Origin of the sequence: Streptomyces sp. NBC_00775 (assembly GCF_036347135.1) — a bacterium.
GTDB classification, from domain to species: Bacteria; Actinomycetota; Actinomycetes; order Streptomycetales; family Streptomycetaceae; genus Streptomyces; species Streptomyces lutosisoli.
Genome location: NZ_CP108938.1, coordinates 5,673,213 through 6,595,958, shown reverse-complemented (window position 1 = coordinate 6,595,958; position 922,746 = coordinate 5,673,213). Strand labels below are relative to the sequence as shown.

At 70.4% G+C, this 922,746-nt stretch carries 787 protein-coding genes, 12 tRNA genes, 6 rRNA genes, 14 pseudogenes and 3 riboswitches (2 of these 822 running past the window's edge); of the genes and pseudogenes, 359 read left to right on the top strand and 460 right to left on the bottom strand.

The window, feature by feature from the left end; genetic code table 11:
* The 6 genes from OIC96_RS29345 to OIC96_RS29320 form a co-directional block, all read left to right on the top strand.
* A protein-coding gene (locus tag OIC96_RS29345; RefSeq protein WP_330304974.1) for an ABC transporter substrate-binding protein crosses the window boundary here: on the top strand, positions 1-266 show its end. The gene continues 1,156 nt to the left of window position 1, outside the view; the window shows 266 of its 1,422 coding nt (coding positions 1,157-1,422); its start codon lies beyond the left edge, outside the window; it ends in the stop codon at positions 264-266.
* Positions 267-273: 7 nt separating this feature from the next.
* Complete coding sequence (locus OIC96_RS29340; RefSeq protein ID WP_330304975.1) at positions 274-1,620, top strand: carbohydrate ABC transporter permease; 1,347 nt, start codon at positions 274-276, stop codon at positions 1,618-1,620.
* On the top strand, positions 1,617-2,525 hold the full coding sequence (locus OIC96_RS29335; protein ID WP_330304976.1) for a carbohydrate ABC transporter permease: 909 nt from the start codon (positions 1,617-1,619) through the stop codon (positions 2,523-2,525). The genes OIC96_RS29340 and OIC96_RS29335 overlap by 4 nt, the downstream gene beginning before the upstream one ends.
* Positions 2,526-2,699: 174 nt before the next feature.
* Entirely contained in the window at positions 2,700-4,967 is a 2,268-nt protein-coding gene (locus tag OIC96_RS29330) for a bifunctional glycosyltransferase/CDP-glycerol:glycerophosphate glycerophosphotransferase (RefSeq protein ID WP_330304977.1), read from the top strand.
* Positions 4,968-5,121: 154 nt separating this feature from the next.
* A complete protein-coding gene (locus OIC96_RS29325; protein ID WP_330304978.1) occupies positions 5,122-7,317 on the top strand; it encodes a bifunctional glycosyltransferase/CDP-glycerol:glycerophosphate glycerophosphotransferase in 2,196 nt (731 codons plus the stop codon).
* A gap of 4 nt (positions 7,318-7,321) precedes the next feature.
* Positions 7,322-9,571 carry a bifunctional glycosyltransferase/CDP-glycerol:glycerophosphate glycerophosphotransferase gene (locus OIC96_RS29320; protein WP_330304979.1) on the top strand — a complete coding sequence of 750 codons (2,250 nt, stop codon included), beginning with the start codon at positions 7,322-7,324 and terminating at the stop codon, positions 9,569-9,571.
* Positions 9,572-9,596: 25 nt separating this feature from the next.
* Here OIC96_RS29320 and OIC96_RS29315 read toward each other — a convergent pair whose 3' ends face one another.
* Positions 9,597-10,823, bottom strand: a complete 1,227-nt coding sequence (locus tag OIC96_RS29315) for a hypothetical protein (protein WP_330304980.1) — start codon at positions 10,821-10,823, stop codon at positions 9,597-9,599.
* Positions 10,824-11,136: 313 nt separating this feature from the next.
* Here OIC96_RS29315 and OIC96_RS29310 point away from each other — a divergent pair, with 313 nt between their 5' ends.
* Positions 11,137-12,717 (top strand): hypothetical protein, encoded by a 1,581-nt coding sequence (locus OIC96_RS29310; protein WP_330304981.1) that lies wholly within the window; start codon positions 11,137-11,139, stop codon positions 12,715-12,717.
* A 25-nt stretch (positions 12,718-12,742) separates the two neighbouring features.
* Here OIC96_RS29310 and OIC96_RS29305 read toward each other — a convergent pair whose 3' ends face one another.
* A complete protein-coding gene (locus tag OIC96_RS29305; RefSeq protein ID WP_330304982.1) occupies positions 12,743-13,156 on the bottom strand; it encodes an organic hydroperoxide resistance protein in 414 nt (137 codons plus the stop codon).
* 124 nt (positions 13,157-13,280) lie between these two features.
* Between OIC96_RS29305 and OIC96_RS29300 the strand changes: the two genes are divergently transcribed.
* Complete coding sequence (locus OIC96_RS29300; protein ID WP_330304983.1) at positions 13,281-13,799, top strand: MarR family winged helix-turn-helix transcriptional regulator; 519 nt, start codon at positions 13,281-13,283, stop codon at positions 13,797-13,799.
* A 177-nt stretch (positions 13,800-13,976) separates the two neighbouring features.
* Here the strand turns inward: OIC96_RS29300 and OIC96_RS29295 are convergent, their stop codons facing one another.
* Positions 13,977-15,563 carry a glycosyltransferase family 39 protein gene (locus OIC96_RS29295; RefSeq protein WP_330304984.1) on the bottom strand — a complete coding sequence of 529 codons (1,587 nt, stop codon included), beginning with the start codon at positions 15,561-15,563 and terminating at the stop codon, positions 13,977-13,979.
* 116 nt (positions 15,564-15,679) lie between these two features.
* On the opposite strand from OIC96_RS29295, the gene OIC96_RS29290 reads away from it, so the two are divergent.
* From OIC96_RS29290 to galE (OIC96_RS29280), 3 genes are all read left to right on the top strand, one after another.
* Positions 15,680-16,987 (top strand): glycosyltransferase 87 family protein, encoded by a 1,308-nt coding sequence (locus OIC96_RS29290; RefSeq protein ID WP_406501697.1) that lies wholly within the window; start codon positions 15,680-15,682, stop codon positions 16,985-16,987.
* Positions 16,988-17,042: 55 nt separating this feature from the next.
* Positions 17,043-18,638 (top strand): glycosyltransferase family 2 protein, encoded by a 1,596-nt coding sequence (locus OIC96_RS29285; protein WP_330304985.1) that lies wholly within the window; start codon positions 17,043-17,045, stop codon positions 18,636-18,638.
* Positions 18,639-18,708: 70 nt separating this feature from the next.
* The gene (galE, locus tag OIC96_RS29280) at positions 18,709-19,707 is read left to right on the top strand and encodes a UDP-glucose 4-epimerase GalE (protein WP_330304986.1); all 999 of its coding nucleotides are present in this window, start codon (positions 18,709-18,711) and stop codon (positions 19,705-19,707) included.
* A gap of 14 nt (positions 19,708-19,721) precedes the next feature.
* Here the strand turns inward: galE (OIC96_RS29280) and OIC96_RS29275 are convergent, their stop codons facing one another.
* Complete coding sequence (locus OIC96_RS29275; RefSeq protein ID WP_330304987.1) at positions 19,722-20,651, bottom strand: oxidoreductase; 930 nt, start codon at positions 20,649-20,651, stop codon at positions 19,722-19,724.
* A gap of 118 nt (positions 20,652-20,769) precedes the next feature.
* Between OIC96_RS29275 and OIC96_RS29270 the strand changes: the two genes are divergently transcribed.
* The 4 genes from OIC96_RS29270 to OIC96_RS29255 all read left to right on the top strand — a co-directional run bounded on the left by OIC96_RS29270 (position 20,770) and on the right by OIC96_RS29255 (position 24,810).
* Positions 20,770-21,387 carry a TetR/AcrR family transcriptional regulator gene (locus tag OIC96_RS29270; protein WP_330304988.1) on the top strand — a complete coding sequence of 206 codons (618 nt, stop codon included), beginning with the start codon at positions 20,770-20,772 and terminating at the stop codon, positions 21,385-21,387.
* A gap of 50 nt (positions 21,388-21,437) precedes the next feature.
* On the top strand, positions 21,438-22,478 hold the full coding sequence (locus OIC96_RS29265; RefSeq protein WP_330304989.1) for an ADP-ribosylglycohydrolase family protein: 1,041 nt from the start codon (positions 21,438-21,440) through the stop codon (positions 22,476-22,478).
* A gap of 79 nt (positions 22,479-22,557) precedes the next feature.
* Positions 22,558-24,018, top strand: coding sequence for an FG-GAP-like repeat-containing protein (locus tag OIC96_RS29260; protein WP_330304990.1), 1,461 nt, complete (start codon positions 22,558-22,560; stop codon positions 24,016-24,018).
* Positions 24,019-24,126: 108 nt separating this feature from the next.
* Entirely contained in the window at positions 24,127-24,810 is a 684-nt protein-coding gene (locus tag OIC96_RS29255; RefSeq protein ID WP_330304991.1) for a class I SAM-dependent methyltransferase, read from the top strand.
* An 18-nt stretch (positions 24,811-24,828) separates the two neighbouring features.
* On the opposite strand, the gene OIC96_RS29250 is transcribed toward OIC96_RS29255, so the two are convergent.
* Positions 24,829-25,476, bottom strand: a complete 648-nt coding sequence (locus OIC96_RS29250; RefSeq protein WP_330304992.1) for a response regulator transcription factor — start codon at positions 25,474-25,476, stop codon at positions 24,829-24,831.
* 49 nt (positions 25,477-25,525) lie between these two features.
* Complete coding sequence (locus OIC96_RS29245) at positions 25,526-26,734, bottom strand: sensor histidine kinase (RefSeq protein ID WP_330304993.1); 1,209 nt, start codon at positions 26,732-26,734, stop codon at positions 25,526-25,528.
* A 195-nt stretch (positions 26,735-26,929) separates the two neighbouring features.
* Here OIC96_RS29245 and OIC96_RS29240 point away from each other — a divergent pair, with 195 nt between their 5' ends.
* On the top strand, positions 26,930-27,121 hold the full coding sequence (locus tag OIC96_RS29240) for a hypothetical protein (protein ID WP_330304994.1): 192 nt from the start codon (positions 26,930-26,932) through the stop codon (positions 27,119-27,121).
* Positions 27,122-27,146: 25 nt separating this feature from the next.
* On the opposite strand, the gene OIC96_RS29235 is transcribed toward OIC96_RS29240, so the two are convergent.
* Entirely contained in the window at positions 27,147-27,785 is a 639-nt protein-coding gene (locus OIC96_RS29235) for a TetR/AcrR family transcriptional regulator (RefSeq protein WP_406330476.1), read from the bottom strand.
* Between the two features lie 172 nt (positions 27,786-27,957).
* Between OIC96_RS29235 and OIC96_RS29230 the strand changes: the two genes are divergently transcribed.
* Both OIC96_RS29230 and OIC96_RS29225 read left to right on the top strand, forming a co-directional pair.
* Positions 27,958-28,878, top strand: a complete 921-nt coding sequence (locus OIC96_RS29230; protein WP_330304996.1) for an ABC transporter permease — start codon at positions 27,958-27,960, stop codon at positions 28,876-28,878.
* Positions 28,879-28,882: 4 nt separating this feature from the next.
* Complete coding sequence (locus tag OIC96_RS29225; RefSeq protein WP_330310132.1) at positions 28,883-29,704, top strand: ABC transporter ATP-binding protein; 822 nt, start codon at positions 28,883-28,885, stop codon at positions 29,702-29,704.
* A 143-nt stretch (positions 29,705-29,847) separates the two neighbouring features.
* Here OIC96_RS29225 and OIC96_RS29220 read toward each other — a convergent pair whose 3' ends face one another.
* The 4 genes from OIC96_RS29220 to OIC96_RS29205 form a co-directional block, all read right to left on the bottom strand.
* The gene (locus OIC96_RS29220) at positions 29,848-31,005 is read right to left on the bottom strand and encodes a glycosyltransferase (protein ID WP_330304997.1); all 1,158 of its coding nucleotides are present in this window, start codon (positions 31,003-31,005) and stop codon (positions 29,848-29,850) included.
* Positions 31,002-33,920 (bottom strand): bifunctional glycosyltransferase/CDP-glycerol:glycerophosphate glycerophosphotransferase, encoded by a 2,919-nt coding sequence (locus tag OIC96_RS29215; RefSeq protein ID WP_330304998.1) that lies wholly within the window; start codon positions 33,918-33,920, stop codon positions 31,002-31,004. Before OIC96_RS29215 ends, OIC96_RS29220 begins: the two co-directional genes overlap by 4 nt.
* A 37-nt stretch (positions 33,921-33,957) precedes the next feature.
* A complete protein-coding gene (locus tag OIC96_RS29210) occupies positions 33,958-34,497 on the bottom strand; it encodes a GtrA family protein (protein ID WP_330304999.1) in 540 nt (179 codons plus the stop codon).
* 159 nt (positions 34,498-34,656) lie between these two features.
* The gene (locus tag OIC96_RS29205) at positions 34,657-39,597 is read right to left on the bottom strand and encodes an NAD-glutamate dehydrogenase (protein WP_330305000.1); all 4,941 of its coding nucleotides are present in this window, start codon (positions 39,595-39,597) and stop codon (positions 34,657-34,659) included.
* Positions 39,598-40,363: 766 nt separating this feature from the next.
* Between OIC96_RS29205 and OIC96_RS29200 the strand changes: the two genes are divergently transcribed.
* Complete coding sequence (locus tag OIC96_RS29200) at positions 40,364-40,930, top strand: DJ-1/PfpI family protein (RefSeq protein WP_327429176.1); 567 nt, start codon at positions 40,364-40,366, stop codon at positions 40,928-40,930.
* A gap of 132 nt (positions 40,931-41,062) precedes the next feature.
* Here OIC96_RS29200 and OIC96_RS29195 read toward each other — a convergent pair whose 3' ends face one another.
* From OIC96_RS29195 to OIC96_RS29185, 3 genes are all read right to left on the bottom strand, one after another.
* Positions 41,063-41,728: an HAD family hydrolase gene (locus tag OIC96_RS29195; protein ID WP_330305001.1), complete on the bottom strand. Its 666-nt coding sequence runs from the start codon at positions 41,726-41,728 to the stop codon at positions 41,063-41,065.
* Positions 41,729-41,902: 174 nt separating this feature from the next.
* On the bottom strand, positions 41,903-42,418 hold the full coding sequence (locus OIC96_RS29190) for a DUF6912 family protein (RefSeq protein WP_330305002.1): 516 nt from the start codon (positions 42,416-42,418) through the stop codon (positions 41,903-41,905).
* Between the two features lie 291 nt (positions 42,419-42,709).
* A complete protein-coding gene (locus tag OIC96_RS29185; RefSeq protein ID WP_330310432.1) occupies positions 42,710-42,949 on the bottom strand; it encodes a hypothetical protein in 240 nt (79 codons plus the stop codon).
* 247 nt (positions 42,950-43,196) lie between these two features.
* On the opposite strand from OIC96_RS29185, the gene OIC96_RS29180 reads away from it, so the two are divergent.
* Complete coding sequence (locus OIC96_RS29180) at positions 43,197-43,607, top strand: Rv3235 family protein (protein ID WP_406501703.1); 411 nt, start codon at positions 43,197-43,199, stop codon at positions 43,605-43,607.
* Positions 43,608-43,890: 283 nt separating this feature from the next.
* Here OIC96_RS29180 and secA read toward each other — a convergent pair whose 3' ends face one another.
* Positions 43,891-46,731 (bottom strand): preprotein translocase subunit SecA, encoded by a 2,841-nt coding sequence (gene secA / locus OIC96_RS29175; RefSeq protein WP_330305003.1) that lies wholly within the window; start codon positions 46,729-46,731, stop codon positions 43,891-43,893.
* Positions 46,732-46,973: 242 nt separating this feature from the next.
* Here secA and OIC96_RS29170 point away from each other — a divergent pair, with 242 nt between their 5' ends.
* Complete coding sequence (locus tag OIC96_RS29170; protein ID WP_330305004.1) at positions 46,974-47,558, top strand: GNAT family N-acetyltransferase; 585 nt, start codon at positions 46,974-46,976, stop codon at positions 47,556-47,558.
* Between the two features lie 308 nt (positions 47,559-47,866).
* Entirely contained in the window at positions 47,867-49,042 is a 1,176-nt protein-coding gene (locus OIC96_RS29165) for a winged helix-turn-helix domain-containing protein (RefSeq protein WP_330305005.1), read from the top strand.
* Positions 49,043-49,073: 31 nt separating this feature from the next.
* On the opposite strand, the gene OIC96_RS29160 is transcribed toward OIC96_RS29165, so the two are convergent.
* The 7 genes from OIC96_RS29160 to mtnA all read right to left on the bottom strand — a co-directional run bounded on the left by OIC96_RS29160 (position 49,074) and on the right by mtnA (position 58,031).
* Entirely contained in the window at positions 49,074-49,820 is a 747-nt protein-coding gene (locus OIC96_RS29160; RefSeq protein ID WP_330305006.1) for a response regulator transcription factor, read from the bottom strand.
* A 206-nt stretch (positions 49,821-50,026) separates the two neighbouring features.
* On the bottom strand, positions 50,027-50,719 hold the full coding sequence (gene hpf / locus OIC96_RS29155) for a ribosome hibernation-promoting factor, HPF/YfiA family (RefSeq protein ID WP_406501706.1): 693 nt from the start codon (positions 50,717-50,719) through the stop codon (positions 50,027-50,029).
* Positions 50,720-51,035: 316 nt separating this feature from the next.
* The gene (locus OIC96_RS29150; protein ID WP_330305008.1) at positions 51,036-52,031 is read right to left on the bottom strand and encodes a ComF family protein; all 996 of its coding nucleotides are present in this window, start codon (positions 52,029-52,031) and stop codon (positions 51,036-51,038) included.
* 233 nt (positions 52,032-52,264) lie between these two features.
* Positions 52,265-54,112 (bottom strand): LpqB family beta-propeller domain-containing protein, encoded by a 1,848-nt coding sequence (locus OIC96_RS29145; RefSeq protein ID WP_330305009.1) that lies wholly within the window; start codon positions 54,110-54,112, stop codon positions 52,265-52,267.
* Positions 54,102-56,192 carry an MtrAB system histidine kinase MtrB gene (mtrB, locus tag OIC96_RS29140; protein ID WP_330305010.1) on the bottom strand — a complete coding sequence of 697 codons (2,091 nt, stop codon included), beginning with the start codon at positions 56,190-56,192 and terminating at the stop codon, positions 54,102-54,104. Before mtrB ends, OIC96_RS29145 begins: the two co-directional genes overlap by 11 nt.
* Position 56,193: 1 nt before the next feature.
* Complete coding sequence (gene mtrA / locus OIC96_RS29135; protein WP_150136091.1) at positions 56,194-56,883, bottom strand: two-component system response regulator MtrA; 690 nt, start codon at positions 56,881-56,883, stop codon at positions 56,194-56,196.
* A gap of 8 nt (positions 56,884-56,891) precedes the next feature.
* Positions 56,892-58,031 carry an S-methyl-5-thioribose-1-phosphate isomerase gene (mtnA, locus tag OIC96_RS29130; protein WP_330305011.1) on the bottom strand — a complete coding sequence of 380 codons (1,140 nt, stop codon included), beginning with the start codon at positions 58,029-58,031 and terminating at the stop codon, positions 56,892-56,894.
* Between the two features lie 140 nt (positions 58,032-58,171).
* On the opposite strand from mtnA, the gene OIC96_RS29125 reads away from it, so the two are divergent.
* Genes OIC96_RS29125 through OIC96_RS29105 form a run of 5 tightly spaced genes read left to right on the top strand, consistent with a single transcriptional unit; the run spans position 58,172 to position 63,806 of the window.
* A complete protein-coding gene (locus OIC96_RS29125; RefSeq protein ID WP_330305012.1) occupies positions 58,172-59,536 on the top strand; it encodes a glycerophosphoryl diester phosphodiesterase membrane domain-containing protein in 1,365 nt (454 codons plus the stop codon).
* A gap of 4 nt (positions 59,537-59,540) precedes the next feature.
* The gene (locus tag OIC96_RS29120; RefSeq protein ID WP_330305013.1) at positions 59,541-60,287 is read left to right on the top strand and encodes a DUF4129 domain-containing protein; all 747 of its coding nucleotides are present in this window, start codon (positions 59,541-59,543) and stop codon (positions 60,285-60,287) included.
* Complete coding sequence (locus OIC96_RS29115; protein ID WP_330305014.1) at positions 60,284-61,507, top strand: DUF4350 domain-containing protein; 1,224 nt, start codon at positions 60,284-60,286, stop codon at positions 61,505-61,507. Before OIC96_RS29120 ends, OIC96_RS29115 begins: the two co-directional genes overlap by 4 nt.
* The gene (locus OIC96_RS29110) at positions 61,507-62,496 is read left to right on the top strand and encodes an AAA family ATPase (protein ID WP_327429193.1); all 990 of its coding nucleotides are present in this window, start codon (positions 61,507-61,509) and stop codon (positions 62,494-62,496) included. Before OIC96_RS29115 ends, OIC96_RS29110 begins: the two co-directional genes overlap by 1 nt.
* On the top strand, positions 62,496-63,806 hold the full coding sequence (locus OIC96_RS29105; protein WP_330305015.1) for a DUF58 domain-containing protein: 1,311 nt from the start codon (positions 62,496-62,498) through the stop codon (positions 63,804-63,806). The genes OIC96_RS29110 and OIC96_RS29105 overlap by 1 nt, the downstream gene beginning before the upstream one ends.
* A 109-nt stretch (positions 63,807-63,915) precedes the next feature.
* On the opposite strand, the gene rrf (OIC96_RS29100) is transcribed toward OIC96_RS29105, so the two are convergent.
* The 4 genes from rrf (OIC96_RS29100) to OIC96_RS29085 form a co-directional block, all read right to left on the bottom strand.
* Positions 63,916-64,032: ribosomal RNA gene (rrf, locus tag OIC96_RS29100) — 5S ribosomal RNA — on the bottom strand.
* Between the two features lie 86 nt (positions 64,033-64,118).
* A 23S ribosomal RNA gene (locus OIC96_RS29095) occupies positions 64,119-67,240 on the bottom strand.
* 313 nt (positions 67,241-67,553) lie between these two features.
* A 16S ribosomal RNA gene (locus tag OIC96_RS29090) occupies positions 67,554-69,079 on the bottom strand.
* The 16S, 23S and 5S rRNA genes sit together here, the layout of an rRNA operon.
* 610 nt (positions 69,080-69,689) lie before the next feature.
* Positions 69,690-70,697 (bottom strand): stage II sporulation protein M, encoded by a 1,008-nt coding sequence (locus OIC96_RS29085; protein ID WP_330305016.1) that lies wholly within the window; start codon positions 70,695-70,697, stop codon positions 69,690-69,692.
* Between the two features lie 129 nt (positions 70,698-70,826).
* On the opposite strand from OIC96_RS29085, the gene OIC96_RS29080 reads away from it, so the two are divergent.
* The gene (locus OIC96_RS29080; RefSeq protein ID WP_330305017.1) at positions 70,827-71,804 is read left to right on the top strand and encodes an RDD family protein; all 978 of its coding nucleotides are present in this window, start codon (positions 70,827-70,829) and stop codon (positions 71,802-71,804) included.
* A gap of 63 nt (positions 71,805-71,867) precedes the next feature.
* Here OIC96_RS29080 and OIC96_RS29075 read toward each other — a convergent pair whose 3' ends face one another.
* Positions 71,868-72,482 (bottom strand): hypothetical protein, encoded by a 615-nt coding sequence (locus tag OIC96_RS29075; RefSeq protein ID WP_330305018.1) that lies wholly within the window; start codon positions 72,480-72,482, stop codon positions 71,868-71,870.
* Positions 72,483-72,581: 99 nt separating this feature from the next.
* Positions 72,582-74,039, bottom strand: a complete 1,458-nt coding sequence (gene ahcY / locus OIC96_RS29070) for an adenosylhomocysteinase (protein WP_330305019.1) — start codon at positions 74,037-74,039, stop codon at positions 72,582-72,584.
* 315 nt (positions 74,040-74,354) lie between these two features.
* Between ahcY and OIC96_RS29065 the strand changes: the two are divergent.
* Positions 74,355-74,601: pseudogene (locus tag OIC96_RS29065) on the top strand (PTS sugar transporter subunit IIA); the annotation flags it as partial.
* Between the two features lie 103 nt (positions 74,602-74,704).
* Positions 74,705-75,391 carry a signal peptidase I gene (gene lepB, locus OIC96_RS29060; RefSeq protein WP_330305020.1) on the top strand — a complete coding sequence of 229 codons (687 nt, stop codon included), beginning with the start codon at positions 74,705-74,707 and terminating at the stop codon, positions 75,389-75,391.
* 64 nt (positions 75,392-75,455) lie between these two features.
* On the opposite strand, the gene OIC96_RS29055 is transcribed toward lepB, so the two are convergent.
* The 7 genes from OIC96_RS29055 to OIC96_RS29025 all read right to left on the bottom strand — a co-directional run bounded on the left by OIC96_RS29055 (position 75,456) and on the right by OIC96_RS29025 (position 83,461).
* Positions 75,456-76,433, bottom strand: a complete 978-nt coding sequence (locus OIC96_RS29055; protein ID WP_330305021.1) for a cation diffusion facilitator family transporter — start codon at positions 76,431-76,433, stop codon at positions 75,456-75,458.
* Between the two features lie 111 nt (positions 76,434-76,544).
* Positions 76,545-77,696 (bottom strand): mannose-6-phosphate isomerase, class I, encoded by a 1,152-nt coding sequence (manA, locus tag OIC96_RS29050; protein ID WP_330305022.1) that lies wholly within the window; start codon positions 77,694-77,696, stop codon positions 76,545-76,547.
* A gap of 137 nt (positions 77,697-77,833) precedes the next feature.
* Positions 77,834-78,961, bottom strand: coding sequence for an SIS domain-containing protein (locus OIC96_RS29045; protein ID WP_330305023.1), 1,128 nt, complete (start codon positions 78,959-78,961; stop codon positions 77,834-77,836).
* 80 nt (positions 78,962-79,041) lie between these two features.
* The gene (locus OIC96_RS29040) at positions 79,042-79,212 is read right to left on the bottom strand and encodes a Trm112 family protein (protein WP_242765862.1); all 171 of its coding nucleotides are present in this window, start codon (positions 79,210-79,212) and stop codon (positions 79,042-79,044) included.
* Positions 79,213-79,611: 399 nt separating this feature from the next.
* Entirely contained in the window at positions 79,612-80,976 is a 1,365-nt protein-coding gene (locus OIC96_RS29035) for a phosphomannomutase/phosphoglucomutase (protein WP_330305024.1), read from the bottom strand.
* A 136-nt stretch (positions 80,977-81,112) separates the two neighbouring features.
* The gene (locus OIC96_RS29030; RefSeq protein ID WP_330305025.1) at positions 81,113-82,729 is read right to left on the bottom strand and encodes an L-lactate permease; all 1,617 of its coding nucleotides are present in this window, start codon (positions 82,727-82,729) and stop codon (positions 81,113-81,115) included.
* 249 nt (positions 82,730-82,978) lie between these two features.
* On the bottom strand, positions 82,979-83,461 hold the full coding sequence (locus OIC96_RS29025; protein WP_330305026.1) for a DUF3499 domain-containing protein: 483 nt from the start codon (positions 83,459-83,461) through the stop codon (positions 82,979-82,981).
* Positions 83,462-83,733: 272 nt separating this feature from the next.
* Here OIC96_RS29025 and OIC96_RS29020 point away from each other — a divergent pair, with 272 nt between their 5' ends.
* A complete protein-coding gene (locus OIC96_RS29020) occupies positions 83,734-84,183 on the top strand; it encodes a metallopeptidase family protein (RefSeq protein WP_330310134.1) in 450 nt (149 codons plus the stop codon).
* A 159-nt stretch (positions 84,184-84,342) separates the two neighbouring features.
* Here the strand turns inward: OIC96_RS29020 and OIC96_RS29015 are convergent, their stop codons facing one another.
* From OIC96_RS29015 to OIC96_RS29005, 3 genes are all read right to left on the bottom strand, one after another.
* Positions 84,343-85,842, bottom strand: coding sequence for a DUF5719 family protein (locus OIC96_RS29015; RefSeq protein ID WP_330305027.1), 1,500 nt, complete (start codon positions 85,840-85,842; stop codon positions 84,343-84,345).
* On the bottom strand, positions 85,839-89,525 hold the full coding sequence (locus OIC96_RS29010; protein WP_330305028.1) for a glycosyltransferase: 3,687 nt from the start codon (positions 89,523-89,525) through the stop codon (positions 85,839-85,841). Before OIC96_RS29010 ends, OIC96_RS29015 begins: the two co-directional genes overlap by 4 nt.
* 251 nt (positions 89,526-89,776) lie before the next feature.
* Entirely contained in the window at positions 89,777-90,040 is a 264-nt protein-coding gene (locus tag OIC96_RS29005) for a WhiB family transcriptional regulator (protein WP_003975777.1), read from the bottom strand.
* 709 nt (positions 90,041-90,749) lie between these two features.
* Here OIC96_RS29005 and OIC96_RS29000 point away from each other — a divergent pair.
* The 4 genes from OIC96_RS29000 (at position 90,750) to OIC96_RS28985 (ending at position 94,705) form a co-directional block, all read left to right on the top strand.
* A complete protein-coding gene (locus OIC96_RS29000; RefSeq protein ID WP_330305029.1) occupies positions 90,750-91,238 on the top strand; it encodes a cysteine dioxygenase in 489 nt (162 codons plus the stop codon).
* A 42-nt stretch (positions 91,239-91,280) separates the two neighbouring features.
* Positions 91,281-92,264, top strand: a complete 984-nt coding sequence (cofD, locus tag OIC96_RS28995; protein WP_330305030.1) for a 2-phospho-L-lactate transferase — start codon at positions 91,281-91,283, stop codon at positions 92,262-92,264.
* Positions 92,261-93,574, top strand: a complete 1,314-nt coding sequence (locus tag OIC96_RS28990) for a coenzyme F420-0:L-glutamate ligase (protein ID WP_330305031.1) — start codon at positions 92,261-92,263, stop codon at positions 93,572-93,574. The genes cofD and OIC96_RS28990 overlap by 4 nt, the downstream gene beginning before the upstream one ends.
* Before the next feature lie 129 nt (positions 93,575-93,703).
* Positions 93,704-94,705: a DNA-3-methyladenine glycosylase family protein gene (locus OIC96_RS28985; protein WP_330305032.1), complete on the top strand. Its 1,002-nt coding sequence runs from the start codon at positions 93,704-93,706 to the stop codon at positions 94,703-94,705.
* A 164-nt stretch (positions 94,706-94,869) separates the two neighbouring features.
* Here the strand turns inward: OIC96_RS28985 and OIC96_RS28980 are convergent, their stop codons facing one another.
* On the bottom strand, positions 94,870-95,952 hold the full coding sequence (locus OIC96_RS28980; protein WP_330305033.1) for an NDP-sugar synthase: 1,083 nt from the start codon (positions 95,950-95,952) through the stop codon (positions 94,870-94,872).
* Between the two features lie 162 nt (positions 95,953-96,114).
* Positions 96,115-97,506 (bottom strand): peptidoglycan recognition protein family protein, encoded by a 1,392-nt coding sequence (locus tag OIC96_RS28975; RefSeq protein WP_330310135.1) that lies wholly within the window; start codon positions 97,504-97,506, stop codon positions 96,115-96,117.
* A gap of 111 nt (positions 97,507-97,617) precedes the next feature.
* Here OIC96_RS28975 and OIC96_RS28970 point away from each other — a divergent pair, with 111 nt between their 5' ends.
* The 4 genes from OIC96_RS28970 (at position 97,618) to OIC96_RS28955 (ending at position 103,817) form a co-directional block, all read left to right on the top strand.
* Positions 97,618-98,373: a TIGR03089 family protein gene (locus OIC96_RS28970; RefSeq protein ID WP_330305034.1), complete on the top strand. Its 756-nt coding sequence runs from the start codon at positions 97,618-97,620 to the stop codon at positions 98,371-98,373.
* A 224-nt stretch (positions 98,374-98,597) separates the two neighbouring features.
* On the top strand, positions 98,598-99,923 hold the full coding sequence (locus tag OIC96_RS28965) for an LCP family protein (RefSeq protein ID WP_406501708.1): 1,326 nt from the start codon (positions 98,598-98,600) through the stop codon (positions 99,921-99,923).
* A gap of 247 nt (positions 99,924-100,170) precedes the next feature.
* On the top strand, positions 100,171-101,910 hold the full coding sequence (locus OIC96_RS28960; RefSeq protein ID WP_330305035.1) for an LCP family protein: 1,740 nt from the start codon (positions 100,171-100,173) through the stop codon (positions 101,908-101,910).
* A gap of 122 nt (positions 101,911-102,032) precedes the next feature.
* A complete protein-coding gene (locus tag OIC96_RS28955) occupies positions 102,033-103,817 on the top strand; it encodes an LCP family protein (RefSeq protein WP_330305036.1) in 1,785 nt (594 codons plus the stop codon).
* A gap of 91 nt (positions 103,818-103,908) precedes the next feature.
* Here OIC96_RS28955 and OIC96_RS28950 read toward each other — a convergent pair whose 3' ends face one another.
* Positions 103,909-104,940 carry a glycosyltransferase family 2 protein gene (locus tag OIC96_RS28950; protein WP_330305037.1) on the bottom strand — a complete coding sequence of 344 codons (1,032 nt, stop codon included), beginning with the start codon at positions 104,938-104,940 and terminating at the stop codon, positions 103,909-103,911.
* 178 nt (positions 104,941-105,118) lie between these two features.
* On the opposite strand from OIC96_RS28950, the gene OIC96_RS28945 reads away from it, so the two are divergent.
* Positions 105,119-106,591 carry an LCP family protein gene (locus OIC96_RS28945; protein ID WP_443058383.1) on the top strand — a complete coding sequence of 491 codons (1,473 nt, stop codon included), beginning with the start codon at positions 105,119-105,121 and terminating at the stop codon, positions 106,589-106,591.
* Positions 106,592-106,711: 120 nt separating this feature from the next.
* Here the strand turns inward: OIC96_RS28945 and OIC96_RS28940 are convergent, their stop codons facing one another.
* Positions 106,712-107,260 (bottom strand): acyl-CoA thioesterase, encoded by a 549-nt coding sequence (locus OIC96_RS28940; RefSeq protein ID WP_330305038.1) that lies wholly within the window; start codon positions 107,258-107,260, stop codon positions 106,712-106,714.
* 119 nt (positions 107,261-107,379) lie between these two features.
* On the opposite strand from OIC96_RS28940, the gene OIC96_RS28935 reads away from it, so the two are divergent.
* Positions 107,380-108,687 carry an LCP family protein gene (locus OIC96_RS28935; RefSeq protein ID WP_330305039.1) on the top strand — a complete coding sequence of 436 codons (1,308 nt, stop codon included), beginning with the start codon at positions 107,380-107,382 and terminating at the stop codon, positions 108,685-108,687.
* A gap of 30 nt (positions 108,688-108,717) precedes the next feature.
* Here the strand turns inward: OIC96_RS28935 and OIC96_RS28930 are convergent, their stop codons facing one another.
* The 3 genes from OIC96_RS28930 to OIC96_RS28920 all read right to left on the bottom strand — a co-directional run bounded on the left by OIC96_RS28930 (position 108,718) and on the right by OIC96_RS28920 (position 110,477).
* On the bottom strand, positions 108,718-109,530 hold the full coding sequence (locus OIC96_RS28930) for a class I SAM-dependent methyltransferase (protein WP_330305040.1): 813 nt from the start codon (positions 109,528-109,530) through the stop codon (positions 108,718-108,720).
* Positions 109,527-110,045 carry a CbrC family protein gene (locus OIC96_RS28925; protein ID WP_330305041.1) on the bottom strand — a complete coding sequence of 173 codons (519 nt, stop codon included), beginning with the start codon at positions 110,043-110,045 and terminating at the stop codon, positions 109,527-109,529. Before OIC96_RS28925 ends, OIC96_RS28930 begins: the two co-directional genes overlap by 4 nt.
* Before the next feature lie 69 nt (positions 110,046-110,114).
* On the bottom strand, positions 110,115-110,477 hold the full coding sequence (locus OIC96_RS28920; RefSeq protein ID WP_330305042.1) for a four-helix bundle copper-binding protein: 363 nt from the start codon (positions 110,475-110,477) through the stop codon (positions 110,115-110,117).
* Between the two features lie 293 nt (positions 110,478-110,770).
* On the opposite strand from OIC96_RS28920, the gene OIC96_RS28915 reads away from it, so the two are divergent.
* A complete protein-coding gene (locus OIC96_RS28915; protein ID WP_330305043.1) occupies positions 110,771-111,415 on the top strand; it encodes an HAD family hydrolase in 645 nt (214 codons plus the stop codon).
* A gap of 141 nt (positions 111,416-111,556) precedes the next feature.
* Here the strand turns inward: OIC96_RS28915 and OIC96_RS28910 are convergent, their stop codons facing one another.
* The gene (locus OIC96_RS28910; protein WP_330305044.1) at positions 111,557-112,714 is read right to left on the bottom strand and encodes an acyl-CoA dehydrogenase; all 1,158 of its coding nucleotides are present in this window, start codon (positions 112,712-112,714) and stop codon (positions 111,557-111,559) included.
* 200 nt (positions 112,715-112,914) lie between these two features.
* On the opposite strand from OIC96_RS28910, the gene OIC96_RS28905 reads away from it, so the two are divergent.
* Positions 112,915-114,258 (top strand): UDP-glucose dehydrogenase family protein, encoded by a 1,344-nt coding sequence (locus tag OIC96_RS28905; protein ID WP_330305045.1) that lies wholly within the window; start codon positions 112,915-112,917, stop codon positions 114,256-114,258.
* Positions 114,259-114,450: 192 nt separating this feature from the next.
* Here the strand turns inward: OIC96_RS28905 and OIC96_RS28900 are convergent, their stop codons facing one another.
* A complete protein-coding gene (locus OIC96_RS28900) occupies positions 114,451-114,951 on the bottom strand; it encodes a CGNR zinc finger domain-containing protein (protein WP_330305046.1) in 501 nt (166 codons plus the stop codon).
* A gap of 90 nt (positions 114,952-115,041) precedes the next feature.
* Here OIC96_RS28900 and OIC96_RS28895 point away from each other — a divergent pair, with 90 nt between their 5' ends.
* On the top strand, positions 115,042-115,401 hold the full coding sequence (locus OIC96_RS28895) for a VOC family protein (RefSeq protein ID WP_330305047.1): 360 nt from the start codon (positions 115,042-115,044) through the stop codon (positions 115,399-115,401).
* Between the two features lie 111 nt (positions 115,402-115,512).
* On the opposite strand, the gene OIC96_RS28890 is transcribed toward OIC96_RS28895, so the two are convergent.
* The 4 genes from OIC96_RS28890 to OIC96_RS28875 all read right to left on the bottom strand — a co-directional run bounded on the left by OIC96_RS28890 (position 115,513) and on the right by OIC96_RS28875 (position 119,732).
* A complete protein-coding gene (locus OIC96_RS28890; RefSeq protein WP_330305048.1) occupies positions 115,513-116,703 on the bottom strand; it encodes a dipeptidase in 1,191 nt (396 codons plus the stop codon).
* A 157-nt stretch (positions 116,704-116,860) separates the two neighbouring features.
* Positions 116,861-118,039, bottom strand: a complete 1,179-nt coding sequence (locus OIC96_RS28885; RefSeq protein WP_330305049.1) for a dipeptidase — start codon at positions 118,037-118,039, stop codon at positions 116,861-116,863.
* A 5-nt stretch (positions 118,040-118,044) separates the two neighbouring features.
* The gene (gene purE / locus OIC96_RS28880) at positions 118,045-118,569 is read right to left on the bottom strand and encodes a 5-(carboxyamino)imidazole ribonucleotide mutase (protein WP_327429231.1); all 525 of its coding nucleotides are present in this window, start codon (positions 118,567-118,569) and stop codon (positions 118,045-118,047) included.
* A complete protein-coding gene (locus tag OIC96_RS28875; protein ID WP_406501711.1) occupies positions 118,566-119,732 on the bottom strand; it encodes a 5-(carboxyamino)imidazole ribonucleotide synthase in 1,167 nt (388 codons plus the stop codon). The genes purE and OIC96_RS28875 overlap by 4 nt, the downstream gene beginning before the upstream one ends.
* Before the next feature lie 240 nt (positions 119,733-119,972).
* On the opposite strand from OIC96_RS28875, the gene OIC96_RS28870 reads away from it, so the two are divergent.
* Positions 119,973-120,509, top strand: a complete 537-nt coding sequence (locus tag OIC96_RS28870; protein WP_330305050.1) for a GtrA family protein — start codon at positions 119,973-119,975, stop codon at positions 120,507-120,509.
* A gap of 540 nt (positions 120,510-121,049) precedes the next feature.
* Here OIC96_RS28870 and OIC96_RS28865 read toward each other — a convergent pair.
* Together OIC96_RS28865 and OIC96_RS28860 are read right to left on the bottom strand one after the other, a co-directional pair.
* Positions 121,050-122,327, bottom strand: coding sequence for an ATP-binding protein (locus tag OIC96_RS28865; RefSeq protein WP_330305051.1), 1,278 nt, complete (start codon positions 122,325-122,327; stop codon positions 121,050-121,052).
* Positions 122,328-122,629: 302 nt separating this feature from the next.
* Entirely contained in the window at positions 122,630-123,307 is a 678-nt protein-coding gene (locus OIC96_RS28860; protein WP_018566970.1) for a response regulator transcription factor, read from the bottom strand.
* A gap of 493 nt (positions 123,308-123,800) precedes the next feature.
* On the opposite strand from OIC96_RS28860, the gene OIC96_RS28855 reads away from it, so the two are divergent.
* Entirely contained in the window at positions 123,801-125,297 is a 1,497-nt protein-coding gene (locus tag OIC96_RS28855) for an oligopeptide:H+ symporter (RefSeq protein WP_330305052.1), read from the top strand.
* A gap of 127 nt (positions 125,298-125,424) precedes the next feature.
* Here OIC96_RS28855 and OIC96_RS28850 read toward each other — a convergent pair whose 3' ends face one another.
* The 6 genes from OIC96_RS28850 to OIC96_RS28825 all read right to left on the bottom strand — a co-directional run bounded on the left by OIC96_RS28850 (position 125,425) and on the right by OIC96_RS28825 (position 130,977).
* Entirely contained in the window at positions 125,425-126,747 is a 1,323-nt protein-coding gene (locus OIC96_RS28850; RefSeq protein ID WP_330305053.1) for a hypothetical protein, read from the bottom strand.
* A gap of 38 nt (positions 126,748-126,785) precedes the next feature.
* On the bottom strand, positions 126,786-127,883 hold the full coding sequence (locus OIC96_RS28845; protein WP_330310139.1) for a hypothetical protein: 1,098 nt from the start codon (positions 127,881-127,883) through the stop codon (positions 126,786-126,788).
* 20 nt (positions 127,884-127,903) lie between these two features.
* Positions 127,904-128,896: a COG1470 family protein gene (locus OIC96_RS28840; RefSeq protein WP_330305054.1), complete on the bottom strand. Its 993-nt coding sequence runs from the start codon at positions 128,894-128,896 to the stop codon at positions 127,904-127,906.
* Between the two features lie 32 nt (positions 128,897-128,928).
* Positions 128,929-129,627, bottom strand: a complete 699-nt coding sequence (locus tag OIC96_RS28835; protein ID WP_330305055.1) for an LPXTG cell wall anchor domain-containing protein — start codon at positions 129,625-129,627, stop codon at positions 128,929-128,931.
* A 206-nt stretch (positions 129,628-129,833) separates the two neighbouring features.
* On the bottom strand, positions 129,834-130,340 hold the full coding sequence (locus OIC96_RS28830) for an ATP-binding protein (protein WP_330305056.1): 507 nt from the start codon (positions 130,338-130,340) through the stop codon (positions 129,834-129,836).
* A 268-nt stretch (positions 130,341-130,608) separates the two neighbouring features.
* The gene (locus tag OIC96_RS28825) at positions 130,609-130,977 is read right to left on the bottom strand and encodes an STAS domain-containing protein (protein WP_330310140.1); all 369 of its coding nucleotides are present in this window, start codon (positions 130,975-130,977) and stop codon (positions 130,609-130,611) included.
* A gap of 250 nt (positions 130,978-131,227) precedes the next feature.
* On the opposite strand from OIC96_RS28825, the gene OIC96_RS28820 reads away from it, so the two are divergent.
* Positions 131,228-132,094: an RNA polymerase sigma factor SigF gene (locus OIC96_RS28820; protein WP_406502267.1), complete on the top strand. Its 867-nt coding sequence runs from the start codon at positions 131,228-131,230 to the stop codon at positions 132,092-132,094.
* A 307-nt stretch (positions 132,095-132,401) separates the two neighbouring features.
* Positions 132,402-133,958, top strand: coding sequence for an RICIN domain-containing protein (locus OIC96_RS28815; protein ID WP_330305058.1), 1,557 nt, complete (start codon positions 132,402-132,404; stop codon positions 133,956-133,958).
* A 6-nt stretch (positions 133,959-133,964) separates the two neighbouring features.
* Here the strand turns inward: OIC96_RS28815 and hutI are convergent, their stop codons facing one another.
* The 4 genes from hutI to hutU all read right to left on the bottom strand — a co-directional run bounded on the left by hutI (position 133,965) and on the right by hutU (position 139,529).
* Positions 133,965-135,161: an imidazolonepropionase gene (hutI, locus tag OIC96_RS28810; RefSeq protein ID WP_330305059.1), complete on the bottom strand. Its 1,197-nt coding sequence runs from the start codon at positions 135,159-135,161 to the stop codon at positions 133,965-133,967.
* Between the two features lie 65 nt (positions 135,162-135,226).
* Complete coding sequence (locus OIC96_RS28805; protein ID WP_330305060.1) at positions 135,227-136,561, bottom strand: formimidoylglutamate deiminase; 1,335 nt, start codon at positions 136,559-136,561, stop codon at positions 135,227-135,229.
* Entirely contained in the window at positions 136,558-137,766 is a 1,209-nt protein-coding gene (locus OIC96_RS28800; RefSeq protein ID WP_330310141.1) for an allantoate amidohydrolase, read from the bottom strand. The genes OIC96_RS28805 and OIC96_RS28800 overlap by 4 nt, the downstream gene beginning before the upstream one ends.
* Before the next feature lie 98 nt (positions 137,767-137,864).
* A complete protein-coding gene (gene hutU, locus OIC96_RS28795; RefSeq protein ID WP_330305061.1) occupies positions 137,865-139,529 on the bottom strand; it encodes a urocanate hydratase in 1,665 nt (554 codons plus the stop codon).
* Between the two features lie 186 nt (positions 139,530-139,715).
* Here hutU and OIC96_RS28790 point away from each other — a divergent pair, with 186 nt between their 5' ends.
* From OIC96_RS28790 to OIC96_RS28770, 5 genes are all read left to right on the top strand, one after another.
* Positions 139,716-141,101, top strand: coding sequence for a diaminopimelate decarboxylase (locus OIC96_RS28790; protein ID WP_330310142.1), 1,386 nt, complete (start codon positions 139,716-139,718; stop codon positions 141,099-141,101).
* A gap of 560 nt (positions 141,102-141,661) precedes the next feature.
* Positions 141,662-142,060, top strand: coding sequence for a hypothetical protein (locus OIC96_RS28785; RefSeq protein ID WP_330305062.1), 399 nt, complete (start codon positions 141,662-141,664; stop codon positions 142,058-142,060).
* Positions 142,057-142,869, top strand: a complete 813-nt coding sequence (locus tag OIC96_RS28780; protein ID WP_330305063.1) for a hypothetical protein — start codon at positions 142,057-142,059, stop codon at positions 142,867-142,869. Before OIC96_RS28785 ends, OIC96_RS28780 begins: the two co-directional genes overlap by 4 nt.
* Positions 142,870-142,933: 64 nt before the next feature.
* Complete coding sequence (locus tag OIC96_RS28775; RefSeq protein WP_330305064.1) at positions 142,934-143,446, top strand: roadblock/LC7 domain-containing protein; 513 nt, start codon at positions 142,934-142,936, stop codon at positions 143,444-143,446.
* Positions 143,447-143,460: 14 nt separating this feature from the next.
* The gene (locus OIC96_RS28770; RefSeq protein WP_330305065.1) at positions 143,461-143,835 is read left to right on the top strand and encodes a hypothetical protein; all 375 of its coding nucleotides are present in this window, start codon (positions 143,461-143,463) and stop codon (positions 143,833-143,835) included.
* 18 nt (positions 143,836-143,853) lie between these two features.
* On the opposite strand, the gene OIC96_RS28765 is transcribed toward OIC96_RS28770, so the two are convergent.
* The 3 genes from OIC96_RS28765 to OIC96_RS28755 all read right to left on the bottom strand — a co-directional run bounded on the left by OIC96_RS28765 (position 143,854) and on the right by OIC96_RS28755 (position 147,019).
* Entirely contained in the window at positions 143,854-144,423 is a 570-nt protein-coding gene (locus tag OIC96_RS28765) for a hypothetical protein (protein ID WP_330305066.1), read from the bottom strand.
* Between the two features lie 131 nt (positions 144,424-144,554).
* The gene (locus tag OIC96_RS28760; RefSeq protein ID WP_406502268.1) at positions 144,555-145,439 is read right to left on the bottom strand and encodes a MurR/RpiR family transcriptional regulator; all 885 of its coding nucleotides are present in this window, start codon (positions 145,437-145,439) and stop codon (positions 144,555-144,557) included.
* Positions 145,440-145,441: 2 nt separating this feature from the next.
* Positions 145,442-147,019, bottom strand: a complete 1,578-nt coding sequence (locus tag OIC96_RS28755; protein ID WP_330305067.1) for an aromatic amino acid ammonia-lyase — start codon at positions 147,017-147,019, stop codon at positions 145,442-145,444.
* A gap of 142 nt (positions 147,020-147,161) precedes the next feature.
* On the opposite strand from OIC96_RS28755, the gene OIC96_RS28750 reads away from it, so the two are divergent.
* The 4 genes from OIC96_RS28750 to OIC96_RS28735 are packed head-to-tail and all read left to right on the top strand — an operon-like array spanning position 147,162 to position 150,461.
* On the top strand, positions 147,162-148,205 hold the full coding sequence (locus OIC96_RS28750) for an ABC transporter ATP-binding protein (protein ID WP_330305068.1): 1,044 nt from the start codon (positions 147,162-147,164) through the stop codon (positions 148,203-148,205).
* Positions 148,202-148,843, top strand: a complete 642-nt coding sequence (locus tag OIC96_RS28745; RefSeq protein ID WP_330305069.1) for an ABC transporter permease — start codon at positions 148,202-148,204, stop codon at positions 148,841-148,843. Before OIC96_RS28750 ends, OIC96_RS28745 begins: the two co-directional genes overlap by 4 nt.
* Positions 148,843-149,514, top strand: coding sequence for an ABC transporter permease (locus OIC96_RS28740; RefSeq protein WP_330310144.1), 672 nt, complete (start codon positions 148,843-148,845; stop codon positions 149,512-149,514). Before OIC96_RS28745 ends, OIC96_RS28740 begins: the two co-directional genes overlap by 1 nt.
* Before the next feature lie 14 nt (positions 149,515-149,528).
* Positions 149,529-150,461 carry an ABC transporter substrate-binding protein gene (locus tag OIC96_RS28735; protein WP_330305070.1) on the top strand — a complete coding sequence of 311 codons (933 nt, stop codon included), beginning with the start codon at positions 149,529-149,531 and terminating at the stop codon, positions 150,459-150,461.
* A 298-nt stretch (positions 150,462-150,759) separates the two neighbouring features.
* Here OIC96_RS28735 and OIC96_RS28730 read toward each other — a convergent pair whose 3' ends face one another.
* Positions 150,760-151,764, bottom strand: coding sequence for a LacI family DNA-binding transcriptional regulator (locus OIC96_RS28730; protein WP_330305071.1), 1,005 nt, complete (start codon positions 151,762-151,764; stop codon positions 150,760-150,762).
* Positions 151,765-151,941: 177 nt separating this feature from the next.
* Between OIC96_RS28730 and OIC96_RS28725 the strand changes: the two genes are divergently transcribed.
* From OIC96_RS28725 to OIC96_RS28705, 5 genes are all read left to right on the top strand, one after another.
* Positions 151,942-152,841, top strand: a complete 900-nt coding sequence (locus tag OIC96_RS28725; protein WP_330305072.1) for an amidohydrolase — start codon at positions 151,942-151,944, stop codon at positions 152,839-152,841.
* The gene (locus OIC96_RS28720) at positions 152,838-153,338 is read left to right on the top strand and encodes a cysteine dioxygenase (RefSeq protein ID WP_330305073.1); all 501 of its coding nucleotides are present in this window, start codon (positions 152,838-152,840) and stop codon (positions 153,336-153,338) included. Before OIC96_RS28725 ends, OIC96_RS28720 begins: the two co-directional genes overlap by 4 nt.
* A 157-nt stretch (positions 153,339-153,495) precedes the next feature.
* A complete protein-coding gene (locus OIC96_RS28715) occupies positions 153,496-154,194 on the top strand; it encodes a carbonic anhydrase (RefSeq protein WP_330305074.1) in 699 nt (232 codons plus the stop codon).
* A 76-nt stretch (positions 154,195-154,270) separates the two neighbouring features.
* Positions 154,271-155,884 carry a SulP family inorganic anion transporter gene (locus OIC96_RS28710; RefSeq protein ID WP_330305075.1) on the top strand — a complete coding sequence of 538 codons (1,614 nt, stop codon included), beginning with the start codon at positions 154,271-154,273 and terminating at the stop codon, positions 155,882-155,884.
* Between the two features lie 10 nt (positions 155,885-155,894).
* The gene (locus OIC96_RS28705; protein WP_330305076.1) at positions 155,895-156,335 is read left to right on the top strand and encodes a hypothetical protein; all 441 of its coding nucleotides are present in this window, start codon (positions 155,895-155,897) and stop codon (positions 156,333-156,335) included.
* Positions 156,336-156,742: 407 nt separating this feature from the next.
* On the opposite strand, the gene OIC96_RS28700 is transcribed toward OIC96_RS28705, so the two are convergent.
* Positions 156,743-158,137, bottom strand: a complete 1,395-nt coding sequence (locus tag OIC96_RS28700) for a cystathionine beta-synthase (protein WP_330305077.1) — start codon at positions 158,135-158,137, stop codon at positions 156,743-156,745.
* 142 nt (positions 158,138-158,279) lie between these two features.
* On the opposite strand from OIC96_RS28700, the gene OIC96_RS28695 reads away from it, so the two are divergent.
* From OIC96_RS28695 to OIC96_RS28685, 3 genes are all read left to right on the top strand, one after another.
* Positions 158,280-159,299 carry an SGNH/GDSL hydrolase family protein gene (locus OIC96_RS28695; protein ID WP_330305078.1) on the top strand — a complete coding sequence of 340 codons (1,020 nt, stop codon included), beginning with the start codon at positions 158,280-158,282 and terminating at the stop codon, positions 159,297-159,299.
* Between the two features lie 329 nt (positions 159,300-159,628).
* On the top strand, positions 159,629-160,849 hold the full coding sequence (locus OIC96_RS28690) for an acetyl-CoA C-acetyltransferase (RefSeq protein WP_330305079.1): 1,221 nt from the start codon (positions 159,629-159,631) through the stop codon (positions 160,847-160,849).
* Between the two features lie 283 nt (positions 160,850-161,132).
* Positions 161,133-161,918, top strand: coding sequence for a hypothetical protein (locus OIC96_RS28685; RefSeq protein WP_330305080.1), 786 nt, complete (start codon positions 161,133-161,135; stop codon positions 161,916-161,918).
* Positions 161,919-162,062: 144 nt separating this feature from the next.
* On the opposite strand, the gene OIC96_RS28680 is transcribed toward OIC96_RS28685, so the two are convergent.
* Positions 162,063-162,374, bottom strand: coding sequence for a hypothetical protein (locus OIC96_RS28680; protein WP_330305081.1), 312 nt, complete (start codon positions 162,372-162,374; stop codon positions 162,063-162,065).
* 104 nt (positions 162,375-162,478) lie between these two features.
* Here OIC96_RS28680 and OIC96_RS28675 point away from each other — a divergent pair, with 104 nt between their 5' ends.
* A complete protein-coding gene (locus tag OIC96_RS28675; RefSeq protein WP_327429272.1) occupies positions 162,479-162,709 on the top strand; it encodes a DUF4287 domain-containing protein in 231 nt (76 codons plus the stop codon).
* A 104-nt stretch (positions 162,710-162,813) separates the two neighbouring features.
* On the opposite strand, the gene OIC96_RS28670 is transcribed toward OIC96_RS28675, so the two are convergent.
* From OIC96_RS28670 to OIC96_RS28660, 3 genes are all read right to left on the bottom strand, one after another.
* A complete protein-coding gene (locus OIC96_RS28670) occupies positions 162,814-163,713 on the bottom strand; it encodes a Bax inhibitor-1/YccA family protein (protein WP_330305082.1) in 900 nt (299 codons plus the stop codon).
* A gap of 180 nt (positions 163,714-163,893) precedes the next feature.
* A complete protein-coding gene (locus tag OIC96_RS28665) occupies positions 163,894-165,069 on the bottom strand; it encodes a 4-hydroxybenzoate 3-monooxygenase (RefSeq protein ID WP_330305083.1) in 1,176 nt (391 codons plus the stop codon).
* A gap of 167 nt (positions 165,070-165,236) precedes the next feature.
* A tRNA-Leu gene (locus OIC96_RS28660) sits at positions 165,237-165,319 on the bottom strand.
* Positions 165,320-165,721: 402 nt separating this feature from the next.
* Between OIC96_RS28660 and OIC96_RS28655 the strand changes: the two genes are divergently transcribed.
* Positions 165,722-166,492, top strand: a complete 771-nt coding sequence (locus OIC96_RS28655; protein WP_327429275.1) for an ABC transporter ATP-binding protein — start codon at positions 165,722-165,724, stop codon at positions 166,490-166,492.
* Between the two features lie 281 nt (positions 166,493-166,773).
* Positions 166,774-169,305: an ABC transporter permease gene (locus tag OIC96_RS28650; RefSeq protein ID WP_330305084.1), complete on the top strand. Its 2,532-nt coding sequence runs from the start codon at positions 166,774-166,776 to the stop codon at positions 169,303-169,305.
* A 90-nt stretch (positions 169,306-169,395) separates the two neighbouring features.
* Here the strand turns inward: OIC96_RS28650 and OIC96_RS28645 are convergent, their stop codons facing one another.
* The 9 genes from OIC96_RS28645 to OIC96_RS28605 all read right to left on the bottom strand — a co-directional run bounded on the left by OIC96_RS28645 (position 169,396) and on the right by OIC96_RS28605 (position 180,528).
* The gene (locus tag OIC96_RS28645; protein ID WP_330305085.1) at positions 169,396-170,685 is read right to left on the bottom strand and encodes a cyclopropane-fatty-acyl-phospholipid synthase family protein; all 1,290 of its coding nucleotides are present in this window, start codon (positions 170,683-170,685) and stop codon (positions 169,396-169,398) included.
* Positions 170,686-171,017: 332 nt separating this feature from the next.
* Positions 171,018-172,418, bottom strand: a complete 1,401-nt coding sequence (locus tag OIC96_RS28640; protein WP_330305086.1) for an NAD(P)/FAD-dependent oxidoreductase — start codon at positions 172,416-172,418, stop codon at positions 171,018-171,020.
* 490 nt (positions 172,419-172,908) lie between these two features.
* The gene (locus tag OIC96_RS28635; RefSeq protein WP_330305087.1) at positions 172,909-173,850 is read right to left on the bottom strand and encodes a Ppx/GppA phosphatase family protein; all 942 of its coding nucleotides are present in this window, start codon (positions 173,848-173,850) and stop codon (positions 172,909-172,911) included.
* 214 nt (positions 173,851-174,064) lie between these two features.
* Positions 174,065-174,589 carry a DUF501 domain-containing protein gene (locus OIC96_RS28630; RefSeq protein ID WP_330305088.1) on the bottom strand — a complete coding sequence of 175 codons (525 nt, stop codon included), beginning with the start codon at positions 174,587-174,589 and terminating at the stop codon, positions 174,065-174,067.
* 127 nt (positions 174,590-174,716) lie between these two features.
* Positions 174,717-175,193, bottom strand: coding sequence for an FtsB family cell division protein (locus OIC96_RS28625; protein WP_330305089.1), 477 nt, complete (start codon positions 175,191-175,193; stop codon positions 174,717-174,719).
* 105 nt (positions 175,194-175,298) lie between these two features.
* On the bottom strand, positions 175,299-176,585 hold the full coding sequence (eno, locus tag OIC96_RS28620) for a phosphopyruvate hydratase (RefSeq protein WP_330305090.1): 1,287 nt from the start codon (positions 176,583-176,585) through the stop codon (positions 175,299-175,301).
* Positions 176,586-176,960: 375 nt separating this feature from the next.
* Positions 176,961-177,656 (bottom strand): transglycosylase family protein, encoded by a 696-nt coding sequence (locus OIC96_RS28615; protein WP_330305091.1) that lies wholly within the window; start codon positions 177,654-177,656, stop codon positions 176,961-176,963.
* A gap of 4 nt (positions 177,657-177,660) precedes the next feature.
* Positions 177,661-177,840: riboswitch (cyclic di-AMP (ydaO/yuaA leader) on the bottom strand.
* Between the two features lie 183 nt (positions 177,841-178,023).
* Complete coding sequence (locus tag OIC96_RS28610) at positions 178,024-179,049, bottom strand: LysM peptidoglycan-binding domain-containing protein (protein ID WP_330305092.1); 1,026 nt, start codon at positions 179,047-179,049, stop codon at positions 178,024-178,026.
* Between the two features lie 207 nt (positions 179,050-179,256).
* Positions 179,257-180,528 (bottom strand): cytochrome P450 family protein, encoded by a 1,272-nt coding sequence (locus OIC96_RS28605; protein WP_330305093.1) that lies wholly within the window; start codon positions 180,526-180,528, stop codon positions 179,257-179,259.
* A 365-nt stretch (positions 180,529-180,893) separates the two neighbouring features.
* Here OIC96_RS28605 and OIC96_RS28600 point away from each other — a divergent pair, with 365 nt between their 5' ends.
* Entirely contained in the window at positions 180,894-182,105 is a 1,212-nt protein-coding gene (locus OIC96_RS28600) for a globin domain-containing protein (protein ID WP_330305094.1), read from the top strand.
* Between the two features lie 357 nt (positions 182,106-182,462).
* Here the strand turns inward: OIC96_RS28600 and OIC96_RS28595 are convergent, their stop codons facing one another.
* The 6 genes from OIC96_RS28595 to OIC96_RS28570 form a co-directional block, all read right to left on the bottom strand.
* On the bottom strand, positions 182,463-183,515 hold the full coding sequence (locus OIC96_RS28595; RefSeq protein ID WP_406501716.1) for a nucleoside triphosphate pyrophosphohydrolase: 1,053 nt from the start codon (positions 183,513-183,515) through the stop codon (positions 182,463-182,465).
* A 211-nt stretch (positions 183,516-183,726) separates the two neighbouring features.
* Positions 183,727-184,386 (bottom strand): SurA N-terminal domain-containing protein, encoded by a 660-nt coding sequence (locus OIC96_RS28590; protein WP_330305095.1) that lies wholly within the window; start codon positions 184,384-184,386, stop codon positions 183,727-183,729.
* A gap of 158 nt (positions 184,387-184,544) precedes the next feature.
* A complete protein-coding gene (locus tag OIC96_RS28585) occupies positions 184,545-185,372 on the bottom strand; it encodes a glycoside hydrolase domain-containing protein (RefSeq protein WP_330305096.1) in 828 nt (275 codons plus the stop codon).
* Positions 185,373-185,641: 269 nt separating this feature from the next.
* Positions 185,642-187,123 (bottom strand): serine/threonine-protein kinase, encoded by a 1,482-nt coding sequence (locus OIC96_RS28580; RefSeq protein ID WP_327435058.1) that lies wholly within the window; start codon positions 187,121-187,123, stop codon positions 185,642-185,644.
* Positions 187,124-187,161: 38 nt separating this feature from the next.
* The gene (locus OIC96_RS28575) at positions 187,162-187,797 is read right to left on the bottom strand and encodes a hypothetical protein (protein ID WP_330305097.1); all 636 of its coding nucleotides are present in this window, start codon (positions 187,795-187,797) and stop codon (positions 187,162-187,164) included.
* A gap of 177 nt (positions 187,798-187,974) precedes the next feature.
* On the bottom strand, positions 187,975-190,005 hold the full coding sequence (locus tag OIC96_RS28570; protein ID WP_330305098.1) for an N-6 DNA methylase: 2,031 nt from the start codon (positions 190,003-190,005) through the stop codon (positions 187,975-187,977).
* Positions 190,006-190,279: 274 nt separating this feature from the next.
* Here OIC96_RS28570 and OIC96_RS28565 point away from each other — a divergent pair, with 274 nt between their 5' ends.
* Positions 190,280-190,969 carry a hypothetical protein gene (locus OIC96_RS28565; RefSeq protein WP_330305099.1) on the top strand — a complete coding sequence of 230 codons (690 nt, stop codon included), beginning with the start codon at positions 190,280-190,282 and terminating at the stop codon, positions 190,967-190,969.
* A gap of 97 nt (positions 190,970-191,066) precedes the next feature.
* The gene (locus OIC96_RS28560) at positions 191,067-191,816 is read left to right on the top strand and encodes a hypothetical protein (protein ID WP_330305100.1); all 750 of its coding nucleotides are present in this window, start codon (positions 191,067-191,069) and stop codon (positions 191,814-191,816) included.
* Between the two features lie 111 nt (positions 191,817-191,927).
* Here OIC96_RS28560 and OIC96_RS28555 read toward each other — a convergent pair whose 3' ends face one another.
* Together OIC96_RS28555 and OIC96_RS28550 are read right to left on the bottom strand one after the other, a co-directional pair.
* Entirely contained in the window at positions 191,928-192,677 is a 750-nt protein-coding gene (locus OIC96_RS28555) for a GNAT family N-acetyltransferase (protein ID WP_330305101.1), read from the bottom strand.
* Between the two features lie 124 nt (positions 192,678-192,801).
* Positions 192,802-193,527 carry an HNH endonuclease family protein gene (locus OIC96_RS28550; protein WP_330305102.1) on the bottom strand — a complete coding sequence of 242 codons (726 nt, stop codon included), beginning with the start codon at positions 193,525-193,527 and terminating at the stop codon, positions 192,802-192,804.
* A 161-nt stretch (positions 193,528-193,688) separates the two neighbouring features.
* Here OIC96_RS28550 and OIC96_RS28545 point away from each other — a divergent pair, with 161 nt between their 5' ends.
* On the top strand, positions 193,689-193,868 hold the full coding sequence (locus tag OIC96_RS28545) for an Rv0909 family putative TA system antitoxin (protein ID WP_330305103.1): 180 nt from the start codon (positions 193,689-193,691) through the stop codon (positions 193,866-193,868).
* Positions 193,869-194,024: 156 nt separating this feature from the next.
* On the opposite strand, the gene OIC96_RS28540 is transcribed toward OIC96_RS28545, so the two are convergent.
* Positions 194,025-194,939 (bottom strand): SCO6745 family protein, encoded by a 915-nt coding sequence (locus tag OIC96_RS28540; RefSeq protein ID WP_330305104.1) that lies wholly within the window; start codon positions 194,937-194,939, stop codon positions 194,025-194,027.
* A gap of 116 nt (positions 194,940-195,055) precedes the next feature.
* On the opposite strand from OIC96_RS28540, the gene OIC96_RS28535 reads away from it, so the two are divergent.
* Positions 195,056-195,646, top strand: a complete 591-nt coding sequence (locus OIC96_RS28535) for a TetR/AcrR family transcriptional regulator (RefSeq protein ID WP_330305105.1) — start codon at positions 195,056-195,058, stop codon at positions 195,644-195,646.
* Positions 195,647-195,828: 182 nt separating this feature from the next.
* On the opposite strand, the gene mfd is transcribed toward OIC96_RS28535, so the two are convergent.
* On the bottom strand, positions 195,829-199,359 hold the full coding sequence (gene mfd / locus OIC96_RS28530; protein WP_330305106.1) for a transcription-repair coupling factor: 3,531 nt from the start codon (positions 199,357-199,359) through the stop codon (positions 195,829-195,831).
* Between the two features lie 469 nt (positions 199,360-199,828).
* Here mfd and OIC96_RS28525 point away from each other — a divergent pair, with 469 nt between their 5' ends.
* Complete coding sequence (locus tag OIC96_RS28525) at positions 199,829-201,295, top strand: DUF2079 domain-containing protein (protein WP_406501717.1); 1,467 nt, start codon at positions 199,829-199,831, stop codon at positions 201,293-201,295.
* Positions 201,296-201,411: 116 nt separating this feature from the next.
* Here OIC96_RS28525 and OIC96_RS28520 read toward each other — a convergent pair whose 3' ends face one another.
* Positions 201,412-203,976 carry an ABC transporter permease gene (locus OIC96_RS28520; protein WP_330305107.1) on the bottom strand — a complete coding sequence of 855 codons (2,565 nt, stop codon included), beginning with the start codon at positions 203,974-203,976 and terminating at the stop codon, positions 201,412-201,414.
* Positions 203,973-204,761: an ABC transporter ATP-binding protein gene (locus OIC96_RS28515; RefSeq protein ID WP_330305108.1), complete on the bottom strand. Its 789-nt coding sequence runs from the start codon at positions 204,759-204,761 to the stop codon at positions 203,973-203,975. Before OIC96_RS28515 ends, OIC96_RS28520 begins: the two co-directional genes overlap by 4 nt.
* A gap of 401 nt (positions 204,762-205,162) precedes the next feature.
* Between OIC96_RS28515 and OIC96_RS28510 the strand changes: the two genes are divergently transcribed.
* Positions 205,163-206,659 carry an MFS transporter gene (locus tag OIC96_RS28510; RefSeq protein ID WP_330310147.1) on the top strand — a complete coding sequence of 499 codons (1,497 nt, stop codon included), beginning with the start codon at positions 205,163-205,165 and terminating at the stop codon, positions 206,657-206,659.
* Positions 206,660-206,672: 13 nt separating this feature from the next.
* Here OIC96_RS28510 and OIC96_RS28505 read toward each other — a convergent pair whose 3' ends face one another.
* Entirely contained in the window at positions 206,673-207,434 is a 762-nt protein-coding gene (locus OIC96_RS28505; protein ID WP_330305109.1) for an SDR family oxidoreductase, read from the bottom strand.
* Between the two features lie 81 nt (positions 207,435-207,515).
* Positions 207,516-208,406, bottom strand: coding sequence for a LysR family transcriptional regulator (locus OIC96_RS28500; RefSeq protein ID WP_330305110.1), 891 nt, complete (start codon positions 208,404-208,406; stop codon positions 207,516-207,518).
* Positions 208,407-208,894: 488 nt separating this feature from the next.
* On the opposite strand from OIC96_RS28500, the gene OIC96_RS49940 reads away from it, so the two are divergent.
* The gene (locus tag OIC96_RS49940; RefSeq protein WP_406501718.1) at positions 208,895-209,230 is read left to right on the top strand and encodes a DUF485 domain-containing protein; all 336 of its coding nucleotides are present in this window, start codon (positions 208,895-208,897) and stop codon (positions 209,228-209,230) included.
* Between the two features lie 59 nt (positions 209,231-209,289).
* Positions 209,290-210,924 carry a sodium/solute symporter gene (locus tag OIC96_RS28490; protein WP_330310148.1) on the top strand — a complete coding sequence of 545 codons (1,635 nt, stop codon included), beginning with the start codon at positions 209,290-209,292 and terminating at the stop codon, positions 210,922-210,924.
* 81 nt (positions 210,925-211,005) lie between these two features.
* Here OIC96_RS28490 and OIC96_RS28485 read toward each other — a convergent pair whose 3' ends face one another.
* The 3 genes from OIC96_RS28485 to OIC96_RS28475 all read right to left on the bottom strand — a co-directional run bounded on the left by OIC96_RS28485 (position 211,006) and on the right by OIC96_RS28475 (position 216,133).
* Positions 211,006-211,893: a cellulose-binding protein gene (locus tag OIC96_RS28485; RefSeq protein WP_330305112.1), complete on the bottom strand. Its 888-nt coding sequence runs from the start codon at positions 211,891-211,893 to the stop codon at positions 211,006-211,008.
* Between the two features lie 180 nt (positions 211,894-212,073).
* Positions 212,074-215,103: an SUKH-4 family immunity protein gene (locus OIC96_RS28480; RefSeq protein ID WP_330305113.1), complete on the bottom strand. Its 3,030-nt coding sequence runs from the start codon at positions 215,101-215,103 to the stop codon at positions 212,074-212,076.
* A 7-nt stretch (positions 215,104-215,110) separates the two neighbouring features.
* Complete coding sequence (locus tag OIC96_RS28475; protein ID WP_330305114.1) at positions 215,111-216,133, bottom strand: SMI1/KNR4 family protein; 1,023 nt, start codon at positions 216,131-216,133, stop codon at positions 215,111-215,113.
* Positions 216,134-216,362: 229 nt separating this feature from the next.
* Here OIC96_RS28475 and OIC96_RS28470 point away from each other — a divergent pair, with 229 nt between their 5' ends.
* Together OIC96_RS28470 and OIC96_RS28465 are read left to right on the top strand one after the other, a co-directional pair.
* On the top strand, positions 216,363-216,866 hold the full coding sequence (locus tag OIC96_RS28470; protein ID WP_330305115.1) for a YwqJ-related putative deaminase: 504 nt from the start codon (positions 216,363-216,365) through the stop codon (positions 216,864-216,866).
* 77 nt (positions 216,867-216,943) lie between these two features.
* Positions 216,944-217,438 (top strand): SUKH-3 domain-containing protein, encoded by a 495-nt coding sequence (locus tag OIC96_RS28465; protein ID WP_330310149.1) that lies wholly within the window; start codon positions 216,944-216,946, stop codon positions 217,436-217,438.
* Positions 217,439-218,027: 589 nt separating this feature from the next.
* On the opposite strand, the gene OIC96_RS28460 is transcribed toward OIC96_RS28465, so the two are convergent.
* Positions 218,028-219,383 (bottom strand): sensor histidine kinase, encoded by a 1,356-nt coding sequence (locus OIC96_RS28460; protein WP_330305116.1) that lies wholly within the window; start codon positions 219,381-219,383, stop codon positions 218,028-218,030.
* Positions 219,384-219,746: 363 nt separating this feature from the next.
* On the opposite strand from OIC96_RS28460, the gene OIC96_RS28455 reads away from it, so the two are divergent.
* The 7 genes from OIC96_RS28455 (at position 219,747) to OIC96_RS28425 (ending at position 225,551) form a co-directional block, all read left to right on the top strand.
* Positions 219,747-219,821: transfer RNA gene (locus tag OIC96_RS28455), tRNA-Gln, on the top strand.
* A 115-nt stretch (positions 219,822-219,936) separates the two neighbouring features.
* Positions 219,937-221,385, top strand: coding sequence for a bifunctional UDP-N-acetylglucosamine diphosphorylase/glucosamine-1-phosphate N-acetyltransferase GlmU (gene glmU / locus OIC96_RS28450; protein WP_330305117.1), 1,449 nt, complete (start codon positions 219,937-219,939; stop codon positions 221,383-221,385).
* A gap of 135 nt (positions 221,386-221,520) precedes the next feature.
* Positions 221,521-222,495, top strand: a complete 975-nt coding sequence (locus tag OIC96_RS28445) for a ribose-phosphate diphosphokinase (RefSeq protein WP_327429314.1) — start codon at positions 221,521-221,523, stop codon at positions 222,493-222,495.
* Between the two features lie 189 nt (positions 222,496-222,684).
* Positions 222,685-223,284, top strand: a complete 600-nt coding sequence (locus tag OIC96_RS28440) for a 50S ribosomal protein L25/general stress protein Ctc (RefSeq protein ID WP_330305118.1) — start codon at positions 222,685-222,687, stop codon at positions 223,282-223,284.
* A 139-nt stretch (positions 223,285-223,423) separates the two neighbouring features.
* Positions 223,424-224,035: an aminoacyl-tRNA hydrolase gene (pth, locus tag OIC96_RS28435; protein WP_330305119.1), complete on the top strand. Its 612-nt coding sequence runs from the start codon at positions 223,424-223,426 to the stop codon at positions 224,033-224,035.
* 102 nt (positions 224,036-224,137) lie between these two features.
* A complete protein-coding gene (locus OIC96_RS28430) occupies positions 224,138-224,647 on the top strand; it encodes a hypothetical protein (protein WP_330305120.1) in 510 nt (169 codons plus the stop codon).
* 217 nt (positions 224,648-224,864) lie between these two features.
* Positions 224,865-225,551 carry an LPXTG cell wall anchor domain-containing protein gene (locus tag OIC96_RS28425; RefSeq protein ID WP_330305121.1) on the top strand — a complete coding sequence of 229 codons (687 nt, stop codon included), beginning with the start codon at positions 224,865-224,867 and terminating at the stop codon, positions 225,549-225,551.
* A gap of 75 nt (positions 225,552-225,626) precedes the next feature.
* Here OIC96_RS28425 and ppc read toward each other — a convergent pair whose 3' ends face one another.
* Entirely contained in the window at positions 225,627-228,359 is a 2,733-nt protein-coding gene (gene ppc, locus OIC96_RS28420; protein ID WP_330305122.1) for a phosphoenolpyruvate carboxylase, read from the bottom strand.
* A gap of 351 nt (positions 228,360-228,710) precedes the next feature.
* Between ppc and OIC96_RS28415 the strand changes: the two genes are divergently transcribed.
* From OIC96_RS28415 to OIC96_RS28400, 4 genes are read left to right on the top strand one after another with little or no spacing between them, the layout of a single operon-like run.
* Positions 228,711-229,724, top strand: a complete 1,014-nt coding sequence (locus OIC96_RS28415) for an acyl-CoA desaturase (RefSeq protein WP_330305123.1) — start codon at positions 228,711-228,713, stop codon at positions 229,722-229,724.
* Entirely contained in the window at positions 229,721-230,401 is a 681-nt protein-coding gene (locus tag OIC96_RS28410) for a TetR/AcrR family transcriptional regulator (protein ID WP_330305124.1), read from the top strand. Before OIC96_RS28415 ends, OIC96_RS28410 begins: the two co-directional genes overlap by 4 nt.
* Positions 230,402-230,442: 41 nt before the next feature.
* Entirely contained in the window at positions 230,443-230,694 is a 252-nt protein-coding gene (locus tag OIC96_RS28405; protein WP_330305125.1) for a type II toxin-antitoxin system prevent-host-death family antitoxin, read from the top strand.
* On the top strand, positions 230,691-230,870 hold the full coding sequence (locus tag OIC96_RS28400) for a hypothetical protein (protein ID WP_330305126.1): 180 nt from the start codon (positions 230,691-230,693) through the stop codon (positions 230,868-230,870). Before OIC96_RS28405 ends, OIC96_RS28400 begins: the two co-directional genes overlap by 4 nt.
* Positions 230,871-230,919: 49 nt before the next feature.
* Here the strand turns inward: OIC96_RS28400 and OIC96_RS28395 are convergent, their stop codons facing one another.
* Positions 230,920-231,282, bottom strand: coding sequence for a glyoxalase (locus OIC96_RS28395; RefSeq protein WP_330305127.1), 363 nt, complete (start codon positions 231,280-231,282; stop codon positions 230,920-230,922).
* Positions 231,282-232,100: a trans-aconitate 2-methyltransferase gene (locus OIC96_RS28390; RefSeq protein WP_330305128.1), complete on the bottom strand. Its 819-nt coding sequence runs from the start codon at positions 232,098-232,100 to the stop codon at positions 231,282-231,284. Before OIC96_RS28390 ends, OIC96_RS28395 begins: the two co-directional genes overlap by 1 nt.
* Positions 232,101-232,248: 148 nt before the next feature.
* Between OIC96_RS28390 and tamR the strand changes: the two genes are divergently transcribed.
* The gene (tamR, locus tag OIC96_RS28385) at positions 232,249-232,746 is read left to right on the top strand and encodes a MarR family transcriptional regulator TamR (protein WP_330305129.1); all 498 of its coding nucleotides are present in this window, start codon (positions 232,249-232,251) and stop codon (positions 232,744-232,746) included.
* Here the strand turns inward: tamR and OIC96_RS28380 are convergent.
* Positions 232,705-233,472 carry a response regulator transcription factor gene (locus tag OIC96_RS28380; RefSeq protein WP_330305130.1) on the bottom strand — a complete coding sequence of 256 codons (768 nt, stop codon included), beginning with the start codon at positions 233,470-233,472 and terminating at the stop codon, positions 232,705-232,707. The two genes, tamR and OIC96_RS28380, sit on opposite strands and share 42 nt — an antisense overlap.
* 257 nt (positions 233,473-233,729) lie before the next feature.
* On the opposite strand from OIC96_RS28380, the gene OIC96_RS28375 reads away from it, so the two are divergent.
* Entirely contained in the window at positions 233,730-234,185 is a 456-nt protein-coding gene (locus OIC96_RS28375; RefSeq protein WP_330310150.1) for a GNAT family N-acetyltransferase, read from the top strand.
* Between the two features lie 201 nt (positions 234,186-234,386).
* Here OIC96_RS28375 and galK read toward each other — a convergent pair whose 3' ends face one another.
* The 3 genes from galK to galT are packed head-to-tail and all read right to left on the bottom strand — an operon-like array spanning position 234,387 to position 237,619.
* Positions 234,387-235,571: a galactokinase gene (gene galK, locus OIC96_RS28370; RefSeq protein ID WP_406501719.1), complete on the bottom strand. Its 1,185-nt coding sequence runs from the start codon at positions 235,569-235,571 to the stop codon at positions 234,387-234,389.
* A gap of 18 nt (positions 235,572-235,589) precedes the next feature.
* The gene (gene galE, locus OIC96_RS28365; protein ID WP_327429329.1) at positions 235,590-236,549 is read right to left on the bottom strand and encodes a UDP-glucose 4-epimerase GalE; all 960 of its coding nucleotides are present in this window, start codon (positions 236,547-236,549) and stop codon (positions 235,590-235,592) included.
* Positions 236,546-237,619 carry a galactose-1-phosphate uridylyltransferase gene (gene galT, locus OIC96_RS28360; RefSeq protein WP_330305131.1) on the bottom strand — a complete coding sequence of 358 codons (1,074 nt, stop codon included), beginning with the start codon at positions 237,617-237,619 and terminating at the stop codon, positions 236,546-236,548. The genes galE (OIC96_RS28365) and galT overlap by 4 nt, the downstream gene beginning before the upstream one ends.
* A gap of 153 nt (positions 237,620-237,772) precedes the next feature.
* Here galT and OIC96_RS28355 point away from each other — a divergent pair, with 153 nt between their 5' ends.
* The 3 genes from OIC96_RS28355 (at position 237,773) to OIC96_RS28345 (ending at position 241,644) form a co-directional block, all read left to right on the top strand.
* The gene (locus OIC96_RS28355) at positions 237,773-239,476 is read left to right on the top strand and encodes a sodium:solute symporter family protein (protein WP_330305132.1); all 1,704 of its coding nucleotides are present in this window, start codon (positions 237,773-237,775) and stop codon (positions 239,474-239,476) included.
* 21 nt (positions 239,477-239,497) lie between these two features.
* On the top strand, positions 239,498-239,839 hold the full coding sequence (locus OIC96_RS28350; RefSeq protein ID WP_330305133.1) for a hypothetical protein: 342 nt from the start codon (positions 239,498-239,500) through the stop codon (positions 239,837-239,839).
* A 236-nt stretch (positions 239,840-240,075) separates the two neighbouring features.
* Positions 240,076-241,644, top strand: a complete 1,569-nt coding sequence (locus OIC96_RS28345) for an oleate hydratase (RefSeq protein ID WP_330305134.1) — start codon at positions 240,076-240,078, stop codon at positions 241,642-241,644.
* A gap of 49 nt (positions 241,645-241,693) precedes the next feature.
* On the opposite strand, the gene OIC96_RS28340 is transcribed toward OIC96_RS28345, so the two are convergent.
* From OIC96_RS28340 to rsmI, 13 genes are all read right to left on the bottom strand, one after another.
* Positions 241,694-242,404: a helix-turn-helix transcriptional regulator gene (locus OIC96_RS28340; protein WP_327429342.1), complete on the bottom strand. Its 711-nt coding sequence runs from the start codon at positions 242,402-242,404 to the stop codon at positions 241,694-241,696.
* A gap of 247 nt (positions 242,405-242,651) precedes the next feature.
* Positions 242,652-244,550 carry an outer membrane protein assembly factor BamB family protein gene (locus OIC96_RS28335; protein ID WP_330305135.1) on the bottom strand — a complete coding sequence of 633 codons (1,899 nt, stop codon included), beginning with the start codon at positions 244,548-244,550 and terminating at the stop codon, positions 242,652-242,654.
* A gap of 109 nt (positions 244,551-244,659) precedes the next feature.
* Positions 244,660-246,570, bottom strand: coding sequence for an outer membrane protein assembly factor BamB family protein (locus OIC96_RS28330; protein ID WP_330305136.1), 1,911 nt, complete (start codon positions 246,568-246,570; stop codon positions 244,660-244,662).
* A 634-nt stretch (positions 246,571-247,204) separates the two neighbouring features.
* A complete protein-coding gene (locus OIC96_RS28325; protein WP_330305137.1) occupies positions 247,205-249,010 on the bottom strand; it encodes an ABC-F family ATP-binding cassette domain-containing protein in 1,806 nt (601 codons plus the stop codon).
* A gap of 636 nt (positions 249,011-249,646) precedes the next feature.
* Positions 249,647-251,674, bottom strand: coding sequence for a sensor histidine kinase (locus OIC96_RS28320; protein WP_330305138.1), 2,028 nt, complete (start codon positions 251,672-251,674; stop codon positions 249,647-249,649).
* 219 nt (positions 251,675-251,893) lie between these two features.
* Positions 251,894-252,673, bottom strand: coding sequence for an MHYT domain-containing protein (locus OIC96_RS28315; RefSeq protein WP_330305139.1), 780 nt, complete (start codon positions 252,671-252,673; stop codon positions 251,894-251,896).
* A 164-nt stretch (positions 252,674-252,837) separates the two neighbouring features.
* Positions 252,838-254,259, bottom strand: coding sequence for an acyltransferase family protein (locus tag OIC96_RS28310; RefSeq protein WP_330305140.1), 1,422 nt, complete (start codon positions 254,257-254,259; stop codon positions 252,838-252,840).
* 168 nt (positions 254,260-254,427) lie between these two features.
* Positions 254,428-255,321: a 4-(cytidine 5'-diphospho)-2-C-methyl-D-erythritol kinase gene (locus tag OIC96_RS28305; RefSeq protein WP_330305141.1), complete on the bottom strand. Its 894-nt coding sequence runs from the start codon at positions 255,319-255,321 to the stop codon at positions 254,428-254,430.
* The gene (rsmA, locus tag OIC96_RS28300; protein WP_330305142.1) at positions 255,318-256,226 is read right to left on the bottom strand and encodes a 16S rRNA (adenine(1518)-N(6)/adenine(1519)-N(6))-dimethyltransferase RsmA; all 909 of its coding nucleotides are present in this window, start codon (positions 256,224-256,226) and stop codon (positions 255,318-255,320) included. The genes OIC96_RS28305 and rsmA overlap by 4 nt, the downstream gene beginning before the upstream one ends.
* 348 nt (positions 256,227-256,574) lie before the next feature.
* Entirely contained in the window at positions 256,575-258,098 is a 1,524-nt protein-coding gene (locus tag OIC96_RS28295) for a ubiquitin-like domain-containing protein (RefSeq protein ID WP_330305143.1), read from the bottom strand.
* 190 nt (positions 258,099-258,288) lie between these two features.
* Positions 258,289-259,161 carry a TatD family hydrolase gene (locus OIC96_RS28290; protein WP_330305144.1) on the bottom strand — a complete coding sequence of 291 codons (873 nt, stop codon included), beginning with the start codon at positions 259,159-259,161 and terminating at the stop codon, positions 258,289-258,291.
* A 117-nt stretch (positions 259,162-259,278) separates the two neighbouring features.
* Positions 259,279-259,689: a hypothetical protein gene (locus OIC96_RS28285; protein WP_330305145.1), complete on the bottom strand. Its 411-nt coding sequence runs from the start codon at positions 259,687-259,689 to the stop codon at positions 259,279-259,281.
* A gap of 264 nt (positions 259,690-259,953) precedes the next feature.
* Positions 259,954-260,820 carry a 16S rRNA (cytidine(1402)-2'-O)-methyltransferase gene (gene rsmI / locus OIC96_RS28280; RefSeq protein ID WP_330305146.1) on the bottom strand — a complete coding sequence of 289 codons (867 nt, stop codon included), beginning with the start codon at positions 260,818-260,820 and terminating at the stop codon, positions 259,954-259,956.
* 62 nt (positions 260,821-260,882) lie between these two features.
* On the opposite strand from rsmI, the gene OIC96_RS28275 reads away from it, so the two are divergent.
* The 5 genes from OIC96_RS28275 to OIC96_RS28255 all read left to right on the top strand — a co-directional run bounded on the left by OIC96_RS28275 (position 260,883) and on the right by OIC96_RS28255 (position 267,933).
* On the top strand, positions 260,883-262,625 hold the full coding sequence (locus tag OIC96_RS28275; protein WP_330305147.1) for a dolichyl-phosphate-mannose--protein mannosyltransferase: 1,743 nt from the start codon (positions 260,883-260,885) through the stop codon (positions 262,623-262,625).
* A gap of 281 nt (positions 262,626-262,906) precedes the next feature.
* Positions 262,907-264,550: a penicillin-binding transpeptidase domain-containing protein gene (locus OIC96_RS28270; RefSeq protein ID WP_330305148.1), complete on the top strand. Its 1,644-nt coding sequence runs from the start codon at positions 262,907-262,909 to the stop codon at positions 264,548-264,550.
* Between the two features lie 103 nt (positions 264,551-264,653).
* The gene (locus OIC96_RS28265) at positions 264,654-266,327 is read left to right on the top strand and encodes a penicillin-binding transpeptidase domain-containing protein (RefSeq protein ID WP_330305149.1); all 1,674 of its coding nucleotides are present in this window, start codon (positions 264,654-264,656) and stop codon (positions 266,325-266,327) included.
* Between the two features lie 203 nt (positions 266,328-266,530).
* Positions 266,531-267,091 carry a YbaK/EbsC family protein gene (locus OIC96_RS28260; protein WP_406501723.1) on the top strand — a complete coding sequence of 187 codons (561 nt, stop codon included), beginning with the start codon at positions 266,531-266,533 and terminating at the stop codon, positions 267,089-267,091.
* Positions 267,088-267,933, top strand: a complete 846-nt coding sequence (locus OIC96_RS28255; protein WP_330305150.1) for a DMT family transporter — start codon at positions 267,088-267,090, stop codon at positions 267,931-267,933. The genes OIC96_RS28260 and OIC96_RS28255 overlap by 4 nt, the downstream gene beginning before the upstream one ends.
* 80 nt (positions 267,934-268,013) lie before the next feature.
* Here OIC96_RS28255 and OIC96_RS28250 read toward each other — a convergent pair whose 3' ends face one another.
* The 6 genes from OIC96_RS28250 to OIC96_RS28225 form a co-directional block, all read right to left on the bottom strand.
* A complete protein-coding gene (locus tag OIC96_RS28250) occupies positions 268,014-269,174 on the bottom strand; it encodes a serine hydrolase domain-containing protein (RefSeq protein ID WP_330305151.1) in 1,161 nt (386 codons plus the stop codon).
* A 67-nt stretch (positions 269,175-269,241) separates the two neighbouring features.
* Positions 269,242-269,646: an organic hydroperoxide resistance protein gene (locus tag OIC96_RS28245; RefSeq protein WP_406502269.1), complete on the bottom strand. Its 405-nt coding sequence runs from the start codon at positions 269,644-269,646 to the stop codon at positions 269,242-269,244.
* A gap of 265 nt (positions 269,647-269,911) precedes the next feature.
* Positions 269,912-270,382: a MarR family winged helix-turn-helix transcriptional regulator gene (locus OIC96_RS28240; protein WP_330305153.1), complete on the bottom strand. Its 471-nt coding sequence runs from the start codon at positions 270,380-270,382 to the stop codon at positions 269,912-269,914.
* Complete coding sequence (locus OIC96_RS28235) at positions 270,379-271,137, bottom strand: energy-coupling factor ABC transporter ATP-binding protein (RefSeq protein WP_330305154.1); 759 nt, start codon at positions 271,135-271,137, stop codon at positions 270,379-270,381. Before OIC96_RS28235 ends, OIC96_RS28240 begins: the two co-directional genes overlap by 4 nt.
* A complete protein-coding gene (gene cbiQ, locus OIC96_RS28230; protein WP_330305155.1) occupies positions 271,125-271,886 on the bottom strand; it encodes a cobalt ECF transporter T component CbiQ in 762 nt (253 codons plus the stop codon). The genes OIC96_RS28235 and cbiQ overlap by 13 nt, the downstream gene beginning before the upstream one ends.
* Before the next feature lies 1 nt (position 271,887).
* A complete protein-coding gene (locus OIC96_RS28225) occupies positions 271,888-272,937 on the bottom strand; it encodes an energy-coupling factor ABC transporter permease (RefSeq protein WP_330305156.1) in 1,050 nt (349 codons plus the stop codon).
* A 179-nt stretch (positions 272,938-273,116) separates the two neighbouring features.
* Here OIC96_RS28225 and OIC96_RS28220 point away from each other — a divergent pair, with 179 nt between their 5' ends.
* Positions 273,117-273,473, top strand: coding sequence for an SsgA family sporulation/cell division regulator (locus OIC96_RS28220; RefSeq protein WP_330305157.1), 357 nt, complete (start codon positions 273,117-273,119; stop codon positions 273,471-273,473).
* A 62-nt stretch (positions 273,474-273,535) separates the two neighbouring features.
* On the opposite strand, the gene OIC96_RS28215 is transcribed toward OIC96_RS28220, so the two are convergent.
* On the bottom strand, positions 273,536-275,752 hold the full coding sequence (locus OIC96_RS28215; RefSeq protein WP_330305158.1) for an MMPL family transporter: 2,217 nt from the start codon (positions 275,750-275,752) through the stop codon (positions 273,536-273,538).
* 146 nt (positions 275,753-275,898) lie between these two features.
* Positions 275,899-276,486 (bottom strand): TetR/AcrR family transcriptional regulator, encoded by a 588-nt coding sequence (locus tag OIC96_RS28210; protein ID WP_330305159.1) that lies wholly within the window; start codon positions 276,484-276,486, stop codon positions 275,899-275,901.
* A 455-nt stretch (positions 276,487-276,941) separates the two neighbouring features.
* Here OIC96_RS28210 and OIC96_RS28205 point away from each other — a divergent pair, with 455 nt between their 5' ends.
* Positions 276,942-280,211 (top strand): S41 family peptidase, encoded by a 3,270-nt coding sequence (locus tag OIC96_RS28205; RefSeq protein WP_330310153.1) that lies wholly within the window; start codon positions 276,942-276,944, stop codon positions 280,209-280,211.
* 96 nt (positions 280,212-280,307) lie between these two features.
* Here OIC96_RS28205 and OIC96_RS28200 read toward each other — a convergent pair whose 3' ends face one another.
* From OIC96_RS28200 to OIC96_RS28185, 4 genes are all read right to left on the bottom strand, one after another.
* Positions 280,308-280,565 carry a hypothetical protein gene (locus tag OIC96_RS28200; protein WP_330305160.1) on the bottom strand — a complete coding sequence of 86 codons (258 nt, stop codon included), beginning with the start codon at positions 280,563-280,565 and terminating at the stop codon, positions 280,308-280,310.
* 110 nt (positions 280,566-280,675) lie between these two features.
* Positions 280,676-281,560 (bottom strand): SDR family oxidoreductase, encoded by an 885-nt coding sequence (locus OIC96_RS28195; protein ID WP_330305161.1) that lies wholly within the window; start codon positions 281,558-281,560, stop codon positions 280,676-280,678.
* On the bottom strand, positions 281,557-282,519 hold the full coding sequence (locus OIC96_RS28190; protein WP_330305162.1) for an alpha/beta fold hydrolase: 963 nt from the start codon (positions 282,517-282,519) through the stop codon (positions 281,557-281,559). Before OIC96_RS28190 ends, OIC96_RS28195 begins: the two co-directional genes overlap by 4 nt.
* On the bottom strand, positions 282,516-284,102 hold the full coding sequence (locus tag OIC96_RS28185; protein WP_330305163.1) for a flavin-containing monooxygenase: 1,587 nt from the start codon (positions 284,100-284,102) through the stop codon (positions 282,516-282,518). Before OIC96_RS28185 ends, OIC96_RS28190 begins: the two co-directional genes overlap by 4 nt.
* Positions 284,103-284,355: 253 nt before the next feature.
* On the opposite strand from OIC96_RS28185, the gene OIC96_RS28180 reads away from it, so the two are divergent.
* A complete protein-coding gene (locus tag OIC96_RS28180; protein ID WP_330310154.1) occupies positions 284,356-284,991 on the top strand; it encodes a MerR family transcriptional regulator in 636 nt (211 codons plus the stop codon).
* Between the two features lie 82 nt (positions 284,992-285,073).
* Here the strand turns inward: OIC96_RS28180 and OIC96_RS28175 are convergent, their stop codons facing one another.
* Positions 285,074-285,877: an exodeoxyribonuclease III gene (locus OIC96_RS28175; protein ID WP_330305164.1), complete on the bottom strand. Its 804-nt coding sequence runs from the start codon at positions 285,875-285,877 to the stop codon at positions 285,074-285,076.
* Positions 285,878-285,959: 82 nt separating this feature from the next.
* Between OIC96_RS28175 and OIC96_RS28170 the strand changes: the two genes are divergently transcribed.
* The gene (locus OIC96_RS28170; RefSeq protein ID WP_330305165.1) at positions 285,960-286,466 is read left to right on the top strand and encodes a GNAT family N-acetyltransferase; all 507 of its coding nucleotides are present in this window, start codon (positions 285,960-285,962) and stop codon (positions 286,464-286,466) included.
* 41 nt (positions 286,467-286,507) lie between these two features.
* Here OIC96_RS28170 and OIC96_RS28165 read toward each other — a convergent pair whose 3' ends face one another.
* From OIC96_RS28165 to galU, 9 genes are all read right to left on the bottom strand, one after another.
* A complete protein-coding gene (locus OIC96_RS28165; RefSeq protein ID WP_330305166.1) occupies positions 286,508-286,696 on the bottom strand; it encodes a hypothetical protein in 189 nt (62 codons plus the stop codon).
* Positions 286,693-287,979 (bottom strand): MFS transporter, encoded by a 1,287-nt coding sequence (locus OIC96_RS28160; protein WP_330305167.1) that lies wholly within the window; start codon positions 287,977-287,979, stop codon positions 286,693-286,695. Before OIC96_RS28160 ends, OIC96_RS28165 begins: the two co-directional genes overlap by 4 nt.
* Positions 287,980-288,223: 244 nt before the next feature.
* A tRNA-Ala gene (locus tag OIC96_RS28155) sits at positions 288,224-288,297 on the bottom strand.
* A gap of 97 nt (positions 288,298-288,394) precedes the next feature.
* The gene (gene sepX / locus OIC96_RS28150; protein WP_330305168.1) at positions 288,395-289,663 is read right to left on the bottom strand and encodes a divisome protein SepX/GlpR; all 1,269 of its coding nucleotides are present in this window, start codon (positions 289,661-289,663) and stop codon (positions 288,395-288,397) included.
* Between the two features lie 173 nt (positions 289,664-289,836).
* Complete coding sequence (locus tag OIC96_RS28145) at positions 289,837-290,526, bottom strand: GNAT family N-acetyltransferase (RefSeq protein WP_330310155.1); 690 nt, start codon at positions 290,524-290,526, stop codon at positions 289,837-289,839.
* On the bottom strand, positions 290,523-291,035 hold the full coding sequence (locus OIC96_RS28140; RefSeq protein WP_330305169.1) for a MogA/MoaB family molybdenum cofactor biosynthesis protein: 513 nt from the start codon (positions 291,033-291,035) through the stop codon (positions 290,523-290,525). Before OIC96_RS28140 ends, OIC96_RS28145 begins: the two co-directional genes overlap by 4 nt.
* A complete protein-coding gene (moaC, locus tag OIC96_RS28135; protein ID WP_327429384.1) occupies positions 291,032-291,511 on the bottom strand; it encodes a cyclic pyranopterin monophosphate synthase MoaC in 480 nt (159 codons plus the stop codon). Before moaC ends, OIC96_RS28140 begins: the two co-directional genes overlap by 4 nt.
* 117 nt (positions 291,512-291,628) lie before the next feature.
* A complete protein-coding gene (gene glp / locus OIC96_RS28130) occupies positions 291,629-292,951 on the bottom strand; it encodes a molybdotransferase-like divisome protein Glp (protein ID WP_330305170.1) in 1,323 nt (440 codons plus the stop codon).
* 5 nt (positions 292,952-292,956) lie between these two features.
* Positions 292,957-293,859 (bottom strand): UTP--glucose-1-phosphate uridylyltransferase GalU, encoded by a 903-nt coding sequence (gene galU / locus OIC96_RS28125; protein WP_330305171.1) that lies wholly within the window; start codon positions 293,857-293,859, stop codon positions 292,957-292,959.
* Positions 293,860-293,992: 133 nt separating this feature from the next.
* On the opposite strand from galU, the gene OIC96_RS28120 reads away from it, so the two are divergent.
* A complete protein-coding gene (locus OIC96_RS28120; protein ID WP_330305172.1) occupies positions 293,993-294,568 on the top strand; it encodes a 5-formyltetrahydrofolate cyclo-ligase in 576 nt (191 codons plus the stop codon).
* A 124-nt stretch (positions 294,569-294,692) separates the two neighbouring features.
* On the opposite strand, the gene OIC96_RS28115 is transcribed toward OIC96_RS28120, so the two are convergent.
* Positions 294,693-297,458: a penicillin acylase family protein gene (locus tag OIC96_RS28115; RefSeq protein WP_330305173.1), complete on the bottom strand. Its 2,766-nt coding sequence runs from the start codon at positions 297,456-297,458 to the stop codon at positions 294,693-294,695.
* Between the two features lie 224 nt (positions 297,459-297,682).
* Here OIC96_RS28115 and OIC96_RS28110 point away from each other — a divergent pair, with 224 nt between their 5' ends.
* From OIC96_RS28110 to mscL, 6 genes are all read left to right on the top strand, one after another.
* Complete coding sequence (locus tag OIC96_RS28110) at positions 297,683-299,230, top strand: potassium/proton antiporter (protein ID WP_406501726.1); 1,548 nt, start codon at positions 297,683-297,685, stop codon at positions 299,228-299,230.
* A gap of 253 nt (positions 299,231-299,483) precedes the next feature.
* A complete protein-coding gene (locus tag OIC96_RS28105; RefSeq protein WP_330305175.1) occupies positions 299,484-300,746 on the top strand; it encodes an MFS transporter in 1,263 nt (420 codons plus the stop codon).
* 68 nt (positions 300,747-300,814) lie between these two features.
* Positions 300,815-301,132: an FmdB family zinc ribbon protein gene (locus tag OIC96_RS28100; RefSeq protein ID WP_330305176.1), complete on the top strand. Its 318-nt coding sequence runs from the start codon at positions 300,815-300,817 to the stop codon at positions 301,130-301,132.
* 89 nt (positions 301,133-301,221) lie between these two features.
* A complete protein-coding gene (locus OIC96_RS28095; protein WP_330305177.1) occupies positions 301,222-302,100 on the top strand; it encodes an S-methyl-5'-thioadenosine phosphorylase in 879 nt (292 codons plus the stop codon).
* Positions 302,101-302,244: 144 nt separating this feature from the next.
* Complete coding sequence (locus OIC96_RS28090; RefSeq protein WP_330305178.1) at positions 302,245-302,772, top strand: hypothetical protein; 528 nt, start codon at positions 302,245-302,247, stop codon at positions 302,770-302,772.
* A gap of 114 nt (positions 302,773-302,886) precedes the next feature.
* Positions 302,887-303,366 carry a large conductance mechanosensitive channel protein MscL gene (gene mscL, locus OIC96_RS28085; protein ID WP_330305179.1) on the top strand — a complete coding sequence of 160 codons (480 nt, stop codon included), beginning with the start codon at positions 302,887-302,889 and terminating at the stop codon, positions 303,364-303,366.
* A gap of 43 nt (positions 303,367-303,409) precedes the next feature.
* Here mscL and OIC96_RS28080 read toward each other — a convergent pair whose 3' ends face one another.
* Positions 303,410-303,592: a hypothetical protein gene (locus tag OIC96_RS28080; protein ID WP_330305180.1), complete on the bottom strand. Its 183-nt coding sequence runs from the start codon at positions 303,590-303,592 to the stop codon at positions 303,410-303,412.
* 307 nt (positions 303,593-303,899) lie between these two features.
* Here OIC96_RS28080 and OIC96_RS28075 point away from each other — a divergent pair, with 307 nt between their 5' ends.
* The 4 genes from OIC96_RS28075 to OIC96_RS28060 all read left to right on the top strand — a co-directional run bounded on the left by OIC96_RS28075 (position 303,900) and on the right by OIC96_RS28060 (position 308,540).
* Positions 303,900-305,123, top strand: a complete 1,224-nt coding sequence (locus tag OIC96_RS28075) for a low temperature requirement protein A (protein WP_330305181.1) — start codon at positions 303,900-303,902, stop codon at positions 305,121-305,123.
* 130 nt (positions 305,124-305,253) lie between these two features.
* A complete protein-coding gene (locus OIC96_RS28070; protein WP_330305182.1) occupies positions 305,254-306,282 on the top strand; it encodes a P1 family peptidase in 1,029 nt (342 codons plus the stop codon).
* 130 nt (positions 306,283-306,412) lie between these two features.
* Positions 306,413-307,633 carry a L,D-transpeptidase gene (locus OIC96_RS28065; protein WP_330305183.1) on the top strand — a complete coding sequence of 407 codons (1,221 nt, stop codon included), beginning with the start codon at positions 306,413-306,415 and terminating at the stop codon, positions 307,631-307,633.
* A gap of 157 nt (positions 307,634-307,790) precedes the next feature.
* Entirely contained in the window at positions 307,791-308,540 is a 750-nt protein-coding gene (locus tag OIC96_RS28060) for a DUF6227 family protein (RefSeq protein WP_330305184.1), read from the top strand.
* A gap of 34 nt (positions 308,541-308,574) precedes the next feature.
* On the opposite strand, the gene OIC96_RS28055 is transcribed toward OIC96_RS28060, so the two are convergent.
* The 5 genes from OIC96_RS28055 to OIC96_RS28035 all read right to left on the bottom strand — a co-directional run bounded on the left by OIC96_RS28055 (position 308,575) and on the right by OIC96_RS28035 (position 315,002).
* Positions 308,575-308,832 carry a hypothetical protein gene (locus tag OIC96_RS28055; RefSeq protein WP_330305185.1) on the bottom strand — a complete coding sequence of 86 codons (258 nt, stop codon included), beginning with the start codon at positions 308,830-308,832 and terminating at the stop codon, positions 308,575-308,577.
* Between the two features lie 108 nt (positions 308,833-308,940).
* Positions 308,941-311,037, bottom strand: coding sequence for a PTS fructose transporter subunit IIABC (locus OIC96_RS28050; protein ID WP_330305186.1), 2,097 nt, complete (start codon positions 311,035-311,037; stop codon positions 308,941-308,943).
* A gap of 475 nt (positions 311,038-311,512) precedes the next feature.
* The gene (gene pfkB / locus OIC96_RS28045; RefSeq protein WP_330305187.1) at positions 311,513-312,466 is read right to left on the bottom strand and encodes a 1-phosphofructokinase; all 954 of its coding nucleotides are present in this window, start codon (positions 312,464-312,466) and stop codon (positions 311,513-311,515) included.
* A 52-nt stretch (positions 312,467-312,518) separates the two neighbouring features.
* A complete protein-coding gene (locus OIC96_RS28040) occupies positions 312,519-313,280 on the bottom strand; it encodes a DeoR/GlpR family DNA-binding transcription regulator (RefSeq protein WP_327429406.1) in 762 nt (253 codons plus the stop codon).
* Positions 313,281-313,463: 183 nt separating this feature from the next.
* Positions 313,464-315,002 (bottom strand): MFS transporter, encoded by a 1,539-nt coding sequence (locus tag OIC96_RS28035; RefSeq protein ID WP_330305188.1) that lies wholly within the window; start codon positions 315,000-315,002, stop codon positions 313,464-313,466.
* A gap of 62 nt (positions 315,003-315,064) precedes the next feature.
* Here OIC96_RS28035 and OIC96_RS28030 point away from each other — a divergent pair, with 62 nt between their 5' ends.
* Entirely contained in the window at positions 315,065-316,087 is a 1,023-nt protein-coding gene (locus OIC96_RS28030; protein ID WP_330305189.1) for a helix-turn-helix transcriptional regulator, read from the top strand.
* Between the two features lie 7 nt (positions 316,088-316,094).
* Here the strand turns inward: OIC96_RS28030 and OIC96_RS28025 are convergent, their stop codons facing one another.
* Positions 316,095-316,724, bottom strand: coding sequence for a TetR family transcriptional regulator (locus tag OIC96_RS28025; RefSeq protein WP_330305190.1), 630 nt, complete (start codon positions 316,722-316,724; stop codon positions 316,095-316,097).
* Between the two features lie 710 nt (positions 316,725-317,434).
* Entirely contained in the window at positions 317,435-318,433 is a 999-nt protein-coding gene (locus tag OIC96_RS28020; RefSeq protein WP_330305191.1) for a sigma-70 family RNA polymerase sigma factor, read from the bottom strand.
* 174 nt (positions 318,434-318,607) lie between these two features.
* On the opposite strand from OIC96_RS28020, the gene OIC96_RS28015 reads away from it, so the two are divergent.
* Complete coding sequence (locus tag OIC96_RS28015; RefSeq protein ID WP_330305192.1) at positions 318,608-319,144, top strand: GNAT family N-acetyltransferase; 537 nt, start codon at positions 318,608-318,610, stop codon at positions 319,142-319,144.
* A 23-nt stretch (positions 319,145-319,167) separates the two neighbouring features.
* Here the strand turns inward: OIC96_RS28015 and OIC96_RS28010 are convergent, their stop codons facing one another.
* On the bottom strand, positions 319,168-319,935 hold the full coding sequence (locus OIC96_RS28010) for a dioxygenase family protein (RefSeq protein ID WP_443058555.1): 768 nt from the start codon (positions 319,933-319,935) through the stop codon (positions 319,168-319,170).
* A 180-nt stretch (positions 319,936-320,115) separates the two neighbouring features.
* On the opposite strand from OIC96_RS28010, the gene OIC96_RS28005 reads away from it, so the two are divergent.
* Positions 320,116-320,619: a MarR family winged helix-turn-helix transcriptional regulator gene (locus OIC96_RS28005; RefSeq protein WP_330305194.1), complete on the top strand. Its 504-nt coding sequence runs from the start codon at positions 320,116-320,118 to the stop codon at positions 320,617-320,619.
* A gap of 221 nt (positions 320,620-320,840) precedes the next feature.
* On the opposite strand, the gene OIC96_RS28000 is transcribed toward OIC96_RS28005, so the two are convergent.
* Positions 320,841-322,385: an MFS transporter gene (locus OIC96_RS28000; protein ID WP_330305195.1), complete on the bottom strand. Its 1,545-nt coding sequence runs from the start codon at positions 322,383-322,385 to the stop codon at positions 320,841-320,843.
* Positions 322,386-322,528: 143 nt separating this feature from the next.
* Complete coding sequence (locus OIC96_RS27995; protein WP_330305196.1) at positions 322,529-323,173, bottom strand: TetR/AcrR family transcriptional regulator; 645 nt, start codon at positions 323,171-323,173, stop codon at positions 322,529-322,531.
* A 322-nt stretch (positions 323,174-323,495) separates the two neighbouring features.
* Here OIC96_RS27995 and OIC96_RS27990 point away from each other — a divergent pair, with 322 nt between their 5' ends.
* Both OIC96_RS27990 and OIC96_RS27985 read left to right on the top strand, forming a co-directional pair.
* Positions 323,496-324,779: a M6 family metalloprotease domain-containing protein gene (locus tag OIC96_RS27990; RefSeq protein WP_330305197.1), complete on the top strand. Its 1,284-nt coding sequence runs from the start codon at positions 323,496-323,498 to the stop codon at positions 324,777-324,779.
* Between the two features lie 83 nt (positions 324,780-324,862).
* Positions 324,863-326,572: an IclR family transcriptional regulator domain-containing protein gene (locus tag OIC96_RS27985; protein WP_330305198.1), complete on the top strand. Its 1,710-nt coding sequence runs from the start codon at positions 324,863-324,865 to the stop codon at positions 326,570-326,572.
* 183 nt (positions 326,573-326,755) lie between these two features.
* Here OIC96_RS27985 and OIC96_RS27980 read toward each other — a convergent pair whose 3' ends face one another.
* A complete protein-coding gene (locus OIC96_RS27980) occupies positions 326,756-327,835 on the bottom strand; it encodes a ScbA/BarX family gamma-butyrolactone biosynthesis protein (RefSeq protein ID WP_330305199.1) in 1,080 nt (359 codons plus the stop codon).
* 287 nt (positions 327,836-328,122) lie between these two features.
* On the opposite strand from OIC96_RS27980, the gene OIC96_RS27975 reads away from it, so the two are divergent.
* Both OIC96_RS27975 and OIC96_RS27970 read left to right on the top strand, forming a co-directional pair.
* The gene (locus OIC96_RS27975) at positions 328,123-328,791 is read left to right on the top strand and encodes a ScbR family autoregulator-binding transcription factor (RefSeq protein WP_406501730.1); all 669 of its coding nucleotides are present in this window, start codon (positions 328,123-328,125) and stop codon (positions 328,789-328,791) included.
* Between the two features lie 786 nt (positions 328,792-329,577).
* Positions 329,578-330,195: a ScbR family autoregulator-binding transcription factor gene (locus tag OIC96_RS27970; RefSeq protein WP_330305200.1), complete on the top strand. Its 618-nt coding sequence runs from the start codon at positions 329,578-329,580 to the stop codon at positions 330,193-330,195.
* A gap of 28 nt (positions 330,196-330,223) precedes the next feature.
* Here the strand turns inward: OIC96_RS27970 and OIC96_RS27965 are convergent, their stop codons facing one another.
* The 45 genes and pseudogenes from OIC96_RS27965 to OIC96_RS27745 all read right to left on the bottom strand — a co-directional run bounded on the left by OIC96_RS27965 (position 330,224) and on the right by OIC96_RS27745 (position 407,974).
* Positions 330,224-331,627 carry a YcaO-like family protein gene (locus tag OIC96_RS27965; protein WP_330305201.1) on the bottom strand — a complete coding sequence of 468 codons (1,404 nt, stop codon included), beginning with the start codon at positions 331,625-331,627 and terminating at the stop codon, positions 330,224-330,226.
* Positions 331,627-331,839 (bottom strand): hypothetical protein, encoded by a 213-nt coding sequence (locus OIC96_RS27960; RefSeq protein ID WP_330305202.1) that lies wholly within the window; start codon positions 331,837-331,839, stop codon positions 331,627-331,629. Before OIC96_RS27960 ends, OIC96_RS27965 begins: the two co-directional genes overlap by 1 nt.
* Positions 331,836-333,209 (bottom strand): MFS transporter, encoded by a 1,374-nt coding sequence (locus OIC96_RS27955; protein WP_330305203.1) that lies wholly within the window; start codon positions 333,207-333,209, stop codon positions 331,836-331,838. Before OIC96_RS27955 ends, OIC96_RS27960 begins: the two co-directional genes overlap by 4 nt.
* Positions 333,210-333,433: 224 nt before the next feature.
* Positions 333,434-334,867 carry a DHA2 family efflux MFS transporter permease subunit gene (locus tag OIC96_RS27950; protein WP_330305204.1) on the bottom strand — a complete coding sequence of 478 codons (1,434 nt, stop codon included), beginning with the start codon at positions 334,865-334,867 and terminating at the stop codon, positions 333,434-333,436.
* Positions 334,868-334,940: 73 nt separating this feature from the next.
* Positions 334,941-335,711, bottom strand: a complete 771-nt coding sequence (locus OIC96_RS27945) for a thioesterase II family protein (protein ID WP_330305205.1) — start codon at positions 335,709-335,711, stop codon at positions 334,941-334,943.
* Positions 335,712-335,832: 121 nt separating this feature from the next.
* Positions 335,833-341,979: pseudogene (locus OIC96_RS27940) on the bottom strand (acyltransferase domain-containing protein); the annotation flags it as partial.
* A gap of 150 nt (positions 341,980-342,129) precedes the next feature.
* Positions 342,130-350,862, bottom strand: coding sequence for a type I polyketide synthase (locus tag OIC96_RS27935; protein WP_330305207.1), 8,733 nt, complete (start codon positions 350,860-350,862; stop codon positions 342,130-342,132).
* A gap of 45 nt (positions 350,863-350,907) precedes the next feature.
* A complete protein-coding gene (locus OIC96_RS27930) occupies positions 350,908-356,553 on the bottom strand; it encodes a type I polyketide synthase (protein WP_406502270.1) in 5,646 nt (1,881 codons plus the stop codon).
* A gap of 38 nt (positions 356,554-356,591) precedes the next feature.
* Positions 356,592-369,752, bottom strand: a complete 13,161-nt coding sequence (locus OIC96_RS27925; protein ID WP_330305209.1) for a type I polyketide synthase — start codon at positions 369,750-369,752, stop codon at positions 356,592-356,594.
* 216 nt (positions 369,753-369,968) lie between these two features.
* Complete coding sequence (locus OIC96_RS27920) at positions 369,969-371,807, bottom strand: acyl-CoA dehydrogenase (RefSeq protein WP_330305210.1); 1,839 nt, start codon at positions 371,805-371,807, stop codon at positions 369,969-369,971.
* Positions 371,808-372,007: 200 nt separating this feature from the next.
* Entirely contained in the window at positions 372,008-373,411 is a 1,404-nt protein-coding gene (gene lpdA, locus OIC96_RS27915) for a dihydrolipoyl dehydrogenase (RefSeq protein ID WP_330305211.1), read from the bottom strand.
* 149 nt (positions 373,412-373,560) lie between these two features.
* Positions 373,561-374,538 (bottom strand): Gfo/Idh/MocA family protein, encoded by a 978-nt coding sequence (locus OIC96_RS27910; RefSeq protein ID WP_330305212.1) that lies wholly within the window; start codon positions 374,536-374,538, stop codon positions 373,561-373,563.
* Positions 374,538-375,929: an NDP-hexose 2,3-dehydratase family protein gene (locus OIC96_RS27905; RefSeq protein WP_330305213.1), complete on the bottom strand. Its 1,392-nt coding sequence runs from the start codon at positions 375,927-375,929 to the stop codon at positions 374,538-374,540. Before OIC96_RS27905 ends, OIC96_RS27910 begins: the two co-directional genes overlap by 1 nt.
* On the bottom strand, positions 375,926-377,230 hold the full coding sequence (gene rfbH, locus OIC96_RS27900) for a lipopolysaccharide biosynthesis protein RfbH (RefSeq protein WP_330305214.1): 1,305 nt from the start codon (positions 377,228-377,230) through the stop codon (positions 375,926-375,928). Before rfbH ends, OIC96_RS27905 begins: the two co-directional genes overlap by 4 nt.
* Positions 377,231-377,264: 34 nt before the next feature.
* Entirely contained in the window at positions 377,265-378,194 is a 930-nt protein-coding gene (locus OIC96_RS27895; RefSeq protein ID WP_330305215.1) for an NAD-dependent epimerase/dehydratase family protein, read from the bottom strand.
* Positions 378,191-379,180 (bottom strand): dTDP-glucose 4,6-dehydratase, encoded by a 990-nt coding sequence (gene rfbB / locus OIC96_RS27890; protein ID WP_327429430.1) that lies wholly within the window; start codon positions 379,178-379,180, stop codon positions 378,191-378,193. The genes OIC96_RS27895 and rfbB overlap by 4 nt, the downstream gene beginning before the upstream one ends.
* Positions 379,177-380,244, bottom strand: a complete 1,068-nt coding sequence (locus OIC96_RS27885; RefSeq protein WP_330305216.1) for a glucose-1-phosphate thymidylyltransferase — start codon at positions 380,242-380,244, stop codon at positions 379,177-379,179. Before OIC96_RS27885 ends, rfbB begins: the two co-directional genes overlap by 4 nt.
* A 164-nt stretch (positions 380,245-380,408) precedes the next feature.
* Positions 380,409-380,552 carry a hypothetical protein gene (locus tag OIC96_RS27880; RefSeq protein ID WP_330305217.1) on the bottom strand — a complete coding sequence of 48 codons (144 nt, stop codon included), beginning with the start codon at positions 380,550-380,552 and terminating at the stop codon, positions 380,409-380,411.
* Entirely contained in the window at positions 380,549-381,067 is a 519-nt protein-coding gene (locus OIC96_RS27875; protein WP_330305218.1) for a nuclear transport factor 2 family protein, read from the bottom strand. Before OIC96_RS27875 ends, OIC96_RS27880 begins: the two co-directional genes overlap by 4 nt.
* Positions 381,068-381,123: 56 nt before the next feature.
* On the bottom strand, positions 381,124-382,053 hold the full coding sequence (locus tag OIC96_RS27870) for an alpha/beta hydrolase family protein (protein ID WP_330310156.1): 930 nt from the start codon (positions 382,051-382,053) through the stop codon (positions 381,124-381,126).
* 109 nt (positions 382,054-382,162) lie between these two features.
* Positions 382,163-382,738, bottom strand: coding sequence for a nuclear transport factor 2 family protein (locus OIC96_RS27865; RefSeq protein WP_330305219.1), 576 nt, complete (start codon positions 382,736-382,738; stop codon positions 382,163-382,165).
* A gap of 103 nt (positions 382,739-382,841) precedes the next feature.
* The gene (locus OIC96_RS27860) at positions 382,842-383,099 is read right to left on the bottom strand and encodes an acyl-CoA carboxylase epsilon subunit (RefSeq protein WP_330305220.1); all 258 of its coding nucleotides are present in this window, start codon (positions 383,097-383,099) and stop codon (positions 382,842-382,844) included.
* A 20-nt stretch (positions 383,100-383,119) separates the two neighbouring features.
* Positions 383,120-384,685 (bottom strand): acyl-CoA carboxylase subunit beta, encoded by a 1,566-nt coding sequence (locus OIC96_RS27855; protein WP_330305221.1) that lies wholly within the window; start codon positions 384,683-384,685, stop codon positions 383,120-383,122.
* A gap of 17 nt (positions 384,686-384,702) precedes the next feature.
* Entirely contained in the window at positions 384,703-385,659 is a 957-nt protein-coding gene (locus OIC96_RS27850; RefSeq protein ID WP_330305222.1) for an ACP S-malonyltransferase, read from the bottom strand.
* Positions 385,656-386,537 carry a 4'-phosphopantetheinyl transferase family protein gene (locus OIC96_RS27845; RefSeq protein WP_330305223.1) on the bottom strand — a complete coding sequence of 294 codons (882 nt, stop codon included), beginning with the start codon at positions 386,535-386,537 and terminating at the stop codon, positions 385,656-385,658. The genes OIC96_RS27850 and OIC96_RS27845 overlap by 4 nt, the downstream gene beginning before the upstream one ends.
* A complete protein-coding gene (locus OIC96_RS27840; protein ID WP_330305224.1) occupies positions 386,534-386,893 on the bottom strand; it encodes an acyl carrier protein in 360 nt (119 codons plus the stop codon). The genes OIC96_RS27845 and OIC96_RS27840 overlap by 4 nt, the downstream gene beginning before the upstream one ends.
* Positions 386,894-387,041: 148 nt before the next feature.
* Positions 387,042-389,366 (bottom strand): SDR family oxidoreductase, encoded by a 2,325-nt coding sequence (locus OIC96_RS27835; protein ID WP_330305225.1) that lies wholly within the window; start codon positions 389,364-389,366, stop codon positions 387,042-387,044.
* A 2-nt stretch (positions 389,367-389,368) separates the two neighbouring features.
* Entirely contained in the window at positions 389,369-390,304 is a 936-nt protein-coding gene (locus OIC96_RS27830; RefSeq protein WP_330305226.1) for an aromatase/cyclase, read from the bottom strand.
* A gap of 35 nt (positions 390,305-390,339) precedes the next feature.
* Positions 390,340-391,125, bottom strand: coding sequence for a 3-oxoacyl-ACP reductase FabG (gene fabG / locus OIC96_RS27825; RefSeq protein WP_330305227.1), 786 nt, complete (start codon positions 391,123-391,125; stop codon positions 390,340-390,342).
* Between the two features lie 146 nt (positions 391,126-391,271).
* A complete protein-coding gene (locus OIC96_RS27820) occupies positions 391,272-391,541 on the bottom strand; it encodes an acyl carrier protein (RefSeq protein ID WP_330305228.1) in 270 nt (89 codons plus the stop codon).
* 120 nt (positions 391,542-391,661) lie between these two features.
* Positions 391,662-392,879: a ketosynthase chain-length factor gene (locus OIC96_RS27815; protein WP_330305229.1), complete on the bottom strand. Its 1,218-nt coding sequence runs from the start codon at positions 392,877-392,879 to the stop codon at positions 391,662-391,664.
* Positions 392,876-394,144, bottom strand: a complete 1,269-nt coding sequence (locus OIC96_RS27810) for a beta-ketoacyl-[acyl-carrier-protein] synthase family protein (RefSeq protein ID WP_330305230.1) — start codon at positions 394,142-394,144, stop codon at positions 392,876-392,878. The genes OIC96_RS27815 and OIC96_RS27810 overlap by 4 nt, the downstream gene beginning before the upstream one ends.
* A gap of 37 nt (positions 394,145-394,181) precedes the next feature.
* Positions 394,182-394,511 (bottom strand): TcmI family type II polyketide cyclase, encoded by a 330-nt coding sequence (locus OIC96_RS27805; RefSeq protein WP_327429446.1) that lies wholly within the window; start codon positions 394,509-394,511, stop codon positions 394,182-394,184.
* 69 nt (positions 394,512-394,580) lie between these two features.
* Positions 394,581-395,240, bottom strand: coding sequence for a TetR/AcrR family transcriptional regulator C-terminal domain-containing protein (locus tag OIC96_RS27800; RefSeq protein ID WP_330305231.1), 660 nt, complete (start codon positions 395,238-395,240; stop codon positions 394,581-394,583).
* A gap of 28 nt (positions 395,241-395,268) precedes the next feature.
* Positions 395,269-396,576: an activator-dependent family glycosyltransferase gene (locus OIC96_RS27795; RefSeq protein WP_330305232.1), complete on the bottom strand. Its 1,308-nt coding sequence runs from the start codon at positions 396,574-396,576 to the stop codon at positions 395,269-395,271.
* A gap of 26 nt (positions 396,577-396,602) precedes the next feature.
* Positions 396,603-397,187 (bottom strand): NADPH-dependent FMN reductase, encoded by a 585-nt coding sequence (locus OIC96_RS27790; RefSeq protein WP_327429449.1) that lies wholly within the window; start codon positions 397,185-397,187, stop codon positions 396,603-396,605.
* A gap of 32 nt (positions 397,188-397,219) precedes the next feature.
* The gene (locus OIC96_RS27785) at positions 397,220-398,293 is read right to left on the bottom strand and encodes an acyl-CoA dehydrogenase family protein (RefSeq protein ID WP_330305233.1); all 1,074 of its coding nucleotides are present in this window, start codon (positions 398,291-398,293) and stop codon (positions 397,220-397,222) included.
* Positions 398,294-398,300: 7 nt separating this feature from the next.
* Positions 398,301-399,686 carry an MFS transporter gene (locus tag OIC96_RS27780; protein WP_330305234.1) on the bottom strand — a complete coding sequence of 462 codons (1,386 nt, stop codon included), beginning with the start codon at positions 399,684-399,686 and terminating at the stop codon, positions 398,301-398,303.
* Positions 399,687-399,693: 7 nt separating this feature from the next.
* A pseudogene (locus tag OIC96_RS27775) lies at positions 399,694-400,455 on the bottom strand (SDR family oxidoreductase); the annotation flags it as partial.
* 52 nt (positions 400,456-400,507) lie between these two features.
* Positions 400,508-401,452: an aromatase/cyclase gene (locus OIC96_RS27770; protein ID WP_330305235.1), complete on the bottom strand. Its 945-nt coding sequence runs from the start codon at positions 401,450-401,452 to the stop codon at positions 400,508-400,510.
* 122 nt (positions 401,453-401,574) lie between these two features.
* On the bottom strand, positions 401,575-403,044 hold the full coding sequence (locus OIC96_RS27765) for an FAD-dependent monooxygenase (protein ID WP_330305236.1): 1,470 nt from the start codon (positions 403,042-403,044) through the stop codon (positions 401,575-401,577).
* Complete coding sequence (locus OIC96_RS27760; protein ID WP_330305237.1) at positions 403,034-404,326, bottom strand: cation:proton antiporter; 1,293 nt, start codon at positions 404,324-404,326, stop codon at positions 403,034-403,036. Before OIC96_RS27760 ends, OIC96_RS27765 begins: the two co-directional genes overlap by 11 nt.
* Positions 404,327-404,355: 29 nt before the next feature.
* Entirely contained in the window at positions 404,356-405,951 is a 1,596-nt protein-coding gene (locus tag OIC96_RS27755; RefSeq protein ID WP_330305238.1) for an NAD(P)/FAD-dependent oxidoreductase, read from the bottom strand.
* 2 nt (positions 405,952-405,953) lie between these two features.
* A complete protein-coding gene (locus OIC96_RS27750) occupies positions 405,954-407,396 on the bottom strand; it encodes a DHA2 family efflux MFS transporter permease subunit (RefSeq protein WP_330305239.1) in 1,443 nt (480 codons plus the stop codon).
* Positions 407,393-407,974 carry an NADPH-dependent FMN reductase gene (locus OIC96_RS27745; RefSeq protein ID WP_327429457.1) on the bottom strand — a complete coding sequence of 194 codons (582 nt, stop codon included), beginning with the start codon at positions 407,972-407,974 and terminating at the stop codon, positions 407,393-407,395. The genes OIC96_RS27750 and OIC96_RS27745 overlap by 4 nt, the downstream gene beginning before the upstream one ends.
* Before the next feature lie 592 nt (positions 407,975-408,566).
* Here OIC96_RS27745 and OIC96_RS27740 point away from each other — a divergent pair.
* Positions 408,567-409,403: a hypothetical protein gene (locus OIC96_RS27740; RefSeq protein ID WP_330462140.1), complete on the top strand. Its 837-nt coding sequence runs from the start codon at positions 408,567-408,569 to the stop codon at positions 409,401-409,403.
* 346 nt (positions 409,404-409,749) lie between these two features.
* Here the strand turns inward: OIC96_RS27740 and OIC96_RS27735 are convergent, their stop codons facing one another.
* From OIC96_RS27735 to OIC96_RS27725, 3 genes are all read right to left on the bottom strand, one after another.
* Positions 409,750-411,522 carry an acetyl/propionyl/methylcrotonyl-CoA carboxylase subunit alpha gene (locus OIC96_RS27735; protein WP_330305241.1) on the bottom strand — a complete coding sequence of 591 codons (1,773 nt, stop codon included), beginning with the start codon at positions 411,520-411,522 and terminating at the stop codon, positions 409,750-409,752.
* Positions 411,523-411,588: 66 nt separating this feature from the next.
* The gene (locus OIC96_RS27730) at positions 411,589-412,512 is read right to left on the bottom strand and encodes an NAD-dependent epimerase/dehydratase family protein (protein ID WP_330305242.1); all 924 of its coding nucleotides are present in this window, start codon (positions 412,510-412,512) and stop codon (positions 411,589-411,591) included.
* 139 nt (positions 412,513-412,651) lie between these two features.
* Positions 412,652-413,584 (bottom strand): ScbA/BarX family gamma-butyrolactone biosynthesis protein, encoded by a 933-nt coding sequence (locus tag OIC96_RS27725; protein ID WP_330305243.1) that lies wholly within the window; start codon positions 413,582-413,584, stop codon positions 412,652-412,654.
* Between the two features lie 601 nt (positions 413,585-414,185).
* Between OIC96_RS27725 and OIC96_RS27720 the strand changes: the two genes are divergently transcribed.
* Complete coding sequence (locus OIC96_RS27720) at positions 414,186-414,833, top strand: response regulator transcription factor (protein WP_406501734.1); 648 nt, start codon at positions 414,186-414,188, stop codon at positions 414,831-414,833.
* A 133-nt stretch (positions 414,834-414,966) separates the two neighbouring features.
* Positions 414,967-415,587 carry a ScbR family autoregulator-binding transcription factor gene (locus OIC96_RS27715; RefSeq protein WP_330305245.1) on the top strand — a complete coding sequence of 207 codons (621 nt, stop codon included), beginning with the start codon at positions 414,967-414,969 and terminating at the stop codon, positions 415,585-415,587.
* 347 nt (positions 415,588-415,934) lie between these two features.
* Here OIC96_RS27715 and OIC96_RS27710 read toward each other — a convergent pair whose 3' ends face one another.
* A complete protein-coding gene (locus OIC96_RS27710) occupies positions 415,935-416,519 on the bottom strand; it encodes a TetR/AcrR family transcriptional regulator (RefSeq protein ID WP_330305246.1) in 585 nt (194 codons plus the stop codon).
* Positions 416,520-417,197: 678 nt separating this feature from the next.
* Here OIC96_RS27710 and OIC96_RS27705 point away from each other — a divergent pair.
* The 3 genes and pseudogenes from OIC96_RS27705 to OIC96_RS27695 all read left to right on the top strand — a co-directional run bounded on the left by OIC96_RS27705 (position 417,198) and on the right by OIC96_RS27695 (position 419,583).
* Positions 417,198-417,270 (top strand) — tRNA-Arg (locus OIC96_RS27705).
* Between the two features lie 294 nt (positions 417,271-417,564).
* Positions 417,565-418,615 (top strand): annotated as a pseudogene (locus tag OIC96_RS27700) (IS110 family transposase).
* A gap of 761 nt (positions 418,616-419,376) precedes the next feature.
* Complete coding sequence (locus OIC96_RS27695) at positions 419,377-419,583, top strand: hypothetical protein (RefSeq protein WP_330305247.1); 207 nt, start codon at positions 419,377-419,379, stop codon at positions 419,581-419,583.
* A 218-nt stretch (positions 419,584-419,801) separates the two neighbouring features.
* Here the strand turns inward: OIC96_RS27695 and OIC96_RS27690 are convergent, their stop codons facing one another.
* From OIC96_RS27690 to OIC96_RS27655, 8 genes are all read right to left on the bottom strand, one after another.
* The gene (locus OIC96_RS27690; RefSeq protein WP_330305248.1) at positions 419,802-420,020 is read right to left on the bottom strand and encodes a hypothetical protein; all 219 of its coding nucleotides are present in this window, start codon (positions 420,018-420,020) and stop codon (positions 419,802-419,804) included.
* An 18-nt stretch (positions 420,021-420,038) separates the two neighbouring features.
* Complete coding sequence (locus OIC96_RS27685; RefSeq protein ID WP_330305249.1) at positions 420,039-420,350, bottom strand: hypothetical protein; 312 nt, start codon at positions 420,348-420,350, stop codon at positions 420,039-420,041.
* A 74-nt stretch (positions 420,351-420,424) separates the two neighbouring features.
* Entirely contained in the window at positions 420,425-421,261 is an 837-nt protein-coding gene (locus OIC96_RS27680; RefSeq protein WP_330305250.1) for a hypothetical protein, read from the bottom strand.
* Positions 421,258-422,193, bottom strand: a complete 936-nt coding sequence (locus OIC96_RS27675; protein ID WP_330305251.1) for an ABC transporter ATP-binding protein — start codon at positions 422,191-422,193, stop codon at positions 421,258-421,260. Before OIC96_RS27675 ends, OIC96_RS27680 begins: the two co-directional genes overlap by 4 nt.
* Before the next feature lie 4 nt (positions 422,194-422,197).
* On the bottom strand, positions 422,198-423,214 hold the full coding sequence (locus OIC96_RS27670; protein ID WP_330305252.1) for a sporulation-delaying protein SdpB family protein: 1,017 nt from the start codon (positions 423,212-423,214) through the stop codon (positions 422,198-422,200).
* Entirely contained in the window at positions 423,205-423,762 is a 558-nt protein-coding gene (locus OIC96_RS27665) for an SdpA family antimicrobial peptide system protein (RefSeq protein ID WP_330305253.1), read from the bottom strand. Before OIC96_RS27665 ends, OIC96_RS27670 begins: the two co-directional genes overlap by 10 nt.
* A 112-nt stretch (positions 423,763-423,874) precedes the next feature.
* Complete coding sequence (locus OIC96_RS27660; RefSeq protein WP_330305254.1) at positions 423,875-424,531, bottom strand: sporulation delaying protein family toxin; 657 nt, start codon at positions 424,529-424,531, stop codon at positions 423,875-423,877.
* A gap of 159 nt (positions 424,532-424,690) precedes the next feature.
* A complete protein-coding gene (locus OIC96_RS27655; RefSeq protein WP_330305255.1) occupies positions 424,691-425,644 on the bottom strand; it encodes a ParB/RepB/Spo0J family partition protein in 954 nt (317 codons plus the stop codon).
* A gap of 330 nt (positions 425,645-425,974) precedes the next feature.
* Here OIC96_RS27655 and OIC96_RS27650 point away from each other — a divergent pair, with 330 nt between their 5' ends.
* The 5 genes from OIC96_RS27650 to OIC96_RS27630 all read left to right on the top strand — a co-directional run bounded on the left by OIC96_RS27650 (position 425,975) and on the right by OIC96_RS27630 (position 428,942).
* The gene (locus tag OIC96_RS27650; RefSeq protein WP_330305256.1) at positions 425,975-426,427 is read left to right on the top strand and encodes a helix-turn-helix domain-containing protein; all 453 of its coding nucleotides are present in this window, start codon (positions 425,975-425,977) and stop codon (positions 426,425-426,427) included.
* A 341-nt stretch (positions 426,428-426,768) separates the two neighbouring features.
* Positions 426,769-427,158: a hypothetical protein gene (locus OIC96_RS27645; RefSeq protein ID WP_330305257.1), complete on the top strand. Its 390-nt coding sequence runs from the start codon at positions 426,769-426,771 to the stop codon at positions 427,156-427,158.
* Positions 427,155-428,315, top strand: coding sequence for an MAB_1171c family putative transporter (locus tag OIC96_RS27640; protein WP_330305258.1), 1,161 nt, complete (start codon positions 427,155-427,157; stop codon positions 428,313-428,315). The genes OIC96_RS27645 and OIC96_RS27640 overlap by 4 nt, the downstream gene beginning before the upstream one ends.
* A 34-nt stretch (positions 428,316-428,349) precedes the next feature.
* A complete protein-coding gene (locus OIC96_RS27635; protein WP_330310433.1) occupies positions 428,350-428,601 on the top strand; it encodes a hypothetical protein in 252 nt (83 codons plus the stop codon).
* 116 nt (positions 428,602-428,717) lie between these two features.
* Entirely contained in the window at positions 428,718-428,942 is a 225-nt protein-coding gene (locus tag OIC96_RS27630) for a cold-shock protein (protein WP_330305259.1), read from the top strand.
* 480 nt (positions 428,943-429,422) lie between these two features.
* Here the strand turns inward: OIC96_RS27630 and OIC96_RS27625 are convergent, their stop codons facing one another.
* Positions 429,423-429,623: a tyrosine-type recombinase/integrase gene (locus tag OIC96_RS27625; protein ID WP_330305260.1), complete on the bottom strand. Its 201-nt coding sequence runs from the start codon at positions 429,621-429,623 to the stop codon at positions 429,423-429,425.
* An 88-nt stretch (positions 429,624-429,711) separates the two neighbouring features.
* Positions 429,712-430,062 (bottom strand): helix-turn-helix transcriptional regulator, encoded by a 351-nt coding sequence (locus tag OIC96_RS27620; protein ID WP_330305261.1) that lies wholly within the window; start codon positions 430,060-430,062, stop codon positions 429,712-429,714.
* Positions 430,063-430,190: 128 nt separating this feature from the next.
* Here OIC96_RS27620 and OIC96_RS27615 point away from each other — a divergent pair, with 128 nt between their 5' ends.
* From OIC96_RS27615 to OIC96_RS27595, 5 genes are all read left to right on the top strand, one after another.
* Positions 430,191-430,913, top strand: coding sequence for an STAS domain-containing protein (locus OIC96_RS27615; RefSeq protein ID WP_330305262.1), 723 nt, complete (start codon positions 430,191-430,193; stop codon positions 430,911-430,913).
* A 168-nt stretch (positions 430,914-431,081) separates the two neighbouring features.
* Complete coding sequence (locus OIC96_RS27610) at positions 431,082-431,639, top strand: hypothetical protein (RefSeq protein WP_330305263.1); 558 nt, start codon at positions 431,082-431,084, stop codon at positions 431,637-431,639.
* Between the two features lie 39 nt (positions 431,640-431,678).
* Positions 431,679-432,173 carry a hypothetical protein gene (locus OIC96_RS27605; protein WP_330305264.1) on the top strand — a complete coding sequence of 165 codons (495 nt, stop codon included), beginning with the start codon at positions 431,679-431,681 and terminating at the stop codon, positions 432,171-432,173.
* Between the two features lie 98 nt (positions 432,174-432,271).
* Positions 432,272-432,427 carry a DUF6131 family protein gene (locus tag OIC96_RS27600; RefSeq protein ID WP_330305265.1) on the top strand — a complete coding sequence of 52 codons (156 nt, stop codon included), beginning with the start codon at positions 432,272-432,274 and terminating at the stop codon, positions 432,425-432,427.
* A gap of 1,185 nt (positions 432,428-433,612) precedes the next feature.
* The gene (locus OIC96_RS27595) at positions 433,613-434,884 is read left to right on the top strand and encodes a metallophosphoesterase family protein (RefSeq protein WP_330305266.1); all 1,272 of its coding nucleotides are present in this window, start codon (positions 433,613-433,615) and stop codon (positions 434,882-434,884) included.
* Between the two features lie 88 nt (positions 434,885-434,972).
* Here OIC96_RS27595 and OIC96_RS27590 read toward each other — a convergent pair whose 3' ends face one another.
* On the bottom strand, positions 434,973-435,509 hold the full coding sequence (locus tag OIC96_RS27590) for a hypothetical protein (protein WP_330305267.1): 537 nt from the start codon (positions 435,507-435,509) through the stop codon (positions 434,973-434,975).
* 154 nt (positions 435,510-435,663) lie between these two features.
* On the opposite strand from OIC96_RS27590, the gene OIC96_RS27585 reads away from it, so the two are divergent.
* On the top strand, positions 435,664-436,038 hold the full coding sequence (locus tag OIC96_RS27585) for a PaaI family thioesterase (protein ID WP_330305268.1): 375 nt from the start codon (positions 435,664-435,666) through the stop codon (positions 436,036-436,038).
* 392 nt (positions 436,039-436,430) lie between these two features.
* Here the strand turns inward: OIC96_RS27585 and OIC96_RS27580 are convergent, their stop codons facing one another.
* The 5 genes and pseudogenes from OIC96_RS27580 to OIC96_RS27560 form a co-directional block, all read right to left on the bottom strand.
* Positions 436,431-437,453, bottom strand: a complete 1,023-nt coding sequence (locus OIC96_RS27580) for a DNA-directed RNA polymerase subunit alpha (protein ID WP_330305269.1) — start codon at positions 437,451-437,453, stop codon at positions 436,431-436,433.
* Between the two features lie 245 nt (positions 437,454-437,698).
* Complete coding sequence (locus OIC96_RS27575) at positions 437,699-438,514, bottom strand: spermidine synthase (RefSeq protein ID WP_330305270.1); 816 nt, start codon at positions 438,512-438,514, stop codon at positions 437,699-437,701.
* 451 nt (positions 438,515-438,965) lie between these two features.
* Positions 438,966-439,322, bottom strand: a complete 357-nt coding sequence (locus tag OIC96_RS27570) for a hypothetical protein (protein ID WP_330305271.1) — start codon at positions 439,320-439,322, stop codon at positions 438,966-438,968.
* A 25-nt stretch (positions 439,323-439,347) separates the two neighbouring features.
* Positions 439,348-439,893: pseudogene (locus OIC96_RS27565) on the bottom strand (transposase); the annotation flags it as partial.
* 73 nt (positions 439,894-439,966) lie between these two features.
* Positions 439,967-441,271, bottom strand: coding sequence for a UDP-glucose dehydrogenase family protein (locus tag OIC96_RS27560; RefSeq protein ID WP_330305272.1), 1,305 nt, complete (start codon positions 441,269-441,271; stop codon positions 439,967-439,969).
* A gap of 486 nt (positions 441,272-441,757) precedes the next feature.
* Here OIC96_RS27560 and OIC96_RS27555 point away from each other — a divergent pair, with 486 nt between their 5' ends.
* The 3 genes from OIC96_RS27555 to OIC96_RS27545 all read left to right on the top strand — a co-directional run bounded on the left by OIC96_RS27555 (position 441,758) and on the right by OIC96_RS27545 (position 444,550).
* The gene (locus tag OIC96_RS27555) at positions 441,758-443,008 is read left to right on the top strand and encodes a glycosyltransferase family 2 protein (protein ID WP_330305273.1); all 1,251 of its coding nucleotides are present in this window, start codon (positions 441,758-441,760) and stop codon (positions 443,006-443,008) included.
* An 82-nt stretch (positions 443,009-443,090) separates the two neighbouring features.
* On the top strand, positions 443,091-444,197 hold the full coding sequence (locus OIC96_RS27550; RefSeq protein ID WP_330305274.1) for a glycoside hydrolase family 26 protein: 1,107 nt from the start codon (positions 443,091-443,093) through the stop codon (positions 444,195-444,197).
* Positions 444,198-444,214: 17 nt separating this feature from the next.
* Complete coding sequence (locus OIC96_RS27545) at positions 444,215-444,550, top strand: hypothetical protein (RefSeq protein ID WP_330310434.1); 336 nt, start codon at positions 444,215-444,217, stop codon at positions 444,548-444,550.
* On the opposite strand, the pseudogene OIC96_RS49935 reads toward OIC96_RS27545, so the two are convergent.
* Together OIC96_RS49935 and OIC96_RS27540 are read right to left on the bottom strand one after the other, a co-directional pair.
* Positions 444,506-444,652 (bottom strand): annotated as a pseudogene (locus tag OIC96_RS49935) (beta-mannanase); the annotation flags it as partial. The gene OIC96_RS27545 and the pseudogene OIC96_RS49935 overlap by 45 nt on opposite strands.
* Before the next feature lie 42 nt (positions 444,653-444,694).
* Positions 444,695-444,844 (bottom strand): annotated as a pseudogene (locus tag OIC96_RS27540) (site-specific integrase); the annotation flags it as partial.
* Positions 444,845-445,092: 248 nt separating this feature from the next.
* On the opposite strand from OIC96_RS27540, the gene OIC96_RS27535 reads away from it, so the two are divergent.
* The 3 genes from OIC96_RS27535 to OIC96_RS27525 all read left to right on the top strand — a co-directional run bounded on the left by OIC96_RS27535 (position 445,093) and on the right by OIC96_RS27525 (position 446,250).
* A complete protein-coding gene (locus tag OIC96_RS27535) occupies positions 445,093-445,662 on the top strand; it encodes a hypothetical protein (RefSeq protein WP_330305275.1) in 570 nt (189 codons plus the stop codon).
* Entirely contained in the window at positions 445,659-446,150 is a 492-nt protein-coding gene (locus OIC96_RS27530; RefSeq protein ID WP_330305276.1) for a hypothetical protein, read from the top strand. Before OIC96_RS27535 ends, OIC96_RS27530 begins: the two co-directional genes overlap by 4 nt.
* 15 nt (positions 446,151-446,165) lie before the next feature.
* A tRNA-Arg gene (locus tag OIC96_RS27525) sits at positions 446,166-446,250 on the top strand.
* Between the two features lie 61 nt (positions 446,251-446,311).
* Here the strand turns inward: OIC96_RS27525 and OIC96_RS27520 are convergent.
* The 5 genes and pseudogenes from OIC96_RS27520 to OIC96_RS27500 all read right to left on the bottom strand — a co-directional run.
* A pseudogene (locus OIC96_RS27520) lies at positions 446,312-446,500 on the bottom strand (tyrosine-type recombinase/integrase); the annotation flags it as partial.
* 30 nt (positions 446,501-446,530) lie between these two features.
* Positions 446,531-447,073 (bottom strand): DUF4262 domain-containing protein, encoded by a 543-nt coding sequence (locus OIC96_RS27515; RefSeq protein WP_330305277.1) that lies wholly within the window; start codon positions 447,071-447,073, stop codon positions 446,531-446,533.
* 203 nt (positions 447,074-447,276) lie between these two features.
* A complete protein-coding gene (locus OIC96_RS27510) occupies positions 447,277-447,879 on the bottom strand; it encodes a DUF4328 domain-containing protein (RefSeq protein WP_330305278.1) in 603 nt (200 codons plus the stop codon).
* 289 nt (positions 447,880-448,168) lie between these two features.
* Positions 448,169-448,579: an SHOCT domain-containing protein gene (locus OIC96_RS27505; RefSeq protein ID WP_330305279.1), complete on the bottom strand. Its 411-nt coding sequence runs from the start codon at positions 448,577-448,579 to the stop codon at positions 448,169-448,171.
* A 77-nt stretch (positions 448,580-448,656) separates the two neighbouring features.
* Positions 448,657-448,983: a carboxymuconolactone decarboxylase family protein gene (locus OIC96_RS27500; protein ID WP_330305280.1), complete on the bottom strand. Its 327-nt coding sequence runs from the start codon at positions 448,981-448,983 to the stop codon at positions 448,657-448,659.
* Between the two features lie 494 nt (positions 448,984-449,477).
* Here OIC96_RS27500 and OIC96_RS27495 point away from each other — a divergent pair, with 494 nt between their 5' ends.
* Positions 449,478-451,094 (top strand): MFS transporter, encoded by a 1,617-nt coding sequence (locus OIC96_RS27495; RefSeq protein ID WP_330305281.1) that lies wholly within the window; start codon positions 449,478-449,480, stop codon positions 451,092-451,094.
* Positions 451,095-451,106: 12 nt separating this feature from the next.
* On the opposite strand, the gene OIC96_RS27490 is transcribed toward OIC96_RS27495, so the two are convergent.
* Together OIC96_RS27490 and OIC96_RS27485 are read right to left on the bottom strand one after the other, a co-directional pair.
* Entirely contained in the window at positions 451,107-452,156 is a 1,050-nt protein-coding gene (locus OIC96_RS27490; RefSeq protein ID WP_330305282.1) for a CU044_5270 family protein, read from the bottom strand.
* Positions 452,153-452,923 carry an RNA polymerase sigma factor gene (locus tag OIC96_RS27485; RefSeq protein WP_330305283.1) on the bottom strand — a complete coding sequence of 257 codons (771 nt, stop codon included), beginning with the start codon at positions 452,921-452,923 and terminating at the stop codon, positions 452,153-452,155. Before OIC96_RS27485 ends, OIC96_RS27490 begins: the two co-directional genes overlap by 4 nt.
* A 130-nt stretch (positions 452,924-453,053) precedes the next feature.
* Between OIC96_RS27485 and OIC96_RS27480 the strand changes: the two genes are divergently transcribed.
* Together OIC96_RS27480 and OIC96_RS27475 are read left to right on the top strand one after the other, a co-directional pair.
* Positions 453,054-453,497: a hypothetical protein gene (locus tag OIC96_RS27480; RefSeq protein WP_330305284.1), complete on the top strand. Its 444-nt coding sequence runs from the start codon at positions 453,054-453,056 to the stop codon at positions 453,495-453,497.
* Positions 453,498-453,720: 223 nt separating this feature from the next.
* Positions 453,721-455,736, top strand: a complete 2,016-nt coding sequence (locus tag OIC96_RS27475; protein ID WP_330305285.1) for a cell wall-binding repeat-containing protein — start codon at positions 453,721-453,723, stop codon at positions 455,734-455,736.
* 76 nt (positions 455,737-455,812) lie between these two features.
* Here the strand turns inward: OIC96_RS27475 and OIC96_RS27470 are convergent, their stop codons facing one another.
* Together OIC96_RS27470 and OIC96_RS27465 are read right to left on the bottom strand one after the other, a co-directional pair.
* The gene (locus tag OIC96_RS27470; protein ID WP_330305286.1) at positions 455,813-457,042 is read right to left on the bottom strand and encodes an LPXTG cell wall anchor domain-containing protein; all 1,230 of its coding nucleotides are present in this window, start codon (positions 457,040-457,042) and stop codon (positions 455,813-455,815) included.
* Positions 457,043-457,184: 142 nt separating this feature from the next.
* Positions 457,185-457,697, bottom strand: coding sequence for an SLATT domain-containing protein (locus tag OIC96_RS27465; protein ID WP_330305287.1), 513 nt, complete (start codon positions 457,695-457,697; stop codon positions 457,185-457,187).
* A 55-nt stretch (positions 457,698-457,752) separates the two neighbouring features.
* On the opposite strand from OIC96_RS27465, the gene OIC96_RS27460 reads away from it, so the two are divergent.
* A complete protein-coding gene (locus OIC96_RS27460; protein WP_330305288.1) occupies positions 457,753-458,007 on the top strand; it encodes a hypothetical protein in 255 nt (84 codons plus the stop codon).
* 229 nt (positions 458,008-458,236) lie between these two features.
* On the opposite strand, the gene OIC96_RS27455 is transcribed toward OIC96_RS27460, so the two are convergent.
* The 4 genes from OIC96_RS27455 to OIC96_RS27440 form a co-directional block, all read right to left on the bottom strand.
* Positions 458,237-459,427 (bottom strand): cytochrome P450, encoded by a 1,191-nt coding sequence (locus tag OIC96_RS27455; RefSeq protein ID WP_330305289.1) that lies wholly within the window; start codon positions 459,425-459,427, stop codon positions 458,237-458,239.
* Complete coding sequence (locus OIC96_RS27450; RefSeq protein ID WP_330305290.1) at positions 459,414-460,166, bottom strand: tRNA-dependent cyclodipeptide synthase; 753 nt, start codon at positions 460,164-460,166, stop codon at positions 459,414-459,416. The genes OIC96_RS27455 and OIC96_RS27450 overlap by 14 nt, the downstream gene beginning before the upstream one ends.
* 429 nt (positions 460,167-460,595) lie before the next feature.
* On the bottom strand, positions 460,596-461,474 hold the full coding sequence (locus tag OIC96_RS27445; protein WP_330305291.1) for a calcium-binding protein: 879 nt from the start codon (positions 461,472-461,474) through the stop codon (positions 460,596-460,598).
* Between the two features lie 114 nt (positions 461,475-461,588).
* On the bottom strand, positions 461,589-462,833 hold the full coding sequence (locus OIC96_RS27440; RefSeq protein WP_330305292.1) for an MFS transporter: 1,245 nt from the start codon (positions 462,831-462,833) through the stop codon (positions 461,589-461,591).
* Positions 462,834-462,917: 84 nt separating this feature from the next.
* Between OIC96_RS27440 and OIC96_RS27435 the strand changes: the two genes are divergently transcribed.
* The gene (locus OIC96_RS27435) at positions 462,918-463,886 is read left to right on the top strand and encodes an ArsR/SmtB family transcription factor (RefSeq protein ID WP_330305293.1); all 969 of its coding nucleotides are present in this window, start codon (positions 462,918-462,920) and stop codon (positions 463,884-463,886) included.
* A gap of 39 nt (positions 463,887-463,925) precedes the next feature.
* Here OIC96_RS27435 and OIC96_RS27430 read toward each other — a convergent pair whose 3' ends face one another.
* Positions 463,926-464,843, bottom strand: a complete 918-nt coding sequence (locus tag OIC96_RS27430; RefSeq protein ID WP_330305294.1) for an SMP-30/gluconolactonase/LRE family protein — start codon at positions 464,841-464,843, stop codon at positions 463,926-463,928.
* A gap of 85 nt (positions 464,844-464,928) precedes the next feature.
* Between OIC96_RS27430 and OIC96_RS27425 the strand changes: the two genes are divergently transcribed.
* Genes OIC96_RS27425 through OIC96_RS27415 form a run of 3 tightly spaced genes read left to right on the top strand, consistent with a single transcriptional unit; the run spans position 464,929 to position 466,796 of the window.
* The gene (locus tag OIC96_RS27425; protein ID WP_330310157.1) at positions 464,929-465,366 is read left to right on the top strand and encodes an Lrp/AsnC family transcriptional regulator; all 438 of its coding nucleotides are present in this window, start codon (positions 464,929-464,931) and stop codon (positions 465,364-465,366) included.
* Between the two features lie 9 nt (positions 465,367-465,375).
* Positions 465,376-465,876, top strand: coding sequence for a glutathione peroxidase (locus OIC96_RS27420; protein ID WP_330305295.1), 501 nt, complete (start codon positions 465,376-465,378; stop codon positions 465,874-465,876).
* Positions 465,877-465,929: 53 nt separating this feature from the next.
* Entirely contained in the window at positions 465,930-466,796 is an 867-nt protein-coding gene (locus tag OIC96_RS27415; RefSeq protein WP_330305296.1) for a MerR family transcriptional regulator, read from the top strand.
* Positions 466,797-467,030: 234 nt separating this feature from the next.
* On the opposite strand, the gene OIC96_RS27410 is transcribed toward OIC96_RS27415, so the two are convergent.
* On the bottom strand, positions 467,031-468,875 hold the full coding sequence (locus tag OIC96_RS27410; RefSeq protein ID WP_330305297.1) for an MFS transporter: 1,845 nt from the start codon (positions 468,873-468,875) through the stop codon (positions 467,031-467,033).
* Between the two features lie 238 nt (positions 468,876-469,113).
* Entirely contained in the window at positions 469,114-471,858 is a 2,745-nt protein-coding gene (locus OIC96_RS27405) for a serine hydrolase (RefSeq protein WP_330305298.1), read from the bottom strand.
* A gap of 441 nt (positions 471,859-472,299) precedes the next feature.
* Between OIC96_RS27405 and OIC96_RS27400 the strand changes: the two genes are divergently transcribed.
* The 3 genes from OIC96_RS27400 (at position 472,300) to OIC96_RS27390 (ending at position 474,812) form a co-directional block, all read left to right on the top strand.
* Positions 472,300-473,055 (top strand): GOLPH3/VPS74 family protein, encoded by a 756-nt coding sequence (locus OIC96_RS27400; protein ID WP_330305299.1) that lies wholly within the window; start codon positions 472,300-472,302, stop codon positions 473,053-473,055.
* A gap of 420 nt (positions 473,056-473,475) precedes the next feature.
* Entirely contained in the window at positions 473,476-474,333 is an 858-nt protein-coding gene (locus OIC96_RS27395) for a helix-turn-helix domain-containing protein (RefSeq protein WP_327429525.1), read from the top strand.
* A gap of 281 nt (positions 474,334-474,614) precedes the next feature.
* Positions 474,615-474,812, top strand: a complete 198-nt coding sequence (locus tag OIC96_RS27390) for a DUF397 domain-containing protein (RefSeq protein WP_327429526.1) — start codon at positions 474,615-474,617, stop codon at positions 474,810-474,812.
* A gap of 169 nt (positions 474,813-474,981) precedes the next feature.
* Here the strand turns inward: OIC96_RS27390 and OIC96_RS27385 are convergent, their stop codons facing one another.
* Positions 474,982-475,821, bottom strand: a complete 840-nt coding sequence (locus OIC96_RS27385; RefSeq protein ID WP_330305300.1) for a hypothetical protein — start codon at positions 475,819-475,821, stop codon at positions 474,982-474,984.
* A gap of 93 nt (positions 475,822-475,914) precedes the next feature.
* Between OIC96_RS27385 and OIC96_RS27380 the strand changes: the two genes are divergently transcribed.
* The 8 genes and pseudogenes from OIC96_RS27380 to OIC96_RS27345 all read left to right on the top strand — a co-directional run bounded on the left by OIC96_RS27380 (position 475,915) and on the right by OIC96_RS27345 (position 484,131).
* The gene (locus OIC96_RS27380) at positions 475,915-476,700 is read left to right on the top strand and encodes an SDR family oxidoreductase (RefSeq protein WP_330305301.1); all 786 of its coding nucleotides are present in this window, start codon (positions 475,915-475,917) and stop codon (positions 476,698-476,700) included.
* A gap of 367 nt (positions 476,701-477,067) precedes the next feature.
* A complete protein-coding gene (locus OIC96_RS27375; RefSeq protein ID WP_330305302.1) occupies positions 477,068-478,309 on the top strand; it encodes a PP2C family protein-serine/threonine phosphatase in 1,242 nt (413 codons plus the stop codon).
* Between the two features lie 345 nt (positions 478,310-478,654).
* Positions 478,655-479,230 carry a DUF5994 family protein gene (locus OIC96_RS27370; protein WP_330305303.1) on the top strand — a complete coding sequence of 192 codons (576 nt, stop codon included), beginning with the start codon at positions 478,655-478,657 and terminating at the stop codon, positions 479,228-479,230.
* Between the two features lie 5 nt (positions 479,231-479,235).
* The gene (locus OIC96_RS27365) at positions 479,236-479,424 is read left to right on the top strand and encodes a hypothetical protein (RefSeq protein WP_330305304.1); all 189 of its coding nucleotides are present in this window, start codon (positions 479,236-479,238) and stop codon (positions 479,422-479,424) included.
* A gap of 104 nt (positions 479,425-479,528) precedes the next feature.
* Positions 479,529-479,807 carry a hypothetical protein gene (locus tag OIC96_RS27360; RefSeq protein WP_330305305.1) on the top strand — a complete coding sequence of 93 codons (279 nt, stop codon included), beginning with the start codon at positions 479,529-479,531 and terminating at the stop codon, positions 479,805-479,807.
* A 46-nt stretch (positions 479,808-479,853) separates the two neighbouring features.
* Positions 479,854-480,126, top strand: coding sequence for a hypothetical protein (locus OIC96_RS27355; protein WP_330305306.1), 273 nt, complete (start codon positions 479,854-479,856; stop codon positions 480,124-480,126).
* Positions 480,127-480,639: 513 nt separating this feature from the next.
* On the top strand, positions 480,640-482,208 hold the full coding sequence (locus tag OIC96_RS27350) for a sodium:solute symporter family protein (RefSeq protein ID WP_330305307.1): 1,569 nt from the start codon (positions 480,640-480,642) through the stop codon (positions 482,206-482,208).
* 182 nt (positions 482,209-482,390) lie between these two features.
* A pseudogene (locus OIC96_RS27345) lies at positions 482,391-484,131 on the top strand (NAD+ synthase).
* Between the two features lie 112 nt (positions 484,132-484,243).
* On the opposite strand, the gene OIC96_RS27340 reads toward OIC96_RS27345, so the two are convergent.
* The 6 genes from OIC96_RS27340 to OIC96_RS27315 all read right to left on the bottom strand — a co-directional run bounded on the left by OIC96_RS27340 (position 484,244) and on the right by OIC96_RS27315 (position 492,649).
* On the bottom strand, positions 484,244-485,359 hold the full coding sequence (locus OIC96_RS27340) for an ADP-ribosylglycohydrolase family protein (protein WP_330305308.1): 1,116 nt from the start codon (positions 485,357-485,359) through the stop codon (positions 484,244-484,246).
* Between the two features lie 124 nt (positions 485,360-485,483).
* On the bottom strand, positions 485,484-485,744 hold the full coding sequence (locus OIC96_RS27335; protein WP_330305309.1) for a hypothetical protein: 261 nt from the start codon (positions 485,742-485,744) through the stop codon (positions 485,484-485,486).
* Positions 485,741-486,088: a DUF6247 family protein gene (locus OIC96_RS27330; protein WP_330305310.1), complete on the bottom strand. Its 348-nt coding sequence runs from the start codon at positions 486,086-486,088 to the stop codon at positions 485,741-485,743. Before OIC96_RS27330 ends, OIC96_RS27335 begins: the two co-directional genes overlap by 4 nt.
* Positions 486,089-486,207: 119 nt before the next feature.
* Positions 486,208-487,050, bottom strand: a complete 843-nt coding sequence (locus OIC96_RS27325; RefSeq protein ID WP_330305311.1) for a helix-turn-helix domain-containing protein — start codon at positions 487,048-487,050, stop codon at positions 486,208-486,210.
* A gap of 289 nt (positions 487,051-487,339) precedes the next feature.
* Positions 487,340-489,823 carry a tetratricopeptide repeat protein gene (locus OIC96_RS27320; RefSeq protein ID WP_330305312.1) on the bottom strand — a complete coding sequence of 828 codons (2,484 nt, stop codon included), beginning with the start codon at positions 489,821-489,823 and terminating at the stop codon, positions 487,340-487,342.
* Positions 489,824-490,048: 225 nt separating this feature from the next.
* Positions 490,049-492,649 (bottom strand): bifunctional FO biosynthesis protein CofGH, encoded by a 2,601-nt coding sequence (locus tag OIC96_RS27315; protein ID WP_330305313.1) that lies wholly within the window; start codon positions 492,647-492,649, stop codon positions 490,049-490,051.
* Between the two features lie 280 nt (positions 492,650-492,929).
* On the opposite strand from OIC96_RS27315, the gene OIC96_RS27310 reads away from it, so the two are divergent.
* Entirely contained in the window at positions 492,930-494,483 is a 1,554-nt protein-coding gene (locus OIC96_RS27310) for a CehA/McbA family metallohydrolase (RefSeq protein WP_330305314.1), read from the top strand.
* Positions 494,484-494,521: 38 nt separating this feature from the next.
* A pseudogene (locus OIC96_RS49930) lies at positions 494,522-494,614 on the top strand (helix-turn-helix transcriptional regulator); the annotation flags it as partial.
* A 12-nt stretch (positions 494,615-494,626) separates the two neighbouring features.
* Here OIC96_RS49930 and OIC96_RS27305 read toward each other — a convergent pair.
* The gene (locus OIC96_RS27305) at positions 494,627-494,977 is read right to left on the bottom strand and encodes a hypothetical protein (RefSeq protein ID WP_330305315.1); all 351 of its coding nucleotides are present in this window, start codon (positions 494,975-494,977) and stop codon (positions 494,627-494,629) included.
* A 162-nt stretch (positions 494,978-495,139) separates the two neighbouring features.
* On the opposite strand from OIC96_RS27305, the gene OIC96_RS27300 reads away from it, so the two are divergent.
* Positions 495,140-495,631 (top strand): cupin domain-containing protein, encoded by a 492-nt coding sequence (locus tag OIC96_RS27300; protein ID WP_327429542.1) that lies wholly within the window; start codon positions 495,140-495,142, stop codon positions 495,629-495,631.
* A gap of 23 nt (positions 495,632-495,654) precedes the next feature.
* Here the strand turns inward: OIC96_RS27300 and OIC96_RS27295 are convergent, their stop codons facing one another.
* The 4 genes from OIC96_RS27295 to OIC96_RS27280 all read right to left on the bottom strand — a co-directional run bounded on the left by OIC96_RS27295 (position 495,655) and on the right by OIC96_RS27280 (position 499,209).
* Positions 495,655-496,398 carry a TetR/AcrR family transcriptional regulator gene (locus tag OIC96_RS27295; protein WP_330305316.1) on the bottom strand — a complete coding sequence of 248 codons (744 nt, stop codon included), beginning with the start codon at positions 496,396-496,398 and terminating at the stop codon, positions 495,655-495,657.
* A gap of 8 nt (positions 496,399-496,406) precedes the next feature.
* Positions 496,407-497,315, bottom strand: a complete 909-nt coding sequence (locus OIC96_RS27290) for an SDR family NAD(P)-dependent oxidoreductase (protein ID WP_330305317.1) — start codon at positions 497,313-497,315, stop codon at positions 496,407-496,409.
* Between the two features lie 89 nt (positions 497,316-497,404).
* A complete protein-coding gene (locus OIC96_RS27285) occupies positions 497,405-498,211 on the bottom strand; it encodes an SDR family oxidoreductase (protein ID WP_330305318.1) in 807 nt (268 codons plus the stop codon).
* 101 nt (positions 498,212-498,312) lie between these two features.
* A complete protein-coding gene (locus OIC96_RS27280; protein WP_330310158.1) occupies positions 498,313-499,209 on the bottom strand; it encodes a LysR family transcriptional regulator in 897 nt (298 codons plus the stop codon).
* Between the two features lie 78 nt (positions 499,210-499,287).
* Between OIC96_RS27280 and OIC96_RS27275 the strand changes: the two genes are divergently transcribed.
* Together OIC96_RS27275 and OIC96_RS27270 are read left to right on the top strand one after the other, a co-directional pair.
* On the top strand, positions 499,288-500,220 hold the full coding sequence (locus OIC96_RS27275) for an EamA family transporter (RefSeq protein WP_406501737.1): 933 nt from the start codon (positions 499,288-499,290) through the stop codon (positions 500,218-500,220).
* Positions 500,217-500,921, top strand: a complete 705-nt coding sequence (locus tag OIC96_RS27270) for an NAD(P)-dependent oxidoreductase (protein ID WP_330305320.1) — start codon at positions 500,217-500,219, stop codon at positions 500,919-500,921. The genes OIC96_RS27275 and OIC96_RS27270 overlap by 4 nt, the downstream gene beginning before the upstream one ends.
* Before the next feature lie 224 nt (positions 500,922-501,145).
* On the opposite strand, the gene OIC96_RS27265 is transcribed toward OIC96_RS27270, so the two are convergent.
* Both OIC96_RS27265 and OIC96_RS27260 read right to left on the bottom strand, forming a co-directional pair.
* On the bottom strand, positions 501,146-501,613 hold the full coding sequence (locus OIC96_RS27265; protein ID WP_330305321.1) for an ArsI/CadI family heavy metal resistance metalloenzyme: 468 nt from the start codon (positions 501,611-501,613) through the stop codon (positions 501,146-501,148).
* A gap of 28 nt (positions 501,614-501,641) precedes the next feature.
* Positions 501,642-503,024 (bottom strand): NAD(P)-binding domain-containing protein, encoded by a 1,383-nt coding sequence (locus OIC96_RS27260; RefSeq protein ID WP_330305322.1) that lies wholly within the window; start codon positions 503,022-503,024, stop codon positions 501,642-501,644.
* Positions 503,025-503,176: 152 nt separating this feature from the next.
* On the opposite strand from OIC96_RS27260, the gene OIC96_RS27255 reads away from it, so the two are divergent.
* Positions 503,177-503,548, top strand: coding sequence for an ArsR/SmtB family transcription factor (locus tag OIC96_RS27255; protein WP_330305323.1), 372 nt, complete (start codon positions 503,177-503,179; stop codon positions 503,546-503,548).
* A gap of 111 nt (positions 503,549-503,659) precedes the next feature.
* Here OIC96_RS27255 and OIC96_RS27250 read toward each other — a convergent pair whose 3' ends face one another.
* A complete protein-coding gene (locus tag OIC96_RS27250; RefSeq protein ID WP_330305324.1) occupies positions 503,660-504,469 on the bottom strand; it encodes an MIP/aquaporin family protein in 810 nt (269 codons plus the stop codon).
* Positions 504,470-504,506: 37 nt separating this feature from the next.
* Positions 504,507-504,821: an ArsR/SmtB family transcription factor gene (locus OIC96_RS27245; RefSeq protein ID WP_330305325.1), complete on the bottom strand. Its 315-nt coding sequence runs from the start codon at positions 504,819-504,821 to the stop codon at positions 504,507-504,509.
* A gap of 72 nt (positions 504,822-504,893) precedes the next feature.
* Between OIC96_RS27245 and OIC96_RS27240 the strand changes: the two genes are divergently transcribed.
* Entirely contained in the window at positions 504,894-505,313 is a 420-nt protein-coding gene (locus OIC96_RS27240) for an arsenate reductase ArsC (protein ID WP_330305326.1), read from the top strand.
* A 155-nt stretch (positions 505,314-505,468) separates the two neighbouring features.
* On the top strand, positions 505,469-505,864 hold the full coding sequence (locus OIC96_RS27235; protein WP_330305327.1) for a nitroreductase/quinone reductase family protein: 396 nt from the start codon (positions 505,469-505,471) through the stop codon (positions 505,862-505,864).
* Between the two features lie 6 nt (positions 505,865-505,870).
* Here OIC96_RS27235 and OIC96_RS27230 read toward each other — a convergent pair whose 3' ends face one another.
* The 6 genes from OIC96_RS27230 to OIC96_RS27205 form a co-directional block, all read right to left on the bottom strand.
* Complete coding sequence (locus tag OIC96_RS27230; protein ID WP_330305328.1) at positions 505,871-507,322, bottom strand: aldehyde dehydrogenase family protein; 1,452 nt, start codon at positions 507,320-507,322, stop codon at positions 505,871-505,873.
* Positions 507,319-509,049, bottom strand: a complete 1,731-nt coding sequence (locus tag OIC96_RS27225; RefSeq protein ID WP_330305329.1) for an N-acyl-D-amino-acid deacylase family protein — start codon at positions 509,047-509,049, stop codon at positions 507,319-507,321. The genes OIC96_RS27230 and OIC96_RS27225 overlap by 4 nt, the downstream gene beginning before the upstream one ends.
* 22 nt (positions 509,050-509,071) lie before the next feature.
* Entirely contained in the window at positions 509,072-510,190 is a 1,119-nt protein-coding gene (locus OIC96_RS27220) for an LLM class flavin-dependent oxidoreductase (protein WP_330305330.1), read from the bottom strand.
* A 98-nt stretch (positions 510,191-510,288) separates the two neighbouring features.
* On the bottom strand, positions 510,289-511,074 hold the full coding sequence (locus OIC96_RS27215; RefSeq protein ID WP_330305331.1) for an SDR family NAD(P)-dependent oxidoreductase: 786 nt from the start codon (positions 511,072-511,074) through the stop codon (positions 510,289-510,291).
* A 20-nt stretch (positions 511,075-511,094) separates the two neighbouring features.
* Positions 511,095-512,036: an LLM class F420-dependent oxidoreductase gene (locus OIC96_RS27210; protein ID WP_330305332.1), complete on the bottom strand. Its 942-nt coding sequence runs from the start codon at positions 512,034-512,036 to the stop codon at positions 511,095-511,097.
* 125 nt (positions 512,037-512,161) lie between these two features.
* Positions 512,162-513,406: an amidohydrolase family protein gene (locus OIC96_RS27205; RefSeq protein ID WP_330305333.1), complete on the bottom strand. Its 1,245-nt coding sequence runs from the start codon at positions 513,404-513,406 to the stop codon at positions 512,162-512,164.
* A 276-nt stretch (positions 513,407-513,682) separates the two neighbouring features.
* Here OIC96_RS27205 and OIC96_RS27200 point away from each other — a divergent pair, with 276 nt between their 5' ends.
* The 3 genes from OIC96_RS27200 to OIC96_RS27190 all read left to right on the top strand — a co-directional run bounded on the left by OIC96_RS27200 (position 513,683) and on the right by OIC96_RS27190 (position 517,375).
* On the top strand, positions 513,683-516,640 hold the full coding sequence (locus tag OIC96_RS27200) for an AfsR/SARP family transcriptional regulator (protein WP_330305334.1): 2,958 nt from the start codon (positions 513,683-513,685) through the stop codon (positions 516,638-516,640).
* Between the two features lie 209 nt (positions 516,641-516,849).
* Positions 516,850-517,023, top strand: a complete 174-nt coding sequence (locus OIC96_RS27195; RefSeq protein ID WP_330305335.1) for a hypothetical protein — start codon at positions 516,850-516,852, stop codon at positions 517,021-517,023.
* A 181-nt stretch (positions 517,024-517,204) separates the two neighbouring features.
* A complete protein-coding gene (locus OIC96_RS27190) occupies positions 517,205-517,375 on the top strand; it encodes a hypothetical protein (RefSeq protein ID WP_330305336.1) in 171 nt (56 codons plus the stop codon).
* Positions 517,376-517,509: 134 nt separating this feature from the next.
* Here the strand turns inward: OIC96_RS27190 and OIC96_RS27185 are convergent, their stop codons facing one another.
* Together OIC96_RS27185 and OIC96_RS27180 are read right to left on the bottom strand one after the other, a co-directional pair.
* Positions 517,510-517,863, bottom strand: coding sequence for a hypothetical protein (locus OIC96_RS27185; RefSeq protein WP_330305337.1), 354 nt, complete (start codon positions 517,861-517,863; stop codon positions 517,510-517,512).
* Positions 517,863-518,456 (bottom strand): ATP-binding protein, encoded by a 594-nt coding sequence (locus OIC96_RS27180; RefSeq protein ID WP_330305338.1) that lies wholly within the window; start codon positions 518,454-518,456, stop codon positions 517,863-517,865. Before OIC96_RS27180 ends, OIC96_RS27185 begins: the two co-directional genes overlap by 1 nt.
* Positions 518,457-518,619: 163 nt before the next feature.
* On the opposite strand from OIC96_RS27180, the gene OIC96_RS27175 reads away from it, so the two are divergent.
* The 3 genes from OIC96_RS27175 to OIC96_RS27165 all read left to right on the top strand — a co-directional run bounded on the left by OIC96_RS27175 (position 518,620) and on the right by OIC96_RS27165 (position 520,775).
* Entirely contained in the window at positions 518,620-519,492 is an 873-nt protein-coding gene (locus OIC96_RS27175) for a helix-turn-helix domain-containing protein (RefSeq protein WP_330305339.1), read from the top strand.
* On the top strand, positions 519,449-519,649 hold the full coding sequence (locus OIC96_RS27170; RefSeq protein WP_330305340.1) for a DUF397 domain-containing protein: 201 nt from the start codon (positions 519,449-519,451) through the stop codon (positions 519,647-519,649). The genes OIC96_RS27175 and OIC96_RS27170 overlap by 44 nt, the downstream gene beginning before the upstream one ends.
* Before the next feature lie 340 nt (positions 519,650-519,989).
* Positions 519,990-520,775, top strand: a complete 786-nt coding sequence (locus OIC96_RS27165) for a hypothetical protein (RefSeq protein ID WP_330305341.1) — start codon at positions 519,990-519,992, stop codon at positions 520,773-520,775.
* A gap of 75 nt (positions 520,776-520,850) precedes the next feature.
* On the opposite strand, the gene OIC96_RS27160 is transcribed toward OIC96_RS27165, so the two are convergent.
* Positions 520,851-521,198 (bottom strand): DoxX family protein, encoded by a 348-nt coding sequence (locus tag OIC96_RS27160; protein ID WP_330305342.1) that lies wholly within the window; start codon positions 521,196-521,198, stop codon positions 520,851-520,853.
* A 171-nt stretch (positions 521,199-521,369) separates the two neighbouring features.
* Positions 521,370-522,968, bottom strand: coding sequence for a FadD3 family acyl-CoA ligase (locus OIC96_RS27155; protein ID WP_330305343.1), 1,599 nt, complete (start codon positions 522,966-522,968; stop codon positions 521,370-521,372).
* A 102-nt stretch (positions 522,969-523,070) separates the two neighbouring features.
* Between OIC96_RS27155 and OIC96_RS27150 the strand changes: the two genes are divergently transcribed.
* The 3 genes from OIC96_RS27150 to OIC96_RS27140 are packed head-to-tail and all read left to right on the top strand — an operon-like array spanning position 523,071 to position 525,529.
* Entirely contained in the window at positions 523,071-524,219 is a 1,149-nt protein-coding gene (locus OIC96_RS27150) for a lipid-transfer protein (RefSeq protein ID WP_330305344.1), read from the top strand.
* A gap of 12 nt (positions 524,220-524,231) precedes the next feature.
* Positions 524,232-524,756, top strand: coding sequence for a Zn-ribbon domain-containing OB-fold protein (locus OIC96_RS27145; RefSeq protein WP_330305345.1), 525 nt, complete (start codon positions 524,232-524,234; stop codon positions 524,754-524,756).
* On the top strand, positions 524,753-525,529 hold the full coding sequence (locus OIC96_RS27140) for an enoyl-CoA hydratase/isomerase family protein (RefSeq protein WP_330305346.1): 777 nt from the start codon (positions 524,753-524,755) through the stop codon (positions 525,527-525,529). The genes OIC96_RS27145 and OIC96_RS27140 overlap by 4 nt, the downstream gene beginning before the upstream one ends.
* A 302-nt stretch (positions 525,530-525,831) precedes the next feature.
* Here the strand turns inward: OIC96_RS27140 and OIC96_RS27135 are convergent, their stop codons facing one another.
* Both OIC96_RS27135 and OIC96_RS27130 read right to left on the bottom strand, forming a co-directional pair.
* Entirely contained in the window at positions 525,832-528,162 is a 2,331-nt protein-coding gene (locus OIC96_RS27135; protein WP_330305347.1) for a serine/threonine-protein kinase, read from the bottom strand.
* Positions 528,163-528,468: 306 nt separating this feature from the next.
* Positions 528,469-529,203 (bottom strand): VOC family protein, encoded by a 735-nt coding sequence (locus tag OIC96_RS27130; RefSeq protein ID WP_330305348.1) that lies wholly within the window; start codon positions 529,201-529,203, stop codon positions 528,469-528,471.
* A gap of 200 nt (positions 529,204-529,403) precedes the next feature.
* Between OIC96_RS27130 and OIC96_RS27125 the strand changes: the two genes are divergently transcribed.
* Positions 529,404-530,039, top strand: a complete 636-nt coding sequence (locus OIC96_RS27125) for a TetR family transcriptional regulator (RefSeq protein ID WP_327435070.1) — start codon at positions 529,404-529,406, stop codon at positions 530,037-530,039.
* A gap of 178 nt (positions 530,040-530,217) precedes the next feature.
* Here OIC96_RS27125 and OIC96_RS27120 read toward each other — a convergent pair.
* Positions 530,218-530,671: pseudogene (locus OIC96_RS27120) on the bottom strand (Lrp/AsnC family transcriptional regulator).
* A gap of 94 nt (positions 530,672-530,765) precedes the next feature.
* Between OIC96_RS27120 and OIC96_RS27115 the strand changes: the two are divergent.
* A complete protein-coding gene (locus tag OIC96_RS27115) occupies positions 530,766-531,386 on the top strand; it encodes a LysE family translocator (protein WP_330305349.1) in 621 nt (206 codons plus the stop codon).
* Between the two features lie 34 nt (positions 531,387-531,420).
* Here the strand turns inward: OIC96_RS27115 and OIC96_RS27110 are convergent, their stop codons facing one another.
* Together OIC96_RS27110 and OIC96_RS27105 are read right to left on the bottom strand one after the other, a co-directional pair.
* Entirely contained in the window at positions 531,421-531,915 is a 495-nt protein-coding gene (locus tag OIC96_RS27110; RefSeq protein ID WP_330305350.1) for a nitroreductase family deazaflavin-dependent oxidoreductase, read from the bottom strand.
* Positions 531,915-533,117: an acyl-CoA dehydrogenase family protein gene (locus tag OIC96_RS27105; protein ID WP_330305351.1), complete on the bottom strand. Its 1,203-nt coding sequence runs from the start codon at positions 533,115-533,117 to the stop codon at positions 531,915-531,917. Before OIC96_RS27105 ends, OIC96_RS27110 begins: the two co-directional genes overlap by 1 nt.
* A gap of 180 nt (positions 533,118-533,297) precedes the next feature.
* On the opposite strand from OIC96_RS27105, the gene OIC96_RS27100 reads away from it, so the two are divergent.
* Positions 533,298-534,473: a thiolase C-terminal domain-containing protein gene (locus tag OIC96_RS27100; protein WP_330310159.1), complete on the top strand. Its 1,176-nt coding sequence runs from the start codon at positions 533,298-533,300 to the stop codon at positions 534,471-534,473.
* Between the two features lie 13 nt (positions 534,474-534,486).
* On the opposite strand, the gene OIC96_RS27095 is transcribed toward OIC96_RS27100, so the two are convergent.
* Positions 534,487-535,323, bottom strand: coding sequence for a class I SAM-dependent methyltransferase (locus OIC96_RS27095; protein WP_330305352.1), 837 nt, complete (start codon positions 535,321-535,323; stop codon positions 534,487-534,489).
* A 55-nt stretch (positions 535,324-535,378) separates the two neighbouring features.
* Positions 535,379-536,959, bottom strand: a complete 1,581-nt coding sequence (locus tag OIC96_RS27090) for a hypothetical protein (protein ID WP_330305353.1) — start codon at positions 536,957-536,959, stop codon at positions 535,379-535,381.
* Between the two features lie 158 nt (positions 536,960-537,117).
* Here OIC96_RS27090 and OIC96_RS27085 point away from each other — a divergent pair, with 158 nt between their 5' ends.
* Complete coding sequence (locus OIC96_RS27085) at positions 537,118-537,774, top strand: pyridoxine/pyridoxamine 5'-phosphate oxidase (protein WP_330305354.1); 657 nt, start codon at positions 537,118-537,120, stop codon at positions 537,772-537,774.
* Here the strand turns inward: OIC96_RS27085 and OIC96_RS27080 are convergent.
* From OIC96_RS27080 to OIC96_RS27065, 4 genes are all read right to left on the bottom strand, one after another.
* Positions 537,752-538,684 carry a GNAT family N-acetyltransferase gene (locus OIC96_RS27080; RefSeq protein WP_330305355.1) on the bottom strand — a complete coding sequence of 311 codons (933 nt, stop codon included), beginning with the start codon at positions 538,682-538,684 and terminating at the stop codon, positions 537,752-537,754. The two genes, OIC96_RS27085 and OIC96_RS27080, sit on opposite strands and share 23 nt — an antisense overlap.
* A 136-nt stretch (positions 538,685-538,820) precedes the next feature.
* Positions 538,821-539,423 (bottom strand): GNAT family N-acetyltransferase, encoded by a 603-nt coding sequence (locus OIC96_RS27075; protein WP_330305356.1) that lies wholly within the window; start codon positions 539,421-539,423, stop codon positions 538,821-538,823.
* Positions 539,424-539,581: 158 nt separating this feature from the next.
* Positions 539,582-539,974: a Zn-ribbon domain-containing OB-fold protein gene (locus OIC96_RS27070; RefSeq protein ID WP_330305357.1), complete on the bottom strand. Its 393-nt coding sequence runs from the start codon at positions 539,972-539,974 to the stop codon at positions 539,582-539,584.
* A gap of 41 nt (positions 539,975-540,015) precedes the next feature.
* Positions 540,016-540,468, bottom strand: coding sequence for a DoxX family protein (locus OIC96_RS27065; protein ID WP_330305358.1), 453 nt, complete (start codon positions 540,466-540,468; stop codon positions 540,016-540,018).
* A gap of 256 nt (positions 540,469-540,724) precedes the next feature.
* Between OIC96_RS27065 and OIC96_RS27060 the strand changes: the two genes are divergently transcribed.
* From OIC96_RS27060 to OIC96_RS27045, 4 genes are all read left to right on the top strand, one after another.
* Positions 540,725-541,930, top strand: coding sequence for a flavin-containing monooxygenase (locus OIC96_RS27060; RefSeq protein WP_330305359.1), 1,206 nt, complete (start codon positions 540,725-540,727; stop codon positions 541,928-541,930).
* 199 nt (positions 541,931-542,129) lie between these two features.
* Complete coding sequence (locus OIC96_RS27055) at positions 542,130-543,638, top strand: flavin monoamine oxidase family protein (RefSeq protein ID WP_330305360.1); 1,509 nt, start codon at positions 542,130-542,132, stop codon at positions 543,636-543,638.
* A 257-nt stretch (positions 543,639-543,895) separates the two neighbouring features.
* Positions 543,896-546,121, top strand: a complete 2,226-nt coding sequence (locus tag OIC96_RS27050) for an acetate--CoA ligase family protein (protein WP_330305361.1) — start codon at positions 543,896-543,898, stop codon at positions 546,119-546,121.
* 67 nt (positions 546,122-546,188) lie between these two features.
* Positions 546,189-547,094, top strand: coding sequence for an enoyl-CoA hydratase/isomerase family protein (locus OIC96_RS27045; RefSeq protein WP_330305362.1), 906 nt, complete (start codon positions 546,189-546,191; stop codon positions 547,092-547,094).
* A gap of 43 nt (positions 547,095-547,137) precedes the next feature.
* Here the strand turns inward: OIC96_RS27045 and OIC96_RS27040 are convergent, their stop codons facing one another.
* Positions 547,138-548,106 (bottom strand): hypothetical protein, encoded by a 969-nt coding sequence (locus tag OIC96_RS27040; protein ID WP_330305363.1) that lies wholly within the window; start codon positions 548,104-548,106, stop codon positions 547,138-547,140.
* A gap of 135 nt (positions 548,107-548,241) precedes the next feature.
* On the opposite strand from OIC96_RS27040, the gene OIC96_RS27035 reads away from it, so the two are divergent.
* Positions 548,242-548,865, top strand: a complete 624-nt coding sequence (locus tag OIC96_RS27035; RefSeq protein ID WP_330305364.1) for a flavin reductase family protein — start codon at positions 548,242-548,244, stop codon at positions 548,863-548,865.
* A 57-nt stretch (positions 548,866-548,922) separates the two neighbouring features.
* On the opposite strand, the gene OIC96_RS27030 is transcribed toward OIC96_RS27035, so the two are convergent.
* The gene (locus OIC96_RS27030; RefSeq protein WP_330305365.1) at positions 548,923-550,260 is read right to left on the bottom strand and encodes an MFS transporter; all 1,338 of its coding nucleotides are present in this window, start codon (positions 550,258-550,260) and stop codon (positions 548,923-548,925) included.
* Between the two features lie 71 nt (positions 550,261-550,331).
* On the opposite strand from OIC96_RS27030, the gene OIC96_RS27025 reads away from it, so the two are divergent.
* Complete coding sequence (locus OIC96_RS27025) at positions 550,332-551,363, top strand: GlxA family transcriptional regulator (protein ID WP_330305366.1); 1,032 nt, start codon at positions 550,332-550,334, stop codon at positions 551,361-551,363.
* 307 nt (positions 551,364-551,670) lie between these two features.
* On the opposite strand, the gene OIC96_RS27020 is transcribed toward OIC96_RS27025, so the two are convergent.
* The 3 genes from OIC96_RS27020 to OIC96_RS27010 all read right to left on the bottom strand — a co-directional run bounded on the left by OIC96_RS27020 (position 551,671) and on the right by OIC96_RS27010 (position 555,104).
* Complete coding sequence (locus OIC96_RS27020; protein WP_330305367.1) at positions 551,671-552,720, bottom strand: Zn-dependent alcohol dehydrogenase; 1,050 nt, start codon at positions 552,718-552,720, stop codon at positions 551,671-551,673.
* Positions 552,721-552,730: 10 nt separating this feature from the next.
* A complete protein-coding gene (locus OIC96_RS27015; protein ID WP_330305368.1) occupies positions 552,731-553,900 on the bottom strand; it encodes an acyl-CoA dehydrogenase family protein in 1,170 nt (389 codons plus the stop codon).
* Positions 553,901-554,192: 292 nt separating this feature from the next.
* A complete protein-coding gene (locus OIC96_RS27010; RefSeq protein WP_330305369.1) occupies positions 554,193-555,104 on the bottom strand; it encodes an SDR family NAD(P)-dependent oxidoreductase in 912 nt (303 codons plus the stop codon).
* Between the two features lie 96 nt (positions 555,105-555,200).
* Here OIC96_RS27010 and OIC96_RS27005 point away from each other — a divergent pair, with 96 nt between their 5' ends.
* Positions 555,201-556,127, top strand: a complete 927-nt coding sequence (locus OIC96_RS27005; protein WP_330305370.1) for a cyclase family protein — start codon at positions 555,201-555,203, stop codon at positions 556,125-556,127.
* Positions 556,128-556,544: 417 nt separating this feature from the next.
* On the opposite strand, the gene OIC96_RS27000 is transcribed toward OIC96_RS27005, so the two are convergent.
* From OIC96_RS27000 to OIC96_RS26985, 4 genes are all read right to left on the bottom strand, one after another.
* On the bottom strand, positions 556,545-557,006 hold the full coding sequence (locus OIC96_RS27000) for an ATP-binding protein (protein WP_330305371.1): 462 nt from the start codon (positions 557,004-557,006) through the stop codon (positions 556,545-556,547).
* 479 nt (positions 557,007-557,485) lie between these two features.
* Positions 557,486-558,382 (bottom strand): acyl-CoA dehydrogenase family protein, encoded by an 897-nt coding sequence (locus OIC96_RS26995; protein WP_330305372.1) that lies wholly within the window; start codon positions 558,380-558,382, stop codon positions 557,486-557,488.
* Between the two features lie 10 nt (positions 558,383-558,392).
* Positions 558,393-559,547, bottom strand: a complete 1,155-nt coding sequence (locus OIC96_RS26990; RefSeq protein ID WP_330305373.1) for an acyl-CoA dehydrogenase family protein — start codon at positions 559,545-559,547, stop codon at positions 558,393-558,395.
* Positions 559,547-560,734 (bottom strand): amidohydrolase family protein, encoded by a 1,188-nt coding sequence (locus tag OIC96_RS26985; RefSeq protein ID WP_330305374.1) that lies wholly within the window; start codon positions 560,732-560,734, stop codon positions 559,547-559,549. The genes OIC96_RS26990 and OIC96_RS26985 overlap by 1 nt, the downstream gene beginning before the upstream one ends.
* A 209-nt stretch (positions 560,735-560,943) precedes the next feature.
* Here OIC96_RS26985 and OIC96_RS26980 point away from each other — a divergent pair, with 209 nt between their 5' ends.
* Entirely contained in the window at positions 560,944-562,536 is a 1,593-nt protein-coding gene (locus OIC96_RS26980) for a class I adenylate-forming enzyme family protein (protein WP_330305375.1), read from the top strand.
* Here the strand turns inward: OIC96_RS26980 and OIC96_RS26975 are convergent.
* Both OIC96_RS26975 and OIC96_RS26970 read right to left on the bottom strand, forming a co-directional pair.
* Positions 562,520-563,032 carry an EF-hand domain-containing protein gene (locus OIC96_RS26975; protein ID WP_330305376.1) on the bottom strand — a complete coding sequence of 171 codons (513 nt, stop codon included), beginning with the start codon at positions 563,030-563,032 and terminating at the stop codon, positions 562,520-562,522. The genes OIC96_RS26980 and OIC96_RS26975 overlap by 17 nt on opposite strands.
* Before the next feature lie 229 nt (positions 563,033-563,261).
* On the bottom strand, positions 563,262-563,645 hold the full coding sequence (locus tag OIC96_RS26970) for an STAS domain-containing protein (protein WP_330305377.1): 384 nt from the start codon (positions 563,643-563,645) through the stop codon (positions 563,262-563,264).
* Positions 563,646-564,043: 398 nt separating this feature from the next.
* Between OIC96_RS26970 and OIC96_RS26965 the strand changes: the two genes are divergently transcribed.
* Complete coding sequence (locus OIC96_RS26965; protein ID WP_330305378.1) at positions 564,044-564,628, top strand: sigma-70 family RNA polymerase sigma factor; 585 nt, start codon at positions 564,044-564,046, stop codon at positions 564,626-564,628.
* Positions 564,625-566,130, top strand: coding sequence for a zf-HC2 domain-containing protein (locus OIC96_RS26960; protein ID WP_330305379.1), 1,506 nt, complete (start codon positions 564,625-564,627; stop codon positions 566,128-566,130). The genes OIC96_RS26965 and OIC96_RS26960 overlap by 4 nt, the downstream gene beginning before the upstream one ends.
* Positions 566,131-566,402: 272 nt before the next feature.
* Here the strand turns inward: OIC96_RS26960 and purU are convergent, their stop codons facing one another.
* Positions 566,403-567,287: a formyltetrahydrofolate deformylase gene (gene purU, locus OIC96_RS26955; protein WP_330305380.1), complete on the bottom strand. Its 885-nt coding sequence runs from the start codon at positions 567,285-567,287 to the stop codon at positions 566,403-566,405.
* Between the two features lie 146 nt (positions 567,288-567,433).
* The gene (locus tag OIC96_RS26950; protein WP_327429608.1) at positions 567,434-567,934 is read right to left on the bottom strand and encodes an SCO4402 family protein; all 501 of its coding nucleotides are present in this window, start codon (positions 567,932-567,934) and stop codon (positions 567,434-567,436) included.
* Positions 567,935-568,051: 117 nt separating this feature from the next.
* Between OIC96_RS26950 and OIC96_RS26945 the strand changes: the two genes are divergently transcribed.
* The gene (locus OIC96_RS26945) at positions 568,052-569,350 is read left to right on the top strand and encodes an ABC transporter substrate-binding protein (protein WP_330305381.1); all 1,299 of its coding nucleotides are present in this window, start codon (positions 568,052-568,054) and stop codon (positions 569,348-569,350) included.
* 86 nt (positions 569,351-569,436) lie between these two features.
* Here the strand turns inward: OIC96_RS26945 and OIC96_RS26940 are convergent, their stop codons facing one another.
* Together OIC96_RS26940 and OIC96_RS26935 are read right to left on the bottom strand one after the other, a co-directional pair.
* Positions 569,437-571,335 (bottom strand): hypothetical protein, encoded by a 1,899-nt coding sequence (locus tag OIC96_RS26940; RefSeq protein ID WP_330305382.1) that lies wholly within the window; start codon positions 571,333-571,335, stop codon positions 569,437-569,439.
* 349 nt (positions 571,336-571,684) lie between these two features.
* Positions 571,685-573,070 (bottom strand): transcriptional regulator, encoded by a 1,386-nt coding sequence (locus OIC96_RS26935; protein ID WP_330305383.1) that lies wholly within the window; start codon positions 573,068-573,070, stop codon positions 571,685-571,687.
* A 306-nt stretch (positions 573,071-573,376) separates the two neighbouring features.
* Between OIC96_RS26935 and OIC96_RS26930 the strand changes: the two genes are divergently transcribed.
* The 3 genes from OIC96_RS26930 to OIC96_RS26920 all read left to right on the top strand — a co-directional run bounded on the left by OIC96_RS26930 (position 573,377) and on the right by OIC96_RS26920 (position 576,647).
* On the top strand, positions 573,377-574,030 hold the full coding sequence (locus OIC96_RS26930) for a bifunctional DNA primase/polymerase (RefSeq protein ID WP_330305384.1): 654 nt from the start codon (positions 573,377-573,379) through the stop codon (positions 574,028-574,030).
* A 113-nt stretch (positions 574,031-574,143) separates the two neighbouring features.
* Positions 574,144-574,941 carry an ABC transporter ATP-binding protein gene (locus tag OIC96_RS26925; RefSeq protein ID WP_330305385.1) on the top strand — a complete coding sequence of 266 codons (798 nt, stop codon included), beginning with the start codon at positions 574,144-574,146 and terminating at the stop codon, positions 574,939-574,941.
* Entirely contained in the window at positions 574,938-576,647 is a 1,710-nt protein-coding gene (locus tag OIC96_RS26920; protein ID WP_330305386.1) for a transporter, read from the top strand. Before OIC96_RS26925 ends, OIC96_RS26920 begins: the two co-directional genes overlap by 4 nt.
* 68 nt (positions 576,648-576,715) lie before the next feature.
* Here OIC96_RS26920 and OIC96_RS26915 read toward each other — a convergent pair whose 3' ends face one another.
* Positions 576,716-577,624 carry an alpha/beta fold hydrolase gene (locus OIC96_RS26915; RefSeq protein WP_330305387.1) on the bottom strand — a complete coding sequence of 303 codons (909 nt, stop codon included), beginning with the start codon at positions 577,622-577,624 and terminating at the stop codon, positions 576,716-576,718.
* A 712-nt stretch (positions 577,625-578,336) separates the two neighbouring features.
* Positions 578,337-579,029 (bottom strand): metal-dependent transcriptional regulator, encoded by a 693-nt coding sequence (locus OIC96_RS26910; RefSeq protein ID WP_330305388.1) that lies wholly within the window; start codon positions 579,027-579,029, stop codon positions 578,337-578,339.
* 296 nt (positions 579,030-579,325) lie between these two features.
* On the opposite strand from OIC96_RS26910, the gene OIC96_RS26905 reads away from it, so the two are divergent.
* Positions 579,326-580,081 carry an SIS domain-containing protein gene (locus tag OIC96_RS26905; protein WP_330305389.1) on the top strand — a complete coding sequence of 252 codons (756 nt, stop codon included), beginning with the start codon at positions 579,326-579,328 and terminating at the stop codon, positions 580,079-580,081.
* 50 nt (positions 580,082-580,131) lie between these two features.
* Here the strand turns inward: OIC96_RS26905 and OIC96_RS26900 are convergent, their stop codons facing one another.
* Positions 580,132-581,514 (bottom strand): PAS domain-containing protein, encoded by a 1,383-nt coding sequence (locus OIC96_RS26900; RefSeq protein ID WP_330305390.1) that lies wholly within the window; start codon positions 581,512-581,514, stop codon positions 580,132-580,134.
* 116 nt (positions 581,515-581,630) lie between these two features.
* Between OIC96_RS26900 and OIC96_RS26895 the strand changes: the two genes are divergently transcribed.
* Together OIC96_RS26895 and OIC96_RS26890 are read left to right on the top strand one after the other, a co-directional pair.
* Entirely contained in the window at positions 581,631-582,332 is a 702-nt protein-coding gene (locus tag OIC96_RS26895) for a nucleotidyltransferase family protein (RefSeq protein WP_330305391.1), read from the top strand.
* Between the two features lie 500 nt (positions 582,333-582,832).
* Positions 582,833-583,861 (top strand): isopenicillin N synthase family dioxygenase, encoded by a 1,029-nt coding sequence (locus OIC96_RS26890; RefSeq protein WP_330305392.1) that lies wholly within the window; start codon positions 582,833-582,835, stop codon positions 583,859-583,861.
* 40 nt (positions 583,862-583,901) lie between these two features.
* Here the strand turns inward: OIC96_RS26890 and OIC96_RS26885 are convergent, their stop codons facing one another.
* The gene (locus OIC96_RS26885) at positions 583,902-585,002 is read right to left on the bottom strand and encodes a citrate synthase 2 (protein ID WP_330305393.1); all 1,101 of its coding nucleotides are present in this window, start codon (positions 585,000-585,002) and stop codon (positions 583,902-583,904) included.
* Positions 585,003-585,522: 520 nt separating this feature from the next.
* On the opposite strand from OIC96_RS26885, the gene pdxH reads away from it, so the two are divergent.
* On the top strand, positions 585,523-586,161 hold the full coding sequence (gene pdxH / locus OIC96_RS26880) for a pyridoxamine 5'-phosphate oxidase (RefSeq protein ID WP_330310160.1): 639 nt from the start codon (positions 585,523-585,525) through the stop codon (positions 586,159-586,161).
* 51 nt (positions 586,162-586,212) lie between these two features.
* On the opposite strand, the gene OIC96_RS26875 is transcribed toward pdxH, so the two are convergent.
* The 8 genes from OIC96_RS26875 to OIC96_RS26840 form a co-directional block, all read right to left on the bottom strand.
* Positions 586,213-586,839, bottom strand: coding sequence for a TetR/AcrR family transcriptional regulator (locus OIC96_RS26875; protein ID WP_330305394.1), 627 nt, complete (start codon positions 586,837-586,839; stop codon positions 586,213-586,215).
* Positions 586,827-587,561: an enoyl-CoA hydratase family protein gene (locus OIC96_RS26870; RefSeq protein WP_330305395.1), complete on the bottom strand. Its 735-nt coding sequence runs from the start codon at positions 587,559-587,561 to the stop codon at positions 586,827-586,829. Before OIC96_RS26870 ends, OIC96_RS26875 begins: the two co-directional genes overlap by 13 nt.
* Complete coding sequence (locus tag OIC96_RS26865) at positions 587,558-589,123, bottom strand: 4-coumarate--CoA ligase family protein (protein WP_330305396.1); 1,566 nt, start codon at positions 589,121-589,123, stop codon at positions 587,558-587,560. The genes OIC96_RS26870 and OIC96_RS26865 overlap by 4 nt, the downstream gene beginning before the upstream one ends.
* A gap of 45 nt (positions 589,124-589,168) precedes the next feature.
* Positions 589,169-590,329, bottom strand: coding sequence for an acyl-CoA dehydrogenase family protein (locus OIC96_RS26860; RefSeq protein ID WP_330305397.1), 1,161 nt, complete (start codon positions 590,327-590,329; stop codon positions 589,169-589,171).
* A 69-nt stretch (positions 590,330-590,398) separates the two neighbouring features.
* Complete coding sequence (locus OIC96_RS26855) at positions 590,399-592,255, bottom strand: ATP-binding protein (protein ID WP_330305398.1); 1,857 nt, start codon at positions 592,253-592,255, stop codon at positions 590,399-590,401.
* Positions 592,256-592,265: 10 nt separating this feature from the next.
* Positions 592,266-593,864, bottom strand: a complete 1,599-nt coding sequence (locus OIC96_RS26850) for an acyl-CoA carboxylase subunit beta (RefSeq protein ID WP_330305399.1) — start codon at positions 593,862-593,864, stop codon at positions 592,266-592,268.
* Positions 593,861-595,564 (bottom strand): acyclic terpene utilization AtuA family protein, encoded by a 1,704-nt coding sequence (locus OIC96_RS26845; RefSeq protein WP_330305400.1) that lies wholly within the window; start codon positions 595,562-595,564, stop codon positions 593,861-593,863. Before OIC96_RS26845 ends, OIC96_RS26850 begins: the two co-directional genes overlap by 4 nt.
* The gene (locus OIC96_RS26840; protein ID WP_330310161.1) at positions 595,561-596,394 is read right to left on the bottom strand and encodes a TIGR03084 family metal-binding protein; all 834 of its coding nucleotides are present in this window, start codon (positions 596,392-596,394) and stop codon (positions 595,561-595,563) included. Before OIC96_RS26840 ends, OIC96_RS26845 begins: the two co-directional genes overlap by 4 nt.
* 241 nt (positions 596,395-596,635) lie before the next feature.
* On the opposite strand from OIC96_RS26840, the gene OIC96_RS26835 reads away from it, so the two are divergent.
* Positions 596,636-597,211 (top strand): hypothetical protein, encoded by a 576-nt coding sequence (locus tag OIC96_RS26835; protein WP_330305401.1) that lies wholly within the window; start codon positions 596,636-596,638, stop codon positions 597,209-597,211.
* A 71-nt stretch (positions 597,212-597,282) separates the two neighbouring features.
* On the opposite strand, the gene OIC96_RS26830 is transcribed toward OIC96_RS26835, so the two are convergent.
* Entirely contained in the window at positions 597,283-598,266 is a 984-nt protein-coding gene (locus tag OIC96_RS26830; RefSeq protein ID WP_330305402.1) for an EamA family transporter, read from the bottom strand.
* Positions 598,267-598,436: 170 nt separating this feature from the next.
* Complete coding sequence (locus tag OIC96_RS26825; protein WP_330305403.1) at positions 598,437-599,561, bottom strand: lipid II:glycine glycyltransferase FemX; 1,125 nt, start codon at positions 599,559-599,561, stop codon at positions 598,437-598,439.
* A gap of 89 nt (positions 599,562-599,650) precedes the next feature.
* Between OIC96_RS26825 and OIC96_RS26820 the strand changes: the two genes are divergently transcribed.
* The 3 genes from OIC96_RS26820 to OIC96_RS26810 all read left to right on the top strand — a co-directional run bounded on the left by OIC96_RS26820 (position 599,651) and on the right by OIC96_RS26810 (position 601,879).
* The gene (locus tag OIC96_RS26820; RefSeq protein ID WP_330305404.1) at positions 599,651-599,800 is read left to right on the top strand and encodes a hypothetical protein; all 150 of its coding nucleotides are present in this window, start codon (positions 599,651-599,653) and stop codon (positions 599,798-599,800) included.
* A gap of 343 nt (positions 599,801-600,143) precedes the next feature.
* Complete coding sequence (locus tag OIC96_RS26815) at positions 600,144-600,617, top strand: hypothetical protein (RefSeq protein WP_330305405.1); 474 nt, start codon at positions 600,144-600,146, stop codon at positions 600,615-600,617.
* 413 nt (positions 600,618-601,030) lie between these two features.
* Positions 601,031-601,879, top strand: a complete 849-nt coding sequence (locus OIC96_RS26810; RefSeq protein ID WP_330305406.1) for a hypothetical protein — start codon at positions 601,031-601,033, stop codon at positions 601,877-601,879.
* Between the two features lie 521 nt (positions 601,880-602,400).
* On the opposite strand, the gene OIC96_RS26805 is transcribed toward OIC96_RS26810, so the two are convergent.
* A complete protein-coding gene (locus OIC96_RS26805; protein WP_330305407.1) occupies positions 602,401-605,445 on the bottom strand; it encodes an FAD-binding and (Fe-S)-binding domain-containing protein in 3,045 nt (1,014 codons plus the stop codon).
* Positions 605,446-605,678: 233 nt separating this feature from the next.
* On the opposite strand from OIC96_RS26805, the gene OIC96_RS26800 reads away from it, so the two are divergent.
* From OIC96_RS26800 to OIC96_RS26765, 8 genes are all read left to right on the top strand, one after another.
* Positions 605,679-607,493, top strand: coding sequence for a sensor histidine kinase (locus tag OIC96_RS26800; RefSeq protein WP_330305408.1), 1,815 nt, complete (start codon positions 605,679-605,681; stop codon positions 607,491-607,493).
* On the top strand, positions 607,490-607,897 hold the full coding sequence (locus OIC96_RS26795) for a roadblock/LC7 domain-containing protein (RefSeq protein ID WP_330305409.1): 408 nt from the start codon (positions 607,490-607,492) through the stop codon (positions 607,895-607,897). The genes OIC96_RS26800 and OIC96_RS26795 overlap by 4 nt, the downstream gene beginning before the upstream one ends.
* A complete protein-coding gene (locus OIC96_RS26790; protein ID WP_330305410.1) occupies positions 607,894-608,250 on the top strand; it encodes a DUF742 domain-containing protein in 357 nt (118 codons plus the stop codon). The genes OIC96_RS26795 and OIC96_RS26790 overlap by 4 nt, the downstream gene beginning before the upstream one ends.
* Positions 608,231-608,866: a GTP-binding protein gene (locus tag OIC96_RS26785; protein ID WP_330305411.1), complete on the top strand. Its 636-nt coding sequence runs from the start codon at positions 608,231-608,233 to the stop codon at positions 608,864-608,866. The genes OIC96_RS26790 and OIC96_RS26785 overlap by 20 nt, the downstream gene beginning before the upstream one ends.
* The gene (locus OIC96_RS26780) at positions 608,863-610,086 is read left to right on the top strand and encodes a cytochrome P450 (RefSeq protein WP_330305412.1); all 1,224 of its coding nucleotides are present in this window, start codon (positions 608,863-608,865) and stop codon (positions 610,084-610,086) included. The genes OIC96_RS26785 and OIC96_RS26780 overlap by 4 nt, the downstream gene beginning before the upstream one ends.
* A gap of 101 nt (positions 610,087-610,187) precedes the next feature.
* A complete protein-coding gene (locus OIC96_RS26775) occupies positions 610,188-611,414 on the top strand; it encodes a cytochrome P450 family protein (RefSeq protein WP_330305413.1) in 1,227 nt (408 codons plus the stop codon).
* 87 nt (positions 611,415-611,501) lie between these two features.
* Entirely contained in the window at positions 611,502-612,620 is a 1,119-nt protein-coding gene (serC, locus tag OIC96_RS26770; RefSeq protein WP_330305414.1) for a phosphoserine transaminase, read from the top strand.
* 159 nt (positions 612,621-612,779) lie between these two features.
* Positions 612,780-613,268: a hypothetical protein gene (locus tag OIC96_RS26765; RefSeq protein WP_330305415.1), complete on the top strand. Its 489-nt coding sequence runs from the start codon at positions 612,780-612,782 to the stop codon at positions 613,266-613,268.
* 50 nt (positions 613,269-613,318) lie between these two features.
* Here the strand turns inward: OIC96_RS26765 and OIC96_RS26760 are convergent, their stop codons facing one another.
* Positions 613,319-614,827 (bottom strand): cellulase family glycosylhydrolase, encoded by a 1,509-nt coding sequence (locus OIC96_RS26760; RefSeq protein WP_330305416.1) that lies wholly within the window; start codon positions 614,825-614,827, stop codon positions 613,319-613,321.
* 343 nt (positions 614,828-615,170) lie between these two features.
* Between OIC96_RS26760 and OIC96_RS26755 the strand changes: the two genes are divergently transcribed.
* Positions 615,171-615,491, top strand: coding sequence for a carboxymuconolactone decarboxylase (locus tag OIC96_RS26755; RefSeq protein WP_330305417.1), 321 nt, complete (start codon positions 615,171-615,173; stop codon positions 615,489-615,491).
* Between the two features lie 61 nt (positions 615,492-615,552).
* Here the strand turns inward: OIC96_RS26755 and OIC96_RS26750 are convergent, their stop codons facing one another.
* Complete coding sequence (locus OIC96_RS26750) at positions 615,553-616,530, bottom strand: WD40 repeat domain-containing protein (RefSeq protein WP_330305418.1); 978 nt, start codon at positions 616,528-616,530, stop codon at positions 615,553-615,555.
* 132 nt (positions 616,531-616,662) lie between these two features.
* Between OIC96_RS26750 and OIC96_RS26745 the strand changes: the two genes are divergently transcribed.
* The 3 genes from OIC96_RS26745 to OIC96_RS26735 all read left to right on the top strand — a co-directional run bounded on the left by OIC96_RS26745 (position 616,663) and on the right by OIC96_RS26735 (position 618,679).
* Complete coding sequence (locus OIC96_RS26745; RefSeq protein WP_327429652.1) at positions 616,663-617,346, top strand: SGNH/GDSL hydrolase family protein; 684 nt, start codon at positions 616,663-616,665, stop codon at positions 617,344-617,346.
* A gap of 87 nt (positions 617,347-617,433) precedes the next feature.
* Positions 617,434-618,033, top strand: coding sequence for a Uma2 family endonuclease (locus tag OIC96_RS26740; protein WP_330305419.1), 600 nt, complete (start codon positions 617,434-617,436; stop codon positions 618,031-618,033).
* A 28-nt stretch (positions 618,034-618,061) separates the two neighbouring features.
* The gene (locus OIC96_RS26735; protein WP_330305420.1) at positions 618,062-618,679 is read left to right on the top strand and encodes a GNAT family N-acetyltransferase; all 618 of its coding nucleotides are present in this window, start codon (positions 618,062-618,064) and stop codon (positions 618,677-618,679) included.
* Positions 618,680-618,702: 23 nt separating this feature from the next.
* Here the strand turns inward: OIC96_RS26735 and OIC96_RS26730 are convergent, their stop codons facing one another.
* The 3 genes from OIC96_RS26730 to OIC96_RS26720 form a co-directional block, all read right to left on the bottom strand.
* Positions 618,703-619,476, bottom strand: a complete 774-nt coding sequence (locus tag OIC96_RS26730; protein WP_330305421.1) for an SAM-dependent methyltransferase — start codon at positions 619,474-619,476, stop codon at positions 618,703-618,705.
* Positions 619,477-619,494: 18 nt separating this feature from the next.
* Entirely contained in the window at positions 619,495-619,899 is a 405-nt protein-coding gene (locus OIC96_RS26725; protein WP_330305422.1) for a winged helix-turn-helix transcriptional regulator, read from the bottom strand.
* Between the two features lie 94 nt (positions 619,900-619,993).
* Entirely contained in the window at positions 619,994-621,529 is a 1,536-nt protein-coding gene (locus OIC96_RS26720) for an MFS transporter (protein WP_330305423.1), read from the bottom strand.
* A 390-nt stretch (positions 621,530-621,919) separates the two neighbouring features.
* Between OIC96_RS26720 and OIC96_RS26715 the strand changes: the two genes are divergently transcribed.
* The gene (locus OIC96_RS26715; protein WP_330305424.1) at positions 621,920-622,912 is read left to right on the top strand and encodes an aldo/keto reductase; all 993 of its coding nucleotides are present in this window, start codon (positions 621,920-621,922) and stop codon (positions 622,910-622,912) included.
* Positions 622,913-623,142: 230 nt separating this feature from the next.
* Here OIC96_RS26715 and thpR read toward each other — a convergent pair whose 3' ends face one another.
* Positions 623,143-623,745, bottom strand: coding sequence for an RNA 2',3'-cyclic phosphodiesterase (thpR, locus tag OIC96_RS26710; RefSeq protein WP_330305425.1), 603 nt, complete (start codon positions 623,743-623,745; stop codon positions 623,143-623,145).
* Positions 623,746-623,793: 48 nt separating this feature from the next.
* On the opposite strand from thpR, the pseudogene OIC96_RS49925 reads away from it, so the two are divergent.
* Positions 623,794-624,039 (top strand): annotated as a pseudogene (locus OIC96_RS49925) (bestrophin-like domain); the annotation flags it as partial.
* Complete coding sequence (locus OIC96_RS26700; protein ID WP_406501750.1) at positions 624,030-624,482, top strand: GNAT family N-acetyltransferase; 453 nt, start codon at positions 624,030-624,032, stop codon at positions 624,480-624,482. The pseudogene OIC96_RS49925 and the gene OIC96_RS26700, both read left to right, overlap by 10 nt.
* A gap of 60 nt (positions 624,483-624,542) precedes the next feature.
* Here the strand turns inward: OIC96_RS26700 and OIC96_RS26695 are convergent, their stop codons facing one another.
* Entirely contained in the window at positions 624,543-625,817 is a 1,275-nt protein-coding gene (locus OIC96_RS26695) for an MFS transporter (RefSeq protein ID WP_330310162.1), read from the bottom strand.
* A gap of 366 nt (positions 625,818-626,183) precedes the next feature.
* The gene (locus tag OIC96_RS26690; RefSeq protein ID WP_330305427.1) at positions 626,184-626,621 is read right to left on the bottom strand and encodes a MarR family winged helix-turn-helix transcriptional regulator; all 438 of its coding nucleotides are present in this window, start codon (positions 626,619-626,621) and stop codon (positions 626,184-626,186) included.
* 144 nt (positions 626,622-626,765) lie between these two features.
* On the opposite strand from OIC96_RS26690, the gene OIC96_RS26685 reads away from it, so the two are divergent.
* Positions 626,766-626,948, top strand: coding sequence for a ribbon-helix-helix protein, CopG family (locus tag OIC96_RS26685; RefSeq protein ID WP_327429666.1), 183 nt, complete (start codon positions 626,766-626,768; stop codon positions 626,946-626,948).
* Positions 626,949-626,991: 43 nt separating this feature from the next.
* On the opposite strand, the gene OIC96_RS26680 is transcribed toward OIC96_RS26685, so the two are convergent.
* Complete coding sequence (locus OIC96_RS26680; RefSeq protein WP_330305428.1) at positions 626,992-628,443, bottom strand: NCS2 family permease; 1,452 nt, start codon at positions 628,441-628,443, stop codon at positions 626,992-626,994.
* Between the two features lie 264 nt (positions 628,444-628,707).
* Here OIC96_RS26680 and OIC96_RS26675 point away from each other — a divergent pair, with 264 nt between their 5' ends.
* On the top strand, positions 628,708-628,995 hold the full coding sequence (locus OIC96_RS26675; protein WP_327429668.1) for a DUF2530 domain-containing protein: 288 nt from the start codon (positions 628,708-628,710) through the stop codon (positions 628,993-628,995).
* A gap of 112 nt (positions 628,996-629,107) precedes the next feature.
* A complete protein-coding gene (locus OIC96_RS26670) occupies positions 629,108-631,507 on the top strand; it encodes a cation-translocating P-type ATPase (protein ID WP_330305429.1) in 2,400 nt (799 codons plus the stop codon).
* A gap of 127 nt (positions 631,508-631,634) precedes the next feature.
* Here the strand turns inward: OIC96_RS26670 and OIC96_RS26665 are convergent, their stop codons facing one another.
* The 4 genes from OIC96_RS26665 to OIC96_RS26650 form a co-directional block, all read right to left on the bottom strand.
* Positions 631,635-632,567: a hypothetical protein gene (locus tag OIC96_RS26665; RefSeq protein WP_330305430.1), complete on the bottom strand. Its 933-nt coding sequence runs from the start codon at positions 632,565-632,567 to the stop codon at positions 631,635-631,637.
* 224 nt (positions 632,568-632,791) lie between these two features.
* On the bottom strand, positions 632,792-633,649 hold the full coding sequence (locus OIC96_RS26660; RefSeq protein ID WP_330305431.1) for a DUF5707 domain-containing protein: 858 nt from the start codon (positions 633,647-633,649) through the stop codon (positions 632,792-632,794).
* A gap of 153 nt (positions 633,650-633,802) precedes the next feature.
* The gene (locus OIC96_RS26655) at positions 633,803-636,982 is read right to left on the bottom strand and encodes a sacsin N-terminal ATP-binding-like domain-containing protein (protein WP_330305432.1); all 3,180 of its coding nucleotides are present in this window, start codon (positions 636,980-636,982) and stop codon (positions 633,803-633,805) included.
* Positions 636,983-637,362: 380 nt separating this feature from the next.
* A complete protein-coding gene (locus tag OIC96_RS26650) occupies positions 637,363-638,289 on the bottom strand; it encodes a DUF3027 domain-containing protein (protein WP_330305433.1) in 927 nt (308 codons plus the stop codon).
* An 829-nt stretch (positions 638,290-639,118) separates the two neighbouring features.
* On the opposite strand from OIC96_RS26650, the gene OIC96_RS26645 reads away from it, so the two are divergent.
* From OIC96_RS26645 to OIC96_RS26630, 4 genes are all read left to right on the top strand, one after another.
* Positions 639,119-640,543, top strand: coding sequence for an MFS transporter (locus OIC96_RS26645; RefSeq protein ID WP_330305434.1), 1,425 nt, complete (start codon positions 639,119-639,121; stop codon positions 640,541-640,543).
* 83 nt (positions 640,544-640,626) lie between these two features.
* Entirely contained in the window at positions 640,627-641,124 is a 498-nt protein-coding gene (locus OIC96_RS26640; RefSeq protein ID WP_330305435.1) for a DUF2771 domain-containing protein, read from the top strand.
* Positions 641,094-641,849, top strand: a complete 756-nt coding sequence (locus OIC96_RS26635; protein ID WP_330305436.1) for a futalosine hydrolase — start codon at positions 641,094-641,096, stop codon at positions 641,847-641,849. Before OIC96_RS26640 ends, OIC96_RS26635 begins: the two co-directional genes overlap by 31 nt.
* Positions 641,833-642,687 carry a 1,4-dihydroxy-6-naphthoate synthase gene (locus tag OIC96_RS26630; protein WP_330305437.1) on the top strand — a complete coding sequence of 285 codons (855 nt, stop codon included), beginning with the start codon at positions 641,833-641,835 and terminating at the stop codon, positions 642,685-642,687. Before OIC96_RS26635 ends, OIC96_RS26630 begins: the two co-directional genes overlap by 17 nt.
* Positions 642,688-642,712: 25 nt before the next feature.
* Here OIC96_RS26630 and OIC96_RS26625 read toward each other — a convergent pair whose 3' ends face one another.
* On the bottom strand, positions 642,713-643,096 hold the full coding sequence (locus OIC96_RS26625) for a cold-shock protein (RefSeq protein ID WP_327429679.1): 384 nt from the start codon (positions 643,094-643,096) through the stop codon (positions 642,713-642,715).
* Positions 643,097-643,291: 195 nt separating this feature from the next.
* Between OIC96_RS26625 and OIC96_RS26620 the strand changes: the two genes are divergently transcribed.
* Positions 643,292-643,543 (top strand): hypothetical protein, encoded by a 252-nt coding sequence (locus OIC96_RS26620; protein ID WP_327429680.1) that lies wholly within the window; start codon positions 643,292-643,294, stop codon positions 643,541-643,543.
* A gap of 40 nt (positions 643,544-643,583) precedes the next feature.
* Here OIC96_RS26620 and OIC96_RS26615 read toward each other — a convergent pair whose 3' ends face one another.
* The gene (locus OIC96_RS26615; RefSeq protein ID WP_330305438.1) at positions 643,584-644,204 is read right to left on the bottom strand and encodes an HAD family hydrolase; all 621 of its coding nucleotides are present in this window, start codon (positions 644,202-644,204) and stop codon (positions 643,584-643,586) included.
* Between the two features lie 41 nt (positions 644,205-644,245).
* The gene (locus OIC96_RS26610) at positions 644,246-645,229 is read right to left on the bottom strand and encodes a hypothetical protein (RefSeq protein WP_330305439.1); all 984 of its coding nucleotides are present in this window, start codon (positions 645,227-645,229) and stop codon (positions 644,246-644,248) included.
* A gap of 428 nt (positions 645,230-645,657) precedes the next feature.
* Between OIC96_RS26610 and OIC96_RS26605 the strand changes: the two genes are divergently transcribed.
* On the top strand, positions 645,658-648,201 hold the full coding sequence (locus OIC96_RS26605; protein WP_330305440.1) for a helicase C-terminal domain-containing protein: 2,544 nt from the start codon (positions 645,658-645,660) through the stop codon (positions 648,199-648,201).
* A gap of 148 nt (positions 648,202-648,349) precedes the next feature.
* Positions 648,350-650,023 carry a DNA repair helicase XPB gene (locus OIC96_RS26600; RefSeq protein ID WP_330305441.1) on the top strand — a complete coding sequence of 558 codons (1,674 nt, stop codon included), beginning with the start codon at positions 648,350-648,352 and terminating at the stop codon, positions 650,021-650,023.
* On the opposite strand, the gene OIC96_RS26595 is transcribed toward OIC96_RS26600, so the two are convergent.
* Together OIC96_RS26595 and OIC96_RS26590 are read right to left on the bottom strand one after the other, a co-directional pair.
* Complete coding sequence (locus tag OIC96_RS26595) at positions 649,951-651,072, bottom strand: glycosyltransferase 87 family protein (RefSeq protein WP_330310163.1); 1,122 nt, start codon at positions 651,070-651,072, stop codon at positions 649,951-649,953. The genes OIC96_RS26600 and OIC96_RS26595 overlap by 73 nt on opposite strands.
* Before the next feature lie 87 nt (positions 651,073-651,159).
* Entirely contained in the window at positions 651,160-651,351 is a 192-nt protein-coding gene (locus OIC96_RS26590) for a hypothetical protein (RefSeq protein ID WP_330305442.1), read from the bottom strand.
* Positions 651,352-651,774: 423 nt separating this feature from the next.
* On the opposite strand from OIC96_RS26590, the gene OIC96_RS26585 reads away from it, so the two are divergent.
* Complete coding sequence (locus OIC96_RS26585) at positions 651,775-653,775, top strand: HelD family protein (protein ID WP_330310164.1); 2,001 nt, start codon at positions 651,775-651,777, stop codon at positions 653,773-653,775.
* 13 nt (positions 653,776-653,788) lie between these two features.
* Here OIC96_RS26585 and OIC96_RS26580 read toward each other — a convergent pair whose 3' ends face one another.
* On the bottom strand, positions 653,789-654,157 hold the full coding sequence (locus OIC96_RS26580) for an ArsR/SmtB family transcription factor (RefSeq protein ID WP_330305443.1): 369 nt from the start codon (positions 654,155-654,157) through the stop codon (positions 653,789-653,791).
* A gap of 93 nt (positions 654,158-654,250) precedes the next feature.
* Here OIC96_RS26580 and OIC96_RS26575 point away from each other — a divergent pair, with 93 nt between their 5' ends.
* Positions 654,251-655,429: an MFS transporter gene (locus OIC96_RS26575; protein WP_330305444.1), complete on the top strand. Its 1,179-nt coding sequence runs from the start codon at positions 654,251-654,253 to the stop codon at positions 655,427-655,429.
* A gap of 93 nt (positions 655,430-655,522) precedes the next feature.
* Here OIC96_RS26575 and OIC96_RS26570 read toward each other — a convergent pair whose 3' ends face one another.
* The 3 genes from OIC96_RS26570 to OIC96_RS26560 all read right to left on the bottom strand — a co-directional run bounded on the left by OIC96_RS26570 (position 655,523) and on the right by OIC96_RS26560 (position 658,701).
* Positions 655,523-656,761: a trypsin-like serine peptidase gene (locus OIC96_RS26570; RefSeq protein WP_330305445.1), complete on the bottom strand. Its 1,239-nt coding sequence runs from the start codon at positions 656,759-656,761 to the stop codon at positions 655,523-655,525.
* Between the two features lie 335 nt (positions 656,762-657,096).
* Complete coding sequence (locus OIC96_RS26565) at positions 657,097-657,786, bottom strand: copper homeostasis protein CutC (protein WP_330305446.1); 690 nt, start codon at positions 657,784-657,786, stop codon at positions 657,097-657,099.
* A gap of 240 nt (positions 657,787-658,026) precedes the next feature.
* Positions 658,027-658,701 (bottom strand): maleylpyruvate isomerase family mycothiol-dependent enzyme, encoded by a 675-nt coding sequence (locus OIC96_RS26560; RefSeq protein WP_330462139.1) that lies wholly within the window; start codon positions 658,699-658,701, stop codon positions 658,027-658,029.
* A 47-nt stretch (positions 658,702-658,748) separates the two neighbouring features.
* Between OIC96_RS26560 and OIC96_RS26555 the strand changes: the two genes are divergently transcribed.
* From OIC96_RS26555 to OIC96_RS26530, 6 genes are all read left to right on the top strand, one after another.
* A complete protein-coding gene (locus tag OIC96_RS26555) occupies positions 658,749-659,393 on the top strand; it encodes an HD domain-containing protein (RefSeq protein WP_330305448.1) in 645 nt (214 codons plus the stop codon).
* A gap of 103 nt (positions 659,394-659,496) precedes the next feature.
* Entirely contained in the window at positions 659,497-659,856 is a 360-nt protein-coding gene (locus tag OIC96_RS26550; protein ID WP_330305449.1) for a Pepco domain-containing protein, read from the top strand.
* 13 nt (positions 659,857-659,869) lie between these two features.
* The gene (locus OIC96_RS26545; RefSeq protein ID WP_330305450.1) at positions 659,870-664,402 is read left to right on the top strand and encodes an HD domain-containing protein; all 4,533 of its coding nucleotides are present in this window, start codon (positions 659,870-659,872) and stop codon (positions 664,400-664,402) included.
* Positions 664,403-664,492: 90 nt separating this feature from the next.
* Positions 664,493-665,701, top strand: coding sequence for a Cmx/CmrA family chloramphenicol efflux MFS transporter (locus tag OIC96_RS26540; RefSeq protein WP_330310165.1), 1,209 nt, complete (start codon positions 664,493-664,495; stop codon positions 665,699-665,701).
* Between the two features lie 29 nt (positions 665,702-665,730).
* On the top strand, positions 665,731-666,870 hold the full coding sequence (locus OIC96_RS26535) for a GNAT family N-acetyltransferase (RefSeq protein ID WP_330310166.1): 1,140 nt from the start codon (positions 665,731-665,733) through the stop codon (positions 666,868-666,870).
* Between the two features lie 151 nt (positions 666,871-667,021).
* Positions 667,022-667,714, top strand: coding sequence for a hypothetical protein (locus OIC96_RS26530; protein WP_330305451.1), 693 nt, complete (start codon positions 667,022-667,024; stop codon positions 667,712-667,714).
* A 40-nt stretch (positions 667,715-667,754) separates the two neighbouring features.
* Here OIC96_RS26530 and OIC96_RS26525 read toward each other — a convergent pair whose 3' ends face one another.
* Complete coding sequence (locus OIC96_RS26525; protein ID WP_330305452.1) at positions 667,755-668,027, bottom strand: DUF4031 domain-containing protein; 273 nt, start codon at positions 668,025-668,027, stop codon at positions 667,755-667,757.
* Positions 668,024-668,428, bottom strand: coding sequence for a hypothetical protein (locus OIC96_RS26520; RefSeq protein ID WP_330305453.1), 405 nt, complete (start codon positions 668,426-668,428; stop codon positions 668,024-668,026). Before OIC96_RS26520 ends, OIC96_RS26525 begins: the two co-directional genes overlap by 4 nt.
* 55 nt (positions 668,429-668,483) lie before the next feature.
* Here OIC96_RS26520 and OIC96_RS26515 point away from each other — a divergent pair, with 55 nt between their 5' ends.
* The 5 genes from OIC96_RS26515 to OIC96_RS26495 all read left to right on the top strand — a co-directional run bounded on the left by OIC96_RS26515 (position 668,484) and on the right by OIC96_RS26495 (position 672,898).
* Entirely contained in the window at positions 668,484-669,404 is a 921-nt protein-coding gene (locus OIC96_RS26515) for a MurR/RpiR family transcriptional regulator (RefSeq protein WP_330305454.1), read from the top strand.
* Between the two features lie 170 nt (positions 669,405-669,574).
* Positions 669,575-670,510 carry an N-acetylmuramic acid 6-phosphate etherase gene (gene murQ, locus OIC96_RS26510; RefSeq protein WP_330305455.1) on the top strand — a complete coding sequence of 312 codons (936 nt, stop codon included), beginning with the start codon at positions 669,575-669,577 and terminating at the stop codon, positions 670,508-670,510.
* A 16-nt stretch (positions 670,511-670,526) separates the two neighbouring features.
* The gene (locus OIC96_RS26505; RefSeq protein ID WP_330305456.1) at positions 670,527-671,951 is read left to right on the top strand and encodes a PTS transporter subunit EIIC; all 1,425 of its coding nucleotides are present in this window, start codon (positions 670,527-670,529) and stop codon (positions 671,949-671,951) included.
* Positions 671,952-671,981: 30 nt separating this feature from the next.
* A complete protein-coding gene (locus OIC96_RS26500) occupies positions 671,982-672,242 on the top strand; it encodes a hypothetical protein (RefSeq protein WP_330305457.1) in 261 nt (86 codons plus the stop codon).
* Between the two features lie 68 nt (positions 672,243-672,310).
* Positions 672,311-672,898, top strand: a complete 588-nt coding sequence (locus OIC96_RS26495) for a hypothetical protein (protein ID WP_327429700.1) — start codon at positions 672,311-672,313, stop codon at positions 672,896-672,898.
* 113 nt (positions 672,899-673,011) lie between these two features.
* Here OIC96_RS26495 and OIC96_RS26490 read toward each other — a convergent pair whose 3' ends face one another.
* Both OIC96_RS26490 and OIC96_RS26485 read right to left on the bottom strand, forming a co-directional pair.
* Entirely contained in the window at positions 673,012-673,212 is a 201-nt protein-coding gene (locus tag OIC96_RS26490; RefSeq protein WP_327435394.1) for a hypothetical protein, read from the bottom strand.
* Positions 673,209-673,430 carry a hypothetical protein gene (locus OIC96_RS26485; protein WP_330305458.1) on the bottom strand — a complete coding sequence of 74 codons (222 nt, stop codon included), beginning with the start codon at positions 673,428-673,430 and terminating at the stop codon, positions 673,209-673,211. Before OIC96_RS26485 ends, OIC96_RS26490 begins: the two co-directional genes overlap by 4 nt.
* 121 nt (positions 673,431-673,551) lie before the next feature.
* Between OIC96_RS26485 and OIC96_RS26480 the strand changes: the two genes are divergently transcribed.
* The 5 genes from OIC96_RS26480 to OIC96_RS26460 all read left to right on the top strand — a co-directional run bounded on the left by OIC96_RS26480 (position 673,552) and on the right by OIC96_RS26460 (position 676,958).
* On the top strand, positions 673,552-674,391 hold the full coding sequence (locus OIC96_RS26480) for a helix-turn-helix domain-containing protein (protein WP_330305459.1): 840 nt from the start codon (positions 673,552-673,554) through the stop codon (positions 674,389-674,391).
* On the top strand, positions 674,375-674,653 hold the full coding sequence (locus OIC96_RS26475) for a DUF397 domain-containing protein (RefSeq protein WP_330305460.1): 279 nt from the start codon (positions 674,375-674,377) through the stop codon (positions 674,651-674,653). Before OIC96_RS26480 ends, OIC96_RS26475 begins: the two co-directional genes overlap by 17 nt.
* Positions 674,650-675,138, top strand: a complete 489-nt coding sequence (locus OIC96_RS26470; RefSeq protein WP_330305461.1) for a hypothetical protein — start codon at positions 674,650-674,652, stop codon at positions 675,136-675,138. The genes OIC96_RS26475 and OIC96_RS26470 overlap by 4 nt, the downstream gene beginning before the upstream one ends.
* Before the next feature lie 225 nt (positions 675,139-675,363).
* A complete protein-coding gene (locus OIC96_RS26465; RefSeq protein ID WP_406501753.1) occupies positions 675,364-676,227 on the top strand; it encodes a hypothetical protein in 864 nt (287 codons plus the stop codon).
* 59 nt (positions 676,228-676,286) lie between these two features.
* Positions 676,287-676,958 carry a Uma2 family endonuclease gene (locus tag OIC96_RS26460; RefSeq protein WP_330305462.1) on the top strand — a complete coding sequence of 224 codons (672 nt, stop codon included), beginning with the start codon at positions 676,287-676,289 and terminating at the stop codon, positions 676,956-676,958.
* Positions 676,959-676,980: 22 nt separating this feature from the next.
* On the opposite strand, the gene OIC96_RS26455 is transcribed toward OIC96_RS26460, so the two are convergent.
* The 7 genes from OIC96_RS26455 to thrC form a co-directional block, all read right to left on the bottom strand.
* Entirely contained in the window at positions 676,981-678,057 is a 1,077-nt protein-coding gene (locus OIC96_RS26455) for a tyrosine-protein phosphatase (protein WP_330305463.1), read from the bottom strand.
* Between the two features lie 234 nt (positions 678,058-678,291).
* Positions 678,292-679,782 (bottom strand): MFS transporter, encoded by a 1,491-nt coding sequence (locus tag OIC96_RS26450; RefSeq protein ID WP_330305464.1) that lies wholly within the window; start codon positions 679,780-679,782, stop codon positions 678,292-678,294.
* A gap of 332 nt (positions 679,783-680,114) precedes the next feature.
* Complete coding sequence (locus tag OIC96_RS26445; protein WP_330305465.1) at positions 680,115-681,272, bottom strand: NADH:flavin oxidoreductase; 1,158 nt, start codon at positions 681,270-681,272, stop codon at positions 680,115-680,117.
* A 222-nt stretch (positions 681,273-681,494) separates the two neighbouring features.
* Complete coding sequence (gene groL, locus OIC96_RS26440) at positions 681,495-683,117, bottom strand: chaperonin GroEL (protein WP_330305466.1); 1,623 nt, start codon at positions 683,115-683,117, stop codon at positions 681,495-681,497.
* 305 nt (positions 683,118-683,422) lie between these two features.
* Positions 683,423-683,626: a cold-shock protein gene (locus tag OIC96_RS26435; RefSeq protein ID WP_005315736.1), complete on the bottom strand. Its 204-nt coding sequence runs from the start codon at positions 683,624-683,626 to the stop codon at positions 683,423-683,425.
* 430 nt (positions 683,627-684,056) lie between these two features.
* Positions 684,057-684,332, bottom strand: a complete 276-nt coding sequence (locus OIC96_RS26430; RefSeq protein WP_327429709.1) for a MoaD/ThiS family protein — start codon at positions 684,330-684,332, stop codon at positions 684,057-684,059.
* A 93-nt stretch (positions 684,333-684,425) separates the two neighbouring features.
* The gene (gene thrC, locus OIC96_RS26425) at positions 684,426-685,736 is read right to left on the bottom strand and encodes a threonine synthase (RefSeq protein WP_330305467.1); all 1,311 of its coding nucleotides are present in this window, start codon (positions 685,734-685,736) and stop codon (positions 684,426-684,428) included.
* Between the two features lie 17 nt (positions 685,737-685,753).
* Positions 685,754-685,905: riboswitch (SAM riboswitch) on the bottom strand.
* Positions 685,906-686,109: 204 nt separating this feature from the next.
* Between thrC and OIC96_RS26420 the strand changes: the two genes are divergently transcribed.
* Entirely contained in the window at positions 686,110-687,054 is a 945-nt protein-coding gene (locus OIC96_RS26420; protein WP_330305468.1) for a glucosyl-3-phosphoglycerate synthase, read from the top strand.
* Between the two features lie 136 nt (positions 687,055-687,190).
* Entirely contained in the window at positions 687,191-688,594 is a 1,404-nt protein-coding gene (locus OIC96_RS26415) for an alpha,alpha-trehalose-phosphate synthase (UDP-forming) (protein WP_330305469.1), read from the top strand.
* Between the two features lie 9 nt (positions 688,595-688,603).
* Here OIC96_RS26415 and otsB read toward each other — a convergent pair whose 3' ends face one another.
* From otsB to OIC96_RS26400, 3 genes are all read right to left on the bottom strand, one after another.
* Positions 688,604-689,458 carry a trehalose-phosphatase gene (gene otsB, locus OIC96_RS26410; protein WP_330305470.1) on the bottom strand — a complete coding sequence of 285 codons (855 nt, stop codon included), beginning with the start codon at positions 689,456-689,458 and terminating at the stop codon, positions 688,604-688,606.
* A 431-nt stretch (positions 689,459-689,889) separates the two neighbouring features.
* On the bottom strand, positions 689,890-690,117 hold the full coding sequence (locus OIC96_RS26405; protein ID WP_330305471.1) for a DUF3263 domain-containing protein: 228 nt from the start codon (positions 690,115-690,117) through the stop codon (positions 689,890-689,892).
* A 32-nt stretch (positions 690,118-690,149) separates the two neighbouring features.
* Complete coding sequence (locus tag OIC96_RS26400) at positions 690,150-691,406, bottom strand: ABC transporter substrate-binding protein (RefSeq protein ID WP_443058364.1); 1,257 nt, start codon at positions 691,404-691,406, stop codon at positions 690,150-690,152.
* 162 nt (positions 691,407-691,568) lie between these two features.
* Here OIC96_RS26400 and OIC96_RS26395 point away from each other — a divergent pair, with 162 nt between their 5' ends.
* From OIC96_RS26395 to OIC96_RS26385, 3 genes are all read left to right on the top strand, one after another.
* Positions 691,569-692,537 carry an ROK family protein gene (locus OIC96_RS26395; protein ID WP_330305472.1) on the top strand — a complete coding sequence of 323 codons (969 nt, stop codon included), beginning with the start codon at positions 691,569-691,571 and terminating at the stop codon, positions 692,535-692,537.
* Positions 692,537-693,682 (top strand): N-acetylglucosamine-6-phosphate deacetylase, encoded by a 1,146-nt coding sequence (nagA, locus tag OIC96_RS26390; RefSeq protein ID WP_330305473.1) that lies wholly within the window; start codon positions 692,537-692,539, stop codon positions 693,680-693,682. The genes OIC96_RS26395 and nagA overlap by 1 nt, the downstream gene beginning before the upstream one ends.
* A gap of 194 nt (positions 693,683-693,876) precedes the next feature.
* Positions 693,877-694,806 carry a 1-phosphofructokinase family hexose kinase gene (locus OIC96_RS26385; protein ID WP_330305474.1) on the top strand — a complete coding sequence of 310 codons (930 nt, stop codon included), beginning with the start codon at positions 693,877-693,879 and terminating at the stop codon, positions 694,804-694,806.
* Positions 694,807-694,845: 39 nt separating this feature from the next.
* Here OIC96_RS26385 and OIC96_RS26380 read toward each other — a convergent pair whose 3' ends face one another.
* A complete protein-coding gene (locus tag OIC96_RS26380) occupies positions 694,846-695,823 on the bottom strand; it encodes a CBM35 domain-containing protein (protein ID WP_330305475.1) in 978 nt (325 codons plus the stop codon).
* 117 nt (positions 695,824-695,940) lie between these two features.
* The gene (cdgB, locus tag OIC96_RS26375; RefSeq protein ID WP_330305476.1) at positions 695,941-697,653 is read right to left on the bottom strand and encodes a diguanylate cyclase CdgB; all 1,713 of its coding nucleotides are present in this window, start codon (positions 697,651-697,653) and stop codon (positions 695,941-695,943) included.
* Positions 697,654-698,084: 431 nt separating this feature from the next.
* On the opposite strand from cdgB, the gene OIC96_RS26370 reads away from it, so the two are divergent.
* Entirely contained in the window at positions 698,085-698,594 is a 510-nt protein-coding gene (locus OIC96_RS26370) for a flavin reductase family protein (RefSeq protein ID WP_406501756.1), read from the top strand.
* Between the two features lie 17 nt (positions 698,595-698,611).
* Here the strand turns inward: OIC96_RS26370 and OIC96_RS26365 are convergent, their stop codons facing one another.
* Together OIC96_RS26365 and arfB are read right to left on the bottom strand one after the other, a co-directional pair.
* Entirely contained in the window at positions 698,612-699,544 is a 933-nt protein-coding gene (locus OIC96_RS26365; RefSeq protein ID WP_330305477.1) for a sigma-70 family RNA polymerase sigma factor, read from the bottom strand.
* Positions 699,545-699,807: 263 nt separating this feature from the next.
* Positions 699,808-700,236, bottom strand: coding sequence for an alternative ribosome rescue aminoacyl-tRNA hydrolase ArfB (gene arfB, locus OIC96_RS26360; RefSeq protein WP_327429722.1), 429 nt, complete (start codon positions 700,234-700,236; stop codon positions 699,808-699,810).
* 206 nt (positions 700,237-700,442) lie between these two features.
* On the opposite strand from arfB, the gene OIC96_RS26355 reads away from it, so the two are divergent.
* The 4 genes from OIC96_RS26355 (at position 700,443) to OIC96_RS26340 (ending at position 704,081) form a co-directional block, all read left to right on the top strand.
* Positions 700,443-701,018 (top strand): TerD family protein, encoded by a 576-nt coding sequence (locus OIC96_RS26355; protein WP_327429723.1) that lies wholly within the window; start codon positions 700,443-700,445, stop codon positions 701,016-701,018.
* A 262-nt stretch (positions 701,019-701,280) separates the two neighbouring features.
* Positions 701,281-701,862, top strand: coding sequence for a hypothetical protein (locus tag OIC96_RS26350; protein ID WP_330305478.1), 582 nt, complete (start codon positions 701,281-701,283; stop codon positions 701,860-701,862).
* Positions 701,859-702,719 (top strand): SgcJ/EcaC family oxidoreductase, encoded by an 861-nt coding sequence (locus tag OIC96_RS26345; RefSeq protein WP_330305479.1) that lies wholly within the window; start codon positions 701,859-701,861, stop codon positions 702,717-702,719. The genes OIC96_RS26350 and OIC96_RS26345 overlap by 4 nt, the downstream gene beginning before the upstream one ends.
* A gap of 195 nt (positions 702,720-702,914) precedes the next feature.
* On the top strand, positions 702,915-704,081 hold the full coding sequence (locus OIC96_RS26340; protein ID WP_330305480.1) for a pentapeptide repeat-containing protein: 1,167 nt from the start codon (positions 702,915-702,917) through the stop codon (positions 704,079-704,081).
* Here the strand turns inward: OIC96_RS26340 and OIC96_RS26335 are convergent.
* Together OIC96_RS26335 and OIC96_RS26330 are read right to left on the bottom strand one after the other, a co-directional pair.
* Positions 703,996-704,613 carry an HAD-IA family hydrolase gene (locus OIC96_RS26335; RefSeq protein ID WP_330305481.1) on the bottom strand — a complete coding sequence of 206 codons (618 nt, stop codon included), beginning with the start codon at positions 704,611-704,613 and terminating at the stop codon, positions 703,996-703,998. The two genes, OIC96_RS26340 and OIC96_RS26335, sit on opposite strands and share 86 nt — an antisense overlap.
* Before the next feature lie 10 nt (positions 704,614-704,623).
* Positions 704,624-705,868 carry a hypothetical protein gene (locus OIC96_RS26330; RefSeq protein ID WP_330305482.1) on the bottom strand — a complete coding sequence of 415 codons (1,245 nt, stop codon included), beginning with the start codon at positions 705,866-705,868 and terminating at the stop codon, positions 704,624-704,626.
* Between the two features lie 42 nt (positions 705,869-705,910).
* Between OIC96_RS26330 and OIC96_RS26325 the strand changes: the two genes are divergently transcribed.
* A complete protein-coding gene (locus tag OIC96_RS26325; protein ID WP_330305483.1) occupies positions 705,911-706,129 on the top strand; it encodes a hypothetical protein in 219 nt (72 codons plus the stop codon).
* Positions 706,130-706,380: 251 nt separating this feature from the next.
* Positions 706,381-707,949 carry a M4 family metallopeptidase gene (locus OIC96_RS26320; protein ID WP_330310170.1) on the top strand — a complete coding sequence of 523 codons (1,569 nt, stop codon included), beginning with the start codon at positions 706,381-706,383 and terminating at the stop codon, positions 707,947-707,949.
* A gap of 46 nt (positions 707,950-707,995) precedes the next feature.
* On the opposite strand, the gene OIC96_RS26315 is transcribed toward OIC96_RS26320, so the two are convergent.
* Positions 707,996-709,408, bottom strand: coding sequence for a M1 family metallopeptidase (locus OIC96_RS26315; protein WP_330305484.1), 1,413 nt, complete (start codon positions 709,406-709,408; stop codon positions 707,996-707,998).
* Positions 709,409-709,439: 31 nt separating this feature from the next.
* Here OIC96_RS26315 and OIC96_RS26310 point away from each other — a divergent pair, with 31 nt between their 5' ends.
* The gene (locus OIC96_RS26310; protein WP_330305485.1) at positions 709,440-709,940 is read left to right on the top strand and encodes a hypothetical protein; all 501 of its coding nucleotides are present in this window, start codon (positions 709,440-709,442) and stop codon (positions 709,938-709,940) included.
* Between the two features lie 368 nt (positions 709,941-710,308).
* On the opposite strand, the gene OIC96_RS26305 is transcribed toward OIC96_RS26310, so the two are convergent.
* Positions 710,309-711,031 (bottom strand): pentapeptide repeat-containing protein, encoded by a 723-nt coding sequence (locus OIC96_RS26305; protein WP_330305486.1) that lies wholly within the window; start codon positions 711,029-711,031, stop codon positions 710,309-710,311.
* Between the two features lie 137 nt (positions 711,032-711,168).
* Between OIC96_RS26305 and OIC96_RS26300 the strand changes: the two genes are divergently transcribed.
* The 3 genes from OIC96_RS26300 (at position 711,169) to OIC96_RS26290 (ending at position 715,004) form a co-directional block, all read left to right on the top strand.
* Complete coding sequence (locus OIC96_RS26300) at positions 711,169-712,335, top strand: NAD(P)-binding protein (protein WP_330305487.1); 1,167 nt, start codon at positions 711,169-711,171, stop codon at positions 712,333-712,335.
* 63 nt (positions 712,336-712,398) lie between these two features.
* Positions 712,399-713,379: a zinc-binding dehydrogenase gene (locus OIC96_RS26295; RefSeq protein WP_330305488.1), complete on the top strand. Its 981-nt coding sequence runs from the start codon at positions 712,399-712,401 to the stop codon at positions 713,377-713,379.
* Between the two features lie 125 nt (positions 713,380-713,504).
* A complete protein-coding gene (locus OIC96_RS26290) occupies positions 713,505-715,004 on the top strand; it encodes an MFS transporter (RefSeq protein WP_406501761.1) in 1,500 nt (499 codons plus the stop codon).
* A 33-nt stretch (positions 715,005-715,037) separates the two neighbouring features.
* On the opposite strand, the gene OIC96_RS26285 is transcribed toward OIC96_RS26290, so the two are convergent.
* Together OIC96_RS26285 and OIC96_RS26280 are read right to left on the bottom strand one after the other, a co-directional pair.
* Positions 715,038-716,435, bottom strand: coding sequence for an NAD(P)/FAD-dependent oxidoreductase (locus tag OIC96_RS26285; protein ID WP_330305489.1), 1,398 nt, complete (start codon positions 716,433-716,435; stop codon positions 715,038-715,040).
* A 10-nt stretch (positions 716,436-716,445) separates the two neighbouring features.
* Positions 716,446-717,099 (bottom strand): rhomboid-like protein, encoded by a 654-nt coding sequence (locus tag OIC96_RS26280; protein ID WP_330305490.1) that lies wholly within the window; start codon positions 717,097-717,099, stop codon positions 716,446-716,448.
* Here OIC96_RS26280 and OIC96_RS26275 point away from each other — a divergent pair.
* From OIC96_RS26275 to OIC96_RS26260, 4 genes are all read left to right on the top strand, one after another.
* Positions 717,098-718,021: an aminoglycoside phosphotransferase family protein gene (locus tag OIC96_RS26275; RefSeq protein WP_381264481.1), complete on the top strand. Its 924-nt coding sequence runs from the start codon at positions 717,098-717,100 to the stop codon at positions 718,019-718,021. The two genes, OIC96_RS26280 and OIC96_RS26275, sit on opposite strands and share 2 nt — an antisense overlap.
* A gap of 9 nt (positions 718,022-718,030) precedes the next feature.
* Positions 718,031-718,510, top strand: coding sequence for a GNAT family N-acetyltransferase (locus OIC96_RS26270; protein WP_330305492.1), 480 nt, complete (start codon positions 718,031-718,033; stop codon positions 718,508-718,510).
* 188 nt (positions 718,511-718,698) lie between these two features.
* Positions 718,699-718,911, top strand: a complete 213-nt coding sequence (locus tag OIC96_RS26265; RefSeq protein ID WP_330305493.1) for a hypothetical protein — start codon at positions 718,699-718,701, stop codon at positions 718,909-718,911.
* Between the two features lie 15 nt (positions 718,912-718,926).
* Positions 718,927-719,745: a DUF2637 domain-containing protein gene (locus tag OIC96_RS26260; protein ID WP_330305494.1), complete on the top strand. Its 819-nt coding sequence runs from the start codon at positions 718,927-718,929 to the stop codon at positions 719,743-719,745.
* A gap of 269 nt (positions 719,746-720,014) precedes the next feature.
* On the opposite strand, the gene OIC96_RS26255 is transcribed toward OIC96_RS26260, so the two are convergent.
* A tRNA-Thr gene (locus OIC96_RS26255) sits at positions 720,015-720,092 on the bottom strand.
* 260 nt (positions 720,093-720,352) lie between these two features.
* On the opposite strand from OIC96_RS26255, the gene OIC96_RS26250 reads away from it, so the two are divergent.
* The 3 genes from OIC96_RS26250 to OIC96_RS26240 all read left to right on the top strand — a co-directional run bounded on the left by OIC96_RS26250 (position 720,353) and on the right by OIC96_RS26240 (position 723,044).
* The gene (locus OIC96_RS26250) at positions 720,353-721,489 is read left to right on the top strand and encodes an ABC transporter ATP-binding protein (RefSeq protein WP_330305495.1); all 1,137 of its coding nucleotides are present in this window, start codon (positions 720,353-720,355) and stop codon (positions 721,487-721,489) included.
* A 251-nt stretch (positions 721,490-721,740) separates the two neighbouring features.
* Positions 721,741-722,199 (top strand): hypothetical protein, encoded by a 459-nt coding sequence (locus OIC96_RS26245; protein WP_330305496.1) that lies wholly within the window; start codon positions 721,741-721,743, stop codon positions 722,197-722,199.
* A 113-nt stretch (positions 722,200-722,312) separates the two neighbouring features.
* A complete protein-coding gene (locus OIC96_RS26240) occupies positions 722,313-723,044 on the top strand; it encodes a nucleotidyltransferase family protein (RefSeq protein WP_330305497.1) in 732 nt (243 codons plus the stop codon).
* A 124-nt stretch (positions 723,045-723,168) separates the two neighbouring features.
* On the opposite strand, the gene OIC96_RS26235 is transcribed toward OIC96_RS26240, so the two are convergent.
* From OIC96_RS26235 to OIC96_RS26210, 6 genes are all read right to left on the bottom strand, one after another.
* Entirely contained in the window at positions 723,169-724,839 is a 1,671-nt protein-coding gene (locus OIC96_RS26235; protein ID WP_330305498.1) for a DoxX family protein, read from the bottom strand.
* 138 nt (positions 724,840-724,977) lie between these two features.
* Positions 724,978-725,919: a 23S rRNA (guanosine(2251)-2'-O)-methyltransferase RlmB gene (gene rlmB, locus OIC96_RS26230; RefSeq protein WP_330305499.1), complete on the bottom strand. Its 942-nt coding sequence runs from the start codon at positions 725,917-725,919 to the stop codon at positions 724,978-724,980.
* A 164-nt stretch (positions 725,920-726,083) separates the two neighbouring features.
* A complete protein-coding gene (gene cysS, locus OIC96_RS26225) occupies positions 726,084-727,484 on the bottom strand; it encodes a cysteine--tRNA ligase (protein WP_330305500.1) in 1,401 nt (466 codons plus the stop codon).
* Positions 727,485-727,784: 300 nt separating this feature from the next.
* Positions 727,785-728,288: a 2-C-methyl-D-erythritol 2,4-cyclodiphosphate synthase gene (ispF, locus tag OIC96_RS26220; RefSeq protein ID WP_330305501.1), complete on the bottom strand. Its 504-nt coding sequence runs from the start codon at positions 728,286-728,288 to the stop codon at positions 727,785-727,787.
* On the bottom strand, positions 728,278-729,030 hold the full coding sequence (ispD, locus tag OIC96_RS26215) for a 2-C-methyl-D-erythritol 4-phosphate cytidylyltransferase (RefSeq protein ID WP_327429749.1): 753 nt from the start codon (positions 729,028-729,030) through the stop codon (positions 728,278-728,280). The genes ispF and ispD overlap by 11 nt, the downstream gene beginning before the upstream one ends.
* Positions 729,031-729,411: 381 nt before the next feature.
* Entirely contained in the window at positions 729,412-729,894 is a 483-nt protein-coding gene (locus tag OIC96_RS26210) for a CarD family transcriptional regulator (RefSeq protein WP_003953493.1), read from the bottom strand.
* A 748-nt stretch (positions 729,895-730,642) separates the two neighbouring features.
* Between OIC96_RS26210 and OIC96_RS26205 the strand changes: the two genes are divergently transcribed.
* The gene (locus tag OIC96_RS26205) at positions 730,643-731,323 is read left to right on the top strand and encodes a DUF461 domain-containing protein (RefSeq protein ID WP_330305502.1); all 681 of its coding nucleotides are present in this window, start codon (positions 730,643-730,645) and stop codon (positions 731,321-731,323) included.
* A gap of 100 nt (positions 731,324-731,423) precedes the next feature.
* Here the strand turns inward: OIC96_RS26205 and OIC96_RS26200 are convergent, their stop codons facing one another.
* Both OIC96_RS26200 and OIC96_RS26195 read right to left on the bottom strand, forming a co-directional pair.
* The gene (locus OIC96_RS26200; RefSeq protein WP_009340348.1) at positions 731,424-732,104 is read right to left on the bottom strand and encodes a response regulator transcription factor; all 681 of its coding nucleotides are present in this window, start codon (positions 732,102-732,104) and stop codon (positions 731,424-731,426) included.
* Positions 732,101-733,378 carry a sensor histidine kinase gene (locus OIC96_RS26195; RefSeq protein WP_330305503.1) on the bottom strand — a complete coding sequence of 426 codons (1,278 nt, stop codon included), beginning with the start codon at positions 733,376-733,378 and terminating at the stop codon, positions 732,101-732,103. Before OIC96_RS26195 ends, OIC96_RS26200 begins: the two co-directional genes overlap by 4 nt.
* A 223-nt stretch (positions 733,379-733,601) precedes the next feature.
* Here OIC96_RS26195 and phoU point away from each other — a divergent pair, with 223 nt between their 5' ends.
* From phoU to OIC96_RS26180, 3 genes are all read left to right on the top strand, one after another.
* Positions 733,602-734,291, top strand: coding sequence for a phosphate signaling complex protein PhoU (phoU, locus tag OIC96_RS26190; protein WP_330305504.1), 690 nt, complete (start codon positions 733,602-733,604; stop codon positions 734,289-734,291).
* A 142-nt stretch (positions 734,292-734,433) separates the two neighbouring features.
* Positions 734,434-734,586 (top strand): hypothetical protein, encoded by a 153-nt coding sequence (locus OIC96_RS26185; protein ID WP_330305505.1) that lies wholly within the window; start codon positions 734,434-734,436, stop codon positions 734,584-734,586.
* A 153-nt stretch (positions 734,587-734,739) separates the two neighbouring features.
* Positions 734,740-734,988, top strand: coding sequence for an SCO4226 family nickel-binding protein (locus OIC96_RS26180; RefSeq protein WP_327429754.1), 249 nt, complete (start codon positions 734,740-734,742; stop codon positions 734,986-734,988).
* A 439-nt stretch (positions 734,989-735,427) separates the two neighbouring features.
* Here the strand turns inward: OIC96_RS26180 and OIC96_RS26175 are convergent, their stop codons facing one another.
* On the bottom strand, positions 735,428-736,678 hold the full coding sequence (locus OIC96_RS26175; protein WP_330305506.1) for a calcium-binding protein: 1,251 nt from the start codon (positions 736,676-736,678) through the stop codon (positions 735,428-735,430).
* Between the two features lie 500 nt (positions 736,679-737,178).
* A complete protein-coding gene (locus OIC96_RS26170) occupies positions 737,179-737,940 on the bottom strand; it encodes a phosphoglyceromutase (RefSeq protein WP_327429761.1) in 762 nt (253 codons plus the stop codon).
* Between the two features lie 152 nt (positions 737,941-738,092).
* On the opposite strand from OIC96_RS26170, the gene OIC96_RS26165 reads away from it, so the two are divergent.
* Complete coding sequence (locus OIC96_RS26165; RefSeq protein ID WP_330305507.1) at positions 738,093-739,346, top strand: MDR family MFS transporter; 1,254 nt, start codon at positions 738,093-738,095, stop codon at positions 739,344-739,346.
* 66 nt (positions 739,347-739,412) lie between these two features.
* On the opposite strand, the gene OIC96_RS26160 is transcribed toward OIC96_RS26165, so the two are convergent.
* Entirely contained in the window at positions 739,413-739,838 is a 426-nt protein-coding gene (locus tag OIC96_RS26160; protein ID WP_330305508.1) for a DUF2000 domain-containing protein, read from the bottom strand.
* Positions 739,839-739,887: 49 nt separating this feature from the next.
* Here OIC96_RS26160 and OIC96_RS26155 point away from each other — a divergent pair, with 49 nt between their 5' ends.
* On the top strand, positions 739,888-740,730 hold the full coding sequence (locus OIC96_RS26155; protein ID WP_330305509.1) for a helix-turn-helix transcriptional regulator: 843 nt from the start codon (positions 739,888-739,890) through the stop codon (positions 740,728-740,730).
* On the opposite strand, the gene OIC96_RS26150 is transcribed toward OIC96_RS26155, so the two are convergent.
* The 3 genes from OIC96_RS26150 to mshA all read right to left on the bottom strand — a co-directional run bounded on the left by OIC96_RS26150 (position 740,709) and on the right by mshA (position 744,412).
* Positions 740,709-742,454 carry a glycosyl hydrolase family 28-related protein gene (locus OIC96_RS26150; protein WP_330305510.1) on the bottom strand — a complete coding sequence of 582 codons (1,746 nt, stop codon included), beginning with the start codon at positions 742,452-742,454 and terminating at the stop codon, positions 740,709-740,711. The genes OIC96_RS26155 and OIC96_RS26150 overlap by 22 nt on opposite strands.
* A gap of 127 nt (positions 742,455-742,581) precedes the next feature.
* Positions 742,582-743,082, bottom strand: coding sequence for a YbjN domain-containing protein (locus OIC96_RS26145; protein ID WP_330305511.1), 501 nt, complete (start codon positions 743,080-743,082; stop codon positions 742,582-742,584).
* On the bottom strand, positions 743,075-744,412 hold the full coding sequence (mshA, locus tag OIC96_RS26140; RefSeq protein ID WP_330305512.1) for a D-inositol-3-phosphate glycosyltransferase: 1,338 nt from the start codon (positions 744,410-744,412) through the stop codon (positions 743,075-743,077). Before mshA ends, OIC96_RS26145 begins: the two co-directional genes overlap by 8 nt.
* A gap of 262 nt (positions 744,413-744,674) precedes the next feature.
* Here mshA and OIC96_RS26135 point away from each other — a divergent pair, with 262 nt between their 5' ends.
* The 3 genes from OIC96_RS26135 (at position 744,675) to OIC96_RS26125 (ending at position 748,523) form a co-directional block, all read left to right on the top strand.
* Entirely contained in the window at positions 744,675-745,493 is an 819-nt protein-coding gene (locus OIC96_RS26135; RefSeq protein WP_330305513.1) for a class I SAM-dependent methyltransferase, read from the top strand.
* Between the two features lie 243 nt (positions 745,494-745,736).
* Positions 745,737-746,822 carry a C40 family peptidase gene (locus OIC96_RS26130; RefSeq protein ID WP_330305514.1) on the top strand — a complete coding sequence of 362 codons (1,086 nt, stop codon included), beginning with the start codon at positions 745,737-745,739 and terminating at the stop codon, positions 746,820-746,822.
* 372 nt (positions 746,823-747,194) lie between these two features.
* On the top strand, positions 747,195-748,523 hold the full coding sequence (locus OIC96_RS26125) for a PP2C family protein-serine/threonine phosphatase (RefSeq protein ID WP_330305515.1): 1,329 nt from the start codon (positions 747,195-747,197) through the stop codon (positions 748,521-748,523).
* A gap of 42 nt (positions 748,524-748,565) precedes the next feature.
* On the opposite strand, the gene OIC96_RS26120 is transcribed toward OIC96_RS26125, so the two are convergent.
* The 5 genes from OIC96_RS26120 to OIC96_RS26100 all read right to left on the bottom strand — a co-directional run bounded on the left by OIC96_RS26120 (position 748,566) and on the right by OIC96_RS26100 (position 751,904).
* A complete protein-coding gene (locus OIC96_RS26120) occupies positions 748,566-748,904 on the bottom strand; it encodes a DUF2516 family protein (RefSeq protein ID WP_327435087.1) in 339 nt (112 codons plus the stop codon).
* Positions 748,905-749,021: 117 nt separating this feature from the next.
* The gene (locus OIC96_RS26115; RefSeq protein WP_330305516.1) at positions 749,022-749,612 is read right to left on the bottom strand and encodes a hypothetical protein; all 591 of its coding nucleotides are present in this window, start codon (positions 749,610-749,612) and stop codon (positions 749,022-749,024) included.
* A gap of 89 nt (positions 749,613-749,701) precedes the next feature.
* Entirely contained in the window at positions 749,702-750,205 is a 504-nt protein-coding gene (locus tag OIC96_RS26110; protein WP_330305517.1) for a helix-turn-helix domain-containing protein, read from the bottom strand.
* A 107-nt stretch (positions 750,206-750,312) separates the two neighbouring features.
* Positions 750,313-750,765 (bottom strand): DUF1062 domain-containing protein, encoded by a 453-nt coding sequence (locus OIC96_RS26105; RefSeq protein ID WP_330305518.1) that lies wholly within the window; start codon positions 750,763-750,765, stop codon positions 750,313-750,315.
* Between the two features lie 530 nt (positions 750,766-751,295).
* On the bottom strand, positions 751,296-751,904 hold the full coding sequence (locus OIC96_RS26100) for a TetR/AcrR family transcriptional regulator (protein ID WP_330305519.1): 609 nt from the start codon (positions 751,902-751,904) through the stop codon (positions 751,296-751,298).
* Positions 751,905-752,064: 160 nt separating this feature from the next.
* On the opposite strand from OIC96_RS26100, the gene OIC96_RS26095 reads away from it, so the two are divergent.
* The 4 genes from OIC96_RS26095 to OIC96_RS26080 all read left to right on the top strand — a co-directional run bounded on the left by OIC96_RS26095 (position 752,065) and on the right by OIC96_RS26080 (position 755,281).
* The gene (locus OIC96_RS26095) at positions 752,065-752,832 is read left to right on the top strand and encodes an SDR family NAD(P)-dependent oxidoreductase (protein ID WP_330305520.1); all 768 of its coding nucleotides are present in this window, start codon (positions 752,065-752,067) and stop codon (positions 752,830-752,832) included.
* Between the two features lie 257 nt (positions 752,833-753,089).
* The gene (locus OIC96_RS26090) at positions 753,090-753,764 is read left to right on the top strand and encodes a type 1 glutamine amidotransferase domain-containing protein (protein WP_330305521.1); all 675 of its coding nucleotides are present in this window, start codon (positions 753,090-753,092) and stop codon (positions 753,762-753,764) included.
* Between the two features lie 131 nt (positions 753,765-753,895).
* The gene (locus OIC96_RS26085; RefSeq protein WP_330310172.1) at positions 753,896-754,282 is read left to right on the top strand and encodes a PPOX class F420-dependent oxidoreductase; all 387 of its coding nucleotides are present in this window, start codon (positions 753,896-753,898) and stop codon (positions 754,280-754,282) included.
* A 117-nt stretch (positions 754,283-754,399) separates the two neighbouring features.
* Positions 754,400-755,281, top strand: coding sequence for a GNAT family N-acetyltransferase (locus OIC96_RS26080; RefSeq protein WP_330305522.1), 882 nt, complete (start codon positions 754,400-754,402; stop codon positions 755,279-755,281).
* Positions 755,282-755,331: 50 nt separating this feature from the next.
* On the opposite strand, the gene OIC96_RS26075 is transcribed toward OIC96_RS26080, so the two are convergent.
* Both OIC96_RS26075 and OIC96_RS26070 read right to left on the bottom strand, forming a co-directional pair.
* On the bottom strand, positions 755,332-756,198 hold the full coding sequence (locus OIC96_RS26075; protein ID WP_330305523.1) for an RNA polymerase sigma-70 factor: 867 nt from the start codon (positions 756,196-756,198) through the stop codon (positions 755,332-755,334).
* A complete protein-coding gene (locus OIC96_RS26070; RefSeq protein WP_330305524.1) occupies positions 756,195-756,773 on the bottom strand; it encodes a carboxymuconolactone decarboxylase family protein in 579 nt (192 codons plus the stop codon). The genes OIC96_RS26075 and OIC96_RS26070 overlap by 4 nt, the downstream gene beginning before the upstream one ends.
* A gap of 256 nt (positions 756,774-757,029) precedes the next feature.
* Between OIC96_RS26070 and OIC96_RS26065 the strand changes: the two genes are divergently transcribed.
* From OIC96_RS26065 to OIC96_RS26055, 3 genes are all read left to right on the top strand, one after another.
* Positions 757,030-757,968, top strand: coding sequence for an NAD-dependent epimerase/dehydratase family protein (locus OIC96_RS26065; protein WP_330305525.1), 939 nt, complete (start codon positions 757,030-757,032; stop codon positions 757,966-757,968).
* Positions 757,965-758,900, top strand: coding sequence for an RNA polymerase sigma-70 factor (locus OIC96_RS26060; RefSeq protein WP_330305526.1), 936 nt, complete (start codon positions 757,965-757,967; stop codon positions 758,898-758,900). Before OIC96_RS26065 ends, OIC96_RS26060 begins: the two co-directional genes overlap by 4 nt.
* Before the next feature lie 283 nt (positions 758,901-759,183).
* Positions 759,184-761,586, top strand: coding sequence for an excinuclease ABC subunit UvrA (locus OIC96_RS26055; protein WP_330305527.1), 2,403 nt, complete (start codon positions 759,184-759,186; stop codon positions 761,584-761,586).
* 61 nt (positions 761,587-761,647) lie between these two features.
* Here OIC96_RS26055 and OIC96_RS26050 read toward each other — a convergent pair whose 3' ends face one another.
* From OIC96_RS26050 to OIC96_RS26040, 3 genes are all read right to left on the bottom strand, one after another.
* Positions 761,648-762,211 carry an HAD domain-containing protein gene (locus tag OIC96_RS26050; protein WP_330305528.1) on the bottom strand — a complete coding sequence of 188 codons (564 nt, stop codon included), beginning with the start codon at positions 762,209-762,211 and terminating at the stop codon, positions 761,648-761,650.
* Between the two features lie 50 nt (positions 762,212-762,261).
* Positions 762,262-762,810: a GNAT family N-acetyltransferase gene (locus OIC96_RS26045; protein WP_330305529.1), complete on the bottom strand. Its 549-nt coding sequence runs from the start codon at positions 762,808-762,810 to the stop codon at positions 762,262-762,264.
* Between the two features lie 109 nt (positions 762,811-762,919).
* The gene (locus OIC96_RS26040; protein ID WP_330305530.1) at positions 762,920-763,690 is read right to left on the bottom strand and encodes an SDR family oxidoreductase; all 771 of its coding nucleotides are present in this window, start codon (positions 763,688-763,690) and stop codon (positions 762,920-762,922) included.
* Positions 763,691-763,796: 106 nt separating this feature from the next.
* Between OIC96_RS26040 and OIC96_RS26035 the strand changes: the two genes are divergently transcribed.
* From OIC96_RS26035 to OIC96_RS26025, 3 genes are all read left to right on the top strand, one after another.
* Positions 763,797-764,684: a sigma-70 family RNA polymerase sigma factor gene (locus OIC96_RS26035; protein ID WP_330305531.1), complete on the top strand. Its 888-nt coding sequence runs from the start codon at positions 763,797-763,799 to the stop codon at positions 764,682-764,684.
* A gap of 339 nt (positions 764,685-765,023) precedes the next feature.
* Positions 765,024-765,908 (top strand): nitroreductase/quinone reductase family protein, encoded by an 885-nt coding sequence (locus OIC96_RS26030; RefSeq protein ID WP_330305532.1) that lies wholly within the window; start codon positions 765,024-765,026, stop codon positions 765,906-765,908.
* A complete protein-coding gene (locus tag OIC96_RS26025) occupies positions 765,875-766,573 on the top strand; it encodes an SDR family NAD(P)-dependent oxidoreductase (RefSeq protein WP_330305533.1) in 699 nt (232 codons plus the stop codon). Before OIC96_RS26030 ends, OIC96_RS26025 begins: the two co-directional genes overlap by 34 nt.
* A gap of 64 nt (positions 766,574-766,637) precedes the next feature.
* On the opposite strand, the gene OIC96_RS26020 is transcribed toward OIC96_RS26025, so the two are convergent.
* Together OIC96_RS26020 and OIC96_RS26015 are read right to left on the bottom strand one after the other, a co-directional pair.
* The gene (locus OIC96_RS26020) at positions 766,638-768,674 is read right to left on the bottom strand and encodes a HelD family protein (RefSeq protein ID WP_330305534.1); all 2,037 of its coding nucleotides are present in this window, start codon (positions 768,672-768,674) and stop codon (positions 766,638-766,640) included.
* A gap of 71 nt (positions 768,675-768,745) precedes the next feature.
* Positions 768,746-769,360 carry a TetR family transcriptional regulator gene (locus OIC96_RS26015; RefSeq protein WP_330305535.1) on the bottom strand — a complete coding sequence of 205 codons (615 nt, stop codon included), beginning with the start codon at positions 769,358-769,360 and terminating at the stop codon, positions 768,746-768,748.
* Positions 769,361-769,466: 106 nt separating this feature from the next.
* On the opposite strand from OIC96_RS26015, the gene OIC96_RS26010 reads away from it, so the two are divergent.
* Entirely contained in the window at positions 769,467-770,438 is a 972-nt protein-coding gene (locus OIC96_RS26010; RefSeq protein ID WP_330305536.1) for a zinc-binding dehydrogenase, read from the top strand.
* 35 nt (positions 770,439-770,473) lie between these two features.
* Here the strand turns inward: OIC96_RS26010 and OIC96_RS26005 are convergent, their stop codons facing one another.
* Together OIC96_RS26005 and OIC96_RS26000 are read right to left on the bottom strand one after the other, a co-directional pair.
* Positions 770,474-772,696, bottom strand: a complete 2,223-nt coding sequence (locus OIC96_RS26005) for a phosphotransferase (RefSeq protein ID WP_406501764.1) — start codon at positions 772,694-772,696, stop codon at positions 770,474-770,476.
* 75 nt (positions 772,697-772,771) lie between these two features.
* Positions 772,772-773,830 carry a phosphotransferase gene (locus OIC96_RS26000; RefSeq protein WP_330305537.1) on the bottom strand — a complete coding sequence of 353 codons (1,059 nt, stop codon included), beginning with the start codon at positions 773,828-773,830 and terminating at the stop codon, positions 772,772-772,774.
* A gap of 335 nt (positions 773,831-774,165) precedes the next feature.
* Here OIC96_RS26000 and OIC96_RS25995 point away from each other — a divergent pair, with 335 nt between their 5' ends.
* Positions 774,166-774,954: an HAD family hydrolase gene (locus OIC96_RS25995; RefSeq protein ID WP_330305538.1), complete on the top strand. Its 789-nt coding sequence runs from the start codon at positions 774,166-774,168 to the stop codon at positions 774,952-774,954.
* On the opposite strand, the gene OIC96_RS25990 is transcribed toward OIC96_RS25995, so the two are convergent.
* Positions 774,918-775,790, bottom strand: a complete 873-nt coding sequence (locus tag OIC96_RS25990; protein ID WP_330305539.1) for a winged helix-turn-helix domain-containing protein — start codon at positions 775,788-775,790, stop codon at positions 774,918-774,920. The genes OIC96_RS25995 and OIC96_RS25990 overlap by 37 nt on opposite strands.
* 193 nt (positions 775,791-775,983) lie before the next feature.
* Between OIC96_RS25990 and OIC96_RS25985 the strand changes: the two genes are divergently transcribed.
* Positions 775,984-776,172 carry a hypothetical protein gene (locus OIC96_RS25985; protein ID WP_330305540.1) on the top strand — a complete coding sequence of 63 codons (189 nt, stop codon included), beginning with the start codon at positions 775,984-775,986 and terminating at the stop codon, positions 776,170-776,172.
* Here OIC96_RS25985 and OIC96_RS25980 read toward each other — a convergent pair.
* Together OIC96_RS25980 and OIC96_RS25975 are read right to left on the bottom strand one after the other, a co-directional pair.
* Positions 776,163-776,900: an HAD family hydrolase gene (locus OIC96_RS25980; RefSeq protein WP_330305541.1), complete on the bottom strand. Its 738-nt coding sequence runs from the start codon at positions 776,898-776,900 to the stop codon at positions 776,163-776,165. The genes OIC96_RS25985 and OIC96_RS25980 overlap by 10 nt on opposite strands.
* Positions 776,900-777,790: a GntR family transcriptional regulator gene (locus tag OIC96_RS25975; protein ID WP_330305542.1), complete on the bottom strand. Its 891-nt coding sequence runs from the start codon at positions 777,788-777,790 to the stop codon at positions 776,900-776,902. The genes OIC96_RS25980 and OIC96_RS25975 overlap by 1 nt, the downstream gene beginning before the upstream one ends.
* A 148-nt stretch (positions 777,791-777,938) precedes the next feature.
* Here OIC96_RS25975 and OIC96_RS25970 point away from each other — a divergent pair, with 148 nt between their 5' ends.
* Positions 777,939-778,127, top strand: coding sequence for a hypothetical protein (locus tag OIC96_RS25970; RefSeq protein ID WP_327429795.1), 189 nt, complete (start codon positions 777,939-777,941; stop codon positions 778,125-778,127).
* A gap of 36 nt (positions 778,128-778,163) precedes the next feature.
* On the opposite strand, the gene OIC96_RS25965 is transcribed toward OIC96_RS25970, so the two are convergent.
* On the bottom strand, positions 778,164-779,072 hold the full coding sequence (locus OIC96_RS25965) for a winged helix-turn-helix domain-containing protein (protein WP_330305543.1): 909 nt from the start codon (positions 779,070-779,072) through the stop codon (positions 778,164-778,166).
* 162 nt (positions 779,073-779,234) lie between these two features.
* Here OIC96_RS25965 and OIC96_RS25960 point away from each other — a divergent pair, with 162 nt between their 5' ends.
* On the top strand, positions 779,235-779,420 hold the full coding sequence (locus OIC96_RS25960) for a hypothetical protein (protein ID WP_327429797.1): 186 nt from the start codon (positions 779,235-779,237) through the stop codon (positions 779,418-779,420).
* A 254-nt stretch (positions 779,421-779,674) separates the two neighbouring features.
* On the opposite strand, the gene OIC96_RS25955 is transcribed toward OIC96_RS25960, so the two are convergent.
* From OIC96_RS25955 to OIC96_RS25945, 3 genes are all read right to left on the bottom strand, one after another.
* Positions 779,675-780,934, bottom strand: coding sequence for a GNAT family N-acetyltransferase (locus OIC96_RS25955; RefSeq protein ID WP_330305544.1), 1,260 nt, complete (start codon positions 780,932-780,934; stop codon positions 779,675-779,677).
* 361 nt (positions 780,935-781,295) lie between these two features.
* A complete protein-coding gene (locus OIC96_RS25950) occupies positions 781,296-782,351 on the bottom strand; it encodes an asparaginase (RefSeq protein WP_330305545.1) in 1,056 nt (351 codons plus the stop codon).
* Between the two features lie 138 nt (positions 782,352-782,489).
* Positions 782,490-783,200 (bottom strand): RsiG family protein, encoded by a 711-nt coding sequence (locus tag OIC96_RS25945; protein WP_330305546.1) that lies wholly within the window; start codon positions 783,198-783,200, stop codon positions 782,490-782,492.
* 173 nt (positions 783,201-783,373) lie between these two features.
* On the opposite strand from OIC96_RS25945, the gene dtd reads away from it, so the two are divergent.
* A complete protein-coding gene (gene dtd, locus OIC96_RS25940) occupies positions 783,374-783,799 on the top strand; it encodes a D-aminoacyl-tRNA deacylase (protein WP_327429801.1) in 426 nt (141 codons plus the stop codon).
* A gap of 40 nt (positions 783,800-783,839) precedes the next feature.
* On the opposite strand, the gene ygfZ is transcribed toward dtd, so the two are convergent.
* From ygfZ to OIC96_RS25910, 6 genes are all read right to left on the bottom strand, one after another.
* Positions 783,840-784,814 carry a CAF17-like 4Fe-4S cluster assembly/insertion protein YgfZ gene (gene ygfZ / locus OIC96_RS25935; protein WP_330305547.1) on the bottom strand — a complete coding sequence of 325 codons (975 nt, stop codon included), beginning with the start codon at positions 784,812-784,814 and terminating at the stop codon, positions 783,840-783,842.
* 50 nt (positions 784,815-784,864) lie between these two features.
* Positions 784,865-785,287, bottom strand: a complete 423-nt coding sequence (locus OIC96_RS25930; RefSeq protein WP_330305548.1) for a Fur family transcriptional regulator — start codon at positions 785,285-785,287, stop codon at positions 784,865-784,867.
* 15 nt (positions 785,288-785,302) lie between these two features.
* Positions 785,303-785,878 (bottom strand): FABP family protein, encoded by a 576-nt coding sequence (locus OIC96_RS25925; protein WP_330305549.1) that lies wholly within the window; start codon positions 785,876-785,878, stop codon positions 785,303-785,305.
* A 257-nt stretch (positions 785,879-786,135) separates the two neighbouring features.
* Complete coding sequence (locus OIC96_RS25920; RefSeq protein WP_330305550.1) at positions 786,136-787,125, bottom strand: hypothetical protein; 990 nt, start codon at positions 787,123-787,125, stop codon at positions 786,136-786,138.
* The gene (locus OIC96_RS25915; RefSeq protein WP_330305551.1) at positions 787,122-788,000 is read right to left on the bottom strand and encodes a hypothetical protein; all 879 of its coding nucleotides are present in this window, start codon (positions 787,998-788,000) and stop codon (positions 787,122-787,124) included. The genes OIC96_RS25920 and OIC96_RS25915 overlap by 4 nt, the downstream gene beginning before the upstream one ends.
* Entirely contained in the window at positions 787,997-788,767 is a 771-nt protein-coding gene (locus tag OIC96_RS25910; RefSeq protein WP_330305552.1) for a hypothetical protein, read from the bottom strand. The genes OIC96_RS25915 and OIC96_RS25910 overlap by 4 nt, the downstream gene beginning before the upstream one ends.
* 156 nt (positions 788,768-788,923) lie before the next feature.
* Between OIC96_RS25910 and OIC96_RS25905 the strand changes: the two genes are divergently transcribed.
* The gene (locus OIC96_RS25905; protein ID WP_330305553.1) at positions 788,924-789,286 is read left to right on the top strand and encodes a DsrE family protein; all 363 of its coding nucleotides are present in this window, start codon (positions 788,924-788,926) and stop codon (positions 789,284-789,286) included.
* Here the strand turns inward: OIC96_RS25905 and OIC96_RS25900 are convergent.
* From OIC96_RS25900 to OIC96_RS25865, 9 genes are all read right to left on the bottom strand, one after another.
* The gene (locus OIC96_RS25900) at positions 789,280-789,684 is read right to left on the bottom strand and encodes a VOC family protein (protein ID WP_330305554.1); all 405 of its coding nucleotides are present in this window, start codon (positions 789,682-789,684) and stop codon (positions 789,280-789,282) included. The genes OIC96_RS25905 and OIC96_RS25900 overlap by 7 nt on opposite strands.
* A gap of 20 nt (positions 789,685-789,704) precedes the next feature.
* Positions 789,705-789,965: a DUF3099 domain-containing protein gene (locus OIC96_RS25895; RefSeq protein WP_327429810.1), complete on the bottom strand. Its 261-nt coding sequence runs from the start codon at positions 789,963-789,965 to the stop codon at positions 789,705-789,707.
* A 167-nt stretch (positions 789,966-790,132) separates the two neighbouring features.
* Complete coding sequence (locus OIC96_RS25890) at positions 790,133-790,420, bottom strand: DUF1416 domain-containing protein (protein WP_054232391.1); 288 nt, start codon at positions 790,418-790,420, stop codon at positions 790,133-790,135.
* A gap of 44 nt (positions 790,421-790,464) precedes the next feature.
* The gene (locus OIC96_RS25885) at positions 790,465-791,304 is read right to left on the bottom strand and encodes a sulfurtransferase (protein ID WP_330305555.1); all 840 of its coding nucleotides are present in this window, start codon (positions 791,302-791,304) and stop codon (positions 790,465-790,467) included.
* 143 nt (positions 791,305-791,447) lie between these two features.
* Positions 791,448-791,528, bottom strand: a complete 81-nt coding sequence (locus tag OIC96_RS49920) for a putative leader peptide (RefSeq protein ID WP_350310325.1) — start codon at positions 791,526-791,528, stop codon at positions 791,448-791,450.
* Between the two features lie 283 nt (positions 791,529-791,811).
* Positions 791,812-792,555 (bottom strand): LmeA family phospholipid-binding protein, encoded by a 744-nt coding sequence (locus OIC96_RS25880; protein WP_330305556.1) that lies wholly within the window; start codon positions 792,553-792,555, stop codon positions 791,812-791,814.
* Between the two features lie 171 nt (positions 792,556-792,726).
* On the bottom strand, positions 792,727-793,944 hold the full coding sequence (locus OIC96_RS25875) for a hypothetical protein (RefSeq protein WP_330305557.1): 1,218 nt from the start codon (positions 793,942-793,944) through the stop codon (positions 792,727-792,729).
* An 8-nt stretch (positions 793,945-793,952) separates the two neighbouring features.
* Positions 793,953-794,207: a MoaD/ThiS family protein gene (locus OIC96_RS25870; RefSeq protein ID WP_330305558.1), complete on the bottom strand. Its 255-nt coding sequence runs from the start codon at positions 794,205-794,207 to the stop codon at positions 793,953-793,955.
* A 93-nt stretch (positions 794,208-794,300) separates the two neighbouring features.
* On the bottom strand, positions 794,301-795,176 hold the full coding sequence (locus tag OIC96_RS25865) for an alpha/beta hydrolase family protein (protein WP_330305559.1): 876 nt from the start codon (positions 795,174-795,176) through the stop codon (positions 794,301-794,303).
* A 252-nt stretch (positions 795,177-795,428) separates the two neighbouring features.
* On the opposite strand from OIC96_RS25865, the gene OIC96_RS25860 reads away from it, so the two are divergent.
* Positions 795,429-796,247, top strand: a complete 819-nt coding sequence (locus OIC96_RS25860) for a winged helix-turn-helix transcriptional regulator (RefSeq protein ID WP_330305560.1) — start codon at positions 795,429-795,431, stop codon at positions 796,245-796,247.
* Positions 796,248-796,270: 23 nt separating this feature from the next.
* Positions 796,271-797,293 carry a LacI family DNA-binding transcriptional regulator gene (locus OIC96_RS25855; RefSeq protein WP_330305561.1) on the top strand — a complete coding sequence of 341 codons (1,023 nt, stop codon included), beginning with the start codon at positions 796,271-796,273 and terminating at the stop codon, positions 797,291-797,293.
* Positions 797,294-797,367: 74 nt separating this feature from the next.
* Here OIC96_RS25855 and OIC96_RS25850 read toward each other — a convergent pair whose 3' ends face one another.
* A complete protein-coding gene (locus OIC96_RS25850) occupies positions 797,368-799,119 on the bottom strand; it encodes a trypsin-like serine protease (protein ID WP_330305562.1) in 1,752 nt (583 codons plus the stop codon).
* Positions 799,120-799,479: 360 nt separating this feature from the next.
* Between OIC96_RS25850 and OIC96_RS25845 the strand changes: the two genes are divergently transcribed.
* From OIC96_RS25845 to OIC96_RS25825, 5 genes are all read left to right on the top strand, one after another.
* A complete protein-coding gene (locus tag OIC96_RS25845; protein ID WP_330305563.1) occupies positions 799,480-800,685 on the top strand; it encodes a S1C family serine protease in 1,206 nt (401 codons plus the stop codon).
* A gap of 15 nt (positions 800,686-800,700) precedes the next feature.
* Entirely contained in the window at positions 800,701-800,913 is a 213-nt protein-coding gene (locus tag OIC96_RS25840) for a hypothetical protein (protein WP_330305564.1), read from the top strand.
* Positions 800,914-801,018: 105 nt separating this feature from the next.
* Entirely contained in the window at positions 801,019-801,750 is a 732-nt protein-coding gene (locus OIC96_RS25835; protein WP_330305565.1) for a response regulator transcription factor, read from the top strand.
* The gene (locus tag OIC96_RS25830; RefSeq protein ID WP_330305566.1) at positions 801,747-803,222 is read left to right on the top strand and encodes a sensor histidine kinase; all 1,476 of its coding nucleotides are present in this window, start codon (positions 801,747-801,749) and stop codon (positions 803,220-803,222) included. The genes OIC96_RS25835 and OIC96_RS25830 overlap by 4 nt, the downstream gene beginning before the upstream one ends.
* Before the next feature lie 13 nt (positions 803,223-803,235).
* Positions 803,236-803,535, top strand: a complete 300-nt coding sequence (locus OIC96_RS25825; RefSeq protein ID WP_330305567.1) for a hypothetical protein — start codon at positions 803,236-803,238, stop codon at positions 803,533-803,535.
* Between the two features lie 9 nt (positions 803,536-803,544).
* Here OIC96_RS25825 and OIC96_RS25820 read toward each other — a convergent pair whose 3' ends face one another.
* The 4 genes from OIC96_RS25820 to OIC96_RS25805 form a co-directional block, all read right to left on the bottom strand.
* Positions 803,545-803,895: a DUF6247 family protein gene (locus OIC96_RS25820; protein WP_330305568.1), complete on the bottom strand. Its 351-nt coding sequence runs from the start codon at positions 803,893-803,895 to the stop codon at positions 803,545-803,547.
* A 136-nt stretch (positions 803,896-804,031) separates the two neighbouring features.
* The gene (locus OIC96_RS25815; RefSeq protein ID WP_406501769.1) at positions 804,032-804,247 is read right to left on the bottom strand and encodes a DUF397 domain-containing protein; all 216 of its coding nucleotides are present in this window, start codon (positions 804,245-804,247) and stop codon (positions 804,032-804,034) included.
* Positions 804,244-804,447, bottom strand: a complete 204-nt coding sequence (locus OIC96_RS25810; RefSeq protein ID WP_330305570.1) for a DUF397 domain-containing protein — start codon at positions 804,445-804,447, stop codon at positions 804,244-804,246. The genes OIC96_RS25815 and OIC96_RS25810 overlap by 4 nt, the downstream gene beginning before the upstream one ends.
* Positions 804,444-805,277, bottom strand: a complete 834-nt coding sequence (locus OIC96_RS25805; protein ID WP_330310174.1) for a helix-turn-helix domain-containing protein — start codon at positions 805,275-805,277, stop codon at positions 804,444-804,446. The genes OIC96_RS25810 and OIC96_RS25805 overlap by 4 nt, the downstream gene beginning before the upstream one ends.
* Before the next feature lie 334 nt (positions 805,278-805,611).
* Here OIC96_RS25805 and OIC96_RS25800 point away from each other — a divergent pair, with 334 nt between their 5' ends.
* Complete coding sequence (locus OIC96_RS25800) at positions 805,612-805,803, top strand: hypothetical protein (RefSeq protein WP_330305571.1); 192 nt, start codon at positions 805,612-805,614, stop codon at positions 805,801-805,803.
* Positions 805,800-806,123: a hypothetical protein gene (locus OIC96_RS25795; protein WP_330305572.1), complete on the top strand. Its 324-nt coding sequence runs from the start codon at positions 805,800-805,802 to the stop codon at positions 806,121-806,123. Before OIC96_RS25800 ends, OIC96_RS25795 begins: the two co-directional genes overlap by 4 nt.
* A 167-nt stretch (positions 806,124-806,290) precedes the next feature.
* Here OIC96_RS25795 and OIC96_RS25790 read toward each other — a convergent pair whose 3' ends face one another.
* Positions 806,291-806,689, bottom strand: a complete 399-nt coding sequence (locus OIC96_RS25790) for a hypothetical protein (RefSeq protein ID WP_330305573.1) — start codon at positions 806,687-806,689, stop codon at positions 806,291-806,293.
* Positions 806,686-806,973, bottom strand: coding sequence for a hypothetical protein (locus tag OIC96_RS25785; RefSeq protein WP_330305574.1), 288 nt, complete (start codon positions 806,971-806,973; stop codon positions 806,686-806,688). Before OIC96_RS25785 ends, OIC96_RS25790 begins: the two co-directional genes overlap by 4 nt.
* A 185-nt stretch (positions 806,974-807,158) precedes the next feature.
* Here OIC96_RS25785 and OIC96_RS25780 point away from each other — a divergent pair, with 185 nt between their 5' ends.
* The 3 genes from OIC96_RS25780 to OIC96_RS25770 all read left to right on the top strand — a co-directional run bounded on the left by OIC96_RS25780 (position 807,159) and on the right by OIC96_RS25770 (position 810,906).
* Entirely contained in the window at positions 807,159-809,234 is a 2,076-nt protein-coding gene (locus OIC96_RS25780; protein WP_330305575.1) for a pectinesterase family protein, read from the top strand.
* A gap of 68 nt (positions 809,235-809,302) precedes the next feature.
* A complete protein-coding gene (locus OIC96_RS25775; protein WP_330305576.1) occupies positions 809,303-810,088 on the top strand; it encodes a PH domain-containing protein in 786 nt (261 codons plus the stop codon).
* A gap of 110 nt (positions 810,089-810,198) precedes the next feature.
* Positions 810,199-810,906: a response regulator transcription factor gene (locus OIC96_RS25770; RefSeq protein WP_330305577.1), complete on the top strand. Its 708-nt coding sequence runs from the start codon at positions 810,199-810,201 to the stop codon at positions 810,904-810,906.
* A gap of 20 nt (positions 810,907-810,926) precedes the next feature.
* Here the strand turns inward: OIC96_RS25770 and OIC96_RS25765 are convergent, their stop codons facing one another.
* From OIC96_RS25765 to OIC96_RS25720, 10 genes are all read right to left on the bottom strand, one after another.
* Entirely contained in the window at positions 810,927-812,039 is a 1,113-nt protein-coding gene (locus OIC96_RS25765) for a hypothetical protein (RefSeq protein WP_330305578.1), read from the bottom strand.
* Between the two features lie 10 nt (positions 812,040-812,049).
* Positions 812,050-813,267, bottom strand: a complete 1,218-nt coding sequence (locus OIC96_RS25760; protein WP_330305579.1) for an ABC transporter permease — start codon at positions 813,265-813,267, stop codon at positions 812,050-812,052.
* The gene (locus OIC96_RS25755) at positions 813,264-814,025 is read right to left on the bottom strand and encodes an ABC transporter ATP-binding protein (RefSeq protein WP_330310175.1); all 762 of its coding nucleotides are present in this window, start codon (positions 814,023-814,025) and stop codon (positions 813,264-813,266) included. The genes OIC96_RS25760 and OIC96_RS25755 overlap by 4 nt, the downstream gene beginning before the upstream one ends.
* Positions 814,026-814,036: 11 nt before the next feature.
* Complete coding sequence (locus OIC96_RS25750; protein ID WP_330305580.1) at positions 814,037-815,665, bottom strand: hypothetical protein; 1,629 nt, start codon at positions 815,663-815,665, stop codon at positions 814,037-814,039.
* A gap of 235 nt (positions 815,666-815,900) precedes the next feature.
* Positions 815,901-816,398 (bottom strand): hypothetical protein, encoded by a 498-nt coding sequence (locus OIC96_RS25745; RefSeq protein WP_330305581.1) that lies wholly within the window; start codon positions 816,396-816,398, stop codon positions 815,901-815,903.
* Positions 816,399-816,687: 289 nt separating this feature from the next.
* Positions 816,688-818,436, bottom strand: a complete 1,749-nt coding sequence (locus OIC96_RS25740) for an ABC transporter ATP-binding protein (RefSeq protein ID WP_330305582.1) — start codon at positions 818,434-818,436, stop codon at positions 816,688-816,690.
* Positions 818,437-818,530: 94 nt separating this feature from the next.
* Entirely contained in the window at positions 818,531-818,656 is a 126-nt protein-coding gene (locus tag OIC96_RS25735) for a hypothetical protein (protein ID WP_330305583.1), read from the bottom strand.
* A gap of 72 nt (positions 818,657-818,728) precedes the next feature.
* Entirely contained in the window at positions 818,729-818,851 is a 123-nt protein-coding gene (locus tag OIC96_RS25730) for a hypothetical protein (RefSeq protein WP_330305584.1), read from the bottom strand.
* Between the two features lie 75 nt (positions 818,852-818,926).
* Positions 818,927-819,064 carry a hypothetical protein gene (locus OIC96_RS25725; protein ID WP_330305585.1) on the bottom strand — a complete coding sequence of 46 codons (138 nt, stop codon included), beginning with the start codon at positions 819,062-819,064 and terminating at the stop codon, positions 818,927-818,929.
* A gap of 366 nt (positions 819,065-819,430) precedes the next feature.
* Positions 819,431-821,230, bottom strand: coding sequence for a bifunctional metallophosphatase/5'-nucleotidase (locus OIC96_RS25720; protein WP_330305586.1), 1,800 nt, complete (start codon positions 821,228-821,230; stop codon positions 819,431-819,433).
* A gap of 204 nt (positions 821,231-821,434) precedes the next feature.
* Between OIC96_RS25720 and mshD the strand changes: the two genes are divergently transcribed.
* Positions 821,435-822,361 (top strand): mycothiol synthase, encoded by a 927-nt coding sequence (mshD, locus tag OIC96_RS25715; protein ID WP_330305587.1) that lies wholly within the window; start codon positions 821,435-821,437, stop codon positions 822,359-822,361.
* Between the two features lie 34 nt (positions 822,362-822,395).
* Here mshD and OIC96_RS25710 read toward each other — a convergent pair whose 3' ends face one another.
* The 6 genes from OIC96_RS25710 to OIC96_RS25685 all read right to left on the bottom strand — a co-directional run bounded on the left by OIC96_RS25710 (position 822,396) and on the right by OIC96_RS25685 (position 827,623).
* Positions 822,396-822,974 (bottom strand): LppU/SCO3897 family protein, encoded by a 579-nt coding sequence (locus OIC96_RS25710; protein WP_330305588.1) that lies wholly within the window; start codon positions 822,972-822,974, stop codon positions 822,396-822,398.
* 33 nt (positions 822,975-823,007) lie between these two features.
* Positions 823,008-823,733 carry an ABC transporter gene (locus OIC96_RS25705; protein ID WP_330305589.1) on the bottom strand — a complete coding sequence of 242 codons (726 nt, stop codon included), beginning with the start codon at positions 823,731-823,733 and terminating at the stop codon, positions 823,008-823,010.
* Positions 823,718-825,292 (bottom strand): ABC transporter permease, encoded by a 1,575-nt coding sequence (locus OIC96_RS25700; RefSeq protein ID WP_330305590.1) that lies wholly within the window; start codon positions 825,290-825,292, stop codon positions 823,718-823,720. The genes OIC96_RS25705 and OIC96_RS25700 overlap by 16 nt, the downstream gene beginning before the upstream one ends.
* The gene (locus OIC96_RS25695) at positions 825,289-826,149 is read right to left on the bottom strand and encodes an ABC transporter ATP-binding protein (RefSeq protein ID WP_330305591.1); all 861 of its coding nucleotides are present in this window, start codon (positions 826,147-826,149) and stop codon (positions 825,289-825,291) included. The genes OIC96_RS25700 and OIC96_RS25695 overlap by 4 nt, the downstream gene beginning before the upstream one ends.
* 62 nt (positions 826,150-826,211) lie before the next feature.
* Entirely contained in the window at positions 826,212-827,066 is an 855-nt protein-coding gene (locus OIC96_RS25690; protein ID WP_330310176.1) for an anti-sigma factor family protein, read from the bottom strand.
* A 14-nt stretch (positions 827,067-827,080) separates the two neighbouring features.
* A complete protein-coding gene (locus OIC96_RS25685; RefSeq protein ID WP_330305592.1) occupies positions 827,081-827,623 on the bottom strand; it encodes an RNA polymerase sigma factor in 543 nt (180 codons plus the stop codon).
* Between the two features lie 156 nt (positions 827,624-827,779).
* Between OIC96_RS25685 and OIC96_RS25680 the strand changes: the two genes are divergently transcribed.
* The 12 genes and pseudogenes from OIC96_RS25680 to pstB all read left to right on the top strand — a co-directional run bounded on the left by OIC96_RS25680 (position 827,780) and on the right by pstB (position 840,447).
* Complete coding sequence (locus tag OIC96_RS25680; protein WP_330310177.1) at positions 827,780-828,166, top strand: GntR family transcriptional regulator; 387 nt, start codon at positions 827,780-827,782, stop codon at positions 828,164-828,166.
* Positions 828,067-828,660: pseudogene (locus OIC96_RS49915) on the top strand (ATP-binding cassette domain-containing protein); the annotation flags it as partial. The gene OIC96_RS25680 and the pseudogene OIC96_RS49915, both read left to right, overlap by 100 nt.
* A 395-nt stretch (positions 828,661-829,055) precedes the next feature.
* Positions 829,056-830,084, top strand: a complete 1,029-nt coding sequence (locus OIC96_RS25670; RefSeq protein ID WP_330305594.1) for an ABC transporter permease — start codon at positions 829,056-829,058, stop codon at positions 830,082-830,084.
* Positions 830,081-830,866 carry an ABC transporter permease subunit gene (locus OIC96_RS25665; RefSeq protein WP_330305595.1) on the top strand — a complete coding sequence of 262 codons (786 nt, stop codon included), beginning with the start codon at positions 830,081-830,083 and terminating at the stop codon, positions 830,864-830,866. The genes OIC96_RS25670 and OIC96_RS25665 overlap by 4 nt, the downstream gene beginning before the upstream one ends.
* Positions 830,867-830,936: 70 nt before the next feature.
* Complete coding sequence (locus OIC96_RS25660) at positions 830,937-831,944, top strand: hypothetical protein (RefSeq protein WP_330305596.1); 1,008 nt, start codon at positions 830,937-830,939, stop codon at positions 831,942-831,944.
* 339 nt (positions 831,945-832,283) lie between these two features.
* Entirely contained in the window at positions 832,284-834,515 is a 2,232-nt protein-coding gene (locus OIC96_RS25655) for an RNA degradosome polyphosphate kinase (RefSeq protein WP_330305597.1), read from the top strand.
* Positions 834,496-835,533, top strand: coding sequence for a CHAD domain-containing protein (locus tag OIC96_RS25650; protein WP_330305598.1), 1,038 nt, complete (start codon positions 834,496-834,498; stop codon positions 835,531-835,533). Before OIC96_RS25655 ends, OIC96_RS25650 begins: the two co-directional genes overlap by 20 nt.
* 10 nt (positions 835,534-835,543) lie before the next feature.
* Entirely contained in the window at positions 835,544-835,957 is a 414-nt protein-coding gene (locus OIC96_RS25645) for an NUDIX hydrolase (RefSeq protein WP_330305599.1), read from the top strand.
* A gap of 355 nt (positions 835,958-836,312) precedes the next feature.
* Positions 836,313-837,440, top strand: a complete 1,128-nt coding sequence (pstS, locus tag OIC96_RS25640; RefSeq protein ID WP_330305600.1) for a phosphate ABC transporter substrate-binding protein PstS — start codon at positions 836,313-836,315, stop codon at positions 837,438-837,440.
* Positions 837,441-837,547: 107 nt separating this feature from the next.
* A complete protein-coding gene (gene pstC, locus OIC96_RS25635) occupies positions 837,548-838,555 on the top strand; it encodes a phosphate ABC transporter permease subunit PstC (RefSeq protein ID WP_330305601.1) in 1,008 nt (335 codons plus the stop codon).
* Positions 838,552-839,622 carry a phosphate ABC transporter permease PstA gene (pstA, locus tag OIC96_RS25630; protein ID WP_330305602.1) on the top strand — a complete coding sequence of 357 codons (1,071 nt, stop codon included), beginning with the start codon at positions 838,552-838,554 and terminating at the stop codon, positions 839,620-839,622. The genes pstC and pstA overlap by 4 nt, the downstream gene beginning before the upstream one ends.
* Positions 839,623-839,670: 48 nt before the next feature.
* Positions 839,671-840,447 (top strand): phosphate ABC transporter ATP-binding protein PstB, encoded by a 777-nt coding sequence (gene pstB, locus OIC96_RS25625; protein ID WP_330305603.1) that lies wholly within the window; start codon positions 839,671-839,673, stop codon positions 840,445-840,447.
* A gap of 118 nt (positions 840,448-840,565) precedes the next feature.
* Here pstB and OIC96_RS25620 read toward each other — a convergent pair whose 3' ends face one another.
* From OIC96_RS25620 to OIC96_RS25610, 3 genes are all read right to left on the bottom strand, one after another.
* Complete coding sequence (locus OIC96_RS25620) at positions 840,566-840,982, bottom strand: hypothetical protein (protein ID WP_330305604.1); 417 nt, start codon at positions 840,980-840,982, stop codon at positions 840,566-840,568.
* 196 nt (positions 840,983-841,178) lie between these two features.
* Complete coding sequence (locus OIC96_RS25615; protein WP_330305605.1) at positions 841,179-842,177, bottom strand: inorganic phosphate transporter; 999 nt, start codon at positions 842,175-842,177, stop codon at positions 841,179-841,181.
* A 7-nt stretch (positions 842,178-842,184) separates the two neighbouring features.
* Positions 842,185-842,805: a DUF47 domain-containing protein gene (locus OIC96_RS25610; protein WP_327429850.1), complete on the bottom strand. Its 621-nt coding sequence runs from the start codon at positions 842,803-842,805 to the stop codon at positions 842,185-842,187.
* Between the two features lie 215 nt (positions 842,806-843,020).
* Between OIC96_RS25610 and OIC96_RS25605 the strand changes: the two genes are divergently transcribed.
* Positions 843,021-843,389 carry a metal-sensitive transcriptional regulator gene (locus OIC96_RS25605; RefSeq protein ID WP_330305606.1) on the top strand — a complete coding sequence of 123 codons (369 nt, stop codon included), beginning with the start codon at positions 843,021-843,023 and terminating at the stop codon, positions 843,387-843,389.
* A 139-nt stretch (positions 843,390-843,528) separates the two neighbouring features.
* Here the strand turns inward: OIC96_RS25605 and OIC96_RS25600 are convergent, their stop codons facing one another.
* Positions 843,529-843,717, bottom strand: a complete 189-nt coding sequence (locus OIC96_RS25600; RefSeq protein WP_330305607.1) for a hypothetical protein — start codon at positions 843,715-843,717, stop codon at positions 843,529-843,531.
* Between the two features lie 162 nt (positions 843,718-843,879).
* Complete coding sequence (locus tag OIC96_RS25595) at positions 843,880-844,734, bottom strand: hypothetical protein (protein ID WP_330305608.1); 855 nt, start codon at positions 844,732-844,734, stop codon at positions 843,880-843,882.
* A gap of 119 nt (positions 844,735-844,853) precedes the next feature.
* Here OIC96_RS25595 and OIC96_RS25590 point away from each other — a divergent pair, with 119 nt between their 5' ends.
* Together OIC96_RS25590 and OIC96_RS25585 are read left to right on the top strand one after the other, a co-directional pair.
* Positions 844,854-845,024, top strand: coding sequence for a hypothetical protein (locus OIC96_RS25590; protein WP_330305609.1), 171 nt, complete (start codon positions 844,854-844,856; stop codon positions 845,022-845,024).
* A gap of 370 nt (positions 845,025-845,394) precedes the next feature.
* Positions 845,395-846,984 carry an FAD-dependent oxidoreductase gene (locus OIC96_RS25585; protein WP_330305610.1) on the top strand — a complete coding sequence of 530 codons (1,590 nt, stop codon included), beginning with the start codon at positions 845,395-845,397 and terminating at the stop codon, positions 846,982-846,984.
* A 145-nt stretch (positions 846,985-847,129) separates the two neighbouring features.
* Here the strand turns inward: OIC96_RS25585 and OIC96_RS25580 are convergent, their stop codons facing one another.
* A complete protein-coding gene (locus OIC96_RS25580; protein ID WP_330305611.1) occupies positions 847,130-847,828 on the bottom strand; it encodes a phosphatase PAP2 family protein in 699 nt (232 codons plus the stop codon).
* Positions 847,829-848,060: 232 nt separating this feature from the next.
* Positions 848,061-849,068, bottom strand: a complete 1,008-nt coding sequence (locus OIC96_RS25575; protein WP_330305612.1) for a C40 family peptidase — start codon at positions 849,066-849,068, stop codon at positions 848,061-848,063.
* A gap of 88 nt (positions 849,069-849,156) precedes the next feature.
* On the opposite strand from OIC96_RS25575, the gene OIC96_RS25570 reads away from it, so the two are divergent.
* Positions 849,157-849,768, top strand: a complete 612-nt coding sequence (locus OIC96_RS25570) for a hypothetical protein (protein WP_330305613.1) — start codon at positions 849,157-849,159, stop codon at positions 849,766-849,768.
* Between the two features lie 129 nt (positions 849,769-849,897).
* On the opposite strand, the gene OIC96_RS25565 is transcribed toward OIC96_RS25570, so the two are convergent.
* The 4 genes and pseudogenes from OIC96_RS25565 to OIC96_RS25550 all read right to left on the bottom strand — a co-directional run.
* Positions 849,898-850,482, bottom strand: a complete 585-nt coding sequence (locus tag OIC96_RS25565) for a hypothetical protein (RefSeq protein ID WP_330305614.1) — start codon at positions 850,480-850,482, stop codon at positions 849,898-849,900.
* A 253-nt stretch (positions 850,483-850,735) separates the two neighbouring features.
* Positions 850,736-851,494 (bottom strand): trypsin-like serine peptidase, encoded by a 759-nt coding sequence (locus tag OIC96_RS25560; protein ID WP_330305615.1) that lies wholly within the window; start codon positions 851,492-851,494, stop codon positions 850,736-850,738.
* A 69-nt stretch (positions 851,495-851,563) separates the two neighbouring features.
* Positions 851,564-852,043, bottom strand: a complete 480-nt coding sequence (locus OIC96_RS25555) for a hypothetical protein (protein ID WP_330462184.1) — start codon at positions 852,041-852,043, stop codon at positions 851,564-851,566.
* A 59-nt stretch (positions 852,044-852,102) separates the two neighbouring features.
* Positions 852,103-852,399 (bottom strand): annotated as a pseudogene (locus tag OIC96_RS25550) (ATP-binding protein); the annotation flags it as partial.
* 196 nt (positions 852,400-852,595) lie between these two features.
* On the opposite strand from OIC96_RS25550, the gene OIC96_RS25545 reads away from it, so the two are divergent.
* The 11 genes from OIC96_RS25545 to OIC96_RS25495 all read left to right on the top strand — a co-directional run bounded on the left by OIC96_RS25545 (position 852,596) and on the right by OIC96_RS25495 (position 865,912).
* Positions 852,596-853,441 carry a helix-turn-helix domain-containing protein gene (locus OIC96_RS25545; RefSeq protein WP_330305616.1) on the top strand — a complete coding sequence of 282 codons (846 nt, stop codon included), beginning with the start codon at positions 852,596-852,598 and terminating at the stop codon, positions 853,439-853,441.
* Between the two features lie 12 nt (positions 853,442-853,453).
* The gene (locus tag OIC96_RS25540; protein WP_330305617.1) at positions 853,454-853,642 is read left to right on the top strand and encodes a DUF397 domain-containing protein; all 189 of its coding nucleotides are present in this window, start codon (positions 853,454-853,456) and stop codon (positions 853,640-853,642) included.
* Complete coding sequence (locus OIC96_RS25535; protein ID WP_330305618.1) at positions 853,635-853,895, top strand: DUF397 domain-containing protein; 261 nt, start codon at positions 853,635-853,637, stop codon at positions 853,893-853,895. Before OIC96_RS25540 ends, OIC96_RS25535 begins: the two co-directional genes overlap by 8 nt.
* A 1,144-nt stretch (positions 853,896-855,039) precedes the next feature.
* Positions 855,040-856,416, top strand: coding sequence for a S53 family peptidase (locus OIC96_RS25530; protein WP_330305619.1), 1,377 nt, complete (start codon positions 855,040-855,042; stop codon positions 856,414-856,416).
* 479 nt (positions 856,417-856,895) lie between these two features.
* Complete coding sequence (locus tag OIC96_RS25525; protein ID WP_330305620.1) at positions 856,896-858,221, top strand: S53 family peptidase; 1,326 nt, start codon at positions 856,896-856,898, stop codon at positions 858,219-858,221.
* A 487-nt stretch (positions 858,222-858,708) separates the two neighbouring features.
* On the top strand, positions 858,709-859,017 hold the full coding sequence (locus tag OIC96_RS25520) for a hypothetical protein (RefSeq protein ID WP_028804304.1): 309 nt from the start codon (positions 858,709-858,711) through the stop codon (positions 859,015-859,017).
* A gap of 200 nt (positions 859,018-859,217) precedes the next feature.
* On the top strand, positions 859,218-860,066 hold the full coding sequence (locus OIC96_RS25515) for a hypothetical protein (protein WP_330305621.1): 849 nt from the start codon (positions 859,218-859,220) through the stop codon (positions 860,064-860,066).
* On the top strand, positions 860,056-861,387 hold the full coding sequence (locus OIC96_RS25510; RefSeq protein WP_330305622.1) for a hypothetical protein: 1,332 nt from the start codon (positions 860,056-860,058) through the stop codon (positions 861,385-861,387). Before OIC96_RS25515 ends, OIC96_RS25510 begins: the two co-directional genes overlap by 11 nt.
* Positions 861,384-862,943 carry an SCO6880 family protein gene (locus tag OIC96_RS25505; protein ID WP_330305623.1) on the top strand — a complete coding sequence of 520 codons (1,560 nt, stop codon included), beginning with the start codon at positions 861,384-861,386 and terminating at the stop codon, positions 862,941-862,943. Before OIC96_RS25510 ends, OIC96_RS25505 begins: the two co-directional genes overlap by 4 nt.
* 31 nt (positions 862,944-862,974) lie before the next feature.
* The gene (locus OIC96_RS25500) at positions 862,975-864,399 is read left to right on the top strand and encodes an ATP-binding protein (RefSeq protein ID WP_330305624.1); all 1,425 of its coding nucleotides are present in this window, start codon (positions 862,975-862,977) and stop codon (positions 864,397-864,399) included.
* Between the two features lie 13 nt (positions 864,400-864,412).
* The gene (locus tag OIC96_RS25495) at positions 864,413-865,912 is read left to right on the top strand and encodes a type IV secretory system conjugative DNA transfer family protein (RefSeq protein ID WP_330305625.1); all 1,500 of its coding nucleotides are present in this window, start codon (positions 864,413-864,415) and stop codon (positions 865,910-865,912) included.
* Here the strand turns inward: OIC96_RS25495 and OIC96_RS25490 are convergent.
* Complete coding sequence (locus OIC96_RS25490) at positions 865,909-866,475, bottom strand: GNAT family N-acetyltransferase (RefSeq protein WP_330305626.1); 567 nt, start codon at positions 866,473-866,475, stop codon at positions 865,909-865,911. The genes OIC96_RS25495 and OIC96_RS25490 overlap by 4 nt on opposite strands.
* A gap of 133 nt (positions 866,476-866,608) precedes the next feature.
* On the opposite strand from OIC96_RS25490, the gene OIC96_RS25485 reads away from it, so the two are divergent.
* Positions 866,609-867,370, top strand: coding sequence for a CDP-alcohol phosphatidyltransferase family protein (locus OIC96_RS25485; RefSeq protein WP_330305627.1), 762 nt, complete (start codon positions 866,609-866,611; stop codon positions 867,368-867,370).
* A 111-nt stretch (positions 867,371-867,481) separates the two neighbouring features.
* Here OIC96_RS25485 and OIC96_RS25480 read toward each other — a convergent pair whose 3' ends face one another.
* From OIC96_RS25480 to OIC96_RS25460, 5 genes are all read right to left on the bottom strand, one after another.
* Positions 867,482-869,983: a bifunctional YncE family protein/alkaline phosphatase family protein gene (locus tag OIC96_RS25480; protein ID WP_330305628.1), complete on the bottom strand. Its 2,502-nt coding sequence runs from the start codon at positions 869,981-869,983 to the stop codon at positions 867,482-867,484.
* A gap of 171 nt (positions 869,984-870,154) precedes the next feature.
* A 5S ribosomal RNA gene (gene rrf, locus OIC96_RS25475) occupies positions 870,155-870,271 on the bottom strand.
* Between the two features lie 86 nt (positions 870,272-870,357).
* A 23S ribosomal RNA gene (locus OIC96_RS25470) occupies positions 870,358-873,479 on the bottom strand.
* Between the two features lie 314 nt (positions 873,480-873,793).
* Positions 873,794-875,319 (bottom strand): 16S ribosomal RNA (locus tag OIC96_RS25465).
* 677 nt (positions 875,320-875,996) lie between these two features.
* Positions 875,997-876,545 carry a MarR family winged helix-turn-helix transcriptional regulator gene (locus tag OIC96_RS25460; protein WP_330305629.1) on the bottom strand — a complete coding sequence of 183 codons (549 nt, stop codon included), beginning with the start codon at positions 876,543-876,545 and terminating at the stop codon, positions 875,997-875,999.
* Positions 876,546-876,690: 145 nt separating this feature from the next.
* On the opposite strand from OIC96_RS25460, the gene OIC96_RS25455 reads away from it, so the two are divergent.
* On the top strand, positions 876,691-877,965 hold the full coding sequence (locus OIC96_RS25455; protein ID WP_330305630.1) for an MFS transporter: 1,275 nt from the start codon (positions 876,691-876,693) through the stop codon (positions 877,963-877,965).
* A gap of 72 nt (positions 877,966-878,037) precedes the next feature.
* Here OIC96_RS25455 and OIC96_RS25450 read toward each other — a convergent pair whose 3' ends face one another.
* The 3 genes from OIC96_RS25450 to OIC96_RS25440 form a co-directional block, all read right to left on the bottom strand.
* Positions 878,038-878,853, bottom strand: a complete 816-nt coding sequence (locus OIC96_RS25450) for a class I SAM-dependent methyltransferase (RefSeq protein ID WP_330305631.1) — start codon at positions 878,851-878,853, stop codon at positions 878,038-878,040.
* A gap of 339 nt (positions 878,854-879,192) precedes the next feature.
* A complete protein-coding gene (locus OIC96_RS25445; RefSeq protein WP_330305632.1) occupies positions 879,193-880,848 on the bottom strand; it encodes an ATP-binding SpoIIE family protein phosphatase in 1,656 nt (551 codons plus the stop codon).
* A 132-nt stretch (positions 880,849-880,980) separates the two neighbouring features.
* The gene (locus tag OIC96_RS25440; RefSeq protein ID WP_330305633.1) at positions 880,981-882,360 is read right to left on the bottom strand and encodes an NAD(P)/FAD-dependent oxidoreductase; all 1,380 of its coding nucleotides are present in this window, start codon (positions 882,358-882,360) and stop codon (positions 880,981-880,983) included.
* 375 nt (positions 882,361-882,735) lie between these two features.
* On the opposite strand from OIC96_RS25440, the gene OIC96_RS25435 reads away from it, so the two are divergent.
* Both OIC96_RS25435 and OIC96_RS25430 read left to right on the top strand, forming a co-directional pair.
* Positions 882,736-883,515 (top strand): TetR/AcrR family transcriptional regulator, encoded by a 780-nt coding sequence (locus OIC96_RS25435; RefSeq protein WP_330305634.1) that lies wholly within the window; start codon positions 882,736-882,738, stop codon positions 883,513-883,515.
* 352 nt (positions 883,516-883,867) lie between these two features.
* Positions 883,868-885,817: a sigma-70 family RNA polymerase sigma factor gene (locus tag OIC96_RS25430; protein WP_330305635.1), complete on the top strand. Its 1,950-nt coding sequence runs from the start codon at positions 883,868-883,870 to the stop codon at positions 885,815-885,817.
* A 116-nt stretch (positions 885,818-885,933) separates the two neighbouring features.
* On the opposite strand, the gene OIC96_RS25425 is transcribed toward OIC96_RS25430, so the two are convergent.
* Both OIC96_RS25425 and OIC96_RS25420 read right to left on the bottom strand, forming a co-directional pair.
* Positions 885,934-889,635 carry an AfsR/SARP family transcriptional regulator gene (locus tag OIC96_RS25425; protein ID WP_330305636.1) on the bottom strand — a complete coding sequence of 1,234 codons (3,702 nt, stop codon included), beginning with the start codon at positions 889,633-889,635 and terminating at the stop codon, positions 885,934-885,936.
* Positions 889,636-890,399: 764 nt separating this feature from the next.
* Positions 890,400-892,493, bottom strand: coding sequence for an asparagine synthase-related protein (locus tag OIC96_RS25420; protein ID WP_330305637.1), 2,094 nt, complete (start codon positions 892,491-892,493; stop codon positions 890,400-890,402).
* A 770-nt stretch (positions 892,494-893,263) separates the two neighbouring features.
* Here OIC96_RS25420 and OIC96_RS25415 point away from each other — a divergent pair.
* The 4 genes from OIC96_RS25415 to OIC96_RS25400 all read left to right on the top strand — a co-directional run bounded on the left by OIC96_RS25415 (position 893,264) and on the right by OIC96_RS25400 (position 898,634).
* Positions 893,264-894,688: an MFS transporter gene (locus OIC96_RS25415; RefSeq protein WP_330305638.1), complete on the top strand. Its 1,425-nt coding sequence runs from the start codon at positions 893,264-893,266 to the stop codon at positions 894,686-894,688.
* 174 nt (positions 894,689-894,862) lie between these two features.
* Positions 894,863-896,104 (top strand): L-2-hydroxyglutarate oxidase, encoded by a 1,242-nt coding sequence (gene lhgO, locus OIC96_RS25410; protein WP_406501774.1) that lies wholly within the window; start codon positions 894,863-894,865, stop codon positions 896,102-896,104.
* Positions 896,105-896,387: 283 nt separating this feature from the next.
* Entirely contained in the window at positions 896,388-897,233 is an 846-nt protein-coding gene (trmB, locus tag OIC96_RS25405) for a tRNA (guanosine(46)-N7)-methyltransferase TrmB (RefSeq protein ID WP_330305639.1), read from the top strand.
* A 63-nt stretch (positions 897,234-897,296) separates the two neighbouring features.
* Complete coding sequence (locus tag OIC96_RS25400) at positions 897,297-898,634, top strand: PrsW family intramembrane metalloprotease (protein ID WP_330305640.1); 1,338 nt, start codon at positions 897,297-897,299, stop codon at positions 898,632-898,634.
* Between the two features lie 198 nt (positions 898,635-898,832).
* Here OIC96_RS25400 and OIC96_RS25395 read toward each other — a convergent pair whose 3' ends face one another.
* From OIC96_RS25395 to OIC96_RS25375, 5 genes are all read right to left on the bottom strand, one after another.
* On the bottom strand, positions 898,833-899,777 hold the full coding sequence (locus OIC96_RS25395; RefSeq protein ID WP_330305641.1) for an aldo/keto reductase: 945 nt from the start codon (positions 899,775-899,777) through the stop codon (positions 898,833-898,835).
* 213 nt (positions 899,778-899,990) lie between these two features.
* Positions 899,991-901,031, bottom strand: a complete 1,041-nt coding sequence (locus OIC96_RS25390) for a M23 family metallopeptidase (protein WP_330305642.1) — start codon at positions 901,029-901,031, stop codon at positions 899,991-899,993.
* A gap of 11 nt (positions 901,032-901,042) precedes the next feature.
* Positions 901,043-901,200, bottom strand: a riboswitch (cyclic di-AMP (ydaO/yuaA leader).
* Positions 901,201-901,433: 233 nt separating this feature from the next.
* The gene (locus tag OIC96_RS25385) at positions 901,434-902,645 is read right to left on the bottom strand and encodes a PP2C family protein-serine/threonine phosphatase (RefSeq protein WP_406501777.1); all 1,212 of its coding nucleotides are present in this window, start codon (positions 902,643-902,645) and stop codon (positions 901,434-901,436) included.
* A gap of 126 nt (positions 902,646-902,771) precedes the next feature.
* Positions 902,772-902,845 (bottom strand) — tRNA-Met (locus OIC96_RS25380).
* 286 nt (positions 902,846-903,131) lie between these two features.
* The gene (locus OIC96_RS25375; RefSeq protein ID WP_330305643.1) at positions 903,132-904,268 is read right to left on the bottom strand and encodes a dihydrofolate reductase family protein; all 1,137 of its coding nucleotides are present in this window, start codon (positions 904,266-904,268) and stop codon (positions 903,132-903,134) included.
* Positions 904,269-904,340: 72 nt separating this feature from the next.
* On the opposite strand from OIC96_RS25375, the gene OIC96_RS25370 reads away from it, so the two are divergent.
* Both OIC96_RS25370 and OIC96_RS25365 read left to right on the top strand, forming a co-directional pair.
* Positions 904,341-904,844 (top strand): MarR family winged helix-turn-helix transcriptional regulator, encoded by a 504-nt coding sequence (locus OIC96_RS25370; protein ID WP_330305644.1) that lies wholly within the window; start codon positions 904,341-904,343, stop codon positions 904,842-904,844.
* Positions 904,845-905,007: 163 nt separating this feature from the next.
* Positions 905,008-905,634 (top strand): GTP cyclohydrolase II, encoded by a 627-nt coding sequence (locus tag OIC96_RS25365; RefSeq protein ID WP_330305645.1) that lies wholly within the window; start codon positions 905,008-905,010, stop codon positions 905,632-905,634.
* Here OIC96_RS25365 and OIC96_RS25360 read toward each other — a convergent pair.
* The gene (locus tag OIC96_RS25360) at positions 905,621-905,983 is read right to left on the bottom strand and encodes a hypothetical protein (RefSeq protein WP_330305646.1); all 363 of its coding nucleotides are present in this window, start codon (positions 905,981-905,983) and stop codon (positions 905,621-905,623) included. The two genes, OIC96_RS25365 and OIC96_RS25360, sit on opposite strands and share 14 nt — an antisense overlap.
* 94 nt (positions 905,984-906,077) lie before the next feature.
* On the opposite strand from OIC96_RS25360, the gene OIC96_RS25355 reads away from it, so the two are divergent.
* From OIC96_RS25355 to OIC96_RS25345, 3 genes are all read left to right on the top strand, one after another.
* Positions 906,078-906,626 carry a DUF6817 domain-containing protein gene (locus OIC96_RS25355; RefSeq protein ID WP_330305647.1) on the top strand — a complete coding sequence of 183 codons (549 nt, stop codon included), beginning with the start codon at positions 906,078-906,080 and terminating at the stop codon, positions 906,624-906,626.
* 180 nt (positions 906,627-906,806) lie between these two features.
* Positions 906,807-908,012: a sigma factor-like helix-turn-helix DNA-binding protein gene (locus OIC96_RS25350; protein ID WP_330305648.1), complete on the top strand. Its 1,206-nt coding sequence runs from the start codon at positions 906,807-906,809 to the stop codon at positions 908,010-908,012.
* Complete coding sequence (locus tag OIC96_RS25345) at positions 907,996-908,277, top strand: hypothetical protein (protein WP_330305649.1); 282 nt, start codon at positions 907,996-907,998, stop codon at positions 908,275-908,277. The genes OIC96_RS25350 and OIC96_RS25345 overlap by 17 nt, the downstream gene beginning before the upstream one ends.
* A gap of 119 nt (positions 908,278-908,396) precedes the next feature.
* Here OIC96_RS25345 and OIC96_RS25340 read toward each other — a convergent pair whose 3' ends face one another.
* From OIC96_RS25340 to OIC96_RS25305, 8 genes are all read right to left on the bottom strand, one after another.
* Complete coding sequence (locus OIC96_RS25340; RefSeq protein ID WP_330305650.1) at positions 908,397-908,945, bottom strand: YciI family protein; 549 nt, start codon at positions 908,943-908,945, stop codon at positions 908,397-908,399.
* A gap of 76 nt (positions 908,946-909,021) precedes the next feature.
* Positions 909,022-909,216, bottom strand: coding sequence for a hypothetical protein (locus OIC96_RS25335; RefSeq protein WP_330305651.1), 195 nt, complete (start codon positions 909,214-909,216; stop codon positions 909,022-909,024).
* A gap of 144 nt (positions 909,217-909,360) precedes the next feature.
* Positions 909,361-909,433, bottom strand: a tRNA-Lys gene (locus OIC96_RS25330).
* A 121-nt stretch (positions 909,434-909,554) separates the two neighbouring features.
* Positions 909,555-911,090 (bottom strand): amino acid permease, encoded by a 1,536-nt coding sequence (locus OIC96_RS25325; protein WP_330305652.1) that lies wholly within the window; start codon positions 911,088-911,090, stop codon positions 909,555-909,557.
* A 59-nt stretch (positions 911,091-911,149) separates the two neighbouring features.
* Positions 911,150-913,291, bottom strand: a complete 2,142-nt coding sequence (locus OIC96_RS25320; RefSeq protein ID WP_330305653.1) for an FG-GAP-like repeat-containing protein — start codon at positions 913,289-913,291, stop codon at positions 911,150-911,152.
* Positions 913,292-913,589: 298 nt separating this feature from the next.
* Complete coding sequence (locus OIC96_RS25315; protein ID WP_330305654.1) at positions 913,590-915,803, bottom strand: DEAD/DEAH box helicase; 2,214 nt, start codon at positions 915,801-915,803, stop codon at positions 913,590-913,592.
* A 286-nt stretch (positions 915,804-916,089) separates the two neighbouring features.
* Positions 916,090-916,608 (bottom strand): hypothetical protein, encoded by a 519-nt coding sequence (locus OIC96_RS25310; protein ID WP_330305655.1) that lies wholly within the window; start codon positions 916,606-916,608, stop codon positions 916,090-916,092.
* Positions 916,609-916,712: 104 nt separating this feature from the next.
* On the bottom strand, positions 916,713-917,063 hold the full coding sequence (locus tag OIC96_RS25305) for a metallopeptidase family protein (RefSeq protein ID WP_330305656.1): 351 nt from the start codon (positions 917,061-917,063) through the stop codon (positions 916,713-916,715).
* A gap of 158 nt (positions 917,064-917,221) precedes the next feature.
* Between OIC96_RS25305 and OIC96_RS25300 the strand changes: the two genes are divergently transcribed.
* The 7 genes from OIC96_RS25300 to hrpA form a co-directional block, all read left to right on the top strand.
* Positions 917,222-918,817 carry a metallophosphoesterase family protein gene (locus OIC96_RS25300; RefSeq protein ID WP_330305657.1) on the top strand — a complete coding sequence of 532 codons (1,596 nt, stop codon included), beginning with the start codon at positions 917,222-917,224 and terminating at the stop codon, positions 918,815-918,817.
* Positions 918,818-918,897: 80 nt separating this feature from the next.
* Positions 918,898-918,970, top strand: a tRNA-Glu gene (locus OIC96_RS25295).
* A 49-nt stretch (positions 918,971-919,019) separates the two neighbouring features.
* Positions 919,020-919,094 (top strand) — tRNA-Asp (locus OIC96_RS25290).
* A gap of 24 nt (positions 919,095-919,118) precedes the next feature.
* A tRNA-Phe gene (locus tag OIC96_RS25285) sits at positions 919,119-919,195 on the top strand.
* A 206-nt stretch (positions 919,196-919,401) separates the two neighbouring features.
* Positions 919,402-919,478 (top strand) — tRNA-Phe (locus tag OIC96_RS25280).
* Between the two features lie 158 nt (positions 919,479-919,636).
* The gene (locus tag OIC96_RS25275) at positions 919,637-919,945 is read left to right on the top strand and encodes a hypothetical protein (protein WP_330305658.1); all 309 of its coding nucleotides are present in this window, start codon (positions 919,637-919,639) and stop codon (positions 919,943-919,945) included.
* A 346-nt stretch (positions 919,946-920,291) separates the two neighbouring features.
* Positions 920,292-922,746, top strand: the 5' portion of a protein-coding gene (gene hrpA / locus OIC96_RS25270; RefSeq protein ID WP_330305659.1) for an ATP-dependent RNA helicase HrpA. Its footprint extends 1,523 nt past the window's final position; only the first 2,455 of its 3,978 coding nucleotides appear in the window; the start codon lies at positions 920,292-920,294; its stop codon lies beyond the right edge, outside the window.

Sequence of the window (922,746 nt, the reverse complement as noted above, 5' to 3'; positions counted from 1 at the left end):
CGAAGCTCGGCGGCTATCTCTCCCCCAACAAGAGTGTGGCCAACTCCGCGTACCCGAACGCCGTCCAGCAGTCGATGGCGAAGGCCCTGATCGCCGCCGGCGACGACTTCCGCTTCGACATGTCCGACCAGGCCCCGCAGGCCTTCGGCGGTACGCCCGGCAAGGGTGAGTGGAAGGACCTCCAGGACTTCCTGAAGAACCCGAAGGACGTGGCAGGGGCGCAGGCGAAGCTCGAAGCGGACGCGGCCGCGGCGTACAAGGGCTGATCCGGCGATGTCGTCGGCAACGGCGGGAGGGACCGGAAGCCCGGTTCCTCCCGCGGCACCACGGCACAAGAGCGTGACCGGCACCCGCAAGACCGTGGTAGCGCTCTTCCTGCTGCCCGCTCTGGTGCTGCTCGGCGCGCTCGTGGTCTACCCGATCGGGTACTCGGTCGTCCGCAGCTTCTCCAACCAGTCCGGCGACGGGTTCGCCGGAATCGACAACTACAAGGCCCTGTTCACCGACGACGGCATCCGTACCGCGCTCAAGAACAACATCATCTGGGTCGTCTTCGCTCCGACCGTCGCGACCGCGCTCGGACTCGTCTTCGCCGTGCTCACCGAACGGGTGCGCTGGGGTACGGCGTTCAAGCTGGTCGTCTTCATGCCGATGGCGATCTCGATGCTCGCCGCGGGCATCATCTTCCGGCTGGTGTACGACCAGGACCCGGACAAGGGCGTCGCCAACGCCGTCTGGGTGGGGGTGCACGACACGTTCGCCGAGTCGTCCGCGTTCCCGAAGGCCCACCCGGGGCGGCAGTCACCGCTCGAAGCCCAAGGTGGCGGGTTCGTCACCAAGAACCCCGTCCACACCGGGCAGTCCGTCACGCTCCCGCTCGTCGGCGTCGCCCCCGACCAGATGCCGGGCAGTGCCAAAAAGGCCGTCCAGGCCAAGGCCGAGCCCGGCAAGGTCACCGGCACCGCCTGGCAGGACTTCACCCGCGGCAAGGGCGTCGGGACGCTCGGCCAGGTGGACGCGAGTGAGCTCGGCTACGCGGGGATGAAGGTCGAGGCCGTGAAGGGCGGCAAGGTCGTCGATTCGGCGAAGGTGCGCGACGACGGGACCTTCACGCTCTCCGCCAAGGCCGACGGGGCTCAACTCCGGCTCCCGGCTAGCAACTTCAAGGAGCCGTACAACGGACTCGACTGGCTCGGCCCGTCGCTGGTCACCCCGGCCATCATCGGCTCGTACATCTGGATGTGGGCCGGTTTCGCGATGGTGCTGATCGCCGCGGGGCTCGCGGGTGTGCCGCGGGAGCTGCTCGAAGCCGCCCGGGTCGACGGCGCGAACGAGTGGCAGGTCTTCAGAAGGATCACCGTGCCGCTGCTCGCGCCCGTGCTCGCGGTCGTCACCGTCACCCTGATGATCAACGTCCTGAAGGTCTTCGACCTGGTCTTCATCATCGCGCCGGGCTCGTCCCAGGACGACGCCAACGTGCTGGCCCTGGAGCTGTACCGCAAGGGCTTCGCCGAGGACCAGCCGGGCATCGCGAGCGCCATCGCGGTGTTCCTGCTGCTGCTAGTGATCCCGGTGATGCTCTTCAATGTCCGGCGGCTGAGGCGGGAGGTGCGGCGATGAGCACAGATGCCGGAAGTCTCGGGAAGACGGCGCCCGTCACCGTCGTCAAGGCCAAGCCGTCACTCGGCTCCCGGCTCGCGAGCGGGGTCAGCGGCGGGATCGTACGCGTCTTCCTGCTGCTCGTCGGCCTGTTCTGGCTGGTGCCGACCATCGGGCTGCTGGTGTCCTCGCTGCGCAAGCCGCAGGACATGAGCGCGAGCGGCTGGTGGAAGGTCTTCACCGAGCCCTCGCAGCTCACCGTGGACAGCTACCAAAAGCTCCTGGAGAACAGCGACATCACCAACTCGCTGGTCAACACGGTGCTGATCACGGTCCCGGCGACCCTCCTCGTCGTCGTCATCGGCTCACTCGCGGGCTACGCCTTCGCGTGGATGGAGTTCCCGGGCCGCGACTGGTGGTTCCTGGGCGTGGTCGGCCTGCTGGTCGTGCCCGTGCAGGTGGCGCTGATCCCGATCGCCGAACTCTTCGGGAAGATCGGGATCTTCGGGTCGATCACCGGCGTGGTCTTCTTCCATGTGGGCTTCGGTCTGCCGTTCGCGGTGTTCCTGCTGCGGAACTTCTTCGCGGAGATCCCGCGGGAGCTCCTGGAGGCGGCCCGTCTCGACGGCGCGGGTGAACTGCGCCTGTTCGTACGGGTCGTGATGCCGCTCGGCGGTCCCGCGATCGCCTCGCTCGGGATCTTCCAGTTCCTGTGGGTGTGGAACGACATGCTGGTCGCGCTGGTGTTCTCCGACTCGGGCAGCCAGCCGATCACGGTCGCACTGCAGACGCAGGTACGCCAGTTCGGCAACAACATCGACGTACTGGCGCCGGGGGCCTTCATCTCGATGGTGATCCCGCTGGCCGTGTTCTTCGCGTTCCAGCGGCAGTTCGTGTCCGGGGTGATGGCCGGCGCGGTGAAATAGCCCTGCACACAAGGCGTTTGAGGGGCGGGCCGGCACCGGCCCGCCCCTCCTCGCCGTCACCGGAACGTATCGGCGCGTTCACCGCGCGTCCCCCGTATGCCACATCTGGCGTAACCAAGTCACCCCTTCGGCCGTTCCCGGGCAGGTATGCCCGCGCCGACCCATGGATGTCCGTTGCCCAGGTTCAGTGTCATCGTCCCCGCCTACAAGGTTCAGGCATACCTGCACGAGTGCCTGGAATCCGTTCTGGAACAGTCCTATCCGGACCTCGAACTGATCGCGGTCGACGACTGCTCGCCCGACGCCTGTGGCGCGATCATCGACGAGTTCGCGGCCCGCGACGCCCGCGTACGCGCCGTACATCTGACGGAGAACGTAGGTCTGGGCCGCGCCCGCAACGCGGGCCTGAAGCACGCCACCGGCGACTATCTGGTCTTCCTGGACAGCGACGACACCCTCACCCCGGACGCGCTGCGCGCGATCGCCGACCGGCTGAAGGAGACCTCCGAACCGGACGTCCTGGTCTACGACTACGCGCGCACGTACTGGTCGGGCGAGGCGGTCCGCAACCAGTTCGCGGGGCAGCTGACGGAGGAGGGCCCGGCGCCGTTCCGGCTCGACGACCGGCCGGGGCTGCTCAGGGTCCTGATGGTGGTGTGGAACAAGGCGTACCGCCGGGAGTTCGTCGAGCGCGAGGGCTTCGCCTTCCCGGCCGGGTACTACGAGGACACGCCCTGGACCTATCCGGTGCTGATGTCCGCGGAGACGATCGCCACCCTCGACCGGGTCTGCGTCCACTACCGCCAGCGGCGGCACGGCAGCATCCTGGGCACCAGCAGCGTCAAGCACTTCGACATCTTCGGGCAGTACGACCGGGTCTTCGCGCACATCGACGCGCACCCGGAGCTGGCCCACTGGCGCCCGGTCCTGTTCCGCCGGATGATCGACCACTTCTCGAACGTGTTCCTCAAGCGCGGCCGGCTGCCGCGCGGCTCCCGGGCCGACTTCCTGCGCAAGTCCCGTTCCCACTACCGCCGTTACCGCACGCCGGGCGCCCCCGTCCGGCTGCGCACCCGTGTGCGGCACGCGCTGGTGAGGCTGGGCGCCTACCGCACGTACCGTCTGCTGTCCTTCCTGTCGCGCGCGCACAAGAGAACCGTGCGCCTGGCCACCGCCCTGCTGCGCACCGCACGCGGCGCCGCGCTCCAGCTGCACTACCGCGTCCAGCTCCGCCTCCCGCTGCGCGCCGACCGTGCCGTGTTCTCCAGCTACTGGGGGCGCGGCCACGGCTGCAACCCGGGCGCGCTGGAGTCCGCGTTCCGCGCGTACGTGCCGAACGTCCGCACCGCGTGGATCGCGCACCCCGAGCACCACCACACGATCCCGGCGTCGACGCGCAGGCTGGCGCCCGGTACGGCCGGGTACTGGACGGCGCTCGCCCGTTCCAAGTACCTGGTGAACAACGTCAACTTCGACCGGCGGCTGGTGAAGCGCCCCGGCCAGATCATGATCCAGACGCAGCACGGGACCCCGCTCAAGTTCATGGGCCTCGACCTCCAGGACCGTCCGGCGGCCGCGCGTGACACGGACTTCGCCGAGCTGCTGCGCAGCGTCGACAAGTGGGACTACTGCCTGTCGGCCAACCGCCACTCCACGCTGGTCTGGGAGCGTGTCTTCCCCGCCGGGTTCACGACGCTGGAGTACGGCCTCCCCCGCAACGACGTGTTCCAGCAGGCGACTTCTACGGACGTGACCCGGCTGCGCGAGTCGCTCGGCATCCCCGAGGACGCGGTCGCCGTGCTGTACGCGCCGACGTACCGCGACTACCTCCGCACCCAGCGCCGCCCCCTCGACCTGGAGCGCGTCCTGCGTCAACTCGGCCCGCGCTTCGTGGTGTTGACCCGCGCGCACCACTCGTACGAGGCGCCGCTCACGAGCGCCGCGGGCGGCCGGCTGATCGACGTGTCCGGCCATCCGAGCATCGAGTCGCTGTGTCTCGCCTCGGACGCCCTGATCACCGACTACTCGTCCCTGATGTTCGACTACGCGGGCCTCGACCGCCCGATCGTCGTCCACGCGGACGACTGGGAGGCGTACGAGGCGGCCCGCGGCACCTACTTCGATCTGCGCGCCTTCCCGCCGGGCGCGGTCGCGCGCAGCGAGGACGAGCTGATCGACATCTTCGCGACGGGGCACTGGTGCGGCTCGCGTTCGGTGCAGCTGCGGGCCGCGTTCCGCGAGCGCTTCTGCCCGTACGACGACGGGCGTGCCGCCGAGCGCGTCGTGCGGCGTGTGGTGCTGGGCGAGACGGCCGGGCTGCCGCCGTTCATCCCGCTCGCCGAACGGCATCCCGTCCCGTCGGCCGTGGCCGCCCGCCCGACGGCGCCCGTCGCGACGGTGCCCGCGCCCGGCGGTGCCGTCCCCCTCACCGAGCATCTGTGAACCGGAATCCGCGTGCCTTCCAGCCCCTCGCGGCCCACGCCGACCCGGCCCACCACCTGGCGGCCCACCGGGCGGCCCGGGCGATGAAACGCCGGCTCAGCGCCCCTTGAGCGAGCTCTCCCCGGAGAGAATGCTCCCTGAGAGAAAGAGCAGAATGCCCCGCTTCAGCGTCATCGTGCCCACCCATGGAGTCGCCGGGCGACTGGCCCAAGCGCTGGACTCGGTCCTCAGCCAGTCCTTCGGCGACTTCGAGCTGATCCCGGTCTGCGACGCGCCGGACACCCCGGCCGGGACGGTCGCCGCCGCGTACGCCGCGCGGGACGCCCGGGTCATTCCGGTCCACTCGCCCCCGTCGGGCGGGCTGAGCGCGGCGCGCAATGCCGGGATCGGCGCGGCGAACGGCGCGTATCTGCTCTTCCTCGACGGCGACGACGACCTCGTGCCGGGCGCGCTGGGCGCCCTGGACACGGGGCTCCGCACCGATGTGGACGTCCTCTACTTCGGGCACGAGCGGGTGCACTGGTGGGAGGGCGAGTCGAGCACGCCCCCGCTCGACAAGAACCCGGAGGTCGTCGGCGTACACGTGCCCGCGTGGAGCGCGGCCTACCGTCGCTCCTTCCTCACCGAGCACCGGCTCACGTTCCCGGAGGGGCACTTCACGGACACCGGGTGGGGCGGTCTGGTGACCCTCGCGACCGAGCGGGCGGCGGTGCTGCACTCGGTCTGCGTACGGCATCACCTGCGCCGCCAGGGCAGCCGGCTCCACACACCGGGTGAGCACCAGTTCGAGCTCCTCGACCAAGTCGAATTGGTGCTCACCCAGGCCGCCGCACGGACCCGGGACACCGGCCGGACGACCGGGCAAGCCGTGTCCGCGGCCAAGGCGCACGCGCTGTTCGGGCAGCTCTTCGCCCTCGTGCTGAAGACGGCGGCCCATCCGACGCGGGTGCCCGCGCGCCGCCGCCGGGCCTTCTTCCGCCGCGCGGGCCGGCTCTACCGGCTGTACCGCCCGGCCGGGTTCCCGCTGCCGGCGGGCAGTCTCGGCGTGCAGCACCGGCTGCTCGCGACCGGCGCCTACAGCGCGTTCCGGGCGCTGCGCGGCGCCAACCAGGCGACGGCGAAGGCGACGCAGCGGGTGCCGCGCCCGAGGATGCTGCGGACCCGCGCGCTGTACGCGGCGCAGCTGCGCCGCCCCCTCGACGAGAACCTCGCCGTGTACTGCGCGTACTGGGGCCGCGGCTACGCCTGCAACCCCGCCGCGATCCACTCGGCCGCCCAGCGGCTGGCTCCGCACATCCGCTCGGTGTTCCTTGTCACCGAGGACGCGGTGGAGCACCTGCCGAAGGACATCGACCACGCGGTGATCGGCAGCCGCCGCTACTGGGAGGTGCTGGCCCGCGCCAAGTACCTGGTCAACAACGCCAACTTCGAGGGCGCCGTCGTCAAGCGCCCCGGCTCCGTTCACCTGTCGACCCAGCACGGCACGCCGCTGAAGAAGATGGGCATCGAGCAGGCCGAGTACCCGATCGTCGCCGCCGCCACCGGAAGTTTCGACCGCCTGCTGAGCCGCGCCGACCGCTGGGACTACAACCTCAGCTCGAACCGGCTCTCCACGGAGGTGTGGGAGCGGTCCTTCCCGTCCTCCTACGAGATGCTCGAATACGGCTACCCGCGCAACGACGTCTACTACACGTCGTCGGCGGCCGACGTGCACCGCATCCGCAAGCAGCTCGGTGTCCCGGAAGGCCGCACGGCGCTCCTGTACGCGCCGACGCACCGCGACTACCACACCGGTTTCAGCACACAACTCGATCTGAAGGCGTTGTGCGACGCCCTCGGGGACGACTTCGTGATCCTGCTGCGCGCCCACTACTTCTACGACGGCGACCAGGGACGCCCGCGCGACGAGCGGGTCATCGACGTCACCGGACACCGTTCGTCCGAGGACGTCTGTCTCGCCGCGGACGCCCTCATCACCGACTACTCGTCGATCGTGTTCGACTACGCCAACCTGGACCGGCCCGTCGTCGTGTACGCCGACGACTGGGACGTGTACCGCGAGACGCGCGGAGTCACCTTCGACTTCCTGGGTTCCCCGCCCGGCCCGGTCGCCCGCACCGCCGGTGAACTGGCCGCCGTCTTCCGCTCCGGCTCCTGGGCCGGGGCGGAGTCGGCCGCGCTCCGTGCCCGCTTCCGCGACCGGTTCTGTGAGTTCGACGACGGCCGCGCCGCCGACCGCGTCGTCCGCCGCGTGCTGCTCGGGGAACCGGCCGAGGCCATCGAGCCGCCGGTTCCGCTCGCGCAACGCACCCCCGCGCCCGCCGCCGTGACGACCGCCCCGAGGAGCTGACACCGTGCCCCGCTTCAGCATCATCGTCCCCGTCTTCAAGGTCCAGGGGTTCCTGCGCGAATGCCTCGACTCCGTGCTCGGCCAGTCCTTCACCGACCTCGAAGTGATCGCCGTCGACGACTGCTCGCCCGACGGCTCCGGCGCGATCCTCGACGAGTACGCGGCCCGTGATCCGCGGATGAAGGCCGTTCACCTGCCCGAGAACGTGGGCCTCGGCCGCGCCCGCAACGTCGGCCTTCGGCACGCCACCGGTGACTACGTCCTGTTCCTCGACAGCGACGACCGCTACACGCCCGGGCTGCTGCGGGCGGTCGCCGACCGGCTCGACGTGACCCGCGACCCCGACATCCTGGTCTTCGACCATGTGCGCACCCACTGGTGGGGCCGCGGCGGCCGCAGCGACGCCGCCGAACTGCTCGAACAGGCCGGCACCAGCACGTTCAGCATCCGCGACCATCCCGAGTACCTGCGACTGTTCCTGGTCGCCTGGAACAAGGCGTACCGCCGGGACTTCTTCCTCGGGCACGGCTTCCAGTACCAGCCAGGGCTGTACGAGGACGCCCCCGTCACCTACCAGACGATGGTCACGGCGGAGCGGATCGCCTGTCTGGACCGGGTGGGTGTCGAATACCGGCAGCGGCGGCAGGGTGCGATCACCCGTACTCCGGGGCGCAGGCATTTCGAGATCTTCGAGCAGTACGAGGGGCTCTTCGCCTTCCTCGCCGAGCGGCCCGGCCTGGACTGGGCCCGGCCGCTGCTGTTCGAACGGGCCCTGGACCACATGCTGTTCGCCCTGGCCCGTCCCGAACGTGTGCTGCGCGGCGACCGAAGGGAGTTCTACCGGCGGACCCGGGCGTTCTACCGAAAGCATGTGCCGCCGGGCTTCGTCCCACCGCGCGAGGGACGCCGCACGGAGCTGCGGCTGCTGGCCGTCGCTCCGCACCGTGCCCATGTCGCCCTCGGTGCGCTGCGACATGTGCGCCGGGCGCTGGGGAGCAGGAAGCTGAGGCTGCGCAACGTGGTCGCCCGGCGGATCATGCGGTGCTGGTACAGGCTCCAGTCGAAGCGTGCCCTCGACCCGAATCTCGCCGTCTACTCCGCCGGGCACAGCCGTGCCGTGAACGGCGATCCGTACGCGATCCACGCGCGGGCCGCCGAACTGGCGCCGCACCTCCGCAGCGTGTGGGTCGTCCGGCCCGAGGCGGTGGAGCTGCTGCCACCGGGCACGGAGCATGTGACGCTGGGATCCTGGCGCTACTACCGGGTGATGGCGCGCGCGAAGTACTGGGTCAACAATCGCAACTGGGCCGGTGATCTGATCAAACGCCCCGGTGCCGTGCACGTCCACACCCACCAGGGCACGCCTCTCAAGTACATGGCGCTGGACCTCCTCGACCGTCCGGGGGCCCGGCACGGCACGGACGTCCGCGCGATGCTGCGCCGCAGCGACCGGTGGGACGTCAGCCTGGTCGCGAACCGGTACAGCGAGGAGATCTGGCAGCGGGCCTACCCCTGTCACTTCACATCACTGCGCAGTGGCAGCCCCCGCAACGACATCCTCGTGCGGGGCGGGACCGCACGCGCCGCCGAGGTGCGCGACCGGCTCGGCATCCAGCCGTCGGAGACGGTCCTGCTGTACGCGCCGACTCTGCGCGACTACCGCAAGGGCGGCCATGTCTGGCGTGTCGACCTGGAGACGCTGGCCGGTTCGCTCGGCCCCGGACACCGGCTGCTCGTCCGCCTGCACCCGAGCCTGGCCCGCCATCACGAACGGGCGCTGCTGCTGGGCGATCTGCACCGCCGCGGCACGCTGACCGACGTCACCGACGAACCGCACGTCGAGGACGTCATGCTGGCCAGCGATGCCCTGATCACCGACTACTCGGCCCTGATGTTCGACTACGCGTGCCTCGACCGGCCCATCGTCGTGCACGCCGACGACTGGGCCGCCCATCTGGCGGCCCGGGGCGCCTACTTCGACATCACCGCCGAACCACCGGGACACGTGACCCGTTCCGAGGAGGAACTGACGAAGGTACTCGTCTCCGGCGCCTGGCGGGACGCCGAGTCGACCCGTCTGCGCGGGGCGTTCCGGGAGCGCTTCTGCGAGTACGACGACGGGCGGGCCGCGGAACGCGTCGTACGGCAGGTGTTGCTGGGCGAACCGGCCGATGCGGCGGTCGGCGGCGACGGAGCGGTGGTCACCATCCCTGCGGCCGCCGACCGTTCGGCCCGCCTTCCCGAGTACAGCTGACCTGAACGCGGCTGGGCGTGCGAGCTCAGCGCGAGACGGACTCGGGTGCCGGCGACTGACGGCCCACGCGAGGGGGCAGGTTCGTGTCCTGTCCGTCCTGTCCCCTCCTGCCGTGCCGACGCGCATGGCTCTCGACCAGCAGCGGGATACCGCACACCGGAAGCAGCATCGCCATCACCATCAGCCGTGGCCCCATGGCCGTCTCGGGATGCCCTGCCTGGTTCACGAAGCCCGCGACGGCGGTCCCGGCGATCAGGCACGCGAACGGACGGTGGTACCGGAAGGCTCCCCAGGCCCCGCCCGCGAGGAGAAGGAGCACCAGCGGCTCCATCAGTGCGGCGCGCAGCCATTCCTTCCAGAAGGCGGCACTCAGGCGCAGGAACGCGTGCAAGGGGTGCGGGGCCATGCTCCTCGAATAGTGAACGGTCAGCAGGTCCTGGAGACCGGACCGGGTACTCGGCAGCGCGAGGACGGTGATGACGAGCTGAAGGGCCACCGTGAACGCGGCCGTCACGGCGAGAACCGCCAACTCCGGCCGCGCGAACTCCCGTCGCCGCACGCGGCGCGCGATGACGAGGAGTGCGGTCATGGCCGCGATTCCGGCGACGGCCAGCAGGGTCTGCGCGTATTTGACACCTGCCGCGCCGGCGAACGCCGAGAGGGCGAGCGCCGTTCCCGACGCGATCCGTCCCCGCAGTATGCGGACACATCCGAGGACGCCGGCGAGCAGGAGACACAGAAGCAGCCCTTCGCACAGCGGCTGCATGGCCTCCCGTCCCGTCGGCAGCGCGTAGTAGAGCACCTGCCCCAGCAGGGCGAGCGGTACGGAGACGCCCAGCGTCCGCAGAATCAGGACCACGAAGCCACTGGCCAGGACCGTCGCCACGAGCGAGGCCGCCCACAGGCCGACGGCCAGGCCGAACACGCGGATGAAGGGGATCGTGTACAGCGGGTATCCGGGTCTGGTCGCGAAGATCACGGAGATGTGCGGATTGCTGAACAGTGCCATGTAGCCGGTCACATCGGTGCGTTCGGCATTACGCGCGACGAGGTTCCGGCTCGAGTTCCGGCACTCCTGATACGCGGCCATTCCGGTGTTCTTTTTCCGGTAGTTCTCCAGATCCCCGTTCGCACGCTCCACGGACCTGACGCGCACACTGTCGCAGAAATAGTCCACCGCTCGCAGAGAGGCTTCCTCCCGGCCGAGCCCTTGAAGCATGTAACTGTGCGCCACGTATTGGCGCGTGTCCATGGCGGCACGTCCTTGGATCTGGACCGACTGCGCTCCAGTGAACAGCAAGGCAAACACAAAGAACCAGAAAAGAAGCAGACGTCGGTCATGTGGGACGAGCGACGATCGTAGGAACCTCTCTGTTTTCCACATCGTCGAATGACCTATCACACACCCCGGAGCCTGATGAGCGATCAACTCGCGCGCCGTCCGGATTCTTTGCCGGGCAACGGACATCACTCGAAGGCATGAAATAGGGAGAACAAGGTCACCCTTGGTGGAAAGAGCGATGAATGCGCCACACTATTGACCCCTCCTCCTCGCCCACCGTCCGGTGAGCGCCGACCTCCTCGTCCGGCGCGCGGTACGCGGCGCCACGGCCCTGCGCGGCGGCGCCGGTTGGCGTCCGACGCCCTACCAGGTCTTCGGTGGCCTGTTCTGGCTGGTGATGTCCCTGGCCTCCTGGCGCCTGCCGATGTGCTGCGACTTCGGCCAGCACGCGGCGGTCGTCGAGCGCCTCAAGGTGAACCTGTTCCATCCGGCTCATCCGATGGCGGACCTGCCGGGCGCGGGCAGCCCGTACTACTCGCCGTACGCGGTCGCCCAGGGCGCGTTCGCCCGGCTGACGGGTCTGCCCGGCCGGCAGGTCGTACGTCTCAGCGGTCCGCTGAACCTGCTGGTCCTGCTGACCGGCATCGGCCGCTTCGTCCGCGTCCTGACGCCTCGTATCTGGGCACCGGTCCTGTCGCTCCTCGCGATGGTGCTGCTGTGGGGCACCAGGCGCGCCTGGTGGAGCGGTTACCTCGGGCTGATGTCGATGACGGGGAACCTCCCCTACCCGTCCACGTTCGCCATCGGACTGGCCTTCTGGGCCTGGGCGTTGACGGGGTCGCGCGCGCGAGGCATGGGCGGTCTCGTCCGGTACGTCGGCCCGAGTGGGCTCAGGAGTTTCTCCGGGTACGCCGGGCTGGGCGCCCTGTACGGGCTGATCCTGCTCGTGCACCCGATCACCTCCATCGCGGCGGTGCTCGGGGCGGTGGCGTTCGTCGCCGGGTGGCAGAGCCAGTGGCGGGCGGCGATCGCGGGCCGGTGGGCGCTGGCCGGTGCGGCGGCGCTGCTGGTCGGGTACTGCTGGCCGTACTTCGACGTCTTCGCGCTGACCGGGGACCGCAGCGTGGACGCGCTGCACGAGCGGCTGTACGTGGGGATGCCCGGGCACTTCTGGCTGGCGCTGATCGGGGTGCCCGCGCTGTGGCTGCGCGCGCGGCGGGCGAAGCGGAGCGAGGGGCGCTGGTGGCGGGATCCGCTGGTGCTGATGTTCGTGCTGGAGTGCGCGACGGTGGCCTACGGCTGGGTCAGCGGGCACTACACGTACGGCAGGATCCTGGGGCTCACGCTGGTGCCGCTGCAGTTCGCGCTCGGGGTGGAGCTGGCGGCGCCCCGGCCGTGGGGGTCCGGGCGGCGGCGGCTGGGGCTGGTGGCAGCCGTCGGGGCCTGCGTCGGCTTCCTCACCGTGCAGGCCGGTGCGGTCGTGCCGCGCTCGATCGACCCGGTCGGCTTCGCCCAGCCGCCGCGCTGGCCGACGTACGCGTGGGCGGCGCGGCACATCAAGCCCGGCGAGGCGGTCATCACGGACGGGTTCTACGACGTGCACTCGATCGCGGGGTACGGTCCGGACCTCGCCGCGCCCCTGTGGCCCGATCCCGCTCTCGACGAGCGGGAGCGGCTGCGGCGGCGCGCGGCGGTCCGTGCCTACCTCAACCCGGCGTCGACCCGCTCCGAACGCACCGCCATCGCCCGCCGGTACCACGTCCGCTGGCTGCTGATGACTCGCTGGCACCAGGTGCCCGAGGAGGCGACGGTGGTGGAGCGAAGCCGGAAGACAGGAGAGGTGCTGGCCCGGGTCGGGGGCTGAACCGACCCTGCCGGCCGCCCGGTGACTACTCGACCACGAGCTCCACCGGGATGTTGCCGCGGGTGGCGTTGGAGTAGGGGCAGACCTGGTGGGCCTGCTCGACCAGCTTGCGGCCGGTGGCCTCGTCGACGGTGTCGGGCAGTTCGATGCGCAGCGTCACCTTGAGGGCGAAGCCCTCGCCCTGCTTGCCGATGCCGACCTCGCCGGTCACCGCGGCCTCGCTGACGTCGACCTTCGCGGCGCGGCCGACGAGGCCGAGGGCGCTGGCGAAACAGGCGGCGTAACCGGCGGCGAAGAGCTGCTCGGGGTTGGTGCCCTGCCCGTTGCCGCCCAGCTCCACCGGCATGGCCAGCTGGAGGTCGAGCTTGCCGTCGGAGCTGACGGTGCGGCCCTCGCGGCCGTGGGTGGCGGTGGCGACAGCGGTGTAGATCGCGTCCATGGGGACCATCCCTCTCAGGTCTGAATCTTGCCGGGGCGGCCGGTCCGACCGCCTCACGGACACAATTAGAGCACGCAATTCAATTGCGCACAACTTAATGGCGGACAAGAGCTACCCTGGTCGTATGACCGCAACGCCCACCACCCCGAGCACGCCGAGCGCCCCGAGTACCCCGGTCCCGCCCGACGGGGACTACCTCCGTCTCGACGAGCAGATCTGCTTCTCCCTGAACGCCGCGTCGCGCGCCTTCGGCGGCGTCTACCGCGTGCTCCTCAAGGACCTCGGGATCACCTATCCCCAGTACCTGGTGATGCTGGTGCTGTGGGAGCACGGCGAACTGCCCGTGAAGAAGCTCGGCGAGCATCTGCGGCTCGACTCCGGGACGCTGTCGCCGCTGCTCAAGCGGCTGGAGGCGACGGGTCTTGTGCGGCGGGAGCGGAGTGTGCGGGACGAGCGGTCGGTGCACGTTCAGCTCACCGATGAGGGTGTTGCCCTGCGGGAGCGGGCGTTGGCCGTGCCTCGGCGGATCGCTGCCGCGACGGGGGCGAGTCTTGAGGAGATCCGGGAGCTTCGGGCTCGGCTGGATCGGTTGACGGTGGCGCTGGATGAGGCGGCGTTGGAGTCGACTCCAGGGTGCGTGTAGCTCCGCGGGTGCGCTCCGCTGGGTCGGCGGTTCGTTGAGTTCGGGGCGGTGTAGTGCGGGTGGCTCCGCTCGATGGGTGGGGCGTCGGGTGCCGGCCGGTGGGGGCTTGTCGCGCAGTTCCCCGCGCCCCTTACGGGGCGCTGCTGTACGGGACGCCTGCCGTACGCGGCGCCCGCCTCACAGGGTGCTCTCGTCCTGCTGGGCGCGTGGTGGTCTGCGGATGTACAGGCGCAGGGTCACGCCTCCTCGGGTGATCTCCTGGAGGGGGACGAACTCCTCCTCGACCAGGGTGAGTTTGAGGCGTTCCGTGGGGGTGTCCGGGGTCCAGGTCGGGCGGGTCGCGAAGGGTTCGGCGACGAGCCAGACGTGGTCTAGCCGGGAGAGGCGGCGGCGGAGTTCCGAGGGGGCCGCCTCCTGCCCGTAGAGGGTTCCGGAGGACGGGCCCGGGGCGCTCAGGGCGACGTCGCGGACCCCGCGGAAGCCGTTCGGGTACGCCAGTGCCGAGCGTCGCACGATCGAGGGCAGGAACAGCACCGGGTCGCCGGGGCGCAGTTCGCGCCCTGCCGTGGCGGAGACGGTGGCGAGGTTGTCGGCTCGGTGGCCGGGGGTCCGGTCCAGGCGGAAGAGGGGGAGCTGGAAGGCGAAGCCGAGGGTGACGGCCAGGGCTCCGATGAGGGTGACGCGCGCTCCGGTGGGGACGGTGAGGCGCAGCCGGGGCAGCAGGCTCACCAGCCGTTCGGCGCCCGCCGCGGCGAGCAGCGGTGCGCCGGCGAGGGCGTACAGCACATAGCGGTCGTCGTACAGCGGCCAGAACTGCGAGACGGTCATCAGCACGGCGGGCGGGACCACCATGAGGGGCAGGGCGACCGCCTGGAGCGACGGCTCGCCCCGCCGCGCGAAGGGCCGCCACAGAGCCAGGGCGAGGGCGATGAGGACCAGGTGTGGCACGACCAGAAGCCGTTCCGGGCCCGTGAACGCCGCCAGCAGTCGCGCCACGCTCCCGAGGCCGGGCCGCGGCAACCACGCGACCTGCGCGGACTGCGCGTGCGAGACGAGGGCGAGCGGCACCAGCGCCAGGACCACGGCTCCCGCCGCGCACCCCCACGCCCGCCACACCCGTGCCGGCACCCGCGCGAGCGCCAGTGTCCCCGCGTGCGCGAACAGCAGGAGCACCGCCAGTTCGTGCAGCAGACAGGTGACGGCGACCGCCGTTCCGTACGCCCACCAGTACCGGCTCGCCGCCCTCCCCCAAGTCCTCGACTTCGCACGAGCAGAGGGGACCGTCATGGCCCGCACCAGCAGCCAGGTCGCTCCCGCCGCTCCGGCCGCGACGAGCGCGTACGACCGGCCCTCCTGCGCGAAGTGCCCGGTCATGGGCGTGACGGCGTACAGCAGCCCCGCCCACAGGCCGACCCGCGGGCGGCACAGCCGGACGCCGAGGGCGGCGACGAGACCCGCGGTCGCGGCGGCGGCACAGACCGAGGGGAGCCGGAGGGCGACCTCGCCGGGGTGCGGGGCGAGGACGGGGTGCATCAAGAGGTAGTACAGGCCGTGCACCGCGTCGGCGGAGTGCAGCAGCTGCCAGATCTGCGGCACCGAACGCCGCGCGACCTGGAAGGTCACCCCCTCGTCGCGCCACATGCCACCGCGGTCGAGCCCCCAGAGCCCCATCGCCAGCATCACGAGCACGGGCAGGAGGACCGCCAGGACCGCCATCGCCTCGGGACGCCCGACCCACGACCGCCTCACCCACACACTCACCATGAGGCCGATTTTTTGCTATTAACCAACGTTGGAAGGGTATTGACGGCGTATCAACCCACATGACCCATCCATGCGGCTTACGATCCGGGCTTGACGAGCGCCTGGAGAGTTCCTTGATGAGTCCCTCGACGAGCCCTTTGAAGAGTCCCTTGAAGAGTCTTCTGAAGAAACATCGGCGCCCGCTCACCCTCGCCGCCGCCTGGCTGGCCACCCGCTCGCTGATGCTGTGGATGCTCGCCCACGACGAGCTCGCCCCGCTCGGCCGGGGCGGGGTCTCGAAGGAGGTGGGCCAGCTGTACTTCCGCTGGTACGGCGTCCTGTCGCACGGCGCGTTTCCGGCGGACGACCGCATGTGGCAGTACCCGCCGGGCGCGGGCCCGGTGCTGCTCGCGCCGGCGCTGCTGCCGATGCTGACGTACTTCACGGCCTTCGTGACGCTCACCCTCGCCACGGACGCCGTGATCACCGTCGCCCTCGCGCGCGCGGGCAGCCGCCCGGGCCGCAGCCTGCGCGGTGCCGCCCTGTGGACGCTGGCGCTCCCCCTGCTCCTGCACATCCCGCTCGCCCGGTACGACGTCGAGGTCACCGCCTTCGCCGTCATCTCCCTGTTGACGTTGTCGCGCTCCACGCGTGCGTGCGGCGCGTTCGCCGCGATGGGGGCCCTGGTGAAGGTCTGGCCCGCGCTGGCCCTGATCGGCACCCCGCGGGGCCGTACGACACGGGAGGCCTGGACGTCGGCGGCGGTCATGGCGGGCGCGCTGCTCACTCTCCTGGCGGCCGTCTTCAGCAACCCCTTCGGCTTCCTGCGCCAGCAGGGCGGCCGGGGCGTGCAGATCGAGTCGCTCGGGGGCACGGTCCTGGGCTTCGCGCGCCGCGCCGGATGGCCGGGGGCGGTGCGCTACCAGTACGGCGCGATGGAGTTCGTGGGCCCGTACGTCTCCGCGGTCGCCGCCGTCTCGCTCGCCCTGACGGTCGCCGCGTTCGGGCTCCTGCTGCTGTGGCGGGTGCGGGCGCGACGCTGGACACCGGCGACCCCGTACGACGCGGCGCTCGCCGCCGTGCTGCTGTTCACGGTGACGAGCCGGGTGATCAGCCCCCAGTACATGGTGTGGCTGCTCGGCCTGTCCGCCGTGTGCCTGACCTCGCGGCACACCACGCAGCGCCCGGTGGCCGCGCTGCTCGTGGCGGCGACGGCGGTCAGCTCGGTCGCGTATCCCGGCCTGTACGGGGACGTCGTCCACAGCACCTGGACGGGCTGCCTGCTGATGCTCGTACGCAATGGACTGCTGGCGACGGCCGCCGGGCTGTCGTTCGCACGGCTGTGGCGGTCGGGCCACCCCGCGACCGTGACAGACGGGGTGAAATCAGACGCGTCCGCGCGGAACGCTCACCCCACTCCTGCCGTCTTCCCGACGAGACACTAAGTACCTCTTAACGGAAAATTACTCGCAACACCTACCGTTCCGGCACGTGGATCCCATGAACCCTCACTCCCCGCAGGTCAGTGTCGTCGTCATCGGGTACGACGACGCCCCCCATGTGACCGACGCGGTGCGCTCGGCGCTCGCGCAGGGCCCGGCGGTCCGTGAGGTGATCGCGGTGGACGACTGCTCGACGGACGGCAGCGGGGACCTCCTCGACGGCCTCGCCGCCGGGGAGCCGCGTCTGAGAGTGATCCGCCGGGCGGTCAACAGCGGGGGCTGCGGCAGCCCCCGCAACGACGGCATGGACGCCACGACAGCCCCGTACGTGATGTTCCTGGACAGCGACGACCTGCTGCCGCCCGGCGCGGTGGACGCGCTGCTGGGCGCGGCGCGCGAGCAGCGCGCGCCGGTCGCGTCCGGGCTCTGCGTGCGCCGCGAGCTGCCCTCGGGGCGCGAAGTCCCGTGGGAGCGTGCCCTGTACGCGCGCCCCGCGCTGGTCCCGCACCCCGCACGGCGCACGCGCCTGGTGCACGACACCCTCTGCGTCAACAAGCTGTACCGCACCGACTTCCTGCGCGAGCACTGGATCCGCTTCCCCGAGGGCCGCTTCCGCTACGAGGACTTCGTCTTCACCGCGCGCGTGCTGGCCGCCGGACCGCGCATCGCGCTGATCCCCGACACGGTGTACGTCTGGCACGTGCGGCGCGACGCGGCCCGGCTGTCGATCTCGCTCGACCGGGCGGACATCGACAACTGGCGGGCGCGGACCGAGGCCAACCAGGTGGCGTACGAGATCCTGCTGGGCGCCGGTGAGAAGCGGCTCGCGCAGGCCGTGCACGCCAAGTTCCTCGACCACGAGCTGCGGATGTACACGCGCGAACTGGAGCTGCGCGGTCCCGAGTACCGCAGCGCGTGGTGGGAGCTCACGCGCGCGCATCTGTCGACGTTCGACGCGACCGACTTCACCGTCAACCCGACCGCCCCCGGCCGCCTCGTCGCCCGCGTGGTGCTGGCCTCCCCCGCACCCCGTGATCTGCCCCGCCTCAAGGAGCTCGCGGCCCGCCCGGCCAGGCTGCTCGCGCCGTACGCGCGCGCCTCCGACGGGACGCCCATCTGGTCGGACGGCCTCCCCCAGGTGACGCTGGACCACTTCCTCGTCCGCCCCGCGCATCTGCTGCCGGCCTCCGTCGACGCGGAACTGCGGCCACGCGCGCGTGGCACCCTCCTGCGACTGCGCCTGCACGAGCTGTACGGGCGGATGGCGGAGGCGGGTCCGGCGTCGGTGGAGGTGGAGTTCGTGCACCGGGAGGAGGGCCGGGTGGGCGGGCGCGCCGCCGCGGTCTTCGTGCCCGACCGGTACGGGGACGTCTGGACCGCCGGGACGCCGGTGGACCTGTCGGCGCTGGGCGCGGGCGTCTGGGACCTCCGGCTGAAGCTCGTTTTCCGCGACGGCACGAGCCGCGAGGCCACGGCGCACGCGCTCACGGGCCCCGGCCTGCTGCGCCGCCGCGCGATCCCGGACGCCCGCCACGGGGTCCTGCTGGTGCAGCCGTACCGCACGCACGCGGGGGCGCTGGCGCTGCGCACGGCGTCCGGATGGAGAGGAATGACCGAGGTCGTACGCCGCCGGCTCGGCCGCCTGCTTCACTGATACGCGACCGAACGCCACACGCAACGGCACACGCACCACCACGGGCTCACCGACGAGGGGACGACCGCACATGACCTGGCTGATCACCGGCGGCGCCGGCTACATCGGGGCGCACATCGTGCGCGCGATGCTCGACGCGGGCGAACAGGCCGTGGTCTACGACGACTTGTCCACGGGGATCGTGGAGCGGGTGCCGTCCGGAGTGCCGCTGGTAGTCGGCTCGACCCTGGACGCCGATCTGCTGGCCCGGACCCTGAAGGAGCACTCCGTCACCGGTGTCGTCCATCTGGCGGCGAAGAAGCAGGTCGGCGAGTCGGTGGAACTCCCGCTGCACTACTACCGGGAGAACGTCGAGGGCCTGCGGGTCCTGCTGGATGCGGTGACGGTCGCGGGGGTCGGCTCCTTCGTGTTCTCGTCCTCGGCAGCGGTGTACGGCATGCCGGATGTGGACCTGGTCACGGAGGAGACGCCGTGCGTGCCGATGAGCCCGTACGGCGAGACGAAGCTGGCGGGCGAGTGGCTGGTCCGCGCGACGGGCCGGGCGACGGGCCTGTCCACGGCGTCGCTGCGCTACTTCAACGTGGCGGGGGCGGCGACACCGGAACTGGCCGACGTGGGCGTCTTCAACCTGATCCCCATGATCTTCGAGAAGCTCACCGAGGACGCCCCGCCGCGCGTCTTCGGCGACGACTATCCGACCCCCGACGGGACGTGCGTCCGGGACTACATCCATGTGGTCGACCTGGCCGAGGCCCATGTGGCCGCGGCCCGCGCCCTGGAGGCGTCCCCGGGCACCGACCTCACCCTCAACATCGGCCGCGGCGAAGGCGTCTCGGTCCGCGAGATGATCGACCGCGTCAACGCCCTCACCGGCTACGACCGCCCCCCGGTCACCACCCCTCGCCGCCCCGGCGACCCGGCCCGGGTGGTCGCCTCCGCCGACCGCATCGCCACCGCACTGGGCTGGAAGGCGAAGTACGACATCCAGGACATGATCACGTCGGCGTGGGCGGGGTGGGTACGCCTGCATCCTGGGGCGGCGCGCGACCAGGGGACTTCCAGGGCCTAGGGAGCCAGGGGCTTCTAGAGAGCCGCCTTCGCCTCGCTCAGCTGGGGGAAGGTGACGCCGGTCAGCTCCTCGGAGGCCCTCCACAGGTGGACGGCGGACACCGGGTCGCTGGCCGCGGCCGAGCGGCCGACGAGCGTCGGTCCGCCGCGCATCTCGGCGAACCCGTCGGGGCCGACGTAGCTGGCTCCGGGCAGATCCTGGGTGGCGGCGTACAGCGTGGGCAGGGCGCCCGCCTTGCTGTCCTGGGCGAAGAACCGGTTGCCCACCGCCATCAGGGCCCGCCGGACCACGCTGGCGTCGTGGCCCTGGAGGTTGGTGGCGGCCCAGCCGGGGTGCGCGGCGAGGGCCCGCACGGGCCACCCCTCGGAGGCGAGACGGCTCTGCAGTTCCAGGGTGAACAGCAGATTGGCGAGCTTGGACTGGCTGTAGGCGGTCATGGGCGAGTACGCGCCGCCGGTCAGGTGGAGATTGTCGAAGTGCATGTGGTTGCTACTGGGGATCTTGTGGGCCCCGGAGGCCACGGTGACCACCCGGTCGGTCACGTGCGGCAGCAGCAGGTTGGTCAGGGCGAAGTGGCCCAGGTGATTGGTCCCGAACTGCATCTCGAAGCCGTCCTTGGTGCGGGCCTCGGGGATGTTCATGACTCCGGCGTTGTTGATGAGCAGGTCGAGGTCGCCGGTCCAGGAAGCGGCGAACTCCCGTACTGAGGAGAGGTCGGCCAGGTCGAGCCGCCGCACCTCCACACTCCCCTTGGCGTCCTTCACGGTGCCGGCGGCGGCCTCGCCGCGCCGCACGTCCCGTACGGCGAGCACCACGTGGGCACCGGCCCGGGCGAGGGCGTCGACGGTGGCGATGCCGAGCCCGCTGTTGGCGCCGGTGACGATCGCCGTACGGCCGGTCTGGTCCTCGATGTCGCTTGCGTTCCACTGCTGCTGCTTGGCCATGCGCTTCAATGTAGGCGCCGACAACAATGCTGTCAACGACAACAATGATGGCGATGCCAACAATAGTGACACTGCCAACAATGTAGCCGGTGAACACATGCGCACTACACTGACCGCTATGCAGACTGGCCAGACACGTCGTTACCACCACGGAGACCTGCGCGCCGCGCTGCTGGCCCGCGCCGAGGAGACGCTCAAGGAGAAGGGCCCGGCGGCCCTGTCCCTGCGCGAACTGGCCCGCGACCTCGGCGTCAGCCACGCCGCGCCGAGCCGCCACTTCAAGGACAAGCAGGCCCTGCTGGACGCGCTGGCCGAGGCCGGTTTCGACCGCCTCGGCGAAGCGCTGGCCGCCTCCCAGGAGACGGCGGACGAGTCCTTCGCCGACCGCCTCGGCGCCCTGGCCCGCGCCTACGTGGGCTTCGCCACCGCCAACGCGGAACTCCTCGACCTCATGTTCTCCATCAAGCACGACCCGGCCGCCTCCGACGCCCTGATCAAGGCCTCCCAGGGCATGTCGGTCCTGGGCCTGCGCCTGATCGAGGACGGCCAGCGCCGCGGCGAGGTCCGCGAGGGCCCCGTCGCCAGCATCGCCACCCCTCTCTTCACCACCCTCCACGGCTTCGCCGCCCTCGCCGTATCCGGCACCCTCCCCTCCGCATCCCTGAAGACAGACCTGGAGTACGTCATCGCCCACACCCTCCGGGGCTGCGCACCGGACGTTCCGGGTCCGGCCTGAGCCGTACCGCCCGCAGCGCGACCGACGCCGCCCCCCCGTACGCTCCCTCAATGACCGCCCCCAGCACGGCCCTCGCCGCAGCGCTCGGCACCGTCCTCGGCTCCGCGGTGGGCGACGCCCTCGGCGCCCCCTTCGAGTTCGGCCCCGAAGGCGCGTTCACGGCCCGCTTCCCGACGCCCGGGTACGGCGGGGAGATGTGCGGAGGCGGCGGCTGGGACCCCGGCGAAGCAACCGACGACACGCAGATGGCCGTACTGGTCGGCGAGTCCCTGCTCCGGCACGACGGGCTCGAACTCCCCGACATCTTCCGCAGGTTCCAGCAGTGGGCGGCAGCCGATCCGAAGGACATCGGCCTGCAGACGGAGGCCGTGCTCGGCAGCGGAGACCCCTGGGACCGGGCCGCCGCCCTGCACTTCCAGGTCAGCCAACGAGCGGCGGGAAACGGCTCGTTGATGCGCGCGGCCACCTCCGCCGTGTACTTCGCCCCGCACGGCCGGACCGCCACCATGGCCGCCGCCCGCCAGATCGCCGCCCTCACCCACGGCGACCGGGCGGCCTGGGAGGGCACGGCGCTCTTCCACGAGCTGATCCGCGTCGCGCTGGACGGCCGGGACCCGCTCACCGCGATCCCGGAAGCGCTCGACTTCGTCCACCCGGACCATCGCGCCCGCTATGCCACCGTCCTCGCCCCCGACTGGCACCCGGACCAGGCCACGGAGTTCAACGGCGCCGTATGGCCCTGTCTCGGCTCCGCCGTATGGGCCCTGCGGACGACGGACTCGTACGAAGCCGCCGTACGCGACGCGATCGACCTCGGCGGCGACACGGACACCGTCGCGGCGGTGACGGGCGGACTCGCGGGCGCCGTGTACGGGGCGGACGCCGTTCCGGAACGCTGGACCGAGCTCCTGCACATACCCATGCCGGGCTCCGGGGACCACGACCGGGTACTGCGCACCCCGGAACTCACCGACCTCGCCCGACGGCTGGCGACCGCCATCGACGCCTCCCCCGAAACTTCCGCCCCGGGTACAACCGTGACCCCGCATCGGGGGTCTGGGATACGCCACCACCGCGCGAATCCCGGGTGAACTACGGGCGAACGCGGTGGACCGGCGTTCCGTCGGATTCCGGATGCCCCGCATCCCCGTGTGCTCAGGGGAAACCTGCATGAACAGACGTATACGCGTCACCCTCGCGACGGCCGCGGCCACCGCGCTGACCGGCGGTCTGCTCGCCGGAGCGGCGACCCCGGTCGCCGCCGCGACGGCCACCGCTGCCGGGAGCCAGCTGCGGGGCGACTTCAACGGTGACGGCTATCGCGATGTCGCGATCGGTGTGCCCGCCGGCACGGACGGCTCCTGGGAGGCCGGCTGGGTCGGCGTCGTGTACGGCACGTCCGCCGGTATCGACCCGACGAAGCGGAAGATCCTCACGCAGTCCGGGAGCGTCAACCCCGGCTCGTCCGAGGGCGGCGATCTCTTCGGCGCGGGCCTGTCCGTCGCCGACTTCGACGGTGACGGCTACAGCGACCTCGCGGTCGGTGCCCCCGGCGAGGACATCGGCTCGAACTCCTCGCAGGGCACGGTCACCCTGTACTGGGGCGGTCCGAGCGGACTCGGCACGTCCGCCGCGCTCGTCAAGGACCCGGTGGCGAAGGACACCAACCGGTTCGGCGGAGCGATCACGGCGGGCGACTTCGACGGGGACGGGGACACCGACCTCGCCTCCTACAACGCGCTCTCCTCCACGGTCTCCGTCCTCCACGGTCCGTTCACCCGTACCGGCACCTGGGCCTCCGCCTCGACCGTGACCCTGCCGGAGACCTCGGCGTACGCCACCGGTTTCCTGTCGTCCGGGAACGTCTCCGGCGACGCGGCGGACGATCTGGTCGTGCAGTACCGGACCCTGCACGGCGGCACCAATCGCGCCTGGTACTTCCGCGGTTCCGCCACCGGTGCGGGGCTGGTCCAGGAGGCCGTGCTGCCCGCCTCGCACACCTCCGCGGTCGGGGACATCGACAAGGACGGGTACGCCGACATCGCGGTCGCCGACGCCTACGAGACCACCGGCGTCGGAGGCGCGGTGACGGTGCTCTACGGCGGCTCGGCGGGCCTCGGCACAAGCCGGGCGGCGACCGCCCTGACCCAGAACTCGCCGGGCGTTCCGGGCTCCTCGGAGAGCGGTGACCGCTTCGGCGCCGCCCTCTCGATCTCCGACGTGACCGGCGACGGCTACGGCGACCTGGCCGTCGGACTCCCCGGCGAGGACGTCGGCAGCCTCACCGACGCGGGCTCGGTCGTCCTGCTGCGCGGCTCGGCGACCGGCATCGCCGGCACCGGCAACCAGAGCCTCACCCAGAACACGTCCGGGATCCCGGGCACGGCGGAGAGCAAGGACCAGTTCGGTTCCTTCGTCCTGCTGACGGACGTCAACAACAACGGCAGGGCCGACCTGACCGCCGCCGCGATCGGCGAGGCCGTCACCGGCACGACCGTCCGCACCGGCGCGGTCTGGCGTCTCCCCGGCGCCACCACGGGCCTCACCGGCACCGGCTCCAAGAGCTTCGGCTCCTACGAACTCGGCCGCGCACGCGAGGACCAGTCCTTCGGCCGGACGCTGGGCGGCTGAGACACCCCGGGCGGCCGGAACCGGAACCGGCCGACGGCCGCCCCGGCCGCCGACGCCGTCAGCGAACAGCTCTCCGGCGTCGGTGGCGTCGTCCCTAGCATCGACGGCATGACAGCCGAGACGACAGGAACGACACCGGCGTACGACGAACACGCCGACTGGTACAACGACTTCATGTCGGCCGGCACGGCCGGGGCGTTCATCGAGCGGGTGCACGCCACGATCGTGGAGTTGCTGGGGACCGGCGAGGGAATGTGTCTGGACGTCTGCTGCGGCACGGGGGCCCACGCGCCCGCGCTGGCCGGGCTCGGCTGGACGCCGGTCGGGGTGGATCTGTCGGGCGGTCAACTGCGGCACGCGGTACGAAAGTTGCCCGTCGCACAGGCGGACGCGGCGGCGCTTCCGTTCGGTTACGGCTCCGTGCCCGCCGTCGCGTGCGTGCTGGCCCACACCGACGTGCCCGACTACGCGGCCGTGCTGCGGGAGGCCGCCCGGGTGCTGCGGCCCGGTGGGCGGTTCCTGCACCTGGGCGTGCATCCGTGTTTCATCGGCGCGTTCGCCGACTGGAGCGACCGGCCCAGGGTGCTGCTCGACGAGCGGTACGCCGACCGGTCCCGCAGCTTCGAGGCCTGGAACCCGGCGGGCGTCCGGGCCCGCGTCGGCGCCTGGCACCTCCCGCTCGCGGAGCTGCTCAACGCCACGACGGCGGCCGGGCTCCGGCTGGTGCGCACCGCCGAGGCGGGCCCGGGCGGGGTCCCGGACCTGTTCGGCTTCCTGGCCATGAAGGACTGACCGAAGGGGCCGGGCGACCTACAGGCCCTTGTTCAGGTACGCCAGCACCGCCAGCACCCGCCGGTGCCCGCTGTCGGTCGGCGGCAGGCCCAGCTTGGTGAACACGTTGCCGATGTGCTTGCTGACCGCGCTGTCGGAGAGGACCAGGGTCTTGCTTATGGTCGTGTTGTCGAGGCCCTCGGCCATCAGTTTGAGGACCTCGCGTTCGCGCGGGGTCAGCGAGTCGAGGGGTGAGTCCCGGCGGCGGGTGAGGAGTTCGGTGACGACCTCGGGGTCCAGGGCCGTGCCGCCGGCCGCGACCCGGTCCAGCGCGTCGAGGAACTCGTCGACCCGGCCGACGCGGTCCTTGAGCAGATAGCCGACCCCGCTCGCCCCACCGCCGAGCAACTCGGCCGCGTACGACTCCTCGACGTACTGCGAGAGCACCAGCACCGGCAGCCCGGGGATCTCCGCCCGGGCGGCGAGTGCCGCGCGCAGCCCCTCGTCGCGGAAGCCGGGCGGCATCCGGACGTCGAGGACGGCGACGTCCGGGCGGTGCGCCAGGAGGGCCGGAAGCACCTCGGGCCCGCTGCCCGCGACGGCCACCACCTCGTGCCCGGCCGAGGTGAGCAGCAGCACCAGGCCCTCCCGCAGCAGAGCGTTGTCCTCGGCGATCACCACACGCACAGCAGCCCACCCATTGTTTCCGCCCCCATGAGGGCCTGCTCGGTCACCGTCACCACACGCACGGCAGTTCCACCTCGATCACCGTCGGCCCCCCGACGGGGCTCGTCACCATCAGCGTTCCGTCGAGCGCGGCCACGCGTCGCCGCATGCCGAGCAGTCCGGAGCCGCCGGCTTCTCCCCCAGAACCGAAAGCCTGGGAGGTGCCCCCAGCCCCGCCCCGCCCCTCGTCCCGTACGACCACCCTCAACCCGGCCGGGAGCCGCGCCAGTTCGACCGACGCCCGCTCCGCCCCGCTGTGCTTCACCGCGTTCGTGAGCGACTCGGCCACCACGAAGTACGCCGCCGCCTCGACGGCCGCCGGAGGCCTCGCGCCGCCCTCCGGGGCGCCCTCCGAACGGTCCTCCAGGCCGCCGTCCACCCCTACCGTGACGTCGAGCCCGCTGCTCGCCGCGAGCGCGCGCACCGCACCCGCCAGGCCCCGGTCGGTGAGGATCGGCGGATGGATGCCGCGCACCACGTGCCGCAGCTCCGTCAGGGCCGCCTCGGCCTGGTCCTGGGCGTCGTCGAGGAGTTTGCGCGCGGCCTCCGGGTCACGGTCGTACGCCCGTTTCGCGAGGCCGATCCGCATCGAGAGGGAGACCAGGCGCGCCTGTGTGCCGTCGTGCAGGTCCCGTTCGATACGGCGCAGTTCGGCGCCGTGCGCGGCGACCGCGCCCGCCCGGGTCTCGGTCAGCTCCTCCACCCGCTCGACGAGCCGTGCCTTGGGCGAGGGCTTGAGCAGGGCGGTCGACCACCGCGCGTCGAGGTCGGCGAGCCGGCTGATCAGCGGGAGTACGACAGCTTCACGGCCCAGCAGTCCCTGCCACACGCCGTCGACGACCAGGCCGACCGGCCACAGCGGCAGCGCGAGGGCGCCGAGGAAGCCGTAGAAGTAGTGGGCGATCATCCAGCGCAGGTCGGTGAAGGTGCCGGGGTCGCGGACCGCCGTGCGCAGCCGCTCGCGGAGCCGGCCCTTGATGGGCAGATACGCCTCGGGGATCTCCTGGCCGGTCCAGTCGGCCACCATGCGCCGCTTGGCCCCGGCGATGCGCCGTATCACCAGCACCGTCTCGGGCAGCATCGCGGCGCCGACCACGGCGAGCGTGGCGATGACCGTGATGATCAGCACGGTGATGAAGATGATCGTCGCGAACGACAGCACGGCGGCCAGGACGAGGTGCACCGTCGCCCGCCACGCCTGTCGCACTGTCGTCCGCATGGCGTTCAGATTAGGCGACCGGCACCCGCCCGGGGCCGGGGGTGCAGCGGGCTGCACCCCCGCTTCGGCAGCGCACTCCCTCGAAACGGCGCCCGTACGACGGGATCGTTGATCTCGGAAGTTCTCCGCTCCCCGAGGCCCGCACCCGGGGTTCACGGCCCGCCCGCAGGGCCCCGTCCCAGAAGGAAACCTGCCATGAAGTCGCTGCTGTCCTCGAAGCCCGTTCTCTGGTTCCTGTTCCTGTTCAACCTCGTCGTCGCCGCGGCGGCCCCGTTCGTGGTCGACGGCTCGCAGGGCGTCATGACCGCGGTCGGCATGGGCGTCGTCTCGCTGGGGGCGGGCGTCAGCCTCCTGAAGGGCCGCGGGCAGCGGCAGCACGCCGCCTGACCGGGCAGATCATGACCCGAGCCGGTCAGAGCGCCTTGAGCGCCGCCGCCGTGGCCCGGGCCAGGCTCGCCAGATACCCCTTCGGCAGTTTCGGCCCACGGACCACGACCGCCCGCCAGTACAGGGGCCCGGACATCAGGTCGAGCGCGAGTTCGAGGTCGATCCCCTCGCGCACCTCACCCCGCGCGGCCGCCGCCGCGACGATGCCGCTCGCGACCCCCTGCTGACCCTCGCGCAGCGCCTTCTGCATGGCGTCCGCGATCTCGGGGTTGCGGGCCGCCTCGGCCTGGAGGTCGGGGATGATCTGGCCGGCGACGGGGTGGCGCAGCGCGCGCGAGGTGACCTCGTACAGCAGGCGCAGGTCGCCCTCCAGGGAGCCCGTGTCAGGGGCGGGCAGCCCCTGGACCGCTACCGCCGAGACCAGGTCGAGCACCAGGTGGAGTTTCGAGCGCCAGCGCCGGTACACCGCGGTCTTGCCGACACCCGCACGGCGGGCGATGCCCTCGATGGACATCCGGGCGTAGCCGACGGCCGCGAGTTCCTCGAAGACGGCGGCGCGGATGGCCTCGGTCACGTCCTCCCGGAGGACGGCCGCCCCGGCGGGGGCCCGGCGGCGCGGCGGCTTCCCCTCGGGAGGCGCGGGCGCATCGGCGTTCGTCGTCATGCGGACCAGCATAGGCCGTTACGACGAAACGGTTGCGTTCCGACGACCTGAAGGCCTACGCTCCCGTTGCGACGATACGGTCCCGTTCCGACGTAAGAAGACGGCAAGGACGACGTAAGAAACGTCAAGGACGGACCCCGCGCACCCCACCCCCCGAGCGAAAGCAGCGGATGTGAGCCAGGTCCTCCACACACCGCCCCCGACAGCGACACCGGGCTCCCCCACCGACGACGCCGCGGCGCTCGCCGCCCGGTACGGCCTCACCGTCAGCGGCGCCCGTCCGACCCTGCCCGCGTACGTCCGCGAGCTGTGGGCGCGGCGCCACTTCATCACCGCCTTCGCCACCGCCAAGCTCACCGCCCAGTACAGCCAGGCGAAGCTCGGCCAGGTGTGGCAGGTGATGACCCCGCTGCTGAACGCGGCGGTCTACTACTTCATCTTCGGTGTGCTGCTCGGCACCAAGCACGGCGTGCCGGACTTCGTCCCGTTCCTGGTCACCGGCGTCTTCATCTGGACCTTCACCCAGAGCTCGATCATGGCGGGCACCCGGGCGATCTCCGGCAGCCTCGGCCTGGTCCGCGCCCTGCACTTCCCGCGGGCCGCGCTGCCGGTGTCGTACGCCATCCAGCAGCTCCAGCAGCTGCTGTTCTCGATGGCCGCGCTGGTCGTCATCCTGCTCTGCTTCGGCGTTCCGGTGAGCGCGTCGTGGCTGCTCGCCGTGCCCGTGCTCGTGCTGCAGTTCGTCTTCAACGCGGGCGTGGCGATGGTCATGGCGCGGATGGGCGCCAAGACGCCGGACATCGCGCAGCTCATGCCGTTCGTGCTCCGCACCTGGATGTACGTCTCCGGTGTCATGTGGAGCATCGCCGCGACGCTCAAGCACAGCCACATGCCGCACTGGGCGATGGTCGCGCTGGAAGGCAACCCGGCCGCCGTCTACATCGACCTGATGCGCTTCGCCCTCATCGACAGCTTCCACGCCCACCAGCTGCCGCACCACGTGTGGGCGCTGGCGATCGGCTGGGCGCTGGTCGCCGGGGTCGGCGGCTTCATCTACTTCTGGAAGGCCGAGGAGACGTACGGACGTGGCTGACATCATGACCAAGACGTACGAGGACGCCCCGGCGGGCGCCTCCGCGAACGCCCCCGAGGCGCGTGTCCCCACCGTCGTCGCCGACCGCGTCGACATCGTCTACCGCGTCAACGGCACGGGCGCCGGGCGGGGCAGCGCCACCGCCGCCCTCAACCGCATCCTGCGCCGCAAGCAGACCGAGAAGGCGGCCGGGGTGCGCAAGGTGCACGCCGTCAAGAGCGTCTCCTTCACGGCGTACCGGGGCGAGGCCATCGGTCTGATCGGCACCAACGGCTCGGGCAAGTCCACCCTGCTCAAGGCGGTCGCGGGCCTCCTCCCCGTGGAGAACGGCAAGATCTACACCGACGGCCAGCCCTCGCTCCTCGGCGTCAACGCGGCCCTGATGAACGACCTCACCGGCGAGCGGAACGTCTACCTCGGCGGACTGGCCATGGGCATGTCGCGCGAGCAGGTGAGGGAGCGTTACCAGGAGATCGTCGACTTCTCCGGCATCAACGAGAAGGGCGACTTCATCACGCTGCCCATGCGGACGTATTCCTCCGGGATGGCGGCGCGGCTCCGGTTCTCCATCGCGGCGGCCAAGGACCACGACGTGCTGATGATCGACGAGGCCCTCGCGACGGGGGATCGCTCCTTCCAGAAGCGCTCTGAGGCTCGGATTCGGGAGTTGCGGAAGAGTGCGGGGACGGTGTTCCTCGTGAGCCACAACAACAAGTCGATCCGGGATACGTGTGATCGGGTGTTGTGGCTTGAGCGGGGGGAGCTCCGCATGGACGGGGCTACGGAGGATGTGCTGAAGGAGTACGAGAAGTTCACGGGGAAGTAGGCGGGCGAGCGACGTAGGGGGTGCGGGGAGCTGCGCGTTGTCGGCTGCGGGTTGTGTGTGGCTGAGCGCGCAGTTCCCCGCGCCCCTTTGGGGCGCGCCACAGTGGGGCGGAGACCTCACGCCCCGGAGCCCCTGGAAATCTCCTACCTCTCCAGGAACGCGAACAACTCCTCCCACCTCCGCACGATCTCGTCCGTCGCATAGCGCTGGATGTTCGTGCGCGCCGCGTCGCCCATCGTGTCCCGCAGGGTTCTGTCGGACATCAACGTGTCGAGGCGGCGGGCGAGTTCGCCGGTGTTGCCGAGGGTGGCGAGGAGGCCGTCCTCGCCGTCGTGGATGATCTCGTGGACGCCGGGGGCGCAGTCGAAGGCGGCGCAGGGGACGCCGGTGGCCATGGCTTCCATGAGGGCGAGGGGGAAGCCCTCGCCGCGGGAGGAGAGGACGAAGACGGAGCCGCCGCGCAGTGCGGACGGGACGTCGCTCGTGCTGCCCATCCAGTCGACGGAGTCGTCGAGGCCGAGGGCGGTGCACTGCTTCTTCAGGATCTCCTCGTCCTCGTCCTCGCCCGAGCCGTAGATGCGCAGCCGCCAGTCGGGGTGGCGCGGCGCGACCTCGGCCCAGGTGTCGAGGAGCATGTCGATGCCCTTCTGGTCGTGCAGCCGGCCGACGCTGACCACGACGTTCTCGGTGCGCGGCGAGGGCACGCCGGGCATGAACGGGATGGGGTTCGGCATGAAGGACGCGTTGTTCATGCCCTGCCCGATCCACAGGTCGGCGTCCTCGCGGGTGAGCGCCAGCATCCGGTCGACGTCCTTGTAGTGCTTCCGCACCCGCCGGAAGCGCGAGGTCTTCTTGCAGTACACGAAGGACTCGTGGCTCATGCCGATGACGGTCAGGCCGGTGGTGTCGGCGAGCTCCACCCACTCCATGGCCCACACCTGCGTGACGATCACGACGGCACCGGGGCGCGCGGAGCGGAACAGCGCGGTCAGCTTGGCCGCCTGTTCCCGCATGCCCGCCGCGCGTTCGGCGCGCAGCTTCCGCTCGGTGACGTCGAGCCGCCCCTTGAGGCCGCGCGCGGAGCCCACCTGGGGCGGGTGGACGTCGTACAACGTCGTGGTGGGGTACGGGAGTTCGCCCAGCTCCTGGACGACGGCGGGCTCGGTGATGCCGACGACGTGGACGCGGTGGCCGTTCTCGGTGAAGAGGCGGGCCATCTGGTGGGACCAGCTGGTGACCCCGCCGAGCTCGTCGACACTGTTGGAGACGAAGAAGATGTCCCGCTGCGGATACTCGGTCATCCACGCCTCCACTGCGCGAAGAACTGGTCGACGATGCTCCGGGCCGCGGTGCCCTTGTCGTACTCGCCGAACTCTGCGGTGAACTGCTCCCGCCGGGCCGCGTACTTGGTCACCTGCTCCTCCAACGAGCCGAGGGACGTGTGCAGTTCGTCCTCGGTGCGTACGACGGGACCGGGCGCCCTCTCCAACAGGTCGAAGTAGGTCCCGCGACCCTCGTGCACGTACTCCTCGTAGTCGTAGGCGAAGAAGAACATCGGCCGGTCGAGGAGGGCGTAGTCGAACATCACCGAGGAGTAGTCGGTGATCAGGCCGTCGGCGAGCGCGAGCAGCGGGGTCATGTCGTGGTGCGCCGTCACGTCGATGACGCGGCCGCGCACGGAGGGCGGCAGGACGACGTGGTTGAGGTAGTGGGAGCGGACGAGGAGGACGTAGCGGTCGCCGAAGGTGTCGGCGAAGCGCTCCACGTCGAAGGGCAGCTCGAACCGCCGCTGTCCCGCGCCGCCGCGTTGCCGGAAGGTCGGGGCGTACAGCAGGATCTGTCTGTCCTCGGGGATGCCCAACTCGGCGGCGAGGGGCCCGCGTTCACGACGCCCGGTGTTCTCTTCCCGCTCCCTGGCCCGGACGAGCGCGTCGTTGCGCGGGTAGCCCACCCGCAGCAGCGTCCGCTCCTGGAGCCGGAACGCCCGTGCGAGGGTGCGCACATCGTGCTCGGAGCGGATCAGGAACCGGTCGAAGCGGTCGAGGGTGCGCTGCTGCTCGGCCTGCTCCGCACGGGACTTGACCTTCCACTCGGGTTCGTCGAAGCCCATCCGCTTGAGCGCGGAGCCGTGCCAGGTCTGGAGATACGTCGTCTGCGGCCGCTTGGTGAGCTTCAGCGGGTAGCTCTGGTTGTCGACCCAGAACTCGGCCTGCGCGAGCGCCTTGAGATACGGCACCGACCAGCGGCGTACGAGGGTGGCGTCGGACGGGAAGCCCTCCGGACCGCCCGCGTACGCCCACACCGCCTCGAACTCCAGGCCCTGGCGGCGCATCTCCTCGTAGATCGCCCTGGGGCTGTCGCTGTACTGCCGGCCCAGGTGGCTCTCGAAGACGACGAGGCCCTTCCTGACCGGCAGCCGGCTGAACACCTCGTGGTACAGCCGGAGTTTGGTGTCGGCGGAGGTGAGCTCCTTGCGCAGCGCCCTGGCCCTACGGTAGCCGGACTTGGCGAGCGTGCCGGCCCGGCCGTGCACACCCCGCCGGACGACGTCGTTCGCCTTCTTGTCCGGGACGAGCCGGAAGGAGAGGTGTCCGCGCGAGGAGACCATCGGCTCGATGCGGTCGGCCACCAGACGGGTGAGCCGGGGCCGCACGGGCGACGGGCCGGCGGCCAGGTCGAGTGCGGCGGCCGTGAGCCGGGTCGTGGTGCGTACGTCGTCGACGTCGAGGTGGAGTCGTACGTCCCACACGGCGTCCACGATGCCCAGCGGTCTGACGGCCGCGAGGTCGACCGGGGTCTCCCAGGTGATGGCCCGGCCCTCGTGCCGCACGCTCGCCACCGGGAAGCGGAACGTCTGGAAGCGCACGCCCGGACGGCGGGCGTAGAACTCCAGCTCCCCGGCGAGCCGGGCGCCGGGCGGGACAACCCCGAGCGGGTTGGTGATCCGCCCGGTCAGCCGCACCTCTCCGTGGGACTCCTCGTAGGAGGTCAGCTCGTTGCGCAGGAACATCTTCTCGACCGGCTTGGCGTGGTGGCCGAGTTCGGTGACGTCCAGGACATGCCGGCCGAAGGGGTCGTCCAGGTGCTCGGCGCACCAGTACACGCGCCCGTCGCGCTCGACGAGCGGCGAGGAGATCTTGTCGCGGTTGGTGAGCGTGTCCACGGCGGGGAGCAGGTTGTCCCAGTCGCCCACCTGGAGGAGATAGGCGCAGATGGCGTGGATGGGCTCGGCCTCGTCGAAGGCGGCGCGGTCGATCGACTCCAGGTACGCGCGGGCGATCTCCGCGAACTCCTGCCGGTAGGCCGCGTCACGGAACGGCAGTTCACGCAGATGCAGCACGAGGTCGTGCTTGAGCCACTTGACGTCCTTGGCGAACTTCAGCTCCAGCAGGCCGTTGTCGGCGAGGAGTCGGTCGACCCGGCGGTGGATCTCCATGCGGTGCGTGAAGTTGGCGATCTCGTCACGCCGGTTGCTGATGGACCTGGCCGCCGCCTCCGCCGGTTTCTCCACGACCCGCCAGTCGTAGACCCGGTTGGGGATGAGGGTGATGCGGCGGGCGGCCACGTACGCCTGCGCGGAGAAGAGCAGGTCCTCGTAGTGGATCCCGACCGGGAACTCCAGGCCCGCGTCCAGCAGGAACCGCCTGCGGTAGCACTTGTTCGTGGACAGGGTGTCGAAGACCAGCAGATCCGGCAGCTCGGAGACCGACTCCAGGGTGCGGGTGCGCTCGTACAGCCAGGGGTACCACTTGACCTCCTTGCCCGTGCGCGAGTCCACGTGCACCCGCACGCACAGGCCGGCGACGAGGTCGGCGCCGGTGGTCTCGGCGGCCTCCAGCATGTTGCGGCAGGCGTTGCGCTCCAGTACGTCGTCGCTGTCGAGGAAGAGGACGTAGTCGCCGCGGGCCTGGCGGACGCCGTGGTTGCGGGGGGCGCCGCAGCCGCCGCTGTTCTCCGGCAGCTGGAAGGCGCGCACGCGGTCGGGGTGCTCGGCGGCCAGCCCCCGCGCCACCTCGTACGAGCCGTCCGTGCTGCGGTCGTCGACGATGACGATCTCGACGCTGCGCAGCGTCTGGCCGAGGACGGAGCGCACGGCCGTGGGCAGCCGGGCGGCGTCGTTGTAGACGATGACGACCACGGAGACGTCCGGCACCGACTCGGATTCGGCGGGCACGGCCTCGGATCCGGCGGGCGGGCGGCGCTGATCCACATTCATCCTACTAATACTAGACATAACCCTCGGCGACGGCTCGTTACCGGCCGTGCTTCGCCTGCTCGAACACCCACGTTCGATACACCAGGAACCGGAAGGCCGAGGCCAGCACGATCGACACCGCCTTGGCCAGGTTCGAGCCGAGCGGGCCGCTCATCCCCAGGCCGTGGTAGCCGACGTAGAACAGCGCGCTCTCCATGACGACCCCGATGCCGCTGAAGACGAAGAACAGGGCGATCTGCCGCCGGGTGCGCGAGGCCCGGTCGCGGTACGCGAAGAACCGGAAGCCGAGGTAGTTGGTCGCCATGGCGACACAGCTGGCGATGACCGTGGCGGCCATCGGGGCCCACTTCAGGCCATGCAGGAGAAGATTGAAGACCAGAAAGTTGACCGCGACTCCGCTGCCGCCGACGACCCCGAACTTGGCCACTTCGAGGGCGATCCGCCGGGTCCGCGCGAGCACTCCGGGACGGGTGACGGGCGGGACGGTCGGCGACGCGGGAGCCTGACGGGGCGCGGGAGTCTGAGGGGGCGCGGGGGCCTGGCGGCCCACACGGGCCCGCCCCTCGGAGAGATTCACAGTCACAATTGTCCCTTTTATCAGTAATAGGTAAATTCCAGCTTCGGTTTCTCCCAGAGATCGACAAGAAAACGGGGGCGCCCCCGGCCATCAAGACCGGGGGCGCCCCCATCGACGTACGAGATGTACGAGACGTACAAGACATACGAGACGTACGAACTACGAATGCGTCCTCAGCAGCGTCCTCATGGTCCGCATCGCCACCGAGAGATTCGCCAGGTCGAACGAGTCCGAGCCCTGGATCTCCTCCAGGGTCGTGCGGGCCCGGCCGAGGATCGCCGCGTTCTTCTCCTCCCAGGCCTTGAAGCGCTGCTCGGGAGTCGAGGTGCCGTTGCCCACCGCCAGAACGTCGGCGGTGAGCGCCGCGTGGGCCGCGTACAGGTCCTCGCGGATCGACGCGCGGGCCATGGACTGCCAGCGGTCGGCGCGCGGGAGCTCGATGATGCGGTCCATGAGCTGGGTGATGCCGAGACGGTCGGCGAGGTCGTAGTAGACCTCGGCGACGGCCATCGGGTCCTTGCCCGTGCGGTCGGCCACCGCGACGATGTCCAGCGTCGGGAAGGCGGAGGAGAACCCGGCCACGCGGGTGGCCAGCTCGTCCGGGACGCCGGCGCCCGACAGCTCGTCGTAGATCTGCTGGTACCACTCCAGGTCCGCGCCGCGCAGCAGCTTGGGCAGCTCCGACCAGACCTGCTCGACACCGTCACTGAAGAACGTGATCGTCTCGGCGAGCTGGAGCGGCTGCGGCCGGTTGTTGAGCAGCCAGCGCGTGCCGCGCTCGACGAGCCGGCGGGAGTGCAGCCGGATCCGGGTCTGGACGTCGGCGGCGACGATGCTGTCGAGCGCCTCCACCGCGTCCCACACCTTGCTCGACTCGAAGATCGCGCGGGCCGCGGTCTGCGCCCGGACGATCTCCTCCAGCGAGGCACCGGTCTCCTCGCGGAGGCGGTGCAGGAAGCTCGTACCGCCCGTGTTGACCGTGTCGTTGACCAGGACGGTCGTCACGATCTCGCGGCTCAGTGCGTGCGCTTCGATCTGCTCGCGGAACTTCTCGCGCAGCGCGGTCGGGAAGTACGCGAACAGCAGGCTCTGCAGATACGCGTCGTCGGGCAGCGAGGTGGCGAGCAGCTCGTCGGAGACCGTGATCTTCGTGTACGCCAGCAGGACGGCCGTCTCCGGACCGGTCAGACCCTGCCCGGAGTTGAGCCGCTCACGGATCTGCCGCTCGGTGGGCAGGAACTCCAGGGCCCGGTCGAGGTGACCCTCGCGCACCAGATGGCGCAGGAAGCGCTGCTGGGCGTGGAGCATGCTCGGGGACTGGGCGAGGGCGTTGGAGATCGCCACGTTCTGCGCGTAGTTGTTGCGCAGCACCAGGGCGCCGACCTCGTCGGTCATCTCGGCGAGCTGCTTGTTGCGCTGCTTGACGGTCAGATCGCCGTTGGCCACCACCGCGTTGAGCAGGATCTTGATGTTCACCTCGTGGTCGGAGGTGTCCACGCCCGCGCTGTTGTCGATGGCGTCCGTGTTGATCTTGCCGCCGTGCTGGGCAAACTCGATCCGGCCGAGCTGGGTCAGACCCAGGTTGCCGCCCTCGCCGACGACCCGGACGCGCAGATCGGCGCCGTCCACGCGGATCGCGTCGTTGGCCTTGTCGCCGACATCGGCGTGCGACTCGGCGTGCGACTTCACATACGTACCGATGCCGCCGTTCCACAGCAGGTCGACCTGCGCCTGGAGGATGGCCTTCATCAGGTCGGCCGGGGTCATCTTGACGATGCCGGACTCGATGCCGAGGGCCTCGCGGACATGCGCGTTGATCGGGATCGCCTTGGCGGTACGCGGGAAGACACCGCCGCCGGACGAGATCAGCTCGCTGTTGTAGTCGGCCCACGACGAGCGCGGCAGCTCGAAGAGGCGGCGGCGCTCGGCGTACGAGGTCTCCGCGTCCGGGTGCGGGTCGATGAAGATGTGCCGGTGGTCGAAGGCCGCGACGAGCCGGATGTGCTCGCTGAGCAGCATGCCGTTGCCGAACACGTCACCGGACATGTCGCCGACGCCGACCACGGTGAAGTCCTGGGTCTGGGTGTTGACGCCCAGCTCCCGGAAGTGCCGCTTCACGGACTCCCAGGCACCGCGCGCGGTGATGCCCATCTTCTTGTGGTCGTAACCGGCGGAGCCGCCGGACGCGAAGGCGTCGCCGAGCCAGAAGTTGTAGCTCTCCGCGACCTCGTTGGCGATGTCCGAGAAGGTCGCGGTGCCCTTGTCGGCGGCGACGACGAGGTAGGTGTCGTCCCCGTCGTGACGGACCACGTCCGCCGGGGGCACGACCTCCCCGCCGACCATGTTGTCGGTGATGTCGAGCAGGGCGGAGATGAACATCCGGTAGCTGCGGATGCCCTCGGCCAGCCAGGCGTCACGGTCCACGGACGGGTCGGGCAGCTGCTTGGCGACGAAGCCGCCCTTGGCTCCGACGGGCACGATGACGGTGTTCTTCACCATCTGCGCCTTCACCAGGCCGAGGATCTCCGTCCGGAAGTCCTCACGCCGGTCGGACCAGCGCAGACCGCCTCGCGCGACCTTGCCGAACCGCAGGTGCACGCCCTCGACACGCGGCGAGTACACCCAGATCTCGTACGCCGGGCGCGGCGCCGGAAGCTCCGGGATGGCCTGCGGGTCGAACTTCATGGAGACGTACTCGTGCGGCTTGGCGCCGAGCGCCTCCTGGAAGAAGTTCGTGCGCAGGGTCGCCTTGATGAGGTTGAGGAAGGATCGCAGGATCCGGTCCTCGTCCAGGGACGCGACCTGGTCGAGCGCCGCGTCCAGCTCCTCCATCAGGGCGTCGGTCAGCTCGACGCCGGCGCGCTGGCGGTCCGGCGACATCCGCGCCTCGAACAGCGAGACGAGCAGCCGGGTGGTGTGGACGTTGTTGCGGAGGGTGTCCTCCATGTAGTCCTGGCTGAACGTGGAACCGGCCTGACGCAGGTACTTCGCGTACGCGCGCAGCACCATCGCCTGGCGCCAGGTCAGCGCGGCGCTCAGCACGAGGGCGTTGAAGCCGTCGTTCTCGGCCTGCCCGGTCCAGGTGGCGGCGAAGGCCTCCTGGAACCGCTCACGGCCGTCATCACCGAGGGAGTCGCCGTTGCCGTTCATGGACTTGGGCAGGCGCAGCCCGAAGTCGTAGATCCAGGCGGTCGTCCGGTCCGAGCAGCGCAGCTCGTACGGCCGCTCGTCGGTGACCTCGACGCCCATGCGGTTCAGGGCGGGCAGCACGGCGGAGAGCGAGACCTGCTCGCCGGTGCGGTAGATCTTGAAACGGCGCTCGCCGGGCGCGGCGCCCACCGGCTCGTACAGGCTGAGCGCGAAGTCCTTGCTCGCGTCGCGCGTGAGCGCTTCCAGATGGACCAGGTCGGCGACGGCGGCGCGCGGGTTGTGGTCGGCCTTGTAGCCCTCGGGGAACGCGTTGCCGTACCGGCGCAGCAGTTCGGCGGCGCGCTCCTCGCCGCACTCGGCGGTCAGCGCCTCCGCGAAGCCGTCGGCCCAGGAGCGGGCGGCCTCGACGAGCCGCGCCTCGATGCGGTCCTTGTCGACGTCGGACAGCTGCGGCAGCTCGGTGCCCGGCTCGACGCGGACCACGAAGTGCAGCCGGGACAGGATCGACTCGGTGTTCCAGGCCGTGAAGTCGACGCTGGTGCCGTTGAGCTCTTCCTTGAGGATGTCGATGATCCGCAGGCGTACGCCGGTGGTGTAGCGGTCGCGCGGCAGGTAGACGAGGGCGGAGTAGTAACGCCCGTACTCGTCCTGGCGCAGGTAGAGCCGCAGCCGGCGCCGCTCCTGGAGGTAGAGCACGGAGGTGACGATGGAGCGCAGCTCGTCGGGGGGCGTCTGGAAGAGCTCGTCGCGCGGGTACGTCTCCAGGATCTGGAGGAGGTCGCGCCCGTCGTGGCTGTTGGGCGAGAACCCGGCGCCCCTGAGGACTTCGTCCACCTTGCGGCGTACGACGGGGACGCGCCGCACGGACTCGGTGTACGCGGCGGACGAGAAGAGCCCGAGGAAACGCCGCTCCCCGATGACGTTGCCGTGCTCGTCGAACTTCTTGACCCCGACGTAGTCGAGGTAGGACGGCCGGTGCACGGTCGCCCGGCTGTTGGCCTTGGTCAGCACCAGCAGCTTGTGCTCGCGGGCCTTGGCGCGGGCGTCGGCGGGCAGCCGCTCGAAGGACGGGCTGACCGGGTGGCTGTCCTCGCCGGCGTGGTGCGGGTCGGAGCGCAGGATGCCGAGTCCGGTGCCGGGCACGGCGGCGAGCGAGTCGTCGTCGCGCAGCTGGTACTCCCGGTACCCCAGGAAGGTGAAGTGGTCGTCCGCGAGCCAGCGCAGCAGCTCACGGGCCTCCTCGACCTCCTGGTCGCGCAGGTCGTCCGCGGTCGGCTCCTTGGGCAGCTCCTCCGCCATGCGCAGCGCGGAGTCGCGCATCTTCTCCCAGTCCTCGACGGACTCGCGGACGTCGGACAGGACGCGCAGCAGATCGGCGGTGATCTGCTTCAGATCGGAGCGGTCCGTCTCACGGTCGATCTCGACGTGGATCCAGGACTCGACGTGGGTGTCGTGCGGAAGCTCCTCGGCGGCGGGCCGGCCGGGCAGCACCTCGATGAGCTCGCCGGTCAGATCACGCCGTACGACGAACTGCGGGTGGATCACGACATGAATGCCGCGCCCCTGCCGCGAAAGCTCATTGGTGACCGAGTCGACGAGGAAAGGCATGTCGTCGGTGACGACCTCGACGACGGAGTGGCTACACATCCAGCCGTTCTCTTCGACGGTCGGGGTGTGGACCCGCACGTTGGCCGTGCCCTGCGGGCGGTTCTCGGCCAGCCGGTAGTGCGAGAAGGCGGCTCCGAAGACATCGACCGGGTCGCGGTCGGTGAGGTCCTCCGGGGCGGTGTGCAGGTAGTAGCGCTGGAGGAACGCGAGCACGGTGTCCCGGTCGGGTGTGCCCTCGCCCGTCGTCCCAGTCGGTAGGTGCCCCCCGACCGGGCTGTTCTCAGCTACCCGGGCGGCCCGTTCGAGCAGCTCGGCCTTTGCTTCGTCCAGCTTGGTCTGCATTGTCCTCTGGCTCCTGTCGCGCGCCGTTGCGTGACGTTGAAGGAAGTACGGTCTCTTCGCTTCCGACGTAACGCCGAGACGCGGGGTGTCCGGTCTGCTCCGACGCTATGCCGCAAGGTGAGATGAGCGGTGGGTTATCGGCCAATTTCGGCGCCCCTGAAGACTGTGACGCTGCTCTCGGCGACGTCCGTTCCCGGGGTGTCCTCGGCGTCCGGAGTGCGTGTGCCGCGTGTGCCGCGATCGCCGTCCCGTCCCGCCCACAAAGATCAGCGACCGCCGCCCGGTCACGGATGTGGTCCGTGCTCACCGGGCGCAGGGCAGGGGCGACGATGCCCCCGCGAGATATCGCGCTGATCACGCCACAAGGCTATCGCCCCCTACCGGGGGGTCGTCATGAGCCGTATGTGTACAAAACCGGGGGTGGAACTTTGACAGTATGCACAGGGACGAAACGGGCGGACGCGTGCAGTCCCCCACGGTCGTGGGCGTGAGCATCCGGGCACGGCCGTGGGCGCGAGCAGGCGGGCCACTGGGGTCCTGAGCCCGCAGGGCCGCAGGGCCGCAGGGGAGGGTGGCGCCCGTCCCGCGGAAGACGGCTCCCCGCGTACGCCGGCCGGTGTGCCCTCCGGCCGGTGCACTCTCCCGCGCTCGGCACCCACGTCGGATACTGGAAAGCGCACGGCCCCTTGGCAAGCCCCGCCCGCGGAGGCACGTTGACCGGGACGGCCAACGGAGGCGCAAGCACAGCTGACGGGAGCGGAGCGACATGACAGCGAAGATCCTGATCGTCACCGGTGACGCGGCGGAATCACTGGAGGTCCTGTACCCCTACCAGCGCCTGCGCGAAGAGGGTTACGAGGTCCATATCGCCGCCCCCACCCGCAAGCAGCTCCAGTTCGTGGTCCACGACTTCGAACCCGGCTTCGACACGTACACGGAGAAGCCCGGCTACACCTGGCCCGCGGACCTCGCGTTCTCGGAGGTCGACCCCGGCGACTACGTCGCCGTCGTCATCCCCGGCGGCCGGGCCCCGGAATACCTCCGCAACGACCCCGAACTCCGCAAGATCCTCAAGTCCTTCTTCGACACGGACAGGCCCGTGGCCCAGATCTGCCACGGCCCCCTTCTGACGGCGGCGGTCGACGCCCTGCGCGGCCGGCGCGTCACGGCCTATCCCGCGCTGGAACTCGACATGCAGGCGGCCGGCGCGACCTTCCAGGACGCCGAGGCGGTGGTCGACGGCACCCTGGTCTCCGCCCGCGCCTGGCCGGACCACTCTGGCTGGATGCGCGAGTTCCTGACGGTGCTGCGCGCGAAGGCTCCGGTGACCTGACGCGACGGGGGCGGCGGCTGTCCTGGCGACGGGGACGGCCGCCGCGCCACCGGGACGAGACGGCGGGCGTTTGCCTCGCCGCACCCCGGGACGAGACCACCGCTCAGACCGCCCGTCACCCTCCGGCTCCGCTCAGGCCGCCAGCCGCTCGGCCTCCTCGACGGCCTCCGCCAGGCTGTCCACCACGGGCACGCCCACCTCCTCCAGGCTGGCGCGACTGTGGGAACCCCCGGTGTAGAGGACCGCCCGCGCACCCACATGCCGGGCGGCGATCCCGTCGTCGGCCGCATCGCCGATCACCACCACGCGGGACGGCCGCACACCGTCGAGCGCGCCCAGGTGCCGCACCATGTGCTCGGCCTTGCTGCCGCCGGAGGGGCCGGTCCGCCCGTCGACCCGTATGAAATGCGGCTCGATCCCGAACCCTCGCACCAGCGGGACCAGCTCGTCATGCCCGTACATGCTGAGGATCGACTGACTGCGCCCCGCCGACCCCCACTCGGCGAGCAGCGCCGGCACACCCTCGGTGAGCTCGCACGCTATCCGGTGCTCCGTGTAGTAGCGGTGGAAGGTCTCGTCCATGACCTGCCACTCGGCATCCGTCGGCAGCCGCCCCATCAGCCGCTCATAGAACTTCGGCACGGGCACGCAGTACAACGCCCGGTACCGCTCCAGCGTGATCGGCTCCAGCCCCAGCTCGGCGAACGCCGCGTTCGTCGCCCCGATGATCGCGTCATTGTCGTGGAACAGCGTGCCGTTCCAGTCCCACACAATGTGCGCGGATTCGTTCGTCCCCATACACAAGAACGTACCCGCCGCCACTGACAACGCCCCGCGAGGCCTGGAAATACCTGGGGGCACGTGGAGTGCCGGGGTGCGTGCGCGCCGGGCCGCGAGCAGGGGGGAGCCGGTCGGAAGAGGGGAGCCGGGAGCCTGTCGGAACTAGGGAGCCGGGAGCCTGTCGGGAGCCGGTCAGTCCCCCAGTCCCACCAGATTGGGGATCTCCTGCGTGGCGAACCACAGCAGCTCATGGTCCTCGGCCCCGTCGACAATGAACTGGGCGTCGTCGTCCCCGACGTCCGCCGCGCCCAGCGCCTGGGCCGCGGCGGTGACATCCGCCTCGGCGTCGGCCGAGTCGACGTGCACGGCGGCCGCCTTGGACAGGGGCATGGCCTGGGAGACCCGCACCTCACCGAGCGCCGCGGGATCGAGCCCCCGGTCGGGATCGGCGACCGCGGCCCCGTCGGGGACGTCGACCGCGACGACGACCCGCCGCCGCACCGCCCCCGGATCGACCGCGATCAGCCGCAGCGAGGCCAGCGCGGCACGGTTCAGCGCCGCGTACTCGAGCTCCTCGATGTCGTCGGAGAGGTACCACTCACGCAACGCGGGCGTGACGGCGTACGCGACGAACGGGCCCGCCTCCAGCTCCCCCGTCTTGTACGCCTCGGCGAGACCGGAGAGGGTCAGGGGGACGTAGACGCGCATGGCTGGCCGCTTTCGTAGTCGGAGGGCTCCGGGGAGGGCGGTCGCGCGCCTCCCTGGAGGGCCTTCAGGATACGTGCGGGCGTCCCCTTTCGAGTCCCCGGCCGCACCCTCCGCGGCGTCCACCCCGCGCCACGGATTCACCCGGCACCCCCCGCTCCCGCCAAGGCTCCCGAACCTCCGGGCCACCCTGATAGGTGAACTCCCCGGCCGCTCCGGCGCGCGTCCGGCGTCCTTGCGGCGGCCCGCTCCCGCCTCGTACAAGATCCCCAACACGAAAGTTACCGCCCGGTATCAACCGGGCCCCAGCGAGCGGGGACGCCACATGAACAAGGTGATGACCAGGACGAAGCGCCTCCCGGGCAGCCGCCCGCCCGGCCGGCAGGACACCCGCCGCCCGGGCACCCCGCCACGCGCCCCGGGAGCGGGCATCCCCGCCGGGCCCCCGGTCGACAGCCCACCGCCACGGCCCGGCACGGCCACCTCGCGGACGACGCCGACCACGACCGGCCAGGCGACGGCACCGACCGGCACCCGCCCGCCAGGCGCTCCGGACGGCGCCCTCCTGCCGGTGGGGCCGAGTGGAGGCCGCCCGCCGGCCGGACCCGGCGGAGGTCGCCTGCCGGGGGCGCCGAACCGAAGCCGACCGCCGACGGCACCGGGAGGAGGTCGCCCGCCGGGAGCACCGACCCGTAGCCCTGCCCGTACGACGCCCGCCCACAGCCCGCTGCGCTCCGCGTCCCCCAGTGGCAGCCTTCTCCTCCCGCCGAGGGACGCCACCGTGCTGTCACCGGGCGGCGGAGCCCCGGCCCTCACCGCCCCCGCCCAAGGCTTCCGGAGGCCCGCGCCCCAGCCCCGCCCCACCGACCTCTTCGCCGACCGCCTGCTCGCCGTCCTGAGCGGCCAACGCCCCGTCCACTGCATGCTGCGCCACACCGCGGGGCGCGCCTACGACGAACTGGCCTGGCTCGCCGAACGCGGCCCCCTGCGTGCCCGCGGCACCCGGCCGGTCGTCCGCGACATCGGCTACTACGAGCCGCGCCCCGGCGCGATCGAGGCCTTCGCCCGCATCGGCGCCGGTGAGCAGCTGCGCGCCATGGCCTTCCGCCTCGAACAGGGCCCCGACCTCCGCTGGCGCTGCACGGCGGTGGAACTCGGCGGCCCCCGCATGCCCCGCGCGGACGACGACTGAGCACCTGCCCGGGAAGCGCCGCCGAGAGCCCCTGCCAGGAAGCGCCGACGCCCGCGAGCCCCCACTCAGGCAGCCGCCGGCTGAGCGCCCCCACACAGGCAGCCCACGTCTGAGAGCCCTCACTCAGGCAGCCCACGCCCGAGAGCCCCTGCCCAGGCGACACCGGACAGCCGAGCCGCAGCTGGACAACGCCGAGGGCCGGGCACCCGAAGGTGCCCGGCCCTCACTACGTCATCGATGGAAACCGCGCGGTGGCGGAGCTACCGCCCGCGCGCGGCGACCGTCACTTCTTGCGGCGACGCGCGCCCTTCTGCTGCTTGCGGCGCTCCGCGCGCGTGAGGCCGTCCGCCTCGGAGCGCACGACGTCGTCGTCGTCGCTGGCGAAGTCGCCTTCGACGATGCCGCCCTCGCCGTCCACGGTCGGCGCGGAGAAGTGCAGCCGGTCGGGACGCTGCGGAGCGTCGAGCCCCTTGGCACGGATTTCGGGACGCGCACCCGCCGTGACGACGTCCTCCTTGTTGAGGGAAGGCGCGGAGTCCTCGACCGGGACCTCCTCGACCTGCTGCTCGACCTGGACCTCCAGGTTGAACAGGTAGCCGACGGACTCCTCCTTGATGCCGTCCATCATGGCGGAGAACATGTCGAAGCCCTCGCGCTGGTACTCGACCAGCGGGTCCTTCTGCGCCATCGCGCGCAGGCCGATGCCCTCCTGGAGGTAGTCCATCTCGTAGAGGTGCTCGCGCCACTTGCGGTCCAGGACCGACAGCACGACGCGGCGCTCCAGCTCACGCATGATCTCGGAGCCGAGCTGGCCCTCACGGCCCTCGTACTGCTCGTGGATGTCGTCCTTGATGGACTCGGAGATGAACTCGGCGGTCAGACCGGCACGGTCACCGGCCGCTTCCTCCAGCTCGTCGACCGTGACCTTCACCGGGTAGAGCTGCTTGAAGGCGCCCCACAGCCGGTCCACGTCCCATTCCTCGGCGAAGCCCTCGGCGGTCTCGGCCGCGATGTACGCGTCGATCGTGTCGTCCATGAAGTGCACGACCTGGTCCTGCAGGTCCTCGCCCTCCAGGACGCGGCGGCGCTCGCCGTAGATGACCTCGCGCTGCCGGTTGAGGACCTCGTCGTACTTCAGAACGTTCTTACGGGTCTCGAAGTTCTGCTGCTCGACCTGCGACTGGGCGGACGCGATCGCGCGCGTGACCATCTTGTTCTCGATCGGCACGTCGTCGGGGACGTTCGCCATCGACATCACGCGCTCGACCATCTGGGCCTTGAAGAGCCTCATCAGGTCGTCGCCCAGCGACAGGTAGAAGCGGGACTCGCCCGGGTCGCCCTGACGGCCGGAGCGACCGCGCAGCTGGTTGTCGATACGACGCGACTCGTGGCGCTCGGTGCCGAGGACGTAGAGCCCACCGAGCTCCTTGACCTCCTCGAACTCCGCCTTCACGGCCTTCTCGGCGCGCTCCAGGGCGGCGGGCAGCGCGGCGGCCCACTCCTCGATGTGCTCCTCGGGGTCGATGCCGCGCTGGCGCAGCTCGGCCTCGGCGAGGTCGTCGGGGTTGCCGCCGAGCTTGATGTCCGTACCACGGCCGGCCATGTTCGTGGCCACGGTGACGGCGCCCTTGCGGCCGGCCTGGGCGACGATCGTCGCCTCCCGGTCGTGCTGCTTGGCGTTCAGCACTTCGTGCTGAATACCGCGCTTGCTCAGCTGCTGCGAGAGGTACTCGGACTTCTCGACCGACGTCGTACCGACGAGGATCGGCTGGCCCTTCTCGTGCTTCTCGGCGATGTCGTCGACGACCGCCTCGAACTTCGCGACCTCGGTGCGGTAGATCAGGTCGGACTGGTCCTTGCGGACCATCGGCCGGTTGGTCGGGATCGGGACGACGCCGAGCTTGTAGATCTGGTGGAACTCGGCGGCCTCGGTCATCGCCGTACCGGTCATGCCGGAGAGGCCGGGCAGTTCCTTGCCCTCCTGGTCGTGGCGCTTGTAGAGGCGGAAGAAGTTCTGCAGGGTGATCGTGGCGAGCGTCTGGTTCTCGTCCTTGATGTCCACCCCTTCCTTCGCCTCGATCGCCTGGTGCATGCCCTCGTTGTAACGGCGACCGGCGAGGATACGGCCGGTGTGCTCGTCGACGATCATGACTTCGCCGTCGATGACGACGTAGTCCTTGTCCTTCTTGAAGAGCTCCTTGGCCTTGATGGCGTTGTTCAGGTAGCCCACAAGCGGGGTGTTGACCGACTCGTAGAGGTTGTCGATGCCCAGCCAGTCCTCGACCTTGGAGACGCCGGGCTCGTGGATGGCGACGGTGCGCTTCTTCTCGTCGACCTCGTAGTCCCCGGTCTCCTCGATGCCCTTGAGGGAGTTGCCCGCCTCGCCCTTCTTCAGGCGGGTGACCAGCTTGGCGAAGTCGCCGTACCACTTGGTGGCCTGGTCGGCCGGGCCGGAGATGATCAGCGGCGTACGGGCCTCGTCGACGAGGATGGAGTCGACCTCGTCGACGATCGCGAAGTTGTGGCCGCGCTGCACCAGTTCGTCCTGCGACCACGCCATGTTGTCGCGCAGGTAGTCGAAGCCGAACTCGTTGTTCGTGCCGTAGGTGATGTCGCACGCGTACTGCTCGCGGCGCTGGGCCGGCGTCATGTTGGCGAGGATGCAGCCGACCTCGAGCCCGAGGAACTTGTGGACGCGCCCCATCATTTCGGAGTCGCGCTCGGCCAGGTAGTCGTTGACCGTGATGAGGTGAACGCCTTCTCCGGAGAGGGCGTTCAGATACGCGGGCAGGGTGCCGACGAGCGTCTTGCCCTCACCGGTCTTCATCTCCGCGACGTAGCCGAGGTGGAGCGCGGCGCCACCCATCATCTGCACGTCGTAGTGGCGCTGGCCGAGGACACGCTTGGCCGCCTCGCGGACGGTCGCGAACGCCTCGGGCAGCAGGTCGTCGAGGCTTTCGCCGTCGGCGTACCGCTGCTTGTACTCAGCGGTGAGGGCCCGCAGCTCGGCGTCGGAGAGGTCGACGAAGTCCTCTTCGATGGAGGCGACCTGGTCCGCGATGCGGTGCAGCTTGCGCAGGATCTTGCCTTCGCCTGCACGCATGATCTTCGAGAGGACGGACACGGGGGTTTGTCTCCTTGCCGGTCGGGCCTGGGACGGTCGGTTTCAATGACAGTTCAATAGCAGCTTGAGCAACGGCCATCGTAAGCGAGGACCACACCGCGCCGGGAGGTCTGCCTGGGACAGCCACTAAGACAACGGACAGGGGTTGCTGAAGGTGCCGCGTTCCCGCTTCGAAAAGTAACGGGCCTCTCACTCACAGCAAAGGAATGGCGCCCTTCCGGTCGCCCGAGCAGAATCGGCCGATGGACCCCGTCACCCTGACCACCGACCGCCTCGCCCTGCGCACCGTGGGCCCGCACGACGCGGACACCGTGTACGACGCCGTCCAGGATCCCGACATCCAGCGCTGGACGACGATCCCGTCGCCCTACCTCCGCGAGCACGCCATGAGCTTCACGGACCAGATGGTGCCCGACGGCTGGGCGGACGGCTCCATGTTCACCTTCGGAGTCTTCCTCCCCTCCGGGGATCTGGTCGGCATGCTCGCCCTCACCATGCGCTCCCTCGGCGTCGGCGAGGTCGGCTTCTGGTCGGCAAAACAACACCGCGGCAACGGCTACACCACCGAAGCCACCGTCGCCGTCTCCCGCTGGGCCTTCACGGACCTGTCCATCGACCGAGTCGAATGGCGCGCCGAGGTCGGCAACACCGCCTCCCGCGCCGTCGCCGAACGCGCCGGCTTCACCCTGGAAGGCACCCTCCGCTCCGCCCTCAACAACAAAGGCGTCCGCCGAGACTGCTGGGTGGGCTCTTTGCTCCCGTCGGACCTGGGCCTCCCGTCGACGTCCCCGTATTTGCCGGCACCACCCAGCCCGTCCGGCGCTTGAGGACAAGCCCGTTCAGGCCGGATGCGGGGGTCTGAGGGGCGCAGCCCCCCAGAAAGGGGCGCGGGGCTGTGTCGATATGCGGCTCCGCCGCGTGGGCGCGCCCAGCCCCCACCCACCCGCACCCAAAGAACCCACCCCGGGGTCGAAGGGGCGGAGCCCCTGGGGGATGGGACGGGTAGGGGCGGCGGGGGCGAAACCCGGTGGGGCAACACAGCCGCCGCCCCCCAGGAACCCACCGCCCACCCCTGCCATGCCCCCCAAAACCCCACCCCCACCCCGTTGTCAGTGGCACCGCCTACCGTGTGGGCATGACGAGCCTCCCGCGTCCCACCACCGAGCTCTCCACCGACGAAGCCCGCCGCCTCGCCCTCCGGGCCCAGGGCTTCCTGGGCGCCCCGGACCGCAGGTCCGGCGTCCGCGGAGTCCTACGACACCTGGGCGCGGTCCAACTCGACACCATCTCCGTCCTCGCCCGCTCCCACGAACTCATCCCGTACGCCCGCCTCGGCGCAGTAGGCCGCACAACGGTCGACCAGGCCTACTGGACCGACACCCACGCCTTCGAGTACTGGTCCCACGCGGCCTGCATCCTCCCCGTCGAGGAGTGGCCCCACTTCGCCTTCCGCCGCCGCGCCTACAGATCCCGCCCGCACTGGAACCACGCCCTGCCGGACGGCACCTACGACCAGGTCATCAAACAGCTCCGCACCGAAGGCCCCCTCACAGCCACAGAATTGGGCGGCGCGAAGAAGACCAGCGAGTGGTGGGACTGGTCGGGCACCAAGGTCGCCGTCGAGCGCGCCCTGATGTACGGCGAGGTGGTGTGCACGGAACGCCGCGGCTGGAAGCGGGTGTACGACCTGGCCGAGCGCGCCATCCCCGAGGCGCTGCTCCACGACGAGCTGGACGACACGGAATGCCTGCGCCGCCTCGTCCGCCTCGCGGGCCAGTCCCTCGGCGTCGGCACACGCGCGGACATCGCCGACTACCACCGCCTCAAGGGCGAGCAGGTCGACGCGGTCATCGCGGACTCGGGCCTGGTCCCCGTGACGGTGGAGGGCTGGGGCAAACCGGCCTGGGCCGACCCGGCAGCCTTGGAGACGGCCCCGCGCGGCCGCCACCGTACGACGCTGCTGTCACCGTTCGACTCACTCATCTGGGAACGGGCCCGCACGGAGCGCATCTTCGGCTTCACCCACCGCCTGGAGGCGTACACACCCAAGCCGAAGCGGATCTACGGCTACTTCGCGATGCCGGTCCTGGCCGGCGGCCATCTCGTCGGCCGCGTGGACCCCGCCCGCGAGGGCCGCACCCTGGTCGCCAAGCAGGTCACTCTGGACGGCCCCAAGGCGGTCCCGGCGGTGGCCCAGGCCCTGGTGGAGGCCGCGAGCTGGGTGGACTGCACAAACGTACGCCTGGAACGAGTGGACGCCCCAGAGCTGCGCGACCCCCTGACCAGGGAGCTGTCGCGCGCCCTCGCGTAACCACGGACCAGGTCGACCGGCCTGGGCGCGGCTAGCGGATCTCCAGGATCTTCTCCCGCATCGCGTACACCACGGCCTCCATCCTGGAATGCAGCTGCAGCTTCTCCAGGATGTTGCGCACGTGGTTCTTCACCGTGTTCTCGGAGATGAACAACTGCTTGGCGATGTCCCGGTTGTTCATCCCGGTCGCGACGAGCTTGAGAACCTCCAGCTCACGATCGGTGAGCCGCGGCGCGGGCACCAGCCGCCGCTCATCGGTCCGCTGGATCATCGACTTGAACTCGGTGAGGAGTTTCGACGCCATCGAGGGGCTGATCTGCGACTGCCCGTCGGCCACCGCGCGGATGGCCGTGGCCACCTCGTCCGTGGAGATCTCCTTGAGGAGATAACCCGTGGCACCAGCCTTGATCGCGTCGTAGAGGTCGGCCTCCTCGTCGCTGATCGTCAGCATGATGATCTTCGCGCTGGGGGCGACCTCCTTGATGGAGGTGCACGCCTCGATGCCGCCACGCTTCGGCATGCGTACGTCCATCAGCACGATGTCGGGCAGCAGGTCGGCCGCCTTGTCGACCGCCTCCGCCCCGTCGCCCGCCTCACCGACGACCTGGATGTCCTCCTCGGCCGCGAGCACGATCTCCAGACCGCGGCGGAAGAGGGCGTGGTCGTCCACGACAAGGACCCTGATGGGCTCCTTGCGTGGGGAGCCCGCGTCCGGGCCCATGCCGACGACGCCGTCGTCGGCATCGTCGTCACGCATCGGTCCGAAGCTGTCCGCCATCGTTCCTCCCCCTGAAGGCCGTGGCCTGTGTTCCTGTGCCATCGCCAACCCAAGGCAACGGCCCACCGGTTGGAGCCGGTGCGGCCATGATTTCATGCCCGGACGACAGTGCGGTGACAGAGCGGGTTGCGAAGTGGTCGCACACCGGTGCCCCTGGGGGCGCACACGCGCTCCAGGGGCACCGACTCAGCTGTCACCGCGGAGGGTCAGCCGCCGAGCGCACCGCCCGGCGCATCCGCTCCGCCCTCGGCGACCATCGGGTCCGTGTTGAGGCGGATGACGCCGTAGTCGTACGCGTGCCGTCGGTAGACGACACTCGGTTCCTTCGTCTCCGAGTCGACGAACAGATAGAAGTCGTGCCCGACCAGCTCCATCTCGTAGAGCGCCTGGTCGAGCGTCGTCGGGGCAGCCACGTGGGTCTTCTCACGGACGACGAGAGGGCCTTCACCCATGACCTCGAGGGAGCCGATCCTCTTGGTCGGCACACTGTCGGGTTCCTCGTCGTGGACGACGCTGCCGTTGCCGTTCAGCGTCGCGGCACCCGGGACGTGGTCGGCGACCTCGGCGGCCGAGATCCTGCCGTTGCCACGGCGGGTATAGCGCTTGTCGTGCTGCTTGCGCAGCCGGGCTTCGAGCTTGTCCGCGGCCAGGTCGAGTGCTGCATACGGATCGCTCGCCGCTGCCTCCGCCCGGATCACCGGACCGCGGGAGCGGAGCGTGATCTCCACTCGGTCACAACGGTCGGCCTGTCGGGGGTTGGGCTCCTTGGACACCTCGACGTCGAGGCTGATCACCTTGCCATCGAGCTTCTGGATCTTCTCCAGCTTCAGCTTCTCGGCCACGTGCTTGCGGAACCTCTCGGGCACCTCGGTCTTGCGGCCCTTGACGACGATGTCCACGCAGAACTCCGTTCCCGGATAGCCCCGCTCCACTGGCGGAGCATCTCCCTTTTGCACCAGGTTCCGGTGAGCCCCGGAACCTCGGACTCGGTGACTTTCACCTCCTCCTCCCCCATGGGCAAGATCTCCACCCCACCGACGCGGGTGATTGCCAAAAACCCGCAGCACAGCATTGAGATGTTCGAGGTACGGCCATGCGCCATTGCCTCACAACCGAACATATCTCGCCCGGACGGATGTCGTCACCCTCTACCGCGACGTACCTCCGTTCAGGTGAATTGACCCTCTCATTACCTGCAACGATGCAAGTTCTCAGTCAGTTCCGGTTTATTTCGAACGAGTCTGGCGGTGCTGCGATCACAGCCGCGCAGATCGTGTCGCAGCCGGTGTCTCCGACTTCACCCGTCTCCGCCATTCGCGGGACCACTTCTGTCAGATCCGCCCTCTCGCCCCTTGCCTCCACGGCCCGTACGGCTGCCTCCACGGCCCGTACGGCCCGCGCGGCCTCCGTCAACGAGGCGCCCGTCGTCATCAGGTCGTCCACGAGCACGACCAGGCCGCCGCCCGCCAGCAGCCGGGCACCCCCGGCAGCCACCTCCAGGGCGCCCGCGAGATTGTCCAGCCGCTGCCGGGAGTTGAGCCCCGACTGGTCGGCCACGGCACGCCGCTGCCGCAGCACGCTCAGCACCCGGGCCGGCGTCCCCGTACGCCGCAGCTCACCCGCCGCCGCGAGCGCGATCCGCCGCGCCGGGTCGTGCCCCCGCGCCCGCACCGCCCACCGCGCCGACGGCACGGGAACGAGCAGCACGGGCCCTCGCTCGACTCCACCGGCAGCTCCCAGCGGCACCCGGCCGTTCCCCGACGGCAGCCACTCACCGCCGCCGAGCCGGTCGTCTTCGCGCCATGGCCGCTGTCCGCCGGCCCCGGCCCGGTCGCCCTCGCCCCACAGTTGCCCCTTCCCGAGCCTCAGCCGCCCCTCCGGAGCCGTGAGCCCTCCGTCCGCACCAGGACGTCGTACGTACCCCAGCCCCGCCCGCACAGCCCCCGCCAGGGCCACTCCGAGCGGCGCCGCGAGCGCCAGCGCGCCCCGTTCCTTGTGGGCGAGCAGCACGGCCCGTACCTCGTCCTCGTAGGGAGCCGCCGCGTGCACCACCGGCAGCCCGGGCGGCTCCGGCACCGGTCGCACCCGGCACGGTGCGGCCCCGGTCAGGGCGGCACGGCACTCAGGGCAGAGCACCGTGCGAGGCCTCCCGCAGCCTCCGCACTCGGCCGGCAGCACCAGATCGGTGAGGTCCTGCCACCACCCCCGCATGCCCACCACTGTGCCAACGCATGGGCCGCCCGGCCACCCCTGTGGATAACTCTGGACAACTCCCTGTTGATAACTGGTCACAGCCGTCCTCACGGCAGTCCCGCACCGGGCCCGCCAGCACAGGAGGCAGGCCGTCCCCGCCCCGGAAAGGCAAGTGGGCCCACCCCACAACAGGGGCGGGCCCACCAGGGAAAACCAGGGGAAACAGGGAAAACCAGCGACACGAGCAGGGCCTACCCCGGATAGACCGGCGCCGTCCCGTCCTTGTCCACCTTCTGCCACTGCTCCCCGGACGACAGCCGTACGATCCCGTCCTCGAGCGAGTGCGCCACCAGCGGCAGCCGCTCGTCCTCGGACGCGGCGATCTCCTTGACGCCCGTCAGCGCGGAAGGTGCGGTGCCCACCGGAGTGGAGCCGTCGACCTGGACGTACCGCATCTGCTGGACGCCCCCCTTCTCGCTTCCGACGACCACGAGCCGGTTGTCCCCGGCCCACGACATGGCCGTGACCTCCTCCAGCTGGGGTGCCACGGAACGCGGTTCGATGATCGAGACGGCGGGCCGCTCACCGGTCTGGGAGTCGCGCACGATGCGCCCGATCTGCAGCGACCTCTTGCCGTCCTTCTCGACGATCAGGGCGATCCGCACCCCGTCGGCGGCCACCCGCACGGCCTCGACACGCCCGTCGAGGTTCGGAGTCTGGACCACCAGCGGTTCGCCCGCGCCCTTCTGCAACAGAAGCAGCCGGGGGTTCTTCGGGTCACGGTCGGCCACCCACAGGTCGCCCTGCGCGTCCCAGCTGGGCGTCGTCAGCCGGTCGTCCGCCGTCTTGCCCTGGCTGTGCAGCACCGCTTCGCCGAGCGAGCCGCCCGACACCAGCGACCCGACGTACAGCGAACTCCCGTCGGCCGACACGCCGGCCGCGCTGCTCTCGTCCCGCGACACCGCGGCCGACCGCAGCTTCTTGTCGCCCTCCCCCAGCGCACCGGGCACCGGCTCGGGCTTCTTGTCACTGTTGGCGCTGGGCATCCGCACGAGCCGCTGATGGTCGTCGATGAAGTACTGGTACTCGGGACGCTGCCCCGTACCGTGCGCGGCGATGCTCTTGGCCTGGACCTCGGTGACCACGCACAGCTGCGAGCCGTCCGACTTCTGCAGCTCCACCTCGACCACGCCGGTGGGCGTCAGGTCCTGGAAGGTGTAGAGGAGTTGGGCCGCCATCTTGGTGCACTGGGACCGGCCGACGTGGTCCGCCTTCCGGTTCAGCGGCACGGTGACCCGGTTCCGGTCGTCGGGCGACAACGACTCGACGCCCTTCTTCAGCTCCGTCCCCGAGGGGAAACTCGACGTGACCACCGGGTCCAGCCAGCGTGTGGGCCCCTTCAGGAGCGCGCGGACGATCTGCGTCATCGGGTCCACCTGCTCGCGCACATAGACCGGATCGGCGACGGTCCCCAGCGGTGCGCCCGTCCCGGAGGTCACGTTCGACGCGTAGTAGTACTTGTTGACGGACACGTAGTTGCGCTGGAAGTCGGACTTGCCCATCACCACGCCCTGCGGCAGCCCGTCGATGCGCCACTGCTTGCTGTTCTTCAGCCGCGTGAGATGCACCGTCCTGTTGTACGAGCCGTCGTCCGGCGCGTACGCGTGCTGCGCGTCGACCGTGGCGACCTTGCCGCCGCTCAGCCGGTACAGGAAACCCTCGCCGGTGTCCTCCCCGGTCCCCGCGTGCGCCGGTTCGGGGTCCGGCGCGTCCGCGAGAACCGTCGTGGACCGGTCCGGATCCCACGTCTTGCGGGCGCCCGCCGTCAGGTACTTGCGCGCCGTCTCGTACTGCGGGTCGTCGCTGGTGAGCGCCTCCAGAAAGCCCTGCACGATCTCCGCGGACGAGGCGTCCTCACGCGGCGGCATGGCGAAGACGCGGACCTGTGAGTCCTGCCTCGGCGTGGACTCGACGTCGCGCAGATCCCCGCTGTCCGGCATCGAGGCGCACCCGGCCAGCAGCAGGGCACCGCAACCGACGTACGCCGCCAAGCGCACGGGACGTCTACGGCCGCGGCTCCCCTCGCGGTCAGCGCCCACGAAATGCCTCCCCTTGTCCAAGCTCCTCCGGCTCCCCGGCGTCCGTCCCGCGGCCTTCCACGGTCCGCTCCCCGCCCGCGCCGGACGCGTCGTCCGCCCGTCGTGCGGCCCCGGTGGGCCGTGGCACCACGCGCGCGCCGTTGCCCGGCAGAGCCGTCGGATCGGCTGTGGGCGACACCCCGGCCAGTCGCGGCCCGATGGGCACACGCGGCGGCATCGGAGGCGGCACAGCCCCTCCCACGGGCTGCTGCACCGGCACAGTGGCGAGCTTGCCACCGCCGCCGTCCGGCAAACCGGCGTCATTAAGTCCACGATTACGCCGTGAGTCCTTGGGCTCCAGGGGTATCGGCGACCCCCGCAGCGGCTCGTCCGCTGTCCGCGGCAGCGTCAGCCGGAACTGCGAACCGCCGCCGGGCTCGCCCCACGCCTGCAGCCAGCCGCCGTGCAGCCGCGCGTCCTCCAGGGCGATGGACAGCCCGAGGCCCGTGCCGCCGGTGGTACGCGCGCGTGCCGGGTCGGCCCGCCAGAAGCGGCTGAACACCCGCGTCGCCTCGCCGGGCTTGAGGCCCACGCCGTAGTCGCGCACGGCGACCGCGACCGCCCCGCCCGCCGCGGCGAGCTTGACCACCACGTCCTTGCCCTCGCCGTGCTCCACGGCGTTGACGACGAGATTGCGCAGCACCCGCTCCACCCGCCGGGCATCCGCCTCGGCGACCACCGGCTGCTGGTCACCGACGACGCGTATGTGCGTGCCCTTGCGCTCGGCGAGCGGCTCGGCCCCGCTGACCACCCGTCGTACGACTTCTCGGAGGTCTATCGCGTCGGCTTCCAGCGCCGCCGCGCCCGCGTCGAACCGGCTGATCTCCAGCAGGTCCGCGAGCAGCGACTCGAACCGGTCCAGCTGATCCGCCAGCAACTCCGCGGACCGCGCGGTCACCGGGTCGAAGTCCACTCGCGCGTCATGGATGACATCGGCAGCCATCCGCACGGTCGTCAGCGGCGTACGCAGCTCGTGCGACACATCGGACACGAACCGCCGCTGCATCCGCGACAGGTCCTCCAGCTGCTGGATCTTCAGCTGGAGGTTCTGCGCCATCTTGTTGAAGGCTTCGCCGAGCCGCGCGATGTCGTCCTCGCCGGTGACCTTCATACGTTCCTGGAGGCGTCCGGCGGACAGCCGCTCGGCGATCCCCGCAGCCATCCGCACGGGCGTGACGACCTGGCGCACCACGAGCCAGGCAATGGCCCCCAGCAGCACCACGACGAACAGTCCGGCGGTCGCGAGCGTCCCCTTGACCAGGCTCAGCGACTTCTCCTCCTGCGTCAGCGGGAAGAGGTAGTAGAGCTGGTACGGGTCTCCGTTGGGGTCGTTGACCTGCTTGCCGATGACCAGCGCCGGCTGCGAATCCCTGCCGTCCCGGTAGACGACACGGGTGTAGCTCTGAGCCGCCAGCGTGCTGCCGTCGATTCGGGCGCGCAGGTTCTGCGGCACGCTGACCGTCGGATCGACCTGGCCCGAGTAGCGCGGTGCGAGCCCGCCGCCGCCGTTGCCGTCTGCGGTCGAGCTGAGGGTCACCACGTCGAAGGCGCCCTGGCCACCGCTGGAGAGGGACTCCGCGAGGTCGCCCATCCACTGGCTGACGTTCTTGGACTGACGGCCGTCCGCGGTCGAGCCGTCGGCGCCGTTCGCCGTCGCGGCGGCGTCCGCCTTCTGTTTGGCCACCGAGAAACCACCCGTGGCCTGGCTCTGCGACGCCTTCACCTTGGCGTCCAGCAGTCCGTTGCGCACCTGCCCGATCACGACGAAGCCGAGCAGCAGCACCACACCCAGCGACATCAGCAGCGTCGTGACGACGATCTTGAGCTGGATGTTGCGCCGCCACAGCCGCATCACGGGCAGCAGCGGACGGCGCACCCAGCGCATGAACAGCCGAAGGACCGGGCTGCCCTGGACTCCGCCCTGGAGCAGCCCGCCCTCCATGAACCGTCCCCAGTGGGAGCCCGTCATCTTCCGGCCGACAGGCCGCCCCGAACGGACCCCCGGCTCACCGGGCGCCGAAGCGGCACTGTCCCGGGACATGTCAGCTCGGTCCGGCCTTGTAACCGACACCACGGACGGTCACCACGATCTCCGGCCGCTCCGGGTCCTTCTCGACCTTGGAGCGCAGCCGCTGGACATGCACGTTGACCAGGCGGGTGTCCGCCGCGTGGCGGTAGCCCCACACCTGCTCCAGCAGGACCTCACGCGTGAACACCTGCCACGGCTTGCGGGCCAGCGCGACCAGCAGGTCGAACTCCAGCGGCGTCAGCGCTATCGACTGCCCCTCCCGCTTCACAGAGTGACCGGCCACATCGATGACGAGGTCCCCGATGGCCAGCTGTTCGGGCGCCGGCTCCTCCGATCGGCGCAGCCGCGCCCTGATCCGTGCCACCAGCTCCTTTGGCTTGAACGGCTTCACGATGTAGTCGTCGGCACCCGACTCGAGGCCGACCACGACATCGACGGTGTCGCTCTTCGCCGTGAGCATCACGATCGGCACCCCGGACTCCGCCCTGATCAGGCGGCACACCTCGATACCGTCCCGGCCGGGAAGCATCAGGTCCAGGAGCACCAGATCGGGCTTGGTCTCACGGAAAGCGGCCAGCGCCTTGTCGCCGTCGGCTACGAAAGACGGCTCAAAACCTTCACCACGCAACACAATGCCGAGCATCTCGGCCAGTGCGGTGTCGTCATCGACGACAAGGACTCGTCCCTTCATAAACGACATCATCCCATTAACTAAATCGTTACCTGGCGTGACCTGTCACACAGCTCGGCAAGCGCCTCAGCCGTCACGGGCGACACGGCGCCCTCTTCGGTGACGATTGCCGTCACCAACTCCGGCGGCGTCACGTCGAACGCCGGGTTGTACGCCTGGGTCCCCAGGGGTGCCACCGGTATCCCGCCTCCCGCTTCTGCTCCCGCCGCCTGAGGTGTTGTGACCTCGGTCACTTCATGACCTGAGCGCTGTTCGACCTCGATGGACGCTCCGTCCGGGGTGTCCAGATCGACCGTCGTCACCGGCGCCACCACGATGAACGGCACATGGTGATACCGGGCCAGCACCGCGAGCGGATAGCTCCCCACCTTGTTCGCCACCGAACCGTCGGCCGCGATCCGATCGGCCCCGATCAGCACCGCGTCCACCTCCCCGGCCGCGAAGAGCGAGCCCGCCGCGTTGTCCGTGAGCAAGGTGTACGCCATTCCGTTGCGCGCCGCTTCGTAGGCCGTCAGGCGAGCACCTTGCAGCAACGGCCGCGTTTCGTCCACCCAGAGCCGCCGCAACTGCCCCGCCCGATGCGCCGCGAGCGCCACCGCGAAGGCCGTTCCTTCCCCGCCCGACACCAGCGCGCCGGTGTTGCAGTGCGTCAGAACCCGGTGTCCGCCGCCCGGCAGCAGCTCGTTGAGCAGCGCAAGCCCGTGCTCCGCCATCCGCGCGCTGGCCTCGGCGTCCTCCCGGTGCAGCGCCCGCGCCGCGGCGAGCGCCGCCTCCGCGGCCTGCTGCTGATCGCCGCCACCGGAGAGCGCGGCACCGTACGCCTCCCGCGCCCTGCGGACGCCGACAGCCAGGTTCACTGCGGTCGGCCGGGCACCGGCCAGCGCACGCGCGGCCTCGTCCACGTCGAAGCCGCGCGCGGCGGCGAGCGCGACGCCGTACGCCCCGGCGATGCCGAGCAGCGGCGCCCCGCGCACGGCGAGCGTGTGGATCGCCTCCACCAGCGCCAGCGCGTCCGTGCACACCAGCTCGACCTCTTCGGCGGGCAGCCGTGTCTGATCGAGAAGGACCAGCACGGGGCCTTCGGGTGGCTCGTCCCAGCGGATAGCCGGTATCTCCGTGCGCCCGCTGTCCTCGCGGGATTGCGCGTACTGATCAGCCATCCGCCCAGTCTGCCCCGTACCCGGCGGACAATTGAAGGTGCGCAGCCCATACTGCGGCCGGTCCCTTGCCGGGCGCACCGTGGCACGATGGCTGCCAACCTGCCGCCGCGACCGCGGACGGGCACCGTGAAGGAGCGACGATGAAAGACACTCCGGGCTGGGCCTCGCCCGGATCTGCCCCCTCCGACGGGCAGGAGCCGGACTCCTCCGGCGCCGCGCAGCCCACGGAGCAGCCCTCGGACCAGGGCGGCACGGACCAGCCGGAGCCGCCGTCGAAGTGGTCCAAGGAGCAGCCCCCGCCCGGTCAGTGGTCCGCTCCCAGCCCGCAGGGGCCCGGCCAGGCCCCGCCACCACCTCCGCCCGGCCCGGGCTGGGGCGGCCAGCCCCCCGGCGGCCCTGGCGGCCACGGAACCCAGGGCGGCGGTTACCCAGGCTGGGGAGGCCCCAGTCGCGGATACGGCGGCCCCACCGGTCCCGGCGGCTGGGGAGGCAACTGGGGTGGCCCGCCGCCCGCTGCCAAGCCCGGCGTCATCCCGCTCCGCCCGCTCGGCGTCGGCGAGATCCTCGACGGCGCGGTCTCCACGATGCGCACCTACTGGCGCACCGTCCTCGGCATCTCGCTGGCCGTCGCGGTCGTCACGGAGATCGCGGTCATCCTGCTCCAGGGCTTCGTCCTGGACGACAGTGCCAGCACGGACGCCCTCAACGACCCGAGCGCCACCGTCGGCGAGCTGAGCCGCGCCCTGGGCGACACCCTGCTGAGCTCCGGTGTCGTCCTGCTCATCACCCTGCTCGGCACCATCGTCGCGACGGCCCTGCTCACGTCCGTGACCAGCCGCGCGGTGCTCGGCAAGTCGGTGACCACAGCGGAGGCCTGGCGCGATGCCCGTCCTCAGCTGCCGAAACTGTTCGGGCTGACCTTCCTGCTGCCGCTCATCGCCGTCGCGGTCGTCGCCGTCGGCACTCTGCCCGGCGTACTCGCCGCGGTGGCCGGCGCCGGAGACGCGGGCATCACGCTCGCCGTCATCGGTGGACTCGGCGCGGGCGTCGCCGCGCTCTGGCTGATGATCCGCTTCTCGCTCGCCTCTCCCGCCCTGATGCTGGAGAAGCAGGGCATCCTGAAGGCGATGAGCCGCTCCGCGAAGCTCGTGCGCGGCTCCTGGTGGCGGGTCTTCGGCATTCAGCTGCTCGCCACGATCATCGCCAACATCGTGGCGTCGATCGTCGTCATCCCCTTCGCCTTCCTCGCCGCCGCCCTGAGCGGCGACGGCGTCACCGGCCTCCTCAGCGGCGCCAGCGGCAGCCTCGGCTGGACGTTCCTCATCGTCAGCGGCATCGGCTCGGTGATCGGATCCATGCTCACCTTCCCGATCACCGCCGGCGTCACCGTGCTCCTCTACATCGACCAGCGCATCCGCCGCGAGGCCCTCGACCTCGACCTGGCCCGCGCCGCCGGCGTCCAGGACTACGGCTCCGACACCCCCGGCACCACTCCGGGGAGCTGATGCGGTGAGCCCGGCGGGGGGAGTTCTCACAGCAGTACTGGCACTGCCGCACACCGGCGCCACAGCCGTCCTCGCGCTGCCGCGCGGCGACGAGCCACCGGTGACGACCCCGCGCGACCCCGCGCGGGAGGCGGCCAAGCGCGAGCTGTCCAAGCGGATGTACCACGAGAACGACCCCAGCCTGCTCCAGCGCGCCCTGAACGCCTTCTGGGACTGGGTCGGCAAGCTGTTCAGCGCCGCCTCCGCCGCAACACCCGGCGGAGCGCTCGGACTTGTCGTCATCCTGCTGGCCGTAGTCGCCGTCGTCGCCGCCCTGTGGTGGCGCCTGGGCACCCCGCGCCGCACACCCACGTCGTCCGCCGCGCTCTTCGACGACCGCCCCAAAAGCGCGGCCGAACACCGCGCGGCCGCCGAGGCGCACGCCGCCCAGGGCCACTGGAACCAGGCCGTCCAGGAACGCATGCGCGCCGTCGTCCGCTCCTTGGAAGAGCGCGCTCTCCTCGACCCGCGCCCCGGCCGCACGGCCGACGAGGCAGCCGCCGAAGCAAGCCGCACCCTGCCCGCCCACACGGACCGACTGCGCGCCGCGGCCCGGGACTTCGACGACGTCACATACGGCGGACGAGCCGCGGACTCGCACACGTACCACCGCCTCACCGAGCTCGACCGCGACCTGGAGCGCACCAAACCCGTACTCGCGAACAGCGCCCACAGCACGGCCCACAACGCCCGCCAGGGAGCCGCCTCATGACGACCGAGGCGACTGAGGCAACCGCGAAGACCGAGGCCACGCCCCTCACATCCACCTCGGCCTCGCCCACCGCCCGCCAGCTGTGGACCCGCGCCCGAGGAGTCGTACTCGCGCTCGTGATCCTGCTGGTGGCCGCCATCGCGATCGCCGCGATCCGCTCGGGCGCCCAGCACGGTCGCCTCGACCCGCGCTCCGCCGATCCCTACGGCAGCCGTGCCGTCGCCGAACTCCTCGCCGACCAGGGGGTCTCCACGCGCGTGGTCACCACCCTGGACGAGGCACGCGCCGCGGCCGGCTCCGAGACCACTCTCCTGATCGCCGCCCCCGACCTGCTGACCAGACGTCAGCAGACGCTCCTCCACACGGCGACCGAAAACTCCGACGGCCGGACGATCCTGATCTCCCCCGGATCGCCCTCCCTCGGTACGCTCGCCCCCGGAGTCACCGCCGACCCCGCGGTCAGCTTCGACTCGACGCTCTCCCCCGACTGCTCCCTGCCCGCCGCCACGCGAGCGGGCAGCGCCGACACCGGCGGCGTCCGCTACACCACCACCAACCTCGACGCCGACGCCTGCTACCTGAGCGACGGCCTGCCCACGCTCCTGCGTATCCCGGCGACCTCCGGGAGCGGCGACACCGTCGTGCTCGGCGCCCCCGACATCCTCTACAACGACCGCCTCGACGAGCAGGGCAACGCCTCGCTCGCCCTTCAACTGCTCGGTTCCCGCTCCCACTTGGTCTGGTACCTGCCCTCGCTCTCCGACACCTCGGCCACCGACGCGGGCGACCAGAGCTTCTTCGACCTGCTCCCCTCGGGCTGGCTCTGGGGCACGCTGCAGCTCTTCATCGCGGCAGCCCTGGCCGCCCTCTGGCGGGCACGCCGACTCGGCCCCCTCGTGCCCGAACGCCTCCCCGTCGCGATCCGCGCCTCCGAAACCGTCGAAGGCCGCGCCCGCCTCTACCGCAAGGCCAACGCCCGCGACCGCGCCGCGGCAGCCCTGCGCTCCACCACCCGCGCCCGCCTCGCCCCCCTCGTCGGCGTACCCCCCGCCCAGGCGCACGCGCCCGAGGCCCTGCTCCCCGCCCTGTCCGCCCACCTCCAAGGCGACGGCCAGGCCCTCCACAACCTCCTCTTCGGGCCGCCGCCCCGCGACGACGCGGCCCTCGTCTCCCTCGCCGACCAACTCGACGCCCTCGAAAGAGAGGTACGCCGTTCATGATGGACCCGACCACTGACAACGCCGGGTACGCCGGGGATCCGGGCACCGCCCGCTCCTCCCTGGAGGCCCTGCGCGCCGAGATCGCCAAAGCCGTGGTCGGCCAGGACCCCGCCGTGACCGGCCTAGTCGTCGCCCTCCTCTGCCGCGGACACGTTCTACTTGAAGGAGTCCCCGGAGTCGCCAAAACGTTGCTCGTCCGCGCCCTCGCATCCGCACTCGAACTCGACACCAAGCGCGTCCAGTTCACTCCGGACCTGATGCCCAGCGACGTCACCGGCTCCCTCGTCTACGACGCCCGCACTGCCGAGTTCTCCTTCCAGCCCGGCCCGGTCTTCACCAATCTCCTGCTGGCCGACGAGATCAACCGCACCCCTCCCAAGACCCAGTCGTCCCTCCTCGAAGCGATGGAAGAACGCCAGGTCACGGTCGACGGCACACCCCGCCTGCTCCCGGAGCCCTTCCTGGTCGCCGCGACCCAGAACCCGGTCGAGTACGAGGGAACGTATCCCCTCCCCGAGGCCCAACTGGACCGCTTCCTCCTCAAACTGACGATCCCTCTGCCCTCTCGCCAGGACGAGATCAGCGTCCTCACCCGCCACGCCGAGGGCTTCAACCCACGCGACCTGCGCGCCGCCGGCGTACGCCCCGTAGCGGGCCCCGCCGACCTCGAAGCCGCCCGCGCGGCCGTCGCCAAGACAGCGGTCTCCCCCGAAATCACCGGCTACGTAGTGGACATCTGCCGCGCCACCCGCGAGTCGCCGTCCCTCACCCTCGGCGTCTCCCCCCGAGGCGCCACGGCGCTCCTCGCCACGGCCCGCGCGTGGGCCTGGCTGACAGGCCGCGACTACGTCATCCCCGACGACGTAAAGGCCCTGGCCCTCCCCACACTCCGCCACCGCATCCAACTGCGCCCCGAGGCCGAGATGGAGGGCGTGACCGCCGACTCCGTCATCAACGCGATCCTCGCCCACGTCCCCGTCCCCCGCTGATGGCACTCACCGGACGCGCCGCCCTGCTCGCGGCCCTCGGCGCCCTCCCCGTCGGCATCTGGGAGCCGAGTTGGACGGGCATCCTCGCCGTGAACGCGCCCCTGGCCCTGGCCTGCGCCTGCGACGCCGCCCTGGCAGCACCCGTACGCCGCCTCGGCCTAACCCGCTCCGGCGACACCTCCGCACGCCTCGGCGAAACCGCCGACATCACCCTGACCGTCACCAACCCGTCCAGCCGCCTCCTCCGCGCCCACCTCCGCGACGCCTGGCCCCCGAGCAGTTGGGAACCCGGCACGGAAGTCGCCGCCTCCCGCCACCGCCTCACGGTCCCCGCCGGCGAGCGCCGACGCCTGACGACCCGCCTGCGCCCCACCCGCCGCGGCGACCGCCAGGCAGACCGCGTCACCATCCGCTCGTACGGCCCCCTCGGCCTCTTCTCCCGCCAGGGCAGCCACAAAGTCCCCTGGACGGTACGCGTGCTGCCGCCCTTCACCAGCCGGAAGCACCTCCCCTCCAAACTGGCCCGCCTGCGCGAACTCGACGGCCGCACCAGCGTGCTGACCCGCGGCGAGGGCACGGAATTCGACAGCCTTCGCGAGTACGTCCCCGGCGACGACACCCGCTCCATCGACTGGCGCGCAACCGCCCGTCAGACCACGGTCGCCGTGCGCACCTGGCGCCCCGAACGCGACCGCCACATCCTCCTCGTCCTCGACACCGGCCGTACCTCGGCGGGCCGCGTCGGCGACGCCCCCCGCCTCGACGCCTCCATGGACGCGGCCCTGCTCCTGGCAGCCCTGGCCTCCCGGGCCGGCGACCGCGTGGACCTCCTCGCCTACGACCGCCGAGTACGCGCCCTCGTCCAGGGCCGCGCGGCAGGCGAGGTCCTCCCGTCCCTGGTCAACGCGATGGCGACCCTGGAACCAGAACTCGTCGAAACGGACGCCCGCGGCCTCACCGCCACAGCACTTCGTACGGCCCCACGCCGCTCCTTGATCGTCCTGCTGACCAGCCTCGACGCGGCCCCCATCGAGGAGGGCCTGCTTCCCGTACTCCCCCTCCTCACTCAGCGCCATACGGTTCTGGTGGCATCGGTGGCCGATCCGCACATCGCGCGCATGGCGACGGCTCGGGGAAACACCGAGGCGGTGTACGAGGCGGCAGCCGCGGCCCAAGCCCAGACGGAGCGCCACCGCACGGCCGAACAACTTCAGCGCCACGGCGTCACGGTCGTCGACGCGACCCCGGACGAACTGGCACCGGTTCTCGCGGACGCGTATCTGGCGCTCAAGGCGGCGGGGCGACTGTAGACGCACATAAAAAAGGGGGCCTCTTGGACAAGAGGCCCCTAAATCAAATGATCCAGAACGCAGAAAACCCCCGTACCGTTTTCCCGGTACGGGGGTTTCTCTACAATTAGTTCGGCGGCGTCCTACTCTCCCACAGGGTCCCCCCTGCAGTACCATCGGCGCTGTGAGGCTTAGCTTCCGGGTTCGGAATGTAACCGGGCGTTTCCCTCACGCTATGACCACCGAAACACTATGAAACTGTCAACCGGAGCCGTGGCATAGCTACGACGGTTGTTCGTGGTTTCAGAACCAACACAGTGGACGCGAGCAACTGAGGACAAGCCCTCGGCCTATTAGTACCAGTCACCTCCACCCGTTACCGGGCTTCCAGATCTGGCCTATCAACCCAGTCGTCTACTGGGAGCCTTACCCTCTCAAGGAGGTGGGAATACTCATCTCGAAGCAGGCTTCCCGCTTAGATGCTTTCAGCGGTTATCCCTCCCGAACGTAGCCAACCAGCCATGCCCTTGGCAGGACAACTGGCACACCAGAGGTTCGTCCGTCCCGGTCCTCTCGTACTAGGGACAGCCCTTCTCAATATTCCTGCGCGCGCAGCGGATAGGGACCGAACTGTCTCACGACGTTCTAAACCCAGCTCGCGTACCGCTTTAATGGGCGAACAGCCCAACCCTTGGGACCGACTCCAGCCCCAGGATGCGACGAGCCGACATCGAGGTGCCAAACCATCCCGTCGATATGGACTCTTGGGGAAGATCAGCCTGTTATCCCCGGGGTACCTTTTATCCGTTGAGCGACGGCGCTTCCACAAGCCACCGCCGGATCACTAGTCCCGACTTTCGTCCCTGCTCGACCCGTCGGTCTCACAGTCAAGCTCCCTTGTGCACTTACACTCAACACCTGATTACCAACCAGGCTGAGGGAACCTTTGGGCGCCTCCGTTACTCTTTAGGAGGCAACCGCCCCAGTTAAACTACCCATCAGACACTGTCCCTGATCCGGATCACGGACCCAGGTTAGACATCCAGCACGACCAGACTGGTATTTCAACGACGACTCCACAAACACTGGCGTGCCTGCTTCAAAGTCTCCCAGCTATCCTACACAAGCCGAACCGAACACCAATATCAAACTGTAGTAAAGGTCCCGGGGTCTTTCCGTCCTGCTGCGCGAAACGAGCATCTTTACTCGTAGTGCAATTTCACCGGGCCTATGGTTGAGACAGTCGAGAAGTCGTTACGCCATTCGTGCAGGTCGGAACTTACCCGACAAGGAATTTCGCTACCTTAGGATGGTTATAGTTACCACCGCCGTTTACTGGCGCTTAAGTTCTCAGCTTCGCCACCCCGAAGAGTGACTAACCGGTCCCCTTAACGTTCCAGCACCGGGCAGGCGTCAGTCCGTATACATCGCCTTACGGCTTCGCACGGACCTGTGTTTTTAGTAAACAGTCGCTTCTCGCTGGTCTCTGCGGCCACCCCCAGCTCAGGAAGTAAATTCCCTCACCGGTGATGGCCCCCCTTCTCCCGAAGTTACGGGGGCATTTTGCCGAGTTCCTTAACCATAGTTCACCCGAACGCCTCGGTATTCTCTACCTGACCACCTGAGTCGGTTTAGGGTACGGGCCGCCATGAAACTCGCTAGAGGCTTTTCTCGACAGCATAGGATCATCCACTTCACCACAATCGGCTCGGCATCAGGTCTCAGCCTCATGTGCGACGGATTTGCCTATCGCACGGCCTACACCCTTACCCCGGGACAACCACCGCCCGGGATGGACTACCTTCCTGCGTCACCCCATCACTCACCTACTACAGGTCTGGTCCGTCGGCTCCACCACTCCCCTTTGCCCGAAGGCTCCGGGGCGGCTTCACGGACTTAGCATCGCCTGGTCCGATGTTTGACGCTTCACAGCGGGTACCGGAATATCAACCGGTTATCCATCGACTACGCCTGTCGGCCTCGCCTTAGGTCCCGACTTACCCTGGGCAGATCAGCTTGACCCAGGAACCCTTAGTCAATCGGCGCACACGTTTCTCACGTGTGTATCGCTACTCATGCCTGCATTCTCACTCGTGAACCGTCCACCACTGCCTTCCGGCGCGGCTTCACCCGGCACACGACGCTCCCCTACCCATCCATACGGGCGTTGGCCCTATTGTATGAATGACACGACTTCGGCGGTACGCTTGAGCCCCGCTACATTGTCGGCGCGGAATCACTAGACCAGTGAGCTATTACGCACTCTTTCAAGGGTGGCTGCTTCTAAGCCAACCTCCTGGTTGTCTCTGCGACTCCACATCCTTTCCCACTTAGCGTACGCTTAGGGGCCTTAGTCGATGCTCTGGGCTGTTTCCCTCTCGACCATGGAGCTTATCCCCCACAGTCTCACTGCCGCGCTCTCACTTACCGGCATTCGGAGTTTGGCTAAGGTCAGTAACCCGGTAGGGCCCATCGCCTATCCAGTGCTCTACCTCCGGCAAGAAACACACGACGCTGCACCTAAATGCATTTCGGGGAGAACCAGCTATCACGGAGTTTGATTGGCCTTTCACCCCTAACCACAGGTCATCCCCCAGGTTTTCAACCCTGGTGGGTTCGGTCCTCCACGACCTCTTACAGCCGCTTCAACCTGCCCATGGCTAGATCACTCCGCTTCGGGTCTTGAGCGCGCTACTAAATCGCCCTATTCGGACTCGCTTTCGCTACGGCTTCCCCACACGGGTTAACCTCGCAACACACCGCAAACTCGCAGGCTCATTCTTCAAAAGGCACGCAGTCACGACGCATTGAGTAAACTCAATGCGCGACGCTCCCACGGCTTGTAGGCACACGGTTTCAGGTACTATTTCACTCCGCTCCCGCGGTACTTTTCACCATTCCCTCACGGTACTATCCGCTATCGGTCACCAGGGAATATTTAGGCTTAGCGGGTGGTCCCGCCAGATTCACACGGGATTTCTCGGGCCCCGTGCTACTTGGGTGTCTCTCAAACGAGCCGCTGATGTTTCGACTACGGGGGTCTTACCCTCTACGCCGGACCTTTCGCATGTCCTTCGCCTACATCAACGGTTTCTGACTCGTCTCACAGCCGGCAGACTGTGAAAGAGAGATCCCACAACCCCACATGCGCAACCCCTGCCGGGTCTCACACGCATATGGTTTGGCCTCATCCAGTTTCGCTCGCCACTACTCCCGGAATCACGGTTGTTTTCTCTTCCTGCGGGTACTGAGATGTTTCACTTCCCCGCGTTCCCTCCACATACCCTATGTGTTCAGGTATGGGTGACAGCCCATGACGACTGCCGGGTTTCCCCATTCGGAAACCCCCGGATCAAAGCCTGGTTGACGGCTCCCCGGGGACTATCGTGGCCTCCCACGTCCTTCATCGGTTCCTGGTGCCAAGGCATCCACCGTGCGCCCTTAAAAACTTGGCCACAGATGCTCGCGTCCACTGTGCAGTTCTCAAACAACGACCAACCACCCATCACCCTGCCCTACTGGGTAAGTTCACTGGGGCCGGCACTGAAGGCAGCCGTATCGGCCGTACCTTCAGACACCCAACAGCGTGCCCGACACCCTCGCCACTCGTGATCAGCTTTCCACGCCCCGAAGGACAGTACTCACAGCCCGAGATGACTGACGGTGCCGAATAATCAACGTTCCACCCATGAGCAACCACCGTCGAACGTGTGCCGACGTAATGGCCCTGGACCACCGGGCAAGCCCGGCGGCCTAGATGCTCCTTAGAAAGGAGGTGATCCAGCCGCACCTTCCGGTACGGCTACCTTGTTACGACTTCGTCCCAATCGCCAGTCCCACCTTCGACAGCTCCCTCCCACAAGGGGTTGGGCCACCGGCTTCGGGTGTTACCGACTTTCGTGACGTGACGGGCGGTGTGTACAAGGCCCGGGAACGTATTCACCGCAGCAATGCTGATCTGCGATTACTAGCAACTCCGACTTCATGGGGTCGAGTTGCAGACCCCAATCCGAACTGAGACAGGCTTTTTGAGATTCGCTCCGCCTCGCGGCTTCGCAGCTCTTTGTACCTGCCATTGTAGCACGTGTGCAGCCCAAGACATAAGGGGCATGATGACTTGACGTCGTCCCCACCTTCCTCCGAGTTGACCCCGGCAGTCTCCTGTGAGTCCCCATCACCCCGAAGGGCATGCTGGCAACACAGAACAAGGGTTGCGCTCGTTGCGGGACTTAACCCAACATCTCACGACACGAGCTGACGACAGCCATGCACCACCTGTACACCGACCACAAGGGGGCGACCATCTCTGGCCGTTTCCGGTGTATGTCAAGCCTTGGTAAGGTTCTTCGCGTTGCGTCGAATTAAGCCACATGCTCCGCTGCTTGTGCGGGCCCCCGTCAATTCCTTTGAGTTTTAGCCTTGCGGCCGTACTCCCCAGGCGGGGAACTTAATGCGTTAGCTGCGGCACCGACGACGTGGAATGTCGCCAACACCTAGTTCCCACCGTTTACGGCGTGGACTACCAGGGTATCTAATCCTGTTCGCTCCCCACGCTTTCGCTCCTCAGCGTCAGTAATGGCCCAGAGATCCGCCTTCGCCACCGGTGTTCCTCCTGATATCTGCGCATTTCACCGCTACACCAGGAATTCCGATCTCCCCTACCACACTCTAGCTAGCCCGTATCGAATGCAGACCCGGGGTTAAGCCCCGGGCTTTCACACCCGACGTGACAAGCCGCCTACGAGCTCTTTACGCCCAATAATTCCGGACAACGCTTGCGCCCTACGTATTACCGCGGCTGCTGGCACGTAGTTAGCCGGCGCTTCTTCTGCAGGTACCGTCACTTTCGCTTCTTCCCTGCTGAAAGAGGTTTACAACCCGAAGGCCGTCATCCCTCACGCGGCGTCGCTGCATCAGGCTTTCGCCCATTGTGCAATATTCCCCACTGCTGCCTCCCGTAGGAGTCTGGGCCGTGTCTCAGTCCCAGTGTGGCCGGTCGCCCTCTCAGGCCGGCTACCCGTCGTCGCCTTGGTGAGCCACTACCTCACCAACAAGCTGATAGGCCGCGGGCTCATCCTTCACCGCCGGAGCTTTTAACCCCCACCCATGCGGGCAGGAGTGTTATCCGGTATTAGACCCCGTTTCCAGGGCTTGTCCCAGAGTGAAGGGCAGATTGCCCACGTGTTACTCACCCGTTCGCCACTAATCCACCCCGAAGGGCTTCATCGTTCGACTTGCATGTGTTAAGCACGCCGCCAGCGTTCGTCCTGAGCCAGGATCAAACTCTCCGTGAATGTTTACCCGTAATCGGGTGGACACCACGAGAGCGGAACCAAGGAGAGGAATAATCCCCTCGGTTCACAGCGTCCTCGCTGTGCGCCTACCAGGCAGTGCCCGGCAGGACTTTTTCAAAGGAACCTCGTCCCAGCCGATCGGCCGGAGACGGGGTATCAACATATCTGGCGTTGATTTTTGGCACGCTGTTGAGTTCTCAAGGAACGGACGCTTCCTTTGTACTCACCCTCTCGGGCTTTCCTCCGGGCGCTTCCCTTCGGTCTTGCTTTGTTCTTGTTTCGTTCTTGCGTTTCCGACTCTATCAGACCGTTTCCGGTCCGATTTCCCTCGGTGCTTTCCAGGTTTCCGCTTTCGCGTTTCCCTTTCCGGCGGTTCCGACTTTATCAGAAGTCTTGGGCCGGATTGACCGGCATCCATTTCTGAAACATCGGGAGTGGCTTCTCCGCAATCGAAGTGTCGATTGTTTCGGGAAGCAGGTAGACACTAACCTGTGCCACCGGACATGTCCAGTTCTAGGCAACTGTTCGAATCTACCTCCCCACCAGCTCCGTGTCAACGGCTCTTGTGGGGCGAAGAGGAGACTAGCAGGTCAGCGGGTGTGCACGCACATCAGGCAGCCGTCGGGAGCGTGGCGCTTCGCTCGGGCTCGTCGACGTCACCCGTGTCGCCGGCGCGTGCCGCGCGACCGCCCAGGACATAGACGTACGCGAGAAAGGCCAGTTCAGCCGCGATTCCGATGCCGATACGGGCCCAGGTGGGGAGACCGGACGGCGTGACAAAGCCTTCGATGGCGCCCGAGACGAAGAGGATCAGTGCCAGGCCTATCGCCATGCCCAGCGCGGCGCGGCCCTCTTCGGCGAGCGCCGTGCGGCGGGAACGCGGGCCCGGGTCAATCACTGTCCAGCCCAGTCGCAGACCTGTGCCGGCGGCGACGAAGACGGCGGTCAGTTCCAGAAGCCCGTGCGGGAGGACGAGCCCCAGGAAGGTGTCGAGGCGGCCGGCCGAGGACATCAGGCCGATGCCGACGCCCAGGTTGAGCATGTTCTGGAAGAGGATCCAGAGGACCGGAATGCCCAGGAAGACGCCCAGGACCAGGCACATCGCGGCGGCCTGGGCGTTGTTCGTCCACACCTGGGCCGCGAAAGAGGCGGCGGGGTGGCTGGAGTAGTACGTCTCGTACTGGCCACCGGGGCGAGTGAGGTCCCGCAGTTCGCTGGGGGCCGCGATCGAGGACTGGACCTCGGGGTGCGTGCCGATCCACCAGCCCAGGAGAGTCGCTATGACGGTGGAGAGAAGCGCCGTGGGCACCCACCAGTGGCGTGAGCGGTAGACCGCTGCCGGGAAACCGTGCGTCAGGAAGCGGGTGACATCGCGCCAGGAGGCACGGCGGGTGCCTGTCACTGCACTACGCGCGCGTGCCACGAGTTGGCTGAGACGGCCGGTGAGCTGGGGGTCCGGGGCGCTGGACTGGATCAGGGAGAGGTGAGTGGCGGTGCGTTGGTACAGGGCGACGAGTTCGTCGGCCTCGGCTCCGGTGAGACGGCGCTGGCGACGCAGCAGGGCGTCGAGCCTGTCCCACTCGGCGCGGTGGGCGGAGACGAAGACGTCGAGGTCCATCGGTTTGCCTGCTCCTCGGCTGCTCGTCGGCTGCTCGTCGTGGATGTCAGCTTGTCCTACTGCGGCGCGATGCGCCCTCAGCTTGGCAGACTGGCCGTTCACGGGGCAGGCCAGGGAAGGACGGCGAGCGTGAGTGAGCTAGTGACGGGCGAGGCGGTGGCGCTGGAGCTGCGCCCCGCGAAGCTGCCGAGCCGAGCGCTGGCCGTGCTGCTGGACTTGGCCCTGGCCATGGCCGTCTATGTCGTCGTGACCATCGGTCTGGTGGCGTCAACGGCCGCCCTGGACGACGCGGCGCAGCTCGCGGTGTCCATCGCCAGTTTCATTCTCGTGCTGGTGGGCGGGCCGATCGCGGTGGAGACGCTCAGTCACGGCCGCTCGCTCGGGAAGCTGGCGTGCGGGCTGCGGGTGGTGCGGGACGACGGTGGGCCGATCCGGTTCCGGCATGCGCTGGTGCGCGGCGCTGTCGGTGTGGTCGAGATTCTGATGACGTTCGGGATCGTCGCGTGCATCGCCTCGCTGGTGTCGGCCCGGGGGCGGCGGCTCGGTGACGTGTTCGCGGGGACTCTCGTCGTGCGGGAGAGGATTCCGGTCGGCCATACGGCCTTCGTGCCTCCGCCGCCGCCCTGGTTGGCGGGGCGGTTCTCGGGGCTTGACCTGTCCGCGGTGCCCGACGGGTTGTGGCTGGCCATCCGCCAGTACCTGACACGGATGCAACAGTTGGATCCGCAGGTCGGCGGCGCTATGGCGGAACGGCTCGCCCAGGATCTCGCGGCCCGTACGGGGGCTCCGGCGCCGCAGGGGGTTCCGCCGGCCGCGTATCTGGCGGCCGTGGTGCAGGAGCGGCAGGCGCGGGAGGTCCGGCAGGCGCATGGAGGTGGGGCGGCCGGGATCTCTCGCCCCGGCCCTGGTGGATATCCGGTCGCTGTGCCGAGCCCGGCCGGACCGGCGGCGCATCCGTCAGGCGCACAGCCCTACGGCTACCCGTCTGCTCCCTCGGCGGTTCCGGGAGCGGCGTCGCAGCACGTGCCGCAAGCGCCGCCGCGACCCACCGCTCCGCAGGCCGACCAGGTCGATCGCCCCGCGACCGGCTTCGTGCCGCCCGCGTAGTCAGCCGTCGCGGCCCGTCCGCGCAACCAGCCGTCATGGCGCCGGCGGGTCGAGACGTCGTCGTCAGGCGAATACCGACGGCGGCGATTCGAGGTGTTCGAGCTCGATGCCGGGCGCCGCCAGCACCACGTCTCCGGAGATGTGCACGGCGTGCTGCTCCCCCGTGTCCAGCGCTGTGACCTGGTATTCGTCCACGGCCAGAGGGCCGTTGTCAGTGGCGTGTGTTTCTCTCGAGATCAAGGCCCAGGACTGGTCGAGGGTGCGCGGGGCGAGGACTGGGTCGGTGAAGGCGACGAGGCGTACGCGGGTCGCGGCGGCGGAGGGGGTGAGGCGAAGGAGACGGGCGGTGGCGATGAGGAACGCGGGGGACGTTCCGGTGAAGGCGTGGGCCTGGACATTGCCTTCGGTGGCCTCCGTGCCGGTGGGGTCGGTGCGGACCCAGGTCACGCCGTCGAGCGCGGCGCCGCGGACCTGCCAGCTCGCGGCGTGCAGTTCGAGTCGGATGGGGCGGCCGAGTTCGTCGAGGGTGAGGTCGACGGAGCCGGAGTGGTCGCCGGAGGGGGTGGTGAGTTGGGAGACGTAGCGCCAGCCGGAGGGGCCGGGCGCGCAGTGGAAGTGCTCTTCAGCGAGGGGGGTGTGATCGTGCGGATCATGGAGCGAATAACGGCCGCGGGGCATGGGCGTTCAGGTCCTCATCGGGGACAGGCCCCCGCCACGAGAGCGGGGGCCTGCTGACATCCGTACGCCGAGCGGTGGTACCGCTGCTCGGCGGGGTGCTCAGTAGCGGTAGTGGTCCGACTTGTACGGGCCGTCGACCTCTACGCCGATGTACGAGGCCTGCTCGGGGCGCAGCGTCGTCAGCTTCACGCCGAGCGAGTCGAGGTGGAGGCGGGCGACCTTCTCGTCCAGGTGCTTGGGCAGCACGTAGACGTCGGTCGGGTACTCCTCGGGCTTCGTGAACAGCTCGATCTGGGCCAGGGTCTGGTCCGCGAACGAGTTGGACATCACGAAGGAGGGGTGACCGGTGGCGTTGCCCAGGTTCAGCAGGCGGCCCTCCGACAGCACGATGAGCACCTTGCCGTCGGGGAACTTCCAGGTGTGGACCTGCGGCTTGACCTCGTCCTTGACGATGCCCGGGATCTTCGCGAGGCCGGCCATGTCGATCTCGTTGTCGAAGTGACCGATGTTGCCGACGATCGCCTGGTGCTTCATCTTGGCCATGTCCGCGGCCATGATGATGTCCTTGTTGCCGGTCGTGGTGACGAAGATGTCGGCCTTGTCGATGACCTCGTCGAGCGTCGTGACCTGGTAGCCGTCCATCGCCGCCTGCAGCGCGCAGATCGGGTCGATCTCGGTGATGATCACGCGGGCGCCCTGGCCGCGCAGGGACTCCGCGCAGCCCTTGCCCACGTCGCCGTAGCCGCAGACGACGGCGGTCTTGCCGCCGATCAGGACGTCGGTGGCGCGGTTGATGCCGTCGATCAGGGAGTGGCGGCAGCCGTACTTGTTGTCGAACTTCGACTTCGTCACGGCGTCGTTCACGTTGATCGCCGGGAACAGCAGGGTGCCGTCGCGGTGCATCTCGTAGAGACGGTGGACGCCGGTCGTGGTCTCCTCGGTCACGCCGCGGATCTCCGAGGCGAGCTGGGTCCACTTCTGGGAGCCGTCGGTGATGGTGCGGTTCAGGAGTTCGAGGATGACGCGGTGCTCGTCGGACTCGGCGGTGTCGACCGAGGGGACCTTGCCGTCCTTCTCGTACTCGACGCCCTTGTGGACGAGGAGAGTGGCGTCACCGCCGTCGTCCAGGATCATGTTCGGGCCGCCGGTGGGGGTGTTCGGCCAGGTCAGCGCCTGCTCCGTGCACCACCAGTACTCCTCCAGGGTCTCGCCCTTCCAGGCGAAGACCGGGACGCCCTGCGGGTTGTCGGGCGTGCCGTTCGGGCCGACCGCGATGGCGGCGGCGGCGTGGTCCTGGGTGGAGAAGATGTTGCAGGAGGCCCAGCGGACCTCGGCGCCCAGGGCGGCCAGGGTCTCGATGAGTACGGCGGTCTGCACCGTCATGTGCAGGGAGCCGGTGACGCGGGCGCCCGCGAGGGGCTGCGCCTCGGCGTACTCCTTGCGGATCGACATCAGGCCGGGCATCTCGTGCTCGGCGAGGGTGATCTCCTTGCGGCCGAACTCGGCCAGGGAGAGGTCGGCGACCTTGAAGTCCTGTCGGTTGTCGACAGTCGTCATGGCGAGCTGCTCCTCGGGGTCGGGATTGGGGCGAGGTGGATACGGCTGTCTGCGCGGCGGCGGGCATACACATGCCCGAGCTGGGCACGGAGGTGCCCGGCAGGGCACAGGTGTGCCTGGTGCGCGCAGCGCAGTCCGTCGGAGGCCCTCTCTCCCTCGGCCGGTCCGCGGTGGGACCGCCCGACCGCCATCAGCAGCGACGTCTGGCTAAGTCACCAAGCTACACCGGTGGACCCGGCCGTCCCCAGTCCGCCTTCGGACACAGCGGGGTCCCGCGCGCATGGATCAGGCCGATGACGGGAGGTCCTCGGGATCAGGACGGATGCGGTGACCGCGCCGGTCGTCGGGTTCGCGCGGTCCGGCGAGGGCATCGAGTGGGGTGCGCGCGACGGGGCCAAGCAGGTGTTCACGATCTCCGTGCCGGAGGCGGCCGCGGGCGGCGAGCATCTGCGGATCCTGGCGATGTTGTCGCGGAATGTGGATGGACCCCGGGTTCCGGGAGCGGCTGCCTGAGGCGGCGGACGAGGGCGCGATCCTCGGCCTGCTGGACGAGCTTCATTGAGCGGCCGGCCCCGTGGACGCGAGGCCGGGGCCCCTCGCCGTACGTTCACAGGAAACCGCTAGCCTCTGCGCGCGCGGGAGTGCCGTGCGGGGAGGGGTTGGGGATGCGCAGGGGGCGAGGGCTGGCGGTCACGGCGTGGGTGCTGGGGCCGTTCGGTTTGGTGTTGCTGCTCGGGTCCTTGATGTATGCGCGCAGCGCCTATACGACGGCCACGGTGCGGAGCGGGAGCATGACGCCCACATATGCGGTCGGTGAGCGGCTGTTCGTCGAGCGCGTCGGCGGGGAGCGGATACGGCGTGGTGACGTGGTGCTGTTCTCCGCGCCGGATCGGTACGGATCGGCGGGAAGTGTCATACAGCGCGTCATCGGGGTCGGTGGCGACCGCGTGGCGTGCTGCGGGGGTGAGGGAGCGAACGAGCGGATCACCGTCAACGGGAAGCCGCTCGACGAGCCGTATCTGCAGGACGGTGTCGTCGACGAAGTGCACAGGCAGTACGACCCGTACGACGTCACGGTGCCCGAAGGGCGGCTGTTCCTGCTCGGCGATCACCGCCTGAACGCGAGGGACTCCCGGTACTTCCTCGACGACCACGGCGGGACGGTGCCCGTCGGCGCGGTGCAGGGTCGGGTGGTCGGCCATCGTGCGGTGCCCATCGCGCTTGCGGTGACCGGGATGCTCGGGGTGCCGATCGCGCTCGCCGGGGTCGGCTTCGGGATCGCCGCCTTTGTCGTACGACGCCGGAGCCGGGCGGTGCCGCCGACGCCGCCGTGGGCCGTGCAGCAGGTGTGAACGACGGTTGGGGCCCGCCCGGACGACTCCGGGCGGGCCCCAACCGCGTACAGGCAAGGTGACATCAGTGCTCGGGTGCCGGGGACGGTCCCCCGGGCGTCGCCTCGCGGTCCGGGCCCTTGGCCGCCTCCGCCTCGCTGTAGATGTCCGGCTCGAGGTAGATCACGCGGGCGATAGGGACTGCGGTGCGGATGCGGGACTCGGCGGCGTTGATCGCGGAGGCGACCTCGGCGGCGGTGTCGTCGTGCTGGACGGCGATCTTGGCGGCGATCAGGAGCTCCTCCGGGCCGAGGTGGAGCGTGCGCATGTGGATGATGCCGGTAACCGTGTGGCCGTCGACGATGGCGTCCTCGATCTTCTTGACGTCATCGGTGCCCGCGGCCTCGCCGAGGAGGAGGGACTTGGTCTCGGCGGCCAGGACCAGGGCGATCAGGATGAGCAGGACGCCGATGCAGACCGTGCCGATGCCGTCCCAGACGCCGTCGCCGGTGAGCAGGGCCAGGCCGACGCCGCCGAGCGCGAGGACCAGACCGATCAGCGCGCCGAAGTCCTCCAGGAGGACGACCGGCAGCTCGGGGGCCTTGGCGCGGCGGATGAACTGTGCCCAGGACAGCGTGCCGCGCAGTTCGTTGGACTCCTTGATGGCCGTGCGGAAGGAGAAGCCCTCGGCGATGATCGCGAACACCAGGACGCCCACCGGCCAGTACCAGTGCTCGATCTCGTGCGGGTGCTTGATCTTCTCGTAGCCCTCGTAGACGGCGAACATGCCGCCGACCGAGAAGAGGACGATCGAGACGAGGAAGGCGTAGATGTAGCGCTCGCGGCCGTAGCCGAAGGGGTGCTGCGGGGTCGCCTCGCGCTGGGCCTTCTTGCCGCCGATCAGGAGCAGGGCCTGGTTGCCGGAGTCGGCGAGCGAGTGGACGCCCTCGGCGAGCATCGAGGACGAGCCGCTGAAGGCGAACGCCGCGAACTTCGATACCGCGATCGCGAGGTTGGCGCCGAGTGCCGCCACGATCGCTTTGGTGCCGCCTGAAGCGCTCATGTGCTCCTGCTGTCCCTTCGTACGCCGTCAGGGCTTTGCCTGCCTTTTGCCCGTGGGCCATTGTTGCAGCCCGCTCGGACAACGGCGCCTCAGGTCACCACAGTCGTCCCGTCAGGCCACCACTGTCGCGCGGAAGATCGTGCCATTCCCGAGCACTTCGGCCTTTTCGCCCGCCGGTACGAAGACCGACTGGCCGGGAGTCAGCGTGCTGCCGTCCGCGCGTACGGAACCCGCCGTGCAGAGCAGGATCTGCGGGGTCTCGCGCGTGAGATCGCGCGGGGCGGCGCCCTCCGCCAGGACGTACCGGGACAGGCGGAACTCGTCGATGGGGGTCGCGTAGACCTCCTCGCCGTCGGGGGACGCCTCCGGGCGCAGGACGCCGGGGTCGCTCGCCTCGAAGTGGACGACGCGCAGGAGTTCGGGGACGTCCACGTGCTTGGGGGTCAGGCCGCAGCGCAGGACGTTGTCGGAGTTGGCCATGATCTCGACGCCGAGGCCGTTCAAGTACGCGTGCGGGACTCCGGCGCCGAGGAACAGGGCCTCTCCGGGCTGCAGTTGGACGTAGTTGAGGAGCATCGCGGCGAGGACACCGGGGTCGCCCGGGTAGTGGTGGGCGATATCGGCGTACGGGGCGTAGTCGCCGCCGAGGCGGGCGCAGGCGGCCGCGGCCTCGGTGACCGTGCGGGACATGTCCTCGGGGTCCGCGCTCAGCACGGCCGTCAGGATCTCGCGCAGCGCCGCGTCCTGCGGGTGGGCGTGCAGCAGGTCGACGTACGGCTTGAGGGAGTCGACGTCCAGGCCCGCGAGGAGTTCGGCGGCCTCGTCGGGCGCGCGGAAGCCGCACAGACCGTCGAACTCGGTGAGGGCGCAGATCAGTTCGGGCTTGTGGTTGGCGTCCTTGTAGTTGCGGTGCGGGGCGTCGATCGGGATGCCGCGGCTCTCCTCGTCCTCGTAACCCTCTCTCGCCTGCTCCAGGTTGGGGTGCACCTGGAGGGAGAGGGGGCCGCCCGCGGCGAGGATCTTCAGCAGGAACGGCAGGCGGGGGCCGAATTTGGCGACGGCCGCGCGGCCGAGTTCCTTCCCGGGGTCCTCGGCGATGACCTCGTTCAGCGGACCGCGCGCGGTGCGCGAGGGCGCGCCCGGATGGGCGCCCATCCACATCTCCGCCTGCGGTTCACCGGTCGGCTCCGCGCCGAGCAGTCGCGGGATGGCAGTCGTCGAACCCCAGGCGTAGGGGCGGATGGTGTTGTCGAGGCGATCCATACGAGTCTCTACGGTTCCTTCTGCGTACGTCGCGGGGGCTCGCCCCGGCACGCGGGTCCCTCGGGGAAGGCGTGGACCTTCCTCCGCGTGCGGTGGGCCTTCCTCCGCGTACGAAGGTCAGGGTGTCGGAGTCAAGATCAGGCGCCCGAAGCAAGCGCCAGGTAAACGGCGGCGAAATCCGTGATGGCGATCAGTTCGGCGAGGGTCTCCAGCTCGCCGCCCTCCTCGGGTTCGAGCTCGCTGATCGCGGTGTCGTGGCTGAGGGCGAGCTCGCGGGCGCCGGGCGCCGCGCTGATTCCGCCGATCGGGCGGTCGCGGAGCAGCACCACGCGCGCGTGCAGGGCCTGTGCCTCCGTGACGCGGTCGCGGAAGAAGTCGTCGGGGTCGGCACCGGCGGCGAGTGCGCCCGCGAGCAGCACGCTGTGCGAGGCGAGCGCCTCGGGGAGTTCGGCGGTGAGCGCGGGGCGGCCCGCGAGCTCGGCGAGCGCGGCGGTGAAACGGCGGCCCGCGGGGCCCGCGGAGGTGCCCTCCGTCCAGATCACCGGGAGCGCCTCGGCCAGCTCGACGGCGAGCGTCTTGGCGGGGTTGCTGTAGGTCGCGATGGCCGGACCGCAGCGCTCGGCGATGTGGTCGAGGCGGTCGGCGACCTTCTGGAGAGCCTCGGGCGGGGCCGAGACCAGACCCGTGCGGTCGAGGAGGGCGAGCAGCGGGGTGAGCAGCGCCCACAGGACACCGGGCGCGGAGGCGGCCAGGGGTTCGTCGTGCTCGTACGGGGCGGTCGCCATCGGCACGAAGAGGCCGTGCGCGCCGTCCACCCACCCGGCGAGGGGGGAGCCGGCCGGGGCCACCGCGGCGACGGTGGAGCCGCGACGGTAGGCCGACTCGACCAGGAGTTCGAGTCCCGGTTCGCTGCCGTCGGGTGTGGCGACCAGGAGGAGGTCTACGGGGCCCGCCCAGCCGGGCAGCTCCCAGCGCAGGGCGCCTGCGGCGGGGGCGACCCCGGTGGGGGTGAGCCGGGTGAGGGGGCAGCTCGCTCCGGCGAGGGTGCCGAGCAGTTCGGCGACGCCGGTGGCGGCCATGCCGGGGCCCGCGATCAGGACGGCGCGCGGGCGGCCGTCCGGCTTCAGCTCGGGGATTCCGGCCTCGGTGGCGTGCCGGACCGCGGTGCGGACCCGGGCGCCGGCCTCGGCGGCGCCGCGGAGTAGCGCGCGGCGGTCGGCGCGGGTGAGTGCGTCGGGGTCGTCGAGCAGCGATTCGTCGAGCATGGGGTCGGGAGCCTCCGATCGCCGGGGGTCGCTTTCGCGCTGACGCGTGTGTCGTTACGCGTGTGTCGCCGAGGGGTCGCTTACGCGGGGCGGCGGGCCTCGTCGACGAGGAGTACGGGGATGCCGTCCCGGACGGGGTAGGCGAGGCCGCAGTCTGCTCCCGTGCAGATCAGCTCGGTGTCCTGCTCCTTGAGCGGGGCGTGACAGGCCGGGCAGGCGAGGATCTCCAGGAGGCCGGCTTCGAGCGGCATGGGGTGTCCTTTCGAACGGGTGGATGCGGCCTGGTCAGGGTACCGCTGTGGGGGCCTGGGTGCCGGGGCGCGGCGCTGGCTTGTGGGGTGGGCTCGGGGGTGCTTGTGGGTTTTCGCCCCCGCGGCCCCTACCCGTCCCATCCCGTTCCTGGGGGCTGCGCCCCCAGACCTCCGCTAAAAGATTGCGCCGTTCCCCGCGCCCCTGAATGCGTCTGCGGGACGGTGGGGGTTGCTCGCGCAGTTCCCCGCGCCCCTAAAAGCAGGGGGTTGCGCCCCGGGTGCTTTTAGGGGCGCGGGGAACTGCGCGACCAACCCCCACCCATCCGCACCCAAAGAACCGGCCTACGGATGGGACGGGTAGGGGCGGCGGGGGCGAAGAACCTCGCGGCTCGTGCCGTCTCAGGCTCGGATGGTTTCCAGTACTTCGTCGCGGATCTTCGCCATCGTCGGCTCGTCCTTCGCTTCGGCGTTGAGGCGGAGGAGGGGTTCGGTGTTGGAGGGGCGGACGTTGAACCACCAGTCGGCGGCGGTGACGGTGAGGCCGTCGAGTTCGTCGAGGGTGATGCCGTCGCGGCCCTGGTACGCGGCCTTGATGGCGGCGAGGCGGCCGGCCTGGTCGTCGACGGTGGAGTTGATCTCGCCGGAGCCGACGTAGCGGTCGTACTCGGCGACGAGCTGGGAGAGCGGGCCGTCCTGGCCGCCGAGAGCGGCGAGGACGTGCAGGGCGGCCAGCATGCCCGTGTCGGCGTTCCAGAAGTCACGGAAGTAGTAGTGCGCGGAGTGCTCGCCGCCGAAGATCGCGCCGGAGCGGGCCATCTCGGCCTTGATGAAGGAGTGGCCGACGCGGGTGCGGACCGGGGTGCCGCCCTGCTCGCGGACGACCTCCGGGACCGACCAGGAGGTGATCAGGTTGTGGATGACCGTGCCCTTGCCGCCGTTCTTCGCCAGCTCGCGGGAGGCGACCAGGGCGGTGATCGCGGACGGGGAGACCGGGTCGCCGTGCTGGTCGACGACGAAGCAGCGGTCCGCGTCACCGTCGAAGGCGATGCCCAGGTCGGCGCCCTCCTCGGGCACGCGCTTCTGGAGGTCCACGATGTTCGCCGGGTCGAGCGGGTTGGCCTCGTGGTTGGGGAACGTGCCGTCCAGCTCGAAGTACATCGGGACGAGGTCCAGGGGCAGGCCGGCGAAGACGGTGGGGACCGTGTGTCCGCCCATGCCGTTGCCCGCGTCGACCACGACCTTCAGGGGGCGGATCGAGGTCAGGTCGACGAGTGCGCGGAGGTACGCCGCGTAATCCTCCAACGTGTCCCGCTGCGTGATCGTTCCCGGCGTCGCGTCGAAGGCCGGGGCCCCCGAGTCGAGCCAGGACTCGACGAGTTCGCGGATCTCGGAGAGGCCGGTGTCCTGGCCGACCGGGGCGGCGCCCGCCCGGCACATCTTGATGCCGTTGTACTGGGCGGGGTTGTGCGAGGCCGTGAACATGGCGCCCGGGAGACCGAACGCGCCCGACGCGTAGTACAGCTGGTCCGTCGAGCACAGGCCGATCTCGGTCACGTCGACACCACGGGCCGCCGCTCCACGCGCGAAGGCACGGGACAGGCCGGGCGACGAGGGGCGCATGTCGTGCCCGATCACGATCGCGTCCGCTCCGGTCACCTGGACGAAGGCCGCGCCGAACAGCTCGGCCATGGGCTCGTCCCACTGGTCCGGGACCACACCTCGTACGTCGTACGCCTTCACGAGCTGCGACAGATCAGCAGTCACGGCCAACCCTCCAGAAGTCCACATCGGTCGCCCCAAACTACCCGTCGCCGCTGACACTCCGCCGTGCGGCCGCCGAGTGGACGCGCATCCGTGACCTGCGCACCTGCGTCCGTCACCTGGGGGAAACCCGCCCGTCTCAGGGGAGCATCCAACCGAGCACCGGTGAACTCTGTCCCACCACGATCAGGCACATGATCAGCAGCAGCCCGGCGCTCCACGGCAGCACCTTGCGCAGCAGGTCGCCCTCGCGGCCCGCGAGCCCGACCGCCGCGCACGCGATGGTCAGGTTCTGCGGCGAGATCATCTTGCCGAGCACACCGCCCGAACTGTTGGCGGCGGCGAGCAGTTCGGGAGACAGTCCCGACTCGCGGGCCGCGCTCACCTGGAGGGCACCGAAAAGGGCGTTCGCCGAGGTGTCGGAGCCGGAGACGGCCACCCCGAACCAGCCCAGAACGGGTGACAGGAAGGCGAGCCCGGCCCCGGCCGCCGCCACAAAGTGGCCGATCGTGGCGGCCTGTCCGGAGAGGTTCATGACGTAGGCGAGGGCCAGCACGGACGTCACGGTGAGGATGGCGAACCTCAACTCGTGGACCGTCGCCGCCCATTCCCTGACGGCCACGCGCGCGTGCACCCCGAGTACGGCGGCCGTGCACAGTCCGGCGAGCAGCACGAGGGTGCCGCCGGTCGACACGATCGGCCAGGTGAAGACGTTCCCGCCGACCGGCTTCCCGTCCGGGTTGACGACGTCCAGGAAGGGCCAGTCGTACGTCCGGGTCGCCTGCGCCAGCCAGTCCTTCACGGCCGGGATCTGCGCGATCGAGAAGATGGCGACGATCAGCGCGTAGGGGGCGTAGGCCCGCACGACTTCGGCGCGCGGGTCCTCCTCGTCCAGGTCCTCGCTGCGTACGCCGGTCAGGACCGCCGCTCGTACGGACTCGGTGGCGGGCACGCGTGCGTGCGGTACGGCGACCAGGGCGGCCGCTCCCGCCAAGGAGGCGCCGATGTCGGCGAGTTGCGCGGAGACGTAGTTCGAGGCGGCGAACTGGGCGGCGGCGAAGGCGACTCCGCACGCCAGGGCGGGCACCCAGGTCTCCCGCAGCCCGCGTCGGCCGTCGACCAGACCGACCAGCAGCAGGGGCACGACGAGGGCCAGCAGCGGGGTCTGACGGCCCACTACGGAGGCGACGGAATCCAGTGGCAGGCCGGTGACTTGGGCGAGCGTCACGACCGGTGTGCCCATCGCGCCGAACGCGACCGGCGCGGTGTTGGCGACCAGCGCGACCACCGCCGCGCGCACCGGGTCGAAGCCGAGCGCGACCAGCATCACCGAGCAGATCGCGACGGGCGCGCCGAAGCCCGCGAGGGCTTCCAGGAGCGCGCCGAAGCAGAAGGCGACCACGAGTGCCTGGATGCGTGGGTCGTCGGACAGTCGCCCGAACGAGCGGCGCAGGATGTCGAAGTGCCGGGTGCGGACGGTCATCCGGTACACCCACAGGGCGTTGACGACGATCCACAGGATGGGGAAGAGGCCGAAAACGGCGCCCTGGGCGGCGCTGGAGAGCGTCTGGCCGACCGGCATGCCGTACGCGAGCCAGGCGACCAGGGAGGCCGCCAGAAGGCCGATGAGCCCGGCCCGGTGTGCCTTCATGCGGACGCCGCCGAGCAGGACCAGCACGACGGCCAGGGGCAGGACGGCGACGAGGGCGGACAGGCCGAGCGAGTCGGCGACGGGTTCCAGTTCCTGGACGTACACGGGCGCCTCCCCGGATTCCGTGATGCGGAAAGCGATTTCTCACGGCAAACGGAATAGTCGTGTCCGCGACAACTTCACGTCAATGGGTGTGCGTCAGCCAGTGAGATCGGGCGTACAGGGCAGAGGCGCACGCGGAGACGAGGGGCGCCCGGAGAAGGGGCGCACGCCGGGACGGGGAACACCCGGAAGGAAGAGGCGCACAAAGGGAAGAGGGGCGTGCGGAAAGGGCGCGCGGAGAAGCGGGGGCGCTCAGTTGTCCGGCGAGCGCAGCACCCGCAGGTGGCCGCGGCGCGCGACCTCCATCGGGTCCGCCGAGCGCGCGCTCGCACCGCCACCGGCCTCCGCGGCGCGCCGCTGCGGACGTGCCGCCTCGCGCACCGCGTTGGCAAGCGCTTCCAGATCGTCACCACTGGGACGCGAGGGACCGGAGGAGTCGGCGAGCCGGACGACCTCCCAGCCGCGCGGCGCGGTGAGGCGCTCGGAGTGCTCGGCGCACAGGTCGTAGCAGTGGGGTTCGGCGTAGGTGGCGAGCGGGCCGAGGACCGCGGTCGAGTCGGCGTAGACGTACGTCAGCGTCGCGACGGCGGGACGGCCGCAAGCGGTTCGCGAACAGCGACGTACAGGGCTCACGACGTTGGACGGTACCGCACTCTTGAGCGGGCCGCGACGACTCTCCCCCAGGTCACCCCACCGTGTCGTGCTGTGAGACGGCCCACACGGACCTTCGCACATCCCGCCCTGACCTGGGGCGACATCAGGTGCCGGGATGCCGAACAGACCTGAATCCGGTCACCACTTGGCGCAAACCATGTCAATTGCCATGTGAGCGACGGTCTTGGAGGGATGCGGAATCGAGCCCAACCTTGGCCGGAATGGTCATCGAGCGACATCCGGCGTGATCACCGGACTTCGCGTCCCACTCCGCCCACGGTCCGCCCACGGTCCGCGGGCAGCCGCGTGGGGGTCGGGCACACGGGCCTTCCTGGGACTACGCTTCGCCAGTGATGGACAACCCCGTACCGCCCCGCGCCGCCGCACCCGGGCCCCGCCGTCGTGACCGCCATGGCAGGGGCATGCGTGGCCCCGTCGCGCCACCCCAGGTGCCGCTCGCCGCGAGCCGCGCCGAGGTGTTCGCGGACCTGGTGCAGGACTCCGTGGAGCGGCTGGAGCGGCGCTGGCCGCAGCTCGCCGACATCGACTTCCTGGTCCTCGAAGTGCCCCGTCTGGAAGGCTCCGGCGACGGCTGGAGCGACGAGGCGGTGCCTCTGGGCGGCACGATTCCGGCACACGAGGGCCGCCCCGCGCGCGTGGTCGTCTACCGCCGCCCGGTCGAGATCCGCACCAAGGGCCGCGACGAGCGCGCCGCCCTGGTGCACGAGGTCGTCGTGGAGCAGGTCGCGGAACTGCTGGGGCTGACACCGGAGACGGTGGATCCGCGGTACGGCGAGGACTGACACCCATACGGGGCGAACTGACACCCGTACGAGTACTACGACTTCACGGAACGCGCGCGTGCGGGGTGCTGCGAGAGTTTCCGGCACGCACGTGTGCGGGGCGAAAACTCTCGCAAGCACCCCGCACGCGCGCGTGGAGCCCGTTTTCTCCGGCCGGCCCTACTTCAGCAGCACCGAGAGATCCTGATCGGCCGCCGGTACCGCGACCGTTCCGCGGTCGTCCGGGAGGGTCTGGACCGTGAAGCCGGGGACGCCCTCCTCGGTGACGGCGAGCATCCGGGAGGCGTAGACGGGGCCTCCGGAGACCGGTTCGACCGTGAGCGCGTACGTCCCCTTGAGGCCGGCCGGGACCGGTGCCTCGACGTTCTGGGTCGTGCCGGCCTTGATCGTGAACGTCTTCGTCACGGCCGTACCGCCACCGCTGCCCGCGGACGCGGTGACCTTGACCTGAGCAGCGCGACCGGGGGCGGCCAGGGCGAGCGTGGTGCCCTTGGAGCTGTTGTCCGCGACCGTCGCGCGCGTGCCGACCTGGCTGGTGGCGGGGATGAAAGCGGTCTCCTGCTTGGCGCCCGTGCCGCGGACGACCCGCAGGGCGGCGACGACCGGAACCGACGTGCCGGTCGGCGTCAGCACCAGGGAGCCCGCTTCGCCCCGTGTGACGTCACCGAGGTCGATCGCGGCGGTCATGCCGGCCTTCACGTGCAGCGTCTCGTGCCCCGCGGGCGTGATCAGCCCCGAAGGGGTGGCGAGGCGCACCTTCAGGTCGGCGTCGGTGTCGCCGGGCACGAAGGCGACCAGGCGCACGGAGGTGGCGTCCTTGGGGATGCCCGGCAGGACGAGGCTGCGCGCGGGGTCGGTGGAGGCGGCCAGCCAGTCGCCGCCGAGCTTGTCGTCCAGGGCCTGCACGGTGGCTCCGACGCGGCCGCTGCGGACCGTCACGTGCACCGTGAGGTTGGTCTGCGCGTCGTCGGTGAGCGTGTTCAGCAGGATCGGCTCGCTGGCGTGGGGCTGGACCGTGATCCCGTCGCCCACCGTGGACTTGAGGGCACCGTCCTTGCCGTACAGCTCGATGTCGACGACGGCGGCCGAGTCGTCGGGGTTGGTCAGGTGCACGTAGTCGGTGCGGTCGGCGGCGGTGCTGGCGCCCGGGAACCAGAACTCGGTGTCCGGGGCGGTGCAGTTGGTGCCGAGCAGACCGCGCCCGGTGCCCGCGGCGACCTCGGTGGTCTCCTGGACGGTCCAGCCCGGCGCGAACCTGCCCTCGGCGGTGCCGACGAGGGCGGGCGCCTCGGCGCCCGAGCTGTCGCCGGTGGCCGGCTTGCCGGGCTCCTTGGGTGTCACAACCGGCTTGTCGGCACTCTTGCCGCTCTTCTTGCCGCCGGCCGCGCCCGCCGACTCCTCGGTAGCCGACTGGAGTTCGGCCTTGCCGCTGTCACCGGTGCCCTTCGAGACGGGCGTGAAGGACGTGTACGCGGTGTCCGCGATGTCGGAGGTGCTGGGCTGCGGGCAGAGCAGGCTGGTGCGCTCCACGGGCAGTTGGGCGGCCGTCCTGGCGGTGCTCGCGTCGCCGGAGGCGGCCGGTGCGCTGAGCGCGGCGAATCCGGTGACGGCGGCGAGCGCGGTCGCGCCGGCGATCAGGGACAGGGTGGTGCGGTTCACTGCTGGCTCCCGTCGGGGCGCTCACTGTCGGTGCCGTGCGGCGGCTGCGCGGGCATCGGGGGCTGCGCCGGGTCGTACGCCGGGTCGTAGCCCTGGCCCGCCGCGTCGTAGCCCTGGCCGCCGTACGTCTGGTCGTACGACGTGGTGCCCCCGTAGGCGTACGGGTCGTACTGGCCGCTCTGGTAGGGGTCCGCCTGGTACGGCTGCTCGTAGGTGCCCGCCGGGTACTGCTGCTGGCCCTGGTACTGCTCGCCGCCGTAGGTGCCGTAGTCGGCGCCCGCGTAGCTCGGTGTGTCCCACTCGCCGTACGCCTGCTGTTGCGGGACGGCGGCCGGGACCTCCTCCTCCGGAGGAGGAAGGGTGTCGGCGCCCTCGGTGGGCTCGGCGTTCTCGGCGGCCTGCTCGGCCTCCGCCTCGGCCTGGGCGCGCAGACGGCGGGCGCGGCGGCCCTCGCCCGTGACGTCCTGGGCGGGGACGGCCTGCTCCTCGGGGAGGTCGTCGTCGACGTCCCGGCGCCGCCCGGGCAGGGCGAGCACCACGAGGACGACGGCGAGCGCGCCCTGCGCCCACAGCCAGGCGGTGTGGCTCACCGGAGCGTCGAAGGTGACGTCCAACGTGCCGCCGGTGGTGGGCAGTTCGAAGCCCTGCGCCCAGCCGTCGACCGTGGTGCGGGTGAGCGGCTTTCCGTCCAGGGTCGCCGTCCAGCCCTCGTTGGCCGTGTCGGCGAGGCGCAGGACGCGGCCGTCGGCTCCGGCGGGGATGGTCGTGTGCAGTTCGACGGGTCCGGCCGCGATGGACGTCGCGTCGCCGGACTTGGGGACGATCGCGGCGCGCGAGACCTGCCGGTCGACGCGCCACAGGGCGCTGCCGTCCTGCTGGCTGAGCCGGGTCAGGCCCGGTGTGGCGTCCAGGACGCGGCTCATCTCGCGGGGCGCGCCCTTGCGGACGAGGACATAGCGCACGGCGAAGCCGCCGAGTTCGTCGGCCTGGTCGGCGCCGGAGCCGGCCACGAGGTTGGCGACGACCTTGTCGAGCTTCTTGTTCGCGCCGTCCGCCGCCGCGAGTTCGGCGTCGCCGAGGCGGGCGCCGGAGCCGCGCACGAGGGTGTAGCCGACCTTGGCGGCCGAGCGGCTGTCGAGGACGAGGGTGCGGGCCTGGTCGCGCGTGCCGCTCTCCTCGGCGACGAACGCGGGCACCTGCACCGGGTCGCGGCGCTCCACGGGCCCGTCGGCGCCCCCGATGATCCACCCGGCGGCGACGAGCAGCGGCCCCGCCGCGCAGGCGAAGGCGATGAGCGCGGCCACCGGCTGGCGCCAGCCGAAGCTCTGCTCGGCCACACGCGCGCGTGCCCCGTCGGCGCCGACCGCGGCGGCGGCAAGGAGCCCGAGGCCGTAGACGAGGGTCGCGGGCCCGGCCCAGGTGGAGCTGTTGGACAGCACGGCGAAGACGAGCGCGACCAGGGCGGCAGCCCAGGCGACCCACACCGACTGCTGTCGCCCGCCGCGCAGCAGGGCGGCCAGCGCGGCCAGCACGATGCCGAACAGCATCAGCCCGCTGACGGTCCCGGGGCCGCCGGGGCTGGCGCCGAGCAGGTCGAGCGCGGAGGCCGCGCTGTCGCCGTACTCCAGACCGGCTTCCTTGAAGAAGCCGAACGGGAGCAGCGTCAGCGACCAGGGGGCGAGGATCAGCAGCGGGGTGCCGAGCTGGGCCAGGAAACGCAACCCGTAGGCGACGATCTCGTTCCTGCGCACTACGAGGAGTGCGATGCCAAGGACCAGCGCGATGGGCCACACGATCGGCGTGAACGCCGTGGTGAACGTCAGCAGCAGGGCGTAGGCCCAGGTGGCGCGCCAGCTGCCGCGCGCCCCGGAGGAGTGCGTCAGCCCGCTCGCGGCCATGCCCGCGCGCGCGATGAGCGGCAGCAGGATCGCGAGGACGGCGGTGCCGATACGGCCGCCCGCGAGCGCGCCGGTGGCGGCGGGCAGGAAGGCGTACGCCACGGACGCCCAGGCGCGCAGCAGGCGCGACTCGACGAGGGGGCGCGAGGCGAAGTACGCGGCGAAGCCGGCGAGCGGCACGGAGGCCACCAGGAGCACGGTGACCGCGAGCCCGGTGGAGCCGAGGAGCAGCGAGGACAGCAGCGCGACGAGCGCGAGGTAGGGCGGCGCGGACTGGGTGCCGCCCGCGCCCACCGGATGCCAGCCGTCGAGGTAGCGCGACCACAGCTCGGAGGAGTCCGCGGGCGCGGGCAGCAGCGCGCCGCCCGCGAGCGCCCCGCTGCCGAGCAGTTGGCGGCAGGCCAGGAGCGAGACGAACAGCAGCACCAGGAAGAGCATCGGACCGGGGTTGCGGGCGACCCGCTTGAGCCGCGCGAACTGCTCGATCTCCAGGAAGTCCGCGTCGTCGCCGCCCGGTCCGGACTCGACCGCGCTGCCGTGCCGTCCGGCACCGGCCGTGGCCTCGGGGTCGGAGCTGCCCCCGAAGTTGCTCGCGACCTGTTCGACGGTGGCCCGTACGGTCGCGCCGGGCGGCGGGAACAGCGCCCGCAGCTCGCCCTTGTCGATCTGGGGCCGGCCGCGCCTGCGGCGGCCCGCGATGATCCGCTCCGGGCGCAGCAGGGTGCCCAGGAGACCGCGGATCTCGTCGACCGCCTGTCCAGGGACCTTGCCGACGAGATACGCGACCGTGCGCAGCAGGGTGCCCAGGACCAGGCGGATCAGGATCCAGGGCAGCTGCGCGGTACGGGCGTTGACGAGGAGGGTGTAGACGGCGCCCGCCTTGTCGACCTTGTGCGGGGACGCGGAGGTGCGGCCCACGCAGTCGACGGTGCGGCGCTCGCGGGAGGCCGCCTCGGCGTGCCGTACGACCGCTTCGGGGGCGACGAGGACGCGGTGGCCCGCGGTCTGGGCGCGCCAGCACAGGTCGACGTCGTCGCGCATCAGCGGCAGTCGGCGGTCGAAGCCGCCGAGTTCCTCGAAGACATCGCGCCGGATCAGCATTCCGGCGGTGGAGACGGACAGCACGGGGTGGACGTGGTCGTGCTGGCCCTGGTCCTGTTCGCGGCGGTCCAGACCCGTCCAGCGGCGGCCGGAGTTGGCGATGGTGACGCCGACTTCGAGCAGCTGACGGCGGTCGTACCAGCCGCGGAGCTTGGGGCCCACGACGGCGACTTCCTGGCCGACCTCCCGCTCGTTCTCCACGACCCGCAGCATCTGTGCCAGGGCGTCCGGCTCGGGGGCACTGTCGTCGTGCAGCAGCCACAGCCACTGCTCGGGCTCGCCGTGCGGGAGGTCCGGCATGTCGTACGCGTCGTCGCGCCACGTGCGCGTGACCGGGTCCCAGCCGCTGGGGCGCTTCAGGTAGGGCAAGTCGTCCGGGGTGAGCACACTGGCGCTGCGGGTGGCCTCTTCGACGGCCTGGCCGAAACCGGTGCGGCGGGCGAGATGCAGCACACGGTCGGCGCCGAGGGCGTCGGTGAGCAGCTGGGCGGAGTCGTCCGCGCTGCCGGTGTCGGCCGCCACCGCGTTCTGCACGGGGCGCTCCTGGCCGAGCAGCCCGGCGAGCGCCTCGGGCAGCCAGCGGGCGCCGTCGTGGGAGACGAGCACCGCGGTCACCACGTGGCGCGGGAACTCAGGGGTGGCGGCGGCGTCTTGATGGGCTGCCGAATGGCTGTGCACGGACATCGAGGTACGGGCCCCGGTTCGATGGACTGCGGTGGACGTCTGTGTCCGGCGGGGACAGCGGGACGTCTCGGACGAGGGCCCACACTAACGGCTGGGCAAGACGGCGGCCCGCCGCCTGTGGATAACCCACCTGCGACGGGCCGTTCGTTACGTAGGAGTGTGTGCCGTTTGGTCAGGGGCACACACACGCGCGCGTACGACTGTTCTCAGTACCGCTTCGTATGTTCTCAGTACGCTTCGTACCGCTTCTTTCAGACGGCTGCCTTCTTCAGGCGACGCCGCTCACGCTCGGACAGACCACCCCAGATGCCGAACCGCTCGTCGTTGGCGAGCGCGTATTCGAGGCACTCGGAGCGGACCTCACAGGCGAGGCAGACCTTCTTGGCCTCGCGGGTGGATCCGCCCTTCTCGGGGAAGAAGGACTCGGGGTCGGTCTGGGCGCACAGCGCGCGCTCCTGCCAGCCGAGTTCCTCGTCCGCGTCGTCGACCAGCAGTTGCTGCACCAGCTCGGTCATGTGCGCCCCTCGTCTGTCTTTCGCGTCCCCGTGATGCTGCCGTCACCGATTTCGGTTGAACGACACGAGTGAAATTACAAGTGTGCCGATCCGGGCCAGTCAAGCCGAGATCTGCTATTGGGCCCCTTATTCACTCTGCGGAACCAAGGCTATGCGGAAAGTGTTCAAATCGGCATAAACCCTGACAGCCCAAGGAGTCCCGGTCGGGCGCCCGGCCCCTTCACAGGGGAGGACGCCCAGGAGTTCGATCTCGTTCCGACGCGGACCCTGAAGCGAACCGGATCACATTTCGATCACGGGGTCGCAGTGAGGTTTGTGCGCCCGGTTGTGCGCCATGTGTCCGGGGCGGCTCCTGAACAAACCTTTCGCCTGTCAGATGAACCGGATGAGGTGAAACATCTCCCACATAGCGGACATGAAGTTGACAGTGGGAGTGTGAACCGGGGACCTTATGGGCATGCTCGCGAACTTGGCACTCACCTCGACCCGCACCGCCGGGTCCCACGGTGCTGCCCGCGCTCGCTGTAGCTGTTGTTGCTGTTCCAGCTGTTGAGCCTCACCGCGCTCCGGCTGCCTCGCCGCCACTGAGGCGAATCCCCGCCCCCTTCCAGGGCGAACGCCCACACCAGGGCACCCCTCCCGTTCGTAACCCGGACGGAAATGGTCCGCGACACCCCAGCACTCTCCCGCCGAGGAACCACCGCACCCCATGAACAGCGACAACGACCTCCAGATCGCCGGCGACATCCTCGAAGTACCGCACCTGCTCCAGCCGCCGCGCGAGCACCCCGGCACCGTGGCCGAGTTCGTCGGCCTCGCCCGCTCCATCGCCGCCGACCGCTCCCAGTGGGAGCACCTCGTCCAGTACGACGCGACCTCGCGCTGGTACCACCGGCTGCGCACCGGCCCCGGCTACGAGGTGTGGCTGCTCTCCTGGGTGCCCGGGCAGGGCAGCGGGCTGCACGACCACGGCGGCTCCTCCGGCGTACTGACGGTCCTGGACGGCGCGCTGACCGAGCGCACGGAGCGCGGCACGCGCGCGTTGAGCGCCGGATCGCAGCGGGTGTTCGCGCCCGGCTACATCCACGAGGTCGTCAACGACTCCCTCGAACCGGCCGTGAGCCTGCACGTTTATTACCCGGGTCTTACCGAGATGCCGATGCACGCCGCGCAGTGCGCCGTCGCCGAGGTCTCGTGACCGCGTGACGCGTTGTCGTACCCGCCTGCAAGACTGAGTCTCATGCGCATTGTGGTTCTGGCAGGCGGTATCGGTGGTGCCCGGTTCCTGCGTGGTCTCCAGCGGGCCGTGCCGGACGCGGACATCACGGTCATCGGCAACACCGGCGACGACATCCACCTCTTCGGGCTGAAGGTCTGCCCGGACCTCGACACGGTGATGTACACGCTCGGCGGCGGCATCAACGAGGAGCAGGGCTGGGGTCGGGCCGAGGAGACCTTCCATCTGAAGGAGGAGCTCGCGGCGTACGGGGTCGGGCCTGAGTGGTTCGGGCTCGGCGACCGCGACTTCGCGACGCACATCGTGCGGACGCAGATGCTGGGCGCGGGCTATCCGCTCAGCGCCGTCACCGAGGCGCTGTGCGACCGGTGGAAGCCGGGCGTCCGGCTCATCCCCATGTCCGACGACCGCGTCGAGACGCATGTCGCCGTCACGCTGCCCGCCGACGGCTCCGGCTCCGGCTCCGGCGAGCGCAAGGTCGTCCACTTCCAGGAGTACTGGGTGCGGCTGCGGGCCTCCGTCCCGGCCGAGGCGATCGTGCCGGTCGGCGCCGAGCAGGCCAAGCCCGCGCCCGGGGTGCTCGAAGCCATCGCCGAGGCGGACGTCGTGCTCTTCCCGCCGTCCAACCCCGTCGTGTCCGTCGGCACCATCCTCGCCGTGCCCGGCATCCGCGAGGCCATCGCCGACGCGGGCGTGCCCGTGGTCGGCCTCTCCCCCATCGTCGGGGACGCGCCGGTGCGCGGCATGGCCGACAAGGTGCTCGCCGCGGTGGGCGTCGAGTCCACGGCCGCGGCGGTCGCCGAGCACTACGGCTCGGGGCTCCTCGACGGCTGGCTCGTCGACACGGTGGACGCTTCCGCCGTGGAGCGTGTGGAGGCGGCCGGAATCCGGTGCCGGGCCGTGCCCCTGATGATGGCCGACCTCGACGCGACGGCGCAGATGGCGCGTGAGGCGCTGGCACTGGCGGAGGAGGTACGGGCGTCTTGAGCGGACAGGGTGATGCCACGGGCTATCGGGTCTGGGCGTTGGACGGGCTTCCTGAGGTTCGTCAGGGCGACGACCTCGCGAAGCTCATCGCCGCGACCGAGCCCGGGCTCGTCGACGGGGACGTACTCCTCGTCACCTCCAAGATCGTGTCCAAGGCTGAGGGGCGGATCGTCGAGGCCGTCGACCGTGAGGCCGCCATCGACGCCGAGACCGTGCGGGTCGTGGCGCGGCGCGGGACCCTGCGGATCGTGGAGAACCGGCAGGGGCTCGTCATGGCCGCCGCCGGTGTCGATGCCTCCAACACCCCCGCCGGGACCGTGCTGTTGCTGCCCGAGGACCCCGACGCGTCGGCGCGGGCGATCCGGGAAGGGCTGCGGGACACACTCGGGGTCGAGGTCGGTGTCGTGATCACCGACACCTTCGGGCGGCCCTGGCGCACCGGGCTCACCGATGTCGCCATCGGCGCCGCGGGCGTACACGTACTCGACGATCTGCGCGGCGGCACGGACGCGTACGGCAATCCGCTGAGCGCGACCGTCGTCGCCACCGCCGACGAGCTCGCCTCCGCCGGTGACCTGGTCAAAGGCAAGGCCTCCGGGCTGCCCGTCGCCGTCGTGCGCGGGCTGCCGCACGTGGTGGCCGAGGACGACGGCGAAGGGGCGCGGGCGATGGTGCGCGGCGCGCACGACGACATGTTCCGGCTGGGCACCTCGGAAGCAGTACGGGAGGCGGTGACCCAGCGGCGTACCGTACGGGCGTTCACCGACGAGCCCGTCGACCCCGGTGCCGTACGGCGGGCGGTCGCCGCGGCGGTGACCGCTCCGGCGCCGCATCACACCACTCCATGGCGGTTCGTCCTCCTTGAGTCGCAGGAGTCCCGGACGCGGCTGCTCGACGCCATGCGGGACGCGTGGATCGCGGATCTGCGGGGGGATGAGAAGAGCGAGGAATCCATCGCCAAGCGGGTGCGACGGGGGGACGTGCTGCGCAACGCGCCGTACCTCGTGGTGCCGTGCCTGGTGATGGACGGGTCCCATATGTACGGCGACGTACGCCGGGACGGGGCCGAGCGCGAGATGTTCGTGGTCGCCGCCGGTGCGGGGGTGCAGAACTTCCTGGTCGCGCTGGCCGGGGAGCGGCTCGGCTCCGCGTGGGTGTCGTCGACGATGTTCTGCCGGGATGTCGTACGGGAGGCGCTGGGGCTGCCGGAGGGTTGGGATCCGATGGGGGCCGTCGCCGTGGGGCATGCCGCGGAGGCGCCGCGGGCCCGGCCGGAGCGGGACGCGGAGGCGTTCATCGAGGTGCGCTGAGGCGTCCGGCGCCTACGGGGCATCCGCAGCGCCTACTCTCGTAAGGCACCCTGAGCATCCCTGGGACCTCCATCGGCGGCCCTGGGACCTCGACCTCCATCAGGACCTCATTCGTGTAGGACCTCATTCGTGGCTGGACGTTTCGCTCCTCGGCCGACGCGTACGACCGTGCGCGGCGGGCATGTCGTCGTGCCTGGCGGGGTGCCTCGCCAGGCGCCTGTGGCCGGACGCAGCCGTACGTGGACACCGGCCGGACCACTCGATCTCGGGCTCGTGCTCGGGCCGCTGCGGCGTGGGCCGGGCGATCCGACGTTCCGGGCGACGGCGGACGGGGCCGTGTGGCGGGCCAGCCTTACGCCCGCCGGGCCCGGGACCCTGCGGGTCGTGCTGCGGGGCGGGGTGGTTCAGGGCGAGGCGTGGGGGCCGGGGGCCGAGTGGCTGCTCGATCGGCTTCCCGAACTGCTCGGGGCGGCGGACGATCCGGACGCCTTCGAGCCACGGCACCGGCTGGTCGCGCTCACGCGGCATCGGCGGCCGGGGCTGCGGCTGACGCGTACCGGGCTCGTGCTGGAGTCGCTGATTCCGTCCGTGCTGGAGCAGAAGGTGACCACGGACGAGGCTTATCGGGCGTGGCGGTTGCTCGTGCGGAAGTTCGGGGAGCCCGCGCCGGGGCCCGCGCCGGAGCGGATGTACGTCATGCCGGCGCCGCGGACCTGGGCGTTGATCCCGTCCTGGGAGTGGCATCGGGCCGGGGTCGACAACAAGAGGGCTTCTACGGTTCTTCGGGCTGTGCGGGTCGCTGCGCGGCTTGAGGAGGCCGTGTCGTTCGATTCCGTGCGGGCTCAGGCTCGGCTTGAGTTGGTGTCCGGGGTGGGGCCCTGGACCTCTGCGGAGGTTGTGCAGCGGAGTCATGGGGCGGCGGATGCGGTGACCGTGGGGGATCTTCATCTTCCCGGCATCGTGGGGTATGCCCTGGCGGATGACCGGGATGCGGATGACTCTGTGATGCTCTCGCTGCTCGAGCCGTATGCGGGGCAGCGGCATCGGGCGGCTCGGCTCATTCTGCTGTCGGGGCGGACGCCGCCGCGGCGTGTGCCGAAGATGCCCCGCGGGGATATTGGGCGGTTGTGATCGCCCCCGCCGCCCCTACCCGTCCCATCCCGTTCCTGGGGGCTGCGCCCCCGGACCCCCCTGAAAGATTGCGCCGTTCCCCGCGCCCCTGAATGCGTCTGCGGGGCGGTGGGGGTTGCTCGCGCAGTTCCCCGCGCCCCTAACGGGGCGCGGGCAGCTGGGGGCTACTGGTCCGAGGAGAAGCGGAGTGAGGCCGCTGGAATGTGGGCGTCGCACCAGACGCGTACGCCCTCGCGGAGTTCGTTGTCGGGGCCTACGGTCGCGCCGTCGCCGATGACCGTGTTGGTGAGGATGGTGCGTTCGCCGATGTGGGCGCGGGCGCCGATGAGGGAGTCGGTGATGACGGCGCCGGGGGCGATCACCGCGCCCGAGAGGATCGTGCTGCCGGTGATGCGGGCGCCCTCGCCGACGCGGGCGCCGTCGCCCACCACCGTGCCGCCGGTGAGTTTGGCGTCGGGAGCGACCGTGGCCGTGGGCAGGATCAGGCGGTCGCCGCAGCGGCCGGGGACGGCCGGGGACGGGGCGCGGCCGAGGACGAGGTCCGCGGAGCCGCGGACGAAGGCCTGCGGGGTGCCCAGGTCCAGCCAGTAGGTGGAGTCCACCATGCCCTGGAGGTGGGCACCGGTGGCCAGCAGCTCGGGGAAGGTCTCGCGTTCGACCGAGACCGGGCGGCCCTCGGGGATCGTGTCGATGACCGCGCGGCGGAAGACGTACGCCCCCGCGTTGATCTGGTCGGTGACGATCTCCTCGGGCGTCTGGGGCTTCTCCAGGAAGGCCGTGACGCGGCCGGTGGCATCCGTGGGGACCAGGCCGTACGCGCGCGGGTCCTCGACACGGGTGAGGTGGAGGGAGACGTCCGCGCCGGTCGTCTCGTGGGTGCGGACCAGGGCCGGGATGTCCAGGCCCGTGAGGATGTCACCGTTGAAGATCAGTACCGGGTCGTCGGGTCCCGAGTGGAGCCGGGACGCCACGTTGCGGATGGCGCCGCCCGTGCCGAGGGGCTCTTCCTCGGTGACGTACTCGAGGTGGAGGCCCAGGGAGGAGCCGTCGCCGAAGTACGGCTCGAAGACCTCGGCCAGGTAGGAGGTCGCCAGGACGATGTGCTCGACGCCCGCCGCCCTCGCCCGCGCCAGCTGGTGTGTGAGGAAGGGGACCCCGGCCGCCGGAACCATCGGCTTGGGGGTGTGCACCGTGAGCGGACGCAGCCGGGTGCCTCTGCCGCCGACCAGGAGGATCGCTTCTGTCACCTGTCGTCTCTGCTTCCTGCCGGGACCGGCCGAACTGTGTTTCGGCCGGCCAGTGTATGCAGACTGTTCGATGGCGCCTTCGACGGCTGTGCGGTGTCGTTCGATGACCCTCTGATGGCTGGTGGTTCTGTCTGCCCCGTTCTGCCCCCTGGGTCGGGCGCCCTACCGTCCCTGGTAGCGGGCCGCCGCCTTGCGGGCCGAACCGAGCTTGCCGTACAGGAGCCTTCCTGGGCACTCCGTCGCGAATCCGTCCCGATGGCCGGAGATCACGTTCAGTCGCACGCTCTTTCCCTTTTGGTAGAGATTGCCACCGCCCGACGTCAGGTATGTCTTGCCACGCGGATTCGCTCCGTAGAGGCCGAGTTTCCAGGCCGTGAGACGCGCGATGGCTTGGACTGCGGCACTCGACGGCTTCGTCTTGCCGAAGGTGCCGAGTACGGCGATCCCCATGCTGTTGGTGTTGAAACCGAGAGTGTGGGCGCCCCTGACGGCCTTCGCCACGCCCCCGGCGCGCCCCTCGTAGATGTTTCCGCACTTGTCGACGAGGAAGTTGTAGCCGATGTCGCGCCAGCCGCTGCTCACCACGTGGTAGCGGTAGATACTGCGGATGACCGAAGGGGCTTGGGAGCAGCTGTAGTTGTTGCCCGAGGCCGTGTGGTGAACGAAGGCGGCCTTGACCTTCTTCGTGTAGACGAAGCCGCGCTCGCGCAGGCTCTCGTTCGCGCCCCAGCCGCGGCGCGTGATGATGCGCGGGCGTGCGCCGATGTACGGCTTCGCGCGCTGCTCGCCCCGGCGTGCGGCGAGGAATTCGCGCTCCGTCTCCTCCTGGGAGAGCGCGGGGATCTCCAGGGCGCCGAGGGGCGCGAGATCGGCGTTGACGGCGGACGTGACGGCGGCCTCGGGGGAGAGTGCGCCGGAGCGCGAATCGTCCATGCCGGCGCTCTCGTGAGCGCTCAGGCGCAGGTCTCCCACCGGTGCGCCCGCGGATGGGGCGTCCGCGCCGGGGTCGACGAGTTCGAGGTGGAGCCCCCTGGGGAGCGGCGAGTCGCCCGGAGCCGTCGCCCGCTCGTCCTCCTCCGCCTGGACGCGCACTTCGACGCCGTCCGAGTTCCCCACCCACAGGGGCGCCGTGGAGCCGCGCACCCGGCCCGATTCGCCCTCGGCGGTGTCCGGGTCGGCCGCGTGCTCGTGGTTGTGCGTCTCGACGTCCTGCCAGCCGGACCAGTCGCCGTTCGCGACCGTACGGGTACGGACCTGGACGCGTCCGTACAGCTCACTGTCCGGGTTGTCCCAGACGACACCGACCAGGGAGAACGGCCGTACGTCCCGTCGCGTGAGCCCCTGTTCGGGCGCGGCGGAGCCGAGAGAGCGCTCGCCGGAGAGCGGGGCGAGCGGCAGGGACTGGGTGCTGCCGGGGACGGCCGGCTCGGACGTCCCCGCCGGGGGCTCTGCCTGCGCCGGGGCGGTCAGGGCCAGTGGAAGGGCGAGTGCGGCCGCGCAGGTGACGCCGACCGAGGAAGCAAGGAATCCGCGCATGCCCCCGATCGTGGACATAGTCATACATATCTGTCCATCGGGGAATTGACGGACCGTCGGGGGGCGCTCGTCCGAACCGGTGGCGCGGGCGGCCGGTCCCGCGCGCCGCCCCCGCGTACGCTTGCCGGCGTGAACGCCACCGACCGCACCCCCGCCGACCTGCTGCGATCCGCGCTCGCCGCGGACCCCGCGCGCCCCCTGGTGACCTTCTACGACGACGCCACGGGCGAACGTGTCGAATTGTCCGTGGCCACCTTCGCCAATTGGGTGGCCAAGACCGCCAATCTGCTCCAGAACGAGCTGTCCGCCGAGCCCGGCGAACGGGTCGCGCTGCTGCTGCCCGCGCACTGGCAGACGGCGGCGTGGCTGCTCGCCTGTTCCTCGGTCGGCGTCATCGCCGATGTCGGGGGCGACCCGGCCGCGGCGGACCACGTCGTCGCCGGGCCCGGCGCGTTCGAGGCCGGGCTCGCCTGCTCCGGCGAGCGCATCGCCCTCTCGCTCGCACCGCTGGGGCGCCGCTTCCCGACGCCGCCCGCCGGGTACGCCGACTACGCCGTCGAGGTGCCGACGCAGGGGGATCGGTTCCAGCCGTACGCGCCGGTGGATCCGGAGGAGCCGGCGCTGATCGTCGCCGGGGCCGAGTACACGGGGGCCGAGGTTGTCGAGCGGGCTCGGGCCGACGCCCCCGGGTTCGATCTCACGGGGCCGGGGTCCCGGATTCTGTCGGCGCTCCCCTATGACACGTGGGAGGGGCTCAGCGCCGGGTTGTACGCGCCGCTCGCCACCGGGGGGTCCGTGGTGCTGTGCCGCCATTTGGATCAGCTCGGGGAGGATGCGGTGGCCAAGCGGGTGGAGAGTGAGCGGGTGACCGCGACCGCTCGCTGAGGGAGCCGTGGGGGTTGTTCGTCGGCTGCGGGCCGTCTGCGGCTGGTCGCGCCCACGCGGCGGAGCCGCATATCGGCACAGCCCCGCGCCCCTAGAAGCAAGGGGGCCGCCATCCCCTTGAGTCATCCGTTCGGCCCATCAAAGGCCCCCCTACCCGCCTCCTCCGAGCCATGGTCGTAAGAGCAGTTCGACACGCTCGTACGCCATGAGGGGTGGACCGACACGTGACCGACACCGGGCTCGGGGCGTCGCCCAGCGGAGGCGGGCTCATACGTCGTCGGCGGCGGTGGCTGCGTTACACGGCGATCGGTGTGGCCGTCGTGATGCTGGGCGCCGTGGGGGTCGGCTGGGCGGCGTACGAGAAGCTGAACGCGAACATCACGCCGGACGAGGCCGCCGCCGCCGAGCTCGCCCGGTACGAGAAGGAGCGGCCCACCGCGCTGGTGGGGGACGCGCAGAACGTCCTGCTGATCGGGTCGGACTCGCGCTCGGGGGACGGGAACCAGAAGTACGGGCGGGACTCCGGGACCGAGCGCTCCGACACCACGATCCTGCTGCACCTGGCCGCGAACCGGCGCAGCGCGACCGCCGTCTCGCTGCCCCGCGATCTGATGGTGGACATGCCGAGCTGCCGGCGGCCGGACGGCAGCCGCACCAAGCCGGTGTTCGCGATGTTCAACTCGGCTTTCGAGGTGGGCGGTTCGGCCTGCACGATCCGGACCGTCGAGAAGCTCACGAACATCCGCGTCGACCACCACATGGTCGTCGACTTCCACGGGTTCAAGGACATGGTCGATGCCGTGGACGGTGTCGAGGTGTGCCTGAAGGAACCCATCGACGACAAGGAAGCCAAGCTGAAGCTGCCCGCGGGCAAGGTCGTGCTCAGCGGCGAGCAGGCTCTCGGCTACGTCCGCGCCCGTAAGAGCATCGGCGACGGCAGCGACACCGACCGGATGGACCGCCAGCAGCGGTTCCTCGGCGCGCTCGTCAACAAGGTGCGCAGCAATGACGTCCTGCTCAATCCGGCGAAGCTCTATCCCGTGCTCGACGCGGCCACCTCGTCGCTCACCACGGACCCGGAACTGGCGAGCCTGCGCGGGCTGTACGACCTGGTGCGCGGCATGCGCAACATCCCCACGGAACGTGTGCAGTTCCTGACGGTGCCCCGGACGTCGTACGTCCTGAACGTGAATCGCGACCAGCTCGTGGAGCCCGCGGCGGCGGAACTCTTCGCGCGGCTGCGGGCGGACGCGCCGCTGGTGGTCTCGAAGAACCTTCCGGAGGATTCCGCCGCCCTTCCGGAGGTATCCGCCACAAAGAGCAGCAATGCGGTTTCCGCCACAAAGAGCAGCAATACGACAGGCGAAAGCGCGTACGACTCCCCGGGCGACTACTCCCGCGGCTCGTCTCACGACTCCTCGTACAACTACGAAGAGGAGTCCCACGACGACGGAAAGTCGAGGGGAAAACGGCCCGGCGGACCGGCCGGCACCCCCGAACCCACGCCGACTTTCCGGGGGAACACGGCGGCCGAGGACGCCTGCGGGTAAAGCGCACACCAAGGCGGGGAACTGCTGAGCTAAGAAGTCTCTGAGAAATAGGGCGGATTGCCCAGTTGTAGGGGCGTTGAATTTGTCACGGCCGTCGCTCGACGCTGAACTGGGCGGATAGTGTGAGCGATCCGGTGCACCCGGCCACGAGGTCCGTCCTGGAGGTCGCGCACTGGTTGACCGAGACCCGAGCGCCTTTAGAGGGGGGAAAGGCGCCGCGTGGCCCCGACGGAGGATTCAGACAACCGTGGACGCGCAAGGCCGTGGGCGGGCGGACAACATCGACCCCGCAGACCAGTGGGTACTCAACCCGAGCACCGGCGAATACGAACTGCGACTGACCCCTTCCGCACCGCAGTCAGGGGGGGTACCGAGACCGCGGCGGAGCGCCCCCGCGGGAGCGCGTGCCCGCACCGCGCCCGGCCGGGACCGCGAGGCTCCCGGTCGCGAGACCCCGAGCCGCGATGTGCCGGGTCCGCGCAGGCGCCGGGCGGAGCCGCCGGAGCCTGTTCCGGGCCGCCGGCGGGGGCGTACGAAGCCCAAGAAGTCGAAGGCGAAGAAGATACTGCTGTGGACCGGCGGCACCATGGCCTTCGTGCTGGTCGCCGTCTCGGCCGCCGCGTACGCCTACCTCAAGCACCTTGAGGGCAACGTCAACACGACGGACATCGGCAGCGCGGGCAAGAAGGGCTTCAGCAAGGACGAGGCCTTCAACATCCTGATCATCGGTACGGACAAGCGCACCGGTAAGGGCAACGAGGGCTACGGCGACAAGAACAGCGTCGGGCACGCCGACACCAACATCCTGCTGCACGTCTCCAAGGACCGTACGAACGCGACCGCGATGAGCATTCCGCGCGACCTGATCGTCGATGTCCCGGACTGCCCGACGGTTCAGTCCGACGGCACCACGAAGGTCATCGGGGGCACGCAGAACGTCCGCTTCAACACGAGCCTCGGCCAGGAGGGCCGCGACCCGGGCTGCACCATGAACACGGTCAAGGCGGTCACCGGCATCGCACCGGACCACTTCATGATGGTCGACTTCAACGCGGTCAAGACGCTGACCACGGCCGTGGGCGGTGTCGAGGTCTGCGTGGCCCACGCCGTCAACGACAAGGAGTCGAAGCTCAAGCTGCCCAAGGGCAAGTCCGTTGTCGAGGGTGAGCAGGCGCTGGCCTTCGTGCGGACCCGGCACAGCTTCGGCAACCAGGGCGACCTCGACCGCATCAAGGTGCAGCAGCAGTTCATGGGCTCCCTGATGCGCAAGATGAGCTCCAGCAACACCCTCACCAGCCCCACCAAGCTGATAAAGCTGGCCGAGGCCGCCACCAAGGCGCTCACCGTGGACACCGGCATCGGCAAGGTGAGCACGCTCAAGGACATCGCCCTGGAGCTGAAGAAGGTGCCGGCGAAGAACATCACCTTCACCACGGTGCCGGTGATCGACAACCCGACCGAGAAGGTCCACGCGACGGTCGTCGTCAACCCGACGACGGCACCCGAGGTCTTCGACGCCATCAAGAACGACGTCTCCTTCACCGCGGTGAAGCAGAAGGAGAAAAAGGAGAAGGCCGCGGTGGCCGCCCGCCTCAAGGGCACCCGCTCCGCCGCCGCCGACATCCGCGTCGACATCTACAACGGCGGCGCCGATGCCGGCTCCGCACAGGCAACTCTTAACTGGCTGCAGAATGATGAGGGCGTGCTCAAATCCAGCCAGCTCGGAAACGCTGACGAAACACTCAGCAAGACGACCCTGGAGTACTCTCCCGACCAGGCCGATCAGGCACGCAAACTGGCGGATCTCATGGGGCTGTCCGCTTCGGCGATGAAGCCTGGCAAGAGCGAGAAGAACTCACAGGGTCTGCCCGCGATCGTGCTGACCCTGGGCAAGGACTTCAAGGGCGCCGGGGTGTCGATGACCACCCCGACGAAGGCGCCCGACGTCGACAAGTCGACGGCGGACAAGACGGTGTGCGCCAGTTGATGACCTAACGGGTCTGTCAGGCGTCTAACAGGACGCGAGAAGCGTCCTGCCGGGCGCTGGAAGCGTCCGGCAGGGCGCGTGACGGACCCGTTTGTCAGGCGCAGGGTGGGGAGGGCGGAGAGATGGCTCAAAGCGGTGTGCGTGGGGAGGGAGCACGACCACGCGTCCGGCACGCCGGCGGGTCCGGCGGAGCCGGTGCGCACGGCTGGGACGACAGTCTGTACGACGAGAACGGTGATCCCGTTCACCGGGTGGACGACGGTTCGGTACGGACGGCCGACGGCCATGGGGCTCGGACGGCCGACGGCAACGGAGTCCGTGCGGCGGCCGACGACACGATGCCGCTGAAGCCGCAGGGCCACGGGCGGCACGGCGGCGGTGGCGGCCGTCGGCGCGGGGGCGGGGGGCGCCCGCGTCGCAGACGTCGCATCCTGCGCTGGTCCGCGATCGTCCTGGCGGTCCTGATACTTGGCACCGCCGGTGCCGGCTATCTCTACTACCAGCACCTGAACGCGAACATCAAAAAGAAGGACCTGAACATCGGCGACCCGAAGGACCGGGCCGCCAAGTCGAAGGCGAACGCGGCGGGCCAGACCCCGCTGAACATCCTGCTGATCGGTTCGGACGCCCGGGACTCCACGGAGAACCAGAAGCTCGGCGGCGCCAAGGACACCTTCGGCACACCGGCCCGCGCGGACGTCCAGATGCTGCTGCACGTGTCGGCGGACCGCTCCAACATGTCGGTGGTGAGCATGCCGCGCGACACGCTGGTGGACATCCCCAAGTGCACGGACCCGGACACCGGCAAGGTCTACGCGGCCGAGACGAACGTGATGACGAACGACTCGCTGGGCCGCGGCGGCCCCGGCTGCACGGTCGCCACCTGGGAGAAGCTGACCGACATCCACATCGACCACTTCATGATGGTCGACTTCTCGGGTGTGGTGTCGATGGCGGACGCCATCGGCGGTGTCCCGGTCTGCGTGGACGCCAACATCTACTCGCACACCTCCACCGGCCACGGCTCCGGCCTGAAGCTGGAGAAGGGCACCACGTCCATCAAGGGCAAGCAGGCCCTCCAGTGGCTGCGCACGCGCTACGGCTTCGAGGACGACACGGACATAGCCCGGACCAAGGCCCAGCACCAGTACATGAACTCGATGGTGCGCCAGCTGCGGGAGAACGCCACGCTCGGCAACCCGGGCAAGCTGCGCAAGCTCGCGGAGACGGCCACCACCTCGCTCACCGTGGACGACGCCCTCGGCACCGTGACGAAGCTGTACGACCTGAGCAAGGAACTGAAGAAGGTCCCCACCAAGCGCATCAGCATGACGACGATGCCGTGGCAGTACTTGTCGCCCACCAGCGGCCGGGTGGTGCCCAAGCCGACCGACGCGGCGAAGGTCTGGCGTCTGCTGCGCGAGGACATCGCGCTGGACGGCAAGGACAAGAAGAAGACCACCAAGGACAAGGCCTCGTCCGACCCGGCCGCGGCGGACGACGCGATCGCGGTGCAGGTGCAGAACGGCACCCGGACCTCGACGCTGGCCCCGGTCAGCGGGCGCGCGAGCGCGGTGACCGAGCTGCTCGTCGGCAAGGGCTTCACCGAGGCCAAGGCCGACACGACGACGGCGACCACCGAGGCCACGACGGTCATCCGCTATCCGAGCGCCGACCTGGAGGGTGACGCCCAGCGGGTCGCCAAGTCCCTCGGCATCCCGTTCAGCGCGGTGAAGAAGTCGACGGACGTCTCCGGGGTCACCCTGGTCGTCGGCGCCGACTGGCGGTCGGGCACCACGTACACGGCGCCGGAGGACGACGACAAGACGCCGGCGTCCGCGAAGCTGGACAAGGGCACGGACACCAAGGCGTGCATGCACGTCGACCCGGACTACATCTGGTCCTAGCCGGCGGCACGTACAGACGAGTGGGGCCCCTCTCGAAACCGGGAGGGGCCCCACTCGTCTGTACAGGAGCTCAACTCGTATATGCAGGAGCTCAGTTGGAACCGCTGAGCACCGCCGGCCGCCGCGACGCGATGACCTTCTTGGCCAGCGCCTTCGGGCTGGTGAGGAAGCCGAAGCCCCACGACATGTGCATGGTCGCGAGGGCGACGGGAATCTGGAGGCGCGCCTTCAGCGGCAGCCCCTTGCCCGCGGGCAGCGAGCCGAGCGCGATGGCCGCGAGGTAGCCGCCGGGGACGAGGAAGCCCCAGGGGGTCAGCGCGGCGCCCACGACGACTCCCGCCGCGATCGCGCACACGGCGGTCGGCGGGGCGAGGTAGCGCAGGTTGATGGAACCCTCGTGATAGCGGGCGACGACGTGCCGCCAGCGCCCGTAGTCCTTGTACTGCTTGGCAAGGGCGCGCACGCTCGGCCGCGGCCGGTACGACACCCGCAGCTCGGGCGAGAACCAGATGAGGCCGCCCGCTTCCCGGATCCGGAAGTTCAGCTCCCAGTCCTGGGCGCGGATGAACTCCTCGTTGTAGCCGCCCTGCTGCTCCAGCGCCTCGCGCCGGAAGACACCGAGGTAGACGGTGTCGGCGGGAGCGGCCTCGCCACCCGTGTGGAAGGCGGCGTTCCCGACACCGATCTTCGAGGTCATCGCGGCGGCGACCGCGTGCTCCCAGTCGTTCTCGCCCTCGGCGTGCATGATGCCGCCGACGTTCTGCGCGCCGGTCTCCTCCAGGAGGCGTACGGCGGTCGCGATGTAGTTCGGCGAGAGCATGCCGTGCCCGTCGACGCGTACGACGATGGGGTGCCGGGACGCCTTGATCGCCGCGTTCAGCGCGGCCGGGGTGCGACCGGTCGGGTTCGGGACGGTGTGGACGCGCGGGTCTTCGCGTACGAGCTCGGCGGCGATCTCCTCCGTACGGTCCGAGGACGGACCGATGGCGATCACCACCTCCATCTCGCCGTCGTACTCCTGCGCCAGGATCGCTTGGACGGCCCCGCGCAGATGCCGCTCCTCGTCGAGGACGGGCATGATCACAGAAACGGCGGGGGGCCGCACGTCAGACTTCTCGCTCATCGGACGTCACGTTACCGCGAATGGGGGACACGGGCGCGCGCCGCCCGGCCTAAGGCCCGGGCCGCAGATCGTATGGGCCTACCGTGCTCACGGATCCCCACGCCCAGCCTCGCGGTACGCATCCCTCCCGCGTCCTCGCGGAACGCATCCCCCGTCCAGCCTCGCGGAGGTGTCCCCCTTGTCCACGCCGCCCCGCTCCCCCGTCCGCCCCCAGCGCCACCCGCAGCCGTCCCGCTCCCGGCGGCCACCTGTGCAGCCGCCCGTGCGGCGCAAGAAGCCGCGCTGGGCCATGCGGGTGGTGACCACCCTCTCCGTGGTGGTCCTCGCCTCGGCGGGCATCGGGCACGCGGTGGTCACCAGCCTGGACGCGGACATCGCCCGGGTCGACCCGTTCAAGGACATGAAGAACCGCCCCCGGGCCGGCCACGGCATGAACGTGCTGCTCGTCGGCACCGACGGCCGGGACAAGATCACGGAGACGGAGCGGTTGAAGTACCGGCTGGGCGGCGCGCCCTGCCACTGCACCGACACGATCATGATCGTGCACATCTCGGAGGACCGGGGGCGGGCCAGCATCGTCAGCCTGCCGCGTGACTCGTACGCCGACACGCCCGCGCACATCGACGAGACCACCGGCGAGCGGCACGGCCCCCACCCGGTCAAGCTCAACGCGGCGTACGCGGAGGGCGGCCCGAACCTGACCGTGCGGACCGTCGAGAACATGACCCACGTCAAGATCGACCACTATCTGGAGGTCGACTTCACCAGCTTCATGAAGACGGTGGACGTCCTCGGCGGCGTGCGGATCTGCACCGCGCAGCCGCTGAAGGACTCGTACACCGGACTCGATCTGGCGGCGGGGACGCACGATCTGAACGGCGGGGAGGCCTTGCAGTACGTCCGCTCGCGGCACGCCGACGGGTCCTCCGACCTCGGCCGGATGCAGCGCCAGCAGCGGTTCCTGGCGGCGCTGGTCTCGCAGGCGACCTCGTCCGGGGTGCTGATGAACCCGATGAGGTTCCGCGACGTGACGCGGGCGGTGCTCGGCTCGGTGCGGGCCGACAAGGGCTTCGGCACGGACGAGCTGCTGGACCTGGGCCGGGCGATGCGGAACTTCTCCCCCTCCTCGTCGGAGTTCACGACCGTGCCGATCGGGCAGATGGGATTCGCCGTGAAGGGCATCGGTTCGACGCTGAAGTGGGACCCGGCGAAGTCGCAGAAGCTCTTCCAGGCGCTGCGCGACGACAAACCGCTCGCGGTGCACAAGGCAGGGCCCAGGGCCCTGCGCGTCGACGTGGCCCCGCAGCAGATCCAGGTCCAGGTGGAGAACGGGACGGCCACGGCGGGCCTCGGCAAGCGGGTCGACAGCGCGCTCGCCGCCACCGGGTTCCGTACGACGCACCGGCCCACCAGCGCGGTGGACCGGACTCTGCGGCGCACCGTCGTCTCGTACGACCCCGGCTGGGACCGCTCGGCGCAGTCCCTCGCGACCGCGCTGCCCGGCGCCGAGCTGCGCGCGGTCCAGGGGCAGGGGCCGGTGCTGAAGGTGACCGCCGGGGCGGACTTCAAGGAGGTCAGGCGGGTGCGGGCGGAGGATCCGTATCAGGGGGAGTTCGGGGTGGTGACGGGGGATCAGGTGATGTGTCCGTAGGCCTGGCTCGTTCGGGCAGCCCGGCTTGTCCGGACACCAATCCGCGGCGCCCTGGTCTCCGTATCCCTGACAGCCGTCGTCCCTGACAGCCGTCGCCGGTCGTCTCCCTGACGGGCGTCGCTAGTCGTCGAGGCCTTCCGCCGCGCGCTTCTCGCGCAGTTCCATGATCGCGCGGCGGCGGGCCAGGCGGTGGGTGCGGCGGATCTGGGCCTCCTGGCAGCGGCGCTCGTCGCGGTCGGTCTCCGGGAGCACCGGGGGGACGCGGCGGGGCTTGCCGTCGGCGTCGACGGCGGCGAAGACGAGGTAGGCCGAGCCGACCTGCTGGGCCGGCGCGGCCTCGTTCCAACGCTCGGCGAGGACGCGGACGCCGACCTCCATCGAGGTACGTCCGGTCCAGTTGACCTGAGCCTTCACATGGACGAGGTCGCCTACGCGGACGGGTTCCAGGAAGGCCATCTCGTCCATGGAGGCGGTGACGGCGGGCCCGCCGGAGTGCCGCCCGGCCACCGCACCCGCCGCGTCGTCGACGAGCTTCATGATGACTCCGCCGTGCACCGTGCCGAGAAGGTTGGTGTCGTTGTGGGTCATGATGTGGCTGAGGGTGGTCCGGGACGCGGAAGTCGGCTTGCCCGGAATATCGGATTCCGGGGTGGGCGCCTGGTCTGTCATGCCATCCACCCTATGCCGGGGCTCGCAAGGGCTGCTTTGCATCAGCTCTGCAACAGGCGTGACCCAGATCTCCCCACTCTCTTGTAAGGCGCACAGTGGTGCCCTGCACACTGGTCGGCATGAACGATTGGCCCGACGGGTGGTCCGGAGACAACCGCAGCAACGGCGGCAACGGCGGCAACCGCTACGGACGCGGCAGCGCAGGCGCACAGCCTGAGGGCGCCCGCGTCATGCGGCAGGTCCGGCGTGGTCCGGCGGCGCCCGCTCCGGGCGGCCCGGCCGCGCCGCCGTCGTACGGCGGGGTGCCCCAGCAGCCGACGTACGACGGGCAGGGGTACGACGACCAGTACGACTCCGGCTACAACACGGGCCAGGTGTACGGGTCCCCGAACGGGCCCGGCGGTCCGCAGGGCCCCGGCGGTGGCGGCTCGCGCGGCCCGCGCCCCGCGCCGAACTGGCGGCGCCGGATCAAGTGGACCGCGATCACGCTGGTCACGCTGCTGGTCGTGGTGTCCGTGAGCACGTACTTCTGGGCGGACTCCAAGCTCCACCGTGACGTGGATCTCTCGACGGTCATCGACCGGCCCGACGCGGGCGAGGGCACGAACTATCTGATCGTCGGTTCCGACAGCCGCGCCGGCATGTCCGCCGCGGAGAAGAAGAAGCTGCACACCGGGTCCGCCGAGGGCAAGCGCACGGACTCGATGATGATCCTGCACACCGGCGACAACGGCTCGACCCTCATCTCGCTGCCCCGCGACTCGAACGTGACGATTCCCACGTACAAGGGATCCACGTCCGGCAAGACCTTCCAGGGCACGGGCCGCCAGGTGAAGCTGAACGCGGCGTACGCGGAGGACGGGCCGACGCTGCTGGTCCGCACCATCGAGGCCAACACCGGTCTGCACATAGACCACTACGTGGAGATCGGCTTCGCCGGCTTCGCGAGCATCGTCGACGCGGTCGGTGGCGTGGAGATGAACCTCGACCAGGGCTTCAAGGACAAGTACTCGGGCGCGGACTTCAAGAAGGGCAAGCAGACCCTCAACGGCGAGCAGGCCCTCGCCTTCGTCCGCACGCGGCACGCCTTCGCGGCGTCGGACCTCCAGCGCACGAAGAACCAGCAGAAGTTCCTGGCGGCCCTGGCGCACCAGGTCGCGACGCCGGGCACGATCCTGAACCCCTTCAAGCTGTACCCGACGATGGGTGCGGGCCTGGACTCGCTCACCGTCGACAAGGACATGAGCCTGTGGGACCTGGCCGACATGTTCTGGGCGATGAAGGGCGTGACCGGCGGCGACGGCACGTCCATGAACATGCCGGTCTCCGGCTCCACGGGCGGCAACCTCGTCTGGGACAAGGCCAAGGTGAAGACGCTGGTGAACGAGTTGCAGAACGACGAGAAGGTGACGGTGAGCGGCAACTGACGCCGTCACCGCCACCTGGGCGGCCCGCGCCTACGCCCGCGCGTGGGCGAGCAGCGCGACATGGGGGAGGGCCAGCCGCCCTCCCCCATCCGCGAACTCGCCGCTCAACCGCTCGTACTCCTGCCTGATCCGTACGACCGTCTCCGGTTCCTGCGAGGTGACGACGAGGCCGATGGTGGCGACGCCGGCCGCGGCGCCGCCCCACCACTCCTCGACGGTGGCGCGGTGGTCCCACTCCAGTTCGGTGGATTCCACCGCGGTGAACGCGGCTTCCTCCAGCAGCTCCGCGAGCCCTTCCGGCGTCCGGGCGAAGTCCTCGGCCGGGTCGCGCCGGGGCAGACCGGCCGGCGGTACGGCCCCGCCCGCCTCGCAGGCCCGCACGAGCAGGTCCTGCCCGGCGCCGCGCCGGGCGCTCCACAGAGTCAGCACAAGGCGGCTGCCGGGGCGCAGTACGCGGCGCAGTTCGGCGAGCGCGGCGCGCGGGCGGCCGACATGGTTGAGGACGAAGTTGGCGACGACGGCATCGAACTCACCGTCGGCGAAGGGAAGTTCCGGCAGGGCGGCGAGGCGGGCATCGACACCGGCGGCACGCGCGGCCGCCACCATCCCCGCGTCGGCGTCCACAGCACGGACGCGCGCCCCGCGCCGCCGCGCCGCCATGGCCGCCGTCCCCGTCCCGGTGCCGGCATCGAGGAGGTACGTCCCCGCCGTCACCTCCGCCGCGTCGAGCAGCGCCCCCACCGGGTACGCACACAGCCGCGCGAAGCTTGCCGCGTAGGCCTCTGCCCGCCCGTCCCACATGGTCCGCTCAATGGCGTCGAAGGTCTCCGCCGGGCGCCTCATGTGAAGTCCGCGTAGGCCAGGTGCCGTGCACAGTGACGGCAGCGGAAGAGGTAGGCCGTGGGCTGGCCGTCGGCGTCCAGAACGGACAGGAACTCCTCACCGAAGTCCGCGGCCAGGGCCTCCAGTGCGTCCGGGTGCGGCGTCAGTTCGCGGATCCCGGCACGGCCGAGGAAGACGGCAGCGTCCTCGCAGTGAGTCAGCCACCGCTCCTGCTGCCAGCCACCGAAGCCCGGGGTGCGCTGCTCGACGGTGCGCACGACATCCGCCGGCACGCGGCCGTCCACCTCGGTGAACTGCGCCTCGTAGCGCGCGGCGGCGCTGCCGTCCGCGAGGCACCACGGGCACAGCGCATGGCTGAGGCCGGCGACGGCGTACACCGGTCCCGCGTACACGTAACCGCGTGGCTGCCCACAGCACGCGCAGCGCGTCCGCGACGGCACCAGCGAGCCCGTGGCCAACGGGTCGGGGTGGTACGGGAAGTAGGGCAGGGGCGGCGGGGCGGCGGGGTCGGTCACGGCTCCACCCTGCCCTACAACGGATCAAGGACACCCGGGAGGGTGTCCTTGAAGCCGGTCAGGCAGGTGTCACATCCGTGCGCCCGCCATCGTGCGGCACATCTCCGCGCAGCGGCGACAGGACTCGGCGCAGCGCATCATCTGGGGATCGTCCGGCATGGACATACACGCCTCGGCGCACATGTCGCACGCCTTGGCGCACAGGACGCACATCTCGGCCGACATGGGCGACCTGCGCATCATCATGTCGGCACACATGCGGGTCATCTCGGAGCAGTCCATGAGTGCGCGCATGATCTGCATCTGGGCCTGTCCGCCCATCTGCATGCACGAGCTCATGGTCTCCTCGCACACGGTGTGGCAGGACATGCACGCCTCGACGCAGTCCTGCATCTCCTTGGTCATGGCGTTCATGGTTCCGTGCTGCTGCATGGCTCCTCCTCGTGGTGGTGGGGCCCGGGTCGGGCCCGGGGTGCCCTTCCGTCGTACGCCTGCCGACCGTCCCGCGCCATCGGGCAGACGTGAACAATCCGCTACGAATGCCTCACCACCGAAGGGACAAAAGCTTCCATAATCTCCCTGGGGGGTGGGGTGCCAATACGCCGATCGGTACGTACGGGCCGACGCGTCGGGGTCGAGTCGGGGTCAGGGCGGAGTCAGGGGCGGGGGCGGGCAACCGCGCCCTGGCCGGTGGCCCGCCGGGGGCGGATGTCAGGGTGTTCCCCATGACGATCCCCCTGCCCCCGGAACCGCCGTCCGGTAGACCGCCCTTCGACGCGGTGCTCTGTGACGTCGACAATGTGATCCGGATCTACGACCCGGCCCCCGTGTCCGCGCTGGAACAAGCCGCCGGACTGGCCGCGGGCACCGTCATGAAGGTGGCGTTCGCGCCGGAGACGGTACTGCCGCTGCTGGTCGGCCGCATCACGCCGGATGAGTGGGCGGAGTCGGTCGCGCGCGGCCTGACCGGGCTCGTGTCCCAGGTGACGGCCCGGGAACTCGGCACGGCGCTCGCCCGCTCCCCCTTCCGGGCCGACGGGACGGTCGTGGCCCTGCTGCGCGGGGCCCGCACCCAGGGGCTCCGCCTGGTCCTCGTCTCCAACGCCAGCGTCCAGCTGGAGGAGGACCTGGAGGTGCTGGGGCTGACGGACCTCGCCGACGACGTCGTCAGCAGCGCGCGCGTCGGGATCGCCAAGCCCGACCGGCGCATCTTCGAGATCGCCGTCGAACGGGCCGGGGTCCCCGCCGAGCGGTGCCTCTTCGTGGACGACACCATCGAGAACGTGGAGGCGGCGGCCGGGCTCGGCATGCGAGCGGTCCACTACCGCGAACCGGAGGACCTGCGGCGGGCGCTGGCCGGCGGCCTGTGACCGCGCACGTCAGCCGCGGGGTGCGGGATCCCAGCCGGTCGCCGCGGCCCAGATGGTGACCGCCCCTCATTTCGCCGCGCGCAAAAGAAGAGAGGCACCCTTTCGGGTGCCTCTCACCTGAGCCTGCTGCCGGAATCGCGGTTACGGCAGGTTGCGGGCCATGACGATGCGCTGGACCTGGTTCGTGCCCTCATAGATCTGCGTGATCTTGGCGTCGCGCATCATGCGCTCGACCGGGTAGTCACGGGTGTAGCCGTAGCCGCCCAGCAGCTGGACCGCGTCCGTCGTGACCTCCATGGCGACGTCCGAGGCGAAGCACTTGGCCGCCGCGCCCTGGAAGGTGAGGTCCGCGTCGCCGCGCTGCGACTTGGCCGCGGCCGCGTACGTGAGCTGGCGGGCGGCCTCGATCTTCATGGCCATGTCGGCGAGCATGAACTGGATGCCCTGGAAGTCGGCGATCGGCTTGCCGAACTGCTTGCGCTCCTGGACGTATCCCTTGGCGTAGTCGAGGGCTCCCTGGGCGATGCCGAGGGCCTGGGCCGCGATCGTGATGCGGGTGTGGTCCAGGGTCTTCATGGCGGTGGCGAAGCCGGTGCCTTCGTCGCCGATCATGCGGTCGGCCGGGATGCGGACGTTGTCGAGGTAGACCTCGCGCGTCGGGCTGCCCTTGATGCCGAGCTTCTTCTCCGGGGCGCCGAAGGAGACACCCTCGTCCGACTTCTCGACCACGAAGGCCGAGATGCCCTTGGAGCGCTTGGTGGGGTCCGTGACCGCCATCACCGTGTAGTACTCGGACTCGCCGGCGTTGGTGATCCAGCGCTTCACGCCGTTGAGGACGTAGAAGTCGCCGTCGCGGACCGCCTTCGTCTTCATGCCCGCCGCGTCCGAACCCGCGTCCGGCTCGGAGAGGCAGTACGAGAACATGCCGTCGCCCTTGGCGAGCGGGGTCATGTACTTCTTCTTCAGGGCCTCGGAGCCGGACAGGATGACCGGGAGCGAGCCCAGCTTGTTCACCGCCGGGATCAGGGAGGAGGACGCGCAGACCCGCGCCACCTCTTCGATCACGATGACCGTGGCCAGCGCGTCGGCGCCCGCGCCGCCGTACTCCTCGGGTACGTGCACCGCGTGCAGGTCGGAGGTGACCAGCGCGTCCAGGGCCTCCTGGGGGAAACGGGCTTCCTCGTCCACCGCTGCGGCGTACGGCGCGATTTTCGCCTCGGCCAGCGAGCGGATCGCGTCCCGGAGCATGTCGTGCTCCTCGGACGGGCGGTACAGGTCGAAATCAGCCGATCCGGCCAAGGTCTCTCACGCTCCAAGGATGCTGTGATGGTGGCGCTAACTACCGTTAAGTAACCCAAATTTTAGGGGCCCGCCCACGGGAGTGATACGTGAGCTTGGCGACAGAGGGAAAACAAGGGGAGATCTGCCCCATGAGGGGGCCCCGCACGCCCCGACTATGCTCGGGCAGCGCACCTCTGCCGTATACCCCAGGAGCATCCATGGCCCTCAAGATCACCGTGATCGGCACCGGCTACCTCGGCGCCACGCACGCCGCGGCCATGGCCGAGCTCGGTTTCGAGGTCCTCGGGCTGGATGTCGTGGAAGAGAAGATCGACATGCTGCGGCGGGGCGAAGTACCGATGTACGAGCCCGGGCTCGAGGAGCTGCTGCGCAAGCATGTCGCGGGGATCGAGGGGTCCACCGGGCGGCTCCGGTTCACCATGGACTGGGCCGAGGTCGGGGAATTCGGCGACGTCCACTTCGTCTGTGTGAACACGCCGCAGAAGCACGGTGAGTACGCGGCCGACATGTCGTACGTCGATGCCGCCTTCGAATCGCTCGCGCCGCATCTGCGCGGGGCCGCCCTCGTCGTCGGCAAGTCCACCGTGCCCGTCGGCTCCGCGGAGCGGCTGGCCGCGCGGCTCGCCGAACTCGCGCCCGCCGGTGAGGACGCCGAGCTCGCCTGGAACCCGGAGTTCCTGCGCGAGGGCTTCGCCGTGAACGACACGCTGCACCCCGACCGGATCGTGGTGGGTGTGCGCAGCGAGCGGGCGGAGAAACTGCTGCGCGAGGTGTACACAACGCCGGTCGCCGCGGGCTCGCCGTTCGTGGTGACCGACTTCCCGACCGCCGAACTGGTGAAGACCTCCGCGAACTCCTTCCTCGCCACCAAGATCTCCTTCATCAACGCGATGGCCGAGGTCTGCGAGGCCGCCGGCGGCGATGTCGCCAAGCTGGCCGAGGCCATCGGGCACGACGAGCGGATCGGGAAGAAGTTCCTGCGGGCCGGGATCGGCTTCGGCGGTGGCTGTCTGCCCAAGGACATCCGCGCCTTCATGGCCCGTGCCGGTGAGCTCGGTGCCGACCAGGCGCTCACCTTCCTGCGCGAGATCGACTCCATCAACATGCGCCAGCGCGGCCAGATGGTGGAGATGGCCCGGGAGGCGCTGGGGGGCGGGTCCTTCCTCGGCAAGCGGGTCGCCGTACTCGGCGCGACCTTCAAGCCCGACTCGGACGACGTCCGGGACTCGCCCGCGCTGAACGTCGCCGGGCAGATCCACCTCCAGGGCGGCCAGGTCACCGTCTACGACCCGAAGGGCATGGCGAACGCCAAGCGACTCTTCCCGACGCTCGGGTACGCCGACTCCGCCGTCGAGGCCGTGCGCGGCGCCGACGTCGTACTGCATCTGACGGAGTGGCGTGAGTTCCGTGAGCTGGACCCGGCGGCGCTCGGCGAGGCGGTCACGGCCCGGGTGGTGCTCGACGGGCGCAACGCCCTCGACCCCGAGGTGTGGCGCCGGGCCGGGTGGACGTACCGGGCGATGGGGCGGCCGACCGCCTAGGACTTTCAGGACGACGCCGGTCCGGCCGATCGCCCAGGACTTTCAGGACGACGCCGGTCCGGACGGTCACCTGAGACTTTCAGGACGACGCCGGTCCGGCCGAGGCTCAGTCGGCCGGACCGGCGTCTGTTGCATTCTGCACCACGCTGCTGTGCATCGAGTGGTGTCCGCCCGACTCCCCGCGCCCGAACGCTACTTGGCGCGGTATCGGCGCATCTTCGCGCGCGCCCCGCACACCGACATCGAGCACCAGCGGCCCCTGCCCGCCGGGGAGCGGTCGTAGTACGCCCCGTGGCAGTCAGGAGCCTCGCAGGCCTTCAGGCGCGGCCAGGTGCCGTCGACTAGGGACTCGGCGATCGCCACCGCGACGCGGGAGGCGAGGGGTGCGGAGCCGGCGAGGGCGAACCCCGCGCCGCCGTCGCGTTCGTCGACCGTGATGTGCAGGGGTGCCCGGGCCAGCAGCTCACCGAGGGGGACGACGGTCCGGTGCGCCGGGTGGCCCGCGTGCGCCAGGCAGACCACGCGCAGCGACTCGCGCAGCTCGCGTGCCGCCTCCGCCTCGCCCTGCGCCAGGCCGAAGCGGGCCAGCCCCTCGGCCGTGTCCAGGGAGTCGGCGCCCGATCCGAGGTCGAGGGTGTTCACCAGGGACTGGATCAGGGCCAGGCCGCCGGGTGCGGGCGCGCGGTCATTCATGGTTGCGACGTTACCTCTTGTGCGGGAGCATGCAGTAACCGTTACCCCTTACAGGGTTCTACAGGTAACCCATCTTCCCTAGGAGGAGTCATGGCTCTCGCCAAGCTGGGTGTCGTCGTCCTGGACTGTCCCGACCCGGGTGCGCTCGCCGGGTTCTACGCCGAGGTGCTGGGCGGCACGGTCCAGGGCGAGGGCGACTGGGTCGACCTCGACGTGCCCGGCGGTCAGCCGCTGGCGTTCCAGGCCGCGCCCGGTCACGTACCGCCGAAGTGGCCCGCGCCCGACGACTCGCAGCAGTTCCATCTGGACCTGACCGTCGACGACCTGGACGCGGCGGAGAAGGGCGTGCTGGCGCTCGGCGCGAAGCCGCTGGACGCCGGGGACCGGTCGCGGTCCTGGCGTGTGTACACCGACCCGGCGGGGCATCCGTTCTGTCTGTGCGCCTGCTGATCCTGCTGGGACTTCCAGGTGTACGCCGATCCGGCGGGGCATCCGTCCTGCCGCTGCCGGATCGAGCACCCCTGAGAGACGGGTGGATCGAGCACCCGTGAAAGACGGGTGTCAGCCGTCGAGTTCCGCGATCTTCGCCGATGACGGTGCGCGGCGCTGCTGGGCGGCGCGGGCCGTGAAGTCCGCGCTGCGCAGGACCCGTTGGACATTGCCCCAGGTGAGCAGGGCGAGGTCGGTCTCGGACCAGCCGCGGGAGAAGAGCTCGGCGATCAGGTTCGGGTAGCAGGACGCGTCGGCGAGGTCCTGCGGGTGGGCGGCTCCGGAGTCGTACGTCCCCGAGAGGCCGACGCACTCCGGCCCGGCGAGGGCGCGGACGTGGTCGAGGTGATCGGCGACGTCCCGTACGGACGGGCCCGTCTGCTCGGCCGTGAGCGGGACGAGGCACAGGCCCTTGGCCGCGCCCAGTTCGACGAGGACGTCGTCGGGGAGGTTGGCCGGGTGGGGGCGCAGCGCGCGGGCCGCGGAGCGGGTGAAGAGGACCGGGGCCTTGGAGGCGACGAAGGCGCGGCTGATGGTGGCTTCCGAGGTGCCGGAGAGGTCGGCGAGCACGCCGAGGCGGTTCATCTCGCGCAGCACCTCCTCACCGAACCGGGTCAGGCCCGCCTCGCTCGCCCAGGAGGCGCCCGCGAGGGTCAGGACGCGCAGGCCGAGCGCGTGCAGGCCGCGCAGAATGCCGAGCGAGTCGCCGAGCGCGGACGCTCCGGCGGGGCCGAGCACGACGGCGACACGGCCGCAGTTGCGGGCGTCGGTGACCGCGGAGGCGCTGCGCGTCATACGCAGGCCCTCGGGGTGCGCCTGGACCACCGTCGTCACGAGGTCCAGCTGCTCCAGGGTCGCGCCGACGGCCCGGTCCCCGGCGAGGCCCTCGGGCAGGTGCAACGACCAGAACAGCGCGCCCACATGGCCTTCCCTCATCCGGGGGACGTCCGTGTCCACAGCGCTCTCGCCCAGCTCCAGGTCGAACCAGGGCAGATGGCGCAACGCCCAGGGCAGACCGCTGTAGCCGTCGGCGACGGGGTGGCCGGCGAGGAAGGCGTGGGCCCGCTCCAGCGGGTCGGCAGCGGCGTCGGGCTCGGCGCTCTCAGGGAGCTCGGGGGACCTGGGGAGCTCAGAGGGCTTGGGGAGCTCGGGGAGCTCGGGGAGCCCGGGGGAAAGCTGTTCGGCCTCCGGCCAGACGGCAGCGGGCTGGTCGAGCTCTCCCACCTCCGCGGTGGTTTTCAGTTCGTCCTGCAGTTCTGCCATGACGGGACTCCGTGGGGTGGACGGTGATCGATCGCAGTACCGTCACCGTGGCACGGAGCCCGGGGGGCTTCCTGGTGGGTGGGGCGTTCGGGGGTACGTCCCACGGGTGCACCCCCGGGTACGTCGCACGGGTACGCCCCACCCACCAGCGGGGATGTCAGCCGTCCAGCTGCTCCAGCGTCGCGTTGGACGGGGCACGCCGCGCCTGGAGGTCGCGGGCCACGTCCTCGGCCGCGCCCAGCACCCGTACCGCGTTCTGCCAGGTCAGCTTGGCGAGGTCGGCCTTCGACCAGCCGCGGCCGTACAGCTCGGCGATGAGGTTCGGGTAGCCGGAGACGTCGTCCAGGCCGTCCGGGGTGAACGCCGTGCCGTCGTAGTCGCCGCCGACGCCGAGGTGGTCGATGCCGGCGACCTCGCGCATGTGGTCGAGGTGGTCGGCGACCGTCGAGACCGTGGCGACGGGGCGCGGGTGGGACTCCTCGAAGACGCGGTGGACCTTCATGCCCTCGGGGGTGGTGTCGAGGTGGTGGAAGCCGTTCGCCCGCATGTTGTCGTCGGCCGCGGCCGTCCAGTCGACCGCCGCCTGGAGGACGAACTTCGGCACGAACGTCACCATCGCCACTCCCCCGTTGGCGGGCAGCCGCTCCAGGACGTCGTCCGGGATGTTGCGCGGGTGGTCGCAGACCGCGCGCGCGGAGGAGTGCGAGAAGATCACCGGCGCACTGGTCGTGTCGAGCGCGTCCCGCATGGTCGTCGCCGCGACGTGCGAGAGGTCCACGAGCATGCCCTCGCGGTTCATCTCCCGTACGACCTCACGGCCGAAGGCCGTCAGGCCGCCCACGGCGGGGACGTCCGTCGCCGAGTCCGCCCACGCGATGTTGTCGTTGTGGGTGAGGGTCATGTAGCGGACGCCCAGGGCGTACAACCCCCGCAGCGCGGCGAGGGAGTTGTCGATGGAGTGGCCGCCCTCCGCGCCCATGAGCGAGGCGATACGGCCCTCCGCCCGCGCCGCCTCCATGTCGGCCGCCGTCAGCGCGGCGCGCAGGTCCGACGGGTAGCGGTCGATCAACTGCCGTACGCAGTCGATCTGTTCGAGCGTCGCGGTGACCGCGCCGGGCAGGTCCGAGCGGACGTACACCGACCAGTACTGGGCGCCGACCCCGCCCGCGCGCAGGCGGGCCAGGTCCGTGTGCAGGTGCGCGCTCTGGTCGGTGGCGATGTCGCGGGCGCCGAGGTCGTAGCCGACCTGCTGGCGCAGCGCCCAGGGGAGGTCGTTGTGGCCGTCGACGACGGGGAACTCGGCGAGGAGCGCACGGGCCTGGTCGAGAGACGACATGCGCGTCACTTCCCGAAGCCGAAGCCGCCGGCCGCGCCCTCGACCTTGGCGCGCAGCCGCTTGCCCTTCTCGGTGGCCTGGTCGTTCAGTTCCTGCTGGAACTCCCGCATCCGGCCGAGGAGTTCCTCGTCGTGCGTGGCGAGGATCCGGGCGGCCAGCAGGCCAGCGTTGCGCGCACCGCCGACCGAGACGGTCGCGACCGGGACACCCGCCGGCATCTGCACGATCGACAGAAGGCTGTCCATACCGTCGAGGTACTTCAGCGGGACCGGTACGCCGATCACGGGCAGCGGGGTCACGGACGCGAGCATGCCGGGCAGGTGGGCGGCGCCCCCGGCCCCCGCGATGATCGCCTTGAGCCCGCGCTCGGCGGCCTGCTCGCCGTACGCGATCATCTCGTGCGGCATGCGGTGCGCGGAGACGACGTCGACCTCGTACTCGATCTCGAACTCGTCGAGGGCCTGGGCGGCCGCTTCCATGACGGGCCAGTCGGAGTCCGACCCCATGACGATGCCTACAACGGGGCTCATTCGGTGATCGTGCCTCTCAGGTAGCCGGCTGCGTGGTGGGCACGCTCAAGGACGTCGTCCAAGTCGTCGCCGTAGGTGTTGACGTGGCCGACCTTACGGCCGTGCTTCACGTCCTTGCCGTACATGTGGATCTTCAGCTGGGGGTCGCGGGCCATGCAGTGCAGGTACGCGGAGTACATGTCCGGGTAGTCGCCGCCGAGGACGTTCGCCATGACCGTCCACTTGGCGCGCGGGCGCGGGTCGCCGAGAGGGAGGTCGAGGACCGCGCGGACGTGGTTGGCGAACTGGGAGGTGATCGCGCCGTCCTGGGTCCAGTGGCCCGAGTTGTGCGGGCGCATGGCCAGTTCGTTGACGAGGATGCGGCCGTCGCGGGTTTCGAAGAGCTCCACGGCCAGGTGGCCGACGACTCCGAGTTCCTTCGCGATGCGCAGGGCGAGTTCCTCCGCCCGCAGCGCCAGCCCGTCCGCTATTCCGGGGGCCGGGGCGATGACCGTGTCGCAGACGCCGTCGACCTGCCGGGACTCGACGACGGGGTACGCGACCGCCTGGCCGTGCGGGGAGCGGACGACGTTCGCCGCGAGTTCCCGTACGAAGTCGACCTTCTCCTCGGCGAGGACGGCGACGCCCGCGCGGAAGGGTTCGGCCAGGGCCGCGTCGTCGGCGGAACGGATGAACCACACGCCCTTGCCGTCGTAGCCGCCGCGGACGGTCTTGAGGATGACGGGGAAGCCGTCGCCCTCGTCGCCTTCCGCGAGGCCCTCGGCCGCGAACGCCACGACGTCGTCGGCGTCGCTCACGATGCGGTGCCTCGGGCACGGCACGCCGATCTCGTCGAGCTTCGCCCGCATCACGCCCTTGTCCTGGGCGTGCACGAGTGCGTCGGGCCCTGGGCGGACGGGGATGCCGTCCGCCTCCAGGGCACGCAGGTGCTCGGTGGGTACGTGTTCGTGATCAAAGGTGATCACATCGCAGCCCCTCGCGAAGTCACGCAGCGTGTCGAGGTCGCGATAGTCGCCGATGACGACATCGCTGACGACCTGCGCCGCGGAATCCTGAGGGGTGTCACTGAGGAGCTTGAACTTGATGCCGAGCGGGATGCCCGCCTCGTGTGTCATACGAGCGAGCTGGCCCCCGCCGACCATGCCGACTACCGGGAACGTCACGCACCAAGAGTATCGGCCGCGCCACGGTGGCCGGTTTCCGCTCCGGTAAACCGGTCTTTCAGCGCCGGTAAGCCGGTCTTCCCGCGCCGGTGACCGCAGCTTTTCTTTGCCAGTGACCGCATCTTTTCTTACCTGTGAGCCCGTGCACAGGCATCGGCGAAGCCCGCTGGTTAGCATTGCTGCGTTGACGTACGTGACGTGAACGACCGACAAATCCGACCGACGGGGGCTAGCGACACCATGGGCAGTGCTTCATCGGGGGCTCATGCGAGGCCTCGCAGCGCGGTTCGCCGCCGGTTCGACCTGCTCATTCGGGAGGCCGCCAAGTTCGGTGCGGTCGGCGGGGCGGGGTTGCTCGTCAACCTGCTCGTGTTCAACCTCGTACGCAACGTCACCGGGCTGCAGGTCGTACGGGCCAGTGTCATCGCCACCGTCGTCGCGATCGTCTTCAACTACATCGGGTTCCGCTACTTCACCTACCGGGACCGTGACAAGGGTGGGCGCACCAAGGAGCTGACGCTCTTCCTGCTGTTCAGCGCGATCGGGCTCGTCATCGAGAACGGGGTGCTGTACGCGGCGACGTACGGGTTCGGGTGGGACAGCTCGCTGCAGAGCAACGTGTTCAAGTTCCTCGGCATCGGGATCGCGACGCTCTTCCGGTTCTGGTCGTACCGCACGTGGGTGTTCACGGCGCTGCCGGCGCGGGAGGCCGTGGCGAGTGCGGAATCGTTCCTTGACGCGGGGGCGGAGTCGCGGCCGCGCGCCAGGGTGAACTGAGCCTCAGCGATCCGACCGCTCCGCGCCCGCCGCCTCCCGGCGCTCCGCGCCGCCTCTTCGCCGCTCCGCGGCGGGGGTTTCCCACCCACCCGTGCGGGTAGGGCGTGGGGCTGGGGTTTGGGGCTGGGGCTGGGGCTTGGTCCAGGGCTGGGGCTTGGTCCAGGGCTGGGGCTGAATCGCGGGGCGGGGCTGCATCCCAGGGCGGGGCTGAGACCGGAGCTGGAGCTGAGATCCGGGCCGGAGCTGAATCCCGAGCTGGGGCCGAGACCCGAGCTGAAGCCGAGACCCGGCTGGAACCGAGGCCCGAACCGGAGCCGAGACCCGAGCTAAAGCCGAGGCCCGAACCGGAGCCGAGACCCGAGCTGAAGCCGAGGCCCGAACCGGAGCCGAATCCCGAACCGGAGCTGAATCCCGAAGCTGAATCCCGAGCTAGAGCCGAGACCCGGCTGAAGCCGAGACCCGAACTCGAACCGAGTCCCGAGCTGAAGCCGAGACCCCGGCTGGAACAGCGACCCGTGCCAGGCCCCGTCGGCCTCCGCTCTACCTGACCGTCCGCTCGTCCTCCTCCGTCATCGGTGGCCTCTTCATCGGTGTGCGGGACAGGAACAGACCGAAGACCGGAGGCTGGGCCTGGAGCATCTCCAGGCGGCCGCCGTCGGCCTCCGCGAGGTCGCGGGCTACGGCGAGGCCGATGCCCGTGGAGTTGCGGCCGCTGATCGTGCGCTCGAAGATGCGGGCGCCCAGGTCGGTGGGGACGCCGGGGCCCTCGTCCGTGACCTCGACGACCGCCTGGTTGCCGGTGACGCGGGTGCGCAGGGCGACCGTGCCGCCACCGTGCATGAGCGAGTTCTCGATCAGCGCCGCCAGGACCTGGGCGACCGCGCCGGGGGTGCCCACCGCCCGCAGGTGCCGTTTGCCCGAGCTGACGATGGCGCGGCCCTCACTGCGGTAGGCCGGGCGCCACTCCTCCAGCTGCTGCTTGATGACCTCGTCGAGGTCGAAGGAGACGGCCGAGCCGGTGCGGGGGTCGCGGGCGTTGGTGAGGAGTCGTTCCACCACGTCCGTGAGGCGTTCCACCTGCGTCAGCGCGATGGTCGCCTCTTCCTTCACCGTGTCGGGATCGTCGGTGAGGGTGATCTCCTCCAGGCGCATGGAGAGCGCCGTGAGAGGCGTACGGAGCTGGTGGGAGGCGTCGGCGGCGAGGCGGCGCTCGGCGGTCAGCATCCGCGCGATCCGCTCCGCGCTGCTGTCCAGGACGTCGGCGACGCGGTCCAGCTCGGGGACGCCGTACCGCTTGTGGCGCGGGCGGGGGTCGCCGGAGCCCAGCCGTTCCGCGGTCTCGGCGAGGTCGGTGAGGGGTGAGGCGAGACGGTTGGCCTGGCGGACGGCCAGAAGCACGGCGGCGACGATCGCGAGCAGGGCGACCGCGCCGATGATCAGGAGCGTACGGCCGACTTCCCTCGTCACCGACGAGCGTGGCTCCTGGACGGTGACCGTCTCTCCCTCCTCGCCGTCGGCGGTGTAGTGGATGACGTCGCCGGTGGGCTTGGTGCCGACCTCGATGGGCGGGCGGCCGGGGATCCTGATCACGGCGTAGCGCTGGTCCGTGACCTGGTTCTTGAAGGTCTCCGCGGTGATGTTCTCGTCGCCGAGGATGCGGCTGTCCACGATGCTGGCGAGGCGGAGTGCCTCGGAGTCCACGCGTTCCTGGGCGCTGTTGCTGATCGTGCGGGTCTCGACGATGACGAGGGATACGCCGAAGACGGCGATCACGACGAGGACCACCGCGAGTGTGGACTGGATGAGACGGCGACGCACGGGGCCCTCCGGGCAGGTGGCTGGTCGTGCTCCAGTGTGCCTTGCCGCTGCGCTGGGCTGGAGCGGGAGTTTTCGCCCCCGGCGCTTCTACCCGTCCCGTCCTTCTGGGGCTCAGCCCCAGAAGGACGGGTAGTTCGTCGGGTGCGGGGCTGAGGGGGCTGGGCGCGCAGTTCCCCGCGCCCCTAAACAACCGCCGGCCCGCCCCGGGTGCTTTTAAGGGGCGCGGGGAACTGCGCGACCAGCCCCCACCCACCCGCACCCGACGAACCCACCTCTACGCGCCCCAACCCAAGCGGAGCGGATCAGCTCTTCTCGAAGCGGAACCCGACGCCCCGAACCGTCGCGATGTACCGAGGGTTCGCCGCATCGTCGCCAAGCTTCTTGCGGAGCCAGGAGATGTGCATGTCGAGGGTCTTGGTGGAGGACCACCAGGTGGTGTCCCAGACCTCGCGCATGAGTTGGTCGCGGGTCACGACGCGGCCGGCGTCGCGGACAAGGACCCGCAGCAGGTCGAACTCCTTGGCCGTGAGCTGGAGTTCCTCGTCGCCCATCCAGGCGCGGTGCGACTCGACGTCGATCCGCACGCCGTGCGTGGCGGGCGGCTGCTGGGGCTCGGCGGCACCGCGCCGCAGCAGCGCCCTTACGCGGGCGAGGAGTTCGGCGAGGCGGAACGGCTTGGTGACGTAGTCGTCGGCGCCCGCATCGAGGCCGACGACGGTGTCCACCTCGTCGGCGCGCGCGGTCAGGATGAGGATCGGGACGGTGTGTCCCTCGGCGCGCAGTCGGCGGGCCACTTCCAGGCCGTCCATTCCGGGCAGGCCCAGGTCCAGGACGACCAGGTCGACGCCGCCCTGCATTCCTGCGTCGAGCGCGGTGGGGCCGTCCTCGCGCACCTCGACCTCGTAACCTTCCCGGCGCAGTGCGCGGGCCAGCGGCTCCGAGATGGACGCGTCGTCCTCGGCGAGCAGTACACGGGTCATGGGGTGATGGTAGTCCGCCCCGGACGACAGCTGTGGGGTGATCGGCCTCCGTGATTCACACCCGCCACCCGTGTGATTCTTACCTGCGGCTGTGGGATGCGATCCTGGCAAGTGCCTTCGAATGCGCGATCTTGGTTCCATGATCGCCTGTGATCCATCTCTCAAGTCCTTCCATATGCCACATTGGCATGTCGTATGGTGACCAGACGCCTGTAGCACCACACCGGGACCTTTGGCGCCAGATTGATGCTGAAGGTCTCTTTTGTGTGCGGGCTGGTGTTCGCCAGCCTTGAAAGGAATGACCTGTGGCCGGGCCCGAGCGCATCGACGCGTGACGGGCGTGGATCCCGGTGGTCGTCGTCCACCGTTTCGTAATCCGGAGCGGACTCCCCCGTGGGCGTGGGGGCGGACGGTCGAACCCCGCCGGTGCCGGCCGCCCCCCCACCGGGCGCGCGACGCTCAAGCAGCGCGTCCCGACCAGCAAGGAACGACCATGGCGTCCAGCCTGACGAAGGACTCGGTCACCCCGGGCACCCCCGGGTCCGAGCGGACCTTCTTCGGCCACCCCCGCGGACTGGCCACCCTCTTCATGACCGAGATGTGGGAGCGTTTCTCCTACTACGGCATGAAGGCACTGCTCCCGCTGTACCTGGTGGCACCGGGCGGCCTGCACATGAGCGCGGCCTCCGCGACCGCGATCTACTCGGTGTACCTGTCGCTGGTGTACCTGCTCGCCCTGCCGGGCGGCTGGTTCGCCGACCGTGTCCTCGGCCCCCGTAAGACGGTCGCCGTCGCGGGCATCATCATCATGCTGGGCCACCTCACGCTGGCCCTGCCCTCCGCCGGCACCTTCTACGCGGGCCTCGGGCTCGTCGCGATCGGTTCCGGTCTGCTGAAGGCCAACATCTCCACGATGGTCGGCCACCTCTACGACGGCCCGGACGACCCGCGCCGTGACGGTGGCTTCACCCTCTTCTACATCGGCATCAACCTCGGTGCCTTCGCCGCTCCGCTGATCATCGGCACCGTCGGTGAGAACGTGAACTGGCACCTGGGCTTCGCGCTCGCCGCGCTCGGCATGGCCCTCGGCCTCGCCCAGTACCTGCTCGGCGGCCGTCACCTCAACGCGCGTTCCAGCGACATCCCCACGCCGCTGTCCGCCGAGGAGAAGGCCGCGACGCTGCGCAAGTCCGCGATGTGGGCCGCCGTCGCCGTCGTCTTCTACTGCATCGTCGGTTTCTCGGGCCACTACACGCTGAACTGGCTGCTGGTCCCGATCACGATCGCGGGTCTGATCATCCCGATCATGGTCATCTCCCGTATCAAGCGGGACAAGGACCTGAACCGCGTCGAGCAGAAGAAGATGTCCGCGTACATCTGGTTCTTCGTCGCCGCGGCCGTCTTCTGGATGATCTACGACCAGGGTGGTTCGACCCTGTCGATCTTCGCCGACTCCTCCGCCGAGAACACCATCTTCGGCTGGGAGTTCCCGGTCTCCTGGTACCAGTCCGTCAACCCGGTCATGATCATGGCGCTCGCCCCGGTCTTCGCCTGGGCGTGGCTGGCGCTGAACAAGCGCGGCAAGGAGCCGAGCACGGCCACGAAGTTCGCGTCGGGTCTGATCCTGATCGGCGCGTCGTTCTTCCTCTTCCTGGCCCCGCTGATGATCGCCCAGGACGGCCACAAGGCCGCCGCGATGTGGCTGGTCGCGATCTACTTCGTGCAGACCGTCGGTGAGCTGACCGTTTCCCCCGTGGGTCTGTCGGTCACCACGAAGATGGCGCCCGCGAAGTACGCCTCCCAGATGATGGGTGTCTGGTTCCTGGCCGTCACCGCCGGTGACGCCACGACCGGTCTCCTCTCCATCGCCGAGGTCGACCTCAACAAGACGGGCATCGTCGCCCTGGAGGCCACGCTCGCCGTGATTGCCGGTGTCGCGGTGTGGATGTACCGCAAGAAGGTCAAGCAGCTGATGGGCGACGTCCACTGACGTACGCCTGAGGCCTGACGCCTGACAGGGCCGCCGTATCCGCTGGGATACGGCGGCCCTGTTCTTGTCTGCTGTCAGGTGCGGGCCGGTGCCCTGCCGAGTCGGTCGTGGGCGGAGGCGCGGGGGATCAGCGCAGCCTGCGGTGCGGCATGAAGGTGAAGACCGCTCCGCCGAGCAGGATGACCGTCCCCGCAACCAGCCCCAGTGCCTTCAGGGAGCCGTGGCTGTCGGAGCCCGTCTCCGCGAGGCCGCCGCTGGACGAAGTGCCCGAGGAGTCGCCTCCCGAGGCGCCGCTCGCCTGCTGCGTGGTGTCCAGGGTCAGGGAGACCTCCGTCTTCGTCGGCGTGCAGGTCGTCGTCGTGCCCAGGGCCTTCACCGTCAGGACGCCCGGGGAGAGGGTCGAGCTGCCGCTCGCGCCCGGCTTGTACGTGCCCGTGAGGTCAGGGATCTCGATCGGGTCGCCGGACTTGATCTCCTTGGCGTTGGTCGGGCCCTCCACATGGACGGTGCCCTTGTCGGAGCCGCCCAGGACGACCTCCATCGACGGCTTGACGGAGTCCGCGGGGATGTCGGCCGGGCTGTCCATCACGGACTTCTTGAACTGGACCGTGAGGTCGAAACTCCCGCCGTTCTTCGTGGCGTTGATCTGGACGGGCGACGTGGCGCTCTTGTCTCCGATGGGTGTCTTGCACGCGTAGGGGATGGAGACTTCCTTGCCCGTGAAGTCGGTCTGACCGCCGCTGTCACCACCCGTCGAACCGCCCGTGTCGCTGCCGCCGGTTCCGCCGATCTCACTGGCGCTGGCCGAGGGTGAGGCCGAGCCCGTCGGCAGGGTCGGCAGGCTCGTCGGCAGGCCGGTGGGCAGGGTCGGCGTCACCGTGGGGAGTCCTCCCGTCGTGCCGCCCGAACTTCCCCCGCTCCCCGTCACCTTGATCGTCGCCGCCGACTTCACCGTCTCCTTCGGGGAGCACTTCGTGTCGGTCGACACCGGCTTGCTGACGTTGATGTTGTACGCGTCCGGCGTCAGCGTCACATCGCCGGCCGCCGTCAGTTTCAGCTTGCCCGTCATGTCGGACAGCTTCATGGCGCTGTTCTTGGGGATCGCGGGGTTCGACCGCGGCCCCTCCATCGCGATGTCGGCGGTCTGCGCGCCGCCCGCCTTCAGCGTGCCGGTCGGCTTGACGGTGTCCTTCTCCAGGTCGATGACGTCGGGGTTCTTGGACGCCGCCTGGACGAACTTCCAGGTGATGGTGACCTCGTCGCCCACCTTCGCCTCGGCGGGCGCGGTGATCTCGACCTGCGTCGTGCCCTCGACCGGGGGCAGACCGGAGATCGAGGGCGGAATGCACTCCGTCTTGTACGACACCTCGGCGGCCTGTGCCGGGGCCGCGGTCACACCCAGCAGGATGCCCGCGCCGCCGAGCATCAGCGCGACCCCGGCCGCGCTCATTCTCCGTCCGGCTCCCGGTACCACTCTCCGTTGCGTGCTCACGTATTTCCCTTCGTCGTCGGGCTGTTCTCTTGCGGTGCGGAGAGCTGACCGTTCGCCACGGTCCCCGGATCGCTGTCGGGTGTGAACCACGGCAGGGACGGGGTCGTGGAGGTCTTCGGTGACACCGGCGGGGAGGCCGGTGAGGGACTCAACTTCGGTATGCGTACGGTGAGTTCGGGCAGCCGGAAGCCCCGGTGACGGCCGCCGCGCCCGATCGGCCTGTGTGGCCGCACCCGGTCCACCACGGCCATCCCGATACGGAACACCGCGCCCGGTACGACCACGCAGAGCAGGATCCAGAAGAGGGTCACGCCCCAGGGGCGGCCGACGCCCCACGGCTGTTCGGCGAGCACCTTCCCGCCGTACTTCAGCGAGACCGTGTAGTCGCCGTGCGCCCCGGCCGACAGTTCGACCGGGAGTTTGATCCGCGCCTTGCGGCCGGGCGCGATCGTGCCGCGCCACTGCTGTTCCTCCCACTGCGGGGCGAACACCCCGTGGGAGGTGCCGACTTGGAAGACGGGGTTCTTCACGGAGGCGGTGCCGACGTTGCCGACGGTGAAGACGAGTGTGCGGGAGGGCGGCGAGCCGAACCAGGTAAGCAGACCGCTCGACCCGTCGAGGCGGGTGTCCGTCAGCACCGAGAGCCGGCCGCCGCTCTCCTCCTTCGGCAGCGGCTCGACCGAGTGCCCGGCCACCATGAAGATGGCGTCGGCGTCCGCCTTCTCCCCCGTGACCGTGGCGACGTGCACCACGCACGGACACGGCTTGGGCGGCTCGGTGACCGGCAGCTGCTTGCTGAAGTTCCCCTTCGCGTCGGTGGTGACGGCCCGGCCGTCGGAGTTGGCACAGGAGTTGGTGCCGCCGATCACTCCCCGGGACGGCACGGACTGCCCGCAGATCAGCATCATCAGCAACGTCTTCGGCCGCCAGCCACTGCCGGTCACCGTGATCGAACCACCCGTCCCCGCCTGGGACTTGGACAGTTTCACGCTCGGCTTCCCGGCGGCGGACGCGGAGGACACCGGACCCACCAGGGGGGCCAGGACGAGCGCGAGCACCGCCACGAGTGCCGGAATCCTCAGCCTGCCGTTCACGACACCGCTCACGACACCGTTCACGACACCGCTCCCGTCAACTCGACTTCCGTACGCGGCTCTTCACTCGCCCCACCGTGCGCCGCGGGACGCCCGCGTTGCCGTACGCCCCGTCCCCTACGACGCCTGTGACGCCGTACGGCCCACCAGGCACCCACCGCCGCGAGGCCGCCCCCGGCCCCGGCCACCGCACCCCACGGCACGAACCGCGCCGACGCGGTCCCCGTGTCGTGCGCGCCGCCCGCCGCCGTCACCGTCAGCCGTACGTCGACCGCGTCCAGCGCCGGGGTGTCGCGCCACGGCTCGCTGAGCGTGACGCGGCGGCCCGGCAGGAGTTCGACGGGCAGGGTGCGCGGGGCGCGGTCGAGGAGCGCCCCGAAGACACCGTCGGCGTGCACCGCGAGCTTCGGGGTCAGGACGGTGGTGCCACGGTTGACCAGTTCGTACGAGATCCGGCCGCCGCGCACGGTGACGTGCTCGACGGTGAGCGCCGACAACGTCGGCCCGCTCACCCGCAGTTGGATCCGCATCGCCGCGGACCGTCCGCCGCCGCTCGCGACGATCGCGCCGGGGTGGTCGCCGGGCGCCGCGCCCGCCGGGACGCTCAGGGTGAACGGCACGTCGGCGCGGGTGTGCGCGGGGACCCGTACGGACACCGAACGCACCGCCGCGCGCCGCCCGTCCGTCTCCCGCGCGAAGCCGATCCACGCGCCCGTGTCCGTCGACTTGGTCCGTACGGTGAAGCCGCCGCCCGCGGTGTTGTCGGCGTCCGCGCCGCGCAGCCGGACGGTGAGCGGCTTGGCGCCCGGGTTGAGCACGGACACCGCGTCCTGGAGGACCGTGCCGGGCGCGCCCTCCGCGTAGACGTACGGCCGGCCGGCCGCCGCGTCCGACGTACTCGTGGACGGCACGACGGACCAGCCGTCGTCGGCCAGGGCCAGGGTCGCCGGTGCCGTGATCGACAACATCAGGGTCAGGCCCAGCACGCGGGCAGCGGAGAGTGCGTACGGCATCGAACGGCTCCTGATCGTCGTACCCGGAGATCTCAGCGGCGTGCCGCCTGATGCCTCCGCGTCAGCCACAGGACGCCCGCCGCGCCCGCGAGCAGTACCGTGCCGCCGAGCGTGCCGAGGGCGACCGCCGAGTCCTCGGGGCCGGTCTGCGGGAGCTGGCCGGAGTCCGAGCCGCTCTGGGTCTCACCCGTCGACGAGCCCGAACCGCCGCTCGCGGCCGTGACGTCGAGGGTCAGCGAGGGCTTGGGACTGTTCGTGGGAGTGCACGTGGTCGTCGTACCGAGCGCCTTGATGGTGAGTACGCCCGCGGTGAAGGTGACCTTGCCGGACTTCTTCGGCGTGTATGTGCCGCTCAAGTCGCTGATTTTGATGGGGGTGTTGGCGGGGATCGCGGCCGCGTTGGCCGGGCCGGTCACCGCCACCGTGCCGCTGTCGGCGCCGCCCAGCTTGATGACGGCGCTCGGCTTCATCGCGCCCTTGCCCAGCTCGACCGGGCTGGAGGAGACGCCCTTCTGCCAGGACATGGTGAGCTTGTAGCCGCTGCCGCTCTTGACGCTCTTGATGTCGATGGGCGAGACGGCGCTCTTGTCGCCGATCGGCGTCTTGCAGTGGTAGTTGACGTTCACCACGGCGGCCTGGGCGGCGGGAGCGGCCATCAGCACCGCCGAGCCGGCCAGGGCCGCAGCGGACGCGAGCGCGGCGGTTCGTTTCTGGTACGTCCGGTACGACACCTCGAAGTCCCCTCGTCGCCGAAATCACTGACGGCATTTACTGACGGCACATCAGATTGGGCGCTCAAAGTACGCCCGGTCACTTGTGGAGGGAAGACAAAGTGCGCGCCGGATCTGAGGAGATCCGGCGCGCATACGATGGCGTACGAAGAGAGATTCGAACGCTGGTCGAACCATGGGTAACCCCTGGTAGGAGTTACGTGGGGCTACGCGGGTGCCCCGAGTTCCGCCCACACGGTCTTGCCCGCGACCCCCGGAGTCCGTACGACCCCCCAGTCGAGGCACAGCCGCTGCACGATGAACATGCCGTGGCCGCCCGGGCGTCCGGCGCGGTGCGGGGTGCGCGGGGCGGGCTGGCCGGCACCCCGGTCGGAGACCTCGACGCGCAGCACCTTGCTGTCGCAGGCGATCCAGAGCTCGTCCGGGCCCTCGGCGTGCAGACAGGCGTTGGTGACGAGTTCGGAGACCACCAGCAGGACGTCCTCGGCGGCGGCCCGCCGGTCGGCGCTCGCGGCGGGCAACCAGCCCCACGCGTACAGCGCCTGACGGGCGAAGTCGCGGGCGAGCGGTACGACACCACTCGCGCCCTCGAAGCTCAGCCTGCGGGCCTGGCGGCCGACGGGGGGTACGGCGGGGTCGGCGGAGGGCACAGCGGCGCCGTCGTCCGGCTCCGGGCCGCGGTCGTCCGGCGAGTAAGGCCGGGTGGTGCTCATCAGCGCTTCACCTCACCGATTCACCAGTTCATGATTCAAGACTCGACACTCAGTACGTATGGATCGACGGCGCGTTCGCCGCTTGGGCTGCCGACATATGCGCTGCCGACATATTCAGGATGTCTCCTGCCCGACCGAACCGTGCGAACACCCACGTTTTCGGCACGGAACATGTGACGCGAGTAACGCAGGTAGCGCGGGTAACGCGCGGATCGCACAGGGACAGCCGGGGCGCGGCCGCGGCGGAGGGGTGAGCGGCCGGGGCCGCTCAGTCGGCCAGGGCCGCTTCGAGCGTCTCGTGGACGGTGAAGACGGCATCCACCCCGGTGATCTCGAAGACCCGGGCCACCACCGGCTGCATCCCGGTCAGATGGACCCCGCCACCCGCGGCCTCGGCCTTCAGCCGGGCGCCGAGCAGCACGTTGAGCCCGGTGGAATCACAGAATTCGAGGCGCGAACAGTCGACGACCAGGCGGGCGAACCCTCTTTCCAGGCAGTCGTCGAGTGGCTCACGCAACACATCGGCCGTGTGGTGATCCAACTCACCCGCGGGGGTCACGACGGCGCTTGAGCCCTCTTCCCGCACCTCGACAAGAAGCCGGCCCGACTGTGCGCTGCCGACCGTCCCGCGGTCCATCCCGTCCATCTCCCGAGCGTCGCGACTGCTGATGTACGCCCTCGAACACTACGCCTTCCTCACACACCCCGACACCCGAACAACCGCCCGCAAACGGACATTTCACCACGTATCGCACTTGCGGTGACCTCGCGAAAGCGGGTAGGGCTAGTAGAGACACCTATTCACCACGACCGGCTACGGAGGCGCCGCACACCGCAGCGCACGCATTGGCATCGGCGGCCATATGCCGAGAACGATGGAGGACACCATGTCACCCCGGCTCGACGCATCGCAGACCCAGACGGCGACGTCGACACCCTCTCCGGAAGGACTTGAGGGGCTCCCGGAGATTCCCCCGTACGACGAGGTGGGGCCGGTGGACGCGCGGGCCCTGTCCAAGACACTCTTCGAGCGGCTGGAGTCCCTCGAAGAAGGCACCCACGACTACGCGTACGTCCGCAACACTCTCGTCGAGCTCAACCTCGCGCTGGTCAAGTTCGCCGCCTCCCGGTTCCGCTCCCGCAGCGAGCCGATGGAGGACATCATCCAGGTCGGCACCATCGGCCTGATCAAGGCGATCGACCGCTTCGAACTGAGCCGCGGCGTCGAATTCCCCACCTTCGCGATGCCGACGATCGTCGGCGAGATCAAGCGCTTCTTCCGCGACACCTCGTGGTCCGTGCGCGTACCGCGCAGACTGCAGGAACTCCGCCTCGACCTGGCCAAGGCCGGCGACGAACTCGCCCAGCGGCTGGATCGCGCCCCGACGGTGGGCGAGTTGGCGGAGCGCCTCGGCATCACCAACGACGAGGTCGTCGAGGGCATGGCGGCATCGAACGCCTACACGGCCAGTTCGCTGGACGCCCAGCCCGAGGAGGACGACTCCGAGGGCGCGCTCGCGGACCGCATCGGCTACGAGGACCACGGGATCGAAGGCATCGAGTACGTCGAGTCCCTGAAACCCCTGATCGCCGAACTCCCGCCGCGCGACCGGAAGATCCTCGCGCTGCGCTTCGTCGCCAACATGACCCAGTCCGAGATCGGCGACGAACTCGGCATCTCGCAGATGCATGTGTCGCGCCTGCTGTCGCGGACGCTGGTGCGGCTGCGGAGGGGTCTGACCGTCGAGGAGTGACGGCCGTACGTCAGCTGCGCTCCGTACGTCAGCTGTGCTCGGTACGTCAGTTGTGAGCCGGCCGTACGCCGTGGACCGCGTCCGGTGCCCCAATCGCCGGGGCACCGGACGCAGTTACGGATGGGCGTAGGACGCAGTGACGGATGGGCGTCGGACGCAATCACAGCTTGGCATCAGGCCGGGTTACCCCCGGAAACCCCTTTTCCCACAGGTTCACCTCCATCACTATGGGCACCCCCATACCCGCCGGTAGCTCAAGGCTCCGGCCGGCAGAGCGGCGGGGATGCGAGTGCGAGGAGGCACGGGAATGGCTGGGGCCGGCCGGACCGACGCTGAGGACGAGGACGCAGGAGCCGAGGGCGGCATACACGCCACGGCGTCCGACGCTCAGCTCACCGAACTGTTGCGTGCCGACACTCCGACGGCATATCCGGCGCTGCGCGAACTGCGCGGGCGCCACCGGCCCTCGGTCCTCGCGTACGCCCGGCTGTGCACCGCGGACGAGACCGCCGCCCGGCAGCTCACGGCGCAGGCGTTCGCCCTCGCGGCGCGCGACACGGCGCGGGGCATCGACCCCAGGGGGCCTTGGCGGCACCAACTGCTCCTCCTGGCAGGGCAGGTGGCCGCTTCCTGGGCGATGGACGAGCGCGGCAGCCGCCTGGACCCGGACCTGCTCACCCACCTCGCCGAGGCGGGCCCCCACGGACGCGACCCGGCGATGCTCGACGCGTTCCAGGCGCTGCCGACCCGGATACAGGGACTGGTCTGGTACGGCGTCGTCGACGAGGAACCCGACGCCAGGACCGCGATGCTGCTCGGGGCCACACCCCAGGACGTGAGGTACGGCAAGGAGCCCGCGTTCCAGACCCTGCGCCAGGCCTGCCTGAAGGCCCGCCTCGCCCGTTCGGGCAACCCCCGCTGCCAGGACTTCCGCCGGCTGATCGAGGAGGCGGCGCACCCCGAGAACCCCCGCTACAGCGCCGACCTGCACGCCCACATGGCGCACTGCGGGCACTGCGCCGCCGCGTACGAGGAACTGGGCGCCCTGCGGGACAGCCCGCGCGAGGCGCTGGCGGAGGGGCTGCTGCCGTGGGGCGGGGCGGCGTACGTCATGACGGGCGCCGAGACCCGGACTCCCCGTGAGCCGGCGGCCGGCTGGGCCTGGCTGCCCTCGCGGCGCGTCGTCCTCGCCTCGGCCGCGCTCGGCGTCGCGGCGGCGCTGATGTTCCTGCTGACATCGGGCGGTTCGGAGCCCGCGCGGACGGCCGGGGTGGTCCGCACTCCGCAGGCGCCGCCCCCGGTGACGGTGACCGCGACGGTCTCGGTCACGCCGTCCCCGTCGCCGTCGCCGTCGGCCACGTCCAAGTCCCCCTCGCCCACGCACACGTCGAAGCCGTCCCCGTCCCCCACGCCCTCGAAGACGCCGAAGCCCTCGCCGACGCACACCGCCCCGCACCCCCCGAACAGCACCTTCGCCCAGGTGGTGAACGCCGGCTCGGGCCTCTGCCTGGACATCCGCGACGGCGTCATGGACCTGGGCACCGACGTCATCACGGCCCGCTGCACTTCGTCCCGCACCCAGATGTGGCGCGTCGACTCCGGCCGCGGCGTCCTCCAGTCGTACGCCGACCCGGACTTCTGCCTCGACAGCCGCGGCTCCACGGACCGGGGTGTCGGTATCTGGGAGTGCAGTTCGGTCTACGGCTCCAACGGCCAGAACCTGCGCTTCACGGTCGACTCCCGCGGCGAGATCCGCCCGGGGATCGCCCCGGACCACGTGGTCACGCCGTACGGCGACGGGCTCGTGCTCGCCTATGACCAGGGGCGGGACGACCAGCGGTGGCGGGCGGGCTCCGCCGCGTGACCCCGCCTACGCGACCGGGACTCCGCGCCGCCACACCCGCGACACGAGCGGTACGCCCGGCCGGTACGCCAGGTGCACATGGCTCGGGGCGTCGAGGAAGGCCAGGTCGGCGTAGGCGCCGGGGGTGATGCGGCCGATGTCGGTGCGGCGCAGGGCCGCCGCGCCGCCCGCCGTCGCCGACCAGATCGCCTCGTCGGGCGTCATCCTCATGTCCCGTACCGCCAGCGCGATGCAGAACGGGACGGACGAGGTGAACGACGAGCCCGGGTTGCAGTCGGTGGACAGGGCGACGGTCACGCCCGCGTCGAGGAGACGGCGGGCGTCGGGCCATTCGGCGCGGGTGGAGAATTCGGCGCCGGGGAGCAGCGTCGCCACGGTGTTGCCGTTCGCCAGCGCGTCCACGTCGGCGTCCGTCAGGTGCGTGCAGTGGTCGGCGCTCGCCGCGTCGAGTTCGACGGCGAGCTGGACACCGGGGCCGTACGACAGCTGGTTGGCGTGGACGCGCGGGTGCAGGCCCTTCGCCTTGCCGGCGGTGAGGATCGCGCGGGCCTGGTCGCCGTCGAAGGCGCCCTTTTCGCAGAAGACGTCGATCCAACGGGCGTACGGGACACAGGCGTCGAGCATCTGGCCGGTCACCAGGGCCACGTACTCGGCCGGGTCGTCGGCGTAGTCGGGCGAGACGATGTGCGCGCCGAGGTAGGTGACCTCGTCGGTGTGCGCGGCCGCGATGCGCAGGGCACGGGACTCGTCCTCGACGGTGAGGCCGTAGCCGGACTTGGTCTCGAAGGTGGTGGTGCCCTGGCGGAGGGCCTCGCCGAGGTGGTGGACGAGGTTGCGCTCCAGGTCCTCGTCACTCGCCGCCCGCGTCGCCGCCACCGTCGTACGAATGCCGCCCGCCGTGTAGCCGCGCCCCGACATACGGGCGTTGAACTCCTCGGTGCGGTCGCCCGCGAAGACGAGGTGCGAGTGGGAGTCGACGAAGCCCGGGATCACCGCGCGGCCACCGGCGTCGACCTGATTGTCAGTGGCGGGTGCTTTGCTTTTCTCACCGGTCCACGCGATGCGGTCGCCGTCGATGACGACGGCCGCGTTCTGGATCAGACCGAGAGGGGATCCGTCACCGAGGGAGGGATCGTTGGTGACCAGGCTGGCGATGTTGGTGATGAGCGTGTTCGTGCTGGTCGTGCTGGTCCTGCTGCTCATGGCGTCCTCGTGGGGGCTCGGGCTGCGGCGGGCGGGGGTGAGCCGCGCGGGCGTGCTGCTGGGCGTCAGGCGCGCAGGGCGTCGATGGCGTCCGCGAGAGCCGTCGGCACCTGCGGTACGAGGGTGTGCTCACCGTCGCGTACGACGTGCCGGCCGGCCACGACCGTATGGCGTACGTCGGCTCCCGTCGCGGCGAATACGGCCGTCTCGGCACCGAGGCGCGGCAGCGGTCCCGCTGTTCTGACCGAGTCGAGGGCGATCGTCGTGAAGTCGGCGAGCGCGCCCGGCTCCAGGATGCCCGCGTCGGCCCAGCCCAGGGCCGCGTGGCCGTCGGCGGAGGCGGCGCGCAGCAGGGCGGCCGCCGTCCAGTGACCGCGGGTGCGGGTGCGCAGGCGCTCGTTCAGCTCCATCGCGCGGGCCTCTTCGAAGAGGTCGATGACGGCGTGGCTGTCGGACCCGAGGGAGAGCGGCGAGCCCGCTTTCTGGAGAGCGACCGCGGGGCCGATGCCGTCCGCCAGATCCCGCTCCGTCGTCGGACACATGCAGGTGCCCGTCCCGGAGCCGCCGATCAGGGCGATGTCCTCGTCCGTGAGGTGCGTGTTGTGGACGCCGGTCGTGCGCGGTCCGAGGACACCGTGGTCGGCGAGCAGCCGGGTGGGTGTGCAGCCGTGCGTGGCCTGGCAGGCGTCGTTCTCCGCCGTCTGCTCGGACAGATGCACATGCAGCGGGGCCCGCCGCTCCTCGGCCCAGCGCGCGACCGTCGCCAACTGCCCCGCGGGCACGGCCCGTACGGAGTGAATGGCCGCACCGATCCGTGCGTGATCCCGGTCCTTGAGAACTGAACAGCGTTCCGCCCAGGCGTCGGCCGTGCCGTCGGAGAAGCGCAGCTGGTGCTGGTTGGGCGGCTGTCCGAAGCCGGCGGAGAGGTAGGCGGTGTCGAGGAGGGTGATACGGATTCCGGCCTCGGCGGCGGCGGCGATCAGCGCCTCGCCCATCGCGTTGGGGTCGGCGTACGGGGTGCCGCCCGGGGCGTGGTGCACGTAGTGGAACTCACCGACGGCCGTGACGCCGGCCAGCGCCATCTCGGCGTACACGGCGCGCGCGAGCGCGTGGTAGGTCTCCGGGGTCAGCCGGTCCGCGAAGGAGTACATGATCTCGCGCCAGGTCCAGAAGGTCCCGGAGCCGACCTGGACGGTGCCGCGCAGGGCGCGGTGGAAGGCGTGCGAGTGGGCGTTCGCGAGCCCGGGGAGGGTGAGTCCGCGGAGGATCTCGGCGCCCGGGGGCGGGGTGTCGACGCCCGTGCGGACGGCGGTGATGCGGCCGTCCGCCACCTCCAGGGCCACGCCCGGCTCGACGTGGGTGTCGAGCCAGGCGTGTTCCAGCCAGTACGTCTGCGTCACCTGCAGGCCAGCCCTTCGAGTACGTCGGCGAGTGCGGTCACCCCGGCCACGCAGTCGTCCTCGGCGGCGTACTCGGCCGGGGAGTGCGAGACACCCGTGGGGTTGCGTACGAACAGCATGGCGGTCGGGACGGTGCCGGAGAGGATTCCGGCGTCGTGTCCGGCACCCGTGCCCAGAACGGGGACCGTGAGTCCCGCGTGCTGGTCCTTGCCCAGGATGCGGGCGAGCTCGTCGCGCAGGGCGTGCTCGAACTCCACGACGGGGGTGAACGACTCGCGGACGACGTCGAGTTCGACGCCGTGCGCCTCCGCGTACTCGCGGGCCGCCTTCTCGACGCCGGTGACGACCGTGTCGAGGGCCGTCTGGTCGGCGGCGCGGGAGTCGAGCCAGCCGCGGACGAGGGAGGGGATGGCGTTCACGCCGTTCGGCTCGACGGAGATCTTGCCGAAGGTGGCCACGGCGCCCGCGAGTTGGGCCTCGCGGCGGGCGGCCAGCACCGTCTCCGCGTACGACAGCATCGGGTCGCGGCGGTCCACGAGCCGGGTGGTGCCCGCGTGGTTGGCCTCGCCCCGGAAGTCGAACCGCCAGCGGCCGTGCGGCCAGATGGCGCTCGCGATGCCGACCTGGTCGCCGCTCAGGTCGAGGGCGCGCCCCTGCTCGACGTGCAGCTCCACGAAGGCCCCGATCCGGCCGAGCCGCTCGGGGTCCGGGCCGATGGTGTCGGGGTCGTACCCGGCGCGCTCCATGGCCCGCGGCAGCGTGACGCCGTCGCCGTCCGTGAGCCGGTGCGCCTGTTCGACGGTGAGCTGTCCGGCGGCGAGCCGCGACCCGACGCAGGCCAGCCCGAACCGGGCGCCCTCCTCGTCACCGAAGTTCACGATGGCGAGGGGCCGGGTGAACTCCACCTGCCGGGTGCGCAGTTCGTCCAGCGCGGCGAAGGACGACACGACCCCGAGGGGCCCGTCGAACGCCCCGCCGTCCGGCACGGAGTCCAGATGCGACCCCGTGACGACGGCGTCCCCTTCGGCGGGATCCCCGAGCCAGGCCCACTGGTTCCCGTTGCGGTCCAGTTCGTAGGTCAGCCCGCGGGACTCCGCCTGCGCCCGGAACCATGCCCGGCATTCGGCGTCGGCAGCCGTCCAGGCGAAGCGGCGGTAGCCACCGGAGTCGGAGTGCCTGCCGATGGGGAGCAGCTCGCGCCACATCTCGTGGAACGAGCTGCCGGCCGCAGCCGGACCCGCACCCGGCGACGAGACGTCCGCCCTGGCCGGACGGCTGCCGCGCCGCTCATCTCCCGGAAGGGTCACGCCTCGCCACCCTCGCGCATCGGCACGCGCACGCCGCGCTCGTCGGCGACCGACTTCGCGATGTCGTACCCGGCGTCAACGTGCCGGATGACACCCATGCCGGGGTCGTTGGTGAGCACGCGGCGCAGCTTCTCGCCGGCGAGCTTGGTGCCGTCGGCGACGGAGACCTGGCCGGCGTGGATGGAGCGGCCCATGCCGACGCCGCCGCCGTGGTGGATGGAGACCCAGGAGGCGCCGGAGGCGACGTTCACCATGGCGTTCAGGAGGGGCCAGTCGGCGATCGCGTCGGAGCCGTCGAGCATGGCCTCGGTCTCACGGTAGGGCGAGGCGACGGAGCCGGAGTCGAGGTGGTCGCGGCCGATGGCGAGGGGGGCGGCCAGTTCGCCGGACGCCACCATGTCGTTGAAGCGCTCGCCGGCCTTGTCGCGCTCGCCGTAGCCGAGCCAGCAGATACGGGCGGGCAGGCCCTGGAAGTGGACCCTTTCCCCCGCCATCTTGATCCAGCGGTGCAGGGACTCGTTCTCCGGGAAGAGGTCGAGGATCGCCTTGTCGGTCTTGTGGATGTCGGAGGCCTCGCCGGACAGGGCGGCCCAGCGGAAGGGGCCCTTTCCCTCGGAGAAGAGGGGGCGGATGTAGGCGGGGACGAAGCCGGGGAAGGCGAACGCCCGCTCGTATCCGGCGAGTTGGGCCTCGCCGCGGATCGAGTTGCCGTAGTCGAAGACCTCGGCGCCGGCGTCCATGAAGCCGACCATCGCCTCGACGTGCTTGGCCATGGACTCACGGGCGCGGGTGGTGAAGCCCGCCGGGTCCTTGGCGGCAGCGTCGGCCATGTCGTCGAAGTCGATGCCGACGGGGAGGTAGGCCAGCGGGTCGTGGGCCGAGGTCTGGTCGGTCACGATGTCGATGGGGGCGCCCTCGGCCAGCATCTGCGGGAGCAGCTCGGCCGCGTTGCCGAGCAGGCCGATGGAGAGCGGCTTGCGGGCGTCGCGTGCCTCGACGGCCAGCTCCAGCGCGTGCCGCAGGTTGTCGGCCTTGACGTCGAGGTAGCGGTGCTCGATGCGGCGCTCGATGGCGCGCGGGTCGACGTCGATACAGATCGCGACGCCGTCGTTCATCGTCACGGCGAGCGGCTGGGCGCCGCCCATGCCGCCGAGACCGGCGGTCAGGGTGATGGTGCCCGCGAGCGTGCCGTTGAACTTCTTGGCGGCGACGGCGGAGAAGGTCTCGTAGGTGCCCTGGAGGATGCCCTGCGTGCCGATGTAGATCCAGGAACCGGCGGTCATCTGGCCGTACATGGTGAGGCCGAGGGCCTCCAGGCGGCGGAACTCCTCCCAGTTCGCCCAGTCGCCGACGAGGTTGGAGTTGGCGATGAGGACGCGCGGGGCCCACTCGTGGGTCTGCATGACGCCGACGGGGCGGCCGGACTGGACGAGCATCGTCTCGTCCTGCTTCAGGGTGCGCAGCGTGCGGACCATGGCGTCGAAGGAGCGCCAGTCGCGGGCGGCCTTGCCGGTGCCGCCGTAGACGACGAGCTTGTCGGGGTGCTCGGCGACCTCGGGGTCGAGGTTGTTCTGCAGCATCCGCAGGGCGGCTTCCTGCTGCCATCCCAGGGCGCTCAGTTCCGTACCGCGCGGCGCTCGTACGGGGCGGGGTCCTGACATGGTCTGCCTCCTGTGCGGACTCGTTCCGGCTGATGGTGCAGCGGAGTGTTCGGAGTGTTGCAGTAGCTATTCACATCCTGACTTCTTGAATAGAGCTAGTCAATAGCTGCATGGGGCCAGCGCGGCCACGTCGTGGGTGTTTCGCTGGGATGTATGGGTGCGGACAGGGACAGGACGGGGAATCCGATGGGCGACGCGGCGGGCAGGTCCGGGGTGTCTTCGCACGGCTGGGACAAGGAGGGCTCCGACCGCGTCGCCCGGCGCGACGAAGCCGTCCGGGCCGCCTTGGAGCAAGGGCTCGTCGGGCCGGGAACCCCCATCGTCGCGCTCCTCGACGTCCCCGGCATCCGGGCCTCGGCGGCCTCCCTGCGGGCCGCCTTCGACACGGTGACCGCTCCCGGCACCCCCGTGCTGCACGCCTTCGCGGTGAAGGCGACCCCGCTCGTGCCCGTGCTGCGGCTGCTGTACGAGCAGGGCATCGGCGCGGAGGTGGCGAGCCCCGGGGAGCTCGCCCTCGCCCGGGCGGCCGGGGTGCCGCCGGCCCGCACCGTGCTCGACTCCCCCGCCAAGACGCCCGCCGAACTGCGTGAGGCGCTGACGCTGGGGATCGCGGTCAACGCGGACAATCCGCAGGAGCTGGACCGTATCGACGGCCTGGTGCGGTCCGCGAACACCCGCTCCCCCCTCGGAATCCGGGTGAACCCGCAGATCGGCGGGGGTTCCATCGAGGCGCTGTCCACCGCCACGGCGACCTCCAAGTTCGGCGTTGCACTGCGGGACGAGGGCGCGCGGGAGTGGATCGTCGGGGCGTACGCCGACCGCCCGTGGCTGACCCGGCTGCACGCGCACACCGGGTCGCAGGGCATGCCGCTCTCGCTGATGGCGCGGGGCGTGGCGGAGACGTACGCGCTGGCCGAGGAGATCAACCGGCGGCTCGGGCGGCGGCAGGTCGACACGATCGACATCGGCGGCGGGCTGCCGGTGAACTTCGGCTCGGAGGCGACGGGCCCGACGTACGCCCAGTACGCGCGGCTGCTCGCCGAGTCGGTGCCCGGGCTCTTCGACGGGCGGTACGGGCTGGTCACCGAGTTCGGGCGGTCGCTGCTCGCCAAGCACGGGACGGTGCTCGCACGGGTCGAGTACACGAAGTCCGCCGGGGGCCGGGCGGTCGCGGTCACGCACGCGGGCGTGCAGGTGGCGGCCCGCACGGTGTACGCGCCCGCGTCCTGGCCGCTGCGGATCGCCGCGTACGACGCGAAAGGCCGGCCCAAGGCGGGACCGGACGTCGTCCAGGACATCGCGGGCCCCGCCTGCTTCGCGGGCGACCTGCTCGCCGAGGGGCGCGCACTGCCCCTGCTCGAACCGGGCGACTACGCGGCGGCGCTGGACACGGGCGCGTACTACTTCGCCCACCACTACGCGTACAACTCCCTCGCCCGGCCGGGCATTTACGGCTTCGCACCGGACGGGGAGGGCGGGGTGCGCTTCGCGGTCGCACGGGAGCCGCAGACCCTCGACGAGATCGTCGCGGAGTCGGGCGGGGCACAGCCGTCGGCACTGACGGGCCTTTAGCCTCCGCCAGACGGGCGCGCCCTGCGCTTCGCCCCGCCGGGCCGGCTCCCCCGGGCCTTCACCCTCCGACGGACCGGCTCCCGTGGGACGTTGACCTCCGGCGGACACCGACTCCCACGAACCTTCGGCCTCCGGCGGACCGGCGCACCCCTCGCCCCCGACAGGCCGCCTCCCACAGAGCCTCGACCTCCGACGGACGGCTCCCGCGAGGCCTCGGTGTCCGGCGGGCGGGTGCTCTGTGGGTGTTCGCCCGTCTCCGGCGAGCCGCGCGAGGCCGTTTGCCCGCATTCCCGTTCGCGCACCCCGCCGCCCGCACTCACCCCGCAGGACCGGCGGCGCCCGCCACGCCTCCGCGCGCCCCCGCACACCCTCGCGCGCCCTCGCGCACGCCCCGGTAAGCCTTCGAAGCGGCTCCAACAGGCCAGAAAATATGGTCAGTTGACCCACCTTAGTCACCACGGGCATGTTCCACAGGAAAATGCCAGATCCCTCACCCCTCGCGCACACGTTGCGTAACTTCGGCGTCACTCGGCCGAACCCTTGGCGGGAGGGGAGACACGGTGCCCGGAATCGACGAGTGCCTACTGGAAGCCATGACACTGCCCGGTGCCCGGGGTGCCGCGGTGGTCGACTGGACCAGCGGCCTGGCCCTGGGCACCGTCGGGGAAGCGCCGGGCGGTGATCACGAGACGACCGCGGCGGAGGCCGCCGAGCTCGCCCGGCTCGCCGCCGAACACCGCGCGTTCGCCCCGGCCGACGGCTCCGACTGGTCCGAGCAGGAGACACCGGTCGAGGACCTGATCATCAGCAACCGGGACAGCTACCACCTGCTGCGGTTCGTGCGGACGACCTTCGACAGCAGTGTGTTCCTGCATCTGTGGCTGGCCCGCGCCGACGGCAATCTCGCGCTGGCCCGCATCCGGCTCGGCGAGCTGGCCGGACGGCTGGTGCTGGGATGACGACGGTCAGGACACCTCCCCCGCCCCGGCTCCCGGTCCGGGACAGAGCGGCGGACCCCGCCGGCGGCGTCTCGCCGATGCTCAGCCGGCTCGCCGCCGAGCGGGCCACCGGCGTCCTGATGCGCGAGCGCGGCACGCTCTACCTCGCCGACGGCGACGTGGTGCACGCCGAGAGCCCCGCCACTCCCGGGCTGGAGGCGCTGTTCGCCGCCCGGGGAGTGCTGGACGCCGAGGTGTGGCGGGAGGCCGTCGCCGCGGCCGGGGCGCGCCGCGAGGTCGGCCGCTTCCTGGTCGACAGCGGCCGGATCGCGGAGGGCGCGCTGGAGCTGTGCCACCTCGGCTCGCTGTACGACGCGGCGTACTTCGTGCTCGGGCCGAGCAGCACCCCGACCCGCTTCCGGTACGGGGCGGCGCACTGGCTCGGCCCCGTACGCCCGGTGCCGGTGGCCGCGCTGGAGCGCGAGACCGTACGCCGCCGCGAGCTGCTGCACCGCATCTGGCCCGACCCGGCGACGGACACCGCACCGCTGGTGCGCTCCCGGCTCGCCGCCGGGCCGCCGGTCCCGCTGCGCCAGGAAGCCGTCCTCGGCCGGGTGGACGGTGTGCGCACCGCGGCGGACGTCTCGCTCGCGCTGGGACGGCCCGCGTTCCACACCCTGGTCGAGCTGCGACGGCTGGCCGCCGCCGGACTCGTGACGGCGGCACCCCCGGCCGAGCCGCCTTCCGTGCCCCGTGTGCTCACGCAGTCCTCCACCGATCCCGACGTCGCGTTGCTGCGGCGGCTCAGAGACGCACTGGAGGCCCTGTGAGCCCCAACCCGCGGGAGGCCTTGTGATCCGCGCGCTACGACAGCGTGCCGAGAGGAGACTGCTGATGGCGGCGGAGCCCGAAGTCCTCGACGAACTGCACCGGCTGAGGGCCCGAGTGCCCCAGCTGACCGGGGCGCTGGCGGCCAGCGCCGACGGTCTGGTCCTCGCCCACGACACCCCCGGCGTGGAGCCGGACGGCCTGGCCGCGCTCACCGCGGCCGCGCTGGGCGTCGCCGTCCGGATGGCGGACGCCACCGGGCAGGGCGACTTCCGCGAGCTGCTGGTGCGCGGCGTCCACGGTTATGTGGCGACGTACGCGGCGGGTGCCTCCGCCGTGCTGACGCTGCTGGCCCAGGACCGGGTCAACGTCGGCCGGCTGCACCTGGAGGGGCGCCGCTCCGGCACCCGGATCGGCGAGCTCGTGGACGCCGCGACGGCGCGCGGCGAACCGGTGGCCCCGGCGCGGGCTCCCGCGAAGACCGCCTCCCCACCCTCACGTACGCGCACGGCGCGCGGCACGGCAAGTTCCCGCGCCACCACCCAGACCCCCAACACCCCCACCACATCGGAAAGTTGAAAGGAACCGGCACCATGGCCAACACCGAAACCGCGCTCAAAGAGGCGCTCGCATCCATCGAGGGCGCGACCGGAGCCGCTCTCGTCGACTACACCAGCGGAATGGCGCTGGGCACGATCGGCGGCAGCAAGAGCTTCGATCTCACCGTCGCGGCGGCCGGCAACACCGACGTCGTACGCGCGAAGCTGCGCACCATGGAACACCTGGGGCTGAAGGGCGAGATCGAGGACATCCTGATCACGCTGTCCGACCAGTACCACCTGATCCGACTGATCAAGGGGCGCGGCGGCAACGGCCTGTTCCTGTACGTGGTGCTCGACGCCAAGCGGTCCAACCTGGCGATGGCCCGCCACCAGCTGAAGAGGATCGAGGCGGACCTGGAGGTGTAGCGGTCCGCCTCTCCACGGTCAGCGGCGCCGCGCTCCGCCGGGCGCGGCGTCGCCCGCCGAGACACCGGTGGCCCGGCAGGCCTTGACCGGCTTGCCCGCAGGGGCGCCCGCGCGCCGGCCGAGCCAGTCGACGCGCACCCAGATCAGCGCCTGCTCGGCGCGTTCGCGGCGCCCGAGCCAGCCGGCCTTCAGCCACAGGCCGACGCCCGCACCGGCGAGCATCATGCCGCCCGCGGCGGGCAGCGCGAACGAGCTGCCCAGCGCGGCCACCCAGGCGAGGACGAGCCACCAGCGGTGGCCCCGGCGCCAGTTGCGTACCGTCACGGCGCGGTCCTGGAGGACGTCGTGCTTGCCGGCGCGGGCGGCGGCGCGGACCAGGGCGGCGTACCGCTTCCTGTGCCAGTACGCCACCACGGCGGCCGTGACGATGAACAGCACGGCCCCGGCCATGACCCCGATCCGGCGCCCGGTCAGCCCCGGCACCAGCACTCCGATCCCGGCCGCGAACACCCCGAACCACCACAGTGGGGCCGCCCCGGCCCTCACGACGACGGCCACCCGAGCCAGCCCCTGCCCTCCGCGCGCCACGTTCCGCCTCCCGTCCAGCGTTCTCAGCGTTCTCAGCGCCTTCAGCGCTTCTTTCAGCGTCTTCGGGCGCGCACGCTAGCGAGGGAAGGTGAGACGAGTCTGAGAAGCGCCGCCGGTCCACCACAGGGTGACTACTCCACGAACAGACCCCGTGCGGCGGCCCGCGCGTCGAACTCCTCCAGCCGTGCCTGCGCGTCCGGCAGGTCGTCGCACATCGCCTCCAGCAGGACGCGGCCCAGCAGCATCGGGGCACAGGCCGTGTCGAAGGCGAGGCCGGTGCCGACGGCGGCGGGGAGCAGCAGGTCCGACACCTTCGCCACCGGCGCGAAGGCGGAGTCCGCGACCGTGACGACGGTCAGCCCGGCCTCCTTCGCGTATGCCAGCGAGTCCACGACCTCGCGCGGGTGCCGGGGCAGGGCGAAGCACAGCAGGGCGCTCGCCCCGGCCCGGACCGCCGCGTCGATACGGTCCTGGAGCATCGTGCCGCTCTCGTGCAGCAGCCGTACGTCGGGGTGGACCTTGGCGGCGAAGTAGGCGAAGCCGTACGCCTGGGAGGCCGCGGCCCGCAGGCCGAGCACCGGGAGCGGGCGGGACGCCGCGAGCAGCCGGCCCGCCCTGGCGACCGGGCGCGGGTCGGCGAGCACCTCCGCGAGATGCCTCAGGTTCTCGATCTCGGCCTCGACGGCCTGCTGGTACTCGTTGTACGAGGCGGTGTCCACGGCCGGTTCGGCGGGCGCGACCTCACGCAGGTGCTTGCGCAGCGCGGGGTAGCCGTCGAAGCCGAGCGCGACCGCGAAGCGGGTGACCGAGGGCTGGCTGACCCCGGCGAGCTCGGCCAGCTCGACGCTGGACAGGAACGGCACGTCGCCGGCGCGCCGCACCATGCTGTGCGCGATGCGCCGCTGGGTCGGCGTCAGCCGGTGCCCCTCGAAGAGCGCCTGAAGCCGCGCGGCGGGACTGTCCGTCACACCCATGTCCCTGTCCCCGTCCCCGTCCACGCCCGTGCTCCTGTCCATGCTCATGACGCGCTCCCCCTCCAGATGTCCGTGAACCGGTCGAGCAGTGCGGCCGCCGCCGTCACATCGTCCGTGAGCGGGCGGTCGGCCTGGTCCGGTTCGAGCACCGACTCGGCCAGCTCCAGCGCGCGGCCGGCCGGCAGTTCCGGTTCGGGCCGCAGGTCGCGCTGGCGCAGCGCCCGTACGGCGGCCACCAGTTCACAGCCGACGACGAGACGGTACGCACCGCACGCCCGCAGTGTCTGACGTGCGGCGAGCGAGGCGAAGCTCGCCTGCTCCTCGACGCCCCGGGAGAGTACAGCGTGCCCGAGCGAGGCGGGTGCGGAGAAGGCCCGCAGATCGCCGAGGGCGGCAGCGGCGGCGTACTCGAGGATCATCACGCCGGACGAGGCGGGCTCGTGGTCGGCGAGGAAGGGGCGCAGCCGGGTGTAGGCGGGCTCGTTGAGGGTGGAGAGCCGCGAGGTCGACAGACGCGCCACCTGGGTGACCGCCAGCCTGAAGTGGTCCAGGGCGAGGGCGAGTTGGGCCTGGTAGAAGCCGCCGTGGTGGTACGCGGCCATGTCCTCGGGGGAGATGAGGGGGTTCTCGGCGGCGGCGTTGATCTCGACGGCGAGGACCCCTTCGAGCGCGTCCGCGGCGTCGTGCGCCGGGCCGTGGATCTGTGGGACGCACCGGAAACCGTACGGGTCCTGGATCCGCCCGAGCGGCGGCGTCGGCCGGTCCGCGGCGCCGATCAACTCCCGCATCCGGCGGGCCACTTCCACCGAGCCCTGGTGCGGGCGGGCGGCGTGCACGGGCGCCGCGTACGCCTCGTGCGACCCGTCGACGGCCAGCAGCGACAGCGCGGCGACGACCTGGGTGGCCCCGATGAGCCCGCGCAGCTCGTGCAACGCAAGCGCCGCCTGCCCGAGGGTGAGCGCGTTGCTGCTGATGAGCGCGAGGGCGTCGTTGTTGTCGAGGGCCTGGGGTTCGGGGGCGAGGTCCTGCGGGGAACGCCCGCCTTCCAGGGCGAGGTCCGCGAGGGAGTGCCCGCCCTCCGGCCCCCGCCAGGGGTGCTCACCCGCCAGCGCGAGGCCGACCTGCGCCAGCGCCGCGATGTCGCCGGTGCCCACGGACCCGAACTCGTTCACGACGGGATACACCCCCGCCTCCAGCGCCTCGCACAGCGCCGTCACGACGGTGGGGCGCAGGCCCGCGCCGCCGGCGAGGAGCTGGTTGGCGCGGACGGCGAGCATCGCCCGGACCTGGCGGGCGGGAAGCTCCTCGCCGATGGCGCCGGCGTGGCTGCGCAGCAGCCGCAGACCGTGCCCCGCGGCGGCCTCGGTGGGCACGTCCTCGTTCCGGTTGGCGCCGACGCCGGTGGAGCGGCCATAGACGCGGCCGGTCGCGGCGATCTGCCGGGCCGCGTCCCAGGACTCCTCGACGCGCTTCATCGCATCGGTGCCGGGCACCGGCCGCGCGGCCCCGTCGGCGAGCCGTACGACGTCCTCGACCCCGGTGCTGCGTCCGTCCAGGACCACGAGACCGACCGACGCCGGGGGTGTCACCGCATGCGCCGTGTCCATAATTCGAGACGACATAGCGTCCAAACTCCCCTCAATCCGGACATTCGATCTTGCCTGGCGGTCATAAGTAACCGGCGATTAACACCGAACCGTTGACAACCTATTCAGGTACAGAGAACTCTGCATGACGATATGCAGACCGGGCAAGGGACACCTCATGATCCAGTTCGATACGGTCCACAAGCGCTTCCCGAACGGCACGACAGCCGTCCACGACCTCTCCCTGGAAATGCCGGAAGGCGGCGTGACCGTCCTCGTCGGATCTTCCGGTTGCGGTAAGACGACCACCCTCAGGATGATCAACCGGATGGTCGATCCGACCTCCGGCACCATCCGGGTCGGCGGCAAGGACGTCCTGGAACAGGACGCGGCCGAGCTGCGCCGTTCCATCGGCTACGTCATCCAGCAGTCGGGGCTCTTCCCGCACCGCACGGTGCTCGACAACATCGCCACCGTGCCGCTCCTCCTCGGCTGGGGCCGCAAGAAGGCGCGGGCGAGGGCGGCCGAGCTCCTGGAGACCGTCGGCCTGGCCGCCGACGCCGGGAAGCGGTACCCGCACCAGCTCTCCGGCGGCCAGCAGCAGCGCGTCGGCGTCGCCCGCGCGCTCGCCGCCGACCCGCCCGTCCTCCTCATGGACGAGCCCTTCGGCGCGGTCGACCCGGTCGTGCGCACCCAGCTCCAGGACGAACTCCTTCGCCTCCAGAAGGAGTTGAGCAAGACCATCGTCTTCGTCACGCACGACATCGACGAGGCGGTACGGCTCGGCGACCAGATCGCGATCTTCCGCACCGGCGGCCATCTGGTGCAGTGCGCGACGCCCGCGGAGCTGCTGGCCCACCCGGCGGACGACTTCGTGGCGGACTTCCTCGGCGCCGAGCGCGGCCTCAAGCTGCTCTCGCTGAAGTCCCTCGCGGACCTCCCCCAGGGCCCGGCCCCCAAGGGCGGCGCCTGGACCCTCGTCCTCGACGAGGCCCGCAAGCCGCTGCACTGGGCGTCGACGTCCTCGACGGGCGCCGAACTCCCCGTACGGCCGCTGAAGGACACCGACTCCCTGCTGGCGGCCCTCAACGAGTCGATCGCCTCCCCCACCGGCCTGATCGCCCGGGTCGACGCGGCCGGAGTCCTCACCGGTGTCTCGTCCCGGGACGACATCCACGAGCAGGCGGGCCGTGCCCACACGGAAGCGAGCGTGCCCGCATGACCATCGACTGGTCGTGGATAGGCGACCACACGGACGACCTCACCACGCTCACCCTCTCCCACCTCCAGGCCGCCCTCTCGGCAGTCTTCTTCGGCCTGCTGATCTCGCTCCCCCTGGCCGTCGTCGCCCACCGGGTCCGCCCGCTGCGCGGCTTCCTCCTCGGCCTCTCGAACGTCCTGTTCACGATCCCGTCGATCGCGATCTTCGTACTCCTGCTGCCGGTGAGCGGTCTCACCCGCACCACGACGGTCATCGGCCTGACGGTCTACTCCCTGGTCGTCCTCCTGCGGAACACGGTCGAGGGCCTCGACTCGGTCCCCGCGAAGACCAAGGAGGCGGCGAAGGCGATGGGCACCCGCCCCCTGCGCACCCTCCTGACCGTCGAACTCCCCCTCGCCCTCCCGGTGATCATGGCGGGGGTCCGGATCGCCACGGTCATGTCAATCTCCCTGGTCTCCGTGGCGACCTACATCGGCGACGGCGGCCTCGGCCAGCTCTTCACCGACGGCTTCCAGCGCGACTTCCCGACCCCGGTCGTCGCCGGTGTCGTCCTGACCCTGCTCCTTGCCCTGGTCGCGGACGCGCTGCTGGTCGCGATCCAGTACGTACTCACCCCGTGGACGAGGCGGCGAGCCTGATGTACGAACTCTTCAAGAACCTCGGCAGCTGGCTGATCAGCGGCGACCAGTGGTCGGGCACGGACGGCATAGCGCACCGCCTGGCCGAGCACCTCGAATACTCCCTCTTCGCCACGCTCATAGCGGCCGCCATCGCGCTCCCGCTGGGCCTGCTCATCGGCCACACCGGCAAGGGCGCGTTCCTGGCCATCAACCTCGCGTCCTTCGGCCGCGCGCTCCCCACGGTCGGCCTGGTGGTCCTGGTCTTCCTGGTCAGCGGCCTGTCCCTGTGGTCGGTGTACGTGGCCCTTGTCGTCCTCGCCGTACCGGCCATCGTCACCAACACCTACGCGGGCATGAGCGTGGTGGACCCGGAGGTGAAGGACGCGGCACGGGGGCAGGGCATGCGCGGCCACCAGGTCCTGTTCCAGGTGGAGATCCCCCTGGCCCTCCCCCTGATCATGACGGGCCTGCGCCTCTCCCTGATCCAGGTGGTGTCCACCGCCACGATCGCCGCGTACGTCAGTTTCGGGGGCCTCGGCCGGTACGTCTTCGACGGCCTGGCCCAGCGCGACCTCGTCCAGGTTCTCGGCGGCGCGGCCCTGGTCGCGATCGTCGCCGTCGTACTCGACCTGGCGCTGGCCGGACTCCAGCGCTACCTCTTCCGCCACCGCCGTACCGCAGCCCACTGAGGAGCCGAAGAACCATGAACCGTAGGACCCTGCTCGGCGGCCTCTTCGCCGCCGCCTCCGTCCCCGCCCTCGCCGCCTGCGGCAGCGGTATCACCTCGCTCGACGGCTCCGGCAGCGCGGACAGCGGCGGCTCCGGATCCAGTGCCGGCGGCGTGACCATCGGCACCGCCAACTTCACCGAGAACCAGATACTCGGCTACCTGTACGCGGGCGTCCTGGACGCCGCGGGCATCAAGACCAAGGTCCGCCCCAACCTCGGCTCGCGCGAGATCGTCGTCCCGGCGCTCAAGGGCGGCGACATCGACCTGCTCCCCGAGTACCAGGGCAGCCTCCTCCTCTACCTGGACGAGAAGGCCACGGACACGGAGGCGGGCGCCATGCAGAACACGCTGACCACCGTGCTGCCCAGCGGCCTCGAAGTCCTCCCCTACGCGGCCGCCGAGGACCGCGACAGCTTCGCCGTCACCAAGGAGACCGCCGACAAGTACGGCCTCACCTCCCTCGCCGACCTGCGCAAGGCCAACGGCAAGCTCATCCTGGGCGCCGCCGCCGAGATGAAGAAGCGCGTCGTCGGCGTCGTCGGCCTCAAGGACCGCTACGGCGTGGAGTTCAAGGAGTTCAAGTCCCTCGACTCCTCCGGCCCGCTGGTCAAGGGCGCCCTGAAGAAGGGTGACATCGACGTCGCCAACGTCTTCACCACGGACGTCGACGTCATCGAGAACGGCTGGGTGGTCCTCACCGACCCCCTGAACCTGATCCCGTCCCAGCACATCGTCCCCCTCATCGCCTCCCGCAAGGCCGACGCCAAGGTCCGCAAGGCCCTGGCCACCCTCGGCAACGTCCTCACCTCCGAGGAACTCACCAAGCTCAACCGCCTGGTGGACAAGGACAAGAAGGACCCGGACGAGGTGGCTGCGGCCTGGCTGAAGGGGAAGAAGCTGGCGTGAGGGGGCATGAGCCAGGGGCGGTTCTCGCCCCCGCCGCCCCTACCCGTCCCATCCTCCAGGGGCTCCGCCCCAGACCCCGTTCGGTTGTATTTCGGGTGCGGGTGGGTGGGGCTGGTCGCGCAGTTCCCCGCGCCCCTAAAGGCATGGCGCTGCGCCCCGGGTTGTTTCAGGGGCGCGGGGAACTGCGCGAGCAACCCCCACCGGCCCACGGCCGGCGAACAACCCGGTGGGGTCGAAGGGGCGGAGCCCCTGGAGGATGGGACGGGTAGGGGCGGCGGGGGCGAGGAACCCCTCAGGGCTACACCCGCACAGCCGAGCCCCGCTCACTCATCCGAGGCGCACAGAGAATCCGCTTCTTCCGCACCCGCTTCCCCTCGATCGCCGCAACGGTCAACCGAGCCGCCTCCGCCGCGATCTCGGCCAGCCCCCAGTCGACCGTGGTCAACGGCGGCGTAAGCACCCTCGACACCGGGTGGTCGTCGAAGCCGACCACGGAGACATCGCGGCCCACTTCCAGCGAGGCCTCGGCGGCGGCGGCGTACACCCCGTACGCCAGCGAGTCGGAGAAGCAGAAGACGGCGGTCGCGGGCCGCGCCCCGTCCAGCACCCGTCGCGCCACGACCGTCGCCTCGCCCAACTCCTGGGGGCAGGGGACGAGTTCGGCGCGCAGCCCGAGGCGGTCGGCGGCCTCGCGGACGTATACGTCGGCGGGGCGGTCGGGTGTGCTGGGGCGGGTCGGGGTCAGTACGGTCACGCGGCGGTGGCCGAGGCCGTGGAGGTACTCCAGTACGGCGTCGATGCCGGCCCTGTTGTCGAAGATGACCTGTCCGGCCGTGCGGGCCGCGCTCAGGGAGTCGCCGACGGCCACCACCGGGAGCGCGTCGGCGATGGCGGCCCAGCCCTCCGCCGAGGGGTTGACGGGGGACACCAGCAGCGCGTCGACCCGCTGGTCGCGCAGTTGCTTGGCGAGGACCAGTTCGCGGTCGGGGTCGCCGCCCGCGTCCAGGATCAGCGCGTAGCGGTCGCCGGCCAGCAGTTCCCGGCCGATGGCGGCCATCAGCTGCTGCTGCCAGAGGTCCTGGAGGTCGCCCGCGAGGACGCCGACCATGCTGGTGCGGCCGCTGGCGAGGGCGCGGGCGATGGGGTCGGCCTCGTAGCCGAGTTCGGCGGCGGCCTTGCGTACCCGCTCCTCGGTCTCCTTCGAGACGTGCTTGCCGCGCAGGGCATAGGAGACGGCGGCGGTGGAGAGGCCCGTGGCCTCGGCCACCTCCCGGAGGGTGGTGCGCTTGTTGGGCCTGGCCATGCCGGGAAGCCTACCGGGACCCGTCCGCATTGTGGGCACGCGGCGCCACCCACCCCCCGCCCCTGGCCACACGGTTGACAGATCGGCTTGTTAACCGCTTAAGTTAACCGCATAAGTGAAGCGGTTAACCATCACCTCACCTCACCAACCCCGCCTCCCGCCCCCGAGGACCGCCGCGTGCCCACCGACGTCCACCAGCACATCTGGCCGCCCGCCTTCGTCGAGCTGCTGCGCGCCCGCACCACGCCGCCGTACCTCGACGGCTGGACCCTGCACCTGACGGGCGAGCCGCCGTACGAGGTCGACCCGGCCGACCACGACATCGCGGCCCGCACCCGCCTCGCGGCCTCCGACGGCCTCGACCTGGCCCTCGTCTCGCTCTCCAGCCCGCTCGGCATCGAATACCTGCCGCCCGCCGAAGCCGCCCCGCTGCTCACCGCCTTCCACGACGGCGCCCTCGCCCTCCCCGCACCCTTCGGCGTCTGGGCCTCGCCCTGTCTGTCGGCACCGGACCCCGAGGCGGTCGCACGCGAACTGAGCCGAGGCTGCGCGGGCCTCCAGCTCCCCGCCACCGCACTGCTCGACGCGGCCGGCTGGGAGCGCTGCGCCCCGCTCCTCGACGTCCTCACCGACACCGGCCACGACAAGCCGCTCTTCATCCACCCGGGCGCCGCCCCGCCCACCCCCGACGCCCCGCCGTGGTGGCCCGCCCTGGTGCCCTACCTCCACCAGATGCACGCGTCCTGGTTCGCCTTCCGCGCCTTCGGCCGTGCCCGGCACCCGCGCCTGCGCGTCTGTTTCGCGGCCCTCGCGGGCCTGGCCCCGCTGCACGGCGAACGGCTCGCGGCCCGTGGCGGCGGGCGCGGCGAGGTCGACTTCGACGCCTTCTACGAGACCTCGTCCTACGGAACGCGCGCCGTCGACGCACTCGTCCGCGCCGTCGGCATCGACGTGGTCGTCAGCGGCAGCGACCGCCCCTACGCACCCCCCGTCATCCCCGACCTCGGCGCGGACGCCGCCGTCCACGCCCTGCGCACCGCCAACCCCGCCCGCCTGCTGAAGGGAGCCACCCCATGACGTACGAGGCCCTGCCGGACCGCACCCTCGACAAGCGCGAGCTCCAGGCGCTCGCCGACGACCTCGCCGCCCGCCCCGAACTCTGGCGCGCACAGGTCGCCTTCTCCGACGAGGAGCGGCACTACGCGTCGCTGTACCGCGACGAGTACGTCGACGTCTGGCTGCTGTGCTGGACCCGGCAGAACGACACCGGCTGGCACGACCACGACATCTCCTCCGGCGCGGTCGCCGTCGTCCAGGGCGCGCTGAACGAGTCCAACCCGCGCATCGGCGGCAGCCATCTGTCCGTCACCGTCGGCGCGGGCGAGTCGTTCTGCTTCGGCCCCGAGCACATCCACCGCCTCACCGGCGCGACCGACGACGCGGTCTCCATCCACGCGTACTCGCCGCCGCTGTGGCGCCTCGGCCAGTACGACATCACCGAGGACGGCCTGATGCGCCGGATGTCCGTCTCGTACGCCGACGAACTGCGGCCGCTGGACATCCCGGCCGCCTGACCAGGGGGCGCGGGCCCCGGCTCCCGATCAAGAACCGGTATCGCGGGGGCGATGATCCGGCGATGAGATAACCAAGTGTCGCTAAACGGACACTCAGGGTGATGTGCGCGTGCGTACGGTGAATGAGCGCTACAAGCACAACTCCTGAGGGAGCGTCATGCCCTCGAACCGCAGGGCCTTTCTGGCGGCGACCACCGCCGCGCTCACCGCGACCCCGACCGCTTCGGCCGCCGCCGCACCACATCCGCATCCGTACCGGGATCCGGACCCACATCCGCACCCGCACCCGACGACCGCCCGCGGGGCCCTCGCCGAACTCCTCGCGGGCAACCGGCGGTACGCCGCCGGGCACTCCCGTCATCCGCACGAGGGGCGCTCCCGGCGGCATGTCCTCGCCGCCGAGCAGCACCCGTTCGCGGTCGTCGTCGGGTGCATCGACTCGCGGGTGCCGCCCGAGCTGGTCTTCGACCAGGGGCTCGGGGACCTGCTCTGCATAAGGACCGCCGGCCAGGTGCTGGACGAGGCGGTGCTCGGGTCCATCCAGTACGGGGTGGCGGAGCTGCACATTCCGTTGGTGCTGGTTCTCGGGCACGAGCGGTGCGGGGCGGTCGCGGCGACGCTCGCGCATCTGCGCGACGGGACGCCCGTGCCGGGGCATCTCCGGCTGCTGGTGGACGAGATCGCCCCTGCCGCGCGGCGGACCCGGGGGCTGCCCGGGGACTGGGCCGATCACACCGTGCGGGCCCACACGGCGTGGGTCCGCGATGTGATCCGGACGGATCCGGCGTTCGCCACGGCGCAGGTCGCCGCCGCGCGGTTCGACCTCGATACCGGGCGGGTGGGTCTGCTGCCCTGAGCCCCTCTTGTCGCCACGCATCTCTCCCCCGTCTCCGTACCCCCATCTCCGTACGCGAAGAAGTCACGCACCCCCCATGAAGCACTCCCCCGCCCTCACCCGGGCTCTCTCCGTCCTGCCCTCCTCCGCCGACTTCCGTTCCATGACCCGCGCCCCGCGGCGCGACCTCCTCTGTGGGCTCACGGTCGCCGTGGTCGCCCTCCCCCTCGCCCTCGGATTCGGGGTCACGTCCGGGCTCGGGGCCGCCTCCGGGCTGGCCACCGCGATCGTCGCGGGGACGCTCGCCGCGCTGTTCGGCGGGTCGGCGAGACAGGTCAGCGGGCCCACCGGGGCGATGACCGTCGTGCTGGTGCCGATCGTTCACGAGTACGGCGCCGACGGCGTGCTGACCGTCGGGCTGATCGCGGGCGTGATCCTGCTGGCGCTCGCCTTCGCCCGGGCGGGGGCCGCGATGGCGTACGTGCCCGCCCCTGTCATCGCCGGGTTCACCGTCGGCATCGCCTGCGTCATCGCCTTGCAGCAGGTGCCGTCGGCGCTGGGGGTGCCCGTGCCGGGCGGTGACCAGGTCGCGGAGGTGGCGGCGCGGGCGGCCGAGGAGTTCGGGCGGGGCCCGCAGTGGGCGGCGCTCGCGCTGTCGCTGGGATCGGCGGCGGTGATGCTGGCCGGCGCCCGCTGGAAGCCCGGGGTGCCGTTCTCCCTCGTCGCCGTGGCCGCCGCGACGCTCGTCGCGGAGGGGCTCGGCCTGCGGGTGACCCGGATCGGCAGCCTGCCCGCCTCCCTCCCCGCCCCCTCCCTCGCCTTCTTCGACGTCTCCCGCGTGCCCTCCCTCCTCGCACCCGCCGCCGCGGTCGCGGCCCTCGCCGCCCTGGAGTCCCTGCTCTCCGCCTCGGTGGCGGACGGCATGCGCCCGGGTGAGCGCCACGACCCCGGCAAGGAACTCTTCGGCCAGGGCATCGCCAACCTCGCGGCCCCGCTGTTCGGCGGCGTACCGGCGACGGGCGCGATCGCGCGCACGGCGGTGAACGTCCGTACCGGCGCGGCCTCCCGCCTCGCGGCGCTCACGCACGCGGTGATCCTCGCCGGGATCGTCGCGGCGGCGGCCCCGCTGGTGGCGCGGATCCCGCTGGCCGCGCTGGCGGGCGTGCTGCTCGCCACCGCCGTACGGATGGTGGAGACGGGCGCGGTACGGGCGATGGCGCGCGCCACGCGCGGGGACGCCCTCGTGCTGGCGCTCACCGCGTGCGCGACGCTCGCCCTCGACCTGGTGCGCGCGGTGCTGCTCGGCCTCGGAGTGTCCGTGCTGCTCGCCCTGCGCGCGTCCGTGCGCGGCACCCGGCTCACTCCGGCGGCCGGCGACGAGGGGCCGGGGTGCGCGGAGGTCACGTACCGCTTCGACGGGCCCCTCCTGTTCGCCGCGGCCCACCGTTTCCGGCGCAGCCTGGCGGATGTGCACGGGGTGTCGGCGGTCGACCTGCGGATGTCGGGGCTGACGGCGGTCGACGCGACGGGCGCGCTGGCGCTGAAGGACGCGGTGGGGGATCTGCGGGGCCGGGGCATCGAGGTCCGCATCACCGGGGTCGAACGGGGGCACCGCAAGGTCCTGGAGTCACTCGGGGTGCTGCCGTCGGGGGTGCAGCCCAGTTCCCACAGGGGGGCTATCCCCAGTGCCTCGGGGGCCTCGGCTCCCTAAGGTGAGCGTCATGACCGAAGTCAGCGGCGACGCCGAACTGAAGAAGGAACTCGACGCCACCCTGCACGCGCGCAGGGAACTGGGCGACGAGTACGAGTCCGCGCTGGTCGACTCGTTCCTGGAGAAGGTCGAGCAGCGCCTGGACGGCGCGGTGGACCGCCGGGTGCGGCGCCAGCTCGCCGAGCACCAGATGGTGGTGGCCCGCGGCACGCGCAAGTCCGACGCGGGCGACTCCTGGAGCGAGCGCTTCGGCTTCGGAATCGTCTCGCTCGTCCTCGCGGTCCCGTTGTCCGCGATCGGCGGCGCGCTCGGAAACCTGCCCGGCCTGCTGGTCGCCTGGGTCGGCATCGTGGGGGTCAACGCGGTGCAGGCCGCGCGCCAGAACCCCGACCTCTTCGGCCGCCGCAGGGCCAGGCCTGACTCGGACTCGCACTCGGACTGGGAAAAGTAGGGACCGAAAAACAAGGACCGCACGTGGAAGGGCCCGGCACCTGTGTGGGTGCCGGGCCCTTCCACGTGTTGCGCGGGGACCGCCGCACCCCCCGTTGCCGGGAGGGCGGGACGACGGCGGTCCCCGCGAGGGACGCGGGCCGGGTCAGGGCCGGGCTTGCGCGTCCGTGGCGTCCATGGAGGTCCGGGAGCCGCTCCGGAGGTCCTTGGCGCCGTTTTGGTGTCGCCGGGGCGGGGAGCCGCTCCCGCCCTGCCGACACCCACTAATGTGCCGGACCCGTGTTAAGCGGGTGCTGCGCGGACGTGACGCGCTCGTACCACTTCCGCGAAGTTCCCCGCCGAAACAGCCGGAAGATCCCTTTCCGTGGCGGTACTTCAGGAGATTTCTTCCTGTGGCCCGGCGTATCCCTACTGCTTGGCGCCGCCCTTGGCCAGGAAGGACAGCAGGTCCTGGCGGCTGACGACACCGGTGGGCTTGCCCTCGACGAGGACGATCGCGGCGTCGGCGGTGCCGAGCACGGACATCAGGTCGCCGACCGGCTCGCCGGAGCCGACCTGCGGCAGCGGCGACGACATGTGCTTCTCCAGCGGGTCCTCCAGGGAGGCCCGCTTGGTGAAGAGCGCGTCGAGCAGCTCGCGTTCGACGACGGATCCGATGACCTCGGCGGCCATCACGTCCGGGTGTCCGGCGCCCGGCTTCACGATCGGCATCTGCGAGACGCCGTACTCGCGCAGCACCTCGATGGCCTCGCCGACCGTCTCCTCCGGGTGCATGTGGACGAGGGAGGGGATGGAGCCGCCCGCCTTGTCGTTGAGGACGTCGGCGACGCGCGCGCTCGGGCCGGTGTCCTCCAGGAAGCCGTAGTCGGCCATCCACTCGTCGTTGAAGATCTTACTGAGGTAGCCGCGCCCGCTGTCGGGGAGCAGGACGACCACGACATCGTCCGGCCCGAGCCGCTCGGCGACACGCAGCGCGGCGACCACGGCCATACCGCAGGAGCCACCGACGAGCAGCCCCTCCTCCTTGGCGAGGCGCCGCGTCATCTGGAACGAGTCCTTGTCGGACACGGCGACGATCTCGTCCGCGACGGTCCGGTCGTACGCCGTCGGCCAGAAGTCCTCGCCGACGCCCTCGACGAGATACGGCCGCCCGGAGCCGCCGGAGTACACGGACCCCTCCGGGTCGGCGCCGACGACCTGGACCTTGCCGTCACTGGCGTCCTTCAGATACCGCCCCGTACCCGAGATGGTCCCGCCGGTGCCCACGCCCGCGACGAAGTGGGTGATCCTTCCCTCCGTCTGCTCCCACAGCTCGGGGCCGGTGGAGTGATAGTGCGAGAGGGGGTTGTTCGGGTTGGAGTACTGGTCGGGCTTCCAGGCGCCCGGGGTCTCCCGCACCAGCCGGTCGGAGACGTTGTAGTACGAGTCCGGGTGCTCGGGATCGACGGCGGTCGGGCAGACGACGACCTCGGCACCGTAGGCGCGCAGCACGTTGATCTTGTCGGTGGAGACCTTGTCCGGGCAGACGAAGATGCACTTGTAGCCCTTCTGCTGGGCCACGATGGCAAGCCCCACACCGGTGTTTCCACTGGTCGGCTCGACAATCGTGCCCCCCGGCTTGAGGGCGCCGCTCTCCTCCGCGGCCTCGATCATGCGCAGGGCGATGCGGTCCTTCACGGACCCGCCGGGGTTGAAGTACTCAACCTTCGCCAGGACGGTCGCCTGGATGCCCGCGGTCACGTTGTTGAGCCTCACCAGCGGGGTGTTGCCGACGAGACTGATCATCGAGTCGTGGAATTGCACCGTTGTCTCCGGAGCTGCGTTCTAAAGGGATGGTCCCGTCAGCCTACGGCCCTGGGGGACCGTTCACGCGCCGTTGAGATTGGCCGACGTACTCCACGGGGCAAGCAGTGGTTGTACGGCTACGAGGAGGTGGCGGCGACGGATGACGAGCTTGTCGAGGGCGAGGGTGGCTCGGCGCATCGCGGCGGGCGCTGCGTACGGCGGTGGCGGGATCGGCCTGGTCGGGGCGGCCACCGTCGGACTGGTGCTGGCCGAGGTGCAGCTGGCGAAACGTCACGTGGGCAACGGGCACGCGCACGCGCCGCGCGCGGACGGCCTGTACGGGTACGCGTACACCGGTACCGGCGAACCGCCCCTCCGTCTGACGATGCTCGGTGACTCCACGGCGGCGGGCCAGGGCGTGCACCGGGCCCGCCAGACGCCGGGGGCGCTGCTGGCCTCCGGGCTCGCGGCGGTGGCCGAGCGGCCGGTCGAGATGTGCAATGTGGCGCTGCCGGGGGCCCAGTCGGACGACCTGGACCGCCAGGTGGCGCTCGCTCTCGCGGACACCACGCGGGTGCCCGACGTCTGCGTGATCATGATCGGCGCGAACGACGTGACACACCGGATGCCGCCGACGCGCTCGGTGCGCCATCTGTCGTCGGCCGTACGCCGGCTGCGCACCGCCGGTGCCGAGGTCGTGGTCGGCACCTGTCCCGACCTGGGCACGGTCGAGCAGGTGCAGCAGCCGCTGCGGTGGCTCGCCCGGCGGGCGTCGCGTCAGCTGGCGGCGGCCCAGACCATCGGTACGGTCGAGCAGGGCGGACGGACGGTGTCGCTGGGTGACCTGCTGGGCCCGGAGTTCGAGGCGAACCCACGCGAACTGTTCGGCCCCGACAACTACCACCCCTCGGCGGAGGGGTACGCGACGGCGGCGATGGCGATCCTCCCCACGGTGTGCGCGACGCTGGGTCTCTGGCCGGCCGAGGAGGAGCGCCCGGACGTTTCGCGCCGCGAGGGGTTCCTGCCGGTCGCCCGTGCGGCAGCGGAGGCCGCCTCGGAGCCCGGCACGGAGGTCACGGCGGCCATGCCCACGGGCCCCCGCGGCCCCTGGGCCCTCCTGAAGCGCCGCCGCCGGCGCCGCCTCCCCGCCACAGACCCGGCCCCGGCCCCGTCCCCATGACAGGGGCTCCGCCCCTTCGACCCCGGGGGTTGTGTGTCGGGTGCGGGCCGGTGGGGGCTGGTCGCGCAGTTCCCCGCGCCGGGTGCTTTTAAGGGGCGCGGGGAACTGCGCGACCAGCCCCCACCGGCCCGCAGCCAAAAAACCCACCCAGGGGGGTCTGGGGGCGCAGCCCCCTGGGGATGGGACGGGTAGGGGCGGCGGGGGCGAAAAAAGCAAGCGCTTAGAAAAGTGCGGTCCTAGTCACACCCCGACACCCGTGACCTCGACCATACGTACGGGTAACTTCCCAACCAGCCCTGCCCAACCCCCCGTACGCCAATGGAGCCGTGATGCCCGAAGCCGTGATCGTCTCAGCCGCCCGCTCCCCGATCGGCCGCGCCTTCAAGGGCTCCCTGAAGGACGTGCGCCCCGACGACCTGACCGCCACGATCATCCAGACCGCCCTCGCCAAGGTCCCCGAGCTGGACCCGAGGGACATCGACGACCTGATGCTCGGCTGCGGCCTCCCCGGTGGCGAGCAGGGCCACAACCTCGCCCGCATCGTCGCCGTACAGATGGGAATGGACCACCTCCCGGGCTGCACCGTCACCCGCTACTGTTCCTCCTCCCTCCAGACGAGCCGCATGGCCCTGCACGCCATCAAGGCGGGCGAGGGCGACGTCTTCATCTCGGCGGGTGTCGAGATGGTGTCGCGCAGCGTCAAGGGCACCTCCGACGGGATGCCGGACACCCACAACCCCCTCTTCGCCGACGCGGAGGCCCGCACCGTCGCCGTCGCGCAGCAGGAGGGCACCACCTGGCACGACCCGCGCGAGGACGGCCTGATCCCGGACGCGTACATCGCGATGGGCCAGACCGCCGAGAACCTGGCCCGCCTGAAGGGCGTCACCCGCCAGGACATGGACGAGTTCGGCGTCCGCTCGCAGAACCTCGCCGAGGAAGCCATCAAGAACGGCTTCTGGGAGCGCGAGATCACCCCGATCACGACCCCGGACGGCACGGTCGTCTCCAAGGACGACGGCCCGCGCGCCGGCGTCAGCCTGGAGGGCGTGCAGGGCCTCAAGCCCGTCTTCCGCCCCGACGGCATGGTCACGGCCGCCAACTGCTGCCCGCTGAACGACGGCGCCGCCGCCCTCGTGATCATGTCCGACACCAAGGCCCGCGAGCTCGGCCTCACCCCGCTCGCCCGGATCGTGTCCACCGGCGTCACCGGCCTGTCCCCCGAGATCATGGGCCTCGGCCCGGTGGAGGCCAGCAAGCAGGCCCTCAGGCGCGCCGGCCTCACCGTCGACGACATCGACCTCTTCGAGATCAACGAGGCGTTCGCCGCCCAGGTGATCCCGAGCTACCGCGACCTGAACATCCCGCTGGACAAGCTGAACGTGAACGGTGGCGCCATCGCCGTCGGCCACCCCTTCGGCATGACCGGCGCCCGCATCACCGGCACGCTCATCAACAGCCTCCAGTTCCACGACAAGCAGTTCGGCCTGGAGACGATGTGCGTCGGCGGCGGCCAGGGCATGGCGATGGTCATCGAGCGCCTCAGCTAACCCGTTCCCGTAACGGGAGTTGAACCCAGCGTCACCGAATCGGCCCAGAGCCCCGCAACCACCGGGACTCTGGGCCGATTTGTGATCCAATCCCCCCCAAGATGTGACCTATCTCCCTCCGGAGAGGCATTTCCGCAGGTCAGAGCCATTGCGCAACTAAACCCCGGGCCCAAAGTCCTGTCCTTTTCGTGACGTTACGCACTGACAGCTGGATGGTTCTCCCTTCAAGCTGATGTAGGAAGTCGGGGGTCGACTTTGAACCGGGAGTACGTCAGTGAGCGCCATGCCGATTGCTTTGCTGCTCACCACCGCCGCGACCGCGGCCGTGGGCGTCGCCGTTCTGCGCACCCTGCGGGGTCTGCGTCGGCAGGTCGCGGCCCTGCACACCGAGCTCGCCGAGAGCCGCGCCACGACCGCCGCACGCGGTCTGGTGCCCGCGGCTCGCTCGGCCGCCGACGCGGACGAGATACGCGCCGCGGTGGCCGAGGCGCTCGCGGAGGAGCGGGAGCGGGAGCTTGCCGAGGCACGGGCGTTCTGGGCCGCCCAGGAGGCGCGTGACGCCTCGGACGCGCCCTCGCTGCTCGGCCTGCCCGACAGCGAACTGTTCCTGCCGCGCCACTCGGACTTCGTGGGCCTGGAGCACCTGGAGCCGGTGACCGAGGCCGGCCTGGACGCCGAGGAGTTCGCCGGGGACTCCCCCGAACTTGCCGCGGCCCGCCGCCGCCACCCCTCCCACCCGGACTTCGTACCGGTCCAGTCACCTGTCGTGAACGACCATGAGCGCACGGTGGCCTGCCTGGAGGAACTCGCCGAGTCCCGCACGGAACTGGCGGACGTCCGCCCCGGTCCCCTCGGCACCCTCGACGTCTACGTCTTCGCCGACGGCACCACCCTCTGCATGACCCCGGGCCACCGCGAAACCGCCGAACAACTCGCCGCCGCCCTCCGCGCCGGCGAAACTCCGGTCCTCCTCGGCGGCTCCGGAGTCTCCGGCGCCTACGCCCTGACGTTCGCCTACGGCGACCAGAACATCTACATCCTGGCGGACCGAGTCATCGCGTCCCTGTAACGAGGGCCCAGCAGGAGCGCCCCGTAAGGGGCGCGGGGAACTGCGCGACCAGCCACAGCCGGCCCGCAGTCAACCAACTACCGCAGTTCCCCGGCATCACCGGCGGAGCACCCCGCGTCGGAGTCGATCTGAAGGATCCACAGATCAGACCCCGGCGCGTTTCTGCGCCTCCGCGACAAGCCCCACCGCCTCCGCCAGTTCCCCCTCGTCTTTCAGTACGACCGCCAAATCGTGCGCGGCAACGGTGATTTGGTCCGCGGCGGCGAACATCCCCGCGTCAGGCATCTCCCGAGCCTCTCCGGCAGGGTCCTCCAACCGCTGGGCACGCAGTGCCAACTCCCTGGCCAGCCCCAGCGCCTCGGCGGCAGCCCCGCGCTGGAGCCGGCTCTGCGGCGCGGCCCTCAACCGGTCGGCGAAGTGATCCACTGCACGAGTCAAAGGCGTCGTATCAAGCACGCGGCGAGCGTACGCGCCGCACCAGGACTGTTGCCAACAACCCAACCCTCAGGCACGGTGGCGTGAAGGACCGGCTTACATCCCCTTTGCGTCCGGAGGCGCCGATGTCCCACGTCCTCTCCGAGGAGACCCACCGCAACATGCTCGCCCGAATCCCCCACTGCACCGGTCGTGAAATCTCCGACTGGCTTCGCACCGTCGACGAAGGCCCCGCCCTCTTCCGCTTCGAGGAGAAGGTCAGCTGGCTTCGCGCCGAGCACAATCTCGCGTACGGCCACGCCAAGGCGATCATTCACGAGTACGACCTGAGGAGGGCCGCGCGCAAATTGCTCTGAGCGCGCACCACCGTGACGACACAGGCATCCCACGGCAAAGGGCCCGCGAACCGGTGGTTCGTGGGCCCTTCAGTGCAGTCACCAGCCCTCAGGGGCCGGCCCGTCTAGTCGTCGCCGCTGAAGATGGCGACCAGGCGCAGCATCTCGATGTAGATCCACACGAGGGTCATGGTCAGGGCGAACGCCGCGATCCAGGCCTCGTCCTTCGGCGCGCCGTACGTGATGCCGTCCTCGATCTGCTTGAAGTCGAGGGTGAGGAAGAACGCGCCGATCAGGATCGCCAGGATGCCGACGATCGCGCCGAGCGGGCCCATGCTGCGCAGTCCGCCGTCCTCGGCGACGCCGAAGACGACCAGCAGCAGGTTGACCGCCATGACGACGATGAAGGCGATGGCGATGGTCATACCGATGCGCGCGTACCGCGCGGTCACACGGATCCAGCCCGCCTTGTAGACGAGCAGGGTCGCGCCGGCGACCGCCATGGTGCCCAGGACCGCCTGGAAGGGCGCGCCCGACCAGCGGCTGTTGTACATCTCGCTGATGACCCCGAGGAAGACGCCCTCGAAGGCGGCGTAGCCGAGGATCAGCGCGGGCGAGGCCGTGCGCTTGAAGTTCTGCACCATGGCCAGCACGAAGGCGACCAGGGCGGAGCCGATGGCGAGCCCGTAGCTGGTGCTGGACACCGGCAGCAGCGCCCAGGCCAGGATGGCGCCGACGGCGACGGTGCCGAGCGTCATGGCCGAGCGCATGACGACGTCGTCCATCGTCATACGGCCGGTGGTGACCGGGGCCTGCGGCGGAGCGCCGTACTGCGGGGCCTGCTGTGCGTACGGGTTCTGCGCGTAGGGGTTGCCGCCCTGCTGGGCGTACGGGTTGCCCTGGGCGTACGGATTGCCCTGGGTGCCGACAGCGGGTCCCCCGGCCTGCGGCGCCGCGTTGAAGCCCGCGTAGCCGTTGTCGCGGCTGAACCCCCGTCGCGAGAAGACCGGGTTACTGCTCCTCATTTCACTCCTCCATGGCCACCTGGCGCGGCCTTGGCCTCAAGAGTAATAGGTAGGCAAAGGATTGACCCTACTGCTTGGGGAGGATCTTTCCCTTGCGGTGCCACGGTACGCGTGTGTCCCATGCCCTGCCCGCACTGGTACGAAGCCGTGACACCGGCCTCAGCCTCCTTTTCTCACGAGTTATTCCAGGGGAAACCCCGTGTACCCCTCCGCGAGGTCGGTCTCGGCCGCCCGTGAGCTCGCGATCCGCTCCAGACGGGCCAGCTGGACGCGGTCCTCGAAGCCGGTCGCGCCGGGATCGCGGTGCAGCAGGGTCGTCATGTCGTACGAGAACCTCTCGGCCTGCCAGACCCGGCGCAGACAGGTCTCGGAGTAGGCGTCGAGCAGCTCGCCGGAGCCGGTCTCCTTCTCGTACGCGAGTGCCCGCGCGAAGGTGACGACGTCGCCGACGGCGAGGTTGAGCCCCTTCGCTCCGGTCGGCGGCACTATGTGCGCGGCGTCACCGGCGAGGAAGACCCGCCCGTGCCGCATGGGCTCGTGGACGTAACTGCGCATCGGGGTGACGGACTTGGAGGTGATGGGCCCGCGCTCGAGCCGCCAGCCGTCCGTCGTCTCGAAGCGCCGGTCCAGCTCGTCCCAGATCTCCTCGTCGCTCCACGCCTGGGCGTCCGTGCCCTGGGGCACCTGGAGGTAGAGACGGGAGACGCTGGGCGAGCGCATGCTGAGCAGGGCGAAGCCGCGGTCGTGACGGGCGTAGACCAGCTCGTCGTGCGAGGGCGGGACATCGGCGAGGATGCCGAGCCAGCCGAAGGGGTACGTCCGCTCGAAGACGCGGGAGAGCTCGGCGGGCACGGCCCCCCGCGCGACGCCCCAGAACCCGTCGCACCCCACGACGTAGTCGCACTCCAGCACATCCTCGTGTCCGTCGTACGTGAACCGCACCCGTGGCCGCTCGCTCTCGGCGTCCTCCACGGCGAGCGCCTCGGCCCCGAAGAGCAGCGGCCCGCCCTCCTTGAGCTGGAGGGCGATGAGGTCCTTGCACACCTCGGTCTGCGCGTACACCATCACGGAGCGCCCACCGGTGAGGGCCGGGAAGTCGACGCGGTGCCGCCTGCCCGCGAACCGCAGCTCGATCCCGTCGTGCCGCAGCCCCTCCCGGTCCATCCGCTCACCGGCCCCGGCGGCCCGCAGCACATCCACGGTCCCCTGCTCCAGGATCCCGGCCCGCTGCCGCTGCTCCACATACGCCCGGTCCCGGCTCTCCAGCACGACGGACTCGATGCCCGCGTTGTGCAGCAGCCGCGCCAGCAGCAGCCCGGCCGGCCCGGCCCCGATGATCCCGACGGTGGTACGCATCGGCACGCCCCTTCGCGTTCCTCTGTTCGTGTAGTGAAATTTCCTTCACCATTTCCTGAAGGGAGTCTCCGACCGCACGCGCTTGCTGTCAACGGTCGGTGACGAGGTCCTTGAGAGGCCTGGGGAGATCCCCGGGGAAGGCCGCGGCCGAAGTGAGGGGTCGGAGGTGCCCGGAACCGGACTTGAACCGGTACGCCCGCGAGGGGCAGCGAGGTTTAAGCTCGCCGTGTCTGCATTCCACCATCCGGGCAGGCCATGGGCTCCGCATCGAGGTTCCGAGCCTATCGGGGCGCGTCCCCCGAACAGCGGACGGGCGGCCCGATGTTGTCTTATTTTATTGACGTCTGAGGGTGCATCAGCCCTCGGTACGGGCCATCCGCACTTGCCAACAGCCTTTCGGACGCCCCAGGGCGGCGTATACGGAATGACGGAATTTCACCGTCCGAACAGGGCCCGAACACACCGAACACCCGGAGATCGCTCAGGGAAGCCCTGTCATCCCCAGGTATGACGCGACCGCTCCCGGTCCGACCGCAGGCTGCCTTCGGAACCAGAACAGCGGCTGACTACATCGCCCCGAACGGCGACGACGATGGAACACGACCCGAAAGCATCGCCGAAATCGTCGTCGTCCCGACAGGAGCACCCTCCCGTGACCACCACTCCCCTCGCCGACCGAACCACCGCCGTGGCAGCCCGCGCCTCGGAACTGTCGAAGGTCTATGGACAGGGCGAGACCCAGGTGGTCGCCCTCGACCGGGTCACCGTCGACTTCCGCCAGGCCGAGTTCACCGCGATCATGGGCCCGTCGGGGTCCGGCAAGTCCACGCTGATGCACTGTGTGGCGGGCCTGGACACCTTCTCCTCCGGCTCCGTCCGCATCGGCGAGACCGAGCTGGGCTCCCTCAAGGACAAGCAGCTCACCAAGTTGCGCCGGGACAAGATCGGCTTCATCTTCCAGGCGTTCAACCTGCTGCCGACGCTGACGGCCCTGGAGAACATCACGCTCCCGATGGACATCGCGGGCCGCAAGCCCGACAAGGAGTGGCTGGACAAGGTCATCACGATGATCGGCCTCGCCGACCGCCTCGGCCACCGGCCCTCCCAGCTCTCCGGCGGCCAGCAGCAGCGCGTCGCCGTCGCCCGCGCCCTCGCCTCCCGCCCCGACATCATCTTCGGCGACGAGCCCACCGGAAACCTCGACTCCCGCTCGGGCGCGGAGGTGCTCGGCTTCCTGCGCAACTCCGTACGGGAGTTGGGGCAGACCGTGGTCATGGTGACCCATGACCCGGTGGCCGCCGCGTACGCCGACCGGGTGATCTTCCTCGCCGACGGCCGCATCGTCGACGAGGTCTACGGCCCGACCGCCGACTCCGTCCTCGACCGCATGAAGCAGTTCGACGCCAAGGGCCGCACCAGCTGAGCCACGGGTAACTCGCCCCCGCCGCCCCTACCCGTCCCATCCGTTCCTGGGGGCTACGCCCCCAGACCCCCTAAAAGATTGCGCAGTTCCCCGCGCCCCTTTTAGGGGCGCGGGGAACTGCGCGAACAACCCCCACCGGCCCGCAGCCGACGAACCGGCCTACGGGGTCTGGGGCGGAGCCCCAGAAGGATGGGACGGGTAGGGGCGGCGGGGGCGAAAGAACCCGCGCACAGCCACACCCTCCACTCGCCGACAGCCTCCCTCTCCTGGACTGAGAAACAATGTTCCGTACCGCCTTGCGCAACGTCCTCGCGCACAAGGCCAGGCTCCTGATGACCGTCCTCGCCGTGATGCTCGGCGTGGCGTTCGTGTCAGGCACCCTGGTCTTCACCAACACCATCTCCGACGCCTACCAGAAGAGCTCCGCCAAGGGCTTCGACCAGGTCGACGTCGCCATCCAGCCGGAGAGCCAGGCGGACAAGGGCGACACCGTCGGCAAGGAACCGAAGCTCACGCAGCCGCTGCTCGACAAGGCCGCCACGGTCCCGGGCGCGGCCTCCGCGATCGGCGTGGTGAACGGCTTCACCGCCATCGCCGACAAGGACGGCAAGCTCATCGGCGGCGGCTTCCAGTCGCAGGGCGGCAACTACTGGGGCGACAAGGACCCCCGGTATCCGCTGACGAGCGGTCACGCCCCCCAGGGCACGGACGAGGTCGCGATCGACTCGGAGACCGCGAAGCGCGCGGGCTACAAGGTCGGCGACACCGTACGGCTGTCGGTCGACGGCCCGGTCCTCACGCCCACCGTCACCGGCATCTTCACCACCGACGACGGCAACGTCGCCGCGGGCGGCAGCCTCGCCCTCTTCGACACGAAGACCGCGCAGCAGCTCTTCGACTCGGTCGGCTCGTACGACGAGATCGACGTGAAGGCGGCGGCCGGCACCAGCCAGACCGCCCTGCGCAACGCCTTGGACGATGTCGTACCGAAGGACACCGCCTCCACCACCACCGGCAAGCAGCTCGCCGACGACCAGGCCACCATGATCTCCTCGGCGATGAGCGGCATGAAGACGGGCCTGCTGGTCTTCGCCGGCATCGCGCTGTTCGTCGGCACGTTCATCATCGCCAACACCTTCACCATGCTGGTCGCCCAGCGCACCAAGGAACTGGCCCTGATGCGCGCCGTCGGCGCCTCCCGCCGGCAGGTCACGCGGTCGGTGCTGGTCGAGGCGTTCGTGGTCGGCGCGGTCGCCGCCGTCGCGGGCCTGGCCGCGGGCATCGGCATCGGCGCCGGCATGCGCTCCCTGATGGGCACGCTCGGCGCCACCGTGCCGGACGGCCCGCTGGTGATCTCGCCGGGCACGATCGGCACCGCCCTGCTCGTCGGCATCCTCATCACGATGCTGGCCGCCTGGCTGCCGGGCCGCCGCGCCGCGAAGATCCCGCCGGTCGCCGCGATGAGCAGCGTGCACGCGAAGGCGACGACGAAGTCCCTGGTCGTACGGAACACGCTCGGCGCGCTCTTCTCGGCGGCGGGCGTCGCCGTGGTGCTGTACGCGACGACGATGGACGGCTCGGACGGCCAGGCCCCGATGGGTCTCGGCGCGGTCCTGCTCATCATCGGCGTCTTCGTCCTCACCCCGCTGCTGTCCCGCCCGCTGATCGCGGCCGCCGCGCCCGTCCTCCGCGTCTTCGGAGTCTCCGGCAAGCTGGCCCGCCAGAACTCGGTCCGCAACCCGCGCCGCACGGCCGCCACCGCCTCCGCCCTGATGATCGGCCTCACCCTGATCACCGGCATGACGGTGATGGCGGGCAGCCTGCAGAAGTCGATCGACAAGATGGCCAGCTCCGCGATCAAGGCGGACTACGTCATCTCGATGGCGAACGGCAACGCGCTCTCGCCGGACGTCGCGAAGAAGCTCGCCGGCGTCGACGGGGTCACCGACAGCAGCTCGCTGCGCGACGCGCCCTCGCGCATCGACCAGCGGACCGAGTACCTGACGGGCGTGAACGGCGGCTCCATCACGAAGCTCACCGACCTCACGATCGCGGACGGCGCCTTCAAGGTCGGCGGCACGCGGGTCGTCGTGGACAAGGACACCGCCAAGTCCCACCACTGGACGGCCGGTTCGCACTTCACGGTCTCGTACGAGGACGGGAAGAAGGAGAAGCTGTCCGTCGCCGGTGTCTATGAGGGCAACCAGATGATCCACGGCATCATCGTGGACAACGCGACACTCTCCCCCCACCAGACCGGCACCGCCTCCGACCTCCAGGTCATGGTGAAGACGGCGGGCGGCCCGTCGGACGCGGCCAAGGACAAGCTGGAGAAGGCCCTCGGCGACAACCCGGCCATCCAGGTCCAGGACAAGAAGGACATCTCCGACGGCATCGCGCAGATGTTCACGCTGATGCTGAACATGCTCTACGGCCTGCTCGCGATGGCGGTCATCGTCGCCGTCCTCGGTGTCATCAACACCCTCGCGATGTCGGTCTTCGAGCGCTCGCAGGAGATCGGGATGCTGCGGGCGATCGGCCTCGACCGCAAGGGCATCAAGCGCATGGTCCGCCTGGAGTCCCTGGTCATCTCGCTCTTCGGCGGCGTACTCGGCATCGGCCTGGGCGTGTTCTTCGGCTGGGCGGCCGGTGAGCTGCTGGGCACCAAGATGTCGACGTACGAACTGGTCCTGCCCTGGGGCCGGATGGGCCTCTTCCTGCTCCTCGCGGCGACGGTCGGCGTCCTGGCGGCACTGTGGCCGGCCCGGCGGGCGGCTCGCCTGAACATGCTGACGGCGATCAAGTCGGAGTAATCGGAGTAACGCGCCTTGGCGCCTTGGTGGTGCGTGAGGAGGGGCCCCGTTCCGGCTGGAACGGGGCCCCTCCTCACGCACATACGTCAGTCAGTTCCAGGTACGGGCCCGAAGTGGCATCCCGGACCCGCCGGGCACCTCCGGTGTCCTGACCGCCAGCACCTGGTTGACGCCGATGCGGTTGCGCTCGAAGGCGAGCGCGCTGGCCGCCATGTACAGGCGCCAGACGCGGGCCCGGCCGGGGCTGGAGAGCTTGACGGCGCGCGGCCACTGCGCCTCCAGGTTGGTGACCCAGCGGCGCAGGGTGAGCGCGTAGTGCTCGCGGATGGACTCGACGTCGCGCACCTCGAACCCGGCGCGCTCCAGTTGCGTCACGGTGGTCCCGATGGGCGCGAGCTCGCCGTCGGGAAAGACGTACGCGTCGATGAACTCGTCGACGGAGTACGCCGATTCGTCCCGCTGCGGCCGTCGCGCGATCTGGTGGTTGAGCAACCGCCCACCGGGCTTGAGGAGTTGGTACAGCACCTCGGCGTATTCCAAGTAGCGCTCGGCGCCGACGTGTTCGGCCATGCCGATGGAGGAAATGGCGTCGTACGGCCCGTCGGCGACGTCCCGATAGTCCTGCACCCGGATCTCGACCTTGTCCGTCAGCCCCTCGTCGGCGACCCGTTTACGGGCGTACGCGGCCTGCTCCTGCGACAAGGTCACCCCGACGACGCTCGCGCCATGCTCGCGGGCGGCGTGAATGGCCATCGAGCCCCAGCCGCAGCCGACGTCGAGGAGCCGCTGACCGGGCTTCAGGTCGAGTTTTCCGGAGATGAGTTCGAGCTTGTCACGCTGGGCGTCCTCAAGGGTGCCGCCCTCGTCCCAGTAGGCGCACGAGTAGATCATGGACGGCCCGAGGACGATCTCGTAGAAGTCGTTCCCCACGTCGTAGTGGTGGCTGATGGCTCGTTTGTCGCTGCGCTTGGTGTGCAGGTGGCGGCGTCTGCGGACCTCCTCGCGGGGCGGGGCGGGCGGCAGCGGGGATCCGGCCATCTTCAGCAGCCCGCGGACGGCGGCGCGCACCTCGGGGTCGCGCAGGGCCTCGGAGACGCCCCTCGCGTCCTCGCCCCGCTCCCACAGCAGCCCGGCCACCAGGTCCAGGGCGGCGTACAGGTCACCCTCCACGCCCAGATCACCGGCCACCCAGGCCCGGGCGAGCCCCAACTCGCCGGGTTTCCACAACAGTCGGCGCACGGCCTTTCGGTTGCGCACGACGAGGGCGGGGGCGTCGGGGGGACCTGCGACCGAACCGTCCCAGGCGCGGATGCGGACCGGGAGCGGGGCCCCCAGCAACTGTTCCACAAGGCTCTTCAGCCGCGACGCGGCGTCCTGCATGGCGTACACCTCCGAGACAACACTCCCGAACGCTCCAACACCACGTAAACACCAACACGTCCCGCGCGCAGTCCCCCTTCCGCGTTACACCTTCGCAAAATAGATGCACCCACCACGTTTTTCGCCCCCGCCGCCCCTACCCGTCCCATCCCGTTCCTGGGGGCTGCGCCCCCAGACCCCCCTGGGTTGTGTGTCGCCCGCGGGACGGTGGGGGTTGCTCGCGCAGTTCCCCGCGCCCCTGAAGGCGCGGGGGTCTGGGGGCGAAAACCCCGAAGGGGCCGCTCGCACCACGGATGGCGAGCGGCCCCTTCGGGCAAAACGGTGACCGGAGGTCAGGAGGCCTTGGCCTTCTCCTCGGTCTTCGCGGCGGCAGCCGGAGCGGCGGCGGCAGCGGCCGGCGCCGGCTTGGCAGCCTCGTAGAACTCCTCGCGAGGAGACTCGATGGCCCCGAGCGAGACGACCTCACGCTTCAGGAACATCGCAAGCGTCCAGTCCGCGAAGACACGGATCTTCCGGTTCCAGGTCGGCATGGCCAGACCGTGATAGCCGCGGTGCATGTACCACGCCAGACGACCCTTGAGCTTGATCTTCATCTTGCCCATGACGATCATCGCGACGCCCTTGTGCAGGCCGAGCCCCGCGACAGCACCCTTGTTGGAGTGCGCGTACGACTTCTGCGGGAAGCCCCGCATACCGGAGACCACGTTGTCGCCGAGGACCTTCGCCTGACGCAGCGCGTGCTGCGCGTTCGGCGGGCACCAGGCGTTCTCGACGCCGGCCTTGCGGGCGGCCATGTCGGGAACCTGCGCGTTGTCGCCGGCGGCCCAGATGTAGTCCGTGCCCTGCACCTGGAGGGTGGTCTGGGTGTCCACGTGACCACGCGGACCGAGCGGCAGACCGAACCGGGAGAGGACGGGGTTCGGCTTGACGCCGGCCGTCCACACGATCGTGTTGGAGTCGACCTCGAGGCCGTTCTTCAGAACGACGTGGCCGTCGACGCAGGAGTCCATGGACGTGGAGAGGTAGATCTCCACACCGCGGCTCTCCAGGTGCTCCTTGCCGTACTGACCGAGCTTCGGGCCGACCTCGGGAAGGATCTTGTCCGCGGCGTCGACGAGGATGAAGCGCATGTCCTCGCGGGACACGTTGGTGTAGTACTTCGACGCGTCGCGGGCCATGTCCTCGACCTCGCCGATGGTCTCGGCGCCGGCGAAACCGCCACCCACGAAGACGAAGGTGAGCGCCTTGCGGCGGACGTCCTCGTCGGTCGTGGAGTCGGCCTTGTCGAGCTGCTCAAGGACGTGGTTGCGCAGGCCGATGGCCTCCTCGATGCCCTTCATGCCGATGCCCTGTTCGGCGAGGCCGGGGATCGGGAAGGTGCGGGAGACCGCGCCCATCGCGATGACGAGGTAGTCGAAAGGCAGCTCGTACGCCTCACCCACGAGGGGGGCGATCGTGGCGACCTTGCGGTCCTGGTCGATGGTGGTGACCCGGCCGGTGAGAACCTCCGCCTTGGGCAGCACGCGTCGCAGCGGGACGACGACATGCCGCGGGGAGATGCTGCCGGCGGCGGCTTCGGGGAGGAAGGGCTGGTAGGTCATGTACGACCGGGGGTCGACGACCGTGACGGTCGCCTCTCCGTAGCGCATCTTCTTGAGAATGCGCCGAGCTGCGTACAGGCCTACGTACCCACCGCCTACTACGAGGATCCTGGGACGCTCCGTGGTGCTCATGCCATCGAGTATCCACCCGGTCATGGGGGGTCGCTCGTGCGCCCCTTCACAAGCTCCTACAGGGGCTCTGCTACACTGCGCCGCCCACGTGACCCAGGTCATGGTGACAAAGGGGAACCACCGTGCTCCGCGGACCGTTGTCAACACCGCGTGAGCTGCCGCTCCGGCCTTTCGGACCCCTCTCGGACCGACTGGACCAGACCCCCGCCTCGCCCTTCGGCGACACCCTCGGAATGCTCCTGTGAGCACGCTCCCGGGCCGCCTGAGCCCTCCACGGCAACCCCTAAGACTCAATCCTCGCCCAGCAGGGCTTTTTTCCTTGTGAAGAACTTCACGAACTTTCCCGACGGCGCATCACCGAGGGGCTTTTCGGTGCCCCTCAGGCGCGCTCATACGTTATCCGACCTGCTCAGCCGAGGGCTACCGACAAGTAGTCAAGGAGACCCAAGCCACGGCCGGAACATGGCCTACGCCACGGCCGCACCATGGCTTACGCCACGGACCACGCGATCCCGTCGAGAATGTCGTGCTCGCTGACATCGACCTCACGCGCCCCGATCCGCTCCATGATCGAGAGCAGTACGAGGGCGCCCGCGGCGATCACGTCGACGCGCCCCGGATGCATGGAGGGGACGGCCGCGCGCTCGGCGTGCGTCGACGCCAGCAGCCACTCGGTGATCTCGCGGACACGGTCGTAGGAGACGCGGGAGTGGTGGATGGCCTCGGAGTCGTACTCGGGCAGGTTCTGCGCGATCGCCGACACGGTGGTGACCGAACCGGCCAGCCCGACGAGCGTGTGCGCCTCGCGCAGCGGGACCGTCTCCTCGGCGAGGTCGAGGGCCGCCTCGATGTCGGCGCGCATCGCCGCGATCTGCTCCTTGGTGGGCGGGTCGGTCACGGCGCCGTCGTGCACGAGGTGCCGCTCGGTCATCCGCACGCAGCCGACGTCCACGGAGCGCGCCGCCCGCACATGGTCGTCGCCGACGACGAACTCGGTCGACCCGCCGCCGATGTCCACCACGAGGTACGGCTTGGCGAGGTCGTCACGCCCCGTCAGCTCCTTCGTCGCGCCCGTGAAGGAGAACTCGGCCTCCTGGTCACCGGAGATGACCTCGGGCTCGACCCCGAGGATGTCCAGCACCCCGCGCACGAACTCGTCCCGGTTCTCCGCGTCGCGGGACGCCGAGGTCGCCACGAAGCGCAGCCGCTCCGCGCCGTGCTCCTTGATGATCGCCGCGTACTCCCTGCACGCCGCGAAGGTCCGCGCCAGCGCCTCGGGAGCCAGCCGGCCCGTCCGGTCGACGCCCTGCCCGAGCCGCACGATCGTCATCCTGCGGTCCAGCTCGACGAGTTCCCCCGTCTCCGGGTCCGCGTCGGCGACGAGCAGCCTGATGGAGTTGGTGCCGCAGTCGATGGCAGCGACCCTGGTCATGAGCTCTGGTCTCCTGTCGTGGGTGGGGGTGCTTGGGGGTGGTTCTTTGGCTGCGGGTGGGTGGGGGCTGGTCGCGCCCACGCGGCGGAGCCGCATATAGGCACAGCCCCGCGCCCCTAAAAACCGTCGGCCTGCCCCGGGTGCTTTTAAGGGGCGCGGGGAACTGCGCGACCAGCCCCCACCGGCCCGCACCCGACACACAGCCGAGAGGCCCTCAGTCCCCGTCCGGCACAACCACACACGCACCCTTGCGCCACCACTCCGGCAGCAAGGCGATCGCCTCGTCGCCAAGGGGGTTCACCCCCGGCCCCGCGGCCAGGGAATGCGCCACGAGCACGTGAAGGCACTTCACCCGGTCCGGCATACCTCCCGCACTGGGAAAGCCCTCCAGAACCTCGATGGAGTCGCGCCGCGCGATGTAGTCCTCGTGGGCAGCCCGATACGCGGCGGCCAGCTCAGGATCCGTCGCCAGCCGCTCCGTCATCTCCTTCATGACCCCGTTGGCTTCGAGCGTCCCGATCGCGGACGCGGCCCGCGGACACGTCAGGTAGTACGTCGTCGGGAACGGCGTCCCGTCGGGAAGACGCGGCGCCGTCTCGACGACGTCCGGCTGCCCGCACGGGCACCGGTGCACGATCGCGCGCAGCCCGCGCGGCGGCCGCCCGAGCTGCTGCTTGAAGGCCTCGACGTCCGCGTCGGTCGGCTCGGTGCGCGGGGTGGTCGGCGGTGGCGTTTCCATGCCGTGAGTCACATGTCTTTCTGGTCAGTTCATGGTGCTGGGTCGGCTCATGTCGCTGGTCAGTTCATGGTGCCGGGTCAGCTCATGGTGCTGGTCGGTTCATGGTGCCGGGTCAGCTCATGGGCCGTCACTGGTCGGCGGCGTCGGACTTGTCCACGCCGTCCCAGACGTTGGAGTACCAGGGACGGTCGGCCGCCCCCTGGTCGGCGCGGGCCTGCTTCGCCGCGTCCGGGTCGATCACGACGTAGCCGGTCTCGCCCGGCATCACATAGTGCAGCCGCTGCCGGATCTGCTGCTCGGCGTACGCGTCGTCCTGCCAGCGCGCCTTGAGGTCGCGCAGCTGCTCGACCCGCTCGCGGGCCTGTGCCCGCTGCCGCTCCAGATCCGCGATCTCGGCGCGCTGGGACACGTACTGCCTTATCGGGTACGCGAGGGCGACGACGAGGGAGCAGAGGACAAGTGCGAGGAGCGCTGCCCGGCCGGTCAGCCGGGAGCGGCGGGCCTGCCGCTTGGTCTGGGATCGGTAGACCCGGGCCGCCGTCTGCTCGCCGAGCAGCTTCAGCCTGGTCGCGGTGGAGAACCGGTCCCGGTCCTTCACGGCCATGAGTCCCGCCTCCCCAGCACAAGCCCGTCACGTGCGTACGTCCCCGCACACGGTACGGGACCGAGTACGGGGACGTACGTACGACGCTTCCTACGAGGCCGCGCCTCAGCCCTTGAAGCGCGGGAAGGCGCTGCGGCCGGCGTACACCGCCGCGTCGTCGAGGATCTCCTCGATGCGCAGCAGCTGGTTGTACTTGGCGACGCGGTCCGAGCGGGCCGGGGCGCCGGTCTTGATCTGACCGCAGTTCACCGCGACGGCGAGGTCGGCGATGGTGACGTCCTCGGTCTCGCCGGAGCGGTGGGACATCATGCACTTGAAGCCGTTGCGCTGGGCCATCTCGACGGCGTCCAGGGTCTCGGTCAGCGAGCCGATCTGGTTCACCTTGACGAGCAGGGCGTTCGCGGAGCCCTCCTCGATGCCACGGGCCAGGCGCTCCGGGTTGGTGACGAAGAGGTCGTCGCCGACGATCTGGACCTTGTCGCCCAGCTTGTCGGTGATGACCTTCCAGCCGGCCCAGTCGTCCTCGTACAGCGGGTCCTCGATGGAGACGAGCGGGTACGCGGAGACGAGCTCCTCGTAGTACTCGGTCATCTCGGCGGCCGAGCGGGACTTGCCCTCGAACTCGTACTTGCCGTCCTTGTAGAACTCGGACGCGGCGACGTCGAGCGCGAGCGCGATCTGCTCACCGGGGACGTAACCGGCCTGCTGGATGGCCTCGATGATGAGGTCGAGCGCGGCGCGGTTGGACTCCAGGTTCGGGGCGAAGCCGCCCTCGTCGCCCAGGCCGGTGGACAGGCCCTTGGTCTTCAGCACCTTCTTGAGGGTGTGGTAGACCTCGGCGCCCCAGCGCAGCGCCTCGGAGAAGGACTCCGCGCCGATCGGGGCGATCATGAACTCCTGGATGTCCACGTTCGAGTCGGCGTGCGACCCGCCGTTCAGGATGTTCATCATCGGAACGGGCAGCAGGTGCGCGTTCGGGCCGCCCAGGTAGCGGAAGAGCGGGAGGTCGGACGCCTCGGAGGCGGCGTGCGCGACGGCGAGCGAGACGCCGAGGATGGCGTTGGCGCCGAGCGAGCCCTTGTTGTCGGTGGCGTCCAGGTCGAACATCGCCTGGTCGATCAGGCGCTGCTCGGTGGCGTCGTAACCGACGAGCTCCGGGCCGATCTGCTCGATGACGGCGAGGACGGCCTTCTCGACACCCTTGCCCTGGTAACGGTTGGGGTCACCGTCGCGGAGCTCGATGGCTTCGAAGGCACCCGTGGAGGCGCCGGACGGGACGGCGGCACGACCGGTGCTGCCGTCGTCGAGGCCGACCTCGACCTCGACCGTGGGGTTGCCTCGGGAGTCCAGGATTTCCCGGGCTACGACGACGTCGATGGACGGCACGAGCATCTCCTTCTGGGATGTGACGCGGGTAACGCGGAACCTGTGATGGCTCCGCGACATGAGCCTAACCGCCTCGGGGGGATCGGCCAGCCGGTCGCCCACCCCTTGGGCAGAACCGAGAGTAAATTGTTTCCGAACGGAACAAAAACCTGCGGCCCCGCACATGAACCCGTACATGAATCCGTACATAAAAAAGCCCCGCCCCGGTGCGTACGGGGGAAGACGCACCTGAGCGGGGAGCCCGTGGGGACGGGGGGACCCTCACGAGGCCTCCACTATGGAGACCGCATATAGGAGAGGGCTGTGGTTCAGCTGCGAGCCCGTTGTCAGCTCTCCGCCGAGAGCCGTCGGCAGGCGGCAGGCGGCAGCCGCGACCCGTTGTCAGCTCAGGTGAAGCTGCTGACCCGGGTAGATGAAGTCGGCGTCGTCGACGATGTCCTTGTTCAGCTTGAACAGCTTCTGCCAGCCGCCCTTGACGTGCTTCTTCTCGGCGATCGAGCTGAGGGAGTCACCCTTGACGACCTTGTACTCGCCGTCACCCTTCTTGACCTTCTTGCCGGTCGGGGTGGTGACGGTCTTCGCGGCGGCCGGGCGCTCCGCGGAACGGGAAGCGGGCTGCTCCGTCGTCCGGGTGGTGGAGGTGGCGGTGCTCGACGGGGTGGTCGAGGCACTGGACGAGCTGGAGGTCGTCCCACCGGTGTACGCGGCGCTGGACAGGCCCGTGCCACAGGTCGGCCAGGCACCCTTGCCCTGCGCGGCGAGGACCTTCTCACCGATGGTGATCTGCTCGGACTTGGACGCCAGGTTGGCGGTGGAGGCGTAGGCGGTGCCACCGTACGCCGCCCAGGTGGAGGCCGAGAACTGCAGGCCGCCGTAGTAGCCGTTGCCGGTGTTGATGGACCAGTTGCCGCCGGACTCGCACTGGGCGACGGCGTCCCACTCGGACGCGGTCGCCGCGGAGGCGTTGCCGGCCGCCATCAGCGGGGCGGCGATGGCGACACCGGTGACGCCGGCGAGCGTGGCGACACGGGCGGCCTTGAACGGGCGGCGGTGCTTGCCCTTGCTGGAAAACAGCATGGAGTGATCCCCTCACCGACGCCTGCGAGGTGAGCTGTCGGGTTCGGGCGGGTGAGTGCCCGGTCGTACGGCCCCCGTCTTCACGACGTCGGACGTACGGCTTCACCCCAAGCCGCTCCCGGTGAACTACCGGGCGCGGCGCTTACCTTGGGTCCCCCGCTCCTGCCTACGGCGCTTGACGCGACGACTGTTCCCGTACGGCCGTTGGCAGGATTCGGCGTTGCAACCGTCGGGGCCCGCTGTGGCGAGCGGTCACGACCGTAAGCAGTCGATACCCGGAATTTCAAAGACGATCAGGGCTTCTGAGACTCATGTCTCACTCTCGCCAAACCGGACATTCCACAGCGAACCGTGACGCGAACTCCCGCTACTTTTCGCCCGATTCGGCACCAACTGCAAGGCTCTGACCGGGCACGATGAGGTCGGGATCGGTGCCGACCGTCTTCTTGTTCTCGGCGTACAGCTCGGCCCATCCGCCTTCGAGGTCAAGGGCGTCGGCGATCGTCCAGAGACTGTCTCCGGTGCGGACGACGTACGAGCCGTCGGCGGCGTCGCGCGAGGCGCTGGAGCCACGCGAGGCATGCCGCCCGGAAGCGCTGTCCGTACGGCCGTCGGTCACGCCCTCCGCCGCACCCTCATCGGCGGTGTCGCCACGGTGACGCCCCGCGCCACTCGTCGCACTGTCGGACGCACTCGAAGACTCGTCGTTCTGCCCGGACTTGTCCGGGTCGTCACTCTTCGCCGTATCCGTATCCGAGCTGTCGGAATCCTGTGAATCACTGTCGCTGGAGGAGGTGTCGGACTTCGTCGTGTTCTCGGCCTTGTCCGAGGAGGCACTGGAAGACGAGGATGAATCAGATGAATCAGATGAATCGGAGGAGTCAGACGAACCGGATGAGGGAGATGAGTCCGCCAAACCGGACGAGTCCGAGGAGCTGGAAGAGTCGGAGGAGTCCGAGGAGCCGGAGGAACTCGACGAGTCGTCCGCCACGCCCGTGTCGACCTCGACGGAGCCCGAGTTCTTGCTGAGCCCGGAAAGCGGTCCGCAGGTGGGCCAGGCGGCAAGGCCCTGGTCGTCGAGGATCTTCTCGGCGATGGCTATCTGCTGCGAGCGGCTGGCCTGGTCGGCGCTCGGGGCATACCGGGTGCCGCCGTACGACTCCCAGTTCTCCTGGGTCAACTGCAGGCCGCCGTAGTACCCGTTCCCGTCGTTCGCGCTCCACGATCCCGCGCTCTCGCACTCCGCGACCCGGTCCCAGGTGGTGCCGTCGGCCGCGCTCGCACTGGTGGCGCCGAGCAACGGGATCGCGATCGCCGATCCGGTCACCCCCGCGGCAACGATGAGAGCCGGGGCCTGACGCGGGCGACGATGACGGCCGTTCCCGGAGAGCATGCGGAAGCCTTTCGCGTGACAGCAAGTGACAACAGCGGCCACTGCGATAGGCGGGCCGCGTTGGTGATCGAACGTATCCGCACTCGAACGCTTGTCACAAGTCGATGCAGCACAGATCACGTGAAGATCACGGAGTTGAGGGACCGTCACCTTTTCGCAGGTGGACGCCCGTTGCCCGGCACACCCGACAGCCGTCGTCCGGCATGCCTACCGACCTGGTGTGAACTCCACGGGAAGCGTGCGCAATCCACGCATAATGAGCCCGCCGCGCCAGCGCAAATCGGCAGAATCTCCCGCGAGTTGGAGATCGGGGAGACGGGTGAGCAGCGTGGCGAGCGCGGTCTGCCCCTCCAGACGGGCGAGCGGCGCGCCGAGACAGTAGTGGATGCCGTGGCCGTACCCGAGGTGCTGATTGTCACGCCGCGAGAGGTCGAGCGTGTCCGGCTGCTCGAACCGCTCGGGGTCACGGTCCGCAGCCGCCAGTACGACGAGGACGGGGTCGCCGGGCGCGATGTCCTGCCCGCCGATCCGCACGACCTCGGTCGCGAACCGCCAGGTCGCCAGTTCGACGGGGCCGTCGTAGCGGAGGAGTTCCTCGACGCCGGTTTCGAGGAGTCCGGTGTCCTTGGCGGCGAGCGAGGCCTGGAGGCGTGCGCGCTGCTCGGGGTGGGTGAGGAGGGCGTACGTGCCGTTCCCGATCAGGTTGACCGTGGTCTCGAAGCCGGCGAAGAGAAGGATGAACGCCATGGCGGCCGCCTCGTTCTCGGTGAGGTGCTCGCCGTGGTCCGAGGCGCGGATGAGCCCGGAGATGAGGTCTTCGCCGGGGGTGGGGTGCTCGGACAGCGCTTCCCGCTTCCGGTGGATCAGCTCGGCGAGATAGCCGCGCATCTTCTTGACGGACCGCGCGACGCCTCCTCGGGGCCCTCCCCCGTGCCGGATCATCATCCCCGCCCAGTCCCGGAAGTCGTCCTGGTCCTCGCGCGGGACGCCGAGCAGATCGCAGATGGCGTAGATGGGGAGCGGGAACGCGAAGTCGTGGATGAGGTCGGCGGAGCCCTTGTCGGCGAACTGGTCGATGAGGTGGTCGGTGAGTTCCTGCACGCGCGGTGCGAACTCGGCCACGCGCCGGGGAGTGAAGGCCTTGGAGACGAGCCGTCGGAGCCTCGTGTGATCCGGCGGATCGATATTCAGCAGATGCGTCATCAGCTCGGCTTTGCGCTCGCCCGGGATACCCGTCTTCCCCTTCGCGTGGGCGGGTTCGTCGTGGTGGGCGGGGTTCTTGGACAGCCGCTGGTCGGCGAGCGCCTGCTTGGCGTCCGCGTACCGGGTGACGAGCCAGGCCTCCACCCCGCTGGGGAGGCGCGTCTTGTGCACGGGGGCGTGCTCGCGGAGCCAGGCGTACGCCGGGTAGGGGTCGGTGGCGAACTCCCAGGTGAAGAGTTCGGGGGCGGGGGCGGCGGAGGGCTGATGCTCGGTCACTCCTTGACGGTATCCGGAGGTACTCGAAGCCCCGAGTCACCCCAGCTCCCCATCGGCCAGCCCGCGCATCGGACAGCCTGCGCATCGGGCAGCCTCCGCACGGGACAGCCTCCGCATCATGAGCGACGCGAACGCTCCCCGCCCTTCTCCCGGCCCTCCCCCTTCACCACCTCGGTGATGACCCTCGCTCCCGTGGCCGCCGACCCCGCCAACTCCCCTTCCATCACGCCCCCTTGCCGACCGAACGCCCTGAGGCGACGGTGCTCGGCAGGGGCCCTCGCCGAGCCCCGCACACTTCACCCCAGGCTGTCCATAAATCGTCTGCTGTTTGACCTCGCGGCTCGAAAACTCCATACATTCACGCAGTGGACCCCGAAATACTCAGATCCAGCTTCGCGGTCGTCGAGAGACGGGCCGAGTTCGCGGTCAAGTACTTCTACTCGCACCTGTTCCGGCACAACCCGGATGTCCGCGGGCTGTTTCCGCTGGACTTCCCGGAGGACATGGAGCGGCAGCGGGACAGACTGTTCGCGGCACTCACGTATGTGATGGAGCGGCTGGAGGACCCACGGTTGCCGGGGTATTTACGGGAACTCGGGCGGGACCACCGCAAATATCTGGCGGAGCCGGAGCACTACGCCGCCGTGGGGGCGAGTCTGATCGCCGCGTTCGCCGTCGTCGCGGGGTCGGCGTGGAACGCGGAGGTCGAGAAGACCTGGGTCGAGGCATACGGGGCGATCACGAACGTGATGCTGCAGGGCGCCTGGGAGTCGCAGCACGAGGGCGAACCGCCCTGGTGGGACGCCGAGGTCACCGCCCGGACCCGGCACGGCGACGACCTCGTCGTACTGACCCTGCGCCCACACAGCCGACTCCACTACTCCCCCGGCCAGTACGTCACCGTCAACGTCCCCCATCTCCCAGGCATTTGGCGCCCGTACTCGCTGGCCAACGCCCCCCGCGCCGACCACACCGTCGACCTGCACATCAGCCGGGTCGAGAACGGCGTGCTCTCCACCGCCCTCGTCCGGCAGACCCGGGAGGGCGACGTCCTGCGGCTGGGCGCGCCCGGCGGCGGGCTGATCCTGCGCACCCCCACGGAACGGCCCCTCACCCTCATCGCGGCCGGCACGGGTTGGGCACCCGTGAAGGCGCTGCTGGAACAGCTCGACGACACCCACGAGGCCCGCCTGTTCCTCGTCGCCCGCGACACCTCCTACCTGTACGACCGAGACGCCGTCGAGCGACTCCAGGCCCGGCTTCCCCGGCTCGGCGTCACCTTCATCACCCCCGCGCCCGGCCGCCCCAGGGCCCAGGCGACCGAACGCCTCCTGACCGCGCTGGGCAACCGCGCCGGCTGGACCCAGCACGACGTCTATCTGGCCGGTCCTCCCAGTCTCGTCGAAGAGATCGGCGAGGCCCTCCCCACGCTCGGCACACCGACCGAGCGCATCTTCCACGACGCCCTGCCACCGACCGCTCAGGAGCGGCCCCGGCCGGTGGGCACGGCGGAATGGCTCCTCGACCGTCCCGAGCCGACCTGGCACAACCCGTCGAGCCGAGCCCCGCAGGCGTAACTCCGGCCCCGATCCCTGACCGTCGGATGACTGCCGCTCGGATTTCCGGCCCACGACGTCTGTCAAGCCTCCCCCGCCCCATCCGCCGCACTGCACTTCCATGCCTGTCAGGGCCTCCTCCGCCCTCCGGCCGACGCCCGTCAGGCCGCCCCCATCCGCCGGACTGCACTTCCATGCCTGTCAGGGCCCCCTCCGCACTCGGGCCCACGCCCGTCAGGCCGCCCCTGCATCCGGCCCGTGACCGTCAGGTCTCCTCCTCCGCCGGGCCATCAGGCGCCCCGCCCTCAGCCCTCCGCCTCCACCCCTCCGCCAGGCAACCCCGGCACCCCGTCCTCAGCCCCTCAATCCCTCAATCCCTCAATCCTCCGCGTCCAACTCCGCAGCGCCCTCCTCCGCGATGCCTTCCTCCGCACGAATCGCGTCCCGGTACGCCCGTCCCGCCGCCCGCAGTGCCGCCTCCGGGTCCACGCCCTCGGCTTCGGCGCGCGCGGCTATGGCGAGCAGTTCGTATCCGACGCCCTCTCCCGTCGGAAGTGGCACCTCAAGTCCCGCCGTACGCACTCGCGATGCCAGCTTGGCCGCCAGGGCGAGGCCCGGCTGGCCGAGCGGGATGCCCTCGGTGACGGACGTCCGCTGCTTCTCCTCCGCCTTCGTGCGCAGCCAGTGCTCCTTGACCTCCTCGGGGGTGGTGGCCGTCTCTTCGCCGAAGACGTGCGGGTGGCGGTGGATGAGCTTGGCGACGATGGCGCCGGCCACGTCGTCGATGGAGAAGGGGGCTTCCTCGTCCTCCTCGGCGATGCGGGCGTGGAAGACGACCTGGAGCAGGACGTCGCCGAGTTCCTCGCGCAGCTCGTCCCGGTCACCCTCCTCGATCGCCTCGACGAGTTCGTACGCCTCCTCGATGCCGTACTTGGCCAGGCCCTTGTGGGTCTGCTGGGACGACCAGGGGCATTCGACGCGGATGCGGTCCATGACCTGGACGAGGTCGAGGAGGCGGGCGCCCGGCAGGTCGTACGAGGCGGGGAGCAGCTCCAGGTCCGGCATCTGTATGCGGCCGGAGCCGGCCAGGCGGGCCAGGCCGTCGGTGAGCCGCGGCTCACCCTCGCCGGTGGCGACGACGACCAGGGTGCGGCCGCCGGCGCAGGCGTCGACCAGCTCCTGGGCGGACGGGGACGCCTCGTCGACGGTGATGCCGGCCTCGCGCAGGTACGGCAGCTGCGGGTGTGCGCCGTCCGCGCACAGGACCTGGTCGGCGTCGCGGAGCGCCTGCCAGGCGGGCCAGGACAGCAGCCCGGGTGCGACGCGGTGGCTGGTGGTGAGCAGGACGATACGGCCGGGGTCGGTGGCGGTCGGGTCGCCGTCGGGGCCGGTCGTGGTCGGGTCGCCGTCGAAGCTGCTGGTTGCGTTCACCCCTCGAACGTAACCCACGCCGCCGACAGCCCCCCAAGTTATCCACAGGCCGCGTGGCCGACCCGTGGATCAGCGGGTGGGCGCGGCCTCAAAGCTCCTCGAGCCGGGGCCCGGACAGCCGAAGCGGCAGGCTGGACAGCCGTACCACTCTATCCGCGAGCCGCCCGGCCGAACCGTTTATCCACAGCCCCCGCGCCGCCCCCGGTCCCCGTTATGTCGTCTGCTGTGTCGCCGCCGCGGTGACTTCCCGCAGCCACGGTGTCTTGGCGTCGACGCGGCTGCTCTTCTGCACGTCCCAGGCGCCGTAGCGCGGGTTCAGGTCGACGTGGAGTTCCTTGGAGGCGGCGGACATCGCGGTCCAGAACGTGGTCTTGCCCTCGGTGGTGTTCATGTCGGCGCCGAGCGTGGCGGCCAGCTTCTGGGCCTCGATCTCGGTGCGGAGGCTGCCGTCGAGACGCGTCGGCGCCACTCCGTAGTTCTGCAGCCAGGCCGTTTCCAGCGCCTTCGCGCCGCCCGCCTGCTGTTCGAGGGCCGTCCGCATCTGCTGGGTGTCCTTGCGGGTCACGGTCACGCCCGCGTTCTTCGCGGCCCGGTCCAGGACGCGGTCGAGGACCATGCCGTGCAGGGTGTCGCGGGTGAGGCTGCCGGTCTTGGCGATGGCCTGCTCGTACTGGGCGTCGTCCTTGGTGGCGGCCCGCTGCGCCGCACGCACCTCGTTCACCCGGCTCTCCAGCTGCGCGACCGTGATCCGCTGACCGCCGACGACGGCCGCGGCGCCTGGATGCGCCTCGCCGCCGCATGCGGTGAGAAGGGGGGCCGCGGCGACGATCGCGGCGGAGAGGACGAGCGCGGTGCGACGGCGGCGGTGCAAGGAAGCCTCCCGAGGAGATTGTGCGACGGTGCACAAAGTCTTGCGGTGATCGATGGTAGGCAGTGGCCCAGCTCTCGGCCACCCTTTCGACCAACGATTCGCCCAGCCTTCAGGCACCGTCGCACCATCACATCGGCATCAACGGCATCACAGGGGCGTCAGCCCGTGATCGCCACCGGCGCGTCCCACGCGTCCCGGTCCACGGTGATCGTGTAACCGCCGCGGGTCTCCTTGCTGTTCACCATGTACTGGTGGGCGCGGCTGTGCGGGGTGAACTGGGTGGAGCCCCACGGCCAGTCCGTGGTCGTGGTGTTCGTCTTGTCCCACAGCGCGTACCAGAGGTTGCCCGGCAGGTCCGTCTTGTCGGTCGCGGTCGCGATGGCCTTGGCGCTGGAGCTGGTGAAGCCGTAGAACCCGGTGCGGTACGTCTTGGCGTGCAGGGCCTTGTCGAAGGCCCGCACATACGTCAGCACGGCGTTGTTGCAGGCCGTGTCGGTGGTGTCGTACGCCTCCATGTCCAGGTAGACCGGGCTGCCGGCCTTCATGCCGAGCGCGGAGGCCTTGGCGACCGCGTCCGCGCCGTCGGTGGCGCCGAGCGAGGCGGCGGTGGAGGCGGTGAGCTTCTCGGGGCTGGACCCGGTCTGGCAGGACGGCTGGGCGCCGACGTACAGCGGGATGAGTTTCCAGCCGGCCGCGCTCACCGACTTCACCCAGGAGGCGGTCAGGTTGGGCTGGCTGCAGCCGCGGTTCTTGCCGCCGACGTAGACGGCGGCGGCGCCGTAGAAGCCGGTGTTCCAGGCCTTCATCGCGGACAGCGAGGGCGCGGCGCAGGTGTCGAAGGCGCGCCCGGTGAACGTCCGCTGCGCGGGCCACGTGGTGGCGGCCATCGAGGTCTGCGCGGCGATCCCGGCTCCGGCGACCACGGCGGCGCCGGCCGCGGCCCATGTCACGTATCTGCGCTTCTTGGAATGCCGATGGCTGGACATGAAATCCCCACCCCATGGTTCAAGTGACGGGTGCGCGGGGCACGCGCGCGTGCCGCGCGCATTCGATGCGTATGCGATGGGCGGCGTGCACGCGCGCGTGGCGCACGAAAACGGATCGCAACCTATCCGGCGCGCCCCCACTGTTCGGGAAACCCCGCACCTTGATCACTACAAGAATCCGCCAAGGTGGCGCAAAGCTTGCGATGCCTCAAGGTTCGGACCCCGGACCCCGGACCCCGAACCTTGGGCCTTGGGCCTTGGGCCTTGGGTCAGCCCCGCACCTGCCCCAGCCATTGCAGCGTCCGCCGGATCTCCGCCGCCATCGGGTGCCCGGGTCCGCGCAGCCGTTCCACGTCGTGCAGCAGCCGGGCCAGCGTGTCGTGGGCGGCTCCGCGGTCGCCGAGGGCGAGCAGCAAGTGACCGATACGGCGGCGGACTTCCAGGGAGATCTCGGGGTCTCCGGCGACGTACTGGTTCTCGTAGTACGGCAGCAGCGCGCGGTACTCCGCGAGCGCCGCGGCGGGTTCGCCGAGTTGCTCCAGGCACTGGGCGGCCTCGTAACGGAAGCGCAGGGACTGCGGGTCGGCCTGGCCTGCCTCGGCGGCGCGTTCGTCGGCGAGACGGCGCAGCTCGGGCAGCGCGCGCCGGTACTGTCCGTCGTCCATGAGCGTGGCGGCGTACTGCTTGCGCAGGGTGCGCACAACGGGCGAGTGCTCCCCGTGCTCGGCGGCGGCCGCCGGGAGGATCGAGCCGAGGATGTCGACGGCCTGCGTGATGCGGCCCTCGCCGAGCAGCCGCTTGACCTCGTCGACGGCGCCCGCGACATCGGGTTTCTCCACGGCGGGCGCGGGCTGCGGTTGGGGCGCCGGTGTGCGCGCCCGGTCCGGCCACGGGGCGTGCGGGCGCAGGAAGGGGCGCGTGGGATCCAGTGGGGCGCCCGTGGGCATGCCGCGCGCCGGAAGCAGCGGGAGCAGTTGCTCGTACGTCTCCTGCGCGGACGCAGGCCGGTGCTGCGGGTCCTTGGACAGCAGGCGCAGGACGAGACTCTCCAGCGCGGGCGGTACCTCGGGGCGCAGACGGCGCACCGGGAGCGGCGGCTCGTAGAGGTGGCGGTGCAGCACGCCGAGCGCCGTCGAGCCGGAGAACGGCACGTCTCCGCTGAGGAGTTCGTGCAGCAGCACGCCGAGTGCGTACAGGTCGGTGTACGGGCCGACCGCGCCGCCCATGGCCTGCTCGGGGGCCATGTAGGCGGGTGAGCCGATGGGCGAACCGGTGTGGGTGAGCCGGGTCGTGTCCGTGTCCATGACGGAGGCGACGCCGAGGTCGAGGACGGTGACCGTGCCGTCCTGCTTGACCATCACGTTCCGCGGCTTGAGGTCGCGGTGGACGATCGGCACGGCGTGCACGGCGCTCAGCACGGCGCACAGTTGCGCGGCGACCGCGACCGCCCACTGCCAGGGGTACGGGTCGTGTTCGGCGAGGTGGTCGGAGAGGTCGGCCCCGTCGACGTACTGCATGACGAGGAACAGCTCCTCGCCCTCGCTGCCCGCGTCGTGGACCGTGACCAGGCCGGGGTGGTCGACCTGTGCGGTGACCCGGCACTCGCGCACGAAGCGGCGGCGCAGCTCGTCGGCCTCCTGGCCCGCGACCTTGTCGGGGCGAAGGAGCTTGACGGCGACACGCCGGTCGAGGCGCTGGTCGTAGGCCGTCCAGACCTGGCCCATGCCGCCCTGCCCGATGAGCGTGGACAGTTCATAGCGATTCGCGACCACACGCCCCGTCGCCACGCTCACCTGTCGTCCCTGCCGTCGTCGTGATGACCGTCGTGCTTGCGGAGATAGTCACTGAGCTCGTCGAGCTCGGCGCGCACCTGGTCGATCCGCGCGGGCGCGGGCCGCTGGAGCGGCGGGGACGACACGGGCGGCACGGGCGGCTGAGCCTGGGGTATCGGCGGCACCGGGGTCTGCGGCATCTGGGCCTGCGGCATCTGGGTCTGCGGAACCGTCGTGGCGGTGTACGGCTGCTGCTGCGGGTAGCCGTAGGCGGGCGCCGGGAGCTGCTGCGGGACATATCCCGCGAAGCGGAGCTGGTGGAAGTGGCGGATGTCCGCCGCGAGGTAGTACGAGATCGCGATCACGAGCGAGCCCAGGAGCAGGGCGAGTCCCGTCCAGCCGCCCGCGGTGTGGATCTCGTCGCCGGGCTCCGCGGCGAGCAGGACGAGGCTGAGCACCTCGGCCGCGATCGCGGCCACGAACAGCCCCCAGTCGAGCGACTTGCGGGTCACGATCGCCAGGCGCAGCATCATCGTCCAGGCGAGCAGGCCGAGGGTGAACACCGAGATCACCACGAAGAACACGCGCAGGAAGACCAGCCACCCGGTCGGGGGTGGCGGTTTCACCGGATGCGCCTGGCCGTGGCCTTGCATGGCTGCTCCTGGAGGCCTGATGGGGACGGACGTACGAGTTCGGAGTCCGAGCGTATAGGCCGACAAGGACAACCGGTCACGGGTTGTACCGAACCGTTGTCGTGCTGATCACTTCGCCCGTCCCACCGCCGCGTGTTCGCCCGTTCCGCCGCGGCTCCTTCGCCCGTCCCCGGGGCCTCAGTGGGGCGCGACCGTCCCGTCCGTCAGCCCGTCGTACATGCCACGCACGAGCTGTTCGCCGAGCCGGCCCGCGCGCCGGAGCGCGTCCTCGAACTCGGCGAGCGCGCGGAAACGTGCGCCATAGCGGCCCTGTTCGTCGAGCGGCAGCCGGGGCAGTTGGAGACGGCGCACGTCCAGTCGGGTGGCGGTGGACGCATAGCTGCTGGCCTGGCGGTTGTTGGCGGTGCCGCGCAGGAAGCCGGCCAGGAACCACGGGTCTAGCGCGGCGGAATCTGGGCGCAGGAGCGTGAGGTTGCGCCCCAGGGCGGCGCCCGCCGTGTTCTCGTCGACCACGCGCGCGATGGAGCCGCCTCCGAGCACCGGGACGACGACATCGCCCGTCTCGACCAGCACGGCTTCCTCCTCCCCTTCGGGGAGGGTTCCCGAAGGCGCGGTTCCCGCGAGCACGTCGTGGTCGGTGAGCACCGGCACGCGCGCGGGGGCGCCAATTCCTCCCGTGCGCAGCAAAAGCGCGCCCCCGCGCGCCAGTTCGCCGACGGTGATGAGGGGCCAGCGCGCGGGCTGCGCGTGCTGCGCCTCGGGGGGCGTGAGATCGGCGGTCAGGCGCAGGGTCTCGCCGAGGCGCTCGCGCACGCTCGCGAGCTGCTCGCTACCGCCCCCCGCGGCGGCCGGCGGCAGATGGCGTGCGGGGGCCAGATCGACGTCGTCGTCGAGGAGTTCGATGACGGGCACCGCACGGCTGAACCCCGGCTCCTCCCGCGCGCCGCCGGTGCGCTCGAAGGGCCGCCAGGCGTCGAGGACCGCGGTACGCACCGCCGGCCAGTCGAGGCCGCCCCGGCTGTCGGTGGCCAGCGCGCCGGTGTCGACGAGCAGCAACTCGGGCTGCGCGGGCGCCTTCTCGGGACGGCGCAGCACCCAGATGTGCAGCGGGATGTTGTACGGGGGCGCCGCACCGATCGGCAGGGCGATCACCGCGCGCAGGGCGCCGCGGCGCAGCAGGTCGGCGCGGATCCGGCGGCCCGAGCGGCGCGAGGCGGCGGCCGGAGGCATCAGCACGACGGCACTGCCGCCGTCCTTGAGGTGGGCCAACGCATGCTGCACCCACGCCAGTTCGGACTCCGTACGGGCCGGGAAGCCGTACTCCCAGCGGGCGTCGTAGGCGAGTTCGTCGTGCCCCCAGTTGCGCTCGTTGAACGGCGGGTGGCACAGCACGGCGTCGGCCTGGAGCGTGCGGTGCGCGTCGGCACGCAGGGTGTCCCCGGCGGCGGTGCGGACGGCGGCCTTCCCCTGCAGGGCGAGCCGCAGCGCGGAGAGGGCTGCCAGCTCGGGGGCGCTGTCCTGGCCGTACAGCTCCTGGTCCGGCCTGGGCGCCACGGCGCGCAGGAGGGCGCCGGTGCCGCACGCCGGATCGAGCGCCGTGCGCGCCGGTCCTGCGAGCTCGGCCATCAGCGTGGCGAGGTCGGCGGGCGTGAGCGTGTACTGGCGCGGGTTGTTGTCGAGGTGCCGCCCCAGCAGGAACTCGTACGTCTGCCGCGCCCCCAGCTCGGCGGCGAGCTCGGCGGCGCCGCGCAGGAGCGGGGCGGAGGGGAGGAGCTCGGGGCCGGTCGGGGTGTTCACAGCGCGCTCGCGGGGCGGGCCGAAGCGCGGGGTGATCACCTGGTCGAGCGCGGCGGGCAGCATCGCGGCGAGGCGTTCGTCGGAACCCGCGCTCAGCTCCAGCCAGTCGGTGGGGCGGTCGTTGATGAGCAGCAGGGCACAGCCGGCGTGCACAAGGGCGGTGACGGGGCCCTCGGGGTGTCCGGCGAGTTGCTGCCAGACGCGTTCGCGCAGCGGGACCTCGGCGAGTTTGCCCTGGTTGCGCAGCCATGCCTCGACTTCGGCGAGTGCGAAGGAGGGGCTGGTCTCGGTGCCGCCGACCGGTTTAGGGAAGTCGGCGTGGCGGCGGCGCCAGTTGCTGACGGCGGCGCGGCCGACCCCGGCGAGCCGCGCGATCCCGGCAGCGGTCACCTCTGTCGCGTTGTCCTGCACCCGCCTGGCTCCCCTCGTTCCGGCCTGCGACGCGCGTGGCCCCGTCCTGGCCTGTGACGCCCGTTGCGTCGTCTCCGGCCTGTGACGCCCGTAGCCCCGTCCACGTCTGTGACGCCGAGCATACCGACGTATGCAAGATCTACCCCTTCACATGCGTGTACACAACCTTCCGCGTGAATCGTGTTGACTCGGTTCACACGCTCTGCTGTTATTGACCCATCGAACGAGCGGCCGTCGGGAAGCGGCGGTCGCCGCCGTTGGGGAGGGGACTGTCATGGGGATGAAGGGCAAGATCGCGCTGGGGGCCGTCGTGGGCGTGGTCGTCATCGGTGTCGTCTCGGCGAACGCCGGCAGTGACAGCGGTTCCGGCGACAAGGGCAAGGACACCTCCGCCTCCGCCGATCGCGAGTCCGGCAAGAAGGCCGACACCAAGACCGGCGGCAAGGCGGACAAGGCCGAGAAGAAGGTCGCGTTCAAGGGGGACGGCGACTTCCAGGTCGGTACGGACATCAAGCCCGGCACCTACCGGACCACGGGCAACACCGACGACATGTGCTACTGGGAGCGCGCCAAGGACGCCTCGGGCGAGGTGGACTCCCTGCTCGCCAACGACAACGTCAGCGGCACCAGTTACGTGACCATCAAGGCGAGCGACAAGCTCTTCAAGTCCAGCGGCTGCAAGGACTGGGAGGCCGTCGACGCGAAGGCGTCCGGTTCACCGGCCTCGCAGATCAAGGGCAACGGCGGTATGTACAGAGTGGGCGCGGACATCGCTCCCGGCACTTACAAGTCCACCGGCAACACCGACGACTCCTGCTACTGGGAGCGCGACAAGGACGCCACGCACTCCATGGACTCGATCGTGGCCAACAACAACGTGACCGGCACGGCCGTCGTCACCATCAGCGCCGGCGACGGCTACTTCAAGACCACGGGCTGCGGGGACTGGAAGAAGACCGGCTGACGCCACCGCCGTCCCCACCCGCGGTCCGTCCCCACCCCCCACTTCCCCCCACTCCCCCACACCTCTTCACCACCTCACATCACTTCAAGGAACTCTCATGCGTCGCACCGCACTTGCCGCCCTCTGCCTCGCCGCCGCGGCCACCGCGGGCCTCACCGGCTGTCTGTCCGGCGAGAACAAGGCGGACAGCAAGCCGAAGGGCCCGTTCGCCGGGCTGACCGGGGGCGAAATCGCCGACCGCGCCGTGAAGGCCACCACGGGCGCCAACTCGCTCCGTATGAAGGGCGATGTCCCCGACGACGAGGACGGCGGCACGATCGGCATCGACATGGCCCTCAACAAGAAGGGCGAGTGCGCCGGCACGATGAGCATGGCCGGCCAGGGCAAGGCCGATCTCATCAAGACCGGCGACACCGTCTACATGAAGTACGACGAGGCGTTCCTGCGCGCCCAGGGCAAGGGCGAGTCGAAGTCCGAGACCGACGGGGTCGTGGAACTGCTGGCCGGCAAGTGGACCAAGATGTCCGCGACCGGCTCCGACGCCAAGGACATCGCGGGCTTCTGCGACCTCGACAGCGTGCTCGCCGACGCGAAGAACGTGAACTCCGACGCCACCCGCGGCAAGACCACCACCATCGACGGCACCCCCGCGATCGTCCTGCACGAGAAGGACGGCAAGGACCGCTACACCCTCTACGTCGCCACCGAGGGCAAGCCCTACCTGCTGCGGGTCGACAGCACCTCCGCCAAGGACCCGGGCTCGCTCACCTTCAGCGAGTACGAGAAGCCGGTCCCGGCCGAGAAGCCCGCCGGCAAGATCCTCGACCTGGACAAGCTGGGCGGCTGAGGCCCGGTACGTCGCAAGACACAGGCGCCCCGGCCGTACGTCTCACGCACGACACGTCGTAACGCACCACACATCGCACGCACCACACATCGCACGCGCCATACGTCGAGCTCACAGGGTGTGCCGCACCCACACATTGGGCTCGACGTATACGGCGTATCCGCGCCCCGGTTCGCAGTGCACCGGAACCAGCGCTCCGGGCACCTCGATGAGGCCCTCGGTGTCGAAGGGCAGCCCCGTCCAGCCGCGCCACTCCTCCAGCGAGGCCGCCACCGTCATGGAGGCCGGCGCCACCGCCTCGATGACGCCGCCCGCCCGGACGTGGACGCGCAGCCACGGGTCGTGGGGCAGCCCGTCGGCCCGCTCCCGGAACGCGTACTCCTCCATCGGGGTGCGCGGTTCCAGGTGCTTGCCGCTGGGGCGGACGGGGGCGACGACCTCGTCGAAGCCGTGCGCCCGGGCGTTGTCCCGCATCGCGGAGAGCATCCGGGCCGACAGGCCGCCGCCCTGGGCGTGCGGGGCGACGACGATCGAGATGGCGCTCACCGTGTCGGGCGGTGTGCCGCGGCGCCGGTCGGCGAACGCCCAGGCCAGCACCTCGTCCCAGCCCCGGGCGGGCAGTTCGCCCCGGTCGTCGTCCGCGTCCGCGAGGGCGAACGGCACGCTGTACGCGTGGCCGACCACATGTCCGTGCTCGTCCTCGGCGAACAGCACGTACTCCGGAAGCTCGGTGGCGATCCGGCCGTAGTGCGTGTCTCCCACCGGGTCGTGGAGCAGGAACTCCGGCCAGCTGTTGGCCATACCGACCACCTGCCCGAGCATCTCGGGACGCTCGGCGAGACTCGACACCTTCAGCCGCATGCCAGACACGGTAGGCGGGGAATCGGCCCGGGTGAAACGGTTTTGCCGCGCCGGCCGCCACGACATCACGGCGTCCCGGCGCCGGTTCGCGACAGGCTTCCGGGCGACAGCGGCCGGGCGTCGGCTAGTTCGCGTGGAACCGCTCCGGGGCCTGTGTCGGGTTGCCGCCCGAGGGGAGCTTCTGGCCGGGGCAGCCGGAGAGCACCTTCTTCATGGCCGCCTTCTCGGCGGCGGTGACCCACAGCCCGTACTTCTGCTTCACGGCCACCTGGGAGGCGACATACGTGCAGCGGTACGCCTTGTTGGGCGGGAGCCAGGTCGCCGTGTCGCCGTCGCCCTTGCTGCGGTTGGCGCTCGCGCCGACGGCACGGAGGTTGAGCGGGTCGTTGGCCAGGGCTATCCGCTTGCTCGCGTCCCAGTACTTGGCGCCCTTCTGCCAGGCGTCGGAGAGCGCGACGAGGTGGTCTATGTCCACCAGGCTGCGGCCGCGCGCGAAGGTGACGTCCTGACCGCCGTACGGGTCCGGGGCGAGAAGCCCGGAGGTCACCTTGCACTTCCCGTCGCTGAACTTCACGTCCTTCAGGTCCCGTTTGAGGATGTCGTCGCGGGTGTCGCACCGGTTCGAGTCCGTGTCGGCCCAGGCCGTGCCGAACCGCTCCCGGCTGTACCCCGTCTTGGGTGCGCGCCCCTTGACGGTCAGTGAGTCCACGGCGGCGAGCGCGGCACCGCCGGCCGCCGTCTCCTCCGGGCCCGCGGAACCCGTGGTCTCCTTCTTGCAGCCACTGACACCGGCACCGACGGCGAACAGCACCAGCGCGGCCACGGCCGCCCCACCCCTCAGACGCAGCACGGCGCCCCTCCCCTTGCCTCCCCGGGTCCGCCCTGTTCGGGCGCGTTTCCCCTGGTCCCACGGTAGCGGCCAGGAACCCTCGGTCATACCCGTCCCCAACGGGCAATCGGTGCATGCCGGGCGTATCGTCGGAGGTGAGTCACCTCCGGAAGGAGCTCTGGATGGGCATCTTCGACAGATTCAAGAGCCACGGGCACCACAAGGCGAAGGACATGTCTGACGCCGCGGAAAAAGAGGTCAACGAGAAGACGGGCAACAAGTACACGGGACAGGTCGACGACGCGCAGCAGAAGATCGAAGGCTCGATGGGCATCGACCGCGACCGGCCCGATCACTCATAGCCCGGAGACGCGCACGGAGGCTCGCGCCGACTGAACCACCCTGAACCCTTTACGACGAAGGCCGTCCGCGGACATCTGTGTCCGGCGGGCGGCTTCGCTTGTTGAGCGATACCTCCACCCTCGGGGCCCCTCCCCCTCCCCCCCTCTCCCGCCCCCTCACACCTTCCCGATCCCCAACGTCGTCTCCGAAGGCAGCAGTCCCGAGCTCAGCACCGCAACCCAGAACTCGCCGAGCAGGTCGGCAAGGCGGGTGGTGGCGTCCGGGCCGAGGGTGCGCCAAGGGGTGGCGGCGAGTTCGTCCGTGTGCTGTTCGACCTGGCGGCGCAGTTCGTGGCCGGTGGGTGTGGCGGTGCCGTCGTCGTTCAGCAGGCCGCGGGCGGTGAGGCGTTCGCGGGCGGCCGTCCACTCCTCGGGGGTCCAGCCGCGGCTCTCGAAGCGTTCCACGGAGGCCGCGCCTATCGCCGCGAAGGAGACGAGCGACTCGACGGGGTCCAGGCCGGCGATGAGGAGTGCGGCGAGGTGGCCGTCGCCTCGGTGTTCGCGCAGGATCGTCGCCGCGTGCCACAGCTGGAGGTGGGGGGCCTCGGGCCACGCCAACTCCGCGTTGGCGGCGGCGAGTGGGCGGCCCGCGGTGTTCGCGGCCTCGGCGGCGCGGCGGGCCAGCGCGGCGGCCTCGGCGAGTTCGGCGCTCGCTATGCGGTCGCCGAGTATCGCGCGGTACGCCCGGTCGACGGCTCGCTCCCGGGCCCGCAGCATTTGCTCGGGGCTCGCGGTCTGCCAGGCGGACTTCATGTGTTCGGCGACCATGCGCGGGCTGAAGCTGTAGAAGGCGGAGGTCACGCGCTCGCTGCCGGTGGCCCCCAACGGCGCCGCGCGGTAGGGGAAGTAGCTCGGCCAGCGCTCCTCGGTGTCGTACCCGAGCGCGGCCGCCTCCTCGAAGGCCTCCGGCGCGTAGTAGAGCACGGCGTGCAGGGGTTCCAGCAGGTGCCAGAGCTGGCGCACCCGGCCGAGGTCGACACTCGCGCCTGCTTCTTCTTCCGTTCGACTGGTCTCGCTGACGTTCTCCGACATGACTCGACCCCTCGTCCCGTTCCGGCTGGGTGCCGGCGCTCCACAACTTGACACTGACTAGATTGCCCGAGCCCGTCGAACTTGTCAATGCCTAGATTCGGCGTAGGCTGCTGACCATGAACCCCGCGAAGACCAGCGGCTCCGCGCGGCCGTACCACCACGGTGACCTGCGCCGAGCGATCCTGAGCGCCGCCCTCGACGTCATCGCCGCCGAAGGCCCCTCCGCGCTGAGCCTGCGCGACCTGGCCCGTCGCGCGGGCGTCTCGCACGCCGCCCCCGCCCACCACTTCAAGGACCGCACCGGCCTGCTCACGGCGATCGCCGCCGAGGGGTACGAACTGCTGGCAGCCGCGCTCGCCGCGGCCGACGATCTGCGGGACGCGGGCGTGCGCTACGTACGGTTCGCGCGCGAGCATCCCGCCCATTTCCAGGTGATGTTCTCCCCGGAGCTGCTCCGCGAGAACGACCTGGAGCTGACGACGGCCAGAACCCTCGCGGGCGAACGCCTGCGCACCGCCGTCTCCGCACTGCCCGCCGAGGGCCGCGGCCCCGACACCCGCCTCGCCGGTGTCGCCGCCTGGTCCCTCGCCCACGGCTTCGCCACGCTGCTCCTCAGCCACAACCTGGACGGCCAGGTGGGCGACGAGGACCCCGACGAGGTCTTCCACGCGCTGACGGGGATGCTCTTCCAGTCCAAGTCACCCTGAACAAGCACTGGTTCAGCCCATGCCGCCGCCCCGCGCCCCACCACCGGCCCCGGATGCCGGATGCCGGGTCCACCACTCCTGGGACTCCCGGTGACGGAACTGGTGTCCCCAGGGTGGCAGCCAACCAGGCCCGGCGCTTTACCCGAGCAGGTAAAGCGCGTTACGCCACGCCCGCGGGTGCCTCACGACCCCAGGACGGACGCCAGGAACTCCCCGGTCCACCCCAGCAACTCCCGTCCCACCAACGGCTTTCCGCCGACCTTCGCCGTCTTGGGGCGGGGGACAAGGATCTGGTGGGCGGCGGGCTTGATGACGGTGCCCGGGTACAGCCGCTTCAGCCGCAGTTCCTGCGACTCCCTCAACTCCACCGGTGCGAAGCGGATGTTGGTGCCCTGCAGCACGATGTCACCGACGCCGCACGCCCGCGCGAGCATGCGCAGGCCCGCCACCAGCAGCAGGTTCTCCACCGGCTCGGGCAACTTGCCGTAGCGGTCGACGAGTTCCTCGCGTACGGCCTTGACGTCCTCCTCCGTGTTGGCCGAGGCGATGGAACGGTACGCCTGGAGGCGGAGCCGCTCGCCGGGCGCGTAGTCGTGCGGGACGTGCGCGTCGACCGGGAGCTCGATCTTGACCTCCAGGGGCGGCTCCTCCTCGACGCCGCCTTCCAGGGAGGCGCGGTAGTCGGCGACCGCCTCGCCGACCATGCGGACGTACAGGTCGAAGCCGACGCCCGCGATGTGGCCGGACTGCTCGCCGCCCAGCAGGTTTCCGGCGCCGCGGATCTCCAGGTCCTTCATCGCCACGTACATGCCCGCGCCCATCTCCGTGTGCTGGGCGATGGTCGCGAGCCGCTCGTGTGCCGTCTCCGTCAGGGGCTTCTCCGGGGGGTACAGGAAGTACGCGTAACCGCGCTCCCTGCCGCGGCCCACCCGGCCGCGCAGCTGATGCAGCTGCGACAGGCCGAAGTTGTCGCCGCGCTCCACGATCAGCGTGTTGGCGTTGGAGATGTCGATGCCCGACTCGACGATCGTCGTGGAGACGAGCACGTCGAACCTCTTCTCCCAGAAGTCGACGACCACCTGCTCCAGGGCCGACTCCCCCATCTGGCCGTGCGCCGTCGCGATGCGTGCCTCCGGGACGATCTCCCTGAGACGCGCGGCGGCGCGGTCGATGGACTCGACGCGGTTGTGGATGTAGAAGACCTGGCCCTCGCGCAGCAGTTCACGGCGGATCGCCGCGCCGATCTGCTTCTCCTCGTACGGGCCGACGAAGGTGAGTACCGGGTGCCGCTCCTCCGGGGGAGTGGTGATCGTGGACATCTCCCGGATGCCCGTCACCGCCATCTCCAGGGTGCGCGGGATCGGGGTCGCGGACATCGTCAGTACGTCGACGTTGGCGCGCAGCTTCTTCAGCTGCTCCTTGTGCTCGACTCCGAAGCGCTGCTCCTCGTCGACGATGACCAGGCCCAGGTCCTTGAACTTCGTCTCGGACGAGAACAGCCGGTGGGTGCCGATGACGACGTCCACCGAGCCTTCGCGCAGGCCCTCCAGGACCCCCTTCGCCTCCGTGTCCGTCTGGAAGCGGGACAGCGCCCGTACGTTCACGGGGAACTGGGAGTAGCGCTCGCCGAACGTCCCGAAGTGCTGCTGCACCAGCAGGGTCGTGGGGACGAGGACGGCGACCTGCTTTCCGTCCTGTACGGCCTTGAAGGCGGCGCGGACCGCGATCTCCGTCTTGCCGTAGCCGACGTCGCCGCAGATCAGGCGGTCCATCGGGACCGTCTTCTCCATGTCCTCCTTGACCTCGGCGATCGTCGTCAGCTGGTCGGGGGTCTCCGCGTAAGGGAAGGCGTCCTCGAGTTCGCGCTGCCACGGCGTGTCGGAGCCGAAGGCATGCCCCGGGGCGGCCATGCGCGCGCTGTACAGCTTGATCAGGTCCGCGGCGATCTCCTTGACCGCCTTCTTGGCGCGCGCCTTGGTCTTCGTCCAGTCGGCGCCGCCCAGGCGGTGCAGGGTCGGGGCCTCTCCGCCGACGTACTTGGTGATCTGTTCCAGCTGGTCGGTGGGGATGTAGAGGCGGTCGCCGGGCTGGCCGCGCTTGGCCGGCGCGTACTCCACGACCAGGTACTCGCGGGTGGCGCCCTGGACCGTGCGCTGCACCATCTCGATGTAGCGGCCGACGCCGTGCTGCTCGTGCACGATGTAGTCGCCCGCTTCGAGGGTCAGCGGGTCGATGGTCTTGCGGCGGCGGGCGGGCATCCGCGCGCCGTCCTTGCCGGCCGCCTTCTGGCCGGAGAGGTCGGTCTCCGTCAGGACGGCGAGCTTCAGCGCGGGGTCGACGAAGCCGTAGTCGATCGAGCCGCAGGAGACGTGCACGACGGAGGGGCTGATGTCGGCGAGGTCGGTCTCGAGGCGGGCCGCGATGCCCTCGCCGCCGAGGACCTCGACGGTACGGGCGGCCGGGCCGTGCGCCTCGGTGACGTACACCGTGCGCCAGCCGTCGGCGAGCCAGCCCTTGGTGTCGGCGAGCGCGCGGGCGGTGTCGCCGCGGTAGGTCTCGGGGGCGTGCATGCCCAGCTTGAGGGTGTCCGCGTCGAGCTCTTCGTCGGCGGCGAAGGGCGACACCGACCACCACATCATGTCCAGCTCGCGCGCCCGGTCCCGTACGTCCGCGATGGACCACAGGGAGGCCGCGCCCACGTCGATGGGTGCCTCGCCGCCGCCGGCCGTGGCCGCCCAGGACGCCTGGAGGAACTCCTGTGACGTCGTCACCAGGTCCGCGGCCCGCGTCCGCACCCGCTCCGGGTCGCACACGACGGCCATGGAGCCCTCGGGCAGCACATCGAGCAGCAGCTCCATGTCGTCGACCAGGACCGGAGCCAGTGACTCCATTCCCTCTACGGCGATGCCCTCGGCGATCTTGCCGAGCAGCTCGCCCAGCTCCGGGTGCTCCTCGGCCAGGCGCGCCGCCCGCTGCCGTACGTCGTCGGTGAGCAGCAGTTCGCGGCAGGGCGGCGCCCACAGGCCGTGCTCGGCGACTTCCAGGGAGCGCTGGTCGGCGACCTTGAAGTAACGGATCTCCTCGACGTCGTCGCCCCAGAACTCCACGCGCAGCGGGTGCTCCTCGGTGGGCGGGAAGACGTCCAGGATGCCGCCGCGGACCGCGAACTCGCCGCGCTTCTCGACGAGCTCGACCCGGGAGTACGCGGCTGCCGCGAGCGCCTCGACGATCTCGCCCAGGTCGGCGGTCTGACCCGTGCGCAACGCCACCGGCTCCAGGTCGCCGAGGCCCTTGACCTGCGGCTGGAGCACGGAGCGGACGGGGGCGACGACGACCGAGACCGGGCCGGTCTCCGGGTCGTCGGGGCGGGGGTGTGCCAGGCGGCGCAGGACGGCGAGGCGGCGGCCGACGGTGTCGCTGCGCGGGCTCAGCCGCTCGTGCGGGAGCGTCTCCCAGGAGGGGTAATCGACGACTCCCTCCTCCGGGAGGAGGGAGCGGAGCGCCGCGGCCAGGTCCTCGGCCTCGCGGCCTGTCGCCGTCACCGCCAGTACGGGGCGGCCGGACTCCCGGGCCAGGGCCGCCACCGCGAAGGGGCGGGCCGCGGGGGGGCCGACCAGGTCGATGTGCATACGGTTGCCGTCTGTGGCGGCCTTCACCGCTTCCGCGAGGGCGGCGTCCTTGACGACGGCGTCGAGCAGACCGTGCAGGCTCATGAAGGGCTTCCATCCCGGGGAGTGGGCAACGCGAACCGCCCGACACGTGGGACGGGCCGGGGGGGTTCCCAGCCTACGTCGCCCGGCTGCGGCGTGCCGGGCCTGTGGATAACGCCTGCCGTTCAGGCCGTGGCCGCGGGCGCCGTGGCCTTTTTCGCCCCCGCCGCCCCTACCCGTCCCATCCTCCAGGGGCTCCGCCCCAGACCCCGGGGGCCGGTTCGTTGACTGCGGGACGGTGGGGGTTGCTCGCGCAGTTCCCCGCGCCCCTAAAAATGCCGCCGGCCCGCCCCGGGTGCTTTTGAGGGGCGCGGGGAACTGCGCGACCAGCCCCCACCCACCCGCACCCGACGAACCACCCGGTGGGGTCGAAGGGGCGGAGCCCCTGGAGGATGGGACGGGTAGGGGCGGCGGGGGCGAGAAACCCGCGGCGCCCGCAGAAGCCGCCCAGCCGCCCAAGGATCCGCCCCACGTGCACGCGCCCCTCGTCACCCCACAGGACCACGCCCCGGCAGCAGCCCACATACCCCCGCCGGTCACGGCCGCCCCCGCCCGTGACCGGCGCCCCCGCGACCCGTACCTCCTGGCCGTGCTGTTGTTCCTCGCGTACGCGGCGCTGTCCATCGGCCGGTACCGGCATCTGGCCACCAAGTCCTGGGACCTCGGCATCTTCGAGCAGGCGGTCCGCGCGTACGCCCACCTCCAGGCCCCGGTGGCTGATCTGAAGGGCCCGGGCACGAACATCCTCGGCGACCACTTCAGCCCGGTCACGGCCCTGCTCGCGCCCGCGTACCGGATCTTCCCGACCCCCGTCACCCTCCTGGTCGCACAGGCCGCGCTGCTCGCCCTGTCCGCCGTGCCGGTCACCCGCGCGGCGGCCGGGCTGCTCGGGCGGCACCGCGGGCTGGCGCTGGGGGTGGCGTACGGGCTGTCGTGGGGGCTTCAGCGGGCCGTCGACTTCGACTTCCACGAGGTGTGCTTCGCCGTCCCGCTGATCACCTTCGCCCTCGAAGCGCTCCTGGCCCGGCGCTGGCGCGGGGCCCTGCTCTGGGCCCTGCCCCTGGTGTTCGTCAAGGAGGACCTGGGGTTCACGGTCGCCGCGATCGCCGTGGTCGTCGCGGTGCGGGCCCGGCGCTCGTCCCGGCGGGCGGCCCTGTGCGCGCTCGGGGTCGCCGCCCTCGGCGTACTGGCCGCGGTGGTCACCCTCACCGTGGTGATACCGGCCTTCAACACCGCGGACACCTACGCCTACTGGGACAAGGTCGGCGCGCCGGGCAACCCCCTCAGCGGCAGCAACCCCTTCAGCGGCAGCCACCTCCTCGACGGCATCGGCACCAAACTCCGTACCCTCGCCTGGCTGCTGATCCCCACCACCGGCCTGCTCGCCCTGCGCTCCCCGCTCCTCCTGGTCGCGCTGCCGACCCTGGGCTGGCGTTTCCTCTCCTCCGACGCGCACTACTGGGGCACGGACTGGCACTACAGCGCGGTCCTGATGCCGGTCCTCTCGCTCGCCCTCGCCGACGCGCTCTCCCGCGCCCGCTACAGCCCGCGCCCATGGCTGCGCTCGTACTCGCTGCACCTGCCCGGCGCCGTCGCCGCGGCCTCCCTCGCGCTGACGACCACGCTCCCGCTGTCCCTGCTGACCGACCCCGAGGCCTATCGCAAACCCGCGCGCGTGAGTGCCGTCGAGCGGATGCTGGCCCGCGTCCCGGACGGGGCGAGTGTCGAGGCGAACACCGGGCCGAGCAGCCGGCTCACCTCGCGCTGCCGGGTGTTCTGGGTGGGCACCGCCCACGGAATCGCCCCGGACTTCATCGCGCTGGACAACACCTCCCACGGGATCCACGACGTCCAGGCGTACGCCCGTCAGCTGCACCCGCACGCCGAGTACGCCGTCGTCGGCGCCCGCTACGGCTACGTACTCCTCAAGCGCCGGTAGCGGACACACCGCAGGCCCGGCCCGAGGAGATCGACTCTCCTCGGGCCGGGCCCGTCCCCCGCAACCCCCGTTCGCGGTGGCTGTGCGGCGGCCTCTCGGCCGCCAGTCAGTGGCGATCAGTCGGTGGCGATCGCGTTCAGCACATTCATCCGGCCCGCCCGGAACGCCGGGATCAGGGCGGCGAACAGGCCCACGAACGCCGAGCCGATGAAGACGCCGATGATGGTCGGCCAGGGAATCTCCAGGACCTTCAGGCCCTCCAGGGCGAGGAGCTTCTGGGCGGTGGCGCCCCAGCTCATGCCCAGGCCGAGGCCGAGGAGGGCGCCGAAGAGGGCGATGACGACCGACTCCAGGCGGATCATGCGGCGCAGCTGGCGGCGGGAGAGTCCGATGGCGCGCATCAGGCCGATCTCGCGGGTGCGCTCGACGACCGACAGGGCCAGGGTGTTCACGACGCCCAGGATCGCCACGACGATCGCGAGGGCCAGCAGGCCGTAGACCATGTTCAGGAGCTGGCCGATCTGGTCCTTCAACTCCTGCTTGTAGTCCGTCTGGTCGCGGACCTGGTACTGCGGGTACTTCTCCATGGACTTCTTCAGGGCCGCGTACGCCTGCTTCTCCTGGCCGTCCTTGGCCTTGGCGAACATGATCGTGTTCGGCGGGACCTTGCTCGCGGGCAGGTACTTGTTCATCGTCTCGATGCTGGTGTACCGGGCGCCCTGGTCGATGGCGACGTCGTCGTCGGTGATGGCCGCGACCTTGAGCTTCGCCGTGCTGCCGCCCTTGAAGGCGACGGTCAGGGTGTCGCCGAGCTTCACGCCGTGCTTGTCGGCGTACTTCGAGCCGACCGACATGGCGTCCTTGCCGTAGGCCGCGGACAGTTCACCGGCGGTCGTCTTGCGGCGCAGGTCCTGGGCGTAGGAGGGATCGGCGGCGGTGAGACCGTCGTCGTCGACCTTGCCGTCCGGGGAGGTCAGCTCGGCATTGAGTTCCTTGTAGCGGGTGACGTGCGCCAGACCCGGCGTCGCCTCCATGGCCTTCTCGGCCTGCTGCACGATCTTCTGGTTGCCCTGGACGATGAAGTCCGCGCCGACGGACTTGTCGAGCTCGTCCGTCGCCGAGGCCACCATCGACGAGCCGACCACGGACAGGCAGGCGACCAGGGCCAGCCCGATCATCAGGGCCGCGCCGGTGGCGCCGGTGCGGCGCGGGTTGCGCAGGGCGTTGCGTTCGGCGAGCCGGCCGACCGGGCCGAACACCCGCAGCAGTACGGCGCTGATGACCCGGACCACGCCGCCCGCGAGCAGCGGGCCGATGATCACGAAACCGATCAGGGTGAGGACGACACCCGCGCCCAGCACCAGCGAACCGTCGGTCGCCTTGTCGGCGGTGGCCGCCATATAGAGCGCGAAGGCTCCGGCGCCGGTCAGCACCAGACCGATCAGACCGCGTACGAGACCGGCCTTGCCGTCCGCCGGGGTGCCGGCGTCGCGCAGCGCGGCCATCGGGGAGACCTTGCCGGCGCGGCGGGCCGGAAGGTAGGCGGCGAGGACCGTGACGACGACACCGAGGATCAGACCGATGACCGGAGTGGTCGCCTTCACCGTCAGGTCGCGGGTCGACAGGTCCATGCCCATCGAGGACATGATCTTCATCAGGCCGACCGCGAGGCCGACGCCCGCGCCGACACCGAGGACCGAGCCGAAGAACCCGAGCAGCAGTGCCTCGACCAGCACGGAGCGGTTGATCTGCTTGCGGGAGGAGCCGATGGCGCGCATCAGGCCGATCTCGCGGGTGCGCTGGGCGACCAGCATCGAGAAGGTGTTGATGATCAGGAAGATGCCGACCAGGAACGCGATCCCGGCGAAGCCGAGCATGGCGTACTTGATGACGTTCATGAACTCGCCGACGCCCTTGCGGTTCTCGTCGGCGTTCTCCTTCTGCGTCTGGATCTTGTACGACCCGGTCAGCGCCTGGGAGACGTGCCGCTTGAGCTGCGTGTCGGAGACACCGGGCGCGGCGGCGAGGTTGACCTGGGTGAACCGGCCGGTGGCGCCGAGCAGTTCGCGCTGCGCGGTGGCGGTGTCGAAGTAGACGACCGCCGCACCCGGGTTAGTCACCTTGAAGGTGGCGATACCGACGATCTTCGCGGTGAAGTCACCGGTGACCGAGATGGTGCGCAGTTCGTCGCCCATCTTCAGGTGGTGCTTGTCGGCGGTGTCGGCGTCGACCATCACCTCGGTCGGGCCGCGGGGGGCGTGCCCGGAGGTGATCTCCATCGACCGCAGGTCGTTCTTCGTCCAGTTGCCGGCGATGGTCGGCGCGCCGTTGCTGGACCCCATGTTCTTGTTGTCGCTGTTGACGACGGTCACGTTCATCGAACTGACCGCGCCCTCGGCGGACTTGACGCCGTCCGCCTTCTTCGCCTGCTCCAGTACGGAGGCCGACAGCGACTCGGGCTTGCCGTTCTGCGGGGTGTCGTCGCTCTTGGCCGCCTTGGGCAGGACCGTCACATCGGAGGAGGTGACCGCGAACAGCTTGTCGAACGTCGTGTTCATCGTGTCCGTGAACACCAGCGTGCCGCAGACGAAGCCCACCGACAGCAGGACCGCCACGGCCGACAGGGCCATGCGTCCCTTGTGTGCGAAGAAGTTGCGCATCGAGGTCTTCAGGACGGTCATGACGTACGCCCCCGGGCGTCGAAGTCCTTCATCCGGTCCAGGACCTGATCGGCCGTCGGCTGGTACATCTCGTCGACGATCCTGCCGTCCGCGAGATACAGCACACGGTCCGCGTACGAGGCCGCCACCGGGTCGTGCGTGACCATCACGATGGTCTGTCCGAGCTCGTCCACGGAACGGCGCAGGAAGCCCAGCACCTCGGAACCGGCGCGGGAGTCCAGGTTTCCGGTCGGCTCGTCACCGAAGATGATCTCGGGCCGGGCGGCCAGCGCACGGGCCACCGCGACGCGCTGCTGCTGGCCTCCGGAAAGCTGGTTCGGGCGGTGCTTGAGGCGGCCGGCGAGCCCGACGGTCTCCACGACCTGGTCCAGCCAGCCCTTGTCCGGCTTGCGGCCCGCGATGTCCATCGGCAGCGTGATGTTCTCCAGCGCGTTCAGCGTCGGCAGCAGGTTGAATGCCTGGAAGATGAAGCCGATCCGGTCCCGGCGCAGCTGCGTGAGCTTCTTGTCCTTGAGTCCGGTGATCTCGGTCTCGTCCAGGTGGATCTGTCCGCTCGTCACGGTGTCGAGCCCGGCGAGGCAGTGCATCAGCGTGGACTTGCCGGACCCCGAGGGGCCCATGATCGCGGTGAACTGGCCCCGCGCGATGTCCACGTCGATGTGGTCCAGGGCGACGACCCGGGTCTCCCCCGACCCGTACGCCTTCACGACCTGCCGCGCCCGTGCGGCAACGGCCGTACGCCCTCCAGTGCCCCCGTGCCTGGGAATGGTCACAGCCGATGTCACGGTATGTCTCCTGTTTCGGTTAGCCGGTAAAGCGCGAGAACTGGTTACGCCGATGAGTCTGGTCCCGGGAGGGGGTCGAGCGCGCTGGTGCTCAGCGCAGTCTTTTGCTGGGGAAAACCCCACCCTCGCGGGTTCGGTGCGCCGCCCCCCAGCGGCGTAAAGCCAGGTTAAGGACGGCACGTACCCGGTCTCCTCCTCCAGCGGGAGGAACCCTCCCCGACCCCTGATACGGAGATCCCCCTAGGGGTCCTCCACCCTTCGGAGGAGTCCCTCTCGGGGTCGCCTCCACCCTTGAGCCCACCGAGCGTCCACCCTCCCGCGAGGGGAGACTCAAGTGGGAGAGTGGCCTTCGGCAGATAGATGCAGGGGGAAGGAATCTCGTGGACCAGGGGGAGACCGGCATACGAGCCGCGGATACGGGCACGGTCGGCGCGTCACCGGACACCCGCCGGCGCCGCGCCGTCGTCGCCGCCCTCATGCTCGCGATGGCGCTGGCCGCGCTCGACTCCACCATCGTCTCGACGGCCGTACCGCAGATCGTCGGCGACCTCGGCGGCTTCTCCGTCTTCTCCTGGCTGTTCTCGGGATACCTGCTGGCCGTGACGGTCACGCTCCCCGTCTACGGCAAACTCTCCGACACCTTCGGCCGCAAACCGGTCCTCGTCGCGGGCGCCGCCCTCTTCCTCGCCGGCTCCCTGCTCTGTGCCACCGCCTGGAACATGGCCGCGCTCATCGCCTTCCGCGTCGTGCAGGGCCTGGGCGGCGGCGCCCTCCAGGGCACGGTGCAGACGCTCGCCGCCGACCTCTACCCGCTCAAGGAACGCCCCAAGATCCAGGCCAAGCTGTCCACCGTGTGGGCGACCTCGGCGGTCGCGGGTCCCGCGCTGGGCGGAGTCCTCGCGGCGTACGCCGACTGGCGGTGGATCTTCCTCATCAATCTGCCGATCGGCGCGCTCGCGCTGTGGCTGATCGCCCGCCATCTGCACGAGCCCGTACGCGAGACAAATCATCGCCCTCGGATCGACTGGGCGGGCGCCCTCGCCGTCTTCGCCTGCGGCGGCGTCCTGCTCACCGCGCTGGTGCAGGGCGGCGTCGCCTGGGACTGGCTGTCGGCCCCCTCGATCGCCCTGTTCGGTACGGGACTCGCCCTGGTCGCGGTCGTCGTGGTGGTCGAGCGGCGGGCCGCCGAGCCGATCATCCCGGGCTGGGTGTGGCGCCGCCGTACGATCGCGGCGGTCAACCTGGCACTCGGCGCGCTGGGCCTGCTCATGGTCGCGCCCACGGTCTTCCTGCCCACCTACGCGCAAGCGGTCCTCGGCCTGGCCCCCATCGCCGCCGGATTCGTCCTCTCCGTATGGACGTTGAGCTGGCCGGTGTCCGCCGCGCTCAGCCAGCACGTGTACCGGCGCATCGGCTTCCGCAACACCGCGATGCTCGGTATCGGCACGGCCACCCTGCTCCTGCTCGCCTTCCCCTTCCTGCCCTATCCGGGCGAGCCGTGGCAGCCCGCCCTGCTGATGCTCCTGCTGGGCGGCGCGCTGGGCCTGTTCCAGCTCCCCCTGCTCATCGGCGTCCAGTCGACCGTCGGCTGGGCCGAACGCGGCACGACCACCGCGTCCGTCCTCTTCTGCCGCCAGACGGGACAGACCATGGGCGCCGCCCTGTTCGGCGCGGTCGCCAACGGGGTGCTGGCCGCGCGGCTCGGCGGCGCCGGGGATCTCGACTCGGTGACCCGCGCCCTGGACTCGGGCGTCCCCACCGAACATCTGCGCCACGCGGTCGCCGACGCCGTCCACGCCGTCTATCTGGGCGCCGCCTGCGCGGCCGCGCTCTCCTTCCTGATCCTGCTGTTCGTCGCACCGCGCCGCTTCCCGGTGCTCAACAACCCTGGGGACTGAGGGATCCGGTCCTTCAGACGAGGCGGTGGCCGCCGTCGGCGTGCAGCACCGTCGCGGTGATGAACCTGTTGTGCATCAACGCCAGCAGGGCCTCGGCGATGTCGTGCGGCGCGCCGATCCGGCCGACCGGCAGCCGCTGTGCCATCGCGTCGAGCCGCGCCTGCTTCCCGTCACCGGCGATGGTGTCCCAGATGGGGGTGTCGACCCAGCCCGGCGACAGGGCGTTCACGCGGATCGGCGCGAGCTCCAGGGCGAGGGCGTACGTCAGCGAGGCGAGGGCACCGTTGACCGCGGCGACCATCGAGCCGCCGGGGGCCGGACGGTAGGCGGCGATCCCCGAGGTGAAGGTGATCGATCCGCCCGAAGTGAGGTGCGGCGCGGCGTACTTGGCGAGCAGCACGGCTCCGAACAGCTTGGAGTCGACGAGCCGGCGTCCGGCCTCCAGGTCGAAGGAGGTGATCGGCTGATAGGCGCCGGTGGCGTCGGCCGCGGTGAGGACGACGTGGTCGATCGCGCCGACCGTCTCCCCGACCGTCTTGAAGAGCCGCTCGGTGTCGGGCTCGCTGGTGATGTCGGCGGCGACCGCGCGCAGCCGGTCGCCGCCGCCCAACTGCCGTTCGGCCTCAGCGAGTCGCTCCGGGGACCGGCCGACGATCGTGACGTCGGCGCCACCGGCGAGCGCGCTCTCGGCCAGGGCCAGGCCCATTCCGGAACTGCCGCCGACGATGACGATGCGTTCGGGTGTGGTGTCAGGTGCGGGTACGGATGCAGGCATGCCCGCAGGAGATCACCGGCGTCGGCCGAGCGTCCATGTCGTATTCCTGAAGTGGCGTGAGGCTCAGGCTAACGCCGCTGTTCAGGAGGGTTCCGCCCGGCCGCCGGACAGTGCCGCGAGGACGGCGCGCACCGCCGGGTCCCGGCTCTCGGAGTGCCAGGCGGCGGCGTATCCGACCACGAGCGGCCGCCCCCGCAACGGCCGCCACGCGAGGTCGGGCAGGGCGGCCCCGCGCGCCGAGCTCAGCCCGATCGCGGCGGGGAGCAGCGGAAGTGCCGACCGCAGCTGCGCATGACCCATCGCGCTGTCGCTGAGTGCGATGCCGGCGCCGCCGGACCGCAGGGTCTCCAGCACCCGGTCGTGCAGGCCCGGTGCCGACTCCCGGGGAAACAGGATGAGTTCCTGCCCCGCCAGATCGGCGAGGTCGAGGGTGTCGCGGTCCGTCAGCGGATGCCCGGCCGACATCAGCACCCCGAGTTCCTCCTCGGCGACCGGCGTCTGCCGCAGGGCCGCGGGCAGGGTCACCGGGGAGCGCAGCAGCGCCAGGTCGACCTCACCGGCGTCGAGCAGCCGTACCTGCGCGGCCGTGGTGCCGCCCGTCATGACCGTCCGGCAGCCGGGCACCCGGGCCGCCAGTACGTCCTCGATCCGGGCGGGCAACCACGGCGGCACCCCGTTGAGCAGCCCGAGCCGCAGCACCTGCGCGGCGACACCCGCCGTACGCCGGGTCGCGCGCAGCGCCTCCTCCGCGGAGCGCAACACGTCCTGGGCCGCGCGCAGCAGGACCCGGCCGGCGGGTGTGAGGTCGACACCACGGCTGTGCCGGATCAGCAGCGGCGCGCCGACCTCACGCTCCACCGCCTTGATCTGCTGGCTGAGCGTGGGCGTCGAGATGTGCAGTCGCGCCGCCGCGCGCCCGAAGTGGAGCTCCTGGGCGACCGCCACGAAGTACCGCATCTGCCGGAGTTCCACCGGATCATCGTAGAAGGACCAGGCTCGACCCGGCTGCCCCACCAGCAGATCGCACCCCTTCAGCCACGCGGGTGGATGCGTGTAAACGCGGGTAACACCCCAGGTCGCAGAAGCAAGCGCATACCGACCACTCAGTTTGGCGAAAGCGCCGCGCACCCTGGCTACCTGCGAGTAGCGTGCGCGCTGCTCACCCCCCCAGCTCCCTGCGGTCCGCACCGGGCCCGAGCCACGCAAGGAGAAACGGGATGCCAGACGCGTTCTCGTCCCCCGAGTACCAGCCACCACGCCCACCGCCGTACCGACCCCCGTCGCCACCGCCGCACCGCCCGTCGTCCCCACCACCGCACCAACCGTCGTACCAGTACCCACAGTTCGCGGAGTCCTCGGATTTCTCGGATTTCCCGGCGTTCCCAGAGTTCCCGGAGTCCCCGACCAGTTCCTCCCCCTCCTACGTCACCTATCCCTGGCAACCCCCGCCACCCGAACCCGTGAGACAGCGGCTGCCGCGCCACCACGCGCTGGGGCACCACAGCGACATCCGGCTCCTGCGCGGCGCGTACCGGTGGCAGCGGCGCGTGGCGACGCTCACCGCGCTCGGGTACTTCACCCTGTTCCTCCTCCTGTCGGCGTTCGCGCCGGCGCTGATGACGAGCACGGTGTCCGGCGGGCTGTCGACCGGGCTGCTGCTCGGGCTGCTTCAAGTGCCCGTCACCTGCCTGGCCATCGGGCTGTACGAGTACACGGCGCGCCGGCGCGTCGACCCGATCGCGGACCGGATCCGCAAGCAGGCCGAACTGGACGCGAAGCGGGAGGCAGCACGATGACGGGGTCGAACGGCTTGACCGAGTTGGCCGGCTCGAACGGGGTGACCGGCTTGAACGGGCTGACCGGGTTCAGCAGTTCCGCGCAGGCCATGTCCCTGGTGGCGTTCACGGCGGTGGCCACGATCACGCTGCTGCTGTGCGTGATGACCGGCCCCGACCGTGACGACCTGGACGAGTTCTACACGGGGTACGGATCGCTGTCGCCGATGCGCAACGGTCTTGCCATCGCCGGGGACTACATCTCCGCGGCGACCGTGCTCGGCACGGGCGGAGTGATCGCACTGGCCGGCTACGACGGTGTCGTACTGGCGCTCAGCACGGCCCTCTCCCTCATGCTGCTGATGTTCCTGCTGGCCGAACCGCTGCGCAACGCGGGCCGGTTCACCATGGGCGACGCGCTCGCGCGACGGATGCCGGGCCGCGCGGTCCGCATCACGGCGTGTGCGGTGACCCTCGTCGCGCTGCTGCCGCTGATGCTGGTCCAACTGGCGGGCACCGGGGACCTGTTGGCATTCATCCTCGGCTTCTCCAACGACTCCCTCAAGACGGGGTGTGTCATCGGCCTGGGCGCGCTGATGATCAGCTACGCGGCGATCGGCGGCATGAAGGGCACCGCCCTCATCCAGATCCTGAAGATCGTGATGCTCCTCGGGTCGGGCGCCGTCGTCGCCGTACTCGTCCTCAGCCGCTTCGACTGGAACCCGGGCGCCCTGCTGGACGCCGCAGCCCAGAACAGCGGCGTGGGCTCCGCGTTCCTCCACTCGGGCCTCCAGTTCGCCGGCGGCTCCAGCCCTCGCCTGGACATGATCACTTCGGAGCTGACCGTCGTTCTCGGCGGAGCCTGTCTGCCCCACGTCACCATGCGCATGTACACGGCGGGCAGCGCCCGGCAGGTGCGCCGCTCGATGTCCTGGGCGGTGCCGTGCGTGGCACTGTTCGTACTGGTCATCACGGTCGTCGGGTTCGGCGCCACGGCGCTGATCGGGCGCGGGACGATCGCGGGCGCGGATCCGCAGGGCAACACGGCGTATCTGCTGGGCTCGCGCGCGGCGTTCGGCCCGGACGTCTCGACGTTCGAGACCCTCCTGTTCACCACCGTCACCACGGCGATCTTCCTGACGCTGCTGGCCTCGGTCGCCGGGATGATCCTCGCCTGCGCCAACTCCCTCGCCCACGACGTCTTCGCCTACAGCGGGCTGCTGCGGGGCCGCCGCCACGACGACGAGCTGTCCCCCCGGCGCGAGATGCTCCTGGCACGCCTCTCCGCCCTGGCGGTCGGCGCCCCGACGATCCTCCTGGCCACCCTCGTCCAGCACCGCAGCCTGCAGCCCCTGGCCACCCTCTCCTTCTGCCTCGGCGCCTCCGCGATAGCGCCCGCGCTGGTCTACAGCCTCTTCTGGCGCCGCTACACCCGCACCGGCCTCCTCGCCACCCTCATCGGCGGCACCCTCACCGTCCTCCTCCTCATGCCCGGCACCAACCTCGTCTCCGGCTCCCCCACCTCTGCCTTCCCCGAAGCCGACTTCAACTGGTTCCCGTTCACCACGACGGGCCTCGTGTCCATCCCGCTGGGCTTCGCGTACGGGTGGCTGGGGACGGTGGCGTCGGGGCGGCGGAAGGCGGAGGAGCAGAGGAGGCAGTACGAGGCGGTGGAGGGGTGGATTCTGGCGGGTGCTGTCAGGAGGGGGAGTTAGAGGGGGGGGGAGTTAGAGGGGGGGGAGTTAGAGGGGGGGGGAGTTGGCCGGAGCGATCCCGGCGAAGGCACCGGCGCGCGCCTACTCCGCGGGCGCGCGCCCCGTCAGGGTGGTGAGACTCGTCCGTACATGGTCCATATGTGCCCGTACTTCGTCCCACCGCTCCCCGTGCTCACGCAACACCCGCTCAGTCTCCCGAGCGATCCGCTCCTCCCGCACCCGCGCCTCCACCAGCAGCTCCCCCGCCCGCGCCACGGCATCCTCCTGCCGCCGCCGAGCCGACTCCTCCGCCTCGGCGAACGCCCGCTCCGCCTCGGACAGCCCCGCCTCGGCACGCGCCATCCGCTCGACATGGTGCGCGTCGAGCGCGGCCTCCCGCTCGACGGCCGCGCGTTCCGTCTCCGCCCACCGCTCCGCGTACTCCTTCTCCTGCTCACCGAGCAGCCCCTCCGTACGCTGCCGCATCTCCCGCAACGCGGCCAGCGCCTCCCCACGGTTCTCCTTGATGTCGCGGCGGGCCGAGATCCGCGCCTCGTCGGCCTCGGCACGGGCGGCGAGCATCCGCTGCCGGGCGCGCTCCTCGGCGTCGCCGCGCACCTCGTCGGCGTACGCCTGCGCGGCCTCGCGCACCCGCCGCCCCGCCGCCTCCGCCTCGTCGACGACCCGTTGGGCCTCGCCGCGCGCGGTGTCCCGTACGGACGCGGCCTCCTCCTCGCCGAGTTCGAAGATCCGCCGGGCACGCTCCCCGAGCTTCTCGTACGTCTGCGGAGCGAGCCGCGCCACGACCTCGCGCAGCCGCCCCGCCTCCGCGTCCATCTCCTTGGCCAGCACGGTCAGCCGCGCGGCCCGCTCCCACGCGGCGTCGCGGTCCCGGGAGAGCGCCGCGGCGTACGCGTCGACCTGCTCGGGACGGTACCCACGCCCCCGTACGGCCATGAAGCCGTGCGGCGACACCGATGCGCTGCTCATCCTTGGACCCCTCTCGACATGCGACGTACAACATGATTTGGCGCACATCTTGGTGGATCAGGCGTAAGTGCTCATAACGCGACACTCCGACCATTCGTTCCGGTCAGGGTGCGTAAAAAATGGGTTGGACCCGGTCATGCGACCGGGTCCAACCCATGGGCGACGCTCAGCGGCGCGACGTCACAGCAGCCCGTCCCACATCTGCTCCAGCAGGACCGACCACCAGCTCTCCGGCGAACCGAGCGCCGCCGGGTCGAGGGAGGCGAGCTGGGCCTGGAAGTCGACGGTCCAGCGGCCCGCCTGCTCCTGATTGAGCCCGAAGCGCAGCCGCCACATACGGCCGAGCAGGGCCAGGCAGCGCGCGAACTCGGGCAGGCCCGTGTTCACGAACTGCGGCGCCACCGGGGCACCGCCCGGACCCGCCTCCACCGGCACGGCCACGATGTTCGCCGTGCCGTACTGCACACAGATCGCCTTGCCGAAGTCGCTGCCCATGACGAGGTACGAGCCCGCGTCCGAGGCCGGCTGCACCCCACGCTCCTGCGCCAGCTCGGCGAGCGTGGGCACCGGACGTCCCGGCTGGGCCTGCGCCCAGAAGAACGGCCCCATGTCGACCGGAAGTCCGGCCACCACCAGCGTGTGCGCCACGATGTTCGGCACACCCTGCCGCGACACCGCCGCCTGGTCGAACCGGAACACGCCCGGCCCGAACGCCGCCGCCATCTCCTGCCCGATCGTCTCCGGCGGGATCGGCGGCGCGGGCTGCACCGGCGGAATCGGCGCCCGCACCGGTGCCGGACGCGCCGGCCCGTCCGCTACCTGATGCAACTCACCCTGGTGCGCCAGCAGTTGGTGCATGCCCTGCTGACGGCTCGCGTGATCCGTACCGTACGGCGCGATGCTCGTGATCCGCGCCTGCGGCCACGTCTCCCGGATCATCCGCGCACAGTACGCGCCCGGCAGCTCGCACGACTCCAACTCCGTGTGCAGCTCCAACACCTGCTGCGGCGGCACATTCATCGCCCGCAGCTCATGCAGGATCTGCCACTCCGGATGCGGCGTTCCCGGCGCCGAACGCCGAATCAGCTGCTGCTCCGAACCGTCCTGCGCGCGATACCGCAGTACGGCCTGATAGCCGGGCCCGACCGTCGGCTGCCCCGCCTGCGGATAGCCGTACGCCGGCGGCTGCTGACCGGGAGGCATCGGCTGCCCCGGCATGGGCTGTCCCGGCATGGGCTGTCCCGGCAACGGCTGGGGAGCGCCCATCGGCATACCGGGGGCTTGCGGGGGCGGCGGCGCGCCGGGACCACCGACGGGCGGCCCCGCCAGCATCGTCGCGGCATGGTGAACACCACCCGAAGGCGTACCACCAGGAGGCTGCGGTGCACCAGGAGCGCCCGGCGCACCAGGCATACCCGGGGCGCCCGGCGGCAGCGGCGCGCCCGGACCACCCACCGCAGGCCCCGCCAACATCGTCGCGGCATGGTGAACACCACCCGGAGGCGTACCACCAGGAGGCTGCGGCGCACCAGGAGCACCAGGCGCGCCAACCTGCCCCGGAGCACCAGGCATACCCGGCGCACCGGGAACACCAGGAGCGCCCGGAGGCATGGGCGCGCCGGGACCACCCACCGCAGGCCCCGCCAACATCGTCGCGGCATGGTGAACACCACCCGGAGGCGTACCACCAGGAGGCTGCGGCGCACCGGGAGCGCCGGGCGCGGAAGGCGCACCCGCAAGCCCCTCGGGTCCGTCCGGACCGAGCTGCGAGACAAGCTGTGTCGGCACGTACCCGCCCGCGGGGGTGCCCGGAGCTCCGGGCCCGGACGGCGGAGGCGGCGTACTCCCCGGCCGCGCACCCGGCACACCGGGGGCGCTCGGCGGATGCGGCGCGCCCGCTCCAGCACCACGCGCCCCCCGAGGCGGCGCCTGCGCCTTGCTGGTCGCGGCGTCGGCGATGTCACCGGCGTTGGGCGGCAGAGGGCGCGAGGGCGCGGCGGGCGGAGGCGTGCCAGGGGCGCCCGGAACCTGCGGTGCGCCGGGCGGCGGCGTACCCGGCACTCCACCCGGCCCCTGCGGGAACCCGTACGCGGGCGCGCCAGGCGGAGGTGTGCCCTGCGGACCACCAGAAATCGGCGCACCCGGGGGCGGCGTACCAGGGACCGCCGAACCCTGCGGAGCACCCGGAGGAGGCGTGCCCTGCGGACCGCCGGGACCCTGCGGATAGCCGTACGAGGGGGCGACCGGCGGCGTCGCGCCCTGAGGAGCACCGGGACCCTGCATACCCGGCCCCTGCGAAGGGCCGGACGGGAGCGGCGCGTTCGGGGCGTCGACCGCGGGCGCCAGCGCCGTGCGCGGGAGTTGGCTGCCCCCGGACATCAGGGCGGTCTTGGCGTCCGGCGTCGCGGCGGGCGGCGGGGTGTGGGCGTCGTCGAGATCGGTGAGCGGCGGCGCGAACACGGTCGCCGGAAGCGGTACCGAACGGTCGTCACCGGCGTCGGCGTTCGTGTCGGTCCCCGCCCACGGGGTCGCCGCGGAGGGCACACCCGGCGTCACGGCATCCCGCGGACCCGAGCCCTGTTCGTCGGCGGCCGCGGCCGCGGGCCACGGCGTACCCCCACCGGGAGCCGAAGGCGCACCCGGCGCGGAAGGCACAGCGTGCGCCCCCGGCTGCCCAGGCACACCCGGCGCCGAACTCCCGCTCCCGGAAGCCCCATTCACGGACCCGCCGCCCAAGGACGCATCCCCGCCCGGAACAGCACCGGCAGCGGCAGCGGCGGCAGCCGGACGAGACCCAGCCCCGTCGGACGCGCCCGCACCCGCCCGCCGATCCGGAATCCCCAACTTGTCCGCGGCCTCCTGCAGCCACTCCGGGGGACTCAACAGGAACGACGTCTGGTTCAGGTCGACCCGGGCCGGAGGCGCCGGCGCCGGTTCCGGGGACGCGTCCGGCACCCCGTACTCCTCCTCGTACCGGCGAATCACCTCACCCACCGGCAGGGCGGGCCACAGCGTGGCCTCACCACTGTCCCGCGCGATGACGAGCCGCTGCGCACCCCCGTCGGAGCGCGGACCGTCCGCACGGTCCTCGGCCCACACCACGAATCCGAGTTCGAACTCGCGCACCCGCACCTCGCGATGCTGGTACCCGGGCACATCCCCGTTGATCCATTCTTCCGCGCGCTCCTGCGCCTGCGCGAAGGTCACCATCGGAAGTTCACTCCCCCACCGAGGACGTCGAAGACACTGAAGACGCCGAAGACACTGAAGAGACGGGCACGACGCGCGCGAAGCCGCCGTCCACCATCAGGTTCGCCACCGTCTCCAGCTCCGGCGGATTGCCCGCGAGCCGGGACAGGAACTGGTCGAAGTCGTCGCCGCAGCGCAGCAGCAGCCGCTGCACCCGCTCCGCCGGCGCCCAGGCGTCCTGGTCGCGGGCATCGTCGTACGCGCAGAACCAGACCGACCCGATCGAGTCGCCCTTCACCTTCACGGCCAACAACCCGCCCTGGACGAAACCAACACCCAAGTAGTCCTTGGTCAGATGGTCGCGCAGGCACTTGTTGACATAGACGAGGTCGTTGACGGCCGCCTCGTCGCGCACCGTGAAGAACGGCTGATCCACCAGCAGCCCCAACTCGGCATCGAGCGCGGCACCGATCGGCGCGCACCCGCCCGCTGCCTTCAGGAAGGACCGATAGGCGCCTGGCAGCCGATAGCCGAGATCCTCCTCGACCCCCAGCACCTGCTGCTCGGTCACCGCGACCGACGCCTTCGGCAGCCCGAAGTGCGCGGGCCGCGTCTCCTGCAACGGCCGCGTACCCCGCTTGTTCTGGTCGACAGCCGAGGTCGCGATACCGCCGTGATGCCGCAGCAACGCCTTCACCTCGACGGGAACCAGCTCCAGCCGCCGCGTCCCCGGCACGTGGTGCCAGGTCCAGCCGTGCGGGGTCGCCACCGACGGAATCGTGTCCCACAAGTCATGCCCGGTGGCGGCCAGCGCGGCGTTCGCCGAGACATAGTCGGTCAGCCGCAACTCGTCGACACCGAAGCCCTCGGGGGGCTCGGCGATCTCCGCCGCGGCACGCGCGTAGAGCGAGAAGTCGGGGTAGCCGTGCTCGTCGATCCGCACACCTCTGGGGTGGCGGGCGGCCCGGACCGGATCCGGGAAATGCACGACCTGCCCGGCGTAGGCCGCGTTCGGCGGCGCGGCTTGCTGCCCGAGCCGACCTGTCGTCATGGCGGTTGCCCCCTGCGGCGTTCTCAATGGCGGTATGGATCGTGGATGTCGACAGCCTATGCGGTAGGACGACACCGGTCACCGGGCCTCCGGTTCCGTGACCTGCCGTCACCCCGCCGTGACGGTACGACGAAGACCGGGCGTGTCGCACCGCCCCAGCTTCCGCACCCGCCACGCCATTTGGCAGTCTGTCTCCGCACCGGGGGATGCATGGGAGGGAAGAACGATCATGAACGCGACGCATACGGGCACGTCCGGGGACCCACGGGTCGGCTGGAGCAGCGCCGAGGCACCCCACGCCCCCACCCTCCTGCACCGCCGCGACGGCATACTTCCCACCGTCGCCGCCGCTCTCTCCGTACGCGGCGCGACCCTCACCGGCACAGCGGCCCGCGGCGACCAGCCCCCTGCCCTCCACCCGCTGGTGCAGGACTTCCTCGACACCCTCACCAGCGCACAGCGCGACCGCTTCACCGGCCGCTGCGCCGAGGCCATCCTCATCTCCCGGCACATCGCCTCCGTCGATGCCGCCCGCAGCAAACGTGCCGCCCGCAAGCCGATGACCAACGGCGAGGCCCGCAAGGCACTCAAGCAGGCCAAGCTGACCGCCCGCCGCATCCGCGAGGACGGCGACCCCCTGCACGGCAGCTTCGCCGCACCCTGCCGCTCCTGCACGGCACTCAGCGACCACTTCGGCGTACGCATCGTCGATCCGGCGACCCCGGACGCCTGACACCCACTCACGCACGAGCACGAGTACGACGGCGTCCCGCCACGCCGATGTCCCAACCCTCGACGAACGAAGGGCAGATGCACGCCGACCGCTCCTCCTCCACACGCTTCTCCGTCCCCGTGGACGCCGCGCTGCGCTCCGCGGGGTGGCAGCCCGGGCGCTGGGACATAAAGCAGGCCGAGTACTGGGCCGACGCGCTGCGCGGACACGCGTCGCCGGCCGGGCACCGGCACTCGGTGTTCCCCGCGGCCGTGGAAGCGTGGGCGGAGTTCGGCGGCCTCCGGGTCACCGCGCAGGGCCCCGGCCGTCAGGTCGCCCCCGCCGCCCTCCATCTCGACCCCCTGCACGGCCTCCACATGGCCCGCACCCTCGGCGACCTGGGCCGCGCCCTGGACACCGAGGTGTGCCCTCTCGGCGAGGAGCCCGATACCCGCGCCCTCCTCGCCATCGACGCCGAGGGGCGCGTCTACACCCTCGACCACACCGGTGACTGGTACGTCGGCCCCGACATCGACACCGCCCTCACCACCCTCCTCTCAGGCATAGAGCCGCCCCGCCTCACCGCCGGCTAACCCCACAGACTTCCTTCGCCCCCGCCGCCCCTACCCGTCCCATCCCCAGGGGTTCTGCCCCTTCGACCCCGATCGGTTGTGTGCCGGGTGCGGGTGGGTGGGGGCTGGTCGCGCAGTTCCCCGCGCCCCTTGGGTGGGTGGGGGCTGAGGGTTGCTTGTCGACTGCGGGTCCGTTCGGGCTGGGCGCGCCGTTCCCCGCGCCCCTTGGGTGGGTGGGGGCTGAGGTTGTTGGTCGACTGCGGGTCCGTGCGGGCCGGGCGCGCAGTTCCCCGCGCCCCTAAAAACACGACCCCAGGAACCGTTCGTCACACGGACCGGCACCCACACCCGGCGCCGCACAGGCCCAGCCGACACGCACCCGCAGCCGACGACGCGCAGACCCCGCCCACCCCCACCCGGTACGACGACGCGCTCGCAGTCGGCAACGCACCGAAGGGGCCGGGCCGGTACGTCCAGCCCGTCGCATACGGGGTTATGGGCAAGTTCATGCTGTGGCAGCAAGCAGTAATGCCCACCGGCGACGGGCTGGACGTACCGGCACGGCCCCGACCCACCCAACGCCACCGAACCGCACAGCCCAGCGGAGCGCCTACGTCGGGATCACCGCAGACACCCGAAACCCACCCCCATCAGTAGGCCCGGACACAAACACGCCCCCCAACGCGGCAACCCGTTCCTTCATCCCCAGCAGGCCATTCCCCCCACTGGGCAGATGCACCGAAGACACCGCCCCCGGCTCCGGCGGGCACTCGTTCTCCACCTGCATCGCGATCTCGGAAACCCGATGAGCCAGCCGGACATGCGTCTTCGCACCCGCCGCGTGCTTGTGGACGTTCGTCAACGCCTCCTGCACCACGCGGTACGCCGTCTGCTCGACCTCCGGCGCATAGGCCCGCGCATCACCCTCCACCGACAGATCAACCACCATCCCCGCAGCCGCCGACTGCCCGATGAGCTCGTCCAGCTCAGCAAGGCACGGCCCCTCCGCGGACCCGAAATCACCGGCCGCCCGAGACGCCGCCGCGGCAGCGGCAGCCCCCACCGCCGCCAGCGGCACGGACGGCACAGTCGGCACGGACGGCACCGGCTGCACCCGCGCCCCCGCCCCCGCCCTCGACCCCGACCCGTCCCCCGTACGCAAAACCCCCAACATCTCCCGCAGCTCGGTCAGCGCCTGCCGCCCCATGTCCCCGACCAGCGCCGCGTTCCTCACGGCCTTCTCGGGATCCTTCCGAGCCACGGCCTGCAACGCCGCCGCATGCACCACCATCAGACTCACCCGATGCGCGACCACGTCATGCATCTCACGAGCGATCCGTGTCCGCTCCTCGTTCCGCGCCCACTCCGCCCGCTCCTCCGCCCGCTCGGCAAGCAGCATCAGCTCCCGCTCCAACGAGTCCGCCCGCTCCCGCAAGCTCTCCATCAGCCGCCGCCGCGCCCCCATGTACAACCCGAGCAGAACGGGCGGAGCCGTCATCCCGATCGCGGTCGTCAGAGAGGCGAAGGGGACGAACCAGTCCCCCATGGTCACGTCCCCGCGCACCACACCCTGATGCGCCCGCACGAACGTCACGATCAGCACCCCGGCGAAGGACATCCCCGCCAGCGCCCCGATGATCCGCCGCGGCAGCTCGGACGCGGCGAGCGTGTACAGCCCGACGAGGCCCATGAGGTACCCCATCTGGGCGGGCGTGATGGCGATGGACACCAGCACAACGGCGATCGGCCACTTCCGCCGCAGCAACAGCACGGACCCGGCGACAACCCCGAACCCCACCCCCACCGGAACGGGCAACCCCGCGTCATGGGCGAACCGAATCCCCTCGCCCGCGCACTCGACCGCCGACGCCAGCGCCAGACTCGCGTCGAGCACCGCACTGCGCCACCTGACCCACCACCACGGCCCGGTCCCGGCCGCGGTGTGCTCTTCCCCCGTCGTGGTCATGCCTCCAGCCTACGGTCGGCCCCCGCCCCTTTTCCGGTGAGTTTCGGCTACTGGCCTACACCACCCTCCGCAATCGAACAGAAGCGAAACCTGCCGGTATCCCTCGAACTGCTGATTCGCACGACTGAGCGCCTCGCAGGACCGCGAACGCGAGGAACCCAGAGGAAACCAAACGGGCGGCTGCACCAGTGATCGGAGAACTCTCCGACCGCGAGCTCTCCCTCATGGCTGCCTCGTGGCTGCCTCGTGATCCACGTTCGCCAGGGTGCCGATCGGTACCGTCGCATTGAAGGCGCCTGGTACGGCATAGTGTTGGGTGCCGACTCGGCGAGCTGACCAAATGTCCGGTTCAGTCGAGTTTCATCCCCCGTGGTGTAATTGGCAGCACTGTGGCTTTTGGTGCCATCTGTCCGGGTTCAAGTCCTGGCGGGGGAGCCATGCTCGATTCGGGCCCTGACAGCTATGTCAGGGCCCGCTCTCATGTCACTCCTGATACGCCCCGGTATCCTGCGGATGTCCACACCCCAGCCATCCGAAGCCGAAGGGCATTCCCGTGAGCGCCAATCGCCCGGCAGCCGTCGTCGTTCTCGCAGCGGGTGAGGGCACCCGTATGAAGTCGGCCACACCCAAGGTCCTGCACGACATCTGTGGCCGCTCCCTCGTGGGCCATGTGCTCGCCGCCGCGCGCGAGTTGGACCCCGAGAACCTGGTCGTCGTGGTGGGCCACGCCCGCGAGAAGGTCGTCGCGCATCTCACGGAGACCCACTCGGGCGTACGGACGGCCGTGCAGGCCGAGCAGAACGGCACCGGCCACGCCGTACGCATGGCCCTGGAAGAGCTGGGCGGCACCGTGGACGGCACCGTCGTCGTGGTCTGCGGCGACACCCCGCTGCTCAGCGGCGAGACCCTGCGGAGGCTCGCGGCCACCCACACCACCGACGGCAACGCCGTCACGGTGCTGACCGCCGAGGTCCCCGACGCCACCGGCTACGGCCGCATCGTGCGGGACGGTGCCAGCGGCGCGGTCACCGCGATCGTGGAGCACAAGGACGCCAGCGAGTCGCAGCGCGCGATCCGGGAGATCAACTCCGGGGTGTTCGCCTTCGACGGGCAGCTTCTCGCGGACGCCCTCGGGAAGGTGCGGACGGACAACAGCCAGGGCGAGGAGTATCTGACCGACGTCCTCGGGATTCTGCGCGAGGCCGGGCACCGCGTCGGCGCGGCCGTGGCCGCCGACCACCGCGAGATCGCCGGCATCAACAACCGGGTGCAGCTCGCCGAGGCCCGCCGCATTCTCAACGACCGGCTGCTGGAGCGGGCGATGCTCGCCGGGGTGTCGGTCATCGATCCGGCCACCACCTGGGTCGACGTCACGGTCACCTTCGAGCAGGACGCGATCGTGCACCCGGGGACCCAGCTCCAGGGCAGGACGCACCTGGGTGAGGGCGCCGAGGTCGGCCCCAACTCCCGCCTGAAGGACACCAGAGTGGGCGCGGGGGCCCGTATCGACAACTCGGTCGCCGACGGCGCCGAGGTCGGGCCGCGGGCGTCCGTGGGTCCGTACGCGTATCTGCGGCCGCGTACCCGCCTCGGCGTGAAGGCCAAGATCGGTGCGTTCGTCGAGACGAAGAACGCGCGGATCGGCGAGGGCACGAAGGTCCCGCATCTGTCCTATGTGGGCGACGCGACGATCGGCGAGTACACCAACATCGGTGCCGCCAGCGTCTTCGTGAACTATGACGGACAGGACAAACACCACACGACAGTCGGCTCGCACTGCCGTACCGGTGCGGACAACATGATTGTGGCTCCTGTCACGATCGGGGACGGCGCGTACACCGCGGCGGGCTCGGTCATCACCAAGGATGTGCCGCCCGGTTCACTGGCCGTGGCCCGTGGCCAGCAGCGGAATATCGAGGGTTGGGTGGCCAGAAAGCGTCCGGGGAGCGCGGCCGCGAAGGCGGCGGAGGAGGCTTCCCGGGAGTCGGAAGGCGAAGCCTGACCGGAAACAGGTGCGTCTGACACGGCGTACCGTGATAAGTGCACACCCGCACCCCCCAGCTGAGAACGCCTCTCGCACTCCAGTTGAGACGGCCTCTTCACGCACCGGCTGAGACACCTCTGAGGAGACAGTGCTGTGACCGGGTTCAAGACGACCGGCGAGAAGAAGATGATGTTCTTCTCCGGCCGCGCCCACCCCGAGCTTGCCCAGGAGGTCGCCCACAAGCTGGGTGTCGGGGTTGTCCCGACGAAGGCCTTCGACTTCGCGAACGGCGAGATCTACATCCGCTACCAGGAGTCCGCCCGCGGCGCCGACTGTTTTCTGATGCAGAGCCACACGGCTCCCATCAACAAGTGGATCATGGAGCAGCTGATCATGATCGACGCGCTGAAGCGCGCGTCGGCCCGCTCCATCACCGTGATCGTGCCCTTCTACGGTTACGCCCGTCAGGACAAGAAGCACCGTGGGCGTGAACCGATCTCGGCGCGTCTGATCGCCGACCTGATGAAGACGGCGGGCGCGGACCGCATCCTCACGGTCGACCTGCACACCGACCAGATCCAGGGCTTCTTCGACGGTCCGGTCGACCACCTCTTCGCGCTGCCGATCCTCGCGGACTACGTGGGCGCGAAGGTCGACAGGGCGAAGCTCACGGTCGTCTCCCCGGACGCCGGCCGTGTGCGCGTCGCCGACCGCTGGTGCGACCGTCTCGACGCGCCCCTCGCGATCGTGCACAAGCGCCGTGACAAGGACGTCGCCAACCAGGTCACCGTCCACGAGGTCGTCGGTGACGTGAAGGGCCGCGTCTGCGTCCTCGTCGACGACATGATCGACACGGGTGGCACGATCTGCGCGGCCGCCGACGCCCTGTTCGCGCACGGCGCGGAGGACGTCATCGTCACGGCCACGCACGGTGTGCTTTCCGGTCCGGCCGCCGACCGTCTGAAGAACTCCAAGGTCAGTGAGTTCATCTTCACGGACACCCTGCCGACGCCGGGCGAACTGGAACTCGACAAGATCACGGTGCTGTCCATCGCGCCGACGATCGCGAACGCGGTGCGCGAGGTCTTCGAGGACGGTTCGGTGACGAGCCTCTTCGAGGAGCAGTAGGAGCAGTAAGCCGTAGATCGATTTCTTGTACGGTCTCCCCGCCGAGTAAGCTGTCACAGTTGCTCGGCGAGGGAGGCCGTTCCGCTTTACGAGGCGGGTACGGCGGTCCGTTATCGACGCGCTCTTCGTAGCAGGCCGATTGTTTTGGCCGGGTGACCACCTTCCCCAACTGATCTACGAGGAGTGAACATGTCCGAGGTCAAGCTCGCCGCCGAGACCCGCACCGAGTTCGGCAAGGGCGCCGCCCGCCGCATCCGCCGCGAGAGCAAGGTTCCCGCGGTTGTCTACGGCCACGGCACCGAGCCGGTCCACATCGCGCTGCCGGGCCACGAGCTGCAGCTCGCCCTGCGTACCCCGAACGTCCTGCTCACCCTGGACATCGAGGGCAAGACCGAGCTCGCGATCCCGAAGGCCGTCCAGCGTGACGCCATCAAGGGCTACCTTGAGCACGTCGACCTGCTCCTCGTGAAGCGCGGCGAGAAGGTCACCGTCGAGGTCTTCGTCCAGACCGAGGGCGAGCTGGCGCCGGGCTCCTTCCTGCTCGAGCACGTGCTGAACACGCTGACGGTCGAGGCCGAGGCCACCCACATCCCGGAGTCGGTCACCGTCTCCATCGCGGGTCTTGAGGCCGGCGCGTCCATCCTCGCCAAGGACATCCCGCTCCCCGCGGGCACCACGCTGGCGATCGACGAGGACGCGGTCGTCCTCCAGGTCCTGGCCGCCCAGGCGGAGGAGGCCCCCGCCGAGGGCGAGGCCGAGGCCGGCGCCGGCGCCGGCGCCGAGGCCTGATTCCCCCGGGAATCTTCATCCGTGTCAGCCGCCGCTCCGACCGGGAGCGGCGGCTGCCGCGTATCAAGGACACGGCCCGTTTCAGGCGCCCGGGCGAGGACATGGCCCGTTTCAAGGACACGGCGCGTATCAAGGACACATGGGAGACACGGACGTGACGACCGATGCCAATGCCCCCTGGCTGATCGTGGGCCTCGGCAACCCCGGCCCCGAGTACGCCATGAACCGGCACAACGTGGGCTTCATGGTGGCCGACCTGCTGGCGGAGCGGATCGGCGGCAAGTTCAAGCGGGCCGGCAAGGCGCAGGCGCAGGTGATCGAGGGCCGTATCGGCCCGCCCGGTCCGGCGAACCGTCGGGTGATCCTGGCCAAGCCGATGTCGTTCATGAACCTGTCCGGCGGTCCGGTGAACGCGCTGCGGGAGTTCTACAAGGTGCCGGTGGCGAACATCGTCGCCGTCCATGACGAGCTGGACATCGACTACGGCGTGCTGCGCCTGAAGCTGGGCGGCGGCGACAACGGCCACAACGGCCTGAAGTCGATGACGAAGGCGATGGGTCCGGACTATCACCGGGTGCGGTTCGGCATCGGGCGCCCTCCGGGCCGTATGCAGGTCGCGGATTTCGTGCTGAAGGACTTCGCGTCGGCGGAGCGCAAGGAGCTCGACTACCTCGTGGACCGCGCGACGGACGCCGTGGAGTGTCTCGTGATCGACGGCTTGGAGCGGGCGCAGGGCACGTACAACTCGTAGCCGGCCGAGTAGCCGGCCGGTACAACTCGTAGCCGGTCGAAGTACGCGCACAACTGCCGACTTGTCCCCCACCGGAGTTGACCCGGTGCACGGCCATGGCCAATGATCCCCGCCATGCCTGCCGTCACCTCAAGTCAAGGCTCCCGTCAGGGCGCGTACGCGGCGCTGCGGTTCGGGCGGCTCGCGGCGATGGGCGCGGTCGCCGGGCTGATCCTGATCGCGGGCGTCTGGGCCTCCTGGGGCACCGCCCAGCACGTGATGCTGAGCAAGGGCCGCGAGCAGGGCACGATGGCGGTGAAGGCGTGCTCGAAGGGGGTCTGTACGGGTCCGTACACCCCGGCGTCCTCGGGTTCGAAGGCGCGGGCGCGGGTGCGTATCGAGCAGTCGGTGGCGGTGAAGAAGGGCCAGGTCTACACGGTCACCGTGAAGCCCGGCAGCGATGACGTCGTCCGCTCCGGCCCGGCCGGGATCCTCTTCGCCTGGGTCCCTCTCGCGGGCGCCCTGCTGCTCGCCTCGGTGGTGGTCGCGGGGGGTCTGCGGATGACCCGGGTGGCCTGGGTGCTGGGCGGGGCGGGGCTGGCGCTGCTGACGGTGACGTTCCTGGCGCTGTGACCTGGGGTACGTCCGCATGTCACTGCGTCCGCATGTCCGGCATCCACATGCTCATGGAAAACCTGTGCGTTCTCTGATTGTGATGCGCGATTACCGGGGCGATCCGCAACGCATGGTGCACGGGGGACGTTCTGCCGCTTGACCCGTCCCCATCGCAAATGGATGCTGAGCCGCCCCCTCCACATCTTCCGTTTCCCCGCTCGAAGATGGACTGCCCATGCGTACCCTCACTCGCGCCGGCGCGCTTGTCGCCGGCATCTCCGCAGCGCTGCTGATCGCGCCCACCGCCGCCCACGCCACCGTTCCCGGCGACAACGGCACCGTCAAGATCCACGACGCCACCACCGGCGACGAGCTCCGCAAGAACGAGCCGCACGTCTGCACGTTCTATCTCGACGCGTTCGGCTTCGACGGCGTCCAGGAGGTCGACTGGCACATCGAGGCCTGGGCTCCGACCGCCGACTCCAAGGGCGAGACCGTGAAGTCCGGCGAGATCACCCTCGACGCCGAGGGCCACGGCCGTACGAACGACCTGTCGCTGCCCGACGGCCACTACAAGCTGTTCTGGAACTTCGACGGCGAGAAGGGTGCCGCCAAGCACAAGGTGTTCTGGACGGACTGCGAGGACTCGGGTGGCGGCGGCAGCACGCCGTCGACGTCGGCCACGCCGTCCGCGTCGGCCTCGCCGTCGAACGCGGTCGGCGAGAGCGCTTCCCCGTCGGCGTCCTCGTCCTCCGGTGAGGCGGCGCCCTCCGTCTCCTCGTCCCCGTCCGCCCAGGGCGGCGGCGACCTCGCGGAGACTGGCAGCAGCGCCCCGGTCGGTCTCCTCTCGGCTGCCGCTGCCGCGCTGGTCGGTGCGGGCGGCTACCTGGTGTTCCGCCGCCGCAAGGCCGGCCAGAACTAGCCACAGCCGTGAAACGGGCGGTGCCCCCATGCTTCGTACGAGCATGGGGGCACCGCCCGTTTGCGGAGGGGGTGCTCAGCCGGTGTTGCGCAGCCCCGCCGCGACACCGTTGACCGTCAGGAGCAGTGCCCGTGACAGCAGCGGGTCCGGTTCCGCGCCGGCCGCGGCCTCGTCGCGCTGGCGCTTGAGGAGGGCGACCTGGAGGTAGGAGATCGGGTCCAGGTAGGCGTCGCGGATGGAGAAGGTCTGCTGGAGGACGGGGTGGGTGTCCAGCAGCTTTTCGCCGCCCGTCACGCGCAGGACCTCGCGGACGGTCAGCTCGTGCTCGGCGCGGATGGTGTCGAAGACGTGCTTGAGCTCGTCCGGCACCAGGGTGTCGACGTAGTGCGTGGCGATCCGCAGGTCGGTCTTCGCGAGGGTCATCTCGACGTTGGAGATGAAGTTCTGGAAGAAGTGCCACTGCTCGTGCATCTCGTCGAGCACGGTGTCCAGGCCCGCTTCGCGCAGCGCCTTCAGGCCGGAGCCGACGCCGAACCAGCCGGGCACGATCTGCCGTGACTGGGTCCAGCCGAAGACCCACGGGATGGCCCGGAGTCCGTCGAGACCCGCGCCCGAGTCCGGCCGGCGGGAGGGCCGCGAGCCGAGGTGCAGGTCGGCCAGCTGGTCGACGGGGGTGGCGGCGAAGAAGTACGAGGGCAGGTCCGGGTCCTCCACCAGCCTGCGGTAGGCGGAGTGGGCGGCGTCGGACACGACGTCCATGGCCGCGTCCCAGCGGGCCAGGGCCTCGTCGGACTGCCGGGGGGCGGTGTGCAGGGCGGACGCCTGGAGGGTGGCGGCGACCGTCAGCTCCAGGTTCTCGCGGGCCAGCGAGGGCACGAGGTACTTGTCGGAGATGACCTCGCCCTGCTCGGTCACCTTGATCTCGCCCTCCAGCGTGCCCCAGGGCTGCGCGAGGATCGCGTCGTGGGAGGGGCCGCCGCCACGGCCGACGGTGCCGCCGCGGCCGTGGAAGAGCCGCAGCCGTACGCCGTAGCGGTGGGCGACGTCGCGCAGGCGCCGCTGGGCGCGGTGGATCTCCCACTGCGAGGTGGTGATGCCGCCGAACTTGGAGGAGTCGGAGTAGCCGAGCATGACCTCCTGGACGTCTCCGCGCAGCGCCACGAGACGGCGGTACGACGGGTCCGAGAGCATGTCCTCCAGGATGGTGTCGGCGGCCTTGAGCTCGTCCGTGGTCTCCAGGAGCGGCACGATGCCGATCTTCGCCCAGCCGCCGTGCAGGTCGAGGAGCCCGGCCTCGCGGGCGAGGACGGCGGCGGCGAACACGTCGTCGGCGCCCTGGCACATCGAGATGATGTACGACTCGATGACCTCGGGTCCGAAGATCTCCAGCGCCTTCTTGACCGTCTGGAAGACGCCGATGGTCTTCTCGCCGGCCGCGTCGACCGGCGCCGGGGTCGGTGCCAGCGGACGCCGCGAGCGCAGTTCCTTGGCGAGCAGCTTGGCGCGGTACTCGCGCGGCATGTCCGCGTAGCGCCACGACTCCTCGCCGAGGCGGTCGAAGAGCTGGCCGAGCGCGTGGTGGTGGGCGTCGGCGTGTTCGCGTACGTCCATGGTGGCGAGCTGGAGGCCGAAGGCGGAGAGCGTACGGATCGTGCGGTTCATGCGGCCGTCGGCGAACAGGGCGCCGCGGTGCTCGCGCAGTGACGTCTGGATCAGCGTCATGTCGTGGAGCAGCTCGCCGGTGCCCAGGTAGTCCCGGCCGGCCTCGTGCGGGGTGCCCTTGGCCAGGCGCTGCTTGGTGTTCTCCAGCTTCTGCCGGACGCAGGTGGCCTTGAGGCGGTAGGGCTCCTCGGCGTTGAGGCGCTTGTAGCGGGGGCTGATCTCGGGGAGGAGCTCCAGATCGGTCTGGAGGGATTCCAGGAGTTCCTCGGTGGCGCCGGTGTAGCGGATGGAGTTCGACAGGAAGCCGCGCAGCTCGTCGATGAGTTCCAGGGCGTCGTTGATGCCGTGCTCGTGCTGGAGGATCAGGACGTCCCAGGTGACGGCGGGGGTGACGTTGGGGTTGCCGTCGCGGTCGCCGCCGATCCAGGTGCCGAAGGTGAGCGGGCGGGCCTCGGCCGGGAGGACGACGCCGACGCGCTCCAGTTCGGCGGTCAGGTCCTCCAGTACGTCGCCGACGGCGCCGGCGTGCAGCTCGTCGAGGTAGTAGATGGCGTTGCGGGCCTCGTCGGTGGGCTCGGGGCGGACCACGCGCAGTTCGTCGGTCTGCCAGACGAGGTCGATGTTCTCGGCGAGGCGGGTGTCGTAGCGGCGGCGGTCGGCCTCGATGACCGGGGTCTCCAGGAGCGCGGCGATCCGGCGCAGCTTGTTGAGGACGGAGCGGCGCGCGGCCTCGGTCGGGTGCGCGGTGAAGACCGGGCGGACGTTGAGGTTCTTGACCGTCTCGCGCAGGTGTTCGGGGTCGGCGTCCTTGAGCCGGTCGGCCGTACGGGCGAGGAGTCCGCCCTCGGCGGCGCGCTTGGCGCGCAGCTCGCGGCCGCGGTGCACCTGCTCGGTGACGTTCGCCAGGTGGAAGTAGGTCGAGAAGGCGCGGACCAGCTTGGCCGCGGTCTCCAGTTCGGTACCGCGCAGCAGCTCGGCGGCGGCCTCGCCGTCCTCACGGGTCAGGCGGCGGACCTTCTCGACCAGTTCCAGGAGCTCGGGGCCCTCCTGCCGAACGAGGGTCTCACCGAGCAGATCGCCCAGGCGGCGGATGTCGGCGCGCAGCTCGCTGCTGGTCGTCGTGGTCTGGTCGTCGGCACTGCTCACAGGTGCGGCTCCTTGCAGTGTGGAAGCTCGTCTGAAGAGTTCTGAAGAGTCTGGAATCTCGTCTGAAGGCTCGTCTGGGAGGGAACCCGGGTGGCGACCGCACGGCGGGTGCCGCTTAGGGGACGTGGCATCCGGGAAGAATTCAGAACGGACCGCGCTGTCCGACCGACTCCCAGGATAGGTGTCCATGCGGACGTGCAGGCTCACGGGCTCTTGCCGCCGGGCTACGCGCTGCCATACTTACGACGCCGTAGGTTACGGACCCGTAGGTCTTCCCGTCAGACGCCGGGAGGACCGTGGAATCCCGCACCCGGCCACTCTCCGCACCCTCGAACCCCACAGGGGACGCCCATGACCACGAGCTCCGATGTGATCGACGACGCCCCGCAGGCGCACGACGACGGCACTCCGCTCCCGTCCGCCACACTGGGCGGCGAGAAGAAGGGGTCACTCGAACAGATCACGCTCCTCCTCTTCATCACCGCCCCGTTCCTGGCGCTGCTCGCGGCGGTGCCGCTGGCCTGGGGCTGGGGGGTCAGCTGGCTGGATCTCGGCCTGATGGTGTTCTTCTACTACCTCGGCTGCCACGGCGTCACGATCGGCTATCACCGCTACTTCACGCACGGTTCGTTCAAGGCGAAGCGCCCACTGCGGATCGCGCTGGCGATCGCCGGTTCGATGGCCGTCGAGGGGCCGCTGGTGCGCTGGGTCGCCGATCACCGCAAGCACCACAAGTTCTCCGACGCGGAGGGTGACCCGCATTCGCCGTGGCGTTATGGCGAGACGGTTCCGGCGCTGATGAAGGGCCTGTGGTGGGCACACATCGCCTGGATGTTCGATGAGGAGCGGACGCCGCAGGAGAAGTACGCGCCGGATCTGATCAAGGACCCGGCGATCCGCGCGATCTCGCGCCATTTCATCTACTGGACCATGCTCTCGCTGGCCCTTCCGCCGCTGATCGGCGGTCTGGCGACGATGTCGTGGTGGGGCGCTTTCACGGGTTTCTTCTGGGGCTCACTCGTTCGAGTGGCGCTGTTGCACCACGTGACCTGGTCGATCAACTCGATCTGCCACGCGGTGGGCAAGCGCCCCTTCAAGTCGCGTGACCGTTCGGGCAACGTGTGGTGGCTGGCCGTGCTGTCCTGCGGCGAGTCCTGGCACAACCTGCACCATGCCGACCCGACGTCCGCGCGGCACGGTGTGATGCGTGGCCAGGTGGACTCCTCGGCGCGGATCATCCGCTGGTGCGAGCAGCTCGGCTGGGCCTCTGACGTGCGCTGGCCATCACGCTCGCGTATCGATTCCCGCCGGAACACCGACGGGAGCGGCTCCCGAGGCAAGACGGAAACCGCCGACGCGGCATGATTGAAGGCGTGGCGACCGACTCCAGCAGCACCCCGAGCAGCAATGAAAAGCCGCGGCGTGCTCGCCGCACCCGCATGACCGGTGCCGAGCGCCGTCAGCAGCTGCTGGAGATCGGCCGCACCCTGTTCGCGGCCAAGGGGTTCGAGGGCACGTCGGTGGAGGAGATCGCGGCGAAGGCGGGCGTCTCGAAGCCGGTGGTGTACGAGCACTTCGGCGGCAAGGAGGGCCTGTACGCGGTGGTGGTGGACCGCGAGATGCGCCGCCTGCTGGACGGCGTGACGGGTTCCCTGACTGCGGGCCACCCCCGCGAACTCCTCGAACAGGCCGCGTTCGCCCTCCTGGACTACATCGAGGAGTACACGGACGGTTTCCGCATCCTCGTCCGCGACTCCCCGATCCCCCAGTCGACGGGCTCCTTCGCGTCGCTGATCTCGGACATCGCGACGCAGGTGGAGGACATCCTGGGCCGCGAGTTCAAGAGCCGCGGCTTCGACCCGAAGCTCGCCCCGCTCTATGCCCAGGCCCTGGTCGGCATGGTCGCCCTGACCGGCCAGTGGTGGCTGGACGTCCGCAAGCCCCGCAAGGCGGAGGTCGCCGCCCATCTGGTGAACCTGGCGTGGCACGGCCTGGACGGCATGGAGCCGAAGCCACGGCTGATAGGCCACCGGAAGAACTGAGTCCGGGGACCACTGGGTTGATCTTGTGGAACCGTGTGAGCATGACCGAGATCGCTATCAGTGCGGCCTGCTCCCAGCTCGATGACCTGATCCGCCGTGTGGCCCACGGCCGCGAGACCATCGCCCTCACCGACGACGGCCGCGTCGCCGCGCTTCTCGTCTCCCCCAGGTTGATCGCGGATCTCGAAGACGCCCTCGCCATCGCCGAGTACCGGCGACGCAAGGCCGAGGGCACCCTCGAAGAGGGCATCCCGCACGAGGAAGTCGGGCGGATGCTCGGGTTGCGTCCGTGACCTACCGCATCACCCGGGAACCGGGCGCCTCGAACGCGGCCGTACACCCCGCGGGGTTCGGCGCCGTCTGCAAAGCCGTCGGCGCACTCGCCTGGACACCACGCCCGGCCAACTCCACCGCCTGCGGCCAGAGGCCCGGCGGCTCCCGGTCGGCAGCTACCGCGTCCTCCACCTGATCGTCGACGACGTCATCCGCATCCTGGTCACACACCTAGGCCGTACGCCTTAGCCCAGCGGCTCCAGGAACTCCAGCCGGTTGCCCACCGGATCCTCGGAGTAGAACCGCCGGTGGCCGGGCAGGTTGTCGTCCCAGGTGACGGGCGCGTCCAGGGCTTCGAGCCGGGCGGCGTACGCCTCGATGGCGGTGACCCGCAGCCCGGGGTGGGCCTTTTTCGCGGGCCGGAAGTCGGTCTCGATCCCCAGGTGCAGCTGCACGGCGCCCGCCCGGAACCAGCAGCCTCCGCGGGCGGCGAGGACGGGCGGCTTGGGTATCTCGGTCATGCCGAGGACATCGACGTAGTACGTACGCAGCCGGTCCTCGGAGCCGGGCGGGGCGGCGAGCTGCACATGGTCGACGGCAGCGAGCATCAGGCGGCCTTTGTGGCGACGGCGAACAGGCGCTGGAACGGCAGTACCGTGCCGTACGGCTGCGTCGGGTAGGCGTCGCGGAGCAGTTCCCGGTACTCGGCGACGAAGGCGTCGCGGTCCGCCGGCCGGTCGGCGAGGGCGGTGAGGACGGGCCGCAGCCCCGTGCCCTTCGCCCAGTCGAGGACCGGGTCCTCGCCGGCCAGCAGCTGCATGTACGTCGTCTCCCAGACGTCCACGTCGCAGCCGAGCCGGGTCAGCCGGTCCAGGTAGACGAGCGGGTGGTGGACCGAGTCCTCGTGGCGCAGGACGCCGTCGAGGAGGTCCTTCCAGCGGGCGGTGGCGGCGAGGTCGCGCATCAGGGCGTGCAGGGGCGCGTCGATGTTGTTGGGGACCTGGAAGGCGAAGGTGCCGCCGGGGGCGAGCGCGTCGAGCCAGGCCGGGAAGGACTCCAGGTGCCCCGGCACCCACTGGAGCGCCGCGTTCGAGACGATCAGGTCGTACGTGTCCGCCGGCGCCCATCTCGTGAGGTCGGCGTGGGCGAAGTCGAGGCGGCCGCCGCCGGTCGTGGGGCCCGCGTGCTCCTCGGTCCTGGCGAGCATCTCCGGGGAGTTGTCGTAGCCGGTGATGTGCGCGGCGGGCCAGCGCTCGGCGAGCTGGGTGGTGACGTTGCCGGGGCCGCAGCCGAGGTCGGCGATGCGGGCCGGGCCGCGGGGCAGGCGCGGAACGCGGGCGAGGAGGTCGGCGAAGGGGCGGGCGCGGTGCTCGGCGTGACGCAGGTACTGGCTGGGGTCCCAGGTGGGGGTGGTGCTGGCAGACATGGGGGGCCTCCTCGAAAGTCACCGACGCCGTGAGAGTGATGGACCGTTCGGGCCTCCACTCGCAACCACTCTCACAGCAAACTATCTCGACGTCAAGACTCTCCACATCAAGAGACTTCATGTCGACACAACCACTACACTGATCGTCATGGAGGACGAGGTCGATCGGCTGGTCGCAGCATGGCGCCGGGAGCGCCCGGACCTCGACGTGGAACCACTAGAGGTGCTCAGCCGGGTGAGCAGACTGGCCCGGCATCTGGACCGTGCGCGCCGTCTGGCGTTCTCCGAGCACAGCCTGGAGCCCTGGGAGTTCGACGTCCTGACCGCGCTTCGGCGCGCGGGATCCCCGTACCAGCTCTCGCCGGGTCAGCTGCTGACCCAGACCCTGGTCACCTCGGGCACGATGACGAACCGCATCGACCGGCTGACGAAGAAGGGCCTGGTGGAGCGCCTCCCCGACCCGAGCGACCGCAGGGGCGTGCTCGTACGCCTCACGGAAGAGGGCCGCGACCGCGCCGACCAGGCGCTGGCCGGTCTCCTCGACCAGGAGCGCGCGATCCTGGCGGAGCTCAGCAGGGCCCAGCGAGGTGAACTGGCTGACCTGCTACGCCAGTTGACCGCCCCGTTCGACAACATCCCCGGTTAGGTCGGCGGGCCCGACCCCGGCCCGCCGGGCGAGCGCCACGGCGGCGAGGGTCGAGTGCACACCGAGCTTCCCGAGGACGTTCTGCATATGCGTACGGACGGTGTGCGGCGAGAGGAAAAGCCTCTCCGCGACGGCCTTCCGCCCCAGCCCGGCGACCATGCACCGCAGCACTTCGCGCTCCCGGGGCGTGAGCGACTCGACGAGCCGCTCGCTCTCGGTGCGGTGCTTGCGCGCGGCGGTGAGCTCGCGCAGCACCCCGGTGAGCAGGGCGGGCGGAAGATGCGTCTCGTCCCGCAGCACCCCCCGTATGACGGTGAGCAGCCGCGACAGCGAACAGTCCTTGGCGACCCAGCCGGAGGCACCGGCCTGCAGCGCCAGAGCCGCCCGCCGGGGATCGTCCTTCTCGGCGAGCACGACGGTCCGTACGCTCGGCTGCCCGGACCGCACCCCGGCGACCAGGGAGATCCCGTCCACCAGCCCGTCCTCGTTGCTCTCCTGGACGGGCACCGCCGGACGCATGCCGGGCAGATTGCCGCCCAGGTCCGCGTCGACGAGCAGCACGTCGTATCTGCGGCCTTCCGCCGCCGCGCGCTCCAGGCAGCGCAGCGCGGCGGGACCGCTGCCCGCTGCGGACACGTCGACATCGGGCTCGGCCGCGAGGGCGGCAGCGAGCGACTCGGCGAAGATGCGATGGTCGTCGACGACCAGTACTCGGATGCGAACCACTCTGAAACCCCCACTGTCGGGGGACGGCCGGTGCGGGTACGGCGCCCGAAGTGATCCCGAGCCGTTGACGACTCGGAAAGCAGGGTGCCGCAGCCACACGGCCGCCGCCGTGCTGGAACTGCTACCCCCACTACGGGCGTCGTACCCGACTGTCTCGCCCCCTGATCAGCACCGGCCCCCACCGGTGCTGTTCATCAGGGTAAGGCCGGGGGCGGGGAGCGGAAGGTAATTTGCAGAACTGGTTGGCCAGCGCGTTTATGGTGAGCCGTATGTTTCGTATTGAGACAGGAGACGACAAGGAACGCCGCGATCTGCTCCGCAAGCGACTGCGGGACACCAACACGGCGGCGTCTCCGGTCCTCCGCGCCCTGCGGGGAACCCCCGGTGAACGCGAACTTCCGCTCCATATCTGGGCGTTGGACGAGACAGGCGCTCTCGCCGGCGGCCTGGTGGGCCACACCTGGGCGACCTGGCTCCACGTGACGTACCTCTGGGTGGACGACCTCCACCGCGGCACGGGCCTCGGCTCCCGGCTCCTGTCCCACGCGGAACATTTGTCCCACCAGGAACGCGGATGCCTCAACTCCCGCCTGGAAACCTGGGATTTCCAGGCGCCGGAGTTCTACAAGAAACAGGGCTACGAAGTGGTGTGCGTGATTCCCGACTATCCACCGGGGGTTACGGAGTACACGCTGACAAAACACCTACCCTGACCAGGACTTTCCTCGCCCCCGCCGCCCCTACCCGTCCCATCCCGTTCCTGGGGGCTGCGCCCCCAGACCCCCCTAAAAGATTGCGCAGTTCCCCGCGCCCCTTTTAGGGGCGCGGGGAACTGCGCAATCTTTTGGCCCAGCCCCCACCCACCCTCACCCGACACCCAACCGAACGGGGTCGAAGGGGGCAGAGCCCCGGCCTCAGCTCAGGCGGCGGGCCCCAGCCGACGGCACCGCCGGGAACACCCGCGGCGCCGTGAAGCCCGCCGCCGCGAAGGCCTCCGTCACCGCCTTGGTGACGGTGTCCACGTCGCCGGACTCGACCAGCACGATCGCCGAGCCACCGAACCCACCCCCCGTCATACGCGAGCCGAGCGCCCCCGCAGCGTTGGCCGTGGAGACGACCAGGTCCAGCTCGGCGCAGGAGATCCGCAGATCGTCCCGGAGCGAGGCGTGACCGTCGGTGAGGACGGGACCGATGGCCCGGACGTCACCCGCGTCCAGCAGCGCGATGACCTGATCGACACGGTGGTCGTCGGAGACGACATGGCGCACGTAACGGCGCACACGCTCGTCCGCCAGGCGCGCGAGGGACGCGTCGAGCCCCTCGTACGCGACGTCCCGAAGGTGCGACACCCCGAGCTGCCGCGCGCCCTCCTCGCACCCTTCGCGCCGCTCGGCGTACGCCCCGTCGCCGAGTGCGTGCTTCACGCGGGTGTCGACGACCAGCAGTTCGAGCCCGTGGGCGGCGAGGTCGAAGGGGACCTGGCGGATGGACAGGTCGCGGCAGTCGAGGTGCAGGGCGTTGCCCTCGGTGCAGCACGCGGACGCCGTCTGGTCCATGATCCCGCAGGGCACGCCGACGAAGTCGTTCTCGGCGCGCTGGGCCAGGCGGGCCAACTCGGCGCGGGTGAGGCCGAGTTCGTACAGGTCGCCCAGGGCGAGCGCCGTCACGACCTCCAGGGCGGCCGAGGAGGACAGGCCCGCGCCGGTCGGCACCGTCGAGGCCAGGTGGATGTCCGCGCCGGTGACGGCGTGGCCCGCCTCGCGCAGCGCCCACACCACGCCCGCCGGATACGCGGCCCAGCTGGTGTTCGTCAGCGGCACCAGCTCGTCCACGTGCAGCTCGACGACCGGCCCCTCGATGTCCGCCGAGTGCAGGCGCAGTACGCCGTCGTCCCGGCGGGACACCGCGGCGACCGCCGTGTGCGGCAGCGCGAGCGGCATCACGAAGCCCTCGTTGAAGTCGGTGTACTCACCGATCAGGTTGACCCGGCCGGGCGCGGCCCAGACCCCCTCGGGCACGGCCCCGTACAGCTCCTCGAAGCCCTCACGAATACCGGCCTGCCCGACGTCCTGCTGCCCCGCGTGCCCCACGTGCCCCACCTGTTCGCTCCTCAGTCCCTAGTCCCTGTTCTGCGCGAACGCCCACGCGTCCGCGACGATCCCCGCGAGATCCGCGCGGGACGGGTTCCAGCCGAGCCGCTCCCGGGCGGCCTCCGCCGAGGCCACCAGGACCGCCGGGTCGCCGCCGCGGCGCGGCGCGACGACCTCGGGGATCGGGTGTCCGGTCACCTGGCGCACCGTCTCGATGACCTCGCGGACGGAGAACCCGTTGCCGTTGCCGAGGTTGCAGATCAGGTGCTCGCCGGGGGACGCGGCCTCGACCGCCAGCAGGTGGGCCTCCGCCAGGTCCGCGACGTGGATGTAGTCGCGGATGCAGGTGCCGTCCGGCGTCGGGTAGTCGTCGCCGTAGATCGAGATCGCGTCGCGGCGGCCCTGCGCGACCTGGAGGACCAGCGGGATGAGGTGCGACTCGGGGTCGTGGCGCTCGCCGCACTCCCCGTACGCGCCCGCCACGTTGAAGTACCGCAGGGACACCGCGCCCAGTCCGTGCGCCGCCGCCTCACCGGTGATCATGTGGTCGACGGCGAGCTTGGAGGCGCCGTACGGGTTGGTGGGCTTGGTCGGCGCGGTCTCGACGATCGGGGTCGTCTCCGGCTCGCCGTATGTGGCGGCCGTGGAGGAGAAGACCAGCTTGCGGACGCCCGCCTCGCGCATCGCGGCGAGCAGCGCCATGGTGCCGCCGACGTTGTTGTCCCAGTACTTCTCGGGCTTCACGACCGACTCGCCGACCTGCGAGAACGCGGCGAAGTGGAGTACGGCGTCGAACGAGGAGTCCAGCCACTTGGCGGCATCGCGGATGTCGCCCTCGATGAAGGAGGCCCCTGCCGGGACGCCCTCGCGGAAGCCGGTCGACAGGTTGTCGAGGACCGTGACGTCGTGACCGGCCTCGATCAGGTGCTGCGCGACCACGCTGCCGACATATCCCGCGCCGCCGGTGACCAGGTACTTCCCACTCATGAACTCGCTACCTCTCGCAGTCGCTGGGCCGCGGTCTCCGGCGGCACGTCGTTGATGAACACGCTCATGCCGGACTCGGAACCCGCGAGGAACTTCAGCTTGCCGGAAGTACGGCGAATGGTGAAAAGCTCGAGGTGGAGCGCGAAGTCGTCCCGGTTGACGGCTGCGGCTCCATCGAATTCCTCCAGCAGCCCGAACGGCGCCTGGTGCCATCCGGCGATGTACGGCGTCGGGGGCTCCCCTTCACCGAAGATCCGGTCGAAGCGCCTCAAGAGTTCCAGATAGACCTTGGGGAACTCTGTGCGCGCGTCCTCGTCCAGGCCAAGGAGATCCGGCACCCGACGCCGCGGGTAGAGGTGGACCTCGTACGGCCAGTGCGCGGCGTACGGCACGAAGGCCACCCAGTGGTCGGTCGACAGGACGATCCGGGAGCCGTCCGCCTCCTCGCGGGCGACGACCTCGTCGAAGAGGTTGCCGCCGCCGGTGGCCTCCTTGTGCGCGGCGAGCGAGCGCAGCATCAGGGCCGTACGCGGAGTGGTGAAGGGGTAGGCGTAGATCTGCCCGTGCGGGTGGCCGAGGGTGACGCCGATCTCGGCGCCGCGGTTCTCGAAGCAGAACACCTGCTCGACGGAGGGGAGGTGCGACAGCTCGGCCGTCCGGTCCGTCCACGCGTCCAGGACGAGGCCCGCCTGCTCCTCCGTGAGGTCGGCGAAGGACGAGTCGTGGTCGGAGGTGAAGCAGACGACCTCGCAGCGGCCGGAGTCGCCCGCCAGCGAGGGGAAGCGGTTCTCGAAGACCACGACGTCGTACGAGGAGTCGGGGATCTCGCTGAGCCGGTCACCGGAGGACGGGCACAGGGGGCACTCATTCGCCGGCGGGTGGTACGTACGGCCCTGGCGGTGCGAGGCGATCGCGACCGAGTCGCCGAGCAGCGGGTCGCGGCGTACCTCCGAAGTGGTGACAGTGGGGTCGAGCGGGCGCCGGTCCACCGCGTCGCGCACGACGTCGTCGCGTGAGTCGTAGTAGATGAGCTCACGACCGTCGGCCAGCCGGGTCGAGGTCTTCTTCACAGTCGGACTCCCCATCCGCACCCATTCAAACCTTCAAACAGAACCGAACACAACAAACCACAATGCAACAGCAACGTCAATGCCTGCGGTGGTTTGGGGGGTGTCTGTGGAGCTTGGGCAGCCTTCCGGGGCCCATGGGGCATAGATACGGGCATGCAAACCCCCGCATACACGGCCAACCAGCTGGCCGGCTCCCTGGCCGCCGAGCTCCGGCTCCCCACGAACGGGCTCGACTACACGATCCTCGGCATCTACTTCGTCGTGGTGCTGGGCATCGGTTTCGCCGCGAAGCGCTCGGTCAAGACGACCCTCGACTTCTTCCTGTCCGGGCGCTCACTGCCCGCCTGGATCACCGGCCTGGCCTTCGTCTCTGCCAATCTGGCCGCCACCGAGATCCTGGGCATGGCCGCGAACAGCGCCCAGTACGGCGCCTACACCGTGCACTGGTACTGGATCGGCGCCATCCCGGCCATGGTCTTCCTGGGCCTGGTGATGATGCCCTTCTACTACGGCTCCAAGGTCCGCTCGGTCCCCGAGTTCCTGCTGCTGCGCTTCGACAAGTGGGCGCACATTCTCAGTTCGATCCTGTTCGCCTTTGCCGCCATCCTGATCGCCGGTGTGAACCTCTACGCCCTCGCGATCGTCGTCGAGGCGCTCCTCGGCTGGCCGCAGTGGGTGGCGATCGTGGTCGCCGGCGCCTTCGTCCTCGCGTACATCACCCTCGGCGGTCTGTCGTCCGCGATCTACAACGAGGTACTGCAGTTCTTCGTGATCCTCGCGGCCCTCATCCCGATCTCCGTGCTCGGCCTGAAGAAGGTCGGCGGCTGGGACGGCCTGACCGACAAGCTCACCGTCACCCACGGCCACGACTTCACCACCGCGTGGGGCGGCACCGGCATCGGCAGCGCCAACCCGCTGGGCGCCAACTGGCTGACCATCGTCCTCGGCCTCGGCTTCGTGCTCTCCTTCGGCTACTGGACGACGAACTTCGCGGAGGTGCAGCGCGCGCTGTCCGCGAAGAACCTGTCGGCGGCCCAGCGCACGCCGCTCATCGCCGCGTACCCGAAGATCTTCATCGTCTTCCTGGTGATGATCCCGGGCCTGGTGGCAGCGGTCCTGGTCCCCAAGATCGGCACCAGCGACTCGGACCTGCAGTACAACGACGCGATCCCGTACCTGATGCAGGAGCTGCTCCCGAACGGCGTCCTGGGCATCGCGGTGACGGGCCTGCTGGCGGCCTTCATGGCAGGCATGGCGGCCAACATCTCGTCCTTCAACACGGTGTTCACCAACGACATCTGGGCGAGGTACGTGGTCAGGCACCGCGAGGACGAGTACTACGTGAGGTTCGGCCGCTTCATCACCGCGATCGGCGTCTTCGCGTCGATCGGCACGGCGTTCCTGGCGTCCTCGTTCTCGAACATCATGAGCTACCTCCAGACGCTGTTCTCCTTCTTCAACGTGCCGATGTTCGTGGTCTTCATCGTCGGCATGTTCTGGAAGCGTGCGTCCGTGAAGTCCGGCTTCTGGGGACTGCTCGCCGGCACGGTGACCGCGATGGTCAACTACTTCGTGCTGTACAAGAGGGACATCATCGGCATCCCCTCCGACCAGGGCGCCAACTTCGTCTCGGCGATCGCGGGCTTCGTCGCCGGTGGCGTAGTCATGGTCATCGTCTCGCTCTTCACCGCCCCGAAGCCGGCCGACGAGCTCGAAGGCCTGGTCTACGGCACCCACTCCCCCGGCATGGCCGAGCCGCCCGCCGTCGGCGACGACGCCTGGTACCGCAGGCCGGCCCTGCTGGGCTGGGGCGCGCTGATCCTGGCCGCCGCCTGCTACATCCCGTTCTCGTTCTGACCGCGGGAGGATGGAGAGACCATGACTGAGAATTCCGGGCACTCGGAGCACTCCGAGCACTCCGATTACTCCGAGAAGGACGTCCAGCGAGAAGTCACCGAGCTGGAGCACCAGTCCGCGACCGCGGCCCGCATCTTCGACCTCCGCCGCATCATCGGCGGCCTCTTCGTGATCTACGGCATCATCGTCACGATCGCCGGCATCACCGTCTCCGACGCCAACCTCGCCAAGGCCGAGGGCGTCAACATCAACCTCTGGACCGGCCTGGGCATGCTCGCCCTGGGCGTGTTCTTCCTGGGGTGGCTGTGGCTGCGGCCGTTGGCTCCGCCGGTGCCTCAGGAGGAGGGATCACAGTCGGAGTAGAGCCTGGCGTAACACCTGTGTACGGGGCTGGAGTTCTTGAGGGGACTCCGGTCCCGTACGGCTGATCGGGCCGTTCGGGGGTGAAGAGGTCGGCGGCGACACTTGCACCGTACCCGCGCCCAGCCCGAACCGCCGGCAGCCGACGAGCGGTGGCGCGTATCACCGCATACCGTGCCAAGAGCACCTCTCCGGGTGCGCGACATCGTGCAGGGGGCGTCAGCAGAGGGAGTTCGTCCGTGGCGAAGGCATACCTGGTGGGAAGCGGCGTCGCCGCGCTGTCGGCGGCGGCTTTCCTGATCCGCGAGGGCGGGTTCACGGGGTCCGACATCGTGCTCCTGGAGGAGCAGAACCGGGAGGGCGGCAGCCTGGACGCCGCCGGTTCGCCCGAGACCGGCTACACCATGCGCGGTGGCCGTATGTTCGAGGTGCACTTCGACTGCACGTACGACCTGCTCGGCTCGATCCCCTCCCTGGACGACCCCTCGAAGTCGGTCACCGAGGACACCTTCGCCTTCCACGACGACTTCGCCTGGAACGATCACGCCCGGCTGGTCGACGCGTCGGGCACCGTGGTCGCGTCGCACTCGATGGGCTTCACGGAGCGCGACCGTGTGGAGCTCGTGAAGTGCGTGGCCACGCCCGAGCGGCAGCTGGACGGCAAGCGGATCACCGACTGCTTCAGCCCGGAGTTCTTCACCACCAACTTCTGGTGGATGTGGTGCACCACCTTCGCCTTCGAACCGTGGCACAGCGCGATCGAGTTCCGCCGCTATCTGAACCGGTTCGTGCACCTCATCAAGACCTTCGACACCATGTCCGGGATCTACCGGACACGCTTCAACCAGTTCGACTCGATCGTGCGCCCGATGATGAAGTGGCTCACCGAGCAGGGTGTGACCTTCCAGTTCGGCACGCGGGTCACCGACCTGCGGCTCGCCGACGGCGACGCGCTCACCGTCACCGCGCTCACCATGACGCGCGGCGGCCGGACCGAGGAGATCACGCTCGGCCCCGACGACCTGGTCATGGTCACCAACGGCTCGATGACCGCCGACTCCACCCTGGGCTCCACCGACACCGCACCCGTCCTGGACACCTCCGGCTCCAGCGGCGCCTGGGCCCTGTGGGACACCCTCGCGGCCAAACGCCCCGGCAGCCTGGGCAACCCGGCCGTGTTCCACTCGTCCGTCCAGGACTCCACCTGGGCGTCCTTCACCGTCACCACCCAGGACCCCACCTTCTTCAAGCTGATGCAGGACTTCAGCGGCAGCGAGGCGGGCACGGGCGGCCTGATCACCTTCAAGGACTCCAACTGGCTGCTGACCATCGTCCTCAACCACCAGCCGCACTTCCGTGACCAGCCCGAGGACACCTTCGTGTGGTGGGGATACGGCCTGTTCCCGGACAAGGAGGGCGACTTCGTCAAGAAGCCCATGCGGCACTGCACCGGCCGCGAGATCCTCGACGAGGTCCTGGAGCACCTGCGCTTCGAGCAGGCCCCGCAGATCCTCGACAACTCGATCGTCGTCCCCGCCCTGATGCCGTACATCACCAGCCAGTTCCTGGTGCGCGGCGCGGGTGACCGGCCGCCGGTGGTGCCCGAGAAGTCCACCAACCTCGCCTTCATCGGCCAGTACGCGGAAGTCCCCGACGATGTCGTCTTCACCGTCGAGTACTCCGTGCGCACGGCCTGGACCGCGGTGGCCGGGCTGCTGGGCCTCGACAAGCAGCCACCGCCGGTCTACAAGGGCCAGCACAATCCGAGGGTTCTCGTCGAGGCACTGGAAACGCTGCACCGCCGCTGAGCGCCCCGCCCGCGCCGAACGCTCCACCGGCGCCGGACCGGCTCGCCGTTCACTCCAGCGGCCGAGGCTCCTGAGGACCGGGCGAATGTGCCGCCACCGGCCCCGCCCGGTCCAGCAACCCCGTGCGTGCCGCCAGCGCGGCCGCCTCCAGCCGCGACCCCACCCCCAGCTTCATCAGCACCCGCTGGACATGGGTCCGGGCGGTCGACGGGGCGATCCCCATCCCGGCGGCGATCAGCCTCGTATCCTCACCGTCCGCGACCCGCACCAGGACCTCGACCTCCCTCGGCGTCAGCATCTGGAGCAGTCGCTGGCCCTCGTCGTCCGGCTGGGCGGCCGGATTCAGCAGCTCGCTGAAGGCGCCCTGGAGCAGTTGCGGGGCCACGGCGGCCTCGCCCGCGCGGGCCTTCATGATCGCGCGCTCGACTCCCTCTATGCGCTCGTCATGGCGTACGTAGCCCGAGGCACCGGCGGCGAACGCGGCGGCGATGCCGCGTGGGTTCGGTACCGGGCCCAGGACCAGGACGGCCACCTGCGGGCGCTCTCGTTTGATCCTCACCACCGGGTCGAAGATTCCCGGCTCGGCGGGTGTCGCGGTACCGATCAGGCACACCTCGGGTGCCCGTGTGATCACCAGCTCCGCCGCTCCCGCGGCGGGCGCCGCCGCGGCGAGCACGCGGTGCCCCCGCAGCTTCAAGGCCGAGGCCAAGGCCTCGGCGAGCAATCGGTGGTCGTCGACCACCATGAGCCGCACTCCCATCAGGCAACCCCCCAGTCCCCCCAAGCATCCCCACTGGTTCCCCGTGGATTAGGAGCCCCCCGGCTCTCCATCCCCCGGAAGCTACACGCTTGTTCGACGTTGCGCTTCCCCTACTGGAGAGAAGTGCCCGGAATATCGAAATCCCTCCCATTCGGGAGTGATGAGGGGTACGCGCACGGCCCCGCCCCTGAACAGGGGCGGGGCCGTGCGAGACATGCGAGAAAGAGATCCACCGGCTCAGCCTCGGCTACTGCGCTCCGAAGGCCATCGCCAGGTACTCCTTGTCGTCCGAGACCGACAACTTGGAGGCGTAGACCGCGGACATGTACAGCCGGCCGTCCTTGTAGATCAGCTCGGCATAGTCCGGGAGCATGCTGGTCTCCGCGTCACGGGTCGCCTCCGTCGACGGGTTCTCCAGGAGCTTGGTCTCCTTGAAGGACGTGCCGTCGATGCTGACGACCTGCCCACCCTTGTCGTACGGCGGAGACTTGTACGCGAGGAGGTTGCCGCCGTCCATGCGCAGCGGGGTGATGGAGTAGCCGTCACCCGCGTCGGCGCGCTGGCCGGTCTGCTTTCCGGTGGCGAGGTCGAAGGAGACGATCTCGTTGGTCCGGCTGTAGTCGCCGGAGCCGTCGTGCTCCTCGGTCGGGATGTAGAGCTTGTCGTTGCCGACGGCGAGCGCGAAGCAGTACTCGATCCTGGTGATGCCGTCGCACCGGGCGGCGTACGTCTTTCCGGGCGCCGAGATCCTCGTACGCAGCTTGCCGGTCTTGTTGTCGATGGAGAAGAAGTCCGAGATGCCGCTGCCGTCACCGGCGGAGTCGCCGACGTCGGCCGCGACGACCAGCGGGTTGGTCGACACGACGCTCGCGTACTCGATGCCGGGCGACATCTTGTACTCGGAGATCACCGTCCCGGACTTCGGGTCGATGGTCTGGATGTGCAGCTGACGGGTGCTGCCGTACTCACCGCACTTGCGGACCGCGACCAGCTTGTCGCCGCCGCCGTACCCGGCGTCGTAGCAGCTGTCGGTCGGCTTCGGCGCCCACAGCTGCTTGCCGGTGGAGATGTCGAACGCGGCGCCGCCGCTGGTGCTGCCCGCGGCGACCGTGTTCGCGCTCACGGTGACGTTGTCGAGGCTGATGTCCTCGTCACCGGACTTGACCGTCTTGGTCCACAGCTTCGTGCCGGTGTCGAGGTCGAGGGCGGCGAGCTGGCTGCAGCCGTGGGAGGGGTCCTTCTTGGTCGGCATGGCGGGCTCGTAGATGATCGCCGTCCGGTTGGCGTCGGTGCTGTGCCGGCTGGCCTGGCACACCGGGCCGGGGAGCTTGATCGTCCACAGCTTCGCGCCGGACTTGGGGTCGTAGCCGTCGACCTCGGCGTTGCCGCTCTTGGCGTACACCTTGTCGGTGAGCCAGGAGCCGACGGTGGTGACGCTGCTGTCGTCGTCCTTCACGGCGGGCGCGGGGATCTGGAACAGCACCGTGGAACTCGTGTTGGACGGGACCTTCTCCTTGCCGGTGGAGCCGGTGGTCTTGCCGTCGTCCTTGCCGTCCTTGCCGCCGATGCCGCCGCTCGAACCGGAGGAGTTGTTCTTGCTGTCGTCCTTGCCGGACGAGCTCGCGTACCAGACACCGCCGCCGATGATCAGTGCGACGGCCGCCACGGCCGCCACGATGATGACCACCTGGCTGTTGAACTTCCGCCCGCCGCCTCCCCCTTGGGGAGCCTGCGGCTGCATCGGCATGGTCTGCGGCTGGGGGTAGCCGTACGGGGTCTGCTGGCCCGGAGCGCCATACGGCGGCTGCTGGCCCGGAGCACCGTACTGCGGCTGCTGGCCCGGGTAGCCGTAGCCGGGCTGGGCCGGGGGCGGCGGCGTCTGCGGGTAGCCGTACGGCTGCTGGGGCTGGCCCTGCGGCGGGGTCGGCGGGGGCGACTGCGGGGCCGCGGGCGCCTGCGGAGGCGGGGGCGTCTGCGGGTAGCCGTAGCCGGGGCCCTGCGCGGGCGGCGGGGGTGTCGGGGCGCCGAAACCGCCGGGGGGCGGGTCCTGCGGGGCACCGAAACCACCCGGCGGCGGGTCCTGGGGCGCGCCGAAACCGCCCTGCGGGGGCTGGTTCGGCGGTGGCGGGGGCGGCGGCTGACTCATGACGTGTGTACCTCGGATACGAAGGGGCCGAAGGGCCCGGAGCTGTGGTGGGCCCGGAGGATGAAGAACCGGACGGGAGGGAGAAGCAGCGGCAGCGGCAGCGGTCGGCTCACTTGCCGTAGGCCAGCATCAACTTCTCCTTCGCCTCGTCATTGCCCGTCAGCCGGGTGGTGGAGATGTAGAAGCGCCCGTCCACGTAGTCGACCGCCTTCGAGAAGAAACCGTTCTCGATGTCGGCGGTGCCCTGCGGGTTCTGCAGCAGCGTCGTCGTCGTGTGGCTGCTGCCGGTCGTCGGGATCGACACGATCCGGCCGCCGGCGTCGTACGACGGCTCGACGTACGCGATGAGGTTCGTACCGTCCATCTTCAGCGGCATCATCGACTCGTCCAACGGGGACTTGACGCGCCACTTCTCCTTGCCGGTCTCGAGGCTGAACGCGACGACCTCGTTGGCGCCGCTCTTCGCCTCGGTCGGCAGATAGAGGGTGTTGGCGTCGGCGACGGCACCCTGGCAGCCGGTCAGATCGCGGTCGAGGATGGCGTAGCCGCACTCGGGCGCGAACGTGTCCTCGCTCTTGAGCTGCGAACGGACGTCGCCGTTGTTCTTCAGCGTGGTGACGTTGACCGTCTTCTTGTCGTCGTTGGTCATATAGAGGACGACGGGGGCGACGGAGTACGCGCGCTCGACCCGCCAGCCCTTGGGGATCTTCGTGGTCCACTTGGCCTTGCCGGTGACCGGGTCCAGCTCCTGCACCTCGTCGTGCTCGGTGTCGCTGCCGGCCCCGCAGGACGCCACGGACAGCAGCTTGGCACCGCCCGCGAACCCGGCCGGGTAGCAGCTCGAACCGTACTTCGCCTTGTCCCACAGCTTCTTGCCGCTGCTGACGTCGTACGCCGTACCGGACATCGAACGGCCGGCCACCAACGTGTCACCGGCGATGGACAGTTCGAGGGAGAGCGTGCTGTCGAAGAGCGCGCCGTCGGCGACCTTCCCGCTCCAGCCCTTGGCGCCGGTGCCGAGGTCGATCTGCTGGAGCTGGTTGCACTTGGCGCTGTCACTGGAACCGCTCATGTACGCCACGACGACCTTGTCGTCCGACGTCTTCTGCGGAGTGGCCGCGCAGATCTTCTGCGGGAAGGTGATCGCGTCCCAAGTGGGCTTTCCGTCCCCGACGTTGTACGCGAAGACCTGCTTGTACGCCGCCTTCACCGCGGCCTTGTCGGTGATCCACAGACCGGGGGCGTCGGCACCGGAACCGGGCGCGTCCGGCGCCTCCTTGTACCAGAGCACCTTCGCCTCACCGGCCTGGCGGCCCTCGTTGAGGTTCTGCGGGTCCTCACCGCCGTTGCCGCTGCCGTCACCGGGGTTGACCGGATCGTCCGAGGCAGAAGCCTTCGGGCTCGGGCTGTGGCTCTTCTCGGCGCTGGACTTCTTGCCGTCGTCACTCCCGCTGCCGACGGCCCATACGGTGCCGCCGACCACGAGCAGCGCGGCCACGGCGGCGCCGATGACCACGGCGGGCTTGCCCTTGAAGGGGTTCTTGGAACCACCGCCGGGCCCACCGGGCGGCGGGGTGCCGGGCGCTCCCGGGTACTGCGCCTGGGGCGGATATCCGTAACCCGGCTGCGGCTGCCCGTAGGGACCGGGCTGACCGTACGGCCCCGGCTGCGGCGGCTGTTGCGGCTGCGCGTACGGGCCCGGCTGGGCGTAGGGGCCCGGCTGCTGGGGGTATCCGTAACCGGGCTCCGGCTGCGGCTGCGATTGCGGAGGACCGGCGGGCGGAGCCTGCGGGGGCGCGGGCGCCTGGGGCGGCTGCGCGGGCGGAGGGGGCGTGCCCTGGGGCGCGTGGGGCGAGTTGGGGGGCGCGCCCTGCGACCGCGGGTCCTGCGGTGCGTTGGGGGGCGCGCCGAATCCGCCTTGCGCCCGCGGGTCCTGCGGCGCGCCGAAACCCCCCGCCGGCGGCTGATCCTGTGGTGCTCCGAAGCCGCCCTGCGGCGGCTGATTGGGCGGCTGACTCATCAGCGGCTCCCCCTCTTCACTGATGTGGCGCCCCACCGGCGGCGCTGGATTCGCGCCACGGCCGGTGGTTCTCAGACTGTTCTCAGACGGCTCTTTCTATCACTCTGGCGCACAGGAACAGGGGGTCGGCCCTTTCCCTGTTCCCAAGGGAGAACCGGCCCGTGATGCCGTCGTTACGCGCCTTCACGCGCCCTTCACCCCACGCGCCGCCGCACGTTCAGCGCTGTGCGCGGCACGTTCGTTGGGCGTGCACGGCTCGCACGTGGGACGTACCGCGGCTCGCACGTGGGACGTACCGCGGCTCGCACGTGGGACGTACCGCGGCTCGCACGTGGGGCGTGCGCGCCGTACTGGTGGGCGTGCGCGCCCTGTTCGTGGGGCGCGAGGTGGGCGTGTGGCGCCGTCGCAGGGCGCGGGCGTGGCGTGACTTGAGTGACATACGCGTGTGGCTTGCGCGCCGTGCACGTATGGCTTGCGCAGGGCGCGCGTTGACTCCAGAGGGCGCGTTTCCCACGTACGAGCTCATCCACGCGCCGTGCACCCAGTGACTGACGCGCCGCCCAACTCCCGTGCGCCGCCCGCCTGGTGACGGGCGCCTACGCGCCGCCACCCAACTGCGCGCCGCCCGCCTCGCTTACGCGTCCTCCGCGAGCTCCAGCCAGCGCATCTCCAGCTCCTCGCGCTCCCCGGCCAACTCGCGCAACTCGGTGTCGAGTTTGGCGACCCGGGCGAAGTCGGTGGCGTTGTCGGCGATTTGGTCGTGCAGCTTGGTCTCCTTCTCGGAGATCTTGTCCAGCTGCCGTTCGATCTTCTGGAGCTCCTTCTTGGCGGCGCGGGCGTCGGCGGCGGACGCGGCCTTGGCGGGCGCGGGCGCGGCGGCGAGTACGGCGGCCGCGGCGACCTCCTCCATGCGCTTGCGCCGCTCCAGGTACTCGTCGATGCCGCGCGGCAGCATGCGCAGGGTGCCGTCGCCGAGCAGCGCGAACACGTTGTCCGTCGTGCGCTCGATGAAGAACCGGTCGTGGGAGATCACGATCATCGAGCCGGGCCACCCGTCGAGCAGGTCTTCCAGCTGGGTGAGGGTCTCGATGTCGAGGTCGTTGGTGGGCTCGTCGAGGAAGAGGACGTTGGGCTCGTCCATCAGCAGGCGCAGCAACTGGAGGCGCCGCCGCTCACCACCGCTCAGGTCCCCCACAGGCGTCCACTGCTTCTCCTTGTTGAAGCCGAACGTCTCGCAGAGCTGCCCCGCGGTCAGTTCGCGCCCCGTGCCGAGGTCGACGCGGTCGCGGACGGCCTGGACGGCCTGAAGCACGCGCCAGGTCGGGTCGAGCTCGGCGACTTCCTGGGAGAGGTAGGCGAGCTTGACGGTCTTGCCGGTGGAGATGCGCCCGGCGACCGGCTGCTGCTCGCCCTCGCTGCGGGCGGCCTCGGCCATGGCGCGCAGGAGGGAGGTCTTGCCGGCGCCGTTCACGCCCACGAGTCCGACGCGGTCGCCGGGGCCGAGCTGCCAGGTGAGGTGCTTGAGCAGGACCTTCGGGCCCGCCTGCACGGTCACGTCTTCGAGATCGAACACGGTCTTGCCGAGCCGTGAGCTGGCGAACTTCATCAGCTCGCTCTTGTCGCGGGGCGGCGGCACATCCGCGATGAGTTCGTTGGCGGCCTCGACGCGGAAGCGCGGCTTGGAGGTACGGGCGGGGGCGCCGCGCCGCAGCCAGGCCAGCTCCTTGCGCACGAGGTTCTGCCGCTTGACTTCCTCCGTGGCGGCGATGCGCTCCCGCTCGGCGCGCGCGAAGACGTAGTCGGAGTACCCGCCCTCGTACTCGTACACCGCGCCCTTCTGCACGTCCCACATGCGGGTGCAGACCTGGTCGAGGAACCACCGGTCGTGGGTGACGCACACCAGCGCGGAGCGGCGCTCGCGCAGATGCTGGGCGAGCCAGGCGATGCCCTCCACGTCCAGGTGGTTGGTGGGCTCGTCGAGGATGATCAGGTCCTGCTCCTCGATGAGCAGCTTGGCGAGCGCGATACGGCGGCGCTCACCGCCGGAGAGCGGACCGATGACGGTGTCGAGCCCCTGCGGGAACCCCGGCAGATCGAGCCCGCCGAACAAGCCCGTCAGTACGTCCCTGATCTTGGCGTTGCCCGCCCACTCGTGGTCGGCCATGTCGCGGATGACCTCGTGGCGGACGGTGGCCGTGGGGTCGAGGGAGTCATGCTGCGTCAGTACCCCCAGGTGCAGGCCGCCGGAGTGCGTGACGCGGCCGGTGTCGGCCTCCTCCAGCTTGGCGAGCATCCGGATGAGCGTCGTCTTGCCGTCGCCGTTCCGGCCGACCACGCCGATGCGGTCACCCTCGCTGACGCCGAGGGAGACTCCGTCGAGCAGGGCACGGGTGCCGTACACCTTGCTGACGGACTCGACATTGACCAGGTTGACGGCCATTTCTCTCCTGACGAGGGGGACGATCGACCCTCAAGGGTAGTCCGCGCGCTACACGAGCCGAGCCGCGAGGTTTTTCGCCCCCGCCGCCCCTACCCGTCCCATCCCGTCCCTGGGGGCTGCGCCCCCAGACCCCCCTCAAGATTGCGCCGTTCCCCGCGCCCCTGAACGTCGGCTGCGGGTGGGTGGGGGCCGGTCGCGCAGTTCCCCGCGCCCCTAAAAGACAAAGGACAAAAGACCGGAGGCGGGCCGGAGGCGGGAAGGGAGCGGGCCGGCGGTGGGCAGGGAACGGGCCGGAGGCGGGCAGGGAGCAGGCCGGGGGTGGGCCGGGCTGGGCAAGGAGCGGGCCGGAGGCGGGCCGGGGGTGGGGCGGGTCGGGGGCGGGTCGGGGGCGGGTCGGGGGTGGGCCGGGGTGGGCAAGGAGCGGGCCGGAGGCGGGCCGGGGGTGGAGCGGGCCGGCGGTGGGCCGGAGGCGGGTCGGGGGCGACGGGGCGCAGCCCCGAGCCGTTAGGGGCGCGGGGAACTGCGCGACCAGCCCCCACCCACCCGCGGCCAAAGAACCCACCCCGGGGTCTGGGGCGGAGCCCCAGGGCGGCGGCGGGGGCGAACCCCAAGGCCCGCACCCCCGCCGGCCAGGCGCTACGCGCCGTTGCCCGAAAGCCGCTGCCTCGGGATCAGCGCGGACGCCGGAGCCAGGGACCGCCCCTGACCCTGTACGCCTCCTTCGGCGACCGCACGGTCATGCACCGGCATGTCGTCACGGAGCAGCTGCTCGGGGATGAGCACCGCCGCGGTGACGCCACCGTTCGGCGACTGCCTCAGCTCCACCCGCAGGCCCTGCCGCTCGGCCAGCCGGTTCACCACGAAGAGACCGATCTGCTTGGCGTCGAGCAGGTCGACCTTCTGCGCCTGGATCTTCCGGTTGGCGTCGGCCATGGCCTCCTCGTTCATACCGAAACCGCTGTCCTCGACCTCGATGAGGACACCGTCCCGCATCCGCGCGGCCCGCAGCTGCACCTTGGTGCTGGGCGGCGAGAAGGCGGCGGCGTTCTCGACGAGCTCGGCGAGGAGGTGGATCACGTCGGCGACCGAACCGCCGGCCACCGAGACCCGCGGTACGGCCCAGATCTGGACCCGTGTCGCGTCCTCGATCTCCGCGACGGCGGCGCGCAGCACGTCCGCGAGGGGGATCGGGGTGCGCCAGCTACGCCCGGGCGCGATGCCGGAGAGGATGAGGAGGCTCTCGGAGTGGCGGCGCATACGGGTGGCGAGGTAGTCGACCCGGTAGAGGTCCTGGAGTTCGAGAACGTCCTGCTGGCGCTGCTCCATCGTCGAGAGCAGGTCCAGCTGGCGGTGGAGCAGCACCTGGCTGCGGCGCGCGAGGCTGACGTACACGCCGGAGATCCCGCTCAGCAGTTCGGCGCGCTCGGACGCGGCCTTGAGCGCGGCCCGCTGCACGGCGGTCAGGGCGGTACCCACCTGTGCCAGTTCGTCGCCCACCAGTCGCCGCATGGGCGCCTCGAGGTCGATGTCGACGCCCTGCCCGGCATGCAGCCGCCGCATGGCCTGCGGCAGCCGCCGTCCGGCCACCTCCAGCGCGGAGTTCCGCAGATCCAGCAGTTCCACGATCAGCCCGCGGCCGACGAGCACGGACACCAGCAGCGACAGCAGCACACCGACGAGGCCGAGCACCACCGCGACGCCGGACGCGCCGAGCGTGTCCCAGCCGAACGGGTTCGCCTTCGCGGCGGCCGCGGTCCCGGCCCCCGCCTCGGCCTTGGTCAGGCCCTTCAGCACGGCCGAGGAGGAGCCGTCCCAGCCCGTGACGAGACCCGCGGACACGGCGGAGGCCCCCGGCCCGGCGCTGCGTACACGGTTCTCGACGGCCTGGAGCCGCGTGTAACTGTCGCTCTCCAGGACGGAGTTGTACGCCGCCCGGTGCTCGCTCTTCAGATCGGCGACCGCGGGCTTCAGCAGCGACCGCTGCGTGGCGACGGCCCCGGCGAACAGCGCGTACTGGTTCGTGGTCAGCGTCCCGGTCCCCCGCCCGGCGGCCAGCAGGGCCTGCTCCTGGGAGACGGCCTCGCGGGCGCGGGAGAGTTCGAGGACGACGCGGGCCTCGCTGGTCGCGTCGGTGTTCTGGTCGCCGGTGAGCGCACCGGTGACGGAGAAGCCGTGCTCGATGATCGCGGAGTACTTCGTGAACGCGTCGGAGGGTGCCGCGCCCTTCACGCCGACCTCGGTACGCAGGGTCGGAAGGCCGCCCGCGTCGCTCTGGAGGCGGGTGATGCGGGCGGGCAGTCCGGTGTCCAGCAGCGCGGCGTCGGAGCTGGACGCGTTGACGCCGTCGAGGAGCGCGGAGGCGGCCTTGTCGGTGGCGGTCCGCGCGGTCTTCAGGGCGGCGAGGCCGCTGCCGCTCGGCGCGGCCACGTACCGCAGGGTGGCGGACCGCTCGCCCTGCAGGGCGGTGACGAAGTCGCCGACGGGGGCGAGGAGTTCGGAGTTGACGTCCTTGGCCGTCTCCAGGGCGCCGATGCTGGAGGCCGTGGTCACGGCGGCGAAGCCCCACAGCGCCATGAGGGACACGATGGGCAGCATGAGCAGGGCGACGATCTTCGCGCGAACCGATCTGGGACGCAGCCGGGCGGGCGTGCGGGGGACACGCATGGGGGGACCTCGTTCAGTGAGGGAGTTGCGGAGAAGGAGTTACGGGGGGAGGACGTACGCACGGCACGGGCGGCACGGGCGGCCGTAACAGCTGCCGGCGGGACGTGGACGGCCGTAACGGCGGCCGCAGGGACGTAAACGACCGGAACGGCGGGCTCAAGGCCGTAATAAGAAGAGAGGAAGTGAACGCACGAGGCCACCTGGGGGAAGTCGTACGACTCAGGCCGTGGAGAGCTCGACCTGACGCAGCAGTTCGACGGCGGCGGCCGACTCGTCCCGCTTCCCGGTCGGGGACAGCGCGACGTACGCGGAGGTCAGGAAGAGGAACGAGCCGAGCACCACGGCGAGCGGGAAGATGAACTCGGTGGCCGTGGCCCCGGACAGCGACGCGCTGCTGGGCGCGAGGCTGATGCTGACGGCCCACATGCCGGTGTAGTGCATGCTGACGACCGCGAGGCCCATGACGAGCGCGGCCGCGGTGGCGAGGATCGGCCCGCGCACGATGAGGGTGAGCGTGAGCGCGGCGGTCGCGGCGACGACGGCGATGATGACGGAGGCGATGACGAGGGTGGGGTCGTAGTTGACCTCGCCGTGCAGGTTGAGCGCGGCCATGCCGGTGTAGTGCATGGCGGCGACGCCGACGCCGGTACCGAGCCCGCCGAGCAGCACGGCCCGTACGGGAGACCGTCCGAACCCGGCGGTGAAGACGCCCGCGCCGACGACCGCGATCGACATCAGCAGGCTGAGCACGGTGAGCGGGACGTCGTAACGGATGGGCGTCCCGTCGACCGAGAAGCCCATCATGGCGATGAAGTGCATGGTCCAGATGCCGGACCCGATGGCGATGGAGGCCAGCAGCAGCCAGTTGCGCTTCGAGGCGCCGTCGGCCTCAAGAGCCCTGACCGTGCACCTCAGTCCGAGTGCCGAGCCGACGCAAGCCATCGCGTAGGACAGGACGGGAGTGACCCATCCTGCGCTGAAGTGGTCCATGTGTCCCATGGGGAAGCCCCTCTCGCCGTCGCGCGGGCACGGCCGCGCACACGGAAGTACCGCCGGTAACAAGAGACCGGGGACGGCTGATCATGCCAGCACCGCCTGAGGAGCAGACGGCGCGAAAGGGACCATGGGGGTGATAGATAAGAATTAAATTACGGTGACGTAGGTTACACCTGCGTTGCATATTTATGCAGCGCCGGGCGTCCTCGCCCCGCCCGCTCCACCAGCAGCCACCCGACGAGCGTCATCGCCACGGCCACCGGAGCCGTCACCCGCACCGCGATCAGCATCGCCGTACGGCCTTCCAGGAGCCCCCCGAAGCCGACCATGGACAGCCCGAGCACACCGAAGAGGCAGAGGGCGACACCGGCCGCCGCAACAGGGCCCGCGGCAGCAGGGCCCGCGCCACCGGAGGAGACGTCCGGGGATACCTCCGGAGATACCTCCGTGGATACCTCCGGGGATACCTTCACTTTCCCTCTCGCAGAAGGCCGTTCGAACCGCCGGAACACCGCGACGAGCACCCCCGTGACCACCATCGCCGCCGCGATCCGCAGCGGCACCTGCGCCCACCAGCCCCCCGTCGCGGGCTCCGGCAGCCGCGCCCCCGCGGCGAGCAGCACCCCGTACACGCCGAGCATCGCCGTGAGGTGCCACAGGAAGGCCGTCATGGACACACCGTTGGCGGCGACGACGGTCCGCCACACCCGCGGCCGGCGCAGCCACCGCCCCGCGGGCTCCCGCAGCAGCTCCACCGCGCCGACCAGCCACAGCCCGTGGCACAGCAGCGCGAAGGTCGGCGGTGCCATGTTGGAGATCTTCTCGCCGGGCATCCCGACCATCGACAGCGGATACGGCCCGTACGCCACCAGCAGCGCGGCCCCCGCGAGTCCGGCGCCCGCGAGGACGTACGGCCGCCCCAGCCGCCCGTCCGCGCGCAGGAATCCGAGCTGGTGGACCGCGAGCCAGACGAAGGCGAAGTTGAGGAACTCGACGTACGGCACCCCGAACGCGAACCGGAGCACGTCCACGGACGCGGCCGCCGCCACCAGCCCGCCGAACGCGCCCCAGCCGTACCGCTCGTGCAGCCGCAGCAACGGCGGCGTGAAGGCCACCATCGCCAGATAGATCCCTATGAACCACAACGGCTGCGCCACCAGGCGAAGCGACACGTCCAGCAATCCGCCGCCCTCACCCGCGAGTTGCAGCGCGAGAGCGCCCGCGCCCCACACCCCGATGAACACGACGGTCGGCCGCAGCAGCCGCTGCAACCGGGCGCGCAGGAACACGGAGTAGACCGGGGAACCCTCCGACCGCCTCCGCAGCGAGCGGTACGACAGCGCGTGCGAGAAGCCGCCCACGAAGAAGAACACCGGCATGATCTGCAGCACCCAGGTGAGCAGTTGGAGCCCCGGCTCCACCGCGAGCAGATTGCCGACCTCGGCCCGCCCGTCGTCCCCGACGGTCACGGCGGCCATCAGCCAGTGCCCGAGCACCACCGTGCCGAGCGAGGCGACCCGCAGCAGGTCGATGTACTTGTCGCGCGAGGCGGGTGTGGCCTCGGCGAGCTCATGAGCGCTTGATCCCATACGAGTACGGTCGCGCCGCACGCCCGGCAGGCGGCAGCGCTCTCGTACTCAACTGGCGTCTGAGTACGTGCTGTACGAGCCCGTACGGCACGCACGAGCCCATACGAGCCCGTACGAGACATACAAGCATGTACGAGACATACGCGCCGTACAAGAACGCCGGCGCCGTCAGAGGACGGTCGCGCCGGGCGCGGGGCTCTCGGTGACCCGTACCGAACGGCAGGTGCCCGAGGTGAGCAGCGCCTCGGCGACCGTGTGCGCGGACTCCGCGTCCGGCGCGAGGAAGGCGGTGGTCGGGCCCGAGCCGGAGACGAGCGCGGCGAGGGCGCCGGCCGCGCGGCCCGCGGCGAGGGTGTCGGCGAGGGCCGGGAAGAGGGAGAGGGCGGCGGGCTGGAGATCGTTGGAGACGGCGCGTGCGAGGGCCCCGGCATCCCCCTTGGCCAGGGCGTCGAGCAGCTCCTGCGAGGCGACCGGCTCGGGGATCCGGACCCCCTCGTTCATCCGGTCGAACTCCCGGAAGACCGCGGGGGTCGAAAGCCCCCGCTCGGCCATCGCGAAGACCCAGTGGAAGGTGCCGCCGACCTCCAGCGTGCGCAGCTGCTCGCCCCGCCCGACGCCGAGCGCCGCCCCGCCCACCAGGCTGAACGGCACGTCGCTGCCCAACTCGGCACAGATGTCGAGGAGTTCCTCGCGCGAGGCCCGCGTACCCCACAGGGCGTCGCAGGCGAGCAGCGCACCGGCTCCGTCCGCACTGCCGCCGGCCATGCCGCCGGCGACGGGGATGTCCTTGGCGATGTGGATGTGGACGGCGGGGTCGAGGTCGTACCGCCGGGCGAGTTCGAGGGCCGCGCGGGCCGCGAGGTTCGTACGGTCCAGGGGCACCTGCGCGGCGTCCGGCCCCGCGCAGGTGATGCGCAGCTCGTCCGCCGGTGTGACCGTCACCTCGTCGTACAGGCCGACGGCGAGGAAGACATTGGCCAGGTCGTGGAAGCCGTCGGGGCGGGCGCCGCCCACCGCGAGCTGGACGTTGACCTTGGCAGGGACGCGGACCGTCACCGTCACGGCTGGCTTGACTCCTTGTTCTCGGCCTTGTTCTCGGCCGTGTTCTCGACCTTGTTCTCGGCGATACGGGCGAACTCTTCCACCGTGAGCGACTCCCCGCGGGCCTGTGGCGAGACACCGGCGGCGACGAGCGCGACCTCGGCGGCCGCGGCGGATCCCGCCCACCCGGCGAGGGCGGCGCGCAGCGTCTTCCGCCGCTGGGCGAAGGCGGCGTCGACCACGGCGAACACCTCGCGCTTCGTCGCCGTCGTCTTGAGGGGCTCGGCGCGCCGGGTGAGCGCCACCAGCCCGCTGTCGACGTTGGGCGCCGGCCAGAACACGTTCCGCCCGATGGAACCGGCCCGCTTCACGTCGGCGTACCAGTTCGCCTTTACGGAAGGGACGCCGTACACCTTCGAGCCGGGCGGGGCCGCGAGCCGGTCCGCGACCTCCGCCTGCACCATCACCAGCGTGCGCTCGATGGTCGGGAAGGTGTCGAGCATGTGCAGCAGGACGGGTACGGCGACGTTGTACGGGAGGTTGGCGACGAGTGCGGTGGGGGCGGGGCCGGGCAGATCCCGCACCTGCATCGCGTCGGAGTGCACGAGCGCGAACCGCTCCGCGCGCTGCGGCATGCGGGCGGCGATGGTCGACGGCAGCGCTCCGGCGAGCACGTCGTCGATCTCCACCGCCGTGACCCGGTCGGCGACCTCCAGCAGAGCCAGGGTCAGGGAGCCGAGGCCGGGGCCCACCTCCACGACCACGTCGTCGGGCCGCACCTGCGCGGTCCGCACGATGCGGCGCACCGTGTTCGCGTCGATGACGAAGTTCTGGCCGCGCTGCTTGGTGGGCCGCACGCCGAGCACATCCGCGAGCTCGCGGATGTCGGCGGGGCCCAGGAGGGCGTCGGGGGTGGGGCTGGTCACGGACCAAGGGTACGGGTGCGGTGGGCCGGCGGATGTTTTCGCCCCCGCCGCCCCTACCCGTCCCATCCCTTCCTGGGGGCTCCGCCCCCAGACCCCCAAAAGATTGCGCAGTTCCCCGCGCCCCTGAAAAACGGGGGTGGTTCGCCGGGTGCGGGTGGGTGGGGGCTGGTCGCGCAGTTCCCCGCGCCCCTAAACAACCGCCGGCCCGCCCCGGGTGCTTTTAAGGGGCGCGGGGAACTGCGCGACCAGCCCCCACCGTCCCGCAGCCGACACACAACCGAACGGGGTCGAAGGGGCGGAGCCCCTGGGGATGGGACGGGTAGGGGCGGCGGGGGCGGAAAACCCCCCTCAGCCGTGCAGCCGCATCCCGCAATGCGGCCAAGGGCTCGCCCCCCGCCGCACGTACAACTTCTTCGCCCGGAACGTCTGCTCGGCGGCAGGCGCGTCCTGGGGCCGCCCGGACCCCCCAAGGGCATGCCACGTCCGGCTGTCGAACTGGTAGAGGCCCCCGTACGTGCCGGACGGATCCACGGCCCCAGGACGCCCCCCGGACTCGCACGCCGCAAGACCGGACCAGTTCAATTGATCGGCCCCGGCGACGGACGTCGGATGGGGCTTCGTACCGACCTTCACCAGCTGGGCCCGCGGCTGACGCACCATCTCGGACTTGATCCGCCGGGGCCGCTGCTTGACCCCGTTGACGGTCCGCAGCGAGTACGTGACCCGCCGGGCCCCCAGCTGCCCGGCCCGCTCCACGACCTCGATGCCCTTGAACAGCGAGGGATCCAGCGTCCGCTCCACCTCGAACGGAATCACCTCCTCGCGGACCTCCTTGGTCCCGATGACCCGCATGACGGTGACCGTCTGCCCGTCACGCGGAAAACTCCCCGGCGCGACGGACGTCGTGTCCTGCCCGCGCAGGGTGATCCCGGCCTCCTCGACGGCCTCCCGCACACTCGCCGCGTTCGTACGGATCGTGCGCGCCCGCCCGTCCGCCATGATCGTCACCGTGCGCTCGGTACGCACATCGAGCGCGAGGCCCTCACGCCCGATGCGCTGGGAGCGCGAAGTCGACAGGTACGCGCCCTCCGCGCGCACCCCCAGTTGCCTGAGCGCCCCGTCCACGGTGTGTGCCGTCGTCCACACCTTGCGCCGGTGCCCGTCGAGGGTGAGGTGCACGGGGCGCCCGTAGTGAACCGCGACCTCATCGCCGCTGGCGAGCGCCGTGCCGGGGGCGGGCGCCACCACGTCGTGCGCCCCCACCCGCACGCCCTCGTCGGCGAGCAGCTCGGTCACGTCGTCGGCGAAGGTGTGCAGAGTGCGCGGCTTCCCGTCGACGCTGAGCTCGATCGCCTTGTCGTTGGCGACGAACGCGGAGGTGCCGCCGGCCAGGAACGCCACGACCAGCGCCTGCGGGAGGAGCCGCCGCAGCGGGTCGGGGCGCTCGGTGCCGCGTTTGCGCCGAGCCCCGCGCCGGGCGGCGGCGCGACCGCCGGGCGTGGGCGCCCCAGGCACCGGCGCACCATGCTCCTCGCGCGCCCCTCCCGGCGTTCCGTACGCCTCGTACGCCTCGTACGCCTCGTACGCCTCGTACGCCTCGTAGGCCCCCTCCGCCCCCTCCGCCTGCCGCGGAAGCCCCCGCTCGGGCCCGGGCTCCGTCGGGACCTCGGGCTCGAGCTCCGGCGCGCGCGCCTCGTACGCGGGCTGGTACGTGTCCGGGTAGCCATGGCCGCTCGGCGGCGCATAGGCCTCGTTGGGCTCGTAGTCCTCGTAGTCCTCGTACGACGTTCCCGTCGCACCAGTTCCACCAGTTCCACTAGCAACACCAGCGACACCAGTCGGTCCATACGTCTCGTACTGCGAGCTGCTCACGACGACACGCTCCAGGGTTTCCGGAGGAGAAAGAGGGGTGCCCGAAGGGCTCGGTCAGGGTGGTGGTGGGAGACGGGAGGGAGACCAGAACCTAGCGGAGCGGTCGTCACTCTCCAAAGCAACACGGCTACGCTGTGTCGCGACACTCCCCTGAGGTGCGCCCCCGGAAATCCCCCGGAACCGTTATGCGTCAGTAATCGAATGCGCGCGCGGTGTTCGCTGCGATCGAGGTCGCCAGCGCGTCCTCATCGATGCCCCGTACAGCTGCCATGGCGCGAACCGTGACCGGAATGAGATACGGGGCGTTAGGCCGTCCGCGGTACGGGGCGGGGGTCAGGAAGGGCGCGTCGGTCTCGACGAGGACGAGTTCCAGGGGCGCGACGGCGAGCGCGTCGCGCAGTGGCTGGGCGTTCTTGAAGGTCATGTTGCCGGCGAAGGACACGAAGTAGCCGGCCTCGGCGCAGAGCTCGGCCATCGCGGCGTCCCCGGAGTAGCAGTGGAAGACCGTCCGCTCGGGGGCGCCCTCTTCCTTGAGAACGCGCAGCACATCGGTGTGGGCGTCGCGGTCGTGGATGACCAGGGCCTTGCCGTGCCGCTTGGCGATCTCGATGTGGGCGCGGAAGGACCGTTCCTGCGCGGCCTTGCCCTCGGGGCCCGTACGGAAGTAGTCGAGCCCGGTCTCGCCGACGCCCTTGACGTGCGGGAGGGCGGCGAGGCGGTCGATCTCCGCGAGCGCCTCGTCCAGGGCGGCGTCCCCGCCCGGCTGCCGCGCGCCCTGCCGGGACCAGCCGTCGGGGTCGCCGTGCACGATGCGGGGGGCTTCGTTGGGGTGCAGCGCGACCGTCGCGTGGACGGCGTCGTACTCGGCCGCCGTCTCGGCCGCCCAGCGCGAGCCCTTCACGTCGCAGCCGACCTGGACGACCGTCGTCACCCCGACCGACGCGGCCTTGGCGAGGCCCTCCTCGACCGTGCCCGACTGCATGTCGAGATGGGTGTGCGAGTCGGCGACGGGCACGCGCAGGGGCTCGGGCAGGGGCGGGGCTTCGGTCTTCTCGGAGGGCATGCCCCGATCCTACGAAAGGGGCATGCCACGCCTCACCCGAGTTACCTCACCGGACCTTGCGGCGCCTCACCGGAGCAGGCACCCCACCTGAGCAGGCGCCTCACCGCAGGAAGGCGGTCATCCCGCCTTGCGGTGGTGGAACGGATGCAGCAGATCCGAGAGGTGCCAGTGGTGCGGCTCCCTGGGCTCGGCCCGGGGCTCCGCGAGGGCCTCCTCGGACGGGCGGGACGGCACCGGACGGGGGGTGCGGTGCATGGAGTCGAGGACGGAGGACACCTGGCCGGCGCGCATGATGCGCACCACATGGCTGTCGCAGTTCAGGCAGCTGGGCCGACTCAGCGGCGACGGCACGACCTGGCCGTTCGCCACGTACATCACGAACTCGCTGCCTTCGGCGTCGAGGTGGTGCTCTATCTCGTACGACTGCTCCCAGCCGTGCCCGCAGCGCATGCAGGCGAAGGAATACGACTCATGGACGACGGCGGTCGCCGCGCTGCGATGCCCGGTCTGTCCTGCGATCTCACTCATGCCAGCTCCTCTGTCCGCTGGACAAGCGCCTCCGCCGACGGGATTCCCGCTGAAGCCGACAGCCGAAATCCCACCGAACACCGAAGGTCCGAAACTCCGAAACTCCGAAGGCGAGGGACGGGTGCGTCCCTTCAACCAGTGGACGCTTCTCCCGGCGCGAACGCATCAGGCCTGTCGACTATTGGAGTCGTTTTGGTCTTTCCTTGTCGGAAGGCTCCCGCTACCCGGCCTGAGCTTTGCCTTTCGCCACAGTCCTTTGCTCTTCTATGGGGCGCTTCGTGCGGCGTTCTTTGCCGCGACCACGGCATCGAAGACGTCCCGCTTGGGAATTCCCGCCTCCGCGGCGACGGCGGCGATCGCCTCCTTGCGCCGCTCCCCCGCCTCTTCGCGCACCTGCACTCTGCGCACCAGTTCGGTGGCGTCCAGTTCCTCGGCGCCCTTGTCGGCGGCGCCCTCGACGACGACGGTGATCTCACCGCGTACGCCCTCGGCGGCCCAGGCGGCCAGCTCGCCCAGCGGGCCGCGCTTGACCTCCTCGTACGTCTTCGTCAGCTCGCGGCAGACGGCGGCGCGCCGCTCCGCGCCGAACACCTCGGCCATCGCGGCGAGCGTGTCGTCGAGCCGGTGGGGCGCCTCGAAGTAGACGAGGGTGCGCCGCTCGTCGGCGACGTCGCGCAGGCGCGACAGGCGCTCGCCCGCCTTCCTCGGCAGGAAGCCCTCGAAGCAGAAGCGGTCGACGGGCAGCCCGGACAGCGCGAGCGCGGTGAGCACGGCGGACGGGCCGGGTACGGCGGTGACCTTGATGTCCTTCTCGACGGCGGCCGCGACCAGCCGGTACCCGGGGTCGGAGACGGACGGCATCCCGGCGTCGGTCACCAGCAGCACCCGCGCCCCGCCGGCCAGCGCCTCGACCAGCTCGGGCGTACGGGCCGCCTCGTTGCCCTCGAAGTACGACACGACGCGCCCGGCCGGCTGCACGCCCAGCGCCTGGGTGAGCCGGCGCAGCCGCCGGGTGTCCTCGGCGGCGACGACGTCGGCCACCGCCAGCTCCTGGGCCAGCCGCGGAGGCGCGTCCGCGATATCGCCAATGGGGGTGCCTGCGAGTACGAGAGTTCCCGGCGTTCCTGTCACGGTTCCATCCTCGCAGGGCCCAGGCACGGGACTCCCACAGACGTGTTCCCTACGATGGCGCGGTGACCAGTACCGCGTCCTCCACGGACACCCGGCAGGGCCAGGCCGCCGAAGAGCAGCGGCCGTCGTGGCAGCAGCGGCTGCGCCGCTTCGGATATTCGGCGCCGCCGAGAAGTGATGTGCGCGACCGGCTGGTGCCGCCGTACGCCGAGCCCGGGCCGCGCGTCTGGGCGGCGCTCGGGCTGCGCCACGAGATCGCCGAGCGCGTCACGCGCTGGTCGGGCTGGGGCGGCCCGCTCCTGGTGACGCTGCTGGCCGGGCTGCTGCGGTTCTGGAACCTGGGCAGCCCGAAGGCGGTGATATTCGACGAGACGTACTACGCCAAGGACGCCTGGGCGCTCATCCACCGCGGCTACGAGGTCAACTGGGCGAAGGACGCCAACGACCTGATCCTCCAGGGCAACGGCAACGTGCGGATCCCGAGCGACGCCGCCTATGTCGTGCACCCGCCGGTGGGCAAGTACGTCATCGGGCTCGGCGAGTGGATGTTCGGGTTCAACCCGTTCGGCTGGCGGTTCATGACGGCGGTGCTCGGCACGCTGTCGGTGCTGATGCTGTGCCGGATCGGGCGCCGGCTGTTCCGTTCGACGTTCCTCGGCTGCCTGGCGGGCGCGCTGATGGCGGTGGACGGACTGGCCTTCGTGATGAGCCGCACCTCGCTGCTCGACGGCATCCTGATGTTCTTCGTGCTGGCCGCGTTCGGCTGCCTGGTCATCGACCGCGACAAGGCGCGGGCCCGGCTCGCGGCCGCGCTGCCGTCGGACGAGGACGGGGTCGTACGCCCCGACGCGCACATCGCCGAGACGACCCGTATGGGCTGGCGCCCGTGGCGCTGGACGGCCGGCCTGATGCTCGGCCTGGCCCTCGGCACCAAGTGGAGCGGCCTCTACGTCCTCGCCGCGTTCTGCCTGATGGCGGTCCTGTGGGACGTCGGCTCCCGCCGGGTCGCGGGCGCGCGTCGGCCGCACCTGGCGGTGCTCAAGCACGATCTGGGCTGGGCGTTCCTGGCGACGGTCCCGGTCGCCATCGCGACGTACATCGTCTCGTGGACGGGGTGGATCCTCTCGTCCACCAACGGCTCCGGCGGCTACTTCCGCAACTGGGCGGCGGGCGACGGCAAGAACAGCAACTGGTCCTGGCTGTTCCCCGACTGGTGGCGCAGCCTGTGGCACTACGAGCACGAGGTGTTCGAGTTCCACGTCCACCTCTCCTCGCCGCACACCTACCAGTCGAACCCGTGGAGCTGGATCGTCCTGGGCCGGCCCGTCTCGTACTTCTACGAGTCCCCGGCGCCCGGCAAGGACGGCTGCCCCGCCGACGCCGGCCAGAAGTGCGCCCGCGAGGTCCTGGCCCTCGGCACCCCGCTCCTGTGGTGGGCGGCCTGCTTCGCGATCGCCTACGTGCTGTGGCGCTGGGCGTTCCGCCGCGACTGGCGCGCGGGCGCGATCGCCTGCGGCATCGCGGCCGGCTACCTCCCCTGGTTCCTGTACCAGGAGCGCACGATCTTCTTCTTCTACGCCATCGTCTTCGTGCCCTTCCTCTGCCTGGCCGTCGCGATGATGATCGGCGCGATCCTCGGCCCACCCGGCGCCGGTGAACGCCGCCGTGTCATCGGCGCGGCGGGCGCGGGCGTCCTGGTCCTGCTGATCGTGTGGAACTTCATCTATTTCTGGCCGCTGTACACGGGCACGGCGATCCCGATCGACCAGTGGCGGTCACGGATGTGGCTGGATACCTGGGTCTAGCCGGCGGCACGTGCGCGGGGCAGGGCGGGTCCGGCCGCGTATGCGGCGGCCGGGCTCACTCTCACCCGGCCGGCCGTCCGGCCCCCTCGCCACGCGCACAGACGCCCCCAACGCCCAGCATCCCGACCGGCGTTCATGGATGTGACGGGGTGCGCCTGGGTCTAACAATTCGGAGAACGTCCGCCCCATGAGCCCCATCCGCGCCTACAGTGCGGAGTAGACCAACTTTTCTGAACGCGTTCAGAAGTTCGGGGGAGGGTCCACGGGGAGGGATTCGCGCGATGCGCAAGGGGGCAAAGGCAACTGTCATCGGTGGTGTGTTCGCCGTGATGGTGGGGGGCGCCGGGTACGGCGCGTACAACGTGGTGACCGCGATCAGCGGGGACGGCGGCACGGGTGCGTCCGGGCCCGCGGCGGTGAAGACCGGGCCGCCGAGCAGCGGCGAGATCAAGGAGACCAGCGCCAAGTTCTTCGCGGCGTGGGAGAAGGGCGACGCGGCCGAGGCGGCGGCGTACACCAACTTCGCGTCGAAGGCCGAAGGGCTGCTGGGCGGTTACCGCACCGACGCGCACCTCACCGGCGTGAAGATCACGCCGGGCACGCCGTCCGGGGCGACCGTGCCGTTCTCGGTCAAGGCGACGGTGTCGTACGACGGGAAGAGCAAGCCCTTCTCGTACGACTCCGAACTGACCGTCGTACGCGGGGACACCACCGGCAAGGCGCTGGTCGACTGGAAGCCGTCGGTCGTCCACCCGGAGCTGAAGGACGGGGACACGCTGGTCACGGGCGAGTCGGCGAGTCCGGCGATCGAGGCCGTGGACCGCAACAACGTTGTCCTGACGAAGGAGAAGTACCCGTCGCTCGGGCCCATCCTGGACGCGCTGCGCGAGAAGTACGGCGACACGGCGGGCGGCTCACCCGGCATCGAGCTGGCGATCCGGCACGGGAGCGAGGAGACGGCCGACACGACCCTCGTCACCCTCGCCAAGGGGCAGACGGGCAAGGTCCGTACGACGCTCAGCGCCACCGCGCAGGCCGCCGCGGAGAAGGCGGTCAAGCAGTACTCCGAGTCGTCCGTGGTGGCGGTGAAGCCGAGCACCGGCGAGGTGCTGGCGGTCGCCAACCACCGGGAGGACGGGTTCAACGCGGCGTTCCTCGGCAAGCTCGCGCCCGGCTCCACGATGAAGATCGTCACCGCGGCGATGTTCATCGACAACGGCGTGACCACGATGAACGGCCCCGCGCCCTGCCCGCAGACCGCGACCTGGCAGAGCCAGACCTTCCACAACCTGACGGGCATGGTCCCGAACGAGAACGCCAGCCTCGCCAACAGCTTCATGCGGTCCTGCAACACGGCCTTCGTGAAGCTCATCGACGGCACCGACAAGGCGCCGCTCACCGACGAGTCGCTCACCACCGAGGCGCAGACGCGGTTCGGCCTCGGCCAGGACAACTGGAAGACCGGCATCCCGTCCTTCGACGGCAGCGTCCCCGCCTCCGGCGGCCCGGACCGCGCGGCGAACGCGATCGGCCAGGGCCAGGTCCAGCTGAGCCCGCTGAACATGGCGTCGGTGACGGCGACCGCCATCACCGGCACGTTCCGCCAGCCGGTCATCGTGCCGCTGAAGCTCGACGACCGCGTGCCGGCCCAGGCGAAGGGCCTGCCGGCCAACACCTCCGCGCAGCTCAAGCAGATGATGCGGCTCACCGCGACGAGCGGCACCGCCCAGCGCGTGATGGCCGGGCTCGGCGGTGACATCGGCGCCAAGACCGGCTCCGCCGAGGTCGACGGCCAGTCCAAGTCCAACAGCTGGTTCACCGGCTACCGCAACGACATCGCGGCCGCCGCCATGACCCAGGAGGGCGGCCACGGCGGGGACGCCGCCGGTCCGATCGTCGCAGCTGTGCTACGAACTGGTGGCTGAAGTCACCCCTCACAGGGCGGGACCCTAGGCTGATGCTTCTCGTTGAGCAGTCCGAGCAGCGTGAGGCACGGGGGCATCAGGGGACAGCGGAGGACTTGGAGCTGTGGGCAAGAGAAGGCGCGTCGCCGAGCGACGGAAGACGAAGCAGCCCGCCGTGCTCGGCGGGCTGATCGCCGTGGTCGTCGCCGGCGGGGCGCTCGGCGCCTACAGCCTGTACGGCGGCGGTGCGGCGGCCGACGACCGTACGACGACGACCGCCGACCACAAGGCCGTGAAGACCGGCCCGCTGTCGGCGGCCGAAGTGCGCACCACGGCCGCGGCCTTCCTCACCGCCTGGCAGAGCGGCGACGTCGCGAAGGCGGCCGCCGCCACCGACGACTCGGCCGCCGCGACCACCGCGCTGACCGGCTACGGCAAGGACGCGCACATCACCGGCGTGACCCTGACGAGCGGCAAGCGGTCGGGCACCGCCGTCCCGTTCACCGTCAAGGCCACCGTCACGTACAAGGGCAAGAGCAAGCCGCTCTCGTACGAGTCGAAGCTGACGGTCGTGCGACGTGCCAAGGACGGTGTCGCGCTGGTCGGCTGGAAGTCGTCCGTCGTGCACCCGGACCTCCAGGACGGCGACCGGCTCGTCACGGGCGCGTCGGGCACGCCCCCGGTCACCGCCCTCGACCGGAACGGCGGGGAGCTGACCACCGCCAAATACCCCTCCCTGGGCACGGTCCTCGACGGACTGCGCGAGAAGTACGGCAAGACGGCCGGCGGCAAGGCGGGCATCGAGCTGCGCGTGGTCCGCAAGGCCGCGAAGAAGGGCACCCAGAAGACCCCCGACAAGACCCTGCTGACGCTCAGCGAGGGCACCCCGGGGACCGTGAAGACGACCCTCAGCCCGACCCTCCAGGCGGACGCCGAGCAGCAGGTGGCCGCCAAGGCGAAGGCGTCGGTGGTCCTGATGCGCCCCTCGACCGGTGAGATCCTCGCCGTCGCGAACAGCAGCCACGGCTTCAACACCGCCTTCCAGGGCTCCCTCGCCCCCGGCTCCACGATGAAGGTCATCACCGCCTCGCTGCTCTTCGACAAGGGCCTGGCCTCCGCCGACAAGGCGCACCCGTGCCCCAAGACGGCGACGTACGGCGGCTGGAAGTTCCACAACGACGACGACTTCCAGATCAAGAACGGCACGTTCAAGCTGAGCTTCGCGCGGTCCTGCAACACGGCCTTCATCACGCAGGCGAAGAAGCTGGAGAACGACGACCTGACCAAGCAGGCCCAGCAGGTCTTCGGGCTGAGCATGAACAACTGGGCCATCGGCGTCCCGACCTTCGACGGCTCGGTGCCGGTGCAGAGCGCCGCACAGATGGCGGCGTCCCTGATGGGCCAGGGCGGCGTCCGCATGAACCCGCTGAACATGGCGTCGGTCGCCTCCACGGTCCAGGCGGGCACCTTCCACCAGCCCTACCTGGTGTCCCCGACGGTCGACCACCGCACGCTGGCCACGGCGTCCCGCACCATGTCCGCGTCCACGCTCTCCCAGCTCCGCGAAGTCATGCAGTACACAGCGGCGTACGGCACCGCCGCCGAGGCCATGTCCGGGCTCGGCCCCAATTACGGCGCCAAGACGGGCTCAGCCGAGGTCGACGGCCAGGACAAGCCGAACGGCTGGTTCACGGCCTGGAAGGGCGACCTCGCGGCTGCGGGCGTCGTGCAGCAGGGCGGCCACGGGGGCGACACGGCGGGGCCGATCGTGGCGGCGCTGCTGAGGGCGGGGAGCTAGTCCGGGAGTTGGGCCGGGAGCCAGGCAAGAAGTTGGGCGGGGAGTTGGGCTCGGGGGCGATGTCAGTGGGGAACATCGTCAACGACCCCCCGACCCCCTTCCCCCGGTACGCGGCATCCCTCGTCAACGCCCCGCTGTGGCGCTTCTGGTGGGACTATGAACTCGGTCGCGTGCCTCGTACACCGACCGCTAGCGTGCCGTTCATGACCGCCACCGAGTCGAACGCCGCCGAAGAACACTCCCCCGCCAAGAACGCCAACACCGAGAACGCCACTACCGAGAACGCGGCCCACCCCCGTTTCGCCCAAGCCCTCCAAGAGCTGGGCCTCGACGAGGTCACCGGGCGTATCCGCCGCTTCCCCGACGCGACCCGCACCGCCGCCGAGGCCGCCGCCGCGATCGGCTGTGAGCTGAGCCAGATCTGCAAGTCGCTGATCTTCGCGGCGGACGGGGTGCCGGTGCTGGTCCTGATGGACGGCGCGTCACGGGTCGACGTGGAGCTCGTACGGCGGGAGCTGGGCGCCGAGAAGGTGACGCGGGCCAAGGTGGACCTGGTGCGGGAGACGACGGGGTACGCGATCGGTGGCGTACCGCCCTTCGGACACCGCACCAGAACCCGTGTCCTGGCGGACCGTTCGCTGCTCGACCACGACACGGTGTGGGCCGCGGCGGGCACACCGCACGCCGTCTTCCCGATGGACCCGAAGAGCCTGATCGCCCACGCCGGCGGCACCCTGGTGGACGTGCGCGAGCGAACGGCGTGACGCCGCTCGTCACCGCGGCGGTGCTGCTCGCCGCGGTCACCCACGCCAGCTGGAACGCGCTCGCGCACCGCATCGACGACAAGCTGGTCGGCTTCACCCTGATCGCGGGCGGCGGCACGCTGATCGGCCTCGCCATGGTGCCGTTCGTGGCGGTCCCGGCGTCCGGGGCCTGGCCGTACCTCATGGTGTCGGCCGTGATCCATGTCGCGTACTACGTCCTGCTGATGCGCTCGTTCCGGCTCGGCGACTTCGGGCAGGCGTATCCGATCGCCCGCGGGACCGCTCCGCTGGTCGTCACGGCGCTGGCGGCGGTCTTCGCGCACGAGGTGCCCGACGGGTGGGCGGCGTCCGGGATCGCGCTGTCCTGCGCGGGGCTGACGGGCGTCGCGCTGTGGGGGCTGCGCGGGCAGCGCCCCCACTGGGCCGCGATCGGAGCGGCGTTGGCGACCGGCGTATCGATCGCCGCGTACACCGTGGTGGACGGTCTGGGCGTACGCGCGTCCGGCTCCGCCCTCGGCTACATCGCCTGGCTGATGGCCATCGAGGGTGTGGCGATCCCGGTGTACGCGGGGTACCGCTGGCGCCGCGAGTTCGTGTCGGTCCTACGGCCGTACGCCGCCGTCGGCCTCCTCGGCGCGGCGCTCTCCGTGTCGGCGTACGGGCTGGTCCTGTGGGCCCAGACGCGGGCCGAACTGGCACCGATCGCCGCCCTGCGCGAGTCCTCGATCATCGTCGGCGCGGCCATCGGGGCGGTCTTCTTCAAGGAACGGTTCGGGGCGCCGCGGATCGCGGCGGCGGGGCTGCTGGTGGTGGGGATCGGGCTGATGCTGCACGCGGGTTAGCGGGTTAGCGGGTTAGCGGGTTAGTGCGGGAGCCGTCGCGACCCGCCCCCCGCTCCCGTCCCCGCCCGCGCCTCCTCCGGCTACGCGTCGATCGCCGTCCGTACCGCCCGTACCAGCGCCTGCGCCCGTGCGTCCGCCGTCACGCTCTTGCGGAAGCCGTTGGTCACGTACCCGAGGGCGATCCCCGACTCGGGGTCGGCGAAGCCGAGGGCGCCGCCGCGGCCGGGGTGGCCGAAGGAGCCCGGGGAGAGCAGGGGCGAGGCCGCGCCGTGGAGCATGTAGCCGAGGCCGAAGCGGGTGTTGACGACCAGGACGCGGTCGGGGCCCGCGGACTGTTCCGCGCGGGCCAGTTCGACGGTGTCCGGCGTGAACAGCCGCACGCCGTCGACCTCTCCGATCAGCGCGGCGTAGAAGCGGGCGAGGCCCTCGGCCGTGGCGATGCCGTTGGAGGCGGGCAGGACCGCCGCCAGGTACGCCGGGTCGTTCTCGTCGGGCATCGGGGTGATCGCGGCGAAGGCACGGCGGGTGAGACTGTCCGGATCCGCGTACGCCTCGGAGACGGCCCGCTTCGGCCGGGTCTTCAGGCCGCCCGGCGCCGACGGGGCCTCGATCTGCGCGACCCGCCCCACCCGGCCCGTCTCCGCCGCCGGCAGCCCGACCCACAGATCCAGCCCCAGCGGCCCCGCGATCTCGTCCGCGATCCACTCGCCGATCGAGCGCCCGGTCACCCGCCGGACCAGCTCACCGGTCAGCCAGCTGTACGTCTGCGCGTGATAGCCGTGGTCCGCGCCCGGCTCCCACACCGGCGCCTGCGCGGCCACCGTCGCGGCCGCCAGGCCGGGGTCCGCCGCCTCGGTGAGGGTGAGCGGACGGTCGAGAACGGGCACCCCGGCCCGGTGCGCGAGCACATGCCGGACGAGCGTCCGTTCCTTGCCCGCCGCCTTGTACTCCGGCCAGTAGCGGCCGACCGGAGCGTCCAGGTCGAGTTCCCCGCGCTGGGCGAGCATCAGGAGTACGGCGGCGGCGACGCCCTTGGTCGCCGAGCGCACGATCTGCGCGGTGCCGTGCCGCCAGGGCTCGGTGCCGTCGACGTCCCGCGTGCCGGCCCACAGGTCGACGACCTTGTGCCCGTCGCGGTACACGGTGACGGCGGCGCCCCGGTCCCCGAGCACCTCGAAGTTGCGTACGAACGCTTCCCCGACCGGCTCGAAGCCCTCGGCCACTGTGCCGTTCACGTCCACGCCCGCGCTCCTTGTCGCCTCACCTGTGCCAACGGTGAGTGCAACACGCACGTACCGGCGTCGATTCCTAGCCCAGCAGGATCGTGACCTCGATGTTGCCGCGGGTGGCGTTCGAGTACGGGCAGACTTCGTGGGCCTCGTCCACGAGCTTCGTCGCGACGTCCTGGTCGACGACGGGGAGCGACACACTCAGAGCGACCGCGAGGCCGTAGCCGCGCTGCTTGTTCGGGCCGATCCCGACCTTCGCGGCGACCGTGGAGCCGGAGAGGTCGAACCCGGCGCGGCGGCCCACCAGCACCAGCGCGTTGTGGAAGCAGGCGCTGTAACCGGCCGCGAACAACTGCTCCGGGTTCGTGCCGTTGCCGTCGCCACCGAGCGCGGGCGGCATCGCGACCTTCAGCTCCAGCTGGCCGTCCTGACTGGTCACATAGCCGTCCCTGCCACCATGCGCGGTGGCCTCGGCGACGTACATGATCTTCGTCGGGCGGGTGTCGACAACGGTGCCATCGATCACGGCAGGACCTCCCCCAGGGCGTACAACACGACGGGCACATCAGCGGGCGCGACTGCGAACAAAACGGCACGCAACACAGAAGTGTGCAAGTACATCGTGCACAAGGTACTCGCCGGTACGGACGTCTGTATTACCAGGGGGTGGAAACCGTGGGTAACCCGTGACGGGGCGGGGCCCGGGGGCGGCAGCGCGCCCGGCGGTCACCGCGCAAGCCCGGCGCGCCTCAACGCCCCCGCGCCGCCGCCCCCTCCGCACACTCCGCCAAGCGCCACAGTTCCTCCCGGAGGCGCGCGACGTCGGCGCCGTTCACCCCGGTCGCCGTCAGCAGCGCCTCCGGCACGGTCTCCGCGCGCTCCTTGAGCAGCTCGCCGCGCCCGGTGAGCGCGACGAGCACGGAGCGTTCGTCGTGCGCCGAGCGCTCACGGCGCACGAATCCCGCGGACTCGAGCCGCTTGAGCAACGGCGACACCGTGCCGTAGTCGAGGTGCAGCGCGGTCGCCAGTTCCTTGACCGTGGTCTCGCCGCGCTCCCAGAGGACCAGCAGGACGAGGTACTGCGGGTAGGTGAGACCGAGTTCCTCCAGCAGCGGGCGGTACGCGGCCGTCACGGCGCGCTGGGCGGCGTACAGCGCGAAGCACAGCTGGTCGTCGAGCAGCAGCGACCCGTTCGGCCCGACGTCCTCTTGTTCTGTCACGCGCCCATTGTCACGGAGCGCGGGTCGAAGCCGAAGGGGAGCTCCAGACGGTGGGTGCGCATGAGGGCGTCGTCGGAGAGGAGTTCGCCGGTCCTGCCGTCGGCCGCGATCACGCCGTCGCTCAGGACGAGCGACCGGGGGCACAGTTCGAGGGCGTACGGCAGGTCGTGCGTGACCATGAGGACGGTGACGTCCAAGGACCGCAGGATGTCGGCGAGTTCGCGCCGCGAGGCGGGGTCGAGGTTGGACGAGGGTTCGTCGAGGACCAGGATTTCCGGCTCCATCGCCAGGACCGTCGCGACCGCCACCCGGCGCCGCTGCCCGAAGGACAGATGGTGCGGGGGCCGGTCGGCGAAGGCCTCCATGCCGACCTGTTCCAGGGCGGTCCGGACGCGTTCCTCCAGCTCGGCGCCCTTCATCCCCGCCGCGGCCGGGCCGAAGGCGACGTCCTCGCGCACGGTCGGCATGAACAGCTGGTCGTCGGGGTCCTGGAAGACGATGCCGACCTTGCGCCGGATCTCCGCCATGTGCCGCTTGCCGACCGGGAGTCCGGCCACCGTGACGGTTCCGGTGCCGCCGCTCAGGATGCCGTTGAGGTGCAGGACGAGGGTGGTCTTGCCGGCGCCGTTCGGGCCGAGCAGCGCGACGCGTTCGCCGCGCGCGACACGGAAGTCGACGCCGAAGAGGGCCTGGTGCCCGTCGGGGTAGGCGAAGGCGAGGCCGGAGACCTCCAGAGAAGCAGTCACAGCGTCCATCCCAGCAGACATACGACAAGGGCGGCGAACGGGAGGGCGAGGGCGTACGACCACTGCGCCCGGGACGCGGTCACCTCGTCGATGACCGGCATCGAGCCGGCGTACCCCCGGCTCACCATGGCGAGATGCACGCGCTCCCCGCGTTCGTAGGAGCGGATGAACAGCGCGCCCGCCGACTTCGCGAGCACCCCCCAGTGCCGTACGCCCCTGGCCTCGAACCCGCGCGACTCCCGCGCGATCCGCATCCGCCGCATCTCGTCCGTGATGACATCGCCGTACCGGATCATGAAGGAGGCGATCTGCACGAGGAGCGGCGGGAGCTTCAACCGCTGGAGGCCGAGGAGCAGTTCACGCAGTTCGGTCGTCGAGGCCAGCAGGACGGACGCGGCGACGCCCAGTGTCCCCTTGGCGAGCACGTTCCACGCGCCCCACAGGCCGTTCACGCTGAGCGACATGCCGAGCACGTCCACCCGTTCGCCCTCCGCCACGAACGGCATCAGTACCGCGAAGGCGACGAACGGGATCTCGATGAGCAGCCTCTTCAAGAGGAAACCCGCCGGTACGCGGGCCTTGTGCGCCACCGTCGCGAGCAGCGCGGCGTACAGGGCGAACGCCCACATCGCCTCGCGCGGGGTGGAGACGACCACGACCACGAAGGCGAAGGCCGCGGCGAGTTTGGTGTGCGGCGGCAGGGCGTGCACGGGCGAGTGCCCGTGCCGGTACAGCTTGTGCGCGTGACCGGCGCCCACGTCAGACGCCCTCGGGGAGGGAGACGGGCGAGGTGTCGGCCGTACGGCGCCTGCGGATCGCCCAGAACACGCCGGTGCCCGCGACGATCGTGACGCCGACGCCGATCACGCCCGCGAGACCGCCGGAGATCCGGGCGTCGGAGATGTCCCTGACGCCGTATCCGGCGAGCGGGGAGTCCTCCGTGGCGTGCTTCTCGGCCTTCTGGTCGATGCCCTTGTCCTTGGCGACCTTCTCCAGGCCGTCGGGGCTGGCGGAGGCGTAGAAGCTGACGAACCCGGCGAGGACGAGGGAGGTGACGAGGCCGGTGATCCACACCTTGCGGTGCGAGGAGCGGGCGGCGACGGGGACGGCGGTCGTGGGGGCGTCGACGAGTTCCCCGTTCACGCGCAGCTTGAGCCGCTGCCGGAGGCCGCGTGCGCCGTACACGAGATCCGGTCGTACGGCGATGACGGCGCCGACCGTGAGCGCGGTGATCGCGGCCTCGCCGATGCCGATGAGGACGTGCACGCCGATCATGGCCGTGGCGACCTTGGAGATCGCGACGTCGGTGGTGCCGCCGATCGCGTAGATGAGGGTGAAGGCGACGGCGGCGGCCGGGACCGACAGCAGCGCGGAGACGAAGGCGGCGACGGTGATGGAGCGCCGTTTGCGGGGCAGTACCTTCACCAGGCCGCGGAAGAGGGCGTAGGAGACGACCGTGGTGACGATCGCCATGTCGGTGATGTTGACGCCGAGCGCGGTGAGGCCGCCGTCCGCGAAGAGGATGCCCTGCATCAGCAGGACGACCGAGACGCAGAGGACGCCTGTGTAGGGGCCGACGAGTATCGCCGCCAGGGCGCCGCCGAGCAGATGGCCGCTGGTCCCGGCGGCGACCGGGAAGTTGAGCATCTGTACGGCGAAGATGAAGGCGGCGACCAGGCCGGCGAGCGGCGCGGTCTTCTCGTCGAGTTCGCGGCGGGCGCCGCGCAGGCTCACGGCGATGGCACCGGCGGCGACCGCTCCGGTGACCGCGGAGACCGGGGCGTTGATGAATCCGTCAGGCACATGCACCGTTCGATGATAGTGCCTTGTTGCGAATGACTTGCAAGAGCGATGCGCTCATGAACTGCACTCTGGAGGCATTCGGGCTGCCGACGCCGTCCGAGAGCGGTTTCCATGAAATGTGCGACATTGGAAAGGTGACGGATACACAGCTTCCCCACAGGTAACGCAGCGTAAGGAGTCGGTTCATGTACGCCGTCGAACAGTACGCACGTGCCCATATCGTCACCGACACCGCCGACTCCCCGGACGACGAGCGCCGAGCCGTCCCCGTCGCCCTTCGCTACGACCCCGAGACCGATCCACGTCAGGTGCACATCACGCTGCCCGGCCCCCATGAGTGGGTCTTCGCCCGCGAACTGCTGGAGCAGGGGCTGCGGGTCCCGGTCAGCAACGGCGACGTGCGCGTCTGGCCGTGCGGCCGGGTGCAGGCGGTCATGGAGTTCCACTCGGCACAAGGGGTGGCGGTCGTGCAGGTCGACTCGAAAGCCCTGATGCGCTTCCTGCGTCGTACGTACACGGCCGCCACCCCGGTGGCTCACTGAACTCGGTGTGAACCAGGGCCTGAACCAGGGCTTGTCCTTCGGATCAGCCCTGGGCCGAGGACCTAGACCCGGGCCAGCTCCCGGTCGTCGTCCTCGTCCTTGCGCCGCGCGTCCAGCGCGCGCAGGCCCTCACCCTCGACGTCCACGTTCGGCAGGGCGCGGTCCAGCCACTTCGGCAGCCACCAGGCCTTCTTGCCGAGCAGCGCCAGGACGGCCGGGACGATCGCCATGCGCACGAGGAACGCGTCGAAGAAGACGGCGATCGCGAGGCCGAAGCCGATCATCTTGATCATCGACTCGCTGGAGCCGATGAAGCCGGAGAACACCGCGATCATGATGACGGCCGCCGCCGTGACGACCCGCGCGCCGTGCTTGAAGCCGGTGACGATCGCCTGGCTGGGCTTCTCGCCGTGGACGTATGCCTCGCGCATCCGGGTCACGAGGAAGACCTCGTAGTCCATGGCGAGACCGAAGACGACACCCACCATGAAGATCGGCATCATCGACATGATCGGACCGGTCTCCTCGACGCCGAACAGGCCGGACAGCCAGCCCCACTGGAAGACCGCGACGACGGCGCCGAGCGCGGCCATCACCGAGAGCAGGAAGCCGAGGGCCGCCTTCAGCGGGACCAGGATCGAGCGGAAGACCACGATCAGGAGCAGGAAGGCCAGGCCGACCACCAGCGCGAGATACGGGACCAGCGCGTCGTTGAGCTTCTGCGAGAAGTCGATGTTCATCGCCGTGGTGCCGGTGACCAGCACGGTGGCGTCGGTGTCCGCCTTGATGTCGCCGCCCGCGTCACGGATGCCGTGGACCAGGTCCTCGGTCTTGACGGAGGACGGCTTGGACTTCGGGATGACCGTGATCGTCGCGGTGTCGCCGTCCTTGTTGAACGCCGCCGGGGTGACCGTCACGACGCCCTTGAGGTCCTTGATCTTGTCGGACACCTCGGTGGCGGCGCCCTTCGGGTCGTCGCTGGCCTTGGCGTCGACGACGACCATCAGCGGGCCGTTGAAGCCGGGCCCGAAGCCGTCCGACAGCAGGTCGTACGCGCGGCGCTGCGTGGTCGACACCGGCTGCGAACCGTCGTCGGGCAGGCCCAGTTCGAGCGAGCTCGCCGGGAGCGCGGCCGCGCCCAGGCCCACCACGCCGAGCAGCAGGACGGCGAGCGGACGGCGGACCACGAAGCTGGCCCAGCGGGTGCCCATGTTGGGCTTGCCGGCGTTCTTGGCGGCGCGGCCGCCGCCGAGCAGCTTGCTCTTCTGGCCGGCGGGCTGGACCTTGCGGCCCGCGTATCCGAGCAGGGCCGGGATCATCGTGAGCGCGATGAGTACGGCGATGGCGACCGTGCCCGCCGCCGCGACACCCATCTTCGTCAGCATCGGGATGTTGACGACCGAGAGGCCGACCAGCGCGATCACGACGGTCAGACCGGCGAAGACCACCGCGGAGCCCGCCGTGCCGACGGCCCGTCCGGCCGCTTCCTCGCGTTCGCGGCCCTCGGCCAGTTCGGCGCGGTAGCGGGAGACGATGAACAGCGCGTAGTCGATGCCGACCGCGAGGCCGATCATCATCGCGAGCGTGGAGGTGGTGGTGCCGAGGTCGAGCGCGTTGGCCAGAGCGGTGATGGTGGAGACGCCGATGCCCACGCCGATCAGCGCGGTCAGCAGCGGCAGCCCGGCCGCGATCAGCGAACCGAAGGTGATGACGAGGACGACCGCGGCGATCGCGATACCGATGACCTCGGAGGATCCGGTCTCGGGCGTCGCCGTGAGCGCGTCACCGCCCACCTCGACGGTCAGCCCGGATGCCCGCGCGTCCTGCGCGGCCTCCTTCAGGGCGTCCTTCGAGGAGTCCTGCAACTCCATCCCGGAGACCTTGTACTTCACCGAGGCATAGGCGACCGAGCCGTCCTTGCTGACGGCGTTCGCCTTGAACGGGTCGGTGACGGAGGTGACTTCGGAGCCGTCGCCGAGCGCCTTGACGGTCTTCTCGACGGCGGCCTTGTTGGCCTTGTCCGCCATCTTCTCGCCGCTGGGCGCCTTGAAGACGACGCGCGCGGTCGCTCCGTCGGCACTCATGCCGGGGAAGCGCTGTTCCAGCAGGTCGAAGGCCTTCTGGGCCTCGGTGCCGGGTATCGAGAAGGAGGACGAGCCCGCGGTGGGCGCGGAGGCGGCGCCGACACCCGCGAGCGTCAGCAGTGCCACCCAGATCAGGGCGACGAAGTGCCGTCGCCTGAAGGCGAGTCGGCCGAGTTTGTAGAGGAACGTGGCCACGAGGGCGAACTCCCGGTCAGGTCGTGTGGATGGCAGGGGCTGGTGTGATCACCCGAGTGGGGGCAGAGGTGATCAGCCCGACGACGTGAGCGGTCGCGTCAGGTGCGGTTACAGGGATGCGCTGAGGAGTTTGAGGAGTTGAGGGTTCAGGCGCCGAGAGCGGGGAGGATCACGGCGTCGATGTACGAGGTGAGGAAGGCCTGGGTCGGCGGCTGTTGGTCGATGATGCTGCGGACCGCGAAGGCGCCGACCAGCATGTGCAGCACGTACTCCCTGGCAGGGTTGTCGGCACGGATCTCACCCCGGTCGACGGCGCGCTGCAGCATCGCGCGCAACTCCTCCTGCTCCGGCTCGATGATCAACTCCCGGAAGGCGAGCAGCAGGTCGGGGTTCCCGTGCATGGCCGTGGCCAGACCCCGCATCAGCGCGGAGTTCTGTTCCATGTGGCAGTCGTCCTCACGCCGTACGCTCGCGTGGAAGTCGCCCCGCAGGGACCCGGTGTCCGCGCCGCCGACGGAGGGCTTCTGGTGCCGCAGCGCCTTGACGACGAGCTCGGCCTTGCCGCCCCACTGGCGGTAGAGGGTGGCCTTGCTGGACTTGGTGCGGGCGGCGACGGCGTCCATCGTCAGGGCGTCGTAGCCGACTTCCCGGAGCAGGTCGAGCACGGCCGCGTACAGCTCGGCCTCGCGCTCGGGCGTGATCCGACTGCGACGCACCGTTGCGGCTTCAGCCATCCCACTCACCTTCTTCTGCTCCGGACGACACGGCTTCGTACGACTCTGAAGATACCCCGAGAAGAAGCGAAACGAAACCGTTTCGTACGTGTCTTGGGTCACGCGAACGTTTTCACAAGCTGCCGGTGGCTTCACAGGCTGCCGTCGGCGGCGATTCACAAGTTGCCGGGGGGCGCTGAGCGGAAAAGCATGAGGAGGTGAGCGACGAGTACGAGAAGGCGACCAAGGGCAAGCCGACGACGGACCGGGCGACCACGGACAGGGCGACGGCGGGTCGGACGGGCACGGACCGGACGACCACAGAGAGGACGACGGAGGATCGGGAGACGACGGACCGGGGGGCGAGCACGGACCGGGAGGCGAGTGCGGACCGGGAGGCGAGTGCGGACCGGGAGGCGGCAGGCCAGGCAACCACGGCCCGAGCCGCCGGCGGCAAGGCGGCCACCGGCAGTGCCGTGCCCGGATACCTGCGCTTCCCGCACCTCAGCGGCGACCTGCTCTGCTTCGCGGCTGAGGACGATCTGTGGGTGGCCCCCCTGGACGGGCCGGGCCGCGCCTGGCGGGTCACCGTGGACCGCACCAAGGTCGGCCACCCGCGCTTCTCACCCGACGGCCGCCACATCGCGTACACGAGCTGGCGCAGCTTCGTGCCGGAGATCCATGTGGCGCCGGTGGACGGCGGCCCCGGCAAGCGGCTCACCTACTGGGGCAGCGCGGACACCCAGGTCTGCGGCTGGTCCCCCGACGGCGACATCCTCGCCGTCGCCTCGCACGGCCAGCCCTTCTCGTACTTCACCTGGGCCTACAAGGTCACCACCGACGGCGACCCCGGCGGCAAGATGCCCTGGGGCCCGGTCTCGCACATCGCGACCGCCGACATCGACGGCGAGCGCAAGACCCTGCTGCTCACCGGCACCCCGCCACACGAACCGGCCGCCTGGAAGCGGTACCGGGGCGGGGCCATGGGCCGGCTCTGGCTGCACGGGCAGCAGCTGGTCCCCGACCTCGAAGGCCACCTCGACTCCCCCATGTTCGTCGGCGGCCGGATCGCCTTCCTCTCCGACCACGAGGGCATCGGGAATCTGTACTCGTGCGCGTACGACGGCTCCGACCTGCGCCGCCACACCGACCACGACGCCTTCTACGCACGCCATGCCTCGTCGGACGGCACCCGTGTCGTCTACCAGTGCGCGGGCGACCTGTGGATCGTCGACGGCCTGTCCCCGGAGTCGGTCCCGCGCCGTCTCGACGTGCGGCTCGGCGGGCCGCGCGCGGGACGCCGTACGTACCAGGTGCCGGCGACCCAGCACATCGACGGGATCTCGGTCGACGAGACGGGCCGGGCCAGCGCCGTCGTCGTACGCGGCAGTCTGTACTGGCTCACGCACCGGGACGGGCCCGCGCGCACCATCGCGGACACCCCGGGCGTACGCGTCCGGCTCCCCGAGATGCTCGGCTCGGGCGGTCAGGTCGCCTACGTCACGGACGCGGAGGGCGAGGACGCCGTCGAGATCGCCTACCTCCCGCGCGCGACCGGCGACCGCGCACCGCGCCGCCTCGCCTCCGGCGAGCTCGGCCGCGTACAGGAACTGGTGTCGGACCCGCAGGGCGAGCGCCTCGCGATCGCCTCGAACGACGGGCGGCTGCTCCTCCTCGACACGGCGGAGGAGTCTGGGGACACCTCCCGGACGGAGTCTGGGGGAGGGGAGGTCACGGAGCTCATTCGGTCCATCAACGGACCGGTGCGTGATCTCGCGTTCTCGCCGGACGGGGCGTGGCTGACGTGGTCGCATCCGGGCATCGGGCGGTCGCTCAGGCAGATCAAGATGGCGCGTATAAAGGACCGCCTGATCGTCGACGTCACCAACGGGCGCTTCGAGGACGAGAACCCGGTGTTCACGCGGGACGGCCGGTATCTGGCCTTCCTGTCCTGGCGCGGCTTCGACCCGGTGTACGACGTGCACACCGGGGACCTGTCCTTCCCGCTGGGCTGCCGCCCGTACCTGGTGCCGCTGTCCTCCGCGACCCCCTCCCCCTTCGCGCTGAACCCGGACGGGCGTCCGGTCGCCGGCGGTCTGGACCCGGTCGAGGACGAGGACGAGGCGGGCGACGGCAGCGCGGCGACCGTCGAACTCGAAGGCCTGGAGAGCCGGGTGACGCCCTTCCCGGTCACCGCCTCCAAGTACTCGGCGCTCCACCCGGTCGCGGGCGGCGGCCTGGTCTGGCTGCGCTGGCCGATCTCGGGCGCGCTGGGCGAGACCTTCGCCAACCCCGACGACACGACCGGGCGGCCGACGCTGGAGTTCTTCAACATCACCAAGGCGAAGAAGTCCGAACTCGTCGCGCATCTGGACTGGTTCGCGATCAGCGGCGACGGATCCCGGCTGGTGGTCGTGGACGAGGGCGACCTGCGCGCCGTCCCCTCCACCGAGTCCGGCGACAGCGACTCGACCGTCTGGATCGACCTGCGCCGCATCATCCACGAGGTGGACCCGCCCGCCGAATGGCGCCAGGCGTACGCGGAGGCCGGCCGCATCATCCGCGCCTACTACTGGGAACCCCACATGTGCGGCATCGACTGGGACGCGGTCCTTGAGCAGTACCGGCCGCTGGTCGAACGGGTCGCCTCGCCGGACGAGTTCGCGGACCTGCTGCGCGAGGTGCTGGGCGAACTGGGCACATCGCACGCGTACGTCACCCCGGCCCGCCGCAACGAGGGACCGGCCCACTATCAGCGCTGGCAGGGCCTGCTGGGCGCCAACCTGGTACGCCGTGACGGCAGTTGGATGCTCAAGCGGATCCTTCCCGGCGACTCGTCCGACTCCAAGGCCCGCTCCCCCCTGGCCGGTACGGGGATCCGCGAGGGCGCGGTGCTCACCCACGTCGACGGGCGTCCGGTGCACCCGGTCACCGGCCCGTACCCGTTGCTGGCGGGCGCGGGCGGTACGACGGTGGAGCTGACGTTCACCCCGGCGGAGGGCGAGGGCCGGTCGAGGCGGGTGGCGGTGGTCCCGCTGATCGACGAACGGCCACTGAGGTACCAGGACTGGGTGGCCAAACGCCGCGAAGTCGTACGGAGGTTGAGCGGCGGCCACTGCGGCTATCTGCACATCCCGGACATGGGCGGCTCGGGCTGGGCGCAGTTCAACCGCGACCTGCGCATGGAGGTCTCGCGCCCCGCCCTGATCGTCGACGTGCGCGGCAACGCGGGCGGCCACATCAGCGAGCTCGTCGTCGAGAAGCTGACCCGCAAGATCCTGGGCTGGGACCTGACGCGCAACGCCCAGCCGGTGTCGTACGCGTCGAACGCGCCGCGCGGTCCGGTGGTCGCCCTCGCGGACGAGGCGACGTCGTCGGACGGCGACATGATCACGGCCGCCTTCAAGCTCCTGAAACTCGGCCCGGTCGTCGGCCAGCGCACCTGGGGCGGCGTCGTCGGCATGACCGGCCGCCACCGCCTCGGCGACGGCACGGTGATCACGGTCCCCATGAACGCGGCCTGGTTCGACGCGTACGGCTGGACCGTCGAAAACCGCGGCGTCTCCCCGGACTTGGAGATCCTCCGCACCCCCCTGGACTGGGCGGAGGGCCGCCACGCCCAGCTCGACGACGCGATCCAGCTGGCTCTGGACCTGCTGAGCAACCAGCCGGCCGCGTCTCCTCCGGACTACTCGTACGTCCCGGACAGGACGAGACCGAAACTGCCACCGAGGACGGCGGGTTAGCCGATCCGGAAAGACCGGAAAAGAGCGGTAACAGCAAGAAGTGGGGCGCCCTCTTGAAAGAGGGCGCCCCACTCCGGCGCAAGCCAAGTGCAACGATCAGACGTCGTAGTCCTGGTCGAAGCGTTCCTGCGCCTCACGCTGAGTGCGCTCCGTGTCCTGCATGGCACGGTCACGCCCCTGCGGGGTGCGCTCGCCCTGCGGGGTGCGCTGGCCCTGCGGGGTGCGCTCGCCCTGCGGGGTGCGCTCGCCCTGGGGGGTGCGCTCGCTCCCGCCCTTGGGGTCGCCCATCTTCTTCTTCTTGGCCTGCTGCTTCAGCTGCTCGGCCTTGTCCTTGAACTGGTCCTGCATGCCCATGAGATTTCACTCCCGTTGTGGGTGAGGGGGATCGGGGCTCGACCAGACTTACACGCAGGGACAGAGCACGCATTTCGATCAGTGACTCACAGTGAGCGACAACGGATCACTCACTGCGAAGACCCTTGCCGCTCCTGCTCATCGGCCGCCCCACCGGCCCCGACCAACCCAGTACGCACACTCGCCAGCCGCGGCTCGAACCGTCGCATCTCCCGCTGCCCGACCGCCCCGATGACCCCGGGCAGATAGCCGCGGACGCCCTGCATCCCCCGCAGCCACCACTGCGCGTACACATGACTCGACCGCCGCTCGATGCCCGCCACGATCCGGTCGACGGCCGGCCCCAGCGGATACGTCTTGTTGGACGGCCACGGCAGCCGCGCCCTCAACTCGCGCATCACCTCGTCCTGGTCGGCGCCCCGCACCATGTCCGTGTCGGTCCACGACAGATACCCGACCCCGACGCGCACGCCCTTGTAGCCGACCTCGGCGCGCAGACTGTGCGCGTACGCCTCCACACCCGACTTGGACGCGCAGTACGCCGTCATCATGGGAGCGGGAGTGATCGCGGCCAGCGACGCGATCTGGAGCAAGTAGCCCCGGCTCTCCATCAGCGCCGGCAGAAACGCCCGCGCCGTCACCGCCGACCCGATCAGATTCACCTCGATCACCCGCCGCCAGGCGACGGGGTCGGAGTCGACGAACGGCCCACCGCTGGCGACCCCGGCGTTCGCGACGACGATGTCGACCTTCCCGAACCGCTGCTTGACCTCCTCGGCGACCCGCGCCATCGCCTCATGGTCGGTGACATCGGCGTACCAGTGGTCGCTGTCGCTGTGCAGCCGCTCCGAGACCTGCTTGAGCGCGTCCGCCTCCAGTCCGACGAGCGCTACCTTCGCGCCCCGCGCGGACAGCTTGCGCGCAAGGAGCTCGCCGACACCGCGCGCCGCCCCCGTGACAACCGCGACCTGCCCTTCCAGGCTCACCCTGCTCATGCGCCCTCCTTGATCTCTACGGCTTGTGCGGCCGCTGCGGCTTCTTCCGTCCCGGCGGCGTGCGTGTACGTGGTGACGAGTTCGCGTATGCGGGAGGTCACGAGCTCGGGCGCCTCCACCGGCGTCATGTGCCCGAGCCCCGGCAGCTCGGTGACGCCGACACAGTGCGGCAGCGCCGCCACGAGGGCGCGCGCGTGCACGACGGGCGTCAACCGGTCCGCCGTCCCCACGACGACCGCCGTCGGCACCTTCAACTCCCGTACACCGTGATCGAGATCGAGCATCTCCAGGACGACCGACCAGGCGTGGCGCACCTTGCGCGGACAGGCGTGCACGATCCGCGCGCACGCCTCCACCATCCCGGGCGACGAACCGGGGCCCATGGTCGCGTACTTGAGGATCCGCCGGGCGACCGGTGTGACCGGCCCGAGCGGGGCGCGCGATCCGAGCACGGACTTGGTGACACGGGTCCGCAGCCGCCCGGCGCGCAACGGCACCACGCGCGCCTCCGCGACCAACCGCGAGCTCCCCGTGCTGCACAGCAGCGCGGCCGCCGCGTGCTCCCGGAAACGCGCCCTCGTCGAAGCCGCCATGAGCGTCATCCCACCCATGGAGTGCCCCACGAGCACAGCCTTCTCACCCGGCGCGAGCGTCGCGGCGAGCACCGCCTCCAGGTCGTCGGCGAGCGCCTCCGTACTGCACGTGGCGCTCGCGGGGCTGCGCCCGTGCCCACGCTGGTCGTACGCGATGACCCGGTGGTCGGCGGCCAGGTCCCGTATCTGCGCCGCCCAGAAGGCGGTCGAGCAGGTCCAGCCGTGCGCGAGGACGACGGGGGGCGCGTTCTCGGGCCCGTGCACCTCGACGTGCAGACGCGCGCCGTCTGCGGAGACCGCGGTCAGCTCGCGCGTCGGCGCGGGCGGCGCGTACGCCCCGTGCGCCACATGCATCAGTCGGCTCATGCCCCGGCCTCCGCCTTCTTCTTACGCGTGTTCTTCGTCCGCGACGAGGACGCGGACTCGGACTCGGACTCGGACTCGGTTACGGGCTCGGCTACGGCCTCGGTTGCGGGCTCCGGCGCGCGCAACACCTCGTACTCCCCGAGGTCCACACGCCGTGTGGCCGTGCGGAACTCGCTCGTCGTGCCCGGCCAGACGGTGGTGTTCACGCCGTTGGCGTCGAGGTACCAGCTGTCGCAGCCGCCGGTGTTCCACACCGTGCGCTTCATGCGCTCCTGCACCTTGTGGTTCCAGGCGTCCACGGCGCCGGGGCGCGCGTCGAGGGCCGCACGCCCCCCGAGCACCTCCAACTGCCGTACGAAGTCGGCCATGTAGTTCAGCTGGGACTCGATCATCAGGATCATCGACGAGTTCCCGAGGCCGGTGTTGGGCCCGATGATCGTCATCCAGTTGGGGAAGCCGGCCGCGGTGGCGCCGCGCAGCGACTTCATGCCGGTCCGCCACGCCTCGGCGAGCGTCTTGCCCTCCGCCCCGACGACCCGCTCCGCGATCGGCATGTCGGTGACATGGAAGCCCGTACCGAAGACGATCGCGTCGACCTCGGCGGTGCTGCCGTCGGCGGCGACGAGGGTGGAACCGTCGATCTCGGCGAGCCCGGAGGCCACCACGTCGACATTCGGCCGGGTGAGCGCCGGGTAGTACGTGTTGGACAGCAGGATCCGCTTGCAGCCGATCCGGTAGTCCGGCGTGAGCTTGGCCCTCAGCGCCGGGTCCTTGACGGCGCGCGCCATGTTCCGCTTGGCCAGCCGTTCGACCATGCCGAGCTCGTTGGGCCGCTTGGTGAACGCCTGGACCTGCAACTCCCGGACGCCCCACAGAAGTCCGCGCCGCGCCTGCGTGGTGAACGGCAGCTGCCGGTGCAGCCACCGCTCGGCCCCGCTGATGGCCCGGTCGACGCGCGGCATCACCCACGGCGGAGTGCGCTGGAAGAGGGTCAGCCTGTCGACGTCCGGCTGGATCGACGGCACGATCTGGATGGCCGAGGCCCCCGTGCCGATCATCGCGACGCGCTTTCCGCGCAGGTCGTAGTCGTGATCCCAGCGCGCCGAGTGGAAGACCTTGCCGGGGAAGGTGTCGATCCCCGGGATGTCCGGGATCTTGGGGTCGGACAGCGGCCCGGTGGCGGAGACGACCACATCCGCCGTGAGGAACCCGCTACTGGTCTCGATGCCCCAGCGCAGCTTCTCCGCGTCCCAGGTCATCATCTTGACCTCGGAGTCGAAGCGCAGGTGCGACCGCAACCGGAAGACGTCCGCGACGTGCTCCAGGTACGCGCGGATGTGCTCCTGCCCGGAGAAGGTGCGCGGCCAGTCGGGATTGGGAGCGAACGAGAACGAGTACAAGTGGGACGGTACGTCGCAGGCGCACCCGGGGTAGCTGTTGTCCCGCCAGGTGCCGCCCACGCTGCCGGCCCGCTCCAGGACGACGAAGTCGGTGACCCCTTCACGGCGCAGCCGCACGGCGGCCCCCAGACCGCCGAAGCCGGACCCGATCACCGCCACTCGTACATGCTCGTGCTCGGTCATCCCGACGCCTCCCTAGCCGCACGACACTGCCAGTGAACACTGGCGCAATGGGGAGAGTAGAGCAGCCGCGTACTGATGGGTAGGGGTCGCGACCGGGAAAGTTACCGGGGGTACGACGTAGGGTGCGCACGTGGCCGAGGGATCAGGAAAGCGGGGCGCGAAGGCGCGGGGGCGGGCGAGCGGGGCGCGCGACCAGAGCGCGGGGGCGCGCGAGCACGGCAGCGCGCCGGAGCCCGGCAAGCGCGAGTACCGGATGGAGGAGCTGGCCGAGGAGGCCGGCATCACCGTGCGCACCCTGCGCTTCTACCGGGAGCGCAAACTCATCCCGCCACCCCGGCGCGAGGGCCGTATCGCCTGGTACGACGACACACACCTGACGCGCCTGCGCACGATCTCCGCGCTCCTGGAACGCGGCCACACCCTCAGCGGCATCGCCGAGCTCGCCGAGGCCTTCGACCACGGCCGCGACGTGGGCGAACTGCTCGGCCTGGGCGAACCCACCGAGGAGACCCCCGTCCGCATCTCCCCCGAGGAACTCGCCGACGTCTTCGCGGGCCAGGCGACCCCGGAGAACCTCGCCGCCGCCCTCGATCTCGGCTACCTCGCCACCGACGGCGGCGAGATCGTCCACATCAGCCGGCGCCTGCTCGACGTCTCGGCCGCCCTGGTCCGCGAGGGCATCCCGCTCGCGGACGTCCTGACGACCGCCCGGCGCGTACGCGATCACGCCGACGCGCTCGCCGAACTCTTCACCACCCTCGTCCTCACCGAGGACCGCACGACCGAGGACCTCCAGCGCCTGCGCCCGCTCGCGAAGAGCGTGGTGGAGGCGGAAGTGTCGATGGCGCTGGACCGACACCTACGGGATCACCGGGATCGCACGTCATAGGCCGCCCCAGACCGACAACGACAGAATCACCGGGATCACCGGCCGAAGGCCGACGGCTACGGGATCAACGAGATCGACGGATTCACAGGTCGTAGACGACAGTCACCGGCGCATGGTCCGACCAGCGCTCCCCGTGCGTCGCCGCGCGCTCCACGAACCCCTTGACCGCCTTGCCCGCGAGCCCCGGCGTGGCGACCTGGTAGTCGATGCGCCAGCCGGTGTCGTTGTCGAAGGCCCGCCCGCGGTACGACCACCACGAATACGGCCCTTCGGCGTCCGGGTGCAGGGTGCGCACGACATCGACGTAGCCGCCGTCGCTTTCGTCGAAGACCTGGCCCATCCACGCCCGCTCCTCGGGCAGGAAGCCGGAGTTCTTCTTGTTGCCGCGCCAGTTCTTCAGGTCGGCCTCTTGATGGGCAATGTTCCAGTCACCACACACAACGACCTCACGCCCGTCGGCGGCGGCCCGCTCGCGCAGCCCCTTCAGGTGGGCGAGGAACTCCCCCATGAACCGAACCTTCTCGTCCTGCCGCTCGGTCCCGACCTCACCGGAGGGCAGGTAGAGACTGGCGACGGTGACACCGGGCAGATCGGCCTCTACGTAGCGCCCACTGGAGTCGAACTCCTCCGACCCGAACCCGACCCGCACGCGATCCGGCTCACGCCGGGTGTACAGCGAGACCCCCGCGCGCCCCTTGGCGGCAGCGGGAGCGTGCACGACATGCCACCCCTCGGGCGCCCGCACATCCTCAGGGAGCTGCCCGGGCTCGGCCCGCACCTCCTGGAGGCACAGCACGTCCGCGGAGGTCCCCGCGAGCCACTCCACGAAGCCCTTCTTCGCGGCGGCCCGGAGCCCGTTCACATTCACAGAGGTCACAGTCAGCACTCGGGCACGATACTTAATCGGTACCGCCGATCAGAACTCGATCACTACCACCGACCCAACGCATAGATGTACGGTTAACTGCATGAATATCCACCCGGTCCCGTTCGACCACCCCGACGCCGTCAAGCTCAACGACCAGGTGCAGGCCGAATACGCCGAGCGCTACGAGGACGAGGGCGACGCCACGCACCTCGACGCGTCGATGTTCGCCCCACCGCTCGGCCTCTACCTCATCGCGTACGACGAGCGGGACCGCCCCGTGGCCACGGGCGGCTGGCGCACCCAGGATGAGAACGACGAGGGGTACTCGGACGGCGACGCCGAGCTCAAGCGCATGTACGTGATCCCCGAGGCCCGCGGTCTCGGCCTCGCCCGGCGCATGCTCGCAGCCCTGGAGACCGACGCCCGCACGGCCGGCCGCACCCGCATGGTCCTGGAGACCGGCTCCAAGCAGCCCGAGGCGGTCGCCCTCTACGCATCGAGCGGCTACGAGCCCTGCCGCAAGTTCGGCCACTACCGCTTCCACGAACTGAGCCTCTGTTACGCCAAGCCGCTCCAGCGGGTCGGTAGCAGCCCCATCGCGCCGTAGCAGCGCGGGGACGGGCGGCAGGTACGAGCAGCGGGCGGCAACTACCGCTTCTGTGCCCGGTAGCGCTTGAGGAGAGCCGTGATCCTCTCGCTGCGCGCCGCCCCGTTGAGCTCGGTCAGCAACTCGTCAGGACAGAGCTCATAGAGATCGCCCCACCAACGGCGCCCCGTGTTGTCCCAGATCCGGTACCCACCCGGCACCCCTCTGGCCACGTAACGTCTCCTGCTCACGGTCCCCCCTCCTCGGCTTCCACCGTAGGCGCTCGCTTCCCGATGCCGGCCTGATCATTTCCCGTGAGGCGGTTGACGCGGTAGACGTCCGGGACGCAGAGGTTGAGGACGGCAGCGGCGGCGATGAGTCCCGCGCACGCCATGAGCACGGTCCGGTTGTCCCAGGCGTGGGCCGCGAGAGCGGTGATGAGGTAGCCGAGGGGGATCGCGAGGCGCTCTCCGACGCTGTTGAACGCGCTCATGCGCCCCATCTCGACTTGGGGCACGTGCTGCTGGAAGGCGGTGGTCCACGCGACGATCGCAACGTCGAGCCCGACGCCCGCGAGCAGGGCGGCCAGGAGCACGCCGGGCAGTGGCAGGCCCCATCCCAACGCGGCCAGGGGAAGGAGCAGCGCCGAACTGGCTACGACCGCCACGGTCAGCAGCCGGTACGGCCTCCAGCGCAGACACACCAGTGTCCCGGCCAGCAGCCCGGCAGCGAAGGCCGCCTGAACCAGTCCCCAGTCACGCGCGCCGCCGTACCGTTCGGCGGCCACGACCGGCCCAAGGAGCTGGAAGCCCGCCAGCCAGGCGGCGACGAGAACGGTTCCGGCGGCCGTGTAGGTCCACAGCCAGGTGCGTGACCAGAAGCCGGTCCACCCCGCCCGCAGATCGCCCAGCGCGCTGCCGGCGGTGAAGGGAGCGTCCAGGCGCAGGCCGAGCAGCAGGAGGGCCGCGGCGGCGAAGGTGAGCGCGTCCCAGGCCAGCGCCCAGGACGGGCCGCCGGCTGCCACGACGAGTCCGCCGATCACGGGGCCCAGCACCCTGATGGCGTTGCTCGGGAGCCTGAGCAGGGCATTGGCCTGTTGCAGCTGCTCCGTGGGAACGATCTGGGCGACGGCACCCTGGGCGGCGGGCACGGTGAAGGCCACGGCGGTTCCCGAGGCGAAACCGCAGACGGCAATGGCGGCTGTCGTCGCGTGGCCGGTGGCCACGATCGCGGCCAGTACGCCCTGCGCGGCGGCTGCCAACAGGTTGCCGAGGAACAGGATCCGGCTGCGGGACAGACGGTCCGCGAGGACCCCGCCCGCGAGGAGGAAGACGATCGTGGGGACGGTGTTCGTGGCGAGCACCAGGCCGAGGGCCCCCGTTCCCCCGCCCTGCTCGATCACGGAGTAGGCCAGTGCCAGGGGCGCCATGGCGGATCCGGTTGCCGAGATCAGATTCGCCAGCACGAATCGCCGGAAGGCCGCGACCCTGAGTGGCGCCGTACGGATCGTCGTTACCTCTGCCCCGGTCTTCATCGTCTCCCTCGTGCTCGGCGCGGCGAGGACCCTAGTGCAGTGCATGCCTTCCGAGGCACCGCTCCACGATCGAAGTGACGCGTATCCGCCGGTCTTTGGCGGGCAACGGGCGCAAGGGGCCCAACTTGCCGGTGGAGATGGCCGTCCGCTGACAAGCCCGGGAAAACCAAAGATCCCGCCCGATCAAAAGATCGGACGGGATCTCGTCAACTGTCCCCGAGCTAACTCAAGAACAGCTGCTGCGTGGACCTGAGGGGATTCGAACCCCTGGCCCCCTCGATGCGAACGAGGTGCGCTACCGGACTGCGCCACAGGCCCTTGCAACGAGAGAAACTCTAGCATCCTCATCGAGGTGCTCGGAAATCCGTTCCTGGCTGGTCAGCCAGGGGCTCCCGGGCCTCCGTCGTCCCACCCGTCACTCGTTGGCCGCGCGCGGCCGTCCCCCGTCCTCGTACTGGTCGAAGAGCGGCGTGCGGCCGCGCTCGCGGGCGCGCCGGGCGGACGCGGCGCGACGCGCGTCACTGCGACCGTCGTCGGCGGTTTCCGCGCCGTCGGGCTGCTCCTCGGCGACCACGTCCGCCTCCGGTGCACTCGGCTCCACGGCGCTGGACCGCGCGGAGCTCCATGTGTCGGGCGCCCCCAGGTCGACGCTGGGCGTGGCCCGGGGCGCGACCGGCGCGGTCACGTACGTCGGCAGCGGAACCGGCACCGGATCCCAGCTGTCGCCCCGGCCGGGTCCGCGCTGGCGCTCGCGCTGCTGGTCGACCCACTCCGCGTGGTCGGTCTGCTCGACGAGCGCGCGGCGGTCGGCCGCGAGCGCGGAGAGGCCGGGGTCGGTCTCCGGCTCTGGTCCCTCGTCCGGCTCGTCGGTCCCGGGGTCGAGGGTCGGGCGCCGGCGCGGCTGCCGCTCACGCAGCCGCTGCGCGGCGGCCTCGGCACGGCGCCGGTCCATGGTGTAGGTGAAGCGCCGCTTCTCCTGGGCGCGCAGGTACACGATGTACGCGCTCAGCATCACGGCGGGCACGCCGGGGGCCCACAGGAACGCGAGCCCGCCCACGGCCGCCACGATCGCGCCGAGCGTGAAGGCGAGGAAGATCATCACCGTCGTACGCCGCCGGCGCGCGAGCACCTTCGAGCGCCGGGCGCGCGCTGCGGCCTCCGCCGAAGAACCACGCCGCGCGCCCGGCACCTGCCGGGACGCGGAGTTGGAGGGCGCTTGGGACGCGGACTTGGCCGACGGCTTCGGCGCAGGCTTGGCCGACTGCTGCGGTACGGGCCTGGCGGCGCCCGGGGCCTCGTGCGCGCCCCCCTGTCTGACGGCCGCCTGGGGCGCCGGCTCCGGCTGTGCCGGGGACGGCGGCTGAACCCGCTCCTGCACTTGCGGCCGGTGCTGGGCCTGTGCCTGGGGCCGGGTCGGGGGCATGGCGAAGGCCCGGACGTCCACCGAATCGGTGACGCCGTCCGGGTCGGCGCTGGACTCCCCCTCGTCGGCGGAGCGCGCCCGCAGGTCCTTGGCGTATCGACGCTCCATACCCGCCCGTCCGGACAGCAGCCGGATGGCGGTGCTGAAGCGTTCCGTCGGACGGGCTTCGTTCAGCTCGTCCTGCCTACGGAGCCACATCGGCACCAAGTAGGCGGCCCAGGCCCCGACGATGACTGCGTAGATGAGGCCGCTGCTGCTCACGCCTCACACGGTAGAGGGGTTTGCGTGAGGCCATCTGCCAATTGCGTCGGTGTGTCGCACGATCTGGCTGATATTTCGAGCTTTTTTTGTGACCGATGCGATCAGCAGGCCGTCGGGACCGCGAATTTAATGCCCCGAGGCGATCGCCGACCGATCAATTTCGAACACCTATTTCATTTACCGGCGTTGCCGGGCTTGCTCGAGTTCTGCGAGCCGGCTTGCTCCGATCCCACCTGCTCCGAGCGCGTCTGCGACGAGCGCGCCCGGCGCCAGCGTCCGAGCAGCCCTTCGGGCACCTCTTCGGCGGTGAGCGCGAAGACGAGATGGTCGCGCCAGGCCCCGTCGATGTGGAGATAGCGTGGCCGAAGCCCTTCCTCGCGGAATCCGAGTTTCTCCACGACCCTGCGGCTGGGCCCGTTCTCGGGGCGAATACAGACTTCGATGCGGTGCAGTCCGACGGCGCGGAAGCAGTGGTCGGTCACCAGCGCCACGGCTGTCGGCATCACTCCGCGGCCCGCGACCGACTGGTCCACCCAGTAACCGATGTGCCCGGAGCACATCGATCCCCAGGTGATGCCGGCGACCGTCAGCTGCCCGACGAGCCGCCCCTGGTACTCGATCACGAAGGGCAGCATCCGGCCCGCGTTGGCCTCGGCACGCAGATGCCGGACCATCTGGCGGTAGGTGGGCCGGTGCGCGATCGGGCCGCTGGGCGTGGGCGGTGGGATGGTCGCCTCCCACGGCCGCAGCCAGTCCCGGTTGCGCCGGTTCACCTCGCGCCAGGCCCGCTGATCGCGCAGCTTTATGGGCCGGAGGACCACATCGCCGTCCACCAGCTCGACGGGCCAGGATGGGCTGTTCAGCACGCACCCCCACTGCCGCTGGGTCTGGGGTGGTCGCCGCCGCGGATCTGGTCGACGGCGTGGATCAGGAGGGGCTCCAGAACGGCCAGGCCGTCCTTCACCCCGCCGGTGGAGCCCGGCAGGTTGACGATCAGCGTCCGTCCCGCGACTCCGGCGAGCCCCCGGGACAGCGCCGCCGTCGGCACCTTCTCTCTTCCGAACGCCCTGATGGCCTCGGGAATGCCCGGCACCTCGTGGTCGAGCACCCGCCGCGTCGCCTCCGGCGTCCGGTCGGTGGGCGAGATCCCGGTGCCGCCGGTGGTCACGATGACGTCGTATCCGGCGTCGGCGCCCGCGCGCAGGGCGGCTTCCACCGGGTCGCCGTCGCGGACGACCTGGGGCCCGTCGACCGCGAAGCCGAACTTCGCCAGCCCCTCGGCGATCAAGGGTCCGCCCTTGTCCTCGTAGACACCCGCGGCGGCCCGGTTGGAGGCCGTGACCACCAGGGCGCGATAAGACGATGCCGTCATGCCCGGCTCCAGTCGCCCGACTTCCCGCCTGTCTTCTCTTCCACCCGTACGTCCGTGATGACCGCCCCCTTGTCGACCGCCTTGACCATGTCGATCACGGTGAGGGCCGCCACGCTGACCGCGGTGAGGGCTTCCATCTCGACGCCCGTACGGTCAGTCGTCTTCACGGTGGCGAGGATCTCGACGGCGTCGTCCGCGACCGACAGATCAATCTTGACACCCGACACCGACAACGGGTGGCACAGCGGGATCAGGTCCGGCGTGCGCTTGGCTCCCATGATGCCCGCGATGCGCGCGGTGGCGAGGGCGTCTCCCTTGGGGACCCCCTCGCCGCGCAGCAGCTCGACCACACGAGGTGAGACCAGGACGCGGCCGCTGGCGCGGGCGGTGCGCGCGGTCACGTCCTTCCCGGATACGTCGACCATGCGGGCGGCGCCCGCTTCGTCGATGTGCGTCAGTCGGTCCTGCGTGCTCATGTGCGTGGCCGCTCCCGGTCAGGGCCCGTCGCGTTGCGGCGCGTGGGCCTGTTGTGCGCGACACGGTACCGCCAACTCGGGGCGTCCAGCTGAGCAGGCTCCTTCCGGCCCGGCCGCTCAGCCGAGCAGGACCACCGCGACCTCCGCGCCGGGCTCGACCGACGTGTCGTCCTCGGGGACGACGATCAGCGCGTCGGCGTGCGCGAGGGCCGCGACCAGGTGGGATCCGGCGCCGCCGACGGGCGTCACCTCGCCGTCCGCGTACGTCCCCCGCAGGAACTGCCGACGGCCCGCGGGCGAGGTCAGCGCCTTGTCCGCGCTCAGCCTCGCCCTGGTCGTGGGCCGGTGGACGTCCTTCAGGCCCATCAGGGCGCGGATCGCGGGGCGCACGAACAGCTCGAAGGAGACGTACGACGACACGGGGTTGCCCGGGAGCGCGAGCAGCGGGGTGTGGTCGGGGCCGATGGTGCCGAAGCCCTGGGGCTTGCCGGGCTGCATGGCGAGCTTGCGGAACTCGATGCCGCTGCCCGCCTCGTCCTCGTCACCCACGGAGGACAGCGCCTCCTTGACGACGTCGTACGCGCCGACGCTCACGCCACCTGTCGTGACCAGCATGTCCGCGCGGATGAGCTGGTCCTCGATGGTGGAGCGGAGCGTCTCGGCGTCGTCGGCGACCGCGCCCACGCGGTAGGCGATGGCCCCGGCGTCGCGGGCGGCCGCGCAGAGGGCGAAACTGTTGGAGTCGTAGATCTGGCCGGTGCCCAACTCCTCGTCGGGCTGAACGAGTTCGCTGCCGGTGGACATGACGACCACGCGCGGGCGCGGGCGCACCCGTACGGTGCCGCGGCCGATCGCGGCGAGCAGCCCGATCTGCGGCGGGCCGAGGATCGTGCCGGCTTCGAGGGCGCGGTCGCCGGCCTCCACATCGCTGCCCTTCGCGCGCACGTGCGCGCGTGCCTGCGCCGGGCGGTGGACCTGTACCTGGCCGGAGGCACCCTCGGGGGCGGCGCTGCGGGCGCGCATCCCGGAGACCGGGCCCTCGCCCAGGCCGCCGTCGGTCCACTCCACGGGCACGACGGCCTCGGCGCCGGGCGGCAGCGGGGCACCGGTCATGATGCGGGCGGCCTGGCCGGGGCCCACGTAGGGCTGCTCGGCCTGGCCGGCCGCCACATCGCCGACGACCGTCAGGACGGCCGGGTACTCCTCGCTCGCGCCCGCGACATCGGCGACCCGGACCGCGTACCCGTCCATCGAGCTGTTGTCGAACGGCGGCAGCGAGACCGGCACCGTGACGTCCTCGACCAGGACGCAGCCCTGGGCGTCGAGGAGTTGCAGCTCGATGGGTTCGAGGGGGCGGACGGTCGCGAGGATGTCCTCCAGGTGATCGTCCACCGACCAGAGGTGATCCTGGCCGGTGGCGCGGGTCGCGGCGCTGCTCAAAGTCCCTACATCTCCTCGGCTACGTAACTGCGAAGCCAGGCCCGGAAGTCCGGGCCCAGGTCTTCACGTTCGCACGCGAGTCTGACAATGGCACGCAGATAGTCGCCACGGTCCCCGGTGTCATAGCGGCGGCCCTTGAAGACGACACCGTGCACGGGGCCGCCGACCTTCTCGTCGCTGGCGAGCTGCTGGAGGGCATCGGTGATCTGGATCTCACCGCCGCGGCCCGGCTCGGTCTTGCGCAGTATGTCGAAAATGTGCGGGTCGAGGACGTAGCGCCCGATGATCGCGTAGTTGCTGGGCGCGTCCGCGGCGTCCGGCTTCTCGACCAGGTCCGTCACCTTGACTAGGTCGCCCTCGCCGGTGGGCTCGACGGCGGCGCACCCGTAGAGGTGGATCTGCTCGGGCGCGACCTCCATGAGCGCGATGACGCTGCCGCCGTACTGCTCCTGAACCTCGATCATGCGCGCGAGCAGGGGGTCGCGCGGGTCGATCAGGTCGTCGCCGAGGAGCACCGCGAAGGGCTCGTGGCCGACGTGCGGAGCCGCGCACAGGATGGCGTGCCCGAGGCCCCTGGGGTCGCCCTGACGCACGTAGTGCATGGTGGCGAGGTCGCTGGATTCCTGGACCTTGGCGAGCCGGTCGGCGTCGCCCTTCTTCTGAAGGGCCGATTCGAGCTCGTAGTTGCGGTCGAAGTGGTCCTCGAGGGGGCGCTTGTTGCGGCCCGTGATCATCAGGACGTCGTCAAGACCCGCCGACACGGCCTCTTCGACCACGTACTGGATCGCCGGCTTGTCGACGACCGGCAGCATCTCCTTGGGAGTGGCTTTGGTAGCCGGCAGGAACCGGGTGCCGAGACCTGCTGCGGGGATGACAGCCTTGCTGATCCTGGGGTGCGACTCAGTCATGCCCGCAACCATATCCGGTGGCTATGTGTGGAACATGTGGCTCCGGTTAATTCGCTCTCATATGAGCGCATTAGGAAGAGTACGGGAGCATCCTGTGAGCGACCTGGGACGTGAACCAGAGCCTGACAAGCGAATGTTGCGGCGAGGATTCCTCACGGTGAGAAACGGGTTGACGGCCGATGACGTGCGGAAAACGGCCGCGGCTCTCGCCGCACGCGCCCTGGAGCTGCCCGAACTGGCGCACGCGCGCACGGTGGCGGCGTACGTCTCCGTCGGGAGCGAGCCCGGCACCCTCGCGCTCCTGGACGCGCTCCTCGCGCGCGGGGTGCGCGTACTGCTGCCGGTCCTGATGGCGGACAACGACCTGGACTGGGGCGCGTACGCCGGGGCGGGCTCCCTCGTACGCGTCCAACACGGCGGAAAGATGGCCCTCTTGGAGCCGGCGGGCGCGCGGCTGGGCCCGGAGGCCGTCCAGGACGCCGACGCCGTCCTGCTGCCCGGTCTCGCCGTCGACGCGCGCGGCATGCGCCTGGGGCGCGGCGGGGGCTCGTACGACCGCGTACTGGCCCGTCTGGAGCGCGCGGGAGCCGATCCCGCGCTGGTGGTGCTCCTGTACGACACGGAGGTCGTCGAGCGGGTGCCGGGGGAGGCGCACGACCGCCCCGTCCACGCGGTGGTGACCCCCTCCGGAGTGCGCCGCTTCCGCTGACGCCCGCCGCGCGTACGCGCACCACTCCGTACACGCGAAGTGGCCCTCCACGCACACGCGTGGAGGGCCACTTTCACGAGGCCTCGGCCTCAGTGCTTCCTGACGTCACAGGACCGTCGGAGCGTCACGGCTTCAGGACCAGTGTGTCGCTCGTCTTCTTGTCGACGGCCTTCTCCGAGAAGGCCCAGGGCAGCAGTTCGCCCTTGGCCCACTTGTCCGTCTGGTCGGTGTAGTGGGCGCTGTAGGCGTGCCCGGAGGCGCCGGAGAGGTTGATCCACTTGGACTTGTCGAGGTCCCCGAGGTTGACCACCATCCGCATGGACGGCACCCAGACCACTCCGTAGCCGCCCGCCGCGTTCCAGCCGGTCGCGTTGACCGTCGCCTCGCCGCCGCTGAGCTTCCAGGGACCGCGGTTGAGCATGTACTTCAGGAACGCGGGGCCGTCGGTGCCCAGGGTCTGGTTCTTCAGGAACAGGCGGTGCAGCCGGCCCCAGCTCCAGGTGTCGATGTCCTTGCCGAGCTTGGCGGTCAGCTCCCAGCGGGCGTCCTTCATGGCCCGCTTGAACAGCCCGTCGCGATCGGTGACCGCGAGGTCAGTGCGCGTCCTGGGCGCCGACCACCAGTCGTTCTTCGGGTCGTCGATGATCTTGCGGACGACCTCGAACCAGCGGTCGCCGCCGTCCGGCTGCGCCTGGTCCGCGTCGCGCTGGCCGCACTCGCGGACCTTGTCGCCGTCGTCGTCCACCGGACCGGTGGTGTCGACCGGGTCGACGTACAGGCACTGGCCCTTGACCCGCAGCTCCTTGGGCAGCTTGTTGCCGAAGGCGAGCTTGAGGATGTTGCGCCAGGTCGCGTTGAAGTACGCGGCCGCCGCGGAGTCGGCGTCCTGGGTGTAGTCCCAGCCCTCGAGGAGCTTCTGCGCATCGCGGACGTTCTTGTCGTCGACGTCGATCTTGAGCAGCTTGGGCACGATCAGCTTGGCGATCTCGCTGCTGTTGTCGAGCTGCATCTGGCGCATGTCGTCGGTCGAGATCTTGCCGCCGCCCTTGATCTTCGACTCGATCAGGTCGGTGATCCGCTGGCTGCGCGTGCCGTAGCCCCAGTCCGTGGTGAGCGTGTAGGGGTACTTGTCCTTGTCGACGACGGCCTGGTTGGCGGTCACGATGTAGCCGCGCTTGGGGTTGTACTCGTAGGGCAGCTCGGCCTGCTTGATGAAGCCGGTCCAGTTGTACTTGGAGTCCCAGCCCGGTGACGGGAGCGAGCCGTCGCCCTCGCCGCGGGTGGGGATCCTGCCCGGCAGCTGGTAGCCGATGTTGCCCTCGGTGTCGGCGTAGACCAGGTTCTGGGAGGGCACGTCGAAGGACGCGGACGCCTTGCGGAACTCGGTCCAGTTCGACGCCTTGTCCATCTCGAACACGGCGTCCATGGAGTTGCCCGGGTCCAGCGCGGTCCAGCGCAGCGAGATGCCGTAGCCGTCGCCGCGGTCGGGCGCCGCGGTGTCGACGGTGGCCTTCTTGCCGACCTTGACGAGCTCGTCGTCGCGGTCGGACAGCAGGGGGCCGTTGTTGGTCTCCCGGACGACGATCTTCTTCGACGCGGCGCCCGCGACCTTGATCGTCTCCTTGCGGGTCGTGAAGGGCACGACCTTGCCGTCGTACTGGTAGCCCTCGCCGGTGAGCTTCTCCAGGTAGAGGTCGGTGACGTCGACCCCGGAGTTGGTCATGCCCCAGGCGATGTCCTGGTTGTGGCCGATGACCACGCCGGGCATGCCCGCGAAGGTGTAGCCGGAGACGTCGTACTGGCACTTGCTGGACACGCTCGTGCAGTGCAGGCCCATCTGGTACCAGACCGACGGCAGCGAGGCCGACAGGTGCGGGTCGTTGGCCAGCAGGGGCTTGCCGGTGATGGTGTGGCTGCCCGCGACGACCCAGGAGTTGGAGCCGATGCCGTTGCCGTTCACGCCGACCGCCGTGGGGAGGTCGTCGAGGACCTCGTAGAGCCCCGACAGCTGGCTCTGCAGGCTGGAGGGCGCCGTGGCGTTGTCCGTGAGCCCGGTGCCCGCCGTGGACGTCGTGGAGGTCGAGGAGGCGGTGCTGGAGCTGCCCTGGACGTACGACCCGGTGACGCTGTCGTACTCGCCCTCCTGGACGATCGTCTTGTTCCGGCTGTACGGGTACTCCGGGTACAGGTCGGCGATCTGCTTCGGGCCGAGACGGCTCGTCATCAGCGAGCGGTCGATCTCCTCCTGCATGTTGCCGCGCAGGTCCCAGGCCATCGCCTTGAGCCAGGCCACCGAGTCGACCGGGGTCCACTCCTGGGGCTTGTAGTCGTTGGTGAAACCAAGGGCCGCATACTCCAGGGAGATGTCCTTGCCGTCCTTGCCCTTCAGGTAGGCGTTGACTCCCTTGGCGTACGCCTGGAGGTACTTCTTGGTGGAGGCCGACAGCTTGGTGTCGTACTCCTTCTTCGCCACCCGGTCCCAGCCCAGGGTGCGCAGGAACTCGTCGTTCTTGACCTGGTCCTTGCCGAACATCTCGGACAGCCGGCCCGAGGTCATGTGGCGGCGCACGTCCATCTCGTAGAACCGGTCCTGCGCCTGCACGAAGCCCTGCGCCATGAACAGGTCCTCGTCGGACGAGGCGTAGATCTGCGGGATCCCGTTGCCGTCGCGCTTGACGTCGACGGGCCCCGACAGCCCGTCGAGCGTGATGGAGCCCTTGGTCTGCGGGAACGAGGCGCGCACGGTGCTGATGCTCCAGTACGCGCCGAAGGCGACGCCTCCGATGATCGCAAGAACCAGGACAATCAAGAACAGTCGGGCTTTGCGCCCCTTCTTCCTGCCGGACTTGCCGGGCTTTTGGCCGGAAGAGGCGGTGGTGTTGGGGGGCATCGCTGTCCTTGCTGTCCTAACGCGAGCGGCAGGCGGTCCTGGAGTGCTGGAGCAACCATAGGCGCAGGGCCCAACGCGCCTTGACGCGGAGTCGGGTACCGAGCGCACGAGAGTTCGATCTTGCCCACTGGAGTGTCAAGAAAGCGTCAAGAGTTAGGTAAGGTAATGAAGTACTTGGACTGACGAACCAATGTCCGGTGTTCGGATCGACGTGTTCGGATCCCGTGCCCGGATTGGCGAGAAGGGAACAGCCGCTGACTGTCCACCACCTCAACCAGCTCCTGCTCGTGTGCTCGCTCGTCCTGCTCGTCGCGGTGGCGGCGGTCCGGGTCTCGTCGCGCAGCGGGCTCCCCACGCTGCTCGTGTACCTGGGCATCGGCGTCGCGATGGGCCAGGACGGGATCGGCGACGTCCACTTCAACAATGCCGAGCTGACCCAGGTCATCGGGTACGCGGCCCTGGTCGTGATCCTGGCCGAGGGCGGTCTGGGCACGAAGTGGAAGGAGATCAAGCCGGCGCTTCCGGCCGCCTCCTCGCTGGCGCTGGTCGGTATCGCGGTGAGCGTCGGTGTCACGGCCGCGGGGGCCCACTATCTGATCGGTCTCGAGTGGCGGCAGGCGCTCATCATCGGGGCGGTGGTGTCCTCGACGGACGCGGCGGCGGTCTTCTCGGTGCTGCGGAAAATCCCCCTCCCCGCGCGCGTGACGGGCATCCTGGAGGCCGAGTCGGGCTTCAACGACGCTCCGGTGGTCATCCTCGTCGTCGCGTTCTCCACGGCGGGCCCTGTCGAGCACTGGTACGCGCTGCTGGGCGAGATAGCCCTGGAGCTGGCCATCGGCGCGGCCATCGGCCTCGCGGTGGGCTGGCTCGGCTCGTACGGGCTGCGGCATGTGGCGCTGCCCGCCTCCGGCCTCTACCCGATCGCCGTGATGGCGATCGCGGTCGTCGCGTACGCCGCCGGAGCGCTCGCGCACGGCAGCGGCTTCCTCGCCGTCTATCTCGCCTCGATGCTGCTCGGCAACGCGAAGCTGCCGCACTGGCCCGCCACGCGCGGCTTCGCCGAAGGACTCGGCTGGATCGCCCAGATCGGCATGTTCGTCCTGCTCGGCCTGCTGGTCACCCCGCACGAGATGGGCGACGACATCTGGCCGGCGCTCGTCATCGGCCTGGTGCTGACCATGGTGGCGCGGCCACTGAGCGTCGTCGTCAGCCTGCTGCCGTTCCGTATTCCGTGGCAGGAGCAGACGCTGTTGTCCTGGGCGGGGCTGCGCGGCGCCGTGCCCATCATCCTGGCGACGATCCCGATGGTGAGCGGTATCGCGGAAAGCCGCCGGATCTTCAACATCGTCTTCGTCCTGGTCGTCGTCTACACCCTCGTCCAGGGGCCCACACTGCCCTGGCTGGCCCGGAAGCTGCGCCTGGGCGAGCCCGCGGGGGCCTCCGACCTCGGCATCGAATCGGCGCCCCTGGAGCGGCTGCGCGGCCATCTGCTGTCCGTCGCGATCCCCGAGGGGTCGCGCATGCACGGCGTCGAGGTGGGCGAGCTGCGGCTGCCCGCCGGCGCCGGCGTCACGCTCGTCGTGCGCGACGGGAAGTCCTTCGTGCCGCTGCCCACGACCGTGCTGCGGCGCGGCGACGAGCTGCTCGTGGTGGCCACCGATCCGGTCCGGGACTCGGCGGAGAAGCGGCTCCGCGCGGTGGGCCAGGGCGGCAAGCTGGCCAGCTGGCTGGGGACGTCGGGCAACGGAACGGGACAGCAAACGGGACATTAAGGGGCGATGGGCATTCGCAGGCGAACGCTGCCGTGGTGCTCGTTTTCACAGGCACCGACCCCGCCTTCCCTGTACGATGAAGGCACACCTTGATCGAACCAACTCTGCCTGACGCAGAGCTGGCGCCGACCGTATGGCGGCCGTGACGCTCTCCCCGCAGTGGGCGCCGGTATCTACCGCAGTTCCGCGCAAGAGGACAGCTCTCGGCGCCCCCCGCACGGGCGCGCTACCAGGCGGCAGAAAGGCACGGGCCGTGGCATCCACGGTCACCTCCCGCCCTGGATACGGACAGCTGCTGCGCACCCGCGGCGCCTGGACGTTCCTGCTTCCCGGCTTCGCCGCACGCCAGCCGTTCGCGATGCTCACCATCTCCATCGTGCTGCTCGTGCAGCACACCACCGGCTCGTACGGGACCGCCGGCGCCGTCGCCGCCGTCACCGGCGTCTCCATGGCGCTGTTCGCACCCTTCACGGGGCGCCTCGCCGACCGCCTCGGGCAGCGGGCCGTCCTGCTGCCCGGCGTCCTGGTGCACGCCCTGTCGGGCCTCTCCTTGACGGCGCTCGCACTGGCGGACGCCCCCTTGTGGGCCCTTTTCGTCGCCGCCGTGCCGACCGGCGCCTCGGTGCCGCAGATCGGCCCCATGGTGCGCGCCCGCTGGGGCGTGAAGCTGCAGGGCTCGCCCCTGATGACCACCGCCGCGGCCTTCGAGTCCGTCACGGACGAGCTGACCTTCGTGTTCGGCCCCCTGCTCGCCACGGCGCTGTGCACGGCCGTGAACCCGGCCGCGGGCCTGCTCACCGAGGCGGCGCTGACCCTGATCGGCGGCCTCCTCTTCGCCGCGCAGAAGAGCACGCAGCCCTCCGTCGCTTTTGACGGCCACGCACGCGTGGAGCGCGGTTCCGCTCTGCGGGTCCCCGGAGTGCGCGTTCTGATCGTCACCTTCCTGGGCATCGGCTCCGTCTTCGGCGGCATGCAGGTCTCCCTCGCCGCGTTCAGCGAGTCGATCGGCGAGCCCGGACTGAACGGCGTCCTGTACGGCGTCTTCGCCGCGGGCAACATGCTCTCCGGCATCGTCTGCGGCGCCATCGCCTGGAAGGTGTCCCCGCAGCGACGACTCGTCCTCGGGTACGCGGGCCTCGCGCTCACCGCCTCCGGGCTGTGGGCCGCCCACTCCGTGGTCGTGCTCGCCGGAATCGGCCTCCTGGTCGGCATGTGCATCGCTCCGGCCCTGATCACCGGCTACACCCTGGTCGAGAGCCTGGTGCCCCAGGCCGCCCGTACCGAGGCCTTCACCTGGCTGACCGGCGCGGTCGCGCTCGGCCAGGCGGCGGCCGTCACGGTCGCCGGACAGCTGGAGGACCGCCTCTGGGACGGTGCCGGTTTCCTGGTGCCGATGGCCGGTACGGCACTGGCTCTGGCGACCCTGGTGGCCCTGCGGTCACGGCTGGCGACGCGGGCCCCGAGCCGCACCGTCGCACGTGGCGTCGGTCACCGAGTGCCGGTGACAGTGGACTGATCTCTCGGAATACGTCACTATGGACCGTCGTTAGCACTCATTGAGTGAGAGTGCCAGGAGGAAGACAAGTGCCGACCTACCAGTACCAGTGCACCGAGTGCGGCGAGGGCCTCGAGGCGGTGCAGAAGTTCACCGACGATGCCCTGACCGAATGCCCCAACTGCGGTGGCCGCCTGAAGAAGGTGTTCTCGGCCGTCGGCATTGTCTTCAAGGGCTCCGGCTTCTACCGCAACGACAGCCGCGGCTCCTCGTCGAGCAGCTCGCCGGCTTCGTCGAAGCCGTCGACCTCTTCTTCGACTTCTTCGACCTCGTCGTCGACGACCTCGTCGTCGTCCTCGGACTCGAAGTCGTCGGGCACGGGCTCGTCCAGCAGCTCCGCCGCGTAAGGCTTCGCAGGACTCGTTCTTGCCGAAGACCCCGCCGTCGCACGACGGCGGGGTCTTCGGCGTTCCCCGGCCCGGCTAGGGTGCGGTCCATGGCGAACACGGAGAATCCACAGAGCCCGGACGGGGAGCAGACGACGGCCAGGGCCGAGATCGGTGTCATCGGCGGCTCGGGCTTCTACTCCTTCCTCGACGACGTCACCGAAATACAGGTGGACACCCCCTACGGCTCGCCGAGCGACTCCCTGTTCCTCGGCGAGATCGCCGGGCGGCGGGTCGCCTTCCTCCCCCGCCACGGCCGTGGCCACCATCTGCCACCGCACCGCATCAACTACCGGGCCAACCTGTGGGCGCTGCGTTCCGTCGGCGCACGCCAGATCCTCGGGCCCTGCGCGGTGGGCGGACTGCGCGCGCAGTACGGCCCGGGGACGCTGCTCGTGCCGGACCAGGTGGTGGACCGTACGAAGGCGCGAACGCAGACGTACTTCGACGGGATGCCGCTGCCGGACGGCACGGTGCCGAACGTGGTGCATGTGTCGCTGGCCGACCCGTACTGCCCCGTCGGGCGCAAGGCTGCCCTCGAAGCGGCGCGCGGTCGGGACTGGGAGCCGGTGGACGGCGGCACGCTCGTAGTGATCGAGGGGCCGCGGTTCTCCACTCGTGCCGAATCGCTCTGGCATCAGGCGCAGGGCTGGTCCGTGGTGGGCATGACCGGCCATCCCGAGGCCGTGCTCGCCCGCGAACTGGAGCTCTGCTACACGTCGTTGACCCTCGTCACCGACCTCGACGCGGGTGCCGAGACCGGCGAGGGCGTCTCGCACGACGAGGTGTTGAAAGTGTTCGCCGCGAATGTGGACCGGCTGCGGGGCGTGCTGTTCGACGCGGTCGCGGGGCTGCCGGCGAACGAGACGCGGGACTGTCTGTGCACGACGGCGCTGGGCGGGATGGATCCGGGGTTCACGCTGCCGTGACGGCGGCCCAGGGCATAGGGAACTTCCCGTTCGGGTGAGGGAGATGTCCACAACTCGCGAGTAGTCCACGGGCTCCAGCGGACTTCGCCGCGACGCCTCATCGTGGGATCGCAAACCGATCTCTCGTCGCAGGTGGTGGTCACCATGGCTCAGCTCTCCCCTCTCGTACGCCCACCCGGCGCGGACGCGCCGCCGACATGCGAGGTGCCGCACTTCGCTCCCGTACGTGTGCGCGGCGGGCGGTATCAACTGCGGCGCCTCGCACGGCACAGGAGGCGGGCCGTGGCCGCGGGGCTCGCGGTCACGGCGGCGGCCCTCGTGGCGTCGGGCCCACGTGACGCGGAGCGGACGCGGGGACATCCGCCGGCAGCCTCCACCGCTGCGTCCTCTCCTGTACGCGAGCGGCGCGCCGTCGAGACGGTGGCGGCGCCGGTGCGGATCTCCGACGGCGCCACGGTGCGGCTGTTGCGTCCGGGTGACCGGGTCGATGTCGTCGCTGCGGACAGCGGCGGCGAGGCACGGGTGGTCGCGGCCGGGGCACGGGTCACCGACGTGCCGGACGTCAGCGCCACCGAGACCGGGGCGCTGGTCGTCCTCGCCGTCCCGCGGGCCACGGCGGCACGGCTGGCCGGCGCGAGCGCCACCTCACGGCTGGCGGTGACGCTGTGCTGAATGACGAATTGGTGTCAAGTCCCTCGATCGAGCTACCGAATTGGACAGGCCCGGCGTGCCCTGCCGTAGGTTGCGGAGCTGTTTGTTCCACAACTTGTGCAGAGGGGCCTCTTGGTGAGCGAGAAGAAGCAACCCGGCGTCTGGGAAGGCTTCAAGGCCTTTCTGATGCGTGGCAACGTCGTCGATCTGGCCGTCGCGGTGGTCATCGGCGCGGCCTTCACCAACATCGTCAACTCGCTGGTGAAGGGCGTCATCAGCCCGCTGGTGGGCGCGTTCGGGACCAAGGACCTCGACAAGTACAGCTCGTGTCTGAAGTCGCCGTGCAAGTTCGACGAGGCGACGGGCACGGCCACGAGCGGCATCCCCATCCTGTGGGGCACGGTCCTCAGCGCGACACTCACGTTCGTGATCACGGCAGCCGTCGTCTACTTCCTTATGGTCCTGCCGATGTCCAAGTACCTGGCGGCGCAGGCGGCCCGGCAGAAGGCGAAGGAGGGCACGCAGGAGGTCATCGAGGTGTCCGAGCTGGAGGTGCTGAAGGAGATCCGCGACGCCCTCGTGGCGCAGCGCGGTTCGGGGCTCAGCCAAGACTGACGGCGAGCCTCTGGGCCGGGGCCCGGAGGCTCGGGGATATGGCTCAGAGGTGGTGGGGCGGCTTCTCGTCGAGGAAGCGCTTCAGGTCGGCCGCGCTGTCGCCGCTGCTGTCGGCCTGCTCGCCCCACCCGCGGTCCGTGTCGTCCGAGGACTGCTGGCTCAGCGGGTCGTCGAAGACCAGCGCCGACTTCGGATCGCGCGGTTCGGGGGCGGGGGCGGTACTCATGCGTTCAGGGTACGCCGAGGTGGTGGCGGCCCGACCCGGCTCAGCTGGGGGCCTCGGCGCCGGGGCGGGCGCAGAACCACCAGCAGACGACGAGGCGCGTCGCGTAGAAGCCGATGAACAGACACAGCGCGCCAGTGAAGAAGACGGCCGCATTGGTCCCCGATCGGAGACCGAAGGTCCTCCTGCCGGACGGGCTCGGCTCCCCTTGGTCCGTCTGACCTGGTCGTCCCTTCGAGACCTTCGGCCCGGGGGTGCTTGTGAACGCATTCACAAGAATTTCCGGAAGTTTTCTGCTGTGCTTGGCCGTATGACGTCCAGTTCCACTTCCGAACCAGCTGCGACGCCACGGCCCGCCGGCCGTGGTGTGCTGCGCAAAATGACCGCTCGCGGTCGCGACGAGGCGCACCGGGTCGCGTCGCCGCTGGAGCTCTTCTTCGACCTGTGTTTCGTCGTGGCCATCGCCCAGGCGGGCATCCAGCTGGTGCACGCCGTGACGGAGGGGCACGCGGGTGAGGGCATCCTCAACTACGCGATGGTCTTCTTCGCGATCTGGTGGGCCTGGATGAACTTCACCTGGTTCGCCTCGGCGTACGACAACGACGACGCGCTCTACCGGGTCGTCACGCTCGTGCAGATCGGTGGTGTGCTGGTGCTCGCGGCCGGGGTGTCGCGGGCGTTCGAGGACCACGATTTCGTGGTCGTCTGGCTCGGCTACGCGATCATGCGGTTCGCGATGATCGCGCAGTGGCTGCGGGTGGCGCGCTCCACCGAGGGGGCCGAGAGAACCATGGCGCTGCGGTACGCGGGCGGCGTACTGCTGTGCCAGATCGGCTGGCTGGGGCTGGTGCTCCTGCCGGAGTCCGGCCGCCCGTGGGTGTTCCTGGTGGTGGCGATCGCCGAGCTGTGCGTCCCGGTGTTCGCGGAGAAGGACTTCACCACCTCCTGGCATCCGCACCACATCTCCGAGCGGTACGGCCTGTTCACGATCATCGTGCTGGGCGAGACGATCGCCGCGGCCACGGTCGCCGTGAAGTCGGCCGTGGATGAGCACGACGCGCTGGGCGAGCTGCTGCCGATCGCCGCGGGCGGGCTGCTGATCGTCTTCTCCGCCTGGTGGATCTACTTCGTCGTGCCGATCCACGGGCATCTGCGGTCCAACGCGCAGGCGTTCCTGTGGGGGTACGGCCACTACCTGATCTTCGCCTCGGCGGCCGCGATCGGAGCGGGCCTGGAGGTCGCGGTCGAGCAGGCGGTCGGCAAGGCGCACATCTCGACGCTCGCGGCGTCCGCCGCGGTGACGCTGCCGACCGCGCTGTACTTCCTCACCGTCTGGGTACTGCACTCCCGCCACTTCAAGGTGGGCATCGCGCAGCAGCTCGTCTTGCCGACCACCGCGTTGCTGGTCATCCTGTGCACGTTCCTGGGCGACTGGGCGGTGCTCGCGGCGGGCATCGTCTCGGCGCTGGCGGTGGCGGTCGGGGTGACGTTGACGGCGCGGATGGTCGTGAGGGAGGGAGCGGGGTCCGCATAGGAAGGTGCGGGGGCTCGCAGGAAGGAGCCGTGCCCCCCCACGCTCGCTGTGCGCTCCGTGCGCCTCCTGAGCTCTGCGGCCACTGAGGCGTGCGGCTGCTGAAGCGCACGACCAAGGAACACTGGGGGGCATGACAGTTGACGCTCTGACAGATGTCGCGGGCCTGCGAGTGGGGCACGCGACGCGTTCCGGCGACGGTTGGCTCACCGGCACCACCGTGGTGCTCGCCCCTCCGGGCGGTGCGATCGCGGCCGTCGACGTACGTGGCGGCGGCCCCGGCACCAAGGAGACCGACGCGCTGGATCCGCGCAACCTCGTGCAGAAGGTCGAGGCGGTCGTGCTGACCGGCGGCAGCGCGTACGGGCTGGACTCGGCGTCGGGCGTGATGGCGTGGCTGGAGGAGCGGGGGCGCGGGGTACGGGTGGGTCCCGACCCGGCGCACGTCGTGCCGGTCGTGCCCGCTGCCTGCGTCTTCGATCTGGGGCGCGGCGGAGACTTCCGGGCCAGGCCGGACGCGTCCACGGGACGGGCCGCGGTCGAGGCGGCCGACGCGAGTGAGCCGGGCGCGCCGGTGCGCGAGGGGTGCGTGGGCGCCGGTACGGGGGCGGCGGTCGGCCGCTTCAAGGGCGGTGTCGGGACGGCGAGCGCCGTGCTGGAGTCCGGCATCACGGTGGCGGCACTGGTAGTGGCCAACGCGGCGGGTTCGGCGGTGGAACCGGAAACGGGGGCGCTGTACGGCGAGTTGCTGCGGGGGCGTACGACGCTTCCGGCGGCCCAGGTGCACGAGGCGGCGCAGCGGCGGCTCGCGGAGGCGGCCGCGAAGAATGCCTCTCCCCCGCTGAACACCACGCTCGCCGTTGTCGCCACCGACGCCGATCTGACGCGCGCGCAGGCACAGAAGCTGGCGGGGACGGCGCACGACGGCATCGCGCGCGCCGTGCGGCCGGTGCATCTGCTGAACGACGGGGACACGGTGTTCGCTCTGGCCACGGGCGCCCGGGCGCTCGCCGCCGAGAACCCCCTGGCGCTCAACGAGATCCTCGCGGCGGGCGCGGACCTGGTGACGCGCGCGATCGTGCGGGCCGTGCGCGCGGCCGAGTCGGTGGACGGGCCGGGCGGGGTGTGGCCGTCGTACGAGGAGCTCTACGGGGGCCACTAGATGGGCGATTGTCCCGGTTCTGTCACGTGATGCCGTTCGGCGCGGGTCACGGGAACCCTTCTCGCCGCGGCTCGCTCTTTCTCCACGCACTGGAGCGGATCACGCACATCATGAGAACTGGGAGCAGCCCGTGACAACGCCGGACACAACAGCGCGGCGCGCACTGGGGGCCTGTGCCGCCCTGATGGTCGGCGCCCTCACCCTCACCGCCTGCGGCGGCAACGCCAATGCCGACAGCGAGAGCGGCAAGGACGGCAAGAACGCGACCAAGACGTCCACGGCGAAGATCGTCATCTCGGCCAAGGACGGTTCGACGGGCGCGTCGATCAACGCGACCGGAGTGAAGGTCAGCGACGGCAAGCTGACCGACGTGAAGATGACGGTGGCCGGGACCGGAACTGCCGTTTCCGGGGCGATATCCGCGAACGGCGGCTCCTGGAAGCCGAAGGAGCAGCTGGAGCGGGGAACGAAGTACCAGATTTCGGTCACGGCGAAGGATGCAAGCGGGCGGACGTCGGCGGCCAACTCCATCTTCACCACGGTCTCTTCGAGCAACAGCTTCATCGGTACGTACACGCCCGACAACGGCACCACCGTCGGTGTCGGCATGCCGGTCTCCTTCAACTTCGACAAGGCGATCGGCAACAAGAAGGCCGTGCAGTCGCACATCACGGTCTCCTCCAGCAGCGGGCAGCAGGTGGTGGGGCACTGGTTCGGGACGCAGCGGCTCGACTTCCGGCCCGAGGAGTACTGGAAGGCCGGCTCCAAGGTCACGATGAAGATCGACCTTGACGGGGTAGAGGGCACGAACGGCGTCTTCGGGGTGCAGAAGAAGACGGTCACCTTCACCATCGGGCGCTCCCAGGTCTCCACGGTCGACGTCAACACGCAGACCATGACGGTCGTGCGGGACGGCAAGACCCTCAAGACGGTCCGGATCTCGGCGGGCAGCCCGCAGCACACCACGTACAACGGGCAGATGGTGATCTCGGAGAAGTTCGTCCAGACCCGGATGAACGGCTCGACGGTCGGCTACGGCGGCGAGTACGACATCCCGGATGTGCCGCACGCGATGCGCCTGACGTCGTCGGGGACGTTCATCCACGGCAACTACTGGTACAACCGGGGGAATCCGCCCTTCGGCCGGGAAGGCACCAGCCACGGCTGCGTGGGACTCGCCGACGTGCAGGGCGCGCAGGGGGACACGACCGCCAAGTGGTTCTACGACAACTCCCTCATCGGGGACGTCGTGACGGTCAAGAACTCGCCCGACAAGACGGTCTCGCCGGACAACGGGCTCAACGGCTGGAACATGTCGTGGAGCGCGTGGACCGCGGGAAGTGCCGTCTGACGAGGACCTTTTGACGCCCGTGCGGGCCGCGTGGGAACTTGCCGCGCGGCCCGTCCGTTTTCCATCCGTACGTTTTCTCGGTTCGCGGACATGATGTCCGACCGAGGGGCTACGGTATGCACCCACAAGGTGACATGCAGCAACGCCGGGAGAAACCTTGAGCGTTCCGTACGAGACAGCAGCGTACGAACCACCCGAGTCGCCCGAGTCTCCGGAGGAGCATCTCGCGCGACTCCTCGGTCGCGCCCTGAACTCCTTCGAGCTGCCCGACGAGACGATATGGCGACTCGACTGCGCGCTGGCGCACGACAGTTCGCTGCACTCCGCGCACCACAGCGCGGGGCTGCACCGCGAGACGTATCGGCACACGTGGCTGCTCGCCGACGGCTCGGCGGTCACGCTGTGGGAGCTCGTGCACAACACGGCGCCCGGCAGGGACCCGCAGCACGAGGTGTACGTAGACGAGGAGGAGCTGCGCGCCGCCACGGCCCGGCTCCCGCTGCCGCCGGACGCCCCGGACTTCGAACTGCCGGTGCTCGTCCAGCTGTCACCGATCCCCGAGCCGCGCCACGCCTACGTGCCCGACGACTCGGCGGACCACGCGCGCCGGCTCCTGCGGCGGGCGGAGAACCCGGACCGGCCGGGGGCCGACATCACGTCGCTCCTGCTGTGCGAGGCGTTCGCCCACCAGATCACCCAGGCCTTCGGACGCCCTTGCCGCGCCGGTCAGGCGGGGCTGTGCTTCTCGCTCTACGAGCACGCGTTCCTGCTGCGCGACGGGCGGGAGATCTCCCTGTGGGAGGTCGAACACACGGCGACGCCGGACCGACGCCACATGTGCGAGGTGTACGCGACGCAGGACGCGGCGCGGGACGCGATGGAACGGCGCGCGGCGCGACTCAGCTGACATCGGCGCGCCGGTTCTGAGCGCCGGGCGCGGGCTACGGGCGGCTGTCGCTGAACTGGCGTACCAGGCCCGCGAAGGCCGCGTGTTCCTCGGGGGTGAGTTCGACGGACTCCGCGACGGGGCCCGACTGGCGCTGGTGGGGAATGGCCCGGAGCCTGTCGCCGTGGCGGCATACCGCGACCTCGAAGCGGTCGCGGCGCAGAAGGCGCACCAGGCCGACGACCCAGATGACGGTCGCCAGGGCGAGTGCGGCCACGCCTACCAACTGGAGGATCGACACGTGCTCAGGCATGCGCTCCAGTAGACACCACGGTCCGGGACCGTGGTCCCGGACCGTGACGCATCTCGCAGATGCGGTGAACAACTCACAGGTGCCCTAAAGGGGCAGAAGGTTGGCCGTTCAGGCCGCGACGGGCTCCTTCGACTCGGCCTTGGTGGATATCGGAGCGTCGGCCGCTGCCGCGGTGGCGCCGCCCTCGGGTGCCTGCTTGCGCAGGCCCTTCAGCGTGACGACCAGAGCCGTGGTGACGCAGACGCCCGCCGCGATGGCGATCAGGTAGAGGAAGGGGTTGCCGATCAGCGGGACCACGAAGATGCCGCCGTGCGGGGCGCGCAGGGTGGCGCCGAAGGCCATCGACAGGGCGCCGGTGACCGCGCCGCCCACCATGGCGGAGGGGATGACGCGCAGGGGGTCGGCTGCCGCGAACGGAATCGCGCCCTCCGAGATGAAGGAGGCGCCGAGGACCCAGGCCGCCTTGCCGTTCTCGCGCTCGGTCTGGGTGAAGAGCTTGCCGCGCACGGTCGTCGCGAGGGCCATGGCCAGGGGCGGGACCATGCCCGCCGCCATCACGGCCGCCATGATCTTCATCGCCGAGTCACTGGGGCTCGCGACGGCGATACCGGCGGTGGCGAAGGTGTACGCGACCTTGTTGACCGGGCCGCCGAGGTCGAAGCACATCATCAGGCCGAGGATCATGCCGAGGAGGACGGCGTTGGTGCCGGTGAGGCCGTTGAGCCAGTCGGTCATGCCCTTCTGGGCGGAGGCGATGGGCTTGCCGATCACCACGAACATCAGGAACCCGACGATCGCCGCGGAGATCAGTGGGATCACCACCACCGGCATGATGCCGCGCAAGGCCGCCGGGATCTTGACCTTCTGGATCCCGATCACCACACCACCGGCGATGAGACCGGCGGCCAGACCGCCGAGGAAGCCCGCGTTGATGGTGAGGGAGATCGCGCCTCCGACGAAGCCGGGCACGAGGCCTGGCCGGTCCGCCATGCCGTAGGCGATGTAGCCGGCCAGGACCGGGACGAGGAAGCCGAAGGAGACGACGCCGATCTGGAAGAACAGCGCGCCCCAGCTGTCCATCTGGGTCCACATGAAGTGGTCCATGACCGACGGCGCCTTGTTGATCTTGTAGCCGCCGATCGCGAATCCGAGGGCGATGAGGAGACCGCCCGCGGCGACGAACGGGACCATGTAACTGACGCCGGACATCAGCCACTTGCGGAGCTTGGTGCCGTAGCCCTCGCCGGACTCACCGGCGCGCTCCACCGGTGTGCCGGGCGCGGCGCCCGCGCTGACCTCTCCGCGCGCGGCCTTGTCGCGCACCTGCGCGATCAGCTCGGTGGGCTTGTTGATGCCCGCCTTCACGCCGACGTCGACGGTCGGCTTGCCGGCGAAGCGGTCCTTGTCCCGTACGGGCACGTCGTGGGCGAAGATCACGCCGTCCGCGGCCGCGATGACCGCCGGGTCGAGCCGGGTGAAGCCGGCCGAGCCCTGCGTCTCGACGACCACCTCTACGCCTGCCTCGCGGCCCGCGTTCTCCAACGACTCGGCGGCCATGTAGGTGTGTGCGATGCCGGTGGGGCAGGAGGTGACGGCAACGATGCGGAACGGCTGACCACCATCGGTGGCGCCCGGCGCCGGGGCGGGTCCGTCATCGACGGTCGCACCCGGCACCGGGGCCGCGCCGTCCGTGGCGGAGTCGGCGGAGGCCGCCGCATTCGACTCCGCCACGGCGTTTTCGGGGGCGCCCGCGGGCGCCGGGGGCTCGTCCCCGCGGATGAGCGCGGCCGCGGCCGCCGCGTCGTCCACGGCCCGCAGCGCGGACGTGAACTCGGCGTTCATCAGCTGGCGTGCGAGGGACGACAGGATCGTGAGGTGGGCGTCGTCCGCGCCGGCCGGGGCGGCGATCAGGAAGATCAGGTCGGCGGGCCCGTCCGGCGCGCCGAAGTCGATCCCGGCCGCGCTGCGTCCGAAGGCGAGCGTCGGCTCGGTGACGTGTTCGCTCCGGCAGTGCGGGATGCCGATGCCGCCGTCCAGGCCGGTCGGCATCTGGGCTTCGCGGGCGGCCACGTCGGCGAGGAAGCCGTCGAGGTCGGTGACCCGACCCTTGGCGACCATGCGCTCGGCGAGGGCGCGCGCCGCCGCTTCCTTCGTATCAACGGACAGGTCGAGGTCGACCAGGTCCGCGGTGATCATCTCGCTCATCGCGGGCTCCTTCGCACGCGTATCGCCCGGGGGAAGTGGTGGGCGAGGGTGGGGACGGGGGTGTTGCGCTCAGATGGGGCAGGTAGGGCCGATAGGGCAGAGGGGACAGGGGCGAGGTGAGTCGAAGAGGCGGGGCCGGGGAAACCCCGCCTCTCCTCGGCGGCGGGATCGGGGAGATCCCGCCTCCGTATGGCTGCGGCGGGGAAGGGGAGGCCCCGCCGCTTCAGGGCCGGATCAGGAGGCGTACGGGACGGGTGGGCCGCCGGGCTCGCAAGACCCGTACGCGATCCGGCGTGCGCGGCGCGCAAGCCGTAGTGATGCGAGCCATACGCGCCGCCACGAAGAGGGCAGCACGCGCCGTCGTGACGTGAACCGCGCGTGCCGTCGTGACGTGAGCCGGACGTGCCGTCGTGAAGTGATCCACGCGCGCCGGGGACATGCGAGCCGTGTGCGCCGTTGCGGCGTGATCCGGTGCTCATGACACGGGCTCCGTCAGTACGAGATCCACCGGGACGTCCGACGTGACCGTCACGGCGGAGGGGTCGAGGTCGGCCGGGCCCGGCATCACGCTGCCGGGGAGTTGGACGGCCGCGGCGCCGTGGGCGACGGCGGAGGCGAGGGCCTCGGGGCCGTTGCCGCCGGCGATCAGGAAGCCGGCGAGGGAGGAGTCACCGGCGCCCACGTTGCTGCGTACGGCATCCACGCGCGCGCTGCCGAACCAGGTGCCCGAGCCGTCCACGAGCAGCTGCCCGTCGGCGCCGAGGCTCGCGAGGACGGCGCGCGCGCCCAGCTCGCGCAACTCCTCGGCCGCCTTCACCGCGTCGCCCACTGTGGCGAGGGGGCGCCCGACGGCTTCCGCGAGCTCCTCGGCGTTGGGCTTCACCACGTCGGGCCGCTCGCGCAGCGCCGCGAGAAGCGCCGGACCGGAGGTGTCGAGTGCGATCCGGGCGCCCGCCGCGTGGGCCCGCGCGACCAGATCGGCGTACCAGGAGGGCGCGAGGCCGCGCGGCAGGCTGCCGCAGCAGGTGATCCAGTGGGTGTCGCCGGAGCGGTACTGCTTGCGGACGGTCTCCAGGAGGAGTTCGGCCTCGGCGGCGGAGAGTTCGGGTCCGGGCGCGTTGATCTTCGTCAGGGTGCCGTCGGGTTCGGCGACCGAGATGTTCGAGCGGGTGGCTCCGGCGACCGGGACCGGCGCGACCTCGATGCCCTGCGCGTCGAGCAGGTCGGCGACGAGTGCGCCGGGCGCACCACCCAGGGGCAGGACGGCGACCGTGCGCTGCCCGGCGGCCGCGACCGCGCGCGAGACGTTCACGCCCTTGCCGCCCGGGTCCATGCGTTCGCCGGTGGCCCGGATGACCTCGCCGCGGTCGAGCGACGGGACCTCGTACGTACGGTCGAGGGAGGGGTTGGGGGTGACGGTGAGGATCATGCGCACTCGTTTCTCAACACGTTCTCAGGACACGGCACTTGCGTGTCGCGTCCTACACACACAGCACTTCGGTGCCGCCGCGCTCGATGGCGGAGACGTCTTCGGGGCTCAGCCCGCGGTCGGTGATCAGCAGGTCCACATCGCTCAGGTCGCCGAAGCGGGCGAAGTGTTCCTGGCCGTTCTTGGAGGAGTCGGCGAGGAGCACCACCCGGCGCGCGGCGCGCATGGTCGCGCGCTTGACGGCGGCCTCGGCGAGGTCGGGGGTGGTCAGTCCGTAGGAGGGGGAGAATCCGTTGGCCGCGATGAAGAGGACATCGGCGCGGATCTCGCTGTACGCGCGGAGCGCCCAGGCGTCCACGGCGGCGCGCGTGCGGTGCCGTACGCGCCCCCCGACCAGGTGGAGCTGGATGCCGGGGTGGTCCGCGAGGCGGGCGGCGATCGGAAGGCTGTGGGTGACGACGGTGAGCGTCGCCTCCAGCGGGAGCGCCGCGGCGAGCCGGGAGACGGTCGAGCCGGCGTCCAGGATCACCGTGCCGTCGTGGGGCAGTTCGGCGACCGCGGCCTCGGCGATGCGGTCCTTCTGGTCGGCCGCGGTGGACTCGCGCTCGGCGAGGTCGGGCTCGAAGTCCAGGCGCCCGGCGGGAATCGCACCACCGTGCACACGGCGTACGAGACCCGCGCGGTCCAGGGCCTTCAGGTCCCGGCGGATGGTCTCCGCGGTGACCTGGAACTCCTCGGCCAGGGAGAGCACGTCCACCCGTCCGCCGTCACGGGCGAGCCGGAGGATCTCCTGCTGCCGCTCCGGTGCGTACATGTCCGTTCGCCTCCGACTAATGCCCGAACCTGTGGTTTCACTCGGAGGCTACGCCCGGATTTCCGGAAAGTAAACAGGTTCGGGCGTGATGTGGGCACAAACGGGCTTCGCAGGGAGCGGAGGGTGAAACGACGGTGGGGGCAGGCCGCATGAGCGGCCTGCCCCCACCGTCGTTTCACCGGATCAGGAAACCAGCACCGGCTCCTCCGCCTGGGTCGCCTCCGGCGCACCCGCACCCTCACCCGCGCCCTCACCCTCCACGTGCTGCGCCGGCCGCTTGGGCAGGGCGAACATCAGCAGGAAGATGACCGCCATGACCGCCGCGACCCAGCCCAGCGCGTACTGGAAGGCGTTGACGAAGGCGGGGCCGACCTGGTCCCCGGTCAGCCGGTCGTCGATCTGGCCGAAGAAGAGGACCGACACCAGCCCGAGCCCCAGCGCGTTGCCCATCTGCTGCACGGTGTTGATGAGCCCGGACGCCGAACCGGAGTGCTCGCGCGGGACCTCCGACAGCACCGCGTCCGTCAGCGGGGCCACGATGAAGCCCATACCCGCGCCCATGACCACCAGCGGAAGCGCCATCTGCCAGGAGGCGATGGACATGCCGTACCGGTCGGACTCCCAGATGTAGAGGAGCACGCCGAGCGCCATGATCAGCGCGCCCGCCTGGAGCACCTTGCGCCCGAAGCGCGGGACCAGCAGCTGCACCGACATGCCCGCCGCCGCCGACACCGCGATCGAGAACGGCACCCCGGTCAGACCCGCCCGCAGCAGGCTCCACCCGAGCCCGATCTGCAAGTACAGCGTCCAGACCAGGAAGAAGATGCCGAGCGCGACACCGAAGACGGTCTGTACGGCGATACCCGCCGCGAAGCTCGTCACCTTGAACAGCGACAGCTCGACCAGCGGCGAACCGTCCCGTGCCGTCTTCCGCTTCTCGTACGCCACCAGTGCCACGAAGACGACGAGGGAGCCGGCCATCGACACGTACCCCCACAGCGGCCAGCCCAGCTCACGGCCGCGGGTCAGCGGGTAGAGCAGCATCAGCAGGCCGAGAATGACGAGGGCGACGCCGACGAGGTCGAGCTTGAGGGCGCGCGGGGCCTTGGACTCGCTGATGAACCGGCGGCCCAGGATCAGCGCGGCGACACCCACCGGCAGGTTGATGAGGAAGATCGGCCGCCACTCCAGGCCGAAGAGGTTCCACTCGGTGAGCAGCGCGCCGAGGAGAGGACCGGACACGGCCCCCAGGCCGACGATCGCGCCGAAGAGACCGAAGACCTTGCCCCGCTCGTGCGCCGGGAAGGTGGCGTGCACGATCGACAGCACCTGCGGCACCATCAGCGCGGCCATCCCGCCCTGGAGGATGCGCGAGGCGACGAGCATCTCCGGGTTCGCGGCGAAGCCGCACAGCGCCGAGGCGAGCGTGAACCCGCCTACGCCGAGGAGGAAGATCCGCTTGCGGCCGTGGATGTCGCCGAGCCGCCCGCCGGTGATGAGCCCGGCGGCGAAGGCCAGCGCGTAGCCCGCCGTGATCCACTGGATCTGGCTGAACGAAGCGCCCGCGTCCCGCTGGATCGACGGGATGGCGATGTTGACGATCGTCACGTCGACCAGGTCCATGAAGGCCGCGGTCATGACGATGGCGAGGGCGAACCAGCGCCGCCGGTCGGCCACGGCGGCCGCGGCCAAGCTGTTACGAGTGGTCTCGGTGGAGGTCATGCAGCAAAGCTAAGCCCGCATTAGGTCAGATCGTGTCCTAGATGTGCGGCACCCTGGAAGACATGACAACGGATACGCCGGCCCGGCTTCTCCAGCTCCTCTCCCTCCTCCAGACGCCCCGCGAATGGCCCGGCGGCGAGCTCTCCGAGCGGCTCGGGGTGTCCCGTCGTACGGTCCGCCGGGACATCGACCGGCTCCGGGAGCTGGGCTATCCGGTGCAGGCGACCAAGGGGTCCGACGGCGGGTACCGGCTGGTGGCGGGGAAGGCGATGCCACCGCTCGTGCTCGACGACGAGGAGGCCGTGGCGATCGCGGTGGGACTGCGGGCCGGCGCCGGGCACGCCGTCGAGGGCGTGGACGAGGCGTCCGTACGGGCGCTCGCCAAGCTGGAGCAGGTGCTGCCGTCCCGGCTGCGCCACCGGGTGTCCACGCTCCAGGCCGCGACCACCCCGCTGACCAGCGGGGACGGGGCGAGTATCGCGCCTGAGACGCTGACCGTGATGGCGTCGTGCGTCGCCGGGCGGGAGCGGCTGCGGTTCGCGTACCGCTCCGGGGACGGGACGCCGTCGCGGCGGCTGACCGAGCCGTACCGGCTCGTCTCCACCGGCCGTCGCTGGTACCTCGTCGCGTACGACCTCGATCGTGAGGACTGGCGTACGTTCCGCGTCGACCGGGTCGCCGAGCCGTACGCGACGGGAGCGCGGTTCACGCCGCGTGAGCTGCCGACGGGCAGTGCGGCGGAGTTTCTGCGGCAGTCGATGTTCCGGCGGCAGGAGACGTACGCGTTCGACGTCACGTTCGCCGCGCCCGCCGAGTTCGTCGCGGCGCGGCTCCCCGCCTGGCTGGGTACGCCCGAGCCGATCGACGAGAACAGCTGCCGGCTGCGTTCCTCCGCCGGCGACTCCGTGGAGTGGCTGGCGGTGCGGATCGCGATGGTCGACTGCGAGTTCGTGGTGCGGGAACCCGCTGAACTGGTGGGTTATGTACGGGACTTGGGTGAGCGTCTGACGCGAGCGGCGGGCGGTGGTTCGGCGGAGGGCGGCGACTCGGGGGACGCCGGCCTCACTGGCCCGTCACGTACTTGACCGTTGCTCATTCGGCGCTCCAGGGAAAGTCGCGAAGGACTTCGAGATGGCGCAGTGCGAGCGCGACGGGGCCGTCCGGTCCGTCGGCCGCGTCGTCCGTGGCAGCCCAGGCTTCCACCGCGACGCGGACCGCTGCGCTGGCTGTGGCGGCGGTGAGGCGGAGCTTGGGGGACGGGGTGGGGGAAGGGGCATGCGAAGGGATGGGCGAAGCTTCCGTCGTCGCCACCGCCCTCGCCGCCACTCCCCTCGCCGCCAGCACCCCCGCCAGCGTTCGCTCCGCCGTCTGGCACGCCTCGCCCCACACCCTCAGCAGGGCAGGGTTCGCCTCGGCCAGGCGGAGGAGGGCGCGGACCCAGTCCAGGGACTCGGGTCTGACACCGACGCCCGGGGTCAAGGTGGCGACGATCGCGTGGCGGAGGGCTTCGGGTACCGGCAGTTGGGCCGGGGCGTCGCGGACGGCCTCGGCCCACTTCTGGCTGCCGGCGGCGAAGACGGGGCCGAGGGATTCCTCCTTGGTCGCGAAGTACCGGTAGAAGGTGCGCGGCGCGACCCCGGCGGCCCGGGCGATGTCCTCGGCACGGGTGGCGCGCAGGCCGTTGCGCATGAAGAGCCCCGCTGCCGCCCGGGAGATCTCCATGCGGGTGGCCGCCTTGCGTCGCTCGGTCAGCGAAGGAACAGTACGGGGGGTGCCGTTGGCGGAGCCAGAGGCAGGGGTTGGGGCAGAGGTTGGGGCTGTGGCAGGCGCCGCTCGGCCTGCGGAGGTGCGCACCACGCGTTCGGTACCGGTCACGGACGGCAGGTTATGCCCCTGTGGCAGAATCTGCCATCCGGGTCACCCCGGGGTTCAGGTTCGGGGTGGCCCGGCAATGACCTGCGCGGAAACCGTCGCGGGTGGGCTCCGCCGCAGGAGGGTTCTGCCGCTGGACCCCGGGCCACAGGGTCCGCCCCTTCGACCCCACCAGGGGCTTCGCCCCTGGACCCCGGTGAGTTCTTTTGCCGCGGGACGGTGGGGGCTGGTCGCGCAGTTCCCCGCGCCCCTTACGGGGCGCTCCTGACCGCGCACCGTCACCGTCTCACGAAGACACCCCACCCCCACCCCAAAACAAAATGGAGCCGGGCCCCGGCGCCAGGGGGGGAAGGCGCCAGAGCCCGGCTCTGGGAGAGTCCCGGCGCGGGGGGGGTGTGCGTCGGGACTCGGTTCTGGTGGGGGCGCGTGCCTATGCCCCGGATGGAACCCTGAACCCTGGGCCCTGAAGTCTTGTGCCCAGAGCCCGGCAGGTTAAGCGGCCTTACATGGCCATGTCTGGTCGACTTGTGGCCAACGTGGCCGGCGGGTCCGTCATGGACTCACGCCGCCGCGTCGAACCCGGTGTCACGGGCCAGCTTCTTCAGTTCGAGAAGCGCGTGCTTCTCGATCTGGCGGATGCGCTCGCGCGTGAGGCCGTGCTCCTTGCCGACCTCGGTGAGCGTGCGCTCCCGGCCGTCATCGATGCCGTACCGCATCTTGATGATGGAGGCCGTGCGCTGGTCGAGGCGGCCGATCAGGTCGTCCAGTTCCTCGCTGCGCAGCAGGGTCATGACCGACTGCTCGGGGGAGACCGCGGAGGTGTCCTCCAGCAGGTCGCCGAACTGGGTGTCACCGTCGTCGTCCACCGCCATGTTCAGCGAGACCGGGTCGCGGGCCCAGTCCAGGACGTCCGTCACGCGCTCCGGCGTCGAGTCGAGTTCGGCGGCGATCTCCGCGTGCTCGGGCTCGCGCCCGTTCTTGCGGTTGAACTCGCGCTGTACGCGCCGGATCCGGCCCAGTTCCTCGACCAGGTGGACGGGGAGGCGGATCGTGCGCGACTGGTCGGCGATGGAACGGGTGATGGCCTGACGGATCCACCAGGTCGCGTACGTCGAGAACTTGAAGCCCTTGCGGTAGTCGAACTTCTCGACGGCGCGCACCAGACCCGCGTTGCCCTCCTGGATCAGGTCGAGCAGGGGCAGGCCGCTGCGCGGATAGCGCCGGGCGACAGCGACGACCAGCCGGAGGTTCGAGCGGATGAAGATGTCCTTCGCTCGCTCGCCCTCGGCGACCAGCGCCTCGAGCTCCTCGCGGGACGCGTCCGCTCCGGCCGTAGCCTCGCCGTCGAGGATCTGCCGCGCGAACACACCCGCCTCGATGGTCTGGGACAGCTCGACTTCCTTGGCGGCGTCGAGCAGTGGCGTACGCGCGATCTCGTCGAGGTACATGCCGACCAGGTCGCGGTCGGCGATCTCGCCGCCTACGACGCGAACACTGCGTGCCGCGTCGCTGGTCTCGCCGGTGGCGGACTTACGACGGGCGACGGCACGGGTTGCCATGCGTGCTCCCTTGCGATGGTGGGCTGGCTGGTGGTCGCTGAACACTGGGTAGCTCACCCTCCCGGGTACCCGGCATCCGAAGGAAACAACGACTGGAATCCGGACAGAATTCCCAACCTGCCCCTCGATTTTTCTGATCATGCAGTACCCTGTCCCGGCACAGGGGGTGGGCAGATGATGCCGGAACGTACAGAGGTGCAGGTCAGGCCGGGAGTCGAGGGTGATCTCGACGCTCTCACCGACATCTACAACCACTACGTACGTGAGACGCCCATCACATTTGATACCGCTGTCTTCACGCCGGAAGAGCGTCGCTCGTGGCTGCTCTCCCACCCTGAAGACGGACCGCACCGCCTGATGGTTGCCACGGACGCGGACTCACAGACGATTCTTGGGTACGCCACATCCAGCGCCTTTCGCGTGAAGGCCGCGTACGACACCTCCGTGGAGGTCAGCGTCTACCTCGCCCCGGACGCCGGTGGCCGTGGCGTCGGCACCCTGCTCTACGAGGCCCTCTTCGAAGCCCTCGCCGGCGAGGATCTCCACCGCGCCTACGCCGGCATCGCCCAGCCCGAGGGAAACGAAGCGTCCGTGCGGCTGCACGAACGCTTCGGGTTCCGGCATGTGGGCACCTACCGGGAGGTGGGCCGCAAGTTCGGCCGGTACTGGGATGTGGCCTGGTACGAGAAGGAACTCACCCCGGCCCAGTGAGGAACGGCCCGGTGAGGAGCGGGTCAGCCGAACTGCACCGACCGCTTGGCCATCCCCATCCAGAAGCCGTCGATCACCGACTTCTGCCCGTCAAGCTCACCGGCCGCGTCCGCCGCGCCCATGGTCACGAAGAGGGGGGCGAAGTGCTCGGTGCGCGGGTGGGCGAGACGGCCGGCCGGGGACTTGCGCTCGAAGTCGAGGAGCGCGTCCACGTCACCGGCGTCCAGGGCGCGGTGACCCCAGTCGTCGAACTCGCTCGACCAGGTCGGGACTCCCCCGCCGGTGTGCCGCAGGGCCGCGAGGTTGTGGGTGAAGAAGCCGGAGCCGACGATCAGGACGCCCTCGTCGCGCAGTGGCGCCAGCTTGCGGCCGATCTCGAAGAGGCGGACCGGGTCGAGGGTCGGCATGGAGATCTGCAGGACCGGGATGTCGGCCTCGGGGAACATCTCCACCAGCGGCACATACGCGCCGTGGTCGAGCCCGCGGTCCGGGATGTCCTGCACCGGCGTACCGGGCGCGCGCAGCAGCTTCCGTACGGACTCGGCGAGTTGGGGGGCGCCGGGAGCCGCGTACGTCACCTGGTAGTAGTGCTCGGGGAAGCCCCAGAAGTCGTAGACGAGCGGTACGGTCTCGACCGCGCCGAGGGCGAGCGGGGCCTCTTCCCAGTGGGCGGAGACCATGAGGATCGCCCTGGGGCGCGGCAGGTCGGCGGACCAGGCGGCGAGCTGGCCGGGCCAGATCGGGTCGTCGGCGAGCGGCGGGGCACCATGGCTCAGGTAGAGGGCGGGCATGCGTCCAAGTGCGGGACGCTCCTCGGTGGCGGCGGACATGGCGGCTCCCTCCAGAGGGTTCAATCGTACGGCGCGGGTGCTTGACACTTGAAGTTTATTGCTTGAAGTCTCAAGCTCTCGGTCGCCGAGCTTACGCCTGGTTTGTTTAACTTTCAAGAAGGGGCTCGTACAGTGGAGTACATGAACACGGCACCCGCTGAAGAGACGCGTTGGCTCACCGACGAGGAACAGCGCATCTGGCGTGCGTACATGCACGCCACCACCCTCCTTGAGGACCATCTCGACCGCCAGCTCCAGCGTGACGCGGGCATGCCGCACATCTACTACGGCCTGCTCGTCCAGCTCGCCGAAGCGCCGCGCAGGCGGCTGCGGATGACCGAGCTGGCCATGAGCGCGAAGATCACCCGCTCGCGGCTCTCGCACGCGATCGCGCGCCTGGAGAAGAACGGCTGGGTGCGGCGTGAGGACTGTCCCTCCGACAAGCGGGGACAGTTCGCGGTCCTGACGGACGACGGTTACGAGGTGCTGCGGCGCACCGCGCCGGGCCATGTGACCGCCGTACGGCAGGCCCTGTTCGACCGGCTCACCACGGACCAGCAGAAGGCCTTCGGCGAGGCCATGCGGATCGTCGCCGAGGGGCTCCAGCCGAAGGACGCGGGGGCGGACCTGCCCTGGTTGCGCTGACGCTCCGCCGGACAGGCGGTTCCTCCGCCGCCGGCCGGTGGAAGCTGGTCGCGCCCCGCGGCGGAGCCGCAGATGTCACAGCCCCGCGCCCCGTACGGGGCGCGGGTTCGCCCCGGCTCCGTCGAACTCGGAGCCGGGGCGAACCCTGGGAATCGTACGAACGAGGCGTCCCCACCCCGCGTCCGTACGCGAAGTATCCGGAGTACCCGTGGTGCGGGTGATCAGTGGGCGATCACCGGGATCTTCACGTCGTCCTCGATGCCCTCGCCGGAGGCGGCGACCGGGTCGGAGCCCTGCGTGCCGGCGTTGACGAGGACCGAGACGATCGCCGCGGCCGCCACCAGCATGCCGACGGCGAACCAGATGGCGTTGGTGTAGCCGTGCACCTGGCCCTGCAGCGCGACGAGCTGCTGCTGGGTCTTGGAGGTACCGGCGTCGGCGATGTGGTCCTTGATGTAGGCGGTCGTCGCGGAGGCGGCGATCGTGTTCAGCAGGGCCGTGCCGATCGCGCCGCCCACCTGCTGCGAGGTGTTGACCATCGCGGAGGCGACACCCGCGTCGCGGGGCTCGACGCCCAGGGTGGCCAGGGACATGGCCGGCATGAACGCCGTACCCATGCCGAGACCGAGCAGCAGCATCGCCGGCAGGATGATCGAGGCGTACGACGAGCCGATCTCCAGCTGGGTCATCAGCAGCATCCCGACCGCGGCGACCAGGAAGCCGGGGCCCATCAGCAGACGGGCCGGCAGGCGGGTCATCAGGCGGGTGCCGATCTGGGTCGAGCCGACCATCATGCCGACGATCATCGGCATGAAGGCGAAGCCGGTCTTGATCGGCGAGAAGCCCTTCACGACCTGCAGGTAGTAGGTCAGGAACAGGAACGTGCCGAACATCGCGATGATGGCGATGCCGAGCGAGAGGTAGATCCCGCCGCGGTTGCGGTCGGTGATCACACGCAGCGGCAGCAGCGGGGCCTTGACCCTGGCCTCGACGACCACGAACGAGATCAGCAGGACCGCGGACGCGATGAACAGCGCGACGGTCGAGGAGTCGCCCCAGCCGTTGGACTCGGCGCGGGTGAAGCCGTAGACGAGCGAGACCAGGCCGAGGGTGGACAGGAGCACGCCCGGGATGTCGAGCGGGTTGCGGTTGCGGCCGCCCTCCGGCTCACGGATGACGAAGTACGCGCCGAGCGCGGCGATGATCGCGAACGGGATGTTCACGAAGAACGTCCAGCGCCAGTCCAGGTACTCGGTCAGCACACCGCCGAGGATGAAGCCGACGGCGCCGCCGCCACCGGCGATCGCGCCGTAGATGCCGAAGGCCTTGGCGCGCTCCTTGGCGTCCGTGAACATCACGGCGAGCAGGGAGAGCGCGGCGGGCGCGAGCAGGGCGCCGAACGCGCCCTGGAGGGCACGGGCGCCGAACATCATGGCGCCGGAGGTGGCGAGACCGCCGAGCGCGGAGGCCGCGGCGAAGCCGGTGAGGCCGACGACGAAGGCGCGCTTGCGGCCCCACAGGTCGGCTATGCGGCCGCCGAAGAGGAGGAGTCCGCCGAAGGCGAGGGCGTAGGCCGTGACGACCCACTGCCGGTTGCCGTCGGAGATGCCCAGGTCGGTCTGGGCGGACGGGAGGGCGATGTTCACGATGGTCGCGTCGAGGACGACCATCAGCTGGGCGAGCGCGATGAAGGCGAGCGCTTTCCAGCGGTTGGCGTGTGCGTCGGGTATGGCCTGCACGGCCTTTGAGGTTCCTGTTTCAGACATGGGGATACCCACTCCGGGACTTCGTAGCGAAAAAAATGGTGAGGGATAGGGACGGCTCGTCTCCGGTGACGGCCGGAAGCGTTGTGCGCGTTCTGACTGGTGCTGCGCGCTGAACTAATCGGTCAGGTGGACGGCGTGGTCGGTCACGCGCGCCGCAGGTCCTCCACGGTGGCGGCCACTCCGGGCAGTTCGGAGCGGGCCGGGGCCCGCATACCGTCCAGGAACAGCTGCAGATGACGGTGTACGAAGCGGTCGATGCCCTGGCACGCGGTGCCGGGCAGCGGCCTGGTGAGCTGGCTGACCGCGATCATCAGGTCGCCGAACTCGACGTCGGGGCGCAGCTGTCCGGCCTCGCGGGCGCGGTCCATCAACTGCTCGATCAGGACGGTGATCCGGTCGCGCGCGGCGACGAGATCCGGGTGGTTCTGGTCGAAGGACGCGGAGAGCATCGGGCACAGGGCGCCGATCCGCTCGTCGGCGGCGAAGTGCACGAAGCCGCTCAGCGCCTCGAAGGCGTCGCCGCCCTCGACGAGGGCCGCCTCGACCCACTCCGAGGTGCGGTCCATCACCGAGCAGACGACCTCCCGTGCCAGGGCGTCGCGGTCGGCGAAGTTGCGGTACACCGTGGCGTTGCCGACCCCGGCCCGGCGGGCGATCTCGTCGAACGGCACCTCGGGGCCGAACTCGACGAACATCTCGCGGGCCGCGGCGACGATCCGCTCCCTGTTGCGCAGGGCATCGGCGCGCGGCCGGACCACTCGGCGCTGCACGGGGGTGGCGGTCTCCACGGTGGACTCCTCGAAGAGAGGGGGATCGCGATCCGGGGATTCGCTCCCCGTTTCGCTCTGACACAGGGCTAAACGGGGAAACGATCCCCGGTTATTTCCCGACCCCGACAAGATTCCATGTGACCTGCGCCACATCCGCTCGGCACACGCTCCGCACCCGCTCCGCGCCCGCTCCACATACCCATCCGGACGCTTCAGCGGCCCCCGGGCGAGAAACCCACGATCGGGCTCCTCCAGCGCGCGCCCGCCGCGCCGTCGACACAGGGTGATCGCAAGGGTGCAGCCGGAGACCGGCGGCTGCCGTGGAGCGAAGGGTCCCCGCATGCCGCCTGAGCGACGCCTCCGCCGCCGGATAGGCACGCGCCGCGTGGCCGCGCTCGCCGCGGTGACCCTTCTGACGCTGGCGGTCAGTACCTCCGCCGGTACGGGGCACCTCACGGCGGGCTCCACGGCGGCGGGTTCCATCGCGCTGGCCCGCTCCACGGCGCTCGGCCCCTGCATGATCACCGGACCGCTGGGCGTACAGATGGGGGAAGGCGTCCCGACCTCGTCCGGCTACGCCCATTCCACCGGCACCGTCCGGGCCCTCACCCTGATGGTCGACTTCCCCGACTCGCCAGGGAAGGGCAGCGCGCTCGACCGCTACAGCGAGTTCTTCCCGCAGACCCAGCGATGGTTCCGCACCGCCTCGTACGGCCGTCTCGACTACCGCCCCGAGACCCCCATCCGGCACTGGCTGCGGATGCCCAAGCCCTTCAAGGCGTACGGCATAGAGCGCGGCGCGCCCTTCGACCCCGGGTACCGCGATCTGGTCCAGGACATCGTGACCGCGGCCGACCCGAACGTCGATTTCCGCTCGTACGACATCCTGAACGTCCTGGTGACGCCGAACGCCGGGCCCTCCGCGCTGGACACCGTGCTGTCCGTGACCTTCGCCGGCAACACGGAGGCGCCGGTCGCCGACGGTGTCCCGGTCGCCAACGCGTCCTTCGTCTACAGCCGCCAGGACGACGGCTCCGGCTCCTACTCCGACACCGGCTACCGGGTGCTCCCGCACGAGAACGGCCACACCTTCGGCCTGCCCGACCTCTATACCCAGGACGGCGGGGGCGCGGTCGGCCACTGGGACATCATGAGCGAGGACTGGGGGGCCGACAACGATCTGCTCGGCTGGCACAAGTGGAAGCTCGGCTGGCTCGACGACTCGCAGGTCAGCTGCGCGGCGGCGCCCGGTACCAAGGAGTACACGCTCACCCCGCTGGCCCGGCGCGGCGGCAACAAGCTCGTCTTCGTGCCCACCAGCCCCAAGGCCGGGTACGCCCTCGAACTGCGCACCCACGGGGGCAACGACTCCGCGGTCTGCCGCCCCGGCATCCTCATCTACAAGGTCGACGCGGGCGTGGACACCGGGAACGGGCCCATCACCGTGTACGACTCCAAGCGCGACAGCGGCGGCTGCACCCGCTCCCCCAATGTGCACGCGGAACTCTCCGACGCGCCCTTCGCGGCCGGCGAGTCCTTCAAGGATCCCAAGACGGGCGTCACGGTGCAGGTCGCCGGGGCGGACCTCGCCGGGAACTACCGGGTGTACGTGACGCGCCGCTGAGACGCCGCGGGTCTGTCGCTGACCTGCTGGAGTGCCCCGGTAAGCATTACGGTGTCTCTCCTGTGAGCCGCAACGGAGAGCCCATGCCATCGAACGTCGTGCCCACGGTGCCCGCCGAGGCCGTCACCCCCCTCATCCGCGGTATCGCCGTGCTGCGGCGGCTGACCGAGGCCGACGGGGTGTCCAGCCTGAGCGGTCTCGAACGGGCCACCGGGCTCGCGCGTTCCACCGTCGACCGGATCATGGCGACCCTCGCGCGCATGGGATACGTACGCCTCGACGGCCGGGACGCCGTACTGGCCCCCCGTCTGATGGAACTCGGCAACGCCTACCTCGCCGCCCTGCGGGTCCCCCGTCTCCTGGACGCGCACGCCGACGCGCTCGCCGACGAACTGGACGAGTCGGTGTCCCTGGCCGTCGGCGACCGGGACGGCATCCGTTTCATCCACCAGGCGACCCGCCGCCGCGCCATGTCCCTGAGCTTCCGCATCGGCGACCTGCTGCCCGCCGAACGCACCGCGCCCGGCTTCCTGTTCGCCACCGAGTGGGGCGAGGAGGAGTGGACACGCTGGCGCGAGCGCCGGGCGGCCGATCCGGAGGACCGCGGGTTTCCCGCCGTACCGGCCCGCAGCCGGCCCTTCGTCGACGATTCCCGGCGCGACGAGAGGGAACCGGGCTCCGCACCGGCCCCCGTGTCCCCGCCCACCCGACTCCCCACTGTCGGCGACGACTTCGAGCAGCGTACGGCCGAGGTCCTGGAGGCCGGGTGGGCGCTGGACGACCAGCTGATCGAGCCGGGCCTGGTCGCGATCGCCCTGCCCGTGCGGGAGGCGGGACGGATCGCGTGTGTGGTGAGCGTGGTGAGCCACACCAGCCGGCACACCGCGTCCGACCTGCGGGACACGCTGCTGCCACGGCTGCGGTCGGCCGTGGCGGCGATGGAGCGGGAGCTGCGGGAGGCGCCGCCCGCCGCACCGGGTCCCGCGGGCGGGCTCGCGACCTGGACCGGCGCCTCCAAGCAGGAACTGGGCCGGGAGTTCGTCGAGTCGCTGGCCCGTGGGCTGACCGTGATCACCGCCTTCGGCGAGGGCCGCGCCGAGCTGACCCTCACGGAGGTCGCCCAGGCCACGGGGCTCGCCCGCGCGACCGCCCGGCGTGCCCTGATCACCCTGGAACACCTCGGATACGTCACCACGCACGACCGCGTCTTCCGGCTCACGCCGCGCGTCCTGGGCCTCGGCTTCCCGCCGCTGTCGCGGACCACGCTCGCCGGGATCGCGGCCCCGCACCTCACCGAACTCTCCCAGCGGCTGCACGACTCGGTGTCGCTCGCGGTCCTGGCAGGCGACGAGATCCAGTACACCGGCCGCGTCGCCACCACCCGCGTCATGAGCGTCAACGTCACCGTCGGCACCCGGCTGCCCGCGTACGCGACCGCACTGGGCCGCGTGATGCTGGCCGACCTGCCGGAGCCCCGGCTTCCCGAACTGCTCCCGCTGACCCCGCACACCCTCACCGACCCGGAGAAGTTCAGAGCCGAACTGGACCACGTACGGGAAGCCGGATACGCCCTGGTCGACGAGGAGTTGGAGGAGGGGCTGCGGTCCATCGCCATGCCGGTGCGCGAGCGCGGCGGGCGGGTCGTGGCCGCGGTGAACGTCGCCATGCACAGCAGCCGCCGCACCGCCGAGGAGTGTGTGCGCGACGTACTGCCGGAACTGCATGCCACGGCGGGGCGGATCGAGGCGGATCTGCGGGTGGCGGGCCGCTTCCGGCGCGTACCCCTCAACTGAGCCGAACCGCGGCACCCTTCCGCCCAGAGCGGCCACGGACCGCCCCGGCCGGCAGCCGGGTGCGGCTGCCGGCCCAGGGCGCGTGGTGCCGGGTTCGCCGCCCTCACCGGCCGGGGTGCGCGGTGCCGCCGGGCCGGTGAACCCCGTACCGCCGGATCAGGACGCGACCGGTGTGACGGCCGGTCAGAGCGCGGCGACGGCGAAGGCGGCCGGGGCCGAGGTCCCGTTCGTTCCGGAGTCCGCGGCGGAGTCCGCGTCGGCCGGGCGCACCATCAGCATTCCCCGCGCCGCCACCTCGTCGTCCTGGGTGAGGGTCACCCGGGTGGGGATGCGGCCGTCCGGCAGCGGGCGGCGGCGTTCGGCGGTGATGTGGCAGGGGCGGTCGAGCTCGACGTAGCGGCAGAACTCCGCGTTCATGGAGGGCACGATGATGTGCTCGTACCCCGTCGCCAGCTGCGCGGCCTGCCGCATCGCCTCGATGACGCCGCGGCCGGGCATGTGGTCGCTCTGGCTGTCGAAGATGACGGGGTGGCTCCGGTCGGCCCGCAGCAGCCAGCTGCCCGGGGTGCCGGACGGGGCGACGAGCACGTCCTGGGCCCGGGTGCGCCCGACCAGCACCGGCGAGATGGGCGCGGGCAGCGGGGCCGGGTCGGCGAACTCGGGGCGGGCCGGACGCAGCCTGCTGTATGCCGCCTGGCTCACGCAGCTCGCGGAGGCGGCGCCGTGGCCGACGCGTACGGCGCCCCGGTAGAGCTCCACCTCGAAGCGGAAGGACGACAGCCGCTTGCCCCGCATCTTCACGTCGTCGAACCGCACGACGGCGTTCGCCGGCGAGAGCGGCACACCGGCCCCGAGGACGTCCTCGGGCACTTCGTAGCGCAGGTCCCAGAGAAGGAAGTGCAGATCGGTCGGGGCGTCGTACGCCATGTGCGAGACGACGGCGCCCGCCTGACGGATCGTCTCCGCCATCAGCATCGGGTTCTCCCGGCTGCCCGCCACCGGGCTGAACAGGGCGTGGGCGCGGGGCCAGCGGGCCGCCATCCGGTACGAGCCGTCGGCGCAGGCCTGGAAGTGCGTGAGCAGGATGTCGGAGTCGTCGGCCCGGTGGACGAACTCCCGCGGTATCCGGGCGCCGTCGGCCGCTTCGGCGGCGTGCGACGGGCGGGTGAGCGTGGTGCGGCCGGTGGTGCCGGCGGAGCTCATGGCGGTGGTGGCGGCCATGGAGTTGTCGGCCTTGGTCGGGGTGGAAACGAGCACGGTCATCTGTGATCCCCCTTCACGAGTAGCCCGTGTGGCTCTCGGGAGCGAGTGTGCCAAAAAAACAGCCTGGGCGGTTTCTTTTTACTCCGAATCCCGGACGCACCCAGGTGATCTACGTCACTCATACCCAGGACAGGGCCCTACGGAATACGTCATTCCGCCCACCGCCGCTCCACCTGAGCTGGAGAAACAAACCGGTGGGTCGGGTAGAGTGGCCACAGACACACCCTGTTAGACGGCGGTTCGGCGTGGCGCCGCCCGGCGCGAACGCACGTCCCGGAGGGGAAGACATGGCCAAGCAGGCTCGCGCGGTGCAGACCCGGCGCTCGATCGTGGAAGCGGCGGCGCGCGTATTCGCCGACCACGGCTACGAGCGCGCGGCCATCTCGGAGATCCTCCGCAGGGCGAACGTCACCAAGGGCGCCCTGTACTTCCACTTCACCTCGAAGGAATCACTCGCCCAGGCGATCATGGACGAGCAGACCGGCCTGGTGAGCGTGTCGGACCTCGGCACTCCCCTCCAGTCGGTCGTCGACATCACGCACCAGTTCGCCTACGCCCTGCGCCACGACCCGCTCGCCCGCGCCGGTACGCGGCTGTCCATCGAGGGCGTGTTCTTCAACGGCACGCATCCGTGGGGCGACTGGTTCGAACTCATCGCCCAGCTGCTGGCCGAGGGGAAGGAGCGGGGCGAGGTGCTCCCCCAGGTCGAGCCGCGGGAGACGGCCGAGTTCGTCGTGGCCTCCTTCACCGGCGTCCAGCTGGTGTCCGAGGCCATCACACAGCGGGCCGATCTGCGCGAGCGGGTCGCCGTGATGTGGCGTCACATCCTGCCGTCCATCGCCCACCCGGGCGCGATCGCCCGCATCCGCCCCGAGGGAGTCATCGATCCGGCGGCGGCCCTGTCGGCGGGCGCCGAGTCCCCGGCCGGGGTCGGGGCGGGCGGCAGCACCGACTGAGCGCTCCGCCGGACATGCGGCTCGTTCACCGCGGGCCGGCGACCCTCGCGGGGCACGGTTCCGCATCCGACTTCACCGGGTGCGCGGGCCTCACGGTCACCGCCGGACCCTGAACCGCGACGGGCCTCGACCTCTACGGCGGGACAGCGCCCCCTCGGGGCAGCGGGATCCGGCGTGACGCGGCGGGGCCGGCCCCGGGAGCGGCCTCGGAAGCGGCAAGCGAACTCAGAGAGCACGCCGCGCCCGCCGAACGCACCGAACTCACCGAACTCACCGAACTCACCAAGCCCGCAGGCGCCTTCAGCCCTCCGGCCTCTTCGACCCCTCCGTCGCTTCGACCTCTCCGCCACCTCAGCAGTCCCCACGCGGTGCCGTGCGCCGGCATGCCCAGCAGGAGCGGACCGCCGGGCGGCGCCGAACCCGTCCCGGTCGGCGGCGTGCGGTCGCCTCCGATGGGGGCGCGACCGGCCGGTACGGCGAACGCGCGGGCGCCCACCAGCATCCCCGCCATCCGTATCCCCACTACCCACGCGCTCCCACCATGGCGCCCAAAAATCGGACGAGCGGTTTCTTTCTGTCGCCTGACCGATGAAGAACAACCGCTTAACCCGGGTGGATCTTGGCCGGGATGTGCAGGTTGTCGTGGTGAAGTGGAGACAGCCTTCCCTCACTCCGCCCCATTGACAAACCGAGGGGTTGGTTTCTAGCGTCGTGGGCGTCGGCTGGCGACAGGATCTAGACAGGATCAAGAGGGCACGTGGCGATGAGCGTCTGGGTGGTTGCGTCGTGGTGAAGCAGGAGCGGTCCGAGCGCACCAGGGGCAACCTGATACGAGCGGCCGCCACGGTGTTCGACCAGGTCGGATACGAACGCGCCACCCTCATGGTGATCAGCGACCTCGCCACGGTCACCAAGGGCGCGCTGTCCTTCCACTTCGCGGCCAAGTCCGATCTCGCCCGCGCCGTCCAGGCCGAGGCCTGCGCCGCCTCCGGCGGTGTCCTCGCGGAGCTGGCCGAGCGCGAGGGCGCGGCCTTCGAGATCGTCGTCGAGATGGTCCAGGCGCTCGTGCGGCTCCTGGAGAACGATGTGGTCGTCCGCGCGGGGACCCGGCTCGCGGGGGAGCTCGAAACCCCGGACGACCCTTCTCTGCACTGCCAGTTGAACTGGCTGGGCGCGTTGTTCCGGACCCTGCGGCGGGCCCGGGTGGACGGATCCCTGCTTCCCAGCGTCGAAGTCCGGGCCGCCGCCGCCGTGATGATGTCGCTCGTGGTCGGGGCCTCCTCGATGACGCGCACCCACTCCGAACTCGCCTTCGGAGATGGACCGTTCGGGAAGCGGGACAGTGCGCAGCAATGGCTGGGACGGATGCTCCGAGTGGTGCGGCCGGCGTTGTCCGGGCGGTGACCGGCGTGAGCGGCACCGCCCGGCACACTCAGGAATGCGGCATCGGGAAGGTGTTGAGCTCCTCCTCGCGCAGCGGTGTGCTCCGCCGGCCGAGCCGGACCGCGGTGTCCTGCATACGCCGGCGGCCGAGCGGCAGATAGGCGGCGGGGGCGACCCCGGCCGTCCCCGGGACGACGACCCGCAGCACCCGCATGCCGGCCGCGGCGGCTTCCGGGGTGGTGAGATCCACGGTCACGACGTCGTACCCGGCGGCGGCGACCCGGCCAACCAGCGCGGACGCGTCGTACCGCGGGCGGTGCGCCGGCTCGGTCCACTGGCCCTCGGGCAGGTCCCAGGCCCAGGGGGCCGCGCGGTCGGCGGCCCGGCGGTCCAGATACAGCTGTTGCTGGCAGATCTGCTCGACGGCGTCCGAGCCGTCGGCACGGTAGTCGTCCAGGTAACGGCGGTCACCGCGCCAGGACTTGAGCGGTGAGGGCCGGCCCGGGGTGGCCAGACTCGTCGCCGGGTCGTCCAGGACCCGGCAGGTGATCTGCAGGGTGTGCGCCTCGGCGAGCGCCTTGGCCGCGGCCTCCTCCTCGTCCGCGCGGGCGGCACAGCCATAGGTGAGCCATCCCTCGGCGACGCTGCGCACCCCGGCGGCGATCACCGGAAGGCCGAACTCGTTGTCGATACGGACCAGCCGGGTCTCGAAGGCGTGCTCGGCGCCTTCTCCAAGGGCGCGCAGCCGGTCCGTCGGCGGGAGGGCGGGCAGCGCCGTGGCGTTGGCCCACCACACGGCGACGGCGTCACGTTCGATGACCTCTTCGAGGCCGGAGAGCAGCGCGAAGTCCTCGGTGGGGCCGGCGGCGATGCCGCCGATCACGGGGAAGGCGTAGAAGGGTTCCGGGTAGGGGCGCGGCATCCGTGCCCACGCCGTGTAGACCATGAACGCGGGCACCAGGACCGGTTCGCCGTCGACGGCGCTGCGGCCCTCGACCCAGTGTGCGGGAGAGTCGCGCAGGAAGGGCTGGAACGGAAAGCCCGCCGTGGCGTACTGGCGGTCCGAGTGGAGCACCAGCGTCCGCGGGTCGAGGGCCCGCAGTCCGCGCCGGGTGAGCTGCTCGTAGGAGCCGTGGACCGGCCGGTCGGGAGGGCAGGTGCCGCAGAAGCGTTCCACGGCCTCGCCCTCGGCGGAGCGGACGGCCTGTTCCGGGTCCTCCCAGGAGGTGCCGAAGGACTGCCGTTCGGTCTGCCACGGCAGGCGTTCGGTGACGTCCCGCAGCTCGGACACGGCCAGGTGCAGCCGGGGCGGGGTGCCGCCGTAACCGGTGAACACCTGCGTTCCGGTGACGACGGCGGACGTTCCGGTGCCGACCGCGGACAACGGGCCGGAGCCCGGCTCCGGACGGTGGTTTCCGTCCGGAGCGGGCTTCGGGTGCTGAGTGGTCTGCATTACGCGGCGAACGCCGAGACACAGGTGTTGGGCGCGAACGCCGGGGCACAGGTGTTCGGGGCGAACGCCGAGACACAGGTGTTGGGCGCGAAGGCCGCGACACAGGTGTTCGGGGCGAACGCCGGGGCACACGTGTTGGGCGTGAACGCCGAGACACAGGTGTTCGGGGCGAAGGCCGCGACGCAGGTGTTGGGGGTGATCCGCTCGCTCATGTGGAGCTCCTCTCGGTGGTGGTGTCCCGTCCGGGAAGGGACGGGGACGGCCGGCGCGACCCGTTGTCGCGTCGGCGCCTCCGCACGGCGGACGCCGTGCGGAAGTTCTCGGGGTGCGGGGCGCTGCCGCGGGCCGTGCGCAGGATCAGGGCACAGCCGACGCCGGCCGCGACGCCCGCCGCCGCGCACAGCGACCAGAGGGCGCCCGGGCCCGCGTGGGCGAGCACCCAGGTACCGCCGGCAGGGCCGATGAACGCGGCGGCGGACCAGGCGGTCCCGTACGCGCCCTGGTAGCGGCCGCGCCGGTGGACCGGGGCCAGTTCGGCGGAGACGGCGCCCGCCAGCGGGGCGTAGAGCATTTCGCCGGCCGTCCAGACGACCACCGTGCCCACGAGCGGCAGCGTGCCCGTCGCCAGGCCGGTGAGCCCGAAGCCGACGCCCACGAGGACGCCTCCGGCGAGCAGTACGGCGGCCCGCGAACGGCCGGAGACCAGCCTGGTGATGGGCAGTTGCAGCAGGACGACGAGCAGCGCGTTCAGCGCCATCAGCAGGCTGAACGTGGCGGCGCTGTGGCCGTGCCCGGTGACGACGACGGGCAGGGCCGCGGCCTTCTGCTCGTAGACGGCAGCGAAGACCAGCGTGAGCAGGACGAACAGCAGGAACGGGGCGTCCTTGCGCAGCGGCACGTGGGCGTGGGCCTCCGCCTCCGCGGTGTCCCGCTGTGCGCGGTCCGCCGGGGCCGAGGCCGAAGCCGGGGCCGGGTGCTCGGGCCGGGTCTCGGGGACCTTCGCCAGGACGACCGCGCCGCACAGCAGGGTGGTCGCGGCGTCAGCGAGGAAGAGCAGCGTGTAGCCGTGCTCCACCATCAGACCGGCGAGGACGGCGGAGACCGCGGTGCCGGTGTTGACGGCCCAGTAGTTGTAGGCGAAGGCGCGCGGCCGGTCGGCGGACGGGACCAGGTCGGCGAGCGACGCCTGGGCCGCCGGCCGCACCGAGGCGGCCCCGAGTCCCGCGGCGAACGCCGCCGCGCTCACCGCCCCCTGAGCCGTGCTGAGCCCGAGCAGAACCATGCTCACGGCGGTAAGACAGTGGCCGGCGAACATCGTCAGCCGGCGCCCGATCCGGTCGGCGAGGATTCCGCCGGCCGCGGAACCCGCAATTGCCCCGGCGCCGAGCAGCGAGACCACGAAACCCGCGTACGACACGGAATAGCCGCGGGCGTCGGTCAGCGAGAGGGCGAGAATCGGACCCGTGAATGCGCCCAGCCAGTTGACGAGAATGCTCGTCCAGATCCACCAGTACGCGCGGGGCAGGCCCAGCGGGCCGACGGGCGGGCGGCTGGACGCGGTCGGCGCCGTCAATTCGTCCATACCGTCCTCCGTATTCGATGTCGGTTTTGGGTTCGGGTTCGGGTTCGGGGCCGGAAAAGATCCTCTTTCCGGCCGCATTGATCCGTCAATGAATCCGATGACAGAAATTCGTCAATCAACTTCAAGGAATTGCGGTGAATTACGGTCAAGGAAAGGGAATTACAGGTGTGCGTCAGAATTTCCACAAGCCCGTGCGCCGCGGCGGCGCACGGGCCGAGGACGGCTCACTCCCCCACCAGGACCTCCTCCTTGGCGGGCGCGGCGGCGGGCGGCTGCGCGGGCGCCGTCTTCTTCGGGCGCGGGATGCCGAGCGCCAGCAGGGCGCCGACGGCGAGTACGGCGACACCGACCCACAGCCCGGGCGTCATGCCCTCGGTGAACCGCTCCGGCGAGGTGTAGTCGCCGTTCGCGGCGAAGATGCTGGTGACCGCGGCGATGCCGAGGGCGCCGCCCAGTTCGCGCACGGTGGTGTTGGCGCCGGACGCCTTGCCGACCTGCTGCGGCGGCACGGAGCCCATCACCACGGTCGCCGTCGGTGCGAAGACCAGGCCCATGCCCGCGCCGGCGAGCACGAACGGAGCGACGAACTCCCAGTCCGAGGCGCTCACGTCGGCGACCGCGGCGAACCAGGCCAGACCGATGCCGGAGACGGCGAGGCCCGCCGCCATCAGCGGTCCGCCGCCCACCTTGGGCGCGAGCTTGCCCGCGAACGGGGCGATCAGCATCGGCATGACGGCCCACGGCAGCGTCCACAGACCGGCCACGAACGCCGAGTGGTCCCGGGCCACCTGGAGATACTGGGCGATCAGGAAGATCGGGCCGAACAGACCGAAGAAGACGGCGAGCGAGACCAGGTTGGCCAGGGAGAACGCCCTGATGCGGTAGAGGCCGAGCGGGAGCAGCGGAGCGTCCGTACGGCGCTCCCAGGCGAGGAACACGAGCAGCAGGACGGCCGCGCCGGCGAAGGCGGCCAGGACACCGCCCGAAGTCCAGCCGTCCTCACCGGCGTTGACGATCGCCCACACCAGGGCGAGCACACCACCGCCCGCGAGCACCAGGCCCGGCACGTCGAGCCGGGTGGCAACGCCCTGGCTCTCGCCGAGGACCTTGAGCGCCAGCGGAACGGCGACGAGGCCCACGGGGATGTTGAGAAGGAAGATGAAGTGCCAGTCGAGGCCGGTGGTGATCGCGCCGCCGACCAGCGGGGCGAGGGCGACGGCCAGACTGCTGATGGCGCTCCACAGGCCGATGGCCAGGCCGCGCTTCTCCTGCGGCACGGCGACGGTGAGCAGGGTGAGCGACAGCGGCAGCACGGCGGAGGCGCTGATGCCCTGAAGGGCGCGGAAGAGGATGAGCAGTTCGGTCGAGTTCGACAGGCCGCAGCCGACCGAGGCGAGCGTGAAGGCGACGGTGCCGGTGAGGAAGACCCGGCGGCGGCCGAACCGGTCACCGAGCCCGGCGGCGGTCAGCAGCAGCCCGGCGAAGCCGAGGACATAGGCGTTGGTGACCCACTGGAGGTTCTCCAGGGAGCTGCCGAGGTCGCTGCGGATGGAGGCGAGGGCGTTGGTCACGACCAGGTTGTCCAGCGCCACCATGAACATCGGCAGCGACACGGCGAGGACGGTCAGCCCGAAGGACGGGCGTGCTCGGGTGGTCAACGGGGGCTCCTTACAAGGGGGGTGAGGGACTTACAAGGGGGATGCGAGGGACTGAAGGGTTCGGTGAAAGGCGTCAGGAGGAGTCGGGGGCGAAGGCGTCGAGGTCCTCGGCCAGGGCTGCGGCGACCCGCTGACGCGCGGAGTCGACGAAGAAGTGGCCGCCCGCGAAGGTGCGCTGCCGGAAGGTCCCGGAGGTGAGGTCCGCCCAGCGCTCCGCGTCGAGGGCGCCGGCCTGCGGGTCGGCGTCGCCGACGTAGGCGCTGACGGGACAGCGCAGCGGCGGCCCCGGCCGGTGCCGGTAGGTCTCCAGGGCGGTGTAGTCGGCGCGCAGCGCCGGCAGGATCATGGCCTGGATCTCGGGGTCGTCGAGGAGTTCTGCGCTCGTGCCGTCCAGCTGCCTGAGCTCGTCGATGATCCCGGCGTCGGAGCGCAGGCTGACGTCGCGCGGGCGGGGCTCCGCGGCGCTGCGGGCGCCCGAGACGACCAGCCCGAGCGGCCCGGCGCCGCCGTCCCGCTCCAGGCGGCGGGCCGTCTCGTACGCGACGAGGGCACCCATGCTGTGGCCGAACAGCACCACCGGTCCCGCGACTTGGCGGAGCAGGGTGGCGGCGATGTCGTCGGCCAGCGCGTCCACGCTGGTGTACGGCGGTTCCGTACGGCGGTCCTGGCGGCCGGGGTACTGCAGGCTCAGCACTCCGGCGCGGGGGCCCAGGGCGGTGGCGAGCGGCCGGTAGGCGCTGGCGCCGCCGCCGGCGTGCGGGAAGCAGACGAGGGTGAGGCCGTGGTCGGGCGCGGGACTGTACTCGCGCACCCACAGCCCGCGTTCGGCGGTGGTCGCCGTCATGCGGTCCTGCCTTTCAGGGACGGGTCGTCGGGACGGGTCGTCGGGACTGCTCATTCGGGGATCGCCGGGCGCCGGGGCCCGGCGGCGGTCATGCCGGTTCCGTCGCGCGGCCGGTCGTCTGTCATGCCGGTGCCGGTGCTGTCGCGCGGTCTGTCGTCGGCCGGGTCTGCCCGAGCCAGGCCGTGACCGCCTCGGCGGTCGTGGCGGCGTGTGCGTCGAGCATCGAGAAGTGGTCGCCGGGCACTTCGATCCGGTAGGTGGTGAACTCCCAGCCCGGCCGCCCCCCTTCGAGCGCCGAGGTGTCGGCCGGCACTCCGGGCACCGGGTCGGCGGCCCGCAGCAGCACGCTCGGCGTGTCGTGGGCGGTGGGCCGCCAGTCGCTGTGGATGCCGATGTAGCGGCCCATCGCGGTCAGCCGCCGGTCGTCCAGGGGGACGAAGAGGTCGTCGGCGTTCACCAGCATCTGGGAGGTCATCAACGGCAGGCTGTAGCGGTCGGCGCTGCGCGAGTAGGTGTCGAGCAGGATCACCCCGGCCGCGGGCCGCCCCATCTCCTCCAGTTCCTGGGCCACTTGGTGGGCGATCCAGCCGCCGGAGGAACGGCCGAGCAGCACGGCGGGCGCGCCGCCGGACTCCTCTAGGAGCGCCTCGGCCTGGGCACGGGCGAGCGCCTTGCGGTCGGCGGGCAGCTGTTCGCCGTCGAGGTAGCCGGGTTGCGGAAGGACCGTGACATCGCAGACGCCCTGGAGGGCGGCCGCGAAGCGCAGGTACTCGTGCGGCCCGGAAATGGCGCTGAGCGAGGGGAAGCAGTAGACGGCCGGTCCCGAGGTGCCGCGCGCGAGCCGCACGGGGCTCGGCCGGCGGGAGATGTCCTCCCGGGTCGCGAAGCCCGGTTCGAGACGCGCGGCGGCCGTCAGGAGCTGAACGGCCTCGGTGGGCCTGCCCAGTTCGAGCCCCTGCCGGAAGAGCCGTACGAGGGTGCCTTCGGCTGCCGCGCCCTGCGGGGCCGGGCCCTGCCCGCCGTCAGCGAAGGACTCGGCCAGGTGCCGGGCGAGCAGGGTGGCCGTCGGGTGGTCGAAGACCAGGGTGACGGGCAGCGCGAGGGCGGTGGCCTCGGTGAGGCGGGTGCGCAGCTGGGTGGCGGTGATGGACTCGATGCCCAGCTCGACGAACGACCGGTCGGGGTCGACCGCGTCGGGCGAGGCGTGGCCGAGGACGGCCGCGGTGGTGGCCCGTACGAGAGGGAGGAGTTCGCTCTCCCGCTCGGCGGGGGTGAGACCGGCGAGCCGGGCGCGCAGGGCGTCGCTGCCGCCGGGCGCGGTGTTGACGGCGCGGCGCGCACCGGGCCTGATCAGGGAGCGCAGCAGGGCCGGTACGGCGGTTCCGGCCTCGCGCACGGCGGCCAGGTCGGGCCGTACGAAGGCGACGGTGCGTGCCGTGTCGGCGGTCGCGTCGAAGAGCCTGAGCGCCTCGGTGGGCGACGCGGGCCGCAGCCCGCCGAAGGCTTCGGCGGTGGGCGACCAGCCGAGCACCGCGGCCGGAAGTCCGGCGGCCCGGCGCCGGGCGGCGAGGGCGTCGAGGTGCGCGGCGAGTGCCGCGGTGTCCGTGTCCTGGCCGGCGCCGAGAAGGTCGCCCGCGCCCGGTATCAGCAGGAACACCGCGGTGTCGGTGGACCGGGCCGCCTCGTCCAGATGCCGGGCGGCGGCCAGTTCGGCGGCCAGATCGGGATGCGTCCCGCCGCCCGCCAGGTGCACCACCCCGGTCAGCGGGTGCCCCGCCGCCGGGGACGCGCACAGCTCGGTGGTGGCGGTGCGGTCGGTGAGGTCCGCGGCGCACACCCGGACGTCGGCCCCGAGACGGTCCAACTCGGCCTGGAGTTCCGCCACTTCGCGCAGCGGCACGGCGACGGTCAGATGACGTGCCCCGCGCACCGCGGTCAGGTGGTGGGCGAGGACGGCGGTGCGCGGGTCGCCCGCCGCCGCGGTGAGCAGGATCGTGCCGGCGGCCGTGAGGTCACCGGTGGACTTGGTGGACTCGGTGGACTCGGTGGCCTGCTGCCGTACCAGCCGGCGGACACGCAGGTCTCCCGCCCGCAGGGCGAGGTCGGGCTCACCGGTGGCGACGGCGGCGGCGACGGCGAGAACACCCCGCGGATCACCGCCGTACGGATCGCCGTCCGTGGCGCCGTCCGTGTCCAGGAGCGTGGCCCGGCCCGGGTGCGTCTGCTGCCACGCCCGGACCAGGCCGCGGACCGCTGCGACCGCCGGGTCCGGTACCTCGTCGCCCTCGACGACTCGTTCGCCGCTCCGGCTGACCAGGACCAGCGAGGAGTCACTGAGGCGCGCGTCGGAGATCCAGGCGTCCAGGAGGGCGCGGACGCCGATGACGGCCGTTGCCGTGTCTTCGCCCAGGGCCGGCACGTCGACGCGTACGTACGACGGCACGGCGACGCCCGCGTGCAGGGCGTCGGAGAGCGCGGTGAGGTCGGGGTAGCGGGGGTTCGCGTCCGCGTCTCCGAACGGAACGCCGGACAGACCGCCGGACAGACCGTCGGACGGGAATCCGATGACCGCCCAGTCGCCGTCCCGCGCCTTCGTCGCCTCCGCCGCCTCCGCCGCCTCGATCTCGTGCCACTCGACGCCGAACAGGGCGTCGGGCAGCGGCAGTCGTGACACATAGGCCGTGGGGTCGACGGGTGCGAGGTGCACGGTGCCCGTGAGGACCGGGTGTCCGGCCGCGTCCACGGAGGTCACGGTCGCCGTGTGCGCGCCGGTGCGGGCGACCCTGGTGCGCAGCACCTTCGCCCCGGTGGCGTGCAGGGTCAGCGCGGTCCAGGCCGAGGGCAGCAGCAGGCCGTCGCTGTCCTCGGCGAGGTCGGCGAGGTCGGCGAGAAGCGGTTGCAGCGCCGCGTCGAGCAGCGCCGGATGCAGGGCGAAGCCGCCGTCGGCCCCCACCCGGTCCTGCTGGCCGTCCGGCAGCGTGGTCTGCGCGTACAGCTCGTCGCCGTGCCGCCACACCTCGTCGAGCAGTGCGAAGGCCGGGCCGTGCCCGAGGCCGCGTGCCGCGAGCAGGTCGTACACCGTCTCCGGGTCTACGGGTTCGGCGTCGCGCGGCGGCCATACGGCGGGCGGCGCCGGCTGCTCCGCCTCGGGCCGGGCGCCGGTGAGGGTGCCGGTGGCGTGCAGCGTCCAGTCCGTACCGTCCGGTGCGTCCTCGGCCCTGCTGTGCACGGTGAACCCGCGGGCGCCGTCGCCGTCGCTGTCGCCCTCGCTCAGGACGAGGCGCAGCTGGGCGGCGCCCTGTCCGGGGACGAGCAGGGGTGCGTGGACGGCCAGTTCGGCCAGGTGCGGTACGCCGCCGCGCTCTCCGACGCCGAGGGCGAGTTCGGCGAGTACGGCGTCGCCGGGTGCGGGCACGCCGTGCACCGTGCGGTCGGCGGCCCAGGGGTGGCTGCGCAGGGACACGCGCCCGGTGAACAGCAGGTCCCCGCTGCCCGGCAGGCCGACCGCGGCCGCCGCGAGGGGATGCCCCACGGCACTGAGGCCGGCGGCGGCCACGTCACCGCTGCCGGTGCCGGACTCCAGCCAGAAGTGCTGCCGCTGGAAGGCGTACGTGGGCAGCGGCACCCGGTGTGCCGCGTCGGTGGGGGCGGCCGCCATCCAGTCGACGGAGCCGCCGCGCACGTACAGCTCGGCGACGGAGGAGAGGAACTTCTCCGGGCCGCCATGGTGGCGGCGGAGCGTCTCCCCGGCGAAGGCGCCGTGCGTGCCGGCCGTCTCTATGGTCTCCTGGACGCCGGGCAGCAGGACCGGGTGGGGGCTGATCTCGACGAAGCGGCGATGGCCGTCGGCGAGCAGCTCACGCAGAGTCCGTTCGAACCGCACGGTGTTGCGCAGGTTGCGGTACCAGTAGCCGGCGTCGAAGGCAGGCCGGATCTCGCCGTCCACGCTCGTGTGGAACGGAACGCTCGGGGTGAGCGGCCGTACAGGGGCGAGGAGTTCGGCGAGGCGCTCCTCGATCGCCTCGACATGCGGGGAGTGCGAGGCGTAGTCGACGGGGACGCGGCGGGCGCGTACACCGTCGGCCTCGTACGCGGCCAGCAACTCGTCCAGCGCGAGCGCACCGCCCGCGATCACCGTGGACCGCGGCCCGTTGACCGCGGCCACCGACACATCCGCGTACCCCGCGATGCGCTCCTCGACCTCGGCCACCGGCAACGGCACCGACATCATCCCGCCGTGTCCGGCGATCTCCCGGATCGCCTGACTCCGCAACGCGACAACAAGCGCCGCGTCTTCGAGGGACAGCGCACCGGCCACACACGCGGCCGCGATCTCACCCTGCGAGTGCCCCACCACCGCGGCGGGCTCCACCCCATACGACCGCCACAACGCCGCCAGCGACACCATCACCGCGAACAGCACCGGCTGCACCACATCCACCCGGTCGAACCCGGGAGCACCCGCCTCACCCCGCAGCACCGCACCGAGCGACCAGTCCACATGCACGGACAGAGCCCGGTCACACTCCGCCATCCGCGCACCGAACACCGGCTCCGCGTCCAGCAGTTCGACCGCCATCCCCTGCCACTGCGACCCCTGACCAGGGAACACGAACACCGGTCCGGACCGGTCCCCGGTCACGACGTTCCGGACGACTCCCGGAGCGGGTTCGCCGAGGGCGAGTTCCTTGAGCCGCAGCGCGAACTCCTCGCGGTCGGCGGCGATGAGGACCGCACGGTGTTCCAGATGGGCCCGGCCGGCCGCCAGGGAGTGGGCGACGGCGACGGGCTCGGCGTCCGGGTGCCGGTCCAGGTGGGCGAGGAGACGCTCGGCCTGGCCGCGCAGGGCGGCGTCGGTGCGGGCGGACAGCGTCCAGGGGACGAGGGTTCCCGCGGGCCGCTCCGCCGGGGTGTCCTGGGCGGCCGGCTCCTCTGCGGGGGCCTGTTCCAGGACGATATGGGCGTTGGTACCGCTCATACCGAAGGAGGAGACGCCGGCCCGGCGCGGGCGCCCGGTCTCCGGCCAGGCACGGGCCTCGGTGAGCAGCTCGACGGAGCCGGCCGTCCAGTCGATGTGCGGCGAAGGCGCGTCGATGTGCAGGGACTTCGGCAGGACGCCGTGCCGGAGCGCCTGGACCATCTTGATGATCCCGCCGGCCCCGGCGGCGGCCATGGTGTGCCCGATGTTCGACTTCAACGAACCGAGGTACAAGGGCACTTCACGGTCCTGGCCGTACGTGGCCAGCAGCGCCTGCGCCTCGATCGGATCCCCGAGCCGGGTCCCCGTACCGTGCGCCTCCACCGCGTCCACGTCCTGGGGCCGCAGCCGGGCGTCGGCGAGCGCGGCCCGGATGACGCGCTGCTGCGCCTTGCCGCTGGGGGCGGTCAGTCCGTTGGTGGTGCCGTCCTGGTTGACCGCCGTACCGCGGATCACCGCGAGGACCTGGTGGCCGCGCTTGCGCGCGTCGGACAGCTTCTCGATGAGCAGGGTGGTGACGCCCTCGCCCCAGCCCGTGCCGTCGGCGGCCGCCGCGAACGACTTGGAGCGGCCGTCGCCGGAGAGTGCCCCCTGCTTGCTGAACTCCACGAAGGCGCCCGGCGTCGACATGACGGTCACGCCGCCCGCCAAAGCCATGGTGCAGTCGCCGCGCCGCAGCGCCTGCACGGCCAGGTGCACGGCGACCAGGGACGACGAGCAGGCCGTGTCGAGGGTGACGGCGGGGCCTTCGAGCCCCATGAAGTAGGCGACGCGGCCGGAGGCCACGCTGCCGGAGACTCCGGTGGAGAGGTAGCCGCCGACGCCCTCGGGCAGCTCGCCCACGTCGGAGGCGTAGCCGTGCTGGTTCACGCCGGTGAAGACCCCCACGGGGGTGGCGCGTACGGACGTCGGGTCGATGCCCGCGTGCTCGAACGCCTCCCAGGCGGTCTCCAGCAGCATCCGCTGCTGGGAGTCCATGGCGAGCGCCTCGCGCGGCGAGATGCCGAAGAAGTCGGCGTCGAACTCCGGGGCGTCGTAGAGGAATCCGCCCTGAAGCGTGGCGGTGTCCAGCTCGTCGGTGTGCCAGCCGCGGTTGGCGGGGAACCCGGAGATCGCGTCGCGTTCGTCGGCGGTGAGCTGCCACAGGTCGTCGGGGCTCTTCACCTCACCGGGCAGCCGGCAGCTCATGCCGACGACGGCGATGGGCTCGTGTTCCTTCTCCTCGGCCTCGCGCAGCCTGCGCTTGGTGTCGCGCAGATCGGCGGTGGCGCGTTTCAGGTAGTCGAGCAGCTTCTCATCGTCGGACATAAGGCTCCCCCTGCCTCAGCGGGTCAACACGGCGGTTCGTGGACGTCTTGTGGTGGTGGTTCATGGGTGACTCGTGGCGGTGGTTCACGGGTGGCTCGTGGCGGTGGTAAGCGGGTGGCTCGTGGCGGTGGTTCACGGGGTCTCCAGCTCGGCGTCGAGGAGGTCGAAGAGCTCCTGTGCCGAGGCCGACCCCAGATCGGTGCCGTCGTCCTCGTCGAGCGGGCCGGCCGCGTGGTCGTCCCAGGCCGCGAGGAGCGTGCGGAGCCGCTCGGCTATCTCGCCGGGTTCCTCCACCGCCGTGCCGGCGGCCCCGCCGAGCAGGCTCTCCAGCCGGTCGAGCGCGGCGTGCACCGAGGTCGGCCCGGCCGCCGCGGCGGCGGCCTCCACCTCTTCCCGCAGCCGTGACACCAGGTCGAGCGGCGTCGGGCAGTCGAAGAGCAGGGTGGGCGGCAGCCGCAGTCCGGTGACCGCGACGATCCGGTCCCGCAGTTCGACCGCGGTGAGCGAGTCGATGCCGAGCACCTTGAAGCTCTGGGCCAGGTCGACGTCGTCCGGGGACTCATGGCCGAAAACGGTCGCGACCGTCGTGCGCACGTACTCGCGCAGTTCCCGCTCACGCTCGGGCGGCGCCAGCGCCACCAGGTGCGCGGGGTCCGCGACGGGCTGCGGCTCGAAGTCCCCGGAATCCTCGGGCAGTTCGAGTACGACACCGGACTCGTCGTCGTCCGTACGGACCGCCCGCGGGGCCTCCAGCCAATAACGCCGGTTCTGGAAGGCGTAGGTGGGCAACTCGACCCGGCGTCCGCCCTCCAGGGGGATGCCACCCGTGAGCAGCCCGGAGACAGCGGCGGTGAGAGTCCTGGCTTCGGGACGACCGCGGCGCAGGGCGGGCAGGAAGACCGTGTCATCGCCGGTGGCGCAGGACTTGCCCATCGCCGTGCAGACCGCGTCCGGACCCAGCTCCAGGAAGGTGGTGACCCCGTCGTCCTCCAGGGCACGAATCGCGTCGAGGAAACGGACCGGGCGACGCACGTGCTCCACCCAGTACGCCGGATCGGCCCAGTCGCCGCTCGCATCACCAGTGACCGTGGAGACGACCGGGATCTTCTGCTGGGAGAGCTCCAACTCGGCGACCAGCGACGCGAATTCATCGAGGACCGGAGCCATCAGCGGGGAGTGGAAGGCGTGACTGACCGTGAGCTGCTTGCTCTTGATCCCACGGTCCTTCAGTACGGCCGTGATCTCGCCGACCGCTTCCCCCGCACCGGAGATGACCACGGACGTCGGCCCATTGACGGCACCGATGCCGACACGGTCCTCGAACCCGTCCAGCAGCGGCAGGACATCGGCTTCCGAGGCCATCACCGCCACCATCACCCCACCGGAGGGCAGCGCCTGCATCAACCGGCCCCGGGCCGCGACCAGGCGGCACGCGTCCGCCAGGTTCAGCACCCCGGCCACATGCGCGGCAGCGATCTCACCGATCGAATGCCCGGCCAGCACGTCAGGACGTACGCCCCACGACTCCACCAGCCGGAACAACGCCACCTCGACCGCAAAGACGGCGGGCTGCGTAAAGCCTGTCTCGTCCAGACCGTCCCCGGAAGCGATCACCTCCGCCAACGAACGCCCCAGCAGCGGATCCAACTCCCCCGCCACCCGGTCGAACGCCTCCGCGAACACAGGGAAGGACTCGTACAACTCCCGGCCCATACCGGCCCGCTGAGACCCCTGCCCCGTGAACACGAACGCCGTACGGCCGCCGTGCTCGGGAGCGGGTGCGGGAGCTGTCTCCCCCGCCGCGAAGGCGGCGACGGCGGTGAGGAAGTCGTCGCGGTTCCTGCCGAGCAGAACGGTCCTGTGCTCGAAGGCCGAGCGGGTCGTGAGCAGGGAGTGGGCGATGTCGACCACGTCGAGCTCGGGGTGGTCGCGCAGGTGGCTCAGCAGTTTCTCGGCCTGGCCGCGCAGGGCGGCTCGCGACTTCGCCGAGAGGGTCCAGGGCACGAGCCGGCCGTCGGTGTCACCCGAAGTCCGCTGCTGCGGCTCCGGTCCGTCGGCCTCTGCGGGGGCCTGTTCGATGACGACGTGGGCGTTGGTGCCGCTGATCCCGAAGGAGGAGACACCGGCCCGGCGCGGACGCCCGGTCTCCGGCCACTCCCGCCGCTCGGCGAGCAGCTCCACCGCACCCGCCGACCAGTCCACATGCGAGGACGGCTCTCCCAGGTGCAGGGTCTTCGGCAGGACGCCGTGCCGGATCGCCTGGACCATCTTGATGATCCCGCCGACCCCGGCCGCCGCCTGCGTATGCCCGATGTTCGACTTCAACGAACCGAGATAGAGGGGCTGTTCACGGTCCTGGCCGTACGTGGCCAGCACCGCCTGCGCCTCGATCGGATCCCCGAGCCGGGTCCCCGTACCGTGCGCCTCCACCGCGTCCACCTCGGACGCGGTCAGTCCCGCGTCCGCCAGCGCGGCCCGGATCACCCGCTGCTGCGACGGCCCGTTGGGGGCGGTCAGACCGTTCGAGGCACCGTCCTGGTTCACCGCCGAACCACGGATCACCGCGAGCACCTCGTGCCCGTTGCGCCGCGCGTCCGACAACCGCTCCAGGACCAGGACACCCACGCCCTCGCCCCAGCCAGTGCCGTCGGCGGTGTCGGAGAACGACTTGCAGCGGCCGTCGGGCGCGAGTCCGCGTTGCCGGCTGAAGTCGATCAGTGCCGTCGGGGACGCCATCACCGTGGCGCCGCCCGCGAGGGCGAGGGTGCACTCTCCGCGCCGTAGCGCCTGTGCCGCCAGATGCACCGTGACCAGCGACGACGAGCACGCCGTGTCCACGGTCATGGCCGGGCCTTCGAGGCCGAGGGTGTACGAGACGCGGCCGGAGGCCACGCTGCCGGAGGCGCCGGTGCCGCGGAAGCCTTCGAGTTCCTCGGGGATGGCGGGAAGCCTGCTGAGGTAGTCGCGGTACATCAGGCCGGTGAAGACGCCGGTGCGGGAGCCGCGGACGGACAGCGGGTCGATGCCGGAGCGTTCCAGTGCCTCCCAGGAGGTCTGGAGGAGCAGCCGCTGCTGCGGGTCCATGGCGAGGGCCTCGCGCGGCGAGATCCCGAAGAACCCAGCGTCGAAGTCGCCGGCCTCGTGCAGGAATCCGCCTTCGCGGGCGTACGAGGTACCCCGGTGGTCCGGGTCGGGGTGGTAGAGGCTCTCGGTGTGCCAGCCCCGGTCCTCGGGAAACGGGGTGATGCCGTCGGCGCCGTCGAGCACCAGCCGCCACAGGTCCTCGGGCGTCTCGACGCCGCCGGGGTAGCGGCAGCTCATGCCGATCACGACGATCGGGTCGTCGTCGGGCGCGTCGGGCGCGTTGGACGCCGTGGCGCCGGTGGCGGGGCGGGGGGTCTCCTCGGTGTCCCCGCCGAGCAGTTCGGTGAGCAGGTGGTCGGCGAGGGCACGCGGATTGGGGTGGTCGAAGACCAGGGTCGCGGGCAGCCGCAGCCCGGTGGCCGAGGCGAGCGTGTTGCGCAGCTCGGTGGAGCTGAGCGAGTCGAAGCCGAGCTCGCGGAAGGCCTGGCCCACGTCCGTGGTGCGCGGGTCCGGGTGGCCGAGGGCGGCCGCGATCCGGGTGCGGACGAGGTCGAGCACCCGGTCGGCGCGTGCGTCGGCGGGCAGGGCGAGGAGTTCGTCGCGCAGGCCGGTGGCGCCGGGGCGCCGGCCCGCGGCGCCTGCCGCGGCCTGTCGGGTGTTCCTCCCGCGCGCCGGGGTGCGGACCAGGCCGCGCAGCAGGTGCGGAAGGTTCGTACGAGCGGCGAGCACGGCGGGGTCGACGGGGACGGGCACGAGCACGGGGGTGTCGGCGGCGAGGGCGGCGTCGAAGAGGGCGAGCCCCTGCTCGCTGCTGAGGGGCAGGAAGCCCGAGCGGGCGATCCTGTCCCGGTCGGCGTCGCTGAGCCCGCCGCCCATGCCGCTGCCGCTGCCGTCGGAGGTGTCGTCCCACAACCCCCACGCCAGGGACAGACCCGGCAGACCGGAAGCCTGCCGCATCCGCGCCAGCGCATCCAAGAAGCTGTTCGCGGCGGCGTAGTTGGCCTGCCCGGCACTGCCGAACACCCCGGCCGCCGAGGAGAACAGCACGAACGCCGACAGATCCAACTCCCCCGTCAGCTCGTGCAGATACCAGGCCGCGTCCGCCTTCGCCCGCAGCACACGCTCCACCCGCTCCGGGGTGAGCGACGTCAGCAACCCGTCGTCGAGCACACCGGCCGTATGCACCACCGCGCTCAAGTCGCTGATGGAGGACAGCAGTTCACGTACCTGCTCGCGCTCCGCCAGATCACCGGAGACAATCCGCGTCTCGGCGCCCAGCCCGCGCAAGTCGGCGGCCAGACCCTCCGCGCCGGGCACGTCCGGCCCCCGCCGCGACACAAGCACCAGCTTCCGCACCCCGTACGACGTGACCAGATGCCGAGCCATCAGCGCACCCAGCGTCCCGGTACCCCCGGTCACCAGGACCGTCCCCGTGCCGAAGTCGGCCGGCCCGGCAGCGGTGTCGACCGCGGCCCGGGTCAGCCGGGCCGCGCCGACGGCGCCGTCGCGCACCACCAGCTGCGGTTCGTCGCCGCCGAGGTGGGCCACGAGCTGGTCGAGGGCCGCGTTGCCGTCGATGTCCGCCAGAACCAGCCGTCCGGGGTGCTCGCTCTGCGCGGAGCGCACCAGGCCCCACAGCGCGGCACCCGCAGGATCCGTCACCGCCTCACCGGCCGCACCCCGGGTCAGGAACACCAGCCGGGACCCGGCGAACCGCTCCTCCGCCAGCCACTCCCGCAGCAGCTCAAGACCCCGGCGCACCACCGCATGCACCGCACCGACACCGGACCCCGCATCTCCGGGCGAGTCGAGGAAGGGAACGACGACCACGTCGGGAACGGTGGTCAGATCCGCGAGCCGTCCGGCCGTGGCGCAGCCGAGGGCGTCGGCCACCTCCGCACCAGCCGCTTCACTCTTACCGGCCACACCAGCCACTCCGGCCACGTCGGCGAGCACGGCGAGTGTCGTGGGCCGCGCGGCGGGCGTGGGCGCGGACACCCACTCCTCCTGGAAGAGCGCGTCCCGGTGGGCGGCGCCCGCGAGGTGGCCCGCGGTGACGGGGCGCAGGGCAAGGGCGTCGACCGTGGCGACGGGCGCGCCCTCAGGGTCGGCCAGGGTCAGCGTCATCGCGTCGCGGCCCCGCACCGGCGCGAGCCGGACGCGCAGGGCGGTGGCGCCGGAGGCGTGCAGGGTGACATCGGACCAGACGAAGGGAAGCCGCGCTCCGGACTCCCTGTCTTCGCCGTCCGCGTCCCCGTCGCCCTGGCCGAACCACAGCGCGTGCAGCGCCGCGTCGAGCAGCGCCGGGTGCAGCCCGAACCGGTCCGCGTCGGCCGCCTCCCGGTCCGCGAGCTCCACCTCGGCGAAGATCTCCGCGCCACGGCGCCAGGCGGCCCGTACGCCCTGGAAGGCGGGGCCGTAGGCGAGTCCGGCAGCGGCCAACTCCTCGTACAGCGAGCCTGTTTCGACCCGTACGGCACCCTGGGGCGGCCACTCGGTGAGACCGGCGTCGGCAACCGCTCCCCCGGTGGACAGCACACCGCTCGCGTGCCGTGTCCACGGCCCGTCCTCGTCGGTGCGCGCGTGCAGGGTCACCGGGACACAGCCGTCGGCGTCCGCCGCGTCGAGCCTCAACTGAAGCTGTACGGCGCCGTGTTCCGGCAGGACCAGCGGGGCTTCCAGGGTGAGCTCGTCGAGCGTGGTGACGCCGGCCTGCTCCCCCGCGCGCAGGACGAGGCCGACGAGCGCGGCGCCCGGAACGAGGACGGTGCCGTGCACGGCGTGGTCGGCGAGCCACGGGTGGCTGCTCAGGGAGAGCCGGCCGGTGAACAGGTGACTCTCGCCGTCGGCGAGGGCGATCCCGGCGCCGAGCAGCGGATGCCCCACGGGGCTCAGGCCGAGCGAGGCCACGTCACCCGGGGCGGCGTCGGCGGGCAGCCACAGGTGCTGCCGGTCGAAGGCGTAGGTGGGCAACGCGGTGGCGGCGGTGCCGAGGGGGGCGAAGAACACGGACCAGTCGACGGCGATGCCACGCGTGTGCAGCCGGGCCAGCGCGGTGACCAGGCTGGGCACCTCGGGCAGGCCGCGGCGCAGCGAGGGGACCAGCGCGGCGGCGTCCGTGTGCTCGACGCAGTCGAGGCCCATACGGGTCTGCATGTCGACGGGGCCGACTTCGAGGTACGTCGCCACGCCCTGGCTCTCCAGGGTGCGCACGCTGTCGTGGAAGCGCGCGCCGTCCCGTATGTGCCGCACCCAGTAGTCGGCGCCGGGGATCTCGCCGTCGTCGAAGAGGCGGCCGGTGAGACCGTCGACCATGGGGACGCGCGGGGCGCGGTAGTCCAGCTGCCGCGCCACCTCGCCGAAGGGGGCGAGCACCGGCTCCATGTGCGCGGAGTGGAAGGCGTGGCTGACGTCGACGTGACGGGTTCTGCGACCCTGGCCGCTCCAGTGCTCGCCGACGGCGCGGACGGCGTCCTCGTCGCCGGAGACGACCACGGCACGCGGCCCGTTGACGAGGGCGAGCGAGGCACGGCCCGTGGCGGCGAGCTCGTCGAGGCTGTCCCTGACCTCGGCCTCGGACGCCTCGACGGCGATCATGGCGCCGCCTTCGGGGAGCGCCTCGATGAGCCGGCTGCGAGTGGTCAGCAGCCGTGCGGTCTCCTCCAGGGTGAGGACGCCCGCCGCGTGCAGGGCGGCATAGTCGCCAAGGGAGCCGCCGGAGACGAGGTCGGGGCGGACACCCCAGTGTTCGAGAAGGCGGTACAGGGCGACTTCGAGGGCGAAGATCGCGGGGGCGGACCAGCCCGTGCGGTGGACGAGGTCGGCTTCCTCGGTGTCTTCGGCGGCCAGGACGACGTCCTTCAACGGCCGCGAGAGGTACGGGTCCAGGGCCGCACAGACCTGGTCGAAGGCCTCGGCGTAGGCGGGGAAGGCCGCGTACAGCTCCCGGCCCATGCCGGGGCGCTGGCTGCCTTGGAAGGTGAACAGGAAGGCCAGCGGGCCCTCTTGGGGGCTGCCCTGCACGAGCTGGTCGTGCGGTTCGCCGCGGGTCAGGGCGGTGAGGGCGGCGACGAGGCCGCCGTGATCGTGGGCGACGACGGCGGCGCGGTGCCGCAGCCGGGCGGCGCGTGTGACGGCCAGGGAGCGGGCGAGGGCACCGAGGTCCGTTTCGGGACGGTCGCTCAGGTGCCGCAGCAGTCTCTCCGCCTGGCCCTTCAGGGCGGTCTCCGTGGCGGCCGAGAGGAGGAAGGGCATGGCCGGAAGGACAGGGAGGACGGGGAGGGCAGGGAGGACGGGTGGGACGGGGAGGGCGCGAAGGGAGTCGCCCGCTGCGGGGTCCTCGGTTCCGGCGTCCTCGGTGGGGGCCTGCTCGATCGGGGCCTGCTCGACGGGCGCCTGTTCGACGGTGGCCTGTTCGATGACGACGTGGGCGTTGGTGCCGCTGATCCCGAAGGAGGAGACACCGGCCCGGCGCGGACGCCCGGTCTCCGGCCACTCCCGCCGCTCGGCGAGCAGCTCCACCGCACCCGCCGACCAGTCCACATGCGAGGACGGCTCTCCCAGGTGCAGGGTCTTCGGCAGGACGCCGTGCCGGATCGCCTGGACCATCTTGATGATCCCGCCGACCCCGGCCGCCGCCTGCGTATGCCCGATGTTCGACTTCAACGAACCGAGATAGAGGGGCTGTTCACGGTCCTGGCCGTACGTGGCCAGCAGCGCCTGCGCCTCGATCGGATCCCCGAGCCGGGTCCCCGTACCGTGCGCCTCCACCGCGTCCACGTCCCGGGCGTCGAGGCACGCGTCGGTCAGGGCCTGCTCGATGACGCGCTGCTGCGACGGCCCGTTGGGCGCCGTGAGACCGTTCGAGGCACCGTCCTGGTTCACCGCCGAACCACGGATCACCGCGAGCACCTCGTGCCCGTTGCGCCGCGCGTCCGACAGCTTCTCCAGCACCAGGACACCCACGCCCTCGCCCCAGCCGGTGCCGTCGGCGTCGTCCGAGAACGACTTGCAGCGGCCGTCCGCGGCGAGCCCGCGCTGTCGGCTGAAGTCGACGAACGTGTTCGGCGTCGACATCACGGTCACGCCGCCCGCCAGAGCCATGGTGCACTCACCGCGCCGCAGCGCCTGCACCGCGAGATGCACGGTGACCAGCGACGACGAGCACGCCGTGTCCACCGTGACCGCCGGCCCCTCCAGGCCGAAGGTGTAGGCGATACGGCCCGAGGCGATGCTGCCCGCGGTGCCGCTGCCCAGATAGCCCTCCAGATCCTCGGGCGGGGACGTCGTCCGTGACGCGTAGTCGTGGTACATCAGGCCGGCGTAGACGCCGGTGCGGGAGCCGCGGACCGACTGCGGGTCGATGCCCGCCCGCTCGAACGCCTCCCACGAGGTCTGCAACAGCAGCCGCTGCTGCGGGTCCATCGCGAGAGCCTCACGCGGCGAGATCCCGAACAGCGCCGGGTCGAACTCCCCCGCACTGTGCAGGAACCCACCCTCCCGGGCATACGACGTACCCCGGTGATCCGGGTCATCGTGGAACAACCGCTCCAGATCCCAGCCACGGTCCACCGGAAAACCCGACACACCATCGGTACCGGACTCCACCAGCCGCCACAGATCCTCCGGCGACTCCACGCCACCCGGGAAACGGCAGCTCATCCCCACGACCGCGACCGGCTCGTGGGCAGCCTCCTCCATCGCGTTCAGGCGCAGATGGGCCTGCCGCAGATCCTTGGTGACCCGCTTGAGGTACTCGACAAGCTTCGTTTCGTCCGCCACCGGCGGCCTTCCTCTCCAGATGGGACGGGGTTGTCCGTCGGCCGGTCAGAGCGAGCTGAACTCGGCGTCGATAAGTTCGAGAAGTTCGTCCGCGGTGGCGGACTCGATCGCGCCGGACCCGTCGTCGCGCGGCGTCGGCATGGCCGTGGCGCTCAGGTCCGCCAGCAGGGTGCGCAGCCTGACCTCGGCCTTGGCCCGCAGGGTGTCCTCGCCGGGTCCGATCGCGGCGATCGTGGTGGCCAGTTCGTCGATCTGGCCGAGCACCAGGAACCCGGGCTCCTCCTCGGGGAGCAGCCGGGAGAGCAGGTACTCGCTCAGGACGACGACGTCCGGGTAGTCGAAGACGAGCGTCGCGGGCAGCCCGAGGCCGGTGAGAGCGCCCAGGGCGTTGCGCAGTTCGAAGGTGCTCAGGGAGTCGAAGCCGAGCGCCTGGAAGGAGCGGTCGACCGGTACCGCCTGCGGTCCGGAGAAGCCGAGGACCTTGGCGACCTGCGCGCGCACCACATCCCGTACGACCTGCGTACGTTCGTCGGCGGGCAGCGCGAGCAGCCGGTCCCGCAGCGGTACGCCGCTGCCCTGGCCGGCGGCCGCCGGGCGGGCGGGGGCGGGCACGAGTTCGCGGAACAGCGACGGTGCCGCGTCGGCACGGCGGAGCGCCTTCAGGTCCAGCAAGGCGGGTACGAGGGCGGCGGCTCCGGACGCGACGGCGGTGTCGAAGAGGGCGAGCCCCTGTTCGGCGGAGATCGGCACGATGCCGGTCCGGGCGATCCTGCGCCGGTCGGCGTCGGTGAGCCCGCCCCCCATGCCGCTGCCGCTGCCGCTGCCGTCGGAGGTGTCGTCCCACAACCCCCACGCCAGGGACAGACCCGGCAGACCGGCAGCCTGCCGCATCCGCGCCAGCGCATCCAAGAAGGTATTGGCGGCGGCGTAGTTGGCCTGCCCGACGCTGCCGAACACCCCGGCCGCCGAGGAGAACAGCACGAACGCCGACAGATCCAACTCCCGTGTCAGCTCGTGCAGATACCAGGCCGCGTCCGCCTTCGCCCGCAGCACACGCTCCACCCGCTCCGGGGTGAGCGACGTCAGCAGCCCGTCGTCGAGCACACCGGCCGTATGCACCACCGCGCTCAAGTCGCTGATGGAGGACAGCAGTTCACGTACCTGCTCGCGCTCCGCCAGATCACCGGAGACAATCCGCGTCTCAGCTCCCAGCCCGCGCAAATCGGCGGCCAGACCCTCCGCGCCGGGCGCGTCCGGCCCCCGCCGCGACACAAGCACCAGCTTCCGCACCCCGTACGACGTGACCAGATGCCGAGCCATCAGCGCACCCAGCGTCCCGGTACCCCCGGTGACCAGCACGGTCCCGGAACCGAACTCCACGGCGGGGCCCGGCTGCCCCGCCGCGCGGACGAGCCTGCGGGCCAGGACCGCTCCGCCGCGCACCGCGGCCTCCGGTTCGCCCGCGGCGAGCGCGGCGGGGAGCAGAGCGAGCGTGGTCGGGTCGTCGTCCAGGTCCACGAGGACGATCCGGCCGGGGTGCTCGGCCTGCGCGGAGCGCACCAGGCCCCACAGCGCGGCACCCGCAGGATCCGTCACCGCCTCACCGGCCGCACCCCGGGTCACGAACACCAGCCGGGACCCGGCGAACCGCTCGTCCGCCAGCCACTCCCGCAGCACCTCAAGACCCCGGCACACCACCGCATGCACCGCACCGACACCGGACCCCGCATCGCCGGGGAATGCGCCGAGGAAATTGGGGAAGCCGGGGAAGCCGAGGAAGGGAACGACGACGACCGGCGGCACCTCGGTGAGCGCGTCGAGGCCGGGGAACTCGTCGTAGTCCAGGCCCAGGGCGAGCGCCGGAACCATCCGCGCCGCGCACGGGCCGACCACCGCGATCCGGCCGGGGTCGGCCGGAAGGTCCGTGGCGGGCAGCTCGATCCACTGCTCGCGGAAGAGGCCGTCGCGGACGCCCGCCCGGCCGAGCTGCGCGGCCGACACGGGCCGCAGCGCGAGGGAACCCACCGAGGCGACCGGCGCCCCCGTGCCGTCACTCAGCCGCACACTGACCGCGGAGGCTCCGGCCGGGGCGATCCGCACCCGCAGCGAGGACGCGCCGGAGGCGTGCAGGCTCACATCGGACCAGACGAAGGGAAGCCGCGCTCCGGTCCCGCCTCCTTCCTTGCCCTGGCCTTCGCCGTCCCGGCTTTCGCTGTCCCGGCCTTCGTCGTCCTGGCCAAGCCACAGCGCGTGCAGCGCGGCGTCCAGCAACGCCGGGTGCAAGCCGAACTGACTCGCCTGCGCAGCCTGTTCGCCCAGCTCCACCTCGGCGAAGATCTCCTCACCACGGCGCCAGGCGGCCCGTACGCCCTGGAACGCGGGACCGTAGGCGAGGCCGGCCGCAGCCAACTCCTCGTACAGCGCGGCGGTTTCGACCCGTACGGCACCCTGGGGCGGCCACTCGGTGAGACCGGCATCGACAGCCGCCCCTCCGGCGGACAGCACACCGCTCGCGTGCCGCGTCCAGGGCCCGTCCTCGTCGGCGCGCGCGTGCAGAGCGAGGGCGCTCCGGCCCGACTCGTCCGGCTCCGCGAGCCGCAGCTGTACGTGCAGTCCGCCCTCGTCCGGCAGCATCAGCGGGGCTTCGAGGGTGAGCTCTTCGAGCCGCTCGGCACCGGTCACCATGCCTGCCTGCAAGGCGAGTTCGAGAACCGCCGCACCCGGCAGCACGACGTTGCCGTGCACGGTGTGGTCGGCAAGCCAGGGGTGGGTGCGCAGCGACAGCCGGGCGGTGAGGGTCACGGCCCCCGAGTCGGGCGCGGGGAGGACACCGCCGAGCAGCGGGTGGGCGACCGGGGTGAGCCCGAAGGCGGTGGCGTCGCCGCCGGTCGCGTCGGAAGGGACGGTCAGCCAGTAGTGCTCGTTCTGGAAGGCGTAGGTGGGCAGATCGACACGACGGGCACCAGTACCGGCGAAGAACGCCTCCCAGTCCACGGACCCGCCCCGGGAGAACAGCCCACCCAGCGCGGACACCAGGGTCCGCACCTCCCCACGCTTGCGGCGCAGGGCGGGCAGGAAGACCGTGTCATCGCCAGTGACGCAGGACTTGCCCATCGCGGTGCAGATCGCGTCCGGACCCAGCTCCAGGAACGTGGTGACCCCGTCCGCCTCCAGACCGCGGATCGCGTCGAGGAAACGGACCGGGCGACGCACGTGCTCCACCCAGTACCCCGGATCCGTCAGGTCGACGGCGGCCTGACCGGTCACCGTCGACACGATCGGAATACGCGGCTGAGAAAACGCCAACTCGCCCACCACCGAAGCGAATTCATCGAGAATCGGAGCCATCAACGGAGAGTGGAACGCGTGACTGACCGTGAGCTGCTTGCTCTTGATCCCACGGTCCCTGAGTACGGCCGTGATCTCGCCGACCGCTTCCCCCGCACCGGAGATGACCACGGACGCGGGCCCGTTCACCGCACCTATGCCGACGCGATCCTCGAACCCGTCGAGCAGGGGCAGGACGTCGGCCTCGGAGGCCATCACCGCCACCATCACCCCACCGAAAGGCAGGGCCTGCATCAACCGGCCCCGGGCCGCCACAAGACGGCACGCATCCGCCAGGCTCAGCACCCCCGCCACATGAGCGGCAGCGATCTCACCGATCGAATGCCCGGCCAGCACATCCGGCCGCACACCCCACGACTCCACCAGCCGGAACAACGCCACCTCGACCGCAAAGACGGCGGGCTGCGTAAAACCCGTCTCGTCCAGACCGTCCCCAGTGGCGATCACCTCCGCCAACGGACGCCCCAGCAGCGGATCCAACTCCCCCGCCACCCGGTCGAACGCCTCCGCGAACACCGGGAACGACTCGTACAACTCCCGGCCCATACCGGCCCGCTGAGACCCCTGCCCCGTGAACACGAACGCCGTACGACCGCGGCGTGCCGTTCCGTGCGCCGCATCGCCCGTGGTCTCGCCCCGGGCGACCGCCTGCAGAGCGTTCACCGCGTCGTGGCGGCCGTCCGCGACGACGACTGCCCGGTGCTCCAGGGCGGCGCGGGTCGTCGCCAGTGAGTAGGCGACCGAAGCGGGGGTGGCAGTGGGCTCCAGGTCGGACGTCCAGAACGCCGCGAGACGCCGCGCCTGGTCGCGCAGGGCCTCGTCCGAGTGGGCCGAGATCAGGAAGGGCAGGGCGGGAAGGGCGTGGCCCGGCGCGGGGGCCTCGGTCTGCGCTTCCTCGGTGGAGGCCTGCTCGATGGGGGCCTGTTCGATGACGACGTGGGCGTTGGTGCCGCTGACGCCGAAGGAGGAGATGCCGGCCCGGCGCGGACGCCCGGTCTCCGGCCACTCCCGCTGCTCGGTGAGCAGTTCCACCGCACCCGCCGACCAGTCGACCCGGGTCGTGGGGGTCTCGGTGTGCAGGGTCTTCGGCAGGACGCCGTGCCGGATCGCCTGGACCATCTTGATGATCCCGCCGACCCCGGCCGCCGCCTGCGTATGCCCGATGTTCGACTTCAACGAACCGAGATACAACGGCTGTTCACGGTCGTCCTGGCCATAGGCGGCAATCACCGCCTGCGCCTCGATCGGATCCCCGAGCCGCGTGCCCGTGCCATGCGCCTCGACGGCGTCCACCTCGGACGCGGTCAGTCCCGCGTCGGTCAGGGCCTGCTCGATGACGCGCTGCTGCGACGGCCCGTTGGGCGCCGTGAGACCGTTCGAGGCACCGTCCTGGTTCACCGCCGAACCACGGATCACCGCGAGCACCTGATGCCCGTTGCGCCGCGCGTCCGACAGCTTCTCCAGGACCAGGACACCCACGCCCTCGCCCCAACCAGTGCCGTCGGCGTCGTCCGAGAACGACTTGCAGCGGCCGTCCGCGGCGAGCCCGCGCTGCCGGCTGAAGTCGACGAACGTGTTCGGCGTCGACATCACGGTCACGCCGCCGGCCAGGGCCAAGCCGCACTCACCGCGCCGCAGCGCCTGCACCGCGAGATGCACGGTGACCAGCGACGACGAGCACGCCGTGTCCACCGTGACCGCCGGCCCCTCCAGACCGAGCACGTACGCCACCCGGCCCGAGGCGACACTGCCGACGTCCGCGGTGCCACGGAAACCCTCGACCTCTCCCGGCAACTCGGGCAGGCGCGTCAAGTAGTCGTGGTACATGAAGCCCGTGTAGACGCCGGTGCGGGAGCCGCGGACGGACAGCGGGTCGATGCCGGAACGTTCCAGCGCCTCCCAGGAGGTCTGCAACAGCAACCGCTGCTGCGGGTCCATCGCGAGGGCCTCACGCGGCGAGATCCCGAACAGCGCCGGGTCGAACTCCCCCGCACTGTGCAGGAACCCACCCTCCCGGGCATACGACGTACCCCGGTGATCCGGATCGTCATGGAACAACCGCTCCAGATCCCAGCCACGGTCCACCGGAAAACCCGACACACCATCGGCACCGGACTCCACCAGCCGCCACAGATCCTCCGGCGACTCCACGCCACCCGGAAAACGGCAGCTCATCCCCACCACCGCGACCGGCTCGTGGGCAGCCTCCTCCATCGCGTTCAGGCGACGGCGGGTGTCCTGCAGATCCGTCGTGACCCGCTTGAGGTAGGTCCGCAGCTTGTCCTCGGTGTTCTGGGTGTCGTTCACAGTGATCGCCTCGCGATGTCGTACCGGGAAGGGGATTTCGGGGGCGTGGCCCGCGGCCGGGCCGTGGGTGCCGTTCACAGCTCGCCGTCGATGAGGGCGAAGAGCTCCTCGTCGGTGGCGGCCTCGACCTGCGTGGCGAGCGTGTCGTCCGACGGTGCCGCGACCGGCGGGCCGCCGAACTTGTCGAGGAGCTCGCCGAGTCGCCGTACCAAGGCCGCGCGCTGCGGGTCGTCCGGTGCGCGCCGGTCGAGCAGTTCCTCCAGGGCCGTCAGATCGACCGGCATCCGCTCCGCGGCGGACCGGTGCTCGCGCAGCAGGCCGGTTTCGAGGTGCGCGGCGAGCGCCTGGGGTGTGGGGTGGTCGAAGACGAGCGTCGCCGACAGCCGCAGGCCGGTCGCCTTGGTGACGCGGTTGCGCAGCTCGACCGAGCTGAGCGAGTCGAAGCCGAGGTCCTTGAAGGCCTGCCCGGGGTCGATCAGCGCCCCCGACGCATGGCCGAGGACCGCTGCCGCCTCCGCGCACACCAGGTCGACGAGGACCGTGGTCCGCTCCTTCTCGGAGAGATCCGCCAGCCGTTCGGCGAGCGGAGCCGGAGCCGTGTCCGCGGCGGCTCCGGCGGGCGAAGTACCGCCCGCGGCGACGCCGGCGAACGAGACGCCGCCCCCTGCCGGTACCGCCCCTGCGAGTCCGGCGAACGAAGCCCCGTCCGGCCCCGCCGTCCGTTGCCGTGCGGCGGGCACCACCGAGCCGAGGAGGGGCGGGAGCTGTCCGGCCGCCGCCTGCTCGCGCAGGGCGCGCAGGTCGAGGCGGAGCGTCAGGAGCGCGCTCTCGTCCGCGTCACAGGCCGCGTCGAACAGGGCGAGGCCCTGCTCGGCCGTAAGGCCGGCGAAGCCCGCCCGGGCGAGCCGGTGCAGCGCGGTGGCGTCCAAGTGGCCGGTCATACCGCTGCGTTCGGACCACAGGCCCCAGGCCATGGACGTGGCGGGCAGGCCCTCGGCCCGGCGCCGCTGGGCGAGCGCGTCGAGGAACACGTTGGCCGCCGCGTAGTGCGCCTGGCCCGCGCCGCCGAAGATCCCTGCCGCACCGGAGAAGAGCACGAAGGCGGCGAGGTCCCGGTCGCGGGTCAGCTCGTGCAGATGCAGGGCCGCGTCCGCCTTGGGCCGGAACACGGAGTCGAGGCGCTCATGGGTGAGCGAGGTGACGACTCCGTCGTCGACGATTCCCGCGGTGTGCACCACAGCCGTCAAGTCCGGTAGGGAGGCGAGCAGTTCGGCCAGCTGCGCGCGATCGCCGACGTCGCAGGCGGCGACCTGTGCGTCCGCTCCGAGCGCCCGCAACTCCGCGACGAGCCCGGACGCGTCGGGCGCGTCCGGCCCGCGCCGGGAGGCGAGCACCAGGGTGCGCACCCCGTGGACGGCGACCAGGTGCCGGGCCACCAGCGCGCCCAGCGTTCCGGTGCCGCCGGTGACCAGCACGGTCCCGGTGCCGAAGCCGCCGCCCGCGCCGAGTGTCGTCCGCGTCCGGGCCAGGCGTGCCGCCCGGACGACGCCGTCGCGCACCACGAGTTGCGGCTCGTCCTCGAAGGGAGCGGAGCCGAGGAGCCCGGCCGCACCGGGACCGTCGAGGTCCACGAGGCCGAGGCGTCCCGGGTTCTCCGTCTGGGCCGACCTCACCAGGCCCCAGACCGGGGCGTGTTCCAGGTCTCGTACGTCCTCGTCGTGACCGGCCGCGACGGCGCGCGTCGTGGCCAGGACCAGCCGCGACCGCTCCAGCCGCTCGTCGCCGAGCCACTCCTGTACGAGGGCGAGGGCCCGCGCCGTCGCCGCACGCACCGCGTCGGCCGTCGGCTGCGCGGCAGGGCCGGTACCGGTGCCGGTACCGAGGGGGCACAGCACCACGTCGGGTGCGGGCGCGCCCGCCGCCACGGCCTCCCGCAGCGCGGACAGATCCGCGAACCCTCCCTCGTCACCGAGGACTTCGAGGTGCCGGGCGGAAGCAGAAGCGGACAGCCGCTCCACGGGCACCCAGTCGAGCCGGTACAGGGGGTCCGCGTCCGCGGTGCCGAGGTCGCCGGCCGGGCGGAGCACGAGCGCGTCCACAGCGGCGACCGGCTTCCCGGCCGGGTCGAAGACGGCGACCGCGACGGCTCCGCCCGGTCCGGTCGGCGTCAGCCTGGTGCGCAGTGCGGTGGCCCCGGCCGCGTACCGGCGTGCTCCGGACCAGGAGAACGGGAGTCTGCGCTCGCCGCCGCCCTGGAGGAAGGTGCCGTGCAGCGCCGCGTCGAACAGGGCGGGATGCAGCCCGAATCCAGCCAGGTCACCGTGCTGCTCCCGGGGCGGCCGTACCTCGGTGAAGACCTCGTCACCGCGCCGCCAGGCCGCGGTCAGACCACGGAAGGCGGGGCCGTACGTGAATCCGGCCGCGTCGAACGAGTCGTACAGCGCGTCGAGGTCGACGGGCTCGGCACCCGCCGGGGGCCACTCGGCCTCCGGCCGCGGCGCGTCGGCTCCGGAGTCCGGCTCCAGCGTGCCGCTGGCGTGCGAGGTCCACTCCTCGGCCCCGACCGCCCCATCGGCCCGGGCCTGCACCCGCACGGCCCGCCGCCCGGCCTCGTCGGCCGCGCCCACACTCACCCGCACCTGGACACCGCCCTGCTCGGGCAGAACCAGCGGTGCTTCGAGGGTGAGCTCTTCGAGCCGCTCGGCACCGGTCAACGCGCCTGCGTGCAGCGCCAGTTCGACCAGCCCGGTACCGGGGAGCAGCACCGTGCCCGTCACCGCGTGATCGGCGAGCCAGGGGTGCGTACGCAACGACAGCCGACCGCTGAGCAGCACACCACCGTCCGGCAGCTCCGCCACGGCGGCGAGCAGCGGGTGGCCCGCCGGGTCGAGGCCCAGGTCGGCCGCGCGTACGGATCCGCCGCGCGGCAGGTTCAGCCAGTAGTGCTGGTTCTGGAAGGCGTAGGTGGGCAGCTCGACACGGCGGGCACCAGTACCGGCGTAGAACGCCTCCCAGTCCACGGATCCGCCCCGGGAGAACAGCTCACCCAACGCGGACACCAACGTCTTTACCTCGCCACGCTTGCGGCGCAGGGCGGGCAGGAAGACCGTGTCATCGCCGGTGGCGCAGGACTTGCCCATCGCCGTGCAGATCGCGTCCGGACCCAGCTCCAGGAAGGTGGTGACCCCGTCGTCTTCGAGGGCCCGGATGGCGTCGAGGAAACGGACCGGGCGACGGACGTGCTCGACCCAGTACGCCGGATCGGCCCAGTCGCCGCTCGCATCACCAGTGACCGTGGAGACCACCGGGATCTTCGGCTGAGAGAACTCCAACTCGCCTATCACTGAAGCGAATTCATCGAGAATCGGAGCCATCAGCGGGGAGTGGAACGCGTGACTGACCGTGAGCTGCTTGCTCTTGATCCCACGGTCCTTCAGTACGGCCGTGATCTCGCCGACCGCTTCCCCCGCACCGGAGATGACCACGGACGTCGGCCCGTTGACGGCACCGATGCCGACACGGTCCTCGAAGCCCTCCAGCAGGGGCAGGACGTCGGCCTCGGAGGCCATCACCGCCACCATCACCCCACCGGAGGGCAGGGCCTGCATCAACCGTCCCCGCGCCGCCACCAGGCGGCACGCATCGGTCAGGTTCAGCACCCCGGCCACATGCGCGGCAGCGATCTCACCGATCGAATGCCCGGCCACCACATCCGGCCGCACACCCCACGACTCCACCAGCCGGAACAACGCCACCTCGACCGCAAACACGGCGGGCTGCGTAAACCCGGTCTCGTCCAAGCCGTCCCCGGAGGCGATCACCTCCGCCAACGGGCGCTCCAGCAGCGGATCCAGCTCCGCCGCCACCCGGTCGAACGCCTCCGCGAACACAGGGAACGACTCGTACAGCTCCCGGCCCATACCGGCCCGCTGAGACCCCTGCCCCGTGAACACAAACGCCGTACGGCCCTCCGAGACGGACGCCCCACGCACCGCCCCCGAAGCCACCGCCTCCAACCCGGACACCAGCTCCTCACCACCCGAACCGACCACAACAGCCCGCCGGTCCAACGCAGCCCGCGTAGTAGCCAGGGAGTAAGCAACATCCAGCAGATCCGGCGCCGTCTCGCCGCGCAGCTGCTCCAGAAGAAGCACCGCCTGAGCCTTGAGCGCCGCCTCCGTCTTCGCCGTCACCGCCAGAGGCAGCACAGGCAACACCCGCCCGACCGGCGCCGATACGGCATCGGCCGCTTCCTCGGCGGGGGCCTGCTCCAGGAGCACGTGCGCGTTGGTGCCGCTCACGCCGAACGCGGACACGCCGGCGCGGCGCGGGCGCCCGGTCCCGGGCCACTCCCGCTGCTCGGTCAGCAGTTCCACCGCACCCGCCGACCAGTCCACGTGCGGCGACGGGACGTCGGCGTGCAGGGTCTTCGGCAGGATGCCGTGCCGGATCGCCTGGACCATCTTGATGATCCCGCCGACCCCGGCCGCCGCCTGGGTGTGCCCGATGTTCGACTTCAACGAACCGAGATACAAGGGCAGTTCACGGTCGTTCTGGCCATAGGCGGCGATCACCGCCTGCGCCTCGATCGGATCCCCGAGCCGGGTCCCCGTACCGTGCGCCTCCACCGCGTCCACATCGCGCGGCGCGAGCCCAGCGTCCGCCAGCGCGGCCCGGATCACCCGCTGCTGCGACGGCCCGTTGGGCGCCGTCAGACCGTTCGAGGCACCGTCCTGGTTCACCGCCGAACCACGGATCACGGCAAGCACCTCGTGCCCGTTGCGCCGCGCGTCCGACAACCGCTCCAGGACCAGAACGCCCGCGCCCTCGCCCCAGCTGGTGCCGTCCGCCTCGGCGGAGAAGGCCTTGGAGCGGCCGTCGGGCGCGAGTCCGCGCTGTCGGCTGAACTCGATGAACAGGCCCGGGGTCGCCATCACCATGGCGCCGCCCGCGAGGGCGAGCGTGCACTCGCCGTCGCGCAGGGCCCGTACCGCGAGATGCACTGCGACCAGGGAGGACGAGCAGGCCGTGTCCACGGTGAGCGCCGGGCCTTCGAGCCCGAGGGCGTACGCGATACGGCCGGACGCCACGCTGGACGACTTGCCGGTGAGCAGGTAGCCCTCCAGTTCCTCGGGGGCCTCGTGCAGCAGGGCGCCGTAGTCCTGGTGGATCACTCCGGCGTAGACGCCGGTGGGTGTGGAGCGCAGGCTGTCCGGGGCGATGCCCGCCCGCTCCAGTGCCTCCCAGGAGGCCTGGAGGAGCAGCCGCTGCTGCGGGTCCATGGCGAGGGCCTCGCGCGGCGAGATGCTGAAGAGGGCGGCGTCGAAGTCGCCTGCCTCGTAGAGGAATCCGCCTTCGCGGGCGTAGCTCCTGCCGCGGGCGTCGGGGTCCGGGTCGTAGAGCTCGGCGGTGTTCCAGCCGCGGTTCTCGGGCAGTCGGCCGACCACGTCGAGGCCTCGGGCGACGGTGTCCCACAGCGCCTCGGGCGAGTGGGCGCCGCCGGGGAAGCGGCAGCCCATGCCGACGATGACGACCGGGTCGTCCTCGTCGGCGGCCCGGGAGCGCCGGGACTCCTGTCCGGTGCCGGACGATTCCTGTCCCGTGGCGGACGAACCCTGTCCGGTGGCGGCCTGGTCGTCCGGTGCCACCAGAAGGGTGAGCAGGTGCGCGGCCAGGGCGGCCGGTGTGGGGTGGTCGAAGGTCAGCGTGGCGGGGAGGGTCAGAGCGGTGGCGGCGGCGAGCCGGTTGCGCAGTTCCACGGAGGTGAGCGAGTCGAAGCCGGACTCGCGGAACGCGCGGGTGGCGGCGGGCGCGTCGGCGGCGGTGCGGCCGAGCACGGCGGCGGCCTGGGCGCGTACGAGGTCGAGGACCGTGCGTTCCCGCTCGGCCGGAGTCAGAGACCGGAGGGTGTCGGTGAGCAGGTGGTCCGCGCCGGCGCCGCGTGTTTCGGCCAGCGCCCGGCGTGCCTCGGGGAGTTCGCCGATGAGCGGGCTCGGCCGGGTCGCCGTGAAGCGGGGGGCGAACCGCGGCCAGTCCAGGTCGGCGACGACGAGGACGGGCTCCGGCTGTGCGGCCGCGTACCGGAGGTGTCCGATGGCCTGCTCCGGGTCCATCGCGGGCACCCCGCGCTCGCGCATCCGTTCCTCGACGGTGTCGCCGACCATGCCGCCGCCGCCCCAGATGCCCCAGCCGATGGCGACCGCGGGCAGTCCCTCGGCGCGGCGCTGCTGGGCGAGGGCGTCGAGGCCGGCATTGGCGGCGGCGTAGGCGGCCTGGCCGCCGTTGCCGAGGACGCCCATGACGGAGGAGAACAGGACGAACGCGTCCAGGTCCAAGTCCAGTTCGCGGGTCAGTTCGTGCAGGTGAAGGGCCGCGTCGGTCTTGGGGCGCAGCACGCGCTCCAGCTGGCCGGGGGTGAGCGCCTCGATGACGGCGTCGTCGAGGACACCGGCGGCGTGCACCACGGCGGTCAGGTCCGGCACGGTGGACAGGAGTCCGGCGAGTTGTGCGCGGTCGGCGACGTCGCAGGCCGCGAGGGTGACGCGGACGCCCCGTGCGGTGAGCTCGTCGCGCAGTTCGGGGGCGCCGGGTGTATCGGCGCCGCGCCGGCCCACGAGGAGCAGGTGCTCGGCGCCGGCTTCGGCGAGGTCGCGGGCGACGCGGGCACCGAGCCCGCCGGTGCCGCCGGTGATGAGGACGGTGCCGTGCGGCCGCCAGCCGTCGCCGGACGGCGCGGTGTGCGGGGCACGGACCAGGCGGCGGGCGAGGATGCCCCCGTCCCGTACGGCCAGCTGGTCCTCGCCGTCGGACCGTTCGAGGATGCCGCACAGCCGGCGCAGCGCCCGGTCGTCCGGTGTGGCGGGCAGGTCGATCAACCCGCCCCAGCGGTCGGGGTGTTCGAGGGCGGCGACCAGGCCGAGGCCCCAGGTCAGTGCCTGTACGGGGTCGCAGCCGGTGTCGTCCGCCGAGGTCCGCACGGCCTGCCGCGTCAGGCACCACAGCGGGGCGGTGACGCCCAGGTCGCCGAGCGCCTGGACGAGGGCGAGGGTCGCGGCGGGCCCGTTGCCGTCGAGGGCGAGCAGGGAGAGCACTCCGGCGGGTGCCGTCCCGCAGTCGTGTACGGCGGCTTCGATGCGGCGTGCGCTCTCGGCACGGTCCGCGGTCGTCTCGACCGGGACGACCCGGGCACCGCGCTGCGCCAGTTCCGCGCTGACCGCCGTGGTCCAGTCGTCGCCGGTCCCGCCTTCGGGCAGGGCGAGGAGCCAGCTGCCGGCGAGCTGCGGCAGCGGGGTGTCGCCGAGGGGCTGCCAGGTGACGCGGTAGCGCCACTGCTCGGCCTCGGTGTGGGCGCGGGCCTCCTCGCGCCAGGCGGTCAGCAGCGGAAGGGCGTCGCGCAGGGGGCCGGGGTCGGTCACGCCGAGGGCGCGTCCGAGCCCGGGCAGGTCCTGGGCGTCGACGGCCTCCCAGAAGCGGTCCTCGCGCTCGTCACGGGCGGCCTCCCGAGTGGCCGTGCCGCTGTCGGGGTCCAGCCAGTGACGTGCGCGCTGGAAGGCGTACGTCGGCAGGGCGGGAGCCGGCTCCGCCCCGGGACGCGGCCGCCGGTCGACGGGCACGCCGCGGACCTGGGCCTCGGCGAGCGAGGTGTGGAAGCGTACGGGGCCGCCCTCGCCGCGGCGCAGCGAGGCGAGCACCGCGATGTCACCGGCGCCGGCCGCCTCCACCGTCTCCTGGACGCCGATGGCGAGGACGGGGTGCGGGCTCATCTCGACGAAGGCGTCGAAGCCGTGGTCGATGAGGGTGCGGGTGGTGCGCTCGAACTCCACGGTGACGCGCAGGTTGCGGTACCAGTAGCCGGCGTCGAGGTGTTCGCCGTCGAGCGGTTCGCCCGTCACGGTCGAGTAGAAGGGCACGGCGGAGGCAACGGGCGTGACGGGGGCGAGGAGTTCGGCGAGCCGCTCCTCGATCGCCTCGACGTGCCGGGAGTGCGAGGCGTAGTCGACCGGCACCCGCCGGGCTCGCACCCCCTCCGCCTCGAACACGGCCAGCAACTCGTCGAGCTGCACCGCCGATCCGGACACCACCGTCGAGCGCGGCCCGTTCACGGTGGCCACGGACAGATCGTCGTAAGCGGCCAGCCGCTCGGACACCTCGGCCACCGGCAACGGCACCGACATCATCCCGCCGCGTCCGGCGATCTCCCGGATCGCCTGACTCCGCAACGCGACCACGAGCGCCGCGTCTTCGAGGGACAGCGCACCGGCCACACACGCGGCCGCGATCTCACCCTGCGAGTGCCCCACCACCGCGGCGGGCTCCACCCCGTACGACCGCCACAACGCCGCCAGCGACACCATCACCGCGAACAGCACCGGCTGCACCACATCCACCCGGTCGAACCCGGGAGCACCCGCCTCACCCCGCAGCACACCGGTCAACGACCAGTCCACGTACGCCGACAGAGCCCGCTCACACTCCGCCATCCGCGCCCCGAACACCGGCTCCGCGTCCAGCAGTTCGACCGCCATCCCCTGCCACTGCGACCCCTGCCCAGGGAACACGAACACCGTCTGGCGGCCTCCGGTGGCGGTACCCGTCACCAGCTGGGCAGCCGCCTCGCCCGCGGCCAGCGCGTCGAGCCCGGCGAGGAAACCGGCCTCGCCGTCGAGAGCGTCCGCGACGACGACGGCACGTTCCTGGAGCGCGGCGCGCGTGGTGACCAGAGCGTGCGCGACGGCGCCAGGATCGGTGTCGGGCGCGTCGGCCAGTACGGCACGCAGCCGGGCGGCCTGGGCGCGCAGCGCCGGACCGGTGGCGGCGGACAGCGGCCACGCCCGGACGTCGTGCCGGGACTCGTCGGCCACGGACACGGCACCCAACTCCGGGTGCTGCTCGGCCTGTTCACCGGTCTCCGGCTCCGGCTGCGGGGCCTGCTCCAGGACGGCGTGCGCGTTGGTGCCGCCCACGCCGAAGGAGGAGACGGCGGCGCGGCGCGGGCGCCCGGTCTCGGGCCACTCCCGCTGCTCGGTGAGCAGTTCCACCGCACCCGCCGACCAGTCCACGTGCGGCGACGGGGCATCGATATGCAGCGACTTCGGCAGGGTTCCGTGCCGCATCGCCAGCACCATCTTGATCACACCGGCCACCCCGGCGGCGGCCTGGGTGTGCCCGATGTTCGACTTCAACGAACCCAGGTAGAGCGGCTGTTCACGGTCCTGGCCGTACGTCGCGAGCACGGCCTGCGCCTCGATCGGATCCCCGAGCCGGGTCCCCGTACCGTGCGCCTCCACCGCGTCCACGTCGCGCGGGGTGAGCCCCGCGTCCGTCAGGGCCTGCTCGATGACGCGCTGCTGCGACGGACCGTTGGGCGCGGTCAGACCGTTCGAAGCGCCGTCCTGGTTCACGGCCGTACCGCGGATCACGGCGAGCACCTCGTGCCCGTTGCGCCGCGCGTCCGACAACCGCTCCAGTACGAGGACACCCACGCCCTCGCCCCAGCCGGTGCCGTCCGCCTCGGCGGAGAACGCCTTGCAGCGGCCGTCGGGCGAGAGCCCCCGCTGCTGGCTGAACTCCACGAACATGCCGGGGCCCGACATCACCATCGCCCCGCCCGCGAGCGCGAGGCGGCTCTCACCCGTGCGCAGCGAGCGCACCGCGAGGTGCAGGGCGACCAGCGAGGACGAGCACGCCGTGTCCACCGTCACCGCCGGGCCCTCCAGGCCGAAGGTGTAGGCGATCCGGCCCGAGGCCACAGCGGGCGTCGTACCCGTCAGCACATAGCCCTCGGCACCGCCGCCCGCCTCGTACAGCCGGGGCCCGTACTCCTGCGCGGTGAGTCCGACGAACACACCGGTACGGCTGGCCCGCAGGGCGTCCGGCGCGATGCCCGCCCGCTCCAGCGCCTCCCATGACGTCTCCAGGAGCAGCCGCTGCTGCGGGTCCATCGCCGCCGCCTCGCGCGGCGAGATCCCGAACGGGTCGGGGTCGAACTGCGCGGCGTCGTAGAGGAATCCGCCGGACCGCGTGTACGTCCGTCCGGGCACCCCCGGCTCCGCGTCGTACAGCGCGTCCAGGTCCCAGCCGCGGTCGGCGGGGAACCCCGCGACGGCGTCCCCGCCCGAGGCGAGCAGCTCCCACAGCTCGTCGGGCGAGGACACCCCGCCGGGCAGCCGGCAGCCCATCGCGACGATGGCGATCGGCTCGTCGGTACCGCCCGCGTCCGCGCCGCGGGACTCACGGACGGTCACGGTCCCCGCGCCGTCGCCCAGCTGGGCGCGCAGGTGCCGGGCGAGCGCACTGGGGGTCGGGTGGTCGAAGGGAAGCGTGGCCGACAGCTTCAGCCCGGTGGCCGCGCTCAGCTGGCCGCACAGCTCGACGGCACTCAACGAGTCGCAGCCCAGCTCCTTGAACGTGCGCCCCAGGTCGATCTCCTGCGGGCCCGCGTATTCGAGTACGACGGCGGTGCGCTCGCGGACCAGGTTCAGAAGGGACTGCGCATCGACCGGACCGGGAGCGGCGTCGGCCACGGGACCAGCCTTCGGCGGCTCCGCGACTGTCTCCGGCGCGGCCGGAGAGGTGCCGATCCAGTAGGGCCGACGCTGGAAGGCGTACGTGGGCAGGTCCACACGGCAGGCACCGGTACCGGCGAAGAACGCCTCCCAGTCCACCAACCCGCCCCGGGAGAACAGGCCACCCAGCGCGGACACCAGGGTCCGCGTTTCCCCACGCTTGCGGCGCAGGGCGGGCAGGAAGACCGTCTCCTCACCAGTGACGCAGGACTTGCCCATCGCCGTGCAGATCGCGTCCGGACCCAGCTCCAGAAACGTGGTAACCCCGTCCGCCTCCAGACCGCGGATAGCGTCGAGGAAACGGACCGGGCGACGGACGTGCTCCACCCAGTACTGCGGATCGGCCCAATCGCCGCTCGCATCACCAGTGACCGTGGAGACCACCGGGATCTTCGGCTGAGAGAACTCCAACTCGCCTATCACTGAGGCGAATTCATCGAGGACCGGAGCCATCAGCGGGGAGTGGAACGCGTGACTGACCGTGAGCTGCTTGCTCTTGATCCCACGGTCCTTCAGTACGGCCGTGATCTCGCCGACCGCTTCCCCCGCACCGGAGATGACCACGGACGTCGGCCCGTTGACGGCACCGATGCCGACACGGTCCTCGAACCCGTCCAGCAGGGGCAGGACGTCGGCCTCGGAGGCCATCACCGCCACCATCACCCCACCGGAGGGCAGCGCCTGCATCAACCGGCCCCGGGCCGCCACGAGTCGGCACGCGTCCGCCAGGTTCAGCACCCCGGCCACATGCGCGGCAGCGATCTCACCGATCGAATGCCCGGCCAGCACGTCAGGACGTACGCCCCACGACTCCACCAGCCGGAACAACGCCACCTCAACCGCAAAGACGGCGGGCTGCGTAAAGCCTGTCTCGTCCAGACCATCCCCAGAAGCGATCACCTCCGCCAACGAACGCCCCAGCAGCGGATCCAACTCCCCCGCCACCCGGTCAAACGCCTCCGCGAACACAGGGAACGCCTCGTACAACTCCCGGCCCATACCGGCCCGCTGAGACCCCTGCCCCGTGAACACAAACGCCGTACGGCCCTCCGACACAGCCGCCCCACGCACCGCCCCCGAAGCCACCGCCTCCAGCCCGGACACCAGCTCCTCACGACCCGAACCGACCACAACAGCCCGCCGGTCCAACGCAGCCCGCGTAGTAGCCAGGGAGTAAGCAACATCCAGCAGATCCGGCGCGGACTCACCACGCAACCGCTCCAGAAGAAGCACCGCCTGAGCCTTGAGCGCCGCCTCCGTCTTCGCCGTCACCACCAGAGGCAGCGCAGGCAACACCGTCCCGACCGGCACGGATACGGCATCGGCCGGTACGGGGCTCTCGGCCAGCACCAGATGGCAGTTGGTGCCGCCCATCCCGAACGAGGAGACTCCCGCCACCAGCGGCCGGTGCGGGCCTTCGCCCTTGCTGTCGGTGTCGCCGTCGGTGTCGGGGGCGGCGTCCGGCCACGGCCCCGTCTCCGTCCGCACCTTCAGCCGCAGCTCGTCGAGCGGGATCGCGGGGTTGGGGGTGCGGAAGTTCAGGCTCGCGGGCAGTTCGCGGTGCACGAGCGCGAGAATCACCTTGAGGAGGCCGGCGATACCGGCCGCGCCTTCCAGGTGGCCGATGTTGGTCTTCACGGAGCCCACGTGCAGCGGGCGTCCGGGTTCCCGGGCGGCACCGAGTACGGCGCCGAGAGCCTTGGCCTCGACCGGGTCGCCGACCTTGGTGCCGGTGCCGTGCAGTTCGACGTAGCGCACCTCGGACGGATCGGTGCCCGTCCGCTCGTAGGCGCGGCGCAGTACGTCCTCCTGGCCCTGGGGCGAAGGTGCGGTCAGGCTCTGCCCGCCGCCGTCGTTGTTGACGGCGCCGCCGCGGATGACGGCGAGGATGCGGTCGCCGTCGGCGCGGGCGCGGGAGAGCGTCTTGAGGACGACGAGGCCGCCGCCTTCTCCGTGCACGAAGCCGTTGGCGTCGGCGTCGAAGGTGTGGCAGCGTCCGTCGGGCGAGAGCCCGCCGAACTTGGTGGCCGCGACGAACCCGTCGGGAACCAGGTCGAGATGGACACCGCCGGCGAGGGCGATCTCCGCTTCGCCGCTGCTCAGGCTCTCGCAGGCGCGGTGCACGGCGACCAGCGAGGACGACTGGCCGGTGTCCACGGTCATGCTCGGGCCGCGCAGGCCGAGGGAGTAGGAGACGCGGCCCGCGAGGACGCCGCGCTGGAGGCCCGTCATGGTGTGCTGGGTGATCGCTTCCAGGCCCTGGCGGGCGGCGAGCGTGGCGTAGCCGTCGGCCATGGCGCCCACGAAGACGCCCGTGCGGCTGCCGTGCAGCGTGGCCGGTACGATCCGGGCGAACTCCAGTGCTTCCCAGGCGAGTTCGAGGACGAGGCGCTGCTGCGGGTCCATGACCGTGGCCTCGCGCGGCGAGATGCCGAAGAAGGCGGGGTCGAAGCCGCTGACGTCGTCGAGGAAGCCGCCCCGCGTGCTGGTGCTCCGGCCGGGAGCGCCGGGGTCGGCGGCGTGGTGGGCCGCGGCGTCCCAGCGGTCGGCGGGCACTTCGGTGACGGCGTCGGTGCCGTCGCGCAGCAGCGTCCAGAAGGCGTCGGGACCGGGGGCCTGCGGCAGTCGGCAGGCCAGGCCGATGACGGCGATCGGTTCCGGCGTGGGCATGTCCGTTCCTCTCCCCCCATGCCCAAGGGCACGGGCATGCGTGTGGTGTGTGTCGTGCGGGCGACCGGTGGGCCGCGACCAGCGAGCTGCGGCAGCGAGCCGCGGGCAATGAGCCGCAGGCAGTGAGCCACAGGCAGTGAGCCGCGGGCAGTGAGCCGCGGGCAGTGAGCCGCGGGCAGTTCAGCTGCGGGCGGTAAGTCGCTCAGCAGGTCGCGGTCAGTGGGTCGCGGGATGCGGCGCGAAGGGCTCCATGTCGCCCGCGATGGCCTGAACGTAGTCGTCCGTGGCGATGGGGGCGCCGACGACGTCGTACGGAACGCCGAGCGCTTCGGCGAGTTCCAGGGCGTGCGGGGCGAGCCGTGCGCAGATGTCGTTGGCCAGCTGTCGCAGGCCGCGTACCTGGGTGACGGTGAGCAGGCCCTCGGCGAGGTACCAGCCGTCGTGCACGCCGGTCTCCTCCAGGACGTGCAGGGCCAGCAGGTCGGTGAGGACGGCCCTGGCGGCGGGCTCGGCCACCGCGTCGAGGGCCTCGCGGACGAGGGCGGTCAGCTGTGACTGGGCGTGGGCCCAGGCGAGCTCCCGGCCCAGGTCGCCGTGCTCGTTCCACGCTTCGAACGGGGTGAGTCCGGCCTCGGCCGCCTTGCGCAGCCCGTCGGTGAGCTCCTGGTGCAGCCGGCTCTCCCGGGCGTGGGCGAGCCGGGTCCAGGTGGCGGGATCGAGCAGGTCCTGGCCCGCGTCCGAGTCGGCGTCGGCCAGGGGGGTGGCCGACGGCGGCGTGTAGTCGATACCGGCGGCGAGGGTCTGCGCGGAGTCGGTGAGCATGATCTCGTTGTCCGCGGCGGCGGCGTTGAAGGAGTGGGCGAGACCCTGGTAGTCGAGGAACCTGTTGTCGGCGAAGAAGCCGAGGGCGCCGCTCGCGGTGCGGCTGCGCGAGGTGACCCGCTCGGCGTACCGGTCGACGGCGACCTTGAGGAGCGAGAAGCCGCGCACGGTGGCCGCAGTGAGCCGCGGCTGCTCCTCGGTGGCCACGGACCGTGCGGCGAAGGCCGTCACATAGGCGGTGGCGAGGGCGCCGAACAGGGCGCGCTGCTGGTTGCGGTAGGCGATGACGGGCTGGTCGGCGGCGAGCCGGCCGAAGGTGGAGCGCCGGTGCGCGTGCCGGACGGCCACGGCGGCCGAGGCCCGGGACACGGCGGCGAGTCCGACGGTGGCCGCCTCCCAGGCGTGCCGGATGATGCCGAGCAGGCGCCGGGTGCGGACCAGCCGGTCGCCTGCGGGGTCGGTGAACGAGCCGTCGGCGTCGAGGGTGGCGCCGTCGCGCAGCCAGTTCCGGAAGGGGATGCGGACCCCGTCGAAGGCCACCAGCGAGCAGTCCAGGGGCAGCAGGGCGGTGGGCCGCTGCGGGACGACGCGCACACCGGGGCAGGGCCCGTCGGCGTCCTGGATCGGTACGACGAAGAAGAACAGCCCCTGGTCGGTGCCGTCGACGACGAGCCGGGCGCTGACCACGGCGAGCCGCGGCACTCCGGGGGACGCCACACCGGGCGGGAACTTCACGGCGGCGGCGTCCGGGGTGTGCAGGACGAATTCCTGTGCGGCGGCGTCGTAGACGGCTTCCGTGCGAATGGCCGCGTTGCTGTTTCCGCGTCCCAGCTCGGTCATCATGAGGGAGCCGACGGACTCCATGGAGGTCAGCGACTGGACGATGTCGGTGAGGTCCTCGCGGCCTTCTCCGAAATCGCGGACGGCGCCCATGGTCGTGCCGTGGTGCAGGAACGTGGCGTAGAACAGCGACGGGTCGGCCAGGGCGGAGAACTCGAAGAGGGTGAAGAGCAGCGGCCGGTTGCCGAGCAGCGGTTCCCGCACGTCGAGCCGGTCGTTGAGGTGACGGAGCCGGCGGTAGGTGAGGGCGCAGCGGTCCTCGTCGCTCAGCCCGAGGGGCCGCTCGAACAGCTCGTCCCGGAAGGCCGCGTGGACCTGGTCGCGGTATTCCTCGTGGCCCGCTCCCTGGATGAGCGGTGCCAGCGATTCCGTCAGTCCGAATTTCCCGCCCACTTTTTTGACCCCCCGGTTGAGTAACCCTTCACGAACAGTCTTCCGATCTGCATTTAAGGGATCAAGACACTTGTTTCAGGCCTGCGTGAAGTTACTTCAGGGAACCGTCAATGACAGATCTGTGCAAAGAAATACAGATCCAGGAAAACAAAAAAGGAGGGGCGCGGCCTGTGGCCGCGCCCCTCATGGATCCCTGGGGATCAGAAGTTGATCATGTGCCCGGCCAGCCCGTGCACCGCCTCCTTCACCGCCTCGCCCAGCGTCGGGTGGGCGTGGACGTTGCGGGCGACCTCGTGGACCGTCAGGTCCCACTGCTGGGCCAGGGTCAGCTCCGGCAGGAGTTCGGTGACGTCGGGGCCGATCATGTGGGCGCCGAGGAGTTCGCCGTACTTCGCGTCGCTGATGACCTTCACGAAGCCGGTGGCGTCGCCGAGGCCGTGCGCCTTGCCGTTGGCGGTGAAGGGGAACTTGGCGACCTTGACGTCGAAGCCCTTCTCGCGGGCCTGCGCCTCGGTCCAGCCGAAGCTCGCGACCTGCGGCTGGCAGTACGTGGCGCGCGGGACCATCATGTAGTCCAGCTCCATGGTCTCCGCGTCGGCGAGCGTCTCGGCGGCGACCACGCCCATGGCCTCGGCGGTGTGGGCGAGCATCAGCTTCGCGGTGACGTCGCCGATGGCGTAGATGTGCGGGACGGAGGTGCGGCAGCGGGCGTCGACGTCGATGGCGCCGCGCTCGGTGAGACGTACGCCCGTGTTCTCCAGGCCGTAGCCGGTGACGTTGGGCGCGAAGCCGATGGCCTGGAGGACCTTGTCCGCTTCGAGCACCTGCTGGTTGCCGTCCTTGCCGGTGACGGTGACGCGCACCTGCGGGCCGGACTCGTCGATCGACTCGACGCGGGTGGAGGTGAGCACGTCGATGCCCAGCTTGCGGTACTGCTTGGCGAGTTCGGCGGAGATCTCCGCGTCCTCCAGGGGCACGACCCGGTCGAGGAACTCGACGATGGTGACCTTCACGCCGTAGTTGTGCAGGACATAGGCGAACTCGATGCCGATCGCGCCGGCGCCGGCGATGACGACGGAGCGCGGCAGGTCCTCGGAGAGGATCTGCTCCTCGTACGTCACCACGCGGTCGCTGCGCCGGGTCCCCGGGAGCAGCCTGGGCGTGGCGCCGGTGGCCACGATGCAGTTGTCGAAGCCGATGGTGCGGGTCGTCCCGTCGGCCTGGGCTATCCGCAGGGTGTTGGCGTCCAGGAAGGTGCCCCGGCCGTCGAACTCGGTGATCTTGTTCTTCTTCATCAGGTAGTGGACGCCCTTGACCCGGCCGTCGGCCACGCGGCGGCTGCGCCGGAACGCCTCGCCGTAGTCGAAGGTCACCTCGCCCTCGGCCTTGATGCCGAAGGTCTTGGCCTCGCGGGTGAAGATATGGGCGAGCTCCGCGTTGCGCAGCAGGGCCTTGGTCGGGATGCAGCCGACGTTCAGGCAGACCCCGCCCCAGTACTTCTCCTCCACCACCGCGACCCGCTTGCCCAGCTGGGCGGCGCGGATGGCGGCGACGTAGCCACCGGGGCCTGCTCCGAGGACGACGACGTCGAAGCGGTCTTCCATGGGGGTTCTGCCTTTCCTGGTGCTGGGTGGTGCCGGGTCGTCCCCGGGCGGGGACGGGCACGGCTGATGTCAGCCGACGACCGTCCAAGTGTCGCCGCCGGCCACGAACGCGGTGAGGCCGCCCTCGCCGTTCCGCTCCGGCCGCGTCCTCATGACACCGCGGACAACGTGTTACGGGCCAACCGCTGGATGTCCGCGACAAGTTCGGCCTGGCGCAGGACGTGCCCGTCGGGCCGGGTGCCGGACGTGACGGCGGCCGCGAACGCCCGGACCGCGGCCAGGACCTGGTCGGCGGGTTCCAGCTCCCGCTGCTCGGTGCCGGACCGCCGCTCCAGGCGGATCACCGGACGGTGGTCGGCGGGGGGCGTGAAGGCCCGGTCGACCGTGAGGCGGCCCTCGCTCCCCCACACCTCGTAGCGGGAGCCGTAGGCGTGGTCGATCCCGAACGTGAGCTGGACGCCGACCCCGCCGGGGGCGCTCAGCAGTGCCGCGCCCGCGCTGTCCACGGACCGGCCGGGCGCGGTGTGGAGCACGGCGTTCAGGACGCGCAGCTCGTCGCCGAGGAAGTGCAGCGCGGCCCGGACCGGGTACACCCCGGTGTCCAGCAGGGCGCCGCCGCCGAGTTCCGCGCTGTGCCGGATGTCCTGGTCGGGCAGCCCGGGGATCGCGAACTCGGCGCGGAACGCGCGGACTTCGCCGATCAGGCCGTCGGCGATCCAGCCGCGCACCGTCTCGTGCTGCGGATGGTGGACGAACATGACGTTCTCCATCAGGACCAGGCCGGACGCCCGGGCCAGTGCCAGCAGCTCGGCGGTGGTCACCGGATCGGTGGTGAGCGGCTTCTCGGCGAGCACATGCTTGCCCGCGCGCAGCGCGGCCTGCGTCCACCGCGCGTGCAGCGCGGCGGGCAGCGGTACGTACACCGCGTCGATGTCGTCCCGCTCAAGGAGTGCGGCGTAGCCGTGCACGGCCCGGGCCCCGTACCGCTGTGCGAGCCTGCGGGCCCGGTCCGTGTCGCGGCTCGCGATCGCGGCGATCTCGACGCCCTCCGCGGCCGCCATGGCGGGCAGCATGCGGCGGCGGGCGATGTCCGCACAGCCCAGCACGCCGATCCGAACGGGTGCCATCAGGTGTGTGTCCTCATCGCGTTCAGGCAGGCCAGCAGGGTGCGTCCCTGCACGTTGACGTAGTGGCCGTGCCGGACGAGCGTGGTCAGCTGGGCCGGGGTGACCCAGCGGTAGCCGGGCGGCGGGTCGAGCGGCGCCTCGTCCTCGTCGGCCTCGACGATCAGATAGCGGCTCTCGGCGTTGAGGAACCGGCCGCCCTCCTCTGCGTGCACGGCCTCGTAGCGGATACGGTCCGGACTCGCGCCCAGCACCAGGTCGAGGAAGGGGGGCCGGCCCGCCTCGCCCAGATGGGCGTGGTTGCCGGGCGTGTACTGGACGGTGGGGCCCAGCTCGACCGTGTCGAGGAAGCCGCCCTCGACCCGGGCGTGCGCCAGGACGTGCGGCACCCCGTCGATGTCGCGGGTCAGGAACGCGGTGACACCGCGGCCGACCGGCTCGAACAGCGGCTGGGTCCAGCCGGTGACCTCGCGGCTGCCCGCCTCCACCCGGACCGCCACGACGTCGAAGTAGCGGCCCTCCTCGTGGCTGATGGTCTTCTCGCCGCGCCGCCAGCCGGGCAGACCTTCCAGCGGTACGCGTACGGCGCTCACGTCGTGGCGGGAGCGTTCGGCGGTGAACCAGGACAGCAGCTCCGTGTCGGAGTGCAGGGCGCCGTCCGTCTCGTCCGGGAAGGGCGCGCAGGCAAGGACGGTGCGCGAGTCCATGTTGACCACGTTGTCCCGGTGCAGGAGGGCGCCGATCTGACCGAGGGTGAGCCAGCAGAAGTCGTCGTGCAGGGGGACGTCGCCCACCGCCTCGACGATCATGTTGCGGTTGCTCTTGTGGAGGAACCAGGAACCGTGCTCGGACTGGAGCACGTCGGCGTGGACCCGGCCGCGCTTCGGGTCGGTGAAGTACTCGATGTACTTCACGTCGGCGCCCTTGTGCACCTTGGTGTAGTTGCTGCGGGTCGCCTGCACGGTCGGCGAGAGCTGGAGCAGATTGGGGTTGCCGGGCTCCATCTTGGCCTGCATCAGGAAGTGCAGGACGCCGTCGAACTCCTTGACGAGGATGCCGAGGATGCCGACCTCGGGCTGGCTGATGACGGGCTGGTGCCAGTCGCGTACGGCGCCGTCGCCGGTGGTGACGTGCAGCCCCTGTACGGAGAAGAAGCGCCCGCTGCGGTGCACCAGGTCGCCGGTGTCCTGCTGGAAGAACCAGCCGTCGAGCTCCGCGAACGGGATCCGGTCGACCTCGAAGCGGTGGGCACGGCGGCGCTGTTCGAGCCAGTCCGCGAAGTCCTCGGTGCGCAGCCGGGCACCGGTCGTGGCAGCCGCGGAGCGCGCGATGCGGGACGGCAGCACCGTGTCCTCGCGGGGCTTGAGAGCGAGCCCCAGGGTGAGGGTGCTCATGAGTTGGCCTCCACGAACTCCTTGACCGAGGAGATGACGTAGTCGAGCATCTCGTCGGTCAGCCCCGGGTAGACGCCGACCCAGAAGGTCTGCTCGGTGACGACGTCGCTGTTGGCGAGGTCGCCGACTACGCGGTGCGGCTGGCCTATGTAGGCGGGGTGCCGGGTCAGGTTGCCGGCGAACAGGCGCCGGGTGCCGATCTTGCGGTCCTCCAGGAAGTCGACCAGCGCGGCCCGGGAGAACGGCGCGTCCGGCTGGACCGTGAGGACGAAGCCGAACCAGCTGGGGTCGCTGTTCGGGGTCGCCTCGGGCAGCAGCAGGTGCGGGGTGCCGTCCAGGCCCTCGCGCAGCCGCCGCCAGTTGCGCTTGCGGGCGTCGATGAAGTCGTCGAGCTTGGCGAGCTGGGTGAGGCCGAGCGCCGCCTGGAGGTCGGTCGCCTTCAGGTTGTAACCGACGTGCGAGAAAATGTACTTGTGGTCGTACCCGGCCGGCAGGGTGCCCATCTGGTAGTTGAACCGCTTGAGGCACTTGTTGCTCTCGCCCGGCTCGCACCAGCAGTCCCGGCCCCAGTCGCGCAGCGACTCGACGATGCGGGCCAGCGCCAGGTTCGAGGTGAGGACGACGCCGCCCTCGCCCATCGTCAGGTGGTGGGCCGGATAGAAGCTGACCGTGGTGAAGTCGCCGAAGGTGCCGGTGAGCTGTCCGCCGTAGGTGGCGCCGACCGCGTCGCAGTTGTCCTCGATGAGGAACAGGTTGTGGTCCTCGGCGAGCTGGGCGATCTCGGCGACCTCGAAGGGGTTGCCGAGCGCGTGCGCGATGATGATCGCGCGGGTCTTCGGGCCGATGGCCGCGGCGACCCGGTCCGCCGTGGTGTTGTAGGTGCCGAGCTCGATGTCGACGAAGACCGGGACGAGGCCGTTCTGCAGGATCGGGTTGACGGTGGTGGGGAAGCCCGCCGCGACCGTGATCACCTCGTCGCCGGGGCGCAGCCTGGTGTCCTCCAGCAGGTGCGAGGTGAGCGCGGTGGTCGCGAGCAGGTTGGCCGAGGAGCCGGAGTTGGTCAGGTGGGCCTTGCGGCGCTTCATCCGGCGCGCGAACCGGGACTCGAACATGCGTGAGCTGCGCCCCGCCGCGATCCGCAGGTCCAGCGCGGCCTCGACCAGCGCCACCCGGTCCTCCTCGTCCAGCACGGCGCCGGACGGCCAGATCTCGGTGGTGCCGGGGATGAATCCGTCGTCTGCGAGGGTGTCGCGGTGGTACTTGCGGACCTCGTCCAGAACCAGTTCCTTGTGGACGCTCATCGTCGCCTTTCCTGCCTGTTGTCGCTGATGGTGTTCACACGGCTGCGAGCAGGTCTCGCAGCGATTCGTCCAGCTCGCGCCGGGGCCGCCAGCTCAGCAGGCGTCCGGCGAGTGCGATGTCTGTCTGCTGCCACTCGGGGGCGGCGCGGGTCCCGTCCGGGGCCTCCTGCTCCACGAGCCGCACCGGGAGTCCGCTGAGGGTGACCATCCGGTCCACCAGCCGGCGCACCGGAACGGCCTCGCCACGGCCTACGTTGACGATCCGGCCGGCGGCCGCGCCCCGGTCGGCGCCGGCTGCCGCGACGACCGCGTCGGCCACGTCGCGTACGTCGACGAAGTCGCGCCGGGCCCGCAACGGGGACAGCCGCAGTTCGCCCGCGGGGTCCCTCCGGTCGGCCTGGCGGGCCAGTTCGACGGCCACCTTGCCGAGCAGGCTCTCGGGCGGCGCGCCGGGCCCGCACGCGTTGGCCACGCGGACGACGACCGCGTCCAGTCCCTCCCGTGCGGCGCCGATCACCCACCGGGTGCCGCTCAGCTTGGTGCGGCCGTAGGTGCCGGTGGGGGCCGGCTCGCGGTCCTCGGTGAGCGGGACGCCGGCCGGGGCCGGGCCGTACTCGTGCACGCTGCCGAGCTGGACCAGCCGTGCGGGCACGGGCAGTTGGGGCAGGGCCGCGACGAGGCGGCGCACGAACGCGTCGTTGAGTTCGCGCATCCGCCGCTCGTCGGCCTGCCACACGGTGCCCGCGGCGTTCACCACCACGTCGGGCCGGTGCGCCGCGAGGAAGGCGGCCAGCTCTCCCGTCGTGGCGGCGGCGAGGTCGATCGCGGCCCGGCGCCCCGCCGCTCCCGGTGGCGCGCTCCGCGACACCCGCAGCACCCGGTCGCCCGTGGCCTCGAAGGCGTCGGCGATGTGACGCCCCAGGAAGCCGGTGGCGCCGAGCACCACGACGTCGCGGCCCCTCACGCCTGTCCCGCCCGGTCCTTGCCGGCCTTCCACCACTGCGGGTTGTCGCGGTACCAGGTGACGGTGTCGGCCAGGCCCCGCTCGAAGGGGATGCGCGGCGCGTAGCCGAGCTCGGTGCGGATCTTGGTCTCGTCGAGCGAGTAGCGCCGGTCGTGGCCCAGCCGGTCGGCGACCGGGCGGACCGCCGACCAGTCGGCCCCGCACAGGTCCAGCAGCCGCTCGGTGATGTCGCGGTTGGTCTGCTCGTTGCCGCCGCCCACGTTGTAGATCTCGCCGGCCCGGCCCCGGGTCAGCACGAGCTGGATGGCCCGGCAGTGGTCGTCCACGTGCAGCCACTCCCGCACATTGGCGCCGTCGCCGTACAGCGGCAGCGGACGGCCCTCCAGGAGGTTGGTGACGAACAGCGGGATGAGCTTCTCGGGGTGCTGGTGGGGCCCGTAGTTGTTGGAGCAGCGGGTGATCGACAGATCGACGCCGTGGGTGCGCCAGTAGGAGCGGGCGATCAGGTCGGAGGCCGCCTTGGAGGCCGCGTACGGGGAGTTGGGCAGCAGGGGCCACTCCTCGGTCCACGAGCCCTCGTCGATCGTCCCGTACACCTCGTCGGTGGAGACGTGCACGACCCGCGGCACGCCGGTGCGCAGGCAGGCCTCCAGCAGTGCCTGGGTGCCGCCCACGTTGGTGCGGACGAAGTCGGCGGCGAACTCCAGCGACCGGTCCACGTGCGACTCGGCCGCGAAGTGCACCACGGCGTCGTGCCCGGGCAGCAGGTCGAGGAGCAGGGGCAGGTCGCAGACGCTGCCCTCGACGAAGTCCAGGCGCGGGTGGTGGAGCGGGAGGTTGTCGCGGTTGCCCGCGTAGCTCAGTTTGTCCAGGACGGTGACGCGGGCGTCCGCGAACCCCTCGTATTCGTCGTATCCGCCGTCCAGCAGGGTGCGCGCGTAGTGCGAGCCGATGAAGCCGGCGCCGCCGGTGACCAGGATCCTCATGCCGCGACCTCGATCGTGGTGTGGTCGCCGACGACCAGCCGGTGGTGCGGGGTGCGCCCGTCGGCGGGGCCGATGATGGCCATGCGGCCGATGAGCGAGCCGTGCAGACCGCGTACGTCGGTGACCGTCGCGCCTTCGAGGGCGATGGAGAAGTCGAGGTGGGTGCGGCGCAGCACGCAGTCGCGGCCGATGGAGGTGTCCGGGCCGATGTGGCTGTGCTCGACCAGGGTGCCGGCGCCGATGATGGCCGGTCCCACGATGTGCGAGCCGATCACCTGGGCGCCCTCCTCGACGACGACCGGCCCGATCAGGACGCTGGCCTCGTCGACCTGGCCGCGCACGGAGTGCGTCAGCCCGTCCAGGAGCTTGCGGTTGCAGTCCAGGACGTCGTCGGCGCGGCCGGTGTCCTTCCAGTAGCCGTCGTAGGTGCTGGCGGTGACCTGGTCGCCCCGGGTGACCAGCCACTGGATGGCGTCGGTGATCTCCAGCTCGCCGCGGGCGCTGGGGCTGATCGCGGCCACCGCCTCGTGGATGGCGGGCGTGAAGAAGTACACGCCGACGAGGGCGAGGTCGCTGCGCGGGTGTTCCGGCTTTTCCACGAGCTGTTCGACGCGGCCGTCCTGGCCGAGTTCCGCGACACCGAAGGCGCGCGGATCGGCCACCTTGTGCACCACGATCTGGGCCGCGGGACGCTGCTCGGCGAATTCCCGTGCGATGGCCTCGACGCCGTCCGGCAGCATGTTGTCGCCGAGGTACATGACGAAGTCGTCGTCGCCCAGGAATTCCTGGGCCAGCGAGACACAGTGGGCCAGGCCCAGCGGTTCGTCCTGCTGGATGTACGTGATGCGCAGCCCGAGCCGGGCGCCGTCGCCGATGACCGCGCTGATCTGCGCCGCACGGTCGCCGACGATGATCCCGACCTCGGTGACGCCCAGGTTCCGCACATTCTCCAGAACATGTTCGAGAACCGGTTTGTTGGCTATCGGGATGAGCTGCTTCGGCATGGAATAGCTGAAGGGCCGCAGACGGGTCCCCGACCCGCCCGACAACACCAGAGCTTTCATGGCAGATTCTTCCTCTCGCCCCGATTCCGGGGACGTTGCCGAAAATTCTTCTTCGATGGGCGGACGCGGGGGAAGGCGGATCCCTACAGATTCCGGTGAGTTTTCGTCTCGCCTCCGCGCTCCGTGACAAGTGGTTCAAAGGAGCGTCAGAAAACGGAAAGTTCTCAGTCGGTGCCGCGGAAGATGTGCCGGTCGGGGACGTCGTGTTCCTCGCCCGCGAGCAGCGCCGGCCGCTCGGTGCCGGGCTCGGCCGGCACGTCCTCGTCCTCCTCCTGGAGGCTGGGTTTCTCCAGGAGGCCGGGGGTCATCCGCGTACTCCCTGCGCGGTCCACAGCACGCTCACGGTCAGCTCCGCGATGCGCCAGCCCGCGGGGGTGCGCTCGGCCCGTACGTCGTAGTGGGCGCCGCCGGTGAACAGCGGGGCGGAGTCGTCGAGCGGGATGTGTATGGCGTGGAGGTTGGCGTGTGCCGTGGCGCGGTCGCCGTCGACGTCGACGGCACAGTTGGTGGCGTAGTGCTGGTTGCCCGCGAAGAACGCCTTGGGGGCGGCCAGGAACTCGGGCAGACCGGTGATGCCCGCGTGGGTGCCGTTGGGCAGGTTCAGCCGGACCTGCTCGGTGAGCAGCGTGCGGTACCAGTCCTCGGTCAGCGGGCCCGGATTGTCGAGTCCGTGGACGAACCGATCGACCAGGGCGGTCAGTTGGGCCTGGTCCTCCAGGGCGCTCAGCCGCTCCTCCAGTGCGGCGAGCCGGGTGGCCGACGCGGTGTCCGCGGCGGCCGGGAGCGGCGGGGCGGCCGCGGGAGTCGAGGTGAACGAAGCCATGGGGTCTCCTTGTCACGTCTTTTTCGGTCGTCTTCTGTGTCTTCTCGGCTTCTCGGCTACGTCTTCTTGGCGCGGCCCGCGTCGGGCGTGCGGAGGGCAGGCGGGGCCGCGTCGCGGGCCAGCAGGCACTCCTCCAGGAAGCCCAGGACCCGCAGGTGGTAGGTGCGGGCCGCCCAGCCGAGGCTGATGTTGTGGCCGGCGTCGGGGAGTTGGTCGACCGTCACCTTCGGCGCGGCCAGCGGGCGGCGCAGCTCGGCGACGGCGGCCTCATCGAAGCGCCACCACCGCTCCTGCTCGGCGAAGGTGAACCGGACCGGGACCCGGATCCGGGCGGCGAGCGACGGGTACGCGCGCGGCCAGGCCAACGCCTCGCGCACCTCGGCGGCGGGGACGGCCGACACCAGCGCGCGGCCGAGCCGGAAGGCGTCCGGCGGATACAGCCGCAGGGCGCCCCAGTGCCGCCGCCAGTCGCCGTGCCCGGCGAGCCCGGGCAGTTGGTCGGCGGTGACGGCGAGCCGGGTGCCGATCCCGGAGACGTCCACCCCGAGCAGCTCGGTGCCGTCCTCGTGGGCGGCGGTGGCCAGCGCCAGTTTGCCGCCGTTGGAGTGGCCGACGACGAAGAACCCGGCGCCGACTGGATGGGTGCGGGCGAAGGATGCCAGCGCGGCGTGCAGGACGCGCGCCTGCTCGGCCAGCGGAAGCCCCTCCGGCAGCCGGTCCGCCGACAGGCCGTAGCCGGGGCGGTCCACGGACAGCACGGTGTAGCCGAGCCCGGCCCCGGTGGCCAGCAGCGACAGCCCCGCGCAGGCCCGGCTGTCGAAGTAGCCGGCGCGCATACCGCTGCCGTGCACGGCGACCACCACGGCGCGCGGCGGGTGCCCCGCCGGCTCGGCGAGCAGCCCGGAGAGCTGGACGCCGTCGGCGTCGAGGACGATGTCGTGGACGGTGGGGGCTACGACGGCGGTGTGCCGTTCGGGGACGAGCAGTTCACTCAGGTCTGCCGCGCGATATCTGCGCCGGTCATCCCCGCCGACCTGCTTTTCTGCTGGGGGTCCGGGGGTCGTCCCCCGGGAAAATGCAGCACTCACGTCCGGCTCACAGCACCGGTGTGCCGTCCGGACCGGGTCCGTCGGCCCAGGTGAGGTGGAAGCCCCACTCGCGGATCCGCCAGCCCCGGGGTGTGCGGACGGCCTCGCCCTCGCCGTGGCCGCCGATCGCGAACAGCGCGCCGATCCGGTCCGGCGCCTGCGGCGAGGGGTGATGCACGTGGGTGGCGTGCATGTGGCAGCGCACCCGCGCCCGGTCGCCGTCCAGCCGGACCTCGTGGTTCGAGCTCAGGTGGATCGTGCGGTCGAAGCGCAGCTTGGCCCGGTAGTGGAACTCGGCGACGCCCGGGATGCCTTCGTGGACGCCGATGGGGAAGTGCAGCCGTACGTCGTCGGTGAAGACGGAGGCCGGCCAGGTCCCGTCGAAGCCGTCCTGGTCCTGGGTGTCCAGCAGGACCGTGTAACGGCCGATCAGATCGCTGATCTCGGCGCGGTCGCGCAGATCGCGCACCTCGCGGCGCAGGGCCGCGACCTCGTCGGCCAGCGCGTGCGCGGCGGTGCTGTCCTGCCCGGCCGCGGCGCCGGTCAGGACGGGGGTGGGGTGGTGCGGTGCCACGGTCGTCACGTCTTTCACTCCCTCACTCGGTTTCACAGACTGGGGGCGGCGACCGCCAGAAGGGCGGCCAGGGTGATGGCCGCCCAGGTGATCCGGGCGACCGCGCCCGGCATCACGGGCGCCGCGCGGCGACGGCGGGGGCGGCGGGCGCGGGCGCGGCCCGCCAGCTGCGGGCGACCCGGTGGCCCGGCACCCGCCAGGGGGCGGTCGGGCAGTGCTGCGGTGTCTCCTCCTCGCCGGAGCCGCCGCACGAGCGGGCCATCAGCACCAGCGCGAGCGCGGCGAGTTCCTCGTCGGTGGGTACGCCGCGCTCGACGCGGATGGTGTCGGCGGGCCCGGTGCCGGCCGGGTCGGTGGCGGGGATGGTCACGGGCGGTGTCCTCACGGTGGTCACTGCGGGGGGTTGCCGTGCTTGCGCGACGGCAGGTCGGCGTGTTTGGCGCGGAGCATCTCCAGCGAGCGGATCAGCACCGAGCGGGTCTCGCGCGGGTCGATGACGTCGTCGACGAGTCCGCGTTCGGCCGCGTAGTAGGGGTGCATCAGTTCGGACTTGTACTCGGCGATGCGCTCGGCCCGTACCGCGTCCGGGTCGTCGGCCGCGTTGATCTCCCGCCGGAAGACGACGTTCGCGGCGCCCTCGGCGCCCATCACGGCGATCTCGTTGGTGGGCCAGGCGAGGGACAGGTCGGCGCCGATCGAACGGGAGTCCATGACGATGTAGGCGCCGCCGTACGCCTTGCGCAGCACCAGGGAGATCCGCGGGACGGTCGCGTTGCAGTAGGCGAACAGCAGCTTGGCGCCGCGCCGGATGATGCCGTTGTGCTCCTGGTCCACACCCGGCAGGAAGCCCGGCACGTCGACCAGGGTGACCAGCGGAATGTTGAACGCGTCGCAGAACTGCACGAACCGGGCGGCCTTCTCGGACGCCTCGATGTCCAGTACGCCGGCCATGCTGGCGGGCTGGTTGGCGACGATGCCGGCCACCTGGCCGTCGAGCCGGGTCAGGGCGCAGACGATGTTGGTCGCCCAGGCCGGGTGGACCTCGAAGTACTCGCCGTCGTCGACGATCTCCTCGATCACCGCGCGGATGTCGTACGCCTGGCCCGGCTCGGTCGGAACCAGCTCCAGGAGCCGGTCGTTGAGCCGGTCCGCGGGGTCGCCGGACCGCTCGACGGGCGCCAGTTCACGGTTGTTGGAGGGCAGCAGCGACAGCAGGTAGCGCACGTCCTCCAGGCAGTGCTCCTCGTCGTCGTACGCGAAGTGGGCCACGCCCGAGGTGCTCGCGTGCACATCGGCGCCGCCCAGCCCGTTCTGGGTGATCTCCTCGCCGGTGACGGCCTTGACGACGTCCGGCCCGGTGATGAACATCTGCGAGGTCTCGCGGACCATGAAGACGAAGTCGGTGAGGGCGGGCGAGTAGGCGGCTCCGCCCGCGCACGGGCCGAGCATCACCGAGATCTGCGGGATGACGCCCGAGGACTTGGTGTTGCGCCGGAAGATGCCGCCGTAGCCGGCGAGCGCGGTGACGCCCTCCTGGATGCGAGCGCCCGCGCCGTCGTTGAGCGACACCAGGGGCGCGCCGGCCGCCTCGGCCAGATCCATGATCTTGTGGATCTTCTGGGCGTGCGCCTCGCCGAGCGCTCCGCCGAACACCCGGAAGTCATGGGCGTAGACGAAGACCGTGCGGCCGTGGACGGTCCCCCAGCCGGTGACGACGCCGTCGCCGTACGGCTTCTTGTCCTCCAGGCCGAAGCCGGTCGCGCGGTGCCGGCGCAGCGACTCCACCTCGTTGAACGATCCCTTGTCCAGCAGCAGCGCGATCCGCTCGTGCGCGGTCAGCTTGCCCTTGGCGTGCTGGCGTTCGGTGGCGGCGGGGCTCGGGCCGTCCTGCGCGGTGCGCTTGCGGTCGGTCAGCTCGTCGATGCGGTTCCGTATGGTCTCGGTTGCGTCGGGCATGTGGTCCTCCACGGGGTTCAGACGGGGATGGCTGCGGGCGCCGCCGCCTCCAGGGCCAGGCGCAGCCCGGGGACGGTGCCGGTCACCTGGACGTCGGCGCCGGGGGCGAGACGGCGGATCGAGCCGTCCAGCACGGGTCCGGGGCCGGCTTCCACGAACCGCCTGGTGCCCAGGGCCATGAGCCGCCGCACGGTGTCCGTCCACCGCACGGGTGCGGTGAGCTGGTCGCGCAGGGCCACGACGGCCCGGCCCGCGCTGGTCACCGGCCGGGCGGTGACGCTGGAGACGACGGGCACCTTCGGGTCGTGGAACTCGGTCTCCACGAGCGCCTCGGTGAACTCCGCCACGCAAGTGCCGAGCAGGCCGGAGTGGAACGGCCCGCCGACGGGCAGCCGGGCGGTGCGGGTGGCGCCGGCGGCCTCGGCGGCCCGCGCCAGCCGGTCCACGCCGGCCGCCTTGCCGGACACGACGGTGTGTCCGGGGCCGTTCTCGCAGGCGATCTCCACGAGCCGGCCGGCCGCCGTGGACTCGGCGCACAGCCGTGCCACCGTGGCCGCGTCGAGGCCCTCGACCGCGGCCATGGCGCCCGGCACCCGGTCGCCGGCCGTGGCCACGAGTTCGGCGTGCAGCCGCACCAGCACCAGCGCGTCGGGCCACTCCAGGACGCCCGCGGCGACCAGGGCGGTGTACTCGCCCAGGCCGTGCCCGGCGACGATGTCGGGCCGCACGCCCTCGGCGCGCAGCACCTCCAGGGCCGCGAGGCCGGTCACGAAGGCCGCCGGATGGGCGACCGCCGGGTCGGCGAAGTGGTGGGCCGGGCCCTCCCGGCACAGCCGGGTCAGCGGGATGCCGAGGAGGTCGTCGGCCGCGCGGAAGTACGTCGCGGCGAGGCCGGGCCGGTGCGCGAGCAGGGACTCCGCCATGCCCACGCGGTACGGGCCAAGGCCGGAGAAGACGAAGGCGGTACGGGTCATCCGATCGGGTCCTTTCCGTCGTTCGTGAGGCGGGCCGGGAGGACCGCCGCGGAAGTAGCCGGAACCGCCGCGGCGAGGTTCACCCGCACCGCCTCCGGGGCGTCCTCCGTCAGCCAGGCGTCGGAGGCGTCCAGCCAGCGCTCCGGCACACAGCGCACCCGGGCCTCGGCGGGCGCGGGACGGCGTACGGCGGCCGCGGCCGCGTGGGTCGGGAAGCAGGGAAGGTCGAGCACCGTCCACCCGGCCGGGTGCCTCTCGGCGCGCAGGCCCAGGTAGTCGGCGGCCAGACTGCGGCTCAGACCGGTCCCCAGGCCCTTGAGGTAGGCCTCCTTGCGGGTCCACAGCCGGCCGAACCGGCCCTGGCGGTCGGCCGGTTGTGCGGCGGCGAGTTCGGCGCGTTCGTCCGGGTGCAGCGACTGCGCGCAGACGTCGGCCCGCTCCTTGCTCGGCAGCTTCTCCACGTCCACGCCGACGGGTACGGCGGCGACGCCCACCAGGGCTACGCCGGAGCTGTGGGAGAGCGAGAAGTGCAGGGGCGGCGGGTGGTCCGCCACGACGGGGCGGCCGTGCGGTCCGCCGCAGCCGGGGCACGGCTCGCACCCGAACCGCACGTCCTCGGGACGCCGGCCGGTGTAGCGGCCCAGCAGACGGCGCAGCCCGATGTGGGCACTCGCGTAGAGCAGCCCGTCGGCCGGGCGGAGGAAGGCCTCGGCCTTGGACCGCTCCGTGTCGTCGAGTTCGGACAGGTCGAGGGCACTCACGTCACCGACGGCGGGGCTGCGGATCAGCCACAGGTCGAGCCGGTCGGACGAGACGGTGAACACCGGCGACGGCAGTGCCGTGCCGTACGGCGCCGGTGGGGCGGCCGGCGCCGTCATGCCGGTACCGCAGACCGCGTGTGGGCGCCGTCCGGACCGAGTTGCCCCGCCAGGCAGTCGATCAGCTCGGCCGCGCTGTTGGCCCGCAACAGCCGTTGCAGGTCCACGGTGACGTGCAGGGCCGCCTCCAGACGGCACTGGAGTTCGAGCCCGGCGATCGATCCGATGCCGAGGCTGTACATGGTGCGGCCGGTGGTGTCGACGCGGTCGGCGGCGATGCCCAGGAGCCGGCCGATCTCGTCGCGGATGTACCGGTCGAGGGTCCGCCGCCGCTCCTCGGGAGCGAGTGCCGCGAGGCGAGCGGGGTCGGGCGGTTCGGCGGTGGCCGTCCCGTCGGTTGTCGCTTCGGTGGTCATCTGGAGTCCCTGGAGTCCTTGGAGTGAGGGTCCGGCTGGGAGCCGAAGGGGGCCGGCCGCCCCCGACGGGGGATGAAAGGGGCGGCCGGCCGTCGGCGCCGAGGGAGAACTCGCGCCGACGTCGGGGGGCGCGGGCGTGCCGCGCGGCTCAGCCGAGGAGGGTGCCGCCGGTGGCGTCCACGAGGGAGCCGGTGATCCAGCGGGCGTCCTCGGAGGCGAGGAAGGCGACCACGTCGGCGATGTCCTCGGGCTCGCCGACCCGGTTGAACGCGGACAACTGCGCCATCTGCTCGACGACTTCGGGGATGCCGAACACCGGGTTGTCGTTGCGGGTGATGCCCGGCGCGACGCTGTTGACGGTGATCCCGCGCGGGCCGAGGTACTTGGCGAAGTGCAGGGTCAGCTGCTCGACGGCGCCCTTGGTCATCGCGTACGCGATCTCGTCCGGGTTGGCGACACGCGTCAGGCCGGAGGAGATGCTGATGATCCGGCCGCCGTCCGGCATGTTCTTCAGCGCGCGCTGGACGAGGAAGAACGGCGCCTTGGCGTTCACCGCGAACAGCTCGTCGAACTTCTCCGGCGTGGTGTCCTCGGGCTTGACCCCGCCCATCACTCCGGCGTTGTTGACCAGGATGTCGAGTGCGGTGCCGCCGGTGCGCTCCCGCAGGCCCTCTTCGAGTGCCAGGAACAGCTCGTGGACGTCGCCGGGGACGCCGAGGCGGGCCTGGACGGTGAAGGCGCGGCCGCCGTCCTTCTCGATGCGCTCGACGACCTCCTCGGCGGCTTCCTTGCCGGTGGCGTAGTGGACGGCGACGAGCGCGCCCTCCTGTGCCAGGCGCAGGGCCGTGGCACGGCCCATGCCCCGGCTCGATCCCGTGACGAGCGCGGCCTTGCCGCTGAGCTTCGGCATGTCGGTCCTCCAGTTCTTCGGGGTTGCGGTGACGGTCACGGACGGCTGCGCCGGTACCGCGGCCGTGGGCGCCGGACGTACGGGCGCGGGGCGCGCGGCGGCGGACGGTTCGCCGAACCAGCGCCGCAGCGCGCCGGTGGCTCCCGATGCCGAGGTCCCGGCCCATGCCACATAGCCGTCGGGCCGTACGAGCAGGGCGTCGGTGTCCTCGGGGTCGCCGTCCGCGACGCGCACCAGCCGCGCCCAGGGCGCGACGGCGGCGCGCAGCGCGGTGTCGCCGTGCGGCAGGACGAGCACGCCCTGCCCGGCGCGCAGCAGTTCGGCGGTGCCGACGGGTGTGCCGTCGACCGTGACGTCGCGGGGCGGCAGCCGGCGCCCGGCCTCGGGACGGTCGCCCGCGCCCGCGTCCGCGCCCGAGTCCGTGTCGTAGGCGATGTCGAGGCCGGAGATCATGCCCGCCAGCCGGGTGCGGACGTGTCCCAGCGGGATCAGTTCGGCGAGCACCTCGCGCAGGGCGTTCACCTCGGTGCCGCCGAGCAGCAGCCGGGCCTGGGCGGCGATGTTGCCCAGGACCCGGGCGCCGACCGGGTGCCGTTCGGCGTGGTAGCTGTCCAGCAGGTCCTCGGGGGCGCGCCCGGTGACCTGGGCGGCCAGCTTCCAGCCGAGGTTGACGGCGTCCTGGAGCCCCAGGTTGAGGGCCTGGCCGCCGATCGGCATCTGCCGGTGGGCGGCGTCGCCGGCCAGCAGCAGGGGTCCGCTGCGGTAGGCGGTGGCCTGCCGCGAAGCGTCGCCGAAGGAGTTCACCCACTGCGGTGTGCCGCCGCCGATGTCCTCGCCGGTGACCCGCTTCCACGCGTCCACGACATCGGTGAACTCCGGCTGCCCGGGGCGCGGCCTGGCGCCGAACTCGTGCACCATCACCCGGGTCACGCCGTCGGGACGCCGGGCCGCGATGGCGAGTCCGGCCGGAAGCCGCTCGAACCGCCGGTTGGGTACGTCGATGCCGGCCACGTCGGCGCGCAGCAGCTCGCGTGCGGCGTCGGTGCCGGGGAACGCGAAGCCGCCCAGACGGCGCACGGCACTGTCCTCGCCGTCGCAGCCCACCAGGTACGCGGCCCGGAAGAGCGCCGTCCGCCCGTCCGGGCCGCGCACCTCGGCGTCGACACCTTCGTCGGTGACCGTGACACCGGTCAGCCGGTGGCCGCGCCGCACCTCGGCGCCGAGGCGGGCGGCCCACTCCCCGAGCAGTTCCTCCAGCCGGGTCTGCGGGACCTTCCACTGGCCGGGATACGGGCTGGGCAGGGTGAGGTCGAGCGGGAGGCCGCCGAAGTGGCCGCGCGGCTCGTCCGGGATCTCGCCCAGCGGGTCCAGCAGGCCCCGGCCGTCGAGGATCTCCATGGTGCGGGCGTGCAGGGTGGACGCCCGGGACTCCGTGGTCGGCGCGTCGAGCTGCTCCAGGACCACGACGTCCGCGCCGCCGAGCCGCAGCTCACCGGCGAGCATCAGCCCGACCGGACCCGCGCCGACCACGATCACCTGTGTGGTGATGCAGTCCTGAGCCATCGTCAGGCCCTGGCTTCCGCGTAGTCCTTGGCGTGGCCGAGGGTGGCGCGGCTGTTGGTGCTCAGGGCGTCCCGTACGAACGTCTTCGCGTCCTCGACAGTGGCGTCCGCACCGAGGATCTTCGCGATGTTCTCGGTGTTGATGGTGACGGTGTGCTGCGAGGAGGCGGCGACACCGTCGGCCGTGTCGGCGAACGTCCAGTAGCCGGTGTGCAGGGTCATCAGCGCGGGCAGCGTGACCTGCTTGTAGGCGATCTTCTGGTGCGGGAAGGTCACCCGGTACGACTTGGTGGTGTGCGTCGAGCCGTCCTTCGCGCGGGTGTCCATCTCCAGCGACTGCAGGCCGGGGGTGTCCTCCTCCAGCCGTACGGTCGCCACGTGCGGTAGCCGCTCGGACCACAGGTGGGCGTCGTTGATGAAGTCGTAGACGTCCTTGGCCGAGCCGGCGATCGGCACGGTGTCCTCGAAGGAGAACGTCAGGTCCTCGGCGGCGTGGGCGAGTTCGACGTTCGTCTTGAGGGCGGCGAGCTCGGAGCGGGAGTTGCGGTCGACGGCCTCGTCGATCCACTCCAGGCCCTTGGGGTCGTCGTCGACGGCGCGGTAGTCGTGCAGCAGCCGCACCCGGGACTCGGTCGCCGAGACGGGCTCGATGATCCAGGTGCCGCCCATCGCCGCGACCGGCGGGGTGCTGACCTCCTGGCGGAACTCGATGCGCAGCTTCCGCGGGTCCAGGACGCGGCGCGAGGTCCAGTTCTTGGCCTCGCCGTTGGCGGTGGCCCAGATGCGGATGCGCTCGGTGTTCCCGTCCTCCTCGACCTGGTCGACGTAGATGGTGGGCGGGAAGATCCGCGGCCAGTTGCGCACCTCGGCGATGAGACGGTAGACGGCCTCGGCCGGCGCCGAGACGGTGATCTCGTGCTCGACCTCACGGGTGGTCATCGTGAACTCTCCTTGGGCAGGGGGTGGGTCGGGGATCAGAAGTTGCCGAGGCCGCCGCAGACGTTCAGGGCCTGCGCGGTGATGGAGGCGGCGGTGTCGGAGGCCAGGTAGCCGACGAGGCCGGCGACCTCCTCCGGCGTCGAGTAGCGGCCGAGCGGGATCTTCGACTGGAACTTGGCGAGGATCTGCTCCTCGGTGCTGTCGTAGGCGGCGGCGTAGCCCTGGCGGACGCGCTGGGCCATGGGCGTCTCGACGTAGCCGGGGCAGACCGCGTTGACGGTGATGCCGGTCGGGGCGAGCTCGTTGCCGAGGGCCTTGGTGAAGCCGACGACGCCGTGCTTGGACGCCGAGTAGGGGGCGCCGAGCACCACGCCCTGCTTGCCCGCGGTGGAGGCGATGTTGATGATGCGGCCGCGGCTCTTGTGGCGCATGCCGCCGGTGTTGAGGACTTCCTGGGTCATGCGGAAGACGCTGTTGAGGTTGGTGTCGATGACGTCGTGCCACAGCTCGGCGGGGATGTCGGCGGTGACGCCGCCGCCGCTGCGGCCCGCGTTGTTGACCAGGACGTCGACGGTGCCGAAGCGGTCGACGGCGGCCTGCACGAAGGCCAGGACGCTGTCCTCCGAGCGCACGTCGAGGGTGGTGCCATCGACGTCCAGGCCTTCGTCCTGGAGCTGCTTGACGGTCTCGGCGACGTTCTCGGCGTCGCGCGCGCCGATGAACACCTGGTGGCCCTGGGTGGCCAGGAGGCGGGCGGCGGCGAGGCCGATCCCGCTGGTGGCGCCGGTGACGAGGGCGACCCGCTTGTCCTGCTGCGTCATGGGTGACTTCTCCAAAGGCTCGTGAAGGCGTGAAGGCGTGAGGGACGGAGGGGGGAACTGCCGGGAGGGAAAAGAGGCGCGGCCGCCGTGCGGGGGACACAGCGGCCGCGCGGGGAGGGGGCCGGGAGGCCCGGGGGCCGGGGGCGTCAGGGAGCGACGAGGGCTTCGAGCTGCGTGTTGATGGCGGTGACGAGCGTCCGCGGGGTGCGGTTGTCGGTGAAGACGTCGTCGTCCAGCGATATGCCGTACTCGCGCTCTATTCGGCCGCCGGTCTCCAGCAGAGCCAGCGATTCGTAGCCCAGCTCCTCGAACTCCGTGTCGAGGATGTCGCCGTCGAGGTCCACACCCTCCTCGGCACCGGCACCCTCCAGGAGGATGCGCTTGAGGTCCTCGATGGTGAACGTCCGCTCGGACATGGGTGTGCCTACCTTTCTCGCGCCGAGGGGCGCGCCGATGTGCTGCATGACGAGTGCCCGCCGCCGGGTGGCGACGGGCACTTCGGTAGAGGGGGCGTCCGGCCGGCGGGCGGCCGGAGGTCAGTCGGTCTCGCGGACGACCACGGCGGAGTTGAAGCCGCCGTAACCGCGGGCGAGGACGAGTGCCGTGCGCACCGACGCGGGACGCGGCTGCCCGACGACCAGGTCGATGTCGTAGGCGGGCGAGCACTCCACGTTGGTGGTGGGCGGGATGATGCCCTCGCGGATGGACAGCACCGCGGAGACCACGTCGACCGGGGCGGCGCCGGAGTAGAGCCGGCCGATCATCGTCTTCGGCGCGGTGACCGGGACCCCGCCGGGGCCGAAGACCTTGGTGATCGCGTCCACTTCGGCACGGTCCAGGTCGGGTGTGCCGGCGCCGTCGGCGAAGACGACGTCCACGTCCTCGGCCGCCACGCCGGCGTCGGCCAGCGCCACCTCGATGGCGCGGCGCAGCGCCGGCTCGCGGTCGCTGCCCGGCTTCGGGTCGAACGTGGCGCCGTAGCCCGCGATCTCGCCGTAGATGGTGCGGGCACCGCGCTCGCGGGCGGTCTGCTCGTTCTCCAGGATGAGCAGCGCCCCGCCCTCGCCCGGCACATAGCCGTTGGCGTCCGCGTCGAACGGGAGGTACGCGCGCTCGGGGTCGCTGCGGGTGGACAGCCGGCCGCCGGCGATCTGCGCGACCCAGCCCCAGGGGCAGATCGAGGCGTCGAAGCCGCCGGAGAAGATCAGCTTGCTGCCCTTGCGGATCTGCCGCCGCGCCTGCGCGATCGCGTCGAGGCCGCCCGCGTGGTCGCTGACGACGACACCGCTGGGGCCCCGCATCCCGTTGCGGATGGAGATCTGGCCGCTGTTGACCGCGTAGAACCAGGCGAAGGACTGGTACGCGCTCACGTACTGACTGCCCTGGCTCCACAGCTTCTTCAGCTCGTTCTGGCCGAACTCGAAGCCGCCGGACGTCGACGCGGTGACCACGCCCATGTCGAACTCGGGGATGTCCCCGGGCCGTACGTCGGCGTCCTCGAAGGCGCAGTCCGCGGCGACCAGCGCGAGCCGGGTCATCCGGTCGGTCTGCGGGAGCAGCCGGCTGGGCAGGTGCTCCTCGGCCACGAAGCCGTTGATCTCCCCCGCGAGCCGCGCCGGGTAGGAGGACGCGTCGAAGCGGGTGACGGGACCGATCGCGTTCTTGCCCACGCGGGTCGCGGCCCAGAAGTCGTCCACACCGAGCCCGTTGGCGGTGGCGACGCCGATGCCGGTGATCACTGCCTTGGCGGTCATGCCGCACTCCTTTCCGGACGGGCCAGCACCATCGCGCTCTGGAACCCGCCGAAGCCGCTGCCGACGGTCAGCACCGCGTCGGTGCGGTGCTCGCGCGCGGTGAGCGGGACGTAGTCGAGGTCGCACTCCGGGTCGGGGGTGTGCAGGTTCGCGGTGGGCGGCACCACGTTGTTCTCCATCGCCAGCACCGACGCGGCGATCTCGATCGAGCCGATCGCGCCGAGCGAGTGCCCGACCATCGACTTGATCGAGCTGACCGGCGTGCGGTACGCGTGGTCGCCCAGGCTGAGCTTGAACGCCGCCGTCTCGTGGCGGTCGTTCTGCTTGGTGCCCGAGCCGTGGGCGTTGATGTAGTCGATGGACTCGGGGTTCATCCGCGCCTCTCCCAGCGCCACCCGGATCGCCTCGGCCATCTCGCGGCCGTCGGGCCGCAGACCCGTCATGTGAAAGGCGTTGCAGCGGGAGGCGTACCCGGCGATCTCGGCGTAGATGTGGGCGCCGCGCTTCCTGGCGCTCTCCAGCTCCTCCAGCACGAACACGGCCGCGCCCTCGCCGAGGACGAACCCGTTGCGGGTGCTGTCGAAGGGCCGCGAGGCGTGCTCGGCGTCGTCGTTGCGCGGCGTGGTCGCCTTGATCGCGTCGAAGCACGCCATCGTGATCGGCGAGATCGGGGCGTCGGTGGCGCCGGTGATCATGACGTCGGCGCTGCCCTCGCGGATCAGCTCGACGGCGTGGCCGACGGAGTCGAGACCGGAGGTGCAGCCGGTGGACACCACGGTGGCCGGGCCCTCGGCGCCGACCGCCCAGGCCACCTCGGCCGAGAAGGAGCTGGGCACGAAGTAGTTGTAGAGGTGCTGGGGGGCGTAGGTGTGGTCGACCAGGTCGAGCCGGCCGTCGTCGCTGACGACCCGGTACTCCTCGTCGAGTCCGGTGGTCGCGCCGACGGCGCTGCCGATGGTGACGCCGGTGCGGTGCGGGTCGAAGCCGGCCAGGGCCAGGCCGCTGTCGGCCAGCGCCTCCCGGGCGGCGACGACACCGAACTGGGCCGCCCGGTCCATCCGGCGTATCTCCTGCGGGGTGAGCCCGTGCAGCTCGGGGTCGAAGTCGGCCTCCGCCGCGACCTGCGAGCGGAACGAGGAGGGGTCGAAGAAGGTGATGCCCCTCGTCGCCGTGCGCCCCTCGCTGAGCAGACTCCAGAAGTTCTTGGCACCGATACCGCCCGGCGCCAGCACGCCGACCCCGGTGATGACAACGCGACGGCTCACTGGACGTGGCCTCCCTTCGTGTCGGTCGTCGGCGGCATCACTGAGCGGCCGACCAGTTGTAGAAGCGGGTGGCCATGGCGTCCTTCGGGGACCGCCAGGTCTCCGGGTCGTAGGCCTCGATGAACGGCTTGAGGTCCTGGCTGATCCCGACGAACCGGGGATCGGTCTTGGCTTCCTCGATCAGCTCGCCGCCGTTGTCGGTGTCGAAGTCCTGAAGGTGGAAGTACAGGCCGTTGTACGCGAACAGCTGGCGGCGGCGGGTGCCCATGCGGTGCGGCATGTCCGTCCGGTCGAACTCGGCGAACAGGCGGCCCACTTCGGCGCTGGACGCCAGGTCCATGCGCGCCACGATGAGGGTGCTGTGCATGTCTTCTCTCTTCCGTTCTCGTCCGTTGTCACTCGTCCGGGGAGGGTGTGCGGGCGTCATGGGGGCGGGTCAGCGGCCCGCGTAAGGGCGGTAGAGGCGGATGAAGTCCTCGACGCCGGTGCTGATGAGCTGCTCCGTCTCGTACTCCGCGAGCGGAACGGCGCCGTAGAAGGAGCGCGCGACCGCACCGCCGGCGACGAGCTGGATGAAGCGGCCCGCGGCGCAGTCGGCGTCGGCGATGTCGAGCAGTCCCTGGTCGGCGACGCGCTGGAAGCGGCGGGCCAGCTCCCGCTGGGCCTGCCGGGGCCCGGCGGTCTGCCACATCTCCAGCAGACCGGCCGGCAGCCGGGCCGCCTCGGCCTGCAGATGGCGCACGATGGCGAAGTGCTCGGGGAACGTGGCCAGCGGTGTCAGCCAGTCCCGGCCCAGCGCGACCAGGTCCCGCTCCAGGTCGGTGATCTCCGCCAGGTGGCTCTCCGCGATGACCGTCAGCGCGGCCGACAGCGAGGCCGCACTGTCCAGCAGGACGGACAGCAGCAGCTGTTCCTTGTCCTTGAAGTAGTGGCCCACGTCCTCGGTGTCGAGACCGGCCTGCGCCGCGACGGCCTCCAGGGTGGTGTGGATCCAGCCCTCGCGGGCGAAGACGGCGCGGGCCGCGTCCACGAGTGCGCGCCGGTCCTCCGCGGGACCGGCCTGGGCACGTACGAGGGTTGCTTCGGGCGTAGCCATGCGGTGCTCCTTCGATAGGACGTGTGGGTCACGCGACGGGCGCGGACCGGGACCGGTGTTCGCGGGCGAGCCGCTCCAGAACCGGGACGATCTCGTTGGGGCCCGGCGTGCCGAGCGCCTCCTCGTACAGGTCGGCGGCACCGTCCTGGAACGACGGCTCGGTGAGGACCTGGAGGATCTGCTTCTTCAGCTCGTCCATGGTGGTCGTCTCGCGGTCCACCAGGACGCCCGCGCCGCGCTCGGCGACGTAGCGGGCGTTGTCCAGGAAGTCACCGAAGTGCTTGGGGATGACGATCTGCGGGACCTTGTGCGCGGCCGCGGCCGCGTAGGTGCCGCCGCCCCCGTGGTGGATGATCGCCGAGCAGGTCGGCAGCAGCTGGCCGAGCGGGATGTAGTCGACCGTGCGGACGTTGGCGGGCACCGTGCCGGCCTTGTCGAGCTGTACGGAGTTGAAGGTGGCGACGACCTCGACGTCGAGGTCGCCGAGCATCTCCAGCAGCGCGGCGATGGAGATGCCGTGGTTCTCCTGGAAGAACGTGCGCCCGCTGGCGCCCAGGGTCAGGCAGATCCGGGGGCGCTCGGGCGGGGTGCTCAGCCAGTCGGGCACGGTGGCCGGACCGGCGTACGGCACCCGGCGCAGGTTGATGGTGCGCAGACCGGTCGCCTCGGCCGCCGCCAGCCGGGGCGGCATGAGGTCGATGGTCCACTGCCCGGTCAGGAGCTCCTCGTCGAACTCGTGCCCGAGGCGGTCGAGCGTCGGCTGCATCACCTGCCGGATGAGGTCCTCGTCCAGGCCCGACGCCGGGTCGGCCAGCTGGTCCAGGAACCGCCGGCGCAGCCAGCCCATGCGGTCCAGGCCCCACAGCACCCGGGCGTGCGCGGCCCCGCAGGCGCGGGCCGCGATCGGCGACGCCAGCACGAGCGGGTCCCACAGCACCAGGTCGGGCTGCCAGGCGCGGGCGTGGGCGATGAGGTCGTCGGTGAAGGCCCGGCCGCCCGCGCCGACCGCCTCCTGGGAGTAGTAGAGGGTGAAGGCCGCGAGCACGAAGTTGCGGATGTGGCCGCGCTTGTCGGCGTCGTCGGGGCCCGTGCCGAGACCGAGGGCCTCGGTGATCCGCTCCAGCCGCTCGTCCTGGGCGGTGGCCTGGACGGCGGCCGGGATGTTCACGTTCTCGCCGGCCGGTACCGCGGTCAGCCCGGCCGAGGTGATGTGCTCGACCATGCTGGGGTGGCTCACCACCCGCACCTCGTGCCCGGCGTTGTGCAACGCCCAGGCGAGCGGCACGTTCGGGGTGAGATGGGTGGGCGCGGGCATGGTCGTGATCAGGACGCGCATCGGTTGGTCTCCGTGGTGTGAGGGGTTCAGACCCGGTAGGGACGGCTCAGCCGGGCGTCGTGGAGCGAGGCCGCCCACCACTGCAGCTGGTCGAGCATGACCTTGGCCGCGCCGCTGCAGCCGGGGCCGTCCTTGGGCAGTCCGTCGGGACCGAACTGGTCCCATACGTCCATGAAGCTGACCGAGTCCCGCAGCGTGACCGCGTGCAGCTCGGCGAAGACCGGGTGCAGCTGCTCGATCGCGCGCAGGCCTCCGGACCGCCCGCCGTAGGACACGAAGCCGATCGGCTTGGCGCGCCACTCGGCGACGTGCCAGTCGATCGCGCTCTTGAGGACGGCCGGGTAGGCGCGGTTGTACTCGGGGGTCACGACGACGAACGCGTCGGCGGCGGCCAGCCGCGGGGTGACGGACGACAGCTGCCGTTCCGCCTCCTCGTTCGGCGGCCGGGTGATCATGACGGGCAGTTCGGCCGTGGCCAGGTCGATCACGTCGACCGCGAAGTCGCCGTACTGCTCGGCCTCGCGGACGAACCACTGGGCGACCAGGGGACCGGACCTGCTGTCGTTGCCGCAGGTGGTGAGCACCGCGAGGCGCAAGGGCCGGGTGGGCATGGCGGACACCTTTCGGGAGAGTGCGGGAGCGGTCATGAGGCGCTGAGCAGCGGCTCGGTGAAACGCATCGCGGCGGGCTCGAACCGCAGCGCCCCGTGGCCGGCGGCGACGCGGACGTCGCGCCAGACCCGGTTCAGCGGCTGCGTCTCGCGCTGGCCCCGGGTGCCGGCCTCGGCGAACACCCGCTCGACCGCGCCGGCCAGCAGGTCCACCGCGAGGGCACTGTCGAGGGAGGCGCGCCGCAGCCGGTCGTCGTCGTACAGCCCCAGGTCGGCGTTCTCGGCCACCCGGGTGAGCAGCAGGGTCGCCGCCTCGATCTCACCGGCGGCGCGGGCGAAGCCGGTCCGGGCGGCGTCACGGGCCGGCAGTGTGCGGGCGGCGAGCTTCAGGGCGCCGCGGGCCGCGCCGAGGACGGGTGAGCCGAAGGTCAGCCCGTTCACGGCGAACAGCGGTGCGGTGTGGAACGGCTCGCGGGACACGGCGGGACGGCCGAGGAACATCTCGTCGCGGGGGAAGGACCGGTGGGCCGGGACGAAGACCTCGTCCAGGGTCAGCGAGTGGCTTCCGGTGGCCCGCATGCCGAGCGTGAACCACGACTCGGTGATGCCGTAGTCGGGGCGGGGCACGGCGAAGAAGCGCGCGCCGTCCCCGTCGTCGGCCAGCAGGAGCGCCCATTCGGAGAACTCGATCCCGCTGACGTAGGGCCAGTCGCCCGACAGGACCCAGCCGCCGTCCACCGCTCGCACGCTGCCCTGGGAGACGAACCCGACGACCACCAGGGTGTCGGGTCCCTTCGCCCACACCTCGGCCTGGCCCTCCGCGGGCAGATAGCCGGAGATGCGGGCGCCCTGCGCCATCAGCGAGGCGACCCATCCGGCGGAGGCGCAGCCCTCGGCGACCGTGGCCACCGACTCCATGAGCTCGGTGAAGCCGACGGGTGCGCCGCCGAGGTGCTCGGGCACGAAACGGCGGGCGAACCCGGCGGTGATCAGTGTCTCGACCACCTCGTCGGAGAGTCTGCGGTCGGTGTCGGCCGTGGCCGCGTAGCGGGCCGCGACCTCGGCGGCGGTCTCGGCCGCGGACAACAGGCCGGTCAGATCGGGCATCGGGCCATTACCTCCGGAGTTCGGATGCGGAAGAGCGGGGTGCGCCGGTCCGCGGCAGGCGGCGCGGGAGCAGTCCGGTGAGCGCGACGAGCAGCCCGAAGGCCGACAGCACGGCGACGAAACGCAGTGCCGCGCCGCCTCCGGACCGCTCCGAGAGGACCGCGGCCGAGGAGACGGCCACGGCGGCGCCCGTCTGGACCGCCGCCTGGAACACACCGCCGGCCATCGGCCGCAGCTCGGCCGGCACCCCGGACGCGGCCTGCATGTTCAGGGGGGCGAAGGCGAGCACGAAACCCGCCCCCACCAGCAGCAGCGTGGGCAGCACATCGACGGCGTACGACTGTGGCGGGTGCTCGCGTGGATAGACCAGGTAGCCGAGCAGTGCGAGGAACGCGCCGGCCGCGATCAGCGGTGGCCCGCCGAACCGGCGCACCATCCGCCCCGAGAAGAGCGACGTCAGCGCCAGCGGCAGGCTCGCGGGCAGCAGGGCGAGCGCGGTCACCAGGGGCGACCAGCCCTGCCGGGCCTGCAACTGGAACGTGGCGACGAACAGCAGCCCCAGATAGGAGCCGTTGAACGCCGCGCCGCCGAGCGCGGACCTGATGAGCGGACCGCTGGTGACCGCGGCCGCCTTGACGAGCGGCCGCGGCGCGCGCCGCTCGATGGCCACGAACGCGGCCACCAGCACCGCCAGGACGGCCAGCGCGATGCCCGTCCGGATCGCCGAGCCCGCCGAGACGATGGCGCAGACGAGCGCGACCAGCGCGCCCGCGAGTGCCGTCGCCCCCGCCGCGTCGAAGCGCCGCGGGCCCGCGGCGGCGGGACCGGCCGGGATGAGCCGCAGACAGAAGGCGAACAGCACCAGGACGACCGGGGCCGGGAACGCCAGCGTCCAGCGCCAGCTCATCGCGGTGAGGACGCCGGACAGCACGAGGCCCGCGGTGAACCCGCAGGCCCCGAAGAAGGAGTAGACGGACACGGCCTTCTGGCGGGCCGGGCCCTCCTCGAAGGCGGTGCTGATGATGGCCAGCCCGGTGGGCGCGGTGAGGGCCACGCAGAAGCCCTTGACGAAGCGGGTCGCCGCCAGCAGCGCGGGGTCACCGGCGAAGGCCGCGACCACGGAAGCGGCCGCGAACAGGAGCAGCCCCGCCAGATAGACCCGGCGCCGGCCGAGCAGCTCCACCAGCCGGGTGCCGAACAGCATCAGACCGCCGAAGCCCAGGGCGAAGGCGCTCATCGTCCACTGCACGGCCGTGGGCGACAGGTGCAGGTCCGCCGCGATCGAGGGCATGGCCACGACCAGCGTCGACACCTCCAGCGCGTCGATGAGCATGTTGCCGGCCAGCACGATCAGCAGACCCTGCCGGCGGGCGTCCGTCGCAGACGTCGTCATCCCGGCCTCAGCCAAGGAGGGTGCCGCCGGTGGCGTCCACGAAGGAGCCGGTGATCCAGCGGGCGTCGTCGGAGGCGAGGAAGGCGACCACGTCGGCGATGTCCTCGGGCTCGCCGACCCGGTTGAACGCGGACAACTGCGCCATCTGCTCGACAACTTCGGGGATGCCGAACACCGGGTTGTCGTTGCGGGTGATGCCCGGCGCGACGCTGTTGACGGTGATCCCGCGCGGGCCGAGGTGCTTGGCGAAGTGCAGTGCGAGCTGCTCGACGGCGCCCTTGCTCATGGCGTACGCGATCTCGTCCGGGTTCGCGAAGTGCGTGAGCCCGGAGGTGATGTTGATGATGCGGCCGCCGTCCGGCATGTTCTTCAGCGCGCGCTGGATGAGGAAGAACGGCGCCTTGGCGTTCACCGCGAACAGTTCGTCGAACTTCTCGGGGGTGGTGTCCTCGGGCTTGACCCCGCCCATGATCCCGGCGTTGTTGACGAGGATGTTCAGCCCGGGCGAGCCGGTGCGCTCGCGCAGGCCCTCTTCGAGCTCAAGGAACAGCTCGTGGACGTCGCCGGGCCCGCCGAGTTCGGCCCGCACCGCGAAGGCGCGGCCGCCGTCCTTCTCGATCGCCGCGACGACGTCCTGCGCCGCCTCCTTGTTGCTGCTGTAGTGGACGGCGACCAGTGCGCCGTCGGCCGCGAGCCGCCGGGCGGCCGCCCGGCCCATGCCGCGGCTGGAGCCCGTGACCAGCGCTGTCTTGCCCGTGAGTCCGCTCATGTCCTTCTTCCAGATCGTGGGTGGGGTGGGGGTGCCGATCCGCCGGCCGGGCTCATCGCCCGCGTTCGGCGTACCGCTTGGCGTGGGCGAGCACGGCCCGGCCGGCGCCGCCGAGCGCGTCGCGGACGTACGCGCGGGCATCGGTGACGGTCGCGTCCGGGCCGAGGATCGCGGTGATGTTCGCGGTGTTCAGCACGACGGTGTGCCGGGCGGACGCGGCCACACCCGTGGCGGTCTCCTCGAACGTCCAGGAGCCGGTGTGCAGGCTCAGCAGCGCGGGCAGGGTGACCTGCCGGTAGGCGATCGCGCGGTGCGGGAGGCAGACCCGGTGGGACCGGGTGAGCTGGGTCGAACCGTCCGGGGCCCGGGTCACCGTCTCCAGCGTCTGCAAGCCGGGCTTGTCCTCGTCGAGCCGCACCTCCGTGACATGCGGCAGGCGCTCGGCCCACAGCTGGGCCTCGTTGACGAAGTCGTAGACGTCCTCGGCCGAACCCGCGATCCGCGCGGTGTCCTCGAACGAGAAGGTGAACTCCTCAGCCAGGTAAGCCTCTTCGACGCTCTTTTTCAGATCGGCGAGTTCGGTACGGGAGTTGCGGTCGACGGCGCTGTCGATCCGTTTCAGTTCCCCGGGGTCGTTGTCGACGACACTGAACGCGTGCAGCAGCCGGACCCTCGACTCGGCCGGGGACAGCGGCTCGATGACCCAGCCGCCGTCCATCGACGCGAGGGGCGGGCCGAACCCGGTGGGCCGGAAGGTGATCCGCAGGTGCTCCGGGTCGAGGGTGCGCAGCGCCGTCCAGTGTTCGAACGACGTCTCGGTGGTGGCCCAGATGCGGACGAGTTCCTGCCCGCCGGCCTCCGGGACCTGCTCGGCGTAGACGGTCCGTGGGTAGATCCGCGGCCAGTTGTCCACGTCGGCGATGAGGCGGTACACGGTGGCGGCGGGAGCCGAGACGGTGATCTCGTGCTCGACCTCGCGCAGGTCGGGCTGCGGCATACGGGAGAACTCCTTGGGTTCCGGCGATCGGCCACCGGACGGCCGGCGTACGGGCGTTGCCGTGCGCCGGCCGTCCGGTGGCACGGCCGGCGCCGTGCGGGCGGGGTGCGGAGCGCGGCGGCTCAGCGTGCGGGGCCGAACCAGCGGTCCAGCGCCATCGGCAGGTCGCCGTGGCTGCCGGGTGCCGCCCAGGCGATGTAGCCGTCGGGGCGGATCAGGACGGCCGACGTGCCGGCCAGCGCGCTGGTGTCGGCGACGGCGTGCGGCTCGGCGGTCACCGTGTCGACCCGGTCGGCCCAGCCGGCCGACCGGCGCCTGAGCGCCGCGTTGTCCGCCAGGTCGAGCAGGACGCCGCGGCCGCCGTGCAGCAGCTCGGTGCTGCTGGTCTTGAAGCCGTCGCCGACCAGCTCCAGGTGCGGCATCCGGCGGCCGAGCAGCGGATGCCGGCCGCCGCCGACGTCGTAGCCGATCTCCAGACCGCTGACCATCGCGGCGAGGTGCTTGCTGACGTCGTCGTACTTGATCAGCTCGTTCAGTACGTCGCGCAGCGGCTGCACCTCGGAGCCGCTGAGGAACAGCAGGCCCTGGGCCTGGGTGTTCATCAGCAGCCGCTTGCCGACCGGGTGGCGCTCGTCGTGGTAGGTGTCCAGCAGGGCCTCGGGGGCCTTGCCGCGGATCACCGCGGCGAGCTTCCAGCCGAGGTTGACCGCGTCCTGGATGCTGGTGTTCATCCCCTGGCCGCCGGCGGGCAGATGGATGTGCGCGGCGTCCCCGGCGAGGAACACCCGGCCGCGGCGGTACTCGGTGGCCTGCCGGGTGGCGTCCCCGAAGGAGCTCACCCAGACCGCCTCGCCGTGCGAGATGTCCTGACCGGTGACCCGCTTCCAGCCCTCGGCCACCTCGTCGTAACCGGGCGGGCTGGTACGGCGCTTCGGCGGGATGCCCCGCTCGCACAGGATCAGCCGGGTGACGCCACCCGGCAGCGGGCCGACCATGACCATGCCGCCGGGGTACGTCGTCCCGATCATGGACGGTTCGATTTCGAGACCCTTGACGTCGGCGAGGAACATCTCCAGGGTCGCCGCGGTGCCGGGGAAGTCGAAGCCCGCCGTCTTGCGGACCAGGCTGCGGCCGCCGTCGCAGCCGACGAGGTAGCGGGCGCGCAGCGTCTGCCTGCCGTCGGGGCCCTTGACCTCGACCTCCACGGCGTCCGGGCCGTTGGTGAGCTCGACGACCTCGTGGCCACGGCGCAGATCCGCGCCGAGCTCCTTCACCCAGGCTTCGAGTACGGCCTCGGTCTGCGACTGGGGCACGCTCTTGGCCGCCTGGTGCGCGCCCTCAAGGACGGCGAAGTCGACCGGCAGCCCGCCGAAGTGGCCCACGTTGCTGGTGGTGATGTCGCCGAACCGCGACAGCAGCCCCCGCTGGTCGAAGACCTCCATCGTGCGGGCGGTGAAGCCCAGCCCGCGTGACTCGCCGGTGCGTTCCGGGAGGCGTTCGACGACGATGGTGTCGACCCCGGCGAGCCGCAGCTCACCGGCGAGCATCAGGCCGGCCGGGCCGGCTCCCACGACGATGACATCAGCGTCCATCGGTGTTGTCTCCAAGAGGTTCGTCGGAAGGTCCCGAGTCCGGCACCGTGGCCTTGCTCGGGGACCGGGGAGTGCGCACACCGGCCCGGCCCGCCGCGTCGAGGTCCTCGCGCAGTCGGTCGGCCGGGTAACTCCAGCTGAGCAGCGGCCCGGTCATCGCCGTGGTGATCAGGGCCATGACCAGGAGCATCGCGTAGAGCTCGACATTGAGCAGACCCTGCTCCAGGCCCACCGAGAGGATGACGATCTCGGTCAGCCCGCGGGCGTTGACCAGGGACGCCACGACCGCCGAGCCCCGGGGCGGGATGCCGGACAGACGCGCCGCCGTGTATCCGCCGCCGACCTTGCCGAAGATGGAGATCGCCAGGATCACGCCGAGAATGCCCAGTTCGCTCAGGCGCAGCCCGGTCAGGTCGACGGTGAGCCCGGTGACCGCGAAGAACACCGGCAGCATCAGGTGGATGGCCGGGTCCAGCCGTTCCCTGAGGCGCTCCAGGAACCCCTCGGAGCGGGGCATCACCGCGCCGAACACGAACGCCCCGAAGATGTAGTGGATCTGCATCCACTCGGCGGCCCAGGCCGAGGCGAACAGACCGATCAGCAGGTACGGCAGCGGCTCGGCGGTGTCGGCAAGGCGCCGCAGCAGCGGCCGTACCAGACGGAACATCACCAGCACGTACACCGGGGCGAGCAGCAGCCGCCAGGACTCGTGGCCGGAGGCGGAGGCGAGGGCCACCGCGATGGCCAGCAGGGCGTAGGCGACGACATCGATCACGGCGGCCGCGGCGAGGGCGATCCCGCCGATCAGCGTGTGCTGCATACCGCGGTCGGTGAGGATGCGGGCGAGCACGGGGAACGCGGTGGCCGACACCGACACCCCGAAGAAGAGCACGAAGGGCAGCGTGCCGCCCTCGGCGTACCGGGGAGCGAGCCAGAGGGCGAAGGAGCAGCCCAGCGCGAGCGGCAGCAGCGTGGCGCCCGCCGCGACCCCGGTGACGACGCGGCCCTTGCCCTGGATGAGGCGGTGGTCCAGCTCCATCCCGACCACGAACATGAACAGGACCAGGCCGACGGCGGCCAGGGTCTTCAGCGGCGGGATGACCGACGTGGGGAAGACCGCGTCGCCGGCCAGGTGGCCGAGCAGCGTCGGGCCGAGGACGATCCCCGCCGCGATCTCTCCGATCACCCTGGGCTGCTTCACGAAGACGGCCGCCGCCCCGAGGAGACGGGCGGCGGCCAAGATGATGACGATGTCGAGGAACAGCAGATCTATGGGTGGCATGAGACTCCTTAAGTCGTCCTCCTGCGCCCTCAGTTGAAGATCTGGGCGATGTGTTCGGGTGCGGTGGTACGGCCCCACTTCTGGGCGAGTTCGACGAGTTCCGGAGTCGCCTCGAAGCACTTGTCGTCCCGGTTGCCCCGGTCGAAGGGCTCGGGCAGACAGGGCGAGGTGGAGATCCGGGCGAAGACCCGCTCGGCGGCCTCGGCCGGGTCGAGCGTGCCCGCCTCGACGGCCTGGCAGGTCTCCCGGGTGAACGTCAGCAGTTCGTGGATGTCCTGGCCGACGGGGTCGGGCAGGCCCGGGTGCTGCCGCTTCTCCAGGTCGCGGAACACCTGGTCGTCGTGGCTGTCCAGGAACCGCCGGTAGGCCTGCTCCAGCGTCACCGTCGGCATGACGGTGGTCGCCTCCCAGACGCGGAGCACCGCGTTCCACAGGTCGTAGTGCCTGAAGCCGACGAAGGAGCTGTAGACGACGTCGTCGTGGACGTCGAACAGGCCCTGCTGGAGTACGTCGACGAAGGCGAAGCGCTCGGTCGACCAGTCGCCGTCCTTGGACGCCTCGATCAGCCGCCAGGCCAGGGCGTTGACGACCTCCAGCGTGTTGGTCAGACCGCGGGAGTACAGCGCGTCGATGAACCCGGCCGCGTGGGAGGTCAGGGTGAAGCGCTCGCCCACCGTGTCGTGGGCGGAGTACTGGAGCCGTCCGGTGCTGACCCAGGGCCGTACCGCCTTGGCCTTCTGGAACTGCTCGGCGATCTCCGGGTAGCGGCGCAGGAAGTCGTCGAACTCCTCCTGGGCGGTGAGGTCGGTCTTGGGGAAGACCCGTTCGTCCAGCGTCAGGCCGACGCTGCACAGCGGGTTGAGCGAGTCCTCCTCGTTGTCGAACGGGATGACCCACAGCCAGCCGCCGTCGAAGACGTGGTGCAGTGTGCCCTCGTGCCACGGGCTGCGGTGCTGGTGCGGCTGGGCGGCCTTGGCGTCGTCGAAGGGTGTCACCCCGACCATGTGGGTGAACATGGAGCGGGAGTGGTGGCGGGCCCGGGTGGGCACGTCACGCAGGCCGAACTTGTCGGCGACCGGCGAGCGGAAGCCGCTGCCGTCCACGAGGTAGCGGGCGCGGAACTCCTCGCCCTTGTCCGAGCGCAGCGTGACGCCCTCGGCCGGGTCGACGTCGATGTCCTGGATGCGGGTGCCGCTGAGCGGCTCGACTCCGTAGGAGACCGCGAGGTGGAACAGATAGGCGTCGACGTCCTGGCGGAACAGATGGCTCTCGGTCCGCTGCCAGGCGGGGATCACCATCTGGTTGATCTGCTCGGGGTCGTGCGGCTGCCCCTCGCGGTGGTAGACGAAGCCGAAGTTCGCCTTCTTGCCGCACATCGGGGAGACCTTCTCGATGATCCCCTGGTGGCTGGCGAGCGGCTCCAGCTCGGGCACCGAGTAGCGCTCCGCGATGATCTTCGTGAGCACGGAGGTGTACGGAATCGTCGACTCGCCGACGGCGAACCGGGGATGGACGCCCGCGTCGATCAGCAGCACGCTGACGCCGTTGCGGGCGAGCACGGCCCCGAGCATGCCGCCGGCCATGCCCGAGCCGAGGATGGCTACGTCGTAAACGGTCTCACCCATGTTCAGGCCTTTCCTGAGGAGTGGGGATGTGCCGGCGCCGGAGTCGGCCGGCTGCCGGAGCTCAGCGCCGCCCACAGCCCGAGGGTGCCGAGCAGGGCGGCGACGGCCGTGCCGAACTGCCACCACAGGGCGGTGTGGAAGGCGTGTTCGACGCCTTGGGACAGGCCGCGGGCGACGATGACCGAGAACAGGGCCGCGCCCAGGGCGCCGCCGATCCGGACCAGGATGTTGATCTGCGCGGTGGCGTCGGGCAGCCGGTCCCGGGGGACGATGCCGAACGCGGCGACCATCATCGGGGTGGTGGCGAGGCCGGTTCCCATGCCGAGGCCGAACAGCAGGATCTGGACGAACACCGTGCCGGGGTTGTCGGTCAGCGCGAACGCGCCGGTGACCAGGGTGGTGAGGCCGGCGCCGAGCACGGCGACGGGACCTCCGGTGTACTTGTCGGTCAGCCGCCCGCTGAGCGGGAGCATGATCGCTGTGCCGAGGCCCAGCGGAAGCATCTGCAGTCCGGTGGCGACCACGCCGTCGGAGTGCAGCAGCTGGAAGTAGAGCGGGAACAGCAGCGCGCTGCCGAAGCCCAGCGCCCCGTTGAACATGAAGCCCGCACAGGCCGCCACATAGCCGGGGTCGCGGAACAGCCGCAGGTCCAGCAGCGGCTGCTCACGGCGGGTGGCGTGCCGGACGAAGGCGATCAGGCCCGCGACGCCGATCGCGAGCGGCAGCAGCACCCTGGACCCGTCCGGGGAGCCCAACTCGCCCCAGCTGGTGAGCCCGTACACGACCAGCGGCAGCCCGAGGCCGATGTAGCCGTAGCCGGTCCAGTCCGCCTTTGTGGTCGACGCCCCCTTGTCGAGCGGCAGATAGCGCCGCCCCAGCAGGATGGCGATCACGCCGAGCGGCACGTTGATCAGGAACAGCCAGCGCCAGGACAGCGAGTGCAGCATCAGGCCGCCGAGCGTGGGCCCGAGCGCCGGCGCGAGCGTGACGGCGATGCCGAGCCGGGCCATCACACGGCCGAGCCGGCCCGGTCCCACGGCCTGGCCGAGGATCGTCTGGCCGGTCGGGACGAGCAGGCCGGCGGTCAGTCCCTGGAACACGCGCAGGACGATCAGCGACTCGATGTTCGGGGCCAGTCCGCACAGCGCGGAGATCACCGTGAACGCGGCCAGCGCCCACAGATACAGCCGGCCCGCGCCGACCCGGCGGCCGAGCCAGGCGCAGATCGGCAGCGAGACGGCCAGCGCCAGCAGGTAGCCACTGGCGACCCACTGGGCTGTGCCGATGCCGGCATGGAACTCGCGCTGGATCGTCTCCAGCGCGATGTTGATGAGTGAGGTGTCCAGGCCGCCCGCGAACGCGCCAAGAGCGATCACCCCGGCGAGTCGCCAAATCGCCGGGGTGATCTCCTGAGGTGCTGCGGGCTCGGCCTCTACCCGGGTCACGCGCCCTCGCGCAGCGGCTTCAGCGCCTGCGCCCAGGAAACGGTCTCTTCCAGCATGGTGGTGAGGGTCTGCACCTGGTGGGCGCCGGGGGTGAACTCGCCGGGCTCCGTCGGGTTGCTGATGGTGAAGTCACCGAAGAGGGACAGGCCGACCTGGGAGCGGACGGTGGCCACCTTCAGCTCCGACAGGATCAGCCGCAGGTGCTCGATGGCACGGGCGCCGCCCTGGAGGCCGTAACCGACGAAGCCGGCGGCCTTGTTGTTCCACTCGGAGTAGACGAAGTCGAGCGCGTTCTTCAGGACGCCCGGGATCGAGCGGTTGTACTCGGGGGTCACGAACACGAAGCCGTCGTAGGAGCTGATGGCCTCAGCCCACTTCTGGGTGTGCTCCTTGCTGTACTTGCCGAACGCCGGCGGCTGCGGCTCGTCGAGGATCGGAAGGGCGAAGTCCGCGAGGTCGAGGACCTCGAAGACCGCGTCCGGGACCTGCTCGGCACCCACCTTGGCCACCCACTCGGCCACCATCTGGCCTCGGCGGCCCGGGCGGGTGCTGCCGAGGATGATTCCGATCTTGGTCATATGGTTCTGCCTCTTCTTCCGGTTCTGATCTGATCCGCGCGGGATCGGCGAAAGGAAATAGATTCACACGGCGCGAATCAACGACAATTCAGCGACGTTAGGTTCCATGTTCTTCGCTTCCGGCGACGCCCTCAACAGTTCCGGTTCAAGGATTCCGTCCACTTTTCCAGCGGAAGTACATGAGATACAAGGGAACGTCAGGCGAGGTACAGAGGAATGTCAAGTCCGGCCTGACCAGGCACACTTCGGACGGAGCCGCCTGCCGCAGGAGGGTTCCGCACCCGGCAGCCAGTTCTCCGAAATTACTGAGTAGCTTCTTCGGATCCGCCGCCGGAGTCAATGGATTCGAGTTCAGGTGAACGTGAAACAACGTCAGGTGAACGAAAAGCCGCGTGTGGATCCCAGAAGAAGGTCAGGCCCTCCACAGGAGACCCCTCTCCGGGTTGCACGGCAAATCTCCGTCGAACTAGCTTTCCCGCCATGTGGACAACCACGAGTGGGGGATCAAGTGGGGAATGCACCGACAACTACTGAAGGAGCCCGCGCGAGCGCCGTGCGGGCATGCGTGGGAGCGGGCTGTACCGGCCTCGAAGTGTCCGGGCACGGCCGGCACCTCGCGGCCGCGGGCAGCAGGCTGTGCCCGATCTGCCGGGAACGGCTGTCCGCGGAACTGGGCCGGCTGCCCGAGCTGTACGAGGCCTGCGGCCGCCGACTGGCCGGCAGCGCCGGCGACCCGGCCCGCCCCAAGACGTCCGGCGGCCCGCTGCCCGGCATGGCGTTCAACGCCGGGGCGGCCGAGGCGCGTACCGAGATCCTGGGCGTGCTCGGATCCTGGGCGGGCGCCGTGGTCAAGGAGCGCCGGGCGCCCGCACCGCGCCGGGCGGTGCTCCCGCTGGCCGCGTTCCTCGACCGGCACCTCGACTGGCTCGCCGGGCACGACGCCGCGGGCGAGTTCTCCGCCGAGGTGGCCCGGCTGGTGCGGCGCGCCCGCCGGGTGGTGGATCCCGAGGTACGCCATCAGGTTCCGATCGGCGCGTGTGTGGAGCCCGGCTGCACGGGCTCACTGGCGGCAGTCGTCAGACCCCAGCAGCCACAACTCCCCGCCGTGATCCGCTGCGACCGCGACCCCGCGCACCTCTGGCTGGGCCACGAGTGGCTCCAGCTCAGGCGCCGCCTCAGCGGTACGGCCCCCGAGGCCGGGGCCGAGCCCGCGGCGGACGCGACCACCGAGCGCCCCGCTGTCACGGAGCCGGAACCCGTGCGATGGGTGACCGCGGCCGACATCGCCCGCCTCTGGTCCGTCCCGACCGGCAGCGTGTACCGCCACGCGAGCGAGTCCAAGTGGCGCCGCCGCAGCCACCAAGGGCGTACGTACTACCACGGCGGGGATGTCGTGGAGACGCTCAGGGGGCGGGGGGCTGCCGCGTAGGGCCTGCGCTTCGGGTGGGTTCTTCGGGGGCGGGTGGGTACTTCGGGTGCGGGTGAGTGGGGGCTGGTCGCGCAGTTCCCCGCGCCCCTGAGGCGCGGGGCTGCGCCCCGCGATCCCCTACCCACCCCCGGGCTCGCTTGACGACTGGACGGTGCCACCGACCAACCCCGTCTTTTAGGGGCGCGGGGAACTGCGCGAGCAACCCCCACCGGCCCGCAGCCGACGAACAACCCACGGGGTCGAAGGGGCAGAGCCCCTGGGGATGGGACGGGTAGGGGCGGCGGGGGCGAACAACGGCACTCGGTCCCGATGACCAGCGACCAAGTCGCCCGCACCGGAACCGTAGTCAGTCCTTGATTTCGCAGATGGCGGCGCCGGAGGTGACGGACGCGCCGACCTCCGCGCTCAGGCCCTTGATGGTGCCGGAGCGGTGGGCGTTGAGGGGCTGTTCCATCTTCATGGCTTCCAGGACGACGATCAGGTCGCCTTCGTTGACTTCCTGGCCTTCCTCGACGGCGACCTTGACGATGGTGCCCTGCATCGGGGAGGCGAGGGTGTCACCGGAGGCGACGGGGCCGGACTTCTTGGCGGCGCGGCGCTTGGGCTTGGCGCCGGCGGCAAGTCCGGTGCGGGCCAGCGACATGCCCAGCGAGACCGGCAGGGAGACCTCCAGGCGCTTGCCGCCGACCTCGACGACCACGGTCTCGCGGCCCGGCTCCTCCTCGGCCTCGGTGTCCACGGAGGTCGTGAAGGCGGGGATCTCGTTGACGAACTCGGTCTCGATCCAGCGGGTGTGGACCGTGAACGGCGCGTCCGAGCCGCCCAGTTCGGGGGCGAAGGCCGGGTCGGTGACGACCGCGCGGTGGAAGGGGATGGCGGTGGCCATGCCCTCCACCTGGAATTCGGCGAGGGCGCGGGCGGCGCGCTGGAGGGCCTGTTCGCGGGTGGCGCCGGTGACGATCAGCTTGGCGAGCAGGGAGTCCCAGGCCGGGCCGATCACGCTGCCGGACTCCACGCCCGCGTCCAGCCGCACACCCGGGCCGGTCGGCGCGGCGAAGGCGGTGACGGTGCCCGGGGCGGGCAGGAAGCCGCGGCCGGGGTCTTCGCCGTTGATGCGGAACTCGATGGAGTGGCCGCGCAGTTCGGGGTCGCCGTAGCCGAGAGGCTCGCCGTCGGCGATGCGGAACATTTCGCGGACCAGGTCGATCCCGGCGACTTCCTCGGTGACGGGGTGCTCGACCTGCAGGCGGGTGTTGACCTCCAGGAAGGAGATCGTGCCGTCCATGCCGACGAGGAACTCCACGGTGCCGGCGCCGACGTAGCCGGCCTCCTTCAGGATGGCCTTGGAGGAGGCGTACAGCTCGGCGACCTGCGCATCCGACAGGAACGGCGCGGGCGCCTCCTCGACCAGCTTCTGGTGGCGGCGCTGCAGCGAGCAGTCACGCGTCGATACGACGACGACGTTGCCGTGGGAGTCGGCCAGGCACTGCGTCTCCACGTGGCGGGGCTTGTCGAGGTAACGCTCGACGAAGCACTCACCCCGCCCGAACGCGGCGACCGCCTCCCGCACCGCGGACTCGTACAGCTCGGGGACCTCCTCCAGGGTGCGGGCGACCTTCAGACCGCGCCCGCCACCGCCGAACGCGGCCTTGATCGCGATCGGCAGGCCGTGCTGCTCGGCGAACGCCACGACCTCGTCGGCGCCGGAAACCGGGTCAGGGGTGCCGGCGACCAGGGGGGCGCCGGCGCGCTGGGCGATGTGCCGGGCGGCGACCTTGTCCCCGAGGTCACGGATGGCCTGCGGGGGCGGGCCGATCCAGATCAGGTTGGCGTCGAGAACGGCCTGGGCGAACTCGGCGTTCTCGGACAGGAAGCCGTAACCGGGGTGGATGGCATCCGCCCCCGCATCCTTGGCGGCCTGCAGCACCTTGGCGATGTCCAGGTAACTGGTGGCCGGGGTGTCACCGCCCAACGCGAACGCCTCGTCCGCCGCACGGACATGCAGAGCGTCCCGGTCCGGTTCCGCATACACGGCAACGCTCGCGATCCCGGCATCCCGGCACGCCCGGGCCACGCGGACAGCGATTTCGCCACGGTTGGCGATGAGCACCTTGCGCACGATGAACTACTCCTCAGTTTCCTGCGGTTGTGTCCGGAGTTTCCGGCGGTGGAGGCGAGCGGCTCTTCAGGCCGCCCGCAGGGTCTTTCGGTACCAGTGCGCGGTGCCCTGGAACTCCTTGTCGAAACCGGCCCCGGGCTCACGGCCGAGGTCGGACCAGAGCGGGTCGCTGTCGAAGAAGTGATCGGTCGTCAGCATGTCCAGTACGGACGACGCCTGACCGTCCGCCGCGAGGATCGTGCGGGCCTCCTCGACCGTGAGCTCCCGTTCCGGCCAGGGAGTCGCCGTGCACTCGGCGACGGCCCGCAGGACGGCGTCCACCGTGACGGGCTCCGGGTGGGCCGCGTGGTAGACGGACGCGGTCAGGACGGAGAGGGGTGCGAGGGCGGTGGCCACCATGAGCCGGGCCAGGTCCCGTACGGCGATGACGGACATCAGAGAGGACCAGCCCTCCACCGTGCCCGGCAGGGTACGCAGGATCCTGGTCAGGCCCGGGCCCACCCAGGTGTCACCCTCCCCATAGACCAGATGGGGCCGCAGGACGATGCCGCCGGCCGAGAGGACGGCGTCCTCGGCGACGGCCCGGGTGCGGGACGTGGGTGATCCGGGATTGCGGGTCAGTTCCTCGGGCCGGCTGCCACGGAAGACTCCGCGGCCGTAGACGGAAGCGGTACTGAGATACACGATGCGGGAGACTCCCGCGCGGCGCGCCTCGTCGACGAGCGCGGTCGTACCCCGGGCGTTGACGGCCTCGTTGGCCTCGACGGTTCCACCGATCTGCGAGGCGCAGTGGATCAGGACGTCGACGCCGTCGCACACCCCGCGCAGGCTCGCGGGATCGGCCAGGTCGCCGGGGACGACGCGGCGGCCGGAGTCCGGCACGGGCCGGCGGCGCGCCATGACCCGTACGCCGGCCTGCTGCCGCTCCGCTTCGCGGGTCACATGGCCGCCCACGAAGCCGGACGCGCCGGTGATCATGATGGAAGGCATTCGGCACTCTCCAGTGAGGTACTCGGCTCAGCGGATGCTCGGATCAGCTGATGCCCGGATCAGCTGATGCCCGGCTCGGCGGATGCCCGCCTCAGCCCTGCTCGGCTCGGCGGATGCCCGGCTCAGCGGGTGCGGGGGCTCAGCGGGTGCGGGGGCTCAATATCATTTCGGCGCCGAAGACGGTCTCCTCCTGCTGCGTGCCGCGCACCCGCACCAGGACGTCGCCCGTGCCGCCGTGCCGCTCGGAGCGCGCCTCGATCCAGCACGGGGCGTCGAACTCGGCGTAGCGCGTGAAGTCGCTCTTCAGGTCGAGGAGGAGGGCGTCGGACATCCCGGTCGAGGCGTGGGCGGCCTGCCGGGCGGCCTCCAGGAGCACCATCCCGGGTACGTGGTCCACCGGGTGGTCGAAGTAGGTCGGATGAGCGGTGTCGACCCGCAGTTCCCAGCGGTTCCCGGTGCCCGGCACCGGCTCGGCGAGCACGACGTGCCGGGTGCTGGTGTGCCCCACGGCGGCCGGATCGATCGCCGGCAGCGGTGTGCGGCCGGTGGTGGTGGGACGGCCGTCGCGCAGCCGCCGGTGGACGTCCGGGCTCACGCAACGGAAGCCGGCCCCGGCGGTGGCCAGCGCTCTTCCCTCGCGGAGCACCGTGACGTCGTACCGCATCCCGCAGAGCGAGCGGCCCCGGCGGACGATGTCGCGGCAGACCGTGCGCAGTTCGACCTCGGTGGGGACGGCGTCCGCGACGAGGAGTTCGGGTGCGGCGGCGAAGCTGATGTCCCCCATCAGGAACTGGTATCCGAAGGGCACCCCGAACTCGGCGTGGGCGAGGAGCGAGCCGACCTGACGGACGGACTCGACCACCAGCATGGGGTCCTGGTAGCCGCCCTCCCGGGCGAAGAGCGAGTGGCTGCGCGGCCACTGAGCCTTGACCACGAAGCCCTCCCGGCCGTCGGAGCCGTGGAGATCGTCGGCCTCCCAGCCGGTGAGGAGGACTTCGGAGACAGCGGCGCGATGGACGTACTCGCGCGGCACCGTGGTGGTCAGTCGAGGCAGAGTCTTCAGATCCCGCATGTGCAGCACTCCTGTCAGTTTCCGGGCAGGGGGTAGCACTCCGGACATCGGCACCCCCCTTGGCCGACGTCTTCTGCAACGCCAAGATACAGACAGGTCAGTTCGTTTTTTCAAGTAAAGATTTGCCCCTGTCACCCCATGCGACACTCCAGTACAGGCGAGTAGCGGCGAATTGCCCGATTCGCTCCACCAGACCTTCAAAACAGGCAGCTCAGTACGGTTGCGATGGAACTCCGCCACTGCCGCAACCCGCCGGCCCAGAAGTAACCCACCGTGCTTGACCTCGACAGAAGCCCGAAAACACCGTGCTGTCACTGCTCACGGCGCACCCAGTGAGCCTCCACACAGGGGCGCGAGGGTGGGCTAATCATGGTTGACAATCAGACAAGTCTGTTTGGTATCTTCGCTGCTGTGAGCGTTCAGCAGTCTGTGATGACGAGGCTGTGACTCAGGAGGGGCAATGAATCGGCAGGCCGTGGATGTACTCGAACCATCATCGGAGCACTACCAGCCACACCGACCCGCGATCACCGCGGCCCGGGGGGCAGGGGCGACCGCCCCACAGGGCGCGAACCGGGAAGGGGTACTGCGGATACTGGTCGTGGAGAACGACGCACGGGCCGCCGACACACTCCTCAAGGGCCTGCTGCGCCAGGGCTACGCCGCCCAGAGCGTGGGTACGGGAGCCCAGGCGCTGCGGGCTCATCACGACGCCGACCTGGTGCTGCTCGACCTCGATCTGCCCGACCTGGACGGCCTTGAGGTGTGCCGCGGCATCCGCGCGGTGAGCAACACCCCGATCATCACCGTCACCGCGCGCGGCTCAGAACTCGACCGGGTGCTCGGCCTCCAGGCCGGCTCCGACGACTACCTGGTCAAGCCGTACGGCTTCCGCGAGCTGCTGGCCCGCATGGACGCGGTGATGCGCCGGGTGCGCTCGCAGCAGAGCTCCACCGCGCGGATCATCGACCACGGGCCGCTGCGTATCGACGCGGGCGCCCGGGTGGCCACGCTGGACGGGGAGCCGGTCGACCTGACCCGCAAGGAGTTCGACCTGCTGTACCTACTGGCCTCGCAGCCCGACACCGTCGTCCCGCGGCGCCAGATCATGGCCCAGGTCTGGGACGACGCGTGGTCCCCGCACGGCCGCACCGTCGACACCCACGTCAGCACCCTGCGCGGCAAGCTCGGCGCCAGCGAATGGATCACCACCGTCCGGGGCATCGGCTTCCGGCTCGGACACCCCTAAGCACCCCGGGCTCACCCCGGGTCCCCGCCCCGGAGTCCGCGCCCCACCGAAAGTGTCACCCTGCCGCTGACGGCATCCCGCCCGGTCGCGATACAATACAGACTAGTCTGTTAATTCAGGGTGAGGATCTGGCATGGCTCAGCAGGAACGCGGTAAGCGGTCGCGGCAGTCGATCCTGGAGGCTGCTGCGCAGGTGTTCGACGAGTGCGGTTACGACGCCGCGAGCACCAACGACATCCTCGCCAGAACCGGCCTCACCCGCGGTTCGCTCTACCACCACTTCCCGTCCAAGGAAGCCATCGCGCTCGCCCTGGTGGCAGCGCACGGCGAGGCCCTGACGGTTCCCGACCAGGCGGTGAAGCTCCAGGCCGTCATCGACCTGACCATGCAGTTCGCCAGGCGACTCCAGACCGACCCGGTACTGCGCGCCAGTGTGCGCCTCGCCGTCGAACAGACATCCTTCTCCGTCCCGCCGGAGACCGCCTACGAGCAGTCCAACGTGGCCATTCTCGGCCTGCTGCAGGAAGCCGAGGAGCGGGGCGAGATCCTGCCCGGCGTGGATGTGCGCGAGGCCGCGTCGACCATCGTCGGCGCCTTCACCGGTCTCCAGATCATGTCCCAGGCGTACACCAAGCGTGAGGACCTGCCCGAACGGACCGGTGTGTTCTGGCGCTTCCTGCTGCCGGGCCTGGCCATCCCGGGCCTGATCGGCCGACTGCGTACGACTCCGCCGCCGGTCGGCACCGAGAGCTGAGAACCGGCCGAGTGCTGCCGGCCGGCGCGCACGACTCAGGCCCGGTCGCCGGTCGGCACCGAGGCCTGAAAGCCGCCGGGCTGAAGCCGCGGGTTGAGGGCTGAGAGCAGAAAGCCGCGGGCTGAGGGTGAGGGCTGAGGGCTGAAGCCGCGGACTGCGGACTTACGGGTTGCGGTTCAGCCGCGACGGCCGCCGGGGGCCGGAGCCGGGCCGAGGCCAGGCCGGGGCCGGGCCGGGGCCGGGCCGGGGCCGGGCCGGAAAACAGGAGCCGGGCCGAGGGGGCCGGAAGACAGAAGGCGGACCGAGAGGGCCGGAGGCCAGCGGCCTGGGCCGAGGGCCGGCCGCACTCAGTCCCGCTCCTCCCCGTCCGGGCTGTAGAGCGGGCGCAGCAATCCCCACAGCCGCCGCGAGGTCTTGGCGTCCCACCACACATCGTCGCTGTATCCCAGCGACTCCAGCCCGGCGGCCACCACCACGGCAAGATCGGCCAGATCGGCCAGATCGGTCAGTTCCTGCGCCGGTCGTACGACGTCCTGATACGTGTCGGAGACGCGCTGGTGAACCATCGTCAGCAGATCGTCGCGCAGACGTGGCGGCCCGGCCGAACCGTCCGCCGCGAGCCGCATCCCCGCCCGGACGACCTCCTCCGTGCGCAGGGCCTCGCCCAGAGCGGCGAGGAAACGCTCCGGGGCGTCCGCCGCCGGCCCCTCGAACGCCTCCTCCGTCAACGCGACGACCCGGCTGCGCGCCTGCGCGTACACGGCGGCCGCCAGGGCCGCGGTGGAGGGAAAGTGGTGATACAGGGCCCCTCGGCTCACGCCCGCCCGGTGGCAGATGTTGACCAGGCCCGCGTCGGAGGGCTGGCCGTCCGCGATCAGTTCCGCCGTGGCGCGGACGAGTGCCTCACGGGTGTGCTCGGACCGCGTCTGCATCGGCTGCACCCGCCCTCTCTTCTTCAAAGCACGAGCAATACATGGAAAGGATGGAAAGGATGGAAAACACAGAAAACACGGACACCCCGAACACGCCGGAACCGGCCACCCCCCGATGAAGCCAAATCATACAACCATGCCTGTTTCGGATGGCAGCCCTGCGACGCAACTCCTTTGAGCAGCCTCTGAGACTCCGTTAAGTACGACCGCGGCGAGACGCCCGCCCGCACAGGGCCCACCGGCTCGACAGTCCGCACCCCATACAATTCAGACCAGTCTGTTTGTTACGTGCCGGGTCGCAGCAGGACGCGGAGGAAGAGTGTTCCGTGGGGCGCCCCGGGGTCGGGCGTCGGGTTCCGGCGACGGGGGTGGCGGCGGGCGACGTCGGAGGCGGGCGACGACGTGGGTCATGGCCGGCGACGTGGGGGCGGCCGTGTGGGCCTTCGTGCCGGTCGGCTGCCGGACCGGACGCGCGTCCTGAGCCTCACAGCGCTCCGCACTGGCAGGCTCCCAGTCCCCACCCCGATTACTCGACAGCTGCCATCTCCCCAACCGCTACACTGTCGGCGGTGGCACGGCCGTTACATCGACCACGCCGCCACAAGACTGGCGAGACCTCGTCTGCATCGATCCGCTCACCCGCGGACCAATTCCAGACACGGTTTCCGACAGATCCCCGCCTTCGTAGCTCAGGGGATAGAGCACCGCTCTCCTAAAGCGGGTGTCGCAGGTTCGAATCCTGCCGGGGGCACAAGGGCAAAGGCCCCGGACCGATCATGGTCCGGGGCCTTTGACATCCACAGCTGACTGTGAGGATGCCGGTGGTGCCGCCCTGGGGGGCCTGACTCTCCGTCTGACCGACGCCATCCGGCTGTCCTGTTGATGATTTGTCGGCCGTCCCGGGCGGTGCCGCTCCGCGCGCGGCCGGTCGGGCGTCTGTGACCTCATAGGAGCCCGGCCAAAGGTCCCATCACAGTCTTGTCCTGCCGCCCGACCGGCACGCGCCGCCCCTCACGCAGCGCACGGAAGGACAGCAGCAACCAGAATGGCAGACCAAATAGCGGTGGTCGGCGGCGTCGACACCCACACCGACTTCCACCAGGCCGCCGTGATCGACTCGATCGGCCGGCACCTGGCCACCCAGGCTTTCCCCACCACCCCCGACGGCTACCGCCAGCTGCTCAACTGGCTGCGCTCGCACGGCGAGGTCCTCGCCGTCGGAGTCGAGGGCACCGGCGCCTACGGCTCGCAACTCACCCGCCCAGGTCACCGTCATCGAGGTGGACCGGCCCGACCGGCGAGCCCGCAGAGCCAACGGCAAGTCCGACCCCCTCGACGCCTACGCCGCCGCCACCGCCGTGCTCTCCGGCCGGGCCAGCGCCACACCCAAGAACCGCGACGGCATCGTGGAAGCCATTCGCACCCTGCGGGTCGTCCGCCGCTCGGCAGTCAAGGCCCGCACCCAGACCCTCAACCAGATCCGCACCCTGATCGTCACCGCACCCGACCAGGTCCGCGAACGACTGCGCACCCTGCACACCGCCGAGCTGATCAGGCACCTGGCCCGCTCCCGCCCGGGACCAAACCCCAGCGACCCGGCCTGCGCAGCCCGCACAGCCCTGCGACGCCTGGCCCGCCGCTACCAGCACCTCACCGAGGAAATCACCGAAGCCGACACCGAACTGGAGCCCCTGGTCGCCCAGGCCGCCCCCACACTGGTCGCCCTGCCCGGCGTGGGCACCGAAACCGCCGCCCAGCTCCTGATCACCGCAGGCGACAAGCCCGACCGGCTGAAATCGGAGGCGTCCTTCGCGCATTTGTGCGCGGCTGCCCCCGTCCCCGCCAGCTCGGGCCGCACACACCGGCACCGCCTCAACCGCGGCGGCGACCGACGGGCCAACCACGCCCTCCACATCATTGCCCTGGTCCGCATGCGCTACGACACCCGCACCAAGAAATACGTCACCCGCCGCACCGCCGAAGGCATGTCGAAGAAGGACATCCTGCGCTGCCTCAAACGCTTCATCGCCCGCGAGGTCTACCAACACCTCACCCGTCAAAATCCCACACCTAAGCCACTCCTACGGGCCGCTTGACGGTCTATAGGAGCTTCATCAACGACGCCGGACCGGGGCGTACACCAGCGTCTCTGTCCGACCGTCGCGCCAGTGGCCGGCCCAAGCGGGAGCGCGCTCGGATCGAACTCCTAAAGCGGGTGTCGCAGGTTCGAATCCTGCCGGGGGCACAGAGAAACACCAGGTCAGAGCCTGGCCCTGCATGACGAAGGCCCTCCCTGTAGATCACGGAGGGCCTTGTTGCGTCAGTTGGGAACGCACTGGGAACGTGCCGTTGGAGCCCGCCTTCGGTTGTGATCGACAGGTTGCCAGGAGACTGCGAAACCAGGTGATCGCCGCTCACCGATGGAATCCAACGAGGTAGCCCCGGTCTCCAAAGGGCTGTCCTCTGCACTCCCGCAACAGGCGACGTAAAAATGTGACGTATTCCCTCACATCGTCCAATCTGGGGCATTTTTACTGACTGCCCATCGCCTGCCTGACATCGTTGCCAGGCGAGCAACTCCGCCCTGTCAGACGGTAGTTGCCGTGATTGCCGCAGGTAATCGATCACCCGGAGGGATGCAACATGACCTCGCTCCACACGCGCTTCAAACGCGCCGCCGTCTGCGCGGCCACCGCCACGGTGGCGCTGGTGACAGCGATGGCACCCGCTGTCAGCGCCGCACCCGCCCGTGCACCGCGCGCTGCGGCGGCGGCCGAGCCGACGACGGCGTGCGGCAGTAAGTTCCCGCTGTACCGCCAACGCCAAGTACCCGTGCGGGTTCGACTTCGCCTACACCGTGACGCGCGAGGGCCAGGACGTGCTGGACGGCAGCAGTTCCGGCAGCGGCGGCCCGTCCGGCGTGGTCGAAGGAAACTCCACTGGCTGCGCCGGTCCCGGCACCTACACGCTCAGGGCCCGGTACGTCATGTCCGGCCCGTACTGGACCGACACGCAGATCAACTCCGGCTACCGCACGTACAACCTTGATCTGCCCTGCGGCTGACAAGGGGTGCTGCCCGACAGGGAGCCCCGAGCCGGGCGGCTGCATGCCCGGGCTCATCTGCGGGCTGTTCGGAGTGCGGCCTTGGCGGCGTTCCAGTTGGCCCAGATGGCTTTGAACATGTCCTGGACGTGGCGGGTGCGCAGTTCGCGTATCCCGGATTCGGCCGCCGCCTGTCGAAGTCCGCCCCCGTGAAGCCGCCGGCTTCGGCTGCGTCGTGCCTACATCCAGCCCGCGTCGTGCGACCGCGCCGCGGCGAGCTGCTCCTCGGTGAGGGTCGACTGGTCGGGCCTGCTGACCACTGCCCAGTGCTTGCCCACGGGGCAGCGGGCGTAGCGCTTGGACGGGGTGAGGCGTAGGGACTTGAAGCCGACGAACGGTATCCATGTGGCCGTATAGAGGTGTCCCGCCGCGCACTGCACGATCGACTTCTGGGGCATGTGCACCTCCTCGGCGCCTCAGGCGGACTTGACCTTGAAGCTGCTGCCGTTGCGTGGACCGAGACGGGCCGTCACCCGCGGCGGTGTGCCTGGGGCGTCGTGCACCATCAACTCATCGGTGCCTACGCCGAGTCGGGCCGCGCGCTGGCCCTTGTAGCGGAAGAACACGGCTATCTCGTGAGCTCCCGCATCGACCGGGATCTCCGTCGTGCCCCACCTCGCGGGCCACTCGACGCCGTCGATCTCCACGACTGGTCGTGTGAAGGCGCGGTGGAAGGGGAGCGCCACCAGGGAGGGACGGATGTCGACCAGGACCTTCACCATCGCCATGAACATCACCGAATTTCTTGACTGGTTGACTGATTGACCGGTTGCGTCCGGCGGATGCCTTGCGTCGGCTTCTCTCACGCCGACGACGACAGAACCGACTCCGGGCGGAAGCCCCTCGCGATGCCGATCAGGCTGCCCACCGTGATCAGTACGGTCACCCCGCCCGCGTACAACAGCAGCCTTGTCGGGCCCAGCGGGTCCAGGGCGATGGACATCGCCAGGAGGGCGCCGAAGCCGGGCAGCATCGCGGCCAGGCTGACCAGGCCGCCGCCGTTGCCCGCCAGGGCGCCGGCGCCGGGCTGGGACAGGCGGGGGAAGAGCAGGTTGAGCAGCAGGGCGAGGGCCGCGCCCGCCCAGGTGGCCAGGAGCGGGAGCAGGAGGGCGAGTGTCAGATAACCGGCGTCCGGTGTGAGGCTGTCGTGGTGCAGGGCGCTGGACAGGGAGAGAGCGAGGGCGCCGAGCGCGCTCATCACCGCCCACTGGGCCGTCGTGACGACGAGTACGTAGCCGAGCAGTCCACCCGCGATGCTCGCCGGGTTGTACGGGGCGCCGAGCATCGCCTCAAGGGCGCCGACCCCAGCCTCCGCGCCGACCACGTTGCGCACCGCGAGGCCCGCGCCGACCGTTCCGTGCAGGGCGATGACGCCGGGCATCAGGACGAGCAGCAGCCCGGCCGCGACCGTGTCCCCGTGCGCCCCGTACTGCGCGCCGAGCCGACCGCTGCTGGCCGCGCCGTTCATGTCCGCGTCGTCGGACACGAGAGGCAGAACGATCACGGAGGCGACCGTCAGCACGAACGGCAGGAACACCGTGGCGAAGTTCCGCAGCCGTTCCCGTCTCATCCGCCACAACAGCGCGGACGCCAGGACCCTGGCCCGGGTCACGTCGAAGGGGAGGCCACGTCGCTTCACGGTATGCGCCTTCCGTCCGCGGGTGCCGGCACTTCCGTCTGCAGTTGCTGGTAGACGTCCTCCAGCGGGTTGCGGGCGGGTACTACTTCTCGTACGCCGATCCCTTCCCTCACCAGGTCGGCGACCAGCGACTCCGCCGCCCGCTCGTCGGGCACCTCCACGACCACGGCACCTTGCTGCTCCTCGTACCGCAGGCCCAGCCGGTCGAGGACCGCCGGCACGTCGCCGGAGCCTCGGACGCGCAACCGGTAGGCGCTGCCCAGCAGGGCGGTGCGCAGGGCGGCCGGCTCACCTCGGCCCACGATGCGTCCCTTCTGCAGCACTGTCACGTCGTCGGCGAAGCGGTTGGCGTCGGCCAGGGCGTGCGTGGAGACGACCACCGTGTGCCCCTCGTTCGCCAACCCTCGTAGGTACTCGGTGAGTTGACCTGTCGTCGTCGGGTCCAGTCCCGACATCGGCTCATCCAGGAGAAGGATCGGCGAGCGTCCCAGGAACGCCTTCGCCAGGCCCGCTCGCTGGTTCTGGCCGCGGCTGAGGCTGCCGATCCGGCGGTCCGCAAGGTCGGTGAGGCCGAGCAGGTCCAGGACCTCCGCGATCCGCTCCTCCGACGGCCTGGGCGGCAGGCCGAGGACGCGTGTCCAGTACCGCAGGTTGTCCACGACGCTCAGGCGTGGTGCGAGCGCCGAGCGGTGGGTGGCGAGGGCGATCAGGGACTTGGTCTCCGTGTGCGTGTGCGGGTCGGTGCCGTCCACGAGAACGGTGCCCTCGAAGGGCGCGAGAATCCCGGCGAGCACACGGAACGCCGTTGTCTTGCCGGCGCCGTTCGGGCCGAGCAGTACGTGAATTCCCGCGCCGTATTCGAGATTGACATCCCGGAGCACCGGCCGTCCCCGGTAACCCGCGGACACATTCAGCACTTCCAGCTTGGCCACCGATTCAACGTAGCACTGCCGACGAGCGGCCAACTGAGTGGTCAACGGAGCTGTCATTGGTGCCTTTTTCAACAGGGAGTTGCCCGGTGGGGAGTTGTTCGTCGGGCGTCTCGGCCGACGGCGTACGCAGCAGCGGCATCGACGCGACGACCGAGCAGCCGATCATGACGAGGGCGAAGCTCCACAGGCCCATCAGCAGGATGATCGAGCCGTGCAGCAGGATGTCGAGCACCAGCCCCACCCTGCGCCAGCGGTCGGAGCCCAGGATGCAGACGGCGATGAGGAGTTCGACGACGAGCGCGCCCCAGGTCATGGCGACCACGATCAAGGGGTACTTGGAGAGCGCGAGCAGCGGCCCGTCCCAGGGCCCCGCGACGCCGAACATGTTGTCGCGCAGGAAGTAGTACTCCGCCGTCCCGTTGGCCCAGTCGGCGACTCCGAACTTGCTGATGGCGGTGTCGAGATAGATGTATGCGAGCTGCAGTCTGACCGCCCAGAAGGCGGCGTAGGCGATCGCGTGCGCGGACGGTCGCAGCGGCTTCGCCGGCGGGTCCCACTGCCAAGTCCGGTTGTCCGTCAGGAGAATCGGCAGCATGAGGAGGGACATGATCATGCCCACGGATTCGCCGCCGTCGGGCACAGTGATGCTCACCGCGATCGAGTAGATGGCCCACAGCTGCGGGATCGCCGTCCAGCGCGGCCGGTATCCGACGGCGGCCACGAGAAGCGCGGCGACCAGGATCCAACGGGCGTACTCCGCATGGGAGGTACCTCCCACCAGGCAGTACGCGGACGCGGCGCGCACTCCCCCACAGCGGGCGCCGTCGCTGATGGTCAGAACGGGGGTGAGCAGCGCCTTCGACGGGGTGATGAGGACCACCGTCAGCTCGGCGAAGCAGATCAGCGAGCGTCCCACGCCGAACCAGCGCGAGCGGAAGTCAAAGGTGGAGAGCCGGAGTTGGAGCCGAGCAGACTGCTCTTCGCCAAGTCGGGAAAGGGCTGTACGGGCGGCTATGAGCATGAGACGTCCAGGTGGGCGATTCTGGTGACGCGCCGGTCGTACGGCACCAGGTTCCGGTACGACCAGGGCACGACGCGTTCCTGAGTGATGAAGGAGTCCCCGCACACGGTCCGCACGGGGTTGCGGTTCTTGACCTTCTCGGCGGGGCGTGCGGCCGCTTCGTGCAGACAGATCTCCAAATTACCCGCGCACGGCTGCCATTGGGTCACCGAGGTATTGATGTAGGCGATCTCGGGACCCTGGGCGCGCTGGGTACGGTCAAGTCCGAAAAGGTTCGAAGGGTTGCCCTGCGGGGTCTTCAGAAGATTCTTGGAGTGCTTTCCGTCGAAGGTGTACGTGCCGATCTGGACGCCCTCGGGATCCTTGGTGAAGAAGGCCCAGACCTGCGGGGTGACCTCATTGAAGTACTGGCGTGCGCCTTTGGAATGGCGGCTGCTGAGCGCGTTGCTCGGCAGCGTGTAGAAGAGCGCGACGAGAAGATAGGCGACCATGACCGCCAGCGTGGTCGCGAAGATGTACAGCTGCCGCCTTGCGACAGGCGTCGACATACGCGGTTTTCCTTTCCCCCTGTAATGGACGGAACGCTCCGGCCGTGCTGATGCCCCTGTGCGGGGGTGGCCTGCCGCGCCGCGGTCGCGGCAGGCCACCCCCGCAGAGAAATCAGAGTGCGGAAGTGACCGCCGCGACGAAGTCGTTCTCGTCGAGCTGGTCCGACTGCTTCAGGTCGAAGCCGTAGCTGGCCGCGGCCGGGGCTATCACGACGACCACGACGACTTCCGCGCCCACAGCGACGTTGGTGCCCGCGGCGACGTTGATGCCGGCCGCGACATTCGCCACGGTCACGATGTTGGACTTGGTCCACACCCAGCCGTTGGGGCGCGCGATGTCGGCGCTGTTGAGGCTCTTGGCCTTGCTGTCCGAGGCGATGGCCGCCTTGAGGTCGTCGTTCAGCGCCACCATGCCCTGCTGCACCACGAACGGGTCCTTGGCCTGGACGGCCTCCGTCACCTTGGTGTGGAACGCCGGGTCGGCCTGGTGCAGCTTGGCCATCAGGTACGACAACTGCGCGGGCGTCACCGAGGTGTCGGAGCGGCGGCTGCGAATCTGCTGGGCCAGCTCCGGGTGGTCCTTGGCGGCCTTGCCCTGGCCGAAGACCAGGAAGGCGACCACGTCGCTGTCCGAGTAGCCCTGCTCCGCCTTGGCCGCGGCGACCGGGGCGGTGTGCGGCGCCTGGGTGTGCGCCGACGCGGTGCCGGCGGCGCCGGCCACCATGGTGGCGGTGAGCACGGCACCGATCAGCGGCTTCTTGAATCTCATGATGGAACTTCCCCTGTTCGTTGAAGAGATTTCCCAGAATTCCCATGGGCTTACGGGAGCTGAGGGATCCTCAAGCGATTCAGAGGCTATTCGGGCAGCTTTTCGACGGCAAGGAATGCTCAACCAGAGCTGGGGACACTGGGGTTATTGCAAACGCCGTCAGGAATTGCTTTCCAGTGCGCGCGCGACATGGAGCCACGCCTCCGCGTAATCCCGTGCGATACGCGCGACGACATCGGCGCGGTGGGCCGGGACGTCATGGACGAACTTCTGCCATCCAGAAGGGCCCGTCGGGTGAATGCTGAGCAGCTGAAGGATCCTGCGCCCCGATTCGGAGTGCCGTACGGAGGGATCGCGGCGCAGGCTTTCGAGCAGGGCGGGGCTTTGGGCGCGGCCCGCGCCGCCGGAGCCGCCGGTGCCGCCGGTGCCGCTCAAACCGCCGGGGGCGCCCGCGCCCCTCGAACCGTCGTCGCCATCCTGACCGCAAGGCTTGGGCCCACCGCTCTCCGCCGGTCCACCACCCCGCAGCCTGGGCGGCAACAACTCCCGGCCCTGCAGGAAGCGTTGACGTACGTCGCTCGCCGTCGCCACGGACATCCCCGCACGCCGGGCGAGCTCGCGCAGGGAAAGGTCTGGGTCCTGTGCAAGTAACTCGCCTGCGAGCAGGCGCCCTTCGGCCGGATGCAGCGGTCGTGCACGGCCGTCGAGACCCACCCGCTTGTTCGACTGCGGACCGCCTCCGGTCGAACACCCCCGGAGGACCCCAACGGTCTTGGCCGACAGGCAGGTCACCGAGGCGATGCGCCGGTCCGACCAGTGCGGGTGCGAGGCGATGATGCGCCGCGCGGCGGCGGTCCTGTCGTCGAACGACAGCGGCTTGCCGTGCGCCGAGTTGAGCTGGACAGCGAGCAGGAAGGCTTCCTCCTCGCCGCCGTCGAAGTAGCGGACCTCGACGTCACTCTCTCCCCGCAGTTCCGCCGCCCTGATCCGGTGGACCCCGTCGAGCACCCGCTTCGTCGGGCGGTGCACGACGACGGGCGGCAGGGGTACGTCCAGTTCGGCGAGCGCCCGTGCGTGCCGGTCGTCTGCGCCCGTTGTACGGGGCGAACTCACGCCTGCCAGCAGACGGATGGGCACCCGCTCCACTGCCCGGTCGAGAACTCCCCCGATTCCTTTCGGTATTGCCGGATCGACCGCTCCCTCAGCGATCTCCCCCGTCACCGACACCACAGCATCCTCTCCCCCATGAGTGGAGCCAACCGATGGCTCCGGCCCGGTGGTCGTCCGTCGACTCAGGTACAAAGTTCAACGGTCCAGGCTTTCACCACAGTTGAGATCGTTGTGCGTCAAGACCCTAGACCACAGGTTGGCCTGGTTCAACTGGTATGACATCGCTACACTCTGTCCCCATTCACCACAGTGGAAGAGCGCGGGGAGGCGCCCATGGCCGACGGGGCGGACCGCAGTCTTGCGGACAAGCTCAACGAGCTCTTTGCGAACGTACGGCCCGACGTGGGCCACGAGTACAGCAACGAGCAGGTCGCGGCCGCCATCAGGGGCACCGGCGTCACCATCTCCCAGAGCTACATCTGGCAGCTGCGCAAAGGCATCAAGTCCAACCCGACGCTCAAGCACCTGGAAGCACTGGCCGGTTTCTTCGGCGTGCCCACTGCCTACTTCCTCGACACGGAAACGAGCAACCGTGTCGCCGAACAACTGAATGTGCTGGCCGAGGCCCAGGCGCGCCTGGCCGATTCCTCGCCGGAGGGCGACGTCAGGCTGATGGCGATGCGGGCGGGCCAGCTCTCCGCCGAGCGCCGCAAACAGGTCATGGACCTCCTCGATGTCGTCTACCGCCTCGAACAAGCGGAGGCGGAGCAGCAGGACACGCCATGACCCGGGCGACGCCGGTCGCGTACGTGAGGTAGACGACACACACGTAAAAACGCACACTGAAGCAGCCGCTGACACGGATGCTGATCACGGGCACCACGGGACGGCCGTGAACCACGCGGAACCGTGAACTGTCCTGAGATTCCCTCTGGTTACCCCCACCTGACCTCGTGCTGCCCGATCGGCGGCGCGGAGGTCAGACATACGAGAGGACGGTTTTGAACGAGCGCAAGCTGCGTCGGCGCTGCAGACGGGAGCTTCAATCCCTCGGCATCGAGACGCCGTTGCGGGTGGACGTACTGTGCCGGCGCCTGGGAGAGCGCCGCGGACGGCCCATTCGTCTCGTGCCTCATCCGCTGCCCGTCCCCGGCCCGTTCGGCGTCTGGATCGCGACGGGCTCGGCGGACTACATCCTCTATCAGCGCGAGACGAGCAAGGTCCACCAGGACCACATCATCCTGCACGAGGTCGGGCACATCATGGCGGACCACCGGAGCACGGTGTCCGGCAACGAAATCTGGCAGCAGCTGCTGCCCGACATCTCCGTCGAGGTCACCAAGAAGACTCTCTGGCGCACCTCGTACGACGAGGAGCACGAACGCGAGGCCGAGTTGGTCGCCACCATCATCCTCGAATGGGCCTCCGTACTGGACTATGTCGACTCGTCCTCGTCCGTGGCCCCGTCGGTCGATCGCGTCCAGTCCGCACTCGGCGATCGGCAGGGCTGGCAGTGATCGCGCTGGCACTCGTCGTCGGTACGGTGTTCGTCCTGATCCTGGGCTGGAAGATCCGCCAGATCGTGACGTCCCCGCATGACGCTCCGTTGCGTGCCGTGACCCTGTGTCTGGCGAGCGCGGCCGCTTCCTTCGGACTCGCGCTGCCGCCCGCCGCGAAGGTGATCCGCTCCGTCGGCGGGCCCGGAGCGCCGCGGCTGGTGCAGAACGCCTTCGCGTTCGCGATGGTCTTCTGGCTGATGTGCTTCTACCTGTACTCCGCGACGGATCCGCGGAGAGGGCGCATACGCGCCCGTTGGGAAATGCTCCCCCTGGGACTCACTCTTCTGGGGACCTCGCTGGCCACGATCGCCGCCGCCGGGCACGACACGGGCGGCAGCTACGACAGCGTCAACATGCGGCTCTCCGCCCTGGCGGCCTTCTATCTCCTGGCCGATCTGTATCTGGTCTACGCCCTGGCCACAGCCCTGTGCTGGACCTGTCGTTATGCGCGAGCGTCACAGCGCGCCCTGTCCGTCGGCCTGTGGCTGATGGCCTCCGCCCTCTCAGGCATAGCCGCGGCGAGCGCGATCCGAGCGGTACTGACCGTGGTCCGCTGGCACGGAGGAGCGGTCGCCCCGGCGGTCACCGAGATCTCCGGCCACATCATCGCCGTGGCGATCCCGCTGTTCCTCATCGGAGCCGGCTACCCGGCGGCCCGCGCCCGTCTCTCGGTCATGCGCCTGCGCCGACAACGACGCCGCATGTACCACCGCCTGCATCCGCTGTGGAGCCTGCTGCACGAGGCATACCCGCAGGACGCTCTCCACCACAACCACGCCAGGCCATGGAGCCTTCTGCGCCGGCCGCGCGCGGTCGACCGCCACTACTATCGCCGCGCCATCGAGTGCCGCGACGGGTTGGTACGCATCAGCCCCTACCTCGGGCCGGCCGAGGTGACGGTCACGGACCTCTCCGAGTCCTCTGCCGACCTCCTTGCGGACCGGTTGTGTGCCGCGCTCAAAGCCCAGTCGGAGGGCGAGGAAGCGCCGTACAACGCAGTCGCCGTGGCGGTACCGCAGGCGCAGGGCCTGGACGCGGATGTACGGCAGCTCGTCATGCTGTCGGACGCGCTGCACCGTCGCACCTCGCTCCCCGCCTGGCAGCACGCACCCTAGGGTCCCGGCCGATCAGCGATGCACGAGGGGTTTTGTGGCAGGGGTACCGAAGGGCCGCCGGGTCGGGACGGCCGCCGTCAATGCGCTCAAGGGTCCGCTGGAGGACCACGACCAAGCCCGGCGGGGCATGCCGGGTGGTTACTGGGTCTGGGGCAACCGAGGACGACGATGGTGGGGCGATCTCTACGAGTTGTGTCCCGACGATCTCGTGCTCGAGCTCAACGGCCCGGCGGACCACGCACGGATCACTGCGCTGATGAAGCGCTACCGGGCGCAGAAGCGGTAGGTGGCCCGGAACATGGACAACGAATGCGCGCACCACAGCCGCACCGGATCGGGCGGGGAACAGCGGGGAATGTCGGAGAGATTCACTCGGCACGAGCAGCCCGTAGGCTGCCCCACATGGTGACTGCGACCGTCCGTGAGTGGCGCGACGAGGAAGGGTGGGGCGTACTCGACTGCCCGGAGACCCCCGGTAGGTGTTTTGGTCACTTCTCCAACATCCAGATGACCGGCTTCCGAAGCCTCTCGCCCGGACAACAAGTAGAGCTCGAATGGGAAGCCCCCGGCTTCAAGCAGGACGGGTACGACTACCGCGCGGTGAGCATCGTGCCTCGGCCCGCCTGACATCCACACCTGACATCAACGACGGCGTACAGCAGCAGCCCCAGTCGGTTCACCGCGACCTCAGACCCTGCGCCACGGCATGCAGCGACGCCCCGTTGATCGAACTCCTCAAGCGGGTGTCGCAGGTTCGAATCCTGCCGGGGGCACAACGCGTTACATCGCTGACCTGGGGTTTCTCCCCCAGGGAGGCGCTCTATTCGGCCTCGGACTCCTCGTCCGGGGCCGTTTGCGTGAGCGGTGCGTGAGCGGTGCGTGAGCGGTGCGTGAGCGGTGCGTGAGCGGACGGAGAGTTGATCTTCGCGGCATCATCCGGCATGGACTCCGGGCCAGGATGCTCCGCGTCGTCAGGCTCGGCCTCCGCTTCGGAGGCGGGGTTTTCGGAGGTGGCGCGGGCGCGCGGTACGAGCCGGGCTGCGGCCTCGGCGATCGCCAGGTCGGCCTCGGGGAGCAGGCTCGTGTACGTGTCGGCCGTGATGGTGATCAGGAGTGGCCGAGCATCTCCTGGATGTCCTTCAGGTCGGCCCCGGCCGCGTGGGCGAGGGTCGCGGCACCGTGGCGGAGGTCGTGGAGCCGGACCGGCGGGAGGTCAATCTCCTCGTACGGCTCGATGAACCGCCGTGTGCCGTTGGCGGGGTGGAGCATCTCTCCGTTTTCCTTGGTGAAGACGCCTACAGGTTCCATCACGGTCTCCTCGTCGTCGGACAACCAACCGACGGCTCGTTCCCTGACCGGCGGGCAGAACTTGTAGGTCGCGGCAGACCGCATCCCCTCACGAACCGGGCCGGGCATGGTCGCCGGCGCCGTGGCGTTCGTCCTCGTCCCTGGCCAGCATCGACAGCAGGCAGGCCACGGTCACGCCCTCCTCGGCCGGGTGGCGCAGCACCTTGTCCGGGTCGATCCTGTACAGATTGGAGCGGCCGTGGCGGGTGTGGGAGAGGTATCCGTCCTGCTCCAGGTCCGCGATGATCTTCTGGACGGCCCGTTCTGTGAGCCGGCATCGCGCCGCGATATCGCGAACCCGCGCGTGGTGGTTGTCGGCGATGCTGGCCAGCACGCGCGCGTGATTGGTCAGAAACGTCCACCCCGTGTGCGGCTCGGGCACTCCATGAACTTCCGTCACGACTCCATGTTACGACCACCCGTTCGCGCACCCAAAAACACGAAGAAAAGTTCGTGTAGGGGTTGACGTGTCGCGCAGAGGCGGCTGAGCCTGGAGAAGAACAACCCGGAGGACCGGAGGAGGCGAGCATGACGACGCTACCGTCCCCGGACACACCGCTCACCAGCGACGAAGCCGACCGCACACCGCCGTCCACCGGCGCGCTGCCGGTGCAGGCAGAGCCGGCCGGGATCCGCGTGACCGTCACCGTGAGCGGAGAGTTCTGCCTCGACAACTGCCAGAGCCTCCGGCACGCCCTGCGCGATGCAATCATGCGGTCGGCCGAGGGTGTGGACCTGGACCTCAGCGAAATTCACTTCGCGGACTGCTCTGCACTCAACGTGCTGCTGGCCGCTCGCCGCGACGCAGTCGCGGCGGGGAAGACGGTCACCGTCACCACGGCCAGCCCCGCCGTCGAACGACTGCTGACCTATACCGACACCCACAGCCTCTTCTCCCCCGCCCACGAGCATGCTGACCCGCCCGCCCGAAAGCCCGGGCCGCCGCGCGAAGAAACCGACGACGACCTCCTGCGGACCGAAGTCGTCCAGCCGAGGCACGCGCTGCGCACCCACCCGGACATCGACCTGGCACGCGGCATCCTCATGGCCTCTTTCGGTCTGAACCCCGACGAGGCGTGGCAGGTACTGGTCACAGCGCCCCAGAACACCAACTCGAAACTGCACCGCCTCGCCGAGGACGTCGTCACCACCGTCCAAGGCGCGCCCCTGCCCGACCCGGTCCAGCAGCAACTCACCGCAGCCGTCGCCAGAACACGCAACACCGGCGGCGGACCGGCATTCGCTGGCTGAGCTGCTGGGGTCGGTCTTGAGAGTCCGATGCTGAAGCCGGGCTTGCGTTCCGGATCTCATGCGTCGGCGCCTGCCGCAGGGAGGAGGCCCAAAGCCCGACTGTGAAGCACCAATTAACACAAATGGGGAACACAGCGGATATCGCCCATCCATGAGGAGGTCGGTCAGATGTCTACCGGCATGCTTTTGGCGATCGTCATTCCCGTCGCAGTGGTCGTCGTGCTGATTGCCGCGGCCCTGGCTCTTTTCCTGCGACACCGGGCTCTGCGCCAGCGCTTCGGCCCCGAGTACGAACGGACCGTCGACGGCGCCGACAGCAGGCTCGCCGCCGAGCAGGAGCTCAGCGCACGCGAGAAACGGCACGACAAACTCGACATCAAGCCTCTGCCCGACCGTCTCCGCGAGCGCTACTCACTGGACTGGGACCACGTGCAGCACGAGTTCGTGGACCGGCCCGAGGACGCCGTACACGACGCGGACCATCTGGTGACCTCCCTGATGCAGGACCGCGGCTACCCCACCGAAAGCTACGACCAGCAGCTCAAGGATCTCTCCGTCGAGCACGGCCGCACCCTCGAGCACTACCGAGCCGCCCATGAGATCGACACACTCAGCGCGAGTCACAAGGCCACCACCGAGCAACTGCGCGGCGCCATGGTGCACTACCGGGCGCTGTTCGACGAACTTCTCTCCGACGGCGGCCAGACCCGCCACGCCCCGGCCTGACCTTCGGGCAGCCGGGACCGAACCGGACACGGAGGAGACATGCAACGCGACGACACACCGCACACTCGTGACAGCGGGCTGTCCACAGAGGACCTCGCACAGCCCCGCAAGGCCGACGCAACGTCGAACACCACTCCACCGCCCCCGGTCTACCCGAGCGAGGGCGACGACAGAACGGATGCGGCCGACGACCTCGCGTCCCGCGACGGGGCCAACCCCGCGGCGGACGAGGCGGCGGGCGCACGGACCACAGACGCCGACGAGATGCCGCAACTGCTGACATCGCAGGACGAGGAAGGCTTCCGTAAGGAGTGGGAGAACATCCAGGGTGCCTTCGTTGACGATCCTCGCCAGGCGGTACAGGCCGCGGACAACCTGGTCGCCAAGGTCATGCAGACGCTCGCCGCGACGTTCGACGAGCACAAGAAGAACCTCGAAGAGCAGTGGAGCCGAGGCGAGCAGGTCGACACCGAAGCTCTGCGCAGGGCCCTGCGCCACTATCGCTCGTTCTTCAACCGCCTGCTCACCACCTGACAAACACACCCGTGAGGCGAGGCGCAACGGGTCCAGGAAGTGAACGGCATCCCGCCTCACAGCGGCCGGCACACCGGCCGGAGAGAAAGAAGAACGCCGTGATCGCACTTGGCATCATCCTGCTCGTCGTCGGATTCGTCCTGAACATCGGGATCCTGTGGACAATCGGGATCATCCTGCTCCTCATCGGAGTCGTCCTGTTCCTCTTCGGCTCCCTCGGCCACGCGGTCGGCGGCCGACGCCACTACTGGTAGAGCACACCTGTACAACTTCCCTTCCAGCGACACCGGCCTGCCCCCGATACACCGACGCGGTTCGTCAGGAGTTCGCATCCTGGGACTGTTCGGCACCGGCCTCCCAGCCTGGGTCAGCAGCGCATTGACGACGAGCGCGGCCGCTGGCAGACCTTCCGCCGCTGTTGCCACGGCGGTGTGGGACGAGCCGTCACACGCCTGTTCCTCCCCTGTACCGCGTGGCGCTGATCAGGAAGAACACCGCCACACGGCACGGCCAGGACCCCCCGATAAGGTTCGATCCCACTCCTAAAGTGGGTGTCACAGGTTCGAATCCTGCCGGGGGCACAGCGGCCAGGGGCCGGTTCGAGGGGCTTGTTCCCCCGAACCGGCCCTACTGCGTGATCGCGTCCGTGCCACGCTCGCACCACGAAGTCCGTTGTGCTCCCACCGACCCGGTGCCCCGGCATCAGCCACGCGACGCCTACTTCGCGGCGCTTCGCGTAGCCGTCCTTGATGTACGCCGCCTGCGGTACGAGCGGGCTCGCAAGGTCAGAAAGCTCCGTGAGGTAGAGCGGTACTGGACGAATACCAAACGCATCGAGATGAGCATGGAAGCCCTCATCGCTCTGCACGCGTTCGGCAGCCACGAGGCCCGTCAGTTCGCTGAAGCATGGCGGGTGGCCACAGACTCGACCCCAGACCGGGCAGGCCACGGGCCAAGCCCACTCCGCCGACCTCACGTAGTCCAGCTGGGCAGATCCTGACGAACCCATGGGCCCGGCTCGCGTGCGCCGGGCCCCTCGTTGTCGCTGGTACCAGGAGGCCTAACCCATTTGTCCTCGTGCTGGTGCACAGGTTGAAGGCGTCCGTGAGGATTCCCGGTGTGACCCTCATGGGAGGTGTCGGCACCCAGGGCATTCCAAACGGAGGAGCCAGAACATGATGCATCGGATCGTCGCCCTCGCCGTGGCGAGCGTGCTGGCCACGGCGGTCTCGGCCACGGCGACTCCCGCACGGGCGCCCGACAGTGCAGGGCCAACGCCACCCGGACAGACACCGCCACCCGGCTACACCCCTCCCCCCAGGCCGACCCCTCCCCCCGGGGCGGGGTCAAGCGGCGAGGCCTGGGCGTGGACCCAACTGACCAGCCATGGCACCCAGATCCGTTACGTGTCCACCGACCCGAGCCAAACGTGTCCCACCGTGAGCTACACCCATGGGACGCAGGTGACGGTCCCCCTGCACCTGGTGAGCACCCCCACGGGGGCGCACTTCCCCACCACGGTCTGCGAGTCGGGAAAAAAGACGCCAGTACCCCTGGGGGCGACCAACGCGCAGCTTGTGCTGACGACGGTCCAAGCGTCCACGCTCCATCCCACCGGCGGTCACCTGCCCTTGCCGAAGTGGACCACGACCACACGTCCCAGCACGATCGATGTCATCGGCGACACCGGCTGCGAGCTCCCGGTGAAACCGACAGACCCGGCGCAGCACTGCGCGACCGCCTGGCCCTTCAAGCCGATCGCGGACAGCGTCGCCCGCGCGGCGCCGGATCTCGTGATCCACACCGGTGACTATCTCTACCGCAACGACCCCGGCAGGGCGGACGACAAGGCGAGGAACCCGGGCTGCACGATGCGCGCCGACGCATCCAGCTGGGCCTGTGTCGTGGCCGACTTCTTCAGGCCCGCCGAAGCGCTACTGGCCGCAGCGCCCGTCGCGTTGACTCGGGGCAACCACGAAGACTGCACGCATCCAGGGGGTGCCGGCGACGCGTGGTTCCGCTACCTCGCCGACGAACTCCGTGACGGATCGTGCAGCCGTTTCCCTGCGCCCGAGACGATCCGCGCCGGCACCCTGAACCTCGTCTCCGTGGACTCGTCGTACGCCGACCCGACCGACAGCGGAGACACGACGCAGGTGAACACCTACGCCCAACAATTCGACATGGTGAACCAGGCTGCGCAGCACCGTTCTTCCGAGGACTTCTTCGTGGTCACGCACAAGCCGGTCTGGATGGTGAAGGCGGCCGGTCCAACTACCAGCCACGTGGAATGGGTGACTCATGTCCTCGACGACGCCGTGGCCCACACCGCTCTGGGCCGGCTGGCGAACAATGTACGCATGGTGCTGTCGGGGCACATCCATCTCTACCAGATGCTCGATTTCAACACCGGCCGCCCGCCCCAGCTGACCGTGGGCTCCTCCGGCGGACCACTGGACCAAGGCCCGATCGACAGCAACGCCATGATTCAACAAATCGGCACGCCGTGGGAGATCGTCCATAAGTCGCTCACCCAGGAAGAGGATCCCACGGCCAATCCGCCACGACAGGCGGGAGTCTTCGGCTACGGGCAACTCCACCACAACAACGGGACCTGGGACCTGACCTTCCACAGGACGGACGGTTCGGTGCGCGGTCAGATCTGCACGTTGAGCACGAGTCTCACCAAAAAGTCGTTCAACTGCCACTGAGCGGCGCCGGTGGCACGGCTGTGGCCCCGTCCCTCGGCAGGACGGGGCCACAGCTCTACGCGGTGTGAACCGAGCGCGGGCCGATGTCCTACGAGGGACCGACCCGGGTGGTGCACGTGAACGGCTCGTCGATCCAGTAGGCGTCGTGCTGCCCGTCGTGGACGATCGGGTACCTGGTGGCCGGATCGCAGAGTCTGTCGATCTGGGTACGGTCCGCGGAACTGATGGTGAACCAATATTGGTTGGTGTCCGGGCGGACCTTCTGGCACTTGTAGAAGAACCCCTTCATGCCGGGACCGAACACGTCACTGCGGAAGTCGGCGCTCAGCTTCTTGTTGAGGTTGATGTTGACGCAGTCCGCCTTCATACCCTCGACGTTGACGGTCTGGGCCGCCTTGGTCGTATACCCCTTGGCCGTGTGGGTGCCGGACGCCGTCCAGGTCTTTGCCGGCAGGGCGATCTGCCGGGCAACCTTGGCAAGCAACGGGCTGCCTTGTGCAGTTGCCTCGATCTGTGTCGTGGAGCGGGCCTCCGCAGTGCAACCGGCTACGGAGGCAGCGGTGCCCATCGTCGCCAGCAGAAGGGGTGCGACCCGGATCCCGCGGGCCAGGGACGAGGACGTCACGTTGCTCTCCATTCCGGGTGGGCCGACGGACCGGCCACTGCCCGGGCGCCTCTTCGCACGCTAGCCGCTCGGACGAGTGGCCGGTGGGATCAGCGGCCGGTAGAAGTTCTTCGTCACCACGGTCGTAACCCGGCCGGGCGAACATGCGAGGCACGTGACGCCCACCGCCGACGGCCTGGTGGGTCACTGCACGCTCGGCATCGCCCACGAAGGGCCGCCCGGCTACGGCCACGGCGGCATGAGCGCCATGCTCCTGGACGAACTCATGGGCCGCGCCTGCGCAGCAGCCGGAACGCCCGGCCTGACCGTCTCCCTTCAGATGCGCTACCACCGCCCGGTCCCACTGGAAAAACCTCTGCGGATCCTCGTCCGCGTCACCGGCACGGACGACCGCAAGATCTTCGTGAGCGGGTCGATCACCACCCAGACAGACCCTGACGCGAACCTCGTCACGGCCGACGGGGTCTTCATTGCTCCCGACCCCCACCGCACTCGCACCCTGTTCCCGGGGCTGCAAGCCGAACGGTGACCAGCCAGGCATACGGCGTATCCCCGGTAAGAAGTCGCCGGCGGAACGGATCCGGCACACATGAAGCCGGGAAACCCCGTGAACACGTGAGAACTACGGAGCGGAGCGCATTAAGCATCGAACAGCCCCCTCGGAGTGACCTCCGAGGGGGCTGTTTCGTGCCCCGGCGACAAACGGGGGACAGCGCGTCAGGCGGCGTTCTCGGCCGCATCCGGGGAGACAGAAGGCAAGACAAGGCAGAGATGGCGGCCGTCTTCGCCCTCTTGATCAGGTTCGGAGGGCTTGGGCGTCTGTATCTCCGCCGGTGAGCCCTCGGGGAGCCGGGTGCGGTCGGCCGGTGCTTATCGCCGGCTCCTCTGCCTTCCTGGCTCCCCCGCGACCCGGCGCAGCGTTCAGTACTGCTCGGTCTCCACGAAACCCGCGTCCGCGTTGTCGTCCGCGCCGAAGGCGTCCGCGGCGGCGGTCGGGTCGAATCCGGGCGGGCTGTCCTTCAGGGCCAGGCCCAGGCCGGCCAGCTTCGCCTTGACCTCGTCGATGGACTTCGCACCGAAGTTGCGGATGTCCAGCAAGTCGGCCTCGGAGCGCGCAAGGAGCTCACCCACGGAGTGGACGCCCTCACGCTTGAGGCAGTTGTACGACCGAACGGTGAGCTCAAGCTCCTCGATCGGCAGGGCGAGATCAGCGGCGAGGGCGGCGTCCGTGGGGGACGGGCCCATGTCGATGCCCTCGGCGTCGATGTTGAGCTCGCGGGCGAGGCCGAAGAGCTCGACCAGCGTCTTGCCCGCGGAAGCCATGGCGTCACGCGGACGCATGGCCTGCTTGGTCTCGACGTCGACGATCAGCTTGTCGAAGTCAGTGCGCTGCTCGACACGGGTCGCCTCGACCTTGTACGTGACCTTCAGAACGGGCGAGTAGATGGAGTCGACCGGGATACGACCGATCTCCTGGCCCACCTGCTTGTTCTGAACGGCGGAGACGTAACCGCGACCGCGCTCGACGGTCAGCTCCATCTCCAGCTTGCCCTTGCCGTTGAGCGTGGCGAGGACGAGGTCGGGGTTGTGCACCTCGACACCGGCCGGGGGCGCGATGTCGGCAGCGGTGACCAGACCCGGACCCTGCTTGCGCAGGTACATCACGACCGGCTCGTCCTGCTCGCTGCTCACGACGAGCTGCTTGATGTTGAGGATCAGGTCGGTGACGTCCTCCTTGACGCCCGGCACGGTGGTGAACTCGTGCAGAACGCCGTCGACCCGGATGCTGGTGACAGCCGCACCGGGGATCGAGGAGAGGAGCGTACGACGCAGGGAGTTGCCGAGGGTGTAGCCGAAGCCCGGCTCCAGCGGCTCGATCACGAACCGGGAGCGGAATTCGTCGACGACCTCTTCGGTCAACGAGGGACGCTGAGCGATCAGCATGAAGTGCATCCTTCAGTCATGGGCACCCACTATTTGATGCCGTAGAGACCATGAAGAGTACGGGCGATTCGGCCTACCAAGAGGCCGAACCGCCCGACTCCACCCAACTCCGCCCGACTGCCAGCCGGCCGGCAGGCCCAGATCTTGCTGGAGTGGGGTCCGAGAATCAGCTACTCCTGCCCCGGGAGTCAGCCACCAGCACAGTTCGACTTCTTCACGGCGGCCGCTGCGCTGCCCGGGTGTCCTCAGCCGTCGTGCCTGCGGGCGATATAGACAGTGTTGGCCGCGGTCCCGCCCTGGAGCGGATTGTCGAACTCGACCACGTGCGCAGCGGTCTCCGTGAAGACCTTCGCGAGCACCGAGCCGAACTCCTCGTCCGGCGGGTCGTTCGACCACAGCGCGAACACGCCCCCGGGATGGAGCAGTTCGGCCAGAGCGGTCAGACCGGCCGGGCGGTAGAGCGCGGCATGGCCGGGGTGCAGCACATGGCGCGGTGAGTGGTCGACGTCCAGCAGGATCGCGTGGAAACGGCGGCCGGGATTGTCGGGGTCCAGACCCCGCGGGGCCGCACCGGCGCCGCGGGCCGTGCCCTCCGCAGGCACCGGACCGCCCGCCTTCGCACCGTCTGCGGGCACCGGACCGCCCGCAGCCGCGCTCCCCGCGGCCATCGCGAAGAAGTCCCCGCGCACCAGCCGGCACCGGGAGTCCGACGCCAGTCCCGCGCCCAGCGGTACGAGCCCGCGCCGGTGCCAGTCGATCACCTCGGCCAGGGCGTCGACGACGATCAGCGAGCGCACCCGCGGATCGTCCAGCGCAGTCCGGGCCGTGTAACCGAGGCCGAGTCCGCCCACGGCGACATCGAGCGGGCCGTCGGGCAGCTCCGCCAGGCCGAGCCGGGCCAGCTCGACCTCCCCCGCGGTGAAGAGGCTGGACATCAGATACTCGTCGCCGAGCTTCACCTCGTACACGTCCTCCCCCGACACCGGATCCCGCCGACGCCGCAGGCTGATCTCGCCCATGGGGGTCGCCCGCCAGTCGATCTCCTCGAAACGTGCGCTCATCCGGTGTGCTTCTCCGCGTCCTTGTCCGCTGCCGCGGGCGGGTTGGGGTGCGCCGCAGGAAGGTACCGTACGGGCCGGGGCGGGGCCCGATGCCCTGCAGAGTCCCACACGGAGCACTCCCGGCGGGCGATCGCACGGCCGGGCAGAGGGGGAAACCCCGCCGTGGCTGGGTGGGTCGGCGCTGTCACCAGCCCACCACAGACCCCAGCCCCAGGACCAAAAGCACGACTCCTGCGACCCCGAACTGCAGTCTCATGCGTTCAGGGCTCTTCCAGGGCGTCCCCCATCGGGTCCTGTAACGCGGCGCGAAGACCACGTCTGCCCGGTCCCATACCCACACGTCCACACCGCGGTAGCCGCAGGCCAGCACCAGCACCAGCACCAGCACCAGCACCAGCCGGAGCGGGCCCGGATCGAACTCCTGCTGACCTTGAACGGGGGATGTCGTCTTTCAGTGAGAGTCGTCGACGTTGCCCTGGGCGCTCCCGTTGAGATCGCCCTCACCACACCAGCGAGCACGCACTCGGGCGATCTCCTCAAGAGTTGCGCTGCAGTACTCGTGCCACCGACGCTCGTAGCCGTGCGGATATCCGAGCAAGTTGCCCAGCACACTGTTCACCGCCTCTGCTTGAACATCCGGTTCGGTGGACGAGGGCCAAGCCTCCGCGACTGCGGCGATCTCGTCCCGGGTGAAACCCGTCAGAGTGTCGAACTCCCAGTCGTCAAAGAACGGACCACTCACCGCTGCGTCCAGGCACTCCTTAATGACCTGTAGGTCCTCCACGGACGTTCGCTCAACTGCGCTCATGTCCGGATGATCTCATCCGGCTCCCTCATCGGGCTGTGGAAAGGAGGCCGGTTCCGGCGAGGCAGCCGTCGAGGACGTCGCCGCGGTACTGGAGCCGGCGTAAGCCCCGGCGGACAGCGGTGACGAGGTCCTCGGGATCGGCGAAGGCCCGAATGGCCGTGGTGGTGCGCCGCAGGATGGACCAGATGCCTTCGACGGGGTTGAGGTCGGGTGCGCAGGACGGGAGTTGGTAGACGGTGAGCCAGTCGCGGTCGGCGAGGTAGCGGCGCATGCCGGCAACGAGGTGGGTATTCAAGTTGTCCCGGACCAGCACGATCGGGCCGCCGTGGTGGTGGGCGGCCCGAATCAGGTCGCGGTAGTCGGTCCAGGCGAAGCTCTTGCGGCCGTGCGGGCGGGCATCGGTGCTCGGCCGGTGGATCAGCCGGGATGGCCGGCCCGGCTTGTAGCAGACCAGCGCGGCGACCGATATGCGGCGCCGGGAGCGTCCGCGGACCCGCACGACCGGCGTGTGGCCACGGCGGGCCCAGGTCCGGGCGATGGGCGGCGTCATCGAGAAGCCTGCCTCGTCCTCACCCCAGGGCGCGAGGGGATGAGCGCCCCGGGGCCGTTCTGGTCGATGCGCTCATTCGGCGCGTTGGCTGCTTTCAGGGCCGGCCGAGCGCACGGTACGTCCACCCCGCCGCGCGCCACCGTTCACCGTCCAGGGCGTTGCGGCCGTCGATGACGTACGGCCGCGCCGCCATGTCCCGCACTACGGCGGGGTCCAGGTCCCGGAACTCCTGCCACTCGGTGAGGTGGAGGACGACATCGGCCTCACGCAGGGCGTCCTCGGCGGAGGCCGCGTAGGCCAGGGTCGGAAACGCCTTGCGAGCGTTGTCCATGGCCTTGGGGTCGTAGACGCTGACGTTGCCACCCTGGAGCTGGATCTGCGCGGCCACGTTGAGGGCCGGGGAGTCCCGTATGTCGTCGGAGTCGGGCTTGAACGCAGCGCCCAGGACGGCGATCCGGCGGCCGAGGAAGGTGCCCCCGACTGCTTCGCGTGCCAGGTCCACGACGCGGCCGCGCCGGCGCATGTTGATGTGGTCGACCTCGCGGAGGAAGGTCAGTGCCTGGTCCACGCCCAACTCGCCTGCCCGGGCCATGAAGGCGCGGATGTCCTTGGGCAGGCACCCTCCGCCGAATCCGACGCCGGCGCGCAGGAAGCGGCCGCCGATGCGGGTGTCGTGGGACAGGGCCTCGGCGAGGAGGGTGACGTCGGCGCCGGCGGCCTCGCAGACCTCGGCCATGGCGTTGATGAAGGAGATCTTGGTGGCCAGGAAGGCGTTGGCCGAGGTCTTCACGAGCTCCGCGGTCGGGAAGTCGGTGACGACGACCGGGGTTCCGGCCGAGATGACGGGGGCGTAGACCGCGCGCAGGCGCGCCTCCGCCGTCGTCGACCGTACGCCGAAGACCAGCCGGTCCGGCCGCAGCGTGTCCTCGACGGCGAAGCCCTCCCGGAGGAACTCGGGGTTCCAGGCGAGTTCGGCGTCCTCAGGCAGCATCGCCGCCAGTCGCTCGGCGGTGCCGACCGGGACGGTGGACTTGCCGACCACGAGCGCGTTCCGCCCGGCCACAAGCGGGGCCAGGTGTTCGATGACGGCGTCGACGTAGCGCAGGTCCGCCGCATTGCCACCGGGCGACTGCGGGGTGCCGACGCAGGAGAAGTGGACTTCGCCGAATTCTGCGACTTCCTCGTACGAGGTCGTGAAGCGCAACCGTCCGGTGGCCACGTGCTTCGCCAGAAGCTCTTCCAGACCGGGTTCATAGAAAGGGACACGGCCGGATCGCAGTGCCGCGATCTTGTCCGGATCGACGTCGAGACCGAGAACCTCGTGGCCTATTTCCGCCATACAGGCGGCATGCGTGGCACCGAGATATCCGGTGCCTATGACTGTCACACGGGCAGACACTGAATCGCCTTCCGCACATGGTGCTCAGTGACCCCTTCAAGAGGTCCATGGAGAGCGGAACCATAACCCAGAGAAGGGGGCGAATCGGCCTCGCCGGCCCATGTCACGGGAACGTCACACGAGCGTGATCTAGCACGCGAAGAACATGTAACCCTCACACATCGTTCACATTTCTATTGAATAACGAACGATCTTGATGGGGGGCTTTGGGGTGTTTTTTATGATTTAGCACAAAGTAACTCCTGCTACTTTCCGGCCAGTTGGCGGCAATCAGCGTCGAGGTCGCCGACACCAGGGGTGGGGGTTGACCGGGACTGCACACGCCCGGCGGAGCAGTCGGCACAGCTGTCCGGCACAGCCGCGCGACACACGACCTCCCGTGCCTGAATCCCCCGATTCCACGGCTCAGGGAACTTGATGCTTGCATATTTGCTGGAATTGAGAGAATGGCGGAATCACGGGGTCGTCTACCCGTTCGCTATTTTCATGACCTTGGTCTGGTCGCTCTGGATCATCCGCATTCTGCTGGCTCGCCGATATAAACCGTGGAAGCGACCCTGGCAGACGACAACCTCCGTCATCATTCCCGTCGTCGACGAGCCGGAAGACCTTTTTCGTTCCGTTCTCCAGCGAATAACCGACCAGCAGCCGACCGAGGTCATCGTCGTCATCAACGGCCGACGTAATCCGGTTCTGGAGGACATCTGCACCGACATGGGTGTCGACTGGCGCTGGACGGAGACGCCCGGCAAGCGCAACGCTCTGCGCGTCGGCCTGGAGGAAGCGACCGGCGACATCGCCGTACTCGTCGACTCGGACACCATCTGGACCACCGACACGCTGACCGAGCTGGTGAAGCCGTTCCGCGATCCCGAGGTCGGCGGTGTCACCACCCGGCAGCGGATCCTCGACCCCGGGCGTTCGATACTCACCCGATGGGCCGACTGGCTGGAGAGCGTCCGCTGCCAGTACTCCATGCCCGCGATGAGCGTGGTCGGCACGGTGGGCTGCCTGCCCGGCCGGACCATCGCCTTCCGCCGGAGCATCCTGGAGAACTGCATGGAGGACTTCCTCAGCGAAAAGTTCCTCGGCGTCTTCCTGGAGGTCAGCGACGACCGGACCCTGACCAACTACACCCTCAAGGCCGGGTACAAGAGCGTCTACCAGTCCACCTCGCTGGTCTACACCGACGCCCCGCTGGAGCTGAGGAAGCTCGCGAAGCAGCAGTACCGCTGGGCGCGCGGCTCGCAGTACAACACCCTGCGGATGTTCTGGTGGATGCTGCGCCACGCGAAGATGCTCTGGCTGTTCTACATCGCCGACATCCTGGTGCCCTTCGTCCTGCTCGGCACCTTCGCGTCCTGGGCCGTCGCCGCCTGGCAGCACGACAAGCCCGGCATCTACAACCAGCTGCCACTGCCTCAGACCTCTTGGCACGCGGCGGTGTTCATCCTCGGCCTGGCCGCCGTCATGTCCCTGGTCTCCATGGCCATCCGCTTCGGCCGCCACTTCGCCTACCGGCCCAAGGACATGGCCTTCCTGCCGATCTTCATGATCATCAACACGCTGCTCCTGCTCCCGGTACGACTCCTCGGCTTCTTCCGCATGGCCCACAACGCGAGCTGGGGCACCCGCGCCGACAGCTTCGCCGGCGAACGCACCCGCAGCCCGCTCGTCGTGGTCCCCTACCTGCTGGGCGCCGCCCTGCTCTTCGGATCGGTGATGATCAGTGTCTAGGGCGGACGCACCCTCCGGCCGGGCTCACGCCAAACGTCTGCACTGGTGGAACCGCGGCAGTGGTGTCCGGCTGCGACTGTGGATGACAGCCAACGTCGTCGTACTGTCGCTGCTCAGCTACGGCGTCTACATCCTCGCCAACTCCAGCTCCGAACCGGTCTACCAGGGCCTCGGCGTCCCCGCGGCCAAGCCCGGCATCAAGGACCGGCTCACGTCCGGCGCGTCCACCGCCCGCACCACCGTCCCGAAGAAAGGTTCCTTCACCGCTCCCGAAGGCACATACTTCGGGATCAGCAGCACCCAGATCCCCTGGTCGTCCAAGAAGACCGACACCCTGGCTGCGGCGGCCGGGCAGCGGCCGACCATGTCCGAGTACTTCGTCAACTGGAACGAGGACTTCGACCCCGCGGCCGTCGACGCCTCCTACCGGCAGGGCATGCTCCCGGTGGTCTCCTGGCAGCCCTGGGCCGGGCGAAAGCACAGCACCGACCAGCCGAAGTACGCCCTCGCGAAGATCGCCGGCGGCACGTACGACGCGTACGTCACGAAATTCGCGAAAGCCGTCGCCGACCACCAGTGGCCCGTGGTGATCCGCTTCGCGCACGAGATGAACGGCGCCTGGTACCCCTGGTCGGAGCAGCGCAGCGGCAACCACAAGGGCGACTACGTGAAAGCCTGGCGGCACGTCCACGACCTCTTCGAGCAGGCCGGCGCCGACAACGTCATCTGGTTGTGGAGCCCCAACATCCTGCGCCCGGTGCCCCAGGTGAGCCTGGCCGAGCTGTACCCCGGCGACGACTACACCGACTGGATCGGCATGGTCGGCTACGCCGTACACGAGAAGACCGCGGCCGCCGTCTTCAACCCGACGCTGAAGAAGCTGCGCAAGCTCACCGACCGCCCCATCGTCATCACCGAGGCCGGCGCCCAGCCCAGCGCGTCGAAGGCGGCGTGGATCAGTGACTTCTTCACATGGCTCGGGAAGAGCAAGCAGGACGACATCATCGGCTTCATCTGGTTCGAACGCGACCGGCAGCAGGGCGGCGGCGCGGACTGGCGCTTCACCGAGAACGCGGCGACGCGCAAGGCGTTCCGGCGCGGGCTCGCGGACATCGACCTGACCGGGTCGGCGGACTTGTCGACGTCGGGGACGCCGCCGGCCTCCGCCGCCACTACGACGACCGGCTGATCCTCGCCGGCCGTACAGTGGCCGGCCCGCCCGCGAAGGCGCGGGTGGTCCCCGGGGTCCGGGTGAACCTCCAGTCCTGGTGGCCGCCGTCGGCACGGCTGCGCTCGAACCACACGAAGCCGATCGCCTCCGGGTGCGCGGCGAATCACCGGAAGAAGGCCGCCGTCCAGGCGGCCTTCTTCCGGCCCGGCCGGGCCGCGGTCTCCCCGATCACCACCGGGCGACCGGACAGCCCCGCGCAGCCGGGCGAGTGTCGCGTCGAACACCGCACCCGCTGTGGACTCGTCGTCCTGATAACCCGTCATCCCCATCAGGTCGACGTACGCATCCCTGGGATACAGCGCCCGCAGTGACACCGTAGGCGCGTCCCGCACCACGTTCGGACTCCACAGCCAGACGACGTTGCTCGCTCCGACGCGTGCGAAGAGGTCGTGGACGTGCCGCCAGGCTTTCACGTAGTCGCCCCCGTGGTTGCCGTTGCGCGCGACCGCGCTGATGAACGGGAGCCACTCACAGAGCTTGGCCGAGCGGGTGGGGACGGGCACGCCCTGATCGACCTTGCCGAGCAGCTCGCGGCGCTAGGTGTCGCACTCCTACCAGGTCTTGCCGTAGGCGAACTTGCGGGCTCGTATGCCGTCCGGCTGGAGCCCCAGGCCAAACTCGTTCCGCGGACCTGGATTCTGCGGTCTCGTCTCCGTGTGGAGGATGCCGACCGGAGCACATAGGACCCTCAAGTTCCCCTCAGGAAATCGATCATGTGATTGTCGCGTGCATGCTCTCTACATAGTGTCCAAGTTCTTGATCGCCACGGGGGCGGTCCACCGGAAGGTGTCACATGGGCATCAGTTCAGGGCGCGCTGCGACCGGCGCTGCCACTGCATTGCTTCTCTGCTTCATGACTGCGGGTACCGCTGTCGCTACGGAAGTTCCGTCCGACGACACGGCGACATCCGCTGACCAGACGACGGACATCAACGACCGTCAGGGGTGGGAGGACGAGACCGAACAGCCGCTACTGGAGAAGACGCCCTACTACTGCGACGGCCCCTACTCCTGGTACAGCATTACGTCGAAGAAGGCCTACCACATACCGTCATGGTGGAACGGGACCAAGTTCAAGGACGGTCCTGGAGGCACCATGACCGTGTCGGTCACCAAGAGCGGCACGATCGGCACGGAGGTGACCGGCTCCATCGAATGGGACTCAAACGCCATCATCGCCAAGGCCAAGGCCCAGGTCAGCATCAAGGTCACCGGAAGCGTGACGGTCAGCACCGGACACAACTACTCCCACAACATCAGCCGCGGCAAGTACGGACACTTGCAGTACGGCTCATGGGGGTACAAGGTCACCTGGAAGAAATACCGACGCGTCGGATCCTGCGGAGTTGAGGAAGTGGGCAAGGGAACCGCGACACTTCCGACGTCAGAGACTGGATGGAAGTACTCGGAAACCTCGTCATGACCTCTTCGAACCCACGGGCCTTGCTCGCCGCGTGCACCGTGGCGGCGTCGGTATTCCTACTCGCCTCGTGCACCTCCGGCAGCGGTGAGGGTAGGGCCGTCGGCGCTACGGCGTCGCCGTCCGCGCCGAGCGAGTCCCACACCGCGACCGGACCGTCCGAGAAGAAGCTCACCGAGCAGGCCCAGGCGGCCCTGGCCGCCGTCCACAGCGGGAAGATGGTCGAGGCCGGAGCGGAACGCGTGACCGACGGCATCCACACCGAGCCCACCCTGAGCGAGGGCAAGACCTACAGGCTCAACCTGGTGTGCGTCGGCAGCGGCAGCGCGCAGTTGGCACTCGCACCGGCGAGCACCGGCACAGAGACCAAGGTGCCGTGCGATCAGTCAGTGGTCCAGCAGCGGATCACGGTGCACAAGCCGGTACGCATCGACGTCGACGGCATCAAGGGATCGACCGGCGTGATCGCCTGGCAGATAGACGCAATCTGATCCGGGCATACAGGAGTGCCCGAAGCCGCAGGTGACCAGCAGGGCGCCCCACCCTCTCTCCTGAAGCGGGTGTCGCAGGTTCGCATCCTGCCGGGGCACAAGCGAAAGGCCCCTAGGAGGCGCCGATCATGGCCCGGGGCCACTGACAGCCACGTTTGACATCAACGAGCACGGTCACCGACGACCGGGCGCTTTCCGAGCAGCCGGTCCACGTGACTCATGGCCTCGCGCTGGGAGTCCCGCACGCCGTGCGTGTACACGTCCATGGTGATGCCGATCTGAGAGTGGCCGAGGATCTCCATCACGACGCGGGGCGCGACTCCGGCCGCCATGAGCAGGGTGGCGGTGCCGGCAGGCTGCCGTGCCCCAGCCCGTCGGCCTCACGTGACCTCGGTCCATGGACCGGTGGTCTCGTCTTTGGGAATCCAGAGCAGCGGCTGTCTCGTGCGGCACGGCTCGTCCGCTCCCTCTTCCCATGGGAACCGCCCGGCCTTGTCCGGCCAGAACAGCTGCGTGATGGGCAGTGGCGGGGTCTGGTAGAAGTCGATGCCTGCGCCGAAGAAGTCGCGGTACCAGCTGGGGTGCACGGGCCGGACGGCCACGCTGTAGCCGTTGAGGACGTCTTCACGCCTCTGGTCGGGCTCGAGTGGGTTGCCGTCCCGTATCGCGGCCCCAGCGGCGTTCGCCACGCGCATCGCGGTCTGCGACGGCAGGCCGAACACGCTTACCTCGGGGCTACGCAGTGTGTGCCACAGACCGATTGAGTAGCCCCAATCGCCAGGGGCATCACCGCCGGCCACGCCCATGACGTGCCAGCCGAAGTCCTCGACACTCTTGGCTGTGCGGCTGTCGCGTTCCTCCCACACGGGGCCGCCCCATTCCGTCGGGGCACAGAGGAGGCAGAAGCAAGGGGCGTCGTCCATCCGAGGAGAGTAGATCTGCTCGCACACGGGTCCGTCTCCAGGGGGAGCCGTACAGCAGCGCAGTACCGCAACCGCCCCGTCCATCGGAACGTCGCCCATGGTGTAGACGTGGGGCGGCCAGGGCGTCCAGTGCTCACTACGTCGCAGCGGTCACGCGCGCAGGCAATGACGTCGCTGTGGGGGAGCACATCGGGAAAACCGCCTTACCCCTGGACGAGAGGTGCGGCGGGGGCGGTGGCGCCGAGCGCGGTGCTCTGCAGCGCCGTGATGCGCTCGATCACGAGCACCACCAGCACGGCAGCCGCGATCACGAGCACCTCCGCCACCACGAGGAAGGCCATCGACCCCGGGGCAACCCGGGCCGCCGCCACGAGCACGAGCGCGTGCGTGATCCACGCTGCCCACCAGAGGTTCACCAGTGTCGTGTCCCGCTTCTCCTCCCACGACGCGGAGCTCGCGCGCCCGATGTCAAGGACCAACTGGCGCGGGACGAAGAAGTTGACCACAGGTATGAACCACGCGCCGATCGTCCAGCCCCGGGTCGGGACCGAGGCCTGGGGGGACAGCTCCTGGGCGTTGCGCCGGGACTGGACGAGCCACACGAGGAACAGCACGATCGCGAGAGTCATCAGATAGACGAAGATCATCGAGGCGAAGCCCGACTTGTGCAGGGACGCATCCGTGCGATGCAGGTAGCGGTCCCGGACTGCCGCCGCGCGGAACACGTCCGCCACGGCGGCCGCCGTTATCGCCGCCTGCGCGGAGCGGGCGAGGATCCAGGGAGCCTTGCGGACCGTACTCGTCATCGTCTTCGGCCTGTCTCGGAGGCGTGCGCGGCCGCAGCGGAAGCTGGGGCGGAGTGATCATAAGGTCTGGTCGGATCAAATGCTCTGTGCCTGATCATGCGGGGCACCACAGGGAACCCCGGTGGCGAACGGGCACCGCGCAGCGCAACGGCCCCCTGACCACTTGGCCTGGTCAGGGGGCCGTCAACCTGCGCAGTGGGTGTGGGATTTGAACCCACGGTGGAGGCGTAGGCACGCGGTCAACAACGGCGGCGGGGCGAAGACCGTGCCTGGCGCCCGTACGTGTGGATCAGGCCGCCAGTACCTTCTGCTTGGCCTGCTGGAACTCCGCCTCGGTGATCGCGCCCTTGTTCTTGAGGTCGGCCAGCTTCGCCAGCTCGTCCGCGTGGCCCGTACCTCCGGCGGTCTCCTTGATGTAGCTGTCGAACGAGGCCTTCTGCGCCATGGCATGCTCCTGCTCGCGCTTGCCCATGTCGCGTCCCCGGGCGATCAGGTACACGAAGATGCCGAGGAACGGCAGGAGGATGACGAAGAAGAGCCATCCGGTCTTCCCCCAGCCACCCATCGAGTCATCCCGGAAGATGTCGCCGATGACGCGGAACAGCAGGAACAGCCACAGGACCCACATGAAGATCCACAGCATCGTCCAGAACGCGCCCAGGAGTGGGTAGTCGTACGCCAGGATCAGGTTTTCACTCATCGTTGTCCTCCTGCCCTAGTCGCGCCTCGCGACGCGACAGACATTTCCTGCCCCCTTGCCGGCCTACCAGCGCCGTGTCAGGCCGCCTGGTACGCCTCCGCGATATGACCCGCGGCCGACACGATCCGGGCGCTGCCCACCACGGGCGCGACCGCGACGAGTGTCCCCTGCACCTTTTCCAGCGGGACGCCGATCGCACCGGCCGCTCCGACGTTGAGGAGGTAGGAGGCGGGTGCGGCGTCCATCGCCACGAGCGCGGCGATACGCAGGAGCAGATAGGTCTCCTCGTCCAGACCCGACCTCTCGAAGGTGTCGGTCGTCATGTGGACCAGGGTCTCGAACACTGGCGCGTTGCCCTCGGCGAGCGCACCCAGGTTCTGTTCAGGGGTCCTGTTCTCGGTCATCGATGGTTCTCCCTGTCGCGTGGTGCCGACGCCGTGTCAGGCGACTTCGGCGAAGACCCGGCCGGTGCGGAGAAGCGGAAGGGAGGGTCTGGCGTCCGGCCGTAGCGGATGGGCACGAACTCCCGCAGCCGGTCGTCCGACTCGGCCTCGATGATGTCCAACGGGCCGGGTAGACGATTCGTCTGCGGCTGGCACTCCGAGGGCTCCTGCTGACCTGGTCGCCGCCATGCCACCTCCTGGACGACGCGGCCCGGGAACGCGCGCCCTGTCCGGGCCCTGTTCCCGGCCTCCCTACACCGTTCCACACTCTGATCCGGCAGGCATCTCGGCCACCTGGATCGCCGACGTCACCGCCCATCGGGGCAGGTGGTGGTCCCCTGCCCCCTCCCGCCCGGAACCGCTCCACCCACCTCACGTCCGCCAATCAGTTGATCTCCATGGCGGGTCGCGGATCCATCCCGCGGGACCGCTGGGACCGCTGGGACCATTCGCCCATGGCACCCAGGACAGGCACTGCTGAGAGTTCGGCAACGGCGCGCATCGTCCTGGTGGCGCTGGCTGCCGGACAGTTCCTGATGGCGCTCGACAGCTCGGTCATGAACGTCTCGATCGCGACGGTCGCCGAAGACGTGGGTACGACGGTGACGGGTATCCAAGGCGCCATCACGGCCTACACCCTCGTCATGGCGATGTTCATGATCCCCGGCGGCAAGGTGGGGGCGCTGATCGGCCGCAAACGCGCGTTCATGATCGGCTGCTTCATCTACGGCTGCGGCTCTTTGACCACGGCGCTCGCGCCGAACCTGCCCGTGCTGCTGCTCGGCTGGTCGTTCCTGGAGGGGATCGGCGCGGCACTCATCCTGCCCGCGATCGTGGCGCTCGTGGCGAGCAACTTCGCCACGGAACGCCGTCCCGCCGCCTACGGTCTCGTCACGGCCGCAGGGGCCGTGGCGATCGCGGTGGGGCCGCTCATCGGGGGTGTCGCGACGACGTACTTCTCCTGGCGGTGGGTCTTCGCCGGTGAGGTCGTGATGGTGTTCGGCATCCTGGTGCTCGCCCGCCGCATCGCTGACGCGCCGGTCGGCGAACGCCCGCGCATCGATCTCGTCGGCACCGTGCTGTCCGCGCTGGGGCTCGGCATCTTCGTCTACGGCGTACTCCGCTCGGACGAATGGGGCTGGTTCCAGCCGAAGCCCGACGCGCCCTCGTGGCTCGGGGTCTCGCTGGTCGTGTGGCTCATGCTGGCCGGTCTGCTTCTGGTCTGGCTCTTCCTCTCCTGGGAGACCCACATGGTGAAGCGGCGCAAGGAACCACTCATCGACCCGGCCATGCTGCACAACAGGCAGCTCAGCGGCGGACTGACGATGTTCTTCTTCCAGTACCTCGTTCAGATGGGCGTGTTCTTCGTCGTACCGCTCTATCTGTCGGTGGCCCTGGGCCTGTCCGCGCTCATGACCGGCGCCCGCATCCTGCCGCTCTCCGTGACGCTGATGGCGGCCGCCGTCCTGATCCCCCGCTTCCTCCCGGACGTCTCGCCGCGGCGGGTGGTGCGGCTCGGGATCCTCTCACTGCTCGCGGGCGCGGTGGCGCTGATGGCCGCGCTCGACGTGAACGCCGGTGCGGAAATCGTCACCATCCCCCTTCTGTTGATCGGGCTCGGCATGGGCGCGCTGGCGTCCCAGCTCGGGTCGGTCACCGTGTCCGCGGTGCCTGAATCACAGAGCGCGGAAGTCGGCGGCGTCCAGAACGCCGTCACCAACCTCGGCGCCTCGATCGGTACGGCACTCGCCGGGTCGATCATGATCGCCGCGCTGACGACCTCCTTCCTCACCAGCGTGGACGAGAATCCGGCGATCCCGGCCGAGGTCAAGAGCCAGGCGGCTGTCGAACTCCAAAGCGGCGTACCGTTCTTGTCGGACGCCCAGCTCAAGTCCGCCCTCGACGAGGCCGGTACGAGCACCGAGGTGACTCAAGCGGCACTCGACGTGAACGCCGAGGCCAGGATCGACGGTCTGCGCGCCGCACTCGCCATCCTCGCCTTCACCGCTCTCCTCGCGATGTTCTTCACTTCACGGATCCCGAACACCCAGCCCCGTTCGACGGGGCCATAGCGCCGGCCGGCCTCACTTCTTCGCCTTGGAAACCAGCTTGCGGAGAGGATCGTCGGGGTCGGGCGGGATCTTGTCCCAGGGCGTGGCCTTGGGGGCATCCCAGACCGGCCGCAGAGACAGATACGTCACGGCGCTGATGAGGTCACCGTTGTGGGTGCCGCCGAGAGTGGTGGTCTTCTCCTCAAGTGGCAGCGCGGTCTCCGGGTCGATGACGACGCGGCTGCGCACGTCGTCGAGGTCGTATTCGATGGCCACCCCGGCTCGCCCGGCGCTGTCGTGCACGGGACCGACGAGGCGGAGATAGGGAAGTCCGGCGAGTACGTCGTAGAGCGCTGAACGCAGTTCGGGGCTCGCCGGGGCCGTGAGCAGGGTGACGATGCCGTTGAAGACCGCCTCCTGCTCGGGCGTGTCCGGGGTACCGCTGTAGAGATACGCCTTGAGGGCGCGCGGTTCGGTCGGCAGCCTGCGGAGGTCGTCCCACGTGACCTGCTGGCCGGCGACCTGCCATGACATCTGCGCGTTGGGCTCCTTCCCCGCCGGAGTCATCGCGTACTGCCCGTTCCAGGCCCGGCTGATCATTCCCGACCGGCTGAACCAGACCGTGCTCGTGGCAGCGCCGCTCCGGGCCCCGACCACCTTCACGGGCGATCCCCAGCCTGTGGCCGTGCGGTCCTCGCCGTAGATCATCTTCCGGCGCACTTTCCAGTAGGGGGCATCAGTGGTGCGCGCGTCAGCGGCGGTGCTCGCGACCTCGTGCAGGAAGGACGCCGCGTCCGCACTGGCCGCGGGCCGTGTTCCACCGAAGGGGATCGTCGGAACGGCGACCGCTCCGGCGACGACGGCCGCGACGGCGGCGGAGAGCAGGATGCGGCTGCGGCGCGTCCGGCCGAACCGCCGCCGGGGCCGACCGGCGTCCAGGCGCGCGTCCGCGCTGTCGGTGGCGGCGGCCAGGCGCACCGCGGCCAGTGCGGCATCGACCACCGCGGCGTCGGGCGGGGCGACTTCACCGGCGGCGATCAGGGCGTCCACGCCGGGGAAGTCGAGAACCTCGTGCTCGTTCATGCCAAGTCTCCTGTCGAACGGAGTACGCGGGAGGGCGTGGAAGGTGTGGAAGGTAAGGACGGTGAGGAGGGCAAGGAGCGTGAGGAGGGCAAGGAGCGTGAGGAGTGCGAGGAGGGTGAGGACCGCGAGGCGGACAGGGCGATGCGTGAGTCCTGTCCTGAGCCGGGATCGAGACCGGGACCGGGACCAGGTTCGAGTGCCTCGCGCAATCGGTTGCGGGCCCGGTGCAGCCGGGAGCGCGCCGTGCCCGGGGGTATTCCGAGCACGATGGCGGCCTCGGTCGGGGTGAGCTGCTCCCAGGCGACGAGCAGCATCAGCTCGCGCTCCACGTGCGGGAGCCCGGCCAGCGTGCGCCGTACCAGCGGGGCGAGCGCGGCGGCGTCGAGCCGCTGGTCCACCGCGTGCCACGGGTCGGTCTCCGCCGCCCCACGCCCGGACAGTTCCGGCTCCGCCTCTGGCCGCTCGCGTGCGGTGTGCCGCCAGTGCGCGGCCAGGACGTTTCTGGCCACGCCGAACAGCCAGGTGCGTACGGTGCCGCGGGCGCTGTCGAAGGTCCGGCGGCTCGCGTAGGCCTGGAGCCAGACCTCGGAAAGCAGATCGTCGGCCACGGCGGGCGCCCGGCGCACCAGATATCCGTGGAGCGCCACCGAATGGCGGGCGACCAGCCCTTCGAACGCCGCCGGGTCGCGCGCCGAGCGGGCTAACAGATCGCCCTCGTCCGGCACCTCGCCGTCCGACTCCGGTTGCCGTTCCGATTCCTGTTTCATGAGACCCCTTCCGCAACCGCGCCACACGGTCACACCCTCTACTTGTCAGCCCAGGAACCAAGCGTTCGCGGCATCTCCGCCAAGGCTTGACGTCTGGCTCTGGCCCGGACGTCGTGGCTTACTGACTGCCATGGCGGACCGTTTCCCTGAGATCACCTCCGTGGAGGAGTTCATCCGGCTGCGGGAGAGTGCGGACCCGGCGGAGTACAACCGCTCGGCGTGGGCGACCTTGCCGCTGCCAGTCTGGTGGGAGCTGGTGCGCAGCCATCCCGGCATGCGTTTCTGGGCCGCGCACAACCGAACGGCGCCGCCGGAGATTCTGGCCGAGCTGATCAAGGATTCCGACTGGCGAGTCCGGGACCGGGTGGCCGGCAAGCGCAACTGCCCGCCCGAGCTGCTGGAACAGCTGGCCGACGATCCGCATGACGCCGTGCGGAGGATCGTCGCGGGCCATCCGCACTCGCCGCGGTCGACAGTCGCGCGTCTGGTTGATGACCCGTGGCCGGTCATCGCGCGGGAAGCCCGCGCCCGGCTGGCCAACTGGCCGTCCACGGAGGCGTCCGAGCCTTCCTGACGCGGCCGCCCACTCCTTCGGGAAACGAAACGACGAGGCGCCGGCCTGCTTTGGGCCTTCGCCCGTGAAGGTGGGTGACCTGCCGCGCAGCGGAGTGCCCCCCTCTTCACAGCTGTCACAGCCTGCCATTAAGGTTTCGGCGCTGCCGTCCGGACGCATATGACGCTGTCCGTTTACCTCGGGGGAGGGGCCCGGCAGCCATCGATTCACTTGTGGGGGCACCTTGAACACGCGTACGCGTCGCAGATCCGCGGCGCTCACCACCGTCGCCGCGCTCGCGGCCGGGCTCGTCGCCGCGCTTCCGGGGCCGGCGACGGCCGCCTCCAGCGGCTGGCCCGCGACCGACGGGAAGCTGCTGTACACCGTCGGTAGCTGGATGAACCTCACCAACACCGACGGGTCCTCGCGGAACTCGTTCAGCGCGTCCGGCAACCAGGGCGCCTGGTCCGCCGACGGCAGCCAGATCGTGTTCGTGAACGGCAGCGAGATCCGCACGTCATGGGCCGACTCGGAGATCACCGGCAACGACACCGCCATGCCGTCGGGCAGCGGCTGGCAGCCGGCCGACCCGACCTTCTGGTACGGCGGCGGGGACGTCGTCTTCACGGCCGGTGGCCGGCTGCGGCTGGCCGCGGCCGACGGCAGCCGCACGCCCAAGGCCCTGTTCGGCACCGATGTCGACGGCTGCGACTCGCAGCCCAGCGGCGCGGTGAACGGCATGCTCGCCTTCGTCCGCACGGGCACGAGCTGCGGTACCGCGGGCGCCCCGGCCGTCTGGGTCTACAACGGCGTATCCGGGGCGTTCACCAAGCTGGCCGGCGGCGCGAGCGAGCCGAGCGTCTCGCCCGACGGCCGGTCGGTCGCCTTCACCCGGTCCGTCGACGGTCACAAGCAGCTCTTCTCGGTCAGGACCGACGGCACCGGGCTGACCCAGCTCACCACGGACGCGACCGACCACAACCGTCCCGCCTGGTCCCCGCAGGGCAACCGGATCGCGTACGACATCTACTTCAACGGCAGCGCGGACACCGGCCCCAGCGGCCCGCAGGTCTGGCTCCACGACCTCGGCACGGGCACCGAGACACAGGTCCCCATGGCCGACGGCACCAACGTGGCCTGGCAGCCGGTCCGGGACAACGCGATCTCCCGGGTCTACGGCTCCGACACGTACGACACCAACATCGCCGCGTCCAAGTGGACCTGGAACACGGTCGGCACGAGCACCCCCGGGCTGACGACCGCCAAGGCGGCCGTGCTCATCAGCAAGTCCGACTCCGCGTACGCCACCACCGCGGCCTCGCTGGCCGGCAAGAAGCGGGGGCCGGTGCTGATGACCTCCGGCACGGGCCTGGACTCCTCGGTGCAGACGGAGCTCAAGCGCATGCTGCCGAAGGGCAAGACCGTCTATCTGGTCGGCGGCACCAAGATCCTGAGCAGCGCGGTGGCGTCCAAGGTGACCTCGCTCGGTTACGTGGCCAAGCGGCTGTCCGACGTCTCGCGCTACTCCACCTCGGTGGCCGTGGCCAAGGCCGTCATCGGCACGCCGACGTACGTCTTCCTGGCGACCGGCACCGACTACCACAACGCCCTCGCGGCAAGCTCCGCCGCCGGTTCCCTGGGTGGTTCGGGGACCGCGGTCGTACTGCTGACCGAGGGTTCGACGATGACGTCGTCGGTCTCCACGTACCTCAACAAGTACAAGCCGAGCACGACGAAGATCATCACGGTGGGCACCGACGCCGAGTCGGCGCTGGCCAAGGCGTCCAAGGCCGGCAAGATGCCGAACTGGCCCAGCTCGTACAGCTATTACCGGGTGGCCGGCGGCACTCCGCAGTCGAATGCCAGGAGCCTCGCCCAGTTCTGGTGGTCGCTGCCGTCGGATGCCGCGGTGGCCTCCGTGGGCAGCTGGCGGGGCGGTGTCTCCGCGGCGTCGGCGATGACCACCTACGGTCCGCTGCTGTGGACCGACCCCACCTCGCTGCCGTACGACACCAAGCGGTACCTGATGTGGATGTCGTCGAGCCTCCACCACGTGGCCGTCTTCGGCGGCACGGGATCGGTCGACGCGTCCCTCATCCCCAAGATCGGCGCGGCCATCGGTGTGGGCACCCACTACACCTACACGCCGTACTACAAGGGCGCGGCACCGCAGACCACGACTGCTCAGCCGCTGTCCAACGGCACCCTGTCCGCCCCGAGCCCGAACCTCGCGCCCCTGCGGGTGACGACCACGAAGTAGTCCATACGTACGCCACGGCGGGCGCGTCCGGCAGCTTGCCGGACGCGCCCGCCGTGGCGTGATGGTCAGCCGGCCGTCAGGAGGACCTGGTGCCCGCGCGCCGGCGTACGGCCAGGATCAGGAGGGCGCCGAGTGCCGCGGCGGCGGCTGCGGCGGCGGTGAGGAGCGGGGTGCCGTTCGAGCCCGTGCTCGCCAGGTTGCCGCCTGTGGAGCTGCCGGTGGAGCTGCTGCTGGAACCGCCCGTGGAACCGCCGGTCGAGGTGCCCGTCGAGGTGGAGCCCGACGTGCCCGTGCCGCCGGCGGACTGCGGCTGGGGGTCGTTGTCGTCGCCGCCCGTGTCGGAGCCGCCGGTTGCCGAGCCGCCGCCGGTGGTAGTGCCTCCCGAGCCGGACTGGCCGGGTACGTCGATGGTGAGGGCGGCCGTGTCGTTGGCCGCGTTCTTGTCGAACGCCGGGTGGATGTCGTAGACGGAGGTCGCCCTCACCTCGCCCTTGGTGTCCTGCACGGTGCTCTTGAGCTTGAGCGTGAAGGAGTAGGTGAGCGACTGGCCGACCTCGATGGTGTGGTCGGCGGGCGAGCACACGTAGCGGGGCTTGCCCGGTTCCGACGGGCCGGTCGGGCCGTCGATGCCGAACGGCTCGCAGTCCTTGGGAACTTCGGTGGCGACGGTGCCGGGCGGGATCTGCACCATGAGTGCCGTCTGGTCGTCGCTCTCCTGGTTCTGGATCCAGCCGGGGCCGTCGTTGCGCAGCGTCGCCTTCATCGTCACGGTGCTGCCGGGCTCCGCCTCGGCCTCGTCACCGACGGCCACGAGGTCCGCCGAGCTGTCCGCGGTCAGGGCCAGCCGCTTGTAGCTGTCGCCGTACCCCTCAATGGGGGTCTCACCGGTTGGCCCGGTGCCGTACTCGACGGCCTCCATCAGCGCCTTGGGCAGCGCCTTGAACCGTACGGGCGTGGTGACGGAGGCGCCGGGTTCGATGACCGTGTCGAGTTCGCACAGCGCCTGTCTCACCTGGTTCTCGATGGTCGAGTAGGTGCAGCCCTCGACGGTCTCAGGGAAGTCGAGGCCACGGGTCAGGCGGATACGGAAGGTGACGCCGTCCACCGCCGCCGTGCCCTTGTTGGTGAGGGTGACGGACTGGTCGTACGTCTCGCCGGGCTGGGGAGTGGCGCGCGGCAGCGTCGAGATCACCAGCTCGGGCGTGCCCTCCTCGGCGTGCGCCACGGGGGCGACGGCCACGGGGACGACGGCGGCGATCGCGGCGGCGGCCACGAGGGCTGCCGAGGGGCGGAGATGCTGACGCACGGTTGGTCTCCTCGTCGGGGTCGGTCAGGGGTCGGGACGGTGACCGGGTGGCCGTTGGCCACCCGGTCATGTCCTGGACACTTGGAGGGCCCCTGGGGTTGTAGCGATCCGGGATCCGAGGTGCCTCTCGCCCGGGCCCCGGTCAGCTCGGGGAGCTGCCCCCCGTAGTCGCGCGCTGGCGCTGGTCGGACCACTGGCGGAGTTCCTCGGCTCCTACGTTCTCGACGGCGGCGAGGAGGGTCTGGCGGGCCTCTTCGTCGCGGGCCGAGTCGGGGAGCAGCTGGTAACGGTTGATGGCTCTGCGCAGTCCCTCCCGGGACTGGGCCGCCAGAACGTAGCGGGGGCCGTGGCCGAACACCTGACGGAAGCCCGTGAAGAACAGGGCTCCCCCGGCTATGAGGGCCGTCAGCCACGCCGGAGCGCCCAGGCCCGCCGCCACCACCGTGCACGAGGACGTGGTCAGGGCTCCCAGCTCGGACAGGCGGTACCACCGTCGGGCCGAGTCACGCACCTGCTCGTAGAAGGCCAGGTCGCCCAGGGCCAGGGCGAGGAGCGGGTCCGGTGCGGAGGTCCAGCGCTCGGTCTCGCGCGATGGTGCCGGTGCCGGTGCCTGCGTCGGTGTCGGAGTCGGTGTCAGGGGCTGTCTGCGGCGCATGCGCACATCGTGTCCTGGGAAAGCCCGGGACGGAACAGGCCGCTATCGTCCAGCCATGCGGCCGACGAGCGCTGAACGCACATACGAGCGACCGAAGTTCACGAGCGCCGCACGTCATGTCGTACGACGTCCCCTGCTGATGCTCTGGCTGGTGGCTGTCGCCGTCGGCGTCACCGTCCTGCGGAGCCGGATTCCCGAGCCCTGGTCGGGGCTGGCCCTGCTGCCCGCCATGCCCCTTGGCGTGTGGTCCATCTCGCGCAGCTATTACGGGACGCGGCGGCAGCCGCCCACGAAGGGGACTTCCCAGTAACGGCCATGGACCCCAGGTGGACTCCCCGCTCCTCGGCCGGCTCGCCCGGGGCCGCGCCAACGCCGGGACAGCGGAAGGCCTGTTCGTCTCGGAGAAGGCCGTCGCCAAGCTCATCGCGACATCTTCACCAAGCCGGGCCTTCCGCCGTCCGACACCGACAACCGGCGCGCCCTCGCGGTCCTCGCCCGTCTGGACCGCCAGGGCCTGTCTCAGCGGCCGGACATCACGCTCACCACATCACCGGGAGTCTCTCCGGGATGCGCTTCATGAAGCCCGTCCGCCAGACCAACTGCTCGATCGGGACCGCCAGTTGGATGCCGGGCATCCGCTCCAGCAGCACCTCCAGCGCCGTCTCCGCGTGCCGCTTCCCCAGGGCCGTCGCCGGGCAGTAGTGGCGGCCACCGCCGAAGGAGAGGTGCGCGGTGCTGTTGTCGCGGGTGAGGTCGAAGCGGTACGGGTCCGGGAACCGCGCCGGGTCGAAGTTGGCGCCCTCGACCAGCACCAGGACCAGTTCGCCCTTGCGGACCTCCACCTCGCCCAGCCGTACGTCCTCCAGGGCCAGGCGGGGCAGACCGTCGCCGATGGAGAGGTTGACCCGCAGGAGTTCGTCCACGGCGGCCGGGATGCGGGCGGTGTTCGCAGCCAACTCCCCTGCCAGCTCCGGGCGTTGGAGGAGCGACACGAGCGCCATCGCCAGGAAGCCCGAGGTCGAGATGACGCCCGCGCCGAACATCGTCACCCCCACCGTCGCGAGCATCTCGTCGGTCAGGTGGGCGTACTCCGGGTCCTCGCGCAGGGCCGCCAGCTCGGGCATCAGGCCCGTCGTCGACGGGTCGTCCAGGCGGGCGGTCATGTACGCGATGTCCCGGTCCCAGTTCAGCCTGGCGCCCGAGACCGGGCAGGCGGAGTTCATGAACGCGATGTCCAGGCTGCGCATCAGCCGGGGCGCGTCCGTCTGCGGGATGCCGAGGATGTGGCAGTGCATGGCCGCCGAGTACGGGTCCGTGAAGCCGCCGCGCAGGTCCGCGGGGGCACCCTCGGCCAGCAGGCCGTCGACCAGTTCGGCGGCGTACGACCGCATCCAGTCCGCCAGGCCCTCGCTCTTCGGGTTGAGCGCCTTGAGGACGGCCTTGCGCAGCCCCGCACCCGTGATGTTGCCCATGTTGTTGACGACCTCGGGCGGGATCGTCAGGGCGTACTGGCGTGGCACGCCGGGCGCCGAGGTGTCCTTCAGGCTGAAGCGGTCGTCCTCCAGGACCTGCTTGCACAGGTCGTACGAGGAGACCAGCCAGGCCTCGTCGCCCGCGATGGTCCGCACCCGGCGCACCGGGGCCGATGACCGCAACTCCTCGACCTCGGAAGGAAGTTGGTCGCCCCGCCACGAGAACGGGAAATCGATCAGCGTCTCAGCGGTCGTCATCGGTGACTCCTTCCGGGCCGACGGGCGTGACGATCGCGTGGCCCTGGTTGCGGGACGCGCGCAGGCCCGAACCACGCGCGTAGAGCAGCTCGGCCATCGGCAGGAGCTGGTGGTAGCAGTTGAGGGAGGACGGGACGCCCAGGATGGCCGGGGTGTCCAGGAACAGCGGGGCCTCGGCGCAGACGTACTGGAGGCAGACCTCGCGCTGCCGCGCGGTGCCCTCCCGTCCGTCGAGGACCTTCGAAGAGAGGTACGCGTCCACGAGGGAGTCGCAGGTCCGACGGAACTCCCCGTCGGTGTCGAGGAGTTCGCGAATGTGGTCGTGGATCCGCCGGTACGCCGGGTTGTCCGCGAAGTCGGACATCGCGTACGCGGCGAGCCCCTCGGCGCCGAACTCCTCGGCGGCGGCGGTCACCTTGGCGCGTACGCCCCGGAGGTTCTTGACCGCCTTGCGGCGGGCGTCGTCGGGTGCGTAGCCCAACGCCTCGTACATGTCCGCGACATGGAGGTCCGTATAGACGAAGTCGACGCGGTCGAAATGCTCGATCCCCCAGCGGGCCAGGTCGTTGATCCGGCGGGCCGAGAAGTAGCTGTTGCCCGGCGAGACGCCGATCACGGCGTGGTCGCCCGCCGCGTGGATGACCTGGCAGTGGGGGGTGTAAGGCTGAACTCTGAAGAGGCCGGAGATGGTTGGCCTGGGAGTGACGTGCCGGCTCTCGGAAACAGTTGCAGTAGTCAACTGGAGAGTGTCCTTCGCGTCGCTAGTCCCAATGGAGCCTCGTGCTCCTGGTGTGGCGACGACGCCGTGAAGTTATCGGGCGGACACGGAGAGTGTCAACGGCGGGCCATTGCGGGGTGGGTGGGGGCTGGTCGCGCAGTTCCCCGCGCCCCTTGGGTGGGTGGCGGTTGTTCTTTGACTGCGGGGCGGTGGGGGTTGCTCGCGCAGTTCCCCGCGCCCCTAAAGGCGCGGGGCTTCACCCCGCGATCCCCCGCCCGCCCTGGTTCGTTCGGGTGCGGGTGAGTGGGGGCTGGTCTGAAAGATTGCGCAGTTCCCCGCGCCCCTTTTAGGGGCGCGGGGAACTGCGCAATCTTTTGGGGGTCTGGGGGCGCAGCCCCCAGGGATGGGACGGGTAGGGGCGGCGGGGGCGAAAACCGGCGGGCGGTTGCCTCAGTACTGGTACACCCTGTCGCTGCCCGGGCCGCCCGACAGGGAGTCGGTCCCCGCGCCCCCGTGCAGCAGGTCGTCGCCGCTGTTGCCGTACAGCTTGTCGTTGCCCGTGCCGCCGTACAGGGAGTCGTTGCCGCGGCCACCCTGGAGGAGGTCGCCGCCCGCGTTGCCGTACAGCTTGTCCTTGCCGTCGTCGCCGAAGAGGGCGTTGCCGGAACTCGTGCCCGACAGGCTGTCGTTGCCCGTGCCGCCGTGGCACTCGGCGTGGCACTTCACGAGCGTGTCGTTGTCCGCGCCGCCGTACGCGCCCTCGTCGTAGACCCCGCCGCCGCCGGAGAGGTGGTCGTTGCCGTCCTGCCCGTAGAGGACGTCCACGCCGTGGCCGGTCAGGGTGTCGTTGCCCGTGCCGCCGTAGATCCTCGTGTACCCGCCGCTGGTGTCGCCGGTCGTCGCGGTGTCGTCGCCGTCGCCGAGGTCGACGATCAGGGAGTCGAGGTCGGATGCCGAGGTGTTGGGCTCGGTGACCGTGCAGACCGCCTTGGTGTCGTCGTTGGCGTCCGGGCGGACACAGCCGTCGCCGAGGGCGATCGTGACGGAGTCGTCGAAGGTGTAGATGAAGTCGGAGAGCTGGGACGCCGGGTCGAACGCGCCGAGCTTCCAGGTGATGCTCAGGTTGTTCTTCTGGCCCGCGGCCGCCGTGTAGTAGAGCTTCTGGCCCACGACATTCGCCGTCGCGCTCTTGGCCGACGCGCTCTTGGCGGTCGCGGCGTGGGCCGTCGCCGTCGGGACGGCGACCGCGGCGCACACGGCGGCGAGCGCCAGTGCCTTCGGCAAGGCGGCTACTGCTGCTGCGGTACGGCGGCTGCGGCGACTGAACATGGTTACCCCTTGGTGTGCCCTGGTGTGTTTCTGCGCGCTCGTGTGCGCTTTTTGGTCACCTCCTTCGACCCTGGCGACCGTGGGGTGGTTGTGACCCATGTCGCCCGACTTGACTCAATTCAGGGAGAGTTCACTCTCGCTTGGCTCCCCCTTGGCGCGGACACCTCCCACCGTTGGCGCCAGCGTCAGCGTCACGGCGATCGAGGCGACCGCCATCACCGTCATCGCCGTACCGGGCGAGGTCAGTTGGGCCACCCCTCCCGCCAGCGCCGCGCTCACGCCCTGCATGGTGAGCATCCCCGCCGTGTGCAACCCGAGGGCGTGGCCGCTCAGTTCGTCGGGAATCAGGGCCACCAGGCGTTCCTGCTGCATCAGGCTCGAACCGAAGCCGATGGAAGCCACCGCTACGGCGGCCGCCGCGACAGCCACGCCCGGCCGGAGCACGAACACCAGATACGGCGTCGCGAGCAGCAGCAGGAACGGGATGCCGAGGCGTGCCCGCACCCGGGGCGGCAGAAGACGGCCCGTCGTCACGTCCCCCACGAACATCCCGAACGCCGCGAAGGCGAACAGCGCGCCCGCCCGGCTCGGCGCGTACGACACGAACAGCGACTCGCAGCCGACGATCAGGCCGTTGGGGATCCAGAGGAGGAGGTAGAGGGTCCGGCGCTCGGGCGAGGAGAACAGGCGGGCGTTGGTGCGCCAGGTCGTCGCGATCGAGGGACGGCCCAAGGCGCGCGGGGCGCGGCGGGTCAGACCGAGACGGGCGACCACCGCGGCGGCCAGGTACAGCGCGGCCGCCGTGAGGAGCGTGACACGGGGCGACAGCAGCGCGACGAGGACGCCTCCCGTCCCGTACCCGGTGATCTGCGCGATGCCATTCATCATGTTGAACACCGAACGCCCGAGCAGATAGCCGCTGTTGCCGCCGTCTCCGCTGTTACCGCCGTTACCGCTATTGCCGTCCTTGGCGAGGATCTCGTTCAGCAGACCCCACAGCACCCCGCCGCCGAAGGACTGGATCAGGCCGAGGACCAGGAGCAGGGCGAAGATCGTCCAGACGGGCACGCCGGGGATCGACATCACCGCCGTACCGGCCCCGAACGCGAGCGCGATGCCCGCCACGGTCGCCCTCGGCGGCAGCCGGTCCGCCGCCGACAGCATGGTCGTCGCGCCGACGACCTGCGCCAGCGACGGGCCGAACATGCTCAGCGCGGTGAGCAGCGGCGAGCCCGTCGCCCGGTACACGAGGGTGGCGAGGGCCAGACCGCTCACCGTCGAGGCGGCGGACCTGAAGCAGGAGGAGAGGAACAGCGGGGTGAACTCCCGCGTGCGGAAGAGATCGGAATAGCTGCGCATGGGCGGAGTCTGCGAGGACGCGACGGGCGGCCGTTATTGTTTCGCGCGGGCGCGAAACCAAGGGGCGAGGGGAAGGCGGGGCGGATGGGCTGGTGGCAGGTCAACGCCGACACCCTCGCCGGCAGCCGCTTCGTCCTCTCCCCCCTCGCCGAGACCTTCGCGAGCCTGAAGCTGCTGCACGTGGGCGCCGCCACCCACCCCGGCGAGCGCACCTGGCTGAACGCCCACCTGCCCTCGTACCAAAGACGCCTGGCCGCCGATCCGGTCACCGCGCTGCTGATCCGGTCCGGCCTCGGCCGGGACTGGATCGCCGACTTCCTGACCCCGACCCCGTACGGCGACGAGTCCTTCGAGGCCGAAGTCGCCCGGGTGCGCGAGGCGAAGCCGGAGGCCGCCCGCGCCCACCTCACCCGCTCCCTGCGCGGCCCGCTCCCCGCCGACCTCGCGTGCCGCGACGACCTGCCCGAGCGCGCCGCCGGTCTCCTCACCTACATATGGGAGGAATCCGTACGCCCCTACTGGGACCGTCGGCGGCGCATCCTGGAGGCGGACGTCGTCGCCCGGACGGCGCACCTCAGTCAGGGCGGCTGGGCGGCGGCCCTGGACGCGCTGCGGCCGGGCACCCGGTGGCTCGGCGACAACCGGCTCCAGGTCAACCTGCACGAGTACCCGCCGCGCGAGATCTCCGGCGCCCAGCTCCTCTTCGTGCCCGTCACGCCGAAGGCCGGGTGGGTGAGCTGGGAGGAGCCGCACCGGTACGCCGTCGTCTACCCCTGCGCGGGCGCCCTGACCGACGTGGGCGGCGAGGCCGTCCCGGAGAGCCTCGGCGCGCTCCTCGGCCCCGCCCGCGCCGGCGTCCTCGTCCTCCTCGACTCCCCCATGTCCACGAGCCAGCTCGTCGCCGTGACCGGGCAGGCGCTGGGCTCGGTCGGGCGGCATCTGAAGGTGCTGCTGGACGCGCGGCTGGTGGAACGGCGGCGGGCGGGGCGGTCGGTGCTGTACTCGCGGACGGCGGCCGGTGAGGTGCTGGTGCGGGCCGCGCAAGGCACGTGATGCGCGCAAGACAGGTGATGCGCGTGAGGTGCGTGAGGCTCAGACGCGTGGCGCTCCCGTCACCGACATCACCAGCGAGTACAGCGACGTGGACGCCGTGATGAACAGGCGGTTGTTCTTCGGGCCGCCGAACGCGATGTTGGAGACCGTCTCGGGCACCAGCAGCCGGCCGATGAGGTCGCCGTCGGGGGCGTAGCAGTGCACGCCGTCCGCCAGAGCGGCGGCCCACAGGCGGCCCTCGTCGTCGAAGCGGATGTTGTCGAAGTGAACGTCGTCCTTGGCCTCGGCGAAGACCTTGCCGTTCGTGAGGGAGCCGTCGTCGCGGACATCGAAGACGTGGACGCGGGCGGCGCGGGAGTCGGAGACGTACAGCCGCTTCTCGTCGGGCGAGAGGATGACGCCATTGGGCCCGTCGAAGCCGTCGGCGGCGAGCGTGACCTCGCCGGTCGCCGGGTCGATCCGGTACAGGTTGCGGGCGCCGATCTCGGACTCGGCGCGGTGGCCCTCGTAGTCGCTGGTGATGCCGAAGTCCGGGTCGGAGAACCAGATCGTGCCGTCGGAGCGGACGACCGCGTCGTTCGGGCTGTTGAGCCGCTTGCCGTCGTAGCGGTCGGCGAGGACGGTGACGCTGCCGTCGGGCTCGGTGCGAGTGACGCGGCGGTTGCCCTGCTCACAGGTGACCAGGCGGCCTTGGCGGTCGAGGGTGTTGCCGTTGCTGTGACCGGCCGGGGCGCGGAAGAGGCCGGTCGTGCCGGTGGCCTCGTCCCAGCGCAGGATGCGGTCGTTCGGGATGTCGCTCCAGATCAGCTGACGCCAGGCGGGCACGTAGAGCGGGCCCTCGGCCCAGCGGCAGCCGGAGTGGAGCACCTCCAGCCTGCTGTCGCCGTTGACACAGCGGCCGGTGCGGAAGCGGTCGTCCAGGATCTCGTACAGGCCTTCGACGATGTGGCCGGACATGGTTCCCCCTCAGCAACAATGATCAGGACGTGATTCAACGTAACACGCCCACCGCCGAACGAGATATGGTCTTTCCATGAAACGAGTGGATGACATCGACCGTCAGCTGATCGCACTGCTTCAGCAGGACGCCACCCAGTCCTACGCCGTGCTGGGCAAGGCGGTCGGCCTGTCGGCGGGCGCCGCGCACGAGCGGGTGCGCAAGCTGCGTGAACAGGGGGTCATCCGGGCCACGACGGTCGACGTCGACCCCGCGGCGCTCGACCGCGGGGTCCTCGCCTTCGTGCTCGTCGACTCGAACATGTGGATGGGCGAGCGGGCCGACGCCTTCGCCGCCGTACCGGAGATCCAGGAGGCCCACGTCATCGCGGGCAGCGCCTCGCTGCTGGTGAAGGTGCGTACCGCGACGACCGAGCAGCTCCAGGACGTACTGCGCCGCCTGTACGCGATCGACGGGGTCAGCGGAACACAGGCGACGGTCGTCCTGGAGACCTTCTTCGAGCGGCCCGTGCACGCTGGTTAGCATCGCTGTATGACTACTGAGAATTCTGTACTTGACGTCGAAATCGGGGCACTCAAGGGCGGTTCGGCCGATCTCGGTCAGTACCGCGGCAAGGCCGTCCTCATCGTGAACGTGGCCTCCAAGTGCGGGCTGACCCCGCAGTACGCGGGCCTTGAGCGGCTCCAGGAGCGCTACGCCGACCAGGGCTTCACCGTCCTCGGCGTGCCCTGCAACCAGTTCCTCGGGCAGGAGCCCGGCACCTCCGAGGAGATCGCCGAGTTCTGCTCCGCCACGTACGGCGTGACCTTCCCGCTCACCGAGAAGGTCGAGGTGAACGGCGACGCGCGGCACGGGCTGTACGAGCGGCTGGTCGGCACCGAGGACGCCGAGGGCCACAGCGGGGACATCCGCTGGAACTTCGAGAAGTTCCTGATCGGCCGGGACGGCGCGGTCGTCGCCCGCTTCTCGCCGCAGACCGAGCCGGAGTCGGCCGAGGTCGTCGCGGCGGTGGAGAAGCAGCTCGCCGGTTGACCTTGCCCCTGGGGCAGGGTCGAGTCTCCATGTCACCGGGCGGAAGGTGCCCGGTGACGGAGGATGTGCTCGTGGACAAGGAACTGCTCACGATCGGTGCGTTCGCCGCGCGGGCCCGGCTCTCGCCGAAGGCTCTGCGGCTGTACGACCGGCTGGGGCTGCTGGCCCCGGCGCACGTCGACGAGGTCAGCGGTTACCGCTACTACCGCGCCGACCAGGTCGAACGCGCCCGGCTCGTCGCGCTGCTGCGGCAGCTCGACATGCCGCTCGCGCGGATCGCGGAGGTGGTGGCGGCGGAGGGTTCCGCCGCCGCCGGCCTCCTCGACGCGTACTGGGCGGACACCGAGGCGCGGTTCGCCTCGCAGCGGACGCTGGCCGAGTACCTCCGTGGACGACTGTCCGGGAGGAGTTCGGAGATGTACGGGAAGTTCGTTGTCGAGACGGTCGAGGTGCCCGAGCGCGTGGTGCTGACGGAGAAGCGGCACCTGCTCGCGGACGAGCTGCCGGTCTGGATCCCGGCCGCGCTGGGGCGGCTGGAGGAGGGCGCCCGGGAGGCCGGGGGGATCACCGGAGACCCCTTCGTCGTCTACTACGCCGAGGTCAGCAACGAGAGCGACGGGCCCGCCGAGTCGTGCGTACCGGTCGCCGACGCGGACGCCGCGCGGGTCTGGGCCGAGGGGCAGGCGCGGGCCCGGGGAATCCAGGTCCGGGTCGAGCCCGCCCAGCGGCTCGCCTACGCCCGTATCACCAAGGCCCAGGTCGCCCACCCCCAGATCCTCGCCGCGTTCGAGGCCGTCGAGGCGTGGATCACCGAACAGGGGCTGTCGTACGACGGTCCCTGCCGTGAGGTCTACTTCGCGGACTGGGACGCGGCGGGGCCGGAGGACGCGGTGTGCGATGTGGCGTTTCCGGTGAGGTGACGTCGTCGGGGCCGGTTTTCGCCCCCGCCGCCCCTACCCGTCCCATCCGTTCCTGGGGGCTGCGCCCCCAGACCCCCCTAAAAGATTGCGCAGTTCCCCGCGCCCCTAAAAGACCCCGGGGCGGGCGGGGGATCGCGGGGCGAAGCCCCGCGCCTTCAGGGGCGCGGGGAACTGCGCGACCAGCCCCCACCGGCCCGCAGCCAAAGAACAACCCCCCGGCACCCCCACCCACCGTCAGCGCAGTTCCTCCGGGCACGGTGTCCCCCGGGGGAGCTGGTAGGGCGCCGCCAGGCGGTAGGTGCCCGGCTTGGGGGCCAGGAGCTCGGTCCATTTGTCGCCCGCCGCGGTCTCCTCCGTCGGCATCAGGCAACCGTTGAGATTGTCGAACGTCTTCGGCGTGCCGTCCTCACGGTGCTTGGACGCCTCCGTCTCCTGCGGCGGCTGCACACTCTTGCCCTTGGCGTCGACGATGCTGAGCCACGGGGAGTACGGGACGCGGATGAGGATGCGCCCCGCCTTCTCCACCTCGATGGTCAGCTCACCCTGTTCCGCGCTGTCGACGACGGCGTTGGGCTCGGCGAGCTGCGCGGGGTCCGTAACCGCGAAGAGCTGCCAGTTCGCGTCGCCCCAGATCTGCCGGAGGTAAGGCATACCGCGCTGGACGAGCTGGCGTTCGCGTTCGCCGCCGTCACCGTCCGGTTCGCCCTTCGGCAGCACCACGTAGTGGACGGCCCAGCGCTGGAGCCACTCGTGGTAGTTCGCGGAGTTGAGGGTGTCGTCGTAGAAGAGCGGGTTGCGCTCCATGTCGGCCTGGCGGTTCCAGCCGCGGGCGAGGTTCACGTACGGGGCGAGGGCGGAGGCCTCCCGGTGGGAACGGGCGGGGACCACTTCCACGCGGCCCTTCTCGGCGCCCACCACCTGGAGCTGGTTGACGAGAGGGGCCAACTCGCGCGCCCAGGACGCCGCCGGAGTCGTATGCACTATGTCGTCGACCGACTTGAAGCCGATCCACCCGTTGATCCCGACGATGGCGATGACGAGGGTGTACCACTTGCGCGACTTCGGCACGGTGAAGGGCAGGGCCGCCAGCAGCGTGACGCCCCCGAACAGCATCGGGAGCCGGCTGATGTTGGTGCCGATCTGCGAGCTGATCAGCCAGACGAGGAGGACACCGAGGCCGTACACCGCCGCCGTGATCCGTACCGTCTTCCACTCCTTGGGAACCAGGGAGAAGACCAGGACCGCGTACAGGAACGGCAGGATGACCGAGTACCAGGCCATCGGCTGGGTGCCGGAGAACGGGAACAGCCAGGCCGACACGGCCACCACGAGCGTCGGCGCGATCCCGAGGGCGTACGCGCCGGGGCGGCGCTTCTGGAGGAACAGGGCCACCGCCACCAGGCCGACGAACAGCCCGGCCACCGGCGACGCGGCGGTCGCCAGCGCGGCGAGCGGCGCCGCGCACAGGGCCTTCGCCCAGCGTTTGTAGCGCCAGCGGTACGGCCAGCAGAAGACGATCGCCGTCGCACCGAGCGCGAACACGATGCCCAGGCCGTACGTCACCCGGCCCGAGATCGCGTTGCACAACAGCGCGAAGACGCCCCCGAGGGCCGGCCACAGCGGGTTCTTCACCGCCCGGCTGCGGATCAGGATCATCGTCAGCAGGCCCGCCGAGATGGTCCCGGCGATCATCATCGTCGTACGGACGCCGAGCACCGACATCAGATACGGCGACACCACGCTGTACGACACCGGGTGCATCCCGCCGTACCAGGCGAGGTTGTACGCCGAGTCCGGGTGCCGCCCCACGAACTCCGCCCACGCGTCCTGCGCGGCGAGATCCCCACCACTGTTCGCGAACGTGAAGAACCAGACGATGTGCAGTACGCCGGAGAGGGCGGTGGCGAGGGTGACGGGGTGCCGGAGGAACCGGCTCAGGCGGGTGCTGTGTGCCGCCTCGGACGCTTCGGACGCTTCGCCGCGCCCTCCCTCAGGTGTGCGGGCGCGCAGCGGTATTCGCGGGCCTGTTCCTGGGCCCGGATCGGCGTCGTCGGCGTGTGTCGGCTCCGCTGTGGCCACTGCAAGGCACTCCCACTGTCCCGTTTTCCGTCTCGTCCGGGACCCGCGGCTCGCGACCAGCCCCGATCTCGCGACGCTAGCACGCACCCCGTCGGTGGGCGCCCGGGTGGGGCGCCATCGGCGGGGTGCGGTGCGTTCTTTCGTATATGTCGTACGTCACCGGTGCGCGGGTCGGTACCTCACCGGTGCGTACGTCCGTTCCGTACGACTGTTCCTACGGCCGCTGCGTACGGTCCGTTCAGCCGACGCGGGTCAGCTTGGCGCCGAGGGCGGGCTCGGTGAGGTCCGACTGGAGCGCGACGGGGATCTTCACGGCGTGACTGGAGCCGTCGCCGACCGTCAGCTGACCGACGACCGTGCCGGCCTTGCCGCTGTGCGGAACCGCCTTGCCGTCGACCAGGCCGACCGACAGCTTGGTCTTCAGACCGGGCCAGCCGACCGCCGTCATGTTCTTGGTGGCGACGACGGGGGTCTGGCCGCCGAGCTGGTCGTCCACATAGCCGACGACCTGGCCCTTCTTCACGACCGTGGCGGAGATCAGGCTCTGCTGGACCTTGTCGATCAGCTTCTGGCTGTTGGTGAGCGCCAGCTGGAGGCTGTCCCAGACCTTGCCGGTGCCGGCGTTCTGGTTCAGGACGGCTCCGTAGACCGTCTGTGTCTTGCCGTTCACCGTCTTGGTGGCGGCCCACACCAGGTTGCCGCCCGCGGGCGTCGACGAGCCGGTCTTCAGGCCGATCACGCCGACCTGCTTCACCAGCAGGTCGTTGTTGTTGTAGATGGTGCTGTCGAGGCCGGGGATCTTGGCGCTGGCCATCCCGACGATGCCGCGGAACACCTCGTCCTGCATGACGGCCTTGGCCAGCTTGAGCTGATCGGTGGCGGTGCTGACCGTCGTCTTCTCCAGACCGCTCGGGTCCGTGTACGCCGACTTCGTCATGCCGAGCTTCTTGGCCGCGGCGTTCATCTTGGCGACGAAGGTCTTGTTGTCGGAGTCCCAGCGGGCCAGCAGCCGTGCCGCGTTGTTGCCCGACGGGATCATCAGCATCTGGAGCATCTGTCGCTCCGTGAACTGCTGGCCCTTCGACATCGCCGCCGTCGACTCGTCCGGCAGCTTCGACTCGTCCTCGGCCTGCTGGTCGACGGTGATCTTCTCGCCGCCCTCGTTCCCCTTCAGCGGGTGCTCCTGAAGGATCACGTACGCCGTCATGATCTTGGCGACGCTCGCGATGGGGGCGGGCGACTGCTTGCCCTCCGTACCGAGGCTGCCGACGCCCTCGACCTCGATCGCCGACTGTCCCTGGCCCGGCCAGGGCAGGTCGAGCGTGCCGCCGTCGAAGGTGTACGTCTCGTCGGCGGTGAGCGCGAGGGCCGGGGCCGGGAGCGGGCGTACCGCCTGTACGACTGCAAAGACCACCGCGAGCAGCAGGACCAGCGGGGTCCAGATCTTGACCCGCCGCACGACCGTCCGGACCGGGGTCTGCGGGGGCGGCGGCGTGTTCGTCAGCTCGGCCAGCAGATCCAGCGGCGGCTTCGGCGGCAACGGCTGCTGGGTGGTGCGCTCGGGGCCGACCTGCGGCAGGGCGGCGGTCGCGTCGGCGGGGGTGCTCGCGGGCCCGGCCGGGGCCTTCGGCTTCGCGGGGGCCGCCGCGTCGAGCGGCTTGAGGGCGACGAACTTGCTGGTGCGCTCGGGGTCGGACTCGGGCTTGGCGGTGGGGTCCGGCTTGCTCGCGGGCTTGGCGGTGGACTCGCCTGCGGGCTTGGCGGTGGGGTCCGGCTTGCTCGCGGGCTTGGCGGTGGACTCGCCTGCGGGCTTGGCGGTGGGCGGCTTGGTGGCACCGCCCAGCTTGAGCATGGTGGTGGGCTGGTCCACGGCCGGGGGCCGAGGGGCCTTGAAGACGGCGGTGGGCTGATCGACGGGGGGCTCGGGGGTGGAGTCCTTGACGTCGGCCGGGGTCTCGGCGGGAGCGGAGTCCTTGACGTCGGCCGGGGTCTCGGCCGCCGCGGAAGCCTTGGCGTCGGCCGGAGTCTTCGCCGCCGCAGAAGCCTTGGCGTCGGCCGGAGTCTCGGCCGCCGCAGAAGCCTTCGCATCCGTGGAGCCCTTCGCGACCGCGGAGCCCCGCGGGTCGACCGGGTCCTTCGCGTCGGCGGGCGTCTCCCTGTCGGCGGAGGCCTTCGCGTCGACAGAGGCCTTCGAGTCCTTCGAGTCCCCGGTGTCGACCGGGTCCTTGGCGGGAGCCGAGTCCTTGACGGAAGCCGAGTCCTTGGCAGGAGCCGAGTCCTTCGAGTCCGTGGAGCCCTTGGCGGGGGCCGAGGCGGCCTTCGAGGGCTCCTTCGGGGAGTCCTCCGGAGACGCGTCGGCGGGCTCCTTCGGGGAGTCCTCCGACGTGCTCTTCGGACCGGAGGCGGCATCCTTGCCCGAAGTGCCGCCCTCCGCCTCGGGCTTGGGCTTGGGCTCGGCTGCGGGCGCGGAGGCGGTGTCGGAGGCACTCTTGGCCTCGGGCTCCCCCGCGGAAGAAGCCTCGCCGGAGGCGGTGTCCCGAGCCTCGCCGGAAACGACGTCGGCGGTGGCATCGACATCGGCAGTTGACGCCACGTCAGACACGCCCGAGTCACGGTCGCCCTCGGCGTCCGCCGCGTCGGCGTCGGCGTCGACGTCGGCCACCGGTTCGGTGGATTCCTCGTCGGCGGCGTCGGCGGCGTCGGCGGCGTCAGCCACGTCGTCGGTGCCCTCCGTGGCCGTGTCGGTCCCGGGGCGCCCCGCGGCGGAGTTCCCGCCGTCACGGCCGGCCGCCGCGGACTCGTCCCCGTCCGCCCCCGCCACCCACGCGGCCACGGCCGCGCGCAGCCGGGAGTCGCTCTCGGGGCCACTCTTGCCGGACCCGGAGGACGCGCCCCCGTCCGACGAGGCGTCCTCCGGCGCGGAGGTCCCCTCGGCCTGCTTCAGCGATCCCTCCGCCGCCGCGAGGGCCTTCGTGGAGAACACCGCCGTAGCCTGATCCACCCCCACGGTGGACGCCCGTTCGCGCGCCACCGCCATGCGGGGGTCAGCCGCGGCCGGAGCCGAAGCCGCGGCCGGCGCGGCGCCCCGCGCCGGATTCGGAACCGAGGCCGGGGTCCCCGGCGTCGCTTCTGCCGACGATGCCGACGACTCGTGCTGCTTCGACCTGTCGGGGGACTCGCCCGCCACCGATGCCTCCTCCATGGGCCGCACACCCTCCGTGCGCCCAACCGAACCGTGAAAACCCGTGAACCGCCGCCCGGACACCGCTGTCCGAACCATGTACCAGTGTCCTGTGTGAGGGCTTAACCCCTGCGGTAGACGAGAACGACATATCTATCGGTTCCACTACGAACCGGTCACGCACCCTCGACAGACCAATGTGAGAGGGGTCACCCTGTCATTCATCCACGCGGGGAGGCATGGATGGGCAGGAGCCGCAGATCAATTCCGGAAGAGCTTCTACTGCTGGCGCTGGACCCGACCACGGGTACCACCGCACAGCCTCAGTCGCTCGACCTCGGTCTGGCCGGAGCACAGCTAGTAGAGCTGGCGCTGGCCGGACGGATAGCCCCAGACGGGGATCGTATCGCCGTGGTGCAGCCACGGCCGACTGGAGACCCAACGCTGGACTGTGCGTTGGAACTGCTTCGCCGACGCGGAGCACCCGTACGCGCGGTGAACTGGATTGGCGGACCCCGACTGGGGCTGCGCCAGACCTACCTCTCGCATCTGGAGAGGTGCGGCATGGTGCATGCCGTGGCCGGCCAGATGTGCGGGGTGCTTCCGACGACTCGCTACCAAGCGACGGACACGGAGATCAGCCGGGAGATCAGGTCCCGGCTGGACACGGCGATCCGCACCGGCGTACCGCCGGACCCGCGGACCGCCGCGCTCGCCGCGCTGGCCCATGCGGTCGGACTCGGCAAGCACCTGTATCCGGGGAACGAGGGACGCTCGTCCCGCTCCCGGCTGCGGGACCTGATCAGGCATGACCCCATGGGCGGCCTCGTGGCCCACGCGGTCATGGACGTTCAGAACGGTGTGGCCGCACAGCCACGCCGTAACCCGGCACCGGCAGGCCGTCCGGCCAGCGCCGGAGTCAGGTCCGCGCCGGAACCCGCCCGCGGTGTTCCGATGCAACCGCGCCACGGTGCCATGGCGCGAGCTGTGGCCCACTGAAGTCGTAGTCCCAGGGCCGCGCGAGCACGACCAGCACCGCCGTATGACCAGCACCGCCGCACGATCAGTACCGACGGCACGATCAGCGCCGCCAGTACCGAAGGCACCGCAGCACGATGAGCACCGCCATTTTCACCTCAGCGCCGCACCGCAGTCCCCAGGATCCGGTTCGGGAGCCGCTGGCTCGCGCGGGGCGATGAGGCCGTACGTCCGGACGACGACACGGCCCCACCGCCCCGCGCGGCCGCATGTGCGCGAGCGCCGACGAGGGCCGGGCCAGGCGTATATACACGCCGGATCCCCGAACTGGCCCGTACCCAGCGCATATCCGCTGTTTCCCAGCGGTAGAAGCACCTTGGTGGCAGTCTGCTCAACAGCAGATACGCAAAGTAGAGGCCCGCAGCCGGAGGTGCACGTCCCGTGGCGTCCAATGTCAATCCCACCGTCCGGCGGCGCCGGCTGGGCCAGGAGCTGCGCCGGCTCCGTGAGCTCAAGGGCATGACGGCCGAAGAGGTCGCCGAGCGGCTCCTGGTCTCGCAGTCGAAGATCAGCCGTCTGGAGAACGGGCGGCGCAGTATCAGCCAGCGAGACGTCCGCGATCTGTGCGGGGTCTACGAGGTGGACGACCACCGGATCGTCGACTCCCTGATGCAGATGGCCAAGGACTCGCGCCAGCAGGGCTGGTGGCACTCCTTCGGCGACATCCCGTACAGCGTCTACATCGGACTGGAGACCGACGCCGCGTCACTGCGCGTCTACGATCCGCAGGTTGTGCCCGGTCTCCTCCAGACCCGGCCGTACGCCGAGTCCCTGATCGCGGGAGCCCTGCCCGAGACCGCGCCCGGCGACATCGACAAGCGTGTCCAGGTACGGCTGAAGCGGCAGGAACGAATCTCCGCCCCGGACAACCCGCTGCGCCTGTGGACCGTCCTCGACGAGGCCGCACTGCGCCGCACCGTCGGCAACCGCTCCCTCATGCGCGACCAGCTGGAACACCTCGTCGAGCAGTCCCAACTGCCGCACGTCACCGTGCAGGTGATCCCCTTCGACATGGGCGCACACCCCGGGCTGAACGGCCAGTACGCGATCCTGGAGTTCCCCGACGCGGCCGATTCCAGCGTCGTCTACATCGAGGGCGTCACCAGCGACCTGTACCTGGAGAAGGCGAACGACGTCCAGAAGTACAGCGTGATGTACGAGCATCTGCGGGCGCAGGCCCTGAACGTGGAACAGTCGCGTCAGTTCATCGCGGACATCGCGAAGGAGTACGCGCGCTGAGAGGCATGGGGCGGCCCCACAGGGGTACCCGACGAGAAGGTGCCGGACAATACACCTTCGTCACGTCGGCGCGGAAGACCCCACTGGAATATGCCATCCAGTCGAGTGAATAGTCGCTTCGTCAGCCGATGTTGGCGAGTAGCGTCGATCACGCCACCGGACAACAACGTTGGCGCAATCCGAGCTGCGGGTTCCGGAACGAACCCGCAGCACGGTGACAGCGCGTCGACGCGGGCCGGTGGCAGCCACTCACCGATGAACGACTGCTTACTGGAGCGAACATGGCTATTCAGCAGGGTGCCACCGACACGTGGACCAAGTCTTCCTACTCCACCGGCAACGGCGCCTGCGTCGAGGTCAAGTCCCCGGTTCTCGCGGCGATCGACGTACGGGACTCCAAGGTCACCCAGGGCCCCACACTGGCGTTCCCCGCCGACGCGTGGAACGCCTTCGTCGCCGAGGTGAGCCGGGGAGCTTAAGACCTCACCTGACTCATGACCCACCACAACTTCATAAGACTCACTGACAGAGCCCTCTCGACTGGCCCGCCGTCCCGGCCGAGGGGGCTCGGCATTGACCTCGGCCACCCCCTACTCGTCACATGGCCGCTTCCTACCGCTGCCTACCTCTACGTTCCGCTACGTACCGCTACCGAAGCCGGTCCACGTACCGATCCGTCCCCGGTACGGTCGGAATGAACGGAGCCACCAACTCCACCCGGCCCAGTCCTGATTCGGCCACCCCCGCATCCAAGCCCGTGAAGAAGCCCTCCCAGCACTCCCGGGGGTCCGCCTCCAGGAACCACAGCAGGGTCAGCCGCGTATCCACTCCCTCGACCTGCTTGACGTACGTCATGCGGTCGCCGGGGAGGGGGGTCGGGCGGAAGAGAGTGACCATGGCGGCAGGGGAACCCGCCAGGCGCTTCGGGAGGTGGCGGGAGCGCAGCCACTCCAGCAACTCGGCGCGCTGCTCCGCGGATTCGGCGTCGATGACCTCGACGACCAGGCCCGCGTACGGGTGGTCGAGGGCGTGGAAGTCGCGGGGCCCGGCGGCACCGTCGCGGTAGACGGTGGCCTCGTGGTCCTGGAAGGCCGTGAAGACGTGCGTACGGTCCTGGTAGACGCGACCGTCGCGATTCAGCCGCTTGTTGATACCGACGGTCCACTTCATGTGGTCGTCGTAGCGGCCGTCGGTGACCCAGTACGTGGAGATGTAGCAGCCCGCGGTGACGGGCTGGGCGACCGCCGACTTCTCCGGATAGCGCAGGAGTTGGAGGTCGCGGGTCGCCACCCAGCGGCGCCCCGCGTACATCCAGGGCATCGCCATCGCGCCGGCGTAGTAGTGGTCGTCCTCGTACCAGCGGTTGTACGCGTACTCGTGGCCCGGGTGCGGTTCGACCATGGTGATCAGGGCGTGGCCCGGGTGGACGCCGTACGGGCCGAGGGCGGCCAGTTCCGCGTAGGTGTCGCTGCGAGTCTCCTCCGACATGACGATCCCCTTCCTTCTTCCGCCGGACGCCCATACTCTGACGCCCCGTCAGACAATGCGCCAGACTCCGTACGGGACTCAGGGAGGCCGCCGATGTCACTGCTCGCTGGCAAGACCGTCGTGGTGTCGGGAGTGGGGGCCGGTCTCGGCCATCAGGTCGCGGCGGCCGTGGTGCGCGACGGGGGCAACGCGGTGCTCGGGGCGCGCACGGAGGCGAATCTGGCCAAAGCGGCGGCCGACATCGATCCGGACGGCGCGCACACGGCGTACCGGGCGACGGACATCACGGACGAGGGGCAGTGCGAGGCGCTGGCGGCGCTCGCCCTCGACCGCTTCGGGCGGATCGACGCGGTCGCCCATGTGGCCGCCTGGGACAGCTACTTCGGTGGCCTGGAGGACGCCGACTTCACCACCTGGCAGTCGGTCATCGACGTGAATCTGCTCGGCACCTTGCGGATGACCCGCGCCTGCCTGCCCGCGCTGAAGACGCGCGGCGGCTCGGTCGTCATCATCGGCACCCAGTCGTCGGTGGCCGCGCCGAGCCAGGTGAGCCAGGCGGCCTACGCGGCGTCGAAGGGCGCGCTGACGAGCGCGATGTACTCCATGGCCCGGGAACTCGGCCCGCACCGGATCCGGGTCAACACCGTGCTGCCCGGCTGGATGTGGGGCCCGCCCGTCGAGGCGTACGTACAGTTCACCGCCCACACCGAGGGCGTACCGGAGGCGGACGTACTGAAACGGCTCGCCGAGCGGATGGCCCTGCCCGAGCTGGCCACGGACGGGGATGTGGCGGACGCCGTGGCGTTCCTGGCGTCCGACCGGGCGCGGGCGATCACGGGGCAGTCGCTGCTCGTGAACGCCGGAGAACTCATGCGTTAGCGGTGGGGGATCCGGCAGAGGTTCGGCCGTGGGGACCAGCGGAGCAGTTGAGAGCCACCCCTCCCGACCTGGTACGACATGCCGCTTTTGGCGTAATGGGCCCTTCAGGCTGGTCGGCCACGTCACTCTGTGCGGGTTGATCACGGTCGTGTCAGGAGCCCGTGTGTACAGATGAGTGGGTCTCGAGCGGATCTGCCGTGACCGCCGGATGGACCCGCGCGTGTCGGGGCGGGCGTCGGCTCTGCGATGCGAGGTGAGCCGGGCCAGCTCCAAGCCCCCGAGGCCGAACACCGTGCCGCCCCGTGAGCGGCCCCTCGGAACCCATCGAGCAGGCGAAATCGGCTCTGGTGGAGTGAAGGAGGCGGCCATGGCGGACAGCGAGCGGTGGCCCGACAAGGCCATGGTGGACCGGTCTGAAGGGTTCGGCGAGCGGCTGCTGGGGGTGCTGCTGGACCGGGCGCACGAGATGCCGCCGCAGCTGATCGCCCCGCTGGTCGCGGAAGAGGTGGCCAGGGTCGGCGGCCGCGACGTCTCGATCCTCCTTCAGGACTACGGCCAGCGGGTGCTGGTGCCGCTGCCGGGCAGGCGGCTGACCGTCGGCGAGCCCGAGCCGATCGGTGACTCCGACGCCGGCACGGCCTTCCTGTCCGCGACGCCTGTGGAGGTGTCACAGGCCGACGGTGTCCGGATGTATCTGCCGTTGCTGGACGGCAGCGACCAGGTGGGAGTGATGGCCCTCACCCTGGACACCGCCGATGACGACGACCGGCGACTGCTGCGCAGGCTCGCCGGCCTGGTCGCCGACACTCTGGTCACCAAGCACAGCTACACCGACCGGTTCTTCCAGGCCCGGCGCCGCGAGCCGATGAGCCTGGCCGCGGAGATCCAGTGGTCCCTGCTGCCCCCGCTGGCCATGTCCGTCCCGCAGGTCGAGGTGGCCGGAATCCTCGAGCCCGCCTACAAGGTCGCCGGCGACAGCTTCGACTACGCCCTCAATGACGACATCCTGCATCTGGCAGTGATCGACGCGATGGGCCACGGCCTGAACGCCGCCACCATGGCGACCGTCGCTATCGGCGCCTACCGGCACGCCAGACGCGCCGACATCGGACTGGCTGAGATCTACGCGTTCATGGACCAGGCCATCGCCGGGCAGTTCGGGCCCGAGCACTTCGTCACCGCGCAGATGATGCGCCTGGATATCGCAACGGGCCATCTGCAATGGGTCAACGCGGGCCATCCCGCACCGCTGCTGATCCGTAACCACGAGGTCGTCCAGCCTCTGGAGAGCCCGACCACCCTGCCGGTCGGCTTCGGCGGTGAACAGCCCCGGATCAGCGAGCAGACCCTCCAACGCGGCGACCGGGTGCTGTGCTTCACCGACGGCCTCATCGAGGAGCACGTGGCCGGCGAAGAGCAGTTCGGCGAGGAACAACTCGTCCACTGGATCAACCGCATCGAGCACGCGGAGAAACGAGTGCGTGCGGTGGTGCGCGCCCTCTCCCACGCCCTGATGGAGGAACGGGGCGGCACGACCAGCGACGACGCGACCCTCTTCCTGATGGAGTGGCGCGGGGGCGCCGCCGATCACCTCGCCTCCCTGGACTGAGTCGAAAGCCGCACCCCGATCGCGGAGCCCACGACACGGAGCCCCCGCTACCCGCCTGGCCAGAAGACCCGCTCACCGCCGAGGAGATCGACCTCGGCGAACGTCTCCAGGCCCAGCCTCACCCGAACACGGAGACTCGTTTCACGGTGCTCCCGCCGCCCGCACCGCTGCTCTTCATCGCGCGTCCGCCGGAAAATACCTGGTCACACCGGTTATAGCCCATCGAACAGGCGTACAGTGAAAGCACCGGAAGTACTTCGCGCATCCGCTTTCACGCGGGTGTCATTTCCGGCGATCGCCTAAAAACCGGACTGCCGACGGGCAGTCCGGGGGCAGGTCCGCATCATGACCACGACCCTCGACCGGACCACGCCCCGCGACCTCGCCGCAGAGCTCCCGGCACGCTTGTCCCTCACCCCGAAGACCACCCTCGCCGGCCAGCTGGACGGTGCCTGGTGGCCCTACTCCCGCGACCTCGCAGCCGAGCTCCCACCGCTCGCCGCCGCCCTGGAGGAACCCTGGGGGCGCATCACCCGCGTCACCGTGAACCCCACCCGCTGGCCGGTCATCCCCCACACGGTGCCCGTGGACGGGCGCACGCTGCACGTGGCCTGGTTCACCGAACAGGACCCCGACAAGCTGATCCTGCTCTCCTACACCGTGGGGCGCTGGGACCTCCTCGTCATCCCGCCCGAGACCGAGCCCGCCGCCGCGGCCCGCCTGATGGCCGCCGCCGCGATCCCCGGCAGCGTCCTCACCGCCGGCGTCCTGATGGCCGACGAAGCCGCCGTCAGGCACGGCATCCGCGACGCCGCGCGCCGGGAAGCCACCTGGGAGGGCGAAGGCGGGGCCTGCATGTCCCCCTTCGGGTACCCGATGGGACGAAGCGCCCTCCCGCTGCCCGATAGCACCTGGAGGTGAGCGACATGGAGACCATCGTCCTCGTCGCGCTGATCATCGTGGCCATCGGCGTCGGAATGCTCTGGATCCACCTGCTGAACGCCCAGCACGACGCGCGGATCGCGGCCTACCACTTCAGCGACCCCCTGCCGAGACCTCCCGGCCTGCCGGACGACACCAGTCGTCGAGCCCACCGCACGAATGCCGGCCGGTGAGGAACAGACCGAACAGACCTTCCTCCGACCCGGGGCAGCGGGCGGGGCGCCACGGCGCCCCCACCCGCCGGCTTCTCGCCCACTCCGAAAGGGAGGACGCCCACGTGAAGTACATAGAGAACGAGACCCAGGCCCAGGTACCGCCGTCGCTCGGGTACGCCGAGGTCCGGATCATCGCGCACACGCCCGAAGCCGCCCGCGCGGTCGCGGAAGCGCTTCGTCACTGCTTCGCCGGAGCGGAACAGCGCAGCTATCCCGGCTTCGACGGCGACACTCGCCTCCACCTCACCGTGGACACGGCAGCACCCGCCGGCCCCGCCCGCTCCTGGCTGGCCGCCAGCCGGACCCCTGCCGGCGCGGGCGCCCACTCCGACGAGATCTGAGAGCCCCGGGCCCGGAGCCCATCCCCGCACACGAGAGGACGCGGTCATGGCCACACTGCGGGAACGCAAGACCTACCGCGAACAGGTGCTCCAGGTCCTGTACAAAGCCGTCGAAGGCAACCGCCTCCTCGGCATCACCGGGGCACAGCTGCGGCACGACCTCCACGTACCGGAAGAGGACCTGGCAGCCGCCTGCACCTACCTGGCGGGCGAAGGCCTGATCACCGTCGACTGGGACCCGGGCAACACCCCCGCGATGGTCACCCTCACCCACGAGGGAATCCGGCGCATGGAATCCGAGGAGGAAGAGCACGACTGAATCCCCTCACACCACACACGTCGACTGGCACCCGATAATCCCAGGTCAGGTGCCTCATCGAAGCCTGGCGGGGCATAGATTCGACCGTTCCGTTGGTCCCCACGGCCGGGGTTGGCGCGCCGGCGCTCCCTTCTCAGGCGTACGGGACCCGCATCCCGCACGGCCGTCGACTTGTTGTTGCTGCTTACTTCCACTGCTTGCCATTGCCGCTTGTCGTTGCTTCTTGTCGTTGCTGCTTGGCGTTGTTGCTGTGGGTCTGACGAAGTGCCCGCTCATCGTGTGTTCCACGTCACGAGCACGACAACAGCCGTACAGGTAAAGGCGAAGCAAAATCGTTCTGCTTTCTGATCTGTGTTCATATCTGTGACCGCAGGAGGTCTTGACCGGCTGGTCGGACCAGCGGTTCAATCCCCGAAGTCCCCGCTCCCGCAACGGGGGCGCCGCCCATGCACGTACTGGCGAAGTGCCGTCCGGTATCTGCAAGTTCACAAGGCGGACCCCTGGAGGGGGCACATGAACGGTCTCGACTGGGCCGTCCTGGTCGCGTACTTCGGCGTCATGACCGCGATCGGCGTCTGGTCCCACAAGCGTGTGGACGATGTCAGCGACTTCTTCACCGCGGGCGGCAAGATGCCGTGGTGGCTGTCCGGCATCTCGCACCACATGTCGGGCTACAGCGCGGTGATGTTCACCGGATACGCCGGCATCGCGTACACGTACGGCATCACGTCGTATGTCACCTGGGCGCTGCCCATCGCCATCGGCGTGGCCATCGGCGCCAAGGCGTTCGCGCCCCGCCTCAACAGGCTGCGCTCGCGACTGCACGTCGCCTCACCCCTGGAGTACCTCAAGGACCGCTACAACGTGCCGACGCAGCAGGCGCTCGCCTGGTCCGGCATGCTGCTGAAGATCGTGGACGTCGGCGCGAAGTGGGCCGCGATCTCGACCCTGCTCACCGTCTTCACCGGGGTCACCCTCACCCAGGGCATCCTCATCACCGGCAGCATCACGGCCGTGTACTGCACGATCGGCGGGCTGTGGGCCGACGCGCTCACCGAACTCGGCCAGTTCGTCATCCAGTTGCTGGCCGGTGTCTCGATGCTGGTCATCGCGCTGAACAAGATCTCCGACCAGGGCGGCCTGTCCAAGGCGCTGGACTCGCCGAAGCTGAACGGTCACGCGGACGGTTTCGCGGGCCCGTATCTGACGGTGTTCTTCATCGCCTATCTCTTCATCAAGCTGTTCGAGTACAACGGCGGCATGTGGAACCAGGCCCAGCGCTACATGGCGACGGGCAGTGCCAAGCAGGCAACGCGGTCCGCCTTCCTCTCCGCAGGGCTGTGGTTCGTCTGGCCGGTGATCCTCTTCATCCCCATGTGGCTGTCGCCGCTGCTGGTGACGGCGAAGAAGCCCGACGGGTCGGACGCGTACGGCCTGATGACCGAACAGCTCCTCCCCCACGGCCTGTTGGGCCTGGTGGTCGTCGGCTTCTTCTCCCACACGATGGCCATGTGCTCCTCGGACGCCAACGCCATCGCGGCCGTCTTCACCCGCGACGTGGCGCCGGTGCTGTCGAAGGCCGCGCGGGCCTGGGACACCCGGGCCGGTCTGATCGCGGGGCGCGTCACGACGGTCGCCTTCCTCGGCTTCTCCATGGCCGTGGCGACGCAGGTCAACTCCCCCGCCTTCAAGGACATCATCACCGTCGTCATCAAGTGGGTGGCCGGGCTCATGGGCCCGATCGCGATCCCGTTCATCCTGGGCCTGCTCCGTCCGTTCCGTAAGTCCGGCCCGACGGCGGCCCTGACCAGCTGGGCCTGCGGCCTGCTCGCCTTCTTCTTCGTCAACTACAACCTGGACTTCTCCCAGCGCACCGATGTGAAGCTGGAGTACCAGGTCTCCGTCCCCATGGCCATCTCCCTCGTCCTGTACATCCTCATCGGCTTCCTGAAGCCCGAGGACACGCCTGAGCGGGACGCGATCATCGAGAAGATCAACACCGATGACGACGGCGGGGCGATGGGGTTGGCGATCCCGACCCAGGCGGACGGGGCGGATACGGCGAGCCCGTCCGGCGTTTAGTTGGTTGGTTTGGTTGTTCGTTCGGCTGCGGGTGGGTGGGGGCTGGTCCAAAAGATTGCGCAGTTCCCCGCGCCCCTAAAGGGGCGCGGGGAACTGCGCGAACGGCCCCCACCGCCCCGCAGACGACTTTCAGGGGCGCGGATCGAACCCCATTGCGTCGGTGTGACGATTACAGTGGGCAGGTGCCTCAACTTCGCCTCGCCATGAACCAGATCGACTCGACGGTCGGCGACCTCGTCGGGAACGCGGAGTCGATCGTGCGCTGGACCCGGCACGCGGCCGAACGCGGAGCCCACCTGGTGGCGTTCCCCGAGATGACGTTGACCGGCTTCCCCCTGGAGGACCTCGCACTGCGGCCCTCCTTCGTGGAAGCGAGCCGCACCGCGCTGAACGCCCTCGCGAAGCGACTGGCCAACGAGGGGTACGGCGAACTCCCGGTCGTCGTCGGCTACGTAGACCGCAGCGAGGCACGCCCCGGCGCACCACAGAACGCCGCCGCCGTCCTGCACCACGGCAAGGCCGTACTGCGCCTCGCGAAGCACCACCTGCAGAACTACGGAGTCTTCGACGAGGTCCGGTACTTCGTGCCCGGCGACACGCTCCCCGTCGTACGCGTGCGCGGCATCGACGTCGCCCTGGCGATCTGCGAGGACCTGTGGCAGGACGGCGGCCGCGCGCCTGGCCGCCCGGGCCGCCGGGGCAGGTCTGCTGCTCTCCATCAACGGCTCGCCGTACGAGACCGACAAGCACGGCGACCGCCTGGAAGTGATCCGCAGGAGGGCCCGGGAGGCCGGCTGCACGGTGGCCTACCTGACGATGACGGGCGGCCGGGACGAACTGGTCTTCGACGGCGACTCCGTCGTGGTGTCGGCGCAGGGTGAAGTCATCGCCCGGGCACGGCAGTTCGAGGAGGGCTGCACACTGGTCGACCTGGAGCTCCCGGCCGCCGCCGAGGAACCGCCGAGCGGTGCGGTCGGGGACGGGCTGGTGGTCGACCACCGTACGATCTCGGCCGAGCCGCTGCCGTCGTACGAGGTCCGGGCGCCCGGCCCCGGCGGGCACGTGGCGCGCCTCGATGACGACGAGGAGATGTACACCGCGCTGGTCGTGGGCCTGCGCGGGTATGTCGCCAAGAACGGCTTCCGCAGCGTGCTGATCGGGCTGTCCGGCGGTATCGACTCGGCCCTGGTCGCCGCCCTCGCCTGCGACGCCGTGGGGGCGGCCAACGTGCACGGGGTGGCCATGCCGTCCGCGTACTCCTCGGAGCACTCGGTCGCCGACGCGCAGGAACTGGCCCGACTGACCGGGCTGAACCTCCGGACCATACCGATCGCGCCGATGTTCGACGCGTACATGGGATCGCTCGGGCTGACCGGCCTCGCCGAGGAGAACCTTCAGTCACGGCTGCGCGGCACGGTGCTCATGTCGCTGTCCAACCAGGAGGGGCACATCGTGCTCGCGTCCGGCAACAAGAGCGAGCTCGCGGTGGGTTACTCCACGCTGTACGGCGACTCGGTGGGCGCCTACGCACCGATCAAGGACGTCTACAAGACCTCCGTCTTCGCCCTGGCCCGCTGGCGCAACCGGACCGCACGGGAACGCGGCCACACCCCGCCGATCCCGGAGAACTCCCTCAACAAGCCACCCAGCGCCGAGCTGCGGCCGGGCCAGGTCGACACGGACTCCCTGCCCGACTACGCCGTGCTGGACCCGATCCTCTCGCGCTACGTCGACCGCGACGAGGGGCGCGAGGCGATCGTGGCGGCGGGCTACGACGCCGGGCTGGTCACCCGGATACTTCGGATGGTCGACGCCGCGGAGTACAAGCGACGGCAGTTCCCGCCGGGCACGAAGATCTCCCCCAAGGTCTTCGGCAAGGACCGCCGCCTCCCGATCACCAACCGGTGGCGCGAGTCCGCGTGACGCGGGGACGGTTGGGTGGGGGTTGTTTGTCGACTGCGGGTGAGTGGGGGCCGGTCTAAAAGATTGCGCAGTTCCCCGCACCCCTAAAAGGGGCGCGGGGAACCCCTCGGTGTCAGCCCCGTGGGTAGCGGGCCAGCCAGCCCGGTGAGGAGCCGCCCGGGCCGTGGAGGGCCGGTCCCTGGGTCATCTCCATCGCGAAGTCGTCGGCGAGGACGAGGATGGTGGGACGGCCCTCCAGCTCGGCCAGCCAGGCCGGCGGGAGCGCAGTCTCGCCGTGCAGGGCGCCCAGCAGCCCCCCGGTGAGCGCCCCCGCCACACCGGAGGCCCCACCCTGGTTCACCGCGAGGCACAACCCGTGCCGGATGTCCTCCCCGACCAGCGCGCAGTACACCGCGACCGCCAGCACCCCCTCCGCCGTACCGTCCCCGGCGAGCTCCTCCACCCGCCCCGGCGACGGCATCCCCTGCCGCACGGCGCCCAGCGCGTGCTGGAGCGCGTCGGTGACGGGCTCGTGCCCCGGCCGCGCGGCAAGCACCGCCAGCGCCCGCTGCACGCCCCCGTCGAGGCTCTCGCCCCGGGCCAGCGCGTGCACGATCACGGCGTACGCGCCCGCCGACAGGTACGCGGTGGGATGGCCGTGGGTCTGCGCCGCGCACTCCACGGCGAGCTGCACCACGAGCTGCGGCTCCCAGCCGACGAGGAGCCCGAAGGGCGCGGAGCGGGCGGCGGCCTCGGGCCCGGGCTCGCCGGGGTTCTTGGGCGCGTCCGGCGTGCCCATGGTCTCGTCACCGAGGCCGAGCAGACAGGACCGGGCCGGGTCGCGGCGGGCGTACAGCCATTCCTCGCGGGCCAGCCAGCCGTCGTCCTTACGGCGCTCGTCGGGCCCCCAGTCGCTCTGGGTGGCCGCCCAGCGGCGGTAGGCCCGGTGGACGTCGGTCGGCGGATGCCAGGCGCCGGTGTCGCGGCGCACCTGGGCACGGATCAGCCCGTCGACGCTGAACAGCGTGAGCTGGGTGAGGTGCGTGACGGCGCCGCGTCTGCCGTATCCGAAGGCCAGGTCGGTGAGGCCCTCCGCGCCGTACGCCTCCCGGATCTCCTCCAGACTGAGCCCGTCGAGCGGCGCGCCCAGGGCGTCGCCGACGGCGGTCCCCAGGAGCGTCCCGCGCACCCGGCTGCGGAAGTCCTGCTGTTCGGCACGGCCCCAGACGGCACCGGCTGTCGCACCCACCGAGACCTCCTGAGGCACCGTCCGTACGTCCGACAGCTCAGCACTGTAATCGAACGGGAACGGGCGGTTCGGGGCCTGGAACGGTATGCGGGATGTGACCGGAGTGACCTCAAGTGGTCAGGTATCAGCCATACCAGGTGACATTGCAGACGTAGATGCATGCATGGCGGGGTACGGGCAGAAAGCTGATGAAGCCACGCCCGGCAAGGATGTCGAATTCGCGCAACCCACCCTCGCGGTCGAGGGGTCTCCCGACCTTCACGGAATCATGGCCGAGCGCGGCCAGTTCGATGGCCAGCCGCTCCACCTCTGCCACCACACCTGCCGGCAGTCCATCGGTGACGTACTCGGCACTCGGGTTGTAGTCCCAGGCCCAGTCAGTCACAGTCCCGCCTCCGCCTCGGCCGTCTCGCGGATCGCGCGGATCTCTGCGATGGCCTCTGCCGGGTCCTGCTCTCCCGCATCCACGATGCGCTCCAGTTCACGCAGTCGGGCGGCGCGTTCCGGGTGGCGTTCGATCGCCACGAACACGGCCCAGGAGTGCACGAAGGCCCGCAGCGGCGCGAGGCTCTGCGTCTGCTGCGCGTTCGTCGTGGCTTCGAAGAGGTGCTGTGTGAGAGCCGGGATCCGGCTTGGCGCGATCCGCGCGACCGCTGCCCGCAGCGCGTCCGGCGTGAGTTCGGGCATGGGGATCAGCGGTCCGTACGGGCCGTCGGTCTGGGCACTCACGGTGACCTCCGGTGCGGATGGGGCGGTCTTCGTACCGTACCGGCGAATTCGGCGGTGAGGTGCTCGGGCAGCGCTCGTCATCGGGCTCACTTCCGGGATTTCGATGCTCGGGGTGTTTTCTACGCCGCTGCCCCGCACGCCCGGCAGTCGCGGCAGCGGCCAGGACCCGGAGCGCGGAAGGCCCGGTCGCACCCGTCGCAGGTCTGGAACGGGTCCGGACGAAGCGAGCCGTGAGGGGCCGTGCTCCGTGGATGTGGTGCGGCGGGCAGAGGCGGCGGAAGCAGAGCGACGAGGCGGTGGGCGAGGAAGCGCGCCGGATGCCGGATCGGCTCCTGGGGCAGGCCGGTCATCAGCGTTCGCTCTACGACGGAGGCGGGCACGCCTCGCTCCAGCCAGGCGGCGACGGCCGGGGCCAGACGGTGTACATCCCGTTCGGTGAGCAGCAGGCGTGAGTCGTGGGCGCGCAGGCCGGAGAGGAGATCGACCGCCGGGCGATGGCTCGGCGGCGCGGGTTTCGGATCCAGGGCAACTGGCAGCGCTACGGGAGCGACGAGAGGACCGGGAACTGCGGAAGTATCGGCCGCGGGAGCCGCAGTCGAAGGGGTCGCGAGCCGTGGCCTGTTGTACGAGATCGTCCGGGTCACCACCCGTCCGGACGGCAGCCGCTCCTTGATGCGGGCCAGATACCCGTGCGCCTCCAACTCCCTCAGCGCGGCGGCGATCCGGATCTCCCCCTCGGGAAACCGCACGGCCAGGGCCTTGATCCCGACGGGGGTGCCCTTGGGCAGCGACTGAATGTGGGTGGCCAGGCCGATCGCCGTCAAGGACAGCTCGGAGTGCTGGGCGAGATGGTTTCCGACCACGGTGAACTGCTCGTGGTGGCGTTCGGTGACGTGGACGATTCCGGGTCCGGAAGGGCCGGACCGAGCGCGCGGGGGCGCGCTAGGCTGCTGTGCAGTCATCGGGAAGGTCTCGCTTCCTTGGTGATCAGGCCCTCGCACTGGGATTGCCGTCCCGGCGGGGGCCGAATTCTTGTGTGCGCTTGTTGTGCGCTTGCTGTGCGGTTGTTTCGCCGACGCTGCACCACAACACGGCTTTCACGCCAGCCGAGTTGGCGATGTTCACTCCTGCGGGTGATCGCCGGGGGCGGTGGGGCTGGGTTGGTTCTTTCCCCGGTTCTTATTTCTTTGGCGTCGCGCTCGACCGGGTCACGGATCCACGCGATCCGGCGCGAGTTCGGCCCACACCTTCTTACAGTTCGCGCTCCTCGACCGGGTCCGGGATACGCGGGACCCGGTCGCCGGACAAGCGGCCGACGCTGGTGCGGTCGGCGTCCGCCCGGTCGTGCGCGCCGAGTCGGCGGTACACGGTCGCCCGCTGCTCCAGGGCCCAGACGTATGAGGGCTTGAGCTCCAGAGCGCGGTTGAGGTCGGAGAGGGCCTCCTCGTGGCGGCCGAGGTTGGCCCGAGAGGCACCGCGGCTGGCGTACGCCGACGCGTAGTCGGGGTCGAGGGCGAGGGCGCGGTCGTAGTCGGCGAGGGCCTCCTCGTCGCGGCCGGCCACGCGGAGGGCGTCGCCGCGTTCGCAGTGACCCCAGGCCCAGTCGGGTTGCATCGGGAGGGCGTGGTCGAGGTCGGCCAGCTGGCGTTCGGGGTCACCGAGCGCGCGCCATACCCGGGCCCGGCGGGCGAGTGCCCAGGCGTAGTCGGGCTTGAGGTCCAGCGCGCGGTTCAGGTCCGCCAGGGCCGCGTCGAGGTCGCCCAGCAACCAGCGGGTGGCGCCGCGGGAGGCCCAGGCGAAGTCACTGGTCGGGTCGAGGCGAATGCCCTCGTCCAGGTTCCGCATCGCCTCGTCGTGGTGGCGCGCGAGGCGGTGGTGTTCGCCGCGCAGGATGTAGTTGTAGGCGTTGTCCGGCTCCAGGGCGACGACTCGGTCGAGGCCCTGGAGTGCGGCCTCGTAGTCGCCCATCCCGCCCCGGGTCACGGCCTTCGCCCGGTGGGCCCGCACGAGGTCCGGTTCGAACGCGAGGGCATTGTCGTAGTTCTCCAATGCCTGCTCGAACTCACCGACCCGGGCAAGGGCATCACCCCGGTGCGCCCACGCCTCCGCCCGCCACGGCTCGTCACCGCGCGCGCGGCTCAGCAGCAGCCGGAGCAGACCTGCCACACCGCCGTCCGCGAGCGCCTCCGCCAGGTCGCGCCCACACGTCCGTACGGACTCCGCGTCCGTGTCCTCGCCCGCCTCGACGACCAGCCGCACCCACCGCCGCACCACGTCGTCCCCGTAGGAGCAGGCAGTGACGACATCGGCCAGAACCGCGGCCGGCGCGGCCCGGGGCAGCGCGCACAAGGAGTGGTACGACTCGGCGAGCCGCAGCTCCCGCCACTCCTCCTCCGCCCAGAACTCCAGGGGTTCACGCCCCGCTTCGGCCTCTTCCCGCCACCGGCCGAAGACGTCCGTGAGCCGTCCCTGCCGCTCGGTCCAGCCGCGCGGGGAGCGCCGCCGCTGCAAGCGGAGCATCGGCTCGCGCACCAGGTCGTGATAGCGGACCCGGTCGCCTCGGTCGTCCACGAACGGCAGCCCGCGCAGCCACGTGAACAGCGCGTCGGCCTCCTCGTCCGCGCACTCGGTGGCGGCCCGGAACACATCCATGTCCAGGCTCCGGGGCAACGCGCACGCGAGCGCCACCGCCCGGCGCACCGGGTCCTGCTCCCACTTCAGGAAGCGTTCCACCGCCGTGGCACTGGGGTCGCCCACGTCGTCCGGATCGACGGGACGCTGCTCGGCCAGCGTCGAGACCAGCACCGGCAGCCCGCCCGTGAGCCGCAGCACCTCCTCGACCACGAGCTCGGCCACGACCCCCTTGTCGGCGAGCAGCCCCCGCGTCTCCGCCTCCGTGAACGGACCGAGCGGCACATCGGCCACGAAGTCCGCGAAGCCGCCCCAGCGGCCGGTGTCGAAGGGGTGCTGGCCGGCGGTCACAACGACGACGGTGGCGGGCAGGGCGCCGTGCCGGTCGCTCGTCATCACCTCGTGCAGCCATCCGTCGAGGAACGGTCCCGTCCGCTCGTACGTGTCGAAGAACAGCACGATCCACGGTGCCCCGGACGCGGCGTCGGACAGCTCGCTCAACAGCACGGGCGTGAGCACGCGCTCCGGTGACAGGACCAGCTGCACGTCCTCCTGGTTGCGGAAGCGCGCACTGAGGCCTGCCCGCAACCGGTCGGCGCCCTGGGCGAGTTGAGCCGCGTCAAGAGCACCGGCGAAGGCACCCACCCCCGGCACCATGCCCAGCCCGACCAGCCCGGCCCGCGCCACCGCCACACTGCCCGCCGACGGCCCGTCCATCTCCGGTTCGAGCGAGACCACGGCCTCCGCCTCGTGCCGCCGCTCCCGATGCGCGGCCAGCAGCCGGTCCAGTTCCTTGAACCGGTGTCCCTGAGCAGCGAATTGGCGGCTCACCGCCCCCATCGCCTCGGGCACACTGCCGACACTTTCGTCGACGTACGCCGTGAGCGCACCCTTTTCCCGGGCTAGCTGCTCCAACTCCCGTACCAGGAAGGTCTTTCCGACCCCCGCGTTGCCGTGCACGTGAAACAGGAACCGGTGCCGCTCATCTTCGGGCGGTATCTCGAAGTTCGCCCGGAACGCGGCCCGTTCAGCACCCCGGCCCACGAAACCGGCGCGCCTACGCTGCCGGATCAGCTCCTGCATCGACGGCCGCGCCCGCACCATTCGCCCGTCTCCTCCGCCCCGCACCCGACAGCACCGGCTCCAGTCTGGCCCAACGCACGACATATGGCTCGGGACGGGTCCAACTCGAGGACAGACCAAGGACCGGCGGTAGGACCGGCTCACGTCGCGGCGGAGGGGCCGTTCGCCCCGCCGCGCCCGATCTGCAGCGGGCCGCAGGAGACTGGCAACGGCCACCGACAGTGCCGAGCGAGTTTCTCGGCCTCCTCAGTCCCCCAACACCGGCAGCAGTTCCGGCAGATGCCCGTCGGACGCCGCAGCCGCCCGCTGCCGCTCCTCCGGCACCTCCCCGTACAACGTCGTCCGCGGCTTCGCCGGCCGCCCCGCCGCCTCCGCCACCGCGATCAGGTCCTTGACCGACTTGTACGAGCCGTAGGACGAGCCCGCCATCCGCGAGATGGTCTCCTCCATCAGCGTCCCGCCCAGGTCGTTCGCGCCCGAGCGGAGCATCTCCGCCGCGCCCTCGGTACCCAGCTTCACCCAGCTGGTCTGGATGTTGGGGATGTGGGGGTGGAGGAGGAGGCGGGCCATGGCCACCACCGCGCGGTTGTCGCGGGTCGTCGGGCCCGGGCGGGCGATGCCCGCCAGGTACACCGGGGCGTTGGTGTGGATGAAGGGGAGGGTCACGAACTCCGTGAAGCCGCCGGTCTGCTGCTGGATGCGGGAGAGCGTGCGGAAGTGGCCGAGCCAGTGGCGGGGCTGGTCGACATGGCCGTACATCATCGTCGAGGAGGAGCGGATGCCCAGTTCGTGGGCCGTCGTCACCACCTCGATCCAGGTCGCCGCCGGCAGCTTGCCCTTCGTCAGGATCCAGCGGACCTCGTCGTCCAGGATCTCCGCCGCCGTGCCCGGGATCGAGTCCAGGCCGGCCTCCTTGGCCGCCGAGAGCCACTCGCGGATCGACATGCCCGTGCGGGTCGCGCCGTTCACCACCTCCATGGGCGAGAACGCGTGCACATGCATGCCGGGGACCCTCTCCTTCACCGCCTTCGCGATGTCGAAGTACGCCGTCCCGGGCAGGTCGGGGTGGATACCGCCCTGCATACAGACCTCCACCGCGCCCACGTCCCAGGCCTGGGCGGCGCGGTCCGCCACCTGCTCCAGGGAGAGCGTGTACGCGTCGGCGTCCGTGCGGCGCTGGGCGAAGGCGCAGAAGCGGCAGCCGGTGTAGCAGACGTTGGTGAAGTTGATGTTCCTGGTGACGATGTAGGTGACGTCGTCGCCGACCGCCGACTTGCGGACGTCGTCCGCCACGCGGCACAGGGCGTCCAGCGCCGGGCCGTCCGCGTGCAGGAGCGCGAGGGCCTCGTCGTCGGTGAGGCGGGTCGGGTCGTCCGCCGCCGTCGCCAGCGCCGCCCGTACGTCCGTGTCGATGCGGGACGGCACCATCCCGGGCGCGGCGGCCTCGCGCAGCGCCTCCCAGTCGCCGTACACCGCGTCGAAGTCGTCGCGGCGGTCGGACGTACGTCCCTCGGTGTCGATCGTGTGGTGCAGGTCGGTGCGGCCGGAGGAGGTGAAGGCTTCTTCCGGCTCCTGCCACGGATGTCCCTCGACCACCGCGTCCTCGCGGGCGAGGCCCGTCTCCGGGTCCGCCAGCGCCCGTACGTGCGGCAGCAGCCGCGGGTCCAGCCAGGGCTCACCGCGCTGGACGAACTCGGGGTACACACAGAGACGTTCCCGCAGCTCGAAGCCGGCGGTGGCCGAATGGGACGCCAGCTCCTCGATCCGCGGCCACGGGCGCTCGGGGTTCACATGGTCGATGGTCAGCGGCGAAACCCCGCCCCAGTCGTCGATCCCCGCGCCGATGAGCCGCCCGTACTCGCTGTCGACCAGGTTCGGCGGCGCCTGGAGGCAGGCCGCCGGGCCCATGATGTGCCGGGCCACCGCGACCGTGGCCACCAGCTCGTCCAGTTCCGCGTCCGGCATCCCGCGCATCGCGGTGTCCGGCTTGGCGCGGAAGTTCTGGATGATCAGTTCCTGGATGCCGTGGTACGACCGCGACACGCGGCGCAGCGCGAAGAGTGAGTCGGCGCGCTCCTCGTACGTCTCCCCGATGCCGATCAGCAGACCGCTGGTGAAGGGGACGGAGGAGCGGCCCGCGTCCTCCAGCACGCGCAGCCGGACCGCCGGTTCCTTGTCGGGGGACCCGTAGTGCGGTCCGCCCGGCTCACTCCACAGCCGGGTCGCGGTCGTCTCCAGCATCATGCCCATGCTCGGAGCCACCGGCTTCAGCCGCTGGAAGTCGGTCCACGACATGACACCCGGGTTGAGGTGCGGCAGCAGACCCGTCTCCTCCAGGATGCGGATGGAGATGGCCCGTACGTACGCGATCGTGTCGTCGTACCCGTGCGCGTCCAGCCACTCGCGGGCCTCCGGCCAGCGGTCCTCCGGCTTGTCGCCGAGGGTGATGAGGGCTTCCTTGCAGCCGAGTTCGGCGCCGCGGCGGGCGATGTCGAGGACCTCGTCGGGGGACATGAACATCCCGTGTCCGGCGCGGCGCAGCTTGCCGGGCACGGTCACGAAGGTGCAGTAGTGGCATTTGTCCCGGCACAGCCGGGTCAACGGGATGAAGACGCTCTTCGAGTACGTGATCACGCCTGGGCGGCCCGCCGCCGCCAGGCCCGCGTCCCGCACCCGCGCGGCGGACGCGGTCAGGTCGTCGAGGTCAGCGCCGCGCGCCTGCAACAGCACCGCCGCCTCGGCGACATCGAGCGCGACGCCGTCCCGCGCACGCTTGAGCGCGCGCCGCATGGAGTTCGCCGTCGGCCCGGTTCCGGGACCGGTTCCGGGAGTCGCGGAAGTCGTCATCCTTCGAGCATACGGTCGCGGTGATCAGGCATTACAGGGCCCGGCCGTATTCGTCGAGGGCCGCAGATCGTTACACAGCGCCACTGGCGGGGGGGCGTCCGCGCCGACCAGGCATGGAGGCTCAACAGGTGTCGTCCTGCTGTCGTTCTGCGCGACACGTGCCGATTCCCTTCCCGTGCACCTGTGTTCACGGCTGGATACGAGGGTTGTACGGGCCCCACCCGCACCTCGAATATGTCATGTCACTGTCATGCTCACTCGACACCCCGGGAGACGCAGCATGTGCGAGGACGACCACGGAAACGTCACGGGAAACGTCGAGGGAAACCTCATAGCCAGACGCGCGCTGTTCGTGACGGGCGCGGCCGCCGCGCTTACGTTGGGAAGCGTGACCTTCGCGAGCGGTGCCGAGGCCGACGACGCGGCCGACGGCGACCAGGAGACCCGGACGGTGCGCGGCACCCTGCCCATCGGTTCGCCGGACTTCGTGTACCTCCCGGTCGAAGTCCCGCACGGCGTACGGGAGATCAAGGTCGCGTACACCTACGAGAAGCCGTCCGTCCCGGCCGGCACCGCGGGCAACGCCCTCGACATCGGCATCTTCGACGAGCGCGGCACGGAGGCGGGCGGCCGGGGCTTCCGCGGCTGGTCGGGCGGGGCGCGCACGGAGTTCTTCCTCCGCGGCGACGACGCGACGCCCGGCTATATCCCCGGTCCGGTCCGCCCCGGCACCTGGCACATCGCGCTCGGCCCGTACACGGTGGCGCCGCAGGGACTGCCGTACGAGATCACGATCACCCTCACGTACGGGGAGCAGGGCGCGACCCCGAAGCCGGTGTACCCGCCGTCGCGCGCGAAGGGCCGCGGCCGCGACTGGTACCGCGGCGACTGCCATCTGCACTCCTGGTACTCGGACGGCCGCCGCACCCCGGCGGAGATCGCGGCGCTGGCGCGTGCCGCGGGCCTGGACTTCATCAACACGTCCGAGCACAACACCCACGCCTCGCACCCCCATTGGGCGGACCAGGCGGGCGACGATCTCCTGATCATGCTCGGTGAGGAGGTCACGACCCGCAACGGCCATGTGGTCGCGCTGGGAACCGACCCCGGCACCTTCGTCGACTGGCGCTACCGGGCCCGCGACAACCGTTTCGGCAAGTACGCGCGCCAGATCCGCCGCGCCGGAGGTCTCGTCGTCCCCGCCCATCCGCACGCCACCTGCGTCGGCTGCGGCTGGAAGTTCGGCTTCGGGGAGGCGGACGCCGTCGAGGTGTGGAACGGCCCGTACACCCCCGACGACGAGGTCACCCTCGCCGACTGGGACAACATGCTGGTCGCCTCCGCCCGCACCGGCTCACGGGACTGGATCCCCGCGATGGGCAACAGCGACGCCCATCGCGACCCCGACCCCGTCGGCACCCCCCAGACGGTCGTCCTCGCCGACGACCTGACCCGCGAGGCCATCCAGGACGGCATCCGCGCGGGCCGCTCGTACGTGGCCGAGTCGAAGCTGATCTCCCTGACCTTCACGGCGTCCGGCGCCAAGGGGGAGCACGCGGGCATCGGGGAGCGGTTGGCGGTCGACGCGGACACCCCGGTCACGATCCGCCTGGAGGTCAGTGGCGCACCCCGCTGCACGGTGCGCTTCGTCACCGATCAGGGGGTGCTGTTCACGAGCGCGCCGCTGCCGGTGTCCGGGGGCGGCACGGCCGAGTGGCGTACGACGGCTGCGTACGCGGCGTACGTACGGGCCGAGTTGCGGCACGAGGTGGCGGCCGGTCCCCTGCCTGGGGCGCTGGCGGCGTTCACGAACCCGATCTTCCTGGGGACGTGAGGGCGAGCGACGACGGCTCGGTGGCCTGATCCCGCACCATCCACGCCATAGCCCCACGCTGGGGCTTCCGCCGTCCCGCGGACTTCACCCGCTCCTTCCGCTCCGCGTACGGGAGGCCGCCGCCCAGCTGACGAGGCCCGCGCTCACTGGCCGAGGACCAGCATCGCCACCAGGAGCACCACCAGCACCCCCAGCCCGACCCCGCCCACTCGTGCGCCGCCCTTGGGGACGAAGATGCCGACGACCGTCCCCAAGGTGACGAACGGCACCGCGTACCGCGCGACGGCGAACAGCGCGTCGCCGAACTGCGGGGTACGGACGCCGTCCTGGCAGCCGTCGCACGCGATGGCGACCAGCGGCCCGAAGATCCCGACCAAGCCTCCGGTGAACAGCACGAGCAGCGCGAGGACGGTCAGCCCGGCCCAATCGGCGGCGGTGCGGCGGGGTTCGGCGTCGAGGTCGGCGGTGTCCAAGGTGCTGGCGGTGTTCTCCATGAGCCGGACGTTACGGAGGCCGGTGACGGGGCGGCATCCGCGTTCGTACTCAAGCCCGCGCGCGCCTATGGCCTGAGTACGCGGCGATACCCCGAAATCATCGCCGGGCCGCCCAGCAGCAGCGCATGACTCCCCGGACAGTCTCTGGGCCACAATGCGCCCATGACCGATCACCAGGCCCGAACTCCCGTCCGTGCGCTGCTACGTGGTCCCCAGGACGGTGAACTCATAGACGTCGCCGGTGTCGCGCACTTTTTCCGGCTCACCGGCGAGCACACGGGCGGGCACTTCGCCTTCGAGGAGTTCAGCCTCGCCCCGGGCACCATCGGTGCCAGACCACACGTGCACGACGGACACGACGAGTACTTCTACGTTCTTGAGGGCGAGTTGACGCTCCACACAGGAGACGGCGAGGTGACGGCCGGGCCCGGACATCTGCTCGCTGCCACCCGCGGCACCCCGCACGGCTTCCGCAATGCGGGCCCGGTCCCCGCCCGCGCCCTGTGCCTCTACACCCCCGCCGGCTACGAGAACTACTTCCGCGAGGTCCACGCCGCCGTGAGCGCCGGGGCCGAGGCGACCGACGAGCTGCTGGCCGAATTCCGCAGCCGTCACCGGACCAGGTCCCATCAGGTTCCCTCCGACAGCCCCTGACCCGACCCGGCGTGCCCCATCCCTCAGTCCCGTGACGTGTTGGAGAGCCGGTCCAGCCACTCGGTCAGCAGGCCCGTTTCGGCGGGCGTGAAGGCCGGGCTCGGGGACGTACGGATCATCGCGCCCAGACGGGCCGCCGTGGCCGGGACCTCCACCTCGTCACCGTCGGCCGTCGCGAGGTCGGGGCCGGAGCCGGTCACGTCCGGTGTGAAGACCGCCGCGTGCACCGCGTCCCGTACGCGCCGCGACACCGTCCTGTCGGTGAACGTCGCCGGACGGGAGACCAGCATCAGCGCGACGCCGACGTTGGCGGACATGATGATCTGGGCGGCGAGTTCGGGGGCGAGGCGCAACTTGCCCTGTTCGGCGGCCCGTTGGAGGTCGTACGTGAGGATCTGGTGGGATTCCAGGGCCGCGGCGGGCGGGGTGCGCATGGCCGGGGAGTTCATGAGGCGGTAGAGGTTCGGGTTCTGGAGGGCGAACTCGGTGTGGGTGTCCCAGCCCTCGCGCAGGTCCTGGACCGGGTCCGTGCCGGGGGCGCGGTCGCGCTTGGTCGCCAGGTACTTCTCCCAGCCACTGTCGACGACCGCCGACAGCAGGCCCTCCTTGTCCCCGAAGTGGCGGTAGAGCGCCGGGGCGCCGACCCCGGCGGCCTCGCACACCGCCCGGGTCGAGACATCCCCGTTCGGGGATTCCGCGACCAGGGCGGCCGCCACTTCGAGAATGCGCGCTTTCGTACTCACGGTAGCGACGCTACCCGAGGTCATACGGCTGGTCATACGGCCGTCTCGTGCGGGGCGAGGAGGTCGTCGAGGCCGATGCGCGTGAGGAACTCGGCACGGATGCGGTCCGCTACGCGGCTGACCTCCTCCGAGCCGTCGTTCGCGGGGTCGACATGGACCCGGAACGGCCGCTCACCGTGCGGGGTGTCGACGACCTCGACGATCGCGTCGGCGACGAGCGACACGTCCGCGTCGGCCGGCGCGAGGGCGGCCAGGCGCTCGGCGACCTGGTCCATCAGGCCCGCGTAGCGCTCCTCGTACGCCGGAATCACCGTCTGCTCGGAGGGGTGGCCGCCCGTGGCGAAGTGATTCGTACCGGAGGTGAAGGCGCCCGGCACCACGATGGTCGTCTCGATGTCGAAGCGGGCCAGCTCGGCGGCGTACGACACGGCGAGCGCGTCCATCGCGGCCTTGGCGGCGAAGTACGGCGCCAGGTAGGGCGGGGTGCCGCCCCTGCTGGACGTGGAGCCGACCCACAGGACGAGGCCGTGCCGCTGGGCGCGCAGGTGCGGCAGCGCGGCCCGGTTGACTCGCTGGGTGCCGAGCACGTTCGTGTCGTACACCGCGGCCAGCTCCTCGGGCGTGAAGGCCTCGGTCGGGCCGGTCACCATGTGGCCCGCGTTGTGGACGACGACGTCCAGGCGGCCCGCCTCCGCGAGGATCGTGGCGACGGCGGCGTCGGCCGACTCCTGGGAGAGGACGTCCAGCTCGACCGTACGCAGATCCACCTGGTGCTCGGCGGCGTACGCCTCGGCCTCGGCGACCCGGCCCGCGTTGCGACCGGCGGTGTCGCGCATCGCGGCGTAGACCGTGTGCCCGGCGCGGGCGAGTGCGCGGGCGGCCAGGGCGCCGAAACCCGAACCGGCGCCGGTGATGACGATCGTCTTGCCCGTGACAGGCATGGCGGAACTCCTTGAAGTGGAGAAGGGGAGAAGGGCAGAAGAGGAGAAGGGGAGAAGGGGAGAAGGGGACGGGCGCTGCCCCGCGGGTCTTACGCGATCCCGCCGTTGGCCCGGACCACCTGGCCGTTGACCCAGCGGCCGGCCGGTCCCGCGAGGAAGGCGACGACCCCGGCGATGTCCTCAGGGGTGCCAAGGCGCTCCAGCGGCGGCTGGGCGGCCATCCGCGCGATGGTCTCCTCGTCCTTGCCGTCCAGGAACAGGGCGGTGGCGGTCGGCCCGGGGGCCACCGCGTTGACGGTGATGTCCCGGCCGCGCATCTCGCGGGCCAGGATCAGGGTCATGGCCTCGACGGCGCCCTTGGTGGCGGCGTACGCGCTGTAGCCGGGGATCGCGAGGGCCAGCACGGAGCTGGAGAAGTTGATGATCGCGCCGCCCGCGCGCAGCCGGCGCGCGGCCTGCTGGTCGACGACGAACGTGCCGCGGATGTTGGTGCGGTGCATCCGGTCGAGGGCGTCGAGGTCGAGGTCGACGAGCGGGGCCAGGGTCATGACGCCCGCCGCGTGCACGACGACGTCGACTCCGCCGTACGTGGCCTCGGCGGCGTCGTAGAGGGCCGCCACCTCGGTCTCGTCGGCCACGTCGGCACGGAAGGCGATGGCCTGTCCGCCGGTCTCGGTGATCGCGGCGACGGCCTTGTCGGCCTCGGCCTCGTTGCCCGCGTAGTTCACGACGACGGCGTACCCCTCGGCGGCCAGGCGCTCGGCGGTCTCGCGGCCGATGCCACGGGAACCTCCGGTGACGATCGCGACGCGGGGGGAAGCGTTGCTAACAGTGGAGACGGTGGGGGTGGAGGTGGAGGTGGAGGTGGAGGTGGGGATGCCGGTCTGCTCGCTCATGGCGTTGCTCCTTGTCGCGGCTGGGGTAGCGATGTTTCGCTCCCGACAGAAACAACGCTAACACTCTGACGTTAGCGACGCTACCCCCTGCCGTAGCATCGCTACGTTGTCGATGGCCGTCCGACCCCGAGGACGTCGAGCATCGCCCGGGTGGCCGGGCTCGGGTTGAACCGGCTCCACGCCAGGTACTCGATGCGGTGCGGTCCGTCGGCCACCGGGACCAGCGCCAGTGCGGGGTCGTCGGCGGCCAGTGGCCGGATGAACGCCGACGGCAGCAGCGCGACGCCGAGCCCGCGCGCGATCAGCCGGGTGATCAGCTCGACGACGCCGGCCTCGTACGCGACGTCGCGGACCAGTCCCGCGGCGGCGAACGCCTGGTCGGACTGAGCCCGGGCGGGCGTCCCGGCCACGAAGTCCACGAACGTCTCCCCGGCGATATCGTGCAGCGCGACCCGGGAAGCACCCGCGAGCCGGTGCCCGGCCGGCACCACCAGTACGTGCTCGTCGTGATCGAGAACAACGGTCTCCACACCGGACGGCGGTTCGCCCTCCGGCAGGCCGAGGAACGCGATGTCCAGATCGCCGTTCCGGATCGCCGCCGCCAGTTCGTCGCTGCGTCCGGAACGGAGGGCGACGCGGACGTCCGGGTGCCGGGCGCGGTACCGCTGCAGCAGCTCGGGTACGTCGACGGCGGCCGTGGTCACGATCACGCCGACCGCGAGCCGGCCACGCACCACGCCGGTCGCGGCGGCGGCATCGGCCACGGCACGGTCGGCGGCGGCCAGGCACTCGCGGGCGCCGACGAGAAACGCCGCTCCCGCGCTGGTCAGCTCGACGCGGCGGCTGGACCGGGCGAACAGCTTGACCCCGAGCTCCCGTTCCAGGCTCGCGATGCGGTGGCTGAGGGACGACTGCACCACGGAACAGCGCTCCGCCGCGCGCGTGAAGTTGCGGGTTTCGGCGACGGCCACGACGTATCGCATCTGCTGGAGATCCACACAGCGATCGTTCTTGTTCATAGCTGGCATGGCAAGCATGTGTTGGATTCATGACGCGCTGTGCTGAGACTTCCTCACATGCATTCCTCGACCGAGCGATCACCGGACCGGCCACGGACCTCGTCCATGACCGCGTCCATGACCTCGTCCACACAGCGGGCGGCGACCGTCGCGCTGACCGCACTCGCTCCCGCGTCCTGGGGCACCACGTACGTCGTCACCACGGAACTGCTGCCGCCCGGGCATCCACTGTTCGCCGGGCTGATGCGCGCCCTGCCCGCCGGGCTGCTCGCGCTGGCGCTCACCCGGGTGCTCCCGCGCGGGGACTGGTGGTGGAAGGCCGCCGTCCTCGGCGTGCTCAACATCGGCGGGATGCCCCTGTTGTTCCTGGCGGCCGAGCGACTCCCCGGCGGTGTCGCCGCCACCCTCGGCGCCGCCCAGCCCCTGCTGGTCGCGGGCCTGGCCGTCGCGGTGCTCCACGACCGGCCGACGGCCTGGCGACTGACCTGGGGCGTGATCGGTGTGATCGGCGTCGGACTCGTCGTGCTCGGTCCGGGGGCCCGGCTGGACGCCGTCGGAGTACTCGCCGGCCTCGGCCATACGGCCACCATGGCCGGCGGGGTGGTCCTCACCAAGCGCTGGGGCCGTCCGGCGGGGGTCGGTCCACTGACCCTGGCCGGCTGGCAACTGACGGTCGGCGGGCTGCTGTTGCTGCCGCTCACCCTCGCGATCGAGGGGGTGCCGCAGCGGATCGACGCCGGAGCGGTCGGCGGCTACCTGTGGCTCGGCAGCATGGGCGGGCTGATCGCGTACACGCTGTGGTTCCGCGGGATCGGAAAGCTGCCGGTGGGTGCGTCCGCACCGCTGGTGCTGCTGTCCCCGCTGGTCGCGACCGTCATCGGCCTCGCGCTGGGCGAGTCGCTGAGCCTGCCGCAGACCCTTGGTTTCGTCCTCGCCCTGGCCGCCTTGCTCGCCGCCCAGCTCAACCCCCCGAACAGGAGAATTCGATGAAGTCAGGTATGACGATCGCCGTGGTCGGCGCCACCGGGATGGTCGGCAGCCGGGTGATCACCGAGGCCCGTGCACGCGGACACCAGGTGCTCGCCCTGTCCCGGAAGCCTGCGAGTGAGGACCCGAACGTGACACCGATCGCGGTCGATGCGAACGACTCGTACGCCGTCCGCGAGGCGCTTGCGGGCTCCGGCTCGAACGGCGCGTCGAACGGTGCCTCCCACCGCGCCGCGGACGCCGTCGTGCTGAGCGTGCGGACCCTTCCGGTCGACCAGGAGTTCCTGGTCGGCGCTACCCGTACGGTGCTTGACGCCGCCGCACAGCTCGGGATCCGCGTCCTCGTGGTCGGCGGCGCCGGCGCCTTGCGCAGCCCCGACGACCCTGATCTGCTGGTCGCCGACAACCCCGCGTACGTGCCCGCCGAGTGGAAGACGGTCGCCGCTGCCGGGATAGCTCAGCTGCGGGCCTGCCAGGCCCACGCCGGTGCCGACTGGGTCTACCTGAGCCCGCCGGCCCTGCTCGAACCCGGTGACCGAACCGGCCGCTATCGGCGCGGCACCGACACCTTGCTCGCCGGCGCCGACGGGCAGTCATGGATCAGCGCCGAGGACCTGGCCGTCGCCGTGGTCGACGAACTCGACGCTCCTGGCCCCGAACGCCTCATCACGGTCGCCCACCGCGACGAACACCCGTCGGCGTGAGCCGGTCGACGGGCGGGTCGCCCAGTGCCCGGCCTCGAACCGGGCATGGGCGGCGGCACCGGCACGAACGAGCGTGGTGTTGAGGATCGCCTGGGTGTCGGGCCGCGGCTGGGTTTCGGCTCCCAGGCTCTCCCACGTCGTGGCCGCCGTACGCGGCGCGAGGCCGTGACCGGTCCCCCGTCCCGGTCACGGCCTCGCTGGTGTGGAGGCGGGTCATCCGCGGATCAGCAGCAGCCGCCCGCGGCGGACGGTTCCTTCGCGTCGAGGCCGGCGTCGGCTGAGCCGGTGCAGCAGGTGCTGCCCTGCTGTTTGGCCAGGGCGCCGGCGTCCGCCTTGACGACGTACACCTCCCAGGGCTCCTGGCCGGGGCCGTGGACCCAGACCTTGTCCTGGAGGGCGTAGCAACAGGTGGTGTCGTTCTCCTCGGCCGTGGCCAGGCCCGCCTCTCCCAGGCGGGTGGTGGCGGCGTGGACGGCCTCGGTGCTCTCGACCTCGACGCCGAGGTGGTCCATGCGCGTTGCCTCGCCTGCGGCGCCTTCGATCAGGACGAGCTTGAGCGGGGGCTCGGCGATGGCGAAGTTCGCGTAGCCGTCTCGGAGTTTGGCGGGCTCGGTACCGAAGAGCTTGGTGTAGAAGGCGATGGACGCGGCGAGGTCGGGGACGCGGAGGGCGAGCTGTACACGGGACGACATGGCGAACCTCCTTGTGCGGGTGGGGAGTTCAGCAGCCGCCGGACGTGGTGGCCGGGGCGCTGATGCCGATCTGAAGGGTGGCCGGGGCGGCGCAGCAGCCGCCGTCGGACTGTCCGGCGTTCTCCGGCTCGTCGAACAGGCCCGCGCCGCCGCAGACCCCGGTCTCGGGGAGGGTGAGTTCGACGCGCTCGGCTGCCTCCTGGTCGCCCGCGAGCGCGGCGGCGATGGAGCGGACCTGCTCGTAGCCGGTCATGGCGAGGAACGTGGGCGCGCGGCCGTAGGACTTCATACCGGCCAGGTACACGCCCTGTTCCGGGTGGGAGAGCTCGTTCACGCCGTGCGGATAGACCGTGCCGCAGGAGTGCACGTTCGGGTCGATCAGCGGGGCGAGCGCGGTCGGGGCCTGGAGGCGCTCGTCGAGACCGAGGCGGATCTCGGAGAGGAAGGAGAGGTCCGGGCGGAAGCCGGTCAGGACGACGACCTCGTCGACCGGGTCGAGGCGCCGGCCGTCCTCCGCCACGAGGACGAGCTGGTCACCGTCTCGGTCCACAGCCTGTGTACGGAATCCCGTGACCGCGCTCGCGTGGCCGGCCTCGACGGCGGCCTTGGCGCGCAGGCCCAGGGCGCCGCGGGCCGGGAGCTGGTCGGCTTCGCCGCCGCCGTAGGTGTTCGCGCCGATGCCCCGGCGCAGGATCCACACCGCGTGCGTCCCGTTCCCCTCCTCCTTCGCCAGGTCGGCGAGGTACGCGAGAGCGGTGAAGGCGGAGGCTCCGGAGCCGACGACGGCGGTCCGCCTGCCCGCGTAACGGGCGCGTACGGACGGGTCGTTGAGATCCGGGACACGGTAGGCGATGCGGCCGGCCGCCGTCTTCTCGCCGAGGGCGGGCAGGCCGTTCGCCCCGACGGGGCTGGGGGTGGACCAGGTGCCGGAAGCGTCGATGACCGCGCGGGAGGTGATCCGTTCCTCGCGGCCGTCGGCCCACTGGACGTGCACCGTGAAGGGCTGCTCGGCGCGGCCCGAGTCGACGATGCGGTCGCGGCCGGCGCGGGCGACGCCGGTCACCGTGGCGCCGTAACGGACCTTGCCCCCGAGGGCGTCGGCGAGCGGCTGGAGGTAGCGCTCGGCCCAGTCGCCGCCGGTCGGGTAGACCGAGGCGTCGGGGCGGACCCAGCCCGTCGGGGCGAGGAGCTTCTCGGCGGCGGGGTCGACGACCTCGCCCCAGGTCGAGAACAGCCGCACGTGCGACCACTCGCGCACGGCGCTTCCCGCGACCGGGCCGGTTTCCAGGACCAGGGGTTCCAGGCCGCGCTCGACGAGGTGGGCGGCGGCGGCCAGACCGATGGGGCCGGCTCCGATGACCACGACGGGCAGTTGGCCGGTGGTGGGCACGCTGTTGAGAGAGACAGCCACGAGGTTCCCCTTTGTTTCGACATCCGTCGATCTCTTGCATCCTCAGCGTCGCAGCTGTTTCGATAAGCGTCAACATAGACATTCATCTAATTCATGGGTTCCCGCTCACTGGTTCATCGGCTCACTGGTTCGACGTATGTCAACATAGATACATGTCGAATACGAGGGTGCTGCCGCTGCTGGAACCCGAGGCCCCCGGGGGCGTGGCGCCGTGCTGCCCTCCGCTCACGGAACGACCGCTGACCGCGGAGGAGGCGGAGCGGACGGCGCGGATGTTCAAAGCGCTGGGCGATCCGGTCCGGCTGCGACTGTTCTCGCTGGTCGCCTCGCACGAGGGCGGCGAGGCGTGCGTGTGCGACATCTCCGATGTCGGCGTTTCGCAGCCGACCGTCTCCCACCACCTGAAGAAGCTCAAGGAGGCCGGGCTGCTCACCTCCGAGCGGCGCGGCACCTGGGTCTACTACCGGGTGGAACCCTCGGTGGTTGCCGCGATGGGGCAGATGCTCGGCAACGCCATGAGCTGAGCCGGCCGCACGGAGAGCGGATGAGGCCGCTGGTCCTGCGCGCACCGATCGCGCGCGCCGTCTCGCGTGGCGAGCGGCCGCCGCCGACCACCACCACCCGCGAGGCGTGCGTCAGGCGGCGGGCTGCTCCTCGGCCGTTCGCTCCGGCATGAAGATCAGCGCCACCAGCGCCAGTCCGACCACGGCCCCGACGAGCTGCATACCGATGAACCCCGCGACCGAACCGGGCGCGATGCCCGCGAAGGAGTCGGTGAAAGCACGGCCGATCGTCACCGCCGGGTTGGCGAAGGACGTCGACGAGGTGAACCAGTACGCGGCGCCGATGTACGAGGCGACCGCAACGGGCGCGAAGCGCAGGCGGTCGGTGCGGGCCAGGCCGAAGATCAGCAGGATCAGCCCGGCGGTCGCGACGACCTCCCCGAGCAGCAGGTGCCCGGCGGAGCGGTCGTGGGTGGACCACTTCACCAGCGGCTCGCCGAACATCGCATCCGCCAGGATCGCTCCCGCGACAGCGCCGACGATCTGGGCGGGTACGTACACGGCCGCCTCGCGCAGGGTGACGCCTGCGCCGCCGCGCCGGGCCGTCCACCACTCGGCGAGGGTGACGGCCGGGTTGAAGTGCGCGCCGGAGACCGGGCCGAGCAGGGTGATGAGGACGCCGAGTCCGAAGACCGTGGCCATGGAGTTGGCGAGCAACTGCAGGCCGACGTCCTTGGTCAGTTCGGTGGCCTGGATGCCGGAGCCGACCACGACCGCGACGAGCGCCGCCGTGCCGACCAGCTCGGCCGCGGCCTTGGCGATCAGCGGGGGAGCCTGGGGCGGGGTGGCACCCGGGGCGAGGTGCGGCTCGGCGACGGGGGTTGTGGCGGACTCCCCGGCGCTGACGTGCTCGGTGGCCTCGGTCGCCTCGGTGGCGGTCAACAGGACTCCTCGTTACGGGGCGCCGCAGGGGCGGGGATCAGGGGCAGGACCGCTTGACGTTGTTCTCGGCGGTGGCGCGTGCGGTCTCCGCCAGGTCGGCGAACTGGCCCGCGAGGGATGCGATGACGTCGGGCTTCAGCCGGTAGTAGGTGAACCGGCCGCATGGCTCCGTGTCCACCACCCCGGCCTCCCGCAGCACCTTCAGATGGTTGGAGAGGTTGGTCTGTCTCGCCCCCGTCTCCTCGATCAGGTGGGTGCTGCAGAGCGTCTCCTTGGCCAGAAGGGTGACGATCCGGAGGCGGAGCGGGTCGGCCAGAACCCGCAACAGATCGGTGTCGACCGACGTCAGCATGGACTGATAGTTTCACATCACTCCTGGCTGATACCAGCCCAGGCTGATGATCCACTGGCGAAGGAAGAACCGATGTCCTCCAGCCCGCTCTCCTCCGTGCTGTTCGTCTGCGTCCACAACGCCGGGCGTTCGCAGATGGCTGCCGGATTCCTCTCCCACCTCGCGGGCGACCGGATCGAGGTCCGCTCCGCCGGCTCCGTCCCGGGCGACCAGGTCAACCCCTCCGCGGTCGAGGCGATGAAGGAGGTCGGCATCGACATCGCCGACGCCGAGCCGAAGATCCTGACCACCGAGGCCGTCCAGGCGTCCGACTACGTCATCACGATGGGCTGCGGCGACGCCTGCCCGATCTTCCCGGGCAAGAAGTACCTCGACTGGGCGCTGGAGGACCCGGCCGGCAAGGGCGTCGAGGCCGTCCGCCCGATCCGCGACGAGATCAGGACCCGCATCGAGGCGCTGATCGCCGAGATCGACGCCAAGCGGGAGGCGTGACCCCGTTACCGATTCCGGCATGCGCGAGGCCATCGTCATCGGCTCCGGGCACGACGGCACGGCATCGGCGTGACCTCGGCCCGGAGATCGGCCTGCTCGGCCGAACCCCCGCCGCCCCGATAGGCTCGCTGATACCCGAACCGGAAGAGCCCCCCATGTCGCGCTACAACGAGATCAAGCACCGGGCCGTCACGACGTTCCAGCGGCGGATCGGCAACCCGGTCGTCAAACGGCTGCCCTGGCAGACCCTCCTGGAGACCACCGGACGCAGCTCCGGGCTGCCGCGCCGGACACCGCTCGGCGGGCGGCGTGTCGGGGATACGTTCTGGCTCGTCTCGGAGTTCGGCGAGAAGTCCCACTACGTACGGAACATCATGGCCGACCCGAAGGTCCGGGTCCGCATCAACGGGCGCTGGCACCCAGGCATCGCCCATCCGCTCCCCGAGGACGACGCCCGCGCCCGCCTCAGGTCACTGCCCCGGATGAACAGCAGCGCCGTACGGGCACTCGGCACGAACCTGTTGACCGTGCGCGTCGACCTGACCGGCTGAGCGGCCTCACCCCGGCCACACGATCGCCTGCACCTCGCTGTACGCGTGCAGGGCGTACGACCCCACGTCCCTCCCCACCCCGCTCTTCTTGAAGCCCCCGAACGGCGCCTCCATGTTGCGGCCCACCGTGTTCACGCCCACCCCGCCGGCGCGCAGCCGGCGGGCGACGCGGAAGGCGCGGGCGACGTCGCCGGACCAGACGTAGTCGATCAGCCCGTAGTCGGAGTCGTTGGCGAGCGCGATGCCCTCCTCCTCGTCGTCGAAGGGGACGACCACGACGACCGGGCCGAAGATCTCCTCCCGGACCACGCGCATGTCCGGGGTGCAGTCGGCCAACAGGGTGGGGGCCACATAGAAGCCGCGGTCGAGAGCGGGACGTTCGCCACCCGTGACCACCCGCGCGCCCTCCTTCCGGCCGAGGTCGACGTACGACTCGACCCGGTCCCGGTGTGCCGCCGAGATGACCGGCCCGACGACCGTGCCCGGCTCCCTCGGGTCCCCCACCTTCAAGTACCCGGCGTACGCGGCGAGTTGCTCGACCAGTCGGTCGTGCACGCCACGCTGCACCAGCACCCGGGTCGGCGCCGTGCAGATCTGCCCGCTGTAGAAGGAGAAGGTCGTGCCGATGCCCGACACCGCCGACTCCAGATCGGTGTCGTCGAAGACGACCGCCGCGCCCTTGCCGCCCAGCTCCATCAGCTGCCGCTTCATCCCGCGCCCGCACACCTCGGCGATGCGCTGCCCGACCGCCGTCGAGCCGGTGAAGCTGACCATGTCGACGTCCGGGGAGTCGACGGCGGCCTCACCCACCTCCGGACGGGCACCGCTGACCACGTTCACGACACCCGGCGGCGCGCCCGCCGCCTCCAGCGCGTCCGCCATGCGGTACACCGACAGCGGGTCCTGCGGGGCCGGCTTCACGACCACCGTGTTGCCCATCGCAAGGGCCGGGGCGATCTTGCCCGCCGGGTTGGCCCAGGGATTGTTGTACGAGGTGATGCAGGTGACGACGCCCACGGGCTGGCGTACGGCCACAGCGCCCATCACGGCAGCCTTGCCGAAGGGGCCGGCCTCGTTGATCTGCGGGGGCAGTGGCTGCTCGACGGGCTCGGTCTTCGCGTAGCGCCGGAAGCGGGCCATGCCCACGCCGACCTGCATGCCACGCGCCGTCGCCGTCGTGGCGCCGCTCTCGGCCTGGGCGAGTTCGGCGTACGGGACGAAGTTGCGCTGGATGATGTCCGCCGCGCGGGAGAGGACGGCGGCGCGTTCCTCGGCGGGTGTCCGCGACCACGCCGTGAAGGCCTCGCGGGCCGCGGCCGCGGCCGTGTGCACCTGATCCCGTGAGGCCTCCGGCGCCCGCCCGACGACACCCTCGGTCGCCGGGTCGGTCACCTCGTAGTACCCGTGGTCGGGCTCCACCCATGACCCGCCGATGAACAGCCGCTGTTCCTGGGTCACTTGGTGCTCACCGTCCGTGTGTCCCGCCCGGAGCGGAGCACCTTCCCGGGCACCGCGCCCGTCACCACATCACCGCGGATCGCCTCGATCCCGTTGACCCACACGGCCGTTATGCCGATCGCCCTGGAGTCGAGCCGCGGGCTGTCTCCCGGCAGGTCGTGCACCAGGGTGGCCTTTCCGGCGTCGATCCGTTCCGGGTCGAAAAGCACCAGGTCGGCATGGAAGCCCTCCACGATCCGTCCGCGCTCGCGCAGGCCGAAGAGCCGCGCCGGATCGTCCGTCAGCATCTTCACGGCCTGCTCCAGCGTGGTCAGCTTCCGCCCGCGCAGGCAGTCGCCGATGAAGCGGGTGGTGTACGGGGCTCCGCACATGCGGTCCAGATGGGCGCCCGCGTCGGAGCCGCCGAGCATGACGTCCTGGTGCTGCCAGGTCTCGGCGCGCAGGGCCCACGAGCCGGGGTCGTTGTCGGTGGGCATCGGCCACAGGACCGTACGCAGATCGTCGGCCGCGCAGATCTCGACCAGGCACTCGAAAGGTTCCTGGCCGCGCTCGGCCGCGATGTCGTTGACGACCCGCCCGGTCAGGCCCTCGTTCGCCGCGCTGTACGTGTCGCCGATGACGTACCGCCCGAAGTTGGCGAGCCGCCGGAAGACGCCGGCCTCCTTGGAGCCCGCCCGCCGCAGCATCTCGGCCCGGACGTCCGGGTCGCGCAGCCGGGCGATGCGCTCCGGCACGGGCAGGCCCAGCACCTCGCCCCAGCCGGGGATGAGGTTCAGTGCGCAGAAGGTGCCGAGCGACATGTTCATCGGTGTGAGGATCGGCATGGTGAGCGCGACGATGCGGCCGCCGGCCTTGCGGGCACGCTCGCTGGCCTCCAGCTGGCGGGGGACGCGTTCGGGGACGGCGGCGTCGATCGTCAGGACGTTCCAGTTCAGGGGCCTTCCCGCGGCGGCGCTCATCTCCACGAACAGGTCGATCTCGTCATCGCTGAACTGGTCGAGGCACCCGGCGACGATCGCCTCGATCTGGGTGCCCTCGTGCTCGCCCACCGCCTTCGACAGAGCCAGCAGCTCGGCGGGGGTCGCGTGCCGGGAGGCGACCGGCTTCCCGTCGCCGTCGGAGTGTGTGGACGACTGGGTGGTGGACAGGCCCCAGGCCCCCGCGTCCATCGCCTCGTGGAAGAGGGCGATCATGTCCGCGAGCTGGCCGGGAGTCGGCTGCCCGCCCACCGCGTCCGCGCCCATGACGTACCGCCGCAGCGCGCAATGCCCCACCATGAAGCCCGCGTTGACGGCGATCCGGCCCTCCAGCGCGTCCAGGTACTCGCCGAAGGAGCGCCAGCTCCAGGGCGCGCCCTCCTCCAGGGCGACCAGGGACATGCCCTCGACCTTGGACATCATCCGCCGTGTGTAGTCGGCGTCCTCCGGCCTGGCGGGGTTCAGTGGCGCGAGCGTGAAGCCGCAGTTGCCGCCCGCGACCGTCGTGACCCCGTGGTTCAGGGACGGGGTCGCGTACGGGTCCCAGAAGAGCTGGGCGTCGTAGTGGGTGTGGGGGTCGACGAAGCCGGGGGCGAGGACGAGCCCGTGCGCGTCCTCGGTCGCCCTCGCCTCCTCGGTGGTCATGCCGACGACGGCGATACGGCCGTCCCGTATCCCCACGTCGGCGGTGTACGCGGGCTCGCCCGTCCCGTCCACGACGGTCGCGCCCTTGATCAGGTGGTCGAGCATCGTGGCGCCCCTTTCGAAGGGATCAGGCGGACTGGCGGAACCGGGTCGTGCGGTGCACAGGATCCGTGTCGATCTTCGGAATGACGTGCTCGCCGATCATCCGGATCGTCTGGAGGGTCTCCTCCTTGGGGACTCCGACCGGCAGCCCGAAGCTCAGCTGGTCGGCGCCCGCCTGCTCCCAGCGCTTGCACTGGGTGAGCACCTCGTCGGGGTCGCCGCAGATCAACAGCTCCTCCTCGATGAGGAGTTCGACGAACTCGGCGTTGTACTCGGGGAGCGTCTCGGGCCAGACGGGGAAGCCCTCCGGGCGCGGGAAGGTGTCGTGGTAGCGGAAGACGAGGGAGGGCAGATAGTGCAGCCCGCCGCTCACCGCGATCCGGATCGCCTCGTCGTGCGTGGGCGCGCAGATCGCGGTGGTCGTCACCATCACGTTGTCGTTGACGAAGTCCCCGATGGGCTCGGCGTCGACGACCGCCGTCTTGTACTGCTCAAGGACCCACTCCATGTCGGAGACCTTCTGCACGCTGAAGCCGAGCACACCCAGCCCCTTGCGGGCGGCCATCGCGTACGAGGGCGGCGACCCGGCGGCGTACCACATCGCGGGGTGCGACTTCCCGTACGGCTTGGGGAGCACCTTGCGGGGCGGCAGCTGCCAGTGCTTGCCCTTGAACCCGACGTACTCATCCTGGAGCCACATCTTGGGGAACTCGGCGATGGTCTCTTCCCAGATCTCCTTGGTGTAGTTCATGTCGGTGATGCCGGGAAGGAAGCCGAGGATCTCGTGCGATCCCGCTCCGCGTCCGGACCCGAACTCGAAGCGGTTCTCGGTGAGATGGTCGAGCATGGCGACCTTCTCGGCGACCTTCACGGGGTGGTTGACCTGGGCGAGCGGGTTGAAGATGCCCGAGCCGAGGTGGATGCGGTCCGTCGCGTGCGCCAGATAGCCGAGGTAGACGTCATTGGCGGAGAGGTGCGAGTACTCCTCCAGGAAGTGGTGCTCGGACGCCCAGGCGTACTTGAAGCCGGACTTGTCCGCCTGGATGACGTACTCGGTCTCCTCCATCAGCGCCTTGTGCTCCGCGAGCGGATCGGTCTCGGCCCGCTTGCCCACGTATCCCTGTACAAAGAGCCCGAATTCCAAGGAGGTTCACCGTCCCCATCCAGTTACCTGACGCATCGTCAGATTCTTTGAGCCGACTGTTCCACCGTGCACATGGACCGTCAATAGCTGATGCATCGTCAGAGAACACTCACGCCTGCCAGCCATCCGCCGTCGATCACGAACGGCTGACCGGTGATGTACGAGGAGTCCTCGCCGGTCAGGAAGAGGGCGAGCCGGGCCACCTCCTCCGGCCTGCCGATCCGCCCGAGCGGCACGAGCTTGCGGTACAGCTCGTCGAGCGCCTCCGAGGCCGCCGCGCTGTCGGCGGGGTCGGCGTCCGGGTCGAGCTGGGCGGGGTTGCTCATGGCGGTGTCGACGGCGCCCGGGCAGACGGCGTTGACGCGGATCTTCTTGGCGGCCAGTTCGAGCGCGGCGACCCGGGTCAGCCCGACGATGGCGTGCTTGGTCGCGGAGTACGCCCCCACCCACGCCATCCCGGTGAGCCCCGCGTAGGAGGCGGTGTTCACTATGGTCCCGCCGCCCGCGGCCTCGATCTCGGGCGCGACGGTCTTGATCCCGAGGAACACGCCGACCTGGTTGACCTGCACGATCTGCTGGAACTCGTCGAGGGGCGTGGCGACCAGCTCGTTGAAGCGGAGGATGCCGGCGTTGTTGACGAGCCCGTCGATGCGCCCGTACGCGCTCTTCGCGGCGGCGACGGCCGTGTGCCAGTCGGCCTCCTGGCTCACGTCGAGATGGACGTACCGCGCGCCGATCTCCTTGGCCAGGGCCTCACCCTGGTCGTCGAGCACATCCGCGACGACGACGCCGGCACCCTCCGCCGCGAAGAGCCGCGCCTCCTGCTCGCCCTGCCCGCGCGCCGCACCGGTGATGAGAACGACGCGTCCGTCCAGCTTGCCCATGCCGTGACTCCCTAGGGGTCTCAGTCGAGGTGCGGCGCGACCTCCGCGCCGAACGCCTCTATCTGGTCGATGAGTTCGGTACGGCCCCGGCAGCGGAAGCGCACCTGTATCTGGTGCACACCCATCGCGCGGTACGCCCGCAGCGACTCGGCGAGCGCCTCGGGCGCCCCGTGCAGCGTGCGGCGCCCGACGTCCCAGCCGGGGGCACCGACGTACAGCGGCTCGGTGATGGCGCCGACGGTGACGGGGTCCTCGATCCCGGCCTCCGCGCGCAGCCGCTTCAGCCGGGCGATCTGCCCCGGCAGCCGGTCGCGCGGATCGCCCTGCGGCAGCCAGCCGTCCCCACGGAGCGCGGCCCGCCGCACAGCCGCGGGCGAGGACCCGCCGACCCAGACGGGCACCCGCTCCTGGGCGGGCCGGGGCCGCTGCCCGAGCCCCTCGAAGTCGTACAACTTCCCATGGTGTACGGGGAATTCGTCGACCCCGAGCGCGGCCCGCAGGGCATCGATGGTCTCGTCGAGGACGGTCCCCCGCCGCTCGAAGTCGGCCCCGACCGCCTCGAACTCCTCCTGTACGTGCCCGGCGCCGACCCCGAGGATCAGCCGTCCCTGACTGAGGTGATCGAGGGTCGCGTACTGCTTGGCCGTGACCAGCGGATGCCGCAGCCCGACGATCGCGACATGGCTGAGCAGCCGTACGCGCTCGGTCACGCCCGCGAGGTAGGAGAGGGTGGCGACGGGGTCGTACCAGATGGTGCTCATCGCTCCCGCGAGACGCCGCGGGATGGCGACGTGGTCGCAGCTCGCGAGGTAGGCGAAGCCGGAGCGGTCGGCGGCGCGGGCGATCTCGACGAGGTCGGCGGGACCGGCGTCGGTCTCCCACGGCTCGGCGTAGATGGTGCTCTGCGACTGGACGGGGAGCTGCATCCCGTACGCCAGTCGCCCTTCGGGCAGCACCTGCATGAGCACGCACCCCTATCCAACTATCTGACGATCCGTCATTTACTGGGCCTGGCAGCCATCGTCGTAGCTGACGGATCGTCAGACAAGGGGTGTGCGGAATGTCTGCGGGATGTGCGCGGGGTGCTTTACGGCACCCAGAGCCCGTCCACCGTGAGCCCCAGCAGCTCGATGGCGTTGCGCCGCACGATCCGGTCGACCACGTCCGCGGAGAGATGGCCCATCTGCGACTCGCCGACCTCCCTCGACTTGGGCCAGGTGGAGTCGGAGTGCGGGTAGTCGGTCTCGTAGAGGACGTTGCCGACGCCGATCGAGTCGAGGTTCCTGAGCCCGAAGGCGTCGTCGAAGAAGCAGCCGTAGACGTGCTCGGTGAAGAGTTCGGACGGCGGGCGGTGGACCTTGTCGGCGACGCCGCCCCAGCCGCGGTTCTCCTCCCACACCACATCCGCGCGCTCAAGGATGTAGGGGATCCAGCCGATCTGCCCTTCCGCGTACATCACCTTCAGGTTCGGGAAGCGCTCGAACTTGCCGCTCATCAGCCAGTCGACCATCGAGAAGCAGCAGTTGGCGAAGGTGATGGTGGAGCCGACGGCGGGCGGGGCGTCGGCGGAGGTCGACGGCATGCGGCTGGAGGAGCCGATGTGCATGGCGATGACCGTGCCGGTCTCGTCGCAGGCGGCGAGGAAGGGGTCCCAGTCGTCGGTGTGGACGGAGGGCAGCCCCAGGTGGGGCGGAATCTCGGAGAAGGCCACCGCGCGTACGCCACGGGCGGCATTGCGGCGTACTTCTTCCGCCGCAAGCGCGGGGTCCCACAGGGGGATGAGGGTGAGCGGAATGAGACGACCCCGGGCGGCCGGTCCGCACCACTCCTCCACCATCCAGTCGTTGTAGGCCCTGACCCCGAGAAGTGCCAGCTCACGGTCCTTGGCCTCGGTGAACGTCTGGCCGCAGAAGCGGGGGAAGGTGGGGAAGCAGAGGGCGGACTGCACGTGGTTGACGTCCATGTCGGCCAGGCGCTGGGGGACGTCGTACGAGCCCGGTCGCATCTGCCCGTACGTGATGACTTCGAGGCGTATCTCGTCCCGGTCGTATCCGACGGCGGTGTCGAGACGGGTGAGCGGCCGGTGCAGGTCTTCGTACACCCACCAGTCACCGATGGGGCCGTCGTCGCCGGGGCTGCCCATGACGGGCGCGAACTTTCCGCCCAGGAAGGTCATCTCCTTCAGTGGCGCGCGGACGATGCGGGGGCCGGTGTCCAGGTACTTCTTCGGGAGCCGGTCCTGCCAGACGTTCGGGGGCTCCACCGTGTGGTCGTCGACGGAGATGATCTTCGGGAAGGCCGGGCCGGCCGCGGGCGTCTCCATGGTCTCCATATGGCCCACGGTAGCGCTGATCTGACGACCCGTCAGCTACTCGCGGGCTACCCGTCCGCCACCCATTCGCCGTCCGTCCGCCATCGTCGGGCACCTGTCCGCTCCCTTGCCGGGCGTCCGGATTGGTCGAGTGTGTGCGGTTGTGTGGGGAGAGTGTGTGAGGACCTTGTGGTGTCCCGTCCGGCTGTCTGTGATCGCCGTCTCGCACGGCTGACGCATCCGCCATGAACAAGGCAAACTGGCCTCGTTGTACTGACGGTTCGGCAGGGGGCAGCGATGGACGGTGTGCCGCGAGTACCGGAGCAGTGGCGTCGCGAGGAATCGGCGGCGTTGCGCTTCAGCGTGCTCGGACCGGTGCGCGCCTGGCGTGACGAGGTTCCCCTGCCGGCGGGATCCCCGCAGCAACGCGCCCTGCTGGCCGCGCTGCTGCTCCGCGAGGGCCGCACGGCGACGGCCTCCGAGCTCATCGACGCGCTATGGGGCGACGAACCCCCGTCCCAGGCCCTGGCCGCCGTACGGACGTACGCCTCCCGGCTCCGCAAGACGCTGGGCCCCGAAGTCCTGGTCAGCGAGTCGGGCGGGTACGCGATCCGGTCCCTCGGCGAGGGCGCGCTGGACCTCGCCCGCGCCCAGGAACTGGCGGCCGAGGCCGAGAAGGCCCGCGCCTCCGGTGACCTCTGCCATGCCCGCGAGGTGCTGCGCGACGCCCTCGGCCTGTGGGACGGCGAGGTGCTGGCGAGCGTTCCCGGGCCGTACGCCGAGACACAGCGCGCCCGGTTGGAGGAGTGGCGGCTCCAACTGCTGGAGTGGCGGCTCGACATGGACCTGGAGCAGGGCTGCCACGCGGAGGCGGTCTCGGAGCTGACGGCCCTGACGGCGGCGCATCCGCTGCGGGAGCGGTTGCGCGAGCTGCTGATGCTGGCGCTGTACCGCAGCGGCCGGCAGGCGGAGGCCCTCGCGGTGTACGCGGACACGCGGCGCCTGCTCGCCGACGAGCTGGGTGTGGACCCGCGGGCGGGCCTGAAGGAACTCCAGCAGCGCATACTCCAGGCGGACCCGGCCCTCGCCGAACCGTCGGCCCCGGCCGCCGAACCCGCCGCCGCACCCGTCCGCCCCGCCCAACTGCCCGCCACGGTCACGGACTTCACCGGCCGGTCGTCCTTCGTGCAGGAACTGAGCGACGTCCTGGCCTCCGCTTCGAAGGACCAGGGCCGGGTCATGGCGGTTTCGGCGCTGGCGGGGATCGGCGGCGTGGGCAAGACGACCCTGGCCGTACACGTCGCCCACCAGGCGCGCGCCGCCTTCCCGGACGGCCAGCTGTACGTGGACCTTCAGGGCGCGGGTTCGAGAGCGGCGGAACCGGAAACGGTCCTGGGCGCCTTCCTGCGCGCCCTCGGCACGGCCGACTCCGCGATCCCCGACTCCCTGGAGGAACGCTCGGCCCTGTACCGCTCGGTCCTCGACGGCCGCCGGGTACTGGTACTGCTGGACAACGCCCGCGATGCCGCGCAAGTCCGTCCCCTGCTGCCCGGGATGGAGGGCTGCGCGGCGCTGGTCACCTCCCGGGTACGGATGGTGGACCTCGCGGGCGCCCATCTGGTGGACCTGGACGTCATGTCCCCCGAAGAGGCCCTCCAGCTCTTCACCAAGATCGTGGGCCAGGAGCGGGTCGCCTCCGAGCGGGAGGCCGCCCTGGACGTGGTCGCGGCGTGCGGCTTCCTGCCCCTCGCCATCCGCATCGCGGCGTCACGACTGGCCGCCCGGCGCACCTGGACGGTCTCGGTACTGGCGGCGAAGCTGGCGGACGAGCGACGGCGCCTGGACGAACTCCAGGCCGGGGACTTGGCGGTGAAGGCGACTTTCGAGCTGGGGTACGGGCAGCTGGAGCCGGCGCAGGCGCGCGCGTTCCGCCTCCTGGGCCTCGCCGACGGCCCGGACATCTCCGTGGCGGCCGCTGCGGCGGTGCTGGACCTTCCGCTCGAGGACACGGAAGACCTGCTGGAGTCCCTCGTCGACACGTCGCTCCTGGAGTCCGCGGCGCCCGGCCGCTACCGGTACCACGACCTCGTACGCCTCTACGCGCGTGCTTGCGCGGAGCGGGACGAGCAGCCGCCGAGTGAGCGGGAGGCGGCGATGTCGCGGTTGCTGGACTTTTATCTGGCTACGGCGGCGGGGGTTTATGCGATTGAGCGGCCGGGTGAGCGGGTGCTGGAGCACTTCGCGGGCACCGACTGGCCGGGGTTGTCCTTCCCCGACCGCGACCGGGCGTTGGAGTGGCTGTTCAGCGAGTCGAACTGCCTGCTCGCCTGCGCCCAGCAAGCGGCGACGGCCGGACTGCAGCGCAAGGCGGCCGACTTGCTGATGGCCGCGGTGGATCTGGGCGAGTCCGGAGCCAACGCACTCCAGTTCGCACAAGCCGCCACCGCTGTGAGCGACGCAGCCCAGCGCACCGGAGATCCTTGGGCGGAGGGACGGGCTCGTACGATGCTCTCCCACGTTCACAGCGTCTGTGGACGCTTCGCCGAGGCGGAAGAAGAGGGCGAGCGGGCCCTGCGACTCGGGCTCTCGGCAGACGATCCCGTGGCCTGCGGGCAGGCCCCGAATCAGCGGGGCATCATCGCGCTCTACGAGGGTCGCCATGCCGATGCGGAAGCCCATTTCGAGCGCGCACTGGACGCCTTCCGCACCGACGGCAACCAGCCGGGTGCCGCCGCTGCGCTGTGCAACCTCTCTCGTGTCCACCTCGCCACCGGTCGAACGGAGAGCGCCGTAACGCTCGCCGAGTCGGGGATCGAGATCTACGAGCAGGACGTCACGGGCCAGACCCTCCGTCTCGCCAACGGGAAATACGCCTTGGGCCTCGCGCTGACGAGTGCGGGAAAGACCGCGGAAGCACAGTCGGCGCTCCTGGCGGCACTGGACGTGTTCCACGACAGCAGACAACGTCTGTGGCACGGAATGACGTTGTTCCGACTCGCCGAGCTGCATCTTTCCGACCGCTCGCCGGCTCAGGCCGCCGCGCACGCCGAACAAGCCCTCGCGGTGCTGCGCGGGATCGGCGGCGAGTGGCGGCGCGCCAACGTGCTCACGGTCCTCGGCCGCGCACTGTCGTTGATCGGACACATCGATCGAGCTCAGGTGTGCTGGCGAGATTCTTTGCAGATCTTCGAGGACCTCGGCTCCCCGGAGGCCGACGAGGTGCGCTCCCTCATCAGTCCGGCCGCAGTCGCCTGACCTGGGCGCTTCGACCGTTCATCAATCGTTTATCGCGGACCGTCACTCTCATGTGTGCCGGTCCGTCGTGTCGGGGGGCAGACGGCTCGGTCCTCGGCCGCACCGTTAGGGTGAACGGCCTTACGAATGCCCGTCCGGCGGCCCTCGGGGGAGTCGCCGGACGGGCACGTTCAGCACTTCACTGCCCGAGATCAAGGGAGTTGACCGCCATGGCCGACAACACGGACACCGTCAAGCCGGACGACGCGCACGCCACCGACGAAGAGCTCACGACGCTGGACGCCCACGCCACCGACGAAGAGCTCAAGCCCGCGGACGCTCACGCGACCGACGAGGAGATCACCACCCTGGACGCTCACGCGACGACTGAGCGCCCCTTCTAGACCTACACACCACGGGGATCGGCCGCGGCGGCGCGGAGGGGGAGCCGTCGCGGCCGACGTGTGTCCGATGCACGGTTCACGCCATCCCGTGGCGGGAACCGTTCGAGCCACTCGAACAATCGCCGCTCCTGACGCTAGCGTCACTCGGTGTCCAGAGATCCCCTCTCCCCGTGGAGTTGGCATGACTCGCACCAAGAAGGCCCTCGTCACCGTGGCCATCGCGGCCGCTGCCGCGATCGGCACGTCAGCACCGGCATTCGCCGACATGCATGCCACGGACACCCCCGTCACCACGGACGACATGCATGCCACGGACACCCCCGTCACCACGGACGACATGCACGCGACCTGAACTGTCACGCGTTGGGGGCCAAGCGATGCCCTCGGCCCCCAACGTCGCATCCAACTCCCTTTCGTACGTCCGCCACACGCCCCTGACGCTCCACGGCACAACCCCTGACACCCCGGCCGCGATACGTCCGCCCCTCATGAGCCCACCATCACACCGTGAATAGCTGCCGGTCCGAAGTCCACGCCTTCCAGTGCGAACAACAGCGCCAAGCGCCGTTCCTCCTGGAGCCGCTGCTTCTCCGCCGCGCGGTAGTAGGGGCGAGTGAGCGGGGCGGCGGTGACGTCGACGCGGTGGTCTGTGGCGGCTTCGCGGGCGTACGGGCTGCGAAGGCGTGGGAGGGCGAGTGCCGCGCCGGGGTCCGGTCGCGGACGCCTCGGCCACGGGGACACTTCCGTGGGCCCGAGATCCCGCACACCGCGCCGCCGCCTGCCGGTGCCGGGGAGCAACAGCGCGAGCAGGCGTGACAGCAGCAGGACCAGCAGGCGCACTACCCCTCCCCCAACTCACACCACACGGTCTTGCTCGCACCTCTCTGCTCCACACCCCACCTCAACGCCACCGCCTCAAGCAGGGCAAGGCCGCGCCCGGACCCGTCGTCGCCCGTGGCATGCAGGAGGACGGGCAGGGCGCGCGGATCGGGGTCGGTGACCTCGACGCGGGTGCGGGCCTCCGCCCGGAACACCCGTACGCGTACCGGAGTCCCCTCCCCCACATGCCGGATGACGTTGGCCACCAGTTCGGTGACGCAGAGCTGAACATCCGCGCAGGGCTCGCCCAGATGCCCCCGTACGGCGCGGCGCAGGTCCGGCACCGCCTTGGGTACGGCGAGCAGGTCGAGTTCGAGATGAGCTGCGCTGGGGTCCCGGCCGTCCCCCTGGAGCACGGCCGTAAGCCTGCGCGCGGTCGCGGTGTTGCAGTTGCCGAGCGCCACCAGCCCCGCCGGGGGCCTGTACGTGCCCGCGAAACTCGGCAGGTCGACGCGCAGGGAGGGCAGCGTGAGGCCGTGGGCCACGAGGGCGGCGCGGAGTTCGTCCACGCAGCGTTCCACGTCGTGGGCGGTGGGGGGTTGGTGGGCTTGCATGTGTACGCCTTCCTTGAGCCGAGCCGAGCCGAGCCGAGCCGTCGCGTTCCGTAATGAATCAGTCACACGATGACGTGACAGCGCGTACCGTGACAGGAGTTCGGCATCCCGAATGCGAACTGTGGAACTGAGCGCGGTAGTTGTGGAATGGGCGGAAGCCACGGTGCGACGCAAGGAGATCGACGGCTCGGAGAGCGTCCCGAGCTTCTACGGCAAAGAGTTGCGGTGGAAGCGCGAGGAAGCGGGCCTCACCCTTCAGCAGCTGGTCGAAGGGAGTTTCTACGGCCAGAGTCACCTCAGTGAGATCGAGCGAGGTGAGCGGCGCATGCCCAGCGATCTGGCCGCGCACGTGGACCAAGTCCTCGCGACCGACGGCTTCTTCGGGCGTCGCTGCGAGGATGTGCGCAAGGCCCGCAGGGGTGGACACGCGGAGTACTACGCCGATGTCGTGGAGTTGGAAGGACACGCTCGGGAGATTGAGGACTGGGACCCCGTGCTCATCCCCGGCCCACTCCAACTGGAGCCGTACATCCGTGCCGTGATCCGCGCGGCGCACCCGCTGGAAGCCGAAGACTCCGTCGCCGCGAAGGTGAACGCGCGCCGTGAGCGGGCGTGGCTCTTCGAGGACTCGAGGGCCCCCGAGTCCTGGATCGTTCTCCACGAGGCAGTGCTATGGCAACCGACAGTCGGACCCGGCGAGATGGCGGACCAGCTCGCCCACGTCGCGGAGGTGGCGAGGAACCGCGGCTTCATTCCACAGATCCTTCCGTGGAATGCCGGAGCGCACCCGTTCATGATGGGAACGACCAGGTTCCTGACCTTTGGAGATGCCCCTCCGCTGATGTACACCGAGGGCATATACAGCGGCCAGGTCATCGATGATCCGGGGCTCGTGAGGCAGTACATGAAGGCCTACGATCGGCTCAGGGCTGCCGCACTCCCGCCAGAGGTGTCCCTGAGGATGATCGAGAAAGCCGCAGAGGACTACCGAAATGACAAGCACCCAGGTGGACTTGAGCTTGGCCGACTGGCGTAGGAGCAGCTACAGCAACGGCGACGGCGGGCTATGCGTCGAAGTCGCCCCCGGCCACCCCGGAGTCATCCCCGTCCGCGACTCAAAATCCCAGAACGGCCCAGTACTCCTGTTCCCCACGGCCTCCTGGACCCCTTTCCTATCGTCTCTCAAGCACTAACCCAGTTCAAAGGCGAGAGGGATTGGCAATCCCGTTCCACCTTCTCGACGCAATAGCCCGCCCCCACAGGCCCACCCCTGGCACGCATCTGCCAATCCCTCATGCCCTGCCCACCGGCCACCTCCCTGCGAGTTATCCACAGGGGCGGGGGGCGACCGGGCCGGTGCGGGACAGTGGGACCGTGGAGCGTGCGGAGTTGAGGGGGCTCGTGGAAGGGGGTGTGTTGCTCACCTCGCGGGCCCTCGGGAGCGGGTGGCCTCGGGTCTCTCTCTTTCGGCGGCTGGGTGACGAGGGGTGGACGCGGGTTCAGGCGGGTGCCTGGGTCCAGCCGGGGTGGGACGTGGACCTCCTCACGCTTCTCAAGGCCGCGCAGCTCCTCAAGCCCCAGCTCGTCGTGAGTCACCGTTCGGCGGCCCGGCTCTGGCGGATCGAGACGCTGGGCCCCGTAAGCAACCGAACCACCCTGGACTTCACGGACCCCGGGCTCAGCGTCCGGCGCGGCGGCGAGGGCGTACAGGTGCACCGGATCCCCCTCGCCCCATGCGAGGTCGTGGAACGGCAAGGGCTGCGGGTCACCGGAGTGAACCGCACCGTCGCCGACCTCCTGCGGGCCGAACCGAGGGACGACGCCCTCGTCGCCGTGGAGTCGGCACTCACCCGGCGCAGGGTCGGCTCCGTGCGGCGCGCCCCGCTCACCACGCCGGCCGCGCTCGCCGCCGCCCTCGAAGCCTCGCTCCTCGGAGCGCCCCGAGCGCGAGACAGGCTGCGGCTCGCCGACCCGAACTCCGGGTCCCCGGCGGAGACGATCGCGCGCCTGCGGATGCACGACGTCGGCCTCCGGCCCGAGCCCCAGGCCGAGTTGCGTACCCCCGACGGACGCCGCCGTTTCCTGGACTTCCTCTTCCGTGCCGAGGGCCTGGGAGTGGAGATCGAGGGCTACGCCTATCACGGCACCCGCGACGCCCACCGCCGCGACCTGCACCGCTTCAACCAGATCCTCCAGTGCCCCGAGGTCCGGACACTGCTGCGCTTCACTGCGGAGGACGTCTTTCACCGGGCGGCGGGGATGCTTGCCCAGATCCGCGCCGCCCTGGGTGCGACCGATTCCGGCAGCGGCGCGCGCTGAGGGGGCGGCGTCCGCGAATGCGGCGGATTCCGCCCCCTCAGCGAGCAGACAGGGGAGCGCGTCGCTCCAGCGCCCTCAGACAGCCAGCCCCAGCGCCAGCGCCCCCACCACCGGCGCCGCGTACACCAGCGGGAACGGAATGTGCGAGTACCAGCGCGCCCGGGCCACGGTCACCGCCGCACCGCTGAAGTAGAGGACCAGGCCGATCCCGGCCGCGACGCCGAGCGGTGGTACGAACAGGCCGACCAGCAGGCCCGCCGCCCCCGCGGCCTTCGCCGCACCGAGCCAGGGCCACCACGAGCGGGGGACGCTGTAGTCGGTCAGGGCCTGGATGACCCACTGGGCGCGGAAAAGGATGGCGCCGGCCGAGTAGCCCGACATGGCGGCGGCGAGGATGGTCACGATGATGTGGGCAATGGACATGGGGAGGCTCCTTGTCAGGGGTGCCGGGGCGGGGGTTGATCCGATCCGCCCGGGCTGGTGTGTCCGTCCGTCACTGGATTGACACCGGGGGGCGTACGGGTGTGACACGACGGCCGGAAGTTTTTCCGGCAGCCTCATTCGCAGCCTCGGGACCCGCCTGACCACCTGGCCTCACTGTCCCCGCAACTCCCCCTTCACCACCTTCCCGCTCGCGTTCCGCGGCAGCTCCCCCACGAACTCCACCATCCGCGGCACCTTGTAGTTCGCCATCTCGCGCCGAGACCACGCGATGAGGTCGTCGGCGGTCAGTACGGCCCCCGCCCGGCGGACCACGTACGCCTTGCCCACCTCGCCCAGGCGGCCGTCCGGTACGCCGATCACCGCGACGTCGGCCACATCCGGGTGCAGGCCGAGGAGTTGCTCGATCTCGGCGGGGTAGGCGTTGAAGCCGCCGACGATGAACATGTCCTTGATGCGGTCGGTGATACGGAGGTTGCCGGCGTCGTCGAGGACGCCGACGTCGCCCGTGTGCAGCCAGCCGTCGGCGTCGAGGACCGTCGCCGTGGCGTCCGGATCCTCGAAGTAGCCCTGCATGACGTTGAATCCGCGGACCAGGACCTCGCCCGGGGAGCCGAGGGCCGCCTCGACCCGTATCTCCGTGTCCGGGATCGCCCGGCCCGAAGTCGAGGCGATCACCTGCGCCTCGTCACCCCGGCGGCACATCGTGACGATGCCGCTCGCCTCAGACAGTCCGTACGCCGTCAGGACCGTGTCGATCTTCAGCTCCGACTTCAGGCGTTCCACCAGGCGCAGAGGAACCACCGCCGCTCCCGTCACCACCAGACGGAGCGCCGAGAGGTCGTACGCGTCGCGGGAGGGGTGGTCCAGGAGTGACTGGTGGAGGGTGGGCGGGCCCGGGAGGACCGAGATGCGCTCCGACGCCACGTTCGCCAGCACCGTGTCCACGTTGAACACCGGCTGCGGGATCATCGTCGCGCCGCGCATCAGACAGGCGACGATGCCCGCCTTGTAGCCGAAGGTGTGGAAGAAGGGGTTCACGATCAGGTAGCGGTCGCCCTCGCGCAGGCCCGCGAGGTCGCTCCAGATCTCGTAGCCGCGGAGTGTCTGGGCGTGGGTGATCAGGGCGCCCTTGGGGCGGCCCGTCGTGCCCGACGTAAAGATGATGTCCGAGGCGCAGGAGCCGGACACGGTGTCCCCCCGCTGCCGTACCTCCTCCGCTCCCACGCCCTCCCCGCTCGCCAGGAAGTCCTTCCAGGTACGGAAGTCGGCGGGGGCGTCGTCCGCGAGGACGACCACCTGTTCCAGGTGCGGGAGGCCCGGGAGCGGGCCGGCGCCCTTCCCCTCCCCCTCCCCCTGTCCCTCCCCCGCGGCCCGCCGCAGCGACGCCACATACGACGTCCCCAGGAAGGTCCCCGTCACGAACAGCAGTTTCGCCCGGCTCCGGGAGAGGACGTACGCCGCCTCCGTGCCCTTGAACCGCGTGTTCAGCGGCACCAGCACCGCCCCCGCCGACACCGCGCCCAGCGCCGAGACGATCCAGTCGAGGGTGTTCGGCGCCCAGATGGCGACGCGGTCGCCGAGCCGTACCCCGTTCGCGACGCAGGCCGCCGCCGCACGTTCCACGCGGGCGCCCAACTCGGCGTATGACACTCGTGTACGGCCCTCGACGACCGCCTCCCGATCCGCGAACCGCGTCGCCGCCGACCGCACCAGTCCCGGGATGCCGCCCCACTCCAGGTCTCCGCGCATCGCCCGCCTCCCACCGGCCCAAGCACACTAGCTGACTGACCGTCAGATTAGCTGTAGCCTGACGCCCTGTCAGCAGCCGGGACCTTCTGTGGAGGTGCACCCATGCCGGGGATCAAGGACGCCACAGCCGTCGTCGGGATCGGGCAGACCCCCTTCGCCAAACAACTCCCCGAATCCGAGAAGGCCTTGGCCTGTCGGGCGATCCTCGCCGCCCTCGACGACGCCGGGATCGCACCAGCCGAGGTCGACGGGCTCGCCTCCTACACCATGGAGGAGACGGACGAGGTGGAGGTGGCCAAGGCCGTCGGTCTGGGCGACCTCACCTTCTTCAGCAAGGTCGGGTACGGCGGGGGCGGATCCTGCGCCACCGTCGCGCATCTCGCCGCCGCCATCGCCGGCGGGCAGGCGACGGTGGGGGTGGCCTGGCGGTCGCGGAAGCGCGGGTCCGGGCCCCGGCCGTGGAAGAACACCAGCGTCCAACTCCCCACTCCCGCCCAGTGGACCCGCCCCTTCGGCCTCCTCCGGCCCGCCGACGAGATCGGCATGCTCGCGCGCCGCTACATGCACGAGTACGGCGCCACCCGCGACCACCTCTTCAACGTCGCCCTCGCCTGCCGGAACCGCGCCAACCAGAACCCGGCCGCGATCATGTACGAGCGGCCGTTGACCCGCGAGATGTACATGACCTCCCGCTGGATCAGCGAACCCCTCTGCCTCTTCGACAACTGCCTTGAGACGGACGGGGCGTTGGCCTGCGTGATCGTCTCCGCCGAGCGCGCCCGCGACTGCCGCCGACGCCCCGTCTACGTCCACTCCGCCGCCCAGGGCCTGCCCGCCCAGCACCACGGCATGGTCAACTACTGGAACGACGACCCGCTCACCGGCCCCGCCTGGACCGCCGCCCGACACCTGTGGAAACACGCCGACTTCACACCGGACGATGTCGATGTGGCACAGATCTACGACGCGTTCACGCCTCTCATACCGCTCTCCCTTGAGGGATACGGCTTCTGCGGGAGAGGGGAAGGCGCGGCCTTCACGGAGGGCGGCGCGCTGGAGATCGGCGGGCGGCTGCCCGTCAACACCGGCGGGGGCGGGCTCAGCGAGGCGTACGTGCACGGCTTCAACCTGATCAACGAGGGCGTGAAGCAACTGCGCGGGACCAGTACGGCCCAAGTCCCCGGCGCCGCCACCTGCCTGGTCACGGCGGGTGAGGGCGTACCGACGTCCGCGCTTCTACTCCGGGCCTGAGGAGCCGCCGCCATGACCACCATCAACTCCACGAACGCTACGAGCACCACGAATGCCACGAACGCTACGAGCACCACGAACGCCACTCACGCCACGACCTCGGACCAGTCCCTTCTCTCGCCCGTCCCCGACGACGACGGCGCCCCCTTCTGGGAGTACGCGGCCCGAGGCGAACTCCGGATCCAGTCCTGCGCCGGCTGCGGCGAGCTGCGCTTTCCGCCCCGGCCCTGCTGCCCGCACTGCCACTCCTTCGCGAGCGAATGGCGGGAGATGAGCGGCAGGGGGAGGGTCTGGTCGTTCGTCATCCCGCATCCGCCGCTGCTTCCCGCCTACGCGGAGCAGGCCCCGTACAACGCGATCGTGGTGGAGCTGGCGGACGCCCCCCGGATTCGGCTCGTGGGGAATCTGGTGAGCGGTGCCGGTGAGGCGCTCAACTCCGTCCCGCAGGAACGGATCCGGATCGGGGCGCGGGTGCAGGTGGTGTTCGCCGAGGTGAACGGTGTGGCCGTGCCCCGCTGGGTTCTGGAGCGGCCGTGAGCGACGGGCTGCGCGTCACCGCCGACAAGGACACCGGCGTCGCCGTCCTCACCCTCGACCGGCCCGCGAAGCTCAACGCCATCGACCTCGACACGGCCGCCGAACTCGCGGCCGCCTGGCGGGAGTTCCGGTTCGACGACACCGTACGGGCGGTCGTCATCACCGGGGCGGGCACGCGGGCGTTCTGTACGGGGATCGACCGGGACGTCGTCGTGCCGCAGCCCGGCTCCCCCTACATGGTGGACGATCCGCTCGTCGCGATCGGGCCGAAGGCGAACGACCTGTGGAAGCCCGTGATCGCCGCCGTGAACGGGATCGCCTGCGGGGGTGCCTTCTATCTGCTGGGCGAGGCGGAGTTCGTGGTGGCCGACGAAGCGGCGACCTTCTTCGACCCGCATACGACGTACGGGATGGTCAGCGCGTACGAGTCGATCTACATGGCGCAGCGGATGCCGTTCGGGGAGGTGGCGCGGATGGCGTTGATGGGGACGGCCGAGCGGGTGTCGGCGCGGCGGGCGTACGAGGTGGGGCTGGTGTCGGAACTCACTGCGCCCGGTGCGGCGTTGGGGGCGGCCGTCGATTGTGCCGCTGTCATCGCCTCGTATCCGGTGGAGGCGGTGCAGGGGACGGTGCGGGCGTTGTGGCTGGCCAAGGAGGCGGCTCGGGCGCAGGCGCTCGCGCATGCGCCGCAGCTCGTGTCGCTCGGGAATCTGCCGGGGGAACGGCAGGCGGGGCTGTTCACGGCCCGCCGCCCCGGCTTCCGGCTGCGGTGACCCCCGGTGGCTCCGCGTGGCGGGTTCGTCGCACGCGGCGTAGCGTCTGCATCGAGACGGCCGCCGTCCGAAGCCCCCTTCCGTGCCCGGCACGACGGCCGTCACATTTTTCGCCCCCGCCGCCCCTACCCGTCCCATCCGTTCCTGGGGGCTGTGCCCCCAGACCCCCCTAAAAGATTGCGCAGTTCCCCGCGCCCCTTTTAGGGGCGCGGGGAACTGCGCAATCTTTTGGACCAGCCCCCACCCACCCGCAGCCAAAGAACCCGCCTACGGGGTCTGGGGCGGCGGGGGCGAGAAACCCCTCACGTCGTGCGAGCCGTGCCCGTCCCCTTCTCCGCGTCCAGCGCGTACACGCACCGATCCTTGCTGCACGCGTACACCACCCCGTCCTTGACCACCGGAGCCCCGGTGATCTCACCCCCGGTCGCCAGCTTCCAGCGGAGTCGTCCGTCGTCGGACTTCAGGGTGTACAGGAGATGGTCGGTGGAGCCGAAGTGGATGCGGCCGTCGGCGACGGCGGGGGCGCCGACGAGGTCGCCGCCGGCCTGGAAGCGCCACTTCGGTGTGCCGGTGACGGCGTCGAGGGTGTACAGACCCTTGCCGCTGCCGACGTGGACGTGCCCGGCGGCCACAAGCACCGGCTCGATGGAGGCGCGGGACTCGGTGGCGATGCGCCAGCGGTCGCGGCCGTCGGTGGCATCGAGGGCGTAGACCGTGCCGAGGTAGTCGGCCAGGTACACGCCGCCGCCCGTCACCGCCGGGCCCGGCGCGAAGGTGGGCGGACAGAGGAAGACCGCCGGGGCCTCGAAGTGCCAGCGGACGTGCCCGCTCGCCACGTCGACGGCGAGGACGCGGGTGCCGGCGGAGACGTAGACGTAGCCGTCGGCCGCCTGGGTCAGACGGACCGGGACGCCGCCGCAGGAGGCCGCGTCGCCGATCGGGTACGACCAGCGCTCCTCACCGGTACGGGCCTCCAGGGCGCGCAGCCGGGCGTCCTTCCAGACGTACACCGTGCCGTCGTGGATGGCGGGGCCGGCCTCCGGGGACTCGAAGTCGGTCTGGGCGCCGGTCAGCTCCCAGAGTTTCTGGCCGTTGGAGGCCTCCCACGCCTGGACTCCGCCACCGCGCGTGCCGGTGACGACCGTCCCCCGGTCGGCCTTGAGCGAGTACACCCAGGCGTCCGTCGACAGGCGCCAGAGGTCGCCTCCCTCGCGGGCGTCCAGCGCGAACAGCGTGGGGCCGTCCGAGGCGTGGATACGGCCGTCCGCGACCGCCATCGACCACGCCACGTCGCGCGTCTTGAAGCGGCGCCGGCCGGTCGCGACGTCGAGGGCGTGGACTTCGAAGGAGGTGACGTAGACGAGGTCGCCGGCGACCGAGGGCGTACCCCAGACGTCGTTGGACATTCGGAAGCGCCAGGGGCGCCAGCCGGAGGGTGAATCGGGCGCGGGGGGCGCGACGGTGGGCGCGGGCGCCGGATCGGCACCGTTCACGCCGGCGCGCGGCCGGGACCAGGACGCCGCGAGCCCGGCTTCCGGAGGGGGCGCCTTCACGGCGGCCGCGCGGGCGTCCGCGACGCGCGGGCCGGGGCCGATGGGCACCTGGGCGCCCGCGAGGCGCACGGGACCGGTGTCGGGCGCCCCCACGGGCACAGGCGCGTGCGAGGGGGGTGCGGGCACAGGCGCGCGCCCCCCACCGCTCCGTCCACTCCCCCCGGAGGAGGGCTTCACGGGCGGACGGCCGCCGCGGCGCGTCTCGATCAGGCCCACCGCCCGCTCGGGCAGCCACGCCGACGCCGTACCGCTGTCGTCGGAGCCGGAGCCGAAGAGGTGGGGCGCGAGCTGGGCCTGGAGGTCGGCGGGGTTGGGGCGCGCCGTCGCCTCCATCTGCATGCAGGACTCGATGAGCGGGCGCAGCTCGGCGGGCAGGCCTTCGAGGTCCGGGCCCTCGCGCAGCAGCATGAACACCGTCTCGACCGGGTTCGCGCCATGGAAGGGCGCGTGGCCGGTCGCGGCGAACACCAGCATCGATCCCAGCGAGAAGACGTCGCTCGCGCCGGTCACGCTGCGCGAGTCCTTGGCCTGCTCGGGGGACATGTACGCGGGCGTACCGACGGCGACGTTCGTCATGGTCAGGCGGGTGTTCGAGACGCCGGACGCGATGCCGAAGTCGATCACGCGCGGTCCGTCCTCGACGACGAGGACGTTGGAGGGCTTGAGGTCACGGTGGACGAGACCCGCGCCGTGGATCGACTGGAGGGCCTCCGCGACGCCCGCCGCCAGCCAGCGCACCGCCTGGGCCGGCATCGGCCCGCACTCATTCACTATTTCTTCCAGCGAGGGCGCGGGCACATACGCGGTGGCCAGCCACGGCACCGCGGCGCGCGCGTCGGCGTCGACCACGGCCGCCGTGTAGAAGCCGGACACGGCGCGGGCCGCCTCGACCTCACGCGAGAAGCGGACCCGGAACAGCTGGTCCTCGGCGAGCTCCGTCCTGACCGTCTTGATCGCCACGCGCCGGCCGGAAGCCGAGCGCGCGAGATAGACCAGCCCCATGCCGCCGGCACCCAGCCGTCCCAGCACCTCGAACGGCCCGATCCGCCGCGGATCGTGCTGCGTCAGCTGATCCACCACTTGCCTGCCACCTCCCCGTACGAGCCACGTCATCCACGTATGAACGCGGCCCAGTGCAGCGTCTCACCACCGCACCGCCATGGCGGCACGCACCCTGATTCTTCCTGGCCGAGCCACAGGTTGCGAACCCGGGGGCGGATCGGGGTGTCTCGGGACATTCCACCCGCTCCTGGGGGTCGGCGCGGCCATGTTCAGGCCGAAACGCGACTGTTCACCTTTGAAGTACAGCTCATCACCACTGAAGAGCTCATGAAGTACGGCCCTTCACCACTGAAGTACGGCCCTTCACCACTGAAGTACGGCCCCTCACCGCTGAAGTACGGCGAAGGACGCCCCTTGATTGTCCGTGACGACGGCCACCCGTCCGTACGACGTGTCGAAGGGTGTCGCCTGGACACGGCCGCCGAGCCGGTTCACCGTCCCGAGTACCGCCTCACAGTCCTCGACGCCGAAGTGGACGAGGAAGTGGGGCGGCATTTCGGCCGGGAAGAAGTCGGAGACGGGGGCGCGGCCGAAGTCGGGGGTCGCGTCGGGGCCGAAGAGGGCGTCGTGGAAGAGGGTGCCGTAGAAACGGTCGACGGCCGTGGTGTCCCGTGCGTACAGCTCGGCCCAGCAGAAGGTGCGCCGCTGGTGCCGCTTGCCGAAGCCGGGGTGGGTGCCGGCCTGCCAGAGGCCGAAGACAGCGCCCTCGGAGTCGGCCGCGAGGGCCATCGTGCCCAGTTCGCCGGAGAGGCCGACCGCCGTCGGGGTGGTGATGACCTGCCCGCCCGCGTCCATGATCCGCCGGGAGAGCCCGATGACGTCGGGCGTCGCGAAGTACACCGTCCATACGGTGGGCATCCGGCCGTCCAGCTTGGGCGTGAGCCCGGCGACCGGCTCACCGTCGAGATGCGCCAGGCCGGACGGGCCGTATCCCTCCGCGAAGGTCCAGCCGAAGAGCTCGCCGTAGAAACGCTTGCCCGCCTCCACGTCGGGGAGCTGCGCGTCGACCCAGCAGGGCACGCCCTCGGTGAAGTCGGCGAAAACGGCTGATTCGGCCATGCGGCCAAGCTAACGGCCCTTCACGCATCCCGCAGAGCAGAGGCACCCACCCCCGTGAACCCCGGAAACGCTCGTGAATCTCTCCCGTGCACCCTCGTGAACCCCCTGCGTACCCTCGCGCCGAACGGCCACACCCCATTTGCAGTCGGCCGAATCGCGCTCCGATCACCCCTCGGTAAGCTGACGGCATGACAGGACAAGTGCGTACCGTCGACGGCCGCGTGGCCGGACGGCGTGGGCAGGCGACTCGGCAGAAGCTGCTCGACTGCCTCAGCGAGATGCTCAGCTCCTCGCCCTACCGGGACGTCAAAGTCATTGATGTCGCCCGGAAGGCGGGGACTTCGCCCGCGACCTTCTACCAGTACTTCCCGGACGTCGAAGGCGCCGTCCTGGAGATCGCCGAGCAAATGGCCGCGGAGGGCGCCGGGTTGACCCAGCTGCTCGAAGGGCGTTCCTGGGTCGGCAAGGCCGGCTGGCAGACCGCGCAGGAACTCGTCGACGGCTTCCTGGAGTTCTGGCGCAGGAACGACGCGATCCTGCGGGTCGTCGATCTGGGCGCCGCCGAGGGCGACAAGCGGTTCTACAAGATCCGTATGAAGATCCTGAACTCCGTGAACAACTCCCTTACGGACACGGTCACCGACCTCCAGTCCAAGGGCAAGGTCGACAAGGACGTGAACCCGGCGGCGATGGCCGGTTCCCTTGTCGCCATGCTCGCGGCGGTGGCCTCGCACCAGAAGGGCTTCCAGACGTGGGGCGTCAAGCAGGCTGAACTCAAGCCGAATCTCGCGCTGTTGGTGCACCTCGGCGTAACCGGCAAGAAGCCGACGAAGTAACGCTTCGCTCCTTCTTGCCCCTTTCCCCCTCGCTTCCTTTCCCCCTCGCTCCCCCTCCTTCGCTCCCCCTTGCCTCAACTCCTGTCATGCAGGCGGCAGTCCATCGGCGTGGACTGCCGCCTGCTGCGCTGTACGGGCCGTCGCACGGGCAGCGGGCGGTCACGAAGGCACCGGCCGGTCACGCGGGCAGCGGCCGGTCCGTCACCACATGCTTCATCACGAGCGTCGACGTCAGCCGCTGCACAACCCGGCAGTGTCGCCAGCCGGTCGTCGTAGAGCCGCTGGAAGGCCGCGAGGTCGGCGGTGGCGACCCGTAGCAGATAGTCCGGCTCCCCGAAGAGCCGTTGCGCGTCCAGTACGTGCGGGATGTCGGCCAGCGCGCGCTCGAAGTCGGCGACGGTGTCCCGGTCCTCCTGGCGCATCGAGACGAAGACCAGCGCCTCGAAGGTCAGGCCGACGGCGGCCGGGTCCACCACCGCGCGATAGCCCCGGATGGCACCGGACCGCTCCAGCTCCCGCAGCCTCCGATGACACGGCGAGACGCTGAGCCGCACCCGCGCGGCCAGCTCCGTCACGGTCAGCCGCCCGTCCTGCTGGAGCTCGGCAAGAATTTTCTGGTCCACGGCATCCATGGGGTAGATCTTCCCCCAGAAACCGCGATCATGGGCAAACTTCGAAAACACCTTTGGGGCAATCGCGCCTAATGTCGCCCGTATGGATTGGGGAATGAACGCGGGGCTGGTCACGGCCTTCCTCGCCTTGGATCTGCTGCTGGTGTGCGTACCGGGCGCCGACTGGGCGTACGCGATCTCCGCGGGGCTGCGGGACCGCTCCGTGCTCCCGGCGGTCTCGGGACTCGTCGCCGGGTACGCGGTCCACACCCTGCTCGCGGTGGCCGGGCTCGCGGTGCTGGTGGCGGGGTCACCGGAACTGCTCACCGCGCTGACGGTGGCGGGGGCGGCGTATCTGGTGTGGCTGGGGTGGGGCGTGCTGCGCAGGCCCGCGACACCGGGGGCGTCCGCCGACACCGCCGCGGCCTCACCCGTACGCACGTTCCTGCGCGGCGCCGCCATCAGCGGCCTCAACCCGAAGGGCCTCCTGCTCTACCTCTCCGTACTGCCGCAGTTCCTCAGGCCGGCGGCCGGGGCCCCGGTGGCCGCGCAGACCGCCGTGCTCGGCGCGGTCCACATGGTCAACTGCGCCGCCGTCTACCTCACCGTCGGTGTGCTGGCCCGCGCCGTGCTGCGGGCCAGGCCGGCGGCGGCCCGCGCGGTGGCCCGCACCTCCGGCGCGGCGATGCTCGGCATCGGCGGGTTCCTGCTGGTGGAACGGCTCGCCACGCTCTAGGGCACCGGCTCAGTGCCGTACGGCCGCGACCTGCTCAGCGCCGTACGATCCGGAACAGCCGGATCTCCCGGTCGATCCGCGCCTGATACGTGGCGTACGGCGGCCAGAACGCCAGCACCGCCTTCCACGCCGCGTCCCGCTCCTCCCCCTGAAGCAGATGAGCGGTGACGGCGATGTCCTCGCCCTTCCAGCTGATCTCGACGTCCGGATGAGCGAGGAGATTGGCCGTCCACGCCGGATGATCCGTACGCCCGAAGTTGGAGCCGATGAGGATCCAGCCGGACGGACCACCCGCACCGCCCGCACCGGTGCCCTCGGGCATGCAAGCCAGCGGTGTCCGCCGTTCCAGGCCGCTCTTCGCGCCCCGCGCGGTGAGGATGACACCCGGCAGCATCTGTGCGCTGAGCAGCACCTTTCCGCGTGTGAGCCGGTGTACGGCCCGGTCCAGGGCGGGGATCAGATGCGGCGCGATCTTCGCGAAGGTCCGGGTCGAGGACACCTTCTGCACCAGTCGGACTCCGGGGGCCATCAGACCGTCACCTCGCCGCCGTCGAAGAGACGCGCGGCGTCGGCGGCGTACCCGCGCAGCCGGTGGACCGGCCCGAAGAGCAGTTCGTCGCCGGACGCGCGCTTGAAGTACAGATGGGCCTCATGCTCCCAGGTGAAGCCGATGCCGCCGTGCAGCTGGATGCCTTCGGAGGAGGCGGTGCGAAGCGCCTCCAGCGCCTGGGCGAGCGCCAGTGCGCCGACGTTCTCTCCGTGCGCGGTCGCCCAGGCCGCGTAGTACGCCGCCGAGCGCGCCGCCTGCACCGCCACGTACACATCGGCCAGCCGGTGCTTCACCGCCTGGAAAGACCCGATCGCCCGCCCGAACTGCTCGCGTTGGCGTACGTACTCGACGGTCCGCTCCAGCGCACGGTCGGCGGCGCCCACGGCCTCCGTGGCGAGCACGGCGGCGGCGGTGTCCCCGACGGCGGCGAGCGCACCGGGAACGTCGGGCGCGTCGAGGTCGTCGGGGTCGCCCTCGCCGAGCAACTCGGCTTTCACGTCCCGCAGTTCGATCCGGGCCTGCGGCCGTGTCTCGTCCAACGACGTCTGCCGCACCCGTACGAGCCCCCCGGCACCCTCCCGCACCAGGAACAGCAACGTCCGTGACCGAGCGAATCCCCCTGTGTGCGCGGCCACCACAAGCAGCCCCGCACTATGTCCGTCGAGCACCTGTGCCGCCTGCCCATAGAGGCGCCACACACCGTCGACCCGCCGCGCCTGTACGCCCCCGGCGCGCCCGCCGCCCGCCCAGTCCCCCCGGTTGTCGCCGACCAGGCCGAGCGCGGTGGCCAGCCCGGCCCCCGGTACGGCCAGCGCGGCGGTCAGCTCGCCCGAGGCGAGGCGCGGCAGCAGTCCGGCACGCTGGGATGCGCTGCCGAGGGCCAGGACCAGCGGGGCGGCGAGCACGGCCGTGGACAGCAGCGGCGAGGGAGCGAGGGCGCGCCCCGACTCCTCGCAGGCGAGGGCGAGTTCGGTCACCGAGCAGCCGACACCGCCGTACGCCTCGGGAAGGGCGAGCCCGGGCAGCCCGAGCTGCCCCGCGAGCGCCTTCCAGAGACCGCCGTCGTACCCGGCGGGGGTCCGCACGGCGGCCCGCACCTCCTCCGGACCGCAGCGTTTGAGGAGGAGTTCCCGGAGGGTACGGCGGATCTCGTCCTGTTCGGCGGTGAAACGGGCGTCCATGGGCGGGCTCCTCGAATCCATCCCGGATCTGACGGGCCGTCATGTTAGGGCGAGGGGTCACAGATGCACAGGGGTGCGACCGCCTCCGGCGGGGTACGTATCTGATGTACCGTCAGATCCATGACGACGCCAGGAACTCCCAGGACTTCCGGTCAGCGCACCTCGGGCATATCGAGTGGCATGCCGAGTCGGCGCAAGGTCGCCGTCGCGGGCGTGGCCCTCTCCGACTGCGGCCGCGTCGACGAGACCACCCCGTACGCCCTGCACGCCCAGGCGGCCCGCCGTGCGCTGGCCGACTCGGGCCTGGACCGCTCGGTGATCGACGGCTTCGCGTCGGCGGGCCTTGGCACACTGGCCCCCATAGAAGTGGCCGAATACATAGGCCTGAAGCCCACGTGGGTCGACTCCACCTCTGTCGGCGGCTCCACCTGGGAAGTCATGGCGGCGCACGCGGCCGACGCGATCGCGGCGGGCCACGCGAACGCCGTCCTGCTCGTGTACGGGTCGACGGCGCGCGCGGACATCAAGGCGGGGCGGCGCACGGGCAATCTGTCCTTCGGCGCGCGGGGACCCTTGCAGTTCGAAGTCCCGTACGGCCACACGCTCATCGCCAAGTACGCGATGGCCGCGCGCCGCCATATGCACCAGTACGGCACGACGCCGGAACAGCTCGCCTCGGTCGCGGTCCAGGCCCGCGCGAACGCGGCGGCGAACCCGGAGGCGATGTTCCGCGACCCGATCACCGTCGACGACGTCCTGTCCGGCCCGGTGATCGCGGACCCCTTCACCAAGCTGCATTGCTGCATCCGCTCCGACGGCGGCGCGGCGGTGCTGCTGGCGGCCGAGGAGTACGTACGCGACTGCCGTACGGCCCCGGTGTGGGTCCTCGGCACCGGGGAGCACGTCTCGCACACCACCATGTCCGAGTGGGCCGACTTCACGGTGTCCCCGGCGGCGGTGAGCGGCCGGCTCGCGTTCGAGCGCGCCGGGGTCCGCCCGGACGAGATCGACTTCGCCGAGATCTACGACGCCTTCACCTACATGACCCTCGTGACCCTGGAAGACCTCGGCTTCTGCGCGAAGGGCGAGGGGGGTTCCTTCGTGGACGCCGGGAAGGGACGGCTGCTGGTGAGCGGGGAGCTGCCGGTGAACACGGACGGAGGCGGTCTCTCGGCCCAACACCCCGGCATGCGGGGCCTGTTCCTGCTGGTGGAGGCCGTACGGCAGCTACGGGGTGAGGTGGCGGAAGAGCGGCAGGTACGGAGGCCCGACGGGGGTTTGCCACAGCTGGCCGTGGCGTCCGGGACCGGGGGCTGGTTCTGTTCGTCGGGGACGGTGGTGTTGGGCCGGGGGTGAGGTTCCTGAGTGCCTACCGCCTGCCGCCCGCCGTGAGCAGGTGGCCGCTGACGCCGAGCAGCGACGGCTCGGACTCGGTCTGCCGCACGGCCCGCAGGACCGACTCCCGTCGGCCGGGATCGTCCAGCCACGCAGAGACGTCTCCCATCAGCCAGGCCGCGCCTTCAACACCGTACTGGCCGGAGGAAGCCAGCCCGGCCGCCGCGAACTCGTCGAGCACGTCGGCGGGTTGGTGGAAGTAGGCCGTGGTGAACAGGGACTTGTCCCCTCCGGTGGGACGCATCCGGCCGTCCCTGGCGGCGGACTCGATCTGCGGTCGCCGATCGGGGTCGAAGTACAGGCCCGTGCTGAGGGTGTCGTGCAGCCCCGCGAACCGGTTGATGGTCGCGGCGACCACCACTCCCCCAGGGCGCACCACGCGCCGGGCCTCGCCGAGGGCCCGGACCCGGTCCTCCCGCTCGGGGAGGTGGTAGAGCGGGCCGAGCAGCAGGACGACGTCCGCCGACTCGTCGGGCAGGCGCAGGGCGCGCGCGTCGCCGACGTGTGCGGTGACGCCAGGGAGCCGCGCGGCCCGTTCGACGTGCAGCGGCACCGGGTCGAGGAGTTCGACGTCGTACCCGTCGGCGGCCAGCCACTGCGCGTGGACACCGCTGCCGCCTCCCACGTCCAGCACCTTCGCCGGAGCGGGCGGCAGCAGCCGGCGCAGGACGTCCTGCGTGCGCCAGAACTCCAGTCGCCCGCTGCCCTTCCGCAGCCGCCCGTCCTCGTCGCCGCGTTCGTAGTACGCCGTGATCTCCTCGGCGAGTACGGGGAGTCCGGCGGTGTTCGTGGTGTCGTGATCAGCGGTCATGCCGGAACCCTGACCGACAGCGGCCGTCGCCGACAACCCAGTTCTCCTCCCGTTTCTACTCCAGGCCGCCACTTCGGCGCACGAGGATGCGCCCCTCCGCCGTACCGATCAGCAGGTCGCCGTTCGGGGCGGCGGTCAGGCTGCACGGAGTGAAGGCGTACGGGCCGTAGGTGTCCTCGTCGGTGGTCGTCCCGCGGTGGATGACCTTGCCGTCGTCCGCGCGCAGGGTCAGCAGTTCCTGCCCGCCGGTCACCACGTGGACGAGCCCCTCGTGGGTGTCCACGCCCGTCACGCGGGCGTCCGTGGGGCAGGTCCAGACGATGTCGCCGTGCGGGAGGGCGCGGCGCAGGAGACGGGGGTTGCGGCGGTTGACGAGGACGGAGTGGACGAGGCCCGGGCCGAGGCTGTCGTGGACGTACACGGCGGGGCCGCCCATGACGTAGTCGTCCGGCGCGGCTTCCTCCAGGAACGGGAAGAGCGGCTCGATCCCTTTCGGAGTGGCCTCGACGACCCACTTCTCGCTCTTCTCGCTGTTCTCCTCCTCGGTGCCATAGAGGAAGAGCAGGTGGGGCGAGCGGCGCACGCGGAAGTCGAACGAGCGGTCGCACTCGCCGAGTTCAAGCGTGGCGAGCTGCCTGCCGGAGGGCGTGTACACACGGCTTTCGTACGGTGGCCAGCGCGCCGGCGGGAACAGGTCGCGGGAGTCGCGGGCCACCCAGGCGCCGTCCGCACGCGCCGTGATGGCGACGGGGAAGTCGAGCCGGTGCTCGGCGAGCTGGGTGCCGTCCGTGAGCGCGATGCGGCGGAGCAGCGTGCTCCGGTCGTCGCTCGTCCCGACGAGGACCGTGACCCAGGCCGTCTCCTCGTCCGGCGTGACGTACAGCTGCCCGCCGGAGCGGTGCGGGAAGTCGTCCGGCTCCGGCACCGACCACAGGAGCTCGCCCTCCGCCGACCAGCACTCCAGGAGCGTGCCGCAGCGCAGGGCGGCGATCACGCGGCCGTCGGTGAGCGCCTCCACGGCGACGACCTCGTCACGGCGGTTCCAGGTCCGCCCCGCCCGGTCCGCCAAGTCCGCCAGCGGGGGCCTCGGGGGGATCGGGTCCCAGGCCGACGGGCCGTCGTCGTCCACGGGGGTGCGCGGCCCGAAGGTGAGCCCGCCCGCCGCCGCGTCGTCCAGGCAGCCGCGCCAGTCGTCCCGTTCGGCGACGCACGTCAAGTAGGCGTCGGAGCCGTCGCGTTCGTAGGCGTGGTCCGGTTCCGCGACGGCGATCTCCAGACGGCGCTCGTCGATCCAGTGCAACGCCGTCACACCCACCTCGTCGAAGGGCACGGCGGTACGGCGCCGGGTCCCCGGCTCGTACAGCACCAACTCCCCACGGCGGTACGCCTCGTCGCCCTCCTCCGTGGCGATGGCCAGCAGCGGGAGGGCGGGGTGGAAGGCGAGTCCCTCAATGCTCTGGTCCAGCTCCACGAGGTGCCAGAGGGAGAGGTCGGCGGCGCGGTAGATCCCTACCTGGGACCTGACGGCACGCGCGCCGATGTAACTGCTGGCCGCGATCCACTCACCGTCGGCACTCACGTCGACGGTGAAGGCGTGGCCCATTTCGGGGAAGGGGTGGTCCGGGATGACGGGCATGAACAGATCGTTCACCTCTCGGGCTTGTGGATCAAACTCGTGGATCAGACTCGGCTGAGGAGTGGGTGACCAACCTGGGGGGCGGGTGCCGTGGGTTCAGCACAGGTGTGGATATCTCGCTCCCCGGACTCCCCGACTCCCGGGGCCATACTCGGCACATGGAACCGGATCTTCATGAGCTGCTGAGATCGCTGCGGGTGTGGGACACGGAGCTGCCCTCCTTCGCCCCGGACAGCGCCCCCGACGAGCCGCTGCCCCTGTTCGCGCGGTGGTTCGCGGAGGCGGTGGCCGCCGGGCAGACGGAACCGCACACCATGTCGCTGGCGACGGCGGACGAGGACGGGCTGCCGGACGTACGCACGGTGATGCTGCACGGGGCCGACGCGACCGGCTGGTCGTTCGCCTCGCACGCGACCAGCCGCAAGGGCCGACAGCTCGCCGCCCGGCCGTACGCGGCGCTCGGCTTCTACTGGCCCGCGCAGGGGCGCCAGATCCGGCTCCGCGGCCCCGTCACCGTCGCGCCGCCGGAGCAGAGCCAGGCGGATCTGCACGCGCGTTCCACGGGCGCGCTGGCCGCCGCGCTGGTCGGCCACCAGAGCGAGGTCCTGCCCTCGGAGGAGGAGTTGGCGCGGGCGTCGGACGCGGCCTGGGACCGGGCCCGTCGGGAGCCGGACGTGCCCGCACCCACCTGGACCCTCTACCACCTGCGCCCGGACGAGGTGGAGTTCTTCCAGGGGGATGCGCGGCGACGGCATCTGCGCCTCGACTACCGCCGTACGGGGGATGGTTGGGTCAAGGAGCTGCTGTGGCCGTGATGTCGTGCGCGGTGGAGTCGTGCGCGGTGAAGTCGTACGTGGCGAAGTCGGCGACCGGGCGGTAGCCGATGCGCTGGTACAGCCCGTTGCTGGTCGGGTTGGCGAGGTCGGCGAAGAGAAGCACCTCGTCGGCGCCGGCGGCGAGCGCGGCGCGGCTGACCTCGGCCGTGGCGGCACCGGCGTAACCGCGGCCGCGCAGGTGGGCCGGGGTGTAGACGGGCGCGACGCGGATCTGCCCGGCGACGAGGTCGGTGCGGCCGGCCATGGAGACAGGGGTGCCGTCGGGGGTCTCCCAGAGGGTGGCGCCGCCGTAGGAGAGCCGGTCGTCGGCCCAGGCGCCGCTGTCACGCGACCCGTCCTCACCGATGATCTCGGCGAACTCCCCGTACCACTGGGCGAGTCGGGCCCTGTCCGGCTCCGTCGCGACCCTGGCCCGGCCGGGCGGGGCGGGTTCGGGCGGTGTCAGGGTGCCGAGACGGTACAGCCGCTGGCGCTCGCGCAGCGCGACCGTGGCTCCCGTACGCCGCTGCCAGGCCCCGGCGAAGGCCGCGGTGGTGTCACGGTCGCCGAAGACGCCGGAAGGGCTGTGGCCGAGGTCCGCCAGCAGGGCGGCGAGGGTGTCGGTGTCCTCCTCGGACAGGGGCGTGAGGTTCAGCGGATACGGCGGCGTACGGAAGAGGGTCGCCCGCACGGCCCCCTCCCGCTCCAGAATTCCGAAGACCGGCGCTTCCTTCCCGTACCCGTCCATCCCGCGCCGCCGCAAGGTGTCCGTCACCGTCAGCGGCACGGTGTGCATCGCGGGCCGCGAGCGCAGGAACTCTCCGGCCCGCCGGAGAAAGACGTCCAGGTCATGGGTGAGCCGCCAGCCGGACGAGACGTCGTCCGCAACGTCGTACGCAACAGATTCCATGTCAGATGATCCCGTGGGCCCGGGGGCCCGCGCCTCCGATTTACGGACGCCCGCGTACGGACGATCGCGTACGGACGCCCGCCGCCCGGAGTCAGGGGAGTCAGGGGAGTCAGGGGAGTCAGGGGAGTCAGAGAAGTCAGGGTGTCGGCGGCTCAGGATCTGTCGCCAGCCGTCCGTGCAGATGTACGTCCCGGAACGCGTCGTGCCGTCCCGCCTCGAACATCGCGCCACGCAGCGTCCCCTCATGCCGGAATCCGCAGCGCTCGGCGACGCGGCAGGAGATGTCGTGGCCGATCGCGTGGCCCAGGTCCAGGCGGTACAGGGCGAGGTCGGTGAAGGCGTAGCGGGCGGCGAGGGTCAGGGCGCGGGCGGCGACCCGGCGGCCACGGGCCTCCGGCAGGACCCAGTAGCCGACGCGGGCGCAGCTCAGGATGTGGTTGATGTCGTTGACGCCGACGTGGCCGAGCAGTTCGCCGGTGTCCGCGTCGGTGACGCAGAAGGAGACCGAGGTGCCACGCTCCGCGCTGTCGGTGCGTGCGAGGAGCGACTCACGGGCGCCGTCGATGTCCCGGATGAACCTGAGCGGCGTGTTCCAGCGCTGGAACTCCGGATCGGACAGTCCCCGCAGGTACGCCGATACGTCGGCGTCGGACTCCGCGTTCCAGGGGCGCAGCCGCAGACCGTGGCCGTGCAGCTCGGGGAAGGGGTGGGCGGCGAACTGTTCGTGGACTTCGGACATCCCGCCATTGAAACGCGTCGTCCCGCTCGGGTCACACCCCTGGGCGCCCCCGCGGCGCCCCCGGCTCACGCCCAGGGCGCCCGAGACGCCCAAGGCGCCGCATGAAGAGCGCCCTGAGGAAACTCTGCCTTTTATGGGAATCCCACGAAGAGCGCGCGCTACCTCGGTCGGAACACCGGCACGCCCGCGCGGAAGGTGACCTCCAGCTCCATCCCGATCCGCAACGCGCCCCCCGCTCCCCCTCCGGCCCCCTCGCACTCCACCACCTCGGTCATCATCCGCGGCCCCTCCTCCAGGTCGACGACGGCGGCGACGTACGGCACGCGCTCCCCGAACGGCGGAAGGTCGTTCCGGTGCACGACGGACCAGGTGTAGAGCGTGGCGCGCCCGCTCGCGCGCTGCCAGCTCACGCCGTCCTCGCTCCAGCAGTGCGGGCAGAACTCCCGGGGATAGTGGTGGGCACGGTCGCAGACGGCGCAGTGGCGGAGCAGAAGCCGCCCCTCGGCGGCCGCGTCCCAGTAGGGCCGTGTGAAGGCGTCGGCCTCGGGCACGTCGAACCGACCGGCCCCCGTGCCGCCTCGCGCCGCCCCGCTCACTGGAACAGCCCGATCGCGTCGTCCAGCGACCACGTCTGCCACGACATCCCGAACAGCCCGACGACCGAGATCAGCGCCATCATCGAGTTCTGCCCCTGTTCGGCCCAGTCGTGGATCATGAGGACGAGGTAGAGGACGTTCAGAAGAAGCCCTCCGACCAGGGCGACCGGTGTCAGCAGTCCGGCCACCAGCCCCAGTCCGAGCGCCAGCTCCGCGTACACGACGACGTACGCCATCGTCCGTGGCCGCGGCGCGACCACCACATCGAACCCGGAGCGCACGGCGTTCCACCGGTGCTTCGCCGCGACGTCCACCGCCCACGCGATCCCGGTCCCCCGCTCGAACCAGTCCTTCTTGTCCTTGTGCCGCCAGCTCTCCAGCCACCACAGCCCGAGCCCGATCCGCAGCACGGCGAGCCACTCCGCGCCGCTGAGCCAGATCGTGTCCATGGCCGAACCTCCTGCCGCACGCGGGATCTGACGGTACGTCAGTTCAGCGCACGGAGACACACCGGCGCAAGAGGCGTACACCGCCGACTCCCCGCCGCCGCGTGAGGCGTACGCGCCCTCTCCTCCACGCCCCCGCCACAACCAAGTGACCTACGCCACCAGTCCCACCCACTCCTCCTACAGCCGTGATCAGTTCGCAACCGATTCCGGTCTTGACCGAGACCTATCAAGTGAGGACGTGATTACGCTCGCGCTCATGGCCGACTCGACTGCTTCCTCGACACCCCGCACGGTGCCGTCCCACGAAGACCGCCCCGTGTACGTGATCGGAGGCGGCCCCGGCGGGCTCGCGGCGGCGCACGCGCTGCGCGCGCAGGGCGTGCGGGCCGTCGTGCTGGAGAAGTCCGACAAGGTCGGGGCGTCCTGGCGGCGCCACTACGACCGGCTGCATCTGCACACCACTCGGCGGCTGTCCGCGCTGCCGGGGCTGGCGATGCCGCGCTCGTTCGGGCGGTGGGTGTCGCGCGACAACGTGGTGCGCTACCTGGAGAAGTACGCCGAGTACCACCAGCTGGAGATCGTCACGGGCGTCGAGGTCTCGCGCATCGAGCCCGCCCCGGGCGGCGACGGCTGGCTGCTGCACGCCACCGGCGGGCGCGAGCTGACCGGCAGCGCGGTGGTCGTGGCCACCGGCTACAACCACACGCCCCACGTGCCCGACTGGACCGGCCGCGACACCTACACCGGCGAACTCCTGCACGCCGGCGACTACCGCAACCCCGCCCCCTACGCCGGCCGCGACGTCCTCGTCGTCGGCGTCGGCAACACGGGCGCGGAGATCGCCGTGGACCTGATCGAGGGCGGCGCCCAGCGCGTACGGCTGTCCGTGCGCACCGCGCCGCACATCGTGCGCCGCTCGACGGCCGGCTGGGCCGCCCAGTTCACGGGCATCGTCGTACGCCGGCTGCCGGTGCGGCTCGTCGACAAGCTCGCCGGGCCGATGGCCAAGCTGAGCGTGCCGGACCTGTCGGCGAAGGGGCTGCCCCGCCCCGACACCGGGCTGTACTCCCGCGTCAACGAGGGCTCGATCCCCGTCCAGGACGTCGGCCTCATCGATGCCGTCCGCAAGGGACAGGTCGAGATCGTCGCCGCCGTGGACGGTTTCGAGGACGGCAAGGTCGTCCTCGCCGACGGCGACCGGATCGGCCCGGACGTGGTGATCGCCGCGACGGGTTACATACGTGCCTTGGAGGGCGTCGTCGGCCACCTCGGCGTGCTCGACACCCGCGGGCGCCCGGTGGTGCACGGCGCACGCACCCCGAAGAACGCCCCCGGCCTGTACTTCACCGGCTTCACCAACCCCATCAGCGGCATGTTCCGCGAACTCGCCCTAGACGCCGAGAAGATCGCCAAGGCGGTCGCCCGCACCACGGCACGCAAGCCCGCGCCCGCCGAGCGGTAACCCTCCCCTCCCTCGCCTCCCTCTCCCTGTCGTACGAACTCTCAACTCCTTGATGTACGCGGCTTGTTACGCGTGCGTCAGATGTGCCGAGAGTGCTGTACCGAACCAGCCACGGGGGCCAGAATGCGAGCCCTGCTCACTTTCCGGTTCCAGCTCCCTCCACCTCGCGTATTCGACTCGTATCGACGGAGGATGAAACGTGGCACGTGAAAGACAGCTCTCCCGGCAGCCCTCGTCCCGGCTCACCCGGCGTTCCCTGCTCGGCGGCGCCGCCGTGACGGGGGCGGCCACCCTCGTCGGTGCCGGCGCCGGCACCGCGGCCGCCGCGACCCGCGACGCCGACGTCGCCGTCGTCGGCGGCGGGCTCGCCGGGCTCACCGCGGCCCGCGACCTGGTCGCGGCCGGCAAGTCCGTGGTCGTCCTGGAGGCACGCGACCGCGTCGGCGGCCGGGTCGTCAACCTGAAGCTGACGAACGGCGGTTTCACCGAGGGCGGCGGCGAGTTCATCGGCCCCACCCAGGACCGCATCAAGGCCCTCGCCGACAGCCTGGGCGTGGCGACCTTCACGACCTACAACACCGGCAAGAACCTCCTCTACAAGGACGGCAAGAAGACCGCCTACGCCACCGACGGCCTCCTCGGCTCCGTCCCGCCCATCGACGTCGCCGGGCTCGCGAACGCCGCCGTCGTGCAGGCCGAACTCGACGACATGGCGGCGCAGGTCCCGGTCGACGCGCCCTGGACCGCCGCCAAGGCCGACGAGTGGGACAAGCAGACCTTCGAGAGCTGGCTGAACGCCAACGCCGTCATCCCCTCCGCGAAGTTCCTCTTCGACGTCGCCTGTACGTCGATCTTCTCGGCCCAGCCCCGTGAACTCTCCCTCCTCTACGTGCTGTTCTACATAGCCGCCGCCGGCAACGAGTCCAACGCCGGCACCCTGGAGCGCCTCACCGAGACCGCCAACGGCGCCCAGGAGTCCCGCTTCGTCGGCGGTTCCCAGCAGGTGCCGATCAAGCTCGCCGCGGCCCTCGGCAGCCGGGTGGTGCTCAGCGCCCCGGTCCGCTCCATCACCCTCTCTGGCAGCAAGTACCTGGTGACCGCCGACGGGATCACGGTCACCGCCCGCCGAGTCGTGGTCGCCCTGCCGCCACCGCTGGCCGCGCGCATCGCGTACGACCCGCTGCTGCCCGCCGACCGCGACCAGCTCAGCCAGCGGCTGCCGATGGGCTCGATCGGCAAGGCGATCGCCGTGTACGACACCCCCTTCTGGCGCGCCGACGGTCTCAACGGCCAGGTCGTCAGCGACACCGGCATCGTCCGCTCCACCTTCGACAACTCGCCCCCCGACGCCTCCTACGGCGCCCTGATGGGCTTCATCGAGGCCGACGAGATGCGCGCGTTCGACGCCTCGACGGTCGACGAGGTGAAGGCGGCCGTCCTGAAGGACTACGCCACCTACTTCGGCGACAAGGCCAAGTCGCCCACCTCCTTCGTACTCCAACGCTGGGACAACGAGGGCTTCTCCCGCGGCGGCCCGGTCGCCTACGCCCCGCCCGGCGTCCTCACCGAGTACGGCCCGGCCCTGCGCAGGCCCGCCGGCGGCATCCACTGGGCCGGCACCGAGACCTCCACCTACTGGAACGGCTACATGGACGGCGCCGTCCGCTCCGGCGAGCGGGTGGCGAAGGAGGTCCTGGCGGTCCTCTGACGGCGCCCCGACGGTTCCACCTCCCTCCGCGGCGGGTACGTACCAAGTGCCCGCCGCACGCCTTTGCGCGCCCGGCGCCCGAACGCTCCACCCTCGCTCCACCACGGCTCCAGTCTCGCTCCACCCCGGCTCCACCCCCGCTCTCCCTTCCTCGCTCGCAGCCTTTGCCTGCACAACAGTTCCTGACACGGCGTCAGTTAAGTAATCTGACACTGCGTCAGTTAAAAGTTGGCTGTCACACAGGAGCGGGCGGACCGATGCTTGGATCAACCCACGGCACCCTCACCACCGACTCCCGCCGGGCCCGGGTCATCGCCTGCGGCGAGCAACCCTCACCGGTCGTGCACGGCCGCCCGGCCGAGGTCGACGACCTGGACGTCAGCGGGCGTCCGCTGTACGCCGACGTACCCGATCTGGACCGCTTCTTCCGTCCCGAGTCCGTGGCCGTCATCGGCGCCTCGGACGCCGAGGGTCGGCCGAACACCGGTATCACCCGGCAGTTGATCGCCTGGGCCGAGCGGGTCGGCGCCCGGCTGCACCCCGTGCACCCGACCCGGCCGGCGGTCTTCGGCATACCCTGCTCCCCTTCCGTCGCGGACCTGCCCGAGCAGATCGACCTGGCCGTGCTCCTCGTCGGCGACCCCCTTCCCCTGATCGGGGAACTGGCCGAGGCCAAGGTGAAGTTCGCGGTCGCCTTCGCCTCCGGGTTCGCCGAGACCGGAGCCGAGGGCGCCGCCGAACAGACCCGCCTGGCCGCCGCCGTCCGCCGCTCTGGCCTGCGGCTGCTCGGGCCCAACACCAACCTCAACGCCTTCGAGAAGTTCCGCGACGACCTCGACGGCCCGGCCATCGCACTGATCACGCAGTCCGGGCACCAGGGGCGGCCGGTGTTCGCGATGCAGGAGCTGGGTGTGCGGCTCTCCCACTGGGCACCCACCGGCAACGAGGCCGACCTGGAGACCGCCGACTTCATCTCGTACTTCTCCGAACAGCCCGAGGTCGGTGCCATCGCCTGCTACGTCGAGGGGCTGAAGGACGGCCGCTCCTTCCTGCTCGCCGCCGACCGCGCCGCCCGGCGCGGAGTACCCGTCGTCGCCGTCAAGGTCGGCCGCACCGAGACCGGAGCCCGCACCGCCGCCTCACACACCGGCAAACTGACCGGCGCCGACACGGTGGTGGACGCGGCGATGCGGCAGTACGGCGTGATCCGCGTCGACGGACTCGACGAACTCCAGGACACCGCGGCCCTGCTGGCCCGCGCACGCACCCCGCAGGCGGACGGCGTCGTCGTCTATTCGATCTCGGGCGGCACGGGCGCGCACTTCGCGGACCTGGCGAGCGAGGCCGGGCTCTCCCTGCCCACGCTGTCCTCCGGCAAGCAGACCGAACTGCACCAGTGGATACCCGAGTACCTGAACGTCGCCAATCCCGTCGACAACGGCGGCCACCCCGTCGGCGACTGGCGCGGCCGGAAGATCATCGACGCGATCCTCGCCGATCCGGGGGTCGGGGTGCTGATCTGCCCGATCACCGGCCCCTTCCCGCCGATGAGCGACAAGCTCGCACAGGACCTGGTGGACGCGGCGGAGCAGACGGACAAGCTGGTGTGCGTGGTGTGGGGGTCGCCGGTCGGCACCGAGGCCGCGTACCGCGAGACGCTGCTCGGGTCGCAGCGGGTCGCCACCTTCCGTACGTTCGCCAACTGCATCACCGCCGTCCGCGCCTACCTGGACCACCACCGGTTCGTCGACGCGTACCGCTCCCCCTTCGACGAGGCACCTCGCACCCCCTCGCCCTCCTTCCGCAAGGCGCAGGCGCTGATGCGTCCCGGCCAGCAGCTGAGCGAGCACGCGGCCAAGCAGCTGCTGCGCGCGTACGGGATCCGCGTGCCGCGCGAGCAGCTGGTGACCAGCGCGGCGGCGGCCGTGCGGGCGGCGAGCCTGGTCGGCTACCCGCTGGTGATGAAGGCCTCCGGCGCGCAGATCGCCCACAAGACCGAACTCGGTCTGGTGAAGATCGGGTTGACCTCCGCCAGCCAGGTCCGCGACGCCTATCGCGAGCTGACCGACATCGCGCGCTACGAAGGGATCTCGCTCGACGGCGTGCTCGTCTGCCAGATGGTCGAGCGCGGCGTCGAGATGGTCGTCGGCGTCACGCACGACCAGCTCTTCGGGCCGACCGTGACCGTCGGACTCGGTGGTGTCCTCGTCGAGGTACTGCGCGACGCGGCCGTCCGCGTGCCGCCGTTCGGCGAGGACCAGGCGCGGGCCATGCTGTCCGAACTGCGGGGGCGGGCGCTCCTCGACGGGGTGCGCGGGGCTCCGCCCGTCGACGTGGACGCCCTGGTCGAGGTCGCCCTCCGGGTGCAGCGCATGGCGCTCGAACTCGGCGACGACATCGCGGAGCTGGACATCAATCCGCTGATGGTGCTGCCTCGGGGGCAGGGGGCGGTGGCCCTGGACGCGCTGGTGGTGTGCCGCTGAGCGGGCGTGCACCGCCCAGCTCCCGCGCAAAAGGCCCACCACTCCCCGTACGAAACGGAGTACCCCCATGTCCGACTCCCCCCGTGATTCCCATGAGTCCCGTGAGTCCCGTGAGTCCCGCGAATCCCCTACATTCCGTAAGTCCCGTGAGACCCCTGGATCTCCCGAACTCCCCGAAAAGTCCCTCGACTCATTGATACTTCACGCCACTGACAACGCCGTCTCGTGGATCACCCTCAACCGGCCCGAGGCGATGAACGCCCTCACCTGGGACCAGCGGGAACGCGTGATCGCGCTGCTCGCGGAGGCGTCCGCCGACCCGGGCGTACGGGCCGTCGTGATCACGGCGACGGGTCGCGGCTTCTGTGCGGGCGCGGACCTGCGGGGCGGGCCGCCCGCCGGGGAGCGGGTGGCCGGGGATGTCGCCCGGACCATCCGGCTCGGCGCCCAGCGGCTGATCGCCGCCGTACTGGACTGCGAGAAACCGGTGATCGCGGCGGTCAACGGCACGGCGGCCGGGATCGGCGCGCACCTCGCGTTCGCCTGCGACCTCGTACTGGCCGCGGATACGGCCCGGTTCATCGAGGTGTTCGTGCGCCGCGGGCTCGTCCCCGACGGCGGCGGGACCTATCTGCTGCCCCGCCTCATCGGCCCGCAGCGCGCGAAGGAGTTGATGTTCTTCGGCGACGCGTTGACGGCCGCGGACGCGGAACGGCTCGGCCTCGTCAACAGGGTCGTACCGCCGGAGGAGCTGGAGAAGACCGCCCGGGAGTGGTCCGAACGCCTCGCCGCCGGCCCGACTCGCGCCCTCGCCCTCACCAAACAGCTGGTCAACGCCTCCCTCGACACCGACCGCACGGCCGCCTTCGCCGCGGAGGCGGCCGCGCAGGAGATCAACATGACGACGGCGGACGCCAACGAGGGGGTCGCGAGTTTCGTGGAGCGGCGGAGCCCTCAGTACAAGGGCCGGTGAGTCAGCACAAGGGTGGTGAGTCAGTCCCGACGAAAGCTTGCCTTCAGTCCCGCTTCAGGATCCGCAGATCCCCCGAGTCGGGGTCGCCGAACAGCACGAACAGCTCGGGACGGCGTTCGCTGCCGCCGATGGTCCAGTACGTGTCGTGGCCGCAGTCCTTGATGCGTACGACAACGCCGTCCCGCTGCGAAGGGTCGTCCGCGTCGGCGTACGGGGCGTAGCGGCCCTCGGTGTCGAGGAACCAGCTGCCGGTCCCGGCACACCGTGTGAAGTCCTTGGTCCTCACGTCCTGGAACTCGGGCTCGGCGGGGAGAGCGGTGAGTTCGGCCCGGCCGCCGGCACGAAGCCGCAGTACGGCCCCGCCGTCGCCCCGCCAGATCCCGGCGAGCTGCCCGGCGGACAGCTGTGGGGGCTCGTACTCCTTGATGAGTCCCGTGGACAGGCCCACCGCACCCGCGACGGCGACCAGCACGCACGCTCCGAGGGACGCGAGTGCCGACCGGAACCAGATGCGGCGGCTGCGCGGGGCGCGGCCGGTGGCGCGCTCCCGCCGGCGCACGTACGCGACGGCCAGCGCGGGCAGGACACCCGACGCGGCGATCAGCAGGGCCGGCGTGCCGGTGGGCGAGAGGCCGCCGAGCGCGACGGCGACGGCTGCCCAGAGCGCGCCGAGCAGGACCGCGAACGCCAGGTGCCAGGCGCCCTCGGGACCGCGCACGCGCCGGGTCGCGAGGCGGGCGAGCGTGGCGGCAGGCATCGTGTCAGCCGCCGCGTGCAGCAGGCCCAGGGCGGCGAGGAGCGGCGGGCCGAACACGAGCATGCACAGCAGCCCGGCGGCGGCGAGTCCACCGCCGGACCCCGCGCCGTGGGTGTCGTCGTCGAATGTCCCGACCCACCAGATCGCGCAGGCCACCGCGAGCTGCGCGGCGCAGACCGCCGCGGCCATGTTCAGTTCGGCGTTCGCCCAGCTCAGCAGGGAGCGCTTGGGCCGCCATGTGTTTCCCCACCCCATGGGGCGAAAGATAACGCGGGCGTGGAGCGGGTCCGTGGGAGGGGTTCGCGCACGGTATCTCGCCCCTTCCCGCCCGATGCCCACGATGCCCACCCCTTCCCATCTGACACCCCGTCAGCTTCAATGGTTGATGTGATGGGACACGCAGGGATGGCCGCCGCCGCCGTCCGCTACCTCAGGTCGGCCGGGGCCCCCACCGTCGCGGGGCCCGTCGAGGTGTTGCCGCGCCCGGATCTGCGCGCGGTCGGCGACGACGAGCGCGCGCCGGTCGATCAGACCGAATTCCGCCGCGTACTGGGGAACTTCGCGACCGGCGTGACCGTTGTCACCGCACCGCCCACCGATGGCGGAGAAGGAGCGGGGGACGGCGCGGGCCCGGCCGGCTTCGCCTGCCAGTCCTTCTCCTCCCTCTCCCTCGACCCGCCGCTGGTCTGCTTCATGGTCGGTCGTACGTCGACGACCTGGCCCCGGATCGCGCGCGCGGGCGTCTTCTGCGTGAACGTCCTCGGCGCCGGCCAGGGCGACCTGTGCCGCGGCTTCGCGGTGAGCGGCGCGGACAAGTTCGCCGGGGTCGTGTACGACGGGGCGCCGGTCTCCGGCTCCCCCCGCCTCGCGGGCGCCGCGGCCTGGATCGACTGCACGATCCACGCGGTGCACACGGGCGGGGACCACCTGATCGTGGTGGGCCGGGTGGACGCGCTCGGTACCGGTGACGGCGACGCGGCGCCGCTGCTGTTCCACAAGGGCCGGTTCATGTAGTCGACGGGACAGCTGACGGGACAGCCGACGGGACCCACTTCATCCCGCCGGCCTCGGTCAGGCCAGGGCCGCCGCCACCCGAACCGGTCGGCGCCGGATCACCAGCGCCATCAGCGCCGCCACCGCGCACAGCGCACCCGCGGAGTACCAGACCACGTTGTACGAGCCGAAGACATCCCGTGCGACACCGCCGAGGAAGGCGACAAGGGCGGCGCCGACCTGGTGGGAGGCGAGGACCCAGCCGAAGACGATGGCGCTGTCCTCGCCGTAATGCTCACGGCACAGGGCCAGGGTGGGCGGGACCGTGGCGACCCAGTCGAGACCGTAGAAGACGATGAAGAAGATCATCGGGGGGTGCACGGTCGGCTCGAGGAGCATCGGGAGGAAGAGGAGCGAGATGCCGCGCAGTGCGTAGTACACCGCCAGCAGCCGGCGAGGCTCGAAGCGGTCGGTGAACCAGCCGGAGGCGACCGTCCCGACCACGTCGAAGACACCGATGACCGCGAGCAGCGAGGCGGCCGCCGTGACCGGCATGCCGTGATCGTGGGCGGCGGGCACGAAGTGCGTCTGGACCAAGCCGTTCGTCGAGGCGCCGCAGATCGCGAAGGTGCCGGCCAGCAGCCAGAAGGGGCCGGTGCGGACCGCCTTGAACAGGACGGCGACCGTACGGCGGGCCGCGCCCGTCACCGGCGCGGGCTTCGGTACGAACTCCGGCGCGCCGTACGGCTTCACGCCCACGTCCGCCGGGTGGTCCCGCAGCAGCAGCCATACGAAGGGGACGACCGCGAGGGCCGCGAGGGAGACGGTCACCGAGGCGGGACGCCAGCCGTGCTCCGTGACGATCCAGGACAGCAGCGGCAGGAAGATCAGCTGACCCGACGCCGAGGCCGCCGTCAGGATGCCCGTCACCAGGCCCTTGCGCTCCGTGAACCAGCGATTGGTCACCGTCGCCGCGAACGCCAGCGCCATCGAGCCGGAGCCGAGGCCCACCAACAGGCCCCAGCAGAGCATGAGCTGCCAGGCCGCCGTCATCCACACGGTCAGCCCGGAGCCGACCGCGATCACGGTCAGGGCGACCGCCACCACACGCCGGATGCCGAAGCGGTCCATCAGCGCGGCCGCGAACGGCGCCGTCAGCCCGTACAACGCGAGGTTGATCGAGACCGCCGCGCCGATCGTGCCGCGCGACCAGTCGAAGTCGTGGTTCAGCGGATCGATCAACAGCCCCGGCAGCGAACGGAACGCCGCCGCGCCGATGATCGTCACAAAGGCCACGGCTGCCACGAACCACGCACGGTGGATGCGGGGATCGGAGGAACGGGTGGATCGGGGTCGGGTTCCCTCTACGGCCTCTACGGCCTCGGTGGCCTCGCCGGCTTCGGTTGTCTGGGTCACGACATAGAGCTTCGGGGATACGATCCCGGCGAACCACTGGCCCGAAGGACAGTATTCGCTAGGATCGGGCCATGGCCACTCAGGGTACGTTCCGTCGGCATCGCATCGTCGTCCTCGCCCTCGACGGGTTGCTGCCTTTCGAGCTGGGTATCCCGCAGCGCATCTTCGGCAAGGCGCGCGACACGGACGGACAGCCCCTGTACGACATCGTCACCTGCTCGATCCGGCCGCCCGGCCCCGTCGAGACGGACGCCGACTTCGCCGTCCTCATCGCGAACGGTCCGGAGGCGCTGGCCACCGCCGACACCGTCGTCATCCCCGCCTCGTACGAACTCGGCCCCGTCCACGACGAAGGCGTCCTCACCCCCGAACTGGCCGCCGCCCTCGCCCACATCCGCCCCGGCACCCGCCTCGTCTCCATCTGCACCGGCGGATACGTCCTCGCCGCCGCCGGCTACCTCGACGGCCGCCCGGCCACCACGCACTGGATGCACGCCGAGCACTTCCAGCAGCTCTTCCCGAAGATCGAGGTCGACGCGGATGTGCTCTTCATCGACGACGGGGACATCCTCACCTCCGCCGGTGTCGCTGCCGGGATCGACCTCTGCCTCCACCTCGTACGCCGCGACCACGGCGCCGCCGTCGCCAACGACGTGGCCCGCCGCACCGTCGTGCCGCCGCACCGCGACGGCGGCCAGGCGCAGTACATCCAGCGCCCGGTGCCGGAGGCGCAGGCGGCCACCACGACCGCCGCCCGGGCCTGGGCGCTCGGCCGCCTCCACGAGCCGATCCAGCTGCGCGACATGGCCGAACAGGAGTCGATGTCCGTACGCACCTTCACGCGCCGTTTCCGCGAGGAGGCCGGCATCAGCCCCGGGCACTGGCTCACCCAGCAGCGCGTCGAACGGGCCCGGCACCTGCTGGAGTCCAGCGACCTGTCGATCGACCAGGTGGCACGGGACGCCGGCTTCGGCACGGCCCAGTCGATGCGGCAGCATCTACAGGCGGCGCTCGGGGTCACGCCCACTACGTATCGGCGTACGTTCCGGGCCGGGGGCGGGCCCGGGCCCGGGAACGTCGGGGTCGGCAGCGCGGAATGGTGAGGTGGGTTTTCGCCCCCGCCGCCCCTACCCGTCCCATCCCTGGGGGCTGCGCCCCCAGACCCCCGCTAAAAGATTGCGCAGTTCCCCGCGCCCCTAAAAGGGGCGCGGGGAACTGCGCGACCAACCCCCACCGGCCCGCAGCCGAACGAACCGGGGTGGGCGGGGGATCGCGGGGCGAAGCCCCGCGCCTTCAGGGGCGCGGGGCTGTGACATTTGCGGCTCCGCCGCGGGGCGCGAGCAACCCCCACCCACCCGCAGCCGACACACACCCGATGGGACGGGCTGGGACGGCGGATGCGAGAGGGAGCTAAAACGTCAGGACCGCCCTCGCCACTCTCCCCTCGTGCGCATCCTCCGCCGCCTTGTCGAAGTCCTCCACCGGATAGGTCGCCGTCACCAACTCGTCCAGGAGCAGCCGGCCTTCGCGGTACAGCTCGGCGTACAGGGCGATGTCGCGTTGCGGGCGGGAGGAACCGTAGCGGCAGCCGAGGATGGACTTGTCCAGGTACATGGAGGAGACGAGGAAGGAGGCCTCGGCGGTGGCCGGGGGGACGCCCAGCAGGACCGCCTGGCCGTGGCGGTCGAGGGAGTCGATGGCCTGGCGGATGAGTTCGACGCGGCCTACGCATTCGAAGGCGTGGTGGGCGCCGGTGGGGAGGATGTCCTTCACTGCCTCGGTCGACGTCAGGAAGTGGGTGGCGCCGAACTGCCGGGCCACGGACTCCTTCGCCGGGTTGGAGTCGACCGCGACGATGGTGAGGGCGCCCGCGAGCCGGGCACCCTGGATGACGTTGAGGCCGATGCCGCCCGTGCCGATGACGAGGACGTTGTCGCCCCGGTCCACGCGGGCGCGGTTCAGTACCGCCCCTACGCCCGTCAGGACGCCGCAGCCGATCAGCGCGGCGGACGTCAGCGGGATGTCCTGGGGAATCCGGACCGCCTGCACCGCCTTGACCAACGTCCGTTCCGCGAAGGCCGAGTTGGCGGCGAACTGGTACAGCGGCCGGCCGCCCCGCGCGAACGGCTGCTGCGGCATCCCGATCGCCTTGCGGCACATCGTCGGCCGCCCCCGGTCGCACTCGGCGCAGGCCCCGCAGTTGGCGAGCGTGGACAGCGACACATGGTCGCCGGGCTGGACATGGGTGACGCCCACACCCACTGCCTCCACCACACCCGCACCCTCATGGCCGAGCACCACAGGAACGGGGAACGGTATGGTCCCGTCCACCACAGAGAGGTCGCTGTGACAGAGCCCGGCCGCGGAGATCGCGACCAATACCTCTCCGGGTCCTGGATCCCGTATCTCCAGATCGTCCACGACCTGGGTCTGCTGTCCGTCGAAGATCACGCCTCGCATCGCGACTCCCTCAGCCCTTCGGCTCCCTAGGCAGGCCGAGCACGCGCTCGGCGATGATCGTGCGCTGAATCTCGTCCGAGCCGCCGTAGATCGTGTCGGCCCGGCTGAACAGGAACAGGTGCTGGAACGCGTCCAGTTCGTACGGTGCCGCCGTCGTCCAGTCCGCCGGGCCCACCGCCGCCCCGGCGCCCCGCACCAGCACCGCCAGTTCGCCCAGCCGCCGATGCCAGCCGCCCCACAGCAGCTTCGCCACGCTGGGCGCCCCCGCGCCGCCCGCCTGACCGCCGTTCCCCGAACTCCCCAGCGTGCGCAGGGCGTTCCACCGCATCGTGCGCAGCTCGGCCCACTGGCGTACGAGCCGGTCGCGTACGACGGGATCGGCGACGGCACCGTTCGCGACGGCCACCTCCACCACCCGGCCCAACTCCTGGGCGAAACCGATCTGTTGGGCCAGCGTCGACACGCCTCGCTCGTATCCGAGCAGGCTCATCGCGACGCGCCAGCCGTTTCCCTCGCCGCCGACCACGTGCTCGGCGCGGGCCACCGCCCCGTCGAAGAAGACCTCGTTGAACTCGCTCGTGCCGGTCAGCTGGCGGATCGGGCGGACCTCGATGCGGCCCGGCTGGTCCATCGGGACGAGCAGGAAGGACAGGCCGTGGTGGCGGGTGGAGCCGGGTTGCGTACGGGCGAGCACGAAGCACCAGTCCGCCTCGTGGGCGAGGGACGTCCAGATCTTCTGGCCGGTGACCCGGTAGGAGCCGGTGTCGCGGTCGTGTACGGCAGCGGTGCGTACGCCCGCCAGGTCCGAACCCGCTCCCGGCTCGCTGTATCCCTGGCACCAGAGTTCCTCACCCCGGGCGACGGGGCGCAGAAAGCGGGCCTTCTGTTCCGCCGTCCCGTGGGCGATGAGGGTGGGGGCCAGCAGGTTCTCGCCGATGTGTCCCGAGCGGGCGGGTGCCTTCGTCCGGGCGTACTCCTCGGCCCAGACGACCTGTTGGGTCAGGCTCGCCCGCCGGTTTCCATACCCGTCCTCATCCCACCCGAGCCCGATCCACCCATCCCGCCCGAGCTCCCGTTCCCATTCCCGACGGTCCCAGTCCCCACCACCGAGACGCGCCCGCAACCAGGCCCGCGCCTCGCCCCGGAACACCTCGTCCTGCGGCCCGAATCCAAACTCCACGCTCGCCACCTTCGCGTTGTCTCGCCCCCGCCGCCCCTACCCGTCCCATCCCCCAGGGGCTCTGCCCCTTCGACCCCGTGGGTTGTTCGTCGGCTGCGGGTGGGTGGGGGTTGCTCGCGCAGTTCCCCGCGCCCCTGAAGGCGCGGGGCTTCGCCCCGCGATCCCCCCGCCCGCCCCCGTTTTTCAGGGGCGCGGGGAACTGCGCAATCTTTTAGGGGGGTCTGGGGGCGCAGCCCCCAGGAACGGGATGGGACGGGTAGGGGCGGCGGGGGCGAAAACCTGCCCCCCGGATCTACGCATTGGGCCGCGCCCCCTCCCCCGCAGCCCGAGCCATCGCCTCCACCCCCTCCAGCAACGGCATCGGATCCACCCCCACCGTCCCCGGCAGAAAGTCCGCGATCCGCTCCGGCGTCCAGACCCCCTCCGCATACCCCGCCCGCAGCTCCCGCGGCTGCGCCCACACCGCGATCTTGGGTCCGGCGATGGTGTACACCTGCCCGGTGATCCGTTCCTCCCGCGCACGCTCGGAGAGCAGGTACACCACCAGCGCGGCGACGTCCTCGGGCTCGCCGATCTCCTTGAGCTCCATGGGGACGTTGGCCGACATCCGGGTGCGGGCGACCGGTGCGACCGCGTTCGCCGTCACCCCGTACTTGTGCAGTCCCAGCGCCGCGCTGCGGACGAGCGAGATGATCCCGCCCTTGGCCGCGCTGTAGTTGGCCTGGGAGACGGACCCCTGATGGTTGCCGCTGGTGAAGCCGATCAGCGTCCCCGAGCCCTGCTTGCGCATCACCGCGGAGGCGGCCCGGAAGAGCGTGAACGTGCCCTTGAGGTGGGTGGCGACGACCGGGTCCCACTCCTCCTCGGTCATGTTGAAAAGCATCCGTTCGCGCAGGATCCCGGCCACGCACACCACGCCGTCGATCCGTCCGTACGACGCCAGCGCGGTGTCGACGACCCGCTGTCCGCCCGCCATCGTCGAGATGTCGTCGGCGACGGCGACCGCGTCGCCGCCCGCCGCCTCGATCTCCTTGACGACGGCGTCGGCGATCGAGCTCGTCGGCTCGGCGCCGTCGATGGAGACGCCGTAGTCGTTGACGACGACGCGCGCGCCCTCGGCTGCCGCGGCCAGCGCCACGGCACGGCCGATCCCCCGCCCAGCCCCCGTGACGGCGATGACCTTGCCTGCCAAGAAGTTCCCCACGCCCGGCCCCTTCCCGCAGTTTCTGACGGTCCGTTAGATTCAACTCGGATTCTACGACCCGTCAGATACCTGGAGACAAGCCCCCGGGGAGGACTCATGTCACTGCCGGCCGAGTTCCACGAGATCGCCAAGCGCGTCAACAACTGGGGGCGTTGGGGGTCCGACGACGAGATCGGGACACTGAATCTCATCACCGACGAGGTCGTACGGGAGGCCGCGGCCTGCATCCGGAGCGGGCGCCGCGTCCCGCTCGCGCTCCCGCTCCAGCACGACGGCGTACAGACCGGCATGATCCCCGGGCGCGTCAATCCGCTGCACGCCATGGTGCAGATCAACCAGGAGATCTTCGGGCCGGGCACGGTCGCGTGCAGCGACGACGCGGTGACCATGGGGCTCCAGGCGGGGACCCACTGGGACGCGCTCACCCATGTCTCGCACTCCGGGAAGCTCTACAACGGCCGCCCGGCCGACACGGTCACCCCGCACGGCGGCGCCGAGTTCAGCGGCATCGACAAGCCGCGGCACATCGTCTCGCGCGGTGTACTGCTCGACGTCGCGCGGGCGCGGGGTGTCGAGCGGCTGGAGGGCGGGCACGCCGTGACGCCCGAAGACCTGGACGCGGCCGAGGAGTTGGCGGGTGCGCGGGTGCGGGCCGGCGACATCGTCCTCGTACGGACGGGGCAGATCCAGGTGTATCTCGCCGGTGACGCACACGGGTACGCGTATCCGTCGCCCGGACTGTCCGTGCGCACCCCGGAGTGGTTCCACGCGCGCGATGTCGCGGCGGTCGCGAACGACACCCTCACGTTCGAGATCTTTCCGCCCGAGATCGAGGATCTGTGGCTGCCCGTGCACGCGCTCGACCTGGTCGAGATGGGGATGCTGCAGGGCCAGAACTGGAATCTCGAAAAGTTGTCCACAGCCTGTGGAGAAGAGGGGCACTACACCTTCCTGCTGTCGGCGATGCCCGAACCCTTCGTGGGCGGCACGGGCACACCGGTGGCACCGGTCGCCCTGCTGTAGACCGCCGTGGCCCGGTCAGTCATCGACGAGGGCCGGTCGTCAACGAGGGTCGGGTGGCGGCGCGTCGATGCTCGCCCCGAGCACGGCACCGCGCGCCGCCATCCGGCTCCGGCGTACCCGCCCTGCTCCTCTGGCCCTGGAGGAGCCGACGCCGAATCGCGACTCACACTCGTCGAGGGCTCCCGTCACCGGAACCCTCGCCGTCCCCTCGCGGCGAATCGCTGAACACAAGCGTGATCAAACGGACACGTCACGTCAACACCCGTTCGGGGAATTATCACTTAACGTCCCATTTATGACGGCGCGTACAGAAGCACGCCAGGGCGCATTCAGCCGCGACCGTGGCCCCGTGCGGGCGGTTCGTGCATACATGCACGAACCCATGTGCCCCTGTCTCCAGGGAGCCCCCGGGGAGTCCTAGACCGCCTCGTACGCGAAGTCCTCGTACGCCGGATACACGGCCCTCGCCGAAGCGCCCGGAGCGCAGCGGTCCACCTCGCACCAGATGCGCTTGCCGGCGCCCTCGGGCATCCAGCCCCAGCGGTCCGCGAGGCCGTCGACGAGTTCCAGGCCGCGGCCGTTGGTCTCGTCGCCCTCGGCATGCCGGGGGACCGGGGGACGGGCGCTGGAGTCGGCCACCTCAAGACGGACGGTGGCGGCCTCGCCCCCGCCCGGCAGGGACAGCCGGAGCACGGCCGGACAGCCGGTGTGCACCACGGCGTTGGTGACGAGTTCGGAGACGAGCAGGATCAGCGTCTCGGCGAGCGGTTCGTCGGCCCCTATCCCGGAACCGGCGAGCCTCGAACGGGCCCACCTCCGGGCTCGCCCCACCTCTGCGGGGTCGGGCCGGATCTCCAGCTGCACTTGAAGCACCTGCACCGCTCACACCATCCGAACCGGCGGACACATCGCCTCGCGCCTCACAAGGGCCACGATCGTAGCCATTTTCTGCATGGCCAGAACAAGGATCACGGAAAGTGATTCCCTTGCGAGACAGCATGGTTGACGTACAGTCACCCCAACAAGCGCTTCGGGCATATTCCAGCGCGAAGGAGTACGCGTGCGGCATACTGTGCGACGCTCGCCACGGGGAGTCGAACAGGCAGGCGCGGGGGTCCGCCCTGCCCCGCGAACGGCACGCATCGCCGGGTCCGGAGCCGCCTCAGGGGCACCTCCGGGATGGCTCAGCCTCAGAACCACTCGCATCCCACACAAGGTACCGGAGCTCGGCGCCGACTCCAGGCCGTGACAAGTCACGCGTAGGACACAACCCGATATCAACGCTCCGTAATTCCGGTATGCCACGATCCGCGACATTCACATGAGCCCTTCTCGCTCCATGCCTGCACAGAGGCCTTTCAGCCCATCCCGGCGAGGAGATCGTCGGCCAGCAGCTCGTCACTCTCCGTGTCGCCGCCCGTACGTTGCGTCCGCAGCCATGCCCTCTTGAGGAACAGATGGACCTCGGACTCCCAGGTGAAGCCCATGCCGCCGTGCACCTGGAGGCAGTCGCGGGCGCCGCGCACGGCGGCCTCGTCGGCGAGCAGCCGGGCCGCCGCGACATCCACCGGGTCGGCGGTCACAGCGGCCGCGTAGACGGCCGCACGCGCCACCTCCACCCGCACCAGCAGCTGCGCGCACAGGTGCTTCACCGCCTGGAAGGCCCCGATCGGCTGCCCGAACTGCTCCCGCGTCCGGGCGTGTTGCACGGCCAGCTCGCAGGTACGGGCGGCGGTGCCGAGCTGTTCGGCTGCCGTGAGGAGCGAGGTGAGGAGTACGGCTTCGGGGTCGGCCCCTGGCGACACGGCGGCGGGCACCCGGTGCACCGGAGTCAGCGGGTCCACCGACCTCAGCGGCTCGGCGCCGGTCGCGTCCCCTCGTACGGCGTCGGCCTGGTCCAGCCACTCCACCAGTACCCCGTCGACGGCGGTCACCACGGCCTCTCCCGTGGCCGCCCCGTCCACCGCGCCCGCCGCGAGGTGGGTCGCGATCAGCGGGCCGGGCAGCAGCACGCGGCCCGCCTCCTCGAAGGCCAGCACCGCTTCCGGGAGGCCGAGTCCGACCCCGCCGTCCGCCTCCGGCAGCCGCAGCGCGAAGAAGCCCGCCTCGCCGAGCTCTCGCCACAGCGCCCGGTCGAGGTCCGGCGACCCGGCGCCGGCGGCGGCCCGCAGCTCGTCGGGGCCGAAGCGCGCGGTCAGCAGCTCGCGCACGCCCCTCTTCAACGCCCACTGATCGTCCGTGAGTTGGAAGTCCACTTGGGAGAGCTCACCGTCCCTTCGGAAGGCCCAGGATCCGCTCGGCCACGATGTTCCGCTGGATCTGCGAGGTGCCGGCCGCGATGGTGTACGACAGGGACGACAGCCGGTCGAGGGTCCACTCCCGCCCCAGGTCGAGCGCCTCGGGGCCGAGGACCTCGGCGGCGGCGTCGTACAGCTCCTGGCGGGCGTGCGAATACCGCAGCTTGAAGACCGAGCCGCCGACGCCGGGCACTCCCCCGGTGCGTTGCGCCTCGCTGACGTTCCACTGCGTGAGCCGCCACAGCGCCCGGAACTCGGCGTTCAGCCTGCCGAGACGGCGGCGCAGTACGGCATCGTCCCAGCGGCCGTTCCCGCGCGCCTCACGGGCGATGTCGCCGAGCACGCGGCGGCAGGCGACGACCTCTCCGACGAAGGCGGTACCGCGCTCGTACGACAGGGTCACCATGGTCACCCGCCAGCCGTCGTTCTCGGCGCCGACACGGTTGGCGACCGGTATGCGCGCCTCGTCGAGGAAGACCTCGGCGAACTCGGTGGAGCCCGCGAGCGTCCGCAGCGGCCGGACGGTGATCCCCGGCGCGTCCATGGGCATCGCGAGCCAGGAGATGCCGCGGTGCTTGGGGGCGGTGGGATCCGTCCGGACCAGCAGTTCGCACCAGTCCGCGACCTCCGCGTGGGAGGTCCAGATCTTGGACCCACTCACTACGTAGTCGTCGCCGTCCCTCCACGCGCGCGTGCGCAGCGCCGCGAGGTCCGAGCCGGCGTCCGGTTCGCTGAAGCCCTGGCACCAGACCTCCTCGCCGCGCAGCACGGGCGGCAGCCAGCGCGCCCGCTGTTCGGCGCTCCCTTCGGAGGCGATGGTCGGCCCGGCGTGCAGCAGCCCGACGAAATTGGCCCCTACGTAGGGGGCGCCCGCCTTCTCCGTCTCCTCCAGGTAGATGAGGTGCTGTGTCGGGGTGGCGCCCCGGCCACCCGCGTCGACGGGCCAGTGCAGACCGGCGTACCCGGCGTCGTACAGCATCCGCTGCCAGCCGAGGTCGTACGCGCGTCTGCCCGGCCAGTCGTCCGGGGACGGCTTTGGGGGCAGCGAGGGGAGCACCTTGGCGAGCCACTCGCGCAGCCGCGCCCGGAACTCCTCCTCCTCGGTCGTGTCCGCGAGATCCACTACAGGTCCAGGTCCAGCATGCGGATCGCGTTGCCGCGCATCAGCTTGAAGACCGTCTCGTCGTCGAGGCCCTTCACATGGTCGAGGGCGACCTCCTTGGTGTGCGGGAAGGTCGAGTCGACGTGCGGGTAGTCGGTCTCGAAGGTGGCGTTGTCGCAGCCGACCACGTCCAGGGACGCCACGCCGTGCTTGTCGCGGAAGAAGCAGCAGAAGATCTGCCGGTAGTAGTACGTCGACGGGGGCTCGGGGATGAGGTCGCGGACCCCGCCCCAGGCGCGGTGCTCCTGCCAGACGTCGTCGGCGCGCTCCAGGGCGTACGGAATCCAGCCCATCTGCCCTTCGGAGTAGGCGAGTTTGAGGCGCGGGAACTTCACCAGTACCCCGCTGAACAGGAAGTCCATCATCGAGGCCATCGCGTTGTTGAAGCTGAGCGAGGCCTGTACGGCGGGCGGTGCGTCGGGCGAGGCGGCGGGCATCTGCGACGACGAGCCGATGTGCATGTTCACGACCGTGCCGGTCTCCTGGCAGATCGCGAAGAAGGGGTCCCAGTAGCCGGAGTGGATCGAGGGCAGCCCCAGATAGGTGGGGATCTCCGAGAAGGTCACGGCTTTCACGCCCCGGGCCGCGTTGCGGCGGATCTCGGCGACCGCCAGGCCGATGTCCCACAGCGGGATCAGGCACAGCGGGATCAGCCGCCCGCCGCTGTCGCCGCACCACTCCTCGACCATCCAGTCGTTGTACGCGCGCACACAGGCCAGGGCCACTTCCTTGTCGTGCGCCTCGGCGAACGTCTGCCCGCAGAAGCGCGGGAAGGTGGGGAAGCAGAGGCTGCCCTCGACGTGGTTGAGGTCCATGTCCTTGAGGCGCTCGGCCGGGTCCCAGCAGCCGGGCCGCATCTCCGCGCGCGTGATGCCCTCCAGCGTCATCTCGTCGCGGTCGAAGCCGACGGCGGCGATGTTGCGCTTGTACGGGAACTTGAGGCCCTCGTAGACCCACCAGTCGGTGGGCGGACCGTCCGGATCCATCGTGATCCGGTATTTGCCGCCCACGTAGGCGAGTTCACCGATTCCGGCGGTGAGGGGCTGCGGCCCGCGCTCGCGGTACTTCCGCGGCAGCCAGGTCTCGAAGAGGTGCGCGGGCTCGATCACATGGTCGTCGACGCTGATGATGCGGGGCAGTTCGGTCATGGTTCCCCTCCGCCTGGCGTACGTGTGCGGTGGACGTACCCGACGGGCGCGTGGCACGTGAACGGCGAACGCGTGGCACGTGAACGACGCATCTGATGGCCCGTCAGATCCCTGTTCCCAGCAGGCTAGCCCCGCGCCTATGGACCGACAAGGCGGCGAGCCCTACGCTCTGCCACGATCTGACTGTCCGTCAGTTACAGGGGGTTGAAGTGAACGACACCGCACACGCCCTGGGGTCCGCGCGCACGCTGTGGGAACTGGTCGCGCGCCGCGCCGACCTCACCCCAGACCGGCCCGTCCTCCTCCAGGACGACCGCTCCCTGAGCTTCGGCGAACTGCGCTCCCGCGCCGAGCGGGTGGCGGCGGGCCTCTACGACATGGGCGTCCGCCCCGGCACCGTGGTCGCCTGGCAGCTGCCCACCCGTATCGAGACCGCGCTGCTGTCCTTCGCGCTGGCCCGTCTCGGCGCCGTACAGTCCCCGGTCATCCCCTTCTACCGCGACCGCGAAGTCGGCTTCGCGCTACGGGAGTCCAAGGCCGAGTACTTCGCCGTACCGGGCGAGTGGCGCGGCTTCGACCACACGGCGATGGCGCGGCGGCTCGGCGCGAAGGGCGTCTTCGAGGCGTACGACAGGCTGCCGGACGGCGACCCCGCCGTGCTGCCCGCCCCGCCCTCCGAGGGCACCTCGGTCCGCTGGATCTACTGGACCTCCGGCACCACCTCCGACCCCAAGGGCGTACTGCACACGGACCGTTCACTGATCGCGGGCGGCTCGTGCCTCGCGCATGCGCTGCACCTGTCGGCCGACGACGTGGGCTCGATGGCCTTCCCGTACGCGCACATCGCCGGACCGGACTACACGGTGATGCTGCTGCTGTACGGCTTCCCGGCCGTGATGTTCGAGCACTTCGCGCTGCCCGCCGCCCTGGACGGCTACCGCAGGCACGGGGTGACGGTGGCGGGCGGCTCCACGGCCTTCTACTCGATGTTCCTCGCCGAGCAGCGCAAGCAGCCCGGGAAGCCGGTCATTCCGACGCTGCGGCTGCTCGCGGGCGGCGGGGCCCCGAAGCCGCCCGAGGTCTACCACTGCGTCGTACGGGAGATGGGGGTGCAGCTCACCCACGGGTACGGGATGACCGAGGTCCCGATGATCACGATGGGGGCGCCGGACGACACGGCCGAGAACCTGGCGACGACGGAGGGCAGGCCGCCCGAGGGCATGGAGATACGGGTCGTGGACGGGAAGGGCGCGGCTCGGCCGTACGGCGTCGACGGGGAGGTACGGCTGCGGGGCGAGGCCGTCTGCCAGGGGTACCTGGACCCCGGGCAGACCGCCGCGGCCTTCGACGCGGACGGGTTCCTGATCACCGGAGACGTCGGGCATCTGACGGAGAGCGGGCATCTCGTCCTGACCGGGCGCCTGAAGGACATCATCATCCGCAAGGGCGAGAACATCTCCGCCAAGGAGATCGAGGACCTGCTGCACCAGCACCCGGCCGTCGGCGATGTCGCCGTGATCGGGCTGCCGGACGCCGAGCGCGGGGAACGGGTCTGTGCCGTGATCGAGGCGGCGGAACAGCCGCCGGGGGCCGGGCGGTTGACCCTGGACGCCGTCGTCTCGTATCTGCGCGCGGAAGGGCTGTCCGTGCACAAGCTGCCGGAGCAGTTGGAGGTGGTGGACGCCCTTCCGCGGAACGAGACGCTGCGGAAGGTACTCAAGTACAAGCTGCGCGAACGGTTTTCGGGGCGACCCGGGACCGCTCAGGACGCGCGGCCGTCGGGTCCTACTCCGGCACCGTGAAGTAGCGGGCGAACGCGCTCACGACCTCCGCCTCGCCGACCCGGCCGTCGGAGTCCGTGTCGAGGGCGCCGGCCGCGACGGCGGCGATGTCATCGCTCACGCCAAGGGCCTTGAGGACGCGCGTGGCCTCCTCGACCGTGGCCGCGCCGTCCCCGTCGGTGTCCGCGACGGCGAGGGCGGCGTGCAGGAAGGGGCGGGCGATCTCGGCGAACCGGTCGGGGTTGTCGTGCAGCCGCTTCACCGCGCCGCTGACGAACTCCTCGCGGGTGATCCGCTGGTCGCCGTCCCGGTCCGCTATCCCGGCCATGCCCTGCCAGAACGCCTCGGCGCCGACATACAGGGCCTGGCCCTTGTCGGAGCGGGCCGTCGTACCGAACTCGGTGAGGACCGCCTTGGTCGCGGCGTTGAAGTCCTCCCGGTCGATGTAGCCGTTGCCGTCCTGGTCGAAGCCGGCGAACCGGGCGGCAATCCTGCGCTCGTACTCGGTGCTGACCATGGTGTGTTCGGACCGCCTTACATCTCAGCCGGACTCTCAGCCGGACTGGGGTTCATCTGGGACGGAGCGTACGACGCCGGGACCACCGCGGGAGCGGGAAAACGACGGTTGTACCAAGACTGCGGGAATTCTGGGACAACCGTGTGGCCGTGTGTCGCGGGACGAGTGAGGGGAGTCACGCCGGCAGGGGACGCGCGGGGAGACAGGGCGCATCACGCCGACAGGAGCATCACGCGGACAGCGGGCTCGACTCCTCGCCGACGGCCGTGGCGACGTCCGGGTACACGTCGAAGAGGCGGCGGACGCCGAGGGCCGCGAGAACGCGGTTGACGTGGGAGCCGTCGGTCGCGCCCCGGGCGGGCAGGATCAGCCGCAGCCGGCCCTGGCAGGAGCGGATGAGACGGCGGGTGGCGATGAGCACGCCGACGCCGCTGGAATCGCAGAAGAAGACCTCGGAGAGGTCGAGCACGAGACTGCGGCGGCCGTCGGCCACCGCGTCGTGCACCCGTTGGCGCAGCACCGGTGACGTCACGAGGTCCAGCTCGCCCGACACCCGCAACACGGCCCACTCGCCCTCTTCGCCGTCTTGGCCCTCGGTCACCTTGAGCGTCACCGCAACGCCTCTCGCTCGCCTCGCCCACCGAAAACGGAAGCCGTTCCTTCGCTTCCCTTCAGCGCGGCTGCCCCGCCCTCGTTCCATGAAACACCGGTCCGCGAACGAAGAAACGCCGGTCTACGGTCGAAAATGCAGGGCGAGCGAGCTATTTCGGACGTGAACGGTCTGGTTCGATCGGATTCGAGGGGGAAGACGGTTGGCTTCTACCATTCTCGGCCTGTCCAGGGGCGCACATTGACGCAAAGGGGCGTGCGCTGTCGGACGTGCCGACTACATTCGAGGCAGTGGTGCACACAGGCTGGACAGCAGCAGCGCACACGCACCGAACACAGGGGCAGCAGACAGCGACAGAGGCAGGGACAGGCGCCGGGCACGAGCAGGGGTGAGGGGGCCGCATGGCGAAGAGGGACGCACCGCCCCGCTGGGACCGCAGGATGCAGCAGCGGCTCGCACGCGGGGAGGCGGCGGCGCTCGGTGAGCTCTACGACCGGTTCGCTTCGCTCGTGCACGGCCTCGCCCACCGCGTGCTCGGCGACGAGCGGGCCGCCGACCGCATCACCCGCGAGGTGTTCGCCCATGTCTGGGAGAACCCCGACGCCTACGACCCCAAGCAGGGCCCGATGCGTTCCTGGGTCGCCGCACTGACCCACCGCCTCGCCGTGCAGCGGCTGCGCGCGACCGAGACCGCCGCACTCGCCCTGGGCGGCGGGGGCACCACCGAGGAGCTGGAGCGCAAGGTGCGCAGCGCCTCCGTCGCCGCCCGCGCGGACTACATCGTCACGTCCATGCCCGCCCCGCTGCGCGCCGCCCTGGAGCTCGCGTACTTCCAGCGCCGCGACTACCGCCAGGCCGCCGCCGACCTCGGCGTCACCGAGGACGAGGCCCGCCGCCGGCTCCGCCTCGGCCTCCAGCTCCTGTCCACCGCCCACGACACCGGGCCCTCCGGCGCACCGCCCGAATACGGGGGTGGTGAGCGGTGAACGGAGGAACGGACCGGTTCGAGGCGTTCGACGAGCACGACGGGCGCCAAGGACATGAGGGACGTCAAGGGCCTGAAGGTCATGAAGGTCATGAGGAGGAGGAGCGCGGTGCGTACGAGGGGCGCGCGGGCGCCGGAGGCGGCGTAGGGCCGGACGGGGCCGCCGCGGCAGCCGGTGGTGGGCCCGCGGGACCCCAGGGACCCGGCCAACCCGGCGGGCCCGCTCACGGCGGCGGTGAGGAGCCGGAGTCGGGGACACCCCCGCGCATACCGCTGCCGCGTACGTCCGTCGAGGACACCGGGCTGCCGCTGCCCGAACCGGCCGCCGCTCGCGAACCGGCGCCGCTCGTCCTGGAGCACCGGGTACTGAAGTCGCTGCTCGGCGCGTGGGCGCTGGCCGCCTGCTCGCCGGAGGAGACGGCGGCCGTCGAGGAACACCTCGGGGAGTGCGGTTCCTGCGCGGACGAGGCGCTGCGGCTGCGCGAGGCGGTCGGGCTGCTGCACCCGGCCGAGAGCCTCGACCTCGACCCGACGCTGCGCACCCGCGTCCTGGAGGGCTGCCTCGGCCGGCGCCCGCCGCGGATTCCGGTGCCCGATTGGGCCGCTGCGTACGACGCGGAGACCGCCCGGCTCGACGCGCTGCTGCAGGACATCGGCGGCGCCGAGTGGCATGCGCCCGTGCGGCTGCGGTGGTTCGACGGCGACGGGCCGGTGAGCCGCCGTACGACGGTCGCCGGGGTCATCGCCCATCTGCTGAGCGTCGACGGTCTGGTCGCCGTCGCACTGGGCCTGGAGGACCCGCTCGGCCCGACCGGCTCGCCCGCCGGGGAACCGACCCCCGAGGGCCGCACCGAGGCGTTCTGGGGTGCCTCGCACTTCCCGCCGACCCGGTCCGTACGGCTGCCTTGGCGGGAGCAGAGCCACAACATCGTCCGTACGGTGTCGTTCACGGGAGCGAGCACCTCCCAGGCGGGCGGAGCCGCCGGGGGCGAGGGAGGGTCCGGCCGGCTCACCGTGCCGTACGGCGGGTTCCAGCTGCCGCTCAGGGACTCGATGCTGGACCGGGCCTTCGAGTGCTGGGTACACGCGGGCGACATCGCGGACGCCGTGGACTACCCCTACGAGCCGCCCGCCCCACGCCACCTCCACCGCATGATCGACCTCGCGGCCCGGATGCTGCCCGCGTCGCTCGCCGAGCGCCGCCGGGCGGGGCTGTCGCCCGCGCCGGCCGGCCATCATCTCGTCGCCGCGGGGGCGCCTGGGCGGAGCCTGCGCCTTGAGATCGAGGGGTCCGGGGGTGGCGAGTGGCTGATTCCCCTCGACTCCCCCGGAGCGGTGGGCTCCGCCGAGCGGGAGGTTGCCCATGTCGCGCTGGACGGTGTCGAGTTCTGCCGCCTGGCAGCGGGGCATGTGTCACCCGAGGAGGCTGCCGCGGGGCAGGACGGGGACCGGGGGGCGATCAGGGATGTGCTGTTCGCCGCGGCGTCGTTGAGCCGGATGTAGGGGGGCGCCGGCGGTTTTTCGCCCCCGCCGCCCCTACCCGTCCCATCCCGTTCCTGGGGCTCCGCCCCAGACCCCGTGGGCTGGTTCTTTGGCTGCGGTGGGTGGGGGCTGGTCCAAAAGATTGCGCAGTTCCCCGCGCCCCTTTTAAGGGGCGCGGGGAACTGCGCGAGCAACCCCCACCGGCCCGCAGCCGACATACAAACCCAGGGGGTCTGGGGGCGCAGCCCCCAGGAACGGGATGGGACGGGTAGGGGCGGCGGGGGCGAAAAACGCTACGCGAAGATGACCGTGCGGCGGCCGTTCAGGAGGATGCGGCGCTCCGCATGCCACTTCACCGCCCGCGCCAGCGCCTGGCACTCCACGTCCCGCCCGATGGCGACCAGCTGGTCGGGAGTCACCCCGTGGCCGACACGTTCGACCTCCTGCTCGATGATCGGCCCCTCGTCGAGGTCGGCCGTCACATAGTGCGCGGTGGCCCCGATCAGCTTCACACCCCGCGCATGCGCCTGGTGATACGGCTTCGCACCCTTGAAGCTCGGCAGGAAGGAGTGGTGGATGTTGATGATCCGGCCACTGAGCTGCTTGCACAGGTCGTCGGAGAGGACCTGCATATAGCGGGCGAGGACGACCAGTTCGACGTTCTCCTCGCGAACCAGCTCCAGCAGCTCCGACTCGGCCTCCGCCTTCGTATCCTTCGTCACCGGGATATGGCGGAACGGAATGTCGTACGAACCCACCAGCTCGGCAAAGTCCGTGTGGTTGGAGACCACGGCGGCGATTTCCACCGGCAGCGCACCGATCCGCGCCCGGAAGAGCAGGTCGTTCAGGCAGTGGCCGAACTTGCTGACCATGAGGACGATCCGCATCTTGTCCTCGACCCGGTTGAGCTGCCAGTCCATGTGGAAGGAGTCACCGATCGCCGCGAAGCTCGCGCGCAGCTTCTCCACGGTCACCGGCGCCGCCGCCGAGAAGTGGACCCGCATGAAGAACAGACCCGTGTCGTGGTCGCCGAACTGCTGACTGTCCTCGATGTTGCAGCCGGTCATGAAGAGGTAGCTCGACACGGCGTGCACGATGCCCGGCTTGTCCGGGCACGAGATGGTCAGGACGTACTGCTCGGCGGCGGGTGCGGCCCCGCGGACGGACTGCTCATTCATGCAGGACAGGTTCCCATACCGGGCGCCTGGGGCGGGCGACCGTCCCGACACCCGGACGCCCTCCGAGAAGTCCCCCGCGCCGGGGTGCGCCGACCCGAGCCGACGCACACGCCCACGTACGCCGACCTACGCCGACCTACGCCGACCTACGCCGACCGCGTCAGGATCCGCAGTACCTCAAGCGTGCGCGGCTGGGCGTCGGGATCCTCCCCGTCGCTCACCGCGAGCCGTACGTGCGCGTCACGCGCGGCGCGGACGGCCTCCGGCCACGCGGGGTGGTCGAGGTACGCGGAGACCGGCGCGTCGGGCCCGACCTGGTGCATGATCCGCAGGACGCGCAGCACGGCGGTGTCGACGAGGGCCGCCTCCTGGGAGTCCCGGAAGATCGTGCCGACGTATTTCTCGGCCGACCAGTTGTCCAGCCAGGTGTCCTCGACCAGGCGGTACACGGCGTCGGTGACGTCCCCGTACCCGTCGACGCCCGCGAGCCAGACGCCCCGCTGGAAGTCTGTGTCGGAAAGCATGTGCAGCGCGGAGCGCACATTGCTGCGCCAGCGCCACCACGGCATGTCGTTCAGTGGCATGCCGCCCATGGTGGATGAGCGACGCCCGCGACGGGAAGAGTTCTCCGAACCTTGCACGGTCACCGATCGTACGTTCCCGTCGAAAATCCGATCATCGACCCCCGCAATTCACCTCTGCGTCACCTTTCGTTGACCAACGGTCACTCCACGGTTAGCGATGTGACGGAATCGTGCGTGTCCATGACCGGCAGGCGACGCACACGCACGAGCTCACCCGTCCTCCCCCGGCCCGTCAAGGCCACGTTGCTGTCCGCGGGCGCGCTGGTCGCGTGTGCGTCGATCGCGGTCGGATGCGGGGTCATCCCTGGTGCCACGGGGGGCTCCGGGGACGACCCCGTCACCGTCATGACCTGGGCACCCGAGAAGACCGCCGCGACCAACAAGCCCGGCATGCCCGCGATGGCCAAGGCCTACGCCCGCTGGATCAACGCCCAGGGCGGCATCAACGGCCACCAGCTCAAGGTCATCACCTGCAACGACCACAACGACTTCGTGGACGCCGCGAAGTGCGCCCAGCAGGCGGTCGACGAGAAGGTCGTCGCCGTCGTCGGCTCCTACAGCCAGCACGGCCGCTCGTTCCTCACCCCGCTGGAAAGCGCGGGTATCCCGTACATCGGCGGCTACGGCGTCACCAACGACGAGTTCACCAGTCCCCTCTCCTACCCCGTCAACGGTGGCGAGCCCGCGCTGCTGGCCGGCCTCGGCGAACAGCTCGGCAAGAGCTGCGGCCCGGTCGCGCTCGCCCGCCCCGACACCGCCGCCGGCGACCAGCTTCCGGTGCTGCTCGACTCCGGCCTGAAGTCGGAGGGCCACGCGTCCGCTTCGGACCAGCGGGCCGCCGAGGACGCGACCGAGTACTCGCGGCAGACGCGGCAGGTGCTCGAGCGCGCGACCACCGACCCGCTGAAGCGGGGCTGCGTGGTGCCCGCGCTCGGCGACCGCACCGACACGTTCATGGACTCCTTCCGGCGCGACCGCGAGAACTACCCGGCGGTGCGCATGGGCACCGTCCTCGGCAGCATCGACCAGTCGCAGATCGACGCCACCGGCGGCAAGTCGAGCCCGTACGAGGGCTCGTACGTCACCAGCTGGTACCCGAACGCGAGCGACCCCCGCTGGGACACCATGCGCAAGGTGATCAAGGAGCAGGCGTTCGGCGACAACCGGATCGACCCCGCTGACGCCGGAGTGCAGACCACCTGGATCGCGTACACCGTGCTGAAGGCGGCCATCGAGTCGCTCGGCGGCGGCGAAGTGTCCGCGCGGACGATCCAGCGCGCCCTCGACGACGGCCTCAAGGTGACCACGGGCGGGCTCACCCCAACGCTCAGCTGGCGTTTCGAGGATCTGATCGCGGCCGTCGACTTCCCGCGCCTCATCAACGCCGACGTCACCTTCCAGCTCGTACGCCAGGGTCAGCTGGTGTCGGCGCGGCGCGGGTTCGTCAATGTGTCGAAGAGTCTGGAGAACGCGGACTGAGGACCCTCAGGGCCCTGAGCCCTTGGGGCCTTGCGGCCCTCAAGGGTTCAGTGACGGTCGACGGTTCAGAGGGTTTCAGCGACGGTTCAGAGCTGGGTCCGCGCCCGCTGCGTCAGGCCGTACTTCGACGCGATGGAGTTCCACAGCTTCGCGGCCTTCTCCTTCTCCGTGGACGCGGTGCCGCTGGCCCGGTCGCCCGCCTGCTTCTGCCCGGTGGTGCGGGCCTGGCCCTTCCGGCAGCCCTTCTTGCCGGCGGCCTGGTCGGCCCACGCGGCGTAATGGTTGTCGGCCGACGCGGAGGCCTTCCAGCCGTTGGTGAGCGCGGTGGTCAGCTGGGCGTGGTTCGGGAGCTTGTCGACGGGGAGGGAGGCGAGCCGGGTGACCAGCTCGCCTCGCTGCTTGGCCGCGTCCCGCAGATCACTGGCCGCCTGGTCCAGGTTGTCGCACGTCTTCACGTTCCCCACGGCGTTGATCACCGCGTCGCGGCTGTTGCTGCTGTCCGCCAGGAGCTTGTCCAGCTCGACGGCCTGCGCCTTGGCCGGGTCGGTGGACGGCGACGCCGAGTCCTGGGTCGTGGGGGCCGTCGCCGACACGGTCTTGCTCTTGTCGTCCTTGCTGCCGGTGTCGCCGCCGCCGCTGAGCAGGGCGCCGGCGCCGATGCCGAGCACGGCGATGCCGATGCCGACGGCCGCGATCACCGGGACACGCGACCGGCCGCTGCCTCCGCGTCCGCCACCACCGTCACCGTCGGACGCTCCGCCGCGCCGTGCGGCGGCCCGGCCCCCCGGCGCGCCGGGGGCGTGCGCCCCGTACGGAGCCTGCGCGCCGTATGCGCCGGGCGCGCCCTGTGAGGGCTGGGCCCCGTACGGGGCCTGCGCGCCGTACGGGGGCTCCTGCGCCGACGGGTCGAAGCGCGGCATCTGCTGCGTCGACGCGGGCCCCTCCGGCTCGCTGCGGAACAGGCTGTCGAACTCCGCCGGGGGCTGCCGGTCCTCCGGCGCGCCCGGGCGTATCCCATACGGCGCGCCGGCCGGCTGCGGAGGCACGGGAGCGATGTACTGCGTGGCCTCGGCGTCCGGGTGCGCGGCGGCGGGCAGCGGCCCGGCGGCACCACCCTGCGGCGCCTGCCCCAGGAACTGCGTCGCCTCCGCCGACACCTCGGGCGGCAGCGCACCCGGGCCCACCGGCGGGATGTACTGAGTGGCCCCCTCGTCCACCGTGGCGGCGACGGGCGGGATGTACTGCGTCGCCCCCTCGTCGGCGCCCGGGGCGGGCGGGATGTACGGGATGTACTGGGTCGCGCCGTCCTCGGCGGGCGGCAGCGGCAGCCCCGCACTCACGGGCGGCAGCGGCGTCGGCTGCGCGGCCGGCGGCAGGGAGTGCGAGGGGGCCGACGGTCCGGCGGCGCCGTACGGATCCGGCGCGGCCTGCGGGAGGGCGTTCCCGGCGTGCGGGGGCTGCGCCCCCTGCTGGTCCGGGGCGCCGTACCCGCCGTACGCGCCCCCCGCGTGCGTGCCGTGCGCCTCCGGCGCGAAACCGTTCTGCGCGCCGTACGACGGTCCCTGCGCGCCCTCGGGCGGCAGTGGCCCGGCGCCGGGCGCCGCCTGCGGCGCGAAGCCCTGCGGCTGCTGAGCCCCGTGCGGGCCCGTCTGCTGCTGGTACCCGTTCGCGTCGGGCTGCTGCTGGGGCGCCCAGCCCTGGGAGGCGTCGGGAGCGCCCCACTCCGGGGCGGTGGACCGGGGCGGCTCAGCGGCCCCCCAGGTCTGGGTTCCGTCCACCGGCGCTCCCCAGCCCTGGTCGGGCTGCGGGGCGGGGGCGGCCGGCTGGTCGGGTCCCCACGGCTGGCCCCAGGCCTGACCGCCCGCCGGGGTCGTACGGTCGCCCGTCATACCCGGCAGCAGGGGCTCGCCACCGTCGGAAGGCAGCACGATGCCTTCGCGCGCGGGTCGCGCCGAGGGCTCCTCGCCCTGTCCACTCTGCGTCACCGGGACTCCTACGAATGGGGGACCTTCGGAATCGTCGGCCCACGCTACCGGGTCCCCACAACCCGGTGCCACGCAGCACAGGGCGTGACCCCCGCACCCTGTGACACGGGTAACGAAACCGCCCCCTTGTGCGCTGTATCCGTCCCCCCTCACTCCCGGCGCCCACGTTTCCCCAGCGTTCACGCCCGCGCACGCCATACGTTCATGGACGCCCGCGCCAGACGCTCACGCCCAGCGCCCACAGCGGACGCTCACGCCGGGCGCCGGCACTCCCCGTTCAAGCGGGGCGCCCGTGCCCCGATCGTGCGAGGGGCGCGCACGTCATACGCGTACGCCCCTCGCCCTGCGTTCACGCCGCCGCCTGCAAATCCAGCCGCGCCCCGAACTCCCGTACCACCGGCTCGTCCCGGTACGGCTCGAGCCGCTGCTGGAAGTCGTCGAGGTACTCGGCGCCGCGGTTGGAACGGAGGGTGCTCAGCAACTCCACCGCGCGCAGGCCCGTGTGGCAGGCCTGTTCCACCTCGCGCTGCTGGACCTGCGCCGTGGCGAGCAGCACGAAGCCGATCGCGCGGCGGCGGGCCCGCGACTCGGGGAGCCCGGCGAGGGACTCCTCCGCACACCGCGCGGCGGCCTCCGCCTGTCCCAGGTCCCGGTGGCAGTGCGCCAGCTCGTCGGCCAGATAGGCCTCGTCGAAGTGCGCGATCCACGCCGGGTCGTCCCCGGAGGCCGGGTCGGCCGACTCCAGGGCGCCGACCGCGCGCCCGGACGCCAGCTGGGCGGCGCGCGCGTCGCCCATCAGCGCGTGCCCGCGCGCCTCCGCGGCGTAGAACATCGACTCCGCGCGCGGAGTCACACGCCCGCGCGCGCCCTCCTGCGCCGCGCGCGCCAGCTGCGCGATCTCGCGCGGGTTGCCGAGCTGGGCCGCCAGGTGGCTCATGGACGCGGCGAGCACATAGCCGCCGTAGCCACGGTCACCGGCCGCCTGCGCGAGCCGCAGCGCCTGGATGTAGTACCGCTGGGCGAGCCCCGGCTGGCCGGTGTCGATGGCCATGTAGCCGGCGAGTTCCGTCAACCGCGATACGGCGGCGAACAGTTCACGCCCGACCGCCTCCCGGTAGGAGCCCGCGAGCAGCCCGGAGACCACGCTGTTGAGGTAGTGCACGACGACCGGGCGTACGTGCCCGCTGCCGTACTGGTGGTCCAGGTCGGTGAGTGCCTGGGTCATCGCGCGGACCGCCGCGACGTCCGAGAGCCCGACGCGCGGGCCCGCCGAACGCGCCACCTGCGAGTCCGGCGCGGAGATCAGCCAGTCGCGGCTCGGCTCCACGAGCGCGGAGGCGGCGACGGAGGAGCCGGACAGGAAGTCCCGGCGCCCCACATCGCTGCGCCACAGCTCGCAGACCTGCTCGATGGCCCCCAGTACGGTCGGCGAGAACTGGAGACCGACGCCGGACGCGAGGTTCTTGCCGTTGGCCATGCCGATCTCGTCGATCGTGACCGTACGGCCCAGCTTGCGGCCCAGTGCCTCGGCGATGATGGCCGGAGCCCGTCCGCGTGGCTGCTGTCCGCGCAGCCAGCGCGCCACGGACGTCTTGTCGTAGCGCAGATCGAGACCGTGCTCCGCGCCGCACATGTTGACCCGGCGGGCCAGCCCGGCGTTGGAACAGCCCGCTTCCTGGATGAGCGCCTGCAACCGCTCGTTCGGCTGCCTGGCGACGAGAGGCCTTGCGGCCATGGCGTACCCCCTGTGGCTGCGGTGCCTGCCCACGCACCGAGTTGACGTGTCTTCACCGGCCAACCGCACCGAAAGAAGTCGGCCATGAAGATCAATGCCCCGCAGAGATGCCGAAGATGCGAGACATGTGAGGATTGCCGGGGTAAAGGCGGTTGCCCAACCCCTCCCCTGGTTACCCACACCCCGCTGTCGTTGCCCATGCGCGCCCCCACACGTGCATCCATGCGCCCCACGTGAGGAATCGATGCACCTCCCCCGCGCGCGTGTCCCCCGTAACCCGAGGTAGACCCGGGAGTTGAGTTCAGCGTGGAAGAGACCATCGCAGGCACCGAGACCGCACATATCCCCAAGCAGCGCGGCGAATCGCTGCAGGACACCGCCGTGCGCTATGCCGAGGAGCGCCACTGGGACGTGTTCCCCGGCACCTGGCTGGAAGCCGTCGACGGGGTGCAGCGCTGCTCCTGCGGCGAGCCCGCGTGCGCCGCGCCCGGCGCGCATCCGGCGCGCGAGGACTGGGCGACACAGGCGACGGGCAGCGCGACCGTCGCGCGCCGGATGTGGTCGAAGCAGCCGTCGGCGTCGATCCTGCTGCCCACGGGGCGGACGTTCGACGCCATCGATGTGCCGGAGACGGCCGGGTTTCTCGCGCTCGCCCGCATGGAGCGGATGGAACTGACGCTCGGTCCGGTGACCTGCACGCCGGACCGGCGCATGCACTTCTTCGTACTGCCCGGTGCGGCGGCGAAGGTTCCGGATCTGGTACGGAAGTTGGGGTGGCCGCCCGCTTCCCTCGACCTGGTCGCCCTGGGCGAGAGCTCGTACGTGGCCGCCCCGCCGACTCGGTTCGGATCCCGAGGTGCCGTGCAGTGGGCGTGCCGTCCGACGCACGCGAATCGGTGGCTGCCGGATGCGGAGGAGTTGATCTCGCCGCTTGCCTATGCGTGTGGGCGGGAGCGGTAGCTTCGCGGTACGTCCTGCCTCGTTCGGTTCGTTGGCGGGTGCGGGTTGTGTGTGGTTGCTCGCGCAGTTCCCCGCGCCCCTAAAAGCAGGGGGCTCCCCCTTAGGGTGCCTATATGGCTGAAGGAGCTAAGGACCATCGGGTGCCCGCCGTACGTGTGCGGGGGCTCTGGAAGCGGTTCGGGGAGCAGGTCGCCGTCGCCGGGATCGATCTGGAGTTGCCCGCGGGGCAGTTCATCGGGCTCGTCGGGCCGAACGGGGCGGGGAAGACCACCACGCTGTCGATGGTGACCGGGCTGCTCAGGCCCGATCAGGGCACCGTCGAGGTCGTGGGCCACGACGTGTGGCGCGACCCGGTGGAGGTGAAGGCGCGCATCGGCGTCCTGCCCGAGGGGCTGCGGCTCTTCGAACGGCTGTCGGGGCGCGAACTGCTGGCGTACACCGGCCGGTTGCGCGGTCTGCCCGGCGCCGAGGTCGACAAGCGCGCCACCCAGCTCCTCGACGTCCTCGACCTCGCGGGCGCCCAGCACAAACTCGTCGTCGACTACTCGACGGGCATGCGCAAGAAGATCGGCCTGGCCTGCGCCCTCCTCCACAACCCCGAAGTCCTCTTCCTCGACGAGCCGTTCGAGGGCGTCGACCCGGTCTCCGCGCAGACCATCCGAGGCGTCCTGGAGCGGTACACGGGATCGGGCGCCACGGTCGTCTTCTCCTCCCATGTGATGGAGCTGGTCGAGTCGCTGTGCGACTGGGTCGCCGTCATGGCCGCGGGGCGCATCCGCGCGCACGGCCCGCTCGCGGATGTACGCGGTAGCGCCCCCTCGCTCCAACACGCCTTCCTGGAACTGGTCGGCGCGAACGCGCGCTCCGCCGGGACCGATCTCGACTGGCTGGGCGGCGGGGCCGCCCGATGAGCCCGCACGCGAGCGTGAACACGGGCACAGGCGCCGGTTCGGGCGCCGAACCGGGCACGGGCGCGGGGTCGGACACGGGCGCCGGCTCGACGGCCACAGCCGCCCCCCGCACTTCCACCGCGTCGATCACCCCCGTCGTCGTACGGCTGAAACTGTCGCTCCTGCGCAACGGGCTGCGGCAGTCGGCCGGACGGCGGGCCGCGTACGTCACCTCCGTCGTCCTCGTCCTCCTCTTCGCCGCTCTCCAGCTGATCGGCCTGATCGCGCTGCGCGGCAACGCGCACGCCACCGCCGTCGCCGTACTCCTGGTGGCGATTCTGGCGCTCGGCTGGGCCGTGATGCCGCTGTTCTTCCCCAGCGGCGACGAGACGCTCGACCCGACGCGCCTGGTGATGCTGCCGCTGCGCCCGCGTCCGCTCGTCCGGGCGCTGCTCGTGGCCTCGCTGGTCGGCATCGGGCCGCTGTTCACCCTGTGCCTGCTCGTCGGTTCGGTCATCTCCGTGGCGCACGGCGCGGCGGCGTACGTCACCGCCGTCGTCGCCGTGGCCGTGGCCCTGCTCGTCTCCGTGGCCCTCGCACGGGCCGTCGCGGCCGCCAACATCCGGCTGCTGTCCAGCCGCAAGGGCCGCGACCTGGCGGTGCTCAGCGGCCTGGTGATCGCGGTCGGCGCGCAGCTCGTGAACTTCGGGGCGCAGCGGCTCGGTGCGGCGGGCGGCCTGTCGCAGCTCGACCCGGTGGCGGACGTCCTGCGCTGGGTGCCGCCCGCGTCGGCGATCGGCGCGGTGGATTCGGTGAGCGAGGGGTCGTACGCGGTCGGGGTCGTCCAACTGGCGTTGAGTGTGGCCGCATTGGTGGGGTTGCTGGCGCTGTGGTCCCGGCACCTCACCCGGCTGATGACCTCGCCGGACGGGTCGACGTTGCAGGCGGCGGAGCCCGCGGCGCGGGAGAGGGGTTCGTCGGGGCTCGGCCGGCTGCTGCCGTCCGGGCGCACCGGGACCGTCATGGAGCGCAGCCTGCGGTATGTGTGGCGCGACCCGAAGACCAAGGCGGCGTGGGTGACGTCGCTGGCCATCGGGCTGATCGTGCCCGTGTTCAACGCCCTGCAGGGCACCGGGTCGATCTACTTCGCGTGCTTCGCGGCGGGGATGCTCGGGATCCAGATGTACAACCAGTTCGGGCAGGACACGTCCGCGTTCTGGATCGTCGCGATGACGATCTCGTCCACGCGCGACGCGTACGTCGAACTGCGCGGGCGGGCGCTCGCCCTGCTGGTGATCACCCTGCCGTACGCGACCCTCGTGACCGTCCTGACGACCGCGATGCTCGGCGACTGGCCCCGGCTGCCCGAGGTGCTCGGCCTCTCCTTCGCGCTGCTCGGCGCGATGCTGGCGACCGGCGCCTGGACGTCGGCCCGCTTCCCGTACTCGATCCCGCAGGAGGGCTACAAGAACGTGGCCCCCGGGCAGGCGGGCCTCGCCTGGATCGCCGTCTTCGGCGGCATGGTCTCGGCGGCGCTGCTGGCCGCCCCCGTCATCGCCCTCACGATCTGGCTGAACGTGAGCCGGGACGGGGACGAGTGGACGTGGCTGCTGCTGCCGCTGGGCGCCGGGTACGGGGCCCTGATCACGGTGGCCGGGCTGCGGCTTGCGGCGCCGCGGACGGCCCGGCGGCTGCCGGAGATCCTGGCGGCGGTCAGCAAGGGCTGAGAAGCGTCGCAGGAGCCGCAGGAGCCGGTCTCAGGAACCGCGAGAGTCGCAGGACACGAGCTCAGGGGTCAGGGGGTCAGGACTCCGTCGAGAAACGGCTCGATGGCCGCGCGCCACGCCTCCGGCTGGTCGTAGTGCACGAGGTGGCCGGCATCGGCCACCTCCGCGTACTGGCCGCGCGGCAGGACGCGGACCATCTCCTGGGACTCGGCGCGGCCCAGCTCGCCGTCCAGGCCCCGGACGACCAGGGCGGGGCAGCGGACCTGCGCGAGCTCCTCCCAGTGGGCGTCGTACACCCAGGTCTGGCGGGACTTGAGCATCTGCTCGGGTTCGAAGACCGGACGCCAGCCGTCCGGCGACTCGTGCATCACCTCGGCGTAGAACTCGCCGCGGGACGGGTTCGGGCGCTCCACCCAGGGGTCGTCCTCGCCGAACCACTTCCGTACGTCGGCGAGCGTGGCGAAGGGGACGGGCCAGGCCTTGAACCAGTCCTCCCACTCGCGCTGCGACGCGGCCCCTAACGCGGATGCCCGCATGTCGCAGATGATCAGGCCGTGCACGAGATCGGGGCGCTTGGCGGCGAGCTGCCAGGCGGTCAGCGCGCCCATGGCGTGGCCGATGAGGACAGCCGGGGCGAGGCCGAGCTGTTCGAGAGCGGCCTCGGCGTCCTCGACGTAGGCCTCGCGCGTGTACTCCGCCTCCGGCGCCTTGTCGCTCTGGCCGTGGCCGCGCTGGTCGAGGGCGACGGCTCGGTGCCGCTCGGAGAGCCAGCGGGCGGTGGACGCCCAGTGCGAGGCGCGGCCCATGAGGCCGTGCAGCAACAGCACTCCAGGGGCCTCCGCGGCCTCACCGGTCCGCTCCACCCTGTCCAGCCCGTCCAGCCTGTCCAGCCCGAGGCCCGCCTTGGGAGGATCGGCGAACTCCCAGGCAGCCAGGCGTACGCCGCCCGCTCCCGTCACGTCGATGCGCCGCACCATCGGTAATGGCACCCCCCTAGCTCGCTCGGACCGGCTCGCTCCCGCTCGAACCGGCCGGTCCACTCGTACCGCTTCCTACCGCTGCTCCTGCTGGTGTGCTGCTCTACGTGTACCCCTGCTACGCCGCCAATTTATCGAATGGGGTTTCGAAAATGGCCTTCCTGGCTGCAACACCCCTCGTTCGAGTGACCACGCTCAGGGATTGACCGCCGCCGCCGAGGGGAGATCTTCAGCGGGAGGCGGACCGCTCGGGGAAAACGGTCCGAGGGGAATGACCCTGAGAGCTCGGGGCTCCGGGTCAGCACAGGGGAGGACAGGCCCCGGCGCCATCTGGCGCCGGGGCCCTCTCCACATCTACGGCACATCCTCCCCGCCCCCTCCCCGACCGCACGACATCGCTGTCGGACACGGTCAAGAGCCTTCAGGTCATATGCCTCTCGCGACAGCCTCGCACGCAAATGGTCCCGGCGCTGCGATTCCGCACACTGAATCTTGTGTTTCGGTGAGGTCGAAAAAACGACACAACTGCCTCCGCTGTCGCGGGAGTTGACACGCCCGGCGCGGGGTGCTCGGCGTGCGCCCGGGAGCCGACCTGAGGGGTCAGCGGATGCCGGCCCCCTCGGTCGGCGCCCGGGAGCTGCCCCTCGCGGGTGCCGGAAGTCAGTGACCCCGCGGGCGCCGCCGCCACTCGGCGACACCCCTGCGGGTACCGCTAGCGCTTGGCGACGAACACATGGGAGGCGATGTCCGCCTCCAGCTCCGCGGCCTCGCCCCCGCTGCCCACGAGGACCCCGCCGGCCGACTCGGTCACACTCACCACGGAGCCGGGCTGCACGCCCGCCCGCCGCAGCGTGTACATCAGCTGCGCGTCCGTCTGAATCGGCTCGCCGATACGCCGTACGACCACGGTCTTGCCGTCGAGACCCGGGTCCAGCTCGGCCAGCGACACCATGCCCTCATCCAGGAACGGGTCCGCGCCGTCCTTCTCACCGAGCTCTTCGAGCCCCGGGATCGGATTCCCGTACGGCGACTCGGTCGGGTGGCGCAGCAGCTCCAGCACCCGCCGCTCCACCGCCTCACTCATCACGTGCTCCCAGCGACACGCCTCGGCGTGCACCTGCTCCCACTCCAGACCGATCACGTCGACGAGCAGGCACTCCGCGAGGCGGTGCTTGCGCATGACACGGGTGGCCAGCCGCCGCCCTTCCTCGGTGAACTCCAGGTGCCGGTCGCTGGCGACCGCTACGAGGCCGTCGCGCTCCATCCGCGCCACCGTCTGGCTGACCGTCGGCCCGCTCTGGTCGAGCCGCTCCGCGATCCGGGCGCGCATGGGGACCACGCCTTCCTCCTCCAGCTCGAGGATGGTGCGGAGATACATCTCCGTGGTGTCGATCAGTCCGGACATACGTGCCCCTCGATTAGCTCTGCCGGAGACTCGATGGTCCACCGGCGTGTGCGCTGGCCCTGAACTCAATTCTGACGCATACCACTGACAACCGTGCCTCGCCGGTGAAACCACGCGGTAACGGCTGCCTCCGCGGCTGCACGGGCACCGGGGCTCGGCCGGGGCGGATGCGAACGGCGCCCCGCGCCCAGTGTCACCCTTGCGGGCCGTATTGACAGGGCACTGGTCCAGACCGCAACGTGATCCGCGACACCACGCCGACCCGACTCCGACGCGACTTCTAAGGGGCTTCGCCGATGAGCGACAGCAAGCTGGCCGGGCAGTTCTTCGACGCCGCGATCGGCCTGTTGCAGCGGGTTCGTGACGAGGACGCCGAGGACATCGAGGCGGCCGGCACCCTGATCGCCGACACCGTCGCCGAAGGCGGCCGGCTCTTCGCCTTCGGCGCCGGACACTCCTCGCTCGCCGCGCAGGACATCGTCTACCGCGCGGGCGGCCTCGCCCTGATGAACCTGCTCGCCGTACCGGGCGTCGTCGGCGTCGACGTCATGCCCGCGACGCTCGGCTCCGCCCTGGAGCGGGTGAACGGCCTCGCGAGCGCCGTCCTGGACTCCAGCCCGGTCCGCTCCGGCGACGTACTCGTGATCATCTCGCTCTCCGGCCGCAACGCGCTCCCCGTCGAAATGGCCATGAACGCCCGCGCGCTGGGCCTGAAGGTCATCGGCGTCACCTCGGTCGCCTACACCTCCGAGACGAAGTCCCGGCATGTCTCGGGCACCTACCTGAAGGACCACTGCGACATCGTCCTCGACTCGAAGATCGCGGTCGGCGACGCGGAACTCACCATCGACGCGATCGAGGCCCCCTTCGCCCCCGCCTCCACCGTCGTCACCACGGCCCTCCTCCAGGCCGTCATGGCCACGGCGGCGGGCGCCCTGGCCGACCGGGGCATCGAACCGCCGCTCCTGCGCTCGGGCAACGTCGACGGCGGCCACGAGTGGAACGGCCGCGTGATGACGGAGTACGGGGACCGGATCTTCTACCGGCGCTGAGCCGGATCACTCGGACAGTCAGACAGTCAGTCAGTGGGGCAGGTCCCGCCTCAGGACCGCCCCACCACCCCTTCCAGATCCAGCGCCATCGCGATCCGTACGGCCACATCCTCCGCGTACGTCGCGTCCGCCCGCTCGAACTGGCTGCGCCCCGCCCCCCGCAGAAACGTCACGACGCCCAGCGTCCGCCCCCGGCTGCGCAGCACCGCGCACAGGGCGTGCACCGAGTCCTGCGGCCACTGGCGCGCCACGGCCCACTCCCGCGCCTGTTCGGCATCGGCGGCGCCCGCGCTGGCCCGTACGGACCCGGCGCGCTCCACGCACTGCACCGCGGGGTGCCCGTCCCCGTAGCGCACGGGCAGCCCGGCCTTCCCGGTGAGCACACTCGGCCCCGGCGCCCCGGCCGGCGTGGCGGCGGCCCGTACGAGCCGCACAGGCCCCTCGCCGTCTCCCACCGAACCCCCCGCCACACGGTCGAGCAGCGCATGATCCGCGAACCCGGCGAGCGAGAAGTCGAGGTGAACCGTGGCGGCCTCACCCGGGTCCTCGTACTCGGCCGCGGCCCGTGCCGCCCGGTGCAGCTGATTGGCCCGGAACCGCAGCAGCGCCGCCTCCTGCTCGGTCTGCTTGGACTCGGTCACATCCTGGAAGAGCCACCCGACACCCAGCGGAACCGGTTCCTCCGTCAGCGGCGAGGCGAGCCGCAGGAACCCACTCCGCCAGCACCGCCGCTTCTCGCCCTCCGGCGTCCGCACACTCACCCACATCTCGGCCGGCGCGGGCGGCGCACCCTCGGCCAGCACATGGGTCAGCGCGCTCTCCAGCTCCTCCACGCCCTGCGAAAGCAGGTCTCCGAGAGGCCGCCCGAGCACGGCCGTACGCCCCGTCCCGAGCGCCCGGGCCGCGTGAGCGTTGACGACGGCGGGCCGCAGGTCGGCATCCACCAGCACCACACCCCAGCTGGCGTCCTCGAACAACGCCTCGCTCAGCGCGATGGACCGCTCGAGATCGATCTGGGCATGCACCTCGCTGAAGGCGCAGTACACCCCGGCGGGCTTGCCGTCGGGACCGCGCACGGCGGCCGACTGAGTCCGCACCAGCACCCGCCCGCCGTCCTTGGTGAGGAGGGCGAACTCATGCACCTGCCGCCCGGGCGCCTGCATGACGGACAACAGCCGCCCTTCCACTTCCTCCGCGTCCGCGGTCCGCACGGCCCACCCGGCGAACCCGCGCCGCCCCACGGCCTCGGCCGCGGTCCACCCCAGAATCCGCTCGGCCTCCCGATTCCAATGGGTCACGACACCATCGGCATCAAAAGCACACAGCGCCGCGTCCATCCCGTCCAACAGCGCGGCAAGCAGATCCGAACCATCCCGCTCGGGCTCATCCGGCCCCAGCTCATCGGTGGTCCCACTACGCCGGGAAGCACTCACCTGGACCCCCTGCAGGCTGCGTCCGCGTGTACGGCGCGACAGTTCGCTCACTCGTCATCATTCAACTCGAACGTGACCCAGCCCACACCAGGTTCCCCAAAGTTTGGACGAAATCGTTGTACGCCGGAATCCCGCCCCGCCCGCCCCAGCAGACCCCCTCACCGATCGCCCGCCTCCCCCTGGACGCCCAGCTCAGCGCCCTCCGCACGACGCTCTCCCACAACGACATACTCCTGAAAATCCTCGAACGCTCCGCCACCCTGAACCTCCCCCACTGGTACCTCACCGCCGGCTGCCTCTTCCAGACCGTCTGGAACGTCGTCACCGGCCGGCCCCCCGCCCACGCCATCAAGGACTACGACCTCTTCTACTTCGACGCCACGGACCTCTCCTGGGAAGCCGAGGACGCGGCGATCCGCGCCGGCCGCGAGGCCTTCTCCGACCTCCCGGCAGACGTCGAGATCCGCAACGAGGCCCGCGTCCACCTCTGGTACGAGCGGAAATTCGGCGTCCCCTGCCCGCCCCACGACTCCGTGGAGTCAGCGATCGACTCCTTCGCGTCGACGACGTGCTGCCTGGGGGTGCGACTGGAGCCGGACGGCCAGTGGCGGGTCTACGCGCCGCATGGGCTGGCCGACGTCTTCAACCTGGTGGTGCGGCCCAATCCGGTACTGGCGCCTCGGGAGGCGTACGAGACGAAGACGGCGCGGTGGCGGGAGGCGTGGCCGGAGTTGCGGGTCATGTCATGGCCCCGACCTGCGCGGCGCGACCCTCTTCCCCGCCCTCGCGAAGCTTTCGAAAAAGCGGTTGATCCGTGACCGATCGGTTCCTAGGGTGTGGTGCACACGAGAGAGGAGGTGGTTCGGCAGATGTATGCAAACCGGACGCGTGAGGTGGCTGCGGGCTAGCGGCCCGTCACCACATCCAGTGCGGTGCCGGACCAGCGCGTGATACGAGCGTGCACCCGGCCCAATCTCCAGCAGTCACCCGACCCGCGGGCTCGCCGGTACGTCCGGCCGGCTCCCTGCCGTGAGGCGAGGGAACCCGAGCTCGCGGGTCGTCTGCGTTTTCGCGGGGGGAGTGCACGGAGTGTGAGGTGGGGCACAGGCGGATCAGGTGGACCGCAGTACTCTTGCTCCATGCTTCCGATGCTCGTTCGACGCCGGCACGTGGATTACGTGCGCGTCACGAGCATGGGCTGTCGGCGCTCTGCCTGACCCAGCCCCCTTTCTGCTCTGAATCTCTTCCACTTGGCACCCGTGGCCCCGCCCCACCCCTGGCGGCTGCCCGGGCACCCGTACACCCTGCGGACGCACTCATGACGACGAACACGTCTTCCTCCCCGTACCAGCAGCTTCCGATCATTGATCTCTCCGCGGTCGACCGCGGTCCCCAGGCCCGTGCCCTGCTGCACGCGCAGTTGCACAGTGCCGCCCATGACGTGGGGTTCTTCCAGCTTGTCGGGCATGGGGTGAGCGAGGGTGAGACCGCTGCCCTGCTGCGGGCCATGCACCGGTTCTTCGCGCTTTCCGAGGCCGATCGGCTCGCGATCGACAACGTCAACTCGCCGCATTTCCGCGGGTACACGCGTACGGGAGACGAGCGGACGGGTGGGAGCCGGGACTGGCGGGATCAGCTGGACATCGGGGCTGAGCGGCCTGCTCGGATACCCGGGGCGGGTGAGCCCGCCTATTGGTGGCTGGAGGGGCCGAACCAGTGGCCGGCCGCGCTGCCGGAGCTGCGGGTCGCGGCGCTGGCGTGGGTCGAGCGGCTCAGTTCGGTCGCGGCGCGGCTGTTGCGTGAGCTGCTGGCCGCCATCGGGGCGCCCGCCGATTTCTATGAGCCCGTCTTCGGCTCGCGGGCCCATCCGCATCTGAAGCTGGTGCGGTATCCGGGGAGCGCGGGTGACGGCGCCGATCAGGGTGTCGGTGCGCACAAGGACTACGGGTTTCTGACGCTGCTGCTCCAGGATCAGGTCGGGGGGCTTCAGGTGCAGCGGGAGGACGGGCTGTTCCATGATGTGCCGCCGCTGCCGGGGGCCTTCGTGGTCAACCTGGGTGAGCTGCTGGAGGTGGCCACCAATGGGTACTTGGTGGCGACGAATCACCGGGTGGTGAGTCCGCCGGGGGCCACGGAGCGGTTCTCGGTGCCCTTCTTCTACAACCCGCGGCTTGACGCCCGGGTCGAGCCGTTGCCCTTCCCGCACGCCTCCGCCGCGCCCGGGGTCACGGACGATCCGGCGAATCCGCTGTTCGCCGAGTACGGGTTCAATGAGCTGAAGGGCAAGCTGCGGGCGCATCCGCTGGTCGCCGCCCGTCATCACGCGGAGTTGCTCACGCCCGCGTGATGACCGGCGTACGACGGGGATGACGGCGGGGATGTGGCCGTCAGTGCGCGATGTCCCCGTAGCCCACGATGTCCTGGGGGCTGCGGGAGCCGGGGCCGATGTAGCGGGCGGAGGGGCGTACGAGGCGGCCCGTGCGCTTCTGTTCCAGGATGTGCGCGGACCAGCCGGCGGTGCGGGCGCAGGTGAACATCGAGGTGAACATGTGGGCCGGGACCTCGGCGAAGTCGAGGACGATGGCGGCCCAGAACTCGACGTTCGTCGCGAGGACGCGGTCCGGGCGGCGGGCGTGGAGTTCGGCGAGTGCGGCCTTCTCCAGGGCTTCGGCGATCTCGAAGCGGGGGGCGCCGAGTTCGCGGGCGGTGCGGCGGAGCACTCGCGCGCGCGGGTCCTCGGCGCGGTACACCCGGTGGCCGAAGCCCATGAGGCGTTCGCCCTTGTCGAGGGCCTGCCTGACGTAGGCGTCGGCGTCTCCGGTGCGTTCGATCTCCTCGATCATGCCGAGGACGCGGGAGGGTGCGCCGCCGTGCAGGGGGCCGGACATGGCTCCCACGGCGCCGGAGAGGGCGGCGGCGACGTCGGCGCCCGTGGACGCGATCACGCGCGCCGTGAAGGTGGAGGCGTTCATGCCGTGTTCCGCGGCCGATGTCCAGTAGGCGTCCACGGCCGCCACGTGCTTGGGGTCGGGTTCGCCGCGCCAGCGGATCATGAAGCGTTCGACGACGGACTGGGCCTTGTCGATCTCGCTCTGCGGGACCATGGCCCGGCCTTGGCCGCGGGCGGACTGGGCGACGTAGGAGAGGGCCATGACGGCGGCGCGGGCGAGGTCCTCGCGGGCCTGCTTCTCGTCGATGTCGAGGAGGGGTTTGAGGCCCCAGACGGGGGCGAGCATGGCGAGTGCGGACTGGACGTCGACGCGGATGTCGCCGGAGTGGACGGGGATCGGGAACGGTTCGGCGGGCGGCAGGCCGGGGTTGAAGGCGCCGTCGACGAGGAGTCCCCAGACGTTGCCGAAGGAGACGTGGCCGACCAGATCCTCGATGTCGACGCCCCGGTACCGGAGTGCGCCGCCCTCCTTATCCGGTTCGGCGATCTCCGTCTCGAACGCGACGACTCCTTCGAGTCCGGGTACGAAGTCGGACATCAGGCGGCTCCTCGTGATGTGTGCGACAGATGGTGTTGTGGGGGCGTACATGACGTACGTGGTGTTCGTGACCATGTGCCAGGCGTGGGTGACGGTCGACGTTCGTCCGTCCGTGCCGGTCCGGTTCCACGGTCGTTTTCGAAGGCTCTCGAAGGCTCCAGGAAGCTGTTCGAAGAGTCCTCACCGACTCGCGGTCCGAAGCGGTCACCCCGGTGATGCCCCGTGCGGCTGGCGGTCACCCAACCGGAACGGCAGCAGCACGATATCCCTGAGTGCCACCTTTGGGGAGAGTGCGCGGCACTCAGTGCCACTCAGTGATGAAGCACACGCCCGTCGGAGGCGAGCTGCGCGGGGCAATCGGGGGCAGCGCGCACAGGGCGGTCGGGGGCGAGGGCGCATACGGCAGGATGACCGCGTGACCGACCGCTTCCCGGATGAATCCGCCGCCGAGCCCCTCGTCCAGCGCGCAGCCGAGGCAGCCGAGGACGACGCCGAAGAATTCGCCGCCGACCCCGCCGCGATGCGTGCGCACTATCGCGCCGAGGGTCTGGACGAGGCGGACCTCGCCCCGCACCCGATGGACCAGTTCGCCCGCTGGTTCAACCAGGCGGCGCAGGCCGCGATGCACGGTTTCGTGCACGAGCCGAACGCGATGGTCGTCGCCACGGCGGACGCCGAGGGCCGGCCGAGCTCACGCACGGTGCTGCTGAAGCAGTACGACGAGCAGGGCTTCGTCTTCTACACCAACTACGACTCGCGCAAGGCCCGCGAGCTGGCCGAGAACCCGTACATCTCGCTGCTCTTCCCGTGGCATCCGATGGCCCGCCAGGTCATCGTCACCGGCACGGCCCGGCGCACCGGACGCGACGAGACCGCCGCGTACTTCCGCACCCGCCCGCACGGCTCCCAGCTCGGTGCCTGGGCCAGCGCCCAGTCCTCGGTCATCCACTCCCGCGACGAGCTGGATGCCTCCTACGCGGAGTTGAGCGCCCGCTACCCGGAGGGCGAGCAGGTCCCCGTCCCGCCGAACTGGGGTGGTTTCCGGATCGCCCCGCAGTCGGTGGAGTTCTGGCAGGGGCGCGAAAACCGTCTCCACGACCGCCTCCGGTACGTGGCGGAGCCGGACGGCAGCTGGCGGGTGGAGCGGCTCAGCCCCTGAGCCCGGCCGGCCCCTGAGTCCGGCCGGCGACCCGGCTCAGCACGACCCGTCTCAGCCGAGCGCCTCTTCCATCAGCGCCCCCCACTGCTCCACCACGCGCTCGCGTCGCCCTCCGTCGTCGGTGAGGAGGTTGGCGAGGCCCAGACCGCGCGCCATGTCCAGCAGGCCCTGGACGGTTTCGCGTACGCCCGACCGGGATTCGTCGGCGGCGAGGAGGTCGACCGCTATGCGGTGGGTCTCGCGGCCGACGCGGGCCTCGAGTTCGGTGACGCGGGGGCGGAGCTGTTCCTCGTTGGAAGCGGCGACCCAGAGGTGGAGGGCGGCGCGGAAGAGGGGGCCGGTGTAGAGGTCGACGAGGGCGGCGACGACGACGCGGCGGTCGGCGGCGCCGTCGGGGAAGAGGGCGCGCAGGGCGGTGGAGCGTTCCTCGGCGACGTATTCGACGGCCGCGGTGAAGAGGTCCTCGCGGGTCGGGAAGTGGTGCTGGGCGGCGCCCCGGGAGACGCCGGCGCGTTCGGCGACGACGGAGACCGTGGAGCCCGCCCAGCCGTGTTCGGCGAGGCAGGACACGGCGGCCGCCAGGAGCCGCTGCCGGGTGGCCCGGCTGCGGTCCTGTTTGGGGACATGCGGAAGGCGTGCGCCGTTCGGCGCGTTCTCCGGAGCGCTCACACCACCCATGCGGGATCCCGTCGTTCGAGGAAGGCGGTCATCCCCTCGCGGGCCTGCGCGGAGGAGAACAGCCGGGCCGAGAGCGCGGTCAGGTCGGCCGCGTCCCGGTCGAAGGTTTCCAGCACCTTAGCCGTGAGCAGCTGTTTCGTCTCGGCGAGGCCCTGGGGGGAGGCGCGGCGCAGACCGTCGAGGACGGGGGCGAGTACGGCGTCGACGTCGTCGCCGGTGGCCGTCAGGAGCCCGGTGCGGACCGCCTCCGCGGCGTCGAAGCGTTCGCCGGTGAGGTAGTAGCGGGCGAGGGCGCGGGGGTCGGTGCGGGGCAGCAGGGGGAGGGAGATGACGGCGGGCGCGACGCCGATGCGTACCTCCGTGAAGGCGAAAGTGGCCTCTGTGGAGGCGGCCGCGATGTCGCAGGCGCCGAGCAGGCCGAGTCCGCCCGCCCGCACGTGTCCGGTCACCCGGGCCAGCACGGGTTTGCGCAGCTCGATGATCTGCCGCAGCAGTCCGACGAGGGCGTCCGGGTGCGGCGGGTCGCGCAGGTCGGCGCCCGCGCAGAATGTGTTCCCGGTGTGGGTGAGGACGATCGCGCGTACGTCGCTGTCCTTGCCGCACCGGGTGAGGCCGTCCGCGAGTTCGCCCACGAGCACGGCCGAGAGTGCGTTGCGGTTGTCGGGCGAGTCGAGGGTGAGGGTGGTGACGGCGCGTTCGTGCGCCCTGTGGACAACGGTCACGACAGGCCTCGCAGTTCCCGGCGCAGGATCTTCCCGGAGGCCGCCCGGGGGATGCCGTCGATGAAGGTGACCCGGCGGACCCTCTTGTACGGGGCGACGCGTTCGGCGACGTACATCATGACCTCTCCTTCGGAGAGGTCGGTCGCGGACGGCCGGCGGACCACGTAGGCGTGGGGGACTTCGTTGTTGTCGTCGTTGTAGACCCCTACGACGGCGGCGTCGGCGATGGCGGGGTGGGTGAGCAGCAGGGCCTCCAGTTCGGCGGGGGCGACCTGGAAGCCCTTGTACTTGATGAGTTCCTTGACGCGGTCGACGACGAACAGCCAGCCGTCGGCGTCCGTGTAGCCGACGTCTCCGGTGTGCAGCCAGCCGTCCTTGTCGATCATCGCGGCGGTGGCGTCGGGGCGGCCGAGGTAGCCCTTCATGACCTGGGGGCCGCGGATGGCTATCTCGCCGGCCTCGCCGACGCCCAGGTGTGTGTCGGGGTCGTCGAGGGAGACGATGCGCATCTCGGTGCCCGGTACGAGCTTGCCGACCGTCCCTGGAGGCGCGTTCCCGGCGTCCAGGGGGACGAGGTGGGTGCAGGGCGACAGTTCCGTCATGCCGTAGCCCTGGCCGATGGGCGGCAGTCCGAGGCGCTGTGCGCAGGCGACGGCGAGCTTGGCGTCCAGGGGTGCGGCGGAGGAAATGATGTACTTCAGGGACGACAGGTCGTACTGCGCGACGGCGGGGTGCTTGGCGAGCGCGAGGACGATCGGCGGGGCCACGAAGAGGCCGCTGATGTGGTGTTTCTGGATGGCCGCGAGGAAGGTGTCGAGGTCGAACCGGGGCAGTACGACGACGGTGGCGCCCTGCCTGAGGGGCGCGTTCATCAGGGCCGTCAGCCCGTAGATGTGGAAGAAGGGCAGCACGGCGAGGATGCGGTCGCCTTGGCCCATCGGCAGCAGGGGCGAGAGCTGCGCGAGGTTGGTGGCTATGGACCGGTGGGTGAGCATCACGCCCTTGGGGACGCCGGTGGTGCCCGAGGAGTACGGGAGGGCGGCGACGTCCGTCACGGGGTCGATGTCGATCCGCGGTTCGGGCGCGGTGGTGCCGAGCAGGTCGACCAGCGAACGATGCCCGGGCGCGCTGTCGCAGACGAAGATCTCCCGTATGCCGCCCACCAGTTCGGCGGCGTGGCGTGCCGTGTCCAGGAGGGGTGAGACGGTCACGATCCAGCTCGCGCCGGAGTCCCGCAGCTGCTTGGCGAACTCCTCGGGCGTGGCGAGCGGGTGCACGGTGGTGACCGAGGCCCCCGCGCGCGTGGCCGCGTAGAACGCCGTCGGGAAGGCGATGGTGTTCGGGCTGTGCAGGGCCAGTACGTCGCCCTTGCGGACGCCCGTTTCGGCGAACGCGGCGGCCAGCCGGCGGTGGAACACGTCCAGTTGGCCGTAGGTGAGCGTGGTCCCGTCGACGCCGTCGATGAGCGCGGGTGTGTCGCCGCGCTCGGCGGCGCGGCCGAGGACGGCCTCGTGGATGGGTTCCTCGACGGCCGGGGCATCTGCGTACTCGCTGCGGAACACGGTTCCTCCTAGTACGGCGTTGTACAACCTTGTACGGCGTACGGCCTAGTAGGACTTGGGCAGGCCCAAGGTCTGGTGGGAGACGTAGTTGAGAATCATCTCCCTGCTGACCGGTGCGATACGAGACACGCGCGACGCCGTAATCAGGGAAGCGAGGCCGAACTCACGGGTGAGGCCGTTGCCGCCGAGGGTGTGCACGGCCTGGTCGACGGCCTTCACGCAGGCCTCGGCGGCCGCGTATTTGGCCATGTTGGCGGCCTCTCCGGCCGCGACGTCGTCCCCCGAGTCGTACAGGAACGCCGCCTTCTGCATCATCAGGCGGGCGAGTTCGAGCTCGATGTGGGCCTGCGCGAGGGGGTGGGCGACGGCCTGGTGGGCGCCGATGGGCGCCTTCCAGACGGTGCGTTCACGCGCGTACTCGACGGCCCTGTTCAGCGCGTAGCGGCCCATGCCGATCGCGAACGCGGCCGTCATGACGCGCTCGGGGTTGAGCCCGGCGAAGAGCTGGAGCAGGCCCGCGTCCTCGTCGCCGACGAGGGCGTCGGCGGGCAGCCGTACGTCGTCGAGAGCGAGCTCGAACTGCTTCTCCGCGCCGTGCAGTTCCATGTCGATGCGGCGCCGCTCGAAACCGTCGGCGTCGCGCGGGACGATGAACAGACAGGGCTTGAGGCTGCCCGTCCTCGCGTCCTCCGTGCGGCCGACGATGAGTGTCGCGTCGGCGATGTCGACACCGGAGATGAACACCTTGCGGCCGGTGAGGAGCCAGGTGTCGCCGTCGCGGCGGGCCGTGGTGGTGATCCGGTGCGAGTTGGAGCCCGCGTCGGGCTCCGTGATGCCGAAGGCCATGGTGCGGGTGCCGTCGGCCAGGCCAGGGAGCCATTGCCGCTTCTGGGACTCGGTGCCGAAGCGGGCGATGACCGTGCCGCAGATCGCGGGCGACACGACCATCATCAGCAGCGGGCAGCCTGCGGCGCCCAGCTCCTCCAGGACGATGGAGAGTTCGGCTATGCCGCCGCCTCCACCGCCGTATGCCTCTGGCAGGTTGACGCCGAGGTAGCCGAGCTTGGCCGCCTCGGACCAGAGTTCGTCGGGGTGGGCTTCTTCGGCGACGACCTTGGTGAGGTATTCGCGGCCGTAGCGTTTGCCCAGGGCGGCTACTGCGGAACGGAGTGCCTTGTGCTCTTCGGTCTCTGTGACGGGGCTCAATTGGGGGCCTCCTGCTGAGTACGGAAAGTGCGGCTTGTACGTGGCTGGGCGCGCAGTTCCCCGCGCCCCTTACGGGGCGCGGTCGTCCTCCACCACGGCCAGCAAGGTCCCGACCTCCACCTGTTGGCCCGGAGTCGCGTGCAAGGCCGTGAGCGTGCCTGTCGCGGGCGCGGAGATCTTGTGCTCCATCTTCATCGCCTCCAGCCACAGCAGGGGCTGTCCGGCCCGTACAGCGGCTCCCGCGGTCAGGCCCTCCGCCACCCGGACCACGGTGCCGGGCATCGGTGCGAGCAGTGAGCCGGGGGCGTGATGCGTGGCCGGATCGGGGAAGCGGGGCAGTGCGGTGAGGGTGGTGGTGTTCACGAAGATCTGGTCGTCGTATCGCGTGACCTCGAACGTCCGCCGCACGCCCGCCACTTCGAGGACGACACGGCGGGCGTCGGCGTGCACCACGCGCACCCCATGGGCCTCGGCGCTCAGGCCCTCGCGGGTGTGCTGGTAGTGGGCCTCGTGCTCCTCCCCCGCCATGAAGTAGCGCTTGATCTGCGGCTGGGAGGGGAGGTTCCGCCAGCCGCCGCCGAACCGCGAGCGGCCGTGCGCGTCCGCGAGGGCGGCCGCCAGGGGTGCGTACGGGTCCGGGAGGACCGTCGTGAGCTCGGGCAGGTGGCGGTCGTAGAACCCGGTGTCCATGCAGGCGCGGGCGAACTCCGGGTGCCTCAGGGACCGTACGAGCAGGTCCCTGTTGGTGACCGGGCCGTGGATCTCGGCGCGCTCCAGGGCCGCGCTCAGCTTGCGGAGGGCCTGCGCGCGCGTGGGGGCGTGGGCGCAGGCCTTGGCGAGCATCGGGTCGTAGTGGATGCCGATGGGGTCGCCGTCGGTGTAGCCGGTGTCGAGGCGGATGCCGTCCGGGACGGTGAGGCGGTGCAGGGTGCCGGTCTGCGGGGCCCACGCGCGTGCCGGGTCCTCGGCGTACAGGCGGGCCTCGATCGCGTGGCCGCGCGCGCGTGGGGGGTCGTTGTCGAGCGGCTCGCCCTCGGCGACACGGATCTGGAGGGCCACGAGGTCGATGCCGAAGACGGCTTCCGTGACGGGGTGTTCGACCTGGAGGCGGGTGTTCATCTCCAGGAAGTGGGCCTTGCCGTCGGCGACCAGGAACTCGACCGTCCCGGCGCCCACGTAGTCGACGGCTCGGGCGGCGCGTACGGACAGGTCGTGGAGGGTTTCCGTGAGGTCGCCGAGGCCGGGCGCCGGGGCCTCCTCGATGACCTTCTGGTGGCGGCGCTGGAGGGAGCAGTCGCGGGTGCCGAGCGCCCACACGGTGCCGTGCGTGTCGGCGAGGATCTGCACCTCGACGTGCCGGCCGCCCTCTACGTAGGGCTCGACGAAGACCTCGCCGTCACCGAAGGCGCTGAGGGCCTCGGCGCGGGCGGCCGTCAACTCGGCGTCCAGGTCGGCGAGTTCCCGGACGACGCGCATGCCGCGTCCGCCGCCGCCCGCGGCCGCCTTGACGAGGACCGGGAGGTCGTCGGCGGTGACCGTCTCCAGGGGTGCGAGGCCCATCAGCTTCTTGGCGCGCGTCTTGGAGGCCATCGCCTCGATCGCCTCGGGCGGCGGGCCGATCCAGACGAGGCCCGCGTCGAGGACGGCCCGCGCGAAGCCGGCGTTCTCGGAGAGGAAGCCGTACCCGGGGTGCACGGCGTCCGCGCCGGCGCTCAGGGCCGCCTTCACGATCAGATCGCCGCGCAGATACGTCTCCGCGGGCGCCGCGCCCGGCAGCCGTACCGCCGCGTCGGCCACGCGCGCGTGGAGGGCGTTTTCGTCGGCGTCCGAGTACACGGCGACCGTTCGGATCCCCAACTCACCGCAGGTGCGGAAGACACGGCAGGCGATCTCGCCCCGGTTGGCCACAAGGATTGAGCTGATCACTGAGGAGACCTCACATCCGGAAGACGCCGAAGCCACCGCGCGCGCCCTCGTAGGGCGCCGTGTGGATCGCGGACAGGCACAGGCCGAGAACGGTGCGGGTGTCGCGCGGGTCGATGACCCCGTCGTCATACAGCCGCCCGGACAGGAACATCGGCAGCGACTCGGACTCGATCTGCTGCTCGACCATGGCGCGCAGCGCCGCGTCCGCGTCGTCGTCGTACGGCTGCCCCTTCGCCGCCGCCGACTGCCGGGCGACGATCGACAGGACGCCCGCGAGCTGCTGGGGGCCCATGACGGCCGACTTGGCGCTGGGCCAGGCGAACAGGAAGCGCGGGTCGTACGCGCGCCCGCACATGCCGTAGTGACCGGCTCCGTAGGAGGCGCCCATCAGGACGGACAGGTGCGGGACCCGTGAGTTGCTCACCGCGTTGATCATCATGGCGCCGTGCTTGATGATGCCGCCCTGCTCGTACTCCTTGCCGACCATGTAGCCGGTGGTGTTGTGCAGGAAGAGCAGTGGGATGTCGCGCTGGTTGGCGAGCTGGATGAACTGGGCGGCCTTCTGGGACTCGGCGCTGAAGAGCACGCCCTGGGCGTTGGCGAGGATGCCGACGGGGTAGCCGTGGAGCGTCGCCCAGCCGGTCGTCAGGCTCGTCCCGTAGAGGGGCTTGAACTCGTCGAAGTCGGAGGCGTCGACGATGCGGGCGATGACCTCGCGCGGGTCGAAGGGGTGCTTCAGGTCGCCGGGGACGATCCCCAGGAGCTCGTCCTCGTCGTACTTGGGAGGGACCGCCGGGCCCGGATCGCTGTACGCCTTGCGGTGGTTGAGGCGGGCGACCACGCGCCGGGCCTGCCGGAGGGCGTCCTGCTCGTCGACGGCGAAGTAGTCCGCGAGACCCGACACGCGCGCGTGCATCTCGGCGCCGCCCAGGGACTCGTCGTCGCTCTCCTCGCCGGTGGCCATCTTCACCAGCGGCGGCCCGCCCAGGAAGACCTTGGCCCGCTCCTTGACCATGATCACGTGGTCGGACATGCCGGGGACGTACGCGCCTCCGGCGGTGGAGTTCCCGAAGACGACCGCCACGGTGGGGATTCCGGCCGCGGACAGCCGGGTGAGGTCGCGGAAGATCGCGCCCCCGGGGATGAAGATCTCCTTCTGGGACGGCAGATCGGCGCCGCCGGACTCGACGAGGCTGATGCAGGGCAGCCGGTTGGCGAGCGCGATGTCATTGGCCCGCAGGGCCTTCTTCAGGCTCCAGGGGTTGCTGGCACCGCCGCGCACGGTCGGGTCGTTCGCCGTGATCAGGCACTCCACGCCCTCGACGACCCCGATCCCGGTGACCAGCGAGGCGCCGACCGCGTACTCGCTGCCGTACGCGGCCAGCGGCGACAGCTCCAGGAAGGGGGTGTCGGGGTCGAGGAGCAGCTCGATCCGCTCCCGGGCGAGCAGCTTGCCGCGCTTCCGGTGCCGGGCGACGTACTTCTCGCCGCCGCCCGCGAGCGCCTTGGCGTGCTCGGTGTCCAGCTCGGCGAGCTTGGTGAGCATGGCTTCGCGGTGGGCGGTGTAGTCGGGGCCGCTGATGTCGAGCGCGGAGGAAAGGACGGTCACAGGAGGCTCTCCGGTATGTCCAGGTGACGGGAGCGGAGCCATTCGCCGAGGGCCTTGGCCTGGGGGTCGAAACGGGCCTGGGAGGCGACGCCCTCGCCGAGGATTCCTTCGACGACGAAGTTGAGGGCGCGGAGGTTGGGCAGTACGTGCCGGACGACTTTCAGAGGGCGGCTTTCCGGCACCAGACGCTGAAATCTGTCCGTGGTCAGGTGATGGGCCAGCCACCGCCACGCGTCATCCGTGCGCGCCCAGACCCCGACATTGGCGTTCCCGCCCTTGTCACCGCTGCGGGCGCCGGCGACAAGGCCGAGAGGCGCACGGCGGGTCGGTCCGGTCAGAGGCAACGGCTCGGGCAACGGCGGTTCTTCCGGCGTCTCCAGTACGCGGGTGTCTTCGACCGGAGCCACAGGCACCCGGCGCCCGTCATGGAGGACCGCGACATGGTCGACGGCGCCATGGGGGACGTACACATCCTCGAAGACCCCATAAGGCGAGCCCGTCCCAGGGGGCGCCATGACATGGAATCCGGGGTAGCTCGCCAGCGCCAGTTCGACGGCGGCTCCGCTCAGCGCACGGCCGACCGCGTTCTGGTCCGCGTCCCGTACGACGAGCCGGAGCAGTGCGCTCGCGGTCTCCTCGGTGGGGGCGTCGGGGTGGTCGGTGCGGGCGAGATCCCACCGCACCTCCGCCGGGCGGGACTTGGCGGTGGCGAGTGCGGTGTCCAACTGGTCGCGTACGAGGGCGGCCTTGCGCTCGATGTCGAGTCCTGTCAGGACGAACACGACCTCGTTGCGGAAGCCCCCGAGCCGGTTGAGGCCGACCTTGAGGGTGGGCGGCGGGGCCTCACCGCGCACTCCCTCGATCCGGACCCGGTCGGGGCCCTCCTGGGTCAGCCGGACCGAGTCGAGCCGGGCGGTGACGTCGGGGCCCGCGTACCGGGCGCCCTGCGTCTCGTACAGGAGCTGCGCGGTGACCGTGCCGACGTCGACGAGGCCGCCGGTGCCGACGTGTTTGGTGATGACGCTCGTGCCGTCCTCGTGGAGTTCGGCGAGCGGGAAGCCGGGGTGGCGGAGGAGGGCCGGGTCGTGGTCGGCGAAGAAGGCGTAGTTGCCGCCGGTGGCCTGGGTGCCGCACTCCAGGACGTGCCCGGCGACGACAGCGCCCGCGAGCCGGTCGTGGTCCCCCGGTCCCCAGCCGAAGTGGGCGACGGCGGGCCCGGTGACGAGTGCCGCGTCCGTGACCCGCCCCGTGACGACGATGTCCGCACCCTCGCGCAGACACGCGGCGATGCCGGCGCCGCCGAGGTAGGCGTGCGCGGCGAGACTCCCCGGGTACCGGTGCGTCAGGTCGTCGCCCTCGACATGGGCGACGCGCACCGGGATGCCGAGCCTGTCCGCCAACTCCCGCACGGCGTCGGCGAGTCCGGCCGGGTTGAGGCCGCCCGCGTTCGCGACGACGCGTACGCCGCGCTCGTGCGCGAGGCCGAGGCACTCCTCCAGTTGGCCCAGGAAGGTCTTGGCGTACCCGCGCTTCGGGTCCTTCAGCTTGTCGCGGCCCAGGATGAGCATCGTCAGCTCGGCGAGATAGTCGCCGGTGAGGACGTCCAGCGGACCGCCGGTGAGCATCTCGCGCAGGGCGTCGAAGCGGTCGCCGTAGAAGCCGGAGGCGTTGCCGATGCGCAGCGGTCGTACGGCGGTCACGGCCCGGTCCCCTTCGGGTCCCGCGGCTCCCGCGGCTCGTGTCCAGGCTCCTTCGGCGCGCGTCCGCCCCCCGGCGGGCCCGCGAAGGCCTGGGCGATGTCCAGCCACCGATCGGCGTCGGGGCCCTGTGCCCGTAGGGCCAGGTCGGCGCGGTGCGCCCGTTGGGTCACCAGCAGGCAGAAGTCGAGGGCCGGGCCGGTGACGCGCTGGGCGGCGTCCGCCGGGCCGTACGTCCACAACTCGCCGGACGGAGCCACAAGTTCCACGCGGAACTCCTCGCCGGGCACGGTGAGCCCTCGTACCCCGAAGGCGAAGTCACGGGCCCGCACCCCGATGCGCGCCACATGCTTCAGCCGGTCCGTGGGTGCACGCATCACACCCAACGCATCGGCCACGTCCTGTCCATGGGCCCAGGTCTCCATAAGACGGCCGGTGGCCATAGAGGCGACCGACATGGGTGGGCCGTACCAGGGAAACCGCGTTCCCGTGGGTGCCGCGCGCAGGGCCTCCTCCAGGGCGGCCCGCCCCGACCGCCACGCGGCGAGCAGTCGGGCCGGCGGCAGCGCGGCGCCCTCCTCCGCGCCCTCGTCCACGAATCCGTCCGGCGCGGCGAGCGCCTTCTCGACCTCCTTGGCGAAGGCCTCCGCGTCGGTCACGGCGAGCAGCGCGGCGCGGTCGGTCCAGGCGAGATGGGCGATCTGGTGGGCGATGGTCCACCCGGGAGCGGGCGTGGCGACCGCCCACCGCCCCTCCCCCAACTCCCCTACCAGCCGGTCGAGTTCCTCACTCTCCCGGCACAGATCGTCGATCACGGACGACGGGTCGGACACCATGCGCTCCCCTCGGGGCACGACGTTGTGTGTCCCGGAGCATGGCAGCGGCCACAGAAACAATCAAGCATGCTTGCATTAATTGGCGCAGAGACGAACACGGATCGGTGAACGCGAGTGGTGCGGGCGACTTCGCCATGCACAGGTCACCCCGCTAGGCTCTGCCGCCATGTTTCCCCCTTCTCCACCCCACCCCTCTCCACCCCACCCCGGCCCCGACGCCACTGTCTTCCGCTTCGGGATGCGTCGGCTTCGGACCGGGCTGCCGGGCACGCTGATCGCCCTCTGTCTCGCGCCGCTGCCGCTCGTCGTCACGGCGGCGAAGGGCGGGGCGGGCGTCGGGCAGTGGATCTTCGCCGGGGTGTGGCTGCTGTTCCTGGGCGGGTTGGGGGTGCTGATGGCGTGCGTGCTGTGGGCGGGGCGCGGGACGCTGCTCGCCTTCGACGCGTACGGGGTGTGGTGGCGGCACAGCCGGGAGCGGCAGGCAGTGGTGCCGTGGCAGTCGCTGGCCGGGGTCGGGCTGTACTGGGCGCACAAGGGCAACGCCAGGGCCGGCCAGAAGATCATGAGCCTTGAGCTGTGCCCGTACGGCGATGTCGACGACGCCGATCCGCTGCTCAAGCCACTCGTCGTGCGGGACCAGCCGCCGCGCCCCGGTCTGCCGGACCGCCGCTACCGCATCGCGATCCCGACCTTCGCCAGCCGCCGCTGGGGGCGCGAACTCGCCGCGGCCGCGTACGCGCGGGCGCCGCAGCTGTGGTTCGGGGAGCACGAGCGGCCGAACGGCTATATGGGGACGTTGCGGCGCACTAGCTGAACGGGTTTTCGGAGCCGTCGCGGCACATGAGCTGAACGGCGCGACGCGGCTCGGCTCGCGGGTCGGGTCGGTCAGCCGCCGGTCTCCAGCTGCCCTTCCAGCCCCTTCGCCTTCCCCCGTCCCACCTGTGTCCGCACCGCCCCCATGCTCGCCGCGATGACCAGCCCGATCGCGAGAGCCTCCATGGCGGAGAGCGTCTGGCTCAGGACCAGGAAGCCGGCGGTGGCGGCGACGGCCGGTTCGAGGCTCATGAGGATGGCGAAGGTGGAGGCGGGCAGGCGGCGCAGGGCGAGGAGTTCGAGGGTGTAGGGCAGGACGGAGGAGAGGATCGCCACCGCGGCGCCCAGCGCGACCGTGGTCGGGTCGAGGAGTTTCGAGCCGGACTCGACGATCCCCAGCGGCAGGAAGGCCACCGCCGCGACCACCATCGCGAGGGCGAGGCCGTCGGCCTGGGGGAAGCGTCGGCCCGTACGAGCGCTGAAGACGATGTACGCCGCCCACATGGCGCCCGCGCTCAGGGCGAAGGCGACACCGGTGGGGTCGAGGCTGCTGAAGCCTCCGCCGCCGAGCAGGAAGACGCCGCCGAGGGCGAGGCCGGCCCAGACCAGGTTCAGGGCGCGGCGGGACGCGAGGACGGAGAGCACGAGCGGGCCGAGCACTTCGAGGGTGACGGCGGGGCCCAGCGGGATGCGGGCGACCGACTGGTAGAAGAGCCCGTTCATCGCGGCCATCGTGATGCCGAAGACGACGACCGTGCCCCAGTCGGCGCGCGAGTGCCCGCGCACCCTGGGGCGGCAGACCACGAGCAGCACGACGGCGGCCACCAGCAGCCGCAGCGTCACGACACCGAGGGCGCCGGCCCGCGGCATCAGGGTCACCGCGAGGGCGCCGCCGAACTGCACGGAGACGCCTCCGGCGAGGACCAGGCCCACGGGTCCGAGGGAGCCCCGCCGGCGCGGGCCGCCCGCCGTGGATACGCCGTCCGTGGGCACGGGTGCCGTCGTGGGGACGGCCGGGGCCGGGGAGGACGGGGTGGCGGCGCTGGGGCTGTTCACGGGGCTTCCAGGGGATCGGCTCAGAGTTCGTTCATCATGTTGCACCTCTCGGTCCAGGGTAATGGACTCCGTCAGGTGTGTGAACCCGTTGTGCAGCTGTCCCTGTCAGTCGCTGGTCCGAGGAAGGGGCGGGGGGCCGGCTCTGTTTTCTGCCGCCGGTCTCCTGGACCTCAGCGGCGCGCCATGTAGAGGTCCAGCGCCTTGTGCAGCAGGCGGTTGAGGGGGAAGTCCCACTCACCGAGGTACTCGATGGCCTCGCCGCCCGAGCCGACCTTGAAGCGGAGAAGGCCGAGGAGATGGTTGGACTCCTCCAGGGTGTCGGTGATGCCGCGGAAGTCGTAGACGGCGGCGCCGAGTTCGTGGGCGTCGGCCATCATGCGCCACTGGATGGCATTGTTGGGCTGGACCTCGCGCTTGCGACTGGTCGAGGCGCCGTAGGAGTACCAGACGTGTGCGCCGACGGTCAGCATCGTGGCGGCGGCGAGGACGTCGCCGTCGTGGTGGGCGAGGTAGAGGCGCATGCGGTTCGGGTCCTCGGCGGTCAGTGCGGTCCACATGCGCTGGAAGTAGGGCAGGGGTCGGGGGATGAAGCAGTCGCGCTCGGCGGTCTCCGCGTAGAGCTCGTAGAAGGCGGGCAGGTCGTCGTAGCCGCCCCGCACCACCTTCACACCGGCCTTCTCCGCCTTCTTGATGTTCCGCCGCCACTGCTGATTGAGCCCGCGGTGGATCTCCTCCAACGACCGGTCACGGAAGGGCACCTGGAAGACGTACCGCGGCTGTCCGGCCGCGAACCCGTCCTCACCACCGGCCTCGGTCTGCTGCCACCCCATGCTCCGCAGCCGCTCGGCAACGCCGAAGGCCGCCGGCTCGTACGTCGTCGCCTCCGCGTCCCCCAGCCGGCGCGCCGCCGGATCGGCGATCGCCGCCTTGACCGCGTCCGCGCTCCATCGGCGTGCGACCACGGGCGGCCCCATCTTCACCGAGAACGCGCCCCGCGCCTTGAGGTGCGCCAGCATCGGATCGAGCCAGCGCTCGGCGAGATCCGCCGCGTACCAGTCGATGACCGGGCCCTCCGGCAGATACGCCAGATACCGCTTCACCTTCGGCAACGGCCGCATCAGCACCAGCCCCGCCCCGACGAGCTGCCCCGCCCCGTCGAACCACCCCAGGCTCTCCGCCCGCCAGTCCGGCTTCACCTCACCCCACGACGGCACCTGCATATGACTGACCGAGGCCCGCGTCCCGACGAACGCCAGATGCTCTTCACGGGTGATGGCCTGCAGACGGAGCCTCATACGCGGCACTCCTTATGGGGGGTGGAATTGCCAGCGTACTTAGGGACTTCGGCGCCCCGGCTTCCTACCGGCGTGTCTGGATGCCTTCCGTGAACCTGCGGCCTGCGGTCCGTGCTGTCGTCCTCGACGACGCGACGGCGGCCGGGCCTGTCACTGCCGTTCCGGCGCCGGGCTCCGCCTTCGCCGTGTACGGCGGCAGGCCCAGCCTGCACGAGGAGCGGCGACGTCGGCGCCGATGACGACCATTCAGGGCGGTGTGCAGCGGACCGCAGATGACAGACATACAGAGAGAACGTGCGCGTGTCCCGTACGGAACCCTGCCGCCCTGCTCCGACAGGGTGATCCGTCGTCATCAGTCGCCCGGCATCCCAACGAAGCGTCAAGTAGGCACTGTGCACAGCAGGTTGAAGACTTATCAGGTGCGTTCCGGGCGTCAGATGAATGCGCATATGAGTCCAATCGATCCCTCTTGCCACATTTTCCGCATGTCGGATATGGCGGATAATCGGATTATCGGTACGTTCATCCACAGATCGGCCACTAGCCGATGTCGCCGATGTCTCAGAGACAGGGAAAAACGCCATGACCACGCGCAACATCGCCATGACTGCCGCCGTTGCGGCCGCCGCGGCCCTCGCCGCCACGGGCGTCACCTACGCCTCGGCCGCCGGGGCCCCCGAGGCCGCCCCCGCCGTCCAGCAGGCGGCCCCCGCCGCAGCCCCCCTCGGCGGCGACGGCGGTGCGTCGAAGGGTAACGAGGGAGACGGAGGATGGATCGAATTCAACGAGCGGACGTACTCGGCCCACTCCAAGGGCTGCATCACCGTCGTCAGCGGTCTGGGCTCCAAGAGCTTCAACATCCGCAACGACAGCCGGAAGACCGTCGAGGTCTTCCGCGGTGTCACCTGCGACAACGGCTCGCCCCTCGCGACGGTCGGCGCGTTCAGCACCAGCAACGGCGTCACGCCTCCGCGGCACCTGCACGGCGGCCTGAAGGTCCGCGACGGTGTGGTGGGCAGCTTCCGCGTGATCGATGACCACCACGACTCGTACTAACAGCAGCACCCGCACAACACGGAGACCCCGGCCCGCCGCAATCGGGCCGGGGTCTCCGGCATTGAGTACTGCTCCACGGACGCCCCCCTCGCAGGAGGCTGAACGCGTGCGCGACACCCGCCCAGTAACACCCGTTACGCCACATTAAGTGTTTATCGAACGCCCCGCATGTCGCTGCACACGAACTCGGACATCCGTAGGCTCTCGAACCTGGCCGTGAGGCCCTCCGGTCGCTGCTGCCTGCGCGCACGCGGCACAGGTACGAACAAGCACCGCACCCATCGACGCATCACGCGGAACGACCCGCGCTACTGCACGCGGGTCACTTAAGCAGACCATATGTGCGTCGATGTCACGGGTTGCGAGCCGGTGCCATCACTGTCGACGCACTGCCCATCAATCGTGAGAGTGCCATGAAACTGCTGTCCAAGGTATTTAGGCAGTCGAAGAATCCGGCTGACGCAATGATGTCGCGGCTACTCGAGCAAAGCATCGAAAACGCAGGCTACTGGGCCAAAAGAATGCCGCGGGAAGCTGCCCACCTGGCGCAGAAAGTCCGCCTGTACACCCTCGCCTCCGCCGTACTCAGCCTCACCGCAGGACTCCTCGCCTGGCCCGTCATCGCAGAGTCCTCGCAGCTCAGCGCCCAGGTACTCGTCTCTGCGCTGGCAAGCCTCGCGGCGTTCACGATCATCGCCCCCCACGCCGGCGGACTCAGCGATCGCGCCGACGAATCCATCAAGCTGTGCAGCGCCTACAGCGCCATCTACCACGATCTTCTGGATGCGAAGTACCGGCTCGCCACCGGATCCATGACAGACGCCTCTCACGCGGCAGACATCATCTGCCGGTTCCAGCACATCCAGGAACGCAAAGACGCTCTGGCACTTCCGGTCGGGAAGGGACACGCGGTGAGTGGGCCCGCCCATCCGCAGGCCAAGAGGAATGGGCGACGGGGACGGATCTTTTCGGGCGGAATGCTCGGGATCGCACGACCGCTGATGCCGTCCGTACCCGTCCGCCTGCAGAACGACCCAACGGCGGCCGTCGAGGGCAGAACGCGCCTCACGGCGCTCGCTCGCGTATTGCCGAGTCGGCACGCGTCACAGCATGTGCCGCCACACCACAGCGCCTTGACGCACACCGCCCACGCCCTTCCCGCGCTCCCAGTCCGGCGCCGTGTCTTCAGGGCGTCCCTACCGGTCGTTGCGGGACCGGCTCGACGACGAGCCCTGCCCAGCGAGTCTGTGGCACAGCCATAGCCGGGCCGATGCACGGGTGGTCGCCGCCGGGATGTCGAAGGGTGTCGTGCGCAGGGTGACACCCGGGCCGAGGAGCGACCAGTGGGCTCCGGGGCGGCCGTACGGCATGCCGACGCTGCCCGGGGTTCGGAAGGGCGGCCAGGAAGTCGACCTGGTCGTCGCGGAGTTGGTTTCGGCGCCCCGGGGCGCGATCGGGTCCGGGTTCGATGTGCGCCGGCCGTGGCGGTACCCGACCAGGTCGCGGTCGTCGTCTCCCGCAATCCGGACGACCCGGTCTCCCTGTCGCGCCGGCAGGTCGAGAACCTCCACAGGTCGCGGACGCGCTGCGATGTCACCGATGAGCACGATGCGGTCCGCGGCGGTCACGTCCGGTTCGTGGCCGGCATGGCTTCCAGCGCGGGGAGCACACCATGGATGCCGGAGAGGACGGCGGCTCGGTCGACGAGGTTCGGCATGGGCCCACTCCCAGCCGAGGTCACCCTCCCCGGTCTGGGTGTTCGCCCCTCGCGCAGCCGCTCCGTTCACCCCTCTGCCAGCGCCTCCGCCAGCACCTCCGCCAGATGCCGCCCCCGCCGCCCCCGCCGCCCCGCCAGCTGCTCCACCTGTGTACGGCAGGAGAAGCCGTCCGCCAGGATCACCGTGTCGTCGGTGGCCTCCCGTACCGCCGGGAGCAGTTGCTCCTCCGCGCAGGCCGCCGAGACCGCGTAATGGCCCCTCTCGAAGCCGAAGTTGCCCGCGAGGCCGCAGCAGCCGCCCGCGAGGGTGCCGGTCAGGCCCGCCGCCTCGCGCAGCCGGCGGTCGGCCGCGTCGCCGAGGACCGCGTGCTGGTGGCAGTGGGTCTGGCCGACGGCCGGGCGGTTCACCGGGGGTGGTGTCCAGTCCGGGGCGAGGCGTTCCAGGGCCTCGGCGAACGTCAGCACCGCCGCCGCCAGCCGTGCCGCGCGGGGATCGTCGTGCAGCAGTTCCGGGAGGTCGGTGCGGAGGGCGGCGGCGCAGCTCGGTTCCAGGACGACGACGGCGGGGGGCTGCGGGTAGAGATCCGGGTCGAGGAAGACGCCCATCAGGTCGAGCGTGCGGCGCATCACCGTACGGGCGCGGTCCAGCTGGCCGGTGGAGACATACGTCAGACCGCAGCAGACCCGGCCGCGGCGGCCCACCGACCACGGGCCCGTGTGGAGCGACGCGCCGTGCCCCTCGGCCGTCTTACTCATCGCCACCGTCGGCGTCAGCAGCACGCCCACGCCCGCCGCCTCCAGCACCCGCACGGCCGCCTGCCCCACGGACGGCGAGAGGTACTCCGTGAAGGTGTCCGGCCAGAGGAAGGCCACCTCACGCGGGCCCCCGAGGCCCTCGCCGAAGGGCCCCGCGTCGTCGTCCTCCTCGTCGAAGGGCCCCGCGCCCTCGTCTCTCTCGTCGAGGGGCCCGGCGCCCTCGTCGTCGTCTCCCGCGCCACCGGGAAACTCCTGCGCCCTCTCCCTCATCATCCGCCGCACCTGCGCCTTGAACCGCCGCCCCCACCACCGGCTGAACGTCTCGGGCGCCAGGCGCGGAATCTCCCGTTCGGGCGCGATGCCGCCCAGCCGTTTGGCCACGGCGGCCAACGGACGTACCGAGGCGAGGGAGTTGACCAGCCGGGCCGAGCGCGTCCGGGTCACCGCCGCCAGCCACACCGGCAGCCGCCCCATCACGTAGTGCGCGGCGGGACGTCGCCGGCCCTCGTAGTGGTGGTGGAGGAACTCCGCCTTGTACGTGGCCATGTCGACGCCGACCGGGCAGTCGGACCTGCATCCCTTGCAGGACAAGCACAGGTCCAGCGCGTCACGGACCTCCGTCGAGCGCCAGCCGTCCGTCACGACCTCGCCCGCGAGCATCTCGTGCAGCAGCCGCGCCCGCCCGCGCGTGGAGTGCTCCTCCTCGCCGGTCACCCGGAAGGAGGGGCACATGACGCTCCCCGAAGTGCTCTCCGCCGTACGGCACTTGGCGACCCCCACGCATCTGCGGACCGCCGCCGAGAAGTCCCCGCCGTCCGCCGGGTATCCGAACTCCACGTCCACCGGCTTCGACGGCAGCGCCGCGAACCGCAGGTTCTCGTCCAGCCGGTGCGGCCGTACGAGCATTCCCGGGTTGAGCAGGCCGTCGGGGTCCCAGAGGTCTTTCGCCCGCTCGAAGAGGCCGACCATCTCGGAGCCGTACATCCTGGGCAGCAGTTCGGCCCGCGCCTGGCCGTCCCCGTGCTCGCCGGACAGGGAGCCGCCGTGGGAGACGACCACGTCGGCGAGCTCCTCGGAGAAGCGCCGGAAGCGGCTCACCCCCTGTGCCGTCATCAGGTCGAAGTCGATGCGCACGTGGATGCAGCCGTCGCCGAAGTGCCCGTACGGCGTGCCGCGCAGCCCGTGGGCCGTCAACAGGCCCCGGAAGTCGCGGAGATAGGCGCCCAGCCGGGCCGGCGGCACCGCGCAGTCCTCCCAGCCGGGCCAGGCCTCGCTGCCGTCGGGCATCCGGGTCGCCGTACCGCTCGCGTCCTCGCGCAGCCGCCACAGGGCGCGCTGACCCGCCGGGTCGGTGACCACCACGGCGTCCAGGACGTCCGCGGCCCGCACGATCGCGTCCCCGCGCGCGCGTGCCTCCGCCTGCGACGCGCCGCCCGTCTCCACGAACAGCCAGGCGCCGCCCCGGGGCAGCCCCGCGTCAGCCGGCACGAGGTCCGCGGCCATCCCCTCCACCGTCAGCGGCGCGTGCGGCAGCAGCCCCGCGGCCGCCTCCGCCGCCGCGCTCTCGTCCGGGTACGCCAGCACGGCCAGCGCCCGCGCGCGCGGTGCCTCCACCAGTCGTACGACCGCCTCGGTCAGCACCCCCCAGGTGCCCTCGGAGCCGCAGAAGGAGCGGGCGACGTCCGCGCCCCTCTCGGGGAGCAGGGCGTCCAGGGCATAGCCGGAGATACGTCGCGGAAGGTCCGGGAAGCCGGTACGCAGACGCGCCAACTCGCCCTCCACCAGGGCCCGGAGACCGTCCGGCGCGCCCGCCCAGTGCTGCCCGAGCGTGGCGCGGGCCCCCTGTCCGGTGACGACCGACAGCTCCCGCACGCTGTCCGCCGTCGTGCCCCAGGCCACCGAGTGGGATCCGCACGAGTTGTTGCCGATCATTCCGCCGAGGGTGCAGCGGCTGTGGGTCGCGGGGTCGGGGCCGAAACGCAGGCCGTGCGGGGCGGCGGCGTCCTGGAGGCGGTCCAGGACGACGCCGGGCTGGACCACGGCCGTACGGCTCTCCGCGTCGAGCGACACGATCCGGTTCATGTGACGGGTGAGGTCCAGGACGATGCCCGTGCCCGTGGCCTGCCCGGCGATCGAGGTGCCGCCGCCGCGCGGCACGACCGGCACACCGTGCGCCCGGCACACGGCGAGGGCCGCCGCCACGTCGTCGGCGTCGCGCGGGGACACGACACCGAGCGGGACGCGCCGGTAGTTGGACGCGTCCATGGTGGTCAGCGCCCGCGCGGTCGCGTCGAAGGCGACCTCGCCGCGCACGGCCTTCGCCAGCCCGGCCCGCAGCCCTCCGAGATCCGTCATCCCCCCAGAATGCCGCCGGGCACCGACAGTGGCGGTCAGCCGCACCCGCGAATTACGTCCGGATCATGAAACCGCTTCCAGAACCTTCCCAATTCGATCACGAACTCTCATATAGTGACCGCCAGTTGAGCACCAGGTGTCGCTTCTCGCCCAGGACACGACCGAGGACACGGCTTCTTCCAGGACCCGACCGAGGACACGTTCTCTTCCAGGACACGACCGAGGACCGATAGATGACCGCCCCCACCCCCTCCGGCGAACGACCCACCCTCCGCGCCGTCGCGCCCGCTCCGCTGATCGCCGCCGTCCCGGCCGCGCTCGCGGTGGCCGTCGCGGTCGCCCTGGCGCCCGACTCGGTGCGCACACCCCTCGCCTGGGGCGCGGGCGCGGCCGCGGTGCTGCTGTGCGCGGCCGTCGCGGTGGCCGCCCGCGCCACGCAGACGGCGAAACTGGTACGCCGCCGTCTCGACGCCGTGACCCAGGACGCCGGACGGCTCCTTCAGGAACGGGCCCGGCTGGCCGAGGAGTTCCGTCAGGAGCGGGCCCGGCTGGCCGACGACTCCGCCCGCGAGCGGGGCCGCCTGACCGAGGCGGCGGCACGGGAACGCGCGCAGCTGACGGAGTCCGCGGCGCAGGAACGCGCCCGCCTCACGGAGGAGTTCACCGCCGAGCGGCAGCACCTCACCGGCGAACGCGCCCGCCTCGCCGAGGAGAACGTCCGGCTGACGGAGCGCGCCCGGCGGGCCACCGGTGACCGCGCCGCCGCCATCTCCGCGACCGCCAACGCGGCGGGCCGGATGCAGGCCCTGGCCACCGGCATGCTCGCCGACCTGCGCACCATGGAGGAGCGGCACTCCGACGAGGAGGTCCTCGCCGACCTCCTCCACCTCGACCACCGCACCGCACAGGCCGGCCGCCTCGCCGACTCCGTCGCCGTTCTCACCGGCGCGCGCTCGGGCCGCCGCTGGGCACGCCCCATCGTCATGGAGTCGATCCTGCGCGGCGCGATGGGCCGCATCGGCGGCTACCAGCGCGTGCGCGTGCACTCCGCCAGCGACGCCGCCGTCGCCGGACACGCCGCCGAGGGCGTCATGCACGCCCTCGCCGAACTCCTCGACAACGCCGCGAACTTCTCGCCGCCGACCGCCGAAGTACATGTGTACGTCGAGGAGGTGCCGGCCGGCGTCATCGTCTCCGTCGAGGACAGCGGCCTGGTCATGGGCGACGTCCAGCTGCGCCGCGCCGAGCGCGCGGTGTCCGGGGACGCCGGCAGCACCGCCGAGCTCGGCGGGCTCACCGGCACCCGGCTCGGCCTCGCGGTGGTCGGCCGACTCGCCCGCAAGCACGGTCTGAAGGTGTCCTTCCGCCCCTCCGCGCGCGGCGGCACGGGCGTCCTGGTGCTCATCCCCCAGGACCTCCTCACGCTTGCGACCGCCCCCCTGCCGGCGGACCCCGAGCAGACGGTGCCGGCTTCGACTCCCCCGAAGCCCCGAGCCCTCAACGACGACGAGGACTACGCCGTGGAGCCCCTGCTCCGGGCAACCCGGCAGTCCGAGGCCTCCTCTGCCTCCCCTGCCTCCCCGGCTTCCGAGGCTTCCCAGGTGTCGTACGCCGCCGCCCGCGCCGCCGGCGACCTCGACCCGGACCCGGTCCCCACCCACGGCTCGCCCCGGCACGAGCCGGTTCCCCCGGCGGCCGACAACCTCCCCAAGCGCCGCCGCGGCCGCACCCTCGCGCACGCCGAGCGCAGCCGCACGCACGCCACGCCGCCCCAGGCCGACCCGGAACCCCGTACCACCGACACCTCCAAGGCGAGGACGGCGGCCCGCTTCAGCAGCTTCCGCCAGGCGGTACGCGGCACGGCGGCGGGCGCCGAGGACGCCGTACGAGACGCAGCAGGACAAGAAGAAGCCGTACAGGACGCCGTACAGGACAAGGAAGCCGTACGGGCCGACGAAGCCGTACGGGACACAGCCCCCGCCACCCCCTCGAACTCACAGCCGCAGCCGCACTCGCACGCGCACCCGGAAGGCGACACCACCCCATGACCGGCACCATCACCGCCGACGAGAAGCTCTCCTGGCTCATCGAGGGCCTCCTTGAGCGCACCCCGGGCGCCCGGCACGCGCTCGTGCTCTCCCGCGACGGCCTGAAGTTGTGCCGCACCCCGGAACTCTCGGTCGACCAGGCCGACCAGCTCGCCGCGATCGCCGCCGGCATCCAGTCGCTGTCCCACGGCGCGTCCATGGAGTTCGGTGACGGCAGCGGGGGTGTGCGTTCGGCCATGGCCGAGTTCTACGGCGGGGTCCTGTTCATCGTGGAGGCGGGCGACGGAGCGCACCTCGCCGTCGTCACCGCCGAGGACGCGGACGCCGGTCTGGTCGGGCACAACATGAGCGAACTCGTGGAGCAACTCGGCGAACACCTGAGCGCGCCGCCCCGTACGTCATGAGCCGTCCGGGCAGGGACGACGCGCCCGACCGGCTGTACACCCTCACCGGAGGGCGCAGCCGGTCCGGGCCCGACACCCCCTTCGACCTGGTGACGCTGGTGGTCGCGGAGTGCGATCCGGTGCTGGGCATGCAGTCGGAGCACGCCGCGATCCTGCGGCTGTGCGACCGGCCGACGGCGGTCGTGGAGATCGCCGCGGAGCTGAAACTCCCGGTGTCCATCACCCGCATCCTGCTCGCCGACCTGCTCGCCGCGGGCCGCGTCAGCGCCCGCCACCCGCAGCCCACTGTTCCTTCCGGTCTCCCCGACCCCGACATCCTGGAGCAGGTGCTCGTTGGACTCCGTAACCTCTGACGCGCGTACGTCCTCCCCGACGGACGGCGCGCGTACGCCCCTGGAGGCGTCGGCCGACAACGGCCTCAAGATCGTGGTCGTCGGCGGCTTCGGCGTCGGCAAGACGACCCTGGTCCGCTCCGTGAGCGAGATTCGTCCCCTCAACACCGAGGAGACGATGACGCAGGCCGGCGAGGCGGTCGACGACATCAGCGAGGTGCGCGGCAAGTCCGCGACCACCGTCGCCTTCGACTTCGGCCGCATCACGCTGGACGCCCGCAATGTGCTGTATCTGTTCGGCGCGCCGGGGCAGGAACGCTTCTGGTTCCTCTGGGACCGGCTGTTCTCCGGCACGCTCGGCGCGGTCGTCCTCGTCGACACCCGGCGCATCGACGACTCCTGGTACGCCATCGACCGGCTGGAGCACCACGGCACCCCGTTCATCGTGGCCTGCAACGACTTCGGCGGGCCCGCCCACACCCCCGCGCAGATCCGCGAGGCCCTCGACCTCGACCCGCATGTCCCGCTGCTCGACTGCGACGCCCGTTCACGGGAGTCCAGCAAGCGGGTGCTGATCACCCTGGTCGAGCACCTCAAGTCTCTCTCCATCCCCCGATCACCGGAGTTGGCGCTGTGACCCCCGCCCCCGTGCCCCTCAGCGGGCCCCGGTTCCAGACCGAACCCGCCGAGCTGTACCGGGAGATGCGGCGCGACCACGGTGCCGTGACACCGGTCGTGCTGGACGGCGACATCCCCGCCTGGCTGGTGCTCGGCTACCGCGAGCTGCACCAGGTCACCGGCGATCCCGTGCTGTTCAGCCGGGACTCCGACCTGTGGAACCAGTGGGACCACATCCCCGACGACTGGCCGCTGCTGCCGATGATCGGCCGCAAGCAGCCCTCCATCCTCTACACGGTCGGCGAACGCCACCGCGAGCGCGCCGCGATGATCAGCGACGCGCTCGAAGCCGTCGACCCCTTCGAACTGCGCTCCCACGCCGAGAGGTTCGCCGACGAACTGATCGACGCGATCTGCGCGAAGGGTGAGACGGACATCGTCGGGGACTACGCGGCACTGCTGCCCGTCCGCGTCCTCGCCACGCTCTACGGCTTCGCGGAGGAGCAGGGCCCCGGCCTGGTCACCGCCCTCAACGACATGGTCAACGGGCGGGAGGGCGCGCTCGCGGGCCAGCAGCACCTGGCCGCCTCCATGGCTCAGTTGCTGGCCGACCGGAAGGCGGAGCCGGCGGACGACGTCGTCTCACGGATGCTCGCAACGGCCAATTCAGCGGAGGGCTCCGGCTTCTCCGACGAGGAGATCGCCCAGGACCTCATGGTCATGATGGCCGCGGGCCACCAGCCGACCGCCGACTGGATCGGCAACTCGCTGCGCCTGATGCTGACGGACGACCGTTTCGCGGCGTCGCTCTTCGGCGGCCGGCACAGTGTCGCCGAGGCCATGAACGAGGTCCTGTGGGAGGACACCCCCACCCAGAACGTGGCCGGCCGCTGGGCCTCCCGCGACACCCAGCTCGGCGGCCGCCGCATCCGCTCCGGCGACCTGCTGCTGCTCGGCCTCCAGGGCGCAAACTCCGACCCCCAGGTCCGCACCGACGGCTCCGCCCTCACCGGCGGCAACAACGCCCACTTCTCCTTCGGCCACGGGGAGCACCGCTGCCCCTTCCCGGCGCAGGAGGTCGCGGAGGTGATCGCGCGCACGGGCATCGAGGTCGTACTGGACCGGCTGCCGGACATCGATCTGGCCGTCCCCGCCGAGTCCCTGACCCGGCGCCCGTCCCCCTGGCTGCGGGGGCTGAGCGAACTGCCCGTGAGGTTCACCCCCGTACCCGCGCTCTGAAACACCGACGCACCCGGCCGGCCCGTCTTCCGGCCGGGGTCCGGGGGGTTGCCCCCGGGAAGACCCAGCACTCCGACCCCGCCCCTTGGAGGCACCCCCGCATGACCACCGGTACCGAAGAGACCCGTATCGCGCTGGACCCCTTCGTCACCGACCTGGAGGGCGAGAGCGCCAGGCTGCGCGCGGCGGGCCCGCTCGCGGCCGTCGAGCTGCCGGGCGGCGTCCCGGTGTGGGCGGTCACCCGCCACGCGGAGGCGCGCGCGCTGCTCACAGACCCCCGTCTGGTGAAGGACATCAACGTCTGGGGTGCCTGGCAGCGCGGCGAGATAGCCCCGGACTGGCCGCTGATCGGGCTCGCCAACCCCGGCCGTTCCATGCTCACCGTCGACGGCGCGGACCACCGCCGGATGCGCACGCTGGTGGCGCAGGCGCTCACCCCGCGCCGGGTGGAGCAGATGCGCGAGCGGATCTCGAAGCTGACGCAGGGCCTGCTGGACGGGCTGCCGGACTCCGCCGAGGTCGTCGACCTGAAGGCCGACTTCGCCTACCCCCTGCCCATGTACGTCATCGCGGACCTGATGGGCATAGACGAGGCGAAGCTCCCCCGTCTCAAGGAACTCTTCGAGAAGTTCTTCTCGACGCAGACCCCGCCCGCCGAGGTCATCGCGACCCTCACCGAGCTGGCCGGAATCATGGCGGAGACGGTGGCCGCGAAGCGCGCCGAGCCGGGCGACGACCTGACATCCGCCCTGATCCTCGCCTCCGAGAACGGCGACCACCTCACCGACGAGGAGATCGTCTCCACCCTCCAGCTGATGGTCGCGGCGGGCCACGAGACCACGATCTCCCTCATCGTCAACGCGGTCGTCAACCTCTCCGCCCACCCCGTCCAGCGCGCCCTGGTCCTGGCCGGCGAGGTCGACTGGTCCTCGGTGATCGAGGAGACCCTGCGCTACTCCACCCCGACCTCCCACGTCCTCATCCGCTTCGCGACGGAGGACGTACCGGTCGGCGACAAGGTCCTCCCTGCGGGTGACGCGCTGATCGTGTCGTACGGCGCGATCGGGCGGGACGAGCAGGCCCATGGGCCTTCGGCCGGCGACTTCGACATCACGCGCACATCGGAGAACCGGCACATCTCCTTCGGCCACGGCCCGCACGTCTGCCCGGGCGCGGCGCTGTCCCGTCTGGAGGCGGCGGTGGCCCTGCCGGCGCTGTACGAGCGCTTCCCGGCCCTCGACCTGGCGGTCCCGGCAGCCGAACTCCGCAACAAGCCGGTGGTGACGCAGAACGATCTGTTCGAGCTGCCGGTGCGCCTGACCTCGTAGATCCTTACAAGTCCACGGGCCGGAGAACCCGTCTCATCGAACGGACACGTTTCCGTCCGGTTTCACCGAAGAGATACCCTCCGGCTCGTGGCTGATATCCAGATCCCCGCTGACATCAAGCCCGCCGATGGACGATTCGGCGCTGGCCCCTCCAAGGTGCGTACGGAGGCGCTGGACGCGCTGGCCGCCACCGGTACCTCCCTCCTCGGTACGTCCCACCGGCAGGCCCCGGTCAAGAACCTGGTCGGCAAGGTGCGCGAGGGCATCTCCGAGCTGTTCTCCCTCCCCGAGGGCTACGAGGTCATCCTCGGCAACGGCGGCTCCACCGCGTTCTGGGACGTGGCGACCCACGGCCTGATCGAGAACAAGTCGCAGCACCTGAACTTCGGCGAGTTCAGCTCCAAGTTCGCCAAGGCCGCGAAGCTCGCGCCCTGGCTGGCCGAGCCCACGGTCATCGCGAGCGACCCCGGCACGCACCCCGAGCCGGTCGCCGAGGCGGGCGTCGACGTCTACGCCTTCACCCACAACGAGACCTCCACCGGTGTCGCCGCCCCCATCAAGCGGGTCGCGGGCGCCGACGAGGGCTCCCTCGTCCTGGTGGACGCCACCTCCGGCGCCGGCGGCCTCCCCGTCGACATCGCCGAGACCGACGTCTACTACTTCGCCCCGCAGAAGTCCTTCGCCTCCGACGGCGGCCTGTGGATCGGCGTGTTCTCCCCGGCCGCCATCGAGCGCGCCGAGCGCATCCACGCCTCCGGCCGCCACGTCCCGGAGTTCTTCTCGCTCCCCACGGCGATCGACAACTCCCGCAAGAACCAGACGTACAACACCCCGGCCCTCGCCACCCTCTTCCTCCTCAACGAGCAGCTGGAGTGGATCAACGGCCAGGGCGGTCTGGCGTGGTCCGCGGGCCGCACCAAGGACTCGTCGACCCGGCTGTACTCCTGGGCGGAGGAGTCCAAGTACGCCACCCCGTTCGTCACCGACCCGGCCAAGCGCTCGCAGGTCATCGGCACGATCGACTTCGACGACGAGATCGACGCCGCCGCCGTCGCCAAGGTCCTGCGCGCCAACGGCATCGTCGACACCGAGCCCTACCGCAAGCTCGGCCGCAACCAGCTCCGCGTCGCGATGTTCCCGGCGATCGACCCGGCGGACGTCGAGGCGCTCACGAAGTGCATCGACTACGTGATCGAGAAGCTGTAACCAGTCGCAGCAACTCCCCGGAAAAGCTGCTGGTTTACGCGGAAGGCATGGTCAAGGCAAAGGCCTCCGCGAGCCGTTGAGTCCCCTCCATCGCGCGCCCGACACTGTGTGCCCCATGGGCCCGCATCGGGCCGTGCGACGGAGGGGACTGCGGGGGACATGAACAGACCGATACCGGGCATGGTGCAGGTGGCCGTACGGCACATCGTCAGCGACCAGGTCTCCGGCGGCGTGGTCCGGCCGGCGACGCGCTCGGTCAGCTGGCGCGACAGCCGTTTCCAGGTGCGCCGGCCGCAGACAGGCAAGCAGAAGGTGGAGCTGACCTGCCCGGTGTGCGAGACCGCCCTGGTGGCGGAGGTGCACGCCGAGTCACGCACCCGCCGGGCCGCCGCCGTGTACCTCGTCCTGGCAGCACTGTCCGTGGTCGTCTTCGTCGCCGCGCTCGCCTACGCGGTCCACCAGGGCGGCAAGACCCTGCCCGAAGGCCAGTCGTACCCGGCCTTGTTCCCCTTCAGCATCCTCGCGATCTTCGCGACGTTCGTGGCCGGGCCCCTGTTCTACCTGCGCGGCCGCCACCACAACGGCGTCAGCCTGCTCAACGCGCCCATGTTCCGCGGCAAGCACGCGCTCCTGCCGGTCAGGAGCTGAGCCCCGGATACGGCGACCAGGGCGCCCGGCACACACCGGACGCCCTTTTCTCATGCCGCCGTGCACGTCACGCTCGGTACACCCCCGCCCCCGGGCGCGCCGCCGAACCCGAAGTCGGCCGAACCGCCGACCGCGATCGCACCGTTGTGGGCGGCGTTCACCGCCGTCACGGTCGAACCGCTCTGGGTGTACGACGCGTTCCACATGTTCGTCACCTGCTGGGACCCGCTCCAGGTCCACGTCACCTTCCAGGAACTGATCGCGCTCGTCCCCGTGTTGGTCACCTTCACCGCGGCGTTGAACCCGCTGCCCCAGTCGCTGCTGACGGTGTACGCGGCGCTGCAGGCGGCCGTACTCCCGCCACCGCCGCCGCCCCCGCCACCCGCACCAGTACTGGGAAACAGCGGCGCTTTGACGCTCGCCAGATACCCGTCCTTCACCGTGTCCACGCTCACCCAGTCGTCCTTCAGAATCCCGCCCGTGTCACCGGAGTTGGGATTCCACGACCAGAACGTCCACTGGAACGAGTCCGCCCCGTACGTCGACGTCGGCCGCAGGTAGCTCACCAGCGCCGCCAGCCACTTCTGGTCCACCGTCGACGCCAGCGTCGTACCGAACTCGCCCACCCACACGGGCGCGATGTTCTGCTTGAACAGATAACCCCAGTACTTGTCCCACACCCCCGGCATGTTGTCCGGGAACGACGGATCGCTGAACCAGCTCTGTTGCGCGACGCTCGTCGCGTAGTCGTGCGCGGAGTACACGACCCTGTTCGCCACGTTCAGCTGCACCGGGTACTGCCCGGCACCCATCAGGTTGCCGCCCCACCAGCCGGAGACACCGGCATACGTCTGCACGCCTTCCACGAAGATCAGCAGATCCGGGTTGACGGACAGCACGGCGTTCCCGGCCCGCTGCGCGGCCAGCCGCCAGTCCGTCGCCGTGTCGCCGCAGCCCCAACAGGCGGGATCGTGCGGCTCGTTGTGCAGGTCGATGCCGATGACGGTGTCCTGTCCGGCGTAACGCGCCGCAAGGGCCTTCAGGTCAGTGATCCACGTCGACTCCGGGACGGCGGAGGTGTACCAGAGCGCCGACTGGCCGCCCGCGTCGGGCCGGTGCCGGTCGAGGATGACCTTGAGGCCGTCCTGGCCGGCGTACGTCACCAGCTTGTCCATGACCTGGAGGGAGTTGAGGCCCTGGAGGTCGGCGTTCTTGCCGCTGGAGAAGTCGATGCTGTTGGGGACCGTGCCGCTTTTGAAGATGTCGTCGCTGTAGGGCAGCCGGATCGTGTTGTAGCCCAGCGACTTCATCTGGTCGATCATGCTCTTGTAGTCGCGCGACCAGAGGCCGTGGACGACGTAGTTGCCGGTCTCGAAGCCGAACCAGTTGATCCCGGCGATGCGTACGGGCTGGCCCGCGGCGTCGAGGATCTGGCGGCCGCTGGTGTGCCAGTAACCGGCGCCGGGAGCCACGGCGGCGCCCGCCGACTGGACGCCCGCCAGCGGTAACAGGAGCGCGGCGGCAGCGACGCACAGCGCTCTTCGCAAGCTGCGGAACATGTGCGGGTTCCTCTCGGGGAGGCGCGGCCCCGGAACAGGATGGGAGCGCTCCCATGCGCCGCGTACCCTCCATGGAACGGATGGCGCATGGACACGTCAAGCCCTGTGACGGGGTTGCCCTCCCCCGACAGGCAGCGCGCGAGCCTGGTCGGGTCGGGCCAGAGGGCACGGGTGTGCGTGGTTGGCACCCTGCCTGGTGCGGCCCGCTCGGTTTCGAGCCGCCGTTCTCGAGATGCACTCGGAGCCGAACGTCCCTACGGTCGAGCACAGGACTTTCGACGCAGCGGATCTCTTCCTGCCACTGACGCGTCGGCACCCACACACCCCCAGGAGCTGACCCAGCATGACGACCTCATCCGACACTCCTGTCCTCGACACCCTGGCCGCCATGACCCTCGACTCGATCGAGCGCTGCGGACTGTCCCCGGACATGCTCATCCTCACCCGCATCGCCGCGCTCGTTTCCATCGACGCACCGCCGGTGTCCTACCTCGCCCACATCGACCCCGCCATCAAGGCCAACCTGACCGCGAGCCAGGTACAGGATGTGCTGGTCGCGATCGCGCCGATCGTCGGCACCGCCCGGGTCATGTCGGCGGCCGCCCACATCACCGAGGCCCTCGGATTCGCCATCGCCGTGGCCGAGGACGAAACCGGGGCGTAGACGCCCTGCCCAGAGCTCGCGAATGACCAGCTCGGACCCACGCTTGGCGGGCGGCGCGGACTCAGCTCCTGCGGAGCAGCCTCCGAAGGCCGAACCCCGCGCCCAGGACGACGGCGACAGCGAGCGCGCCGAACTTGACGCTGCCGCCCAAGCCGTCGCCGCTGCCGTCCGCGCTCGCCGAACTCCCGCCCTTCGAGGGTGACTCGGACCCGGACCCGCTGGACCCGGGCGCACTCTCCGGCTGCACACCGCTGTCGGCGCCCTCGCTCCCGTACATGAGCTTCGTCCCGTCCGCGCTGTACGTGATCGACTCGCCCTGCCCCTGCAAGGGAACGTTCAGCCGCCCCTGCCGCTTGATCTTCCCGCCGTTCCACGTGTACGCGATCCCGCCGAAGTACCCGCGTACGGCGAGCTGCTTGCCGTCGGGCGAGAAGGCGCCGTCGGTGACCCAGAGGTCGATGGTGGCGACGGGCTTGAAGACGTTCGTGCCGGTGGAGGAGAGCTGGGCGGGGCCCTCGTAGAGGTGGCCGCCGTCCTCGTCCTTGTCGGCGATGTAGACGCGCCCGGTCTTCGGGTGCACCATCAGCGCCTCCGCGTTGCGGGGCCCGTCCGCGTACTTCACGACGTACTGCGTGGCGTGGATCGTCTGGTCCTTGAGCACCTTGGGCTCGGGCAGCTTGTAGATCCAGACGTACGGCCACTTGCCGCCGAGGTTGTCGCCGATGTCGCCGACGTAGAGGTCGCCGTCGGGCCCGATGGAGATGGCCTCGACGTCGCGCGGGGCGCCGACCCCGGTCATGGTGATCGTGGCGACGGTCTTTCCCGTGCTGCTGTCGACGGCGTACAAGTAGGCCCCGTCGTCACTGTCGTTGTGGGTCCAGTAGATGCCGGGGTGGGCGTGCGATGCGGCGAGGCCGCTGGACTCGGTGATCCTCGGGTCCTTGATCGTGAACCCGTCGTCCCCGCTGTCCGCGACGGCCGGCGCCGCCAGGGCGACGACGAGGAGGGCTCCGGCGAGGAACGAAGGCGATCGGCGCATGGCCCCAAGCCTGCCATCCCGGCCGACCGTTCACGTCACCCTCACCCACGGTTCACAGGTCGGGCCGGGCGCGTGTCCAGCCTCACACCCCCACGGCCCGGGACACCCCCGCTGATCGTCCATGATGAGCGGATGCTCAGGTTCATGCCCGTCGGCGACTCCATGACGATCGGTAGCGCGGGCGAACACACATGGCGTTACCGAATGTGGCAGCACCTGCGCGCGACGTGCGGGGGCCCGTTCAAGATCGTCGGCCCTCGCGAGACGCTCTACGACAAGGCGACGGACTCCCCCGACTCGTACGAGTACGCCGACCCGGACTTCCCCCGCGCCCACCTCGCCGGCTGGGGCGAGGGCTGGCTCCACATGGCCCCGCTGATCCGCGAGGCGGTGCGCGCGCAGCGGGCGGATGTCCTGCTGGTCTCCCTGGGCCTGATCGACCTCGGCTTCTACACGAACGCGGCCCAGACGGCGGAGAACGCCCGCACCTTCATCGCCGAGGCCCGCGCCGCGAACCCCCGCGTCCGCATGGTCCTGCTCCCGGTGATACCGAACGTCCGCGCCGAGTCCGACGCCCCCTTCGCCGCCGAGGTCGCCTCCTTCAACGAGCTCCTCGCCAAGACGGTCGCCGATCTCGACGAACCCCGCTCGCCGCTTCTGCTGGCGTCGCCGCCGGCCTCGTACGACATCACTTTCGACACGTACGACGGCACGCACCCTAACGCGAGCGGCGAGCACAAGATCGCGGAGGGGTTCGCGGAGGCCATGTACCAGGCGTGGGACCTGGGCGAGCCGTACACGGCCGAAACCGCCTGACCGAATCCCGGCGTGCCCTGGTCACCGTGCGTATCGTTGTACTGCGCGGCTGTACTCGTGCGGAGGCAGCCGGGGAGGAGCGCCACGATGACCGTCCTTGAAGACAGGATCGCGATGGCCGACAGCATCGACAGCGATGCCGGGCTCACGCTCGACGTCATGTTCGAGGCTCTGGAGAAGATGCCCGTCCCCGAGGGTTACAAGGTCGAGATCGTCGGGGGGAACATCTACATGGCGCCTCAGCGGGACATCCACTGGCAGATCATTCGCCGGATCGTGCGGGCGTTGGAAGACAAGTTCGGCATGAACGTGAACGTCCTCTCCGACGTGCGCATCGATTTTCCCGGCAAGCTGAACGGCTTCGCCCCGGACGTGGCGAAGCTCCGCGACGGGTCGGAGACGAGTCCCGAGGGGCGTTGGCAGTACGAGGACGTGGAATTCGTCGCCGAGGTGATCTCCAAGAAGACCGCCGCCAAGGACTACGGTCCCAAGAAGCTCACCTACGCCCTCGCCGAGGTCCCCGTCTACCTCATCGTCGACCCCTACCAGCACAGGTGCCGCCTGTTCACTCAGCCCAAGGACGGCGACTACACGACTGAGACGAAAGTCGCGTTCGGCGCCGCAGTGGACCTCACCAACACCGTGGTTGGCCTCACGCTCCACACCGAGGATTTCCCCCGCGACTAACCCGCGGAGCGTATGGCACGATGCCGCGATGATCGCCAACTCCCCCATACCCCCCGTCGTCCCGGCAGGTCACCTGGCCCGGCACCCACAACCGGTGCTCGAACTCCCCCATGAGCTGGGCCTGGAGCTGCGCCCCTGGCGCCCCAGCGACGCGGACGCCCTGCTGGCCGCCGGCCAGGACCCGGCCATCCGCCAGTGGAACCTCTTCCAGGTGGCGTCACCGGAGGAAGCCCGCCAGAGGATCGAGCGCATGCACGAGCGCTGGCAGGCCGAGCAGGGCGCGATCTGGGCGATCGCACGGTCGGACGGTGACGGTGACGGCGAGGCCGTAGGGCTCATCGGCTGGAACGGTATCGACCTCACCGGTGGCAGCGCCGAGATCGTCTACTGGATCCTGCCCGCGGCCCGTGGCGGCGGTGTCGCCGTCGAGGCCGTGAAGCGCCTCAGCGGGTGGGCCCTGGAGGAGCTCGGGCTGCACCGGCTGCGGCTGTGCCACTCGGTGGCCAACCCGGCGTCGTGCCGTGTGGCGGCCAAGGCCGGATACGCCCTCGAAGGCACCCAGCGCGGCGCGCTGCTGCACGCGGACGGCTGGCACGACCAGCACCTGCACGCGCTCGTCCAGGGTGACCCGTTGGGCGCGGGGTGACACCGGGTATGTCCTGAGTCCGGCTAGGTCCGGACGGCGGTCACCAGCGCGAAGGAGAGGTGTGCGCCCGCGTCGGCGGTCAGCATGTCGATGACGGGCTGGTGCGCGGCCCGCGCCTTGGGCAGGTGCTCCGCGCATGCCCGGGTCCACAGCAGCCAGTCCCGCCAGGCATCCTCCTGGAGCCGCGCGGACGTCACCGTCACCAGCTCGGTGATCTCCCACTGGAACCGCCACCACTCGGCGGTGTGCCAGGCGATCGCCTCCCATCCGACCAGGGCCTTGATGTGCGCGGGAATCGCCCCCATCTCCCGGACCTCGCGCGTCAACGCGGGTGTGGCGATGCCCAGTTGGCCGCCGGGGCGCAGGAATCGCACCAGATACGGCAGGTAGTTGTCCGCCGTGCCGAAGTACTCGAACGCGTCGATGCTGACGATCGCGTCGAAACTCCCCTCCTCGAAGGGGAGTTGATGCGCCTCGGCCCGTACGGCCTCCACCTGGCCGTCGACGCCCGCCGCCGCGAAGACGGCCGCCGCCTCCTCCGCCCCGACCCACCAGTCGGCCGCGACGACATCGACGCCGTACTCCCGTGCGAGGAACACCGACGTCGCCCCCTTCCCGGACCCGAGGTCGAGGACCCGCATGCCCGGCCGCAGGTCCAGGTCCTGGGCGAGGTCCTCCAGCAGCCACAGGGGGTTCGGGCCCATGTCGAGGCCGAGCAGCCAGGCGGGGTCGTAGGCGGAGGAGCGGGGATAGCGGTCCGGGCGTACGAGTGCGCTGAGTGCGTCGGGTGCGGTCACGGGGACGAGCCAAGCGGATCAGGGGGTGTGGGACAACTGGGTTTCGCCGGGCGGGAGTTGGCCGGTGCCCCGATCGTCCCGCTGTTCGGCGTACGGCGGCAGGTGGTCCTCCGCCCAGTACGCGAGGGCGGCCAGCGGGATGAGGAAGGCCCTGCCGTGTGCGGTGAGGGCGTACTGGGAGCGGGCCGGTGGGCCGGGGAGCACGGTGCGGGTGAGGAGGCCCGCGGTGGCCAGTTCATGGAGGCGGTCGGCGAGCATGCGGTCGCTGATGCCGGGCACCCGCTCGCGTACCTGGCCGAAGCCCGCCGGGCCCTTGGCGAGTGCGGCGAGGACCAGGCCGTTCCAGCGCTTGCCGAGGAGGGCGAAGGCCCGGGTGAGGGCGGCGATGACCGGCGGGGGTTCGAGGTGCGGTTGGTCGCTCATCGGGTACTCCAGTGGCGCGAAGACCACGCCCCGCCGTCCCGCGCGGGACGGCGGGGCGTGGTCTTCGCGCCGGTTCGTCGTAGTGGGGTGAACGTCAGCCCATGTGGACGGGGGCCGCGCCCTCGACGTGCTGCTGCTTCCCGGCGTTGACGGCCAGGGCGGTGACGGCCAGTCCCGCCAGGAACATGCCGGCGGCCGCGGCGAACGCCACGGTGTAGCCGTGGGTCACCGCGTCACCCGCCTTGGCGACCAGGGCGAAGTCCTTGGTGGCCAGGCCCCGGTAGAGGGACCCGGCGGCCTCGGGCAGCTGGTCGTCGGCCGCCGATGTGGAGAGGGTCGACAGGACGGCGAGACCGAGGGCGCCGCCGATCTGCTGGGCGGTGTTCAGCAGCGCCGAGGCGATGCCGGTGTCCTCGTGCGACACGCCGCTCACCGCACCGAGGGTCATCGGCACGAAGCTCATGCCGAGCCCGAGCGCGGTGACGAACATGGCGGGCATCAGATGCCCGGCATACGACGAGTCCGGCTCCAGCGTCGCGAACCAGAACATGCCGACCGCCGCCACCAGCAGCCCCGGCCCGGCGATCACCCGCGGGGCGACCTGGGCGACCAGCTTCGAGCTGACGCCCGCGGCCACCGCCATTCCAAAACTGAACGGCAGATAGGCGAACCCGGTCCTGACCGGGCTGTAGCCGAGAATCAGCTGCATATACAGCGTGAGGAAATAGAAGGTGGCGAACATACCGGCGCCGATGAAGAGCATCGTGGCGTAACTGCCCCACCGGTTACGGTCCTTGAACAGCCGCAGCGGCATCATCGGGTTCGTGATCCGCGCCTGGAGCCGGAGGAAGGCGACCAGCAGCACGGCCGCCGCCGCGAAGGAGGCCAGCGTGAGCCCGTTGGTCCACCCGTGCTCACCGCCGCGCGTGATGCCGTAGACGAGAGCGATCAGCCCACCCGTGCCGGTGATGGCGCCGGGCACGTCGAGGCGCCCCGGGTGCCGCTCGGCCTCGACGAGGGTCCGCGTCCCCGCCAGCACCGCGAGCCCGATGGGGATGTTGACGAAGAACACCCACCGCCAGTCCAGTACGTCGGTGAGCGTGCCGCCCAGCAGCAGGCCGACGGTGGCGCCGACACCGCCCATGGCCGCGTACACACCCATGGCCGTGTTGCGCGGCTTGCCCGCCGGGAACGTCGTGGTGATCAGCGCCAGCGCACTGGGCGCGGCCAGCGCGGCGCCGACGCCCTGCAGAATACGGGCGGCGATCAGCAGGCCCTCGTTCGGCGCGAGCCCGCCGAGCAGCGAGGCCAGCGTGAAGACGGCGATACCGGCCTGGAACATCTTCCGCCGCCCGAACAGGTCACCCGCCTTGCCACCGAGCAGCAGCAGCCCGCCGAAGGCCAGCGCGTACGAGTTGACGACCCACGCCAGGTTCGCGTCGGAGACACCGAGGTCGGTCTGGATGGCGGGCAGGGCGATGTTGGTGATCGTGGCGTCGAGAACGACCATCAGCTGGGCCGCGGCGATCACGACGAGGGCGAGTCCGAGATGTCGGCCACCGGAAGCGGGGCCGGAGGTGTCCGGCCCCACCGGGGCAATGACAGCCGTGCTGTCGGCAGACGCAGACATGGAAATACTCCAAAGGTGGGCTGGAAACATTTCCCCGGAGAGAGAAAGCGACCCGAAAAGTCAACTTCCATTCCGAGAGAGAAGCCGGGGCGAACGGAATCCGACGAAACGGGACGCCCACACAATGCAATCCGGGGTGAGGTGCCGACACGGCACAACTCGCACCCCGGGACGGGTCTCCACCCTAACAGCCACGGCTCGTTGGAGCCGACGTAATTCTCGGCAATCCAATGTGGTGCTTCTCGCGCTTGACGAACCCCAGGGTTTTGTGAGCACAGCAATAAAGCGGCGCGGAATGTGCTCACACTTTCCCGGAAAAAGCAAAGTGGCGCCCTGCCTTGAGCGTGCTCTCTTGCCTTGAGCGTGCTCTAAGGAGTTGGCTAAGGAGTCATGAGGTACACGCAGCTCGGACGCACGGGACTCAAGGTCAGCCGACTGGTTCTCGGCACGATGAACTTCGGTCCGCAGACCGATGAGGCCGACAGCCACGCCATCATGGACGCGGCGCTGGACTCAGGGATCAACTACTTCGACACCGCGAACGTGTACGGCTGGGGCGAGAACAAGGGCCGTACGGAAGAGATCATCGGGAACTGGTTCGCCAAGGGCGGCGACCGCCGCGACAAGACGGTCCTCGCCACCAAGGTGTACGGCAACATGGCCGCCGACGGCGACCCGTGGCCCAACCACGACAAGCTCTCCGCGCTGAACATCCGGCGCGCGGTCGAGGCGTCGCTGAAGCGGCTCCAGACCGACTACATCGACGTCTACCAGTTCCACCACGTCGACCGCAGCACGCCCTTCGAGGAGATCTGGCAGGCGATCGACACCCTCATCCAGCAGGGCAAGATCCTCTACGTCGGGTCCTCCAACTTCCCCGGCTACAAGATCGCCCAGGCCAACGAGACCGCCGCCCGCCGCGGCGGCACCATCGGCCTCGTCAGCGAGCAGTGCCTCTACAACCTCGCCGAGCGGCGCGCCGAGATGGAGGTCATCCCGGCCGCGCAGGAGTACGGACTCGGGGTCATCCCCTGGTCCCCGCTGCACGGCGGTGTACTGGGCGGGATCATCAAGAAGGAGGTCACGGGCGGGCGCCGCGCCTCCGGCCGGGCCGCCGACACCCTGGCCAACCCTTCCTCCCGCGCACAGATCCAGTCGTACGAGGACCTGCTCGACAAGCACGGCATCGAGCCCGGCGAAGCCGCCCTGGCCTGGCTGCTCACCCGCCCCGGCGTCACCGGCCCGATCGTCGGCCCCCGCACGGCCGAGCAGCTGGAGTCCGCCGTGAGGGCCGTGGAACTGGAGCTGAGCGACGACCTGCTGACCTCGCTCGACGAGATCTTCCCGGGCCCGGGCCCGTCGCCGGAGGCGTTCGCCTGGTAAAAGAGGCGCCGACAGGAGCGCCCCTTTTAGGGGCGCGGGGAACTGCGCGACCAGCCACAGCCGGCCGGCAGTCAAAGAACAACCCGCAGCTCCCCGGCTCCACCCAGCGGAGCGCAGCGGTGGCGGTCGGGTATTACCTGACCGCCGCCGCCACCGCCACCACGACGAACATCAGCACAAGCACACCGGCCATGATCCGGTTACGGGTCTTCGGGTTCACGCCATCGAGGTTAACCGCCCCCCGTTCCAGCTCCCGTTCCGGCCCCCGCGCCCACCCCCAGCGCCCAGCTCGCCAGCGTCTCGTAGCGAGGCTGTTCCCCCCGCACCCCCGACTTCGGCAGATGGCTGCGGACGAGACACAGCTCACCCACCGTCCACTCCCGCCCGGCAAAGGCGCCCAGGACAGTGACGTACGCCTTGAAGTCGGCGACGGCACGACTGCGGGCCACCGTCAGATGCGCGCGGTACCGCCGGTGCTCCCCCGTCGCGACGCCCGCCTTCCTGGCCGCCGCCTCCGCCCGGCCGGCCAGCAGCCTCAGGGCCGCCACGTCACCCGCCGCGCCCACCCACAGCGCCCGCCCGCCGAAGTGGCCGCCGCCGCGCAGGGAGAGCGGGAACGGGTCCGTACGGTGGGCCGCGCGCGCCAGCCGTTCCGAGAGGTCCGGGACGATCTCCTCGTCCACCTCGCCGTAGAAGGCGAGCGTGAAGTGCCAGCCGGGGCGGCCCGTCCAGCGCAGGTCGTGCGCGCCCGGCAGCCGCTCCAACTCGTCGACTTCCGTGGCGAGTTCGCGGATCACGTCGTCCGGAGGCAGCACCGCCGCAAACAGTCTCATGACGTCACCCTTCCAGGGAATGGATCACCGGGCGACCCTCCCCGCACCATGGAGGTATCCACGTACATAGGTGGATGTGTACGTCGACGGGGGGAACGTCGTATGCCCATGCTCGGGATCCTGCTGCTCCTGGTCTGCTCGGCGGCGGCCACCGCGGCGCTGTTCGCCGTCGCCCGGGTCATGCCGCTGGCGAAGCGGAAGCCGAACAACGAGGTGCTGGGGTTCGTGTACGCGCAGGTCGGGGTGATCTACGCGGTCGTCCTCGCGATGGTGGTCGTCGGGGTGTGGGAGTCCCGCTCCCAGGCGCACGAGAACACGTACACGGAGACGAACGCCCTGCTCCAGATCGCCTGGTTCAGCACCCCGAGGCAGTGGAGCAGGTGCGGCGGATCCTCGCCGAGGGCACCCCGTGGATCGCGGAGATCGACGGCGAACCGGCGGGCACGATGACGCTGACCGGTCGGCCGGGGCCGGAGGTCGCCCCCGCCGGCGAACCCGAGCTGTATGTGCACTCCCTGGTCACCGACCGCCGGTTCGCGGGGCGCGGGGTCGGCGGCGCGCTCCTCGCCCATGCCGTCGACGAGGCGCGCCGCCACGGCGTGTCCCTGCTGCGGCTCGACTGCTACGCGGGCGGCGACGGCAGGCTCGTCGCGTACTACGAGGGCAACGGCTTCACCCCGACGGAGACCTTCACCGTCGGCGACTGGCCGGGCCAGGTGCTGGCCCGGCGCTTGTAGTCCGCCAGTCCGGCCAAGGCCCGGCCGAGGTCCGGCCAAGGCCCCCCGGAGGTGTCCGGCCTATGCCGCTGCCGTGGCCAGCTCCCGCTGCTCCTTCGGGACGAAGCGGACCTGCGGGTGGCCGTGGTGCCAGCCGACCGAGAGGCGGAGGCCGCCGACACGGGACAGGACCAGGCCGATGGTGACCGCGGCCGCCGCCGAGATCAGGCCGCCGAGGGCGAACCCGACGCGCGGGCCGTAGGCGTCGGTGACCCAGCCGACGAGGGGCGCGCCCAGGGGCGATCCGCCCATGAAGACCATCATGAACAGCGCCATGACCCGGCCGCGCATGGCGGGGTCGGTGGCCATCTGGACCGAGGTGTTCGCGGTGACGTTGACCGTCATCCCGAAGATCCCGATCGGGATCATGAGCAGGGAGAAGAGCCACAGCGACGGGGCCACGGCAGCCACCACCTCCAGCAGGCCGAAAGCCACGGCCGCCGCGATCAGGACGCGCAGCCGGGCCGTGCCGCGACGGGCGGCGAGCAGCGCGCCGGCCAGCGAGCCGAGCGCCATCAGCGTGTTGAAGAGGCTGTACGCGCCGGCGCCCGCGTCGAAGATGTCGTCCGCGTACGCCGACAGCCAGACCGGGAAGTTGAAGCCGAAGGTGCCGATGAAGCCGATGAGGACGATCGGCCAGATCAGTTCAGGGCGGCCGGCGACGTAGTGGAGTCCCGCGCGGAGCTGGCCCTTGCCGCGCGGCGCCCGCTTGACCACGTGCAGTTCGCGGGAGCGCATCAGCAGCAGGCTCGCGAGGGGGGCCACGAAGGACAGGCCGTTGAAGAGGAAGGCCCAGCCGGTGCCGACGCCGGTGATCAGCAGGCCCGCCACCGCGGGGCCGACCAGGCGGGCGGACTGGAAGTTCGCCGAGTTCAGGCTGACCGCGTTCTGCAGCTGGCCGGGGCCGACCATCTCGGCGACGAAGGTCTGGCGGGCCGGGTTGTCGACGACCGTGGCCATACCGACGGCGAAGGCCGCCAGGTAGACGTGCCACACCTGGACATGGCCGGAGAGGGTGAGGAAGGCGAGCGCGAGGCCGGTGAGGGCCATCGCCGTCTGGGTCACGAGCAGCGTGGGCCGCTTGGGGAGACGGTCGACGAGGACACCGCCGTACAGCCCGAAGAGCAGCATCGGCAGGAACTGCAGCGCGGTGGTGATACCGACCGCGGCGGACGAGCCGGTCAGGCTCAGCACCAGCCAGTCCTGGGCGATCCGCTGCATCCAGGTGCCGGTGTTGGAGACGACCTGGCCCAGGAAGAAGAGGCGGTAGTTCCTGATCTTCAGCGAGCTGAACATCGAGGAGGAGGGGGACGAGCCGGGCGATCCTGTCGATCCGGAGGAGCCGGCCGAGCCGGTTGATCCGGTGGCGTCGGAAGAGTCGGCGGGCCTGGAAGAGTCAGCGGACACGGAAACTCCGGTGGACACGGAAGCGCCGGTGGAACGGTCGGGGGCGGGCGGGGAGTCGTGGGCGGCTGGTGCGGGGGCGGAATCTGCTCCGGGTCCCGTACTCAACAGGGCTCGCCTCCTAGGCAGTCGTTGACGTCGGCGTCATGGGACGGCGTCGGCGCTCTTCTTTTTCTCGGCGGCTTCCTCGGCGGCTTTCTCGCAAGCCTTCGTGGAAGCTTCTTGGCGGCGGCCCTCCCGGGAGAGAGCCGCCAGGGGTCACAGTTGTGCGAGCTTCTCCAGGACGGGGGCGGCCTCGCGGACCTTCGCCCATTCGTCCTCGTCGAGGGCCTCGACCAGTCCGGCCAGGAACGCGTTCCGCTTGCGGCGGCTCTCTTCGAGCATCGCCTCGGCCTTGTCGGTCTGCGTGACGACCTTCTGGCGCCGGTCCTCGGGGTGCGGCTCCAGCCTGACCAGCTCCTTGGCTTCGAGCAACGCGACGATGCGCGTCATCGAGGGCGGCTGCACATGCTCCTTGCGGGCGAGCTCGCCCGGCGTGGCGGTGCCGCAGCGGGCAAGGGTGCCGAGCACCGACATCTCGGTGGGGCTCAGCGACTCGTCGACCCGCTGGTGCTTGAGTCGACGCGACAACCGCATCACTGCGGAGCGCAAGGCGTTCACGGCGGCCTCGTCGTCGCCATGGGTGAGGTCAGGCATGTTCTTTAGCGTAACTCATTACTCTCGCTAAAGACCACCGGGGTGCCCGTGAACCGCGCCACTGAACCTCGACATCACTCATATGAGTGAGCCCGCTGCGGAAAGTGACCCCTCACCCGCCGGGGTCCGGCGACCCTCGACTCCATGGGGACCAGCGTGCTCAGCCTGCGGATAGACGGGGAGCTGCTCGACCGGCTCCGAAACCACGCCGCCAAACGCGGAATGAGCGTCCAGGACTATGTCGTCCGAACGCTCATTCGCGATGACTTCGACGAGCGGTTCCAGTCCGCGGTCGAGGAGACGGAGAAGTTCTACGGGGTCACATGAGCCCGGAACACCGGGGTACGTGAGGCCCGTACGCCATGACCGATCAGGTCAGACCCAGCGCCGGCATCAGGTAGTAGAAGCCGAACACCGCCGCGACCACGTACATCGCGACCGGGACCTCACGGCCACGCCCCGCGGCGAGGCGCAGCACCACGAAGGTGATGAAGCCCATGCCGATGCCGTTCGTGATCGAGTACGTGAACGGCATCATCACCATCGTCACGAAGGCCGGCATGGCGATCGTGTAGTCCGCCCAGTCGATCTCCTTGACCGAGTGGGACATGATCAGGAAGCCGACCGCGATGAGCGCGGGCGTGGCGGCCTGGGACGGGACCATCGTGGCGACGGGGGTCAGGAAGAGGGCCACGGCGAAGAGCGCGCCGGTGATGACGTTCGCGAAGCCGGTGCGGGCTCCCTCGCCGACGCCCGCCGTGGACTCCACGAAGCAGGTGGTGGCCGAGGAGGAGGTGGCGCCGCCCGCGGCGACGGCGATGCCGTCGACGAAGAGGACCTTGTTGATGCCGGGCATCTGACCCTCCGCGTCGGTCAGCTTGGCCTCGTCGCTGATGCCCATGATCGTGCCCATCGCGTCGAAGAAGGTCGACAGCAGCACGGTGAAGACGAAGAGGGTGCCGGTCAGCACGCCGACCTTGTCGAAGCCGCCGAAGAGGCTGACCTTGCCGACGAGCCCGAAGTCCGGGGTGGCGACCGGGTTACCGGGCCACTTCGGGGTGGTCAGACCCCAGGACGGGATCGTGGCGACGGCGTTGATGATCACCGCGACGACCGTCATCGTGACGATCGAGATCAGGATCGCGCCGGGCACCTTGCGCACCATCAGCGCGAGCGTGAACAGCGTGCCGAGGATGAAGACCAGCACGGGCCAGCCGTTGAGGTGGCCGTCCGAGCCGAGCTGGAGCGGCACAGTCGTCTGCGCGACGTCCGGGATGCGGGTGACGAAGCCGGAGTCGACCAGGCCGATCAGCATGATGAACAGGCCGATACCGATCGCGATGCCCTTGCGCAGGCCGAGCGGCACGGCGTTCATGACGCGCTCACGCAGACCGGTGGCGACAAGGAGCATCACGATGAAACCGGCCAGCACCACCATGCCCATGGCGTCCGGCCAGGACATCCGGGGGGCGAGCTGGAGCGCGACGACGGTGTTCACACCCAGGCCCGCCGCCAGCGCGATCGGCACGTTGCCGATGACGCCCATGAGAAGCGTGGTGAAGGCCGCGGTCAGAGCGGTCGCGGTGACCAGCTGGCCGTTGTCCAGGTGGTTCCCGTACATGTCTTTCGCGCTGCCCAGGATGATCGGGTTCAGCACGATGATGTAGGCCATCGCGAAGAAGGTGGCGAGACCGCCGCGGATCTCGCGCGGGATGCTGGAGCCCCGCTCGGAGATCTTGAAGTAGCGGTCGAGGGCACCCTGCGCGGGCCGGGGCTCCGGCTGCTGGGGGGCGGAGGCCTTGGTGGCGGCCGAGGTGGACATGCGTGACCTCAAACGTGCAGGGGGATGGGGGAAACGTGATCAAGTCTCGCCAGCGCTCGATCACCAACAGGTTTCCCCCATGTTGCTGTTGGTGTTTCGTACGAATACAACTGGCCAGACTCAGGCTGTTTCAGTATGAACATATGAGGTCGAATTCGCTATCTCCGCGCGTAGACACTTGGTATACAAGGGCGGCTCGGGTGCGCGCACCGGCTCGTACGGCCGCACGCGACCGCCGGTCCGGGACCCTCGTAAGCTGTGCACATGGCGAAGTGGACCCCCAAGCACGAGGCGCCGGAGCCCCTGGAGGGCCCGATCGTCGCCACCATCACGGGCGGCACGATTCTTTGGTTCGTCCTCTTCCTGGTGCAGCTGCCGTTCTACGGCTGGTTCGACGACCACGGGCACCTGTGGTGGCTGTGGACCTGCCTGGCCGGCGCGGGTCTCGGCCTGATCGGCATCTGGTACGTCCGGGGCCGCGACGCCGCACTCAAGCGGGCCGCCGCCGAGGCCGCCGCCGAAGCGGAGCGCTCGGCCCCTGCTGCGGAGTAACCAGCTCCCCCTACACCCACGGCATCACTCCCCGCCGTCGCCGTCCTCCCCTGGTCGGATCTTTGGCGCACTCGGCAGGTGAAGCCGTATATCCGCACGTACCGTCGAATGCATGACGCACATCGACGCGGGCGCCGAACTCGATCCCGTTCACCCCGTGCCCATACCGCACACGCGGCAGGTGCGGGGACTGTCCGCCGCCGAGGTCGCCGAGCGGATCGCGCGGGGCGAGGTGAACGACGTCCCCGTGCGCAGCAGCCGCTCCCTGCGCGAGATCGTCAAGGCCAACGTCTTCACACGCTTCAACGCGATCATCGGCGTGCTCTGGCTGATCATGCTGTTCGTGGCGCCGTTCCAGGACAGCCTGTTCGGGTACGTGATCATCGCCAACACCGGGATCGGCATCATCCAGGAGTGGCGGGCCAAGAAGACCCTGGACTCGCTCGCGGTGATCGGCGAGGCGAAACCGACCGTACGCAGGGACGGGGTCGCCACCGAGGTCAGCACGTCGGAGATCGTGCTCGGGGATCTGATCGAGATCGGGCCCGGCGACAAGATCGTCGTCGACGGCAGCTGCGCCGAGGCCGACGGCCTGGAGATCGACGAGTCACTGCTCACCGGTGAGGCCGACCCGGTGGTCAAGCACCCCGGCGACGAGGTGATGTCGGGCTCCTTCGTGGTCGCGGGTGGCGGCGCCTTCACCGCGACGAAGGTGGGCCGGGAGGCCTACGCGGCGCAGCTGGCCGAAGAGGCCTCGCGCTTCACCCTCGTCCACTCCGAGCTGCGGTCCGGTATCTCCACGATCCTCAAGTACGTGACGTGGATGATGATCCCGACCGCGATCGGCCTGGTCATCAGCCAGCTCGTCGTCAAGCAGCACGATTTCAAGGAATCCATCGCGCGGACGGTCGGCGGAATCGTGCCGATGGTCCCCGAGGGACTGGTCCTCCTCACCTCCGTGGCCTTCGCGATCGGCGTCATCCGCCTTGGCCGAAAACAGTGCCTCGTGCAGGAACTCCCCGCCATCGAGGGCCTCGCCCGCATCGACACCGTCTGCCTGGACAAGACCGGCACCCTCACCGAGGGCGGCATGGACGTCACCGAGCTGCGGCCGCTCCAGGGCGCCGACGAGTCGTACGTACGCAGGGTCCTCGGCGCGCTCGGCGAATCGGACCCGCGGCCGAACGCCTCCCTCCAGGCGATCATCGCCGCCTACCCGGACAGCGAGGAGTGGCGCTGCACCGAGTCGCTGCCCTTCTCCTCGGCCCGCAAGTACAGCGGAGCGTCCTTCAGCGAGGGCAACGGCGAGTCGAGCACATGGCTGCTCGGCGCCCCCGACGTCCTGCTGCCCGCCGGGGATCCGGCGCTCGCCGAGACCGAGCGGCTGAACGAGGCGGGGCTGCGGGTGCTGCTGCTCTCCCGCGCGACCCGTGATCTGGACGGCCCGGAGGTCAAGCTCGACGCCAGGCCCACCGCCCTGGTCGTCCTGGAGCAGCGGCTGCGCCCGGACGCGGCGGAGACCCTGCGCTACTTCGCCGAGCAGGACGTCAAGGCGAAGGTCATCTCCGGCGACAACGCGGTGTCGGTGGGCGCGGTGGCCGGGAAGCTCGGGCTCACCGGCTCCGTCGTGGACGCGCGCCATCTCCCCGACGAGAAGGAGGAGATGGCGAAGTCGCTGGACAAGGGGACGGTGTTCGGGCGGGTCACCCCGCAGCAGAAGCGGGACATGGTGGGCGCGCTGCAGTCGCACGGGCACACGGTGGCGATGACGGGCGACGGCGTGAACGACGTACTGGCCCTGAAGGACGCCGACATCGGCGTGTCCATGGGCTCGGGCTCGGAGGCCACCCGGGCGGTGGCCCAGATCGTCCTCCTCAACAACAGCTTCTCGACGCTGCCCTCGGTGGTCGCGGAGGGCCGCAGGGTCATCGGGAACATCACCCGGGTCGCGACCCTCTTCCTGGTGAAGACGGTCTACTCGGTGCTGCTGGCCATCCTGGTGGTGTGCTGGCAGGTCGAATACCCCTTCCTGCCACGGCACTTGACCCTTCTCTCCACCCTGACCATCGGCATCCCGGCCTTCTTCCTCGCGCTCGCCCCCAACAAGGAGCGCGCGCAACCCCACTTCGTACGGCGGGTCATGCGGTACTCGATCCCGGGCGGGGTCGTCGCCGGAGTGGCCACCTTCGTGACCTATCTGATCGCCCGTCACTACTACACGGGCGAGGGCTCGTTGGACGCGGAGACGAGCGCCGCGACGCTGACGCTCTTCCTGATCTCGATGTGGGTGCTCGTGATCATCGCCCGGCCGTACACCTGGTGGCGGGTCTGCCTCGTCGCCGCGATGGGCGGGGCGTTCCTGCTGGTGCTCGTGGTGCCGGGTCTGCAGCACTTCTTCGCGCTGAAACTGGTCGGCGAGACGATGCCGTGGATCGCGGTGGGGATCTCGGCGGTGGCGGCGGCCGTCCTGGAGTTCCTGTGGAGGTGGGTCGACCGCCGTTTCCCGGCTTGAAACGCGGTTTCCCCGCGCTCCTGGATGGGGCGCGGGGAAACCACACGGAGTTCGCGACTACTGCCGACTGCCTCTGTCGCTGCTACTGCTGTTGCTGCTACTGCTGTTGCTACTACTGCTGTTGCTACTACTGCACGTCGACGTAGTCACCCGTGGCCTTGACGGCCGGGGTGGTCGCGGTGCCCGCGAAGGAGTAGCGGAAGTAACCGTCGACGGAGGCCGTCGTGGTCGTCTTCAGGTTGCCCGTGCTGTCCGTCTTGATGGTCTTGACGGTGGTGTAGGTGTCGCTGCCCTTCTTGCGGAACTGCAGCTGCACCGACTGGCCGGTGTAACCCGCGTACTTGTGGGTCTCCCAGTTGGCGCGGGACAGCTTGCCCGTCACCGTGATGGTCTTGCCCTTCTTCACCGGCTCCGGCGAGGCGTTGACCGTCAGCTTGGAGTAGCGCTGCAGCTTGGTGGTGGCCAGCGCGTCCTGCTCGACGTAGCCGACCTTGCTCCAGTCGACGTCGTCAGCGGTGATGTCGACGCCGTTGAGCGCGACCGCGTAGCCGATGGCCTTCCAGGTGGCGGCGTCGGCGTTGACCAGGTCGGTGTCCGGGTAGACGTCGATGGTGCCCTTGCAGGTGGCGGCCGTCGTCGAGGTCGCGGTGCAGACCGGGAGGTCGTCGCCGAACAGGATGCTGTCCGGCTCCTCGTAGGAACCGCGGTAGATCTCCATGTCCAGGATGAAGTCGTCGGCGGTGATGTCGACGTCGGCGGCGTGCGTGATGTTGAAGGTGACCGGGGCGGTGACCTTGTTGGCGATGCCCGCGACGATCGGCTTGCCGTTGTTGACCTTCACGGCGGAGAAGGACAGGTCGAGCGCGTAGGGCGTGCCGGTGTCGGCAGCCGAAGAGGTGCTGAACGCGGTCTTGCCGGACGCGGCGTGGGCGGCTTCCTGCACCTTGGCGACGTCCGCGCGGGAGGCGGCGGAGGCGTCGGCGGCGTGGGCGCCCGGAACGGCGAAGGCGGAGAGGGCCAGGGCGCCGGAGACGGCGGCCACGGTGGCACGTATGCGCATGCGATCCCCAAGTGGAGAAAGGGGCCCCGGTGGTGGTCGTTCCTCACGGCTCGTCGTCGCACGGGGCCCAAGTGATGGTGGAGTCTGTTGACTCAGGTGATCAGATCTGTGACGCGAGTGATTGGTTGTACAGGATTTGAAGACTTTGTGAGCGGATTACCAAACTCACAGCAAGCGGCGCCCGGGGCTCCCCCGGCGCCGCTTGCCCTGGCCATCGGCCGCGACTACTGCACGTCGACGTAGTCACCCGTGGCCTTGATGGCCGGGGTGGTCGAGGTGCCCACGAAGCTGTAGCGGAAGTAGCCGTCCACGGAGGCCGTGGTGGTCGTCTTCAGGTTGCCCGTGCTGTCCGTCTTGATGGTCTTGACGGTGGTGTAGGTGTCGCTGCCCTTCTTGCGGAACTGCAGCTGCACCGACTGGCCGGTGTAGCCGTGGTACGCGAAGTCCTCCCAGTTGGCGCGGGACAGCTTGCCCGTGACCGTGATGGTCTTGCCCTTCTTCACCGGCTCCGGCGAGGCGTTGACCGTCAGCTTGGAGGCGCGCTGGACACGGTGGGTGTCGAAGTAGTCGTTCGCGTAGATGCTGCCGTCATTGGCGAGCGCGGCCGCCGTGACGTGCCACGTGCCCGCGAGGGCGTTCATGTACAGGTCGAGCTGCGGGTCGACCGTGATGGTCAGCTTGCAGGTGGACGTGGTGGCGCTGGTGGCGGTGCAGGTCGCGGCGTCCTCGTTCGGGCCCAGGTAGCCGTCGACGTTGTCCAGGTCGGAACCGTGCCACAGGTCGATGTAGGCGTCCGCGATGCCGGAGGCGTGCGTGGCGGTCAGCGAGACGTTGATCGTCTTGGCCACCGTCGTGCCCAGGACGATGTCCTTGCCGGCGTTGACGGTGACGTTCGAGACCGCCGGGTCGGCGGCCGCGGTCGTCGCGGAGAACGCCGTCTTCGCGTGCGCGCCGAAGACGGACGCGGCGGCCGGCTTGTTCAGGGACGGAGCATCGGCGGCCTGAGCCGTCGGCAGGGCGAGAGCGGTGAGAGCCAGGGCGCCGGTGAGAGTCGCGGCGGCCGCGGTGGCACGTATGCGCATGTTGTTACCCCGTGAGGAGAGGGGGCACCACGAGTCGTCGTAGTCGCCGCGGTGCCCAACCGATCTAGGAGTCTGGTGACTCAGGTGAACAGACATGCGTCTGGAGTGAATGGTTGTACGAGAAGTGAAGAAAATTCAACCAACCCGTGAAGGTCAGTCGAACCAGCGGTCGCGAGCCAACTCCTCGGTGCGGGACGGGTCTTCGAGGAGCGCCGCGACCTCGAAGCGGCGCGGCCACTGCCCGGCCGCCCAGGCGAGCCCGGCGGCGACGCCCTCCAAGGTGGAGGCGTGCAGGACGCCGTCCCGCGTACGCCGCCAGTCCAACTCGGTGCCGTCGACGACGAGTTCGTCGTGCTCGACGTACGAGGTGGGCGTCGAGGGTCCGAGCAGGACCCTCACAGACTCCGGGACATCGTGCTCGGCGCCCTCGGAGGTCACTTCCCCCGTCACCGACTCGCTCAGCCGCCGCACCTGGAACAGCTCGGCGAGATCGGCGGCGCGCGACGGCCGTACGGGAAGCAGCGGCATCCCGCCGGTGAAGGGCAGCAGGTCGGGCGAGTCCACGACCACGGCGTCGGCCGCGTCCACCACGCGCACCTCGCCGTCGACGACGGCCCGCAGCTCGTCCGGCAGGGTCACCTGCTCGGGGTCGAGATCGGCCAGGAAGCCGTAGAGGGAGTGCAGTTGGGCGCCGGAGACCTCGCGGTCGGGATCGGCGAGCCGGTCGAGCAGCTCGGCGGCGCCCCCGGGCTCGTCCAGGAGGGCGGCCACGGACGTCCGCACCCCCAGCGCCCGCAGCACCTGCTCGTCGTCGAAGCCGGTGGCGTCGGCGGCGTCGTACAGACCGTGCAGGAGCGGATCGCTGCCCTCCGCCCGCAGTCCGGCCGGGCGGCGCCCGTCGAGGACGGGATGCCCGCGCAGCCACCAGGCCGCGTAAGGCCGGACGATCTCGTGCGTGCCGTCCGGCAGCAGGATGCGCACCGGCTGGGTCAGCGCGTCCCGCAACGGCGGCCGGGACAGCAGGGCGAGGGCCTGCGGCCACCGCTCGTCGTCCACCAGGTCCAGATCCCGTACGGCGACGATCTCGGTGGCGACCGGCGGCACCGGCGCGTCCGGCAGCCGGTCCAGGACGTCCTCGCACCACACGTCGATGGCGTCAAGGAGGCCCGCGTCATCAGGCTCGGCGTAGTCGGAGTCGCGCGGCTCCAGCTCGTCCGGGTCGAGGACGAGGTCGGTGGCGCGTACGAGGGCGAAGTTGGCGAGCACGCCACAGGCGGCGAGCGGCTGCTCACCCCAGCGCTCGGCCAGCTCACCGTCCACGAAGGCCAGTTCGTCCTCACGCATGACCTGGGCGAACGGGCTGCCGGGCAGCACGAGTTCACCCGCGGGCGCGAGTTCCCCTTCCTCGTCCGGGAGGGCGAGGGCGCCGAGCCAGGGCTCGTCGCCGGGTTCGAGACCGGCGTCGCGGACGAGCGCGAGAACGGTGTCCGCCAGCTCCTCCGCGTCCAGGGCGTCCTCGTCCCAGGCCCCGCCCTCGTCGTCGAGCGAGGCGGCGACAGCGGCGCGCACCTGCGGGGTGGTGAGCACGGCGCGGGGCGTGGCCGGGAGGGCGCCCAGCTTCTCCAGGAGCGGGTGGGCGGCGTCCGGGTGGGCGACCTTGAGTCCGAGCCGGGCGAGGCTGTCGGAGGTGGCGGCCCAGGTGTCGTCGGGGGTGGGCCCGTCCGGGAGCGGCAGCAGGACCTGCCGGGGGCCGATGGTCGTACGCCCGTCGGCGAGCGGCACCGGCAGCCCGGAGAGCCGGTCGGGGTCGACCCCGGCGAGGCTGTCGTACAGCCTGCGCCACCAGCCCGGATCCTTCTCCAGTCCGGCCAGCCGGTCGACGGCCTCGGTGAGCGGGACACGGGCGACACCCAGCGTCCGCAGCTCCACCCGGCGTTCGAGCCCGGCGGGCAGCAGGCTGGGCAGCACCTCGGCGAGGACGTGGACGGTCTCGGCGCCCGCGCCTTCCACCACCTCGGCGTCGCGGGGCCGCAGGGCGGCCGGGTTCTCCGACACGCTGGTCTCGGGCCAGTCGTCCGGGGTGTCCGGAGCACTGACCGGCGGGGCGGCCGGCGGCAGGAAGGCGGTACGGGGCAGCCGGTCCAGGATCGCCTGGCGCAGCGTGCCGTCCAGCTCGCCCTTGCCGAGCGGGCCGGGCACGAGGTCGATGATCCCGGTGTCCACCGGGCGCCAGGCGGCGAGCAGTTCGGCGTACGCGTCCGCCGCGCGCTCCACGAGGAAATCGGTGAGCGGCCCGGGGGCGGCATGCCGCCGGGTGGTGTCGAGCGGGAGCGAGGCGATGAGGAGGGCGGGGACGCCGAGAGGCTCGTCGCTGGGGGTGGGCGCGTGCACGACCGGGCTGGTGCGGGGGCGGGCGGGCGCGCCGTCGGCATCCACCGGGACGGCCCAGGTGACGGACCAGTGCGGGCGCAGCCGCTCCTCGACCGGGCGGTCGGCGAGGAGGGCGGGGTCGAGCGGGCCGTGGTGGGATGCGACGCGGTAGCGGGTGCTGCCGTCACGGGAGTCCTCGACGGTGACGCCGTCCTCGTGGGCGCGCCGCAGCAGCGTACGCACCTCGCCGTCGCTGTGACCGACCTCGACCACGACTTCGTCGAGGCCGGGGAGGGCGAGCAGGAGAGCGTCGTCGATGTTCCGCAGCAGCCGCTCGGTGAGATCCTGGGCCGCGGGGTCCCGCAGCGGCAGAATGACAACGGTGTCGTACGACTCCGGGGCGGTGCCCTCGGCGGCGAACGGCAGCCGGAGCAGCGGCACATGGCCGTCGCGACGGCGGATCTCGTCACCGAGACCGGGGCTGTGCCGGGCGGTGTCACCGGCCAGTTCACGGGCCTCGGCGAGGGACCAGCGGACACCGCCGTGGCGGCCGACCACGGCGGGCTCGTCGGTCACCGCGAGGACGGCGGCGAAGCCGACGCCGAAGCGGCCGACGGCGGTGTCGTGGGCGTCGCGCTTGGCGGAGGCGCGGAGTGTGGAGAGCGACTCGACGCCGGTCGCGTCGAGAGGGGCGCCGGTGTTGGCCGCGGCGAGCACACCGTCGCGGAGGGTGAGCCGGAGCCGGCCGGGAACGCCGGCCCTGGCCGCCGCATCGGCGGCATTCTGGGCGAGCTCGACCACGAGCCGGTCCCGGTACCCGCCGAGGACCAGGTCCTCCTCGGCGTTGGCGTCCTCGCGGAACCGGGCCGGGCTGGTAGCCCAGGCGTCCAGCACGCCGCGTCGCAGGCGGGCCGTCCCGAACGGGTCCGCGCCCTCGGCTGCCGGCCGCACGAACTTGCTCACGGTTCACTCTCCCTCTCGCCTGGCGCGACCGCGAGTGCAGCGCTCGGTCGCGGCATGAAGGTACCGCGCGCCGGGCCCACTTCCACCCGGGGCTCCGCCCCGTCGGCTCCGTGGGGGGTGGGTTCGTCGACTGCGGGTGGGTGGGGGCTGGTCCAAAAGATTGCGCAGTTCCCCGCGCCCCTGAAGAGCGGGGCTTCGCCCCGCATCCCCCCGCCCGCCCCGGGTCTTTCAGGGGCGCGGGGAACTGCGCGAGCAACCCCCACCGCCCCGCAGACGCATTCAGGGGCGCGGGGAACTGCGCAATCTTTTAGGGGGGTCTGGGGGCGCAGCCCCCAGGGATGGGACGGGTAGGGGCGGCGGGGGCGAGAGAACCCTGCCGGTTACGAGTGGCCCAGCTCCGCCGAGGTTTCGTCCGTCGTGATCGAGACCGAACCGGAATCGGGGGACGGCCGGAGGGGGAAGGGGTCCACGCGGGTTTCGTCGATCACCGGCGGAGCCGGGCGCGGCGGCTTCGGCATGACGGCGGCCTCGGAGTGCCCGCCACAGCCGTACGAAAGGGACACGACATGCCCATCGGCGGGCGAGAACTCATTGGCACAGACACCGAACGCCTGTCCGAGCGAGCCCCCGATGGGGTTCAGGAAGCCACAGCTGACGCACGACGCGGGCGCGGCCTGCGCCATCGCCGTCTTCGGCCCGTACCCCTCCTCCCACCGATCGGCCGCCACATGCAGCCCGTACCGGGACAGGACCCGCGCACGACGCAGCCCCAGCTCCTCGGCCACCGCCGCGATCGAACCCCGGCGCGGCGCGACCGGAAGCGTCGCGGGCGCCCCGCCCGTCACCTCCGCGTCCTCCGCCTCCACCAGCTCGGCCATCTCCTCCGAGACGGGCGAGTTCGGCGGCGGCTCGTCCTCGCCGGTGAAACCGGGTTCGAGGCGGAGATCCTCGGCGTCCGTGGGCAGCAGGTCCCCCGGGCCCATGTCACCGGGGCGGAGCCGCTCGCTCCACGGCACCCACTCGGGGGCGAGCAGCGATTCGGGGCCGGGCAGCAGCACGGTTTCGTCGAGCGTGACGGCCTTGGCCCGGGAGGCCCGGGCGACGGTCACCGCCCAGCGCCACCCCCGGTACCCCAGCTCCTCGCACTCGAAGAAGTGCGTGACTACGCGGTCCCCCTCGGAGACCAGCCCCACGTGCGCGCCGACGACGCCGGGTGCGGCGGCCTCCTCGGCGGCGGTGCGGGCGAGGTCGACTGCCTCGGCGCACAGGCGGTCGGGGGTGCGGCTTCGCGTGGTCGCTGCGCTCACAGGTATCGCTTCTCTCCTACGCCGTCTCACGGGTGCGCCATTCCACCGGCGGGGGTGCGGACGGAGCGGACCGGAGGGCCGCGTCGACGTCCGCGCCCGATCGCACTCGGGCGCACCTACGCCATCCATTCTGCGGGATGGCCGAGAGGCGCGCGGCCGAGAACAATCGCCGCATGCGCGCTACGCACGCTACCTTCTCCTGGCGCCTGGGCCCACACCGGCGGCCCTCTTCGGCGCTCCGCGCCACATTCTCCGGCGCTGCGCGCCGGTGTTTCCCGCCCACACAACCCGTCTCGGCCGGCCGCAAAATCGCCCACCAGGACACGCCGACGGCCTCCCCTGTCACGCGCCCCCGCCGCCCCTACCCGTCCCATCCTCCAGGGGCTCCGCCCCTTCGACCCCGGGGGTTGTGTGTCGAGTGCGGGTGGGTGGGGGCTGGTCGCGCAGTTCCCCGCGCCCCTTGGGTGGGTGGGGGCTGAGGTTGTTGGTCGACTGCGGGTCCGTGCGGGCTGGGCGCGCCGTTCCCCGCGCCCCTTAAGGGGCGCGAGCAACCCCCACCGGCCCGCACCCGGCGATGCACGCCCCCCCCCCCACGCGCCCGCAGCCGGCGACGCACCGAAGGGGCCGGGCCGGTACGTCCAGCCCGTCGCTTACGTGGTTGTCGCCCAGTCCCGCCATGGCAGCAGACAGCAATGCCCACCGGCGACGGGCTGGACGTACCGGCCCGGCCCCGACCCCGACGACGAACCGCACCCACCGAACCCCCCACGCGACCCCCATACGCGCGGTAACCGCACTACGCACCCCCATCTCGGGGCACTATGACGGAGTGGCAGCCGCAAGGTCGCCCCAGGGAGCAACCGGAATCGGTGGCACCAAGGGCAGCAGCCGGAGTGGCGGATCGGGCCGGATGAGCGGGTCCGTCCGCGCGGTCGGCCGTGCCCTGCACTTCCCGGTGACCGGAACGGCACGCGGCATCCGCAAGGCCACGCACGCCCACGGAGCCGGCGAGTCCGGCCTCGGCAAACTGATCGAGCTGCACGCGGTGAACGGCGCCGGCGACGTCATGATCACCGTCGCCCTCGCCTCCACGGTCTTCTTCTCCGTCCCCACCGACGAGGCCCGCGGCCGCGTCGCCCTCTACCTCGCCATCACCATGGCGCCCTTCACCCTCCTGGCCCCCGTGATCGGCCCCCTCCTCGACCGCCTCCCCCACGGCCGCCGTGCCGCGATGGCAGCCGCGATGCTCGCCCGGGCCTTCCTCGCCCTGATGCTCTCCAGCGCGGTCGTCACCGGCGGCATCGAGCTGTACCCCGCCGCACTCGGGGTACTGGTCGCCTCGAAGGCGTACGGGGTCGTACGAAGCGCTGTCGTGCCACGCCTCCTGCCACCCAAGTTCTCCCTGGTGAAGGCCAACTCCCGGGTCACCCTCGGCGGGCTGTTCGCCACCGCCGTCGCCGCGCCGATCGGGGCGGGACTCCAGATCCTCGGCCCGCGCTACCCGCTCTACGGCGCCTTCGTGATCTTCATCGCGGGCACGTTCCTGTCGTTCACGCTGCCGCACAAGGTCGACTCGGCGAAGGGCGAGGACAAGGCGCTCCTGGCCGCGGACGAGGAGCACCTGCACGGACCGCGCCAGAAGAAGGCCCCGCGCCCGGGGCTCCGTACCGTCGGCACGGCGGTCACGCACGCGCTCGGCGCCAACGCCTCCCTGCGCTGTCTCTCCGGCTTCCTGATCTTCTTCCTCGCGTTCCTGCTGCGCGAGCACCCGCTCACCGGCGAGAGCGCGGCGGTCTCGCTCGGCATAGTGGGCGTCTCGGCGGGCGCGGGCAACGCGCTCGGCACGGCGGTCGGAGCTTGGCTGAAACAGCGCGCTCCGGAGATCATCATCGTGACGGTGCTGGCGTTCGTACTGGCGACGGCGATCCTCGCCGCGCTGTTCTTCGGGGCGGCCTTCGTGGCCTGCCTCGCCGCGGTCGCCGGCTTCGCGCAGGCCCTCTCCAAGCTGTCCCTGGACGCGCTGATCCAGCGGGACGTCCCGGAACTCGTCCGTACGTCCGCCTTCGCCCGCTCCGAGACGCTGCTGCAGATGGCGTGGGTCCTCGGCGGCGGCATCGGCATCGCGCTGCCGCTCAACGGCACGCTCGGCCTGTCCGTGGCCGCCGCGATCGTCGCCACGGGCTGGCTGACGACCGTACGGGGGCTGCTCAGCGCGGCACACCACGCCGGACCCGCCCGGCAGCGGGTGGCGTGAGCGGCACGGCCACGCGGGGGCCGCGGGCGGCACGCCGTACCCCACGTGGGGAGACCACTGGACCTGCCCGATAGCCTTCGGCCATGACCTCCCTGCCCCGCGGCAGAGCCGCTAATGCACGCAGCGTTGCGCGCCGCCGTCGCGCCGTCGCCGCTGTCGGCGCCGTTTCCGCCGGACTTCTCACCCTGTCCGCCTGTGACAAGCCGACGCCGCTGGCCACGATCACGGTCGGCAAGAACTCGGTGAGCTCCGAGACCGACTGCTACAACGACGGCAAGGAGGTGTCGACCACGGACCTGGCGAAGTGCCTGAAGTCCAAGGACATCAAGTCCATCAAGGTCGACCCCGACGAGACCGTCCGGTTCGGCGTGGACCCGAAGATCGCGGACAAGGGCTGGACGATCCTGATGAACGGTCAGCCGCTGACCGACTCCAGCAATAAGACGTACCGCACGATCCCGGGCAGCGTGTTCTTCAACGCCCAGTACGGCGCCAGCGGCAACTCGACGCTCGTCTCCATCAAGGAGGGCGAGAAGACGGTCACCGGCCTGTGGTCCTTCAAGCTCAAGAAGGACTCCTGACCACGTCTTCCGTCGTACGTGTCCTGGTAGCCACCGCGGTCCCCGCCGAGCGGGACGCGGTGGCCCAGGCGTTCCCCGCCCCGCCCCGTGAGGTCCTGCTCCCCGGAGTGACACTCCACCGCTCGGGCGGTTACGACCTGCTCGCCGCCGGCGTGGGCCCCGCCCTCGCCGCCGCCTCCACCGCCACCGCGCTCACCGCGGCGGCACTCGAAGGCACCCCCTACGCCCTGGTCGTCTCCGCCGGGATCGCGGGCGGTTTCCAGCCGGACGCCGCCGTCGGGTCACTCGTCGTCGCCGACGACATCACCGTGGCGGATCTGGGCGCGGACACCGCGGACGGCTTCGTCCCGGTCACCGCGCTCGGCTTCGGGGCCGTCAGCCACCGTCCACCGGAATCACTCGTACGAGACGTCGTGGCGGCCACGGGTGGACGCGCCGGGACGGTGCTCACCGTCTCCACCGTGACCGGCACCGCCGCCCGCGCCGCCGAGCTGCGCGCACGTCACCCCCGCGCCCTCGCCGAGGCGATGGAGGGGTTCGGGGTCGCCGAGGCGGCCGTGGCTCACGGTGTGCCCGTCCTTGAGCTCCGCGCGGTCTCCAACCCCGTCGGCCCGCGCGACCGCGCCGCCTGGCGCATCGGCGACGCGCTCGCCGCACTCACCGAGGCTTTCGGGAAGCTCGCGCCCGTACTGGAGGGTTGGAACAGGCATGACCACACTCACTGAGCCCGTGCAGATCGCGTACTCGCCCTGCCCGAACGACACGTTCGTCTTCGACGCCTGGGCCCACGGCCGCGTGCCGGGCGCGCCCGCGCTCGACGTCACGTTCGCGGACATCGACATCACCAACGGCATGGCCGAGCGCGGTGAGTTCGATGTGCTGAAGGTGTCGTACGCCGTGCTGCCGTACGTCCTCGACGAGTACGCGCTGCTGCCGTGCGGGGGCGCGCTGGGGCGGGGCTGCGGCCCGCTGGTGCTCACCCGGGAGGCCGACGCGGACCTGACGGGCCGCACCGTCGCCGTGCCGAGCGAGAGGTCGACGGCGTATCTGCTCTTCCGCCTCTGGGCCGCGGACACGATTCCCGACGGCGTCGGCCAGATCATCGTCATGCCGTTCCACGAGATCATGCCGGCCGTACGGGACGGGAAGGTCGACGCGGGACTGGTCATCCACGAGGCGCGTTTCACGTACCAGAACTACGGGCTGCACAAGCTCGCCGACATGGGCGAGCACTGGGAGCGGACGACCGGGCTGCCCATCCCGCTGGGCGCGATCATCGCCAAGCGCTCGCTGGGCGACGACACGCTGAAGCTGCTCGCGGAGTCGACCCGCGCCTCGGTCCGCGCCGCGTGGGACGACCCGGAGGCCTCCCGCCCGTACGTCCTTGAGCACGCCCAGGAGATGGACCCGAAGGTCGCGGACCAGCACATCGGCCTGTACGTCAACGAGTTCACGGCAGACCTCGGCGACGACGGCTATGCCGCGATCCGGGGACTGCTCACCCGCGCGGCGGCCGAGGGGCTGGTGCCGCCCCTCGGCCCGGATGCGCTGAACTTCCCGTAAGTGCCCTGCGTTGTCTGCGGGATGTCTATACGTCGAGCTGGTCGGCGACCGCTCGCAGCAGGCCCGCGATCTTCTTGCCGGAAGCCTTCTCGGGGTAACGGCCCTTCTCCAGCATCGGCGTGATGTTTTCGAGGAGGGTCGTCAAGTCCTGGACGATGGAAGCCAGTTCGTCCGGCTTGCGGCGCTGCGCGGCCGCCACGGAGGGGGTCGGGTCCAGGATGGTCACCGAAAGCGCCTGGTCGCCGCGCTGACCGGCGACGACGCCGAACTCCACGCGCTGGCCGGGCTTGAGAGCTTCGACTCCGGCGGGCAGGACCGAGGAATGAACGAAGACGTCGCCGCCGTCGTCGCGGGAGAGAAAGCCGAAGCCCTTCTCACTGTTGAACCACTTGACCTTGCCGGTAGGCACGTCTGTCCTCGTCCTCGTACTCGTCGGAAACTGCTCTGAAAACTGCTCGGCGGTTGCAGGGGCAACTGCCCTTAAACGGCTCTGGATAGCACTACAGCGGGTCGTCGGACCCGCCGGTACCAAGGCTAATGGTCCGGCGGCTGGTGACAAGACGTCGCTGGATTGTTCCTTCGCGCTGGGAACTACCCTGGTCCGGTGCGTGACAAAACCCAAGCGAATTCCCCGGAAGCCGGTGACCGGCTGATCCGTGCCGGTGCCATCGTCTTCTTCATCGGAGCCGTGGCCACTCTGGTCACCGTGGCACCGCTGCTGCTCGGTACGACTCCTTTTCCGACATACATGTTCGGGTTGAGCATGTTCATGGGTGTCGGATTCCTGTTGGCCGGAGCCGGAGTGCTCCAGTCCATCGCGGAGGGCCGCCGCCGGGCACGCGCCGCGCGGAGCTAGCGCGGGCGGGATGCGGGCGGGATGCGGTCTGGCAGTCGGGTCAGCTGTAGCTCTCCAGCCACGCCGGGAACTCCGTGAGATCGGCGAGGACGACGTCGGCGCCCGCCGCGCGCAGCTCGTCGGCGTCGCACGGGCCGGTGGCCACGGCGACGGCGTACGCGCCCGCCGTGTGCGCGCCGCGTACGTCTCCGGTGTGGTCGCCGACGTACACGCTCGCGCCGTGCTCGCGCAGCGCCTCCGCCTTCTGCTCGGCCCACAGGTTGCCGACGACCTCGTCCGCGTCGATCCGCAGATGTTCCAGGTGCAGCTTGGCGTTGGGCTCCCACTTCGCGGTGACGACGACGGCCCGCCCGCCCGTCGCGTGCACGGCCGCGACGGCCTCGCGGGCGCCGGGCATCGCGAGTGTGCCGGTGATGGCGTGTGTGGGGTACATCTCACGGTAGAGATCCGCGACCGCCGCGACCTCGTCCGCCGGGAACCAGTTGACGAGCTCGTCCGCCAGCGGCGGCCCGAGCCGCGTGACCGCCAGATCGCAGTCGATGTACGTCCCCGTACGCGCGGAAAGTGCCTGATAGCAGGCGCGGATCCCGGGGCGGGAGTCGATCAGGGTCATGTCGAGGTCGAAGCCGACGGTCAGCGCGCGGGAAGTCATATGAGCCATTGTGCCCAGGCCGGAGCCGAGGGAGCCCACGGCCCGAGGGGTCAGCGTCGGCGCTGTGAGCGCCACACCAGGTACAGGGCGGAGGCCACGGCCGCGCCGCGGACGACCCAGGGCCAGGTCTCGGTGACCGCGTCGTTCATGTGTCCCTCGGCGATGGGGGCGCCCCAGCGGCCGTTCGTACGGCCCCACAGCCAGACGATGCCGGCCGTGGCGGCCAGGCCGGGCAGCACCAGGACCGCCCACTTCGACTCGGCGGGGGTCAGCCGGCGCGAGGCGTAGGCGATGAGCCAGCCGAGGCCCAGGGCGAACCAGTTGCCGAGGGCGGCGCCCGCGACGAGGAGGGCGGCGGCGAGCAGGAGGAGGGGGTTGCTCCAGCCGCTGAGGCTCGGCAGGCGGCGGCGACGCGCCGACTTCTCCTCCACAGCCTCCAGCTCGCCGTCCGGACCCGCTTCCGCCGGCTTCGGTTCCTCGGCGGGCTTCTCCCCGGGCTTCTCCTCGGGCGGCGGCTTGAGCAGCTCGGGGATCTCCACGCCTCCGACGAACCCCGGCACGCTGTCCCCGAGCCCGAACGGGCTGCTGTCCACGCGCCACCAGTCCGGCTGGGTGGCGCTGTCACCCAGCTCCTGCGCGCTCGCGAGGTGCGGCGGGGAGGGGGCGTCGGCGTTCTCGGTGGGTTCCGGTTCCGCGGGGCGCGGCCTCGGGACGACGCGACGCAGGCCCTTGGGACGGGTTTCCGGTTCGGCGGCGCGCTGGGTGGGGACGGCGGCCCACGGCTGCGTCCCGGGCGCGGCGTCGTCGCCGCGGCCGGCTGCCGTGACGATCTCGTCGGGGGTGCCGAGGCGGGCGAGGATGCGGCGGACGGCGGCGGGGCTGTCGACGGGTGTCTTCGCCCTGCGGCGGTCGATCTCGTTCCGCAGCTCCGACACCAGCCGCATCCGCGTCGCGGACGGCAGCTGCCGCTGCTGAGCCAGGTCTCCGACCCGGCTCAGGTAGTCGAAGACAAGCTGGTCACTCTCAATCCCCACGAAGTCCCCTCCGGGGCGGGCACGTTGAATACCCCGTGCCGACGAAGGTACCGGGTTTCCCCTCGCCCCCGCCGCCCCTACCCGTCCCATCCGTTCCTGGGGGCTGCGCCCCCAGACCCCCCTAAAAGATTGCGCAGTTCCCCGCGCCCCTTGAAGACCGGGTGGTTCGTCGGGTGCGGGTGGGTGGGGGTTGCTCGCGCAGTTCCCCGCGCCCCTGAAAGACCCGGGGCGGGCGGGGGAATGCGGGGCGAAGCCCCGCTCTTCAGGGGCGCGGGGAACTGCGCAATCTTTTGCACCAGCCCCCACCCACCCGCAGCCGAAACACAACCCCACGGGGTCGAAGGGGCGGAGCCCCTGGGGATGGGACGGGTAGGGGCGGCGGGGGCGAAGGACTCCCCCCGCGCAACCCAACCGCTACCGTTGACAGGATGAGCACCGAGACCGCTCCGCGTTCCCTGGCGGAAGCCCTCCGCACGCGGGACGACACCTCACTGTCCACGCTCCTCAGGTCGCGCCCGGACCTGATCACCCCCGTCCCCACAGACCTCACCCAGCTCGCCACCCGCGCCGGCACCCGCGCCTCGGTAGTCCGCGCCCTGGAACGCCTGGACCGCTTCGCCCTGCAGACGGCGGAAGCCCTGGCCGTGGCGGCGGACCCGGCGACGTACGACGAGCTCATGAGCCTGATGGCCGGCGACGACCGCGACCCGGCGGTCATGGCGGCGTTCCCGCGCGCCCTCGGGACGCTCCGCGAGCAGGCCCTGGCCTGGGGCCCCGACGACCGCCTCCGCCTCGTACGGACGGCGCGGGAGCTGCTCGCGCCGTCCCCGCAGCACCCGTCCCCGACCGGTCTGGGCCCGACGGTCGCCGAAGCCACGGCGGGGATGTCTCCGGGCCGTATCCAGGAGATCGTGGCGGCGGCCGGGCTGCCCACCACCCACGACTCCGTGTCGGCCGTCGCGTCGCTCACCGGCCTGTTCACGGACCGGGCGCGGATGTCGGCGCTGCTCGACGACGCGCCCGCCGAGTCGGTGGACGTGCTGTCGCGGCTGGTGTGGGGGCCGCCGTACGGCCAGGTGACGGCCGACCCGGCGCGGCATCTGCGCTGGCTGATCGACCGCGGGCTGCTGCTGCCGACCGCGCCCGGCACGGTCGTACTGCCCCGGGAGGTCGCCCTGCATCTGCGGGCGGGCCGCGCGCACCGGGCGGCGGAGCCGGTGGCGCCGGCGGTCGAGGCCGCACGGACCCACCGTCCACAGGTTGTGGACGCCGCGGCGGCCGGCCAGGCGTACACGGCGCTGGCGACCATCGAGGAACTGCTCAAGGACTGGCACGAGGGCGGTCCGGCGGTGCTGCGCGCGGGCGGGCTGAGCGTGCGGGACCTGAAGCGGACGGCGGTGGCACTGGACCTGTCGGAGCCGATCGCCGCGTTCTGGGTCGAGCTCGCCTACGCGGCGGGGCTGTTGGCCTCGGACGGCGAGGCCGACGAACGGTACGCGGCGACGCCCGGGTACGACGAGTGGCTGGAGCTGCCCGCCGCCGGGCGCTGGGCGCGGCTCGCCTCGGCGTGGCTGGCGGCGACGCGGACGGCGGGGCTGGTCGGCGCGCGGGACGCGAAGGACCGTACGCTCTCGGCGCTCGGGCCCGGCCTGGACCGCTCCGCCGCCCCCGAGGTCCGCCACCGTGTACTGACCCTCCTCGCCGCGCTCCCCGAGGGCGCCTCCCCCACCGCGGACTCCGTCCTCGCCCGTCTGCACTGGGAGCGCCCCCTGCGGGGCGACCGGTCCGCCTCGGACGACCTGCGCACCCGGCTGGCCCGCTGGACCCTGTCCGAGGCGGAGCTGCTGGGGATCACGGGCCGGGGGGCGCTGTCGGCGCAGGGGCGGGCCCTGCTGGGGTTCCCGTCGCCGTCCGCCCTGGAGGGTGAGCCCACCGGCCCCACCGGCCCCGGCGACAAGCTGCCCGCCCACAAGCGGCACCACGCCCTCCCCGAGGCCGCGCACTCCCCCGCCGAACAGGCCGCGGCCGCCACCCGGGCCGCCCGGCTGCTCGCCCCCCTCCTCCCGGAGCCGCTGGACCACGTCCTCCTCCAGGCGGACCTGACCGCGGTCGCGCCGGGCCCCCTGGAGCGCCCCCTGGCGGACACGCTGGGCGTCCTCGCGGACGTGGAGTCGAAGGGCGGCGCGACGGTCTACCGCTTCACTCCCGCCTCGGTACGCCGCGCGCTGGACGCGGGCCGCTCGGCGTCGGACCTGCACGCGTTCCTCGCCGCCCACTCCCGCACACCGGTCCCGCAGCCGCTCGCGTATCTCATCGACGACGTGGCGCGCAGGCACGGCCATCTGCGGATCGGCGCGGCGTCGGCGTACGTCCGCTGCGACGACGACGCGCTGCTGAACGAGATCCTCGCCGACAAGCGCTCGCAGGGTCTGCGGCTGCGCCGCCTGGCGCCCACCGTCCTGGCCTCCCAGGCCGACCCCTCGGCCCTCCTCGAAGGCCTCCGCTCGATGGGCTTCGCGCCCGCCGCCGAGTCCGCCGAGGGCGATGTCCTGATCACCCGCGCGCACGCCCACCGCACCCCGCCGCGCACCGCCCCCGAGCCCGTCCCGGAGGGCCCCCCGGTTCCCGACGCCACTCTCCTCGGCGCCGCGATCCGCGCCATCCGCGCCGGCGACCTGGCCTCCACGACCCCCCGCAAGCAGGACGCGGCCACCGATCACCCCGGCAACGGCGAGCTCCCCCGCACCAGCTCCGCCGAGACCCTCGCCACCATGCAGGCCGCCGTCCTCACCGGCGAATCCCTCTGGATCGGCTACGTCAACGCCGAGGGCGCCGCCACCCAGCGCGTCATCGCCCCGATCCGCGTCGAGGGCGGCTTCGTCACGGCGTACGACCACACGGCGGACGAAGTCCGCACGTATCCGCTGCACCGGGTGACGGGGGTCGCGGAGCTGGCGGACGACCAGGCCTGAACCGGACCCGGACCGCCGAGGACGCCTACGCCGACGTCCTCTACGCGTGGTGGAGGACACAGCCCCTGGGGTTCTGAGCCGGATGGGGCACACTGGACGTTTGGCCGGGCATCCGCGCTGGGATGCCGGCACGCAGAAAGGGACGGGTGTGAACGGACCCCTCATCGTCCAGAGCGACAAGACACTCCTGCTGGAAGTCGATCACGAGCTGGCGGACGCGTGCCGGCGGGTCATCGCGCCGTTCGCCGAGCTGGAGCGGGCGCCCGAGCACATTCACACGTACCGGGTGACGCCGCTGGGGCTGTGGAACGCGCGGGCCGCGGGCCACGACGCCGAGCAGGTCGTCGACGCGCTCGTGGAGTTCAGCCGCTATCCCGTGCCGCACGCGCTGCTCGTCGACATCGCCGAGACGATGGACCGTTACGGGCGGCTCACGCTGAGCAAGGACCCGGCGCACGGGCTCGTCCTCACCAGCACCGACCGGCCCGTGCTCGAAGAGGTGCTGCGCTCCAAGCGGATCGCCCCGCTGGTGGGCGCCCGGATCGACCCGGACACCGTCGCCGTGCACCCGTCCGAGCGCGGGCAGATCAAGCAGACGCTGCTCAAGCTGGGCTGGCCGGCCGAGGACCTCGCCGGATACGTCGACGGGGAGGCACACCCCATCGAGCTGGCCGAGGACGGCTGGGCGCTGCGCCCGTACCAGCGGCAGGCCGTGGAGAACTTCTGGCACGGCGGCAGCGGGGTCGTCGTGCTGCCCTGCGGTGCCGGGAAGACGCTTGTGGGTGCCGGGTCCATGGCGCAGGCCAAGGCCACCACCCTCATCCTCGTCACCAACACCGTCTCGGCCCGGCAGTGGAAGCACGAGCTGGTGAAGCGCACGAGTCTCACCGAGGACGAGATCGGCGAGTACAGCGGTACGCGCAAGGAGATCCGGCCGGTCACCATCGCGACGTACCAGGTGCTGACGACCAAGCGGAAGGGGATCTATCCCCACCTGGAGCTCTTCGACTCCCGTGACTGGGGGCTCATCGTCTACGACGAGGTGCATCTGCTGCCCGCGCCCGTCTTCAAGTTCACCGCCGATCTCCAGGCCCGCAGGCGGCTGGGCCTGACCGCCACCCTGGTCCGCGAGGACGGGCGCGAGTCGGACGTCTTCTCCCTCATCGGGCCCAAGCGGTTCGACGCGCCCTGGAAGGAGATCGAGGCACAGGGGTACATCGCGCCCGCCGACTGTGTCGAGGTCCGCGTCAATCTCACCGACTCCGAGCGGCTCGCCTACGCCACCGCCGAGACCGAGGAGAAGTACCGCTTCTGCGCCACGACCGCCACCAAGCGGAAGGTGACCGAGGCGCTGGTGCGGAGGTTCGCGGGGCAGCAGATCCTCGTGATCGGCCAGTACATCGACCAACTCGACGAGTTGGGCGAGCACTTGAACGCGCCCGTCATCAAGGGCGAGACCAGCAACGCGCAGCGCGAGAAGCTCTTCGACGCCTTCCGGGAGGGCGAGATCAGCGTCCTCGTCGTGTCGAAGGTCGCCAACTTCTCCATCGACCTGCCCGAGGCGACCGTCGCCATCCAGGTGTCCGGCACCTTCGGGTCACGGCAGGAGGAAGCCCAGCGGCTCGGGCGGGTGCTGCGCCCCAAGGCCGACGGCCACCAGGCGCACTTCTACTCCGTCGTCGCCCGCGACACCATCGACCAGGACTTCGCCGCCCACCGCCAGCGCTTCCTGGCGGAACAGGGGTACGCCTACCGGATCATGGACGCGGACGAGTTGCTCACCGACACCGATACCGGGACCGGGACCGGGACCGACAGCTGAGCGAGCAGCAGCAACCCCAGTAGGGGGTACGGCGCCGCCAACGGCTGCTGCCACCAGGGGAGTCGGAGGTCCAGCTCGCCCTGGTGCGGGATCAGCCAGAGAGTGCGGGCCGCGAAGACCGCGGTGACGGCCGCGGCCTGGCGGAGGCGGCCGTCCGCGTACAGCACGGCGATCAGCGGGACGCACCACACCCAGTGGTGCGACCAGCTGATCGGGGAGATCAGGAGGGCCGTGAACGCGGTCCCGAGAACGCCCCAGCGCTCGTCCCCGGCCCGTCGGGCCGCCAGCCACAGGCCCGCGCACCCGACCGCCGCCGCGGGCAGCGCCCAGGCGAGGCCCGGTGCGGGCTCCCCCAGGGCGCGGGCGATCAGCCCCTGAAGCGACTGGTTGTCGACGATCCATGCCTTGCCGACGCGACCGGTCTCGTACAGCCGCCGGGTCCAGAAGTCGACGCTCGCGGCGGGCAGCGCGAGTGCGCCCAGCAGGACGGTCGCGGCGAAGGCCGACGCGGCGCCTGCCGCCTCCCGGCGGCGGCGCCTGAGCAGCAGGTACGCGATGAAGACGGCGGGCGTGAGTTTCACCCCGGCGGCGATGCCCAGCGCGATGCCCTTGCCGGGGGCGCCGGGCGGCCGGGTCAGGTCCCAGAGGATCAGGCAGACGACGGCCAGGTTGATCTGACCGAAGAGGACGGTCTGGAAGACGGGTTCGAGCCACAGGGCGAAGGCGGTGGCGGCACAGAGCGCCGGGAGTCGCACCGGAAGTCCCGCGAAACGGCAGGAGAGCCGGACCAGCAGCGCCAGCAGGCCCACGTTTCCGGCGACGAAGGCCACCTTGAGGGCGCCCGGCGCGAGCCAGGCCGTCGGCACGAAGAGAAGCGCCGCGAAGGGCGGGTACGTGGCGGGCAGCTGCCACTCGGTGACGCTGAACCCGTAGAGATCCGTGCCGTTCAGTACGGCCGCGCCCTCGGCCCGGTAGACCAGCGCGTCGGCCATGGGGGCGCGTGTGACGACGCACAGCGCGCAGAAGGCGGCGAAGGAGAGGGCGAGCAGGGCGACTTCGTTGCGTGACGATTCGGTCACTTTCCGCTGAAGCACGGAGTGACCCTAGTGCCGGGGGACTTCGCCCCGGCGGACGGCTCACCGGCGTCGTACGCCCGCCTCCTCTCCGTACTCGCCGAGGAGCACCACGCGGAGTGCCGCGCCCGCGAACACCTTGACGGCGCGCAGGGCGTCGCCGAGACGGTGGCGGTGGTGGGTGGAGGTCGCGGCGGTCGCGCCGCTGGGGGGACCGGGGTGGCCCGTGCCTGGGGTGAAGGTTGCTGCGCTCATGTATCCATGGTGGAACTCCGAGCCCCCGATGGCGTCGGTCTTCCGACCGAACCTCGGCAGCCCTCTCGTACACCTGCGGACCGCTCGCCGTACGCCTCACGACGGACCCCAACCCCTAGGGCCCCCAAGGGCACACCCCTGAGACCGGTCCGGGCCGGGGAAGACCACCGGTCCCGGACCGTGGAAGACCACCGGTCCCGGACCGTGGAAAACCATTCGCCCCCACATCCTCCCGTCACCTAGAATCTCCGCTCTTGCCCGCCTCCTGTCACGGAGTGCCGCTGTCCGGCCGGAAACCGGACGGCATCCAGGAATCACCCACGCAGCAGGTCCCCGGAGGCAACCCCCGTGTCCACCCCGTCCGACGATCCCCTCTCCCGCGAGCAAGCCCACCTCGGCCAGTCCCGCGCCGCCCTGCGCGCGATGCGCGAGGACGTCGAGAACCTCGACATCCGTGACGTCACCGCGAACTGGGTGAACGCCGCGGTGCTCCAGCGCCAGATGGACGAGCGCATCAAGGCCCTCGCCGACCTCAGTCACACCCCGCTGTTCTTCGGGCGGCTCGACTACCTGCACCCGCCGGGCGCCGACAAGGCGGAGGGCGCCGAGGGCGAGCGCTTCTACATCGGACGGCGGCATGTGCACGACGCCGAGGGCGACCCGATGGTCATCGACTGGCGCGCGCCGGTGTCGCAGCCGTTCTACCGGGCCTCGAAGAAGAGCCCGATGGACGTCGGGCTGCGCCGCCGCTTCGGATACACGGGCGGCGACCTCACGGCGTACGAGGACGAGCACCTCTCCGACCCCGCCGAGGCCGCGGCCACCAGCAAGCTGCTCCAGCAGGAGATCGAGCGGCCGCGCGTCGGCCCGATGCGCGACATCGTGGCGACCATCCAGCCCGAGCAGGACGAGATCGTACGGTCGGGACTGTCCGGCTCGGTCTGTGTGCAGGGAGGCCCCGGCACCGGAAAGACCGCCGTCGGCCTGCACCGCGTCGCGTATCTGCTGTACGCCCACCGGGAGCGGCTCGCCCGCACCGGCACCCTGGTCATCGGGCCGAACAAGTCCTTCCTGCACTACATCGAGCAAGTCCTCCCGGCTCTGGGCGAGTTGGAGGTCAAGCAGGCGACCGTCGACGACCTCGTCGCCCATGTCGAGGTAAGCGGAAGCGACGACGCGACCGCCGCCGTCATCAAGGGCGACGCCCGGATGGCGGAAGTGCTGCGGCGGGCCGTGCGCTCCCATGTGACCCTGCCGGCCGAGCCGGTCGTCGTCGTGCGCGGTTCGCGGCGCTGGCGGGTGGCGGCGTACGAACTGGAGGAGATCGTCCGGGAGTTGCTCGACCGCGACATCCGGTACGGCGCCGCCCGCGAGGCCCTTCCGCAGCGGATCGCGCACGCCGTGCTGGTGCAGATGGAGCGGTCGGGCGAGGCGCCGGACGACCGGGTGCAGGACGCCGTCGCCCGCAACACCGCCGTGAAGGCCGCGGTCAAGGCGGTCTGGCCGCCCGTCGACCCCGCCAAACTCGTCCTGCGGCTGCTCTCCGACGCCGACTTCCTCGCCGTACACGCGGAGGGGCTCCTCGACGAGGACGAGCAGAAGGAGATCCTCTGGCAGAAGCCCGTGCGGAGCGTCAAAGCCGCCAAGTGGTCCGCCGCGGACGCCGTGTTGATCGACGAGGCCACCGACCTCGTGCAGCGCACGCACTCACTCGGGCATGTGGTGCTCGACGAGGCGCAGGACCTCTCCCCGATGCAGTACCGGGCCGTCGGCCGGCGCTGCACGACCGGTTCGGCGACCGTGCTGGGGGATCTGGCGCAGGGGACGACCCCGTGGGCGACGCGGAGCTGGGACGAGGCGCTGCGCCACCTCGGCAAGGGCGAGGCCGTGATCGAGGAGCTGACGGCGGGCTTCCGTGTGCCCACCGATGTCATCACCTACGCGTCCCGGCTGCTGCCGCACATCGCGCCCGGGCTGACCCCGGTGGCGTCGGTGCGGGAGAACCCGGGCTTCTTCGAGGTACGGGCGCACACCGGCGCGGCCGGCACGGACGAGACCGACACCGAAGTCGTCGAAGCCGAAGTCGTCGAAGCGGTGCGGGAGTTGCTGCGCAACGAGGGTTCCACCGGCCTGATCGCCGCCGACGCCCGCATTCCCGTCCTCGCCGAGGCGCTGGCGGCGGCCGGGCTGACGTATCTCGGCCCGGGCGAGGAGACGACGGCCGAGACCCGGCTCACCCTCGTACCGGCCTCGCTCGCCAAGGGTCTGGAGTACGACTACGTGGTCCTGGACGAGCCACAGGCCGTGGTCGACGGCGAACCGGACGAGCGGACGGGCCTGCGCCGCCTGTACGTGGCCCTGACCCGAGCGGTCTCGGGCCTGATCGTCACGCACGCGGCGCCACTGCCACCCCAACTCACCTGATCAGAGAGGGAATTCAGGCAGGGAAGTCGGGCAGGGAATCAGGAAGCGCCTTCAGCAGCGCGTCCAGGAGGCCGGGGAACCGGGCGTCGAGGTCGTCACGGCGCAGCCGCACGAAGCGGTTGCGGCCGACGGCCCGCGTCGAGGTGAGCCCGGCCTCACGCATGATCCGCATGTGGTGCGAGACGGTCGACTTGTGCAGATGGCCGACGCCGAGCACGTCCGGGGCGCAGCTGAACTGTTCGCCGGTCGCGTACTTCTTCAGCAGCCACAGCCGCACCGGGTCACCGAGCGCGTGCAGCACCTTGACCAGCTCGATGTCGTCCGCGTCGGGCTGCGGCAGCCACTCGCCTTCCTCGCCCTTCACGGACTTAACCGACTTCACGGGCACACCTCTCTCCTTACCGTTTGACAATCATCCAACAGTCTCTATTGTTTGACCAACGTCAAACCGTTCACGGACTCTTGGGGGACCCCCGTGCGCTTACGACTGCTCCTGCTCGCCCTCGGCACCTTCGCCGTGGGCACGGATGGCATGGTCATGGCCGGCATCCTGCCGCTCATCGCCCGCGATCTGAACGTCTCCATCACGGTCGCCGGACAACTGGTGACCGTCTTCGCCCTCTCGTACGCGGCGCTCGCGCCCGTGCTCGCCACGGCGACCGCCCGCTGGCCCCGCCACCGCGCCCTGCTTTCCGCACTCGCCGTCTTCAGCGTCGCCAACGCCCTTACGGCACTGGCTCCCTCGTACGGCGTCCTGCTCGCCACCCGGGTACTGGCCGCCGTCGGCGCCGCGCTCTACACGCCGACGGCCAACGCCGTCGCCACCTCGCTCGTACCGCCCGAGCGGCGCGGGCGGGCCATCGCCGTGGTGATGGGCGGACTGACCGCCGCCACCGCTCTCGGGGTTCCGCTGGGCACCTGGATCGGCCGCACCGACTGGCGGCTGACGATGTGGCTGGTGACGGCGCTCGGGCTGGCCGCGTTCGCCGGGCTCGCGCTGATGCTGCGCGAACTGCCGCAACCCGTAGGCGGGTTGAGCCTGCGCGAGCGGCTGACGCCGCTCGCCAACCCCCGCGTCCTGGGTGCGGCCCTCACGACGTTCCTGGTCTTCCTGGCCTTCCAGACGACCTACATCTACTACACGGTGGCCACCTACCCCGCGACCGGCGGCGATCAGGACCGGCTGACGTTGCTGCTCCTGGTGTCCGGATTCGCGTCCGTGGGGGGCGGCCAGCTCGGCGGGCGGCTGGTCGACCGGTGGGGGGCGCGACCGGTGATCCTCGCCTCGGGCACGGCGTACCTGGCGCTCGCCACCGCATCCCCCTGGACGCTCCAGTCCCTGCCGACCGCGCTGGCGTCCGCCGCGCTCACCCCACTCGTCGGCTGGTCCATCGCCGTCGCCCTCACCGCCCGCCTCGCCTCCCTCGACCCGGCGAACGCTCCCCTGCTCATCTCCCTCAACAGCAGCGCGCTGTACCTGGGCATCGCGGCGGCCGGCGGCACCGGAAGCCTCGCGATCTCGCTGTTCGGAGACCGCTGGTTCCTGCTGGCGGGGGCGGGGCTGGCGGCGCTGGCGGTGGCCGTGGCGGCGTTCACGACACGGGAAGCGCGCCCGGCCCGGACCCCGGCGAAACCCGCCCCGGTCCGGGCCTGAGACAGGGGTGGCCGCGGCGCCCATGAGCACCGCGGCCACCTCAACTCCCCGGTCACGCCAGGGCTGTTACTTGAACTACGAGAACCACTAGAACTACTTGAACTTCTTCCACATGGCCTGGTAGACCGCCTTGGCGTCCGTGCCGAGGCGCGGCCCGGTCAGCGCACCGTTGCCGCCCAACGAGGTGTTGGACACGAGGTAGTTGCGGCCCTTGTGCGACATGTACCAGGGGCCGCCCGAGGCGCCGCCGGTCATGGTGCAGCCGACCTGGTACTCGGCCGGGTACTTGCTCGGGTAGCTGGCACCGAGCACGTAGCGCTTGGTGGCGCCGCGGCAGTCGTACATCTTCGAGCCCTCGTAGGGCGAAGCGGCGGGGTAGCCGCGGACCTTCATGTTCTTGACCTTGTTCGCCGCCGGGGCGTTGAACCACACCGGCAGGGCCGAACCGACCTGCTCCTGCAGCGACTTGTGGCCCTTGGGCTGCTTGACGTGCAGCACGGCGTAGTCGTACGTGGAGGCCCAGGTGCCGCTGTGGCCCGAGCCGCCCTTGATCCAGTTGTTGGACGTGATGGCCCAGTCGGCCCAGTAGCTGCCGTACGGCGAGACGCTGCGGGAGTTGGCGTTCTGGACCGCCTGCTGGATGTTCAGGTTGCCCTTGTTGTTGAAGGACGGGTAGAAGGCGATGTTGCGGTACCAGCCCGCGCCCTTGCCGCCGTGCACGCAGTGGCCCGCGGTCCACACCATGTTGGACTTGCCCGGGTGCGCGGGGTCGGAGACCACCGCGGCGGAGCACACGTACTCGCCCTCGGGGGTGCTGAAGAACAGCTTGCCCACGGCCGCCGCGTAGTGGTGGTACGTGGACTTCACCCGCGTGGCCTTGTACTTCTTGACGTGGCCGTCGGGCTCGTAGGCGTAGACGGCGCCGCCCGAACCGGAGCTCATGTTGGTCGACTTGGCGACGGTCGGCATGTCACCGGTGATCTCCTTGGCCGCGGCGATGCGCTCCGGCGTCCAGAAGTCCTCGATGTACGGGTTGGCGAAGTCCTCAGCCTTGGATGCCCAGTTGCTGTAGTCCTTCCACCCCCCGTTCTTCCACTTGTCCAGGTCGGCGCCGCTGAGGTCGGTGGGGATACCGGCGGGCAGCTTGTAGCCCCCGATGGAGACGCCGCTGTCGTCACCGCCGGTGTCCACGTTCTTGTCCGCCTGCGCGGACGACGAGGGCGCCGCGTCGGCCGCGTCGTCCTTCTTGCTGTCACAGGCCGTGGTGGTGACCATGATGGCCGCGATCACCGCTGCGGCGGCCGCGAGCGAGCGGCTGCGTATGGATGGCATGGAGCGTTGTCCCCCTGTTGCTGTGCACGTGCGCATTTGTCATGCCCCGGCTCACCGAGGCTTCCCTAATATGCACGCACGGGGGCGACCCGTGATCGCCACGAGACCCTCAACACACAACAACTACCGGGCAGATACGGATCTGTGACCTCGGGGGTGGGGTGGGTAGGGGGTTGTTCGTTTGCCTGCGGGCCGGTGGGGGTTGCCCGCGCAGTTCCCCGCGCCCCTAAAAGGGGCGCGGGGAACTGCGCAATCTTTTAGGGGGGTCTGGGGGCGCAGCCCCCAGGGATGGGACGGGTAGGGGCGGCGGGGGCGAAGAACACCCCACGTGCCCCCTACGCGTCCAGCGCCACCCGCCACTCCCGCACCGCATCCACCGAGACCGGCCCGGCCCAGCCCCCGGGGCGGGCGGCGCCGCCGATATGGAAGGCGTCGACCCCCGCGGCGCGCAGCGGCGGCACATGGTCGAGGCGCAGACCCCCGCCGACCATGATCCGCGGCTCGTAGCCGGGCTCACCACTGCGCGCGGCCTCGGCGACCAGCGTGGGGAGGCCATCGTCCACGCCCTCGGGGGAGCCGGCCGTGAGGTACGCGTCGAGGCCCGGCAGGTCGGCGAGCTGCTTGCGCAGGGCGTCGCGGTCGGCGGCACGGTCGATCGCACGGTGGAAGGTCCAGCGGCAGCCGTGCAGCTCGGCGATGATCCGCTCCACGGCGGCGAGGTCGGGGCCGCCGTGCTCGTCGAGGAACCCGAGCACGAACTCGTCCGCCCCGGCGGCACGCATCTGCCTGGCGACGCGCACCAGCGCGTCGACGTCCCCCGCGGCGAAGCCGTCCGCCAGGCGGAGCATCACGCGCAGCGAGATGTCGACGGCGGCACGGATCCCGACGAAGTTCTCGACCGGCGGAGTGAGTCCGTCGGCGGCCATGTCGGTGACCAGCTCCAGCCGGTCCGCACCTCCGGCCTGGGCGGCGACCGCGTCCTCCACGCCGAGGGCGATCACCTCCAGGACTGCGCGCTTGCTCATAGGACCTCTTCCCCTTGGGCGACTACAGGTCTAGTCCAATCCAAGAGTACGCCGAGATGCCGCTCCCCCGCGAGAAGATCGCCGCGAGGCGGTGTACGGCCGGAGCGGTTTTCGCCCCCGCCGCCCCTACCCGTCCCATCCGTACCTGGGGGCTCCGCCCCCAGACCCCCAAAAGACTGCGCAGTTCCCCGCGCCCCTTAAGGGGCGCGGGGAACTGCGCGAGCAACCCCCACCCACCCGTCACCCGAAGATGTTCAGCTCCCCCGCCCCCGCCCCGACCAGCTCATACCGAGCCCCCACAACCGGCCGCCCCGAATACAACCGCACCAACGTCGCCGCATCCCCGAGATACCGGGCCGGCGGCCGCTCCCCCGGCACAGCCCCCAGCCGCAGCGGCTCGTCCACATCGTCCAGGTCGGCATGGAGCGGCAGGTGCCCCTTCTCCCGCGTGATCCGCGCGAGAAGGGTGAGCGCGTGCGGCAGCCCGTCGCCCGCGTACGCCCCCGGCTCCCCGAAGACCTCCCGTACGTCACCGGCGTGCACCCACTCACCCAGCGCGACCATGTCGAGCACACCGCCCGCCTTGGCGATCACCGGCCCGGCCTCGGTCATCCCGCGCTCCAGCTCGTCGATGACCTCACCCATCGACCAGTCGCCGCGCTCGGCGATGTCCCGGTCGTTGCACTCCGGGCTGAACACACCCTTCTCGAACCGGCGCTCCACCACCCGGATCAGCGCGGCCGAACAGTGCGCGAGGACGTCCCGCACGGTCCACCCCGGACACGCGGTGGTGGCCAGCGCGAAGTCCTCGTCCGGCCTGGCCCGCAGCAGCGGTATCAGCGCGTCACGCTCGATGGTGAGAAGCCGTCCGGGCAGCTCGGGGTCGCGTACGTCGTGTACGTCAGCAGGAGTCATGGTCTTCACGCTAGGGGCTCTGGGGCAGCGCGCGGGAGAATAGCCGCATGGTCGATCTCGATGCCCTGCGCACCCGCTGGACCCGCGCCCTGGAAGAAGCCCGGGCGCCCGGCGGCGGCCCGGACCCGGTCCCCTACGCCGACAACCTCCTCACCCGCTGGCAGGAGGCGCAGCGCCACTACCACACCGTCACGCACCTCAAGGCGGTCCTCGACCACATCGACGTACTGGAGAAGCACGCGGACGACCCGGACCTGGTGCGGCTGGCCGCCTGGTTCCACGACGCCGTGTACTTCCCCGACCGCTCCGAGAACGAGGAGCGGTCCGCCCGCCTCGCCGAGCGCGCGCTCCCCGAGGCCGGGGTGTCCGAGGAGAGGACCGAGGAAGTCGCCCGCCTGGTCCGCCTCACCGTCACCCACGACCCGTCCGACGGCGACCGCAACGGCCAGGTCCTGTGCGACGCCGACCTGGCGATCCTGGCCTCGTCCCCGAACGCGTACGCCGCCTACACCGCCGCCGTCCGCCAGGAGTACGCCTTCGTCCCGAACGACGCCTTCCGCGAGGGCCGCGCCGCGATCCTGCGCCAACTCCTCGACCTGCCCCGCCTGTTCCACACGCCGCACGGGGCGGCGGAGTGGGAGGCGACCGCGCGGTACAACATCGGCTCCGAGCTGGAATTGCTCACCAGCTGACGGATCGTCGGTCCCCCATCCACCACGAGTGACCGTTTGCCTGCTCAATTGCCCTTCCGAGCCCTAAGGTTGGTCCAGCCACCGTGCGGGGGAAGGACCGGGGATGGACCAGGGGACGGACCAGCCGAACGAACTCTCGGAGCAGACTCTGCCGTTCTGGGTCAGCGTCACGGAGGACGGTGACGACGGGACGGGCGGGTCGGACTCGATGGGGCTGTTCGGCCGCGACAGCGAAGCCGTTCTGCGCTCGGTTCCGCTGGGCCCGCTGCGCAAGAACCTCGCGGCGACCGTCGACGCCCTCCAGCAGCTCTTCGCCGACGCCTCGGCCCGCGGCGGCACCCTCCCGCTCGCCGAGGCCCAGCTCTCCTTCCAGGTCACCGCGAGCGGCGGCATCCAGCTCATCGGGACGGGCCAGGTACAGGGCACCCGCGGGCTGACGCTCGTCTTCAAGCGACCGTCCTGAGAGCGGTGCCGCGTTGGCTCGTTACAAGGCTCTGCTCATCGGGGTCGCCCAGTACGAAGCTCCGGGAATCAGCCCGCTGCCCTTCGTCCACGACGACCTGGACCGGATGGCGACCGCTCTGTCGGCGCGGGGTTTCCACCAGGTGCACCTGGCCCAGGCTCAATGGTTCACACCCAACGTGATCAATGGCGAGGTGACGGGTTTCCTGGCCTCGGCCGAACCCGGCGACCGACTGCTCGTCGTCATGAGCGGCCACGGCGTGCACTCCGAGGGCAGGGACTACCTCGTCCCCGAGGACATCCGCCCGGAGCTGTCCCCTTTCACCGGCGGATGCGTCGAGATCGACTGGCGTGACGAACTGGAAAGCACCCGCGCGAGCCAGGTGGTCTTCCTGATCGACGCCTGCCGCGAAGGCATCCGCAACGACACGATGAGCACGTCGGCCTGGTCGATCCGCAAGGTCGCCGCCGCGCTGCGGCGCAAGGCCGCCTACGTCTACGCCTGCTCACAGGCGGAGGTGGCCCGCTACGTCCGGGACACGGACACCGTCCGGGCCGGCCATGACGTGGGCACGAAGCCTGCGGACACCTTCAGCCTCTTCTCCCGGACGGTCACCGATCTACTGGCCGGCCCGGTGAGCACACTGCGCGAGTTCAAGCCGGCCGCCCAGGAGCGCATCGACGCCCTGCACAAGGCGTACGGGAAACCGGGCGTACCGCAGCACGTCCGCGTGCTCACCGAGGACGACCACGACGACTTCACGGTCTTCCCTCCGGCCGAAACGACCACGGGCCTCAGCGGTGCCGAGCGGACCTGGGCCGAGACGGTCATGGCCCATCCGGCCTGGAAGCTCACCTCCCCGGCCCGGGCCGCGAGCGTCGACTCGCTCAAAGAGGTCTGCGGTCTGCTCGCGGGACGGTACGGCCGTGCCTGCGCCGCCGCCGAGCCCAAGATCGCCGACGACCCCTGGTACGACAGGGAGCTGGCCGACCGCACCACGGAGCGGGTCGGCTTCCTGCTGCTCCGCCTTCCCGAGGAGACCGAGCTCTCGCCGACCGAGGCCGCGCTGCTGGCCGTACTGCCCTTCGCGACCCAGGCCCACTGGGCGCAACAGGCGGCCCGTCGGGAACTGCCGGACACCGAACTGAACGACTTCCTCAAGTCGTTCCCCCGTCTGGGCCGCCGACTGCGCACCCTGGAGCAGAAGCCCTCACAGGCCCTCTCCGACATCCGCTGGTGGGGATTCCACCGCTGGCTGGTCCGGCAGCCGGAAGCATTCACCCCCAGGTTCCTCACCTGCGACTCCCTGGAGATCCCGGCCGCGGCACCCGCCTGGGTCCGCTCGGAGCTGTCCGCCACCCGGCTGCTGTCCTACCTCAAGGAACAGCGGGTCGCCCCCTCCGCCATCCCCGGCAGCACCCGCAGCACCGCGCTCCAGGAGGAACGCGAGGTCGCGCCCAGCACCTCGCACGAACACACGGTCCGGGAGCGGCTGGTCTCCGCCCTGCTCAAGGCCGCACACGCACTCGCCATCGACCCGGCCGACCTCCCCGAGGTCCTCGTCGAGCACCTCGGCATCTCCGACAGTGTCTCGATGGAGGACCTGCGGGCCACCCTGCGCCAGTCGCACTGGGTGCCCGCGGGCGCCGGCCGGTCCCTCAACGCACTGTGCGGACACCCCGCCATCGAGCTGGCTCTCAAGCGGCACGGCGAGACGGTGGACGTACTCCTGCGCGACATCAACAAGGAGGCGGCGAAGCGGGGCAGCTCGCTGGCTCCCCTCGCGTCCCTCCCCGCCTACGCCGACGGCCAGCAGGTACGCCCGAGCGGCGCGGCCCCCGCCGAGCTCTCCAGCGGCATCCGCTTCCGCCTCGCCGACGACCGCGTCCAGGAACTCCTGATGGGCGAACAGCTCTACGGCGACCGGGCGTTGGCGATCCGCGAGCTGTACCAGAACGCCCTGGACGCGCTCCGGTACCGCACGGCACGCACGGAGTATCTCCGCCGCACCGGTGTCCAAGTCCTCCCCTGGAAGGGCGAGATCGTCTTCAGCGAGGGGACGGACGACCGCGGCCTGCCCTACCTGGAATGCGCAGACAACGGCATCGGCATGGGCGTCACGGAACTGAGCCGCGCCTTCGCCCAGGGCGGCTCCCGCTTCGTGGACCTGCCCGAATACCTGGAGGAGGGCGCCCAATGGGCCTCCCTCGACCCGCCGGTCGAACTGGTACCGGTGAGCCGCTTCGGCCTCGGCGTGCTCAGCTACTTCATGATCGCCGATGAACTGTCCGTGCTGACCTGCCGCCTGGACCGCGAGGGGCGCCCCGGCCGCCTGCTGAAGGTGACGATCGCCGGGCCCGGGAACCTGTTCCGGGTCGAGGATTTGGGGCCCGGGCGGGAGGCGGGGACCAAGGTGCGGCTGCATGGGGCACCGGAGCGACCGATGCCGTCCAGCGGCGAGGAGTTGGGGAAGCACCTTTGGGTTTCGCCTTATGAGGTGCGGGCGCCGGTGGGAAAGGAGGTGCGGCGGTGGGAGGCGAAGAAGCTGGTGGTCGAGGCGAAGGCCGGCGGCGAGTTCTCGTCGTCGGCTTATCCTCGCGACCTCGGTACACGCCTTCCGTCCGGGAAGTCCACGCCGTACGTCTGGGCCTGGGAATTGAACCACCAAGCCGGGCGCCACTCAGTTTCGGGGGGACCGTCGAGGCCCTCGTCCGCGGTGGCCTGCCAACAGGACGGCGTGTGGTGGACGGACGGCAACGGCGCCCTTCTGGTGGACGGAATCGCCAACGACACCACCCGCTTCGGACGAGTGGTCGACCTCCACGGCGCGGAGCAGGCGACACTGTCCGTCGATCGCAAGAAGCTCAGCTGGTACGACGAGCAGTTGGTGCACGACCAGTGCGTTGCGGCCATCGACGACTTGATCGACGCGCCAGGCCTTCTGTCTCCTGCATGGCTGGACGTTCTGCACGCGCAGGACTCCGAACTGGCTGAGTCGATCGCCATCCGTGCGGCAGAGAAAGAGATCTCTTGGAGGAGCTACGACTGGACACTCGACGTAGGCAGGACCGGATTCTTTCCGCCGGATCTGCTGCTCCTGCCTACCGTCACCGGTTCTTTCCCGTGGCCCAGGGGCAGCCATGACACCGTCGCGGCCCTCATGATTCTCTGCATGCCGGAACCGGTCCTCCGTTGGCGGCTGCGGGCCCTCCACCCCGATCTGCCGGCAGACTCCCTGCCGGCCGCAAGACCATCGGATCTGCCGTTGCTCTCCTTCGGAGGCCAACGGACCTGGGCACAGGTTCTCCAACAAGCCACCGCGTCGTACACCGAAGCACACGAGCTCGGCGACGCCTCACGCGATCAGTCCGCCCAGCGGGACGATGAACTACGTGAGCTGGATCAGCTGACCGCTCTCCCGCGATGGCGACCGGCCCAGTTCACCGTGTCATGGGCGGAGTTGCTTGTCACAGCCGCGCACTTGTGGCGCGCACCCGGCCAAGTCGCCGAGCGGCTAAGCCAGCTGGGGTACAACGTGGCCGACTTGGGCTCACTGGCGACAACCTCGGCCGACGATCTGCCCCTCTTGGTTCTGGGCAGAAGTCCGCTTGCCTCCTTCCTCGGCCTCAGGCACGCTTCTTCCGAAGAGCTCCTCCCTCCTGGGGCATGCATCCCCCTCGCCCATCTCTACGCTCAAGATCACCCGCTGGAAGCGGCCCGGCGCCTGAAGGAGTTGGGGTACGTACTCCCCTCGCGCGCCTTCGATCACCTCGTCGGCCGGAGCGGGACCAACAAACCGGACCAGGGAATCGCCAAGGCCCTGCTGCAGCACCCCGATGGTCTGTCGACCCTGGCGGCAGAGACCGATCGGGTCAGCCGTGGCCAACTCCTCTTCACGGCGGCACGCATGCGGTCCAGGCCCGAGACCGTGGCGAAGAGACTGACCGAGCTCGGTTTCGTCGTGCCCGACCTCACAGAACTCCCAGAGCTGACAGCGGCACACCATGCTGTGGCCGCCGTGGGTCTGAGAATCCGCCGGATCAACACCGGGGACTCGGTCTCCGCGGTCACGGCCTTCCGGATGGCGGCCGAGAACCAAGAGCCGATCCAAACAGCGCTCGCCGACTTCGGCATCCAGACCGACCAATCCCCCGTACATCATGCGCCCGCAGCGATCCCAACCAACGCAGACGCAGACGCAGACTGGACAGCCTCGGCAACCCAGCTCCCCCTCATCGCACCGACCTACCTACGCGTCGCCGCCACCCTCACCAACGGCTCCGTCGAAACCCTCAAGGACGTCTACCGGGCAAGCGGCTACACCGCAGACTTCCCCGAAGACCCCGCCCACGACCAACTCCTCATCCGCGCCTTCCAAGCCCCCGACTCCCTCGACCCCCACCCCGGTCAGGGCCGCCACGCCACCCTCGCCGAGATCACCTCCGCCGCCCTCATGCTGCGGCGCCCCTTCCGCGAGGTGGCCGCCAAGGCCACCGAGCTCGGCTTCCACCACGAAGCCGAAAACTGGTTCGACGCCAACCCCTGAACGCCGTACGAAGGGGACATGGCCCCAACTCCCCAATCCGCGCCCCCGGATACCCCCACCCCCGGCCCCACCCCAACCGCCCGCCCCCGCATGCCGCTCGCCGTCTACATACTCGCCCTCTCCGTCTTCGCCCTCGGCACCAGCGAGTTCATGCTCTCCGGGCTGCTGCCCCCCATCGCGGAGGACATGGACGTCACCATCCCCCAAGCCGGCCTGCTGATCTCGGCGTTCGCGATCGGCATGGTCGTAGGGGCGCCCCTCCTCGCGGTGGCGACGCTCAGGCTCCCCCGCCGTACGACCCTCGTCGCCCTCATCACCGTCTTCGGGCTCGGCCAGGTGGCGGGCGCCCTCGCCCCGACCTACGGCGTCCTGTTCGCGTCGCGTGTCATCAGTGCTCTCGCCTGCGCGGGGTTCTGGGCGATCGGCGCGGCGGTGGCCGTCGCGATGGTGCCGGGGAACGCGCGGGCGCGGGCGCTGGCCGTGATGATCGGGGGGCTGTCGATCGCGAATGTGCTCGGGGTGCCCGCCGGGGCCTTTCTCGGGGAGGGGCTCGGGTGGCGGTCGGCGTTCTGGGCCGTCGGCGCCGCCTCGGCGATCGCGCTCCTCGGGGTGGTCACGCTCATCCCCCGCATCCCTCTCCCCGCCCAGAAGCCGCAGCTCAGGCGCGAGGTGCGCATCTTCCGGGACCGGGAGGTCTGGCTGTCCATCGGCGTCATCATGCTCGGCGCCGCCGGTGTGTTCTGCGCGTTCAGTTATCTCGCGCCGCTGCTCACGGATGTCGCCGGGCTCGACGACGGGTGGGTGCCCGCCGTGCTCGCGCTGTTCGGGGTCGGCGCGCTCATCGGGACCACGATCGGCGGGCGGTTCGCCGACGCGCATCTCTTCGGCGTGCTGATCAGCGGTATGGCGGCCGACACCGTCATCCTCGTCGGGCTCGCCCTCTTCGGGCAGTACGCGATCGCCGCCGTGGTGCTCTCCTTCCTCCTCGGGATCGCCTGCTTCTACACCGCCCCCGCGCTGAACGCCCGGATGTTCAACGTCGCCGCGGCCGCCCCCACCCTGGCCGGGGCCACGACCACGGCCGCCTTCAACCTGGGCAACAGCTGCGGGCCCTGGGTCGGCGGCTCGGTCATCGACGCCGGGTTCGGCTACACCTCCACCGCGTGGGCGGGCGCGGCCATGACCACCCTCGCCATCGGCGCGGCCGCCGTCGCACTGCGGCTACATCGCCGTACGCGGAACTCGCGCGTCGTGACCAGGGCGGGCGGCGCGAACAAATCGGTACGTACGCAGGCGTGATCCGACCTATCCTCGCCCGCATGGGAGACATGGGCGGGGACATGGGCGGGGACATGGCTGTGGACCAGATGGTGGACCGGGTGACGGAAGCCGTCGCGGGGAGCGTGGCGGTGTTGCGTGCCGCGGTCGCGGCCGGGCGGGACTGGGACAGCGTCAACGCGGGGCAACTGGCGTGGAGTTGCCGGCAGACCGTCGAGCACACCGCCGGTGCTCTCCTCGCGTACGCGGGGCAGTTGGCCGGACGGGCCACGAAGGCGTACGTCCCCTTCGAGATCGTGATGGAGGACGATACCGACAGCGCGGGCGTCGTCGACGTGCTCGAGACGACCGGCGCCCTGCTCACCGCCACCCTCCGTACGACACCCCGCGAGGTGCGCGCCTACCACCCGTACCCGTTCCGCAGTGCGAACCGCGAGGGCTTCGCCGCGATGGGCGTCGCCGAGGTCCTGCTGCACACGTATGACATCGCCGAGGGGCTCCAGCTCACCTATGAACCCCCGGCCGCGCTCTGCGAGTGGGTCCTCACCCGGATCTTCCCGAACGTCCGGCCCGAGCCCGACGCCCCCTGGCGCACCCTCCTGTGGGCCACCGGTCGCGGCGAACTGCCCGGCCGCGACCCGGTCACCGAGTGGCGCTGGTCCAACAACCTGGTGATCGAGTCCGAGCGGCTCACGCTCCAGGGGGTCACCCCGGCAGCCGCCGCCGATCTGAGCGCGGGCGGCACCGGCGGCTTCGAGTGGATCGAGGGCGGCCCGTTCGAGGGCACGCGGGACGCCGCCGGGATGGTCGTGAAGGCGTACGAAGGCGGGGTGCACCGGCCGGAGTGGGGCATGTTCGTGCTCGTACGGCGGGAGGACGGCCGCGCGGTCGGCGGGATGGGCTTCCACGGCGTCCCCGACGAGGAGGCCCGCGCCGAGGTCGGCTACGACCTCGCGGAGAACGCCCGCGGCCACGGCTACGCCACCGAGGCCCTGCGCACCCTCTCCGCCTGGGCCCTGGCCCGCGACGACGTCAAGCTCCTCTTCGCGGCCATCGACCGGACCAACACCCCGTCCCTGGGCGTCATTTCGCGCGCCGGGTTCAAGCGGGTGAGCGAGGACGTGGAGCAGTACGCGTACGAGCTGCACGGCATGGACCGCTCCCTGCGGCTGTACGCCCGCACGGACTGACCTGCGCCCATTGGTGCGGGCCGACCGGTCCACGTGGCGTACCCCGGGCCCAACAACGCCCGTTCCCCTTACTCAGCCCCGCCCCCGCTCCCGACAATGCCTTCACCGCGGCGTACTGCGCCGCGGTGAAGTCGTGGATCGGGGGAACACGATGAGCCCGTACGACCCGCCACCGCAGCCGCCCGGGCCGCCGGACCCGGGACATCTGCTGGCCCGCAGCAGCGTGCGCTGGAGCATCATCGGCGTGTTGCTCACAGCGATACTGACCGTGGCCGGCTGGGTGGTGCAGGCACGGCTGAACCACAACGACGAATCCCCGGCCGGCGCGTCTTCGAGCGGCTCGCCCACGAGCCAGGCGCCCGGCCCCAGCGGGACCACGACGCCCACCGACAGTCTGACGCCCGCTGACGGTCTGACGGCCGCCGAGCGCAAGCTGCGCGACTCGCTCAACAGCGACCAGTGGCAACGGGAGAGCTGCGAGCACGACAAGGCCCCGGGCGCGACGGCCGCCCTGCTCTGTTCGGTGACGTCGGGAGGCGCCACCACGAAGGCGGACATCGTGATGTACGCGTCCAAGAGCAAACTCCAGGACGTGTACCGGACTTACGCCTCGAAGTACCCGACGCTGGGCAACTGCGACGAGAGCCGGAACGTCCACGGCTCCTGGCACGAGAAAGGCTCCACCCTGCCCACCGGCGACATGGTCTGCTTCACCCACACCGACGGTCAGTACGTCATCACCTGCACGTACTACGACCGGCCCGCGCTCTTCCAGGTCAAGGGAACCGACCCCGCGGCGCTCACGAACTGGTGGAAGACCCTCGACCCGGTCTTCACCAGCTGACGGCGGCCGGTTGCCGGCGCCCGGACATCACGCCCGGACATCAGCGTGCGGCCCCCGGATGCTTCCGCCGCCGCAGCCCCGCCCCGTACAGCAGCCGCACCACCTCGCGGCTGCTGACCCGCACCGCGCCCGCGCGCACGGCGTCCTCGTACCGGTGCGACGGTATGTCGTAGTGGTCGCGTTCGAAGGCGCGTGGCGGGGCGCCCAACTCGGCGGCGAACGCGTGCAGTTCGTCGTACGAGACATCGCTGATCAGGTGGGACCACAGGCGGCCGTGCCCGGGCCAGGTGGGCGGGTCGATGTAGACGGTCACGAGGGCGGGGCCCCGCCGGCCGCCGAGCCCAGGCAGCCCACCGACGCGACCTTCACGCCCGCCTTGTGGCACACCCAGTGCGGGTCGGGGCCCAACTCGGGCTCCACGTCGAGGGCGTGCGGGTCCCCGGAGCCGCAGACGGGGCACAGCGGCCACCGCCCGTGGCGTTCCAGCAGGGCGTCCTGGACGTCCTGGGCGACGAGCCCGGCGACGTAGTCCCTGCCCTCCGGCCACTGCTCGACCCACCAGCGGCGCTGCACCACCGACTCCTCGACCAGGGAGACGACGTCCGCCTCGGCGACCTGGCCCGCGACCAGATCGGCGAGCACGAGGGCACGCGCCGCGTGCAGCGACTGCTCCAAGGGGCTGACGGGGTTGCCGGGGTCGCCGGTGGGGTCCATGTCCCCATTGTGCGCACCCTTGACCGTATGACCCAAAGGAAAATATCTTTCAAGAGTGACCCAAGACGTGAAGGAAATTTTCGCGGGAGAGGCGCCGCCCGCCCCCGCCGCCCTCGCGGCCAAGGTGCGGACGCTCGCCCCCTCGATGACCCGCTCCATGCAGCGGGTCGCCGAGGCCGTCGCCGGCGACCCGGCCGGCTGCGCGGCCCTCACGGTCACCGGCCTCGCCGAGCTCACCGGCACCAGCGAGGCCACGGTCGTGCGGACGGCCCGTCTCCTCGGCTACCCCGGGTACCGGGATCTGCGCCTGGCGCTCGCCGGGCTCGCCGCCCAGCAGCAGTCCGGGCGCGCGCCCGCCGTCACCGCCGACATCGCGGTCGACGACCCCATCGCGGACGTCGTCGCGAAACTCGCGTACGACGAGCAGCAGACCCTCGCCGACACCGCCGCCGGACTCGACACGGTCCAGCTCGGCGCGGCCGTCGCCGCGCTCGCGGTGGCCCGCCGCATCGACATCTACGGAGTCGGCGCGTCCGGGCTCGTCGCCCAGGACCTCGCCCAAAAGCTGCTGCGCATCGGGCTCATAGCCCACTCGCACAGCGATCCGCACCTCGCCGTCACCAACGCGGTGCAGCTGCGCGCCAAGGACGTGGCGATAGCCATCACGCACTCCGGCTCGACCGGCGACGTGATCGAACCGCTCCGGGTCGCCTTCGAGCACGGGGCGACGACGATCGCGATCACCGGCCGCCCGGGCGGACCCGTCACGCAGTACGCGGACCACATCCTCACCACGTCGACGGCCCGCGAGAGCGAGCTGCGGCCTGCGGCCATGTCTTCTCGTACGAGTCAGCTGCTGGTCGTGGACTGTCTGTTCGTGGGGGTCGCTCAGCGGACGTACGAGACGGCGGCACCGGCGCTGTCCGCGTCGTACGAGGCGCTGGCGCACCGGCACACTCCGCGTGGCGGACGATAACTTCATGTAAGGCGCGTAAAGCAATAAAGGGCGCGTAGAGCACGAAAAGCGGGACAACGGGGATGAAGTAGCTGGGAGACCGCGGGCCGGCTGTAGCCGGTCGCGCAGTTCCCCGCGCCCCTGAACGGGGCGCGTTGACGACACCCTCAGCAGAAAGAGCCGCTCCCCTCATGACCTCCATGTCCAACCACCCCGACCTTCGAGCCGAGTTGGAGGCGCTGACGACCGAGGCGTTCCGCCCGGAGCTCGCCGAGATCGATCAGCTGCCCACGCTGGAGATCGCGTCGCTCATGAACGGCGAGGACGCGACGGTGGCCGCCGCCGTCGCGCGGCGCCTCCCGCTCATCGCCGCCGCCATCGACGACATCGCCGCCCGGATGGCCCGCGGCGGCCGGCTGATCTACGCGGGCGCTGGCACGGCCGGCCGCCTGGGTGTCGTGGACGCCTCCGAGTGCCCGCCCACCTTCAATACCGACCCTTCGCAGGTCGTGGGCCTGATCGCGGGCGGTCCGACCGCCATCGTCACGTCGATCGAGGGCGCCGAGGACTCGAAGGAGCTGGCCGCCGCCGATCTGGAGAAGCTCGCCCTCACCCCCGACGACACCGTGGTCGGCATCTCCGCCTCCGGCCGCACCCCGTACGCCGTCGGTGCCGTCGAACACGCCCATACGCGGGGCGCGTTGACGATCGGCCTGTCCTGCAACGCGCACAGCGCGCTGGCCGCGGCGGCCGAGCACGGCATCGAGGTCGTCGTCGGCCCGGAGCTGCTGACGGGCTCCACCCGCCTCAAGGCCGGCACGGCCCAGAAACTCGTCCTCAACATGCTGTCGACGATCACGATGATCCGCCTGGGCAAGACGTACGGGAACCTGATGGTCGACGTTCGCGCCTCGAACGAGAAGCTGCGGGCCCGCTCCCGCCGCATCGTGGCCCTGGCGACGGGCGCCTCGGACGAGGAGATCGAGCGGGCCCTGGCCGCCACGGACGGCGAGGTGAAGAACGCGATCCTGGCGATCCTGGGCGGGGTCGACGGGCCGACGGCCGCCCACCTTCTGGAGGAGAGCAAGGGCCACCTGCGCGCCGCGCTGGCGGCGGCGACCGGCTGACCAGCACTCTCGGGGGGTGCGCACACCGGACACCCTCACCGCCGAAGCGATCCTCCCCCTCGTGGGCGGCCCCGCGAACGTCACCTCCGTCGCCCACTGCATGACCCGTCTGCGACTCGGCCTGCGCGACGGCAGCCTCGTACGGAAAGACGATCTACGAGCGCTGCCCGCCGTACTGGGCCTGGTCGCTGACGGCGACGACACGGACCAGCTCCAGATCGTCCTGGGGCCGGGCACGGTCGCACGCGTGACGCCCGAGTTCGAGGCGCTGCTCACCCCGACGCCGGCATCCAATCAAGCCGATCAAGCCCATCAACTGGCCGCCAGGGGCGCCGAGTTGAAGGAAGCCCAAAAACACCGCAACGCCACCCCCCTCAAGCTGGCCCTCCGCCGCATCGCGAACATCTTCGTCCCGCTCATCCCCGCCCTGATCGGCTGCGGCATCATCGCGGGCCTCAACGGCCTCCTGCTGAACCTTGGCCTGCTGCCCGCGCTCACCCCGGCCCTCACCGCCATCGCCTCCGGATTCATGGCGCTGATCGCGGTCTTCGTCGGCTACAACACGGCGAAGGAGTTCGGCGGCACGCCCATTCTGGGCGGCGCGGTGGCCGCGGTCATCGTGTACGCGGGGGTCGCGAAGGTGACCGTGTTCGGGATGACGCTCGCGCCCGGCCAGGGCGGCGTCCTCGGCGCGCTGGCCGCCGCGCTGCTGGGCACGTACGTCGAGAAGTGGTGCCGCGGCCGGGTCCCGGCGACGCTGGACGTCCTCGTCACCCCGACCGTCACGGTCCTCGTCACCGGCCTGGTGACGCTCTACGCCCTGATGTACGCGGCCGGAGAGCTCTCCTCCGCCATCGGCACGGCGGCGAACTGGCTCCTGGACCACACGGGCGCCTTCGCGGGCCTGATCCTGGGCGGCCTGTTCCTGCCCCTCGTCATGCTCGGCCTGCACCAGGCCCTGATCCCCATCCACACCACCCTCATCGAGCAGCAGGGCTACACGGTCCTGCTCCCCATCCTGGCGATGGCGGGCGCGGGCCAGGTCGGCGCGGCAGCGGCGGTCTACGTCCGCCTCCGCCACGACACCTCCCTCCGTACGACGATCAGGTCCGCCCTTCCGGCCGGGCTGCTCGGCGTCGGCGAACCCTTGATCTACGGCGTCTCCCTCCCCCTCGGCCGCCCGTTCCTGACCGCCTGCGCGGGCGGCGCGGCGGGCGGCGCCTTCGTCGGCTTCTTCGCGACGCTCGGCGACAAGGTGGGCGCGACGGCGATCGGACCGTCGGGCTGGGCCCTGTTCCCGCTGCTCGCGGGGAACAGGGGGCTGGGGATGACGGCGGCGATCTACGGGGGCGGGCTGCTGACGGGGTACGCGGTGGGGTTCCTGGCGACATACTTCGTGGGCCTGCGCTCCGTGGCGCTGCCCAGTGACGCTTCACGGTGACGCTTCTCGCGGGTGATCGTTTCCCCGGTCATGAAGATCACGAAGAAGACACTCGCGGCCACCGCCCTGGCCCTCTCTGCCCTCGTCCTCGCCCTGGCCGCACCCGCGCACGCGCACGCGCACGCGGACGACGACACCAACTTCGGCGGAGGCGTGAACGCGGCAAGCAACTCGGACTCCTCGGCGGCGACTGTGTGCCTCCAGGAACTCGCCGTGGTCCCCGTGGGCGGGCCCTCGGTCGGCGACACCGCCAACAACTGCTCGAACGGAAACGTCCTCGACCACTCCTGACCGGCTGGGCAGGGCCATCGAGACAGCCGAGCGGCGGCGTTGTCAGTGGGGCGTGCGAGGGTGGAGGAATGAACCACGCACAGCTGACCGCCCTCGGCCGGGCCCTGCGCGTCCTCGGCGAGCACGGCGACGCGCTGACCGCCGACACCCCCGACGCGAAGCTGCACGAGGTCAAGGCCGATCTGAAGCGGGCCCTGGACCTGCTGGACGAGACGGTGACGACGGCGGCGCCCACGACCCGCTGCGCCGAGCATCCGAACGGCCCGGTGGACGAGAGCGCCCCCGACCGCTGCCTCCTCTGCGAGACCCGCCGCCGCACCGCCCGCCGCACCGAGGTCAACGACGCGTACGGCCACGGCCGCGCCCCCGCACCGGACGAGACCCCGGAGCGCTCGATGTCCCGCTACGGCATCCGCGGCGACCGCCCCCAGCCCCAGCAGCGCTGGCTCCCGGAGGTCTGGAACGGCCAGGCGTGGCAGCTCTGCGGCACCCCCCGCCGAGACCGCCAGGAGGCCGAGCGCTACCTGGCCGCCGAGCGCCGCACCCCCCGCCCGGGCATGGCGTACCGCCTGGTCCACGAGTTCACGGACTACGAGGTGCTGCGCATCTGGGGCACCCCGGTGAAGGTGGACATCGAACCGATGGGCAACTTGTAGCCGCCCCCTTCAGGAGGCGAGCGATTGGCAGATGCGTGCCGCTTCAGGCCCGTGTTCTGCGGCAATCCGCGGTACGGATCTGCCAATCACCGACCCTTGGCGCGGACGCCGGCTCACGGCAGCCGCCCCTCCGCGTTGATCAGCCGCACCCGCGCCCGCAGCACCTCACCCGGCGGCGCTTCGCCGAGCGCGTCCGCAGGGCAGTCCCACTCAAGGCCACCGCCCAGGGGCCGCAGCTGTACGTAGCCGCCCTCGCGCCCCATCACCTGGCCGAGCCGCCCGTCCCGTACGTCGATCACGTACTCCTCGGTCACGAGTCACCTCCGGCGGCCGCCCCGCGCAGCACGGCGGTCAGCTTCTGCGCCGTGCCGACGTTGCAGCGGCCGAGCGCGACCAGGGCGAAGGGTTCGTCGCTCACGCCGGTGACCGGGTCGACCCGCAGCGAGGGCAGCACGACGCCTACCCCGACGAGCGCCGCGCGCAACTCCTCGACGATCTCCTCGGTGGGCCGCAGCCGCTTACTCGACGTCATCTCCATCGCTCTGTTCCCTCCACGCTGAGTGTTCCTATTTCACACACAGCGTGGCGATCTGCTGTCTAACCTGGCCAGAGATGGCGTCCCAACAACCCCACCTGTGTGACAGGGAGTTGCCATGTCAGGCCCGAAGGATCTCGACCCGTCCTCGTCGCCACGCGCCCTGCTGGGCGCCGAGCTGCGCCACGCCCGCGAGAAAGCGGGCCTCAGCCAGGAAGAGCTGGGCGGGCGACTGTTCGTCAGCGGCTCGTTCATCGGCCAGTTGGAAGCGGGCACCCGGCGGATGCAGCCGGAGTACGCACGAATGCTGGACGAAGTCCTGGGCATGGCGGACTTCTTCACACGTAACTGCGGGGCCGCGGCCAAGTCTCGCTACCTCGAACAGTTCGCGGAGGCGGCGGAGGCGGAGACGTTCGCAACGGCGATCCGGCAGTACGCGCCGCTGCTGATCCCAGGGCTGCTCCAGACGCCAGCGTACGCACGGGCCGTAAATCGCGCTTACGCGCCGACGGCACCGGAGGAGGTGATCGACGAGTGGGTGGATGGCCGGATGGAGCGGACCCGCCTTCTCAACGACCCAACAAAGCCGTTGTTGTGGGCGGTGCTTGACGAGGCGGCGCTACGCCGGGAAACGGGTGGCCGCGCGGTGATGGCGGAGGCCCTGCGCCACGTCGCCGGTCTGGCCCACCGAAACCGGGTCATCGTGCAGGTGCTGCCGTTCAGCGTGGGAGCGCACACCTCGATGGACGGCTCGCTGAAGCTGATGGAGTTCGAGGACGCCCCTCCGCTGGTCTACCTCGAAGGGGTCGGCACCGGGCGGCTGGAAGACGACCCGGCCACCGTCAAGCACCACAAGCTCGCCTATGAACTCCTCACCGCCTCCGCCCTCTCCCCGCAGAAGTCCCTGGCCCTGATCGAGGCGCTGGCGCAGGATTACAGCCATGAGGAACTTCCCTGACTACGACCTGAGCACGGCCATATGGCACAAGTCCAGCTACAGCGGCGGCGACGGTGCCGACTGCCTCGAAGTCGCCCGCTGGCGCAAGTCGACGTACAGCGGGGGCGGCGGCAACGACTGCCTGGAGGTCGCCGACGGGCACCCCACCCTCGTCCCCGTCCGCGACTCCAAGAACCCCCACGGCCCGAAGCTCGCGTTCCGGACCGCCGCCTGGTCCATGTTCATCGCGAACGTCAAAGACTCGGCCCAGGCGGCCCATTGAGCGGCAGCCCCCGTGACGACGAACCGGTCTTCGTCAGAAGCAAATGGGGCACAAACCGGTACGTCTACAACCCGAACAACCCCTTTGGCCTCGTCCTGATCATCGGCTCGCTGCTCCTCGCGGTGGGCGGCATGTACTACCTCCGGGCAAGCTCGTCCCACCCGAACACCAGCTGGAGTGAGGGCGAGCTGCGCTCGGCGGTGCACCAGGCGGCGCAGGACCTGGAGAGGGAGCCGCAGTACACCGACGCGTATCTGGGCTACGGCGAGACCATCAAGGGCGCCGTGGAACAGACCGGAAAGGGACCGTCGTACGGAGTCAGGGTCTCCACAGGCCCGTACGACTACACGGTCACCGGCGACGGAACGGACGCGAAGTTCTGCATGCACGTCATCGCGATGCAGCTCGACGGGACGAAGACGAACGCGAGCGCGAACCCGAACACGAAGCTCTCCATCGACGTCACCGACGGCGGCTGCGGATGATCTGAGGCCGACGACCGTCCGAAGCTCAAGCCCCCAGCTCCGAGCCCTCTTTGCAAGGAACGGGAGGCGGGCCTCAACCCGCCCTCCCTCCCCGCGAGTTGACTTGACGCGATCGGCTTGCCACGCACAGTGACGAGGGGTTAGCGTGCCCGCATAACGAACAACCCCCGCTAGGTGTTGGAGCACCTGCGGGGGTTTGACCTCCGAGATCGAAAGCGCGATCCCGTGGCTGAAGCCAACTTTAGTGCTGCCCCCCGCTCTGCGCACGCCCTCCCCCACCCCCTGGCCAATCCGGGCTACGGAAAGCTCAACGCTCCGGACCAACTCCCCCGCACCCGGCACGACTTCGCGCACCTCCCACCCCGCGAAGCAGCCATCGCCGCGTACATCGACCGCCTCCCGGGCGGCGCCGACATCTCCGTAAAGACGCTGGCCAAGCACCTCCCGTACGGCCAATGCGCCTTACGCACGGCCCTCAACAACCTCCACCGGGCAGGGCACTTGCGCCGAGGCCGCGAACATCTGGCCGACTCCGGCAGCCCACGCTGGATCACCCGAACGTGGTTCTCGCGAACGGCGCGGGACGACGACTGGTGGGCGGCGTTCACGCGGGGCGACGTACCGCAGGAGTCTCCGGAACGCCGGAGCCCGACGCGCTCCCGGGCGTACATCCTGCTCGCGGCCCTCGGCCGTACGACCCCGGCTCTGTCCCTCTCGCAGGCCGAGTGCGCGGAGTTGGCTCCGCTGGTGGCGGACTGGTTCGCGCGGGGAGCCACCGACGAGGCCGTACTGCGCGCCCTGACCGCAGGTCTCCCGGTCCCGGTCCACAGCCCGGCGGCGCTGGTCCGCAAGCGCCTGACCAGCAAGCTGCCGCCGGAGCCCGCGCCCTGCCCGCCGCTCCGCGTACTGGAGTGCGCGAAGTGCGGCATCCCGGGGCGGCCGGAGGCGCTGCCGGGCGGCATCTGCGGCCCGTGCCGGGGCGAAGCAGCCTCGCGTCCGGCTGCCCCGCTGACGTCCGCCGCAGTGCACGCCCATGCCGCCGCGACCCGCGCGGCGATGCTCGACCGAAGAGAAAGGCCACGCGTATGACGGCTCCAACAGTCCGAAGGCACGCAGCCGGGGCACGATGAAAGGGAGGAGGCGAGCCCATGACCCCCAGCACCGCCGAACGTCCGCAGATGCCCATCGAGGACTTCGAAGACCTGGTCGCCGTTGCACCGCCGAACGTCAGGCTCGAATTCGTCGACGGGCGGCTCCGCACCAAGGACCCGCTCAGCGTCGAGGACTTCGAGGAACTGGAGCGCCGGGCACCGGAGACTGTGCGGCTTGAGTACGTCAACGGGAAACTAGAGGTCAAGGCCCTGCCGGACGGCAACCACACGTCGATCTTCATGTGGCTGCTGCGCCAGTGCATGCAGCAACGCCCCGAGCTGAACCTCATGCCCGAGCGAGGCGTCAAGGCCGAGGCATACCGCAAGGGCCGCGCCCGCACGGACGGTTTCCTGGCACCGGTGGACCACTTCAGGGGCCACGGCGAGTGGTCCGAATCCGACGGCGCCCTCATGGCCGTCGAGATCACCTCCCACGACCGGGACACCAACCAGCGCGACCGCATCGACAAGCCCGTCGGCTACGCGGAAGCCGACATCCCCGTCTACCTCCTCATCGACCGCGACAACAACACCGTCACCGTGTTCAGCGAGCCGAAAGACGGCCGCTACCAGCAGGCGGCCTCCTACCCGTGGGGCTCCACGGTCGAGCTCCCCTCCCCCGTCAACATCACCCTCGACACCGAGAAGCTCAAGGACTACGCCGACTGACCCGGGGCAGACCTGAAACGCCTCAGCCGACGAGCAGATCCCTCTTCAGGTCACGGAGTTCACGCGCGTCGATGCCCACGCCCTCGCGCAGGTACGAGGTGAACGAGCCGTACTTGTCGCTCACCTCGTCGAAGCCGGAGTTGAGGTACTCGGCGCGGACGTCGAGGAGCGGCTTGTACACCTTGGCCTGGGCGGCGGGCATCGAGGCGAGCGTGGCGGCGTTGACCGCGGCGCGATAGGTGTTGCTGGCGAGGTAGTCGTCCATGACCGTCGCGCGCGGCACGCCCAGGGCCGTGAGGAGGGCCGCGCTGGACCAGCCGGTACGGTCCTTGCCCGCGGTGCAGTGGTACAGCAGGCCGTGCTGGTCGTCGTCGACGACACCGGCGTACACCGCGCTGTAGGCGGCGCGTGCGGTGTCCCCGCTGACCATGAACTTCTCGCCGCCGACCATCATCTGGACGGCCTCGTCCTCGGTGGTGGGCATCGAGGCGAAGGTGGAGGAACCGGCGAGGACGTCGGCGACGTTGTAGGTCGCGCCGGACGGCACACGGTCGGGCGCGGAGGTGCGCTCGGACGCCATGCGCAGGTCGTACACCGAGCTGATCCCCAGACGCTCCAGCTTCGCGAGGTCGGCGTCGGTGAGCTTGTTGAGGGCGTCGGAGCGGTAGATCTCGCCCATCTTCACCCAGTGGCCGTCCGCCGTCCGATAGCCGCCCGCGTCACGGAAGTTGACGGCTCCGTCGAGCTTGACGAACCGGTCGGCGAGGTGGAGCGAGCCGCCGCGCTCGGGCACGAGGTCGAACCACTGCCGGTCGGCGGCGGGCAGCCCGCTCACGGTGACGTCGCCCTGGGCGCCGCCGCGCGCGACGACATGCCCGTTGGCGCGGATGGTCACCGCGCGGGTACCGGGCGCGGTCCAGACGATGCGGTACGAGCCGTCGTCGCCGGCGGTCACCGTCGCGGCCGTGAAGGGGATGCGGTGGGACGCGGAGGTGTGCGCGGCCGGGGCGGCGAAGGCGGCGGGCGCGGTGAGCGAGACGGAGACGGCGGTGATGGCCATGAGGGCGAGGGCGGCGCCGGCAAGAGTGTGCTTCTTCATGAGGCGGATGCTGTGTGCACGGGCCGACATCGCGGTGAACACCGGATGGATGACAACTTCTGCATGGATGGCAGTTTGTGCCACCACGGCCACCACAGCCACCACGCTCGCGCTGGGCAAGGGAGACGTCGGAGGCAGCAGACGGCGACCCCATTCCCGTACGGCAAAAGGCCGGGCGGCCGTCCCCCCCGCTGATGCGGGACGACGACCGCCCGGTTCGGTGAGTGCGGGAGCCTAGGCCTTGGCGCCGGAGGCCTCCGAGATCTCGGCCCGCTCGTCCTGCCCCGCGGTCACCGGCGCCGCCTGCGCCGTGGCCGTCCGGCGGCCCGGCAGGAAGGAGGCGAGGACGAAGGCGAGGGCCGCGGCACCGGCGCCGATGGCCATGACCGTCTTGAAGCCGTTCTCGGAGGGCAGGGCGGTGGTGCCGAAGGTGGTGGTCATCTGGGCCAGGATCACACCGGCGAGGGCGCTGGCGAACGACGTACCGATGGACCGCATCAGGGTGTTGAGGCTGTTCGCGGCGGCCGTCTCGGTGGCGGGCACGGCGCCCATGATGAGCGCGGGCATCGCGCCGTAGGCGAAGCCGACACCGGCGCCGATGACGCAGGAGACCAGGACGAGGTGCCAGACCTCGGACATCAGCACGATGTTGAGGCTGTATCCGGCGGCCACGATGACCGCGCCGATCATGAGGGTGATCTTCGGGCCCTTGGCCTTGGTGATGGCGGCGGAGACCGGCGCCATGGCCATCATCACCAGGCCCTGCGGGGCCAGCACCAGGCCGACGGTCAGCATGGACTTGCCGAGGCCGTAGCCGGTCTGCTCGGGGAGCTGGAGCAGCTGCGGCAGGACCAGGGACATCGCGAACATCGAGAAGCCGAAGGCCACCGAGGCGAGGTTGGTGAAGAGCACCTGACGGCGGGCGAGGGTGCGAAGGTCCACCAGCGGCTGGTCGGTGCGCAGCTCGTACGCGCCCCAGGCCAGCAGCACGACGACCGCCGTGGCGAACAGGCCGAGGGTGGTGCCGCTGCTCCAGCCCCACGTGGAGCCCTTGGAGACGGCCAGCAGCAGGGAGACCAGGGCGGTCGACAGGCCGATGGCACCGATCAGGTCGAAGCGGCCGCCGGCGCGCACCGTGGACTCGGGTACGAGGGTCAGGACGAGGGCGAAGGCGACGGCGCCGAGGGCGGCGGACGTCCAGAACAGGATGTGCCAGTTGTAGCGGTCGGCGATGAAGGCGGCGGTGGGCAGGCCGAGGGCGCCGCCCACTCCCAGCGAGGCGCTCATGAGCGCGATGGAGCTGGTGAGCCGCTCCTTGGGCAGGACGTCACGCATGATGCTGATGCCGAGCGGGACGACAGCGGCGGCCAGGCCTTGCAGAGTCCGTCCGATGATCATCGGGGCCAGGGAGTCGCTCAGCGCGCAGACGACCGAACCGGCCACCAGCAGGACGATGCTGACCAGGAGCAGGCGGCGCTTGCCGAACATGTCGCCGAGGCGGCCGACGACCGGCGTGGCGACGGAGGCGGCGAGCAGTGTGGCGGTGACCGCCCAGATGGTGTCCGACGCCGAGGCGTGCAGGAGCTTCGGCAGCTCCGGGACGATCGGGATCACCAGGGTCTGCATCAACGAGACGACGATTCCGGCGAGGGCCAGCACCGCCACCACGGCGTTCGACCGCGTTGAGCCTCCGGCGTCGGCGGGTCGGGCAAGGGTGTCGGACATGGCGGGCCTCCGGGGCAGGCAAGGTTGCTTGACTTACTCAAGCTTAACCACAATTGATTGACTTAAGCAAGCGAAGCCTTCCCAGGGGGTGGGTTCTGTTGCTGCGGGCCGGTGGGGGTCCCCTAAAAGATTGCGCAGTTCCCCGCGCCCCTTTTAGGGGCGCGGGGAACTGCGCGAGCAACCCCCACCCACCCGCACCCGAAGAACCGGGGCAGGCGGGGATCGCGGGGCGCAGCCCCGCGCCTCAGGGGCGCGGGGAACTGCGCGACCAGCCCCCACCCACCCGCACCCGAAGAACCCACCCACGGGGTCTGGGGCGGAGCCCCAGAGGGTCAGCTCAGGGTGTGGAGGGCCGTCGCGTCGTACGCGGCCAGTTCGTCGAAGCGTCCGTCGAGGACCTTCGCCGCCCACTCCGGGTCCTGGAGCAGGGCGCGGCCGACGGCGACCATGTCGAACTCGTCGCGCTCCAGGCTGTCCAGGAGGTCGTCGATGCTCTTGACCGGGGACCCCTCCCCCATGAAGCCCTTGATGAAGTCGCCGTCCAGCCCGACCGAGCCGACGGTGATGGTGGGCTTGCCGGTCAGCTTCTTCGTCCAGCCCGCGAGGTTGAGGTCGGAACCCTCGAACTCCGGCAGCCAGTAGCGGCGCGTCGAGGCGTGGAAGGCGTCCACCCCGGCCGCGGCGAGCGGCGCGAGGATCGCCTCCAGCTCCTCCGGCGTCTCGGCGAGCCGGGCACCGTACGCCTCCTGCTTCCACTGCGAGTAGCGGAAGATGATCGGGAAGTCGGGCGAGACGGCCGCGCGCACCGCGGCGACGATCTCGGCGGCGAACTTCGTACGGGCCACCAGGTCACCGCCGTAGGCGTCGGTGCGGCGGTTGGTGCCGGCCCACAGGAACTGGTCGAGGAGATAGCCGTGGGCGCCGTGGATCTCCACGCCGTCGAAGCCGATGCGCTCGGCGGCGGCCGCGGCCTCGGCGAACGCCGCGATGACGTCGTCCAGGTCGGTCTGGGTCATGGCCTTGCCGGTGGCCTCGGTGGCGCCGATGCGCAGGCCGGAGGGGCCGACCGCAGGGGCCTCGGCGAACGGCGGCTGGCCATCCTCGCGCACCATGCCGATGTGCCACAGCTGCGGCACGATCTTCCCGCCCGCCGCGTGCACGGCGTCGGCGACCTTCGCCCAGCCCGCGAGCTGCTCCTCGCCGTGGAAGCGCGGGATGCGGTCGCTCTGCCCGGCCGAGTCGTGGCCCACGTACGTGCCCTCGGTGACGATGAGGCCCACGCCCGCGGCGGCGCGGCGGGCGTAGTACGAGACCACGTCGTCGCCGGGGACACCGCCCGGCGAGAACGCCCGGGTCATCGGCGCCATCACGATCCGGTTGGGGACGGTCAGGCCGTTCAGGGTGACGGGGCGGGAAAGGATCTCGGCGGCGCGCGAGGCGGGGGCGGTGGCAGTCACGTACAGGGCTCCTCGGAGAGGTCCATCAGACATCGAGCAGACGGGGATTCGGATGTGTCGGGGATTCCGGACGGTATGTGCATGTGCATCGACCATCCGTGAACGTCAACCGCCTCGTCCACCGGGGCATTCCGCCGCCCCACCGCTCTCTTCTGTGACCCCGGACACGCCCGAGGGCGGCACCCCCTGGGAGTGGGGGTACCGCCCTCGGAACGTAAGGACAGAGATCAACCAGGGCCGTTGAGGCCGAGTCGATCAGAAGTCCATGTCACCGCCCGGCATGCCGCCCGGAGCGGCCGCGCCGGCCTTCTCGGGCTTGTCGGCGATGACGGCCTCGGTGGTGAGGAACAGCGCGGCGATGGAGGCGGCGTTCTGCAGGGCAGAGCGCGTCACCTTCGCCGGGTCGATGATGCCCTCGGCGATCATGTCCACGTACTCACCGGTGGCGGCGTTCAGGCCGTGACCGATGGGCAGGTTGCGGACCTTCTCGACGACGACGCCACCCTCGAGACCACCGTTGACGGCGATCTGCTTGAGCGGGGCCTCCAGGGCGAGACGCACGGCGTTGGCGCCGGTCGCCTCGTCACCCTCGAGCTCCAGCTTCTCGAAGACCGCGGAGGCCTGGATGAGGGCCACGCCACCACCGGCGACGATGCCCTCCTCGACGGCCGCCTTCGCGTTGCGAACGGCGTCCTCGATGCGGTGCTTGCGCTCCTTGAGCTCAACCTCGGTGGCGGCACCGGCCTTGATGACGGCCACGCCGCCGGCCAGCTTCGCCAGGCGCTCCTGGAGCTTCTCGCGGTCGTAGTCCGAGTCCGAGTTCTCGATCTCGGCACGGATCTGGTTGACGCGACCGGCAACCTGGTCCGCCGAGCCCGAGCCGTCGACGATCGTCGTCTCGTCCTTGGTGATGACGACCTTGCGGGCGCGGCCGAGCAGGTCGATGCCCGCGTTCTCCAGCTTGAGGCCGACCTCCTCGGAGATGACCTCGCCGCCCGTGAGGATGGCGATGTCGCCGAGCATGGCCTTGCGGCGGTCACCGAAGCCCGGGGCCTTGACGGCGACGGACTTGAAGGTGCCACGGATCTTGTTGACGACCAGGGTCGACAGGGCCTCGCCCTCGACGTCCTCGGCGATGATCAGCAGCGGCTTGCCGGACTGCATGACCTTCTCGAGAAGCGGCAGCAGGTCCTTGACGTTGCTGACCTTCGAGTTGGCGATCAGGATGTACGGGTCGTCGAGGACGGCCTCCATACGCTCCATGTCGGTGGCGAAGTACGCCGAGATGTAGCCCTTGTCGAAGCGCATACCCTCGGTGAGCTCCAGCTCCAGACCGAAGGTCTGGGACTCCTCGACGGTGATGACGCCTTCCTTGCCGACCTTGTCCATCGCCTCGGCGATGAGCTCGCCGATCTGGGTGTCGGCGGCGGAGATGGAGGCCGTGGAAGCGATCTGCTCCTTGGTCTCGACATCCTTCGCCTGCTCAAGCAGCGCACCGGAGACGGCCTCGACGGCCTTCTCGATACCGCGCTTGAGAGCCATCGGGTTGGCGCCGGCGGCTACGTTGCGCAGGCCCTCGCGGACGAGCGCCTGGGCGAGAACGGTCGCCGTGGTCGTACCGTCACCGGCGACGTCGTCCGTCTTCTTGGCGACTTCCTTGACCAGCTCGGCGCCGATCTTCTCGTACGGGTCCTCGAGCTCGATCTCCTTGGCGATGGAAACACCATCGTTGGTGATCGTGGGGGCGCCCCACTTCTTCTCGAGGACGACGTTCCGGCCCTTGGGGCCAAGGGTGACCTTGACGGCGTCGGCGAGCTGGTTCATCCCGCGCTCGAGACCGCGCCGTGCCTCCTCGTCGAACGCGATGATCTTGGCCATGTGAAGTGGTCCTCCCGGACGGGGTGGATTGCTCCGGATCGCGCCCGCGCCCGCGACGGACGGCCTGCAGCCCTTGTGGTTCCTTGCCCCACCGGCCTGCGGACCTCACTGGCCCGATCCAAGTTCTGTCACTCTCACTGGGAGAGTGCTAAGCCCAATGATTAGCACTCGACCCCTGCGAGTGCAAGCGCCTCTCACGAACGGGAGCGGGGCGCAGGACATGACCGGACACGCACGAGGGGCCCGCACCCCAGGTGGGATGCGGGCCCCTCGGCGTGAGTGCGTCGGTGGCCGATCGCGCCGGATCAGACGGCGAGCTTGACCATGTCCGCCTGCGGACCCTTCTGGCCCTGCGAGATCTCGAACTCCACTCGCTGACCCTCTTCAAGGGTGCGGTAGCCGTCCATCTGAATCGCGCTGTAGTGCACGAAGACGTCCGCACCACCGTCGACCGCGATGAAGCCGTACCCCTTCTCCGCGTTGAACCACTTGACGGTGCCCTGAGCCATGCCTAACTCCCCTATTACTGGCCCTTGCACAGATCCACACTTCGCGGATCCGGGTCAGACCTCACCCCCCAACGATTGGGGGTGTGCGCCGGAACGCGTCGACCGCGGCTGAATGTATCTGTCCAACTGCCGTCTGCAACAGGTCAATCGGACGAGAATTCTGGGCATCGCCGATCGGGAAAATGCGGAGGACTCGCGAAGATTCAGGGCAAGTCGGGCCCCGTATATGCCATAAAAGGCTCAAAAAGATGGGGCACTTTGGCTACTTCTTGTCGGGTGTCGCACAGGTACTCATATGCGTCCGGCATGTATAGCGAAGCGGGTTCCCCAACTGTACCCCGCTCAACCATGCAGAATTGCCCCCTCCGTTTCTCTCACGGAGAGGGCAATTCGATGAACACTGCGTATTCGGCGTTACCGAGGGTAGCGATCAGCCTCCGGCGACGGCCGGGATGATCGAGACGCCCGCACCGTCCGGCGTAGCCGTCTCCAGCCCCTGCTCGAACCGCACGTCGTCGTCGTTGACGTACACGTTGACGAAGCGGCGCAGCTTGCCCTGGTCGTCCAGCACGCGCGCGGCGATACCCGTGTGGTTCTTCTCCAGGTCGGCGATGACCTCGGCGAGAGTCCCACCCTCGGCACTCACCTCGGCCTTGCCGCCGGTGTAGGTGCGCAGGATGGTGGGGATGCGAACGTTGACGCTCATGCCTTGTGACCTCCGGTCAGGTGGAGCGCCCCCAAAGGGGCGCGGAGAACTGCGCGGCCAGCCCCCACCGGCCCGCAGAAGAAGAACAACGTCTTACGCGAGCCCAGCTTCCCGGAAAGACTCAAGGTTGGGCCGGATCGTCGCGGTGAGCCCCGTACCGGCCACCGCGTCCAGCGTCTTCAGACCATCGCCGGTGTTGAGGACGACGGTCGTGAGGGTCGGGTCGAGGAGACCATTCTCGATCAGCTTCTTCGCCACACCCACGGTCACCCCGCCGGCGGTCTCCGCGAAGATGCCCTCGGTCCGGGCGAGAAGCTTGATCGCGTCGACGACCTGCTCGTCGTTGACGTCCTCCACGGCCCCACCCGTCCGCCGCGCGATGTCGAGCACGTACGGCCCGTCCGCCGGGTTGCCGATGGCCAGGGACTTGGCGATGGTGTTCGGCTTCTGGGGGCGTACGACGTCGTGGCCGGCCTTGTAGGCGACGGACACCGGCGAGCAGCCCTCGGCCTGGGCGCCGAAGATCTTGTACGGCTTGTCCTCGACGAGTCCGAGCTTGATCAGCTCCTGGAGGCCCTTGTCGACCTTGGTGAGCTGGGAGCCGGAGGCGATCGGGATCACCAGCTGGTCGGGGAGCTGCCAGCCGAGCTGCTCGCAGATCTCGTACGCGAGGGTCTTGGAGCCCTCCGCGTAGTACGGCCGCAGGTTGACGTTGACGAAGCCCCAGCCCTCGCCGGCGGGGTCGCCGATCAGCTCGGAGCAGAAACGGTTCACGTCGTCGTAGTTGCCCTCGATGCCGACGAGCTCACCGCCGTAGATCGCGGCCATGACGATCTTGCCCTGCTCCAGGTCGTGCGGGATGAACACGCAGGAGCGGAAGCCGGCGCGGGCGGCGGCGGCACCCACCGCGCCGGCGAGGTTGCCGGTGGAGGAGCAGGAGAGGGTGGTGAAGTTGAAGGCGCGGGCGGCCTCGATGGCCTGGGCGACGACGCGGTCCTTGAAGGAGTGCGTCGGGTTGCCGGAGTCGTCCTTCACGAAGAGCTTGCCGGCGTCGACACCGAGCTCGCGCGCGAGGTTGTCGGCCTGGACGAGCTTGGTCCAGCCGGGGTTGATGTTCGGCTTCTCGGCGACGTCCGCGGGGACGGGCAGGAGGGGCGCGTAACGCCAGATGTTCGCGGGACCCGCTTCGATGCGCTTGCGGAGTTCTTCGGTTTCGTAGGCCGAGAAGTCGTACGCGATCTCCAGCGGGCCGAAACACTCCTCGCAGGCGAAGACCGGGCCGAGCGGGACGCGGTGACCGCACTCGCGGCAGGAAAGCGCGGCGGCCGGACCGAGGTCCACGGAGTTGGCCGAGTCGGCGGAGATTCCGGTGTTCGTGGTGCTTGCAACTGTCTGCGCAGCCATGGAGGCGAGGCCCTTTCTCCTCATCTTCCTCACGGCGCACTTCGCCGTGAGACGGATTTGGCACCTTCCCGAGCCGGGAGCCTCGCGACGACAACGTAGTCGTACGAGACCGGCTGGAGGGTTGCCGGGGCTTCATCGGGCCGTATCCCTCTGCCCCTCTGGATGAGCGGTATTTGATTGTTGAACTGTTGAACACAGTACGTGCTGATGATCCAGGACATGCGATGGTCATCCGCGTTGTTCAAGACTGTAACCGAAGGCCAGGACAGTTGAGATAGTCGTCCGAACCGCGAGATGGCTGCAATCGATCCGCCGCTTCCGCGGCGGGCACGCTGATGAGAGCGTGTGATCAGACAGTGAGGAGCCGCAGACTGTGCTGGAAGAAGTCGAGCGCTGGCTGAGCACACGCTCCTGGTCCGTTGCCGACCGCCCGCTCCACAAGCTCATGGCCGCCAAACGCACCTCGGGATCGACGGTCAGCGTAGTGCTGCCCGCCCTCAACGAGGAGGAGACGGTCGGCGAGATCGTCGCCGTCATCCGCCACGACCTGATGCAGCAGGTGCCCCTCGTCGACGAGATCGTCGTCGTCGACTCGGGCTCGACCGACCGCACCTCCGAGGTCGCCGCCGCCGCCGGCGCGCGAGTCGTGCACCGCGACGAGATCCTGCCGCGGATCCCGACCGTGCCCGGCAAGGGCGAGGTCCTGTGGCGGTCGCTGCTCGTGACGAGCGGGGACATCGTCTGCTTCATCGACGCGGACCTCAAGGAATTCTCGTCCGACTTCGTCTCCGGGATCGTGGGCCCGCTGCTCACCGACCCGGGCGTGGACCTGGTCAAGGCCATGTACGACAGACCGCTGGGCGGGGCGGCCGGCCAGGGCGGCAGGGTCACCGAACTCATGGCGCGCCCCCTGCTGAACATGCACTGGCCGCAGCTCGCGGGCTTCGTGCAGCCGCTCGGCGGCGAGTACGCGGCCCGCCGCTCCCTGCTCGAACAGCTGCCGTTCCCCGTCGGGTACGGCGTCGAGCTGGGCATGCTCGTCGACGCCCTGCACCTCGTGGGCCTGGACGCCCTCGCCCAGGTCGACGTCGGCGTCCGCAAACACCGCCACCAGGACGGTCAGGCGCTGGGCCGTATGTCCGCCGCGATCTACCGCACGGCCCAGCTGAGGCTGGCCCGCGGCCACATGATCCGCCCGTCCCTCACCCAGTTCGAACGCGGCAAGGAGGGTTTCGAGCCGCGCACGTACTCGGTGGACACGGAGGAACGCCCCCCGATGTCCGAAATCGCCGAGTACCGGAGACGAAAGGCCGCGTAGAGCGCCCCCGTAAGGGGCGCGGGGCTGTGACATCTGCGGCTCCGCCGCGCGGCGCGACCAGCCCCCACCGGCCCGCGGGTCGCATACGGCCGAAGTGAACGTTTGAGCGTTTAGGCGGGGGGCTAGATTTCGAGGCATGGCTTCAACGCAGGGCGAAAAAGCGCAGGGCGCCCACCGCATCCTGGTCGCGTCCAACCGCGGCCCGATCACCTACGAGGTCGACGAGAACGGCTCGCTGAAAGCCAAGCGTGGCGGCGGCGGGCTGGTCTCGGGCCTGTCCGCGATCGGCCCGGACGCGGGCGCCCTGTGGGTGTGCTCGGCACTCGGCGACGGTGACCGCGAGGCGGTGCGGCGCGGGGTGGGCGAGGAGGGCGTACGGATGCTCGACATCGACGCCACCGTGCACGCCGACGCGTACAACGGCATCGCGAACTCCGTGCTCTGGTTCGTCCACCACATGCTGTACCAGACCCCGCTGGAGCCGGTCTTCGACGCGGAGTTCCGGCGCCAGTGGGCGTCGTACGAGGCGTACAACCGGGCGTTCGCGGAGGCGCTGGCGGAGGACGCGGCTCAGGGTGCCGTGGCCGTCGTGCAGGACTACCACCTGACCCTCGTCCCCGGGATGCTGCGCGAGTTGCGCCCCGACCTGCGGATCGGGCACTTCTCGCACACTCCGTGGGCGCCGGTGGACTACTTCCGGATGCTGCCCGACGACATCTCCGAGCAGGTGCTGCGCGGGATGCTGGGCGCGGACCGGCTCGGGTTTCTCACCCGTCGCTGGGCGGACGCGTTCACCGCGTGCGCCGACGAGCTCGTCGGCGGGCTCGGCGACACCCGGGTCGGGGTGCACGGGCTCGGCGCGGACGCCGACTTCCTGCGGCGCCGCTCGAACGAGGCGGACGTCGCCGAGCGGATGGTGACACTGCGCGAACAGATCGGCGAGGGCCGGAAGACGATCGTCCGGGTCGACCGGACCGAGCTGTCGAAGAACATCGTGCGCGGGCTGCTGGCGTACCGGCAGCTGCTCGACGACCACCCGGAGTGGCGCGAGCGGGTCGTGCACGTCGCGTTCGCCTACCCGTCCCGCCAGGATCTCGCCGTCTACCGGGACTACACGGCCGAGGTGCAGCGGGTCGCGGACGACATCAACTCCCGTTACGGGACGCCGGGCTGGACCCCGGTGGTGCTGCACGTCAAGGACGACTTCGCGCGCTCGCTGGCCGCGTACCGGCTCGCCGACGTGGCCCTCGTCAACCCCATCCGGGACGGCATGAACCTCGTCGCCAAGGAGGTGCCGGTCGTCTCCGACGAGGGGTGCGCGCTGGTGCTGTCGCGGGAGGCGGGGGCGTACGAGGAGCTCGGCGAGGACGCGATCGTCGTGAATCCGTACGACGTCATCGGCACCGCGCGGGCGCTGCACGAGGCGTTGTCGATGCCGCCGCACGAACGGGCCGAGCGCACCAAGCGGCTGGCCGCCGCGGCGACCGCTCTGCCGCCGGCCCAGTGGTTCCTGGAGCAGCTGCACGAGCTGGAGGCCTGAGCGGTCCCGTCAGTCCAGTTGAGCCGCGAGCGCGGACAGCAGTCGTACGACGCCGGGCGGGCCGTCCACCACCAGGTCGGCCCGGTCGGCGAGTTCGGCGACCTCGGAGCTGCCGCTGCAGACGAGGAGGCCGGGGATGCCGTCGGAGCGGAGCTTGTCGACGGCGGCGAAGGCGGGCAGGTCGCCCAGGTCGTCGCCGGCGTAGAGGACGGATTCGGCACCGATCTCGCGGACGTACTCCAGGAGGGCGACCCCCTTGTCCATGCCCGGCGGGCGCAACTCCAGGACCATCCGCCCCGGTTCGACGATCAGGCCGTGGCGGGTGGCCAGGTCGGTGAGGGGTTCGCGCAGGGCTTCGAAGGCGGCCTGGGGGTCGGACGCGCGGCGCGTGTGCACCGCCACGGCGCGGCCCTTCTCCTCGATCCAGGTGCCCTGCCAGGCGCCGACCCTGTCGAGGCATCCGGGCAACTCGGCGCGGACGGCGGCGACGCCGGGGTGCGGGGCGGGGGCGTTGACCGTGCCGCTCACGGCGTCCCAGCGTTCGGCTCCGTAGTGGCCGAGGACGACGAGGTGTTCCAGGCCCGGTACGCCCGCGAAGCCGCCGTGGCGGACCGCTACGCCGGCCGGGCGGCCGGTGATCACGGCGACGGAGGCGACCTTGGGGGCGAGGGTGGCGAGGGCGGGGACCGCGGCGGGGTGGGCTCGGGCCTGTTCCGGGTCGGGGACGATCGGGGCGAGCGTTCCGTCGAAGTCGAGTGCGATCACTGCCCTTGCGGGCCGCGCGAGGATGGCGTCGAGGCCGTCGCGTCCCGCGGGGGTCGCGGGGGTCGGCAAGGAGTCCGTGGATTCCGCATGGCTGCCCATGTGCCGACCCTATCGGCGCGGTCCCCTGCCGGGGGTGGTTCGTCGGGTGCGGGACGGTGGGGGCTGCTCGCGCAGTTCCCCGCGCCCCTGAAAAGCGGGGTCGTACGTCGGCTGCCAGACGGTGGGGGCTGCTCGCGCAGTTCCCCGCGCCCCTGAAAAGCGGGGTCGTACGTCGACTGCCGGACGGTGGGGGTTGCTCGCGCAGTTCCCCGCGCCCCTGAAAAGCGGGGTCGTACGTCGGCTGCCGGACGGTGGGGGTTGCTCGCGCAGTTCCCCGCGCCCCTGGAATGCGGGGCTGCGCCCCACGCCTTCCACGCCCGGCCCCCCGTTTTTCAGGGGCGCGGGGAACTGCGCAGTCTTTTAGGGGGGTCTGGGGGCGCAGCCCCCAGGAACGGATGGGACGGGTAGGGGCGGCGGGGGCGAGGAACCCCTCAGCGTTCTCCCCGGCGGGAGTCTCTGACCCTGCGGAGGCGGTTCACCGTTATCGGGTCGTGGGCGAGGGCCCTGGGGTCGTCGAGGAGGGCGTTGAGGAGCTGGTAGTAGCGGATGGGGGGCAGGCCGAGCTGCTCCCGGATCGCGCGCTCCTTGGCTCCCGGCCCAGGGAACCCGCGGCGCTCCATGGCAAGAATCCCCTGCTCCCGCGACGTGAGGTCCTCCATGGACAGCACCGTAACCCCCGCCACTGACAGCGTCAGCCCGCGCTGTCCGCCATGATCCCCTCGTTCTGGAGCGAGCCGAGGACCCCGGTCGGGCTGCCACCAGGGCTCACGGCCTTGGCCATCTGCTTCTTGATGTCGGCGCTGATCTTGGCCCAGGACGTCTTGCCGACGGGGTACAGCTCGGAGGAGGGGAGCTCGTCCAGGAACGGGACGAGGTCCTGGTCGTCCTGGTCGCCGGCCATCGTGTCGGACGCGGACGAGGTGACCGGCAGCAGGTCGTACTCGTGGGAGAAGGCGAGCACGTTCTTGTCGTTGTAGACGAAGTCGAGGAAGTCGCCGACCTGCTCGCCGTGGCCGTTCTTCTTGAAGGCCATCATCCAGTCGGCGACACCCATCGTGGCCTTGGTCCTGCCGTCGATGCCGGGCATCGGCACCATGCCGAACTTCACGCCCTTCTTCGCGGCCATCTGCATCAGCGTGGGGTGCCCGCTGAGCATCCCGACCTCGCCGCGCGCGAACGCCTCGAACGCGTCCGCACGGTTCAGCTTCGCGGGAGCGACGGGCCCGGTGAGCCCCTTGCCGACCAGTTCGTCCCTGAGCCAGGTGAACGTCTTGATGTTCTCCGGCGAGTCGATGGCGTACGCGCCGACGTCGTCGGTGTACCCGCCACCGCCGCTCAGCAGCCACTGCATCGTCTCGGCCTGCGCCTCCTCGGGCCCGAGCGGCAGCGCGTAGGGGAACTTCACGCCCTTGGCCTTGAGCACCTTGGCGTCGGCGGCGAGCTCGCTCCAGGTCTGCGGCGGGGTGAGGCCGGCCTCGGTGAAGAGTGTCTTGTTGTAGAAGAGCAGCCGCGTGGAGGACGCGAACGGCATGCCGTACTGGGTCTGGCTCCCGTCCGTGAGCTGCGGGACGAAGTTGGCCTCGACGGGTATGGAGAGCAGGTCGTCGACCTTGTAGAGCTGGCCTTTCGCCGCGTAGTCGGCGTACGCGCCGATCTGCGCCATGTCGGGCGCGTCGCCCGCCGCGACCATCTCCTTGACCTTGCGGTCGACGTCGGTCCAGGAGTAGACGCTGACCTCGACCTTGACCCCCGGGTGGTCCGCCTCGTACTCCTTGACCAGCTTGTCCCAGTACTTCTGGGAGCTGTTGGCCGAGGAGTCGCCGTAGTCGGCGGCCACCAGCTTGAGGGTCACCTCCGAGGAAGCGTCCGAGCTGCCGCAGCCCGCGAGTGTCGCCGTCATGCCCATGGCAAGCGCCACCGCGGTCAGTCCTGTCCTACGCCGCTGCACTGCTCTGTCTCCCAACCCCCGGCCAGCACGGGCCGGCCCCTGGCCGACCCCTGGCCGCATTTGCTTGTGCGTCCGTTGCATCCGTCTCGGCATGCGGATATAAGGTCTACACCACGTGAGTGGACTAGACCTCTCCTGGGGTAAGGGGCGACACTGTCCCCCGTGAGACATGTCATCGCCCTCGATGTGGGCGGCACCGGGATGAAGGCCGCCCTCGTGGGCGCCGACGGCGACCTGCTGCACCAGGCACGCCGGGCGACCGGCCGGGAGCGCGGTCCGCAGGCCGTCGTCGAGACGATCCTCGGCTTCGCCGCCGAGCTGCGCGCGTACGGCGCGGAGCACCTCGGCGGGCCCGCCGTCGCCGCCGGAGTCGCCGTCCCCGGCATCGTCGACGCCGCGCACGGCATCGCGGTGTACGCGGCCAACCTCGGCTGGCGCGACGTCCCGCTGCGCCGACTGCTCGGCGACCGGCTGGGCGGCGTACCCGTCGCGCTCGGGCACGACGTGCGCACGGGCGGGCTCGCGGAGGGCCGCATCGGCGCCGGGCAGGGGGCGGACCGGTTCCTGTTCGTCCCGCTCGGCACCGGAATCGCGGGCGCCATCGGCATCGACGGCGGCGTCGAGGAGGGCGCGCACGGCTTCGCGGGCGAGATCGGCCACATCGTCGTACGCCCCGGAGGGACCCCGTGTCCGTGCGGGCAGCACGGCTGTCTGGAGCGGTACGCGTCCGCGGCGGCCGTCAGCCAGGCCTGGGCGGAGGCGTCCGGCGATCCGGAGGCGGACGCGGCGGACTGCGCGAAGGCGGTCGACTCCGGGGACCCCCGCGCCGTACGGGTCTGGCAGGAGGCCGTCGACGCGCTCGCCGACGGGCTCGTCACCGCGCTCACTCTGCTGGACCCGCGCACCCTGATCATCGGTGGCGGCCTGGCGGAGGCCGGGGAGACGCTGTTCACACCGCTGCGGGCCGCCGTCGAGCGGCGCGTCACCTTCCAGAAGCTGCCGGCCATCGTCCCGGCGGCCCTCGGCGACACGGCCGGCTGCCTGGGCGCGGGACTGCTGGCCTGGGATCTACTCGAAACCGACGAAACCGCTGAAACCGACATCACCGACCGCTCGGAGGTAACCACCTGATGGCCCCTAGAAAGGTTCTCGCCGGCGCCCGGGTGGTCCTGCCCACCGGGATCGTGGACGGCGGCCGCGTGATCGTCGAGGGCACGCGGATCGCCGGGAGCGGTCCCGCCGACGCGGAGACCATCGACGTACGGGGCCACTGGCTGGTCCCCGGCTTCGTCGACCTCCACAACCACGGCGGTGGCGGCGCCTCCTTCACCTCCGGGACCGTCGAGGAAGTCCTCAAGGGCGTCCACACGCACCGGCTGCACGGCACCACGACGGTCGTCGCCTCCACCGTCACCGGCGACATGGACGGGCTCGCCCAGCGCGCCGGGCTGCTGTCCGAGCTGGCCGAGCAGGGCGACATCGCGGGCATCCACTTCGAGGGCCCCTTCATCTCGCCGTGCCGCAAGGGCGCGCACTCCGAGGAGCTGCTGCGCGACCCGGATCCGGCGGAGGTCCGCAAGCTGATCGACGCGGCGCGCGGCCGGGCCAAGATGGTCACGCTCGCCACCGAACTGCCGGGCGGCATCGCCTCCGTACGCCTGCTGGCCGAGCACGGGGTGATCGCGGCGATCGGGCACACCGACGCGACGTACGAGCAGACGAAGAAGGCCATCGACGCGGGCGCGACCGTGGCGACGCACCTGTTCAACGCGATGCCTGCGCTCGGCCACCGCACGCCCGGTCCGATCGCGGCCCTCCTGGAGGACGAGCGGGTCACGGTCGAGCTGATCAACGACGGCACGCATCTGCACCCCGCCTCCCTGGAGCTGGCGTTCCGTCACGCGGGTGCCGACCGAGTCGCGTTCATCACCGACGCCATGGACGCGGCGGGCTTCGGCGACGGCCGCTACATGCTCGGCCCGCTGGAGGTCGAGGTCGCGGACGGCGTCGCCCGCCTGGTGGAGGGCGGTTCGATCGCGGGCTCGACGCTCACGCTCGACCGGGCCTTCCAGCGCGCGGTGACGATCGACCGGCTGCCGGTCGAGGACGTCGTGGCGGCCCTCTCCGCCAACCCCGCCCGCCTGCTCGGCATGGACGACAAGGTGGGCTCCCTGGAGCCGGGCAAGGACGCCGACCTGGTGCTTCTCGACGCCGACTTCGGGGTCAAGGGCGTAATGCGCAGGGGCGAATGGGTGGTTGAGCCCCAACTGGGATGATTGACCCCTTGCCCGAGCAGGGCGAATGGCTACCGACGTACAACAATTGCCTGTTCAAGCACGGCGGTTGGCCCGCGGGACTGGGCCGACCGCCGTTGTCTTTGACATGATCGAGCCTCCGGACAACCGGTCGGCGCGTACCGCCGCATACCGAGCGTCCACTTGATGATTCTCTTCGGGGGAGGTCGGCCCAGGTGATCCTCACGGTCACACTGAACACCGCTCTCGACCTCACCTATCACGTACGGTCACTGCGGCCGCACACCTCGCACCGGGTGACCGAGGTGACCGAACGCCCGGGCGGCAAGGGCCTGAACGTGGCCCGGGTGCTCGCCGCCCTCGGCCACGAGGTGACGGTCACGGGCTTCACGGGCGGCGCGACGGGCCGCGCGGTGCAGGACCAACTCACCTACACGCCGGGGCTGGTGGACGCGCTGGTCCCGGTGACGGGATCGACGCGCCGCACGATAGCCGTCGTCGACACGGCGACCGGTGACACGACTCAGCTGAACGAGCCGGGACCGGCGATCACCCCGGCCGAGTGGTCGGCCTTCCAGGAGGCGTACGAGCATCTGCTGCGCTCCGCCTCGGCGGTGGCCCTCTGCGGCAGCCTGCCCCCGGGTGTACCGGTCGGCGCCTACGCCCAGCTCATACGGGCCGCCCGCGCGTCGGCGGTCCCGGTGCTGCTGGACACCAGCGGCGAACCGCTGCGCCGCGGGGTCGCGGCCCGCCCCGACATCGTGAAGCCGAACGCCGACGAACTCGCCGAACTCACCGGCTCCCACGACCCGTCGCAGGCCACCCGGGACGCCCGCCGGCGCGGCGCGCACACGGTCGTGGCCTCGCTGGGCGCGGAGGGCCTCCTCGCGGCGAACGCGGAAGGCCGCTGGCGGGCCACCCCGCCGCGCCACGTGCACGGCAATCCGACGGGAGCGGGCGACTCGGCGGTCGCCGGCCTGCTGTCGGGGCTGGTGGAGCACCTGCCGTGGCCGGAGCGCCTGGCCCGGGCCGTCGCCCTGTCCGCGGCGACCGTACTGGCGCCCGTGGCGGGCGAGTTCGACCGCGCGGCGTACGAGACGCTGCTGGACCAGATAGCGGTGACGGCCGACGCCACAGCGGCGTGACCGCCCTGGACAGCCAGGCCGCCGCTAGGCCCTGTCGGCCTAGTCCCCGACCTGGCCCTCCTTCAGGGACAGCTGGTCGAGCAGGACGTTGCAACTGTCGCCGTCCCCGCAGGAGATGGTGATCGTGTTGGTGCCCTTGTTGAGGGTGGGATACGCGTAGGTCTTCGTCCAGCCCTTCGCGAAGTCACCGTCGGCGGCGCCCGTGTAGTTCTTCATGCTCAGCTTGGAGCCGAAGACCTTGCCGTTGACGGTGAGGGTCATCGACTGGTCGTCACCGGCCGCGCTGTAGCGCGCGAAGAGCGTGTAGGCGCCGGCCTTGGGGATGTCGCTGACGTTCCAGGTGACGGAGGCACCCGTGGCGTTCAGACCCGTCACATAGACACCGCCGTCGGACAGGGCGCCCTCGACGTCCGACGCCGTGGACACACCGGTGCCCAGGTTCAGCGCCTTGGCGTCGACCGCCGGCAGTTCCGCGGAGGCACCGGAGCTCTTGGACGCCGACGCGCTCGGCGACGCGCTCTGTGCGGTCGAGGGGGTCGAGCTGACGTTGTCGCTGCTGTTGTCGTCGTCCGCGCCGCCGCCCAGCATGGCGACGCCGATGCCGATGGCGACCACGGCGACCACGGCGATCGCGCCGATGAGGAGGCCCTTGGTGTTGGGACCGCGCCCGCGCCCGCCGCCGTCACCGGGCAGCGGCTGCCGGCTGGTGGGCGCGCCGCCCATCGTCTCGGGGGCCGCGTAGTGCGCGTTCTGGCCGTACGCCTGCTGCTGCGGCACCTGGCCGTACTGCGCGGTCGGCGGCTGCTGGCCGTAGCCGGGCTGGGCCTGCTGGCCGTAGCCGGGCTGCTGTCCGTACTGGCGCTCGCCGACCGCCCGCACTCTGTTGACCGAGCCGGGGTAGCCGTAGCCGCCGCCTCCAGGGGGCGGGGTGGCTCCGTTGGCCTGACCATCGGCGTAGAGATAGCCGAACGGGTCGTCGTCCTCGGGCGTGCTCGCGCCGTTGTTGCCGGGCGTCATCCCTAGGTCTCCTCAGCGGGTGCGGTTCAGATGCGTCATACGGATGAAGGGCGAGCCTACCCGCTCTTGCTGAGTCAAACGGGGGGTCTTCACCGCATCAACGCACTGACCTGCTATTTATCCCGCACGCCGATGCTGTTTGGGACGAGACCGTTTCTCGATGTACATCCGTTCGTCAGCGGACTTCAGCACCTCGTCCGCCGTCATGCCGCAGTGTGCCCATCCGATGCCGAAGCTCGCGCCCACGCGGACGGCCCGTCCGTCGACCCGGATGGGCGGAATGATCGCGTTCCGCAGCCGTACGGCGAGGTCCTGGGCGTCGGCCCGGCCGAGCCCGTCGGCGAGCACCACGAACTCGTCGCCGCCGAGGCGGGCCACCGTGTCGCCGTCCCGGACGGCGTGGGTGAGCCGTCTCGCCACCTCGATGAGGACCGCGTCACCCGCGTTGTGCCCGAACCGGTCGTTGATCGACTTGAAGCCGTCGAGGTCGCAGAAGAGGACCGCGAGCCCCTTGGTGCCGTCGTCCGTCTCGCCCTCGGGCGCGATCGTGTGCACGTGGTGGTCGAAGGCGTCGTACGCCTCGGAGCTGGGCTGGAAGTCGAAGCCGTGGCCGTTGTTGTCGTACGCCGGGTGGCCGTTCCCGTCGTACCCGCCCTGGCCTCCCGGCAGCTCCGCGAACTGCCCGTGCCCGTACGCCGCGTCCAGCGAGGCGACCGCGCCGGGCGGCAGGGACTGCGGGCGCTGACAGAGGCGGGAGCTGAGCCGGGAGCGCAGCTCGGCGGAGTTCGGCAGGCCGGTGAGCGCGTCGTGCGAGGCGCGGTGGGCGAGCTGGAGCTCGCGCCGCTTGCGCTCCTCGATGTCCTCGACGTGGGTGAGCAGAAAACGGGGGCCGTCGGCGGCGTCCGCGACGACGGAGTTGCGCAGGTGCACCCAGACATAGCTGCCGTCGCGCCGCCCGAGCCGCAGCTCGGCCCGGCCGCCCTCGGCGGACGTTCTGAGCAGGGTGCCGATGTCCTCGGGGTGCACGAGGTCGGAGAAGGAGTAGCGGCGCATCGCGGAGGCGGGGCGGCCGAGGAGACGGCACAGGGCGTCGTTCGTCCGCAGTATGCGGCCGTGCTGGTCGCCGCCCATCTCGGCGATCGCCATGCCGCTCGGCGCGTACTCGAAGGCCTGGCGGAAGGACTCCTCGCTGGCGCGCAGGGCCTGCTGTTCGCGCTCAAGGCGGACGAGGGCGCGCTGCATATTGGCTCGTAGACGCGCGTTGCTGATCGCGATGGCGGCCTGGAACGCGTACATCTGGAGCGCCTCACGCCCCCACGCGCCCGGCCGCCGCCCGTTGCGCGGCCGGTCCACGGACAGGACGCCGATCAGCTCGCCGCAGCTGCCGCCGGAGACGCCCGGGGTGTGCATGGGCGCGAAGAGACGGTCGGAGGGGTGCCACTCGTCCTCGAAGCGGGGCGCAGGACCGTCGGTGTACCACTGCGGTACGTCGTCCTCGTCGAGGACCCAGCCCTCGGTGTGCGGTATGAACCGGAGGTCGCCCCAGGCCTCGCCCATGTTCAGCCGGCGGTCCCAGGAGGCGCGGGAGCCGACGCGGCCGGTGATGAGGGCCTCGGCGGCGGAGTTGCCGGCGAGCGCGGCGACGACGAGGTCGCCGTCCGGGCGTACGAGGTTGACACACGCCAGCTCGAAGCCGAGGCCGGTGACCACGCCGTCGGCGACGGTCTGCAGCGTGTCGGCCAGGCTGCGGGCGGTGTTCATGTCCGCCATCACGGTGTGCAGCTGCCGCAGGGTCGCAAGACGGACGTAGGGCTCCGACTCGGTCTCCATGCGCCCTCCCCTCGAGACCTCGCAGCAACTCCAGGGTTCTCTCGGCGTACTAGGTGGTACTAGTTGGTAGCTTCTTGCTCAGCTTCCCCGCCACTGAATCACAGCGCGCTGCCCACTCGGTACACAGGGTCAACAAAATATGGCTCCTGTGACTCAAGTCACAGCTGAAGATGAACAATTGAGTGAGGTTTCTGCATTTTCACCGTGCGTTTACTGAACGCATATTGCGGAGCTGTGCAGACACTGTGAGCAATTGTGTCCGTTGTCCAGGTGCGTTGCCGTCGGCATCTCGGTCGGTATCTCCGTCGGTGGTCCTAGGACCAGGCTCGGGCCGAGGTCCGATGTGCCACCCCGGGGGCGGACACTAGCGTTTCGGCGTGCTGAAGACTCCCCCTGCCGCTCCACCCACCCCGTCCGTGCATGCTGAGGGGGTGAGCAACGACGAGTTCCGCGCCGCCATGACCCGGCTGGCCGCGGGCGTGGTCCTGGTGACCGCACACGAGCCCGCGCTGGACCCGGACGGCCCCGGTGGCGAGGACGTCGGCATGACCGCGACGGCCTTCATGTCCGTCTCCCTGGACCCGCCCCTCGTCATGGTCAGCCTGCGCGAGGGCTCCCGCATGGACGACCTGCTCGACGAACAGCCCCTGTGGGCCGTCTCCGTGCTCTCCGAGAGCCAGCGCCACATCGCGGGCCGCTTCGCCATGAAGGGCCGCATCAGCGACCGGCTGCTCTTCGAGGACATCCCGTACGTCCGCGGCGAGGCGTCCGGGGCACTCCTGGTGGGCGGCGCCCTGGCCACCCTGGAGTGCAGTACCGAGCAGCGCGTGCGCGCGGGCGACCACACCCTGGTCATCGGCCGCGTCCTGACGGCCCAGGTGCCGAGCGCGGACGGGGGGCCGCTGATGTACTTCAAGGGCCGCTACCGGCAGTTGGGCTGATCCCTCGGGCCACTCGGTCACCGGTCGAGGACCGTGACGTCGAGCCCGGCCAGCCGTTCCGGGTCGTTGAGGATGTCGATCACGGCGATCCTCCCCCGTACGACGGTGAAGGCGAGGACGCTGACCGGGCGCCCGTCGGCGACCACCACGAAACCCGCCGCACCGTTGACGAGGGCGGGCCGTGCGATGCGGGCGAGATGCGCGAAGCTGCTCGCTCCCGAGGCCACGGCGATGGCACCGGCGGTCACACCGGCCTCCGAGCGGGCCACGACATCCGGGTCGAGCACCGCGACGAGCGCGTCGAAGTCACCGTCGCGCGCCGCCGCCAGGAACGCCTCGACGACCTCCCGCTGCTGGGCGAGGTCGGGATCCGGCGCGGGCGCCCCACCCTGGACCCGGCGCCGGGCCCTGCTGGCGAGCTGACGGGACGCCGCCGGCGTACGGCCCACGATGGGCGCGATCTCGTCGAACGGCACGGCGAACAGGTCGTGCAGCACGAAGGCGAGCCGCTCGGCGGGCGCGAGCTGCTCCAGTACGACGAGCAGGGCCAGCCCCACCGAGTCGGCGAGCAGCGCCTCCTGCTCCGGGTCGATCCCGCCGAAGGGGCTGATGACCGGCTCCGGCATCCGCACCCCCGGCTGCTCCTCCAAGGACTCCTCGCCCCGGGTCCGACGGGACCGCAGCAGGTCCAGACAGACCCGCCCCACGACGGTCGTCAGCCACCCCCCGAGGTTGTCGACCCGGGCGGCGTCGACCCGGCTGAGCTTGAGCCAGGCCTCCTGCACGGCGTCATCGGCCTCGGTGAGGGAGCCGAGCATGCGGTAGGCGACGGCGCGGAGATGGCTCCGATGCGATTCGAACCGCTCGGCGAGGAACTCGTGCTCGCCCTTGCCCGGGAATGCGCCGCCGTTCACGCCGTTCACGCCGTTCTCGCCGCTCACGTCACTCATGGGTAGACATCTCCTCGTCACGGTCCGTCCCGACAGTGGGTTGACGGATCGTGGGGAGTGGATGTGACAAGCGGGTCTGGGCCGTGTGTCGGGTGCGGGTGGGTGGGGGTTGCTCGCGCAGTTCCCCGCGCCCCTTAAAGGCACCCGGGGCGGGCCGGCGGTTTTTTAGGGGCGCGGGGAACTGCGCGACCAGCCCCCACCGGTCCGCAGCCGACGAACAACTCACGGGGTCGAAGGGGCAGAGCCCCTGGCTGAGCCCTCGCCTAACCCCAGTCCCGCCCGGAACGGCCCCGCTTGGTGTCCCCGCGCTGCTTCTTCTCGCGCAGCCGGCGTTCATTGATGCCCCGGGGGATACGGGTGGCCCGGCGCGGCCTGGGCGGCGGCGCGCTGGCCTCGGCGAGCAGGGAGGCGAGTCGTACGGCCGCGGTCTCCCTGTTGCGCCACTGCGACCGATGCTCGGACGCCCGCACGCTGATGACCCCGTCGACAAGCCGCCCGGCGAGCTTGGCGAGGGCGCGCTCCTTCCAGACGGGCGGCAGCGCCTCGGTCTTCGCGAGGTCGAACCGCAGCTCGACCTGGGAGTCGCTCGTGTTGACGTGCTGCCCGCCGGGCCCACTGGATCGCGAGAAACGCCACATGAGCTCGGCCTCGGGAAGGGAGACGGAGCCGCGAATGACGTAAGGACCGGACATGGGTCCATGGTCGCGTGTCTGTCCGGTCCACGTCACCCTCTTTTCCACCCAGAGCGCCTCCGTCAAGAAGGTAAAGAAAGTAAAGGGAGCTGGAACCTTCGGTGCCCCTCTTGGCGTTCCTAGTGGTAGCTGTAGCTTCGTGCCCGTACGAAGCCCATACGTACGGGCACAGTGTTCGTACGCAACGAGGGAAGGGACTCCCAACAATGGCTGTAAGCCTGTCCAAGGGTGGCAACGTCTCGCTCACCAAGGAGGCTCCGGGCCTGACCGCCGTCACCGTGGGCCTCGGCTGGGACGTCCGCAGCACCACGGGCACCGACTTCGACCTCGACGCCTCGGCCATCGCGGTCAACACCCAGGGCAAGGTCTACTCGGACGCCCACTTCGTCTTCTTCAACAACAAGCAGACCCCGGACCAGACCATCGTCCACACCGGCGACAACCGCACGGGCGAGGGCGCGGGCGACGACGAGGCGATCAACGTCAACCTGGCGGGCCTCCCCGCCGACATCGACAAGATCGTCTTCCCGGTCTCGATCTACGACGCCGAGACCCGCTCGCAGAACTTCGGCCAGGTCCGCAACGCCTACATCCGCATCCTCAACCAGGCCGGCGGCGCCGAGATCGCGCGCTACGACCTCTCCGAGGACGCGGCGACGGAGACCGCCATGGTCTTCGGCGAGCTCTACCGCAACGGCGCGGAGTGGAAGTTCCGCGCGGTCGGCCAGGGCTACGCGTCGGGCCTCGTGGGCATCGCCCAGGACTTCGGCGTGAGCGTCTGACAGCCGCACATATCCCGAGGAGCCCCCGGCCCAGGCCGGGGGCTCCTCGCGTGTCCGGGGACTCCGCCCGCCCGCGGACTCCTCACGCATAGGGAAAACCCCACGCCCCCGAGCGAACTACTGAAAACTTCAAGCACTACCCCTAGGCTCCCCACTCGGCACCCGCTCGGCCCACCCCCACGAGAAACGGAGCCCAGCCCCCATGTCACCTGCATCCGACTTATCCGACGGGCACTGTCGTAGCACTCCCCCCACCGTCCTGATGGACGACCACGCACTCGACGACTTCCTCACCGCGGCCGTCACCGAGTACCAGCTCATCACCCCCGAAGCCCCCCTCCCCTGCTTCGCGCTCCTCCTCGGCAACGCCGGCCGGGGCACCCTGCACATCCACCGCGTCGCCTTCGGCCGCAACGCCCGCACCTCGGACCCGGCGGCCCGCCGCGAGTTCAGCGAGACGATCGTGCCCCGCTTCGGACCGGCGTACGAGAACGAGCACCGGGCCTGGTGGATCGACTCCCGCGACCTCCTCAAGGCCTCCAAGGAAGCCGACGCCCTGGGCCTGGACCTCCTCGGCTCCATCCACATGCACCCCGACTGGCACCGCCTGGGCCCGCCGCAGGAGCGCCGGTTCGTCCTCAGCGAGCGCCCGACCCCCATGGACCACCACGTCTTCAGCCGCACGGCCTGGCCCATCAACGTCATCTGCTACCTGGAGCGCCGGGCCGACGTCTTCTACCACGCGCTGGCGGCCTGGGCCCCTCCCCCGGCCGACGCCCCCGAGGACATGCACTGCACCGAACTGCCCTTGCGCGTCCGGACCCGAACCACCGTGGGGGTGTGACCGCCGTGACGACCAGCGACACCCGGATGATCCACGCCCTCTGGGAGAACATGGCCCTCGGCTGGGCGGCGGGCGACGCCACCCGCTTCGCCTCGAACTTCTCCCCGGACTGCGACTTCACGACCGTACGAGGGGACAAGCCGCCCGGCCGGGCAGGCATAGCGGCGGGCCACGACCGTCTCTTCCGTACCCAGTACGCCTCAACACGCCTGGAAGCCCGGGTGGTTGCTGTCCGCCACCTGCGCCCGGACCTGGCGACGGTGGAGGCCGAGTCCACGATCCTCACCGCCGACGGCGCACCCCTGGCCACGACACACGCCCTGGCGGTGGTCGAGCGAACCGCCCCGGACGGCTGGCAGATCGTCGCGTTCCACAACATGATCCCAGCCACCCCGAAGGAGCCGGCCGCCGTGCAGGAATCCCCCGTACAGGAAACTCCCGTACCGGAGCCCACCGACGCCCGGTCGGCCCGCCCGAAACTCCGCCACCTCGCCATCGTCGCCCGCGACCCCGAGAAGCTGGCCGACTTCTACACCTCGGTCTTCGCCATGGAGCTCTTCCACCGAGACCCCGACGGAAGCTGCTTCCTCTCCGACGGCCATCTCTCCCTGGCCCTCATCAAGCACCAGCTGGACGGTGACACCCCGGTGGGCATGAACCACTTCGGCTTCCACATAGCGGATACGGCGGCCACGTCCGAGGCCCTCACCGAAGCGGGCACCCCCGAACCGGCCGAACGCTTCACCAACCGCCCCTTCGCCGAGTACCGGGCCATGGACCCGGAGGGCAACTGGTTCGACCTCTCGGAACACGGCTTCGGCGGCCCCCGCCCCACACCCACCGCAGACGACTCCTGACCCTCCCCGCCCCACCCAACCCCCTGCCCGTGCCCGCTTCCTCACCGCCCCGGGCACGGGCAGCGCGGACGGCCGAATGTCCGAACCCCCCAACTCTGGCCAAAGCGACGGAACTTGCGGTGTCATGCCTTCATGGGCAGCGGTTCCGGGTGGAGGCTACGAGCGTCGGGGCCACGAGCGTGGGGACCACGAGCGTTGAGGCACGTCCTCTCGCTCCCCGTCACGCGGTACGCGCTCGTGATCGCCGTGATCATCGGCGTATGTCTGTTTCTGCTGGGCCCGGCCGCCTGGCAGATCGCGGGCGACACAGTGCGCGACCTGCCGGCGCGGGAGCGGCCACGGGCCATCGACGACGTGCGCCGCACGCTGCTCGTCGCCGTGGGAGGCGCCGCCGGACTGACCGGGCTGGCCTACTCGGTCCGTACGTACTACCTGTCCCGCCGCGGTCAGGTGACCGACCGCTTCGCCAGGGCCACGACCGCGCTGTCCTCCGGGAGTCTCGTGGAGCGGCTGGGCGGGATCTTCGCACTGGAACATGTGATGCGGGAGTCACCGCGTGACCACGAGACCGTCGTCCAGATCCTGGCGGCGTTCGTCCGCAGCGAGTCCCCCGTCCGCCCCGGCAGGCCTCCTTCGCCGGTACGAGAGGACGTCGCCGCCGCCATGACCGTGCTGGCCCGCAGGCCCTTGCGGGACGAGAAGAACCCCATGGACCTGCGCCGCGCCGATCTCACCGGACTGGAGCTGCTGTCCGACCAGGACGGGCACGGTCCCCGGCTCTCACAGGCCGACCTGTGCGGCGCCCGGCTGACCGACGCGCGGATGCCCGGCGCCGACCTCAGGGGTGTCTGGCTGGGCGGCGCCGATCTCACCCGGGCCGATCTCCAGGGCGTGGATCTGTCCGAGGCCTGGCTGAGTGACGCGACCCTGCGGGAAACGAAGCTGCAGAAGGCGCGTCTTGCCGCGGCCAAGCTCGACGAGGCCACGCTGTACGACACCCACTTCACCGGGGCCGTACTGACCGGCTGCCGGATGGACCACGCGACACAGCACGGAGCCTGGTTCTCCGGCGCGGAACTGACCGGGGCCTGGCTCCAGGACGTCAACCTGTACAACAGCCAGGGGCTGACGACGGACCAGCTCCTGTCGGCGGCCTGTCTGGAACGTACGGCGCTTCCGCAAGGACTGCGGCGCGACCCCCGGCTGCTGGCCGGCTCCCCGGCCTGGCAGAGCGCGTCGTACCAGCATCTGCCCGACCATCCGTTTCCCTGGCCGGTCAGCCGAGCAGATCGCGGCGGAGCCGGGCCGCGTCGGAGAAGAGCACGGACCGGATTCCGAGGACCGCTGCGCCCTCGACATTGACCTGGCGGTCGTCCACGAAGACGACCTCGTCCGCGGTGGCCCCCAGGATCTCCAGCGCCGTCAGATAGGCGGCCGGATCGGGCTTCGCGGCACGGATCTCGCTGCTGCAGATCACCTGGTCGAACGGCTCCAGCCAGGCCAGCGCGCGCAGGGCGGCGCCCAGGGAGAGGGGGGCGTTGGACAGCACGGCCAGCCGCGTGCCCGCCGCCCTCATCTCCGCGACCACCCGCAGCGTCTCCTGGTTGGGGAACAGCCAGCTCTCGACGTCGAGTTCGTCCAGGGTAACGATCAGGGCCTCGGGCCAGTCGGCGTCGATCCGGGCCCCGACCCGCTTCCAGTAGTCCCCGCGGGAGAGGTCGCCGGCGTCGTACGCCTGGCGTTCGGCCCAGTAGGCCTCCCAGAAGGGCCCGAACTCGGCGTGCGCGACCGCGGCCATCCGCTGCCGCAGTTCCTCCGGCTGATGCAGGCCGAGCACACCGGCGAAGTCGCAGAGCAGCCAGCCGGGTCGGTGCGAAGCCGAAGCGTCCGCCATGGGTTCTCCTTCAGGTTCGGGCCGTCGGGATGTTCAGGTGTCCCCGATGCTGCCAGGCCAGCTTCAGACAGGCCCGTGCCGCGGGCAGGGTGGTCGGGTCGTTCGCGTAGCTCGCGACGGTTTCCTCGTCGAAGGGCAGTCCCTGATAAGGGCGTTTCCTGGGGCCGAAGAGGAAGTGGATCGTGCCCGGGAGACGGTCGTCCTCGTCCAGCAGCCGGCCGCCCGGGCCCTCAAGGTCGCCTTCTTGCACCGAGTTGAACATCTCCGCGAAAACCCGGTCGAAGAGCCGCTCGTCGAAGACGCACACCATGAGGATCTCGGGCTTCCACGTGAGCGGGTAGAGCCCGGTTCCCAGGTAGTGGCACTGGGCACCGCCCCCGCGCAGAGCCGACTCCACGGCGGCGTACTCCGGGTCGGACATGAAGTCGACCGGTGTGACGTGCTCCGTCGGATTGATCACGTCGGGGCGTCCGAGGATCTCCTCCATGTACTCCCGGATGATCGTGGACCGCACGTCGAGGTCGGCTCCTCCCACGGCGTGTCCCTCGGTGTCACCGCCGGAGGGCTGGAACTCGCCCGCCGGGACCACGTGGACGGTGCCACGGGCGGTGGCCACCGAGGTGCGCCGGTGCAGATAGAAGAACGAACGGCGCCGTGACGCACGGATGGTGAGCGTGTTGATGCCGGGCGTCGCACACCGGCCGGCGAAGTCGAAGGGCCCCCTAAGGGACTCACGGTAGGGGCCGATGATCGAGGCACCGCCGGACTCCGCATAGCGCTTGGCGGCCTCGTAACCGAGCGCCTCGCCCGTGTCGATCCAGTCGTAGTACGACCCCATGGTGAACTGGAGGGCGGTCGAACGGCCCGTCCGTTCCGAGGCCGTCGGATCAAGGCCGAGCAGGCGGAACGACGGAGCGTCGAAGAACATGGGCGGCTTCGCGAACTGGAGCACGGCGGCGGAGTACGTGGGGACGCGCATCCCCTCGACGGCCGGCCAGTAGGGCGCCAGCAGCCGCTTGGCCGCGTCGAAGGTGTCGGCGCGGGGCGCGGAGTAGTTCAGCTGAACCTGGTCCAGCGGGAGCGGTCTGCGCGGGATCCAGCCCCGGCGGGTGAGCAGCGGGAGACCGGGAACCGCGATGTCGCCGGACTGCTCCTCAAGAGACTTGGTGATGAGGGGGGCAACCAACTGGCTGACATACGCGTGCAGTTGCCTGAACCGAGCCTCGCGCCAATCGGACGTTCGTCGCCGTGTCATCGGAACCCCTGACAGGAGTCACCCTTCAGCCGGGAGGCAAGCGTGGCAGACACCCAGCCTCGATGCCATGCGCTCGACCGCATCCGCCCGAAGAGGCGCGATGGCCAGTCCCCCCGTCCCACCGTCGCCCCCGACAGCTTGCACCGCGCGCGTCTCACCCTCCTCCCTCTCGCCCTCGCCCGCCATCCCGACCCGGCCGACCCCGACCCGTGGATCGGCCTGCTGCTCGCCGAGTTGGATACATTCCGGCCGCCCGCATAGCGGAGCCGAGCGCACGGCTTTCGGATACGAACATGTAAAAAGTTGACCGCCCCCTGTCAAACAGGGGGTGTCAGGTGTCACCCTCTCCTCGCACTTCCCCTCAGGCCCCACCCTCATGCCCCACGCCTGTGAGTCCGTTGTGGCTCATCTGTGGCTTGTCTGAAGGAGTTCGAGTGAGACTGCACTCCCGTGCCGCGCACACCCCGCGCAAGACCGCACTGCGTGCCGCCGCCCTCGCCGCGTCCGCCGCGATGGTCGTGCTCGCCGTGCAGAACGGGTCGGCCACCGCCGCCCCGGAGCACACCAGCGGGGCGACCGCCCTGCCGCTGAGCGCGTCGGCCCGCGTGGCGGCCATCAAGTCGGCCCAGGCCGACGCCGTTTCGACCGCCGGGGAGCTCGGGCTCGGCGCCCAGGAGAAGCTCGTCGTCCGGGATGTCGTCAAGGACGCGAACGGCACCGTCCACACCCGCTACGAGCGGACGTACGCCGGACTGCCCGTCCTCGGCGGCGACCTGGTCACGCATGTGACGAAGAGCGGCCACCTCAAAGGCGTGGACAAGGCGGCCAAGGCCCGGATATCCGTCGCGTCCACCGCGGCCGCCGTATCCGCGTCCGCCGCGAAGAAGTCCGCCCTGAGCGCGGCAAGTTCCGAGAAGTCCGCCGCGAAGACCACCTCCACCACCACCCGCAAGATCGTCTGGGCCGTCCCGGCCAAGCCGGTCCTCGCGTACGAGTCCGTCGTCAAGGGCGTACAGAAGGACGGCACCCCGAGCGAGCTGCACGTCATCACCGACGCCGCCACCGGCAAGAAGCTGTACGGCTACGAGGCCATCGACACCGGCACGGGCACCAGCGAGTACAGCGGCACCGTCACCGTCGGCAGCACCGCCTCCACCTCCGGCGGCTACGACCTGACCGACGGAGGCCGCGGCGGCCACAAGACGTACGACCTCAACGGCGGTACGACCGGCACGGGCACCCTCTTCCACGACGCGGACGACAGCTGGGGCGACGGCACCCCCGCCAACCGCCAGACCGCGGCCGTCGACGCCGCCTACGGCGCCGCCGTGACCTGGGACTTCTACAAGTCCGCGTTCAACCGCAACGGCATCGCCGGCGACGGCAAGGCCGCCTACTCCCGCGTCCACTACGGCAGCGCGTACGTCAACGCCTTCTGGTCCGACAGCTGCTTCTGCATGACGTACGGCGACGGCATCAGCAACACCCACCCGCTGACCTCGCTCGACGTCGCCGGGCACGAGATGAGCCACGGCCTGACCGCCGCCACCGCCGGGCTGAAGTACACCCGCGAGTCCGGCGGTCTCAACGAGGCGACCTCCGATATCTTCGGCACCTCGGTCGAGTTCTACGCGAACAACTCCTCCGACGTGGGCGACTACCTCATCGGCGAGAAGATCGACATCAACGGCGACGGCACCCCGCTGCGCTACATGGACAAGCCCAGCAAGGACGGCGGCTCCGCCGACTACTGGTCCCGCACGGTCGGCCGCCTCGATGTGCACTACTCCTCGGGCGTCGCCAACCACTTCTTCTACCTGCTGAGCGAGGGCAGCGGCGCGAAGACCATCAACGGCGTCAGCTACAACTCGCCCACGTACAACGGCTCCACGGTCACCGGCATCGGCCGCGCCAAGGCCGACCAGATCTGGTACAAGGCCCTGACCACGTACTTCACGTCCTCCACGGACTACGCGGGCGCCCGCGTCGCCACCCTCAAGGCGGCGAGCGACCTGTACGGCGCGAGCAGCGCCGAGTACCAGGCCGTCGCCTCGGCCTGGACCGCGGTCAACGTGAACTAGCCGCTACGGCACACCCGTCACGACCAAGCCGGGCCACCCCTCCTCCTCACGGGTGGTCCGGCTTCCCCTCCCCGTACAGCCAGTCCTTCCAGATCTCCGCGAAGTCCTTGTCGGGCGCCTTCTTCTCGACGTACGCCGTGAAGTCGTCGGTGTCCGCGTTGCCGTGGCGGTGGGTGGCGGCCCAGCCCTGGATGATGTCGTAGAACGTGTCGTCGCCGACGGCCTGGCGGATCTTGTGGAGGACCATCGCACCGCGCTCGTAGACCGGGCTGTCGGAGATGTGCGCCGCGCTGGAGGGCTTCGCCGGGGGAAAGGCCCAAACGGCCTCATTGTCGGCGGGGTCGTCGTAATAGTCGCCCTTGTAGAGGGAGTTGAAGATCTCGTCGGCCGTGTCGCCGTCGTGGTCCTCCTGCCACAGCCACTCCGCGTACGTGGCGAAGCCCTCGTTGAGCCACATGTCCCGCCAGGACTCGGGCGTCACCGAGTCGCCGTACCACTGGTGGGCCAGTTCGTGGACGAGGGTCTCGGTGTCGGGGGCGCCGGGGAAGAAGGGCCGGGTCTGGCTCTCCAGGGCATAGCCCGCGTCGTCGCCGCGGTCCACGATCGCGCCGGTCGAGGAGAAGGGGTACGGGCCGAAGTTGTACTCCTCCCAGTCCATGATCTCGGGGATCTGGGCGAGCACCTTCTTGCTGGCCTTCACCTGCGTCGGGTCCACGGCGACGTACACCGGCAGCCCGTTCTTCGTAGTCGAGCGGGTGATGTCGTACTTGCCGATCGCAAGCGTCGCGACATAGCTCGCCATCGGTTCGGCGGCGTGCCAGTCAAAAGTCCGACGCCCCTTGGCGGTCGTCTCACTCATCAACTCACCATTGGAAACGGCCTTGAGCCCCTCCGGAACGGTGATCCTGATGTCGTACGACGCCTTGTCTGAGGGGTGGTGGTTGCCGGGGAACCACGCCATCGAACCCGTCGGCTCCCCCAGCCCCACCGCGCCGTCGGCCGTGCGCAGCCAGCCCTCCTCCGAGGTGTCCGGGTCGGTGATCGTCTCGGGCGGGCCCGAGTACCGGACCGTCGCCCGGAACGTCTCCCCCTTGTCGAGGTCGTCGTGCGGGCGCACGGTCAGCTCCTGGCCGTCCCGGTTCCACCGGGCCGCCTTGCCCTCGACGGTGACGCTCTCGACGTCCAGCCCCTTGAGATCGAGGTGGAAAGCACTGAGGTTCTGCGTGGCCCGAGCCGTGATCTCAGCCGTACCGTCGAGATGCTTGCGGCGCGGGTCGTACGACAGTGTCAGCCCGTAGTGACTGACGTCGTACCCCCCGTTGCCCATCTTCGGAAAGTACGGATCACGGACACCGGACGCGCCGGGTTTCCCGTGCACGCCCCCTCCACCGCACGCGGTCAGGACGACGGCGAGCGCCAGGGCAAAGGGGACGGTGGCGGAAGATCGGGGCACACCCATGATTCTACGAGGGCATGACACCATCACATACGTGCTCGACATCGGCTACGCCCTCTCCAACCGCTTCCCGGACCCGCCCCAGACGGACTACCGCCGGGCGGACGTCCACGCACTCCGCCACGACCTGTTCTGCGGCGACGTCTACCTCGCCGACACCAAGGCGGACCGGGAGCTGTCCACAGCCTGGGGATGGGTACCGGTTCTCGACTTCGCGTGGGCGCTGTGCGACATCGTGGAGCAACTCGACCAGGACCCGCGCGGCAGCCGCGCCTCCCGCCCCCAGCACGCGGAGCTCGACTTCACCGAATCCACCGACCGCATGCTCTTCGAGCGCCGCTTCGGCTGGGTGGACATCGAGGCCGACTGGATGCACCGCGACGAGGAACCGCTGACCTTCTCCCACTCCGAACTCCGCCGAGAGGCCCGCGACTTCCTCCACGACCTCCTCGCCGACCTCACCGACCTGCACGAGCCGCTCCGCGACAACCCGGCGATCTGGACACTGGAGGCCCGCTTCCCCAGACTCTCCTAGGACCGTCCGGAGGAGAGCGAAGCCAGAACAAGAACGCACACCCCCCACACACCGCCAGCCGCTGACAGCGCCAAGGCACCGGGTGCGGACGGGGGGACGCACACCCCCCACCGCCAACCGCCGACGGCGCCAAGGAACCGAGTACGGGGGGCGGAACGCACACCCCCACGCACCGGCGGCCGCTGACGGCGCCGAGGGGCCGGGTCGGGGGTGTCCGCCCGCAGCGGATGGCGCGTCAACGCCGCCCCCTTAAAACCCAACCGATTCCGCGCCAGACCGAGGACGGATACCCCCGACCCGGCCCTGCCCCACGCACCACACCGCGCGCCCCCACACCGCGCGCCCCCACAACGGCGGCGAAACCCGAATCAGCCCTCTCCGCCACCACCCTCCACCCGAATCCCCATAGACGCGGCCAACACCGGCGCCAGATCCAGCAGTTGCCCCGCACTGATCACCGCCCCCGCCAGCCGGTCCACCCCCCGCGCGACGTCCAGCTCCGCCGCCCCGCGCAGATCCACGTCCGTAAGCGTCGCCGACGTGAAGTCCGCCCCCTTGAGGACGCAGTCCACGAACTCGACACGCTCCAGGCGGGCACCCCCGAAGTCCGGCTCGACAAGGACACACCCCTCGAAGACGACGTCCTTGAGCCGGGCCTTGCGCAGGTTCAGATAGTCGATCTTGCCGCCGCGGACCAGGACACGCTCCAGCACGGAGCCGTGCAACTGCACCCCGCCCAGCCGGGCGTCCACCAGCTCGACATCACGCAGCGTCGACTCGGCGAGATCGGTGCCCACACCCCGTATGCCCGTCAGGACCGAGTCCAGGACGCGCGCATGGTGCAGCCGCGTCTCGTCCAGCGCGCACCCCGTCAGCGCGCAGTCCATGAAGCGGGCGCCCCCGCCGTCCTGCCCGACGAAGTCCACCTCCCGGAACTCCAGCCCGTCGTAATCCCCGTCCGGCTCCAGCCCGAACCCGTCGTACGACTCCAGCGCCGGCAGCCGCACCTCCGGCCGCCGCGCCGCCTTCACCCCAGCCCCGCCGACCCCACCGGCCCCACCGCCGCCGCCACCGCCCGCTCGCCTCACCATGCCCCCATCCTGCACGCCCCCACTGACAATCCCCCTGACCTGCAAAGACAAAAAGAATCCGGCCCCGATGTCACATTCCAGTGCCCTCAACCAGTCGTACTCACAGAAAGGCGACCCAACCCGAGGGAGACCCAGCCATGCACCACCTCACCGTCATCGGCGGCGGCTTCGCCGGCCTCACCGCAGCGATCACCGCCGCCGAAGCCGGTGCCAAGGTCACCGTGTACGAAGCCCACCACACCCTCGGCGGGCGGGCGCGGACCGCCGAAGGCCCGTACAAGACCAACGAAGGCCCCCACGCCCTCTACAGCGGCGGCCCGCACTGGACCTGGCTCAAGCAGCGGGACCTGATCGGACCGCTCGCCCCGGTCCCGCCCCTGGAAGCCGCCCGGCTGCGGCTGCACCACAAGGGCACCCTGCGCCGCACCCCGCCCTTCTCCATGCTCAAGCTGCTGCGCCGGACCTCCCAACAGGCCCCCGTGGACGCCGACTTCCTGACCTGGGCCACCGAACAGGCGGGAGAGGAAGGCGCCCGGGCCGCCGCGCACTACTCCGCCGTCGCCCTCTTCCACCACGACCCCGGTTCCCTCTCCGCGGCGTTCGTGCAGGAACGGCTGCGCCGCGCCACGAGGCTGCCCCCGGAGGCCCACTACCCGAGGGGCGGCTGGGCGAGTGTCATCGACCGGATGGCCGCCCGGGCATGGAATCTCGGCGTGCGCATGGAGACCCTGGCCCGGATCGACGCCCTCCCCGTCGACCGGGGTCCCGTCATCGTCGCCACCTCCCTCGCCTCCGCCCGCCGCCTCCTCAGGGACGACTCGCTGACCTGGACCAGCGGCCGCACCGCCCTCATCGACCTGGCGGTCCGCACCCGCCGCGGCGACGCGTTCGCCGTCTCCGACCTGGACGCGCCCGGCTGGATCGAGAGGTTCACCGCGCAGGACCGCACCCTCGCCCCGGCCGGGGAACAGCTCATCCAGGGCCAGATCCCGATCGCCCCGCACGAGTCCCGAGCCGCCGGCGCCGTCCGCGCCGAGCGCCTCCTCGACCTCGCCTTCGAGGGCTGGCGCGAGCGCGTCACCTGGCGGCGCGAGGCGGTCGCGGGCGGCCGTACGGGCGCGGTCGATCTGCCCGGCACCAGCTGGCGCGACCGGCCCTCCATCGACCGCGGCGACGGCGTCTATCTGGCGGGCGACCAGGTCGCCGCGCCCGGCGTGCTCTCGGAGGTCTCCTTCAACAGCGCGCTGGAAGCGGTCGCCCTGGCCTTCAGGATCCGCGAACGCCTTGACCTCAAGCATGCTTGAGGTTGAAAAGTGGACCTTCTACGAACCGTCGCGAACTTCCGCGAACCCCAGGGGAGCCCACCCATGCAAGCGATCCGCCTGCACGCCTTCGGCCCGGCCGAGAACCTCACGCACGAGAAGACCGAGGATCCCGAGCCGGGCCCCGGCCAGGTCCGTATCGCCGTGGCCGCGGCGGGCGTCCACCTCCTGGACGCGGCCCTGCGCGAAGGCATGCAGGGCCCGGCCCCCGCACCCACTTCGCTGCCGACGATCCCCGGCCGCGAGGTCGCCGGAACCGTCGAGTCCCTCGGCGAGGGCGTCGCCGCGCTCTGGCTCGGCAAACGCGTCGTCGCCCACCTCGGCTTCGCGCCCGGGGGCTACGCCGAACTGGCCGTCACCGATGTCGACCGCCTCCACGAGATCCCCGAGAACCTGGACTTCGCCCAGGCCGTCGCCATGATCGGAACAGGCCGTACGGCCATGGGGATCGTGCAGTTCGCCGAGCTCGGCCCCGGTTCCGTGGCCGTCGTCCTCGCCGCCGCGGGTGGCATCGGCACCCTGCTCGTGCAGTACGCGCGGCACGCGGGCGCCACCGTGATCGGCCTCGCCGGCGGCCCGGAGAAGGTGGCCCTGGTGCGCGAGAACGGCGCGGACCTGGCCGTCGACTACAAGGACACCACCTGGCCGGAACAGGTCCGCGCCCACCTCGGCCCACGCACGGCCACGGTCGTCTTCGACGGCGTCGGCGGCGATGTCGCCCGCGCGGCCGTCGGCCTCCTGGGCCCCGGCGGCCGACACCTCGTCTTCGGTTGGTCCGGCAAGGGCATCCAGGGCGGAGAGCCGCTGATCGTCGAGGGCGTCACCGAACAGGTGCTCGGCCCCGTGATGCTGCGGAAGGCGGGCGGCCCCAGTCCCGTACGCACCCTGGAACTGCGCGCCCTCGCCGAAGCGGCCGCCGGCCGCCTCACCCCGGCCGTGACCCGCTTCCCGCTCACCGAGGCCGCCGCCGCCCACCGGGCGCTGGAAACCCGAGGCACGATCGGAAAGGTGGTGCTGGAGCCATGACCAGCCATGGAACCGAAGGTGCGACAAGCCAGGGAGCCGAAGACCTGATACGCCAGGGAGCCGAAGACGCGATACGCCTCGGAACCGAAGATGCGATACATCCCGATTCATGGTCTTCTGACCACGTGAGCGTCACCCGAACAGGTGAACCCGGGGCTCCCGAAGGCGCCGACCCCCGCCGCTGGTGGGGTCTGGTGATCATCGCCCTCGCGCAGCTGATGGTCGTCCTGGACGCGACCATCGTGAACATCGCGCTCCCTTCCGCACAGCGCGATCTGGGCATGTCGGACGGCAACCGCCAGTGGGTGATCACGGCATACACGCTGGCCTTCGGCGGCCTCCTGCTGCTCGGCGGCCGGATCGCGGACCTGGTCGGCCGCAAGCGCACCTTCATCTTCGGTCTGATCGGCTTCGCCGCCGCTTCCGCGCTGGGCGGCGCGGCCACCAGCCCCGGCATGCTCTTCGGCGCCCGCGCGCTCCAGGGCGCGTTCGCCGCCGTACTGGCCCCCTCCGCGCTCAGCCTGCTGACCACCACGTTCACCGACCCGAAGGAGCGCGGAAAGGCCTTCGGCGTCTACGGCGCGCTGGCGGGCAGCGGTTCGGCCATCGGCTTCATCGCGGGCGGGCTGCTGACGGAGTACCTGAACTGGCGCTGGTGTCTGTACGTCAACATCCCCATCGCGATCATCGCGGTCTTCGGCGCGTCGGCACTGCTGCGCGCCCACCCGGGCCACAAGGATGTCCGGCTCGACGTACCCGGCGCGGCGCTGGGCTGCGGCGGACTCGTCGCGATCGTCTACGGGTTCAGCGAGGCCGAGCCGCGCGGCTGGACGGACCCGCTGGTCCTGGCCCTGCTCGGTGTGGGCGTCGTGCTGCTCACGATCTTCGTGTGGTGGCAGAACAGGGCCCCGAGCCCCCTCCTCCCCCTGCACATCGTCAAGGACCGCAACCGCGCGGGCTGCTTCCTGACGATGGCCCTCGCCGTCATGGGCATGTTCGGGATGTTCCTCTTCCTGACCTACTACCTCCAGGTCGTCCTCGGCTACTCGCCCGTGAAGACGGGCATGGCCTACCTGCCCCTGACGGCCGCGATCATCACCGGCTCGACGCAGATCTCGGCCCGGCTGATGAGCCGCGTGGCGCCCCGCATGCTGATGGTCCCCGGCATGGTCCTCGCGGCCTCCGGAATGCTGGTCTTCACCCAGCTCACGGCCCACTCCGCGTACGCGAGCCACATCCTGCCCGGCATGGTCCTGATGGGCCTCGGTATGGGCCTGACCTTCATGCCGGTCTTCGCCACCGCCACCGCCGGAGTCGCTCCGCAGGACGCCGGCGTCACCTCCGCGACCGTCAACACCTCGCAGCAGGTGGGAGGTTCGATCGGCACGTCCCTCCTGAACACCATCGCCACCACCAGCAGCGCGGCGTACATCGCCGCCCACCTCCACGACCCCGCCCAGCAGGCCCTGATCACGAAGGAGGGCATCGTCCACGGCTACACCGTCGCCATCTGGTGGGCCGTCGGCATCATGCTCCTGGCCGGCCTGGTCGCGGGCCTGATGGTCACGGCGAAGCCCCCCAAGCGCGCGCCCGCGGGCACACCCGTACCCGAGCCGGTGATCTGACCCCGGCGCCGGGGCCACCCGGCGCCGCAGCTGTCAGTGCCGCCCGGCCACCCGGTCCGCCACCCGGGCCAGTCGCGACGACTCCGCGCTGTGCGTGGTCAGTTCGCGGCGGTCGGCGGTGCGGTACGTCGCGTACATGCCGTGCACGCCGATCCAGCGGAAGGGCTCCGGCTCCCACTTGCGGACCTTGTGGTTGACCCACGGGAGGCCGGTCAGGTCCGTCGCGCCGGACTGGCCGGAGTCCTGCTGGACCAGGTCGCGGAGCGTGCGCGCGGCGAGGTTGGTGGTGGCGACGCCGGAGCCGACATAGCCGCCGGCCCAGCCGAGGCCCGTGGAGCGGTCCAGCGTCACCGTGGCGCACCAGTCGCGCGGCACGCCGAGGACACCCGACCAGGCGTGCGCCACCTCCACCCCGGTCAGGGACGGGAAGAAGCGCACCAGGATCTCGTACAGTGCCTCGATGGTCGCGTCCTGCGTACGGCCGTCGTTGTCGATGCGCGAGCCGAAGCGGTACGGGACCCCTCGGCCGCCGAGCGCGATGCGGTCGTCGGCGGTGCGCTGCGCGTACATGTACGCGTGCGCCATGTCGCCGAGCGTCTCGCGCCCCTCCCAGCCGATGGTCTCCCACTGCTCCGCGGTCAGCGGCTCGGTCGCGATCATCGACGAGTTCATGGGCAGCCAGGTGCGCTTCTGGCCCTTGAGGCCCGCGGTGAAGCCCTCCGTGCAGCGCAGGATGTACGGCGCGCGGACGGTCCCGTACGGCGTCACCGCGTGCTTCGGCCGGATCTCCGTGACCGGCGTCTGCTCGTGAATGGTCACGCCGAGCGCCTCGACGGCCGCGGCGAGCCCCTTGACGAGCTTCACCGGGTGCAGCCGCGCCCCGTGCGGAGTCCAGGTCGAGCCCACCGCGTCCGCGACCCGGATCCGCTCGGCGGTCTCCTTCGCGCCGTACAGCTCACGGTCCTTCTCGCCGTACGACAGCTCGTGCGCGTGGGAGTCCTTGAGCCGCGCCAACTGGGCGGGGGTGTACGCGACTTCGAGGACGCCGCCCTGATGGACATCGGCGTCGATACCCTCCTCGGCGGCGACCCGCACCACCTCGTCGACCGTCTCGTTCATCGCCTGCTGAAGACGGACGGCCGCCTCCTTGCCGTGCAGCTTCGCGTACCGGTCGCGCCCCGCGATCCCGTTGTACAGCCACCCGCCGTTCCGCCCCGAGGCCCCATAGCCGCAGAACTTCTGCTCCAGGACGGTGATACGGAGAAAGGGGGCCGCCTTCTTCAGGTAGTACGCGGTCCACAGTCCCGTGTAGCCGCCGCCGACGATGACGACGTCGGCGGACGCGTCACCGGGCAGGGGCTCCCGCGTCTCGGGAAGGCCGTCGTCCGCGTACCAGAAGGAGATGCCGCCATTGACCGTGCTGCTGCTCATGGCCGGGACGTTAACCCCTCGGAGCGGCCACTGTCTCCTTCGGATTCCATGCTTTTCCACGGCCTCTGACCAGCGGATAGCACGCCAGACCGATCACCACCGAGATGAAATGCCCGAAATCGGTGAAGGTGGGGCTGGAGAACATCGGCAGCCCGTAGACGGCGAGAACCACCGCCAGATACGGATACCGCCAGGGCGCCGCGATCCGGTACGTCAGGATCGCGATCACCCCCGCCAGCGCGTAACTCACCCCGACGTCCAGAGTGTTGACCGCCGAGTGCGGAGCCACCCCGTGCCGGATCGCGAGCAGCAGCGCCCCCTCACTGATCAGCGTCGCCAGGACATGCGCGGCCACACAGACGGCCAGCCACCGCGCGGTACCCAGCCAGCGCTCCGCCGGCGCATGGAAAACGCTGTACAGCACGGCATACGGCAACCAGTGCCCGCCATCGATCCACATCGCACTGGAGATCAGCACCCGCACCGGATTGTTCGACAGCTCATGGATGTTGGTGGACCGCTGCCGCAGGAACTGCTCCTCGAACTCCGGCGACATCTGGTGCACAGCCACCGTGGTGACGAAGAGGATCCCCAGCCAGACGTACGTACCGGGGGCACCGCGCATGTACGTCCACACCCTGTGGAAGCCCCGGCTAATTCGCATGACTCGATTCCCGCACGCCCTTAGTGTCCCGCACGTGATCGACATTCCGGATGAGCTGGCGGCCACACAGTTCAAGTACAACGGGGCGGCGGGACGGGACTTCATCGCCGGGCTGCCGGCGCTGGCGGCGGAGTTCCTGGAGCGGTGGGGGCTGCGGATCGAAGGGCCCTCGATGTACGGCATGTGCGCGCTCGTGCTTCCCGTGGTCCGGTCCGACGGGAGCCGCGCCGCGCTCAAGCTCCAGTTCCCGGACGAGGAGTGCGCCGGAGAACCGGTCGCCCTGAGGGAGTGGGACGGCGACGGGGCCGTACGGCTGCTGGAGTACGACGACGACACGGGCACCCTGCTGCTCGAACGGCTGGACGCCGCGCGGATGCTGACGTACCTGCCGGACTCGCGGGAGGCGGCCCTGGTCATCGCACGGCTGCTGGCCCGGCTGACGGCGGCACCGGCCCCCGAGGGACTGCGACGGCTCGGCGACCTCACGGCGGCGATGCTGGACCGGGTCCCCCGGGCCCTGCGGCGCATCCCCGACCCCTCGGACCGCCGGCTGATCGAGGACTGCGCGGCGGCCGTACGCGAGGTGGCGGCCGAACCCGGCGACCGCCTCCTGCACTGGGACCTCCACTACGACAACGTCCTCGCCGCAGACCGCGAGCCCTGGCTCGCCATCGATCCCAAACCCCTGGCGGGCGACCCCGGTTTCGAACTCTTCCCCGCCCTGGACAACCGCTTCGACGCCGACGAGATCCACTGGCGCTTCGACGCGATGACAGACGTACTGGGCCTCGACCGGCAGCGGGCCCGCGCCTGGACCCTCGGCCGCGTCCTGCAGAACTCCCTCTGGGAGATCGAGGACGGCCGCCCCCTGGTCCCGGACCACCTCGAAATCGGGCGGCGCCTGCGCGACACCCACAGCTAGCCTCCCCCCATGATTCGCACCGCGACCCCCGACGACATCCCCGTCATCCACGCCCTGGTCCGTGAACTGGCCGAATACGAGAAGGCCCTGGAGGAGGCGAAGGCGACCCCGGAGCAACTGCGCGAGGCGCTCTTCGGCGCGCACCCAGCCGCGTACGCGCACATCGCGGTGGACGACACGACGGGCGAGCCGGCCGGCTTCGCCCTGTGGTTCCTGAACTTCTCTACCTGGCGCGGCGTCCATGGCATCTACCTGGAGGACCTGTACGTACGCCCCGAGGCCCGCGGCGCCGGCCACGGCAAGGCGCTGCTGACGGAGCTGGCCCGGATCTGCGTGGAGCGCGGATACCAGCGCCTGGAGTGGTCCGTCCTGAACTGGAACCGCCCGTCGATCGACTTCTACGAGTCGCTGGGCGCGCGGGCGCAGGACGAGTGGACGGTGTACCGGCTCACGGACGGGGCACTGGCCGCCCTCGGCGCGACCCCCTGAGGAGCGGGAACCCATCAGCTTCGTTTAATTAAAGACGCTTTCGTGAATACTTCCTTCGAATTACGCGCTCACTCTTTTGCCTCACATCTGAAGGAGGGGAGCAGCGTTAGCGGAATATGACGAAAGCAACCCCTCTTGGCCTAGCCCTCTCCGGAACGACGGCGAGGAGGGTGGTCGCGTCCCGTGCCGTGACAGTCGGGCGATACACCTACACGCCTGCCGCCGCGTACTCATCCCCTGACGCCTGCAGCACTTTGCACGGAGATGGCGCACGGGTCGAACTGCGGGTCACCGAGTCGCTGTTCGGTGATTTCCTGAAGGCGCTGGACGTAGTTCAGGAGGAACTCAGCCAGCGGTGGAACGACCAGGCGCGCTCCGGCCACTGCGCGACCCTCGCGTGACGGGGCGGAATTTCCATGAATAACGAATATACAGATCTCCCCTTCGCCCGATATGAAAAACATCCCGAATACCCCATCGGGACAAGTACGGGCCGGCACAGCAATTCTGTCGACGCCCTGTACGAACAGGGCTGGGACCCGGTCGAGGAACTCACCTACCTCCTACAGGATGCCGCGACGGCGGAGCATGAGGCCACCGTGCCGCCACCTCGCGGCGAGCCGTCGTGCGGCGACGGCTTCGCCAGTGACTCGATGGACAACCTGGTACAGATCACTGCCGAGTTGCCGCCCCTCCGGCGTTCCTCGACCGGACATCGGAAGGTGCGGGTCCGCAAACCCCGCTTCACATGGCTGCAGACCGTCAGCTTCGTGATCGCCGCATTCGCTGCCGTCATCGTTTCGATGGTGAGCGTCTTCGGTGGCATGGTGGCCTACACGCCTCTGCGGCACATCGCGTCCGCTACGCAGAGCGGCACGGGCCCCTGGTGGCCTCTCCTGGTCTACGGCCCCTGGATGGTGGCCTCGCTCTCCATCCTGCGAGCCGCCCTGCACCAACACCGGGCTGTGCACTCGTGGTACGTAGTTCTGCTGTTTTCCTCCGTCGCCATGGTGTTTTGCGTGGCCGACGCCGACAGGACCTTCATCGGTGTAGCCGCAGGCGTCGTACCGGCCCTCGCGTCCCTGACCTGCTTCCAGCAATTGGTCCGTCAGATCACGCTGACCCGACCGCCTCGCCAGAGCGTGTCCCGCCATCGGCAGCGCTCCGTCCACACATCTCCGGAGCGCCTCGGAAACAAGAATGATTCCGTCACACGAAAACCGCCTCGCGCTTGATTCGACGCGACCGCCTTCCCGACCATTTTTTCTTGATGAACCCCTGGAATATCCCCCTCCAGGGGATGGTGGGATCTCCGCGTTCGAAATCTGGCGCCAGCCTGCGTCAAGCACACTCATCTCGGCCTGATCGGCACCACAGGAAGTCGCCGGAGCGAAGGAGGCGCACAACGTGCCGCGCACGGCCCTCTGGCCGTTGGACGAGACCCCGAACCGTCATGGAGATCCTGGGGCCCCCGCAGATCGCGGGGGCGTGTCCAGGTAGTTCATGGAGCCTCCTGTCGGATTCGAACCGACGACCTACGCATTACAAGTGCGTTGCTCTGGCCGGACTGAGCTAAGGAGGCCTGCACACGCGCGCGTGGTGCACCCGCCGCATACGTGCCCGAGCAGTGTACCCACGTCACAGCGGGCCCCTGTCGAAAATTTCCGCGAAGTTCACAGGGCCTCGGGTACTGACAGACCGAGTGAACGGCAGGTACCGTCCTGACCCAGTTCACTCTTGTGGACTACACCACGCATCACCGCTGGGGAACCTTCCGTAGCGGATCACCACCTTTACTCGGATCGTCCGGCACGTTCCTGCCGGTGAAGGGGGCCCCTCACCATGGCCACTGTTTCGTTCGACAAGGCGACCCGGATATACCCGGGCACCGAGAAGCCCGCCGTCGATGCTCTGGAGATCGACATCGAGGACGGCGAGTTCCTCGTCCTCGTCGGTCCCTCCGGCTGCGGCAAGTCCACCTCGCTCCGCATGCTCGCGGGGCTCGAGGACGTGAACGCCGGCGCCATCCGCATCGGTGACCGCGACGTCACGCATCTGCCGCCCAAGGACCGGGACATCGCCATGGTGTTCCAGAACTACGCGCTCTACCCGCACATGACGGTCGCCGACAACATGGGCTTCGCGCTCAAGATCGCCGGCGTCAACAAGGCCGAGATCCGCCAGAAGGTCGAGGACGCGGCGAAGATCCTCGACCTCACCGACTACCTGGGCCGCAAGCCGAAGGCCCTGTCCGGCGGTCAGCGCCAGCGTGTCGCCATGGGTCGCGCCATCGTGCGTGAGCCCCAGGTGTTCCTCATGGACGAGCCGCTGTCGAACCTCGACGCCAAGCTCCGTGTCTCCACCCGTACGCAGATCGCCTCGCTGCAGCGCCGCCTCGGCATCACCACCGTGTACGTCACCCACGACCAGGTCGAGGCCATGACCATGGGCGACCGTGTGGCCGTACTCAAGGACGGTCTGCTCCAGCAGGTCGACTCGCCGCGCAACATGTACGACCGCCCCAAGAACCTCTTCGTGGCCGGCTTCATCGGCTCCCCGGCCATGAACCTGATCGAGGTCCCGATCACCGACGGCGGCGTGAAGTTCGGCAACTCGGTCGTCCCGGTCAACCGTGAGGCGCTCAAGGCCGCCGCCGACAAGGGCGACCGCACGGTCACCGTCGGCGTCCGTCCCGAGCACTTCGACATCGTCGAGCACAACGGCGAGGCGGCCAAGTCGCTGTCGAAGGACACCGAGGACGCCCCGGCCGGTCTCGCGGTCTCCGTGAACGTCGTCGAGGAGCTCGGCGCCGACGGCTACGTCTACGGCTCCGCCAAGGTCGGCGACGAGCTCAAGGACCTCGTCGTCCGCGTCAGCGGCCGCGCGGTCCCGGACAAGGGCGCCACGCTGCACGTCGTGCCGCGTCCGGGCGAGATCCACGTGTTCTCGACCTCCACGGGCGAGCGCCTCTCCGACTGAGGCCCCGGGCGCCCGGGGCGCCCGAGCCAATCGGTGGGGTTCGACACCCCGTAAGGGTGGAATTCACCCAAGTTGACGAAGAGGGCCCCGCAGCCTGCTGCGGGGCCCTCTTCGTTGTCGACAAATACCCCGGCAAGCCGGTCATTTCGATACGTGTACGTCAACGCGCTACCCCACAAAAACCGTTCCCGTATCCCCCGAACTGATTACTAAATGTCGCCAAATCATCACCCCGCGCTACCCTCACTCGCGTGAAGCACTCCACCACTAACCAACAGACCCGGCGTGGCCGCGGCCCCGCCCGCCGGGTCGGCCGCACCCTCGCCTTCGTTCTGCCTGTCGTCCTGGTGCTCTCCGGGACCCTCGCGGTCACCCGAGTCAACTGGTCGGGGAACCCCTCGAACTCGGTGCTCACCGCGTCCGAAGCGACCTCGTCGGATGTCTCCACCCGAGCCGTCTCCCGGGCCCCCCAGGACGTCCTGCGCGACAAGCTCCTGCTGGAGCTCCAGGAGAAGAACCCGGGCGTCGCGCTCACCCACCTCCAGGAGGCGGTGAACGGGCGCCCCTCGCTCGCGAAGCACTGCGTCTCCATCGCCCGGGCCCTGGGCCGCGCCGCGGTCCGCGCGTACGGCCCCACGCGCGCCCAGTCCTTCGCACGCCCCGTCTGTGACACGTCCTTCGCCTCGGGGGTCGCGGCCACGCACTTCTGAGCCGCTTACCTCCCACCGCCACAAAAGGGCTGATTCCGGTCCGTCAGGTAACGGCTGATTAAGGAACGGTTGCCGCCAGAAGCCGCGAGCGGGGCGCCACGTACAGTTCGGTCATGACCGATCCGAACGCCGCGTCGCGCCCCGTTCAAGCCGTTGTGCTGGCCGGTGGCCAGGGCTCCCGGCTGCGCCCGTACACCGACGACCGGCCCAAGCCGATGGTCGAGATCCCCGGCACCGGGACCCCGATCATCGGCCACCAGTTGACCTGGCTCGCCGAAGAGGGCGTGACCGACGTCGTCGTCTCCTGCGGCCACCTCGCCGAGGTCCTGCAGAAGTGGCTGGACTCCGCCGACCTCCCCGTCAACGTCACGACGGTCGTCGAGACGGAGCCCCTCGGCCGCGGCGGCGGCCTCAAGTACGCCGCCGCGCACCTCCCGCACCCGGACCAGCCCTGGTACGCGACGAACGGCGACATCTGGACCCGTTTCTCGCTGCGCGACATGGCGGACTTCCACACCGAGCGCGACGCCGTGGCGACCCTCGCCCTCGCCCGTCCCCGCATCCCGTGGGGCGCCGTCGAGACGGACGACTTCGGGCGCGTGACGGACTTCATCGAGTCCCCGCCGACCACGTACGAGATCAACGCGGGCGTCTACGTCTTCTCCGCCGAGTTCGCCGACCTGCTCCCCGAGCGCGGCGACCACGAGCGCACCACGTTCCCGCACCTGGCCCGCGAGCGCCGCCTGGCCGGCTTCTCGCTCCCGCAGGGCGCGTACTGGCGCGCCATCGACACGGCGAAGGACCTCACGGAGGCGGCGAAGGAACTGGCGGCGCTGGGCCGCTGAGGCCGCGTCCCTTGGGGTTGATTGTTTGGCTGCGGGTGGGTGGGGGCTGGTGCAAAAGATTGCGCAGTTCCCCGCGCCCCTAAAAGGGGCGCGGGGAACTGCGCAATCGTCCGTCTAGCGGGGGTCACCCGAGAAGACCACCCACAAGCCCCGGCTGCCCCGTGGACCCACCGGTACCGCCGCTCGGAGACCCACCGGTGGAGCCGCCACTCGACGTACCCCCACCGGACGTCGGCCCCGCACTGGTACTCGGCGCCTGATTCACCGGCGACGACTGCTGAGGCGGAGCCTGCCCGCTGCCCTGCGTCTGGCTGGGCCCACTGCTGACCGTGCCGGTCTCATGGACCGCCCCCGGCGTGGTGGCCGCCCCTGACGGCGACGAGGAGCTGCCCTGGGTGGGCGACTCGGAGGCCGACGGCGTGGCCTTGTGCTGCCGCTTGCCGGGCGTCTCGGGAAGCGGGGACCCGGGCAGTTCGTTGCGCGGAGCCTCGCCGGGCCCCGGCACGACGATTCGGTCGGCGTCGCGGACGGCGCCGCCGAGGAGCGAGCCGATGAGCAGGGTGAGGCCGACGGCGACGGTCGTGACGAGCGCGCCGCGGCGCAGCACTCGGTGCCGCAGTTCCCAGATGTCGGCGCGCGGCCCGAGGTTCCGCCAGGCCTCGCTCGCGAGGCGTCCGTCGACGGAGTAGACGGGGGCGCCCGCGATGATCAGCGGGGACCAGGCGGCGAGGTAGATGATGTCCGGCGCGTCGTACACGGGCACCGTCTTCCAGCTGACGGTCACGATGAGCGCCGCCGACAGCATCGCGCCGACGACGGCGGCGACCCGCTGCCACAGCCCGAGCACCGTGAGGACGCCCACGATGACCTGGAGGAAGGCGATGACGAGCCCGGAGCCGACGGGGTGCTGGAGCGCGAACTGCCGCAGCGGCTCGGCGACTTCCCAGGGGTGCAGCGTGTTCAGCCACTTCACCATGGAGCCGCGCTTGCCGCCGTCGAAGTAGACGGGGTCGCAGAGCTTGCCCATGCCGGCGTAGATGGAGATGAACCCGAGGAAGACGCGCAGCGGGAGCAGCACCACGCCGAGGTTCATACGGCGGCCGGGGTAGTACGCGTGCCGGACGGGGTCGGCGCCGTGCCGCTTGGCCCGTGCGTCGCGCTCGTCGCCGTCGTCGCCGTCGTCGCCCTCGTACGCGTACGCGTCGTCCTCGAACTCGCCGCCCGCGTACCGGGGTTCGTCGTAGGCGCTGTCCACGGTGCGCATGTGCGGCAGCAGCCGGGGCTCGCCGGAGTCGTGACTGCGCTGGCTGCCGACGAGGGGCGTCTCGACCGTCTCGACGGTCAGATCGCGGTCGTAGCCGCCGTGTTCGTCGATGCGCGGGATGACCTGGGTCGCGCCGGCGTCGCCCGCCGGGTCGGCGGAGCCGTGGCGCAGGCTCGTGCTCCGCACGGCCTGGAGCAGCCGGTGGGCGCCGGTGTCGTCCGGCGCGGACTTCCCGCTCCAGACGACGGGGGCGCGGCGGCGGGCCCCGGCGGCCGGACCGGCCGCGCCCGCTCTGCCCGCCGTACCGACGACGGGGATCCGCGCGGTGTCGTCGCCGGCACTCAAGTGCCGTGCGACACGCGGGGATTGGCTCCGCGACGCGACTCCTAGCTGCACGCGGAAGCTCGCATGATTGACGATGACCTGCGCCGGATCGCTCGGCACCTTCACCATGCTCAGCGCGGGAGCGTCGTCGAATCCCGACGAGCGGTCCCCCGTGGGTGTGCGGGGTGTTCTGGTGTCCACACTCATCTAACCGAGTGATGTGTGTTTAGGACACTGCTTTGACCGCGCCGATCTGTCCGGACCGCGTCAAGGTCATCCCGAACATCCCGATTACCCCACGGGGGTGACTACGCACACATGTGTTCAGGTGCGCGGTCGTCATGCTCAGGCGCGTCGCCGCGCCGCCTCGTACAGCACAACTCCCGCCGCCACACCGGCATTCAGCGACTCCGTGCCGCCCGGCATCGGAATCCGCACGCGGAAGTCACAGGTCTCGCCGACGAGCCGCGACAGCCCCTTGCCCTCGCTGCCGACGACGATGACGACGGGACCCCCGAGGGCCTCCAGCTCACCGATCTGGGCCTCACCGTCGGCGGCGAGACCGACCACCACGAGACCCGCCTTCTTGTACGCCTCCAGGGCGCGCGTCAGGTTCGAGGCGCGGGCGACGGGCGTACGGGCCGCGGCGCCGGCGGACGTCTTCCAGGCGCCGGCGGTCATGCCGGCCGCGCGGCGCTCGGGCACGACGACGCCGTGGCCGCCGAAGGCGGAGACGGAGCGGACGACGGCACCGAGGTTGCGCGGGTCGGTCACCCCGTCGAGGGCGACGATCAGCGGGTCCTGGCCCTCGTCGAACGCGGCGGCGACGAGGTCCTCCGGGTGCGCGTACTCGTACGGCGGGACCTGGAGGACGAGACCCTGGTGGTTGAGCCCATTGGTCATGCGGTCGAGCTCGGGACGCGGCGCCTCCATGAGGTGGATGCCGCCGCGCTCACCCACGAGCTGAAGGGCTTCACGCACCCGCTCGTCGTTGTCGATGAACTGCTGGACGTACAGCATCGACGCGGGCACGCCCTCGCGCAGCGCCTCGACGACGGAGTTGCGCCCGACGACCATCTCGGACGTGCCCTTGCCGCCGCGCCCCTTGGGCGCGGGGCGGCGCACGGCCTGCTTCGCCTTGGCGCCCGCGATGCGGTTCTTCTTGTGCCCCTTGCGCATCTCGGCGGGCGGGGTCGGGCCCTTGCCTTCAAGGCCCCGGCGTCGCTGGCCGCCACTGCCGACCTGCGCGCCCTTCTTGCCGGACATGCGGCGGTTGTTAGCGGCCATGACCTACCTGTCTGTGTGTGAGAGCTGGCGCTCTACTGAGGAGAGCTGACGCTCTTCAAAATGCGTACGTCTATGAAGTGTGCCGCCCGGAGGCCCGGGCGGCACAATCGATCAAGGTCGACGGGGGTCGACGGGGGGTCGGCCGGAGCCGACGCAGCGGGCGCTCAGCGTGGGCCGAGCGTCCAGCGCGGCCCCTGCGGACCGTCCTCGATGACCAGGCCCGACTGGTTGAGCTGGTCGCGGATGGCGTCCGCGGTCGCCCAGTCCTTGCGGGTCCGGGCGGCCTCGCGCTGGTCGAGGACCATCCGGACGAGGGTGTCGACAACGCCGTGCAGGTCCTCGCCGCGGTCGCCCTCGCCGACCCACTGCGGGTCGAGCGGGTCGAGCCCGAGGATGCCGAGCATGGCCCGCACCTCGGCCAGCCGTGCCACGGCGGCTTCCTTGTCGTCGGCGGCGAGGGCGGAGTTCCCCTGCCGCACGGTGGTGTGCACGATGGCGAGCGCCTGCGGCACACCCAGGTCGTCGTCCATGGCCTCGGCGAAGGCGGGCGGCACCTCGGCGGCGGGCTCGACGACGCCCCCCGCCTTCTCGACCACGCGCTGCACGAAGCCCTCGATACGCGCGAACGCCGACTCGGCCTCGCGCAGGGCGTCTTCGCTGTACTCGATCATCGAGCGGTAGTGCGGGGTGCCGAGGTAGTAGCGCAGCACGATGGGCCGCCAGTGCTTGACCATCTCGCTGACGAGGACCGAGTTCCCGAGGGACTTCGACATCTTCTCGCCGCTCATGGTGACCCAGGCGTTGTGCACCCAGTACTTGGCGAACTCGTCGCCGTAGGCCTTGGCCTGGGCGATCTCGTTCTCGTGGTGCGGGAAGATCAGGTCGAGCCCGCCGCCGTGGATGTCGAACGCGGAGCCCAGGTACTTGTGGGCCATGGCGGAGCACTCGAGATGCCAGCCGGGACGCCCCCGCCCCCACGGCGTCTCCCAGCTGGGCTCACCGGGCTTGGCGGCCTTCCACATGGCGAAGTCGCGCGAGTCCCGCTTGCCGGTCTCGCCCTCGCCGGAGGGCTGGAGCAGGTTGTCCAGCTCCTGGTTGGACAGCCGGAGGTATTCGGGGAAGGACCGTACGTCGAAGTAGACGTTCCCGTCGGCCTCGTACGCGTGCCCGCGCTCGATGAGCCCGCGCATCATCTCGACCATCTCGGTGATGTGGCCGGTGGCGCGCGGCTCGTAGGAGGGCGGCAGGCAGCCGAGCACGGAGTACCCGTCGTTGAAGGCCCGCTCGTTCTCGTACCCGATCGACCACCAAGGGCGGCCCTGCTCGGCCGACTTGGTGATGATCTTGTCGTCGATGTCGGTCACGTTGCGGATGAACGTGACGTCGTACCCGCGGTGCTCGAACCAGCGGCGCATGATGTCGAAGTTCAGCCCCGAGCGGATGTGCCCGATGTGGGGTGCGGCCTGCACGGTGGCGCCACACAGGTAGATCGAGACACAACCCGGCACGAGCGGGGTGAAGTCACGGATCTGCCGGGCGCTGGTGTCGTACAGGCGAATCGTCACCACTCCAGGGTAGTGGCCCCTGGGTAGTGCCCCGCGACCCTTCCGACCCAAGCAGCACGTATTCGTGACATACACCTGACTCCGCCCCACCCAGCCTTCTCTCGCCCCCGCCGCCTTCGACTCCGGGGGGTGGGTTCTTTGGCTGCGGGTGGATGGGGGCTGGTGCAAAAGATTGCGCAGTTCCCCGCGCCCCTTTTAGGGGCGCGGGGAACTGCGCAATCTTTTAGGGGGGTCTGGGGGCGCAGCCCCCAGGAACGGATGGGACGGGTAGGGGCGGCGGGGGCGAGGAACCGCCCGGCCTCAGCCCACCCGTACGACCAACGCCGTAGCCACAGCCATCAGCCCCTCGTCCCGCCCCGGAAAACCCAGCCCATCCGTCGTGGCCCCGGACACCGACACAGGAGCCCCCACCGCATCCGACAGAATCTTCTGCGCCTCGTCCCGCCGCTTCCCGATCTTCGGACGCGGCCCGACCACCTGCACAGCGACATTCCCGATGACAAACCCCGCCGCCCGCACGATCCGCGCGGCCTCCGTCAGCAGCGTGACCCCCGACGCCCCGGACCACTCGGGCCGCCCGGTCCCGAAGTGCGCCCCGAGGTCACCGAGCCCCGCCGCGGAGAACAACGCGTTGCACGCCGCATGCGCGACGACGTCCGCGTCGGAGTGCCCGGCAAGCCCGGCGCCCTCCCCCTCCCACAACAGCCCGGCACACCACAGCTCACGCCCTTCCTCGAAGGCGTGAATGTCCGTGCCGATCCCGACGAGCGGGATCACCGGCCCAGCGGCTCCCTCAGAACCCATCGTTCAGCCTCCGCCGCGCGAGAACCGCCTCCGCCAGCACAAGATCCAACGGCCGCGTCACCTTGAACGCCTCCTCGTGCCCGGGCACCACCACAACCCGCAGCCCCAGCTGCTCGACCATGCTCGCGTCGTCGGTCACGTTGTCGGTGACGGTCTCGTGGGCCCGTACGAGCGTCTCGCGGTCGAACCCCTGCGGCGTCTGCACGGCCCGCAACCGCGCCCGCTCGGGCGTGGCCACGACGGGCTCGGGAGCACCGGGGACGGCCGCGGGCTCGACCTCCTTGACGGTGTCGGCGAGCGGCAGTGCGGGGACGACGGCGGGAGCCCCGTCCCGTACGGCCTCGATGACGGCGTCCACGGTGTCGACGGGCACGAGCGGGCGGGCCGCGTCATGTACGAGGACGATGTCGATGCCGGGCGGCAGCGCGTCGAGCCCGTACTTCACGGACTCCTGGCGGCTGTCACCGCCGGGCACGACCAGGAAGTCGGTGCGCTCGGGCAGCGCGTGCGCGTCGAGCAGCGTCTTCACCTCGGCCGCGCCCTCGGGCGGGGCCACGACGACGACCAGCGAGACGGCGCGGGACGCGGCCATCGCGCGGACCGCGTGAATGAGCATCGGCGTGCCGTTCAGCGCGCGAAGCGCTTTGGGGGCGCCCGGGCCGAGGCGCACGCCCCTGCCGGCGGCCGGAATCACGGCCGCGGTACGTGCCCCCGACGGCGAAGGGCGCGAAACGTCAGACATCGGTTCCTGTCAGGTTTGTGTGCTCGGCCGGTATGGGTATGGCCTGGGCGTGCCCCCCGCTCGTAGAGCTGGGGGTGTGCCGGGCGCGACGCTTGACCGGGGACCCTTCCGTGACACATCCGGTCGAGCGAACTGCCCGGGCCGGGCATGCCAGGTAGGGGATATGCGGGTACGTCGGTATACGTATACCGAGTGAACATCCGGTATACCGAATGGGCGCGGGTATGAACATGCCGCAGCGCCCGGCGACAGCAATTGCGTCATCGGGCACCGCGGCATTTCATTGCGCAGCTGCGCGGGCTTGTCCGTACGTCAAGACGACTGCCGTCTCGGCGACTGTGTACGTCGGGACGATAAAGACTGTCTCGGCGACTGCCAGCGTCAGGACGCGAGAACCTCGTCGAGCAGGGCCTCGGCCTTGTCCTCGTTCGTGTTCTCCGCGAGGGCGAGCTCGCTCACCAGAATCTGGCGGGCCTTGGCGAGCATGCGCTTCTCACCGGCGGAGAGTCCACGCTCGCGCTCACGACGCCACAGGTCACGGACGACTTCCGCGACCTTGATGACATCGCCGGAGGCGAGCTTCTCCAGATTTGCCTTGTAACGACGCGACCAGTTCGTGGGCTCCTCGGCGTACGGCGCGCGCAGCACCTCGAAGACCCGGTCCAGCCCGTCCTGACCGACCACATCACGCACGCCGACGAACTCCGCATTGTCCGCTGGCACACGTACCGTCAGGTCGCCCTGGGCGACCTTCAGCACCAAGTAGGTCTTGTCCACGCCTTTGATCTGGCGAGTTTCGATGGCCTCGATCAGCGCGGCCCCGTGATGGGGATAGACCACGGTGTCGCCAACCTTGAACGTCATGTGACAGGTACCCCTTCCGTGGCTATCCAGGGTAACACGGATACTGCGTCTTCTGAATGGCGTTTTCGCAGGTCAGGGCATATCTCGGGGCTTGACAACCGCAACAGGAACGTGCTGCGAGGGGCGATCGGAAGGGGGTATTCGCAGGTCGGAGCCGCTGTCCAGGGGAAGAGAAACGCGCACGTTACACACAACGGAAGCCCCTGACCAGGGGGTGAACGTACCGGTTTGTCCAGCTCCAAGAGCGCGACTTCCGCTACTCCGTTCGGTGACCGGAGTCGAGTACGAGACGAATCCGGAATTGATCAAGGCGGCCGATGATCAACCTCTTGAACAGCCGATGATCAATTTTCGGGACCGCCATGCATTCCTTACGCGCCCTTACGACTCCTTACGGGAAAATCCGCAAGTGGATGCCGGGGGTACTTATGTGAATGGCGGACGAGTGCGCGCCCAAAGTAGCCGATGAGCCGGAGGAACAGTGTGCGACGGACGGGGCGCACACCGGGCGCAAGGAAGCCCGGCGGCGCGCGGACGACAGCCCCGGCCAGTGCGCGGACGACAGCCCCCGGCCGGTGCGCGAATGGCAGCCCGTCGGCACGCGGATGACAGCCCGTGCGCGGTAAGAGGCGGGTCGGGTGCGGTGGCATGGGAACGGCTCGGTAACCTAAGGCCGCTGACAGACCCTTAGGGCGGCTTTACAACGAAGTCGTCCTGCTTCGCCCACGTTCAAGGAGTTGCCGCCGCCGTGAGCAGCAGCCTTCGACGCGGCGCCCTCGCCGCCGCCGCCATCGCGTTCTCGATCGCCTCGCTCTCCGCGTGCGCGGCCGGCAACGACGCCCAGACGCTTGAGGTGAAGCCTGACAACGCGGCGACCACCGTCGGCGACATCAAGGTCCAGAACGCCCTGGTCATCACCCAGCCCAACACGACGGCCACGGGCCCGGCGGTGATCTCCGCGACGCTGTTCAACAACGGCAGCAGCGACCAGACCCTGGACTCGATCAACGTCGGCGGTGACGGCACCGCCGAGATCACGCCCGCCGACGGCAAGGGCAAGCTGACCATCCCGGCCGGCGGCTCCGTCGTCCTCGGCGGCAAGGGCAACGCCTCCGCCGCGCTGACCAACCCCGGTGAGGCCGTCAGGGACGGCAACGCCCAGAAGGTCACCTTCGGCTTCAGCAAGACCGGTGCCGTGAGCCTGCGCGCCTTCGTCGTCCCGGCCGAGAGCTACTTCACCAAGTGGGGCCCGAGCGACATCCCGGCCGCGCCGGACGCCTCGGCCTCCGCGACCACCGGGCCTTCCGAGTCCGCCTCGGGCTCCCCGTCCGAGTCCGTCTCGGAGACGCCCACGGACGTGACGTCGTCGAGCACGACGGTCGCGGGCACGGCCACGGCGAACGCCTCGGAGTCGGCTTCCGGCAACTGACCGGCGTACGCCGAGATCAACCTCGTACAACGCGCGAAGGGCGGGACCCCTCCAGGGGGTGCCGCCCTTCGTCGTGCCTCACGCGCGCGTGGGGGTCGGTTTACGGCTCGAACTTGTACCCCAGCCCCCGCACCGTCACCAGGTACCGCGGCGCGCCCGGGTCAGGCTCGATCTTCGCGCGCAGGCGCTTGACGTGGACGTCGAGGGTCTTGGTGTCGCCTACGTAGTCGGCGCCCCAGACCCGGTCGATGAGCTGCATGCGGGTCAGTACGCGGCCCGCGTTGCGGAGCAGCATCTCCAGGAGGTCGAACTCCTTCAGGGGGAGGTCGACCTTGGAGCCGGAGACGGTGACCACGTGGCGGTCGACGTCCATGCGGACCGGACCGGCCTCCAGGGCGGCCGGGGTGACCTCCTCGGGCTCGCCACGACGGCGGAGCACGGCGCGGATGCGGGCGACGAGCTCACGCGACGAGAAGGGCTTCGTCACGTAGTCGTCGGCTCCTATTTCCAGCCCGACGACCTTGTCGATCTCGCTGTCCTTGGCGGTGACCATGATCACCGGGACGTTGGAGCGGCCGCGCAGCTGGCGGCAGACCTCCGTGCCGGGCAGCCCCGGCAGCATCAGGTCGAGGAGGACGAGGTCGGCGCCGTTGCGCTCGAACTCGTCGAGTCCGTCGGGCCCGGTGGTCGCGATGGCGACCTCGAAGCCCTCCTTGCGGAGCATGTACGACAGGGCGTCGGAGAAGGACTCCTCGTCCTCGACGACGAGCACACGGGTCACGGAAGGACCTCCGGAGCGGGAAGCGGTTCGTACGGGGATGTGACGGTGGTCGTCCCGTCAGGCTGCTCGGTCTCGTCCTCCTGGTCGAGTCCGGGCATGTGGTGATCGGTCAGGCGGTCGCGGGCCGCACCCGCCTCCGGCAGCCTCAGGGTGAACGTGGAGCCCTGACCCTCGGAGCTCCACACCGTGACCTCCCCGGCATGCGAGGCGGCCACGTGCTTGACGATCGCGAGACCGAGGCCCGTACCGCCCGTTTGGCGGGAGCGGGCCGGGTCCACGCGGTAGAAGCGCTCGAAGACGCGCTCCCGGTCCTTCTCCGAGATGCCGATGCCCTGGTCGGTCACGGCGATCTCGATGAGGTCTCCGCCGGGCGCGGTCACCCGGCGCGCGGCTATACCCACCCGGGTGCGGGCGGGCGAGTAGTTGACGGCGTTCTCGACGAGGTTTCCGAGGGCGGCGGCCAGCTGGCCCCGGTTTCCCCAGATGCTCAGGTCGGCGGTGCCGCCCGCGGCCATGGTGATCTGCTTGGTGCCGGCCTGGTGGCGGCAGCGGTCGATCGCCTCGGCGACGAGTTCGTCGACGCGTACGGGCTCGGCGTCCTCCAGGGGGTCGTCGTTCTGGACCCGGGAGAGGTCGATGAGCTCCTGTACGAGGTTGGTGAGCCGGGTGGCCTCTATCTGCATGCGTCCGGCGAAGCGTTCGACGGCCTCGGGGTCGTCGGAGGCGTCCATGACAGCCTCGGAGAGGAGCGAGAGCGCGCCCACCGGGGTCTTGAGCTCATGGCTGACGTTCGCGACGAAGTCGCGTCGTACGGCCTCGATGCGCCGGGCCTCGGTGAGGTCCTCCACGAGCAGGAGCACCAGCCGCGACCCGAGGGGCGCCACACGTGCGGAGACGGCGAGGGCTTCTCCCCTCCCCGTCCCGCGCCTCGGCAGATCCAGCTCCACCTGGCGTATCTCCCCGTCGCGACGGGTGTCACGCGCCATCTGGAGCATCGGCTCGACGGCCAGCTTGCCGCCGCGCACCAGCCCGAGGGCGTACGCCGCCGAGCTGGCCTTGACCACGGCGTCCGCCTCGTCGAGCACGACCGCCGAGGACCGGAGCACGGACAGCACGGTGTCGACACCCGGCGGAAGCACCGGGTCCGTGTGCAGCGACGTGCGGGTCGGGCGTTTCTGGTCGCGCTCGCTCCAGCGGAACGCCAGCATGGCGATGACACCGGTCAGTACTCCGGCGATCGCTGCCGCTGCGGCGACCGCCGCGTTCACGTCCATGCACCCAGGTTAGGCATGTCGTCGCCGCTGGCCACAGCCATCCGGGTGCGAGCTCGAACACTCGTCGCCCAGAGTTCACCTAGGAGCTAGTGATGGTTCATTTGGGATGCCGGAAACGGACGCGTACGGGACGGAACGTGGGAGCGTGGGGTTCACAGCGCCCGTTTCGACAGGCTCTGGCTCCCCGGAACCCCCGATGAAGACGTAAGAGAGGGACAACCTGATGCGGGACGCGTACCACGAGGAACTGGACTCGATCGGCGAGGGCCTGGTCGAGATGGCCCGGCTCGTCGGGTCGGCGATCGGGCGCGCCACGACGGCCATCCTCGACTCCGACCTGAAGCTGGCCGAGAGCGTCATCGCGGCCGACCAGAAGGTCGACGATCTTCAGCACGACCTGGAGGCCCGGGCGATAGCCCTGCTGGCCCGCCAGCAGCCGGTGGCCACGGACCTCCGTATCGTCGTCACCTCGCTCCGTATGTCCGCGGACCTGGAGCGCTCCGGCGACCTGGCCCAGCATGTGGCGAAGCTGGCCCGGCTGCGCTTCCCCGAGCGCGCGGTCCCGCACGACCTGCACGCCACGGTCCTGGAGATGGGCCAGCTCGCGCAGCGCCTGATGGCGAAGGCGGCCGAGGTCGTCATCACCAAGGACGTCGACCTCGCCCTCCAGCTGGAGCAGGACGACGACGAGATGGACCTGCTGCACCGCACGCTCTTCCAGCACCTGCTGGACGACCGCTGGAAGCACGGCATCGAGACGGCCGTCGACGTGACCCTGCTCGGCCGCTACTACGAGCGTTTCGCCGACCACGCGGTGTCCGTGGCCAAGCGCGTGGTGTTCCTGGTCACGGGTGAGCACGCGGACGAGCTCCAGGCGGACATCCAGCCGGTGACGGGGGTGGAGGGGGCCTGAGTGCCCGCTCCGGGGGCGCGTGCAAGCCTCAGTGCGCCGAGTGTGCGCCGTTGATGCACCCGCCCCAGTGGGCATGCAATGGGTGCCAGGAGCTGTGCGGTGCAGTGTGCCTCGCACACCTTCGTGTCTGAAGGAGGGACCCATGGCCGAATCCCCCAGCACGACCGATCCCACGCAGAACGGTGACACCGAGCAGCCCGCCGAGATCAAGAGCCTCCCCTTGTTCGCCGCCTGCGGCTGCGGCTCCGGCTGCGGGTGCGGCTGCCAGTCGGGCAATCCGTGCCAGTGCGGCTGATCTCGTACGACACCGAAGGGCCCCGCCACTCATGGCGGGGCCCTTCTTCATGCTTCGAGGGTCGCCCCCGCCGCCGTAAAGGCGCAGCATGGAGGAGAGGAAACAAGGTGAGAGGCGACGCATAAGGACGCATAAGAAGGAGGTGGGGAGGCCATGACGCAGTTCATGGACGTCCACCACGGAATGGCGGGCATCACCGCAGATCAGCTCATGCAGGCACACAAGGCCGACCTCGCCATCGAGAAGGACGAGGGCGTGCACTTCGAGAGGGCCTGGGCGGACCCGGAGTCCGGCACGGTGTACTGCCTCTCCTCGGCCCCCTCGGCCGAGGCGATCCAGCGCATCCACGAACGCACCGGCCACGCGCCGGACGAGATCCATCCGGTGCCGCTGTCGATATGACGGCCACGGTCCCCATGGCCACGGGCCCATGACCCCACGACCGCGTGACCGCGTGACCGCATAACCGCATAACCGCGTGACGGGGTGGGGCCCTGACCTGCACAATCCGGCCATGGGAACGGACATGGACGGGTTCATCGAGGTCAGAAGCACATAGATCGACTTCACCGAACCCGATGACGACGAGTTCTCCCTCCGCCGGCACCCGGCCTGTGCCCTGGATCACCTCTACAACGACCGGTCCTGCGTGGTCGCCCAAGCCTTCCGCGAACACGGAACCGACGCCCACAGCCCGTCCTGCCGCGTGCGAGCAGGCTTACTCGCCTCGGATGGACAAAGCTCTGAAACGGGCCTCGTGCGTTGGTCGCCGCTGCGACGAGGGGTGCGCCGGGGCCCGTTTCTGATGTCCGTCGATCAGGTCGGCGGCGTGTGGGGTGGGTCAGACGCAGCCGGGTCCGGTGGAGGGGTTGGAACAGGCGTTGGTGCCGGTGCCGCCGTCGTTGGTGTTGGTACCGGGGCCGCCGTTGAGGGCGTCGTTGCCGGGGCCGCCGAAGAGGGCGTCGTTGCCGTTGTTGCCGTTCAGGCTGTCGGCGCCGTTGCCACCCTCGATGCGGTCGTTGCCGTCACCGCCGGTGAGGGAGTCGTTGCCGTCGCCGCCGCAGATGAGGTCGTTGCCACCGCGGCCCTCGACCGCATCGCTGCCGCCGAGAGCGAAGATCACATCGTCGCCGGGAGTGCCGACCAGGAAGTCGCGGCCGTTGGTGCCGGTGATGGTCGGCGTGGCGGTCGCGCAGGTGAGGGGAACCGGCTCGTAGGTGATGGTCACCTGGGCCGGTCCCGCTGCAGGTCCGGAGGTACCACCCGTGGGGACGCGGTTCGACGCACCACCGCCGCCACCGGGGCCGAAAGTGGGAGGGGGGTTATGGAGACGGTTGCAGCCTCCGCCGCCGCCTCCACCGAACCAGCCGCCCCCGCCTCCGCCGGCCCCGAAGCCGCCTCCGCCGTTGCCGCCCGCACCGCCTGTGCCCGGAGTGCCGGATGTACCGCCGAAGGGGCATGCGGCTCCGCCCGCGCCGCCGGCGGTCTGGGTTCCGCCGCCGCCGCCCTGGCCGCTGTCCATTCTGTCGCCGCCGGCACCCCCGGTGTTTCCGGCGTCTCCGCCGGTGGCCTCCAGGTTGGGGAATCCGCTGAAGCCGCTTCCGCCGCCTCCTCCGCCGCCCGCGACGATGAGGCGGGGGTCGGTGCCGGGGACGCCGGTCAGGGTGCAGCCGGGGCCGGCCGAGCTGCAGGTGCGGACGTCGCTGGAACCGCCGCCGGCACCGCCCGTAGACCCCCCTCCGCCGCCGGCGCCCCCGCCCGTGCCGACGTTGACATAGAGGGTGGTGGTGCTGGGCGGCACGGTGACGGTGCCGGTGACGGTGGCGCCGTTGCCGCCTGTGCCGCCGTTGCCCCCGTTCTGGCCCGCGGCACCTGTGGCGGTGACGGTCAGTTGGGTGACGCCGGCCGGGACGGTGAAGGGCTGGTCGGCGCCCGCGTTGAAGGTGACGGTCACGGGCACCGCCGCAGCAGCGGGCGTGGCCGTGGGCACCACCAGGGCCGCCGGCAGCGCCACCGTGGCGAGCAGGACGGCAGCACGCCTGGCCGGGCGCCTCCGCTCACCCGCGGCTCCGGCACCACGACGATGGAACATGGCATGTTGCAGGGTCGGTCTCACGAGGGAAACTCCTCGACAAAGAGCGCGGCACTCAGCACGTGCCACGGACGTCGGTTGGTGTTCAGGCCCCTGCCGGGACCGCCCAACGATCAAGCCACACCCGCCCTGTGCGACCGTACAGACACACCGTCATACCGCCCGCGATCCACCGACCAGACGCTGCCCGACCCCGAACTCGGTCCTGTGATCCGTTGGCGCGTGCGCCGATGCCCCGTAAGAGGGATGGCGAGGGTAACCGCCCCGTGGCGACGACCAACCCGTCTGCGGTTGCCCTCCTGTGTGCGTCGGCGTTGATGTCACCGGGCGTGAAGGTGTACGCGCATCTCATGCCCAGCAGTCGGGAGCGTGCTCGGAAGGCTCTCGGCCAGGCCCTCCGGCGACAGGAGCCCGAGGGCTGACGGCCCAGAGTGGTCCCAGAACGCGAAAATGCCTCCCATCCGCGCCGTATGCGCAGGTGGGAGGCATGATCACGTTCTCTACTTCTTCTTGCCCTGGTTCTTGACCGCCTCGATGGCGGCCGCGGCCGCCTCCGGGTCGAGGTAGGTGCCGCCAGGGTTGACGGGCTTGAAGTCGGCGTCCAGCTCGTAGGCGAGGGGGATGCCCGTCGGGATGTTCAGGCCCGCGATGTCGGCGTCGGAGATGCCGTCGAGGTGCTTGACGAGGGCGCGGAGGCTGTTGCCGTGGGCCGCGACCAGGACCGTGCGGCCCGCGAGGAGGTCGGGGACGATGCCGTCGTACCAGTACGGGAGCATGCGGACGACGACGTCCTTCAGGCACTCCGTGCGGGGGCGCAGCTCCGGCGGGATCGACGCGTAGCGCGGGTCGTCCGACTGGGAGAACTCCGTGCCGTCCTCGAGCGCCGGCGGCGGGGTGTCGTACGAGCGGCGCCACAGCATGAACTGCTCCTCGCCGAACTCGGCGAGGGTCTGGGCCTTGTCCTTGCCCTGGAGGGCGCCGTAGTGGCGCTCGTTCAGGCGCCAGGAGCGGTGGACCGGGATCCAGTGGCGGTCTGCGGACTCCAGCGCGAGCTGGGCGGTGCGGATCGCGCGCTTCTGGAGCGAGGTGTGGACCACGTCGGGCAGCAGGCCGGCGTCCTTGAGCAGCTCACCGCCGCGGACTGCCTCCTTCTCGCCCTTCTCGTTGAGATTGACGTCCACCCAACCGGTGAACAGGTTCTTCGCGTTCCATTCGCTCTCGCCGTGGCGGAGGAGGATCAGCTTGTACGGTGCGTCGGCCATGCGTACGAGCGTAATGGAAGCCTTCGTCCCCTCGCTCACGCGCCCGCAGACCGGACAGTTGACGGCATCTGTTAATTGAGTGGCTCCCCGACAGCCCCGACTCGTAAGTTGTGCTCACCGCCTGAGCCGCTTACGTCCGTGGGGGACCAGCCATGCCATTCGCCGTCATGAGACGCGCTGCCCGAGAGACCGTCTCGGGGCTCCCCCGCGAGTTCTGGTGGCTGTGGACCAGCACACTCGTCAACCGGCTCGGTGCTTTCGTCGCCACCTTCATGGCGCTGTACCTGACGCTCGACCGCGGCTACTCCGCCTCGTACGCCGGTCTCGTGGCGTCGCTGCACGGCCTCGGCGGCGTCGTCTCCTCGCTCGGCGCCGGCGTGATGACCGACCGGCTCGGGCGGCGGCCCACCCTGCTCATCGCGCAGGTGTCGACGGCCTTCTCCGTCGCGCTGCTCGGTTTTATGCACCACCCGGTGGCGATCGCCGCCGTCGCCTTCCTGGTGGGGATGGCTTCCAACGCCTCGCGGCCCGCCGTGCAGGCGATGATGGCCGACATCGTCCGGCCCGAGGACCGCGTCCGCGCGTTCTCCCTCAACTACTGGGCCATCAACCTCGGCTTCGCCGTCTCCTCCATGGGGGCCGGATTCATCGCCGAGTTCAGCTATCTCGCGGGCTTCCTCATCGAGGCCGGCATGACCCTGATCTGCGCGCTCGTCATCTTCGCGAAGCTGCCGGAGTCCAAGCCGGTCCTCACGGCCAAGGCCGCCTCCGAACCCGCCGTCGGCCTCGGAACCGTCCTGCGCGACGGGCGCTACATGAGCGTCGTCGGGCTGTCCTTCCTCGTCGCCCTCGTCTTCCAGCAGGGCTCCGTCGGACTGCCGGTCGCGATGGGCGCGGCGGGCTTCACCCCCGCCGACTACGGCATGGCGGTCGCCGTCAACGGGGTGCTGATCGTGGCGTTGCAGATCCCCGTCACGCGCTTCATCGAGCACCGGGACCCGAAGCGGCTGCTGGTCATCTCGTCCCTGCTCGCCGGGTACGGCTTCGGGCTCACCGCCTTCGCCGGATCGGTCGGCGTCTTCGCCCTCACTGTGTGCGTGTGGACCCTGGCGGAGATCGTCAACGCGCCCACCCAGACGGGGCTCGTCGTCCGGCTATCCCCGCTGCACGGCCGCGGCCGCTACCAGGGCATGTACACCCTGTCCTGGTCCCTCGCCGCGCTCGTCGCCCCGCTGATGTCCGGCGTCGTCATCGACCGGTTCGGCGCGGAGTGGCTGTGGGGGCTGTGCGCGGTGGTGGGTACGGGGGCGGGGGTCGGGTATGGGGTGCTGATGCGGCGGCTTCCGGTGGAGGAGACGGTCGTGGAGACCCCGACGACGGCGCGGGCGGAGGTCACTCCGGTCTAGCCGCCCCCGTCTGGCCGTCCCCATCTAGCCGTCCCCATCTGGTCGTCCCGGTCCGGTCGCCCCGGTCTAGGGGTGCATCCGCGCCCCCTTCATCACCTTGTCCACCGCGTTCCGCGGCCCGTACACCGCGAGCCCCACAAGGTCCAGCTCCCCCGTCGGTACGGCCCGCACGGCCGCCCGGTTGTCGCGGTCGTTGCCGGTGGTGAAGAGGTCGGAGGTGAAGGCGGCTCGGGGCAGGGCGCGGGACAGCACGCGCGCGTGGGCTGCCGTCAACGTCTCCTTGGTGCCCTCGAAGACGAGGACCGGCTGGCGGAACATCGGCAGATAGGCGACCTCGTCCGCGTCGGCGTACGGCTCTCCGATCACCTCGGGAACCGCCGTCCCCAGGCCGCTGACCAGAAAAGCGGTCACATTAAGTCGTTGCCAGGTCTCCAGGTCCTCCCGCAGCAGTACGGCGATCTTGGTGTCGAAGCGGATGGGCTGCTCACTCATGCACCGAGACTGTCCGACGCCGTACGACATCGTCTTGTACGTTCTTTGCATGGCCCCTCAGGCCCCTCAGGCCCCTCAGGCCCTTCCGGCCCTTCCGGCCCCTCAGCGGGAGATCACCGCATGGCGCCCGCACATCCCGGGTGTCGTGGAGGTCTTCCACGCCCACTACACCGAGTACGCGTACCCCATGCACGTACACGAGGCGTGGACGCTGCTGATCGTCGACGACGGTGCCGTGCGGTACGACCTCGACCGGCATGAGCACGGCACCCCGCACGACACGGTGTCGCTGCTGCCGCCGCACGTGCCGCACAACGGGTCGCCGGCCACTGAGCACGGTTTCCGCAAGCGGGTCCTGTATCTCGACAGCACGCATCTCGCCGAGGAACTCATCGGGCCCGCGGTGGACGGGCCCGACGTGGTGGATCCCGTACTGCGGCGCCGCGTCGGGCAGTTGCACACGGCGCTCGGGCACCCCGGGGACGAGCTGGAGGCCGCGAGCAGGCTGACCCTGATCGCCGAGCGGCTGCGCGGCCATCTGCGCCCCCGGATCACCCGGGAACTCCCGCGCGCCGACCCTCCGCTCGCGGTCCGCCTGCGTGAACTCCTCGACGCACGCCTCGTCCAGGGCATCGCCCTCGACGAGGCGGCCGAGCTCGTGCACGCCCATCCAGCCCACCTGGTACGGGCGTTCAGCGGTGCGTACGGCATCGCCCCGCACCAGTACCTGATGTCCCGCCGTGTCGACCGCGCCCGCCGGCTCCTCCTGGAGGGCGGAAAGCCGGCCGAAGTGGCCACGGCGACCGGCTTCTACGACCAGTCCCATCTGACGCGCCACTTCGGGCGGTTGGTGGGGGTCTCCCCCGGTCGCTATCGCTCCAGCTCGCGCTGAGCCTCGTACAGATTCCGCGGGCGTACGACGTCGGTGGTGCCGTACAGCTCCACGCGCGCGTGCAGGTCTCCGGTGAAGTCGGGTACGTCGGTCTGGTCGAACTCCGTCACCTCGTTGACGCCCACGGTGGCGGAGTAGGGCGCGAGGCCGTCGATCTTCATCAGGCCGGCGCGGGCGTTGGTGACGCGGATGTTCCAGTGGGTGAAGCGGGCGCCGAACAACGGTCCCGCGCTGGCGTCGCCGCCGTGGCGGCCGTTGTTGTTCACCGTGATGTCCGTGCGGACGTTGGCGAAGGGCATGCCCCGGTGGGAGTCGAAGGTGCCCATCTGCATCTCGCCGCGCGACCAGACGTTGGAGGAGGACAGGCCCTCGACGTTGATGCCGTGGAGCTGGGTTCCGGCGGGGGCCGGGACCGTGCGCTGCTCGATCGTGAAGTCCTCGATGAGGTTGTCGTGCGAGCCCTCGCGGCAGAAGTACGGGTGGTGCGAGCCGCGGCCCGCGACCGTCGTACGGCGCAGGGTGCAGGCGGAGGCGGCGACGAGGCCGAAGCCGTTGTCGACATGGCGTACGACGATGTCGTCGGCCCAGCAGTCGTACGCGCACTGGAAGACGACCCCGTTGTAGCCCTTGTCGAGGAGGTGCGGGGACTGCGGGGTTTCCACGGCCTCCAGGGTGAGGCCCTCGACTCCCGAGCCGGTCAGTTCCTGTACGTGGGTGGTCAGACGCGGGTCCCATTCGGGGCGTACGTCGAGCGGGAGGGGTCGTTCGAGGGTGACTTTGCGGCCGTGGACGTGCGCGATGCGGACGGGCCACTCGTAGGGGACGTACGACGTCAGTTTCGTCTTGTCGTCCCAGTAGTACGCCTCGGGGCCCGGGCCGCCGCCCGCCATGTGCTCCAGGAGCGTGTGGCCGGCGTCGTCGGCGAGGCGCAGGAGGACCAGCCTGCCCGGCTTCAGCGCGGAGGCGTCGGCGACCGTCACCGTCCAGGAGCCCTGGCGTGCGGGTTCGACGGTCGTCAGCGTCTGCCACTCGTCGCGCTTGTTGCCGGTCCAGCCCTCGAAGGGCCAGGCCTTCGCCTTGATGGCGGTCGTCAGCGTCGTGAAGCGGTCCGTCGGGCAGAACCAGATGAGTCCGCCCGCCCAGGACCAGGACGACTTGTCGCCGCCGTAACGGGATCCGTAGACGCCGATCAGCTCGGTGAGGTTCTTGGTGGCGTACAGCTTCGTACGGTCGCTGCCGGCGCCGCGCAGTACGACGTTCGAGTGCCCGACGCGGATCAGGTCGTCGATGCGGAAGGTGCCGGGCGGGATGAGAACCGTGCCACCGCCGGCCCTTCCGGCGGCAGCGATGGCACGGTTGATCGCGGGGGCGCAGTCCGTGGTGCCGTCGTCGGCCACGGCTCCGTAGTCGCGTACGTCGGCCACGACGGGCCGGCGGGGGAAGCGCGTCGCCCCGCCGTCGCGGCCGGACCTGCCGACGTACGGGATCTGCGGGTGGGTGAAGGGGGTGCGGGTGAACTCCCTCCAGAGGGCGGGCACTTGCCCTTGTGGTGCGGATGGTGAGGGCGGTGCGGACGGCGCGGCGGCTGTCGCCGTTCCGCCGGTCACGGCGACGGCCACCACGGCTGTGGCGCCGCCGAGCAGGCTGCGTCTGGTGATGCCCGAATACCCGTTGCGCCCATACCCGTCGCGCCTATAACCGTTGCGCCCATACCCATTGCTCATGTCCGTCCGCCCTCCATCGCTTTCCATGGATGTGAACGACGTTCAGATCTGCGTCGGCGGTGAGCATGCCACGGGGACCCCAGGCTGGGAAGGGGTCATGCAGCTGCTAATCAGTGGGCGAGGGAGGTCAGTTGGCGGGGCGCTGAGTCAGATGTGTGAACGCGTCCAGGTTGCGGGTCGACTCGCCGCGGGACACCCGCCAGGCGTACTCCTTGCGGATCGCGGAGGCGAAACCGAGCTCAAGGAGCGTGTTGAACGATCCGTCGGCGGCCTCCAGGACCGAGCCGAGGAGGCGGTCGATCTCGTCCGGGGTGACGGCGGCCAGCGGCAGTTTTCCGGTCACATAGATGTCGCCGAGGGGGTCGACCGCGTAACCGACCCCATAGAGCTTGAGGTTGCGCTCCAGGAGCCAGCGGTGGACGCCCGGTTCGTTCTCGTCGGGGTGGCGGATCACGAAGGCGTTCAGCGACAGCGAGTGCCGGCCGACGATCAGCGAGACGGTCGTCGACAGCTTGCGGGTGCCGGGGAGCTTCACCACGTAGTGGCCGCTCTCGGGGCTCTCCCATTCGAGTTCGGCGTCCTTCAGGACCCCCTCGACGACCTGCGCCGCCTGCTGTACGTCAGCCATGGTGGGAGCGTACGCGACGCCTGTGGGCCTGCATCGCCGCCGTGTAGACGTCCGCCGTGGCCGCCGCGGCGGTGTCCCAGCCGAAGTGCTCCGCGTGGCGCGCGGCGGCGGCTCCCATCCGTGCCGCAAGCGTCTCGTCGTCCGCGAAATCGCGCAGCACGCGCGCGTAGGCGGCGGGATCGTGGCCCTTGACCAGGAAGCCGGTCTCCTGGTGGCGCACGGCGACGGGCAGCCCGCCGACCTCGGCCGCGATCACCGGCGTACCGGCCGCCTGTGCCTCTATGGCGACCAGCCCGAAGGACTCGCTGTACGAGGGCATGACCAGCACCGACGCGGCCCGGAACCAGTCCGCGAGCTGCTCCTGCCCGACGGGCGGCCGGAAGCGTACGACGTCGGCGACACCGAGCCGCGCGGCGAGCTTCTGCAGCCCCTCGGGCTTGGCGAGACCGCTGCCGCTGGGACCGCCCACTATGGGGACCACGATGTGCGAGCGCAGCTCGGGGCGCTCGTCCAGGAGGACGGCGATCGCGCGCAGCAGCACGTCGGGGGCCTTCAGGGGCTGTATGCGGCCCGCGAAGAGGGGGATCAGGGCGTCCTGCGGAAGGCCGAGGCGGGCACGGGCGGCGGCGCGGCCGTCGGCGGGCCGGAAGCGGTCCAGGTTCACGCCCGGGTGGACGACGGCGACCTTGCCGGGGTCGGCTTCGTAGTGGCGTACGAGTTCGTCGGCCTCCTCCGCGGTGTTCGCGATGAGGCGGTCGGCGGCGCGCACGATCTGGGTCTCGCCGATGACACGGGCGGCGGGCTCGGGGGTGTCCCCCTCGGCCAGCGCGGCGTTCTTGACCTTGGCCATGGTGTGCATCGCGTGCACCAGGGGGGCGCCCCAGCGCTCGGCGGCGAGCCAGCCGACGTGGCCGGAGAGCCAGTAGTGGGAGTGCACCAGGTCGTAGTAGCCGGGGCGGTGACCGGCCCAGGCCTGCATGACGCCGTGCGTGAAGGCGCACAGCTGGGCGGGTAGCTCTTCCTTGGCGAGGCCTTCGTAGGGGCCGGCATCGACGTGCCGGACGAGGACGCCGGGCGCGAGCTCGACGGTCGGCGGCAGGGCGGCCGTGGTGGCCCGCGTGAAGATCTCGACCTCGATGTTGATCGCGGCGAGGCGCTGGGCGAGCTCCACGATGTACACGTTCATGCCGCCCGCGTCGCCCGTGCCGGGCTGGTGCAGGGGTGAGGTGTGCACGGAGAGCATCGCGACGCGACGGGGCCTGCGGTGCAGCCTGAGCCGGGAGGGCGCCGCCGGGGAGCGTCGCCCGAGCCTGCCGACGTACTGGCTCACGTGGCGTTCCTCCTCGCTGCGGGCATGCCTGTCGGAGGGTGCAGTGCGCCCTCCGACAGGGGGAACGCCGGAGGGTGCTGCTCCATTTCCTCTTTGCCGAATCATTACCGGGTGTCGCTCAACCGTTCGAGGGTGGGGCGGGTTGCGTGTTGGCTGCGGGTGGGTGGGGGTTGCTCGCGCAGTTCCCCGCGCCCCTTAAGGGGCGCGGGGGGCCTGGGCACCAGCGCAGGGTGCCCCCAGACGGGCGCATACCCTCGTACGTATGACAGCCCGCGCAGCGTCCCGCCCCGTGGGGACCGTGACGCGTGGGACGACGAACCCCAACCGGCTGCGCCGCATGGACCGCTGGATCGCGGCGGTGCACGGCGCCGAACTCCGCCGCGCCACCGACCCCGTGGCGGTCGACCTCGGCTACGGCGCCGCCCCCTGGACCGCGGTCGAGCTGCTGGCGCGGCTGCGCACCGTCGCCCCCCGCGCGCGCGTGGTGGGCGTCGAGATCGAACCGGCAAGGGTGGCGGCCGCGCGCCCGTACGAGCGCGAGGGTCTCGTCTTCCGGCACGGCGGCTTCGAGGTACCGGTGCAGGGCAGCCCGGCACTCATCCGCGCGGCGAACGTACTGCGCCAGTACGACGAGGAGCAGGTGGCCGAGGTGTGGCAGCGCCTGTGCGCCCGCCTCGCACCGGCGAACCCCGCGACCGGCTCCCGGGGCGGCCTGCTCGTCGAGGGCACGTGCGACGAGATCGGCCGCCGGCACGTCTGGGTCGCCCTCGGCCCGGAGGGCCCCCGCACGGTCACCTTCGCCACCCGCCTCGGCTCCCTGGACCGCCCGTCCGACCTCGCCGAACGTCTGCCGAAGGCCCTCATCCACCGCAATGTCCCGGGCGAACCCGTACACGCGTTCCTGCGCGACTTCGACCGCGCCTGGGCGTCCGCCGCGCCCTACGCCTCGTACGGCGCCCGGCAGCGCTGGATACGCGCGGTCCGCGACCTGACGGCCGGCTGGCCGGTGGCGGACGGGGTGACGCGCTGGCGGCAGGGCGAAGTCACCGTGCGCTGGGAGGCGTTGGCGCCGCGCAGGTGATCGCGGCCCGCGCCGAGGGACCGTTCGGGGTGCGCGGCGGCGCGTGCCTGGCCGATACAGGCGCCTGACCTGCGGGGAACGAACTCCGTGACTGGTTCGTCACACAGGCGGGGAGATCGTCTTGTGGAGGCGGGCTGGGGGGAAGGGAGTTCTTGCCCGCCTCTGTCGCATTGCGCGTCGACATGGCACGATCCCCCAGGCGTCCGTAAGTTACTGACGGTAAATCAGTTGGGGGGCGGAGTAATGGGATCCGGCAAGCGGAGCCTGACCACGATGGCCATGGCCCTGGCGTGCGCATGTGCCTGCGCGGTGCTGGCGGCACCCGGCGTGGCGTATGCGAGCCCGACACCCACACCGACCCGGACCCCCACGGCTACACCAACACCCGTGAGCAACAAGGACCTTGAAGCCGTCCGCAAGAAGCTCGACAAGCTCTACCACGCGGCGGCGGTGGCCACGGACGCGTACAACGCGGCGGAGGAGAAGGCCCAGAAGCAGTCCGCCGAGATCGTCGATCTGGCCCGCGAGATCGTCAAGGGCCAGGCGAAACTGGACAAGTTGAAGGACCGCGCGGGCGCCGCGGCCCGTGCGCAGTACCGCGGGGGCGGGCTGCCGCCCGAGGCCCGGCTGTGGCTGAGCGACGACCCGCAGGAGTTCCTGGACGGCGCGGGGCGCGTGCGGCAGGGCGAGCACGCGGCCAAGGGGCTGCTCGCGGAGATGACCCGCACCCAGCAGGACTTGGAGCAGTACGCGAAGGACGCCTCCGCGCAGTGGAAGAAGCTGGAGGCCAACCGCAAGACCAAGGCCGAGGCCAAGAAGAAGATCAAGGAGCGGATCGCCGACGCCGAGAAGCTGGAGTCCCAGCTGGAGAAGGAGGAGAAGGAGCGGCTGGCGAAGCTGGAGGAAGAGGCCGCCTACCAGGCACAGACCGCCTGGCTGAGCTCCGGCGTCCTCGCGGAGATCAACAGCAAGGCGTCCGAGCAGGGCAAGAAGGCCGTGAAGTACGCGACCGGCCAGATCGGCAAGCCGTACGAGTGGGGAGCCGAGGGCCCGGGGTCGTACGACTGCTCGGGGCTGACCTCCCAGGCCTGGGCCTCCGCCGGACACGGCATCCCCCGCACCTCGCAGGAGCAGTGGAAGCAGCTCACCCGCGTCGACATCAAGGACATGCGCCCCGGCGACCTGATCATCTACTTCGACGACGCCAGCCATGTCGGGATGTACATAGGGGACGGCGCGATCGTGCACGCCCCGAGGCCCGGGCGGACGGTGACGATCACGGGAGCCGGGTCGATGCCGATCCTGGGGGTCGTACGACCGGACGCGTGACGTCTGCCGCGGGGATCGCCGGCGTACCCATCCCCTCCCATCTCATCCCAATCCCGGGCGGATCGGCGCCGTACCCACCCTGTGTGGACCGGCCGCGTACCCAAATGAGGCACCCCAGGTGACGCGCCCCACGTGACGCACCACACGGTTGCCCTCCCGGATCAACCTCCGGGACGTGACCTTCGTCATCCCAGGTGAACCCGCATCCTGTCCAAGTGCGGTACAGGATGCGGCATATGACGGTGGCCATCTGCCGGACGCCGTGCCGCACACCATTCCGTTGCGGCACCGGCTGGCGCTATGGTCCCCGTCGGTGGGTGTCGAGGACCTTCGCCCCACCACGCCCTCGGGGGGAGGGAAGGAACCCAGACGATGCCCGTACCCGTACCGCGGCAGAGAGCGATCCCGGCCGTGGAGAGTGGTCAGGCTCTAGCCGCGTTCTCGCCCGGCGGCCCCTCCGGAGAACCTGCCGGCGGCCCGACCCTGGCAGCACCGGCGCCTCGCGCCACCAGCCCTCTCGACAGCACCACCAACCTGACCCTGCTGGTCATCGAGGACGACCCGGCCGGTTCGCTCGGCGTGCCCGACATGCTCGACGCGGCGGGCAAGCCGATCCGTATCCGTACCGCCCGCAACCTCACCGAGGCCGAGCGGCTGCTGACCGACGACGTCCACTGCATCCTGCTCGACCTCGCCCTGCCGGTGTCGGGCCGCGCCGCCGCCGGCGACGACGAGCTGGCCACGCTCAAGCATGTGCTGCGGCTCGCGCCCCAGCACGCCGTCCTCGCGCTCACCGCGTCGGGGGACGCCGAGCGCGGCGCGGAGGCGGTGCGCGTCGGCGCCCAGGACTACCTCTTCCGTGACGAACTGGACGGACGGCTGCTGAGCCGCGCGATCCGGTACGCGGTGGAGCGGAAACGTTCCGACAAGGCCGAGCGACGGCTCACCGAGTCGAAGCTGCGCGCCCAGGAGAACGCACGCCTGGAGCGCGGTCTGCTGCCGACGCCCCTCCTGGAGGGTTCCCCGCTGCGCTTCGCCGCGCGCTACCGCCCGGGCCGCTCCCGCGCGCTGCTCGGCGGCGACTTCTACGACACCGTCCGTACGCCCGACGGAACCGTGCACGCGATGATCGGTGACGTCTGCGGGCACGGGCCCGACGAGGCGGCGCTCGGCGTGGAGCTGCGCATCGCCTGGCGCGCGCTGACGTTCGCGGGCCTGTGCGGAGACGAACTCCTCTCGACCCTCCAGCAGGTCCTGGAGCACGAGCGTGAGAACGACGAGATCTTCGCGACGGTCTGCACCGTGGACATCGCACCGGACGGCCGCCGCGCCGGGCTCTGCCTGGCCGGCCACCCGTCCCCGCTGATCTCCCGCCCGGGCCGGCCCGCCGAACTCCTGCCGTACGAGAACAACGGACCGGCGCTCGGTCTGGTGCCGCACGCCCGCTGGCCGCGGATGCAGGTGGAGCTGGGCGCCGCCTGGAGCCTGATGCTCTACACCGACGGTCTGATCGAGGGCCACATCGGCGAGGGCAAGGAACGGCTCGGCCAGGACGGCATGGTGGACTTGGTCCGCCGTCAGCTCGCCCAGGGGCTGGAGGGCGAGGAACTGCTGCGCGCGGCGGTGAGCGAGGTGCGCGCGCTCAACGGCGGGGAACTGACGGACGACGTGGCGGTGCTGCTGCTGGACCGGACTCCCTGACGGGGGGTCACGGGAGTCCCTGACGGGGGTCAGGGACGGGGGTCAGCGGCCGCCGTTGTAGGGCCCGTACGGGCCGTCGCTGCTGCTTCCGCCGCGGCGGCCGCGGCCGCCGCCGGAGACCTGGCGGAGGGCGGGACGGACGTCGACGAAGAAGACGATCGTGGCGACCAGGCCCGCGATCTGCACGAAGAGCATCGGGACCCAGAGGTTCACGGCCACCGTGATACCGAGGATGATCAGCCAGAACATCTTGTTCTGCTTGTCAGCAGCGCGGTAGGCGTCCTCGCGGGCCACCGCGGCCAACACCAGTGCCACCACGGCGAGCACCAGCATGGCCGTGAAGATCAGCCACATGAAGCCGCCGAATGCCGTCAACAGCACAATGCCCACCGCCCGGGTCGAATCGTCTCTACGGCCACCGTACCCGGAGAACGGGCCGGGAACTCTGAGAGTGCCCGGCCCGTCTTCGTACGGCGAAACGGTCTTGCCGTCGCTCGCCTACTTGGCGGGCGACGTCGTCTTCTTGGCGGTGGCCTTGCGGGCCGGGGCCTTCTTGGCGGCCGTCTTCTTGGCCGCGGCGGGCTCGGCGGCGGCCTCGGCCGGCTGCTCCTCGCCCTTGACCTCGACCGGCTCGGCCTTCGGCTCGACGACCGCGGCCAGCTCCTCGATCTCCTCGGCGGCCTCGCCGCGCCAGGTCTTCACGGTCTGCTCGCCGTGCTCGGCGACCTTCTCGTACGTCTCCCGGGCCTTGACGGCGTACTCGGCGGCGACGCCGACACCGCGCAGGGCGAGGTCCTGAGCGGACTCACCGAGCTTCTTCAGGTCGGTGTCGAGGGTGCCGATGAACTCCGTCACCTTGGCCTGGATGGTCTCCTGCGCCTCCTTGGCGCGGGCGGCGGCCTTCTCCTGGACGGCGTTCGGGTCGATGTTCTTCACGGTCTCGATGCGCGCCGGGGCCTCGGCGCGGATCTGCTCCACGATGCCGGGGACCTTCTTGGCCTGCTGGACGGCCAGGTCGGCGGTGCCGGCGAGGAAGTAGAGCGGGGTCGGGTCCGTGGCGGCCTTGCGGATGTCGTCGGTGATGGCCATGGCGATGGTCCTCCGGTATTCGCTTTCAGCTGAGGGTTTTGGTGATCGGCGACGGACCGGCCTGTCGGTGGTCTTTCCGGCGGTGCTGTTCAACTGGCGGTCTGCTGCGGATCGGCATCGCTGCCGTCGGCCGTGCGGGGGCCGCGGGCGGCGGTGTCCTGCGGGTGCTGGGCATCCGATATGTCCTGCGCCACGCCCTGGTTCGCGTCCGAGGTCGCATCCTGGGGCGCTTCCTGCGTGATCTCGAACCCGTTCTCCTTGCGGAAGGACTCGTAGATCTGGAGCAGCACCTGCTTCTGCCGCTCGTTCAGCGTGGGATCGGCGAGGATGACGGCGCGCGTCTCCACCTCGTCCCGGTCCCGCTCGGCGTCGAGGATGCCGGCCCGCACGTACAGCGTCTCGGCGGAGATCCGCAGCGCCTTGGCGACCTGCTGCAACACCTCCGCGCTCGGCTTGCGCAGCCCGCGCTCGATCTGGCTCAGATACGGATTGGACACGCCGGCGGCGTCGGCGAGCTGCCGCAGTGACAGCTGCGCGCTGCGCCGCTGTTCCCGCAGATACTCACCAAGATTGCCGACGTTGAGCGATGCCATGCCTCCTACCTTGCACCAACTCCGCTAACTATTGCAAGCACCTTGCTTGCAATAGTGCGCCACGCCACTCGGGCGGAGGAGTGAGGCCGAGCACGAACCTTCGGCGCTCAGACGCACCGGTCACACCGGTATCCCCGCCGCAGAGCGGACCGAGGCCAGGCCAACCCCGGCACAGGCGCCCACCGGCCGCGGCGCGCCCGGTGCGACGGCGGACCGTACGGCGACTGCCAGGCCGGCCGCCCAGTTCGACCCGAGCCGCCCACGTCGCGGCGCCGCATGACCGGGTCCTGGAGCAGCGCGGCTGCCAGGCCGGGGGCGTTGCCGTGCAGCAGCCTCAGGACCTCGGGCCGTACGGAACGCACGTTCACCCGCTCCAGGACAGTGACCTTGGCGGTGTCCCCGCACCCGGTGCACAGCGCGAGGAGCCAGGCGTCGAGGAGCTTGTGGTTCGCGTTGACGCGGAACTTGCCGTTCGGCCGGAAGCGCCCGGAGGCGCACCTGTGGCAACGGCGGAGAACGATCGGCAGGCAGGTGGGCACGACCACCCAGTTCTTGGACACAGAAATACACCGGTTCCAGTGAGAAGACCGCAGCGAAAAGGAGCGCGGCGCACAGGTGCGACGCGCGACGGATCAGCGCTCGGGGGGTCTCACTTGGTGTACAACGGCACGTCCTTGACAGGGCGACTGTGGGCGCGAGAACGGTAACGGCACACGAGGGTGCGGTTCCACGGATTTTCGGGCGGTTGGCGATACCTCTCGACGGGCGCCCGCAGGGAGCAGGCGAGTTCGGCCACGCAAGCCGGGAAGGCCCACCGAGGCAGCAGCAGCCCGTGAGGGATCCCACAAGCCGCTCGACCGCTGGCGCGAGGACGCCAAGGGGGGTTATCGTCGAGAGGTAGAACGACCGGTCTTCCTACCTCTTGAGGGTGGGCGTCTCGGCCTTCCGGACGGGACTGCCAACCAGGCAAGCGACTGCCAGTGGGTCCCGGTGCACGTCGAACAGAGATGAAAGCTCCATGAAGCCAATCCGCGCCCTGGCTTGCCCGGGGTCCAACAGGGGGCCGGTGTTTCGCGCGGCCTCGATGGGGTCAGCCTCCCGATCGGATCAGGCGGACCGCGTCCAGCAGGGTCTTGTGGGCGGCCGTCGAGTCGTCCAGGTAGCCGGCCGCCATCGCTCCGTCGTACAGCATCAGCAGGGCGCCGGCGGCCGACTTGGGGTCGGTGTGGCCGAGCCGGGTGAGCAGTTCCTGGAAGAGGGTGCGGATCCAGTCCCGGTGAGATGTCACCAGGCCGCGGACCGGATGGGTGGCGTCCGGGTACTCGGCGGCCGCGTTCATGAACGGCGATCCCCGAAAGCCACGCTCACGGGCGTGCTCGGCGATCGCCTCGAAGATCCGGTCGATCGCTTCCGCGGGCGGGTGCGCGGCGGCCAGTGGTTCGGCCACGTCCTTGTAGTAGGCGTCCTTGGTCAGCAGATAGGCCACGACAAGGTCGTCCTTGGCGGCGAAGTGCCGGTAGAAGGTCGCCTTCGTCACCCCGGCCTCGGCGATCAGCCGCTCCACACCGATCGCGCGTACGCCCTCGTAGTAGAACAGCCGCGACGCGGCCCTGACCAGGCGTTCGCGAGGCGGCAGGTCTCCCTCGACCGTGCTCTGCTGATGCTTGGCGTCGGTGGTCTTCTGCCCAGTGCTGCTCACCTCCCCATTGTGCCCTCGGCCCTGCCTTGAGCGGCCTCCACCCCTGTACGGCCCTCGCCGGCAGGGCTGTCTTCCCCCTGTCCCGTACGACCCGTATCCCCTACGACCCGTATCCCGTACGGCCCACTACAACGCGGCCGTTCATCGAAAGGCTTGAACCATGACGCAGACTCGTCGTCTTGAAGGAACCGTCGCCCTGGTCACCGGAGCCTCCAGCGGCATCGGCCACGCCACCGCGCTGGAGCTCGCCCGCGAGGGCGCCTCCGTGGCCCTGGTCGGACGGCGCGAGGACCGGCTCACCGGCCTCGCCACGGAAATCTCCGAGGAGGGCGGGAAGGCTCTGGTCGTGCCCGCCGACATCACCACCGCCCAGGCCGCCGCGGAAGCGGTCGAGCGGACCGTCGAGGGCCTTGGCCGCCTGGACATCCTGGTCAACAACGCCGGCCTCATGCTCCTCGGGCCCACCCCCGGCGCGGACCTGAACGACTGGCAGCGCATGATCGACATCAACCTCATGGGCCTGATGTACACCACCCACGCGGCCGTCCCCCACCTGGTCAAGGCCGCCGCCGACGCGCCGCGCCAGGTCGCCGACATCATCAACATCAGCTCGGTGAACGGCCGCACCGCCTTCGCCATGTCCGCCGTGTACAGCGCCACCAAGTTCGGCGTCGGAGGCTTCAGCGAGGCACTGCGCCAGGAACTGGGGCGCCAGCACGTCCGCGTGTCCGTCGTCGAGCCGGGCAGCGTCGACACCGAACTGCGCACCCACAACTCGGAAGTCGTCCAGCAGCTGATCGTGGCCGGCCTGGGCGACATCGAGCGGCTGCAGAGCCAGGACATCGCCGACGCCATCGGCTACATCGCCACCCGCCCCCGGCACGTCGCCGTCAACGAGATGCTCGTACGCCCCACCGAGCAGGGCTGAACACCATCCCCGTGGCCAACCCCGAGGCGGGCAAGGAGGCGTGATGGCGGCCCACACCCCTCTCACCTGTCACGCCGGCCGACACCATCGTCCGCGTCTGCCTGCGCTTCATGGCAGGCGTCTACATCGGCTGGGCTCAGTGCCGACCGCCGCCTGAGGCGCCGACCAGGAGTTCGTCACGGTCGACGCCTCAGGCGGCGATGCGTAGTTGACCGAAAGGAACTGTGGGAAAAGTGAGACGGAAGAAAATTCTGGCGGTGGTGACCAATCAGGCCACCTACGGGGCGAGCAAGCACCTGACCGGCCTCTGGCTCGGTGAACTCGTCCATTTCCACGACAAGGCGGTGGCAGACGGCCACACCGTGGATGTGGTCAGCCCGGCCGGCGGCGAGGTGCCACTCGATCCTCGAAGCCTCGGCCGCTTGTTCGCCGACCGGACGGTTCGCGATTATCGAGCCGACCCGGCCTTCATGACCTCCCTGAAGTCCACTGCTTCCGTGGCCGACGCAGATCCGGACGACTACTCCACGATCTTCTTCACGGGCGGGCACGGCACCATGTGGGACTTTCCCGACAACGCCGACCTGCGGCGAACAGCCGAGGCCATCCACGCCGGGGGCGGCATCGTCTCCTCGGTCTGCCATGGCGCCTGCGCCCTCATCAACCTCCGTGATGCCGACGGGAATCCGCTCGTACGGAACCGCACCGTCACCGGCTTCGCGACGGTCGAGGAAAGACTGGCCGGCGTGAAGAGCAGGGTGCCGTTCCTGCTGGAGGACGAATTGCGCGCGAAGGGAGCCACATACGTGCGCTCCACCGTCCCGATGACGCCGCACGCCGTGCGCGACGGCCGCCTGATCACAGGCCAGAACCCGGTGTCCACCAAGGCCGTCAGCGACTTGATTCTCGCCGCCTTGGCCGAGACCGAGTAACAAGCCAAATCGAGCTGCACCCGTACTCCCCTCAGGCCGAGAGCACGAAGGCTGCCCCCGAACTGACATCGCAGTACGCCGCCCAAGTGGCCAACGACCCCGAACGCAATAACAAGGAGCAGAAACGCACCATGGACGACACGCTGCTGGAACGGCTCGGCGCCGGCAAGTACCTGCTCGTCACCAGCTACCGCAAGAACGGCACCCCGGTCACCACCCCGGTGTGGGTGGTGCGCGACGGTGACACGCTGGGCGTGCGGACCCCCGCAGACTCCTGGAAGGTCAAGCGGATCCGGGCACGCGGCGACATCCTCGTCGGCCCCTGCGACCTGCGCGGCAACCCGACGGGGGACCAGATCCCGGCCACCGCCGAGATCGCCGACAAGGCAACCGGCGCCCGCTACCGCTCGCTCATCGCCCGCAAGTACGGCATCCTCGGCCGCCTCATGATTCTCGACAGCCGACTGCGCCGGGGAGCGGACGGGACGCTGGGCATCCGCGTGCGGCTCACCCCGTAACGGGTGACGCAGCGTCAACTCCAGGCCCGGCAGGGCTCGCCGAGGGTCGGCACGTCGGATGCGGCGCTCTTCGGGCATTCGCGATCCCCGCGTCGAGCGCATCGGAAATCATGAAGCATGCGCCCGGATGACTGGCACCTCACCGAAGACGTCGACGACTTTCTCGCCCGGGCCGGAGAGTTCCTGCGCTCACGGCCCGCCCTGCACGTCACGCCGCTGACAGCGATCGAGAGACTGCGCACACGCGGGGCGGCCGCATACGGCACCCAAGCCCCCCTCTTCGGCCGGCTGGAGCGAGCGGGCGAGGTCCGCGCCACCCTCCACCGCCTCCCGTCCCTCGGCCTGGGCCTCACCCCCCTCACCCCCGAGCAGGCCGACCTCCTCGCCGCCCACCTGGCCGCCCTCGGTCACTCCCTTCCCTACGTCAGCGCGGCCCACGACACCGCCACCGCCTTCGCCGAGGCCTGGCAGCGGCACACAGGCGCGACGCCGGCACTCCGCACACGGATCCGCCTGTACCGCCTCGGCACGCTCACCCCACCGCAGCCGGTCCCAGCGGGCCGGGGCCGGCCCGTGGGCGAGCAGGACCAGGAGCAACTCATGCGGTGGTGCCGTGAGTTCGCGACGGACGTCGGGGAAGTCGTCACCATCGACGCCGACTCCTGGGCCGGCACACGCTTCGCCGACAAACGCTTCACCTTCTGGGAGAGCCCGGACGGCACGCCCGTCTCCATGGCAGGCGTGAACCCGATGGTCGCCGGCGTGATCCAGGTGGACCCCGTCTACACCCCGGCCCACCTGCGCGGTCACGGCTACGCGGGCGCCGCGACGGTCGAGGTGAGCCGGGCCGCGCTGGCCGCGGGCGCCACGGACGTCGTGCTGCACGCGAACCCGGCCAACCCCACCAGCAACGCCCTCTACCAGCGCATCGGGTACCTCCCGATCACCGAATGGGCCGTGTACGACTTCGCGTACACCGAACCGGAGGTCGCTCAGTAACGCCTTCCTCTCCTTAACGCCTTCCTCTCCTTGCCGGAGCCGCAGCGGGTCTACCTGGCGAGTTCGGCCGGTTCGTCCAGCCGCGTCAGCTTCCGCGGGTTTCTCATCAGGTAGATCCGGGTGACCTGCCCGTTCTCCACCACGAGGCTCACCGCGGTCGGCTCGCCGTCGACCTCGAACCGGCCGGCGGGCGCGCCGTTGAGCCACACCGTCGTCGTCTCGAACGCGGCCGCCACCCGGTCCGCGCGCGCGAGCACCGTCGCCACCAGTTCGGCCCCGTGGATCGGAGCCAGCGCGGCGGCCGCGAACCCGCCGCCATCGGCGATCAGGACCACATCCGGCGCCATGACCTCCATCAGCTCCTGCAACTGCCCGGTGCGCAACGAGGCCAGGAACCGCTCCACCACGGCCTGTTGCTCCGACCGGCTCACCTGCGCCCGTGGCCGCCGAGCCGCCACATGCTCGCGTGAGCGCCGGGCGATCTGCCGCACCGTGGCCGAGGACTTCCCGATGGCCTCGGCGATCTCGCCGTACGGCATGTCGAAGACCTCGCGGAGCACGAACACCGCCCGCTCCGTCGGCCCGAGCGTTTCCAGGACGGTCAGCATCGCGATCGACACGCTCTCCGCGAGTTCGATGTCCTCGGCGACATCAGGACTGGTCAGCAGGGGTTCCGGCAGCCACTCGCCGACGTATTCCTCGCGGCTGCGCGACAACGTCCGCAGGCGGTTGAGCGCTTGCCGCGTGACGATCCGGACGAGGTACGCCCGCGGGTCACGCACCTGCGTCTGGTCGACGTCGGCCCACCGCAGCCAGGACTCCTGGAGCACGTCCTCCGCGTCGGCCGCCGACCCGAGCATCTCGTAGGCGACCGTGAACAGCAGGCTGCGATGGGCGACGAACGGGTCCTCGGTCATACCGTCGACGCTACGTCGGAGTTCTCCGGCCGCGCGACGAGCGGAATCTCGCAGGCATCGGAGAAGCCCTGCGAGGTGATCCCGTTCGCATTGTTGTTCCTGGTCGCCATGTTGACGAAGGCGATGTACGCGGTGAGCTCGACCATCGCGGCCGGGCCGAGCCGGTCGAGCAGGCTCGCATGCAGCTCGTCGGTGACGGTCGGCGGCGTGTTCGTCATCGCCTCGGCGTACTCCAGCACGTCCCGCTCCAGCGGCGTGAACACCTCCGACTCCCGCCAGCGCGGCACCTGGCTCGCCTTGGCCAGGTCCAGGTTCTGGTTCTGCGCCTGGAAGTAGCCGACGTCGAGGCACCAGCCGCAGCCGACCTGTGCCGCGACGGCCATGTGCGCGAACGACTTGAGGCTCGCGTCGGCCGCGTCCCACTCGGCCAGCTTGGCCGAGAACTCCAGGTTGGACGTGGCGACCTTGGGGCTGTGCCACACCACCTCGACGGGCTCCGGAACGGCACCGAGCTGCTTGATCATGTTTTCGCTGAGCTCGGCGGGAAGCTCAGCCTTCGGGACGCGTAGCGCCATGGTGTCCTCCTTGGACATCTGCCTTGGACATCTGCCTGTTGGGCTGTTCGGCATGAAGACACCGCCGGGCCCGCGTATGTGACATCCACGATCGCCACCCGCCTGCGCCTGTCCTCGCTTCCCGTGTCACAGCCACCATCGCCACCCGCCTGTCCTCGCTCCCCATGTCACAGACGCCCGGGCTGTCTCGTCTCCGGGATGAGAGCCAATGCCGGAGTCAGGCCGGAATCAGGCCGGAATCAGGAAGGTAAAGGTGATGGTCATGCGGGTGTTCGTGGCAGGCGGGGCCGGGGTCCTGGGGCGGCGGCTGGTGCCGCAGCTCGTGGCCCGGGAGCACCAGGTGACGGCTTCGACGACGAGCGCGGCCAAGCTGGGCCTGCTGGAGCAGCTGGGCGCGGTGGGGGTCGTGATGGACGGGCTGGACGCGGTGTCGGTCGGTGAGGCGGTGGCCGCGGCCAGGCCCGACGTGATCGTGCACCAGATGACCGCCATCAGCCTCACTCACGCCGGCAAGCCCGATCTGAAGCACCCGGACCGCTGGTTCGCCACCACCAACCGGCTGCGCACCGAGGGGACGGACCACCTGCTGGCAGCCGCCGAGGCGACCGGCGTCTCCCATGTCGTCGCGCAGGGCTACGCCAGCTGGAACGGCATCCGCCAGGGCGGCTGGGTCAAGACCGAGGAGGACCCGCTGGACCTGATGACGGGAACGGCCGCGCAGGCGGGGATGGAGGCGATACGCCACGTCGAGGAGGTGGTCCTCAAGGCCGGCGGCGCGGTGATGCGATACGGCGCGTTCTACGGGCCGTACGCCATCGACGACCAGGTCGAGCTCATCCGCAAGCGGCAGTTCCCGCTCGTCGGGCGCTCCACCGGCTACAGCTCGTGGGTGCATCTCGACGACGCGGCGAGCGCTACCGTCCTGGCCGTGGAGCAGAAGGCGAGGGGCGTGTTCAACATCGTGGACGACGACCCGGCCCCGGCGAGCGAGTGGCTGCCGTACCTCGCGGCGTGCGCGGGGGCGAAGCGGCCGATGCGGGTGCCCAAGTGGCTGGCCCGGCTGCTGGCCGGGGAACAGGCGGTGGTGATGATGACCGAGGGGCGCGGCTTCTCCAACGCCAAGGCCAGGCGGGAGCTCGGCTGGGAACCGCGCTACCCCTCGTGGCGCCAGGGCTTCAAGGAGGAGCTGGCGTGACCCGGACCGAGGAGTTCGAGGAGCTACGACCGCTGCTGTTCTCGATCGCCTACCGGATCCTGGGCAGCGTGAGCGAGGCCGAGGACGCGGTCCAGGAGAGCTGGCTGCGCTTCGCGGCCTCCCGGGCACAGCCCGCGTCGGCCAAGGCCTTCCTCTCGGCCGTGGTCACCCGGGTCTCGATCGACGTACTGCGCTCGGCCCGTGTCCGGCGGGAGGAGTACGTCGGATCGTGGTTCCCCGAGCCGCTGCTGACCGACCCCTACGAGGATCCGGCGCGGTCGGCGGAGCTGGCCGACTCCGTGTCGATGGCGGCCCTGTTGCTGCTGGAGCGGCTCAGCCCGCTGGAGCGCGCCGTCTTCGTCCTGCGGGAGGTGTTCTGCTTCGGCTTCCCCGAGGTCGCGTCGGCGGTCGGGCGCTCGGAGGCTGCGTGCCGCCAGCTGGCGGTGCGGGCGCGGCGCCACATGGACGCGGGCCGGCCCCGGTTCGAGGCCGACCGCAGGGAGCGCGAGGAACTCGCCGGGCGATTCTTCGACGCGTTCAGAGAAGGGGACGTCGACGGGCTGCGGGAGCTGCTCGCCGCCGACGTGTCGATGGTCGGGGACAGCGGCGGCAAGGCCCCGCAGTGGGGCAGCGGCATCTTCGGCGCCGAGAACGTGGCCCGGCTGCTCGCCGCGATCGCCACGCCGTTCGTCCGTATCGGCGGCGTGGTGGAGCCGCAGGAGGTGAACGGCCAGCCGGGCGCGGTCTTCCGCGACCGGGACGGCAAGGTCGTCAACACCTTGGGGCTCGACATCCTCGACGGACGGATCCAGGCGATCCGCTCGGTCATCAACCCCGACAAGCTCGGGCACGTGGGTCCGGTGGCGGACGCCTGGGCGGTCACCCGCGAGGCGAGAGAGGCGAGCCGGCCACCGGTCGACCGGAAGAGCTGACCGCCTTCCGGACCACAGGACCACGAGACCACCGGACCACCGGACCACCGGACCGGGCAGGATTCCCGTACCGATCAGGATTCGAGAAGCGCGGGGCACGAAGCCGCAACTAGCCTGACCGTCACAGGCTTCAACGCGCTCCGCCGAGCCGTCCGGCGGTCGCGGCCAAAAACGGACGTACTACTCGCGGCCGGCTACTCGAAGCCAGTCAGGTCGATCCAGGCGACGCCGACGGAGACCGCGAAGGCGGCCCCGCCCAAGAGGCCCACGAGAGGGAGACACGATGAGCATGGCCACGAGGACGGACGCGAAGTCGCCTGCGCCGCACGCCGCTGCTGCCGCCGCCGACAGCCACGACCTGATCCGCGTGCACGGTGCGCGCGTGAACAACCTCAAGGACGTCACCATCGAGATCCCGAAGCGCCGGCTGACGGTGTTCACCGGTGTCTCCGGCTCGGGCAAGAGCTCGCTGGTGTTCGACACGATCGCCGCGGAGTCGCAGCGGCTGATCAACGAGACCTACAGCGCGTTCGTGCAGGGCTTCATGCCGACGCTCGCGCGGCCCGAGGTCGATGTCCTCGACGGGCTGACGACCGCGATCATCGTCGACCAGCAGCGGCTGGGTGCCGACCCCCGCTCGACCGTCGGCACCGCGACCGACGCCAACGCGATGCTGCGCATCCTCTTCAGCCGGCTCGGGAAGCCGCACATCGGCTCGCCCAAGGCGTTCTCCTTCAACGTCGCCTCGATCAGCGGGGCGGGCGCGGTCACCATGGAGCGCGGCGGACAGAAGGTGAAGGAGCGGCGCAGCTTCAGCATCACCGGCGGCATGTGTCCGCGCTGCGAGGGCCGGGGCACGGTCACCGATCTCGACCTCACCCAGCTCTACGACGACTCCAAGTCGCTCGCCGAGGGCGCGATCACCGTCCCCGGCTACACGGGCGGCGGCTGGAACTCCCGGCTCTACAGCGAGTCGGGCTTCTTCCCCCCGGACAAGCCGATCCGCAGGTTCACCAAGAAGGAGCTGCACGACTTCCTCCACCGCGAGCCGACCCGGATGAAGATCGCGGGCATCAACATGACCTACGAGGGGCTGATCCCGCGGATCCAGAAGTCGATGCTCGCCAAGGACCGGGAGGGCATGCAGCCGCACATCCGGGAGTTCGTGGACCGGGCGGTCACCTTCACCACCTGCCCCGAGTGCGACGGCACCCGGCTCACCGAGGGGGCCAGGTCGTCGAAGATCAAGCGGATCAGCATCGCCGACGCCTGCGCGATGCAGATCAGCGACCTGGCCGCGTGGGTCCGCGGGCTCGACGAGCCGTCGGTCGCGCCCCTGCTCACCGCACTGCAGCAGGCCCTCGACTCGTTCGTGGAGATCGGCCTCGGCTATCTCTCGCTCGACCGGCCCGCGGGCACCCTGTCGGGCGGCGAGGCGCAGCGCGTCAAGATGATCCGCCACCTCGGTTCCTCGCTCACCGACGTCACCTACGTCTTCGACGAGCCCACCATCGGTCTGCACCCGCATGACATCCAGCGGATGAACGGCCTGCTGCTGCGGCTGCGGGACAAGGGCAACACGGTGCTCGTCGTGGAGCACAAGCCGGAGACGATCGCGATCGCCGACCACATCGTCGACCTCGGCCCCGGCGCGGGTACGGCGGGCGGCACCGTCTGCTTCGAGGGCACCGTCGAGGGGCTGCGGACCGGCGGCACCATCACCGGCCGCCATTTCGACGACCGGGCCGCAGTCAAGGAGACGGTGCGGAAGTCCACGGGCACGCTGGAGATCCGCGGCGCCACGACGCACAACCTTCAGGAAGTCGACGTCGACATCCCGCTCGGGGTGCTCGCTGTCGTCACCGGCGTCGCGGGCTCCGGCAAGAGTTCGCTCGTGCACGGCTCGATCCCGGCCGGCGAGGGCGTGGTCTCGGTCGACCAGGGCGCGATCCGCGGTTCCAGGCGCAGCAACCCGGCGACGTACACCGGACTGCTCGACCCGATCCGCAAGGCGTTCGCGAAGGTCAACGGCGTGAAGCCGGCGCTGTTCAGCGCGAACTCCGAGGGCGCCTGCCCCACCTGCAACGGCGCCGGCGTCATCTACACCGACCTGGCGATGATGGCCGGCGTCGCCACCACCTGCGAGGAGTGCGAGGGGAAGCGGTTCGAGGCTTCGGTCCTCGACTACCACCTCGGCGGCCGCGACATCAGCGAGGTGCTGGCGATGTCGGTGACCGAGGCGGAGGAGTTCTTCGGCGCCGGCGAGGCACACACGCCGGCCGCGCACCGCATCCTCACCCGGCTCGCCGATGTCGGGCTCGGCTACCTCAGCCTCGGCCAGCCGCTCACCACACTGTCCGGCGGCGAGCGGCAGCGGCTCAAGCTGGCCACCCACATGGCCGAGAAGGGCGGCATCTACGTCCTCGACGAGCCGACCGCCGGCCTCCACCTCGCCGACGTCGAGCAGCTGCTCGGCCTGCTCGACCGGATCGTCGACTCCGGCAAGTCGGTCATCGTCGTCGAACACCACCAGGCGGTCATGGCCCACGCCGACTGGATCATCGACCTCGGCCCCGGCGCCGGCCACGACGGCGGCAAGATCGTCTTCGAGGGCACCCCCGCCGACCTCGTCGCCACCCGCTCCACCCTCACCGGCGAGCACCTCGCGACGTACGTCGGCGCCTGACGGAGGCCCTCACGGACACCGGCGCCGACGATCACGAGGATACGGACGCCTGGAACCGCCCTCAGAAATGAGTCAGCCACTCTTCGAGGGCGGCGAAGTCCGCGTCCGTGAGGCCGTGGCGGTGATCCACGCGATGCAGCAGTGCTCGCCCACGGTGGTGCGCGGCGACCCAGGTCCGGTCGGCGTCGGTGATCTCGTCGTCGACCCAGAGGAAGTCGCGGCCGGACGCCCAGTGGACGAGCGGGCGGGTCTTCCAGTGCGGCGCACCCCACTCGGCCTCGTCGGAGTCGGAGGGGTCCGGCCAGACCACGAAGGGCAGTTCCGGCAGGCCGAGCCACGGCGCGACGCACTCGTTCGCGTCAGCCATCCAGGTCGTGGCCCACACCAGATCGCACGGCAACGCCGCCAGTCGCGGGCCATGGGCCGGATTGATCCTGGTCAGCAGTGGGTTCACCGCGGCCGGCTGGGGCCCGAGGCCGGTCCGGCGCATCGGGGACACCGGGGGTGCCGGGAGTGCCGGGTACGTCGGGTATCCGTCCGGGTACTGCTCCGGCCCTGCCCCGAACGGGATGAGTGGTCCGTCGACGTCGAGGAAGAGAAGTGGACGCGGCGCATTTCCGTCCATAACCGCAGGATAGACGTGAACCGCAGGATAGACGTGCTCTCTACGGCCCCTCAGCCCCGGGACGTCCACTCCTCCCGGAGGAGTCCGAACTCCACGCCGTCGTACCACTTGCCGCCCACGCGTACGCTCTCCCGGCGCCGTCCCTCCTCCACGAACCCGATCGCGCGGAAGGCGCGCAGGGCACGCTCGTTGCCGCTCCAGGTGTCGAGTTCGACGCGGTGCAGTCGCAGGGCGCCGAAGAGGTGGTCCAGCAGCAGGCGGAGGGCCTCGGAGCCGTAGCCGCCGCCCCAGCGGTCGCGTTCGCCGATGGTGATACCGACCGTCGCCCGGCCGGCGAAGGAGTCGAGGTCGCGGTAGTCGACCATGCCGATCGCACGGCCGTCGGCCAGGTCCTCCACGGTGAACGTCTGCTGCGCGCGCGGGTCGTCGCGCAGACGGACCTCGTGGAAGTGCGCCACCGCCTCCCGGGTGACCGGGCCGAAGAGCGGGTCACCGCCGGTGGCCCAGTGCACGACCTCGGGGTCGTTGCGCCAGCGCACCTGGGCGTCCACGTCGTCGGCGCGCAGCGCCCTGAGCCGTACCAGCTTGCCTTCGATCATTCGGTGATCATATGGACGGGTGAGCGGCGGGGTGGAGGGGATTTCCGCCGCGCGCACGGCAAGCACCCGCACCTCCCCGGCTCCCCTCACACGGCTCACCCGGCGCCGCTCAGCCCACCCGCTCCGCCAAGAAGTCCTCCCAACTCCGCTTGCCGGTGTCCGCTCCGGCCAGCGTCAGGTTGTCGCCCGCGCGGTAGGCGCGTCCCGCCTTGCCGGGGATGCGGAGCGGCATCATCGGGCGGCGCTTGCCGCGGGCCTTGAGGTAGCCGCGGGCCAGGTCGTCCAGGCCGTACACCTGGGGTCCGGTGAGGTCGGGCACCAGGCCGGCCGGGCTGCCGAGGGTGAGTTCGGCGATGCGGGCCGCGACGTCGCGCGCGTCGACCGGCTGGAGGCGCAGCCCGCCGGGGACCGGGAAGACCGGCATCTTCGCCATCGTCTGCACCATCTTCAGCGTCAACTCGTGGAACTGGGCGGCCCGCAGTGTCGTCCACGGCACCCCGGATTCCGCGATGGTCCGCTCGGCGTCCAGCTTCGACCTGAGCCAGGCCAGCGGGACGCGGTCCGCGCCGACGACCGAGATGTACACGAGGTGCCGTACGCCCGCGGTCCGCGCGGCCCGCACCAGGTTGCGGGTCGCGATGTCGTCGCCCTTGGGGCCGCCCGCGAGGTGCAGGACGGTGTCGACGCCGGTCAGCGCGGCGTCGATGCCCTCGCCCTTCAACAGGTCGACGGCCACGTACTCGACGCCGTCGGTGGCCTCGCGGGCGTGCCGGCTCAGCACCCGTACGTCGCGGCCGGCCTCCCGCAGCAGCGGGACGGCAAGGCTTCCGAGCGTGCCGGTGCCGCCGGTGACCAGGACGGTTGCGGGGGTGGAGGTCATGGCTGCTCCCAGGTTCGTGAGGACGGGAGGTTGGAAACCCCTGTCCCCTCAGCGGGTTCTCGGTGTTCTATTCCTCTGACACCCCGCGCGGAAGGAATGTGACACGGTGGGCGAGAGCGCATGGCTGGCGGAGCGTTTCGAGGAGCACCGGACGCATCTGCGGGCGGTGGCCTACCGGATGCTCGGCTCGGTGAGCGAGGCCGATGACGCGCTCCAGGAAGCCTGGTTGCGCGCCAGCCGTGCCGACACCGACGACATCGAGAACATCGCCGGGTGGCTGACCACGGTCGTGGCGCGGGTGTGCCTGAACCTGCTGCGCACGCGCGAACGGCAGCGCGAGGAACCTCTCGACGTACGGCTCACCGACCCGGCCGTCGCCCCGGAGGACGGCGGCGACCCGGAAGAGGAAGCCGTGCTGGCCGACTCCGTCGGCGTCGCCCTGCTCGTCGTCCTCGACACGCTCTCTCCCGCGGAACGGCTCGCCTTCGTCCTGCACGACATGTTCGCCGTGCCCTTCGACGACATCGGCCCGATGCTCGAACGCTCACCCGCCGCCGTACGGCAGCTCGCGAGCCGCGCCCGGCGCCGGGTCAAGGGAGCCTCCCCGCTGCCCGAGGCCGATCTGACCCGCCGGCGCCGCGTCGTCGACGCCTTCCTCGCCGCGACCCGCGGCGGCGACTTCGAGGCCCTGGTCGCCCTCCTCCACCCAGACGTCGTCCTGCACGCCGACACGTTCGTCATCCCCACCCCGGAACCGGTCGTCGTCAGCGGCGCGATCACCGTCGCCAAGGGCGCGATGGCCGCCACCGGCCGCGCCCACTTCACCGGCCCCGCCCTTCTCGACGGAACGGTCGGCCTGGCCATGGCCCCCCTCGGCCGCCTCCGCCTGGTCCTGACCTTCACGCTCACGGACGACGACCTGATCACCGGAATCGACGTCATCGCAGACCCGGACCGCCTCGGCGAACTGGAAGTCGCCGCCCTGGATGCCTGAAAATATGCGCGAAATCGCTTGGGCAGGGAATAGCCCATTGCATTAAGGCCGCACCCGGCATTAGCGTGACGTCCATGACTGCCGGGTCGGCCTTGTGCCGTGAGCGAGTTGGTTGCCCGGCCTCCGAGTGAGGCCGGGGCGGGGTAGAGCCCCGCCTGCGCTTTCTTCGTACGACGTCTTCGTACGCCTTCCTTGTGCGCACCCCCTGTTGGGGACGGAGCGCGCCTTCACGCACCACATTCCGCACCGCGGGCTGCGATCAATCCACATGCGCGCCGCATGCACGCCGCATTCGCCCCGCGGCAATTCCTCCTGCCCGAAAACAAAAGAAAGCAGCGAATGCCCAACCCCTTCAATGAGCAGGTCATCGATGAATTCCGCGCCAACAACGGACGCGTCGGCGGTTATTTCGAAGGAGCCCGGCTGCTCCTGCTGACAACCACCGGCGCACGGACGGGAACCCCGCACACGACCCCCGTCGGCTTCTACCCCGACGGCGGCGAGCGCGTGCTCGTCATCGCGTCGGCCGGGGGCGCGCCCCAGCACCCCGACTGGTTCCACAATCTCGTCGCGAACCCGCGGCTGACCGTCGAGGACGGTGTCTTCACCTACGAGGCGGATGCGGTCGTACTCGAAGGCGCCGAACGTGACGCCGTCTTCGCCCGCGCGGTGGAGGCCGACCCGGGGTGGGCGGAGTACCAGGCGAAGACGGCTCGTGTCATCCCCGTCGTCGCCCTGCACGCGATCCCGAAGGACGGCCCGCCGAACGTCAACGCGGGCTCCATGGCGGACGCCCTGAAGGTCGTCCACGACGCCTTCCGGCGTGAACTCGCCCTGGTGCGCAAGGAGGTCGCGGAGCAGGGGCCGGCGCTCGGCGCCCAGCTCCCCGTCAACTGCCTCACCCTCTGCCAGGGCCTCCACAACCACCACACCGGCGAGGAGCTCGGCATCTTCCCGTTCCTCGCCGGCCGCCATCCCGAACTTGCCCCGGCCCTGGACCGCCTGCGCCAGGAACACGAACGGATCGCGGGCCTCCTCGAAGAGCTCCGCCGGGTTGTCGCTGCCGAGGACGCGGACCCCGGTCACGTACTCTCCGAGGTGGAACGCCTGACCGCCGACCTCGAAGCCCATCTGACGTACGAGGAAGAGCAGTTGATCCCACTTCTGACCCCAGCGACAGCACCGGCGGCATGGACGGACCCGGCGGCCGGGGCCGTCGAGTGATCGCCCTCGTCACCGGCGCCAACCGCGGTATCGGCCACGAAGTCGCCCGGCAGCTGGCCGCCGCGGGGCACACCGTGTACGTCACGGCGCGTTCCGCCGAGGCGGCCAGGGCGGCGGCCGAGGACGTCGGGCCGAACGCCCGCCCCCTCCGCCTCGACGTCACCTCCCCGGCGGACATCGACGCGGCAGCCCGGGACCTCACCGCCCTCGACGTCCTGATCAACAACGCGGCGATCACGTACGACACCTGGCAACACGCCACCACCGCCGACCTGGACGTCGTACGCGAGGCGGCGGAGACGAATCTGTACGGCCCCTGGCGGCTGACCCAGGCGCTGCTCCCCCTTCTCCGTGCCGGCGCACACCCGCGCATCGTCAACGTCTCCAGCGAGGCCGCGTCCCTGGCGAGCATGGGCGGCGGCACCCCGGCGTACTCCGCGACCAAGACGGCCCTCAACGCCCTCACCCGCATGCTCGCCGCCGAGCTGCGCGCCGACGGGGTCCTGGTGAACGCCGTCTGCCCGGGCTGGGTCGCCACGGACATGGGCGGACCCGGCGGCCGGCCGGTCGAGGAGGGTGCCGCGAGCGTCGTCTGGGCGGCCACCCTCCCGGACGACGGCCCCACCGGCGGCTTCTTCCGCGACGGCGCGCCGATCCCCTGGTGACAGGTGACAGGTGACGGGTAACTGGCCACTGGTTACTTGCCGTTGGTTACCGGCCTCTGGTCACTCACCAGGGGAGCGGGCGTGAGTGCACCACGTCCAGCCGGGACACCGCCCGCGTCAGCACCACGTACAGCCGGTGCAGCCCCCGTGCCTCCGCCTCCGCAACGGCCGCCGGTTCGACGGCCACGACATGGTCGTACTCAAGTCCCTTGGCGAGAGCGGCGGGCAGCACCGCGACGCGCGCGCCCAGTTCGTCGGGGCCCGCCGCCGCGATCCCCTCGGCGCCGAGTGCCTCCCGTACGCGTACGACATCCGCGTCGGCGGCGATCACCCCGACGGAGCCCTCGTGCGTGAGCGCGTCGCGCACGGCGGAGACGGTCGCGGGCAGGACGTCGGACACCGCCCGGATCCTCAACTCGCCGTCCCGGCGCAGGGACTGAGCGGGCGGCACCGCCACATCCAGCCGGGCCAGCAGCCGGTTGGCGAGTTCCACGACGGCACCGGGCACCCGGAAGCCGGTCGTCAGCGGTACGACCGCGGCGTCCGGCTTCCCCAGGTGGCCGAGGAGGTCGCCCCATTCCCGCGCCGCCCACGGCGTCGTGCCCTGCGCGAGGTCGCCGAGCACCGTCAGCGATCCGAACGACGCCCGCCGTGCGATCGCCCGGCACTCCATCGGCGACAGGTCCTGGGCCTCGTCGATGACCAAGTGCCCGTATCCCTCGGGGTGTTCGATGAGCCCGGCGACCTCGTCGAGGAGGACGAGATCGGCAGCGGACCACCGCGCCGACTTCCACGAACGCGGCGGCTTCGCCCACAGGACCGCCTTCTGCTCGTCCGCGTCCAGGACCCCGTCCGCCGCCGCGGCGAGCGCGTCGGGGTCGGTGAGCAACCCGGCGACGAGCTCCTCCGCACGCACCTTGGGCCACACCGCTTCGACGTACGCGCCGACCGGCCGGGCCCGCGAGATCTTCTGCAGCCAGGCGTTCGTGCACGGCCAGGCACGCCGTTCGGCCTGCTCCTGTACGTACCGCACGGCCCGCGTCCGCACCCGCTCGCGCCCGACGGCGTACGGGGGTTCCTCGGCGCGTACGTCGTCCACGATGCGACGGAGTACGCCGACGGGGACCCGCCAGCAGTACGAGCCGTCCGGTACGGCGAGGGAGTCGGCGGGCCTGCCGATGTTCCCGTACAGAGCCCGGCGCAGCACCTCCGCCATCCGGGGATCGTGCTTGACGACGGCCGCACGCTCGTCGTCCTGCGCCGTCACCGGGTGCCGGGCGATCTCGTCCCCGATCGTCGACTGCCGTACGCCTGTCTCGCCGAGGGCGGGCAGGACCTCCGAGATGTACGAGAGGAACGTGCGGTTGGGGCCGAGGATGAGCAGTCCGCGGCGGCGGATGCGCTGCGGGTGGGTGTAGAGGAGGTACGCGGCCCGGTGCAGGCCGACGGCCGTCTTGCCGGTGCCGGGGGCGCCCTGCACACAGACCGAGGCCGCGAGATCACCTCGTACGAGATCGTCCTGCTCGGGCTGGATGGTGGCGGCGATGTCGCGCATGGGGCCGACCCGGGGGCGCTCGATCTCGCCCGCGAGGATGCGGCCGTCCGACTCCTGGCCCGTGCCGATGTGCTCGTCCTCCAGGCCCGTGAGGTCGGCGGAGTCGCCCTGGCTGCCGGGCGCCCAGCCGAAACGGCGGCGGACGGCGACGCCCTGCGGTTCGCGGGCGCTCGCCTGGTAGAAGGCGCGGGAGACGGGCGCGCGCCAGTCGACGACCAGGGGCGGCGCGGCGGGGTGCTCGGTGATCCGCAGCCGCCCGATGTGATAGCTCAGCCCGGCGTGGTCACCGGCCGCCCCGGCATCGCGCCCGAAGTCCAGCCGGCCGAAGAACAACGGCCCTTGGGGCAGTTCACGCAGTTCCTTCGCCTTGCTGCGCAGCCGGTACCCGAGCACTTCGGCGTCGGCACCGGAGGCGGAGACGTCTTCGCCGGTGACGACCTGTTCCTCGGCGCCGTCGACCATGGCGGCGAGGGCGGCGCGGCAGGTGTCGTGGTAGTCGCGTTCGCGGGTGAGGGACTGGGCGAGGGCAGGGTCGGGGGACGTCATACCGTCCAAGATAACGGAATAACGTAACCGAGTTAAATTTTTTACCCAGTCACGATCGATGGAATCAGGGATCAGGCGAGCCCGGGAAGCCCCCGCCCCAGCTGCTCGAACGCACGTTCGGCGGCGGCGACCGCGTCCCCGTAGACCTCGTCGACCCCCTCCCCCGCCGCGATCCTCCGCCAGTTCTCCTCGGCGAGGATGCGGCGTACGGCGACGATCTGCCCGGCGGCGAGCCGCGCGTCGAGGCCGCCGCCCAGGGCCTCGGCCAGGGCGGCCTCGGACCGCTCCAGGTACCCGTACAGCCGCGCCACCAGCGACGGCGTCCCGTAGAGCAGACGGTGGAAGGCGTGGACGGCCGGATGGTCATTGAGCCCGGTGACGGGATCACGCCGCCGCAGCCCGTCCAGGAAGTGCGCACGGAGGGCGCCGATCACGGACTCCCCCTCCGCCCGGCCGGCGACCACCCGCGCGGCTTCGTCCTCGTGGTCGGCGAACCGGTGCAGGACCAGATCCTCCTTGGCCGGGAAGTACCGGAAGAGGGTCGGCTTGGAGATCTCGGCGGCGGCGGCGATCTCGGCGACGGACACGGCGTCGAAGCCCTTCTCCAGGAACAGCCCGATCGCCGTCTCGGAAACCGCCTGGTACATGCGCTGCTTCTTGCGCTCGCGGAGCCCCATCTCACCCATGCCCCGAGCCTACGCATCCCTCCGGGCGGCCCTTGACCTCAACCGGGCTTGAGGTCGAAGACTGCGGGGACTGCGCAGGACTCGACCCGCTTCCCAGGAGTGACCCATGCGAGCAGTACAGGTGAAGGCGTTCGGCGGCCCCGAGGTCCTCGTCCCGGTGGAGGTCCCGGACCCGGTCCCTGCGCCCGGCGAGGTCCTGATCGACGTGGCGTACGCGGACACGATCTTCGTGGAGACGCAAGTGAGGTCGGGCTGGGGCCGCGACTTCTTCCCGGTGACGCCTCCGTACGTTCCCGGGGGCGGCGTATCGGGCGTGGTCGGCGCCCTTGGCCCGGACGTGCCCGCCGAGTGGCTGGGCCGCCGGGTCACCTCCTTCGTGTCGGGCAGCTACGCGGAGCGGGCCGTCGCCCCGGTCTCGGCTCTGACCGTCGTACCCAACTCCCTGGACCTCCTCCAGGCCGCGGCCCTGGTCCACGACGGCGTCACCGCCTCCGGCCTCCTCGAACTGACCGCCGTCGGGCCCGCCGACCGCGTCCTCGTCCTTGGCGCCTCCGGAGGCATGGGCACCCTGCTGATCCAACTGGCGCACGCGCGTGGCGCACGGGTCGTCGGGGTGGCCCGTGGAGAGGCGAAGACCGCTCTGGTACGGGAGTTGGGCGCGGACGCGGTGGTCGACGCCACGACCTCCGACTGGACGACGGCCGCCCGTACGGCACTTGGCGGCTCACCGGAGGCCGCGGACGTGGTCCTGGACGGGGTCGGCGGCCAACTCGGCGCCACCGCCTTCTCCTTGACGGCGGACGGCGGTCGCTTCTCGGCCCACGGGGCACCGTCGGGCGGCTTCTCCCCCATCGACACCACTGAGGCCACCCACCGTGGCATCAAGCTCTTCGGCATCACGGACGTCCAGTTCAGCCCCGCCGACCTGCACCGCCTCACCTCCGCCGCCCTCGCGGAGGCCGCGGCGGGGCGGCTGCGGCCCGTGATCGGTGAGGTGTTCGCGGTGGAGCGGGCGGGGGATGCGCATGCGGCCATCGAGGGGCGGGGGTTGGTGGGGAAGGTCGTCCTGGAAGTGTGAGCGCGGCCCCCGCCCCACGCCGCGCCGGTGCGCACTCAGCCGCCGCTGTGGACACCGTGCAGCAGCGCCCGCGCCAGATAGGGGTTCGCCGTCGGCCGCGGCGGCAGCCCCAGCGCCGCTATGGCGGCCTCCAGGGTCGTCCCGTACGAGTCCACGGCCCGGTTCACGTTGGGGGCTTCGAGGTCGGCGCGAGCGAGCAGCCGGTCCAGGTCCACGTAGGCGGAGCGGATGATCTCCAGCCAGCGGTACACGCGCCAGTCCTCTTCCCAGGCCCAGGTGTACACAACGGGGAGCCTGGTCGCCCAGCGGCGGAACATACGGTCGCGGATCTCGGGCAAGGTGGGCGTGAGATGCATGTGCCGGACCAGGTCGTACAGCGGGTCGCCGACCATCGCCCGCTCCCAGTCGATGAGGGTGAGCGCGAACCCGTCGTCGCGGCGCACGAGGTTCCAGGGGTTGAGGTCGCCGTGCAGCAGGGCCGGCTGCCGCAATGTCACCTGGTACCGGGAAAGTATCTGGTGCAGTACGCCGGGGTCGGGCAGCCCCAGTTGCCGTGCCATTTGCCGCGACCCCTTGGGCAGCTTCCGGACCAGGTCGACCAGTTGTTCCTTCAGCCAGTCGCAGAAGCAGAACCCGAGGTCCGCCCCCAGCGGATCCAGTCCCAGGTAGTCGAGCTCGGTCAGCGCACAGAGCTGGTCCACGAGTCCGTCCGCCTCGTGCGGGAGGAGGCCGTGCACCGGGTGGTTGGGAGGATGGTCGCCGTCGAGCGGCCCGACGTAGGTGTGGATGGCGAACGGGTCACTCGCCCGGGGGCTCTCGTAGAGGCTCTCGCCCAGTGCCAGCACGCGCGGCACTCGCACCGGCAGACCGGAACGTTCGATGGCCCCGAGCACCGCGTGTTCGCTGAGGAAGCGGGACTCGGTGCGGCGGACCGACGCCAGGTTGCGGCGCACGACGACCGGGTCCTGGACACCCCGGACGTACACGACCGAGTTGACGTGCGCGGTGCCCTTGAGCACGCGCTCCGCCGGGACCACCGCCTCGGCGAGCAACGCGCCGAGCACTGCCGACCGGGGGAAATCGGGATGCTCGGGCATCCGGTCGTCCGGTCTCCAGTGCATGACCGGGACGGGACGGGTATCTCTTGCCGTGGCCCGACTGCCGGCCTGCCGGCGCAGCAGAAGCCGCTCGATCTCGTTCTCGTCGGGCACATGAGGGAGCATCAGCGGTTCGGCGGCCGCCTCCAGCGCCCTGTGCACCGCCGCCGTCGCGGCGTCCAGGGTCTTCTGCTCGGGCGAGCCGTCCAGGGACCTGACCGCGCGCATCACGTCGGGGAACACCGACTGGGCGCGCTCGAAGGCTATGTAATGGCGCAGGTCCCGCGCCAGGCCTCGCACGGCCGCGGGCCGCACGGCCTCAACGCTGCCGGCCCACGCGTCGATCACCTCTTCCCACTGGAACTCCGGGTACCGCATACGGACCAGATGGGTGGCGAGATCGTGCAGGGGGTCGCCGTAGGTCGCGAGCTCCCAGTCGACGCAGATCAGTGGAGGGTCGACGCCGTAGGCCACGATCACGTTGTCACGGTGCAGGTCCGCGTGGAGCAGGCTGTACGGGCGGCGCGCCATGGCGGGAACCCGCCGGCCGAACTCCGTCATCGCGTCGCCTGATACGCCCAGAGCCGCGAACAGCCCACCGAACTCCGCCCAGTTGGGGTCCCGGATCTGCTGGTCCGCGAGATGGGCGAGTGTTCGCAGAAACCCCCGGCTGTCATGGGAGCCGTGCGGCCAGCAGCCGGGCAGTGGCGGCAGGTGTTCCCTGCCCACCCGCGACATCTGCGCGAGCAGATCGGCCAGCGCCTTGACCAGCAGACCGTCGACCGGCTTGCCGTTCGGGCAGATGCTTTCGAGCGGTACGCCCTCCACATAGCTGTGGATGGCCGAACCCTCGCGCCTGGCCAGGCAGCGCGGGACATGGGGCAGTACGCACGCGACCCCGTCGAGGAGCTCCGCCTCGTCCGGCCAGGTCCTGATCACCACCGGCAGTGCCTCGGTCCGCCGGACCCGGACGGTCACGTGCGTGCCCGCCTCCTGGCCGAGAAGCCGGGCCATGCGCTGCGTCAACGGAGCAACGTAGTTGGAGTTGTGATGACCCCCGCTCGCCGCCCCGTACAGCAGCGCCGCATGGATGAACTCGTCATACGCGTCGTCGCCGGTGAAGTCCCGGGACAAGGCACGCGGGACAGGAGGTACGCCCACTGGCCGCTCCTTTGTGAGCGAGTCCGATATCCAGGGACAACTTGGGTATCACAGATCGCCGTTGCACGGCGCACGTTACAGCGCGCGCTCCGTACGGAACTCCTTGTGATCCTGATACCAGCGAACGAGTGAACCCGTGATCTGTCGCATGCCCGGCACTCTTTCGAGCCCCAACGGCTCCGCCGCGGCTGCCAGCACGCGCTGTATTTTGCCGCCCGCACGAGTGAGGAGACGTTCGTCGCCCACCGGGCCCGCGCCCAACGACAGGGACATCCGGATGACATCCGTGAAGAGCGACTGAGCCCGCTTGTAGTCGAGCAGTCTGGGCAGATCCTCTTCCCATCCGGCCGAGCTTCCGGGGACGACACCCTCGACGGCATCCCTCCAGTACTGCGCCATCCTGCGCTGCTGGGGCCTCGGGTAGCGCATCAGGTAGAGGTGGGTGGCCAGGTCGTAGAGCGGATCGCCGAGCATCGCCAACTCCCAGTCGATCGTCCAGAGCTGGTCCTCCCGGTCGACGACGAAGTTCTCGCGATGAAGATCCGCATGAAGAAGACAGAACGGGCGTTCGGTCAGTCCCGACACATGTTTTCTGAGCCGTTTGAAGGCGTCGCCGTCCACCCCGAGGGATCCGAACAGGACCTCGAAGTCGCCCAGGTTCTCCTGGTACACGCGCTCTTCGGTGAAGCAGATCAGCCGGTCCAGGAAGCCGGAGCTGTCGCCTTCGGTCGCACGGTCCTTGGGTTCACACGTCCGCTTCACGGTGAGTACTTCAGGTCGTACGGCAACCAACTGCCGGAAGAGTTCGACGATTTGCAGGAAGAGGGAAGAGGAGATCGCACGACCGGACCCGTACCGCGCTCCCAGCGTCTCTCCCTCGATGAACCGCTGAAGACCGACGGGCCCCGCCTGGATGATGTCGGGGATACCCGTGATGTGTCCCTGAAGAGCGCGGAGCAACTGCTCCTCGGAGGCGAAGCAACGCCGGTCGAACCACAGCAGGTTGGCGCGCGGTTCACGGCACTTCCAGCGGACCTGCTCAACCGTTTCGTCCCCACCGGGCAGCGGAAACACATAGGTCTCGTGGTGGTAGCCCTGGAGTGGTCCTTCGACCACGTTCGCGTTGCCACTCACCTCAACGGCTCGCTGCCGAGCCAAGGAAGCCGATTCGGACATTGCCCGTTCTCTCGCGTGAGACCGCACCAATGGTGAAGGAGGGGAGAACGGTACTCCCCAGCCGGTGAGCATCGTGCCAGAAGCGATTCTTCTGATCACCTCCGTCCCCTGCGTGAACGTATGAACGCCTGCTCGTGCGAAAGCGGAAACTTGACGGAGCCGGCACGACACGCCTGCGCGGATTCGGCACGAGACACAGGCACGGATTCGGCACGACACGCCAGCGCGGATAGGCCGGTGACGGCGTGTCGCGCAATCGCGGCGTGCCGGTCCTCGTGGTCCACACTGTCGGGGTGAAAGCGAAGAGGCCCCTGTGGGGCAGACGCGGCGGACAGGACCTGAGGCGGCTCGTGCGCGACGCGGACGCGGTGCTCCTCGATTTCGACGGCCCTGTCTGTGACCTGTTCGGTGACGTGCCGACCGCGCACATCGCCGAGGAGATCAAGGTCATGGCGCGGCTCGAATGGGGCACTCTCGACCGGAAGGTCGAGGACTGCGACGACTCGCACGGGATCCTCCAACGTCTCCGGGACATGCTGGACGGGGAGGCCCCGGCGGTTCGCAACCGGGTGCCTCTGGGCCTGGCGAACACCATCGTTACCGGGCATGAATACACCGCTGTAAATTCCGCCGTTCAGGCCCCGGATGTCGAGAACTTGCTGGACGCACTGCTCGACCTCGGCAAGCGCCTGGTCATCGTGAGCAACAACGCCGATGAACCCATCTGGCATTACCTCAAGCATGCGGGCCTGGAGTCGAAGTTCGTCGCGGTCCACGGCCGCGATCCGCGCGAACCACGTCGGATGAAGCCCGATCCCGACGTGGTGCTCCGCGCGCTGGAAGACCTGGGCGGGCTGCATCCCTCCCGGGCCCTGCTGGTGGGCGATCAGCTCACCGATCTGCGGGCGGCCAGGTCCGCGGGGGTCCGCTTCCTCGGATACACCCAGGACAGGAAGCGCCGGCAGCAGATGAGGCGCAACAAGGCGGACGGGGTGGTCTCGTCACACGCCCCGGTCATCGCCGCGGCCCGGGAGCTCCTGGACGACTACTCCGAAAGGAGGGTCCACACCGAGTCGAAGTAGGTCTGCATGCTGTCCACGAAGAAGGATCCCGGGGAGTCCGGGGCGGTGTCCCGCTCGTAGTGCATGAGATTGGCGCCGACCCCTTCGACGTCGACGACGGTCAGCTCCTCGCCGTCGTCCAGGACGATCGGGCGCTCGACCACCTGGTACAGCCCGAACAGCGTCTCCGAGCCGTTGAGCAGATAGAACTTGAAGGTCGGCACCACCGGTGTGTGCCGGATCTCCAGGCTGACCTCCGGCACCAGTTTCTCGACCCTCAGCGATTCAAGGACGTACCGCAGCGAGGACGCCGACCGGCGCGCGATGTCCCACACCCGCTCCACCGGGCGCCGGTCGGACGGATCGTCCTTGAACCGGGGGAAGGGCAGATCGACTTCCTCGGAAGGCACCAGAATGCGTACGGTGACGCGCTGCGGTGCGGTGTCCGGCTCCGCACGTATGCGCTCCGCCTGCAACCGCACGTGGAGGTCGAGGGATTCGCCGGTCAGCGTGAAGACGTCCAGGCTGACCTCGGCCCGCCCGAAGGCCTTGCTGATGATCGGGCCGAGAGCCATGGGGCGGGGCTTCGCGCTCTGCAGGACCGCCGGCTGTATCCGCTGGGTCTTGACCACCCGGGATCCACTGCCCTGCCGGGACTCGACCCAGCCCTCGCTCGCCAGGGTCTTCAGCACTCGCTGAACGGTGTCCCGGGACACGTCGAACTCATCGGCCAGGAGCCGCTGGGCCGGCAGCGAACTGCCTAGCGCGTAGCGCCCGTTGACCATGCGGTTGCGCAGCTCGTCCAGGACACGCCGGAACTCCTTGCCACCCCCGTCACCGGTCCGCTCATCGCCCACATGCCGACCGTACCGCTTCCGACCGACAAGCAAACCAGTTTCAGTCAAATCGGAAGTCCACCTTGACTGCCAGTTAAGGGATCAGCCCAGTCGGGCAAACCAATTTCAAGTCAACCAGTCCAATTGGACGGTTGGTTGATCAAATCAGTGAAGTGTCCAGTGAAGTGTCCGTGAAGTGGACGGGGTGGGGGACATGGTCATCTTTCAGGTGGTGGGTGCGGCCGTCGAGTTCGGGATGGCTCAACTGGTGCAGACGGAGCTGGGGTTCGCGGGTCTGGTCCTGCTGACCCTGGCGCTGGTGGGCGTACGGGCGGGGCATCCACGACTGGCCGGATGGGCGGCTTTCCTCTTCGTCCTGCTCACCCTGCAGCTTCAGGCCTGACCCCGGAGCACCCGCAGGACCGGCTCCAGCGACCCCACCACATTCTCGGCTCCCGCGTCCCGCAGCAGCTTCTCCTTGTCCTCGTTACGCGCGTAGCCGAGGAACGGAACTCCGGCCCGCTGCGCGGCGACGAAGTCCGAGGGGGCGTCGCCGATCATGAGCGCGGACGACGGGGCGGCGCCCAGGGCGTTCAGCGCCCGGTTGAGGCAGTGCGGGTCGGGCTTGAGGTGGCGCAGGTTCTGGGTGCGGCCGTAGATGTTGGGGGCGAAGCAGCCGGCGAGATCGCGGCTCGCGAGGTAACTGGCCACGGTGCGGGCCGAGTTGTTGGTCGCGATGGCCAGCCTGGCGCCGACGGCACTCCAGGTACGTATCAGCGGATCCGCGTACGGGGTGGGCCAGGCGGAAGGTGCCGCCTTGAGTTCCTGCTGGGTGAGCCGCTCCTCCAGCTCGGTCACCAGATCGCTCTGCGGATGCCGCCGGTCGACCGCGTAGAGGACCACCATCGGGTCGGGATGGACCCGCTCCTCCTCGGTCAGCAGCCCCCGCAGCCCCTGCCGCTCGAGCCAGTCGACCAGATCCCTGGCCACATCCTCCGCCGAATGCCCCGCGAACAACCGGCAGATCGGCCCGTCGAAGTCGAAGAGCACGAAGCGGGCGCGGTTGATCACTTCCCGTAGGTTCTCTGTCTCTGTTGCCACCGAATCAGTCTGCGCCGTATCAGAAGTCACTAGGAGAGTGTCAGGTCCGTGGTGATGGTTTCCCAGAGGGCGTCGAACCACTTCTGGGATTGCTCCACGAAGGCGGCGTCCCGCTGGCCGGCTCGCTTCTCGAAGGAGAAGAGGAGGGACTCGGAGCCGAGGGTGTCATACATGTCCAAGGTGATGTCCGAGTCTCCGCTCTCCACGGTCTCCTCACGCCTGGTGATCATGTAGTACGCGATGAGCGCCTCCGAGCCGTTGAGCAGGTACAGCTTCACCGGCGGGGTGAACGGCAGGGCGCGGAAGGTCACTCGGACGTCGATGCCGTGCGAGGAGCGCAGGGAGTGGAGGTTGTGGCGCAGGACGTGGCCCTGGGCGTTGCGCTGCTTGAGCCAGCGCTGGTGGACGGGGTCGTCGTCGCCGCGGCCCTCCACCGGGACCGGGAACGCGAGGGTGATGTCCCGGGAGGGCAGCAGGATGCGGACGTCGATCGACTCGGGCCGGATCTTGCCGTCGTGGATCAGGCGGACCGGCTCGCTCAGGGCCACCATCAGCGTCTCCGCGGTGAGGCAGGCGGCGTCCACGCGGACGTGCGGCACGGAGAACGCCTCGGTGAGGCGTGGCGCCAGCCCCACCATCGTCGGCTGGGGCTCGTCCCGCATCCGGGGAATGTCGGCGATGCGCGGCGGACTGCCCTTGCTGACGTTGCTGAGGAGACCGTCGTCCTGGAGGGCGCGCAGGGCCTGCCGGACAGTGCCGCGCTCGACGCCGAATTCCTCTGCCAAATCGGCCTGGGTGGGCAGACGGTCGCCCGCCTTGAGGTCTCCCACACGGATCCGCTCCCGCAGGACGTCGGCGATCTCCTGGGGCGAAAGCCTTCTGCTGCCGTTCACTGCCACGTTCTCCTGGGTCACGACCAAACGCTACAACTCTCATCCATCTATGGGGAGTTGCTTGAGAGTTGTTTATGACTAGTAGCCAAGTGGGGACAACTTAAGCATAGTTGGTTGCCAACTTGGCCAAGTTGGCGGAAGTTTTGCTTCCCTCTCTGCAACAGGAGGAACCACCATGCCCGCCATCGCCCTCCTCTCCGCCGTCTTCGTCGTCGGTTTCGAGCAGCTCGTCCAGTGGCACTACGGCCCGACAGGCATCGTCGGACTGCTGCTGCTCAGCATCGGCATCAAGGCCAAGAGCCCCACCTGCAGCTCCATCGGGGCGGTCGTGCTCGCCTTGATGATCGCCGGACCAGCCCTGTGAGCTGCGAGGATCTCCGACCGGCAGGTCCGGGAGGCCTCAGCTCGTGAGCAGCAGCTCCGAGCTGATGGTCTCCCACAGTGCGTTGAACCACAGATGGGACTGCTCCACGAACGTCGTGTCCCGCAGCCCGGCGCCCTGGGTGAAAGGGAAGAGCATGGACTGGGTGCCCTGGACGTCGTACATCTCCAGGTGCACATCGTCGATCTCCTCCTCGCGCTTGGTGAGGGTGTAGTACGCGAAGAGAGCCTCGGCGCCGTTGAGCAGATACAGCTTCACGGGCGGGGTGAAGGGGAGCGCGCGGAAGGTGACGTTCACGTCGATGCCGTGCGTGGAGCGCAGGGCGAGCAGGTTGTGGCGCAGCACCTGGCCCTGGGCGTTGCGGTTGGCCAGCCAGTTGCGCTGGAGCCGGCCGTCCGCGGAAGCGTCGACGGGGGCCGGGAAGGCAAGGTCGATGTCGCCACTGGGCAGCAACAGGCGGACGTCCACCCTGGCCGGTTTTATTCGCCCCGCGTGAATCTGACGCAGCGGTTCGCCCATGGCGAGGGTCAGCGAGATCGACGTCAGACACAGCGCGTCGATCTCCACATGGGGGGCCGCGAAGGCGGCCGCGATCCTCGCGCCGAGCGCCACCGTGGTGGGCTGCGGCGGGGCTTCGGGGCCGGTCAGAGCCCTGGCCAGGTTGTCGGCGACGGTCGCTGGGCTCCCCCTGGACACGTTGACGAGCAGATGCTCCGACTGCAGGATGCGCAACGCCTGGCGTACGGTGCCGCGCTCGACGCCGAACTCGTCCGCCAGCTTGACCTGCGTGGGCATGCGCTGTCCCGGCCGCAGCTCACCGGACCTGATCCGGCTGCGCAGTTCGTCGGCAACCTCACGGTGTGACCTCTGGGGCCGTGGTGACCTGTTCCGCCCATTGACGGCGACGTGTTCCGGGTCCACGACCAAACACTACAACTTCCCGCCATCTTTGGGCAGTTGCTTGGTAGGTGGTTATGAGTCGACCCAACGCGGAGATAAGTAAGAGTGAGTTGGTCGCCAACTTGAGCAACATGGTCAAACTTCCCGGAGGTTGGCCGCCAGAGTCGCCCTGTCCACCAGGAGGGACCCATGCCGCTCATCGCCCTCGCCGTCGCCGCTCTCGCCGTCGGATTCGAACAGCTCATCCAGTGGGAGTACGGGCCGATGGGCATCATCGCGTTCGTCGCGCTGTCCATCGGCCTCAAGGCCAAGAACACCATGATCAGCGGCATCGGAGCTGTGATCCTCGTGATGCTGCTCGCCCAGTCCGGCTGATCGGACGCCGCCGTCCGGCAGTCCGGCTGACCGGGCTCCCTTCCGGAGGGGAGCCGGGAGCTCGGTCAGTCCGTAACACCGCACAGCACAGCCACAACTGAATGCGCAGCCACAACTGAATGCGTCACCGCATCACTACAACTGAATCGCTACGGATCAACGGATCGATGTCATCAGTCATCACATCAGTCATCGGTCATCGGTCATCGGCCATCGGTCATCGCCCGCACGGAAGGAGTACCACTCAGCCGAGATCAGAAGATGTCCGGGCACCACGGTCGCCTGGACGTGCGGAGCAGGGCGTCGGCAATGGAGGCGGCGCCCGCTCGTTCTTCCCGCACCCGGCCCAGCGCGGCGAGTCGCACCGCCGACTCGTCGCCCAGCCACAGCGCCGCCAACTCGCCCACATCCAGGACGAGTTCTGCGTCCCGAGTGGTCGGCGCGCAGGACGCGCCCTCCGGTCCCGCGTCCAGCCGGTAGCGCCCGGCCGACAGCCCGTCCCGGTCCGTCACCTCCAGGACCAGGCTGCCGCCCGAACCCTCGTACGTACGCGCCTCCAGAGCCCGTACGACATCCAGGATCCGCACCCACAGCCAGTCCGACTGCGTGGTGATGCGGGCGGCGCGCGGATCGGGCAGGAAGCGCGGCAGCAGGTCGTCCGGGGCCCGCCGTCCGGTCTTGACGGTGACGATCCAGTCGATCGAGCAGAGGTACTGCCACAGGGCCCGCTCGGCCGCCGGCGTCACCGCGATCAGCCAGTTCACGCTCACCGTGTTCAGCGGCTGGTTGGCGTCGCCCCAGTTGTCGTCCGACTCGTACGAGACCAGGCCCTCGACCTCGCCGGCCGCCGAGCGGTACACCGCGAAGAAGGGATCCCGCCACGGCGCGCGGTCCAGGCGCAGCACCCCGGTGCCGACCTCCCACCAGCGCTCGTCGCGGTTGATCGCCCCCGGCCGGCTCCGCCGGAACCGTTCGTGCAGCTCGGGGCCCGCCTTCCGGACGTCCTCGCCGTCCACCAGGTCGATACGGCCGCCGTCCGCCGGGCCCGACCAGCGGGGGTCGAGACCGGCTCGCGGTACGTCGATCGTCCACTCCGCGGTGGTGGTGGCGGGACCGAAGCCGTACCGCCCGTAGATCGGGTACTCGGCGGCGATCAGTGTCGCCACGACGTCGCCCCGCTCCTTCGCCGCCGCGAGGTCGGCCGTCATCATGCGGGTGAGGAGGCCGCGGCGGCGGTGGGTGGGGGTGACGGTGACGTTCGAGATCGCGTCGGCGGGGACGGGGGTGCCGCCCACGGTGGTGAGTTCCTGCGGGAACGATCGGAACGTGGCGACGCAGCGGGGGCCGTCGAAGGCGCCCAGTGTCCGTGCGGGGTCGATGTATGAGCCCCGGTCCTCGACTTCGCTGTCCGACACGGTCGGCGTGCGCAGGAACCCCGTGTTCAGCGCGCGGATCCACTCTCGGGTGTCGGCGGCGGTGATCGGTCGTACGTCGATGGGGGCGGGAGGGGTCATATAGCCACGCTAGGTGTACGACGGCGGGGTGTCGCGGCGATTTTCGCCCCCGCCGCCCCTACCCGTCCCATCCCGTTCCTGGGGGCTGCGCCCCCAGACCCCCCTAAAAGATTGCGCAGTTCCCCGCGCCCCTTGAAAACGGGGTGGTTCGTCGGCTGCGGGTGGGTGGGGGTTGCTCGCGCAGTTCCCCGCGCCCCTGAAGGCACGCCCGCCCGCAGCCGTCTTTTCAGGGGCGCGGGGAACTGCGCAATCTTTTGCACCAGCCCCCACCCACCCGCAGCCGAAACACAACCCCCGGGGTCGAAGGGGCAGAGCCCCTGGGGATGGGACGGGTAGGGGCGGCGGGGGCGAGGAAAACCCCTCAGAACGCCACCCGTATCTCCCCCACCTCCCGGCCCCCACCCACCAGCGGCGCCCGCCCGATCCGTGACACCACCGGCGCCGACACACCCAACAGACCCAGCGCACGGGCGAGGACGGGACCCAGCGCCCGCCCCCCACCGTCGTCGATCTTGAAGGCGAGGGCGCGGCCGTCGGGAAGGGCCACCGCCTGGACGGCCTCCGCGCCCATCTTGGACAGCGCACCCGGAACCTCGCGCATGAGCCAGGTGTCAGGGCGACGCGTACCGGCGACGTACTCGGGGTGGGCCCGCATCGCGTCGGCCACACGGCGTTCGGCGGAGCCGGGGGCGGCGAGGACGAAGGAGCGGAAGGCCCGGGCGAGCCCGGTGAGGGTGATGGCCATCAGGGGCGCCCCGCAGCCGTCCGTACCGACCGCGGCGACAGGCTCCCCGGCCGCTTCCTCGACCACGGAGTGGATCAGCTGCTGGAGGGGGTGCCCGGGGTCGAGGTACGACTCCGTCGGCCAGCCCCGCAGCGCGCACACCGCGAGCATCGCCGCATGCTTGCCGGAGCAGTTCATGGTGACCCGGTCACGGACGGCACCCCCGGCGAGGTACGTCTCGGCCTCGGCGGGGTCCAGCGGCAGATCCGGCGGGCACTGCAACTGCGCGGCCGTCAGCCCGTGCTCGGCAAGAATCTTCTGGACCAGATCACGGTGGAAGATCTCCCCGGAATGGCTCGCGGCGGCGAGGGCCAGTCGCTCCCCGGCCAGGTCGAGCCCCGCGCGCAGCACACCCGCCGCCTGCATCGGCTTGTTCGACGAGCGCGGGAACACCGGCGCCGTCACGTCACCGAGCGCCAGCTCGACCGACCCGTCCGCGGCCAGCAGCACCAGGCTCCCGCGATGACGCCCCTCGACGAAGCCGGACCGTACGACCTCGGCGAGGACGGGCGGCACGGGCTGCACCGGCTGCACCGGCTGCACCGGCTGCGCGGGGGTGGATACGGCACGCGCGGCGGAAACGTCGGGTGCGGATACCTCGGGTATGGAGGGGTCTGCGGGTGCGGCGGACATCGGCGGTGGCCTTCCGGAACGGGACCCGCTCAGGCGGCGCCGGCCCGGACTGTCCCGGACCACGCCCCCACGCCCGCGGAACCAGCTGGGTGGTCGCCGTGCCCGCCATACGGCCCCGGGATCGCCGGGGCCGCCGCGTCACATGAGCAGGTCGTCTACTTGTGCTTCGCCTTCACGGTACCTGCGGGCGATCTCGGCGCTGCAATCGTCGGCCGTGCGCTGGAGCTGCTGGCGCCGCCGGGAGACCTGCTGCTCGTACCGGACGAGCCGTCCCATCCCGGCGCCGAGCTCCTCATCCGTACGAGCGTCCAGGTCGGACAGCTCGACCTCGGCGAGCATGTCCGCGGCCAGCGCCCGGTACTCCTCGCCGTGCGGTGTGCCCACTGTCACATGGCGGGCCGACGAACGGTGCCGGGCGGGTGCGTCCGTCAGGATCTCCGAGAGCCGTTCGACGACCGACGGCTCCCCGGGCCCGACGACCGACAGCCGGCCCGAGGCCGGGGAGGGCGCCCGCCGCTTCCCGCGGCGCGCCAGCTCGGCCCGCAGGATGTCGATGCGTCCCTGGAGCAGCCGCCGCACATAGCTGAGGTCGGCCTCGTCCCGCTGGGCGTCCCGGCGCAGCGTCCGCAGCTCGGGCAGCCGGAGCACGGCGAGGTCGTGCGGGGCCGGGTCGGCGGACAGCGGGTTGCTGTCGGTGCGCTGCACCGGTGGCCGGGCGGCCACCCCTCCCGTCCGTTCCGTCCCTCTCGTCCGTTCCGTCCGTTCCATCCGTTCCGTCCGTGCCGCCCGTGGGCTCGTACGGGTCAGTGACACGGCTCCGGGCGGCTGCCCAGTACTCGGTGTGCTCATGTGCCTCTACCGTCCCCTCGACCGGCGCGGTCCACCCCACGGATGCACCGCAACACACCGCATCGTGCCACCCCGAGTGGTCGCTATGTGACCGAGTGCCCCCGATCGGCCCCAGATGGGGGGTTGGTGACCCTGGAAATCACGCGAAGGGACGGCACGGCATGATGGTCCGCATGCGTGCGGTGGTGCAGAGAGTGGACGGCGCGAGCGTCGTCGTGGACGGCGAGACGGTCGGCGAGATCGACGGCGAGGGGCTGTGCGTCCTCGTCGGGGTCACGCACGAGGACACCAAGGAGAAGGCGGCCCAACTGGCCCGCAAACTCTGGTCGGTCCGCATGCTGGCCGACGAGAAGTCCTGCTCCGACATCGACGCCCCGCTGCTCGTCATCAGCCAGTTCACCCTGTACGGCGACGCCCGCAAGGGCCGCCGCCCTACCTGGAACGCCGCCGCCCCCGGCGATGTGGCCGAGCCCCTGGTCGACGAGGTCGTCGCCCAACTCCGCGCCCTGGGCGCGACGGTGGCGACGGGCCGCTTCGGCGCGCAGATGCGCGTCTCGCTGACGAACGACGGCCCGTTCACTGTGCTCCTGGAGATGTGAGCCCAGGGCCAGGGCAATACGCCTGCGCCTACACCTGGGGCTACGGCTCTACGACGACTTCCTGCGCCGCCGCCGTGGTGTCGGCCACCAGCGGCGCGTCCACGGGTACGTTCCGCTTCACCAGTGCCAGCGCGATCGGGCCCAGCTCGTGATGGCGTACGGACGTCGTGATGAAGCCGATCTTGCGGCCGTCCGGGCCGTCGGCCGCGAGGTGGAGTTCGGTGCCGTGCGGCGGCAGATGGACCTCGCTGCCGTCGAGGTGCAGGAAGACCAGACGGCGCGGGGGCTTGCCCAGGTTCTGCACGCGGGCGACGGTCTCCTGGCCGCGGTAGCAGCCCTTCTGGAGGTGCACCGCGCTGCCGATCCAGCCCAGCTCGTGCGGGATGGTGCGGTGGTCGGTCTCGAAGCCGAGGCGCGGCTGGTGGTTCTCGACGCGCAGGGCCTCGTACGCGAGGAGCCCCACCGCCGGGCCGTGCTTCTCGGTGTCCGCCGCGTACGACTCCAGGTCCGCGCGCGGAAGGAAGAGATCACGGCCGTACGGCGTCTCGCGTACGACGACGCCCTGCGGGACCTCGGCGATGGAACCGGCCGGGAGGTGCACGACCGCGAAGTCGGCGGTCCGGTCGGCGACTTCGACCCGGTAGAAGAACTTCATCGACTCCAGGTAGGCGATCAGCGCCTCCTGGGTGCCGGGTTCCGCGTGCATCCACACCGTCTCGCCGTCGTCGACGAGGTACAGCGCGTGCTCGATGTGGCCGTGCGCGGAGAGGATCAGGGCCTCGGTGGCTCGGCCCACCGGGAGGTCCGTGACGTGCTGGGTGAGCAGCAGGTGCAGCCAGCTGAGCCGGTCCTCGCCGGTGACGGTCACGACAGCGCGGTGCGAGAGGTCCACGAAGCCGGTGCCGTCGGCGAGGGAACGCTGCTCGCGGAACAGGTCGCCGTAGTGCGCGGCGACGGCTTCGTCCACACCCTCGGCGGGAACGGCTCCGGGCAGGGACAGCAGGGGGCTCTTCATATCCACACAGCCTACGACCGAGTAGCCGCCGTATTTATTTCTCGTCGGCGCTACTTCTTCGCCGCGCAGTCCTTGCAGCGGCCGAAGATCGCGAAGTGCTTCATGTCCGTCTCGAAGCCGAACGTGTCGCGGAGCTTCGCGGTGAACTCGGCGGCGACCGAGACATCGGCCTCGATGACGTTCGTGCAGTCGCGGCAGACAAGGTGGATGTGGTGGTGCCGGTCGGCCAGGTGGTACGTCGGCGCGCCGTGGCCCAGATGGGCATGGCTGACCAGGTCCAGCTCCTCCAGGAGCTCCAGGGTCCGGTAGACCGTGGAAATGTTGACCCCCGACGCCGTCTTCCTCACTTCGATGAGGATGTCGTCGGGGGTCGCGTGCTCCAGGGTGTCCACGGCTTCGAGGACAAGCTGACGCTGCGGCGTCAGCCGGTAGCCGCGCTGCCTCAGGTCGCTCTTCCAGTCGGTGCTCACCACACTGGAAGTCTAGGCCTACTTGAAGAAAGCGATCCCGTCGTCCGGCATGTCGTCCGGCAGGGCCTTCGCCCAGCGCTCGACGTCCTCCGGGGTGACGACCTTCTTCAGGTGCGCCGACATGTAGGGGCGCAGCTCGACCTCGGGGGTCTGCTTCTCGCCGACCCACATGAGGTCGCTCTTGACGTAGCCGTACAGTCGCTTGCCGCCGGTGTAGGGGCCGGAGGCGGCCGTACGGGCGACGGCGTCCGTGACCAGGTCGATCTGCGGCTTCTGCTTGGCCAGCTCGCCGTACCAGATCTCGACGACGCCGTCGTCGCGGGTCATCGTGACCTCGACCTTGCGGTCGGCGTCGATGCGCCAGAAGCCGGACTCGGTCTCCAGCGGGCGGACCTTGTTCCCGTCGTTGTCCAGCACCCAGGTGCGGGAGTGGTACTCCAGGAAGTCACGGCCGTCGTGCGAGAAGGTGACCTCCTGCCCGAAGTTGCACTTCTCGGAGCCGGGGAAGTCGTGGACGCCCGCGCCGGCCCAGTTGCCTAGCAGGAAGACGAGGGGGACCAGGTCCTTGTGGAGGTCGGACGGGATCTCGATCATGAACTCGGCAATTCCTCGATGGGGGTCAGCGCTGGCCCTGGTACAGCTTCTTCACGGTCAGCCCGGCGAAGGCGAGAACGCCGACGCAGACCAGGACCAGCAGGGTTTCGAAGAAGATCTCCACGGGGTGCTCCTCGGATGAGCGGGTGCGGTAGAGGCGGTACACAAGAGCCGGGCCCCAGCTTACGCGGCTGGGGCCCGGCGCTCTCTGTCAGGTACACCCTGACGGCTCAGCAAGCTCAGTGAGCTCAGCGAGCTCAGCCGAGCAACTGGCTCTGCAGGATCACCGTCTGCTGGAACGGGACCGCCTGCGCGGTGCCCTTCCGGGACTGGACGATCACGGCGAGGGTGTCCCCGGCCGACAGATACGCCTGACGGACCTGCTCGGCGCCGTACGGCTTGCTCTCCGTGTACGCGAACCGGGTGATGTCGTCGACCGCTGCTCGCTCGGGGAACTTCTCGTCCCGCTCGGTCAGGGCGGCGCCGCGCACCGCGTACTGCGGGGAGTCGTAGTTCGCGAGCTTGGTGGTGATCACCTCGTCCGCCACGGCCGCGGTGTTGAACTGCAGCAGGTAGATCCGCGTGTGGGTGCCGTCCTGCGTGGTCCAGCCGCGGGCCGCGATGTGCCGCAGGCCGTAGTCGGTCAGCAGCTGCGCGGTCGCCTCCCGGTCCGCCTTCTCGGCGTACTCCGCCAGGAAGGTCTTCCGCGCCAGCCAGCCGTCCTCGCCGCGCAGCGCCGCGTCGGCCTTCGCGCCCTTCGGGGCGGGGAGGACCAGCTTGCGCAGGTCGGCGTAGTGGGCGCCGGCCTTGTTGGCGTCGGCGAACGGCGCCGGGCTGCCGGACGGCAGCGGCGGCTTGCTGATCGTCGGGTAGTCCCAGCGCCCGTCCGCCTCCGTCGCCAGACCGGGTACGTCGGTGCGCTCCATCCGCGTGATGCCGTACGCGGCCGACGTACCGACCGCGCCGAAGACCACCACGGCGGCGGTCCAGCGCAGAACGGCGCGCAGGACTCGGCGGTCCTTCTTCACCGGCGGTGCCAGGGGTGCCAGGGGTGCCAGGGGTGCCAGCGGATCGACCGTCACCGGGGGTGCCGGGGGGTCGTCGACCGCGGGCGGCGCCTCGGGCAGCGGCGGGACGGCGGCCTGCGGCTCGGCCGGGGGCGCCTGCTCGACCTGCTCGGCCTGCTGCGTGTCCTCGGCGTGCTCGGCCTGCTCGACCGGTGTCGTCTGTTCCGTCTGCTCGGTCATACCGCCTCCCCCGGCTCGACGATGCGGTCGAGCTGCTCACGCAGGAGCGACGCGACCCCCTTGGTGTTCAGTGGCTTGGCCGCCTCGGCGGTGACGCTGACCAGCACGTCGCCCTCGTAGGCGGAGCAGATCATCATGTCGAGCTTCTCTGTCTTGTCCTTGGGCGGCAGGAAGCACTTGGCGTTCTTGTGGCCCGCGATCTTCGGCCCGGCGCGGAAGATGCCGAGGGTGTCGAAGAGCTCGTTCTGGAACGTCGACATGTTCTTGATCGCCGCCTTGTCCTCCATCTGCATCAGCTCGATGCTCACGGTGAAGGCGCTGTCGGCGTAGAGCGTGGAGTCGGTCGCGTTCGCCGTGCTCAGGTAGCTGCGCATCACCATGCCCTTGGTGTGCTGCTTGTCGATCTGCTTCTCGATCCGCCGCCGCTGGGTGCGGGGCAGACCGCTGATCGACTCCTTGCGCAGGGCGGCGGCCTCGCCCCCGCTCAGCGCGGCGTCCGAGCCGAACTCGGCGATGTCCGGACCCCGGCTCCAGCCGTCCTTCTCGTACGGCACGAGCATGGCGGCGAGCCCCGAGGCCGCCTTCGCCGTCTTGGCGTCCTTCTTCGAGGCCTTCGGGAACTTCCAGACCGGCGCGCCCGCGTCACGGTCGGCGTCCTGGACCGTCACGACGGTGTAGGCGCTGCCTCCGATGACAGCTCCGACGAGCAGGACCGAACCGGCGATGGCGGCGATACGGCCGCGGCGCACGGGCTTCTTGGCGGGCGCGGGCTCCGGGGCGGGCGTCACGGCCTCCGGCACGGAGTTCACAGCGTCCACGGGCGCCATGGGCTCCACCGGCTCCAGCGGCTCCGGGGTTGTCGGTTGCTCGGTCACAGCCGCTCCATCTGCCGCTTGGCCAGGTCCATGATCTTCGACTTGGGGATCGGCTTGGTGTCGTAGATCCAGATCTCCATGGCGATGTCACCGCGCCAGGCAGCCGCCTGCGCCTTGTACAGCGGCAGATAGCCGGGCTTCGTCTCGGGCTTGGTGCTCACATACGCCATGCCGTCGCCGGTGCCGGGAATGGGCCAGCCGCGGGTGTCCTCGACGTTCCAGTAGCCGGCCCGGTCAGCGGCTCCGAGGCCCTCCTCCTGGCGGTACTGCACGAGCCGGATCTCGACGGTGTACGTGTTGCCGACGCCCCACTCGGTGCCGGCCGCGCGACGGAACTCGGCGCCGAGGAGCTCTCTGAACATCTCGTCCGAGTGTTTGAGCTGGTCCGCGTAGTCGCCGATGTCCAGCCAGCTGTTCTCGCCCTGCAATGAGCTGAGGTTCTGCGCTCCCTTCGGCCGCTTGATCAGCAGCTTGCGCAGGTCGCCGTCCGTCTTCACCCGGTAGTCCTGGGCGGCGGACAGCGGCTCGGGGCCCGCGCCCTTGGCCTGTGCGACCACGGGCTGGGACAGCGAGGGCAGCCTGGTGGGCTTGCGGTCGGCCTGGACCAGATAACCGGCGCAGGTACCGGCGACGAGCCCGAGCACGGCGGCGGTGGCGATCAACAGGGTCGTACGACCGCGTCGGCGGGCGCGCGGCGCGGCCGGGCCGGCCGGGTCCGGTTCACCAGAAGTCGTACCGGAATCAACAACCGGTACATCTTCAGGCACGACAGGTCTTTCAGGCACTTCGGGGCCTTCAGTTACTTCCAAGACGTCCCCCCACAGAACGTGAAGCGAGGATTCCGTATCCGCGCGCACAGGAGACCCATGGCCAATGCATGGGGTTGCACGGGAGTTGATTACGATTCGGACTACCATTCGGGCATGGCGAAGAAGCTCGTGATCAAGGTGACGGCGGGGGCCGATGCCCCGGAGCGCTGCTCACAGGCGTTCACCGTCGCGGCGGTGGCCGTGGCCAGTGGTGTTGAGGTCTCCCTCTGGCTGACCGGCGAGTCCTCGTGGTTCGCGCTGCCGGGCCGCGCCGCCGAGTTCGAGCTTCCGCACGCGGCGCCGCTGCCCGACCTGATCGACTCGATCCTGGCGGCCGGGTCCCTCACCCTGTGCACGCAGTGCGCGGCCCGCCGCGAGATCACGGAGAAGGACGTCATCGAGGGCGTACGCATCGCGGGGGCGCAGGTGTTCGTGCAGGAGGCGATGGCGGACGGGACGCAGGCGCTGGTCTACTGAGGCGTCCGGCGCTTCCGCCGCGATTGACGGGTGTGCACCCAGAGGCAGAAGGGGTGCCCGGCCGGGTCGAAGAAGACCCGTACGTCCTCTTGGGGCTGGTGGTCGGCGAGCTTCGCCCCCTCGGCGAGGGCACGGTCCGTCTCCTGGGCCAGGTCGTCGACCTCGATGTCGAGGTGCAGCATCATCCGCTGGTCGCCGGGCCCCGCGGGCCATACGGGCGGCGTGTAGAGCGGCTCGGTCTCGAAGGCGAGCGCGGTGCCTTCGAACGGCGGGCCGATGAGCACCCAGTCCGGCTCCTCGGCGCGCAGCACGTACCCGAGCAACCGCATGTAGAAGTCGGCCAGTTCATGGGCGTCCGGAGCGTCGAACACCACGGTGGACAGTCTCGTACGCGACATGAACGTCCTTCCGCCGCCTGCTACGGCCGCCGCTTCTTCCCGTCCAGCTCGTCCCACCACTCGTCGGACTTGGGATCCCCGGACGGATCGTCCCACCAGCGATCCTCGGGCCCCCGCCGGTTGGCCACCATCGCGGCCAGCGGCGGAATCACCATCGCCACCACACACATCCCCACGGCCACGGGCATCGACCACAGCCGTACGACTCCCCAGGCCAGGACGAAGAGTCCGATGCACGTCCCCATCATGGCGAAGTACACATGGCGCCGTCGCGCGTACATACGTCCAGCGTAGGCCCCGGAAGGCCGTCCGGCGCAGGGGTGGGAGCGGTCCGGTGAGCGGCCGGAACAGCCGAAGGACCGCACCCCGATCCGGTAAGCGTCCAACCCCCGGGGGTGCGGCCCTTCGGCCGTTCAGGTGACTGCCGTCAGGGACGGCGGCCGGTGTCTCAGACGGCGATCGCGACCTCGGCGAGGCCGCCCGTCTGGGCGACGACCGTGCGGTCGGCGGTGCCGCCGGGCACCAGGGCCCGTACGGTCCACGTGCCCTCGGCCGCGTAGAAGCGGAACTGTCCGGTGGCCGAGGTCGGGACCTCGGCGGTGAACTCGCCGGTCGAGTCCAGGAGACGGACGTAGCCCGTCACCGGCTCGCCGTCGCGGGTCACCTGGCCCTGGATCGTGGTCTCACCGGGCTTGATCGTCGAGGCGTCGGGGCCGCCGGCCTTCGCTCCACACATATTTCGATTCCGTTCCTTCAGGCCTTGAGGGTTGCTTAGCCGGGTTACTTGTTGGCGCCGAGCTCGATCGGCACGCCGACGAGGGAGCCGTACTCGGTCCAGGAGCCGTCGTAGTTCTTGACGTTCTCGACACCGAGCAGCTCGTGCAGCACGAACCAGGTGAGCGCGGAACGCTCACCGATGCGGCAGTACGCGATCGTGTCCTTGGCGAGGTCGACCTGCTCGTCGGCGTAGAGCTCCTTGAGCTCGTCGTCCGACTTGAAGGTGCCGTCGTCGTTGGCGTTCTTCGACCACGGGATGTTGCGCGCGGACGGGACGTGGCCCGGACGCTGCGACTGCTCCTGCGGCAGGTGGGCCGGCGCGAGCAGCTTGCCGCTGAACTCGTCGGGCGAGCGGACGTCGACCAGGTTCTGCGAACCGATCGCGGCGACGACGTCGTCACGGAAGGCGCGGATCGAGGTGTTCTGGGCCTTGGCCTTGTAGTCGGTCGAGGCGCGGTTGGGAACCTCGGCGACCAGGTCGCGGGAGTCGAGCTCCCACTTCTTGCGGCCGCCGTCGAGAAGCTTCACGTTCTCGTGGCCGTAGAGCTTGAAGTACCAGTAGGCGTACGACGCGAACCAGTTGTTGTTGCCGCCGTAGAGGACGACGAGGGTGTCGTTGCCGATGCCCTTCGACGACAGGAGCTTCTCGAAGCCCTCCTGGTCGATGAAGTCACGGCGGACCGGGTCCTGGAGGTCCTTGGTCCAGTCGATCCGGATCGCGTTCTTGATGTGGTTCTTCTCGTACGCGGACGTGTCCTCGTCGACCTCGACGATGGCCACGCTCGGGTCGTCCAGGTGGTCCTGGACCCAGTCGGCGTCTACCAGGACGTCGCTGCGGCTCATGCTCGTTCTCCTCCGGGGCAGTTGCGGCGGGGTGGTGCGTTGGAGAGGGGTGCGCGGCACGCCTGAGGCGGCGGGGCGGCGCGGGGGTGGCCCCGACAAGAGAGGTCGAAGGGCCCGGCTCGCGGAAGGACGAACGCTTCCGCTCAGAAGGTGCGACAGAGCATGGCGGCGACGCGGCACAGGTCTACTGCCCGCCGCTTCGTGAGATCCGCCTGTCGCTTCATGCGTCCGATCGTAGGGACGCACAGGCAGCCATGTCACCGGTGTGTCATATTTTGAGACACGATCGTCCGCAATGTGGGACGAGGAGGGGGGCAGGGCCGTGTCCGCCGGGATTCCAGGGCCCTGTATCCGTCATCACATCGGCAGCTCATCTGCTGTACGGACGGGGCCGTCTCGCCCCTCGGACGAGCGGGCCCCTGCGCAGACCCTTCGGTAGGCCTTTCGTAGACCCTTCGGCAGGCCTTTCGGCAGGCGCGCCTACCGAAGGCCTTTCGTCAGGCCCTCCTACCCGACCAGCTTGACGTCCGAACCCTTCACCGAGATGTCCACGCCGGTCTTCGCCGCCTCGACCTTGTCGAGCTTGATGCCGCCGGGGAGTTCGTCGATCTTCTGCGAGAAGTCGGTGATCGCGCGGATCCGGCCCTCGGCGAGCTCGACGCCCAGCTTGGGCAGGGAGTCCGCGTGCACCTTCACGGTGTCGCCCGAGACGCTGACGGAGCTGAGCACGGACACCGGCTGGGGCAGCTTGGTGCCGAGGACGGTCGCCTCGACCGTGACCTTGATCTTGCCGTTGCCGCCGTCGGAGAGGCCGATGACCTGGGCGGTGACGCCGGAGGCGACCTGCGTGGGCTCGGCCTTGGCGGCCTTGAGGAGCTCGGCGTAGGTGATGGACGCGGTGCCGGTGGCGCTGTTGGCGGTGGCGGAGCTGTAGTCGCTGTTGAAGTCCACGCCGTGCATCTCGGCGTTGAGGTCGTCGATGCGGATCGTGCCGGCGGCGGCGTTCGTGCCGCCCGTCGACGCCTCGTAGTCCTTGATGCCGATCTTGACGTCGTCGAGCTCACCGCCGACGACCTGGGTGAGGAAGGGGAAGCCCTCGATGGACACGTCGGGGGTGCTGGCCAGGCCCTCGGTGGTCTTGATCTTGTCCGCCGCCTTGTCCTCCGCGAACCCGACCGCCACCCGGTCCGCGATCACGAACAGGCCCCCGAGAACGACGACAAGGATCAGGATTATTCGCAGTGCGCGCATGCTCGGTGTTTCCCCCACCTAGGCCGGCCCGGTCTCGACGACCGAGTGGCCGTCGAGCGAGCCTAACCCCGAAGGGCCCCCGGTTCGGGGGCCCTTCGGGGCAGTTGTCGATCAGCTGTGACGATCGGAGAGACGTCGGAGAGCGGCCGGAGAGCGGCTGAAGTGGGACTTCTAGCCCAGCGCGCGGCCCAGCAGGTACACCGCCGGGGCCGCCGCCGCCAGCGGCAGGGCCACGCCCGCCGTGAAGTGGACGAAACGGGACGGGTAGTCGTAACTGGCGACCCGGTGGCCGATCAGCGCGCAGACGCCCGCGCCGAGGCCGAGGAAGGCGCCCTGCGTGCCCAGGTCCGTCATCCCGCCGACCGCGATGCCAGCGCCCGCGGCGGCCAGCAGCGCGACCCCCACGGAGGCCGCCGTGGGCAGCGGCAGTGCGCGGGCCAGGACGGCCACCGCGACCGCGGCCGCGCCCACCGTGACGGCGTCCGGCTCCGCCGCGAGGTGCCCGGCCGCGATGATCGCCAGCGCCGCCGAGGCGACGGTCGCCATCAGGCCGTACATCCGGGTGTCCGGGTCGGCGTGGCTGCGCAGTTGCAGGACGAGGGTGAGCAGGACCCACACGCCGAGGGTGCCGAGGATCGCGGCGGGCGCGTTCTCCCGGCCGGTCGCGAGCAGCACGACGTCCGCGGTCACCGCGCCCAGGAACGCCAGCGCGATGCCCTGCCGGGCGGGCCACATCCCGTTCAGCCGGAACCATCCCGCCGCGGTGACGGCCTGGAGCAGTACGAGGGGTACGACGAGCGCGTACTCCCCGATCGCCGCCGTACCGGACAGCAGCAGCCCGAGCACCGCGGTGAGCGCGGCGGGCTGCATCCCGGGCTCGATGATCGGCGACCGGCCCTCGGCGCGGGCGCGCTGGGCGTCCGTCACGCGGGGGTTGCCGGTGACGGTGGGCGGGCCGTAGCCGGCGGAGTCAGGGTTTTCGTCGGGGACGGTCGCCGCGACGACCTCTGGCTGCTGAGCCAGCGGCGGCTGCTGCGGGTAGTCCCACCCCTGGGCCCCGGCAGCCTGAGCCCCGGCAGCCTGGGCCCCGGCCTGGCCCCCGGTCTCCTGCGGGAGCGGCTGGGCCGTGACGCCGTACGCCTGCGGCTCCGCGTAACCCTGGTGCCCCTGATGCCCCTGGTACCCCTGCGGAGGCAGATACGCCGTGTCCGCGGCGGACACGGGCGCCTGCCCCTGGGTCTCCCAGGTCTGCCCCTCCCACTGCTGGGTGTACTGCTGCCACTCGGGCTGCTGTGCGGGCTGCTGCTGTTGTTGCTGCGACTGCTGTTGCTGAGCCTGCTGATAGGGGTCGTACCCCTCGTACGGAGGCTCGTACGGCTGGTTGCTCATCGTCTCGCTCACCCTCCTGCGAACGGCGGGAGCACCTCGACCGTGCCGCCCTCGGCCAGCCGTACCGTCTCATGCCCGCGGGTCCCCACGGGGTCACCGTCGATGAGGAACGAGCATCGCCGCAGGACGCGGACGAGTTCGCCGGGGTGTCGCTCGCGGGCCGCGTCGAGTGCCTCGGCGAGCGTGCTCGCGTCGTACGGCTCCTCGGGGACGCCTGCCGCGGCCTTGGCGGCGGCCCAGTAACGCACCGTGCCCTTTGCCATCTCGTTCCTCAATCAGCGATCTGGATCTACTGCATCCAGCAGATCCACTGGATCCGAAAGTCTGCGGTTTCTGTGAACACCGTCAGGGTCAGGCTAGCCCGCGTGTGCGACGGCCCAGTCCCCGATGCGGGCGAGCAGTTCGTCGTCGGCGGCGTTCTCGGCGTGGCCCATGCCGTGCTCCAGCCAGAGTTCCGCGTGGCCGTCGGACGCCTCGGCCAGCATCCGCGGGTGGTCGACGGGGAAGTAGCCGTCCTGGTCGCCGTGGACGATGAGGAGCGGGGTGGGCGCGATACGGGGAACGCACTCGACCGGGGAGTCCGGAACCGGGTCCCAGTCACGGTGGTGGATACGGGTGCGCAGGCCCAACCGGCCCACGAACCGGCCCTCCGGGCGGGTTACCAGCCAGTGCACCCGCCGCATAGGGGCTGTGCCCCGGTAGTACCAGCGAGCCGGTGCGCTCACCGAAACCACCGCGTCCGTTCGCGCATCCGTGCGCCCCTCGTGCTCCTGATCCCGCTCCCCGTCGCGCTCCCCCGCCGAGCCGCCGTACAGCGCGGCGTGCCGCAGCACCACCGAGCCGCCCATGGAGAAGCCGACGGTGACGATCCGGGTGTGCCCCAGTTCGCGGGCCCAGGCCACGGCCGCCGCGAGATCGTGCACCTCGCGGTCGCCGACCGTGGAGCGGCCGCCGGATCCCCCGTGACCACGGAAGGAGAAGGTGACCACCGCCGCATTCCGCGCCAGGACACCCGCCGCGCGGCGCACATGCGGGCGGTCCAGTTCGCCCGTGAACCCGTGCGCGACGATGAACGCCAGGTCACCAGAAGGCCCCGTTCCGGGGTCGTACGCCGCATCGATCGTCACCCCGTCGACCGTGCGCAGAAACCTCCGCAAAGAGGTGCGCGACGTTGTCTCAAGGTGTGGACTATTGAAAGATCGCGTCACTTGACCTGCCGGACCTGAGCTCATGTGGGCTATTCTGCTGGGCAGAGGACTCGGGCAGCGTAGCCCCCGGGTCCTTTTGTGCTTTCGGAAGCGTTGTATACGAAGCGGGAAACCGCAGGTGTACGGGCCGTCGATCGCATGGCGGATCCCAGGGGCGCGGGAGCCGCACGTACAAAGCAGTGCCGCAAACGTCCTCGCAGGGACCGAGGAGGAACCAGACGTTATGGGCGAGCGAACCGTGCACGAACGTAAGACGACCCAGGCAGGTGGGGCGCGATGAGTTCTCTGCTGCTCCTTACCAATGCCCTTCAGCCGTCGACGGAGGTGCTTCCCGCTCTCGGCCTGCTCCTGCACAACGTGCGAGTGGCCCCGGCGGAAGGACCCGCTCTCGTCGACACCCCCGGTGCCGACGTCATCCTGATCGACGGACGCCGTGATCTCCCCCAGGTGCGCAGCCTGTGCCAGCTGCTGCGCTCCACGGGACCCGGCTGCCCACTGATCCTCGTCGTGACGGAGGGCGGCCTCGCGGCCGTCACCGCCGACTGGGGCATCGACGACGTGCTGCTCGACACCGCCGGCCCGGCGGAGGTCGAGGCGCGCCTGCGACTGGCCATGGGCCGGCAGCAGATCGTCAACGACGACTCCCCCATGGAGATCCGCAACGGCGACCTCTCCGTGGACGAGGCGACGTACAGCGCGAAGCTCAAGGGCCGGGTCCTCGACCTGACCTTCAAGGAGTTCGAGCTCCTGAAGTACCTCGCGCAGCACCCGGGCCGCGTCTTCACCCGCGCCCAACTGCTCCAGGAGGTCTGGGGCTACGACTACTTCGGTGGTACGCGGACGGTCGACGTGCACGTACGACGGCTGCGCGCGAAGCTCGGACCCGAGCACGAGTCGCTCATCGGAACCGTCCGGAACGTCGGTTATCGATTCGTTACTCCTGAGAAGGTGGACCGCGCGGCGGACGAGGCAAAGGCCAAGGCGGCCCAGCCAAAGCCGGATGATGCGGACGAGACGGCGCACCTCGACGCCACGGCCGACGACGAGATCACAGCGGGGGCACAGGAAGCCGCCGTACGCCCTGCCCAGAGGTAGGTCCATCCGCGTAGACTCCGCGCGTGGCCAAGGTGACTAGGGATGATGTAGCGCGGCTGGCGGGTACTTCGACCGCCGTCGTCAGCTATGTCATCAACAACGGACCGAGGCCGGTTGCCCCGGCCACGCGCGAGCGCGTTCTCGCCGCGATCAAGGAACTGGGGTACCGGCCCGACCGGGTCGCCCAGGCCATGGCATCGCGGAGGACCGAGCTCATAGGCCTGATCGTGCCGGACGCGCGCCAGCCCTTCTTCGGGGAGATGGCGCACGCGGTCGAGCAGGCCGCCGCCGAGCGCGGAAAAATGGTGCTCGTCGGCAACTCCGACTACGTAGCCGAGCGCGAGGTCCACTACCTGCGGGCCTTCCTCGGCATGCGGGTCTCCGGACTGATCCTCGTCAGCCACGCGCTGAACGACCACGCGGCCGCCGAGATCGACGCGTGGGACGCCCGCGTGGTGCTGCTGCACGAGCGCCCCGAGGCCATCGACGACGTCGCCGTCGTCACGGACGACATCGGCGGCGGCCAGCTCGCGACGCGGCACCTTCTTGAGCACGGGTACGAGTACGTGGCCTGTCTCGGCGGTACGGCCGAGACCCCCGCGGTCGGTGACCCCGTCTCGGACCACGTCGAGGGCTGGCGCCGGGCGATGCAGGAGGCCGGGATCTCCACGGAGGGGCGCCTCTTCGAGGCTCCTTACAACCGGTACGACGCGTATCAGGTCGGCCTGGGGCTGCTGGCCGGGCCTGATCGGCCGCCGGCGATCTTCTGTTCCACGGATGACCAGGCGATCGGCATTTTGCGGGCCGCGCGGGAGCTTCGCATTGACGTTCCGGGGGAGCTGGCGGTCGCCGGGTTCGACGACGTCAAGGAAGCGGCGCTGACGGACCCGCCTTTGACAACGATTGCATCGGACCGGTCGGCGATGGCTCGGGCCGCGGTTGATCTTGTGCTTGATGATGGGCTGCGGGTTGCTGGGTCTCGGCGGGAGCGGTTGAAGCTGTTTCCGTCGCGGTTGGTTGTACGACGGTCCTGCGGCTGCGCGTAGTGGGGTGTCTGCGGGACGGTGGGGGCTGGTCGCGCAGTTCCCCGCGCCCCTATCGGGGCGCGGGTTCTCTGCTTCTAGAACAACAAGTTGTACTGGTTGAAGCCCGTTCCCAGGCTCTTGCGTGAGCCGAAGAGGCTGCTGGACGCCTTGTTGGTGCCCGGGTAGAGCCAGAGTGTGCCGCCGGAGTCGCGGGTGATGATGTCGGCGATGCCGTCGCCCGTGACGTCGCCGTTGGAGACGTACGACGTGAAGTTCCAGCCCGTGCGGGCCTGGATCCGCGCCGCGAACGGGGTCTTCTCGACCTGCGTGCCCCGGTAGAGGTAGAGCACGCCGGAGCTGTTGCGGACCAGCAGGTCGGCCTTGCCGTCGCCGGACAGGTCGCCGTGGCCGAAGATCTTCACGTTCTTCCAGGCCTTGTCGACGACCTTGACGCGACCGTAGAACTGGCCGGTGCCCTTGCCCGGGTAGAGGTAGACCGAGCCGTCGGCGTCCACCGCGACGAGGTCGGGGCGGGCGTCACCGGTCATGTCGCCGGGGATGGCGTACGACTTGTAGCCGCCCCACACCGAGCTGATCTGCATCCACTCGTACTCGCCGGAGGAGTGGTTCAGGTAGCTGCGGTACAGCTTGCCGTCGCCCTTGTCGCGGACGATCAGGTCCTGGTAGAAGTCCCGGTCCAGGTCGGCCTGGAGACCCCAGCTGATGCCCTCCCAGCCGTTGCCCTGGAAGGCGCGGGCCGCGAGCGAGGTGCCCTTGCTGTCCTGCTCGAACAGGCCGCCGGAGGGCGTACGGGCCAGGATGTCGGCCTTGCCGTCGAAGGTCAGGTCGGCGTCGTCGATGCGCGGCTGGGCCGCCCAGGTGTACGAGGCGACCTTGGTGAAGACCGGGTAGGCGCCCGCGGCCGTGCAGCCCGAGACGCCCCACGAGACGATGCCGACGACCTTGCCGCCGACGATCACCGGGCCGCCGGAGTCACCGTTGCAGGGACTCTTGGTGCCCTCGTCGGTGCCGGTGGCCGGGGTGCCCGCGCAGAACATCGAGCCCTCGACGAAGTCGTCCTCACCGAGGACCGTCTGCATCGCGGAGTTGCAGGTGGCGTCCGACTGCACCGTCAGGTCGACCTTGCGCAGCGTGGCCGACAGGTCGGCGCCCTCGGCACCGGAGGTCAGGCCCCAGCCGTAGACGGTGGCGGTCTTGCCCGCGGCGTACGACGCGGAGTCGCCGGCGGCCACCAGCCGCGTCCACTGCTGCTCCAGCGGGCGGTCCAGGGTGAGGACCGCGATGTCGTTCTGGACGGTCGTGGAGTTGTAGTGCGGGTGGTTCCACTGACGGTAGACGCCCGCGACCGTGCCGCTCGTGTCGTCCAGCAGACCGGCGGTACCGGCTACGACGGCGCCGTTGTTCACCCAGTCCAGGCCCGCGACGCAGTGCGCCGCCGTCAGGACCTTGTTCGGGGCGACGAGGGTGCCGCCGCAGAAGTAGCCGACGCCCGCCGTGCTGTCGTAGTACGAAAGCTGGACCATCCACGGCGCGGAGGCGATGGTCGTCTCGCTGCCGCCGATGATGAACGGCGTCTTCTTGGGGGTCTCGGGGGTCGCCTGGGCCTTGGCGGCCTCGATGACGCGGTCGCGCAGTTCCTTGTCGGAGGCGGCCGGGGCCGGGGTCACGGACCGGGCGGCGCTCGCGTCGGGCAGACCGGCCGGGTTGCCGGCCGCCGTGGCGGGCTGCGCCGCGAGGGCGCCGGCGCAGGTCAGCGCCAGCGCGAGGGCGGCCGCGGGCAACGCCGTGGCGGGACGTCTCAGACGGCCGCGCAGGGCACGTATCACTCAGGGCTCCTGGGGTGGTGGGTGCGTGTGGTGTCGTACAGGGCCCGGGGAGGGCGTACGACGCACAGGCCGCCCGATCGACGACAGCGACGACAGCGCTTGCTTGCATCGATTCAGGCGTATCCGCGGAGCCCCCCTCCGGCGCGGCGATCGTAGGCCTCACGCGTCCCGGCGCACACGGGCTTCACAGCAGGCAGACAAGTATTCGTCGGGCGCCTTCCGTGACATCACCCCCGCGCAACCCCCTGTTTTCCGTGCAGGAGCGGGCCCGGAGCGTCTTTATATCGGGCATACGAGGTTCTGTCGGGCTTCTCAGCGGGGACTCAGGGAGCTCTCATGATCGGGGGACAGTCTTTTTCCATGACCGAGAGCTTCCGCCGCAGCGGCGAGTACCCCCAGGGCGACAACCAGCAGCCGGCGTACCCCCAGCAGCAGCACGCTTCCTCCCCCGTGAACCCCGAGTGGCCTCCCCCGCCGGCGTACCAGCCGGTCGCACCGGTCGCCGTCGAGCCGGGTACCACCGTGTGGCCGGGCTCCGGTCAGGGTGGCAACGGTGGCGAGGGCTATGGCGGTGGCTTCGCGGGTTACCCCGGCGCCCCCGAGCCGGCCGCGGCGAGCACCGCGGTCCTCATGGCCGAGCCGGTCCCCGCCACGGAGGCCCCGGCCGCCGCTCCGAAGAAGCGCGCGAAGGGGCCGCTCGCCCTGCTGGCCGCCGTCGCGATCGTCGCCGCGGCCATAGGCGGCGGCACCGCGTACGGCATCCAGGAGCTGACCGGCAAGGACACCACGTCGAGCAGCACCAGCACGAACGTGGTGCCCACCGCCAAGAAGGGCACGGTCGCCGGGGTGGCCCAGGCGGTCAGCCCGAGCATCGTCGAGATCAACGCGACCTCGAACGCGGGCTCGTCCACCGGCTCGGGCGTGATCATCACGACCGGCGGCGAGATCATCACCAACAACCACGTCATCTCCGGCGCCTCGTCGATCAAGGTGCAGCTGAGCAACGGCAAGTCGTACACCGCGAAGGTCGTCGGCACCGACAGCAAGAAGGACCTCGCGCTGATCAAGCTGGAGAACGCGCCGTCCGGTCTGAAGACCGCGACGCTCGGCAACTCCGACGGTGTCCAGGTCGGCGACGACGTCGTGGCGATCGGCTCCCCCGAGGGCCTGACCGGCACGGTCACCAGCGGTATCGTCTCCGCGCTCGACCGTGACGTCACCGTCTCCACGGACGAGAGCCAGAGCCAGGACCAGCAGGGCCAGGGCGGCAGCGGCCAGTGGCCGTTCGAGTTCGGCGGCCAGGAGTTCAACGGCGACACCGGCTCGTCCACGACGACGTACAAGGCCCTTCAGACCGACGCGTCCCTCAACCCGGGCAACTCCGGCGGCGCGCTGATCGACATGAACGGCAACATCATCGGCATCAACTCGGCGATGTACTCGGCCGCTTCGGACTCCTCGTCCAGCTCGTCCAGCGCGGGCAGCGTCGGCCTCGGTTTCGCCATCCCGATCAACACCGTCAAGTCCGACCTGGCCTCTCTGCGGGCCGGCGGTTCCGACAGCTGATTCCTGGAGGTTCCCATGATCACGCGCGTCTCCCACACCGTCTCTGACAGCGGCCCGGCCGGTTTCACCCTGGCCCTGGAAGTGGCACACGAACTGCATGCCCCGGCGGCCAGGGCGCCCGAGGTGGCGGTCCCGCAGATGATGGGCCTGCGTATCTCCGCCGCACACCCGCACCTCCGCAAGGTCCAGCTGCGCCGGCTCAACGCACTCAGCGCGCTGCCGAGCTGAACCGCCGCTTCCCCGGCTGATGCCTTCTTTCCGTCCCCGCCCGCAAACGTGCGAGGCTGAAGGCGTCCGACCCACCGTCCCAGCGCACCCGAGGAACTCCAGCCCATGAGCCCCGCCGATGGCGACCGTGACCCCCAGCGCATTCTGATCGTCGACGACGAGCCTGCCGTGCGCGAAGCACTCCAGCGCAGCCTCGCCTTCGAGGGATACGACACCGCGGTCGCGGTCGACGGCGCGGACGCCTTGGAGAAGGCGACGGCCTACCAGCCCGACCTGGTCGTCCTGGACATCCAGATGCCCCGCATGGACGGCCTCACCGCCGCCCGCCGGATGCGCGGCGCGGGCACCACGACGCCGATCCTCATGCTCACCGCCCGCGACACGGTCGGCGACCGCGTCACCGGCCTGGACGCCGGCGCCGACGACTACCTCGTCAAGCCGTTCGAGCTCGACGAACTCTTCGCCCGCGTCCGGGCGTTGCTGCGGCGCAGCTCGTACACGGCGACCGCGGGCACCGTCCCGGACGACGACGCGCTCACCTTCGGCGACCTCCGCATGGACCTCTCGACCCGCGAGGTCACGCGGGCCGGGCGCGCGGTGGAGCTCACCCGCACGGAGTTCACCCTCCTGGAGATGTTCCTGGCCCACCCGCGCCAGGTCCTCACCCGCGAGCAGATCCTCAAGGCGGTCTGGGGCTTCGACTTCGAGCCGTCCTCGAATTCCCTGGACGTCTACGTCATGTACCTGCGCCGCAAGACCGAGGCGGGCGGCGAGCCGCGCCTCGTCCACACCGTCCGGGGTGTGGGGTACGTGCTGCGGTCGGGCGGCGCGGAGTGAAGAACGTGGTACGCCGGTTCCGGTCACTGCCGATCCGGTCGCGGCTCGCACTGCTGGTGGCGGCAGCGGTGGCGTTCGCGGTGGCTGCGGTTTCGGTGACGTGCTGGTTCATCGTGAAGGAGAAGCTGTACGACGAGGTCAACGGTGACCTGCGGGCGGCGACGCGGATGGCGGTGGACGCCAACGACGCCACCACGTTGATCAACAACTGCACCCAGACGCCCAGTACGCAGACGGGGATCAACGGTTTCGGCCCGCGGGCCAGGACCATGTACTACGAAATCGTCAAAGCGGACGGCACCGCGTGCATCTCCGACAACTCGGCAGGCCTGGTAAAGGTCACCGACAGCGATAAGCAGGTAGCCAAGAAGTCGACGCCCGGCACCTGGACTCTCCGCACGGGAACCGACAGCAAGGGCAACGCCGTACAGGTGCTGACCTTGCCGCTGATGGTCAGCAACGGTGACCCGCGCAATCGGGCCCTGGCCGAGGGCTACGCCCTTGTCGTCGCCACCCCGCTCAAGGCCACCCAGTCCACGCTCAACGACCTGGCCCTCGTCCTGCTCCTCGTCTCCGGAATCGGAGTGGTCGGCGCCGGCGCCGCAGGTCTCTGGGTCGCCCGCGCGGGCCTCCGCCCCGTCGACAAGCTCACCGACGCCGTAGAACACGTAGCCCGCACCGAAGACCTCACGATCCGTATCCCGGTCGAGGAGCACAGCGAGGACGAGATCGCACGCCTCTCCCGCTCCTTCAACTCGATGACCGCCTCCCTCGCCAGCTCCCGCGAGCTCCAGCAACAGCTCATCGCGGACGCCGGTCACGAACTCCGGACCCCCCTGACCTCCCTCCGCACCAACATCGAACTCCTCACCCGCAGCGAGGAAACCGGCCGCCCGATCCCCCCGGCGGACCGCAAGGCACTCCTCGCCTCGGTGACGGCGCAGATGACGGAACTGGCCTCACTGATCGGCGACTTGCAGACGCTGTCGCGTTCGGACGCGGCGACGTCGGCCGACCGTGTCGAGGTCGTGGACCTTCAGGACACCGTCGAGGCGGCCCTGCGCAGGGCACGGCTGCGTGGCCCCGAGCTGACGATCACGGCGGATCTCCAGCCCTGGTTCGTCCGGGCGGAGCCGCAGGCCCTGGAGCGGGCGATCGTGAACATCCTGGACAACGCGGTGAAGTTCAGCCCCGAGGGCGGCGTCATCGATGTCGTACTCAAGGGCGGCGAACTGACCGTACGCGACCACGGCCCCGGCATCCCCAGCGAGGAACTCCCGCACGTCTTCGACCGCTTCTGGCGCTCCCCGTCGGCACGGGCACTCCCGGGCTCCGGCCTCGGTCTGTCGATAGTGGCCCGTACGGTCCAGCAGGCGGGCGGCGAGATCTCGCTGCGCCCGGCGCAGGGCGGCGGAACGGTGGCTACGGTACGGCTGCCGGGGGCGGCTACTCCTCCGCCGGAGGCGGTGTAAGAGGCTCAGCTTCTTGCCAGAACACCTCTTCGACCACGATCTGGGGATCTTCGGTTCGACGGACGAAGCTGTACTTCAGCCAGCCGTTGCCGTTGTCGAAGAGGCAGACGTGACGGCCTTTCGGATCGGTGGACCGGCCCGGCATGACAGTAATGCCCTCGGGAAGCCCGGAGGCAGCATCGATGCCATGGAAATACGGGTCTTTCGCCGTGACCAGTTCGGCGCGCGCTGCGAGGACGATCTCACGAACGTGGTCGGGCAGCGCCTCGAAGGTGACGAGAGCGTCGATCCGCCTGCCAGGGCGGCCCCATGAACCCGTCGGTCACTCGCCGGGCTCCAGTTCTCGGACCCGGTAGTGAATCTTCGACGCCTCTTCGAGGAGGGCTTTGGCTTCGGCGATGTCGGTGCACTCGTACGCGGCCCGGTGTTCAAGATCGCGAACATGTGCGTCAAGCTCGGGGTCGCGGGCGATGGCGTACTCACCCCACCAGAGGGCCATGAACGCCGGCACAGGGCCAAGGTTGTACGCCTCGGCGATCGCCCACTTCCAGTGGTGGTCGAAGTCGGGGAGGAGCTCGGGGGCGTGCTCGGCAATGGCATCGCGCAGCGCCTTCGGCGTCCGCTCGGGCATGGGGGGGATGACCGGATCGGGATCCGCAGCGTGAGCAGCCATGGCCGATGCCCTCCTTCGACGCGTCGTGTCTACGACCATAACCGCCTCGCCTTTCTTGGATCAGTCGTTCGTGCCCTGGTCACAAGATCCACCCTGTTGATGGCGAGGCCCCGAAAGTCAGGAATTCCGGCAGGCGTCACCCGAAGGTGTGCGAGCCCGCCTCTCCCTTGACGCCCTCCACGAACCCGGCCCAAGACACGGCCGAGAAGACCAGCGGGCGGGCCGACGGGGTCTTGCTGTCGCGAACCGGGACGAGGCCGGGGTGGCCGTCGGCGACCTCGACGCAGTTCGTGCCGCCCCCGTCGCTGTAGGACGACTTGCGCCAGGCAGCGGTGGTCAGGTCGGGGGTCACGCCGTCTCCCGTACGTTGCTCACGAACGCGGACCATGACGCCGCCGAGAAGACCAGCGGGCGGGAGCCAGGGGTCTTGCTGTCGCGGACCGGAACAAGGTCGGCGTAGCCGTCGGCGACCTCGATGCAGTTCGAGTCACCCCCGTCGCTGTAGGACGACTTGCGCCAGGCAGCGGTACTCAGGTCGGGGGTTCGGTTCATGATCTGCACTCCTCCAGAAGGCGCTTGATGAACGCCGTCGACTCCTCCGGAGTCAGAGCCGCGTCCCTGACGAGATCGTAGGACAAGCGGAAGGACAGAACCTTGTCCGGATCGTCGATCAGTTCGCCGAACCCGTTGCCTTCCACGTAGGCAACGGGGTCGCCGACTCGTTGCCAGATCAGCGTGAGGTCGCTGTTCATGAGGTCGTGCACCCCGGCCGCGTAGGGCAACACCTGAAGTGCGACCGACGACAGTTCTGCCGCGTCCACCAGGTGCGTCAGCTGGTCCGCCCACACCTTCACGTCGGGAACGGTTCGCCGAAGCGCCCCCTCGTCCAAAATCACGCGGACGCTCGGCGTCGGTTGCCGGTACAGCAGCTCCTGCCGTCCCATGCGCGCGGCCACCTGCTCCTCAACTTCCTCACCGTTGCCAGCCGTTGTCTGGGCTCTGGACAACCCTGACAACACCGCACGGGCGTAGTCCTCGGTCTGCAACAGACCCGGCACCCGCAGCTGGAACTTCCACATGACCCGCGCCGTCGCCTCCAGCTCCATGAACGCCTTGTACTTGTCCTTGATGACCTCCTTGCGCGCGTCCCGCCACAAGCGAACCAGCAGGTCACCGGAACCGTGATACCCGTCCAAGTCCTCCATGACCGCCCGCTTGGAGAGCCGCTCCCCCGTCTCCAGGCGGTACAGATAGCTCTTGTCGTACGCCGTCTCCTCGGCCAGCTGCCCCAGCGACTTACCGGCCTTCTCCCGCAGCAACCGCAACGTCCGCCCCAGGGCCGCACGCCCCGACTCCCCATCTCCGAGCAGCTGTTCGCCCATGTCACCCCTCGCCGTTGCCTGGGCGCCAGACAACGCCCACCCTCTTTCGGAGCGTACGCCGAGGCAGTGACGATTGATGCACGAACGGTAATCACCGCTCGTCAGGACGCCCGTCCCGTCACGACAAAACCCCGCAGCCGATAGCAGGTCGGCCCGGGGCGTGGCCGACGCACGAGGAACGAGGAGCGCCGACATGCGTGAACGTATCGCGGGATTACGCGAGTTGCTACTTCTGGCCTTGCTCCGGGCGCTGTTGCCCGCCCGGGGGCGACACCGGGCGGCAGTTCCACCCCAACCACCGGTACAGCGGCGGCCATTGGAGCCCTCCTCACCGTTGCCCACCGGCGGCCCCCTCGACGTATGGCCCTTCGAGCCGGACACCTCGCTCGTACGCCCGTACCTCCTCACCCCGCAAGAGCGCCACGAGCGGCGGCTGCGACGGCAGCGGCGGCGTGCCCTCTGGCTCGCCGTGCACGGAGTCGATGTGGGGCCCCGCCGTATTCATGGTGTGGAGGTGGCAGCGTGAGCGCCCCCAAGGACACCCGGGCCACCCAAGCCCCGGGCGAGCTGCGGCTGCTGCCGTGGACCACCCCCGAGGGCAAGCCCTGCTACCTCAGTACCGACGGCGGCCGGGACAGCAGGCTCTCCCTCCTCGCCGACGACATCGAGGCCGCCCAGCTGGACTCCGGAGGACAGGTGCTCGCCGGCGCCAGATCCGTACTCGCCGACCCCAAGGCGGGCGAGCGAGCCGTCCGCTTCGCGCTCACCAGGGCGACCGAGTCGCTGGAGGACGTACTCCGGGTCGCGGTCAGCCGGGGTGGGCGCATCTCGGGAAACGAGCAGTAGCCCACAGCCAGCGGCCGAGTGAGAGCGACACGGCTCCCCCACCGGGTCGCTGAGCGAGCTGCTGACACTGGTCTGGGATTGATTGGCAGAGCTGTTCCAACGCCCGCCGCCGTACTGCCTGTTCAGCGCGGCGCCGACTGGAACGGTCCTGCCAATCGCCTCCACCCTCAGTGGAAGCCGAGCATTCCCGGTGAGTCGACGTCGACGGTGACTACGCCCGGGGGGTACGCCTCTTCGTTGGTCGTGAGCAGGATCGACATCCCCGTGAACTCAGCCCGCGGCAATGCGCAGTACAGGGCATGACACGTGTCCGGGCCCCCGTATCCGTCACGGATCATGGTGCCGACAGCAACCGAGGCCACCGTGGTCAGGTCGTCGACGACGACCGAGGAGAACGCCAGCACCCGCTGCCCGGCCCCCACGTCCTCCGATTCTGCCTGCATGAGACAGAGAGCGGGGATCCGGAGCAGGTCCCCCGGGGTGCGTGCCATGTTCGCGACCAGAAGGTTCAATGTCTTGTGCCCGTCCGCGAGAGCCCGGGTGGCACCGGTGTCGAGAATGATCACGCGACCGCGCCCCGCGCCAAGCGGACCTTCTCCGCGGCGATCTTGTAGATGTTCCCGAGGATGTCGGGGGCCCGGTCGAACTGCTCATCGCTGATGTCCAGGCCGATCACCTCGCGGACAACCTGGCGATCGGCGGCCACCCGCTCCGCGATCTGCTCCACCGTCGGCTGCTCAGCGGCCAGCTTCTCGACGAGCTGCCCCAGGGTCATGCCCCGCTCCTTGGCGACCTGGGCAAGATGGTCACGGGCCTGTCGGGACACCTGGATGGTCGTGTTCTCTGCCATGGTTACACCATAGCCGCGCCACAGTCACCTGGCTCCGTGATGGCGCCTATGTCACTCGAAGGTGCCCACTCCCCACTTCCCGCTTGACCGCCACCCAAGGCTTCCCGACATCACGGCAACCTTTTCCCCACCGGCGCCGACCAGCAGGTGACTCAAGCCACCGCCCACCTGATCGGAAGCATCCCGTGAGTGAGACCCGCAGCAAGGCCCGCGCTCGTCACCGCCGGCGGAGAACCGCGTTGGTCGTCGGCGTTCCCCTGGCCCTGTCCGCCGCCGGAGCCATGGCCTACGGCGGGGTGTTCGGCATGTTCGGTGCGGACGCGCAGCCGAAGGCGTCGGCCGCGACCACCACGCCGGCCTGGGCCACGGCCACCGCCGACGGCTTCGCCTCCGTCAACGCCCTTGGCCAGAACGGGACTTACGGCGGCCGGGACGGCAAGACCGTCACCGTGAAGACGCTCGCCGATCTGGAGAAGTACGCGACCGCGACCGAGCCGTACGTCATCGTCGTGGCCGCGACCATCAACATGGACCCGGTCGGCAACGAGATCAAGGTCCAGTCGAACAAGACCATCATCGGCTCCGGCACCGCCGGGCACATCGTCGGCGGCGGCTTCTTCCTCGGCCAGGGCGTGCACAACGTGATCATCCGCAACCTGACGATCCGGGACGCCTACCAGGGCGTATGGAACGACAAGGAGCACGACTACGACGGCATCCAGATGGATGGCGCGCACCACGTGTGGATCGACCACAACGACATCCGGCACATGGCCGACGGGCTCATCGACAGCCGCAAGGACACCACGTACCTGACGGTGTCGTACAACAAGCTGAGCAACGAGAACAAGGCGTTCGGCATCGGCTGGACCGACAACACCACCGCCGACATCACGATCCACCACAACTGGATCCGCGAGACCCAGCAGCGCAACCCCTCCACGGATAACGTCGCCCACGCGCACCTCTACAACAACTACCTGGAGGACGAGCCGGGCACGGACATCACGTCCGCGTACGGCAACTACGCGCGCGGCAACACCAACATGGTGCTGCAGAACAGCTACTTCTCGGGGATGAACAACCCCGTCGTCCGGGACAGCACCGCCACCCTCAAGCAGAGCGGCAACGTCTTCTCCGGTACCAGCGGCAAGAACGAGAGCGGGGGCACGGGCGCGTCCTGGGACCCGAAGAGCTACTACAGCTACACGCTCGACAAGGCGGCCGACGTCCCCGCGCTCCTCAAGTCAAGCTCGGGGCCGAGGAGTTCGCTCGGTACGACGACGGCCACGACAACCGCGGCCACGGGCACCACCCTCACCGTGGCCGCCGACGGCACCGGGCAGTACAAGACCGTGCAGGCCGCCGTGGACGCCGTACCCGCGAACAACACGGCGCGCGTGACGATCTCCGTGAAGCCGGGCACGTACCGCGAGACCGTCAAGGTCCCCTCCAACAAGCCGCACGTCACCATCCAGGGCACGGGCGGCAGCCGTAAGGACACGGTGATCGTCTACAACAACGCGGCCGGGACGAAGAAGGCCGACGGCACGACGTACGGCACGACCGGCAGCGCCACCGTGGCCGTCGAGGCGGATGACTTCCGGGCCCGCAACCTGACCGTCTCCAACGACTTCGACGAGAAGGCGCACCAGGACATCAGCGCGCAGGCCGTCGCCCTGCGCACCGCCGCCGACAAGGTCTTCCTCGACTCGGTGATCATCACCGGTGACCAGGACACCCTGGAGCTGGACAGCGCGAGCAGCAGCGCGCTGGGCCGGGTCTACGTCCGCAACTCGTACGTCGTGGGCAACGTCGACTTCATCTTCGGCCGGGCCACCGCCGTCGTCGACCACTCGGTGATCACCCTGAAGAAGCGCTGGGACGGCAGCTCCGCCGGGTACGTCACCGCGCCCAGCACCGCGGCGAACCGCAAGGGCTTCCTGATCAACAACACCACCTTCAACGGTGATGTGACGGCCGCCAGCTTCTCCCTCGGCCGCAACTGGCACGCGAGCGGCGACGCGACCCTCAAGCCGCAGACCACCGTCCGCAACTCCAGCCTCAGCGCCGCGATCAAGTCGACGCCCTGGTCCGACATGGGCGGCTTCTCCTGGAAGGCCGACCGTTTCGCCGAGTACAAGAACACCGGCGCCGGTTCGGGCGCCGCGAGCAGCGACCGTCCGCAGCTGACGGACACCCAGGCCGCCGACCAGACCGTCGCCGCCTGGCTGGGCGACTGGACGCCGACCGCTTCCTGACCCTCACAGGGGCCCGCCTTACGATCTCCCGGTCGCGCGCGTTCGACGCGTGGCCGGGGGAGAGGCACATGGACGAGTACGGGGCCGGGTCCGGGGACGCGGCAAGGGGCGAATCCGGGGACGAGGCCTGGGACGAGGCCGGGCACGGGATCGAGCGCGAGTACCGGAGGCGATGGCTGCCCGGGCGGCTGCTCGCCCTGTGGGCCTTCCTGTTGCTGAACTGCGTCTTTCAGCTGACGCGTTCGACCACCGGCCCGGCGGCGGACTGGGGACGGCCGGTCCTCGCGGTCACCGCGGCCTTGGCCTTCGGCAGGCTGGCGCTGTTCATGACGCGGGGCCGCACGCTGGTCACGGGCGACGGTATCCGGGTCCGCGGGGCCGTGACCGAGCGGCGGCGGGCCTGGCAGGACATCTACGACATCCGCGTCGAGCCCATACCGCGGAAGTCCTCGTTCGCGCCCCAGTGGATCACCTTCCTGTACGACACCGAGGGCCGCAGGCTCCTCCTCCCGCACGTCAACGACTGGCAACTGGCCGACCCCCACGCCGAGATGACCGACCTGCGCTACGCCGCCACCCGGCAGCGCGGCACGACCTGGGAGCGGCGTCCGGCGGTGGAGGCGCTGATCCGGCGGCGGGCCGGGCACCGCACCGCCTGGCAGCGGGCCTTCAACGGCGGCCTGATCGTCTGGCTGTGCATGTTCGTGCTCTGGGTGGTGCTCCTGGTCACCGAGGACGAGCAGCCGGCGCTCCTGCTGCTCGCGTGGATCCCGCTGGCCGCCTTCGCCCTCCTCGCCGCCCTCCTGAACTGGCGCTGGGAGTCCCAGGTCCCCCGGTCCCTGCGGGAGCCGTAGCCCCCGTCCCCCTCCCGTCCCCTCCTGTCCCCTCCTGCCCTTCCGCTTCCCCCAGCTCACGCTTATCCGCCTGCCAGGCCCAGCACAGCCCCCCGTTACACGTTGGACCGATGGCGCGGAAGATCCTGCTGGCCGACGATGACGCGGCCGTACGTGAGGGGCTCGATCGGCTGCTCCGGTTCGAGGGGTACGAGACCGTCCTCGCCGGAGACGGCCGCGAGGCCCTCGCTCTCGTGGGCGGCGCGGACGGGCGGCCCGACCTGGTGCTGATGGATGTGACCATGCCCGGGCTCGACGGGCTGGCCGCCACCCGGCGGATCCGGGCCTCCGGGTCCACCGTCCCCATCCTCATGATCACCGGCCGGGACGCGGTCGGTGACCGTATCGTCGCGCTCGACAACGGCGCCGACGACTACCTGATGAAACCGTTCGCGAGCGAGGAACTCCTCGCCCGCGTACGGGCGTTGCTGCGCCGCAGCCCGCGCCCGGAGCAGGCGCCGGAAGCGGCCTTTCCCGGCGACCGGCTCGCCTTCCAGGACATCGCCATGGACCTGCGGGCCCGCACGGTCACCCGCGGCGACGACCCCCTCGACCTCACCCGGACCGAGTTCGCCCTGCTGGAGCATCTGCTGCGGCACCCGGCCAAGGTCCTCAGCCGGGCCCAGATCCTCAGGGAGGTCTGGGGCTTCGACTTCGAACCGGCGTCCAACACGCTGGACGTGTACGTGATGTATCTGCGCCGGAAGCTGGAGAGCCACGGCGGACCGCGGCTCATCCACACCGTGCGGGGCCTGGGCTACGCCCTGCGTGCCGCCTGACCAGCGGTGGAGCAAGGACCTCAGGAGTCCAGCAGGGTTCCCGGCAGGTCGAACCGCTTGGTCTTCCCCGTGGCGAGGTCCACGCGGGTCACCGTCTTGTCGGCGTAGACGAGCCAGCCCGCCGCGGTGTGGGTGAGGGACGCGACCCCGGTGAGGCCCTTGACGCGGGCGCGGTGCAGTTCCTTGCCGGTGGTGGCGTCGACCTCCACCAGCTCGGTGTCGCTGCCGGTGGCCACCGCGACCACGACGGACGAGTCCGTCGCCGCCACCGCGTCGGCTCGGCCGCCGTCCACCGAGACCGCCGTCCCGGCGGCGCGGCGGGTGAGCGTGACCTTGACACCGCCGCCGGACTTGCCGGAGGCCGGGGAGCCGACGACGACCGGGCGGCCCGACGGACACGCGAGATCGGTGACGGCCAGGCCGCTCGGGACAGCCACGGGGGTGACCTTCCCGTCGGTCAGGTTCGCGACGGAGACCTTGGTGCCGCTCCCCGATCCGCTGCCCAGGCAGATCGTGTCCGAGGCCGGGTCGGACGCCGCCAGGCCGATGGTGCCGGGGACCTTCAGCTCACGCTTGGTCGTCCAATCGGCCGGGTTACGGACGAGCACACTGGACTCGGCGGAGCCGCTCGCCGACTTGGCGTCGGACAGCCCCGCGACCTCGGCGACCAGGGTCTTGCCCGGCAGGATCAGGCGCAGCCGCTCGCCGCCGGTCCGGCCGTCCAGGACGTGGTCCTTGCGGTTGATCTCGTACCGCCGGTCGGGCTTGCCGCCCTTGCGCGGGACCGTCACCATCCAGCGTCCGTCGGAGAGTTGGACGATGTGCGGGCTGACCGAATCGTCGTCGTCGGCCTGTTGGGGCACCACGGCCAGGCTCTGCGCATGGGATTTGTCGGGGTTGATCCCGACAATCGTCACCAGGCCGTCGACCTTGGCGAGCGCGAAGGTCGAGGAGCCCTTCCAGTCCGTGCCCAGATCCACCCCGCCCGGCCCCGAACAGGCCGTGGTCAGCGCGGCCGTCGTGCCGAGCGCGGCCAGGAGGAGGGCGGCTCGGGCCGCCGGACGGGTCAGCCGTGTGTGGTGCTTGTGGGGCTGATGCTTGAGTGTCTGGTGCTGTGTCGTGAGGAAACGCATGGGGGGTGGCTCACCAGTCCTTCATGGCATCTGTGGGGGACATCCTCGCGGCCCTGCGCGCCGGGGCCAGCGAACCCATCGCCACCACCAGCACCGTCAGACCGAGGAGCAGCAGCAGGGTGCCCGCCGACGGCAGCGGCACCCAGCCCTTGACGTACGGCGCGAGCTCCGTGCTGCCGCGCATCGCGGCCGCGGCACCGCCGGCGAGCAGTGCGCCGAGCACGGTGCCGATCACCGCGGCCACGGCACCGACCAGCGTCATTTCCGTCACCAGCATCGTCAGCACCGACCTGGTGCGGAATCCGACCGCCTTGAGGATGCCGATCTCCTGCGCCCGCTGCCGCGACAGCGCGCCGGTCACGGTGACCGCACCGACGAACGCCAGCACTCCGAGCACACCGAGCAGCACCTGGCCGACCGTCTTGATCATCTCCAGGACCGCGGGCAGCGCGCTGAGCTGCTGCTGGAGCGTGACCGCCGGATAGCCCAGCTTCTGCACCGCCTTCGTCACGGCCGGCACATCCGCCGCTGTCTTCGCGACCACGGTCAGCTGGTCGTAGCCGATCGTGGAGAGATAGCTCCTCTCCGGCTCGCCGGATCGCTGCGCCGCCCACTGGACGACGGTGGAGTCGGCGGCGTACGCGGCATCCGGGTTGTCCAGCTGCCAGGTCGGGTCGTACACCCCGACAAGGCGCGCGTGGCCGGAAACTCCGGTGCCCTCGCCCTGCCGTACGAAGCGGGTGGTCTCCGTCTCGATCTCCTTGCCCACCAGCTTGCTCAGGTCCACACCTTGGGAGGCGGCCGGGGCGACGATCTCACCCGGCTGAAGCGGAAAAAGCTTCGCGCGTACGGACTTGGTGATCGGCGGGGGCAGCGCGGGGCGGTAGGTCGTCGCGTACAGCAGTACGGTGTCCCCCGCCTTGGTCATGACCCCGAACGACACCTGCGCCCGGTGCTGTACCGACTCGACGTGCGGCAGTTTCGCGAGCCGGGCGGCCGTACGGTCCGTCAGCTGCGCGGTGTCCGGGCGGTCGGAAGGGCGGTCGACGGTGATGCTGCGGTTGGCGCTGCTCTCCTTGACGCCCGAGTCGGTAACCCCCTGCGCCCGGTCGGCGATGCCCAGCGCGCCGAGACAGACGGCGGCCGCGACCGAGACCAGCGCCACGAGGCCGACCAGGCGGCGGCGCAGGGCGCGGACGTTGGCCAGCGCCAGACTGAAGACGTTCATTCGGCTCTCTCCGTCTGCGTGTTGGCCCTGGCCCGCTCGGCCACGGGCTTCTCCGCCGTCGCGGGCTTCTCCGCCGCGACCTGTGTGAAGGTGCCCTTCTCCAGGCGGTGCACCACGTCCGCGAACTCCGACACCGAGGGGTTGTGCGTCACCAGGAGTACGGCCCGGCCCTCGTCCGCGAGTTCGCGGAACAGCCCGAGGAGTACGTCCTCACTCTCCGTGTCGAGGTTTCCGGTCGGCTCGTCGGCGAGTACCGCGGGCGGGTCGTTGATCAGCGCCCGCGCCAGCGCCACCCGCTGCTGCTCACCGCCCGACAGTTCGCTGGGCAGATGGTCGGCGCGCTCCGCGAGCCCGACCCGCGCCAGCAGCGTCCGGGCACGTGCCTCACCCTCGGCGCGGCGGCCGGTGAACGGCAGGACGACATTGCGCAGCGCCGAGTGCTGCGGCAGCAGGTTGTACGACTGGAACACGAACCCGAGACGGCTGCGGCGCAGATCCGCCAGCGCGCCGTCCGGGAGGCCCGCCGTGTCGACGGGATCCGCGCCGTCGATGTCCGCGACGAACACCCGGCCGCTGTCCGGCGGCGTCAGCAGCCCGAGGATGTGCAGGAGCGTGGTCTTCCCGGAGCCCGAGTGGCCGACCAGGGCCGTGACCTCGCCTCCCCTCACGGTGAGGTCGACGCCGCGCAGGACGTCGACCCTCCTTCCGCGCAGGGTGTAGGACTTGCCCACACCCTCCGCACGCAGCAGCGCGTTCACCGAACTCTCGCTCACTTTCCGTTCCTCGGGGTCCCGGCCGGCAGCCATCCCATGGCGCCGTGCAATTGCCGGTCGAGCGTCCACACGCTCCAGGTGGTCTTCAGGTCGCAGGCGGTGTCCCCGCCGCCGACCTGGTACAGGTTCGGCAGGCCGGGGCAGCCCTTGTACGGCGTGATGCCTCGCCCGAGGGCTTCGCGCAGCGTCACGTCGAGTGCGCCGCCGGCGAGCAAGTATGCCCGTACGACGAGTGCGTACTGGTAGACGGAGGTGAACCGGTCCGGGTTCTGGGCCCACGGCTTGAGAGCCTCGGCGGTGATCCAGGACGGGATGCTCCCACTCCGGTCGCTGTCGGCGAGGCCGACCGCGACGGTGGCCGCCGCCACCACCCGGTCCGGGGTGTCCAGGCTCCAGGCGCCGATCTTCGGGGCGCCGGCCGTGACCCCGGCGTCGACGCAGTTGAGGGTGGTGCGCTGCCACTGGGTGGCGTTCTGCTCGGTCACGGTGGCGGGCAGTACCTGCGGGTCGGCGCACAGCTGCCGCGCCGGTTCGCTGGTGTCGCCGCCCGCGGTGACCTTGCGCAGGGCGGCCCGGTTCAGCCGCTCGGCGCCTTCCTGGCTGGCGTCGGGGGACTTCTCCTCCCGCTCAAGTGCCGCCAGCAGTGCGGGATCCCGGCGCGACCAGCCGGCCAGGGCGCGCAGCCGTTGGACGAAGAGGGAGGCGTCCGGGTTGCCGATGTAGGCATCGGGGTCCCGTACCGTCCCGTCGTCGAGCCGTGCGTCGTCGAGCCGCTTCAGCACCGGTGCGAACACGCTCTTCGGCGAACCGGCCGCCTTCAGCACATGGACCAGGCGGTAGAGCTGCTCGTACGGGAGCGTCTTCGCGCCGTCGCGGAGCACCGGTTCCCAGACCTGGCGGTTCACGGCGGACCGCTTCCCCGCCGCCTCCTGGATCAGCACATAGCTGTAGGTGTCTTCGAGCCGGGTCGCCCTGGCGTCGGGCGTGAGGTCCGCGAAGTCGTCCGTGCGCGGCACCCCGATCCGGGTGAGGGCGGCGGGTACGGGCTCCTTCAGCAGCTGGAGCGAACGGGCCAGGGCGCTGCCCCGGTCCAGCGCCTTGGACTTCCCGGCCAGGGAGTGCAGCCAGGCGACGGTGGTGGCCCGGTCCGCGGACGGGAGGTCTTGCAGGCGCCCGAGTGCGTCGAGCACTTCGAGGGCGGCCCAGGTGGCGCCGAGGCGCGCCGGGTCCCCGTCCTTGCCGAGCGCCGAGTCGACGTACCAGCCGCCCTTGGTGCGGGTCTTGTTCACGTCCACCGCGTCGCCCTTGTCCAGCGCTCCGCCGGCGCCGGCCCGCCGCAACGGGATCAGCCAGTCGCGGCCCCAGAGCGAGGAGGTCTCCAGCGCTTCCCGGCGCAGTGACGCGACGTCCGCCGAGGCGATGCTGGTCTTCGGATCACGGCCCAGTTCGGAAAGCGTCCGCAGCGCGTAGGACTGCGCCGCGGGTCCGGCCGGCTCCTGGCGCAGGAAAGGGTGGTAGTAGTAGCCGTTCTGCTTACTGACGAGAAGCTCGAATTGCCGGGCAGTGGCTGATTCACGCCCCTCGGAATTCTCCGATGTGGATGACGTGGATGTGCATGACGTCATGAGGGCGGCGCACATGGCCGCCCCGACAAACCGGGACGCCAGCTTTCCGCCGCGCGTCATCGAACCGAATTTCACCGAACGCCCCCGTGCGTCGTCCTTCATCTTCACCGGTCGCACTCACACGAAAAGGCGCCACACCGCCGGGCCCTGACGGTGTGACACCTCTTCTCAGTTCACTCGCCGCGTCAGCTCGGATCGGCCCGGACCGGCGGAACCGAGCGGAAGCGGAAGCGGATCAGGCAGCGCCCGCGTACGCGCACTTCTCGCTGACGTTGATCGCACTGGTCACCCGGGCCGAACCGCAGCTCTTGGTCGACACGTACGTGGTGGCACCGCCCGGCTTCATCTGGCCGTAGGTGTCGGAGATGTTGGCGTTGGTGTTCTTCCAGCGCACCTCGCCCAGGGACCGGCTCTTCATCGTGAGCGTGGCCTCGGGGTTCTTGGAGATGGTGATGGAGACGCTGATGCCGTGAGCCTCCAGCAGGGCGCGGTTCTGGATCCACTGCGCCTTGCGCGGGTTGGTACCGGACATCTTCGTGGACGCCTTCCAGTCACAGGCGGTCACGTAGAAGCCACAGTGCCAGGCGTTGATCGAGATCTTGTTGCCGCCCGGCAGACCCACCGAAGTGGAGGCCGAGGTGGCGTGGGCCGGAGCCGCCGTCATCACGAGGGCCCCGGCCGCGAAAGCGGCGGCAGCCCCGGACATCAGGCGCATACGTATGCCCTTGTTCATTCGATTGTCTCCCCGTTCGAGCTACCGAAACGGCTCCCTGGTCAAGGAACCGGAAACGCGACGCGCCTGAATCCCCCAGGCGTCATTCGCGGTCCCCAATTGATACCCGTCTCGAATCGGGTGGCGCAATCTGGCAGGTCACCGTCAAGCATGCGCTTCGTCACGCCCGGGGAGTGGAACCCGATGGCTGAAAATCGCATCAGGGGCTCGCGAACCCGGGTGCCCAGCACGGGGAATCCGTCCGCGTTCACCAGACCTGCCGAATAAATTAGTCTCCGGCACGCGGTCTTCACACAGAAACGGTGATTCCTTTACCCGGGGAAGCGAGCCGTGCGTACAGCCCGTCCCACGCCATCAACTCGTCGTGCGTGCCCGCCTCCACGAGCCGGCCGCCGTCCACGACCAGGATCCGGTCCGCGTCGGGCGCCAGCGACAGATCGTGCGTGATCATGATGGTCGTACGGCCCGCCATCAGCCGGCGCAGCGGCTGCACCACCCGGCGCGCGGCGACCGAGTCCAGCCCGGCCGTGGGCTCGTCGAGGACGAGGACGGGGGCGCCGCGCAGCATGGCGCGGGCGATGGCGATCCGCTGGAGCTGGCCGCCGGACAGGATGGCGGTGCCGGGCGCGATCTCGGTGTCGTAGCCCTCGGGCAGTGCGCTGATGAACTCGTGCGCGACGGCGTCCCGCGCGGCCTGCTCGATGTCGGCCAGGGACGCGCCCGGCCGTCCGCACTCGATGTTCTCGCGGATCGTGCCGTGCAGGATGAGGGTCTCCTGGGGCAGCAGCGCGACGTTCTCGCGCAGGAACTCCAGGGGTACGTCGCTCAGCGGGACACCGTCGAGGCAGATCACGCCCGCGGTCGGGTCGTAGAAACGAGTGAGGAGCTTGGAGAGCGTCGACTTTCCGGCGCCACTCGGGCCGGTGACGATGACGAGTTCGCCGGGTCCGGCCGTGAAGGTCACCTCGCGCAGGGAGTCGTGCTCGGCGCCCGGGTAGCGGAACGAGGTGCTGTGGAGGCTGACCCAGCCGCGTACGGGCCATGCGGGGACCGGGGCGACGGGGTCGCTGACGGCGGGCTCGGCGTCCAGGATCTCCTGGATGCGCTCGGCGCCTGCGGTGGCGGCGGTGAGGGTGAGGCCGAGCTGGCCGAGGTTGCGGATCGGCGGGTAGAGGTAGCCGAGGAAGGCGGCGAAGGCCAGGAGTTGGCCCAGGGTCATCCGGCCGGCGGAGATCTCCCAGACGCCGAGGCCGATCACCGCGAGCACGCACACGGTCTCGACGACCTCGACGAACTGCTCGTACATCTCGCTCAGCCGCGCCCCGCGCACACTCGCCCGCATCCACGCGCGGGCCTCGCGGTCGAGCCGCTTCTCCTCGTCGCGGCGGCGGTTGTAGGCCTGGGTGAGGACGATATTGCCCAGGGACTCCTCGACGACCGAGGTGATCGCGCCGTCGGCGACCCGCTCGTCCTGCGAGGCCTCCTTGATACGGCCGGAGAAGCGGCGGGCGGCGAGAAGGAAGAGGGGCGCGAGGACAAAGGTGACCAGCGCCAGGTCCCAGCGCAGCCAGAGCGCGGCGGCGGCATAGAAGACGGCGGAGAAGGCCGCGGACACGGTCCCCACGACCCCCGAGACGACCATCTGCTCGATGGCCTCGACGTCTCCGGTCAGCCGCTCGACGAGGTCGCCCTGGCGGTGTTTCTGGAAGAAGTGCGGAGGAAGACCCTGGACATGCCGGAAGACGCTCGCCCGCAGCCGCAGCACGAATCTCTCAGCGGTCCAGGTGGCGAGCGAGTTGCCGAGGTATCCGACGAGCGCGCCGAGCACGGCGACGCCGAGCCAGGCCGCGGCCGGGACCCAGAAGGCGGCGAGCGAGCCGGCCTTCAGGGCGTTGTCGGTGAGGTTCGCGAACAGCAGGATCGAGGCGGTCTCGGCGAGCGCGGACACCACCACGCACGCCACGATCGCCACCAGCCATGTGCGGTCGCCGCGGGTCAGCGGCCAGAAACGGCGGAAGGCCGCGCGGGCTTCCCTCATGGTCAACAACTCCCTCTCCTGTGCCGGGTACGGCCGAGGCGGGGCCACCGGGCGAGCGCGCTCGCTTCACGGTGGCCCCGCCTCGTGGCGGGCCTCAGCCCTTGTGGTCGACCGGGCGACGCTTCGGCGCGGCCTTCTTCGGCGCGGACTTGACGACGCGCTTCGGGGCCGGGGCGGCCTTGCCGGCCTTCTTCACCGGGGCGATCTTGTGGAAGCTCATGGGGTTTCCCTCTCCGCTGCAACTGCTGCGAGTTCTATGACTGTGCGTAAGCCCTGAAGGCTGTGAATCAACTCAGCCCTTGTGCGCGACGGGGCGGCGCTTCGCGACGGGCGCGGGCTTCTCCGGGGCCTTCTTCTTGGGGGCCGGAGCGGGCTTGTGGGCCTTCTTGACGGGGGCGATCTTGTGGAAGCTCATAGAAATTCCCTCCCTGATTCTTTAAATGCGGCTTATTTGTCGCGGTTCTGCTACAGATCAAGCGGCCTGGCGATGTCAGCCCTTGTGGTCGACCGGGCGGCGCTTCGGCGCGGCCTTCTTGGGAGCGGCCTTCGCCGCGGGCTTGCCGGCGCACTTCGGGGCCGGGGCGGCCTTGCGGGCCTTCTTCACCGGGGCGATCTTGTGGAAGCTCATGGGTCTCTCCTTGTTCCCGTGCGGATCAATTCCCTGTGTCGTATGCGTCGTTCGCTTTTCGCGTCGTTCGCTTTCGACATGGAAAACACTACGGGACACCGGAGACGGAAATCGCCAATTCCGCTTAGACCTCGATGAATTGCGCCTGAAACTGATTTTCAGACGGAGCATGGAACCAAACCCGCACTCACACAGAATTTATTACGGGCTTCACATGGAACTTACCGAGATCATTGCCAGGCTAATTCATTGCGCTCGGCTCCGGAAGGTTCGAGAAGACATGAGAAGACACGAGAAGGGGCCGGTGCGCATCGGTCCCCGCAGGGTGATGCGCACCGGCCCCTTTCGTGGCCTGCGAGTCGGGCGTCAGCGCACGACCGTGATCCGGTTCGCCGCCGGTACCGGATAAGGCGTCGTGGCCGACGAGTTGGCCGTCAGATACGCCTCGAAGGCCGCCAGGTCGTCGCCGCCGATGAGCATGTTCGTGCCCTTGCCGAGTTCGGCGAAGCCGTCGCCGCCGCCCGCGAGGAAGGAGTTCATCGCGACGCGGTAGCTGGCGGTGGGGTCGATGGCGGTGCCGTTGAGCTTGACCGAGCCGGCGACGACACGGGCCGCGCCCGACTGGGTGAGGTCCAGCGTGTAGGTCAGGCCGCTGGAGATCTGGAGGATCTTCGGGGCGGCCTCGTTCGAGCCGCTGACCTGCTGCTGGAGTGCGGTGATGACCTGGGCGCCGGTCAGGTCGACCAGGTTGACCGTGTTGGCGAAGGGCTGGACCGTGTAGGCCTCCCCGTACGTCACCACGCCGTCGCCCTCGCTGCCGCTCGCCGCGTAGGTGAGCCCGGCGCGGATGCCGCCCGGGTTCATCACCGCGAGGTCGGCCTCCGGGTCGAGGGACTTGGCGTACGCGAGCTGCGCGTCGGCGATCATGTCGCCGAGCGGGGACTCGGTGCCCGTGTTGCCGATCTCGCCCGCGATGTAGCCGATGGGGCGCGAGGCGATCGGGGCGGAGAGCGTCTTCCACTTGCTGATCAGGGCCGTCATGTCGGCGGCCTTCGCCACGTCACGGGTGACCACGTGGTTCGCGGACTTCACCGCCGTACGGGCGATGTCGCCGGTCCAGCGGTCGTACGTGAGGGTCGTGTCGGTGTAGAGCCGGCCGAAGGACGCCGCCGAGGTGACCATGCGGGGGTTGCCCGCCGGGTCGTTGATCGTGCACGCGTACGCCTGGTGGGTGTGGCCCGTCACCAGCGCGTCCACGGCCGGGGTGACGTTCTTCGCGATGTCGACGATCGGGCCGGAGATGCCGTCACCGGCGCCGGGGCTGTCGCAGTCGTAGTTGTACGCCGCCGACGCGGGCGCGCCGCCCTCGTGGATCAGCGCGACGATCGACTTCACGCCCTGGCGCTGGAGCACCTTGGCGTACTTGTTGATCGTCTCGACCTCGTCGCCGAACTTCAGTCCCTTGACGCCGTCGGCGGACACGATGTTCGGCGTGCCCTCCAGGGTGACGCCGATGAAGCCGACCTTGACGCCGTTCTTCTTCCACACCCAGTAGGGCTTGAGGATCGGCTTGCCGGTCTTCTCGTCGGTGACGTTCGCCGCGAGGTAGGGGAAGTTGGCGCCGGTGAACTTCTCGCTGTCGTCGTAACAGCCGTCCTTCGGGTGACAGCCGCCGTTCTGCAGCCGGGCCAGCTCCTTGGCGCCCTCGTCGAACTCATGGTTGCCGACGGAGGTGACATCCAGGTCGAGCTTGTTGAGCGCGTCGATCGTCGGCTCGTCGTGGAAGAGCCCGGAGATCAGCGGGGAGGCGCCGACCATGTCACCGGCGGCGGCCGTGATCGAGTACTTGTTGTCCTTGCGGGCCTCGCGCAGATGCGTGGCGAGGTATTCGACGCCGCCCGCGTCGACCGTCTTCGTCGTGCCGTCCGCCTGGAGCTCCGTGACCCGGCCCGAGGAGCCGGTCGGCGGCTCCAGGTTGCCGTGCAGGTCGTTGAAGGACAGCAGTTGCACGTCCTGGTAGCGGCCGCTGCCCTGGTGGTGCAGGGGCGTCGCCTTGTCCTGACCCGCGCTCGCGGGCATCGCCGCGGCCAGCGCACCGACGGTGGCCAGACCGGCGGCGGCCGCGAGAAGGCGATGGGTGTGTCTGTGCCGTGACGTCTGCGGCATGGTTCCCCCCAGTGGGAGCAGTCGGAGTTGTCGGAGCCTCGGAGCCCTCGGAGCCGTGTCAGCTGTGGGACGGCTGTGGCTGCCGCATGGCTTTGCCCGCACTTTAGATTCAACGCGCGTAGCGCAACAGGGGGGTCGCGGTTACCAGTTGGTTGCCACCGGGGTCACTTCACCATGAAACGGGCAGGCCGTACCCTCATAGCCATGACCAGCGACGACACCGCACCCCCCGGCCTCTCCCGCGCCATCGAGACCTACACCGCGCTCTCCCCGGCCCAGGCCGAGGACGTGCTCCGGCTGCTCGCGGAGGCCGCCCGGGCCGATGGGCAGCAGGCGGTGTCCGAGCAGGGGCGGCTCCAGCTGAAGGGCGGGGCCCGCGAAGGCGTACGCCATCTGCTGCTGACCCTCGGCGACACGCTGATCGGATACGCGCAGCTGGAGGACACCGACCCGGTCGAGGCCCCGGCCGCCGAGCTGGTCGTCCACCCGGCGGTCCGCGGACACGGGCACGGCCGGGCGCTGGGCTCGGCGCTGCTCGCCGAGTCCGGCAAGCGGCTGCGGGTGTGGGCGCACGGCGGGCACTCCGCCGCCCGGCACCTCGCGCAGGTCCTCGGGCTCACCCTCTTCCGCGAACTGCGGCAGATGCGGCGGCCGTTGGCGGGCCTCGACCTGCCCGAGCCGAAGCTCCCGGACGGGGTGCACGTCCGCGCCTTCGTGCCCGGACGGGACGACGCCGCCTGGCTCGCGGTGAACGCCGAGGCCTTCGCCCACCACCCCGAGCAGGGCTCCCTCACCCAGCGCGACCTGGACGACCGGATGGCCGAGCCGTGGTTCGACCCGTCCGGCTTCTTCCTCGCCTGGCGCGGCGGCGAACTCCTCGGCTTCCACTGGACCAAGGTCCACGCCGCGGAGGGGCTCGGCGAGGTGTACGTCCTCGGCGTCCGCCCCGGCGCCCAGGGCGGCGGCCTCGGCAAGGCCCTCACCACGATCGGGCTGCGCCACCTCGCCGCCCAGGCCCTGCCCACCGCGATGCTCTACGTCGACGCCGACAACAAGGCGGCGGTGACCGTGTACGAGCGCCTCGGCTTCGTCACCCACGAGACGGACCTGATGTACCGGACGGAGTCCTGACCGCCGCCACCGCGTCGATCACTGGGCCGCTCGGCTACTTGCTGATTTCGGACAGGCACATCGTGAGCAGCGTCGTGCTCCGGCGGGTCTTGGTGTACTTGAGCTGACCGTCCTCGCACTCGCTCGTCGAGCCGGTCTTCTCCACCTTGTAGGCCGCCGCGCTGCTGGTGCAGTCGACGACCTCCAGGTCCGGGCTGCTCTCGGTGCCGTTGTTCTTCATGCAGTCGCCGACCTCGGCGCTGAAGTCGCTGTTGCTGGTGTCGGTGCTGGGCTTGTAGGGCTCGTCGCTCTTCGTGAAGTAGTAGACGCCCGCGCCGATCAGCGCGATCACGAACACGACGGCCTTGAACTGCGGCGACCGCGAGTTGAACGCGGGCCGCTGCCGCCCGGGCGGCGGCCCCGCCGGCGCCGGGTGCTGCTGGTACGGCGGCTGCCCATAGGGCGGCTGGCCCTGGTAGGGCTGCTGGGGCGGATACGGCTGCTGCTGCCCGTACTGCGGAGGCGGCTGCTGCTGCCCGTACTGCTGCTGGGGCGGATACGGCCCCTGAGGCCCGGGATAGGGCTGCTGGCCATAGGAGTTGTAGCCACCCTGGGGCGGCGGAGGCGTGGACATTCAGGTCCCCCTTGAGCGCGTGCTCACGTCAAGTCAACGATGAGCAAAGGAGGTTACCCTCCACCGCTGTGTGGGTTCCGCCATGCGGCACACGACGACCAGCGCCGCCACGGCCAGGATCCCCGCCCACCGCTGGTGCGCGGCGTCCCAGCGCGGGTCGGTCACCGCCACGAACAGCTCCCAGCGGTCGGGGAGCAGCAGGGCCGCGCCGAGTGCGGTGCCCACCAGCCCCGAGGAGATGGCGATCCCCGGTTCGGCGGTCTCCGTGTACCGCACGGCCAGGGTCGCGGCGGCCAGGGTGAGCACGGCGGTGGCCGCCGCCTCCAGGGTGACCGCGCCGACCGGGGGCCGGCCCTGCTCCGGTACGAGGAGCAGCGCGGCCGTCCACCACAGCGCCGCGAGCGGGGCGACGAGCGCCATCCGCAGCCCGGTCCGCATGGGGCGCCGGGCCGGCACCGCGGCGGTGGTGTTCCGGGCCGGGTCGTCCAGCAGGAACGCAAGGCCCAGCCCGAAGGCGAGCGCGGCGGCCCGCAGCACGCTGAGGCAGAGCCATCCGTCGTCCGGGGCGGAGAACATCCGCGGGACACCGGCCAGCAGCAGCCCCAGGACGGCGCCCGTGGCGAGGGCCCTGCGCGGCAGGGTGCGCCACACCGGTCGCGCGAGGGCGCGGATCAGGGCGTACGGGCGCCGCGTGGCCGGCGTACGCTCCGGGGCCGGTGTGCCCGGCCCGGAGGCTTCGCCCGTCACTGCTGTCCGCACGAGTCACCGTCCGATGCCGAGCCGTTGGCCTTCGCGCCGGCCGGGACCCCGAGCAGCTCGGCCACCTGTGCCGTGGACGTCTTCGGGGACGTGAGCTCCGCCCAGTGGGCCTTCACCTTGGGGACGACGCTGTAGCGGGACTTCTCCAGCAGCTCCCGGACGACGCGGGTCTGCTCGGCGCTCAGGGACAGGCCGTTGGTCGGGGTCAGCACCAGACCGGCGCCCTTGACACTGTCGTCCAGGCGGACGTTCTTGAACGCCTTCATCGGGTCGGGCAGCGCGCCCAGCGCCAGCCAGACGGTGGTCACCGCGCGGCCGCCGCAGATCTCGCCGCCGGACTTCTCGTCGCCCGCCACCAGGACCGAGGCGACGCCGACCGCGAACTCCGGGACGCGGTTGCCGCCCCAGCGTGTGCCGACCGTCACGGTGGCCGGGGTGGTGGCCGAGGGGAGCGCCGAGTCGCTGGTCAGGCCGTAGCGGGCGTCGATCCGCTGCCGTACGGTGATCCGTTCGCCTCCGGCGCTGCCGCCCGCGAGGGACTGGACGCGGTCGGCGATCCCGGCCCAGTCGGCGGTGCGGCCGGTCCATTCGGGGAAGGCGCAGTACGTCGACCTGCCGTGCTCGACGCAGGACTGCACCTTCTGCGGGCTGACGGACGCCTTCGTGCGGGCCGCGAGAAGCGCCGCCGAATCGCCCGGCGACTGGCCCACGACGCCCGCGGCGGTGGCAGCGAGCGCGAGGGCGGTGACCGCCTTGACCGCGCGGGTACGACCGCCGCCCAGCAGCACGGCGAGGCACAGCAGCAGCACCACGAGCCCGGTCAGATACAGCGCGTGCCAGGCGGCCGGCCGGCCCAGCAGTTCGGACGGGAAGGGGTCGGCGCCCACTTCGGAGACGGTCGGCCACAGCCACTCCTCCCAGCGCGCGCCACCGGAGGCCGACGAGGCCAGGGTGCCCAGGGCGGCGACGCCGACGACGAAGAGCGGGGCGGCGAACGAGTTGCGGATCAGCCGCGCGGACAGCACGCCGAGGACGCCGGACAGAAGCACCATCAGCGGACCCACGGCCAGTTCGGCCAGTGATCCGTGGCCGACGGCACCCGGCTTCAGCGCGGCCCAGGTGAACTCGAAGGCGACCACGAGTGCGGTGAGCACGGCGCAGGGCACGACGGACAGCCCGTGCGCCACCGTACGCCGCCACGGCTCCATGACCAGGACGTCGAAGTGCCGGTCCGTGTCGCGCCGGCGGGAGCGCAGCACGGCCCGGTTGACGCAGACGAAGATCGCGACGGCCAGGAGAAACGGACCGCTCTGGGTGCCCCGGTCGACGTTCTGGAGGACCGGGTAGTCGTCCATGCCGTCCCGGCCGGAGAACAGCTGCCAGCCGGTGTAGCCGACGTACAGCAGGAAGAAGACGAACACCGGGATCTGCAGGAACAGTTCTCGGGCCTCGAAGCGGGCGAGGGCGAGGACGGCGGCCCTCCTGGACGTTCCGGCCGGAGCGGGCGGCTCCACCCCCGTGGGGGCCGTCTCCATGACCGTGTGCGTGGTGGCGCTCATGCCGCCACCTCCGCGGGCTCGCCGTCGAGGGTGAGCAAGTAGCCGTCCTCCAGGGTCGGTTCGACGAGGTCGGCGCCCTCGGGCGGATCGCCGACATTGCGGAAGCTGCCCGTGCCGGTGCGCCAGCCGGCCCGCGCGCCCGGGTCGCGTTCCGTGCTGCTCCACACCCGGCCGGCCGCCCGCGCGGTCAGTTCGGCCGGAGTGCCGTCGAAGCGGACCCGGCCGCTCGTCATGACGATCACGCGGTGGCAGAGCATCGCCACGTCCTCGGTCTGGTGGGTGGAGAGCAGTACCGTCCGCCCCTCGCCCGCCTGCGCGATCAACTCGCGGAAGCGCATGCGCTGTTCGGGGTCCAGGCCCACGGTCGGCTCGTCCAGGACGAGGAAGCCGGGGTCGCCGACCAGCGCGGCGGCCAGCGCGACCCGCTGGCGCATGCCGCCGGACAGCTTCTTGATGCGCTTGCTCCGGACGTCGGAGAGGTCGACGGCCTCCAGGACGCGCCGTACCTCCTGGTGCCGGGCGGTGCGGTTCGTCATCTCCTTCAGGATCGCCACGTAGTCGACGAACTCGAAGGCGGAGAAGTCGTGGTGGAAGCCGGGCGTCTGCGGCAGATAGCCGAGCACGCGCCGGACGTCGAGGCGTCCCGCCGTCGTGCTCGGGTCGTGCCCGAGGACCGTGAAGGCACCCCGGTCGGCGGGCACGGCGGTGGCGAGCACCCGCAACAGGGTGGTCTTGCCGGCGCCGTTGGGTCCGAGCAGTCCGGTGACGCCCTCACGCAGCCGCACGGAGACGTCGTCGAGCGCGACGGTCCCCCCGAAGCGGAGGCTCAGGCCGGAGGCGGAGACAGTGGGGGTCATACGAGTGGGGCTCCTGTCGGAGGAGGAGTGGTGGTGGTCGGGGACGGGGGCGGGGGCGGCGCTCACGCGGCACCCCCGCCGGAGAAGGGCCCGTACGCCGTCGAGGAGTCGAACCGGTCCCGTGCGAGATAGAGGAGACCGGCGGCCAGGGCGGCGACCGCCGCGGCGACCGTCTGGCCCGTCGCGGTGAACGGCGCGAGTGTCGCGCCGGACGCGGTCCTCGCGTGGGCCGCCGCCAGCAGCGCGACCCAGGCCCCGCCGACCAGGGAGGGCGCGAGGACCGGGCCGAGACGGGCGGTCAGCGCGAGGCCGGTGCCGGTGAGGGCGAGGGCGGGCAGCAGCCAGGCCAGGGCGTGCAGGCCGTACGAGGGGAGGGCGAGGGTCGCGAGACCGTTCAGCCCGAGGCCCACCGTCAGGACCGCGACCGTGCGGATCATCAGCAGGCGGAAGCCGTGGGTCGGCGTGACGGCCGTCATCTCGTACGTCGGGTCGAGGGCGGGCCCGAACGACAGCGCGACGCCGGCGAGCGGGAGCAGCGGTGCGAGGGCCAGGAACAGGGTGGGAGTGGCCGACGTCCGCATGGAGTAGGACGCCAGCACGGTCATCAGCAGGACGACGGCGACCGCCCCGAGCCAGGAGGCGCGCAGTACGGGGGTGGCCGTCAGCAGCCGCGCGGTGTGGTCGGCGACGCCGATCCGCACCAGCAGGGCCTCGACCAGGCCGGGCCGCGGCGCGTCCAGCTCGGCGTCGAGCCGCTCCCAGCCCGCGTCCAGCGCGACCGGGTCGCTCACCTCGGCCAGGGCCGCCCGGCACCGCGCGCAGGAGGCGAGGTGGGTGTCGGCGGACCACAGCCGGGGAGCCGCCAACTCGCCCCGCACGTAAGCCTGGAGGTCTTCCTCCGGCACATGCCATGTCATACGCGTGTCGTCGCTCATGCCAACTCCTCCCGCAGCTGCTTGCGTGCACGCAGGGCGCGCGTCTTGACCGTGCCCGGCGGGATGCCGAGCAGGACGGCCGCTTCCCGGGTGCTGAGTCCGTCGATCACCGTGGCCTGGAGAACCGCCCGCAGTTCGGGCGACAGACGGGTCAACGCGCCCGCGAGGTCGCCGTGTTCGACGCCGGCCAGGACGCGCTCCTCGGCCGAGGCCTCGTCGCGGTGGCGGAGCCGGGCCAGCGCCTGCCGCATGCGGCCGCGCGCGCCGTCGCCGCGCAGGCTGTCGATGAGCCGGCGCGAGCCGATGCGCCACAGCCAGCCGGCCGCGTCACCCTCCTCGCGGTAGCGGGCGGTGCCGCGCCAGACCGCGAGGAACGTCTCCTGTACGACGTCGTCGACGACCCCGGCGTCCGCGCACCGGCCGCGCAGCCGCGCGGTCAGCCATGGCGCGTACCGCCGGTACAGCTCTTCGAAGGCGCGACGGTCCCCGTCCGCCGCGATGGCCCGCAGCAGCTCCCCGTCGCTTCTTGTTTCCCTCACAACCCCTCATCGGACGAGCCCCACCGATCGGTTCACGGACCGGCACACAAAATCTCCGGCCCACAGAATCTCGCTCTTGACGATCTCGCTCTTGACGCCGGGCACCATCTTGCATCACCCTTTCACTACTCAATTAGTGAAAGGGTGGTTGTCCGAGTGGTCGAGTACCGCATCGACCGGCGCAGCGGCGTCGCCACCTACGTCCAGATCGTCCAGCAGACCAAACAGGCCCTGCGCCTGGGCCTGCTGGAGCCGGGCGACAAGCTCCCCACGGCCCGCGAGGTCGTGGAAGCCACCGCCATCAATCCGAACACCGTCCTCAAGGCCTACCGCGAGCTGGAGCGGGAGGGCCTGGTCGAGGCCAGACGCGGCCTCGGCACGTTCGTGCGCCGCAGCCTCAGCACCACTCCCGCCGACTCGCCCCTGCGCACCGAACTCGACGCATGGGCGGAACGGGCCCGGGCGTCCGGTCTCGGCCGGGACGACATCGCCGCACTCTTCACCGCCGTACTCGAAAAGCACTTCCAAGGAGAACCTTCATGACAGGCACCGCCGCGATAGAGGCCGCCGCACTCGGCATGCGGTTCGGCCGGCGGGGAGGGTGGGCGCTGCGCGACTGCACCTTCCGGCTGCCCGCCGGGCGCGTCTGCGCCGTGGTCGGGCCCAACGGTGCGGGCAAGTCCACGCTCCTCGCGCTGGCCGCCGGTCTGCTGGCCCCCACCGAGGGCTCGATCGCCGTCCTGGGGAAGGTGCCGGGCGCGGCACGCGAGCGGGTGGGGTTCGTCGCCCAGGACAAGCCGCTGTACCCGCAGCTCACGGTCGCCGAGACGCTGCGCATGGGCGCCGACCTCAACACCGACCGCTGGGACGCGGCCACCGCCGAGCGCATCGTGGCCGGCGGCGACCTGAACCCGAAGTCCCGCATCCGCACGCTCTCGGGCGGCCAGCGCACCCGCGTCGCCCTCGCCCTCGCACTGGCCAAGCGACCCGAACTGCTGCTCCTGGACGAGCCGATGGCCGACCTGGACCCGCTGGCCCGGCACGAGATGATGGGGCTCCTCATGGCGCAGGCCGCCCAGTTCGGCACCACGATCGTGATGTCCTCGCACGTGGTCGCCGAACTGGAGGACTCCTGCGACCACCTGCTGCTGATCGGCGGGGGCCGCGTCCAACTGGCCGGCGAGATCGACGAGTTGCTCGAAGCCCACGCCCGTGTGTCCGCTCCCGCGCAGACCGCCCTCGGCCCGCACACCGTCGTCGAGTCCCGCACCAACGGCCGCCAGCTCACCGCGCTGATCCGCCCGGCGGGCCCGCTCGCCCCCGACTGGCAGGCCGGCCCGCCCTCCCTGGAGGAGCTGGTCCTCTCCTATCTCCGCAACCCGCAGGCCACCGCCTCCGCCCCCGCCCCCGCCAAGACCCAGGAGCCCGCCGCGTGACCACCCTCGCCACTCCCGCGCCCACGTCCACCGGGCGCTCGTCCGGCGCGCCGAGCCTGGTCCGCTGGCTGCTGCGGCTGCACCGACCGGCGCTGCTCGTCTGGGTGGCACTCGTGATCGTCGTCGGCGCCCTCCTGCTGTGGGTCGGCGGCCCGCTCACCGACGCGTCGGCCGAGGGCTGGAAGCAGTACAACGCCTGCAAGTCGGTTTTCACCTGCCCGCACGACACCGAGTCGATCGGCCGTTACAAGGACTGGTACAACTACGCGACTTTCGCCGTCCTCGCCGTCCCGTTCCTGGCCGCCGCCTGGTCCGGCGCCTCCCTCATCGGCCGCGAGATGGAGAACGGCACCGCCCACCTGGTCTGGGCCCAGTCCGTCACCCCGGCCCGCTGGCTCGCCACCAAGCTCGCCGTCCCGGCCGTACTGGTCACCGCGGGCTCCGGACTGCTGGTGGGGCTGCACCACTGGGCCTGGTCGAACGGCCAGGGCCGCATATCCACCGCCCAGCCCTGGTACGCCGACGGGACCTACGCCGCCAACGGCACGATCGTCGTCGCCCTGGCCCTGGCGGGCCTGGCAGCCGGCGCCCTCATAGGCGTGTACCGGCGCGATTCCCTGGGCTCGCTCATCGGCTCGGTGTCCGCCACGGGCTTCCTCTGGGGCGCCGTCACGCTGGCCATGCCCAACCTCTGGCCCGCCGTCACCAGGATCACCAGCCTCAAGCACGACCACGCCCTGGGCACGGGCCCCACGCTCTCGGAGGGCCTCGTCACCTCCACCGGCGCCCGCATCACCGACCCGTACTGCGGCCCCATCACCGACTCGGACTGCCGGGCCGTCTACACCAAGCTCGACGCGGTCAGCTACTACAAGGTCTACCACCCCGAGTCCCACTACTGGCCCCTCCAGCTGACCGCGACCGCGATCATCCTCGCCGTCACCGCCGCCCTCACCGTGGCCGCCTTCCAACTCCTCAAGCACCGGACCGGTTCGGCACCCGCCCGCAAGGAGACCTCCGCATGACCGCCCTCGCGACCGCCGGCCCGGCGACCCGACCGCAGCGCGCCGTCCTGCGGCTGCACCGCCCCGCCCTGATCGTCTGGGGCGCGTTCCTGCTGCTCGCCATCGGCGACCTGCTCTGGCTCCATCTGTTCCGGGCACCCGCCGAACGGACGTCAATGGCCTGCGACTTCGAGATCACCGACTGCTCCGGAGGGCCCGGGTACCAGGCCTTCACCGACGTCAACAACGTCATGAACTTCACCGGTGAGGTCGTCAGCCGCGTCTCCATCGTCGTCGCCGCCTGGGCGGGCGCCGCGCTCATCGGCCGCGAGCTGGAGACCGGTACCGCCCGCCTCGCCTGGACGCAGGGCGTCTCCCCGGCCCGGTGGCTGACCGCCAAGCTCACCGGGGCGGCACTGCCGCTGACCGCCGGAACCACCCTGCTGACCCTGGTCTTCGCCTGGGTCTGGACCGCCGACCAGGACGTGCTGGTCGCCAACTGGTCCTACGCCCGCTTCCTCGTCTCCGACGGCCCGCTGGCCGTGGCCCTCGTCCTCACCGCCCTCGCCGTCGGCGCCCTCGCGGGCGTGGCCATCGGCCGCGCACTTCCCGCCCTCGCGGTGGCCGCCGTGGCCGCCTACGCGCTGCGCTGGTTCTTCGGCGACAAGTGGGACAACATCTGGCCCGCCCGCCACTACTGGCCGGTCCAGATCACCAGCACTGTCCTGCTGCTCCTGATCGCCGCCCTCGCCACCGTCCTCACATTCCGCCTGCTGGCCCGCCGCACGGAGTCCCGCTCATGACCGCCCTCGCCGCCGACACCCCGGCGACCGGCGCCGCGACCGCCACCGCCGCACACAAGGAGCCCGCCGCATGACCGCAGCGACCGCCGCGCCGCAGCTCGCCCGGCGCACCCTCCCGTTCGTCCCGCGCCGCACGGCCCGCGCGGTACTGCGGGTGCACCGCATCGCGCTGTGGGCCTGGTGGGCGCTGGTCGCGGCGGCCTCGGCCGGCCTGCTGTGGGCGTACTGGCTCGGCACCGATGCCGTACGGGAGGTGAGCCACAGGGTGTCCTCGTGCGCCGCCGACACCTCGTGCGTGGACTCCGCGCTCGACAGCCCGACGTACGAGTTCTACGACACGGTCACCTCGCTGGCCACCTCCGCCGTGGCCTACCTGCCCTACCTCGTCGCCGCCTGGGCGGGCGCCACCCTGGTCGCCCGTGAGCTGGAGAGCGGCACGTCCGCGCTCGCCTGGACGCAGTCCGTCACGCCCGTACGCTGGCTCGCGGCCAAGCTCGCCGTCCCGGCCGCGCTCGTCACCGCCGGCACGAGCGTGCTGGTGCTGCTGCACCGCCTGATGTGGAGCGACGCGCGGGACATCCTCGGCCAGGACTGGTACCTGTCGGACGCCTACCGCTCCAACGGGCCGGTCGCCGTCGGCGCCGCCCTGTGCGCCCTCGCCGTGGGCGCCCTCGCGGGCCTCCTGGTCCGCCGTACGCTGCCCGCGCTGGGGCTGGCCGTCGTCGTCACCCTGGCCGTACAGAACCTCGGCGACCTCTACCGGGACAGCCTGTGGCCTACGGTCACCGTCACCGGATCGGCCGCCTCCAACCTCCCCAGCACCGCGCTCCAGCTCGAACACGGCGTGGTCCTCACCTCCGGCAAGCGGATCGGCAACAACCTGGCCTGCGTCGACAACGACACGGCCGTCGACCTCAAGCGGTGCATGAGCAAGAACGGCATCTCCGACCTCTGGGCCACCTACCACCCGCAGTCCCACTTCTGGCCCCTCCAGCTGGTGGAGACCGGCATCCTGCTCGCCGCCGCCGCACTCGCCACCGCCGCCGCCTTCTGGCTGCTGCGCCGCCGTACCGCCTGAAAAAGCACAGACATGTACGCATCCCACGGGGTGGGCGCGTACGAGGCTCCCGGGCGTGTCCTGGACGGATGTCCGTTCATGTAGACGTCCGGGAGCCGCCCCCCGCTATCCCGCACGTCATGTCGCCGTAACCATCGATTCAGACGACCTTGCGACGCTCAACCAATGAAGCCCGCCGTGCCCGAGCCTTCGCCTCCGCCGGAGAACGAGTCCTCGCCGACGACGGGGAGTGAGCGTATGCCAGCGATCCGGAACCGGAATGGGAACTTCCGCATCGCCGCGCTGCCGCTTGCCCTCTCCGACGCGCCGGTCTCGCCCTCAGCGCGGAAGAATGGGTCCATGAACCAGCCCAGCGCCCAGGCACCGGTCCAGCACCCCCAGCCGTCCGTCGGCTCCATAGCCGCTCACCGCCCGCACACCGTGTCGGCGGTGGCCTCCGATCTCGAGCCCGACCTCGACGCCGACCTCGACACGTACGAGGACACGGTGCAGGACGGCATCACCTTGCCGCAGGGCCGCTTCCTGGACCGCGAGCGCAGCTGGCTCGCGTTCAACGAGCGGGTTCTGGAGCTCGCCGAGGACCCGAACACGCCCCTCCTGGAGCGCGCCAACTTCCTGGCGATCTTCGCCAGCAACCTGGACGAGTTCTTCATGGTCCGGGTGGCGGGCCTGAAGCGCCGTATCGCGACCGGCGTGGCCACGAAGTCCGCCTCCGGGCTCCAGCCCCGTGAGGTCCTGGAGATGATCTGGGCCCGTTCCCGCGAGCTCATGGCCCGGCACGCGGCCTGCTACCAGGAGGACGTCGCCCCCGCGCTCGCGGAGGAGGGCGTCCACCTGGTCCGCTGGAGCGAGCTGACCGAGAAGGAGCAGGCCCGCCTCTTCACCCTGTTCCGGCACCAGATCTTCCCGGTCCTCACCCCGCTGGCGGTCGACCCCGCGCACCCCTTCCCGTACATATCCGGCCTGTCCCTGAACCTGGCCGTCGTCGTACGCAACCCGGTCAGCGGCCACCGCCACTTCGCGCGCGTCAAGGTCCCGCCGCTGCTCTCCCGCTTCCTGGAGGCCTCGCCGAACCGTTACGTCCCCATCGAGGATGTGATCGCGGCCCACCTGGAGGAGCTGTTCCCGGGCATGGAGGTGTTGGAGCACCACACCTTCCGGCTCACTCGGAACGAGGACCTGGAGGTCGAGGAGGACGACGCCGAGAACCTGCTCCAGGCGCTGGAGAAGGAGCTCATGCGGCGCCGCTTCGGGCCGCCGGTGCGCCTGGAGGTCGAGGAGTCCATCGACCGGTACGTCCTCGATCTCCTCGTACGCGAGCTGAAGATCTCCGAGGCGGAGGTGTACCCGCTGCCGGGTCCCCTGGACCTCACGGGCCTCTTCGGCATCGGCTCCCTCGACCGGCCCGAGCTGAAGTACCCGAAGTTCATCGCGGGCACCCACCGCGACCTCGCGGAGGTCGAGTCGGCGTCCGCGCCCGACATCTTCGCCGCCCTGCGCGAACGGGACGTCCTCCTCCACCACCCGTACGACTCCTTCTCCACCTCCGTCCAGGCGTTCTTGGAGCAGGCGGCGCTGGACCCCGACGTCCTCGCCATCAAGCAGACCCTGTACCGGACTTCGGGCGACTCGCCGATCGTCGACGCGCTGATAGACGCCGCCGAGTCCGGCAAGCAGGTCCTCGTCCTGGTCGAGATCAAGGCCCGCTTCGACGAGCAGGCCAACATCAAGTGGGCCAGGAAGCTCGAAGAGTCCGGCTGCCATGTCGTGTACGGCCTGGTCGGTCTGAAGACCCACTGCAAGCTGTCGCTCGTCGTACGGCAGGAGGGCGACACCCTGCGCCGCTACTCCCACGTCGGCACGGGCAACTACCACCCGAAGACGGCCCGGCTGTACGAGGACCTCGGCCTGCTCACCGCCGATCAGCAGGTCGGCGCGGACCTCTCCGACCTCTTCAACCGGCTGTCGGGCTACTCGCGCCGCGAGACCTACCGCCGTCTCCTCGTCGCCCCCAAGTCCCTGCGCGACGGCCTGATCTCGCGGATCAACAAGGAAGTACAGCACCACCTCGCCGGACGCCCCGCCCATGTCCGTATCAAGGTCAACTCCATGGTGGACGAGGCCCTCATCGACTCGCTGTACCGCGCGTCCCAGGCCGGGGTACCGGTCGACGTGTGGGTGCGCGGCATCTGCGCGGTACGCCCCGGCGTCACGGGCCTGTCCGAAAACATTCGGGTCCGCTCCGTCCTCGGCCGCTTCCTCGAACACTCCCGGGTCTTCGGCTTCGGCAACGGCGGCGAGCCCGAGGTGTGGATCGGCAGCGCCGACATGATGCACCGCAACCTCGACCGGCGGATCGAGGCCCTGGTCAGGGTCACCGACCCGGCTCATCGCGCCGCCCTCAACCGGCTGCTCGAGACCGGCATGTCCGACACCACCGCATCCTGGCACCTGGGCCCCGACGGCGAGTGGACGCGGCACGCGACCGACGCGGATGGCCAGCCCCTGCGGAACGTCCAGGAGATGCTCATAGACGCCCGGAGGCGCCGGCGTGGCACAGCAGCACCTTGATCCCCCCACCGACCCCACGGCCGGGCCGGTCACCAGTGATGCCCTCGCGGGCTATCTGCGGGCCCAGGCCACGGAGTTCCTCCGTTCGCTGCGCCAGCACCGGGAGACCGGCGCCGGTGCGGCGAGCGGATCGGCCGAGTCGGTCGCCGCTGCGCGCGCCCTGCGCCGCTCGGCCCGCCGCATCAGCGGCAGCCTCCACACCTTCCGGCCCCTGCTGGACACGGACTGGTCGGAGGGCATGCGCCCCGAACTGGCCTGGCTGTCCGGCACGCTGGCCCGGGAACACGCGTACGGCGCCCGCCTGGAGCGACTGCTCGGCGCGCTGAACCGGCTGTCGGGCTCGGCCGCCCTCCCCGTCCAGGCCGCCGGCGCGAACGCGCACCCGGCCCCCAAGGGCAATCTCACCGTCGGCGCGGCGAAGGCGGGCGCCCTCCTCGACCGCCAGCTGACCCTCGCCCGCACCCGGGCCCACTCCGCGGCCCTCCAGGCGCTGGGTTCCTCCCGTTTCCACGCCGTCGCCGACAGCGTCGCCGTCCTCGCCAGCGAGGTCCCGCTGACCCCGGCGGCGCCCGCGACCGACCTGCGCCCGCTGGCCGCCGCCGCGGCGGACCGCCTCACCGACGCCGTCAGCGCGCTGCCCCTGGTCACCGCGGGCCACCCCTACAACGCGGAGGCCCTCGTACACGGCCTCTCCGCCGACACCGCGCCGCAGCCCCAGGACACCCCCTGGCACCAGGTCCGCCTGCTGCTGCGGCTGCACCGCTACGCCCGCGAACTCATGTACGGCGACGAGTGCCCCACCGACGTACGACTCCTCGCCGCGGGCCAGGCCCTCAACCGGCACCGGGACGCGGCGGAGGCGGCATCGGCCGCGGCTTCGGCGGCCCGCACCCCGCGGATCGCCCCGGCGACGGCGTACGCGCTCGGTGTACTCCACGCCGACCAGCGGCACGAGGTGGAGGCGGCACGGTTCGCGTTCCAGCAGGCATGGCAGAAGGAAGCGGTTCGCACCCTCTGAGGGAGGCCCGATGGCCGACGACACCATCCAGGCGGCGGGCTGCGTCCTGTGGCGCCGCTCCCCGGTCGACGGCGAGCTGGAGATCTGCCTCGTCCACCGCCCGAAGTACGACGACTGGTCCCACCCCAAGGGCAAACTGAAACGCGCCGAGGACCACCTCACGGGCGCGCTCCGCGAGGTGGAGGAGGAGACGGGCTACACCGCCACTCCAGGAGCAGCCCTCCCCACCCTCCACTACGTCGTCGCCGGCCGCCCCAAGGAAGTCCACTACTGGGCAGCCGAAGCGACAACGGGCCACTTCACCCCGAACCGCGAGGTCGACCGCGTCCTCTGGCTGTCTCCCCCAGCGGCCCGCAACCGCCTGACCCAGCCGAGGGACCGCGACCTAATAGTGTCGCTTTTGAGCACATTCCACCTGACCTGAGCACAACCGCGCCCCGAAAGGGGCGCGGGGCTGTGACATCTGCGGCTCCGCCGCGGGGCGCGCCCAGCCACAGACAACCCGCACGTAACGCAAACCTCACCCCCACGTCACCCCCCGGCCCCACTCAACGGAATGCCCCCGTGTCCTAGACGTGAGCGTTCCGTTACCTCACCGCACCGACCGCAGGGGTTCACCCTCCGTTCACTTACGGCCATCAGCGGCTTCACCTGATCTGCCTAATTTCGGCCTTACACGGTGCGGAGAACGTCCTGGACGTCTCCTCCGCATTGCGGACCGCTCTACACAGACCTCGCACGCCGCCACCAGACGGCGGCTCCTGGAAGGAACTCCCGAAGTGAAGCTTCAGCGCATGAACCGGCGGGCCCTCACCCTCGGTGCTCTCGCCGTCTCCGGCGCCCTGGCCCTCACGGCGTGCGGCTCTGACGACACCAGCGGCGGCACCAAGTCGACCACGGGTGCCACCGCCAAGGCCGGCAACATCGACTGTGGATCCGCCAAGGGCCAGCTCCTCGCCAACGGTTCGTCCGCCCAGGCCAACGCCATCCAGGCGTGGACCAAGGCCTACACGACCGAGTGCAAGGACGTGCAGATCAACTACAAGCCCGAGGGTTCCGGTGCCGGTGTCACCGCGTTCCTCCAGGGCCAGGTCGCCTTCGCCGGTTCGGACTCCGCGCTGAAGCCCGAAGAGGTCACGCAGTCGAAGTCGGTCTGCAAGAACAGCCAGGCCATCGACCTCCCGATGGTGGGCGGCCCGATCGCGATCGGCTACAACGTCCCGGGTGTCGACAACCTGGTCCTGGACGCGCCGACCCTCGCGAAGATCTTCGACAGCAAGATCAAGACGTGGGACGACGCCGCGATCAAGAAGCTGAACCCCGACGCGAAGCTTCCCAGCACCAAGATCCAGGCGTTCCACCGCTCGGACGACTCCGGCACCACGGACAACCTCACCAAGTACCTGATCGCCGCCGCGCCCGACAACTGGAAGTACTCGGGCGGCAAGGCCTGGCAGGCCGAGGGCGGCCAGTCCGCTCAGGGCTCCTCCGGCCTGGCTCAGCAGGTCAAGCAGACCGCGGGCGCGATCTCGTACTTCGAGCTCTCCTACGCCAAGGACGGCATCAACACCGCCGCCCTGGACACGGGCGCCTCCGCCCCGGTCAAGGCCACGATCGACAACGCCACCGCGGCCATCTCCGCGGCCAAGGTCGTCGGCACCGGCAAGGACCTCTCCCTCAAGCTGGACTACACGACCAAGGCCGAGGGCGCCTACCCGATCACCCTGGTCACGTACGAGATCGTCTGCGAGAAGGGCAACAAGGCGGACACCCTGCCCGCCGTCAAGTCCTTCCTCACCTACACCGCGAGCCAGGACGGCCAGGACTCCCTGAAGGCCCTGGACTACGCCCCGATCCCGACCGAGATCAACGCCAAGGTCCGCGAGACCGTCGCGAACCTGAGCTGACCCAGCGTGCGGCTCACTCCCTGACGGGGGTGGGCCGCACCGTCCGGTGCACCGCCGCCTGGAGTCGAGGGACAATCTCCCAAGGCTCCGCAGACCGGAGAACCCCAATGGACATATCTACGCAATCATCTGCTCCCCCCACCCCTTCGGGCCGGCCGACCCCGGCGAAGCCGAAGCGCGCGGCCCGAGGCGCCACCCGCCCGGGCGACCGGATCTTCCTCGGCCTGTCCCGGGGCTCCGGCATCCTGCTGCTGGTGATCATGGCCGCCATCGCGGCGTTCCTCACCTACCGCGCGTCCCTGGTCCTCACCAAGAACGAGGGCAACTTCCTCACGACGTTCGAGTGGAACGCCAACAACACCCCGCCGGTCTTCGGCATCGCGGTCCTCGCCTTCGGCACGATCATCTCCTCGATCATCGCCATGGCCATCGCGGTCCCGATCGCGGTGGGCATCGCGCTGTTCATCACGCACTACGCCCCGCGCAAGCTCGGCGGCACCATCGCGTACGTCGTGGACCTGCTGGCCGCCGTACCGTCCATCGTGTACGGCCTGTGGGGCGCACTCTTCCTGGTGCCGAACCTCACCGGCTTCTACAGCTGGCTCAACGACTACTTCGGCTGGACCGGCTTCCTCTCCTGGCAGGAGGGCGCCCCGCGCACCCTGCTCGCCGTCGGCATCCTGCTGGCGATCATGATTCTGCCGATCGTCACCAACGTCAGCCGTGAGGTCTTCCGGCAGGCGCCCCTGATGCACCAGGAAGCCGCCCTCGCGCTCGGCGCCACCCGCTGGGAGGTCATCCGCATGTCGGTGATCCCCTTCGGCCGCTCCGGAGTGATCTCCGCCTCGATGCTGGGCCTCGGCCGAGCCCTCGGCGAGACGATGGCCGTCGCCACCGTCCTGTCCCCCAGCTTCGAGATCAACGCCAGCCTGCTCGACCCGGGCGGCGGCACCTTCGCCCAGAACATCGCCGCCAAGTTCAGCGAGGCGAGCGAGCAGGGCCGTGACGCGCTCATCGCCTCCGGTCTGGTGCTCTTCGTCATCACGCTGCTGGTGAACGGCGCGGCCCGCGCGATCATCGCCCGCCGCAAGGAGTACTCGGGGGCCAACGCATGAGCCACGCAACCGCCACCGCACCCGCCCCGCGCCCCAGCACCCTGCGCGGCGCCACGCTGCCCAAGTGGTCTGCGTGGGCGATCGCCGGCGGCTCCACCGCCGTCGCCGTGGGCATCGGTCTGGGCTTCGGCCTCAGCAGCAAGGTCCAGTGGGGCCTGATCGCCGCACTCCTCTTCGTCCTCGGTACGTACGTCATCGCCGCCAAGGTCGAGGGCCGCCGCCAGGCGAAGGACCGCGTCGCGACCAGCATCGTCTGGGTCTCCTTCATCCTTGCCGTGATCCCGCTGGCGTCGCTCATCTGGACGACCGTCAGCAAGGGCCTGAAGGTCCTCGACTTCTACTTCCTGACCCACTCCATGGGCATGACCGCCGACACCGAGGCCGGTGGCGGCATCTACCACGCCATCATCGGCACCCTGGAGCAGGTCGGCCTCGCCACCGTGATCTCCGTGCCGATCGGCCTGCTCACCGCGATCTACCTGGTCGAATACGGCCGGGGCACGCTCGCCAAGGCGGTCACTTTCTTCGTCGACGTCATGACGGGCATCCCGTCGATCGTCGCGGGCCTGTTCATCCTCAGCTTCTGGATCCTGATCCTCGGCTTCGGCTACTCCGGCTTCGCCGGGGCGATGGCCCTGTCCATCCTGATGATCCCGGTCGTGGTCCGCTCCACCGAGGAGATGCTCAAGCTCGTCCCGAACGAGCTGCGCGAGGCATCGCTCGCGCTGGGCGTCCCGAAGTGGCGCACCATCCTCAAGGTCGTCCTGCCGACGTCGCTCGGCGGCATCACGACCGGTGTGATGCTGGCCGTCGCCCGTATCGCCGGTGAGACCGCGCCCGTGCTGCTCCTCGTCTGGGGCAACCCGCTCATCAACACGGACCCGTTCAACGGCCCGCAGTCCTCGCTCCCGCTGTACATCTACCAGCAGTACCAGAACAGCGGCGGCAGCCCGGCGGCGTACGACCGGGCCTGGGCGGCGGCGCTCGTCCTCATCGCCTTCATCATGATCCTCAATCTGGCGGCCCGCGGCATCGCCCGCTGGAAGGCCCCGAAGACCGGTCGCTGACGCGGCCACTCAGCGACTGATCCGGAATCTGGAAGCGAAGTAACCACCATGGCCAAGCGAATCGACGTAAGCGGACTCACCGCCTACTACAGCGCCCACAAGGCGATCGAAGACATCTCCATGACGGTCGAGCCCCGCTCGGTGACGGCCTTCATCGGCCCCTCCGGCTGCGGCAAGTCGACCTTCCTGCGCACCCTCAACCGCATGCACGAGGTCACCCCCGGTGGCCGCGTCGAGGGCAAGGTGCTGCTGGACGACGAGGACCTGTACGGGAACGGGATCGACCCCGTCGCCGTGCGCCGCACGATCGGCATGGTCTTCCAGCGCCCCAACCCCTTCCCCACGATGTCGATCTTCGACAACGTGGCGGCGGGCCTCAGGCTGAACGGCTCCTACAAGAAGTCCGAGCTCAGCGAGATCGTCGAGAAGTCCCTCAAGGGCGCGAACCTCTGGAACGAGGTCAAGGACCGACTGAACAAGCCGGGTTCGGGTCTGTCGGGCGGCCAGCAGCAGCGTCTGTGCATCGCCCGCGCGATCGCGGTGGAGCCCCAGGTCCTGCTGATGGACGAGCCCTGCTCGGCCCTGGACCCGATCTCCACCCTCGCCATCGAGGACCTGATCGGTGAGCTCAAGGAGCGCTTCACGATCGTCATCGTGACGCACAACATGCAGCAGGCCGCCCGCGTCTCCGACCGCACCGCGTTCTTCAACCTGTCCGCGGTCGGCCAGCCCGGCCGCCTCATCGAGATCGACGACACGGAGCGCATCTTCTCCAACCCGTCGGTCCAGGCGACCGAGGACTACATCTCGGGTCGCTTCGGCTGACCGAGCCGTCCCACAAGAACCCCTCGCGGTGCTGCATGGCGGTGCCACCGCGAGGACGAGAAGGGCCCGCCCCTGGCTCCCGGGGGCGGGCCCGCTCGTTGTTTCGGCCGGACAGTCCCTAGAGGGGGCTACCGGCGTACTGCCTGTCCCAGGCGCTGCACGTGGTCTCCTTCACGTCACCGTCGTCCCGGAGACAGACCTGGATGTACACGTACGACGTCTCGGAGACGTTGTGGTCCTCGTACACGCACTCGCCGTAACCGTTGCCGTCGTAGATCTTGTGCTCGTCCCCGCTGGCGCCGACCTTCCAGTAGCCGATGACGCCGGCGCCGTCCTTCCAGTTGTCGCAGACCGAGAAGTGGTCGCCGTAGCTCTCGAAGTACATGGATCCGGCCCAGTCGACGTACGGGCCCGACGCGACGGTGTCGACACTGGCTTTCGCGGCCGACGCGGGAGACGCCGCGTAGAGGAGCAGGCCCGTGAGAGCCGACGCCACCCCTGCCCCGGACATGAGGTGACGACGAAGTTTGGACATGGGGGACCCCCACCCTTGGGTACGGCGACCTCGCCGCATGGCGCGTTCTATTCGAACGCTTGAGCCCCAGAAGCTAGCAGCGGCCCCGGTGGCGGTAAGCGGTTTCCGCGGAAGTGGCTGCGCATTCACAGGAATGGCCCGCTCCGGAAGCCGGAGCGGGCCATTCACTGGTGCGGCGGGAGTGCCGGCGGGAGTACTACAGGAACGCCAGATTCACGACCCAGAAGCTGAGGGCGGCCACCAGTCCCGCCGCCGGCATGGTGATGAACCAGCCCATGACGATGTTCTTGGCGACACCCCAGCGGACGGCGTTCAGGCGCTTGGTCGCGCCGACGCCCATGATCGCGGAGGTGATGACGTGGGTCGTGGAGATCGGCGCCTTGAAGATGTACGCCGTGGCGAACATGATCGACGCACCGGTCGTCTCGGCGGCGAACCCCTGCGGCGGGTCGAGCTCGATGATCTTGCGTCCGAGCGTCCGCATGATCCGCCACCCACCCGCGTACGTACCGAGGGACAGCATCGCCGCGCAGACGATCTTCACCCAGACCGGGATCGGATCGCCCTGCTTCTGGACGTCTCCGATGACCAGGGCCATCACCACGATGCCCATCGTCTTCTGCGCGTCCTGAAGACCGTGACCGAGCGCCATGCCGGCCGCGGACACCGTCTGCGCGATACGGAAACCGCGCTTGGTCTTGTGCGGGTTGGACCGCCGGAACAGCCACATGATCGCGGCCATCACGAGGTAACCGACGAGCAGACCGACGACCGGCGACAGGAACATCGGGATGACGACCTTGTCGAGGACACCGGACCAGTACACCGTCGTACCGCCCGCCAGCGCCGCGCCCACCATGCCACCGAACAGGGCGTGCGAGGACGAGGACGGCAGACCGAAGTACCAGGTGATGAGGTTCCAGGTGATCGCGCCGATCAGCGCGGCGAAGAGGATGCCCATCCCCTTGGAACCCTCGGGCGTCTCGATCAGCCCCTCGCTGACCGTCTTGGCGACACCGCTGCCGAGGAAGGCACCGGCGAGGTTCATCACCGCGGCCATGGCGAGCGCCGCCCGCGGGGTCAGCGCCCGCGTGGACACCGACGTGGCGATCGCGTTCGCCGAGTCGTGAAAGCCGTTCGTGTACGTGAATCCGAGCGCGACCCCAATGGTCACGATCAACGCAAAGGTGTCCATGAAGGGGTCAGGACTCCTTGACCGCGATGGTCTCCACCGTGTTGGCCACGTGCTCGAAGGCGTCCGCCGCCTCCTCCAGTACATCCACGATCTGCTTGAGCTTCAGCACGTCCATGGCGTCGTACTTGCCATTGAAGAGATGGGCGAGCAGCTTGCGGTGGATCTGGTCGGCCTGGTTCTCCAGGCGGTTGACCTCGATCCAGTACTCGGTGAGGTTGTCCATGGTCCGCAGGTTCGGCATGGCCTCGGCGGTCAGCTCGGCCGCGCGCGCCAGCACCTCGATCTGCTGCTCCACGCCCTTGGGGAGTTCCTCGACCTGGTAGAGGACGACCAGGTCGACGGCCTCCTCCATGAAGTCCATGATGTCGTCGAGGGACGAGGCCAGGTTGTAGATGTCCTCGCGGTCGAACGGCGTGATGAACGAGGAGTTCAACTGGTGGAAGATCGCGTGCGTGGCATCGTCACCGGCGTGTTCCGCGGCCCGCATACGCTCTGCGATCTCGGCCCGGCCGGCGGTGTCCGCCCCGAGCAGTTCCATGAGGAGTTTCGAGCCCGTGACGATGTTGTCCGCGGATGCGGAGAACATGTCGTAGAAGCTCGTCTCCCTGGGGGTCAGACGAAAGCGCACGTTGGGGTCCTCGGGGTGCTTCGGTTCGGTCAGGCTGATGCTAGGCGCATCATCCGGCCACGGCTAATGGGCCGTCCCCCAGTGTCGCCCATCGGGCACAGTGATCAGCACAGGGTCCGGCCCCGCCATTGGGCAAGGGCCCTATACCCAGCAAAGTTCGATACCATATACCCACTAGGGGTATCAGTTAGCGGTTCAGTCAGCGGGAGGACGCGATGACGACCACCGAGGCCGGCGCGACGACGCCCTCCGGCGAAACCCAGGAAGCCGCACCGCAGATCGTGACCGACCACGACCGCGGTGTCCACGGCTACCACAAGCAGAAGGACGAGCACCTCAAGCGCCTGCGCCGCATCGAGGGCCAGATCCGCGGTCTGCAGCGGATGGTCGACGAGGACGTCTACTGCATCGACATACTCACCCAGGTCTCCGCCTCCACGAAGGCCCTCCAGTCCTTCGCCCTCCAGCTCCTGGAGGAGCACCTGCGCCACTGCGTCGCGGACGCGGCGGTCAAGGGCGGCGACGAGATCGACGCGAAGGTCGAAGAGGCGACGAAGGCGATCGGCCGGCTGCTGCGCACGTGAGCGGTACGGGTCGCCCCGCACGTGTGCGGTATATGACTACGCGAGCGGTATGTGAGCACGTGAGCGGTACATGAGCACGTGAGGCGTGGCGGGGGCCGGGCCACGCCCGGGCTTGAAGGGCAAGGGAGCGGGAGCAGTCCTACTCCTCCTCCGCACCCCGCTCATCAGCACGCTCTTCAGCCACTTTCAGCACCTCGTCGATGCTCTCAAGACTGAGCCGGTCCTCATGGGCGGCCGAGGCCGCGATGATCAGGTCGCCGCACAGCTCGATCTCGGCGAGGGCCACGTGGTCGTGAACTGCCGTACCGCCGACCGGAGCCACGTGCATTCACCTCTTCCTGCCGTCACCGACTTCCTAGGGTAGGGAGCGGCCTACACACCGCGCATGGCACGGAAGGGCCATTTCCGGCCCCCCAACTCCTCCTAGGGCCCGCTCCCCCCGGCAGCCACCGTCCGACTACGGCTCGGCTACTGCTCGACCATTGCTCGGCTACTGCTCGGCGATCTTCCCGGCGAAGATGTCCCCGGAATCCGGAAGCCGTACGTCGGCGGGGACCCCGAAGTCGTACAGCAAGGTCGTCGAGGCGACCGCGACGGTGCCCTTCTGCTGCCCGTTCACGAAGCTGAACCGGTGGCGGACCTTGCGCAGCCGCCCCTGGTCGTCGAGGTAGGCGTCGAACGGCACTTCGGCGGTGGCGAACCCTTTCGCCGCCGCCTTGAGCGCCAACCGCTGCCCCTTGGACGCACTGCGGGCGGCAACGTGCAGATCGGCGGTCCCGCGATAGTGCCGCACCGGGGTCCCGGCCACCTCCGTCTTCCCCACATACGTCGCCGTCCGCGTCCCCCGCAGCAACTCGGCCGCGGCGAACGGATCGGTGGCGCCACCGGTGACGAGGTTCCCGTCCGAGAGACCGGCCGTGTCGACGCGGACCCACTTGTCGGCGGGGACGCCGGCCCCACGGTTCTTCATGAACAGGGCGCCCGGGGCGAGGAGTTCGGTGATCGGCCGATGCTCGTCGGCGCCCGCCGGATCCTGCGGCAGCAGCACCTTGAACCGCCCCATCTGGTCCTTGAAGTCGTACACGCCCTCACCGCGGATGGTGACCCGGGTCCCGCCGGTGGCCATCTCCATGGACGTACGGGCCTTCGCGCTGCCGGCGCGCTCCAGCGTGGCCGCCGCGCTGTGCAGCACCGCGACGGACTCGGCACCGGCACGGCCGCTCTCGGCGGCGGCCCCACCACCGGAGCACCCCGCGCCACACACCATCACCCCGGCCACCAAGGCCGCGACGACGACCAGGCCAGCCCGCCCTTCCTCCTGCGCCTGCCCCACCTGCGCCACCATCGTCTGCCGACCCCCAGCCGGTCCGTCCCGGGCCCTCCCTGTCGTTCCGGTTAACGACGAGTAGGGGCGCTCGTCACGCGGTGGCATCCCGTTCACTTGCCTTGGGTAACGTTGTTGGCGTGGCACAGCAGGACGAGACCAACTCTGCCCCGGAACACCGCACAACGACGGTCGAACAGGGCCGCTTCTGCGTAGCCCGCTGCACCTGCGGCTGGCGAGGCCCGGCCCGCAGAGCCCGCAGCATGGCCCGCACGGACGCGGAGGGCCACGGCGACAGCCCGATCGCGTAATGGGGCTCCGCCCCAGACCCCGTTCGGTTGTGTTTTGACTGCGGGTGAGTGGGGGCTGGGCGCGCAGTTCCCCGCGCCCCTTAAAGGCGCCTGGGGTGGGCCGGCGGTTGTTTAGGGGCGCGGGGAACTGCGCGACAAGCCCCCACTCACCCGCAGCCGACGAACAACCCCCGTCTTTCAGGGGCGCGGGGAACGGCGCAATCTTTGAGGGAGGTCTGGGGGCGCAGCCCCCAGGGATGGGACGGGTAGGGGCGGCGGGGGCGAGCACCTCTTGCGCTTCTGCCACGCTGTAACGATTCTGTGGCGCACACCCGTGGAACCCCCGAGCCCAACGCCCCGTCTCGTTCCACGAAACCCACGGGAGGCGCACATGCAACGGCGTACGTTCATCGGCGGAGCCACCGCCGCACTCGCGGCGGCAGCAACATCGGCGTGCAACGGCAACGACACCGCCGCCACCAAGGCCACCGGCACCACCGGCACCACCGAGACGACGGGCGCCTCCACCCCCATACGCACGTCCACCAGCACCAGCACCAGCACCCGAGCCACCGCCGCCAACTGGACCGCCCTGTCCAGAGACCTGGACGGCGCCCTGGTCCGCCCCGGCGACCGCAGCTGGCCGGCCGCCCACCAGCTCTACAACACACGCTTCGACAACCTGACCCCCGCCGCCGTCGCGTACATCGCCCACGCGGACGACATCCGCACCACGATGGACTACGCCCGCGCCCACGGCATCAAGGTCTCGATCCGCAACGGCGGCCACTCGTACGCCGGCTGGTCCTCCGGCAACGGCCGCCTGGTCATCGACGTCTCCAAGCTGAACAAGATCCGGGCGAGCGCGAACGAGGCGGTCGTCGGCGCCGGCTCCAAGCTGATCGATGTCTACCGCGCCCTGGCGGCGAAGGGCGTCACCATCCCCGCCGGCTCCTGCCCCACGGTCGGCGTCTCCGGCCTGACCCTCGGCGGCGGCCACGGCGTGGTCTCCCGGGCGTACGGCCTCACCTGCGACAGCCTCACCCAGGCGACCCTGATCACGGCCGACGGCAAGCAGCTGACCGCGAACGCCACCGACCACAAGGACCTCTTCTGGGCCCTGCGCGGCGCCGGCAACGGCAACTTCGGCGTCGTCACCGAGCTGCGCTTCAAGACCCACCCGGCGCCGCAGGCCGTGTCGGCGTACATGACCTGGCCCTGGGCCAAGGCCGCCGCCGTGGTGAAGGCCTGGCAGGAGTGGGGCCCGGACCAGCCGGACGAGATCTGGTCGTCCTGCCACATCGCGAACGCGGCGGGCGGCACCCCCACGGTCTCCATCGCGGCCTTCTCGCTCGGCACGTACACCGAGCTCCAGAACGCCGTGGACCGCCTGGCCGACAAGATCGGTTCGCCCGCGCGCAGCGTCTCCCTCAAGAAGCGCTCGTACGAGGACTCGATGGAGGTGTACGCGGGCTGCTCCTCCTTCGCGACCGACGCCCAGTGCCACCTCCCGGGCTCGACCCCGGGCCGCTCCCCGCAGGGCGCCCTCGGCCGCGAGACCTACGCGGCCCGCTCGGACTTCTTCGACCGCTCGATCTCGACGGCGGGCATCCAGACACTCCTGAACCAGATGTCATCGGTACGAGGCGGCGCGGGCAGCATCGCGCTGACGGCCCTCGGCGGCGCGGTCAACCGCGTGGCCCCCACCGCCACGGCCTTCGTCCACCGCCGCTCCCGCATGCTCGCCCAGTACATCGTCTCCTGGCAGGCGGGCACCTCCGGTACGACAGCCCAGTCCTGGCTGACCACCGCCCACACCGCCATGTCCCGCTACGCCTCGGGCGCCGCCTACCAGAACTACACCGACGCCACCCTCACCGACTGGCGCAAGGCGTACTACGGCGACGCGGCCACCCGCCTCACGACGCTGAAGCACCAGTACGACCCCAACCGCTTCTTCACGTTCCCGCAGGCGCTGTAGGCCGGTTCGTTGGCTGCGGGTGAGTGGGGGTTGCTCGCGCAGTTCCCCGCGCCCCTAACGGCGCGGGGCTTCGCCCCGCGATCCCCCGCCCGCCCCCAGTTCTTCAGGGGCGCGGGGAACTGCGCAATCTTTTAGGGGGAAACCCCTACGCGGCCAGATCCCGTTCCTCAGGCCGCTCCGCCCGAGCCCCCGGAATCAACGCATCCCGCCCACCGGAAGCCACCCGCGCCCGAATCAGCCACCCACCCCGCCCAGACCGCTCCACCGCCTTCGTGACAGGTGTCAGCAGAGCCATGGCAAGCGGAGACAGCAGCAGAGCAACCGCCGTACCGAGCGCGAAGCCACCCACGACGTCCGTCGGGTAGTGCACACCCATGTAGACCCGGCAGAACCCTTCGAGCAGCGCGAGCCCTATCCCGACCAGCCCGAACTTCCGATGCGCGACGAACAGCCCGACAGCCATCGCCATGGTGAGCGTCGCGTGATCGCTGACGAAGGAGTAGTCGGTCTTGCCGGAGACCAGGACGTCCAGCCCTTGGTGATCGACGAAGGGTCTCGGTCGCTCCACGAAACCCCGTATCGGCACGTTCACAAGCACCGCGATGCCGGCGGCCAACGGCGCCCACACCAGCGCGGCCACGGAGGACGCGGCATCCTCAGCACCCCGCCGCCGCACGGTCCACCAGCACCACAGCACCAGCAGAACCATGGCGAGCAGCAGCCCGTACTCGCCCACGAACTCCATGCCCCGGTCGAACCAGTGGGGCGCGTCCTTGGCGAGGCCGTTGATGTCGTAGAGCAGGTCGACGTCGGGGTTCGAACCGGATTCGGCGAGTCCAGCCATGGTGCTGCGGCCCCTTCGTCGTCTTTCCCGCGGGCACACCCTTTCGTGCGCCGCTCGATCCACCCCCGTGGTCGTAGAACCGCTAGAACCGCCAGAACAGCTAGAACCGCGTCATAGATCAGCGCTACGTCAAAAGGAACGCACAGTCCCCTGTAATACGTTCCACCCTCCACGGAATGATCACTCAGACGTTATCGAAGAGAGACACATCGCCGCAGTTCAGGGGGCGGGTTCACACAGACGTGGGCAGTGCTTTCGCGCCATCCTCGGTCACGCGGGTGGCACCGAAGTAGTCGGGGGTGTCGACGGGGTCGAACCGGATGACGGCCCCCGTCCTGGGCGCGTCGATCATGTACCCGCCGCCCACATAGATCCCCACGTGCCGGATGGCCCGGGAGTTGGTGAGGTCGTCCGAGAAGAAGACCAGGTCCCCCGGCAGCAGTTCGTCCCGCTTGGGGTGCGGCCCCGCGTTGTACTGGTCGTTGGCGACCCGGGGAAGCTGTATCCCCGCACTGTCGTACGCGGCCTTCGTCAGCCCCGAGCAGTCGAAGCGTCCGCCCTGGTCAGCGGTGCCGTTGCCGCCCCACAGATAGGGCGTGCCGAGCTTCTTCTGCGCGTACGTGATCGCCGTCGCGGCCTGCTTCGAGGGATCCACCCGGGTAACGGGCGCGGCGAAGCTCTTCTCCAGGGTCGTGATCGTCTTCACGTAGTTCTGGGTCTCCTTGTACGGCGGCACGCCCCCGTACTTGATGACCGCGTAGGCCCCCGCGTTGTAGGCGGCGAGCATGTTCTCCGTGACGTTCCCCGGCGCGTCCTTCACGTACGAGGCGAGCTGGCAGTCGTACGAGGCGGCCGACGGAATCGCGTCATTCGGATCCCAGACATCGCGGTCGCCGTCCCCGTCGCCGTCGACTCCGTGCGTGGCCCAGGTCCCCGGAATGAACTGCGCTATTCCCTCCGCTTTCGCCGGACTCTTGGCACTCGGGTTGAATCCGCTCTCCTGGTACAACTGGGCGGCCAGCAGCGCCGGATTGATGGCGCCGCACAGATTGCCCCACTTCTGCACGAGCGTCTGGTACGCGGCGGGCACAGCCCCCTTGGCGAGCCCGACGGACCCGCCGCCGATCCCGTTGGCGAGGTTCCCGGCGACCATGTAGACGCCGACGACGAGCAGCATCACGAAGCTGATCCCGGCCCCGACGGCAGCGATCGCTACGATCCATGCCTTACGCACCGTCAACCGCCCCTCGCCGCCCGGGAGTCCGCCGCCGCCAGTCTAGAGGCGGCCACCGCGCGACGGGACGATCACACACAAGGAGAAACCGCACGTGGCGACCCCGCCCCCGCACCCGAACACGCCCCAGGGCAACCCCTTTGCCCCGCAAGGCGGTTACGCGCCAAACGGGGCGCCGGCATATGGCTCATACGGCACGCAGGACGCGTACGGCGCGCAGAACTCGGCGTACGGCCAGAACCCGGCGTACGGCCAGTACCCCCAGCCCCCCGCCCCCGCCCCCGCCGCCGCGGGCGACTACGCCTACCAGGCCGCCCCGCCCCTCAACCCCGCCTGCCGTATATGTGCCGCGCAGCCCGCCCGGGACATGACCATCCGTCAGCACACGGGGCTGCTGGTCGCGATGCGCTTCTCCAAGATGGAGGGACCGTTCTGCCGCTCCTGCGCCACGGCGATCCACCGGGAGATGACGACGAAGACCCTGGCGGGCGGCTGGTGGAGCCCGGTGTCACTGATCGCCTTCACCCCGCTGACGCTCCTGTGGAACCTCTACGTCCGCACGAAGATCAGGAAGCTGCCGCGGCAGGCGATGCCGTCCCCGACGGGGATCGTCATGGACCAGGGCAAGCCGATCGCTCAGCGCCCGCTGGCGTACGTGTTCCTGCTCCTGCCGCTGCTCTGGCTGGCCGTGTACTTCTCGAACTAGGTCACGAGCCCGCCCAGCCCCCGCCCGGGCGGCCAGGAGCCCCGCCACTTCGACGTGGCGGGGCTCCTGGCGGACCCGGCGGACCCGGCGGCACACACCTTCCGGTCCGGTCTCGGCAGTTCTGCGCGGTCAGTACTTGGCAGCCAGACTGACCTGGGTGCCGCCACCGGCGCCGTCGAGACGCCAGCGCAGGTACTTGTGGTCAGGCGCCGTCGTGGTCGCCGAGACCCAGTGACCCGGAACGATGAGTCCCCGCCAGTTCTCGACCCAGTAGCAGTCGGTACCGCTGCATTCCCACAGGTCGACCGCCAGAGTGGCGTTGCTGGTTCCCTCCGAACCGACGAGCCCTATTCCGACCCCGCTGCCGACGGCACGTCCCGACTGGACGACCGCCCAGTCCCACCCTTGCACGCACGCCTGGGCGGCATTGCAGAAGTTTTCGCGGAACCAGGTCTGTTCATCCGTCGTGCGAAGTGTCGGTTCTTCAGTGCCGGTGCGCTCGCCGGCGGATTGGGTCCCTGCCTCGGGTGGTGCGTCGGCCTTGCCCTCAAGGGAGGGGGCTTGGTCGATCGCGCGACCGCCCTCCACGATCGCCCGGATTCCGGAGGCGAACTCGAGGATCTGTACGGAGTGTTCATCCCCCAGATCCATCGTCGTGCGCACACGTGGAGGGACCCCCCGCTTGGTGTTGGTGTTGCTCTTCGTCATCGTCATCTCAGGCTTCCTCCCTCTGGAACCAGGCACGCGTGGTGACACGTCCTGCCAAGGCGAGTGTGCTGAAGAGGGTTCGCGGGTCACCGGTGCAGCAGAAAGGCTCCGGTAGGTGGCGGCGTCCGATCACGGACTTCCAACCCCAACCCGCACGACGTTCTCTGCTGTTCAGTCTGACACGACGTGCGCCGATACGCTCGCTCACCGGCGGGACACGGATGTGCCGGGCGGAGGGGCACCGACACACACGCTCACGTCACTGTGAAGCGAGCTCGGCCTGACGGTAGAGCGCCGCTTCCTCGGCCCCGAAGGCGACGCTGAACGAGACGTCGTCGGTGTCCCCGCCCTGCTGGTGCCCGCCGATGATGCCCACGACTTCCCCGTCACCGTTCACCCAGGGGCTGCCACTCGTCCCCCCGGCGAACTCGGGACACTCGATGCGCTGCTGCGTACGGCTGCGGACGGTGGGCTTGTTGGTGCAGGTGATGGGCGTTTCGAGGGTGCTGGGGTATCCGGTGACGGTGACGGCGGTCGACCCGGTGGCCTGCCCGGAGGCAAAGACGTTCCCGCCCCCGACGACGTCCTCGACACCCTTCCCGTCCTTCTCCGCGAGGACGGCGAAGGCGACATCGGTGTCCTCGTCCTGCTCGCTCGTCCACCCCTCGGGCACGAAGGTCCCCTGGACCTCCCAGTACCCGTACGGCGCCTTCCCGTCCCGATACCCGGGCGCGAAGCGCAGGGTCCCGCCCCCGTCGACGCAGTGCGCGGCGGTCACGATGAGATCCCGCCCGGCGCTGTGCACGACGGAGGCGGTGCAGAAGTGCCCGCCGCTCCCGTGGAACAGCGCGCCCACGCGGGCGGTCCGGTCGTTGGTCGCGGCCCGCACGGTCACCGCGAACGGTCCGGGACCGGCATCCGCGGCCGCCACGGAGGAGGACGTGACGGCCGCCAGCAGCACGACGGCACCGAGCAGGGCGTGCCGACGGATGCCTGGGGGACGGATGGTGCGTTTCATCGCTCCTCACCCTGCCGCAGGCACGTGAGAAAAACCCTGAGACCACACTAAGAATCACCTATGAGGGCCCTATTGACTGGACGGGTCCTGACGGGCGTCCCCGTTCGCACCCGCACCGGAACCCGCACCCGAATCCGCGGCCGGCGCCGGACCGCTCACCGAACCCTCGGGCGCGACCATCGCCCGTACCAGGCTGGCGAGGATCTCGGCACGTTGCTCACTGGTCAGCTCAGCGTCGGCGATGAGCCGCTCCGCGGCGAGGTACCGGGAGAACTCCAGCGGCTGATCAAAGTATGCCCTCAGATGTCCGGCCGCGCTCTCCTGAGACCGCACAAAAGTTCGACTCACATACCCCGCCAGCCCTGCCGACGTCACACCCAGGGCGCCGGCGACGATGCTGGCCGTCGGGTTCCCGGCGAAGACCGCCGCCACCGTGAACCCGACCAGCAACACGAATCCCGACGCCATGGCGATCTGCGCGTTCCGGAACGACTCCTCGGCCTGATCGGTGGCGATGCGGTGGTAGAGGTCCAGCCGGACACCCCCCACGCATCCGCACACGCCCGCACGAGATGCAGCCCACGCCCACCTTCAGCGTCTCCCGGCGGTACGAGAACAGGGGCACCCTTCTCCGCGAAGCCGGGCGGCACCCTCGGATCGCTGTCCCACACGGCGACCGTGAGCCGGTCCGGCTCACCCGCGTGGATACGGAGGGCGTAGGGGCCCTGTGTGTGCAGGTGTGCGTTGGTGAGCAGCTCCGACGCCAACAGCTCGGCGGTGGGGGTGAGTTCGGTGAGCCCGTGGGCGGCGAGGACGGTACGGAGGGTGGCCCTGGCGATGCCTGGGGCTCGGGGATCGTGCGGGAGTTGGAGGGTGTAGGACCAGGGCGGCGATACGGTGGCCATGGAAGTCTCCGATCACGGTGGGCAGTTGAGTGGTTGCTCAGTGACCATGCCGCTCCGTCGAGCGGGGTGCTTCTGAGCGGGGGGCCCGATCTAAAAAGTAGCGCTTGCAGATATATTCTTCACTCGATCTCGGAGAAGATTAAGCACGACCATCCGTGTGGGTGACCTGCTGCACGGAAGAACGAGGAGTGTGGCCGTGAGGACCAACCCGACGGGACGTCAACTTCGGCTCGGGGCCGAGCTGCGCAAGTTGCGCGAGCGGGCAGGGCTCACCTCTACGGCGGCCGCGCAGCTACTAGGCATGAAGCAAGCTCAGGTCAGCAACATGGAGACCGGACGGATCGGGGTCAGTGCAGAGCGAGTACGTTCTCTGGCCTGCCAGTACGAGTGCTCGGACAAGGCCCTGGTAGAGGCCATCGCCAGGATGGTCGGCGACCGGAAGCGCGGCTGGTGGGAGGAGTACCGCGAGATCCTGCCCAGCTCTCTGCTCGATCTGGCCGAACTGGAACACCACGCCCAGTCGTTGCGAACCACGATCACCGCGCGGATCCCTGGACTGCTCCAGACCGTCGACTACGCCCGCGAGATCTTCCGCCAGGGCGTCACAGCACTCTCACCACCCGACGTGGAGCACCGCCTCTCGTTCCGCATCAAGCGTCAGGCAGTGCTCTTCCGGGATGACCCCACGCCGTACGAGGCGATCATCCACGAGGCAGCCCTGCGGATGAAGGTAGGCGGCTCAGCGGTGGCTCGGCAGCAGCTTCAGCACCTTCTCGTCATGAGCGAGCGCGACCACATCACCCTGCGTGCTATCACCTTCGATGTCGGCGCCTACCCGGGGTCGGGCCAGTCCATCTACTACGCGCACGGCCCCGTACCGGAACTCGACACGGTCCACCTCGACCAGTCCCACGGGCTCACGTTCCTGGACGCCGATGCCCAACTGCACAAGTACCGGACCCTCTTCGAACGGGTCGAGGCCGTCGCCCTCGACCCCGACAAGACCCGGGACCTCATCGGCAACGTCATCCACGATCTATAAGCGGGAGCCGCCTTGAACTCGTACACCTGGCAGAAGTCGTCGTACTGCTCCGAAGGCGACTCGTGCGTGCACGTCACTTCCGGCGCGGGAACGCTCCATCTCACGGAGAGCAGCGACCCCAGCGGAGCCATACTCGAGGCCACCCCCGTGGCCTTCCGCACCCTCCTCCACGCCCTCAAGAAGGATCACCACCGTGGCTGAAGTCCCCCCGAACCTCGACTGGGTCCGCGCCGCCCCGGACGACGCGACGGGCCCCGGCCCCTGGATCGAGCTCGCCTTCGGAGACAACGACCTGGTCTACATCCGCGAGACCAGCGACCCGGAGAACGTCGTCACGACCACCCAGAAGAAGTGGGACGCTTTCGTACTGGGCGTACAGGCAGGCGAGTTCGACCACTTCGTGGAGGGCCTGGAGGACGAGGAACCCTCACCCCCTGCTGAACCCCGCTCGTGAAGTAACCGTCGGGACCGCCCGCTTCTTGGCCAGTGTCGCGCTTCCACGCCCCGAGTAAAGGGCGCTGCGCGTCGCCTTCGGCGATGGCCCTCCGGGCCACCCTTGACTCGGGGCGCTCCAGCACGGGGGAGAAGCGAGCGGGCGGCCCAGGGGTGAGGGGTTCCCAGGTGGGCTCCCGGCCCACGGGGGTGACCAGTCGCCCCCGGCCGATCGAGCGCGGACGCGCCTCGCCAGCACGCCGGGCCGGCTTAGCGGCGAACGGCCGGTGGGGCGGCGCATCCTGCGACCGGGGGCACGCCGGGTGCACTCAGCGGCCAACCCTGAGTGGGCTGCTGAGGTGCGCGCACTCGCCGCCTCGGTGTGGGCACGTCGGTCCTGTCCGCCGACCGCGCCCCCGCTTCCGCCCGGTTCCACTGAATCAGGCGGCGATTGGCAGATCCGTTCCACGCAGGGCCCCGCTCCACCCACGTACTCCTGCCTACTCCTGCCTCCCGCTGGAACAGATCTGCCAATCACCCCCTCCTGCACCCTCCGGCCCCCGCCAACCCCCTCCCCCGGCCACCGGCCGCTCGCCGCTAAGCCCGCCCGGCGTGCCCCCACCGCCGAACGCGCCACCCCACTCACCGCTCGCCGCCAAACCCACCCGGCGTGCTGGCGAGGCGCGACCGCGCCCCACCAACCCCGGGCAACAACTCACCCCCGGCCACCGGAAACCCACCCGGGGACCCCTCACCCCCGGCCGCCCGCTCGCTTCTCCCCCGTGCTGGAGCGGGCCGAGTCAAGGGTGGAGCGAAGCGGAATCGGCGCAGCCGACGCGTAGCGCAGCGGAGCGCCCTTTACTCGGCGCGCGGAAGCACGACACTGCCAAGAAGCGGGCGGCCCCAACGGCACCGTTCAGGAAGCCCGCGCCCCCGCACCCCAAGTCAAGCCACCGTCAGCTTCCGGCCATCGAGAGCCCATTGCGCGGTAAGTCGATCACCTCGGTTCGGTATTGCGGAAGTCAGGATTCCAGATCTCTCTTGTTGTCACGTACTCAACAAGGAGAAGGTCTACGCGGGTCACACGGCCCCGCCGCCGGGGACACCGCACCGGCGCCGCGCAGCACCCGCACTGCCCCTGTCAACCACTCTCAGGAGGCTGTACGTTGCGTACCGCACCCCCCACAACCAGCACCAACAGATCGACCACGCACACCAGTTGGCGTCGAATAGGCGCCTCCGCCTTCGCCACCGCCGCCCTCGTGATCGGCGGCCTCGGCACCGCCGTCCACGCGAGCGCCGCAACTCCCGTGACGCCGAAGGCAGTCAGCGCCAAGGCCATCGCCGCCCAGGTCGCCAAGGCCCACGTGAAGTACACCTCGCAGTGTGACGCGACCCCGAAGAAGGGCTACGCCTCCTGCAACGCCCTGCGCGTCACCAGTGGCACCACCGCCTTCCAGGAGGAGCAGGCCGCGAAGAAGGGCATCGCCCCCAAGACCGTCAAGCCGAACGCCGCCTCCGCGACCCCCACCGGCTACGGCCCGAGCGACCTCCAGTCGGCGTACGGCCTGACCGACGCCGCCTCCTCCAACGGCTCCGGCGAGACCATCGCGATCGTGGACGCGTACGACGACCCGAACGCCGAGGCCGACCTCGCGACCTACCGCTCGTACTACGGCCTCTCCGCCTGCACCACCGCCAACGGCTGCTTCAGCAAGGTCAGTCAGACCGGTTCGACGACCTCCCTCCCCACCGCCGACAGCGGCTGGGCCGGCGAGATCTCCCTCGACCTCGACATGGCCAGCGCCATCTGCCCGAACTGCAACATCCTCCTCGTCGAGGCCAAGTCGTCCTCGATGGCCAACCTCGGCACCGCGGTGAACCGCGCGGTCACCAAGGGCGCGAAGTTCGTCTCCAACAGCTACGGCGGCTCGGAGTCCTCCTCCGACACCTCGTACGACTCCTCGTACTTCAACCACGCGGGCGTCGCCATCACCGTCTCCGCCGGCGACGAGGGCTACGGCGCCGAGTACCCGGCCGCCTCCAAGTACGTCACCGCTGTCGGCGGCACCAAGCTGTCCACGTCCTCCAACAGCCGCGGCTGGACCGAGAGCGTCTGGAACACCAGCAGCACCGAGGGCACCGGCTCCGGCTGCTCCTCGTACGACGCGAAGCCGACCTGGCAGACCGACGCGAGCTGCTCGAAGCGCATGATCTCCGACGTCTCGGCCGTCGCCGACCCGGCGACCGGAGTCTCCGTCTACGACAGCTACGGCTCCGACGGCACCGGCTGGAACACCTACGGCGGCACCAGCGCCTCGGCCCCGATCATCGCGTCCGTGTACGCCCTCGCCGGCACCCCGGGCAGCAGCGACTACCCGGCCAAGTACCCGTACGCCGCGGCCGGCACCTCCGCCCTCAACGACGTGACCAGCGGCAGCAACGGCACCTGCACCACGAGCTACTTCTGCACCGCGAAGTCCGGCTACGACGGCCCGACCGGCTGGGGCACCCCGGAGGGCATCGACGCCTTCACCGGCTGACGCCGACATCGGCCTCCGAGCGAGCGCCGAGCGGGTGCCGCCGAGGGAGGTAAGTGGGGATCCCCCGGCGGCATCCGAAACGGGCCGCGGCAACCAGCCGCGGCCCGTTCCCATGTCCACGCGGCCCGTTCCGGTGTCCACGCGACCCGATCCCGTCTCCACGCGACCCGTTCCGCCGCCCCCGCGGCGCGTTTCCGGCGCCATGACCACCGGTTTTGCCTTACTGACGAGCTGTTCAATTCCCTTGAAACGGCTGTGAGTTGAGTCAAGCATCAACCACCCGCAAGCCATCCGGCGGCCATGGAGAAGTCACGTGAAGGCCCGCTTCGGTATGGCGGAAGTAAGGATTCCATAAGCCTCTTGTTGTCGCGTACTCAACAAGGGATGGTCATCCGCGGGCCGCTCGGCCCACCGCCGGGGACCTCGTACCGGCGGCGCACCTGCACTGCCCCTGTCAACCACTTCCAGGAGGCTGTACGTTGCGCACCACACACCCCCAGAGACCGTCAGCGAGCGTTAGCCGCCGCATCGGCCGGATAGGCGCGGCCGCCCTCGGCACCGCCGCCCTCGTCCTCGCCGCATTCGGCAGCGCCGGCAGCGCGGACGCCCAGGCGTCCCGCGTCGCGAAGGTCACCCCCCACGTCAGCTGGACCCGCGCGTGCGCCACGCCCACGAAGGCGGACGTCGCGGCCTGTAACGCCAAGCGCGTCACCAGCGGCGTCACCGAGTACATGTCGGAGAAGGCGTACGCCAAGGGCGTCACCCCCAAGGCCGCCGACGCCTCCACCCCGTCCGGCTTCGGGCCGACGGACCTCCAGGCCGCGTACGGTCTGACGTCGGCCGCCGCCTCCAACGGCTCGGGCGAGACCATCGCCATCGTCGACGCCTACAACGACCCCAACGCCGAGGCGGACCTCGCGACCTACCGCTCGTACTACGGCCTGTCGGCGTGCACCACCGCCAACGGCTGCTTCAAGAAGGTCAGCCAGACCGGCTCGACGACCTCGCTGCCGTCGAGCAACACCGGCTGGGCCGAGGAGATCTCCCTCGACCTCGACATGGCCAGCGCCATCTGCCCGAACTGCAACATCCTGCTCGTCGAGGCCAAGTCCGCCACCATCGCCAACCTCGGCACCGCCGTCAACGAGGCGGTGACGCTGGGCGCGAAGTACGTCTCCAACAGCTACGGCGCCTCCGAGTCCTCCTCCGACACGACGTACGACACCTCGTACTTCAAGCACACGGGTGTCGCCATCACCGTGAGCTCGGGTGACAGCGGCTACGGCGCCGAATGGCCCGCCGCCTCGCAGTACGTCACCGCCGTCGGTGGCACCGCGCTGACCAAGGCCACCTCCACCACCCGCGGCTGGACCGAGACGGTCTGGAAGACCAGCAGCACCGAAGGCACCGGCTCCGGCTGCTCCGCGTACGACCCCAAGCCGTCCTGGCAGACCGACACCGGCTGCACCAAGCGCACCATCTCCGACGTCTCGGCGGTCGCCGACCCGGCTACCGGCGTCTCGGTCTACGACTCGTACGGCATCACGGCCGGCTGGTACACCTTCGGCGGTACGAGCGCCTCGTCGCCCATCATCGCGGGCGTCTACGCCCTCGCGGGCACCCCGTCCTCCAGCTCCTACCCGGCGAAGTTCCCGTACACGGCGGCCGGCACCTCGGCCCTCAACGACGTGACCTCGGGCAACAACGGCACCTGCACCACCAGCTACCTCTGCACCGCCACGTCCGGCTACGACGGCCCGACCGGCTGGGGCACCCCGGAGGGAGTCGCGGCCTTCACCGGCTGACCTCCTGGGAGCGGGGGGCCGCCGGGGTCATGTGGGGATCCCCGGCAGCACCTGATGAACGGGTCGCGGCAACCAGCCGCGGCCCGTTTTCCCGTGCCGGGAGACAGCGGGATAGCCTTTGGACATCGGCTGGACATCGGCGCGACGGCCCGTCAGAAACGGGACGGGCGTGCGGATGACTACGAAGCGGGCGGGGCGTGCGCATCGTAGAAGGGGTTAACGACGGAACCACACCACAGGTTCCGCTCCGACTTCATTGCCCGGCGTGACCGGCCGTGATACACAGAGTGACCATACGACCCGCCGCATACCGTCACACGCCTCCCGCAAGGGTCCCGCGTAAGCCGGTGGCAAGGGATTCGTACGAAACCCGCCAATCAATGACGCCAAGTCGACATACGACAGCGTCTTTGTCGGCGAGAATGGGCCCGACCTCTGCGCGCAGTGGCAGAGGGTGCAGAACTACCCACTAGGGGCGGTGACTTACATGCTTTTCGCAGCCGATAAGGGCGACATCACCACGATCATCGGCGGGATCGCTCCGGACTGGGGTCCCTTCGGCAGCCTTGGCAACGAGGCGAAGGTGATGATCGAGGTCGTGATGGCGGTCGCCATCCTGCTCTGCCTCGGCATCGCGATCTGGGGCGCCGCCAAGCAGCGCATCGGCGCGACCGCCCTCCGCGACACCTTCAGCGCCGAACAGGGCAAGGGCCTCATCATCGCGGGCCTCACCGGAGTCTTCATCATCGGATCCCTCGGCACGCTCTTCACCATCGTGTACGGCATGGCGGTGTAGCGGTCCAGGGGGTGTCCGACACCTCCGCACCCGGCCGGGCCCGCCCGGATCCCTCTCCCTCCGACCCACCTGTCCGTCGTGCCCACCGGCTGAGGTTGCGTTTCCCTGATGTCGAGTCACCACACCGCGCCCGCGCGGGAACCAGCACGGCTACCGTCGTACTACTTGGTTCAGCGAGAGGTTGAGGGGGCGTTCGCGACATGAGTCTCGGTGACGAACCCGGCGACGGCGCGCGCGGTGAGGACGGGGGGTACGGGGGTTCCGGGCAGACACGCACCCGCTATCCCGACCGCACGGGCGACGTCTACGGCGGTGCGCGGCGCGGCCGCGGGTCCTCCTCACGGAGCCTGATCACGGTCGTCGGCGTCGTCGTCCTCCTGATCGCCGCCATCGCCTTCGCGAACCGTGGTGACGACTCCTCTTCGGGTTCGGGAAGCGGAAACAGCGACAAGGCCAAGACCTCGCCCACGACCGCTTCGGGGGAGCGCCCGGTGGAGTCGAAGGCAGCGGGGATTCCGGCGGGGTTCGCGCACAGTGCGCAGGGGGCGCAGAGCGCTGCGGCGAACTATGCGGTGGCGTTGGGTTCGACGGCCATGTTCAAGACGGCCACTCGGCACGACATCGTCAACACCATCTATACGTCCGCTGCCGCCGGCCAGCTCCAGGGTCCGATGGACCAGGCGTACTCGGCGGACTTCCTCAGCAAGCTGGGGCTCGACGCGGACGGCAATCCGCCGGCAGGCAGCACGTTCGTCTCGCGCACGATCCCGGTCGGCACCAAGGTCCAGCAGCACAGCGACAGCTCCGCCAAGGTCTCGGTCTGGTACATGGGGCTCATCGGTATGTCCGCCCAGACCTCGACCGATCCCGTCAGCTCGACCTGGAAGACGTGGACCTTCGAGCTCCAGTGGGACAGCGGTGACTGGAAGATCGTGACGGACTCCCAGAAGGACGGCCCCGCCCCGGTCCCGGGCGACGACAAGGCCGCCACCTCCGACGAGATCAGCAAGGCCATCGAGGAGTACGGAGGGTTCACGTATGCCCGGTAGCCGAAGCCACGTCCTCAAACTCACGGCCGTCGTAGCCGCCGTACAGACCACGGCTGTCCTGCTAGCCACCCGTGCCGCCGCGGCACCATCCCCGACGCCGTCGCCGTCCACCTCGAAGGACCCGTGCGGCCTGCTGATCGGTCCCGCCAAGCAGTACTGCAAGAGCGACAAGGGAAGCGGCGGCTCCGGAAGCACCACCGACCCCAGCCTCACCTCCACCCTCGACCCCCTCTCCTCCCTCGCAAAGGGCTGCGCCGACGCCGCCTCCTGGACCGTCGACAAGCTCTCCGCCGCCGTGAACGACACAGCGAACGTCGACTTCACGAACCCCAAGTTCCTCCAGCAGTACGCGGTGGTCTTCGCGGCGTCGACCATCCTGACCCTGCTGCTGTGGCTGCTGGCCGTGGCGAAGAGGGCGGTGCGAGGTGTCCCCCTCACCACCGCGCTCTCCGAAGCGATCGGTTTCCTGTGGCTGACGGTGCTGGCGAGCGCCTTCACCCCGCTGATCCTCTACACCGTCGTGTCGGCGACCGACGGCGTCACCGAGGTCCTCGCCAAGACGACCGGCAACCAGACGGACACGTTCTTCGGGACCTTCTCCGGCGCGCTGAACAAGGGCGAGAACATCGGCGGCGGCCCCATCATGCTCATCGTGGTGTCGCTGGTGTCGATCCTCGCGGCCGGCGTCCTGTGGCTGGAGCTCGTCATCCGGGCCGCACTGCTGTACGTCGGCGCGCTGCTCGGCACGGTCGTGTACGCGGGTCTGGTCGACAAGAACCTGTGGGGCCACGTCCGCCGCTGGGCGGGGATCATGATCGCGGTGATCCTGGTGAAGCCGGTGATCGTGATCGTGCTGGGGCTGGCGGGCGCGCTGTCGACCGACAACGGCCCGGACGCGTTCTCCGCCGTGGTCTCCGGCCTCGCGATCATCCTGCTCGCCATCTTCGCCAGCGCGATGATCTACCGCTTCGTACCGGGCTTCGGTGACGAGATCGCCGGCTCCCGCAACAACCGCATCATGCAGGGCGCCGAGAGCAAGGCCGCGGCCGTGATCAGCTCCCCGGCGACCCTGGTCGCGCAGGGCATCAAGACCCACAGCTCCCGCGCCGACAACAACGGCGGCGGAGGCGGCGGCAACCAGCCCCGCCCCGCCAACCCGGTGTCCGGCGGTGTGGCCGCGCACAGCACACGTACGCCGAACGGAGGCGGCGGATCTGTCCCCTCCGCCGCACCCCCACCGCGTACCAGCCCGGCCAACACCCCGCACGCGAGCAACACCCGCAACAGCAGTCCCAACCGCACGGGAGGTGAAGGGCGTTGACGACCGAGTCCCACGTGTCCCATCCGGTCACGCCCCGCCGTACATATCTGATCGGCCGCGCCCGGCCGAACGCGATCGTCGGCCGGAACCGCGAGTCCGGCGAGATCGCGCTCATCATCGGGGGCGCGTTCCTGGGCATGATGTGCGGCCTGCTCGTCCCTGTCCTCTCCCTGCGGATCGTGCTGCTCATGGGGTTCCCGCTGCTGGCGCTCGCCGCGGTGTACGTCCCCTACAAGCGCCGTACGTTCTACAAGTGGTTCGAGATCAACCGCAGTTACAAGCGGAGCCTGCGCCAGGGGACGGCGTACCGCAGCAATGTCATGGAGGCCGGTACGCGCGTCGACGGGCGGGAGATCGAGATCGGCCCGCCCCCGGGGATCGGGCGGATCTCCTGGCTCGCCGCCCCCTTCGGCCCTGACGAGATCGCCGTTCTCCTCCACGCCGACCGCCGCACGGTGACGGCCGCCATCGAGATCGAGGGACCGGGCGTCGGTCTGCGCGACAGCGAGGACCAGGAAGCCCTCGTCGACCGCTTCGGCACCCTCCTCAAGCACGTCGCGAACGGCGACGGCTTCGTGACCCGGCTGCAGATGCTCGCGCGCACCCTGCCCGCCGACCCGGACGCCCACGCCAAGGACGTCTCCGTACGGGGCGACGAGCGGGCCCCGGGCTGGCTGCAGCAGTCGTACGACCAGCTCCAGTCCATGGTGTCGACGAGCAGCGAGCAGCACCGCGCGTATCTCGTCGCCTGCATGCACTACTCGCGCGAGCTGGCCGCCGAGGCCCAGGCGATGGCCCGCGCGGCCCGACCGCAGGGCGGCAAGAAGGTGGACCGGGACGCGGGTCTCGCCGTCGTCATGGCGCGTGAGCTGACGGACATCTGCTCGCGGCTCCAGGAAGCCGACATCCGCGTACGGCAGCCGCTCGGTCAGGGGCGGCTCGCCTCCCTCGTGCACTCGATGTACGACCCCGACCACCCGATCGACCACATCCAGGCGATGACCAAGCGCAACGCCTGGCCCGCCGAGCTCGACGCCATGGAGCCCACCTACCTCCAGGCGAAGACCCGCGAGTCCTCCACCCGCGCCCCCTGGTGCCACGCCACGGCCTGGGTGAAGGAGTGGCCGATGACCCCGGTGGGCGTCAACTTCCTCGCCCCGCTCCTCGTCCACACCCCGGACGTCATCCGGACGGTCGCCGTCACGATGGACCTCGAACCCACCGAGGTCGCCATCGAGCGCATGCTGACGGAGAAGACGAACGACGAGGCGGAGGCGTCGCGCGCCGCCAAGATGAACCGGACCGTCGACCCCCGTGACGTGGCCTCCCACAACCGTCTCGACCAGCGCGGCGAGGACCTCGCGAGCGGCGCGGCGGGCGTCAACCTGGTCGGTTACATCACCGTCTCCTCCCGCTCGCCGGAAGCCCTCGCGCGCGACAAACGTACGATCCGCGCCTCGGCCGGCAAGTCGTATCTGAAGCTGGAGTGGTGCGACCGCGAGCACCACCGGGCCTTCGTCAACACACTGCCGTTCGCCACCGGAATCCGCAGGTAGGGGCTGATGTTCTGATGGGGCTGATGCTCTGATGCGGGATCCGCTGTCCGCCGCCACGGACACCTTCACGTCCTTCCTCTTCGGCAAGGTCGAGACGACCCGCCTCCCCGTGCGCACCTCCACGGGCCAGGCCCAGGCGGTCTACCTGCCGACCGCCGCCCCGGGCCTCGGCGACTCGGGCGTCATCATCGGCCGCGAGGTGTACTCCGGGAAGGGCTACATCTACGACCCCTTCCAGCTGTACGGGCAGCAGCTTCCGGCCCCGCACTGGCTGGTGCTCGGCGAGTCCGGCAACGGCAAGTCTGCGCTTGAAAAGACGTACGTGCTCCGGCAGTTGAGGTTCCGCGACCGGCAGGTCGTCGTCCTCGACGCGCAGGGCGAGGACGGCGTCGGCGAATGGAACCTCATCGCGGAAGAGCTGGGGATAACTCCTATCCGCCTCGACCCGACCGCCGCCCTGGACATGGGGATCCGGCTCAACCCGCTCGACCCGGCGATCACGACGACGGGCCAGCTGGCGCTGCTGCGCACCATCATCGAGGTCGCGATGGGCCACGGCCTGGACGAGCGGTCCGGCTTCGCGCTGAAGGTCGCGCACGCCTACGTCAACGAGACGATCGTCGAGCGCCAGCCGGTACTGACGGACATCGTGGAGCAGCTACGGCACCCCGAGCCGGAGTCGGCCGAGGCGATGAACGTCGCCATAGACGACGTACGGGCGTGGGGTCTGGACGTGGCCCTGGTCCTGGACCGCCTGGTGGACGGCGACCTGAGGGGCATGTTCGACGGCCCCACCACGGTCGGAATCGACCTGGACGCCCCCCTCACCGTCTTCGACCTCTCCCACATCGACCGGAACTCGATCGCCATGCCGATCCTGATGGCGATCGTGGGCGTGTGGCTGGAGCACACGTGGATCCGCCCCGACCGGAAGAAGCGCATCTTCCTGGTCGAGGAGGCGTGGCACATCATCAACAGCCCCTTCGTGGCCCAGCTCTTCCAGCGGCTGCTCAAGTTCGGCCGACGCCTCGGCCTGTCGTTCGTCGCGGTCGTCCACCACTTGTCGGACGTGGTCGACGGGGCGGCGGCGAAGGAGGCCGCGGCGATCCTGAAGATGGCATCGACACGGACGATCTACGCCCAGAAGGCGGACGAGGCACGGTCGACGGGCCGGGTGCTGGGCCTCCCTCGCTGGGCGGTCGAAATCATCCCCACCCTCACGCCCGGCATCGCGGTGTGGGACGTCAACGGCAACGTGCAGGTGGTCAAGCACCTGATCACCGAGACCGAACGCCCCCTCGTCTTCACCGACCGCGCCATGACCGAGTCCTCCGCCGACCACCTCGCCGACGACGCGCTGCGCGCCGCGGAACTGGAGGCGGAGGAGCGGGCGGCGGCCTTCATGGAACAGCACCTCAGCGATCTCGACGGCTCCTCCGAGTCCACGGTGGCGTGAGAGGTGGCGTGAGATGAGACAGGACCAGCGCGACGGGCGTCGCGAAGGGGAAGGCGGCATCCCCGACGGGCTGTTGGTCGGGGTACTGGCCTTCCTTCTCGGCATGACGCTGATGGTGTGGACGGCGACGGGCCTCGCGGGCTGGTTCTCCCGCGGCGCCTGGCCACACGCCGTCACCTTCGCCCATACCCCCCTGGCCATGCGCCACCTCATCGGCCAACCGCACGACGTGGCGGGCGCCTGGCCGGACACCCCGGCCGCCCAGCTCTCCGGATACGGGCTCTTCTGGGGCCTGTTCATCGGCCAGCTGATGGTGCTGCTGGTGCTGACGGTGTTCGTGCTGGGGACGGTGGTTCGGTGGCGGGCGGGAAGGGCCAGGCGGAGGGCGGAGGCGACAGCTGAGGTCGCGCCGGTGGTGCCGAGGCAGGCGGAGGAACCGCGGCCGACGATGGCTGCTTGGACGGCTCCCTCTGCAACTGACGGTGAACGGGTGGGCGGGTGGGAAACCATCCGCGCCGAAGGCGCGGCTCCGACGGCTCCCGATGCAACGGACGGTAAACGGGCGGGCGGGTGGGCAAAAACGCGCGCCGCAGGCCCGGTAATCCTGGCCCCGCCAGAGTCCCGCCACACCACCGCGACCCAAGCCGTACGGGACGCGGAAGGCCCAGCCCTCATCATCACCTCGAACCCCGCCACCTGGTCGGAGACCAAGGACGCCAGAGCCAAACTGGGCCCCGTCCTCCTCTACGACCCCACGCACCTGTGCGACACCCCGGCCCGCCTCCACTGGTCCCCATCAACCGGCTGCGAGGACAAGGCAACGGCAGCAGCGAGAGCCACCGCCCTCCTCGCCCCCGTACGCCCCACCGCCAAGGTCGACCAGCCCATGGCAGACGTAGCGGAAACGCTCCTGCGCAGCTACCTGCACGCCGCCGCCGTGGAGGGCAAACCCTTCCGCCACGTCCACCGCTGGGCCCAGGGCACCCAGGTCCAGGACGCCGTACGAGCCCTCCGTACCAACCCCAAGGCCGCATCGGGCGCCGCCGGCGAACTCGAAGCCGCCCTCACCTCGCACACCGAACGCCGCGACATCGCCCAGGAGTTGACGGCCCGCGCGCTGTCCTCCCTCTTCACGGTCAACATCCGCGAGTCATGCACTGCAAATCGAACTGACAGCCTCGCCTTGGATTCCTTCGTGAACGAAGGGGGCACGCTTTATGTGGTCGGTGAACCCATCGAGGACCCCAAGGCGAACCCCGGCGCCATGCCGCTCCTGACGGCCCTCGCCTCAAGCGTGGTCGAGCGCGGCCGGCGCATGGCCGAACGGTCATCCTCCGGTCGCCTCGACCCACCACTTACGCTCGTCCTGGACGACGTCGCGGCCGTGGCCCCGCTCCCCCAGCTCCCGGACCTCCTGGCCATGGGAGCGGACCGGGGCCTGCCGACGCTGGCCCTCCTCCGCTCCCAGGAGCAGGCGCGGTCCCGCTGGCCCCAGTACGAACTCCCCCTCTAGCGGGCCCCCGCGTCCGCCCGCTCGATCACCAGCTCCAGCTCCAGCTCCCCGGCATCCCCCGGCGCCGGCACGGTCCGCCCACTCGGCACGAACCCGGCCTTCCGGTAGAACGCCTCCGCCCGGCCGTTCTTCTCGTGCACGAAGAGCCGTACGCGATCGAGCCCGATGCGCCAGGACCACTCAAGGGCGGCGTCGAAGAGCGCCCCGGTCACACCGACCGCACTCCCCCGGTGCTCGGGCCGCACGTAGACCCCCACCAGGTGCCCCTGGCGCTGCTCGACCACGACGTCGTTGAAGTCCCGCTCCCCGGGCTCCTCGACCAGCACGGTCACGGACCCGCCCCACACCCCGTCCGCGTCCTCGGCGATGAACTGCTGCCGCTCCGTCGTCCCCTCGGCCGCCCCGGCCGCCCGCTCCTGCCAGAACGCGTCGGGCTTGGCGAGGCCCTCCTCGTAGCTCTCCAGGAACGCGAGATGCGCGACAGGGTCCTTCAGGGCGTCGAGCCGGAGCTCCTTCACCTTGGCCCACTCGTCGGCACGTATGGAACGGATCACGAGGTTCATGGGAGCCACCGTAGTACGCGCGTACGACATCACTCATCCGATATCCCCCGGACATCCACCCTGCCGACGCCCGCCGTCCGGGCCCCCGTCATGCTCTTCCCTGTACGCACATTGATCCAGGGGAGAAAGCCGCATGACCAAGGTCCAACTAGAGGAACTCCGCGAGGTCATCCACCCTGCGGGCAAGCTGGAGAGCAGGGCGGAACACTGGGCCGGCCGCCTCTACATGCGTGCGCTCTCCCTGCGGGTGACCCGCCTGATGCTGGGCACGCGCGTCTCGCCGAACCAGATCACGACGGTGATGGTCTTCGCGGGCGTGCTCTCCGGGGTGGCCCTGGTCATCCCCGGCCTGGGCGGCGCCGTACTCTCCGTCGTCTTCATGCAGCTGTACCTGCTGCTGGACTGCGTGGACGGCGAAGTGGCCCGCTGGCGGCGCCAGTTCAGCCCGCTCGGCGTCTACCTGGACCGTCTCGGCGCCTACCTCGCCGACGCCGCCGTCATGGTCGGCATGGGCATCCGCGCCGCCGAACTCGGCCTGGACCCCTACCTGGTGGCCGGCCTGGCGGCGGCGATCGGTGTGCTGCTCCTGAAGTCGTCCTCCGACCTGGTCCACGTGGCCCGCTCCGACAGCGGCATGGAGAAGGCCACCGACCAGTCCGTCGTGCCGCGCTCCAGCGGCCTCGCCCAGGTCCGCCGCCTCGCCTCGGCCGTCGGCCTCCACCGCCTGGTCAACGGCATCGAGTGCACCATCCTGCTGCTCGTGACGGCCGTCGTCGACCTGGCGCTCGGCGACCTGACGGCGACGAAGATCGCGACCGTCGCCGTGACGGCGATCGTCTGGCTGCTCGTCCCCGCGCACATCGTCTCGATCGTCGCGTCGTCCCGCCTGAAGTAACCGCACTCCCGCAAGCCCCCGCTCCCGGAGGGAAGCGGGGGCTTGCGTACGTCACTCAGTGATCGCCACTCAGTGATCGCCACTCAATGGTCGACACTCATTGGCCGACACTCAGTCGTCGTCATCCAGTTCCGCGGCCTGGTCATTGGGCACAGCCCCGTACAGATCATGCCGAGGCGCGGGCATCACGGACCCGGCTCCCCGCACGCTCTTCCAGATCGCCTCGTTGAAGGTCCGCTCGTCGATCTGGTCCTCCTTGGTGAGGTCCTGTTTCGCGGACACCTTCGCCATGGGCGAGTTGACCGTGTTCACAGCCGCCAGATCGGTCGACGGCTTCACAGCGTCGTACGCCTCGACACGCGGCCGCGCCGTGAACGAGTTCACCATCGGCGTCGCGTACGCGTCGAACTGCGTCATCGGCGACAGCCCGAGCAGCAGCTCGATCGTCCGCACCATCGAGGCGGTGCTGTAGAAGGTCGAGTCGACCCGCCCGGTCTGCGTGTACGGGCTGATGACCTGCGAGATCGTCCGATGCGCGTCCACATGGTCGGGCCCGTTCTGCGCGTCGTCCTCGGTCACGAAGATCGCCGTCGACTTCCAGAACCTGGAGTGCGAGACCTCGTCGACCAGCTGCCCGAGCGCCCAGTCGTTGTCGGCGACGTACGCCTGCGGGGTCGGCATGCCGGCCTTGGTCCCCGAGGTGTGGTCGTTCGGCAGCCGCACCATCTCGAAGGCGGGCAGCTCCCCGCTCGCCTCGTACCCCTGGAACTCCTTCTTCCACTCCTCGATCCGCGGGCTCCCACAGGTCGTACCGCGCGCGGGGAAGGTGTTCGCCGAGTCGGGGCAACTGAGGTTGTACGGCCCGAAGTCGTGGTCGGTCCCGGCGTTCAGCACCGGATCCTGGGCCGCGGCCTTCCCCGCCGCGTCCGCGTTCACGTAGAACCCGTAGTTGCGGAAGCCGACGCCCTTGTCCGCGAGCCGCTGCCAGATGTACGCGTGCTCGGGATCCTTGTTGGGCGCGATGGCCGGGTCACCGTTCTCGGACGGATACGAGTGGTTGCGCCCCGAGTAGTTGGCGGGCCATCCCTGCTCGCTGTACGGGTTGGAGTTGGCGGCCACGGTCCAGTTCCACCCCTGCGCGCTCACCTCGGCGTCCGCGTAGAAGTTGTCCAGCGTCACGAACCGCTGCTCCAGCGCACGGGCGTTGGGCGCGGAGTCGTCCCCGAACAGGTTGAGCGAGGCGTCCCCGTTGCCCTGGCTCAGCGAGCCGAACTCCTGGTCGTAGGTCCGGTTCTCCTTCACCACGTAAATGACGTGCTTGATCGGCGACTTCTCCCCGACCCGTCGCGGCACGACCGCCCCGGTCGCCCGCGGACTGTCCTTCTGCTCGAACCCGTTGTTGGCGACGACGGTCCGCGTCCACCGTTTCAACTGCTTGTTCCCGCCGTCCAGTTGGACGGTCGACAGGGTCCCCTTCATCATCGACCCGGAATACTGGTCGGGCGAAGTCGCCGCGGTGGACGTCGGGTTGGGATACCCGGGCCCGTTGTTCGGCCCCGCTCCCAGCCCCTTGGCATTGGTGACATACAACTTCCCGTCATGCGCGATGACGGCCGTCGGATACCAGGCGGTCGGGATCAGCCCGTCCGTCTTCCCCTCCTTCAGGTCTACGACAGCGATGTCGTTGTTCCCCGAGTTGGCGACGTAGAGCCGCCGCCCGTCCTCGGAGAGCGCGAGCGCGTCGGGATTGCTGCCGACGGGAGCGTGCCGGTACGGCGCGAGCCCGATGGTCCGCGTGACCTTGCGCGTCGCGGCATCGATGACGCTGACCTGATCACTGTCCCCATTGGCGACGTAGAGGGTGTCCCCCTCGGCGTCGGCGACCACGGCGTTGGGATGCGTCCCCACCTCGATGGAGTCACTCTGCACGGGAGCCGCCCCACTGACATCCACCACGCTGACGGTGTTGCCACCCTGATTGGTGACATACGCGGTGTTCCCGCCATCAGCGAGCACGACGGCGTACGGGTCGTGCCCCACAGCCGTGGTCGCCATCGAACCGTCGCCGACATCGACCACGGTCACCGCGTCCGCCAGCCGGTCGGCCACGACGAGCCGCTTCCCGTCGGGCGTCACGGCGATCCCGGCCGGATACATGTTCACGGCCTGCCCGTCGGGGTTCTTCGTGGGCAGCTTGATGGAGCCCTTCTCCGTCAGCCGCCCGTCCGCCACGTCATACGTGTGGATGATCTCGCGCCCGCCCCCACTGACGTACGCGCGCTTGCCGTCGGGACTGAAGGCGAGCCCGGTGAAGATCGCCGCTGGGCTCTTGTACGAGATGGTCTGCACGACCTCCGAGTCCCCGGGGTCGACCACCTGCAAGGACTGGGTGCCCTGACCGGCGTTGCTCACCAGGAGCATGCTCTTGTCGGGCGACAGCACCGCGTTGAGCGGGAGGTTCCCGAGCTGGGCCTGTTGGCCGGCGGGGGTGACTTTGTAGCCGACGGGGGTGATGGCCGTTCCATCGTCCTTCGGACCTGCGGAGCCCTGCCCACCCGCGGCCGCGAGCGCGACGGCGGCCCCGGTGGCGAGAACGGCGGTACCTGCCAGCACAGTGACAACTCGACGTCTGTTTCTGCGTCTCAGGACCATGAGTCACGACGGTGACGCGAGGGCGTGACGGGAGAGGGAACTACTATTGACGTGGACATGACCACACGGTGAACGCGAAAAAGCCCCAACTCCGGGTGTATACCCAGGAGTTGGGGCTTCTTCTTAAAATTTGTTCGGCGGCGTCCTACTCTCCCACAGGGTCCCCCCTGCAGTACCATCGGCGCTGTGAGGCTTAGCTTCCGGGTTCGGAATGTAACCGGGCGTTTCCCTCACGCTATGACCACCGAAACACTATGAAACTGTCAACCGGAGCCGTGGCATAGCTACGACGGTTGTTCGTGGTTTCAGAACCAACACAGTGGACGCGAGCAACTGAGGACAAGCCCTCGGCCTATTAGTACCAGTCACCTCCACCCGTTACCGGGCTTCCAGATCTGGCCTATCAACCCAGTCGTCTACTGGGAGCCTTACCCTCTCAAGGAGGTGGGAATACTCATCTCGAAGCAGGCTTCCCGCTTAGATGCTTTCAGCGGTTATCCCTCCCGAACGTAGCCAACCAGCCATGCCCTTGGCAGGACAACTGGCACACCAGAGGTTCGTCCGTCCCGGTCCTCTCGTACTAGGGACAGCCCTTCTCAATATTCCTGCGCGCGCAGCGGATAGGGACCGAACTGTCTCACGACGTTCTAAACCCAGCTCGCGTACCGCTTTAATGGGCGAACAGCCCAACCCTTGGGACCGACTCCAGCCCCAGGATGCGACGAGCCGACATCGAGGTGCCAAACCATCCCGTCGATATGGACTCTTGGGGAAGATCAGCCTGTTATCCCCGGGGTACCTTTTATCCGTTGAGCGACGGCGCTTCCACAAGCCACCGCCGGATCACTAGTCCCGACTTTCGTCCCTGCTCGACCCGTCGGTCTCACAGTCAAGCTCCCTTGTGCACTTACACTCAACACCTGATTACCAACCAGGCTGAGGGAACCTTTGGGCGCCTCCGTTACTCTTTAGGAGGCAACCGCCCCAGTTAAACTACCCATCAGACACTGTCCCTGATCCGGATCACGGACCCAGGTTAGACATCCAGCACGACCAGACTGGTATTTCAACGACGACTCCACAAACACTGGCGTGCCTGCTTCAAAGTCTCCCAGCTATCCTACACAAGCCGAACCGAACACCAATATCAAACTGTAGTAAAGGTCCCGGGGTCTTTCCGTCCTGCTGCGCGAAACGAGCATCTTTACTCGTAGTGCAATTTCACCGGGCCTATGGTTGAGACAGTCGAGAAGTCGTTACGCCATTCGTGCAGGTCGGAACTTACCCGACAAGGAATTTCGCTACCTTAGGATGGTTATAGTTACCACCGCCGTTTACTGGCGCTTAAGTTCTCAGCTTCGCCACCCCGAAGAGTGACTAACCGGTCCCCTTAACGTTCCAGCACCGGGCAGGCGTCAGTCCGTATACATCGCCTTACGGCTTCGCACGGACCTGTGTTTTTAGTAAACAGTCGCTTCTCGCTGGTCTCTGCGGCCACCCCCAGCTCAGGAAGTAAATTCCCTCACCGGTGATGGCCCCCCTTCTCCCGAAGTTACGGGGGCATTTTGCCGAGTTCCTTAACCATAGTTCACCCGAACGCCTCGGTATTCTCTACCTGACCACCTGAGTCGGTTTAGGGTACGGGCCGCCATGAAACTCGCTAGAGGCTTTTCTCGACAGCATAGGATCATCCACTTCACCACAATCGGCTCGGCATCAGGTCTCAGCCTCATGTGCGACGGATTTGCCTATCGCACGGCCTACACCCTTACCCCGGGACAACCACCGCCCGGGATGGACTACCTTCCTGCGTCACCCCATCACTCACCTACTACAGGTCTGGTCCGTCGGCTCCACCACTCCCCTTTGCCCGAAGGCTCCGGGGCGGCTTCACGGACTTAGCATCGCCTGGTTCGATGTTTGACGCTTCACAGCGGGTACCGGAATATCAACCGGTTATCCATCGACTACGCCTGTCGGCCTCGCCTTAGGTCCCGACTTACCCTGGGCAGATCAGCTTGACCCAGGAACCCTTAGTCAATCGGCGCACACGTTTCTCACGTGTGTATCGCTACTCATGCCTGCATTCTCACTCGTGAACCGTCCACCACTGCCTTCCGGCGCGGCTTCACCCGGCACACGACGCTCCCCTACCCATCCATACGGGCGTTGGCCCTATTGTATGAATGACACGACTTCGGCGGTACGCTTGAGCCCCGCTACATTGTCGGCGCGGAATCACTAGACCAGTGAGCTATTACGCACTCTTTCAAGGGTGGCTGCTTCTAAGCCAACCTCCTGGTTGTCTCTGCGACTCCACATCCTTTCCCACTTAGCGTACGCTTAGGGGCCTTAGTCGATGCTCTGGGCTGTTTCCCTCTCGACCATGGAGCTTATCCCCCACAGTCTCACTGCCGCGCTCTCACTTACCGGCATTCGGAGTTTGGCTAAGGTCAGTAACCCGGTAGGGCCCATCGCCTATCCAGTGCTCTACCTCCGGCAAGAAACACACGACGCTGCACCTAAATGCATTTCGGGGAGAACCAGCTATCACGGAGTTTGATTGGCCTTTCACCCCTAACCACAGGTCATCCCCCAGGTTTTCAACCCTGGTGGGTTCGGTCCTCCACGACCTCTTACAGCCGCTTCAACCTGCCCATGGCTAGATCACTCCGCTTCGGGTCTTGAGCGCGCTACTAAATCGCCCTATTCGGACTCGCTTTCGCTACGGCTTCCCCACACGGGTTAACCTCGCAACACACCGCAAACTCGCAGGCTCATTCTTCAAAAGGCACGCAGTCACGACGCATTGAGTAAACTCAATGCGCGACGCTCCCACGGCTTGTAGGCACACGGTTTCAGGTACTATTTCACTCCGCTCCCGCGGTACTTTTCACCATTCCCTCACGGTACTATCCGCTATCGGTCACCAGGGAATATTTAGGCTTAGCGGGTGGTCCCGCCAGATTCACACGGGATTTCTCGGGCCCCGTGCTACTTGGGTGTCTCTCAAACGAGCCGCTGATGTTTCGACTACGGGGGTCTTACCCTCTACGCCGGACCTTTCGCATGTCCTTCGCCTACATCAACGGTTTCTGACTCGTCTCACAGCCGGCAGACTGTGAAAGAGAGATCCCACAACCCCACATGCGCAACCCCTGCCGGGTCTCACACGCATATGGTTTGGCCTCATCCAGTTTCGCTCGCCACTACTCCCGGAATCACGGTTGTTTTCTCTTCCTGCGGGTACTGAGATGTTTCACTTCCCCGCGTTCCCTCCACATACCCTATGTGTTCAGGTATGGGTGACAGCCCATGACGACTGCCGGGTTTCCCCATTCGGAAACCCCCGGATCAAAGCCTGGTTGACGGCTCCCCGGGGACTATCGTGGCCTCCCACGTCCTTCATCGGTTCCTGGTGCCAAGGCATCCACCGTGCGCCCTTAAAAACTTGGCCACAGATGCTCGCGTCCACTGTGCAGTTCTCAAACAACGACCAACCACCCATCACCCCCGGTTACCACCGGAGTTCACTGGGGCCGGCACTGAAGGCAGCCGTATCGGCCGTACCTTCAGACACCCAACAGCGTGCCCGACACCCTCGCCACTCGTGATCAGCTTTCCACGCCCCGAAGGACAGTACTCACAGCCCGAGATGACTGACGGTGCCGAATAATCAACGTTCCACCCATGAGCAACCAGCACCGGACATTCGCCGATGTACTGGCCTCTGACCTCACCCCGGAGGGATCGGTAAGAAGTGCTCCTTAGAAAGGAGGTGATCCAGCCGCACCTTCCGGTACGGCTACCTTGTTACGACTTCGTCCCAATCGCCAGTCCCACCTTCGACAGCTCCCTCCCACAAGGGGTTGGGCCACCGGCTTCGGGTGTTACCGACTTTCGTGACGTGACGGGCGGTGTGTACAAGGCCCGGGAACGTATTCACCGCAGCAATGCTGATCTGCGATTACTAGCAACTCCGACTTCATGGGGTCGAGTTGCAGACCCCAATCCGAACTGAGACAGGCTTTTTGAGATTCGCTCCGCCTCGCGGCTTCGCAGCTCTTTGTACCTGCCATTGTAGCACGTGTGCAGCCCAAGACATAAGGGGCATGATGACTTGACGTCGTCCCCACCTTCCTCCGAGTTGACCCCGGCAGTCTCCTGTGAGTCCCCATCACCCCGAAGGGCATGCTGGCAACACAGAACAAGGGTTGCGCTCGTTGCGGGACTTAACCCAACATCTCACGACACGAGCTGACGACAGCCATGCACCACCTGTACACCGACCACAAGGGGGCGACCATCTCTGGCCGTTTCCGGTGTATGTCAAGCCTTGGTAAGGTTCTTCGCGTTGCGTCGAATTAAGCCACATGCTCCGCTGCTTGTGCGGGCCCCCGTCAATTCCTTTGAGTTTTAGCCTTGCGGCCGTACTCCCCAGGCGGGGAACTTAATGCGTTAGCTGCGGCACCGACGACGTGGAATGTCGCCAACACCTAGTTCCCACCGTTTACGGCGTGGACTACCAGGGTATCTAATCCTGTTCGCTCCCCACGCTTTCGCTCCTCAGCGTCAGTAATGGCCCAGAGATCCGCCTTCGCCACCGGTGTTCCTCCTGATATCTGCGCATTTCACCGCTACACCAGGAATTCCGATCTCCCCTACCACACTCTAGCTAGCCCGTATCGAATGCAGACCCGGGGTTAAGCCCCGGGCTTTCACACCCGACGTGACAAGCCGCCTACGAGCTCTTTACGCCCAATAATTCCGGACAACGCTTGCGCCCTACGTATTACCGCGGCTGCTGGCACGTAGTTAGCCGGCGCTTCTTCTGCAGGTACCGTCACTTTCGCTTCTTCCCTGCTGAAAGAGGTTTACAACCCGAAGGCCGTCATCCCTCACGCGGCGTCGCTGCATCAGGCTTTCGCCCATTGTGCAATATTCCCCACTGCTGCCTCCCGTAGGAGTCTGGGCCGTGTCTCAGTCCCAGTGTGGCCGGTCGCCCTCTCAGGCCGGCTACCCGTCGTCGCCTTGGTGAGCCACTACCTCACCAACAAGCTGATAGGCCGCGGGCTCATCCTTCACCGCCGGAGCTTTTAACCCCCACCCATGCGGGCAGGAGTGTTATCCGGTATTAGACCCCGTTTCCAGGGCTTGTCCCAGAGTGAAGGGCAGATTGCCCACGTGTTACTCACCCGTTCGCCACTAATCCACCCCGAAGGGCTTCATCGTTCGACTTGCATGTGTTAAGCACGCCGCCAGCGTTCGTCCTGAGCCAGGATCAAACTCTCCGTGAATGTTTACCCGTAATCGGGTGGACACCACGAGAGCGGAACCAAGGAGAGGAATAATCCCCTCGGTTCACAGCGTCCTCGCTGTGCGCCTACCGAACATCGTCCGGCAGGACTTTTTCAAAGGAACCTCGTCCCAGCCGATCGGCCGGAGACGGGGTATCAACATATCTGGCGTTGATTTTTGGCACGCTGTTGAGTTCTCAAGGAACGGACGCTTCCTTTGTACTCACCCTCTCGGGCTTTCCTCCGGGCGCTTCCCTTCGGTCTTGCTTTGTTTTTGTTTCGTTCTTGCGTTTCCGACTCTATCAGATCGTTTCCGGTCCGATTTTCCTCGGTGCTTTCCAGGTTTCCGCTTTCGCGTTTCCCTTTCCGGCGGTTCCGACTCTATCAGATCCTTTCGGGCCTGATTCCCAGTCAGCGGGGCTTGTCTTCGCGGCTGTTGGGCCGTTCCGACGTCCCAAACTTTAGCGGATCCTCTCGGCAGTTCCTAATCGGGCTGCCGTGTCCGAATCGAATTGAATTCGGGCACGCCGAATTCGCCCCGGTCCGGGAGATCGTGCTGGTGGTTTGGGTGCCGCATCAGCGGCGGAGGTGCTACCGAAGAACCGTTACGGCTCCGTGGCAGCTCGAAGAACCTTACGGACCGGGCAGGGTGATGTCAACCGCCGCTGTCAAGATCTTTAATCGAGGTCGCTGAGCCGGCCGCCCGCGTCCGGCTGGGCGTGCTCCACGCGTCGTAGAAGACGGGTCAGAGCCTCGCCCAGGACGCCGCGCTCCTCGGCGGACAGGTCCTGGAGCAGGTCCTCCTCGAAGACCGAGGCAAGGCGCATCGCCTCAAGCCACTTCTCGCGCCCCTCGTCCGTCAGCTCCACGATGACGCGTACGCGATTGGACTCGTCGCGCTCCCGGGTGACCAGCCCCTCCGAGACCATCCGGTCGATGCGGTGGGTCATCGCGGCCGGGGTGAGGCCCAGCCGCTTGGCGAGCTCGCTCGGGCCCAGGCGGTACGGGGCGCCGGCGAGGACGAGTGCCTTGAGGACTTCCCACTCGGCGCTGCTGATGCCGAGTGCGGCGGTCTGGCGGCCGTAGGCGACGTTCATGCGCCGGTTGAGGCGGGAGAGGGCCGAGACGATCTTCTCGACCTGGGGGTCGAGGTCCTGGAACTCGCGCTGGTACGCGGCGATCTGTTCTTCGAGTGTCGGCTCACTGACGCCGGGGGTGTCGCCCATGACCGCAGTATCGCACGCCATCACTTGGCCTTGAAGTCCTTCAAGGTGTACTGTTCACGTTCTAACTTTAGCTTCGAAGTCTTCAGGCCTGCATCCATGCGCCCTGAAGGCTTCACTACCAAGGCAGGTGAAAGTGACCAGGGCGATGGGCGCAGCGATGCGCCGGATCCACGTGGGCAACGCACTCAGCGCGTTCGGGCTCGGCTTTACCGTCCCCTTCCTCTACGTCTATGTGGCGCAGGTTCGGGGACTCGGCTCCATGACGGCGGGCATCGTGCTCGCCGTCTTCGCCGTGGCCGCCCTTGTCGTGTTGCCGTTCGCCGGACGGGCCATCGTCCGGCGCGGCCCGCTGCCGGTGCTGCTCGCCGCTCTGGTCACCGCCGCCTTGGGGGCTCTGAGCCTCGGGCTCGCGAACAGCGCCACGACCGTCCTGCTGTCGGCGGCCGCGCTCGGTGCCGGGCAGGCCGTGATGCAGCCGGCGCTCGCGACGATGATCGTGGACTGCTCCTCGGCGGACACGCGGTCGCGCGCCTTCGCGATGCAGTTCTTCCTGCAGAACCTCGGGTTCGGTGTCGGTGGTCTGATCGGCGGCCACATCGTCGACACCTCGCGGCCGGGGTCGTTCACCCTGCTGTTCTCGATCGAGGCGGCGATGTTCCTGCTGCTCGTCGTGATCATGTCGACCGTACGGATGCCGCACGCGCCGCGGATCAAGGGTGACGCGCCGCAGGCCAAGGGCGGCAGCTGGAAGCGGCTGCTCGACAACCGGGCCATGGTGCAGCTGTCCGTGCTGGGCTTCGTGCTGTTCTTCGCCTGCTACGGACAGTTCGAGTCGGGGCTCTCCGCGTACGGCGTCGAGGCGGCCGGGATCTCCACGTCCGCGCTCGGTACGGCGATGGCCGCGAACACCGCGGTCATCGTGATCGCGCAGTTCGCTGTGCTCAGGTTCGTCGAGCGCAGGAAGCGGTCCCGGGTGATCGGCGCGGTCGGTCTGATCTGGGCCGTCGCGTGGCTCGCGGCCGGGTACGCGGGCCTCGGCCACGGCAGCCAGACCATGGCCACGGCGGCCTTCATCTCGACGTACGCGCTCTTCGGACTCGGCGAGGCGATGCTGTCGCCGACCGTCGCACCGCTGGTCGCCGATCTGGCGCCGTCGGGCATGGCCGGTCAGTACAACTCGGCCTTCGCCCTGGTGAAGCAGCTCGCGCTGGCGATCGGTCCCGCGGTGGGCGGTCCGATGGGGGCGTCGCTGCACGGCCCGTACATCGTGACGTTCCTTCTCTTCTCGCTCGGCATCACGTTCCTGGCCGTGCGGCTCGGTCGGCAGCTCACCCCCGTGCAGAACCAGCCGTCGCTCGCGAAGAGCCGGGTGGTCGCGCAGGGCGGGACACCGGCGGAGCCGGTCCCGGCGAGCGCCTGACGGACGACGGACGGGCAGACGTACGACGGCCGCCACCACGTTTTCGGACGTGGTGGCGGCCTCTTTTGTCTCTCAGCGGACCCCCGTCAGCAGGTTGGCCGTAAAGGGGAGCGTCGCGCTGCCGTCGGGGGCGGTGCGGTCCGCGAGGTGTTCATGGACCGCTCGGCCCGCGCGTACGAGGGCGTCGTCGCCTTCGTTGTCGACGATCGCCTGGCCCCAGGACGTCGACGAGAGCTGGCCGGGGGCGTACTCGGCCAGCGGCGGGAAGGCGATGCCGAAGCTGACCTCGCGGCAGGTGACGTCGTGGAAGCCGGCGGTGCGCAGGGCGGTGGTGAGGCGTTCGGCGGTGCCGGAGAAGGCGCCCTCGTAGTCCGCGGCGATCTCTGGGCCGCCGTACTCCTTGACGGCCTCGTACTGGGCCACGAAGTACGGGATCAGGCTCCTGGCGGCCCAGGTGGTGGCGGCGAAGCGGCCTCCTGGGCGGGTCACTCGGGCCGTCTCCGCGAAGGCGGCATCCAGGTCGGGGAAGAACTGGACGCCCTGCTGGCACACGACCGCGTCGAAGGTGGCGTCCTCGTAGGGGAGGTTGTCAGCGGGGGCCGCCGTGAACGCGATGTCCGGGTACATCCGGGGCGCGCGTTCCCTGGCCACCTTCACCATGCCGTCGTTGACGTCCGCGCCCGAGACGCGCCCCGCCGGGCCGACCCGGGCGGCTGCCGCGCGGGCCGCGAAGCCTGTGCCGCATGCCAGGTCCAGGACCGTGGCGCCGGGGAACAGGTCCACGGCGTCCAGCACCGCCTCCACGAAGGGGGCCATGAACGGCGCGGCGTACTGCTCGTAGCGCTCAGGAGCACTTCCTTTGAGCTGAAAGCCCGTTTCGTCTGCCATGGGGGAGCTATTAGCACCGGGCGGGTCAGACGGCTAGGTGACGCGCGGCCCTGTCCCCACGAGGGTTCCTCGCCCCCGCCGCCCCTACCCGTCCCATCCGTTCCTGGGGGCTGCGCCCCCAGACCCCCGCTAAAAGATTGCGCAGTTCCCCGCGCCCCTTTTAGGGGCGCGGGGAACTGCGCGAACGGCCCCCACCGGCCCGCAGACGAACGAACCCGGGCGGGCGGGGGATCGCGGGGCGAAGCCCCGCGCCTTCAGGGGCGCGGGGAACTGCGCAATCTTTTGCACCAGCCCCCACCCACCCGCAGCCGACACACACCACACCCCTGGCCCAAGCTCTCAGTGTTCCCCGCGCGGTAGCGCGAACTCGCACCACACCGCCTTGCCGCCCCCGGGGGTACGCCGCGACCCCCAGCCGGAGGCAATCGTGGCGACGATGGCGATCCCACGGCCCGCCTCGTCGGCAGGATCGGCACGGCGTCGCCGCGGAAGGTGATCATCACCGTCCGTGACCTCGATGATGAGGCGCCGGTCAGTGCGCCGCAGGCGCAACCGCATGGGTGGCGTGCCGTGTTGCAGCGAGTTGGCGACAAGCTCACTGGCGGCCAGGACCCCCAGGTCATGCAGCTCGGCCGGAAAACGCCAGCTCGTCAGAACGCCGGAGGCGAACGCACGCGCGCGTGGCGCCGCCTCCACACCCCCGAGCAGCTCCAGGGCGGCATTTCGGAAGAGCTCGCTGTCCGGCCCCGTACGGGCGGGGTGCTGGAGGACCAGGACCGCCACGTCGTCGTCGTGGTCGGCCGTGACACCCGCCGAACGGACAAGGCGGTCACAGACCACCTGGGGGGTGCCGGTGGCGCCGGCGAGGGCGCGCTCCAGGGAGGCGATGCCCTCGTCCAGGTCCTCGTCGCGGCGTTCGACCAGGCCGTCGGTGTAGAGGACGGCGGTGGAGCCGGGACCCAGCGGCACCGAGCCCGAGGCGTGCAGCCAGCCGCCGGTGCCGAGCGGCGGCCCGGTGGGCTCGTCGGCGCGGTGGACGGTGCCGCTCTCGTCGCGGACCAGGATGGGGAGGTGGCCCGCCGAGGCGTACACCAGCCGCCCCTCGTTGGGGTCGTGGACGGCGTACACGCACGTGGCGATCTGGTTGGCGTCGATCTCGGTGGCGAGGCCGTCGAGGAGTTGCAGGACCTCGTGGGGAGGAAGGTCTAGGCGGGCGTAGGCACGTACGGCCGTACGGAGCTGGCCCATGACCGCCGCGGCGCGCACCCCGCGGCCCATGACGTCGCCGATGACGAGCGCCGTACGGCCGCCGCCGAGGGTGATCACGTCGTACCAGTCGCCGCCGACCGCGGCCTCCGTGCCGCCGGGCTGGTAGGTGGCCGCGATGCGCAGGTCGTCGGGCTCCTCCAACTCCTGGGGGAGGAGGGAGCGCTGGAGGGTGACGGCCGTTTCGCGCTGGCGGCGCTCGCTGGCACGCAGTCGCTCGGCGGCCTCGGCGTGGTCGGTGACGTCGGTGGCGAAGATCAGTACGCCGCCGCCCTGGCCCTCGGGGGAGGTGTCGACCGGCGTGCAGGTGAAGGTGTAGGAGCGGCCGCTCTTCACCTTGCGGGACTTGACCGTGCGGGGCTTCGCGCTGCGCAGTACCTGGTCGAGGAGCGGCAGCAGGCCGAGCTCGTCCAGCTCGGGCAGCGCCTCGTGCGCGGGCTCGCCGACGGGGCGCACGCCGAAGGCCGCCGTGTAGGCGTCGTTGACGTACGCAAGGCGGTGCTCGGGGCCGTGCACGAGGGCGACGAGCGCGGGGACGCGGTCGAGGACCTCGCGCACCGGCAGCTCGTCGACGGCGAGCGCGGGCGGCGTGTCGTCGGTCAGCTGCTCGGCGCGGGCTGCGGGCACGGAGCCTTCCCCTCGTCGGTCCGGGGAGACCGTGTGCTCGGTCCGCGCTGCGGCGCGGCGCTGCGTTCCGGGGAGCCGGGCGCTCCAGCGCGTGAAGTTCACAGTGGGGAAAGCCTCGTGGGATAGAAGGGCGAGCGGTGGGCCCGCCCAAGGTCGTGGACCAGTCTGGCAGTCTGGCCGACCGGGCCGACATCCGTCAGACGCCGACCCGACCGGTGGAGTTCCTGGGTCCGGTCAGGACGACCCCTTCGGGTCGAGCTTCGGGTCGAGAGGAGGCTTTCCACCGGCCGCGAGTTCGAACTCCGCTCGGGGGTGTTCGAGCGAACCGAGGGACACGATCTCCCTCTTGAAGAGCCCCGCCAGGGTCCATTCGGCGAGCACACGAGCCTTGCGGTTGAAAGTCGGCACCCTGCTCAGGTGGTAGACGCGGTGCATGAACCAGGCAGGATAGCCCTTCAGCTTGCGCCCGTAGATGTGCGCGACGCCCTTGTGCAGTCCCAGGGACGCGACCGAACCGACGTACTTGTGGGAGTACGTCTCCAGCGCCTCGTCCCGCAGGGAGTGCGCGATGTTGTCGCCGAGGACCTTGGCCTGACGCACGGCGTGCTGGGCGTTGGGCGCGGTCTCCTTGGCGGGCTCGGCGGCGGTGACGTCGGGGACGGCGGCGGCGTCTCCCGCGGCCCACGCGTGCGTGACGCCGTCGACGGTCAGCTGGGGAGTGCACTGGAGGCGGCCGCGCTCATTGAGGGGCAGATCGGTCGCGGCGAGGACCGGGTGCGGTTTCACTCCGGCGGTCCACACGACCGTACGCGTCGGGAAGCGCGCGCCGTCACTGAGGACGGCGACCCGGTCCGCGCACGAGTCGAGGCGGGTCTCCAGGCGTACGTCGATGTTGCGACGGCGCAGCTGGGTGACCGTGTACTTGCCCATCTCCTCGCCGACCTCGGGGAGGATGCGGTTCGAGGCCTCGACGAGGATCCACTTCATGTCCTCGGGCCGGACGTTGTGGTAGTAGCGCGCGGCATAGCGGGCCATGTCCTCCAGCTCGCCGAGCGCCTCGACGCCGGCGTAACCGCCTCCTACGAAGACGAAGGTCAGGGCCGCGTCGCGGATCGCGGGGTCGCGGGTGGAGGAGGCGATGTCCATCTGCTCGATGACGTGGTTGCGCAGGCCGATGGCCTCCTCGACCGTCTTGAAGCCGATGGCGTAGTCGGCGAGTCCGGGGATCGGGAGGGCGCGCGAGACCGAGCCGGGGGCGAGGACGAGTTCGTCGTACGTGATCTGCTCCGCGCCCGCGCCCTCCTCCTCGGTGGCGAGCGTGGTGACCGTCGCGGTGCGCTTGGCGTGGTCGATCGACTGGACCTCGCCGATGAGGATCCGGCACTGGTCCAGGACCCGGCGCAGCGGGACGACGACATGGCGCGGCGAGATCGAGCCCGCGGCGGCCTCGGGAAGGAACGGCTGATAGGTCATGTACGGCTCGGTCGAGACGACCGTGATCTCGACCTCGCCCCGCTTCAGTTCAGGCTTCAACTTCTGCTGCAGGCGCAGGGCTGTGTACAACCCGACGTAGCCGCCGCCGACAATGAGAATGCGCGCACGTTCCTTCACCATCCCATGACGCACCCAGCTCTTGCGTTTGTCCACAGGCCCGACAATTTGTGTGACCGGCCGCCGACAACGCGCAGGGTTGGCCGATTTGCCGGAGTCCGAGGAATATTCGCAGGCCAGTGGGGGTGCACGGGGTGCGCGGAGGGGGCGCAATCGGGACGTAACCGTCCCGTACTCCGATCGGGGGGCGCTCCGTGCGGAACCTGCCCCTTCTGAATTGACCCCCTCTCAACTATGTTCGTGTGTCGACGGGGTGTAGGGGGATGCGCTCGACGAGTCCGCAGGGCGGGCTCGTGCTCACAAGCTTGTTCCGCACGCTCCGGCTGCCAATGGCGGGGAGAGTCTCCGGGGGGAGACGTCATTACCGGGGGAACACTTATGCACATTCAGGATTCTCATTGGTCTTCCGCGTCTGCCATCGCGTCCGGTGGCACGGTCGGCGCGGCGGCGAGCGGCAATGGCCGCGGTCCGGGTGAAGGATCGCGTACGACGCCGCTGCGCGTGGACGCACAGCGCAATCTGGAACACGTACTGCGCGCGGCGCGCGAGGTCTTCGGCGAGCTGGGGTACGGCGCGCCGATGGAGGACGTGGCGCGGCGCGCGAGGGTCGGTGTCGGCACGGTGTACCGGCGCTTCCCGAGCAAGGACGTCCTGGTCCGCCGGATAGCCGAGGAGGAGACCTCCCGGCTGACCGACCAGGCACGTGCGGCGCTCGGCCAGGAGGACGAGCCGTGGTCGGCGCTCTCGCGCTTCCTGCGCACGTCGGTGGCCTCGGGCGCCGGGCGGCTGCTGCCGCCGCAGGTGCTGCGGGTCGGCGTCGCGGAGGACGGTGCCGAGGCGGACGAGGCGCGGGTGCCGCAGCAGCGGTCCGGGCTCACGCCCGAGCTGCGGCTCGTCGAACAGCGGCCGGTGCCCGAGGAGGAGTCGGCTGTCGTGGCGGCGGACGACGCCGGTGCGGCGGCACTGCTCGAGGTGGTCGGCCGACTGGTGGACCGGGCGCGCGCGGCGGGCGAGCTGCGGGCGGACGTCACCGTGGCGGACGTTCTGCTGGTCATCGCGACGGCGGCACCCTCGCTGCCGGACGCCGCCCAGCAGGCCGCGGCTTCGTCCCGGCTGCTCGACATCCTGCTGGAGGGGCTGCGCTCACGTCCGGCGTGAGCGTCCCTTGAGTACCGGGCCATCCCGGGAGAACCGGACCTTCCTGCGCGCGGGTGCTGCGCCACTCGCGCCAGGTGCTGCACCACTCGCGTACCGGGTCCTGCACCACTCGCGCACCGGGTACGGCGGTCAGTGGAGCCCGCGACAGCGAGCTCCGGACCTTCAGGCGTAACGGCAACTCCCGTGCGCGGGCCGTTCGTTGACTATTCCCCAAAAGAGTGACCACTAGTGCTGTCGTGTGGCAAGTCCCCACGGACGAGTGGTTGGTCCGTACTGGGGAGCCGCACCCCTGAAGCGTGTGGCACTCTTTCCCGGTATTCGGGTCCGAGTGTGCAGGCGGGGGCTTTCCGCGATGAGTGTTGACGGGCGGGACGAGTCACTCGGTGACGGTGGCGCGGAGACCGGCGGGCCGCCCTCACAGCAGGTGCCGAGCCAGGGTGGCCCCTCGACGGGCCGCGCGGCGCCTTCGGGCGACAGCCGCCCGGACCCCAGCGTTCCCTCGCAGCGCGACCGCTTCGACCGGCGCGACGTCGGCGCCCTGCCGCCCCCGGCCGATCTGCCCCTGGTCGATCTGCCCCCGTCCGACGCCGATCTGATCGAGCGGATGCGCGCGGGTGACGACACGGCGTACGAGGCGCTGTACCGGCGCCACGCGGAAGCCGTGCGCCGCTACGCCCGCACCTGCTGCCGGGACGCGCACACCGCCGACGACCTCACCGCCGAGGTGTTCGCCCGCATGCTCCAGGCCGTACGCGGCGGCAGCGGGCCCGAGCACGCCGTACGCGCGTATCTGCTGACCACGGTCCGCCGTGTCGCCGCGAACTGGACGACGTCGGCGAAGCGGGAGCAACTGGTCGACGACTTCGCGGTGTTCGCCACGCAGGCCTCCCGCGGTTCCGAGGTGTCCGACGACGACACATTGGACCTCGGCGCCGACGTGCACGCGATGCACGAGGCCGAGCAGTCCATGGCCATGCAGGCCTTCCGCTCACTGCCGGAGCGCTGGCAGGCCGTGCTGTGGCACACCGAGGTCGAGGACGAGTCGCCGAGCGAGGTCGCCACGCTCTTCGGACTCGACGCCAACGGCACGCGCGTACTCGCCAGCCGCGCCCGTGAGGGCCTCAAGCAGGCCTACCTCCAGGCGCATGTGAGCGCCACGCTGAGCATGGACGAGGAGTGCGCGCGCTACGCCGACCGGCTCGGCGCCTACGCCCGCGGCGGGCTGCGCACCCGCGCCGAACGCGGGCTGCGCAAGCACCTGGAGGAGTGCGCCAAGTGCCGGCTGGCCGCGGGCCAGATCAAGGAAGTCGCCGGCGGGATCCCGGCGGTCGTGCCGGTCGCGGTCATCGGCTGGTTCGGTGCCGCCGGCTACGCGAAGGCCGTCGCCCTCATCGCCGGTGGCGCCGGAGCGGGTGCGGCCGGAGCCGCGGGCGCGGCAGCCGCGGCGAGTGGCGGCTCGGGCGGGGCGAGCGCGGGTGGCGGCGCGGCGGCCTCGGAAGGACTCGGCGCGCCGGTCAAGGCCGGTATCGCGGCGGGTGTCGTCGCGGCGGCCACGGCGGTGGCGGTGGCACTCGCCCTGTCGGGCAACCACAGCCCAGCCAAGAAGCCCGAGGCCAAACCGGCCACCTCACCCGCCGTCGAGGCGCCACTGCCGTCGCCGAAGCCCCCGAAGAAGACGCCTACGCCGAATCCGCCGGTCGTGGTCGCCCCCGCCCCGACTCCCACGCCGACGCCTTCCCCGACGCCCAAGCCCACCCCGAAGCCCACGCCCAAGCCGTCGCCAACCCCCACCCCGACGAAGGCGAAGGCGAAGCCGAAGCCCACGCCCAAGCCGACCCCGACCCCGACCCCGACGCCCCCTCCCGCACCGGTCGTCTACCAGTGGAGCGAGCTGGAGTACGGCGTCAACGGCGACCACACCAAGCCCGAGATGCGGCTCGGCGAGAGCAGCTGGGTGTGGCAGCGCGACGGGGTGTCGATCGCGAACACGACGTACGCGCACGGGGTGACCGTCCACGGCCAGTCCTCCGTCACCATCGACCTCAACCGCAGCTGCTCCTCGTACGACGCGATGGTCGGCGTCGACGACCTGACGATGGGCCTCGGCAAGGCGCGCTTCTCCGTGTACGCCGACGGGTCGCAGCTGTGGCAGTCGCCGCTGATCGAGGGCGGTGACCAGGCGATCCCCGTCCATGTGAACCTCACCGGCCACAAGACGATCCGCCTCGTCGTCGAACCCCACTCACCGTTCGACTCGGCGGCACTGGCGGACTGGGCGGAGTCGAAGTTCCTGTGCCAGTGAGCGGGCACGGCTCTGGCGCGCGTGAGCGGATGCGGCTCCGGTGCGCGTGAATGGGCCCGGCTCCGGTACCGGGGAACACGCGGGCGCTTGTGCGTGAATGAGATGAGCCCGGGCCGCTAGTCGGCGATGGGGTGCTCATTCAGCGCCTCGGCCAGGTCCCGCAGCGCGTCATCCGTGGCGAAGTCCGAACCCTTGGCCCGCTCGGACTCGTAGCGGACAGGTCCGAGGGCCGCGAGCGCGGCTGCCTCCGTACGCTCGGCGTGGACGCGCTCGCGCGGGGGACGCGGATGGCCGCCGCGCCAGCGGGCACCGGCGGCGAGCAGACGGATCGCGTGCGGGTGATCGCCCAGCTCGGCCAGGAGGCCCGCCCCGACATCGAGGAAGCCCGCCTTCACCACATCGGCGCACCGCATGTCCACCGCATCCCGGAGGGCGTCGAACAGCTTCCGCAAACCGCGCTCCGGACCCGACTCGGCGGTCGTGACGAGCGCGTCCACCCAGTTCAGCGCCGCCACGAACTGCGGGGGCGGGGTCCCTTGGAAGCCATCCTCGCGCGCCTGCTCGCACAGTTCGCGCGCGGAGGCGACCTCGCCGTCGTCCAGCGCGATCTGGGCCCGCAGCAGCCGGACGAACGCCCGGGAGTCCGTCACCCCGTACCGCTCGGCCGCCGCACTCGCCTCGTCCAGAGCGGCCAGCGCCCGGGACCGCTCGCCCGCACGATGGGCGATCTCGCCCAGCCGCGCCATGAGGAACGGCGTCTCGGCATACGCGCCCACCTCGAAGGCGAGCCGCAGCGCCTCCTCGTACTCCCCCTTCGCCTCGTCGAACAGGCTGCGCGCCATCGCCGCCTCACCGGCCGCGCTGCACACCTGGGCCCGCATCCAGCGGTCCCCCACCCTGCGGCTGAGCACCCGCAGCTCCGCCAGGTCGTCGTCCACTCCGTCCATACCGCCCGGGGCATCGACGACCATGTGCGTACGGAACATCAGGGTGACGCCGATCTCCCACTCGCCCCCGTACGCACGGCAGTTGGCGACCGCCGCGTCCATGACGGGCCGCAGATCGTCCGCGCCGCCCAGGAAGTAGGAGGCCATCGGCCAGATCAGTCCCGGCATCCGGGCCGCGTCGGGGCCGCCCTTCTCGAAGACGGCCCGCACCCGCTGGATGTACTCCCGCATCGGCCCGTCCACCCGCCCGTCCAGCGAGCCGACGTCCATCTTCATGAACAGGTGGAACAGCCGCATCCGCATCCGCACCCCGCGCAACGGGTGCGCATCGCGCTCGGGGGCGTCGAGGAAGGCCGCCACGGGGTCGACGGCGTCCAGCTCGGCGAGGAGGGCGTCACCGGAGACGGGCCGAGACCCGACGGACAGCGCGCCCTCTCCAGGCTCTCCAGGACCTGCGCCCGTGTCTTTCCGGGCGCCCATGGTCGTGCCGGTCCGGGTACCCATGCTCGCGCTCGTCCGGGAGCCCATGCTCGTGCCCGACCGACTGCCCACAGCGGCGCCAGTCCCCAGGCCCACGGCCGGCGGCCCCCCTGGGGCGGGCGGCGCACCGGGCCCGGTCGCGTCGAGCATCGCGCCCAGCCGCAGCACGAGGTCCGTCCATTCCGTGCCCTCGCGGCGGAAGTTGCGCAGCCACCAGAACCAGCCCATGGCGAGGACCAGGGCACCGCCCTCCTCCTCGTCACCGGCGACGACCGCGCGGAAGAGAGCAGCCCTGATGTTGTCGAGCTCGGTCTCCAGCCGCCGGATCCACGGGAGTTGCTCGGCGGAACGCAGCAGCGGCTCGGCCTCCTCGACCAGCGAGCGCACCCATGCGCGGTGCCGCCGCTCGGCCGAGGCGCGCAGTTCGGGGACCTCCGCGGCGCGCTCGGTGGCGTACTCGTGGATGGTCTCCAGCATGCGATAACGCATGCCGCCAAGCCGAACGCCATCTACGTAGCCGTCGCCATCCCCATAGCCGCCTCCCTCCCCATCTCCATCTCCATCTCCGTCTCCGTCATACGGGGTGGCGACGATCAGGGACTTGTCGACGAGCGCCCCGACGAGATCGGCCGCGGGCCCGGTGCACACGGCCTCCGCGGCCGCCAGGTCCCAGCCGCCCGCGAACACGGACGCCTCGCACAGCACGGTCCGCTCCCGCTCGTCGAGCAGGTCCCAGGACCAGTCGACGACGGCGCGCAGGGTCTGCTGGCGGGGCAGCACCGTGCGGCTCCCGGAGGTGAGCAGCCGGAAGCGGTCGTCGAGCCGGTCGGCGATCTGACGAGGGGTGAGCAGCCGCAGCCGGGCGGCGGCCAGCTCGATGGCCAGGGGCAGACCGTCGAGCCGCCGGCAGATCTCGTCCACGGCCGCCGAGTCGTGGAACGCGACGTCGGCGTCGGGGCGCACGGCCGACGCCCGCTCCATGAAGAGGCGGCGCGCGGGATCGGGCGGCAGGGGCTCGACCGGGCGCACCAACTCGCCGGGCACGCCCAGGGGTTCACGGCTGGTGGCGAGGATCGTGAGCCCCGGGCAGTGCGTCAGCAGAGTCTCGGCGAGCTCGGCCGCCGCGCCGATGACATGTTCGCAATTGTCAAAGATCAGGAGCTGGCTGCGCTGGGCGCAGTACTCGACGAGCAGGGCGACCGGGTCGTCCTGCGGGACCGCCATCTCGTTGGTGATCAGCACGGTTTCGCGCAGACCGAGGGCACTGACCACGGCGCCCGGGACCGCCTCGGGCCGGTCGAGCGGGGCCAGCTCGACCAGCCACGCCTGCGGAAGCCCGGCGGCGGCTTCCTCGGCGAGGCGGGTCTTTCCCGAACCACCTGGTCCGGTCAGGGTGACCAGGCGTGCCCTCTGAACATCCGAACGGATGGCTCCGAGTTCGGGTTCCCTCCCGACGAATGCGTTCAGACGAGGACGAATGTTCCCGTTCCGTGGGGCCCGGAAGAGATCGCCCGACTCGACGGAACCGGCGGGCGCCGCCCCGCCCGCACGAGCTTGGGGGCGAGCTGTGTCCTCTGGCCGAGCCGCCTTTCCCTTCCCATTCCCCTGCCCGTACTCCTGCCCCTGCCCGTACTCCTGCCCGTGCCACTGCCCTTGCTCCGGTTGCGGGTTGCGCTGTGGGTCCAGCAACTCCGCGTGCAGTGCGCGTAGTTCCCGCCCGGGATCCGCTCCCAGACCGTCCATCAGCCCGCGGCGCACCCCCTCGTACGCAGCCAAGGCATCCGCGCCTCGGCCGGCGTCGCGCAGGGCGCGGATGAGCAGGACGTGCAGCGCCTCGTCGTATGGGTGAGCCGACGTCAGTTCCTTCAACTCCGGTACGACGTCGGAGGCGCGGCCGAGCCGCAGGTCCGCGTCGACGCGGGCTCGCGTCGCCTCCAGGCGGAGGGCCTCCGGGCGGGTCGCGGCGGTGCGGTCGGGGAGGTCGGCGAGGGCGGGGCCGTGCCACAGGGCGAGGGCCTCGCGGAGGCGGTCGGCGGCGGTTGTGGCGTCACCTTGGTCGAGTGCGGCCTTGCCCTGCCCCACCAGTCGCTCGAAGACGAACAGGTCCACGTCGTCCTTGGTGGCCCGCAGGCGGTAGCCGCCCGCCTCGGAGGTGACCGTGTCCTTGCCGATGGCTCGGCGGAGGCGGCCGACCAGGGCCTGTAGGGCTGCGGGGGCGTCCTGTGGGGGATCGTCCGCCCACACCTCGTTGATCAGGGTGTCCGGGGTGGTGGTGTGTTCTGGGCGCTGGGCCAGGGCCGTGAGCAGCGCGCGTACGCGGGGGCCGCCCACGGTGATCTGGGCTCCCCGGTCGTCCTCCACCTGGGTGACCCCCAGAATCCTGTACCGCACCCACCCATTCTCACCGTCCCCGCAACCCGCGGCATCGGCTTTCCCCGGCGAGCCTTGTCGGGCACGGTCTCTGGTAGTCGGCTTACCCGTCGCGGTGGTGCAGGCAATTGCGTTTCTCGCCCCCGCCGCCCCTACCCGTCCCATCCCCAGGGGCTCCGCCCCTTCGACCCCGTTCGGTTGTGTGTCGGGTGCGGGTGGGTGGGGGCTGGTCGCGCAGTTCCTCGCGCCCCTTGGGTGGGTGGGGGCTGAGGTTGTTGGTCGACTGCAGGCCCGTTCGGGCTGGGCGCGCCGTTCCCCGCGCCCCTTGGGTGGGTGGGGGTGAGGGTTGCTTGTCGACTGCGGGTCCGTTCGGGCTGGGCGCGCCGTTCCCCGCGCCCCTTGGGTGGGTGGGGGTGAGGGTTGCTTGTCGACTGCGGGTCCGTTCGGGCTGGGCGCGCCGTTCCCCGCGCCCCTAAAGGCAAAAGCAAAGGCGCGGGGCTGCGCCCCGCGATCCCGCACCCGCCCCCAGGTCCTTCTTGGAGCCCCACCCACCCGCACCCGGCGACGCACGACGGCCCCACCCACCCTCACCCGGCAGGTACGGCGCGCGGTCGGCGACGTACGGAAGGGGCCGTGCCGGTACGTCCAGCCCGTCGCATACGTGGTTATGGCCAAGTTCATGCTGTGGCAGCAAGCAGCAATGCCCACCGGCGACGGGCTGGACGTACCGGCACGGCCCCGACCCACCCACGCCACCGAACCCAACCGAACCGAACCAAACCCACCTACCCTCGAACCGCCCCCGCCCCCAACGCCCGCCCCTGCGGCACAATCCCGGCCGGCACGGCGCGCTGTCGGGCGGGTGTTCCCGTCCAGCAGGTTCCCCGTCGGGCCAGCAACCGGCGTAGCCAGAGTTCCAGGGAGACCAGATCGGCGAGACCGTCGAGGGGCAGGGGCTCGCCCTCCGCGGCCGCGCGGAGCGCCTTGCGGACGACGCGGGCCTCGACGAGGCCCGCCTGGGCGAGCAGGGGTGTGTCGAAGAGGGTGATCAGGGAATCCGCGGCCACCCGCAACCCGGTGCGTGCGGCGGCCGCCGAGGACGCGTGGGACGGTGCGCCCCACCCGGGGGGCAGATCCGCCACCCCGGCCCCCTCCAGCACCGTACGGAGGATCGCCGCGCGAGCGCCCGGCTGCACCCGCAGCGCCTCGGGAAGGTCACGGCACGCGCGTACCACCTGGTTGTCGAGGAACGGCGTGTGCAGCCGCTGGAAGCGGATCTCGGCGGCCTGCTCCAGGACGCGTAGATCCGCCGCGTGACGCGCGAGCGCCGCACGCGCGCGGAAGTCGCCCGGCCGCTGCCCGGGCCCGACCCCCGGCCGCCCCGTCGCCCCCTGCAGGCGAACCGATACTTCAGCAAGCGCCTCACCGGTCAGCCAACGCGCCGCGGGCCCGGGCCTGGCCCAGGTGAGCGCGGCGAGCGACGCCCCCACGGCACCCCCCGGCTCCTCGAACCGCCGGTGCAGCAGCCGGTCGGCGAGCACGTCGACGCCGGTGCGGTACGGCGTACGGGCCAGCTTGCGCGCGGCGCCGTACACGCGCGCGGGGACCATCACCGAACCGTCCGCCTTCGCCAGCGCCGCGACGGGCCGCACCAGGTGACGCCGTTTGCGGTCCATCAACAGGTCCGCGAGCCGCGCCGGATGGGCGTCCAGGACCTGCCGCGCCCCGTACCCGGTGAAGTGGTCCGCGCTCCCGGCCGACAGCCGCGCGCGGTGCCGGGCCGCCGTCACCAGTGACGGGCCCGGTTCGTCCGTCAGCGGGCCCTCCAAGTCGGCGTAGGGGAGCACCTCTTCGCCCCCGGTGACGACCACATGGTGCAGCCGGGGATTCGCGGCGAGCGTCCCGGCCCGCTCCAGCTCGGCCTCCCGCCCGCTGACGGCAAGGTCGTTGAAAGTGACCGCGAGAAGTCGTTCGCCGGCGCCCGTGCCGTGCCCCAGAACAGTCCCCGGCGCCCCCGGAAGCCCAGCGGCGAGCAGCGCCAGCGTCCCCGAAGCGGGCCCTCCGGAGAGGTCGGCGCCGATCCCCGGCACCGGCATCCCGCGCGCGGCGCGCCGCTCGGCGGGCCCCATCCCGGGCACGGGCCCGGGGTCCACATCGGTGCCCGGCACATGACGCGGCGCGGCGAGACGCGCGCGTACGGCCTCTACGAGGGCGTCGCGCACAGCGTCCACGGCGCTCGTGGGGTCGGCCGAGGGTGCCGCGACCGCGAGGGAGGCGACCGGCTCGTACCCGGCGATCTCGCGCGCCCCGGCGCGCAGGATGAGCGTGTGCCCCGGCGGGATGCGCCGCACGCCGTCGTACGGGGTCGAGTCGTGCACCGCGGCCGGTACGTCGGGGGCGGCGAGCAGGGCCGCCAGGTGCCCGAAGTCCAGGTTCGCCTCGATGAGGTCGGCGAGGGGGAGCGCGGCGGTCGCGTAGGCCGTGCCGCCCGCCCAGGGGGTGTAGAACACGGGCCGCGCGCCCGCGAGATCGCCGCAGACGGTCACCCGCCGGCCCACCTGGACGACCGCCGTATAGCTGCCGGCCCAGTTGGTCAGATGCCGAATCGCCCCTCCGCGCGCGGCGAACAGCCCGACGCGCAGCTCCTCGTCGGAGGCTCCGCAGGTGCCGAGTACGGCGATACGGTTCTGCGCGTCGGCCTTCACGACGCGCACCTCGTCGGGACGCCAGTCGCCGACGGCCCAGAGCGGATCGGGGTCGCCCCACAGGAGTTGGGAACCCACCGGGTGCACGGTCTCGCCGTCGCTTCCGGTGGCGCCCGCCGAGCCGATCTCAGGCGCTCTGGCGACGGTGCTGCTCCACCCCACCAACCATCGCATCGCCGCCTCCACAGGCTGTGGACAACCAGTGCACCGTACGAACTCGGCACCATGCTGCCACGAAGGACGCGTGTGGGAGGGCTCCTGCGGCGGCTTGCGCTCCCTGAAGTGCGCCCCCGCGCGAGCGCCCGCGCCGCCAAGAAGCCGACGCACAACCGATGTCGGGCGAAGTCGAGCCGCCGCGCCGCCGACGAGAGGCCGCCTCCGGGCAAGCCCCCGGGGCGACGTCCGGGCAACGTCCGGGCGACGTCCAACCCCCGCCGGGCCGACGCGAATGCGCCCCCGATACGCTCCCCCAAAACACCCTACGCGCCCTCAACTGACGTGGTAGGAGCCCTAATTGCCTCCGAGGGCCACCGTCGATTTTCGGCCAAATCGGCTACGGGCGGACAGGAGCGCACACGCTCCGTACAGGCCTTGCGCACCGCTCCGGCAACGCACAGTCCGGGAGGCGGAGTTCGCCTCCCGGACCGGTCCGCCGCCCGCGGGGATGTAAGCGGCGGTGTCCCCCAGCCCACTGGATCCAGTACAGCGGGCCGACCCACGCACGTTCCATGGAAGCGCTCCCCCGATGGCCGGAGAAGAGCGCACGGACGGGCGCACGGCCACACAGCGGGAGCACGCCGCAACCGTCCGTACTGTCGTACGGACCACAATCCCGCCATCCGGAACCAGGCCTCTTAACGCTTGGGATTGGGCGAACTACGCTGGGTTTACGAATGCCGCGTGGTTATGCCAGCGCGGCAGCCGTCTGTGTCGAGGGGTGGCGCATGTCCAGGGAGCAACGCGGGCCGAACGAAAAACTCGGCGCCGTTCTCGCCCTCGCGGGAATCAGCAACGCAGGACTCGCACGACGCGTCAACGACCTTGGCGCTCAACGCGGGTTGACTCTTCGCTACGACAAGACGTCGGTGGCGCGCTGGGTGTCGAAGGGAATGGTGCCGCAAGGTGCGGCGCCGCACCTCATCGCGGCCGCCATCGGCCAGAAGCTCGGCCGCCCGGTGCCGCTCCACGAGATCGGCCTGGCGGACGCGGATCCCGCACCCGAGGTGGGCCTCGCCTTCCCCCGTGACGTCGGACAGGCGGTGCGGTCGGCGACAGACCTGTACCGCCTCGACCTGGCCGGGCGCCGGGCCGGCGGCGGCGGCATCTGGCAGTCGCTCGCCGGGTCATTCGCAGTGAGCGCATACGCAACTCCCGCTTCACGGTGGCTGATAACCCCGGCCGACAGCTCGGTGGCGCGCGAGGTGAGCCCCGGTGAGGGCTCCGGAGCACCGCTGAAAGTCGGCCACAGCGATGTACAGAAGCTCCGCGAGGCAGCCGAGGACGCCAGGCGCTGGGACTCCAAGTACGGAGGCGGCGACTGGCGTTCATCCATGGTGCCCGAGTGCCTGAGGGTGGAGGCGGCGCCCCTGCTGCTCGGCTCCTACTCGGACGAGGTGGGCAGAGCCCTCTTCGGAGCCAGTGCCGAGCTCACCCGCCTCGCCGGGTGGATGGCGTTCGACACCGGCCAGCAGGAGGCCGCCCAGCGCTACTACATCCAGGCGCTGCGCCTCGCCCGAGCGGCCGCCGACGTGCCCCTGGGGGGCTACGTACTCGCGTCCATGTCCCTCCAGGCGACGTACCGGGGCTTCGGCGACGAGGGCGTCGACCTCGCCCAGGCCGCTCTGGAACGCAACCGAGGACTGGCGACAGCCCGCACCATGAGCTTCTACCGCCTGGTCGAGGCACGCGCGCACGCGCGCGCCGGTGACGCCCAGGCGGCCGGCGCCGCCCTGAAGGCCGCCGAGGGCTGGCTGGAGCGGGCCCGGGACGGCGACAACGACCCGTCCTGGCTCGGCTTCTACTCGTACGACCGTTTCGCCGCCGACGCGGCCGAGTGCTACCGCGACCTGAAGGCGCCACGCCAGGTGCGCCGCTTCACCGAGCAGGCGCTGTCGAAGCCGACGGAGGAGTTCGTACGCTCCCACGGGCTGCGACTCGTGGTGTCGGCGGTCGCCGAGCTGGAGTCGGGCAACCTCGACGCGGCGTGCGCGCAGGGCGTACGGGCGGTGGAGGTCGCGGGGCGCATCTCCTCCGCGCGCACCACCGAGTACGTGAAGGATCTCCTGCACCGGCTGGAGCCGTACGGCGACGAACCGCGCGTGGCCGAACTGCGGGAGCGCGCACGGCCGCTGCTCATGGCCCCCGCGTAGGCGCTCCGCTTGGGGCAGGATCCCTCGCGTCTGCCGGGTTCCTGTGGGTTCGGGGCCGCGGGTGGTCTGTGGCTGGTCGCGCCCACGCGGCGGAGCCGCATGATGTCAGCGCCCCGCGCCCCTTTCGGGGCTCGGCCCGCCTCCCCCGGGTTTGAGGGCATTGTCAGTGGCGCAGTGCACTATCGAAGCCGGGAGGTGGTGCAGGTGCGGCCGGGGATCGCTTACGACTGTGACGTGCTGGTGATCGGTGGCGGGATCGTCGGTCTGTCGACGGCGTATGCCATCACGCGCGCGGCGCCGGGCACCCGGGTCACGGTGCTGGAGAAGGAGCGGGGGCCCGCCCGGCACCAGACGGGGCGCAACAGCGGGGTGATCCACAGCGGGATCTACTACCGCCCGGACTCCCTGAAGGCGCGGTACGCGGTGCGGGGCGCCGCCGAGATGGTCAAGTTCTGCGCGGAGTACGGCATCGCGCACGCCGTCACCGGCAAGCTGATCGTCGCCACGGACAAGGCGGAGCTGCCCCGGCTGCACGGCCTGGTCCAGCGCGGCCGGGAGAACGGCATTCCGGTACGGGAACTGGGCCCGGCCCAGATAGCGGAGTACGAGCCGGAGGTACGCGGGCTCGCCGCCATCCACGTCGGCACCACGGGGATCTGCGACTACGTCGCGGTGGCCCGGCAGCTCGCCGAGTCCTCCGGGGCCGAGATCCGGTACGGGACGGCTGTCGTCCGCGTCGACCAGCGCCCCGGCGTCGGCGCCGCCGTCCGTACGGCCGACGGGGCGGTCGTCCGCGCGCGCGTGCTGGTCAATTGCGCGGGGCTGCACTGCGACGAGATCGCCCGGCTCGCCGGGGACGACCCCGGCATGCGGATCGTGCCCTTCCGCGGCGAGTACTACACGCTGGCGCGGCCCGAGCTGGTGCACGGACTGGTCTATCCCGTGCCCGACCCGGCCTTCCCCTTCCTCGGAGTGCACCTCACCCGGGGCATCGACGGACACGTCCACATCGGGCCGAACGCGGTGCCCGCGCTCGCCCGGGAGGGGTACGGGTGGGGTGTCGTCCGGCCCCGGGAGCTGGGCGCGACCCTGGCCTGGCCCGGTTCCTGGCGGATAGCCCGGCGGCACTGGCGGTACGGGGCCGGGGAGCTGCGGCGTTCACTGTCGAAGCCGGCATTCACCGATGCGGTGCGGCGGTTGCTGCCCGCGGTGACTCCGGACGACCTTGTCCCCGCCCCTGCCGGGGTGCGGGCCCAGGCCGTCCTGCGCGACGGGACCCTGGTGGACGACTTCCTGATCCGGGAGGGCCCCCGGACCGTGCACGTACTGAACGCTCCCTCCCCTGCGGCTACGGCTTCGCTGCCGATCGGGAGAGAGGTCGCACGGAGGGCACTGGCTACGTTGGCGGCGGCGTGAGGGGTTGTTCTCGCCCCCGCCGCCCCTACCCGTCCCATCCCTGGGGGCTGCGCCCCCAGACCCCCCTAAAAGATTGCGCAGTTCCCCGCGCCCCTTTTAGGGGCGCGGGGAACTGCGCAATCTTTTGCACCAGCCCCCACCCACCCGCACCCGACACACAACCCACGGGGCCGAAGGGGCGGAGCCCCTGGGGATGGGACGGGTAGGGGCGGCGGGGGCGAGAAACCCTTGGGGCCTGCACCCCCCGTCCCACCCCTCCCCGCCCCGTAAAATCGACCCCACTGTGTCTGACTCCCTTAACTCCCCCGAAGAGCCCGCACCGGCCACCACCGAAGGCTCCCCGCACCACGCCCGCGCCAAGGGCGAGCCCCGTTTCCCGGACGGGCCGAAGGCCGACCCCGCGGGGTCGCACTTCGATCGGCGGATCCGGAGTTTCCAGCCGCGGCGGAGCCGGGTGACGGCCGGGCAGGCGGATGCGTTGCAGCGGCTGTGGCCCAAGTGGGGTCTGGACATCGACGGGCAGCGGACGATCGATCTCGCGGAACTGTTCGGGTCCGACCTCCCCGTCGTGCTGGAGATCGGCTTCGGCATGGGCGAGGCCACCGCGCAGATGGCGGCCGAGGACCCGGAGACCGGAATCCTCGCGGTGGACGTGCACACCCCGGGGCAGGGCAACCTGCTGAATCTCGCCGACCGGAACGGACTGTCCAACATCCGGGTCGGCAACGGCGACGCGATCATCCTGCTCACGAAGATGCTCCCGCCGGAGTCCCTGAACGGTCTGCGCGTGTACTTCCCCGACCCCTGGCCCAAGAAGCGGCACCACAAGCGGCGGCTGATCCAGCCGGAGTTCCTCAGCCTCGTCGCGACCCGCCTCAGACCGGGCGCCCTCGTGCACTGCGCGACCGACTGGGAGCCGTACGCCGAACAGATGCTCGAAGTGCTGAGTGCGCACCCGGACTTCGAGAACACCCAGCCCGACGGCGGTTACGCGCCACGTCCCGAGTTCCGGCCGCTGACCCGTTTCGAGGGCCAGGGACTGGACAAGGGTCATGTGGTGAACGACCTCCTGTTCCGGCGCGTACAGCACCTCGTACACCACCAGGACCAGCAGTCCAGCGGCGTCTGAAGCCCCGCGCACGGCACCAGGCACCGTCGCGGGCTGCGCCCCTGTCTCGTTAGGGTCAATGCCGTGGCCACCTGTCCCCCGTACTCGACGCACCCCAGCGGTCCCGCCGGCGGTGCGCTGCGGCACGCGCGCTGGTGGCAGCGGAAGCCGGTGCGCTACGGCGCGCTGATAGCGCTGCTCGCGATATCGGGGCTCGTGATCCTGGCCCTCGTCCGCGAACAGACCGGCACCGAGGGCTTTCTGGTGGGCCTCGGCCTCGCCGTGTTCCCCGTGCCGCTGCTCGTCGCCGCCTTCCGGTGGCTGGACCGGGTCGAGCCCGGGCCCTGGCGGAACCTGCTCTTCGCCTTCGCCTGGGGCGCCTGCGCGGCCGCGCTGATAGCGATCGTCGCCAACAGCTTCGCGACCAGATGGATAGCGACGGCGACCGCCGACCCGTCCAGCGCCGACACCCTCGGCGCGACCGTCATAGCGCCGATCGTCGAGGAGTCCGCGAAGGCCGCCGCCGTGCTGCTGGTCTTCCTCTTCCGCAGACGGGACTTCACCGGCATCGTCGACGGTGTCGTCATAGCCGGGGTCACCGCCACCGGCTTCGCGTTCACCGAGAACATCCTCTACCTCGGCACCGCCTTCGGCACCGACCAGCTCAGCGGCGAGCGCGGGCTCGCGTCCGTGACCGCCGCGACCTTCTTCGTCCGCGTGGTGATGTCGCCCTTCGCGCACCCGCTGTTCACCGTGCTGACCGGCATCGGCTTCGGCATCGCGGCCATGTCCGCCGAACGCCGGCATCTGCGCCGCGTACTGCTGCCGCTGGGCGGGCTGCTGCTCGCCATGGGCATGCACTCCGCCTGGAACAGCTCGTCGAGCTTCGGGGAGTACGGGTTCTTCGCGGTGTACGCCGCGTTCATGGTGCCCGCGTTCGGGCTGCTGACCTGGCTGGCCATCTGGTCACGGCAGCGGGAGCTGCGCACCGTGCGCGCGGAACTGCCCGCGTATGCCCTCGCCGGGTGGCTGACCGCGCCGGAGCCGTACGTACTGGGGTCGATGCGGGCGCGGCGGCTCGCCCGTGAGTGGGCGGGACATCACTTCGGGAAGGCCGCGGGGCGCTCGGTCGCGGAGTACGAGGCGTACGCGACCTCGTTGGCGTTTCTCCGTCATCGGGGGCGCCGGGGGCGTGCGGGGGCCGACTTCGTCGTACGGGAGCGCGAGTTGCTGGACGAGCTGTGGCGCCGCCGGGACATCGCCCGGCCGGCCCTGGCGTACGCGGCCCGGGCGACGGCTCCGGTGGTCCCGGTGCCCCCGCCGTGGCCCGTACACGGCTACGCGTACACCTACGGCCAGCCCTACACCCAGCCCTACGGACCTGCGACCCCGTATCCCGCGTACAACCCCTACCGCTCGTAGGGTTCTCGCCCCCGCCGCCCCTGCCCGTCCCATCCCCCAGGGGCTGCGCCCCTTCGACGCCGGGGGTTGTGTTTCGTCTGCGGGCCGGTGGGGGTTACTCGCGCAGTTCCCCGCGCCCCTAAAAGGGGCGCGGGGAACTGCGCAATCTTTTAAGCGGGGGTCTGGGGGCGCAGCCCCCAGGGATGGAAAAGCCGGGGGTTACGCCGAGGCCTCCGTCAGCTTCCCGAGGTCGCCGTCCGTCAGGACCAGGTCCGCCACCCCCAGCAGCGCCGGCAGCTGCTCCACCGTCCGAGCCGAAGCGATCGGCGCCGCGACCGTCGGCTGAGCGGCCAGCCACGCCAGGGCGACCGTGGCCACCGGGACCTCGTGGGCCTGGGCGACCTCGTCGAGGGCTGTCAGGACCCGGACACCACGCTCGGAGTCGAGGTGACGGCCCGCGCCCGCGGAGCGAGGCGAGTCGACCGTCGCGCCCGGGCGGTACTTGCCGGTGAGGAAGCCGGAGGCGAGCGCGAAGTACGGGACGGCGGCGAGGCCGGTGCGGGAGGCGACCTCCTGGAGCGGGCCCTCGTAGGTGTCGCGCGAGACGAGGTTGTAGTGCGGCTGGAGGGCGACGTACCGCGCGAGGCCCTCGCGGTCGGAGAACTCCACGGACTCCTGGAGCCGCTCGGGCGAGATGTTGGAGGCGGCGATGTGGCGCACCTTGCCGGCCTTCACGAGTTCGTCGAGCGCACCGATGATCTCCTCGACCGGCACCTCCGGCTGGTCGAAGTGCGTGTAGTAGAGGTCGATGTGGTCGGTGTCCAGGCGGCGCAGGGACGCCTCGGCCGCGGCCTTGATGTTGGCGCCGGACAGCCCCGGGAACTCGGGGTGCTGGCTGACCTTGGTGGCGACCACGACGTCGGAGCGGTTCCCGCGCGCCTTGAGCCACTTGCCGATGATGGTCTCGGACTCGCCGCCCTTGTTGCCCTCGGCCCACGACGAGTACGAGTCGGCGGTGTCCACGAAGTTGCCGCCGGCGGCCGCGTACGCGTCGAGCACGGCGAAGGACTGCGCCTCGTCGGCGGTCCAGCCGAAGACGTTGCCGCCGAGAGAGAGCGGGAAGACCTCGAGGTCGGACGAGCCAAGCTTGCGGAGAGAAGTCATGATCAGCTTCAACGCCCGCACCGGATGGCTGTATTCCGCACAGACCGGATCGGACCGGACCGGCAGCCCTGACGTCGGGGGGTTGTCGTCAGGACCGCCGGGAATCAGGAGAGAACTACGCCGGCCTCAGGTGGTGGAGAAGCCGATCTCAGGTGTTGGAGAAGCCGGCCTCAGTGGTGGCGAAGCCGGTCTCAGGGTCCGGAGAAGCCGATCTCAGGGGTTGAGGCCCTTGCTGCGCAGCCACGCCATCGGGTCGACCGCGGTGGCGGCGCCGTTGAGGTGGACCTCCAGGTGCAGGTGCGGCCCGGTGACATTGCCCGTCGCGCCCACGCGCCCGATGACGTCACCCGTGGCGACCTTCTGCCCCACGCTGACGCTGATCGACGACTGGTGGCAGAACCACAGCTCCGTACCGTCGTCGAGGGTGAGGATCGTGCGGTAGCCGTACGCGCCCGCCCAGCCCGCCTCGGTGACGGTGCCGCTGTGGATCGCCTTGATCAGCGTGCCGGTGGGCGCGGCGAAGTCGAGGCCGGTGTGGTAGCCGGAGGACCACATGGAGCCGGCGTCGCCGAAGCGCCCGGTCAGCGTGTACGAGGAGGTGGGCAGCGAGTAGCTCTTGGCGAGCTCGGCGAGACGCTTGGCCTCGGCGGCCTGCTTGGCTTCCTCGTCCGCCTTCTTCTTGGCGGCGGCGGCCTTGGCCTCGGCGTCGTCCTGCTGCTTGGCGGCGAGCGCGACGGCCTGCTTCGCGGCGGCGGCCTCGGCGGCCTGCTGGGCCGCGCTGTCGACCTGGTCCTGCTGCGACTCGGCCTGCTGGATGATGCGGGCGCGCAGCGCCTCACCCGCGTCGGTGCTGCCCTGCGCGGTGTCGGCGCTGGTCAGGCCGGCGCTGGTGAGCGGGGTGGAAGAGCCCTTGGGCGTAGCGGAATCGCCGTCGGATATCAGGGCCTTGGCCGAGTCGGTGACCGACGACAGGTCGGGCAGCGAGATCGACACCGGCGGCTTGCCGGGCGCCGCGGTGGCCATGCCACCCGCGCCCACGGCGGCTATGACGCCGACGCCGAGAACCGTGGAGCTGCGGGCGAGTCCCCCACCGCGCTGCTTGCTGACGCGGTGCCGGCCGCGAACGGGACGGACGGAATCCTCAGTGGGGTTCCACTCCTCCCAAGGCCCCTCGTCGTTGCCGTAGGCGTAGCCGAAGGGCTGTGTGTCGTTCGGCGCGAACGAGGTTGGCTGGGCAGGCCGGTTGGACGCCACGTGGGCGCACTCCTTTCCTTCCTTCTCGCCTACCGGGTTAGCTGACGGGTTCGGAGCAGGAAGGTCTCCTACGCGCGTATACCTGTCGTGTTCCCACGACGGAATACGCTCGATTCACCCCAAGTTGGTGGTTCCCCGGTTCCCTTGCGGGATTCGGCGCGTGCGCACGGAGCCATCTCTTGTGACGGCTGGGACGACCGCGCTGCGTTATCGAACGTTAATAGACCCGGGTACCGGATTCCAAGCTGTTCGGACTGATCGTTAACGCTTTTGGCCAGGACTTTGGGGTCACCACCGGCGTAAACCGGGCGAGTTGGCCACGTTCCATAAACGTCGATTCAGTTGACGGTGTGTCAGTTGTTATGCGGAGGGGCACTGCCCGATCACCCCTCGTGACAACGATCAAGAAAGCCCCTCGGCCGCCTCCCCCGGACGCCGTACGGCGAGCAGCGCCATGTCGTCCGTCAGGGCGCCGCCCGTGTGCCGGCGGACCTCCTCGGCGAGGGCGGTCAGCAGGGCGTCGGGCCCGGGGAAGGCGCGGCCGACGAGACGCGGGGCGGGATCGTAGAACTCCCCGCGCTTGTCGCGGGACTCGGACAGGCCATCGGTGTGGAGGAGCAGCGTGGCTCCCCTCGGGAATACGGCCGCCGTCGCCCGGTCGGGCCAGGTGCCCAACTCGCCCATGCCGAGCGGCAGCGCGGGATCCTCGGCGGCGAGCGCGACGAGCGTGCCGTCCGCGTGCAGGAGCAGCGGCGGGGGATGGCCGCGGTTGACGATCCGTACGACGTCCGCGTCGTGCGGGATCTCCGCGAGTACGGCCGTCGTGAACCCCTCGAAGACGTCCAGGCCGTCCCGCCGGGTCCCCTCGCGGGCCAGCGCCCGCTCAAGACGGCAGGCGACCGCCTCCAGCGTCGCCTCCTGCTCGGCCGCCTCCCGGAACGCCCCGATCACCACCGCTACGGCGGCCACCGCGCCCATCCCCTTCCCGCGTACGTCGCCCACCACCAGCCGTACGCCGTGCGGGGAGTCCTGCACCGCGTACAGGTCGCCGCCGATGAACGCGTCCGCCTGCGCCGCCTCGTACCGCGCCGCGACCTCCAGGCCGCCGATCCGCTCCTCGGGCTCCGGCAGCACCGCGCGCTGCACGGACTCGGCGATCTCCCGGACCGAGGCGAGCCGTTCGTCGCTGCGGCGGACGAGGATGTTGATGAGCACGGCCAGGACGGCGGCCGTGGCCACGGTGGCCGCTTCGGTGACCGAGTCGACGTTCAGGACGATGTCGAGCTTGAGGTGGACCGCGAGGACGGCGGCGAGGGTGAGGATGCCGGTGAGGACGGTGCCCAGCAGTGAGTACAGAGGCGCGGCCACGAGGGGGGCGGCGGTGAAGAGGGGGGCCGCGGTGAAGTCCGACGGGGTGACGTAGTCGTAGACGGCTCCGACGGCGATGAGCAGTGCGGGGAGTGTCCGGACGAAGGCCCGTGCGTACGAGATCCTGCGGCGGGACGGGTCCGTCGGGACGGGGGTGGCTCCCGGGACGGCATCGGATACGGGTACGGGTACGGGGCTGTCGGTCCGCTGGCCGTCCGCTTGCTGCCCCACTCGTTCAGGGTTCATGGAGTGGGGGGCGGGGGCGAGCGGTGTGGCCCGACCGGGGGATGTGGGACGCGGGACGCGGGACGCGGGTCCTCATACACCAAGGGCCGGAACTCGTGAATCCGAGTTCCGGCCCTTGGCCTTCAGTAGCGGGGACAGGATTTGAACCTGCGACCTCTGGGTTATGAGCCCAGCGAGCTACCGAGCTGCTCCACCCCGCGTCGTTGAAACCAGTGTACGCCATCCGCGGGACCCTCAGCACACACGTTTCCCAGCAGCGGTTTCTCGCCCCCGCCGCCCCTACCCGTCCCATCCCTGGGGGCTGCGCCCCCAGACCCCCCTAAAAGATTGCGCAGTTCCCCGCGCCCCTTTTAGGGGCGCGGGGAACTGCGCAATCTTTTGGCCCAGCCCCCACCCACCCGCACCCGACGCACAACCGAACGGGGTCGAAGGGGCAGAGCCCCTGGAGGATGGGACGGGTAGGGGCGGCGGGGGCGAGAAACGGGGCTAGCCCAAGAGGTGGCGGTTGGGGGCGGTCGCGCGTTGCTCGTACTCCGGGAGTACGACGACGTCGGCACCCTCGGCCGCCAGCAGCGCGTTACCGTCGGCGCCGGCAACGAACGTGTCGGGCTCGCGCCAGGCGGTGACAACCCGCCGTACCCCCGCGTCGAGAATCAGGCGGGCGCACGGCGCGGGCCGGGAAGCGCGGCGGGCGCAGGGCTCCAGGCTGCTGTACACCGTGGCGGAGCCGAGACGCGGGTCGGCGGGGTCGATCTTGGCGAGCGCCGCCTCCTCGGCGTGGACCACGGAATCGTCACCCTCACGGGAGTGGCCCCGGGCCAGCTCGGTCCCGTCCGCGGCCACGACCACCGCCCCCACACTGAACGCGGTCTCCGAGGGCGGACACAACTCCGCCAGCTCACACGCGAGCCCCAGCCACTGCCGGTCCGCGGCGGAGGCGAGCCCCCCGACACCGGGCGCCGTGGGAACGTACCGGATGAGGACGACGTCCCCGACGGGCCGTGTTTCCACCAGCCGCATCCGCCCGGGGGGATACGCCCCGGGCCCGAACAGCCGCGGCGCGTCCACGTCCCCCACGAACAGCGGTGCGACGGCGAGCTGCAGCTCGTCGGCGAGCCCCTCCCGCATCAGCTGGGTGTGCACCCGCCCGCCCCCTTCGACCATGAGGCGCCGTACACCTCGTACGTCATGAAGGTGTTCGAGGAGGACGCGCCAGTCGAGCTCGGGCCCGGTCGACACCACCTCGACGCCGAGGCCGTGCAGGAGACCGGAGGCCTTCCCCGCGCCCTCGTCCGTCGTATAGACGACCTTCTCGCCGCCCGTGTGCCAGAACTGCGCCGCCGGGTCGAGGTCGCCGGACCCGCTGACGGTGACCTTCAGCGGGTACTCGGGCCGCCCGGAGGCGATCCGCGCCGCGCGCCGCTCGGCCGAGTTGACCAGCAGCCGCGGATTGTCCGAGCGGAGCGTGCCCGCGCCGACCAGGATCGCGTCGCTGGACGCCCGTACCTCGTCGACCCGGTCGAAGTCGGCGGCGCCCGAGAGCAGCAGCCGCTCGGGGCCGGTGTCGTCCAGGAAGCCGTCGAGGGAGACGGCGGCGGACAACAGGACGTAGGGGTGGGGCATGGGACGCACCCTCCAGCTCCGAGCTCTCGGCTCCTAGTGGTTCAACTTTTAAACAGTACCTAGACTGGCGGCATGACGACCCGCTGGCTCTCGCCCGCCGAACAACGCGCCTGGCGCTCGTTCATCGCCGCCTCCTCGCTCCTGGAGGACACGATCGACCGGCAGCTCCAGGCGGAGACCGGCATGCCGCACCTTTACTACTCCATCCTGGCCATGCTCTCCGAGGCACCGGACCGGCGGCTGCGGATGACCGACCTCGCCGAGACCCTGAAGATCACCCGCAGCCGGCTGACGTACGGCGTGACCCGGCTGGCGAACGACGGCCTGGTACGCCGGGAGGGCTGCCCCAGCGACAAGCGCGGCCAGGTCGCGGTGCTCACGGACGAGGGCATGGCCGTCCTGGAGCGGGCGGCGCCCGGCCATGTGGAGCAGGTCCGGGCGGCGCTCTTCGACCATCTGACCCCGGAGCAGGTCGGACAGCTGGAGGAGATCTCCGCGAGCATCACGCGGGGCATCCAGGGCGAGAATCCCGGGGCCTGCGGGGAAGATCTGCCGTGGCGGCGACGTTCCTCCTGAGGCCGGCGTCACGAGCCGTGCGACACGGGATCGACCAAAAAGCGTTGCTTGAACTTTAAAGCACCGTGTACTGTCTCTCCCCGAGGTAGTGCTTCAAATCTGAAGCACTACCCCACACCCAGCACCACACCTGGCACCACACCCGCTGGACCGGAGAGACAACATGCGCGATTTCCCCACCGCCACGGTGCGCACCCGCGTCACTGTGCCCCTGCGTTTCGGCGACGGCTACTCGGTCGACGCGGACCTCGTCACCTTCCACGGCCTGGCCGACGAGAAGGAACACCTCGCCGTCGTCCTCGGCAAGCCCGCCGCGAACCCGCTGGTGCGACTGCACTCCGAGTGCCTGACCGGCGATGTCTTCGGCTCGGCCCGCTGCGACTGCGGCCCGCAGCTGCGCGAGGCGGTGGAGCAGATCGCGGAGCGGGGCGGCGTACTGCTGTACCTCCGCCAGGAGGGCCGCGGCATCGGCCTCTACAACAAGCTCGACGCGTACGCCCTCCAGGACCAGGGCCTCGACACCTACGCCGCCAACGCCGCCCTCGGCCTGCCCGAGGACGGCCGCGACTACACGGCCGCCGCGCAGATGCTCCAGGCCCTCGGCATCGACTCCCTGGACCTGCTCTCCAACAACCCCGACAAGGCCGACCAGCTGCGCGACCTCGGCATCACGGTCTCCCACCGCGTCCCGACGGGCGTCTTCACCACGGCCCACAACGTCCGCTACCTGCGCGCCAAGGTCCTCCAGACCCAGCACACCCTGCCCCTGCCGGAGCTCACGGCGGGCTGACACCCTCCTCACCGGCCATCCGCCGAAGCCGCCTGGCCTCCGCCACCAGCCGGGGCACGGCGTCCCTCGCCATCGCGATGAACGCCGCGTTCTCGTCCCAGCGTTCGTCCGCGCAGTCGACGTAACGCGGCTGCTGCACCAGCGTCGCCGCGACGATCTCACCGTGGTCGAACGCCGGCCACCGCTCACCCCGCCCGGTGTCCTCGACCGTGCTGACCGCCACGAGATTCATGGCGTGGTCGTCGTCCAGGCTCCGCACGAACCACGGTCCGGGCGTGGCCGCCGCGCACAGCTCGTCGATCGCGTCGAGGTCGAACCCGTCATCCGCCATGTCCGCCATGTCCGCCATCCCGTGCCCCCATTGACCGATCCGATGTCCCGGTCAAGGATCGTTGAACAGGGCCGGCGGTCCGGCGGTTTTCTCGCGGCGGGAGAAACAGTCAGTGGAGTCAACGGCGCAGTCCTCCAGAGCCATCGCCCTGCTGCGCGAGCTGGGCGCGGCGGACATCGAGCACCCGGGCGGCACCCTGCTCGCACACCTGGTGCGCGTACGGGACCGGCTGGCCCGCTGGGAAGCCCGCCCCGCGCTCCAACTCGCGGGCCTGTGCCACGCGTTCTACGGCACCGACGGCTTCGCCACCGCCCTCCTGCCGACCGACCGCCGCGCCGAACTGACCGCCGTCATCGGCCCCGAGGCCGAGTCCCTGGTCCACTTCTACGCGAGCTGCGACCGCACGGCCTCCTACCCGGCCCTCGCGGACCCCTCCGGCGCCTTCCACGACCGCTTCACGGGCACCGTCTCGACACCCGCCGTCCAGCAGCGCCGCGACTTCGCGGAACTCACCGCCGCCAACGAACTGGACCTCGTGGACGAGAACCCCGAATGGCGCAAGCAGTGGGGCGCGGACCTCCTGGACCTCTTCACCGGCTTCCGGCCACTGCTCAGCGCGCACGCGTGGCGCGACTGCGAGGACATTCTGGCCGCCTCCTGACCACACCGCGGCCGCCCCACTGAGCAGCACACTGACCAGCCAACTGACCAGCCCCTGACTCGCCGCACCACCTTCGCTCGCCGCCCGCGCTCGCCAAGATCGACATTTCCCCTGTTTCTCGCCCTAGGGAGTAGAGGGCCGTGTTTCCGCCACGGCTCCGGAACCTGAGGAGAACAGCACATGCACAGCGGCATCGACTCAGCTGCTGCGGATCGGCCCGCCGCACACGACGAGGAGGAGCGGCAGCTGGTGGCCGAGCTGCTCCGCCTGCGTCTGCGCCTGGACGAACTCGCGGCCAGCCAGGTCGTCTCCGCGAGCCGGCGGCTCGCTCTGGAGATGGCACCCGTCCTCGAACCCGTCTGGGGCCTCGTCGCCGACCGGCGCAAGGGCGTGGGCTTCCTCATGCAGTACGGGACCGCCGATCCGGCCGAGCACGCTGTCCGCGGCAACGCCGCCGTCGCCGAAGCGGCCGTACAGACGTATCAGCGGCCGCGACTGCTCGGCGCGGAGGGCAGCCAGGTGTGGGCGGCTCTGGCGCGGCCGGGCGACACGCTGCTCGCCCACGTCCGCGAGCCGCTGAGCCTCGGCGTGCGGCCGGGCGCCGGCGACACCGGTGCGGAGGCGCGCTCCACCCTGTCGCTCCAGGTGGACGTCCGTCCTGTGCTGCCCGGCACACTCCACGGAAGCTGGGAGCGCGAAGCCTCGATCGTCCCGGCGCTGCGTGCCGTGCTGCGGCGCTGGTGCGATCTGGCCCGCCACAGCAGTGCCGACAGCAGCGCGGGGGAGGTCGCGCGGCTGACGCTGGCGGCGGCCCTGCTGGCCCGTGGCGCCGCTCTGGACGGGGACACCGCGACCGTACGGTGGTTCGTCAAGCGCTGGCTGGGGCTGAACGCCACCGGCACGCGCGTCGACGGGACGATAGCCGCGCTGCTGGAGGACGGCTGGACCCGCCGCACCGTGGACGCCGAGTTCTCCGCCGTCCAGGACTCGGTCGCGGACGTGCGCATCGAGTCCCTCTACCAGCACCGGCTGCACCGGCCCGTGTGGGAGACCGAGCTGCGCGGAGCACCCGTGGCCCTGCTGTCCGATCTCGCGTCGGCGCGCGAGGGGGAGCAGTTCGACCTCGCCTCCGGCGAAGCCGAGGACGACGTGACCGCCATCGTCAGCCGAACCCTGATGACTGAGCAGATGCACTCCGTGCTCGACACCCTCACCGAGCGCGAGGCGAAGCTGGTCCTGGGGCTCTTCGAGGGCGAGCGGACACAGGCCCAGCTCCGGGCGGAGCTGGGTATCACCCGGTACCGGTTCGAGAAGATCCGCCGCGATGCCATGCGCAGGCTGCGGCATCCGTCCCGAGCGCAGGTGCTCCGTGACTACCTCGACTGACCACCGGACCCCGGCGGCCCCGGACCCCACTCCTGGCCCCGTCCCCGACCCCGACGCCGACCGGGGCTGGATCCGGGTCCGGTTCCCCCGCGGCACGCGCTGCGTCACCCTGCTGGGGACCGGAAGCCTGACCGTCGCGATCACCCACGGAGACGTGGCGCAGGACCCCATGCGCCTGTGGGCGCTCGTCGCACTCAACATCGCGACCATGGCGTACGACCTCACCGACCGCTGGCTGCAACATCGACCGGCCGGGAGGCCCTAGGCCGACAGGGCAGGGCCTGGAACCAGGACGGACGCCGAACGCCCCGAACCACCGCGGTGGTTCGGAACGCTCCTGCGGTCAACCACCAGGTGCCGTCGGCGCGGCGCGTCCTTGGTCCATCACGACCGCCCGCCGAACTGCCAGTTGTGGACCTCGATGTCGGCATACCGGTCCGGGCTCAGGACGGCGCGTGCCGTGTCCGTGTCCGGGGCCCGGACCAGCACCGCCGTGCCCAGCCAGGTGGCGCCGTCGTCGGACAGCAGTGGCCCGTACGCGATCAGCTCGTCACGGTCGGGCGGCACGACGAGGTCGACGGCGTGCTCCGAGCCGAGGCCGAGCACCAGATACCGGTTGCCACCGGTCCGGCCACCAGGGAAATCCCACATGGTGCGCCCCAGCATGTTGCGCCACCGGCGCAGCAGCACGTCCCGGTACACGCCGGCCTGATAGTTGGGCTCGTCGAAGGCGAACGCGCGGGCGGCAGCGGGATCCGGCAGGTCGACGATGTGCACACTGCCGGTGGCCGTGTCGCCGTCGTCGGCGATGGTCGGGCCGCGAGCGATCATCTCCGCCGCGTACCGGTCCATGTACGACCAGTGCTCTTCCAGCAGCTTGTCGCGCAACGTGCCCGAGCCGGGCCTATCGCGGTGGTAGCAGAGGAACTCCATGCGCAGAGACTCTCCCCAACTCGGCAGCATCGCAACGGGATTTGGCAACGATGACCGCACACTCTTGGCGCGGTTTCTAGTCGCCGTCGCCGCTGGTCCGGTTCGGGCTCCGGCGCCGCTTCTTCTCGGAGCTACGCAGCAGTTCCCCCGCGGTGAGCGTCACGGTCGCCACGACACGGACCCAGCGGGGCCCGCCGCGCTGGGCCCACACCACACATACGCACCCGCCGACGGCGAGCGCCAAGATGCCGAGCAGCACCAGAACGGCCATGTTCCCCACCCCTGATTCGTACGGTCCTTCCTGGCGATCCTCTCAGGCCCGGAGGTCTGAGCAGAGAACGGGCGGCAACGGTCTCCAGACGCCCAAAAACACCGAAGCCCCAGCTCAGACGTGCTCTGAGCTGGGGCTTCCCGGTAGACCCTGTGGGACTCGAACCCACAACCAATGGATTAAAAGTCCACTGCTCTGCCAATTGAGCTAAGGGTCCACGCACCGGCCGACGCCGATGCGCCGCACCGGCCCGTGCCGATGCATCCCCGAGCATAGCCGGACGAGGCCGGGACTCCGATCGGGTATCGGCGACCCGGCCACGCCAAAAGCGCGCAAGGTTACGGATCGACCGGTTCGGGCGCGCCCTTGCGGGCCGCCTCGCGGGCGATCGTGCGGTGGTGGTCGGGGTTGAGGAACCAGTGGCGGGCCGAGGCCAGCCACCAGGTCGCCGCGAAGCCGAGGACGACGAGGACGGCGATCGGGGCGTAGTTGAAGGTCTCCCAGGTGACCGGCGAGACCTGGGGCAGCATGAACAGGACCGTGATGACGGCCACCCAGGCGACGGCGACCACGCCCACGGGACGGGACCAGCGGCCCAGGTGCCAGGGCCCGCGCTCGAAGGCGTCGCCCTTGCGCACCCGCAGCAGCGTCGGGATGACGTACGCGACGTAGAGCCCGATGACCGCGATCGAGGTCACGGCGGCGTAGGCCGCGTAGTTGATCAGGTACGGGAGGCCGAGGACGAGTGCGGACAGCGCCGCCAGCCATACGGCCGCGACCGGTGTCCGGGTGCGCGGGCTGACCGTGTGCCAGAGGTGCGAGAAGGGCAGTGCGCCGTCGCGCGAAAAGGCGTAGATCATGCGGCTGTTGGCGGTGACCGATGCCATCCCGCAGAAGAGCTGTGCGCCGATGACGACCAGGAGGAGGAGCTTCCCGGCCGTGGCGCCCAGCGCGTCGAGCAGGATCTGGGCCGGGGGCGCGCCCGTCGCCGAGCCCAGCTCCTTGTCGTACGACTGGATGGCGAAGGTGAAGCCGAGGAGCAGTACGAAGCCGGCGATCCACGACGTCCAGATGGACTGCACGATGCCCTTCGGGCCGGCCGTGGCGGCGTCGTGGGTCTCCTCCGTCATATGGGCGGAGGCGTCGTATCCGGTGAACGTGTACTGGGCCATCAGCAGACCGATGAGGACGACGTACACGCCGCTGCCCCAGCCCGTTTTGTTGACGAACTCCGTGAACACGAAGGACGCCGACTGGTGGTGGTCCGGTACGAAGGCGAGCGCGCCCACGATGACCCCGACGCCCACCACGTGCCACCACACGCTGATGCTGTTGAGGAGGGCGACGATCCGGACGCCGAAGGTGTTCAGGAGGCCGTGCAGGACCAGGATCCCGGCGAAGAGGAGGACCGTGCGGCCCGGTGTCACCTTGAAGTCGAACTGGAGGTTCAGATAGGCGCCCAGGAAGGACGCGGCGCCGAAGTCGATGCCGGCGGTCACCGCGATCTGGCCGAGGACGTTGAACCAGCCCGTGAACCAGGCCCAGGCGGCCGCGCTGCGGGGCGGGGCGAGCCGGTGCGCCCAGAAGTACAGCCCGGCCGAGGTCGGATAGGCCGAACAGATCTCGGCCATGGACAGCCCCACGAACAGCGTCATCAGTCCGACCGCGACCCAGCCCCAGGTGATCACGGCGGGGCCGCCGGTGTTCATGCCGAACAGATACAGCGTCAGACACCCCGACAGGACCGAGATGATCGTGAAGGAGACCGCGTAGTTGGAGAACGCCGACATGCGGCGGGCGAGAACCTGCGTATAGCCGAGCTGGGCAAGCCGTTCTTCGTCCGACAGCCCACTCGCTATGGCGTCATCTGTCATGCCCCCAGCGATTCCCTTGCCAGGGGCACGACATGCGCCAATTCAGGAAGCGGTGTGGCCTAAAAAAGGCCCTTGTAACTCTGCCAGCCGGTGGCGATCTTCACCCGCGAGCCGAACGATCCGTTCCCCTTGCCGTCGTTGCGGTAGAGGTTGCCGGAGGTGTCCCGCACGACCAGGTCGTTCTTCCCGTCGCCGGTGATGTCGCCGACGCCGACGATCGCGTTGTACGAGCCGCCCCAGTCGGAGAAGAGCTTCACGCGGTCCTTGAGCGTGCCGTCACCCCGGCCGTCGTAGCGGTAGAGCGTGCCGTCCTTGGCTCGCGCCAGGACGTCCCCGTAACCGTCGCCGTTGAGGTCCCCGGCGCCCACGATCTTCGTGTAGCCCGTCCACGCCGAGCGGATCTTCACGCCCGCCTTCAGCTTGCCCGCGCCGTCATTGGCGAACAGGTAGAGGTCGCCGGTGGACGCCTTGCGTGCCAGCAGGTCGGTGCGGCCGTCGCCGGTGAGGTCGCCGGGCGCGGTGAGCACGTTGTACGCGTTCCAGCCGGTGCCGAGTGAGGTGTGGCTGCTGGACGGGGCGTAGGCGCCGCTGCCGCACTTGCCCGCGTACCGGCGCAGTTCGCCTCCCGGCATCCGGACGAGCAGCTCGGCGCACCGGTCGCTGCCCATGTCGCCGAACGGGACGCCGAGCGTCCCGGCGGGCCAGCCGGACTCGGACTGCTTCCAGTCGAAGGTGCCCTTGCCCTTGGTGTAGTGGAGGGTGAGGCCGCCCGAGGAGTTGAGGGTGACCAGTTCGCCGTAGCTGTAGCCGCCCTGGTCGTGGTGGCCCTGGAGGCCGCCGGTGAGCGCGAACTTCCCGCTCGTGGTGAACGTACCGGAGCCCTCGGCGGCGGTGGCCGTCAGCGTCCAGGTCTTGGGACCGTTGTACGCGTAGGCGCCCGAGTCCGTCTTCCCGTCCCAGGAGAGGTCGATCGACGTACCGCTGCCCTTGATGGTGCGGTCGGTGCGGCCCTGGGCGTCCTTCACCGTGAAGGTCCAGTCGGCGGGCTTGTTCAGCTGCCAGAAGCTGTCCCAGGTGAGGCTGCCCGAGACGCCGGCCCTGACGTCCACGAGTCCGCCGTCCACGTCCGACTCGATCTTCGCGAGCGACTGGGTGGGCACCCCGCTCGGCACGATCCGGATCGCCTTGTCCTGGTCGACGTACGCGATGTCGCCGCCGAACTTGTCCACCGTCCAGGTAAGACGCCGCTGGTCGGCCGTGTTCCCGGCCGGCAGGTCGGCGACCGCTCTGGCGGGCGCGGCCGTTCCGCCGTGGTAGTCCGTCAGCATCAGCTTCCCGGCGCCGCGGTCGTGCTGGACGAGGTAGCCGTCGCCGACCAGCGCGGGGCCGGAGGGGACCGTGACGGTCTTCTTCGTCGTACGGTCGTAGACGCCCGCGGCGCCGGCCGGGCCGCAGTTCCAGTAGATCCAGCGGCCCACGACCTGGAGCTCCTTGACCGTGCAGGGCGCACCGGTGGCCACGGTCCCGACCGTCTTCTTCTGCTCCAGGTCGTACGCGGTGACGGTCCCGTTGCCCGAGCCGGGCGTCCACAGCAGCGAGCCCCACACGGAGGCGGCGGTGACGGAACGGGTGAGCCGTACGTCCTCGGAGCGGTAGGGGCTCACGGCGTCGACGTACTGCTTGCCGGTCGAGGTGGCCTCGTAGACGAAGTAGCGGCCGGTGGCATCCACGAAGCGGCCACCCGTCACCGCCGGTTCGTCGACCGAGTGCAAACTGTCCCTGGTCAGCCAGATCTGCGCGCGCTGCTTGCCGTACTCGTCGACCGCGAAGTATCCGACATGCTGATTGCCGGTGGACCGCATCGGTACGCACGTTCCGGCGTCGCACGGCACCCTCTGCACATGGCTGCCGTCCGCGAAGACGTCGGCGAAGCCGCGGTCCGTCTTCTCCAGTACGTCGGCGCCGTCGGGCGAGATCTGACGGCCGATCACCCACTGGTAGCCGCTCGGGGTGTTCTCCACGGTGGTCAGAAAGCCGCCCGCGTAGTCGATGCCCCACACGCCGTCCGTCTGGACGGGCGTCGGCGTGACGTCCGCCGCCGCCGGAACCGCGGTGGTCAGCGAACCGGCGCCCAAGGCTGCCAGGCCCACCAGAGTGAGGGCGATCCGGCCGCGCCGGGTCGCCGAAGAGCGTGCGCGCACGCGCCGAGTCAAGGGTCCCTCCCCAGGGAAACGAGAACGGCATGGCGGCTGGAGACAGATCCTCCCCGCACCCTGTGCGCAGCCGCGCCGAAACCCCCTCGGCCGCGCTCCCACCATGCAAGTCGCTGGATGCTAACAGCGGTTACACAGGTGGCGAAAGGGAAAAGAGAGCGGTTGCAGCGCCCCCGGAAACGCCCGAGGGCCCGTACGACCGAAGTCGTACGGGCCCTCGAAAGCCGATCCGCGTCGGCGGCGACAGTCAGCTGTTGCGATCAGCTGCTGCCGTCAGCCTCTGCGGTCAGCCGTTGCGCTTCCAGCGCGGCTTGTCGTCACGGCGGCCGAAGGAACCGGTGCCGGTACCCGTGCCCGTGCCGCGGTGGTCGTCGCGACGGCCCTGCGGGCGGTCGTGGCCGGAGCGGAAGCTGCCGCCCGCGGGACGGTCGCCCTGACGGTCACGGTTGAAGGGACGGTCGCTGCCACGGTGGCCGCCGCGCTCGTCACGACGCTCGAAAGAACGGCCGCCACGGTCGTCACGGTTGAAGCCGCCACCACGGTTGTCGTCACGACGCTCGAAAGAACGGCCGCCACGGTCATCGCGGTTGAAGCCGCCACCACGGTTGTCGTCACGACGCTCGAAAGAACGGCCGCCACGGTCATCGCGGTTGAAACCGCCACCACGGTTGTCGTCACGACGGAAGCCGCCACCACGGTTGTCGCGGTTGAAGCCACCGCCGCGGTTGTCGTCACGACGCTCGAAAGAACGGCCGCCACGGTCATCGCGGTTGAAACCGCCACCACGGTTGTCGTCACGACGGAAACCACCACGATCGCCGCCACGGTCGTCACGACGGCCGCCGCGGTCGTCGCGGTTGAAGCCGCCACCACGGTTGTCGTCACGGCGGAAGCCGCCACGGTCGTTGTCACGACGCTCGTAGTTGCCCCGCTCGTCGCGGCGCTGACGCGGCTCGTACGCGGGACGCTCGGCCGGCTCGGCGGCGACGGCCTCGGCGGCCGGGGCCTCGACGACGGCCTGCTCGGCGGCGGCCTCGGCGGCAGCGGCGACGGCCACCTCCGGGTCGTCGCCCCGCTCACGCGCGGCACGGGCGACCAGGCGGTCGGCCTCCCCACGCAGCTCGACCGCACGACGCTGCGCGCGCTCCAGCTCCTTCGTGAGCTGCGAGACCTCGCGCTCGGCCTGCTGCGCGGCGTCGCCCGCCGACTGGGCCTGGACCTCGGTCATCGAACGGGCGCCGGTGATCTCGGCGACCTCGGGCTCGAAGGCCGTACCGGAGTTGATGATGTGACGCGCGGCGTCGACGCCCGCGTCCTCCATCAGCCGGAAGATCTGACGACGCTGGTGCGGCAGGGACAGCGACACGACGGTGCCGGAGCGGCCCGCGCGAGCGGTACGGCCGGAGCGGTGCAGGTAGTCCTTGTGGTCGCCGGCCGGGTCCACGTTCAGGACCAGGTCGATCCCGTCGACGTGGATACCGCGGGCGGCGACGTCGGTCGCGACGAGCGCGTTGACGTAACCGTCCTTGAAGTCGGCCAGCGTCCGGGTGCGGGCGCCCTGCGTCATGCCGCCGTGCAGCGCGTCGGCCTTCACACCGGCGTCACGCAGCTGCTCGGCGATGCGGTCGGCGCCCAGCTGGGTGCGGACGAAGATGATCGTGCGGCCCTTGCGGGAGGCGATCGCGGCGGTGACCGGCGCCTTGTCCTTGGGCTTCACGATGAGGATGTGGTGCGACATGGTCGTGACGTTGCCCTGGGCGCTGTCGACCTCGTGCGTGACCGGGTTGGTCAGGTAGCGCTTGACCAGCGTGGAGATCTCGTTCTCCATCGTGGCCGAGAACAGCATGCGCTGGCCGCCGGCGGGCACCTGGTCGAGCAGTTCCGTGACCTCGGGCAGGAAGCCCAGGTCGGACATCTGGTCGGCCTCGTCGAGGACGGCGATCTGGGTGTTCTCCAGCGAGCAGGCGCCGCGGTTGATGATGTCGCGCAGACGGCCCGGGGTGGCGACGAGGATGTCGACGCCGCGCTCCAGGGCGTAGATCTGGTTGCCCATCGACGTACCGCCGCAGACGACCTTCATCTTCAGGCCGAGGACGTCGCCGTACGGCTGGAGGGCGTCCGCGACCTGCATCGCGAGCTCACGGGTCGGCGTGAGGATGACGCCGCGGGGCTTCTTCTTGTCGGTGTGGCCGCCGGCCAGCTGGGCGAGCAGCGGCAGACCGAAGGAGAGGGTCTTGCCGGAGCCGGTGCGACCGCGGCCGAGGATGTCCTTGCCGGCCAGGGCGTCCGGGATGGTCGCCGCCTGGATCGGGAAGGGGGTGGTCACGCCGTTCTGTGCGAGCTTGCGGACGACACCCTCGGGGAGACCGAGAGTGGCGAAGGTGACCTCGGGAGCGGACTCGACGGTCTCGACGGTCTCAACGACCTCGATGACGCTGTCGGTGTTGTCGTTCTCGTTGTTCTCGGGCACGACGACGTGATCAGTACTGGAAACAGACATGCGAAATGCGAACCTTCCGGAGTTCTTCGGCACGCGCCCAAACTCCGTGAAGTCGCAATCGACCGCCTCTATGCGGTCCGGCCACGGCAAGGGAGAGTACGCGCCACGCGACGCTCTCTGCATTGGCGCCGGGCAATTGGGATCAAACGATCTACTACCATACGCACCCTCCACCCCTGAAGGCAAACTGACCCTCAAAGGGGCAGGTCAGGCACGTACGGGAGGGGTAACGCCTGCTGGGGTCGAGCGTATTCCCCGGGGCCCTCGGTCCTTCCCCGCCGCCCGCCTACGCCGGTTCGCCCGCCTGCGGTGCCGGCTCCCGCTCCACCAGCTGCGTCGACTGCTGCTCATGCGCGGACGACGACGGCTCCGCCGTGGCCGGATCGGACGCCGGGGGTGACGACACGGGCGGCGGCGGGGGCGACGGCTCCGTCGACGGGGGCGTGGCACTCGGCTCCCCCTGCGGCGGCGCGGAGGTCTGCGTGCCCCCCTTCCCGCCCTTGCCCGGAGCCTTGGCGGACGGCTTCACGCCCCCGGACGCCGACGCCGACGCGGACGCCTCCCCGGACGCGGACTCCCCCGGCTCGGCCGAGGCGCCGGCACCCTTCGCCCCCTTGCCCCCATGGAACCCGACACCGCCCCCGCTCACCGCGGACCCGCCGTCGGGCGCCTCGCCGCCCCGCTGCCCCGCCGAGTGCGAGGGCCCGGGCCGCCCCCCGTCGTCACCCACGCTCATACAACCGGCGGCAGCGGCGACGACCATGACCGCGGCGGCAAGACGGACGGGTACGTACAAGGCGCGCACGGGCAGCCACCTCCGAGGGCAGGACGGGGAGTCCCCCTGCCCAACTCCCGCCGCCCACAAGAAGACACGCGCCCCACAGCCCCACGGAGCGAAACGGGCGAACGTCAGCCGTACCCGAGCGCGTGCAGCCGGGCGTCGTCGATTCCGAAGTGATGGGCGACCTCGTGCACCACGGTCACTTCGGTCTCGGCGACGACGTCCTCCCTCGTCTCGCACATCCGCAACGTCGGCCCCCGGTAGATCGTGATCCGGTCGGGCAGCACCCCCGCGTACCACTCCCCACGGTCCGTCAGCGGAGTCCCCTCGTAGAGCCCGAGCAGCTCGGGGTCTTCGGCGGGCGGCTCGTCCTCGACGAACACCGCCACGTTGTCCATCAGCCGCGTCAGCTCCGGCGGGATCCGGTCCAGCGCCTCGGCGACCAGTTCCTCGAACTCCTCGCGCGTCATCTCCAGCACACGGCCATTGTCCGGCACGACGCCTCCGAACGAGAGTCGGCGACAACGCCGTACGAGCGTCACGACGCCCCGCAGGACGGGTACGGGTCGCACCGGGGGCGCACGTCCGCCGGGGCCCGCACCGCATACCCGCCCGCACACTTGGGCATACGGGACCAATGGCCCGCGTCCCCGCTGCCGTCCCCGCTGTAGTCACCGCCGCCGCTCACCGCATACGCGACCGCGCCCGTACGGCGTCCCGCGCCCTGGCCCGCCACTACCGCGCCCGCCGCCCGCTCCCGGCGGTCGAGCTCGTCCCCCAGCCGCACCCGTACGTCCGCGCCCTCGGCCTGGTCTGCATCGTGATCCTCGGCGCCTGGCTGGGGCTGCTGATCGTGGGGAACGTACGCGTCCCGGTCGGCCCCATGAACACCACCATGACCCTGCGCCCCTCCCTCACCGGCGGTACGAAGATCAACGTCTCCCCGCTCGGCGCGCTGGAGCTGCGCAGCCACGAGGCCCCGCTGCGCCTGGACGTGTCCGTCGACCAGCTCGACCCGGAGCGCTCGCAGGCCCTGGTCGACCACCCGGAGCGGCTGTCCGGCCTCCAGGACGAGGTCGCGCGGGACGTCGAACACGGCACCCTCGACCTGGCCGTACGGTCCTGCGTCGCGGTCGTCTCCGGCGCCACCGCGCTCGGCCTCGCGGTCTACCGCCGCCCGCGCCGCGCCCTCGCCGCGGGCGGCCTGGCCCTGACCCTGCTGGCCGCGTCCGGAGCGACCGCCTTCGCCACCTGGAACCCCAAGTCGGTCCTGGAACCGAGATTCTCCGGACTGCTGAGCAGCGCCCCCTCGCTGGTGGGCAACGCGCGCAGCATCGTCAGCGAATTCGACGTCTACCAAAAGGAGTTGGCGCGCCTGGTGACGAACGTGACGAAGCTGTACGACGTCACGTCCACGCTCCCGGCGTACGAACCCGACCCGACCACGATCCGGGTCCTGCACGTCTCGGACATCCACCTCAACCCGGCGAGCTGGAAGATCATCGCGTCGCTCGTGGACCAGTACGCCATCAACGTGATCGTCGACTCCGGCGACACGATGGACCACGGCACGGCGGCCGAGAACGGCTTCCTGGACCCCGTCGCGGACCTCGGAGCCCCGTACGTCTGGGTCCGCGGCAACCACGACTCCCCGCTCACCCAGCGCTACCTGGAGCACATGAAGAACGTGCACGTCCTGGACGACGGCCGGGCGGCCACGGTCGCGGGCCTGCGCTTCGCCGGCATCGGTGACCCGCAGTTCACCCCCGACCGCGCGGTGGCCCCCGGCGGCAACACGGCGGAGGAGCTGGCGGGCGACCGGCTCGCCTCCTCGCTGCGCGACCAGACGGCGGCGGGCACCCCGGCCGACGTCGCCGTCGTCCACGAACCGTCGGCCGCGCGCCGGACGGACGGCGCGGTGCCGATGGTGCTGGCGGGCCACCTCCACCACGAGGGCATGGAGGTCATGAAGAACGGCACGCGGCTGCGCATCGAGGGCTCGACGGGCGGCAGCGGCCTGCGCGCCGTCGAGGGCACGTACCCGGACCCGATCGAGGCGTCGGTCCTCTACTTCGACCGCGACACCCGCCGCCTCCAGGCCTGGGACGAGATCAAACTGGGTGGCCTGGGCCTGACAACGGCCGAGGTCAGCCGCCACCTCCCGAGAGAGAACCAGCCCGGGGCGACCCCCTCTCCGAGCCCCGCGTCGAGCACGCCGCCGGGGACCCCGTAAACCGTTTTGGCGATACCTCCCGCCATCCCATATGCTTCTCACGTCCCCGACGCGCTGAGAAGCGCCCAGGCGGGCCGATAGCCCTCATCGTCTAGCGGCCTAGGACGCCGCCCTTTCAAGGCGGTAGCACGGGTTCGAATCCCGTTGGGGGCACGCAACACTGTGTGCGACACTAGCTTCGCTTGTTCGCACACAACAGCTTGGTCCTGTGGAGCAGTTTGGAGTGCTCGCCACCCTGTCAAGGTGGAGGCCGCGGGTTCAAATCCCGTCAGGACCGCTGAGGTTTCCTCGGAAACCTCGTGGCTGGGTAGCTCAGTTGGTACGAGCGATCGCCTGAAAAGCGATAGGTCGCCGGTTCGACCCCGGCCCCAGCCACCACCCAAGGGCCCTGTCCAAACGGACGGGGCCCTTGATCGTTTACCCGGCCGGGCCCGGACTCGTACGCCTGCCGCCGATCAAGAATCCAGATCAAGCACCCGCCACAGCCCGCCACCCTGTCGAGGTGGAGGCCGCGCCCGCGGCGCAGCCGCAATCGGGCACAGCAAATCCCGTCAGGACCGCTGAGGTTTCCTCGGAAGCCTCGTGGCTGGGTAGCTCAGTTGGTACGAGCGATCGCCTGAAAAGCGATAGGTCGCCGGTTCGACCCCGGCCCCAGCCACCACCCAAAGGCCCCGTCCATCAGGACGGGGCCTTTGTCGTGCCCGGAGCGGAGCGAGCCGACTTGGCATGCCCCGGGCACAGCGCTACGTTCTGGCTTCCGACTCGGTGTTACGGGGTGTGGGGGAAGCAATGGTGTTGCGCGATCGCGAATCGAAGCCGATGCGCGAGCTCGATCTGGAGCGGTACCGGGCCCGGTACGGGCTGCAGGCGGTTCTCCTCAGCAACCTCGCGATCGCCGGCGTCGCGATCTTCGGCGTATGGCGTCTCGACGGCGACAAGTCGGTGATCATCGGCGTCCTCACCGCGGCCTTCACGGCGGTCAGCACCATGACCACGGCCTACCTGGGCATCAAGGCCGTCTCCAACACCGCCAAGGCGATGGCCCAGGCCGACTCCACCCGCCGCGACCAGTCACCACAGCCCGCCACGCCCCAGACCCCCACACCCCCGGCCCCCCGCAACGGCTGACCGCACACCCGCCCCCCGAGCAGGACCAGCCACGTACGACGGCCGCATACATCCCCACGCACGGCCGGCCAGACACGGCGCCGGCACGGACGCCCCACGCACGGTCAGCCGCTGACGGCGCCGAGGGGCCGGGTCGGAGGTGTCCGCCCGCAGCGGCTGGCGCGTCACCGCCGTCCCCTTGAAACGCGACCGATTCCGCGCCCGACCGAGGACGGATACCTCCGACCCGGCCCCGCCCCACACCCCACCCCAGGCGCCCCACCCACGGCGCCCCACGCGCCCCGCCCAAGGCCCCACGCAAAAGCGTTCGCCAGGAATTTCGCCGAGGTGAGATCCTGGACCGCGTATGTCTACGCATCCCGCCCCCGCCCTCGGCGATCTCGCCCCCCGTCTGGCCGAGCTGTCCCTGCGCGACGCGCACCGGCTCGGGCGCAGGCTCGAAGGCGCGCGCAAGATCCGCAAGCCCGAGGCCCGCTCCGCCGTGCTTGCCGAGATCGAGGCGGAGGTCGCCAAGGTCGAGGTCCGTATGGCCGAGCGCCGCACGCGCGTGCCCGCCGTCACGTACCCCGAGCAGCTCCCCGTCAGCCAGAAGAAGGACGTGATCGCGGACGCCATCCGTGATCACCAGGTCGTCATCGTCGCCGGTGAGACCGGGTCCGGAAAGACGACCCAGATCCCCAAGATCTGTCTCGAACTGGGCCGCGGCGTCCGCGGCATGATCGGCCACACCCAGCCCCGCCGCATCGCCGCCCGCACCGTCGCCGAGCGCGTCGCCGAGGAGCTGGACACCCCGCTCGGTGAGGCCGTCGGCTGGAAGGTCCGCTTCACCGACCAGGTGAACCCGGACGGCACCTTCGTCAAGCTCATGACGGACGGCATCCTGCTCGCCGAGATCCAGACGGACCGCGAGCTGCGCGCGTACGACACGATCATCATCGACGAGGCCCACGAGCGCTCCCTCAACATCGACTTCCTGCTGGGCTACCTCGCCCAGCTGCTGCCCAAGCGCCCGGATCTCAAGGTCGTCATCACCTCCGCGACCATCGACCCCGAGCGCTTCTCCCGGCACTTCGGCGACGCCCCGATCGTCGAGGTCAGCGGCCGCACCTACCCCGTGGAGGTCCGCTACCGCCCCCTCCTCGAAGAGGAGGGCGACGACGCCGACCGCGACCAGATCACCGCGATCACGGACGCGGTCGAGGAGCTCCAGGCCGAGGGCAAGGGCGACATCCTCGTCTTCCTCTCCGGCGAACGCGAGATCCGCGACACGGCCGACGCCCTCACCAAGAAGAACTACCGCTTCACCGAGGTACTCCCCCTCTACGCCCGCCTCTCGCACGCCGAGCAGCACCGCGTGTTCCAGCAGCACACGGGCCGCAGGATCGTTCTCGCGACCAACGTCGCCGAGACCTCGCTCACCGTCCCGGGCATCAAGTACGTCATCGACCCGGGCACCGCCCGTATCTCCCGCTACAGCCACCGCACCAAGGTCCAGCGCCTCCCCATCGAGGCGATCTCGCAGGCCAGCGCCAACCAGCGCAAGGGCCGCTGCGGCCGTACGTCCGACGGCATCTGCATCCGCCTGTACTCCGAGGACGACTTCAACGCCCGCCCGGAGTTCACGGACGCGGAAATCCTCCGTACGAATCTCGCCTCGGTCATCCTCCAGATGACGGCGGCCGGCCTGGGCGACATCGAGAAGTTCCCCTTCATCGACCCGCCCGACCACCGCAACATCCGCGACGGCGTCCAGCTCCTCCAGGAGCTGAACGCGCTGGACCCGTCCGAGAAGGACGCACGCAAGCGCCTCACCCAGACCGGCCGCAAGCTCGCCCAGCTCCCCGTCGACCCCCGGCTGGCCCGCATGGTCCTGGAGGCCGACAAGAACGGCTGCGTGCGCGAGGTCATGGTGATCGCGGCCGCGCTCTCCATCCAGGACCCGCGCGAGCGCCCGTCCGACAAGCAGACGCAGGCCGACCAGCAGCACGCCCGCTTCAAGGACGAGACGAGCGACTTCCTCGCCTTCCTGAACCTGTGGCGGTACGTCCGCGAACAGCAGAAGGAGCGCGGCTCGTCCGCCTTCCGCCGTATGTGCAAGCAGGAGTACCTGAACTTCCTGCGCATCCGCGAGTGGCAGGACATCTACACCCAGCTGCGCACGGTCGCCAAGCAGATGGGCATCCACCTCAACGAGGACGACGCGCCGGACCAGAGCGTCCATGTCTCCCTCCTGGCCGGCCTGCTCTCCCACGTCGGCATGAAGGACGTGAAGGAGTCCGCAGGAGAGGGCGGGAGAAGCACGGCGAAGAACGACTACCTGGGCGCCCGCAGCGCCAAGTTCGCGATCTTCCCGGGGTCGGCGCTCTTCAAGAAGCCCCCACGCTTCGTGATGTCCGCGGAGCTCGTCGAGACCTCCCGCCTCTGGGCCCGCGTCAACGCCAGGATCGAGCCGGAGTGGGTCGAGCCCCTCGCGGAACACCTCCTCAAGCGGACGTACAGCGAACCGCACTGGGAGAAGGACCAGGCCGCGGTGATGGCGTACGAGAAGGTCACGCTGTACGGCGTCCCGATCGTCGCCCAGCGGAAGGTCAACTACGGGCGGATCGACCCGGAGACGTCCCGCGAGCTGTTCATCCGCAACGCGCTCGTCGAGGGCGACTGGCGTACGCACCACAAGTTCTTCGCCGACAACCGCAAGCTCCTCACCGAGGTCGAGGAGTTGGAGCACCGCGCCCGGCGCCGGGACATCCTGGTCGACGACGAGACGCTCTTCGACTTCTACGACCAGCGGGTGCCCGAGC

Bases quoted from the DNA above. Each gene is read 5' to 3' on its own strand.
- OIC96_RS29340 (WP_330304975.1), top strand. From the start codon at position 274: ATGTCGTCGGCAACGGCGGGAGGGACCGGAAGCCCGGTTCCTCCCGCG.
- OIC96_RS29335 (WP_330304976.1), top strand. From the start codon at position 1,617: ATGAGCACAGATGCCGGAAGTCTCGGGAAGACGGCGCCCGTCACCGTC.
- OIC96_RS29325 (WP_330304978.1), top strand. From the start codon at position 5,122: ATGCCCCGCTTCAGCGTCATCGTGCCCACCCATGGAGTCGCCGGGCGA.
- OIC96_RS29315 (WP_330304980.1), bottom strand. From the start codon at position 10,823: ATGGACACGCGCCAATACGTGGCGCACAGTTACATGCTTCAAGGGCTC.
- OIC96_RS29305 (WP_330304982.1), bottom strand. From the start codon at position 13,156: ATGGACGCGATCTACACCGCTGTCGCCACCGCCACCCACGGCCGCGAG.
- OIC96_RS29300 (WP_330304983.1), top strand. From the start codon at position 13,281: ATGACCGCAACGCCCACCACCCCGAGCACGCCGAGCGCCCCGAGTACC.
- OIC96_RS29295 (WP_330304984.1), bottom strand. From the start codon at position 15,563: ATGGTGAGTGTGTGGGTGAGGCGGTCGTGGGTCGGGCGTCCCGAGGCG.
- OIC96_RS29290 (WP_406501697.1), top strand. From the start codon at position 15,680: ATGAGTCCCTCGACGAGCCCTTTGAAGAGTCCCTTGAAGAGTCTTCTG.
- OIC96_RS29285 (WP_330304985.1), top strand. From the start codon at position 17,043: ATGAACCCTCACTCCCCGCAGGTCAGTGTCGTCGTCATCGGGTACGAC.
- galE (WP_330304986.1), top strand. From the start codon at position 18,709: ATGACCTGGCTGATCACCGGCGGCGCCGGCTACATCGGGGCGCACATC.
- OIC96_RS29275 (WP_330304987.1), bottom strand. From the start codon at position 20,651: ATGGCCAAGCAGCAGCAGTGGAACGCAAGCGACATCGAGGACCAGACC.
- OIC96_RS29270 (WP_330304988.1), top strand. From the start codon at position 20,770: ATGCAGACTGGCCAGACACGTCGTTACCACCACGGAGACCTGCGCGCC.
- OIC96_RS29265 (WP_330304989.1), top strand. From the start codon at position 21,438: ATGACCGCCCCCAGCACGGCCCTCGCCGCAGCGCTCGGCACCGTCCTC.
- OIC96_RS29260 (WP_330304990.1), top strand. From the start codon at position 22,558: ATGAACAGACGTATACGCGTCACCCTCGCGACGGCCGCGGCCACCGCG.
- OIC96_RS29255 (WP_330304991.1), top strand. From the start codon at position 24,127: ATGACAGCCGAGACGACAGGAACGACACCGGCGTACGACGAACACGCC.
- OIC96_RS29245 (WP_330304993.1), bottom strand. From the start codon at position 26,734: ATGCGGACGACAGTGCGACAGGCGTGGCGGGCGACGGTGCACCTCGTC.
- OIC96_RS29240 (WP_330304994.1), top strand. From the start codon at position 26,930: ATGAAGTCGCTGCTGTCCTCGAAGCCCGTTCTCTGGTTCCTGTTCCTG.
- OIC96_RS29235 (WP_406330476.1), bottom strand. From the start codon at position 27,785: ATGACGACGAACGCCGATGCGCCCGCGCCTCCCGAGGGGAAGCCGCCG.
- OIC96_RS29225 (WP_330310132.1), top strand. From the start codon at position 28,883: ATGACCAAGACGTACGAGGACGCCCCGGCGGGCGCCTCCGCGAACGCC.
- OIC96_RS29220 (WP_330304997.1), bottom strand. From the start codon at position 31,005: ATGACCGAGTATCCGCAGCGGGACATCTTCTTCGTCTCCAACAGTGTC.
- OIC96_RS29215 (WP_330304998.1), bottom strand. From the start codon at position 33,920: ATGAATGTGGATCAGCGCCGCCCGCCCGCCGGATCCGAGGCCGTGCCC.
- OIC96_RS29205 (WP_330305000.1), bottom strand. From the start codon at position 39,597: ATGCAGACCAAGCTGGACGAAGCAAAGGCCGAGCTGCTCGAACGGGCC.
- OIC96_RS29200 (WP_327429176.1), top strand. From the start codon at position 40,364: ATGACAGCGAAGATCCTGATCGTCACCGGTGACGCGGCGGAATCACTG.
- OIC96_RS29195 (WP_330305001.1), bottom strand. From the start codon at position 41,728: ATGGGGACGAACGAATCCGCGCACATTGTGTGGGACTGGAACGGCACG.
- OIC96_RS29190 (WP_330305002.1), bottom strand. From the start codon at position 42,418: ATGCGCGTCTACGTCCCCCTGACCCTCTCCGGTCTCGCCGAGGCGTAC.
- OIC96_RS29170 (WP_330305004.1), top strand. From the start codon at position 46,974: ATGGACCCCGTCACCCTGACCACCGACCGCCTCGCCCTGCGCACCGTG.
- OIC96_RS29165 (WP_330305005.1), top strand. From the start codon at position 47,867: ATGACGAGCCTCCCGCGTCCCACCACCGAGCTCTCCACCGACGAAGCC.
- OIC96_RS29160 (WP_330305006.1), bottom strand. From the start codon at position 49,820: ATGGCGGACAGCTTCGGACCGATGCGTGACGACGATGCCGACGACGGC.
- OIC96_RS29150 (WP_330305008.1), bottom strand. From the start codon at position 52,031: ATGCGGGGGTGGTGGCAGGACCTCACCGATCTGGTGCTGCCGGCCGAG.
- mtrB (WP_330305010.1), bottom strand. From the start codon at position 56,192: ATGTCCCGGGACAGTGCCGCTTCGGCGCCCGGTGAGCCGGGGGTCCGT.
- mtrA (WP_150136091.1), bottom strand. From the start codon at position 56,883: ATGATGTCGTTTATGAAGGGACGAGTCCTTGTCGTCGATGACGACACC.
- mtnA (WP_330305011.1), bottom strand. From the start codon at position 58,031: ATGGCTGATCAGTACGCGCAATCCCGCGAGGACAGCGGGCGCACGGAG.
- OIC96_RS29125 (WP_330305012.1), top strand. From the start codon at position 58,172: ATGAAAGACACTCCGGGCTGGGCCTCGCCCGGATCTGCCCCCTCCGAC.
- OIC96_RS29115 (WP_330305014.1), top strand. From the start codon at position 60,284: ATGACGACCGAGGCGACTGAGGCAACCGCGAAGACCGAGGCCACGCCC.
- OIC96_RS29110 (WP_327429193.1), top strand. From the start codon at position 61,507: ATGGACCCGACCACTGACAACGCCGGGTACGCCGGGGATCCGGGCACC.
- OIC96_RS29105 (WP_330305015.1), top strand. From the start codon at position 62,496: ATGGCACTCACCGGACGCGCCGCCCTGCTCGCGGCCCTCGGCGCCCTC.
- OIC96_RS29085 (WP_330305016.1), bottom strand. From the start codon at position 70,697: ATGGACCTCGACGTCTTCGTCTCCGCCCACCGCGCCGAGTGGGACAGG.
- OIC96_RS29075 (WP_330305018.1), bottom strand. From the start codon at position 72,482: ATGCCCCGCGGCCGTTATTCGCTCCATGATCCGCACGATCACACCCCC.
- ahcY (WP_330305019.1), bottom strand. From the start codon at position 74,039: ATGACGACTGTCGACAACCGACAGGACTTCAAGGTCGCCGACCTCTCC.
- lepB (WP_330305020.1), top strand. From the start codon at position 74,705: ATGCGCAGGGGGCGAGGGCTGGCGGTCACGGCGTGGGTGCTGGGGCCG.
- OIC96_RS29055 (WP_330305021.1), bottom strand. From the start codon at position 76,433: ATGAGCGCTTCAGGCGGCACCAAAGCGATCGTGGCGGCACTCGGCGCC.
- manA (WP_330305022.1), bottom strand. From the start codon at position 77,696: ATGGATCGCCTCGACAACACCATCCGCCCCTACGCCTGGGGTTCGACG.
- OIC96_RS29045 (WP_330305023.1), bottom strand. From the start codon at position 78,961: ATGCTCGACGAATCGCTGCTCGACGACCCCGACGCACTCACCCGCGCC.
- OIC96_RS29040 (WP_242765862.1), bottom strand. From the start codon at position 79,212: ATGCCGCTCGAAGCCGGCCTCCTGGAGATCCTCGCCTGCCCGGCCTGT.
- OIC96_RS29025 (WP_330305026.1), bottom strand. From the start codon at position 83,461: ATGTGCGAAGGTCCGTGTGGGCCGTCTCACAGCACGACACGGTGGGGT.
- OIC96_RS29020 (WP_330310134.1), top strand. From the start codon at position 83,734: ATGGACAACCCCGTACCGCCCCGCGCCGCCGCACCCGGGCCCCGCCGT.
- OIC96_RS29010 (WP_330305028.1), bottom strand. From the start codon at position 89,525: ATGTCCGTGCACAGCCATTCGGCAGCCCATCAAGACGCCGCCGCCACC.
- OIC96_RS29005 (WP_003975777.1), bottom strand. From the start codon at position 90,040: ATGACCGAGCTGGTGCAGCAACTGCTGGTCGACGACGCGGACGAGGAA.
- OIC96_RS29000 (WP_330305029.1), top strand. From the start codon at position 90,750: ATGAACAGCGACAACGACCTCCAGATCGCCGGCGACATCCTCGAAGTA.
- cofD (WP_330305030.1), top strand. From the start codon at position 91,281: ATGCGCATTGTGGTTCTGGCAGGCGGTATCGGTGGTGCCCGGTTCCTG.
- OIC96_RS28975 (WP_330310135.1), bottom strand. From the start codon at position 97,506: ATGTCCACGATCGGGGGCATGCGCGGATTCCTTGCTTCCTCGGTCGGC.
- OIC96_RS28955 (WP_330305036.1), top strand. From the start codon at position 102,033: ATGGCTCAAAGCGGTGTGCGTGGGGAGGGAGCACGACCACGCGTCCGG.
- OIC96_RS28950 (WP_330305037.1), bottom strand. From the start codon at position 104,940: ATGAGCGAGAAGTCTGACGTGCGGCCCCCCGCCGTTTCTGTGATCATG.
- OIC96_RS28940 (WP_330305038.1), bottom strand. From the start codon at position 107,260: ATGACAGACCAGGCGCCCACCCCGGAATCCGATATTCCGGGCAAGCCG.
- OIC96_RS28935 (WP_330305039.1), top strand. From the start codon at position 107,380: ATGAACGATTGGCCCGACGGGTGGTCCGGAGACAACCGCAGCAACGGC.
- OIC96_RS28930 (WP_330305040.1), bottom strand. From the start codon at position 109,530: ATGAGGCGCCCGGCGGAGACCTTCGACGCCATTGAGCGGACCATGTGG.
- OIC96_RS28920 (WP_330305042.1), bottom strand. From the start codon at position 110,477: ATGCAGCAGCACGGAACCATGAACGCCATGACCAAGGAGATGCAGGAC.
- OIC96_RS28915 (WP_330305043.1), top strand. From the start codon at position 110,771: ATGACGATCCCCCTGCCCCCGGAACCGCCGTCCGGTAGACCGCCCTTC.
- OIC96_RS28905 (WP_330305045.1), top strand. From the start codon at position 112,915: ATGGCCCTCAAGATCACCGTGATCGGCACCGGCTACCTCGGCGCCACG.
- OIC96_RS28900 (WP_330305046.1), bottom strand. From the start codon at position 114,951: ATGAATGACCGCGCGCCCGCACCCGGCGGCCTGGCCCTGATCCAGTCC.
- OIC96_RS28895 (WP_330305047.1), top strand. From the start codon at position 115,042: ATGGCTCTCGCCAAGCTGGGTGTCGTCGTCCTGGACTGTCCCGACCCG.
- OIC96_RS28890 (WP_330305048.1), bottom strand. From the start codon at position 116,703: ATGGCAGAACTGCAGGACGAACTGAAAACCACCGCGGAGGTGGGAGAG.
- OIC96_RS28885 (WP_330305049.1), bottom strand. From the start codon at position 118,039: ATGTCGTCTCTCGACCAGGCCCGTGCGCTCCTCGCCGAGTTCCCCGTC.
- purE (WP_327429231.1), bottom strand. From the start codon at position 118,569: ATGAGCCCCGTTGTAGGCATCGTCATGGGGTCGGACTCCGACTGGCCC.
- OIC96_RS28870 (WP_330305050.1), top strand. From the start codon at position 119,973: ATGGGCAGTGCTTCATCGGGGGCTCATGCGAGGCCTCGCAGCGCGGTT.
- OIC96_RS28860 (WP_018566970.1), bottom strand. From the start codon at position 123,307: ATGACCCGTGTACTGCTCGCCGAGGACGACGCGTCCATCTCGGAGCCG.
- OIC96_RS28855 (WP_330305052.1), top strand. From the start codon at position 123,801: ATGGCGTCCAGCCTGACGAAGGACTCGGTCACCCCGGGCACCCCCGGG.
- OIC96_RS28850 (WP_330305053.1), bottom strand. From the start codon at position 126,747: ATGAGCGCGGCCGGGGTCGCGCTGATGCTCGGCGGCGCGGGCATCCTG.
- OIC96_RS28840 (WP_330305054.1), bottom strand. From the start codon at position 128,896: ATGCCGTACGCACTCTCCGCTGCCCGCGTGCTGGGCCTGACCCTGATG.
- OIC96_RS28830 (WP_330305056.1), bottom strand. From the start codon at position 130,340: ATGAGCACCACCCGGCCTTACTCGCCGGACGACCGCGGCCCGGAGCCG.
- OIC96_RS28825 (WP_330310140.1), bottom strand. From the start codon at position 130,977: ATGGACCGCGGGACGGTCGGCAGCGCACAGTCGGGCCGGCTTCTTGTC.
- OIC96_RS28820 (WP_406502267.1), top strand. From the start codon at position 131,228: ATGTCACCCCGGCTCGACGCATCGCAGACCCAGACGGCGACGTCGACA.
- OIC96_RS28815 (WP_330305058.1), top strand. From the start codon at position 132,402: ATGGCTGGGGCCGGCCGGACCGACGCTGAGGACGAGGACGCAGGAGCC.
- hutI (WP_330305059.1), bottom strand. From the start codon at position 135,161: ATGAGCAGCAGGACCAGCACGACCAGCACGAACACGCTCATCACCAAC.
- OIC96_RS28800 (WP_330310141.1), bottom strand. From the start codon at position 137,766: ATGTGGCGCGAGCTGCTCCCCATCGGCAGGCACTCCGACTCCGGTGGC.
- hutU (WP_330305061.1), bottom strand. From the start codon at position 139,529: ATGTCAGGACCCCGCCCCGTACGAGCGCCGCGCGGTACGGAACTGAGC.
- OIC96_RS28790 (WP_330310142.1), top strand. From the start codon at position 139,716: ATGGGCGACGCGGCGGGCAGGTCCGGGGTGTCTTCGCACGGCTGGGAC.
- OIC96_RS28780 (WP_330305063.1), top strand. From the start codon at position 142,057: ATGACGACGGTCAGGACACCTCCCCCGCCCCGGCTCCCGGTCCGGGAC.
- OIC96_RS28775 (WP_330305064.1), top strand. From the start codon at position 142,934: ATGGCGGCGGAGCCCGAAGTCCTCGACGAACTGCACCGGCTGAGGGCC.
- OIC96_RS28770 (WP_330305065.1), top strand. From the start codon at position 143,461: ATGGCCAACACCGAAACCGCGCTCAAAGAGGCGCTCGCATCCATCGAG.
- OIC96_RS28760 (WP_406502268.1), bottom strand. From the start codon at position 145,439: ATGGACAGGAGCACGGGCGTGGACGGGGACGGGGACAGGGACATGGGT.
- OIC96_RS28755 (WP_330305067.1), bottom strand. From the start codon at position 147,019: ATGTCGTCTCGAATTATGGACACGGCGCATGCGGTGACACCCCCGGCG.
- OIC96_RS28750 (WP_330305068.1), top strand. From the start codon at position 147,162: ATGATCCAGTTCGATACGGTCCACAAGCGCTTCCCGAACGGCACGACA.
- OIC96_RS28745 (WP_330305069.1), top strand. From the start codon at position 148,202: ATGACCATCGACTGGTCGTGGATAGGCGACCACACGGACGACCTCACC.
- OIC96_RS28740 (WP_330310144.1), top strand. From the start codon at position 148,843: ATGTACGAACTCTTCAAGAACCTCGGCAGCTGGCTGATCAGCGGCGAC.
- OIC96_RS28735 (WP_330305070.1), top strand. From the start codon at position 149,529: ATGAACCGTAGGACCCTGCTCGGCGGCCTCTTCGCCGCCGCCTCCGTC.
- OIC96_RS28730 (WP_330305071.1), bottom strand. From the start codon at position 151,764: ATGGCCAGGCCCAACAAGCGCACCACCCTCCGGGAGGTGGCCGAGGCC.
- OIC96_RS28720 (WP_330305073.1), top strand. From the start codon at position 152,838: ATGACGTACGAGGCCCTGCCGGACCGCACCCTCGACAAGCGCGAGCTC.
- OIC96_RS28715 (WP_330305074.1), top strand. From the start codon at position 153,496: ATGCCCTCGAACCGCAGGGCCTTTCTGGCGGCGACCACCGCCGCGCTC.
- OIC96_RS28710 (WP_330305075.1), top strand. From the start codon at position 154,271: ATGAAGCACTCCCCCGCCCTCACCCGGGCTCTCTCCGTCCTGCCCTCC.
- OIC96_RS28705 (WP_330305076.1), top strand. From the start codon at position 155,895: ATGACCGAAGTCAGCGGCGACGCCGAACTGAAGAAGGAACTCGACGCC.
- OIC96_RS28695 (WP_330305078.1), top strand. From the start codon at position 158,280: ATGACGAGCTTGTCGAGGGCGAGGGTGGCTCGGCGCATCGCGGCGGGC.
- OIC96_RS28690 (WP_330305079.1), top strand. From the start codon at position 159,629: ATGCCCGAAGCCGTGATCGTCTCAGCCGCCCGCTCCCCGATCGGCCGC.
- OIC96_RS28685 (WP_330305080.1), top strand. From the start codon at position 161,133: ATGCCGATTGCTTTGCTGCTCACCACCGCCGCGACCGCGGCCGTGGGC.
- OIC96_RS28675 (WP_327429272.1), top strand. From the start codon at position 162,479: ATGTCCCACGTCCTCTCCGAGGAGACCCACCGCAACATGCTCGCCCGA.
- OIC96_RS28670 (WP_330305082.1), bottom strand. From the start codon at position 163,713: ATGAGGAGCAGTAACCCGGTCTTCTCGCGACGGGGGTTCAGCCGCGAC.
- OIC96_RS28665 (WP_330305083.1), bottom strand. From the start codon at position 165,069: ATGCGTACCACCGTCGGGATCATCGGGGCCGGGCCGGCCGGGCTGCTG.
- OIC96_RS28650 (WP_330305084.1), top strand. From the start codon at position 166,774: ATGTTCCGTACCGCCTTGCGCAACGTCCTCGCGCACAAGGCCAGGCTC.
- OIC96_RS28645 (WP_330305085.1), bottom strand. From the start codon at position 170,685: ATGCAGGACGCCGCGTCGCGGCTGAAGAGCCTTGTGGAACAGTTGCTG.
- OIC96_RS28640 (WP_330305086.1), bottom strand. From the start codon at position 172,418: ATGAGCACCACGGAGCGTCCCAGGATCCTCGTAGTAGGCGGTGGGTAC.
- OIC96_RS28635 (WP_330305087.1), bottom strand. From the start codon at position 173,850: ATGACCAGGGTCGCTGCCATCGACTGCGGCACCAACTCCATCAGGCTG.
- OIC96_RS28630 (WP_330305088.1), bottom strand. From the start codon at position 174,589: ATGGAAACGCCACCGCCGACCACCCCGCGCACCGAGCCGACCGACGCG.
- OIC96_RS28625 (WP_330305089.1), bottom strand. From the start codon at position 175,193: ATGGCCGTGAAGGACCGGGACCGGTTCTCCACCGCGACCAGGCTGAAG.
- eno (WP_330305090.1), bottom strand. From the start codon at position 176,585: ATGCTCGTGCCGTCCATCGACGTCGTCGTAGCCCGGGAAATCCTGGAC.
- OIC96_RS28615 (WP_330305091.1), bottom strand. From the start codon at position 177,656: ATGCTGTTTTCCAGCAAGGGCAAGCACCGCCGCCCGTTCAAGGCCGCC.
- OIC96_RS28610 (WP_330305092.1), bottom strand. From the start codon at position 179,049: ATGCTCTCCGGGAACGGCCGTCATCGTCGCCCGCGTCAGGCCCCGGCT.
- OIC96_RS28585 (WP_330305096.1), bottom strand. From the start codon at position 185,372: ATGTCCAGCCATCGGCATTCCAAGAAGCGCAGATACGTGACATGGGCC.
- OIC96_RS28575 (WP_330305097.1), bottom strand. From the start codon at position 187,797: ATGCAAGGCCACGGCCAGGCGCATCCGGTGAAACCGCCACCCCCGACC.
- OIC96_RS28565 (WP_330305099.1), top strand. From the start codon at position 190,280: ATGGGGATGAAGGGCAAGATCGCGCTGGGGGCCGTCGTGGGCGTGGTC.
- OIC96_RS28560 (WP_330305100.1), top strand. From the start codon at position 191,067: ATGCGTCGCACCGCACTTGCCGCCCTCTGCCTCGCCGCCGCGGCCACC.
- OIC96_RS28555 (WP_330305101.1), bottom strand. From the start codon at position 192,677: ATGCGGCTGAAGGTGTCGAGTCTCGCCGAGCGTCCCGAGATGCTCGGG.
- OIC96_RS28545 (WP_330305103.1), top strand. From the start codon at position 193,689: ATGGGCATCTTCGACAGATTCAAGAGCCACGGGCACCACAAGGCGAAG.
- OIC96_RS28540 (WP_330305104.1), bottom strand. From the start codon at position 194,939: ATGTCGGAGAACGTCAGCGAGACCAGTCGAACGGAAGAAGAAGCAGGC.
- OIC96_RS28535 (WP_330305105.1), top strand. From the start codon at position 195,056: ATGAACCCCGCGAAGACCAGCGGCTCCGCGCGGCCGTACCACCACGGT.
- mfd (WP_330305106.1), bottom strand. From the start codon at position 199,359: ATGAGCCTGCACGGTCTGCTCGACGCCGTCGTCAAGGACGCCGCCCTC.
- OIC96_RS28520 (WP_330305107.1), bottom strand. From the start codon at position 203,976: ATGACCGTCCTGAAGACCTCGATGCGCAACTTCTTCGCACACAAGGGA.
- OIC96_RS28505 (WP_330305109.1), bottom strand. From the start codon at position 207,434: ATGCCTGCATCCGTACCCGCACCTGACACCACACCCGAACGCATCGTC.
- OIC96_RS28485 (WP_330305112.1), bottom strand. From the start codon at position 211,893: ATGAGCAGCGCATCGGTGTCGCCGCACGGCTTCATGGCCGTACGGGGG.
- OIC96_RS28480 (WP_330305113.1), bottom strand. From the start codon at position 215,103: ATGGTGACCTTCGCGCAGGCGCAGGAGCGCGCGGAAGAATGGATCAAC.
- OIC96_RS28475 (WP_330305114.1), bottom strand. From the start codon at position 216,133: ATGACGACAGGTCGGCTCGGGCAGCAAGCCGCGCCGCCGAACGCGGCC.
- OIC96_RS28470 (WP_330305115.1), top strand. From the start codon at position 216,363: ATGAACGCGACGCATACGGGCACGTCCGGGGACCCACGGGTCGGCTGG.
- OIC96_RS28465 (WP_330310149.1), top strand. From the start codon at position 216,944: ATGCACGCCGACCGCTCCTCCTCCACACGCTTCTCCGTCCCCGTGGAC.
- OIC96_RS28460 (WP_330305116.1), bottom strand. From the start codon at position 219,383: ATGACCACGACGGGGGAAGAGCACACCGCGGCCGGGACCGGGCCGTGG.
- OIC96_RS28440 (WP_330305118.1), top strand. From the start codon at position 222,685: ATGTCCGAGGTCAAGCTCGCCGCCGAGACCCGCACCGAGTTCGGCAAG.
- pth (WP_330305119.1), top strand. From the start codon at position 223,424: ATGGGAGACACGGACGTGACGACCGATGCCAATGCCCCCTGGCTGATC.
- OIC96_RS28430 (WP_330305120.1), top strand. From the start codon at position 224,138: ATGATCCCCGCCATGCCTGCCGTCACCTCAAGTCAAGGCTCCCGTCAG.
- OIC96_RS28425 (WP_330305121.1), top strand. From the start codon at position 224,865: ATGCGTACCCTCACTCGCGCCGGCGCGCTTGTCGCCGGCATCTCCGCA.
- OIC96_RS28415 (WP_330305123.1), top strand. From the start codon at position 228,711: ATGACCACGAGCTCCGATGTGATCGACGACGCCCCGCAGGCGCACGAC.
- OIC96_RS28410 (WP_330305124.1), top strand. From the start codon at position 229,721: ATGATTGAAGGCGTGGCGACCGACTCCAGCAGCACCCCGAGCAGCAAT.
- OIC96_RS28405 (WP_330305125.1), top strand. From the start codon at position 230,443: ATGACCGAGATCGCTATCAGTGCGGCCTGCTCCCAGCTCGATGACCTG.
- OIC96_RS28395 (WP_330305127.1), bottom strand. From the start codon at position 231,282: ATGCTCGCTGCCGTCGACCATGTGCAGCTCGCCGCCCCGCCCGGCTCC.
- OIC96_RS28390 (WP_330305128.1), bottom strand. From the start codon at position 232,100: ATGTCTGCCAGCACCACCCCCACCTGGGACCCCAGCCAGTACCTGCGT.
- tamR (WP_330305129.1), top strand. From the start codon at position 232,249: ATGGAGGACGAGGTCGATCGGCTGGTCGCAGCATGGCGCCGGGAGCGC.
- OIC96_RS28375 (WP_330310150.1), top strand. From the start codon at position 233,730: ATGGTGAGCCGTATGTTTCGTATTGAGACAGGAGACGACAAGGAACGC.
- galE (WP_327429329.1), bottom strand. From the start codon at position 236,549: ATGAGTGGGAAGTACCTGGTCACCGGCGGCGCGGGATATGTCGGCAGC.
- OIC96_RS28355 (WP_330305132.1), top strand. From the start codon at position 237,773: ATGCAAACCCCCGCATACACGGCCAACCAGCTGGCCGGCTCCCTGGCC.
- OIC96_RS28350 (WP_330305133.1), top strand. From the start codon at position 239,498: ATGACTGAGAATTCCGGGCACTCGGAGCACTCCGAGCACTCCGATTAC.
- OIC96_RS28340 (WP_327429342.1), bottom strand. From the start codon at position 242,404: ATGGGAGTGCGGCTCATGGTGGTCGACGACCACCGATTGCTCGCCGAG.
- OIC96_RS28335 (WP_330305135.1), bottom strand. From the start codon at position 244,550: ATGAGTCAGCCGCCGCCCCCGCCACCGCCGAACCAGCCCCCGCAGGGC.
- OIC96_RS28330 (WP_330305136.1), bottom strand. From the start codon at position 246,570: ATGAGTCAGCCGCCCAATCAGCCGCCGCAGGGCGGCTTCGGAGCACCA.
- OIC96_RS28325 (WP_330305137.1), bottom strand. From the start codon at position 249,010: ATGGCCGTCAACCTGGTCAATGTCGAGTCCGTCAGCAAGGTGTACGGC.
- OIC96_RS28320 (WP_330305138.1), bottom strand. From the start codon at position 251,674: ATGCGTGTCCCCCGCACGCCCGCCCGGCTGCGTCCCAGATCGGTTCGC.
- OIC96_RS28315 (WP_330305139.1), bottom strand. From the start codon at position 252,673: ATGGGACACATGGACCACTTCAGCGCAGGATGGGTCACTCCCGTCCTG.
- OIC96_RS28310 (WP_330305140.1), bottom strand. From the start codon at position 254,259: ATGGGATCAAGCGCTCATGAGCTCGCCGAGGCCACACCCGCCTCGCGC.
- OIC96_RS28290 (WP_330305144.1), bottom strand. From the start codon at position 259,161: ATGCCCTCCGAGAAGACCGAAGCCCCGCCCCTGCCCGAGCCCCTGCGC.
- OIC96_RS28285 (WP_330305145.1), bottom strand. From the start codon at position 259,689: ATGAGTGAGATCGCAGGACAGACCGGGCATCGCAGCGCGGCGACCGCC.
- OIC96_RS28270 (WP_330305148.1), top strand. From the start codon at position 262,907: ATGCGCAAGGGGGCAAAGGCAACTGTCATCGGTGGTGTGTTCGCCGTG.
- OIC96_RS28260 (WP_406501723.1), top strand. From the start codon at position 266,531: ATGACCGCCACCGAGTCGAACGCCGCCGAAGAACACTCCCCCGCCAAG.
- OIC96_RS28245 (WP_406502269.1), bottom strand. From the start codon at position 269,646: ATGTACGTCGCCGAGGCCACCGCGCATGGTGGCAGGGACGGCTATGTG.
- OIC96_RS28235 (WP_330305154.1), bottom strand. From the start codon at position 271,137: ATGGACGCTGTGACTGCTTCTCTGGAGGTCTCCGGCCTCGCCTTCGCC.
- OIC96_RS28220 (WP_330305157.1), top strand. From the start codon at position 273,117: ATGTACGCCGTCGAACAGTACGCACGTGCCCATATCGTCACCGACACC.
- OIC96_RS28210 (WP_330305159.1), bottom strand. From the start codon at position 276,486: ATGGCTGAAGCCGCAACGGTGCGTCGCAGTCGGATCACGCCCGAGCGC.
- OIC96_RS28200 (WP_330305160.1), bottom strand. From the start codon at position 280,565: ATGGGCATGCAGGACCAGTTCAAGGACAAGGCCGAGCAGCTGAAGCAG.
- OIC96_RS28195 (WP_330305161.1), bottom strand. From the start codon at position 281,560: ATGAGCAGGGTGAGCCTGGAAGGGCAGGTCGCGGTTGTCACGGGGGCG.
- OIC96_RS28190 (WP_330305162.1), bottom strand. From the start codon at position 282,519: ATGAGCCGACTGATGCATGTGGCGCACGGGGCGTACGCGCCGCCCGCG.
- OIC96_RS28185 (WP_330305163.1), bottom strand. From the start codon at position 284,102: ATGACCGAGCACGAGCATGTACGAGTGGCGGTGATCGGGTCCGGCTTC.
- OIC96_RS28180 (WP_330310154.1), top strand. From the start codon at position 284,356: ATGGAGGAGCTGGCCGAGGAGGCCGGCATCACCGTGCGCACCCTGCGC.
- OIC96_RS28170 (WP_330305165.1), top strand. From the start codon at position 285,960: ATGAATATCCACCCGGTCCCGTTCGACCACCCCGACGCCGTCAAGCTC.
- OIC96_RS28160 (WP_330305167.1), bottom strand. From the start codon at position 287,979: ATGAAGACCGGGGCAGAGGTAACGACGATCCGTACGGCGCCACTCAGG.
- OIC96_RS28140 (WP_330305169.1), bottom strand. From the start codon at position 291,035: ATGACGGCATCGTCTTATCGCGCCCTGGTGGTCACGGCCTCCAACCGG.
- moaC (WP_327429384.1), bottom strand. From the start codon at position 291,511: ATGAGCACGCAGGACCGACTGACGCACATCGACGAAGCGGGCGCCGCC.
- galU (WP_330305171.1), bottom strand. From the start codon at position 293,859: ATGACTGAGTCGCACCCCAGGATCAGCAAGGCTGTCATCCCCGCAGCA.
- OIC96_RS28120 (WP_330305172.1), top strand. From the start codon at position 293,993: ATGTTGCGGCGAGGATTCCTCACGGTGAGAAACGGGTTGACGGCCGAT.
- OIC96_RS28115 (WP_330305173.1), bottom strand. From the start codon at position 297,458: ATGCCCCCCAACACCACCGCCTCTTCCGGCCAAAAGCCCGGCAAGTCC.
- OIC96_RS28095 (WP_330305177.1), top strand. From the start codon at position 301,222: ATGGCGAACACGGAGAATCCACAGAGCCCGGACGGGGAGCAGACGACG.
- OIC96_RS28090 (WP_330305178.1), top strand. From the start codon at position 302,245: ATGGCTCAGCTCTCCCCTCTCGTACGCCCACCCGGCGCGGACGCGCCG.
- OIC96_RS28080 (WP_330305180.1), bottom strand. From the start codon at position 303,592: ATGAGTACCGCCCCCGCCCCCGAACCGCGCGATCCGAAGTCGGCGCTG.
- OIC96_RS28075 (WP_330305181.1), top strand. From the start codon at position 303,900: ATGACGTCCAGTTCCACTTCCGAACCAGCTGCGACGCCACGGCCCGCC.
- OIC96_RS28070 (WP_330305182.1), top strand. From the start codon at position 305,254: ATGACAGTTGACGCTCTGACAGATGTCGCGGGCCTGCGAGTGGGGCAC.
- OIC96_RS28055 (WP_330305185.1), bottom strand. From the start codon at position 308,832: ATGCCTGAGCACGTGTCGATCCTCCAGTTGGTAGGCGTGGCCGCACTC.
- OIC96_RS28050 (WP_330305186.1), bottom strand. From the start codon at position 311,037: ATGAGCGAGATGATCACCGCGGACCTGGTCGACCTCGACCTGTCCGTT.
- pfkB (WP_330305187.1), bottom strand. From the start codon at position 312,466: ATGATCCTCACCGTCACCCCCAACCCCTCCCTCGACCGTACGTACGAG.
- OIC96_RS28040 (WP_327429406.1), bottom strand. From the start codon at position 313,280: ATGTACGCACCGGAGCGGCAGCAGGAGATCCTCCGGCTCGCCCGTGAC.
- OIC96_RS28035 (WP_330305188.1), bottom strand. From the start codon at position 315,002: ATGACCTCCACCGAGACCACTCGTAACAGCTTGGCCGCGGCCGCCGTG.
- OIC96_RS28030 (WP_330305189.1), top strand. From the start codon at position 315,065: ATGACAACGGATACGCCGGCCCGGCTTCTCCAGCTCCTCTCCCTCCTC.
- OIC96_RS28025 (WP_330305190.1), bottom strand. From the start codon at position 316,724: ATGGAGATCTCCCGGGCGGCAGCGGGGCTCTTCATGCGCAACGGCCTG.
- OIC96_RS28020 (WP_330305191.1), bottom strand. From the start codon at position 318,433: ATGGCAACCCGTGCCGTCGCCCGTCGTAAGTCCGCCACCGGCGAGACC.
- OIC96_RS28015 (WP_330305192.1), top strand. From the start codon at position 318,608: ATGATGCCGGAACGTACAGAGGTGCAGGTCAGGCCGGGAGTCGAGGGT.
- OIC96_RS28010 (WP_443058555.1), bottom strand. From the start codon at position 319,935: ATGCCCGCCCTCTACCTGAGCCATGGTGCCCCGCCGCTCGCCGACGAC.
- OIC96_RS28005 (WP_330305194.1), top strand. From the start codon at position 320,116: ATGAACACGGCACCCGCTGAAGAGACGCGTTGGCTCACCGACGAGGAA.
- OIC96_RS28000 (WP_330305195.1), bottom strand. From the start codon at position 322,385: ATGTCTGAAACAGGAACCTCAAAGGCCGTGCAGGCCATACCCGACGCA.
- OIC96_RS27990 (WP_330305197.1), top strand. From the start codon at position 323,496: ATGCCGCCTGAGCGACGCCTCCGCCGCCGGATAGGCACGCGCCGCGTG.
- OIC96_RS27985 (WP_330305198.1), top strand. From the start codon at position 324,863: ATGCCATCGAACGTCGTGCCCACGGTGCCCGCCGAGGCCGTCACCCCC.
- OIC96_RS27980 (WP_330305199.1), bottom strand. From the start codon at position 327,835: ATGACCGTGCTCGTTTCCACCCCGACCAAGGCCGACAACTCCATGGCC.
- OIC96_RS27975 (WP_406501730.1), top strand. From the start codon at position 328,123: ATGGCCAAGCAGGCTCGCGCGGTGCAGACCCGGCGCTCGATCGTGGAA.
- OIC96_RS27965 (WP_330305201.1), bottom strand. From the start codon at position 331,627: ATGCAGACCACTCAGCACCCGAAGCCCGCTCCGGACGGAAACCACCGT.
- OIC96_RS27960 (WP_330305202.1), bottom strand. From the start codon at position 331,839: ATGAGCGAGCGGATCACCCCCAACACCTGCGTCGCGGCCTTCGCCCCG.
- OIC96_RS27955 (WP_330305203.1), bottom strand. From the start codon at position 333,209: ATGGACGAATTGACGGCGCCGACCGCGTCCAGCCGCCCGCCCGTCGGC.
- OIC96_RS27945 (WP_330305205.1), bottom strand. From the start codon at position 335,711: ATGACGGCGACCACCGCCGAACGCGGGCTGTGGGTGCGCGAGTACAGT.
- OIC96_RS27925 (WP_330305209.1), bottom strand. From the start codon at position 369,752: ATGCCCACGCCGGAACCGATCGCCGTCATCGGCCTGGCCTGCCGACTG.
- lpdA (WP_330305211.1), bottom strand. From the start codon at position 373,411: ATGGAAGACCGCTTCGACGTCGTCGTCCTCGGAGCAGGCCCCGGTGGC.
- OIC96_RS27910 (WP_330305212.1), bottom strand. From the start codon at position 374,538: ATGGCACCCGTTCGGATCGGCGTGCTGGGCTGTGCGGACATCGCCCGC.
- OIC96_RS27905 (WP_330305213.1), bottom strand. From the start codon at position 375,929: ATGAGCACCCTCACCCTGGGGCTCGCTCTCAAGCCCCGCGAGGACACG.
- rfbH (WP_330305214.1), bottom strand. From the start codon at position 377,230: ATGAGCGTCCACAAGGAACTGGTTCTGGACGAGGTCCGCAAGTACCAC.
- rfbB (WP_327429430.1), bottom strand. From the start codon at position 379,180: ATGAGGATCCTGGTCACCGGCGGCGCCGGCTTCATCGGCTCGCACTAC.
- OIC96_RS27885 (WP_330305216.1), bottom strand. From the start codon at position 380,244: ATGAAAGCTCTGGTGTTGTCGGGCGGGTCGGGGACCCGTCTGCGGCCC.
- OIC96_RS27880 (WP_330305217.1), bottom strand. From the start codon at position 380,552: ATGACCCCCGGCCTCCTGGAGAAACCCAGCCTCCAGGAGGAGGACGAG.
- OIC96_RS27875 (WP_330305218.1), bottom strand. From the start codon at position 381,067: ATGGCTTCGTTCACCTCGACTCCCGCGGCCGCCCCGCCGCTCCCGGCC.
- OIC96_RS27855 (WP_330305221.1), bottom strand. From the start codon at position 384,685: ATGCCCGACGCAACCGAGACCATACGGAACCGCATCGACGAGCTGACC.
- OIC96_RS27850 (WP_330305222.1), bottom strand. From the start codon at position 385,659: ATGACCCGTACCGCCTTCGTCTTCTCCGGCCTTGGCCCGTACCGCGTG.
- OIC96_RS27845 (WP_330305223.1), bottom strand. From the start codon at position 386,537: ATGACGGCGCCGGCCGCCCCACCGGCGCCGTACGGCACGGCACTGCCG.
- OIC96_RS27840 (WP_330305224.1), bottom strand. From the start codon at position 386,893: ATGACCACCGAAGCGACAACCGACGGGACGGCCACCGCCGAACCGCCC.
- OIC96_RS27835 (WP_330305225.1), bottom strand. From the start codon at position 389,366: ATGGCTCAGGACTGCATCACCACACAGGTGATCGTGGTCGGCGCGGGT.
- OIC96_RS27830 (WP_330305226.1), bottom strand. From the start codon at position 390,304: ATGACCACCCGTGAGGTCGAGCACGAGATCACCGTCTCGGCGCCGGCC.
- fabG (WP_330305227.1), bottom strand. From the start codon at position 391,125: ATGACGCAGCAGGACAAGCGGGTCGCCCTCGTCACCGGCGCCACCAGC.
- OIC96_RS27820 (WP_330305228.1), bottom strand. From the start codon at position 391,541: ATGTCCGAGCGGACGTTCACCATCGAGGACCTCAAGCGCATCCTCCTG.
- OIC96_RS27815 (WP_330305229.1), bottom strand. From the start codon at position 392,879: ATGACCGCCAAGGCAGTGATCACCGGCATCGGCGTCGCCACCGCCAAC.
- OIC96_RS27805 (WP_327429446.1), bottom strand. From the start codon at position 394,511: ATGCACAGCACCCTCATCGTGGCGCGCATGGACCTGGCGTCCAGCGCC.
- OIC96_RS27800 (WP_330305231.1), bottom strand. From the start codon at position 395,240: ATGGCTACGCCCGAAGCAACCCTCGTACGTGCCCAGGCCGGTCCCGCG.
- OIC96_RS27795 (WP_330305232.1), bottom strand. From the start codon at position 396,576: ATGCGCGTCCTGATCACGACCATGCCCGCGCCCACCCATCTCACCCCG.
- OIC96_RS27790 (WP_327429449.1), bottom strand. From the start codon at position 397,187: ATGCCCACCCGGCCCTTGCGCCTCGCGGTGCTCACCACCTGCGGCAAC.
- OIC96_RS27785 (WP_330305233.1), bottom strand. From the start codon at position 398,293: ATGCCCGATCTGACCGGCCTGTTGTCCGCGGCCGAGACCGCCGCCGAG.
- OIC96_RS27780 (WP_330305234.1), bottom strand. From the start codon at position 399,686: ATGACGACGTCTGCGACGGACGCCCGCCGGCAGGGTCTGCTGATCGTG.
- OIC96_RS27770 (WP_330305235.1), bottom strand. From the start codon at position 401,452: ATGCCGCAGCCCGACCTGCGCGAGGTCGAGCACGAGATCACCGTCTCG.
- OIC96_RS27765 (WP_330305236.1), bottom strand. From the start codon at position 403,044: ATGGACGCTGATGTCATCGTCGTGGGAGCCGGCCCGGCCGGCCTGATG.
- OIC96_RS27760 (WP_330305237.1), bottom strand. From the start codon at position 404,326: ATGCCACCCATAGATCTGCTGTTCCTCGACATCGTCATCATCTTGGCC.
- OIC96_RS27755 (WP_330305238.1), bottom strand. From the start codon at position 405,951: ATGGGTGAGACCGTTTACGACGTAGCCATCCTCGGCTCGGGCATGGCC.
- OIC96_RS27745 (WP_327429457.1), bottom strand. From the start codon at position 407,974: ATGACCAAGATCGGAATCATCCTCGGCAGCACCCGCCCGGGCCGCCGA.
- OIC96_RS27730 (WP_330305242.1), bottom strand. From the start codon at position 412,512: ATGCCTTCCATCATGATCACCGGCGCGTCCGGCTTCGTGGGCGGCCAT.
- OIC96_RS27725 (WP_330305243.1), bottom strand. From the start codon at position 413,584: ATGCGGGATCTGAAGACTCTGCCTCGACTGACCACCACGGTGCCGCGC.
- OIC96_RS27715 (WP_330305245.1), top strand. From the start codon at position 414,967: ATGGCTCAGCAGGAACGCGGTAAGCGGTCGCGGCAGTCGATCCTGGAG.
- OIC96_RS27710 (WP_330305246.1), bottom strand. From the start codon at position 416,519: ATGCAGACGCGGTCCGAGCACACCCGTGAGGCACTCGTCCGCGCCACG.
- OIC96_RS27690 (WP_330305248.1), bottom strand. From the start codon at position 420,020: ATGCCCCAGAAGTCGATCGTGCAGTGCGCGGCGGGACACCTCTATACG.
- OIC96_RS27685 (WP_330305249.1), bottom strand. From the start codon at position 420,350: ATGGCGATGGTGAAGGTCCTGGTCGACATCCGTCCCTCCCTGGTGGCG.
- OIC96_RS27670 (WP_330305252.1), bottom strand. From the start codon at position 423,214: ATGCTCATAGCCGCCCGTACAGCCCTTTCCCGACTTGGCGAAGAGCAG.
- OIC96_RS27665 (WP_330305253.1), bottom strand. From the start codon at position 423,762: ATGTCGACGCCTGTCGCAAGGCGGCAGCTGTACATCTTCGCGACCACG.
- OIC96_RS27660 (WP_330305254.1), bottom strand. From the start codon at position 424,531: ATGAGATTCAAGAAGCCGCTGATCGGTGCCGTGCTCACCGCCACCATG.
- OIC96_RS27650 (WP_330305256.1), top strand. From the start codon at position 425,975: ATGGCCGACGGGGCGGACCGCAGTCTTGCGGACAAGCTCAACGAGCTC.
- OIC96_RS27630 (WP_330305259.1), top strand. From the start codon at position 428,718: ATGGTGACTGCGACCGTCCGTGAGTGGCGCGACGAGGAAGGGTGGGGC.
- OIC96_RS27625 (WP_330305260.1), bottom strand. From the start codon at position 429,623: ATGGAACCTGTAGGCGTCTTCACCAAGGAAAACGGAGAGATGCTCCAC.
- OIC96_RS27615 (WP_330305262.1), top strand. From the start codon at position 430,191: ATGACGACGCTACCGTCCCCGGACACACCGCTCACCAGCGACGAAGCC.
- OIC96_RS27610 (WP_330305263.1), top strand. From the start codon at position 431,082: ATGTCTACCGGCATGCTTTTGGCGATCGTCATTCCCGTCGCAGTGGTC.
- OIC96_RS27605 (WP_330305264.1), top strand. From the start codon at position 431,679: ATGCAACGCGACGACACACCGCACACTCGTGACAGCGGGCTGTCCACA.
- OIC96_RS27580 (WP_330305269.1), bottom strand. From the start codon at position 437,453: ATGCTGATCGCTCAGCGTCCCTCGTTGACCGAAGAGGTCGTCGACGAA.
- OIC96_RS27575 (WP_330305270.1), bottom strand. From the start codon at position 438,514: ATGAGCGCACGTTTCGAGGAGATCGACTGGCGGGCGACCCCCATGGGC.
- OIC96_RS27570 (WP_330305271.1), bottom strand. From the start codon at position 439,322: ATGAGCGCAGTTGAGCGAACGTCCGTGGAGGACCTACAGGTCATTAAG.
- OIC96_RS27555 (WP_330305273.1), top strand. From the start codon at position 441,758: ATGACCTTGGTCTGGTCGCTCTGGATCATCCGCATTCTGCTGGCTCGC.
- OIC96_RS27550 (WP_330305274.1), top strand. From the start codon at position 443,091: ATGACAGCCAACGTCGTCGTACTGTCGCTGCTCAGCTACGGCGTCTAC.
- OIC96_RS27535 (WP_330305275.1), top strand. From the start codon at position 445,093: ATGACTGCGGGTACCGCTGTCGCTACGGAAGTTCCGTCCGACGACACG.
- OIC96_RS27530 (WP_330305276.1), top strand. From the start codon at position 445,659: ATGACCTCTTCGAACCCACGGGCCTTGCTCGCCGCGTGCACCGTGGCG.
- OIC96_RS27515 (WP_330305277.1), bottom strand. From the start codon at position 447,073: ATGGACGACGCCCCTTGCTTCTGCCTCCTCTGTGCCCCGACGGAATGG.
- OIC96_RS27510 (WP_330305278.1), bottom strand. From the start codon at position 447,879: ATGACGAGTACGGTCCGCAAGGCTCCCTGGATCCTCGCCCGCTCCGCG.
- OIC96_RS27505 (WP_330305279.1), bottom strand. From the start codon at position 448,579: ATGAGTGAAAACCTGATCCTGGCGTACGACTACCCACTCCTGGGCGCG.
- OIC96_RS27500 (WP_330305280.1), bottom strand. From the start codon at position 448,983: ATGACCGAGAACAGGACCCCTGAACAGAACCTGGGTGCGCTCGCCGAG.
- OIC96_RS27495 (WP_330305281.1), top strand. From the start codon at position 449,478: ATGGCACCCAGGACAGGCACTGCTGAGAGTTCGGCAACGGCGCGCATC.
- OIC96_RS27490 (WP_330305282.1), bottom strand. From the start codon at position 452,156: ATGAACGAGCACGAGGTTCTCGACTTCCCCGGCGTGGACGCCCTGATC.
- OIC96_RS27485 (WP_330305283.1), bottom strand. From the start codon at position 452,923: ATGAAACAGGAATCGGAACGGCAACCGGAGTCGGACGGCGAGGTGCCG.
- OIC96_RS27480 (WP_330305284.1), top strand. From the start codon at position 453,054: ATGGCGGACCGTTTCCCTGAGATCACCTCCGTGGAGGAGTTCATCCGG.
- OIC96_RS27465 (WP_330305287.1), bottom strand. From the start codon at position 457,697: ATGCGCCGCAGACAGCCCCTGACACCGACTCCGACACCGACGCAGGCA.
- OIC96_RS27460 (WP_330305288.1), top strand. From the start codon at position 457,753: ATGCGGCCGACGAGCGCTGAACGCACATACGAGCGACCGAAGTTCACG.
- OIC96_RS27455 (WP_330305289.1), bottom strand. From the start codon at position 459,427: ATGACGACCGCTGAGACGCTGATCGATTTCCCGTTCTCGTGGCGGGGC.
- OIC96_RS27445 (WP_330305291.1), bottom strand. From the start codon at position 461,474: ATGTTCAGTCGCCGCAGCCGCCGTACCGCAGCAGCAGTAGCCGCCTTG.
- OIC96_RS27440 (WP_330305292.1), bottom strand. From the start codon at position 462,833: ATGCGCAGCTATTCCGATCTCTTCCGCACGCGGGAGTTCACCCCGCTG.
- OIC96_RS27435 (WP_330305293.1), top strand. From the start codon at position 462,918: ATGGGCTGGTGGCAGGTCAACGCCGACACCCTCGCCGGCAGCCGCTTC.
- OIC96_RS27430 (WP_330305294.1), bottom strand. From the start codon at position 464,843: ATGTCCGGCCACATCGTCGAAGGCCTGTACGAGATCCTGGACGACCGC.
- OIC96_RS27420 (WP_330305295.1), top strand. From the start codon at position 465,376: ATGACTACTGAGAATTCTGTACTTGACGTCGAAATCGGGGCACTCAAG.
- OIC96_RS27400 (WP_330305299.1), top strand. From the start codon at position 472,300: ATGGGCAGGAGCCGCAGATCAATTCCGGAAGAGCTTCTACTGCTGGCG.
- OIC96_RS27390 (WP_327429526.1), top strand. From the start codon at position 474,615: ATGGCTATTCAGCAGGGTGCCACCGACACGTGGACCAAGTCTTCCTAC.
- OIC96_RS27385 (WP_330305300.1), bottom strand. From the start codon at position 475,821: ATGTCGGAGGAGACTCGCAGCGACACCTACGCGGAACTGGCCGCCCTC.
- OIC96_RS27380 (WP_330305301.1), top strand. From the start codon at position 475,915: ATGTCACTGCTCGCTGGCAAGACCGTCGTGGTGTCGGGAGTGGGGGCC.
- OIC96_RS27375 (WP_330305302.1), top strand. From the start codon at position 477,068: ATGGCGGACAGCGAGCGGTGGCCCGACAAGGCCATGGTGGACCGGTCT.
- OIC96_RS27370 (WP_330305303.1), top strand. From the start codon at position 478,655: ATGACCACGACCCTCGACCGGACCACGCCCCGCGACCTCGCCGCAGAG.
- OIC96_RS27365 (WP_330305304.1), top strand. From the start codon at position 479,236: ATGGAGACCATCGTCCTCGTCGCGCTGATCATCGTGGCCATCGGCGTC.
- OIC96_RS27355 (WP_330305306.1), top strand. From the start codon at position 479,854: ATGGCCACACTGCGGGAACGCAAGACCTACCGCGAACAGGTGCTCCAG.
- OIC96_RS27350 (WP_330305307.1), top strand. From the start codon at position 480,640: ATGAACGGTCTCGACTGGGCCGTCCTGGTCGCGTACTTCGGCGTCATG.
- OIC96_RS27325 (WP_330305311.1), bottom strand. From the start codon at position 487,050: ATGACTGCACAGCAGCCTAGCGCGCCCCCGCGCGCTCGGTCCGGCCCT.
- OIC96_RS27320 (WP_330305312.1), bottom strand. From the start codon at position 489,823: ATGGTGCGGGCGCGGCCGTCGATGCAGGAGCTGATCCGGCAGCGTAGG.
- OIC96_RS27315 (WP_330305313.1), bottom strand. From the start codon at position 492,649: ATGACGACTTCCGCGACTCCCGGAACCGGTCCCGGAACCGGGCCGACG.
- OIC96_RS27310 (WP_330305314.1), top strand. From the start codon at position 492,930: ATGTGCGAGGACGACCACGGAAACGTCACGGGAAACGTCGAGGGAAAC.
- OIC96_RS27305 (WP_330305315.1), bottom strand. From the start codon at position 494,977: ATGGAGAACACCGCCAGCACCTTGGACACCGCCGACCTCGACGCCGAA.
- OIC96_RS27300 (WP_327429542.1), top strand. From the start codon at position 495,140: ATGACCGATCACCAGGCCCGAACTCCCGTCCGTGCGCTGCTACGTGGT.
- OIC96_RS27295 (WP_330305316.1), bottom strand. From the start codon at position 496,398: ATGACCTCGGGTAGCGTCGCTACCGTGAGTACGAAAGCGCGCATTCTC.
- OIC96_RS27290 (WP_330305317.1), bottom strand. From the start codon at position 497,315: ATGCCTGTCACGGGCAAGACGATCGTCATCACCGGCGCCGGTTCGGGT.
- OIC96_RS27285 (WP_330305318.1), bottom strand. From the start codon at position 498,211: ATGAGCGAGCAGACCGGCATCCCCACCTCCACCTCCACCTCCACCTCC.
- OIC96_RS27275 (WP_406501737.1), top strand. From the start codon at position 499,288: ATGCATTCCTCGACCGAGCGATCACCGGACCGGCCACGGACCTCGTCC.
- OIC96_RS27270 (WP_330305320.1), top strand. From the start codon at position 500,217: ATGAAGTCAGGTATGACGATCGCCGTGGTCGGCGCCACCGGGATGGTC.
- OIC96_RS27265 (WP_330305321.1), bottom strand. From the start codon at position 501,613: ATGTCGTCCCGTGTACAGCTCGCCCTCCGCGTCCCCGACCTCGCCGCG.
- OIC96_RS27255 (WP_330305323.1), top strand. From the start codon at position 503,177: ATGTCGAATACGAGGGTGCTGCCGCTGCTGGAACCCGAGGCCCCCGGG.
- OIC96_RS27245 (WP_330305325.1), bottom strand. From the start codon at position 504,821: ATGCTGACGTCGGTCGACACCGATCTGTTGCGGGTTCTGGCCGACCCG.
- OIC96_RS27240 (WP_330305326.1), top strand. From the start codon at position 504,894: ATGTCCTCCAGCCCGCTCTCCTCCGTGCTGTTCGTCTGCGTCCACAAC.
- OIC96_RS27235 (WP_330305327.1), top strand. From the start codon at position 505,469: ATGTCGCGCTACAACGAGATCAAGCACCGGGCCGTCACGACGTTCCAG.
- OIC96_RS27225 (WP_330305329.1), bottom strand. From the start codon at position 509,049: ATGCTCGACCACCTGATCAAGGGCGCGACCGTCGTGGACGGGACGGGC.
- OIC96_RS27215 (WP_330305331.1), bottom strand. From the start codon at position 511,074: ATGGGCAAGCTGGACGGACGCGTCGTTCTCATCACCGGTGCGGCGCGC.
- OIC96_RS27210 (WP_330305332.1), bottom strand. From the start codon at position 512,036: ATGCAGGTGCTGCCCGAAGGGCGACTGGCGTACGGGATGCAGCTCCCC.
- OIC96_RS27205 (WP_330305333.1), bottom strand. From the start codon at position 513,406: ATGGAGACCATGGAGACGCCCGCGGCCGGCCCGGCCTTCCCGAAGATC.
- OIC96_RS27200 (WP_330305334.1), top strand. From the start codon at position 513,683: ATGGACGGTGTGCCGCGAGTACCGGAGCAGTGGCGTCGCGAGGAATCG.
- OIC96_RS27195 (WP_330305335.1), top strand. From the start codon at position 516,850: ATGGCCGACAACACGGACACCGTCAAGCCGGACGACGCGCACGCCACC.
- OIC96_RS27190 (WP_330305336.1), top strand. From the start codon at position 517,205: ATGACTCGCACCAAGAAGGCCCTCGTCACCGTGGCCATCGCGGCCGCT.
- OIC96_RS27180 (WP_330305338.1), bottom strand. From the start codon at position 518,456: ATGCAAGCCCACCAACCCCCCACCGCCCACGACGTGGAACGCTGCGTG.
- OIC96_RS27170 (WP_330305340.1), top strand. From the start codon at position 519,449: ATGACAAGCACCCAGGTGGACTTGAGCTTGGCCGACTGGCGTAGGAGC.
- OIC96_RS27160 (WP_330305342.1), bottom strand. From the start codon at position 521,198: ATGTCCATTGCCCACATCATCGTGACCATCCTCGCCGCCGCCATGTCG.
- OIC96_RS27155 (WP_330305343.1), bottom strand. From the start codon at position 522,968: ATGCGCGGAGACCTGGAGTGGGGCGGCATCCCGGGACTGGTGCGGTCG.
- OIC96_RS27150 (WP_330305344.1), top strand. From the start codon at position 523,071: ATGCCGGGGATCAAGGACGCCACAGCCGTCGTCGGGATCGGGCAGACC.
- OIC96_RS27145 (WP_330305345.1), top strand. From the start codon at position 524,232: ATGACCACCATCAACTCCACGAACGCTACGAGCACCACGAATGCCACG.
- OIC96_RS27130 (WP_330305348.1), bottom strand. From the start codon at position 529,203: ATGGCCGAATCAGCCGTTTTCGCCGACTTCACCGAGGGCGTGCCCTGC.
- OIC96_RS27115 (WP_330305349.1), top strand. From the start codon at position 530,766: ATGAACGCGGGGCTGGTCACGGCCTTCCTCGCCTTGGATCTGCTGCTG.
- OIC96_RS27110 (WP_330305350.1), bottom strand. From the start codon at position 531,915: ATGGCCCCCGGAGTCCGACTGGTGCAGAAGGTGTCCTCGACCCGGACC.
- OIC96_RS27105 (WP_330305351.1), bottom strand. From the start codon at position 533,117: ATGGACGCCCGTTTCACCGCCGAACAGGACGAGATCCGCCGTACCCTC.
- OIC96_RS27100 (WP_330310159.1), top strand. From the start codon at position 533,298: ATGCCGAGTCGGCGCAAGGTCGCCGTCGCGGGCGTGGCCCTCTCCGAC.
- OIC96_RS27095 (WP_330305352.1), bottom strand. From the start codon at position 535,323: ATGACCGCTGATCACGACACCACGAACACCGCCGGACTCCCCGTACTC.
- OIC96_RS27090 (WP_330305353.1), bottom strand. From the start codon at position 536,959: ATGCCCGTCATCCCGGACCACCCCTTCCCCGAAATGGGCCACGCCTTC.
- OIC96_RS27085 (WP_330305354.1), top strand. From the start codon at position 537,118: ATGGAACCGGATCTTCATGAGCTGCTGAGATCGCTGCGGGTGTGGGAC.
- OIC96_RS27080 (WP_330305355.1), bottom strand. From the start codon at position 538,684: ATGGAATCTGTTGCGTACGACGTTGCGGACGACGTCTCGTCCGGCTGG.
- OIC96_RS27075 (WP_330305356.1), bottom strand. From the start codon at position 539,423: ATGTCCGAAGTCCACGAACAGTTCGCCGCCCACCCCTTCCCCGAGCTG.
- OIC96_RS27065 (WP_330305358.1), bottom strand. From the start codon at position 540,468: ATGGACACGATCTGGCTCAGCGGCGCGGAGTGGCTCGCCGTGCTGCGG.
- OIC96_RS27060 (WP_330305359.1), top strand. From the start codon at position 540,725: ATGGCCGACTCGACTGCTTCCTCGACACCCCGCACGGTGCCGTCCCAC.
- OIC96_RS27050 (WP_330305361.1), top strand. From the start codon at position 543,896: ATGCTTGGATCAACCCACGGCACCCTCACCACCGACTCCCGCCGGGCC.
- OIC96_RS27045 (WP_330305362.1), top strand. From the start codon at position 546,189: ATGTCCGACTCCCCCCGTGATTCCCATGAGTCCCGTGAGTCCCGTGAG.
- OIC96_RS27040 (WP_330305363.1), bottom strand. From the start codon at position 548,106: ATGGGGTGGGGAAACACATGGCGGCCCAAGCGCTCCCTGCTGAGCTGG.
- OIC96_RS27035 (WP_330305364.1), top strand. From the start codon at position 548,242: ATGGGACACGCAGGGATGGCCGCCGCCGCCGTCCGCTACCTCAGGTCG.
- OIC96_RS27025 (WP_330305366.1), top strand. From the start codon at position 550,332: ATGGCCACTCAGGGTACGTTCCGTCGGCATCGCATCGTCGTCCTCGCC.
- OIC96_RS27020 (WP_330305367.1), bottom strand. From the start codon at position 552,720: ATGCGAGGCGTGATCTTCGACGGACAGCAGACCCAGGTCGTGGACGAT.
- OIC96_RS27005 (WP_330305370.1), top strand. From the start codon at position 555,201: ATGTCACTGCCGGCCGAGTTCCACGAGATCGCCAAGCGCGTCAACAAC.
- OIC96_RS26985 (WP_330305374.1), bottom strand. From the start codon at position 560,734: ATGACCGAACTGCCCCGCATCATCAGCGTCGACGACCATGTGATCGAG.
- OIC96_RS26975 (WP_330305376.1), bottom strand. From the start codon at position 563,032: ATGGTCAGCACCGAGTACGAGCGCAGGATTGCCGCCCGGTTCGCCGGC.
- OIC96_RS26965 (WP_330305378.1), top strand. From the start codon at position 564,044: ATGGCGAAGAGGGACGCACCGCCCCGCTGGGACCGCAGGATGCAGCAG.
- purU (WP_330305380.1), bottom strand. From the start codon at position 567,287: ATGAATGAGCAGTCCGTCCGCGGGGCCGCACCCGCCGCCGAGCAGTAC.
- OIC96_RS26945 (WP_330305381.1), top strand. From the start codon at position 568,052: ATGACCGGCAGGCGACGCACACGCACGAGCTCACCCGTCCTCCCCCGG.
- OIC96_RS26935 (WP_330305383.1), bottom strand. From the start codon at position 573,070: ATGGCCGCAAGGCCTCTCGTCGCCAGGCAGCCGAACGAGCGGTTGCAG.
- OIC96_RS26925 (WP_330305385.1), top strand. From the start codon at position 574,144: ATGGCTGAAGGAGCTAAGGACCATCGGGTGCCCGCCGTACGTGTGCGG.
- OIC96_RS26920 (WP_330305386.1), top strand. From the start codon at position 574,938: ATGAGCCCGCACGCGAGCGTGAACACGGGCACAGGCGCCGGTTCGGGC.
- OIC96_RS26915 (WP_330305387.1), bottom strand. From the start codon at position 577,624: ATGGTGCGGCGCATCGACGTGACGGGAGCGGGCGGCGTACGCCTGGCT.
- OIC96_RS26910 (WP_330305388.1), bottom strand. From the start codon at position 579,029: ATGTCCGGACTGATCGACACCACGGAGATGTATCTCCGCACCATCCTC.
- OIC96_RS26905 (WP_330305389.1), top strand. From the start codon at position 579,326: ATGAGCGACAGCAAGCTGGCCGGGCAGTTCTTCGACGCCGCGATCGGC.
- OIC96_RS26890 (WP_330305392.1), top strand. From the start codon at position 582,833: ATGACGACGAACACGTCTTCCTCCCCGTACCAGCAGCTTCCGATCATT.
- OIC96_RS26885 (WP_330305393.1), bottom strand. From the start codon at position 585,002: ATGTCCGACTTCGTACCCGGACTCGAAGGAGTCGTCGCGTTCGAGACG.
- pdxH (WP_330310160.1), top strand. From the start codon at position 585,523: ATGCGTGCGCACTATCGCGCCGAGGGTCTGGACGAGGCGGACCTCGCC.
- OIC96_RS26875 (WP_330305394.1), bottom strand. From the start codon at position 586,839: ATGGGTGGTGTGAGCGCTCCGGAGAACGCGCCGAACGGCGCACGCCTT.
- OIC96_RS26835 (WP_330305401.1), top strand. From the start codon at position 596,636: ATGCGTCGGCTTCGGACCGGGCTGCCGGGCACGCTGATCGCCCTCTGT.
- OIC96_RS26825 (WP_330305403.1), bottom strand. From the start codon at position 599,561: ATGAGGCTCCGTCTGCAGGCCATCACCCGTGAAGAGCATCTGGCGTTC.
- OIC96_RS26815 (WP_330305405.1), top strand. From the start codon at position 600,144: ATGACCACGCGCAACATCGCCATGACTGCCGCCGTTGCGGCCGCCGCG.
- OIC96_RS26810 (WP_330305406.1), top strand. From the start codon at position 601,031: ATGAAACTGCTGTCCAAGGTATTTAGGCAGTCGAAGAATCCGGCTGAC.
- OIC96_RS26805 (WP_330305407.1), bottom strand. From the start codon at position 605,445: ATGACGGATCTCGGAGGGCTGCGGGCCGGGCTGGCGAAGGCCGTGCGC.
- OIC96_RS26800 (WP_330305408.1), top strand. From the start codon at position 605,679: ATGACCGCCCCCACCCCCTCCGGCGAACGACCCACCCTCCGCGCCGTC.
- OIC96_RS26795 (WP_330305409.1), top strand. From the start codon at position 607,490: ATGACCGGCACCATCACCGCCGACGAGAAGCTCTCCTGGCTCATCGAG.
- OIC96_RS26790 (WP_330305410.1), top strand. From the start codon at position 607,894: ATGAGCCGTCCGGGCAGGGACGACGCGCCCGACCGGCTGTACACCCTC.
- OIC96_RS26775 (WP_330305413.1), top strand. From the start codon at position 610,188: ATGACCACCGGTACCGAAGAGACCCGTATCGCGCTGGACCCCTTCGTC.
- OIC96_RS26765 (WP_330305415.1), top strand. From the start codon at position 612,780: ATGAACAGACCGATACCGGGCATGGTGCAGGTGGCCGTACGGCACATC.
- OIC96_RS26760 (WP_330305416.1), bottom strand. From the start codon at position 614,827: ATGTTCCGCAGCTTGCGAAGAGCGCTGTGCGTCGCTGCCGCCGCGCTC.
- OIC96_RS26755 (WP_330305417.1), top strand. From the start codon at position 615,171: ATGACGACCTCATCCGACACTCCTGTCCTCGACACCCTGGCCGCCATG.
- OIC96_RS26750 (WP_330305418.1), bottom strand. From the start codon at position 616,530: ATGCGCCGATCGCCTTCGTTCCTCGCCGGAGCCCTCCTCGTCGTCGCC.
- OIC96_RS26745 (WP_327429652.1), top strand. From the start codon at position 616,663: ATGCTCAGGTTCATGCCCGTCGGCGACTCCATGACGATCGGTAGCGCG.
- OIC96_RS26740 (WP_330305419.1), top strand. From the start codon at position 617,434: ATGACCGTCCTTGAAGACAGGATCGCGATGGCCGACAGCATCGACAGC.
- OIC96_RS26735 (WP_330305420.1), top strand. From the start codon at position 618,062: ATGATCGCCAACTCCCCCATACCCCCCGTCGTCCCGGCAGGTCACCTG.
- OIC96_RS26725 (WP_330305422.1), bottom strand. From the start codon at position 619,899: ATGAGCGACCAACCGCACCTCGAACCCCCGCCGGTCATCGCCGCCCTC.
- OIC96_RS26720 (WP_330305423.1), bottom strand. From the start codon at position 621,529: ATGTCTGCGTCTGCCGACAGCACGGCTGTCATTGCCCCGGTGGGGCCG.
- OIC96_RS26715 (WP_330305424.1), top strand. From the start codon at position 621,920: ATGAGGTACACGCAGCTCGGACGCACGGGACTCAAGGTCAGCCGACTG.
- thpR (WP_330305425.1), bottom strand. From the start codon at position 623,745: ATGAGACTGTTTGCGGCGGTGCTGCCTCCGGACGACGTGATCCGCGAA.
- OIC96_RS26695 (WP_330310162.1), bottom strand. From the start codon at position 625,817: ATGTTCAGCTCGCTGAAGATCAGGAACTACCGCCTCTTCTTCCTGGGC.
- OIC96_RS26690 (WP_330305427.1), bottom strand. From the start codon at position 626,621: ATGCCTGACCTCACCCATGGCGACGACGAGGCCGCCGTGAACGCCTTG.
- OIC96_RS26685 (WP_327429666.1), top strand. From the start codon at position 626,766: ATGGGGACCAGCGTGCTCAGCCTGCGGATAGACGGGGAGCTGCTCGAC.
- OIC96_RS26680 (WP_330305428.1), bottom strand. From the start codon at position 628,443: ATGTCCACCTCGGCCGCCACCAAGGCCTCCGCCCCCCAGCAGCCGGAG.
- OIC96_RS26675 (WP_327429668.1), top strand. From the start codon at position 628,708: ATGGCGAAGTGGACCCCCAAGCACGAGGCGCCGGAGCCCCTGGAGGGC.
- OIC96_RS26670 (WP_330305429.1), top strand. From the start codon at position 629,108: ATGACGCACATCGACGCGGGCGCCGAACTCGATCCCGTTCACCCCGTG.
- OIC96_RS26665 (WP_330305430.1), bottom strand. From the start codon at position 632,567: ATGCGCATACGTGCCACCGTGGCCGCCGTCTCCGGCGCCCTGGCCCTC.
- OIC96_RS26660 (WP_330305431.1), bottom strand. From the start codon at position 633,649: ATGCGCATACGTGCCACCGCGGCCGCCGCGACTCTCACCGGCGCCCTG.
- OIC96_RS26640 (WP_330305435.1), top strand. From the start codon at position 640,627: ATGACCTCCCTGCCCCGCGGCAGAGCCGCTAATGCACGCAGCGTTGCG.
- OIC96_RS26630 (WP_330305437.1), top strand. From the start codon at position 641,833: ATGACCACACTCACTGAGCCCGTGCAGATCGCGTACTCGCCCTGCCCG.
- OIC96_RS26615 (WP_330305438.1), bottom strand. From the start codon at position 644,204: ATGGCTCATATGACTTCCCGCGCGCTGACCGTCGGCTTCGACCTCGAC.
- OIC96_RS26605 (WP_330305440.1), top strand. From the start codon at position 645,658: ATGAGCACCGAGACCGCTCCGCGTTCCCTGGCGGAAGCCCTCCGCACG.
- OIC96_RS26590 (WP_330305442.1), bottom strand. From the start codon at position 651,351: ATGAGCGCAGCAACCTTCACCCCAGGCACGGGCCACCCCGGTCCCCCC.
- OIC96_RS26585 (WP_330310164.1), top strand. From the start codon at position 651,775: ATGCGCGAGGACGTCGAGAACCTCGACATCCGTGACGTCACCGCGAAC.
- OIC96_RS26570 (WP_330305445.1), bottom strand. From the start codon at position 656,761: ATGCCATCCATACGCAGCCGCTCGCTCGCGGCCGCCGCAGCGGTGATC.
- OIC96_RS26565 (WP_330305446.1), bottom strand. From the start codon at position 657,786: ATGAGCAAGCGCGCAGTCCTGGAGGTGATCGCCCTCGGCGTGGAGGAC.
- OIC96_RS26560 (WP_330462139.1), bottom strand. From the start codon at position 658,701: ATGACTCCTGCTGACGTACACGACGTACGCGACCCCGAGCTGCCCGGA.
- OIC96_RS26555 (WP_330305448.1), top strand. From the start codon at position 658,749: ATGGTCGATCTCGATGCCCTGCGCACCCGCTGGACCCGCGCCCTGGAA.
- OIC96_RS26550 (WP_330305449.1), top strand. From the start codon at position 659,497: ATGGACCAGGGGACGGACCAGCCGAACGAACTCTCGGAGCAGACTCTG.
- OIC96_RS26540 (WP_330310165.1), top strand. From the start codon at position 664,493: ATGCCGCTCGCCGTCTACATACTCGCCCTCTCCGTCTTCGCCCTCGGC.
- OIC96_RS26535 (WP_330310166.1), top strand. From the start codon at position 665,731: ATGGGCGGGGACATGGGCGGGGACATGGCTGTGGACCAGATGGTGGAC.
- OIC96_RS26530 (WP_330305451.1), top strand. From the start codon at position 667,022: ATGAGCCCGTACGACCCGCCACCGCAGCCGCCCGGGCCGCCGGACCCG.
- OIC96_RS26520 (WP_330305453.1), bottom strand. From the start codon at position 668,428: ATGGACCCCACCGGCGACCCCGGCAACCCCGTCAGCCCCTTGGAGCAG.
- murQ (WP_330305455.1), top strand. From the start codon at position 669,575: ATGACCTCCATGTCCAACCACCCCGACCTTCGAGCCGAGTTGGAGGCG.
- OIC96_RS26500 (WP_330305457.1), top strand. From the start codon at position 671,982: ATGAAGATCACGAAGAAGACACTCGCGGCCACCGCCCTGGCCCTCTCT.
- OIC96_RS26495 (WP_327429700.1), top strand. From the start codon at position 672,311: ATGAACCACGCACAGCTGACCGCCCTCGGCCGGGCCCTGCGCGTCCTC.
- OIC96_RS26485 (WP_330305458.1), bottom strand. From the start codon at position 673,430: ATGACGTCGAGTAAGCGGCTGCGGCCCACCGAGGAGATCGTCGAGGAG.
- OIC96_RS26480 (WP_330305459.1), top strand. From the start codon at position 673,552: ATGTCAGGCCCGAAGGATCTCGACCCGTCCTCGTCGCCACGCGCCCTG.
- OIC96_RS26475 (WP_330305460.1), top strand. From the start codon at position 674,375: ATGAGGAACTTCCCTGACTACGACCTGAGCACGGCCATATGGCACAAG.
- OIC96_RS26460 (WP_330305462.1), top strand. From the start codon at position 676,287: ATGACCCCCAGCACCGCCGAACGTCCGCAGATGCCCATCGAGGACTTC.
- OIC96_RS26455 (WP_330305463.1), bottom strand. From the start codon at position 678,057: ATGAAGAAGCACACTCTTGCCGGCGCCGCCCTCGCCCTCATGGCCATC.
- OIC96_RS26450 (WP_330305464.1), bottom strand. From the start codon at position 679,782: ATGTCCGACACCCTTGCCCGACCCGCCGACGCCGGAGGCTCAACGCGG.
- OIC96_RS26445 (WP_330305465.1), bottom strand. From the start codon at position 681,272: ATGTCTGATGGACCTCTCCGAGGAGCCCTGTACGTGACTGCCACCGCC.
- groL (WP_330305466.1), bottom strand. From the start codon at position 683,117: ATGGCCAAGATCATCGCGTTCGACGAGGAGGCACGGCGCGGTCTCGAG.
- OIC96_RS26435 (WP_005315736.1), bottom strand. From the start codon at position 683,626: ATGGCTCAGGGCACCGTCAAGTGGTTCAACGCGGAGAAGGGGTACGGC.
- OIC96_RS26430 (WP_327429709.1), bottom strand. From the start codon at position 684,332: ATGAGCGTCAACGTTCGCATCCCCACCATCCTGCGCACCTACACCGGC.
- thrC (WP_330305467.1), bottom strand. From the start codon at position 685,736: ATGGCTGCGCAGACAGTTGCAAGCACCACGAACACCGGAATCTCCGCC.
- OIC96_RS26415 (WP_330305469.1), top strand. From the start codon at position 687,191: ATGGCTTCAACGCAGGGCGAAAAAGCGCAGGGCGCCCACCGCATCCTG.
- otsB (WP_330305470.1), bottom strand. From the start codon at position 689,458: ATGGGCAGCCATGCGGAATCCACGGACTCCTTGCCGACCCCCGCGACC.
- OIC96_RS26405 (WP_330305471.1), bottom strand. From the start codon at position 690,117: ATGGAGGACCTCACGTCGCGGGAGCAGGGGATTCTTGCCATGGAGCGC.
- nagA (WP_330305473.1), top strand. From the start codon at position 692,537: ATGGCCCCTAGAAAGGTTCTCGCCGGCGCCCGGGTGGTCCTGCCCACC.
- OIC96_RS26380 (WP_330305475.1), bottom strand. From the start codon at position 695,823: ATGACGCCCGGCAACAACGGCGCGAGCACGCCCGAGGACGACGACCCG.
- cdgB (WP_330305476.1), bottom strand. From the start codon at position 697,653: ATGGAGACCGAGTCGGAGCCCTACGTCCGTCTTGCGACCCTGCGGCAG.
- OIC96_RS26365 (WP_330305477.1), bottom strand. From the start codon at position 699,544: ATGAGTGACGTGAGCGGCGAGAACGGCGTGAACGGCGTGAACGGCGGC.
- arfB (WP_327429722.1), bottom strand. From the start codon at position 700,236: ATGTCCGGTCCTTACGTCATTCGCGGCTCCGTCTCCCTTCCCGAGGCC.
- OIC96_RS26355 (WP_327429723.1), top strand. From the start codon at position 700,443: ATGGCTGTAAGCCTGTCCAAGGGTGGCAACGTCTCGCTCACCAAGGAG.
- OIC96_RS26350 (WP_330305478.1), top strand. From the start codon at position 701,281: ATGGACGACCACGCACTCGACGACTTCCTCACCGCGGCCGTCACCGAG.
- OIC96_RS26335 (WP_330305481.1), bottom strand. From the start codon at position 704,613: ATGGCGGACGCTTCGGCTTCGCACCGACCCGGCTGGCTGCTCTGCGAC.
- OIC96_RS26330 (WP_330305482.1), bottom strand. From the start codon at position 705,868: ATGACACGGCGACGAACGTCCGATTGGCGCGAGGCTCGGTTCAGGCAA.
- OIC96_RS26320 (WP_330310170.1), top strand. From the start codon at position 706,381: ATGGTCGTGCTCGCCGTGCAGAACGGGTCGGCCACCGCCGCCCCGGAG.
- OIC96_RS26315 (WP_330305484.1), bottom strand. From the start codon at position 709,408: ATGGGTGTGCCCCGATCTTCCGCCACCGTCCCCTTTGCCCTGGCGCTC.
- OIC96_RS26305 (WP_330305486.1), bottom strand. From the start codon at position 711,031: ATGGTGAGGCGAGCGGGCGGTGGCGGCGGCGGTGGGGCCGGTGGGGTC.
- OIC96_RS26300 (WP_330305487.1), top strand. From the start codon at position 711,169: ATGCACCACCTCACCGTCATCGGCGGCGGCTTCGCCGGCCTCACCGCA.
- OIC96_RS26295 (WP_330305488.1), top strand. From the start codon at position 712,399: ATGCAAGCGATCCGCCTGCACGCCTTCGGCCCGGCCGAGAACCTCACG.
- OIC96_RS26285 (WP_330305489.1), bottom strand. From the start codon at position 716,435: ATGAGCAGCAGCACGGTCAATGGCGGCATCTCCTTCTGGTACGCGGAC.
- OIC96_RS26275 (WP_381264481.1), top strand. From the start codon at position 717,098: ATGACTCGATTCCCGCACGCCCTTAGTGTCCCGCACGTGATCGACATT.
- OIC96_RS26280 (WP_330305490.1), bottom strand. From the start codon at position 717,099: ATGCGAATTAGCCGGGGCTTCCACAGGGTGTGGACGTACATGCGCGGT.
- OIC96_RS26270 (WP_330305492.1), top strand. From the start codon at position 718,031: ATGATTCGCACCGCGACCCCCGACGACATCCCCGTCATCCACGCCCTG.
- OIC96_RS26260 (WP_330305494.1), top strand. From the start codon at position 718,927: ATGAATAACGAATATACAGATCTCCCCTTCGCCCGATATGAAAAACAT.
- OIC96_RS26250 (WP_330305495.1), top strand. From the start codon at position 720,353: ATGGCCACTGTTTCGTTCGACAAGGCGACCCGGATATACCCGGGCACC.
- OIC96_RS26240 (WP_330305497.1), top strand. From the start codon at position 722,313: ATGACCGATCCGAACGCCGCGTCGCGCCCCGTTCAAGCCGTTGTGCTG.
- OIC96_RS26235 (WP_330305498.1), bottom strand. From the start codon at position 724,839: ATGAGTGTGGACACCAGAACACCCCGCACACCCACGGGGGACCGCTCG.
- rlmB (WP_330305499.1), bottom strand. From the start codon at position 725,919: ATGGCCGCTAACAACCGCCGCATGTCCGGCAAGAAGGGCGCGCAGGTC.
- ispF (WP_330305501.1), bottom strand. From the start codon at position 728,288: ATGGGTTCTGAGGGAGCCGCTGGGCCGGTGATCCCGCTCGTCGGGATC.
- ispD (WP_327429749.1), bottom strand. From the start codon at position 729,030: ATGTCTGACGTTTCGCGCCCTTCGCCGTCGGGGGCACGTACCGCGGCC.
- OIC96_RS26210 (WP_003953493.1), bottom strand. From the start codon at position 729,894: ATGACGTTCAAGGTTGGCGACACCGTGGTCTATCCCCATCACGGGGCC.
- OIC96_RS26195 (WP_330305503.1), bottom strand. From the start codon at position 733,378: ATGGACGTGAACGCGGCGGTCGCCGCAGCGGCAGCGATCGCCGGAGTA.
- phoU (WP_330305504.1), top strand. From the start codon at position 733,602: ATGCGGGACGCGTACCACGAGGAACTGGACTCGATCGGCGAGGGCCTG.
- OIC96_RS26185 (WP_330305505.1), top strand. From the start codon at position 734,434: ATGGCCGAATCCCCCAGCACGACCGATCCCACGCAGAACGGTGACACC.
- OIC96_RS26180 (WP_327429754.1), top strand. From the start codon at position 734,740: ATGACGCAGTTCATGGACGTCCACCACGGAATGGCGGGCATCACCGCA.
- OIC96_RS26175 (WP_330305506.1), bottom strand. From the start codon at position 736,678: ATGTTCCATCGTCGTGGTGCCGGAGCCGCGGGTGAGCGGAGGCGCCCG.
- OIC96_RS26170 (WP_327429761.1), bottom strand. From the start codon at position 737,940: ATGGCCGACGCACCGTACAAGCTGATCCTCCTCCGCCACGGCGAGAGC.
- OIC96_RS26165 (WP_330305507.1), top strand. From the start codon at position 738,093: ATGCCATTCGCCGTCATGAGACGCGCTGCCCGAGAGACCGTCTCGGGG.
- OIC96_RS26160 (WP_330305508.1), bottom strand. From the start codon at position 739,838: ATGAGTGAGCAGCCCATCCGCTTCGACACCAAGATCGCCGTACTGCTG.
- OIC96_RS26155 (WP_330305509.1), top strand. From the start codon at position 739,888: ATGGCCCCTCAGGCCCCTCAGGCCCCTCAGGCCCTTCCGGCCCTTCCG.
- OIC96_RS26150 (WP_330305510.1), bottom strand. From the start codon at position 742,454: ATGAGCAATGGGTATGGGCGCAACGGTTATAGGCGCGACGGGTATGGG.
- OIC96_RS26145 (WP_330305511.1), bottom strand. From the start codon at position 743,082: ATGGCTGACGTACAGCAGGCGGCGCAGGTCGTCGAGGGGGTCCTGAAG.
- OIC96_RS26135 (WP_330305513.1), top strand. From the start codon at position 744,675: ATGACAGCCCGCGCAGCGTCCCGCCCCGTGGGGACCGTGACGCGTGGG.
- OIC96_RS26130 (WP_330305514.1), top strand. From the start codon at position 745,737: ATGGGATCCGGCAAGCGGAGCCTGACCACGATGGCCATGGCCCTGGCG.
- OIC96_RS26125 (WP_330305515.1), top strand. From the start codon at position 747,195: ATGCCCGTACCCGTACCGCGGCAGAGAGCGATCCCGGCCGTGGAGAGT.
- OIC96_RS26115 (WP_330305516.1), bottom strand. From the start codon at position 749,612: ATGGCCATCACCGACGACATCCGCAAGGCCGCCACGGACCCGACCCCG.
- OIC96_RS26110 (WP_330305517.1), bottom strand. From the start codon at position 750,205: ATGGCATCGCTCAACGTCGGCAATCTTGGTGAGTATCTGCGGGAACAG.
- OIC96_RS26095 (WP_330305520.1), top strand. From the start codon at position 752,065: ATGACGCAGACTCGTCGTCTTGAAGGAACCGTCGCCCTGGTCACCGGA.
- OIC96_RS26085 (WP_330310172.1), top strand. From the start codon at position 753,896: ATGGACGACACGCTGCTGGAACGGCTCGGCGCCGGCAAGTACCTGCTC.
- OIC96_RS26080 (WP_330305522.1), top strand. From the start codon at position 754,400: ATGCGCCCGGATGACTGGCACCTCACCGAAGACGTCGACGACTTTCTC.
- OIC96_RS26075 (WP_330305523.1), bottom strand. From the start codon at position 756,198: ATGACCGAGGACCCGTTCGTCGCCCATCGCAGCCTGCTGTTCACGGTC.
- OIC96_RS26070 (WP_330305524.1), bottom strand. From the start codon at position 756,773: ATGGCGCTACGCGTCCCGAAGGCTGAGCTTCCCGCCGAGCTCAGCGAA.
- OIC96_RS26065 (WP_330305525.1), top strand. From the start codon at position 757,030: ATGGTCATGCGGGTGTTCGTGGCAGGCGGGGCCGGGGTCCTGGGGCGG.
- OIC96_RS26055 (WP_330305527.1), top strand. From the start codon at position 759,184: ATGAGCATGGCCACGAGGACGGACGCGAAGTCGCCTGCGCCGCACGCC.
- OIC96_RS26050 (WP_330305528.1), bottom strand. From the start codon at position 762,211: ATGGACGGAAATGCGCCGCGTCCACTTCTCTTCCTCGACGTCGACGGA.
- OIC96_RS26045 (WP_330305529.1), bottom strand. From the start codon at position 762,810: ATGATCGAAGGCAAGCTGGTACGGCTCAGGGCGCTGCGCGCCGACGAC.
- OIC96_RS26040 (WP_330305530.1), bottom strand. From the start codon at position 763,690: ATGACCTCCACCCCCGCAACCGTCCTGGTCACCGGCGGCACCGGCACG.
- OIC96_RS26030 (WP_330305532.1), top strand. From the start codon at position 765,024: ATGCCCAACCCCTTCAATGAGCAGGTCATCGATGAATTCCGCGCCAAC.
- OIC96_RS26025 (WP_330305533.1), top strand. From the start codon at position 765,875: ATGGACGGACCCGGCGGCCGGGGCCGTCGAGTGATCGCCCTCGTCACC.
- OIC96_RS26020 (WP_330305534.1), bottom strand. From the start codon at position 768,674: ATGACGTCCCCCGACCCTGCCCTCGCCCAGTCCCTCACCCGCGAACGC.
- OIC96_RS26015 (WP_330305535.1), bottom strand. From the start codon at position 769,360: ATGGGTGAGATGGGGCTCCGCGAGCGCAAGAAGCAGCGCATGTACCAG.
- OIC96_RS26010 (WP_330305536.1), top strand. From the start codon at position 769,467: ATGCGAGCAGTACAGGTGAAGGCGTTCGGCGGCCCCGAGGTCCTCGTC.
- OIC96_RS25985 (WP_330305540.1), top strand. From the start codon at position 775,984: ATGGTCATCTTTCAGGTGGTGGGTGCGGCCGTCGAGTTCGGGATGGCT.
- OIC96_RS25970 (WP_327429795.1), top strand. From the start codon at position 777,939: ATGCCCGCCATCGCCCTCCTCTCCGCCGTCTTCGTCGTCGGTTTCGAG.
- OIC96_RS25960 (WP_327429797.1), top strand. From the start codon at position 779,235: ATGCCGCTCATCGCCCTCGCCGTCGCCGCTCTCGCCGTCGGATTCGAA.
- OIC96_RS25955 (WP_330305544.1), bottom strand. From the start codon at position 780,934: ATGACCCCTCCCGCCCCCATCGACGTACGACCGATCACCGCCGCCGAC.
- OIC96_RS25950 (WP_330305545.1), bottom strand. From the start codon at position 782,351: ATGTCCGCCGCACCCGCAGACCCCTCCATACCCGAGGTATCCGCACCC.
- OIC96_RS25945 (WP_330305546.1), bottom strand. From the start codon at position 783,200: ATGAGCACACCGAGTACTGGGCAGCCGCCCGGAGCCGTGTCACTGACC.
- dtd (WP_327429801.1), top strand. From the start codon at position 783,374: ATGCGTGCGGTGGTGCAGAGAGTGGACGGCGCGAGCGTCGTCGTGGAC.
- ygfZ (WP_330305547.1), bottom strand. From the start codon at position 784,814: ATGAAGAGCCCCCTGCTGTCCCTGCCCGGAGCCGTTCCCGCCGAGGGT.
- OIC96_RS25925 (WP_330305549.1), bottom strand. From the start codon at position 785,878: ATGATCGAGATCCCGTCCGACCTCCACAAGGACCTGGTCCCCCTCGTC.
- OIC96_RS25920 (WP_330305550.1), bottom strand. From the start codon at position 787,125: ATGACCGAGCAGACGGAACAGACGACACCGGTCGAGCAGGCCGAGCAC.
- OIC96_RS25905 (WP_330305553.1), top strand. From the start codon at position 788,924: ATGGCGAAGAAGCTCGTGATCAAGGTGACGGCGGGGGCCGATGCCCCG.
- OIC96_RS25900 (WP_330305554.1), bottom strand. From the start codon at position 789,684: ATGTCGCGTACGAGACTGTCCACCGTGGTGTTCGACGCTCCGGACGCC.
- OIC96_RS25895 (WP_327429810.1), bottom strand. From the start codon at position 789,965: ATGTACGCGCGACGGCGCCATGTGTACTTCGCCATGATGGGGACGTGC.
- OIC96_RS25890 (WP_054232391.1), bottom strand. From the start codon at position 790,420: ATGTGTGGAGCGAAGGCCGGCGGCCCCGACGCCTCGACGATCAAGCCC.
- OIC96_RS25885 (WP_330305555.1), bottom strand. From the start codon at position 791,304: ATGAGCCGCAGCGACGTCCTGGTAGACGCCGACTGGGTCCAGGACCAC.
- OIC96_RS49920 (WP_350310325.1), bottom strand. From the start codon at position 791,528: ATGAAGCGACAGGCGGATCTCACGAAGCGGCGGGCAGTAGACCTGTGC.
- OIC96_RS25880 (WP_330305556.1), bottom strand. From the start codon at position 792,555: ATGCGCGCACTGCGAATAATCCTGATCCTTGTCGTCGTTCTCGGGGGC.
- OIC96_RS25875 (WP_330305557.1), bottom strand. From the start codon at position 793,944: ATGAGCAACCAGCCGTACGAGCCTCCGTACGAGGGGTACGACCCCTAT.
- OIC96_RS25870 (WP_330305558.1), bottom strand. From the start codon at position 794,207: ATGGCAAAGGGCACGGTGCGTTACTGGGCCGCCGCCAAGGCCGCGGCA.
- OIC96_RS25865 (WP_330305559.1), bottom strand. From the start codon at position 795,176: ATGAGCTCAGGTCCGGCAGGTCAAGTGACGCGATCTTTCAATAGTCCA.
- OIC96_RS25860 (WP_330305560.1), top strand. From the start codon at position 795,429: ATGAGTTCTCTGCTGCTCCTTACCAATGCCCTTCAGCCGTCGACGGAG.
- OIC96_RS25845 (WP_330305563.1), top strand. From the start codon at position 799,480: ATGACCGAGAGCTTCCGCCGCAGCGGCGAGTACCCCCAGGGCGACAAC.
- OIC96_RS25840 (WP_330305564.1), top strand. From the start codon at position 800,701: ATGATCACGCGCGTCTCCCACACCGTCTCTGACAGCGGCCCGGCCGGT.
- OIC96_RS25835 (WP_330305565.1), top strand. From the start codon at position 801,019: ATGAGCCCCGCCGATGGCGACCGTGACCCCCAGCGCATTCTGATCGTC.
- OIC96_RS25820 (WP_330305568.1), bottom strand. From the start codon at position 803,895: ATGGCTGCTCACGCTGCGGATCCCGATCCGGTCATCCCCCCCATGCCC.
- OIC96_RS25810 (WP_330305570.1), bottom strand. From the start codon at position 804,447: ATGAACCGAACCCCCGACCTGAGTACCGCTGCCTGGCGCAAGTCGTCC.
- OIC96_RS25805 (WP_330310174.1), bottom strand. From the start codon at position 805,277: ATGGGCGAACAGCTGCTCGGAGATGGGGAGTCGGGGCGTGCGGCCCTG.
- OIC96_RS25785 (WP_330305574.1), bottom strand. From the start codon at position 806,973: ATGGCAGAGAACACGACCATCCAGGTGTCCCGACAGGCCCGTGACCAT.
- OIC96_RS25775 (WP_330305576.1), top strand. From the start codon at position 809,303: ATGGACGAGTACGGGGCCGGGTCCGGGGACGCGGCAAGGGGCGAATCC.
- OIC96_RS25770 (WP_330305577.1), top strand. From the start codon at position 810,199: ATGGCGCGGAAGATCCTGCTGGCCGACGATGACGCGGCCGTACGTGAG.
- OIC96_RS25765 (WP_330305578.1), bottom strand. From the start codon at position 812,039: ATGCGTTTCCTCACGACACAGCACCAGACACTCAAGCATCAGCCCCAC.
- OIC96_RS25760 (WP_330305579.1), bottom strand. From the start codon at position 813,267: ATGAACGTCTTCAGTCTGGCGCTGGCCAACGTCCGCGCCCTGCGCCGC.
- OIC96_RS25750 (WP_330305580.1), bottom strand. From the start codon at position 815,665: ATGACGTCATGCACATCCACGTCATCCACATCGGAGAATTCCGAGGGG.
- OIC96_RS25745 (WP_330305581.1), bottom strand. From the start codon at position 816,398: ATGAACAAGGGCATACGTATGCGCCTGATGTCCGGGGCTGCCGCCGCT.
- OIC96_RS25740 (WP_330305582.1), bottom strand. From the start codon at position 818,436: ATGAGGGAAGCCCGCGCGGCCTTCCGCCGTTTCTGGCCGCTGACCCGC.
- OIC96_RS25735 (WP_330305583.1), bottom strand. From the start codon at position 818,656: ATGAGCTTCCACAAGATCGCCCCGGTGAAGAAGGCCGGCAAGGCCGCC.
- OIC96_RS25730 (WP_330305584.1), bottom strand. From the start codon at position 818,851: ATGAGCTTCCACAAGATCGCCCCCGTCAAGAAGGCCCACAAGCCCGCT.
- OIC96_RS25725 (WP_330305585.1), bottom strand. From the start codon at position 819,064: ATGAGCTTCCACAAGATCGCCCCGGTGAAGAAGGCCCGCAAGGCCGCC.
- OIC96_RS25720 (WP_330305586.1), bottom strand. From the start codon at position 821,230: ATGCCGCAGACGTCACGGCACAGACACACCCATCGCCTTCTCGCGGCC.
- mshD (WP_330305587.1), top strand. From the start codon at position 821,435: ATGACCAGCGACGACACCGCACCCCCCGGCCTCTCCCGCGCCATCGAG.
- OIC96_RS25710 (WP_330305588.1), bottom strand. From the start codon at position 822,974: ATGTCCACGCCTCCGCCGCCCCAGGGTGGCTACAACTCCTATGGCCAG.
- OIC96_RS25700 (WP_330305590.1), bottom strand. From the start codon at position 825,292: ATGAGCGCCACCACGCACACGGTCATGGAGACGGCCCCCACGGGGGTG.
- OIC96_RS25695 (WP_330305591.1), bottom strand. From the start codon at position 826,149: ATGACCCCCACTGTCTCCGCCTCCGGCCTGAGCCTCCGCTTCGGGGGG.
- OIC96_RS25690 (WP_330310176.1), bottom strand. From the start codon at position 827,066: ATGACATGGCATGTGCCGGAGGAAGACCTCCAGGCTTACGTGCGGGGC.
- OIC96_RS25665 (WP_330305595.1), top strand. From the start codon at position 830,081: ATGACCGCCCTCGCGACCGCCGGCCCGGCGACCCGACCGCAGCGCGCC.
- OIC96_RS25660 (WP_330305596.1), top strand. From the start codon at position 830,937: ATGACCGCAGCGACCGCCGCGCCGCAGCTCGCCCGGCGCACCCTCCCG.
- OIC96_RS25655 (WP_330305597.1), top strand. From the start codon at position 832,284: ATGAACCAGCCCAGCGCCCAGGCACCGGTCCAGCACCCCCAGCCGTCC.
- OIC96_RS25645 (WP_330305599.1), top strand. From the start codon at position 835,544: ATGGCCGACGACACCATCCAGGCGGCGGGCTGCGTCCTGTGGCGCCGC.
- pstC (WP_330305601.1), top strand. From the start codon at position 837,548: ATGGACATATCTACGCAATCATCTGCTCCCCCCACCCCTTCGGGCCGG.
- pstA (WP_330305602.1), top strand. From the start codon at position 838,552: ATGAGCCACGCAACCGCCACCGCACCCGCCCCGCGCCCCAGCACCCTG.
- pstB (WP_330305603.1), top strand. From the start codon at position 839,671: ATGGCCAAGCGAATCGACGTAAGCGGACTCACCGCCTACTACAGCGCC.
- OIC96_RS25620 (WP_330305604.1), bottom strand. From the start codon at position 840,982: ATGTCCAAACTTCGTCGTCACCTCATGTCCGGGGCAGGGGTGGCGTCG.
- OIC96_RS25615 (WP_330305605.1), bottom strand. From the start codon at position 842,177: ATGGACACCTTTGCGTTGATCGTGACCATTGGGGTCGCGCTCGGATTC.
- OIC96_RS25605 (WP_330305606.1), top strand. From the start codon at position 843,021: ATGACGACCACCGAGGCCGGCGCGACGACGCCCTCCGGCGAAACCCAG.
- OIC96_RS25600 (WP_330305607.1), bottom strand. From the start codon at position 843,717: ATGCACGTGGCTCCGGTCGGCGGTACGGCAGTTCACGACCACGTGGCC.
- OIC96_RS25595 (WP_330305608.1), bottom strand. From the start codon at position 844,734: ATGGTGGCGCAGGTGGGGCAGGCGCAGGAGGAAGGGCGGGCTGGCCTG.
- OIC96_RS25585 (WP_330305610.1), top strand. From the start codon at position 845,395: ATGCAACGGCGTACGTTCATCGGCGGAGCCACCGCCGCACTCGCGGCG.
- OIC96_RS25580 (WP_330305611.1), bottom strand. From the start codon at position 847,828: ATGGCTGGACTCGCCGAATCCGGTTCGAACCCCGACGTCGACCTGCTC.
- OIC96_RS25565 (WP_330305614.1), bottom strand. From the start codon at position 850,482: ATGACGATGACGAAGAGCAACACCAACACCAAGCGGGGGGTCCCTCCA.
- OIC96_RS25560 (WP_330305615.1), bottom strand. From the start codon at position 851,494: ATGAAACGCACCATCCGTCCCCCAGGCATCCGTCGGCACGCCCTGCTC.
- OIC96_RS25520 (WP_028804304.1), top strand. From the start codon at position 858,709: ATGCTTTTCGCAGCCGATAAGGGCGACATCACCACGATCATCGGCGGG.
- OIC96_RS25515 (WP_330305621.1), top strand. From the start codon at position 859,218: ATGAGTCTCGGTGACGAACCCGGCGACGGCGCGCGCGGTGAGGACGGG.
- OIC96_RS25510 (WP_330305622.1), top strand. From the start codon at position 860,056: ATGCCCGGTAGCCGAAGCCACGTCCTCAAACTCACGGCCGTCGTAGCC.
- OIC96_RS25500 (WP_330305624.1), top strand. From the start codon at position 862,975: ATGCGGGATCCGCTGTCCGCCGCCACGGACACCTTCACGTCCTTCCTC.
- OIC96_RS25495 (WP_330305625.1), top strand. From the start codon at position 864,413: ATGAGACAGGACCAGCGCGACGGGCGTCGCGAAGGGGAAGGCGGCATC.
- OIC96_RS25490 (WP_330305626.1), bottom strand. From the start codon at position 866,475: ATGAACCTCGTGATCCGTTCCATACGTGCCGACGAGTGGGCCAAGGTG.
- OIC96_RS25485 (WP_330305627.1), top strand. From the start codon at position 866,609: ATGACCAAGGTCCAACTAGAGGAACTCCGCGAGGTCATCCACCCTGCG.
- OIC96_RS25460 (WP_330305629.1), bottom strand. From the start codon at position 876,545: ATGGGCGACACCCCCGGCGTCAGTGAGCCGACACTCGAAGAACAGATC.
- OIC96_RS25455 (WP_330305630.1), top strand. From the start codon at position 876,691: ATGGGCGCAGCGATGCGCCGGATCCACGTGGGCAACGCACTCAGCGCG.
- OIC96_RS25450 (WP_330305631.1), bottom strand. From the start codon at position 878,853: ATGGCAGACGAAACGGGCTTTCAGCTCAAAGGAAGTGCTCCTGAGCGC.
- OIC96_RS25440 (WP_330305633.1), bottom strand. From the start codon at position 882,360: ATGGTGAAGGAACGTGCGCGCATTCTCATTGTCGGCGGCGGCTACGTC.
- OIC96_RS25435 (WP_330305634.1), top strand. From the start codon at position 882,736: ATGCACATTCAGGATTCTCATTGGTCTTCCGCGTCTGCCATCGCGTCC.
- OIC96_RS25430 (WP_330305635.1), top strand. From the start codon at position 883,868: ATGAGTGTTGACGGGCGGGACGAGTCACTCGGTGACGGTGGCGCGGAG.
- OIC96_RS25420 (WP_330305637.1), bottom strand. From the start codon at position 892,493: ATGCGATGGTTGGTGGGGTGGAGCAGCACCGTCGCCAGAGCGCCTGAG.
- OIC96_RS25415 (WP_330305638.1), top strand. From the start codon at position 893,264: ATGTCCAGGGAGCAACGCGGGCCGAACGAAAAACTCGGCGCCGTTCTC.
- OIC96_RS25395 (WP_330305641.1), bottom strand. From the start codon at position 899,777: ATGACTTCTCTCCGCAAGCTTGGCTCGTCCGACCTCGAGGTCTTCCCG.
- OIC96_RS25385 (WP_406501777.1), bottom strand. From the start codon at position 902,645: ATGAACCCTGAACGAGTGGGGCAGCAAGCGGACGGCCAGCGGACCGAC.
- OIC96_RS25375 (WP_330305643.1), bottom strand. From the start codon at position 904,268: ATGCCCCACCCCTACGTCCTGTTGTCCGCCGCCGTCTCCCTCGACGGC.
- OIC96_RS25370 (WP_330305644.1), top strand. From the start codon at position 904,341: ATGACGACCCGCTGGCTCTCGCCCGCCGAACAACGCGCCTGGCGCTCG.
- OIC96_RS25365 (WP_330305645.1), top strand. From the start codon at position 905,008: ATGCGCGATTTCCCCACCGCCACGGTGCGCACCCGCGTCACTGTGCCC.
- OIC96_RS25360 (WP_330305646.1), bottom strand. From the start codon at position 905,983: ATGGCGGACATGGCGGACATGGCGGATGACGGGTTCGACCTCGACGCG.
- OIC96_RS25350 (WP_330305648.1), top strand. From the start codon at position 906,807: ATGCACAGCGGCATCGACTCAGCTGCTGCGGATCGGCCCGCCGCACAC.
- OIC96_RS25340 (WP_330305650.1), bottom strand. From the start codon at position 908,945: ATGGAGTTCCTCTGCTACCACCGCGATAGGCCCGGCTCGGGCACGTTG.
- OIC96_RS25335 (WP_330305651.1), bottom strand. From the start codon at position 909,216: ATGGCCGTTCTGGTGCTGCTCGGCATCTTGGCGCTCGCCGTCGGCGGG.
- OIC96_RS25325 (WP_330305652.1), bottom strand. From the start codon at position 911,090: ATGACAGATGACGCCATAGCGAGTGGGCTGTCGGACGAAGAACGGCTT.
- OIC96_RS25315 (WP_330305654.1), bottom strand. From the start codon at position 915,803: ATGTCTGTTTCCAGTACTGATCACGTCGTCGTGCCCGAGAACAACGAG.
- OIC96_RS25300 (WP_330305657.1), top strand. From the start codon at position 917,222: ATGGCCCGCGTCCCCGCTGCCGTCCCCGCTGTAGTCACCGCCGCCGCT.
- OIC96_RS25275 (WP_330305658.1), top strand. From the start codon at position 919,637: ATGCGCGAGCTCGATCTGGAGCGGTACCGGGCCCGGTACGGGCTGCAG.